General features: G+C 53.6%; 802 protein-coding genes, 20 tRNA genes, 3 rRNA genes, 2 other RNA genes, 8 pseudogenes and 2 riboswitches (1 of these 837 running past the window's edge). Of the genes and pseudogenes, 493 read left to right on the forward strand and 342 right to left on the reverse strand.

The genetic code is table 11. The features are described 5' to 3' along the window. Positions 1-51: 51 nt before the first annotated feature. Positions 52-948: a dienelactone hydrolase family protein gene (locus DHf2319_RS01895; RefSeq protein ID WP_243479120.1), complete on the forward strand. Its 897-nt coding sequence runs from the start codon at positions 52-54 to the stop codon at positions 946-948. 201 nt (positions 949-1149) lie between these two features. Beyond that, complete coding sequence (locus DHf2319_RS01900) at positions 1150-1926, forward strand: hypothetical protein (protein ID WP_243479121.1); 777 nt, start codon at positions 1150-1152, stop codon at positions 1924-1926. 85 nt (positions 1927-2011) lie between these two features. Here the strand turns inward: DHf2319_RS01900 and DHf2319_RS01905 are convergent, their stop codons facing one another. Genes DHf2319_RS01905 through DHf2319_RS01925 form a run of 5 tightly spaced genes read right to left on the reverse strand, consistent with a single transcriptional unit; the run spans position 2012 to position 7794 of the window. Beyond that, positions 2012-3499, reverse strand: coding sequence for a M81 family metallopeptidase (locus tag DHf2319_RS01905; RefSeq protein WP_243479122.1), 1488 nt, complete (start codon positions 3497-3499; stop codon positions 2012-2014). A gap of 10 nt (positions 3500-3509) precedes the next feature. Then, the gene (locus DHf2319_RS01910) at positions 3510-4961 is read right to left on the reverse strand and encodes an N-acyl-D-amino-acid deacylase family protein (protein WP_243479123.1); all 1452 of its coding nucleotides are present in this window, start codon (positions 4959-4961) and stop codon (positions 3510-3512) included. Between the two features lies 1 nt (position 4962). After that, complete coding sequence (locus tag DHf2319_RS01915; RefSeq protein WP_243479124.1) at positions 4963-5511, reverse strand: TRAP transporter small permease; 549 nt, start codon at positions 5509-5511, stop codon at positions 4963-4965. Beyond that, the gene (locus DHf2319_RS01920; protein ID WP_243479125.1) at positions 5511-6491 is read right to left on the reverse strand and encodes a TRAP transporter substrate-binding protein; all 981 of its coding nucleotides are present in this window, start codon (positions 6489-6491) and stop codon (positions 5511-5513) included. The genes DHf2319_RS01915 and DHf2319_RS01920 overlap by 1 nt, the downstream gene beginning before the upstream one ends. A 19-nt stretch (positions 6492-6510) precedes the next feature. Beyond that, positions 6511-7794: a TRAP transporter large permease gene (locus DHf2319_RS01925; RefSeq protein ID WP_243479126.1), complete on the reverse strand. Its 1284-nt coding sequence runs from the start codon at positions 7792-7794 to the stop codon at positions 6511-6513. 218 nt (positions 7795-8012) lie between these two features. Here DHf2319_RS01925 and DHf2319_RS01930 point away from each other — a divergent pair, with 218 nt between their 5' ends. Continuing rightward, positions 8013-8411: a VOC family protein gene (locus tag DHf2319_RS01930; protein WP_243479127.1), complete on the forward strand. Its 399-nt coding sequence runs from the start codon at positions 8013-8015 to the stop codon at positions 8409-8411. Positions 8412-8438: 27 nt separating this feature from the next. On the opposite strand, the gene DHf2319_RS01935 is transcribed toward DHf2319_RS01930, so the two are convergent. Further along, entirely contained in the window at positions 8439-8957 is a 519-nt protein-coding gene (locus DHf2319_RS01935; RefSeq protein WP_243479128.1) for a VOC family protein, read from the reverse strand. A 204-nt stretch (positions 8958-9161) separates the two neighbouring features. Between DHf2319_RS01935 and DHf2319_RS01940 the strand changes: the two genes are divergently transcribed. From DHf2319_RS01940 to DHf2319_RS01950, 3 genes are all read left to right on the forward strand, one after another. After that, complete coding sequence (locus DHf2319_RS01940) at positions 9162-9896, forward strand: SIMPL domain-containing protein (protein ID WP_243479129.1); 735 nt, start codon at positions 9162-9164, stop codon at positions 9894-9896. A 107-nt stretch (positions 9897-10003) separates the two neighbouring features. Continuing rightward, positions 10004-11266: an MFS transporter gene (locus DHf2319_RS01945; RefSeq protein ID WP_243479130.1), complete on the forward strand. Its 1263-nt coding sequence runs from the start codon at positions 10004-10006 to the stop codon at positions 11264-11266. A 58-nt stretch (positions 11267-11324) separates the two neighbouring features. After that, positions 11325-12032 (forward strand): DUF3313 domain-containing protein, encoded by a 708-nt coding sequence (locus tag DHf2319_RS01950; RefSeq protein WP_243479131.1) that lies wholly within the window; start codon positions 11325-11327, stop codon positions 12030-12032. 91 nt (positions 12033-12123) lie between these two features. Here DHf2319_RS01950 and DHf2319_RS01955 read toward each other — a convergent pair whose 3' ends face one another. The 3 genes from DHf2319_RS01955 to DHf2319_RS01965 all read right to left on the reverse strand — a co-directional run bounded on the left by DHf2319_RS01955 (position 12124) and on the right by DHf2319_RS01965 (position 14287). Further along, on the reverse strand, positions 12124-12888 hold the full coding sequence (locus DHf2319_RS01955) for a citryl-CoA lyase (RefSeq protein WP_243479132.1): 765 nt from the start codon (positions 12886-12888) through the stop codon (positions 12124-12126). 77 nt (positions 12889-12965) lie between these two features. Further along, positions 12966-13388: a DUF4864 domain-containing protein gene (locus DHf2319_RS01960; RefSeq protein WP_243479133.1), complete on the reverse strand. Its 423-nt coding sequence runs from the start codon at positions 13386-13388 to the stop codon at positions 12966-12968. A 113-nt stretch (positions 13389-13501) separates the two neighbouring features. Further along, positions 13502-14287, reverse strand: coding sequence for an enoyl-CoA hydratase/isomerase family protein (locus DHf2319_RS01965; protein WP_243479134.1), 786 nt, complete (start codon positions 14285-14287; stop codon positions 13502-13504). A gap of 96 nt (positions 14288-14383) precedes the next feature. On the opposite strand from DHf2319_RS01965, the gene DHf2319_RS01970 reads away from it, so the two are divergent. Beyond that, positions 14384-15235, forward strand: a complete 852-nt coding sequence (locus DHf2319_RS01970) for an ABC transporter ATP-binding protein (protein WP_243479135.1) — start codon at positions 14384-14386, stop codon at positions 15233-15235. On the opposite strand, the gene DHf2319_RS01975 is transcribed toward DHf2319_RS01970, so the two are convergent. Continuing rightward, on the reverse strand, positions 15156-16238 hold the full coding sequence (locus DHf2319_RS01975; RefSeq protein WP_243479136.1) for an ROK family protein: 1083 nt from the start codon (positions 16236-16238) through the stop codon (positions 15156-15158). The two genes, DHf2319_RS01970 and DHf2319_RS01975, sit on opposite strands and share 80 nt — an antisense overlap. Here DHf2319_RS01975 and DHf2319_RS01980 point away from each other — a divergent pair. Further along, entirely contained in the window at positions 16237-17376 is a 1140-nt protein-coding gene (locus tag DHf2319_RS01980) for a PQQ-dependent sugar dehydrogenase (protein WP_243479137.1), read from the forward strand. The genes DHf2319_RS01975 and DHf2319_RS01980 overlap by 2 nt on opposite strands. Before the next feature lie 34 nt (positions 17377-17410). Here DHf2319_RS01980 and pagP read toward each other — a convergent pair whose 3' ends face one another. From pagP to phnD, 5 genes are all read right to left on the reverse strand, one after another. Then, entirely contained in the window at positions 17411-17974 is a 564-nt protein-coding gene (gene pagP / locus DHf2319_RS01985; protein WP_243479138.1) for a lipid IV(A) palmitoyltransferase PagP, read from the reverse strand. Positions 17975-18116: 142 nt separating this feature from the next. Next, positions 18117-18926, reverse strand: a complete 810-nt coding sequence (phnE, locus tag DHf2319_RS01990) for a phosphonate ABC transporter, permease protein PhnE (protein ID WP_243479139.1) — start codon at positions 18924-18926, stop codon at positions 18117-18119. Continuing rightward, a complete protein-coding gene (gene phnE, locus DHf2319_RS01995; RefSeq protein ID WP_243479140.1) occupies positions 18919-19788 on the reverse strand; it encodes a phosphonate ABC transporter, permease protein PhnE in 870 nt (289 codons plus the stop codon). Before phnE (DHf2319_RS01995) ends, phnE (DHf2319_RS01990) begins: the two co-directional genes overlap by 8 nt. Continuing rightward, positions 19776-20546, reverse strand: coding sequence for a phosphonate ABC transporter ATP-binding protein (gene phnC / locus DHf2319_RS02000; RefSeq protein WP_243479141.1), 771 nt, complete (start codon positions 20544-20546; stop codon positions 19776-19778). The genes phnE (DHf2319_RS01995) and phnC overlap by 13 nt, the downstream gene beginning before the upstream one ends. Before the next feature lie 22 nt (positions 20547-20568). Beyond that, entirely contained in the window at positions 20569-21543 is a 975-nt protein-coding gene (phnD, locus tag DHf2319_RS02005) for a phosphate/phosphite/phosphonate ABC transporter substrate-binding protein (RefSeq protein WP_243479967.1), read from the reverse strand. A gap of 229 nt (positions 21544-21772) precedes the next feature. On the opposite strand from phnD, the gene DHf2319_RS02010 reads away from it, so the two are divergent. Beyond that, the gene (locus DHf2319_RS02010) at positions 21773-22219 is read left to right on the forward strand and encodes a (2Fe-2S)-binding protein (protein ID WP_243479142.1); all 447 of its coding nucleotides are present in this window, start codon (positions 21773-21775) and stop codon (positions 22217-22219) included. 13 nt (positions 22220-22232) lie between these two features. After that, positions 22233-24458: a xanthine dehydrogenase family protein molybdopterin-binding subunit gene (locus DHf2319_RS02015; protein WP_243479143.1), complete on the forward strand. Its 2226-nt coding sequence runs from the start codon at positions 22233-22235 to the stop codon at positions 24456-24458. 94 nt (positions 24459-24552) lie between these two features. Here DHf2319_RS02015 and DHf2319_RS02020 read toward each other — a convergent pair whose 3' ends face one another. Together DHf2319_RS02020 and DHf2319_RS02025 are read right to left on the reverse strand one after the other, a co-directional pair. Next, on the reverse strand, positions 24553-25119 hold the full coding sequence (locus tag DHf2319_RS02020; RefSeq protein WP_243479144.1) for a disulfide bond formation protein B: 567 nt from the start codon (positions 25117-25119) through the stop codon (positions 24553-24555). Between the two features lie 10 nt (positions 25120-25129). Further along, positions 25130-25288: a DUF5993 family protein gene (locus DHf2319_RS02025; RefSeq protein ID WP_243479145.1), complete on the reverse strand. Its 159-nt coding sequence runs from the start codon at positions 25286-25288 to the stop codon at positions 25130-25132. 287 nt (positions 25289-25575) lie between these two features. On the opposite strand from DHf2319_RS02025, the gene DHf2319_RS02030 reads away from it, so the two are divergent. The 3 genes from DHf2319_RS02030 to DHf2319_RS02040 all read left to right on the forward strand — a co-directional run bounded on the left by DHf2319_RS02030 (position 25576) and on the right by DHf2319_RS02040 (position 27740). After that, positions 25576-26946 (forward strand): acyclic terpene utilization AtuA family protein, encoded by a 1371-nt coding sequence (locus tag DHf2319_RS02030; RefSeq protein WP_243479146.1) that lies wholly within the window; start codon positions 25576-25578, stop codon positions 26944-26946. A 2-nt stretch (positions 26947-26948) separates the two neighbouring features. Beyond that, a complete protein-coding gene (locus DHf2319_RS02035) occupies positions 26949-27293 on the forward strand; it encodes an AtuA-related protein (RefSeq protein ID WP_243479968.1) in 345 nt (114 codons plus the stop codon). Between the two features lie 213 nt (positions 27294-27506). After that, positions 27507-27740: a putative hemolysin gene (locus DHf2319_RS02040; RefSeq protein ID WP_243479147.1), complete on the forward strand. Its 234-nt coding sequence runs from the start codon at positions 27507-27509 to the stop codon at positions 27738-27740. 15 nt (positions 27741-27755) lie between these two features. On the opposite strand, the gene DHf2319_RS02045 is transcribed toward DHf2319_RS02040, so the two are convergent. Together DHf2319_RS02045 and DHf2319_RS02050 are read right to left on the reverse strand one after the other, a co-directional pair. Then, positions 27756-28397 carry a trimeric intracellular cation channel family protein gene (locus DHf2319_RS02045; protein WP_243479148.1) on the reverse strand — a complete coding sequence of 214 codons (642 nt, stop codon included), beginning with the start codon at positions 28395-28397 and terminating at the stop codon, positions 27756-27758. Positions 28398-28524: 127 nt separating this feature from the next. Continuing rightward, complete coding sequence (locus tag DHf2319_RS02050) at positions 28525-29424, reverse strand: MurR/RpiR family transcriptional regulator (protein WP_243479149.1); 900 nt, start codon at positions 29422-29424, stop codon at positions 28525-28527. 179 nt (positions 29425-29603) lie between these two features. On the opposite strand from DHf2319_RS02050, the gene DHf2319_RS02055 reads away from it, so the two are divergent. The 7 genes from DHf2319_RS02055 to DHf2319_RS13140 all read left to right on the forward strand — a co-directional run bounded on the left by DHf2319_RS02055 (position 29604) and on the right by DHf2319_RS13140 (position 36621). Beyond that, entirely contained in the window at positions 29604-30137 is a 534-nt protein-coding gene (locus tag DHf2319_RS02055; RefSeq protein ID WP_243479150.1) for a TRAP transporter small permease, read from the forward strand. Continuing rightward, on the forward strand, positions 30134-31426 hold the full coding sequence (locus DHf2319_RS02060; protein WP_243479151.1) for a TRAP transporter large permease: 1293 nt from the start codon (positions 30134-30136) through the stop codon (positions 31424-31426). Before DHf2319_RS02055 ends, DHf2319_RS02060 begins: the two co-directional genes overlap by 4 nt. A gap of 72 nt (positions 31427-31498) precedes the next feature. Next, on the forward strand, positions 31499-32539 hold the full coding sequence (locus DHf2319_RS02065; protein WP_243479152.1) for a TRAP transporter substrate-binding protein: 1041 nt from the start codon (positions 31499-31501) through the stop codon (positions 32537-32539). 69 nt (positions 32540-32608) lie between these two features. Beyond that, the gene (locus DHf2319_RS02070; RefSeq protein ID WP_243479153.1) at positions 32609-33835 is read left to right on the forward strand and encodes a diaminopropionate ammonia-lyase; all 1227 of its coding nucleotides are present in this window, start codon (positions 32609-32611) and stop codon (positions 33833-33835) included. Further along, positions 33832-35109, forward strand: coding sequence for a Zn-dependent hydrolase (locus DHf2319_RS02075; protein WP_243479154.1), 1278 nt, complete (start codon positions 33832-33834; stop codon positions 35107-35109). Before DHf2319_RS02070 ends, DHf2319_RS02075 begins: the two co-directional genes overlap by 4 nt. Positions 35110-35112: 3 nt before the next feature. Next, positions 35113-36048 (forward strand): N-carbamoyl-D-amino-acid hydrolase, encoded by a 936-nt coding sequence (locus tag DHf2319_RS02080; protein ID WP_243479155.1) that lies wholly within the window; start codon positions 35113-35115, stop codon positions 36046-36048. Positions 36049-36333: 285 nt separating this feature from the next. Beyond that, positions 36334-36621 carry a HigA family addiction module antitoxin gene (locus DHf2319_RS13140; protein ID WP_369810208.1) on the forward strand — a complete coding sequence of 96 codons (288 nt, stop codon included), beginning with the start codon at positions 36334-36336 and terminating at the stop codon, positions 36619-36621. A 301-nt stretch (positions 36622-36922) separates the two neighbouring features. Here DHf2319_RS13140 and DHf2319_RS02090 read toward each other — a convergent pair whose 3' ends face one another. The 3 genes from DHf2319_RS02090 to DHf2319_RS02100 all read right to left on the reverse strand — a co-directional run bounded on the left by DHf2319_RS02090 (position 36923) and on the right by DHf2319_RS02100 (position 38860). Beyond that, positions 36923-37237: a CcdB family protein gene (locus tag DHf2319_RS02090; protein WP_243479156.1), complete on the reverse strand. Its 315-nt coding sequence runs from the start codon at positions 37235-37237 to the stop codon at positions 36923-36925. Positions 37238-37244: 7 nt separating this feature from the next. Continuing rightward, on the reverse strand, positions 37245-37514 hold the full coding sequence (locus DHf2319_RS02095) for a type II toxin-antitoxin system Phd/YefM family antitoxin (RefSeq protein WP_243479157.1): 270 nt from the start codon (positions 37512-37514) through the stop codon (positions 37245-37247). Positions 37515-37945: 431 nt separating this feature from the next. After that, a complete protein-coding gene (locus DHf2319_RS02100; RefSeq protein WP_243479158.1) occupies positions 37946-38860 on the reverse strand; it encodes an Abi family protein in 915 nt (304 codons plus the stop codon). Positions 38861-39106: 246 nt separating this feature from the next. Here DHf2319_RS02100 and DHf2319_RS02105 point away from each other — a divergent pair. The 6 genes and pseudogenes from DHf2319_RS02105 (at position 39107) to DHf2319_RS02130 (ending at position 43964) form a co-directional block, all read left to right on the forward strand. Next, positions 39107-39397 (forward strand): annotated as a pseudogene (locus tag DHf2319_RS02105) (addiction module antidote protein). A 381-nt stretch (positions 39398-39778) separates the two neighbouring features. Then, entirely contained in the window at positions 39779-40822 is a 1044-nt protein-coding gene (locus DHf2319_RS02110) for an IS481 family transposase (RefSeq protein ID WP_243479116.1), read from the forward strand. Between the two features lie 71 nt (positions 40823-40893). After that, positions 40894-41301: a DUF2946 domain-containing protein gene (locus tag DHf2319_RS02115; protein ID WP_243479159.1), complete on the forward strand. Its 408-nt coding sequence runs from the start codon at positions 40894-40896 to the stop codon at positions 41299-41301. Positions 41302-41390: 89 nt separating this feature from the next. After that, positions 41391-41888 carry a copper chaperone PCu(A)C gene (locus DHf2319_RS02120; RefSeq protein WP_243479160.1) on the forward strand — a complete coding sequence of 166 codons (498 nt, stop codon included), beginning with the start codon at positions 41391-41393 and terminating at the stop codon, positions 41886-41888. Positions 41889-41930: 42 nt separating this feature from the next. Continuing rightward, a complete protein-coding gene (locus DHf2319_RS02125) occupies positions 41931-42815 on the forward strand; it encodes an MbnP family copper-binding protein (RefSeq protein WP_243479161.1) in 885 nt (294 codons plus the stop codon). Further along, the gene (locus tag DHf2319_RS02130) at positions 42816-43964 is read left to right on the forward strand and encodes a methanobactin export MATE transporter MbnM (protein ID WP_243479162.1); all 1149 of its coding nucleotides are present in this window, start codon (positions 42816-42818) and stop codon (positions 43962-43964) included. A gap of 358 nt (positions 43965-44322) precedes the next feature. Here the strand turns inward: DHf2319_RS02130 and DHf2319_RS02135 are convergent, their stop codons facing one another. Together DHf2319_RS02135 and DHf2319_RS02140 are read right to left on the reverse strand one after the other, a co-directional pair. Then, the gene (locus DHf2319_RS02135) at positions 44323-45312 is read right to left on the reverse strand and encodes a virulence RhuM family protein/type II toxin-antitoxin system death-on-curing family toxin (protein WP_243479163.1); all 990 of its coding nucleotides are present in this window, start codon (positions 45310-45312) and stop codon (positions 44323-44325) included. 174 nt (positions 45313-45486) lie between these two features. Beyond that, positions 45487-45571 (reverse strand) — tRNA-Leu (locus tag DHf2319_RS02140). A 171-nt stretch (positions 45572-45742) separates the two neighbouring features. On the opposite strand from DHf2319_RS02140, the gene pcaD reads away from it, so the two are divergent. Both pcaD and htpG read left to right on the forward strand, forming a co-directional pair. Beyond that, positions 45743-46522, forward strand: coding sequence for a 3-oxoadipate enol-lactonase (pcaD, locus tag DHf2319_RS02145; RefSeq protein ID WP_243479164.1), 780 nt, complete (start codon positions 45743-45745; stop codon positions 46520-46522). Between the two features lie 160 nt (positions 46523-46682). Next, a complete protein-coding gene (gene htpG / locus DHf2319_RS02150) occupies positions 46683-48590 on the forward strand; it encodes a molecular chaperone HtpG (protein ID WP_243479165.1) in 1908 nt (635 codons plus the stop codon). Positions 48591-48613: 23 nt separating this feature from the next. Here htpG and ampD read toward each other — a convergent pair whose 3' ends face one another. From ampD to DHf2319_RS02165, 3 genes are read right to left on the reverse strand one after another with little or no spacing between them, the layout of a single operon-like run. Further along, a complete protein-coding gene (ampD, locus tag DHf2319_RS02155; protein ID WP_243479166.1) occupies positions 48614-49225 on the reverse strand; it encodes a 1,6-anhydro-N-acetylmuramyl-L-alanine amidase AmpD in 612 nt (203 codons plus the stop codon). 16 nt (positions 49226-49241) lie between these two features. Continuing rightward, positions 49242-49502, reverse strand: a complete 261-nt coding sequence (locus tag DHf2319_RS02160) for a PP0621 family protein (protein WP_243479167.1) — start codon at positions 49500-49502, stop codon at positions 49242-49244. A 2-nt stretch (positions 49503-49504) separates the two neighbouring features. Then, positions 49505-50359: a cytochrome C assembly family protein gene (locus DHf2319_RS02165; RefSeq protein WP_243479168.1), complete on the reverse strand. Its 855-nt coding sequence runs from the start codon at positions 50357-50359 to the stop codon at positions 49505-49507. Between the two features lie 26 nt (positions 50360-50385). Between DHf2319_RS02165 and ffh the strand changes: the two genes are divergently transcribed. Beyond that, positions 50386-51798: a signal recognition particle protein gene (gene ffh / locus DHf2319_RS02170; RefSeq protein WP_243479169.1), complete on the forward strand. Its 1413-nt coding sequence runs from the start codon at positions 50386-50388 to the stop codon at positions 51796-51798. Here the strand turns inward: ffh and trmB are convergent. Continuing rightward, positions 51795-52487 (reverse strand): tRNA (guanosine(46)-N7)-methyltransferase TrmB, encoded by a 693-nt coding sequence (gene trmB / locus DHf2319_RS02175; protein WP_243479170.1) that lies wholly within the window; start codon positions 52485-52487, stop codon positions 51795-51797. The two genes, ffh and trmB, sit on opposite strands and share 4 nt — an antisense overlap. Continuing rightward, positions 52487-52687 (reverse strand): sulfur carrier protein ThiS, encoded by a 201-nt coding sequence (gene thiS, locus DHf2319_RS02180; RefSeq protein ID WP_243479171.1) that lies wholly within the window; start codon positions 52685-52687, stop codon positions 52487-52489. The genes trmB and thiS overlap by 1 nt, the downstream gene beginning before the upstream one ends. A 65-nt stretch (positions 52688-52752) precedes the next feature. On the opposite strand from thiS, the gene DHf2319_RS02185 reads away from it, so the two are divergent. The 3 genes from DHf2319_RS02185 to DHf2319_RS02195 all read left to right on the forward strand — a co-directional run bounded on the left by DHf2319_RS02185 (position 52753) and on the right by DHf2319_RS02195 (position 54876). Beyond that, a tRNA-Gly gene (locus tag DHf2319_RS02185) sits at positions 52753-52826 on the forward strand. Between the two features lie 55 nt (positions 52827-52881). Continuing rightward, the gene (gene kch, locus DHf2319_RS02190; RefSeq protein WP_243479172.1) at positions 52882-54117 is read left to right on the forward strand and encodes a voltage-gated potassium channel protein; all 1236 of its coding nucleotides are present in this window, start codon (positions 52882-52884) and stop codon (positions 54115-54117) included. A gap of 12 nt (positions 54118-54129) precedes the next feature. After that, positions 54130-54876: a sulfurtransferase gene (locus tag DHf2319_RS02195; RefSeq protein ID WP_243479173.1), complete on the forward strand. Its 747-nt coding sequence runs from the start codon at positions 54130-54132 to the stop codon at positions 54874-54876. A 10-nt stretch (positions 54877-54886) separates the two neighbouring features. Here the strand turns inward: DHf2319_RS02195 and metG are convergent, their stop codons facing one another. Beyond that, a complete protein-coding gene (metG, locus tag DHf2319_RS02200) occupies positions 54887-56953 on the reverse strand; it encodes a methionine--tRNA ligase (protein WP_243479174.1) in 2067 nt (688 codons plus the stop codon). Between the two features lie 75 nt (positions 56954-57028). Continuing rightward, a complete protein-coding gene (locus DHf2319_RS02205; protein WP_243479175.1) occupies positions 57029-57304 on the reverse strand; it encodes a hypothetical protein in 276 nt (91 codons plus the stop codon). 69 nt (positions 57305-57373) lie between these two features. Here DHf2319_RS02205 and apbC point away from each other — a divergent pair, with 69 nt between their 5' ends. The 7 genes from apbC to gcvP all read left to right on the forward strand — a co-directional run bounded on the left by apbC (position 57374) and on the right by gcvP (position 67462). Continuing rightward, complete coding sequence (gene apbC, locus DHf2319_RS02210) at positions 57374-58462, forward strand: iron-sulfur cluster carrier protein ApbC (protein ID WP_243479176.1); 1089 nt, start codon at positions 57374-57376, stop codon at positions 58460-58462. Between the two features lie 68 nt (positions 58463-58530). Further along, positions 58531-59094 (forward strand): dCTP deaminase, encoded by a 564-nt coding sequence (gene dcd / locus DHf2319_RS02215; protein WP_243479177.1) that lies wholly within the window; start codon positions 58531-58533, stop codon positions 59092-59094. A gap of 45 nt (positions 59095-59139) precedes the next feature. Further along, complete coding sequence (locus DHf2319_RS02220; RefSeq protein WP_243479178.1) at positions 59140-61401, forward strand: arginine/lysine/ornithine decarboxylase; 2262 nt, start codon at positions 59140-59142, stop codon at positions 61399-61401. Between the two features lie 6 nt (positions 61402-61407). Then, complete coding sequence (locus DHf2319_RS02225; protein ID WP_369810209.1) at positions 61408-62604, forward strand: BaiN/RdsA family NAD(P)/FAD-dependent oxidoreductase; 1197 nt, start codon at positions 61408-61410, stop codon at positions 62602-62604. 193 nt (positions 62605-62797) lie between these two features. Continuing rightward, positions 62798-62887: riboswitch (glycine riboswitch) on the forward strand. Between the two features lie 13 nt (positions 62888-62900). Beyond that, positions 62901-63005: riboswitch (glycine riboswitch) on the forward strand. 64 nt (positions 63006-63069) lie between these two features. Further along, positions 63070-64167: a glycine cleavage system aminomethyltransferase GcvT gene (gene gcvT, locus DHf2319_RS02230; protein ID WP_243479179.1), complete on the forward strand. Its 1098-nt coding sequence runs from the start codon at positions 63070-63072 to the stop codon at positions 64165-64167. 34 nt (positions 64168-64201) lie between these two features. Beyond that, positions 64202-64582, forward strand: coding sequence for a glycine cleavage system protein GcvH (gene gcvH, locus DHf2319_RS02235; RefSeq protein ID WP_243479180.1), 381 nt, complete (start codon positions 64202-64204; stop codon positions 64580-64582). Positions 64583-64585: 3 nt separating this feature from the next. Further along, entirely contained in the window at positions 64586-67462 is a 2877-nt protein-coding gene (gene gcvP / locus DHf2319_RS02240) for an aminomethyl-transferring glycine dehydrogenase (RefSeq protein ID WP_243479181.1), read from the forward strand. On the opposite strand, the gene DHf2319_RS02245 is transcribed toward gcvP, so the two are convergent. Genes DHf2319_RS02245 through DHf2319_RS02255 form a run of 3 tightly spaced genes read right to left on the reverse strand, consistent with a single transcriptional unit; the run spans position 67463 to position 69188 of the window. After that, a complete protein-coding gene (locus tag DHf2319_RS02245; RefSeq protein ID WP_243479182.1) occupies positions 67463-67948 on the reverse strand; it encodes a dihydrofolate reductase in 486 nt (161 codons plus the stop codon). Further along, positions 67945-68739 (reverse strand): thymidylate synthase, encoded by a 795-nt coding sequence (locus DHf2319_RS02250; RefSeq protein WP_243479183.1) that lies wholly within the window; start codon positions 68737-68739, stop codon positions 67945-67947. The genes DHf2319_RS02245 and DHf2319_RS02250 overlap by 4 nt, the downstream gene beginning before the upstream one ends. After that, the gene (locus tag DHf2319_RS02255) at positions 68736-69188 is read right to left on the reverse strand and encodes an OsmC family protein (RefSeq protein ID WP_243479184.1); all 453 of its coding nucleotides are present in this window, start codon (positions 69186-69188) and stop codon (positions 68736-68738) included. The genes DHf2319_RS02250 and DHf2319_RS02255 overlap by 4 nt, the downstream gene beginning before the upstream one ends. Before the next feature lie 152 nt (positions 69189-69340). Between DHf2319_RS02255 and coq7 the strand changes: the two genes are divergently transcribed. Next, on the forward strand, positions 69341-70015 hold the full coding sequence (gene coq7 / locus DHf2319_RS02260; protein ID WP_369810233.1) for a 2-polyprenyl-3-methyl-6-methoxy-1,4-benzoquinone monooxygenase: 675 nt from the start codon (positions 69341-69343) through the stop codon (positions 70013-70015). Between the two features lie 368 nt (positions 70016-70383). On the opposite strand, the gene pgi is transcribed toward coq7, so the two are convergent. Both pgi and DHf2319_RS02270 read right to left on the reverse strand, forming a co-directional pair. Continuing rightward, on the reverse strand, positions 70384-71943 hold the full coding sequence (gene pgi, locus DHf2319_RS02265) for a glucose-6-phosphate isomerase (RefSeq protein WP_243479186.1): 1560 nt from the start codon (positions 71941-71943) through the stop codon (positions 70384-70386). A gap of 14 nt (positions 71944-71957) precedes the next feature. Then, on the reverse strand, positions 71958-73343 hold the full coding sequence (locus DHf2319_RS02270) for a phosphomannomutase/phosphoglucomutase (protein WP_243479187.1): 1386 nt from the start codon (positions 73341-73343) through the stop codon (positions 71958-71960). Between the two features lie 128 nt (positions 73344-73471). Between DHf2319_RS02270 and DHf2319_RS02275 the strand changes: the two genes are divergently transcribed. Further along, entirely contained in the window at positions 73472-74881 is a 1410-nt protein-coding gene (locus tag DHf2319_RS02275; RefSeq protein WP_243479188.1) for an FAD-binding oxidoreductase, read from the forward strand. Positions 74882-74891: 10 nt separating this feature from the next. Here the strand turns inward: DHf2319_RS02275 and mutM are convergent, their stop codons facing one another. Next, positions 74892-75737, reverse strand: a complete 846-nt coding sequence (gene mutM, locus DHf2319_RS02280) for a bifunctional DNA-formamidopyrimidine glycosylase/DNA-(apurinic or apyrimidinic site) lyase (protein ID WP_243479189.1) — start codon at positions 75735-75737, stop codon at positions 74892-74894. Between the two features lie 90 nt (positions 75738-75827). Between mutM and DHf2319_RS02285 the strand changes: the two genes are divergently transcribed. The 9 genes from DHf2319_RS02285 to ychF all read left to right on the forward strand — a co-directional run bounded on the left by DHf2319_RS02285 (position 75828) and on the right by ychF (position 83722). After that, positions 75828-77645: a tetratricopeptide repeat protein gene (locus DHf2319_RS02285; RefSeq protein ID WP_243479970.1), complete on the forward strand. Its 1818-nt coding sequence runs from the start codon at positions 75828-75830 to the stop codon at positions 77643-77645. Further along, the gene (locus tag DHf2319_RS02290; protein ID WP_243479190.1) at positions 77642-78211 is read left to right on the forward strand and encodes an outer membrane lipoprotein LolB; all 570 of its coding nucleotides are present in this window, start codon (positions 77642-77644) and stop codon (positions 78209-78211) included. Before DHf2319_RS02285 ends, DHf2319_RS02290 begins: the two co-directional genes overlap by 4 nt. Before the next feature lie 16 nt (positions 78212-78227). Continuing rightward, a complete protein-coding gene (ispE, locus tag DHf2319_RS02295) occupies positions 78228-79145 on the forward strand; it encodes a 4-(cytidine 5'-diphospho)-2-C-methyl-D-erythritol kinase (protein WP_243479191.1) in 918 nt (305 codons plus the stop codon). 1 nt (position 79146) lies between these two features. Continuing rightward, positions 79147-79223: transfer RNA gene (locus DHf2319_RS02300), tRNA-Gln, on the forward strand. Between the two features lie 76 nt (positions 79224-79299). Then, positions 79300-80250: a ribose-phosphate pyrophosphokinase gene (locus tag DHf2319_RS02305; protein WP_243479192.1), complete on the forward strand. Its 951-nt coding sequence runs from the start codon at positions 79300-79302 to the stop codon at positions 80248-80250. A gap of 129 nt (positions 80251-80379) precedes the next feature. Then, the gene (locus DHf2319_RS02310; RefSeq protein WP_243479193.1) at positions 80380-81000 is read left to right on the forward strand and encodes a 50S ribosomal protein L25/general stress protein Ctc; all 621 of its coding nucleotides are present in this window, start codon (positions 80380-80382) and stop codon (positions 80998-81000) included. A 182-nt stretch (positions 81001-81182) separates the two neighbouring features. Further along, a complete protein-coding gene (pth, locus tag DHf2319_RS02315) occupies positions 81183-81797 on the forward strand; it encodes an aminoacyl-tRNA hydrolase (RefSeq protein ID WP_243479194.1) in 615 nt (204 codons plus the stop codon). After that, entirely contained in the window at positions 81769-82560 is a 792-nt protein-coding gene (locus DHf2319_RS02320; RefSeq protein WP_243479195.1) for a CPBP family glutamic-type intramembrane protease, read from the forward strand. Before pth ends, DHf2319_RS02320 begins: the two co-directional genes overlap by 29 nt. A 70-nt stretch (positions 82561-82630) precedes the next feature. Continuing rightward, positions 82631-83722 (forward strand): redox-regulated ATPase YchF, encoded by a 1092-nt coding sequence (ychF, locus tag DHf2319_RS02325; protein WP_243479196.1) that lies wholly within the window; start codon positions 82631-82633, stop codon positions 83720-83722. A 6-nt stretch (positions 83723-83728) separates the two neighbouring features. Here ychF and DHf2319_RS02330 read toward each other — a convergent pair whose 3' ends face one another. After that, on the reverse strand, positions 83729-84781 hold the full coding sequence (locus tag DHf2319_RS02330; protein WP_243479197.1) for an AbrB family transcriptional regulator: 1053 nt from the start codon (positions 84779-84781) through the stop codon (positions 83729-83731). 220 nt (positions 84782-85001) lie between these two features. Continuing rightward, complete coding sequence (gene ribA, locus DHf2319_RS02335) at positions 85002-86150, reverse strand: GTP cyclohydrolase II (protein ID WP_243479198.1); 1149 nt, start codon at positions 86148-86150, stop codon at positions 85002-85004. A gap of 142 nt (positions 86151-86292) precedes the next feature. Here ribA and DHf2319_RS02340 point away from each other — a divergent pair, with 142 nt between their 5' ends. Next, complete coding sequence (locus DHf2319_RS02340; protein WP_243479199.1) at positions 86293-86982, forward strand: RibD family protein; 690 nt, start codon at positions 86293-86295, stop codon at positions 86980-86982. Here the strand turns inward: DHf2319_RS02340 and DHf2319_RS02345 are convergent. From DHf2319_RS02345 to DHf2319_RS02355, 3 genes are read right to left on the reverse strand one after another with little or no spacing between them, the layout of a single operon-like run. Further along, entirely contained in the window at positions 86979-88046 is a 1068-nt protein-coding gene (locus tag DHf2319_RS02345) for a glycosyltransferase family 4 protein (RefSeq protein ID WP_243479200.1), read from the reverse strand. The genes DHf2319_RS02340 and DHf2319_RS02345 overlap by 4 nt on opposite strands. Beyond that, entirely contained in the window at positions 88031-88441 is a 411-nt protein-coding gene (locus tag DHf2319_RS02350) for a 6-pyruvoyl trahydropterin synthase family protein (RefSeq protein WP_243479201.1), read from the reverse strand. The genes DHf2319_RS02345 and DHf2319_RS02350 overlap by 16 nt, the downstream gene beginning before the upstream one ends. Positions 88442-88450: 9 nt before the next feature. Continuing rightward, on the reverse strand, positions 88451-89443 hold the full coding sequence (locus DHf2319_RS02355) for a zinc-dependent alcohol dehydrogenase (RefSeq protein ID WP_243479202.1): 993 nt from the start codon (positions 89441-89443) through the stop codon (positions 88451-88453). Positions 89444-89632: 189 nt separating this feature from the next. Here DHf2319_RS02355 and mdoH point away from each other — a divergent pair, with 189 nt between their 5' ends. From mdoH to DHf2319_RS02380, 5 genes are read left to right on the forward strand one after another with little or no spacing between them, the layout of a single operon-like run. Then, complete coding sequence (gene mdoH, locus DHf2319_RS02360) at positions 89633-91396, forward strand: glucans biosynthesis glucosyltransferase MdoH (RefSeq protein ID WP_243479203.1); 1764 nt, start codon at positions 89633-89635, stop codon at positions 91394-91396. Between the two features lie 3 nt (positions 91397-91399). Beyond that, positions 91400-93178 (forward strand): glucan ABC transporter ATP-binding protein/ permease, encoded by a 1779-nt coding sequence (locus tag DHf2319_RS02365; RefSeq protein ID WP_243479204.1) that lies wholly within the window; start codon positions 91400-91402, stop codon positions 93176-93178. Continuing rightward, positions 93171-94019, forward strand: coding sequence for a class I SAM-dependent methyltransferase (locus tag DHf2319_RS02370; RefSeq protein ID WP_243479205.1), 849 nt, complete (start codon positions 93171-93173; stop codon positions 94017-94019). The genes DHf2319_RS02365 and DHf2319_RS02370 overlap by 8 nt, the downstream gene beginning before the upstream one ends. Before the next feature lie 18 nt (positions 94020-94037). Next, entirely contained in the window at positions 94038-95048 is a 1011-nt protein-coding gene (locus DHf2319_RS02375; RefSeq protein ID WP_243479206.1) for an AsmA family protein, read from the forward strand. Positions 95049-95093: 45 nt separating this feature from the next. After that, positions 95094-95477, forward strand: coding sequence for an MOSC N-terminal beta barrel domain-containing protein (locus tag DHf2319_RS02380; RefSeq protein WP_243479207.1), 384 nt, complete (start codon positions 95094-95096; stop codon positions 95475-95477). Between the two features lie 3 nt (positions 95478-95480). Here the strand turns inward: DHf2319_RS02380 and DHf2319_RS02385 are convergent, their stop codons facing one another. Genes DHf2319_RS02385 through rsmD form a run of 3 tightly spaced genes read right to left on the reverse strand, consistent with a single transcriptional unit; the run spans position 95481 to position 96838 of the window. Next, positions 95481-95744: a YfhL family 4Fe-4S dicluster ferredoxin gene (locus DHf2319_RS02385; protein ID WP_243479208.1), complete on the reverse strand. Its 264-nt coding sequence runs from the start codon at positions 95742-95744 to the stop codon at positions 95481-95483. Positions 95745-95762: 18 nt separating this feature from the next. Beyond that, entirely contained in the window at positions 95763-96281 is a 519-nt protein-coding gene (gene coaD / locus DHf2319_RS02390; RefSeq protein WP_243479209.1) for a pantetheine-phosphate adenylyltransferase, read from the reverse strand. Then, positions 96278-96838: a 16S rRNA (guanine(966)-N(2))-methyltransferase RsmD gene (rsmD, locus tag DHf2319_RS02395; RefSeq protein WP_243479210.1), complete on the reverse strand. Its 561-nt coding sequence runs from the start codon at positions 96836-96838 to the stop codon at positions 96278-96280. Before rsmD ends, coaD begins: the two co-directional genes overlap by 4 nt. A gap of 1 nt (position 96839) precedes the next feature. Here rsmD and ftsY point away from each other — a divergent pair, with 1 nt between their 5' ends. After that, positions 96840-97910, forward strand: a complete 1071-nt coding sequence (gene ftsY / locus DHf2319_RS02400; RefSeq protein WP_243479211.1) for a signal recognition particle-docking protein FtsY — start codon at positions 96840-96842, stop codon at positions 97908-97910. Here ftsY and DHf2319_RS02405 read toward each other — a convergent pair. Then, complete coding sequence (locus DHf2319_RS02405; RefSeq protein WP_243479212.1) at positions 97907-99472, reverse strand: CYTH and CHAD domain-containing protein; 1566 nt, start codon at positions 99470-99472, stop codon at positions 97907-97909. The two genes, ftsY and DHf2319_RS02405, sit on opposite strands and share 4 nt — an antisense overlap. A gap of 165 nt (positions 99473-99637) precedes the next feature. Between DHf2319_RS02405 and ribBA the strand changes: the two genes are divergently transcribed. The 6 genes from ribBA to DHf2319_RS02435 are packed head-to-tail and all read left to right on the forward strand — an operon-like array spanning position 99638 to position 103887. Beyond that, positions 99638-100834 (forward strand): bifunctional 3,4-dihydroxy-2-butanone-4-phosphate synthase/GTP cyclohydrolase II, encoded by a 1197-nt coding sequence (gene ribBA / locus DHf2319_RS02410; RefSeq protein WP_243479213.1) that lies wholly within the window; start codon positions 99638-99640, stop codon positions 100832-100834. Next, positions 100831-101325, forward strand: a complete 495-nt coding sequence (gene ribH / locus DHf2319_RS02415) for a 6,7-dimethyl-8-ribityllumazine synthase (RefSeq protein ID WP_243479214.1) — start codon at positions 100831-100833, stop codon at positions 101323-101325. Before ribBA ends, ribH begins: the two co-directional genes overlap by 4 nt. Before the next feature lie 11 nt (positions 101326-101336). After that, positions 101337-101831, forward strand: a complete 495-nt coding sequence (gene nusB, locus DHf2319_RS02420; RefSeq protein ID WP_243479215.1) for a transcription antitermination factor NusB — start codon at positions 101337-101339, stop codon at positions 101829-101831. An 11-nt stretch (positions 101832-101842) separates the two neighbouring features. After that, positions 101843-102829, forward strand: coding sequence for a thiamine-phosphate kinase (gene thiL / locus DHf2319_RS02425; RefSeq protein ID WP_243479216.1), 987 nt, complete (start codon positions 101843-101845; stop codon positions 102827-102829). Further along, positions 102826-103362: a phosphatidylglycerophosphatase A family protein gene (locus DHf2319_RS02430; protein WP_243479217.1), complete on the forward strand. Its 537-nt coding sequence runs from the start codon at positions 102826-102828 to the stop codon at positions 103360-103362. The genes thiL and DHf2319_RS02430 overlap by 4 nt, the downstream gene beginning before the upstream one ends. A gap of 9 nt (positions 103363-103371) precedes the next feature. Beyond that, positions 103372-103887, forward strand: a complete 516-nt coding sequence (locus DHf2319_RS02435; protein ID WP_243479218.1) for a CinA family protein — start codon at positions 103372-103374, stop codon at positions 103885-103887. A 3-nt stretch (positions 103888-103890) separates the two neighbouring features. On the opposite strand, the gene pyrF is transcribed toward DHf2319_RS02435, so the two are convergent. Together pyrF and DHf2319_RS02445 are read right to left on the reverse strand one after the other, a co-directional pair. After that, positions 103891-104712, reverse strand: a complete 822-nt coding sequence (pyrF, locus tag DHf2319_RS02440; protein WP_243479219.1) for an orotidine-5'-phosphate decarboxylase — start codon at positions 104710-104712, stop codon at positions 103891-103893. Then, positions 104709-105101 carry a diacylglycerol kinase gene (locus DHf2319_RS02445; RefSeq protein WP_243479220.1) on the reverse strand — a complete coding sequence of 131 codons (393 nt, stop codon included), beginning with the start codon at positions 105099-105101 and terminating at the stop codon, positions 104709-104711. The genes pyrF and DHf2319_RS02445 overlap by 4 nt, the downstream gene beginning before the upstream one ends. Before the next feature lie 148 nt (positions 105102-105249). Here DHf2319_RS02445 and DHf2319_RS02450 point away from each other — a divergent pair, with 148 nt between their 5' ends. The 5 genes from DHf2319_RS02450 to DHf2319_RS02470 all read left to right on the forward strand — a co-directional run bounded on the left by DHf2319_RS02450 (position 105250) and on the right by DHf2319_RS02470 (position 109632). After that, on the forward strand, positions 105250-105624 hold the full coding sequence (locus DHf2319_RS02450; RefSeq protein WP_243479221.1) for a tautomerase family protein: 375 nt from the start codon (positions 105250-105252) through the stop codon (positions 105622-105624). A 34-nt stretch (positions 105625-105658) separates the two neighbouring features. Further along, the gene (locus DHf2319_RS02455) at positions 105659-106456 is read left to right on the forward strand and encodes a crotonase/enoyl-CoA hydratase family protein (protein ID WP_243479222.1); all 798 of its coding nucleotides are present in this window, start codon (positions 105659-105661) and stop codon (positions 106454-106456) included. Between the two features lie 185 nt (positions 106457-106641). Next, complete coding sequence (locus DHf2319_RS02460) at positions 106642-106929, forward strand: co-chaperone GroES (RefSeq protein WP_243479223.1); 288 nt, start codon at positions 106642-106644, stop codon at positions 106927-106929. 28 nt (positions 106930-106957) lie between these two features. Then, positions 106958-108607, forward strand: coding sequence for a chaperonin GroEL (gene groL / locus DHf2319_RS02465; protein WP_243479224.1), 1650 nt, complete (start codon positions 106958-106960; stop codon positions 108605-108607). Positions 108608-108717: 110 nt separating this feature from the next. Next, on the forward strand, positions 108718-109632 hold the full coding sequence (locus DHf2319_RS02470) for an EamA family transporter (protein WP_243479225.1): 915 nt from the start codon (positions 108718-108720) through the stop codon (positions 109630-109632). Positions 109633-109638: 6 nt separating this feature from the next. Here the strand turns inward: DHf2319_RS02470 and ybgF are convergent, their stop codons facing one another. From ybgF to DHf2319_RS02510, 8 genes are read right to left on the reverse strand one after another with little or no spacing between them, the layout of a single operon-like run. Beyond that, positions 109639-110301, reverse strand: coding sequence for a tol-pal system protein YbgF (gene ybgF, locus DHf2319_RS02475; protein WP_243479226.1), 663 nt, complete (start codon positions 110299-110301; stop codon positions 109639-109641). 18 nt (positions 110302-110319) lie between these two features. Next, the gene (pal, locus tag DHf2319_RS02480) at positions 110320-110826 is read right to left on the reverse strand and encodes a peptidoglycan-associated lipoprotein Pal (RefSeq protein WP_243479227.1); all 507 of its coding nucleotides are present in this window, start codon (positions 110824-110826) and stop codon (positions 110320-110322) included. 45 nt (positions 110827-110871) lie between these two features. Beyond that, positions 110872-112167, reverse strand: coding sequence for a Tol-Pal system beta propeller repeat protein TolB (tolB, locus tag DHf2319_RS02485; RefSeq protein ID WP_243479228.1), 1296 nt, complete (start codon positions 112165-112167; stop codon positions 110872-110874). Positions 112168-112188: 21 nt separating this feature from the next. Continuing rightward, positions 112189-113376 (reverse strand): cell envelope integrity protein TolA, encoded by a 1188-nt coding sequence (tolA, locus tag DHf2319_RS02490; RefSeq protein ID WP_243479229.1) that lies wholly within the window; start codon positions 113374-113376, stop codon positions 112189-112191. Beyond that, the gene (locus DHf2319_RS02495; protein ID WP_243479230.1) at positions 113376-113843 is read right to left on the reverse strand and encodes an ExbD/TolR family protein; all 468 of its coding nucleotides are present in this window, start codon (positions 113841-113843) and stop codon (positions 113376-113378) included. Before DHf2319_RS02495 ends, tolA begins: the two co-directional genes overlap by 1 nt. Then, a complete protein-coding gene (gene tolQ, locus DHf2319_RS02500; RefSeq protein ID WP_243479231.1) occupies positions 113840-114511 on the reverse strand; it encodes a protein TolQ in 672 nt (223 codons plus the stop codon). The genes DHf2319_RS02495 and tolQ overlap by 4 nt, the downstream gene beginning before the upstream one ends. A gap of 3 nt (positions 114512-114514) precedes the next feature. Continuing rightward, positions 114515-114946, reverse strand: coding sequence for a tol-pal system-associated acyl-CoA thioesterase (gene ybgC, locus DHf2319_RS02505; protein WP_243479232.1), 432 nt, complete (start codon positions 114944-114946; stop codon positions 114515-114517). Positions 114947-114957: 11 nt separating this feature from the next. Further along, on the reverse strand, positions 114958-116697 hold the full coding sequence (locus DHf2319_RS02510; RefSeq protein ID WP_243479233.1) for a proline--tRNA ligase: 1740 nt from the start codon (positions 116695-116697) through the stop codon (positions 114958-114960). An 86-nt stretch (positions 116698-116783) separates the two neighbouring features. Between DHf2319_RS02510 and DHf2319_RS02515 the strand changes: the two genes are divergently transcribed. After that, positions 116784-117338 carry an RNA pyrophosphohydrolase gene (locus tag DHf2319_RS02515; protein WP_369810210.1) on the forward strand — a complete coding sequence of 185 codons (555 nt, stop codon included), beginning with the start codon at positions 116784-116786 and terminating at the stop codon, positions 117336-117338. Here the strand turns inward: DHf2319_RS02515 and DHf2319_RS02520 are convergent. Then, the gene (locus tag DHf2319_RS02520) at positions 117312-118220 is read right to left on the reverse strand and encodes an NAD(P)-dependent oxidoreductase (protein ID WP_243479234.1); all 909 of its coding nucleotides are present in this window, start codon (positions 118218-118220) and stop codon (positions 117312-117314) included. The two genes, DHf2319_RS02515 and DHf2319_RS02520, sit on opposite strands and share 27 nt — an antisense overlap. A 99-nt stretch (positions 118221-118319) precedes the next feature. On the opposite strand from DHf2319_RS02520, the gene DHf2319_RS02525 reads away from it, so the two are divergent. The 3 genes from DHf2319_RS02525 (at position 118320) to ssrS (ending at position 119227) form a co-directional block, all read left to right on the forward strand. Next, a complete protein-coding gene (locus DHf2319_RS02525) occupies positions 118320-118733 on the forward strand; it encodes a hypothetical protein (protein WP_243479235.1) in 414 nt (137 codons plus the stop codon). Next, complete coding sequence (locus DHf2319_RS02530) at positions 118733-119029, forward strand: cell division protein ZapA (protein WP_243479236.1); 297 nt, start codon at positions 118733-118735, stop codon at positions 119027-119029. The genes DHf2319_RS02525 and DHf2319_RS02530 overlap by 1 nt, the downstream gene beginning before the upstream one ends. A 13-nt stretch (positions 119030-119042) precedes the next feature. After that, positions 119043-119227, forward strand: a non-coding RNA gene (ssrS, locus tag DHf2319_RS02535) — 6S RNA. Here ssrS and lgt read toward each other — a convergent pair. Next, a complete protein-coding gene (gene lgt / locus DHf2319_RS02540; protein WP_243479237.1) occupies positions 119226-120035 on the reverse strand; it encodes a prolipoprotein diacylglyceryl transferase in 810 nt (269 codons plus the stop codon). The two genes, ssrS and lgt, sit on opposite strands and share 2 nt — an antisense overlap. Positions 120036-120119: 84 nt before the next feature. Between lgt and ilvD the strand changes: the two genes are divergently transcribed. From ilvD to DHf2319_RS02580, 8 genes are all read left to right on the forward strand, one after another. Beyond that, positions 120120-121805 (forward strand): dihydroxy-acid dehydratase, encoded by a 1686-nt coding sequence (gene ilvD / locus DHf2319_RS02545; protein ID WP_243479238.1) that lies wholly within the window; start codon positions 120120-120122, stop codon positions 121803-121805. Beyond that, positions 121789-122136: a c-type cytochrome gene (locus DHf2319_RS02550; RefSeq protein ID WP_243479239.1), complete on the forward strand. Its 348-nt coding sequence runs from the start codon at positions 121789-121791 to the stop codon at positions 122134-122136. The genes ilvD and DHf2319_RS02550 overlap by 17 nt, the downstream gene beginning before the upstream one ends. Positions 122137-122153: 17 nt before the next feature. Further along, a complete protein-coding gene (gene msrA, locus DHf2319_RS02555; protein WP_243479240.1) occupies positions 122154-122687 on the forward strand; it encodes a peptide-methionine (S)-S-oxide reductase MsrA in 534 nt (177 codons plus the stop codon). A 555-nt stretch (positions 122688-123242) separates the two neighbouring features. Next, positions 123243-124773: ribosomal RNA gene (locus DHf2319_RS02560) — 16S ribosomal RNA — on the forward strand. A gap of 93 nt (positions 124774-124866) precedes the next feature. Then, positions 124867-124943 (forward strand) — tRNA-Ile (locus tag DHf2319_RS02565). Positions 124944-125468: 525 nt separating this feature from the next. Then, positions 125469-128357, forward strand: a 23S ribosomal RNA gene (locus DHf2319_RS02570). Between the two features lie 168 nt (positions 128358-128525). Further along, positions 128526-128638 (forward strand): 5S ribosomal RNA (gene rrf, locus DHf2319_RS02575). Together the 16S, 23S and 5S rRNA genes with 1 tRNA gene alongside form the textbook arrangement of a ribosomal RNA operon. Positions 128639-128748: 110 nt before the next feature. Beyond that, a complete protein-coding gene (locus tag DHf2319_RS02580) occupies positions 128749-129096 on the forward strand; it encodes a DUF4870 family protein (RefSeq protein WP_243479241.1) in 348 nt (115 codons plus the stop codon). Between the two features lie 71 nt (positions 129097-129167). On the opposite strand, the gene DHf2319_RS02585 is transcribed toward DHf2319_RS02580, so the two are convergent. Continuing rightward, positions 129168-129440, reverse strand: a complete 273-nt coding sequence (locus tag DHf2319_RS02585) for an SWIB/MDM2 domain-containing protein (RefSeq protein ID WP_243479242.1) — start codon at positions 129438-129440, stop codon at positions 129168-129170. A 145-nt stretch (positions 129441-129585) separates the two neighbouring features. On the opposite strand from DHf2319_RS02585, the gene DHf2319_RS02590 reads away from it, so the two are divergent. Together DHf2319_RS02590 and pyrC are read left to right on the forward strand one after the other, a co-directional pair. After that, a complete protein-coding gene (locus tag DHf2319_RS02590; RefSeq protein ID WP_243479243.1) occupies positions 129586-130779 on the forward strand; it encodes a M20 aminoacylase family protein in 1194 nt (397 codons plus the stop codon). Positions 130780-130803: 24 nt separating this feature from the next. Next, a complete protein-coding gene (gene pyrC / locus DHf2319_RS02595; RefSeq protein WP_243479244.1) occupies positions 130804-131862 on the forward strand; it encodes a dihydroorotase in 1059 nt (352 codons plus the stop codon). Here the strand turns inward: pyrC and DHf2319_RS02600 are convergent. Then, positions 131847-133652, reverse strand: a complete 1806-nt coding sequence (locus DHf2319_RS02600; RefSeq protein ID WP_243479971.1) for an ATP-binding cassette domain-containing protein — start codon at positions 133650-133652, stop codon at positions 131847-131849. The genes pyrC and DHf2319_RS02600 overlap by 16 nt on opposite strands. A 55-nt stretch (positions 133653-133707) precedes the next feature. Here DHf2319_RS02600 and rnpB point away from each other — a divergent pair. From rnpB to lpxC, 16 genes are all read left to right on the forward strand, one after another. After that, positions 133708-134110, forward strand: an RNA gene (rnpB, locus tag DHf2319_RS02605) — RNase P RNA component class A. Between the two features lie 216 nt (positions 134111-134326). Continuing rightward, positions 134327-134755 carry a division/cell wall cluster transcriptional repressor MraZ gene (gene mraZ, locus DHf2319_RS02610; protein ID WP_243479245.1) on the forward strand — a complete coding sequence of 143 codons (429 nt, stop codon included), beginning with the start codon at positions 134327-134329 and terminating at the stop codon, positions 134753-134755. Positions 134756-134758: 3 nt separating this feature from the next. Then, positions 134759-135724, forward strand: a complete 966-nt coding sequence (gene rsmH, locus DHf2319_RS02615; RefSeq protein WP_243479246.1) for a 16S rRNA (cytosine(1402)-N(4))-methyltransferase RsmH — start codon at positions 134759-134761, stop codon at positions 135722-135724. Beyond that, a complete protein-coding gene (gene ftsL, locus DHf2319_RS02620; protein ID WP_243479247.1) occupies positions 135724-136014 on the forward strand; it encodes a cell division protein FtsL in 291 nt (96 codons plus the stop codon). Before rsmH ends, ftsL begins: the two co-directional genes overlap by 1 nt. Next, positions 136014-137756 (forward strand): peptidoglycan D,D-transpeptidase FtsI family protein, encoded by a 1743-nt coding sequence (locus tag DHf2319_RS02625; protein ID WP_243479248.1) that lies wholly within the window; start codon positions 136014-136016, stop codon positions 137754-137756. The genes ftsL and DHf2319_RS02625 overlap by 1 nt, the downstream gene beginning before the upstream one ends. Next, complete coding sequence (gene murF, locus DHf2319_RS02630) at positions 137753-140563, forward strand: bifunctional UDP-N-acetylmuramoyl-L-alanyl-D-glutamate--2,6-diaminopimelate ligase MurE/UDP-N-acetylmuramoyl-tripeptide--D-alanyl-D-alanine ligase MurF (RefSeq protein WP_243479249.1); 2811 nt, start codon at positions 137753-137755, stop codon at positions 140561-140563. Before DHf2319_RS02625 ends, murF begins: the two co-directional genes overlap by 4 nt. Then, entirely contained in the window at positions 140553-141725 is a 1173-nt protein-coding gene (mraY, locus tag DHf2319_RS02635; RefSeq protein WP_243479250.1) for a phospho-N-acetylmuramoyl-pentapeptide-transferase, read from the forward strand. The genes murF and mraY overlap by 11 nt, the downstream gene beginning before the upstream one ends. Next, the gene (gene murD, locus DHf2319_RS02640) at positions 141722-143251 is read left to right on the forward strand and encodes a UDP-N-acetylmuramoyl-L-alanine--D-glutamate ligase (RefSeq protein ID WP_243479251.1); all 1530 of its coding nucleotides are present in this window, start codon (positions 141722-141724) and stop codon (positions 143249-143251) included. Before mraY ends, murD begins: the two co-directional genes overlap by 4 nt. Further along, on the forward strand, positions 143248-144441 hold the full coding sequence (gene ftsW / locus DHf2319_RS02645; protein WP_243479252.1) for a putative lipid II flippase FtsW: 1194 nt from the start codon (positions 143248-143250) through the stop codon (positions 144439-144441). Before murD ends, ftsW begins: the two co-directional genes overlap by 4 nt. Then, positions 144438-145514 (forward strand): undecaprenyldiphospho-muramoylpentapeptide beta-N-acetylglucosaminyltransferase, encoded by a 1077-nt coding sequence (murG, locus tag DHf2319_RS02650; RefSeq protein ID WP_243479253.1) that lies wholly within the window; start codon positions 144438-144440, stop codon positions 145512-145514. Before ftsW ends, murG begins: the two co-directional genes overlap by 4 nt. Beyond that, positions 145511-146908, forward strand: a complete 1398-nt coding sequence (gene murC / locus DHf2319_RS02655; RefSeq protein ID WP_243479254.1) for a UDP-N-acetylmuramate--L-alanine ligase — start codon at positions 145511-145513, stop codon at positions 146906-146908. The genes murG and murC overlap by 4 nt, the downstream gene beginning before the upstream one ends. A gap of 5 nt (positions 146909-146913) precedes the next feature. Continuing rightward, positions 146914-147876: a D-alanine--D-alanine ligase gene (locus DHf2319_RS02660; RefSeq protein ID WP_305802186.1), complete on the forward strand. Its 963-nt coding sequence runs from the start codon at positions 146914-146916 to the stop codon at positions 147874-147876. Between the two features lie 3 nt (positions 147877-147879). After that, the gene (locus DHf2319_RS02665; protein WP_243479255.1) at positions 147880-148686 is read left to right on the forward strand and encodes a cell division protein FtsQ/DivIB; all 807 of its coding nucleotides are present in this window, start codon (positions 147880-147882) and stop codon (positions 148684-148686) included. 4 nt (positions 148687-148690) lie between these two features. Then, positions 148691-149917, forward strand: a complete 1227-nt coding sequence (gene ftsA / locus DHf2319_RS02670; RefSeq protein ID WP_243479256.1) for a cell division protein FtsA — start codon at positions 148691-148693, stop codon at positions 149915-149917. A 160-nt stretch (positions 149918-150077) separates the two neighbouring features. After that, on the forward strand, positions 150078-151244 hold the full coding sequence (gene ftsZ, locus DHf2319_RS02675) for a cell division protein FtsZ (protein ID WP_243479973.1): 1167 nt from the start codon (positions 150078-150080) through the stop codon (positions 151242-151244). A gap of 183 nt (positions 151245-151427) precedes the next feature. Next, complete coding sequence (gene lpxC / locus DHf2319_RS02680; RefSeq protein WP_243479257.1) at positions 151428-152351, forward strand: UDP-3-O-acyl-N-acetylglucosamine deacetylase; 924 nt, start codon at positions 151428-151430, stop codon at positions 152349-152351. 96 nt (positions 152352-152447) lie between these two features. On the opposite strand, the gene DHf2319_RS02685 is transcribed toward lpxC, so the two are convergent. Then, positions 152448-152918: a DciA family protein gene (locus tag DHf2319_RS02685; protein ID WP_243479258.1), complete on the reverse strand. Its 471-nt coding sequence runs from the start codon at positions 152916-152918 to the stop codon at positions 152448-152450. A 67-nt stretch (positions 152919-152985) separates the two neighbouring features. Here DHf2319_RS02685 and DHf2319_RS02690 point away from each other — a divergent pair, with 67 nt between their 5' ends. The 6 genes from DHf2319_RS02690 to DHf2319_RS02715 all read left to right on the forward strand — a co-directional run bounded on the left by DHf2319_RS02690 (position 152986) and on the right by DHf2319_RS02715 (position 161682). Then, positions 152986-153579, forward strand: a complete 594-nt coding sequence (locus DHf2319_RS02690) for a M23 family metallopeptidase (protein ID WP_243479259.1) — start codon at positions 152986-152988, stop codon at positions 153577-153579. Between the two features lie 68 nt (positions 153580-153647). Next, positions 153648-156413, forward strand: a complete 2766-nt coding sequence (secA, locus tag DHf2319_RS02695; RefSeq protein ID WP_243479260.1) for a preprotein translocase subunit SecA — start codon at positions 153648-153650, stop codon at positions 156411-156413. Positions 156414-156742: 329 nt separating this feature from the next. Continuing rightward, positions 156743-158632 (forward strand): ATP-dependent zinc metalloprotease FtsH, encoded by a 1890-nt coding sequence (gene ftsH / locus DHf2319_RS02700; protein WP_243479261.1) that lies wholly within the window; start codon positions 156743-156745, stop codon positions 158630-158632. A 12-nt stretch (positions 158633-158644) separates the two neighbouring features. Beyond that, positions 158645-159493, forward strand: a complete 849-nt coding sequence (gene folP, locus DHf2319_RS02705; RefSeq protein WP_243479262.1) for a dihydropteroate synthase — start codon at positions 158645-158647, stop codon at positions 159491-159493. Beyond that, positions 159490-160824 (forward strand): phosphoglucosamine mutase, encoded by a 1335-nt coding sequence (gene glmM / locus DHf2319_RS02710; RefSeq protein ID WP_243479263.1) that lies wholly within the window; start codon positions 159490-159492, stop codon positions 160822-160824. The genes folP and glmM overlap by 4 nt, the downstream gene beginning before the upstream one ends. A gap of 81 nt (positions 160825-160905) precedes the next feature. Further along, a complete protein-coding gene (locus DHf2319_RS02715) occupies positions 160906-161682 on the forward strand; it encodes a GNAT family N-acetyltransferase (protein ID WP_243479264.1) in 777 nt (258 codons plus the stop codon). A gap of 12 nt (positions 161683-161694) precedes the next feature. On the opposite strand, the gene ppx is transcribed toward DHf2319_RS02715, so the two are convergent. Next, positions 161695-163182: an exopolyphosphatase gene (gene ppx / locus DHf2319_RS02720; protein ID WP_243479265.1), complete on the reverse strand. Its 1488-nt coding sequence runs from the start codon at positions 163180-163182 to the stop codon at positions 161695-161697. A 136-nt stretch (positions 163183-163318) separates the two neighbouring features. Here ppx and ppk1 point away from each other — a divergent pair, with 136 nt between their 5' ends. Beyond that, positions 163319-165463, forward strand: coding sequence for a polyphosphate kinase 1 (gene ppk1, locus DHf2319_RS02725; protein WP_243479266.1), 2145 nt, complete (start codon positions 163319-163321; stop codon positions 165461-165463). A 30-nt stretch (positions 165464-165493) separates the two neighbouring features. Then, positions 165494-165570: transfer RNA gene (locus DHf2319_RS02730), tRNA-Pro, on the forward strand. A gap of 81 nt (positions 165571-165651) precedes the next feature. Here DHf2319_RS02730 and DHf2319_RS02735 read toward each other — a convergent pair. Next, complete coding sequence (locus DHf2319_RS02735; RefSeq protein WP_243479267.1) at positions 165652-166425, reverse strand: SDR family oxidoreductase; 774 nt, start codon at positions 166423-166425, stop codon at positions 165652-165654. A gap of 292 nt (positions 166426-166717) precedes the next feature. Here DHf2319_RS02735 and DHf2319_RS02740 point away from each other — a divergent pair, with 292 nt between their 5' ends. The 6 genes from DHf2319_RS02740 (at position 166718) to DHf2319_RS02765 (ending at position 174048) form a co-directional block, all read left to right on the forward strand. Then, positions 166718-167743: a CorA family divalent cation transporter gene (locus DHf2319_RS02740; protein ID WP_243479268.1), complete on the forward strand. Its 1026-nt coding sequence runs from the start codon at positions 166718-166720 to the stop codon at positions 167741-167743. Between the two features lie 328 nt (positions 167744-168071). After that, a complete protein-coding gene (locus DHf2319_RS02745; protein ID WP_243479269.1) occupies positions 168072-169100 on the forward strand; it encodes a substrate-binding domain-containing protein in 1029 nt (342 codons plus the stop codon). Positions 169101-169255: 155 nt separating this feature from the next. Then, positions 169256-170635, forward strand: a complete 1380-nt coding sequence (gene pstC, locus DHf2319_RS02750; RefSeq protein WP_243479270.1) for a phosphate ABC transporter permease subunit PstC — start codon at positions 169256-169258, stop codon at positions 170633-170635. Beyond that, entirely contained in the window at positions 170628-172004 is a 1377-nt protein-coding gene (pstA, locus tag DHf2319_RS02755; RefSeq protein ID WP_243479271.1) for a phosphate ABC transporter permease PstA, read from the forward strand. Before pstC ends, pstA begins: the two co-directional genes overlap by 8 nt. Positions 172005-172006: 2 nt before the next feature. After that, complete coding sequence (gene pstB / locus DHf2319_RS02760; RefSeq protein ID WP_243479272.1) at positions 172007-172825, forward strand: phosphate ABC transporter ATP-binding protein PstB; 819 nt, start codon at positions 172007-172009, stop codon at positions 172823-172825. Positions 172826-172983: 158 nt separating this feature from the next. Beyond that, on the forward strand, positions 172984-174048 hold the full coding sequence (locus DHf2319_RS02765) for a glycosyltransferase family 9 protein (protein ID WP_243479273.1): 1065 nt from the start codon (positions 172984-172986) through the stop codon (positions 174046-174048). A 22-nt stretch (positions 174049-174070) separates the two neighbouring features. Here DHf2319_RS02765 and DHf2319_RS02770 read toward each other — a convergent pair whose 3' ends face one another. After that, positions 174071-174835 (reverse strand): glycosyltransferase family 2 protein, encoded by a 765-nt coding sequence (locus DHf2319_RS02770; protein WP_243479274.1) that lies wholly within the window; start codon positions 174833-174835, stop codon positions 174071-174073. Positions 174836-174963: 128 nt separating this feature from the next. On the opposite strand from DHf2319_RS02770, the gene DHf2319_RS02775 reads away from it, so the two are divergent. Together DHf2319_RS02775 and arsJ are read left to right on the forward strand one after the other, a co-directional pair. Beyond that, positions 174964-176004: an ArsJ-associated glyceraldehyde-3-phosphate dehydrogenase gene (locus DHf2319_RS02775; protein ID WP_243479275.1), complete on the forward strand. Its 1041-nt coding sequence runs from the start codon at positions 174964-174966 to the stop codon at positions 176002-176004. Between the two features lie 3 nt (positions 176005-176007). Continuing rightward, positions 176008-177252: an organoarsenical effux MFS transporter ArsJ gene (gene arsJ, locus DHf2319_RS02780; RefSeq protein WP_243479276.1), complete on the forward strand. Its 1245-nt coding sequence runs from the start codon at positions 176008-176010 to the stop codon at positions 177250-177252. 16 nt (positions 177253-177268) lie between these two features. Here arsJ and DHf2319_RS02785 read toward each other — a convergent pair whose 3' ends face one another. Together DHf2319_RS02785 and uvrA are read right to left on the reverse strand one after the other, a co-directional pair. Continuing rightward, positions 177269-178447 (reverse strand): MFS transporter, encoded by a 1179-nt coding sequence (locus DHf2319_RS02785; RefSeq protein ID WP_243479277.1) that lies wholly within the window; start codon positions 178445-178447, stop codon positions 177269-177271. 12 nt (positions 178448-178459) lie between these two features. Further along, positions 178460-183976, reverse strand: coding sequence for an excinuclease ABC subunit UvrA (gene uvrA, locus DHf2319_RS02790; protein ID WP_243479278.1), 5517 nt, complete (start codon positions 183974-183976; stop codon positions 178460-178462). 68 nt (positions 183977-184044) lie between these two features. Here uvrA and DHf2319_RS13045 point away from each other — a divergent pair, with 68 nt between their 5' ends. The 6 genes from DHf2319_RS13045 to DHf2319_RS02815 all read left to right on the forward strand — a co-directional run bounded on the left by DHf2319_RS13045 (position 184045) and on the right by DHf2319_RS02815 (position 189949). Continuing rightward, complete coding sequence (locus DHf2319_RS13045) at positions 184045-184173, forward strand: hypothetical protein (RefSeq protein ID WP_256462167.1); 129 nt, start codon at positions 184045-184047, stop codon at positions 184171-184173. Between the two features lie 233 nt (positions 184174-184406). Then, a complete protein-coding gene (locus DHf2319_RS02795; protein ID WP_243479279.1) occupies positions 184407-185981 on the forward strand; it encodes an ABC transporter substrate-binding protein in 1575 nt (524 codons plus the stop codon). Between the two features lie 48 nt (positions 185982-186029). Further along, on the forward strand, positions 186030-187016 hold the full coding sequence (locus tag DHf2319_RS02800) for an ABC transporter permease (RefSeq protein ID WP_243479280.1): 987 nt from the start codon (positions 186030-186032) through the stop codon (positions 187014-187016). Next, complete coding sequence (locus DHf2319_RS02805; RefSeq protein WP_243479281.1) at positions 187016-187927, forward strand: ABC transporter permease; 912 nt, start codon at positions 187016-187018, stop codon at positions 187925-187927. Before DHf2319_RS02800 ends, DHf2319_RS02805 begins: the two co-directional genes overlap by 1 nt. A gap of 7 nt (positions 187928-187934) precedes the next feature. Then, positions 187935-188906 carry an ABC transporter ATP-binding protein gene (locus tag DHf2319_RS02810; protein ID WP_243479282.1) on the forward strand — a complete coding sequence of 324 codons (972 nt, stop codon included), beginning with the start codon at positions 187935-187937 and terminating at the stop codon, positions 188904-188906. After that, positions 188903-189949: an ABC transporter ATP-binding protein gene (locus tag DHf2319_RS02815; protein ID WP_243479283.1), complete on the forward strand. Its 1047-nt coding sequence runs from the start codon at positions 188903-188905 to the stop codon at positions 189947-189949. The genes DHf2319_RS02810 and DHf2319_RS02815 overlap by 4 nt, the downstream gene beginning before the upstream one ends. A 398-nt stretch (positions 189950-190347) precedes the next feature. Here DHf2319_RS02815 and DHf2319_RS02820 read toward each other — a convergent pair whose 3' ends face one another. Continuing rightward, complete coding sequence (locus DHf2319_RS02820; protein WP_243479284.1) at positions 190348-190860, reverse strand: hypothetical protein; 513 nt, start codon at positions 190858-190860, stop codon at positions 190348-190350. A gap of 50 nt (positions 190861-190910) precedes the next feature. Between DHf2319_RS02820 and DHf2319_RS02825 the strand changes: the two are divergent. The 3 genes and pseudogenes from DHf2319_RS02825 to mepK form a co-directional block, all read left to right on the forward strand. Continuing rightward, positions 190911-191147 (forward strand): annotated as a pseudogene (locus tag DHf2319_RS02825) (energy transducer TonB); the annotation flags it as partial. Positions 191148-191299: 152 nt separating this feature from the next. Continuing rightward, positions 191300-192820: a L,D-transpeptidase family protein gene (locus DHf2319_RS02830; protein ID WP_243479286.1), complete on the forward strand. Its 1521-nt coding sequence runs from the start codon at positions 191300-191302 to the stop codon at positions 192818-192820. Positions 192821-192863: 43 nt separating this feature from the next. Beyond that, complete coding sequence (gene mepK, locus DHf2319_RS02835) at positions 192864-193418, forward strand: peptidoglycan L,D-endopeptidase MepK (RefSeq protein ID WP_369810211.1); 555 nt, start codon at positions 192864-192866, stop codon at positions 193416-193418. A gap of 3 nt (positions 193419-193421) precedes the next feature. On the opposite strand, the gene DHf2319_RS02840 is transcribed toward mepK, so the two are convergent. After that, complete coding sequence (locus DHf2319_RS02840; protein WP_243479287.1) at positions 193422-194441, reverse strand: metal-dependent hydrolase; 1020 nt, start codon at positions 194439-194441, stop codon at positions 193422-193424. 64 nt (positions 194442-194505) lie between these two features. On the opposite strand from DHf2319_RS02840, the gene DHf2319_RS02845 reads away from it, so the two are divergent. Next, positions 194506-195147, forward strand: coding sequence for a phosphoribosyltransferase (locus DHf2319_RS02845; protein ID WP_243479288.1), 642 nt, complete (start codon positions 194506-194508; stop codon positions 195145-195147). A gap of 12 nt (positions 195148-195159) precedes the next feature. Here the strand turns inward: DHf2319_RS02845 and DHf2319_RS02850 are convergent, their stop codons facing one another. Beyond that, positions 195160-195921: a 3-oxoacyl-ACP reductase gene (locus DHf2319_RS02850; protein WP_243479289.1), complete on the reverse strand. Its 762-nt coding sequence runs from the start codon at positions 195919-195921 to the stop codon at positions 195160-195162. Between the two features lie 117 nt (positions 195922-196038). Here DHf2319_RS02850 and DHf2319_RS02855 point away from each other — a divergent pair, with 117 nt between their 5' ends. From DHf2319_RS02855 to DHf2319_RS02870, 4 genes are all read left to right on the forward strand, one after another. Next, entirely contained in the window at positions 196039-196509 is a 471-nt protein-coding gene (locus tag DHf2319_RS02855; RefSeq protein WP_243479290.1) for a CopD family protein, read from the forward strand. Between the two features lie 112 nt (positions 196510-196621). After that, entirely contained in the window at positions 196622-197470 is an 849-nt protein-coding gene (locus DHf2319_RS02860) for an ion transporter (protein WP_243479291.1), read from the forward strand. A 77-nt stretch (positions 197471-197547) separates the two neighbouring features. Then, complete coding sequence (locus DHf2319_RS02865) at positions 197548-198672, forward strand: mechanosensitive ion channel family protein (RefSeq protein WP_243479292.1); 1125 nt, start codon at positions 197548-197550, stop codon at positions 198670-198672. A gap of 84 nt (positions 198673-198756) precedes the next feature. Beyond that, positions 198757-199191 carry a baeRF12 domain-containing protein gene (locus tag DHf2319_RS02870; protein WP_243479293.1) on the forward strand — a complete coding sequence of 145 codons (435 nt, stop codon included), beginning with the start codon at positions 198757-198759 and terminating at the stop codon, positions 199189-199191. On the opposite strand, the gene DHf2319_RS02875 is transcribed toward DHf2319_RS02870, so the two are convergent. After that, entirely contained in the window at positions 199182-200759 is a 1578-nt protein-coding gene (locus DHf2319_RS02875) for a gamma-glutamyltransferase (protein ID WP_243479294.1), read from the reverse strand. The two genes, DHf2319_RS02870 and DHf2319_RS02875, sit on opposite strands and share 10 nt — an antisense overlap. 212 nt (positions 200760-200971) lie before the next feature. Between DHf2319_RS02875 and rssA the strand changes: the two genes are divergently transcribed. Continuing rightward, the gene (gene rssA, locus DHf2319_RS02880) at positions 200972-201919 is read left to right on the forward strand and encodes a patatin-like phospholipase RssA (protein WP_243479295.1); all 948 of its coding nucleotides are present in this window, start codon (positions 200972-200974) and stop codon (positions 201917-201919) included. A 39-nt stretch (positions 201920-201958) separates the two neighbouring features. Here the strand turns inward: rssA and DHf2319_RS02885 are convergent, their stop codons facing one another. The 5 genes from DHf2319_RS02885 to DHf2319_RS02905 all read right to left on the reverse strand — a co-directional run bounded on the left by DHf2319_RS02885 (position 201959) and on the right by DHf2319_RS02905 (position 207442). Continuing rightward, positions 201959-202810, reverse strand: coding sequence for an ABC transporter permease (locus tag DHf2319_RS02885; RefSeq protein WP_243479296.1), 852 nt, complete (start codon positions 202808-202810; stop codon positions 201959-201961). Positions 202811-202824: 14 nt separating this feature from the next. Next, a complete protein-coding gene (locus tag DHf2319_RS02890) occupies positions 202825-204066 on the reverse strand; it encodes an ABC transporter permease (protein ID WP_243479297.1) in 1242 nt (413 codons plus the stop codon). Between the two features lie 75 nt (positions 204067-204141). Continuing rightward, positions 204142-205200 carry an ABC transporter substrate-binding protein gene (locus tag DHf2319_RS02895; protein ID WP_243479298.1) on the reverse strand — a complete coding sequence of 353 codons (1059 nt, stop codon included), beginning with the start codon at positions 205198-205200 and terminating at the stop codon, positions 204142-204144. 77 nt (positions 205201-205277) lie between these two features. After that, a complete protein-coding gene (locus tag DHf2319_RS02900) occupies positions 205278-206381 on the reverse strand; it encodes an ABC transporter ATP-binding protein (RefSeq protein ID WP_243479299.1) in 1104 nt (367 codons plus the stop codon). Positions 206382-206518: 137 nt separating this feature from the next. After that, on the reverse strand, positions 206519-207442 hold the full coding sequence (locus tag DHf2319_RS02905; protein ID WP_243479300.1) for a LysR family transcriptional regulator: 924 nt from the start codon (positions 207440-207442) through the stop codon (positions 206519-206521). A gap of 92 nt (positions 207443-207534) precedes the next feature. Here DHf2319_RS02905 and ald point away from each other — a divergent pair, with 92 nt between their 5' ends. The 3 genes from ald (at position 207535) to DHf2319_RS02920 (ending at position 211561) form a co-directional block, all read left to right on the forward strand. After that, entirely contained in the window at positions 207535-208650 is a 1116-nt protein-coding gene (gene ald / locus DHf2319_RS02910; RefSeq protein ID WP_243479301.1) for an alanine dehydrogenase, read from the forward strand. A gap of 105 nt (positions 208651-208755) precedes the next feature. Further along, complete coding sequence (locus tag DHf2319_RS02915) at positions 208756-210258, forward strand: protein adenylyltransferase SelO (protein WP_243479302.1); 1503 nt, start codon at positions 208756-208758, stop codon at positions 210256-210258. A 94-nt stretch (positions 210259-210352) separates the two neighbouring features. After that, positions 210353-211561 (forward strand): acetate/propionate family kinase, encoded by a 1209-nt coding sequence (locus DHf2319_RS02920; protein ID WP_243479303.1) that lies wholly within the window; start codon positions 210353-210355, stop codon positions 211559-211561. A 20-nt stretch (positions 211562-211581) separates the two neighbouring features. Here DHf2319_RS02920 and nudC read toward each other — a convergent pair. From nudC to DHf2319_RS02945, 5 genes and pseudogenes are all read right to left on the reverse strand, one after another. After that, a pseudogene (gene nudC, locus DHf2319_RS02925) lies at positions 211582-212358 on the reverse strand (NAD(+) diphosphatase); the annotation flags it as partial. 42 nt (positions 212359-212400) lie between these two features. Continuing rightward, on the reverse strand, positions 212401-212739 hold the full coding sequence (locus DHf2319_RS02930) for a DMT family transporter (protein WP_243479305.1): 339 nt from the start codon (positions 212737-212739) through the stop codon (positions 212401-212403). 15 nt (positions 212740-212754) lie between these two features. Further along, positions 212755-213162 (reverse strand): hypothetical protein, encoded by a 408-nt coding sequence (locus DHf2319_RS02935; RefSeq protein WP_243479306.1) that lies wholly within the window; start codon positions 213160-213162, stop codon positions 212755-212757. A gap of 113 nt (positions 213163-213275) precedes the next feature. Beyond that, positions 213276-215090: a sodium:solute symporter family protein gene (locus DHf2319_RS02940; protein ID WP_243479307.1), complete on the reverse strand. Its 1815-nt coding sequence runs from the start codon at positions 215088-215090 to the stop codon at positions 213276-213278. An 11-nt stretch (positions 215091-215101) separates the two neighbouring features. Then, complete coding sequence (locus tag DHf2319_RS02945; RefSeq protein ID WP_243479308.1) at positions 215102-215362, reverse strand: DUF4212 domain-containing protein; 261 nt, start codon at positions 215360-215362, stop codon at positions 215102-215104. Between the two features lie 249 nt (positions 215363-215611). On the opposite strand from DHf2319_RS02945, the gene DHf2319_RS02950 reads away from it, so the two are divergent. The 6 genes from DHf2319_RS02950 to DHf2319_RS02975 all read left to right on the forward strand — a co-directional run bounded on the left by DHf2319_RS02950 (position 215612) and on the right by DHf2319_RS02975 (position 223214). Continuing rightward, positions 215612-217513 (forward strand): DUF294 nucleotidyltransferase-like domain-containing protein, encoded by a 1902-nt coding sequence (locus DHf2319_RS02950; protein ID WP_243479309.1) that lies wholly within the window; start codon positions 215612-215614, stop codon positions 217511-217513. Then, positions 217503-218174 (forward strand): 3'-5' exonuclease, encoded by a 672-nt coding sequence (locus tag DHf2319_RS02955; protein ID WP_243479310.1) that lies wholly within the window; start codon positions 217503-217505, stop codon positions 218172-218174. Before DHf2319_RS02950 ends, DHf2319_RS02955 begins: the two co-directional genes overlap by 11 nt. Before the next feature lie 108 nt (positions 218175-218282). Continuing rightward, positions 218283-219680, forward strand: a complete 1398-nt coding sequence (locus tag DHf2319_RS02960; RefSeq protein WP_243479311.1) for an MFS transporter — start codon at positions 218283-218285, stop codon at positions 219678-219680. Between the two features lie 58 nt (positions 219681-219738). Then, a complete protein-coding gene (locus tag DHf2319_RS02965; protein ID WP_243479312.1) occupies positions 219739-221076 on the forward strand; it encodes a hypothetical protein in 1338 nt (445 codons plus the stop codon). 78 nt (positions 221077-221154) lie between these two features. Further along, the gene (locus DHf2319_RS02970) at positions 221155-221853 is read left to right on the forward strand and encodes a response regulator (protein ID WP_243479313.1); all 699 of its coding nucleotides are present in this window, start codon (positions 221155-221157) and stop codon (positions 221851-221853) included. After that, on the forward strand, positions 221850-223214 hold the full coding sequence (locus DHf2319_RS02975; RefSeq protein WP_243479314.1) for an ATP-binding protein: 1365 nt from the start codon (positions 221850-221852) through the stop codon (positions 223212-223214). Before DHf2319_RS02970 ends, DHf2319_RS02975 begins: the two co-directional genes overlap by 4 nt. Before the next feature lie 69 nt (positions 223215-223283). Here DHf2319_RS02975 and DHf2319_RS02980 read toward each other — a convergent pair whose 3' ends face one another. Then, the gene (locus DHf2319_RS02980; RefSeq protein ID WP_243479315.1) at positions 223284-223793 is read right to left on the reverse strand and encodes a Spy/CpxP family protein refolding chaperone; all 510 of its coding nucleotides are present in this window, start codon (positions 223791-223793) and stop codon (positions 223284-223286) included. A gap of 165 nt (positions 223794-223958) precedes the next feature. Here DHf2319_RS02980 and DHf2319_RS02985 point away from each other — a divergent pair, with 165 nt between their 5' ends. After that, positions 223959-225041, forward strand: coding sequence for a calcium/sodium antiporter (locus tag DHf2319_RS02985; protein WP_243479316.1), 1083 nt, complete (start codon positions 223959-223961; stop codon positions 225039-225041). 11 nt (positions 225042-225052) lie between these two features. On the opposite strand, the gene DHf2319_RS02990 is transcribed toward DHf2319_RS02985, so the two are convergent. Genes DHf2319_RS02990 through DHf2319_RS03005 form a run of 4 tightly spaced genes read right to left on the reverse strand, consistent with a single transcriptional unit; the run spans position 225053 to position 228627 of the window. Next, entirely contained in the window at positions 225053-225646 is a 594-nt protein-coding gene (locus tag DHf2319_RS02990) for a thiamine pyrophosphate-dependent enzyme (protein ID WP_243479317.1), read from the reverse strand. A 5-nt stretch (positions 225647-225651) separates the two neighbouring features. Continuing rightward, positions 225652-226188 carry a thiamine pyrophosphate-binding protein gene (locus tag DHf2319_RS02995; protein ID WP_243479318.1) on the reverse strand — a complete coding sequence of 179 codons (537 nt, stop codon included), beginning with the start codon at positions 226186-226188 and terminating at the stop codon, positions 225652-225654. 34 nt (positions 226189-226222) lie between these two features. Further along, on the reverse strand, positions 226223-227527 hold the full coding sequence (locus DHf2319_RS03000) for an MFS transporter (protein WP_243479319.1): 1305 nt from the start codon (positions 227525-227527) through the stop codon (positions 226223-226225). Then, the gene (locus DHf2319_RS03005; RefSeq protein ID WP_243479320.1) at positions 227524-228627 is read right to left on the reverse strand and encodes a glycosyltransferase family 9 protein; all 1104 of its coding nucleotides are present in this window, start codon (positions 228625-228627) and stop codon (positions 227524-227526) included. Before DHf2319_RS03005 ends, DHf2319_RS03000 begins: the two co-directional genes overlap by 4 nt. Positions 228628-228695: 68 nt before the next feature. On the opposite strand from DHf2319_RS03005, the gene DHf2319_RS03010 reads away from it, so the two are divergent. Continuing rightward, positions 228696-229766, forward strand: a complete 1071-nt coding sequence (locus DHf2319_RS03010) for a tartrate dehydrogenase (RefSeq protein ID WP_243479321.1) — start codon at positions 228696-228698, stop codon at positions 229764-229766. On the opposite strand, the gene DHf2319_RS03015 is transcribed toward DHf2319_RS03010, so the two are convergent. From DHf2319_RS03015 to pqqA, 6 genes and pseudogenes are all read right to left on the reverse strand, one after another. Then, on the reverse strand, positions 229763-231046 hold the full coding sequence (locus tag DHf2319_RS03015) for an O-acetylhomoserine aminocarboxypropyltransferase/cysteine synthase family protein (protein WP_243479322.1): 1284 nt from the start codon (positions 231044-231046) through the stop codon (positions 229763-229765). The two genes, DHf2319_RS03010 and DHf2319_RS03015, sit on opposite strands and share 4 nt — an antisense overlap. A gap of 140 nt (positions 231047-231186) precedes the next feature. Continuing rightward, complete coding sequence (gene pqqE / locus DHf2319_RS03020) at positions 231187-232320, reverse strand: pyrroloquinoline quinone biosynthesis protein PqqE (protein WP_243479323.1); 1134 nt, start codon at positions 232318-232320, stop codon at positions 231187-231189. Then, positions 232304-232570, reverse strand: a pseudogene (gene pqqD / locus DHf2319_RS03025) (pyrroloquinoline quinone biosynthesis peptide chaperone PqqD). Before pqqD ends, pqqE begins: the two are co-directional and overlap by 17 nt. Beyond that, positions 232570-233316 (reverse strand): pyrroloquinoline-quinone synthase PqqC, encoded by a 747-nt coding sequence (gene pqqC / locus DHf2319_RS03030; protein ID WP_243479324.1) that lies wholly within the window; start codon positions 233314-233316, stop codon positions 232570-232572. The pseudogene pqqD and the gene pqqC overlap by 1 nt, the downstream one beginning before the upstream one ends. A 2-nt stretch (positions 233317-233318) precedes the next feature. Further along, positions 233319-234260 carry a pyrroloquinoline quinone biosynthesis protein PqqB gene (gene pqqB, locus DHf2319_RS03035; protein WP_243479325.1) on the reverse strand — a complete coding sequence of 314 codons (942 nt, stop codon included), beginning with the start codon at positions 234258-234260 and terminating at the stop codon, positions 233319-233321. A gap of 4 nt (positions 234261-234264) precedes the next feature. Continuing rightward, complete coding sequence (gene pqqA, locus DHf2319_RS13095; RefSeq protein WP_305802188.1) at positions 234265-234339, reverse strand: pyrroloquinoline quinone precursor peptide PqqA; 75 nt, start codon at positions 234337-234339, stop codon at positions 234265-234267. Between pqqA and DHf2319_RS13050 the strand changes: the two genes are divergently transcribed. Beyond that, positions 234308-234442 (forward strand): hypothetical protein, encoded by a 135-nt coding sequence (locus tag DHf2319_RS13050; RefSeq protein WP_256462182.1) that lies wholly within the window; start codon positions 234308-234310, stop codon positions 234440-234442. The two genes, pqqA and DHf2319_RS13050, sit on opposite strands and share 32 nt — an antisense overlap. A gap of 15 nt (positions 234443-234457) precedes the next feature. Here the strand turns inward: DHf2319_RS13050 and DHf2319_RS03045 are convergent, their stop codons facing one another. After that, the gene (locus tag DHf2319_RS03045) at positions 234458-235795 is read right to left on the reverse strand and encodes a ferredoxin reductase family protein (protein WP_243479326.1); all 1338 of its coding nucleotides are present in this window, start codon (positions 235793-235795) and stop codon (positions 234458-234460) included. A 35-nt stretch (positions 235796-235830) separates the two neighbouring features. Here DHf2319_RS03045 and DHf2319_RS03050 point away from each other — a divergent pair, with 35 nt between their 5' ends. Then, positions 235831-236643 (forward strand): glutathione S-transferase family protein, encoded by an 813-nt coding sequence (locus tag DHf2319_RS03050; RefSeq protein WP_243479327.1) that lies wholly within the window; start codon positions 235831-235833, stop codon positions 236641-236643. Between the two features lie 28 nt (positions 236644-236671). On the opposite strand, the gene DHf2319_RS03055 is transcribed toward DHf2319_RS03050, so the two are convergent. The 3 genes from DHf2319_RS03055 to DHf2319_RS03065 all read right to left on the reverse strand — a co-directional run bounded on the left by DHf2319_RS03055 (position 236672) and on the right by DHf2319_RS03065 (position 239720). Next, on the reverse strand, positions 236672-237730 hold the full coding sequence (locus DHf2319_RS03055) for a quaternary amine ABC transporter ATP-binding protein (protein ID WP_243479328.1): 1059 nt from the start codon (positions 237728-237730) through the stop codon (positions 236672-236674). Beyond that, positions 237730-238614: an ABC transporter permease gene (locus DHf2319_RS03060; protein ID WP_243479329.1), complete on the reverse strand. Its 885-nt coding sequence runs from the start codon at positions 238612-238614 to the stop codon at positions 237730-237732. The genes DHf2319_RS03055 and DHf2319_RS03060 overlap by 1 nt, the downstream gene beginning before the upstream one ends. Positions 238615-238709: 95 nt before the next feature. Beyond that, positions 238710-239720 carry a glycine betaine ABC transporter substrate-binding protein gene (locus DHf2319_RS03065; protein WP_243479330.1) on the reverse strand — a complete coding sequence of 337 codons (1011 nt, stop codon included), beginning with the start codon at positions 239718-239720 and terminating at the stop codon, positions 238710-238712. Between the two features lie 331 nt (positions 239721-240051). Between DHf2319_RS03065 and DHf2319_RS03070 the strand changes: the two genes are divergently transcribed. After that, positions 240052-240678: a glutathione S-transferase gene (locus DHf2319_RS03070; RefSeq protein WP_243479331.1), complete on the forward strand. Its 627-nt coding sequence runs from the start codon at positions 240052-240054 to the stop codon at positions 240676-240678. 62 nt (positions 240679-240740) lie between these two features. Continuing rightward, the gene (locus DHf2319_RS03075; RefSeq protein ID WP_243479332.1) at positions 240741-242168 is read left to right on the forward strand and encodes an MFS transporter; all 1428 of its coding nucleotides are present in this window, start codon (positions 240741-240743) and stop codon (positions 242166-242168) included. A gap of 9 nt (positions 242169-242177) precedes the next feature. On the opposite strand, the gene DHf2319_RS03080 is transcribed toward DHf2319_RS03075, so the two are convergent. The 15 genes from DHf2319_RS03080 to DHf2319_RS03150 form a co-directional block, all read right to left on the reverse strand. Then, positions 242178-243206, reverse strand: coding sequence for an XdhC family protein (locus DHf2319_RS03080; protein WP_243479333.1), 1029 nt, complete (start codon positions 243204-243206; stop codon positions 242178-242180). A 60-nt stretch (positions 243207-243266) separates the two neighbouring features. Continuing rightward, positions 243267-243893, reverse strand: coding sequence for an SRPBCC family protein (locus DHf2319_RS03085; protein WP_243479334.1), 627 nt, complete (start codon positions 243891-243893; stop codon positions 243267-243269). Between the two features lie 21 nt (positions 243894-243914). Next, positions 243915-245099 carry a vWA domain-containing protein gene (locus DHf2319_RS03090; protein ID WP_243479335.1) on the reverse strand — a complete coding sequence of 395 codons (1185 nt, stop codon included), beginning with the start codon at positions 245097-245099 and terminating at the stop codon, positions 243915-243917. A gap of 18 nt (positions 245100-245117) precedes the next feature. Further along, positions 245118-246017 (reverse strand): AAA family ATPase, encoded by a 900-nt coding sequence (locus DHf2319_RS03095; protein ID WP_243479336.1) that lies wholly within the window; start codon positions 246015-246017, stop codon positions 245118-245120. Further along, a complete protein-coding gene (locus DHf2319_RS03100; RefSeq protein ID WP_243479337.1) occupies positions 246018-246818 on the reverse strand; it encodes an FAD binding domain-containing protein in 801 nt (266 codons plus the stop codon). 13 nt (positions 246819-246831) lie between these two features. Then, complete coding sequence (locus DHf2319_RS03105; protein WP_243479338.1) at positions 246832-249213, reverse strand: xanthine dehydrogenase family protein molybdopterin-binding subunit; 2382 nt, start codon at positions 249211-249213, stop codon at positions 246832-246834. Positions 249214-249235: 22 nt separating this feature from the next. Then, on the reverse strand, positions 249236-249703 hold the full coding sequence (locus DHf2319_RS03110; protein WP_243479339.1) for a (2Fe-2S)-binding protein: 468 nt from the start codon (positions 249701-249703) through the stop codon (positions 249236-249238). A gap of 161 nt (positions 249704-249864) precedes the next feature. After that, a complete protein-coding gene (locus tag DHf2319_RS03115) occupies positions 249865-250857 on the reverse strand; it encodes an NADP-dependent oxidoreductase (RefSeq protein ID WP_243479340.1) in 993 nt (330 codons plus the stop codon). Positions 250858-250894: 37 nt separating this feature from the next. Beyond that, positions 250895-251791: a flotillin-like protein FloA gene (gene floA, locus DHf2319_RS03120; RefSeq protein WP_305802167.1), complete on the reverse strand. Its 897-nt coding sequence runs from the start codon at positions 251789-251791 to the stop codon at positions 250895-250897. A 20-nt stretch (positions 251792-251811) separates the two neighbouring features. Beyond that, positions 251812-252459: a hypothetical protein gene (locus tag DHf2319_RS03125; RefSeq protein ID WP_243479341.1), complete on the reverse strand. Its 648-nt coding sequence runs from the start codon at positions 252457-252459 to the stop codon at positions 251812-251814. Positions 252460-252464: 5 nt separating this feature from the next. Next, positions 252465-253448, reverse strand: a complete 984-nt coding sequence (gene floA / locus DHf2319_RS03130) for a flotillin-like protein FloA (protein WP_243479342.1) — start codon at positions 253446-253448, stop codon at positions 252465-252467. Between the two features lie 18 nt (positions 253449-253466). Continuing rightward, complete coding sequence (locus DHf2319_RS03135) at positions 253467-254846, reverse strand: NfeD family protein (RefSeq protein ID WP_243479343.1); 1380 nt, start codon at positions 254844-254846, stop codon at positions 253467-253469. Positions 254847-254860: 14 nt separating this feature from the next. After that, a complete protein-coding gene (locus DHf2319_RS03140) occupies positions 254861-256504 on the reverse strand; it encodes a tripartite tricarboxylate transporter permease (protein WP_243479344.1) in 1644 nt (547 codons plus the stop codon). A gap of 18 nt (positions 256505-256522) precedes the next feature. Further along, entirely contained in the window at positions 256523-256999 is a 477-nt protein-coding gene (locus DHf2319_RS03145; RefSeq protein ID WP_243479345.1) for a tripartite tricarboxylate transporter TctB family protein, read from the reverse strand. 183 nt (positions 257000-257182) lie between these two features. Continuing rightward, entirely contained in the window at positions 257183-258148 is a 966-nt protein-coding gene (locus tag DHf2319_RS03150) for a tripartite tricarboxylate transporter substrate binding protein (protein WP_243479346.1), read from the reverse strand. A 342-nt stretch (positions 258149-258490) separates the two neighbouring features. Here DHf2319_RS03150 and DHf2319_RS03155 point away from each other — a divergent pair, with 342 nt between their 5' ends. From DHf2319_RS03155 to DHf2319_RS03185, 7 genes are all read left to right on the forward strand, one after another. Further along, complete coding sequence (locus DHf2319_RS03155) at positions 258491-259324, forward strand: aspartate dehydrogenase (RefSeq protein WP_243479347.1); 834 nt, start codon at positions 258491-258493, stop codon at positions 259322-259324. A gap of 97 nt (positions 259325-259421) precedes the next feature. Beyond that, positions 259422-260591 (forward strand): acyl-CoA dehydrogenase family protein, encoded by a 1170-nt coding sequence (locus tag DHf2319_RS03160; protein WP_243479348.1) that lies wholly within the window; start codon positions 259422-259424, stop codon positions 260589-260591. Continuing rightward, complete coding sequence (locus DHf2319_RS03165) at positions 260588-261367, forward strand: SDR family oxidoreductase (protein ID WP_243479349.1); 780 nt, start codon at positions 260588-260590, stop codon at positions 261365-261367. The genes DHf2319_RS03160 and DHf2319_RS03165 overlap by 4 nt, the downstream gene beginning before the upstream one ends. Further along, positions 261364-262410 carry a phosphotransferase family protein gene (locus DHf2319_RS03170; protein WP_243479350.1) on the forward strand — a complete coding sequence of 349 codons (1047 nt, stop codon included), beginning with the start codon at positions 261364-261366 and terminating at the stop codon, positions 262408-262410. The genes DHf2319_RS03165 and DHf2319_RS03170 overlap by 4 nt, the downstream gene beginning before the upstream one ends. Before the next feature lie 3 nt (positions 262411-262413). Further along, positions 262414-264036 carry an acyl-CoA synthetase gene (locus DHf2319_RS03175; RefSeq protein ID WP_243479351.1) on the forward strand — a complete coding sequence of 541 codons (1623 nt, stop codon included), beginning with the start codon at positions 262414-262416 and terminating at the stop codon, positions 264034-264036. Positions 264037-264117: 81 nt separating this feature from the next. Further along, entirely contained in the window at positions 264118-265308 is a 1191-nt protein-coding gene (locus DHf2319_RS03180) for a pyridoxal-phosphate-dependent aminotransferase family protein (protein WP_243479352.1), read from the forward strand. A 98-nt stretch (positions 265309-265406) separates the two neighbouring features. After that, entirely contained in the window at positions 265407-266279 is an 873-nt protein-coding gene (locus DHf2319_RS03185; protein WP_243479353.1) for a ChaN family lipoprotein, read from the forward strand. A gap of 237 nt (positions 266280-266516) precedes the next feature. On the opposite strand, the gene DHf2319_RS03190 is transcribed toward DHf2319_RS03185, so the two are convergent. Next, positions 266517-267998: an amidase gene (locus DHf2319_RS03190; protein ID WP_243479354.1), complete on the reverse strand. Its 1482-nt coding sequence runs from the start codon at positions 267996-267998 to the stop codon at positions 266517-266519. Positions 267999-268137: 139 nt separating this feature from the next. Here DHf2319_RS03190 and DHf2319_RS03195 point away from each other — a divergent pair, with 139 nt between their 5' ends. Continuing rightward, the gene (locus DHf2319_RS03195; protein ID WP_243479355.1) at positions 268138-269727 is read left to right on the forward strand and encodes a SulP family inorganic anion transporter; all 1590 of its coding nucleotides are present in this window, start codon (positions 268138-268140) and stop codon (positions 269725-269727) included. 12 nt (positions 269728-269739) lie between these two features. Here DHf2319_RS03195 and DHf2319_RS03200 read toward each other — a convergent pair whose 3' ends face one another. The 5 genes from DHf2319_RS03200 to DHf2319_RS03220 are packed head-to-tail and all read right to left on the reverse strand — an operon-like array spanning position 269740 to position 275546. Beyond that, entirely contained in the window at positions 269740-271023 is a 1284-nt protein-coding gene (locus DHf2319_RS03200) for an amidohydrolase family protein (protein WP_243479356.1), read from the reverse strand. Positions 271024-271058: 35 nt separating this feature from the next. Then, complete coding sequence (locus DHf2319_RS03205) at positions 271059-271985, reverse strand: ABC transporter permease (RefSeq protein ID WP_243479976.1); 927 nt, start codon at positions 271983-271985, stop codon at positions 271059-271061. A 2-nt stretch (positions 271986-271987) separates the two neighbouring features. After that, positions 271988-273049 carry an ABC transporter permease gene (locus DHf2319_RS03210; RefSeq protein ID WP_243479357.1) on the reverse strand — a complete coding sequence of 354 codons (1062 nt, stop codon included), beginning with the start codon at positions 273047-273049 and terminating at the stop codon, positions 271988-271990. Continuing rightward, positions 273046-274539, reverse strand: coding sequence for an ABC transporter ATP-binding protein (locus DHf2319_RS03215; protein ID WP_243479358.1), 1494 nt, complete (start codon positions 274537-274539; stop codon positions 273046-273048). Before DHf2319_RS03215 ends, DHf2319_RS03210 begins: the two co-directional genes overlap by 4 nt. Continuing rightward, entirely contained in the window at positions 274539-275546 is a 1008-nt protein-coding gene (locus tag DHf2319_RS03220; protein WP_243479359.1) for a BMP family protein, read from the reverse strand. Before DHf2319_RS03220 ends, DHf2319_RS03215 begins: the two co-directional genes overlap by 1 nt. 283 nt (positions 275547-275829) lie before the next feature. Here DHf2319_RS03220 and DHf2319_RS03225 point away from each other — a divergent pair, with 283 nt between their 5' ends. Then, positions 275830-276132, forward strand: a complete 303-nt coding sequence (locus DHf2319_RS03225; protein ID WP_243479360.1) for a DUF167 domain-containing protein — start codon at positions 275830-275832, stop codon at positions 276130-276132. Here the strand turns inward: DHf2319_RS03225 and fabI are convergent. From fabI to gloB, 3 genes are read right to left on the reverse strand one after another with little or no spacing between them, the layout of a single operon-like run. Continuing rightward, a complete protein-coding gene (gene fabI / locus DHf2319_RS03230) occupies positions 276129-276911 on the reverse strand; it encodes an enoyl-ACP reductase FabI (RefSeq protein ID WP_243479361.1) in 783 nt (260 codons plus the stop codon). The two genes, DHf2319_RS03225 and fabI, sit on opposite strands and share 4 nt — an antisense overlap. Before the next feature lie 53 nt (positions 276912-276964). Beyond that, positions 276965-278257 carry a transglycosylase SLT domain-containing protein gene (locus DHf2319_RS03235; RefSeq protein WP_243479362.1) on the reverse strand — a complete coding sequence of 431 codons (1293 nt, stop codon included), beginning with the start codon at positions 278255-278257 and terminating at the stop codon, positions 276965-276967. A 4-nt stretch (positions 278258-278261) separates the two neighbouring features. After that, positions 278262-279068 (reverse strand): hydroxyacylglutathione hydrolase, encoded by an 807-nt coding sequence (gloB, locus tag DHf2319_RS03240; RefSeq protein WP_243479363.1) that lies wholly within the window; start codon positions 279066-279068, stop codon positions 278262-278264. 14 nt (positions 279069-279082) lie between these two features. Between gloB and DHf2319_RS03245 the strand changes: the two genes are divergently transcribed. The 11 genes from DHf2319_RS03245 to DHf2319_RS03295 all read left to right on the forward strand — a co-directional run bounded on the left by DHf2319_RS03245 (position 279083) and on the right by DHf2319_RS03295 (position 290483). Further along, the gene (locus DHf2319_RS03245; protein ID WP_243479364.1) at positions 279083-279856 is read left to right on the forward strand and encodes a class I SAM-dependent methyltransferase; all 774 of its coding nucleotides are present in this window, start codon (positions 279083-279085) and stop codon (positions 279854-279856) included. Further along, entirely contained in the window at positions 279856-280317 is a 462-nt protein-coding gene (gene rnhA, locus DHf2319_RS03250) for a ribonuclease HI (RefSeq protein ID WP_243479365.1), read from the forward strand. Before DHf2319_RS03245 ends, rnhA begins: the two co-directional genes overlap by 1 nt. An 83-nt stretch (positions 280318-280400) precedes the next feature. Continuing rightward, a complete protein-coding gene (locus DHf2319_RS03255) occupies positions 280401-281582 on the forward strand; it encodes an efflux RND transporter periplasmic adaptor subunit (RefSeq protein ID WP_243479366.1) in 1182 nt (393 codons plus the stop codon). Then, the gene (locus DHf2319_RS03260) at positions 281579-284710 is read left to right on the forward strand and encodes an efflux RND transporter permease subunit (protein WP_243479367.1); all 3132 of its coding nucleotides are present in this window, start codon (positions 281579-281581) and stop codon (positions 284708-284710) included. Before DHf2319_RS03255 ends, DHf2319_RS03260 begins: the two co-directional genes overlap by 4 nt. Further along, positions 284691-285392 (forward strand): DNA polymerase III subunit epsilon, encoded by a 702-nt coding sequence (gene dnaQ, locus DHf2319_RS03265; protein ID WP_243479368.1) that lies wholly within the window; start codon positions 284691-284693, stop codon positions 285390-285392. Before DHf2319_RS03260 ends, dnaQ begins: the two co-directional genes overlap by 20 nt. 129 nt (positions 285393-285521) lie before the next feature. Next, a tRNA-Val gene (locus DHf2319_RS03270) sits at positions 285522-285596 on the forward strand. A 44-nt stretch (positions 285597-285640) separates the two neighbouring features. Then, positions 285641-285889: a hypothetical protein gene (locus DHf2319_RS03275; RefSeq protein WP_243479369.1), complete on the forward strand. Its 249-nt coding sequence runs from the start codon at positions 285641-285643 to the stop codon at positions 285887-285889. Positions 285890-285894: 5 nt separating this feature from the next. After that, a complete protein-coding gene (locus DHf2319_RS03280) occupies positions 285895-286542 on the forward strand; it encodes a hypothetical protein (RefSeq protein WP_243479370.1) in 648 nt (215 codons plus the stop codon). A 348-nt stretch (positions 286543-286890) separates the two neighbouring features. Further along, positions 286891-287079, forward strand: coding sequence for a hypothetical protein (locus tag DHf2319_RS03285; protein ID WP_243479371.1), 189 nt, complete (start codon positions 286891-286893; stop codon positions 287077-287079). 214 nt (positions 287080-287293) lie between these two features. Further along, entirely contained in the window at positions 287294-287989 is a 696-nt protein-coding gene (locus DHf2319_RS03290; protein ID WP_243479372.1) for an ABC transporter ATP-binding protein, read from the forward strand. After that, positions 287973-290483 (forward strand): ABC transporter permease, encoded by a 2511-nt coding sequence (locus DHf2319_RS03295; protein WP_243479373.1) that lies wholly within the window; start codon positions 287973-287975, stop codon positions 290481-290483. The genes DHf2319_RS03290 and DHf2319_RS03295 overlap by 17 nt, the downstream gene beginning before the upstream one ends. A 2-nt stretch (positions 290484-290485) precedes the next feature. On the opposite strand, the gene DHf2319_RS03300 is transcribed toward DHf2319_RS03295, so the two are convergent. From DHf2319_RS03300 to DHf2319_RS03310, 3 genes are read right to left on the reverse strand one after another with little or no spacing between them, the layout of a single operon-like run. Continuing rightward, positions 290486-291097 (reverse strand): hypothetical protein, encoded by a 612-nt coding sequence (locus DHf2319_RS03300; protein WP_243479374.1) that lies wholly within the window; start codon positions 291095-291097, stop codon positions 290486-290488. 55 nt (positions 291098-291152) lie between these two features. Then, positions 291153-291923: a sulfite exporter TauE/SafE family protein gene (locus tag DHf2319_RS03305; protein ID WP_243479375.1), complete on the reverse strand. Its 771-nt coding sequence runs from the start codon at positions 291921-291923 to the stop codon at positions 291153-291155. Continuing rightward, the gene (locus tag DHf2319_RS03310) at positions 291920-292201 is read right to left on the reverse strand and encodes a cupin domain-containing protein (RefSeq protein WP_369810212.1); all 282 of its coding nucleotides are present in this window, start codon (positions 292199-292201) and stop codon (positions 291920-291922) included. The genes DHf2319_RS03305 and DHf2319_RS03310 overlap by 4 nt, the downstream gene beginning before the upstream one ends. Positions 292202-292373: 172 nt before the next feature. Here DHf2319_RS03310 and DHf2319_RS03315 point away from each other — a divergent pair, with 172 nt between their 5' ends. The 5 genes from DHf2319_RS03315 (at position 292374) to DHf2319_RS03335 (ending at position 295401) form a co-directional block, all read left to right on the forward strand. After that, on the forward strand, positions 292374-292808 hold the full coding sequence (locus DHf2319_RS03315; RefSeq protein ID WP_243479376.1) for a hypothetical protein: 435 nt from the start codon (positions 292374-292376) through the stop codon (positions 292806-292808). 72 nt (positions 292809-292880) lie between these two features. After that, positions 292881-293864 (forward strand): helix-turn-helix transcriptional regulator, encoded by a 984-nt coding sequence (locus DHf2319_RS03320; protein WP_243479377.1) that lies wholly within the window; start codon positions 292881-292883, stop codon positions 293862-293864. 331 nt (positions 293865-294195) lie between these two features. Further along, positions 294196-294663, forward strand: a complete 468-nt coding sequence (gene bfr, locus DHf2319_RS03325; protein ID WP_243479378.1) for a bacterioferritin — start codon at positions 294196-294198, stop codon at positions 294661-294663. A gap of 13 nt (positions 294664-294676) precedes the next feature. Further along, positions 294677-295156, forward strand: a complete 480-nt coding sequence (gene bfr / locus DHf2319_RS03330; RefSeq protein ID WP_243479379.1) for a bacterioferritin — start codon at positions 294677-294679, stop codon at positions 295154-295156. Between the two features lie 11 nt (positions 295157-295167). Further along, a complete protein-coding gene (locus DHf2319_RS03335; RefSeq protein WP_243479380.1) occupies positions 295168-295401 on the forward strand; it encodes a (2Fe-2S)-binding protein in 234 nt (77 codons plus the stop codon). Positions 295402-295431: 30 nt separating this feature from the next. On the opposite strand, the gene DHf2319_RS03340 is transcribed toward DHf2319_RS03335, so the two are convergent. Continuing rightward, positions 295432-295914: a rhodanese-like domain-containing protein gene (locus DHf2319_RS03340; RefSeq protein WP_243479381.1), complete on the reverse strand. Its 483-nt coding sequence runs from the start codon at positions 295912-295914 to the stop codon at positions 295432-295434. A gap of 391 nt (positions 295915-296305) precedes the next feature. On the opposite strand from DHf2319_RS03340, the gene DHf2319_RS03345 reads away from it, so the two are divergent. Continuing rightward, the gene (locus DHf2319_RS03345) at positions 296306-296953 is read left to right on the forward strand and encodes an outer membrane protein (RefSeq protein WP_243479382.1); all 648 of its coding nucleotides are present in this window, start codon (positions 296306-296308) and stop codon (positions 296951-296953) included. 49 nt (positions 296954-297002) lie between these two features. Continuing rightward, complete coding sequence (hutG, locus tag DHf2319_RS03350; protein WP_243479383.1) at positions 297003-297803, forward strand: N-formylglutamate deformylase; 801 nt, start codon at positions 297003-297005, stop codon at positions 297801-297803. Here hutG and DHf2319_RS03355 read toward each other — a convergent pair. The 4 genes from DHf2319_RS03355 to DHf2319_RS03370 all read right to left on the reverse strand — a co-directional run bounded on the left by DHf2319_RS03355 (position 297800) and on the right by DHf2319_RS03370 (position 302352). Beyond that, on the reverse strand, positions 297800-299074 hold the full coding sequence (locus tag DHf2319_RS03355; RefSeq protein WP_243479384.1) for an NAD(P)H-dependent flavin oxidoreductase: 1275 nt from the start codon (positions 299072-299074) through the stop codon (positions 297800-297802). The two genes, hutG and DHf2319_RS03355, sit on opposite strands and share 4 nt — an antisense overlap. 147 nt (positions 299075-299221) lie before the next feature. Further along, positions 299222-300511 carry an NnrS family protein gene (locus DHf2319_RS03360; protein WP_243479385.1) on the reverse strand — a complete coding sequence of 430 codons (1290 nt, stop codon included), beginning with the start codon at positions 300509-300511 and terminating at the stop codon, positions 299222-299224. A gap of 262 nt (positions 300512-300773) precedes the next feature. Next, the gene (locus DHf2319_RS03365; RefSeq protein ID WP_243479386.1) at positions 300774-301298 is read right to left on the reverse strand and encodes a PIN domain-containing protein; all 525 of its coding nucleotides are present in this window, start codon (positions 301296-301298) and stop codon (positions 300774-300776) included. Then, positions 301273-302352 (reverse strand): helix-turn-helix domain-containing protein, encoded by a 1080-nt coding sequence (locus DHf2319_RS03370; RefSeq protein ID WP_243479387.1) that lies wholly within the window; start codon positions 302350-302352, stop codon positions 301273-301275. Before DHf2319_RS03370 ends, DHf2319_RS03365 begins: the two co-directional genes overlap by 26 nt. A gap of 434 nt (positions 302353-302786) precedes the next feature. Between DHf2319_RS03370 and DHf2319_RS03375 the strand changes: the two genes are divergently transcribed. Further along, the gene (locus DHf2319_RS03375; RefSeq protein WP_243479388.1) at positions 302787-304646 is read left to right on the forward strand and encodes a type IV pili methyl-accepting chemotaxis transducer N-terminal domain-containing protein; all 1860 of its coding nucleotides are present in this window, start codon (positions 302787-302789) and stop codon (positions 304644-304646) included. Further along, complete coding sequence (locus tag DHf2319_RS03380; protein WP_243479389.1) at positions 304643-305389, forward strand: response regulator; 747 nt, start codon at positions 304643-304645, stop codon at positions 305387-305389. The genes DHf2319_RS03375 and DHf2319_RS03380 overlap by 4 nt, the downstream gene beginning before the upstream one ends. 103 nt (positions 305390-305492) lie before the next feature. On the opposite strand, the gene DHf2319_RS03385 is transcribed toward DHf2319_RS03380, so the two are convergent. From DHf2319_RS03385 to DHf2319_RS13145, 3 genes are all read right to left on the reverse strand, one after another. Then, positions 305493-305813 (reverse strand): HigA family addiction module antitoxin, encoded by a 321-nt coding sequence (locus tag DHf2319_RS03385; RefSeq protein WP_243479390.1) that lies wholly within the window; start codon positions 305811-305813, stop codon positions 305493-305495. A 7-nt stretch (positions 305814-305820) separates the two neighbouring features. Further along, entirely contained in the window at positions 305821-306099 is a 279-nt protein-coding gene (locus DHf2319_RS03390; protein ID WP_243479391.1) for a type II toxin-antitoxin system RelE/ParE family toxin, read from the reverse strand. Between the two features lie 112 nt (positions 306100-306211). Continuing rightward, positions 306212-306361 carry a hypothetical protein gene (locus DHf2319_RS13145; RefSeq protein ID WP_369810213.1) on the reverse strand — a complete coding sequence of 50 codons (150 nt, stop codon included), beginning with the start codon at positions 306359-306361 and terminating at the stop codon, positions 306212-306214. Between DHf2319_RS13145 and DHf2319_RS13150 the strand changes: the two are divergent. Beyond that, positions 306315-306419: pseudogene (locus tag DHf2319_RS13150) on the forward strand (reverse transcriptase domain-containing protein); the annotation flags it as partial. The gene DHf2319_RS13145 and the pseudogene DHf2319_RS13150 overlap by 47 nt on opposite strands. An 18-nt stretch (positions 306420-306437) precedes the next feature. Here DHf2319_RS13150 and DHf2319_RS03400 read toward each other — a convergent pair. Then, a complete protein-coding gene (locus DHf2319_RS03400; RefSeq protein ID WP_243479392.1) occupies positions 306438-307001 on the reverse strand; it encodes a hemerythrin domain-containing protein in 564 nt (187 codons plus the stop codon). Between the two features lie 293 nt (positions 307002-307294). Between DHf2319_RS03400 and DHf2319_RS03405 the strand changes: the two genes are divergently transcribed. From DHf2319_RS03405 to DHf2319_RS03500, 20 genes are all read left to right on the forward strand, one after another. Further along, on the forward strand, positions 307295-307765 hold the full coding sequence (locus DHf2319_RS03405) for a universal stress protein (protein ID WP_243479393.1): 471 nt from the start codon (positions 307295-307297) through the stop codon (positions 307763-307765). An 89-nt stretch (positions 307766-307854) separates the two neighbouring features. Then, complete coding sequence (locus DHf2319_RS03410; RefSeq protein WP_243479394.1) at positions 307855-309498, forward strand: MFS transporter; 1644 nt, start codon at positions 307855-307857, stop codon at positions 309496-309498. 224 nt (positions 309499-309722) lie between these two features. Continuing rightward, a complete protein-coding gene (locus DHf2319_RS03415; RefSeq protein WP_243479395.1) occupies positions 309723-311402 on the forward strand; it encodes an MFS transporter in 1680 nt (559 codons plus the stop codon). A gap of 62 nt (positions 311403-311464) precedes the next feature. Then, the gene (locus DHf2319_RS03420; protein ID WP_243479396.1) at positions 311465-315286 is read left to right on the forward strand and encodes a nitrate reductase subunit alpha; all 3822 of its coding nucleotides are present in this window, start codon (positions 311465-311467) and stop codon (positions 315284-315286) included. A gap of 31 nt (positions 315287-315317) precedes the next feature. Continuing rightward, positions 315318-316850 (forward strand): nitrate reductase subunit beta, encoded by a 1533-nt coding sequence (gene narH, locus DHf2319_RS03425; protein WP_243479397.1) that lies wholly within the window; start codon positions 315318-315320, stop codon positions 316848-316850. Between the two features lie 2 nt (positions 316851-316852). After that, positions 316853-317572, forward strand: coding sequence for a nitrate reductase molybdenum cofactor assembly chaperone (gene narJ / locus DHf2319_RS03430; protein ID WP_243479398.1), 720 nt, complete (start codon positions 316853-316855; stop codon positions 317570-317572). After that, a complete protein-coding gene (narI, locus tag DHf2319_RS03435; protein WP_243479399.1) occupies positions 317569-318297 on the forward strand; it encodes a respiratory nitrate reductase subunit gamma in 729 nt (242 codons plus the stop codon). The genes narJ and narI overlap by 4 nt, the downstream gene beginning before the upstream one ends. 10 nt (positions 318298-318307) lie before the next feature. Next, a complete protein-coding gene (locus tag DHf2319_RS03440) occupies positions 318308-319129 on the forward strand; it encodes a peptidylprolyl isomerase (RefSeq protein ID WP_243479400.1) in 822 nt (273 codons plus the stop codon). Between the two features lie 42 nt (positions 319130-319171). Beyond that, positions 319172-320185: a GTP 3',8-cyclase MoaA gene (moaA, locus tag DHf2319_RS03445; protein WP_243479401.1), complete on the forward strand. Its 1014-nt coding sequence runs from the start codon at positions 319172-319174 to the stop codon at positions 320183-320185. A 25-nt stretch (positions 320186-320210) separates the two neighbouring features. After that, a complete protein-coding gene (gene mobB, locus DHf2319_RS03450) occupies positions 320211-320774 on the forward strand; it encodes a molybdopterin-guanine dinucleotide biosynthesis protein B (RefSeq protein ID WP_243479402.1) in 564 nt (187 codons plus the stop codon). Continuing rightward, positions 320771-322048 (forward strand): molybdopterin molybdotransferase MoeA, encoded by a 1278-nt coding sequence (locus tag DHf2319_RS03455; protein ID WP_243479403.1) that lies wholly within the window; start codon positions 320771-320773, stop codon positions 322046-322048. The genes mobB and DHf2319_RS03455 overlap by 4 nt, the downstream gene beginning before the upstream one ends. Positions 322049-322080: 32 nt before the next feature. Beyond that, a complete protein-coding gene (locus DHf2319_RS03460) occupies positions 322081-322338 on the forward strand; it encodes a MoaD/ThiS family protein (protein ID WP_243479404.1) in 258 nt (85 codons plus the stop codon). 5 nt (positions 322339-322343) lie between these two features. Beyond that, positions 322344-322838, forward strand: a complete 495-nt coding sequence (locus tag DHf2319_RS03465) for a molybdenum cofactor biosynthesis protein MoaE (protein ID WP_243479405.1) — start codon at positions 322344-322346, stop codon at positions 322836-322838. A 4-nt stretch (positions 322839-322842) separates the two neighbouring features. Next, positions 322843-323433: a molybdenum cofactor guanylyltransferase MobA gene (gene mobA / locus DHf2319_RS03470; RefSeq protein WP_243479406.1), complete on the forward strand. Its 591-nt coding sequence runs from the start codon at positions 322843-322845 to the stop codon at positions 323431-323433. Further along, positions 323411-324112, forward strand: a complete 702-nt coding sequence (locus DHf2319_RS03475) for a Crp/Fnr family transcriptional regulator (RefSeq protein ID WP_243479407.1) — start codon at positions 323411-323413, stop codon at positions 324110-324112. The genes mobA and DHf2319_RS03475 overlap by 23 nt, the downstream gene beginning before the upstream one ends. Before the next feature lie 106 nt (positions 324113-324218). Continuing rightward, on the forward strand, positions 324219-324695 hold the full coding sequence (locus DHf2319_RS03480) for a hypothetical protein (protein WP_243479408.1): 477 nt from the start codon (positions 324219-324221) through the stop codon (positions 324693-324695). 172 nt (positions 324696-324867) lie between these two features. Then, positions 324868-328443, forward strand: a complete 3576-nt coding sequence (locus tag DHf2319_RS03485; RefSeq protein WP_243479409.1) for an indolepyruvate ferredoxin oxidoreductase family protein — start codon at positions 324868-324870, stop codon at positions 328441-328443. Between the two features lie 167 nt (positions 328444-328610). Next, on the forward strand, positions 328611-328901 hold the full coding sequence (locus tag DHf2319_RS03490; protein ID WP_243479410.1) for a type II toxin-antitoxin system Phd/YefM family antitoxin: 291 nt from the start codon (positions 328611-328613) through the stop codon (positions 328899-328901). A gap of 3 nt (positions 328902-328904) precedes the next feature. Then, positions 328905-329036: a PIN domain-containing protein gene (locus DHf2319_RS03495; RefSeq protein WP_243479411.1), complete on the forward strand. Its 132-nt coding sequence runs from the start codon at positions 328905-328907 to the stop codon at positions 329034-329036. A gap of 21 nt (positions 329037-329057) precedes the next feature. Then, positions 329058-329339 (forward strand): PIN domain-containing protein, encoded by a 282-nt coding sequence (locus tag DHf2319_RS03500; RefSeq protein ID WP_243479412.1) that lies wholly within the window; start codon positions 329058-329060, stop codon positions 329337-329339. Between the two features lie 335 nt (positions 329340-329674). Here DHf2319_RS03500 and DHf2319_RS03505 read toward each other — a convergent pair whose 3' ends face one another. From DHf2319_RS03505 to DHf2319_RS03535, 7 genes are all read right to left on the reverse strand, one after another. Beyond that, on the reverse strand, positions 329675-330349 hold the full coding sequence (locus tag DHf2319_RS03505) for a nitroreductase (protein WP_243479413.1): 675 nt from the start codon (positions 330347-330349) through the stop codon (positions 329675-329677). A gap of 211 nt (positions 330350-330560) precedes the next feature. Then, positions 330561-332723, reverse strand: coding sequence for a catalase/peroxidase HPI (gene katG / locus DHf2319_RS03510; protein ID WP_243479414.1), 2163 nt, complete (start codon positions 332721-332723; stop codon positions 330561-330563). Between the two features lie 167 nt (positions 332724-332890). Continuing rightward, a complete protein-coding gene (locus DHf2319_RS03515; RefSeq protein WP_243479415.1) occupies positions 332891-333481 on the reverse strand; it encodes a GNAT family N-acetyltransferase in 591 nt (196 codons plus the stop codon). Positions 333482-333676: 195 nt separating this feature from the next. Beyond that, a complete protein-coding gene (locus tag DHf2319_RS03520) occupies positions 333677-334930 on the reverse strand; it encodes a M20 family metallopeptidase (protein ID WP_243479416.1) in 1254 nt (417 codons plus the stop codon). A 41-nt stretch (positions 334931-334971) separates the two neighbouring features. Beyond that, a complete protein-coding gene (gene puuE, locus DHf2319_RS03525) occupies positions 334972-335934 on the reverse strand; it encodes an allantoinase PuuE (RefSeq protein ID WP_243479417.1) in 963 nt (320 codons plus the stop codon). Between the two features lie 27 nt (positions 335935-335961). Continuing rightward, positions 335962-336681, reverse strand: coding sequence for a GntR family transcriptional regulator (locus tag DHf2319_RS03530; protein WP_243479418.1), 720 nt, complete (start codon positions 336679-336681; stop codon positions 335962-335964). Positions 336682-336768: 87 nt separating this feature from the next. Then, positions 336769-337554, reverse strand: a complete 786-nt coding sequence (locus tag DHf2319_RS03535; protein WP_243479419.1) for a TOBE domain-containing protein — start codon at positions 337552-337554, stop codon at positions 336769-336771. A 140-nt stretch (positions 337555-337694) separates the two neighbouring features. Between DHf2319_RS03535 and modA the strand changes: the two genes are divergently transcribed. From modA to DHf2319_RS03560, 5 genes are all read left to right on the forward strand, one after another. Next, on the forward strand, positions 337695-338459 hold the full coding sequence (gene modA / locus DHf2319_RS03540) for a molybdate ABC transporter substrate-binding protein (RefSeq protein ID WP_243479420.1): 765 nt from the start codon (positions 337695-337697) through the stop codon (positions 338457-338459). A 20-nt stretch (positions 338460-338479) separates the two neighbouring features. After that, positions 338480-339202 carry a molybdate ABC transporter permease subunit gene (gene modB, locus DHf2319_RS03545; protein ID WP_369810214.1) on the forward strand — a complete coding sequence of 241 codons (723 nt, stop codon included), beginning with the start codon at positions 338480-338482 and terminating at the stop codon, positions 339200-339202. Continuing rightward, positions 339199-340311: a molybdenum ABC transporter ATP-binding protein gene (gene modC / locus DHf2319_RS03550; protein ID WP_243479421.1), complete on the forward strand. Its 1113-nt coding sequence runs from the start codon at positions 339199-339201 to the stop codon at positions 340309-340311. Before modB ends, modC begins: the two co-directional genes overlap by 4 nt. Positions 340312-340487: 176 nt before the next feature. After that, a complete protein-coding gene (locus tag DHf2319_RS03555; protein WP_243479422.1) occupies positions 340488-340919 on the forward strand; it encodes a DsrE family protein in 432 nt (143 codons plus the stop codon). Positions 340920-341241: 322 nt separating this feature from the next. After that, positions 341242-342540 (forward strand): MFS transporter, encoded by a 1299-nt coding sequence (locus tag DHf2319_RS03560; RefSeq protein WP_243479423.1) that lies wholly within the window; start codon positions 341242-341244, stop codon positions 342538-342540. Between the two features lie 62 nt (positions 342541-342602). Here DHf2319_RS03560 and DHf2319_RS03565 read toward each other — a convergent pair. After that, a tRNA-Ser gene (locus DHf2319_RS03565) sits at positions 342603-342693 on the reverse strand. A gap of 199 nt (positions 342694-342892) precedes the next feature. On the opposite strand from DHf2319_RS03565, the gene yaaA reads away from it, so the two are divergent. Together yaaA and DHf2319_RS13215 are read left to right on the forward strand one after the other, a co-directional pair. Then, positions 342893-343666 carry a peroxide stress protein YaaA gene (gene yaaA / locus DHf2319_RS03570; RefSeq protein WP_243479424.1) on the forward strand — a complete coding sequence of 258 codons (774 nt, stop codon included), beginning with the start codon at positions 342893-342895 and terminating at the stop codon, positions 343664-343666. Positions 343667-343682: 16 nt separating this feature from the next. Continuing rightward, positions 343683-345005, forward strand: a complete 1323-nt coding sequence (locus tag DHf2319_RS13215; protein ID WP_243479425.1) for a patatin-like phospholipase family protein — start codon at positions 343683-343685, stop codon at positions 345003-345005. 8 nt (positions 345006-345013) lie between these two features. On the opposite strand, the gene DHf2319_RS03580 is transcribed toward DHf2319_RS13215, so the two are convergent. Both DHf2319_RS03580 and DHf2319_RS03585 read right to left on the reverse strand, forming a co-directional pair. After that, positions 345014-345760 (reverse strand): acetoacetate decarboxylase, encoded by a 747-nt coding sequence (locus DHf2319_RS03580; protein WP_243479426.1) that lies wholly within the window; start codon positions 345758-345760, stop codon positions 345014-345016. 94 nt (positions 345761-345854) lie between these two features. Beyond that, the gene (locus tag DHf2319_RS03585; RefSeq protein WP_243479427.1) at positions 345855-348017 is read right to left on the reverse strand and encodes an FUSC family protein; all 2163 of its coding nucleotides are present in this window, start codon (positions 348015-348017) and stop codon (positions 345855-345857) included. Positions 348018-348430: 413 nt separating this feature from the next. On the opposite strand from DHf2319_RS03585, the gene DHf2319_RS03590 reads away from it, so the two are divergent. From DHf2319_RS03590 to pssA, 5 genes are all read left to right on the forward strand, one after another. After that, positions 348431-350149, forward strand: coding sequence for an acetolactate synthase 3 catalytic subunit (locus tag DHf2319_RS03590; protein ID WP_243479428.1), 1719 nt, complete (start codon positions 348431-348433; stop codon positions 350147-350149). Positions 350150-350158: 9 nt separating this feature from the next. Beyond that, positions 350159-350650 (forward strand): acetolactate synthase small subunit, encoded by a 492-nt coding sequence (ilvN, locus tag DHf2319_RS03595; protein WP_243479981.1) that lies wholly within the window; start codon positions 350159-350161, stop codon positions 350648-350650. A gap of 60 nt (positions 350651-350710) precedes the next feature. Next, positions 350711-351727 (forward strand): ketol-acid reductoisomerase, encoded by a 1017-nt coding sequence (gene ilvC / locus DHf2319_RS03600; protein ID WP_243479429.1) that lies wholly within the window; start codon positions 350711-350713, stop codon positions 351725-351727. Positions 351728-351834: 107 nt separating this feature from the next. Further along, on the forward strand, positions 351835-352500 hold the full coding sequence (locus DHf2319_RS03605) for a phosphatidylserine decarboxylase (RefSeq protein WP_243479430.1): 666 nt from the start codon (positions 351835-351837) through the stop codon (positions 352498-352500). 5 nt (positions 352501-352505) lie between these two features. After that, positions 352506-353291: a CDP-diacylglycerol--serine O-phosphatidyltransferase gene (gene pssA / locus DHf2319_RS03610; protein WP_243479431.1), complete on the forward strand. Its 786-nt coding sequence runs from the start codon at positions 352506-352508 to the stop codon at positions 353289-353291. Between the two features lie 16 nt (positions 353292-353307). Here the strand turns inward: pssA and DHf2319_RS03615 are convergent, their stop codons facing one another. Then, complete coding sequence (locus DHf2319_RS03615) at positions 353308-353808, reverse strand: hypothetical protein (RefSeq protein WP_243479432.1); 501 nt, start codon at positions 353806-353808, stop codon at positions 353308-353310. 1 nt (position 353809) lies between these two features. Further along, positions 353810-354316, reverse strand: coding sequence for a hypothetical protein (locus DHf2319_RS03620; RefSeq protein ID WP_243479433.1), 507 nt, complete (start codon positions 354314-354316; stop codon positions 353810-353812). A 186-nt stretch (positions 354317-354502) separates the two neighbouring features. Here DHf2319_RS03620 and rpsO point away from each other — a divergent pair, with 186 nt between their 5' ends. Together rpsO and pnp are read left to right on the forward strand one after the other, a co-directional pair. Further along, on the forward strand, positions 354503-354772 hold the full coding sequence (rpsO, locus tag DHf2319_RS03625; protein ID WP_243479434.1) for a 30S ribosomal protein S15: 270 nt from the start codon (positions 354503-354505) through the stop codon (positions 354770-354772). Positions 354773-354868: 96 nt separating this feature from the next. Next, complete coding sequence (gene pnp, locus DHf2319_RS03630) at positions 354869-357034, forward strand: polyribonucleotide nucleotidyltransferase (protein WP_243479435.1); 2166 nt, start codon at positions 354869-354871, stop codon at positions 357032-357034. A gap of 108 nt (positions 357035-357142) precedes the next feature. Here pnp and DHf2319_RS03635 read toward each other — a convergent pair whose 3' ends face one another. Beyond that, positions 357143-357685 carry a PIN domain-containing protein gene (locus tag DHf2319_RS03635; RefSeq protein WP_243479436.1) on the reverse strand — a complete coding sequence of 181 codons (543 nt, stop codon included), beginning with the start codon at positions 357683-357685 and terminating at the stop codon, positions 357143-357145. Positions 357686-357698: 13 nt separating this feature from the next. Beyond that, on the reverse strand, positions 357699-360293 hold the full coding sequence (gene mdeB / locus DHf2319_RS03640; RefSeq protein WP_243479437.1) for an alpha-ketoglutarate dehydrogenase: 2595 nt from the start codon (positions 360291-360293) through the stop codon (positions 357699-357701). 129 nt (positions 360294-360422) lie between these two features. On the opposite strand from mdeB, the gene DHf2319_RS03645 reads away from it, so the two are divergent. The 4 genes from DHf2319_RS03645 to DHf2319_RS03660 all read left to right on the forward strand — a co-directional run bounded on the left by DHf2319_RS03645 (position 360423) and on the right by DHf2319_RS03660 (position 364601). Further along, positions 360423-360908 (forward strand): Lrp/AsnC family transcriptional regulator, encoded by a 486-nt coding sequence (locus DHf2319_RS03645; RefSeq protein WP_243479438.1) that lies wholly within the window; start codon positions 360423-360425, stop codon positions 360906-360908. 145 nt (positions 360909-361053) lie between these two features. After that, complete coding sequence (locus DHf2319_RS03650) at positions 361054-361707, forward strand: peroxiredoxin (RefSeq protein ID WP_243479439.1); 654 nt, start codon at positions 361054-361056, stop codon at positions 361705-361707. A gap of 222 nt (positions 361708-361929) precedes the next feature. Continuing rightward, positions 361930-362946, forward strand: coding sequence for an ABC transporter ATP-binding protein (locus DHf2319_RS03655; RefSeq protein WP_243479440.1), 1017 nt, complete (start codon positions 361930-361932; stop codon positions 362944-362946). Beyond that, complete coding sequence (locus DHf2319_RS03660) at positions 362943-364601, forward strand: ABC transporter permease (protein WP_243479441.1); 1659 nt, start codon at positions 362943-362945, stop codon at positions 364599-364601. Before DHf2319_RS03655 ends, DHf2319_RS03660 begins: the two co-directional genes overlap by 4 nt. 93 nt (positions 364602-364694) lie before the next feature. Here DHf2319_RS03660 and DHf2319_RS03665 read toward each other — a convergent pair whose 3' ends face one another. From DHf2319_RS03665 to DHf2319_RS03680, 4 genes are all read right to left on the reverse strand, one after another. Beyond that, positions 364695-365714, reverse strand: a complete 1020-nt coding sequence (locus DHf2319_RS03665; RefSeq protein ID WP_369810235.1) for a Fe(3+) ABC transporter substrate-binding protein — start codon at positions 365712-365714, stop codon at positions 364695-364697. A gap of 514 nt (positions 365715-366228) precedes the next feature. Beyond that, positions 366229-367143: an Abi family protein gene (locus DHf2319_RS03670; protein ID WP_243479443.1), complete on the reverse strand. Its 915-nt coding sequence runs from the start codon at positions 367141-367143 to the stop codon at positions 366229-366231. Positions 367144-367820: 677 nt separating this feature from the next. Further along, positions 367821-368243, reverse strand: coding sequence for a hypothetical protein (locus DHf2319_RS03675; RefSeq protein ID WP_243479444.1), 423 nt, complete (start codon positions 368241-368243; stop codon positions 367821-367823). Beyond that, positions 368227-368841 carry a nucleotidyltransferase domain-containing protein gene (locus DHf2319_RS03680; RefSeq protein ID WP_243479445.1) on the reverse strand — a complete coding sequence of 205 codons (615 nt, stop codon included), beginning with the start codon at positions 368839-368841 and terminating at the stop codon, positions 368227-368229. The genes DHf2319_RS03675 and DHf2319_RS03680 overlap by 17 nt, the downstream gene beginning before the upstream one ends. A gap of 1361 nt (positions 368842-370202) precedes the next feature. Between DHf2319_RS03680 and DHf2319_RS03685 the strand changes: the two genes are divergently transcribed. The 3 genes from DHf2319_RS03685 (at position 370203) to DHf2319_RS03695 (ending at position 372498) form a co-directional block, all read left to right on the forward strand. Further along, positions 370203-371138: a BRO-N domain-containing protein gene (locus DHf2319_RS03685; RefSeq protein ID WP_243479446.1), complete on the forward strand. Its 936-nt coding sequence runs from the start codon at positions 370203-370205 to the stop codon at positions 371136-371138. Between the two features lie 360 nt (positions 371139-371498). After that, positions 371499-372095, forward strand: a complete 597-nt coding sequence (locus DHf2319_RS03690) for a nucleotidyltransferase domain-containing protein (protein ID WP_243479447.1) — start codon at positions 371499-371501, stop codon at positions 372093-372095. After that, positions 372067-372498 (forward strand): hypothetical protein, encoded by a 432-nt coding sequence (locus tag DHf2319_RS03695; RefSeq protein WP_243479448.1) that lies wholly within the window; start codon positions 372067-372069, stop codon positions 372496-372498. The genes DHf2319_RS03690 and DHf2319_RS03695 overlap by 29 nt, the downstream gene beginning before the upstream one ends. Before the next feature lie 124 nt (positions 372499-372622). Here the strand turns inward: DHf2319_RS03695 and DHf2319_RS03700 are convergent. Beyond that, a tRNA-Leu gene (locus DHf2319_RS03700) sits at positions 372623-372712 on the reverse strand. A gap of 131 nt (positions 372713-372843) precedes the next feature. Between DHf2319_RS03700 and hemN the strand changes: the two genes are divergently transcribed. Continuing rightward, positions 372844-374241 (forward strand): oxygen-independent coproporphyrinogen III oxidase, encoded by a 1398-nt coding sequence (gene hemN / locus DHf2319_RS03705; RefSeq protein ID WP_243479449.1) that lies wholly within the window; start codon positions 372844-372846, stop codon positions 374239-374241. 1 nt (position 374242) lies between these two features. Then, positions 374243-374914 (forward strand): Crp/Fnr family transcriptional regulator, encoded by a 672-nt coding sequence (locus tag DHf2319_RS03710; protein ID WP_243479450.1) that lies wholly within the window; start codon positions 374243-374245, stop codon positions 374912-374914. Between the two features lie 41 nt (positions 374915-374955). Here the strand turns inward: DHf2319_RS03710 and moaC are convergent, their stop codons facing one another. Genes moaC through moaA (DHf2319_RS03735) form a run of 5 tightly spaced genes read right to left on the reverse strand, consistent with a single transcriptional unit; the run spans position 374956 to position 378414 of the window. Continuing rightward, the gene (gene moaC / locus DHf2319_RS03715) at positions 374956-375432 is read right to left on the reverse strand and encodes a cyclic pyranopterin monophosphate synthase MoaC (RefSeq protein ID WP_243479451.1); all 477 of its coding nucleotides are present in this window, start codon (positions 375430-375432) and stop codon (positions 374956-374958) included. Continuing rightward, positions 375429-375914, reverse strand: coding sequence for a molybdopterin synthase catalytic subunit MoaE (gene moaE, locus DHf2319_RS03720; protein WP_243479452.1), 486 nt, complete (start codon positions 375912-375914; stop codon positions 375429-375431). The genes moaC and moaE overlap by 4 nt, the downstream gene beginning before the upstream one ends. A gap of 1 nt (position 375915) precedes the next feature. Continuing rightward, positions 375916-376170, reverse strand: coding sequence for a MoaD/ThiS family protein (locus tag DHf2319_RS03725; protein ID WP_243479453.1), 255 nt, complete (start codon positions 376168-376170; stop codon positions 375916-375918). Further along, on the reverse strand, positions 376167-377411 hold the full coding sequence (locus DHf2319_RS03730; RefSeq protein WP_243479454.1) for a molybdopterin molybdotransferase MoeA: 1245 nt from the start codon (positions 377409-377411) through the stop codon (positions 376167-376169). Before DHf2319_RS03730 ends, DHf2319_RS03725 begins: the two co-directional genes overlap by 4 nt. A 19-nt stretch (positions 377412-377430) precedes the next feature. Continuing rightward, positions 377431-378414, reverse strand: coding sequence for a GTP 3',8-cyclase MoaA (gene moaA, locus DHf2319_RS03735; protein WP_243479455.1), 984 nt, complete (start codon positions 378412-378414; stop codon positions 377431-377433). A 289-nt stretch (positions 378415-378703) separates the two neighbouring features. Between moaA (DHf2319_RS03735) and DHf2319_RS03740 the strand changes: the two genes are divergently transcribed. Then, positions 378704-379870 carry a mandelate racemase/muconate lactonizing enzyme family protein gene (locus DHf2319_RS03740; RefSeq protein ID WP_243479456.1) on the forward strand — a complete coding sequence of 389 codons (1167 nt, stop codon included), beginning with the start codon at positions 378704-378706 and terminating at the stop codon, positions 379868-379870. On the opposite strand, the gene DHf2319_RS03745 is transcribed toward DHf2319_RS03740, so the two are convergent. The 3 genes and pseudogenes from DHf2319_RS03745 to DHf2319_RS03755 form a co-directional block, all read right to left on the reverse strand. Continuing rightward, on the reverse strand, positions 379867-380340 hold the full coding sequence (locus DHf2319_RS03745) for a DUF4143 domain-containing protein (RefSeq protein ID WP_243479457.1): 474 nt from the start codon (positions 380338-380340) through the stop codon (positions 379867-379869). The genes DHf2319_RS03740 and DHf2319_RS03745 overlap by 4 nt on opposite strands. A 43-nt stretch (positions 380341-380383) precedes the next feature. Next, positions 380384-380713: pseudogene (locus DHf2319_RS03750) on the reverse strand (AAA family ATPase). Between the two features lie 188 nt (positions 380714-380901). Next, a tRNA-Ser gene (locus DHf2319_RS03755) sits at positions 380902-380991 on the reverse strand. 100 nt (positions 380992-381091) lie between these two features. On the opposite strand from DHf2319_RS03755, the gene DHf2319_RS03760 reads away from it, so the two are divergent. From DHf2319_RS03760 to DHf2319_RS03865, 22 genes are all read left to right on the forward strand, one after another. Continuing rightward, entirely contained in the window at positions 381092-382066 is a 975-nt protein-coding gene (locus DHf2319_RS03760) for an NAD(P)H-quinone oxidoreductase (protein ID WP_243479458.1), read from the forward strand. 132 nt (positions 382067-382198) lie between these two features. Continuing rightward, positions 382199-382969 carry a triose-phosphate isomerase gene (tpiA, locus tag DHf2319_RS03765; protein ID WP_243479459.1) on the forward strand — a complete coding sequence of 257 codons (771 nt, stop codon included), beginning with the start codon at positions 382199-382201 and terminating at the stop codon, positions 382967-382969. A 74-nt stretch (positions 382970-383043) separates the two neighbouring features. Further along, on the forward strand, positions 383044-383448 hold the full coding sequence (gene secG / locus DHf2319_RS03770) for a preprotein translocase subunit SecG (RefSeq protein ID WP_243479460.1): 405 nt from the start codon (positions 383044-383046) through the stop codon (positions 383446-383448). Positions 383449-383481: 33 nt separating this feature from the next. After that, a tRNA-Leu gene (locus DHf2319_RS03775) sits at positions 383482-383566 on the forward strand. A gap of 266 nt (positions 383567-383832) precedes the next feature. Continuing rightward, positions 383833-384825 (forward strand): type II asparaginase, encoded by a 993-nt coding sequence (locus tag DHf2319_RS03780; RefSeq protein WP_243479461.1) that lies wholly within the window; start codon positions 383833-383835, stop codon positions 384823-384825. A gap of 243 nt (positions 384826-385068) precedes the next feature. Further along, complete coding sequence (locus DHf2319_RS03785; RefSeq protein WP_243479462.1) at positions 385069-386202, forward strand: porin; 1134 nt, start codon at positions 385069-385071, stop codon at positions 386200-386202. A 208-nt stretch (positions 386203-386410) separates the two neighbouring features. Further along, positions 386411-387613, forward strand: coding sequence for a porin (locus tag DHf2319_RS03790; RefSeq protein ID WP_243479463.1), 1203 nt, complete (start codon positions 386411-386413; stop codon positions 387611-387613). Between the two features lie 48 nt (positions 387614-387661). Then, the gene (locus DHf2319_RS03795; protein WP_243479464.1) at positions 387662-388021 is read left to right on the forward strand and encodes an NADH-quinone oxidoreductase subunit A; all 360 of its coding nucleotides are present in this window, start codon (positions 387662-387664) and stop codon (positions 388019-388021) included. A gap of 58 nt (positions 388022-388079) precedes the next feature. Next, complete coding sequence (locus DHf2319_RS03800; protein ID WP_243479465.1) at positions 388080-388556, forward strand: NuoB/complex I 20 kDa subunit family protein; 477 nt, start codon at positions 388080-388082, stop codon at positions 388554-388556. A gap of 85 nt (positions 388557-388641) precedes the next feature. Next, the gene (locus DHf2319_RS03805; protein WP_243479466.1) at positions 388642-389262 is read left to right on the forward strand and encodes an NADH-quinone oxidoreductase subunit C; all 621 of its coding nucleotides are present in this window, start codon (positions 388642-388644) and stop codon (positions 389260-389262) included. Positions 389263-389264: 2 nt separating this feature from the next. After that, entirely contained in the window at positions 389265-390521 is a 1257-nt protein-coding gene (locus DHf2319_RS03810) for an NADH-quinone oxidoreductase subunit D (protein ID WP_243479467.1), read from the forward strand. A 42-nt stretch (positions 390522-390563) separates the two neighbouring features. Next, positions 390564-391055, forward strand: a complete 492-nt coding sequence (gene nuoE, locus DHf2319_RS03815; protein ID WP_243479468.1) for an NADH-quinone oxidoreductase subunit NuoE — start codon at positions 390564-390566, stop codon at positions 391053-391055. A gap of 77 nt (positions 391056-391132) precedes the next feature. Beyond that, positions 391133-392419 carry an NADH-quinone oxidoreductase subunit NuoF gene (gene nuoF, locus DHf2319_RS03820; protein WP_369810236.1) on the forward strand — a complete coding sequence of 429 codons (1287 nt, stop codon included), beginning with the start codon at positions 391133-391135 and terminating at the stop codon, positions 392417-392419. 12 nt (positions 392420-392431) lie between these two features. Beyond that, positions 392432-394762, forward strand: coding sequence for an NADH-quinone oxidoreductase subunit NuoG (nuoG, locus tag DHf2319_RS03825; protein ID WP_243479471.1), 2331 nt, complete (start codon positions 392432-392434; stop codon positions 394760-394762). After that, positions 394762-395835, forward strand: a complete 1074-nt coding sequence (gene nuoH, locus DHf2319_RS03830; RefSeq protein ID WP_243479472.1) for an NADH-quinone oxidoreductase subunit NuoH — start codon at positions 394762-394764, stop codon at positions 395833-395835. The genes nuoG and nuoH overlap by 1 nt, the downstream gene beginning before the upstream one ends. 28 nt (positions 395836-395863) lie before the next feature. Next, complete coding sequence (gene nuoI / locus DHf2319_RS03835) at positions 395864-396352, forward strand: NADH-quinone oxidoreductase subunit NuoI (protein ID WP_243479473.1); 489 nt, start codon at positions 395864-395866, stop codon at positions 396350-396352. A gap of 17 nt (positions 396353-396369) precedes the next feature. Continuing rightward, positions 396370-396990, forward strand: coding sequence for an NADH-quinone oxidoreductase subunit J (locus tag DHf2319_RS03840; RefSeq protein WP_243479475.1), 621 nt, complete (start codon positions 396370-396372; stop codon positions 396988-396990). Further along, positions 396990-397298 carry an NADH-quinone oxidoreductase subunit NuoK gene (gene nuoK, locus DHf2319_RS03845; protein WP_243479476.1) on the forward strand — a complete coding sequence of 103 codons (309 nt, stop codon included), beginning with the start codon at positions 396990-396992 and terminating at the stop codon, positions 397296-397298. Before DHf2319_RS03840 ends, nuoK begins: the two co-directional genes overlap by 1 nt. A 56-nt stretch (positions 397299-397354) precedes the next feature. Beyond that, positions 397355-399358, forward strand: a complete 2004-nt coding sequence (nuoL, locus tag DHf2319_RS03850; RefSeq protein ID WP_243479477.1) for an NADH-quinone oxidoreductase subunit L — start codon at positions 397355-397357, stop codon at positions 399356-399358. Beyond that, complete coding sequence (locus tag DHf2319_RS03855; RefSeq protein ID WP_243479478.1) at positions 399355-400854, forward strand: NADH-quinone oxidoreductase subunit M; 1500 nt, start codon at positions 399355-399357, stop codon at positions 400852-400854. The genes nuoL and DHf2319_RS03855 overlap by 4 nt, the downstream gene beginning before the upstream one ends. A gap of 6 nt (positions 400855-400860) precedes the next feature. Then, entirely contained in the window at positions 400861-402339 is a 1479-nt protein-coding gene (gene nuoN, locus DHf2319_RS03860; RefSeq protein WP_243479479.1) for an NADH-quinone oxidoreductase subunit NuoN, read from the forward strand. Positions 402340-402360: 21 nt separating this feature from the next. After that, on the forward strand, positions 402361-402666 hold the full coding sequence (locus DHf2319_RS03865) for a DUF2818 family protein (protein WP_243479480.1): 306 nt from the start codon (positions 402361-402363) through the stop codon (positions 402664-402666). Positions 402667-402694: 28 nt separating this feature from the next. Here the strand turns inward: DHf2319_RS03865 and serB are convergent, their stop codons facing one another. Both serB and mfd read right to left on the reverse strand, forming a co-directional pair. Continuing rightward, positions 402695-403555: a phosphoserine phosphatase SerB gene (gene serB, locus DHf2319_RS03870; RefSeq protein ID WP_243479481.1), complete on the reverse strand. Its 861-nt coding sequence runs from the start codon at positions 403553-403555 to the stop codon at positions 402695-402697. A gap of 15 nt (positions 403556-403570) precedes the next feature. Continuing rightward, positions 403571-407014 (reverse strand): transcription-repair coupling factor, encoded by a 3444-nt coding sequence (gene mfd / locus DHf2319_RS03875; protein ID WP_243479482.1) that lies wholly within the window; start codon positions 407012-407014, stop codon positions 403571-403573. 41 nt (positions 407015-407055) lie between these two features. On the opposite strand from mfd, the gene ispD reads away from it, so the two are divergent. After that, a complete protein-coding gene (ispD, locus tag DHf2319_RS03880) occupies positions 407056-407772 on the forward strand; it encodes a 2-C-methyl-D-erythritol 4-phosphate cytidylyltransferase (protein WP_243479484.1) in 717 nt (238 codons plus the stop codon). After that, positions 407769-408257, forward strand: a complete 489-nt coding sequence (gene ispF / locus DHf2319_RS03885; protein WP_243479486.1) for a 2-C-methyl-D-erythritol 2,4-cyclodiphosphate synthase — start codon at positions 407769-407771, stop codon at positions 408255-408257. Before ispD ends, ispF begins: the two co-directional genes overlap by 4 nt. A gap of 12 nt (positions 408258-408269) precedes the next feature. Here the strand turns inward: ispF and DHf2319_RS03890 are convergent, their stop codons facing one another. From DHf2319_RS03890 to DHf2319_RS03900, 3 genes are all read right to left on the reverse strand, one after another. After that, positions 408270-409670, reverse strand: coding sequence for an ATP-binding protein (locus DHf2319_RS03890; protein ID WP_243479488.1), 1401 nt, complete (start codon positions 409668-409670; stop codon positions 408270-408272). After that, positions 409642-410388 (reverse strand): osmolarity response regulator transcription factor OmpR, encoded by a 747-nt coding sequence (gene ompR, locus DHf2319_RS03895; protein WP_243479493.1) that lies wholly within the window; start codon positions 410386-410388, stop codon positions 409642-409644. The genes DHf2319_RS03890 and ompR overlap by 29 nt, the downstream gene beginning before the upstream one ends. A gap of 106 nt (positions 410389-410494) precedes the next feature. Further along, complete coding sequence (locus DHf2319_RS03900; RefSeq protein ID WP_243479494.1) at positions 410495-411127, reverse strand: NAD(P)H-hydrate epimerase; 633 nt, start codon at positions 411125-411127, stop codon at positions 410495-410497. Between the two features lie 119 nt (positions 411128-411246). Between DHf2319_RS03900 and ppc the strand changes: the two genes are divergently transcribed. The 7 genes from ppc (at position 411247) to DHf2319_RS03935 (ending at position 418927) form a co-directional block, all read left to right on the forward strand. Beyond that, the gene (gene ppc / locus DHf2319_RS03905) at positions 411247-414078 is read left to right on the forward strand and encodes a phosphoenolpyruvate carboxylase (protein ID WP_243479495.1); all 2832 of its coding nucleotides are present in this window, start codon (positions 411247-411249) and stop codon (positions 414076-414078) included. Between the two features lie 41 nt (positions 414079-414119). Then, positions 414120-414196: transfer RNA gene (locus tag DHf2319_RS03910), tRNA-Arg, on the forward strand. A gap of 191 nt (positions 414197-414387) precedes the next feature. After that, positions 414388-415479 (forward strand): ABC transporter permease, encoded by a 1092-nt coding sequence (locus DHf2319_RS03915; RefSeq protein WP_243479496.1) that lies wholly within the window; start codon positions 414388-414390, stop codon positions 415477-415479. A 4-nt stretch (positions 415480-415483) separates the two neighbouring features. Beyond that, entirely contained in the window at positions 415484-416413 is a 930-nt protein-coding gene (locus tag DHf2319_RS03920; RefSeq protein WP_243479498.1) for an ABC transporter permease, read from the forward strand. Continuing rightward, a complete protein-coding gene (locus DHf2319_RS03925; protein ID WP_243479499.1) occupies positions 416410-417498 on the forward strand; it encodes a BMP family ABC transporter substrate-binding protein in 1089 nt (362 codons plus the stop codon). Before DHf2319_RS03920 ends, DHf2319_RS03925 begins: the two co-directional genes overlap by 4 nt. Positions 417499-417720: 222 nt before the next feature. Continuing rightward, a complete protein-coding gene (locus DHf2319_RS03930; RefSeq protein ID WP_243479500.1) occupies positions 417721-418467 on the forward strand; it encodes an SDR family NAD(P)-dependent oxidoreductase in 747 nt (248 codons plus the stop codon). 88 nt (positions 418468-418555) lie between these two features. Then, positions 418556-418927, forward strand: a complete 372-nt coding sequence (locus DHf2319_RS03935; RefSeq protein WP_243479501.1) for a DUF805 domain-containing protein — start codon at positions 418556-418558, stop codon at positions 418925-418927. 168 nt (positions 418928-419095) lie between these two features. Here DHf2319_RS03935 and DHf2319_RS03940 read toward each other — a convergent pair whose 3' ends face one another. Beyond that, positions 419096-420058 carry an SLAC1 anion channel family protein gene (locus DHf2319_RS03940; protein ID WP_243479502.1) on the reverse strand — a complete coding sequence of 321 codons (963 nt, stop codon included), beginning with the start codon at positions 420056-420058 and terminating at the stop codon, positions 419096-419098. A gap of 26 nt (positions 420059-420084) precedes the next feature. After that, on the reverse strand, positions 420085-421281 hold the full coding sequence (locus tag DHf2319_RS03945) for a TsoY family (seleno)protein (RefSeq protein ID WP_243479504.1): 1197 nt from the start codon (positions 421279-421281) through the stop codon (positions 420085-420087). A gap of 212 nt (positions 421282-421493) precedes the next feature. Here DHf2319_RS03945 and DHf2319_RS03950 point away from each other — a divergent pair, with 212 nt between their 5' ends. Then, positions 421494-421967 carry a SixA phosphatase family protein gene (locus DHf2319_RS03950; protein ID WP_243479506.1) on the forward strand — a complete coding sequence of 158 codons (474 nt, stop codon included), beginning with the start codon at positions 421494-421496 and terminating at the stop codon, positions 421965-421967. 98 nt (positions 421968-422065) lie between these two features. Here DHf2319_RS03950 and DHf2319_RS03955 read toward each other — a convergent pair whose 3' ends face one another. From DHf2319_RS03955 to DHf2319_RS03975, 5 genes are all read right to left on the reverse strand, one after another. Further along, positions 422066-423088, reverse strand: a complete 1023-nt coding sequence (locus DHf2319_RS03955) for a cytochrome-c peroxidase (RefSeq protein ID WP_369810215.1) — start codon at positions 423086-423088, stop codon at positions 422066-422068. A 270-nt stretch (positions 423089-423358) separates the two neighbouring features. After that, on the reverse strand, positions 423359-423865 hold the full coding sequence (locus DHf2319_RS03960) for a copper chaperone PCu(A)C (RefSeq protein WP_243479507.1): 507 nt from the start codon (positions 423863-423865) through the stop codon (positions 423359-423361). A gap of 115 nt (positions 423866-423980) precedes the next feature. Further along, positions 423981-424385, reverse strand: a complete 405-nt coding sequence (locus tag DHf2319_RS03965) for a hypothetical protein (RefSeq protein WP_243479508.1) — start codon at positions 424383-424385, stop codon at positions 423981-423983. Positions 424386-424463: 78 nt separating this feature from the next. Next, the gene (locus DHf2319_RS03970; RefSeq protein ID WP_243479510.1) at positions 424464-425318 is read right to left on the reverse strand and encodes a pirin family protein; all 855 of its coding nucleotides are present in this window, start codon (positions 425316-425318) and stop codon (positions 424464-424466) included. A gap of 36 nt (positions 425319-425354) precedes the next feature. Next, positions 425355-425975 (reverse strand): FMN-dependent NADH-azoreductase, encoded by a 621-nt coding sequence (locus DHf2319_RS03975; protein WP_243479511.1) that lies wholly within the window; start codon positions 425973-425975, stop codon positions 425355-425357. A 116-nt stretch (positions 425976-426091) separates the two neighbouring features. Between DHf2319_RS03975 and DHf2319_RS03980 the strand changes: the two genes are divergently transcribed. After that, positions 426092-427006 (forward strand): LysR family transcriptional regulator, encoded by a 915-nt coding sequence (locus DHf2319_RS03980; protein WP_243479512.1) that lies wholly within the window; start codon positions 426092-426094, stop codon positions 427004-427006. Positions 427007-427043: 37 nt separating this feature from the next. Here DHf2319_RS03980 and DHf2319_RS03985 read toward each other — a convergent pair whose 3' ends face one another. Continuing rightward, positions 427044-427544, reverse strand: coding sequence for a flavodoxin family protein (locus tag DHf2319_RS03985; protein ID WP_256462170.1), 501 nt, complete (start codon positions 427542-427544; stop codon positions 427044-427046). 419 nt (positions 427545-427963) lie between these two features. Here DHf2319_RS03985 and DHf2319_RS03990 point away from each other — a divergent pair, with 419 nt between their 5' ends. The 3 genes from DHf2319_RS03990 (at position 427964) to DHf2319_RS04000 (ending at position 430270) form a co-directional block, all read left to right on the forward strand. Further along, positions 427964-428590: a TetR/AcrR family transcriptional regulator gene (locus DHf2319_RS03990; protein ID WP_243479513.1), complete on the forward strand. Its 627-nt coding sequence runs from the start codon at positions 427964-427966 to the stop codon at positions 428588-428590. 127 nt (positions 428591-428717) lie between these two features. Then, complete coding sequence (locus DHf2319_RS03995; RefSeq protein WP_243479514.1) at positions 428718-429281, forward strand: metal-independent carbonic anhydrase family protein; 564 nt, start codon at positions 428718-428720, stop codon at positions 429279-429281. Positions 429282-429523: 242 nt separating this feature from the next. Next, complete coding sequence (locus DHf2319_RS04000; RefSeq protein ID WP_369810216.1) at positions 429524-430270, forward strand: TorF family putative porin; 747 nt, start codon at positions 429524-429526, stop codon at positions 430268-430270. Positions 430271-430359: 89 nt separating this feature from the next. Here the strand turns inward: DHf2319_RS04000 and DHf2319_RS04005 are convergent, their stop codons facing one another. The 6 genes from DHf2319_RS04005 to DHf2319_RS04030 all read right to left on the reverse strand — a co-directional run bounded on the left by DHf2319_RS04005 (position 430360) and on the right by DHf2319_RS04030 (position 435653). Continuing rightward, positions 430360-430791, reverse strand: coding sequence for a DUF4395 family protein (locus DHf2319_RS04005; RefSeq protein WP_243479516.1), 432 nt, complete (start codon positions 430789-430791; stop codon positions 430360-430362). Positions 430792-430972: 181 nt separating this feature from the next. Further along, positions 430973-431902 carry an oxygenase MpaB family protein gene (locus DHf2319_RS04010; RefSeq protein ID WP_243479517.1) on the reverse strand — a complete coding sequence of 310 codons (930 nt, stop codon included), beginning with the start codon at positions 431900-431902 and terminating at the stop codon, positions 430973-430975. Then, complete coding sequence (locus tag DHf2319_RS04015; protein WP_243479518.1) at positions 431868-432617, reverse strand: SDR family oxidoreductase; 750 nt, start codon at positions 432615-432617, stop codon at positions 431868-431870. The genes DHf2319_RS04010 and DHf2319_RS04015 overlap by 35 nt, the downstream gene beginning before the upstream one ends. 40 nt (positions 432618-432657) lie before the next feature. Further along, the gene (locus DHf2319_RS04020) at positions 432658-433311 is read right to left on the reverse strand and encodes a DUF4286 family protein (protein ID WP_243479519.1); all 654 of its coding nucleotides are present in this window, start codon (positions 433309-433311) and stop codon (positions 432658-432660) included. A 60-nt stretch (positions 433312-433371) separates the two neighbouring features. Then, the gene (locus DHf2319_RS04025) at positions 433372-434733 is read right to left on the reverse strand and encodes an MmgE/PrpD family protein (protein WP_243479520.1); all 1362 of its coding nucleotides are present in this window, start codon (positions 434731-434733) and stop codon (positions 433372-433374) included. Then, a complete protein-coding gene (locus DHf2319_RS04030) occupies positions 434730-435653 on the reverse strand; it encodes a histone deacetylase family protein (protein WP_243479521.1) in 924 nt (307 codons plus the stop codon). The genes DHf2319_RS04025 and DHf2319_RS04030 overlap by 4 nt, the downstream gene beginning before the upstream one ends. A gap of 118 nt (positions 435654-435771) precedes the next feature. On the opposite strand from DHf2319_RS04030, the gene DHf2319_RS04035 reads away from it, so the two are divergent. Next, the gene (locus DHf2319_RS04035) at positions 435772-436686 is read left to right on the forward strand and encodes a DUF6268 family outer membrane beta-barrel protein (protein WP_243479522.1); all 915 of its coding nucleotides are present in this window, start codon (positions 435772-435774) and stop codon (positions 436684-436686) included. Here the strand turns inward: DHf2319_RS04035 and DHf2319_RS04040 are convergent. From DHf2319_RS04040 to DHf2319_RS04050, 3 genes are all read right to left on the reverse strand, one after another. Next, the gene (locus DHf2319_RS04040) at positions 436664-437332 is read right to left on the reverse strand and encodes a ceramidase (protein ID WP_243479523.1); all 669 of its coding nucleotides are present in this window, start codon (positions 437330-437332) and stop codon (positions 436664-436666) included. The two genes, DHf2319_RS04035 and DHf2319_RS04040, sit on opposite strands and share 23 nt — an antisense overlap. A gap of 235 nt (positions 437333-437567) precedes the next feature. Next, positions 437568-438023 carry a MaoC family dehydratase gene (locus tag DHf2319_RS04045; RefSeq protein WP_243479524.1) on the reverse strand — a complete coding sequence of 152 codons (456 nt, stop codon included), beginning with the start codon at positions 438021-438023 and terminating at the stop codon, positions 437568-437570. Between the two features lie 66 nt (positions 438024-438089). After that, positions 438090-438776 (reverse strand): GntR family transcriptional regulator, encoded by a 687-nt coding sequence (locus DHf2319_RS04050; RefSeq protein ID WP_243479526.1) that lies wholly within the window; start codon positions 438774-438776, stop codon positions 438090-438092. Between the two features lie 417 nt (positions 438777-439193). Here DHf2319_RS04050 and DHf2319_RS04055 point away from each other — a divergent pair, with 417 nt between their 5' ends. The 4 genes from DHf2319_RS04055 to DHf2319_RS04070 are packed head-to-tail and all read left to right on the forward strand — an operon-like array spanning position 439194 to position 443425. Then, positions 439194-440519 (forward strand): amidase, encoded by a 1326-nt coding sequence (locus tag DHf2319_RS04055; RefSeq protein WP_243479529.1) that lies wholly within the window; start codon positions 439194-439196, stop codon positions 440517-440519. Positions 440520-440524: 5 nt separating this feature from the next. Further along, a complete protein-coding gene (locus DHf2319_RS04060; protein WP_243479530.1) occupies positions 440525-441721 on the forward strand; it encodes a CaiB/BaiF CoA transferase family protein in 1197 nt (398 codons plus the stop codon). A 1-nt stretch (position 441722) separates the two neighbouring features. Beyond that, positions 441723-442502 (forward strand): enoyl-CoA hydratase, encoded by a 780-nt coding sequence (locus DHf2319_RS04065; protein WP_243479533.1) that lies wholly within the window; start codon positions 441723-441725, stop codon positions 442500-442502. Positions 442503-442552: 50 nt separating this feature from the next. Further along, the gene (locus DHf2319_RS04070; protein ID WP_243479534.1) at positions 442553-443425 is read left to right on the forward strand and encodes a polysaccharide deacetylase family protein; all 873 of its coding nucleotides are present in this window, start codon (positions 442553-442555) and stop codon (positions 443423-443425) included. Here DHf2319_RS04070 and DHf2319_RS04075 read toward each other — a convergent pair. After that, positions 443422-444663 (reverse strand): MFS transporter, encoded by a 1242-nt coding sequence (locus tag DHf2319_RS04075; RefSeq protein ID WP_243479535.1) that lies wholly within the window; start codon positions 444661-444663, stop codon positions 443422-443424. The two genes, DHf2319_RS04070 and DHf2319_RS04075, sit on opposite strands and share 4 nt — an antisense overlap. Next, positions 444660-445271, reverse strand: a complete 612-nt coding sequence (locus DHf2319_RS04080) for a glutathione S-transferase family protein (protein ID WP_243479536.1) — start codon at positions 445269-445271, stop codon at positions 444660-444662. Before DHf2319_RS04080 ends, DHf2319_RS04075 begins: the two co-directional genes overlap by 4 nt. An 85-nt stretch (positions 445272-445356) precedes the next feature. On the opposite strand from DHf2319_RS04080, the gene DHf2319_RS04085 reads away from it, so the two are divergent. Continuing rightward, complete coding sequence (locus tag DHf2319_RS04085; RefSeq protein ID WP_243479538.1) at positions 445357-446094, forward strand: formylglycine-generating enzyme family protein; 738 nt, start codon at positions 445357-445359, stop codon at positions 446092-446094. Here the strand turns inward: DHf2319_RS04085 and DHf2319_RS04090 are convergent. Further along, positions 446091-446849, reverse strand: coding sequence for a 4'-phosphopantetheinyl transferase family protein (locus tag DHf2319_RS04090; RefSeq protein WP_243479542.1), 759 nt, complete (start codon positions 446847-446849; stop codon positions 446091-446093). The two genes, DHf2319_RS04085 and DHf2319_RS04090, sit on opposite strands and share 4 nt — an antisense overlap. A gap of 82 nt (positions 446850-446931) precedes the next feature. Here DHf2319_RS04090 and DHf2319_RS04095 point away from each other — a divergent pair, with 82 nt between their 5' ends. From DHf2319_RS04095 to DHf2319_RS04115, 5 genes are all read left to right on the forward strand, one after another. Next, positions 446932-447276: a protein tyrosine phosphatase family protein gene (locus DHf2319_RS04095; RefSeq protein WP_243479548.1), complete on the forward strand. Its 345-nt coding sequence runs from the start codon at positions 446932-446934 to the stop codon at positions 447274-447276. Between the two features lie 173 nt (positions 447277-447449). Next, positions 447450-447908: a universal stress protein gene (locus tag DHf2319_RS04100; RefSeq protein WP_243479550.1), complete on the forward strand. Its 459-nt coding sequence runs from the start codon at positions 447450-447452 to the stop codon at positions 447906-447908. A gap of 208 nt (positions 447909-448116) precedes the next feature. Next, positions 448117-448620, forward strand: coding sequence for a peroxiredoxin (locus tag DHf2319_RS04105; protein WP_243479552.1), 504 nt, complete (start codon positions 448117-448119; stop codon positions 448618-448620). Between the two features lie 155 nt (positions 448621-448775). Further along, positions 448776-449933: an MFS transporter gene (locus DHf2319_RS04110; protein WP_243479553.1), complete on the forward strand. Its 1158-nt coding sequence runs from the start codon at positions 448776-448778 to the stop codon at positions 449931-449933. Then, entirely contained in the window at positions 449908-450249 is a 342-nt protein-coding gene (locus DHf2319_RS04115; RefSeq protein WP_243479557.1) for a DUF4870 family protein, read from the forward strand. Before DHf2319_RS04110 ends, DHf2319_RS04115 begins: the two co-directional genes overlap by 26 nt. On the opposite strand, the gene DHf2319_RS04120 is transcribed toward DHf2319_RS04115, so the two are convergent. The 16 genes from DHf2319_RS04120 to queA all read right to left on the reverse strand — a co-directional run bounded on the left by DHf2319_RS04120 (position 450241) and on the right by queA (position 465829). Continuing rightward, entirely contained in the window at positions 450241-452010 is a 1770-nt protein-coding gene (locus tag DHf2319_RS04120) for a TRAP transporter permease (RefSeq protein WP_243479558.1), read from the reverse strand. The two genes, DHf2319_RS04115 and DHf2319_RS04120, sit on opposite strands and share 9 nt — an antisense overlap. A gap of 37 nt (positions 452011-452047) precedes the next feature. Continuing rightward, a complete protein-coding gene (locus DHf2319_RS04125; RefSeq protein ID WP_243479560.1) occupies positions 452048-453010 on the reverse strand; it encodes a TAXI family TRAP transporter solute-binding subunit in 963 nt (320 codons plus the stop codon). A gap of 203 nt (positions 453011-453213) precedes the next feature. Then, positions 453214-453290, reverse strand: a tRNA-Asp gene (locus DHf2319_RS04130). Positions 453291-453312: 22 nt separating this feature from the next. Beyond that, positions 453313-453388: transfer RNA gene (locus DHf2319_RS04135), tRNA-Glu, on the reverse strand. A gap of 27 nt (positions 453389-453415) precedes the next feature. Further along, positions 453416-453491, reverse strand: a tRNA-Ala gene (locus DHf2319_RS04140). Between the two features lie 105 nt (positions 453492-453596). Continuing rightward, positions 453597-454778 carry a GNAT family N-acetyltransferase gene (locus DHf2319_RS04145; protein ID WP_243479561.1) on the reverse strand — a complete coding sequence of 394 codons (1182 nt, stop codon included), beginning with the start codon at positions 454776-454778 and terminating at the stop codon, positions 453597-453599. Between the two features lie 19 nt (positions 454779-454797). Further along, positions 454798-456402, reverse strand: coding sequence for an apolipoprotein N-acyltransferase (gene lnt / locus DHf2319_RS04150; protein WP_243479563.1), 1605 nt, complete (start codon positions 456400-456402; stop codon positions 454798-454800). A 4-nt stretch (positions 456403-456406) separates the two neighbouring features. Next, positions 456407-457291, reverse strand: coding sequence for a CorC family transporter (locus tag DHf2319_RS04155; protein WP_243479571.1), 885 nt, complete (start codon positions 457289-457291; stop codon positions 456407-456409). Positions 457292-457412: 121 nt separating this feature from the next. Beyond that, positions 457413-457898 (reverse strand): rRNA maturation RNase YbeY, encoded by a 486-nt coding sequence (gene ybeY, locus DHf2319_RS04160; protein WP_243479572.1) that lies wholly within the window; start codon positions 457896-457898, stop codon positions 457413-457415. Continuing rightward, positions 457870-458832 carry a PhoH family protein gene (locus DHf2319_RS04165; protein WP_243479573.1) on the reverse strand — a complete coding sequence of 321 codons (963 nt, stop codon included), beginning with the start codon at positions 458830-458832 and terminating at the stop codon, positions 457870-457872. The genes ybeY and DHf2319_RS04165 overlap by 29 nt, the downstream gene beginning before the upstream one ends. Next, entirely contained in the window at positions 458829-460184 is a 1356-nt protein-coding gene (gene miaB / locus DHf2319_RS04170; RefSeq protein WP_243479574.1) for a tRNA (N6-isopentenyl adenosine(37)-C2)-methylthiotransferase MiaB, read from the reverse strand. The genes DHf2319_RS04165 and miaB overlap by 4 nt, the downstream gene beginning before the upstream one ends. A 175-nt stretch (positions 460185-460359) precedes the next feature. Beyond that, a complete protein-coding gene (secF, locus tag DHf2319_RS04175; protein WP_243479575.1) occupies positions 460360-461307 on the reverse strand; it encodes a protein translocase subunit SecF in 948 nt (315 codons plus the stop codon). 4 nt (positions 461308-461311) lie between these two features. After that, positions 461312-463192 carry a protein translocase subunit SecD gene (secD, locus tag DHf2319_RS04180; protein WP_243479576.1) on the reverse strand — a complete coding sequence of 627 codons (1881 nt, stop codon included), beginning with the start codon at positions 463190-463192 and terminating at the stop codon, positions 461312-461314. A 76-nt stretch (positions 463193-463268) separates the two neighbouring features. Continuing rightward, entirely contained in the window at positions 463269-463610 is a 342-nt protein-coding gene (gene yajC, locus DHf2319_RS04185) for a preprotein translocase subunit YajC (RefSeq protein WP_243479577.1), read from the reverse strand. A gap of 37 nt (positions 463611-463647) precedes the next feature. Beyond that, positions 463648-464778, reverse strand: a complete 1131-nt coding sequence (gene tgt, locus DHf2319_RS04190) for a tRNA guanosine(34) transglycosylase Tgt (RefSeq protein ID WP_243479578.1) — start codon at positions 464776-464778, stop codon at positions 463648-463650. Beyond that, entirely contained in the window at positions 464768-465829 is a 1062-nt protein-coding gene (gene queA, locus DHf2319_RS04195) for a tRNA preQ1(34) S-adenosylmethionine ribosyltransferase-isomerase QueA (RefSeq protein WP_243479988.1), read from the reverse strand. Before queA ends, tgt begins: the two co-directional genes overlap by 11 nt. A 169-nt stretch (positions 465830-465998) precedes the next feature. On the opposite strand from queA, the gene dacB reads away from it, so the two are divergent. From dacB to DHf2319_RS04210, 3 genes are read left to right on the forward strand one after another with little or no spacing between them, the layout of a single operon-like run. After that, the gene (gene dacB / locus DHf2319_RS04200; protein WP_243479579.1) at positions 465999-467429 is read left to right on the forward strand and encodes a D-alanyl-D-alanine carboxypeptidase/D-alanyl-D-alanine endopeptidase; all 1431 of its coding nucleotides are present in this window, start codon (positions 465999-466001) and stop codon (positions 467427-467429) included. A gap of 54 nt (positions 467430-467483) precedes the next feature. Continuing rightward, on the forward strand, positions 467484-468125 hold the full coding sequence (gene upp, locus DHf2319_RS04205) for a uracil phosphoribosyltransferase (protein WP_243479580.1): 642 nt from the start codon (positions 467484-467486) through the stop codon (positions 468123-468125). A 29-nt stretch (positions 468126-468154) separates the two neighbouring features. Next, complete coding sequence (locus DHf2319_RS04210) at positions 468155-469114, forward strand: FecCD family ABC transporter permease (RefSeq protein ID WP_243479581.1); 960 nt, start codon at positions 468155-468157, stop codon at positions 469112-469114. Positions 469115-469122: 8 nt separating this feature from the next. On the opposite strand, the gene DHf2319_RS04215 is transcribed toward DHf2319_RS04210, so the two are convergent. After that, on the reverse strand, positions 469123-470667 hold the full coding sequence (locus DHf2319_RS04215; protein WP_243479582.1) for a UbiD family decarboxylase: 1545 nt from the start codon (positions 470665-470667) through the stop codon (positions 469123-469125). Between the two features lie 32 nt (positions 470668-470699). Here DHf2319_RS04215 and DHf2319_RS04220 point away from each other — a divergent pair, with 32 nt between their 5' ends. After that, positions 470700-471578: a lytic transglycosylase domain-containing protein gene (locus DHf2319_RS04220; RefSeq protein ID WP_243479583.1), complete on the forward strand. Its 879-nt coding sequence runs from the start codon at positions 470700-470702 to the stop codon at positions 471576-471578. A 21-nt stretch (positions 471579-471599) separates the two neighbouring features. Here DHf2319_RS04220 and DHf2319_RS04225 read toward each other — a convergent pair whose 3' ends face one another. Then, positions 471600-472763, reverse strand: coding sequence for a pyridoxal phosphate-dependent aminotransferase (locus tag DHf2319_RS04225; RefSeq protein WP_243479584.1), 1164 nt, complete (start codon positions 472761-472763; stop codon positions 471600-471602). Positions 472764-472798: 35 nt separating this feature from the next. Here DHf2319_RS04225 and DHf2319_RS04230 point away from each other — a divergent pair, with 35 nt between their 5' ends. From DHf2319_RS04230 to DHf2319_RS04240, 3 genes are all read left to right on the forward strand, one after another. After that, the gene (locus tag DHf2319_RS04230) at positions 472799-473680 is read left to right on the forward strand and encodes a hypothetical protein (RefSeq protein WP_243479585.1); all 882 of its coding nucleotides are present in this window, start codon (positions 472799-472801) and stop codon (positions 473678-473680) included. 38 nt (positions 473681-473718) lie between these two features. Beyond that, a complete protein-coding gene (locus DHf2319_RS04235; protein WP_243479586.1) occupies positions 473719-476016 on the forward strand; it encodes an NADP-dependent malic enzyme in 2298 nt (765 codons plus the stop codon). A 149-nt stretch (positions 476017-476165) separates the two neighbouring features. Beyond that, positions 476166-476621 (forward strand): barstar family protein, encoded by a 456-nt coding sequence (locus DHf2319_RS04240; RefSeq protein ID WP_243479587.1) that lies wholly within the window; start codon positions 476166-476168, stop codon positions 476619-476621. Positions 476622-476649: 28 nt separating this feature from the next. Here DHf2319_RS04240 and DHf2319_RS04245 read toward each other — a convergent pair whose 3' ends face one another. Continuing rightward, positions 476650-477387, reverse strand: a complete 738-nt coding sequence (locus DHf2319_RS04245; RefSeq protein ID WP_243479588.1) for a 16S rRNA (uracil(1498)-N(3))-methyltransferase — start codon at positions 477385-477387, stop codon at positions 476650-476652. Between the two features lie 141 nt (positions 477388-477528). Here DHf2319_RS04245 and tkt point away from each other — a divergent pair, with 141 nt between their 5' ends. The 3 genes from tkt to DHf2319_RS04260 are packed head-to-tail and all read left to right on the forward strand — an operon-like array spanning position 477529 to position 481794. Continuing rightward, entirely contained in the window at positions 477529-479574 is a 2046-nt protein-coding gene (tkt, locus tag DHf2319_RS04250) for a transketolase (protein ID WP_243479589.1), read from the forward strand. A 17-nt stretch (positions 479575-479591) separates the two neighbouring features. Then, positions 479592-480602, forward strand: a complete 1011-nt coding sequence (gene gap / locus DHf2319_RS04255; protein ID WP_243479590.1) for a type I glyceraldehyde-3-phosphate dehydrogenase — start codon at positions 479592-479594, stop codon at positions 480600-480602. Between the two features lie 4 nt (positions 480603-480606). Continuing rightward, positions 480607-481794: a phosphoglycerate kinase gene (locus DHf2319_RS04260; protein WP_243479591.1), complete on the forward strand. Its 1188-nt coding sequence runs from the start codon at positions 480607-480609 to the stop codon at positions 481792-481794. A gap of 44 nt (positions 481795-481838) precedes the next feature. Here DHf2319_RS04260 and DHf2319_RS04265 read toward each other — a convergent pair whose 3' ends face one another. Continuing rightward, positions 481839-482762 (reverse strand): phosphate acetyltransferase, encoded by a 924-nt coding sequence (locus DHf2319_RS04265; protein ID WP_243479989.1) that lies wholly within the window; start codon positions 482760-482762, stop codon positions 481839-481841. A gap of 32 nt (positions 482763-482794) precedes the next feature. Further along, on the reverse strand, positions 482795-485110 hold the full coding sequence (locus DHf2319_RS04270) for a DUF3141 domain-containing protein (protein WP_440137315.1): 2316 nt from the start codon (positions 485108-485110) through the stop codon (positions 482795-482797). Positions 485111-485331: 221 nt separating this feature from the next. Here DHf2319_RS04270 and mog point away from each other — a divergent pair, with 221 nt between their 5' ends. Further along, positions 485332-485958: a molybdopterin adenylyltransferase gene (mog, locus tag DHf2319_RS04275; RefSeq protein ID WP_243479593.1), complete on the forward strand. Its 627-nt coding sequence runs from the start codon at positions 485332-485334 to the stop codon at positions 485956-485958. On the opposite strand, the gene DHf2319_RS04280 is transcribed toward mog, so the two are convergent. Next, the gene (locus tag DHf2319_RS04280; RefSeq protein ID WP_243479594.1) at positions 485909-487066 is read right to left on the reverse strand and encodes a methyltransferase; all 1158 of its coding nucleotides are present in this window, start codon (positions 487064-487066) and stop codon (positions 485909-485911) included. The two genes, mog and DHf2319_RS04280, sit on opposite strands and share 50 nt — an antisense overlap. 123 nt (positions 487067-487189) lie before the next feature. On the opposite strand from DHf2319_RS04280, the gene fba reads away from it, so the two are divergent. The 5 genes from fba (at position 487190) to DHf2319_RS04305 (ending at position 491942) form a co-directional block, all read left to right on the forward strand. Next, positions 487190-488254: a class II fructose-bisphosphate aldolase gene (fba, locus tag DHf2319_RS04285; protein WP_243479595.1), complete on the forward strand. Its 1065-nt coding sequence runs from the start codon at positions 487190-487192 to the stop codon at positions 488252-488254. Positions 488255-488266: 12 nt separating this feature from the next. Beyond that, the gene (locus tag DHf2319_RS04290; RefSeq protein WP_243479993.1) at positions 488267-489148 is read left to right on the forward strand and encodes a phosphoribosylaminoimidazolesuccinocarboxamide synthase; all 882 of its coding nucleotides are present in this window, start codon (positions 488267-488269) and stop codon (positions 489146-489148) included. A gap of 75 nt (positions 489149-489223) precedes the next feature. Then, on the forward strand, positions 489224-489736 hold the full coding sequence (gene purE, locus DHf2319_RS04295) for a 5-(carboxyamino)imidazole ribonucleotide mutase (RefSeq protein WP_243479596.1): 513 nt from the start codon (positions 489224-489226) through the stop codon (positions 489734-489736). Next, positions 489733-490899 (forward strand): 5-(carboxyamino)imidazole ribonucleotide synthase, encoded by a 1167-nt coding sequence (locus DHf2319_RS04300; protein WP_243479597.1) that lies wholly within the window; start codon positions 489733-489735, stop codon positions 490897-490899. The genes purE and DHf2319_RS04300 overlap by 4 nt, the downstream gene beginning before the upstream one ends. Positions 490900-490901: 2 nt before the next feature. After that, positions 490902-491942, forward strand: a complete 1041-nt coding sequence (locus DHf2319_RS04305; RefSeq protein WP_256462168.1) for an L-threonylcarbamoyladenylate synthase — start codon at positions 490902-490904, stop codon at positions 491940-491942. A gap of 6 nt (positions 491943-491948) precedes the next feature. Here the strand turns inward: DHf2319_RS04305 and DHf2319_RS04310 are convergent, their stop codons facing one another. Beyond that, on the reverse strand, positions 491949-493139 hold the full coding sequence (locus DHf2319_RS04310; RefSeq protein ID WP_243479598.1) for an acyl-CoA dehydrogenase: 1191 nt from the start codon (positions 493137-493139) through the stop codon (positions 491949-491951). A 54-nt stretch (positions 493140-493193) separates the two neighbouring features. Continuing rightward, complete coding sequence (locus DHf2319_RS04315; protein ID WP_243479599.1) at positions 493194-494876, reverse strand: thiamine pyrophosphate-binding protein; 1683 nt, start codon at positions 494874-494876, stop codon at positions 493194-493196. Positions 494877-495003: 127 nt separating this feature from the next. Between DHf2319_RS04315 and DHf2319_RS04320 the strand changes: the two genes are divergently transcribed. After that, positions 495004-495915 (forward strand): LysR substrate-binding domain-containing protein, encoded by a 912-nt coding sequence (locus DHf2319_RS04320; protein ID WP_243479600.1) that lies wholly within the window; start codon positions 495004-495006, stop codon positions 495913-495915. 9 nt (positions 495916-495924) lie between these two features. On the opposite strand, the gene DHf2319_RS04325 is transcribed toward DHf2319_RS04320, so the two are convergent. The 7 genes from DHf2319_RS04325 to DHf2319_RS04355 form a co-directional block, all read right to left on the reverse strand. Then, positions 495925-497001 carry a helix-turn-helix domain-containing protein gene (locus DHf2319_RS04325; protein ID WP_243479601.1) on the reverse strand — a complete coding sequence of 359 codons (1077 nt, stop codon included), beginning with the start codon at positions 496999-497001 and terminating at the stop codon, positions 495925-495927. Between the two features lie 69 nt (positions 497002-497070). Further along, entirely contained in the window at positions 497071-497928 is an 858-nt protein-coding gene (gene purU, locus DHf2319_RS04330) for a formyltetrahydrofolate deformylase (protein ID WP_243479602.1), read from the reverse strand. Beyond that, complete coding sequence (locus tag DHf2319_RS04335; RefSeq protein ID WP_243479603.1) at positions 497909-499051, reverse strand: NAD(P)/FAD-dependent oxidoreductase; 1143 nt, start codon at positions 499049-499051, stop codon at positions 497909-497911. Before DHf2319_RS04335 ends, purU begins: the two co-directional genes overlap by 20 nt. Positions 499052-499054: 3 nt before the next feature. After that, complete coding sequence (locus DHf2319_RS04340) at positions 499055-499555, reverse strand: flavin reductase family protein (RefSeq protein WP_243479998.1); 501 nt, start codon at positions 499553-499555, stop codon at positions 499055-499057. Further along, the gene (gene pdxH, locus DHf2319_RS04345) at positions 499552-500184 is read right to left on the reverse strand and encodes a pyridoxamine 5'-phosphate oxidase (RefSeq protein WP_243479604.1); all 633 of its coding nucleotides are present in this window, start codon (positions 500182-500184) and stop codon (positions 499552-499554) included. The genes DHf2319_RS04340 and pdxH overlap by 4 nt, the downstream gene beginning before the upstream one ends. A 56-nt stretch (positions 500185-500240) precedes the next feature. Continuing rightward, the gene (locus DHf2319_RS04350; RefSeq protein ID WP_243480000.1) at positions 500241-500807 is read right to left on the reverse strand and encodes a gamma-glutamylcyclotransferase; all 567 of its coding nucleotides are present in this window, start codon (positions 500805-500807) and stop codon (positions 500241-500243) included. Between the two features lie 124 nt (positions 500808-500931). Further along, positions 500932-502041, reverse strand: a complete 1110-nt coding sequence (locus tag DHf2319_RS04355; protein WP_243479605.1) for an MFS transporter — start codon at positions 502039-502041, stop codon at positions 500932-500934. Positions 502042-502298: 257 nt separating this feature from the next. On the opposite strand from DHf2319_RS04355, the gene DHf2319_RS04360 reads away from it, so the two are divergent. The 4 genes from DHf2319_RS04360 (at position 502299) to DHf2319_RS04375 (ending at position 507368) form a co-directional block, all read left to right on the forward strand. After that, the gene (locus DHf2319_RS04360) at positions 502299-503111 is read left to right on the forward strand and encodes a tRNA threonylcarbamoyladenosine dehydratase (RefSeq protein ID WP_243479606.1); all 813 of its coding nucleotides are present in this window, start codon (positions 502299-502301) and stop codon (positions 503109-503111) included. Between the two features lie 121 nt (positions 503112-503232). Then, positions 503233-504864 (forward strand): ArnT family glycosyltransferase, encoded by a 1632-nt coding sequence (locus tag DHf2319_RS04365; RefSeq protein ID WP_243479607.1) that lies wholly within the window; start codon positions 503233-503235, stop codon positions 504862-504864. Beyond that, a complete protein-coding gene (gene araD, locus DHf2319_RS04370; protein WP_243479608.1) occupies positions 504845-506593 on the forward strand; it encodes an L-arabinonate dehydratase in 1749 nt (582 codons plus the stop codon). The genes DHf2319_RS04365 and araD overlap by 20 nt, the downstream gene beginning before the upstream one ends. Before the next feature lie 64 nt (positions 506594-506657). Continuing rightward, a complete protein-coding gene (locus DHf2319_RS04375; protein WP_243480001.1) occupies positions 506658-507368 on the forward strand; it encodes a ribonuclease activity regulator RraA in 711 nt (236 codons plus the stop codon). Positions 507369-507415: 47 nt separating this feature from the next. Here the strand turns inward: DHf2319_RS04375 and DHf2319_RS04380 are convergent. Then, positions 507416-507491 (reverse strand) — tRNA-His (locus tag DHf2319_RS04380). A 23-nt stretch (positions 507492-507514) separates the two neighbouring features. On the opposite strand from DHf2319_RS04380, the gene cls reads away from it, so the two are divergent. After that, positions 507515-508972, forward strand: coding sequence for a cardiolipin synthase (cls, locus tag DHf2319_RS04385; protein WP_243480002.1), 1458 nt, complete (start codon positions 507515-507517; stop codon positions 508970-508972). Positions 508973-508992: 20 nt separating this feature from the next. Here the strand turns inward: cls and DHf2319_RS04390 are convergent, their stop codons facing one another. From DHf2319_RS04390 to DHf2319_RS04400, 3 genes are all read right to left on the reverse strand, one after another. Continuing rightward, positions 508993-509748 carry an ABC transporter substrate-binding protein gene (locus tag DHf2319_RS04390; protein ID WP_243479609.1) on the reverse strand — a complete coding sequence of 252 codons (756 nt, stop codon included), beginning with the start codon at positions 509746-509748 and terminating at the stop codon, positions 508993-508995. 20 nt (positions 509749-509768) lie between these two features. Continuing rightward, positions 509769-510641 (reverse strand): EamA family transporter, encoded by an 873-nt coding sequence (locus DHf2319_RS04395; protein WP_243479610.1) that lies wholly within the window; start codon positions 510639-510641, stop codon positions 509769-509771. 10 nt (positions 510642-510651) lie between these two features. Further along, a tRNA-Arg gene (locus DHf2319_RS04400) sits at positions 510652-510728 on the reverse strand. Positions 510729-510810: 82 nt separating this feature from the next. Between DHf2319_RS04400 and DHf2319_RS04405 the strand changes: the two genes are divergently transcribed. From DHf2319_RS04405 to bamC, 4 genes are all read left to right on the forward strand, one after another. Continuing rightward, positions 510811-511434 carry an L-threonylcarbamoyladenylate synthase gene (locus DHf2319_RS04405; protein ID WP_243479611.1) on the forward strand — a complete coding sequence of 208 codons (624 nt, stop codon included), beginning with the start codon at positions 510811-510813 and terminating at the stop codon, positions 511432-511434. Positions 511435-511452: 18 nt separating this feature from the next. Then, positions 511453-512103 carry a site-2 protease family protein gene (locus tag DHf2319_RS13100; RefSeq protein WP_243480003.1) on the forward strand — a complete coding sequence of 217 codons (651 nt, stop codon included), beginning with the start codon at positions 511453-511455 and terminating at the stop codon, positions 512101-512103. Between the two features lie 112 nt (positions 512104-512215). Continuing rightward, entirely contained in the window at positions 512216-513124 is a 909-nt protein-coding gene (dapA, locus tag DHf2319_RS04415) for a 4-hydroxy-tetrahydrodipicolinate synthase (RefSeq protein ID WP_243479612.1), read from the forward strand. Positions 513125-513147: 23 nt separating this feature from the next. Beyond that, positions 513148-514278: an NlpB/DapX family lipoprotein gene (gene bamC / locus DHf2319_RS04420; protein ID WP_243479613.1), complete on the forward strand. Its 1131-nt coding sequence runs from the start codon at positions 513148-513150 to the stop codon at positions 514276-514278. A 153-nt stretch (positions 514279-514431) separates the two neighbouring features. Here the strand turns inward: bamC and DHf2319_RS04425 are convergent, their stop codons facing one another. The 10 genes from DHf2319_RS04425 to paaN all read right to left on the reverse strand — a co-directional run bounded on the left by DHf2319_RS04425 (position 514432) and on the right by paaN (position 523757). After that, the gene (locus tag DHf2319_RS04425; RefSeq protein ID WP_243479614.1) at positions 514432-515529 is read right to left on the reverse strand and encodes a 2Fe-2S iron-sulfur cluster-binding protein; all 1098 of its coding nucleotides are present in this window, start codon (positions 515527-515529) and stop codon (positions 514432-514434) included. A 17-nt stretch (positions 515530-515546) separates the two neighbouring features. Beyond that, on the reverse strand, positions 515547-516044 hold the full coding sequence (gene paaD / locus DHf2319_RS04430; RefSeq protein ID WP_243480004.1) for a 1,2-phenylacetyl-CoA epoxidase subunit PaaD: 498 nt from the start codon (positions 516042-516044) through the stop codon (positions 515547-515549). Positions 516045-516058: 14 nt separating this feature from the next. Further along, entirely contained in the window at positions 516059-516841 is a 783-nt protein-coding gene (gene paaC / locus DHf2319_RS04435) for a 1,2-phenylacetyl-CoA epoxidase subunit PaaC (RefSeq protein ID WP_243479615.1), read from the reverse strand. After that, positions 516841-517137, reverse strand: coding sequence for a 1,2-phenylacetyl-CoA epoxidase subunit PaaB (gene paaB, locus DHf2319_RS04440; protein WP_243479616.1), 297 nt, complete (start codon positions 517135-517137; stop codon positions 516841-516843). The genes paaC and paaB overlap by 1 nt, the downstream gene beginning before the upstream one ends. Next, positions 517134-518135 carry a 1,2-phenylacetyl-CoA epoxidase subunit PaaA gene (gene paaA / locus DHf2319_RS04445; protein WP_243479617.1) on the reverse strand — a complete coding sequence of 334 codons (1002 nt, stop codon included), beginning with the start codon at positions 518133-518135 and terminating at the stop codon, positions 517134-517136. The genes paaB and paaA overlap by 4 nt, the downstream gene beginning before the upstream one ends. Positions 518136-518211: 76 nt before the next feature. Beyond that, complete coding sequence (gene pcaF, locus DHf2319_RS04450; RefSeq protein ID WP_243479618.1) at positions 518212-519420, reverse strand: 3-oxoadipyl-CoA thiolase; 1209 nt, start codon at positions 519418-519420, stop codon at positions 518212-518214. 32 nt (positions 519421-519452) lie between these two features. After that, positions 519453-520775 (reverse strand): phenylacetate--CoA ligase PaaK, encoded by a 1323-nt coding sequence (gene paaK / locus DHf2319_RS04455; protein ID WP_243479619.1) that lies wholly within the window; start codon positions 520773-520775, stop codon positions 519453-519455. Between the two features lie 29 nt (positions 520776-520804). Further along, positions 520805-521284, reverse strand: a complete 480-nt coding sequence (gene paaI, locus DHf2319_RS04460; protein ID WP_243479620.1) for a hydroxyphenylacetyl-CoA thioesterase PaaI — start codon at positions 521282-521284, stop codon at positions 520805-520807. A 2-nt stretch (positions 521285-521286) separates the two neighbouring features. Then, positions 521287-522081, reverse strand: a complete 795-nt coding sequence (paaG, locus tag DHf2319_RS04465) for a 2-(1,2-epoxy-1,2-dihydrophenyl)acetyl-CoA isomerase PaaG (protein WP_243479621.1) — start codon at positions 522079-522081, stop codon at positions 521287-521289. 8 nt (positions 522082-522089) lie between these two features. Then, a complete protein-coding gene (paaN, locus tag DHf2319_RS04470) occupies positions 522090-523757 on the reverse strand; it encodes a phenylacetic acid degradation protein PaaN (RefSeq protein ID WP_243479622.1) in 1668 nt (555 codons plus the stop codon). Between the two features lie 424 nt (positions 523758-524181). On the opposite strand from paaN, the gene paaX reads away from it, so the two are divergent. Then, positions 524182-525138, forward strand: a complete 957-nt coding sequence (gene paaX, locus DHf2319_RS04475) for a phenylacetic acid degradation operon negative regulatory protein PaaX (protein ID WP_243479623.1) — start codon at positions 524182-524184, stop codon at positions 525136-525138. Positions 525139-525145: 7 nt separating this feature from the next. Here the strand turns inward: paaX and DHf2319_RS04480 are convergent, their stop codons facing one another. Next, a complete protein-coding gene (locus DHf2319_RS04480) occupies positions 525146-525766 on the reverse strand; it encodes a phenylacetic acid degradation protein PaaY (RefSeq protein ID WP_243479624.1) in 621 nt (206 codons plus the stop codon). Positions 525767-526069: 303 nt separating this feature from the next. Between DHf2319_RS04480 and DHf2319_RS04485 the strand changes: the two genes are divergently transcribed. The 5 genes from DHf2319_RS04485 to DHf2319_RS04505 all read left to right on the forward strand — a co-directional run bounded on the left by DHf2319_RS04485 (position 526070) and on the right by DHf2319_RS04505 (position 531588). Continuing rightward, complete coding sequence (locus DHf2319_RS04485) at positions 526070-527221, forward strand: ABC transporter substrate-binding protein (protein ID WP_243479625.1); 1152 nt, start codon at positions 526070-526072, stop codon at positions 527219-527221. 127 nt (positions 527222-527348) lie between these two features. Further along, positions 527349-528386 (forward strand): branched-chain amino acid ABC transporter permease, encoded by a 1038-nt coding sequence (locus tag DHf2319_RS04490; RefSeq protein WP_243479626.1) that lies wholly within the window; start codon positions 527349-527351, stop codon positions 528384-528386. Then, the gene (locus tag DHf2319_RS04495; protein WP_243479627.1) at positions 528383-530176 is read left to right on the forward strand and encodes a branched-chain amino acid ABC transporter ATP-binding protein/permease; all 1794 of its coding nucleotides are present in this window, start codon (positions 528383-528385) and stop codon (positions 530174-530176) included. The genes DHf2319_RS04490 and DHf2319_RS04495 overlap by 4 nt, the downstream gene beginning before the upstream one ends. Further along, positions 530176-530955, forward strand: coding sequence for an ABC transporter ATP-binding protein (locus DHf2319_RS04500; protein ID WP_243479628.1), 780 nt, complete (start codon positions 530176-530178; stop codon positions 530953-530955). The genes DHf2319_RS04495 and DHf2319_RS04500 overlap by 1 nt, the downstream gene beginning before the upstream one ends. 33 nt (positions 530956-530988) lie before the next feature. Then, positions 530989-531588, forward strand: coding sequence for a hemerythrin domain-containing protein (locus DHf2319_RS04505; protein ID WP_243479629.1), 600 nt, complete (start codon positions 530989-530991; stop codon positions 531586-531588). Between the two features lie 27 nt (positions 531589-531615). On the opposite strand, the gene DHf2319_RS04510 is transcribed toward DHf2319_RS04505, so the two are convergent. The 6 genes from DHf2319_RS04510 to DHf2319_RS04535 all read right to left on the reverse strand — a co-directional run bounded on the left by DHf2319_RS04510 (position 531616) and on the right by DHf2319_RS04535 (position 540901). Further along, positions 531616-532788, reverse strand: a complete 1173-nt coding sequence (locus DHf2319_RS04510) for a ribosomal protein uL16 3-hydroxylase (RefSeq protein ID WP_243479630.1) — start codon at positions 532786-532788, stop codon at positions 531616-531618. Next, a complete protein-coding gene (gene mutS, locus DHf2319_RS04515; protein ID WP_440137313.1) occupies positions 532785-535391 on the reverse strand; it encodes a DNA mismatch repair protein MutS in 2607 nt (868 codons plus the stop codon). Before mutS ends, DHf2319_RS04510 begins: the two co-directional genes overlap by 4 nt. A 37-nt stretch (positions 535392-535428) precedes the next feature. After that, entirely contained in the window at positions 535429-536358 is a 930-nt protein-coding gene (locus tag DHf2319_RS04520) for a GDP-L-fucose synthase family protein (RefSeq protein ID WP_243479631.1), read from the reverse strand. A gap of 68 nt (positions 536359-536426) precedes the next feature. Next, entirely contained in the window at positions 536427-537413 is a 987-nt protein-coding gene (locus tag DHf2319_RS04525; protein ID WP_243479632.1) for an NAD-dependent epimerase/dehydratase family protein, read from the reverse strand. Next, positions 537410-538747, reverse strand: coding sequence for a nucleotide sugar dehydrogenase (locus DHf2319_RS04530; RefSeq protein ID WP_243479633.1), 1338 nt, complete (start codon positions 538745-538747; stop codon positions 537410-537412). Before DHf2319_RS04530 ends, DHf2319_RS04525 begins: the two co-directional genes overlap by 4 nt. Before the next feature lie 57 nt (positions 538748-538804). Next, positions 538805-540901: an O-linked N-acetylglucosamine transferase, SPINDLY family protein gene (locus DHf2319_RS04535; RefSeq protein ID WP_243479634.1), complete on the reverse strand. Its 2097-nt coding sequence runs from the start codon at positions 540899-540901 to the stop codon at positions 538805-538807. 196 nt (positions 540902-541097) lie between these two features. On the opposite strand from DHf2319_RS04535, the gene DHf2319_RS04540 reads away from it, so the two are divergent. Further along, a complete protein-coding gene (locus DHf2319_RS04540) occupies positions 541098-541763 on the forward strand; it encodes a 3-oxoacid CoA-transferase subunit A (protein WP_243479635.1) in 666 nt (221 codons plus the stop codon). 9 nt (positions 541764-541772) lie between these two features. Continuing rightward, a complete protein-coding gene (locus tag DHf2319_RS04545; RefSeq protein WP_243479636.1) occupies positions 541773-542411 on the forward strand; it encodes a 3-oxoacid CoA-transferase subunit B in 639 nt (212 codons plus the stop codon). 34 nt (positions 542412-542445) lie between these two features. Here the strand turns inward: DHf2319_RS04545 and cysE are convergent, their stop codons facing one another. Beyond that, the gene (cysE, locus tag DHf2319_RS04550) at positions 542446-543366 is read right to left on the reverse strand and encodes a serine O-acetyltransferase (protein WP_243479637.1); all 921 of its coding nucleotides are present in this window, start codon (positions 543364-543366) and stop codon (positions 542446-542448) included. Between the two features lie 56 nt (positions 543367-543422). Beyond that, complete coding sequence (locus DHf2319_RS04555; protein ID WP_243479638.1) at positions 543423-544190, reverse strand: RNA methyltransferase; 768 nt, start codon at positions 544188-544190, stop codon at positions 543423-543425. A gap of 43 nt (positions 544191-544233) precedes the next feature. Here DHf2319_RS04555 and DHf2319_RS04560 point away from each other — a divergent pair, with 43 nt between their 5' ends. The 3 genes from DHf2319_RS04560 to DHf2319_RS04570 are packed head-to-tail and all read left to right on the forward strand — an operon-like array spanning position 544234 to position 547469. After that, complete coding sequence (locus tag DHf2319_RS04560) at positions 544234-545022, forward strand: inositol monophosphatase family protein (RefSeq protein ID WP_243479639.1); 789 nt, start codon at positions 544234-544236, stop codon at positions 545020-545022. Between the two features lie 54 nt (positions 545023-545076). Beyond that, on the forward strand, positions 545077-546657 hold the full coding sequence (locus DHf2319_RS04565) for a TerC family protein (RefSeq protein WP_243479640.1): 1581 nt from the start codon (positions 545077-545079) through the stop codon (positions 546655-546657). After that, positions 546654-547469, forward strand: a complete 816-nt coding sequence (locus DHf2319_RS04570; protein WP_243479641.1) for an undecaprenyl-diphosphate phosphatase — start codon at positions 546654-546656, stop codon at positions 547467-547469. Before DHf2319_RS04565 ends, DHf2319_RS04570 begins: the two co-directional genes overlap by 4 nt. Here DHf2319_RS04570 and DHf2319_RS04575 read toward each other — a convergent pair. From DHf2319_RS04575 to DHf2319_RS04585, 3 genes are all read right to left on the reverse strand, one after another. After that, on the reverse strand, positions 547459-548277 hold the full coding sequence (locus tag DHf2319_RS04575; protein WP_369810217.1) for a UDP-2,3-diacylglucosamine diphosphatase: 819 nt from the start codon (positions 548275-548277) through the stop codon (positions 547459-547461). The two genes, DHf2319_RS04570 and DHf2319_RS04575, sit on opposite strands and share 11 nt — an antisense overlap. Next, positions 548243-548752: a peptidylprolyl isomerase gene (locus DHf2319_RS04580; RefSeq protein ID WP_243479642.1), complete on the reverse strand. Its 510-nt coding sequence runs from the start codon at positions 548750-548752 to the stop codon at positions 548243-548245. Before DHf2319_RS04580 ends, DHf2319_RS04575 begins: the two co-directional genes overlap by 35 nt. Before the next feature lie 119 nt (positions 548753-548871). Next, positions 548872-549507 (reverse strand): tetratricopeptide repeat protein, encoded by a 636-nt coding sequence (locus DHf2319_RS04585; RefSeq protein ID WP_243479643.1) that lies wholly within the window; start codon positions 549505-549507, stop codon positions 548872-548874. A 169-nt stretch (positions 549508-549676) separates the two neighbouring features. On the opposite strand from DHf2319_RS04585, the gene cysS reads away from it, so the two are divergent. The 7 genes from cysS to DHf2319_RS04620 all read left to right on the forward strand — a co-directional run bounded on the left by cysS (position 549677) and on the right by DHf2319_RS04620 (position 555867). Continuing rightward, positions 549677-551179: a cysteine--tRNA ligase gene (gene cysS, locus DHf2319_RS04590; protein ID WP_243479644.1), complete on the forward strand. Its 1503-nt coding sequence runs from the start codon at positions 549677-549679 to the stop codon at positions 551177-551179. Positions 551180-551185: 6 nt separating this feature from the next. Next, a complete protein-coding gene (locus tag DHf2319_RS04595; protein WP_243479645.1) occupies positions 551186-551833 on the forward strand; it encodes a DNA-3-methyladenine glycosylase family protein in 648 nt (215 codons plus the stop codon). A gap of 66 nt (positions 551834-551899) precedes the next feature. Continuing rightward, a complete protein-coding gene (locus DHf2319_RS04600; protein ID WP_243479646.1) occupies positions 551900-552865 on the forward strand; it encodes an acetyl-CoA carboxylase carboxyltransferase subunit alpha in 966 nt (321 codons plus the stop codon). A 15-nt stretch (positions 552866-552880) separates the two neighbouring features. After that, positions 552881-553912 (forward strand): tRNA lysidine(34) synthetase TilS, encoded by a 1032-nt coding sequence (gene tilS / locus DHf2319_RS04605; RefSeq protein ID WP_243479647.1) that lies wholly within the window; start codon positions 552881-552883, stop codon positions 553910-553912. A 58-nt stretch (positions 553913-553970) separates the two neighbouring features. After that, a complete protein-coding gene (locus DHf2319_RS04610) occupies positions 553971-555227 on the forward strand; it encodes an aspartate kinase (RefSeq protein ID WP_243479648.1) in 1257 nt (418 codons plus the stop codon). 47 nt (positions 555228-555274) lie between these two features. Beyond that, a tRNA-Ser gene (locus DHf2319_RS04615) sits at positions 555275-555366 on the forward strand. Between the two features lie 144 nt (positions 555367-555510). After that, on the forward strand, positions 555511-555867 hold the full coding sequence (locus DHf2319_RS04620) for an HNH endonuclease (protein WP_243479649.1): 357 nt from the start codon (positions 555511-555513) through the stop codon (positions 555865-555867). A gap of 41 nt (positions 555868-555908) precedes the next feature. Here DHf2319_RS04620 and DHf2319_RS04625 read toward each other — a convergent pair whose 3' ends face one another. Next, on the reverse strand, positions 555909-556706 hold the full coding sequence (locus DHf2319_RS04625; RefSeq protein WP_243479650.1) for a cation efflux transmembrane domain-containing protein: 798 nt from the start codon (positions 556704-556706) through the stop codon (positions 555909-555911). Positions 556707-556757: 51 nt separating this feature from the next. Between DHf2319_RS04625 and DHf2319_RS04630 the strand changes: the two genes are divergently transcribed. The 3 genes from DHf2319_RS04630 to DHf2319_RS04640 are packed head-to-tail and all read left to right on the forward strand — an operon-like array spanning position 556758 to position 559876. Continuing rightward, positions 556758-557453, forward strand: a complete 696-nt coding sequence (locus DHf2319_RS04630) for a 3-oxoacid CoA-transferase subunit A (RefSeq protein ID WP_243479651.1) — start codon at positions 556758-556760, stop codon at positions 557451-557453. After that, entirely contained in the window at positions 557434-558099 is a 666-nt protein-coding gene (locus DHf2319_RS04635; RefSeq protein WP_305802168.1) for a 3-oxoacid CoA-transferase subunit B, read from the forward strand. Before DHf2319_RS04630 ends, DHf2319_RS04635 begins: the two co-directional genes overlap by 20 nt. A gap of 52 nt (positions 558100-558151) precedes the next feature. Beyond that, a complete protein-coding gene (locus DHf2319_RS04640) occupies positions 558152-559876 on the forward strand; it encodes an IlvD/Edd family dehydratase (RefSeq protein ID WP_243479653.1) in 1725 nt (574 codons plus the stop codon). An 11-nt stretch (positions 559877-559887) separates the two neighbouring features. Here the strand turns inward: DHf2319_RS04640 and DHf2319_RS04645 are convergent, their stop codons facing one another. Then, positions 559888-560730 (reverse strand): EamA family transporter, encoded by an 843-nt coding sequence (locus DHf2319_RS04645; protein WP_243479654.1) that lies wholly within the window; start codon positions 560728-560730, stop codon positions 559888-559890. A gap of 113 nt (positions 560731-560843) precedes the next feature. Here DHf2319_RS04645 and DHf2319_RS04650 point away from each other — a divergent pair, with 113 nt between their 5' ends. The 5 genes from DHf2319_RS04650 to DHf2319_RS04670 all read left to right on the forward strand — a co-directional run bounded on the left by DHf2319_RS04650 (position 560844) and on the right by DHf2319_RS04670 (position 563872). Continuing rightward, the gene (locus DHf2319_RS04650) at positions 560844-561374 is read left to right on the forward strand and encodes a methylated-DNA--[protein]-cysteine S-methyltransferase (RefSeq protein WP_243479655.1); all 531 of its coding nucleotides are present in this window, start codon (positions 560844-560846) and stop codon (positions 561372-561374) included. Positions 561375-561399: 25 nt separating this feature from the next. Next, on the forward strand, positions 561400-562113 hold the full coding sequence (mtgA, locus tag DHf2319_RS04655) for a monofunctional biosynthetic peptidoglycan transglycosylase (protein WP_243479656.1): 714 nt from the start codon (positions 561400-561402) through the stop codon (positions 562111-562113). A 146-nt stretch (positions 562114-562259) separates the two neighbouring features. Continuing rightward, entirely contained in the window at positions 562260-562421 is a 162-nt protein-coding gene (locus tag DHf2319_RS04660; RefSeq protein WP_243479657.1) for a hypothetical protein, read from the forward strand. Positions 562422-562594: 173 nt separating this feature from the next. After that, positions 562595-562975 (forward strand): 50S ribosomal protein L19, encoded by a 381-nt coding sequence (rplS, locus tag DHf2319_RS04665; RefSeq protein ID WP_243479658.1) that lies wholly within the window; start codon positions 562595-562597, stop codon positions 562973-562975. Positions 562976-563134: 159 nt separating this feature from the next. Beyond that, on the forward strand, positions 563135-563872 hold the full coding sequence (locus tag DHf2319_RS04670) for a CoA pyrophosphatase (protein WP_243479659.1): 738 nt from the start codon (positions 563135-563137) through the stop codon (positions 563870-563872). Here DHf2319_RS04670 and rsgA read toward each other — a convergent pair. Together rsgA and DHf2319_RS04680 are read right to left on the reverse strand one after the other, a co-directional pair. Next, complete coding sequence (gene rsgA / locus DHf2319_RS04675; protein WP_369810218.1) at positions 563830-564729, reverse strand: ribosome small subunit-dependent GTPase A; 900 nt, start codon at positions 564727-564729, stop codon at positions 563830-563832. The genes DHf2319_RS04670 and rsgA overlap by 43 nt on opposite strands. Continuing rightward, positions 564726-565979 carry a M48 family metallopeptidase gene (locus DHf2319_RS04680; protein ID WP_243479660.1) on the reverse strand — a complete coding sequence of 418 codons (1254 nt, stop codon included), beginning with the start codon at positions 565977-565979 and terminating at the stop codon, positions 564726-564728. The genes rsgA and DHf2319_RS04680 overlap by 4 nt, the downstream gene beginning before the upstream one ends. 164 nt (positions 565980-566143) lie before the next feature. Between DHf2319_RS04680 and orn the strand changes: the two genes are divergently transcribed. Continuing rightward, positions 566144-566680 (forward strand): oligoribonuclease, encoded by a 537-nt coding sequence (gene orn / locus DHf2319_RS04685; protein ID WP_243480008.1) that lies wholly within the window; start codon positions 566144-566146, stop codon positions 566678-566680. On the opposite strand, the gene DHf2319_RS04690 is transcribed toward orn, so the two are convergent. From DHf2319_RS04690 to DHf2319_RS04700, 3 genes are all read right to left on the reverse strand, one after another. Next, the gene (locus DHf2319_RS04690) at positions 566677-568092 is read right to left on the reverse strand and encodes an MATE family efflux transporter (RefSeq protein WP_243479661.1); all 1416 of its coding nucleotides are present in this window, start codon (positions 568090-568092) and stop codon (positions 566677-566679) included. The genes orn and DHf2319_RS04690 overlap by 4 nt on opposite strands. Next, positions 568089-569831: an ArnT family glycosyltransferase gene (locus tag DHf2319_RS04695; protein ID WP_243479662.1), complete on the reverse strand. Its 1743-nt coding sequence runs from the start codon at positions 569829-569831 to the stop codon at positions 568089-568091. Before DHf2319_RS04695 ends, DHf2319_RS04690 begins: the two co-directional genes overlap by 4 nt. A gap of 175 nt (positions 569832-570006) precedes the next feature. Next, positions 570007-570282: a type B 50S ribosomal protein L31 gene (locus DHf2319_RS04700; protein WP_243479663.1), complete on the reverse strand. Its 276-nt coding sequence runs from the start codon at positions 570280-570282 to the stop codon at positions 570007-570009. A 210-nt stretch (positions 570283-570492) separates the two neighbouring features. On the opposite strand from DHf2319_RS04700, the gene DHf2319_RS04705 reads away from it, so the two are divergent. The 11 genes from DHf2319_RS04705 to DHf2319_RS04755 are packed head-to-tail and all read left to right on the forward strand — an operon-like array spanning position 570493 to position 584987. Beyond that, positions 570493-571245, forward strand: coding sequence for a class I SAM-dependent methyltransferase (locus tag DHf2319_RS04705; protein ID WP_243479664.1), 753 nt, complete (start codon positions 570493-570495; stop codon positions 571243-571245). 58 nt (positions 571246-571303) lie between these two features. Further along, a complete protein-coding gene (locus tag DHf2319_RS04710) occupies positions 571304-572875 on the forward strand; it encodes a malonate--CoA ligase (RefSeq protein ID WP_369810219.1) in 1572 nt (523 codons plus the stop codon). A gap of 33 nt (positions 572876-572908) precedes the next feature. Then, on the forward strand, positions 572909-573505 hold the full coding sequence (locus DHf2319_RS04715; protein WP_243479665.1) for a DUF4136 domain-containing protein: 597 nt from the start codon (positions 572909-572911) through the stop codon (positions 573503-573505). Positions 573506-573526: 21 nt separating this feature from the next. Further along, complete coding sequence (locus tag DHf2319_RS04720; protein WP_243479666.1) at positions 573527-574669, forward strand: efflux RND transporter periplasmic adaptor subunit; 1143 nt, start codon at positions 573527-573529, stop codon at positions 574667-574669. A 31-nt stretch (positions 574670-574700) separates the two neighbouring features. Continuing rightward, positions 574701-577841, forward strand: a complete 3141-nt coding sequence (locus DHf2319_RS04725) for a multidrug efflux RND transporter permease subunit (protein ID WP_243479667.1) — start codon at positions 574701-574703, stop codon at positions 577839-577841. Beyond that, on the forward strand, positions 577838-579346 hold the full coding sequence (locus tag DHf2319_RS04730; RefSeq protein WP_243479668.1) for an efflux transporter outer membrane subunit: 1509 nt from the start codon (positions 577838-577840) through the stop codon (positions 579344-579346). The genes DHf2319_RS04725 and DHf2319_RS04730 overlap by 4 nt, the downstream gene beginning before the upstream one ends. Further along, positions 579343-580113 carry a pyridoxine 5'-phosphate synthase gene (gene pdxJ, locus DHf2319_RS04735; protein ID WP_243479669.1) on the forward strand — a complete coding sequence of 257 codons (771 nt, stop codon included), beginning with the start codon at positions 579343-579345 and terminating at the stop codon, positions 580111-580113. Before DHf2319_RS04730 ends, pdxJ begins: the two co-directional genes overlap by 4 nt. Further along, entirely contained in the window at positions 580110-581177 is a 1068-nt protein-coding gene (gene nagZ / locus DHf2319_RS04740) for a beta-N-acetylhexosaminidase (RefSeq protein WP_243479670.1), read from the forward strand. Before pdxJ ends, nagZ begins: the two co-directional genes overlap by 4 nt. Further along, positions 581158-583041: an excinuclease ABC subunit UvrC gene (gene uvrC / locus DHf2319_RS04745; protein ID WP_243479671.1), complete on the forward strand. Its 1884-nt coding sequence runs from the start codon at positions 581158-581160 to the stop codon at positions 583039-583041. The genes nagZ and uvrC overlap by 20 nt, the downstream gene beginning before the upstream one ends. 59 nt (positions 583042-583100) lie before the next feature. Further along, positions 583101-583670, forward strand: coding sequence for a CDP-diacylglycerol--glycerol-3-phosphate 3-phosphatidyltransferase (gene pgsA / locus DHf2319_RS04750; RefSeq protein WP_243479672.1), 570 nt, complete (start codon positions 583101-583103; stop codon positions 583668-583670). Between the two features lie 60 nt (positions 583671-583730). After that, positions 583731-584987 carry an MFS transporter gene (locus tag DHf2319_RS04755; RefSeq protein WP_243480010.1) on the forward strand — a complete coding sequence of 419 codons (1257 nt, stop codon included), beginning with the start codon at positions 583731-583733 and terminating at the stop codon, positions 584985-584987. On the opposite strand, the gene queF is transcribed toward DHf2319_RS04755, so the two are convergent. Then, positions 584959-585810 (reverse strand): NADPH-dependent 7-cyano-7-deazaguanine reductase QueF, encoded by an 852-nt coding sequence (gene queF / locus DHf2319_RS04760; RefSeq protein WP_243479673.1) that lies wholly within the window; start codon positions 585808-585810, stop codon positions 584959-584961. The genes DHf2319_RS04755 and queF overlap by 29 nt on opposite strands. Before the next feature lie 282 nt (positions 585811-586092). On the opposite strand from queF, the gene aceA reads away from it, so the two are divergent. The 12 genes from aceA (at position 586093) to DHf2319_RS04820 (ending at position 596440) form a co-directional block, all read left to right on the forward strand. Then, positions 586093-587400 carry an isocitrate lyase gene (aceA, locus tag DHf2319_RS04765; protein ID WP_243479674.1) on the forward strand — a complete coding sequence of 436 codons (1308 nt, stop codon included), beginning with the start codon at positions 586093-586095 and terminating at the stop codon, positions 587398-587400. Between the two features lie 142 nt (positions 587401-587542). Next, positions 587543-588505: a P-type ATPase actuator domain-containing protein gene (locus tag DHf2319_RS04770; RefSeq protein WP_243479675.1), complete on the forward strand. Its 963-nt coding sequence runs from the start codon at positions 587543-587545 to the stop codon at positions 588503-588505. Positions 588506-588515: 10 nt separating this feature from the next. Continuing rightward, entirely contained in the window at positions 588516-588665 is a 150-nt protein-coding gene (gene ccoS, locus DHf2319_RS04775) for a cbb3-type cytochrome oxidase assembly protein CcoS (RefSeq protein WP_243479676.1), read from the forward strand. Positions 588666-588778: 113 nt separating this feature from the next. Next, the gene (gene ccoN, locus DHf2319_RS04780) at positions 588779-590281 is read left to right on the forward strand and encodes a cytochrome-c oxidase, cbb3-type subunit I (protein ID WP_243480011.1); all 1503 of its coding nucleotides are present in this window, start codon (positions 588779-588781) and stop codon (positions 590279-590281) included. A 17-nt stretch (positions 590282-590298) separates the two neighbouring features. After that, positions 590299-590976, forward strand: coding sequence for a cytochrome-c oxidase, cbb3-type subunit II (gene ccoO / locus DHf2319_RS04785; protein WP_243479677.1), 678 nt, complete (start codon positions 590299-590301; stop codon positions 590974-590976). 1 nt (position 590977) lies between these two features. Then, positions 590978-591154: a cbb3-type cytochrome oxidase subunit 3 gene (locus DHf2319_RS04790; protein WP_243479678.1), complete on the forward strand. Its 177-nt coding sequence runs from the start codon at positions 590978-590980 to the stop codon at positions 591152-591154. 2 nt (positions 591155-591156) lie between these two features. Beyond that, a complete protein-coding gene (gene ccoP / locus DHf2319_RS04795) occupies positions 591157-592107 on the forward strand; it encodes a cytochrome-c oxidase, cbb3-type subunit III (protein WP_243479679.1) in 951 nt (316 codons plus the stop codon). A 46-nt stretch (positions 592108-592153) separates the two neighbouring features. Continuing rightward, positions 592154-593656, forward strand: a complete 1503-nt coding sequence (gene ccoG / locus DHf2319_RS04800) for a cytochrome c oxidase accessory protein CcoG (RefSeq protein ID WP_243479680.1) — start codon at positions 592154-592156, stop codon at positions 593654-593656. A 12-nt stretch (positions 593657-593668) separates the two neighbouring features. Then, positions 593669-593878: a hypothetical protein gene (locus tag DHf2319_RS04805; protein WP_243479681.1), complete on the forward strand. Its 210-nt coding sequence runs from the start codon at positions 593669-593671 to the stop codon at positions 593876-593878. A gap of 25 nt (positions 593879-593903) precedes the next feature. Beyond that, on the forward strand, positions 593904-594140 hold the full coding sequence (locus tag DHf2319_RS04810; RefSeq protein WP_243479682.1) for a hypothetical protein: 237 nt from the start codon (positions 593904-593906) through the stop codon (positions 594138-594140). 136 nt (positions 594141-594276) lie between these two features. After that, on the forward strand, positions 594277-595428 hold the full coding sequence (locus DHf2319_RS04815; protein WP_243479683.1) for an acyl-CoA dehydrogenase family protein: 1152 nt from the start codon (positions 594277-594279) through the stop codon (positions 595426-595428). Between the two features lie 4 nt (positions 595429-595432). Beyond that, positions 595433-596440, forward strand: coding sequence for an acyl-CoA dehydrogenase family protein (locus DHf2319_RS04820; RefSeq protein WP_243479684.1), 1008 nt, complete (start codon positions 595433-595435; stop codon positions 596438-596440). On the opposite strand, the gene fnr is transcribed toward DHf2319_RS04820, so the two are convergent. Beyond that, the gene (gene fnr, locus DHf2319_RS04825) at positions 596428-597159 is read right to left on the reverse strand and encodes a fumarate/nitrate reduction transcriptional regulator Fnr (protein ID WP_243479685.1); all 732 of its coding nucleotides are present in this window, start codon (positions 597157-597159) and stop codon (positions 596428-596430) included. The genes DHf2319_RS04820 and fnr overlap by 13 nt on opposite strands. 88 nt (positions 597160-597247) lie before the next feature. Continuing rightward, positions 597248-598150, reverse strand: coding sequence for a LysR family transcriptional regulator (locus DHf2319_RS04830; RefSeq protein ID WP_243479686.1), 903 nt, complete (start codon positions 598148-598150; stop codon positions 597248-597250). Positions 598151-598281: 131 nt separating this feature from the next. On the opposite strand from DHf2319_RS04830, the gene clpB reads away from it, so the two are divergent. Continuing rightward, a complete protein-coding gene (gene clpB, locus DHf2319_RS04835; protein WP_243479687.1) occupies positions 598282-600870 on the forward strand; it encodes an ATP-dependent chaperone ClpB in 2589 nt (862 codons plus the stop codon). Positions 600871-601081: 211 nt separating this feature from the next. Continuing rightward, positions 601082-602119: a glycosyltransferase family 2 protein gene (locus DHf2319_RS13165; RefSeq protein WP_369810220.1), complete on the forward strand. Its 1038-nt coding sequence runs from the start codon at positions 601082-601084 to the stop codon at positions 602117-602119. On the opposite strand, the pseudogene DHf2319_RS04845 reads toward DHf2319_RS13165, so the two are convergent. Next, positions 602081-602458: pseudogene (locus tag DHf2319_RS04845) on the reverse strand (GtrA family protein); the annotation flags it as partial. The gene DHf2319_RS13165 and the pseudogene DHf2319_RS04845 overlap by 39 nt on opposite strands. Here DHf2319_RS04845 and DHf2319_RS04850 point away from each other — a divergent pair. Continuing rightward, positions 602394-603266 (forward strand): ChbG/HpnK family deacetylase, encoded by an 873-nt coding sequence (locus DHf2319_RS04850; RefSeq protein ID WP_243479689.1) that lies wholly within the window; start codon positions 602394-602396, stop codon positions 603264-603266. The pseudogene DHf2319_RS04845 and the gene DHf2319_RS04850 sit on opposite strands and share 65 nt — an antisense overlap. Here DHf2319_RS04850 and DHf2319_RS04855 read toward each other — a convergent pair. Beyond that, positions 603242-603910 (reverse strand): epoxyqueuosine reductase QueH, encoded by a 669-nt coding sequence (locus DHf2319_RS04855; protein WP_243479690.1) that lies wholly within the window; start codon positions 603908-603910, stop codon positions 603242-603244. The genes DHf2319_RS04850 and DHf2319_RS04855 overlap by 25 nt on opposite strands. Positions 603911-604047: 137 nt before the next feature. Between DHf2319_RS04855 and DHf2319_RS04860 the strand changes: the two genes are divergently transcribed. After that, the gene (locus DHf2319_RS04860; protein WP_243479691.1) at positions 604048-605334 is read left to right on the forward strand and encodes an NAD(P)/FAD-dependent oxidoreductase; all 1287 of its coding nucleotides are present in this window, start codon (positions 604048-604050) and stop codon (positions 605332-605334) included. Between the two features lie 14 nt (positions 605335-605348). Then, positions 605349-605705 carry a hypothetical protein gene (locus tag DHf2319_RS04865; protein ID WP_243479692.1) on the forward strand — a complete coding sequence of 119 codons (357 nt, stop codon included), beginning with the start codon at positions 605349-605351 and terminating at the stop codon, positions 605703-605705. Here DHf2319_RS04865 and glnE read toward each other — a convergent pair. After that, a complete protein-coding gene (gene glnE / locus DHf2319_RS04870; RefSeq protein ID WP_243479693.1) occupies positions 605702-608530 on the reverse strand; it encodes a bifunctional [glutamate--ammonia ligase]-adenylyl-L-tyrosine phosphorylase/[glutamate--ammonia-ligase] adenylyltransferase in 2829 nt (942 codons plus the stop codon). The genes DHf2319_RS04865 and glnE overlap by 4 nt on opposite strands. A gap of 124 nt (positions 608531-608654) precedes the next feature. Between glnE and DHf2319_RS04875 the strand changes: the two genes are divergently transcribed. Next, positions 608655-612296 carry a YhdP family phospholipid transporter gene (locus DHf2319_RS04875; RefSeq protein ID WP_243479694.1) on the forward strand — a complete coding sequence of 1214 codons (3642 nt, stop codon included), beginning with the start codon at positions 608655-608657 and terminating at the stop codon, positions 612294-612296. 13 nt (positions 612297-612309) lie between these two features. Here DHf2319_RS04875 and rho read toward each other — a convergent pair whose 3' ends face one another. Beyond that, positions 612310-613566, reverse strand: a complete 1257-nt coding sequence (gene rho / locus DHf2319_RS04880) for a transcription termination factor Rho (protein ID WP_243479695.1) — start codon at positions 613564-613566, stop codon at positions 612310-612312. 93 nt (positions 613567-613659) lie between these two features. Then, on the reverse strand, positions 613660-613986 hold the full coding sequence (gene trxA / locus DHf2319_RS04885) for a thioredoxin TrxA (protein WP_243480012.1): 327 nt from the start codon (positions 613984-613986) through the stop codon (positions 613660-613662). 430 nt (positions 613987-614416) lie between these two features. On the opposite strand from trxA, the gene parE reads away from it, so the two are divergent. The 20 genes from parE (at position 614417) to DHf2319_RS04985 (ending at position 636523) form a co-directional block, all read left to right on the forward strand. Then, on the forward strand, positions 614417-616381 hold the full coding sequence (gene parE, locus DHf2319_RS04890) for a DNA topoisomerase IV subunit B (protein ID WP_243479696.1): 1965 nt from the start codon (positions 614417-614419) through the stop codon (positions 616379-616381). A gap of 64 nt (positions 616382-616445) precedes the next feature. Beyond that, the gene (parC, locus tag DHf2319_RS04895) at positions 616446-618755 is read left to right on the forward strand and encodes a DNA topoisomerase IV subunit A (RefSeq protein WP_243479697.1); all 2310 of its coding nucleotides are present in this window, start codon (positions 616446-616448) and stop codon (positions 618753-618755) included. A 54-nt stretch (positions 618756-618809) separates the two neighbouring features. After that, a complete protein-coding gene (locus DHf2319_RS04900) occupies positions 618810-619853 on the forward strand; it encodes a CDP-6-deoxy-delta-3,4-glucoseen reductase (protein WP_243479698.1) in 1044 nt (347 codons plus the stop codon). Positions 619854-619912: 59 nt separating this feature from the next. Then, positions 619913-621169 (forward strand): D-amino acid dehydrogenase, encoded by a 1257-nt coding sequence (locus tag DHf2319_RS04905; RefSeq protein WP_243479699.1) that lies wholly within the window; start codon positions 619913-619915, stop codon positions 621167-621169. A gap of 86 nt (positions 621170-621255) precedes the next feature. Then, complete coding sequence (locus tag DHf2319_RS04910) at positions 621256-622509, forward strand: extracellular solute-binding protein (RefSeq protein ID WP_369810237.1); 1254 nt, start codon at positions 621256-621258, stop codon at positions 622507-622509. Between the two features lie 148 nt (positions 622510-622657). After that, positions 622658-623392 (forward strand): TrbG/VirB9 family P-type conjugative transfer protein, encoded by a 735-nt coding sequence (locus tag DHf2319_RS04915; RefSeq protein ID WP_243479701.1) that lies wholly within the window; start codon positions 622658-622660, stop codon positions 623390-623392. After that, on the forward strand, positions 623389-624987 hold the full coding sequence (locus DHf2319_RS04920) for a hypothetical protein (RefSeq protein ID WP_243479702.1): 1599 nt from the start codon (positions 623389-623391) through the stop codon (positions 624985-624987). Before DHf2319_RS04915 ends, DHf2319_RS04920 begins: the two co-directional genes overlap by 4 nt. Then, positions 624980-626308, forward strand: a complete 1329-nt coding sequence (locus tag DHf2319_RS04925) for a hypothetical protein (protein WP_243479703.1) — start codon at positions 624980-624982, stop codon at positions 626306-626308. Before DHf2319_RS04920 ends, DHf2319_RS04925 begins: the two co-directional genes overlap by 8 nt. After that, the gene (locus DHf2319_RS04930; RefSeq protein WP_243479704.1) at positions 626295-626720 is read left to right on the forward strand and encodes a hypothetical protein; all 426 of its coding nucleotides are present in this window, start codon (positions 626295-626297) and stop codon (positions 626718-626720) included. The genes DHf2319_RS04925 and DHf2319_RS04930 overlap by 14 nt, the downstream gene beginning before the upstream one ends. Continuing rightward, complete coding sequence (locus DHf2319_RS04935; protein ID WP_243479705.1) at positions 626717-628438, forward strand: ATPase, T2SS/T4P/T4SS family; 1722 nt, start codon at positions 626717-626719, stop codon at positions 628436-628438. Before DHf2319_RS04930 ends, DHf2319_RS04935 begins: the two co-directional genes overlap by 4 nt. Next, the gene (locus DHf2319_RS04940; protein ID WP_243479706.1) at positions 628435-629580 is read left to right on the forward strand and encodes a type II secretion system F family protein; all 1146 of its coding nucleotides are present in this window, start codon (positions 628435-628437) and stop codon (positions 629578-629580) included. Before DHf2319_RS04935 ends, DHf2319_RS04940 begins: the two co-directional genes overlap by 4 nt. 75 nt (positions 629581-629655) lie before the next feature. Further along, entirely contained in the window at positions 629656-630333 is a 678-nt protein-coding gene (locus DHf2319_RS04945; protein ID WP_243479707.1) for a pilin, read from the forward strand. After that, positions 630330-631355 carry a shufflon system plasmid conjugative transfer pilus tip adhesin PilV gene (locus DHf2319_RS04950; RefSeq protein WP_243479708.1) on the forward strand — a complete coding sequence of 342 codons (1026 nt, stop codon included), beginning with the start codon at positions 630330-630332 and terminating at the stop codon, positions 631353-631355. Before DHf2319_RS04945 ends, DHf2319_RS04950 begins: the two co-directional genes overlap by 4 nt. Positions 631356-631388: 33 nt before the next feature. Continuing rightward, the gene (gene alaS, locus DHf2319_RS04955) at positions 631389-634010 is read left to right on the forward strand and encodes an alanine--tRNA ligase (RefSeq protein WP_243479709.1); all 2622 of its coding nucleotides are present in this window, start codon (positions 631389-631391) and stop codon (positions 634008-634010) included. Positions 634011-634018: 8 nt separating this feature from the next. Beyond that, the gene (locus DHf2319_RS04960) at positions 634019-634267 is read left to right on the forward strand and encodes a sulfurtransferase TusA family protein (protein WP_243479710.1); all 249 of its coding nucleotides are present in this window, start codon (positions 634019-634021) and stop codon (positions 634265-634267) included. 63 nt (positions 634268-634330) lie between these two features. Beyond that, positions 634331-634585: a 30S ribosomal protein S16 gene (rpsP, locus tag DHf2319_RS04965; protein ID WP_243479711.1), complete on the forward strand. Its 255-nt coding sequence runs from the start codon at positions 634331-634333 to the stop codon at positions 634583-634585. A gap of 135 nt (positions 634586-634720) precedes the next feature. Next, positions 634721-635323 (forward strand): ribosome maturation factor RimM, encoded by a 603-nt coding sequence (gene rimM, locus DHf2319_RS04970; RefSeq protein WP_243479712.1) that lies wholly within the window; start codon positions 634721-634723, stop codon positions 635321-635323. Positions 635324-635446: 123 nt separating this feature from the next. Then, entirely contained in the window at positions 635447-635770 is a 324-nt protein-coding gene (locus tag DHf2319_RS04975) for an ElaB/YgaM/YqjD family protein (protein WP_243479713.1), read from the forward strand. After that, positions 635770-636186 carry a phage holin family protein gene (locus DHf2319_RS04980; RefSeq protein WP_243479714.1) on the forward strand — a complete coding sequence of 139 codons (417 nt, stop codon included), beginning with the start codon at positions 635770-635772 and terminating at the stop codon, positions 636184-636186. The genes DHf2319_RS04975 and DHf2319_RS04980 overlap by 1 nt, the downstream gene beginning before the upstream one ends. Then, positions 636176-636523 carry a hypothetical protein gene (locus tag DHf2319_RS04985; RefSeq protein WP_243479715.1) on the forward strand — a complete coding sequence of 116 codons (348 nt, stop codon included), beginning with the start codon at positions 636176-636178 and terminating at the stop codon, positions 636521-636523. The genes DHf2319_RS04980 and DHf2319_RS04985 overlap by 11 nt, the downstream gene beginning before the upstream one ends. 9 nt (positions 636524-636532) lie before the next feature. Here the strand turns inward: DHf2319_RS04985 and DHf2319_RS04990 are convergent, their stop codons facing one another. Beyond that, positions 636533-637666, reverse strand: coding sequence for an FAD-dependent oxidoreductase (locus DHf2319_RS04990; RefSeq protein WP_243479716.1), 1134 nt, complete (start codon positions 637664-637666; stop codon positions 636533-636535). A 173-nt stretch (positions 637667-637839) separates the two neighbouring features. Between DHf2319_RS04990 and trmD the strand changes: the two genes are divergently transcribed. Then, entirely contained in the window at positions 637840-638589 is a 750-nt protein-coding gene (gene trmD, locus DHf2319_RS04995; RefSeq protein ID WP_243479717.1) for a tRNA (guanosine(37)-N1)-methyltransferase TrmD, read from the forward strand. Between the two features lie 25 nt (positions 638590-638614). On the opposite strand, the gene DHf2319_RS05000 is transcribed toward trmD, so the two are convergent. Beyond that, the gene (locus DHf2319_RS05000) at positions 638615-641491 is read right to left on the reverse strand and encodes a valine--tRNA ligase (protein ID WP_243479718.1); all 2877 of its coding nucleotides are present in this window, start codon (positions 641489-641491) and stop codon (positions 638615-638617) included. Between the two features lie 162 nt (positions 641492-641653). On the opposite strand from DHf2319_RS05000, the gene ndk reads away from it, so the two are divergent. The 21 genes from ndk (at position 641654) to DHf2319_RS05105 (ending at position 664330) form a co-directional block, all read left to right on the forward strand. Continuing rightward, complete coding sequence (gene ndk, locus DHf2319_RS05005; protein WP_243479719.1) at positions 641654-642079, forward strand: nucleoside-diphosphate kinase; 426 nt, start codon at positions 641654-641656, stop codon at positions 642077-642079. 77 nt (positions 642080-642156) lie between these two features. Next, entirely contained in the window at positions 642157-643329 is a 1173-nt protein-coding gene (rlmN, locus tag DHf2319_RS05010) for a dual-specificity RNA methyltransferase RlmN (RefSeq protein WP_243479720.1), read from the forward strand. Beyond that, positions 643326-643823, forward strand: a complete 498-nt coding sequence (locus tag DHf2319_RS05015; protein ID WP_243479721.1) for a helix-turn-helix domain-containing protein — start codon at positions 643326-643328, stop codon at positions 643821-643823. The genes rlmN and DHf2319_RS05015 overlap by 4 nt, the downstream gene beginning before the upstream one ends. Next, positions 643813-645117, forward strand: a complete 1305-nt coding sequence (gene ispG / locus DHf2319_RS05020; RefSeq protein ID WP_369810221.1) for a flavodoxin-dependent (E)-4-hydroxy-3-methylbut-2-enyl-diphosphate synthase — start codon at positions 643813-643815, stop codon at positions 645115-645117. The genes DHf2319_RS05015 and ispG overlap by 11 nt, the downstream gene beginning before the upstream one ends. 33 nt (positions 645118-645150) lie before the next feature. Continuing rightward, on the forward strand, positions 645151-646467 hold the full coding sequence (gene hisS, locus DHf2319_RS05025) for a histidine--tRNA ligase (RefSeq protein ID WP_243479722.1): 1317 nt from the start codon (positions 645151-645153) through the stop codon (positions 646465-646467). A gap of 4 nt (positions 646468-646471) precedes the next feature. Continuing rightward, the gene (locus tag DHf2319_RS05030) at positions 646472-647104 is read left to right on the forward strand and encodes a YfgM family protein (protein ID WP_243479723.1); all 633 of its coding nucleotides are present in this window, start codon (positions 646472-646474) and stop codon (positions 647102-647104) included. A 15-nt stretch (positions 647105-647119) separates the two neighbouring features. Then, positions 647120-648280: an outer membrane protein assembly factor BamB gene (bamB, locus tag DHf2319_RS05035; protein ID WP_369810222.1), complete on the forward strand. Its 1161-nt coding sequence runs from the start codon at positions 647120-647122 to the stop codon at positions 648278-648280. A 2-nt stretch (positions 648281-648282) separates the two neighbouring features. Then, entirely contained in the window at positions 648283-649650 is a 1368-nt protein-coding gene (gene der / locus DHf2319_RS05040) for a ribosome biogenesis GTPase Der (protein WP_243479724.1), read from the forward strand. Positions 649651-649656: 6 nt separating this feature from the next. Continuing rightward, the gene (hisC, locus tag DHf2319_RS05045; RefSeq protein ID WP_243479725.1) at positions 649657-650730 is read left to right on the forward strand and encodes a histidinol-phosphate transaminase; all 1074 of its coding nucleotides are present in this window, start codon (positions 649657-649659) and stop codon (positions 650728-650730) included. A gap of 130 nt (positions 650731-650860) precedes the next feature. Continuing rightward, entirely contained in the window at positions 650861-651097 is a 237-nt protein-coding gene (hfq, locus tag DHf2319_RS05050; protein ID WP_243479726.1) for an RNA chaperone Hfq, read from the forward strand. Between the two features lie 33 nt (positions 651098-651130). Next, positions 651131-652237 (forward strand): GTPase HflX, encoded by a 1107-nt coding sequence (gene hflX, locus DHf2319_RS05055; RefSeq protein ID WP_243479727.1) that lies wholly within the window; start codon positions 651131-651133, stop codon positions 652235-652237. Next, positions 652203-653552 carry an FtsH protease activity modulator HflK gene (gene hflK, locus DHf2319_RS05060; RefSeq protein WP_243479728.1) on the forward strand — a complete coding sequence of 450 codons (1350 nt, stop codon included), beginning with the start codon at positions 652203-652205 and terminating at the stop codon, positions 653550-653552. Before hflX ends, hflK begins: the two co-directional genes overlap by 35 nt. A gap of 10 nt (positions 653553-653562) precedes the next feature. Then, positions 653563-654438 (forward strand): protease modulator HflC, encoded by an 876-nt coding sequence (gene hflC / locus DHf2319_RS05065; RefSeq protein ID WP_243479729.1) that lies wholly within the window; start codon positions 653563-653565, stop codon positions 654436-654438. A 125-nt stretch (positions 654439-654563) separates the two neighbouring features. Further along, positions 654564-655772, forward strand: coding sequence for an ATP phosphoribosyltransferase regulatory subunit (locus DHf2319_RS05070; RefSeq protein ID WP_243479730.1), 1209 nt, complete (start codon positions 654564-654566; stop codon positions 655770-655772). Positions 655773-655781: 9 nt separating this feature from the next. After that, positions 655782-657077 (forward strand): adenylosuccinate synthase, encoded by a 1296-nt coding sequence (locus DHf2319_RS05075; protein ID WP_243479731.1) that lies wholly within the window; start codon positions 655782-655784, stop codon positions 657075-657077. A 63-nt stretch (positions 657078-657140) separates the two neighbouring features. Beyond that, complete coding sequence (locus tag DHf2319_RS05080) at positions 657141-657677, forward strand: phosphoribosyltransferase (protein ID WP_243479732.1); 537 nt, start codon at positions 657141-657143, stop codon at positions 657675-657677. Positions 657678-657785: 108 nt separating this feature from the next. Beyond that, the gene (rpsU, locus tag DHf2319_RS05085; RefSeq protein ID WP_243479733.1) at positions 657786-657998 is read left to right on the forward strand and encodes a 30S ribosomal protein S21; all 213 of its coding nucleotides are present in this window, start codon (positions 657786-657788) and stop codon (positions 657996-657998) included. Positions 657999-658034: 36 nt separating this feature from the next. Continuing rightward, positions 658035-659957, forward strand: coding sequence for a DNA primase (gene dnaG, locus DHf2319_RS05090; RefSeq protein WP_243479734.1), 1923 nt, complete (start codon positions 658035-658037; stop codon positions 659955-659957). Between the two features lie 687 nt (positions 659958-660644). After that, positions 660645-662984 carry an RNA polymerase sigma factor RpoD gene (gene rpoD / locus DHf2319_RS05095; protein WP_243480015.1) on the forward strand — a complete coding sequence of 780 codons (2340 nt, stop codon included), beginning with the start codon at positions 660645-660647 and terminating at the stop codon, positions 662982-662984. A 29-nt stretch (positions 662985-663013) separates the two neighbouring features. Further along, positions 663014-663742 carry an SIMPL domain-containing protein gene (locus DHf2319_RS05100; RefSeq protein WP_243479735.1) on the forward strand — a complete coding sequence of 243 codons (729 nt, stop codon included), beginning with the start codon at positions 663014-663016 and terminating at the stop codon, positions 663740-663742. Positions 663743-663769: 27 nt separating this feature from the next. Further along, positions 663770-664330 (forward strand): DUF2062 domain-containing protein, encoded by a 561-nt coding sequence (locus tag DHf2319_RS05105; RefSeq protein WP_243479736.1) that lies wholly within the window; start codon positions 663770-663772, stop codon positions 664328-664330. Between the two features lie 16 nt (positions 664331-664346). Here DHf2319_RS05105 and DHf2319_RS05110 read toward each other — a convergent pair whose 3' ends face one another. Beyond that, on the reverse strand, positions 664347-665327 hold the full coding sequence (locus DHf2319_RS05110; protein ID WP_243479737.1) for an NADPH:quinone reductase: 981 nt from the start codon (positions 665325-665327) through the stop codon (positions 664347-664349). 43 nt (positions 665328-665370) lie between these two features. Next, positions 665371-665955 (reverse strand): HdeD family acid-resistance protein, encoded by a 585-nt coding sequence (locus tag DHf2319_RS05115; protein ID WP_243479738.1) that lies wholly within the window; start codon positions 665953-665955, stop codon positions 665371-665373. Positions 665956-666125: 170 nt separating this feature from the next. Here DHf2319_RS05115 and DHf2319_RS05120 point away from each other — a divergent pair, with 170 nt between their 5' ends. From DHf2319_RS05120 to DHf2319_RS05135, 4 genes are all read left to right on the forward strand, one after another. Next, on the forward strand, positions 666126-667451 hold the full coding sequence (locus DHf2319_RS05120) for a DUF3422 family protein (protein WP_243479739.1): 1326 nt from the start codon (positions 666126-666128) through the stop codon (positions 667449-667451). Positions 667452-667603: 152 nt separating this feature from the next. Then, positions 667604-667682 (forward strand) — tRNA-Ile (locus DHf2319_RS05125). A 116-nt stretch (positions 667683-667798) separates the two neighbouring features. Further along, positions 667799-668182: a type II toxin-antitoxin system RelE/ParE family toxin gene (locus DHf2319_RS05130; protein WP_243479740.1), complete on the forward strand. Its 384-nt coding sequence runs from the start codon at positions 667799-667801 to the stop codon at positions 668180-668182. After that, entirely contained in the window at positions 668163-668519 is a 357-nt protein-coding gene (locus tag DHf2319_RS05135; RefSeq protein WP_243479741.1) for a helix-turn-helix domain-containing protein, read from the forward strand. Before DHf2319_RS05130 ends, DHf2319_RS05135 begins: the two co-directional genes overlap by 20 nt. A 441-nt stretch (positions 668520-668960) precedes the next feature. Here DHf2319_RS05135 and DHf2319_RS05140 read toward each other — a convergent pair whose 3' ends face one another. The 3 genes from DHf2319_RS05140 to mdlC all read right to left on the reverse strand — a co-directional run bounded on the left by DHf2319_RS05140 (position 668961) and on the right by mdlC (position 672425). Further along, positions 668961-669170, reverse strand: a complete 210-nt coding sequence (locus DHf2319_RS05140; RefSeq protein WP_440137314.1) for a type II toxin-antitoxin system RelE/ParE family toxin — start codon at positions 669168-669170, stop codon at positions 668961-668963. Beyond that, a complete protein-coding gene (locus tag DHf2319_RS05145) occupies positions 669151-670512 on the reverse strand; it encodes an ATP-binding protein (protein WP_243479742.1) in 1362 nt (453 codons plus the stop codon). The genes DHf2319_RS05140 and DHf2319_RS05145 overlap by 20 nt, the downstream gene beginning before the upstream one ends. 305 nt (positions 670513-670817) lie before the next feature. After that, on the reverse strand, positions 670818-672425 hold the full coding sequence (mdlC, locus tag DHf2319_RS05150; RefSeq protein ID WP_243479743.1) for a benzoylformate decarboxylase: 1608 nt from the start codon (positions 672423-672425) through the stop codon (positions 670818-670820). A 257-nt stretch (positions 672426-672682) separates the two neighbouring features. Between mdlC and DHf2319_RS05155 the strand changes: the two genes are divergently transcribed. From DHf2319_RS05155 to DHf2319_RS05165, 3 genes are all read left to right on the forward strand, one after another. Further along, entirely contained in the window at positions 672683-673039 is a 357-nt protein-coding gene (locus DHf2319_RS05155; RefSeq protein WP_243479744.1) for a helix-turn-helix domain-containing protein, read from the forward strand. Next, the gene (locus DHf2319_RS05160) at positions 673036-674259 is read left to right on the forward strand and encodes a type II toxin-antitoxin system HipA family toxin (RefSeq protein ID WP_243479745.1); all 1224 of its coding nucleotides are present in this window, start codon (positions 673036-673038) and stop codon (positions 674257-674259) included. Before DHf2319_RS05155 ends, DHf2319_RS05160 begins: the two co-directional genes overlap by 4 nt. A 61-nt stretch (positions 674260-674320) precedes the next feature. After that, positions 674321-675157, forward strand: a complete 837-nt coding sequence (locus DHf2319_RS05165; RefSeq protein WP_243479746.1) for a sulfite exporter TauE/SafE family protein — start codon at positions 674321-674323, stop codon at positions 675155-675157. A 35-nt stretch (positions 675158-675192) separates the two neighbouring features. Here the strand turns inward: DHf2319_RS05165 and DHf2319_RS05170 are convergent, their stop codons facing one another. The 5 genes from DHf2319_RS05170 to DHf2319_RS05190 form a co-directional block, all read right to left on the reverse strand. After that, the gene (locus DHf2319_RS05170) at positions 675193-676449 is read right to left on the reverse strand and encodes a threonine/serine exporter family protein (RefSeq protein ID WP_243479747.1); all 1257 of its coding nucleotides are present in this window, start codon (positions 676447-676449) and stop codon (positions 675193-675195) included. A gap of 17 nt (positions 676450-676466) precedes the next feature. Continuing rightward, a complete protein-coding gene (locus DHf2319_RS05175; RefSeq protein ID WP_243479748.1) occupies positions 676467-678095 on the reverse strand; it encodes an NAD-dependent malic enzyme in 1629 nt (542 codons plus the stop codon). A 107-nt stretch (positions 678096-678202) separates the two neighbouring features. Beyond that, positions 678203-679603, reverse strand: coding sequence for a class II fumarate hydratase (gene fumC / locus DHf2319_RS05180; protein WP_243479749.1), 1401 nt, complete (start codon positions 679601-679603; stop codon positions 678203-678205). A 36-nt stretch (positions 679604-679639) separates the two neighbouring features. Continuing rightward, the gene (locus tag DHf2319_RS05185) at positions 679640-680584 is read right to left on the reverse strand and encodes an AEC family transporter (RefSeq protein WP_243479750.1); all 945 of its coding nucleotides are present in this window, start codon (positions 680582-680584) and stop codon (positions 679640-679642) included. A gap of 106 nt (positions 680585-680690) precedes the next feature. After that, positions 680691-681929, reverse strand: a complete 1239-nt coding sequence (locus tag DHf2319_RS05190) for a porin (RefSeq protein ID WP_243479751.1) — start codon at positions 681927-681929, stop codon at positions 680691-680693. 324 nt (positions 681930-682253) lie between these two features. Here DHf2319_RS05190 and DHf2319_RS05195 point away from each other — a divergent pair, with 324 nt between their 5' ends. After that, the gene (locus tag DHf2319_RS05195) at positions 682254-683756 is read left to right on the forward strand and encodes a TAXI family TRAP transporter solute-binding subunit (RefSeq protein ID WP_243479752.1); all 1503 of its coding nucleotides are present in this window, start codon (positions 682254-682256) and stop codon (positions 683754-683756) included. Positions 683757-683763: 7 nt separating this feature from the next. On the opposite strand, the gene poxB is transcribed toward DHf2319_RS05195, so the two are convergent. Further along, on the reverse strand, positions 683764-685461 hold the full coding sequence (gene poxB / locus DHf2319_RS05200; protein ID WP_243480016.1) for a ubiquinone-dependent pyruvate dehydrogenase: 1698 nt from the start codon (positions 685459-685461) through the stop codon (positions 683764-683766). 121 nt (positions 685462-685582) lie between these two features. Between poxB and DHf2319_RS05205 the strand changes: the two genes are divergently transcribed. From DHf2319_RS05205 to DHf2319_RS05225, 5 genes are all read left to right on the forward strand, one after another. Beyond that, a complete protein-coding gene (locus tag DHf2319_RS05205) occupies positions 685583-686173 on the forward strand; it encodes a YqhG/Tai3 family protein (protein ID WP_243479753.1) in 591 nt (196 codons plus the stop codon). 259 nt (positions 686174-686432) lie between these two features. Then, positions 686433-688286, forward strand: coding sequence for an FAD-binding oxidoreductase (locus DHf2319_RS05210; RefSeq protein WP_243479754.1), 1854 nt, complete (start codon positions 686433-686435; stop codon positions 688284-688286). 90 nt (positions 688287-688376) lie between these two features. Next, positions 688377-689369 carry an acrylyl-CoA reductase (NADPH) gene (acuI, locus tag DHf2319_RS05215; protein ID WP_243479755.1) on the forward strand — a complete coding sequence of 331 codons (993 nt, stop codon included), beginning with the start codon at positions 688377-688379 and terminating at the stop codon, positions 689367-689369. Between the two features lie 10 nt (positions 689370-689379). After that, on the forward strand, positions 689380-690339 hold the full coding sequence (locus DHf2319_RS05220; protein ID WP_243479756.1) for a TonB-dependent receptor: 960 nt from the start codon (positions 689380-689382) through the stop codon (positions 690337-690339). Between the two features lie 302 nt (positions 690340-690641). Next, positions 690642-691721 (forward strand): carboxysome shell carbonic anhydrase, encoded by a 1080-nt coding sequence (locus DHf2319_RS05225; protein WP_243479757.1) that lies wholly within the window; start codon positions 690642-690644, stop codon positions 691719-691721. A gap of 235 nt (positions 691722-691956) precedes the next feature. Here the strand turns inward: DHf2319_RS05225 and DHf2319_RS05230 are convergent, their stop codons facing one another. Both DHf2319_RS05230 and DHf2319_RS05235 read right to left on the reverse strand, forming a co-directional pair. Beyond that, positions 691957-694353 carry an ATP-binding protein gene (locus tag DHf2319_RS05230; protein ID WP_243479758.1) on the reverse strand — a complete coding sequence of 799 codons (2397 nt, stop codon included), beginning with the start codon at positions 694351-694353 and terminating at the stop codon, positions 691957-691959. Positions 694354-694363: 10 nt separating this feature from the next. Next, on the reverse strand, positions 694364-695041 hold the full coding sequence (locus DHf2319_RS05235) for a response regulator (protein WP_243479759.1): 678 nt from the start codon (positions 695039-695041) through the stop codon (positions 694364-694366). A gap of 303 nt (positions 695042-695344) precedes the next feature. Between DHf2319_RS05235 and DHf2319_RS05240 the strand changes: the two genes are divergently transcribed. The 4 genes from DHf2319_RS05240 (at position 695345) to DHf2319_RS05270 (ending at position 747467) form a co-directional block, all read left to right on the forward strand. Continuing rightward, positions 695345-695839 (forward strand): hypothetical protein, encoded by a 495-nt coding sequence (locus tag DHf2319_RS05240; protein WP_243479760.1) that lies wholly within the window; start codon positions 695345-695347, stop codon positions 695837-695839. A 255-nt stretch (positions 695840-696094) separates the two neighbouring features. Beyond that, the gene (locus tag DHf2319_RS05260; RefSeq protein ID WP_305802170.1) at positions 696095-744985 is read left to right on the forward strand and encodes a YDG domain-containing protein; all 48891 of its coding nucleotides are present in this window, start codon (positions 696095-696097) and stop codon (positions 744983-744985) included. A 281-nt stretch (positions 744986-745266) separates the two neighbouring features. Further along, on the forward strand, positions 745267-745725 hold the full coding sequence (locus tag DHf2319_RS05265) for a hypothetical protein (protein ID WP_243479761.1): 459 nt from the start codon (positions 745267-745269) through the stop codon (positions 745723-745725). A gap of 17 nt (positions 745726-745742) precedes the next feature. Further along, on the forward strand, positions 745743-747467 hold the full coding sequence (locus DHf2319_RS05270; RefSeq protein ID WP_243479762.1) for a ShlB/FhaC/HecB family hemolysin secretion/activation protein: 1725 nt from the start codon (positions 745743-745745) through the stop codon (positions 747465-747467). A 45-nt stretch (positions 747468-747512) separates the two neighbouring features. On the opposite strand, the gene DHf2319_RS05275 is transcribed toward DHf2319_RS05270, so the two are convergent. The 3 genes from DHf2319_RS05275 to DHf2319_RS05285 all read right to left on the reverse strand — a co-directional run bounded on the left by DHf2319_RS05275 (position 747513) and on the right by DHf2319_RS05285 (position 752188). Further along, positions 747513-749921 carry a hybrid sensor histidine kinase/response regulator gene (locus tag DHf2319_RS05275; protein WP_243479763.1) on the reverse strand — a complete coding sequence of 803 codons (2409 nt, stop codon included), beginning with the start codon at positions 749919-749921 and terminating at the stop codon, positions 747513-747515. A gap of 212 nt (positions 749922-750133) precedes the next feature. Continuing rightward, complete coding sequence (locus DHf2319_RS05280; RefSeq protein WP_243479764.1) at positions 750134-750814, reverse strand: response regulator; 681 nt, start codon at positions 750812-750814, stop codon at positions 750134-750136. 262 nt (positions 750815-751076) lie between these two features. Beyond that, positions 751077-752188 (reverse strand): IS3 family transposase gene (locus tag DHf2319_RS05285; protein WP_369810223.1). Its coding sequence is split into 2 segments (ribosomal slippage): positions 751077-751939 and positions 751939-752188, totalling 1113 coding nucleotides; the frame shifts between segments, so codons are not numbered across the junction. A 154-nt stretch (positions 752189-752342) separates the two neighbouring features. On the opposite strand from DHf2319_RS05285, the gene DHf2319_RS05290 reads away from it, so the two are divergent. Then, a complete protein-coding gene (locus tag DHf2319_RS05290; protein ID WP_243479766.1) occupies positions 752343-752840 on the forward strand; it encodes a hypothetical protein in 498 nt (165 codons plus the stop codon). A 134-nt stretch (positions 752841-752974) separates the two neighbouring features. Here DHf2319_RS05290 and DHf2319_RS05295 read toward each other — a convergent pair whose 3' ends face one another. The 5 genes from DHf2319_RS05295 to DHf2319_RS05315 form a co-directional block, all read right to left on the reverse strand. Continuing rightward, positions 752975-753181 (reverse strand): hypothetical protein, encoded by a 207-nt coding sequence (locus DHf2319_RS05295; protein WP_243479767.1) that lies wholly within the window; start codon positions 753179-753181, stop codon positions 752975-752977. Then, on the reverse strand, positions 753178-754536 hold the full coding sequence (locus DHf2319_RS05300) for an amidase (RefSeq protein ID WP_243479768.1): 1359 nt from the start codon (positions 754534-754536) through the stop codon (positions 753178-753180). The genes DHf2319_RS05295 and DHf2319_RS05300 overlap by 4 nt, the downstream gene beginning before the upstream one ends. After that, positions 754537-755949 carry a TRAP transporter large permease gene (locus DHf2319_RS05305; RefSeq protein ID WP_243479769.1) on the reverse strand — a complete coding sequence of 471 codons (1413 nt, stop codon included), beginning with the start codon at positions 755947-755949 and terminating at the stop codon, positions 754537-754539. Then, positions 755946-756527 (reverse strand): TRAP transporter small permease subunit, encoded by a 582-nt coding sequence (locus DHf2319_RS05310; RefSeq protein ID WP_243479770.1) that lies wholly within the window; start codon positions 756525-756527, stop codon positions 755946-755948. The genes DHf2319_RS05305 and DHf2319_RS05310 overlap by 4 nt, the downstream gene beginning before the upstream one ends. Positions 756528-756634: 107 nt before the next feature. After that, positions 756635-757798 (reverse strand): TRAP transporter substrate-binding protein, encoded by a 1164-nt coding sequence (locus DHf2319_RS05315; protein ID WP_243479771.1) that lies wholly within the window; start codon positions 757796-757798, stop codon positions 756635-756637. Between the two features lie 284 nt (positions 757799-758082). Between DHf2319_RS05315 and DHf2319_RS05320 the strand changes: the two genes are divergently transcribed. Then, positions 758083-758628 (forward strand): NADPH-dependent FMN reductase, encoded by a 546-nt coding sequence (locus tag DHf2319_RS05320; RefSeq protein WP_243479772.1) that lies wholly within the window; start codon positions 758083-758085, stop codon positions 758626-758628. Between the two features lie 32 nt (positions 758629-758660). On the opposite strand, the gene DHf2319_RS05325 is transcribed toward DHf2319_RS05320, so the two are convergent. The 4 genes from DHf2319_RS05325 to DHf2319_RS05340 all read right to left on the reverse strand — a co-directional run bounded on the left by DHf2319_RS05325 (position 758661) and on the right by DHf2319_RS05340 (position 763117). Continuing rightward, complete coding sequence (locus DHf2319_RS05325) at positions 758661-759560, reverse strand: lysylphosphatidylglycerol synthase transmembrane domain-containing protein (RefSeq protein WP_243480018.1); 900 nt, start codon at positions 759558-759560, stop codon at positions 758661-758663. 5 nt (positions 759561-759565) lie between these two features. Continuing rightward, a complete protein-coding gene (locus DHf2319_RS05330; RefSeq protein ID WP_243479773.1) occupies positions 759566-761227 on the reverse strand; it encodes an LTA synthase family protein in 1662 nt (553 codons plus the stop codon). Next, positions 761224-761976: a CDP-alcohol phosphatidyltransferase family protein gene (locus DHf2319_RS05335; protein ID WP_243479774.1), complete on the reverse strand. Its 753-nt coding sequence runs from the start codon at positions 761974-761976 to the stop codon at positions 761224-761226. The genes DHf2319_RS05330 and DHf2319_RS05335 overlap by 4 nt, the downstream gene beginning before the upstream one ends. Positions 761977-762172: 196 nt before the next feature. After that, positions 762173-763117, reverse strand: coding sequence for a 1-phosphofructokinase family hexose kinase (locus DHf2319_RS05340; RefSeq protein WP_243479775.1), 945 nt, complete (start codon positions 763115-763117; stop codon positions 762173-762175). Between the two features lie 125 nt (positions 763118-763242). On the opposite strand from DHf2319_RS05340, the gene DHf2319_RS05345 reads away from it, so the two are divergent. Further along, positions 763243-764043: an IclR family transcriptional regulator gene (locus DHf2319_RS05345; protein ID WP_243479776.1), complete on the forward strand. Its 801-nt coding sequence runs from the start codon at positions 763243-763245 to the stop codon at positions 764041-764043. 4 nt (positions 764044-764047) lie between these two features. Here the strand turns inward: DHf2319_RS05345 and DHf2319_RS05350 are convergent, their stop codons facing one another. Beyond that, positions 764048-764584: a hypothetical protein gene (locus DHf2319_RS05350; protein WP_243479777.1), complete on the reverse strand. Its 537-nt coding sequence runs from the start codon at positions 764582-764584 to the stop codon at positions 764048-764050. A 116-nt stretch (positions 764585-764700) separates the two neighbouring features. Between DHf2319_RS05350 and ettA the strand changes: the two genes are divergently transcribed. From ettA to DHf2319_RS05370, 4 genes are all read left to right on the forward strand, one after another. After that, complete coding sequence (ettA, locus tag DHf2319_RS05355; RefSeq protein ID WP_243479778.1) at positions 764701-766374, forward strand: energy-dependent translational throttle protein EttA; 1674 nt, start codon at positions 764701-764703, stop codon at positions 766372-766374. 36 nt (positions 766375-766410) lie between these two features. After that, positions 766411-766962, forward strand: a complete 552-nt coding sequence (locus DHf2319_RS05360) for an isochorismatase family protein (protein ID WP_243479779.1) — start codon at positions 766411-766413, stop codon at positions 766960-766962. A gap of 376 nt (positions 766963-767338) precedes the next feature. Next, on the forward strand, positions 767339-767587 hold the full coding sequence (locus DHf2319_RS05365) for a type II toxin-antitoxin system ParD family antitoxin (protein WP_243479780.1): 249 nt from the start codon (positions 767339-767341) through the stop codon (positions 767585-767587). Between the two features lie 4 nt (positions 767588-767591). Continuing rightward, on the forward strand, positions 767592-767858 hold the full coding sequence (locus tag DHf2319_RS05370) for a type II toxin-antitoxin system RelE/ParE family toxin (RefSeq protein WP_243479781.1): 267 nt from the start codon (positions 767592-767594) through the stop codon (positions 767856-767858). A 117-nt stretch (positions 767859-767975) separates the two neighbouring features. Here DHf2319_RS05370 and minE read toward each other — a convergent pair whose 3' ends face one another. From minE to DHf2319_RS05390, 4 genes are all read right to left on the reverse strand, one after another. Further along, a complete protein-coding gene (gene minE, locus DHf2319_RS05375) occupies positions 767976-768236 on the reverse strand; it encodes a cell division topological specificity factor MinE (protein WP_243479782.1) in 261 nt (86 codons plus the stop codon). Continuing rightward, positions 768236-769051 carry a septum site-determining protein MinD gene (gene minD / locus DHf2319_RS05380; RefSeq protein ID WP_243479783.1) on the reverse strand — a complete coding sequence of 272 codons (816 nt, stop codon included), beginning with the start codon at positions 769049-769051 and terminating at the stop codon, positions 768236-768238. The genes minE and minD overlap by 1 nt, the downstream gene beginning before the upstream one ends. 115 nt (positions 769052-769166) lie before the next feature. After that, a complete protein-coding gene (minC, locus tag DHf2319_RS05385) occupies positions 769167-769958 on the reverse strand; it encodes a septum site-determining protein MinC (protein ID WP_243479784.1) in 792 nt (263 codons plus the stop codon). Between the two features lie 41 nt (positions 769959-769999). Next, a complete protein-coding gene (locus tag DHf2319_RS05390; RefSeq protein ID WP_243479785.1) occupies positions 770000-771784 on the reverse strand; it encodes a glutamine--tRNA ligase/YqeY domain fusion protein in 1785 nt (594 codons plus the stop codon). Between the two features lie 93 nt (positions 771785-771877). Here DHf2319_RS05390 and DHf2319_RS05395 point away from each other — a divergent pair, with 93 nt between their 5' ends. The 3 genes from DHf2319_RS05395 to recQ are packed head-to-tail and all read left to right on the forward strand — an operon-like array spanning position 771878 to position 775610. Then, the gene (locus tag DHf2319_RS05395; RefSeq protein ID WP_243479786.1) at positions 771878-772993 is read left to right on the forward strand and encodes a hypothetical protein; all 1116 of its coding nucleotides are present in this window, start codon (positions 771878-771880) and stop codon (positions 772991-772993) included. Further along, on the forward strand, positions 772990-774000 hold the full coding sequence (locus DHf2319_RS05400; RefSeq protein ID WP_243479787.1) for a cytochrome d ubiquinol oxidase subunit II: 1011 nt from the start codon (positions 772990-772992) through the stop codon (positions 773998-774000). The genes DHf2319_RS05395 and DHf2319_RS05400 overlap by 4 nt, the downstream gene beginning before the upstream one ends. Positions 774001-774002: 2 nt before the next feature. Continuing rightward, the gene (gene recQ, locus DHf2319_RS05405) at positions 774003-775610 is read left to right on the forward strand and encodes a DNA helicase RecQ (RefSeq protein WP_243479788.1); all 1608 of its coding nucleotides are present in this window, start codon (positions 774003-774005) and stop codon (positions 775608-775610) included. 44 nt (positions 775611-775654) lie between these two features. On the opposite strand, the gene DHf2319_RS05410 is transcribed toward recQ, so the two are convergent. The 4 genes from DHf2319_RS05410 to ruvB all read right to left on the reverse strand — a co-directional run bounded on the left by DHf2319_RS05410 (position 775655) and on the right by ruvB (position 778032). Continuing rightward, on the reverse strand, positions 775655-775951 hold the full coding sequence (locus DHf2319_RS05410) for a hypothetical protein (protein ID WP_243479789.1): 297 nt from the start codon (positions 775949-775951) through the stop codon (positions 775655-775657). Then, a complete protein-coding gene (locus DHf2319_RS13170; RefSeq protein WP_369810224.1) occupies positions 775941-776417 on the reverse strand; it encodes a type II toxin-antitoxin system HicB family antitoxin in 477 nt (158 codons plus the stop codon). The genes DHf2319_RS05410 and DHf2319_RS13170 overlap by 11 nt, the downstream gene beginning before the upstream one ends. Positions 776418-776424: 7 nt before the next feature. Beyond that, positions 776425-776679 (reverse strand): type II toxin-antitoxin system HicA family toxin, encoded by a 255-nt coding sequence (locus DHf2319_RS13175; RefSeq protein ID WP_369810225.1) that lies wholly within the window; start codon positions 776677-776679, stop codon positions 776425-776427. A 288-nt stretch (positions 776680-776967) separates the two neighbouring features. Beyond that, on the reverse strand, positions 776968-778032 hold the full coding sequence (ruvB, locus tag DHf2319_RS05415) for a Holliday junction branch migration DNA helicase RuvB (protein WP_243479790.1): 1065 nt from the start codon (positions 778030-778032) through the stop codon (positions 776968-776970). 79 nt (positions 778033-778111) lie between these two features. On the opposite strand from ruvB, the gene DHf2319_RS05420 reads away from it, so the two are divergent. From DHf2319_RS05420 to DHf2319_RS05430, 3 genes are all read left to right on the forward strand, one after another. Beyond that, positions 778112-779140: a threo-3-hydroxy-L-aspartate ammonia-lyase gene (locus tag DHf2319_RS05420; RefSeq protein ID WP_243479791.1), complete on the forward strand. Its 1029-nt coding sequence runs from the start codon at positions 778112-778114 to the stop codon at positions 779138-779140. Positions 779141-779155: 15 nt separating this feature from the next. Continuing rightward, positions 779156-780073, forward strand: coding sequence for a complex I NDUFA9 subunit family protein (locus DHf2319_RS05425; RefSeq protein ID WP_243479792.1), 918 nt, complete (start codon positions 779156-779158; stop codon positions 780071-780073). 69 nt (positions 780074-780142) lie between these two features. Next, entirely contained in the window at positions 780143-780673 is a 531-nt protein-coding gene (locus tag DHf2319_RS05430) for a carboxymuconolactone decarboxylase family protein (RefSeq protein WP_243479793.1), read from the forward strand. A gap of 13 nt (positions 780674-780686) precedes the next feature. Here DHf2319_RS05430 and ruvA read toward each other — a convergent pair whose 3' ends face one another. The 6 genes from ruvA to DHf2319_RS05460 all read right to left on the reverse strand — a co-directional run bounded on the left by ruvA (position 780687) and on the right by DHf2319_RS05460 (position 786102). Next, positions 780687-781256 carry a Holliday junction branch migration protein RuvA gene (ruvA, locus tag DHf2319_RS05435; RefSeq protein ID WP_243479794.1) on the reverse strand — a complete coding sequence of 190 codons (570 nt, stop codon included), beginning with the start codon at positions 781254-781256 and terminating at the stop codon, positions 780687-780689. A gap of 60 nt (positions 781257-781316) precedes the next feature. Then, positions 781317-781877, reverse strand: a complete 561-nt coding sequence (gene ruvC / locus DHf2319_RS05440; protein WP_243479795.1) for a crossover junction endodeoxyribonuclease RuvC — start codon at positions 781875-781877, stop codon at positions 781317-781319. Between the two features lie 26 nt (positions 781878-781903). Continuing rightward, the gene (gene purH / locus DHf2319_RS05445; RefSeq protein ID WP_243479796.1) at positions 781904-783496 is read right to left on the reverse strand and encodes a bifunctional phosphoribosylaminoimidazolecarboxamide formyltransferase/IMP cyclohydrolase; all 1593 of its coding nucleotides are present in this window, start codon (positions 783494-783496) and stop codon (positions 781904-781906) included. A 53-nt stretch (positions 783497-783549) separates the two neighbouring features. Then, a complete protein-coding gene (locus DHf2319_RS05450) occupies positions 783550-783789 on the reverse strand; it encodes a helix-turn-helix domain-containing protein (RefSeq protein WP_243479797.1) in 240 nt (79 codons plus the stop codon). A 12-nt stretch (positions 783790-783801) separates the two neighbouring features. Further along, entirely contained in the window at positions 783802-784809 is a 1008-nt protein-coding gene (dusB, locus tag DHf2319_RS05455; protein WP_243479798.1) for a tRNA dihydrouridine synthase DusB, read from the reverse strand. Positions 784810-784872: 63 nt separating this feature from the next. Continuing rightward, the gene (locus DHf2319_RS05460) at positions 784873-786102 is read right to left on the reverse strand and encodes an FAD-dependent monooxygenase (RefSeq protein WP_243479799.1); all 1230 of its coding nucleotides are present in this window, start codon (positions 786100-786102) and stop codon (positions 784873-784875) included. Positions 786103-786245: 143 nt separating this feature from the next. On the opposite strand from DHf2319_RS05460, the gene DHf2319_RS05465 reads away from it, so the two are divergent. Then, the gene (locus DHf2319_RS05465) at positions 786246-786770 is read left to right on the forward strand and encodes a TM2 domain-containing protein (protein ID WP_369810226.1); all 525 of its coding nucleotides are present in this window, start codon (positions 786246-786248) and stop codon (positions 786768-786770) included. Positions 786771-786888: 118 nt separating this feature from the next. Here the strand turns inward: DHf2319_RS05465 and DHf2319_RS05470 are convergent, their stop codons facing one another. After that, positions 786889-788253 (reverse strand): aminopeptidase P N-terminal domain-containing protein, encoded by a 1365-nt coding sequence (locus tag DHf2319_RS05470; RefSeq protein WP_243479800.1) that lies wholly within the window; start codon positions 788251-788253, stop codon positions 786889-786891. 91 nt (positions 788254-788344) lie between these two features. On the opposite strand from DHf2319_RS05470, the gene DHf2319_RS05475 reads away from it, so the two are divergent. Beyond that, entirely contained in the window at positions 788345-789199 is an 855-nt protein-coding gene (locus DHf2319_RS05475; RefSeq protein ID WP_243479801.1) for a cytochrome c oxidase assembly protein, read from the forward strand. A gap of 22 nt (positions 789200-789221) precedes the next feature. Here DHf2319_RS05475 and galU read toward each other — a convergent pair whose 3' ends face one another. Beyond that, on the reverse strand, positions 789222-790058 hold the full coding sequence (galU, locus tag DHf2319_RS05480; RefSeq protein WP_243479802.1) for a UTP--glucose-1-phosphate uridylyltransferase GalU: 837 nt from the start codon (positions 790056-790058) through the stop codon (positions 789222-789224). A gap of 46 nt (positions 790059-790104) precedes the next feature. Between galU and DHf2319_RS05485 the strand changes: the two genes are divergently transcribed. Then, on the forward strand, positions 790105-791610 hold the full coding sequence (locus DHf2319_RS05485; protein WP_440137316.1) for a M48 family metalloprotease: 1506 nt from the start codon (positions 790105-790107) through the stop codon (positions 791608-791610). Positions 791611-791649: 39 nt separating this feature from the next. Here DHf2319_RS05485 and DHf2319_RS05490 read toward each other — a convergent pair whose 3' ends face one another. Genes DHf2319_RS05490 through DHf2319_RS05500 form a run of 3 tightly spaced genes read right to left on the reverse strand, consistent with a single transcriptional unit; the run spans position 791650 to position 793353 of the window. Continuing rightward, positions 791650-792735, reverse strand: coding sequence for a YheT family hydrolase (locus DHf2319_RS05490; RefSeq protein WP_243479804.1), 1086 nt, complete (start codon positions 792733-792735; stop codon positions 791650-791652). A gap of 5 nt (positions 792736-792740) precedes the next feature. Continuing rightward, positions 792741-793163 (reverse strand): YybH family protein, encoded by a 423-nt coding sequence (locus tag DHf2319_RS05495; protein WP_243480020.1) that lies wholly within the window; start codon positions 793161-793163, stop codon positions 792741-792743. Between the two features lie 16 nt (positions 793164-793179). Further along, positions 793180-793353, reverse strand: a complete 174-nt coding sequence (locus tag DHf2319_RS05500) for a zinc-finger domain-containing protein (protein ID WP_369810238.1) — start codon at positions 793351-793353, stop codon at positions 793180-793182. 247 nt (positions 793354-793600) lie between these two features. On the opposite strand from DHf2319_RS05500, the gene DHf2319_RS05505 reads away from it, so the two are divergent. The 3 genes from DHf2319_RS05505 to DHf2319_RS05515 all read left to right on the forward strand — a co-directional run bounded on the left by DHf2319_RS05505 (position 793601) and on the right by DHf2319_RS05515 (position 796202). Then, the gene (locus DHf2319_RS05505; RefSeq protein ID WP_243480021.1) at positions 793601-794269 is read left to right on the forward strand and encodes an AzlC family ABC transporter permease; all 669 of its coding nucleotides are present in this window, start codon (positions 793601-793603) and stop codon (positions 794267-794269) included. A 21-nt stretch (positions 794270-794290) separates the two neighbouring features. Further along, on the forward strand, positions 794291-794641 hold the full coding sequence (locus tag DHf2319_RS05510; RefSeq protein ID WP_243479806.1) for an AzlD domain-containing protein: 351 nt from the start codon (positions 794291-794293) through the stop codon (positions 794639-794641). A gap of 79 nt (positions 794642-794720) precedes the next feature. Then, positions 794721-796202: a DEAD/DEAH box helicase gene (locus DHf2319_RS05515; RefSeq protein ID WP_243479807.1), complete on the forward strand. Its 1482-nt coding sequence runs from the start codon at positions 794721-794723 to the stop codon at positions 796200-796202. On the opposite strand, the gene DHf2319_RS05520 is transcribed toward DHf2319_RS05515, so the two are convergent. After that, positions 796199-796591 (reverse strand): thioredoxin family protein, encoded by a 393-nt coding sequence (locus DHf2319_RS05520; RefSeq protein ID WP_243479808.1) that lies wholly within the window; start codon positions 796589-796591, stop codon positions 796199-796201. The genes DHf2319_RS05515 and DHf2319_RS05520 overlap by 4 nt on opposite strands. 116 nt (positions 796592-796707) lie before the next feature. Between DHf2319_RS05520 and DHf2319_RS05525 the strand changes: the two genes are divergently transcribed. From DHf2319_RS05525 to phaP, 4 genes are all read left to right on the forward strand, one after another. Next, positions 796708-797505, forward strand: a complete 798-nt coding sequence (locus tag DHf2319_RS05525) for an EI24 domain-containing protein (RefSeq protein ID WP_243479809.1) — start codon at positions 796708-796710, stop codon at positions 797503-797505. 91 nt (positions 797506-797596) lie between these two features. Continuing rightward, entirely contained in the window at positions 797597-798433 is an 837-nt protein-coding gene (locus DHf2319_RS05530; RefSeq protein ID WP_243479810.1) for a competence/damage-inducible protein A, read from the forward strand. Between the two features lie 155 nt (positions 798434-798588). Next, positions 798589-799344, forward strand: coding sequence for an IclR family transcriptional regulator (locus tag DHf2319_RS05535; RefSeq protein WP_243480022.1), 756 nt, complete (start codon positions 798589-798591; stop codon positions 799342-799344). Positions 799345-799498: 154 nt separating this feature from the next. Further along, a complete protein-coding gene (gene phaP, locus DHf2319_RS05540; RefSeq protein ID WP_243479811.1) occupies positions 799499-800074 on the forward strand; it encodes a TIGR01841 family phasin in 576 nt (191 codons plus the stop codon). A 75-nt stretch (positions 800075-800149) separates the two neighbouring features. Here the strand turns inward: phaP and DHf2319_RS05545 are convergent, their stop codons facing one another. The 8 genes from DHf2319_RS05545 to DHf2319_RS05580 all read right to left on the reverse strand — a co-directional run bounded on the left by DHf2319_RS05545 (position 800150) and on the right by DHf2319_RS05580 (position 805662). Further along, positions 800150-801193, reverse strand: a complete 1044-nt coding sequence (locus tag DHf2319_RS05545; RefSeq protein ID WP_243479812.1) for a quinone-dependent dihydroorotate dehydrogenase — start codon at positions 801191-801193, stop codon at positions 800150-800152. Beyond that, positions 801194-801937 carry an arginyltransferase gene (locus DHf2319_RS05550; protein WP_243479813.1) on the reverse strand — a complete coding sequence of 248 codons (744 nt, stop codon included), beginning with the start codon at positions 801935-801937 and terminating at the stop codon, positions 801194-801196. It abuts the gene before it with no gap. Beyond that, a complete protein-coding gene (aat, locus tag DHf2319_RS05555) occupies positions 801934-802770 on the reverse strand; it encodes a leucyl/phenylalanyl-tRNA--protein transferase (RefSeq protein ID WP_243479814.1) in 837 nt (278 codons plus the stop codon). Before aat ends, DHf2319_RS05550 begins: the two co-directional genes overlap by 4 nt. A 13-nt stretch (positions 802771-802783) precedes the next feature. Then, the gene (locus tag DHf2319_RS05560) at positions 802784-803362 is read right to left on the reverse strand and encodes an NUDIX hydrolase (protein ID WP_243479815.1); all 579 of its coding nucleotides are present in this window, start codon (positions 803360-803362) and stop codon (positions 802784-802786) included. A gap of 39 nt (positions 803363-803401) precedes the next feature. Beyond that, positions 803402-804025: a DUF2946 family protein gene (locus tag DHf2319_RS05565; protein ID WP_243479816.1), complete on the reverse strand. Its 624-nt coding sequence runs from the start codon at positions 804023-804025 to the stop codon at positions 803402-803404. Beyond that, positions 804018-805343: an MFS transporter gene (locus tag DHf2319_RS05570; RefSeq protein ID WP_243479817.1), complete on the reverse strand. Its 1326-nt coding sequence runs from the start codon at positions 805341-805343 to the stop codon at positions 804018-804020. Before DHf2319_RS05570 ends, DHf2319_RS05565 begins: the two co-directional genes overlap by 8 nt. Positions 805344-805474: 131 nt before the next feature. Beyond that, positions 805475-805548 (reverse strand) — tRNA-Cys (locus DHf2319_RS05575). A 38-nt stretch (positions 805549-805586) separates the two neighbouring features. Further along, positions 805587-805662, reverse strand: a tRNA-Gly gene (locus DHf2319_RS05580). A 144-nt stretch (positions 805663-805806) separates the two neighbouring features. Between DHf2319_RS05580 and murB the strand changes: the two genes are divergently transcribed. Continuing rightward, the gene (gene murB / locus DHf2319_RS05585; protein ID WP_243479818.1) at positions 805807-806793 is read left to right on the forward strand and encodes a UDP-N-acetylmuramate dehydrogenase; all 987 of its coding nucleotides are present in this window, start codon (positions 805807-805809) and stop codon (positions 806791-806793) included. 7 nt (positions 806794-806800) lie between these two features. Here murB and dapB read toward each other — a convergent pair whose 3' ends face one another. Continuing rightward, complete coding sequence (gene dapB / locus DHf2319_RS05590) at positions 806801-807595, reverse strand: 4-hydroxy-tetrahydrodipicolinate reductase (RefSeq protein WP_243479819.1); 795 nt, start codon at positions 807593-807595, stop codon at positions 806801-806803. Positions 807596-807660: 65 nt separating this feature from the next. Next, positions 807661-808224 carry an outer membrane protein assembly factor BamE gene (locus tag DHf2319_RS05595; RefSeq protein ID WP_243479820.1) on the reverse strand — a complete coding sequence of 188 codons (564 nt, stop codon included), beginning with the start codon at positions 808222-808224 and terminating at the stop codon, positions 807661-807663. 86 nt (positions 808225-808310) lie between these two features. Between DHf2319_RS05595 and fur the strand changes: the two genes are divergently transcribed. Then, positions 808311-808742 carry a ferric iron uptake transcriptional regulator gene (fur, locus tag DHf2319_RS05600; protein WP_243480023.1) on the forward strand — a complete coding sequence of 144 codons (432 nt, stop codon included), beginning with the start codon at positions 808311-808313 and terminating at the stop codon, positions 808740-808742. A 14-nt stretch (positions 808743-808756) separates the two neighbouring features. Here fur and recN read toward each other — a convergent pair whose 3' ends face one another. Together recN and DHf2319_RS05610 are read right to left on the reverse strand one after the other, a co-directional pair. Next, entirely contained in the window at positions 808757-810415 is a 1659-nt protein-coding gene (gene recN / locus DHf2319_RS05605) for a DNA repair protein RecN (RefSeq protein ID WP_243479821.1), read from the reverse strand. A 4-nt stretch (positions 810416-810419) separates the two neighbouring features. Continuing rightward, a complete protein-coding gene (locus DHf2319_RS05610) occupies positions 810420-811319 on the reverse strand; it encodes an NAD kinase (protein WP_243479822.1) in 900 nt (299 codons plus the stop codon). A gap of 69 nt (positions 811320-811388) precedes the next feature. On the opposite strand from DHf2319_RS05610, the gene hrcA reads away from it, so the two are divergent. The 5 genes from hrcA (at position 811389) to dnaJ (ending at position 817648) form a co-directional block, all read left to right on the forward strand. Next, positions 811389-812420 carry a heat-inducible transcriptional repressor HrcA gene (gene hrcA, locus DHf2319_RS05615; RefSeq protein ID WP_243479823.1) on the forward strand — a complete coding sequence of 344 codons (1032 nt, stop codon included), beginning with the start codon at positions 811389-811391 and terminating at the stop codon, positions 812418-812420. Positions 812421-812481: 61 nt separating this feature from the next. Then, positions 812482-813564 carry a ferrochelatase gene (gene hemH, locus DHf2319_RS05620; protein WP_369810227.1) on the forward strand — a complete coding sequence of 361 codons (1083 nt, stop codon included), beginning with the start codon at positions 812482-812484 and terminating at the stop codon, positions 813562-813564. Between the two features lie 152 nt (positions 813565-813716). Then, positions 813717-814310 (forward strand): nucleotide exchange factor GrpE, encoded by a 594-nt coding sequence (gene grpE / locus DHf2319_RS05625; protein ID WP_243479824.1) that lies wholly within the window; start codon positions 813717-813719, stop codon positions 814308-814310. Positions 814311-814489: 179 nt separating this feature from the next. Next, a complete protein-coding gene (dnaK, locus tag DHf2319_RS05630) occupies positions 814490-816412 on the forward strand; it encodes a molecular chaperone DnaK (RefSeq protein WP_243479825.1) in 1923 nt (640 codons plus the stop codon). Between the two features lie 111 nt (positions 816413-816523). Beyond that, positions 816524-817648, forward strand: a complete 1125-nt coding sequence (gene dnaJ, locus DHf2319_RS05635; protein ID WP_243479826.1) for a molecular chaperone DnaJ — start codon at positions 816524-816526, stop codon at positions 817646-817648. 74 nt (positions 817649-817722) lie between these two features. Here the strand turns inward: dnaJ and DHf2319_RS05640 are convergent, their stop codons facing one another. The 6 genes from DHf2319_RS05640 to DHf2319_RS05665 form a co-directional block, all read right to left on the reverse strand. Continuing rightward, on the reverse strand, positions 817723-818418 hold the full coding sequence (locus DHf2319_RS05640; protein ID WP_243479827.1) for an outer membrane protein: 696 nt from the start codon (positions 818416-818418) through the stop codon (positions 817723-817725). 145 nt (positions 818419-818563) lie between these two features. Then, positions 818564-819790, reverse strand: coding sequence for a pyridoxal-phosphate-dependent aminotransferase family protein (locus tag DHf2319_RS05645; RefSeq protein WP_243479828.1), 1227 nt, complete (start codon positions 819788-819790; stop codon positions 818564-818566). Positions 819791-819963: 173 nt separating this feature from the next. Beyond that, positions 819964-822723, reverse strand: a complete 2760-nt coding sequence (locus DHf2319_RS05650) for a M16 family metallopeptidase (protein ID WP_243479829.1) — start codon at positions 822721-822723, stop codon at positions 819964-819966. 211 nt (positions 822724-822934) lie between these two features. After that, positions 822935-824104, reverse strand: a complete 1170-nt coding sequence (locus DHf2319_RS05655; RefSeq protein WP_243479830.1) for a vWA domain-containing protein — start codon at positions 824102-824104, stop codon at positions 822935-822937. Beyond that, positions 824094-824702, reverse strand: a complete 609-nt coding sequence (locus tag DHf2319_RS05660; protein WP_243479831.1) for a GNAT family N-acetyltransferase — start codon at positions 824700-824702, stop codon at positions 824094-824096. Before DHf2319_RS05660 ends, DHf2319_RS05655 begins: the two co-directional genes overlap by 11 nt. Next, positions 824699-825583, reverse strand: coding sequence for an AAA family ATPase (locus tag DHf2319_RS05665; protein WP_243479832.1), 885 nt, complete (start codon positions 825581-825583; stop codon positions 824699-824701). Before DHf2319_RS05665 ends, DHf2319_RS05660 begins: the two co-directional genes overlap by 4 nt. 200 nt (positions 825584-825783) lie before the next feature. Here DHf2319_RS05665 and DHf2319_RS05670 point away from each other — a divergent pair, with 200 nt between their 5' ends. Further along, positions 825784-826086: a c-type cytochrome gene (locus DHf2319_RS05670; protein ID WP_243480025.1), complete on the forward strand. Its 303-nt coding sequence runs from the start codon at positions 825784-825786 to the stop codon at positions 826084-826086. 18 nt (positions 826087-826104) lie between these two features. Next, entirely contained in the window at positions 826105-826497 is a 393-nt protein-coding gene (locus DHf2319_RS05675) for a c-type cytochrome (RefSeq protein ID WP_369810228.1), read from the forward strand. A 59-nt stretch (positions 826498-826556) separates the two neighbouring features. Here DHf2319_RS05675 and DHf2319_RS05680 read toward each other — a convergent pair whose 3' ends face one another. Continuing rightward, a complete protein-coding gene (locus tag DHf2319_RS05680) occupies positions 826557-826994 on the reverse strand; it encodes a DUF1841 family protein (RefSeq protein ID WP_243479833.1) in 438 nt (145 codons plus the stop codon). A gap of 68 nt (positions 826995-827062) precedes the next feature. On the opposite strand from DHf2319_RS05680, the gene icd reads away from it, so the two are divergent. From icd to DHf2319_RS05695, 3 genes are all read left to right on the forward strand, one after another. Next, the gene (gene icd, locus DHf2319_RS05685) at positions 827063-828319 is read left to right on the forward strand and encodes an NADP-dependent isocitrate dehydrogenase (RefSeq protein ID WP_243479834.1); all 1257 of its coding nucleotides are present in this window, start codon (positions 827063-827065) and stop codon (positions 828317-828319) included. A 256-nt stretch (positions 828320-828575) separates the two neighbouring features. Continuing rightward, positions 828576-828863 carry a DUF4212 domain-containing protein gene (locus DHf2319_RS05690; RefSeq protein ID WP_243479835.1) on the forward strand — a complete coding sequence of 96 codons (288 nt, stop codon included), beginning with the start codon at positions 828576-828578 and terminating at the stop codon, positions 828861-828863. Next, complete coding sequence (locus DHf2319_RS05695; protein ID WP_243479836.1) at positions 828856-830916, forward strand: sodium:solute symporter family protein; 2061 nt, start codon at positions 828856-828858, stop codon at positions 830914-830916. Before DHf2319_RS05690 ends, DHf2319_RS05695 begins: the two co-directional genes overlap by 8 nt. Here DHf2319_RS05695 and DHf2319_RS05700 read toward each other — a convergent pair. Together DHf2319_RS05700 and trxB are read right to left on the reverse strand one after the other, a co-directional pair. After that, a complete protein-coding gene (locus DHf2319_RS05700) occupies positions 830878-831468 on the reverse strand; it encodes a Smr/MutS family protein (protein ID WP_243479837.1) in 591 nt (196 codons plus the stop codon). The genes DHf2319_RS05695 and DHf2319_RS05700 overlap by 39 nt on opposite strands. Further along, positions 831455-832414 carry a thioredoxin-disulfide reductase gene (gene trxB, locus DHf2319_RS05705; RefSeq protein ID WP_243479838.1) on the reverse strand — a complete coding sequence of 320 codons (960 nt, stop codon included), beginning with the start codon at positions 832412-832414 and terminating at the stop codon, positions 831455-831457. The genes DHf2319_RS05700 and trxB overlap by 14 nt, the downstream gene beginning before the upstream one ends. A gap of 114 nt (positions 832415-832528) precedes the next feature. Here trxB and DHf2319_RS05710 point away from each other — a divergent pair, with 114 nt between their 5' ends. The 10 genes from DHf2319_RS05710 (at position 832529) to DHf2319_RS05755 (ending at position 844673) form a co-directional block, all read left to right on the forward strand. Then, positions 832529-834904, forward strand: a complete 2376-nt coding sequence (locus tag DHf2319_RS05710; protein WP_243479839.1) for a DNA translocase FtsK — start codon at positions 832529-832531, stop codon at positions 834902-834904. A gap of 4 nt (positions 834905-834908) precedes the next feature. Further along, entirely contained in the window at positions 834909-835553 is a 645-nt protein-coding gene (gene lolA / locus DHf2319_RS05715; RefSeq protein ID WP_243479840.1) for an outer membrane lipoprotein periplasmic chaperone LolA, read from the forward strand. A 5-nt stretch (positions 835554-835558) separates the two neighbouring features. Beyond that, the gene (locus DHf2319_RS05720; protein WP_243479841.1) at positions 835559-836875 is read left to right on the forward strand and encodes a replication-associated recombination protein A; all 1317 of its coding nucleotides are present in this window, start codon (positions 835559-835561) and stop codon (positions 836873-836875) included. Positions 836876-837024: 149 nt separating this feature from the next. Then, entirely contained in the window at positions 837025-838464 is a 1440-nt protein-coding gene (locus DHf2319_RS05725) for a cytochrome ubiquinol oxidase subunit I (RefSeq protein WP_243479842.1), read from the forward strand. Continuing rightward, a complete protein-coding gene (cydB, locus tag DHf2319_RS05730) occupies positions 838454-839461 on the forward strand; it encodes a cytochrome d ubiquinol oxidase subunit II (protein WP_243480027.1) in 1008 nt (335 codons plus the stop codon). Before DHf2319_RS05725 ends, cydB begins: the two co-directional genes overlap by 11 nt. Then, complete coding sequence (locus DHf2319_RS05735) at positions 839445-839594, forward strand: hypothetical protein (RefSeq protein WP_243479843.1); 150 nt, start codon at positions 839445-839447, stop codon at positions 839592-839594. Before cydB ends, DHf2319_RS05735 begins: the two co-directional genes overlap by 17 nt. 80 nt (positions 839595-839674) lie before the next feature. After that, entirely contained in the window at positions 839675-840988 is a 1314-nt protein-coding gene (gene serS / locus DHf2319_RS05740) for a serine--tRNA ligase (protein WP_243479844.1), read from the forward strand. An 81-nt stretch (positions 840989-841069) separates the two neighbouring features. Continuing rightward, positions 841070-842665 (forward strand): gamma-glutamyltransferase family protein, encoded by a 1596-nt coding sequence (locus tag DHf2319_RS05745; protein WP_243479845.1) that lies wholly within the window; start codon positions 841070-841072, stop codon positions 842663-842665. A 29-nt stretch (positions 842666-842694) separates the two neighbouring features. After that, entirely contained in the window at positions 842695-843906 is a 1212-nt protein-coding gene (locus DHf2319_RS05750; protein ID WP_243479846.1) for an amidase, read from the forward strand. Between the two features lie 68 nt (positions 843907-843974). Beyond that, positions 843975-844673: a fumarylacetoacetate hydrolase family protein gene (locus DHf2319_RS05755; protein WP_243479847.1), complete on the forward strand. Its 699-nt coding sequence runs from the start codon at positions 843975-843977 to the stop codon at positions 844671-844673. 98 nt (positions 844674-844771) lie between these two features. Here the strand turns inward: DHf2319_RS05755 and DHf2319_RS05760 are convergent, their stop codons facing one another. Then, positions 844772-845629, reverse strand: coding sequence for a fumarylacetoacetate hydrolase family protein (locus DHf2319_RS05760; protein ID WP_243479848.1), 858 nt, complete (start codon positions 845627-845629; stop codon positions 844772-844774). A 233-nt stretch (positions 845630-845862) separates the two neighbouring features. Between DHf2319_RS05760 and DHf2319_RS05765 the strand changes: the two genes are divergently transcribed. After that, the gene (locus tag DHf2319_RS05765; protein WP_243479849.1) at positions 845863-846849 is read left to right on the forward strand and encodes a hydroxymethylglutaryl-CoA lyase; all 987 of its coding nucleotides are present in this window, start codon (positions 845863-845865) and stop codon (positions 846847-846849) included. A 12-nt stretch (positions 846850-846861) separates the two neighbouring features. Here the strand turns inward: DHf2319_RS05765 and DHf2319_RS05770 are convergent, their stop codons facing one another. Then, positions 846862-847461, reverse strand: coding sequence for an LON peptidase substrate-binding domain-containing protein (locus tag DHf2319_RS05770; protein ID WP_243479850.1), 600 nt, complete (start codon positions 847459-847461; stop codon positions 846862-846864). A gap of 293 nt (positions 847462-847754) precedes the next feature. Here DHf2319_RS05770 and DHf2319_RS05775 point away from each other — a divergent pair, with 293 nt between their 5' ends. Next, on the forward strand, positions 847755-849002 hold the full coding sequence (locus tag DHf2319_RS05775) for an ATP-binding protein (RefSeq protein WP_243479851.1): 1248 nt from the start codon (positions 847755-847757) through the stop codon (positions 849000-849002). Positions 849003-849097: 95 nt separating this feature from the next. Here DHf2319_RS05775 and DHf2319_RS05780 read toward each other — a convergent pair whose 3' ends face one another. Together DHf2319_RS05780 and DHf2319_RS05785 are read right to left on the reverse strand one after the other, a co-directional pair. Further along, on the reverse strand, positions 849098-850021 hold the full coding sequence (locus tag DHf2319_RS05780) for a universal stress protein (RefSeq protein WP_243479852.1): 924 nt from the start codon (positions 850019-850021) through the stop codon (positions 849098-849100). 16 nt (positions 850022-850037) lie between these two features. Then, positions 850038-851519 carry a SulP family inorganic anion transporter gene (locus DHf2319_RS05785; protein WP_243479853.1) on the reverse strand — a complete coding sequence of 494 codons (1482 nt, stop codon included), beginning with the start codon at positions 851517-851519 and terminating at the stop codon, positions 850038-850040. 378 nt (positions 851520-851897) lie between these two features. Here DHf2319_RS05785 and DHf2319_RS05790 point away from each other — a divergent pair, with 378 nt between their 5' ends. Next, positions 851898-853523 carry a Na/Pi cotransporter family protein gene (locus tag DHf2319_RS05790; protein ID WP_243479854.1) on the forward strand — a complete coding sequence of 542 codons (1626 nt, stop codon included), beginning with the start codon at positions 851898-851900 and terminating at the stop codon, positions 853521-853523. 92 nt (positions 853524-853615) lie between these two features. Next, positions 853616-854710 (forward strand): YeeE/YedE family protein, encoded by a 1095-nt coding sequence (locus DHf2319_RS05795; RefSeq protein WP_243479855.1) that lies wholly within the window; start codon positions 853616-853618, stop codon positions 854708-854710. A 32-nt stretch (positions 854711-854742) separates the two neighbouring features. Here DHf2319_RS05795 and DHf2319_RS05800 read toward each other — a convergent pair whose 3' ends face one another. Both DHf2319_RS05800 and DHf2319_RS05805 read right to left on the reverse strand, forming a co-directional pair. Further along, complete coding sequence (locus DHf2319_RS05800) at positions 854743-856701, reverse strand: polysaccharide biosynthesis protein (RefSeq protein WP_243479856.1); 1959 nt, start codon at positions 856699-856701, stop codon at positions 854743-854745. Between the two features lie 111 nt (positions 856702-856812). After that, the gene (locus DHf2319_RS05805) at positions 856813-857382 is read right to left on the reverse strand and encodes a sugar transferase (protein WP_243479857.1); all 570 of its coding nucleotides are present in this window, start codon (positions 857380-857382) and stop codon (positions 856813-856815) included. Between the two features lie 326 nt (positions 857383-857708). Between DHf2319_RS05805 and DHf2319_RS05810 the strand changes: the two genes are divergently transcribed. Together DHf2319_RS05810 and DHf2319_RS05815 are read left to right on the forward strand one after the other, a co-directional pair. Continuing rightward, positions 857709-857915, forward strand: a complete 207-nt coding sequence (locus DHf2319_RS05810; RefSeq protein ID WP_243479858.1) for a cold-shock protein — start codon at positions 857709-857711, stop codon at positions 857913-857915. A gap of 116 nt (positions 857916-858031) precedes the next feature. Beyond that, positions 858032-858607 carry a nitroreductase family protein gene (locus DHf2319_RS05815; RefSeq protein WP_243479859.1) on the forward strand — a complete coding sequence of 192 codons (576 nt, stop codon included), beginning with the start codon at positions 858032-858034 and terminating at the stop codon, positions 858605-858607. A gap of 45 nt (positions 858608-858652) precedes the next feature. Here DHf2319_RS05815 and DHf2319_RS05820 read toward each other — a convergent pair whose 3' ends face one another. Continuing rightward, positions 858653-860983, reverse strand: a complete 2331-nt coding sequence (locus DHf2319_RS05820; protein WP_243479860.1) for a heavy metal translocating P-type ATPase — start codon at positions 860981-860983, stop codon at positions 858653-858655. 216 nt (positions 860984-861199) lie between these two features. On the opposite strand from DHf2319_RS05820, the gene DHf2319_RS05825 reads away from it, so the two are divergent. From DHf2319_RS05825 to DHf2319_RS05860, 8 genes are all read left to right on the forward strand, one after another. Then, complete coding sequence (locus tag DHf2319_RS05825; protein WP_243479861.1) at positions 861200-861412, forward strand: heavy-metal-associated domain-containing protein; 213 nt, start codon at positions 861200-861202, stop codon at positions 861410-861412. Continuing rightward, entirely contained in the window at positions 861409-862428 is a 1020-nt protein-coding gene (galE, locus tag DHf2319_RS05830; protein ID WP_243479862.1) for a UDP-glucose 4-epimerase GalE, read from the forward strand. Before DHf2319_RS05825 ends, galE begins: the two co-directional genes overlap by 4 nt. 169 nt (positions 862429-862597) lie before the next feature. Next, a complete protein-coding gene (locus tag DHf2319_RS05835) occupies positions 862598-862873 on the forward strand; it encodes a BrnT family toxin (protein WP_243479863.1) in 276 nt (91 codons plus the stop codon). An 11-nt stretch (positions 862874-862884) separates the two neighbouring features. Then, positions 862885-863094 (forward strand): BrnA antitoxin family protein, encoded by a 210-nt coding sequence (locus tag DHf2319_RS05840; protein ID WP_243479864.1) that lies wholly within the window; start codon positions 862885-862887, stop codon positions 863092-863094. Positions 863095-863235: 141 nt separating this feature from the next. Further along, entirely contained in the window at positions 863236-864642 is a 1407-nt protein-coding gene (locus tag DHf2319_RS05845) for a dihydrolipoyl dehydrogenase (protein ID WP_243479865.1), read from the forward strand. Positions 864643-864715: 73 nt separating this feature from the next. Continuing rightward, positions 864716-864928, forward strand: coding sequence for a hypothetical protein (locus DHf2319_RS05850; protein WP_243479866.1), 213 nt, complete (start codon positions 864716-864718; stop codon positions 864926-864928). A gap of 199 nt (positions 864929-865127) precedes the next feature. Beyond that, positions 865128-866378 (forward strand): AAA family ATPase, encoded by a 1251-nt coding sequence (locus DHf2319_RS05855; RefSeq protein ID WP_243479867.1) that lies wholly within the window; start codon positions 865128-865130, stop codon positions 866376-866378. Beyond that, positions 866378-867052 (forward strand): RloB family protein, encoded by a 675-nt coding sequence (locus DHf2319_RS05860; RefSeq protein WP_243479868.1) that lies wholly within the window; start codon positions 866378-866380, stop codon positions 867050-867052. The genes DHf2319_RS05855 and DHf2319_RS05860 overlap by 1 nt, the downstream gene beginning before the upstream one ends. 109 nt (positions 867053-867161) lie before the next feature. Here the strand turns inward: DHf2319_RS05860 and DHf2319_RS05865 are convergent, their stop codons facing one another. Both DHf2319_RS05865 and DHf2319_RS05870 read right to left on the reverse strand, forming a co-directional pair. Then, positions 867162-868205, reverse strand: coding sequence for an NADPH:quinone oxidoreductase family protein (locus DHf2319_RS05865; protein ID WP_243479869.1), 1044 nt, complete (start codon positions 868203-868205; stop codon positions 867162-867164). Next, on the reverse strand, positions 868202-869431 hold the full coding sequence (locus DHf2319_RS05870; protein ID WP_243479870.1) for a CaiB/BaiF CoA transferase family protein: 1230 nt from the start codon (positions 869429-869431) through the stop codon (positions 868202-868204). The genes DHf2319_RS05865 and DHf2319_RS05870 overlap by 4 nt, the downstream gene beginning before the upstream one ends. Positions 869432-869648: 217 nt before the next feature. Between DHf2319_RS05870 and DHf2319_RS05875 the strand changes: the two genes are divergently transcribed. The 4 genes from DHf2319_RS05875 (at position 869649) to darG (ending at position 875120) form a co-directional block, all read left to right on the forward strand. After that, complete coding sequence (locus DHf2319_RS05875; protein WP_243479871.1) at positions 869649-870617, forward strand: TAXI family TRAP transporter solute-binding subunit; 969 nt, start codon at positions 869649-869651, stop codon at positions 870615-870617. A gap of 107 nt (positions 870618-870724) precedes the next feature. Continuing rightward, the gene (locus DHf2319_RS05880; protein WP_243479872.1) at positions 870725-872707 is read left to right on the forward strand and encodes a TRAP transporter permease; all 1983 of its coding nucleotides are present in this window, start codon (positions 870725-870727) and stop codon (positions 872705-872707) included. 700 nt (positions 872708-873407) lie between these two features. Then, complete coding sequence (gene darT / locus DHf2319_RS05890) at positions 873408-874061, forward strand: type II toxin-antitoxin system toxin DNA ADP-ribosyl transferase DarT (protein ID WP_256462173.1); 654 nt, start codon at positions 873408-873410, stop codon at positions 874059-874061. Positions 874062-874076: 15 nt separating this feature from the next. Then, positions 874077-875120 carry a type II toxin-antitoxin system antitoxin DNA ADP-ribosyl glycohydrolase DarG gene (darG, locus tag DHf2319_RS05895; RefSeq protein WP_243479873.1) on the forward strand — a complete coding sequence of 348 codons (1044 nt, stop codon included), beginning with the start codon at positions 874077-874079 and terminating at the stop codon, positions 875118-875120. Between the two features lie 119 nt (positions 875121-875239). Here the strand turns inward: darG and DHf2319_RS05900 are convergent, their stop codons facing one another. Further along, on the reverse strand, positions 875240-875884 hold the full coding sequence (locus DHf2319_RS05900) for an SCO family protein (RefSeq protein ID WP_243479874.1): 645 nt from the start codon (positions 875882-875884) through the stop codon (positions 875240-875242). Between the two features lie 516 nt (positions 875885-876400). On the opposite strand from DHf2319_RS05900, the gene DHf2319_RS05905 reads away from it, so the two are divergent. Together DHf2319_RS05905 and DHf2319_RS05910 are read left to right on the forward strand one after the other, a co-directional pair. Beyond that, the gene (locus DHf2319_RS05905) at positions 876401-876733 is read left to right on the forward strand and encodes an antitoxin Xre/MbcA/ParS toxin-binding domain-containing protein (protein WP_243479875.1); all 333 of its coding nucleotides are present in this window, start codon (positions 876401-876403) and stop codon (positions 876731-876733) included. Further along, positions 876693-877421 carry an RES family NAD+ phosphorylase gene (locus DHf2319_RS05910; RefSeq protein ID WP_243479876.1) on the forward strand — a complete coding sequence of 243 codons (729 nt, stop codon included), beginning with the start codon at positions 876693-876695 and terminating at the stop codon, positions 877419-877421. The genes DHf2319_RS05905 and DHf2319_RS05910 overlap by 41 nt, the downstream gene beginning before the upstream one ends. Here the strand turns inward: DHf2319_RS05910 and DHf2319_RS05915 are convergent. From DHf2319_RS05915 to DHf2319_RS05930, 4 genes are all read right to left on the reverse strand, one after another. Next, complete coding sequence (locus tag DHf2319_RS05915) at positions 877418-877975, reverse strand: DUF2889 domain-containing protein (protein ID WP_243479877.1); 558 nt, start codon at positions 877973-877975, stop codon at positions 877418-877420. The two genes, DHf2319_RS05910 and DHf2319_RS05915, sit on opposite strands and share 4 nt — an antisense overlap. An 83-nt stretch (positions 877976-878058) precedes the next feature. After that, on the reverse strand, positions 878059-878922 hold the full coding sequence (gene folD, locus DHf2319_RS05920; protein ID WP_243480029.1) for a bifunctional methylenetetrahydrofolate dehydrogenase/methenyltetrahydrofolate cyclohydrolase FolD: 864 nt from the start codon (positions 878920-878922) through the stop codon (positions 878059-878061). Positions 878923-879062: 140 nt separating this feature from the next. After that, positions 879063-881189, reverse strand: a complete 2127-nt coding sequence (locus DHf2319_RS05925; RefSeq protein WP_243479878.1) for a M3 family metallopeptidase — start codon at positions 881187-881189, stop codon at positions 879063-879065. 197 nt (positions 881190-881386) lie between these two features. Beyond that, the gene (locus DHf2319_RS05930; protein ID WP_243479879.1) at positions 881387-882010 is read right to left on the reverse strand and encodes a DUF4214 domain-containing protein; all 624 of its coding nucleotides are present in this window, start codon (positions 882008-882010) and stop codon (positions 881387-881389) included. A gap of 278 nt (positions 882011-882288) precedes the next feature. Between DHf2319_RS05930 and DHf2319_RS05935 the strand changes: the two genes are divergently transcribed. The 9 genes from DHf2319_RS05935 to DHf2319_RS05995 all read left to right on the forward strand — a co-directional run bounded on the left by DHf2319_RS05935 (position 882289) and on the right by DHf2319_RS05995 (position 899542). Continuing rightward, positions 882289-886683: a beta strand repeat-containing protein gene (locus DHf2319_RS05935; protein ID WP_243479880.1), complete on the forward strand. Its 4395-nt coding sequence runs from the start codon at positions 882289-882291 to the stop codon at positions 886681-886683. Between the two features lie 798 nt (positions 886684-887481). Further along, positions 887482-888465, forward strand: a complete 984-nt coding sequence (locus DHf2319_RS05940; RefSeq protein ID WP_243479881.1) for a hypothetical protein — start codon at positions 887482-887484, stop codon at positions 888463-888465. A 3-nt stretch (positions 888466-888468) separates the two neighbouring features. Then, positions 888469-889566 carry a DUF4214 domain-containing protein gene (locus tag DHf2319_RS13105; RefSeq protein WP_305802175.1) on the forward strand — a complete coding sequence of 366 codons (1098 nt, stop codon included), beginning with the start codon at positions 888469-888471 and terminating at the stop codon, positions 889564-889566. A 576-nt stretch (positions 889567-890142) separates the two neighbouring features. Next, entirely contained in the window at positions 890143-891237 is a 1095-nt protein-coding gene (locus DHf2319_RS13110) for a DUF4214 domain-containing protein (RefSeq protein ID WP_305802176.1), read from the forward strand. A 211-nt stretch (positions 891238-891448) separates the two neighbouring features. Continuing rightward, on the forward strand, positions 891449-893992 hold the full coding sequence (locus DHf2319_RS05975) for a glycosyltransferase family 2 protein (protein WP_243479882.1): 2544 nt from the start codon (positions 891449-891451) through the stop codon (positions 893990-893992). Further along, positions 893992-896736 carry a glycosyltransferase family 2 protein gene (locus tag DHf2319_RS05980; protein WP_243479883.1) on the forward strand — a complete coding sequence of 915 codons (2745 nt, stop codon included), beginning with the start codon at positions 893992-893994 and terminating at the stop codon, positions 896734-896736. The genes DHf2319_RS05975 and DHf2319_RS05980 overlap by 1 nt, the downstream gene beginning before the upstream one ends. A gap of 75 nt (positions 896737-896811) precedes the next feature. Continuing rightward, a complete protein-coding gene (locus DHf2319_RS05985; RefSeq protein ID WP_243479884.1) occupies positions 896812-897411 on the forward strand; it encodes a class I SAM-dependent methyltransferase in 600 nt (199 codons plus the stop codon). A gap of 50 nt (positions 897412-897461) precedes the next feature. After that, positions 897462-898433 (forward strand): hypothetical protein, encoded by a 972-nt coding sequence (locus DHf2319_RS05990; RefSeq protein ID WP_243479885.1) that lies wholly within the window; start codon positions 897462-897464, stop codon positions 898431-898433. Between the two features lie 95 nt (positions 898434-898528). Then, positions 898529-899542: a class I SAM-dependent methyltransferase gene (locus tag DHf2319_RS05995; RefSeq protein WP_243479886.1), complete on the forward strand. Its 1014-nt coding sequence runs from the start codon at positions 898529-898531 to the stop codon at positions 899540-899542. Positions 899543-899596: 54 nt separating this feature from the next. On the opposite strand, the gene DHf2319_RS06000 is transcribed toward DHf2319_RS05995, so the two are convergent. Further along, positions 899597-900949 carry a glycosyltransferase gene (locus DHf2319_RS06000; RefSeq protein WP_243479887.1) on the reverse strand — a complete coding sequence of 451 codons (1353 nt, stop codon included), beginning with the start codon at positions 900947-900949 and terminating at the stop codon, positions 899597-899599. 208 nt (positions 900950-901157) lie between these two features. Here DHf2319_RS06000 and DHf2319_RS06005 point away from each other — a divergent pair, with 208 nt between their 5' ends. The 8 genes and pseudogenes from DHf2319_RS06005 (at position 901158) to istB (ending at position 913682) form a co-directional block, all read left to right on the forward strand. Next, the gene (locus DHf2319_RS06005; protein WP_243479888.1) at positions 901158-902291 is read left to right on the forward strand and encodes a hypothetical protein; all 1134 of its coding nucleotides are present in this window, start codon (positions 901158-901160) and stop codon (positions 902289-902291) included. 206 nt (positions 902292-902497) lie between these two features. Next, positions 902498-904381, forward strand: a complete 1884-nt coding sequence (locus tag DHf2319_RS06010) for a GAS domain-containing protein (protein WP_243479889.1) — start codon at positions 902498-902500, stop codon at positions 904379-904381. 304 nt (positions 904382-904685) lie between these two features. Then, positions 904686-905519 (forward strand): class I SAM-dependent methyltransferase, encoded by an 834-nt coding sequence (locus DHf2319_RS06015; RefSeq protein WP_243479890.1) that lies wholly within the window; start codon positions 904686-904688, stop codon positions 905517-905519. Between the two features lie 441 nt (positions 905520-905960). After that, a complete protein-coding gene (locus DHf2319_RS06020; protein WP_243479891.1) occupies positions 905961-908891 on the forward strand; it encodes a glycosyltransferase in 2931 nt (976 codons plus the stop codon). 609 nt (positions 908892-909500) lie between these two features. Further along, entirely contained in the window at positions 909501-910346 is an 846-nt protein-coding gene (locus DHf2319_RS06025; protein WP_243479892.1) for a class I SAM-dependent methyltransferase, read from the forward strand. A gap of 378 nt (positions 910347-910724) precedes the next feature. Next, on the forward strand, positions 910725-911507 hold the full coding sequence (locus tag DHf2319_RS06030; RefSeq protein ID WP_243479893.1) for a sulfotransferase family 2 domain-containing protein: 783 nt from the start codon (positions 910725-910727) through the stop codon (positions 911505-911507). 224 nt (positions 911508-911731) lie between these two features. Then, positions 911732-912918, forward strand: a pseudogene (gene istA / locus DHf2319_RS06035) (IS21 family transposase). Next, positions 912915-913682, forward strand: coding sequence for an IS21-like element helper ATPase IstB (istB, locus tag DHf2319_RS06040; RefSeq protein ID WP_243479894.1), 768 nt, complete (start codon positions 912915-912917; stop codon positions 913680-913682). Before istA ends, istB begins: the two are co-directional and overlap by 4 nt. 128 nt (positions 913683-913810) lie before the next feature. Here istB and cysN read toward each other — a convergent pair whose 3' ends face one another. Both cysN and cysD read right to left on the reverse strand, forming a co-directional pair. After that, on the reverse strand, positions 913811-915697 hold the full coding sequence (gene cysN, locus DHf2319_RS06045) for a sulfate adenylyltransferase subunit CysN (protein ID WP_243479895.1): 1887 nt from the start codon (positions 915695-915697) through the stop codon (positions 913811-913813). 56 nt (positions 915698-915753) lie between these two features. Beyond that, the gene (gene cysD / locus DHf2319_RS06050) at positions 915754-916650 is read right to left on the reverse strand and encodes a sulfate adenylyltransferase subunit CysD (protein ID WP_243480031.1); all 897 of its coding nucleotides are present in this window, start codon (positions 916648-916650) and stop codon (positions 915754-915756) included. 991 nt (positions 916651-917641) lie between these two features. Here cysD and DHf2319_RS06055 point away from each other — a divergent pair. Both DHf2319_RS06055 and DHf2319_RS06060 read left to right on the forward strand, forming a co-directional pair. Beyond that, positions 917642-918421 carry a sulfite exporter TauE/SafE family protein gene (locus DHf2319_RS06055; RefSeq protein ID WP_243479896.1) on the forward strand — a complete coding sequence of 260 codons (780 nt, stop codon included), beginning with the start codon at positions 917642-917644 and terminating at the stop codon, positions 918419-918421. A 344-nt stretch (positions 918422-918765) separates the two neighbouring features. Next, positions 918766-920016: a glycosyltransferase family 2 protein gene (locus DHf2319_RS06060; RefSeq protein ID WP_243479897.1), complete on the forward strand. Its 1251-nt coding sequence runs from the start codon at positions 918766-918768 to the stop codon at positions 920014-920016. 28 nt (positions 920017-920044) lie between these two features. Here DHf2319_RS06060 and DHf2319_RS06065 read toward each other — a convergent pair whose 3' ends face one another. Continuing rightward, positions 920045-920965: a site-specific integrase gene (locus DHf2319_RS06065; RefSeq protein WP_243479898.1), complete on the reverse strand. Its 921-nt coding sequence runs from the start codon at positions 920963-920965 to the stop codon at positions 920045-920047. Positions 920966-921274: 309 nt separating this feature from the next. Here DHf2319_RS06065 and DHf2319_RS06070 point away from each other — a divergent pair, with 309 nt between their 5' ends. The 3 genes in view from DHf2319_RS06070 to DHf2319_RS06080 are tightly spaced (at most 50 nt apart) and all read left to right on the forward strand, a layout consistent with a single transcriptional unit that may run on beyond the window. Further along, the gene (locus DHf2319_RS06070; protein ID WP_243479899.1) at positions 921275-921880 is read left to right on the forward strand and encodes a hypothetical protein; all 606 of its coding nucleotides are present in this window, start codon (positions 921275-921277) and stop codon (positions 921878-921880) included. Continuing rightward, positions 921870-922484, forward strand: coding sequence for a hypothetical protein (locus tag DHf2319_RS06075; protein ID WP_243479900.1), 615 nt, complete (start codon positions 921870-921872; stop codon positions 922482-922484). Before DHf2319_RS06070 ends, DHf2319_RS06075 begins: the two co-directional genes overlap by 11 nt. A gap of 50 nt (positions 922485-922534) precedes the next feature. Further along, positions 922535-922746: the 5' portion of a hypothetical protein gene (locus DHf2319_RS06080; RefSeq protein ID WP_243479901.1), read on the forward strand. 133 nt of this gene lie beyond the right edge of the window; 212 of the gene's 345 nt are visible here — the first part of the coding sequence; its start codon is at positions 922535-922537; its stop codon lies beyond the right edge, outside the window.

Consider the following 922746-nt stretch of genomic DNA (forward strand, 5'->3'; position numbering starts at 1 on the left):
AAGAACTAAGCTCGATACGGTTGTTTGGTGTAACGACCCCAAGGAATCGAAATGTCCAAAAACTATTTTGCGCTTTTACTAACAAGCTTGATGCTTTCTGGTTGCCTTGCCACATATGGCGGCAAAGATCCCGGATCGAAAGAAGGGCAACTGATCAGCTATCAGTATGAGTTTGATGGTGTGAAAGACCTAAAGACTGAAGCGGTTTTCAGAAAACCTGCGGCAGCGACCGCTACTAACAAGGTGCCAGCAGTCATTGTCCTGCACGATGGCGGTGGTTGGTCGACTGAGCGCACACGACAGTACGCTGACTTGTTTACATCGAATGGCTATGCCACTTTGGAGCCGAGACTGTATTTTGATGACAAGGCACCAAGAACTAATAAAAAAGATTTGGCAAGCTTGTATGCAGGGTTGAGTTACTTATCAAAGCAACCCGAAATTGACCGGAATCGTATCTATGCGATGGGAATGTCAGCAGGTGCGATGCTAGCGATGCTTGCTAAAACGCAAAGCGCGAATGAGTTGTTCAACCGATCAGATACCACCTTCAGAGCGATTGCATCTATGTACCCTGTTTGCTGGCTATTCACGGCAACAATAGAAGGGAATCCGCCTAAGGTTTTTTCGGATTTCACAGCGTCGGATATGAAAAACTGGCAGCCAATGCCTATTCGTTTGTTCATACCAGAGTTTGATGACTACGAAGATCGAGATGCAACTACTTGCGAAAACTTCATCACGAAAATTCCAAGCGAACAAGCCCGCTCGACCTTTTCCATCAAGCTCTACCCTGGTGCCACGCACGGCTGGGATCACGGAAGAACTTATTCGTTTAATACTTGGGCGGCTTGTAAAGGCAGGGGTTGTGTAAACACGAACCAATCAAATCCTGCAGTGACACAACAAGGCTATAAGGACGTACTGAGCTTCTTCGGGGAGCAATAGGTGACCCTACTCGCTTACGGTTTCAAGCTATTTGCTGCTCAGATCGTTCAAAACGGGTCGATATTGCCATTCACAACGAACGACAGTGTTCAGTGTGGGTAATGCGTAATTACAAAAAGTTCGGGTCAGTCCGTAAGCTTGCCACAACAGTAAACTGGTTAAAAACGTGGATTTCCATGACACGACCGACGGGGAAATCGGATGTCACAGTTCGCACGCTACATCGGAATCGACTACTCGGGCGCACAAACACCAACTCGTGGCTTGAAAGGTCTTCGAGTCTATGAGGCTGTCAGTGGCGGGGCCGCCTATGAGGTTCTGCCGCCACCAAGCCCTCGCAAGTATTGGACACGCGAGGGTATAGCCCTGTGGTTAGCTGAGCGGCTTTCAGATGACATTCCAACGATGGTTGGCATTGATCACGGTTTCTCCTTTCCCCTGCGCTACTTTGAGCAATACGGCTTGCCGTTGAAGTGGGATGCCTTTCTCGATGATTTTGTGGCTCATTGGCCGACACATCATCCCTATGTTTACGTGGATTTCGTGCGAGAAGGTGAAGTCGGTCAGGGGTCTCTACGTCAAGGGCAAACGCGCTGGCGCCGTGAGTGTGAGATCCGATGTCGGGCAAAGTCAGTGTTTCATTTCGATGTTCAAGGGTCCGTTGCGAAGTCCACCCACGCAGGTATTCCGTGGCTACATTATTTGCGTCGACGATTAGGTTCAGTCCATTTCTGGCCATTTGATGGCTGGGAAGTGCCAACGGGGCATTCAGTCATCCTGGAGGCTTACCCGGCCCTCTATAAACATGCTTATGTGCTTGAGGACTCCACACCGGACCAGCATGATGCCTTCGGTATTGCCAGCTGGTTACGCGATGCTGATGCTGATGGGCGGTTAAAGACGGCGCTGCAGCCAAAGTTGTCAGCGAGCTTGCTCAAGCAGGCAAAGGTTGAGGGCTGGATTTTAGGGGTTGAGTGAGTCAAGATTTGCTGCAACCCGCTTGACGCCAAACGACAGGGATAAGATTTGGTCAATACAACAAACTGTTGGTAAGTCTGATGAGTCAGACCTCACTGTGCGGGTAGACGTTGGCCGTATTCAGACGCGCATAGGGAATAGTCATCAGATCTGCTGGTCCGTAGTCAGGCGTATCGACGATGATAATGCGCGTAGCCACCTTCTCAAAAAACTGTCTGAAGTGCGTTTTTGAGCGCAGCACCACCATATCAAAGTCGTTGATGCTTAAACCAAATACTTTGTAGACGTCTTCATCAACCGTAAATGCATATTTACTGACGACGCTGACATATACGTGGCCAATTTGTACAAGCGCTGTCATGCCAAGGTCGACATGCTGGCCTTGCATCATTTGTCCAGAGACCTTGTAAGACTTTGGCCCACATTGAAGAACCGTTGCCCGGTGCGTGCGACGTGCGCCAGCGCGATCGGAACTCCAGCCGCCAAGTTCAATGTCGACTTCAGCCCCAACACCAGCCTCATTGGCGAGGTTTGCGGCTGCCGGATCAAGCAGGAATGGCACGTAGGCACTTGGCGCTTGATGATCAAGCAGCGCATTTAATACATAGCTCGAATCGTTAATCCGATCCGCATGTTCCAGCAGTACGACCGGATGGCCTGTTTTGGGTGAGATTTCAAGTGCTATCGGGATTGCCTCATCTACTTTGAGCACCGGTTCAGGGGCGTACAGTTCAGCGCGCTGCTTTTTGATCAGATCGCTGAAGGCTGAGGCTAGGCTTTGAGCATGTGCTTGTCCGTGCTCGGACACGACAATGACGCTAAAGCCTGTGTTGTGTGAATCCGCATAGGAGAAGCCAGCCATGATAGAGATATCGACTGTCGCGTCGAGTTCGACTTCTTTTGTTCTGGCGGCCTTGATGATGCTGGCAAGTGGCTCTAGTGCTGTGGCGCTAAAAATGCTTGGCACGATAAGCCCCGGTTTCTCGATGGCCATCCCGGGTCGTTGGCCAGTCTCCAGGATGCGCATCAGCCCTCGGGCTGCGCGCTCGCCCGTTTGTCCCATGTCAGTGTGAGGCGAGAGCCTGTAGGCATAAGCCGCGTCAAGTTGGGCAATCGACGCGTGGTCCAAGTTGCCGTGATAATCAAAGGCAACCACCACAGGCAGGTCAGTGCCTACTTGTTGGCGCAAGCGCTCGATAAAGTAACGTTCAACGTCCTCAAAGCCTTGTGCCCAGCAAGCACCATGTAAATGCAACAGAACGCCGTCTACTGTTTGCTTGGCAACCCCTAGTGATATTTCATCGGCAAATGCTTGGACAGCTTCATCGCTCGCCGGCCCAAGTGCACCAAGGAAAGAGTACACCAGAGGCACCATTTTTACTTCGCACTGCTCACAAACATGGATGAAACCGCCCATGACAGTGTTTGTGTCACGATAGGCTTGCAAGATGTCGTCACCGCGAGTGGTGCCAGTCTCAAAGTCCTCCAGAGTGCTGATTTGCGGCAAAAAACTAGCCGACTCCAGATGGAATCCGGCTAGCGCGATACGCCAGGGTTTGCGGTCAGATTTCATCTATGCAATGTCAGACCATCTTGGTGGGCACGGATCTATCCAAGTGCATGCCAGGCCGGGCACCCGTGGCTTTGTCACCATCCCAGACTAAACGTCCGTTGACAAAGACATGTTCGATACCCGCTGCTGCTTGAATCGGCTTTTGAAATGTGGCCCGCTCGGCAATCGTGTTTGGGTCAAAGACCACAATGTCAGCAAAGTTACCCACTGCCAAGCGACCCCGTTGACCAAGACCAAATCGGTCGGCTGGCATACTGGTCATGCGCTTGACGGCTTCTTCAAGCGAGAACAGTTTGACCTCTCGTGTGTAGTGCCCAAGCACCCGTGGAAAAGTACCCCACACCCGTGGATGTGGATGTGATCCTTTGTGTATGCCATCCGAGCAAATAATGGTGTGCTCAAACGACAGAATTCTCTGAACGTCTTTTTCATCCATGATGAAAAAAATTCCAGCTGCCGGGATCAAACGATCAACTGCTTCGTCCAGACTGACCCCCCATTCTTGCGCAATATCCGCGAGATCGCGCCCAGCCATTTCCGGATAGGGCACGGAATCGGACACGATCACTCGCGTAGCTTGCTTATGTCTGCCGGAGTTCAGCATCGTCGCGCTCGCAGTCCACGGTGTCGTGTCTAGTCCAACATCTTGCGTTTGCATGGCTTTTTCTATCATCGGCAGCGTCGTTGCCGACATGCCATGGTTGGCGAGTCCCGCGCATTTATGGTGCGAGACGTGTACGCCACAGCAAGCATCGCGTCCTACCCGAAAGGTTTCGTTTAAAGCATCAACCACGCGATCACCTTCATCACGCATGTGGGTTGCATATAGCTTTCCATGAGCTTGTGCAACTTCAGCCATGGCAGTTAATTCCGCTGTGGTAGATGCACGCGCAGGCGGATAAAACGGTCCGGTTGATAAGCCAATGCCGCCTTCTGACAGCGCTTGGTCTAGCGCTTGCCGCATTCGTTTCAGTTCGCTGGCATCGGCTGGCTTGTTCAAATCCGCTACTTCGTTAATACGAAGTGAACCATGTCCGATCAAGCAGGCCGCGTTGACCGCTGGCGGATCGGCTTGCAGAGCCGCTCTATATTGAGCGTACGATGAGAACCGCGGTCGTGTGTCATCGAGAATAAGGTCAAGCGGTGCCGGCAGAGGACCGGATTTGGTCAATGGTGCAATGGAGAACCCGCAATTGCCATTGATAACCGTGGTCACACCTTGGCTAGTCATGCAAGTCAGCAAAGGGTCGGTCAAGACGGCCTCATCGTGATGAACATGCGGATCGATGAAACCCGGTGCGATCACTTTGCCATGAGCCTCGATGACCTGACCTGACTGCCAATTCGTCAAATCGCCCATGGCAACGATCTGGTCATCAATCACTGCCACATCACCTGTGACGGCTGGGGTGCCATTGCCGTCGATTATTTGCCCGCCCCGAATGATTAGGTCAGCTTGCATCTCATGCCTCAATGTCGTGTGCTTCAGGCGCTGGTGGTTCGAACCACCGAGCTACCAGATGAATCAGAATAAAAATAATCATGATGGGCACAGCGATCGCCACCCAAAACGTCGTGATGTCTAGCGTCTCAGATGTGATTCGGCTATGCCGCAGTAAGAAACCTCGGTTCACATTCATGTTCGGGCCAAAGAAGGTGAACCATAGAATGGGAATCAGGTAGATCAAAACAGTCAATGACTGTATCAGTCCAGCCACGATGGCCAGCCAGGGGTTGCGGGGAACCGCAGAAAACAGTGCCGGATCAAACCGACGCTTGAATGACATCGTCGCGCCAATCAATCCGGCCCAGATCATGGCATAGCGAGCCAATTCCTCGGTCCATGGGGGTGGGCTCTGGAATACGTAGCGAGCAACCACCTGCAACATCACGGCAGCCACGAGCACCACAATCGCAACCCCAGCTGTCACATCAGCCACCCGATCGACAAACGCCGATAGGCGTTGTGCCATCCGACCGAGTGACTGAAGTATGACTGGCCGAGTGGTCATTACTGAACCTGCTTGATTGCATCCAGGTAAAGCTGAAGCTGCTCCGGTGTCATCGTCTGTGCCCAGACTTTTTTGCCGGCTTCGGCCATTCGGTTACGTTCGCCGGGCGCCAATTCGGTGATGGTGACACCAGCTTCTTGGTGTTTCTTTCGCACTTCGCCTTCCCAGTTTTTTACCCAGGCGCGGTTAGCGGCAATGCCTGCGGCTAAGGCTTTATCAATTTGCTGCTTTTGGGTGGCATCCAGGCCGCTATACCAATCCTCTGAAATCAACACAATCCGTGTTGAGGGAGAAATATTTGCCGGCGTAAAGTGCTTGAGAAATGCGGTGTGCCCCGTGCGGATTGCCGAGTTCGGGGGGTTTAGATAGCCATCGGCCACCCCGGTTTGAATGGCATTGGCAACTTCAGACCAGGCAATCACGGTGCCGGTTGCGCCGAGTGCTTCCGCAAAAGCCAACTGCTCTGCATTCAGTGCCCTGAAGCGCAAGCCTTGCAGATCTTCTATTTTGGCGACTGGTTTTTTGGTGTTGTGAATGCCGATTCCAACACCGATGTAGTTAAAGCCAGCAACACGAATACCATTATCAAGCAACGGCGCATTCATGCGTTCAAGCATATCGGTTTGAGCGATGACCTTGTCGAATTGATCGTTGCTTTCCCACAAAAATGGCAAGGCAACTCCCTTGACCACTGGGCTCATACCGTAGGTCGTGGGTACAGAAGCCAGATTGACTTCGAGTAACCCTTGTGCGACCTGGTCAAATCGCTCCTTTTCTTTGCCAAGCGTCTCTGATGGGAACACCTTGACCTCAAAGTCTGTTCCTTTCAGCGCATCAGCAAACCCTTGCGCAAACGCTGCTTCGGCATTTTTTGAAGGGTCATTGGCGCCATTCATGGCCACTTTGACTTCGGCAGCCAGTGCCATGCTACTTGCAGTGGTCATGGCTGCAATTAATGCGAGACGTTTCCAGGATTTCATGGGTTTTTCTCCTCTTCGGTTAGATAAGACCGAGAGCACGTGGCAAAGCCAACGAAATCTCGGGGAAATAGGTCAGCACCATCAGTAATCCTACTTCTGCAAAAAAGAATGGCAACGTTGCACGGATCAGTCGCCAATAGTCCATCTTGATGGTGGTGGCCAGAATAAGCAACACGCCACCGAGCGGGGGCGAGAGCAGGCCAGTGGTGATGTTGAAGCAGATCACGATGCCCAAATGAACCGGGTCAATCCCCATGGCCAAAGCGACGGGGACAAAGATCGGGGCAAACAGGGCGACTGCAGCCTTGACGTCCATCACCATCCCGGCCACCAAAAAGATCACATTCACCAGCATCAGGTACTCCAGAGGCCCTAGCCCCCAAGCACTGATGACGCCAGCGATCGCTTGTGGCCATTGTTCCAACGCAGCCAGGTAACTGAAGGTAGAGATGGCGCAAAGAATGATGAACAGCGCACCAAGCAAAATAGCCGTTCGGTTGATGCTTTGCATCAGGCCCTTGACGTCAAGCTCTCGTCTGGCAAAACCGATGATCATGGCGGCTACAACTGCCACAGCGGCAGCTTCGGCCGGTGTCATGAAACCAAAGAGTGTTCCACCCAAAATGATGAACGGAAGAGCCATGGCTGGTAAGGCACGCACGAATGATGGCATCAGCTTTGGCAGATCGCTGCCCTTACCGCCGGGATGATTGTCCCGGTATGCGTAGTACGTGTTCATGAGCATCAAGACCGCAGCCAACAAAAGACCGGGTAGAATCCCGGCCGCAAACAGCGCGGTCACTGATGTATCCATCAGTGCGCCATAGAAAATAAGAATCGATGATGGCGGGATGATAGGTCCGATGATTGACGATGCGCCGGTGATCGCCGCGGCATAGTCTAGGCTATATCCTCTGCGCCTCATCTCGGGCACTAGCGCATTACCTAGTGCTGCAGCATCAGAGACGGCTGAGCCAGACACACCCGCAAAAAATACCGACGTCATGATGTTGACGTGACCTAGGCCACCTTTGAGGCGGCCAAATATTGACATACAAAAATCAATCAGGGACGTGGCTAAGCCACCACGATTCATCAAGTCACCGGCCAAGATAAAAAGCGGCATGGCCAGAAAAGCGAAGTTGTCTAGCTGACTAAACAGCCGTTGCGGCAAAACCGCCATGAAGCCGGCTTTGTCAGCAAGTACAAAGGTGGAGATAGCTGCGGTCCCGATCACATAGGCGATCGCAGAACCGGCAAAAATACCGATTAGCACAACGCCTAAAACTAAAGGACCATACATAAGCGGGCAGCGTTTGTGGCAAGCAAAAGCGAGCTTACTTGCAAATAATTAGTACAGTTTTTTTGTAGCATGATCAACAACTACTGACGCTCAGTAATAACGATTGCTAGGGAAAGCCCTAGTGCCACGATGCTCTTCGTTTAGATTGAATGGGCGTTGTAAAAAATGACACTGCGACTAGCCGCTCACGCCTCGCTTGATTCTGGGAGACACCCCCCATGATTGATCATCTCGATCATCTTGTACTGACGACAGCCAACGAACAGGCATGTATTGATTTTTACACGCGCGTTCTTGGTATGCGGCTTGAGATATTTACTGGCGGCACACCGCCGGTCGAACGCAAAGCATTTGTGTTCGGCAATCAAAAAATCAATCTTCACATCGCTGGCAAAGAATTTGAGCCCAAAGCTCACCTTCCTACGCCAGGATCTGCGGACCTTTGTTTTATTGCTGATCGCCCGATTGCTCAAGTGATTGAGGCACTTAAAGCCAAGCACTGGACCATGATCGAAGGGCCGGTGATGCGTACGGGTGCCACGGGCCCCATCGAGTCTGTCTACGTACGTGATCCAGATAACAACCTGATTGAAATCAGTCAATACGTAGCGCGATAGCGTTGTCTGCCGCTAAAAGGTCTAGCCTCATTTGACTGATGCTTTATTCCATTGATCGAGGAGCTTTTTTGCGTCGGTGTTGTTGAGCTTTAAGTGCTCATCGTGTCCAGGCTTTTTAGCGCATAACTCAACGACATACCCATTGGGGTCGCGGAAATAAATTGAATCGATAAAGCCGTGATCCGATGGGCCACGCGTTTCGATTTGTTGCTCCTTGCCCTTTTGCAACATATGTTGCAGATGCGTCGGGTCAACTTCAAGGGCGATGTGCAAGTCAAAGTCATGCTGTGACTTGAATTCAAAAGGCTGGTCCGGCGCCTCAAAAAATGCCAGATGAGAGCCGTCTCCAAGTTGATAGAAAGTATGCAACACCTCGGTCTGACGACCGGTTTTGGTCTGGGTGATCTTCAGGGCGCCTGCCAAGGGCAACTCTAAAAAGTCTTCGTAAAAAGCCCTGGTATCTTCCGAGCTTTGGCAGCGATAGGCAGCATGATGCAACCGCTTGATCTGTGGTCTGGTGCTACGACTCTGAGCGTGGGTGTCCATGGTTTGGTCCTTGCGTTTGTCCCGGCTTGTGGCTTGGATCGAGGTCTATAGTGACATGTTGCGGCAAATCATACCGTGTGGTGGTCAAGACCCTGTCGCAGTCATTTGTTTGGGCTACAGAGACGAGTCCCTTAAGCAGGGCCGATTGCGCATATTTGCAGGTATGGCTACAGTGATCAACCGAGGGATTTTTTAGGGGCGAGTATGAACGCACGCACAGAGCTATATCGAAACAGGTTGCAGGCAGGGTTGTTGGCGCTGCTGACCGCCATCTGGTTCACCTCGGCACCTCACGCGCAAGCGTCGGATGATAACAAGGACGCGATGGCTACGATGGAGGTCTTAGCCAGTGCATCAGTCTTGCAAGATCAGGTACGGGTGGTGTTCAGTACGCAAGCATCAGCAAGTACGCCTGCTCAGGTTAATCGCAAATTATCAGAGAACTTGAGTCAGGCGCGCGAGGGTTTGACTCTGCCGCAGACAGTAGAACTCTCAAGCGGCGGTTTTAATGTTTATTTGGACTACGGCAAAGACAATAAACCGCGCGGCTGGACTGGACGCGCCAGTTTGGTCGTTCAGAGCAAGGAGCTCGAGTCAGTCTCGGCAGTGATAGAGCATTTGGGTAAATCTCTGGCGGTTTCATCAGTGCAATTTTCTTTGTCACGCGAGGCTCGTCGTGCGCAAGAACAGGCCTTGATGAAGGACTTGGCCAAGGAGCTGCGTGAGCGGGCGGCGCTCGCCACCGAGGCCTTCGGGTTTAAGGGATTCGAGATCGTGGCTCTGGATTTCACCGGCGGTGCTAACTTCAGTGCGCGACCGGCGATGCAGCGCATCGCAGCAGCTCCCATGCTAGGCGAAGCAGGCCCATCGCTCACGCTTGAGCCCTCGTTAACCACGGTAGAGATATCCGTCACCGGGCAAATTCGCTTGCGTCATTAGGCTTTGTTTGAGTCGGCATGTTGTCTGACGCAACGCCAAGCGCGGTTTGTTCCCCGACACTACGGACTTGGCGCTACATTACGGCAGCATACTTCTGTGACTAGTTCATGACTCAAGCCAAACCCCGCGCTCTGGCGCCGTTTTCGGTTCGCAGCTTTCGTTTCCAGTGGCCAGCGGATTTGGCCGCTTCGTGGGCATTTGAAATCGAAATGCTGATTCTGGGCTGGTACGTACTGGTCGAATCAGAATCAGTATTCCTGCTGGTTTTGTATGGTGCGCTTCAGTACATTGGCGCACTGGCCTCACCTTACGTGGGTGTGCTTGGCGACCGATTTGGCTACAAGTCACTGTTTGTGTCGATGCGGGTCATGTTTGTGCTGTTGTCAATCGTGTTGTTGGGATTGGCCATTGCCGATTTGCTCAATCCGGTGGTTGTGATTCTGTTATCGATTGTCTCTGGCATCTTAAAGCCCTCGGATGTCATGATCCGCTTTACATTGATTGCCCAGACGCTTGATCCCAAGCAGCTCGTGGGGGCACTTGGTATTTCCAGGCTCACGGTCGACTCTGCTCGCATGGCCGGCGCGATTGCGGGCGTTGGGATTTTTACCTTGTTCGGCATGGTTGGAACCTACATTCTGATTCTCACGATGTATGTCATTAGCCTGTCGCTTTCGTTTGGGGTGGCTGGTCGTGATGCTGCCTCGATTGCCGCGAAGGCCCCCACATCGGTCATGCAGGACTTAAAGCTCGGTATTCAATATGTCTGGCATAACCCGGCATTAAAAGGCTGCTTCATGCTGGCGTTCTGGGTCAATGTGTTTGCCTACCCGTTGGCACTAGGTCTATTGCCGTATGTCGTGAACAACGTGTTTGAGGCTAAGGAAACGCTGCTCGGCGTGCTCGGTGCGGCATATGCATTTGGGTCATTGCTCGGTTCCATTCTGATGAGCAGCAACCGCATCGCGATGGGGGCGGGCAGGCTGATGATTCTGGCAGGTATCGGCTGGTTTGCTGGTGGGGTTGTTTTTGCGGTGAACGATATGGTCATCATCGGTGTGGTGTTGTTGGTCGTGGTGGGGGCTATGCAAAGCCTGTGTGTCACGCCATTGGCCGCAGTCATGCTGCGTGCAACTGAACCTCAGTACCGAGGCCGTGTGATGGGTATGCGTATCTTGGCTATTTTGGGGCTGCCGCTGGGATTGATGCTATCAGGCCCCCTGATTGACTGGTTCGGTTTTGCCTGGACCTGGGGGCTCTACTCGGCAACCGGGGTTGCCTGTGCGGCATCGATGATCTGGGTTTGGCGCGATAGCCTTTGGCAAAAAACTTGTTTGGCCAATTCTCCATCACAAGCGCAGCCAAGGTAACATGATCAAAGTAGAGTCAACAGAAAGACTGTTGACTCAGCCATCCAAGGAGAGTTTTTTGAAAACCGTTGATTCCAGCAATATCCGGGCACGTACTAAAACGCTTGGGCTGATTGCTGCCATGTCGTTTTTGCTAGCAGGTTGTGTGACCACTCAAAAGAGTTTGAATCCACAGCTTGAGTCGGGCTACCTGCAGGGTTATGGTCGCTTGCAACCAGTTGCCAGTCCTGAAGAGGGTGTCGAAATCTATCGATATAAAAACCCCAAGATTGATGTCAGCAAATACGATGCGGTCATCATTGATCCGGTCGTGATTTATCAGACCGCCACCGCCGATGCGGCTGGCAATGGTCTGAGCGAAGAGACGCTTTATCGGGTGCGCCAGCAAATCACACAAAACATTCGCCAGGATGTGTCAAGGCGAACCAAGGTGGTTGAGCAGCCTGGTCCGGGTGTTGCTCACGTCAGTATTGCCATTACCGGTGCGCAGACACTTGGCGAGGGTTTCCGGCCAACGGACTTGATACCCGTGCGTGCTGTGTTGAATGTTGCCAGTAAAGCCACTGGCCTAGATGAAAAAAATGCCATGCTCGTTGTGGAAGCTAAAGTCAATGACAGTCAGTCAGGTGAGCTGATCGGTGAGGCACTTTATACCGTCTCGGGTGCATCATTCCGTCGTCAGGCTGGCTCTGTCGAAGCATTTGAGGAGCTAGCCGACAAGTGGGTGCAGACAGCCTTGCGAATGGCTGCTGGCCGACAACCCTAAACTCAGCACATTGCAATGCACCCCGATCTGGTGGTGGGATCGACGATAAGACATACCACCCAAATGGCCAATCGCCATTTGGGTGGTGTTTTTATTTAAGTGGTGTCTTCACGTATGGGATTTCATGATCGATCTTGTCCCAGATGAACCGGCCCGCCGGTGATTTTTGCTCTTCAGCAACGTGAGCCACCAGACCAGCTGCGCGCGAGATCACGGCAAAGCCGCGCATAAGCGTCGAAGGTATGCCAATTTCACCTAACAATGCTGCGGTTGCGCCAGTGGCGTTGATCGTAATGTGCTTGCCATAAATCTCGTCAATCGTTGCCGATAGAAGTCGCAACGCCTTGACATATGTGCCTGGCAGCTCTGGTTCGGCCTGCGCTAGCGCTAGCAGCTTGATGCTGCGCGGATCATCGGGCTTGTGCATGTGATGACCGAATCCGGGCAAATGGGATTTGTTGGCTTTGATCTCGAGCACGATTTCTCTGGCTTTAGCAGCTTGGTCTTGCGCCTCGATGATCTGCTCGAGCAATCTGGCATTGTTCTCCATGGTGCCCACAAACTGGCTTCCGACGGCCATCAAGCCTGCTGAGACGGCCCCCTGAAGGTTTTCTGGGGCGCTCATGTAGATCATGCGGGTGGCAATAGCGCTCGGTGTAAAGCCATGTTCCATGAGTGTGATGAGCACCGCATCGAGCATGCGCATGTCAACAGGTCGTGGCTCGCGACCCATGATCTGCATGAACATGACTTCCGTGAAACTGCGTTTACCGAGCAGATCGTCGACCAAATCCTGATCACGGTAATTCATACTGGTCGGTGTATGGGTGCACAGCTCAGTGACTGGTTTTTCCATCGGTTGTCTCCCAACAAGGTTTCGGCTGTTTGTGGGGAGTTGTATCACTCTGGCGCACCGTGCGGTGCGCCATCGATTCAGGTGTCAGATTTGGGTTGACGCACAATCTGCACGCCGCCGATGCGCCATGACTTGTCTACCGACACCATTTCGTAGACCAGGATATGCAGGGTTTTGTTGTAGTCCGTGATCATGACCGTTTGCAACGCATGATCACGATAATGCTCCACGCTGATGTATTGCACCGCAGAGGGACGCCATACCATCGGGTAGCGATGAATCACCGTAAAGGCGAACCGCTCTGGTGAACCGAAACGCTTTTGAATGCCAGGCGTGGCATATTCAAATGCTGTTTTGAAGTCATCGACCTTAAAGGCCTCGATCTGTTGCTCGATGACCTTTTCTATGTCGACGTTACGGGTTGACTGAGTCGGTTCGGCCTGCGCACTGCCAACCACAAAACTCATGCAGACAGAAACCAGCCAAGCTGCGATTCGCATGGTGATCCCCTGTGGTGTATCGGGATGTTATAGCTCCCTGAAAGCATGCACCCAATTACCACCACGTAGCCATCGGGGTTATCCCGTGCGCGCGCCACTTGCTAGCCGATGGCTTACTTGCCCTTAAATGCCGGTTTGCGTTTTTCCAGAAACGCCGTTCGTCCTTCTTGGAAGTCCTCGGTACCAAACATGAGTCCCTGAAGGTCTACCTCAAGCGCCAGCAAGGCATCTACGCTCATCGATCCTCTGGCAAGCGCTGCCTTGGTCAGCCCATGGGTCAAGGGGGCAAACTGAGCGATTTCCTGAGCCAGGGCGATGGCGGTTTGCAGGGCCTGACCGGGTTCACACAATTGTTCAACCAAGCCTTGCGCTTGTGCGCTGGTTGCATCGAGCGTGCGACCCGTGAGCATCATCATCTTGGCGCGTCCTAATCCCATGCGCGCCGGAATCGACCACAGACCACCGAGGTCAGGCAGTAGGCCGATTTTGTTAAAAGAACACGTGAACTTGGCTTCAGTCGATGCCACCACAATATCGCAGTCTGCTGCCACGCACATACCGGCGCCTGCCGCATGACCTTCAACGGCGGCGATGATAGGTTTTTCACTGTTCATGATCATGCGCACCATGTCGTGCGTCTTTTGCATGCGCGTGCGACCATTGATCGAGTTCACCCCGTCAAACCCGGTAATATCACCACCAGAAGAAAAATGACCGCCTTCGCCAGTCAGCACAATCACCCGACAGGCCTCATCGTTGAGGCACTCGCGCAGGGCATCGCCCAGTTTTTCTCGCAGGGGCATGGACAGCGCATTGCGCTTTTCTGGGTAGCTCAGTTTGAGAATCGTGACAGCGCCTTGCGTATCGACCAGGATGTTAGGGCCTGCAGCTGTGGTCATGAATATCCCCTGTGTTTTGTTGATTTGATGAGAGTTTTTTCTGATTTTAGAGGGCTGGCGCACCAGCGTGTACAAGTTCAAGACTAAACTGGGTTCATGACTTATCAGCTCGAACACGTCTATATCAGCCGGCAAGGGCAAGCTGTGCTGGAGGATATTTGCCTGACCCTGCCAAGCGGGCAACTGATTGGCGTGATCGGTCCGAATGGTGCCGGGAAATCTACCTTGCTAGCAGCGCTGGCCGGCGACTTGGAAATTGATCAAGGTCAATTAACCTTGAACGGTGAGTCCCTAGACACACTTGCGTTCGATCGATTGGCACGTCGGCGTGCCATCATGGCCCAACAAACGCCAGCAGTGTTTAACTTAACGGTTGGTCAGGTATTGGAGTTGGGCCTGCATGCGTTTTTACATTGGTCACGTCCGGACCGCACTGCATTGGTCGCCGAAGTAGCGCAATCCACCGAGATTGCACATTGGCTAGATGTTTCAATCACCATGTTGTCGATGGGACAACAGCAGCGGGTGCACTTTGCGCGCACACTCCTGCAGGCTATCGCCGCGCAAAAGGAGCACGGTAAAGTCTGGTTATTGCTGGATGAGCCCACCGCTAGCCAGGACCCCTGGCAGCAACAAATGATGATGGCTATCTGTCAGCGCTACGCGGCGCAGTTCTCAATCGGGGTGTTGTTGGTCATGCATGACCTCACGCTCGCTGCTCAATGGTGTGAGCAAATGATTGTCCTAAAAGATAAGCGTGTAGTAGCGCACGGCAAAACCAGTGATGTGTTGACTGTACCAGTGCTGAAACAGACATTCGGAGCTGCGCTAAATGTTCAGGTGGTATGGGAACCGTTGCCAGGGGTAATCATGTCTGGTCGTGTGGGTGATCAAGTGACTGACCAAGATAGGGACGCGTCAACCAGGCTGCCCCGCGCACGCCACTAGAGTCACCATGAGTTGCAACCGCCAATCTGGTTTGCACGTCACCGCCAAACACATGGCCGGACAATCTGGCTTGTACGCTGGCACACAACGATGGCAATTGACTTAGACCCCCGCCGAACACAATGATGTCAGGGTCAATGACGTTGATGACGGTCGCAAGCGACTGGCTTAACGCATCGAAATAGTGCTCTATCGCTACCCGAGCAGCCTCATCGCCAGATTGTGCTGTCTGCACAATGTCTTTGGCAGTTAGCGTCTCATCAGATGCCCGGTTCAGTTCTTTGTAGGTTAGGCTTAATCCCTGGCCACTCAAATACGTTTCTATGCAATCCTCTAGACCGCAGTAGCATTGTCTTCGGGATGTCATGGCGTTTTTTTGCTTGAACCACCGTGGCAGTGGATTGTGACCCCATTCACCGGTGATCCGGTTAGGCCCGTTCACCAATTGTTTGTTAACCACCAGGCCACCACCGACGCCAGTGCCCAGGATCACCCCAAATACAGTGTTAGCGCCACTTGCGGCGCCATCGGTTGCTTCTGACAACACCAGGCAATTGGCATCGTTTTCAACGATCACCGGAATCGCGAGCAGATTCTGCAGATCTGTAGCCAGCGGTTGGCCAATCAGGCAGGTGGTATTAGCGTTTTTCAGACGCCCATCTAACCCAAAAGGTGTTCCCGGCGCACCAACGCCCAAGGCTTGAGCAGTAACACCCAAGCTCGTCTCGGCTTGGCGAACCAGCGAGACGATCGCTTGAACGATAGCCTGATAGTGACTCGCAGGCGTGGGCACACGTTGTTTGAATTGAGTGCGCCCGACCCGATCAAGGACGATGAGTTCTGTCTTGGTGCCGCCGAGGTCAATGCCAAATTGGAATGGTTGCACGGTCAATCGTGGTGGTCTCGAGAACCCTGCTTTAGGGGCTTGCTTGACACTCGATTCTAGTGGCTTAAAGATGGAGCGCATAGACTGTCTGACAAATTGTTTCGCGGTTCGTGTCATGAACCGAACTTTCAAGGGGACATCCATGTTGTCACGCGCTCACCATTTTGCTGTTGCCGCTTTGACGAGCACCGTGCTGTCGTTTCCTGCCCTAGCTGTCCAAATTGAAGTGGTGGCCACCGGTCTGGCGCATCCCTGGGCAGTGGCATTTGTGGGTGAAGGCCAAATGCTCGTGACTGAACGAGCAGGGCGTTTACGCCTTGTCGATGCCAATGGCTCTATCAGTGGTCCTCTGACGGGCCTACCCGCGATCGCCGCCCAACGCCAAGGCGGGTTGCTAGATGTCGTGACCGATCGAGATTTTGCGCGCAACAGAACCATTTATTTCTGCTATAGCCGACCAGATCCAACCCAAGCGGGTTTTAACTCAACCGCGTTGGCCGCAGCGCGGTTGAGCGATGATGCCAAGGCGCTTGAGAATGTCCGCGATCTGTTTGTACAAAGTCCGTCCTACCGAGGTGGGTTTCATTTCGGGTGCAGGATTGTGCAAGGTCCTGATGGCAAGCTGTGGATGGGGCTCGGTGACCGCTATCAGCTGATGCAAGAGGCACAGAATACTGCCAATGAAATTGGCAAGGTCGTGCGTATCAACCAGGATGGATCTATCCCCGCAGACAATCCGTTTGCGGGTAAGTCAGGTGCATCTGCGGCAGTGTGGAGTTACGGTCATCGCAATATCCAGGGCGCAACGCTAGATAGTGAGGGCCGGCTGTGGATGACCGAACATGGACCTCAAGGCGGTGATGAGCTCAATTTAATTCAACCTGGCCTGAACTACGGCTGGCCAGTGATCACGTATGGCGAGAACTACGGCGGTGGGCAAATAGGTGATGGCATCACCGAGGCACCTGGCATGCAGCAACCCGCGGTGCACTGGACGCCATCGATCGCACCGTCGGGACTGGCGTTTGTTGATAGCGATCGTTATGGGCAAGCCTGGAAGGGCAACCTGATGCTGGGGTCACTGAAGTTTGGAAACCTCGTGCGGGTAGCGCTCGAGGGTGATCGCGTTGTAGACCAGGAGGTGCTATTGCCTGAGCTCAGACAACGCGTGCGCGATGTCCGCCTCGGGCCAGATGGTTTTCTCTATATCCTGACCGACAGCCCCAATGGTCAGCTGATACGGTTAAAACCTTAAAAGGTTGGATCTAACAACTATTTCAAGACAACAATCACTTGAAGGTCCACTTACCCCAGACAAACAGCACATTGCCATCATTGCGCGAAAAACCAGGAATATAGGCTGCTTGCAAGGCTAGTTGCTTGTATGTAATCGATGCCATTGGCAAAACCCCAGGAAATGGGATGTAGTTGTAGTAGTTGCTGCGAGACATTAAAAACCCGGTAACGCCCACCCCGGCTTTGAAATCATTGCCTAAATCCCAACTCGGCACCCAGGCATACCCTGCCATGAAAGAAGGCTTGCTGTGGGAGTCCAGAAAGGTCATGGCGTATAGGCTTTCCCAGTTGCCGCTGCTGTTGTATCGACCTTTACCCAGGCCGAGGCCGGCGGGATACTCGTTGAAATCGTCGATTTTGTCGGCGTCGTAGCCAAACCGCATGTGGTAGGACAAGAAGGGCACATAGAGCTCAGTGTCACCGGTCTCCCACGTGTCTTTGACATGGGTCCAGGCAGTATCGATCCAACCTGGCTCGCTTCCGGTGTTGGCGATTGCCTGAGCAGACGTGCACAGCAGGGGGGCCGCGATGAGCGAGGCAAGTAGACGTTTGTTCATGGGACTAACTCTTGTAGCCAGAATGGAACCAAATATTAGTGCGTATAGCGCAACTCAATGATAGCAAACGGGGTTTGCCCAGCCATTTGCAGGTCTGACAGCATGACTACAGCTTGGTTCCGCGCTTTTTGTGTGTGGGAAGCTAGAGGATGCGCTTGCGTACCTGCGTGATGACGATCTCAGCGAGAATAACCACGGCGAAGATGGCCACGAGAATGACAGCGACGCGTTCCCATTGAAAAAGATTCATGGCCGTGTCTAGCGTCATGCCGATGCCGCCCGCGCCGACGAGGCCCAAAACGGCTGATTCGCGCACATTGATATCCCAACGCAGCAATACGAGTGACCAAAACGCTGGTTTGATCTGTGGCCAGTAACCATAATTAAGTAGAGCACCTTTGGATGCGCCGCTTGCCTTGAGCGCTTCAATCGATCCCACGCTGGTTTCTTCGATGGCTTCACCGATTAGTTTGCCTACGAAACCAATCGAACGAAAAGCAATGGCGAGCGTGCCGGCCAGTGCGCCTGGCCCAAAAATCGCAATAAACAACAGTGCCCAGACCAGTGAGTTAACCGAACGGCTTGACACCAAAATCAGTCTGGCAATGAAATTCAAAAATCGGTTGGGCGTGTAGTTGTTTGCCGCCAACAAACCGACGGGAATGGCAAGGAAGACAGCGATGATCGTGCCGAGCGTGGCGATATGGATTGTCTCTATCAAGGCACTGTTGACGTCTTGCGGATAGTAGGCCCAGTCGATAGGCCACATACGATTGAACAGATCCACCATCTGCTCTGGGGCATCAGCAAGGAACTCGGGAATAATATTGACGTAACGAACCGACTGTACCACTGCTAACACCATGGCCAGATAGATCCCAAACCGCAAGAGTTTTTGGTCGAGGGTGTAGCGTTGCCAAGTGCGTGGCGGTTGTGTCACACCGTCAGTCATTGGATGCGCCTCCGGCTTTGAGTGGACGTTTTCTCCAGAGGTCTGCGGGTCGCAGGTTGTCCAGAAAGACCGAGCGTAAAAAGCCAGCGAGCACTTCGCCAATCATGATGACGGTAATGATGGTGATCAGAATAGCTGCCACGAAATCATAGTCAAAGCGCTGAAACGCCGAGAACAGCGTTCCGCCGATGCCACCGGCCCCAACGATGCCCACCATGGTGGAGTTACGCAAATTGGAGTCAAACTGATAGGTTGAAAACCCAACGAATCTGGCAAATACCTGAGGCAGCACAGAGAACGTAATGATATTGAAAAAAGAGGCGCCAGTCGCCCTGACTGCCTCGACTTGCTTGATCGAAATTTCCTCGACTGCCTCGGTAAACAGCTTGCCAATGAAACCAATCGAGGCCACAGTCAATGCCAGAATTCCCGCCAACGCACCAAATCCAACAGCTTTCACGAACAAGATGGCGACGATGACTGGATGCAAAGCGCGGCATAGCGCAACCAGGGAACGCGCTGGCCATGTCGCCCAGCTAGGCATGAGGTTGCGAGCACCCAGAAGTCCGATAGGAAGCGAAATCGCGATGCCCAGCACTGATGCCAGTACAGCGATCTGCAGGCTCTCAACCATGCCTTTAATCAAAATCGCGGAGCGGTCGAAGTTTGGTGGAAACATGCGCTGCAAAAAAGTTGCAGCATTGTCTAGTCCGCTAACAAATCGAGCATAGGTGAAGTCTAGTTGAGCGGCAGCGTAAATCACATAAATAAGGAGCGCCAGAAAGCCGAGCCTTACTTTCCAGGTCAATGAAAACGGCTTGTGTACTGATGATGGCAAAGTTTGGCTGCTCATACTAGCCATGACTCTCCACCATAGATGGACTTTAGATGTTGTTGGGTAAGTTCGTCGCCACTGCCATCAAACACAATATTGCCGCCGGACATGCCGACGATCCGGCGAGCAAACCGTTTGGCGAGCTCCACATCATGCATATTGATCACGACCGGTATGCTTTGTGCATTAGCCAATTCGGTCATCAGCTCCATGATTTCAACCGATGTTTTAGGGTCTAGAGACGAAGTTGGTTCATCAGCGAGCAGCAGCATGGGGTTCTGCATGAGCGCTCTGGCAATGCCCACACGCTGGCGCTGACCGCCGGACAAGGCGTCCGCCCTCTGGTTAGCCAGATGGCTGAGTCCGACCTTTTCTAGCAACTGATAGGCGCGCTCGATGTCGGTTGACTCAAACCATCTCAGCCATGCTTTCCACGCTGGGGTGTAGCCAAGGCGACCGGTCAGCAGGTTCTCCATGACGGTTAGCCGTTCGACCAAGTTGTATTCCTGGAACACCATGGCTACTTGGCGACGTGCGTGTCTTAGCGCACGACCTGAGACACGCGCCAAGTCTGTTGTCTTGGTGTCACTTTTTAATAGAATTCGGCCAGAACTAGGTTCGACTAGTCGATTGACGCATCTGAGCAAAGTGCTTTTACCGGTGCCGGAGGGGCCGATGATGGCTGTGACGCCTTCACCGGCAATCTCCAGATTGATGCCTTTTAGGACGGGTATGCCAGTTTGATAAGACTTGGTTAGCTCTTCAATGATTAGTTGCGCTGACATACTCATCCATCCTGCTTGTTTCTTATTGCTTTTTCTTGGCCTTGGCGGCTTCGGCATCGTAAGCTGAGCGGTTGAACTTTTTGCCGCCAGCTTCAGCGACGTCGCGCACCACTGCCCAGTCTTCCTTAAAGGTGATGGGATAGAAGCGATCTGCACCGTTAAAAGCTTGCTTCATATTGTCGGGGAAGCGGTATTCAAAGAAGCAGGCCAGCATCTTGTCGCGAAACTTGGGTTCGAGATCGTGAGCATAAGCAAACGATGAGGTCGGGAACTTCGGACTGGTGTAGATGATTTTGAAGTCATCCTTGTTGATTTGTCCACGGTCTGCCATGCGATAGAAAACGTCTGAGGCAACGGCGGCCGCATCATAGTCGCCGGAATTGACGCCCATCACAGATTGATCGTGTTTACCCGAGAACAAGATCTTGTAGTCTTGATCGGGCACCAGCCCCTCTCTGGGGAACAACGCCATGGGCGCCATGTGGCCAGAGTTCGATGAAGGCGAAGTATGTGCCACTTTCTGGCCTTTCAGATCAGTCAGCTTTTGATAGGGCTTGTCCTTTTTGGCAATCACGATCAGGTTGTAGCCCTGAAAGCCGTCTGCATATCCCTTAACGGCAAATGGAACGGCACCAGCAATATTGACGGCAAATGCAGTGGGCCCGGTAGAGAAGCCGCCAACATGGAGTCGTCCGGATCGCATGGCCTCGATCTCCGCGGCATTGCTTTGCACCTGATAGAACATGACCTTCTTGTTGGTGCACTCGGCTAGGTATTTGGTAAAGGGTGCAAACAGATCCTCGTAGACCGCGGGGTCTTCCACTGGGGTGTAAGTAAAGACAATCGTTGACGGATCTTTGAGCTTGGCTGGATCAGTAGGCGTGTCGGCGACCATGTCGCCGTTGGCGTCGCAATAAAGGTTGTCTAGATCCCCCCGGTTGGCGCAGTCGTTGGCCAAAGCTTGTGTAGTGGCGAGCCCGCCAGTGGTCAGTGCCACAGCGAAGGCGGCAACCCATGACTTCGTGTTCACAATATGTCTCCTTATCTAAGCAGGTTTTGTGTTTTGTTTTAGTTACGAGTCAATATTACACATTTATGACAGTTCATATGCAGGCACATTTATGTTGCGGTGCATCAGGCATTTGTCTGTTAGATGTTGTGTTTATTCTTAAAGACGCGTTTGAAATCGTCTATACCATCGGAACAAACCAGCGGGGAGAAACAGCATGAACCTGAAAATCAACGGTAAACAAGTTGAGCTAAGTGTTGAAGCGGATACACCGCTTCTATGGGCGCTACGCGAGGGGGCGAACATGGTTGGCACCAAATATGGCTGCGGAGTGGCGCAGTGCGGCGCATGCACGGTCTGGGTGGATGGCCAGGCGATTCGATCTTGTGTCACGCCGGTCTCAGCCGTGCAGGACAGGGAAATCACGACCATCGAAGCCATTGAAAACGATCCTGTGGGCCGCAAAGTGGTTGATGCCTGGGTGGCGCATCAGGTGCCGCAGTGTGGCTACTGTCAGTCAGGGCAAGTCATGGCAGCGACCGCTTTGCTAAAGCAAATCCCTAACCCAAGCGATGACCAGATTGAAGCGGCCATGATCAATCTGTGCCGTTGCGGCACCTACAACGCTGTGGCAGCTGCCGTGCGTGATGCAGCCAAGGCTTAAGGAGCAGGTGATCATGCAGATAAACCATTCAGATCCTCAATCAAAGGTTCAGAGCGCAACGATTTTTAAGTTGACTCGCCGCCAGTTTCTGGCCGGTTCTGCCGGCGCATTAGCCCTTGGCGCCAGTTTCCCGGCTTTAGCGCAGGCTGGCGCACAAGAGACGGTCAAGCCCGGCTCGCGCGTGCAGGCCTATTTGCTGATACGTCCGGACAACACCGTGTTTTTACAGAGTCCATTCGTTGAAGGCGGCCAGGGTGTCAACACTGCCATGGCGCAAATCATTGGCGAAGAACTTGATATGGCGCCAGCACAGTTCACGGTGCAGTGTGCGCCACCAGGGCCAGACTATTTGGTGGTTGGTGGCAGACGATTTACTGGTGGCAGTCGATCGGTTCGCTCGAGCTACGACGCCATGCGCCAGTTGGGTGCGAGCGCTCGAATGATGCTCATGCAGGCCGCTGCCAAGCAGTGGGGGGTTGCTGTTGACACCTTGACGACCGAACCGGGTGTGGTGGTGCATGTGGCAAGCAACCGCAAGCTAGCCTATGGAGAACTCGCACAAGCCGCCTTTGATCTGCCGTTGCCCACCGATGCACCACTGCGCAGCGAACAGTCGTTTCGCTGGATTGGTAAGCCGGTGCCAAGAATTGATGTGCGTGACAAGAGCACGGGTCGCGCCCAGTACACGATTGATCTGACAGTGCCCGACATGGTGCTGGCTGCGGTTCAACACGCACCGCGACTAGGGCTTGAGCCTGGAGATATCGCCAATGAGTCGCCAGTGCGCCAAATGCCAGGTGTCATCAGCATCAATCGGCTGCCTGGTGCGGTGGCGGTGGTGGCTGATCAGTGGTGGCGTGCAAACAAAGCAGCACAGGCTTTGCAAGTTACTTGGCAAACCCCGGCTGAACCGAAAGCACGCAGGATGCCGGCTGATTTCTCATCACAGGCGTTTGCTCGACAGTTACGTGATGCTGCCGGCCCTGGCATGGTGGCGCAATCCGTTGGTGATGTTGCCAAGGGCTTGCAGGCAGGTCGGGTGGTGGAGGCTATTTACGAGGCACCGTTCTTGGCCCACGGGCAGCTTGAACCGCCATCGAGTATCGCCCGGTTTAATGCCGATGGCACATTGGATGTGTGGGCACCGAACCAGATTCCGGATGGCTTTAGAAATATTGCAGCCAAGGCTGCAGGCCTACCCGCCGAGAAGGTCATGGTGCACTCGCCACCGCTTGGTGGTTTCTTTGGTCGGCAGTTTTTGTATGAGGCGGCATTGCCCTTGCCTCAGGCCGTCATCTTGGCCAAGGAACTCAAGCGCCCGGTTAAGGTTATCTGGAGTCGCGAACAGGAGTTTCTGCGCGACGCATTGCGTCCTTACTCGCTTGCGCGTTTCAAGGCGGCCATCGATGAGGCGGGCAAGGTGGTTGCCATGGATATCGAAGCCGTGGGTGAGGGTCCGATGGGTCGCGTGTTTGGTCGCAAGCCCGATGCGGCTGACCGTTCAGTGGTTGAGGGGCTTAACGATAGGCCGTACGCTATCCCGAATGTTCGGGTTTCGCATGTGCCCGTCGACATGCCGCCGGTCATTGGCTTCTGGCGAGCAGTGGGCCATTCCATGAATGAGTACTTCTATGAAACATTTCTGGATGAAGTGGCGCAGGCTGGTCAACAAGACCCGTATGCGTTACGTTTGGCGTTGCTGGCAGACAAGCCTCGCCACAAGCACCTGCTCACCGAGCTTGTGAATATGGCGGGCGGCTGGCAGCGTGGCCCGTTTGATGCGTCAGACGGTACGCGTCGTGCGCGAGGCCTTGCCATGGCGTCGGCCTTTGGCAGCGAGGTGGCTGCCATGGCAGAGGTGAGCATCGACCAGGGTGCGGTCGTTGTCCACGATGTCTGGGTGGCCATTGATCCTGGCAAGGTGGTCAACCCGGCGGTGATCAAGCAACAGGTGCAATCGGCTGTTGCACTTGGGTTGTCTGAGACCTTGGTTGAATCGTATGTCTATGAAAACGGCGAGCCCCAAGCGCTCAATTTTGATCGGTACGCGATTTTGCGGCCAAGCCAGATGCCTAATGTGCACGTACAGATTATCGAAAGTGGAGCTGAGATGGGTGGCATTGGCGAGCCAGGTTTGCCTGCTGTGCCGCCAGCGGTCGCCAATGCGGTTGCAACACTGACCGGTCAGCGGCCACGCAGCTTGCCGCTCTCGCAGTACAAGTTCGAGCCGCTGGCCTAGAGGTTTAAAGCCCTGCGGTCATGACCAGAGGGGCTCACCGCACGGTGAGCCCCTCTGGCTTGGAGATTTAAATTGGGCCGCAGATGCTTTGGCCTTATCTAAAGAAAATATATCCTTGAGGGTCGCCTGAGCACACCGCGAAACCACAAACCAGGATATTGGAAGCCAGGTTTGCGATACCGAGAATTAACAGCAGGCTACCAAGCAGGGAAGCCAGCCAGGTGGCACCGTGCAGTGACTGGCCACTCAAACGGTTACGGTCGACCACCAGCATGATGGCAGCAAAGATGATCGTGGCCATGAAAGCGATAAAGCCCCAGGTATACATGTGGTAGCCAAACACAGCGGATCCAAAGCCAGGATCGCCCGGGGTGATATGCAGCAGGATCTGCCGTAACGAGGCACCAGCGCCGACGATAGCCGAAAGGATGATCATGGCGTAGTGGATGGCTGAGGCGCCAAATCGCACGTTCAAGAAAAACCCAAACCCTACCAGCATGAGTCCAATGCGTTGCAGCATGCAAAGCGGGCAGGGGATCTCCCCCAAAATCAACTGGTAGTAAAAAGCAACCAGCAGGGAAACGCAGATCCCGGCTAACGCCAATGAGTTCAGAACGTGGGATGGATAGCCGCTAATGGTGACGTGTGAGGAATTTGCCATGGCTTGTGCCTCATAAGCTGATGTTTAGCGTGTCGTCCATGTGGTACGACATCGCCCCGAGCATCGCCAGAATGGCTAAACCCCAGGAAACGATAGCAATCGTGCGCGAGCCGCGCATTGCCATCCAGACTCCAAACACGGTAAACAGAATCGAAGGCATGATGATCATTACAGCTGTCTCCTTGGCCTTGTGTGCCTTGGTTCACGTAACATGCCTGAGTGTCACCCATGAGCATGACATGCGTCAATTTTTTGTAGCATGAATAAACGAGTCTTTAGTCAGTTGTTGGCTCAAAAGAACGAATGGATGGGTCTGATACGCCATGCAAAGCAATTGTCGCCAGACAAAAATCCGTTTCGTTTCGAATCACCCTACAGATTGCTGGCACATAGGCGCGCGCCGTGTCTACACTGACGCGGTTGCAATTAATCGTCACAGCAGGAGGTGACAGCCATATGAACAGGCCAGCGCGCAAAGAGGCTATTCGAATTGGGGCTGGTTCAGCCTGGTGGGGTGATCGGATAGAGCCTGCTGCACTGAACGCAGAAAAGGGTGACTTGGATTATTTGTGTTTCGAAACCATGGCTGAAGCGACGGTCTCGGCTGCGCAGGTCAGGGCGCGGCGTGATCCATTGTTTGCAGGCTATGACACCTATCTCGAGGATCGGATGCGCGCGGTGTTGCCACACTGTATTGCGCGAGGTACGCGCATTGTTTCCAATCAAGGATGGATCAATCCCGAGGGAGCAGCCAAGCGCACGGTAGAGTTGCTCGCAGAAATGGGCCACCATGGTGTGAAAGTGGCTGCGGTCACCGGAAGCTTAATCACTGAGCGCGTACTGGAACTCACTGACAACATACTAGAGAACGGGCTGCCCACCAGCTCGTTGGCCTCGAGCATGGTCTCAGCAGAAGTCTATATGGGCGCAGAGCCCATTGTTCAAGCCTTGCGCGAAGGAGCGCAAATCGTATTCACTGGTCGCGTGGCAGACCCGTCGATATTTGTGGCGCCGATGATGTATGAGTTTGGCTGGGATGCACTTGACCATGAAAAGGTGGGGGCGGGCAGTGCAATCGGGCATCTGCTTGAGTGTGGCGCGCAAGTCACGGGCGGGTACTTTGCCGACCCTGGGTTTAAAGACGTGCCCGAACCTTGGAATTTTGGATTTCCGATTGCTCAAGTGTCACCGGATGGAAGTGCGGTTCTGTCCAAGGTGGAGGGCACCGGCGGTGCGATTACCTTGCAAACCGTTAAGGAGCAGATGTTGTATGAGGTCCACGATCCAGCAAACTACATCACACCAGATGTGGTGGTGGACTTCACGCAGGCCAAGCTTGAGCAGATGGGTCAAGATCAGGTCAAAATCAGCGGGTTGACTGGCAAGCCACGCACCCCGACACTTAAAGTATCGATTGGCTGTGTCGAGGGATTTATTGGCGAAGACATGTTTTTTTATGCAGGTCCTGGCGCATTGCGGCGAGCCAAACTTGCAAAGCAAATTCTTCAGGAGCGTTTCAAGATTGTGAATTTGCAGGCCGAGGAGATACGGATTGATTTTTTGGGGGTCAATGCGATTCACGGCGAGGCTACACCGGAAGATGTTCCAGAGCCATATGAGTTGGCAGTCAGGGTGGCGGCCAGAACAGCCTCTCGGGCCGAGGCGTTAAAGGTCGGTCGTGAGGTCGATGGCATGGCGGTATCAGGTGTGTCGCATACCGGCAAGCGAGTACCACATCAAGATCGTGTGCGAGAAATCATCGGTGTATGGTCGTCGCTCGTGCCTCGCGAGCAAATCGAGCCTGCAATCATTTATCTGGAGAGTTGATGATGCCAGTTCAGTTGCAACACATCGCACATGCACGCTCAGGTGACAAGGGCAATACCGTGAATATTTCCGTGTTTGCGTACGAGCCTGAGTTTTACCAGTTGTTGAAAGAGCAGCTAACTGCGGAGCGGTTCAATGCACACTATCGCGGCGCCATCAAAGGTGACGTGCAGCGGTATGAAGTTGACAATATTCAAGCGCTGAATTTTGTAGCGCATGGTGCCTTGGGTGGTGGGGTGTCGCGCAGCCTTTCACTAGATAATTACGGCAAGGCACTATCAGCGGCTATTCTGGGTATTGAGATTGATGTGCCAGAGGAACTGTTGGGCAAGTTGCGGGGTTTTTGAGCTCAGTTGATTGGCCGCCCGAGCCAGGAGGCTAGACTCGGGGACAAGGACATCAACCGGTACACACCGTATCGGGAAGTCCGTCGAATCCTACTGGCACGTTCTCCGGCGCAATTGAGCGTCAAGAGGGTCGAGTTGGGTGCGCTTGCACGTCAACCGACTGCGGATAAATCCTACGCGCAGATATGCGCAACTTTTTAGGAACAGAAAAGTATGAACAAGTGTGGGGTTTTAGTGTTCGCCGCTCTGGCAACTGGTTGCACCGTGTCTGGGCCCGATCCGATCATGGGATTGCAGTTGCCTAACCCTGCGTCGGTGTATTGCATCGAGCGTGGTGGCTCGATTGATATTCAAGAAAGCCCAAAGGGTGACGTCACTACATGTGTGTTGTCCAATGGCACCCGAGTTGATGAATGGGAGTTTTACCGCCAGAACCACCCGCAGTGAACGGGCCGCTGAAAACTAGTCCATGTTGCCGCTGTAGATGAACTTGGGCATGCCCCACTTAAAGCGAATCGCTAAAAGCCGCAAGGTTAGCCCGATCGTCATGGCGATTGCCATGCCGAGGTCGTGGTTGATGTCAAAGGTTTCGCTGCCCACGTACAGCACGCCGGTGACAATGGATACTGTAGCGTAGAGCTCGGCGCGAAACAGCAGCGGGATGCTGTTGCACAACAAGTCCCGCAAGACGCCACCGACACATCCAGTGATCATGCCCGAGCCAATGACGATCAGAAATGGCAATTCCAATGCCAGGGCTATGTTGCAGCCGATCACCGTGAATACGACCAATCCAATGGCGTCAAGCAACAGGAATATGTTGCGGAGTTTGTGCATGTAACGGGCCACGGCAATCGTAAACAGCGCTGCGCCGCCCGTCAGCAGCAGGTAGTGGGGGTTCTGTACCCAAGTTAGCGGATAGTTACCCAACAAGACATCACGCATTGACCCACCGCCGAGGGCTGTGACGCAGCCCAGTAGCATCACACCGAGCCAATCCATTTGGCGTTGACCCGCAACGAGCGCTGCAGTCATGGCTTCGGCCACGATGGCGATCAGATAGAGGGTATGTAACAGTGTGGTGGTGTCGTAGGAGACGGTCATGGATAGGCTGGTGGCTAGGCTGCAATCAACGCAATAGGATCGCGTCAACTATAACTGCTTCAGAGCATCTCCCGGTAGGACGTCGCAAAGATTTTTAAGGAGCTAGGTGCTTTCTGGTATGCCAAGATTAAACAAGGTCTTGAAGTTCGACATGCAGTGTTTCAATGTCACGCAGTCGGGCACGCGAACCCTCTCCAAGAGTTGCGGCGACTTGGCCCAATAAAAAGTTAATGACACTCATGGGTGCGCTGTAACTATCGAAGAGTCCACGACTCTGACACTTGCAGACGATTACAAGGTCTGATGGTTCGGCTAAGGCTAGACCACTCGAATCGGTGATCAACAGTAAAGGGATTTTTCTTTGGCGAATTATCTGTAACGTTTTGGGTAACAATGCCACCCGTCGCCGAAATGCAACGACGACGGCCAAATCCGCCGTACTGAGCTCGCAAAGTTCTGCTGTCATCGAGTCGTTTGATGGAGTTGGTGTGGAGACCCCGCTTCGAAGCAGCCCGAGTTGCACTGCCATGTAATTCGCCAGAAAAGCGCTGTTGCGAAACCCAATGAGGGCTACGCGACTGGCTTGGGCAAGAAGATGGATGCTGTCGTTTAGTGCGACCTCAGTCTGGGCGTTCCAGGTCTGTTCAAGATTCGTCTGTTCTAGCCTAAATTGCTGCGCAAGTCTTCCTTTCAGTGATGTCTCGGTTGGTTCCAGCTCGTTTTCCAGATACAGAGGTGAGCCCCAGTCTTGAGCGGCTCGAGCTTGTTGCCTTGCAGCCGTGAATGAAACGTAACCGAGGCGCTGGATAAGCCGTGTCACGGCTGCCTTGGACGTCTCGGCTAAGTCGGCTATTTCACCGGCAGTGTGACTGACCAGCGTCCCGGGCGAGTTCAGCAAGAACTCAGCGATGCGTTGTTCGCTGCTTGGCAGTTGCGCCCAATGACTTTGAATTCGAGCCACTAGTGTGGGTGCAGTCTGTCGCGTCTTTTTTTGCGGGGGCTTGGTATCGGCCGGTGAGCGTGGCATGAATTTTGCGTCCGAGAGTCTATCGTCAATAGTGCGATACGAGATAAGCGTAAACCATAACTGAAAAATTAATTTCAAAACAGTAAATTGTTAAAACAAAATAATCAATTTGGTGCGTTCCATGCTGTCAGTTGGTGCATAGCGCCCCAAAACGAGCCGGACACAGATGGAGATCGGGAATGGCAGCTAGCCAGGACTTAGTTGGTATGTCGAGCACGTTGACCATACTCTCTCAGCGCTTAGGCACTTTGACGGACAAAGTTTGTGTCGGCCTGATGGCCTTATTAGTGGTCGATGTGTGGCTTGGCGTATTTGCCCGGTACATATGGCCTTTGCCGATTACGTTTATGGAAGAAGCCGCCCGCTACATCATGATATGGGTTGCGTTGTTAGCGGTGTCTAGTTGTATTGCGCGCCGCGAACATATCGGCATGCAAATGTTGTTTGTACTATTGCCCGCGCGAGTGCGCCGGTTGATGCTGCTGTTGCTTGACACCCTAGGAATTGTGTTTTTTTTGTTGTTGTTCTTCTACGGCATTGGCATGGTGGAGCGAGGCGGGCGCATGATGACCATGATTTATGGTCTTACTAAGCAACTGCCATTTGCCGCCGTACCCGTCTCAGCTGCGTTGGCTGCCATCCAGTTAACCCTGGTGGCATGGCGCGACCAGTTACGCCTATCCAATGACCGCGACTTGGTGGTGTGTCCATGATTGCCGTCGGACTGACCTTTTTATTTTTGCTGGTTGCAGGCATGCCGATTGGATACACGCTTGGCTTAGCTGGCATGGTCGGGATGTACACCATTGGCGGCGGCGGACGATATTTGGCGATGGCACCGGACCGTTTTTTTGCTGGGTTGGATCTATTCACCTTTTTGGCCATGCCATTTTTTATTTTGGCTGGTGAAATCATGAATCGCTCGGGAATCACTGACCGGCTGATTGGTTTGGCTGATGCGCTTGTTGGGTACTTACGCGGTGGCATGGCTCATTCGAACATGTTGGCTTCCGTGATGTTCGCGGGGTTGTCTGGTGCAGCAACGGCTGACGCAGCGGCATTTGGAAATACTTTGGTGCCAGCGATGGTTAAAAAAGGCTATACGCGCCCATTCGCTTGTGCTGTGACAGCGGCCGGTTCGATTATCGGCCCCACCATTCCACCCTCGAACTTGATGGTGATCTATGGCTCGCTTATGGGTGTATCTGTCGCTGGATTATTTGCTGCCGGGATCTTGCCAGGACTGCTGATTTGCCTGGTTTGCATGGCAGTGATTGCGGCCTTGGGAAGAAGACTGAGGTTGCCCAAGGGAACCGAGCGACCGAGCTTACGCATCATCTTGCGGGCATTCAAGGACAGCCTTGCCGCTTTGGTGATGCCAGTCATGATACTTGGAGCGATTTTGGGTGGTATCGCTACGCCGACCGAGGCTGCCTCGATCGCCGTCTTTTACGCGCTCATCATGGGGGTGTTCGTCTACCGGAAAGTCAGCATGCACGATCTGTATGAAATGCTGGTGCGAACTTCGCGTATCACGGGGATTATTTTTCTGATCATTGCTTCGGCGTCGATTGTCGGCTGGTGGATGACTTTTAACCAGATTCCTCAAGCTTTAGCGAAGGGATTCCTGGCGATTTCAGAGAATCCTGCCGTGGTGATTGCCTTGATTCTGGCGCTCTTGCTCTGCATCGGCATGTTCATGGACATCAATGCGTTGCTCATTATTTTGGCGCCCGTCTTGGCGCCCTTGACAGTGGCCATCGGGATGGATCCGATTCATGCTGGGGTAATGATTGTGTTGGCGCTGAATATATCGCTGATGACTCCGCCAGTAGGGGCGTGTTTGTTCGTGCTGGCATCAGTGACCGGCGAGAAAATTGAGCGCATCGCCAAATCACTTTGGCCATTTTTATTGGCGGAGGTTGCGGTGCTCTTTTTGGTGGCCTATTGGCCGGACCTGACGCTTGTCATACCAAGGTGGTTTGACTTGGCGGCTAAATAGTTCTGTCGTGCAGGCTGGTGGGTGGCTAAGGCCGGCCTGTTTTTTTAACCTGTTGTTCCCACAGGAGTAATCATGAAAATCTCATTCAAGAAACTGGCGTTGAGCGCGCTAACTGCAACGGCACTAATTGCATCGCCGGCTTTTGCTGACAAAGTCATTCGTCTTGCTCACTTGAACCCAGACAGCCCGTTTGATAGTCACTCGGGTGCAATGTCAGCGGTATTTAAAAGCCTTGTTGAAACCGGCACCAATGGCAGTGTCAAAGTCGAGGTATTCCCGAATGGCCAACTTGGCAAAGACGATGAAGTCATCCAGCAAGTACGCGATGGCTTGATTCAGTCTGCCATTTCATCAGCTGGTGGTATTGCATCTCACTATCCTCTGGTTGGTGTGTTTGATCTACCGTTTGCGTTTCCCAACATTGCGGTTGCCCAAGAAGTTATTAACCTCAACAGTCCATTCGGTCAGAAACTAGCCGCTGATATCCAGAAAAAAACCGGTCTGAAAGTTTTAGGGTTGCTTGATTCGGGTGGCTTTTTCGCAATCAGCAATTCGAAGCGCCCTATCAAGACGCTTGATGACATGAAAGGTCTGCGAATTCGTACCATGACATTGCCCACTCACGAAGCAACCATCGCTTCGCTCGGTGGCCAACCTACCCCATTGCCTTGGGCTGAGGTCTATACGGCTTTGCAAACTGGCGTGGCTGACGGACAAATGAACCCGATTCCAATCATCGCATTTGCCAAGTTCGATGAGGTGCAGAAGTACTTGTCAATTACCAACCACGTCATCACACCGTACATCTGGACTATGAACGAACAGTTCTACCAGAGTTTGACGCCAGCAGAGAAGGCAGTTGTAGATATGGCAGCTCAGGTGGCTGTGCAGTCAGGTGTTGGTATCTCACGCATTATCGAAGCATCAGCCCAAAAAGGTTTGCCAAAGCTCGGTGAGCGCATGGAAATTAATGCTATCCCGCCAGCGGAACTTAAAAAACTCGCTGCTGCGGCTCAACCGGCCGTTCGTCAAGTGATTGTTGAGAAATTTGGGCCCGAAGGCGTGGAAATGCTCGAGGCCATGACTGCAAATATTGAGCAGGCACAGAAGTAACTGTTTAAGTTGAATCGTAGATGCGATATGAAGCGAGCCGCTTTGCGGCTCGCTATAAAGGTTGGAGACATGAGAGAGATTATCAAGGGCGAAGGGGTGGCGGTTCTGTCAAACGCGATGGCAGTAGCGCCGGCTGATCGCTACGGAGAGGTTCGGTCATCAATTCTGAGTGTTTCAGGATTTGATGCCGCTCAAAAGGAAATTACGCAATGGCCAGGCTATTTACCTACGGCGTTGCACTGCCTATCTGGACTAGCTCAAACACTTGGTTTAGGCGAGCTTTATTACAAAGACGAAAGTACACGCTTTACGCTCAAGAGTTTCAAAGCACTTGGCGGTGCCTATGCTGTGTTTAGGTTAATCCAGCAAGCCATTGCCAAGGAGCATAACGGTCACATGCCGTCACCCGAGGAAGTGTTAAGCGGTAAGTACAAAGACATTGTGTCCAAACTGACCGTTACGTGTGCTACCGACGGCAATCATGGGCGGTCGGTGGCGTGGGGGGCCCAGACCTTTGGCTGTGGGTGTGTGATCTATGTTCACGCAATGGTTAGTCAAGGTCGTGCCGATGCAATTGCTGCATTTGGTGCGAAGGTCGAGCGGGTGGCAGGCAACTACGACGAGTCTGTGCGCCATGCGGCTGAGCAAGCAGAAAAACACGGCTGGACGGTCGTGTCAGACACGACCTATGAAGGCTATCGGGACATTCCGATCGACGTGATGCATGGCTACGGCGTGATGTCTCGCGAGATGATCGAGCAGCTTGATGATGTACCCCCAACGCATGTCATTGTTCAGGCCGGTGTGGGTGCATTTGCCGCATCCGTTTGTGCCGTGTTCTGGCAGCACTGGGGCGAGCAAAGACCACGCTTTGTCGTGGTCGAACCAGAAAACGCAGCTTGTTTATTCGAGAGTGCCAAGGCCGGTCACCCAGTGGCTGTCCATGGCGAGCTTGATACTGTCATGGCTGGGTTGGCTTGTGGTGAGGTTTCGCCTGTGGCTTGGGAAATCCTGGCAGGCGGGGCAAACGATTTTTGTATGTTGGCTGATCACTACGCACTAGAGGGAATGAAAGTTTTTGCTAACCCCGTGGGCAGTGATCCGGCCATCGTATCGGGGGAAACCGGCACGACCGGCTTGGGTCTTTTGATGGCTGCAAAACACTCTCCTGCAGTATGGCAAGCACTTAGATTTGGTCCTGACGCTCGGGTTTTGATATTAGGCAGCGAGGGCGATACCGATCCAGAGATTTATGCAAAGGTCGTAGGACGTAAAGCGTCAGAGGTGGTGACATGAGTGCAACCCTGCAGTCAGGTAGTGTGCCTCGAGATCTAGCCGCCATGCGTATTGATGGCGACCGTTTGCTGTCAAACTTGAAGGCCTTGGCTAAAGTCGGCGCACGTCCTGATGGCTCGTGTTGCCGCTTGGCGCTAACCGATGAAGACCGTGATGGCCGTGACTTGGTTGTGCAATGGATGAAGGATGCTGGTTTGTCCGTTTCAATTGATCCAATTGGCAACGTGTTCGGACGTCGAGCTGGCAAAAATTCGGCCTTAGCCCCGGTAATGACCGGATCACACACCGATACGGTTCGTACAGGAGGGGCCTATGATGGCAACCTAGGAGTTCTTGGTGGTTTGGAGGTGGTTGCTGCACTGAATCAGGCCAACGTGCAGACCGAACGTGACTTGGTGGTTGGAATTTTTACCAACGAAGAGGGCGCAAGGTTTGCACCAGACATGCTCGGCTCATTGGTGTACGCAGGTGGTTTGCCTTTGCAAGATGCATTGCAGACCAAATCAATTGATGGTGCGGTACTTGGCGATGAACTCAAGCGTATTGGCTATGCTGGCACAGATGCGCTTGGCCTATATCGCCCACATGCTTTTGTGGAACTGCACATAGAACAAGGTCCTGTTCTTGATATCGAAGGTACTGTAATCGGCGCCGTCCAAAATCTGCAGGGCATCTCGTGGCAAGAGGTGACCATCGTCGGTCAATCGAATCACGCTGGTACTACACCTATGCGTATGCGCCACGATGCGGGGTATGTAGCAGCTTCGATTGCAACGTTTGTACGGGAGCTAACCAAAAGCATGGGTGGCGACCAAGTAGGTACCGTCGGTAAGATCGATTTGACGCCTAACCTGATTAACGTCATCGCAGCTCGGGCCGTGGTGACCGTTGATTTGCGCAACACCGACGAGGATCTGTTGCAAGAGGCTGAGGCCCGCTTTGCTGAGTTCCTGAAAGGAATTTCCGCGAGTGAGGGTGTTGAAATCAGCACCCGTCGCTTGGCACGCTTTGAGCCGGTTTTATTTGACCAAGCGGTGGTTGAGATTATTGAGCAACAGGCGGAGCTGCTCGGTTTGTCATGTCGGCGCATGACTTCCGGCGCAGGTCACGACGCCCAAATGCTGGCGCGTATTTGCCCGTCAGCCATGATCTTTGTTCCTAGCATTGGCGGCATCAGTCACAATCCAGCAGAACATACCGAGCCCGCCGATCTGTTAGCTGGTTGCAATGTTTTGCTGCACACATTGATCCAACTATTGAATCAGGAAGATTGAAACATGTCTCGCATTGTTACAGTGGGTGCTGCACAGCTTGGCCCGATTGCCTTGAATGAACCTCGTAAAGACGTAGTTCAGCGCCTGATTGCATTGCTTGAGCAAGGCGCCGCTCACGGTTGTGATTTAGTGGTGTTTCCTGAGCTCGCGCTCACCACATTCTTTCCGCGCTGGTATTTTGAACAACAAGAGCAAGTCGATGCTTTTTTTGAGCGTTCAATGCCCGGTCCAGATACACAGGCTTTGTTTGATGCGGCCAGGCGGCTTAAGGTAGGTTTTTATCTCGGGTATGCTGAGCTTACTGAGGAAAAAGGTCGCACTCGCCGTTTCAACACATCGATTCTGGTTGACCAGAATGCTGAAATTGTGAGCAAGTACAGAAAAATACATTTGCCCGGCCACGCAGAGCATGAGCCGTGGAGACGATTCCAGCACCTAGAGAAGCGTTACTTTGAGACGGGCAATCTAGGATTCGGAGTATGTCGAGCGTTTGGCGGCATTGTCGGCATGGCGATTTGCAATGACCGCCGCTGGCCTGAGACTTATCGCGTGATGGGTCTGCAGGGTGTTGAGATGATCCTTATCGGCTATAACACGCCCGTGCATAATCCCCCGGCGCCAGAACATGATAATTTGTCGCACTTTCACAATGAGTTGGTCATGCAAGCCGGCGCCTATCAAAACGGAACGTGGGTGGTTGGCGTTGGCAAGGCAGGTCGCGAAGAAGGCGTGGATCAGATTGGCAATTCGATTATCGTTGCGCCCTCTGGCGAAATTGTTTCGGCTTGCAGCACGCTATCTGATGAGTTGTCGATCGCTCGTTGCGACCTAGACCTAACAGTCTCTTACAAGTCTTCGGTGTTTAATTTTTCGAAACATAGAGAGCCTCACGCATACGGCATGATTGTGGAACGTAAGGGGGCGATCATTTCGGTTTAGCAACGGCGCAAGGTTTTACCGTCTTCCCCGATTCAACAGGGGAGGATTACCGTGGCATGTCAGGATCAATGATCAGTGGCGCTTAACTTTTAAGTGGGGACCTACTGGTCCTTTTGATGTCCTGATTGAAGATTTACATTGAAACTTATTGCAGATAGCAGCCTTATGTTTAGAAATAGGATGCGACCCGTATACCCCGGCGAAGTTCTGCTGGAGGACTATATCAAGCCCATGGGTGTCAGTGTTTGCGCTTTGTCGATTGCTTTGCATGTTCCTTATTAGCGCTTGCGTGAAATTGTGGACGGCAAGCGAGGAGTTTCGGCAGATACAGCCCTCAGACTCGAGCGCTACTTCGGTAGCGACGCTCAAGGATGGCTTGCTCTGCAAGCGGCATATGACTTGCGAATTACAGAGAAACAAAATGCAAAAGTCATTGCCAGGCAAATCCCCCCCCTGGATCGCGGCACCTGCCTAAGTCGCTGGTCGTTAACATTGCCTGCTTCAGGGCTACGTGTGTGGCTCATTAGCGAAACTGCGTGCAGCGCTGGAATTGCGCCCGATATCCGGAAATGATTACGTCAACACGGTGGTGTTCAACGTTACGGCCGGCTTCCGCTTCACAGTTGCCCTCCTGCCAAACTATCTGGTTCCTTCTCTTTACCCGTGTTAGGGATAAAGTTTTGTTCGCCACACAAAATTTCACTTTGGTGTCAGCTTCGGCGCAACAGTTGCAATCGGGAAACGCTAGTCAGATTGGTCTGGTATGCACGTGTTTCAATGTTGGTTGCTATTGCGGGTAGCTACTTGTGCCGTTGGCGTCAAATCTTGGTGCGAATTAGAAGGACAAAGCTACGCGCGAATGTCAGTGTTTTCGTCAAATGCCAGATATGACAGTATCGATTGCTGACACCAACACGTCAGCCTGTGGCCCGAGATTAGCTAAAGGGCGTTTCAATGTTTTTGCCGGCAACGGCGCAGCGTAGTGGGCAAGCGCATGAAAGCGCTTTCCTTTTACTGTAACAACGGGGCACAAGGTGGTAGGTACTTTGATTTGCGAATCGTATACCGCAAGAGGAACGGCCATTCGTGTTGCGAGCGCATCGAGCAGATCACTTTGAATAACTACTACATAAGGAATGCCATCACTAGCACTTTTACTCGGATTGGTAAAAACGTCATACTGTGCCATCGATGATTTACCAAGGACGTAGGTCAGCACCCGGAATGCCGCTTAGTTCAAACTTATCGTTTTGCGCTGCAATCCAATCACTGAACTCGGTTTCGAATTGCCTTTTGCGAGCAGCGCGATTGGCCTTGTCGTTGCTGGCTTGTAGTGCTAGGTACTGCTCGGCTGACATGATGACGGTATCAAGCTGACCGGCCTTTTCTACAAAAACAGGCTCGCGCTTGGCGATTGCAGAAAGGCTGCCGAATCGGTTTTTTGCTTCAGTGGCTGAGACTCGCATAGGAAACCTCCTGTTTATCAATGGCTATTTTAGCCATTAACCCAAGAGATTGAGGAAATTCTGGAGTTGGAATTATGTTGTCTGGTAGAGCCAGTTATAAACCGTGGTACCCGGGGCCGGACACAACAGCCGCATGAATAAAGGCTTTGCGTTAATTTGGGGAAAAAACAATCTTCCCCACACAAAATTTCACTTCAGTGTCAGCAGGCCGCAATAGGGACAATCTGGAAAAGCAGGTCAGACTAGTCTACTTTTGTGATTTCTAACAACGGATCGATTTTGTTGCGAAGTTTCACTGTTGATTGCGCCACCACTCAGACTGATCTCAAAAGTTGGGACAACTACCACCAAGCCATGTCTGTCGTCTTGAGTTCAGATTCGCAAGTTCGCGTGATGACCAGTGCCATGCTTGTGCATCAGCCTATGTAGACCTAAACACCGTGTGCTGCTGGCTCCTGCCAAATTTGCAAGCTTTTCCAATTGGCGAGAAAGCCCATGGCTGTGACAGGAATCTCGTGCCTGTCAATCAGTTCCTTCAACCGAATCCGCCAATGATGATCTGGTGCGATTGAGTCCATACAATACAGCAGCAAGACGAGAGTGTTGTAGAGTTTGCGAGAGCCCGAATTAAATTGGTTAGATAAGCACTGCGGTTTGTTACGTGGCAATAAAGGAGTGATAGTGAACTCACGGTTCCACAGTCGGCTGTGATGCGCACAGGTGTTCCGTACCAGTGAAAGATGACGTAGCCATGACTCTATCACCTTCTCATCTAATCCGTAGGCATTTGCGATGGCACGTCTAGTAGGCATTGGTTTCAAGTTGTTGTACCAGCGCGAGAGCAGTCCCAACGACATGACCTCGCACACGGCCCATACAGGCGGCAAGGACTCCTGATAGGTATTTTTTAGATGCTTGATGAAGGTCTCGTCCGAGCGATGAACTTCGCTCCCTAGCTTATCAAGGTTCTGTTGCCATAGGTGATACTTGAAAGCTATCGATGCATTGAGGTGAGCATGCGTGCCGTGCCGATGTGCCATTTGATAGGCCCAGTGGCTGCGCACGGACACTTCAACTCGCTCAATGGCGTCAAGTACTAAAAGGCGTAGCTCACGGTCAAATACGTATAGGTTTAGAACCCATTCAAACCTCGTGTTAGGTTGGAAACGGTGCGTTTTGTGGTCAGCCTCGAAGGGAAGCCAGTAGGCGCTAAGTCGATAATAATTGAGGTGTTCAAGGTAAAACTCGGCCGTGCCGAAGTCGTCGAACACCATGCCGCGCTCACGAAGTAACTCCACTCGTTGTGCATGGGTGGTCGCAAGTTTACTGAATGGTGGTTTGGTCATTTGCGCGCTACGCTATTAGCTCTCTGTGAGCTCAATGCGCTAAAAAAAGTAACCCGCCGGTTTGAGGGTGCACTTTCGCGCATAGCCTTGGCGGGTTTTGTTAATCAAATTGTACCTGTTAAGTACGTATCTTGGTGGTCAGCACTGCTGTTTTTTGCAGTGAATAACCGAGTCTAGTTGGTCTAGTGGCTGCCGGGGTTTTTTTTAGGATGCACTGGCGCGTGGTTTGCCAAAAGGGAAATGATGATGATCACTAAAACCAAAACGTTCGATGTCGCAGAGTTTCTCGAAGATGAGGAGACTATTGCCGAGTATCTAAATATGGCACTCGAAGATCCGAATCTATAAATGCTTCTATTGGCTGTCAGAAATATTGCCCGCGCTCGCGGGATGACTCAACTGGCCCGAGATACCGGTCTTGGACGTGAAAGCCTCTACAAAGCGCTCAGTGAAGGCGCTAAGCCACGGTATGACACGATCTTAAAAGTTGTGCGAGCGCTTGGTGTCAAGCTACACGCCGAACCCGCGCATGTCTAAGTGATTAATAGGTTTAACGAATACCCTCGCCTCACAGTGGGCGGGGCATAAAAATCGTTATGAATCAATTGCTTGGGCGTGGCGCCCGGGGCCGGACACAAAAGCCGCATGACTAAAGGGTTCGCGTCAATTTGGGGAAACAACAATCTTCCCCATGCAAAATTTCACTTCGGTGTCAGCAGGGCGCAACAGGTGAAATCTGGAAAAGCTAGGCACGGCTGTGTTGTTGAAACACGACATATTCCGGCTCTGCCTGATAGAATTCAACTGAAGTAGTTTCGATTTGATCTGACAATTAGGCCTTGCCAAGAGGTGGGGTTACCCAGTTTGATAGAGGTGCGAACTTTTATCAACTAGCGCGAAGCGCAATGGAGTAACCCCATGAGTAGTGTTAACCAAAATGTCATCAAACACAAGGTCGGCCTGTTGAACTTGGCTGCCGAGCTTGGAAACGTATCTCGCGCCTGCAAGGTGATGGGCTTTTCCCGAGACACCTTCTACCGATACCAAGCAGCCGTTGCTGAAGGCGGTGTAGAAGCTTTGCTCGATGCCAACCGCAAGAAGCCAAACTTGCGAAATCGTATTGAGCAAAGCATTGAATCTGCCGTGGTGGCCTTTGCCCTGGAGCAGCCCGCCTTTGGCCAAGTCCGTGTCTCTAACGAGCTGCGTAAGCGAGGTGTCTTTGTTTCGCCATCTGGCGTGAGGTCGGTTTGGTTACGTCATGACCTCGAATCATTCAAGAAGCGCCTGATTTCGTTAGAGAAACATGTAGCAGCCACGGGCGAAGTCTTGACCGAAGCTCAGGTCGCAGCACTCGAGAAAAAGCAAGAAGACGACGTCGCCCACGGAGAGATTGAGACTGAGCACCCCGGTTACCTAGGCAGCCAAGATACGTTCTATGTGGGTACCATCAAGGGCGTGGGTCGTATCTACCAGCAGACCTTTGTCGATACCTACTCCAAGTGGGCGACTGCGAAGCTGTACTGCACCAAGACACCGATTACCGCTGCAGACCTATTGAACGACCGTGTGCTGCCGTTCTTTGCAGAACAGCAGATGGGTGTTCTGAGGATCCTGACAGACCGTGGGACAGAATTCTGCGGCAAGGCCGAAACTCATGATTACCAGCTGTACTTGGCGCTCAATGACATCGAGCACACCAAGACCAAGGTCATGCACCCTCAGACCAATGGCATCTGTGAACGGTTTCACAAGACGATTCTGCAGGAGTTTTATCAGGTCGCCTTCAGACGAAAAATCTATCGGTCCATCGAAGAGCTGCAGGCTGATCTGGACGAGTGGCTGCATTACTACAACCATGACCGAACTCATCAAGGCAAGATGTGCTGTGGTCGAACACCGATGGAAACATTAATTGCTGGCAAACCAGCGTGGGAGGATAAAATCAACCAACTGAATCACTGAACTTGATCTGACATACAGGCACCGCAAACTGGGGATCTGTCAGATCAAGTCGCGACTACTACAATTCAACGATGCTTGAAACGTTTCGCACACGTCTGTACAAGAAACTAACTGGATATCTTGCTTTGCTGGCAATGATGTTCGGTTTGATGTTACCTGGTATCAGCCAAGCGATCGTACCTGTTTTGCAACATGACTCTCTGCAGGTGGCGGTTTGCACGACGTCGGGCATCAAATACATCGCTCTCGATGTCACGGACACACCTGTTGCTGGCGAAGACAAACCAACGTCCCTCCAGGATCATCACTGTGATTACTGCGGTGTAACAGGTTTTTCATATCTGGCGCCGGACTTTCAAGGGTTTCGGCTACCGGGGCTGGGCAAACAAACGTTTGGCCAACCCATTTCGGGTACACATCCTCACCCCTCATTAGGTTGGCATCCTGCCAATCCCCGAGCTCCACCGCTGCATATCTGACCTTTTGTTTGTTTCGCACTCGTTCCACGCGGCCTTGCGGCTGGCCGTGGATGATTTGCGCTATCTATCTATGCTCAAAGGTGTTCCCTATGCATTTTGGACTCAGAAAGTATGCATTGCTGGCAAGTTTCGTCGTCTGGCTTATTTCAACGCCCACCACAACTTGGTCACACGGGACTAGCTACGGCAAGCTGACGCTCGACCATCCCTATGCCGTGCTCACTCAAGACCCTTTGGGTGCAAGCGTTTACTTTCGTGAGTTAGCCAATCGTGGTTCACAGACCTATCGGATCACAGGCGCTCAGAGCCATGTTGCTGGTCAAGTAACACTGCAAACCGAAACACATACGCCTGAACACGTCGCCCAATGGATAACCATCCAGACCATCACGATCGAACCCAAAACATCGAAACGGTTTCGTCACAACGATGACCAGGGCTATCGGATCTTGCTCACTGACTTGCAGCAATCGCTCAAGAATGGTGACACCTTCGATCTCACATTGAATTTTGACGATGGCGGACACCAAACCGTCAATGTGTGGGTGCAAGCGCCTCGATTAGGCAAAAAAACTCACAGTCACTGACCGGTTATGTACCGTCGTACAACTATTTCAAGGATATTCATCATGAAATCAATCAAAACCTTAAGCGCCACGGTATTGGCGTTAGCATTACTGGCCAGTCCAGCAATCTCCATGGCACACGGCGAGACTGAAATCCGCTTTGTCGGACAAGTCAACGGTCAACCATTTGAATGTGGGAAGTCCTACGCCGACGTTGGTACGTCCAAGTCGATGATCACGCCAAGCGACTTCCGCATGTTCATCAGCGATGTTCGTCTTATTGATGGCCAGGGCAATGCGATTCCGTTACAGTTAACGCAGGACAAGACATGGCAAATTGATAACGTCGCGCTCATCGACTTTGAGAATGGCACTAGTCATTGTCGAAATGGCACTGCCCCATTGAACCAGAGTGTTCGCGGCACGGTGCCGCACGGGGATTACAAAGGCATTGAATTCACGCTGGGGGTCCCTTTTGCGCTTAATCACGGCGATCCTACAATCGCCCCAGCTCCCTTGAGCAGCACGGCTATGTTCTGGAACTGGCAGGGCGGCTATAAGTTTCTCAAATTTGATATGGCAACTACCGGGCAATCAAAAACGACCTTGCCAGCCGATAAACAAGGTGGTGGTAATGCTTCCGGATTCTCCGTCCACCTAGGCAGTACCGTTTGCGCATCGGCGTCAAAAACCACACCACCCGGTAGCTGCAAGAATCCGAATCGAGTGACTGTGCGCTTTGATTCATTTGACCCCGCAAAGGATGTCGTGATTGCTGATATTGGCGCAGTACTTGCAAACGCGAATGTCGATGTCAATACGCCTAAAACTGCAGTTGGGTGCATGAGCTTCCCCAACGACCCCGACTGCCCGCCGATCATGAAAGCATTCGGTCTGCCCTATGATGGCCAGCCCGGTGGTGTTCAGCAGTTTTTCCGGAAACAATAAATGATGAACAGCACATGGCTAACTAAGGTAGTGGCCAACGTGCTGCTCGTTAGTGGCCTGGCTTTTAGCCAGGCCACTCTAGCGGGTGCAACGTTTGATTGGCAATTGCCGAACTGGGTGCCCGAGCCGGTCGTGCCTGCAGATAACCCAATGAGCGCTGAAAAAGTTGAATTGGGTCGTCATCTCTTCTACGACATCAGGTTGTCCAGCGATGGCTCCATGTCATGCGCGACATGCCATGTTCAAGCGCTCGGCTTCACAGATGGGCGAACCACGTCTCCGGGCGTTACCGGAGAACTGGCTACCAGAAATGCGATGGCGCTCGGGAATGTTGCCTACTTGCCTGTGTTGACTTGGATGAACCCGCAACTGACGTCCTTGGAGATACAGGCACTTATTCCGCTATTTGGCGAGCATCCGGTTGAGATGGGTATGGCCGGTCGTGAGAACGAATTATGGTCACGGTTGAAGTCCGATCAGACCTACGTAGGGCTTTTTACGGCGGCATTCCCCGAAGAGGCGACTCAGGGAGAAGAGCAGCTGTATTCGTTGTCGACTTTGACCAAAGCCATTGCGGCCTTTCAGAGGACACTGCTGTCGTTTAACAGTCCGTATGACCGCTACAAGTACGGCAACGACCCAACAGCAATCAGCGATTCAGCTAAACGCGGCGAGACATTGTTCTTCGGTCACAAGATGGAGTGCTATCACTGCCATGGGGGACTGAATTTTACCGATAGCGTGGTGCACAAACGTATGCCATTTCCTGAACTTGGTTTTCACAACACAGGACTGTATAACGAGAACGAACAGGGGGCCTACCCGTCAGAAAATCCCGGCATTGTTGAGTTCACCGGTGAGCCTCGCGATCAGGGGAAATTTAGGACCCCAAGTTTACGCAACGTGGCCGTTACAGGCCCCTATATGCATGATGGATCAGTAGACACGCTCGAAGATGTTATTCGATCGCATTACGCTGTTAAAGGCAGAGGGGCTACGACTCGTGGCAAACCCAACCCTTTGCGTAGTGAACTGATCATTGGTTTCACAATTGACGATGGTGAGCTGAATGATCTGATTGCTTTTCTTCAAGCCCTGACAGATGAGCAGTTTCTCACCGATGACCGCTTTTCCAATCCCTGGCCGTAATCTAGTTGCGGGATATTCAGCTTTTCGAGCCGCCGTATTTAAATTGGACGGGAAAAATCTTATGTGCTCAGATGGAGATTATCTGTCGGCGGTTCCTCGACTTTAACCGGGTGTAGTGGATACTCATCCCCCCTTAATGGGGTAGAGCCGGGTAGAGCCAGAAGTCATCAGCCGGTCAACCGCATGACATAAAATCGTTATAAATCAATAATTTATACGTGGTGCCCGGGGCCGGACACAAAAACCGCGTGAATAAAGGGTTTGCGTGAGTTTGGGGAAAAAACTTTCTTCCCCATGCAAAATTTCACTTCGGTGTCAGCAGGGCGCAACAGGGACAATCTGGCATTTCAGGTCGCATTCATCCGTTCTCGTTCAGCAGCACAAAATGCTGCACTAGCTTAACCATCAATTCCTTTTGATCGGGTTTGCTCTCTGCGACTAGAAGTGCTAATGCGACTAACGTATTGTCGTTGATCAGTTGATCCACCGGACGGGAAAGCAGGTGCTGATTCAGTCGCAGGTACCAGAGAAACAGGAACGATCCTGTTCGCTTATTACCATCAGCTAGTGGGTGATTCTTGATTACCAAGTACAGAAGGTGTGCAGCTCTGCTGGCTACATTGGGATAAAACAACTCATCGCCAAAGCCTTGCTCGATAGTGGCTATGCTAGAGGCTAGGCCGTTGCCGCGCAATTGACCGAACAGCTCTGTGGCTTCACCTTTTGCAATCAGTTCGGCTTTGAGTTGTGCGATGGCCACTAACACTTCGCTCAGGTTGAGTGAACGCATGCCCCATTGCGTGCCCGTTTGTCCGGTCAAGCTTTGTTCGTCATAACCTTGCAATAAGCTCCAGCTGCGGGCATAGTCGGCAATTACCCCAAGAACAGCCTCTCCCTCGGTGCTGACGAGTTGTTGGTTGGCTAAGGTCTGAGATAGCAAATCTAGAGCTTGTTTAAACTCGATTCCGCGCTCTTTCAATCGTCGCTGACTCAGCGAGTAGCCGTCTACAAGGTGCTGGCGCAGCACGTTCGTAGCCCACTGCCGAAAACGGGTTGCATCGGTTGAATTTACACGGTAACCAACGGAAATAATGGCATCCAGATTGTAGTGTTTCAGTTGTCGTTTGACTGAGCGAGCGCCTTCCTGCCGAACTACCGAGAAATCCTCGGTAGTTGCTATTTCTTCTAATTCGTCACTGGCATAAACATTTTTTAAGTGCAAGCTAATGTTGTCAGCCGTTGTGCCAAACAACTCTGCCATTTGCGTTTGCGTGAGCCAGACAGTCTCACCCTCAAGCCGTACCTGTACTGCCTGATCGCAAGATTCGAAGATAATGATGCTATTCATGAGGTTGGCTTAAGAAATTCGAGCAGTCGAGATCAACAAGTCTGTGAACCAGTCAGCGGGCGACGCTTCTTGGACAATTGTAGAAGTGTAATGGCTGCTCGTACCCCCATATTCGGGTAGAGCCAATGCTCATCCCCCTTAATAGGGTAGAGCCAATTAATGCCTTATAAACCGTGGTGCCCGGGGCCGGAATCGAACCGGCACGCCTTGCGGCGGGGGATTTTGAGTCCCCTGCGTCTACCAATTTCACCACCCGGGCACATTCGATGAGGCTCATCTCATGAAGTCCATGATTATACGTGTAATTTGAACGCAACGTATTGGACTGGTTTTTGATGGGTTCGGCATTGGTCGTTAGGTGTGTAAGATTTGTGGATGGTTTATTGCATCTCACCAAAACCAAGGGATAACGGACACAAGGGGAGCCGTCATGCCATTGCTAACTAAAGAAGGGCGACAGATTTATTGGCGCACCGACGGTGACCCTGGCAAGCCCAAGCTCATTTTGCTCAACTCGTTGGGCACAGAGCAAGGTCTTTGGGGTCCACTCATGCCCAGATTGCTTGAGTCATTTCATGTTTTGCGTATGGACAAGCGTGGTCACGGGGGCTCAACCAACCTCGCTGATAGCTGCACGATGGCAGACTTGGCTCGTGATGTGCTGTCAGTCATGGATGCAGCAGGTTGGCGGCGAGCCCACGTTTGTGGTGTATCCATCGGGGGGATGCAGGCGATGTGGCTTGGTATCCATGCACCCGATCGTGTCGATCGGCTAGTGCTGTCCAATACATCGGCAGCGATCCCTCGCGAAGTATTTGCGGCGCGTATCGAACAAGTACGGGCTGAGGGTCTTGCTGCCATGTCCGACACGATCTTGGGGCGATTTTTTACGGCATCCTTCATCGCGGAGGCTGGACCGGTCTTTCATAGTGCTCGGGAGAACTTGCTGCAGGTTGATCCGCGCGGATATATCGCCTGTTGCGCGGCGATTCGGGATATGCAACTGATGGATGGGCTGGCTGCCATCAAAGCGCCAAGTCTGGTGATTCTGGGTGAGCAAGATCAATCAACGCCGCCCGTTATGGGTGAGACGATCGCAGCCTCGATTCCTGGTGCTGAGGCTGTCCGGCTGCCCTATGCACACATCCCTCTTTCTGAAGTGCCTCAGGAGTATGCCCGGATCGTGACCGATTTTCTACTCAAAAACTGAGCGAACCTTCGTGCGTCCTCTTGAAATCGGGATGCCTGCCCCTACTTATCAGTCATCGTGACATGACGCGAGGGTCATGATTGACCTTATGGTCATCGTTGGGCTGCCTGCGCGTTAGTAAAACCAAAGATATTTCAAGAACATAGGAATAGGTGACACCATGACAGAGGCGACTGAGCCCCAAACTTCGGAAACCATGGGTTTTCAGGCGGAGGTTAAGCAACTTTTGCACCTGATGATCCATTCGCTCTACAGCAACAAAGAAATATTTTTGCGCGAACTGGTTTCGAATGCATCCGACGCTTGCGACAAGCTTCGTTTTGAGGCTTTGGATAAACCCGAGTTGTTTGAGTCTGATCCCAACCTGCGAGTACGGGTAGATTTTGCTAAAGAGGCCAAGACAATTACGGTATCTGATAACGGTATCGGCATGTCACGCGAAGATGCTGTTTCGAACTTGGGCACCATTGCCCGTTCAGGCACCCGAGAATTTTTCTCGCAACTGACCGGTGATAAGCAAAAAGATGCCCAGCTGATTGGTCAGTTTGGGGTTGGCTTCTACTCCTCTTTTATTGTGGCCGACAAAGTCACGGTGCGCAGTCGACGCGCTGGCTTGCCTAGTTCCGAGGCAATTGAGTGGGTCTCTGATGGTCAAGGGGAATTCTCGATCGCCAATATCGACAAAGCTGATCGTGGCACTGAAATCGTCTTGCACTTGCGCGCTGACGAAGAGGAGCTATTGAGCAACTGGAAGCTACGTGAAATCCTGCGTCGCTACTCTGACCACATCAGCTTGCCGGTTGAGATGCCCAAGGAAGAGTGGGATGAAGAAAAGTCCGAGATGAAGCGCACGGGTGACTGGGAGGCAGTTAACCAAGCGAGTGCTCTTTGGACTCGTAGCAAATCTGACATCACAGAAGAACAATACAAAGAGTTTTACAAACATGTCAGCCACGACTTTGAAGACCCGTTGGCCTGGACGCACAACCGCGTCGAAGGCCGCAGCGAATACACCCAACTGCTGTTTGTTCCCAAACGTGCGCCGTTTGATCTCTGGGATCGTGATGCCAAGCGTGGCGTCAAGCTCTATGTCAAGCGCGTATTCATCATGGATGATGCCGAGCAGTTGCTGCCGTCATACCTGCGGTTTGTGCGCGGTGTGATTGACTCGGCCGATTTGCCTTTGAACGTCTCGCGTGAAATCTTGCAAGAAAGCCGTGATGTACGCACGATTCGTGAAGGCTCAGCCAAGCGTATCCTAAGCTTGCTCGAAGACCTCGCCGAAAACCGTAAGGAAGACTACGCCACGTTCTGGGCAACCTTTGGTCAAGTGCTCAAGGAGGGCACGGGCGAAGACATGGCCAATCAGGAACGGATTGCCAAGCTGTTGCGCTTCGCATCAACACACAACGACAGCGATGTGCAAGATGTCTCACTCACAGACTACATTGGTCGGATGAAAGAGGGGCAAGACAAGATTTACTACGTCACTGCTGAGAGTTACAACGCTGCCAAGAGCAGCCCCCACCTTGAAATCTTCCGCAAAAAAGGCATTGAGGTTCTGCTGCTGTGGGATCGGGTTGATGAGTGGATGCTGTCACACTTACGCGAGTTTGACGGCAAGTCGCTGGCGTCAGTGGCCAAGGGTGGCCTTGATCTCGAGGCCTTGGCTGATGAAGAAGAAAAGAAGAAGCAGTCTGAAGTGGCAGACACCTTCAAGCCACTCGTTGAGCGTTTAACCAAGTCGCTAGACGATAAAGTCAAGGAAGTTCGGGTCACGCTTCGCTTGGTGGACTCGCCGGCATGCGTGGTGGTCGACGAAAACGAGATGAGCCCGCACTTGCAGCGTTTGTTGCAGTCGGCTGGTCAACAGGCACCAGTGGTCAAGCCCATTCTCGAGATCAACCCGGATCACTCGTTGATTAAGCGTATTGAACAGGCAACCGATGATCAATTTGATGATTGGGCATTCTTGCTGCTTGATCAAGCATTGCTTGCAGACGGCTCGCAACTGTCCGATCCTGTCGGGTTCGTCAAACGCATGAATGAGCTGCTGCTCAAAGGCTGATGTAACCCCAGTAATTCTGTTTCTTAAGTTGAGCTAGGTAGCTGGCATGCCTGCCAGCTACCTAGCTCGGCGTAGCGATCCCAATCAAACGCGCGTCCAGGATCGGTTTTACGGGCAGGGGCGATGTGGCAATGGCCTCTCACGGCAGTCAGTGGGTACTGTGTTTTTAAGATCACAGTCAACTTACCTAATTGCTCATACTGCGCATCGGTGTAGGGCAGGTCATCCGTGCCCTCGAGTTCAATGCCAATCGAGAAGTTGTTGCAGGCGCTACGCTGATTAAACATAGACACGCCAGCATGCCAGGCACGATCGTTGCAAGAAACAAATTGCGTGACCGTACCCTCTCGCTCTATTAAAAAGTGCGATGACACTTTTAATCCCCGGATTTGTTCAAACCAGGGATGCTCATCGAAATCCAACTCATTGACAAACAATCTAGCTGGGCAGTCGGTGCCAAACTCACCGGGTGGCAAGCTGATGTTGTGAATCACCAAGAGGCTGATATCGATGCCTTCTGGGCGCTCATCAAAGTTAGGTGATGGCCTGTGTTTGATGCCAGGCAATGTGAGCCACCCATTGTGTTGCAAGGGGGGATGTGACTGTGCATGCTCGCGCGTCGAGTGGCGTGCCATCGGTCAGCACCACTGGTCAGTGTCGTTGTTTGATACCAGCTTTCGCATGCTCTGTGCTACACCAAAAGTTGTCGTTTTGTTTGACCGCTTCGGATCTGGGCATGTAGACGCCACAGTGGGCACAACGCACCATCTCTTCAGCCTTGCCAAGCGATTCGGGTTTGGCTGGCTTAGGCTTGTCGGTTTGGGTGTGGCGCTTTGCGGCTTGATGAGCCAGTAGTCGGGTGATAAACAGCACTCCGATGATAACCACCGCCCAAAACAGAATCTTGCCCATTCTTATCCTCGATTCAAGAGCACTTCAATCACAAACCGGCTGCCGGTGTATGAAAGCAATACAAACACAAACCCAACCAGCGTGTAGCGCAAGGCAATTCGGCCACGCCATCCCCACAAGTGACGCCCGAGCAATAACATGCCAAAGGTTAGCCATGACAGGACGGTAAAAACAGTTTTATGGTCAAACGGCAGCCACTTGCTCGTGGTAGCCAGAGAGATGAGGCCGCCAGACACGATTGCCAGTGTCAGTGCACCGAACGCGATCCAAATGATCCGAAACAGCAATCGCTCTTGCGTCAGCAGCGGTGGTTGGGCATCGAGCACTCGGCCAATCGCACGTTTCAGAGCACTCGCGTCATCAACTACCCCTCTCGGATGGTGCAAATGATGGTCAAGTGCTGCCATCAAGATACTTTGCAAAGCGGCAATCGTGATCAGACCATATGCACCGAGCGCTAGTAAAAGATGTCCGCGTAGTGCAGTTTCAGCGGCACTGGTAATCAGGTGTGAACCAGGAAACAAAGCCGTCAGCAGGCAGGTCACGCCAGCCGCAGGCAGCAGCAAAAGCAGTAGACCGTCCATTTTGACAATCAGGCTTTCGAGCCAAAAGACAACCAAACCCAACCAAATAGCCACCGATAGCGCGAGAAGCCAGCTCAAATGCAAATTGCCGCCCGCTAAAACCAGCGCATCGAGGCCGACCGCTTGTGACACCAGAGCGACTAAAACCGCCCAGCGGGCAACTAGCTCTGGTTTCTCCATGGGCTTTCCGGCCTGCAACATGCCCCAAAGGACGGCTGACAAGCCTAAATAAATGATCGCGGCGATGGCGTGAAATACAATGCCTGTAGACATCCTCCTAGTTTAAGCGAAGACACCGAATGCTAGAGAATTTGAGCCAGCGCCTAGGGCGCGTCGTAAAAACCATTCGCGGCCAAGCCCGTTTGACCGAGGCCAACACGCAGGAAATGATGCGAGAGGTTCGCTTGGCATTGCTTGAGGCCGATGTTGCCTTGCCGGTGGTTAAGACATTCGTTGAGCAAGTCAAACAAAAGGCAATGGGCCAGGAAGTTGCTGCAAGCTTGAGTCCGGGACAGGCGCTCGTGGGCGTGGTCAATCGAGAGCTGACCGACCTGATGGGTGGTGATCTAGGTCCTGAGGCGGGTGAATTGTCTTTGGCGGTGCAGCCGCCCGCGGTCATTCTGATGGCCGGTCTGCAGGGTGCAGGTAAAACCACCACGACTGGCAAGCTAGCGCGCTGGTTGGCCCAAGGTAACCACGTTCAGCAAGGTCGTAAAAGTGGCAAGAAAAAGGTGGCCGTGGTCAGTACCGACGTCTATCGCCCCGCAGCCATTGAGCAGTTAAAGACGGTAGCCAAGCAAGCAGACGTTGATTGGATAGCGTCTGAGAGTAATCAAAAGCCTGCCGATATTGCCCGTGCTGCGTTAGAGCATGCCAAGCGTCAGCACATTGACGTGCTGATTGTTGACACGGCTGGTCGTCTCGGTATTGATGAGGTGATGATGCAGGAAATTCAGATGCTGCATCAGATACTCAATCCGGTCGAGACGTTGTTTGTGGTGGACGCCATGCAGGGGCAGGATGCAGTCAACACCGCCCGGGCGTTCGGCGAGGCATTGCCATTGACGGGTGTTGTGCTCACCAAGCTCGATGGTGATGCTCGCGGTGGTGCGGCTTTGTCAGTTCGGCAAGTCACCGGTAAGCCATTAAAGTTTGTTGGGGTGTCAGAAAAGCTTGACGGGCTCGAGCCGTTTTACCCTGATCGCATGGCGCAGCGCGTGCTCGGTATGGGCGATATTGTTTCGCTTGTTGAGCAAGCTCAGCAAAACATCGACATGGCGCAGGCTGAAAAACTCGCCTCGAAGATGAAGTCGGGTGATAAGTTTGACCTGAATGATTTCCGCGAGCAGATTGCCCAGGTCAAAAAAATGGGCGATATGGGTAGCCTCTTGGAAAAACTTCCAGGTGAGATGGCAGCCGCCGCCAGTCAGCTTCAAGGGGGGCAAGCTGAAAAGCAATTGCGTCGTACCGAAGGCATACTGAACTCGATGACCCCGCTTGAGCGAGCCAAGCCTGAGCTGCTGAAGGCCTCGCGCAAGCGTCGGATCGCGGCGGGTGCTGGCGTGCCGGTGCAAGAGGTCAATCGCTTGCTCAAGCAATTCGAGCAGATGCAGGACATGATGAAAAAAATGAAAAAAGGTGGCATGGCCAAAATGATGCGCGCCATGGGCGGCATGAAAAACCTTGGCCGTTTTGGTGGGTTCGGACGCTAGCGTTTTTTAAATATCAAATCCCACACGCCATGACCAAGCCTCAAACCACGGGCTTCAAATTTGGTGCGCGGGCGCCAGTCCGGGCGAGGGCAAAATCCTTCGCACGTATTGACGATTCCAGTGTTATTGGTCAAAACCTCCAGCATTTGCTCAGCGTAGTGTTCCCAATCGGTCGCGCAATGGATGTAGCCTCCCGGCCTGAGCCGGCTAGTCAGCAGTTCTACAAAAGGTGGCTGAATCAGGCGGCGCTTGTGATGGCGTTTTTTAGGCCAAGGGTCAGGGAAATAGATATGCACACCAGCCAATGATTCGATTGCAATCATGTCCCTAAGCACTTCAACGACATCATGCTGAATGATGCGAATATTGGTGAGCCCCATGCAGTCGATGCGGTTTAATAACGCACCGACTCCGGCATTAAATACTTCAACCCCCAGAAAATTATCCCCTTCTCGTGCTTGCGCGATTTGGGCGGTTGTCTCCCCCATACCGAAGCCGATCTCAAGGATGGTGGGAGCGTCGCTGCGGCCAAAGGCATTGTCATAGTCAAGGGGTTGTCGTTCATACGGAATAACCCATTTAGGCGCGAGAGTTTCGAGCGCCTGTCGCTGGCCTTGCGTGATGTGGCCACGGCGATGCACAAAGCTGCGGATATGCGGTTGGGATGTCTCTGTTTTGGTGGGTTGCATCAGCCACCTCCAACCGCAACCACGACCTCGATTCGGTCATCTTCGGAGAGCTTATGAGTCCCGTGCAGGCTTCTAGGAACGATATCGCCATTGATTTCGACAGCCACACGTTTGTCTGCGAGCTCAAGGGCATGCAGGAGATCTGCCACTTTGCTGCCGTCAGCCACCGTGGTGGGTTCGCCATTCAAAATTATGTTCATGTTGCTATTGTAGTCACTTGCCGAGTTTGAGCGCCCGCTATAATACGCGCAACTTCATTGGTCAGGCGGGTGTAGTTCAATGGTAGAACGGCGGCTTCCCAAGCCTCAAGCGTGGGTTCGATTCCCATCACCCGCTCCAACACTGACCCAGTCCATCCGAACGCTTGATTGGATGTCGTTACATCACTTTGAAAATGCCTGAAACCAATCACCAACCCATCGCCCAGATGGCGCATCATTTGAATCGACGCTTTATTGCGCTCGTGCCGATCTTGTTGGCAATCATGGTTGCTATCAGTGGCTTGACGATGATTTATCCCCTGGTGCATCGTGTCTGGTTAGGCGAGCATCTGAACTGGTTTGACCAGGCATCCTGGCGTGAAATCATCGACATGATTGGTTTGATCGAATTGCCCAGGGTGTTTGTGGGCATGTGCCTGCTCATGATGTCGATGGGGCTAGCCATGCGGGCCCGTCTGGCTTGGGCATTTAGTCTGGTAGTGTTTGTGCCCGCTTTGCTGGTAACGATCTACTCTGATTGGGGAATCACCAGTATCAAAATCGTATACGACCTTGTTGTCGTAGCGATGCTAATTTGGTACTGGTCAGTTTTTAACCGCAGCAGTCTGACGGCTGGAACCCTGTTTGCTGTTGCTAGCGTTATTTCATTGCTTTGGTACTCGATGCTTGGCTCCTTGTACCTGGGCGAGGAGTTTGCCCCCCCTATCAAGGACATGCCCAATGCGATGTACTTTTCCGTGGTGGCGATGTCGACTGTCGGGTTTGGCGATATTGTTCCGGTCACTCATCCGGCCAGATTGTTTGTGGTGTCAATTATCGTAATGGGCATCACTGTATTTGCAACCTCGCTAGGCGCCATTGTTGGTCCAATTGCTAGCGGGAAGTTGCGTCAGATGCTTCGGCACAAAGCGAGAAAATCGATGCGTAAAAATCATGTCATTCTGTGCGGCACGACGCCGCTTGCTATCAGCCTATTTCGCAGCCTCACCGAGCGTGGAGAGCTAGTCACAGTGGTGTTGCGTCCTGGAACGAAGCATGATTATCCTGATACGGCTGACATTGTTTTCGGGGATGCGTTTGGAGCTGAAACGCTAAAAGAAGCTGGCGTTGAAGAAGCTAGCCACGTGATGGCATTGCGCGCCGATGATCCTGATAATGCCTTTATTGTTCTGGCGGTTAAGTCGTTTCCGAACAGCAAAGCACGAACCATTGTGCTGGTGAACAATAGCGAAAATCTAGAGAAGATCCGCAGAGTCAATGCCGATGTCGTGTTTTCTCCAGAGCTCCTGAGTGCCGAGCTTCTCGCCAGAGCGATCTCGGGCGAGTCTATGGATAAAAGTTTGATCTCCGACCTGTTTTTTGCCAAGCCGATCGACGCTGACGGTACAGTTCAAACCCAAACCAATTAATCGCTTTCAGACATGTCTTTACTGGTTACCAATATCGCGGCTTATCACTTCACTGCCTTGACCGACTTACCGGTCTGGCGTGAGCGCATAATGAACCGTACCGCTGAGCTTGACTTGAAAGGCACAGTGCTTTTGGCGCACGAGGGTATCAATCTGTTTTTGGCAGGCCCCAAAGTTGCCATCGAGTCATTTCTTGACTGGCTGCGCTCGTGCGAGCCGTTTGCCGCAATCAAAGTCAAATACAGTGAATCAGAAGCGGTTCCATTCAAGCGTTTGAAAGTCAAGATTAAAAATGAAATTATTCGCATGAATCATCCGGCAATTCATCCAGCCGAAGGTCGTGCGCCGGCAGTTGATCCGGTTACAGCGCGACGCTGGATTGAAATGGGTCAAGATGATGAGGGCAGGCCGTTGGTGATGCTCGACACGCGTAATGACTTTGAGGTTCAAGCGGGTACTTTCAAAGGTGCGCTGAACTGGCACATCGAACGTTTCACTCAATTTCCTGAGGCGGTTCAAGAGCATATGGATGAGCTTGAGGGCAAGACCATCATCAGTTTTTGTACCGGCGGGATTCGTTGTGAGAAAGCGGCTATTTACATGCAAGAAGTGGGTATCAAAAATATCTACCAGCTAGACGGCGGTATCTTGCAATATTTTGAAGATACCGATGGTTACGGTTTTGAAGGCAGCTGCTTTGTGTTTGACGAGCGCGAAACGCTAGACACAAAACTCAACGAAAAACACTTGAACGAGTAGCTTGTGCAGCCTAGCGGATTTTCATGCCTGGTACCGAACCCTGTGAAGGCTCGATCACAAAAATACCCGGATTAGTATTTTCATCGGCATGACTAGCCGATAAAACCATTCCCTCTGAAACACCAAACTTCATTTTGCGTGGCGCTAGATTGGCGACGACTACCACAAGCTTGCCTGTGAGTTCTTCGGGTTTGTACGCTGATTTAATGCCTGAGAAAACTTGGCGTAACTTGCCTTCACCAACATCAAGCATCAGTTTTAATAGCTTATGTGACCCCTCGACTTCTTCGCACGAAACCACTTTTGCCACACGCAAATCTAGTTTGGCGAAGTCGTCGATCTTGATATCGGGGCCAATTTCTTCACCACCTGGCAAAATCTTGGGCTCCTCAATCTCAGGGAATAGATCGTCGAGCATTTCCGGCGTGACTCTTTGCATCAGGTGTTTGAAGGATCCAATACGCCTGGGCAAAACACTGGCATCGGCCCAAGTAAAGCTGCGATCCATCCCAAAGAGCTCGGTGGCAACGCGATGAGTGAGTGCCGGCAAAATCGGCGTCAAAAGCACAGATAGCGCTTTAAAGCCAGCCAGTGCAGTGGAGCAAATATCTTGTAACTCGTCTTTTTGGTCGTTAGACGCATCAGCCAAACCTTTGGCCAGTATCCAGGGTTGGGCTGCATCAAAGTTCTGATTAATCACATCAGCTTGCGCCATGATCTCCCGAATTGCCCGTGCGTATTCACGTTTTTGTAGGTATTCCTGGATTTCATCAGCAACTTCAGACCATTTGGTGGTCAGCACGTGTTCGTCACCTGTATAACGCAGCTCGCCATTGAAGTGACGCCCGATAAAACTTGCCGCGCGACTAGCGATGTTAACGTATTTGCCAATCAGATCGCTGTTGACTCGAGCAATAAAGTCTTCAGGGTTGAAGTCGATATCTTCGACTTTATTGTTGAGTTTGGCTGCAATGTAATAGCGCAGCCATTCGGCATCCATGCCGAGCTCGAGATAGCGCAGTGGCGAGATCCCAGTACCCCGACTCTTCGACATTTTTTCGCCGCTAACGGTGATAAAGCCATGCACATTAATTTGGTCTGGTGTCTTGCGCCCAGAAAATTTTAACGTCGCCGGCCAGAACAGCGTGTGGAAGTAGACGATGTCTTTACCAATGAAGTGCACTTGTTCGGTATCACCGTCCGGATCAACGATGGCGTTGTAATCAAGTCCTGCTTTTTTGCAATAAGCTTTCAATGACGCGAGGTAGCCTACAGGTGCGTCAAGCCAGACGTAGAAATATTTACCAGGTGCGTCTGGGATTTCGATACCGAAATAGGGCGCATCACGCGAGATATCCCAGTCACCAAGCTTGGCGCCGGTGTTCTCATCACCAAGCCACTCCCGCGTTTTTGCGAGGACTTCGCTTTGTAGATGGTTCACGCCATGCTTGTTTTGTCCAGTGGTCCAGGCTTTCAAGAATTCCACGCAGCGCGGATCGGATAGCTTAAAAAAGAAATGCTCAGATGACTTTAGAACTGGCTTTGCGCCGGTTATGGTGCTGTAGGGCTCAATCAGTTCCGTAGGCGCATACACCGCACTGCAAACCTCGCAGGCGTCGCCATACTGGTCCTTTGCATGGCATTTTGGACATTCACCCTTGATGTATCGATCTGGCAAGAACATGCCCTGAACGGGGTCATAGAACTGCTCGATGGTCTTGGTTTCGATCAGCCCAGCGTCGCGCAGTTTGCGATATATATCTTGGGATAATTCGGTGTTCTCTGTTGAATCCGTCGAATGCCAATGATCAAACTCGACGTGAAACCCTTTGAGATACGTCGGTCGTTCGGCGGCGTATCGACCCACCAGTTCGGTCGGCGTAATTCCCTCGGCTTGCGCTTTGAGCATGATAGGGGCACCGTGCGTGTCATCGGCGCACACAAAATGGACGGTATGACCCGCCATGCGCATCGTTCTCACCCAGATGTCTGCCTGGATGTACTCCATGATGTGGCCGATGTGGAACGACCCATTGGCATAAGGCAAGGCAGTGGTGACAAACAGAGTGCGCGACATGATGTATCCGTCTAGATGGCAGGTACTGGATTTTAACTGTGTCGCGGCAGTTCGCTAGCGACACCAAGACGGCGGTCAACGCACGTCGCGTGCCTCAACATCGGTCACGTTGTCGCGCGGGCGGGTTGGTTGACCAAAGCTCCCTTTCGCGAAGATGGGTTTGCGCCGTGCCTGACGGCTAGTCCAGTACTCTTGCACTGAGAACCGTTGTCCGCGCAATTTGGCGACTAAAAAGAGGATACCCACAGCAATCAGTGTGGAGAAAGTAAAAATCAAAGCCATGCCGAGTCCGATGAGCGCAACCACAGCGAAAGCGATAATACGAAGAATGCGAGTTATGAAATCCATCATGTAATTAGTATACGTTGTGTCCGTGCAAACGCACCAATTATTGTGACCTTAGAAACCCTTAAAAATTCCATGACAGTTACATCTAATGACATTCAGGCTCTTTTGGCCCGCACCATGGATCCCAACACCAACCGGGCGTATGGTGATCTAGTTCAGGATATCCGCGTCGAGTCGTCCGGCGAGGTCAGTCTTAAGTTTCGGCCTGGATATCCGGTGGGGCGAAGCCGCGAATCCCTGCTGCGACCTCTGACAGCAGCGCTAGAGGCCCTTGGGTTTGGCAAGGCGCACATTGAGGTTCAGCCCAAGATCGAAGCGCACGCCATTCGTGCCGGTGTAGAGCGGGTCAAGGGCATCAAAAACATCATCGCAGTGGCTTCTGGCAAGGGCGGGGTGGGTAAAAGCACCACAGCGGTCAACCTTGCGTTGGCGTTCGCCGATGAAGGGGCTACGGTGGGCGTGCTCGACGCGGATATCTACGGCCCGAGCGTCCCCCTATTGTTAGGCATTGACGGTCGGCCAGACAGCAAAGATAACAAAACCATGGAGCCCATGATTGGTCACGGGATCAAATGCAACTCGATCGGGTTTTTGGTGGATGCTGATACGCCGGCTATCTGGCGTGGCCCCATGGTGACGCAAGCGCTCGAACATTTGTTGCGCCAGACTAATTGGGGCGAGCTCGATTATTTGATCATCGACATGCCGCCGGGTACCGGCGATATTGCCTTGACCCTGGCTCAAAAAGTGCCTGTCAGTGGTGCGCTGATTGTCAGCACACCGCAAGATGTCGCGTTACTCGATGCCCGCAAGGGGGTGCGTATGTTTGAGAAAGTCACGGTGCCCGTGCTTGGGATTATCGAGAATATGTCTGTCCATGTGTGCTCTAACTGTGGCCACGTTGAGCATTTGTTCGGTGAGGGTGGTGCGCAGCGGATGGCCGATGAGTTCCAAGTGCCGTTTTTAGGCAAATTACCGCTGGCGCTTTCCATCCGAGAAAATGCGGATGCGGGCAACCCAACCGTGGTCGCAGCACCCGATAGTACCGAGGCTGGTCTATACCGTGAGATAGCGCAAAAATTGGTTGCAAGGCTCTCGGGTTTGCCCAAAGACATGGCCAGCAAGTTCCCCACAGTGGTGGTCGAGCAACGGCGTCACTGATTTGTTTCGGCAGGGCGCGCGATGCGGCGTTAAAATTCAAGGTTTTACGCTGTTGGGGAAGTTCTGCCATGAGCATCAAAAGCGACCTATGGATTCGGCGTGCAGCCGCCCAAGGCATGATCGAGCCGTTTGAGCCCGGTCAGGTACGAGAAAACGCCAACGGGCGAATTGTGAGCTATGGCACTAGCAGCTATGGCTATGATGTGCGCTGCGCCAACGAATTCAAGATCTTCACCAACATCAACTCGACCATTGTTGATCCCAAGGCGTTTGATGAGAAGTCATTTGTGGATTTTGTGGGTGATATCTGCATCATTCCCCCCAATTCGTTCGCATTAGCCCGCACCGTTGAGTATTTCCGTATTCCGCGAAGTGTGCTCACCGTGTGTCTTGGCAAAAGTACCTATGCCCGTTGCGGCATTATCGTCAATGTCACGCCACTTGAACCTGAATGGGAAGGGCATGTGACACTCGAGTTCTCAAACACCACACCGCTGCCCGCCAAAATTTATGCTGGCGAGGGTTGCGCGCAGATGCTGTTTTTTGAAAGCGACGAAATTTGCGAGACGTCATACAAGGACCGGGGTGGTAAGTATCAGGGCCAGCAGGGCGTTACTTTGCCACGTACTTAGTCATAAGACATTTTTGCGCAGTCAGGCAGTCAAGGGAGTTCCTCCATGAAGTTTCGTTTCCCGATTTACATTATTGATGAGGACTTCCGCTCGGAAAATGCCTCAGGCTTGGGTGTTCGCGCACTGGCTGCTGCAATCGAAGCAGAGGGCATGGAGGTTATCGGTGTCACAAGCTATGGTGACTTGAGTTCATTTGCTCAGCAGCAAAGTCGGGCGAGCGCTTTCATCCTGTCAATTGACGATGAAGAGTTCGATATTGATGTCGCAGTTGACCACTCGAGTGCCATTCAAAACTTACGCTCATTTATTGGTGAATTACGTTTCAGAAACGCTGACATCCCTATCTATCTGTATGGTGAGACGCGCACCTCTGAACACATCCCCAACGATATTTTGCGGGAACTGCACGGCTTTATTCACATGTTCGAAGACACACCAGAGTTCGTGGCGCGTCACATTATTCGCGAAGCGCGCAGCTACATTGACGGCCTTGCCCCGCCATTCTTTAGGGAATTGGTTAACTACGCTCAAGATGGTTCGTACTCATGGCATTGCCCTGGGCACTCCGGTGGTGTTGCGTTTTTAAAGAGCCCGGTAGGTCAGATGTTTCACCAGTTTTTTGGTGAGAACATGTTAAGAGCTGATGTCTGTAATGCCGTAGACGAGTTGGGGCAACTGCTTGATCACACGGGCCCTGTGGCAGAGTCCGAGTTAAACGCCGCCCGAATTTTTCATGCGGACCATTGTTTTTTTGTGACCAACGGCACCTCTACGTCCAACAAGGTTGTGTGGCATGCCAACGTTGCTGCTGACGACATTGTGGTGGTTGATCGCAACTGTCACAAGTCTATTCTGCATGCGATCACCATGACGGGTGCCATTCCGGTTTTTCTGAGGCCAACGCGCAATCATCTTGGAATTATCGGTCCGATTCCACTAAGCGAGTTCGAACCGGACAATATTCAGAAAAAAATTGACGCCAATCCGTTTGCAAGACGGGCGCGATCGAATCAGGCCCGGATTTTGACGCTGACTCAAAGTACCTACGATGGCGTGATTTACAACGTTGAAATGATCAAAGATAGGCTTGGCTCAACGATTGATACCTTGCACTTTGATGAAGCCTGGTTGCCGCATGCGCCTTTTCATGATTTCTATCGCGATATGCATGCGATCGGTGCGAACCGACCCCGCAGTGAGCGTGCGATGGTCTATGCCACACACTCGACACACAAATTATTGGCGGGCATTTCTCAGGCGTCCCAGATTGTGGTGCAAGAATCCCAAACCCGCCGGTTAGACCGCAACGTATTTAACGAAGCGTACTTGATGCACACGTCAACGTCACCCCAGTACGCCATCATTGCATCATGTGATGTGGCTGCAGCCATGATGGAACCGCCAGGCGGCACAGCCTTGGTTGAAGAAAGCATTCGCGAGGCGATGGATTTCCGGCGGGCGATGCGCAAAGTACAAGCTGAGTATGGCGACTCGGATTGGTGGTTCAGTGTGTGGGGTCCAGATGAGTTGCCGACTCAGGGCATTGGTGGGCAATCCGATTGGGTGCTTAAAGCCAATGATCATTGGCATGGTTTTGGTGATTTGGCTCAAGATTTCAATATGCTTGACCCCATTAAGGCCACGATTGTCACGCCTGGTCTGGATATGTCTGGCAGTTTTGGGGAGTCCGGTATTCCGGCAGCGTTGGTCTCCAAGTACCTGACCGAACACGGCGTTGTCGTGGAGAAAACCGGTCTGTACTCATTTTTTATCTTGTTTACGATCGGTATTACCAAAGGGCGCTGGAATACGTTGCTGACTGCCTTGCAGCAATTTAAAGACGACTATGACCGCAACCAGCCAATGTGGCGCATTCTGCCTGAGTTTTGTCGGGATCACCGCCGTTATGAGCGCATGGGTTTGCGCGATCTATGCCAGTTGATCCACGAAGCCTATCGTGAGTATGACGTTGCTCGTTTGACCACCGAGATGTATTTGTCAGACATGGTGCCGGAATTCAAACCATCAGATGCGTTTGCCTATATGGCGCATGGTGATGTCGAGCGTATCTCAATTGATGAGCTTGAAGGGCGTGCGACAGGTGTACTGCTAACACCCTATCCACCGGGTATCCCTTTGCTGATTCCTGGCGAGCGCTTTAACAAGACAATTGTTCAGTATCTGCAGTTTGCGCGAGATTTCAATAGCCGCTTCCCTGGGTTTGAGACTTATATTCATGGCCTGGCTGAAGAGGAGGACGCCAGCGGTAATAAGCGTCTATATGTGGACTGCATCAAGCAGAGCTAACAAGACGTGACCAAGGTTGATGTCATCGTCATCGGTGCCGGTGCGGCTGGCATGATGTGTGCAGCCACGGCTGGCCTAGCCGGGCGAGAGGTGATGTTGATCGACCATGCCAGCAAACTGGCTGAAAAAATCCGAATTTCTGGTGGCGGGCGTTGCAATTTCACCAACGTTAATGTCACCCCCGAGAATTTTATTTCGGCAAATCCCAAGTTCTGCCGCACTGTGCTGGCTGGCTACACGCCGCAGGACTTCATCAAGCTCGTCAATTCCCACGGCATTTCCTGGCATGAAAAGCACCGTGGTCAGTTGTTCTGCGACGACAGCAGTGAGCAAATCATTGCGATGCTCAAGCGCGAGTGTGACAGGGCGAATGTCAGGTGGCGAATGCCGTGCTCGGTGCAAAGCGTCAAGCAAACCGCCGATGGTTTTGAGCTCGACACATCCGTTGGTGTGCTGTGCTGTCGCGACTTGGTCATTGCCACCGGCGGTACAGCAGTGCCGCAGGTAGGGGCTACAGATTTCGCATTGAGAATAGCCCAGCAATTTGGCGTGGACGTGATCGATCCGAGGCCTGCCTTGGTACCTTTACAGTTTGACCCCAAAGTCTGGCAGCCGTTTGCAAACTTGGCGGGCGTGGCAATCGAGGCCGAGATTGCGGTGGCCAATGGTCGGCAGCGCTTTGTCGAAGATATGTTGTTTACCCATCGAGGCTTGTCTGGTCCCGGGATTTTGCAGATCTCTAGTTATTGGCGGGCTGGACAGTCTTTGGCTATTAACTTGTTGCCGATGCGGGGCTTGGCTGAGCAATTGATCGCGCTAAAGTCTGGCGCCAAACAACAGGCCGTTACGGTCATGGCTAAGTTTTGGCCTAAACGTCTGGCCGAGCAGTGGCTCGGCGAAGCGGGTCAGCGCAAGTTTGCCGAATGGTCGGACAAAGCAGTGAGGGCACTGATTGAGCAAATACAAAACTGGCAGGTCACGCCCTCTGGTTCTGCGGGGCTGCGCAAAGCCGAAGTCATGGCCGGTGGCATAGATACGGATGCGCTGGATCAGCGCACGTTAGGTGTGAAGGGTATACGCGGGCTGTATTTTTTGGGTGAAGCCGTGGATGTGACGGGCTGGCTTGGCGGTTACAACTTTCAGTGGGCGTGGGCAAGCGGGGTGGCTTGTGGACGCGCGCTATCAGCAAGGGCTCGAGGTTAGGTTGATGACTTTGTACATCGGTGGCTGTGTCGCTTTCAGACGACTGAACGCCTAGCCGTCAAAGCCAATAAATTCAGTGTGTTGAGGCAACAAGCTCAAGCGAGCTGTGAGCGTTAGCTTTTATTAACTGACTCATTAGTGTCTTTTTACTGTTTTAACGGGCGTTTTCCGGGTAACCTACGGCTGTCTGTGAATACCCTATGCAGGAGAGCGTGTCGTTCTGACACCGCCGAAGGCGCAATTCGCCCAGAATCGCTCAGGCACCACATACTGCACAGGGTTTCGTCTATGAGGCGGCACAGGACTCTGGAGAGACTTGCCGTTGTTTGATTGGCAAGCGCCGAAGGTGCAGCTGGTGAAGCCACCAGAAAACTCTCAGGCAAAAGGACAGAGGGGCGGATCGTAGGATGAAGTTGTCATTGATGTGACGAACCGTGATCCACGCCACCTGTCTGGAGAGTTTATATGTCTGCCTTGCAAAGAACACCCTTATATGATGCGCACGTAGCGGCCAACGCTCGCCTGGTGGATTTCGGTGGTTGGGAAATGCCCTTGCATTACGGCTCGCAGATCGAAGAACATCATGCCGTAAGACAAAACGTGGGTATGTTTGATGTTTCGCACATGCGCAGCGTCGACATATCAGGACCGCAATCTCGAGCCTTTTTGCGCTACCTTTTGGCCAATGACGTTAACAAGCTGAAGCAAACCGGCCGTGCACTCTACAGCTGCATGTTGAATCCGCAGGGCGGCATTATTGACGATCTGATCGCGTACCACTTTGCCGAGGAGCAGTGGCGATTGGTGGTGAACGCCGCCTGTGCACAGGCAGATATTGCCTGGATGAAGCGTGTGGCCAGTGCAAAGTCTTTTGAAGTGGTGATCGCTGAGCGTCCTGATTTGGCCATGCTGGCATTGCAAGGTCCACAGGCAATGAAGGTGCTCGGTGAGACGCGTGCGCCGTGGGCTGCCGCTGTGGCTGAGGTCAAACCCTTCACAGCGGTCACGTTCGGTGATGTCGTGGTGGCCCGCACGGGCTATACCGGTGAAGACGGTGTTGAAATCATGCTCCCGGCCGATCAGGTGGTTGACCTCTGGAATGATTTATTGGCTGCCGGTGTGGCCCCTTGCGGGTTGGGGGCGCGTGACACACTACGTCTGGAAGCTGGTATGAATCTGTACGGCCAGGATATGGATGCGTTGACCATACCCGCCCAAGCCGGCTTGAGCTGGACGGTCGCCTTGGCCGATGAGGCACGTGATTTCGTTGGGCGCGCTGCGATTACACAATTTCCAGCGTCAGGGCAAATGCTGGGACTGAAGCTTCAGGAAAAAGGTGTGATGCGTGCACATATGACTGTGCAAACAGCCTCAGGCGATGGCGAGATCACCAGCGGCACCATGTCCCCCACCCTCGGCATATCGATCGCCATGGCTCGGTTGCCCGATGGTGTCTTGGTCGGCGAGGATGTACACGTAAATATTCGAGGAAAGTCAGTTCCAGCTAAGGTTTGCCAGCTACCGTTTGTGCGTCACGGCAAAGCCGTGGAACCGAAGTCTTAACGTGTTTAATCAAGCAGTGTTTGCGGAGATTTGAATGAGCATTCCGAACGATCGTAAGTATGTGTCCTCGCATGAGTGGATTTTGCCTGAAGGTGACATGCTCTTAGTGGGTATCACCGATCCTGCCCAGGATCAGCTCGGAGATTTGGTGTTTGTGGGTGACGTGCGGGTGGGCGCCAAGCTAAAGGCTGGCGAGACTGCTGGTGTGGTGGAGTCGGTCAAGGCAGCATCCGATATCTACGCCCCAGTCGATGGCGAAGTGGTGGGATTTAACGATTCCCTGAATGATGCTCCCGAAAGCATCAATGGGGATCCTTATGGAACATGGATTTATAAATTTAAGCCTGCAAATATGGCTGACATCGACGGATTGCTCGATGCGGCCGCGTATCAGGCGGTAGTTGACGCGAGCTAAATCATGACAAGACCAACGACCGAGACGGCTGGCGCGTTTATTGCGCGCCATATTGGCCCTGGCCAGGCTGACCGCCAGCAGATGCTGGCTGCCATTGGTGTGGATAGCGTAGACACGCTGATGCAAACCGTGGTGCCGGGCAATATTCATCTGTCCGGTCTGTTGGACTTGCCATCGCCTAAAGACGAGCCAGAGGTTCTGGCTGAGCTTAAGAGCATCGCCAATCAAAACCGGGTGATGCGAAGCTACATTGGGCAAGGCTACTATGGCACGCACACGCCAAACGTGATCTTGCGCAATATCCTGGAAAATCCAGCTTGGTACACGGCTTATACGCCTTATCAACCAGAAATCTCGCAAGGTCGCCTTGAGGCGATTCTGAATTTCCAGACCATGGTGGCAGATCTGACGGGTTTAGATATTGCCAACGCGTCGTTACTTGATGAGGGCACGGCAGCTGCCGAAGCCATGACCCTGGCCTGGCGAGTGACGCGGCATAAGGATCGGCCGTTTTTTGTGTCAGCTAATTGCCATCCGCAAACAATCGAAGTGGTTAAAACTAGAGCCGAAGGCCTGGGAATTGAATTGGTCGTCGCCGATGAGGCGGCCGGTGTGCCGACTTGTTTCGGCGTGTTGTTGCAATACCCGCAAACGTTGGGTGACGTGGTCGATTACCGCGGCCTCGCGGAAAAAATTCATGCCGATGACGGGGTGGTGGCATGTGCGACCGACCTATTGGCCTTGACCTTGCTTGAGGCACCTGGCAACTTGGGTGCGGATATCGCCATTGGTTCGGCGCAGCGCTTTGGTGTACCCATGGGGTTTGGTGGGCCACACGCAGCGTTCATGAGTTGCAAGGATGCCTTTAAGCGGCACATGCCTGGTCGCCTGGTGGGTGTGTCCAAAGATGCGATGGGTAATCCAGCATTGAGGCTAGCTCTCCAAACTCGCGAGCAACACATCCGTCGAGAAAAAGCCACCTCCAATATATGCACAGCGCAAGTCCTGCTTGCCGTGATGGCCAGCATGTACGCCTTGTGGCATGGGCCAGCTGGTCTAAAAGCCATCGCCCGTCGGGTGCATCATCACACGGCAGCGGTGCGCACAGCACTGCAGGAGCTAGGGTTTAAGGTTGCCAATGAGGGTTACTTTGATACTTTGCTGGTCAAGACTGGTGAGAATACGGCTGCGATTCACGATGCAGCTGTGAAAGCCGGTATGAACTTGCGACATGTCAGTGACAGCGAGCTTGCGTTGTCAATTGACGAAACCGTTCGCGTTGAGGACGTTACTGCTTTGCTAGCAGTGTTTGCCCATGTCGTCGGTAAACAGGTAGAACTGAGTTGGCCGCAAGATAACGAATTGCCCGGTGTGGCTCAGACGGTGGCACGCCATTCAGAGATATTGACGCATGCTGTGTTCTCGAGCATTCAGTCTGAGACAGACATGTTGCGTTATTTGCGTCAACTAAGCGACAAGGATTTGGCGCTTGATCGCACCATGATTCCACTGGGCTCTTGCACCATGAAGCTAAACGCCACGGTCGAAATGATTCCGGTGACCTGGCCCGAATTCGCCAACATGCATCCCTTTGCGCCGAGCGATCAGACCCAAGGATACAAGACCCTGATTGATCGTTTGTCGGCCTACCTTTGTGAGATCACCGGGTACGACGCCGTTAGCCTGCAGCCTAATTCAGGTGCGCAAGGTGAGTATGCGGGTTTATTGGCCATTCGTGCCTATCATCGATCACGTGGTGATCTGCAGCGCAACATCTGCCTGATTCCTGAGTCAGCCCATGGCACCAATCCAGCGTCGGCCAATATGGTGGGTATGGATGTGGTGGTGGTACGTGCTGACTCGCTTGGCAACGTTGATGTTGAGCATCTTAAGGAATGTATTGCCCAAGCAGGCGATCGCTTGGCCGCTTTGATGGTGACCTATCCATCGACGCACGGCGTATTTGAAGAGGCGATCACAGAAATTTGCGATCTGGTGCATGCGGCTGGCGGCCAAGTCTATATGGACGGTGCAAACATGAATGCCATGGTGGGTGTTGCTCAGCCGGGCAAGTTTGGTTCCGATGTTTCACACCTGAACCTGCACAAGACTTTCTGTATTCCCCATGGTGGCGGTGGTCCCGGTGTCGGCCCTGTTGCATGCCGTGCCCATTTGGCACCGTACTTGCCTGGCGTGGTTCACACCAGTGGCCAACTCCCGGCAGACGCACCGGTAGGCCCTGTTAGTGCAGCACCGTTCGGATCGGCGAGCATCTTACCGATCTCTATGGCCTATATCTTGTTGATGGGTGCCCAAGGATTACGTGATGCCACCGAAGTAGCTATTCTGAATGCCAATTATGTGGCTACCCGACTAGCACCGCACTATCCCATCCTCTATACCGGTAAGGGCGGACGCGTAGCGCATGAGTGTATCCTCGATATGCGCCCAATCAAGGACAAGACGGGTATTTCAGCCGAGGACATTGCCAAGCGCTTGATGGACTATGGGTTCCATGCGCCGACCATGTCGTTTCCGGTGGCAGGCACTTTAATGGTTGAGCCTACAGAGTCGGAAGGTTTGGCAGAGCTTGACCGTTTTGTCGATGCCATGATTGCGATTCGTCAAGAGATTGAGCAGGTGGCCAATGGCGAGCGTGATGCTAATGACAATGTTTTGAAGAACGCGCCGCATACCGCACACATGCTAATGGCTCAAGAATGGCATCATGATTACAGTCGTCATGAAGCAGGCTTTCCGATGCCCGCGCAATTACAAAGCAAGTACTGGCCCCCGGTAGCGCGCGTTGATAACGCATGGGGTGATCGTAATCTTGTGTGTGCTTGCCCGCCGGTGAGTGACTACGCGCAAGCGACTTGATCAGGTGCGCCTGCGGTACTCGACAAAGTCATAGGCGAGGTGATTGTCTGCAGGTTGAGGCTGTCTTTCGGTCTCAACCCAGACGTTAGGGTCGAGGACCGGAAAAAAAGCATCGCCATCCACGTCGGTGTCAATCTCGGTAGCAATGACTTTATCGACTTTAGGTAATGCATCAGCGTAGAGTTGTGCCCCACCGATAACGCAAACTTCATCGACCTGGCCCGCTGCACCCAAGGCCTGCTCGAGCGAGTGAACTAATACGGCTCCAGTAAAGTCACCCTGGCCAGAGCGGCTGACCACAATATTGGTGCGGCCAGGCAGGGGGCGCCCGAGTGAAAGCCAGGTCTTTCTGCCCATGATGATGGGCTTTCCCATGGTTTGGCGCTTGAAGTGAGCAAGGTCACCCGGAAGTTTCCAGGGAAGTTGATTGTCCTTGCCAATCACTCGGTTACGGCTGTAGGCGACGATCAGTGAGACTGTGGTCATACCGCCACCGGTGCCTTGATGTGTGGATGAAACTGATAGTTCTCGATGACGAAATCTTCAAGCTCGTATTCAAAAATACTGGCAGGCTTTCTGGCGAGTTTCAAGGTCGGGTAGGGATAGGGGTCGCGTGCAAGTTGCTCTTGTACCTGATCGAAGTGGTTGTTGTAGAGATGGCAGTCACCTCCGGTCCAAACAAAATCTCCGACTTCAAGATTGGTCTGCTGCGCAATCATGTGAGTCAATAATGCATAGCTTGCGATGTTAAAGGGCACGCCCAGAAAGATATCTGCGCTACGTTGATAAAGCTGGCATGACAGTTTGCCCTGTGCTATATAAAACTGGAAAAACGCGTGACAAGGGGGCAAAGCCATGTCTGGAATCTGCCCCACATTCCAGGCAGACACTATTAGGCGGCGCGAATCGGGGTTGGATTTGATTTGATCAATGACCTGACTAATCTGGTCGATTTTGTGGCCATCGGGCGCAGGCCATGATCGCCATTGCACCCCATAGATTGGACCGAGATCGCCATCTTGGCGAGCCCATTCGTCCCAGATGGTGACATGACGATCCTGCAGCCATTTGACATTCGAATCGCCGCGTAAAAACCACAGTAGTTCTACAAAGATACTGCGGGTATGAAGCTTCTTGGTCGTGACTAAAGGAAACCCTTTGGACAGATCAAACCGCATCTGATAACCAAACAGTGACCTCGTGCCGGTACCGGTACGGTCAGATTTATCTACGCCGTTCTCATAAACATGGCGCATGAAGGTTTCATACTGGTTCATGCTTCATTTCCGCTTGTGTTGGCAGCATCGGGGTCGATGATCTGAACCGACCAAGTCATTTCCGCACTATTTGCCAGCATGGCCGAGGCCGAGCAGTATTTATCGTGCGAGAGCTTCACAGCCCTTTCAACGACTTGTTGACTCAGGTTTTTACCGGTCACGGTAAATGCAAAGTGAATTTTGGTAAAAACTTTGGGATCCGAGTCTGCGCGTTCTGCTGTTAAAGCGACCTCGCAGCCCGTCACGGCGTGGCGTCCCCGCTTCAGAATTAACACCACATCGTACGCTGTGCACCCTCCGGTACCAAGCAGCACCATCTCCATCGGGCGTGGTGCAAGGTTGTGGCCGCCACCATCGGGAGCACCGTCCATGGCAGCAATATGGCCTGTGCCAGTCTTGCCGATGAACAACATGCCGTCGGGACCGCCCCACTGAACTGTGCACTGCATGATTGAGCTACCTCAAGATGTGATGAATGCTACTAATGATAGCCTCTAAGGCACAGTCGATGCAGTGGCTAAAGCGTCGTCACAAATGCGACGTCGCTAAAATCAAACGAAATGCTGTGGGGTTTAACCAAACCACAAAAGAGGAAGCCCAGATAATGACCACATTAAAACACCGCGCTATGCGTCGCCGAGAAGGTCTGTTTGATCAATTGATCGGAGAAGCCTCAGTGGCGCTACAGGTTCTCTCCGGTGCGGCTGTGGCCTCTCGGCCTAATCCAGCGGGCAGAAGATTGCCCGAGGAGCCTGAGTCGCTAAATCAGGCCGAGCGGCGCCATGCAGCGGGTCTCATGCGTATCAACCACGTTGGCGAGATTTGTGCCCAAGCTCTCTACCGCGGTCAAGCATTGGCCGTCGAGCGCCAACAGACCAAAGAACTGCTGCGCGAGGCTGCCCGCGAGGAGGTGGATCATCTGGTGTGGTGCCAAGACAGGTTAAAGGAGTTAAATAGCCGGGTAAGTCTCTTGAACCCGATTTGGTATGCCGGCTCCTTTATGCTGGGTTTAGCCGCAAGTAGGGCGGGTGAGCGCTACAACCTAGGGTTTATGGCCGAGACAGAGCGGCAGGTGGAAGCCCACCTTGATGGTCATTTGAAGTCTTTGCCTGAGGGTGATGGGCGTTCGCGCAAGATCGTGACTCAAATGCGCGATGACGAGATCAAGCACCGTCGTACTGCGCAGAAACACGGGGGTGTGGAGCTACCGTTCCCTGTCCCGTCGGTTATGAAATTTATGTCTAAAGTTATGACTAAAAGTGTTTATTATGTTTAGTCAAACGAAATTAAATCTCAGTCACATTGGTCAATTGCGGCATAGCAAGAAGAAATTTCCCCTATTTTTCTAGGGCATTACAAAAATCTCTCTTGCATCGCACAAATTTTCTGCTATGATGGAGTCGTGTGTCGCTGAGCTAGTTCTATCAGTAGTTTCCCGAAGGCAAATTTTCGGGGAAACCCGTAAAAGCGGGAAGCGGTAGATCAAGTTGCGCAAGCCCGAAAGCGACTCGGCAAAGTTGTCTCCTCCACCCTCCTCCTTTGGTGGATTTGACCCGATATCGCAAGGTCTCGGGTCTTTTTTTGTCTGCTCGCGCCAGACTCTTGGTTTCCCTTAGCATCGGAACGGGTCCGACTTGTCTGGTCTCAATGGTTTTTGCTGGTTACGCGCATCAATGAGGCTAACCAATGGCGCGTGGATGCATCAAAATCTTTGGTTTGTTCAGGGTCGTTTTGCATGAGTTCCAGCGCTAGGCGCTTGCCAAACTCTACCCCCCACTGATCAAAGGGATTCAATCCCCAGAGTACGCCGGCCACAAACACTTTGTGCTCATACAGAGCTAGCAGTGCACCGAGTCGATGAGCATCTAGCTTTGGCAAAACGATTAACGTTGAGGGGCGCCCGCCCGGATGTAAGCAATGCTGAGCGAGCCACTGTGCATGCGACTCATCGTGCTTGTGCTTAAGCTCCTGAAACGATACCTCTACCGATTTGCCGCGCCATAATGCCGCGCGTTGCGCCAGACAGTTAGCCACGAGCTGCCGATGGTGGCTCAGCAAATGGTGCTCAGGCTCAATACAAAAGATGAAATCTACCGGCGCACCACGCTGACTCTGATGCAGCCACTGAAAAAAAGTGTGCTGACTATCTGTACCGGGCATGCCCCAAACGGCAGGGCTGACCGAGACATCAATGGGATTGCCTTGTTGATCAACGGCTTTACCCAACGACTCCATTTGAAGCTGCTGCAGCCATGGCACAAAATCGGTCAAGCGTGCGTCGTATGGGCAAATGACCTCCGATGAGAAGCCCAGTATGCTGGTGTTGGCTACCATATTCAAGGCAAGTTGCACCGGAGCGTTATGCGCGATGGCGGCAGTCTGGAAATGCGTATCCATGTCGCGCGCGCCTTGAAGTAGCTCTTCGAATGTCGTCCAACCCAGACCTAGTGCCACCGGTAGTCCGATCGTGGACCAAATGGAGTATCGACCGCCTACCCAGTCCCAGAATTCAAATATGCGTTCGGGTGCCACGCCAAATTCGATTGCAGCTGCCGGGTTTGCGGTGAGCGCCACAACTTGGTTCAAAGGGTGTTTGATTCCACCGTGCTCAAGCCACTTGATCGCCTCGCGAGCGTTGGTCATTGTTTCTGTGGTGGTAAAGGATTTGGAGGCGACGATGATCAGCGTATCTCGCGGATCGAGGCCGTCCAGCGCGGCGGTGATGGCATGAGCATCAATATTGGCTGCAAATCTCAAAGTGCGTCGGTTGCTGACTCCTTTGAGGCTGTGCCACACCATGCGTGGACCCCAGTCACTGCCGCCGATCCCAAGGTGAACAACGTTACTGTAGCGGTTGTATGTATTGGCATCATCAACAAAGCGCTTCATGCGCTCAAGTTGTGCGGTGATCAAGGATCTCACGCTCTCGGGGGCATGGCTGCTTCGTAGCGCAGTGTGCAGGGCCGGACGGTTTTCTGAGAGATTGGCAATCCCACCTTCAAACAGGGCATGCCTGGCTTGTTCAAAGCCCGCAACACTCAGGAGCTCGATGGCAGCGTCTCTTAGTGTTTGGCTGTCACGTTGGGCACTTAAGTCAACAGTCAGCTGCCCGGCTTCAATCAGGCGTAGTTGTTCTGGATCAGCGTGCGCTGCCTGCACCGCATCGGAAAACGCCTGCCAGGCTGGATTTGACTGCAAGGCCATGAAGAGTTTTCCAGTCAGAATGGCAGTCGCGCGTTGGGCGCCAAGGCCTGCAGTTGATCACGAAACTGACTTTTGATGCGATCGAGCGCAGTGGGTGTTTCCCCTTCAAACCGTAGAACGACTACCGGCGTGGTGTTTGACGGTCTTGCCAAACCAAAACCATCGGCAAAATCTACCCGGATGCCATCGATGGTCGAAACTGCCTCAGCACCACTGAATTTTGCGTTCAGTTTGAGTGCGTCGATGAGAGCAAAGGGCTCGCCTTCTTTCATTTCCAGTTTGAGTTCCGGGGTGCTAAATGCCGTTGGTAGCCCTTCGAGTACTGAAGAGGGATCAGCCTCGCGCGACAGTATTTCAAGTAGGCGCGCACCGGTGTACAGCCCATCATCGAATCCAAACCAGCGTTCTTTAAAAAATATATGGCCACTCATTTCGCCGGCCAAAGGCGCGCCAGTTTCAGCAAGCTTGGCTTTAACAAGGGAATGACCGGTACGGCACATCAGTGGTTCACCACCTGCTTGTTTAATAGCAAGCGGTAACTGCCGACTGCATTTGACGTCAAACAGAATTTGGCTGGCGGGCAGGCGGCTCAGAATGTCTCTGGCAAACAAAATCATTTGTCGATCTGGCCAAATGATTTCACCGCTACGGGTAACGACCCCGAGGCGGTCACCGTCACCGTCAAATGCCAAACCTAGCTCGCAGTCTTGTGCTTGCACGGCTTGAATCAGGTCTTGTAGGTTGTGTGGCTCAGCGGGATCAGGGTGGTGATTGGGAAATCTGGCGTCCACGTCGCAAAACAGTTCTTGCACTTCACATCCAAGTGCTCGATACAAGTCTGCAGCGATCACGCCAGCAACCCCATTGCCACAGTCAATGGCTATTTTCATGGGGCGAGCCAGCTTGATGTCGCTTGTGACACGGTCCAGATATACCGGTTTGATATCGATTGGCTCGGCCTGACCTGGTATTGAAGCGACCGCTTTGGGTCGGGCCATATCTTCGCGCAGGCTACTGATATCGTCGCCATAAAGTGTGCTGCCGGCGAGCATCATCTTAAAGCCGTTGTACTGTGGCGGGTTATGACTGCCTGTGATCGCTACTCCAGAGCCGGTGCCAAGATGGTGAGCCGCGAAGTAAACCAAGGGCGTAGGCACCATGCCAAGCTCTATCGTACCCACGCCGCCCTCACGAATACCCCTGCCAAGGGCCTCGGCAAGATCAGGGCTGCTAAAGCGGCCGTCATAGCCAATTACGATTTTGTTGACATTAGCTGACTTCGCGCGCGCCGCCAGGCTTCTGCCCAGTAGCAGTGCAAACGCCGGGTTGAGATCCGCAGGTACTTCACCGCGAATATCGTAGGCTTTAAATACGTGGTTGGGCAGGGCAGACGATGACATGGTCAATCCATGGGGCTAAGACATTTTGTGGCTATTATCGCAAATATCTAGGCACAGCTTGGTTACCGGCGCTAAAACAGCGTTAATCAGTATTAGCCACACAGAACGGATAGCTGCGGGGAAAAGTAATGTTGGAAGGATTATCGAATATCGTTGGACAAAGCAATGTGTTGACAGGTAGCGCGGCCCAACCGTATCTCGTCGATTGGCGCGGACGCTATCGCGGTAAGGCGCAAGCAGTGGTTCGCCCGGGTAACGTCGAAGAAGTTGCCGCTGTGGTCAGGTATTGCGTGCTCAATAACGTGCCGGTCGTGACCGTTGGTGGCAACACAGGCTTATGTGGTGGTGCGACGCCTGATGATTCAGGGCGGGCTGTGGTGTTGTCCACAGCGCGTCTGAATAAAATCCGTTCAATTGATACTGACAACGACACGATCACGGTTGAAGCTGGATGCATCTTGCAAAGCGTGCAAGATGCCGCACGTGAGGCTGGCCGTCTGTTCCCGCTCAGTCTGGCAGCCGAGGGCAGTTGCACCATTGGGGGCAACCTGGCCACCAACGCGGGGGGCACGCAGGTCTTGCGTTACGGCAATACCCGCGAGTTGACCCTCGGCTTGGAGGTAGTGACTGCTGAAGGGGAAATCTGGAATGGTTTGCGTGGTTTGCGCAAGGACAACACCGGTTATGACTTGCGTGACTTGTTTGTTGGAAGCGAGGGCACGCTGGGTATCATCACGGCAGCCACGCTCAAGCTTTATCCACTGCCCGTGGCTCAGCGAACCGCTATGTTGGCGTTTGCCAGTCTTGAAGACAGTGTGACGTTTTTGTCGCGAGCACGACAGGGATTCGGAGCAGCGTTAACCGGCTTTGAGGTCATGGCTGGTTCGGTGTTGCAAGCCGTAGTGCGGTTATTTACCGACCAGCGTATTCCGTTTGAAAACGAGTCGGCTAATTCGCCCTGGTTTGCCTTACTCGAGCTGTCTGACAGTGAAAGTGCCGAGCACGCACAGGCACGATTCGAACATGTATTGGGACAGGCGATCGAGGACGGCTTGTTACTTGACGCCGCGATCGCGCAATCCGTGGCCCAGAGCAAAGCGTTTTGGCATTTGCGTGAGAGTATCCCTCTGGCCGAGGCTGAGCTTGGCAAAAGTGTGAAGCATGATGTCTCGATCCCTATTTCACAGATTGCTGAATTTGTGGCTGTGACGAATAAGGCTTTGCAAGCCGAGTTTCCTGGTGTTCATAATGTTGTGTTTGGCCACCTCGGTGATGGCAATTTGCACTACAACGTCGCACCGGGTGCTGGACAGACTGAAGGTGAAATTTTGTCATTACAGTCACAGATCTATCAATTGGTGCACGATAGCGTGGCTTCGTTTAATGGTTCGATCAGCGCTGAACACGGCATTGGCCAGCTCAAGGTGAATGAGTTGCCGCGCTACAAGTCCGAACTTGAACTGAAACTGATGCGTCAGATCAAGCAGGCGCTAGATCCCAAGGGCCTGCTTAATCCAGGCAAGGTAGTCAACGTCTAAGCCCAGGATCTTAAGATCTTGGGCTGCGACGCTGGCAACGAGGACAAAAGTAGGTCGCCCGCTGTCCTTGCACGATCCGTTTGATTTTGCTGCCACAAACGCGGCAAGTCTGACCATCTCTTTCGTAAACAGATGCATGCAGTGTGAAATAGGCACCAGCCTCTCCAGAGGCATTGACATAATCGCGCAGGGTGCTGCCACCACTATTCAAAGCGTCGTTCAGTGTTTGCACAATCGCCGGTACCAGGCGGCTAGCCTGTTGACGTGTCAACCGGCCCGCAGGCAACTCTGGGTGTATTTTGGCTCTGAAGAGAGACTCCGATGCGTATATGTTGCCCACCCCCACAACGATACGACCCGCCAACAGTGTCTGTTTAATGCTTTGGGACTTGCCCTGAACGCCAGCCAGTAAATGTTCGACCGTGAATTGCTCGCTCAAAGGTTCAACCCCCAGGGTAACCAAGCGAGGATGCTCAAGTACCGGGCCGGCTGATTTCGGATGCCACAGCACTGAGCCGAAGCGTCTTGGGTCGTGATAACGCAGGCAACTGCCATTATCGAATTCCCATTGCAGATGGTCGTGCGTTTGCCAAAGACTGTTAGGAGCGCAGTTCCGAATTGAGCCTGACATCCCGAGGTGAACGATTGCCGTGCCTGCATTGTCAAACTCCATCAAAAGATACTTACCGCGACGCTGGCAAGCTGATAAGGTGCAGTTCAGGATGCAGTTTGGCAATGCTGTGTCGATTGGCCAGCGCAGACGGCGCTCGCGCACCGGCATGTCAAGTAGCCGAGCGCCCAGAGCGGTTTGTTCAATGCCACGTCGGGTTGTTTCAACTTCTGGTAGTTCTGGCATGGTCCGGTGCTAAGATGGTGCGTTACTAGAGCAGGTGGTTCGATTGTGCCATGGCTGCCGGTAGTTAGTAGGGGTATCAAGTTGAGCAAGGTGCTTCGGTTCAGACAGCTGGTTCTGGTAGTGTTAGCGTCACTATCGGGCACTGCTTGTGCTCAGGAATTGCCTAGGGTTGCTCAGTCTGAGGGCCATCCACCAATCCAGGCTGTGCCGCAGGGGCGGGTGACGTCGACGGCTGACCGAATCACCCTGAATGCAGGTGATTTGCCCCATGTGGCCTTGTCAGCCGATATTCTCTATAAATTCCTGGCTTCAGAAATCGCGGTGCAGCGTGGCGCGATCCTTCCTGCGGCCAACACCACGCTTGAACTGGCTCGTGAGACGGCAGACCCGCGTCTGGCAAAGCGAGCAGTCGAACTTTACGCTGCCATTGGCGATGTTCAGGGTGCTCTGCAAGCAGCTGAGGTCTGGGTCCTGAATGCGCCTGCCGATGAGAACGCCCAATCCACAAAGCTTGCCCTTAGCGCAGCCGCTGGTAAAACGGATGGTCTGGCCCAGGCGTTAGCGAGGCAGGTGCAGGCCTCAGCCGATAAAACTGAGGCCCTATCGCGTGTAATCAATGTGCTGCGGCGCATGCAAGATAGGCAGCGCGCATTAGAGCTACTTGAGGAAACGATTGATCTTGCCAAGGTCAAGGGCACGTTGGCGTCATACATGGCACTGGCTGACATGGCGCAATCGGCAGGAGATTACGAGCGAGCATTGGCTGAGGCACAAAAAGCGTTGCGGTTAAAGCCTGACTCGGAAGATGCCGCTATGCGGGTTCTGGACTATGGGATGCCTGTCGATGCGGTTGCCGTGATTGATCAGGCGCGCAAGTTTGCACGCGCTTATCCCAAGGCTCGGCAGCTGCGTCTCATGCTGGCTGGTCAGCTTGCCGAGACTGGTGATGTGCAAGGCGCACTCGATGAGCTTGAGTTGATGTCTGCTCAATACCCGGAAGATTTTGATTTGTTGTTCGTACGGGCGCAGTTGGCCTATCAGGACAATCGCTTGTCTGAATCACGCGCCTTGTTACTGCAGTATGTCGATGTGCAGGCGCAACGTCAGGATGCGATTGCATCAGGTGCCTCGGATGCTGCGGCGGCATTGGCCGATGCCTATCAATTATTGGCGCGTATCGCTCAGGATCAAAACGACCCTGACCAAGCCATCGCTTGGTTGGGTCGAATTGAGGAACCCTCGGCCCGATATTCGGCGAGATTGCGCCAGGCATCGATCCGGGCGCAGCAAGGGCGGGTTGATGAGGCGGTGGCCATGATCGATGCGGCCCATCCGATTGATCAGGATGAGCAATTGATCGGTGTATTGACCATGTCGCAGATTCTGCGCGATGCTCAGCGCATTGAGCAGGCGATAGAGCGCTTGCAGCAGGCAGATCAAGAGATTGTTGACTCGATTGAGATCAAATATGAGCTTGGCATGCTGCTTGAGCGCCAGAAACAATACAGTGCCATGGAAAGGTATCTGCGCCAGGTGATTGAGCTTGATCCGGGTTATGCGCATGCGTACAACGCACTCGGTTATTCCTTGGCCGATCGCAATGTACGTCTTGATGAGGCTTATGACCTCATCTACCGGGCGCACCAGATTTTGCCGGAAGATCCTTATATCTTGGATAGCATGGGCTGGATCAAGTTCAGGCAAGGTGATAACGCTCAAGCCGAGAAATACCTTCGGCAGGCATTTGAGGTAAAGCCTGAGGCTGAAATCGCAGCACATCTAGGCGAGGTGCTATGGGTAATGGGGAATCAGGCCAAGGCCAGGGAGATTTGGCGTGAAGGCATGGCACTGGACAGCAACAACCCCACTCTAAAACAGACGCTAGATCGCTTTGGGGTCAGTCAGTGAGCATCGCACGCGGTTTGCTTGTCATAACGTTGGCGCTTTCTGTTGCTAGCTGTGCCGCGCCTGTTTTAAAGCCTGAGCAAAGTTTGGTACTCAAAGAGCGAGAAGGCAAGTTTTCGGTTTTGACCGAGACGTCCAACGACGAGCGTGAATCAGTGCAGGGTAGTTTTGTGTGGCGTCGTCTGGTCTCGGGTTGGCAACTCGACTTAAAAAGCCCTCTGGGCGCAACCCTGGCGCGTCTAACCGTTGAGCCGACCGGCGCCATGCTTGAGCAACCCGATGCGCCCTTGCAACGGGCTGATTCTGGTGATGATCTGCTCGCCCGGGTACTTGGTGCCACCGTGCCGCTTGATGTCCTGCAGGACTGGGCTGATGGGCGCGTCATCGCGGATAACAAAGTGACTGACGTCGAGCGCGATCAGCTGGGTCGAATCGTTTCGTTTAGGCAGTCTGGTTGGCAGGTAGATTTTGATCAGTATGGTGATTCGGGTCCTGCGCGCGTGACGGCGCATGGCAAACAGCTCGGTCGCAGCGTAACGCTCAGGTTGGTCGCGCAGCAGCCGAGCTAGACGAGGTAACCCCTAGATGACGCTTTATGATCTGCCCGCGCCGGCCAAGCTGAATTTGTTTCTGCATGTTGTTGGTCGCCGTTCAGACGGATATCATCTGCTCGAATCAGTGTTTCGCCTCATTACTTTGGCTGACAGCATTTCGATTGATCTGAGGTCCGATGGTGAGCTATCCCTCGAAAGCAATCTCGGCATGCAAGTCAGACCTGAGGATGACTTGGTGGTCAAGGCGGCCCGGTTGCTACAACAGCGCACGGGTACCCCGCTGGGTGCGCATCTACACGTCACAAAACGCATTCCCGTTGGCGGTGGTTTAGGGGGCGGTTCAAGCGATGCGGCAACGGTTTTGATGGGTCTGAATCGCCTTTGGCGCACTGGGCTTACACGTAGTGAGCTCGCCAATCTTGGTCTGTCGCTCGGAGCCGATGTGCCTTTTTTCGTGTTTGGCCAAACGGCCTTTGTTCAAGGTGTCGGTGAAAAGCTCGAACCTGTGGCGGTCGCTGACGCCAGTTATTTGGTTTTTAAGCCAGCTGCCAGTGCGTCAACGCCCACTATTTTTAAGGCGGCTGATTTGACACGCAACACGGATCGGGTCAAAATAGCGGACTTTTCCGGAGCTGACAGATTCGTTGGTTCTACGAACGTAGAGTCTGGGTTTGGTCGAAATGACCTAGAGCCAGTCGTTAAGCGCTTGTTGCCAGTGGTGTCTGACGCGATGTCATGGGTGCGGGAACAAGGCTTCTCGGTTCGATTATCGGGTTCGGGTAGCTGTTTTTTCGCGGAACTTGATAGTCCAGCGGATGCACAATTGGCGCGAGCCGATTTGACAGCTAAAATGGAAAAGACTAGTGACGGTGTTGCTGCCGTCATTGAAGAGGTTTTTGCTTGTGATGGGTTGCCTTGGCACCCTCTCATGCATTGGCTAACAGATTAATTGGGGAGTAGCCAAGTTGGTTAAGGCACCGGATTTTGATTCCGGCATGCGAGGGTTCGAATCCTTCCTCCCCAGCCAACAACGAAGCTGTTGAACAAGCCACCGTCCAAGCGGCGCGGTTCAGCAGCTTTTTTATTCCAGCGATGCTTTCACCATGACCACTGAAAGTTTCATGATCTTCACAGGCACTGCCAACACACGCTTGGCGGTTGACGTGGTGAATCATTTGGATATGTCCCTCGGGAAAATGACCGTCGGCCGCTTCTCTGACGGTGAGGTAATGGTTGAGATCAACGAGAACGTTCGCGGTAAGGACGTTTTTGTGTTGCAACCGACTTGCGCACCCACCAACGACAACTTGATGGAAGTCATGGTGATGGTTGATGCCCTTAGGCGCGCCTCGGCTGGTCGGATCACCGCCGCTATCCCGTATTTCGGTTATGCCCGGCAGGATCGTCGCCCGCGCTCGGCTCGGGTAGCGATCTCCGCGAAAGTGGTCGCTAATATGCTGCAAGTGGTTGGCGTGGATCGTGTGTTGACCATGGACTTGCATGCTGACCAGATCCAAGGATTTTTTGATATTCCGGTTGACAACATCTACGCTGGTCCGATTTTGCTTGGCGATATTTGGCGGCGTAACTTGTCTGATCTGGTCGTGGTGTCGCCCGATATAGGCGGTGTGGTGAGGGCTCGTGCTCTGGCCAAACAACTAGAGGCAGACCTGGCCATCATTGACAAGCGTCGTCCACGTGCCAATGTGTCCGAGGTGATGAATATCATCGGTGATGTTGATGGACGTACCTGCGTGATCATGGATGACATGGTTGATACTGCAGGCACGCTTTGCAAGGCGGCGCAGGCTCTGAAGGAGCGTGGTGCCGGTGCCGTTTATGCATACTGTACACACGCTGTTCTATCGGGCGGTGCTGTTGAGCGTATCGCCGTCTCTGAGCTTGACGAGTTGGTAGTGACTGACTCGATCCCTTTGTCGGATGCGGCAATTGCCTGCGGAAAGATTCGTCAGCTCTCTTGCGCAGCTTTGCTTGGTGAGACGATTCTGAGAATTTCTCACGCGGAATCGGTTAGCTCGTTGTTTGTGGATTGATTTGAAGTGTCAGCATGTGAATGCTGATCAAGGAATCGGGTTGCTTGTTGGTCGCGACATGTAACCGGTGCCTGAGCCGATGGTCGGTTCAGGTTTGTTCAAGGCGCGAGCCTTATTTTGGAGTTAAAAATGGAATTTAATGCAACCTCACGCAGCGTTCAGGGATCGAGTGCGAGCCGCCGCCTGCGCCGTGCGGGTCGTGTGCCAGCCATCGTGTATGGCGGCCAGGAACCGCCGTTGAACATCGAAGTCGATCACAACGAGATCTATCACTCGTTGCGCAAGGAGCAGTTTCACGCCTCCGTGCTCGACATGAAACTTGACGGTAAAAAGCACTCGGTACTGCTACGTGCCGTACAGTGGCACCCCTACAAGCAACTTGTACTGCACATTGATTTCCAGCGCGTAGATGCCACCAAAGTTCTGCATACCAAAGTGCCGCTGCACTTCATCAACGCTGAGGTCTCGCCTGCTGTGAAACTCAGCTCAGCCATCATTTCCCACGTTATTACTGAGCTTGAGATTGAGTGCTTGCCGGCAAACCTTCCCCAGTTCATTGAGGTTGATTTGTCTGCGGTGGTTGCGGGGCAGTCAATCCATGTCAATGACATTAAGCTGCCAGTCGGTGTGAAGTATTTGCCGCATGGTGGTGAGGATAACCCCGTGGTGGCGTCAGCTACCGTACCTGCTGCCAAGCGCAGTGACGAGGCTGGTGAAGCAGAAGGTACAGAAGAGTCAGCGGAGAGTTAATCCAAAGCTTGGCTAGAGGAACCTACGGATGGTCCGGATAGTTCGGCAGAAGATGGTTTTTAGCCTCCGGAGCCCCGTCGATGTTAAAGTCGGCGGGGTTTTGTTTTCTAAGCGGGTGCAGAGACAGTCGTAGACGTTCTCTTGCCGTTACTTTGCGCTAGCCAACTTGCTATATACAACTTATGACTGCTGAACCGATTTCTCTGGTGGTTGGCTTGGGCAACCCCGGTAACCAGTACGACCGGACTCGGCACAACGCAGGGTTCTGGTTGGTCGATCGCTGGGCCGACAAACTAAATGCCAAGTTCGTAGCCGAAAAGTCTTTTTTTGGGGAAGTCGCCAAAGCTAGATGGCAGGGACGACAGATTGTTTTGCTAAAGCCCACGACATTTATGAACCGATCCGGTCAGTCTGTAGGCGCATTGGCTAGGTTTTATAAGATTCCACTGTCTTCAATTCTGGTGGCTCATGATGAACTTGATTTGCTGCCTGGTCAGGTGCGACTTAAGTCTGGTGGAGGACATGCCGGTCACAATGGTTTACGTGACATTCAGTCTGTGATGGGTGGGCCAGGCTTCTGGCGCCTGCGCATTGGGATTGGTCACCCGCGATCTTTGGGCTTGATGCAAGCAGTGGCTGATTTTGTGTTGCATCCGCCGTCTCTCGTTGATCAAGACGCCATTGATCGCGCGCTTGATCGATGCGATCAGGCCATGCCACTGCTGCTTGAATCAAACATGAGTCGCGCCATGGCGCAATTGCATCGTGATGATGAACCCCCCACCAAATCAGCCTGAGCCGAGTTACCCGCGTCGTATGACGTGGTTAGACGAATGGCATGACTTTTGGGCGTTCGTTCGGCGACCGAGACTGAGCCGCCGTTGCCGGCAAGTCACACCGAGAACTGCCTGGGTGTTGGACTGGATGCCTGGGATCAGTTTTTTACGGCTGTTAGGTTGGGCAGCGATTCTCTGGGGCATCAATATTTTTCTGTTTGGACCCATTGTCATTGGGATTTCCAAACAGGCTGGTGCTACCCATGCAGTGGACCCCGCCAATCTGCCATGGCTTTTGGCGTTGGTCTGGGCACCATTGGTCGAGGAGATGCTGTTCCGGTATGGACTCAGGCGCCCGGGGATTGCGTTGTGGCTAGTGCCCCTGATGGTGCTGGCTCTATGGCTAAAGCCAGGTGTTGGTCAGAGTCTGATATTTGCTTTGGTCATACTGGCGATTTATCGTGTCACCAGTGCCAACCCCATGCCTGGTGTGCGTGCCAGGCAGTGGTTGAGGCTCTATCGGCGTTGGTTTTGGTTGATATTTCATGTATCGGTACTAACGTTCGCCTCGCTGCACCTGTTTAACTTTACCTTCACATCCGCTCAGTGGTGGATGTTGCCCGCCTTGGTGCTACCCCAATGGTTTACGGGGTTGGTGCTCGGATGGATGCGAGTGATGCGAGGTATCGGTGCAGCAATTTTGTTGCACGCCCTGTTTAACTTTGGACCATTGATGGCAGCATGGCTGGCTATGCGCTGGTTGCAAAGCGCGGGTCTGGCCTAATTTCAATTGTGCAAGCAAGTTCGCCGGGGCGGTTACACTTGCATTTCGTTTGAATTGAACTGGAATTGTTATGGCATTGCAGTGCGGCATCGTCGGGTTACCCAATGTTGGTAAGTCAACCCTTTTTAATGCGCTAACCAAAGCGGGTATCGCAGCAGAAAACTATCCTTTCTGTACGATCGAGCCTAATGTTGGGGTGGTTGAAGTACCAGATCCCAGGCTGAATCAACTGGCGCAGATTGTTAAACCCGAGCGGATTTTGCCAGCCACAGTCGAGTTTGTGGATATTGCCGGATTGGTTGCAGGTGCGAGCCAGGGCGAGGGTTTGGGAAATCAGTTTTTGTCACACATTCGTGAAACAGACGCCATCATCAATGTCGTACGATGTTTTGAAGATGACAATGTCATTCATGTGGCAGGTCGCGTTGACCCCATTGCTGATATCGAAGTCATTGAAACCGAGCTTTGCCTTGCTGATATGCAAACGGCCGAGAAGGCTCTGCATCGCCATCAAAAAACTGCCCGCTCTGGTGATAAGGAAGCACAAAAGCTTGTCGCCATTCTTGAGCAGGTGATCGAACACTTAAACAAGACGCAACCGATCCGTACATTGCCGCTGTCGAAAGAAGACCGAGCTTTGATTGCACCGTTATGCTTTATTACCGCTAAGCCCGCGATGTACGTTGGCAACGTGAGCGATAACGGTTTCGAGAACAATCCGTTGCTACAAAAGCTTCAAGCCTATGCTCAGGAGCGGCAGGCGCCGGTGGTGGCCATCTGTGCTGCTATTGAGGCAGAGATTGCCGATTTGTCTGATGAAGATAAGATCGTGTTTCTAGCGGATATGGGTATGGAGGAGCCAGGGTTGAATCGGCTGATTCGTGCCGCATTCAAGTTGCTCGGCTTGCAGACTTATTTCACCGCGGGTGTCAAAGAGGTCCGGGCGTGGACGATCCCGATCGGTGCGACTGCACCTCAGGCAGCAGGCGTTATTCATACTGATTTCGAGCGTGGTTTCATTCGGGCGCAGACAATCGCTTTCGATGATTACATTGGTTGCGGTAGCGAACAAGCGGCCAAGGAGGCCGGCAAACTCAGGGCTGAGGGTAAAGAGTATGTGGTGCAGGATGGTGATGTCATGAACTTTTTATTTAACGTCTAAGTCCGATCAGGCTCTCAACCAACCCAAGCGCTTGCCTAGGGCAATCATTGAGGTCGCTCCTGCCACCATCACAATCAGGCGAACTGCGTGAAATGCAGTAACGGTAGGCGGGTCAAGCCCCAGGACTTTTGCGGTGATCGCCATCTCAGCGATACCGCCTGGGGTGGTGGCTATAAAGCTGCTACCCCAACTAAGCCCCGCCCCAAAATGTAATGCTGTGGCAATACCTAAACCGCCCACTGCATATATCAGTGTCATCAGCACAACCCCTATCACAATCCGCGGCGCTTCCCGGAAAAGTGTTGGAGAAAAGCGTTGCCCGAGATTCCAGCCTAATAGCACCTGGCCAGTGTTGATCACCCATGTGTTTGGGATGCCTTCTACAAACGTCGAGGCACAAACTCCCCCGACAAATAAAGAACCTAACACCCAAGGGTTTGGAATTCTTATTTGCCTTGCAAGTGGTGCGATGATGGCTGCCACGATAAATAAAGTCGCAATGATTAGAGGCTCTAGTGTGTTCGGTGTGGATGCAAAAATTTTGGTGTGGTTGCCTGAGCTAAATAGGTAAGAAGCTAGAAACGGAACGCTACCCACCACAAGCGAAACGCGCACTGTGTGAGCAATCGCCACGATGTCTGCACGCGCACCTGCCGTGGCAGCTTGGTTGGCCATGTCACTAGCGCCGCCAATGGCTGCCGAAAAGAAACTGGTCGCCGCATCAATCCCAACAAATCTTTGTAGGAAAACGGCACCACACAAGCTAAATAAGCTAGATAAGATCGCTGCAAAAAAAATCCACGGCAAGAGGGACACTGTTGTGTTTAGTACTTCGGCCGTGAAGTAAAGTCCAAGTGTTAGACCAATCGAGATTTGGCCAAACCGCAACCCAGGCGTTGGTAGTTTGGAGCAAGCGTTGCGCAGGCTGAGTATCGCCGACACAGCCAGGCTACCAAGCAAGTATGGCAGTGGTGTTCCCAACACTTCAAATAGCCAGCCGCCAAAGTAAACAACAGCGAACGTTCCCAGAACCGATACGAAACGGTGATGCGCAGGCAATTCCAATCCAAACCTCTAATAATGTGCGTGTCTGGCCTTTCAGAGCAATTGCCCGTCACGGCAGGGCTTTTAACTAGATCAGAATGATAGATTGAAAGACGACCCGCGAGAACAGGACTTTGGAATCGATTTAGACGACTCAATCATTTCGAGAGGAAATCGTAAGGGCATTATCAGGTGTAATTATCAGCGCTTCGATTACGAGCATGAAGTCTGATCTCTAGCCATGTTCCTTCAGGCTGCTTAGATCAAACAAGTGGCCGCCCCGTGTACCTTTGGTCATCAAATAACCCCGATTATGGCGGTTGGCCGGAAATACATGGGCGACCCGCTCGACCACATTTACGCCAAGGCGGCTCAGCGCGTTAACCTTTCTGGGGTTGTTGGTCAGTACACGAACCTGTCGGACATTCAGGTGCTTGAGCATTTGAACTGCAGGCATGTAGTCACGTTCGTCCTCTTCAAATCCCAAATCGAAGTTGGCATCAACCGTATCAAGTCCGGAATCCTGAAGTTGATAAGCGCGCAATTTATTGATTAATCCAATGCCGCGACCCTCTTGAGCCAAATAGAGCAAGATGCCACCTTCCGTAGCTGCCATCAGTGAAATCGCACCCCTGAGTTGACTGCCGCAATCGCATCGAAGCGACCCAAGCAAGTCTCCGGTGAAGCATTCCGAGTGCAAGCGAATCATGACTGGCTGATTCAGGTCTGGTTGGCCAACGATGATAGCCAAATGCTCAGTGCCGCCATCTTCTGGCCGGAAGGCAACGATTTCAACGTTCTCAGCATCTTCAAGTGGAACTCGAGCACGGCTAACGATGTGAAGCGTTTCGCGTTGCTCGGAAATGCCCGCACGAATGTCAGCCTCAGCGATACAGACGCTATCTTGCAACATGCGATCCTTGAGCGGAACGACAACGCAGGCTGGTAGTAATCCGGCATGCTTTAGCAATAAAACCGCAGCGCCATCGATGTGATCTCCGGTATCGATGTGCCAAGAATGGGCTTGCGAGTCCGTATCTGCATTTAGTGAGATTGTTGGATCCACAAGCTCTTGAACAGATTTTGTGGTTACGGGCTGCTTGGCTTTCAGTTGATAGACTGAATCTTGCGCATCGACCTCAAACCCTATGCGCACCGCGCGTTGGCCAGTTACCACAAGGTGCCAGTTGTTTGCGTCGTGTGCTTGCAGGTTCAGCAATAGTGGGTCGCTAACAGCTTCGGCTGCTATGACGGCGAAGTTGCCAGATGTGCTCTGAATGATGAGCGCATCTCCCCGTCGCAGCTCGTGCGCAGCACGATCGACTTTGGATAGGGCGCTAGTAACCCCAAATACGGGATCAAGATAGGCAACGGGTGAGTTCATTTGGCGGATACCGCAAAAACAGGTTAGACAGAAATTTACGGTTGCGGTGTAATGCAAGCACGAATTAGTAACAGTGTATCTGACCCGAAACATTCAGCGTAGTTCAAACTTAAACCTTTTGTGGCGTTGTGGTTTTGTTGCAATGAAAACTTCCCAAGCTAGAACCTGGAACTGCAGCCGGCTCAAACCCGGCGTTGATGGATTGACTGTGGTCGGCCAGTTGGGGCAGTCATTGGATGGACAGATAGCAACGGCCACAGGTCATTCGAAATATATCAACGGTGATGGCGGGTTGGCACACCTGCATGCGCTGCGTGCCTGGGCTCAAGTGGTGGTTATTGGCGTGGGGACGTTGGTTGCGGACAACCCGAGGCTGACAGTGCGCCTGCTCAATGGGCAAAGTCCCGACCGGGTAGTGATTGATCCATCCGGACGCGCACCGGCTGATGCCACCTGTCTATTGGATCAGTCAGTTCGGCGGGTGATATTGACTGCACCTGGTCACACCAGAACGGATTTACCAGCCGGTGTGCAACAAATCCATTTCGGGGGGTTAGAGTCCGGACAAAAGATTGACCCAGAGCAGCTTCGCCAGTGGTTCGCTAGCCAAGGTTGGCAGCGAGTGCTGATAGAGGGTGGTGCAGCGACCTTGGCTGTTTTTTTGAATAAAAGTTGCCTTGATTATCTACACTTGATCACCTCACCATTGATCCTTGGTCCTGGGGTTGCCGGCATCCGGACAATTGGTCTGTCCCAGCTATCCGAGGCTAAGCGCTTTAAGGCTCAAGCCTTTGATTTGGGTCATGACCTGCTAATGGAGTGTGCTTTTTAGTGATTGCCCAGCGCCTGGGCGAAACGCTTGCCTGATTCTTCCCACGTCGGTAATGTCATGGCGTGTTCGCAGGCAGCCATTTGCATCATTGCCCTGGTCTGGCGATCAGAAATCACTAGTTCCAGAGTCGTCTTGATGGCCTGGATGTCGTCTACGGGCACCACTTTTGCAGCGATGGTTGCCAACGTTTGTGCGCAGGCGCCACCATCAGTCCCGACGACGGGCAGTCCCCAAGCGAGTGCTTCGGTGTATGCCATGCCATAGCCTTCATAGCGTGACGTCAGCACGAATACATCTGCAGCCTGATACTGCTGGGCGAGTTGTTCTGTCGATAGTGCTCCGAGCAGCGTGACCCGATTTTGTAGAGAAAGCTGATTTATCAATTCTTTGATTTGATGGGTATGGTCTGGCGCACGGTGCTCATCGCCCACGATCGCAAGTTGCCAATTCAGATGTTGCAATTGCCCAAGTGCCTTAATCAAAACATCAAAACCCTTGCGCGGCACTATTGCGCCCACCGATAATAATTTGACGGGCAGCTCTGGATTTGCAGCTTCGACAGGCGCTCGAGCAGGTTGGTCGGGCCGATCAATGCCAGGCTCAACCACGGTGATTTTGGTGGGTACAACCTCATACCGCTCGACCAGTGTTTGCTTGGTCGTCTGGCTTGTGACAATCACACTTTGTGCGTGTGACAGCGCTTCGTGCTCGGCCCGCCTCAGTTCTTGAGCAGTTTGTTGGTCGATGCCAGACTCTAAAGCTAGAGGGTGGTGTACCAGAGCAACGAACGGTCGCTTATTTTTTATTAGTTCGGCGTATTGTCCCAGTGCACCAAGTGCCAGGCCGTCAATAACCAGCGTATGACTGCTATCTGTTCGGGCCAGAAGATCGGCAGTTTGCTGTTTGATGTTTGCATCAACCGCCGGAAACCTTGGGTCAAGGCTTAATGGCGTGACTTCCCAACCGAGCGTTTGCAGCTCGGCCAGGATACGCTTGTCGTATAGGTAACCCCCGGTGAGGGTGTTTAGGTCTCCCGGGAATGCTAACGTTAGTTGTCTGGCCACAGCTTGCTCTCGTACGATGCGCGAGCAACGTGCGATTCAGCAATTTCAATACGAATGGCATGTAACTGTTTGCCGTCGCGTCCAAGTTCGCCTGCGCGAGCGGCTTTGGCTAGTCCATCAAACAGATATTTGGTTAGGAACTCGGTAGTTGTGTTCTGGCCTTTGAACGCCGGCTCCTCATCAAGATTCTTGTAGTTGAGGGGGGCAAGCAGGCTTTTAAGCACTTCATGTGCGCGGCCAATGTCGATCACGATGGCGTTTTCATCGAGAGTTTCGGCATAGACGGCAGCATCAACGACGAAAGTTGCGCCATGTAATTTTTGTGCGGGGCCAAATACTTCGCCTTTAAATGAATGGGCGATCATGATGTGATCGCGGACTTCGACAGCGTACATAAAACCTCCTTAAGGGTAGGCAATCACTTGGCACAGGCGTGCTTGCCCTGGACCGAGAATATTAGGTATTTGTTGCGGCAGTTCGTGGAAATTGACGGCTGGCTCAAGCAATCTATCAAGGCGCGGGTCAGCCAATAAATTTAGTGCCGCCCGTAACCGACGGTTATAACTCCAGCGAGGTTGGTGAGTTTGCTCAATGTGTCCCACCTGGCAAGACTGCAGCCGTAATTGCTGGCTGTGGAATGTACCTCCCAATTCAATAGTCACGGTACGGTTGCCATACCAGCTCAGTTCGACGATACAGGCTTCATTGCCAGCAACCGAGAGTGCGTCTTGTAGCCCGGACTGATGACCACTTGCATGAAATACGACATCGCAGTTCTCAAGGTCAGTCGTATTGGCCGCATAGCGAATACCCAATTCCCGACAGATGATTTCCCGCTCCCTGACAGGATCCACCAGCGCGACCTCGGCTCCCGGCATTCGGCTACAAAGATAAGCCACTAACAGTCCCACCACACCGCCACCGATGATGGCGACTCTGTCCGCAGGCCCAGGCTTACCCGTCCAGACGGCGTTGAGCGCAGTTTCCATGTTCGCAGCCAGCACTGCCCGACTAGCCGGCACATTGGCTGGCACCTCTGCCAGCATCGCCACCGGTGCATCAAACACGGTCTGGTGCGGCCCGAGGCTAAACACGGTCTTTTGTAGCCAATCGCTAGGGCCGTCGGTCACCCGACCAACGTTGCAGTAACCGTAGGCAACCGGGAATGGGAGTTGTCCACCCATGAGCGGGGCTGCCATGCGATCGAACTCACTGTCTGGAACCTCACCGTTGTAAATCAACGATTCAGTACCTCGGCTCACCGCACTAAAAATAGTGTCAATTCGGCAATGGTCGGCTGCTAGTGTGCTTAAGTTCGCCGGCCTGATTTCGGCGACTTTGGGCGCCACGTACCAAAGTGCCAGCGCGCTGGCTGTTAGATCTGAGGGTGTAACCACAAAAATATTCCAGTCGGTAACGAGGAAATCTGCATCCTAACAAAGGCGGTTGCCCTATACTTTACAAAGCAACTGAATTGTAGGGCAGCCCCAGCGTTAACGGACTGGCGCTGTCGGGGTGCGGCAAACGCAAAGTTGTCGATCAGACCCCGTCTCATTTTTTCCGTGCTTTTTTCTGGAATAGCTCACATGACGCGACGCCGTGTCTTGTTTGTGTTGATGGTTGCGCTCTCGGTGATTGGGACAACCTGGTTAATGGCGCTTGCCCTTGCCAAAGGTGGATGGTCAATACTTGACACAGTCGCACTGGTTTCATTTGTGATCGTGATGCCGTGGCTGGCGGTCGGGTTTTGCAATGCCGTCATTGGATTCTTGCTCGATATTTTTGCGCGTGACCCGCTCAAAAGCACCAACCCAATGGCAGCGGGCATAGACCTTGATTCGCAGGTCAATGCCTCAACTGCCTTGTTGTTGTGCATACGAAACGAAATGCCCGCTCGTCTGGTTCGCAACCTGGAAGCCCTGGCGCGCGGTCTCATAGCGGGCAATGATGCCGGACAATTCCATGTTTACGTTCTGAGCGATACGACTGATCCTCAGATCGCTGAACAAGAGGTGGTGGCCTTTGAGCAACTGGCTCAAGACTGGCAGTCTCATCTGGCGTTGACGTATCGGCGCCGCACCGACAACCGAGGCTACAAGGCAGGCAACATCCAGGACTTTTGTGAGCGCTGGGGGGCTGACCACGAGTTTGCAGTGGTCCTGGATGCGGACAGCCTGATGAGTGCCCAAGCCGTTCGGCGTCTCGTTCTTATCATGCAGGCCAATCCGACACTAGGTATTTTGCAGGGACTGGTGGTGGGCCTGCCCGCGACTGGGGCATTCACCCGGTTGTTTCAGTTTGGCATGCGCCTTGGAATGCGTTCCTACACCTTGGGCAGCGCGTGGTGGCAGGGCGATTGCGGTCCCTACTGGGGTCATAACGCGGTGTTGCGGCTAGAACCATTTATCCGTGATTGCCAGCTACCGGTATTTGTTGATCGCCATGGAAAGCAGACTCACATTCTGAGTCATGACCAGGTCGAAGCGGTCTTGATGCGTCGGGCGGGGTATGAGGTGCGTGTTTACCCTTTTGAAGACGAGAGTTATGAGGAGAATCCTCCTAACTTGATCGATTTTGTAATCAGGGACTTACGTTGGTGTGCGGGCAACATGCAGTACTGGCGGCTGTTGTGTCTTCCAGGCTTAAAGCTCAGCAGTCGTGTGCAGCTAATCTTGGCCATGCTGATGTTTGTTGGGGCGCCAGCCTGGATCCTCTTACTCGGTTCCTTGGGATGGTCAGTGCATCAATCATCACTTAAGCAAGTTTTTGATGTTCCGCTAATCACAACGGTATTTACGGTCGTGGTCTTAATGACCATACTTCCGAAACTTGCGGCCGCTTTGGCGATTCTGTTGCGCACACGTGAGCGTCGCACATTCGGTGGTGGGTGGCGATTTGCTGCGGGCTTTGTGGTCGAGACGATATTCTCTGCCGCTATCACGCCCGTTTTGTGGGTTTCTCAAACGGTGTTGCTGGCAGGTTTGCCGTTTGGCAAGCGTATTAGTTGGGCACCGCAAAATCGCGATCAACATCAGATCAGTTGGCATAGTGCGATTCGGGTTTTCAGTTTGCACACGATGGTGGGGTTGGGGTTGGGTTGGCTTTGGATTGATTGGCATGTGCCCGCGACTTGGTGGATTGCCTATTTCGTGGCCGGTTTGTGGTTATGCATACCGCTGGCCGTCATCACATCGTGGCCGGCCACGGGGCACTTGTTAAGCCGATGGCACTTAGCGAGCGTGCCGCAAGAGTTTGTCAAAGATGGCTTTTTGAGTCATCTGAATGGCCAGCCGTTGCCAGTTAGCGACGCCACTTTAGGCTCGGTGACCTCACTTCAGAGTGGTCAGTAACTGATGGGCTTGCTGGCTTTGTACCGGCGTGTTTTCAAGTTGCTCGGCCATGATCGTGTAACAGCCTACTGGTTGATGTTGGCTAATGTCCTTCTAATCGGCGCGTTATTGGCTGAGCCCATTTTGTTTGGGCGTGTCATTGATGCCTTGACCCAATTAAGTGCAAACGACGGTGTCGCGTACAGCGACATGTGGCATGTCGTGAGTCCGCTGCTACTGACTTGGGTGTTGCTTGGCTTGTTTGCGATTGTCTGCTCGGCGCTGATTGCCTTATATGCTGACAGACTTGCACATCATCGGCGGCATGTGGTTTTACGTGATTATTTCGAGCATGTGTTGCAATTACCGGCGCACCATCGACACACCCAACACTCGGGCCGTCTCATGAAAATCATGCTGCAAGGCACCGACGCACTTTGGGCATTGTGGCTAGGTTTTTTCCGGGATTATTTTGCAGCTTTTGTGGCGGTGGTTGTGTTGATGCCTGTCGCATTCTATTTGAATCCAGCGATGGCGACTCTATTGTTACTGCTGTGCCTGATATTCGTTCTCTTAACTCGATTCATCTTGCGTAAAACCGACCAACTGCAGCAAGCTGTCGAGAGTCACTATTCGGACATGGCCGAGCATGTCTCAGATAGCTTGGGCAATGTCGCCCTGATTCAAAGCTTTGCCAGAGTGCGACATGAAGTTGACCGGCTCAAACACCTGAGCCATCAGGTGGTCGGTGCCCAGTTCCCGGCACTGTCGTGGTGGGCGTTGGTTAACGTCCTTACCCGTTCAGCAACGACACTGACGGTGCTGGCCATGCTGGTGCTTGGTTTATGGCTGTTTGGACAGCAGCGTATTTCGATTGGCGAGATTGTGACGTTTATTGGTTTCGCTGGCTTGATTATTGGACGACTAGAACAGTCGGTGAGTTTTGCGAATCGATTGTCGGTTGAAGCACCGAAGCTTCGAGAGTTTTTCGATGTGTTGCAAACGGCACCCCAGGTGACAGAAGCACATGACGCGATTGATCCAGGCAAGGTGCAAGGTGCGATTGAGTTTCGCCATGTTCGCTATGCCTATCCGCAAGCCGATGCATGCGCAGTTAGTGACTTTAACTTGAGCGTGAAAGCGGGCCAGACGGTTGCTCTTGTTGGGCCATCGGGTGCCGGTAAATCAACTGCCTTGGCGCTGTTATGTCGTTTGTTTGACCCGCAGGCAGGTGAAATCTTGATCGATGGTCACGAAATTCGACAGTGGCGGTTAGAGGCCCTGCGCCGCAATATTGGCGTGGTGTTTCAAGAGAACTTGCTCTTTAATCGAAGCGTTGCTGACAACTTGAGAATCGGTAATCCAGAGGCAACTGTCGATGAGCTGCGCCGGGCTGCCGCTGATGCATGTGCACTGGAGTTTATTGAAGCTTTACCGCAGCAGTTTGCCACGCCAGTGGGTGAGCGAGGCCGGTTTTTGTCTGGGGGGCAGCGTCAGCGCTTGGCGATTGCTCAGGTGTTGCTCAAGGATCCTGCTATCGTTGTGTTTGATGAGGCAACTAGCGCGCTTGATGCGCAAACTGAACGTTTGGTGCAACAAGCTATGCAACGGGTGCGTGAAGGTCGTACGACACTGATCATTGCGCACCGGCTATCGACCATTCGGCACGCAGATCAGATTGTTTATATGGCGGATGGGCGCATTTGTGAGATCGGCACGTTTGAGGAGCTAGTGGCTAGGCAAGGTCACTTTGCAGACATGGTGCGCACACAGTTTTCTGAAAAGGAGAGGCAGCTTGGGTGAGTTTTCTGCACAGTGGCTAGCCTTGAGAGAGCCCGTGGATCATGCCGCACGAAGCGCTCGAGTCAGGGATGTTTTATTGGCAGATCTGCGCAAGCGTCACGGGGAGCAATTATCAGGCTTAAGCATATTGGACCTTGGTTGTGGATCCGGTTCTAATCTGCGTGCGATCGCACCGCACTTGGGTGGGCAACAGCGCTGGTGTTTGGTTGATTATGACGATGCATTGCTAGATGCGGCGCGCCTGGCTTTAAAGGCTTGGGCTCATGTGGTTGTCTCGGAAACTACCGATTCCCTTCAGATTATGTATGGTGATCGTGATATTGAAATAACGTTTCGCAGCGCTGATTTATCGGGTGATCTTCAAACGGTACTTGCTTGGCCAGCCGATCTGGTCAGTGCCTCGGCTTTGTTCGATTTGGTGTCGCGTCAGTGGGTCGATAGGTTTTGTGACGCATTGCGTACACCACTGTACGCGGTATTAAGTTTTGATGGTCAGATGCAGTGGGAGCCTGAGCACCCATTTGACCAGACTGTCAGGCAGGCATTCTGTATGCACCAAGCGACCGATAAAGGGTTTGGGGCTGCGCTTGGCCCGAGTTCCGGCCGCTATCTGTGTGATGCTCTAAAGCAGCGCGCTTTTGAAGTGACCATCGATAAAAGTCCCTGGCAAATCGAAGACCTGCCCTCGGCGTTTCACGACATGTTGATCGACGGGATTGCGCATGCTGTCCTTGAAACTGGCAGTCTTGGGGAGGCTGACATGGATACATGGCTCGCCTACCATCGGCGGGCGAGTCTATGCCTCATCGGACACGATGACCTCTATGCTTCAGTACCTTGATTGCGGTACAGTTTTCGGATGTTTAAAACTCTCACGCGGCTAGCGTTCATCCTGATAGCCTCATTGTTGCTGTTGCTGGTGACCGGGCTATTGTTACTGCAAACGTCCGTGGCCAACGTCTTGGTAGAGAACCGTTTGCGTGCTTGGGTGCATCCGGCCCTGCAAGTCAATGGTGAAATTCAATTTGCCGTGCTACCAAGGTTCGGCATTGACCTGCGCGATGTGACAATTCCGAGTCAGACTGGCTCACATCCCGCCTTATCTATCGGGCAGTTACGGTTTGAAGTATCGATTGCTGCCTTATTTAAGCGCGAGCTCATATTGGAGAGTCTGTATGGTGATGGTCTGGAAGTCTTCAAGTCGGGCCAGTCGTGGGGATCGTTCGTTGATGATGTTTGGCTGGCGTCCGCGCTGAACAGAGATAACCTTTTACGTGACTGGGGGACTACCGACTCTAATGCAGCAAGTCGCTGGCGTTTACTGGTCAAGCAAGCGCTTTTTGAAAATATCGCGGCCTATGCAACAGATGCCCGGGAAAGGGACACCCCTTTGGGGACGCTGCGGCAGCTTGAACTAAAGGCCGATGTCCATTGGCCCCGGGTGGCGGGCACTCAGGCTAGTCTGGGCTTTAGGCAGCTGTTTGTTAATGACGTCGAAGCCTTTGGTCACACACCGGCGTTGCTTGAGCAGCTTGGCCTAGTGAGCCAAGGGGCATGGGATGTCATGTCCATGGATAGCAATTGGGAGTTTGCCCAAGCAAAAACTGATCGTAATCCTGATCAGGTACTGTTGTTGAGATCTTTGGCTGCTAACGGTGCATGGGGTGAGTTAACAGCAGCTTCTGGCTCGGTCAATCTCGGGACGGGTGAAATAGCGATCCCGATGCAAGTGCTATTGACCAATACACCGAAATTCAAAAGCCGTGCGCTGGAAATAACGGTACGTCAATCCCGGATGCAATTTCAGTTGACCGGTACGATCAGTGATCCAGGGGTGCAGTGGTTAACGCGTCCAGGTGCAAACCGTTAAACTTGGCAGTGGGTGTAACTTATCTGACAGATCAGTCACTAAAAAATGTCGTCTGAATATGAACTAATTGTGGGTTGTCCCAAAGTAGCCAATGAGGATGGGCGGCGCTTTGAACGTCGCTGGTTGTTGGTCGATGAGCAGTTTGCATGGGACCGTGGGCGCTATGCTGACAAACTATCTGGCGTGCAGATCAGCATTAGCTTTGGCAATATGGTGTTGCGTGCACCTGGTATGTTGCGTCTGGACCTACCGATGGACGTGATCGAAGATGATGACAGCGTATGGCGCGAGGCTCGTGTTGACGAACAAATGCTTAAAGTTGTCGATGAGGGTGATTTGGCTTCGGTATGGTTCAGCAATGTGGTTGGCTGCCCTTGCCGACTGGTAAAGGTTCATCCTGACGAACCAACACCCCAATTTCAAACCTGATTTTTACGCGGCAGTTGTTTTCTTGGCCGTTAGCGCTCGATATTTGGCCATCAAGGTCTCTTGGCCTTCTTTGAAGTCTGGATGCAACTCAATACATTCCACTGGACACACCACCTTGCATTGCGGCTCATCAAAATGACCCACACATTCGGTGCATGACATTGGATCAATCACATAAAAGTCTTCACCCATCGATATAGCATCGTTGGGGCATTCCGGCTCGCAGACGTCGCAATTGATACATTCTTCAGTGATGCGTAGTGCCATGATGATATTTTGGGAAGGTCAGACGGCAGTTTGTCCATGCGGCCAAGACTGCTCAAGCCGCTCTTTGGCTTTGGCTTGCAACCATCGCTCAACCGACGGAAACACGAATTTACTCACATCCCCACCCAGTAAAGCGATTTCCCGCACGATTGTGCCGGAAATGAATTGATACTGGTCCGACGGTGTCATGAACAGTGTCTCGACCTCAGGTAACAAGTGTCGGTTCATACCAGCCATCTGAAACTCGTATTCAAAGTCTGATACTGCGCGCAAACCCCGCACAATCACGCGTCCACCTTGCTCCCGGACAAAATCTTTCAGTAGTCCGGCAAAGCTTTCAACACGTACGTTGGGATAATGACCTAGTACTTCCTTGGCGATTTCCACTCGTTCCTGTACGGTGAAAAAGGGCTTTTTGGCGCGGCTGTGAGCAACGCCCACCACGACCTCATCAAATAGCCCTGCCGCGCGCCGCACGAGATCCTCATGGCCACGCGTTAAGGGGTCGAATGTTCCGGGGTAAATAGCGGTAATCATGGCATTTCGTCGCGCTGAAACAGTTGATAGTGTACGGCACCTGCACGTCCTTGACGCAGTGCAATATAACCTTCCGGCGGCGTTAGTGCTCGCTCTGTCTCAGCGTAGACCAGACCTTGCTTGCTTAGCAAGGGGTATATGTCGTTCAGCAGACCGGGAAACCAGCTTGCACCAAAAGGTGGATCGAGGCAGATGAGATCAAATCGCGTGTTTTCAAGTCGGGATAGGGTGTGTTTAGCGTCACCGGCATGGATCCTGACAGATTTGGCTGCAAGTTTGTCGCGTAATTTTCGTAGTGCTGCGACAGCGCTCGGGTCTGATTCAACCATCTGAACGTGCATCACGCCTCTGGATGCGGCCTCAAACCCGAGCGCACCACTGCCGGCGAACAGGTCAAGTACCTGCTTGTTGCCAAAGTCGCCCTGCCACAAGTGATTGAGCCAGTTAAAGAGGGTCTCGCGCACCCGGTCAGGTGTTGGTCTAAGCCCGGGCACATCCACGACAGAAATCGGTGTGCGTCGATACTGACCACCAACGATCCGAATATACTTTCCCATTATGTTCAGATTCTTCCGTAAAAAAGACCGCCCACAGTCATCTGATGCTCAGACAGAGTCAGTCAGTGACATTATCGTTGATTCGCCTAGTTTGCCTGCTATCGAGCCGCAACAGGCTCCCCCCGCACCCCAAGCGTTAGCACAGCCCGTGCCAGAGTCGGCCAGCCAATCATGGATGAGTCGTCTGCGCCAGGGGTTGGCCAGAACCAGTATCGGTGGGATTTTTACAGGCAGCAAAGTCGATGAAAGCCTGTATGACGAGCTAGAGTCCGCACTCATTATGAGTGATGCAGGGGTGCAGGCCAGCACGACCTTGATAGAGGCACTTAGACAAACGGTTCGTAAAGAGCGTCTTCAGAGTGCGCAAGAGGTGCGCGAGGCACTGACCGATGTGCTCACGGAGCATTTGCGTGCATTGGAAAAGCCGTTTGAAGTGGGTGCGATCAAGCCTTTGGTGGTCATGATTGCAGGTGTCAACGGTGCCGGTAAGACAACCTCGATTGGCAAACTTGCACACGCTTTGCAGGCAGGCGGTGCGCGGGTGTTGTTGGCAGCCGGGGATACGTTTAGGGCGGCCGCCCGAGAGCAATTGATAGAGTGGGGTAACCGCAACCATGTGGCCGTGATCGCGCAAGAGGGGGGCGACCCTGCTGCAGTGGCATTTGATGCGGTTACAGCCGGTCACGCTCGTCACATGGATGTGGTGATGGTGGATACTGCCGGTAGACTGCCAACACAGCTGCATTTAATGGAAGAGCTCAAGAAGATTCGAAGGGTGATTCACAAAGCTGATCAAACGGCTCCACACGAAGTACTGCTTGTGGTTGACGGCAACACTGGGCAAAACGCCTTGGCGCAGGTCAAGGCATTTGATACTGCGTTAAATCTGACCGGTCTGATTGTGACCAAGCTCGATGGCACCGCCAAAGGTGGTGTGCTGGCGGCGCTAGCCTCGGGTGCTCAAGGTTGTCGTCCGATTCCGGTCTACTGGATCGGTGTGGGCGAGCAACTCGAGGACCTGCAGCCATTTGTGGCCCGAGAGTTTGCTCAGGCCATGCTAGGCACTCACTAATCCCAAAAATGGTCCGCGCGCTTTAGGTTTTTGAATGCAAGTTCGGCCTGTTTGGTCAGAACGCTTAAGCGAGAGGCTATCCAGCCAACGGCAAACCATGCTGAGGGTTGATCTTCGCGGATGCCTTCGAATTTCTCGCGAGCAACGTAAAGATCATTCATCTCACCCAGAATGTCTTGAATGCGGCTTAGACGCTGGCGATAGTTTTTGAGTTTTTTGGCTGGCAGCAGTGACTCGGCAAATTGCAAACCGTACCTGAGACGCTTGGCAAGTTTTCTGAGGTCATGCTTTGATTCGATCGGCAAAGCGTCGAACCGCAGCCCATCGGCAAGTACCTTTTGATGCCATTTGAACAATTGTTTGCCCAGCGCATCTCGCACATGGGCAGGTTTGTGTTTACGTGGGTCGTGTGCAGGCGATGGCTGCAAGTCGGCCTGAAGCGGATGCGCGCCCACAGTCCAAGCCAGCAATTCAGCTAACCAGCGCTGAAATTCGGGCTTGGCGGTAATCGATGTTGACGCTTCTTCCTCTTGCCTGGCATTTAAATCAAGTGGAGGTTGGCCAGCAGCACTTAATTCCGGCATGACCGTTTCACGCAACACATCGTCGTCACGAGCTGTGCCGAGCGCTGAAAAATGTATTTTGAGTTCATCGCGCCATGGTTGAGGCGGCAAATCGGTTAGCTTTTGAAACAAAGACCACGCCGAGCGCAAGCGTCGGATACCGACGCGCAGTTGATGCGTGTGTTCGGGCGTGCTGGCCCGGTAAAAGCCCTCAGTGTCGATTTCAGCCAGCACGGCTGCATTACGCCCAATCTGATCCAGGCATTCAATGGTGACGGCTGCGAGCGCTTGAGCAGGCGTCATCTGATTGTTCAGTTTGATTGTCTGGATTGGACGTGGCGCCCAGTATGAAGCTACTACTTTAGCGCGAGCTGCGGTTGTGGCCGCATCGTCGATCTCGCCCAAGTTCGCCAGCCTGGACGCGAGTGCGGCCAAGGTGGTGCCGCGCTCGGCCTTACTGCGTAGGTCCAGTATGAGGTTGTAGGCGGTGAGCCATTTGAGACCCAACAGAAACATCGCGTGCGGGCGGCCAGACACAAGCTCAAACTCTACTTCAGATACAGGTAGTCTCAGTTCGCCAGCCTGGATGTGGCCTTGATCCAATGCAACTTCAACCACCCCGGCAGTCGTGCGGATTTTTCGGTAGAGTCGCTTGACATCGGTTTCATAGGCCACTGCAAGTTGCTTGCCGTGCTTGTCAATGATGCCAGCGGCTGGCGTGTTGGCATAAACCGACAAGTCCAGACTCGCGTTTGGGCGAGGGTGATTTAACTCGAGCTTCTCAAGGCGATGTGCACCGGGCATTTTGAGGGTCTGTACCCAGCGACGTCCCTCTAGTCTTAGGCGTAGAGCGACGCCCGATTTGGCCAGATTTGATGTCGGTGTATCGAAATACTGAGCCCGCAAACGCACGCTCGAGACGGTTCCGCGACGCATTGCTTTCTCAACGCCAGTGCGTGAGGAACGTGGGACATGGAGTTTAAGCTCTTGCTCGGACATTCGGACATACACTTACAAGGATAATGTGAAGAGTGTACTGACAATCGTCGCGCTAAATGATGACTAGTCATCTTTTGTTCACAATCGTGTGATCTACGATTTCCGGTGTGCCAGCGACCTATAATGGGGCACTGGTAATACCGAACCAAAGTTAAAAGGCTTTTTATGTCCCCCGCATTGCATTTGGCTAGCACTGGTCAAGAGCCGTTATCCGCAGCCATTTCACCCATTAGTGAAATCATCGACGATATCCGTGCCGGCAAAATGGTGGTTTTGGTCGATGAGGAAGACCGTGAAAACGAGGGTGACCTCGTCATGGCTGCTGAATTTGTGACCCCCGAGGCAATTAATTTTATGGTTACCCACGCGCGTGGCCTGGTTTGTCTGACGCTCACGGAAGATCGTTGCCGGCAGTTAAATCTGCCGCTGATGGCAGACAGCAATGGCGCAGCCTACGGCACGAATTTCACGGTCTCGATTGAGGCTGCTGAAGGCGTGCATACCGGTATTTCAGTGGCCGACCGAGCCCACACCATTCGGACAGCGGTTGCCAAAGATGCCAAGCCAGCCGACCTGGTGCAGCCTGGACACATCTTTCCCGTTCGTGCCGTGCCAGGCGGGGTGCTCGTGCGCGCCGGGCATACCGAGGCCGGTTGTGATCTGACTGCTCTGGCTGGGTTGACGCCAGCGGCAGTGATCTGCGAGATCTTAAAGCCCGACGGAACGATGGCTCGCCTGCCGGATTTGATCGACTATTGCAAGACCCATGGCCTGAAAATTGGCACGATTGCTGACCTGATTCAGTACCGTAGCGAGCATGAATCTGTGGTCGAACGAGTGGCGTGCAAGGATATCTCCACGCCGTGGGGGCCCTTTGCCATGACGGTGTATCGGGATACGGTTCAGGGGCGTGCCCACGTTGCCTTGTCCAAAGGCGATATCACGCCCGAGCGCGAGGTATTGGTGCGCGTTCATGAGCCGACCACAGTCATTGATTTACTGAATGCGCAGGGCTCAGGCCACTCTTGGGGGTTTGACGAAGCAATGCGGGCAATTGCTGCTGCATCCGATGCTGTGGTTGTTTTGCTGAACGTGGATGCCAGCACCGCGCACGTACTTGCTCAGGCACAGCAGCTCGGTCAGTCTGAAGATGCGACTGAAAGTAAGTCTCGGCCCAATCGCAGCATGGATTTGCGAACTTATGGCTTAGGCGCTCAAATCTTGCGCGACCTTGGCGTAGGGCAGATGCGCCTGCTTGCACGCCCTCGAAAGATGCCGAGCATGATGGCAGGTTTTGGATTAACCGTTACCGGTTACGATGAACAACCGATTGACAGAAAAACCTCACAGGAAACCAAATGAGCCCCTATACCATCTCCCCCGATCTGAATGGCGAAGGCTTGCACATTGGCATTGTTCGTGCCCGCTTTAATGAGGAAATTGGGTTGGCTGAGCTAGATGCTTGCTTGGGTGAGCTTGAGGCACTCGGGCTTGATGAACGTGACATCATGGTCGTTTCCGTACCCGGCGCTCTTGAGCTTGGTCTCACATTGGCACAGATGGCTCAAACGGGTGAATTCGATGCGCTGATTGCTTTAGGTGCAGTGATTCGAGGTGAAACTTATCACTTTGAGGTCGTTAGCAACGAGAGTGCTTCGGCCATGTCGCAGGTTGCTCTCGAATTGGGAATCCCCGTGATTAATGGTGTGCTGACTACTGAAGACGAGGCTCAAGCGCATGAGCGTGCCGCTGGCAAGGGGCGTGATTGTGCCCAGGCTGCGGTCGAGATGGCCAATTTGATGGTTGCACTCGAACCTGAGCAGTCCGACGAAGATGATGATGAGCAGGATTGATGAGCGAGACAATGACTCAACCGGCTAACGTCAAAAAATCCAACACGGGTACCAGCCCTCGCCGACGGGCTCGTGAGTTTGCCTTGCAAGCAATATACGCTTGGCTTTTGCAGTCCCAGACCGCTGATAACAAGCTAGCTGAAGTTGGTGCCATTGAGGCGCATCTTCGGGATGATGCCGAGTTTGCGAGCGCTGACCAGAAATGGTTCAACGTGCTGTGGCAAGGTGTGACTCGCGAGGCGGATGATTTGCGCGCCACATTCAAGCCGTTTGTCGATCGACCGCTTAATGAGTTATCTCCCGTGGAGCACGGGATTCTGCTTATCGGTACATTTGAGCTGACTCAGCAAATCGAAGTCCCTTATCGCGTGGCAATCAACGAGGCGGTTGAACTTGCCAAGTCATTTGGAGGCACAGATGGATTTAAATTCATCAATGGTGTGCTTGATAAAGTTGCTGCGCAGGCCCGAGGCCCGGAAGTTGCCCGCTCTGCACAACCGCGTTAACGGCTGCTCTCATGGCGCTAGGTGAGTTCTCGCTCATTGACCGCTACTTCAAAAGACTAGCCAGTCCTGCCAGCATGCCAGGTATGGTCGGGGTCGGTGATGATGCGGCCATACTGCCCATTAGCCCCGGTCACAAGCTCGTTGTCTGCAAAGATGTATTGGTAGAAGGGCGACATTTTTTTTCTGATGTGGCGCCAGACGCGCTCGGTCACAAATCGCTGGCAGTGAATCTATCGGATTTGGCGGCCATGGGTGCTAAGCCTATTGGTTGTTTGCTCGGGTTGGGTGTGCCCACTATCAATGAAACGTGGCTTGCGTCCTTTGCAGCCGGGCTAGGTGCCCTGGCTGATCGTTACCGGTGCCCATTGATTGGCGGTGACACGGTTGCAAGCGAACAGGGTATCTTCATCAGTGTTACTGCCCTGGGGACGCTGCACGAGAAGCAGCCCGGACTTTTACGTAGCGCAGCCGAGGTTGGGGATGACATATGGGTTAGCGGGCCGTTGGGTGTGCCAGACATTGCGTTACGGATTTTGTTGGGCACGCTAGCTGATCCGCAGAATCGCTTACCGGGACTGCGTGTGGGCTTAGAGCGTCCTGAGCCGCGAGTCGCGCTAGGTCAACAACTATTGGGGGTGGCAAATGCTGCCATCGATATTTCGGATGGGTTGACACAGGATCTCGGTCACGTGCTTCAAGCCAGTGGTGTTGGTGCGGTCATTGATCTCGAGCAACTGCCGGTTGACCAGCGGTTGGCTGTATTCGATCCAAGCGTTGTGCGCGATGCCGTGTTGTATGGTGGTGATGTGTATGAGCTGTGTTTTACCGTACCCGCTCAGTATCGCCCGAGAGTCATCGCTGTGGGGGAGTCCCTGGGGCTTGAGCTATTTCGTATCGGTAAGGTCCGGAGGCAGCCAGGGCTGTTTGCTCAAACCGATGGATCATTAACTGAGCTTAAACCGAAAGGTTTTGATCATTTTGCGCGGAGTGCTCGATGAGCGACCCGATCTCCGTGAGCCAGCGTCATCGAGTGGATTGGCCAAGTTTGAAATGGGTGTTCGCACGAGCCCATCGCGCATTAGCTTTCGGCTTTGGTAGCGGATTGATCAGACCTGGCTCAGGTACCTGGGGTAGCGTTCTTGGTTTGGGCCTGTGGTGGCCACTGAACAGTGTGCTGTCCGCTAGCGTGCTGGCCTTGTTTGTGTTGTTAGCTGCACTGGCTGGTATCTGGATTTGCCAGCGTACCGTTGATGAGCTTGGTGTACCTGATCATGTGGGCATTGTATGGGATGAGATTGTGGCAGTTTGGATTGTGCTTTGGGCGCTGCCACCAGTGCTGTGGATTGCGCTAGTAGGATTTGTGTTGTTTCGGGTATTTGACGTGGCAAAGCCTTGGCCCATTCGTACGCTTGACGCGAGTGTGGCCGGGGGTTTGGGTGTGATGCTCGATGATCTGGTAGCCGCTCTTTATGCAGTTGTACTCGGATGGGCCATTTGGTGGTTTTGGGGCTACTTTGGAGCTTTGGGTTAAGGAGGTGCCATGCAGGTCAATAATGAGGGAGAGCATCTCGCAGCAAAAGCGCTGGGCGACTACTTGATTCAGAACAACGGACGGGTGGTGACTGCAGAGTCTTGCACGGGTGGTTTGATTGGCGGTGCTTTGACGTCCGTGGCTGGCAGCAGTAAGTGGTTTGACCGCGGTTGGATCACCTACACCAATACGGCCAAGCATGAGCAGCTCGGCGTATCGAAAGAGACATTGAGGGAGTTTGGTGCCGTCAGTGAACCTGTGGCCAGGCAGATGGCGGTTGGCGCTCTTGCAATGGCATCTGAAGCGACTTTGGCTTTGTCTGTAACGGGCATCGCAGGCCCTGGCGGCGGTACGCCGGACAAGCCTGTCGGCTTAGTCTGGTTTGGGCTGGCGCGGCGCACCGAGGATGATGTGGTCGTCAGTTCAATCCATCAAGTATTTCCGGGCAATCGACAGGCAGTACGTGAGGCAACCGTCAATTTCGCGTTGATGCATGCGCTGCAGTGGATTGATCAACGGATCTAACTTTTATTTCGCGCGCGAGCTGTTGATGGCATCGCGAGTTTGGCGAGCAGCCTGCGCCGCTTTGTGTTGCCAGTCTTCATCGCGACTGGCGTATAAAATCGCCCTTGATGAATTAATCATCATGCCGGTGCCCATCGGGTTGCAGCCGGCATCGCAGGTGGCTTGAATGTCTCCGCCTTGAGCCCCGATTCCCGGCACAAGCAGCGGCATATCTGCACCCACGCAGGCTCGGACCTGCCTTAATTCGTCGGGAAATGTCGCTCCAACGACCAAGCCGCACTGACCGTTTTGATTCCATTGTGTGGCAACCAGTGTCGCGACATGCAAATAAAGCGCGCGACCATTAACTTGCAGTGCTTGTAGGTCTGAGCCACCCGGATTCGATGTGCGACATAAGACAATGACGCCTTTGTCCTTACGATCAAGATAGGGTTGTGCCGAGTCCATGCCCATGTAGGGATTGATGGTCACGGCATCGGCCTGGTACCTATCGAATGCCTCGCGTGCATAGTGTTCAGCCGTGCTACCAATATCACCGCGTTTGGCGTCAAGCATCAGTACAAGATTTGGGTATTCGGTGCGAATGTACTCGCAGGTTTGTTTCAGGATGTCTTCTGCTCCAAGCGATGCAAAATAGGCAACCTGAGGCTTGAAGCCGCACACATACGGAGCAGTTGCGTCTACGATTCCTTTGCAAAACTGCCAGAGGGCGTCATGGCTGCTGCGGATTGGGTGAGGCAGCTTGTCCATATCAGGGTCAAGGCCCACCATGAGTAGCGAATTCTGTGAATGCCAGGCTTGGTTCAGTTTTTGTGTAAATGTCATGAATGAACTATTCGAATAACAATCAGGCTTGCCCACACCAAAAATGCGGTGGTGAAGGCAACGAATACAGCCGCACTACCTAAGTCCTTGGCGCGACCGAGTAACGGATGTGATTCTAACGAAACTGCATCGGCTAGTGCCTCAATGGCTGAGTTTAGAAGTTCGACGATCAGCACCATCAGAACAACACCGATGAGCAAAATCACTTCGCCCGGATTGCGCCCGAGCCAGAACGCGCAGGGTGCGAGAACGACAGCAAGCACCAATTCCTGACGAAACGCTGCTTCGTAGCGCACCGCGGCTTTTAAACCTTTGTAGGAATAACCGATAGCAGCAGCGATTCGTGAGATACCGCCTTTGCTTTTGAAGGGAGATGGATGGTCAGACACGTTCTAGCCGTCGTGTGAAGTGAGGAAATTTGGTAGCCTCGTGAAGTTCCCACTTGGATAACTACCCGTTGTCGTGTTTTAACACTCTATTGTTTAAAGTGTGCAGCACACACGGTCTTAACCATTGCTAAAAGCGAGTGATATTGACATGCCCATTCTGACTATCAAAATCCCCTCGGGCCACAGCCAAGAACAGAAAGCCGCGCTGCTCAAGGGCTTGACCGATGCGGTGCTTAAAAGCCTTAATGCGCCTTTGCCTTCGATTCGTATCAGCATTGATGAGGTTCCTGCGCAGAACACGATGGTGGCTGGTGTGCTCGGCCAGCCCAATGCATTAGTGCATGCGGCACTGATTGCGGGGCGTACCGAGCAGCTCAAGGCCGCATTGATTGCTGAGATCGCGCAAGCGGTTGAGCGATCGATTGGATTGTCGGCTGAACATACGCGAGTATTGATTCAGGACTATCCAACCACCGACATGGGCGTGGCTGGAGGGATTTCGGCTAAAGCTGCAGGCCGTTGATCAATATCCATGCAGCGTTAACGAGAGGACAAATATGACTGAAGCTGTTTTGTTGGAAACCATCGATCCCCAGGGTGTGATGACACTGACCCTGAACCACGAGCCGACCCGCAACGCGCTGACCGGCACTGGCTTAACCGAGGCATTGTTAGATGCGTTTGCACGCATCGAACGTAATCGTGACATTAAGGTACTGATCCTGACTGCCAAAGGGAAAGTTTTTTCTTCAGGTGGCAAGATTGACGAGATGGCTCGCCAGATTCAACCCGAAGTCTCATCTGCGGCTTTGCGTCAAGAGTACCGGCACGGCATTCAACGTTTGCCGCTCGCGCTACATCATTTAGAGATCCCCACCATTGCTGCGGTTAACGGCATGGCCATTGGCGCTGGTTGTGACTTGGCGTGCATGTGTGACATCCGGATTGCATCGGAAAAAGCGTCTTTTGCAGAGAGTTTTGTGAAGGTAGGGATTATTCCGGGTGATGGTGGAGCCTGGTTCTTGCCAAGAATCATTGGCATGGCTCGCGCAGTGGAAATGTCCCTGACCGGTGAGTCTATCGATGCGCAAACGGCGCTTGATTGGGGTTTGGTATCGCGCGTGGTGCCCGATGAGCAGTTGTTACCCACTGCGACTGAACTCGCTCATAAGATGACCGGCAACTCCCCGGATATCATTCGTTTGACCAAACGTTTGCTCAGGGAAGGGCAACAGGCGTCACTGGCGAATCTGTTGGAGTTGTCCGCTGCTTATCAGGCCATCGCTCACAAGACCCCCGAGCATGCTGCGATTGTTCAAGACTTTATGGCCCGCAAAGCGCAAAAGAAAACATAAGCTAATTAAATCAATGTCTTATGATGCCCTTCACCTAAAAAGTGGAGGGTTTTTTTTCTTGGGGCTTGAAACTCAAAAATTCATCCTTATAATTAGCACTCGTCGAAGGTGAGTGCTAACAGATTGCTGTAGCGATAGCCTTCCAGTTACCAATCCTAAATCTAATTTTGTAACAGGAGTGTTTCATGGCCCTGCGTCCCCTGCACGATCGTGTGATCGTCAAACGCCTGGACAACGAGCGCAAGACAGCGTCAGGCATCGTAATTCCGGATAGCGCAGCAGAAAAGCCCGATCAGGGTGAAGTGCTTGCCGTTGGTCCTGGCAAAAAAGGCGATGATGGCAAGTCTCAGCCACTCGACGTCAAAGTCGGCGACAAAGTTCTGTTTGGCAAATATGCCGGTCAGAGCGTCAAAGTTGACGGTGAGGAAGTACTCGTCATCCGCGAAGACGAGATTCTCGCTGTCATCAGCTAACCCGAACTGAATTCAAGAGGTATATCTCATGGCTGCAAAGCAAGTTTATTTTGGTGATGACGCCCGCTCGAAGATCGTGCGCGGTGTCAACGTTCTGGCCAATGCTGTTAAGGCAACACTCGGCCCCAAGGGTCGTAATGTAGTGCTCGAGCGTTCATTTGGTGCGCCGACCGTCACTAAGGACGGTGTCTCGGTTGCCAAGGAGATCGAACTAAAAGACAAGTTCGAAAACATCGGCGCTCAGTTGGTCAAGGAAGTGGCCTCGAAAACTTCCGATTCGGCCGGTGATGGCACGACGACTGCTACCGTGCTAGCCCAAGCGATCGTGGTTGAAGGCTTGAAGTATGTCGCTGCCGGTATCAATCCAATGGACCTCAAGCGCGGCATCGACAAGGCGGTGGCAGCAGCTGTTGAAGAGCTGCGCAACCTCTCCAAGCCATGCACGACCAGCAAAGAAATTGCTCAAGTTGGGTCGATTTCAGCTAACAGTGACACCTCGATTGGCGAGATCATCGCCAACGCGATGGATAAGGTGGGCAAGGAAGGTGTGATTACCGTTGAAGACGGCAAGTCCCTCGAGAACGAGCTTGACGTGGTTGAAGGTATGCAGTTTGACCGTGGCTATCTGTCGCCTTACTTCATCAACAATCCCGAGAAGCAGGTTTCTGCGCTCGAGGATCCATACATCCTGATCTTTGACAAGAAGATCAGCAACATCCGCGATCTGTTGCCCGTACTTGAGCAGGTTGCCAAGTCGAGCCGTCCGCTGCTGATCATCGCAGAAGACGTTGAAGGCGAAGCGCTTGCTACGTTGGTGGTTAACAACATCCGCGGTATCCTGAAGACCACGGCTGTCAAAGCGCCTGGCTTCGGTGACCGTCGTAAAGCAATGCTCGAAGACATCGCCATTTTGACTGGTGGCACCGTGATCTCTGAAGAGACTGGTCTGTCGCTCGAGAAAGCCACGTTGGCTGAGCTCGGCCAAGCCAAGCGCATTGAAGTTGCGAAAGAGAACACCACCATCATTGATGGCGCAGGTGATCCCAAGTCAATCGAAGCACGTGTGAAGCAAATTCGCACTCAGATTGACGAAGCAACCTCTGATTACGACCGCGAGAAGCTGCAAGAGCGTGTTGCCAAGCTGGCTGGTGGTGTGGCTGTGATTCGTGTTGGTGCAGCGACCGAAGTCGAGATGAAAGAGAAGAAGGCTCGTGTTGAGGACGCGCTGCATGCTACGCGTGCTGCTGTTGAAGAAGGCATCGTGCCTGGTGGTGGTGTCGCTCTGTTGCGTGCCCGTGCCGCCGTTGAAAAAGTCAAAGGCTCTAACGCTGATCAGGAAGCCGGTGTTCGTTTGGTCCTGCGTGCAGTTGAAGAGCCGCTGCGCACAATCGTTGCCAACGCTGGCGACGAACCCAGTGTCGTGGTTAACCGAGTCGTTGATGGCAAAGGCAACTTTGGCTTTAACGCTGCTAGCGGCGAGTATGGTGATCTTGTTGAGCAAGGCGTGCTGGACCCAACCAAGGTGACTCGTACTGCGCTACAAAATGCTGCATCGGTTGCTAGCTTGTTGTTGACGACTGAAGTCGCAGTTTGCGAGGTCGCTGAAGATAAGCCTGCACCAGCCATGCCCGGTGGTGACATGGGTGGTATGGGCGGCATGGGTGGTATGGGCTTCTAAGTCCTTGTTGTCTCCCCTGTCTGAACCCCGGTGGCGAAACCCACTGGGGTTTTTTTTTACAATTTGCAAATCGGCGTCATGCCATCACAACAAAAATAGCAGGGGATAACATGCAAGCAGACTGGGTATGGCTCTGGGTGCCCGTGACAATTCTGGCGGCAGCTTTGCAAACGGGTCGCAATGCCATCCAGCGAGGTCTGACTGAGGAGCTCGGTACGATTGGCGCTACGCAGGTTCGCTTTGTGTTCGGCCTACCTTTTGCATGCCTATTCTTTGGTGTGGCATGGGTGTTTGGTGATATTGCTTGGCCAAGCCTCACTTGGTCGTTTCTGGCGTTTGTCTTGTTGGGGGCGATTGCGCAGATAGCAGCAACCGCGTTGATGCTGGCGGCAATGCAGATGCGCGACTTTGTCGTTGTGACGGTATGGACCAAGACCGAGCCAGTTCAAATCGCATTGTTTGGCCTCATCGTGCTTGGTGAGGTGTTGCGTTTGGACACCTTGTTGGCCATTTGTCTGGCAACGTTTGGGGTTGTCTGGATGGCTTGGCGACCACTGGGATCTGCTAATGGACAGACGGTATCAGCACGTCCCATCCTGCTTGGATTGGCTGCTGCAGCCGGGTTTGCCGTAGCGGCGGTTGGGTTCCGGGGCGCGATCTTGGCGCTGCCAGAAGGAAACTTCTTGGTGCGCGCATCATGGACGCTTGTTTGCGGTCTGATTATTCAGGCATCGATTTTGTTGGCATGGTTGATGTGGCGATCCCCTGAGGTTTGGCACAGATGTATCGGCGCTTGGAGAATATCGATCTGGGGTGGTTTTTTAGGTGCAGCGGCCTCACAGGCCTGGTTCATTGGTTTTGCTTTGACCACTGCAGCCAACGTTCGTACGCTGGCTTTGGTTGAGGTATTTTTTGCGCAGATCGTTTCACGCAAGCTGTTCCAAGGCCACACGACGACCCAGGAAAAAATCGGGATGATATTGATTGTCGCCGGTGTGGGTTGGTTGTTGTGGCTTCAGGCCTGAAGGCGCTTAGAGCAACTTTAAACGCTCTTGCGCCGATTGGGCTGCAGCCGTATTGGGATAGTTTTTGACTATTTTTTCCAGGGTGGCTTTCGCTGCGGTACGTTGATTAAGCTCGAACTCACTACCGGCAATGACAAGCAGTGCGTCCGGTGCTCGGGGGTGATCAGGAAATTTGCCAGCCATGGTGTTGAGCACCGAGATTGCACCCCGATAGTTTTTGTTGGCGTAGTTGGCACTACCCAAGTAGAACTGGGCAGTGGGTGCCAATACGCTTTCTGGATAAAGCGTCAGAAACGCCGATAACGACTCAGCCGAGCCCTTAAAGTCACCTTTGCGGTACAAATCCATTGCGCCATCGAAGGCAGCCTGCTCCTTGCTGTCTTTGGCCTGTTCTGGTTGTTCATTAGAGCCCGAGCCTAGAGCAGCGCGTGGCCCACCCATTTCTTCAATCTGGGCGCGCAATCGGGTCAGCTCTTGTTCGAGCATATCGATGCGGTTGGCGAGCTGTAAACTCGCACGTTGACTCGTTTCTGTCAACGTGCGTAGCTCTTGACGCAACTCTAGTATCGCTTGCCGAGCTTCACTGTCTGTAAATGCATGGCTGACAGGGGTAACTGCAGCCAAGCAAGACGTGACGGCAACAGCAAAAGAAATTCGAGTCAAATGCATCGTATATGCCTCTTTGGTTTATCGCAGGTAAACGATGTCTGCGCGTCGGTTCTCAGCGTAATCAGCTTCGGTGTCACCTAGTGCCTTGGGCTTTTCCTTACCAAAGCTGATGGTCTCAATCTGGGTCTCGCGTGCCCCGATCAGCGTCATCATGCTACTGACCGCTTGCGCACGCCGTTGTCCGAGTGCCAGGTTGTATTCAGCACCACCACGCGCATCCGTATTGCCTTCGATCAGTATTTTTTGTTGTGGATTGGCAGCCAAGTAGCGAGCATGGGTCTCAACCAATGGCCGGTATTGATCGCCTACGGAGTAGCTGTCAAATTCGAAATACACCGAACGATCGGTGGCCAGCACACTGCTTGGGTTAAATGGATCCATCACGCCCGCTGCAGATGCCCCGCCTGCGCCACCACTTCCACCGGCTGCGCCGGCTGCTGGATCATCTAGCGACACGGAACTACAAGCAGCCAAGGCTAGGGCAAGGCCGACAACTGAAAGTGACTTGGCAAGGCGCGATTTCATGAGCTTTTCCTTTTGGGAAGTGCGTTAAACAGTGTTGGTTAGTGCCTACTGCGATTGACCGTATGGCCCCCAGGTTGGTTCCCGGATCTCTCCGTTTAAAACGGATAGTGTCTGACGCATGCGACCATCACTTGAAACACCAGCCAACATGTTACGCCCTCCTTGCTTGGCTGCATATAGGACTTGTTTACCATTTGGTGCAAAACTAGGAGATTGATCGTCCGGTCCTTGCGTTAGCAACGTTTCGTTACCGGTGGCCAAGTCAATCAGTGCAATCCGGAACTGACCATCACGACGAGTGACCACTAGCAAACTTTGACCGTCTGGAGAGATGCGAGGGGTGATGTTGTAGTTGCCGTTAAATGTGATGCGTCGGGCTTCGCCACCGGTGACAGGAACCTGGTAAATCTGTGGGCTACCAGAGCGATCGCTGGTAAAGAAAATCGATTGACCATCCGGGCTGAACACGGGCTCGGTATCGATCAGCGGAGAGCGAGTTAGACGCCTCAAGTTTGAGCCATCCGCTGAATTGACCAGGTAGATTTGAGACAGCCCGTCACGTGTGAGCACCACAGCGAGGGTTTGTCCATCGGGTGACCAAGCAGGCGCAGAGTTATTGCCCTTGAAGTTGGCGACCGGTACGCGTTTGCTGGTGGCTAATTCATGGACATAGACAACTGGTTTACCTGATTCGAAACTCACATAAGCCAATTTACTGCCATCTGGAGACCAGGCGGGCGAGATAATCGGCTCACGAGAACGCAATGCAATTTGAGGGTTTTGTCCGTCGGCATCTGCAATCTGTAGTTCGTAGGTATTGCCCTGCTTTAATACGTAGGCGATACGAGTCGCGAACACGCCCCGAATCCCGGTGATTTTTTCGTAGATGCGATCGGCAATCTGGTGGGCAATACGCCGCAATTCACGGTCGCTGCCATCAAATGCCACGCCATCAAGCTGTTGTTGGTTGATGGTATCGGCGAGCCGATACTTGACCTCGTATTGGCCTTCAGCGGTTTTGGTGACTGTGCCATAGGCGACATAGTCAGCACCACGAGTTCGCCACTCTGCATAGGCAATGGGTGAATCGATGGTTAGCTGAGCGCCTGTGGTGTTAATCAGACGAAATTGGCCCGAGCGTGTCAGGTCAGCACGAATGACTTCTGCGATGAGTCGACCTGCTGGATCGCCACTGAAGTCGGCGATAGCAACCGGAAACTGTTGTGCACCTGTCCCAGAGATATCAACCCGCAACTGCGCCTGACTGTTGAAGGGCAAGAATGCCAGTGAAGCAAGTAACGCCAGGGCTGAAGCCAAGCGGTAGAAAACAGATCGTGACATGAAGGTGGCCTCCGGTCGGTTTTAGTCATACATACGATAGTTCACATCAATATATGACGGATAGCGGCCTGATGGCGGCTTTGGAAAAGGTGAGCATCGGCGAATGCCATTGTCAACAGCCCGGTCAAATGCCGTATTACCGGAGCTACGTCTCAAACTCGTCGACGACACAGTACCATCGGATTTTAACTGCACGCGGAACTGAGCTGTAGGGTTGACGTTGCCAGACTGAACCGGTGTGGGGAATGATACGTTTGGCTGTATGCAAGCGCGGATCTGCCCCGCATAACCAGCATCTGCACCGCCACCTTGTTGATTTCTGCTTGCCGTGCCACCCGCAATCCCTGTCGCACCCATGATGTCGTTGCGAAACGCGTCGCGTAGCGCTTTCTCGCGTGCTGCCGCTTCTGCTTTGGCTTTACGCTCTGCCTCAGCCTTACGAGCAGCTTCTTCTCGTGCTTTGCGCTCGGCCTCGGCTTTTCTGGCCGCCTCCTCTTTGGCTTTACGTTCTGCTTCGGCTCGTTTTTCTGCCTGCTCACGAGCTTGGCGCTCGGCCCGTTCTTTGGCGAGCCTTTCAGCCTCAAGTTTTGCTTGCTGCTCGCGCTCTTGAGCAGCACGTCGTTCAGCCGCTTCGCGTTCAAGGCGTTCCTGCTCAAGTTTGGCTTGACGCTCGGCTTGTTCCTTTGCCTTGCGTTCAGCCTCTTCTTTTGCGCGTTGTTCAGCGGCAAGCTTGGCCTGCCGCGCTTGTTCTTCACGTCGCTCGCGTTCAGTCTCCTCGCGCGCCAAGCGCTGCGCCTCCAGACGTGCCTGCTCGGCGCGTTCCCGTTCTTTGGCTTGCTCCAGCGCAATCTCAGCCTCACGAGCGGCAATGTCAGGCTCTGGTGGTGGTGGCGGTGGCTCAGGTTGCTGTTCAGGGGTAGGAGCCGGCTCAGGCGCCGGTTCGGGTTGTGGCTCGGGCGGTGGCTCCGGCCGTGGTTCGGGTTGTGGTTCAGGCTGAGGCTCGGGAGCCCGTGCAACCTCGGTGGTATTGCCTTCGGTCCACAGCTCGACCTGAAGCGGGCCTGGACTTTCAAGTTGCCATTTGAGACCTGCCAATAACAGCACCGCGATGGTCAAATGAACCGCAATAGACGAACCGACAGCTCGCCAGCCTCCTTGGCCGAGTGCTGCTTGCCAGATCGATTTTTTACTTCGACGCGGTGGGGGCATTAACTTCCAGTAGCAGGTGTCGTATCAACCGGTTTATCACCCTGTTGCTGATCCACCAATAACCCCAGCCGGTCTATGCCGTTAGACCGCAGTCTGTCCATTAATTCGACCACGGTTTCGTACGGCACTTTGCCATGGGCTGCGATTAGAACCGGTTGGTCCGGCTCTCTGATTTCAAGAATGGTTTGAGCAACAGCATCTCGCGGAACTGGCTGAAACTCTCCGCCAGGTTCACGCTTTCGCCATGATAACTCGCCATCCTGAGCAATTTGAATTTCCAGAGGCACTAAAGGGACACTTGAGGCGCGTCCAACTGAGGGCAATTCAATGACACCGGGCGTGATCATTGGTGCAGTCACCATGAAAATCACCAGCAAAACCAGCATCACGTCGATGTACGGCACAACGTTCATTTCGTTTTTGAGTCGATGCCCGCCTCGCGCGCGGGAGGATCGCAAGGCGCTCATGCGTTTGACTGTCTCTGCAGGATGTTAAGAAATTCATCGACGAAAGTCTCAAAATGAATCGCCAGACGATCAATGTCGTTGGTGTAGCGGTTGTACGCGACTACCGCCGGTATGGCAGCAAACAAGCCAATCGCCGTGGCGATCAACGCTTCTGCGATACCGGGCGCGACAGCAGCAAGGGTGGCTTGTTCAGCACCAGCCAACCCCAGAAACGAATGCATGATCCCCCAAACGGTACCAAGCAGACCGATATAAGGGCTAACGGATCCGGCCGAAGCAAGAAACCCCAGGTTGGTTTCCAGATCATCGATTTCACGTTGGAAGGCGGCACGCATAGCCCTACGCGCCCCATCTACTGCATTGGTGGTGCGGTGAGCTTTGATGAACTCGGTCATGCCCGCATCGAAGATTCGAGCCAACGCACCGTGCTCGCTGCGACGTTTAGTGACAGTCTGGTGTAGTGAAGCGAGATCGCCGCCCGACCAAAAATCATCTTCGAAGTTTTGGGTTTGGGCTTGAGCTCTTTTGAGGGCAGAGCGCTTGGAAAAAATAAATGTCCATGACACGACAGAGATCAAAACCAGCAAGAGCATGATGATCTGGACAGGCAGGGTTGCCTGCAGGATCAGGGTAGTGATCGACATGTCTATTGGGGTGCCTGGCTGCATACGTTATCTCTTGTCCAAGTTCAGGATTCTGTTTAGCAAGGTTTCAGGCAGTGCTGCCGGTTTGAGGCAACTCAGTCTGACACACCCTACGCGTATCTCACCGTGCGCAATAACATGGTTTGCAAGTACAACACGCTGAGCGAAGTTTAACGAAGCACGGCCAGCTTGTGTGACAGTTGTTTGCACGATGAGATGATCATCGAGCCTCGCCGGCGCGCAATATTTGATGTCAAGTCCAGCGACCACAAATCCAATATCGCTTTCTTGTGCCAGTTTTTGTTGTTCCACACCGAGCTCACGTAGCCACTCAGTACGTGCTCTTTCCATAAATTTCAAATAGTTAGCGTAGAACACCACTCCTCCGGCGTCGGTGTCTTCGTAATAGACGCGTACCGGCCAGTGGTGTGCTTGATCCCAAGCTATTGCAGCTTTCATGACAGGCATTATTATGTGACTCGACTACTCAGTTTGGCTGCTACTCTGGCCACCACATCCGGCAAATCCACGAGTTCAGCGTTGCTCTCGCGCCTTCCAAGCACCTCCACTTGTCCGTTGGCCAACCCACGATCGCCCACGGTGATTCGAATCGGAACGCCGATGAGCTCCCATTCGGCAAACATGACGCCAGGACGCAAATCACGATCGTCCAGGATTACGTCAACACCTTGAGATTTCAGTTCTTCGTATAGCTTCGTCGCTGTCTCACGAACCGCATCGCTTTTGCCCCAGCCTAAACCGCAAACGGCGACTTCGAACGGTGCGATCGCTCTGGGCCAGATGATGCCGCGCTCATCGTGGTTTTGTTCGATCGCTGCACCAACGATGCGAGTGACTCCGATGCCATAGCAACCCATTTCCATGAATGCGGGTTTGCCAGTCTCGTCGAGATAGGTAGCCTTGAGTGCTTCTGAGTATTTTGTGCCGAGGTAAAACACGTGGCCAACTTCGATACCTCGTTGGATATTCAATACGCCTTTGCCATCCGGGGTCGGGTCACCGGCAACCACGTTTCGGATATCGGCCACCAGCAAGGGCTCAGGCAGATCACGACCCCAGTTCACGCCTTGTAAGTGGTAAGGCGCTTCGTTGGCGCCACAGACGAAATCATTCATGTTTGCGACTGTCAAATCGGCAATGACCTTAACGCGATCATCTAGTCCGACTGGTCCAAGATATCCGGGTGGCGATCCAAAATGTTCTTTGATCTCATCCTCGGTTGCGAATCTGAACCCTTCCTCAAAGCCAGCTAACTTGCCAACCTTGATCTCGTTTAGATCATGGTCTCCACGCAGTAACAACAACCAGATTTGTGGGTCGCTGTCGGCCGGTTCGGTTGCCAACACGATTGATTTGACAGTGCGGCTCAGATCAATTGAAAGCAGGTTTTTGACCTCTTCACACGTCGCCGCACCCGGTGTGTGTACTTTGCACAGATCTTGGCCGGCTGCTGCTCGCTTCTCAATCAGACAGGGTGCGGCCGCTAGTTCAATATTGGCTGCATAGTCGGTGCGTGGATCGTAAACGATTAGATCCTCTCCGATGTCTGCAATGACCTGAAACTCGTGGCTTGAAGATCCCCCAATGGAGCCCGTATCTGCGGCCACAGCCCTGAAATTCAGTCCCAGGCGAGTAAAAATCTTGTGGTACGCATCAAACATTGCCTGATAGCTCTGCATGGCACCATCTACGTCTCGATCAAAAGAATATGCGTCTTTCATGGTGAACTCACGGCCACGCATGACGCCAAATCTTGGACGACGTTCGTCACGGAACTTTGTCTGAATATGATAGAAATTCACTGGCAGTTGACGCCAGCTTTTTATTTCGTTTCGCGCGATGTCAGTAATGACTTCTTCGGATGTTGGCTGCAGTATGAAGTCGCGCCCATGGCGATCTTTGATCCGTAAAAGTTCTGGCCCATATTTTTCCCAGCGCCCAGACTCCTGCCAGAGTTCAGCAGGTTGCACCACGGGCATCAGCAGTTCGAGTGCCCCAGCGGCGTTCATTTCCTCGCGGATGATGTTCTCGATCTTGCGTATGGTGCGCAGGCCAAGCGGCATGTAGTTGTAGATGCCACCAGCGAGTTTACGGATCATGCCAGCGCGGATCATGAGTTGATGACTGGCGATTTCCGCGTCGTTAGGTGCTTCTTTAATGGTGCTGATGTGAAAGGCAGAGGCTCGCATGGGGGGTATAGGGGTTATTTGGTAGGGTGAATCGGAAACACTTCGTATAATCTAAACCAATTGTATTGAATTCAACGGGTGCGGCGATGCTGGATAGGGAGGGTTACCGCCCCAATGTCGGCATTATCCTGGTCAACCAAAAAAACCAGGTGTTCTGGGGCAAGCGGGTTAGGGAACATGCATGGCAGTTTCCGCAGGGCGGAATAAAGCACGGTGAAAGCCCAGTGCAGGCTATGTTTCGTGAGTTGCATGAGGAGGTCGGGTTAAAGCCTGAGCACGTCCGTATTCTAGGGCGTACACGTGACTGGCTGCGATACGACGTGCCGGATCATTTCATTCGTCGTGAGTCTCGCGGACATTATCGTGGCCAAAAGCAGATATGGTTTCTGTTGCGCCTGGTCGGGCGAGATTGTGATGTCAGTTTGCGCGCCACGTCCCACCCCGAATTCGATGCTTGGCGCTGGTGTCACTACTGGGTGTCTCTTGATTCAGTGATCGAATTCAAGCGCGAGGTATACCAGCAGGCGCTGCACGAGTTATCACCCCTATTATTTCGCCCGCGTGGCAATCGCGTCCGTGGCAGGACGCGACGAGCCAGCGGTATTGATATTGAGTTAACGCAGTCTTTTGATCAGGCTTGAAGTATCCCAGCGGTTGCCGCCTAGCTTCTGCACGTCAGCGTAGAACTGATCAACTAATGCGGTCACGGGTACTCGTGCACCGTTGCGGCGGGCTTCATCCATCACCAGGCTGAGGTCTTTGCGCATCCAGTCAACTGCGAACCCGAAGTCAAATTTGTCATCCACCATGGTGGTGCCGCGATTGTCCATTTGCCAGCTCTGCGCGGCGCCCTTGTTAATGACGTCTAACACCAGCTTCATGTCCAGTCCCGCAGCTTGACCAAATGCGATCCCTTCAGATAATCCCTGCACCAAGCCAGCGATGCAGATCTGGTTAACCATCTTGGCGAGCTGGCCTGCACCCGTGTCGCCCACAAGTGTGACTGCCTTTGAATAGTGCATGGCCAGCGGCTTGATGTGATTGAAGGTATTGGTCTCACCCCCGCACATCACTGTCAGCGCGCCATTGACAGCCCCGGCCTGGCCGCCCGAGACGGGCGCGTCAATAAAGCCTAGCTGATGTTGTTTGGCGACCTCGGCCAGTTCACGTGCAACATTTGCCGATGCGGTCGTGTGATCGACAAATACGCTGCCGGCGCTCATCCCCGCGAAGGCGCCGTCATCACCAAGCACAACGCTTCTAAGGTCATCATCGTTGCCAACACAACAAAAAACAATGGCTGCGCCATTGGCAGCCTCGCGGGGTGTTGTCGCATATTTGCCACCAAATTCCGCCACCCAGGCTTTGGCTTTAGCTTCAGTGCGGTTGTACACAGTGACCTGATGACCTGCCTTGGCTAGATGTCCGGCCATGGGTAGTCCCATCACGCCAAGGCCAAGAAAGGCGATCTTTTGCGGGGCGAGCTGCTCGTACTCGCGTGCTTGAATGCTGGAAGTGCTCATGATGTCGTCCTCAAAAAATATGGTGGCTTGAATTAGGTCGTGGATCAAGTGTACAAAAACAAATCTCACGGGTATCCCAATTTGATTTACGATTGCGACATGCTTGAAGAACTTGACCTCCTTGCCAAACGAATCCAGAGACTCGTGTCTCGAGTGCAAACCTTGTCTGCTGAAGCGGACGATTTGCGCCGTCAGTTGCAATCTGTTTCGGCAGAGCGTGATGAGCTCACTCAGAAGTTACAAGTTGAGCAATCTCAGCAAGTCGAATTAAAGGAGTCGCTTGGTTCGGCTCAGACAGCGGTCCAACAGACCAAAGCCCAGGCTCAGCAAGAGCGCGCGGCATTGCAGGGAACACTCGACTTGTTTCGGCAGGAGAATGAGGCGATGCAATCCTCGTTAAAAACCCGTGAGCAAGAGGTTCATCGTTTGCGCGAAGTTACCCAACAGGCTCGTCAGCGCATAGATGGCGTGCTTGAAAAATTACCGGGTGCCTTGTCTCAGGAGGCCAGTTAATGGAAACGGTAAAAGCCAATATTCTTGGGCGAGACTACTCGCTGGCTTGTCCGCCTGAAGAGAAAGCCACACTCGAGGCTGCCGTGATGCACGTCGGCCAGCTCGCTGGCCGTATTCAAGGGTCAGGAAAAGTAAGCGGCAACGAGAAGATTGCCGTAATGGCTGCGATCCAAATCGCAGCCGAATTGCTTGTTGTCAAATCACCAGAAGGACCTCTCGGTAGTTTGTCTGTTGGTGATTTCAAGCGTAAGATTGAGGACATTAACGCAATGCTTGACACGGCCGATGCGCCGTAGCGTTGCTAACGGGTTGTCCCTGCGGTGTTCGTGACTTGACCATATAGTCTCTGAACCGATGCTTTTGGCATTTAGGTCGCTGGTTAGTCAGGTGGGAATGCACGTCTCTAGTCAGATGAGCTCGAAGCCCGTCACGAGGCGACCGACCTTGAACCTAGGGTTCGAGATGCCGGTCTGGACGGCATTCGCGGGGCTTTTATTTGTTGTTTGATTTGATGATTGCTGTCCTGTCGGCTTTGCTCGAAGACCAGTAAAGCCAAGCACCTGCCAGCACCATGGGTATACAAAGCCATTGGCCCATGCTCAGGTTTGCCCATAACAACCCTAAGAAAGCGTCTGGCTCACGACCAAATTCCGCCATAAAGCGTAAGACCCCATATCCCATTAGAAAGAGTGCACTGACTTGCCCGGTCATGCGGGGCTTGCTGGCAAACCACCACACAATCAAAAATAACAGCAGCCCTTCAAGTGCAAATTGGTAGAGTTGGGAGGGGTGGCGCGCTATGCCATCTTGCGCACCGGGAAACACCATTGCCCAAGGAAGGTCGGTGGGTCTGCCCCACAGCTCGCCATTAATGAAGTTGCCTAATCTGCCGGCTGCTAGCCCGAGTGGTACGAGCGGTGCAACCAAGTCACCGAGCTCTAAAAAACTGTATTGTTTGCGCTTGGCGAAAAGCCAAAGGCTGATCACAACACCCAGCAATCCGCCATGAAACGACATGCCACCTTGCCACAAAAACAAAATCTCCAGTGGATGTTGGAGATAGTAGCCAGGTTGGTAAAAAAGTGTGTAGCCCAGTCGCCCGCCAAGGATTGCACCTAACATGGCCAAAAATAGCATGTCCTCGAAATCGACTAGCGACACGCGCGTCAGTCCCTGCTTGACGCGCCATCGCCCTAGCAGCCATGCGCTGCTGAAGCCAACCAGGTACATCAGACCATACCAGTGCACGGCAAGCGGCCCGATTTCAAACGCGACGGGATCAATTTGGGGATAAGCCAGCATGAAATAGGTGTTTTGTGCAAAGATGTTTCATAATAACCGCTGAAATTTTCAGGTTCGTTTTAATTATTTGCCGGAAGCAGACACATGTCCAAATTTGAACGTTCAAGCCACATTACTGAAGGCGTAACACGCGCTCCCAATCGTTCCATGTATTACGGCATGGGATACAAAGAAAGCGATTTCGAAAATCCGATGATTGGCGTGGCGAATGGTCATTCCACGATTACGCCTTGCAATAGCGGCTTGCAGCCGCTTGCCGATGCGGCTGTTGATGCGGTTCGTGCTGCCAAGGGAAATCCGCAGGTGTTTGGTGTGCCAACCATCTCAGATGGGATGTCGATGGGCACAGAAGGCATGAAGTTCTCCCTGGCGTCGCGAGAAGTGATTGCTGATTGTGTCGAAACTGCGGTGCAGGGGCAGTGGATGGACGGGGTGGTTGTGATTGGCGGCTGTGACAAAAACATGCCGGGTGGCATGATCGGTATCGCTCGTTGCAATGTGCCTGCGATTTATGTGTATGGCGGCACCATCAAGCCAGGTCATTACAAGGGCAAGGACCTGAATATCGTATCGGTGTTCGAAGCGGTGGGCGAGTACACCATGAAGCGCATGAGTGCTGAGGATTTCAAGGCGATTGAGCAAAAAGCCATTCCTGGCTCGGGCTCATGTGGTGGTATGTACACCGCAAATACGATGAGCTCCTCATTTGAGGCAATGGGAATGAGTCTGCCCTATTCATCCACGGCAGCCAATGAAGATGATGAGGCAGTGGAAAATGCCAGAAAAGCGGCCACCGTTTTGGTGGAAGCGGTTCGTGCCAACCGTAAGCCGCGAGACATCATCACCAAGAAATCAATTGAGAACGCGGTATCGGTCATTATGGCGATTGGTGGTTCAACCAACGCTGTGCTGCATTACCTCGCCATTGCGCATGCGGCTGAAGTGCCATGGACGATTGATGACTTTGAGCGCATTCGCAAGAAGGTGCCGGTCATCTGCGACTTAAAGCCATCAGGCAAGTATCTGACTGTAGATTTGCATCGTGCGGGCGGCATTCCGCAGGTAATGAAGATTTTGCTTAACGCTGGGTTGCTCCACGGTGACTGTATGACCATTACTGGCCAGACGATTGCTGAAGTACTGAAGGATGTGCCAGATGCGCCACCTGCTGATCAAGATGTGATCCGTCCCATTGACAAAGCGCTGTACAACCATGGCCATTTGGCCATTTTGAAAGGTAACTTAGCCACAGAGGGCGCGGTTGCAAAAATTACGGGTCTGAAAAATCCCGTCATTACGGGTCCGGCTCGCGTGTTTGACTCTGAGGACTTGGCGATGGCTGCCATCATGGATCAAAAAATCAAGCCAGGCGATGTAGTGGTGATCCGTTATGAAGGTCCCAAAGGTGGTCCGGGTATGCGCGAGATGTTGGCGCCTACCTCAGCTTTGATCGGTCAGGGCCTCGGGGAGAGTGTTGGGCTTATCACTGATGGCCGGTTCTCTGGCGGCACTTGGGGGATGGTGGTCGGTCATGTCGCACCAGAGGCGTTTGTGGGCGGCACCATCGGTCTGATTCAGGAGGGTGACTCCATTACGATCGATGCGCATCAGTTATTGCTGCAATTGAACGTACCCGATGAAGAAATTGAGCGACGTCGCCAGAATTGGAAACAACCAGCACCTCGCTACACGCGTGGTGTGCTTGGCAAAATTGCGAAATTGGCTAGCAGTGCTAGTAAAGGCGCGGTGACTGATGCGTTTGAAGACTAATCTCTTATCGAGCCTGTTTGCTTTGATGCCGCTCACTGTTAGCGCTAGTGAGGCCTTGACGTTTGAGCAGGGTAACCAGTTGATGCGTGAAAAGATGTGTCTTGGTTGTCATCAGATTGATAAAAAACGGGTCGGGCCAGCCTTTGTCGATATCGCCAACCGCTACGGAGGTGACAGCGATGCGGCGATGCCGATGCTCTTGAACGTTATCAAGAATGGTGGTCGTGGCAAATGGGGTGCTGTGCCAATGCCGGCTCAGACCCAAGTGTCTGACGAACAAGCCCGCGACATGGTGTTGTTTATTTTGAGCTTGCAACAAAAGCCTCAATAGCATTTCGGGAGGTGTAGATGGCCATTGCAGTTTTTGGTGGCGGATGTTTTTGGTGCACGGAGGCGGTGTTTGCTGCGCTCGAAGGCGTGCAAGCGGTGGAGCCCGGTTATTGCGGCGGTCATGTTCAAAACCCGACATACGAACAGGTCTGTGAGAAGAACACCGGGCACATTGAGGTCATTCGTATCACTTATGATCCTGCGCTAATTAGCTATGAGTCTTTGCTAGAGGTCTTTTTTGCGACGCATGACCCGACAACGCCGGGGCGTCAGGGAAATGACGTGGGTCCGCAGTATCAGTCTGCGATTTTTTATCAGGACGCCTCGCAGCGCGAAGCTGCTAAAAAGATCATCGAGGCAATTGATGCTAGCGGTGAGTTTCGTGCGCCTGTTTGTACGGAATTGCTGCCTGAGGCGACATTTTGGGTTGCGGAGAGTTACCACCACGATTTTTTCCAGCGCAATCCCGGGCAGGGGTATTGCCAGTTCGTGATCGCACCTAAAGTGCAGAAGTTCAGATCGCAGTTCGCCGGTCGTCTCAAGCGTGGCTAAATAGTGACAAACGAGCTGTCACATGGATTCAGCAAAACTTTTTATGTACACCGTTTGACAGTCCAAAAAAACACGTGCATAATCTCGTTTCTCTGCTGAAACGTCGTTGCAAAAGCGACGTCAAAACAGAGAAACGCAGTCAGTAGCATGAGCAGGTTTCTTTGATCAGTTCGATCAAGATAATCCAAAATCACTACAGATTTGTTGCAGACCGACATTTATTAGACAGTCTGCAGCGGTTTGTTGATGATCGCTCTGGTAAGTGGCTGTTAGCGGTCCTACGACTGCATTTGCTCTTTAACAACGAAACAACCGATAAGTGTGGGCACTTGTTGTCTGTAGGCGTTGGGTGTTCTAGGTGGTGACTTGGTGTTGGGTTTACTTGACATGGGGTGGCTATCTGGAGGCGCGATGACCACAAGTAAATAGCAAGTGCTCACGAAGAAGAAGCAAGGTAAGGAAGTCTGCTGGAGAGATTTGGCAGATGACTTGTTTGTTTCTTTGAGTGAAGCGAGGTCTGTGCTGTGATAGGTGCAGGCCAACCAAACAGAGATTGAACTGAAGAGTTTGATCCTGGCTCAGATTGAACGCTAGCGGGATGCTTTACACATGCAAGTCGAACGGCAGCGCGGACTTCGGTCTGGCGGCGAGTGGCGAACGGGTGAGTAATGTATCGGAACGTGCCCAGTAGCGGGGGATAACTACTCGAAAGAGTAGCTAATACCGCATACGCCCTACGGGGGAAAGGGGGGGATCTTAGGACCTCTCACTATTGGAGCGGCCGATATCGGATTAGCTAGTTGGTGGGGTAAAGGCCTACCAAGGCTGCGATCCGTAGCTGGTTTGAGAGGACGACCAGCCACACTGGGACTGAGACACGGCCCAGACTCCTACGGGAGGCAGCAGTGGGGAATTTTGGACAATGGGGGCAACCCTGATCCAGCCATCCCGCGTGTGCGATGAAGGCCTTCGGGTTGTAAAGCACTTTTGGCAGGAAAGAAATCGCATGGGTTAATACCCTGTGTGGATGACGGTACCTGCAGAATAAGCACCGGCTAACTACGTGCCAGCAGCCGCGGTAATACGTAGGGTGCAAGCGTTAATCGGAATTACTGGGCGTAAAGCGTGCGCAGGCGGTTCGGAAAGAAAGATGTGAAATCCCAGGGCTTAACCTTGGAACTGCATTTTTAACTGTCGAGCTAGAGTGCGTCAGAGGGGGGTGGAATTCCGCGTGTAGCAGTGAAATGCGTAGAGATGCGGAGGAACACCGATGGCGAAGGCAGCCCCCTGGGATGACACTGACGCTCATGCACGAAAGCGTGGGGAGCAAACAGGATTAGATACCCTGGTAGTCCACGCCCTAAACGATGTCAACTAGCTGTTGGGGCCTTCGGGCCTTGGTAGCGCAGCTAACGCGTGAAGTTGACCGCCTGGGGAGTACGGTCGCAAGATTAAAACTCAAAGGAATTGACGGGGACCCGCACAAGCGGTGGATGATGTGGATTAATTCGATGCAACGCGAAAAACCTTACCTACCCTTGACATGTCTGGAATCCTGAAGAGATTTAGGAGTGCTCGCAAGAGAACCGGAACACAGGTGCTGCATGGCTGTCGTCAGCTCGTGTCGTGAGATGTTGGGTTAAGTCCCGCAACGAGCGCAACCCTTGTCATTAGTTGCTACGAAAGGGCACTCTAATGAGACTGCCGGTGACAAACCGGAGGAAGGTGGGGATGACGTCAAGTCCTCATGGCCCTTATGGGTAGGGCTTCACACGTCATACAATGGTCGGGACAGAGGGTTGCCAACCCGCGAGGGGGAGCTAATCCCACAAACCCGATCGTAGTCCGGATTGCAGTCTGCAACTCGACTGCATGAAGTCGGAATCGCTAGTAATCGCGGATCAGCATGTCGCGGTGAATACGTTCCCGGGTCTTGTACACACCGCCCGTCACACCATGGGAGTGGGTTTCACCAGAAGTAGTTAGCCTAACCGCAAGGGGGGCGATTACCACGGTGGGATTCATGACTGGGGTGAAGTCGTAACAAGGTAGCCGTATCGGAAGGTGCGGCTGGATCACCTCCTTTCAGAGTCTGCGCGATGCACACAGTGTCTTAGGTGGCAGGTGTCCACACTTATCGGTTGTTGGTTGGGATAGAGAGTTAAATGCTGGGTCGGTTGGGTCTGTAGCTCAGTCGGTTAGAGCACCGTCTTGATAAGGCGGGGGTCGTTGGTTCGAATCCAACCAGACCCACCATCTGCGGTTGCGACACACAGAGGGGATTAGCTCAGTGGGAGAGCACCTGCTTTGCAAGCAGGGGTCGTCGGTTCGATCCCGTCATCCTCCACCAAGTTTGTGTGTTGTGGGTTGGTGAAGCGGCGGATGCAGCAGTGAGGTTTGGGCAGTGGGCGGTGCAGTGTGCAGTGAACAGGGCAAGCGGGTCTTGTGTTGTTGACTGTGCATTGTGTGAGGGCGCTTGTATTGGCGGGCGCGCGGTGCGCGATGTATCAGTAGGGTAATAACTCTTTGTTCTTTAACAATTGGGAAGAAGCACAACGAGAAGTGTTTGTGTCAAAGGGTTTATCTGGCCTACAGGGGTTGGGTAAGCGAAGAGGCACGGATACGGGTTGTGATTGCATAGTAGTAATTTGTTCTTACTCAAGTCTTTGTGTGGAGACACGCAAAGAGCCTTGAAAGGAAGAACGGCACACAAACGCGAAAACTCAGCAAAGTAGTAAAAAAACTTATAAGTCTGTCAGGTGCGAGCCTGCAGGGTTATAGGATCAAGTGACTAAGTGCATGTGGTGGATGCCTTGGCGATCACAGGCGAAGAAGGACGTGGCAGCCTGCGAAAAGCTGCGGGGAGCTTGGCAAACGAGCTTTGATCCGCAGATATCCGAATGGGGAAACCCACTTACCGTGAGGTAGGTACCCTGGACTGAATCCATAGGTCCAGTGGGGCGAACCGGGTGAACTGAAACATCTAAGTAACCCGAGGAAAAGAAATCAACCGAGATTCCGAAAGTAGTGGCGAGCGAAATCGGAGCAGCCGGTGCGTTTTAGCCGTTGTGATAGTTGAACAGTCTGGAAAGTCTGGCCATAGCAGGTGATAGCCCTGTAGACGAAATCACGATGGTGGAACTAGGCGCACGACAAGTAGGGCGGGACACGTGAAATCCTGTCTGAAGATGGGGGGACCATCCTCCAAGGCTAAATACTCGTGATCGACCGATAGTGAACCAGTACCGCGAGGGAAAGGCGAAAAGAACCCCGGAAGGGGAGTGAAATAGATCCTGAAACCGCATGCATACAAACAGTAGGAGCCTCCTTGAGGGGTGACTGCGTACCTTTTGTATAATGGGTCAGCGACTTACATTCAGTGGCAAGCTTAACCGAATAGGGCAGGCGTAGCGAAAGCGAGTCCGAATAGGGCGATATAGTCGCTGGGTGTAGACCCGAAACCAGGTGATCTATCCATGGCCAGGTTGAAGGCACGGTAACACGTGCTGGAGGACCGAACCCACTAATGTTGAAAAATTAGGGGATGAGCTGTGGATAGGGGTGAAAGGCTAAACAAACCTGGAAATAGCTGGTTCTCTCCGAAAACTATTTAGGTAGTGCCTCACGTATTGCTGCCGGGGGTAGAGCACTGTTATGGCTAGGGGTCATGGCGACTTACCAAACCATGGCAAACTCCGAATACCGGCAAGTATTAGCGTGGGAGACAGAGCACCGGGTGCTAACGTCCGGACTCAAGAGGGAAACAACCCAGACCGCCAGCTAAGGTCCCCAACTATCGCTCAGTGGGAAACGAAGTGGGAAGGCATAGACAGTCAGGAGGTTGGCTTAGAAGCAGCCATCCTTTAAAGAAAGCGTAATAGCTCACTGATCGAGTCGTCCTGCGCGGAAGATGTAACGGGGCTTAAGCGATAGACCGAAGCTGCGGGTGTGTACGTTTGTACACGCGGTAGGAGAGCGTTCTGTAAGCCTGCGAAGGTGGCTTGTAAAGGCTGCTGGAGGTATCAGAAGTGCGAATGCTGACATGAGTAGCGATAAAGGGGGTGAAAAGCCCCCTCGCCGTAAGTCCAAGGTTTCCTGCGCAACGTTCATCGGCGCAGGGTGAGTCGGCCCCTAAGGCGAGGCAGAGATGCGTAGCTGATGGGAAGCTGGTTAATATTCCAGCACCGTCGTATGGTGCGATGGGGGGACGGATTGCTGAAGGTCATCAGGGTGTTGGAAGTCCCTGTTGCTGCACTATAGAAGGCGCTTAGGCAAATCCGGGCGCGTAATTCAAGGGTGTGGCTCGAGTGAACTTAGGTTCACGAAGTGATTGGAAGTGGTTCCAGGAAAAGCCTCTAAGCTTCAGCCATACGAGACCGTACCGCAAACCGACACAGGTGGACGGGATGAATATTCCAAGGCGCTTGAGAGAACTCAGGAGAAGGAACTCGGCAAATTGATACCGTAACTTCGGGAGAAGGTATGCCCTGGTAGTGTGAAGAGCCTGCGCTTGGAGCATGAAGGGGCCGCAGAGAATCGGTGGCTGCGACTGTTTATTAAAAACACAGCACTCTGCCAAGACGAAAGTCGACGTATAGGGTGTGACGCCTGCCCGGTGCCGGAAGGTTAAGTGATGGGGTGCAAGCTCTTGATCGAAGCCCCGGTAAACGGCGGCCGTAACTATAACGGTCCTAAGGTAGCGAAATTCCTTGTCGGGTAAGTTCCGACCTGCACGAATGGCGTAACGATGGCCACACTGTCTCCTCCTGAGACTCAGCGAAGTTGAAGTGTTTGTGATGATGCAATCTACCCGCGGCTAGACGGAAAGACCCCATGAACCTTTACTGCAGCTTTGCATTGGATTGTGAACCGGCTTGTGTAGGATAGGTGGGAGGCGCAGAAGCGTGGTCGCCAGACTGCGTGGAGCCAACCTTGAAATACCACCCTGGTTTGTTTGCGATTCTAACCTTGGCCCGTGATCCGGGTTGGGGACAGTGCATGGTGGGCAGTTTGACTGGGGCGGTCTCCTCCCAAAGTGTAACGGAGGAGTTCGAAGGTACGCTAGGTACGGTCGGAAATCGTGCTGATAGTGCAATGGCATAAGCGTGCTTGACTGTGAGACTGACAAGTCGAACAGGTGCGAAAGCAGGACATAGTGATCCGGTGGTTCTGAATGGAAGGGCCATCGCTCAACGGATAAAAGGTACTCTGGGGATAACAGGCTGATACCGCCCAAGAGTTCATATCGACGGCGGTGTTTGGCACCTCGATGTCGGCTCATCTCATCCTGGGGCTGTAGCCGGTCCCAAGGGTATGGCTGTTCGCCATTTAAAGAGGTACGTGAGCTGGGTTTAAAACGTCGTGAGACAGTTTGGTCCCTATCTGCCGTGGGCGTTGGATACTTGACGGAGCCTGCTCCTAGTACGAGAGGACCGGAGTGGACGTACCGGCCGGTGTATCGGTTGTCATGCCTATGGCATTGGCGAGTAGGTAAGTACGGAAGAGATAACCGCTGAAGGCATCTAAGCGGGAAACTCGTCTGAAGATTAGGTATCCCGGGGCCTAGAGCCCCTGAAGGGTCGTTCAAGACCAGGACGTTGATAGGTCGGGTGTGTAAGCGCAGTAATGCGTTGAGCTAACCGATACTAATTGCCCGTGCGGCTTGATCCTATAACTGTGCAGGTTATAGCGTGATAAGTGTGCCGCTCAGTAACGTAGTACATGCAACACCGTGCAGTAAAACGCACAACCCAAATCAATCCAGCAAACACACACACGCTGTGCTTCGACCCCAATTGGCATGCCTGCGCACAACGCAGGTGTGCAACCAAGCTTACGCTTGACGACCATAGCAAGGTGGTCCCACGCCTTCCCATCCCGAACAGGACCGTGAAACGCCTTTGCGCCGATGATAGTGGATGTACATCTGTGAAAGTAGGTCATCGTCAAGCTCCTTACCCTCAAACCCCCGCCCTCAAAGCGGGGGTTTGTCTTTGGCACCGACGGTTTGTATTGTTACACTCCTTTCAGACTTGACTAATGCTTCACGGGGTGATGCGACATGAGCGACCTACCGACTTCAGGCCCAAGCCTCAGAATGATTAGCATGATCGTATATGGGCTATTTGCGCTTGGATTCGTAACCTCGGGGCTGTTTACATTCGCAACGCTTGCGGCGGTCATCATCATGTATGTCAAACGTGCCGATGCTGCTGGAACGCTGTATGCCACCCATTTTGATTGGCTAATCAATACGTTTTTGTGGTCCTTGTTGTGGTTGGCACTGAGTTTTTTGACGATGTTTATCGGTATTGGCTGGTTAGGCCTGATTGCCACTGTGGTTTGGGTTCTGTACCGTTTAATCAAGGGGTTCTTGCTATTGCTAGATGGCAAGCCTATCGTAGTGTGAGCACCACTTGAGTTAAAAATAAAAAGCGCGCATTAGATGCGCGCTTTTTATTGGGTGCTGACTTGGATCGTCTAGGAAAGGTGACCGCTGACGATTTTGGTGAGTTCAAACATGGATACTTGATCTTTGCCGAACAACGGGCGCAGTTTGTCGTCTGCATTGATATTGCGCTTGTTCGCAGGATCCTGCAAATTGTGCTTTTTAATGTAATCCCAGATTTTTTTGGTGACTTCAGTGCGAGGTACAGCTTCTGAACCGATGACAGCTGCTAGCGTTGGGCTAGGGGTAAGCGGTTTCATGAAGGCGGCGTTGGGTTTACGTGCAGCTTTTTTGGCGGTGGCCATTCGGACTCTCCTTATTGCCAATATTAGTCGTTTTTAAAATCGATCGAGCTTGAGACTCAAGCTAGCCCCGAAACTCTGACACTGTAGCAAAGATGGCGCCCGAGTAAACTATAGCAATCCTCACGTTTACCCTAGGAACTGGGTTATGGAACTTCTCTCCCCTTGTGCGTTGATTGGTGGTTTTCATCAGGAATTAACTGACTTTCGGCGTGATTTGCATGCTCATCCGGAGCTCGGCTTTCAGGAAATGCGAACCAGTGGCCTCGTTGCAGGTATGCTCGAGGCGTTGGGGATGACGGTGCATCGCAACATCGGGAAGACAGGCGTTGTTGGCGTTTTGCATGGCAAACGCAGCGATTCTGGTCGGATGATTGGGTTGCGGGCCGACATGGATGCGCTATCCATGCAGGAAAGCAATGGTTTCGCTCACGCATCCACTAGGCCTGGTCTGATGCACGGATGTGGTCATGATGGGCATACCGCCATATTGATGGGAGCGGCTAAATATTTGGCACAAACACGGAATTTCGATGGTACTGCCGTGTTCATTTTTCAGCCAGCCGAAGAGGGTTTGGGCGGCGCCAAGGCAATGATCGAAGATGGTTTATTTGAGCGCTTCGATTGCGATGCTATTTACGCTTTACACAACTGGCCCGGTTTGCCGCCTGGCATGATCGGAATAAATCCCGGTCCCATGATGGCAGCAGCCGACCGCTTCGAAGTGGTGATTCAAGGTCGTGGTGGGCACGGTGCCCACCCGTATCAAACAATTGACCCTGTCCTGGTAGCTTCACATGTGATTACCGCTTTGCAAAGCGTTGTGTCTCGCAATGTCAGTGCATTGGATGCTGCCGTGGTAACGGTTGCGTCAGTCCAAGCGGGCGATCCACTGGCCATGAGCGTGATTCCGGATCAAGCCAAGCTCGTTGGCACGGTTAGAACGTTTCGCCATTCGATACAGTCGATGATTGAATCAAGAATGCGCACGCTTATCGAGCAAGTCGCCGCTGGCTTCGGAGCGAGTGCGACATTGCACTACCAAAAAATTTATCCGGCGACGATCAATACGCCTAAAGAGGCGATGTTTGTGGCTGACGTGGCAACTGAATTGTTCGGAGCAAAAAAAGTAGTGCGAGACTTGCAGCCGTCCATGGGAGCAGAGGACTTTTCTTTTATGCTCGAGCACAAGCCTGGGGCCTATTTTAGGCTCGGGCAAGGTGGGGCTGAGGGTGGCTGCTATTTGCACAACCCAAATTATGACTTTAACGATGCTGTGATTCCAGCTGGCGCGGGACTATTTGCTGCGCTTGTAGAAAAATCCATGCCTTTGAATCAATGAACCACTCCGCTCAGGAACCATGCAATGACGCAGACCTTAACAATTACGACGCCTGATGATTGGCATCTTCATTTGCGCGAAGGCGATGCTTTACGTGCCGTGGTCGCCGATTCGGCACGGCAGTTCAAGCGGGCCATTATCATGCCGAACTTAAGGCCACCGATCACTACGGTAGATCAGGCGTTGAGTTACCGAGCCCAGATCATGGCCGCATTGCACGAGCAGGGGTTGGACAGTCTCGGGTTTGATCCGCTCATGACACTTTATTTGACTGACAACACGCGCGTCGAAGATATTGAGGCGATCGCACAATCAGCCCATGTCTATGCTGTGAAGCTGTACCCAGCCGGGGCAACGACGAATTCGGATCAAGGAGTCACTGATCTGCTTGGTAGATGTACCAAGGTCCTTGAAACGATGCAGCGTTTATCTGTGCCGTTGTTAGTCCACGGCGAAGTGACCGATCCGACCATTGATGTGTTTGATCGAGAGGCCGTCTTTATCGAACGTGTCATGATTGGACTTCGCCGAGCCTATCCAGCCTTAAAAGTAGTGTTTGAGCACCTAACCACTAAAGATGGTGTCGATTACGTACGTGAGGCCGAGGGCCCGATTGGTGCGACCATTACGCCGCAACACCTGTTGTACAACCGCAATGCAATCTTTACCGGCGGGTTGCGCCCGCATTGGTACTGTTTGCCAGTACTCAAGCGCGAGACTCATCGACTCGCGCTGGTTCAAGCGGCTACCAGTGATAATCCCCGGTTTTTTTTGGGTACAGATAGTGCCCCCCACGCGCGTCATTTGAAAGAGCATGCCAGCGGCTGTGCAGGATGCTATTCGGCGTTACACGCCATGACACTCTATGCGACTGTATTTGATGCGGTCGGCCGACTTGATCGCCTTGAAGCATTTGCCAGCCACCGAGGCCCAGATTTTTATGGATTGCCGCGCAACACCACCAAAATTACGCTGGTCAAAGAGCCTTACCAGGTCCCTGAGCAGTTGCCGTTCGGTAAGGCATCATTAGTGCCACTGGCCAGTGGCGAGACATTCCCGTGGCGAGTTCAGGCTGGAGTTTGACGCGATTCCAGAACCTCCCAACGTTCATACAGCGCCAAGAGTTCAGCCTCTACCTTCGCTAAGTCGGCTTGTACTTTTGTAGCTTCATCGCCGCCGGCTTGGTATAGCTCTGGCGCACCAAGCGTCGCTGTTAAAGCCGCCTGCTGCTCTTCGAGCGTCTGGATGCGAGCCGGTAGTTCATCGAGTTCGCGCTGTTCCCAGGTGCTTAAGCGTACCCGTTTTGCGCTACCAGAAGGCTTTTGCGGGTGAGGGGTTTTAGGTGGTTTGGGTTTGGTTGACTCAACGGCTGGAGCAGGTCGCTGGGCCACCCAGTCATCAAAGCCACCCACATAGCAACCCCACTTGCCATGACCCTCATAAGCAATGGTCTGGGTCACCACGTTATCCAGGAATTGCCTGTCGTGGCTCACCAACAGTACCGTTCCTGAAAACTCTTGCAGTAATGCTTCGAGCAACTCGAGTGTTTCAATGTCTAGGTCGTTGGTTGGTTCGTCAAGCACAATTACATTGGCGGGTCGGGCAAACAGCCGGGCAAGCAGCAAGCGCGCTCGTTCACCACCGGAGAGGCTACTAACTGGCGATTGAGCGCGCGCTGGCTCGAATAGGAAATCACCCAAATAGCTCATCACGTGTTTGCGCTCCTGGCCAATTTCGACCCACTGGCTACCAGGATTGATGACGTCAAGTACGGCGGCTGTTTCATCAAGCTGATCTCGCATTTGGTCGAGATAGGCTACTTGGAGATTTGTGCCTAGCTTGACTTCACCACTTGAGGGCTTGAGCTCGCCGAGGATGACTTTTAAAAGTGTGGTTTTACCCGCACCATTGGGTCCGATCAAACCGATACGATCACCACGCAGGATCACAGTGGAGAAGTGATCAATGATGAGCTTGTTCTCGTAGGCTAAGCTGACATCGTGTAGCTCTGCCACGATTTTGCCGGATCGGTTGGTTTGGTCAACTTTGAGGTTGACTTTGCCCAGAGCGTCACGACGTTGCGCTCGCTCTCGACGCAATTGTTCCAAACGCCTCACCCGCCCCTCATTGCGTGTACGCCGCGCCTCAATCCCCTTGCGGATCCACACTTCTTCTTGCGCGAGCAGTTTGTCAAACCGCGCGTTTGCTAATTGTTGCGCATTGAGCCAAGCCTCTTTTTGTTGTTGCCATTTGACGAAGTTACCTGGAAAGCTTAAGAGCTTGCCGCGGTCGAGTTCGATAATTCGGGTGGCAATCTCATCGAGAAAGCGGCGATCGTGAGTGATGAACAGCACGCTACCGCGCCATTGTTTCAATTGCTGTTCGAGCCAGGAAATACCGTTGAGGTCGAGGTGGTTAGTAGGTTCATCCAGTAGAAGTAAATCGGGTTTACCCAGCATGGCAGCCGCTAATGCCACTCGTTTGGCCATGCCACCTGACAGTGTTGCAACAGATGCTTGTGGGTCCAGTTCGAGGCGGTCTGCCCACTGTCGAGCGGTTACCTCACGCTCCCATGATTCAGCGGTCGGTTGATGTTCCGGTGCGCTTAGGACCTCAAGGATGGTCGAACCCGCTAAAACCGGCTCTTGCTCGACGGTAGCCACTCTGATCCCGTCTACTCGAGTGATATTGCCGTCATCCGGCGCAAGTCTGCCATCGAGCAGTTTTAGTAACGAGGATTTGCCAGCGCCGTTGCGGCCGATCAAACCCACCCGTTCATTGGTATCAATGGTTAGATCAGCGCGATCGAGCAAAGCGTGGTGGCCAAATGCTAACTGAATTGCCTGCAAAGAGATTAGAGGTGCCGCCATAATATCTTTTTGTATAAAACTGCATTGTCGCAGGTTGCTTGTCCTACAATGTAACTGCGGGAGGGGCTGGGCAATCGCGGCGCCAAGGGTTGTAAAACCAGGCATCGAGGAAGGTCCGGACTCCACAGGGCAGGATAACGGCTAACGGCCGTCCGGTGCGCAAGTGCCGAGGACTAGGGCCACAGAGACGAGTCTGCTGTGAGGGTGGGTTAGGACTCACTCCGCCACGGTCACACCGTGGCGCATGATCGCTTTGGCGACCAACGCAGCAGGGTGAAACGCGGCAACCTCTATCCGGAGCAACACCAAATAGGCATGCGTGCGTCTTTGGACGTGAAGGGCGGCCCGCCCAAGCATGCGGGTAGGTGGCTAGAGTGCACCAGTAATGGTTCACCCAGAGGAATGATTGCCAGCCACTGTGAAGTGGCCTACAGAATCCGGCCTACAGGCTTCTCCCGTATTCATGTTGCCCAGATCGATGGCCTATCTTAAGGCTGCACTTTCATATAAAACCACAACATATTGATTTATCGGAAAATATTTTTCCGATCGCCCCCGGATTTGTGCGCTAAGTCATTGTCATCATTGAAAAAAATACGAAATTTCGTTTGACCAGTCATTTTTTTTGCCTTAGAGTGGTGAAAAGTGTCTTATTGTGTTTTTTTGTGGGGTAATTTGTGTTCCAAGGTAGCAGCGCTCTCACGCTTGATGCCAAGGGTCGGATCAATGTGCCGGCTCGGCATCGTGACGCGCTCAATGAGCAGGCATGTGGCCGTCTCACGATCACGCGCCACCCTGATGGCTGTCTGCTCGTATACCCCCGTCCCGAATGGGAAAAGAAGCGTGAGCAGATAGCCGCCTTCCCGATGCAGGCACGCGCTTTACAGCGCCTACTGTTGGGCAATGCGCAAGATGTTGATGTTGATAGCGCCGGTCGGGTGCTGATTGCGCCGGAGTTGCGCGCTGCTGCTGGATTAAAGCGCGACACCATGCTCTTGGGCATGGGCGGACATTTCGAGCTTTGGGATGCGCAGGCGCTTGCCGAGCGCGAAGCTGAGGACTTGTCAGGAGGGATACCCGAGGCGCTTGAGACTTTTTCTTTTTAATCCGTGACTGAGTTTAGCCATCGCACCGTGTTGCTTGAGGAAACGGTTCAAGCGCTGGTTCCTGATGAGCAGGTGCCTGCAGGCGGGATTTACGTGGATGGGACTTACGGGCGTGGCGGTCACTCAGATGCATTGCTCAAGCGGCTAGATGCTCAGGCACGGCTGCTGGTGATTGACAAGGATCCGCAGGCCATTGCTGTGGCGCAAGCCCGGGCTGCCAATGACCCGCGGATTGTTTGTATTCATGGCGGGTTTGGGGATATGCGAGCGCTGCTTGATGGTTATGGGGTGCAAGCAGTTAATGGCGTGATGATGGATTTAGGGGTGTCTTCACCTCAGCTTGATCAGGCCGAGCGTGGGTTTTCGTTTATGCGCGATGGCCCGCTCGACATGAGGATGGATACGTCGCAGGGTCAAACTGCGGCACAGTGGTTGGCAGTTGCCAGCTTGGATGAGGTTCGGGAGGTCATACGGGATTATGGCGAAGAACGGTTTGCTCTTCAGATTGCAAAAGCGATTGTTGCTCGCCGCGAGGTGCGGCCCATCGAGCGCACGCTCGACCTTGCCGATATCGTCGCAGCCGCAGTCCGGACCCGGGAAAAGGGCCAGCATCCGGCGACAAGGACATTTCAAGCTATACGGATTTACCTCAATCGGGAGCTCGAGGAACTCGATCGCGCCCTCGAGGCAGCTTTAGGACTGTTGGTGCAAGGGGGACGTTTGGCAGTGATTAGCTTTCACTCGCTTGAAGATCGTCGGGTTAAACAATTCATGCAGGCAGCTTCGCGCGTGCCCGCCGAGCTTGCGCGCTTGCCGTTGCGCGAGGATCAATTGCCCAAGCCTTTACTGTCGGGTGTCAAGCGTATACGTCCGAGTGCGACCGAAGTGGCAGGTAATCCGCGTGCGCGATCGGCGGTCTTGCGTGTGGCTGAACGAACAGGTGCGCCATTGACAAGAGGAGCAGACTAATGGGCCGAGCGGTCATCGTGATGGCTCTGTTATTGATGCTAGCGGCCTTGTCACTGGTGACCGCACGATATCAGTCGCGTCATTTGTTTATTCAGAATGAGCAATTGCTTGCGCAGGCAAGCGAATTGGACGTGACGTGGAGACATTTACAGCTTGAGAGAGCTGAGCTCTCCCGTAATGCCCGTGTCGACCGGATCGCACGCGAACAATTGCGCATGATTCCGATCAGCCCCAACCGCACACTTTATATCCGTGACGCAGCTCCATTACCTAGCGCAGGGGGTAACTGATGCGTCGCCTCTCTTTCTTTGATAATCCCATATCTCGCGTGACCTTCCCCATGTGGCGTGGCCGCCTGGTGTTAGTGGTGCTTGGATTGGCTTTTCTGGTGTTATTGGCACGAGCTGTTTATTTACAAGGAATCAATCGCGAGTTTTTGCAGGAACAGGGGGTCAAGCGATATGAGCGCACAGTGCCCTTGTCGGCTACGCGCGGCAAGATCATGGATCGTCAGGGCATGGTCTTGGCTGCTAGCGTGCCAGCGCGTGCTATTTGGGCCATTCCCGAGGACACCAGCAAAGCAACGCCTGAGCAAATTGAAGCACTGGCTAAACTGATTGAGATTCCGGTCGATCGCGTACGTAAACGTCTTGAGGATCACAGCCGAACCTTTGTCTATTTGCGTCGACAGTTACCGTTAGATACCGCAGAAAAAGTAGCTGACCTCGATATGCCGGGTGTGCATCAATTGCCCGAGACCTTGCGTTTCTATCCAGAAGGGGAGGTCACAGGTGCAGTGGTTGGATTTACCAATCTGGACGATCAGGGACAAGAGGGTATTGAGCTGACATACAACGAGCAGCTCTCTGGCAAGCCCGGTAGTCGGCGTGTAATCAAAGATCGGCTGGGCCGAGTCGTGGAAGATATTCGTGCGGTGAGTTTGCCGGTGGACGGTCAGGATATAGAATTGTCGATCGATACGCGGATTCAGTATCTTGTCTATCGCGCTTTGGTCGATAGCGTTACGCTCAATAAAGCCAAGAGCGCTTCGGCTGTGGTGGTCGACGTTAAAACCGGCGAGATTCTCGCTTTGGCAAACTACCCAACGTTTGATCCAAATGATCGCTCTACATTCAAAGGCTTTGCTTTACGAAACCGGGTTTTAACGGACACCTTCGAGCCAGGCTCGACGCTCAAACCGTTCACCATGGGTTTGGCACTCGATCTTGACCGTATCACGCTCGGTACGCAATTCAATACAGGTAACGGTCAAATTACGTTTCATGGCGAACGTATTACCGATGTCTCGCGGCAAAAAAGCCTTGATCCGATGGGCATCATGACAAAGTCCAGCAACATCGGCATGGCGTTGATATCAGAGCGACTTCAGAACAAGGAAATGTGGACCAAGTTCACTGAGCTTGGATTTGGGCAGCCACCAGATATAGGATTCCCCGGTGCAGCGGCTGGCCGTTTGAGGCCCTGGGAGCGGTGGCGACCCATCGAAAAAGCCACCATGGCTTATGGATACGGGCTGTCAACCTCGTTGTTGCAACTTGCCAGGGCTTACACCGCATTCGCTCGCAACGGAGATATGGTGAGCCTGACCTTGATCAAGCGCCGCGACAATCCGGCCACCGTACCGGTGTATCCCGAGGATATTGCACACGAAATCCGCAAGATGCTTGAGGCTTCCACGGGACCTGAAGGGGCCAAACTAGCGCAAGTCCAAGGCTATCGAGTAGCTGGCAAGAGCGGCACGGCGCGCAAGTGGGTTAATGGTGAATACAGCAAGAAGTACTACCGTAGCTCCTTCGTTGGGTTTGGACCAGTGTCTGATCCGCGCATTGTGGTTGCTTTGACCATTGATGAGCCAAGTGGTGAGCATTACTACGGCGGGAGGGTCGCTGCACCCGTGTTTGCCCAGATCATGGGACGTACGTTGCGCATGATGGGCGTCGAACCAGATGCGCCTATCGAGTCCGATGTGGTCGCTGTCACGACATCCGCTTCTGAGGAGGCGCAGCGATGAGTAACTCGAACATTGCGCTGGACCGACTTGTAGCGCAGATCAAGGCAGTTTCTCCCAAAGGCTCGCTATGCCTTGACTCGCGCCAAGTCACACCCGGTGATGTATTTGTTGCATGTCCAGGCCATGATGCCGATGGGCGCGATTATATGGGTGACGCTATTTCGCGGGGTGCGGTTGCCATTGTTCATGAAGCCGGGCTTACTAGTTTGCAACAGCAGGCACTTGGCTTGCTGCCGGCTTGGCCTGTCAAACAGTTGCGTAACGTGCTCGGTGAGCTCGCCAGTCTCTGGTGGGATGATCCGTCTGCGGCCCTGACGCTTATCGCGATTACAGGCACGAATGGCAAGACTACAACAACTCAGTGGCTAACAGCCGCCTTGAGGTCGGCAGACATTCGTTGTGGTGCCATTGGCACATTGGGTTTAGCGGGCATCGATGGGCAAGTGGGTAATGCATTGTTAACAACCCCCGATGTCTTGAGTTTGCATCGCTACCTTTCGCAATTACGCGCCGCGGGTGCGACTCATGTCGTCATGGAAGCATCCTCGATTGGACTAGAGCAGGGCAGGCTCGATGGTGTCAAGGTCGACGTCGCTGTCTTTACTAATTTGACACAAGATCATCTGGATTATCACGGTGATATGCAGGCATATGCTCGAGCAAAGGCATTGCTGTTTGCGCGCCCCGAATTAACGAACGCGGTGATCAATGTCGATGACCAGTATGCAGGTTCCATGCGTAAGGACTGTAAGGCCAAGGTGCTTACGTATGGATTGAAAAGTGCAGATGCAAACCTTAAAGTGGCCCAGCTCGAGCAACAAGCAGATGGGCAATTGTTCCAGCTTGTCACCGACGAGCAGATCGTCCAAGTCAAGACCCCGTTTTTTGGGGGGTACGCAATCTCTAACCTGCTAGCTGTCGCAGGTGTTTTAAAGGCCTTGGGTTGGCCGTTAGCAGAAATATGCAAGGCCTTGCAATCATTGCCGGCAGTCGATGGTCGTATGGAGCCGGTTAATCCAATTCACGATAATGCTGTCTTGCCGCGCGTGCTGGTGGACTATGCCCACACACCAGATGCCCTGGCCAATGTGTTGCAAGCGCTCGTGCCGCTCACCAGAGCCAGAGGGGGACGATTGTGGTGTGTCGTTGGTTGTGGTGGAGATCGGGATCCACACAAACGGCCTTTAATGGCGAAGGCTGCACAGACGTATGCCGATCAAGTGGTGTTTACGAGTGACAATCCCCGACACGAAGATCCCCGAGCGATTTTGCGGGATATGACAAAAGATCTCATCAACCTCGAAGGCATTGAGGTTGAGGCTGATCGCGCCCTCGCAATTCTGGATGCAATCTGGCGGGCTGATGCCGCTGATGTGGTTCTTATTGCTGGTAAAGGACATGAGCAGTATCAAGATATAAGTGGCAGTCAATACCCGTTTGACGATAGGCAGTGGGCGCGACTAGGGCTGCTACTGGCGCAAACACCCGTATCCGTTGAGACAGACTCTCGGCAATTAACCGCAGGCGCATTGTTTGTAGCACTTCGTGGTGCGAAGTTTGATGGCCATGATTATCTGGAGTCTGTTCGCACCGCAGGAGCCGTGGCTGCTATTGTGCAACAGCCAGATGAGACGATCGAGCTGCCGCAGATCGTGCTTGGCGACACCCTTGGGGCGTTGCAAACCATAGCGACTGCTTGGCGCCGTCGATTTGACTTGCCAGTGATTGGTGTGACCGGTAGCAATGGCAAAACTACCACCAAGGAGATGGTGGCATCCATTTGTCGTGCCTGGGTGGGCGATGCAAATGTCCTTTGCACAGCGGGCAATCTAAACAATGAAATTGGGGTGCCATTGACGATCATGAGGCTTCGCGAGCATCACCGCGTTGCTGTTATTGAGATGGGCATGAACCATCCCGGCGAAATCGAGTTGCTGGCAAGTGTGGCGCAGCCGACCGTGGCGTTGGTGCTAAATGCCCAACGTGAGCATCAAGAATTCATGCATTCAGTCCAAGCGGTTGCCAATGAGAATGGACAAGTTCTGCGTGCATTACCCGCTGCGGGGACTGCGGTCTACCCGGCCGGAGATGCCTTTAGTGAGTTGTGGGCAAACTTGGGTGGGCATGTGCAAACCCATCTAACGTTTGGGCAAGATATTCAAGCATCGTTGGTGATTCGGGATTGTCACCTCAATGCGCTTGGCAGCGAGTTCGTCCTGCAACACGGACAGCAAGTGGTCAACATTAAATTGCCAGTCGCTGGTTGGCACAACGTGTTCAATGCAGCCGCGGCAGCGGCTTGTGCTTTGGCAGCCGGTGCGCCGTTATCGACCGCCGCCGATGGTTTGTCTGGGTTTGCAGCCGTCAAGGGGCGATTGATGGCGCATCAGCTTGCGGATGGATCAACGCTAATAGACGACACCTATAACGCTAATCCAGACTCAGTGCGTGCTGCGATCGATGTGCTGACCACTTTGTCTGCTCCCCGTGCCTTGGTGCTCGGGGATATGGGTGAGGTCGGTGAGAACGGACCACAAATGCATGCAGAAGTTGGATGTTACGCAAAAGATAAAGCCATCGATTATTTATGGGCACTGGGACAGGCCACTCGGGACAGTGTCCAAGCGTTTGGGGCTGATGCCCATTGGTTCGAATCGCCAGAGGCTCTATGTGAGCATGCGATGTCAGTTAAACCGGCTAGCGTCTTAGTCAAAGGTTCAAGGTTTATGGCCATGGAACGGGTGGTCAATCAATTGTTGACGATGCAGTCGACCAAACAGGAACAAGGGGCTGGTCATGCTGGTTGAATTGTTCAGTTGGTTGGCAGTTAACTACGACCCAGGTTTCGGCGTATTTGAATACATCACAATGCGTGCTGTGATGGCATGTGCCACCGCACTCATCATTGGTTTAATCGCGGGTCCCTGGGTGATTCGCAAGCTCGCGCAACTGAAGATTGGACAGGCAGTTCGTCAATACGGTCCTCAAACTCACCTGACTAAAAGTGGTACACCCACCATGGGTGGGGTGCTCGTGCTGATTGGCATTGGTGTGAGCACACTGCTGTGGGCAGACTTGAGCAACCGATTTGTCTGGGTTGTTCTGATTGTCACGATAGGTTTCGGATGGATTGGCTGGATTGATGACTACCGCAAGGTCGTGCATCGTGACCCTGAGGGCATGCCTGCAAGACAGAAGTTTTTTTGGCAGGCAATCATCGGGTTGCTAGCTTCTATTTATCTGGCCTTTGCAATTTCAGCGCCGGCCAATGCCGAGCTTTGGCCTTTATTTAAACAATGGATTGGCAGCGGTATGACGATGCCTTTGCCCAATCGTGCCGATTTAATCGTCCCATTTTTTAAGTCTGTTAGCTATCCACTTGGTGTATTTGGCTTTGTGGCGCTGAGTTGGTTCGTCATTGTTGGGACAAGCAATGCCGTGAATCTGACTGACGGTTTGGACGGTTTGGCGATCATGCCAACGGTGATGGTTGGTGCCGCGCTCGGTGTATTTGCCTATGTCGTTGGCCGGGTCGACTACTCCAAATACCTGCTGTTTCCCTACATTCCAGGTGCTGGCGAATTAATGATTTTATGTGCAGCACTCGCTGGCGCCGGTTTGGCCTTTCTCTGGTTTAACGCCTATCCGGCACAGGTGTTTATGGGCGATGTTGGCGCACTTGCCCTAGGAGGCATGCTCGGGACGATCGCCATCGTTGTGCGTCAGGAGATTGTGCTTTTCATCATGGGTGGCGTATTCGTGGTGGAAACCTTGTCGGTGATGATTCAGGTGGCGTATTACAAGTACACCAAGCGTCGTTATGGAGAAGGCAGACGAATTCTGCTGATGGCACCGTTACATCACCACTTTGAAGTGGGTGGTTGGAAGGAAACGCAAGTTGTCGTGCGGTTTTGGATTATCAGCATGATGTTGGTTTTGGTTGGATTGGCTTCTTTGAAACTACGATGAACGAGACAGTATCCATCTCTTTGCCGGGCAGTCGTTACCTGGTTTTAGGCTTGGGCCTGACCGGGCAGGCGGTTTCGCGCTGGTTGGCAAGCCAAGGTTGCTCGCTTGTGCTGGTGGATACTCGCCCCAATCTCGATCTTGATGAGCTTAGGTCGCACCTAACGGACATGCCTACTGAGTGGCATCTGGGTGATGAGCTTAGCGATCAATGGCTGGCAGATATTGATGCGGTCGTGATTAGTCCCGGGTTATCGCCGCACCAGTCACCGATTCGCGAGTTTCTGCAAGCTGCTAAAGAGGCGGGTAAGCCAGTCATCGGTGATATCGAATTGTTTGCCCAAGCACTTGAGTCGTTAGCGCAATCCCATGATTATCATCCTGGGATTTTGGCGGTAACTGGAACTAACGGCAAAACCACTGTAACAGCGCTCGTGCGGCATATGCTTGAATCTTGCGGGCTAAGCGCTGTGGCTGCCGGCAACATTGCACCGCCGGTGCTGGATGCGCTTGGGCAGATGACACAGCAACCCGTTGAACAATGGCCACAAGCATGGGTGCTTGAACTGTCAAGTTTCCAGTTGCATTACACAAGCTCGCTGGCTCCCAAGGCAGCTGTTGTATTAAATCTCACACAAGATCATTTGGATTGGCATGAGTCGTTTGACGAGTACCGTGCTGATAAGGCGCGTATTTTTGCGAATGCCGAAATTTGCGTCGTCAACCGTGATGATCCGTTAGTGGTCAGTATGGTCGATTCACTGGACCGACTGGCAGTTCGCTCATTTGGTGCCGCAGCGCCAGTCTTGACGCACGATATCGGTGTGCAAAACAGCCATGATGTTCAATGGCTGGTGAGCGCTGAGCCGGAGGATTTTGAAGAGCATGCCAAGCCTGTCAAACGACGTAAGGGTGATCCTGAGCCAATACGCCAACCGGGCAGACTGGTTCGTCTGATGCCAGCTGATGCCTTGCCGATGGTGGGGACTCATAACCTTTTGAATGTGATGGCTGCGGCTTTGCTGTGCCGCGCAGTGGGCGGCAACTGGGCGCCGATCTTGAAAACGGCGAGCACTTATCGCGGTGAACCGCACCGCATGCAGTTTGTTCGCACTATTCGCGAGGTTGATTTTTATAACGATAGTAAAGGTACCAATGTCGGCGCAACAGTGGCAGCTGTCAAGGGCATGGACAAACCACTGGTACTAATCGCGGGAGGGCTCGCGAAGGGACAAGACTTTACGCCTTTGGCGCAGGTGCTGACTCATAAAGCACGCCATGTGGTGCTAATCGGTCAGGATGCTGCATTGATTGAGTCAGTGCTTGCAGGTACGGGCATGCCATGTCAAGTGGCCGCTGATATGAGCGCAGCAGTTCGTATGGCATTTGAGCTGGCCGCACCTGGATGTGCAGTCTTGCTGTCGCCTGCATGTGCGAGCTTTGACATGTTTAGCGGCTATGGGCAGAGGGGTCAGGTGTTCATGGATGAGGTGACTGAGCTTGCGCTCACACTTGGGGAGGTGGCATGAGCTTATTTGCCGAACTCACCCAGAGTGTCAATGCCATCCGACCGGGGCGAACGGCCATGAGAAATTATGATCTGCCCTTGTTCGTGGCGGCTGGCACTTTGCTCTGCTTGGGTCTGCTGATGGTGTATTCGGCCTCGATCGCTTTGGCCGATGGTCCATTGTTTAGTCAGATGAGTCGGTACTCGTTTGTGACCCGTCAGGCCGTATTCATGGTTATGGGGCTGACATTGGCGCTGTTGGTATGGCTTACACCTCTGTCAGTCGTGCAGCGATTGACCCTGCCCTTATTTGGCTTTACAGCATTTTTGCTGGTGCTGGTGTTTGTGCCAGGCATCGGCTATGAAGCCAATGGCGCTAACCGCTGGATAGATCTGGGCCCGGTAAATTTTCAGCCATCCGAGTTGATGAAAGTTGTCGCAGTGATATTTGCAGCTGATTATGTCGTACGCAAGCAGCAGCATATGGACAGCTTTGTGAATGGCTTTATGCCGATGGCCCTGGCGATGGCAGGTATCGGTATCTTGCTGCTGTTAGAGCCTGATCTTGGTGCGCTCATTGTGGTCATGGCAATTGCCATGGGCATATTGTTTTTGGGTGGTATTAATGCCAAGGTGTTCTCATGCTTGGTCGCGGTGCTGGTGTTTATTTTCTTTTTACTGATTTGGCTGTCTCCTTGGCGCCGGGCACGTCTGTTTGCTTACCTCGATCCCTGGAACCCTGAAAACGCATATGGGAGTGCCTATCAGTTGTCTCACTCACTAATCGCCATCGGTCGAGGTGAGTGGTTTGGCGTGGGGCTAGGTTCGAGCATCGAAAAACTGCACTACTTACCCGAAGCTCACACTGACTTTATCGTGTCGGTTATCGGCGAAGAGCTCGGGTTTATGGGCATTGCGTTGGTGATTGTTTTGTTTGCAGTTTTGGTGGCGAGGGCTTTTGAGATTGGTCGCTCTGCGATCGCTATGGAGCGGGTGTTCAGCGGCTTGGTGGCGCAAGGCGTTGGTATCTGGTTTGGTGTTCAGGCGTTTATCAACATTGGCGTATGTTTAGGCTTGTTGCCCACCAAGGGATTGACCCTGCCCTTAATTAGTTACGGCGGCTCGGGTATGGTCATGAATCTTGTGGCTTTAGCGCTAGTGGCCCGAGTCGATTACGAAAATCGTTTGCTAATGCGAGGGGGGCGAGCATGAGATCGTCTGCACTCGTATGGATCATGGCGGGGGGCACCGGCGGGCACATCATGCCTGGCTTGGCAGTGGCTCAGTGGCTGCGCGATCACGGTTGCGACATCAAGTGGATCGGTAATCCGGGCAAGATGGAAGGACGCTTGGTTCCACCTGCAGGGTACGAGATGATCCCGGTCACATTTGCCGGCGTGCGAGGCAAGGGCTTGTTGGCCAAATTGCGAGCCCCGTTCGGATTGTTAGCCTCCATGGCTAATCTGTGGCGTGCCATGTCAAAAGATAAGCCTGCTCTGGTGCTGGGCATGGGGGGTTATGTGGCCATGCCCGGCGGTCTGGTGGCTAGGTTACGCGGTGTACCCATTGTGTTACATGAACAAAATGCAATCGCAGGCAAGACCAATCTGTGGCTTGCTCGTATCGCTAAACTGAGACTCGAGGGGTTTCCAATGGCTTTGCCAGAGGGGCGATGGGTCGGTAATCCAGTACGCGGCTCGCTGGCCCAACTCCCCGATCCTGTGCAACGCTACAGCAACAGAACGGGTCCGATCAAAGTTTTGGTGGTGGGAGGCAGCTTAGGTGCGGCTGCTCTGAATGAAGCGATTCCATTGGCGATCTCGCGTATTGATCCTTCGAGTCGTCCTCAGATTACCCATCAATCGGGAGAGCAGCACCTAGAGGCTTTGCAACAAGCCTATCGAGATGTTGAGGTTGATGCGTCCTGCGTTGCCTTTATCGATGACATGGCTGGCGCGTTGGGAGAGGCTGATTTAGTCATTTGTCGTGCAGGTGCCATGACCGTTTCAGAGGTGGCAGCTGTGGGTGTTGCCGCATTGTTTGTGCCTTTCCCGTTTGCCGTGGATGACCATCAAACAGCCAATGCTGGTTACTTGGTGTCGCATGGTGCTGCGTACCTGCGTCAGCAGCGCGACCTGGCCGTTGAGTGGCTTGCCCGCTGGCTTGAGGCGCAAACCCGTGAAACTTTGCTAGCAGTGGCCGTCAAGGCGCGTCAGCAAGCCAAACCGGAGGCAACGGCAGCGATTGGAATGGCTTGCCTATCCCTCATGGAGGGCCGAGCATGAGACACCGCATCGAGCGAATTCACTTCGTCGGTATTGGCGGCTCGGGCATGAGCGGCATCGCAGAGGTTTTGTTGAACCTCGGATATCAAGTGTCCGGGTCGGATTTGTCTAGCTCGGCGGTTACCGATCGTCTGGTGGCCATGGGAGCACATATTGCCATTGGCCATGACGCAAAGCATGTTTCTGGCGTGGATGTTGTGGTGACATCTACCGCAGTTGCAGGTAACAATCCTGAGGTTCTCGCGGCTCGTCAGGCACGAATTCCAGTTGTCGCCAGAGCTGTGATGCTGGCTGAATTGATGCGATTAAAGCGCGGTATTGCCGTAGCGGGTACGCACGGCAAGACCACCACCACCAGTTTGGTTGCCAGTGTTCTGGCAGCGGGTGGTCTTGACCCAACGTTTGTCATTGGTGGTCGTCTGAACTCAGCCGGGGCGAATGCCGGTCTGGGTCAGGGCGAGTTTTTAGTGGCCGAGGCTGATGAGTCTGACGCTTCATTTTTGAATTTGCTACCCGTGATGGCTGTGGTCACAAATATTGATGCTGACCATATGGATACCTATGGGCATGACATCGCCAAACTCAAACAGGCCTTTATAGAGTTTGTTCAACGATTGCCGTTTTACGGCAGTGCCATCGTTTGTATTGATGACGTCAACGTAAGAGAGATTGTGCCTTTGATCTCAAGGCCAATCGTGACGTATGGACTAAGCGAAGAGGCGCAAATTCGTGCCAGCGATGTGACTGCCAGTGGCACGACCATGCACTTCACCGTTGACCGCAAACTTGCTGATAAGCCGCATCAGCGGCTTGATGTTAGATTGAATTTACCCGGGCTGCACAACGTACATAATGCATTAGCGGCAATCGCGGTAGCCACGGAACTTGGTGTGGAAGATGCTGCGATTGTTCAGGCTTTAGCCGATTTCAAAGGGGTGGGGCGGCGGTTCAATGTCACCGGACCGTTTGATGCTGACGATGGCGGTCAATTCACCGTGGTTGATGATTATGGTCATCATCCCGTTGAGATGGCAGCAACCATTGCTGCCGCCCGCGGTGCATGGCCGAATCATCGATTGGTGCTGGTGTTTCAGCCGCATCGGTACACCCGCACAAGGGATTGTTTCGAGGATTTTGTGCAAGTGTTAAGTACGGCTGATGCAATCTTGCTCACCGAAGTCTATGCAGCTGGTGAAGCTCCAATTGTGGCAGCCGATGGTCGCGCCTTGGCTCGCGCTGTCCGAGTAGCGGGAAAGGTTGAGCCGGTGTTTGTGCCCGATGTCTCTGAGTTGCCGGGGACGATTCGTTCGTTTGCTCGTGATGGCGATGTGTTTGTGGTGATGGGAGCAGGTTCAATTAGCAAGGTTGCCACAATGCTCGGGGAGGCAGTATGACAAAAATAAATATGACTCTGGGCAAGGTTGGCGTTCTTTACGGCGGCCGGTCAGCCGAGCGCGAGGTGTCGTTAATGTCGGGTCAGGCCGTTTATGAGGCGCTGATTTCAGAAGGTGTCAATGCGCATTTATTTGATACCGGCCAGCATGGGCTTGGGGAGTTGGCAGCGCAACAGTTTGATCGTGTGTTTGTCGCCTTGCATGGACGTTACGGAGAAGATGGAACGATTCAAGGTGCGCTCGAGTTACTCGGCATTCCTTATACCGGTAGTGGTCACTTGGCGTCGGCTGTGGCAATGGACAAGATCATGACCAAACGGTTATGGCAACAGGCCGGATTGCCAACACCAGACTATCGGGTTGTGTTCAATGAGCAGGATTTGCTCGACTTGCCACAGGCTTTGAGTTTGCCGCTGATTCTGAAGGCACCGAATGAAGGCTCTACGATCGGTTTATGCAAAGTCACCGCTAGCGATCAGTTGTCCGAAGCCTATCGTCAAGTCAGTCCCTACGATAGCGTCATCCTTGCGGAGAAATTCATCACTGGACGTGAGCTCACAGTCGCCGTGCTTGGCAAGGGTCTAGGTGCGGCTGCGCTGCCAATCATCGAAATCATCGCGCCTGGTGGCAGTTATGACTATCAGAGCAAATATTTCTCCGATGAGACGCAATACCTGTGTCCCGCCTCTCTGCCCAATGCGTTGTCTGACCAGATTAGTGAGATTGCAGTTCGTGCCTACCGCGTGCTTGGTTGCGAGGGCTGGGCGCGAGCCGATGTCATGCTGGATGCGGATATGAGGCCGTGGCTATTGGAAATGAATACGTCGCCTGGGATGACGGGCCATTCTTTGGTACCAATGGCAGCCAAGGCGGCAGGGATGAGTTTTGGGGAGTTATGCGTGAAGATTTTGTCGCAAGCGCGTTGCAAGGTGTTGCAACCGCATTTGGTCAGCCAAGCGCAGGAGTGATACGTGTGGAACGAAGCCCGTCTTATCAACGCCACCGCCAACCTCTTGATGGTTTTGGCGGTGCTCGCCTTATTGGCGGGGGCTTTGTTATGGGTGGTGCGGCTACCAGCGTTCGATATCAAGCGCATTGTTATCACCCCGACCTCGGAAGCAGGGTTTCAGTATGTGTCGCCAGATGTGGTGCGCAGTGCAATCGCAGGCCGTCTGACAGGCAATTTTTTCAGTATGGGGCTGCAGGAGGCGCGCGAGGCTTTCGAATCGGCGCCTTGGGTCAGACAAGTCAGTGTTCGCCGAGCTTGGCCCAACGAGTTGCAGGTCGAGATCGAGGAGCAGCAGCCGTTGGCTTACTGGAACGAAAATCAGATGATCAACACATGGGGCGAAGTCTTTACGGCCAATCGCGCGGTGCTAGACGAGAGCGTGCGGTTACCGCAGTTCTACGGTCCAGAGGGTTCCGAGTCGCTGATGGTTCAACGTTACGCGGAACTGGGCCAGTGGTTCGAACGGCTTGGTCTAGGTGTGGATCAGTTGATGCTGAACAATCGATATGCCCTACAGGCCCAACTATCCAATGGCGTAACGCTGCTTCTGGGTCGCGATCCTGGTGCGGAGACAGCCGATCCGCAAGCTGGTGTGCCGGGTGCGGTGTCGTTTGGCGAAAGAATCGAACGTTTTGTGCGCAACTGGCCTCAGGCAGTAGACCAGTTGCAAGGGAAGACCGTGGAGCGAGTGGATTTGCGGTATCCCAATGGCTTTGCAATTACGTTGGCGCAAGTGCCAACGCCCGTCAATTCAAACAAAAAACGGTAAAACCATGACTCGTGACATCAAAGACTTGATCGTCGCCCTAGATATCGGTACCACCAAAGTAGTGGCGGTGGTGGCTGAAGTGCTTCCCGAGGGCGGGTTTGAGGTGTTGGGCCTGGGCCAGCATGAATCCAAAGGCATGCGCAAAGGCGTGGTCGTCAATATCGAAAGCACTGTCAATTCAATACAGCGAGCTTTGGAAGAAGCCGAATTAATGGCCGACTGCAAAATTCGCGACGTATACACAGGCATTGCTGGAAACCATATCCGTAGTTTTAATTCCAGTGGCATGGTGGCTGTCAAAGACAAAGAAGTGACGGCGGCCGACGTGGCCAGAGTGGTTGAAACAGCCAAAGCGGTCAATATTCCGACCGATCAACAAGTCCTGCACGTACTTACTCAAGAGTTCATTGTTGATGGGCAGGAGGACATCCGTGAGCCGATCGGCATGAGCGCACTGCGACTTGAGGTCAAGGTTCACATTGTGACAGGGTCTGTTAGCGCGGCACAAAACATCGTGAAGTGTGTCCGTCGTTGCGGACTTGAAGTGCAAGATTTGATTTTGCAGCCGCTGGCATCGAGCCTGGCTTGTCTGACGCCAGACGAGCGTGAGCTGGGTGTCGTTCTGGTGGATATTGGCGGCGGCACGACTGACGTTGCTATCTACACCGGTGGCGCAATCCGTCACACAGCTGTTTTACCAATTGCTGGCGATCAGATCACCAATGATATAGCCGCCATGCTGCGTACACCCACACCCGACGCGGAAGATATCAAGCTGCGTTATGGCATTGCCAAACAAGTGTTGGCTAGTCCAGATGACATGGTCGAGGTGCCGGGCCTGGGTGATCGCGGTCCACGACTGGTCAATCGGCAAGCATTAGGCGCGGTCATTGAGCCACGCGTTGAAGAGTTGTTTGGTTTGGTCCAGCAAGTTGTTCGCGATTCCGGTTACGAGGATCTGTTGGCATCCGGGATCGTATTGACCGGTGGATCTGCTCTATTGCCCGGGATCGTCGAGCTTGCAGAAGACGTGTTTTTAAAGCCAGTGCGCGTTGCAGTGCCAGAGTATGACGGCGGATTGGCTGATGTGATGCGCAGCCCGCGGTTCAGCACGGTGATGGGTTTGTTGGGTGAGGCACGGTTGCAGCGATTACGTGGACGCAAAGTCGCACAACAAAATGGCAGCTTTAAGAGGGTATTGGCTCGCATGAAGGAATGGTTCATGCATTGAGCAGTGCAGTGGCAGCGCATAGCGTGCCGCGGTGGCGTGAAGATTGTGATCCGGGACGGGCTCAAGGGGAGTGCGGCCCAGATAACAAAAAGCACCAGGTAGCAGACGGTGCGTAGTACTTAGGGGACTTGCAGTTTTTATTTTTGACTTGAGGGAGTCGATCATGATGTTTGAAATGTTGGATAACGCGGAGAAGACCACTGTGATCAAGGTGGTTGGCGTGGGCGGCGCAGGCGGTAATGCGGTGGCCCATATGATTAAGTCAGGCGTCCAAGGGGTGGATTTCGTGTGCGCCAATACCGATGCCCAGGCGTTGGCGGCCACCAGTGCGCCAGTTCAGATTCGTCTTGGCCGAACCGGTTTGGGCGCAGGCGCAAAACCGGAACAAGGCCGTGCTGCTGCGGAAACCGCTCGTGAGGAAATCCGCTCGGCCTTAAATGGCGCCAATATGGTGTTCATTACGGCGGGCATGGGCGGTGGCACTGGCACAGGCGCGGCACCAATCGTTGCTGAAGTTGCCAAGGAGCTCGGTATTCTGACAGTGGGTGTAGTGACCAAGCCATTTATGTTTGAAGGCAATCGTCGCCAAAAGATGTCAGAGGACGGGATCGACGAGCTTGCAAAGCACGTGCATTCATTGATTGTCGTCCTAAACGAAAATCTCTACACCTTGATGGATGAGGATGCAACGCAGGAAGACTGCTTTAAGGCTGCTGATGATGTGCTGCACAATGCTTGCGCAGGTATCGCAGAGATCATCAATGTTGAAGGTAACGTCAACGTCGACTTTGAAGATGTCAAAACCATCATGGGTGAGCAGGGTAAGGCAATGATGGGTACAGCGGTTGCGAGTGGCGAAAATCGCGCTCTGGTTGCTGCACAGGAGGCGGTGGCATGCCCGCTGCTTGAAGGCGTTGACCTGCAAGGTGCGCGTGGTGTGCTGGTCAATATCACGGCAAGCCGCTCACTGAAGATGCGCGAGACCCGGGAAATCATGGACCATATCCGTGGATTTGCAGCCGAAGATGCAACGGTTATTTTTGGGACTGCCTACGACGAGAATATGGGCGACAAGTTGCGAGTGACCGTGGTGGCGACTGGTTTGGGCCGCGCTCGTCCGACTTTGGTGCATGATCGTGATGAGCAGCAAGCCCTGCGAACTGGGACCGATAATCATCTGGTTTCAGCCAATGGGCAAGAAAACCTGCAGGTGCCGTCTGTTTTGCGCAACCCGCGTTCACAAGCTTCGGCTCAGGTGCGCGCGCTTGAGACTGCTGGCATGGAGCATTACGACATACCGGCTTTCTTGCGTCGACAGGCAGACTAAGCGGTCACGGTCGAGCTCAAGTACTGATCGTATTTTCCCTCACGCCAGCGCATGTCTCATGCGCTGGCAGCTGTCCCGTCCTCGTCCCCTAACTGATCACTTTCGTACGGGCCTAGCTTCGATCGCACTTTGAGAAAGATCGCGTTACAATTCAGTCAAATTGCAAGTTTTCTAGGTATTTTTATGTTTTTGCAGCGCACCATCAAAAAACCGGTTCACACAACCGGTGTTGGTTTGCACTCGGGCAAGCGGGTTGAGCTGACTTTACGTCCGGCCTCGCCAGGTACGGGCATCGTGTTTCATCGCGTGGACTTAAATCCGGTGGTGGATCTGCCTGCGCAAGCTGATGGAGTACGAGACACCCGTATGGCGTCCGTGCTTCAGGTGGGCCAAGCGCGTGTCTCGACGGTTGAACACTTGATGTCAGCACTAGCTGGCATGGGAATTGACAACCTTCACGTCGATTTGTCTGCCGAAGAAGTGCCAATCATGGACGGCAGTTCGGCGACATTTGTCTACCTGTTGCGATCAGCTGGACTGCAAGAGCAAGCTGCACCTAAACAGTTTTTGCGCGTATTAAAGCCAATAGAAGTGCGTGAGGGCGAAGGCAAAGATGCCAAGTGGGCGCGGCTTGAGCCTCATGAAGGTTTTGCGTTGGCGTTTTCGATTGATTTCAAGCACCCGGCAATTGATTCAACTGCTGGATTCGCTGAGGTTGATTTTGCGAAACAGTCCTACGCCAAAGAAATTTCACGTGCTCGAACCTTCGGTTTTGTGAGCGAGGTTGAGGCATTGCGATCAATGGGATTGGCGCGTGGCGGTAGTTTAGAAAACGCCATTGTGGTTGATGAATATCGAGTGCTAAACCAGGAAGGGCTGCGGTATGACGATGAGTTCGTCAAGCACAAGATTCTAGATGCTATTGGTGATCTTTATTTAATTGGTAAACCGCTAATTGCGCGCTATGTTGCCAATAAATCTGGGCATGCGATAAACAACCAACTTGCCCGCAATCTGTTGGCCGACAGCAGTGCATGGGAACTAGTTTCATTTGAGTCAGAACAAGCTGTGCCTGCTGCATTTAAAAATGAGTGGCAACTAGCCTAAGGCGGCTTTTTATTAATCGACCCAGTATCGAACTTGTTGGGTCATCCCACCTGCTGCCCCACCCCAATCACAGCGAATAGCCGGTTTTGAAGCGATTCAAGACCGGTTGTTTTTTTGTGAGCCTGTCCGGTGATGCGATAACAAACGTTTGACTGCATCTGCTAAGGGGCCTTCCTGAAGCTGACTACTCAGAGCATCGAAATGGTTTAAGTCGGTTTCGTCCAAGGGCCGAGCCGCTTTGCGAGCCTGAGTCGCAGGTGGCGTATTTGGTCGGGTGGCGACCTTGATCTTAAGAATCTCGGCATTCCAGCCGGCCGCCTGAATGCTTTTGAGCAATGTAGGTTGTAATTGGCGCAATTTGGCTGCTAGAGCCGAGTGGTCGGCAATGAGCGTGAGCTCAGAGCCTTTGATCTGCGCTACAGCGAAGCCTTTGCGCATGGCTGCGGGTAACTCTTTACTAATCGCGTCCTGTAATGCTAGCAATCGCTGTGCGGTTACCAGGACAGTGCCCGTCTTTTGTCCTTGCTCGGCCCACTCCAATGCGTGACTAGCAACCGCTTTACCCATGCTCAACTCAAAGATTTCAATAGTCTGTTAGGGTAACGGACTTTCGCCAACTGAACAAACTTTGCAAATGTCTATAAGGACCGTCAACCTGATCGGGAAATTCAGGCGCCATTTTGTTTATGGCTTACTGTTTTGCTTGTCACTCGCATCTACGCCGGCAGGTACGTTGGCAGCCGTAGAAGAGCAGACAGTAACGCCATCACTCAAACGGATAGAAGAGCTATTTGGCGTAGCAGGTCTAACGGACACGAGAGTGGTGTGGCCAGTGGCTGGACCCTATCGAATCAGCTCTAGCTACGGTGTCCGACGCCATCCAATTAAGCGTAAGCCCGTATTCCACCATGGTCTAGACATTGCTGCTGTGTCTGGTACGCCGATTGTTGCCGTGGCAGTAGGACGGGTTGTATTCGCGGGATGGCGCTCCGGTTATGGTCGAGTCGTTGAAATTGAGCATGGGCGAGGATGGCTGTCACGCTATGCGCATGCCAAATCGTTAACAGTCAGGAAAGGGCAGCTCGTACTGGCTGGACAAATGATTGGCAGGGTTGGTCGGTCAGGCCATGCGACTGGTGCCCATTTGCATCTTGAGTTTGAGGCATCCGGCAAGCGGATTGACCCAATGGCCTTCTGGGCAGAGGTCAGTGTCAGTAGCTCACAGTAGCCCTGACGCCTGCGGTACACTTATCAGCTTATATGGCGGGACTCGTAAGCCGCTAGGATCTGTTGCGCATGTTATCTCTAATTAAGAAAGTCTTTGGTTCCCGAAACGACCGGCTGTTGAAGCAGCTAAACAAAGATGTCAAGCGCATCAATGCGCTCGAGCCCTCCATGCAGGCCTTGTCTGATCAGCAGCTTCAGGCGCTGTCGGCCAAACTCAAAGAACGGGTTCAAGGCGGTGAGGCGCTGAATGCGATTTTGCCGGAAGCGTTCGCACTTGTTCGTGAGTCGAGTCAGCGAGTGTTCGGGATGAGGCACTTTGATGTGCAATTGATCGGTGGCATGGTCTTGCACTCTGGAAAAATTGCCGAGATGCGCACCGGTGAAGGTAAAACGCTAATGGCAACATTACCGGTTTACCTGAACGCTTTGACTGGGCGCGGCGTTCATGTTGTGACCGTGAACGACTATCTGGCTAGGCGCGATGCTGAATGGATGGGACAGTTGTATAACTTCCTCGGTATGAGCGTAGGCGTCGTCGTGCCGCAACAAAGCAATGAAGAAAAGCGTGCTGCCTATCGGTCAGACATCACGTACGGCACCAATAATGAGTTCGGATTTGACTATCTAAGAGACAACATGGAGTATCGCGCTGAAGACCGTCGACAGCGTGGTCTCGTGTTTGCGATTGTGGATGAGGTCGATTCGATCTTGATTGATGAGGCCCGCACGCCTCTGATCATTTCTGGTCAAGCAGAAGACCACACTGCGCTCTATCAGGCGATGAACATGGTGCCGCCATTGCTGACCAGAATGCAGAGCGAGCCAAAGACAAATGAGCCCGACCCAGAAGGCGACTATTGGGTCGATGAGAAAAACCATCAAGTGTATCTGTCAGAGGCTGGGCACGAAAACTCAGAGAGAATTTTGACGGAAAAAGGCTTATTGCCAGAGGGCCAATCTCTTTATGATCCGCGCAACATCTCACTGATGCATCACTTGATGGCATCTTTGCGTGCCCATAGTCTGTTTCACCGAGACCAACACTACGTCGTTCAAGACGGTGAGGTGGTCATTGTTGACGAGTTTACCGGGCGCCTGATGGTGGGGCGTCGTTGGTCAGATGGATTGCATCAGGCAGTCGAGGCCAAAGAGAACTGCAAAATACAGTTTGAGAACCAGACCTTGGCATCGATTACCTTCCAAAACTATTTCCGCATGTATGAAAAGCTTGCGGGCATGACTGGTACAGCCGATACCGAGGCATATGAATTCCAGGAGATCTATGGGTTAGAGACGGTCATTGTGCCTACCAATAAGCCCATGATCCGCAAGGATACGCATGACCAGATTTACAAGACTGATCAAGAGAAATATAACGCCATCCTGAACGATATTCGTGATTGCCAATCGCGTGGCCAACCTGTTTTGGTAGGTACCACCAGTGTGGAGAACTCCGAATTACTGTCCAAAGCCCTAACGGCTGCGGGTCTGAAGCACGAAGTCCTCAACGCCAAGCAGCATGCGCGCGAGGCGGAGATCGTGGCGCAGGCAGGCAAGCCGGGCGCCATTACGATTGCCACCAACATGGCAGGCCGGGGCACCGACATTGTGCTCGGTGGGAATGTGCTGAAGCAGATTGAGCTGTTGCTATCCGACCAATCATTGGATGAAGCCACTCGTGAGACGAAAGCCCAGGAGTTGCGTGATGGCTGGCAAGCGTTGCACCAACAGGTTTTAGATGCAGGTGGCTTGCACATCATTGGAACAGAGCGGCACGAGTCACGCCGAATTGATAATCAGCTACGTGGTCGTGCAGGGCGCCAAGGCGATCCCGGGTCATCTCGCTTTTATCTATCACTAGACGATTCGCTGATGCGAATCTTTGCGGGTGATCGTGTCAGAGCCATCATGGATCGTCTGAAGTTGCCCGAAGGTGAGCCCATCGAGGCTGGCATGGTCAACCGATCGATCGAATCGGCGCAGCGCAAGGTGGAAAGCCGCAACTTTGATATCCGCAAGCAACTGCTCGAGTATGACGATGTCGCCAACGATCAGCGCCGTGTGCTCTATGGTCAGCGCAACGAGGTGCTCGACAGTACCAATGTGGGTGAGCAAGTCGAGAGCTTGCGCGATGGCGCTCTAACCGATGTGGTCCGTGAGTTTGTTCCCGAGGGCTCAGTCGAGGAGCAGTGGGACTTGGCTGCTCTGCAAAAAGTGCTGGAATCAGACTGGCAGCTCGATGTGCCGATTGTTCAAACGGTAGAGAATTCGAAAGAGTTTGGCGAAGAAGATATTGTTGAGATGGTCGTCAAAGCCGGTAAAGCGGCATACGACAACAAGATCGCTACTGTGGGTGAAGACACTTGGCGGCCGTTCGAACGTTCGGTCATGCTTCAAGTCATCGATAACCACTGGCGAGAGCATCTGGCATCGTTAGATCATCTGCGTCAGGGTATTCATTTGCGCGGTTATGCCCAGAAAAATCCCAAGCAAGAGTACAAGCGCGAAGCAATTGAACTGTTCTCAATGATGTTGCAGCGGGTGCGTGATGATGTTGTCAAGCTATTGTTGACCGTCAAGGTGCAAAGCCGTGAAGAGGTAGAAGCGGCTGAACGCGAGGCAGAAAAACAGCATGTGCAAAACGTCCAGTATCACCATGCCGATCAGGATGAGGCCTTGGCTGAGCCAGCCTCAGACAAACGTAGTTCCTCGGCACAGGCTGAGCACGCAGGTGGTGCAGCGATGCGCAATCCATATGCAAAGGTAGGACGAAATGAGCCATGTCCCTGTGGCAGTGGAAAGAAATTCAAGCACTGTCACGGTAAGCTAGGCTAAAACTACTAGTGTTTAGAAGATTCAACGTAATTAAACCCGTGGTCGCGGGTTTCTGATGGCAATTTGTGTCAGTGAGCCAAAAAGTCCAAGTGAAGCAGAAAAGTCTTAGACTATCGGCTTCATTGAAACTATTTTTTCTGACTATGGTCTAAACTCGTTAGACTAAGATTTCGTCAGAAGCCATTAATAACCCATAACCCGCTATGTCGGCGGGTCAAGTGTTGGGTAACTGCCATTGCAGTTAGAATGAGTTGGTAGATCCAAGATTTAGTGACAGGTGAGCAGTCTTGCCATGGGGTAAGGCGGGCATGCCAAGCAGGAGATAGGCCGTGAACAATTCGTTTTCCAAGATCGCCGTGTGGATGGTTATTGCACTGGTGTTATTTACCGTCTTCAGACAGTTTGACGGTCGTCCGGCTGCGCAGGAGTCTGTTAGCTACACCCAGTTCATGGATGATGCCCAGGCCGGCAAAATCCGTAAGGTTGATGTCCAGGGTGATGTCCTGCACGTGACACCAGATAACGGTCGTCCCTACACCATTACATCGCCTGGTGACCTCTGGATGGTCTCAGATCTCATGAAAGCGGGCGTTCAGGTTTCCGGCAAAGCCCGTGAAGAACCCTCTCTGCTGATGAGCATCTTTGTGTCATGGTTCCCCATGCTGCTTCTGATTGCAGTCTGGATATTTTTTATGCGCCAGATGCAGGGCGGTGGCAAGGGCGGTGCGTTCAGTTTCGGTAAGTCAAAAGCTCGCATGCTCGATGAGTCATCAAACAACATCACGTTTGCAGACGTGGCAGGATGTGATGAGGCCAAGGAAGATGTCCAGGAATTGGTGGATTTCCTCCGAGATCCGTCGAAATTCCAAAAGCTAGGAGGGCACATCCCTCGTGGTGTTCTGATGGTGGGTTCACCTGGTACTGGTAAGACCCTCTTGGCCAAGGCAATCGCTGGGGAGGCCAAAGTACCATTCTTCAGTATCTCTGGCTCAGATTTTGTTGAGATGTTCGTAGGTGTGGGTGCGGCTCGCGTGCGGGATATGTTTGAGAATGCCAAAAAGCATGCGCCTTGCATCATCTTTATCGACGAGATTGACGCTGTTGGTCGCCAGCGTGGCGCGGGTCTCGGTGGCGGTAACGACGAGCGTGAGCAGACTTTGAATCAGATGTTGGTTGAGATGGACGGCTTTGAGACCGGCCAAGGCGTTATTGTGATTGCGGCCACCAACCGCCCTGATGTGCTCGACCCGGCATTGTTGCGTCCAGGCCGATTTGATCGCCAGGTGGTCGTGCCATTGCCGGATATCCGCGGTCGCGAGCAGATCCTGCGTGTTCACATGCGCAAAGTGCCGATCGGTCAGAACGTCGATCCTATGGTCCTTGCACGTGGTACTCCCGGGTTTTCTGGTGCAGACCTTGCCAATCTGGTTAACGAAGCTGCTCTGTTTGCTGCACGCCGAAGCGGGCGCTTGGTCGATATGGCTGATTTTGAAAAAGCCAAAGACAAGATCATCATGGGTGCCGAGCGTCGTTCAATCGTGATGCCCGAGGAAGAGCGCCGTAATACGGCCTACCACGAGTCGGGGCATGCAGTGGTTGCGCGTATGCTCCCTAAAACCGATCCTGTGCATAAAGTGACCATCATCCCGCGAGGCCGGGCGCTAGGTGTGACGATGCAATTGCCTGAGGGTGATCGTTACAGCATGGACAAGGAGCGTTTGCTCTCCACTATCGCAGTGCTCTTTGGCGGGCGTATTGCTGAAGAGATTTTCATGAATCAGATGACCACGGGCGCTTCGAATGACTTCGAGCGCGCTACGGCGATTGCACGCGATATTGTGACGCGCTACGGGATGACGACTGAGCTTGGGCCGATGGTTTACGCCGAGAATGAGGGCGAAGTTTTCCTTGGTCGCAGCGTCACAAAAACCACCCATGTCTCTGAAGCAACCATGCAAAAGGTTGATTCAGAAATTCGCAAGATCATCGATGAGCAGTATCAGCGCGCTCGCCAGATTCTTGAGGATAACCGCGCCAAGGTGGAATCAATGGCCAAGGCTTTGCTCGAGTGGGAAACTATCGACTCTGATCAAATCAACGACATTATTGAGGGTCGTCCTCCACGTCCACCTAAGGTGCCCGATGCACCATTGGATTCGACTCCGCCGGCGGGTCCAGCAGCGGATGCGCGTGGTGGGAACCCTGCCGAGGCCGTCTAGTACAGGGTTTTTATGTCGACAATTTGGCAGTGTGGGCGCTTTGAGTTTGACCTCAAGCGCCCTGTTTTAATGGGAATCGTGAATGTCACTCCCGATTCGTTTTCTGACGGTGGTTTACATGCCTCGGCCGAGGCAGCCATCTCTCATGCGCGCAAGTTAATCGATGAGGGTGCGCAGATCCTCGATATAGGCGGGGAGTCCACTAGACCGGGTGCCGAACCAGTCCCTACAAAGCGTGAGCTCGAGCGGGTAATGCCGGTGCTCGAGTCCTTGCGTCACGCCGGGGTCGCTTTGTCAGTCGATACGTGCAAGCCCGAGGTGATGAAGACAGCACTCTCTGCGGGTGCGGACATCATTAACGATGTGACGGGTTTCCGTGATCAAGCTGCACGCGAGGTCATTTCAAAGCATCCGTCATGTGGTGTTTGCATTATGCATATGCAAGGTGAGCCGCGCACGATGCAAGTTTCCCCGCATTATGACGATGTGGTGCGAGAAGTTTCTGATCAGCTCATGCAGGTCGCTCGCGGCCTAGAAGCCCTTGGCATAGGCCGAGAGCGAATTGCGTTAGACCCGGGTTTTGGGTTTGGTAAAACGCAGACTCATAACTACACGCTGATGCGCCGCCTGAGTGAGTTGGTCGTGCTTGGCTATCCAGTTTTGATCGGGGTATCCCGAAAGTCCATGATTGGAGCTGTGACAGGTAGATCGATTGATCAGCGCCTGTCAGGCAGCGTGGCTGCAGCCTTGTTAGCTGTAAACTTTGGTGCTAGGGTCCTGCGGGTGCATGATGTGCAGGCCACAAGAGATGCGCTTGCTGTTTGGGAAGCAGTGACCTTCGGTTTACAGGAAACTCAATGAGTCGACGTTATTTCGGCACGGACGGTATACGCGGTGAGGTCGGGGGCGAAGTTATTAACCCCCAGTTTGCCCTAAAGCTTGGGTACGCGGCCGGACGCGTTTTGGCGCAGCACTCAGGCAGCAAATCCAGGCCCTCCGTCCTGATTGGAAAAGATACCCGTATTAGCGGGTACATGCTGGAGTCGGCCCTAGAGGCAGGGTTTGCTGCAGCCGGTGTTAATGTGCTCCTAGCCGGTCCCATTCCGACGCCCGCCGTGGCTTATTTGACCCGAACCTGGCGCCTGTCCGCAGGTATCGTCATCAGTGCATCGCATAATCCCTATCACGACAACGGTATCAAGTTTTTCTCGCCCCAGGGGATGAAGCTGCCGGATGCAGTCGAGCTTGAGATCGAAGCCGCTTTGCATGAGCCTATGGGTTGTGTGTCGTCTGATTGTTTAGGGCGTGCACGCCGCATCGACGATGCAGCCGGTCGCTACATAGAGTTTTGTAAGAGCACCTTCGCGTCTGACCTCGATTTATCAGACTTATCGCTAGTGGTCGATGCGGCCAATGGAGCTGCGTACCACATTGCACCGCACGTTTTTAGAGAGCTTGGGGCCAAGGTGCATGCCATCGGCGTTGAGCCTGACGGATTCAATATTAATGAAGGCGTAGGTGCCCTGCATCCGGATAATCTGGTTAAAGAGGTTCAAGCGCGTGGTGCAGACTTTGGGATCGCACTTGATGGCGATGCCGACCGGATTCAAATGGTTGATGCATCCGGGCGCCTTTATAACGGTGATGAGCTGCTTTACGCCGTGGTGCGCGAGCGAGCCATGCGTACACCAGTTGCTGGCGTAGTTGGCACGCTCATGAGCAACCTTGGCCTTGAACAGGCCTTTGGTGCATTAAAGATTCCGTTTGAGCGGGCTGCCGTGGGTGACCGCTATGTTCTTGAAAAGCTCAAAGATAACCAATGGCTCTTTGGCGGCGAGAGCTCTGGGCACTTGCTATGTCTAGATTGTCACACCACCGGTGATGGGATTGTTGCAGGACTGCAGGTGCTCGCAGCGCTTAAGCGTCAGCAAACTAGCTTGGCTCATTGGATTAGTGATCTGACTCTTTACCCTCAGGTGATGATTAATGTTCCCATTGAGCCGGGTACTGACTGGCAGTCGCATGAGCCATTGAAGCGTCGGACCCTGGAAGTCGAGAAGACGCTCGCTGGTAAGGGGCGTGTGCTAATCCGTGCATCTGGCACCGAACCTAAGTTAAGATTAATGGTCGAGGCGCCTGAAAGTGCTTTAGCCCATGAACTGGCGTTATCTCTGGCTGATAGCCTCGCTTAGCTGTCATAATACTGTCACGATTTGGTCAAACTGATGACATAACTGACAGTCACACTGTCGGCATTGTTAAGTGAGGGCCTTATGCTAGAACTTGTTCGTAGCCGTGCCAGTGTATTGTCTTTGCCCACCAATGAAGCCAATCAAGGCGAATTGGTGGTCGGGTTAGCTCAGTCAGACGAAGAGTTAGAAGCGATACAGCGTCTTCGTTTCAATGTTTTTTCTTCAGAGTACGAGGCTAAAGTTGCCGACGAAGGCAGCGCAATTGACCGCGATGCGTTCGATGTGTGGTGCGAGCATCTCATGGTCAAGGACCTAGGTACCGATCAGGTAGTGGGAACCTATCGGGTGCTCACGCCTCATCAGGCTAGGCGTGCGGGTGGATACTATTCCGAATCCGAATTCGATCTTGCTGGCCTGGGAGATATCAAGAAGTCTTTGGTTGAGTTTGGTCGGGCTTGTATCCATGCCGACTACCGCAACGGCTCGGTCTTGATGATGCTTTGGTCAGGATTGGCTGAAATCTTAAAGCAAGGCCGTTACGAGCATGTGTTCGGATGTGCAAGCGTGAGCTTGCGTGATGATGGTGTAACCGCGGCGACAGTTTGGCGCAGCGTTAAAGATTCCATCGGCCAGAATGAGGCTCCGGTGGTTTCACCTTTACACCGTTACCCGGTTGACCAACTCGATAGCCATTTGCCTGCGCAAGTGCCCGCTTTATTGCGTGGTTACTTGCGTTTGGGCGCGCAGGTCTGCGGTGAACCTGCTTGGGATCCCGATTTCAATACGGCAGATTTTCCGATGCTGCTATCGATTAGCAACATGGGCACTCGTTACCGTCGACACTTTGGGTTCGAGTAAGGCCAGATCGTTCTAGACGGTCACTACCTCAAACTGCATGCCAACTTTGCGCCACTCATCTTCTTCTGCGTGAAGTGAAAAATCTGTCAATGGGTGCTTGGCTAGCCAACTCCTGTTGACGGTTGTCACAATCGATTTCCCTTTGACGCTGACAGACAGCGCTAACGCCTCAACTTCCTCACGCCTGCGGCACAAAAGCGCCGCTAAGCGCAATGCCAGTACGGCCATCCATTGTTCTTGCGACTTGACCAAGGACTGAACTTTACCGAGTTTGCCGGTATGAGCTAGTACCAACATGGCAACTGCCGCCTGATCTGCCTTGGAAAATCCTGGCATGTCCGCGTTGTTCAGGATGTAGGCGCCGTGCTTATGATAGCCATTTGAGGAAATCGACATGCCAACCTCGTGCAGGTCAGCCGCCCAACTGAGTGCATGCCTCAGCTCATCGAACGGGTTCGCATTGGGAAACAGGCTGTCATAAAGGCGCTGAGCAGTTCGTCTGACGCGCGATGCCTGTCGTGAGTCGACGTGGTAGCGCTTCATAAATACTTTGACCGTTTCATCACGGCGGTCTTGGGCGTCACTGCGACCGGCCAAGTCAACCAATACGCCCAAGCGTAACGCACCGTCACCTGTGTGCATGACCTCGATGCCCATTTCATCGAAAAACGCACTCATGATGGCCAGCCCACCTAGCAATACATCAGCTCGCTCGAGTTTGATCCCTGGCAAGTCTTCAGGCACTACCCGACCCGTTTTGACGAGCTTCTGGCGCAGGCGTTGTAAACCCGATGCGGTAATTCCCTTCTTGGAAAAACCACCTTCGGTCAAGATGGCTTGCAGGGCCTTGGCAGTCCCAGACGATCCATAAGCCTCTTGCCAGCCCAGTTTTTTGTAGGGTTTGGTGATGACTTCGATCTCGCGTTGTGCCGACATCTCGGCCGTGCGCATCGTGTGCTCATCGACCACCCCGTCGGGAAAAAAACGCCGGGTGTAGCTGACACAGCCCATATAAAGCGATGACATTACCAGAGGCTCCTCACGCTTGCCGATGATGACTTCGGTGGAACCTCCACCGATGTCGATGACCAAGCGCTTGTTATCTGAGGCTGGAAGTGTGTGATTAACACCGGTATAGATTAGGCGTGCTTCTTCTCGGCCCGCGATCACTTCAATCGGGAATCCTAGCGCTGCTTCAGCGAGTGGCATGATCTCAGGGGTATTGCGCGCAACCCGAAAGGTGTTGGTGGCTACGGCTCGCACCCGGTCTGGATGGAAGCTTTCCAATCGCTCGCCAAAGCGTTTGAGGATCGCCAAGGCTTTATCAATGGCCTGTTCACTGAGAACCTTGTTCTCATCAAGGCCGGCTGCGAGCCTGACGGTTTCTTTCAGGCGGTCAATTTGGTAGATCTGGCGTACACCGTTCTCGTCGTGTACACGACCAATTGCAAGCCTGAAACTGTTGGAGCCAAGGTCGACCGCCGCCAGTAAATGTTCCATGCATTATCACCTAACGAACTCTTGGGCGATTATAGGGTCTGTATGTGACAATGCTTCACTAAGTAATGCAACAAAGCCCATCGGGCTTGTGTCATCATGTAACTATCTGAACAGTCACAATATTTCACTCATCAATATGGCTACTACCAACGTCCGTGCCACTCGAGCCAGTCAGAAGACCAATGCAACGCGCGCACGGCGCCTATCACCACAGCGGCTTGCAGAGCCCCGTTTTCTGAACCGGGAACTGTCGCTCTTGCAGTTCAATGAGCGGGTGCTTGCCATGGCACAAAACCCAACGACACCTCTACTGGAGCGTTTGCGTTATCTGTGTATCGTGGGTTCAAACCTTGATGAGTTTTTTGAAATTCGGGTCTCTAGTCTGAAGGAGCAACAACGTTTGCATCCGAGCATGCGTGGTCCGGACGGATTGACAGCATCAGACGCCTTGGCGTTGGTTGACAAAGCTGTGCATGCACTCGTGCAAAAGCTGTATGCCTTGCTTAACGATGAGGTGTTGCCCAGCCTGCGAGCGCAAGGTGTTTACCTGCATCACGCCTCCGAGTGGGATGACGCCCAGCGGGAGTGGGCCCATGATCTGTTCGTGCGTGACATGATGCCGCTTTTAACTCCGATTGCCTTGGATCCGGCCCATCCATTTCCACGCGTACTTAACAAGAGTCTGAACTTCATTGTGCCGCTATCGGGTGAAGATGCGTTTGGACGTAAGGCTCGTATTGCCGTGGTTCAGGCTCCCCGCGCTCTACCGCGTGTCGTGCGGATGCCACCGGCCATTGCAGGCTTACCGCACGGTTTTATTTTATTGACGTCATTAATTAGAGCCTTTGCGCCAGAGCTATTTCCTGGCATGGAGGCACATGGTGTGTTCCAGTGGCGTGTTACACGCAACAGTGATTTATTTGTAGACGAGGAAGAAGTCACCAATTTGCGACAGGCTTTGCAAGGTGAATTGTCGCAGCGTAATTTCGGTTCAGCCGTCAGATTGGAGATCGACCAGTTGACTCCGCCGCACATTGAGTCATTGCTGCAGACAGAGTTTGGTTTGCAAGCGGCTGATACCTATCGGGTCAATGGTCCAGCTAATGTGGCGCGGATGATGCAAATTTGTCAGGAAGTTGACCGACCAGATTTGTTATTCCCTGAGTTTCAGGGGCCTATACCCAAGGCGTTTGCAACCTTGCCCCACAAGTCTGGAGCGATATTTGAGTTGATTGCCGCTGGTGATCAGTTATTACACCACCCGTATCAATCATTTCAGCCGGTCATTGACTTTCTGACCACTGCAGCACTTGACCCTGATGTGGTGGCGATCAAGCAGACCATTTACCGTACGGGAGAGGATTCCAAACTCATGGAATTACTCATTTCCGCAGCTCGGGCAGGTAAAGAGGTCACTGTGGTCGTGGAGTTAATGGCGCGATTTGATGAGCAAACCAACATCAATTGGGCTGCCAGACTAGAAGAGGTTGGGGCACATGTGGTTTATGGCGTGGTGGGTCACAAGACGCATGCGAAGATGCTGCTTGTGCTTCGGCGTGAGCAAGGTCGGATTCGGCGCTATGGCCATCTGGGCACCGGTAATTATCATCCGCGTACGGCACGGCTATACACGGACTTTGGCTTGATGACCGCCAACCCGACACTTTGCGAGGATATGGACAAGGTGTTCGCCCAACTGACTGGTTTGGGTGCTCGACGTCAGTTAAAGCTCTTGCGGCAGTCCCCATTCACCTTGCATGAATCGATCATGAGCATGATCGAGGTTGAGACGGCGGCAGCCAGAGCTGGCAGAAAGGCCCGAATCATGGCCAAGATGAACTCGCTATTGGAGCCTAAGGTGATCGAGGCGCTTTATGAGGCCAGTCAGGCCGGCGTCAAAATCGACCTGGTTATCCGCGGTGTTTGCGCCTTACGCTCGGGCGTACCGGGGTTGTCGGAGAATATCCGCGTGCGATCGATCATTGGGCGGTTTCTGGAACATTCTCGGGTGTTTTACTTTTATGCAGGTGGTAAAGAAGAGGTTTATTTGTCGTCAGCTGACTGGATGGACCGTAACTTCTTCAGGCGCGTGGAGGTGGCGTTTCCGGTGCTAGATACCTCTTTGAAGCGACGTGTAATCAAGGAGTCTTTTACCTTGGCGTTCAAAGACAACACGCGAGCCTGGATTCAGCAGTCCGATGGCAAGTTTGTGCAAGTTATGTCCAAATCGACCCCGGTGAACATGCATGACGAGTTGATCAGCCTTCTGGGCTCCAAATAAGCCCGCTCAATCTGCTATAGTTCACCTCTTCGGGGCGTAGCGCAGCCTGGTAGCGCATCTGCTTTGGGAGCAGAGGGTCGCGAGTTCGAATCCCGCCGCCCCGACCATTCATACAAAAAACCGTCATTCAGTTATCTGGATGGCGGTTTTTTATAGGCCCAACGGCCAACGGTCTGAATTTCAGAGCCCTACGCCATGACATTAAAGCCAGCATCAACATAAATTGTCTGCCCAGTCATGCCGCTTGATTCAGAGGCGCATAAAAAAGCGGTTAAGTTAGCCACCTCATCGATGTTGACTAGTCGGCCTAATGGGCTGCGGTCTCGCGCCATCTTCATCAACTCATCAAAATGCGCTATTCCCGATGCTGCGCGAGTCAATATGGGTCCTGGGGATACGGCGTGTACGCGAATGTTTTGTGGGCCGAGTTCAGCTGCGATGTACCGCACAGTAGATTCGAGCGCTGACTTTACGGGGCCCATGATACCGTAGCTGGGTACAACTTCTGCTGAACCATGGTATGTCATGGTTAACATGCTGCCACCACCAGTCATGTGGGGTGCAGTTAACTTTGCGAGCTCAGCAAACGAGTGGCATGACAAGGCAATTGCCTCAGAAAACCCCTCACGCGAACTGTCGATGACACGGCCATGCAAGTCATCGATTGGTGCCCAGGCGATTGAGTGGATCACGAAATCAAGTTTGCTAAATCGTACGATTGCCCTATCAATGAATGTTTCGAGTTCCTGCCGGTTTCTGAGATCGCAGTTCTTAAGCTCGACGCCAAGTGGATCGGTCACGACTCGAGCATGGGGTGCGGCTTTGTCGTTTAAGCAGCTGACTAAAAGTTCCGCACCTAAATTGTGCAAACGCCTAACGATAGCGGCTGCAATGCTTTGATCATTGGCCAAGCCCAGTACGATTCCGGCTTTACCGCGTAGATCGCAAAAGGACGTATGCATATTGACTCCTAATTATCCAACAGTGTTAGTGTTGCAGCAGCTATTGTCCATTGTCTCTAGACAAAAGGCTATGTGTAGCTACACCTTATGCATCATTAACTCGCCTCGTGATACTGGTCGCACATCGGTCGTTTGTATGAGTTAGCGGATCCCGAAATGCTAGTTGCGTTATGTGGTTGCAAGAAGTTGACAGAATTGTGCAGTAATTCGTCATACATTTACGAGTAAAAATCGACCTCTTGATGTGTCTACAAGAGGTTGCAGTTCAATTAACGGAAGGAGCAATAACTTGATGGATAACATAGACGAGCTGATGGTAGCTAGCGAGCTTAAGGGGGACAGTGCCGGGTTAATTGCCGCTGTGAGCTATATCCAGGGTGAACCGCCCAAGACGCTACAGGTTGATGAGATAGGCGCCGCATTACTGAACCCCGCTGCACTGGTTTGGATAGGGCTACATCACCCTGAAGAGGAATTAATGACACAGGTTCTATCGCAGTTGGATGTGAGCCTAGACAGCCTTGGCAGTTTGCTTGGTGATCTATCAATGCCACGGCTCTCCGTACTTGAGCGTGAGATATTGATTGTGTTGCCCACCATCAGCTGGAAAGCTGGCCACAGTCGACCTCATTTTGGGCGGCTGGCGTGTCTGGTGGGTGAGCGGTTTTTGGTGACGGTCAGACGTGGGCCTTCATCACCCCATGTCGATTTACGCGAACGCCTGGAGCTGAACCGTGGCTTGCTGCACGCCGGGTGCGATCACGTCGCGGTCGAGATTGTTGATCATCTGATTGATCAATACGTTGAGTCGTTTCGTCGTTTTGAGTTGCAAGTGGATCGTACGGAGCGTGAATTGATGCGGGGCACTTTCGATCGAGCCTCGATACAGAGGCTCTACATCATGCGCAGGGATTTTCATCGGCTGCATGTTGCTATTGAGCCGATCGGTGAGGTTTGCGCCCGAGTCGCCAGACTTGAAGCTAAGCATGTGAGCGCATCGGCGAGGTTACGTTTTGATGGGCTTGCGGATCGGATTTCCCGGGTGGATGGGCTATTTGACTCGCTGGCAGAGGGTCTGAAGTTCGCGTTCGAGGCAGGCATGATGATTGAGCAGGCCCGCCAGACTGACACCACCCGCAAACTGGCCTCCTGGGCAGCGATTATCTCGATCCCAACGGCGATTGCTGGTCATTACGGCATGAACTTTCAGCACATTCCCGCTATAGGTTTTGAGTACGGGTATTACTTCGCTTTGGCACTGATGGGGGTTGCCTGTACGTCACTTTATGTGCTGTTCAAGCGGGCAAAGTGGCTTTGAGCCATTTCAGAGCTCACCCCAGAATGTCGGTTTTAACCTTTTGATTTGATTATTAATTTTTCTTAACTATGGGGCTGAGCTTAAGGGTTGTAGGCATTGAAGCAAGAATATCTTGGTGTCTGTAGATTGAGATAGAACAGAAGAAATATGAAAATTTGCGATTCGTAACATCACTGTCACATTAGGCCTTTAATGTTCAGGCTGTCCGTAAGACGACGCGGCACTTTGAGTGAAACGTTACTTGCCGCGAAAGTCGGGTAGACGTGCCTGAAACGAAGCCACAAGGCGATTTAGGCGAACTTAAATCTAGACAAATAAGGTGTTATTCATGAAACGTATTTCTCTGTCGGCCCTGATGGTTGCTGGTGCATCCATGGCGTTTAGCGCCGGTGTCATGGCGCGTGACACGATCCAGATCGCTGGTTCGTCAACTGTTTTGCCGTTTGCCTCGATCGTCGCTGAGGAATTCGGTCAGACCTTCTCTCAATTCAAGACCCCAGTGGTTGCCTCGGGTGGCTCATCGGGTGGTCTGCGCCAGTTTTGCCAGGGCGTTGGTGCCAACACCATCGACATCGCAAACTCATCGCGCCCAATTCGTGACTCCGAAGTTCAAGCTTGCGCCAAGAATGGCGTGACTGGCATCATCCCGGTGAAGATTGGTTTTGACGGCATCGTGTTCGCTAATCAGAGCAGCAGCGGCGTGTTTGCTTTGACGCCCCGCCATATCTTCCTGGCGCAGGCCAAGGAAGTTCCTCAGGGTGGCAAGATGGTTGCAAACCCCTACACCAATTGGAGTCAGATTGACCCCACGTTGCCAAATCAGGAAATTACTTTGGTGATTCCTGGCTCAAACCACGGCACCCGTGAAGTCTACGAAGAAAAAATGGTGATCCCTGGCTGCAACACGTTTGCGGAAGTCAAAGCCATGGACAAAAAAGCGGCACACAACTTCTGCGTGGCTATGCGTACCGACGGTCGCGTGATTGAAGTGGCTGGCGACTACACCGAGACGCTCGGTCGCCTCGATGCACAGAAAAACGCGCTCGGCGTATTTGGCCTTAGCTTCTATGAGCAAAACCGTGACCGTCTGCAAGTCGCTACCGTTAACGGTGTCCGTCCTAGTCTGAAGACTATCGAGACTGGTGAGTACCCAGTCTCACGTCCGTTGTTCTTCTATGTTAAAGATGCTCACGTGGGTGTGATTCCTGGCCTGCTCGAGTATGCCGAGTTCTTCGTGTCCGAGCCTGTCTCTGGCATGGGTAGTCCGCTTGAGCGTGCTGGCTTGATTCCGCTAAACGACGCGGAGCGTGCGCAAATCACTGCTGATATCAAGGCACGTAAAACAATCGGTAAGTAACCGAAATTGGGGCGGCCGTACTTCAGATGGATTGGGTTGGCCGCCCACTAATCTGACCGAAGGGTCAGATTTTTTGTCTCTGACAAGCGTCGTTTATATTCTGGCGTCGTTAGGCGATCTTGGTGCATTAGGTGTTTTTTTAAGACGAGCTCATCGTGAATGCTGTCATCATACCGGCAATACTTCTGATTCTGGCTGGCTTTGCTTATCAGATAGGCCTTAGAGCCAGCGTGAGAGCAGCCAGCGCTGCGCCAACGGTCTCTATGCATTCACGCCCGTCGTATCATGGCTGGTTAGCCGTTTTGCGGGCAGCAGTGCCCGCCGTCGTGGTTTACCTCATTTGGTATTTGTTCGGCGGTGGCATCGTGGATTCGATGGTATTGGCGCAAATCCCGGCGGCCAATTTGCCTGAATCTGTGTTGGCGCAAGACGCGCTGATGCAAAGAATTTTTAATCTGTCCACCGGGTTCGGCGTTGCTGGCGAGGCACAAGCTTGGGAGAGTTCGGCAGCTGCTCATATGGCGATGTTGTATGGATATGGCCGTACCATTACCTTCGCCCTAATGGCAACGGTTGCAGCACTTGGGCTATTTTTTAGCTGGCGCAAGACCACGCCTGCGACCCGTGCACGTAACAAAGTTGAAAAGTTCATCACCACTGCCATGCTGGCGTGCTCAGCAGTGGCGATTTTGACAACACTAGGCATTGTGTTGTCGATGCTCGGTGAGGCGATCAAGTTTTTTTCTTTCGTCAACCCGTTGGACTTTTTCTTTGGCACGACCTGGAATCCACGCTTTGTCACTGTCGGTACTGAGGGGCAGGCGGGATTTGGTATGGTGCCGCTCCTAGCTGGCACCATGATGATCGCGTTAATCGCGATGCTGGTTGCTACGCCTTTGGGATTGTTGACCGCCATCTTCACCTCTGAATACGCATCAGACCGAGTGCGGGCGATTGTCAAGCCTTTGGTTGAAGTGCTCGCTGGCATTCCAACGATTGTTTATGGCTTTTTTGCGTTGGTGACGGTTGGCCCGTTTTTGACTGACCTTGGGGCATTTTTTGGGTTAGACATTCGTGCCACCTCAGCTTTGACTGCAGGTTTGGTGATGGGGATCATGATCATTCCGTTTGTGTCGTCTTTGTCGGATGACATCATCACTCAGGTGCCACGCGCCATGCGGGATGGCTCGCTGGCTTTGGGGGGTACCAAATCAGAGACGATCATCAAAATCGTGGTCCCGGCGGCTTTGCCGGGGATTGTCGGTGCATTGTTGCTGGCGGTTAGCCGCGCTATCGGTGAGACCATGATTGTGGTGTTAGCCGCAGGTAATGCGCCGGTGCTGACTGCCAACCCGTTTGAAGCAGTCTCAACCGTGACCGTTTCGATTGTGAATCAGCTCACCGGTGACCAGGATTTCTCAAGTCCACAGTCGCTCGTTGCATTTGCCTTGGGCCTAACATTGTTTGCCATGACACTGGTGCTAAACGTGATCGCACTTGTCGTGGTTCGTCGCTATCGGGAACAGTATGAATAACGCCAGTACAGCGAAATCCGGTGTAGATGGATTTGCTTCAAACGAGGCAAGGACCCAGCACATTGCATCTACTCTAAAGCGCCGCCGTAACAAGGAATTCCGTTTCCGAATGATGGGGATCTTGGCGGTTTGCTTCTCGATCGGTTTGGTGGGTATTTTGTTTGGTACCATCTTGGCGAAGGGGATCCCATCGTTCTGGCAGGCAACCTTCGTGTTGGACGTTGAGTTCTCGCCAGAAATTGTCAAAATTGACCCTAAACCGGTGCAAGAGGCTGGCGAGAGCCCGGCCGAGTACGAGAAGCGCGTCAACGATTGGGCAAACCGGTTGAACTTCATTAACTTCAACCGTCTGTTACTCAATTCGGTTGCCAAGGTGTTGCCTGAGACCGAAGAGAACCGTCGTGCGGTATTAGAAATGTTCGCAAGTGCAACGCGTTTTGATCTGCGCAATCTGGTCATTGACGACCCGAGCATCGTCGGCAAAACAGTCAAGCTTGATCTGCTCGCTAGTGCCAACGTCGATGTATGGCTCAAGGGCAATATTGATCGTTCACTGCCTGATGCCCAGCAACAACTGAGTGCTGATGCTCGCAAGTGGTCGGATCAGTTGTATGAAATGGGTGTTATCCAGAATAAGTTCAGCACATCGTTGTTTGTGAATGCTGACTCACGTAGTTCGCCCGCGTCCGCTGGTCTGGCAGGCGCGTTTGTCGGGTCGCTCATGATGATGATCGTGGTGATTTTGCTGGCGGTGCCTATTGGCGTGGCAGCGGCGGTGTATCTCGAAGAGTTCGCCCCACAAAACAAGTTCACCGACTTTATTGAAGTCAACATCAATAACCTTGCGGCAGTTCCATCGATCGTGTTCGGCTTGCTCGGGGCATCGGTCTTCATCATCATGTTAAACCTGCCATTATCTGCACCAATTGTTGGTGGTTTGGTATTGACGTTGATGACGCTGCCGACCGTGATTATCGCGACGCGAGCGTCACTTAAAGCAATCCCGCCATCCATTCGTGAAGGGGCGTTGGCATTGGGCGCCTCTCGTGTTCAGGCGGTGACTGATCACGTGTTGCCACTGGCGCGGCCCGGGATTTTGACTGCGACCATCATTGGTGTGGCACAAGCCTTGGGCGAGACAGCACCATTGCTGCTGATTGGCATGTCAGCATTTGTGGCAAACATCCCATCCACACCGTTTGATCCCTCGACTGCGCTGCCAGTTCAGATTTATCTGTGGAATGGCAACGAGTTGCGCAACTTCTTTGAAGGCAGAACCTCTGCCGTGATTATTATTCTGTTGGCACTGATGCTGACATTGAACTCGCTAGCCATCTGGCTGCGCAAGAAATTTGAGATAAGGTGGTAGTCATGACGACCGAAGTAACTGCAAAACCAACCGCAGCGATCAAGGCCAAAGAGGTCGCCACGACACCTGTGAAGATCACGGCTGAAGATGTCAAAGTCTTCTATGGTGAGAAAGAGGCCTTACACGGCATAACCATGAATATCCACGAGCGTGAAATCGTGGCATTCATTGGTCCTTCTGGTTGCGGCAAGTCGACCTTTTTGCGTTGTATGAACCGCATGAACGATACCGTGCCGGGTGCCAAGGTGACGGGCAAGATTCATTTGGGCAAGACAGATATCTATGATCCAAGTATCGACGTGGTGCTTTTGCGCGCGCAAGTTGGCATGGTGTTTCAAAAGCCTAATCCGTTTCCCAAGTCCATCTACGAGAATATTGCGTACGGCCCCCGTCTACACGGCTTGGCTAAAAACAAGGCCGATCTTGATGTGATCGTCGAAAGCAGCTTGACTCGTGCTGGCCTTTGGAATGAGGTAAAAGATCGTCTCGATGCGCCAGGCACGGGCTTGTCTGGTGGTCAGCAGCAGCGCTTGTGCATTGCGCGCGCCATCGCAGTCAGTCCGGAAGTCATCCTGATGGATGAACCGTGCTCGGCACTTGACCCGATCTCAACGGCTCACGTTGAGAACCTGATGCTAGAACTCAAAGACAACTACACCATCGTCATCGTGACCCACAACATGCAGCAAGCTGCTCGTGTGGCCGATCGCACAGCGTTCTTCCACTTGGGTGACTTGGTGGAAATGAATGAGACATCACAGTTGTTCGTGAATCCCAAAGAAAAGCGCACAGAGGATTACGTGACCGGGCGTTTTGGTTAAAAGCAGCCCGATATATTCCCCTGCGGCATCAACCGCCCCTAATTACCTAGCCTCAGGCATCGACTCTCGCTGTTGGTTGTATGCTTGGGGCTGGTTTGTTTTTTAGCCAGATTGAATTCGCTTGTGCGAGCAAGTGAGTCGGTTTGGCCTGATGGTAGATGAAACGTATCCTCGTAATCCGTAACGATAAAATCGGCGACTTTATGCTGGCTTGGCCAGCGCTTGCGCTATTGAAAGGCGCTGGCTGCCATTTGACGGTTCTGGTGCCAGCGTACACCGCGCCCTTGGCCCGTCTATGCCCGTTTGTCGATGAGGTGATTTGTGACCCAGGAGAATCGGGCAGTCAAATTGAGCAGGCAGAACTGCTGCAAACCGTCGCTGATGGCAAGTTTGACGCAGCATTAACCTTATTCTCTACCTGGCGTGTTGGGGTGTTGCTGCGTAAAGCAGGAGTTTCTTTGCGTGTGGCGCCAGCCACCAAGTTCGCCCAGATTCTCTACAACCATCGCGTTACCCAGCGTCGATCGCGCTCGGAGAAACCCGAGTGGGAATACAACCTGGATTTAGCGGCTGCATTGCTCAAAGACTTGGGCTTGTCGGTCGGATCGGTTGCAGCGCCTTACCTTCAAATTGATACTGCCGAGGTGGTTGCCAGACGTCATGCCATGGCTGCGCGCCTGTCATTGCCAACGGATAAACGATGGTTGATGGTGCACGCCGGTTCGGGTGGATCAGCTAATAACTTGAGCATGCGTCAGTATGAAGAACTAGTTTGTGCGTTGGCCAAGCGACTGCCTAACTGGGTGTTTGTGTTGACTGCAGGCCCGGCCGAGCGTCTTGGTGTTGGTCATTTGATGGCGAATTTGATCAATCGGCAGGTGCCGGTTGCTATGGGAACTGGTGATGATCTGACGCAGTTTACTTACGATATAGCTGTCGCTGACGCCTTCATGGCGGGTAGTACAGGCCCATTGCATATTGCAGGCGCACTCGATGTGCCCACGGTCGGTTTCTATCCCTTGAGGCGGTCAGCAACTGCTTTGAGGTGGCAAACACTGAATTCTCCCAAACGGCGGCTTGCCATATCACCCACCGCGTCGATGCCAGATCCGGAAAGCTTCAAGGGGTTAGATGTTGATGCAGTCGCTGATCAAATTGCTGGTTGGCTTGAGGGTTCGGCCAGCGACATTGACTCTCATATCGATGAGCCAATCGGTATTTAGATCGATCGTGAAGTTTCTACCACTAAGGCTTGGGTTGTTGGCGCACCCAAAGATCGGCGTACTTGGCAAACGTAGAGTGAGCTGACAGCAGCGCTAATAGAAGACCTTGACGGCCATCGAGAAAGCCAGCCTTAAGCACGTACATACGCAAAAAGCACCCGACGCCGTGAATAACCCCTTGCAGTAGGCTGCCGCGTTTGCCACGTACCTCGCGTTGCTGCGCCCATAGGTCTGCGTACTGGGCTGATTTCACGAGGTAGTGCTGCAAATCTTTGTAGGTGTAGTGCAAAAGGTCACCCGTTAGTGGCTCGATATGAGTGCCAGGGTGTACTTCGAGCCTCTCGTGCACCTGAGCATCGGAGTATTGGGTGAGCTTGGTTGGGTGCAGGCGCAGTACCCTGTCAGGATACCAGCCGCTGTGGCGGATAAATCGCCCGAATGCCCAGGACAGTCGAGCAGTGCTGTAAATGGTGTTTGGATTATTTTGTGAGACAGCGGCTTTGATCGAGGTCTTCAGCTCTGGCGTGAGCCGCTCATCGGCATCGATCCAGAATATCCAATCTGAGCTTACGTGGGACTGGGCAAAGCGCCGCTGTAGTCCAAAGCCCTCCCAAGATGGTTTGGCAAACACTTTGGCGCCAAGCTCTCGGGCAATGTCAGCCGTGTTGTCGGTGCTGCCGCCATCGATCACGATGATTTCATTGGCCAGTCCTTCACACGACCGCAGGCAGGCAACGAGGTTGTCGGCCTCGTTTTTAACGATCATGGCAATGGCTAACGTGGGCATGTCTGCATTCTAGATGATCTATGACAGCCTGAGCCGCGCTGTGCCGTGGGCTTGTCATGAACCTGTCATCTTTATCGAGTTAAATTTCGATAATTATCAAAATAACCTCTCATCATCAGGACAGCATCGTGAAAGTAGGCATTAACGGCATGGGACGAATTGGACGATTGGCATTGCGCGCAGCCATGGGAGCAGCGCACCGGCCAGGCGACGATCCGTACCGAAACAATCGGTTGGAAGTGGTCCATGTCAATGAGATCAAGGGCAATGCCCAAGCCTTGGCACATCTGATGGAGTTTGACTCGGTGCAGGGGCGCTGGCGCGAGACAATCGGTGCTTCTGACAACACCATGCACATTGGTGCATGCGACATCACGGTATCCAATCATGCTGATCCCAAAGATATCGCTTGGGGTGACATGGGCGTGGAGCTTGTACTGGAGTGCACGGGCAAATTGTTGACCCCTGAGGTGTTACAGGGACACCTCGATCGGGGCGCCAAGCGTGTGGTGGTGGCGGCACCCGTGAAGGTCGGCAATGTGTTGAACATCGTGTTTGGTATCAACCATGACCGCTACGAGCCAGGCCGAGATCGGATTGTGACGGCTGCATCTTGCACCACGAACTGCCTGGCGCCTGTGGTCAAAGTCATCCATGACAATTTGGGTATCCGTCATGGCCAGATCACCACGATCCATGATCCCACCAACACCAATCTGGTGGTCGATGGGGTGCACAAAGACCTGCGCCGTGCCCGCAGTGCCATGCTAAGCCTCTCGCCCACGACCACCGGCAGTGCCACTGCCATTGCACTGATATACCCCGAGCTTGCCGGCAAGCTCAATGGCCATGCGGTTAGAGCCCCGGTTCTGAATGCCTCACTGACTGACGCGGTGTTCGAGCTGAACAAGCCAACGTCGGCCGAAGCGGTCAACGCATTGTTTCAAGAGGCGGCAAACGGATCTCTGGCCGGTATTCTCGGTTTTGAAGAGCGTCCTTTGGTGAGCGCTGATTATGCGCAGGACACCCGCAGCTCGATAGTCGATGGACTCTCGACCATGGTCACCGACGGAACGATGTTGAAAGTTTACGCATGGTATGACAACGAGATGGGTTATGCCTGCCGTATGGTTGATCTGGCTTGTTATATGCAATCGCAGGGTATGTAAGCCATGACGGTTTCTGCCGCACCCAATCCGGCCGCATCGGCTGCGCGCCAGTATGCATTGGTTACGTCCGCTTACTGGAGCTTTACGTTGACCGACGGCGCACTGCGCATGTTGGTGCTGCTGCATTTCTATCAGCTTGGCTATTCGCCGTTCACGCTCGCTTTTTTGTTCTTGTTATATGAGGCGGCAGGCATTCTGGCGAACTTGGTCGGTGGATGGCTTGCGACCCGGTTTGGTATTTCACGCATGCTGGTGGTTGGCCTTTGCACGCAGATTGCCGGATTTCTATTGCTCTCAGCGCTGTCGCCAAGCTGGTCCGCGACGCTCTCGGTGGTGTGGGTGGTGATTGCTCAAGGCGTGTGTGGGGTGGCCAAGGATCTGACCAAGACCGCCAGCAAATCCGCCATCAAAATCACCGCTAGCCAAGCCAGTGGCCAGTTATTCAAGTGGGTGGCGTGGTTTACCGGTAGCAAGAACGCGATGAAAGGTGTGGGCTTTTTTCTGGGTGGCGTGCTGCTGCAGTATCTGGGTTTCTCAGGTGCATTGTGGCTAATGGCTGGGTTGCTAGCCTGTGTGTTGGTCGGGGTGCTGACGTTGTTGCCACCCATGATGGGCAAGAGCAAAGCCTCGAAATCTGCTCGGGAATTGTTTGCTAAAAGTCGAGGTATTAACCTGCTGGCCTTGGCCCGGGTATTCCTCTTTGGCGCCAGAGATGTGTGGTTTGTGGTTGGCGTGCCGGTCTATCTTTATGCGGCTGGCTGGACCTTCAGCATGGTGGGCGGGTTTTTAGCAGCATGGACAATTGGCTATGGGTTTGTGCAAGCCATTGCTCCGCAGCTGGTTAGACGCAGTGATGATGGGCTAACCAACGAAGTGCCGGCAGCGCAACTTTGGTCGCTATTGCTGGCCCTAGTGCCTGCGGCCCTAGCCTGGTATGTCTGGCAAGACACTGCGCAGTCAGCCTGGGTGGTAGTCATCGGGTTAGGTGTATTCGGGTTTGCGTTTGCAGTGAACTCGTCGGTGCATTCTTATCTGATTCTGGCTTATGCGGGGTCAGAGAAAGCCGCTGAAGACGTGGGCTTTTACTATGCTGCCAACGCCTCAGGGCGCTTTATGGGCACTTTGCTGTCGGGTTTGTTGTATCAGTGGGGTGGATTGATGTTTTCTTTAACGGGATCAGCCATCATGCTCGCCATCTGCTGGCTAGTCACGCTAGCGCTACCCAAACACCTTGATCAACTGAATTGAGCTGGTAGCTCGGCTCCTAGCGTGTGCGCCAGGCGGCTGTCCAGAACCCTGCTGCGAGTAATAGGCTAGCCCCCACGATTGCCCACATAACTAGTCCATAAGACTGATTGACCGTCCACAGCCAAGCGGCTGCCAGTGGTGCAGCCGCCCGAGCGGCAGTTGCTGCAATCGTGATAATGCCATTTAAGGCTCCATATGCATGTGGGCTTAACATCTCCGGCACCACAAAACTTCTGACGATTGTAAAAATACCGTTGGCCATACCGTAGGCAGCAAAGACCACAGCAACCAACCAAAACCCGGGGTTGGCTTGGATGAGTAATGCAAATGCGACCGGAAACACCGCTACCATGACAGACCCGAGCCAACGTAAAGGTACGCCGGGCGCATAAATAGTCACGAGATAGCGACCTAAAACTTGCGCTGGTCCAATAATGGCAATGGCCAGAACCACATCGCGTTCACTTAAACCGTCTTCCTGAAGCAGAGGATACATATGAAAGGTGAATGCGGAGAACATCCCGGCGTAGATGGTTAGAGATCCTAATATCAGCCAGAACAAACTGCTACCTAAGTTCTCACGCACAATCTGGCGATCACGTGAGATGTCCGCAAGCTTTTGTTCGCCGGTATGCGCATGATCAAGATCGGTTTGTGGCCGAATCAACCAGAGATAAAGCAAACCGTAGATGAAATTGACAGCACCCAACCACAGCAGTGTGTTACGCCAATCGACCGCATTAATTAACAGCTCAGTGACGGGAATAAATACGGTACTCGCAAAACCACCCCAAAGTGTGATGTGGGTAATGCCAGCACGTGCATTACGCGCACCAACATGTCTGGCGAATACAGCAAATGCAGGTTCGTACAGAACGGCTGCCTGAATGGCACCGCTTAGAGCACAAATAAAGTAAAAAGCCAGCAAGCTGTCAGTGATGGACCACCAAGCCATGACAATCATCGCAGCAAATGATGCGCCCGCCATGATCCACTTGCCATGACCCCGGTCAATACCCACGCCGACCGGATAGCTCAATAGTGCGGTCATCGCTAGGCCAATCGTAGCTCCAGCATAAAGTTCCGATTTGCTCCAACCGAGCTCGGCTTCCATGCGCAACACAATTAACGGAAAGCTGTAATAGAGCGACCCCCAGGCGCAAATTTGTCCCAATCCGAGCAAGGGGGCGAGCATGATTGAACTCCGTTACCTTTGCAGTAAAGGTTTTAAGGCTACTGCTGTATGTGACTGCTTTAAGTGGTGCTTCAACAAGTCTTCCGGCGACCCTTGAGCGACTAACCGTCCGCCTTGAGATCCACCTTCCGGGCCTAGATCTACCACCCAATCAGCTTCTGCAATCACATCAAGATTATGCTCAATAACCACAACCGTATTGCCAGCATCGGTCAGGCGATGTAGAACGCTGATGAGCTTTTCCACATCTGCCATGGACAGGCCGACCGTTGGTTCATCTAGAACATAGAGGGTATGTGGTAAGCGTGAAGCACGTCCGGTTTTGATGATGCCTTCGGTGACTCTGGCCTTGGCCAGTTCAGTCACGAGCTTGATACGCTGCGCTTCACCGCCCGACAGCGTCGGTGACGGTTGTCCCAAGGTCAGGTAGCCAAGGCCGACGTCTTGCATCAGTTTTAGTGGATGGGCGACCTTAGGGTGTGCCGCAAAGAATTCAACAGCATCATCAACCTCCATGGCGAGCACTTCACCCACATGTTTACCACGCAGGCGGGCCGACAAGGTGTCAGCGTTAAAGCGATCGCCGTTGCAAGCATCACAAGGCACTTTGACATCAGGTAAAAAACTCATCTCCACTGTCCTCATGCCTTGGCCTTCACAGATCGGGCAGCGACCATCACCCGTATTGAATGAAAACCGATTGGTTTTCCAGCCGCGCATACGTGCTTCCTGTGTGTCAGCGAACTGCTTGCGGATATCGTCCCAAAAGCCGATGTAGGTGGCAGGGCACGAGCGTGGGGTTTTACCGATGGGCGTTTGGTCAACTTCTAGCACTCGGTCAACGGCCTGCCAGCCTTCAATACTCTCGCAGCCAAACCACTGGTCAGGTTGCCCTGAACTGACGGCTGCGGCCATGTTCTCTAGTAGAACTTCGCGAGCAAAGGTGGATTTGCCAGAACCAGACACCCCAGTCACCACCGTCAGGCGCCCGATTGGAATGTCGGCATCGACCAGTTTCAGATTGTGCAGTCGGGCTCCCCGAATTTTGAGACGATCGACTGATTTGTCCACGACACGGCGAGCTTGTATGGGATGTTTGAGTGGTTCTTTAAGATATTTGCCAGTTACCGATTCAGGATTTTCCATAATCGCTTGTAAGTTGCCGTGTCCAACGACCCGACCGCCTCTGACACCTGCACCTGGGCCGATATCAATGATGTGTTGGGCGCGACGTATCGTTTCATCGTCATGTTCGACTACCACCAATGTGTTGCCATTGCCTTCGAGTTTGGTCAGTGCGTTTAGCAAGATCTGGTTGTCACGTGGGTGTAAGCCTATGGTTGGCTCGTCGAGTACGTAACAGACACCTTGCAGATTGGATCCGAGCTGAGCGGCGAGTCGGATGCGCTGTGCTTCGCCACCCGAGAGAGTTGGGGCGGCACGATCAAGCGTCAAATAACTCAATCCCACTTCACGCAGAAAATCGAGCCGGGATCTGACCTCTTGCAAGATGTCGCGGGCAATCTCGGCTTCGCGGCCTTTGGTGACCAGGCCAGTAAAGAAGGTATGCGCTTCAGATATCGGTAAAGCTGCCAGTTCGGCGATCGAGCGGTCACGCCAGATCACGGCTCGCGCAATAGGGTTTAATCGCGTGCCGTGGCAACTCTCGCACGTGGGTGTCTCGCCTTCATACCAGGCGTTCCATGCCGTTTCCTCGCCGCTTTGCTCGGCATCAAAGCCTGCGAGCTTCAAGCCCGTGCCGTAGCAACTTGTGCACCAGCCATGCTTGGAGTTATATGAGAAGAGCCTTGGATCGGGTTCGGGGAAACTCATGCCGCAACCCGGACAAGCCCGCTTGGTCGAGAAGTGTTGCTGCGACAGTGGCGCATTTATGTCGTTCTTAATCGCATCAAGCGGCCAGATGACACTTAACGTGCCTTGGCCATGATGCAGAGCCGTTTCAATCGTCTCACGCAGCTGTGCTTCATTGGCTTTATCCACCACAAAATCAGCCACCGGCAGCTCGATGGTGTGTTCTTTGTAGCGATCAAGCCGTGGCCAATTGTTGGTGGGGATAAACTCGCCATCAACGCGCAGGTGGGTATAGCCTTTGCCGCTGGCCCACTTGGCCAGATCGGTGTAGTACCCCTTGCGGGCGCTGACGAGCGTTGACATGATGCCAATGTGTGTGTCGGCGTGATCTCTCACAATGCGAGCCGCAATCTGCTCGGCTGTTTGCGGCTCCACGCTTACACCACAGTCCGGACAGTGCTGAGTACCTAGCTTCATGTAGAGCAGGCGCAGGAAATGATGGATTTCTGTCATGGTAGCCACGGTTGACTTACGTCCGCCTCGGCTGGTGCGTTGTTCAATCGCCACCGTTGGCGCAATCCCGTAGATGGCATCAACATCGGGTTTGCCAGCAGGCTGAACGATCGCACGCGCATACGCATTGAGGGACTCTAGATATCTGCGTTGGCCTTCATTAAAGAGTATGTCAAACGCCAGCGTTGATTTACCCGAACCAGAGACACCAGTAATGACCGTGAACTTGCCGTGCGGGATTTGCACGGAAATGTTCTGCAGGTTGTGCTCGCGTGCATGCAGGATTTCAATCTGTTTGGCCAGGTGGACTGGTTCGCGCAGTACCTGTTGTAGTGGCCGCCCAATGTCAGTATCACCCGGTTCGCCAGACATTTGGCTTTCGTAGTCACGCAGGGCTTGGCCCGTATGCGACGATTCGACCGCCATGACTTGTATCGGCGTACCGGCTGCGACAATCTGCCCGCCGTCGGCGCCGGCCTCAGGGCCAAGGTCAATGACCCAGTCCGCTGCGCGAATCACATCGAGATTATGTTCGATGATTAATAGCGAGTGGCCAGCACCGAGCAGTTTGCGGAATGCACGCATCAGTCGGGCGACATCATCAAAGTGCAAGCCAGTGGTAGGTTCATCGAAAAGGAATAGGCTGCCTTTACGAGCGAGCTTGTTTGATGCACCAGTGCGCGCAGCCTCAGCCAGATGACCGGCGAGCTTGAGTCGTTGTGCCTCCCCGCCCGATAGTGTTGGCACAGGTTGTCCGAGTTTTACGTACTCCAACCCCACATCAGCAAGTGGTGCGAGGGCAATCTGCACATCACGTAGCCCTTGAAAAAAATCCAAGGCTTCGGATACGGTCATTTCTAGAACTTCATCAATCGAGGCCCGATTGCCCAGATGCTCGATTTGCACCTCGCGTATCTCGGGACGAAAACGCTTGCCGTCACAATCTGGGCAACGCAGGTAAACGTCGGAGAGAAATTGCATTTCCACGTGTTCAAACCCGGTGCCACCGCAAGTTGGGCAGCGGCCGTCACCGCTATTGAAACTAAAAGTACCCGCGGTGTAACTGCGTTCACGGGCTAGAGGGGCTTGTGCGAATAGTTTGCGAATAGCATCAAAGGCGCCGACATAGCTTGCCGGGTTCGAGCGTGCCGTCTTGCCGATGGGCGACTGATCAACCATCACCACCTCGGCCAACTGCTCGTGCCCGAGCAGATGTTTGTGCGCGCCGGGTGCCTCAGTAGGCTTACCCATGAGTTTGAGCAAAGCCGGGTAAAGCACGTTCTGTACGAGAGTGGATTTGCCTGAGCCAGAGACGCCAGTCAGACACACGAGACGTCCCAAAGGCAAAGATAAATCGATATTTTTCAAATTATTGGCCGTGACGCCTTCAAGCAAAAGTCTCGGTGTGTTGTTGGCTACCGGCATGGCGCGCGGAGCCTCAACGTGCTTGCTACCACTCATGTACTGGCCGGTTAGGGTATTGGCGCGTCGCAGTTGCTCAGGTGTACCATCAAACACAATTTGCCCACCACGCTCGCCCGGGCCTGGACCGATATCAATAATGCGGTCAGCGGCCACCATGACTTGGGGGTCATGTTCGACCACCACCAAGGTATTGCCAGCTGACCGCAGTCGATGCATGACTTCAACCACACGGTTCATGTCACGAGGATGTAAGCCGATGGATGGTTCATCGAGCACAAACAAGGTGTTGACCAATGAAGTGCCAAGCGCTGTGGTGAGGTTGATGCGTTGAACCTCACCGCCCGACAGTGTGCGGCTCTGACGGTCAAGTGTCAGATAACCCAGACCAACATCGCAAACGAATTTAAGGCGCGCGTTAAGCTCTTGCAACACCAATTCCATGGCGGTGTCCATCACCGCACTATCAAACTTCAGTGTCTTGAACCATGCCTGTAGATCACTGATAGGCATACACATGAGTTCGTGAATGTCGCGGCCGTCGACCTTCCACAGCAGTGCATCCGGTTTTAGACGGGTCCCGTGGCAGGCTGGACAGGTGGTGTAGCTGCGATATTTGGATAGCAACACACGCACGTGCATTTTGTAGGCCTTGGTTTCTAGCCACTCGAAGAATCGATGTACGCCATACCACTGGGTTTGCCAGGCGTTTCGTCCGCCCTTCCACAGCGGGTCACCATCAAGTACCCATTCCTGGTGTTCTGGTGGCAGATCGCGCCAGGCGGTGTTTAACGATACATTGGCACGTTTGGCAAACTTTTCTAGATCATCTTGGCATTCTTTAAAGCTCGGGGTTTGCCAGGGTTTGATCGCACCGTCGGCAAGCGTCTTGCTCTCATCGGGTATGACCAGACCCAAGTCAATGCCGATCACGCGGCCAAAGCCGCGGCAGGTTTCACATGCGCCAAGGGGTGAGTTAAATGAGAAGGTGCTCGGCAAGGCAGGTTGGTAAGACAGATCACAATCGGCGCAATGCAGCTTGTTGCTAAAACGCCAACGGGCAGTCTCAGTGCCGTCATCGGCCAAGGCGTGGATTGATACCAGGCCTTGACCCATGCGCAAAGCCTGATCAAGCGCTTCAGCCAGGCGTTCAGGTTCGACGCTTGACCAGCGAAACCTGTCCTGCACGACGTCGATCACTGACTGTTCTTTGGTGCTTGATGCCCTGGGCTCACCATGGATGCGGGTGTAGCCCTGGCCCTCCAGAAAATTGCTGACTTCGTCAGCGGTGAAGTTGGCTGGAATTTGTATTTCAAAGGTGATGACTAGTCGTGGGTCACTTAGGTCCTTGCAGCGTTCGTGTAAGGTACGGCTGATGGTCTGCGGGTTGTCGCGGTGCACGGGTTTGCCGCAGCCACGGCAATGTAATGTGGCTCCTCTGGCAAACAGTAGTTTGAGGTGATCATTCACCTCGGTCATGGTGCCCACCGTGCTGCGCGAGTTGCGAACCGGGTTGGTTTGGTCAATCGCAATGGCTGGCAAGATGCCTTCGATGCGATCGACCTGTGGCTTGTCCATTCGATCGAGGAATTGGCGCGCATACGGTGAGAATGTCTCGACGTAGCGGCGTTGACCCTCGGCATATAGCGTATCGAAGGCTAGCGAGCTCTTGCCCGAGCCTGAGACGCCAGTGATGACCGTTAATTCCCCAGTCTTGAAGCTCACGTCAAGGTTTTTAAGGTTGTTTTGTCGGGCCCCGAAAAGGTCGATGGAGGGTTTCATGGGAGTAACCAGTCGCAGAATTAGCCACAAATGGAGTACTATAGCGGTCTTCTGTAGGGAGAATTCTCATGTCTGAACGTAAACGTGTGCGCCGTAACACGCTTGAGCGCCGTTGCTTGGGCAAGGCTTTTAAGCGACTGTTTGTAAACGCCCCCAAGGGTGTGTTCAAAATGCTCGAAAAGGTAAAGCGCGTCTAAGTTGCGCCTGCTTTCCTGCTGCGATGCAACAAAAAAGCCGGTTTTGCCGGCTTTTTTGTTGCCCATGCAAGTGCGCGAGGGTGATGGGCTTGCTTGTGAGTCCAGAGTAAGGGTTTCATGCCATTGTGCAATTTGTCCTTTGGCTATAACGTCATCACGCTAAGTTTGTTTGACCGGTAAGTAAAAGAAGAACAAACTATTTACCTAACCATCACTGATGAGGGGCAAAAAACATGCGTCGTTCATTTTATGCGGCTGCGCTAGCAGCTTGCCTGGTTGTCGCACCGATGACTGGCATCACAAAAACATTCAAATGGTCAAGCCAGGGTGACATCCTAACCCTAGACCCTCACTCTCAGAACGAGGGGCTCAATATTGCGGCCAACCTATATGTCTATGAGCCGCTGGTTCGCTATGACGAGGATTTCAAGCTCGAGCCAGCGTTGGCTTTGTCATGGGAGCAGATTGATCCCACGACCATGCGGTTCAAGCTGCGCCCCGATGTCAAGTTTCATGATGGCACGCCGTTCACGGCCGAGGATGTGAAGTTCACCTTTGAGCGTGCGGCCGCACCTTCATCGAATTTCAAGTCTTATGTCAATGGTGTCAAAGAGGTCAAAGTCATTGATCCGCTGACCGTGGACGTCATCACCGATGGCCCGAACCCGGTGCTGCTTCGTCAATTGCCTGTACTTGGCATGATGAGCAAGGCCTGGTCCGAAAAGAACAACGTCACCGTCCCACAAAACTTTAAAGAAAACGAAGAAACCTTTGCCGCACGCAATACCAACGGTACAGGTCCTTACATGCTCAAGAGCCGTGAGGTCGACGTTAAAACCGTCTATGTCGAAAACCCGAACTGGTGGAATAAGGCTAATAAGAAAGGCAACGTCACCGAAATCATTTACACCCCGATCAAGCAAAATGCTACCCGAACAGCCGCTTTGCTGTCGGGAGAACTTGATTTTGTGTTGGACCCACCCGCGCAGGATTTGAACCGCCTGCGTCAAGAGGTCAAAGTGCTCGATGGTAACGAATACCGCACGATCTTCTTGGGTATGGACCAAGAGCGCCCCGAATTGCTCTACAGCGACGTTAAGGGCAAAAACCCGTTAAAAGACAAGCGTGTGCGTCAAGCGATGTACCAGGCGATCGATATCGACGCCATCAAGCGTGCTGTCATGCGGGGTCAGTCGATTCCGACTGGCGCCATGATCTCGCCCCAGGTTAACGGATACGCCGATTCAATTGCCCAGCGCTTGCCTTATGACCCAAACAAGAGCAAGGCCTTGTTGGCCGAGGCTGGTTACCCCAACGGCTTTGAAGTCACACTTGATTGCCCCAACAACCGTTACATCAATGATGAGGCAATCTGCCAGGCGATTGCCGCCATGTGGACCAAGGTTGGCATTAAAACCAAGCTGACCACCATGCCGCGTGCCAATTACTTCCCCAAGATTCAGAAGCGTGACACCAGTGTCTACATGCTGGGTTGGGGCGTGCCAACGTTTGATGCGCTCTACAGCTTGCAGGCTTTGGTTCGCTCCAAGGGTGAGGGCGCTGATGGGTCCTGGAACCATGGCGGCTATTCCAACCCCAAGGTAGATGAGTTAATTGATCAGATCAAGGTTGAAATCGATCAGGACAAGCGCACGGCGATGATTGAGGAGGCGTTGCGTTTGCATGCCGAGGACGTAGGCCATATTCCTTTGCATGACCAGATCATTCCTTGGGCCATGAAGAAAAACGTCAATGCACTGCACCGCGCCGACAACCGTCTGGTGGTCGAGTGGGTCGTGATTGATTGATATCTTGGTGAGTGACGTAGCCACTCTGGCTGCGTCACTCTGATCCCTATGCTTGCATTTATTGTTCGACGCCTGATACAGGCTGCCGGTGTCATGCTGGTGGTTGGCCTCATTGCCTTCTTGCTGTTCCAGTATGTCGGTGACCCCGTCTCCATCATGCTCGGTCAGGACATCACCGACGAGGACCGGATTCGCCTGACCAAGCAGTTGGGGCTGGATCAGCCAGCCATCGTTCAGTTCTATCACTTTCTGATCAATGCCGCGCAAGGCGACTTTGGTATATCGCTGCGCCAGAGTCAGAAAGTCTCAACCATGTTGCTAGAGCGCTTGCCAGCGACGCTCGAACTTTCATTTGCTGCGGCCGTGATTGCGCTGGTGGTGGGTGTGCCCTTGGGTGTTTACACAGCGCTCAATCGAAAGGGGTTCGGGGCTAATTTTGTGCTGGCGTTTTCGTTGGTGGGTGTGTCACTACCGACGTTTCTGATTGGTATTTTGTTGATTTTGGTGTTTTCTGTTCAGCTAGGGTGGCTACCGAGTTATGGCCGTGGAGAAGTTGTCCAGATTGGGTGGTGGTCAACCGGCTTATTGACGGCGAGCGGCTGGAAGCACCTGATTTTGCCGTCAATCACATTGTCGCTGTTTCAATTGACCTTGGTGCTTCGTCTGGTGCGCTCTGAAATGCTGGAGGTGTTGCGCACGGACTATATCAAGTTTGCCAGGGCACGAGGCCTGACGCAGCGTGCTATCCATTTTGGGCATGCGCTAAAGAATACGTTGGTTCCTGTGATTACCATCACGGGTTTGCAGCTCGGGGGCATCATTGCGTTTGCCATCGTGACGGAAACTGTGTTTCAGTGGCCTGGCATGGGCCTATTATTCATTCAAGCGGTGCAATTTGTTGATATTCCTGTGATGGCTGCTTACCTGTGTTTGATTGCTTTAATTTTTGTGGTGATTAATTTAATCGTTGATTTGTTGTACTTCGTGGTGGATCCTCGCCTGCGGGCTGGCATCGGCAAAGTTGGAGGCCATTGATGAATGCCTGGCAGCGATTCTGGGACGGTGATGTCGCGTGGTCGTGGCGCCATTCGCCGGTTGCGATTGTGTCAACGGTGGTGCTGCTGGTTTTGATGGTGGCCTCATTCGGTGCACCCTGGGTGGCACCGCACAATCCGTTTGATCTCGCCACCTTAAACCTGCTCGATGCGCTCAAGCCCCCCGCTTGGGAAAGCGGTGGCGATATGGTCCATGTTCTGGGCACGGACAGTCAGGGTCGGGACATGTTGTCAGCGATCATGTATGGCATGCAGGTGTCGCTGCTAATTGGCTTGGCGTCGGTTCTGCTGTCGGTATTTCTAGGCATTGTGCTCGGATTGCTCGCGGGTTATCTCGGTGGCCGAATCGACGCGTACATCATGCGCGTGGCTGATGTGCAGTTATCGTTTCCGGCGATTTTGATTGCTCTATTGATTGATGGCGTCGCTCGTGCTGTAGTGCCCAGAGAAATGCATGAAATCATCGCATTTCCTGTCCTGGTATTTGCCATTGCACTGGCTGGCTGGCCGCAGTATGCCCGAACGGTTCGTGGCTCGACCATGGTAGAAAAAAATCGGGAGTACGTTCAGGCCGCTCGCGTGATTGGTATTTCGTCACCAGTCATCATGTTTCGGCACGTACTTCCTAATGTGCTAGGTCCAGTCCTGGTTTTGGCGACTGTGCATTTGGCAACAGCCATCATTACGGAAGCGACCTTGTCATTTTTGGGGGTAGGCGTGCCGCCAACTTCCCCATCGCTGGGTACGTTGATTCGTATTGGTAATGATTTTTTATTCTCGGGTGAGTGGTGGATCACGATTTTCCCGGGCATTGCGCTGGTGTTGCTGGTGCTGGCGGTGAATTTATTAGGGGACTGGATGCGCGATGCCCTGAATCCCCGCTTGAATTGAGGGTGTGATGAGCCAGGTTCTACAGATCCGGCAGCTTAGTGTGGAGTTTCCCACCCGACGAGGTGTGCTTAAGGCGCTTGATGACGTCTCGTTCTCGATTGAGGCTGGTGAGGTCGTAGGTGTCGTGGGGGAGTCCGGTGCTGGCAAGTCATTGACTGGTGCTGCGATTATCGGTTTGCTTGAACCGCCGGGGCGTGTCTGTGGCGGAGAGATTTGGCTCGAGGGTCAGCGTATAGACCTACTGTCTGACGATGAGATGAGGAGAATTCGCGGCAGAAAAATCGGTGCTATTTTTCAGGATCCTCTGACTTCGCTGAATCCGCTTTATACGGTTGGTCAGCAACTGGTTGAGACGATTACGACGCATCTATCGTTAACAGCTAGTCAGGCGCGCACTCGAGCCATCGAGTTGCTGGAGGCCACCGGTATTCCTGCAGCCAAAGAGCGCATTGATCACTATCCGCATCAGTTCTCTGGTGGCATGCGTCAACGCGTGGTGATTGCGTTGGCTTTGGCAGCTGAGCCTAAATTGATCGTCGCTGACGAGCCAACCACAGCGCTCGATGTCTCCATTCAAGCGCAAATCATTGAGTTGTTAAAGCGACTATGCAAGGAGCAGGGTGCGGCGGTGATGTTAATTACCCACGATATGGGTGTGATTGCCGAAACCGCCAATCGAGTGGTCGTCATGTATGCGGGACGTGTGGTGGAAATAGGCTCGGTCCGGGATGTCATTCATGATCCTAGACACCCGTACACAGCTGGTCTGATGGGTTCAATTCCGTCGATTGCACACACTGCCGATAGGCTGGTTCAGATTGATGGCAGTATGCCCCGGTTAAATGCCATTCCGACTGGCTGTGCATTTCATCCCAGATGCGACAAAGTCATGGACGTTTGCAAACAAGAACGGCCCGACTTGATGGCAGCCGGCAGATCTCAGGCAGCGTGCTGGCTATGTAAGAAGGAGGTCGCATGAGTGATTCAGGACAAGCCAAACCTCTGATTGAAGTTCGTGACGCGGCGAGATGGTTTGATGTCTCAGCGCCATGGCTTGAGCGCGTGCTGGCGGGCAAGCCACGTTCCATGTTGCGAGCAGTCGATGGTGTTTCGTTCACAATTAATCGTGGTGAAACGCTGGCACTCGTCGGTGAGTCGGGGTGTGGCAAGTCGACCATGGCAAGGCTGCTCGTTGGTTTGTATCCCCTGACCAGAGGTGAGATTTTTATAGATGGCGAATCGATCACAGAGCTAAATGGCCCTAAAGGCCCTTCATTGCGACGTCGATTACAGATGATTTTTCAGGATCCTTATGCGAGTCTGAATCCACGCTGGCGCGTTGGCAGGATCATTGCTGAACCTTTGAAAGCTCACACTAAGATGAGCATTGCCGAACAGGAAGCCCGAGTTGATGAGTTGCTCAAACAAGTGGGCCTTGATCCGGCTGACAAGTCACGCTACCCACATCAGTTCTCGGGTGGACAGCGCCAGCGTATTTCAATTGCACGTGCTCTCGCGGTGCGACCGGAGTTCCTGGTTTGTGATGAACCCACTTCAGCGCTCGATGTATCGGTTCAGGCCCAGGTTCTGAACATCATGAAGGATTTGCAGCGCGATTTGGGGCTGACGTATCTATTCATTTCTCACAATTTGGCAGTCGTGCATCATGTGGCCGATCGGGTGGGTGTAATGTATCTCGGCCGTATTGTCGAAATCGCGGATCGTGAGGAATTATTTAACAATCCACGTCACCCCTATACGAAGATGTTGTTGTCGGCAATTCCAGACATTGAGGGCCAGGGCAAATCGCGAACGCCGGTGGCAGGTGAAGTACCAAACCCCTTAAATCCACCGTCCGGTTGTACTTTTCATCCGCGTTGCCCACACGCGCAACCTCTTTGTAAGCAGGCAGTTCCCGGTTTATTTCGCACAGACAAGAGCCAGGTGGCATGTCATGCTGTCGAGCAAGGCTGGGTCCTCGAGACAGATGCCTTGCCGCGATCGGGTCTGTTATCCCACTAGACTCGAATCTCTCCACACGATCATGTGAGATTGTTGTTGCGACCATCCTAGGTTTGCGCAAGCACCATACAATGCTTTAAAACTAAGTTATTTAGTGTGTGGCGATGGTCAGCAACGTTCGCCCATTTTTTGCTGTGTCAGTCGCAGCACTCACCGCGTCGTTTAGGGTGCGCGAGGGGGATTGGGGTTTTAACAAGTGGCTTGAATGGAACAACTGTCTGATTTGACGCCGCCTTATCGACAATACCGAGCTAAACCAAAGAAGGTTTGGCCCTTCGTGTTGGCGGCGTTACTTATCCACTTAGCCATCGTCTTTAGTATCGTGGGTGTGGAACTCCTGAAGTTGCGTTGGGAGACTGAGCAAACTACATTCGAGGTTGAGATTATTGCTTTTGCTCCTACCCAAGAAGAGCTAATCGATTCGGGGGTAGCTGACCGGGCACCCGGTGCAATCGAGACGTCACCGCCCCCCGAGCCTGAATCGCCGCCACCACCCGAACCTCCACCTCCACCACCCGAACCGGAACCACCACCCGAACCTCCACCTCCAACTCCACCACCCGAACCGGAACCAGCACCTGAGCCTGAGCCTGAGCCTGAGCCTGAGCCTGAGCCTGAGCCTGAGCCAGAGCCAGAGCCAGAGCCAGAGCCAGAGCCAGAGCCAGAGCCAGAGCCAGAGCCAGAGCCAGAGCCAGAGCCAGAGCCAGAGCCAGAGCCAGAGCCAGAGCCAGAGCCAGAGCCAGAGCCAGAGCCAGAGCCAGAGCCAGAGCCGGAGCCAAAGCCACCGGCGCCTCCTCCCGCCCAGCGGGCTTCACCCCCGGCTGCGCCCAAACCTGCGCCGCCACCGCGCCCTGCGCCCAGAACACAGGGTGCCGGAGGGACTTCTGCTGATAGCGTTGCGGCCAAGGCATCGAGTGCAGCAAGCTTTGATGCCGCCTATTTAAATAACCCGCCACCCCGGTATCCGATCACGGCGTTTCGTGAGAGGGCTGAAGGCACTGTGATTGTTAGAGCTGAGGTGTTACCGGATGGCACCAGTGGCAAAGTCGTACTTCAAAAAAGCAGCGGCTTTAAGTCACTCGATGATGCGGCAGTTGCCACTGTTAAAAAGTGGCGGTTTAAGCCTGCCACGGATAACGGTAAGCCGATTAGTCAATGGGTCAACATACCGATCAGTTTCAAATTGAACGCGCGTTAAATGGTTTGTTGTGACTGCTGCTTAGGCTGAATGCCCCAAATTGATTTGTGGCTCTCATGCCAGGTTGTGTATGGCTGTCCAAACAAGGTACTCTGTTTCTAGATGATGCCATGAGGACTGGTATGCGCAGACGGTTTATTTGTTGGTTTCTTATGTCGTGCAGTTTGTTCTGCGCTGGCCTTGTAAAGGTAGCAAGCGCTCAACAACCTGATTCAGCCTGGTTGTCAAACGGCATTCCGAATGCGGTTGCTGTAGAGGCGGTAGGGCTTTTGCAAACCTCGAATGAGGACGGACTTAAGCCTGAAAATTACCTTGCATCGAATTTGCAGGCGGAGTTGTTAGCCCTTAAAAGCGCTGGACAGCCCGATGCAATTGCAGAAACTGCATTTGAGCGTCGGCTAACGCTTGCCATGATTCGCTATCTGAATGACTTGGCGCTAGGTCGAGTCACGGCGCGAGAGGTTTATCACCAGTTTGATGGATCAGCTCCGAGGGTTTATGACGCACGACTCGAATTGCAAAGTGCATTGGACGCAGGCGATATCAGTTTGGCGGTTGAGCGTGCGCGACCAAAGTTCCCGCTCTATCCCGCATTGCAAGGCGCGTTGGCACAATATCAGGCACTTGCTGGGCATAGTGCTTGGCAAACCGACTTGCCTTTACCGGCTGGTCGCAAGCTTGAGGCAGGCCAGTCTTATCCAGCCTTGAGTGTGTTACGAGAACGCCTGGTTGCATTGGGTGACCTGCCGGTGTCAACCGCTTCAAGTACAGTTTACGATCCAGCATTGGTTGAGGGCGTTAAAGCGTTTCAGCGTCGACATGGTCTCACCGATGATGGTGTAGTTGGTCTTAAGACCCTGGCGGCCATCAATGTGACGCCGGCCGCGCGCGCCGAACAAATTGCGCTGTCCATGGAGCGTCTCAGATGGACGCCGCTGCATCAGGGAGATCGCTTAATTGCAGTTAATTTGCCGGGGTTTATGTTGTATGCCTATGAAATCAATGCTGACGGTGCGGTGCATGTCGACTTGGAAATGCGAGTCGTGGTGGGGAGTTCATTGAACCATCGAACGCCCGTGTTTGATGAGGATATGCTTTTTATTGAATTCAGTCCCTACTGGAACGTACCGCCATCGATAGCTCGTAGTGAGACGGTTCCGGCCTTGCGCAAGGATCCCGAGTACTTGAACAAGCAACAGATGGAGTTTGTTGATTCCGCAGGTCATGTATCTACAAGAGTCACCCCAGAAAAAATCCAGGCGGTGCTGAGCGGTCAACTTCGAATTCGTCAACGCCCAGGCCCTCATAACGCCCTGGGAGCGATTAAGTTTATTTTCCCGAACAATGACAACATATTCTTGCATCACACACCGTCAACCCACTTGTTTGACCGTGATCGAAGAGATCTTAGCCATGGGTGTATTCGGGTTGAGGAACCTGTTGAGCTAGCGAAGTTTGTGCTGGCCAATGAACCTGAGTGGACTGAAGAACGAATTCGGCAGGCCATGGATGCCGGGGTATCTAAAACCATTCGGCTATTGAATCCAATCCCAGTTCTGATTGGTTACAGCACGGTGTTGGCTAGAAATGGAACTGTCTTCTTTTATCCGGATTTATATGGCCACGATGCGGTTTTGCGCAAAGCACTCAGTCAGTACAAGGGTCTACAATAAGTGGATGTAACTTGTTAAGCAAGCGTGTGTTATGACAAACCGTATGAAAATACACCGCCGTAGTCTCTTGAGGTTTGGTGGTGCCGTGGTTGCTAGTGTAGTCAGTGCGCCAGCGCTGGCCAAGCTTGTCAATCCAATCGGCCGTATGGGCAAAGACATACACATGAGTCATTTGCATACTGCAGAGCACATTGACTTGGTGTTTGCGGTTCAGGACCAATATCTGAACCCAGCGCTTGATAAGCTGAACTATTTCTTGCGTGACCATTATTCAGGCGATGTTGGCATTATGGATCCTTTGCTGTACGACCTGATGTACCAAATTCGACGTGATCTCGGAGTTCGGAGGCCGTTTCAGGTGATCTCTGGCTACCGCAGCCCCGAAACGAATGAGCATCTGCGTACTAGCCGCGGTGGTGGCGTTGCCAAGCGTAGTCTGCATATGGATGGCAAGGCAATCGACGTGCGTTTGCCGGGTGTGCCGTTGAAAGAGTTGCGCGATGCGGCCATCGCCCAGAAAGTGGGAGGGGTTGGCTACTACCCCAAAGACGGGTTTGTCCACATCGATACAGGTAACGTACGTGCTTGGGGTAGTTAAATCCTAACTCTGCGGTGGTGGCTCAGTTGTTTGCCCGGTCAGTCGTTGCCAAAGCCAGGGTAGCCCCGTCTCAAGATTTGGGCGGTTACCTTGCTGAATCGACGGGCGTTCAAGATCGAGTGAGCCATTCTCATCAGGCTTGCCCATGTTGAAGTTAAAGAAATAAGCCGGTTCGAATCCCATGCGTAAGTCGGTGATGTAAACATCACCATCGAGTTCTCGCATCCGGAAAAATCCATGACTAAACGCCTGAATGCTGGCGATACCCGGATGATCGCTGTGTTTGGCAATCAGGGTCGCACCGCGGTCATGTTCAGTCCAGTAGACAACGGGTTCTTCATCGAGCAACGAATACCAGCCTTCGTAATAATGTGTCGGTGAAGTTGCAACTACTCGCCATAGAATCGAATTCAGAGGTGATGGGGTCACCAAAATATCCGACTCTGAAGAAACAGTGGTTGGTAGGCTTTGTCTTGCTACCGACTCGACATATTGTTGTGCACCTAGCCCCCATATCAAATAAATACTGCTAATTGTAAGTCCAATCGTGTTGAATCTAAAACGTTTCTCAGATTTAGACATTAAACAGGCGAATAGTCCAATCAATAAGGGCAGTGTGTAAAGTGGGTCGATGATAAAGATACTTCCGCGCCCGAATGGATAATCAGTGAATGGCTGCAGCAGCTGTGTGCCATATACCGTGAGATAGTCCACTGTGACATGGGTCATAAAAACCAGCCAAAATGCCAGTAGCCAGCGTTTGAAAAGATCTGGTCGTTTACCTAGCCAGGCTGCCAGCCCCGCAAAAACTGGGCTTGCGATTGTGAGGAATAGTAGCGCATGACTTTCGGCGCGGTGTCGCGTCATGTTGAGAATGGCATCACCGAAGTCCACCACGACGTCAAGGTCAGGGGTGGTGCCAGCAGCCGCACCCCAGAGTGCTGATTGCCACACGGGAACACGCTTGCCCATGACGGCGACACTCACAGCTGCGCCGAGCGTGATTTGGGTCACACTATCCATTGATGTTGTTTCTATGCAGGTAGATTGATATCGAAGAATAAGGTTAGACGATTGGGAGACTTAAATGTTCAAAGACCGCACAGAGGCTGCTGACGAGTTAGCCGGCAAGCTTACCGGATACAGACATGACCATCCTTTGGTGTTGGGTATTGCCAGAGGGGCGGTTCCGATGGCCGCCCGTATTGCGGACCATTTAAATGCTCAATGGGATGTGCTTTTGGCCAAAAAATTAAGTGCGCCAGGAAACCCGGAGTATGCAGTTGGTGCAGTAGACGAATCCGGTTGGATTTACCGGTCTGAGATGGCGGATCGGCTTGGGATTGATGATGCGTATCTCGAACAACAAAAAGAGCATCAGATGGCGGTCATGCGTAAGCGCCGGGCAGACTATGAAGCCATAGTCCCGCGTATCAATCCCCAAGGCCGTGTTGTGATAGTGGTCGATGATGGTCTAGCCACAGGAGCCACAATGATGGCTGCGATTCACGGCCTGAAGCAGCAAGGCGCACGCAAAGTGATTTGTGCAGTACCCATCGGATCAAAACAAAGTACTGCGGCCGCCCGGACTGTGGCAGACGCAGTTATTTGCTTGGATGAGCCTGAAGAGTTTTACGCCGTTAGCCAGGGTTATCGTGAGTTTGCGCAAGTCGAAGATGATGATGTTCTCGACTTGCTTAGGCAAAAAGCAAAACAAAATTACGCGTAGTTCGCTATCGTCTCAGTCTTTGACCAAGCCACCATCAACAATGAGGTTCTGACCCGTGATTGCACGGCTCCAGGGTGAAAGAAAAAACAACACCGCGTCGGCAAACTCCTCCGGCGTTGTGACGCTACGAAGTGGCGTTTGTTCAGCAATCAGATCGAAGACAAAATCGGGCGTGGAGGCGCTAGCATCAGTGGTGCGCAACAATCCGCCAGAAAGCATATTCACGGTGATGCCATCTGGCCCAAGCTCATGGGCTGCAGTACGAGTCAGTGATAGCAGTGCAGCTTTAGCGGCAGTGTAGTCATGATAGGGTACGACTGGGTTCTGGAAAAGGTTGGTGCCGACATTAACGATGCGACCGAATCTGAGCGCCCTCATGGCCGGTGCTGCAGTCTGGATGGTGTTAAGCGCGCCAGCGATTGAGCCCCTTAACTGTTGTTCAAAATCAGCCCAGGCAATTTGATCGAGTTTTTTACGGGCGTCGCCATTGAATTGAAATTCAACGAGTGCGTTGTTGACCACGGAGGTGATCGGTCCACCAAAATGCTGTTTGGCTCGCTCGAACATCAAACCGACCCCAGCCGGATCAGTGATATCTGCCTGTATCGCAACCACGGATTGACCAAGCTCAATAGCAAGTGCCTTGGCGGCCTCGCCGCTTTTGTAATAGTTAATGACTACCTTGGCGCCTTCACGGGCGAGTGCTCGACTGATGGATCGGCCAAGTCCACGGGCGCCACCGGTCACCAATACTGTTTGCTCACTCAGTTTCAATGTCTTCTCCAACATGGTTTCAAAGTCTGATTGCTTGTCAGGGCTTTGCTCAATTGTGACTAGATTATCGTACGATCGTGTTTCACTATAAAACGTCCCCCAACCCTGGAGAGACCCATGCTCTACGACATCCTTAAGACTGTTCACGTGCTATCCATCATTCTTTGGGTTGGTGGCATGATGTTTGCCCACTGGTTCTTGAGGCCGGCGGCTTTACAGCTAGATGCAGAGCCGCGTCTAAGGCTGATGCAAGATGCGCTTGGACGATTTTTTAAAGTCGTTTTAATTGCATCATTGCTGGTATTGATCACAGGCTATTGGATGATGGGCCGCATAGCTAAAGAAACGGTGCAAGCCGGTTTGTCCTTTCAAATGCCGATCAGCTGGTGGATTATGGCGGTCTTGGGGACATTAATGGTCGCTATTTTTATGCACATCCGCTTTGCACTGTTTAAGCGGCTACGCGATGCGGTGCAATTTGCGACTTGGGATAAGGCCGGTACTGCGCTTGGCTCGATTCGAACATGGGTATCTGTCAATCTTGGGTTGGGCATTCTGATTGTCGTGGTGACACTGTTGGGTCTCTGAGAGGGGCTTTGTTTGGGCCAGGTAGGGCAATTTCGCTCGACAATGGCTGCCAGAAGGTTCAAACTCGGTTAGATTAGCGGCGTTCGTTATTCGAAGATGCCGGAGCAATCCCATGTCCACGATATCCAAGATGTCAGCGCGTGAGCACGCCCTCAAGTTGGTAGAAGACTCGCGCTTTACCAACTTTATTCTGGGGGTCATTCTATTTAACGCCATTGTTCTGGGCATGCAGACAGCGACTGAAACGCTGGCAAGCTGGCAGCCAACGCTTTATGTACTGGATAAAGCTTGTCTCGCTATATTTGTCATAGAACTCTTGTTGCGTCTTTACGTCTGGCGTGGCCGTTTCTTTAAAGACCCTTGGAGCATTTTTGACCTGACGGTGGTTGCTATCGCACTCGTGCCAGCATCAGGTCCGCTGGCCGTGCTGCGTGCATTGAGGGTGCTTCGGGTTCTTCGAGTACTGACCATCGTGCCTTCCATGCGGCGTGTGGTGGCTGCATTGTTAGGCGCTTTGCCGGGCTTGGGTGCCATTGGCATGTTGTTGATGCTGATCTATTACGTTTTTGCAGTCATCGCGACAGACTTATTTGGTGACAAATTCCCCGACTGGTTCGGGTCGATCGGCTTGTCTTTCTACACCCTGTTTCAAGTCATGACGCTCGAGAGTTGGTCAATGGGTATTTCACGGCCGGTGATGCAAGAGTTCCCTTATGCGTGGTTGTTTTTTGTGCCGTTTATTTTGGTGGCGACATTCACGATTCTGAACTTGTTCATTGCCATTATTGTCAACGCCATGCAGACCTTTGCCGAGCAGGATCACGCAGCCGAACGTGAGGCACAGGCTCACGAGGCAGATCGTCGCGAGCAGCACTTGCAAGAGCAGTTAGCGTCAATTCACGAAGAGATACGGCAGTTGCGTCAGGCGCTCGCCAAACATGGCGATCAGCAGCAGGGGTGACAGCGATCACATTGCTTCGGTACACTGAAAGTGTTTTTAATGCTGTTTAGTGAGCTGGCTTTATGAATGATATATCCATGCAGTTTGCAGATTTCTGGCGCATTGTCATGGAGGTCTGGAACTCGGGCGTCTTGGGCTATTCGGTGGGTGATGCGATTGTTGCGCTCTTGATCGTATTGGCCTTTTATGTATTCAGGGGCGTGTTTCGGCGTGTGATCATTGGTGCGATTGAGCGTTGGACCAAGCGCACAAAAAACACGATCGATGATCAGATCAGTCATGCGATCGGTGGCCCCCTGCAACTGTTGTTCGTGGCTTTAGGTGTTTTCTTTGCATTTCAATACCTTGGGCTACGTGGCGAATTTGATGAGCTTGGTGACAACCTTGTACGCAGTCTTATCGCATTTGCCATCTTCTGGGCACTGTTTAATGCGATCGAACCGCTCAGCGTCTTGTTAAAACGACTAGAGACCATCATCACCCGTGAGATGGTGGCGTGGCTTATCACAGGGATCAAGTGGGGCGTCATCTTTCTAGGCGCTGCCACTATTTTGCAGATTTGGGGGATCCAGGTTGGTCCGATTCTGGCTGGCCTTGGTTTGTTTGGGGTGGCCGTTGCGCTCGGTGCTCAGGACCTGTTTCGTAATTTGATTGGCGGGCTGTGTATTCTGATTGAAAAGCGTTTCAAAAACGGCGACTGGATTTTAGTGGATGGGGTGGTCGAGGGCACAGTCGAGCACATTGGGTTTCGCTCCACCAAGGTCAGGCGGTTTGATCAGGCCCCCGTATACGTACCAAACCAGAAGTTATCCGATGCGGCTGTCACCAATTTCACGGCCATGACCTATCGGCGTATCTATTGGAAGATTGGCCTTGAGTATCGGGCAACGCTAGATCAGCTCAAGGTCATCCGAGATCAAATCGAAGAGTATCTGCGCACTGCGGGACCATTTGTGCAGCCGCCTTCGGCGTCAATGTTCGTCCGCTATGACGCTTTTAATGCTTCGTCGATTGATTTGATGCTCTACACCTTCACCAAAACTACGGTATGGGGTGAGTGGCTAGAGCATAAAGAAAATTTGGCATACCGCGTCAAGGAAATTGTCGAGGGAGCGGGTTGCTCATTTGCCTTTCCCAGCCAGTCGATTTATATCGAAAAACATCCTGAAGGTGCACCCGAGCCGTTTGTGCCACCCAACTGATGGTCTAGTTTCAACAGCGCTACCCTGAGCTAGGCTTGCAAGTTAAGTAAATAAGAACTGACTAGTCACTTCAAGGAGAGAGAAATGCGAATTGGATCGAGAACTCTGTTGCTTGTCGCCGATGGACAAAACGCGACCTTTTTTAGAAATACCGCCAAGGGTGAAACGATCTCACTTGAGCCGGTACATACCATGGGACTTTTTAACGAGGCTGACCGCGACATAAGCAATGATCGACCCGGTCATACCCAGGTTGGCATGACCGAGCGACGGACATCGTACGAACACCGTGACAAGCATGAAGACAACGAAACTGAGTTTTTGAAAGGTGTGGCTTCGATGTCTGAAACCCTGATGCCACATTACGATGAGCTGATTCTCGCGGCAGAGCCGCAGGCGCTAGGTGTGCTGAGGCAAGTTTTGCCAGATTCGTTGATGGCCAAAGTTAGCACGCAGATCGACAAGGACTACACCAAAACTGCAATGCCCGAGCTAGAGGCCTTGTTTCGTCAACTGTGATCCGCTGCGACGGCATCGCCCCAAGGCGAATAGATCTCCGTGCAGCCGGAGTTCATCGCGTGGTTGTGCATGACTCCGGCAGGGCAGGCATAGGCGTATGGATAGACATGACGTCTTGCACGGTTAGTGGGCATCACTGCCCTTAATTCATTAATTACCTCGTCGGGCAACGTGAGATCTGCCAGAATTTGTTTGCCGCCACTGATATCAATTCTCGGTTGGTGAAACGCTTCAGACAAGGTCATCCCGTGTCGCATCAAGAACAGCGACAATTGCATAACGGCACCTAGAATCTTGCGGCCTCCAGATGCACCTACGCCAAATTGTTTGCCATCGACTGTTGTGCCAATCACTGGGCTGTAGTTGGTCAAACATCGTTTACCAGGTGCCAGCGAGTTGGGTTTGCCTGGTTCAGGATCAAACCACATGATGCCGTTGTTCAATAACAGTCCGGTTGATGGCGATGTCACGCGAGACCCAAAAATTGACAACAAGGTTTGTGTGACAGAGCATATATTGCCCTCTCGATCAACCACACTGAAGTGCGTAGTGCAGCCCGGTGCATCGGCTGATTCGTGATCTCCCATGCTGGTAAGTCGCTCACTGAAGGACTGGGTTAGTGCATTGGCGATATTGACGTAAGTCGCAGCATCGGGACGGTTACCGTTAAAGACCTGATCTGACAGCAGTGACATGGCTCTAACCAGCGTGGGTCCGCCAGTCAAGGTAGGTGCTGCATACAGCGTGCCCCAGGGGTCAGACCAAAGAGTGGGTTCGACGATTTCAGCTTGATAGGACGCTAGGTCAGATTCACTCAGGCATCCCCCTTTTGCTTGAATATCCTTGGCTAGCTCACGGGCGATTCGTCCCTTGTAAAAAGCTTCGGGGCCATCATCACGCAAGATGGCGAGCGTATTCGCCAACACAGATTGGTCAAGTCGCCGCTGTTCCACGGCCGTCCAGCCACTGACAATCGGCCATTTCCCTTCATCTAGAAAATAGTGCGCGGTATCGGGATCATTCGCCAGTGATTTGGCGTTAGCGCCCGTCATCAAAGCGGAGTACCAGTCTGTGAGCATACCTTGTCGTGCCAGGTTGACCGCTGGTGTGACAAGGTCAGCCCAGTGCTTGGTGGCAAAGCTGGCATGTGCAAGCCCAAGTCCCGCAACAAGACCAGGCACCGCAACCGCAGTTGCACCCATCACATTACGGTCATCAACCACATGCTGCCAGGGAAATAGGTCGCTAGCGACTCCCTTGCCACTGAGCGGGTAGTCTGCAGGATTTAGGCTTTCGGGTGCGCGCATGCCGAAATTCACGACTTGGCAGCGCTGGGTTTTAGCATGCCAGACCATCATGCAGCCCCCCGCCGCTAATCCGCTCATCCAGGGCTCGAGCACACCGAGTGCCAGAGAAGTGGCAATGGCGGCATCTACCGCATTACCACCGTCTGCAAGGATGCTGGCACCTACGCGCGCAGCACCAATGTGTTGTGAGGCGACGACCCCATGCTCGGATTGCACGCCTGGTTTGGTCACGAGCTGGGTAGTGGAGAAATTGTCTTGCATGGTGCAGTAGATTATCTATTGGTTAATAGGTTTGCTTCATCTTAGAGCAAAGTGATGCTCTACGGCGATCGGTGTTTGACCCGCTCACAGAAGAGGGCGTCATGGCATGCAGTGTTAGGACCTTCTTGGGTAAACCGCCTCGCAAAATGGATGCGATACACTGGATTCATTAAATTGGTGCCAACTGATCGGGCTGCTCGAAGGTAAAACTCATGGGTGCGACTGCTAAACCAGTGCTTGCTTTGGCCCTAGGCGGTGGTGCCGCCCGGGGCTGGGCACACGTAGGGGTTATCAGGGCGCTCGAACAACGGGGTATCAAGCCCGATATTGTGTGCGGCACATCGATCGGTGCGTTGGTTGGTGCAGCTCACGCCAGTGGTGAGCTTGATCGGTTTGAGGCCTGGATAAAGCGCTTAACTGTCATGGACATTGTGACCTTCATGGATGTCAGTCTGAATGGCGGTTTGATCAAAGGCGAGAAGCTGATGGGATTTTTTGAAAAGACCTTTGTTGATCGACCAATAGAAAACCTACCTTTGCCGTTTGCCGCGGTTGCTTGCGATCTACATTCGGGTGCTGAAGTTTGGTTGCGTGATGGCTCCACGGCTGATGCTGTCAGGGCATCGCTCGCTTTGCCAGGATTGCTGACCCCTGTGCACTATCGTGGCAAAACACTGGTTGACGGTGGCTTGGTCAATCCGGTCCCGGTATCGCTTGCGCGCGCCATGGGAGCTGATGTGGTGATTGCAGTAGATTTAAATGCCGACCTGATTGGACGACATTTAAAAGACGAGGAACTTGAGCCGATTTCCGACGATGTCACACAACGTGCGGTCCCGCTTAAGGAGAATAGCGATCAGGGGAGTTGGATCAACCAACTACAGGACCAACTACACAGAAAATTGGCACTGAAGTGGCCATCCTGGAGCGACAAAGACAACCCGCCTGTACCATCGCTGTTTGATGTGGTCGCCTCTAGCATCAACATCATGCAGGTGCGTATTACACGCAGCCGAATGGCTGGAGAACCGCCAGATCTGGTGATAGCACCCAAGCTGGCAGATCTGGGGCTGATGGATTTCCATCGCGGCGAGGTCGCAATTGAGGAGGGTAGGCTAGCCGTTGAACGAGCAGTGGATCAGCTAGCTGAGTTGCTTTAAGCTACATCCGCGCACGCGATTGAATTGTCTGAGCCAAGCCTAAAACCGTTCACCACGAATGCGTTCATTGCGACGGCGTAAAAGTTCCAGCGTAATTAACAGAGCCACTGACAATAAAATCAGCAATGTCGCCACCGCCAAAATGGTGGGATTGATTTGCTCACGAAGACCTGAGAACATTTGTCGAGGAATGGTGCGTTGCTCTGGGCCGGCGAGAAACAGTACAACCACCACCTCATCAAACGAGGTGACGAATGCAAACAACCCACCAGAAATCACACCAGGGCGAATTAGCGGGACGGTGATATCCCAGAATGCTCTGGCAGGCGATGCCCCCATGCCGACGGCTGCGTTGTAGAGGGAGCGATCAAAGCCAGCCAGTGTGGCTGTGACCGTGATAATGACAAAGGGCACACCCAGCGCAGCGTGGGCGATGATGAGTCCCGTGTATGTGCCCACCAGATTAAATCGCGTGTAAAAAAAGAACATGCCGGCTGCAATGATGATGAGCGGCACAATCATGGGTGAAATCAACAAAGCTGTGATCAGGCGCTTAAAGGGCATGACTGGCGAGGCCAAACCAACCGCAGCAATGGTACCGAGAACGGTGGCAACGATGGCTGAGGCGATGCCAATGATGAAGCTATTCTGAATTGCCAGCGTCCATTTCAAATCGGTGAGTATTTCCGTATACCAACGAGTGGAATAGGCCGCAGGGTCAAGTGCTAGCATGCCCTCGGTGAAAGTAAAGTATGGCTCAGCATTGAAAGACAGTGGGATGATAATCAAAATCGGCAGCATCAGAAAAAGCAGAACAGCAAAAGCCGCCGTCTTTAAGCCGTAGTGCCCTAAGTAGTGCCAGAAGTTGAAGTATGCCGGTAGCTTTTGCATGAATCAGTAATCAGTTAGCCGAATGACAAATTCTTGGTCCCCACGAAACGATCATAGGTCCAATACAGCAACAAGATAACGGCCAGAAGAATTGAGCCTAAGGCGGCCGCTAATCCCCAGTTGTTTGATTGCTGCATGTGAAATGCGATCAGATTCGAAATCATTTGACCTTCGGTGCCACCGACCAAGGCTGGTGTGATGTAGTAGCCCACCGAAATAATGAACACTAACAGTGCCCCGGCCGATAGGCCAGGCAGGCTCATAGGAAGGTAGATTCTAAGAAAAGCTGGAATCGGCCGCGCACCCATCGATAGTGCAGCTCTAAAGTAGCTCGGATCAATGCCTCGCATGACGCTGTATAGCGGCAAGATCATGAAGGGCAACAGAATGTGAGTCATCGCGATGACAGTAGCAAACTCTGTGTAGAGCATTTCCATGGGTTCATTGATGATCCCAATGGCCATAAGAAATGAATTCACCACGCCGTTGGTTTGCAAAAGGGCAATCCATGAAGTGGTTCGTACCAGCAACGATGTCCAGAACGGTAGCAGTACAAACACAATCAAAAGGTTAGCCGTTTTGTCGGGCAACCCAGCAAGATAGTAGGACAGTGGGTAGCCAAGTGCGATGGTCAACAGCGTGATAAACAACGCAATGCGAAGAGTCTTGGTGTAGAGATCAACGTAGATTTTGGGGCCGTCTCTCGCTTCGATGGAGCCATCAACGGGGTTTTTTTGAAGATCAAGTGCAGTGAGGTACTGGTCCACACTGTATGGGTTGCCTGATTGCTGTATGGTCCGCCAAATTTCAACCTCGGTCCAGCGCTTGTTAGCTTTGAACAGCGCATCAGTACCTGAGCTGGCAAGTTCGGCATCATCGATACGGCGTAACTGTCTGGCGCTAGATTGAATCACGCTACTTGCGCCTGGCAGTGAGCGGTTGATTTCACCTGCGAGGCGACCAGACGTGCGGTCGTTGGCCAGACGCTTCAAGTCAAGTGCGAACTGGTTCATGACCTCGCGAGGTGGCATCTGTTGTCCATCCCAATCCGCCATTTTGTCAAGCGTATCGGGGATTAGGTCAGCAACGGTTGGCTCATGGATGCTGCGAAAGAGCATAGAGGCAATCGGTGCCACAAAAGCAAACAATAAAAACGCGAGCAGAGGTGCCACGAACAGAAACGCCACGAGTTTGCGACGCCGCAGTTCTGCGTATGCACTGGCTCGGTCCTGGCGTGATAGGGTCATCTCACTCATGTATGTCGGGCGGTAAAAAGTTTGCGGTGTTAGAGATCGGCCGGTGCCAGGCTAGCCAGCACCGGCCGGCTCACGTTACTTCAAGAGCCATTCGTTGAACTTCTCACCAAGTGATTCGCCATAGTCTGCCCAGAAAATGCCGTTGGCTTTTACGCCTTTTTCCATGTGCGAGGTAGGTAGGTCAGGGGTGACCGATGGATCAACATACGCTGCAGATGATTTGCGGGTTGGACCATAAGCCACATCAGCCATGCCCGACAAAGGCTTGGACTGGGTCGCAAACGCGATGAACTCTAAACCGAGCTGCTTCTTTTTCGATCCTTTGACGATTGACCAGACATCGAGGTCATACACGTGGCTATCCCAGACAATCGTGAACGGTTTTTTGTCTTCTTTGATGGCGCTAAAGATACGACCGTTGGCTGATTGAACCATCACGGCACCACCGTCGTTTAGAAGTTGCGGCGCTTGTGACCAGCTGTCAAACCAAACGATGTCTTTCTTGATGGTATCGAGCTTGGCAAAGGCGCGCTTTTGACCCTCTTCAGTGGCCAGTACCTCATAGACCTTGGCGGGAGGCACACCATCAGCAATCAGAGCCCATTCCATGTTGACCTGCGGGCGCTTGCGGAATGCACGCTTGCCTGGGAATTTTTGGGTGTTAAACAAGTCAGCGATGGTTTGGGGCTTGTTGGCACCCACGGTGTCGTTGTTGTAGGCATAAATAATGGTCCACACAATGACGCCGACACCGCATTCGTTGGCCAGTGCAGCCGGCACAAAGTCTTGCATTGCTGGTGTGCCATCATCGCCGGGCGGTAGTATGTTGCGTGGGATTTCCTCTAGCAGACCTTCAGAGCAGGCTCGCTCGAGATCGATCACCTCGATATCAACCACATCCCACTGAATATTGCCGGATTCGACTTGTGCTTTGAGTTCAGCAATCCCGCCGGAGTAATCTTCGAACAGGATCTGATTGCCAGTTTTTTGTACAAACGGCGCAATCATGTGTTTTTCTTGAGCGGCACCGTAGGCACCACCAAACGACACCACAGTCAGAGTCTCGGCTTGCGCCGGACCCATCAGGGCCAGGCTTAGCGCCGCACCCGTTAATACAGTAGACAGCTTTTTCATGAGTAGCCTCCAGTCAAAAATCGGGATCGATGAATACAGCTTGTCGTTGAGAATCCCGGGTTATTGTCATCCAGCGGTTAAGCTGGATACGCAAAACAGTCGCCTAATAACCAGACGATTTCGGCCTGATCGCCTTCATTAAAGGTCGGGGCAGCCGAGTCATTAAGTACTTTGACATTGATTTCACTGCCATCGGCCAGTTCGAAGTAGTAACGAATGAAGTCACCGACGTAGTGTCGAGTGACAAACTTGGCTTTCATATGATTGTCGTAGGCGTGGCTAGTCGGCAGAATAAAGAGTTTTTCTGGCCTAACAGAAAGCCTGGTTGCTTGCCCAGCTTGTATGCCGTCAGCAGCTTGCGCTTTGACTTGCTCGCCACTAGGCACTGTGACCATGGCGGTGATTCCTTCAAGTCTTTCTACCGTACCAGCGATAAAGTTGTTTTCACCGATAAAGTCAGCCACAAAGGCATTAGCCGGACGTTCGTAGAGTTCGGCGGGAGTGGCGCACTGTTGAACGACGCCAGCATTGAAAACAGCAATACGATCTGACATTGATAAGGCTTCGGTCTGGTCGTGCGTGACGTAAATGACCGTAAAGCCAATGGTTTCGTGTAGCCGCGTGATCTCATACTGCATCTGCTCGCGCAGCTTTTTGTCAAGTGCGCCTAGCGGTTCATCCATTAATACAAGCGACGGCTCAAATATCAAGGCGCGTGCCAAGGCCACCCGCTGGCGTTGACCACCAGATAATTGTCCAGGGTAACGGCCACCAAAGTCCTGCATTTCAATCAGTGCAAGATACTCTTTAACCCTGTCTTTAATCTCGGCTTTGCTTTTCTTACGAATTTGTAGTGGATAGGCCAGGTTCTCGGCAATGGTCATATGCGGGAACAAGGCATAACTCTGAAACACCATACCAATGTTGCGGTGGTAGGGTGCAGTGCGCGTGATCGAGACGCCATCAACAGAAATATCACCGCTTGTGACGCTTTCGAAGCCGGCAAGCATCATCAGCACGGTACTTTTACCAGACCCTGATGGGCCAAGTAGGGTGATGAATTCACCCTTGGCAACAGTCAAGCTGAAATCTTTGACAACCAGCGTTTTTTGGTCGTAGGTTTTTTTAACCTGGTTAAACACCAGGTAGTTGGCGGCAGGATCTTGTTCAACTGATTGCATTCAAAACGCCTAGATAATGACCTCAGACATGACGTGTCTGAAATATGAAACATATTGGGTTATACCGAAATTCGTCCTGTTTGAGTATCGGCAAGCAGGATTAAATTAATGTTTGTTAGGGATTGCACCTAGATGGCTCATTGATGCGCATCAATGAGGCAGTCAATGAACATTTTTGTGGCACGGCAGGGCGGTGGCGAGTGTCTGGTGATCGCAAAATACGTTGCTTGATAATTCAGGGTTTGGGGACTGATGGCAACGAGTTGACCCATGATTTCAAAGTAATGGGCATAGTGCGATGGTAAGAACCCGATGAATTTGCCCGACAAGATAAACGTTGCTACGCCTTCTTGGTCGTAGGCGTGAGCCGTTCGCGTGAGACCCGCTTTGTGTGTTGTTTGCAAATTGGGCGAGTGGTAAGCCAAACCGGCTAATGGATGCCCCGATACTTCATCCCATTCTAGAGATTGATGCGTGACTGCGCTTAGTGGATGATCGGTGCTGCAATACAGTTGCATGTCTTCCGTGAATAACGGTGTGTATTGAAGGCACTGAGAATCTCGATGCCCCGGAATAATGCCCAAGTCGTAGCTACCATCAATGACAGCGCGCTCGATTTCGTTGATGGGCCGCACATGCAGGCTTAGCGACACATCGGGGGCTGCGTGAACAAAGGTGCTAATCGCACGAGGGATTTTGGCGTTCGGATTACTCGTGGTTTTTTCAAAGACGGCTATCTTCAGTTCGCCACCAAGCCGGCCATGGATGTCGTCAATGCCAGTTCGAAACTGCTCGAGCGCTCCAAACAGTTTGCAGGCCTCTGCATAGACCTGTTTGCCTTCTGAAGTTAGAGCAAAGCCGGATCGTCCGCGTTGACACAGCACAAGGCCTAGTCGGGTTTCGAGGTCCTTGATATGCCGACTAATGGTTGACATACCAATGTTCAGTTCGAGTTCGGCGGCAGAGAATCCACCGCAGTTAACGACAGCTTGGTAGACCTGCAAAAGCCGAAAGTCGGTATCACTGAGTTGACCAAGCAACGCTTTTTTCTTAACTTTCATAAGTAGGCAAGCAAACTTTACAAAGCTGGCATGTTAATCCTGCAAAGCCAGTGGCAACATCTCGCAGCATTTGTTTCAAAAGGAGAATTGCAATGCGAATCGGTGTTCCCAAAGAGATCAAGAATCACGAGTATCGAGTGGGATTAACGCCTGCGAGCGTACGCGAGCTAACGCTCGCAGGCCACGAGGTGATGGTGCAAGCCGATGCCGGTGCAGCCATTGGCATGCTTGACCACGACTACGTATCGGCTGGTGCCAGCATCGCGCCAGATGCTGAAGCTGTATTTGAGTACGCCCAAATGATCATCAAGGTCAAGGAGCCGCAACTGCCTGAATGCGAGATGCTCAAACCTGGCCAGATCCTTTATACCTACCTGCATCTGGCCGCCGATGCTGCCCAGACCAAGGCATTGATGCAATCAGGTGCGATTTGCCTGGCCTATGAGACGATCACCGGACCTGGTGGGGGCTTGCCGTTATTGGCACCCATGAGTGAAATTGCCGGACGCATGTCGATTCAGGCTGCAGCCACCCATCTAGAAAAAGTCCGTGGTGGCAAGGGTGTGTTGTTGGGTGGTGTGCCAGGGGTGCCCGCGGGCCACGTGGTGATTCTCGGTGCTGGAGTAGTGGGCACGAATGCCTTGCAAATGGCAGTGGGCTTGCAGGCCCGCGTCACGGTTATCGACAAGAACCTAGAGCGTTTACGTTATCTCGATACGCTGTATGGCAACCGCATGACGACTTTGTACTCGACCACGCCTGCCATTGAGGATGCAGTCAAATCAGCTGATGTGGTCATTGGAGCAGTTTTACTGCCGGGTGCAGCAGCGCCCAAGCTAGTCACCCATGACATGGTTCGCCAGATGCAACCAGGCAGTGTCTTGGTGGATGTCGCCATTGACCAAGGGGGTTGCTTTGAGACCTCACACCCAACCACACATGCGGAGCCGACTTATGTGATTGACGAGGTGGTGCATTACTGCGTGGCCAACATGCCCGGGGCGGTCGCCAGGACGTCGACGCTGGCCTTGAACAACGCCACTTTGCCGCATGCCCTGGCGCTGGCCAACAAAGGCTGGCAGGCAGCCATGCAATGCGATGAGCATTTGCGTCGCGGGCTCAACGTTTGTCAAGGTAAGGTCACCTATCGGGCGGTAGCCGAGTCGTTAGGCTTGCCCTACACTGCGGCCGAATCGTTGCTCGGTTGATCGGTTGATCTGGCGCAGTGCCCTTGCGAGCGCCAAGGGCACTGGGATTAGGGCTGATTTTGCTTGTTAGCATAAGATATCAAAACTTTCGAGTATTCGAACCTCATGCCCCCCAAAAAATTCGGTTCCGTGGCCTTAACCGACCCCGTTGGTACTTTGGCCGGCCAATGGCGCTTTGATAATAGCTATCTGCAACTGCCAGATGTGTTCTACACCTGCCTGAATCCAGTGGCAGTTCGCGAGCCGAAGTTGGTTTTATTTAACCAATCATTGGCTGATGAGATTGGTCTTGGGTTCCTGGGTTCAGATGCTGCGGCTGTGGATTATTTCGCGGGCAATGTTGTGCCGCCCGGTGCGGTTGCATTTGCGCAAGCTTACGCAGGCCATCAGTTCGGTGGCTTTAACATGTTGGGCGATGGCCGTGCCGTTGTCCTTGGCGAGCAGATCACACCAGAAGGCAAACGTGTTGATATACAGTTAAAAGGGTCCGGACCCACACCGTATTCGCGTCGCGGTGATGGTAGGGCTGCGATGGCGCCGATGCTGCGGGAATATCTCATTAGCGAAGCGATGCATGCATTGGGGATTCCTACCACTCGCAGCTTGGCGGTGGTCTCTACCGGTGAGCCAGTGTTTCGGCAAACCACTCAACCCGGGGCAGTGTTGACAAGGGTGGCCGCGAGTCACTTACGTGTGGGTACCTTTCAATATGCAGCAGCCAAAGGTGATGTTGAGAATTTGCGGGCGCTTTTAATGTATGCGATCAGGCGTCATTACCCTGAGCTTGAAGGGGCTGACAATCCCGCTCTGGCTTTACTTCAAAGGGTGATTGATGTGCAAGCCACGCTGATCGTTAACTGGATGCGGGTTGGTTTTATTCATGGTGTCATGAACACTGACAACATGACGATTTCGGGTGAGACGATTGACTATGGTCCGTGTGCATTTATGAATCGGTACGATCGCGAAACAGTCTTTAGCTCTATTGACCATCAAGGACGCTATGCATTCGGTAACCAGCCCGGCATTGCGCAGTGGAATCTCCTGCGATTGGCCGAAGCGCTTTTACCGTTAATTGATGACAATGAAGATAGGGCAATTGAGACGGTTAAAGAGACGATTGGGCAATACGCTGAGCTCTATACCTCGCGCTTTGAGCAGATGATGTTAAATAAGCTTGGTATCGAACGCAAACTTGATGAAACTGACGAACAGTTGATCTCCGATCTACTTGATTGGATGACTGAGGCGCAAGTTGATTACACCAACACGTTTCGTGAGTTAGCCCAAGCCGAGCTCTTGTTAAGTCCAGTCTATTCGTCACCCAAGTTCAAAGACTGGCACGCGAAATGGAAAGCCCGTCTGGATCGGCAGGGTGAGTCACTATCGGCTGTGCGTGATCGAATGAATCGAACCAATCCGGCATACATCGCTCGCAATCATCTGGTTGAGCACGCACTGACACAAGCTGAGCGCGAGATGGATCTAGAGCCGTTTAATCAGTTGCTATCAGTTTTAAGTAATCCATACGAGCATCAGGATGGCAAAGCGTCATATATGGACCCGGGCGAGCACAACCCAGGATATATGACGTTTTGTGGGACGTAGTTTGACGGCCATGTTGCATCAAAGTGTTGTGTGGTCACGCAGTATTCATCAATGCAATGTACGATTCGACCATTGAACTGCTCAGGTGTGCGCCATGACAACCTCTTTACATAGTCAGCAGGGTTTGCTGACATTGAATGTTGGATCTTCGTCGATCAAGTTTGCATTGTTTACAGCTGACGACTTGAGTCTTTTGTTTAGCGGGCAGTTAACCGGCATCGGCAGTCATGCAAAGTTCGATGCGAAATCGCACGTCGATAACCAAAGCTATAGTCATGCGTGGTCTGCTGATGGTCTAGATAGTCATGTCCAGGCAATCGGTTGGCTGGTGCAATGGTTTGGTCAACAAATGGCTGGCGTGCAAGTGGTGGCGGTCGGGCATAGGGTGGTACATGGTGGTGTCTGGTTTGACAGTCCAGTGGTGGTAACGCCTGAGGTCATCGCAAAATTGCGCGAGCTCGAACCCCTGGCGCCTTTGCATCAGCCCCATAATCTCGCGGGCATTCAGGCTGCGCAGGCTGCATTCTCGGGGGCGGTACATGTGGCGTGCTTTGATACTGCGTTTCATTGCCATCAGCCATTTGTAAAAGACTGTTTTGCGTTGCCACGCAAGTATTACGAGCAGGGCGTCAGACGCTACGGGTTTCACGGTTTGTCATATGAGTATATTTCTCACCATTTAGAGACTGAGTTTCCGTTACAGGCCGTAGGACGGGTGGTGGTCGCACATCTGGGCAATGGCGCATCCATGTGCGCAATGCTCAATGGCCATTCGATTGCCTCCACCATGGGGTTCTCAGCGCTTGATGGCTTGCCCATGGGTACGCGCTGTGGCCAGCTTGACCCTGGCGTGTTGCTGTACTTCCTGCAACAGGGCATGACAGAGCGCGAAATGTCTGACTTACTCTACAAAGAGTCGGGCTTAAAAGGCATCTCTGGTATCTCGAACGACATGCGTGAGCTTGAGCAATCCGATGCGTTAGAAGCCAAGCAGGCAATTGATTACTTTGTTTATCGCATCAAGCGTGAGCTTGGCGCACTGACCGCGGCACTTGAGGGGTTAGATGCTGTGGTGTTTACCGGTGGTATCGGTGAGCATTCAGCCCATGTCAGAGCCTCAGTTCTGGACGGTATGGCGTGGCTTGGCGTTGAGCTTGACGAAGAGGCTAACAACCGCCATGACACCATTATTTCGACTCGCCGATCACGGGTGCTTTGTCTGCGCATCCCGACGGATGAGGAAATTATGATTGCTCAGCACACACAGCGGCTGATGGGCAAAAAGCTTAGTTCTCAAGGTTAATTGTTGGATTGAATTCTTGTCTACTGCATTTCAGCCAGTGCCCCTTCAATCAGACGCCTGGCAATTGATACGGGATCAGGTAGTCTTGGCAGGTCATCGATGTCAAACCAATTAGCGGCCTCAATCTCGTCAGGATCGGGCGTAATCTCGCCGCCAGCGTATTCTGCCGTAAACGCAATCATGAGTGAGTTCGGGAAAGGCCATGATTGACTACTGAAATATCGCAGGTGATCAATATCAATACCAACCTCTTCTTTCACTTCGCGCGCGGCGCATTGCTCAAGCGTTTCGCCAGCCTCGACAAATCCGGCCAGTGCACTGAATACGCCCGGTTTAAAGTGGGGGCTTCGCGCCAGTAAGAACTCACGTCCACGACGCACCAGCACCATAACAGCAGGCGAGATGCGCGGGTAAGCATTTAGTCCGCATCGATCACATTGCATGGCAAACTCTTCGGTATGCAGACGGGTCATGTGGCTACAGCGCCCGCAATACTGATGGTTTAACTGCCAATCAATCAATTGTGATGCACGCCCAGCCATGGCGAAAGCCTCAGGTCCGGCAACACCAAACACTTGGCGCAAGGGTACTAATTCAGCTGCAAATCCTTCGGGCGGCGACCGTGTATCAGTGGCGTAGCATGGCAATCCCTGCCAGTAACCGACCATAATCGGTTCACTGTGATCGCCATCAAGATAATCAGCGTGAGGCATGAAGTTTGGTCCCAACACATTGTTGGTATCTATCAGGATTTGCTGCTTATGCCGAATGATCCAGTATTCAGTGTGCTGCATGGCTTGGCTATGTTGTAGTTGTTGTTAGACGAGGATAGTCCAATCTTAATGCGTTGTCCCACTCGGTGAAAGATTCATAACGATCACGCCTGCAATGATCAGTCCGATGCCTATGAGCGCGTTGGCGGATAGGTGTTGCTTGAATACAAACCAGCCTACAAGAGTGACCAGGGTGATACCCAAGCCTGACCAAATGGCATAGATCACACCGACTGGTAGGCTGCGCATGGTCAATGCCAGCGCATAAAAAGAGATGCCGTAACCAATGACTACAACCACGCTAGGCCAGAGTCGGGTAAAGCCATCGCTGACTTTGAGTGAAGAGGTCGCAATGACCTCGGTGACGATGGCGATGCCTAGCAGAATCCAGGGGCTAGTTGGCATGTGTATTGTAGGCAATCAGGTTTTTTTGGTTTCGGTGGCTTGCGCGGCCTGCGCATCACGCTTGGACAATACTTTGGCCTGGCGGCTGATCAGGAAGTCGAAGATGATTTTCATCCAGAGGGTTGAACCGGCTACTGCAACCCAGTTTTGAAAATCGGGGTTGATAATGACAATCCCAAACGCAATCCACAGCACCACTGACAGGATGACTGACACCAGCACCAGACCAGCGATCAGGTTCACCGCGGCCGTAAAAGGCGCATAGCGTTTGGGGTTTGGCGGTGGTTCACCGCGGATTAGGGCAACTTCGCTGTAGTCTTTTTTGCGAATGATCCGGTAGGCGCGCCTTAACCATACAAAAGAGATCGGGAATAACGCGAGAAACAACATCCAGAAAATAACGGTGGCAATATCCGGCACCATATCAACTACTCCAATAAAAAAGCCCTGTGGACAGCTGTCTCAGGGCTTTGAATCTGCCCGGTTGGTCGCGTTGCCTGAGGGCGTTACGCGAACCAACCAGAACATCTTACTGCTTAGTGATAGTGGTCACCAGTCACAGCCGAAGAACCACGTGGGATACGTACAGATTCCACCATCTCCTGGATGTGTGCTGGCGGCTCTTTGGTCACCTTATCCACGGCAAAGGCAACGATGAAGTTGATCCCTGCACCGATTGCACCGAAGGCTTCAGGCGTGATGCCAAAGAAGCTGTTAGCGCCACCAATAAGGCCCAAGTACTCCGTGCCCTTGATGAAGAAGATGCCCTTGTGTGCAAACACGTAGAACAGTGTCACCACAAGACCAACCACCATACCGGCCATCGCGCCACTCTTGTTCATCTTTTTAGAAAAGATACCCATCATGATCGCCGGGAATAGCGTGGATGCGGCAATACCGAAGGCCAGTGCCACTGTACCCGCCGCAAAGCCTGGCGGATTCAAGCCTAGGTAGCCTGCCAGCACAATCGACAGAGCCATCGCGACTTTACCTACCATCAGTTCGCCTTTCTCACTGATATCGGGTTTAAAGACGTTTTTCACCAAGTCGTGTGAGACCGCAGATGAGATCGCCATCAGCAAGCCTGCCGCTGTTGACAATGCCGCTGCCAGACCGCCGGCTGCCACCAGCGCAATCACCCAGTTGGGCAACATCGCGATTTCGGGGTTGGCCATCACGATAATGTCGCGGTTAACCGTAAGTTCATTGCCTTTCCAGCCCGCTTCCTCAGCTTTCTTCATGAACTCTTGGTTAGATGACTTGTCGTTGTAGTACTGGATACGACCGTCACCGTTCTTGTCTTGCCACTTCAGAAGACCGGTCACTTCCCAGCGCTTCATCCAGTCCGGACGCTCTGCATGCAGAATCGCGCCATCAGGCTTGAAGATACCCTCTGGGTTTTCGATGATCGTCGGGTTCATGGTGGTGTGCAGGTTCAAGCGAGCCATGGCAGCCACAGCAGGAGCCGTGGTGTAGAGCAACGCGATGAAGACCAGTGCCCAGCCAGCTGACGAACGGGCATCGGCCACGCTTTTAACCGTGAAGAAGCGGATGATCACGTGGGGCAGACCAGCAGTACCGATCATGAGCGACAGGGTGTAGACAAACATGTTCAGTTTGCTGCCCGGCAGCTGTGTTGTGTACTCGTTAAAGCCCAGATCCTGGATCACCTCGTTCAAGGTCACCAAGAGTGACTTCTGGCTTGTCACATTGTCAGCACCCAAGCCCAACTGCGGCAGTGGATTGCCAGTCAATGCCAGCGAGATAAAGATTGCCGGGATGATGTAGGCAGTAATCAGCACCAGGTACTGTGCCACCTGGGTGTAGGTGATGCCCTTCATGCCACCGAACACGGCGTATGAGAACACAATGGCCATACCGATGTAGATACCGGTGTCATTTGACACACCAAGGAATCGCGAGAACGCCACGCCCACACCGGTCATCTGACCAATAATGTAGGTGATCGAAGCGACCAACAGACAGATCACAGCAATGGTCGAAGCGCCCTTGGAGTAGTAGCGATCGCCAATGAACTGCGGCACGGTGAACTTGCCGAACTTGCGCAGGTAAGGTGCCAGCAACAAGGCAAGCAACACATAGCCACCGGTCCAGCCCATGAGAAACAGGCTGCCGCCATATCCCATGTAAGCAATCAGGCCGGCCATGGAGATGAATGACGCCGCCGACATCCAGTCAGCTGCCGTCGCCATGCCGTTGACCACTGGGTTCACGCCGCTGCCCGCGACGTAGAACTCACTGGTGCTACCGGCACGCGCCCAGATGGCGATACCGATATACAGCGCAAAGGTCAAGCCGACGATAATGTAAATAGTGGTTTGAAGTTCCATGAGTGGCCCCTTTACTTTTCGTCAACGTCAAACTTACGATCGATCTCACCCATCTTCTTGCGGTAGTAGAAGATCAGTGCGATAAACACGTAAATGGAGCCTTGTTGGGCGAACCAGAAGCCAAGCGGGTAGCCGCCTAGCATCACGCTGTCTAGTGCCCCGGCAAAAATAATGCCGGCGCCGTACGAGACCAGAGCCCAGACGATCAGGATCTTGGTCAATAGCGACAGAGTCGCCCGCCAATAGGCATGGGAGTCATATTTCTCTGACATAACATCTCCTCACGGATTTAAATCAAAACCTGGAAAAGGTTTATTTTTTTGACCTACCGCAGTGAATTACAGCAGAAACGCGTAATAATCGTATTAGGGAAAATAACTAGTATTTTTTGCGTCGCAATATATCTGACAATCGGCTTACTTAATATCTGACGAGGGGCTTACGGAACTTGCGTGAATCTGACAGAAGTTCTCGTAAGCCCCTGTAAGAAATAGCGATTTTGGATGGCCTGGAGCGTAGACATGAACGAAGAATCCAATCATATCGAGATTAAATCTGAAAGCCTGATTTCAGGCTTGGCGGAGCAGTTAATGAAGGTCATGCCATTTTCTGAAATGGAATTGGCCGACATCAGTTATTTTATTGAAGCCTGTTCAGAGCAATATTACGCTCCCAAAGAACTTATTATTGGGCCGGATTTTGATGCACCGAAATTTTTATATCTGATCCGACAGGGGAGTGTGGTCGGCGAGCGGCTTGAAAACGGCGAGGAACATAGGTTTGAGCTTGAGGCAGGTGAGATGTTCTCGGTCGGCTCAGTGCTCACTGGGCGGCCAGTCAGCACCCACTATCGTGCACAGGGTGACTGCTTTATTTTATTGTTCCCAGTTTCAAAAATTCCTGAAATGGGTGTGCGTGCACCCGTTTTTATTGATTATTTAAAAAATCGTTTCAAGCTGGCTTTACAAAAATCACAAGAAACTTTAAGGCAACATTTTGCTGCAAAAGCTGCTGAAACCCAGTTGCAACAAAATACCCTTGGCGCGCTTTGTCGCCGCAAGCCTGTATCCGTAACGCCCGACACGCCTTTGCGACAAGCCCTTGAAAACATGGATGAAATGCGGGTTGGTTCGATTCTTGTCATTGACCCTTCCGGTCAATTGGCTGGTATCCTGACGCGCTACGATTTATTAAAAAGAGTGGTTTTATCGGAAATTGATTTAAATATTCCAATTTCCAATGTCATGACCAAAAACCTCAAAACGCTGCAGGCAGATGACACCGTTGAAGCCGCTGCCAATTTAATGATGCAAGAGTCAATCCGGCATGTGCCGGTGCTGCAGCATAATGAGGTGGTTGGGCTGATTTCCGAGCGTGACCTGTTTACCTTTCAGCGCTTCTCGGTAGGCAACATTGGCGCGGAGATCCGCGCCGCACATACCCTTGACGGGCTAGTGGTTGCTTCGGCGCACATTCGTCAATATGCCAGAAACCTTCTTAGCCAAGGGGTTACTGGTCATCGTTTGACAGGGCTGGTAAGTTATTTGAATGACGCCCTAACGGATCAGCTCATCAAAATAACTGCACCTAAATTTAATATTGACCTCAATCAAGTTTGCTGGCTTGCTTTGGGCTCGGAAGGCCGTGAAGAACAGACGATTGCGACTGACCAAGACAATGCCTTGATCGTTCCTGACGACACTTCTGATGCTGCGATGCAACAATATCTGGCCTTTGCGCGAGAGGTGAATGAAGGCCTGGACGCTTGTGGCTACCCGTTGTGTAAAGGCAACGTGATGGCCAGCAATCCAGATTATTGTCGGCGTCAGCGCGACTGGGTCAAGCGGTGTGCACAGTGGATTGACGCGGGCTCACCGCAGGACCTGCTCGACTCAAGCATCTTTTTTGATTTCCGGCCGATATCGGGCAATGCAACGTTGGCGCAGCCCATGCAGAAATATGTTGCTGACGCAGCAGAAAAAACCCCGCGCTTCATCGCATTGCTCGCCACCAATGCGATGAAGTGGAAAGTGCCATTGACCCTGTTCGGTGGCATCGACAGCGAGAAGATTGGCGGCAAGCCTGCGATCGACGTGAAACTGCATGGCACGGCTTTAATTACAGACTTTGCACGTATTTACGCATTGGCCAAAGGCATCACCGAGCGCAACACCAAAACCCGACTAGAAGCCGTAGCGGCAGCTTTGGGTTATGACGATGCACGTGCAGCTGACTGGGTTGCCACATTTGAGTTTCTGCAGACCTTGCGTCTGAAGGCGCAAATGGATGATGATGCCTTGGGTGGCAACCCCAATGCGGTCGCCATGTCTAGCTTGAGCAAAGTTGACAAGGTGATTTTGAAGGCTTCCTTTAACGTCATGCAAACCATGCAGCATCGTCTAAGGCTTGACTATGTTCGATAAATTATTTGGCCGCAGCCCAACACCCGAAACACAGCCCCATGCTGATGCCTACGAGCTTGTAGGCACTTGCCGCTGGGTGGTGGTTGATACCGAGACCACGGGTTTGAACATTCGCCACGACCGCATCATTTCCATTGCTGCGGTGGCGGTGCATCTGGAGCCAGACTTAAGCGATGGTCACATACCGCTGGCCGATACATTCGAAGCGGTGATACACCAAGCGCACCCCAAAGCAAAAAAAGACAATATCTTGATTCATCATATTGGTGTGGATGCGCAGGGCAAGGGCCATGCCGAGGCTGATGTGCTTGGCTGGTTTGTGAACTGGGTCGGTGATTCACCGATCTTCGCCTACCACGCGCCGTTTGACAAAGCCATGATTGCCAATGCCTTAAAGCACGTCGGCATGCCTGAGATGAGCAATCCCTGGGTGGATGTTCAACCGATTGCCAATTGGGTGACACGTCAGTCCCACGCACTTGGTCTGGACGAATGCGTTGAGCACTTTGGGCTTGAAAGCATCGCGCGCCATTCGGCTGCGTCGGACACGTTTGTGACTGCTGAGTTGTTGTTAAAGCTTTTGCGCCACACGCAATCGGTGGCAACAGACTTTAAGCAACTGCAGCAACTTGCCTCACAAAACGCCACCCGGATTGGTTAGCGCAGTACCAGAAGTTCTTGCCTAACAAAATGCTTTGACCTGAGACTGCCATCTATACTCAGTGTATGTCCTCGCTATCTGCCAGCTAGGTTTTGTGGGCTGCAACTTGTGAATCAGTCACCTCAACTAACCCCAGACGTATCTCGGCGCAAGCGCGACTTGTTTGTCGCGCTGTCCGGTGTAGCCCTGACCGTTGCGATCGCTGCATTTGATGCCACGATCATCAGCACGATCTTGCCGCGAGTGGCACAGTCGCTAGATGGCATGGCGCTATATGCCTGGGCTGGTACGGGCTATTTCCTTGCATGCTCGGTATCTATTCTGATTTTTGGGCGGCTCGGCGACCTGTATGGGCGCAAGACACTGATGTTGCTGTCCTTGGTGCTGGTCGCCTTGGGCTCAGCCTTGTCGGGTCTGTCTCAAACCATGGGCCAGTTAATCGCGTTTCGCGTACTGCAAGGAGTGGGTGGCGGCATGATGATCGCGACGGCATTTGCTGCGCCAGTTGACCTGTTCCCGGACCCCAAAGAGCGCGTGCGCTGGATGGTGATGTTGTCTGTGACGTTTGCAGTCTCCAGTGGTATTGGCCCTGTTTTGGGGGGCGCCATCACTCAGACGCTGGGTTGGCGGGCGGCTTTCTATGTCATTCCAGTAACGGCGGTAGCCGCACTTGTATTGGTGTGGCGGTACTTTCCTTTGCTGCGTCCAAGCTTGGGCAGTCCGATCAAGCTCGATTGGATTGGTTCATTCTTATTGCTCTGGTTGGTTGCTGCCCCTTTGGTGGGGCTGGAGTTTCTCACCATGGGTAACGACACTGTGCCTACTTGGGTGGCCTTGCTCACGATCGTCAGTGCCTTACCGATCGTTTGGGCCCTGATGCGGGTTGAGCGTCGGGTTTTGACGCCTATTTTTCCGTTGAGAGTGCTAGAGACCGCTCAGATGCGCTACCTGAACTTGGCGGCCTTGCTCTCAGGCGCTGTCATGTTCGTACTGATTTTTTACATACCGCTGCAACTGCAGGATGTGTTTGGCTTTAGCCCGACCTACACCGGCTTTGTGATTGTGCCTCTGGTTGCTGGTATTCCGATTGGCAGCATTATCAACGGGCGACTATTCCCGCGTGAGACCAACCCGCAGCGACTGATGGTGTTTGGCAGCGTGCTTCTGCTGATCGGATGTATAGGCTCTCTAACCTTTACAGCTGATAGCAGCCAGTCATACATGTTGATTGTTATGGGGTTTTGTGGGTTGGGGCTTGGGTTCCTGCTGCCAAACTACACGCTATTTAGTCAAATCATTGCCGAGCGTGAGGACGCAGGCGTGGCCACTGCGCTGGTTCAGACTACCAGAGCGCTAGGTAGTGCGATTGGCACTGCTCTGGTTGGCATGGTGATTGCCGAACTGTCGATTCAAAGTGGCTTGCGTATTGGATTGGTGGCTACGGTCATAGCCAGCGTTGCCATCGGATGGCTGGCTTCGCGCGTCAAAATGAATAATTACACTTAAAAGACGATCAGCAGGCGACGTACAATCGGCTCATGCCGTTAGATACTGCACCAAGCCTGTGAAGCCCCTCATTTCAGAGACCATCATTGATAGCAAGCTAGAGCGTTTGTTTTGGCTGGGTGTCGTGTTGGGTTTGGGTTTGTCCTTTTGGTATCAGGTCAATCAGATCGTCGATGGCGACCAGTTACAAATGATCCATCGAGGCTACCAGGCAGCCTACTCGGGGATCTGGCCATCAACTGGCAATGCTGCCAGCGTGGTGGGTGATGTACCAGGGTTTCTATCCACGGCTCTGGTGGCCGTTCCCTTAATGCTCTGGGACTCGCCTTACGCACCGATCATCTTATTGCTTGCCATGCGATTGGCCGGCTTTTTAATGATTGATGTAGTCATTCGTCAGGCCTTGCCAGACAATATGGTGCCGCGTTTGTTACTTGTGCTGTTGTTGTGGCTAAATCCATGGATTCAATACGACAGTCTGCTCTACAACCCGGCCTACTTGATTTTTTGCGCTGGCCTGCATCTGTATACGGCTTGGCGACTACGGGACAAACCGGATTTTTGGAGCACCTTTGGGCATGTGCTTTCGATTGGATTTGCCATGCAATTGCATTTTTCCTGGCCATTGCTGGTTTTTATTAGTCTGTATCTGTGGTGGCGGCAAATAGTTCGGGTTAACTGGTGGGCTGTATCAGCCGCGGTCTTGGTGGTGATTGCATCCTTGCTGCCTTACCTATCTGAACTATTGGCTAATCCGCATATCGCTCGCAACGAAGATCCGGATACGCATGAGCGCTACATTGGTTGGGGGGCGGTACATGTCTACCCAGTACTTAAGTCTCTGATCTATTGGTTGCGATATGGTGCCTGGGCGTTTCCGAGCAAACTGGTCAACGATGCAGGCTTTGACTGGCTTGCCGCTTGGGGCTGGCTTGAATACGGCTTGGTTTGGCTGTGGCGAATCGTGCAATACCTCTTGGCAGCGCTGACGATTGTGATGGCCTTGATTGCCAATATGGCTGCGTGGTTCGATATTCGACAACATTGGCGCAGGCGTGATGGCGCTGTGACAGATGCAGTCACCTGGTTGCTTCTGTATTCGTTCGGTGCTTTTTGGGCGATGTTAGTGAGTGCTGGTCTGGCACCAATCGTATTCAACTACTGGCACTTGATACTGATTTTTCCGGCTGCCATCATGCCTGTACTCATTTGGGTTTATTGGGCGTTTTTTAAAGGCAGTGCTGTTTCGCTTAAGCCGCTTTGGTGGGTTGCGGCATTTTTTGTGGTCACTAACTTGGTGGCTATTTCGGATAGCCGAAAGTTCTCTTGGCAAGCGAGCTATGCTGACCAGGTCAGGCAATATGTTGACAAAGAGATTGGTTCTGCTCGTCCATAATCAAGGCAATTGTTTCAACCGGTTTCAAATCCGTCTCAATTACTTGCCAAGTGTTGTGGTTGGTACGACACTTTCACCATGAACCCCGTAAAAAAACTGCTCGTCGTTGATGATGACCCAGAACTGCGCCAGTTGCTCTCAGGCTATTTGAACAAGCACGGGTTTGATACCTTGCTGGCTGCCGATGCCAATGACCTTGAGAGTTTGATTGCCCGGTTCACCCCCGATCTGGTGGTGCTTGATCGCATGATGCCAGGGCGAGATGGCATGGCAGCGTGCCGGGATTTGCGCGCCCAGGGCGAGGATGTGCCTGTCTTGTTGCTCACAGCCAAAGACGAACCTGTGGACCGTATTATGGGATTGGAATCCGGTGCCGATGATTATTTGGGCAAGCCTTTTGATCCGCGTGAGCTTTTAGCCAGAATTGAGGCAGTTCTTAGACGCAAGGCCGGCCCTTCGGCATTAAAGCCCAATTCACCCTATAGCTTCGGTCCGTTTAAGTTCGACCCGGTGACTCGCGAGCTTTCGCGCGGTGATGAAGTGATCCGCCTAACCGGCGGGGAGATCAATCTGCTCGAAGCGTTGATTAATCATGCAGGCAAGCCATTGTCGCGTGAGCGCTTATTGGCACTGGCTCGGGATGACGACAGTGGTGAGCGTAACGATCGCGCAATTGATATTGCTATCTTGCGCTTGCGGCGTGCGATTGAAGATGACCCCAAATCCCCACGCTGGATACAGACAGTCTGGGGCACGGGCTACCGGTTCTCGCCATGAGATGGCCTGGTTGGCGTCCACTGGCGTCGCTTCGTTCACGATTGGTGCTCTTGGTGTTAGCGACCTTGCTCGTCGCTCAAGCGTTAACGGTCTATGTCATGGTGACCTACCAGCGCGATGAGTTGCAGACAGCGACAGCCAATTTGTTGGTCACCAGCATCACGACATTAAAGTCTGCCATTTCCATGGTCAGGCCCGAGCGTCAGGCAATGTTTGTGCATCATACTTCGCAAGGGCAGTGGCGATTATTGGACGAGCCGCCACCGCGCGGTGCCCGATTTCAATCAGCAGATGGGCTTGAGGCCGGCGCTCAAAATGCGCAAGCCGTTCGGCGTAGCCTGAGGATGCTGTCGCGCGAAGTCAATCGAGCGCTTGGATCGACAGCGCGTGTGGCTGTCTCGGCAGGCGCCCAGCCATATCTGTACGTATCATTAGGTGAGAGACCTGGCCAAGCACCGTGGCTTCGCATCCCATTGGACCGAATTGACCCGCCCGTCAGGGTGCCGTTCTTGCTTTGGTGGCTGTTGGCGCTGTTTGTCTTGGCCATGATTGCCCTTTGGTTTTCTTGGCACATTACGCGCCCCATCACCCGACTGGCTAAGGCCACGGACATGCTGGCTAGTGGCCGGCCTGAGCCGGTCAAGCCGTCTGGCCCGACCGAGACCAGACGTTTGGGTGAACACTTCAATTCAATGCTAGAGGCGCTCGCGCAAACCCAGCAAACTCAACAGACACTGCTCGCGGGCTTGCCGCATGACTTAAAGGGGCCCATGGCCCGCATGGCCCTGCGCATTGAGATGACTGAAGATCAAGCGCTGAAAGCAGGCCTAAAGCGTGACTTGGCCGACATGCAGCACATGACTGAGCAATTCCTGGATTTCTTGCGGGGGCAGGACATCAGCCGTTTGAGGCTTGAGCAGCTAAGACTTGATCGCTGGTTGCAAGAGCAGGTTAACGAACGCCGTCAGTTAGGCCAAGACATTGCCTTGATTGGTCATTTACCGATTCTTGAAGTAAGTGCTGACCAAGCTGCCTTGCAGCGCTTGTTGAATAACCTGATTGACAACGCCTTAACCCACGGCAAGCCTCCCGTGGAAATTGCACTTGAGCAAATTGATCCCAAGTTCGCTTGCTTGACTGTCTCTGACCATGGCGCAGGGCTTGATCCGTCGCAGTATGAGCGAGCCTTCAAGCCCTTCGAGCGCATTGATGCAGCGAGGTCCAGAAGCGGCAATGTGGGCTTGGGTCTAAGCTTGGTCAAAGGCATTGCGATTGCCCACGGTGGCTCGGTTAGTTTGGCCGCGCACGCATCTGGTGGGTTGAGCGTGCAAGTCAAGCTACCGTTATCGGGTGGTAATTAGTCCGTTTAAAAAGAACAGAGGCCTCTTTCGAGGCCTGCTTGGGTTGGCTAGTCTTCGTTGGGTTGCGGATTAGCTTTGCTTGGACTTTTTGCTCTGGACTTTGGATTGCATGTAGTCCTGGACCACGGACTTTTGCTCATCTGAGAGCGTGTCCCAGAAACCAAGCCACTGCTGTTGAATGCTCTGACGCGCTTGCTGCATTTTTCCCATGCGTTCGTCTTGTTGCTTGAACATTTCACGTGGGTCAAATTTGCCTGACTCAGTGGCTGATTTGCGTTGCTCGCGAGCATCACGCATGGTCTCGCGCATGCTGTCGCGCATGGCCTTGCTTGCTGTTTGTGCATCAAAGAATGCGGCTTTTTGAGCGTCAGTCAGGTTCAGTTTCTCAATCACAGCACTTGGCAGTTGCATCATGCCACCACGCTGCTTTTGTCCATGTTCCATGCGTGCCGATTTGTCATTGCAGCTGCCTTTGCCCATTTTGTCGCCATGGCCACCGCCATAGGCCAATACAGCACCGGAAGCCAGCGCCATCGATAAGCCGGCGATCGCGGAACGAGCAAATTTACGGTTTGTCATGTCATTTCTCCTTGATCAGTTGACAATTGCATTGTCTGACCGAGACGGTTTCGAAGTTGTTTCGTTCTGAAAGTAGTTGTTTCAGATGGTTTCAGGTTATTGGATGTTTGATAAGGGGCTCAGGTTATATTTCCAGAAAATCAACGTGTTAAGGCGTAATTAATCGTGTTGTCAGCTATTTTCTTTTTTGTGGCGGGACTGGCTTTGTTAGTGGTGGGTGCCAATGCACTGGTCAGCGGCGCCAGCAAATTGGCTTTGTCGTTTGGCTTGTCACCGTTAGTGGTTGGACTGACCGTGGTTGCCTTTGGCACGAGTGCACCAGAAATGGCTGTGTCCACGGGTGCCGTACTTGCTGGTCAAGGGGATGTCGCTGTCGGTAACGTGATTGGCAGCAATATTTTCAATATCCTCGTGATTTTGGGTTTGAGCGCAGTGATTGTGCCGCTAGCGGTGCATGTTCAGGTCATCCGCCAGGAGATGCCGATCATGATCGGATCAGCCCTGCTGTTTATGGCGTTCAGTCTTGATGGGGTGATTACATTTCTTGAGGGAGCCATCATGCTTGCCCTGCTAGTGGCTTACACGGCGTTTCTGGTGATTCAGGCGCGCCGTGCCCCTGCGCAGGCAGCTGCCGACTACGAGGCTGAGCTGCCTGCGGGTCGGCCCCAGGGCTGGATGGGCAAATGGTATGTGCAAGTCTGGTTCGTGATCGCTGGCTTGATGATGCTGGTGCAGGGTGCAGAGTGGTTAGTGGAATCTGCTGTTACTTTTGCGCGCGCACTTGGCTTGAGCGAACTCATCATAGGTCTAACCATTGTGGCAGCTGGTACTTCCTTGCCTGAAGTCGCTGCTTCGTTGGCGGCGGCCTTTAAGGGCGAGCGCGACATGGCAGTTGGTAATGTGGTCGGCAGTTGCGTCTTTAACATCCTGGGCTGCGTTGGCCTCGGAGGTCTGGCAGCTGGCATTGACGGTTTGCCGGTGGCGACATCAGTTTTGAATTTTGATTTGTGGGTGATGTTGGCAGCGTTTATCGCTTGCTTGCCTGTATTTTTATCTGGCAGAGAAATCGCTCGCTGGGAGGGGGGTGTGTTCGTGGGTTACTACGTGGCGTATGTGGCCTATCTGATCTTAAGCGCACAGGAACACAGCGTGTTACCCGCTTATTCGTCGGTTATGTTGAGTTTTGTTCTGCCGATTACCATCATCACGCTGGTGGTGGTCAGTATTCGGCAGACAAAGACTCAATGATGAGACATTATTCAGATCGGGTCTAGACCAAGTACCGAGCGAAATCGATTCTTGATATGTACGCCATCACGAATCGGTAAAGCCTTGGGCACATCGTCTGCTCTCACCAGAACCTGAAACAAGCTAGTCTGTGTCGGCGCCTGAACGCAAGTGCTTATGTCTGTTAGTTTGCTTTGATCTGTGACCAGATGGCTGTTGGCGATTGAGCAGGCTTTAGCGACTGCAACCAAATCGGTACCCAGACTGGTGTGGCTGTGTTGCATCCCGGTCTCACCGAAATGTCCATTGTCCAGAATGACGAGCGTCAGATTCTTTGGTTGTTGGGCGCCGACGGTCGCTAAGGTCCCCAAGCCCATCAGCTGTTCACCGTCGCCAGTGAGCACCACAATTGACTTTGCTGGCTGCGCTAGCGCAAGCCCCAAACCAATGCCAGCTGCGCCGCCCATGGCACCCCACAAATAGAAGTTTTCGGGGCGGTCACCTGCAGCAAACAAGTCGTATGTTGATGAACCTAGCCCAGCAACAAATAGGGCATTTGGGCAGGCCTTGACGAGCGCAGCTACGAATTCACGGCGATTGATGGTTGGGTTAATAGAGTGACTCATAACGATTAATCCTTGGTCCATTTTTTACGGCCAATCAGGCGCTGTGAAATCAGGACAGCGACTTGCTCACCAGCCACGAAGGCTGAATCTAGGGCAGCGGAGACGACATCCTCGACCTCGGCGGGGTCGGTAACGCGCAGAACCCGAAATCCCATCATCTGCAAGCAGCCTTCGGTGGCCTTGCTCATTGGTGTTTGCCAGGGGTTAAATTCAGCGTATTCGCCGCGCATGGTGATGATCGTTAGAAACGGAATGCGACAGCTATTGAGCAAGGAGAACATATTGATGCAATTACCAACGCCACTGCTTTGCATCAGCAGAACGGACCGCTCACCACCAAGCCAGGCACCGGTGTTGATGGCTACGCCTTCTTCCTCGGTGGTCAGCACGACCGCTTTGATGTTTGGGTCAGCTTGCGCCTTTTGGATGACATGGGCGTGACCGGCATCGGGCACATAGGTAACTTGTTTGATGTCGCCAGCTTTCAGAACATTAAAGATATCTTCCTTCCAGCCAGCAATGCTAGTGTCAGATGCGCTCATTGATTAACTCTGTACTTGGTTAGCGATCCGTTGTTTATACCGGAGTCGCGGACCTTGATCCAGTTGTTTCATCCTTTGCTTCAGTAGCAGCACTCGTCGGTGGTTTGGCATTTGGCGGCAGCGGCCGCTTGGCCATCCAAAAAACAACCGCGCCGATCAGCGCAATACCAGACAAAATCGTAAAGCCAAGCTCATAGTCACCTGTGGCATCGCCCAAAATACCAGCCACCAACGGCCCAATGCTTTGCCCAAAAGCACTTACCATAGCCGAGACTCCCAAGATCATGCCGATGGCACGCCGCCCAAAATAGTCTGCGCGAATGGCCTGCATGAAGGGGCCTCTGAGTCCCCAGGCGAATCCATGCGCAATGGCGAAATACATGAGCTCGATCACGCCAGTGGCATAGGTCAATACGAATAGAGCGCTGGCGTGAAGCAACATGCAGGCTGCTGCTACCATGCGCTTCTCAAATTTGTCGCCAAGGTAACCGCCCATCAAGACACCAAAGACCTGAAACCCAGTCATGATCATGATGAAGACAGACGCTTGTGAAATCGAATATCCCAGCGATAGCCGCATATGGTTAATCGCATGAGTGTTGACTGTCATCACGACGATCAGTGCGATTGCATGTCCAGCAGCCAGCAACCAGAAAGCTTTGGTTTTCAAAGCCTGGCGAGCGGTGAAGTCAGGTTCTGGCGTAGCCGGTTTGTTGGCTGATTGTTGTTTGGATTCGGCTTTGCTGTCGATACCGTCGACGACCTCGCCAAAGTCTTCTGGTCGCCTGCGAAACATGCTGGCTAGCGGGTAACCGATCAATAAAGTAACAACGCCGCTGCCAAGAGCAGTTGCACGCCACCCAAATAATTCAATTGAACCGGCAATGATGGGCACAAATACGCCACCCATGGCAAATCCCAGTCCAACAATGGATAATGCGCGTGCACGTTTTTTTTCAAACCACTGGATGATGGCAACATTTAAGGGAAAGTAACCGGCCATGGATGCACCCACGGCAATAATGGCGATGTTGATGTAAAAGCCAAACAAGGTGTCGATTTGGCTCAAACCAATAAAACCCATCCCAAACATGATGACGCCAATCTTGATCACGCCCTTGGAGCCAAATCGATCCAGAAACCAGCCAAGTACAGGACCCAGTAGGGCTGCTTCCATGGATAACATGGCCGATCCGGCAGAAAGGGACGTTTTGCTCCAGCCCATTTCGGTGGTCAGTACCGCCACGTAAGCACCAAAAGCTTGATGCAGCATCATGGCTTGAATAATCTGCAAGCCGCAGGCTGCAAAAGCCATCTTCCAGCCGTAAAAAATCTTCATGGTGTGCGGTCAGACGTTGAACGGTTGATCATGATTGAGGCGAGAACCTCTTGAGCATTTAAGCTCTCTATGTTGGCAAGGTTGACACACTGCTTCCCAAGGCAGCCGTAATGCATTGGTGAGGTCGCTGTAAACAGGCCAATACAACGAGCACCCGCAGCATCTGCCAGGTGCAGTGGTCCAGTATCACCACAAATAAATAGATCACAGGCTGCTAGAAATGCGCCTAGGTGGCGAAAATTTGACGACTGCCAGGTCAATGTCCCGGTGATGAGCGGGGTAGTGACATCAGGACTGAGAATTTCGACCCATGTAATGGGTTCGTTGGCTGCGGCGTCAAACTTGCGTCGAATGGTGTGCCAGCCTTCGTCAGCAATGATCTTTTTGCCTCTGGCACCACGAAAGTAGGCAATGCACAAACCGGTTTGGTCACGGAGTTGTTTGACTTCACGTTCTGCTTGATGCTTCTCTTCCGGTGTCAAAGTCATTAAATGGTTGACGTTCACTGGGGCTGTTGACTCATTGAGCAAAGCCAGAGGGGTTAACGCTGCGTGTGGGCTTGCGTTTTCACCATGGACTGCGTGGGGATAGACTCTGAGCGTCCTGCTGTCAGCAAAAGTGACTTTGTTGCGCGCGTGGATCAGTGCGCCGATGATGATGTCCGTGGACGATGGGTGCGGCATGAGCAATAGGTCATACGGTTGTTTGCGACATCCCCGGAGTGTTTTAAAAAATTGCCACGCACTGGTGAATGCAAAGTGCGACACCCAGATTTTGTTTAATGACATTGCATCAAAGACTCTCGCTTGCGACGGTGCAATCACCATTAATTCAACTTTTGCTGTCGGATACGTTTGTTTAACGGCATTCAGAAATGGCAACAGGAAATACATGTTGCCAATGCGCTTATTGTTTCTTAGTACCAGTATGCGACGGATGTCTGAGGTATCCAGACGTTCATGTAACAAAAATTTATCTCGTCCAATCAAACCGTAGAGCCACGCGTTTACCCCTTCCGTATACCGACGGCGGAATTGATCAAAGCGGCGCAACAGATTTCTGAACATGGGTAGGAAGTGAGGGGCTGCAAATTGCAGCAAGTTGTAATCTTAGTACAGTGAATGCCGACTGCTATAGTGATTCGAATGAATTAATTGAGAGCTTTTGTATGACAAAAACCTATCGCATTGCCATGATTCCTGGTGATGGTATTGGCAAAGAGGTCATTCCTCAAGGACAGTGTGTTTTACAAGCGTTAGCTCAAAAAACGCGCAGAGCCCAATTCGAGTTTGAATCATTTGATTGGGGAGGTGACTACTACCGCAAACATGGTGTCATGATGCCTGACAGTGGAGTGCAAACCTTAAAGTCATTTGATGCGATTTTGTTTGGCTCGGCTGGCGATCCGGACATTCCCGATCACATTACGCTTTGGGGGTTGCGCTTAAAGATCTGCCAGGGTCTGGATCAGTATGCCAATGTCAGGCCTACCAGAATCCTGCGAGGCATTGATGCACCGCTTAAACGTTGTGGACCCGAGGATCTGGACTGGGTGATTGTGCGAGAGAACACGGAGGGTGAATACGCCGGAGTTGGTGGTCGTGTGCATCAAGGACATCCCATTGAGGTGGCCACGGATGTCAGTATGATGACACGCGCCGGTGTGACACGGATCTTGCGATATGCGTTCGAGTTGGCACGTTCGCGGCCGCGCAAACAATTAACCGTAGTGACTAAATCCAACGCCCAACGTCATGCCATGGTGATGTGGGATGAGATTGCCAATGAAGTGGCGAAAGACTTCCCGGATGTGACCTGGGACAAAGAGTTGGTAGATGCGGCTACTGCCCGGATGGTCAATAAGCCTAGATCAATCGACACCCTGGTTGCATCGAATTTACATGCGGATATTTTGAGTGATTTGGCAGCAGCCCTAGCAGGCAGCCTTGGTATCGCCCCGACAGGGAACCTCGACCCCGAACGACGATACCCATCCATGTTTGAGCCGATTCACGGTTCGGCATTTGACATCATGGGTAAAGGTTTGGCTAATCCGATTGGCACCTTTTGGTCAGCAGTCATGATGCTTGAGCATCTCGGTGAACAAGAAATGGCCGATCGACTGATGGCCGCGATTGAAGCAGTGACAGCCGATCGGTCTAATCACACCAGAGATCTTGGTGGAGCGGCCACCACCGAAGCGGTGACGGCCGCTGTACTCAGAGCCTTAGACGTCTAGACCTGATCGAGCGCTTGTGCCAGATCTGCTTTTAGATCATCTATGTGCTCAATGCCAATCGATAGACGTACCATACCTTCGGATACACCTGCCTTGGCGAGTTCCTCTGGATTGAGCTGGCGGTGCGTGGTCGAAGCCGGATGCGTGGCCAGGGATTTTGCATCGCCAATGTTGACCAGACGGGTAAAGAGCTTGAGCCCGTCCAGGAAACGAGCACCTGCTTCACGGGCTTTGCCATCGGTGGTTTTGAGGTCAAACGACAGAATGCCTGAAGCCTTGCCATTCATTTGGCGCTGAACAATGGCGTGGTCCGGGTGGTCAGGCAAGCCTGCGTACTGCACTGATGCGACCTTGGGATGATTTTTTAGGTACTGTGCAATTGCCATGGCATTCTCGCATGTACGGTCCATGCGCAGCGCCAAGGTTTCAATACCCTGAAGAATCAGAAATGAATTGAAAGGTGACAGTGCTGCGCCTGTGTTACGAAGCGGGACAACTCGAGCTCGACCAATAAAAGCGGCGGGGCCCAATGCTTCCGTGTAGACCACCCCGTGATAACTGACATCCGGTTCGTTTAAGCGCTTAAAGCGTTCTTTGTGCTCAGCCCAGGGAAACTTGCCACTATCGACGATGATCCCCGCGACCGTTGTGCCGTGACCGCCCATGTACTTAGTGAGCGAATGCACCACAATGTCAGCGCCATGTTCGATGGGGCGCAGAAGGTAGGGGCTTGGTACGGTGTTGTCCACAATCAGTGGTACGCCATGGTCGTGTGCGACTTTGGCCAATGCAGCGATGTCCGTGACATTACCAAGCGGGTTACCAATGGATTCGCAATAGATAGCTTTGGTCTTGGCATCAATATGTTTAGCAAAGCTTGCTGGGTCACGCGGATCGGCAAATCGGACCTCAATGCCTTGTTGCGGCATGGTGTGGGCAAACAGGTTGTAGGTGCCACCATATAGGGTGCTGGCTGACACGAAGTTGTCTCCCGCCTCAGCAATCGTTTGAATCGCATAACTGATTGCCGACATGCCTGATGACACTGCCAAGCCTGCGATGCCCCCTTCAAGAGCCGCCACGCGCTGCTCAAGCGCATCGTTGGTTGGGTTCATGATTCGGGTGTAAATGTTGCCCTGAACCTTCAGGTCAAACAGGTCAGCACCGTGCTGGGCACTATCAAATGCATAGGCTACGGTCTGATAGATTGGCACCGCAACTGCTTTGGTGGTGGGGTCTGGCGAATAACCGCCATGAACGGCAATGGTTTCGAGCTTCATCTGTCACCTCGTTGTTATGGACCTGGCTACTTTACCTAAATAACCAGGGTTTATGAAATAGCTTAAGAACATTAACTCATAAGCATGAGCGTTGAACAGCGATACATGCACCCATGCAGGGATATTGCTAGGTCCCAGATCTATTCGCGATCAGACAGTCCGGTGTTTTGCCGGAAAACCAGCGGCTGTTCGTTACTTGATGGGCATGGTCGGTTGATGAGATGGACAACACGCTCGTGATAAGGGCTTTTGCTGCATACTGGGTCGGCTTGGTTGGCTTGTCCCGTCAAAAGCCAGGCCTGACAGCGACACCCACCGAAGTCTTTGTGTCGTTCATCGCAACTGCGGCATGGCTCAGCCATCCAGGCTTCGCCCCGATAGGCATTGAAAGCTTGTGATTCGTACCAGATTTCATGAACACTGCTTGTTTGCACGTTGGGCAAATTTAATCCAGGCAATTCACGCGCGGCATGGCAGGGCATGGCCAGGCCATCGGGGGCGATCGCTAGAAACACGTTGCCCCAGCCATTCATACAAGCTTTGGGGCGGTCTTCAAAATAGTCTGGCACCACAAAAATAATCTGACAACGATCGCCGATCCGTTTGCGGTAGTCATTGACCACGGTTTCAGCATGCAAGAGCTGGTCTTTGCTTGGCATGAGAGCCAGGCGGTTTTTCCAGGCCCAGCCATAGTACTGTGTGTTGGCAAGCTCCAGATACTGTGCATCGAGATCAAGCGCCATTTCAATGATCTTGCCCACATGTGCAAGGTTGTGGCGATGCAAGACCACGTTCATCACCATAGGCCAGCCCTGGCTTTTAATCAATTTCGCCACGCGCTGCTTTAACTCAAACGTGCGGGTGTGACTCAAGAAATCGTTCAACTCAGCGGTCGAGTCTTGAAACGACAGTTGCACGTGATCCAAGCCTGCAGTTTTTAGGGCTTTGGCGCGCGACTCGATTAACCCAACGCCCGAGGTGATCAGGTTGGTATAGAAGCCAAGCTCGTGGGCATAGGCGACAAGCTCTTCGAGGTCATCGCGCTGCAACGGCTCTCCGCCAGAAAACCCAAGCTGAACGGCACCAAGCTCACGTGCCTGCGCCAACATATCTTTCCACGTTTGCGTGTCGAGTTCTGTTGTGATGGTATCGAGATTGACTGGGTTGGAACAGAACACACAATGCAGCGGGCAGCGATAGGTCAATTCGGCCAACACCCAAAAGGGTGGCTTGATGGCAGTTGCGTTTGAGGTGGTTTCAAATGAGCCAGCCACGACGTTTGGCCTCTTCAATCAGTTGCTGAACTTCAGGCTCGATGCCGCTGGTGTTAAACAAAGCTTCAAGTTCAGCCGTAATAGCCGCAACAGTCTTTGAACCATCACAGCGTTTGAGTATTTCAGCTGCTGATGGGTTTAGTTGCACCATGCCTTCGGGATAGAGCAACACCTAGCTGTCCTGGGCTTCTTCAAACTGCAGGCGCATGCCAGGTGCAATTCGGGGTAACCAGTCCTGATCAGTTGCCATTATCGATTCGCCTCGGCACAGGCCAATTCGATGGCGTCGAGCATGCACCATAGGATATCGAGTTTGAACTGCAAGATATCTAGCGCGCGTTGTTGTTGCTCGGCGGTTTTAAAGTAGTCAAGCGTGACGCGCAAGCCATGGTCGACATCGCGCGAGGCTAACGGTATCCGTGAACGGAAATAGGACAGTCCGGCCGGATCGATCCAGGGATAGTGCTCAGGCCAGCTCGCAAGCCGGTCCTTGTGAATTTGCGGTGCGAACATTTCTGTCAAAGACGAGCATACAGCTTCTTGCCATGGCACTTGACGGGCAAAGTTCACATAGGCATCACAGGCGAACTTCACACCGGGCACGACCAGTTCAAGACTGGTGAGTGTATCGCGCGACAGTCCAGCCGCTTCGCCTAAGCGAATCCACGACTCAATCCCACCCGCATCGTCACCTTCATAGTCACCATGGCCATCATGATCAAGTATCCGCAAAATCCATAATCGGCGCTCGGCACGATCAGGCATGTTCGCCATGACCGCGGCATCCTTGCGAGGAATGCATGCCTGGTAGTAGAACCGGTTGGCGATCCAAGTACGAACTTCAGCAGGCGCGCATTGCCCGGTATTCAGTCGGACATTGAAGGGGTGGTGGATGTGATATGACGTTCCTTTGGCCCGCAGCGCGGACTCAAACTCGGCGCGGCTTAATGCGGTGGTGATACGTTGGTGTTGCGATTGACCAGTATTTGTCGACATCTTTAAAACCAGATTTCCATACCATCGTATGCGACCTCGATACCGGCGTCTGTCAATATCTGACGCTCGGAGCTATCCTCGCACAGGATGGGGTTGCTGTTGTTGATGTGAATGAGAATCTTGCGGGTGGATGCCGGCAAGCTCGACAAAATCTCGATCATGCCCCCAGCACCCGATTGTGGAAGGTGGCCCATTTGTTGTGCCGTTTTTTTGCCCAGGCCCTGCGCGATCATCTCATCATCGGTCCAGAAGGTGCCGTCAACGAGCACGACGTCAGCGTTTTGCAAACATGCAAATACATCCTCATCCAGCTGGCCAAGGCCGGGCGCGTAAAAGAGTCGCTTGCCTGTGACCTCATTAATCAGTGTCACGCCTACGTTGTCACCCGGGCGGGGGTTATTGCGCCACGGTGAGTAGGGCGGCGGCTTGCTGTGAAGTGGTATCACTCGCGCATGTGCATCTGGCAGCCAGGACCATGTGATGGATTGATAGGCAAGTCCTGTCGCATCAGGTTCAATGAGATGTTGCTCTATGCCACAGTAGTGCGACAGCAATTTGGTTAGCGGCAAGCCGTCGCTTAGGTCTGCAAAGACCTCGGCTGTGGCATGCACCGGGAGGGCACTGGCGTTTTCTCGCAGCATCACCAGTCCGGTGACATGGTCGATTTGTGCGTCCATGAGCATGACGCCAGCAATGCCGGTGTCGCGCTTGCCGGTCTTAGGTTGTAACTGAGCACATCGCTGTAGTTGCGTCAGGATGTCTGGCGAGGCGTTCAACAAAAGCCACTGCAGTCCATCTCGTGACCAGGCAATCGACGATTGGGTACGGGGCTGGTAGCGAGCATCCCCTTGACGAACTGCCTGACAGTTTGTGCAGTTGCAGTTCCACTGTGGAAAGCCGCCACCGGCAGCAGACCCGACAACAAGTAGTCGTGTCTGCTGCATAGCATTAGCGATTGGCAATGTACATGGTGATTTCGAAACCGAAACGCATGTCAACGAACGAGGGAGTGGTCCAGGTCATGGTCAATTTCCAGGTTGGGTTGGTGCTCGATGGTGAGCTAGTTGATAAAGTACTGCAATATTGGCAAGATGCAAGCAAATTCCCGCCAGGTTTCCGGTTTTGATGCGGTGACGGCAGGCTATCGCATCTCGAAGAGTTCCTGGTGGAATTGTTTGCCAGCCAGGCCGTGATGTTTCAGATCTTCACGAACGGACGCTCCAAGCCCGGTTGGCCCACAGAACCAGACATGGCATTTTTGCCAGTGGGGGTTCTCCTGCCGAATGCGCGCTCCGGTCAGAGGCTTATGTTTGTCCGAGACAACGGTGGTGAATTGCACGCCCTTGGCTTGGCAAAGCGCGTTGATCTGATCAACCACTTCGGTGTGCTCATCGCGCACGCACAAGTAAAAATGAATCAAATTTGGCTGGCTGACCTCTGGCAAGGATTGCAGGCGTGCCAGAAATGGCGTCAGGCCCACGCCACCGGCAATCCAGATTTGGTCCGCATTCTGTGGCTCGAACTCAAAGCGACCGTAGGGTCCTTGCACGCCAACTACCTGCCCGAGGGTGAGATTTGTAGGGAGGGTCTTGGTGAAGTCGCCTAGGCGCTTGATGTGGAAACTGATGTCACGGCTCTCAGAATCCCAAGCTGATGAAATGCTGAACGGGTGGGCGCCTTCCTGATGGCTAAACATTAAAAACGCGAATTGGCCAGGCTCATGTCCTGGCCAGCTGGCATCGACTTTTGCATGAACTTCAATCATGTTGTCTTGAACATGTTCCTGCACTCGGGTTAGCGTTGCCTCATGCTGATGTCGATAGCCAGTCTTGCCGATCAATGAGACGATGGCACCAATGACGCCAGCTGCCAGCAGTGCTACCATGAGCCAGCCAATGGGGCTTTGCCAGCCAAGCTTGCTGAACAAAACCACGCTGTGAAATGCTAGCAACAGATAGATAATGGCCATCAGGCGGTGAGTCTTAAAAAACTGCCGGTAAGGCAGCTTGCGCCAAAGGGCAAAGAGGGCCAGCACGATGAGCGCATAGATGGTCCACTCACCCAAGTCTTTGGCAAAGCCACGGATTGCTGAAAACGGGTCTGCCCGATCAAAAAATCCCACCACACCCTCAGGCGTCTTGAAGGTGTCGGGTGGCACAAACCCGTGTTTGGCGAGCCACTTGGGTTCAAGCTTGACCAACCAATGGACCACGGCTGCGATCACAGCCGATATGCCTAGCCACTTGTGCAGCCGATAGTGTTTGTCGAGTCCGCCCAAGAGCGATTCGATTGATTGCAGCCGCATTGCCAGTATCATGCCAACAGACATCATCCCGATGGCAATAATGCCGCTGTAGTACAGCAGCGACTTGCGCAGTGCCCACGGCTCGAAGGTTAATTCAATCGGGGCAAGGCTTATCCAGTAGACGATAGACAGCAGTGAAAAGACAATCAGCCAAGCGATACGGATACGGTTCACGACATTCCTGCGTTATTTAAAAATTGAAAAGAACAATGACAAATCCTAACCCAGTTCTTAATCTACTTCTCTACCACGCTGCATCTTCCTACTATTCGATGATTGCGAGGTATGCGTTGACGCTGTCTGGCCAGCCATTTGAAAGCCACATGATGGACATTCATAAAAAGCGCGAGCAACTGCAGCCGTGGTATGCCGCCATCAATCCGGCGATGACAGTGCCCACACTTGTGCACGATGGCCAGGTACTCGGCAGCAGTGATCTGATCCTGCAGTACTTGGTCAACCGGTTTCCCGCAACATGGTTTGAAACAGATGCTAGCGAAGCTGGACGTACACACGTGCAGCAGTTAGTGGATTTGCATTATCAATTTGCAGTAGAGCGACTGACATTTAATGCAATCATGCAGAAACTGCCGCCAGTCAGAATCATGTTTCCCGTGCTGCTTCGCAAAGCCTGTCGTGAGCTAGAACAACAATTGAACCAAGCAAACCAGGATGCCGCAGTAGCAATCCAGCAAAAACTTGAGTTAAACCGGCAGCGGCTTGCCTACTTTGCTGAGCCATTGGCGGCACGTCAGGCCAAACAAATCGAGCTTGCCAAACAACTGATCAATACGTATCCAGACAGTCCACAGGGACCATGGCTGTTTGGCAAACTCCCAAGCCGTGCAGACGTGGTCTTGCTAGTGTTTTTAGCCAGACTCAATTCGGTGGGCCTGAATAACGAAAGCGTGGTGCCGCCGGAGCTCTCAGCTTGGTTCCAACAAAAAACCCAGACACAGGCATTTGTCGATGCTGATGTCTGGGTAAAGTTTCATCCTTGGCGATTACTGACGCATCGCTAGGAATTGATGGCACGTGGCTGCCCGATAGTTAAGCGATCTCTGGATCGGCCTCGATTTCCTCAGTCGTGGGCCGGCGCATGCCTCGAATCAGGTCCTCTACAGTCAAGTGTCCAACCTTGTTGCCTTTGCGATCGGTGATGATGAGTCTGTCACCCTCGGTTTCTGCAAATATCTGCAAGGCCTCTTCAATCGTGGTGCTGCCTTTGACAAGCGGCCCTTGATCGTCAGGCTCAAGCGGCTTCATGATGGCTCTGACCCGCAGTACTCGCGCCCGGTTGATGTCCTTCATGAAGTTGGCCACATAGCTGTCAGCTGGTTTCATCAGGATGTTTTGTGGGTCGTCATTCTGGACAATTTCACCGTCACGCAAAATCGCAATCGTGTCGCCGATCCGCAGTGCTTCATCTAGGTCGTGCGTGATGAAGACAATGGTTTTTTCCAGTTCGTTTTGCAGGTCGAGCAAAATATCCTGCATCTCGGTACGGATCAATGGGTCAAGCGCAGAAAACGCCTCGTCCATGAGCAGGATCTCGGCGTCAGTGGCTAGCGCCCGGGCCAAGCCCACGCGCTGTTGCATGCCGCCAGACAGCTGACCCGGGTAGTGGGTCTCAAACCCAGACAAACCCACCCGGTTGATCCAGCGCTCGGCCGTCTCCTTGATCTTGTTTTTGTCTGCGCCCTGGTTCTCTAGGCCATAGCCCACGTTCTCCATGATCGTGCGATGGGGAAACAGGGCAAACTTCTGGAACACCATGGAAATTTTATGGCGTCGCAGGTTTCGCAATGCCTCGGTGTCAAGTTGCAAGACGTCTTGGCCATCGACCAGGATTTGTCCTTCGGTTGGGTCAATCAGCCGGTTCAGGTGGCGAATCAGCGTGGACTTACCCGAACCGGACAAGCCCATGACCACCTGAATCCGATGACGCTCCATGTCAAGGTTGACGTTATTAAGCCCAATCACGTGACCGGTTTTTTCCAGCAGCTCATCTTTGCCCATGCCCTCATGAACGAGCTTCATCGCGCCCTTGGGGTTTTTGCCGAAAACCTTGTAAAGGTTCTTGATCGAAATGATGGTGTCAGCACTCATTAGCGTGTGCCCTCCCGATGTTTCTGCAGGCGCAAGCCAAAGCTTTGCGTGACTCGATCAAAAATAATCGCAAGCACCACCACCGCAATGCCGTTAAAGAGGCCCAAAGCGAAGTACTGGTTGGTCACCGCTTGCAGCACAGGTTGGCCCAAGCCGCGAACACCAATCATGGAGGCAATCACCACCATGGCCAAGGCCATCATGATGGTCTGGTTGATGCCAGCCATGATGTTAGGCAGTGCCAACGGCAGTTGTACGCGCATGAGCTTTTGAAAGCGGCTTGCACCAAACGCATCGGCTGCTTCAAGCGCCTCTTTGTCAACTAGGCGGATACCTAAGTTGGTTAATCGAATGACAGGCGGAATGGCATAAATCACCACGGCGATCAAACCTGGCACACGACCAATGCCCAAAAGCATCACCACGGGAATCAGGTAGACGAAACTTGGCATCGTCTGCATGACATCAAGCACAGGCAGGATCATTTTCTGGCCGCGGTTTGAGCGCGACATGAAGATCCCGATCGGAATGCCAATCACGATCGACAGTAGTGTGCACACCAGAATCATGGCCATGGTGCGCATGGTATTTTCCCACATGCCAAATAGGCCGATGAGTCCTAGCGCGATCACAATGCCAATGACTAGCTTCATGCTGCGCGAGGCCAAGTAACCCACGCCAGCGGTGGCAGCAATCACAAGCCACCAAGGTGACCCGAGCAACAGTTGCTCAAACCAGATCAGAAAATACAGCAGTGGCTCAAAAAATGCCTCGATGCTTGCGCCATAGGCACGCGAGAAAGACAGATAACCAGCATCGATCGTCTTTGACAGTGCTCGCAACGTCGCATCGGCTATTTGCGGAAATTCGTTAGACCAGATCATGTCTGCTCGCCTCGTTTATTTTGGGAATCTAGGGCGGCAGGTCCACCCTCTGGTGAGGGTGGACCCACTGGTGCTGCCAGTGGCAGCCAGCGGAATTACAGTGCTGCCTTGACTTTGGCAGCGACGTCAGCTGGGACCCACTTGGACCACGATGCTTCGTTGTTCTTTAAGAACCACTCGGCGGCGGCTTGGCCGTCAGCCTGTTCGGCTTCCATGTAGGTCAGCACTTTGCCGAAATCCTCTGGGGTCCAGATGCGGGCTTTGAGGTAAGCCATGGGACCTGGGTTGCTGTTGGCAAACTCGGTAGATGCAATCGTCTTGATCTCAGTGATTGCAAAGCCATTGGGCTTGGGGTCCGGGCAGTTGGCAACGCCAATGCACGACTCAAACTCAGCGGCGTTGTAGGGGGCGAGTTCCACACGAACCATGTCGAGTTCAGACAGCAAAGAAGTCGGTGCCCAGTAGTAGGCTAGCACGCCTTCACCGCGGTTATAGGCTTTCTTGATAGCACCAGCCAGTGCTGCGCCTGAACCTGGATCAACGAGGTTAAACCCTGCGCTTTCCATATCAAAGGCTTTGAAGAGGTTGTCCGTGATGATCTGGCAAGCCCAGCCAGCCGGGCATCCAACCACACGGCCTTTGCTCGGGTCTTCTGGATCTTTGAAGAGCTCGGGATGCTTTTTGACGCCCTCAATGGTGGCTAGCTCAGGAGTTTTCTCGAGCATGTAGCGTGGAATCCACCAGCCTTCACCTGCATTGGCAGCGGCGTCTTGCAACACATCACCGACAATGACCAAGCGATCCTCGCCAACAGCGCGGTCAATTTGCTCCTTGACCGTATTCATCCACATCTCAGGGGCAATGTCTGGCCGGCCTTTTTCTGTCATCGATGTCGCAGTGGGAACCGTGTCTCCCGGCACGGATTCGGCGTCACAGCCATAACCGTGCTTCAAAATAAATTCGTCAACACGGGCGGCAGCTTGTGCGCTGGCCCAGTTCATTTCGGCAATGGTAACGTTGCCACATTCAGCCTGTGCCACGCCAGTGCCGAGTGCACTAATCGCAATGGTCATCGCTGCAATGTAAGAGGGTTTTACAAATTTCATCTGTTCTTCTCCGTTGTTCAAACCAGAATGGCTTGTGGACACGATCAGGCCCAATGAACCTGAAAGGTGTTGCGCGCAATACCGCATTGCACAACTTGTCCGGTGATGCGCCACAAGTGACGCTGGTATGTCCCAAGTGGGACCACGGTTGCTCGAAGAGCATTTGACACCCCAACAATGTGGGGCATATTGACGCTTCAGTAACTGAAGCTAGATGTATCTGCGAACAGATACGGCACTTAAGCTGTTTACAACTTTTTTAGTCTAACCAACTTCATTATCATCTGACAAATTGACCCTATGACTTTTTGCATATTACGAAACGCACGTCATGCACAACGAGTTCGACTGGCCACTGCTATATTCATATCGGCGTTGTCCTTATGCCATGCGAGCCCGCATGGCGCTTAAGGTTGCGGGCATTCATTGCAAAATTATTGACATTCATTTGCGCGACAAGCCCGAGCACATGCTTAGGGTATCCCCTAAGGGCACAGTGCCTGTGCTTTGCCTAAGCACAGATGAGGTTATTGATGAAAGTCTAGACATCATGCACTGGGCTTTGCAACAGAATGATCCACAACGATGGTTCGATGGACTAAGCGATGAGCAGGCGCAGTATCTGTTGTCTCAGACCGATGGGCCGTTTAAACAAGCCCTTGATCAATACAAATACGCTTCACGCTTTCCCGAGAAAGATCCGGTGAGCGCACGAGAATCTGCCATGCAAGCATTGATTGATCCGCTGTCTGCTGTGCTGGCCCAACAACACTTTATCGGCGGCGAAAAGCCTGTGTTGCAGGATATAGCGATATTTCCATTTGTGCGTCAGTTTGCCGGTGTGGAGCCCGATTGGTTTAGCGCGCATTCACCCGAGGCAGTCAGAAACTGGTTAACCCACTGGGTTCAATCTGATCTGTTCACGGCTATCATGCAAAAGAATGTCACTCACATCTGACCATGACCTCATTAAAGATCAAGCTATGTCTAAACCAACGCATAGACACCTAGGATCAAAGCATGAACCAACCTAAAAACAATAAACGCATGTTGTTGGCCGGTGTGGCAGGTAACCTGCTTGAATGGTTCGATTTTGCGGTCTATGGATTTTTTGCGGTCACCATCGGCAAGATATTTTTCCCCGCGGAAGACCCCGTTGCTCAGGTCATTGCGGCCTTTGGTGTGTTTGCCGTGGGTTTCTTGATGCGGCCCATTGGCGGGATATTATTGGGACATATTGGTGACAAATATGGCCGCCACACGGCCATGTTGATTTCCGTTATCGCCATGGCCGTGCCAACGTTTCTGATCGGTCTTTTGCCGGGCTACGCCACATTGGGTCTGGCTGCTCCCATTCTGCTGCTGCTGTTGCGGATGATTCAAGGGCTGTCAGTCGGCGGGGAATTTACGACATCGATTGTCTATATGGTCGAGCGCGCCAATCCGAAGCATCATGGAACGGTTGGGGCGCTAGCTGCCATGGGGGCTGTTGGTGGCATGCTGCTTGGCTCTGGTTTTGGTGCAGTGTTGGCTGCCTCGTTGACTGAGGCGCAATTGACAGATTGGGGCTGGCGCGTGCCGTTTCTCGTGGGTCTCCTGTTAGGCTTAGCAGGCTTGTATCTGCGTCGTGAGCGCTCCACGCCCAGCTTCCCACATGAAGCCAGAAACCGTAGCCCACTGAAAGAGGCACTCAAGCATCATCGTGGGGTCATGGCTCGAGTCGCCGGTATAGCCATGATTAATGCCGTGGTGTTTTATCTTGCCTTTGTCTACTTGGTTAGCTGGCTTGAAACCGTGGATGGTATACCGGCTGAGACGGCTTTAGAAATCAACACGGTCAGCCTAATGGCATTGCTACCAGTCATGCTGTTTGGCGGTTGGCTATCGGACCGAGTCGGTGGCAAGCGCGTCATGGCCCTGGCTGCGGCGCTGCTAGCTTGCTTGGCGTGGCCGTTGCTGTGGTTGATGCATCACCACAGCCTGGCGATGGTGTACGTGGGCCAATTGGGGTTCTCGTTGTTCGCTGGTTTGTATCTGGGTGCTCAACCTGCGTTCATGGTAAAGGTAATTCCCCCGGCGGTTCGCTGCACGGGCACAGGCCTGGCCTACAACGTCACGCTAGGTGTGGCCGGTGGTTTGAGTCCCATGGTGGCCACGTGGCTGGTCAATCGCACGCATGATGACTTCAGTCCTGCTTACATGATTATCGTAGCGACAGTGCTTGCACTGATTGCCGTGTTATCAGTGCGCGAATCGAGCAACACGGGCCAACAGGATCACCTGCGACGGGCTCGGGAGTTGTTGCAAGCTGTAGACCGAGGCGGTACCCCCTCCAATGCGCGCATTATCAACGAGATTGCGCGCGAGTTTGGGCTTGAGGTCTCAAGCAAAGCACCTATGCAAGAGACGATCGAACGCATCCGACAGGCGGTTGAACGAGCATCTTGATGTCCTAAACTACGGGTTAGCCTTTTCTTGTGCCGATTTGGCGTGCGCTACATCCATGTCGCGCGGCAAAGGCACGCCGTTTTTAACGGCCAATACTTCAGCCATGACGCTCACAGAAATCTCGGCCGGCGTCTTGCTGCCAATATAGATGCCGATCGGACCGCGCAAACGAGCCAATGACTCTTCGGTCTGCCCAAAATGTTCAATCATGCGCTTGCGACGTGCAGCGTTGTTGCTGCGCGAACCAATGGCACCAACATAAAAGGCCTCTGTTTCAAGTGCTTCCAGAAGGGCGAGATCATCTAGCTTGGGGTCGTGCGTCAATGCCAGCACGCAGGTGCGGCGATCAGGTTTAAAGATCTTGACTGCATCGTCAGGCCACTCGCTCATGCGATTAACACCAGTCGTAGTCCAGCCTGATGCGTATTCTTCGCGCGGGTCACAGACGGTCACCGTAAAGCCGTTAAAAATTGCCATGGTGGCGATGTACTCACCGAGCTGTCCGGCACCGATCAGCAGCATCCGATATGACGGCCCAAACGTATTAACGAGCATTTCCTCATTGACGCGCAAACTATCGGCAGTCTCCGTGGGCTCCAGAGTCACAGCGCCAGTGCGCATGTCAGTAACGCGACGCACCAAGTCACCGCGTTCTAGCCGCTCGATCAGTTCAGTTAATAGTTGAGCATCAGGATTAAATTCGAGCAAGAGTTCAAGTGTGCCGCCACATGGCAGACCAAATCGATGCGCCTCATCGGCTGTAATGCCATAACGCATGCGTTTAGGCTTGCCTGCCATAGCCATGCCCGGTTTATCCTGACCTTCGGCCGGTTGGGTGAACTCGCGTATCAGATCGTCCTCAATACAACCACCGGATACTGAGCCTACCACTGCACCGGTTTCGCACATCGCCATGATCGAGCCAATTGGGCGAGGGGAGGAGCCCCAGGTGCGCATGACGGTAACCAGCACGGCACGCTGGTAGGCATCGCGCCATTCTTTCAGGCGCTTTAATACGATCAGGTCCTGGTTTTGCATGATGACTATTCGAGAGTTTGGGTTGGTGCTGGTGATGCTGACATACCGACTAAATGGTCTTTATGAGCCTGAGCTCATAACAGCGATAACCACGGCGACAGCGGCAGCCACTGCGATCCATAACCAGCGAGGTACCCCCGCATTGGAGCTTGCCGAAGCAGTGCCACTGGCGCCGGCGGTTGACGCTGTGGATTCACTAGCAGCTTCCTCATGGGTGGATGTTTCATCACTTGGACTGTGGCCTGTTTTTTCTGAAAGTGCTTTTTCAAAGCGCTTAAAGAAATCATCAGCCATAGACTTCGCGGCCCCATCGATCAAGCGCTGTCCTAGTTGTGCGAGCTTGCCACCAATTTGCGATTCAACGGTGTACTTGAGCTCAACACCTTGGTCGTTTTCTACAAGCTCGACGTGCGAAACGCCTTTACCATGGCCGGCCACACCGCCTTGCGCCTCGAACTTCAGCGTATAGGATTTAGGCGGTTGAATGTCCGATAGTTCGACTTTGCCAGTGAATTTGGCTGATACGGGTCCAATTTTGATGGCTGCTGCAGTGTGGTACACATTCTCGGATTCGAGTTCGAACTTTTGGCAACCCGGTACGCACTGCTTCAAAACCTCAGGATCATTCAGGGCTTCCCAAGCTTGTTGGGCGGTGGCCGAGAGTTGGCGGCTTCCTTGCATTTGCATTGTCTTCTCCGAGTCGAGTCTTTAACGTATCTGTTTCATAAGCTTGGCCAGTGCGATGGCCAGGGTGCTCAGGTGTTCGAGGTTGTGGATGGCAAGCATTTTGTTCACGTAGCGATCCAGCACTTGGGCGCCACCGGCCAATGGTTGATAGCCATCGTACCGCAACAAGGGATTCAGCCACACGGTTGCCCTCGCTTGACGGGTTAGCCAGTCAAGCTCGTACGCCAAGCTATCGTGATCCCCCGTGTCCAAGCCATCGGTGATGAGCAGCACCAAGGTGCGGTTGCCAACGATGTCATTGCGGTGATCTTCACGAATTTTCTTTAACGCAGCGCCTAGTTGTGTGCCCCCGCCAAAGTCGGCGATGGCATCATTTGCCATGGCCAGCATGACATCGGTATCGCGCTCGGCAAACGCCGGGTTCAGGTCGGTTAGCTGCGTGCCAAACGCATACACATGGCGCTGCTGGTGATAGAGCGCCTGATGCAAGAAAGCCAGCATGAGTCTGGCATAGCGCTCCATGGAACCTGAGACGTCCACGAGCACCAGCACTGGCAATGTGGCTTGACGTCGTTTGCTCATGGGCAAGGACAGGAAATCACCATCGTGTTTGGCAGCGGATTGCAGTAACCGACGCCAGTGCAGTTGATCGCCGTGGCTGCCAAACTGCCGACGCCGTGTGCCCACCGTGGGCAGGCGAAGCGGGATTTCACGCACCAGCCGTTCGATCAGCTTGAACTCGCTGGCACTGAGCTGGTTAAAGTCCGCGTGGCGCAGTCGCGCGCGATCGCTGGCACTCATGGCGGCATCGAGCTCGATCTTCTCTTCTTTGGGTGGGTTTGTTTGCTGCTGTGGCTTGGGCGGTGCTTGCAACGCTTCTTGTGCGCGGGCGCTGCGCGCAGGTGGATTGTTCTCAGCTTTCGCCTGTGGCAGCAATTGCGCCATTAGCTGTTTGGCGATTTCCGGATTACGGAAATAAGCTTCAAACAAATCAGCAAACACATGCTGGTCTTCTTGTCGGCTGACAAGCACGGCTCGCAGCGCCGCCTCGACGTCAGACTTCCGTCCCACATCGATCATGCCTAAAGCTTGCTGGGCGAGGCTGATGCGCGCAGTGTCAACTGGCAAGCCGGCTCTTCTGAGCATGCGGCCAAACCCGGTGAGATTATCGGCTAGCTTGCCAGCCCGCGCGTCGCCTAGAACCATGATGCCACCTTGAGATCCTTAGGACTCGGTGGCGAGCAGTTCTTGCAGCATGGGCTCGAGTGCGGCGACATCGTCACGCTGCTTAAAGAGCACGCCAGCGGTGTTTTCAACGACTTCGGGATCTAGTTGCAGGGTCTCAAGGGCTACCAGTGCTTTAGCCCATTCAACGCTCTCGGCAATGCCGGGTGCTCGACTGAAGGCGTCAGCAAAGGGCTTATCGCGCAGCCTCTGTACAAAGTCTGCTACCTGCTCGCTCAGCTTTTGACCGATGCCAGGTACTTGCTCGGCGATGATCGCGAGCTCTCGATCGCGATCAGGGTAATCAACCCAGTGGTATAGGCACCGTCGCTTGATAGCATCATTCAAGTCTCGCGTACGGTTGCTAGTCAGTATCGTCAGTGGTGGGGTTTGTGCCTTGATGGTGCCAAGCTCAGGGATGCTGACTTGATACTCGCCCAAGTACTCCAACAAAAACGCTTCAAACGGTTCGTCAGCCCGGTCGACTTCATCTATCAAGAGTACTGCGCCGGCACCTGGTGTTTGCAAGGCCTGTAGCAGGGGGCGCTTGATGAGGTAGTGCGCCTGATAAACCTCGCGCTCGATTTCTTCAGGCGTCCTAGTCTCTTGCGCAGCCTTTAAGTGAATCAGTTGAGCCGCGTAGTTCCATTCATAGAGCGCATCACGCTGCTCAAGACCGTCATAACACTGTAACCGTATCAGGTTGCGTCCAGTAATAGTAGCTAGCGCTTTGGCAAGTTCTGTTTTACCAACGCCGGGGTCACCCTCCAGTAGCAGCGGACGGCCTAGGCGTGTGGCCAGATGAACAGCGGTCACCAGCCTGCGGTCGGGAAAGTATCCGACCGACTGCAGGCTGTTAACCCAAGTATCAACGCTGTCAGGCTGGTGTTGCTCGCCCAATCAGCCCTCCTTGCCAAGCGCTTGGTTCACGGCGCGTTGAGTTTGGATCTTGATGAGATCAGCCCGATACTCGGGGCTTGCATGCAGGTCACCGCTCAGGTCCGAAGCATCAATAGACACGCCCTCGACAGCATCGGCTGAGAAGTTCGCGTTTAATGCGGCTTCCAGACCAGCGTGGCGGAATACGCCATTACCGGCACCTGTGATGGCGACTCGAACTCCTTGGGCAGTTTTAGCGACAAAGACACCAACCAAGGCATAGCGCGAGGCTGGTTGCTTGAACTTGGCGTAAGCCGCCATTTCTGGCACTGGAAAGCTGATCGCTGTAATCATCTCATCGGGCTCAAGCGCTGTGGCATACAGCCCCTGAAAGAAATCATCGGCAGCGATTTCGCGTTTGTTGGTCTTGACCGAAGCGCCTAAGCCAAGTACGGCACTCGGGTAGCAAGCCGAAGGGTCGTTGTTGGCAACAGAACCGCCAATTGTGCCCATGGCGCGAACTTGCTTGTCACCGATGCCGCCAGCCAGTTTGGCAAGTCCCGGGATCTTACTGTTGACCAGTGGGTCAGTGGCGACCGCTTGGTGGCGAGTCATGGCACCGATCACGATGGCACCCTTGTCCTCACAAATTCCGGCAAGCTGAGACAGACCACCTAAATCCACTAGCGTCTCAGGCTGCATCAGACGCTGTTTCATTGAAGCCAACATGGTCTGACCACCAGCAAGCAACTGTCCGCCAGCGCTAAGCATTTGGGCAGCTTGCTCCAAGGATTCTGCACGCTTGAATTCAAAGTTATACATGGTGTGCTCCTCCTTAAGCCTTGGCGTGTTGAATTGCTTGCCACACGCGGTGTGGTGTAGCGGGCATATCCAGATCTTTGACGCCTAAAGGTGCCAAGGCATCAAGAACAGCGTTGATCACTGCTGGTGGCGATCCGATGGCACCGGCTTCGCCACAGCCCTTGGTACCCAACGGATTGGTCGTGCAGGGGGTGCAAACGTGCCCAATCTTGAAGTCAGGTAAGTCATCTGCGCGTGGCATGGTGTAGTCCATGAACGAGCCAGTCAACAGCTGAGCTGTCTCACGGTCGTAAACACAGTTCTCCATCAGTGCCTGACCAATACCTTGTGCCAGGCCGCCATGTACCTGCCCTTCAACAATCATCGGGTTGATGATCGTACCGAAATCATCCATGGCCGTGAAGCGATCAACTCGGGTTTCGCCAGTCTTCGGATTGATTTCCACTTCGCAGATGTAGGTGCCTGCTGGGAAGGTAAAGTTGGTTGGGTCATAGAATGCGGTTTCGTTTAACCCCGGCTCAAGTGTCTCTAGCGGATAGTTGTGAGGAACGTAAGCGCTTAATGCGACTTGAGCAAATGGTACTTTCTTGTCGGTACCCTTGACCGTGAATTCGCCGTTAGCGAACTCGACATCGGTGTCACTGGCTTCCATCAGGTGAGCCGCAATCTTCTTGGCTTTCGCTTCAATTTTGTCGATCGCGCGCATGATGGCCGAGCCACCAACCGATATGGAACGTGACCCATAGGTGCCCATGCCAAACGGCACGCGGCCAGTGTCACCGTGAACGATATCAACGTTCTCAACCGGGATGCCCAGGCGAGCAGCAACCACTTGCGCAAACGTGGTCTCGTGGCCTTGTCCGTGACTGTGCGAGCCGGTAAAGACGGTCACGCTGCCGGTTGGATGCACCCTGACTTCGCCGCACTCAAACAAACCGGCACGAGCACCCAAGGCACCGGCGATGTTACTTGGCGCCAGACCGCAAGCTTCGATGTAGCTTGAGTAGCCAATGCCACGCAAGAGCCCCTTGGCTTCGCTTTCTTTACGGCGCGCATCAAAGCCAGCGACATCGGCCAACTCCATGGCTTTGTTCAGACATTGGTGAAAGTCGCCCGTGTCGTATTGCAGAGCCACAGGCGTTTGATAAGGGAATTCGCCAATGAAGTTGCGACGGCGGATTTCGTCCTGGCTTAAGCCAAGCTCCCAGCCAGCACGAGACACGATGCGCTCAAGCAGATACGTGGCTTCAGGACGGCCCGCACCCCGGTAGGCGTCAACCGGGGCAGTATTGGTGAACCAAGCGTCAACCTCTACATAAATCTGTGGCGTGGTGTACTGACCGGCCAACAAGGTAGCGTAGAGGATGGTGGGGATACAGGTCGAGAATGTCGATAGATAAGCGCCCATGTTGGCATCGGTGTGCACCCGGAAAGCCAGGAACTTGCCATCCTTGTCCATGGCCATCTCAGCATGGGTGACGTGATCACGGCCATGCGCGTCAGATAGAAATGCCTCGGTGCGATCTGCAGTCCATTTCACCGTTTTGTTTAACTTCTTGGCGGCCCATGTAACACAAACGTCTTCCGCATAAAGATAAATCTTTGAGCCGAAACCGCCGCCCACATCGGGTGCAACGACACGAACCTTGTGTTCAGGCAGGCCCATCACAAAGGCGGTCAGCAACAGGCGTTCAACGTGTGGGTTCTGATTGGCTACGTACAGTGTGTATTCGTCAGATGCGCGGTTGTAGCAGCCAATTGCTGCACGAGGCTCCATGGCGTTAGGCACCAAACGATTGTTGACCAGATCGATCTTGGTGATATGTGCTGCTTGTTCAAACGCTTTATCTACAGATTCTTTCTCACCGATTGCCCATTTGTAGCAATGATTATTGGGTGCTTCGTCGTGAATGGTTGGTGCACCATTCTTGCCTGCATCGCGGATATCAGCGATGGCAGGTAAGACCTCGTAATCCACATCGACCAACTCGGCAGCATTGCGAGCCTGTTCAAGTGTCTCAGCAATCACCATGGCCACGTGGTCACCCACGTAACGGGCTTTGCCCTGGCAAAGAATCGGATGGGGCGGCTCTTTCATCGGTTCGCCGTTGGTGCTGGTGATCAACCAACCGCAGGGCAACCCATTTACGTTATCTGCAGCCACATCCTGGCCATCGTACACAGCAACTACACCAGGGGCAGCAAGCGCCGCTCTCTTGTCAATTGACTTGATGATGGCGTGTGCATGCGGTGAGCGTACAAAGTACGCATGCACCATGTTATTGATTTGAATATCATCAGTGTACTGACCTGCGCCCGTCAGGAAACGCTCGTCTTCCTTGCGCAGCACTGCCTCGCCAATGTAGGGCAGGCTTGCGAAATCATTTGATCCCATGTCTGTTCTCCTTTTATTGGCCTCAGGCCTTCATTTGGGCAGCGCCCTGTTTCACGGCGCGAACAATATTCTGGTAGCCGGTGCAACGGCAAATATTGCCCTCTAGCAGCTCACGGATTTCATGTTCTGATGCGCCGGGATGTTTGGTACAGAGGTCGACCGCACTCATCACCATTCCGGTTGTGCAGAAGCCGCATTGCAGGCCATGACAGTCTTTAAACGCTTGCTGCATGGGATGCATCTGGCCATCGGCGGTACTTAAGCCCTCAATTGTGGTGACCGATTTGCCAGCCATTTGTGCAAGCAGAACGTTGCATGACTTAATGGCATCACCATCGACAATTACCGTACAGGCACCACATTGAGCGGTATCACATCCGACATGGGTGCCGGTCAGCCCCATGTGTTCTCGCAAGGCTTGCACCAACAATGTGTTTGGTTCAGCCTCGAGCGAGACTGTCTTTCCGTTGACCGTCAGTTCGGTTTTCATGATGAAGTCTCCTGATGAAACGCTTAAGTCGTTTTTAATTCGTTGAGTCCTTCATCCTAGAGGACATCATACGTTTCATCAATCATTCACCCACAAAATCTAGTCAGGGAAAATACTGATGCTGGCTTAAGGTTTGAGCAAACCTTAAGCCATAAATGATTTCAGTCAATTAACTTGACCAATTGCTTGCCAAAATTCTCACCTTTGAGCATACCTACAAATGCTGCGGGGGCGTTTTCTAGTCCGACAGTTACTGACTCCCGGAACTTGATTTCACCTGCAGCAACTCGTTGCCGTAATGCTTGTCTGATATCTGGCCATGTTTGCATATGGTCAGAAACGATAAATCCTTGCAGTTTGATGCGGTTAATCAGAATGGAACGCAGCGTGTGATGAGCATGGGGCGGCCGATTGAACTCAGAGACCATGCCACACAGCGCTATACGAGCAAACACATTCATGCGCGGTAACAGTGATTCAAATATGGCACCGCCAACGTTTTCAAACAAGCAGTCAATACCCTTGGGTAGTGCATCATCAAGCAATTGCTCAAACGCCGGGTCTTTGTGGTCTACGCAAGCATCAAACCCTAGCTCCTTGACCACGAAATCGCATTTCGCTGGCCCGCCAGCAATGCCCACTACGCGGCAACCAACGGACTTGGCTAACTGACCCACCACGGATCCCACAGCACCAGACGCTGCATCGACCACCACGGTCTCGCCTGCTTTGGGTTCGCAGATCGTCATCAGACCGGTCCATGCTGTGATGCCAGGCATGCCAATGACCCCAAGGTAAGCACTTGGCGGTACGTCATCACCTTCAATCTTCAGTGCCTGCTTGGCTGGCACAGCAGCAAACAGTTGCCAACCGGTGGCTGCTAGCACCATATCGCCGGGCTTGAAGCGGTCAGAGTGCGACTCGATGACTTCGCCAACGGTACCGCCGACCATTAACTGGCCGGGCTCAACCCCCTGCGCGTAGGATTTGGCCGCAGAGATGCGACTGCGCATGTAGGGATCAAGCGAAAGCCAGTGATTGCGCACCAGGATTTCTCCGTCCCCTGGGATCGGCATTGGGGTCTCGATCAACTTGAGGTGTTCGGGCGTGACCCACCCTTCAGGACGTTCAACCAGAATAATTTGTTGGTTCATCTCTAGTGCAAGCTACGTTTGTTGATATTGGATTTTGTTATGCTGGGGTGCCATAAATCCGACCGGCACGAAATGCATCAGCCATAGCGCGCGGCACTTCCGACTCGGCCTCAACGACCTTTGCGCGCATCTCTTGCTCGAGTGCCACGGCCATCGCCCGACGTTCTTCAGCTTTCGCCTGCGCAATCTGTTTGTCGGCGTTGGCTTGCTCGATCTGCAAGGCCGCGCCAATATTCTTACCAACATCAATGTCTGCAATATCGATTGAGAGAATTTCGTAGGCAGTACCGGAATCCAGCCCATTGGCCAGAATGCGTTTGGAAATACTGTCTGGCCGCTCAAGCACGTCTTTGTGGTTTGGCGCCGAACCAATGGCACTGACCATACCCTCGCCCACACGGGCAATGATCGTTTCCTCACCTGCACCACCAACCAGACGATCAAGGTTTGTTCGAACGGTTACCCGCGCCACACCGATTAACTGAATCCCATCTTGAGCAACCGCCGCATTACGCGGAGTTTGAATGACTTTAGGCAGTACAGACATTTGCACGGCATCGAGCACGTTGCGTCCGGCCAAGTCGATGGCGGCCGCTCGATTGAAGGTGAGTTCAATGTTGGCTTTGTCAGCCGAGATAATCGCATTAACCACATCCACTACGTTGCCACCAGCCAGAAAATGGCTTTCTAGTTCATCGAGCGGAATGCTCAAGCCCGCTTTCACCGCGCTGATGCGAGCCTTGATGATGCTGTGCGGTGGTACACGCCGCAATCGCATGGCAACCAGAGTCAACAGTCCAACATAAGCACCTGAAGCCCATGCCGTTATCCACAGGCGAAACGGTACGAAGTAGCCAATCACTGCAATGAGGATCAGCAGAATAATTACGAGACCAATAAAGCCTGTGCCGGCAATCATGTTCAGGGAGTCCATTTCTTTTCCTCAGAGGCTAGCTAGGATGGCCGCCCGGGGGCGACATCAGATTGTTCAATGGGGTCAAATTCGTATGGCTGCAAGGCGCGAGGCGCGCCGAGTACTGTCATGGCGATGATGGCTTGGCGGGCGCCGTCTCGGCTACGCAGACTTTTGGCCAGGGGATGGATTCCGGCCGTTTTGACAGTCGAACCACCAATTGTGTTGACTGACCGTTCGGTAGTGGATATTTTCGGTGTGACTGCTGCCACCGACCGATTGATTGGCTGCACTTCAGTAGTTTGTACCGGGTAAGGCTGATAGTCAGGTGAAACCCATGGCGGTGGCTGTGGCGCTTCGATGGGTTCCCGGTATGTTTGGGGCGTTGGCGCCTGGATCACCGACTCTGGTGATGGCATTGCGGGGGCTGGAATTGGTCTGCCAAACGGTCCAGCCAGCGAATCAGAACTGTCAGGTACAGAAGTGTTTTGCGCGTCATCTAACTCGGCTGGCGGCAGGGGCGGTAGGTTGCTGAGAGCTTTTTTGTCTTTTTCTAGCTTGAGTACAAGCATCCCGATTAGAGCTAGCACGAGTACTAGCCAGATCGGGAAACCAGCCAGAAAAGCAAAGCCTGCCATCATGAAAAACGGGATGGCACTTTGCGGTTGGCTTTTCTTTTTCTTGCTCATGACCGTTACACGCGAGGGATATTGCCCGCATTCGTGTCGCCTTCACCGGCGATGTTTTGCCGCATGTCGGTATCAGCCTGCAGGTTTTGCATACGGTAATAGTCCATGATCCCAAGTTGGCCACCGCGGAAGGCTTCTGCCATGGCTAACGGCACCTCCGCCTCTGCCTCAACCACCTTGGCACGCATTTCTTGCTCTTTGGCCACGGCCATGGCCCGTCTCTCCTCAGCCTTGGCTTGGGCGATTTGTTTGTCAGCGTTAGCTTGATCGATCTGCAGTTTTGCACCGATGTTTTCACCCACGTCAACGTCGGCGATATCGATTGAGAGGATCTCAAATGCGGTGCCGGCATCGAGGCCTTTTGCCAGAATGTGTTTCGAAATGTTGTCTGGATTTTCGAGTACGAGCTTATGGTTGTCAGCAGAACCAATGGTGCTAACCATTCCTTCGCCAACACGGGCGATGATGGTCTCCTCGCCTGCGCCTCCGACCAGCCGATCAATATTGGTGCGCACTGTCACCCGAGCCAGGCAAACCAATTGGATCCCGTCACGTGCAACAGCAATAATTCGTGGTGTCTCGATGACCTTGGGCAACACTGACATTTGCACGGCTTCCAGAACATCTCGGCCAGCCAGGTCAATTGCTGCAGCGCGCTTGAATGTCAGTGGAATGTTGGCTTTGTCGGCCGAGATCATGGCGTTGACCACCCGCACCACATCACCGCCCGCCAAAAAGTGCGCTTCTAGCTCGTCAATCGAGATGTCCAGACCAGCTTTGACGGCGCTAATTCTGGCTGTGATGATGGTGGCCGGTGGTACACGACGCAGACGCATGGCCACGAGTGTGAACAAACCCACGTAGGCGCCGGATGCCCACGCTGCAATCCAGAGTGGGATCGGCACAAGATACAGGATAATCGCGAGTCCAATGACGATTGGAATCAGGATTCCAAAAGCACCGAACAACCCAAAAATTGTCTCGATCATTACAGCTCCAAGCTTGGTTTATTGGGAATCGACCACGTGCCTAACTACAACACGGTTGCCATCAACATGATCAACCCTGATCGGTTGACCAGGCTCGATGAATTCTCCATCTGACACAACATCGACCCGTTTGCCTTCGATGTCGGCAATGCCTGCTGGCCTCAATGTTGACACGGCGACGCCGATTTTGCCCACCAAGGCGTGCTCAGCCAATGGCTCGGAAGTAAATCCGCTTTCGGCCGTCAGATCAGTGTGCAGCACAAGGTGTCGTCCAACACGGGTTTTAGGGAGGTAGCGCAGAATCACCAGGCTTGCAACGATGGCAACAATCAAAGAGATGCCGAGCCGGCTTGCGGCACCAATCAAAGCATCCATGGTCGCGCCTTCTCCTACCGTGCTTAACATCAAGCCACCCAAAAGGGCGAGAATTCCAAGCACTCCGGCAACTCCAAAGCCAGGTATGACAAAGGCTTCGATCAACAACAACACAATCCCCGCGGCTGCGAGCAAGAACTCTTCCCAGCCTGCCAGGTTGACGAGCCAATGACCCCATAGAAATAGACCCAGGCTAGACAGACCTAATGCACCCGGCACACCAAAACCAGGTGTACGTACTTCGACGATGATACCGATCATCGCGATGGAGACCAGCAAGGAGCTCACAACAGGGTTGGTTAAAAAGCGAACAAATTCCTCCGCCCAGTTGGTACCTGTCTCCCTGATCTCGGCTTCTTTAAGGCCTAGCTGATCCAGTGCAGAACGCAGGGTGCTGGCTTCGAAATCAGCGATGTTTAGTTTTAATGCTTCTTCAGTAGTGAGCGTTAGCAACTTACCTCGCGCGGTGACACCAGGAATCGAGACGTCAGGGTCTACCATCGCTTCGGCAACCAGCGTGTCGCGTCCACGGCTCTCGGCTGTAGCACTAAATTCTTTGCGCACGTATGAGATTGTTTTTTCTGACGTGGGTTTGGTCTCGGTCCCGGTGCTCTGGACGGGGGTAGCTGCACCAATCGTTCCCCCGGGAGCCATGACGATGGCGTTGGCCGCCAAACTAATAAGTGCTCCAGCAGAAATAGCACGGGTGTCCACGAAGGCAATCGATTGGATGGGACTCTTCAGAAGCGCATCACGAATCTGAACAGCAGCGTCTACACGCCCGCCGAAAGTATTGATCTGTAGCACGACTGCTGCAGCGTTGTTGTCTTGCGCTTGTTGCAGAACCCGCTCAATGAATGGCGCCAAGCCTAGGTCAATCGTACCTTCGACCTGCGCCACATAAACGACTGGGCGTTGGTTGGCAGACTGCGCGCCAACCCAACCGCCGATCACAAGTGTGATCAGCAGTAGAATTGACAACAGAGTTTTAGATGTACGGCTAGCCATGCACAGAGTGTACATGGCTAGACTCTCTGTCAAGCAGCTTCCCTGCGTTTTTTGAGGAATAGCAAGACAGATAACACGATCATGACTGATCCCAGCCCTGTCCTAAACCAGCCTTCCATTAATAGCAGTGGCAAGCCAGCGCACCCCATGAAGGCAACACCATAGTACCGAGCCCAGTTTTTACCGGACTTGACAGCGTTTTGATAGAGCGGGAAAAAAGCCGAGAACAGTGCCATGACTATGAAAAACAGCGCCCAAGGCCGGGTGAAGAAAAGTGAGTAGTCGTCGCTCGTAGATACTGCACGTGCAAAGTTCAACTCAGCCAATGGACCCAGCACAACCCCCAAGACCATGGGTGTTAGAGGGAAACCATTTTTCACCATCACAAAACCCAGAATACCAAACGCCAGTAAGGTCCAAATATCAAAGGTGGTGTTGTTCAAGGTGAATACACCGATAGCGCAATACAAAAGGATAACGACACCCAAGATGTAAAGCGGGATTCGGGTCACTAGAAGGAATCCGCGCAATGCGCCTGAGGTCAGCGCAAGCGTCATGAAGTTGGCCAGAAAGTAAGCGACCATAATCCCGTATGCCAGTATGGGTTGCGAGGTGATGAAGGTTGGGCTTGGTGCAATGTTGTGGATCGTGAGCGCACCAAGCATGACTGCAGTGACAGCGTCGCCTGGTATGCCCAAAGCCATCATCATGATAAGAGCACCGCCTGCAGTGGCATTGTTTGATGCTTCCGATGAAATCAAGCCTGGTGGGGTGCCGGTGCCAAAGGCCTCAGGTGTCTTAGAGGCTTTCTTGGTTTGGTCGTACGCGAGGATGTTTGAAATGGAGCTGCCTGCTGCTGGCAAAAGTCCGACGAATAATCCAATAAATGCTGAGCGGATCAGCGCGCCCCAGTGTTTGAATATCTCAATAATAGACTCACGGTGCTGCATACGCACTGCCGCTTGATGCCCAGCAATCATGGGTTTTTTGGCTGCCTCAGAGTCGCTCATGTCGGTTAGCAGCTGACTAAAGGCAAATAAACCGATGAGTACAGGCAAAAACGCGAAGCCAGCGCCTAAAGCATCAAAATCAAAGGTGAAACGCGCTGCCCCATTGACACGGTCCTCTCCGATGCTGGCGATTAAAAGTCCCACTACGCCCGCAATTAAGCCTTTGATCATTGCGCCTGAGGATAAGCTAGCTGCGATCGTGAGCGCAAACAAGACCAACATGAAGTAGTCCCATGGGCCGAATTCCAGACCGATGGCAGCCAACGTTGGTGCCAAAAATACCAGCACGACGGCCGAAATCAGACCACCAAAAAATGATGCCCATAAACCAATCCCCAGCGCCAAACCAGGGCGACCGTTACGCGACATGGGGAAGCCGTCAAACGTGGTCGCAATCGAAGAGGGCGTGCCAGGGACTCCAATCAGAATGGAGGCGAACATGCCGCCAGTCAGTCCGCCGACGTATACACCTAACATGGTTGACAAGCCCTCAATCGGGCTCATGCCAAACGTAAATGGCAGGGCCAGTACGACGGCCATGGTGATGGTGAAACCGGGAATGGATCCTGCAATCAAGCCAGCCAAAACACCGATGGCCATCAGCATCAGGTTGTTTAATGCGAATACTTCGCCGAATGCCAAAAACAGGTTATCGATGATCATAATTTGACTGCGCTCCGCTTAATAAAATAACTCGCCACCGGGCAAGATGACGCGTAGCGCGTAAGTGAATATTGACCACATGCCGCCAACAGCCAAGACGGCAATCAAGGCGTGCATAACAAGCCTGCGTGGCGTCGCGCCGCCAATCAGGGTTTGGGTGATGAACACAAACAATATGCCGGCAAGCAGCATTCCCAAATAGGGCAGGGCCAGCAGAAACACAAAGAACATCACGAAACAGATGATCGGATTGCGATAGGTTTTAAGCCAACCGCTTAGGCTAAATGGCTCGGTTTCGGGGCGGGGTTCAGATAGAGACTTGAATAGATAAATGACACTTAAAACCGTCAATAAAACAAGCACCACGCGCGGCCAGATCTCTGACCCAACCTGCGAGAAAGGTACTTCCCGTATATAAAAAGTCTGCCAGAAAAAAATGCCACAAAGCATTAGCAACAAAATGGCAATGATGGCGTCGCGGTTCAGTTTATTCATGTATGCCTGCCCGTACCGGGATTCACGCGCGAAAGTCGCGAGACCTCCTGATAGTTTATTGATTTACTTCTGGCAATATTTGTCGCCTAAAAAACGTCAGGCCCTTGGGGCGATCGCCTGTTGGGCCTGTTCTTACTTGAGCGTGCGCATCATACTTGAAGCGCACGCATCAGGTCGTCTCGATTATTTCTTGAACATACCGATTTTGATGGCCAGACGCTCATGCTCTGCGTACGATGTCCTCAGAAAATCCGCATAGCCTTTGCTGCCCTTGGACAGGACGACAGAGCCTTTCTCTTCGATTGATTTGACCAGCGCCGGGTCTTTGGACGCTGTCACGAACGCATTCTCCCAGAACTTGACGATGTCAGCCGGTGTGCCCTTGGGCAGTGCAACGCCGCGGGTCAAGCCGTAAAGCACGTTAACACCTTGCTCCTTGAGCGTTTGCACGATTGGAATGACGGGGTCACGTTCCTCAGTGGCAATACCTAGCGCCAACAATGAGCCTTCCTCGATGTACTGCTTGGCGCTTAAGACGTTGGTTTCGCCCATCATGAAGTTCCCGGCCAACAACGCCGTATTGCGCTCACGGGTGCCGTCGTAGGAGACGTAGCGGAATTTCACATCGGCTGCGTCTTCGATTAACAAAAAGATGAAGTGGCTCGTTGACCCAAGCGTCACACCAACTGTGACCGACTCAGGGTCCTTTTTGGACATGGCCAGCATTTCGCCCAGTGACTTAAACGGTGCCTTGGTTGACGCGCCCACAATGGAGGGAGTGAAACTGACTACGGCGACAGGCTCAAACTGGTCGTAAGTGAACTTGGCACGGCCCGTTAGAAAGCTGGTGATCACACTCTCATGCAGTGCGATGAGTGAGCAGCCATCAGGTTTGGAGTCTTTAACCTGTGTAGTGCCTTTAATGCCACCCTGGCCACCGACGTTCACGACTTGTAGCTGAGGTTTGAGTCCGGACTTATTGATGGTGTCGACATAAAGGCGAAACACGATGTCGGTGTCACCACCAGCTGGCCAGGGCACCACTAACTGTGCGGTTGAGCAATTCGGTGCCGCTGCATTGGCTGTTGTTGCCATTAGGCCAGCGCATGCTATGGATGCAGCTGCAGTCAGAAATTTGGCTTTCAACATAGGAACTCCTTTTTGTTTTGAGGTAACAGGTGAGATCAGTTGGGATTTGCCGTTTGACGTCATCAGCAAACGGTCCCGCGATCGACCCCGGTTTTACAAGCAAATACTATGCCCGCAACGGTCCTCTGAAAGTTCGTTAGAGAAAACCGTTTTGTTACACAGGGGATGATTGTCAACTTCTGGCGGGCAACGATCAAGGGCTGTCGGTGGGGGGAAACCCTTGGTCTTGGGATGTTTTAGCACCACGATGGGGCGCTACTCGTGTGGCTGGAGTTCCACTAGTTCAATGTGCGCCACTCACGTATGATCAAAACCTTTCTGGTGATCGAGAGCGTTTTCATCATGTCTACCACTCAAAATTCTTCGGCTCCAAAGACCCGTGTTGCAATCGCAGGTTTAGGCGCTATTGGGCAATCACTTGCGCAGTCCTTGGCCGCGGGGCGGGTACCTGGCGTGGAACTGGTCGCGGTGTCAGCAAAGAATCACGACAAAGCTGCAGCATTTGTGCAAACCCTGGTTCACCAAGTTCCAGTTCTGACGATTGATCAGCTTGAGCCAGTCGCGGATCTGGTGGTGGAGTGTGCTCCGGCGGCATTGTTATCAGATATTGTTACACCGTTCCTAAAGGCAGGTAAACAAGCTATTGTGCTCTCGGTTGGTGCGTTGCTATTTAACGAACACCTATCTAAAGTGGCTAGCGACCACGGTGGCACCATCATGGTGCCAACAGGCGCATTGATTGGTTTAGACGCTGTCATAGCTGCTGCAGAAGGCAAGATTCACGAAGTCAAGATGGTCACTCGCAAGCCGCCAGCCGGGCTTAAAGGTGCCCCCCATTTAGTGGAAAACAATATCAGTGTTGATGGTTTGACTGAGCCGCTCAAAGTGTTTGAGGGCAACGCCCGCGACGCAGCCAAGGGCTTTCCAGCGAACCTGAATGTGGTGGTAGCACTTGCACTGGCCGGTGTGGGGCCCGAGCACACCACCTTGGAAATCTGGGCCGACCCTACGGTGACGCGCAATACCCACACCATTAAAGTTGACTCAGACTCGGCGCGGTTCACCATGACCATCGAGAACATTCCGTCCGAGAACCCCAAGACTGGCCGGATCGTCGCGCAAAGCGTGGTGGCCATGTTACGCAAGATGCGAGCGGGTCTGCGTGTCGGAACCTGATAGCGCGCCACGTGGGCGTGCTCACAGCTAAAAGCAGTGAGCTGATTGTTCGCTGTTAAATTGTGTTTGAACAGCAGTCACAAACGGGGAAGTGGAAATGGACTTTGAGTTGACGTCCAGGCAACGCGATCTGCAGATGAAGACGCGAGAATTTATTGCCAACAAAATTATTCCGATGGAATCTGATGAGCGCCAAGGCGCACATGGTCCTGAAGAATCATTGCGTGCCGAGCTCGTGGATTTGGCTCGTCAAGCCGGCTTGTTGACACCGCATGCGTCGATCGACATGGGAGGCCTGGGTCTGAGTCATGTAGACAAGGCAATCGTGTTCGAAGAGGCTGGCTACTCGCGGCTCGGACCAACGGCCCTGAATATTCATGCGCCCGATGAAGGCAATATTCACCTCATGGAAGTAGTGGCCACGCGTGAACAAAAAGAAAGGTGGTTGCGCCCACAGGTTCAGGGACATATACGCTCATGTTTTGCGATGACCGAGCCGGATGGGGCTGGTGCTGACCCCTCGATGCTGGCGACCACTGCTGTGCGCGATGGCGATGACTACATTATCAACGGTAAAAAGTGGTTCATCACCGGTGCTCATGGTGCTTCGTATGTCATCATCATGGCCAAACTGGAAGACGGCTCGGCAACCATGTTTCTAAGCGACATGGATGTGCCTGGTATTGAGATTGTGCGCTTGATGGACGCCATGGATACATGTTTCACCGGAGGTCATGCCGTGATGCAGTTCAACAATCTGCGGGTGCCGGCAAGTCAAGTCTTAGGTGAGCTTGGTAAAGGATTCCGATACGCTCAGGTTCGATTGGCCCCCGCTCGTTTGACGCACTGCATGCGTTGGCTTGGCCAGGCCAGACGAGCTCATGACATCGCCACTCAGTACGCCCGCACTCGTGAAGCATTTGGCAAGCCTTTGGGCAAGCATGAAGGCGTTGGTTTCATGCTGGCAGATAACGACATGGATTTACATACGGCACGTATGCACATCTGGCATACCGCAGCTGTGCTCGATCGTGGTGAGACCGGTAACTTCGAGTCGAGTCGTGCGAAAGTGGTCTGCTCCGAAGCCCAGTGGCGCGTGGTAGACCGGTGCGTGCAGATTCTTGGTGGCCAAGGTGTGACCGGTGAGACTGAGTTGATGCGTATCTTCACGGATATGCGTTCGTTTCGCATTTATGACGGCCCCAGCGAAGTTCATCGCTGGAGCATGGCCAGAAAAATTCTTGATGGCAAGGCTCCGACACCATGACAGAAGGGATTGATTCAATTTTTCGGCTCGATGGCAAAGTGGCCCTAGTGACTGGGGCATCGAGCGGTTTGGGTTTGCACTTTGCCAAAGTACTGGCTCAGGCTGGGGCCCATGTGGTGGTAGCTGCCAGACGCAAGGAACGTTTGCAAGACCTTTGTGCCGAGATCGTGCGTGATGGGGGGCGAGCAAGCGCGGTAACGCTTGACGTCACTGACGTGGCCAGCGTTGCGGCTTGCTTTGATGCTAGCGAAAAAGCTGCAGGTGTGCCTGACATTGTTGTTAGTAACGCAGGCACCACGGTGACCAAGATGGCCGTAGATCAAACGCCAGAGGATTTTGATCAGGTCATGAATGCCAACTTGCGTGGTTGCTGGCTGGTAGACACGGAAGCGGCTCGTCGACTGATCGCTGCAAAAAAGTCCGGTAGCATCATCAATATTGCTTCTATCCTTGGAGCGCGGGTAGCGGCAGCCGTTGCGCCCTATGCGATCTCCAAGGCAGGCGTGATTCAAGCGACCAAAGCCATGGCGCTTGAATGGGCTCGATACGGCATTCGCGTTAATGCCCTGCTACCCGGTTACGTTCGCACGGAACTCAATAGCGAGTTTCTCGATAGCGACGTCGGGGACAAGTTGCGCATGCGTGTGCCTAGCCGGCGTTTTAATGAACTGGTTGATCTTGATGGCCCGTTATTGTTACTGGCCAGCGATGCTGGTCGGGCCATGAGCGGTTCAACGGTTGAAGTCGACAGTGGTCACTTGGTGAGCGGTCTATGAGCCAGCAAGTAGCGCTCGACGATGCAGCTTGGGCCAGACTAGGGAGCTACTTGTTTGAAGAGGGTGTCATACCAAGCCACGAGATCGTAGCGACGTTGCTGACCGGTGGGCAGTCAAACCCGACTTATCGTTTGGTCAGTGGCGACAAATCATTTGTTCTGCGTAAAAAACCGGCTGGGGACTTGCTGCCTTCGGCGCATGCCATCGACCGGGAATACGGCGTCATGAAGGCCTTGCAAACCACGCCTGTGCCCGTGCCTGAAATGCTGGTCTATTGTGAAGATGAGAGCCTGATAGGCACACCCTTTTACGTCATGCCATTTCTGCAGGGCAGAGTATTTTTTGATCAGACATTGCCTGGCATGACCCGCGACGAACGCGCGCAGGTCTACGCCAACATGAACCAGGCGATTGCTCAGTTGCATCGAATTGATCCGGAGGCAATTGGCCTAGGTGATTACGGCAAGGCAGGTAATTATTTTGGTAGGCAAATCAGGCGTTGGAGCCAGCAGTACCAAGAACACCACACTGATCGTATTGCGTCGCTTGAGCACCTCATCGAGTGGCTGCCCGATCGCATCCCGGCTGGCGACCTAACCACCATTGTTCACGGTGACTATCGTTTGGATAATGTGATGCTGCATGCCACAGAGCCAAAAGTGATTGCTGTGCTTGACTGGGAGCTCTCTACACTCGGCCATCCGCTGGCAGACTTCTCATACCACTGCATGAGCTGGCATATTCCGCCGTCGCTCTGGCGCGGCATTGGCGGCTTGGATCTTGCCGAGCTCGGCATCCCAAGTGAGCGTCAATACATTGAACAGTATGTGTCCGTGACAGGCTACAAAGGTGTGCAGGAACACTGGAATTTTTATCTTGCCTACAATTTTTTCCGGATTGCGGCGATACTCTACGGCATAGGAGAGCGTGCCAGGCAGGGCACGGCCACAGCCTCAGACGCCATGGAAATGGCCGCCAAGGCTGAGCCATTGGCCGATATTGGCTGGCATTACGCACAACAATATCAAGCTCAGAGAGGGTGACAAATGGGTGAGGGTCTTGCTCGCGATGCGGCCAATTTCGTGCCGTTATCGCCGTTGAACTTTTTGGTGCGTGCGGCCGCGGTTTATCCGCAGCGCACAGCGTTGATACATGGCGATCTTCGGCAAACGTGGGCGCAAACCTATGAGCGTTGCCGCCAGTTTGCCAGTGCGTTGACCAAACTCGGTATCAAACGCGGTGATGTGGTGGCGGTCATGGCACCGAACATTCCCGCACTGTATGAAGCGCATTTTGGGGTGCCGATGGCGGGCGCTACATTGCTGGCGTTAAACACCCGATTGGATGCTGACACCACCGCCTACATTCTTGATCACTCCGAAACCAAAGTGCTCTTGTGTGACCGTGAGTTCTCGGACTTGATGAGTGATGTGTTGCCCAAACTTGCCAACAAAATCATTGTGATTGACATTAATGATCCGGTCTATGCGGGAGCAGGCGATGCCCTTGGAGAGATCGATTACGAACAGTTGTTGGCCAGTGGCGATCCTGCATTTGAAATGCTGATGCCAGAAGATGAGTGGGACAACATCAGCCTTAACTACACATCAGGCACGACAGGCAGACCCAAGGGGGCGTTGTACTCGCATCGCGCCACTTACCTGAATGCCATGGGCAACATGGTGTCCGCTGGCATGCGTTTGCAGTCCACCTACCTGTGGACGTTGCCGATGTTTCACTGTAACGGCTGGTGCTTCCCGTGGACGCTGGCCATGATTGCAGGCACCAATGTGTGTCTGCGACGGGTAGAACCCAAGGCTATTTTTGCGGCCATCCAGGATCACCATGTCGAGTACTTCTGTGCTGCACCGGTGGTGTTGACCATGCTTGCGCACGCGCCCAAGGAGCATCGTTTCACGCCGGACTGGACCGTGCAGGTGATGACCGGTGGCGCGGCACCACCGGCAGCGTTGATTGCCGCCATGGCCGAGTTGAGTATTGAAGTAGCTCATCTCTACGGGTTGACGGAGACGCTTGGACCATCCGTCATTTGCGCTTGGCATGATGAGTGGAATGAGCTGAGCCTAGATGAGCAAGCCAAGCTCAAGAGCCGTATTGGCGTGCGTAAAAACACGATGGAAGATGCGATGGTCGTGGATTCTCACACCATGGCGCCCGTACCTTGGGATGGCAAGACCATTGGCGAATTGGTCATGCGCGGCAATACCGTGATGAAGGGGTATTTAAAGAACCCGGAGGCAACTGCGCAGGCGTTTCATGGTGGTTGGTTCCATAGCGGTGACTTGGTCGTGGTCCACCCCGACGGTTACTTCGAAGTGAAAGATCGACTGAAAGACATTGTGATTTCTGGTGGCGAGAACATTTCAACGGTGGAAGTTGAAGGCGTGCTATACCGTCATCCGGCGGTGCTTGAGGCGGCAGTCGTTGCTATGCCGCATGAAAAGTGGGGCGAGACGCCGTGTGCATTTGTCACGCTTAAAGATGGAGCGCAGGCAAGTTCTGATGACATCATTAAATTCTGCCGTGAGCACTTGGCAGGGTTTAAGGTGCCCCACAAAATTGTGTTCTCCACCCTACCTAAAACTTCGACGGGCAAGATCCAGAAGTTTGTGTTGCGAGAGCAGGCCAGGGAGTTGGGTGTTAATTAATTAGTGAGTGCGATCAACGCTCAATTTCTTTGAGAATTCCTCGATTAAGATATCTCGAACAAATTCTCTAGAACATCCACCATGCGCCAACCACCCTCCCATTACCCCGGCCTGCGGTTTCTGCATTCTCCGGGCCCTACTCACGTGCCCAAAGCCGTCATGGATGCGATGTCAGAGCAACCCATGGATATGGCCGATGAACGGCTTGATCCTTTGATCGCTGACTGCGAGAACGGGTTGCGTGCCATCATGAGGACCAATGAGGCCGAGGTCTTCATCTATTCGTCCAATGGCCATGGTGTGTGGGAAGCAGTGACCGTTAACCTGGCAGCTCCCGGACAAAAGGTGCTGGTCGCAAGCACTGGTCATTTCTCGGACTCTTGGGCACTCATGACCGAAGCCATGGGCGTAGAAGTTGTGCGCACACCGTACCGGGAAGGCTATCCCATTGATCCGGCCGACATTGAGCAGGCTCTGAAGGCTGATGCCAAGAATGAGATTGTTGCCGTCTACGTTGTACAGACTGATACAGCTTCGAGCATTACGAGCGATGTGCCTGCCATCCGTGCAGCAATGGATCGCGTTGATCACCCAGCGCTGTTGGTTGTTGATGTGGTCGCCTCGCTGGCTGCAGCGCCTTATGAGATGGACGCGTGGGGTGTGGATGTGACCCTCGGTGCAGCTCAGAAGGGTTTGATGTGCCCACCCGGCATGGCGTTTTGTGCGGCAAATGCACGGGCGATTGAAGTGGCTCAAGCCAATCCGGCGCATCGCTTCTACTGGGATTGGAAACGACGTCGAGGTGCGCCGTCCTACAAAAAATTCTGCGGCACACCACCTCAAAGCTTTTTGCAGGGCTTGAGAGTTGCGATCGATTTGTTGCACCGCGAAGGGCTAGACAATGTGATTACCCGTCACCGGCGGTTTGCCGAGGCGGTTCACGCAGCCGTTGAAATTTGGGCTCAAGGCGGCCAGATACGGTTTGTCTGCCAAGTCCCATCAGCTCGGTCGGTCTCAGTGACAACCATTGAAATCGATGGCGTTAATCCAGACACGATCCGCCAGGTGGCGCGCGAACAGTTCAACGTGTCGCTTGCTGGTGGCTTGGGCCCATTTTTTGGGCGGGCGTTTCGTATTGGCCATTTGGGCGATTTGAGCGCACCGATGGTGCTCGGCTGCCTAAGCGCAGTTGAAGGTACTTTACGCATGCTGAACGTGCCAATTGGTTCAGGTGCGATTGATGCGGCACTTGATTCGCTCAATGCGCAGTGACATCACGTGCTTGTCAGTCATTGCCAGCCCGGCTTTTTGAGTCTGCTACAGTGACAATCGAATTTGTTTGTATGAGACCGTTCGATGTGAGGTGTGCAATGGGACTTGTGAGCCAACTAGCCAAGACAGCCGAAGTTATTAAAAAATCGAGCTTCATGATGTTAGGGCTGGCCGCGGCAATGGCTCTTAGTGGTCTCGATGCCCATGCATCAAGTTCGACCAATGCTGCTGCCGCTGCTACCCAACCGATTTGGCTCATGGGCGAAGTGCATGACAATCCCGATGGTCATGGTTATCGCCTGCGCGACCTGCAGGCAGCCGTGACTGCAGATTGGCGGCCGGCTATTTTGATGGAGCAATTCAATGTTGATCGGCAAGCTGAGCTCACCCAAGCCTGGCAGACCTGTAAAGAAGCGCAATGCGTGATTGACGCTGCTGGCGGCAAAGGTTGGCAGTGGGATTTGTATAAACCCGTCATTCAATTGGCATTGGCCTATCGTTTGCCGCTCGTGGCGGCCAATGTCTCTCGCGAGCAGCTTGGGCAGGTGATGAAGCAAGGTTTTGGGGCGGTGTTTGATGAGGACACAGTCAAAGCTTATGGGCTAGACAAAGCGCTGCCACAAGAGTGGCTCGACGGGCAGCGAGTAGCCATTCGTGAAGGGCACTGCAACATGCTGCCCGAGGAAATGATTGACCCCATGGTCAATGCCCAGACGGCGCGCGATGTGATGTTCGCCAAGCTGATGGCTGAGTACGCACCCCAAGGTGTGGTTTTAATCGCTGGTAATGGCCATGTGCGCAAGGATCTTGGAGTCTATGCCTGGTTGCCACATGAATTGAAGAGTGAAGTGACTGTGTTTGGGTATGTGGAGCCTGATGGGGTCAGTGCCACTTGGTACGACCAGGTGCGTGTGGTTCCAGCGCACCCGCGCCCAGATCCTTGCGAAGCGTTTAAACGCAGTCGATCTTGAGACATTGGAGACTAGTTTGAGAGTTTGCAAATGGATTGGCGTGATGCTCTGCGCCTTGGCACTAGCGGGCTGTGGCAATAACCCCACAGCTGAGCGTACACCTGATGGCTTTGACCCACCCTATAACTATTACTAAATACGGGCACGGTTCGGTCCCAGCGCAGCCTTAAATAATAAGACCCATTGGCTAACCCGAGGTAGCCAATGGGTCTTATCCGAAAGCTCGCAAGACTTTGGTTAGAACACTGGCGGATGCGTCACGATCGATTTCAGATCTGCCGTATCCGCATGCAGTTTGCTGGTGTCTGGCTTGGGACGAGTCAGACTGGCCTCGCTTGCTAGTGCTGTTTCCATTGCGCTGCCAATGGCCAGCAAGCGCCCATCCTGGTAGAGCGGACCGATGACCTGAATGCCAAATGGCATGCCGGCTTCATCAAGGCCTGAGGGCAGTGATAGAGCGGGATGCGTACTCATGGTGACTACGTAGGTCAGGGAAAGCCATTCATAGTAATTACGCATTTTCTGGCCATCGACCGTGTCGGCATACAGCGTCGACCAGGGGAAGGGCGTGACCGGAGTGACCGGTGACAGAATGACGTCATACTGTTGCATGGCTGTGGCGAAAGCTTGCATGATGCGAGTCTGCTCCAAATGTGCCCACGCACGGTCGGCCAGTGTCATTTGCTGGGCAATTTCCATGTTGGCCCTAACGTTTGGACTTAGCGCGTCTGGATCGTTGGCGTATTGTTCACCCATTTGCGCGATAAACCCTTCAGCGCGCATCACATCAAACGCCCGATGAGGATCGCCCAAATCAAGCTTGATCGGTTCACACACCTTGACATGTTTGGCAATGGCTTTAACGCGGTTCTCAAACACTCGCCGGATCATGGGGTCAACCGCGCAGCAATCGAAGTCTGCGGTGTAGGCCACGCGCAATTGGCTTAAGTCGATGTTGGGCTGTGGCCATATGACCTTGGGGCTATTGGGGAATGCCAGCGGATCCATGGGTTCGTTGCCTAGGCAAGTGCTAAACATCAGCGCCATGTCTTCGATGTTGCGTGCCATGGGACCCACCACATTCAGTACTGACCAGCCTAGTTTGCGCCCGCTTTGGGAAATCATGCCAGGCGAAGGACGAATGCCAGCCACACCGCAATAGGCTGCCGGGATGCGCAGCGAGCCGCCAACGTCTGAGCCCGTGCAAAGCGGTAGCATATCGGTGGCTATGGCCGCGGCCGAACCGCCAGATGAACCACCGGCGTTAAGCTTGGTGTTAAACGGATTGCCAGTAGCGCCCCAGACAAAATTGCGGGTGTTGGCACCGGCACCCATGTCGGGGGTGTTGGTCTTGGCGGCGATAATGGCGCCTGCCGCCTTAAGACGGGTCACCAGCGAGTTGTCTTGAGTCGGCACATGGTCCCGAAACCCAGTGTTGCCAAATGTCGTGAGCAGTCCCGCGGTTTCAGTCAGGTCTTTGATGCCCACGGGCAGGCCGTGCAAGGGCCCGAGCTTGTCTCCATTCATCACCGACGCTTCGGCTGCCTTGGCTGCATCTCTGGCGCGATCAAAGTCGGTGGCACATAGTGCATTGATCCCCGGATTGACGGTTTGCATTTGACTGATGAAAGCATCAAGCACTTCGACTGGCGAGAGTGTCTTTTGTCCGATATGACGGCGTAGTTCGATCGCTGATAGTGCGATGATGTCTTTTGACATGGTTGTGTGCTCCTGCTGCGGCCTGCTCCCGCAATCACTTCGGATTTGAACTTCGGGTTTAAGCCATTGTTGTGGTTATGAATTAGTGACATCATTATGGCATTGAGCCGCTCTTCATAAAGGCGGCCTGGAGAAATTTGTGATCGCATTGCAGGAGGCTGCCCGCGCTGGGCTATTAAAACCCGCCCACTGGGCCAACAACATCATCGCGGGCCTAGTCGTTGGCGTGGTGGCGTTGCCTTTGTCCATGGCTTTTGCGATTGCCTCTGGTGCGCGACCCGAGCAAGGGATCTACACCGCTATTGTCGCGGGCGTCATGGTGAGCCTGTTTGGTGGTAGCCGACTGCAGATTGCGGGCCCCACTGGCGCGTTCATTGCGATTCTGGCCGGCATTACGGCTACATACGGCATCGATGGCTTGCAAGTGGCGACCTTGATGGCAGGCGTCTTGTTGTTGCTCATGGGCATCTTTCGCTTGGGTGGCATCGTGCAGTTCATCCCGGCACCGGTGATTATTGGATTCACCGCTGGGATTGGCGTGATCATTTTTACCGGGCAGTGGGCGGATTTTTTAGGGGTTGAGCGGCAGCTGTCTGGCCAGTTCCATCAAAAACTTTGGGCTGTCATTCAGAACGTGCCGAATTTGAGCTGGGCCACGTTAGCCATTGGCATCTTGAGCCTGGCGATTTTGCTGGTTAATCCAAAAATCAAGCGATTGCGCCGCATCCCTGGCCCCCTGATTGTCTTGGTGTTCGCTACCCTGACTCAAAGTGTGTTTCAGTTTCAGGGTGTGGCTACCATTGGCTCGGCGTTTGGTGGTATTCCCAGAGGACTGCCCGAGTTTCAGCTGCCGGACCTGTCGTTTGGCAAGATGCTGTTGCTCATTGGGCCAGCGATGACCATTGCGATGCTCGGGGCCATTGAGTCATTGCTCTCCGCTGTGGTGGCTGACCGCATGGCAGGCACACGCCACGGATCAAACCAGGAGCTGGTAGGCCAAGGCTTGGCCAACATCGTGGCGCCATTTTTTGGGGGGTTTGCAGCTACCGGTGCGATTGCACGCACCGCCACCAACATTCGCAATGGTGCTACCAGTCCATTGGCTGGTGTGGTCCATGCACTGACCTTGGTGGGTGTCCTATTGCTGTTGGCACCCCTGGCAGTCAACATTCCGCTGGCGAGCCTGTCTGCAATCCTTTTTGTGGTGGCCTGGAACATGAGCGAGCCCCACCGTGTCGTTGGCATGCTTAAGCGCGCACCAGCAGCTGACCGCGTGATTTTGCTGGTGACGTTTTTTCTGACGGTGTTTGCTGATCTGGTGGTGGCGGTTAACGTTGGCGTCGTACTGGCGGTCTTGCATTTTTTGCGCCGCATGACCCAGACCGTGAAAATCCAGCAGGTCGAAGACACCGCTGACCACCGCATCTCCAAAGCAGTGGGTCCCTTGTTTTTTGGGGCGGTGGGGCCAATCGAACTGGCCGCCCGGTCAGTGCCAGACTCAGTATCACGCTGGATTATTGATCTGAGTGAAACTCCTTTTATCGATGCCACTGCGATTCAGGCACTCGAAGACGCCATCGGCAATCTCAAAGCCCGCGGTGTAGCGGTAACCCTTGCAGGTGCAAACGCCTTGGTTTATCGCAAACTCTCGACCCATGGCACGTTATCGATGTTGGGTGAGGGCGGCTACGTATCTTCAGTCCAGTACGCGATCACGAAAGATGTGTGACGCCCGCCACCGTCAAAATGACTGCCAATTGATCGGTAGAGTGTTTTCCCCCCAGACTATTTTGGCAGTTCTTGGTGGCGTATTGGATATGACTTTGCCACGACGAATCACTGCTAGTCGAGTCGCGCGAAGCCTAATCGCCTCAACCGGATTGCTAGCTTGCAGCAAAACCAGATCAGCATGGCAACCGGGTGCCACGCCATAGTCTTCCAGATTCAGAATACGTGCAGCGTTAGTTGTCACGGCCTCAAAACATCGCCGCATGCCATCTTGGCTGGTCATTTGCGCGACGTGCAAGCCCATGTGGGCTACTTCCAACATATCGCCAGAGCCCAAGCCGTACCAGGGGTCCATGACGCAATCATGTCCGAACGCAACCGTAAGCCCTGCCTGCATAAGCTCCGGCACCCGGGTCATGCCACGGCGCTTGGGATAAGTGTCGTGGCGGCCTTGCAAGGTGATGTTGATCAGCGGGTTGGCGATGACGTGCAGATCGGCTTCGACCATCAGTGGTATGAGCTTACTGACATAGTAATTATCCATGCTGTGCATGGAGGTCAGATGCGATCCAGTAACACGGCCGGTCAGTCCAAGCCGCTGCGTTTCGAACGCCAAGCTTTCCACGTGGCGAGACATGGGATCATCACTTTCATCGCAATGCATATCGACCATGAGTCCGCGTTCGGCCGCAATCTCGCACAGGAGCTTTACGCTTTGTGCGCCTTCATGCATGGTACGTTCAAAGTGTGGAATGCCGCCCACGACATCAACGCCCATGTCAAGCGCACGTTTTAGATTATCTATTGCACCTCGACTGCGCAGTACGCCATCTTGCGGGAAGGCAACGAGTTGCAAGTCAAGGTAGGGTTTGACTGCTTCTTTAACTTGTAACAAGGCTTCGACAGCCAGTAAGCGCGGATCACTCACGTCAACGTGGCTGCGGATCGCAAGCAATCCATTAGCTACTGCCCATTGACAGTACTGGGTGGCAGACTTAACGATGGCGTCTTGTGTCAGTGTAGGTTTCAACTCACCCCAAAGTGCAATGCCTTCAAGTAGTGTGCCGCTTTCATTGACTCGAGGCTGACCATAGCGCAAAGCCGAATCAAGATGAAAATGCGCGTCTACAAACGCAGGGGTAAGCAACTGTCCCGCAGCATCGATTTCATCGTTGGCCGTGGCCTGCGTTAAAGCCGCATCGGGCTTGATCTCGACGATTCTACCGTTGGCAATTGCCACTGACATGTGTTGATGGCCATCGGGCAGGCTCGCATGGCGGATGATTAAGTCAAACATGGCTTATTGGTCTCAACGATTCGATTATTCCTATCTTAACGCTCACCTTTGCGATAGGGCTTCATCAGCGCTTGTGGATAGGATGCTTTTCTGGCGACGATGATGAGCGCCACAATCGACAAGACGTATGGCAGCATCAAGTAGAGCTGGTAGGGGATCACATCAGCCCCGGGCGTGGTCTGCAGCCGAATCTGCAGCGCATCAAAAAATGCAAATAAAAGTGCACCGATGAGCGCTTTGCCCGGCCGCCAGGAGGCGAACACCACGAGCGCGACACAGATCCAGCCACGGCCATTAATCATGTTAAAGAAAAACGCATTAAATGCAGCCAGTGTCAGAAACGCACCAGCAATACCCATCAAGGCGGAGCCTGCCATGATAGCCAGGGTTCTTGTAAGCGTCACTGATACACCTTGGCCTTCGGCCGCGTGTGGGTTCTCGCCGACCATGCGAATCGCCAGACCAAATGGCGTGCGATACAGCAGCCAGGCTAGCGCGGGCACTAGTAACAAAGCCAGCAGGGTCAGCGGCGTTTGTTGGCTCAGGATCGGAATGGCCAGCTCGGTCATTTCACTAAACGTTTGAACCGTTGGTGGTGTTGATACATCGGCAAACGTCATCCGGTAGCCGTAGTAGCTCAGTGCGGTCGCGAGCATGGTGATACCTATCCCGGAGACGTGCTGTGATAGCGCCATCACCACGGTCAAGAAGGCATGTAGTAAACCAAACAATGCACCCACGCCCGCTGCCACCAGCACACCGGTCCAAAGCGATGCCCCCATGTAGACTGCTAGCCAGCCCGTGAAAGCGCCAACGACCATAATGCCCTCGATACCCAGATTCAAGACACCGGCACGCTCACACAACAAAACGCCCAAGACGCCAAATAATAATGGTGTGGCTAGTCTTAACACAGCCACCCAAAAGCTGCTTTGTCCAACAATATCTATCAGCTCGGCCATCATCAACGCCACCTCAGACGATATTGTGTAAACGCACTGGCCATCAGCACTGCAATCAATGCCGTGGCCACCATCACATCTGATAGATAGGTAGGCACACCCACTGCACGGCTCATGCTGTCAGCGCCCACCAAGACGCCTGCTACCAGTATGCTGGCCGCCACGACACCGATCGGATTCAAGCCAGCCAGCATGGCAATCACAATACCGGCATAGCCATAGCCTGGTGACATATCTAGCGTGACGTAGCTTGTACGTCCGGCCACTTCAATAGCGCCGCCAAGGCCCGCGAGGGCGCCAGACAAGAGAGCTACCAACACCATGGTTTGAGTGGTTTTGACGCCGACAAACGAGGCTGCTCGGGCGTTTGCACCAGTAGCCCGGATATCAAACCCAAGCGTGGTGTATTTCATAATAAGCCAGACAGCCAACGCGCAAGCGACCGCATAAATCAAGCCCGTATGCAAACGGGTCTGAGCAATCAGTTTGCCAAGCTCCAGATCCCCGACCAACACCACACTTTGTGGCCAGCCCATCGACAGTGGGTCCTTCATTGGACCATCGAGCAGGGCGGATACACCCAAAAGCACGATGAAGTTCAACAACAGCGTAGTCACCACTTCATCGACACCGAGCCGAGTTTTTAAAAGTGCTGGTCCTAAAAGTACCAGTGCACCGGCTAGTGCTGCGGCCAGCAACATCAGTAGAAATAGCAACGCAGGCGCAATCTCAAATCCAGTGCCACCATGAAGGCCACCCACGGCGACTGCTGCAATGGCGCCGGCGTAGAGTTGTCCTTCGGCGCCAATGTTAAAGAGTCGTGCGCGAAATGCCACTGCAGCAGCCAGTCCTGTAAAGATCAACGGTACTGCTCGGGTCAGTGTTTCGGACCAGGCGAATACCGATCCAAATGCGCCTTTAAGTAGCAAGCTGTAGGTTTGTGCGATCGGAGCGCCCGCCCAGAGCACCAGTAAGGTGCTGACCACTAAAACCGCTAGCGCTGCACCGACCATTGCAGCGACCCACACAGCCCAGTTTGTTTGCGTTCGACGCTCAAGCCTCATGGATGCAGCTCCGCAATACCTGCCATCGCAAGACCAATCGATTCGCGGCTCCAGTCCGACGTCGGGCGCGCTTCGGTCAGCACGCCTGCGTGCATGACTGCAATACGATCGCCAAGGGTCATCACTTCATCGAGATCATCTGACACCAGCAAGACCGCTGCGCCAGCGTCGCGAGCGGCGATCAGCTGATCGTGAACAAACGCTACGGCGCCAATGTCCAAGCCCCAGGTTGGTTGTTGGGCAACGATCAAAGCGGGGCCAGTGGATTGTGTTTGTGCAGGGGCTTTTAACGCTCGGCCAAGGATTAACTTTTGCATATTGCCGCCTGACAAATTGCGAGCCGGTGTTTGCAGGCTGGCGCCACGCACATCAAATCCAGCAATGACATCTTGTGCGTAGGCATGGGCGGCGTCTTGTTTCACCCAGCCCATGCGACTAAAGGCGGTCGTCTTCAAACGTTCGGCAGCGATATTCTCCCAAACTGGCAGGTCACCGATCAGCCCGACAGACTGTCTATCCTCGGGAATGCGAGCAGCATGGGAAAATTGTTTGAACATCAGATCACAAAGTGCAGTCTGGCCGTTGCCTGATACACCAGCAATGGCCACAATTTCGCCCGGATACAGGGATAGGTTGACGTGATGAAGACGGTCATGGGACTCGGGGTGTTGATCGACAGCGGGGTCAAACCGGACTTCACACACCGGTGTTTCGCTTTGGCGTTTGCCCGGGCGACGAACTGGCGCGGCCAATTCATGGCCCACCATCCACTGGGCTAGTTGTCCCTGAGTCACGCCCTCGGTTGACTGGTTAGCCACCAGTTTGCCATGGCGTAGCACCGCGGCTCGGTCACAGATTCGTAAAACTTCACCGAGCTTGTGGCTAATAAAGATGATCGACAGTCCTTCGCGCACCCAGTGCTGAAGTGCCTCAAACAAGTGTTCGCTTTCCTGGGGTGTGAGCACCGAGGTCGGTTCGTCCAGAATCAGGATGCGTGCACCGCGATAGAGTGCCTTGATGATTTCTACTCTTTGGCGCTCACCGACCGTGAGCTCGCCAACCTTGCGTTCGGTGTCGATCGATAGTCCAAATCGTTCTGCTACAGCTCGTGCTTTGGTTCTGGCCGCTGAGCGTTGGCTGCTTAAGCGCCAAAGCGATTCGGTGCCCAGGACGATGTTGTCTAGCACCGTCAAATTGTCTGCCAGTGCAAAGTGCTGGTGCACCATGCCGATGCCAGCAGCCAAGGCTGCTGCTGGGTCTCCTGCCGCCAGCGGCTCGCCATGCACCTTGATTTGCCCGAGATCCGCGGTGTAATGCCCAAACAGAATCGACATCAGGGTCGATTTGCCGGCACCATTCTCGCCAAGCAGCCCAAGGATTTCTCCTTGGGCGAGCTCAAGCGAAATGTCGTCGTTGGCCGTCAGCGTACCGAACCGCTTGATGATGCCTTGCAGGCTTAGGACGACTGGTGTGTCAGCGCTTGCGCGCATTAACGCGCAGTGGGCTTGGGTTGATTGTCGTCGATCTCGACCACGAAGGTCTCAGCCAGGATGGCTTTCTCGCGGTCAGCCACTTTGGCTTTAAGCTCGGCAGGGATTTTGTTCTCAAAGGTGCCATAGGGCGCCATTTCCGAACCACCGTATTTCATCATCGAGAACTTGCCGTAGTCCTCAGCTTTAAACTGTCCGGACTTCACGGCCTTGAGCGCCTGATCAATGGTGGGTTCCATATTCCATAACGCTGATGCCACCACGGTCTCTGGATACTGATCCTGGGTGTTAATCACGTTACCAATGGCCAGAATGCCACGCTCCTTGGCGGCATCGCTGACCCCAAAGCGCTCGGCATAAAGGATATCAGCGCCACGATCGACCATGGCAAATGCAGCCTCTTTGGCCTTGGGTGGGTCAAACCAGCTGTTAATAAACGTCACCATGAACTCGACGTTGGGGTTCACTTCTTTGGCACCAGCCATGAATGCGTTCATGAGCCGATTGACCTCCGGAATCGGGAAACCGCCAACCAGGCCAATCTTGTTGGATTTGGTGAGCCCGCCGGCGATCATGCCAGTCATGTAGGCAGGCTCTTGGATGTAGTTGTCAAACACACTGAAGTTTGGTGCTTGTGGTTTGCCCGAAGAACCCATCAGGAAGGCAACGTTTGGAAAGTCTTTGGCGACTTTGCGAGCAGCGGCTTCCACCGCAAATGATTCACCAACAATCAACTGATTACCCTGCGTGGCGTACTCACGCATGACGCGCTCGTAGTCGGCGTTGGAGACGTTCTCACTGGCGACATAAACAATCTCGCCACGGGCCTCGGCAGCCTGTAACGCTTTGTGGATGCGGCTCACCCATTGCTGTTCGAACGGTACCGTGTAAATCGCCGCGACTTTGAGTTTGTCTTGCGCCAAGACGCTCGGACTGATACCAGACAGCACCAAAAGGCTTGCGCCTGCGGCGAGCGCCACGCGACGGCTACGAGAAAATAGGCTCATTGATTGACTCCGAATTCGAGGTTTAAATTTGCCAGGCAAAGATTCGCTAGGCATTCAATAAAATCAAAAGGCAACAACAAAAGTACCAAGCAAAGTACCAGGCAAAGTACCAAGCAAATTTTGTGCCACCAATATCACAACTAAGATGCAGTTACGGTTTCGTCATCTGAAATTTAACTCTTTTTTTGGCCTGCCGTGCAAGCGATCTCGAGCCGCGACTAAACCTGCGGTAAGCTGGTCCTAAATATATTTTCCATGCCGCATTTGTTCATCCAGGATCGCTATGCCTTGGCTCGACTCTCGTCACGATCATTGCATCTTGCGCCTGCGTATCCAACCAGGTGCCAAGCGCAGCTGCGTGTTGGGGGTCTTGAGTGATCAACTCAAAGTTGCCGTCCATGCCCCGCCAGTTGATGGCAAGGCCAATGAGGCGCTCTTGAAGTGGCTCGTGGACACGCTTGGGCTTAAACGCAATCAGATCGAGCTAGTCAGTGGCCAAACCAGCCGCGACAAACGGGTGCGACTAGAAAATATAAAGGCCACCCAGATTCGGGCGGCCTTGGGAATCGTAGATGGTACGGATTAGCCGTAAGCAGGCACTACAGTCGAGAAGCCCGAGTCGACGTGCAAGATCTCGCCAGTGATGCCGGCAGCCAGATCAGACATCAGGAACGCAGCAGCATTGCCAACGTTTTCAATGGTGACATTGCGTCGTAGTGGGGCGTTGTTTTCTACATAGCGCAGGATCCCACCGAAGTCTTTAATACCACTGGCCGCCAGTGTTTTGATAGGGCCAGCTGAAATGCCGTTGGCACGGATGCCGAGGGGACCGAGGTTGCTGGCCAGGTAACGCACGCTGGCCTCGAGAGATGCCTTAGCCAACCCCATGGTGTTGTAATGCGGCACGGCCCGCTCGGCGCCTAAATAGGTAAGCGTGAGCACTGAGCCTTCTCGGCCTTGCATCATGGGCAGTCCGGCTTTGACTAGCGCTGGGAAGCTGTAGGCTGAAATGTCGTGGGCAATCCGGAAAGCCTCGCGTGACAGGCCGTCTAAAAATTCTCCCGAGATTGCCTCGCGAGGCGCAAAACCAATCGAGTGCACGATGCTGTCCAAACCATCCCATTCTGTTTTTAAGTCAGCAAAGACCGCTTCGATTTGGGTGTCTTCGGCGACATCACACGGCAGAACGATTGAGCTACCGAATTCGTTGGCGTAACCGGTCACGCGATCCTTAAAGCGATCACCCACGTAGGTGAATGCCAGTTCAGCGCCTTGTTCATGACAGCACTTAGCAATGCCATACGCGATCGAGCGGTCAGAAATCACGCCTGTAATCAGGATTCGTTTGCCAGCTAAAAAGCCCATTGTCGTTCCTATGTCGTTCTAAGTTAATGGTATTGAATCAATACTGCACCGGCTTAGCCCGGCACTTTCAATCGTTGTCCGACTCGAAGTTTAGACCCTTTCAAGCCATTTAGCTCGCGCAACACGCTCACCCGGGTGCCATGTTTGCGTGCGATGCCCGATAGGGTGTCACCGCTTCTGACCCGGTAGGTCTTGGTAGATAAGCGTTTGGCGACTTCAGCTGTGGCGACGGTCACATTTGCCGTCGGTCCGGGGATGATGAGTATGGTGTCAGTAGACAGCGAGCGGGTGTTGCGGTTCAGGTCGTTTGCTCGCCTGAGTGACTCCACCGAAACGTTGAAAGTCTTAGCGATGTCCTGGATTTTTTCACCTTGTTTGGCAGGGTACTTTTTCCAGCTAGTCAGGTCGCCTTGGTAGGACGCAAGATTGGCCAGGTAAACGGGCAGTTTTTCTCGGGGAAGGATGATTTCCGGGTTCAAGTCAGCGATGATGACGCCTTGATTAAAGGCCGGATTAAGCGCGGCGAATTCGTCAATTGGCATTTCAGCGAGTTTGGCAGCCACTTCGAGATCGATGTCACGGTCTTTCTTGACGGTCACAAAGTAAGGTTCATTGTCGATGATTGGCAAAATCACGCCATAGCGCTCAGGGTCAGCGATGATGTTTTTGATGGCCTGAAGCTTGGGCACATAGTTGGCTGTTTCTTTGGGCATCTTCAGATGCCGGTAGTCCAGTGGCTTGCCGGCACGCTCGTTTTTGGCCAGCGCGCGGCGCACCGAGCCTTCGCCCCAGTTATAAGAGGCAAATGCCAGGTACCAGTCGCCTTGATATTCGTATAAATACTCGAGGTAGTCTAGGGCTGCGTTGGTCGACGCAATTGGGTCACGCCGTTGGTCACGCCACCAGGTTTGTTCAAGTTTGAATGCAGTGCCAGTGCTCGGAATGAACTGCCACAGGCCTGAGGCGCGCGCTCGTGAGTAGGCGTTTGGATCGTACGCGCTTTCGACAAAGGGTAAAAGAGCAAGCTCGGTCGGCAAGCCACGGCGGTTGATCTCATCAACGATGTAATACATGTATCGACCTGATCGGTCAGCCATGCGTTGCATGGCTTGGGGGTGCTTGGCGTAGTATTCGGTCCACTGCTCAGACAACTCGGTATTTAAGTTAGGAATTGCAAAACCACGGCGGATGCGCTCCCAGACATCAATTGGGGGACGTGTGAGATCGACAGTTCGGGTGGTGACTTCTGCGCCCGAGCCTTGCTCATGCAGATTGGCGCAGCCAGTGAGGGTCACCAGCACAAAAACAAAAAAACTACGCAGAAAACTTGAACGGATATCGGTCATCAGGCTATTTGAAATCGTTTTTCCAGGCGCGCAATGCGGCGAATACCTCGACGGGATGGGCGAGGGTTTTATTGGCCCACTGGTTTGCGGCTTGGGTGACAGAGGGCTGACGCGCCCGCATAAACGGGTTGCAGTTTTTCTCGATGGCGATCGAAGAAGGCACGGTCGGTTGATCCTGCGTGCGCATTTGCATGCACTTTGCTTCGAACTTCGCTAACTCAGAGTTGTCAGGCTCAACGGTACGAGCCCAGCGCAGGTTCGATAGCGTGTACTCATGCGCACAGTAGACTTTGGTGTTCTCCGGTAAAGCGGCAAATTTGTCCAGCGATTGCAGCATCTGTTCGGGGGTACCTTCAAATAGTCGACCACAGCCGCCTACAAACAATGTGTCTCCGCAAAACAGGACAGGCTCACCACCCACTTGACCAGTGTATGCAATATGGCCGGCTGTGTGGCCCGGTACATCGAGTACCTGAAGTGTGATCGTGGGCGCCCCGATGGTGACCATATCGCCTTCAGACAATGCCACGTCACAGGCGGGCAGGTTTTCCATGCCAGGACCGTAGACGGTTGCCTTGTGGTCTTGTAAAAGCTCAAGAACCCCGCCCACATGGTCATGGTGATGATGGGTCAGTAAAATAGCGGCAAGCGACAGGTTCTCGGACTCGAGGGCATCGAATACTGGCATGGCATCACCCGGATCAACGACCACTGCATGCTTGCCATCGTCGATCATCCAGATGTAATTATCCGAGAAGGCGCGAATCGGGCGGATGCGCAAATTCGAGACCTCAGTTAAAGTCGCAGTCATCTTTCGGGGTATCCATGTCGATTAATGCTCAAACGCCCATTGTAGAACTGCAACGCTGGTTTGACACTCCAGTGGGTCGCTATGTGCATCGCTGGGAGCAGCAGCGTATTGATGACTTGTTGGTCGATGTTTTTGGTTATCGCGCCGTGCAGTACGGGCTGGCCGACTTTAACTTTCTGGCTGCCAACCGAATGCCGTTTAAAGCCTACGCTGGCCCACGCAAGCTAAATGATGCTCAGCGATTAGGCTGGCAGGCTAGCCTGGTGTGTCGACCAGAGGAAATGCCGTTTGATACGGACAGCATTGACCTGTTGGTGCTGCCGCATACTCTAGAGACGGCAGGCGATCAGCACATGGTGCTGCGCGAAGCACATCGAGTGCTAGTGCCCGAAGGACGACTGGTGATTGCCGGTTTTAATCCCTGGAGTCTATGGGGTTTGAGAGCGAGGCTACCTTGGATTAGCCCCTGGTTTCCGGCTGGTGATGAGGGCGAACTCTCACCCAATCGGCTAAAGGATTGGCTCAAGCTTTTGTCCTTTGAAATCGATCGTGGGCATTTCGGCTGCTATGCGCCGCCTTGTCGCAGTCAGGAGTGGCTTGATCGGTTTGCGTTCATGGACCCGGCTGGCGACCGCTGGTGGCCGATATTTGGCGCGACCTATGTGGTCTCAGCGGTTAAGCGGGTTGCGGGCATGCGACTCATTACGCCGGTGTGGAAACGCAAGTCACAACGCCGCAGCGCGCGCGCGACCGCTGGTGTGGCCTCGCAGCGGCAAGGAATGCGCTGATGGAGCAAGACAAGCAGCCAGACGTGGAGATTTGGACCGATGGTGCGTGTAAAGGTAATCCCGGGGTGGGTGGCTGGGGCGTGTTGTTAAGGCGCAACCAACATGAAAAGACGTTATGCGGCGGCGAGGCTGATACCACCAACAACCGAATGGAACTGACTGCCGTGATTGAGGCGCTAAATGTGCTCAAGCGTCCCTGTCGTGTGATCTTGCATACGGATTCCCAGTATGTGCAAAAGGGTATTACCGAATGGTTGCCGAACTGGAAGGCGCGCGGCTGGCGCACGGCATCCAAACAACCCGTCAAAAACGCTGATTTATGGCAAAAACTTGATGAGGCGGCAGCGCGCCACCACATCGACTGGCGTTGGGTTCGGGGGCATGATGGCGACCCCGGCAATGAACGGGCTGACGAGCTGGCTAATAAAGGTGTTCAGACCGTCGTCAAATCAACCGTTTAATAGTCGCCCGGTGCTATAACTGACAATTACATATGGCCACTCGCTTCGGGCGGATGGCGTTTCTTGTTCCAAGAGCATCTGTGATGAACAAATCTTCGCGAATCGTGTTGTCCCTAGTGCTGTTAGGCATTGGTGTGGGCGTTGGTTGGTATGCGCCCCAATTTATGTCGGGCTCCACGACCTCGAGTGGCCAAGCGCCTGTTGCCGCCGGCAAGCCGGCTGGCGCTCCACCCGCTGGTGGGTCGGGCGGTGCACCGAGAGGCGTACCGGTAGAGTTAACCATTGTAGAGTCGGTTAGTTTCCCGAGAGGGTTGAGCGCGATTGGCAGCTTGAGATCGGACGAATCAACTGTCGTTAGTGCTGAGGTGGCTGGGCGTGTGGCTGAAATCAATTTCAAGGAAGGCCAGCCTGTCACCAAGGGTCAGGTGTTGATCAGGCTCGATGATGAGGTAGCTCAGGCCGAATTGGCCCAAGCTCAGGCTAATCTGGCATTGGCGCAATCTCGTTACGAGCGTTCGAATCGTTTGCAAACGGCAGGGTTCGTCAGTGCTGAAGCACGCGAGGACGCTCAGAACCAACTTAAGTTACAAGAGGCAGCCATCAAGCTTGCTCAAGCCAAACTCGACAAGATGACTATCGAAGCACCGTTTGACGGAGTCATCGGATTGCGTAGCGTATCGATCGGTGAATATGTCACCCCCGGTCAGGCAATCGCCCCACTAGAGGCAGTCGACACTTTGAAAGTAGATTTCCGTCTACCCGAGCGCTTCATTACCAACATCGCACTGGACCAGACGCTTGAGCTGCAGGTTGATGCCCGTCCGGGGCAATTGTTTACTGGCAAAGTCTATGCCATTAGTCCTCTGATCGAGCAGGGGGGGCGTTCAATTTTGGTGCGAGCCCGTGTAGACAATACCGATGGTTTACTCAGGCCTGGTATGTTCGCACGTGTTCAATTGATTACCGATGAGTCGATGGCCGTGGTGGTGCCTGAAGCCTCGCTCTCGGCGTCTGGTCAGACGCAATATGTCTACCGTGTCAGTGAGGGTCAGGCTGAGCGTGTGGCCATTCAGATTGGTGAGCGTCGCGCCGGTATGGTTGAAGTGTTGCAGGGGCTTGAGCCTGGCGATCAAGTGGTGGTTGCTGGTCTGCAGCGTATGCGCCCAGGTGCAGCGGTAAGCCCCCTGGGTGAACCCAAACCGGCATCAGAAGTCGCCAAACAAGCTAACCAAAGTGCGCAATCCTTGCGGGTGAATCCACAATGATCTTGTCAGATACCTGTATCAAGCGACCCGTTTTTGCGACGGTGCTATCGCTCGTGGTTGTGGCTATTGGCTTGATGTCCTACGAACGTCTTACGGTGCGTGAGTACCCAAATATTGACGAGCCGGTGGTTTCAGTCAGCACCACTTATCAGGGCGCTTCGCCGGAGGTGATTGAGTCCAGAGTGACCACGCCGCTTGAAGACCAGATCTCGGGCATTGAGGGTGTGCGCTTGATGACATCGACTAGCCGAGCCGAGCGCAGCAACATCAACGTGACGTTTGATTTGACACGTGATCCTGACGCGGCGGCTGCTGAAGTCCGCGACAAAGTATCCAGGGCTCGTCGCGCCTTGCCAGATGAAATTGATGAGCCGATTATCTCCAAGGTAGAGGCCGATTCGCGTCCGATCATGTACATCGCTGTCAAAGCTGGTGACATGTCACCGATGGCGGCAACTGACTACATTGATCGCTATGTCACATCTCGTCTGTCGGTATTGCCAGGCGCAGCCGAAGTACGTATGTATGGTGCCCGAGAGCCTTCGATGCGCATCAATGTCGATCGTGATCAGCTCGCAGCCTATAACCTGACCATTCAGGATGTTGAGAATGCGTTACGCACGCAGAACGTCAAGATTCCAGCCGGGCGTATTGAGTCCGATGCACGCGAGTTCTCGGTGGTGTCCTCGACGGATTTGAATACCGAAGAACAGTTTCGTGACATTGTGATTGCCAACGTGCAGGGTTATCCGGTGCGATTGCGTGAAGTCGCTGAGGTCAATATTCTTCCGCTGAGTGAAAGGCGCTCGGCGCGTTACAACGGTGTGGAGTCACTGAATATTGGTGTAGTCAAGCAAGCGACCGCCAATCCTCTGGAGCTATCGGCCGCGGTTCGTGAAGAAATCAAGCTCATCAATCAAACGCTGCCGGCTGGCATGGAGCTGATCCCATCCTATGACAGCTCGGTCTTTATTGAGAAATCGATTGAATCGGTGTTCAAGACCATCGCCGAAGCCGTGGTGCTCGTGATCTTGGTGATTTTCTTTTTCCTCAGAAGTGTCAGGGCAAGTCTGATTCCCATTGTGACCATTCCAGTCTCGCTGATCGGGGCGTTTGCGCTGATGTATTTGTTTGGATTCTCGATCAACACCTTGACCTTGTTGGCCATGGTGCTGGCCATTGGTTTGGTGGTCGACGATGCGATTGTGGTGCTTGAGAACGTCTATCGCTACATCGAGAAGGGCATGAGTCCGGTCCAGGCGGCCTTTAAAGGTACGCGCGAAATTGCGTTTCCAGTGATTGCCATGACACTGACGTTGGTCACGGTTTACGCACCGCTGGCGTTTTCGACGGGCAGGACGGGTCGCTTGTTCATTGAGTTCGCCCTGACCTTGGCGGGCGCGGTGCTGGTGTCCGGGTTTGTGGCACTAACCTTAACGCCCATGATGTGCTCGCGCATGCTCAAGCATGACAAAAACCATGGCAAGGTCTACAACCTGATTGAAGGTTGGTTAAATGGGATAACCAATGGTTATCGCCGCACCTTAACCATGGCGCTGAATAACCGTTTGCTGGTGTTGCTAATTGGACTGGCAGTGGCGAGCAGCAGCGTGTTTTTCTTCACCAACCTAAAAAGTGAGCTCGCACCGGTTGAAGATCGGGGTGTGATATTCGGGGTGCTCTCCGGACCTGAGGGTGCGACGCTTGGCTACACCATGCAAAGCGCATTGAAGGTCGAAGAAATCTATGCCAGCATTCCTGAGGCAGCAGCGCGCCAATTGATCGTCGGTTTCCCGACGGTGGCTGACGGGTTTGCGATCTTGCGGTTAAAGCCCTGGGATGAGCGTGAGCGTAAGCAACAAGACATTACCAAATCGCTGTTCCCACAGTTCTCGGCTTTGCCCGGTGTCAGAGCCTTTCCGACCAACGCGCCATCGTTTGGATTGAGAGCAAGTTCGCGGCCGATCGAGTTTGTGATCATGAGCCAGGCACCCTATGCCGAACTCTATGACATGGTAAACGGCTACATGGATGAGTTGCGTTCGTATCCCGGTATCGGGAATATGGACATGGATCTGCGTATGAACACGCCTGAGCTGCGAGTCGAGGTTGATCGCGACAAGCTAGCTGATCTGGGTATCGATGTTGCCGGCGTGGGGCGCACTCTTGAGACCATGTTGGGCGGCCGTCAGGTTACCCGCTTTGAGCAGGACGGTGAGCAGTATGAAGTGATCGTGCAAGTCAGCCCTGGCGAGCGTAATGAACCCACAGATATCTCTGGCATTTATGTGCGTGCCCGCGACGGCAGTATGGTGCAGTTGGCCAATGTGGCTAGTGTCCAGGAGACCGTGGCACCACAATCGTTGAACCACTTCAACCGTCTAAGGGCGGTCAAAGTCACAGGTAATGTGATGCCTGGCTACACCCTGGGCGAGGTGCTGGATCACATGTTCGAAGTTGCTGAGAAAACATTCCCTTCGACGGTACAGCTTGACTTGGATGGTCAATCGCGTGAGTACAAAGAATCATCGGCTGGCATTTATGCGGTGTTTGGCATGGCGCTGATCTTTATCTACCTGGTGCTCGCCGCACAGTTCGAAAGCTGGCGTAACCCGTTGATCATCATGCTGACAGTGCCGTTGGCGATGACAGGTGCGCTTGGAGCGCTTTACTTCACTGGTGGTACTTTATCGATTTACAGTCAGATTGGTCTGGTCACCCTCGTGGGCCTGATTACCAAACACGGGATCTTGATCGTTGAGTTCGCTACACAGTTACGTGAGCAGGGCAAGGAGATGATTGAGGCAGTATCTGAAGCCAGCGTCCTGCGCTTGCGACCTATTTTGATGACCACCGGTGCGATGGTTCTTGGTGCAGTGCCGTTGGCCATTGCGACTGGTGCCGGCGCCGAGTCTCGAGAGCAAATTGGTTGGGTGTTGGTCGGCGGCTTGATGCTTGGTACCTTGCTGACGCTGTATGTGGTGCCGGTTGCGTATACTTTGATTGCAACCAAAAAAGTTCGTGGTGTGATAGAAGAAGGCCAGTCTACTGCGCCAGCACAAACGGGCGGTGTCCATAAACCTTCAACTTCGGAGCAAAGCCAACAAGATGCGCTGGGTCATTCTTGATACGGAAACCACTGGTCTAGATCCGGAAGATGGACATCGCATCATTGAAATTGGTGCCGTCGAAGTCGTCAATCGCGCTATCACGGGACGGGACTTTCATACTTATTTGAATCCCGACCGTGACAGTGATCAGGGTGCTCTCGAAGTACATGGTTTGACGACCGATTTTCTGCAGGACAAGCCTCGCTTTAAGGATGTGGTCGGCGAGTTTCTTGAGTTCGTCAAAGAAGCTGAACTCATTATTCACAATGCGCCGTTCGATCTTAAGTTCCTGAATTCAGAGCTAAAGAAACTTGGGCACAATGAATTAACCTCATACTCCGGGCCAGTCACCGATTCGCTGGCGCATGCCAAGCTACTCTACCCGGGAAAGCGTAATTCACTCGATGCACTTTGTGAGCGCTACAGCATTAGCAACGCTCACCGTACCTTGCATGGTGCCTTACTCGATTCGCGGCTTTTGGCGGAAGTTTGGCTGGCAATGACCCGTGGCCAGGACAGTCTGGCCATTGAAGATGAAGTCCATCCCAGCAAAAACATTGCGCCAGAGAAACGCAAGTTCTTTGAACTCCCGTTAATCGAGGTCAGTCAGGCTGAGGATGAAGCGCATGAAGCGTACCTGCAGGTGCTCGATAAGGCCAGTGGTGATCAGACCTTATGGCGCAGTCTCAAGTCGCACTAAACCGATAAGTCGCACCAATTCGAGACGTTGACCCGCCCATCGATCTCGAGATGCGTAGCCACATCCCTGTGTATAATCCTGCTCTACGCGCCATCGGCGCGGTGCCTGGTGGTGAGATCAAACACATCAGGGCGGTTAGCTCAGTGGTAGAGCACTGCCTTCACACGGCAGGGGTCACAAGTTCGAACCTTGTACCGCCCACCAAATCATATTGTTCAGCGACAGATTGACACACAAGGATCTAGGCCGTGACTGAACCGAAGCGAGAGCTGTCAGAGGCAGAAATGCTTTACCTAGAGGCGATGATTCCTGAGTTGGCAGCAGCTGCGTTTAGATTGGCTGAGGCAGAGGCGCTAATGACAGCTGGCAAAGTGGTGAAGGCAGTCAACGGCAAGGTTATCGAGCTCTATGCTGACGGATCGACCCGCGTGCTCAAAGAAATCGAGCCACCGATGCCGGTTACACCGGGCACAAAACGGTATCGCAAGGCGTCTTAACCATAATGGCTATTCCCCGTTTGCGTATGTTTGCTGGACCGAATGGCTCTGGCAAGAGCACTCTCAAGGGACTGCTTTCAAGCGAATGGTATGGAACGTACGTTAATGCTGACGACATTGAGCGCACGATTAGGCTCGAAGGTGGCTTGCGTCTTTCGGATTTTAAGGTTGAAGTTACGCAACAGCAGCTTACGAGGTTTTTTCTGGAATCGAGTCTTCTTGGTGCGCATGGACTTGCCGAGGATGCGCGTGCAATCACTGTTGAAACTGGTTACCTATCGTTTGGTGATTTGCAGATAAATTCCTACTTCGCCTCGGTATTAGCCGATTTGATTCGACAGCAATTGATTAGTCAGGGCGAGTCATTGACTTTTGAAACAGTGATGTCTTCGCCGGATAAGGTGGATTCATTTGTAATGCGCAGCGTTTGGGCTACCGCACTTATCTGTACTATGTGGCAACTGAAGACCCCGCGATCAATATCGCTCGCGTCAAATATCGCGTGGGCAAAGGTGGGCACGATGTGCCAAGTGACAAGATTGTGTCACGATATGGGCGCTCTCTTGATCTTTTATATAGTGCTGTGGCTTGTGCGAATCGTTCCTTCATTTTTGACAACTCGGATGAGTCGGCCGTCTGGGTGGCTGAAGTGACTGATGGTATGGTCTTGGAGGCAAAAGCAGACTCCTTGCCCATGTGGTGTAAACATGCATTGTGGGATAAGTTTCCTGCGTAGTCGGCCTTTTAGTAATTGGCAGCGATCGTCGGTAGCTGTGCGTCATTACAATCAATGGCCTACATTTTTACCGTTCTGCGCCTAAAGCCCCGTTCTTCAGGCCTGGGAGGACGTCAAACTGCAGTGCGTTTGCATAAACTAAGTGAACGCTAGCCACCAAATCATCTGCGGTTGTGTGCAGGTAAGATTGCGGTCTTGCATCCTCAACAAATTCCTCATTGATAGAGACTCTTTTGGATTGTTTAATTTCAAAGTCCTGATTCAAATGCAATCGTTTTGCTTACGTTGTCTGGCGGTGACCGCTGCCGCACTTTTGATGGCTGGTTGCAGTACAGCCGTGGCGGTGGTAGATGCAGTGGGATCGGCTGTTGTCTATGCTGGTAAGACGGTTGTAAATACCGTGGATGCGATCACCCCTGACATCGTCAATGGTGATGACGATGATGATGACTGATCCCTGTTTGAGGCGAATTCTCCAGAAAAGCGATTCCGGTTAACTCGTGCGCCGGTGCGTCAGGCACTTTGCCCGCTCCAAGTAACCTTGTAATTTCTCAGCAATCTGCGACGCTCACCCGCGCATTGTGCTTAACTGCATTCGGCACATGCATCGATGGCGTAGCGAGTTTAGATTTAGGCCATTTTTGAATATTCAGTCGCGGATGTATTCCATGCAAAACCCACCTTTAATCGATGCCCGAGGCGTATGCCTTACCTACCAAATGGGCGAGAAGACGGTTGCTGTGTTGCGAGATGTGTCGCTGCAAGTGGAGCAGGGCAGTACGGTGGCCATTGCCGGCCCCTCAGGTTCCGGTAAAACGTCTTTGCTGTTGCTGCTATCAGGGCTAGAGCAATCCGAGGCAGGAGTCATCCTACTTAATGGCCTGAGTTTGACTGAGCTTGGTCGCAATCAGCTTGCCGATTTGCGCCGGGATCACATCGGTATCGTGTTTCAAAGTTTTCACCTGCTGCCAAGTCTAACTGCGCTCGACAACGTTGCCTTGCCGCTGCAAATGGCCGGTACGACTCAGGCGCGAGAAACAGCATTGGATATGCTGGCACGTGTGGGGCTAGCTGACCGTGCGCATCACCTTCCGAGTCAATTATCTGGCGGGGAGCAGCAGCGTGTGGCGATCGCGCGAGCACTGGTACATCGGCCGCAGCTACTGCTTGCGGATGAACCGACTGGCAACCTTGATGACCACACCGCACAGGCAGTGCGCGAGCTGTTGTTTCGGTTAAACCGTGAGCTTGGAACCACGCTGGTGTTGGTTACCCATGACATGGATTTCGCCAAGCAGTGTGATCGGGTGCTGCGCCTGCATGACGGTCAGCTACAGGAATATCAGCATGATATTTCTGCTTGACCTAGCTTGGCGGGATTTGAAATCCAGTGGTCGCAGCCTCTGGATATTTGTGGCGAGCTTGGTGCTTGGGGTATCGCTAGTGGCTGCTGGTGGAGGCCTGTATCAGCAAATCACTGATGCGTTACGCGCAGATGTGAAGCTGCTCTTCGGTGGTGATGTTGAGATCCAAGCCCAGCAGCCTTTACCAGATGACATTCTGAATTGGGTGCGAGCACGGGGCGACGTGTCGCAAGTGGTCGAATTACGAACCATGCTCATGACTGATCAGGGCCGTTCACAATTGGTTGAGCTCTTTAGTGTCGATGATGCTTATCCGCTTTACGGGAAACTCACGCTTGAGCCGATCGGCGAACCCCAAAATCTATTGGGTCTGGACGATGGTCAATGGGGTGTTGCCGTTGATGGCACATTGGCAAGACGCCTAGGACTTTCCGTCGGTGACAACGTGTCGGTTGGGGTGTTGAGCATGCAGGTGCGTGCCATCGTGGTGCGCCAGCCAGACAGAAGTCTGCGAGCCGACTGGGGTGCCGCGCCGGTGTTGATTACCGAGGATGCCTTAATGGCAACGGGCTTGATCCAGCCTTTTAGTCGGGTGGAGTATCTGTATCGGGTCAGGTTGCCTGGGGTTGATGCGGTAGCGTCTCAATTTCGGGATGAGCTAGTGCGCGCATTTCCCACCATGCAGGCTGAAGTGCGCAGTTTTGATGAACGCAGTGATCGCATGACTGAAATACTTGGTCAAATTGGATCGGGTCTACTGCTCGTTGGATTCTCTGCCTTGTTTATTGGTGGGTTAGGGGTATTCAATAGCATCAAAGCCCATCTCGATGGCAAGTTGGCGAGCTTGGCCACCTTACGTGCGCTTGGATTGCGAGACTGGCGGGTAGCCTGGTTCGTGCTGCTGCAGGTATTGATCCTGGCGGCACTGTCAAGCGCTTTGGGAGTAATCATTGGCGTGACGCTTGCCCTGTTTGGAGCTGCGGTCGTAGCTGACCAGCTACCAGTCAACGTTTTAATAGCTAGTCTTTGGCAGCCCGCTTTGGTTGCTTGGTTATTTGGGGTGCTTACTGCATTTACCTTTGCAATGCCGGCTGTGGGGCGGGCTTTGTCGGTGTCGCCCGCGGTGTTGTTTAGAGGCTTGCAAGGACAGGTGCTTCACGCGTCAGGGCGCGTGAAGCAACTAACGGCGTTGGTGGCGATTGTGACGGTTGGGCTATTGATGTTGACTTTGCCAGATGCCAGGTTCGGATTTGCATTCGTTGTAGCGGTTACGGTTTTATTGGTGATGCTCGGAGCAATTACTCTGATCATCCGAGCGCTGGCGACACGAATGCAGCGCTCAGTGTCCTTGCCCTTGTCGTTGCAAATGGCTTTGGCGAGTTTGCAACAGTCTCAATCACCCATGCGGGTGGCATTGGTGTCACTGGGTTCAGCGCTTACCCTGCTAGTAGCTTGCACGCTGGTGGTGATGACTCTTTTGCGCACTGTGAATGAAACGGTGCCTGATCAGGCGCCGGCGATGGTGTTTTATGACATTCAAACTGATCAGGTCGAACTGTTAAACCAAACGCTACAAGAAGCCTCTGGTCTGGCCCAGGTTCGAACTGCTCCGTTTGTGCTCGGACGCTTGGTCGGTGTTAACGGTTCTGCTTTGACTGAAAGTCAAGACATTGAGCGTCTACGGGAGTCGCGCGACGAACATAAACTTAGCGACAGTCGGGGTAATTTTGATGATGTGGTGGTCAAGCGTGGCGCCTGGTGGCCAGATGACTACAACGGCCCACCCATTGTGGCGATGGAGGATCGCGAGGCTGACCAATTGGGCTTGTCAGTTGGCGACAAACTCACCTTTGAAATCCTCGGACAGACATTTGATGCAGCGTTGGTGGCAATTTATACCCAACGCCGGGTGCAGGCCAGGCTTTGGCTTGAGGCGATATTTAGCGATGGTGCGCTAGACCCCTTTGTGACCCGTTATGTTGGGGCAGCCTGGTTACCTGCTGACCAGGCAGTGGCTATGCAAGACCGCCTAGCAACGGTGGCTCCTAATATTGCGACCGCTCGCACGGAGTTGATCTTGCGCGAGAGTCGTGTGTTGCTCGGCCGCGCCAGCATGGGCTTGGCAGTGATTGCCTTGGTTTGTTTGGCAGCAAGTCTTCTGGTGTTGGCCAGTGTGGTGGCAGCAAGCAGAACTCGCCAGATTTATGACGCCACTGTGATGCATGCGCTCGGTGCCAGACATGCGTTGCTGGTCAAAGTCTTGCTATGGGAGTACGCCCTGATCGCGTTGGTGACTACACTGGTAGCAGTCGGGTTCGGCAGTTTGCTAGCGACGCTATTGTTGCAGTGGCGCTTAGACTTGAGCGCATCTGGACTCTATTGGACAGGTGGCGTTACCGCAGTCGGTGTCAGCGTTGTGAGCCTTGGGTTTGGCGTGGTTTATCTCATGTCACAAATGCGGTTGCGCCCAGCCTTGTTGCTGCGCACTCAATAGTATTAATTGGTGCCTGCTGCATTCAGTATCGCTGCCTCAACCGACCCGGTTGACTGACAACGCGCCGCAAAATCGCTACCGGGCGCGTTTACCATTGCAAATCCTTTTGAGTTGAATCGATATTGCGACCCACCTACGATGGCACCTGTGGCTGGATTCGTTTGATAATTCACGGCGAGATCATAGTCAGTGTTTACAGAGACAGACGTCTGCGTGGAGGTTTTTGGGGAGAGTTTGACTTGAACGGTCACATTTAAATTCACCGGTGTTTGTGTCGTTAAGTAACTTAAAAACTCATTGTGGGTGTCATAACCACCACCTTGCGTTTGCAACATGCCGCAGGTGATTGAACTTGATGGGTCAAATGCGTCCACAAACAGGGTCATTTCTCCATTCGCTTTGTTTCGCCTTATGGTGCGGTATCGCCCCTGACTGTAGGCTGCTATGTTGTCCCAAGCCTGATTGAATGACACAGGTACGACGCGCTCGGTTGTCATCACGCTCATCGGTTGCCCAAGGATCGGGGTTGTCACCGGTTCTGGGGCGATGTAGCTAGTCGTGGTACACCCAGCTAGCAGCGCCAAACAGACGGGTAAGGACAGTAGCTTGTGCATGTTGATTTCCGCAAAAAGTCTTGTGATGTGACTATACGATGGAATTGGTGCTGCTTCAGGTATGCACAATCGCTAGATGAAAATAATTCAGTGTCATGTTGATCAACTCAAGAATAATGATGGTGACCAATAGCCTGAATGCCCAGATTTTGGCTAGGTGATGCATGGCAAGTTTGGCGCCAAGATAGGCCCCTACGATACTGCCCAAGCCCATGAGTAAACCAATGGTCCAGTCGATGTGACCATCCATGGCAAATAGCGCTACGGCCATGGCGGATGTCACTGCCAAAGCGAGGTTTTTATAAGCATTAGCTTGCACAAATGTCAGGCGCAAGCCCAGCACCAGCACTAAAAGTAGATAGGTCGCACCGTCAATGACAATGAATCCAAGCCAAATGCCTACAAACAAGAGCATGGCAAATTCTTGCCAGCGGTAACGGGGCACTTGATCAAGGTCTTGCATGATGGCTTTTTTAAGGCCGGCAAACAGCAGAATCAATGCAATCAACACGGCGATGGCAATGATGAGCTTTAACTGACCGGCTGCAATGTGAGAAGCGATGTAGGCACCTAGAAGCGTGCCTAGGCACGTGGGTATAAGCACCCGGATCGCTTTGTCGAGCTCAATCACACCCGCTCGGATAAAGGTGATGACGGCGATCAAGGCACCGAGTACGACGGGGATGCGATTAGTGGCATTGGCCGCCACGGGGCTTAAGCCCATGAACATAAGCATGGGTAGTGTCACGGCCGATCCGCTTGACGCTAACGTATTTAAAAATCCGCAGACGGCGCCAGCGAGCACGGCGATGACGAGTTCAGTCATGAGCGCGCGTCTTTTCTGGCCGAGAGGTACACGACGCCTTGTGGTCCGTAGCGTTCCCAGTGCGGTTGCTCAGGCGCCAGGTGAAATACATCACCAGGCTCAAATCGTTTGGCTTGACTGCCAAGCCCAATCTCAATGAATCCTTCCAGAATTAAAGCCTTGGCTTCGAAAGGATGGCTGTGCACGTCGATACTGCCGTTAGCCTCACGTTCAACCAACACGGGTTCGTTAAACCCTTCAGATGCAACCATCTTATGAAATGAATCGGCATTCATCATGGTTCTCCTTCGGTAGCATTTCAGATGCTAATCGGCAGACCTTCAACGTAAAGTGTAATGCGCAAATGTGACCCCATCGCTGTTTTTTGGCTGTCGCTAGCGCTAAGCCGGTATCTCACCTCCTGAGACACCAATTCAACCATGATGTGGTTTGCACTTCAGGAGAACTGCCATGTCCCATAAGACCACGCGTAAATTCGTGCTGTTTTCATCTTTTTCGCTCGCGATGGCGATAGTCGTATGCAATGCACCGATTCAGGCGCAGACGTTTGTTTTTAACAATGGTTCAAACACGACAATTTCTTCCCCTTCGGGTGTAACTACGATTAACCGCATCGGCAACGGTTACACCGTCATCAGCCCCAAGGGCGTCACCACAGTCAATCAGTTTGGCAACGGTAACTACAACATTGTGGGCCCCGACGGTGTGACGTCTGTTTTTTCAAATGGGTCTGGCAGCTACACCGTGATCGGTGATGCTCACGTCGTACCGATCGTGCCAAACGGTGCAGCGGCCGGCGGCGGGTTTACGGCCATCGATGGTCAAGGGTTCACGAGTGAGATTGTGCCCATGGGCGACGGCGGGCTGTTGCTGATTGGCGACTAATCCATTTCACTATATCCTAAGCACGTATTAGCCAAAGATATGCAATGCATTATTTGACGACAGGTAAGTCCGATGGATCGCACCGAGCGTTTCTATAAAATCCAGACCCTTTTGCGGCAACGGCGTTCAGTCACCATGCGGCAGCTATGCGAAGCGCTAGAAGTTTCTCGCGCAACCGTTTGCCGAGATCTTGACTATCTGAGGGATCGTCTAGGGGTTCCGGTTAATTGGGATAGTGCTAGTCGGTCCTATCGATTGGAGGGGTTTGAGGGTCAGGTTGATGGCCACGAACTGCCGGGCGTTTGGTTCAGTGAAAGGGAAATCCATGCGTTGTTAACCATCATCGAGCTGATGTCGCAACTTGAGCCAGAGGGATTGTTGTCGCCACGAATTGCGCCGTTTCGTGAGCGGTTAGAGCAACTTCTGGAGCAAGGTACAGGCAGTGCTGTAGAAGCCTTAAATCGTATTCGGATTATCCCGATGGGTCAAAGGCAGGTCTCAAGTGATCATTTCCAGTTAATTGCCCATGGGCTGCTCAAGCGACGCCGCTTGCACATTGCCTACTATGGCAGGCAGTCTGATGTAATTGTGTCCAGAGACATCTCACCACAGCGTTTGGTGTATTACCGTGATAACTGGTACCTCGATGCCTACTGTCACTTGCGCGAGGGTTTGCGCAGCTTTTCGATCGACGCTATTCGATTGGCAAACTTGCTTCAAGAACAATGTGTTGATTTGAATGAAGCTGAGGTCAGTAACTTCTTTGAAAGCAGCTACGGCATCTTCAATGGACCTAGCCGTCAGGTTGCTAGGCTGAAGTTCAGCCCGTTTCGTGCGCGTTGGGTGGCGCGAGAACGCTGGCATCCTGAGCAAGTTAGCACTGTGATGCCGGACGGAAGCTACGTCTTAGATGTGCCCTATGGTCAGGACTGGGAATTGATCCAGGATATTCTGAAGCAAGGTGCCGATGTGGAGGTGCTAGCACCGGACGGCCTGCGTGGCAAGGTGGCTGACGCCATCAGGTCGATGGCATCGCTGTATGACGGTGTTTCCTGACCCAAAGCATAAAACTGCGCACTATTTTGTTGAAATGCTTGCGATTTTCAGTAAACTTGAATATAAATAGGAATCGATATCAATTGCATTAAGGTGCGAGTATGGTTTTTGCTGCAATTCGAGCTGATAAAGACCTCAAGTCTGAGAAACATAATACCAACCTGCCAGTTTTACCCTTGAGCAGATCGGCTCTCGTGCTAGCCGCGGTGGGGGTGCTCCTCGTCATGGCTCTGGCGTTTACAGCATTTGTCACGGTGGCCGCCTGATCTGAACGCTGCAACAACCCACTAACGACCCCTCAACCCGCCCCGAAATATCCAAAGGACATTGAATGAAAGGCAACAGCAAGATCATCAAGACACTGAATGAACTGCTAGCTGGGGAGTTGACTGCAATCGACCAGTACCTGATTCATGGCGAGATGTACGCCGACATGGGCCTGACCAAACTGGCAGAAAAAACCCTGCATGAATCTGAGCATGAGAAAGAGCACGCACGTGCCATGATCCAGCGCATATTGTTTTTAGAGGGAAAGCCCGATTTGTCCAAGCGTGAGGATTTGAATATCGGTAAAGACGTGCCCGCGATGCTGAAGTCAGATTTGGATGTCGAGTATCGGGTTGCCAAGAATCTGAAAGCGGCGATCGCCGAATGCGAGAAGGCGGGAGATTTTGTGACGCGCGAGGCCTTGGTGACTCAGCTTGATGACACCGAAATGGATCACGCCTACTTCCTGGAAAAGCAACTTCGCCAGATTGAGCTCATGGGCCTGCAAAACTATCTCCAAAGCCAGCTGTGATTGGGTAGCCGAGATGAAAGCCGACCGCAAGATCATTACCGCACTGAACACTGTCTTAAAAAGCCAGTTGACCGGCATCAACCAGTACTTCCTGCACGCCCGCATGTTTGCCAACTGGGGATTTGAGGGTTTGAACAAGTCCCACTACAAGACCTCGATCAGGCTCATGAAGGAATCAGATAAGCTGATTGAGCGCATCCTGTTTCTTGAGGGGCTGCCGAATCTTCAGAGCCTAGGCAAGCTGCAGATTGGCGAGAATGTGCACGAAGCATTGAAGGGCGATCTGAATTATGAGCTTACTTCACAGCACAAAGCGATTGAAGCGGCAATACAGATCACGGGTGAATTGCAGTATTTTGCCAGTGAGCAAATGCTGCGTGATTTGATGCAGTCCTGTGAAGACAATATTGACCAACTTGAGACACGCTTGTCATTGATTGACACCATGGGGCTGGCAAACTACCTCCAGACCCAGATCGAGGGTGATGACTGAAAGGTAAGGCCATGTACGTATGCAACTGCGCCGGTATAACTGAACGCGACATTCATGATGCGGTGGATCGTGGTGCGAGGTCGGTCAAAGATCTGCGTCGCGAGTTGAACGTCGCCGCCGATTGCTGTCAGTGCGCTTGCGACGTCAAGCGTTGTCTGCGCGAGCGTAAAGCGCTGATTGAACAGGTTGATCTAAGCAACTTGAGTCACCTCGGCAAATTCAGCGACTTGGGCTTGCCCGCATAATGGCGGTTTAGCCATCATCTATTGGGTTGTTTATTCCTTGGGTGTTTGACCTGCCGCGCGGGCGTTGGCTTCAAACCCACCCTTGGCCTTCCACTCTTCGAAGCCGCCTTGCAAGATGCGTACATTCTCGTGGCCGGCAACGCGCAGCGCAAATCCTGCTTGGGCTGATAGACTGCCGGTATTGCAGTAGATCAGTACCATTTTGTCGGTGGGGATGTTGTCTCGTTCATTTAGGACTTGACGCCACTCGATGTTGACCGCACCGGGGATATGTTCCTTGGCAAATTGATTCGCATCGCGAGCATCGATCACCATGATGTTCTCATACTCCGCTTTTGGGATTTGCTCAGCAAAAATAACCCCACCACCATACTCAATGAAGTCCATGTAGCCAGCCATCTCATCAACGGCTGCCGGATTCTGGGCATAGGCCGTGAAACTTGCTGCAAACAACAGCGCAGTTGCCAGCGGGATGGTTCGAAAAGATTTACCCAAAGCTAGTTTGAACTGCATTATTCATGTCTCCGGTTCTTGAGGCTTTTTCTACGATTCAGTCCGATTGTAAAGCTTCGCCGAATTCAAGGACGCCAAGGTCGAGGCTGCTCATCGTCGATCACGGAGAGTCATTCTGTTTAGCTTGCCGCTTCGTCTAACCTTGCAATCAAATGGACAGTCATGCGCTAAAAAATTAAGTATTCTAGGCACTCCCTTCAAATTTGTTCAATTGAAGGCGGTCTTCATTTGGCAGGCAGTGGCAGCGAGTGACCTGAATCTAAGCCTTTGGAGTCAGGTGCAGCCGTGAAGCCGATGTAACAATTGACTATTTGTGGTGAAAGCAAAAGTTTCTGACGCCGACAGATACAATTTATTTATGATGTTTGCGCCTACCCGTTTAAAACCCACTATGTTGCTTCGTGCCCCGTTGTGCGGGCTAGCTTTGCTCGCAGGTAATGTGTTTGCGTCCGAGGCTGGGCTAGGCGCTTCTTCGGACAAGGGATTCACGGGTTTGTCCTTGTACACCGCAACTGGTTATCAGCACACCACTATTAAAGGCGAGAACTTGCGTGTGCAAGGCACCAACATAACCTTACCTTCTCGCACGGAGAAGACGAATGGTTCGTTCTGGCTAGTGGGACTTGATTACACCCATGTGTTTGCCAACCGAATGTCACTAGGCGCGCAGTTCGATTACTACCCAAAGAGTGGTCAATACGCGCTGTCCATTAGCCCGGGTTACCAGTTTAATGAGACGGTGTTGGGCTACTTACGTTTTGGATGGGCCAATGTGCCCACTACGGTTGAACAAGGCGTTGGACAGCCAAGCTATAAAACCTGGCTTAACGCCTACTTTGCGGGTATCGGTGCCAAAGTCAACATCACCCGTGGTTTGTTTGCTTATGCCGAGTTACGCTACTCTGAAGTTGACAGGCTTAACTTCACGAGCACGGCTGATGTCACGGTTGCGCCTGGTGTGGTGAGATCAGTGCCAATTGAGGGTTCGGCTGACACCAGTGCTATTAATGCTTTTATTGGTCTGGGCTACCGGTTTTAAAGTCTGCTCTCTGATGCCAACTATCTGCGGTCAACTCTAGGATATTGCGATGCCAGCGTCATATGTATTCAAACCGGGCAATGCGCCACTGATAATCTCTATTCCCCACATGGGTGTCGAAGTCCCGCCAGATCTCTTTGCCAAGATGACTCCGGTGGGTCGTCAATTAGCGGACACGGATTGGCACCTCGATATGTTGTATGACTTCGCAAATGGGATGGGTGCGAGTTTTCTGATGGCACGATACTCCCGTTTCGTGGTTGATCTGAATCGCCCACCGAACGACGAAACGCTCTATCCAGGTCAAACCAAGACCGGGCTATTCCCCCAACTAACGTTTCGCGGTGAGCCTATTTATCTCGACTCAACTGAACCGGATGAACATGAACGTAACGACCGGTTAGTCAGATATTGGCACCCTTACCATGACAAACTGGCTGATGAAATTAACCGGCTGAGATCTGAGCATGGGCAGGTTCTGGTGTGGGAGGCACATTCGATTGCCAGTGTGCTGCCACGTTTATTTGAGGGCAAACTGCCAGACCTGAACATAGGCACCCATGCTGGAAAGAGCGCCCATGCGACTGTGCTAGAAGCCATTGAAACAAGCTTGACATCATGTGACTACACATTTGCGCTTAACGGTCGCTTCAAGGGTGGCTATAACACCCGTTACTTTGGCGATCCTGAGAACGGGGTGCACACAGTCCAACTTGAAATGTGTCAGTCGACCTATATGAATGAAGACGCGCCATTTGACTACCGATCCGATCTAGCCGACCGAGTCAAACCAGTCGTTCAAGGCATGGTTCAGTCCGCGCTAGATGCAGTCCTTAAGCTTGTCCGTTAATTTGTCAAAGAGGTGACGGGTCTGACCCCACTTAAGAGCCAGGCCAATAGATCCTGCACTGGTCGGATCTCCGAGCCAAATGGCAATTTTCCCTTGCCCCGAAAGAACAGACCCCTCTGCACATCACCATCTAGGGCGTGGCCAAGTTGTTGGTCTATGCAGAACTGACCCATGTCTGATTTGCCATCACGCAAGCCGCAGTGAGCCAAGCAATCAAACGCCATATTGCAGCGTTCTTTAGCGTGAGCACGTTGTTTTAGGATGGGTTCAATACGGACATATTTTTCTAGCCACGGCGTTTTAACCGCGCGCGCGGGCAGCCCCGCGACGCTGATAAACTCAACAATGTCCTCTGGCTTGGCTCGAGCTAACACCTGCTTGAAATTGTCGTTGGCATCGCATTCTTGCGTGACTGCAAAGGCGGTGCCCAACTGCACGGCACTAGCCCCCAGTGACTGTAGGCGTTTGATGTCGGTGAGGCTGCTGATGCCACCGGCTGCAATCAACGGGATCTGACCTTCTATGCCTAGCTCGCGGAATGCTTCGACGATTTGTGGAATCGCGATGTCGAATTCAAATCGCTCGGAGTCCAGATCGCTGATCTTGGCAGCACCTAAGTGACCACCAGCCAAGCGGGGATGTTCGAGCACGATGGCACTCGGCAGACGGTTCTTCTTCATCCATTTCTTGATGACGAGTTGTACGCCGCGGGCATCTGACAGGATCGGAATCAGTGCGGCTTTGGGGAAGTCTTGCGCCAGATCGGGAAGGTCTAGCGGCAGACCAGCGCCCACCACCACCGCATCGGCGCCACTTTGCAGTGCCTGGGTGACATAGATGTCATAGGCGCTCAGTGCTTTCATCACGTTCACAGCAATTAAGCCATTGCCTTGCGAGATGGAACGGGCCTTTTTGATTTCCCGATCGAGTGCTACCAGATTAGCTTGGTCAATCAGTTCACGCGCATTGGACTCTTTTTCCAGATGACGGGTTTGCTCCCAGAGGTCAGCGTGCAATCGACGCAAATCAACGGAAGAGATGGTGCCCATGGCACCAAATCTGGCTGTGGTGCCAGCCAAGCGACTTGCCGAGACACCGACACCCATGCCGCCTTGTACGATGGGCAAGAGGGTTTTGTTGTTTAGGGTGAGCAGTTCTAAACCGCTACGTTGCGCGAGTGACTGCAGGCTATCGACGAGGTTGAAGTTGAGCTTCAGAAGATTGGTGAGATTTGTTGCGTGACCAGACAAGCTGGCAGAAATCGATGACATGGTGTGTACGCTACCTTGATTGCGATGAACTGATTAAACCCTTGTTTACGATGCTTGCGGGGGTTTGCGATTGAGGTATATCAAGTGTGCTTCAAACAAACTTTCAACAAACCTGAGCCTCATATCCAACATCGATTCACGCCTAGCCTATCCAGGCTGGTTGTCCCGTCTGGGCTTGCCATACCAGCTGAGCAATCGAATTCCCCAGACCATAAAGATTGCAGTCCAACCGATGCTTGCCGCAGACAATAGCCGTAACGACCAGATGCTCATGGTCATGTCGGCACTGATGCGCAAAACGACGATGGCTTGCAACAGTAAAAACAAAGTCCACATCAAGCCATCAGCCTTCAGGGCTCGTCCACTGTGGCCACATGACACTCTGGTGATCATGGCCATGGTGAGCGACCCGACAAACCCCATGGTGGTCGCATGCAAGGCGCCAAGTGACCAGTCGGGTGTGCCTGTGGTCCAGGACCAGAAGTGACCAACCGAAACCAGCAAGAAACTTAGCCCCAGCCAGACAAAGCCGATGTGCAGCATCACCAGCAAGCGGTTTGAGACTGCCTTGATCAAGCCCCAGATAATCGCTAGCCAAATCACGATCAGCCCACTGACCAACAACCAAAAGTTGACCGACACGTCCACGACGGCTGACTCGACGCCCCCGACTTGCATCCAGGTGGGGACCAAGTTTGCTGCCAAGGCAGTTACGAGCAGATATAGCACCCAGTGGGGGCGCCAGACTGTGACCATGGGCATGGCACTCGCGGTAAAGAAGGGGATCATGCGATGCGCAACAGACACAAACGTCACGGCAATAAACCCCCAAAACCCGGTTAGCAAAGCCGCTCTGGCCAGCCCATACTGATCGAGTGCGAATGCAACCATCAGCGCTGCCAGACTCACTGTCCCAACATGGCCTGCGGTCAACACCGCACGACCGTGGGTTTGATCCTTGGCGGTACTCTTGCGAACCAATCGACCAAAATCGCGGTAAGCCCAGGCAAGTCCGAACCACGCAATGGTGCCACCGGTGATCATGACACTCAGAGAAAACAAGCTGCCAGTGACCCACAGCAACCAACCAACCAATTGCAAGCCAACTGGCCAAACGATATCGTGCGCAGTTGGTTCTTTAACACCCAGCCAGCGGGGCCCGGCGGTGTTTAGAAACCCGATGAAGAACAGCGGCAGGAATCCAAACGTCATCATGGTGCCGTGTGCCAGCGTCGGTGATGCCGCCAGGGGCCAAGTAGCAATCCAACCCAGACGAGCTGCGAGGGTAATCGCCCACCAGATGCTAGTTGCCATCAACACCACCATGGCGGCGGCAAAGGCTAGTCGATGTGACGCGCGCAACAGATGAGACCAACGCCAGCGGTGGTCAGTTGTGACGCCATTTGTTGAGAGCGGCGTGGTGGGGATTGAACTCATGAACCTGAACCAGAGGGATAGACGCGTGAAGCAATAAAACCTGACTTTGCGCCAGATCAAAAGATTGCGGTATCCCTCGGTTGAGCACAGGCTAACCGCAAACGAACGATGCTGTTGTTATTCGGTATCGTTCTAAAGAACTATTGGGGTCACTCGCGCTAAAGGTTTGATGTGTAGTTTGAATTTTTTGGTGGCAGCCCCTGAGGCCGATGGGCTTGCAGCGCACACAGGATGCCTGTATTGCTCGAATCAATCGCTACTGTCACCGGCTATCGACATCGGGATCGACATGTCGATTGGCCTCTAGTGCCGTCAGCACTCCTTCGGCTTTTTCCCAAGGTAAGCGCCTACCTGTGGATCGCATTTTTTGCAAGGCTGCGCGCGCAACGGTGATGGTGATTCGTTTTTCCCGAACCATCTGCTCGATTAACCAAATAGTTCCCTTCACAACAACCTGTTCGGCCTCGCCGGCCTGGCGTAAAGCTGCGTCCCCTGTGAGCAGTGGGCACTGTTTGTTCTGGGCCAAGGCCAGCGCGAACAGGTCATTGCGGCTTGGCCTGCGGTAACGTTGGCTCAGCGCCTGAGCTTGACTCAGAGCCTGCGCAGACAGACTCATGATTTGAAGACCTACTTCTAAGAGGTGAGCATGCCTTTGTTGCAGTTCTTCCACATACAAAATGTCGGGAACTGCAAATTGGTAACCCAAACTGAACATTGGTACTACAAGATCACCTTCTTCTACGTCTATCAAAATATTGGCATCACTGATCAACAGCAGCAACTGCACACCCCACGTTCACCTGCATTTCCCGAACACTACGAAACTGAACGAGAGACATACCCATTAACTCGGCTGCTTTGGATTCACCGATGTACTGCTCGGCAAGCGCGTGAAATACCATTTGTTCAAAAACGTGTGCTTTCTCGCTCGGATAGTCGGCCCCAGGCTCTTTGATGTCCCAACCATTGGCACGAAACAATTTGACTTGCTCTTCCCGGTACGCCGGGGAGATGATGTCAAGCTCCAATGCCCGCCACAAAATGCTCATCATCGACAGACCAAACTCTTCTTTGAGTAGAGCCAGCTCTTTGACCTCTAGCGCATTTCGGTGTTCGCCCATTTCGCGCAGGAGCGAATCGCGCGGTAATAAAAATGAACCTGCGAAGCGATTGCAGGCTTTCTCTTCATCCAGTCCAGTCGCAAGCCGACCTTGAAGGATCAAATGGCCGAGTTCATGCGCCAATGTAAAACGCTGACGGTCACCCGGCCAGTTGCGGCTAACAACGGCAATTGGCATGCCGTTGACTTGAGCCGCGAGTCCATCGAATTTCTTGTCGGCATCGGTATCGATCATGAAAACACGGATGCCGTTGGTTTCCAAAACATCGATCAAATCCGCAATAGGATTCAAACCGAGTTGCCACGCCTGACGTACAGTGACCGCCACATCTTCGATCGAGTCGAGGTGTTTGATTTTCTGGGGCAGTCTATCGATGCCACCGAAAGCTTTGATGGGCGATTGGGGGAAGAGGTTTTCTAGTTCAAGTCGCCGCTCTATCTGATCAATCACCTCATGGGTAATCGCTTGCAATCGCTTCTTTGGCAGTGAGCTGTGCTTGCGATACTCGATGGCTTCTAGTGTCAGAAACTCAGGCCGAAAGAAATACTCGGCGCGAACCTTCAACGCCTGTGATAGGCGTATCAGGATACCGGACGAAGGCATGGCAATGCCGTCTTCGTACTTTTTGATGGCGGCATGTGAAACGCCCACCAAGGCACCCAAATCCCGTAGCGACAAGCCCGCGGACTTACGTGCCCGATGCAAACGAGTGCCAAACATGACGAGAGATCTCCTGGATGCAATTAGCTAGGATCGTGTGGATGAGACAGCTTGTTTTTGTGGCAGCTTTTTCATGCTTCGTATAGAGCAGCTTTTTTGATTTGTTTACAAAAATACTAATTTTTTATTTAATTGTAAACCAATTTTTCTCTGGCTTATCGTAGTTGTGAGGCTCATTTCAGCCATCGCAGTGATTAAGACCTTCTGCTGCTTTTCCATGCCTAACTGTAAGGATCGATCGGATTGAAGCGGCGTCACGTGCGCTCGATGATGCTTGTGACTTCTTAGATCCTCTCAAGACATGCCTTGCAGGGCAGCGATGCTGTTGTTATTCGGTATCGTTCTAAAGAACTATTGGTGTCATTTGTCCCGTAAAAACCTTGGGAGATCACGCCGTTGCTGTTTATGATGTAGGTCAATTGTTTGGTTACAGCATGCGTTGGCTTAATTCTCTTTCCGCTCGACTACTTGCGCTTGGCGCTGCTTTATTGCTGTTGGCCTTGATGTCCATCGGAGTGACCCTATGGATCACGCATCAACTAGACGGTGGTGCGGCGGCGGTCAACGAAGCAGGGCGTCTACGCATGCAGGCCTGGCGCTTGACGAGTTTGTGGCAAGCGCAAACACCGCCGGCTGAGATTGAGCGGCGTATCGAGCAGTTTGACCGCAGCATGACGTTGCTGCGAGATGGTGATCGTACCCGGCCACTGTTTGTGCCGTGGGATGAGGCGCTTCAGAAGCAGTTTGGCGAGTTGACCGTTGCCTGGCACGAGCTTGACCGGGTTTGGCGTGCTGACTCGCAAGCGAACTTGTCCGAGGTCACTGCGCTGGTTGAATCATTTGTAACCGAGATCGACGGCTTAGTCACCACCATTGAAACAAAGCTCGCGCACTACACGGCACTCTTAAACCTATTTCAATTTTTCATGATGGCGTTGGCCGTGGCCGCTGCCCTTATAACCATGTATGTTGGTTATCTGTTCGTGATTCAGCCTTTGCGCAGGCTCACGCTTGCAATGCAGCGGGTTGATGAGGGGGACTTCTCTGCTCGGGTAGATGTCGGTGGGCCGCGCGAATTTGAAGAGCTCGCCAACGGGTTTAATCACATGACTCAGACCTTGCAACAACTCTACGGTCATCTGGAGCGCAAGGTTCAAGACAAAACCCGTGACCTTGAGGGCAAGCAGGTTCGCCTGCAGGCGCTTTACGACATGGCCACTTTCTTGGTGGAACCAAATACCGTGGAAGAACTCGCGCGTGGTTTCGCACAAAAGGTTCGTCAATTAAGCGGGGCGGCAGCGGCTGCGGTGCGCTGGAGCGACGAAGCCAATGCGCGCTACATGATGCTGGCAAGCGACGCGTTGCCAGAGGAGTTGATCAATGAAGAGCGATGTCTGGAGCCCGGTGTCTGCGCCTGTGGCCAGCCCCAAGAAACTGCCCGCTCGCGTGTGATCCCTATCATTGCAGAGGATGACAGGCTTTTGGGCAATTGCGCCAAAGCTGGCTACAAGTCGCTTATTAGCGTGCCGATTCGTCTAAACCGGCAGGTGATGGGTGAGGTGGATTTGTTTTTCCATGAAGCGCCCGAATTCTCTGACGAAGACCAGGCTTTGTACGACGCTTTGGCAGGGCACTTGGCCAGTGCAGTCGAAAGCCTGCGCGCCAGTGCATTGCTCAGGGAAGCAGCAGTGAGCGAAGAGCGCGCGATGTTAGCGCGTGAGTTACACGACTCTATTGCGCAGTCACTTGCCTTCCTAAAGATTCAAGTCAGCCTGTTGCGTCAGGCCATGGGTAACTGTGAGTCAGCGCAGGTGATGCAGATCATTGAAGAAATCGACACCGGGGTCAAAGAAAGCACCAACGACGTGCGTGAGCTTCTGGTGCATTTCCGCACCCGCACCAACAGTGAAGATATCGAGCAGGCCGTAGAGATCACATTAAGCAAATTCGAGCACCAAAGTGGTATTCATACTCGACTAAATGTCACTGGCCATGGCGTGCCGCTGCATTCAGACACGCAACTGCAGCTTCTGCACGTAATTCAGGAAGCACTATCGAACGTGCGCAAGCACGCCAAAGCAACGGAGGTCACCGTTGACATCAAGAAAGGTACGCCCTGGCGATTTGCTGTGCGCGATAATGGGGTTGGCTTTACCCAACGCGAAGCCCAGAACACCGATACCCATGTGGGTCTGCAAATCATGCGTGAACGCGCTGAACGCATTGGCGCAAAAATCGATATTCAGTCTGAACCAAACGTGGGCAGTACGGTGCTAATAGAGCTTGAGCAATGAGAGACACGACCACCATGGATACAGAGATCGCTTATCCGATTCGCCTTTTGATTGTAGATGACCATGCCTTGTTTCGGCGTGGCCTGATCGCATTGCTGTCACAAGACCGACGGTTTTCTATTGTGGGTGAGGCCGAGAATGCCGAGGCTGCGCTTGACGCCGCAGACAAACTGCAGCCCGATGCCATCTTGTTGGATAACCATATGCCAGGGTTAACGGGCATTGCTGCCATTGGCAGCCTTAAAAAAATCGCACCCAAGTGCCAGGTGCTGATGTTAACTGTCAGTGAAAGTCCTGATGACCTAGCTGCGGCCATCAGGGCCGGTGCTGCAGGTTACTTGCTTAAGACCATTAACACCGAGGATTTGGCCGATTCGGTAGAAAAAATTGTTTCAGGCGACACCATCATCAGTCCCGAGATGATGACCAAGCTCGTGGGGCTGTTGCGCAATATGCCACAAGATGATGGGCTACAAGCACCAGCCCCCGACACAGTTCAACTGGCAACTGATGTGCAGCCTGCTGAAATGGTGGTTCAGGCTAACGACCCGATCCATGATTTGTCACCACGCGAAACCGAAATCCTGCGCTTGATCGCATGTGGCAATAGCAACAAGCACATCGCGCGCGAGCTCGATATTGCCGAGACCACGGTCAAGATTCACGTGCAGCATATTCTGCGTAAGCTCAACATCAGCAACCGCGTGCATGCGGCGGTCTATGCCACCACGCGAGGGCTATAGTTTTTAATTCGTTGGTCCCGGGCTATAGTCCCCGTGCAACCCACCCAAAATAAAACCCCAGTCAGCGAGAGTTGGCTGAAATTTTTTAGATTTCACCCCTTGATTAGGCCAACTGTAGACGCACTGCCTTTACGCCCGAGAGGGTTTTCGAGGATTTCGCGGCCTGCCTTGCTTGCCAGAGGTCGTAGGCTGTCTGTTGGTCTAGCCAGACTTCAGCGGCGCCACCGTTATCTCGACCAAGCCAGCGTTCTATACGCAAGGCCATCCCAGGGCTAATGGCTGCACGACCGTTCAGTACCTTGGACAAGGTAGTGCGGTCAACATCCAACTGGGTTGCGGCTTTACTCACCGTAAGTCCGAGGGCAGGAAGAATGTCATCCCGCAATGTTAGTCCGGGGTGAGGGGGGTTAAACATGGTATTCATCCGCATCTCAATGATAGTCCTGATAATCGACAAGCACGGCATCACCGTTATCAAATGTGAAGGTCAGACGCCAATTGCCATTGACACTGACCGACCAATGTCCAGCTAGCGAGCCTTTTAATAAATGCCAATCCCATCCTGGACGATTCATGTCTTCGGCTTTCCTGGCAGCATTTAGAGCAGATAATTGACGAGCTAGCCTGGGAGCATGCACTGCTTGTATACCTGCTTTAGATCCGGTTTTAAAGAACCGTTCGATGCCTTTGTGCTTGAAACTTTTAATCATGGCTAATTGTAGCCTGTAGCGCTACGCGCATCAAGTTTTGTTCTTTTTTGTTCTTTTTGTTTTTTGTCGTTTCGTGCAACATTTCTCGAGGTGAAACGGTGGTCAATTCGCCTCACTTTTGATCCTTAAAGGCTGGAATCATGGCGAATGGCGTAGCCATGGGCAGGTCGCAGGGAACGCCGTAAGGCGGGTAATGTGCAGCTGCGTATGAACAGCCCTGCGGTGTGCCACTGTCTGCGCTTCTGGCTAATGTGCTGTTCAATGAAGTGGATCAGGACCTACAAAATTATGGGCATCGATTCGCACGCTATGCCGATGATTGTTAATCCCGTTAGTCCTTAGCCCGATTGCCGGCGGGCCTTCATCTGCTGGCCAAGCGACTCAAGCGCGCTCGCCTCGAGCATGCGAGCAGCCAAAGGTAACAATTGCTCGTCCTCTAGAGCGGTGTGTGCTTCATAGGCTTTTGTAAAGCTCTCAATGAGCGGTCGCATTGCCGCCAAATCAGGCAACTGATGTGAACGCACCTTCAATAGATATGTCCTGACTGTTTGCCACGCAGTCCCCAAGCTGGCGTGTTCCTGTCGCAGGCGACTTATAAGGGCTTGAACGTCATTTTTTTCAGCGGCCCCTAGTGTGCTCGTTTGCAGCGCTTTCACTAGTCTGGGAAACAAATCCTCTTCCTCGTCAGCATGGTGGTGTACTGCCGCCTCATCAAAATATCGCATCACACGGTGTGCGGCAGCTGCCGCTTCATCATCGGCACCTTTGTCCTGCAAGTGCGGCATAAGCGCCTTAAGCGTGGCGCACTGCTTGCGCACACGCCCGTGGCAGGCAGACAACATACCCACCGGATCATCGGTGCTCGCAGTGATTGCGTCAAATCCCACAAATGAGGTGGCCATGTAGAAAGAGTCCTCGCCTGATGGCTGGTTTGTTTGGCGATAGTGCCATTGTGGCAATTGCGGCTAGCTGTGCCAATGATCCTTTGGAACTAGGTGAATCAGTAGGGTAGCCATTGGATCAGTCACCAGGTAGTAGTTCCATTTCCTGCACCACGTCGTGCCAAGGAAGGATGGGCAGGGTTAGCAAATACCCGCAAAGTTCATGTGTGAATTTTTGAGATGGATCCATGTCGGCTTTGCGGTGTTTGCTAGCCGACACAACCGCGCGCTGCGCAATCAATAAGAGGCACACCATGAACATCATGCTGGCGTATGACCACTCGCGAAACTCCCGTATCGCGCTAGAAGCGGTCAAGCAGCTCTTTGACCTGCAAAAGCCCGACATCACCCTGATCTCGGTCATTGAAGAGCCTGGCAGCGCCACGGGCGCAGCCGACGAGCTCTTCGAAGCCCAATTTGCCGAACAAAAAGCGGGCACCGAACAGGCCGCGGCTGAACTGACAGCAGCAGGCTTTGCCACCAAAGTGCTGTTTGCCGAAGGCGACGCGCGCAAGATGATTCTGCGGGCTACTGAAGAACGCAAGCCCGACATGCTGGTCATGGCACGTCATTCATTCAAGCCCGATGGCAACTTCATCACCCGCCGTATCGACGCATTGGTTGAAGAGTTTGATCACATGACATTTGGCTCAGTCAGTGCGTTCTTGGCGCGCCGGGTGATGTGTCCGTTGCTGATTGTTCCCACCCACGAGCGTCGCGAGTAGCCAGCAAGATCTTCGTTGGTGGATTAATCCGAAATCCGCTTGACCACATGATGGTTTGTTTTCATTTTTATCTTTAAGAGAGGCTCGCGATGCAAGTCAGTGATGTCTTCAAGTTTAAAAGCCCAGAAATCAAGGCTCTGCACCTGACCTGGATTGCTTTCTTTATCTGTTTTTACGTCTGGTTCAACATGGCGCCATTGGCGTCATCGATGCTTAAAAGTGCCGATTGGCTAACGCGCGACGATATTCGTCTGTTTGCGATTGCCAACGTGGCACTCACTATTCCGGCGCGCATTATCGTGGGCATGGCGTTAGACCGATTTGGCCCAAGGCGAGTGTTCTCTGTACTGATGGTGTTGATGGCGCTGCCCACGCTCGTGTTTGCGTTTGGCGACACGCGTGAACAGCTTTTTATATCTCGGCTGGTGTTGAGCTCAGTGGGTGCCAGCTTTGTGGTTGGTATCCACATGACTGCCTTGTGGTTTAAGCCCCGTGATATTGGGTTTGCTGAGGGCTTTTACGCAGGCTGGGGCAACTTTGGTTCGGCAGCTGCCGCGATGACCTTGCCGACGATTGCACTGACCATGTTTGGCGGTGACGATGGCTGGCGTTGGGCGATTGCTACTTCTGGCGTATTTATGGGTCTTTATGGCATTTTTTACTGGTTCGCCATTACCGATGGGCCAACCGCAGATACCCACAAGAAACCTCGCAAGGCTGCAGCACTTGAAGTGTCTTCTTATGGCGACTTGGTGCTGCTACTGCTCTTTACGATCCCGCTAGTTGGTATTCTTGGCATCTTGGTTTGGCGCGTACAAAACACCGGCTTTATTGACCCATTAACCGCCACCATTTGCTACTTCGCCATCGGGGTGGTCATCGTTTATCAACTGGTTCAGGCCCTGCGGGTAAACCTGCCGCTCCTAAAGAAAGGCGTGCCTAAGGATGATCGCTATCCCTTTAAGTCAGTGGCTGCCCTAAACACCACTTATTTCGCCAACTTCGGTGCTGAACTCGCGGTGGTCTCGATGCTGCCGATGTTCTTTGAAGAGACCTGGGGCCTATCGGCGGCTGCCGCTGGCCTGATTGCGGCGTCATTTGCAGTCGTAAACCTCTTTGCCCGCCCCATGGGTGGGTTGGTGTCTGATCGGTTTGGTAATCGTCGCTTTGTGATGCTGGCTTACATGTTGGGCATTGCGATTGGATTTGCGTTGATGGGGCTTTTAAACAGCAAGTGGCCGCTGGTCATCGCAGTCGTCATCACCGTGGCTTGTTCATTTTTTGTGCAGGGTGCCGAAGGGGCGACCTTTGGGATCATCCCGTCGATCAAGCGTCGCCTGACTGGCCAGATATCTGGCATGGCCGGTGCCTACGGCAATGTCGGTGCGGTGTTCTATCTATTTGTCTTCATGTACGTCACACCCTCGCAGTTCTTTTTCATTATCGCCGGTGGTGCGTTTATCAGCTGGCTGGTATGTGCGGCCTGGTTAAAGGAACCCGAAGGCGGGTTTGGTGACGAGTACGTGATTTCCTCGGTTGATAGAGCCATTGCTGCCGAAGCGAAAGTCAAGCGAGATCTGCAGGCTTCGGCGACCGAGTTGCTCGTGGGCAGTGAGCGGGTGGAAGTGGCCGAGCGTGGTCAGGCAGTCACGCTGACCGCGCGTTTTAAGTCAATCGAGGAATTGAAGCGAGCACTCGAACAGCTTGGCAGCAAAGGATTGAAGGCCGGCTAAGGGTTCGTTGACAGTCAGGATAGTTCTAAAGGGTAGTTCTTTGGGACTACCCCTATACAGACCGGGCTAGCTCGTTATTTGCGCTGAGCTAGTCACTCGAAGGATATGGCAATGCGTTGGTTTCATTCACAGTTACAGCTAAAGCAGTTACAGAAATTACGGCATGCATTCGATGCGTTTTGGCAAGCAGATTTCTGGCAGCAATTCGAACAGGAGCGTCTTTCATGAGCGGTAAAACAAAAACAACAGCAACAACGGCCGCAAGTGCTGCGGTGCCAAGCAAGGTCTATAGCCGAGCTGATATCGCTGATTGGCAGCCAGAGGATGCCGGCTTCTGGGCTTCGAAAGGCAAGTCGATCGCCGCGCGTAACCTTTGGATATCGATTCCCAACCTATTGGTTGCTTTTGCGGTGTGGCTCATGTGGGGCATGATCACGGTGCAGATGCTGAATCTGGGCTTCCCGTTTGAGCAGTCACAGCTGTTCACACTAACCGCCATTGCGGGTCTCATGGGTGCGACCTTTCGTATCCCGGCGTCGTTCTTCATCCGTTTGGCTGGCGGGCGCAACACGATTTTCTTTACCAGTGCGCTATTGATCATTCCGGCAGTTATTACCGGTATTGCGCTGCAAGACACGTCTACGCCATTGTGGGTGTTCCAGCTTTGTGCGTTCTTGTCTGGCATTGGCGGTGGCAATTTTGCGTGTTCGATGTCTAACATCAGCGGCTTTTATCCCAAAGCGCAGCAGGGCACGGCCTTGGGCCTAAACGCGGGCTTGGGCAATTTCGGGGTGACCACCATGCAGGTTTTGATCCCCTTGGTCATGACGGTGGCCTTGTTTGGTGCCTTGGGTGGTGATCCCATGACGCTTGCCAAGGACTCGGGCTGGATTTTGGGCAAGATTGCTGCAGGCACCGATACTTATATCCAGAACGCTGCCTTTATCTGGGCCGTTGCCTTGGCGGTGCTGGTGGTGTTTGCCTGGTTTGGCATGAATAACCTGTTGCCCTTGTCGCCAAACTACGGTGGCACGTTGGCTGCGTTTGCCAAGATCCTCTATCTCTGGCTCCTGACCTCGATTGTTGGCGTGATTGGTCTTTACCTTTACTTGCCAGCTCCGACCGGCTTGGGTGTGTTGAACATGTGGGTGGCGCTGCCGCTGATCATCGTGGCGACTTTGTTTTTGATGAAGTTGGCTGCCTTTGGTGAGATGAAGGGCAACATCAACAACCAGTTCAAGATCTTTAGCAACAAGCACACCTGGTCGATGACCGCACTCTACATCGTGACCTTTGGTTCCTTCATTGGTTTTTCGATGGCGTTGCCGCTGTCAATCACGGTGATCTTTGGTTTCCAGCATGTGGTCGATCCGGCCACGGGCCTGATGACTCATACCCTGAAGAATCCCAATGCGCCGTCGGCTTTGACCTATGCCTGGATAGGTCCTTTCGTGGGGGCGTTGATTCGCCCGGTCGGTGGCTGGATTTCTGACAAGATCGGCGGCTCGATCGTCACCCAGATCATCTCGGTGGTGATGGTGCTGGCGTCTGCTGCTGTGGGTTACGTCATGCTGCTTGCCTACCGGTCGGCAACACCGGAACAGTACTTCTTCATCTTTATGGTGCTGTTTGTGATCCTTTTTGCTGCCTCAGGCATTGGCAACGGGTCAACCTTTCGCACGATCAGCGTCATCTTCGATCGCCAGCAGGCAGGCCCCGTACTGGGTTGGACATCAGCCGCAGGTGCTTACGGTTCGTTCATTGCGCCAGTGGTCATTGGCCAGCAGATCAAGGCTGGCACCCCGGAAGTGGCGATGTATGGCTTTGCGATTTTCTATGCCGTGTGCCTGTTGATTAACTGGTGGTTCTATCTGCGCCGCGGCGCCGAGATCAAGAATCCATGATCACAAACGCACAACCACGAACCTTTTTCTACAAGAAACGTACTGACGTTTTGGAGTAAGACATGAGTCATTTGCTAGATCGCCTAACCTATTTCTCGTTGCCCAAGGAGTCTTTCTCTGACGGCCACGGCAAGGTCACCAACGAAGACCGCACCTGGGAAGACGCCTACCGCAACCGCTGGGCGCATGACAAGATTGTGCGCAGCACCCATGGCGTGAACTGCACGGGTTCATGCTCGTGGAAGATTTACGTCAAGGGTGGCGTGGTCACCTGGGAAACCCAGCAAACTGACTACCCGCGCACGCGCTGGGATATGCCCAACCACGAGCCACGGGGTTGCTCACGCGGTGCCTCTTACTCCTGGTATCTGTACAGTGCTAATCGCCTGAAGTACCCCATGGTGCGTGGGCGACTGCTCAAGCGCTGGCGCGCAGCCTTGAAAGTCGCCAAGTCGCCAGTCGATGCGTGGGCGCTGATCGTTGAAGACCCTGAGGCACGTCGTGACTACCAGCGGGTGCGTGGCATGGGTGGCTTTATGCGCAGCAGTTGGGATGAGGTCAATCAGTTGGTGGCCGCAGCCAACGTCTATACCATCAAGAAGTATGGCCCAGACCGTGTGATTGGCTTCTCGCCGATTCCCGCCATGTCGATGGTCAGCTACGCTGCCGGTAGCCGCTACCTGTCCTTGCTCGGTGGTGTTTGCATGAGCTTTTATGACTGGTACTGCGATCTGCCACCGGCAAGCCCACAGGTCTGGGGCGAACAAACCGACGTGCCAGAATCTGCTGACTGGTACAACAGCAACTACATCATCGCCTGGGGCTCAAACGTGCCTCAGACCAGGACGCCAGACGCGCACTTCTTTACCGAGGTTCGTTATAAGGGCACTAAAACCGTTGCGATCACGCCGGACTTCTCGGAGGTGGCCAAGCTCTCGGATATCTGGTTGCACCCCAAGCAGGGTACTGACGCGGCAGTCGCCATGGCCATGGGGCATGTCATCCTGCGCGAATTCTATTTCCCCAAAGACGGCAAGCCACGCAGTGCGTATTTTGATGACTACGCGCGTCGCTATACCGACCTGCCCATGCTCGTTAAGCTCAAGCAACAAACGCTGGCAGACGGCACCACGGTGTTAGCGCCCGATCGCTACCTGCGTGCGAGCGACTTCTCGGATCAGTTTGACCAGGACAACAACCCCGAGTGGAAGACCATGGCGTTTGACACCGATGGTGCTGCGGTTGTACCCAATGGTTCGATTGGCTTTCGTTGGGGGCAAGATGGTAGAAGCGATGCCGGCAAGTGGAATCTGGAAAGCAAGGAAGCCCGAGGCGATCGCGAGATCAGGCTCAAGCTCTCCTTGGCTGACGACGGTACTGAAGCCGCAAGCCAAACACATGAGATCGTCGAAGTGGGTTTGCCTTACTTCGGTGGCATTGATACCAACCCGCACTTCACCGCCAACCAAAGTTCGGGCGAAATCAATCGCGTTAAAGTGCCTGCTGCTAAAGTGCAGTTGGTCGATGGCGAGACGCTCGTGGCCTCGGTCTTTGACTTGCAAGCCGCGCAATACGGCATTGACCGTGGGTTTGGCAGTGGTGCCAAGAGTTACGACGATGAGGCACCCTACACGCCAGCCTGGCAAGAGAAGATCACCGGTGTGTCACGCCAGAGCATTGTGACCGTTGCACGCGAGTTTGCAGCCAACGCCGACAAAACCCAAGGCCGTTCGATGATCATCATCGGCGCGGGCATGAACCACTGGTACAACGCCGACATGAACTATCGTGGCGTCATCAACATGTTGATGATGTGCGGCTGTATCGGTAAAAGCGGCGGTGGCTGGTCGCACTACGTTGGCCAAGAGAAATTGCGCCCACAAACGGGCTGGACACCACTGGCGTTTGCCCTGGACTGGTTCCGTCCGCCGCGCCAGATGAACAGCACGAGTTTCTTCTATGCCCACACCGATCAGTGGCGCTATGAAAAGCTGGGCATGCAAGAGGTTCTCTCGCCCTTAGCCGATAAGAGCCAATTTACCGGCAGCACGATTGACTACAACGTTCGTGCCGAGCGCATGGGCTGGCTGCCAAGCGCACCGCAACTAAAGACCAACCCGATCGAGATTGTCAAGCAGGCCGAAGCCGCTGGCATGGATCCCAAGGAATTTGTGGTCCAGGGTTTGAAAGACGGCACGCTAGAGATGAGCTGCGAGGATCCTGATGCGCCAGAGAACTGGCCACGCAACCTCTTTGTGTGGCGCTCGAACCTGTTGGGTTCAAGCGGCAAGGGTCACGAGTACTTCTGCAAGCACTTGCTAGGCACCGAGAACGGCGTGCAAGGCAAGGACTTGGGTAAAGATGACGCCAAGCCTGAAGAAGTGAAGTGGCATGACAAAGCGCCTGAAGGCAAGCTTGATCTCTTGGTGACGCTTGATTTCCGGATGAGCACCACGTGTTTGTACTCAGACGTGGTGTTGCCCACGGCAAGCTGGTACGAGAAAAACGACCTGAATACCAGTGACATGCACCCGTTTATCCATCCGCTCTCAAGTGCGATTGATCCGGTGTGGCAGGCCCGCTCAGACTGGGAGATCTACAAAGGATTTGCCAAGGAACTGAGCAAAATGGCCGAAGGCCACTTGGGCAAAGCGCGTGAAGTGGTGCTCTCGCCGCTGATGCACGACACACCCGCCGAATTGGCGCAACCCTATGGCGTCAAAGAATGGAAAAAAGGCGAATGTGACCTGATCCCAGGCAAGACCGCGCCCCAGATCACGGTGATTGAGCGTGACTACACCAACCTCTACAAGCAGTTCACCGCACTGGGTCCCTTGATGAACAAAGTGGGCAACGGTGGCAAGGGCATTGCCTGGAAGACTGAAATGGAAGTCACGCAGTTGGGTCAGCTCAATGGCGTGACGCAAGAGCCTGGCTTAACCGAGGGCATGCCACGCATTGACACAGACATTGATGCTTGCGAGACCATTTTGCAACTAGCTCCTGAAACCAATGGTCATGTGGCGGTTAAGGCGTGGGAGGCTTTGAGCAAGCAAACCGGGCGTGATCATGTGCACTTGGCCTTATATCGCGAAGACGAGAAGATCCGTTTCCGTGACATTCAGGCCCAGCCGCGCAAGATTATTTCCTCGCCGACCTGGAGTGGCATTGAAAGCGAGACGGTGAGCTACAACGCAGGCTACACCAACGTGCATGAGCTGATTCCATGGCGCACCCTGACAGGGCGCCAGCAGTTCTACCAAGACCATCCCTGGATGATCGCGTTTGGCGAGGGGTTCACGAGCTATCGCCCACCGGTGGATATGAAAGCCACTGCGGGTATTCATGGCGTGAAATCCAACGGCAATCCAGAGATTTTGTTGAACTTCATCACGCCGCACCAGAAGTGGGGAATCCACTCCACTTACACCGACAACTTGATGATGTTGACGCTCAATCGCGGTGGTCCGGTGATTTGGCTAAGCGAAGACGATGCCAAGAAGGCCGGCGTTCAAGACAACGACTGGGTTGAGCTTTTCAACATCAACGGCGCGATTGCTGCACGTGCGGTGGTTAGCCAACGGGTGAACCCTGGCATGGTGCTCATGTATCACGCCCAAGAGAAGATCATCAACACCCCCGGCTCGGAAATCACGGGTGTTAGGGGCGGCATTCACAACTCGGTGACCCGGATTGTGATGAAGCCAACCCACATGATCGGCGGCTACGCCCAGTACAGCTACGGCTTTAACTACTACGGCACGATTGGCACCAACCGGGACGAGTTCGTGGTGGTTCGAAAGATGAACAAAGTCGATTGGCTGGATACGCCGCGCGATGATCATCTGGCCAAGGCCTACCAGGCTGCTGGCGAGAATCCTTGATAGCCATGACGAACGCATTAGGAGCAAAACAATGAAAGTACGCGCACAGATCGGCATGGTGTTGAATCTGGACAAATGCATCGGTTGTCACACTTGTTCAGTCACCTGCAAAAACGTCTGGACCAGTCGTCCGGGCGTGGAGTACGCATGGTTTAACAACGTAGAAACCAAGCCAGGCATTGGTTACCCCAAAGAGTGGGAGAATCAGGACAAGTGGAAAGGTGGTTGGGTTCGTAACGCCGACGGCTCGATTCACCCGAAGCAGGGCAAGAAGTGGCAGTTGCTCATGAAAATCTTCGCCAACCCGCACCTGCCGGAGATTGACGATTATTACGAGCCGTTTACCTTTGACTACGACCACCTGCAGACGGCTCCTGAACTCAAAGGCGCGCCGACTGCCAGACCGCGTTCGCTCATTACTGGCAAGCGCATGGAAAAGATTGAGTGGGGACCAAACTGGGAAGAGATTCTGGGTGGTGAGTTTGTCAAGCGCAGCAAAGATGCCAACTTCGATGGCTTTGAGCAGGCACAAAAAGCCATGGTCGGCCAGTTTGAAAACACCTTCATGATGTATTTGCCACGTCTGTGCGAGCACTGCTTGAACCCGGCTTGCGTGGCGTCATGTCCGTCGGGGTCGATCTACAAGCGCGAAGAAGACGGCATTGTGCTGATTGATCAGGACAAATGCCGCGGCTGGCGCATGTGTGTCAGTGGTTGCCCTTACAAAAAGATCTACTACAACTGGAAAAGCGGCAAAGCCGAGAAGTGCATCTTCTGCTATCCGCGTATCGAATCAGGTCAGCCCACCGTCTGCTCTGAGACCTGCGTGGGCCGCATCCGCTACCTCGGTGTGTTGCTTTATGATGCCGACCGCATCAGCGAGGCAGCGAGCGTGGCCGATGAGAAAGATCTCTACCAGGCGCAGCTTGAAGTGTTTCTCGACCCGAATGACCCAAAAGTTCGCGAACAAGCCTTGGCCGATGGTGTGCCGCTTGCCTGGCTAGATGCTGCTTGCAAGAGCCCGGTCTACAAGATGGCCATGCAATGGAAAGTGGCCCTGCCACTGCACCCTGAGTACCGCACCTTGCCCATGGTTTGGTACGTGCCGCCGCTTTCACCCATCACCTCGGCTGCCAATGCTGGTCATGTTCAAGCTGACGGCGAGATCCCGGATGTCAAGTCTTTGCGCATTCCGCTGAAATACCTGGCTAACCTTTTGACGGCAGGTGACACCGCGCCGGTGGCCCGCGCGTTGGAGAGAATGCTGGCCATGCGTTCGTATCAGCGCGCCAAGCATGTCGATGGCCAGATTAACCAGAAGGTGCTCTCGCAAGTGGGCATGAGCGCAGCTGAGGTCGAAGAGATGTATCGCTACATGGCGATTGCAAACTACGAAGACCGCTTTGTGATTCCGACCACCCACCGCGAATATGCTGAGAATGCATTTAACGTCAGAGGCGGTTGCGGCTTTAGTTTCGGCAATGGTTGCTCAGAAGGCGTCACTGAAACCAGCCTCTTCGGTAGCGAGAAAAAGCGCACCATCCCCATCAAGGCGGAGGTGTAGTCATGGCAAACACGACCACTCACAGTGACATGAAACTGACGCTACGGGCGATTGCCTATCTCTTGCGCTATCCAGACGCCGAGATGCGCTTGCACCTGCCTGAAGTGCGGGGTGTGCTTGATACGGAAGCGGCGCTTTCGTCTGCCCGTCAGTGCGCGATCGTGGCCTTGATTGAACGCTTGCTAAGCGCACCGGACATGACAGTCGAAGCCGAGTACATCGAGATGTTTGACCGCGGGCACCGTACCTCATTGCTCTTGTTTGAACATGTGCATGGCGACTCGCGTGACCGCGGCCCGGCCATGGTCGATCTCATTCAGACCTATGAGAAAGCGGGGCTGTACTTGCACCCTGAGCAAATGCCCGATGATTTGCCGGTGGTGCTTGAGTACGCCTCATCGCAGCCAGCAGATGAGGCCCGTGCGTTTCTGTCAGAGATTGCCCACATTGTGCGGGTGATCTATAGCGCGCTGGTTGACCGGGGCAGTGCTTATGCCTGCCTGGCCGCTGCGGTGTTGGAGCTGGCCGGTGAGAAAGTCGAGGTGGTTGCACTTGAGCAAGAACCTGAGCTTGATGAGCAATGGACCGAGCCTGAGGTGTTTGGCGGTTGCTCAAGTGCTGGGCAATCCAAGCCAGGCCAGGCACAACCCATCAAAATCATGTCGCACGTGACGAACGCGGCCTCAAAGTCACAGTCAACCCATCAAGGAGTACGGGCGTGAGCACTTTGCATAATTTTCTCTTCAATGTCTATCCCTATATCTGTCTGACGGTTTTTCTGATGGGTAGCCTGGCGCGATTTGACCGCGACCAGTACACCTGGAAGAGTGACTCTTCCCAGATGCTTCGCGCCAAGCAACTGCGCTGGGGTAGCAACCTGTTTCATGCGGGTATCTTGTTTCTGTTTTTTGGGCATGCGTTTGGACTATTGACACCGTCTTTCATTTACGAACCGTTCATTAGTCCGGCCAACAAGCAATTGGTAGCGGTCTACGCCGGTGGCGTGGCCGGGGTGATTTGTTTCATTGGCTTAACGATGTTGTTACATCGCCGAATTTTTGATCCGCGCATTCGATTAACGAGCCATCGCACGGATTTGTTTATTCTGATCATTCTGTGGGTGCAGTTGGTGTTGGGCTTGATCACGCTGCCCTATTCGTTAAGCCACTCGGACGGCACAGCGATGTTGCAGCTCTCGCACTGGGCGCAAAGCATTTTTATCTTCCAGCCCAATGCGGCTGAGATTGTGAATCTGGATTTCGCCTACAAGATTCATCTGGTGTTGGGCATGACAATCTTCTTGCTGTTTCCGTTCTCGCGTCTGGTTCACGTCTGGAGTGGTTTTGCGACCGTGGCCTACCTGTTTCGCTCACCGCAACTGGTACGCAGTCGTCGTCTGGGCGTGACGCCCTCGGTGTCAACCGATGCCAGTCGCAAGACGGCGTGAGGAGAGGAGCATGCAGACTACAGCAATGGATACGAGCATGACATCGGTTTGGCAAGAACCCGTGATTATTAACGGCATGTCCTTGCCGGCTGGCCCGGATTGTGAACCTGAGCAAATGCGTGAGCTCGCCTATGGTGAGTTATTGCGTCAGCAGGCCGTGCGCCTAGGCTTGTTGCCAGAGGTCTCGGGGGTTCATGCGTCACTGGCGCCCGAGCTCGATGAACAAGCGGTTGATGTGATCGACACGATGCTGGAGTCGGAAGTGCGCACGCCTGAGCCTTCAGACAAGGCGTGCCGTCGTTACTATGAAGCCAATCGGGCGCGTTATGTGGTGGATCAGTCGGTGCACCTGCGTCACATTCTGTTTGCAGTGACCCCGCGCGTGGATGTTACAGCCTTGGCCGGTCGCGCCGAAGAGGTGCTGTTGTCACTGACAACAGCTGAGAAATCCAGTGCGGACTTTTCAGAGGTTGCCAAGACGATGTCCAATTGTCCGAGCGGGCAAAAGGGTGGCGACTTGGGTTGGGTGACACCCAACGACTGTGTGCCTGAACTGGCACAATGGTTGTTCTACTCACCCGACGTACAAGTCGCGCCTGGCTTGCACCCGCGTTTAGTGCACACCCGGTTTGGCTTGCACATCGTTGAGATCCTTGAGCGCAAGCCCGGCAAGCAACTGTCGTTTGAAGAAGTGAGCTCTGCGGTCAAGCACCAGTTGCACCAGAAGTCGCGGGCCACGGCATTAAAGCAGTACATGATGTTGCTTGTCGGCCAAGCTGATGTGCAAGGCATTGAGCTCGAAGGCGCAGATACGCCGTTGGTGCAGGATTAAACAGGCAGTTAGTCAGCAGACGACCAATAACCTGAGGCAAACATGGATGGCATGGGCATTGTTGGTAGTAACAGCGCAGGATTGACCGATGGATTTGGTCGAGCCATTCGTTATTTGCGGGTGGGTGTGACTGATCGTTGTGACTTGCGTTGCACCTACTGCATGCCCAAAGGGTTCAAGGGATTTGAAGAGCCGGAGCACTGGTTGACCTTTGAAGAGATCGAGCGGGTGGTGGGGGCATTTGCCAAGCTCGGCGTATCAAGAGTGCGACTGACTGGTGGCGAGCCGTTGCTGCGGCGAAACATCGCTGACTTGGCCCAGAGGCTTGGAGCCCTGACAGGCATCGATGACCTGTCGATGACCACCAACGGCACGACGCTGGCCAAACACGCACAAGCTTTGCGCCATGCCGGTGTTCGGCGCTTAAACATCAGCTTGGATAGCCTGTCCAAGGCCTGCGTGACCGAGATTACAGGTCGTGAGGATGCGTTTGATCGGGTTATGCAGGGTTTGGAGGCAGCGCAAGCCGCTGGCTTTGCGCCGATCAAGATCAACATGGTGGTGATGTCCGGTGTGAACGATGCTGAAATCGCTGACATGGTCAAGTTCTGTTTGCAGCGCGGGTTTGTGCTGCGATTGATTGAAACCATGCCGGTGGGTGAGACAGCGCGGCAGATTGGCAGCATGCCCTTGACGCAGATTCTGGAAGACTTAAAGCAACGGTTTGTCCTGGTGCCCGAGATCATGCCCATGGGGGGCGGTCCGGCACGCTATTGGCGCCAAGCGCACGGCCATGGCCAGATCGGGGTGATCACCCCGATTAGCCAACACTTTTGTGAAACGTGTAACCGGGTGAGGCTAGATGTCAGTGGTACTTTGTATCTGTGCCTGGGTCAAGACGACACTCTGGAGTTGCGACCTTTGTTGCGCGCGGGCATTTCAGACACAGAACTGTCTGAAGTGATTAAAGATGCTGTGCTTAAAAAACCCTGGCGTCACGAGTTTAATGACAAGCCCGAGAAGATCGTGCGCTTTATGTCACAAACGGGTGGCTAGGGCGGAATGGAAAGTGACAACGAATATGACTGAAACAACATCACCAATCACAAAAGAGCAAGGCTTCAGCTCACGGGTGCTTGGTATTTCAGGGCGCTCGGGTTCAGGCAAGACCACGCTCATCGAAGCGATGCTGCCAGTGTTCGAACAAGCTGGCTGGTCAGTGAACATCGTCAAGCACAGTCATCATGATATCGAGCTCGATCCGCCAGGCAAAGACAGCGCGAGGTTTCGGGGCGCGGGAGCCCGTGAGGTCATCATCAGTTCACCGTATCGATTCAGCATTTCGCGTGAGTTGCGTGGTGCGCCTGAACCCAGTTTGGCTGAATTGATAGACCGTCTAAGTCCGGCCGATTTGACGATTGTCGAGGGCTATCACAGTGAGAATCTGCCTCGAATCGAGGTCTATCGTCCCTCGCGCGGGATTGAGCCGCAGTACCCAACTCTGCAGTCGATGATCGCTGTGGTGAGCGATGAGGTTGATGCGGCAGCTACATGCGGACTGCCGGTTTGGCCTTTAAATGACCCGGCGACTGTTGCACACCAGATTATGCAGTGGTTTCAGACGACCATCCAGGATCAAGCATGACAGGAGGTTTCATGGTGTCTAAATCTGACGCAAGCGAACCAATCCGGACCTCTGAAATTGGGTCTGGCTTGCTTGCGTTTGACGCTGCCCTGGCCAAGCTTTTGTCGCGGGCGCGACGGCCAGTCAAGGTCAGTCAAGTTCCATTGCTACAAGCGCAAGACCGAGTGCTAGCTGCACCCGTGATTTCGTCGATGAATGTGCCTGCATTCGATAACAGCGCCATGGATGGCTACGCCTTGAACGTGGCGGACTTTGCCAAACCACCCGAGTCGTTTGTGGTGATCCAACGTATCGCCGCCGGCCAATCGGGCCAGGCCATCGAGCCTGGCGAAGCAGCACGGATTTTTACCGGGGCACCGGTGCCAGACGGCACCAATGTGGTGGTGCCGCAAGAGCAGACACAAGTCCAAGGCAATCGCGTGCTTGTCAATGGTCAGCTCAGGGCTGGCCAACACATCCGTCGCGCTGGCGAAGATGTGGCAGCAGACGATGTGGTGCTGCATGCAGGCATTCGGCTTGAGCCGCAGCATCTGGCGCTTGCGGCTTCGGTTGGTGTGGCTCAAGTGCCGGTCTATGCGCGACTGCGAATCGGTGTTCTGTTTACGGGTGATGAATTGGTCGAGCCCGGTCAGGCACTCGGGGCTGGCAAGATATATAACAGCAATCGCTACGCTTTGCATTCGCTGCTCGCTAGGGTTGGCTGTGACGTGCTGGATTTTGGGGTGGTCACAGACAGTCTGATGGCAACCACCGAAGCCCTACACAAGTCAGCTCGTGCGTGTGATGTCATCATCACCTGTGGTGGTGTCTCGGTGGGTGAAGAGGATTGGGTCAAGCAAGCTGTCACGAACCTGGGGTCAATTGATGTGTGGCGTATCGCCATGAAACCTGGCAAGCCACTGGCGTTTGGTCGTATTGGCAATGCCGATTTTATTGGCTTGCCGGGCAACCCGGTCAGTGCCTTTGTGACGTTTCTGGTGGCTGTTATGCCCTTTTTACGACAGCGCATGGGGCTGGTAGCACGCATGCCCCGTTATCAGTTGGCTGTGGCCGGGTTTGACTGGGCAGGCGACGCCAAGCGGCGCGAGTTTCTGCGTGTGCGCCAGGAGCCAGGTGAGTCAGCTCAAGCCGTGCTCGCGCTTTGGCCTAACCAAGGCTCGGCTGTCGTTAGCGGTTTGGTCTGGGCTGATGGCTTGGTGGATTTAGAGCCTGGCACGCGTGTTAAAGCCGGTGATCTGGTGCGATATGTGTCGCTGTCAGACTTGATGCGTTAGCAGCGGCGCAACAAAAAAGGAACTTGGACAAGATGATGAAGCTACAAATGAGATATTTCGCGCAGCTGCGCGAGCAGCTTGAAGTTGATTCAGAAGCACTGATCATGGAGCAACCGATTGCTGTGACGGGTTTGATTGAGCAATTAAGAGAGCGTGGCGGCATTTGGGCCGAGGTGCTCGCGCCAGAAGAACGGATTTGTGTGGCGGTTAACCAGGAAATGGTGCCCATGACACATCAGTTGCGTGCTGATGCTGAGGTGGCCTTGTTTCGACCAGTCACGGGAGGGTAACTAACATGCGAGACATCGGTGAAGTCAAGTGTGATCGAGGTTTCATGAACTGCAGCATCAGCGTGCAGACTGAGGATTTCGATGTTGGCGCTGAGATCGATGCCTTGACCGCCGGTCGTGCCGACATAGGTGCGATGGTGAGTTTTGTAGGGTATGTCAGGGAGTTCAATCTGCAAGATGGGGTGACTGCGCTTGAGCTTGAGCATTACCCGGGGATGACTGAACGCAGTCTAGAGGCGATTGCAAGGCGTGCCATGATGCGCTGGCCACTGACCGGGGTGCGCATTATTCATCGCTACGGACGGCTACATCCGAGCGATCGGATTGTGACAGTGCTGACCGCTAGTGCTCATCGACAAGCGGCGTTCGAGGCCAATACATTCATCATGGATTACCTAAAAAGCGAAGCCCCGTTCTGGAAAAAAGAGCATCGCGGGCAGCAGGCAGCCTGGGTACAGGCGCGCAAGTCAGATCTTCAAGCCTTGGCGCGTTGGGCATAAATCGATGATGACGTCGCTGAATTACAGCGCATTGATCCTTGCCGGCGGCCAAGGCCAGCGCATGGGTGGTCAAGACAAGGGCTGGGTGCGCTGGCGGGGAACACCGCTCATCGAGCATGCGCTTGATCGCGTTCGGCAACAAACTGTAGCGCCTGCTGAAGTTTTAATAAGCGCCAATCGCAGCATCGATCAATATGCACTGACCGGCGCGCGCGTGGTTCGCGATGTCAGGCCCGGATTTGCAGGACCTTTGGCTGGGATAGAGGCAGGGCTGCTGAATGCCAAATATGAGTGGGTGCTGGTGACAACCTGCGATATGCCGCTTATCCCATTGAATTTATTGGAAAAATTATGGTCTGGTCTGGATGGGCGACAAATTGCAGTCGGTGCGGTGGATAAAAAATTAAGCCCATTAACCATACTTGTGTCACGGTTTTTGGTAAAGTCTGTTTCAGCCTACCTTGATTCGGGTCAAGCGGCAGTCAAGCCATGGCTTGGATCGATGGATATGGCAGTGGTTGAGTTCGAAGAGCCAGAGAGCTTTGTGAACATCAACACACTGAAGGAGACAAATGACAACTCGACAGAACAATAACCGGGCCGATGCGCTAGGACGTCTTCGACTCTTTAATGGGCTTAATGATTTGGCGACCCGTTTCTTGGGTAATGCCGCCCAGATGGCCAGCATTAAACGCCATGACTACTTGGTCAGACGTAACGGACCGGCGGACTGCTTTTTTGTGGTGGTTCAAGGTCGGGTGGAAGTCTCGTTGTCTGCTGACAGTGGGTTTCACAAGGTGGTGGAAATTGCAGGCCCCGGTGATCAGATTGGTGAGGCCATGATGTTTTGCGGGGGGAATCATTTGATTGATGCTCGTGCGATTACCTCGGTCACCTACGTCTGGATCAGCAAGGCCGATTGTTTGCAGGCCATCGCACTTGACCCTGCATTTGCAGTCAAGTTGCTAGAGGCGATGTCAGGTCGGTTTGTGACCTTGCTCGCTGACATCAAGGCGACAAACTGTTTGACTGCCCGTGAACGGATTTACCAGTTTTTGCTGGCTGAGCCCCGCGAGGGTAATTGGGTCAGGTTGTCGGTAACAAAAGGTACGATTGCGTCCATGCTTGGCATTGCCAAAGAGACACTATCGCGGGAACTGCAACGCCTGAGTGCAGATGGGTTAATTCGGGTAGAGGGATCTCGCATTGAACTTTTTGATCCGCCGGCAGCTGACCGGCCATGTCCTAATGTCAAGCGTGGCCTGGAAGTTTAAGGCTCTTGAGCGACCTTGACTTTTTTGTCGGGCAGGGCGTTTGCTGTTTGAGTGATGTTCAGGTTATGTTCGAGTTCTTACATCAATTACTCCAAGTGCCGGCATCATGAAACTCTCCCGACTACTGTTCAGACCAGCTTTGATGCTCATCATGCTTGGTGTTTTGGCGGGTTGTGCCTCGCCCGATCAGGGCTGGATGGGTTCACCTTTGAAAGACACCGCCTGGCAACTGGTCACCATCGAATCAAAAACCGGTGATGCCGGCCGTGAATATGTTGCCAATAAAGCCAACATCGTCATGAACTTAAAAGCCAGTGGTGATGCCGAATTTACGCTCGGTTGCGAGACAGGTGCTAGCAATTGGGAGGCTGGCTGGGAGCGCATAGATCTTAAGGGTGATATCCGGTTTGATGAGCTGCAAATCAATGCAACCCCTTCGCCTTGCGAGCCTAACTTGGTAGTTCAACGCTTTTTGCGCGACGTCGAATTTTTGGAAGGGTATGTGCTGATTCAGAACCACCTTTATTTGAATACGGCCGCGTATCAGTCAACATACGGTTGGCGCAAGATTCAAGCCCAGTAATTTTATGGTTGTTGCTGCCTAGAAGGTATGCGGCGCTGCAACATCATCGTTGTGTGCGGTGTGGTTGCTGCTTGTAAAAGCACGTGGCTTGACTGACCAAGTGACGTGGCTATTTAGGTCGCAGCTCGCCGCGGGATTACACTTCTGTCATGACTATTTACTTCTGAGCAGCATGAAATCTCCAGACCAAGCGGATGACTTTCAGGGTGTCACCCTGCAAGACAAATATGTTTTGCAAGAGGGGGTGGCATTTATGTCAGGTATGCAGGCTTTGGTACGCCTGCCTATCACTTTGCATGAGCGTGGCAAGCAAGCTGGATTAAAGCTTGGTGGCTACATCTCGGGTTATCGTGGCTCGCCTCTAGGCACATACGATATGGCTTTGGAGTCCGCGCGTGACGAACTGACCCCCAGAAACATCAAGTTTCAGCCTGGCGTGAACGAAGAGCTTGCCGCCACGGCTGTCTGGGGCTCGCAGCAAGTTCACCTCATGGGTCAAACCGAGTTTGATGGCGTATTCGGGCTATGGTACGGCAAGGCGCCGGGGGTGGATCGCACCATTGATGTATTCCGTCACGCCAATAACGCCGGTTCGAGCCCACATGGGGGCGTCGTAGCGATCGCAGGTGATGATCCCAATGCCGTCTCAAGCACTGTGACGGGCTGTTCTGATTACAACTTCGTGTCAGCTGGGATGCCATTGGTCTACCCTGCCAATGTGCAGGAGATGCTTGATTACGGCGTGATGGGTGTTGAGCTGTCACGCTACAGTGGTTGCTGGGTCGGTATGAAGGTGGTGACCGACATTGGTGAGAGCTCGGCAATTCTCGACGTTGATGTGAATCGGGTGAGGATTAACTGGCCCAAAGAGCTCACTGATGATGTCAACGTTCACATTCGCTGGCCAGATAATCGTGTTGAGCAAGAGCAAAGGCTGTACGAGACCAAGCATGCGCGTGTGAAGAGGTTTGCTGAATTCTCAGGTATCAATCAGATCAGCGGTGTGATGCAAGGGGCCAAGATTGGCATCGTGAGTGCTGGCAAGCCTTGGGGGGATTTGCAGCAAGCACTGCTTGACCTAGGGTTAGAGCAAGCGCAACTTCAAGACCATGGCGTTCGGCTTTTGAAGTTGGGGATGATTTATCCGCTCTCAGACGCCCAGATCCTTGAATTTGCCCGAGGTTTAGACACCGTTCTCATCGTTGAAGAAAAGCGCGGGTTCATTGAAGACCAGATCAAGTCGATCCTCTTTGCCCACGATGTGCGCTCAAAGGTGGTGGGCAAGCTCGATTTGTCAGGCGAGATCTTGGTGCCAAGCCATGGGGAGTCTAGCCCCGCGTTAGTGGCCGAAGTCATTGGTCGCGCGTTTCCAGACCTTGTGGCACACCCCAAGTCGCAAACTAGACTTGCGCTGATCGATGCCAAGCATGACGCTTTGGCCAAGCGCGGTAGCTTGGCTGCACGTACGCCGTATTTCTGTTCGGGTTGTCCACATAACAGTTCCACCAAGGTGCCTGAAGGCAGTCTGGCTCTAGGTGGTATTGGTTGTCATTGGTTGGCGCTCTTTATGGATCGCGACACCGAGACCTTCACGCAAATGGGCGGCGAAGGTGCGCCATGGTTAGGCGCCATGTCATTTAGCCAACGCGAGCATGTCTTTGCCAATCTCGGTGACGGCACTTACCACCACTCTGGTGTGTTAGCGATCAGGGCAGCGGTATATGGCAATGCCAATATCACCTACAAGATTCTGTATAACGATGCGGTTGCCATGACAGGCGGCCAGTTGATCTCTGAGACCTTTGCGCCACAACAGATTGCCGCCCAGGTGCTAGCCGAAGGCGTAAGAGAAGTGGTGGTGGTGACGGATCAGCCTGAAAAGTACAAACAAGTCTCCAGTGCCAACGGAGGTTTCCCGCCTGGCGTGACCATTCATCACCGCGACGAGTTGGAGTCAGTACAGCGACGGTTGCGAGACACGCCAGGCGTCACAGTATTGCTCTACGACCAAACCTGTGCAGCAGAAAAACGCCGACGCCGCAAGCGTGGCAAAATGGTTGATCCCGACGTGCGTGCCTTTATAAATGAACTGGTTTGCGAAGGCTGTGGAGATTGTTCGGACAAGTCAAACTGCATCTCAGTAGAACCGCTGGAAACCGTTTGGGGGCGCAAGCGCCAGATTAACCAGTCTGCCTGTAACAAGGATTTGCGTTGTGTCGATGGTTTCTGCCCCAGCTTTGTGACCGTCTCTGGCGCGCAACTGAAGAAACTTGGTGCTGACAAAGTGACCAAGGAACGACAAAAAATCTCTCTGCCCGACCCTGAGGTAACCGCATCGGACCGTGTACACGAAACCGTGATCACCGGCATCGGCGGTACGGGGGTGATTACGATCGGTGCCATTGTTGCCATGGCTGCCCGCCTTGAGGGTAAGCGGGCCACATGCCTTGACCAGACCGGTATTTCACAAAAGAATGGTGCGGTGCTCTCGCACGTGCGGATTGGTCCCGATGCCGACAGTTTGCATGCGCCAAGGGTGTCAACTGGCAACGCCGATCTGGTGCTTGGCTGTGACATGATGGTGGCTGCTAGCGTACCTGCGGTTTCGACCATGTCACCCGACAGAACTCGCGTCGTATTGAACACCCACTTGGCACCGCACGCGGATTTTGTCTTGAACCCGGTGACAGCCGATTTCGGGGAAGCGTCACTCAAAGCTGCAATCACAGAGGCGACTGGCGAAGATTCGGTATCGATGCTGCCCGCCACGCGCTTGGCCACTGCTGTGTTTGGCGATGCGATTGCTAGCAACATGATTGTGTTGGGCTATGCGCTGCAGAAGGGCTGGATTCCGGTATCGATTGCCGCGGTTAAACGTGCGATTGAATTAAACGGCGTGGCGATCAAAGCCAATCTCGCCGCCTTGGAATTGGGGCGTGAGGCAGCTGAGAATCTGGAGCAGGTGCTCAAGGACGTCATGCCTGCGCAGACGGTCAAGATTCTGTCGCGACCGAAAGAGTCGCTTTCTGCCATGATCGAGAGACACGTTGCAGAACTCACGGCCTACCAGAGCTTGTCATACGCCAAGATCTATCAAGATCTGGTCGCTAAAGTGCAAAAGGCTGAACAAGGCTTGGGGGCAAACTCAGAGCAGCTTGCCAAGACAGTCGCCGAGCAAGCTTATAGGCTCATGGCTTACAAGGATGAGTATGAGGTGGCCAGGCTGTACACCGACGGCCGCTTTGCAGACAAACTCAAATCTCAGTTTGAGGGTGATGCCAAGCTAACTTTTCACTTGGCGCCTCCGCTTCTGGCCAAACGTGATCCGGTCACCGGCCACCTGCAGAAGAAACCATACGGAGCCTGGATCTTCAGTGCCTTTACCCTGTTGTCCAAGTTCAAAGGCTTGCGCGGCTCGGCACTTGATCCGTTTGGCTACACCGCCGAGCGCAAGATGGAGCGTGCGCTAGCAAACACCTACCCCCAGATCATCAATGGCATGCTGGCCAATCTCACTGCGGACAATCTGCCGTGGGCGGTTGAAGTGGCTGGGGTGTTTGGCAAGCTGCGTGGCTTTGGCCATGTCAAAGAGCGTAACCTGGAAGTGGTGATCAATGACCTGCAAGGGTTAGCCAGGGGCACGGCAATTGAGGGCAGCGTTGAGCAATTGCTTCAGCAGTTAACGTGCCTATTGCCGCACTTGGCTCAAGCGAATGCTCAGGGTGGGTTACAGGGGCAGCAGGCGTGAGTGGAGCTCGTTCAGCAAGTTAACCCAAAAGGTTTTTGATCAGGTTTTTTATTTCGGTTTAGTTTAGTCCTCGCCATCCGCAATCATTTTGTGAACTAGCGGTAATTTTCTATTTTCTGATATGCCATTATTCAATCATATCGATCATCCTGATTAGGACAACCATCATGATCAACCAAACTAATGCGGTAACTTTCCGGCAAAATCTTGGGGAAATGCTTAATTTGGTGCAATACCGCCACGATAGCGTTGTAATTAATAAGGATGGTAAACCGGTTGCTGCATTGATCGACGCGCGTTTGTTTGACCGTATTCGACGTATGCAATCTCGTTTCGATGCTTTATGTCAGCGAATCGAGGCTGGTTACGCTGGTGTTGCTGAGGCTGATGCAATGGACGAGATTCAGGCAGCAGTGGACCAGGATCGTCTAGAGCAACGACAGCGACGAAATGGGTAGTGCATGTCGCAGACAATAAAAGTAATTCTAGATACAAATGTGCTGTTGTCTGGGATCGCCTTCCCGAGTGGTGTGCCTGGCAAGATCGTTGCTGCGTGGCGCAACGGTTCGATTGAAGTGTTTCTGTCGCAATAGATTCTCGAAGAGCTGCGGCGAGTGCTGCCACGATTGGACCATCGGCATGGCCTAACAGGTGATGAGATTGATGATCTCGTTGATTTGCTATCAATTCTGGCTGAAACGATACAACCTGATGATGCAAACGAGTTAGAGCGCAGGGATTTGAATGACATGCCCGTGCTCGGCACCTTGGTTGCTGGTGTGCGTGGCTATTCGGTCGATTACTTAATAACTGGAGATAAAGATTTGTTGGTTTTATCTAATCGATACCCGATCGTCTCTCCAGGCGAGTTTTGGGCTCAACACGGCGGTCTTTAATCGAATTTTTGTTCGGCAATTTAGAACGTTGCAACGTTACTGGTGACTTTGAGAAATCGTGATGACTCGTCTTGTTAGTGTTGGTCAGGCAAAACATCAGCGCAGAAATTAACTCCTCGCGGAAGGCTGTTTAGCTTGGTCTTGTCATTTGCATTTTTCGTCTGCCGCCGCACAAGTCCAGCAATCGCGTGATGTCTGTAGAAATGCGCCAGCAGTTTTTATTTTTGCGGGGGGTTAGTAACGAAGCCTCAATCAACACCGGCCACAACGCGTAAGCCGCCTTCACACAGTCCGAAAGGGCTTTGGCTGCTGGTCGCTCAGGAATGCCAAGCCCATCACTCATACCAGCGCACAAACTCATTAAGCTCCATCCTGGCAGTCTGATAGGCATTTAGAGGAGCCTCTAGGTCTGGGACACCGATAGACATACCCACCAGAAGTTTCTTGTTCGCGGGGATGCCAAGTGCGCTTCGTACAGCCTCGGGGTAATAAGCCAGTGATGCTTGCATACAAGTACCTAGACCGTAGGCTTGGGCAGCTAGAGAGATGGATTGCGTAAAGCCACCAATATCCATGGTTGACCAAGCGCCGCAGCCTTCGTCCATAAAAATAAACAACGCGTATGGCGCGTCGTAAAACTCAAAATTCTTAAGCCGCATTTCCTTGCGGCGCTCTTTGTCATCGCGGCCGATTCCCAGGTGCTCGAACCGTTTGATGTTGTGCGTTTTAGTACGTTGAGCAATCGCATCTGGCCAGGACTCAGGGTTAGGCAGATCGGGATTGGCCGGCGCATTGCTAGCGGCCAATTCATAGAGCGTTCGGCTCAGCGTTTCACGGGTCTTGCCGCTGACCACAGCGACCTCCCACGGTTGCGAATTGGTATAGGAGGGGCTGCGATTAGCAAGATTCAGTATTTCACGAATGACGCCAGGTTCGATCGCTTCGGGTTTAAAGCCGCGAATGCTACGCCTGTTCTGTAGTGCCTGAACGAGATCGATTGGTGTGCGCATGAATTTGTCTCCGTTGCTCTAGCCGTGATAGGGCAGATATACGCTGGGTTGAATAAATTTCGCTATTGGGGTGTATTTTGACGCAAAGAATCACCTTGATGTAGTCCGCACGTTTGATCGCCTTTGCAAATAAAAAACCCGACCGGCTTGTGGCGCGGTCGGGCTTAAGAGCGAGTGTCTAGCGGATCGCTAGACACTGAAGGCTTACAGCTTAGGCCTGCAGATCGTAGCGATCAGCATTCATGACCTTGGTCCAGGCAGCCACGAAGTCCTTAACGAACTTCTCTTTGTTGTCGTCCTGGGCGTAAAGCTCAGCATACGAACGCAGCACTGAGTTTGAACCAAACACCAGGTCCACACGGGTAGCCGTGAACTTGGTGTTGCCCGAAGCGCGGTCAACGATGTCGTAGCTGTTCTTGCCGGTGGGCTTCCAGCTGTAGGACATGTCGGTCAGGTTGACAAAGAAGTCGTTGGTCAAAGAGCCAACCTTGTCGGTGAACACACCGTGCTTGGAGCCGCCGTGATTGGCGCCCAGAACACGCATGCCACCGATCAGAACCGTCATTTCCTTGGCGGACAGACCCATGAGTTGTGCACGATCGAGCATCATCTCTTCGGGCTGAACCACGTAGTCAGCCTTCAACCAGTTACGGAAGGCATCATGCAAGGGCTCAAGCACTTCGAAGGACTCAACGTCGGTCATTTCCTGGGTGGCATCGCCACGACCTGGGTGGAACGGCACCTTCACGTTCACGCCAGCAGCCTTTGCAGCCTGCTCAACGCCAACATTACCAGCCAACACGATGACATCAGCTACGCTTGCACCCGTCTCAGCGGCAATGCCCTCAAGCACTTTCAAGACTTTAGCCAGACGCTCGGGCTCGTTGCCAACCCAGTCTTTTTGGGGTGCCAGACGGATGCGAGCACCGTTGGCGCCACCACGGAAGTCCGAACCACGGAAAGTACGTGCGCTATCCCAAGCGGTAGCAACCATTTCTTGGATCGACAGGCCGCTAGCAGCAATCTTTGCTTTCACAGCGTCGACGTCGTACTTGGTGTTACCAGCCGGAACCGGATCTTGCCAAATCAAGTCTTCTTTCGGTACTTCCGGTCCGATGTAGCGAGCCTTCGGGCCCATATCACGATGGGTCAGCTTGAACCAGGCGCGAGCAAACACTTCGTCGAAGTATGCAGGATCCTTGTAAAAGCGCTCCGAGATCTTGCGATACTCAGGATCCATCTTCATGGCCATGTCAGCATCGGTCATCATCGGCATGCACTTGATCGAGGGATCTTCGACGTCAGGTGGCATGTCTTGTTCTTTGATGTCTACGGGTTTCCACTGCCAGGCGCCAGCCGGGCTCTTGGTCAGTTCCCACTCGTGGTTCAAAAGCAATTCGAAGTAGCCGTTGTCCCACTTGGTTGGGTTTGTGGTCCATGCGCCTTCGATGCCGCTAGTCACCGCATCACGACCAACACCACGGGTCTTGTGGTTCATCCAGCCTAGGCCCTGCTCTTCGATCGGAGCGCCTTCTGGATCCGGACCCAAGTTGGCGGCATTGCCGTTGCCATGTGCCTTGCCGACGGTGTGGCCGCCAGCGGTCAGCGCAACGGTCTCCTCGTCGTTCATGGCCATGCGGGCAAAGGTCACGCGCACGTCGTGTGCTGTCTTTAGCGGATCGGGCTGGCCGTCAACACCTTCTGGGTTCACGTAAATCAGGCCCATCATCACAGCGGCCAGTGGGTTAGCTAGATCGCGCTCACCGGAGTAGCGGCTGCCTTCACCACCGGACTTCTGAAGCCACTCTTTTTCAGAGCCCCAGTAGATGTCCTTTTCGGGATGCCAAATATCTTCACGACCGAAAGAGAATCCGTAGGTCTTGAACCCCATGGATTCGTAGGCAACGTTACCGGCCAAGATAAAGAGATCAGCCCAGCTCAACTTGTTGCCATATTTTTTCTTGATCGGCCAAAGCAGGCGACGACCTTTATCGAGGTTGCCGTTGTCAGGCCAGGAGTTCAGGGGTGCAAAGCGCTGGGCGCCAGTGCCAGCACCACCACGACCGTCAGCGATACGGTAGGTACCGGCAGCGTGCCAAGCCAGGCGGATCATCAAGCCGCCGTAGTGACCCCAGTCAGCCGGCCACCAGGCTTGGCTGTCAGTCATGAGGGCTTCGAGGTCAGCTTTGAGCGCTTTAACATCGAGTTTCTTAACTTCTTCGCGATAGTTAAAGCCTTCGTCCATCGGGTTGGTTTTTGAGTCGTGCTGGTGCAGGATGTCCAAGTTCAACGACTTGGGCCACCATGCCATCACTGAGGAGCCATTCTCGGTGAGGGCGCCATGCATCACCGGACATTTAACGGTATCTAACATGTATCACTCCTTGGTTTTTTTGAATTGCGAGCCTTAGTCTAAACAAATTGAATCGGCGATTCTAATTGTTTGTGACTAAATGCCCGATAGCTGCCCTTCATGCAGAGGTCACCTTATTGACATCTGCCGAAAGACAAAAAACTTTCGTTTTGAATATCAGGGGGTTATCAGGCTTGCAAGCGAGATGCATTCACCATCGATGCTGGTGCGAGAGGTAAATTATTTATCCCCTGCGCTTTCTTAATAGACAACATCATGCGATGGATCCGCGAATCGTCGGGACTAGCGCGCAACACAAACCCCAAACCCTCGCAAAAGGATAGCATCGTTGTGTTGCTCGGCAAAACATCCCCGTAGATCAAGCCAAGGCCTCTGCGGCTAGCCTCGCCAACGAGTGTGTGCATGAGTTGTCGGCCAACTCCCTGATTTTGTAGGTGGTCGGCCACAACCAGGCTGAATTCCGCACAGTCCGCTGTGCCATCTTCACTTGCTTGAGGCAAAAGGCGCGCCATGCCAACAATGGCATAACGACCTGAGCCAGTAATTTGTGTCGCCACAAATTGAGCGCATCGCAGTGGATCGGGTTCGCATAATTCATGCCATTGATCTTCGGTCAACATGGGCATGCTCATGCGGCCAAAGCGGAAGTACAACGTTCCAGGCGAGAGTTCGCTTAGAAAGGATTTCAGGGTAGAGAGGTCAGCCGCTTGAATGGGCCGGATGTGGGTAGCGGTAGATGGCTTGGCAGAGGGACTCATGAGCGTCTCGAAATATTCGGATCAAGGGCTTTGCCTACTAGCGAGAGGTTAACGCAGCGGTCTTACGCAGCCTTTAAGCTAGATCAAACAATCACCCGCATCAGGGTAAACCCGAATAAAAATGACAGCGCACCTCGCAGCGACTGATGACTGATCAGTCGCTGCTATTCGTTTGTAAGGTCTTTTGCGCGTGGATTAAGCGACCAATAAGTCTGCAAGTGTGCGCGCAATCACTTTGGTAGCGCGCCGCAAGTCCTCAAGCACGAGGTGTTCGTCAGCGCGTTTGGCGTTACTTTCGCGCACCGTTCTCGGCCCGGCACCGTAAATCACACCGGGGATGCCACGCTCGACGTAGAGTCTCACGTCGGTGTAAAGCGGGGTGCCGATGGCTTTGATGGGTTCGCCGAGCACATCATGGGCATTACGTTGCAAAGCATCCACTAGCGGTTTGTTATTAGCCAGAGGCACCATTGCATTTGCTAACAAGAGCCGGCGCACATTAACTTTAAGGTTTTTGCCACCGCGGGCTGGTGCAAAGCTTTTAGCTGCTGCTTCGATGGTGTCACGGATGCTGGACTCCACTGAGGCAGAATCCTCCTCAGGAATCATGCGCCTGTCGAGCTTGAATATCACTTTTCCAGGCAAAACGTTGGTATTGGTGCCACCATTAATTTGGCCTACGTTCAAATAGGGGTGCGTAATGCCTTGGACATTGGAAGTTACTTTGAGATAGTCATTGTTCAGGGCGTAAAGCGCATTCAGGATATGGACTGCACCTTGCAGCGCGTCGGTGCCGGTATCAGGTATGGCAGCATGTGCCATTTCACCCTCAACAGTCACTTCGAATTGCAAGCAGCCGTTGTGTGCCGTAACTACTTCGTAACTAAACCCGGCAGCTATCATCATGTCCGGTTTGGTGAGTCCCTGGCGCAAAAGCCATCCCGGCCCCATTTCACCGCCAAACTCTTCGTCGTAGGTGAAGTGAAGTTCGACTTGGCCCTTCAGCGGTACCCCTGCAGCCTCTAGTGCACGGACCGCATATGTGAAAGTGGAGAAATCACTTTTGCTGACGGCTGTTGCGCGGCCATACATTTTGCCGTCAACAATTTGTGCACCATAAGGGTCATGGGTCCAGCCCTCGCCAGGAGGCACCACATCGCCATGGGCGTTAAGCGCAATGATGGGCCCCTCGCCATAGCGTCGGCGTACAATCAGGTTGGTAATGGACTGAAGGCCATAGGCTTTGACCTCATCGCTAGGCACCGGATGTTTTTCCGCATCAAGGCCCATAGAGGCCAGCAACTCTGCTGTGCGCTCGGCATGGGGCGCGTTATTGCCGGGAGGGGTATCAGTGGGCACTTGTACCAACGCCTGCAAGAACTTAACTTGCTCGTCAAAGTGCTCGTCGACCCAGGCATCTAGTCGTTGGTGTAGGCTGTCGGTGGACATCGTGGCTCCAATTATGTTGTTCTGTGTTGATAAGAGTGTGCCTAGTTCCAATTGAACGCGGTCTTGACGTCAAATGGATGGACTTTCTTCCAGTGGCGAGCAATGTCAATTCGCCGCGCTATCCAGACGCGATCGTGTTTCTCGATGTGATCCAAGAATCGCTGTAGAGCTTTGAATCGTCCTGGACGGCCAATCAAACGACAATGCAGACCAATGCTCATCATGCTCGGGTGTTCGGCACCTTGGGCATAGTGCACATCAAATGCATCACGCAGATATTCAAAAAACTCATCGCCGTGGCTAAAGCCCTGTGGCATGGAAAAGCGCATGTCGTTGCAGTCGAGCGTGTACGGTACTACCAGCTGCTCAGCGGTTGAACCATCCGATTTGGTGACATTGAACCAAAACGGTAAATCGTCGCCGTAGTAGTCACTGTCATATTCAAAGCCACCATAATCAGCTACCAATCGCCGAGTATTGGGGCTATCGCGGCCGGTGTACCAACCAAGCGCTCGTTGGCCGGTCAGGTTTTGGATAATCTCCATGCCGATACGCATGTGCTCACGTTCGGTGGCCTCGTCCACGTTTTGATAGTGAATCCAGCGCCAGCCGTGGCAGGCGATTTCGTGATTGGCTTCTGTAAAGGCCTGGGTAACTTCCGGATGCCGCTCAAGTGCCATGCTCACCCCAAAAACAGTGAGCGGCAGATTGCGCCTTTCAAATTCGCGCAGAATGCGCCATACCCCCACCCGGGAGCCGTATTCATAAATACTTTCCATCGACAGATGTCTGGCAGGGTACGCAGCAGGGTTAAACAGTTCCGATAGGAATTGCTCGCTGCCGGCATCACCGTGCAGGATGGCGTTTTCAGCACCCTCTTCATAATTCAATACAAACTGCACAGCCACGCGTGCATTATTTGGCCATTGCGCTTGGGGTGGATTGCGTCCGTAGCCGATCAGGTCTCTCGGGTAGTGAGTGGCTGACTGTTCTGAATTTGACATGGCAAGCTCCGGGAGAAAGTGGTGGGTTTAACGCCCAAAGTCTTCGAGTGAACAGGTCAGTGCAGTTTTAAGGTCAGGTGTCTGGGTTTCAAGCTGCAGATTGTGCTCGACGTGATGCAGGTGTTGTTTCATCAACTTGGTGGCCGCGCTCGTATCGCGCCGCTCAAGAGCTTGCACAAGCATTTCATGCTCGGCATGCGACTCTTCGGCGGATTGCGATGATTGGTACATCAGGGCAATTAAAGATGATCGCAGTAAGAGATCAGAAAGAATTTCGCGCAAAACTTGATTGCCCTGCATGTTGGCCAGAAGCACATGAAAATCACCGAGCAGGCTTGTTCTTTCAGCAATATTTTTACTGCGTAGCGCTTTTCGCTCAGACGCCAAATGGGACTTCAACTGCTTGATCTGGGCAGGTGTGATTTGTTTGCTTAAATCCCGCACGATCAAGGTTTCAAGCATGGTGCGAACTTCAAATACTTGCTGAGCTTCCTGGATTGTTGGCTCAGATACAAATGCCCCTCGGTCTGGTAGCAACGTTACCAGGTGATCTCGAGAGAGCTGGTTCAAAGCTTGGCGCACGAGCGTGCGGGAGACATCGAAGATTTCGCACAGTTTTGCTTCAGTCAGTTTTGTGCCTGGCATTAATCGACGTTCAGCGATCGCTTGAGTGACTGCTTGAACAATACGCCCTGTCGGCGATGTCGATGTGAGGTGAGTGCGCTTGGCACGGGTCGATTCGGGCATGAGGCTGAGCGTTGATTGTGGGAAAGAAATTGATTGGATTGTATACAATATATACCAACAATCCAAGTAGCTGATCGCGTCGGTGGGTTAGCCGGTCAAGCCAATGACAATAGCTGATTCCGCAATGGCTGCAGTCGCCACCTGTTTTAGCTTGAGCTGCGCGCCAGCACTGACAAATCCCGCGACTTGCAAGCCTTGGCCGATCGTCAAGGATACTTGGCCATCGCTTTTGACGCCCAGACGTTTGGTGACATGGCCTTTCAGTAAGTTGACCTCTCCCATGGCAACGATGGTTGGCGCAATGGTAACGGCAGTGGCTTTGCAAAGCGCAAGTACCGGCATCCCGACACTTAAGTTCAATAGTTCCAGACTTTCGCGTGTTATCCGGGCAGACAGACGCTGACCGTCTGTTAGTTCCAACCAGATGCGGGGAGCGCCGTGCGGCCTCTCGATCGCAGCAACGGTGCAGGGCAGTTGATTGCGCATGCTGGTCCTCAAGGCAAGACTGGCTATGTTGGAAATGGTGCCACTGGGTTCTGTCGTTTGACCTTGGATTTCAGCCAATGCGATGGCTCTTGCCTGGTGCAAGTGGTCTGCTGCTCTCAGTAATTGTTCACCGGCGGGTGTTAAGCGCGCGCCACCGCCGCCTGCCCCGCCAACTACTTTTTGAAGTAAAGGTGTTGCGGCCAGGTTGGTCAGTGTTTCGATTGCCTGCCAAGCGGCTTTGTAGCTTACGCCATTGGCTCGAGCCGCCTCTGAAATCGAACCCAGGCGACCGATTGCGCGCAGGACTTCTATGCGCTTATCGGTCGTGCCGCTAGAAAGTGCTTGCTCAAGTGCGATGGCAGTGACAGTGGTGTTTTTGTTGTTCACGGGGATGTGTTCGCAAGCGCAGTCGGTTGGTGTGGCTGTTGAGGTTGGCAAGGCTGCAAAAGATTTGATCAAACATCGCTATTCAAAAAAGTCATAGCGTGTTAGTATTCGATATTGATTTTTAGCATATCGAGAGCAGCATGTGGCGATCGTGCTCATTCAAACTTTCAGCCGGTTTTATTTGGATGGTGATGCCGTCGCTGGCATCAGCTGACCAGGTGTTGGTCGCAGTGGCGTCAAATTTCACGGCTCCCATGCAGATGATCGCTGCTGAATTTGAGCGAGATACGGGATACCAGGCCAAACTGTCATTTGGAGCTACCGGACAGTTCTATGCACAAATTAACAATGGTGCTCCATTCGAGGTGCTTTTGGCTGCTGACACCAAAACACCCGCCAAGCTCGAAGACGAGGGAAAGACGGTGTCGGGCACACGCTTTACATATGCGATTGGCAAGCTAGTGCTGTGGAGTCGAAATGCCAGCCTGGTTAGCGATGGTCCGCAAGTGCTGAGCACGGATCGTTTTGACAGGATCGCTATTGCCAACCCAAAGCTCGCACCCTATGGCTTGGCTGCAATTCAAACCATCGAACGTTTGGGTTTGATGCAGGTATTGAGACCAAAAATGGTTCAAGGCGCAAATATTGGCCAAGCCTTTCAATTTGTATCGTCGGGCAACGCACAGCTTGGGTTTGTAGCGCTATCTCAGGTGTTTACGCAAGGCAAGATCAAAGAGGGTTCGGGCTGGGTAGTGCCAAGCGATTATTACGCCCCAATCAAGCAAGATGCCGTGTTGTTAAAGGCAGGGCAACATAATGAAGCGGCTATTGCGCTCGTAAATTACTTGCAGACCAACAAAACAAAGCAACTGATTGAATCCTTTGGTTATCAGATTGCACCTTGAGGCAGCTGCTATGTGCCGGGATGACAGAACGAGCGGTGAACGGTTTAATAAAAATGGCTAGCCCAATTTCAACTGAAGCATGGCAGGCGATCGGACTGACGCTTGAATTAGCGACGGTGACCACGATTATTTTGCTGGTGCTTGCCACGCCTTTGGCCTGGTGGCTGTCGCAAACACAATCGCGCTGGCGGTCAACCATAGGAGCCTTGGTGACTTTGCCCTTAGTCTTGCCGCCGACCGTGCTCGGTTTTTACATCCTGGTGCTGCTTGGGCCACAAGGTTGGGTGGGGGCGTTGACCGAGTGGCTTGGCGTTGGCTTGCTGTCATTCACATTTACAGGCCTTGTGATCGGATCCGTGGTTTTCTCTTTGCCTTTTGCTGTTCAGCCGATTCAGCACGCATTTGAAGCCATTGGCAAGCGCCCACTTGAAGTGGCAGCCACGCTGCGCGCTCGTCCCATCGATGCATTTTTAACGGTGGCCTTGCCCCAAGCCAGACAAGGAATTCTCACCGCCGCTGTATTGACATTTGCACATACCGTGGGTGAATTTGGTGTGGTGCTCATGATTGGCGGCAACATACCGGGTCAAACGCAGGTGGTATCGACCCAAATATTTGGCTATGTTGAAGCAATGGAATACACGGCAGCTCATTGGCTGGCAGCGGGCATGGTGGTGTTCTCGTTTGCGGTGCTTTTGATATTGTCGCGCCTGAGGCAACGCGCTGATCGGGTTTTGCCATGATCGGGTTAGAGGACGCAAAAGGCTTTCAGATCAAGTTGATGCTTAACCGGGCAGACTTTGCACTGGCTGTTGATTTGCAATTGCCGACGCAAGGCGTGACGGTGTTATTCGGTCCATCTGGCTCTGGCAAAACCACTATTTTGCGGTGCGTGGCTGGATTGGAAAAAGCTGCAGGTCACATCGTGGTGGCCGGGCAGACTTGGCAGGATACTCGAACGCACATCCACCTGCCTACCTGGCAACGTGATTTGGGTTATGTGTTTCAGGAAGCCAGCCTGTTTGAGCATTTGAGCGTAGAAAAGAATCTGCAGTTTGGTGTTAAGAGAGTTCGCAAACCTGAAGCAGCCCGTGCGTTGGCGCAGGCAATTGAGTTATTGGGTATTGAACATTTGCTCAAGCGAAGCCCCGCTAGTCTATCCGGGGGCGAACGTCAGCGCGTGGCGATTGCCAGGGCGCTGGCGATGCAGCCAAAGCTTTTGTTGCTCGATGAGCCACTGGCGTCGTTGGATCAAGTTAGGCGCGAAGAGATTTTGCCTTGGCTCGAGAGATTGCATGCCGATTTAAAGATCCCGGTTCTGTATGTGACACACTCAATGCATGAACTCACGCGCCTGGCAGATCACGTGGTGTTGCTAAATCAGGGCTCAGTCAAGCTGCAAGGCCCCATCCAATCAGTCTTGGCTGATCCCACGTTTGCTGCTTTAGTCGGTGGAGAAGCGGGTGCTATCTTGCAAGGGCAGGTAGCAGCGCACGACGAGACCTATCATTTGACGCGAATTGATCTCGTGGCAAATGAGACAGCGGCAGGACAGCTTTGGATGCGGCAACAGCTATTGCCACTAAAAACGCGGGTGAGGGTACATGTTCATGCCAATGATGTCAGCTTGTCGTTACTGGAGCCCGTAGGCACGTCGATTCAGAATCGAATGAGAGGCGTAATTGAATCTATCACTCCGGACATGCACCCGGCCAATCGTATTGTGACGGTTAACTGTGATGGCCAGCTGGTACTGGCTCGGGTGACTGCGCGCGCGCTTGATGAGCTCGGCTTAGAAGCTGGCGCAGTTGTGTGGTGCCAGATTAAGTCGGTGGCCTTGGCGGGGCGCTAGCGCGATAGAAAGCGACCAACATGTTGCGCCAACGCAAACGTCCCTTTAATTGAAGGTCTGGGACTGATTTGGCTCAATGTTGATTGTGACAGGTGACTGTTACCTTGAACAGGTGGTTTGCTTTCTGGTGATTTTGGGTCACCGGGCAAACGTGCCTGATTTATAAGGAGCGTTAAATGAAGAAAGTCACGGGATTAAGTGCGAGTTTGATTGCTTGCTCATTGCTTGCGTTATCAGCGCAAGCTCAAACAGGCCCCAACATGTATTTCACAGTTAACTCATCAGATGTGATGGTCCAAGGTGCTGCTATGGTGTTGGCCACCCAAGCCATTGAGCAAAAAGCCAATGTGCGGGTACTCTTGTGTGGTGCAGCCGCTGATATGGCACTGCAAGGACATCAGATGCCCACATTGAAGCCTAAGAATGTGACGCCTCAGCAGATGTTGCAAGGCATCATCAAGGGCGGTGCCACCGTTGAAGTGTGTGCATTATTCTTGTCAAATAAAAGCTTAAAGCCTGATGCGTTAATTCCGGGTGTCACGCCTGGTAAGCCAGCCGATGTGGCGTCATATATGCTGAAGTCTGATGTGAAAATGCTGGCGTTCTAATTACGTCTTATCAATAGCATTTGAAGTGCGCGCCAAGCCCGTTGAAACCTTTGCGACGGGTTTGCTTGTTAGGCTGCGTATTGAGTGCTGGGTCCTGCTCGCACTGCATGGTCAATGGTAAATCGGCGTTGCTGTCGCGAGACGGTTTTCTCGAGCAACATCAATTTTGTTCGACAGAGTGAATTTCGGTCAAAATTGGCTTAACGTATCTAAAAATATTTGCGATTAATGCCAATCGGGTTGGTTCAAGTGTCTTAACGTTACTTGACGTTGCCTCATGAGGCCTAGTTGTTAGACCGAGACAAAAAAATTGAGCCAGTCCGTGAGCAATACTGTGAGCCACTACGCCACACCTGCTAGCCCTGATCTGATCGATTCGCGTTATGCCTTGCGACGTTTGTTGATCGCGCTGTTGGCCATGCTCATGGGCAGCAGCAGTATGTTTGTGGTGGCTGTTGTGTTGCCGTCGGTGCAGGCTGAATTTGGTGTGTCTCGTGCAGATGTGTCTTTGCCATACACCTTGCTCATGATTGGCTTTGGAGTAGGCGGCATCTATATGGGGAAGTTGGTTGACCGACTTGGGGTCACCGCAGCACTTTGGCTTGGATCAGTCGGTATTCTGATTGGGTTTGTTTGGGCGGGGCTCAGTACAAGTATCTACAGCTTTGCAATTGCCCATGGACTTTTTTTGGGTCTATTCGGCATCTCGGCAACATTCGCACCGCTGGTGGCTGACACGTCACTGTGGTGGAACAAACGTCGTGGTATCGCAGTTGCAGTTTGCGCCAGTGGTAACTATCTGGCTGGTGCGGTTTGGCCTGGGTTCGCTAATTGGGGAATTTCAGCTGCTGGCTGGCGTGAGACCTACATCGTGATGGGTATTGTCTGCAGCGCAAGTCTGGCTGTACTGGCTTTTTTTCTGAGACAGCGCCCGCCAGTCGCTGAGCAAGAGGCTTCAGGCAGTTCAAACACAGCGACCCTGAACCCACCGACACCATTTCCTCGGACCAGGCCATTCGGTCTGTCGACCAGACAGGCGCAGACTCTTTTGATCATTGCCGGTATTGCTTGCTGTGTGGCCATGTCCATGCCGCAGGTACATATCGTTGCCTACTGCGTTGATCTCGGTTACGGACCAGCGCGTGGCGCGGAGATGCTGGCGCTCATGCTTGGATTTGGTGTAGTTAGCCGGTTAGTGTCGGGCGTCATTTGTGACAAGATCGGCGGTGTGCGCACACTCATCCTGGGCTCGGCCTTGCAGGGGATTGCATTGCTACTGTTTTTGCCATTTGACGGTCTAGTATCGCTCTACATCATCTCAGCGATATTTGGTTTGTTCCAAGGTGGCATCGTCCCTTCCTACGCGATCATTGTGCGCGAACATTTCCCGATCGCCGAGACGGGCCGTCGCGTGGGGGCAGTGATAATGGCGACCATGTTAGGCATGGCGCTCGGTGGCTGGATGTCGGGCAAGATCTTTGATTTGACTGGTTCATACCAAGCGGCACTGTATAACGGCACGCTTTGGAATGCTCTGAACCTCGTGATCGCTGGCTGGTTGCTGTGGCGCTTGAAACGGCGGCCATCAACTGGATTGCCAGCTCATGTGGGTCCGGCTTGAGATCGGCTGCGAACTGGTTGCTACGCTAACATCTTGGCCAGAGCCGTGATCGGATGGTAGGCTGGCGGAGAGGGTGGGATTCGAACCCACGGTACGGTTTCACCGTACGCCTGATTTCGAGTCAGGTACATTCGACCACTCTGCCACCTCTCCGCTCGAGCCCGCTATCTTAGCAGACTCTGCATTGGTCCTGTGGGGGCCTGAACCTTGGGTGGGCTCGTCTTATTTGGTCTTGCTCGTTATTTGGTTGGCTGGCTGATTCTTTTTGCCCGTTTCGCATCACGGTTTGCTATGGTTACGGCTACGGTTGTTGAAACTGCGTAAATAACTACGAATACAGGAGTTGGTTGACATGCTGTTGCTGTTGTCTCCCGCTAAAAAACTGGACTACGATTCGCCGCTTGGCACTAGCCTGCATACGGAACCATTGTTCGTTAATGAGGCTAAAGGCCTGATCGACGTTCTGAAGAAGAAATCTGCCGCTGACGTGGCTAAATTGATGTCTTTAAGTAGTTCGCTAGCCGAGCTCAATACGCAGCGCTATGCTGAATGGACACCTAAGTTCAGTCAAAAAAATGCACGTCCTGCAGTACTGGCCTTCAACGGGGATGTTTATGAAGGGCTTGACGCGCCATCGCTGTCGGAGACTCAGCTGAAATGGGCGCAAGACCATGTGGCTATTCTCAGTGGCTTATATGGTGTTTTACGGCCCCTGGACCTGATGCAACCCTACCGGCTGGAAATGGGCACTAAGTTAGCCAACCCTGCTGGCAAGACGCTCTACGACTATTGGAAAGATACGATCGCACCCTATTTGAATGAACGCCTGGCCAAAGACAAAGAGCCCATCGTGGTGAACCTCGCCTCAGAGGAGTATTTCAAATCGGTGGATTTGAAAGCGCTGAATGCGCGTGTGATCCAGTGTGTGTTTCAGGATGAGAAGGCTGGCGCCTACAAGGTCATTAGCTTTTTTGCTAAGCGTGCCCGGGGTCTGATGGCACGTTATGTCATCGAGAATCGCATTAACACCCCTGACAAGCTGACTGATTTTAATCTGGAAGGCTATGAGTATGTCCCCGATGTCTCTACGAAAGACAAACTGGTATTTAGACGACCCGAGCAGTAACTAACTGGAGTTTTACATGGCATCACCTAAGCTAGATGTTTCGGCCTATCCTCGTGTGGCACTGGTCTTGCAAGGCGGTGGTGCCTTAGGTTCCTATCAGGCCGGGGTATATGAGGGACTGGCTCAGGCGGGTATCCACCCGAACTGGGTTGCGGGAATTTCAATTGGCGCCTTGAATTGCGCGATTATTGCGGGTAATCCTCCGGAAAAGCGCGTTCAGCGGTTGCATGAATTCTGGGAGACGATTTGTATGTCGCCCATCGTCACGCCATCGCTCATGTCGGGCCATAAAGACATGGTTACCCAGTACTTGTCTCCATGGGGTGACATGCTGGAGTCGATGGGGCACGCGATGTTCAGTTCCATGGCAGCCATGTCAGCTTTGGTCAACGGGCAGGATGGTTTCTTTAAGCCTAGGCCAATGGCTCCTGGCGGTGGTGCGCCCGACACCACCAGTTTTTATGACACCAGCCCGATGATTGCTACGCTCGAGAAGTATGCTGACTTTGATCGCATTAATAGTGGGGAAACCAGGGTCTCTTTGGGTGCGACCAATGTGGCCAGTGGCAACTTTGTGTATTTCGACTCCTCAGAGGTCAAGCTCACGCCGAAGCATTTCATCGCTTCAGGCTCATTGCCGCCGGGTTTTCCTGCGACCGAGATCGATGGCGAGTATTACTGGGATGGAGGTTGTGTCTCAAATACGCCGCTTGAGTATGTTCTTGGAGTGACACCGAGGCGTGACACGTTGGTGTTCCAAGTTGATCTCTGGAGCGCGGCTGGCCCGCTGCCAACAGACATTTTTCAGGTTAACGAGCGCCTGAAAGACATTCAGTATTCAAGTCGAACCCGAACAGTGACCAATGCCGTGCATCTGATGCAACGCATGCGCAAGGCCCTGCTTGACACCATCGACAGGGTGCCTGCCAGTGTTCGAGAGAAGGACCCATGGTTTGACCACATGGTGCAGCACATGATGGGGGCACGCTACAACGTGATTCACTTGATCTACCAAAACAAGCAAACTGAAGGCCATTACAAAGACTATCAGTTCAGTGCCGAGACCAAGAACATGCATTGGCAAACGGGCTTGCATGATATGGATGAAACGCTGCGATATCCGCAATGCCTTGAATTGCCCCGTGAAGGTGAAAACTTCGTCACGTTCGATGTACATACACGCAAACGCAGCTCTTCAGCCCAGTTCCGAGCCGAGAACGTGATCAAGTCCAAGACCAGCAAAAGTCCTGTTAAGAAAGCACCCGTAAAAAAAACGGTCGCCAAAAGAGCCGCAACCAAGAGAGCCGCCAAATCGGGTAGATCTGGCAGCGCGTCTTAGGAAATTGCTCAGGCTTTCAGATAGTCAAACGCTACTTCGCCCAAACCGAGTGTTAAGTCACATACCAAGTGTTTGGCACTGACAATCTCGAGTACGGGCAGGTCCGCTACGGGTGCCAGCGCATGTTGGAACAACTCCAGCCGAGCTGGGCCTGTCCAAGCCCCTTTGACGGTAACGTCTTGCAGGTGATAACGCACGAGCTCACAAATGCGTGGGGTGCCATCTACATGCGGGATTATTTTAAGCAGGTAGTTGGGTGTTTCTATCAGTTTCTTTTGTTCAGCGGCGCAATCGAGTTGCTCATATTTAAATCCCATCGTGCCCGTCGCCACACGGATTGGACCGTAGTCAAGTGTTCCAACCAGCGTGTCGGATGCGACCTCAAGCTTGGGGTTGGCGAGCTTTTTGGGAAATCCCCACAATTCACGTCCGCCAGCAATCGGCGACTCGTCATCGAGGTACATCATGTGGGTGTACCCACCTTTACGACCTTGTTCATCAACCACTGATATCACCTGACCAGACTCTGTGTAGTCGCCAAACCCGGAAGAGTCGGGCATGCGAATGAACTCGTAGCTGACAATTGGATCTTCTATTTTGAGAGGCTCGGGCACCATCTCGCGCAAGATCTTTTCATCCGTGCGGTAGGAAATGATGAAGAACTCACGATTCACAAAGTGATAAGGCCCCTTGGGGAATGACGGGCTAACAAAGGGCATGGAGTAGGCGTTGGCACGGATGTCAGCTATTTTCACAAGTGGCTCCTATGTGTGTGTCAAGAACAGCAGGTTTGTCAGGATAAGCGTGTTTGGGTGAAATTTTCAATCAATTTGTGCTGGCACGCTAAGGTCATTGAGGGCCTTGCCTATCTAGTTCCTTTAGCAGCACAGCCTCCCGCACGATGCTTTGGACGGCACGCTGCAACTGTTTCATTGAGAAGACCCAATCGGCACCCTTGGATGCACCAAGGCTAAGATTGACGTCTTGGCTGGCAAGCTCGAGGTCACGGTCATGCAAAGCTCGATCCATGTCTTGTAAAAAGTTGACAGCACTTGCAGGCAGTTCATCCAGAGCGGCTAGTTGCTCGATTGCTGCGGCAACTTCCGAGGCAAGTACATGGTTTTGAATCAAGAGGTTGTTGTACTCAGCGATATGTTGTTGGCGCGAAGGTGGTTCCCCCATCATGCGATAGAAGGCTTGCGCGAAATTGCTAAATGCCACCATCGTGTTGCGTCTTGCCAGTGGCCAGTCATTGGCTGATGCCGATTTGCTGTCTTGCCCACGCGGAGTCAGCTGCTGCAATCCAGTTTTAAGATATGTCTCATTGGCACGTATAGCTGCATCAGCAAGAGAAGGTAGCGAGCGCGCCTCCCACCATGGCAAAACGTAACTGAATGCGAGCGCAACCAAGGAACCTATCGTTGTATCAATTGCGCGTTCACCGACCAAACCGAATGTTTCCGGTAACAGAAAATGCAGCATGATCAATACCGTCACTGTATTGAAGACTGATGCCACCAAGTAATTCACCAAAATGAAACTGAAACCGGTGATGAGCGTGACCACCAAGGTGAGAAGCAGAATTTGTGTATCTGTCGTCAGGTAGAACAGCAAGAAGGCCAGGGCACAACCGATTAATGTACCGATCAGGCGGGCGGTGTTGCGCTCCCGGGTTAATGAAAATGCGGGCTTCATGATGATGATGATCGTCAGCACTATCCAGTAGCCATGTGGCCCTATTTCGGGGATTGCCAGACCGATTGCCAGTCCAACCGCTACAGCCATCGCCACTCGTAGAGAGAATCGAAATGGTGCAGAGTCAAGCCTTAGGTTGCTAGAAAACAGCTTAGGGCTAAATGACTGGCGTGACAGGAAGTCTGACAACGAGGTGTCAAGCTGGGCTGGATTCAGGGCATCGAGATCAGCCGGCATACTGGTTTGTGTAAGCATGCGCTCGACGCATCGATTGACGTTTCTCAAGCGACGAAGGATCTGAACGCATAGTGCATAGGTTTCTGGGTTCTGCGTGGCAAAGCCCTGCCGCTTCATGACCTCTATGTCGTATTCCAGCGCACGCAGCTCGGCTTTGACACTGTTTCGACGCAGTAGACTTTTTTCTCTGATCACAGCAGAAGCGATTCGTTCTAGCTCCAGCGATATTTTGAGTAACGCATCACGCATAAAAATCAAAGTGTCTGATCGACCCAGTGCGCGTTGCAACAGCATGTAGTCAGTGTGAGTGCCTACCAGCAGGTCAAGCATATTCACCATGTCGATGAATACGTTCCACACCATGCGACGTCGTGGTGAACTTTGAACAGCATCCTTGCTCATGCGCCTAAGAATCATGTCGCGGGCGGCTTGATGCTGGTCACTCATCGTGGCTTGGGTGGCGATGAGCTGGCGATAGCGCTCGTCGAGGTCCGCATCAGCGTCATACATTTCCGCCCGTGCTGCCACATAGTCTGCCGTGGCCATCAGCGCAACCGATAGGCTCTGCTCCTCTTCGCGCACTTGCAGTGGGCGGCTAGCCAAGATGCTGAACAAAATGTAAATGGCGGCGCCACTGAGCGTGACCAGAGCATGGTCGAGTACTTGGTCGGGTGTGAGGGCCGAATGCATGGTTACCACTGTCAACACGAGACAAGATAGGCCGATAATGGCGCCTCGCTTACCGTAGACGGCGAACATGGAAAAGAAAAACGTTTGCCCAACCACTGCTATTAGCAGCCACAATGGATGGTGCGATGTTATTCCGGTCAGGCTGACTGCGAGCGTTCCGAGTACGAGCCCACCGAACATTTCGCGCACCCTGAGGGTTAATGGTCCGGGCTGGTCAATCAGTGCCACGCAGGCTGCACCTAAGGCGGCTATTAATGCCTGACTGGCAGCGCCCGGCAGCAGCAGCCCAAGCGCGAATACCAGCAAAATGCCTGCGCCGCGCCGCACCCCACTGACGAAGTGGTGGCTGTAAACAAATCGTTGAATGCTCGATAAACGGGAATTAGACATTGGGCTGAAGATGCGCACAGCGGCCTGACGGGTCGGAGCATTTGTCAGCTCAATTTGCGCTGCAGTGCAGAAAACGTTACATTACTCGTCTTGCGTATTTCAGTCCACAGGCAAATACGCAGGGGTTGTATCGGACTTAAGTCATTAACTTTAGTCAGTTTCGGCCGTAAAACTTAGCTGCCGTCGCCGCCAAAAGCGGGCCGATGGCAGATCCGTTTCAATCCAGAACGTCTCGTGGTGAGGCGTGTGCAGCGCTAGTCGGTGAAGAGGTGCGAGGGTTGCGATGTGGTTGAGTGGACGGATTCTGTGAATCTGAAAGCGTCAATCATGTGGTGAATTCCCGTGCGTTTTCGGTCAGGCATTGGTCTGGCGAGTCGATGTGGCAAAGCCGGTTCTGAAAGGAATTTTTGATCATGGAAATCACAGGCGCCGACCTCGTCGTGCGCTGTCTGGCCGAAGAGGGCGTCGAGCACGTCTTCGGGTATCCTGGCGGCGCGGTCCTCTACATCTACGACGCAATCTACAAACAAGACAACTTCCAACACATTTTGGTCCGTCATGAGCAGGCAGCTGTGCATGCGGCCGATGCGTATGCGCGATCCTCTCAAAAAGTAGGCGTGGCGTTGGTTACGAGTGGCCCAGGTGTCACTAACGCGGTAACCGGAATCGCAACCGCCTATATGGATTCGATTCCGATGGTAATTATCAGTGGGCAGGTGCCGACTCATGCCATCGGTGAAGACGCATTTCAGGAATGTGACACCGTGGGCATTACACGTCCGTGTGTAAAGCACAATTTCCTGGTGCGAGATATTAAAGATTTGGCAGAAACCATGCGTCGGGCGTTTTACATCGCACGCACTGGCCGTCCGGGTCCGGTTTTGGTTGATATCCCCAAGGACATCACAGTCGCCAAGACCAAATACACCCCGCCGCAAGGCGAGGTGGTGATGCGTTCGTACGCGCCCGTGGTTAAAGGCCATCAGGGACAGATCAAAAAAGCCATCCAGATGCTGGTTCAGGCAGAGCGTCCGATGATCTACACCGGCGGTGGTGTGATTCTTGCCGATGCGTCTGACGAGCTGGTACGTCTGGTTCGGATGATTGGTGCACCTTGCACCAACACACTGATGGGCTTGGGCGCATTCCCAAGCACTGATCGGCAATTTGTCGGTATGCCCGGTATGCACGGCACCTATGAAGCCAACATGGCAATGCAGAACTGCGACGTACTCTTGGCCATCGGTGCTCGATTTGATGACCGCGTGATCGGCAACCCCAAGCATTTTGCGCAAAATCCGCGCAAGATTATTCACGTTGACATCGATCCATCATCCATCTCCAAGCGCGTGAAAGTCGATGTACCGATCGTGGGTAACGTCAAGGACGTTCTGAATGAGCTGATTGCCCAATATGAGGTAGCCGCCAAGGACAATACGGCCCAACAAAAATCGCTGGCAGCCTGGTGGGAACAAGTTGAAGCTTGGCGCGGCCGCAATTGCCTGAGCTATATGCCATCAGACGAGGTTATCAAGCCGCAGTCTGTCGTTCAAAAGCTCTGGGAAGTTACAAAGGGCGATGCTTTCATCACCTCCGATGTTGGTCAGCACCAAATGTGGGCTGCTCAGTATTACGGCTTTGACAAGCCGCGTCGTTGGATCAACTCTGGCGGGTTGGGGACCATGGGCGTGGGTTTGCCATATGCCATGGGTGTGCAAATGGCTAATCCAGAAGCCACCGTTGCGTGCATCACTGGCGAGGGCTCGATTCAGATGAATATTCAGGAGCTCTCGACTTGTAAACAGTACCACCTCACCCCAAAGATTATCTGCTTGAACAATCGTTATCTGGGCATGGTGCGTCAGTGGCAACAGATTGATTATGGCTCGCGCTATTCAGAGTCTTATATGGATGCATTGCCGGACTTCAAAGGCTTGGTAGAGGCGTATGGGCATGTTGCTATGCGCATTGAGAAGCCGTCTGATGTGGAAGGTGCACTGAAAGAGGCCTTCGCTCTGAAAGATCGTCTAGTGTTTATGGACTTCATCACGGATCAGTCCGAGAATGTCTGGCCAATGGTCAAGGCAGGAAAGGGGCTGACCGAGATGCTGTTGGGTTCAGAGGAGTTGTGATCCATGCACATGAAACATGTCATCTCCGTCCTTATGGAAAACGAACCCGGTGCCTTGTCCCGTGTCGTAGGTTTGTTCTCAGCGCGTGGCTATAACATTGAGACACTGTCTGTCGCACCAACCGAAGACGCAACGTTGTCCCGTTTGACGCTGACTACGGCTGGATCGGAGGCTGTGCTTGAGCAAATCACCAAGCACTTGAACCGTCTGATTGAAGTCGTCAAGGTGGTGGACTTGACTGATGGTCCGCACATTGAGCGTGAGCTCATGCTCATCAAGGTGCGAGCTGTTGGTAAAGAGCGCGAGGAAATCAAGCGCATGGCGGACATTTTTCGTGGTCATATTGTGGATGTCACGGACAAGTCTTACACGATTGAGCTCACGGGTGATCAACAGAAGTTACAGGCTTTTATTGATGCGCTCGATCGCACTTCGATTCTGGAAACGGTTCGCACGGGCGCTTGTGGTGTTGGCCGCGGCGAGCGGGTCTTAAGGGTCTGATAGAGCTCGGTTGTTAATTGATCAACAAGTATTACCAATAACAAAAGATTGGAGTTTCGAATGAAGGTTTATTACGACAAGGATTGCGACCTTTCCCTCATCAAGGGTCGCACTGTAGCCATCATTGGTTACGGTTCACAGGGGCATGCTCACGCACTGAACTTGCATGAGTCGGGCGTCAAGGTTGTGGTTGGCCTGCGCAAGGGTGGGGCTTCCTGGTCCAAGGCAGAAAATGCTGGTTTGAAAGTCGCGGAAGTTGCAGAGGCTGTGAAGGCTGCAGATCTTGTCATGATGCTCTTGCCGGATGAGAATATCGCTGCCGTCTACAACGAACACGTGCATGCCAACATGAAGTCAGGAGCCGCCTTGGCGTTTGCGCACGGATTTAATGTTCATTACGGTCAGGTTGTGCCGCGTGAAGATATCGACGTGGTGATGGTTGCCCCCAAGGCGCCTGGCCACACCGTTCGTAGCACATATACTCAGGGCGGCGGGGTACCATCGTTGGTGGCTGTGCATCAGGACAAATCTGGTGCGGCACGTGATGTTGCTTTGTCATACGCTTGCGCAATCGGCACGGGTCGTGCCGGCATTATCGAAACCAACTTCCGCGAAGAGACTGAGACGGATCTTTTTGGTGAGCAGGCTGTGTTGTGTGGTGGCGCAGTTGAGTTGATCAAAGCAGGTTTCGATACGCTGGTTGAAGCGGGCTACGCTCCGGAGATGGCTTACTTCGAGTGTCTGCATGAACTCAAGCTCATTGTTGACCTCATCTATGAGGGTGGTATTGCCAACATGAACTACTCGATTTCGAACAACGCTGAATACGGTGAGTACGTCACGGGTCCGCGTGTTGTGACCGAGCAGACCCGTGAAGCCATGCGTCAGGCACTTAAGGACATCCAGACCGGTGAGTATGCAAAGAGTTTCATACTTGAGAACCAGGCTGGCGCTCCAACCTTGACTGCCCGTCGTCGTATCAATGCCGAGTCTCAAATTGAGCAGGTCGGCGCTCAACTGCGTGCCATGATGCCTTGGATTGCTGCAAACAAACTGGTCGACAAGAGCAAGAATTAAGAGCTTATTTGGTCCGTCATACGCTTTATGGCGGGTCAAATATGTTCTGGCAGTACGTGCGCCCTTAGCCTTAAGGGCGCTTTTTTTGGGTTAACCTTACGCCCACGATGACTAAATTCTCTTATCCTCACCCGATTATCGCTCGAGAAGGCTGGCCGTTTCTGGCCATCTCAGTGGTGATCGCTGTGCTCATGACCATTTGGGCTGGCTGGTGGTCCTTACCGTTTTGGGTTGCGAGCTTGTTCGTGCTGCAGTTTTTTCGTGACCCAGCGCGCGAGGGGACCACAGCGGCGAACGCTATTTTGAGCCCTGCCGATGGTCGTATTGTCATGATTGGCGAAGTTGACGATCCCTATGGTGAGCGTCGCGCATTGAAGATCAGCGTTTTTATGAATGTCTTTAATGTGCACAGCAATCGTTCGCCAGTTGATGCGGTGGTGCAAAAGGTTGAGTACTTTCCGGGAAAGTTTTTCAATGCTGCGCTAGATAAGGCGTCCCTGGAGAACGAACGCAACGCCATGGTGCTTCAAACGCCGCAGGGCCATATGGTGACCGCTGTACAGGTGGCTGGTCTGGTTGCCAAGCGCATTCTCTGCTATGCCAAGGTGGGTCAGACATTGTCGCGTGGGCAGCGATACGGTTTTATCCGCTTTGGATCGCGCGTTGATGTCTACCTGCCAATAGGCTCGAGCCCCCGTGTAGCCATCGGCGACAAAGTCAGCGCCACCACCACGGTGTTGGCCGAGTTGCCGCCGGCCCAGATCGCTGATTAAAGCTCATGGGACAGCAACCGACTCAAGACCCAAAGTTTCCTAATGAGGCTGAACGGCGTCGGCGAGGCATTTATTTGCTACCCAATGCATTGACCACGGCTGCCCTGTTTTCGGGGTTTTATGCAGTTGTGCAGGCGATGAACAGCCAATTTGAATTAGCGGCGATTGCTATATTCATCGCTTTGGTGCTAGATGGGCTTGATGGTCGAGTGGCTCGCCTGACCAATACCCAGTCTGCGTTTGGTGAGCAATACGACTCACTATCGGACATGACATCATTTGGTGTTGCACCGGCTTTGGTGGCCTATGAGTTTGCGCTCAGTGGGCTTGGACGCTGGGGATGGTTAGCAGCCTTTGTCTATGTGGCGGGTGCCGCCCTGCGTCTTGCCCGCTTTAATACCAACATTGGTGTAGTTGATAAGCGTTTCTTTCAAGGGTTGCCAAGTCCAGCCGCAGCTGCTCTTGTGGCGGGTTTTGTATGGCTGGTACAGGATAACCGCCTAAATCTTGGTGATGCGTGGCTTGCCTGGACTATGTTTGGCATCACAATATATGCGGGTTGTTCGATGGTGAGTAACGCGCCTTTTTACAGCGGGAAGTCATTTGCACTGACGCGTAGCGTGCCATTTTGGGTCATCTTGTTGGTCGTACTCGTGTTCGTATTTGTATCTAGTGATCCACCGATCGTCTTGTTCGGCCTTTTTATACTTTATGGTTTGTCGGGTTGGGCAATTTGGGCTTGGCATGTGCGCAAAGCAAAATTATCCAAGTTCAAGTCATCAAGTCATTGATATCTTTCCGACTCGGCTAGAAAAACCAAATATCGCCATACATATACATGGGGTCTGGCCCAGGATAGTGATTGACGACTATCTGTGTTGCTGGATCAAAAAATACGTACATCATTGAGTACCAGACATCGTATTGACGATATCGATACGACCAGACGACTTTTCTGACACCGGGCAGACCAACTTCATCGACATCGGCTGGCGGGCCAAAGGCGCAGCGTACGCGCTCTGGCGTCCAAGTGCCTTGACTGAGTCTTTCAAACGATTTGTCTTTCAATACAGGTTGCATGGACTGCACAATCCCGTCTGTTGTGACGACTGCAGCCCATGCCTGTTCACCGAACGGTTGAGATGTCCAAATGGCTCGGTTTGAGCCATCTGCGAGGTCACAAAAGGTAGTGGGCTTGCCGAATTTGGCAGTGACATCCGCGTAAGGAGTACCCGGCGCTACTTCGGCAATGTTGGCACAACCAACCAGCGCGGACAAAGGCAATAGCAGAGCGACTAACCTGTGCATGCTATCTACCCAACAATAAAAGGTTGTACTCGGGGTCTGGACCGGTGGTGTAGCCAACCATTTGGTTAGTGCTGCGGTCGAATGTCACGAACAACATGTCATATTCCTCGCTCTGACCGTAGAAACGATACTCCCAAACCATATGATTCGGCCTGTCTGCGAAGGTGCGCACCATGGCTGGTTGACCAAATTGGCAGCGGATGGATTGAGTATTCCATTGACCCTGATTCAGGACATTGAATGACTCTTTGGTCAGCACCTGTGTCACAGAAATTGCGTTTTCGTTTTTATCGAATACAACTGCCCAGGCAAACTCTCCCGAGGGCTGTTGGGTCCATACGACGCGGTGTGTGCCGTTTGGCTCAGAGCAAGTCACGGAAGGTTTTCCGTAGAGTTTGAGCGCCTCGTTATATGGGGTGCCTGGCTTGAGGTCAGCCACTGAGGCGCAGCCAGCAAGCGTGAGTGCTGCGACTGCGGTTGAAATAGGAAGGTAAGGGATGCGGGGCATGGCTTGGTTCCAGTTTGGAGTGGATATTGGTCAAACGCAAAGTAAGCTATAATTTACGGGCTAAGCGGTTGTTTTACAAATTATTTTGCATTCTTTTGTAGATCATAGGTATTGCTTAGAAAAGTCTTTTAATTGTTAACTCACGCGTAGGCACCTCGGCTTACGCGCCTGTTCGAAGAGGAAGTTATGTCTGTAGCTGATATTAATAAAGCGGAAATCGTTTCCGAATTCCAGCGTGCCCAAGGTGATACCGGTTCCCCAGAGGTTCAGGTTGCTTTGCTGACAGCCCGTATCAACGAGCTGACCGGGCACTTCAAAACCCACATGAAAGACCATCACTCCCGCCGTGGACTGTTGCGCATGGTGAGTCGTCGTCGTAAGTTGCTCGACTACCTGAAGGGGCGTAACCCCGATGCCTATCGTGCTTTGATTGAAAAGCTCGGTCTGCGCAAGTGATTGTTATTCGTGGGATGAAATCCCAAGATTGACCGTGATCGTTGTGGCATTTCGCTGCAACGTTCACGGTTTTTCATTTGCAAGGAATGTATCGCAATGTTCAATAAAGTGACTCAAACTTTCCAGTACGGTCAACACACCGTGACGCTGGAGACTGGTGAAATCGCACGGCAGGCATCAGGTGCCGTGGTGGTGTCAATCGAAGATACCGTGGTGCTAGCCACTGTGGTTGGCAATAAAAATGCCAAGCCCGGTCAAGATTTTTTTCCACTGACCGTAGACTACGTTGAAAAAACCTACGCCGCCGGCAAGATCCCTGGCGGTTTTTTTAAGCGTGAAGGTCGTATGTCCGAGAAAGAGACGCTGACCTCGCGTCTCATTGACCGGCCGTTGCGACCGCTATTCCCCGAAGGTTTCTACAACGAAGTGCAGGTCATTATCCATGTGCTGTCGGTCAACCCCGAGATTGACCCTGACATTGCTGGCATGATCGGTGCATCTGCCGCTTTGGCCATTTCTGGTATTCCCTTTAACGGCCCCATAGGTGCTGCGCGTGTTGGTTACGTTGATGGCCAGTACCTGTTGAATCCAACTGCAACTCAATTAAAGGCCTCCAAGCTTGATTTGGTGGTGGCGGGTACCCAGTCTGCCGTATTGATGGTGGAATCGGAAGCCCAAGAGCTTCCTGAAGATGTCATGCTCGGCGCTGTTGTGTTCGGTCACGAGCAGATGCAGGCGGCGATCAACGCAATCAACGAGTTGGTTCGTCAAGGCGGTAAACCAGAGTGGGATTGGCAGCCAGCCGCGAAAGACGAGGCGCTGATCGGCGCCGTGACTGCGTTGGCCAAAGAGCCGCTAAGCGCTGCCTATCAGGTTCGTCAAAAGCAGCAACGTACTACTCAGGTTCGCGAAGTGTACGCTGATGTAAAAGCAAAGCTGGCCGAACAGGCGCAAGCCAGTGGTCAAGCTGAGCCAGATAGCGTTGCGGTCGAGAACATTTTGCACGACCTTGAGTCGTCGATCGTGCGTCAACAGATTTTGAACGGTGAGCCGCGAATCGATGGTCGCGACACCCGTACGGTGCGCCCTATCGAAATCCGTTTGGGTGTATTGCCGCGAGCCCACGGCAGCGCTTTGTTCACCCGCGGTGAGACACAGGCTCTCGTTGTTGCGACCTTGGGCACCAAGCAAGATGAGCAGGTCATTGATGCCATCACAGGCGAGTACCGCGATAGATTTCTGATGCACTACAACATGCCGCCATTTGCTACGGGTGAGGCTGGCAGGTTTGGTGCGCCCAAACGCCGTGAGATTGGTCACGGTCGTCTAGCCAAGCGCTCCCTTGTACCCTTGTTACCTGAGCATTCAGATTTCCAATACACCATCCGACTGGTCTCTGAAATCACCGAGTCCAACGGCTCCTCGTCCATGGCATCGGTCTGTGGTGGCGCCTTGGCGATGATGGATGCCGGTGTGCCGCTCAAGGCTCATGTGGCGGGTGTCGCGATGGGTCTGATCCTCGAGAATGACAAGTTCGCTGTATTGACAGATATTCTGGGTGATGAAGATCACCTTGGTGATATGGACTTTAAAGTTGCTGGTACCGAAGCGGGCATTACAGCTTTGCAAATGGACATCAAAATCCAAGGCATCACCAAAGAAATCATGCAAGTCGCTTTGGCGCAGGCCCAGGAAGGCCGCTTGCATATCCTGGGCAAGATGCGAGCTGCTATCGATGGGTCGCGCCAAGAGCTTTCGGCCTTTGCACCACGCATGCTCAGCATGAAGATCAATCCCGAGAAGATTCGTGATGTGATCGGCAAGGGCGGTGCTACGATTCGCGCGCTGACCGAAGAGACCGGATGTCAGATAGACATTTCCGAAGATGGCACCATTGTGATTTCGAGTGCTGATCTGGACAAAGCCAAGGAAGCTGAGCGTCGTATATCCGAGTTGACCGCTGATGTTGAAGTCGGTCAGGTCTACGAGGGTAGTGTGCTGCGTTTGCTTGATTTCGGTGCAATCGTTCAGGTCTTGCCAGGCCGTGATGGTTTGCTGCATATCTCCGAGATTGCTAACTACCGCATCGCTAATATCAATGACGTGTTGAAGGTCGGTGAGACATTGCGCGTGAAAGTTATCGAAGCCGATGACAAAGGGCGTTTGCGCTTGTCAGTCAAGGCTATTGGTGGCATTGAAGAGCAGCGTCCAGAGTTGGCTCAACCAAAGCCGGCTGAAACTCCAGCTGAACCGGAAGCTTGATCCGGATCGAGCTTATAAAAACAAACGCCCCTGTAAGGGGCGTTTGTTTTAGGAGGATTAAGTCTTAGGCTTGGGCTTACTGCACCCATCACCGACTCACGGTGTTATTCAATATCCCACTAGCTTGTTCAATCGAAACAGCCGTTCACGTCTCAAGAAATCACCGATTGGAGCGGGATGTCTGCGATTAGTGACAACTAAGTCGTTGATGACTTGAATCAGGCTCTCGGTCAGGATGTCAGGTTTGGCTTCCCACCATTTGCTAAGTAACCGGTCTGGTTCCCACAGGTCTAGCCCTAAGCGTCTCAATTCGCTGCGGCTAAAGTCCTTGATGTTGATGGTCACAATGCCAGTGGGCTTTGTTGGGTTTGCCTGTCTGGCAAGCCACGCTGCCTGAATCACGTGCCAGTCTTTGTCATCACTGTATTTCAAGACGGGCAAGTCCATGGGTATATCGGACCACCGAGATACGTTTGCCGCTGTGAACCGGGTTTGCATGTCGTGCCATTCGCGCGCAAGCAATTCGGGATCGATATCCCAGATTCTAGCGGCATTGCGCCGCCACTCATGGCCGATACGGTCGGACCAGATCGGTTCAAACATGCCCTGTTGGGCCAGTTCGAGCAGCCAGGGTCGTAAGACCCCGGACATTAGCACACAAGCATCAAGAACAAGATAGGGCGGCATTGACGATATGTTTGGCGTTTACCCCAAAGAACTCACGAAGCGCGGCCCGGGTGTCACTGCGGCCAAAGCCATCGGTGCCTAGCGTGACGTAAGTTCTATTGGCAGGCATGTGTTGACGAATCGACTCTGGCACTGCACGCACATAATCACTAGCGGCAATGACCGGGCCATCATTATCGCCTAACATCTGCGCGACCCAGCCAGTTTGATCTCGGCACAGCTCACTCCAACTTGTCACGCTGTGAACGTTGACCAGATAGCCTTGCATGGCTAGCTCATCAGCTGCCTTGATGGCCTCGGTCAGAATGGCGCCAGAGGCCATCAAGTTGATGACTTTGTGCTTTGTTGATTTGTCTGAGCCAATTTGCTTGAATCGATAGCCACCTTTGAGAATGCTTTGGCGTTTCGAAGTGTCGATGGTGGGTTGAGCGTAGTTCTCGTTCATGGTGGTGATGTAATAAAAGACATCACGTTGTTGTTGAATCATCTCGCACATGCCTTGATCAATGATAATGGCAAGCTCGCCTGCAAAGGCAGGATCATAGGCTTTGCAATTGGGAATCGTGGCAGCTATTAGATGACTGGTACCGTCTTGATGCTGTAGGCCTTCACCGCCGAGTGTGGTGCGTCCTGATGTGGCACCGATCAGGAATCCGCGAGGGTTTTGATCAGCGGCCGCCCAGATTTGGTCACCGACTCTTTGAAAGCCAAACATGGAGTAGTAGATGTAAAAGGGTAAGGTCGCCAGACCATGCACGCTGTAGCTCGTGGCTGCAGCTGTCCAGCTTGCGATAGCACCCGCTTCCGAAATACCTTCCTCCAGGATTTGACCTTCCTTGGCTTCGTGGTAACTCAGGATAGAGCCAATATCCTCTGGCAAATAGCGTTGTCCCACTGATGAGTAAATGCCGACTTGTTTAAACAAGTTGGCCATGCCAAATGTTCTGGCCTCATCAGCCACAATCGGTACAATTCTGGGGCCAAGTGATTTGTCTTTAAGCAGATTACCCAGCATGCGCACAAATGCCATGGTGGTGCTCATTTCCTTGTTGTCTGCGACTATCGCAAAGTTACCCCAGCCAGTCATGTCAGGCGCCGGCACCGGCTCACAAGTGGTGTCGCGCTTGGGTAGATAGCCGCCGAGTGCTGCTCGCTGTTTGTGCAGGTACTGCATCTCGGCGCTGTCCGATGCTGGCTTATAGAATGTCAACGATGCTGCATCTTCGTCTGATAGAGGCAGGTTGAAGTGGTTGCGAAACGCAATCAAGTCATCGCGTTCGAGTTTTTTCTGGCTATGGGTTGTCATCTTGCCTTGGCCGGCTGCACCCATGCCATAGCCTTTTTTGGTTTGGGCAAGAATGACAGTGGGTTGGCCCTCATAGGCGACAGCTGCGGCATAAGCAGCATAGATTTTGACGATGTCGTGGCCGCCGCGCTTAAGCCTGTCGATCTGCTCGTCAGTCATGCCTTGGGCAAGCTTGGCTAATTTTGGGTTCTGACCAAAGAAATGTTCACGGTTGTAGTGACCGTCTTTGGCGGCAAATGTTTGCATCTGACCGTCCACGGTGTTGGCAAAGGCTTCTATCAGAGCGCTTTCTGTGTCGCGTGCAAACAAGCCGTCCCAGTCGCTGCCCCAAACCAGCTTAATTACGTTCCATCCAGCACCCTTGAACAGACGCTCAAGCTCATCAATAATGCGGCCATTACCGCGCACGGGACCATCGAGGCGCTGCAAATTGCAGTTCACGACCCAGACCAGATTGTCCAAGCCTTCGCGGGCTGCGAGGGTCAAGGCACTCATGGACTCGGGCTCGTCCATTTCGCCATCCCCAAAGATTCCCCACACCTTTCGTCCTGAGCAATCGAGCAGACCACGATGGGACAGGTAACGCATAAAGCGCGCCTGGTAAATCGATGTGATCGGGCCAATGCCCATGGAGCCGGTTGGAAACTGCCAGAAGTCTGGCATGAGCATCGGGTGTGGATAGCTGCACAGGCCGCGCGCACCTTTCGCTGGTGCGGTGATCTCCTGTCTGAAGTGCATCAGATCTGCTTCTGACAAGCGACCTTCAAGAAACGCACGGGCGTAGACACCGGGGGCGCTGTGCGGCTGAAAAAACACTAAATCGCCACGATGCTGACCTCGGCCTAAACCCGCGCGCGCATGAAAGAAGTGGTTAAAGCCTGTTTCGAACAGGTCTGCGCCACTGGCGTAACTGGCAATGTGCCCCCCAAGTTCACCATAAGCCTGATTAGCTCGAACCACCATGGCTAACGCATTCCAGCGCATGATCGAGGCTAGCCGCTCTTCAATCGCCAGGTCACCGGGAAATGATGGTTGGTCATTGACATCGATGGTGTTGACATACGGGGTGCAAAGTGCGGGCTGCCAGTGAAGGCGTTTAGCCTGAGCTATTCGGGCCAGTTCTTGCAACAGAAACTTGGCCCTTTCTGGACCAGAGGTCGCAATTACCGCTTCAAATGCGTCTTTCCATTCAGCTGTTTCGGTTGGATCGATGTCAGCGCCACGCACAAACCACTCGGTCAATCGGGGATCAATTGGGGCATTCATCTCGATAATGGTTAGTTATTGCAGTAGAAACATTCTAGATAGTCTGATACCGAATTTGGTTCTTTTTCAAAGTGTTTTTCTGATAAATTAAAAATAAAATTCGTTAAATAATATTTTTTTACAAATAAAATGAAGATCGATGGCATCGACCTAAAAATTTTGCAACAGTTGCAAGAAGACGGCAGCCTGGCCAACGTCGAGTTGGCCAGGCGTGTGCACTTAAGTCCTTCATCCTGTTTAAATCGGGTCAGGGCACTTGAAGCCAGTGGCGTCATTAATCGTTACGTAGCCATTGCCAGCCCCACTGCGCTTGGTCTGGATCTAAACGTATTTATCAGCATCAGTCTTAAAACTCAAAGCAAAGAGGCCTTGGCGGAGTTTGAGCAGCGCATTAGTGAGCACGATGAGGTCATGGAGTGTTATCTCATGACCGGCGACAGTGATTACCTAATTCGGGTGGCCGTTTCCAATATTGCTGCGCTCGAGAAATTTATCCTTGAGCAATTAACGCCAATCCCTGGCATTGAAAAAATTCGTTCAGGTTTTGCGCTTAAACAGGTGCGTTATAAGACGGCACTTCCCCTGCCAGCTATAGCGAGCAAAGTTAGCCGATAGCCGTTGATCACATCCCAATCAATAGAAAAAATATATTATATTTATTTATAAAATAAATAGGTTCTATTGATCCAGGTTAACCCGGCACTCGCACGGCCAGTGCTAATCTGCATCGGTCTAGTTACAACATGTAGGAGTAGTTCAAATGTCTCTCAGAATTAATGATGTCGCCCCGGATTTCACGACCGATTCCACCGCCGGTCAGTTGAAGTTTCATGAGTGGGTTGGCGACAGCTACGCCATCTTGTTCTCGCACCCCAAAGATTTCACGCCGGTTTGCACTACCGAGTTTGGGGCAGTAGCCCAATTGGCCCCCGAGTTCGAAAAGCGCAACACCAAGGTCATGGGCGTGTCAGTTGACAGTGTTGAAGAGCACAAGAAGTGGATCAAGGATATTGAGGCTGTGGCCGGTGCGCCAGCTAACTTCCCGATCATTGATGACCGTGACCTGCAAGTCTCCAAGCTATATGACATGCTGCCAGCAGATGCTTATTTGCCTGACGGTCGCACGCCTGCAGACAGTGCGACGGTGCGCACGGTGTTTATCATTGGCCCGGACAAGAAAATCCGTTTGATGATGATCTACCCGATGTCGGTAGGTCGCAACTTTGCGGAAATCCTGCGTGCGCTTGATGCTGTGCAGGCGACCGATGGTGTGCCAATCGCCACGCCTGCCAACTGGCAGCCTGGTCAGGATGTGATCGTAGCCTTGAGTTTGACCGACGAGCAGGCCAAAGAGAAGTTTGGCGATATTGATGTCAAACTGCCTTACCTGCGCTATGCCAAAGCACCGAAGTAATGCGGTTGCTTACCAAATAAAAAACGGCCCTAGGGCCGTTTTTTTTATGCTCTAAACCTGCTGGTGCCCAATGATGGGTTAGATGGCTTAACCGACTTGCCAAGTAAGCCTTGGGGTTTTGCAAATAGCGAGTAAGATTGATTCGCATTGCACTAGAATACAGTTATTCATATTCATTCAACTCGCAAAACAACCCAGGAGCTTGCTGCTTTGTCCTTTCAAATGCGTTCGATTCGCCTGTCATTTGGTGACACTGCAGTCATTAACGACCTCGATCTAGACGCTGGACCTGGGGAGATCATTTGTTTGTTGGGTCCTTCGGGTTGCGGCAAGACGACAACGTTGCGGGTGTTGGCTGGTCTTGAGCGGCCGGACTCGGGTTCGGTCGAGATCGATGGGCAGGTCGTCTGCGACCAGACAGTGGAGGTAGCACCCGAGTCGCGGCACATCGGCTATTTGTTTCAGGACTATGCGTTGTTTCCGCATTTGACAGTCGCCCAGAACGTGGGCTTTGGCATTGAGGGGCAGGCTAATGCAGCCCATGAGGTTCGAGCCTTGCTTGATCGTGTGCAAATGGGTCGATTCGCGCAGGCGATGCCGCACACACTGTCTGGCGGTCAGCAGCAAAGGGTTGCCTTGGCTCGTGCGTTGGCCAGAAAGCCTAAATTGCTATTGCTTGATGAGCCGTTTTCGGGGCTTGATACGGCTTTGAAGATCCAGTTACGCGAGAGCACGCACTCGCTACTGAAGGAAATTGGCACCAGCGCAGTGATTGTGACTCATGACGCTGAAGAAGCCATGTTCATGGCTGACCGCATTGCGCTCATGCGCGACGGACGCATCGTGCAGTTGGGCACACCCGCTGAGCTCTACAACCAGCCGGTCGATGAGTTCACTGCGCGGTTCCTAGGCGAAGTGATTGAGTTGCCAGGCCAAAGCAACGGTACCTTGACTGCCACGGTGGCAGGTGATTTCTCCAGTAACAAACCGCAACCAACTGGCTCAGTGAGCGTGTTGGTCAGGCCCGAGGACCTAGAGCTGACATCTGAAGATGGCCCCTACGTCATCGGTCATCGCCATTTCATTGGCTCGCACACGCTCGTTGACTTATTGGGGCAAGACGCTAACCTGCCTGATATTCAGTTGTCGGTGCCAACCGCCCAAGCCAATCGTCTTCAATGGGGCCAGCGTGTGTGCCCGAAGTCACGCCGCCATCAGCCATTGCTCATCATCAAATGAAGCTGCGATACCGTCCTAGTGCGGCCGCCTGGCTCGCGATTTTGATTGGGCTGACGCTGTCGTTGCCATTGATCAGCATCGTATTGAGCGTGTTCCAACAAGGGCAGGGCAATTGGCCTCATCTTGTGGAAACGGTATTGCCGAGATATGTCGTCAACAGCCTTTATCTGACCGCTGCCGTTGGCTTAGGCGTTGGGCTAATTGGCGTCGGCTGCGCCTGGTTGGTGGTGATGTGTCAGTTTCCAGGTCGCCGGTTGTTTGAGTGGGCATTGATATTGCCGCTGGCGATGCCGGCCTACGTGGTGGCCTATGCCTACACGGATGTATTGCAAAGCTCGGGGCCGGTGCAAGTTTGGTGGCGAGAAATGACTGGCCTGCGGTTTGGTGAATATTGGTTTCCACAAATTAGATCGCTCGGTGGCGCCATCACCGTGTTTATTTTTGTGCTTTATCCCTACGTTTACCTGTTGGCCAGAACAGCCTTCCTAGAGCAGTCAGTTGCTACTCTAGAGGCTTCGCGCATGCTCGGCAAAACCCCTTTGGGCGCCTTTCAAAAAATTGCATTGCCATTGGCCCGTCCGGCCATTGTCGTGGGAGTTTCGCTAGCGTTGATGGAAACGCTGGCTGACTTTGGTACGGTGTTTCATTTTGGGGTACAGACTTTTACGACTGGCATCTATCGGACATGGGCGAGTCTGGGCGACAAAGTCGCGGCCGCCCAGCTCTCAAGTGCTTTGTTGGCATTTGTGGCCATCTTGTTGGTACTTGAGCGCAGCAGTCGAGCGCGCGCTAAATATTACGAGTCACGTATTCGCTTTACGAGCCCCAAATCCTTTGAGCTAAAGGGCGTGCGCGCCTTTGGTGCTTTTATGGCGTGTGCGATTCCATTGGCGGGGGGATTTGTATTGCCGGTGCTCATGCTGCTCTACATGCATGTGTCGGCAGGACACGATCTGACCAATCCACGTTACTTGTCCATGATCGCCAACAGCACCATCTTGGCTGGCGTTGCAGCGTTGGTGGCTGTGCTGGTTTCCTTGTTCTTGGCGTTTGTGGCTCGCATTGAGCGTTCGCCCGCCACCTTGGCCGTGAACAAAATCGCATCGATGGGCTATGCGATCCCCGGTACCATGATTGCCATCGGTATTTTGTATCCAGTGGCATTTGCTGACAATTTCCTTAATCAAATCAGTCATGGCTTGTTTGGCCAAAGCATTGGCCTGGTTCTGACGGGCAGTTTTGCGGCCCTGATTCTGGCGTACATGGTCAGGTTCATGGCGGTGTCGCTAAATACCGTTAGTGCAAGTCTGGGAAAAATTACCCCCAATATGGAGGCCGCTGCTCGAACCCTCGGTAAAGGCCGATTGGCAACAGTCAGACAGATTCATGCGCCGCTTATTTCAGGCGGCTTGTTGACCGCAGCATTGATTGTGTTTGTGGATGTGATGAAGGAATTGCCAGCTACTTTGATTTTGCGGCCGTTTAATTTCGACACACTAGCGATCCAAGCGTATAACCTAGCCAAGGACGAGCGTCTGACACAGGCGGCAACGCCATCGCTTGTGATTGTCGCAGTGGGGCTGTTGCCGCTCATGATACTGAGCCGCCAAATCATGCGCTCTCGACGAATCGTTAAGCCTGAGCGGCATTTGTAGTGCCAGGCTTGCAGGTATTGACTGTTGTAATAAAGGGCGCCATTGGCGCCCTTTATCTAGTTGTCTGCTCTCTCTGTTTATTTCATCGACTGATTACTTAAAGCCAACACGATCGTAGATTTGCTGGGCCTCACGCTGGTTCTCACCATAGACCGATAGGTTGACCTTGTCGACTTTGAACTCGCCAAGTTTTGAAACTGACTCGGATAATTCAACCCCTTGCACCACCGGGTACTCATCATTGCCAGCCGAGAAGTACTCCTGAGCTTGATTGCTAGCCAGGTACTCCAAAAACTTGATGGCGTTTTCTCGGTTGGGGGCAGTTGCCACCACGCCGGCACCAGAAATGTTGACGTGTGTACCGCGGTCAGCTTGATTGGGAAATACCCAACCAATGTTTTTAATATCCGCTTCGCTTAAGCCTTTGACGGCAGTGCGCAAGGCGCGGGCAAAGTAGTAGGTATTAGCAATGGCAATTGCACATTCGCCAGACACAATCGCGCGCAATTGGTCGGTGTCACCGCCCTGAGGATCACGGGCTCGGTTGTCCCAGACGCCCTGCGCCCACTTTTGTGCGCCTTCAGAACCGGCAGCGTCAATAATCGATGCGAGCAGCGATAGCGAGTAAATGTTGCCAGCTGAACGCATGCACACTAAGCCTTTGAGTTTGGGGTCGGCAAGTGACTCATAGGTCTGGATATCCTTGGGGTCAACTTTGGTTTTGTCGTAAAAAATCACCCGGCCTCGTTGAGAAAACCCATACCAGTGACCGTCGGGGTGGCGAAGGTGCTCTGGGATTCGCTCAATTAGAACTTCCGATTCAACGGGCTGAAATAAACCCGCTTGATCGGCTCGCCAGAGACGGCCTGCATCGACCGTTAACAAGATGTCGGCTGGGCTGTTGGCACCCTCGGCTTTGATGCGCTCGATCAGTTTGTCTGCGCCATCCTCGATGCGATTGATTTTGATGCCGGTCTGTTCTTCAAAGTTGGCATACAGACGCTCATCGGTGTCGTAGTGCCGTGAGGAGTAGAGGTTGAGTTCACCAGCGGCATAGGCTTGCGAGGTGCCGAGCACCGCAATGGCAGTGATGGTTTTGATGAAATGCTTGATGTTCATGTCGTTTGCTTCGTCCTTTACTGAGCTTGGTTGCACGGGGAAGTTACTTCCATAAACGAATATTGACAGATTAGAAGTAAAAATGCAAATGCGACCCATTCGCAATACGATTTTTAGCTAAGCGACCAGTCAGACAGTGGCCAGCGGCGGAGAATTAGCCTGTGGGTTGCATTGTCAAGGGCTTGAAAGCCTGGGTTTGGTACTTTCAGGCTCCCACGGCCATTGAGTGCGAGCTTGGGAAAAAATTTTTCCCCACGCAAAATTTCACCACGGTGTCAGCAGGGCGCAACAGGGGCAATCCAGAAAAGCAGGTCAAACTGGTCTTGTGTTTTGCTTTCTAACAACGGGTCCATTTTGTTGCGGAGTTTGTACCGTTGATTGCGCCACCACTCGGACTGATCTCAAAAGTTGGGACAACCACCACTAAGCCATGGCTGTCGTCTTTGAGTTCAGCTTAGCAAGTTCGCCTGATGACCAATGCCATGCTAGTTCATCAGCGTATGTTGACCTAAACACCGTGTGCTGCTGGCACCTGCCAAATGTGCAAGCTTTTCCAATTGGCGAGAAAGCCCATGGCTATGACAGAAATCTCGTGTCTGTCAATCAGTTCCTTCAACCGAGTCCGCCAATGGTGATCTGGTGCGATTGCGTCCATGCAATACAGCAGCAAGACGAGTGTGTTGTAGAGTTTGCGAGAGCCCGAATTAAATTGGCTAGATAAGCACTGCGGTTTGTTACGTGGCAATAAAGGAGTGATAGTGAACTCACGGTTCCACAGTCGGCTGTGATGCGCACAGGTGTTCCGTACTAGTGAAAGATGACGTAGCCATGACTCTAGCACCTGCTCATCTAATCCGTAGGCATTTGCGATGGCACGTCGAGTAGGCATTGGTTTCAAGTTGTTGTACCAGCGCGAGAGCAGTCCCAAGGACATGACCTCGCACACGGCCCATATGGGCGGCAAGGACTCCTGATAGGTATTTTTTAGATGCTTGATGAAGGTCTCGTCCGAGCGATTAACTTCGCTACCCAGCTTATCAAGGTTCTGTTGCCATAGGTGATACTTGAAAGCTATCGATGCATCGAGGTGAGCATGTGTGCCGTGCCGATGTGCAATTTGATAAGCCCAGTGGCTGCGCACGGACACTTCAACTCGCTCAATGGCGTCAAGTACTAAAAGGCGCAGCTCACGGTCAAATACGTATAGGTTTAAAACCCGTTCGAACCTCGTGTTAGGTTGGAAACGGTGCGTTTTGTGGTCAGCCTCGAAGGGAAGCCAGTAGGCGCTAAGTCGATAATAATTGAGGTGTTCAAGGTAAAACTCGGCCGTGCCGAAGTCGGCGAACACCATGCCGCGCTCACGAAGTAACTCCACTTGTTGTGCATGGGTGATCGCAGGTTTACTGAATGGTGGTTTGGTCATTTGCGCGCTACGCTACTAGCTCTCTGTGAACTCAATGCGCCAAAAAAGTAACCCGCCGGTTTGAGGGTGCACTTTCGCGCATAGCCTTGGCGGGTTTTGTTAGTCAAATTGTACCTGTTAAGTACGTATCTTGGTGGTCAACACTACTGTTTTTTGCAGTGAATAACCGACTCAAGTTGGTCTAGTGGCTGCCGGGGTGTTTTTTAGGACGCCTGGTCCCAAATGGCGCCGCCTTTCGCATGCTCGAGAATACGGCCGTTTCGTTTCGACTCGCTCACAATATGCACGAACCTGCACCCGAGTTTAGTCTGCGATTTCGGTGCGCTTGTCTACACGAACTGTAGAGCAGAGACGTAGCACTTACCTATCGGTGATTACTCCTTTTCTGCCACAAGATCGCAACACTGATGCTTATCGCCTCAAGGTTCCCAAAAACCGTGGTGCCCGGAACCGGATTCAAAAGCCGCATGAATAAAGGCTTTGCGCGAGTTTGGGGAAACTTTTTTGTTCCCCATGCAAAATTTCACTTCGGTGTCAGCAGGGCGCAACAGGGGAAATCGGGAAACGCAGGTCGAACTGGTCTTACGTGCCAATTTTCAGGAGTGTTTATTGGAGTCCGCTTCTTACACGCGGGGAGATCTGAACACCGCTCAGTCTCTGCGGTTATTTCGCGACGTTTATGGCAGAGGCGATAAAGCATCGACTCGTACAGCAACCGCCTGGCAGGCAACCAACAAATCAGTGACGATTCGCTCGTCGACGTTTAAATCACCTTCATACTCACCGAGGTTGCGGATATTGTGACACTTATCAAGTACGCGCCAGATGGCAGGGCCAAGATCAAGCGTGTGAGGTAACAGCTGAAAGACCACATATCGGTTGCTGGAGCGATAGCCATGCCAGCGCAGCGCAGCAAGGCAAAAGGCATGCGCAGCGTTGTAAGCCAGATCGAAGCGGCTCTCGATAGACAGCGATTCGTTGAGTGCATCACGTAGCCGTGCGTGTCCCGATCGGATTAAACCCTCAAACTCCTGCTGGTCAGGCGGCTCGGCCCGCAACGGCTTATTGGCGCCGGTTAGGTTCTCAAACGCTGAGGTCACACTCTTCTCCTAGAATCCAAATCTTGGGTTGATCCATGACACGAGTCAGGAATGACTCGTGCTTGGCTATCCTGCTGTGAAACTCGTCTCGCGACAAAATTGTGGGGTTTACGGGACGTCCGAGGGTGGCGCGAGCATCTTCCAAGGCAGTGAAGAGTGCGCCGTAACTGAGATCATCCGCGATCACCATCAGGTCAATATCGCTGTCAGCTGTATCGGTCTTCTTAGCGACTGAACCATATACAAAAGCCGCTGCAATCTCATTGGACATTGCTTGCAATGCCTGTCGCAGTGGGTCAGCTAAACCCACCGTTTTCTGAATAATGGCACGTAGTTCAGTGAAAATAGGCGAGTTCGCATTGGCTTGGTAGTGCTTTTGGTTTCCCACCTGCTTCATCGAGATGAGCCCGCTGCCGGTGAGCGTTGCAAGTTCGCGCTGCACCGCACCAGATCCGCTATTTGCGAGCTTGATTAATTCGCTAGCGTAAAAGCTACGGTCAGGCTGCCCATACAAAATCCCTAGCACGCGCTGTTTGGTGCCGGGAAAGAGAGCGTCGGACAGGCTCTGCGGGGTGGGAATAGCTAGTTTCGTACCCATATTGGGTTTTATTATACCCATATTGGGTTTATGACGATTGGGCGACAGGAAGCACTTGGTTTTGGGGCTGCTCATCACAATGGAGTGTTGAGCTGATGCTTATTCACCTTTTCCGTTAGGGTGACGGTCGCCCCTCTCGTTTATTGGCAGATGTAATGGCTGTGCAAGCTGGTCTTGAGCCTTTGGATTACAGCTATTGGGAGGCTAACAAACACAACTACATTAGCGCGATCCACCAGGGCATGGCAATGAACTATGAACCGATGAAAGAATGTGTGAGGTTGGCTCTGCGTCAGAGTTCGACGGCAACTACATAGCCAACTTGATGTTCACAAAACGACGCTTGGTAGGATCTTTTAATTTTTGCTCGAGCGCTTGAACGTTTTGTCCGGTTTCAACAGCGGTAGAGCTAGCAACGGCAAGCCGAACCGAGGCAAGGCTTGGCTTCTTATGAGTCGAGATCGACTTTTTTCCTGATTCCATAAGAAAGAGTGTACCGAATATTTTGGATCCGGCGGTAATCCTATATCGAATCACCAGTTGCATCGGCTTAGCTTTGAGCGGCTCGTCCAGACCCACTACACTAGAGGTTAACTAAAAATACCAATAAAATCAAATGGTTGTCAACCGTGGTGCCCGGAACCGGATTCAAAAGGCCCATGGATAAAGGCTTTGCGTCGATTTGGGGAAATTAAATCGTTCCCCACGCAAAATTTCACTTCGGTGTCAGCAGGGTGCAACAGGGACAATCTGGAAAAGCAGGTCAGACTGGTCTTGTATGCCCGGTTTTGACATGGTGTCGAATTTGCCGTCACATCAGGGTGTCTTGACGTGGCCGGCCACCGCGCAGTCGACGCATGGTCTTTCTGAGGTTGTTCGATAAACAGTGGTTTGGGCACCGACTCACATTCACTATTTAGTTATCTAGGGTATACCCTAGGTCGTGCAAATGGCGTCTTCACGCTTATCTAGCCAAGTTTTCTGAGATTGCTCGACTAAACTGCACGTCCAAAAGGAGCAATGGTTATCTGTTTCGACTGGCAGGGTCTAGCGCAGAGTTTGAGTCTGTTCACGATCGCTAAAGGCTGCAGTGAAAAGTCTTTATCACAGTGAATCAACAGTGGCATGAGTTAGAACGTTTATTAAGTGATTTACTCCAATTGGTCCTAAGGCACACGGCCTCACGTTGAGAGCGGTCGACGTGTGATTCAAGTGCAGACTTAGTCGCAGGTTCGGCGCCATCTGATGGGGCTTAAGCAAAACGGTTTTTTAAGGGCTGACAATGGAGCGGATTGGGTCTTGGTCGTGTCAGAACAGATGATCTCTGAGCTTTGCTATAGTCAAATTTAAGGACTCGGTGTATGAGCAAGAGGATAGATAAGGTCTCGCCTCGGATTGAAGACCGCATCGTCATTTTCCAAGAAAAGACGATCCGCCGTACCTGGCACAAGAACGAATGGTGGTTCTCGATTCAGGATGTGGTCACTGTGCTGACCAGTAGCACGAATCCTGCTGACTACATCAAGAAAATGCGCTTGCGTGACAAGCAGTTATCTCAAGGGTGGGGACAATTTGTCACCCCCCTTCGGTTAGAAACCGAGGGCGGTATTCAGCGCGCTAACTGCGCCAATACAGAGGGCATTTTCCGAATTATCCAGTCCATTCCCTCGCCTAAGGCTGAGCCTTTCAAGCTGTGGTTGGCTCAGGTCGGCTACGAGCGTGTTAAGGAAATTGAAGACCCGGAACTGGCCAGTGCTCGGGCGCGTGAGCTCTACGAATCCAAGGGCTATCCCAAGGACTGGATCGAGAAGCGCATGCGATCCATCGCTGTTCGAGGTGCACTCACTGACGAGTGGAGGGTGCGCGGCGTCGCCGAGGGGCGCGAATATTCCATCCTTACTGCTGAAATCGCCCGCGCAACATTCGGAGTTAACCCTAGCGAACACAAAAAGCTCAAGGGGTTAGAGCAGGCAAAGGCTGCCAACCTGCGTGACCATATGACCGACTTGGAATTGATCTTCACCATGCTCGGCGAGGCTAGCACCACCGAGATTGCTAAGCGCAAGGATGCTCAGGGTTTCCAAGAGAATCGTAGTGCGGCTCGAGAAGGCGGCACGGTGGCCGGAAATGCGCGTAAGGAACTTGAGAACAAGTCGGGCAGGCCAGTAGTCAGCTCTGAAAGTTACCTTGGTGAGTCTCAAGATGCTAGAACTGAGGCAGCAATCATGGTTTCTAAGACGAAAACGGCTGGAGTCCGTAAGCGCCAAAGCAACAAGAGTGGTTCCCGGAAGGGATGACTGATCTAGCCGTGGTGCCCGGAACCGGATTCAAAAGCCGCATGAATAAAGGTTTTGCGCGAGTTTGGGGAAATTTTTTTGTTCCCCACGCAAAATTTCGCTTCGGTGTCAGCAGGAGGCAACAGGGACAACCGGGAAAAGTAGGTCGGACTGGTCTCGTATGCCCATTTTTGACATGGTCTCGATTTTGGCGGCACATTGGCGCCATCAATTCTTGCAGTAGATAGTTGGCTCACTGTGGATGTCGTTAAGAACGCACCTAGCTATGACTTTGTAATCATGAGTTTTCAGGTTTTGGGGTAGACGATCGCCCAAACATATCTTGCTAATAATTAGTAGGATCGTGCTAATATTTGGCTTATGTCACTTAAAGACTCACTGTTTACTGACAGCCAAGCCAAAGTCTATGCGTGGATATTTGGCCAGCCTGATCGCAGCTACCATCTAAGCGAGTTGACTAGGCTAACAGGCCTTGCGAGCGCATCGCTACAGCGCGAAGTTAATCGGATGGCGCGAGCCGGGCTCGTGACATCTGAAATGGTCGGTAACCAGCGCCGTATTTCTGCAAACAGGCTAAGCCCGGTTTTCGAGGAGCTATATCAACTCACTCGCAAGTCAATGGGTGCAGAACCCTTGCTTCGTGAGGCACTGCGCCCGCTGTCTGACAAGATCTCTCTTGCCCTGATTTATGGCTCGGTCGCGAAAGGTAGCGATACGTCCGCAAGTGACATTGACCTTTTGATCGTCAGCGACACGGTTGGTCTCGGTGATATTCTCGAGCACTGTCACAATGCCGAGACTCAGCTTGGCCGAAAGGTCAACCCTAACTGTTACACCTTGGCGGAGTTCAATAATCGCCGTCAGGAATCGGACTCTTTTGTGGAGCGCGTGCTGACCCAACCCGTTATTGTTTTATTTGGAGAACTGCATGCCAATTACAGCACTCGCGAACCTTGAAAAAATTGGTCAGTTAAAGCCTGAAAAATCCAACAGCGCTGAGATCGAGCGAATGGTGAGCCTTGCACGCCAGCGACTGCAAGACGCCTCGCATCCAGACCTTTCAATGGAGGGGCGGTTTTCCAGCGTGTACAACGCGATTCGCTCAGCTGCGCTTGCAGCACTTCGTTGGCATGGTTACCGCAGCGAAAACCGCTATTTAGTGTTCCAGTCGCTCCAACACACACTGCAATGGCCATCCACAAAATGGCGGGTCATCGACCACGCACATCGCAAACGAAACCTCGCTGAATACGAGGGATTCCTAGAGATTGAGGAATCTTCCATCGTGGAGCTTCGAGAGCTTGCAGCATCACTAATTGAGGACGTGGCGCACCTGACTGGCAGGCCAACTTCCAACTAAAACCGGATCGTAGCCAAACCTTTACCCCATGTGGTTGAGGTTGGTCTTTGACTTCGGCTTTGTACCGATTTAAATCCAAATGCCTCTCAGGATTCGGCAAAAAATATATTGAAATCAACAACCGTGGTGCCCGGAACCGGAATCGAACCGGTACGACCGTTTTAGGGTCGGCAGATTTTAAGTCTGCTGTGTCTACCAATTTCACCACCCGGGCGCCGATCGTCATTCTACGCTATCTTGGAAGATGTGTTTTTTGGTGGCCGAACACCGTAAAACTTGTTCTGGATCAAATTTGAGGGGTCTAGCCCTCTAGGCGGTGATGGCTGCGCCCATTAACTTAGAGGCATGGAACTTGCACACTTAACCACTCTGGATTTTGATGCGGCAATGATCGCCCGCCACGACGGCAGCGGTCCACGTTACACGTCTTATCCAACCGCTGACCGCTTCCAATCGGGGTCAGTCAGCACCCATTACATCGAAGCCTTGCGCGAGCGGGATGCTGGACATGCCGATGCGCCGTTGTCGCTGTATGTCCATATCCCGTTTTGTGACACAGTTTGCTATTACTGTGCTTGCAACAAGATTGTCACAAAGCACAAGTTCAAAGCAGATCCGTATCTCGATGATCTTGAGAAAGAAATCGGGCTAATCCGCAAACTTTTTCACGAAGCGCCAGTCGTTAGCCAATTGCACTTTGGGGGCGGAACGCCGACGTTTCTGACCAATATGCAGATGGAGCGGCTGCTTAAGATGCTGCATGCCAACTTCAGGTTTGCTGATGATGCTGAGTGTTCGGTCGAAATTGATCCACGCAGGCTTGAGCCCGGCGTCTTAAAGCTCATGGCTGACTATGGCTTCAATCGTATGAGCCTAGGCGTTCAAGACGTTGATGAGGCTGTACAAAAGGCCATCAATCGGGTGCAGCCGGTAGCGGTCACAGGGCAGGTTCTAGATGAGGCGCGCTCGCTTGGCTACAAGTCGATCAACATGGACTTGATTTATGGCTTGCCCTTGCAGTCAGTCAACACCATGTACCGCACCCTAAAGACTGTGCTCGCCTGGCGTCCTGACCGGATTGCACTCTATAGCTACGCACATCTCCCAGACCGTTTTAAACCGCAACGTCGTATTGACAACGACGCCATCCCATCGCCACAAGAAAAACTCGCCATGCTAAAGCTGGCAGTCACCACGCTACTTGATGCTGGATATGTTTATATCGGTATGGATCACTTTGCCTTGCCGGATGACGAACTGGCTCAATCGATGGACGAAGGTACGCTGCAGCGTAATTTTCAAGGCTACTCAACCCGCGCTGACTGTGACCTCATTGCGCTAGGGGTGTCGGCCATTAGCCGAATCGGCCATGTATATGCTCAAAACGCCCGAACGCTTGAGGAGTACCACGAAATGCTCGAGCGCGAGGAATTGCCGCTGATCCGTGGCCTAGTCATGAATCGTGACGATGAAATCCGTCGAGACGCGATTCATTCTCTTTTATGTCAGTCTAAGTTGTCATTTACTGATATGGGTCAAACCTGGGGAATCGATGCACAGGAATACTTCGTAGAAGATCTTGATGCATTGAGAGGGCTGCAGTCTGATGGCTTAGTCGAGATTGATGATCAGCAGGTAACGATTACACCCAAGGGAAGGTTTTTGTCCAGAGTCGTTGCAATGCGTTTTGACAAATACCTGCGCATGGGGCAGCCCATGGCCCGATATTCGAAGGTGATTTGACATGAACATGCCCAAGGATGTGCAGCACAAACTGGCCACTCATCCTCTGTTTGATGGCATGGGTCGCAGCCAGCAGAACTGGCTTTTTACCGTTGGCGAGTCGATTTCGCTTGCCAAGCACGAGTACCTGTTTCGCCGTGGTGAGCAAAGTGGTCGGTTATATGTACTGCTGTCTGGGCACATCAAACTCTCAATTCCGGCCGAGCGCGGTCAGGAGAAAGTCCTGGAGTTCTTGTCACCAGGTGATGTGTTTGGAGAGTCGGCTCTGTTAACAAACCATTTGGCAATTACCGACGCTCAGGCACTCGGACCTTCGGAGCTGCTCGCATTTCAGGGCAAAGATGTGATGGTGGCTGTTACTCGAGTACCGTCATTTGCCCAGCAGATACTGACAAACTTAAGCCAGCGTGTTGAGACCCTGTTTCGTGACATGGAGTCAACCAGTCTGTTGTCAGCAGCTCAACGTGTAGCGGAATACCTGTTACGTCAGCCCAGGGTCGGCAATCAGGCAAAGCTGCCGTTTCACAAGCGCGCGATCGCTTCAAAGCTTGGGCTTCAACCTGAGACCTTCTCTAGGTCTTTGCAGCAATTGGCTGCAGATGGGTTAATTTCAGTGCGTGGCGCTCGAGTGGTCATCCACGATGCTGATAAGTTGCAGGCGATGCTGGTTTAAGAGCCTTGAGCAGGGTTGGGGTGCGAACCCCCAAACACCTTCTAGCGCTTCCAGTGACCAGATTTGCCACCGAGTTTTTCTTGTAGGGCGATAGGACCAATGACCATGCCGCGATCCACCGCCTTAAGCATGTCGTAGATCGTTAAAAGTGCAACTGAAACTGCCGTCAATGCTTCCATTTCCACACCAGTTTGACCTACCGTTTCAGCGGTCGCGGTGCAGTCAATGCGGCAATCTTTTTCATCGGTTTCGAATTCGATAGATACCTTGGTCAGACCGATGGGATGACAAAGCGGAATAAGATCACTGGTTTTTTTACTGGCCATGATGCCTGCGATTCGCGCAATACCAAGCACATCCCCCTTTTTGCTGGTGCCTTCGAGTACCTTTTGCATGGCAACAGGCCCCAAGGTGATCGAACCAGACACCACTGCCTGGCGTTTGGTGTTGGCTTTGTCGCCGACATCCACCATCTGAGCCTGGCCACTGCTGTCAAAATGTGTGAGTGCATTGCTCATGATTGCTTGCCTGACTGGTTTTGATCCCAGCGCGCGCGAGCCAGCTCATCGCTGTCACGACCTTTGATCCAGTGCTCGCCTTGCGGGGTCGTCTCTTTTTTCCAGAAGGTGGCGCGGGTTTTTAAGTGATCCATGATGAAAGCACAAGAATCCAGTGCGGCATGTCGGTGGGCACTGGCCGTTAATACCAGCACAATATTCTCGCCGGGCTTTAACGGACCAACTCGGTGAATGACGCGTGCACCCAGCAATGGCCAGCGTTGTCTGGCTTCATTTAAAACCTCAAGCATGACCTTCTCGGTCATGCCTGGGTAATGCTCAAGCTCAAGCGTCTTGATGTCTTGATCATCGTTGATTTCACGTACCCGACCCACAAATGAGGCGACTGCGCCGGCAGCACGGTCTCCGTCAAGAAAGGTGTAGTATTCCTCCCCGAAATCGAAGGCTTCGGTTTGGACTTTGGCTTGAAAAAGCGAGTCCATGTCAGCCTCCAGTCACTGGCCGAAAGAAGGCGACTTCTGCATTGTCCGGCAGGGCAGCGTGAAGAGTTGCCATGTCCTTATTGATAGCTACTCGCAAGGGATCTGATGCTTTGAAGGCAGTTTTCCAGGGCTCGCCGCGCGCAGCCAATTGCTCAATCAGATCGGACACCGACATTCCAGCGACAACCTCGACCGACTCGTAAGCGGTGCCCACTGTCTCACGTAATTCCCCAAAAAACAGCACCTGCACCTTCATTTGACCGGATCCAATATGTCTCTAAAAGACAGATAGGGTACCGCATCGCCACGCGCAATGGTTTGTCCCGCAGCAATGTCGACCAAACCGTCGGCCCAGGCCACGCTGCTCATGACGCCAGAGCCCTGGTTGGGCCAACGTTCTAAGCGTACACTGCCCTGCCCATCAGTCTTTTGCTTGACTCGAATAAATTCGCGCCTGCGATCAGCCTTGGGCCAGTCAAAGTCTGCGGTCAGCATTCTTGGAATCGGGGTTGCAATTGGCAGCCCCATGCGGACTTGCAAGAATGGCAAACCCATGAGTACGAATGTCACAAATGCACTAACAGGATTGCCCGGCAAACCGATGAAATCTGCATGATTAGCCTTGCCATAGGCCAGTGGCTTGCCGGGTTTCATGGCGATTTGCCAAAGGTCAATCCTGCCCATGCTGGCCACTGCTGCCCTGACGTGATCCTCTTCGCCGACCGAGACGCCGCCACAAGTGATAATGACATCTGCTTGCTGGCTGGCGTCGTGAAGTGCGGCACGAGTGTCTTCGGGGGTGTCGCGAACAATGCCGGGATCGAGCACATTGCAACCGATCTCGGTCAATAGGCTTTGCAACCAATAGCGATTGCTGTTGTAGATTTGCCCGGGACCAAGTGGATTGCCGGGCTCGACTAATTCGTCACCCGTGAGCAAGATAGCCACTGTCAGCGGTTTGTAGGTCGTGACATGGGTGACACCAACCGAGGCGGCAAGTGCCAGATCGGCGGGTTTGAGTTTTTTGCCAGGGGCAATGATCTCAGTGCCAACGCAGATGTCTTCACCCTGGGCACGTACGTGATCGCCTGCTTTGACGGCCTGGACAATGGTGATCTGATCGCCGTTGACTTCGACAACCTCTTGTGGAACCACGGCATAAGTCCCCGGTGGTACGGGCGCACCAGTAAAGATACGTGCTGCTTGGCCAGGCAAGAGTTGCGTACCCTGGCTGCCAGCCGCGATTCGTTGGGTAACGGTCAGGTTCAAAGACGACGCCGTGTGGTCAACCGGACAGATGGCGTAGCCATCCATGCTGCTGTTGGCAAATGCAGGTACGTCCATGGGTGAGGTGACACCCTTGGCGAGCACGCGACCATGTGCTTTAAGCAATGGTAGGTCTTCAGTGATGACAGGAGGGGCGGCAAAAGACAGCAACTGTTCTTTAGCTGCATCAAAATCCAGCATCGGTGGGCGTCTATTAGAAGGTTCGGACATACTAGACAACAGCGTAGGATTAGCCGCCAGTTTGCGACATGAAGCGCACGATTTTTTCAGGGGCTTCGCGGAAATGATGACGCTCTGGCTTTAGGTGAATGCCTCGCGCCAAGGCGTCACCGATGATGGCGTCATCGTTTGGGTTCTCACGCAAGAGATCGCGCATCTCAATTTTTTCTTCTTGACCTAGACATAGGTATATCGTCCCATCGACCGCGAGTCGGATGCGGTTACAGGTGGCACAGAAATGCTGGCTAATTGGCGTAATGGCGCCGACTTGGATTTTGCCATCAGGTGTTTGCCAGTAACGGGCGGGTCCGCCGCCGAGCTCTGCAATCAGTGGAATCAACCCGTGGTCCTGGCGCAGTTTCTCTAATATCGGCTGCAGTGATACCGTGCCGGCCTCAAGCGCCGTGTGCCCCATGGGCATGGTTTCAATCATGCGAAACATGAGCCCGCGATCGCGACAAAACCGGAACATGGCGTCGATTTCGTCTTCATTGACACCAGGCATCACGACCATGTTGATTTTGATGGGGGACAAACCCACCTCGAGTGCGCTGTCGATGCCAGCAATTACTTGGTCAAGAACGTCTCGACCACAGATTTTTTCTACTTTGTCGCGCTTCAGACTATCCAGACTGATATTGATTCGATCAAGCCCTGCGCCTTTCAAGTCCTTCGCAAGGCGGGTCAGCCGCGTCGCGTTGGTGGTTAGCGAGATATCTTGAACAGATGTTTCTTGCCGCAAGCTAGCCACGAGGTCAGGCAGGTTTCGACGCAACAACGGTTCACCGCCTGTCAACCTGATCCGGCGAGTGCCAGCTGCAGACATCACTTTGACCAAGCGCGTAATTTCAGGAAATGTCAGCCAGCTTGCTGGTTCGCGGTAGTCTTTAAATCCCACCGGCATGCAGTAGTTGCAACGCAGGTCACACCGATCAGTCACACTGATGCGCACGTATTCGATTTTGCGGCCATAGTTGTCAATCAGCGGTGTCACAGCTTGTCTTAGTCCCTTGCGAACACAAACGAGCCTATGCGATACAGGCTCGCTTTATGCTTAATTTTGCATCGTTATGTCAGTAACGATACTGTAAAAGCCTGAGCCGTGGGGAAAACGCCCAATCGAGGCAGGGAAATCCATGGGCGACAGTATCAATGTGGCCAGTTTGGCTCCTCAGCGTCGTTTGACGGTATTCTCTGACTTTTGTCTTCAATTACCGCGAAACGGCTTTGTCGCTCGCACAACGGCACAATGAAAAAACAATCTTAGAAATCAGAGGTCAGAAGTGAAAATCGTCGAGATCCGAGAAAAGACCGTACCCATCAGCTCCTCTATTCGCAACGCCTACATCGATTTCAGCAAAATGACGATTAGCCTAGTGGCAGTCATCACAGACGTGATCCGTGAAGGCAAGCCAGTAGTTGGCTACGGCTTTAACTCCAACGGCCGTTATGGTCAGGGCATGTTGATGCGCGAGCGTTTTATTCCCCGGATTATGGAGGCTGACCCCGAGAGTCTGGTTAATGAAAGTGGCAACAATCTGGATCCACATAAGATCTGGAATTGCATGTATACCAATGAAAAGCCGGGTGGCCATGGCGAGCGTTCGGTCGCCATCGGCACGATTGACATGGCGGTGTGGGATGCAGTGGCCAAGATTGAAGGCAAGCCATTGTTTCAGTTACTCGCAGACCGCTACGGTAACGGGGCCGTGAACCGCAAGGTGTTTGTCTATGCGGCAGGTGGCTACTACTACCCTGGGCAAGACCATGGAAAGTTAAAAGACGAGATGCGCAGTTACCTCGACCGTGGCTACACCGTCGTGAAAAAGAAAATCGGTGGTGCTTCACTCGATGAAGACTTGCGTCGCATTGACTCCATCCTGAGCATCCTTCAAGATGGACAAAAGCTTGCGGTTGATGCCAATGGTCGATTTGATCTAGACACTGCGATTGCATACGCCAAGGCCCTGTCTCAATATGACCTCTTTTGGTATGAGGAAGCTGGAGATCCACTGGATTTTGAGCTGCAGGCAACGCTGCGAAATTACTACGCCAACCCCATGGCCACGGGCGAGAACCTGTTTTCTATGCAAGATGCCAGAAATCTGATCCGCTACGGCGGCATGCGCCCAGACCGTGATTGGCTGCAATTTGATTGCGCATTAAGTTACGGTCTAGTGGAATATCTTAGAACGCTGGACATGCTCAAAGAGCATGGCTGGTCAGCCTCGCGCTGTATTCCGCATGGTGGCCACCAGATGTCATTAAATATCGCCGCGGGCTTGGGTCTCGGGGGCAACGAATCCTACCCTGACCTATTTCAACCTTATGGGGGGTTCCCAGACGGCGTCAAGGTGGAGAACGGTTACGTGACCATGCCAGATTTGCCAGGTATTGGGTTCGAAGGCAAGTCGGATCTGATTTGTCACATGCAGGAATTGTCGACTTAGCGCAGTTGCTCAGCTAGCCAGTGTGTGAAGCCGTGCCATGGCATTGCAATGTGTCCGCCGGGCAGGGGTTTTTGATCCTCCACTTGGCACACCAGTGTGCCATAGTCACCAGCGTCGTCACCGGCTAGCTCAAGAAATCGTGTCAGTGGACCAACATGACCACTGGTCGGGGTGCTGGTTAGTTTGATCTCCACGGGATGCAGTTTGCCTTTGATTCCAATGAGAAGATCGACTTCTAGCCCATCGTGCGAGCGCCAAAAGTAAAGATCTGGCTTTCGCCCCATGGCCAGGAACGCTTTAACAGCTTCGGTGATTATCCAGCCCTCCAAAAATGGTCCTCCCATGGGGCCAGCCAAGGCTGAATGGGCGTCGGGCTGGCGAGTGAGCATGCTGGCTAGACCCGAGTCATAGAAATAACATTTAGGGGTTTTAACGATTCGCTTGCCATAGTTGCGAAACCAAGGCGGCAAAAGATGAGCGATTTAGGACGTCTCTAAAACACCCATCCAAGATTTAACGGCCGGCAAGCGATTCGTTGACGTTTCCCATCAAACCGAACTGTTGTGAACCAGTGAGTAACCACTGTCCACAAAGACTTGGGTCACGATCGATACGGATTTTGATGTAGGCAAGCAGGTCAGGCGCGTACTGAATCTCGTCGAGAATCACAGGTTTGCCAGAAAACCGGTTCAAGAAACCTTCCGGGTCTGATGTGGCAAATTAGCGCTCTGTCGGATCATCGAAGGTCACGTAGGTGATTTCTTTGCCTGCTTCATGGCGCAGTAACGTTGTCTTGCCCGATTGACGCGGGCCCGTTAACAAAACGGCGGGAAAGCCAGCCATTGCTTACTGTAGTACCGGGGTGATTTGGCGACGGTTATACATCATGAAATCACAAAATCTGATTTTATAATTGTCAATGCATTGATTTTATTGTGTTTTTTTAGGATTTCGACGTAATCAAACGAGCCCTGAAGATTAAGTTGAGCTGAAACCGTTGGGTGGTGGGGATAAATTAGCGTGTCGTTCGATGGCGGAAGCGGTGAGATTCGAACTCACGAAGGGCGCAAACCCTTGCCGGTTTTCAAGACCGGTGCCTTCAACCACTCGGCCACGCTTCCTGACATGCATTTTTGGCGAGCGATCTTGGATCAAGATCGCCGAAGACGCATAATAAACCATTTCAGCACTTCGATTTTTGGAAACAGGGGGATAAACACGATGCGTGCTATTGAAATCAAGCAGCCAGGCGGACCAGAGCAGCTAGTGGTTAGCGAGCGCCCCATGCCAGAGCCCGCTAAAGGTGAGGTGCTGATCAAAGTAGCCGCTGCTGGCATCAACCGGCCAGATGTGTTTCAGCGCCAAGGCAACTATGCTCCTCCTCCTGGTGCTTCAGATATTCCAGGCCTCGAGGTAGCAGGTGAGATCGTATCGGGTGTTGTTGAAGGCTCACCTTTCAAGGTCGGTGATCAGGTTTGCGCCTTGGTTGCTGGTGGCGGTTATGCGGAATATTGCGTGGCGCCAGTTCAACAGTGTTTGCCAATCCCTAAAGGCCTGTCGCTAGTAGAGGCGGCCGGCCTACCTGAAACATATTTCACCGTCTGGAGTAACGTGTTTGATCGAGGTCGGCTAAGTGCTGGCGAGTCACTGCTTGTGCATGGAGGGGCTAGTGGCATTGGCACTACGGCCATCCAGTTGGCGACAGCTATGGGAAATGCAGTCTACGCGACAGTGGGTAGTGACGAGCGCGTTCAGGCAGTTCAAGCACTAGGGGCTAAGGGTATTAACTACAAGACCCAGGATTTTGTTGAGGAAATCAAAAAACTGACTGATAAGCGCGGTGTGGATGTGATACTGGACATGGTGGCAGGTGACTATATTGGCCGCGATATTCAGTGTTTGGCCGAAGACGGTCGGGTTGTCATTATCGCCACCCTCGGCGGAAAGGCTTCATCGTTCGATGCCAATGCATTGATGCGTAAGCGTCAGACCATCACGGGTTCTACGTTGCGCCCTCGCCCTGTCTCCTTCAAAGCGCAGATTGCGCAAAGTTTGCAAAAGCATGTTTGGCCTTTGCTTGAGTCTGGCAAGATTAAACCGATCATCTATAAAACACTGGATCTTTCCGAGGCTGCCAAAGGGCACGCCATGATGGAGGCAGGTGAACAGATCGGCAAGATCATCATGACGGTTTGATCAGAAGCCCGGCGGTCCAGATAGAGGTTACAATGTTGGGTTAACTAGATCGGAAGTTTGTTGCACGATGGTGCTGATTCGAAAACATCTAGTACAGATTAACCATCTCAGCCGATGCTGACCCCTTTTCTGATGACTGACGCCTCATACAAATCTGATCTGGTTACCCGAGCCAATAAACTGGTGATCGGTAATTGGAAGATGAACGGATCCATGGAGTCCAATCATGCCTTGTTAGACGGCGTTTTGGTTGGGCTTGAGCAAGCCGGGTGTAAAGCCGTGGTCGCGGTTTGCAGTCCTTTTCCTTATTTAGCGCAGGTGGCTGGGCTGCTAAAGGGCACGGCTGTTTCCTGGGGTGCGCAGGATGTTAGTGCTCATGGTCAGGGTGCATATACCGGCGAAGTATCGGCTGCCATGTTGTCGGAGTTCGGTTGTCGTTGGGCGATCGTGGGGCACTCAGAGCGTCGTGCGATGCACCAAGAGTCTGCTCAATTAGTAGCCGATAAGGCTGAGGCAGCTGCAACAGTGGGTTTAACACCGGTGTTTTGTGTGGGTGAGACTCTCGCCGAGCGCGAAGCTGATCGAGTTCAGTCCGTGATTGCTGCGCAGCTAGCACCTCTGTTTGCCAAAGGAGATGACTTGGTGGCTCGAACAGTGGTTGCGTACGAACCCGTATGGGCGATTGGCACTGGCAAAACAGCCAGCCCTGAGCAGGCACAGCAAGTGCATGGTTTCATCAGGGCCCAGCTGCCTGCCAGCGCTAAAAGTATTCCCTTGCTATACGGCGGCAGCGTTAAGCCAGACAACGCAGCTACGCTTTTTGCGATGGATGACATTGATGGCGGTCTGATTGGTGGGGCTGCTTTGGTAGCCAAGGATTTTGTGGCGATTGCCGCAGCGTAAGTTCAAGCACTGCTACTAGCGCTCGTTTATTTGGCCACTTATTAAATTTAGAAAGGTTTTGGAGTTAATCGGAAATGCCCATTGAGTTCACGATATTACTGGTGATTCAGATCATCGCTTCTTTCTCGATTATTGTTCTGGTCCTGCTCCAACAGGGCAAGGGTGCTGACATGGGCTCGGCCTTTGGTAGCGGATCGGCTGGAAGCCTATTTGGTGCGACGGGTGCGGCAAACTTCCTGTCGCGCATGACCAAATGGGCTGCTGTCGTTTTCTTTCTTGCGACTATCGGGTTGGCTTATATCGCGAACTCCGGTGGTCAAGAGCAAGACACTGGCATCATGGAGTCATTTCAGCCTAGTCAGTCAGTGCCTTCGTTGCCAGGTACGTCACCAACTAGCCCATCAGGCTCTGGTGCTGTTCCTAACGCTCCGGCCGTGCCTCAGTCGGGGGGCAGCACGGCACCGGCAACTAACAACTGAGCACTAATGCTAGAATCTCGTTCTTATAAATTTGCCGACGTGGTGGAATTGGTAGACACGCTATCTTGAGGGGGTAGTGGCGAAAGCTGTGCGAGTTCGAGTCTCGCCGTCGGCACCAAACATAGACAAACGATTTAATACAGCCCAGGGCAGTAAATACCGCTCTGTTATATAAAGACTAACCGCGTTTCAGAGCGATCTGGCGCGGTTTTTGTTTTAGTAGGTAATCGCTACGCGTTGCTTTGATACCACTTGGTGCTGCTTACACCTGCCAGTTGCTCGTGTACGCTTAACGCCTGTTTGAACACGGCGGCTTACCTATCCCAGTTGCGTTAGCCCAGAGACGATTGAGTCAAGATTACGGTTTTGTAAGGAGTGGAACCAGTGATAGATAACAAACCCCGCATCGCGATCGTGGCCACTGGCGGCACAATTGCATCAACCGCTGCCGATAAGACCCAGTTAGCCGACTACAAAGTGTCGGCGGGTGTGTCTGATCTTGTGGCGGCAGTTCCTGCACTGGAAAGCTTGGCGGATTTTGAGTTCGAGCAGATTTGTAATATCGAGAGTCACGGTATTGATGATGCCGTTCTTATGCGAATCGCGCAGGCTGTGCAGCGTTTCTGTGATCGCAGCGATATCGATGGAGTTGTTATCACGCACGGCACCGATACACTCGAAGAAACAGCCTTCTTCTTGCATCTAACCGTAGACACGACTAAACCTATCGTCTTGGTCGGTGCCATGCGCCCCGGCTCGGCAGTCAGCGCAGATGGGCCGCTGAACTTGTTTCATGCGGTCGCGGTGGCCGGCAATCCAACCTCGCATGGCCGTGGCGTGCTGGTTGTCATGAATGATCGCATCGCTTCGGCCCGCCATGTGACTAAAGGGCACGCGAATGGTGTTGATGCTTTTGTCCCGACGGAATTTGGCTATCTGGGCCTGGTCTTTGGTCGGTGGGTGCAGTACCACAGTCGAGTTGAATTGCCACATACAGCGAACAGTGATTTCAAGCGGGCATTTGAGCAAGGCAACTTACCCCCAGTGGATGTAATTTATGACCATCAGGGTGCAGACACGCATCATTACCGTGCATCGATCGGGTGCGCAAAAGGAATCGTACTCGCCGCCACGGGGCAGGGCAGCCTGTCACCGCAGGCGAAACAGGGGGCTGAAATGGCTAGAGATGCGGGCGTTGTTATCGTTCGCTCGACCCGGGTCTGGCAGGGCGTCGTTAGATCTTCAGAGAAAGATGACCGATTTGGTACGGTTGCGGGCTATACATTGAACCCGGCTAAAGCCAGAATTCTGTTGCGATTGGCACTGCGATCGACAGATGACCTGTCTCAAATTAGAGCCTGGTTCACCCGATATTGATGGTCAAGACTTGGTCAGGCATCGGCTGTGATCAATAAACAACGGACTGTTTCAAAAAAACAACAAATGTTGTGCCATTCCAACATAAATGGTGGAAATCTAGTCGGCGGCAACTGCTTTCATAGCCAGAAGGCAAGAAATTTGATGCAATAACACCAACTTCCCTTAGCGGAGTTAGGGGGGCGCAAACAACGAGGTTGTTGTGTGTCGCTCTTGTCACTCAAAATCATTGGAGATTCTTAAATGAAAAAGACTCTGCTCGCTGCCGCCCTGATCGCTGGCTATGCTGGCGCCGCTTCGGCACAGAACTCGGTCACCCTGTACGGTGTTGTTTCGGTCGGTTTGGAATACGAAAGCCTCAACGCACCTGACAACACGACGTTTAAAGACGGCAGCACCTCTGCCTCACGCTTTGGTATGGTTTCTGGTCAGCAAAACGGTTCACGCTGGGGCGTGAAAGGTGTTGAAGACCTGGGCAACGGTTTGAAAGCTAGCTTCGTGTACGAAAGCGGCGTGAACGTTACTAGCGGTGCTTCGACTGGTTTCACTCGTCAAGCTACGTTGGCTTTGAACAGTAACTCATGGGGTGGTCTGCAGTTGGGTCGCGCTGTGTCACCTGGTACGGTCGCATATTCCGGCATCGACCCCTTCGGTTCATCGTTCGGCTCCTCATCACAGACGAGCTCACAGGGCAACACCTTTATCCGCTACAGCAACATGCTGCAGTACTCAACCCCAACCATTTCGGGCTTCCGCGCTTTGGTCGGTTACTCGTTTGACGCTGGCCTGACCTCTAACTCAGCAGCTTCAGGTTTTAACACCAACAACAAGAACCGTGCTGCGTCGGCTGGTTTGCGTTATGCCAACGGTCCTATCGTGATCGCTGGTATTTTTGACTATGTGATGTCAAACAACCTGAACCCGACTGGTGCTCGCAACGATACCAACATCAAGTCATGGAACGTTGGTGGTACGTATGACTTCAAAGTGGTCAAGGTTCACGCTTCATATGGTCAGAACATCGACGGTATCTTGGGTTCGAACTCGATCGCTAACCTGACCAACACCGGTGGTGACACCAACCAGGCTAGCGGTGCAGTGTTCTCCAAAGGCGGCCGTACGCAGTCATGGATGGTCGGTTTGAGCGCTCCTGTTGGTGCAGCTGGCAAGGTGTTCGGTTCGGTTCAGCAGCGTATCGCTGGTGGCGATTTCGACACGGCTGCCACTGCTACCCAGACAACCGCTTCAATCGGTTACACCTACAACATGTCCAAGCGTACCAACCTCTACGCGTTCTACTCGTATGAGAACAACGTCGCTAACTTGAAAGGTGCAACTTCCAACACCATCGGTGCTGGTATCGTTCACCGCTTCTAATTGCCAGTCGGCTTAGCCGATTTGCTTTAGAAACAAAAAAGCTCCCTCGGGAGCTTTTTTGTTGCCTATTGCTTTTTGATACTTACCCGCGGCTGTTCGCCCAGTTTCGTCTCTAAACATCATGCGGTCAGATTTTTGGTCGCATTTGTGCCGCACGCTATTCGTTGTTAAGGTAGCAGTGTTTTGTTGAAGGAGTAATGGAGAGCCGGTGCGTAAAGTTGTTGGTTTGGTTGCAGGTTGTTTCGTTGCAGGTGCCGCGAGTGCTACTTCACCAGTAGTGCTTTACGGTGTGGTGGATACGGGGATAAGCTACGTGCATGTGTCTCGCGATGCCATCGACGGGCAAATTCCTGTGTCCGCTACGCAGCTTGGTATGGATTCCGGTGTGCAAAGCGGTTCGAGGTGGGGATTGAGGGGCACGGATGACTTGGGCCATGGCTGGACTGCCGCTTTCGTGCTGGAGGGTGGCCTAAATTCTGCAACAGGTCAGCCAGGTCAGGGGGGACGTGCTTTTGGCCGCCAGTCCATCCTAGGCCTGGTTCAGGAGGGTTTTGGGCAGGTTTATTTTGGGCGCCAGCCAACGATTTCCACCAATTATTTTGCTGCAATAGACCCTTTTGGTGAAAGTTTTGGTCAAGCGAACATTGGCGCGTCTTTTGGGTCCGTGAACACTGTTCGCTATGACAATCTGTTGCAGTACCAAACGCCTTCATGGGTCGGGTTGCAGGCTGGAATAGGTTACTCGTTCAATACAGGAACATCGGGTTTGTATCGTGAGGGTGCTGGTGCCGAGCTTGCCCCTAGGTCTGACTATTTCAGTACGAACAGCAATATGCGCGCGCTCACTGCTGCAGCGCGGTACGCGCGTGGCGCATTGAGCATCGTCGCTTCTTACGATCGTGCTTTCGCGGCTGGGTTAATTCCCGCGGGTAGTGATAAGGCAGCGGTTCACAATCCGAATGGTGTCACACCGACAGCCTGGATAGTGGGTGCAACCTATAGCCTTGGTGTTGTTGAGCTGGCGGCAGCATTTGGTCAGACTTTTGATGGCGCATTCAGTGGCAATGGACCAGGTAATGGTTGGAGTGGGTCTGGGTTGTCCACTGTTTCTGGGGGTGCCGGTGTGTTGTTTGACGAGGGGTTTGATAGTCAATCAGCCATGATCGGTTTTACTTTGCCGTTCGGTGGCTTGGGCAATGAACTCATGGTTTCTTGGCAAATGCAGCAGCCTAAAGGTCGTCTCGCAAGTGATTCCACGTTTGCTACACAGAGCATTATCGGAGCCGCTTACACGTATGGTTTGTCCAAGCACGTAAACCTTTATTTCTGGGCCTCATATGGTAATAACTTCCAGATGATTAGTAGCGCTAAAAGTAGCGTGATTGGAACGGGCCTACGCTACTTGTTCTAACGCACGATGCTACAATCTCGTGGTTTTTACTAATACCCGAGATTGCCGATGAACCTCGAACAGTATTTCCCCGTCCTGCTATTTATCATCGTCGGCACCCTGATTGGTTTTGCGCTGATCACGGCTGGTTCCCTGATTGGTCCGCGCAAGCCGGACGCAGAAAAACTCTCCCCCTACGAGTGCGGTTTTGAGGCTTTTGGTGACTCCCGCATGAAATTTGACGTTCGCTATTACTTGGTGGCGATTCTGTTCATCCTATTCGACCTGGAAATTGCATTTTTATTCCCATGGGCCATCGCTAATGGCACGGTGGGTATTGTGGGTTTCACGACCGCGATGGTTTTTCTTGTGATCCTGACGGTTGGCTTTTTATATGAATGGAAAAAGGGTGCGCTGGACTGGGAATAAGTTTGGCTAGTGGGTAGTGCCCCTTGGGATCTTTGATCCATAGACGATTGGTGAAACGATGGCGATTGATGGCATTCTGAAAGAAGGTTTTGTCACAACCAGCGCAGATAAGGTCATTAACTGGGCTAAGACTGGCTCGATGTGGCCAATGACATTTGGTCTGGCCTGCTGTGCGGTGGAGATGATGCACGCGGGTGCGTCACGTTATGACTTGGACCAGTTCGGTATTGTTTTTCGGCCGAGTCCTCGACAGTCTGATTTGATGATCGTAGCAGGTACGCTTTGCAACAAGATGGCGCCTGCTCTGCGCAAAGTCTATGACCAGATGCCCGAGCCGCGTTGGGTCATTTCGATGGGATCCTGCGCCAATGGCGGTGGCTACTACCACTACTCCTATTCTGTGGTGCGGGGCTGCGATCGTATCGTGCCAGTCGATGTTTACGTGCCCGGCTGTCCACCGACGGCAGAAGCCTTGCTTTATGGGTTACTGCAAATGCAAAACAAGATTCGCTTGACCAACACCATCGCGCGTTAGGTGTTGACATAAAGATTTGCTACAAGACGATGTGCTGACGCGGTATTGAATCGCGAATTGGAAATTTAACGAAGGCAACTTACAAATGTCCAGACTTTCCGACCTGCAACAGAACTTGCTTGACGTGCTTGGTCAAGACGCTGATGTGGTGATGGCGTATGACGAATTGACGTTGACGGTCCCTGCTGATCAGTGGGTTGGTATCGCACAGAGACTTCGCGACGAACCTAGCCTGAAATTCGAGTCCTGTATTGATCTTTGCGGCGTTGACTATCTAACCTACGGGCAAGGTAAAGAAGGTCAGCCTGAAGCTCCTGCCCCAGTGTTCCCGGCACGCTATGCGGTCGTTGCTCAGTTGATGTCAATCACCCATAACTGGCGTTTGCGTATTCGCACTTGGCCAAACGATAGTGAGTTTCCTGTGCTCAGTACTTTGGTCAATGTCTGGCCAGCTGCTAATTGGTATGAGCGCGAGGCGTTCGATTTGTTTGGGATCGTGTTTGAAGGTCATCCAGATTTGCGTCGAATCTTGACAGATTATGGCTTTATCGGACACCCATTTCGCAAAGACTTCCCAATCTATGGCAATGTTGAAATGCGTTACGACCCTGAGCAAGGTCGTGTGGTGTATCAGCCAGTCACGATTGAGCCGCGTGAGATCATTCCTCGGGTTATTCGTGAGGATGGATATGGAGTGGGGCGTTAATCATGGCTGAAATCAAGAACTACACCCTTAACTTTGGTCCTCAGCACCCGGCAGCACACGGCGTGTTGCGCCTGGTACTAGAGCTTGATGGCGAAGTGATTCAACGTGCCGATCCTCATATTGGTCTGTTACATCGTGCCACAGAAAAACTTGCTGAGCATCGGACCTTTATTCAGGCATTGCCCTACATGGATCGCCTCGATTACGTATCGATGATGTGTAACGAGCACGCCTACGTCATGGCTATTGAAAAGCTCATGGGCGTCACGCCACCGTTGCGCGCGCAATATATCCGTGTCATGTTTGACGAAATCACCCGCATCTTGAATCATTTGATGTCACTTGGTTCGCATGCTTTGGATGTGGGCGCGATGGCTGTATTTCTTTACGCATTTCGTGAGCGTGAAGACCTGATGGACTGCTATGAGGCAGTATCGGGTGCTCGTATGCATGCGGCTTACTACCGTCCGGGCGGTGTCTATCGGGATCTGCCTGACAGCATGCCGCAGTTTCAGGGGCCATCGAAGTTTCGCTCCGAGAAAGATATCAAGTTCATCAACGATGCTCGGTCGGGCTCATTGCTAGATTTCATAGAAGACTTTACGAATCGTTTCCCGGCTTGTGTAGATGAGTATGAAACGCTGTTGACGGATAACCGTATCTGGAAGCAGCGTCTGGTGGGTATCGGTGTGGTTGAACCCGAACGCGCCAAGGCGCTTGGGTTTACGGGGCCGATGTTGCGTGGCTCAGGTGTTGCCTGGGATTTGCGCAAGATGCAGCCCTACGAAGTCTACGACCGCATGGAGTTTGATATTCCGGTTGGTGTAAACGGTGATTCCTATGACCGGTATCTCGTGCGAGTTGCCGAGATGCGTGAGAGTAACCGCATCATCGCGCAGTGTGTGCAGTGGCTGCGTAACAACCCCGGTCCGGTGATGTTGGATAACCACAAGGTGACCCCCCCACATCGAACAGATATGAAAACCAACATGGAAGAGTTGATTCATCACTTTAAGCTCTTTACGGAAGGGTTCCATGTACCGGAGGGTGACGTATACAGTGCAGTAGAGCATCCTAAAGGCGAGTTTGGTATCTACTTGGTTTCTGACGGAGCCAACAAGCCGTACCGCTTGAAAATTCGTGCTCCCGGGTTTGCGCATTTGCAGTCTTTGGATGAAATGACGCGCGGCCACATGTTGGCCGATGCAGTCACCGTAATTGGTACGCAGGATATTGTGTTTGGCGAAATTGATCGTTGATCGGGTTGTGGTCAGATCAGCCGAAAATTGGATAGATTGAACATGTTGCTTTCAGAACAGGCGTACAAAAAGATCGATCGGGAGCTTCAGAAGTATCCGGAAGATCAAAAGCAGTCAGCCATTATGGCTGCCTTGGCCATTGCGCAAGAAGAAAAAGGTTGGGTCTCACCCGAGGTGATTGAAGACGTGGCCAACTATCTGGGCCAGCCCCCGATTCTGGTGCAAGAAAACGCCACCTTCTACAACATGTTTGATGTCAAGCCAGTTGGACGGTTCAAGATCACGGTCTGCACTAACTTGCCTTGTGCTTTGCGCGATGGTGAACACACCATGAGTTACATCAAACAAAAGCTTGGTATCGAGGTGGGTCAGACTACGGCAGATGGCCAGTTCACCCTGGTCGAGGGTGAGTGCATGGGTGCCTGTGGCGACTCGCCCGTGTTGTTGGTCAATAACCAGCACATGTGTGTGCGTATGGCGCCAGAAAAGATTGATGCAATGTTGGCTGAACTATCAGCGGTCAAGGAGGCATGAAGGTGAGTATCTCAGCAGTTCTCGAGAAGTATTCACAAGGGCTTGATCCTGCTCCACAAGGAGACTTGGCCAATTCGATGGCCTTGCATGGTCGACATATTTCGCCCCAGATCATGGCTGACCTCGATGGCCAGAACTGGCGCTTGGCTGATTACGTCAAGCGTGGTGGTTACGAAGCGCTCAAGAAAGTGCTCACCATGAAGCCTGAGGATGTGATTGCTGAGGTCAAGGCCTCTGGTTTACGTGGACGGGGTGGTGCGGGCTTTCCGACCGGTCTGAAGTGGAGTTTCATGCCACGCACGTTCCCCGGTCAAAAGTATCTCGTCTGTAACTCCGATGAGGGCGAACCTGGAACGTTCAAGGATCGCGATATCTTGCGTTTGAATCCGCATATCGTGATCGAAGGCATGGCCATCGCTGCGTACTCGATGGGTGTGTCGGTTGGATATAACTACATCCACGGTGAGATATTTGAGGTCTATTCGCGCTTTGAAGAGGCGCTCGAAGAGGCACGTGCGGCGGGCTTTCTCGGTGACAAAATCCTAGGCTCAGATTTCAGTTTCGATCTGCATGCGTTTCATGGCTATGGTGCCTACATTTGTGGCGAAGAGACCGCCTTGCTGGAGTCGCTCGAAGGCAAAAAAGGTCAACCTCGATTTAAACCACCGTTTCCAGCGAGCTTTGGGCTGTACGGTAAGCCCACGACGATCAACAACACGGAGACATTTGCCGCAGTGCCTTGGATTATCCGCAATAGTGGACAGGCTTATCTTGATGTCGGGATTCCAAACAATGGTGGCACGAAATTGTTTTCAGTCTCCGGTGATGTCGAGAAGCCTGGTAACTATGAAGTACCGCTTGGCACGCCATTTTCCAAATTGCTAGAGCTTTGTGGTGGCATGCGGGGTGGTCGCAAGTTGAAGGCCGTCATTCCTGGTGGTTCGAGTGCACCGGTGATTCCGGGTGACATCATGATGGACACCACCATGGATTACGACGCGATAGCCAAGGCGGGTTCCATGCTGGGATCCGGCGCAGTCATCGTGATGGACGAGACGCGTTGCATGGTGAAGTCTTTGCTTCGATTGTCTTATTTCTATTATGAAGAGAGTTGCGGTCAGTGTACGCCTTGTCGTGAGGGCACTGGTTGGCTCTATCGCATGGTTCATCGTATCGAGCACGGAAAGGGTCGCCCGGAAGATTTGGAGTTGCTCGATTCAGTGGCAGGCAACATCATGGGGCGCACTATTTGCGCGCTAGGCGATGCGGCTGCCATGCCCGTGCGCGGCTTTCTGAAGCATTACCGTGACGAATTTGCCTATCACATCGAAAACAAACGATGTGTGGTGGCTCCTTACCTTTGATTTGGATTGACCATGGTTGAATTAACCATTGATGGCAAGAATGTAGAAGTGCCCGAAGGCAGCATGGTGATGCATGCTGCCCACAAGTTGGGTATCTATGTACCGCATTTTTGTTATCACAAGAAACTCTCTATCGCTGCCAACTGCCGGATGTGCTTGGTTGAAGTAGAAAAAGCACCCAAAGCACTGCCAGCGTGTGCGACACCGGCCACCAACGGCATGATTGTGCATACCTGTTCTGAGAAGGCTATCGCAGCTCAGAAATCAGTGATGGAGTTTTTGCTGATCAATCACCCTCTTGATTGTCCGATCTGTGATCAGGGCGGTGAATGTCAGTTACAAGATTTAGCAGTTGGCTATGGTGGTTCTGCCTCGCGTTACGAAGAAGAGAAGCGCGTGGTATTTCACAAAGACTTGGGGCCGCTGGTTTCTGCCGAGGAAATGTCACGCTGCATTCACTGCACGCGCTGTGTGCGGTTTGGGCAGGAAATAGCTGGCGTCATGGAACTGGGTATGCTTAATCGTGGCGAGCACTCAGAGATCACGACATTTGTCGGTCGTTCGATCGAGTCTGAATTGTCAGGCAACATGATCGACATCTGTCCAGTTGGAGCGCTCACGTCCAAGCCCTTCCGGTACTCGGCCAGAACTTGGGAATTGGCTCGCCGTAAATCAGTATCCCCCCACGACAGTCTAGGCGCAAATCTCGTAGTACAGGTCAAGCGTGACGAGGTGATGCGCATAGTGCCGTTTGAAAACGAGAGCATCAACGAGTGCTGGATTAGCGATCGTGATCGCTTCGCATATGAGGGTCTGCGTGAGGACCGCCTCGAGTCGCCCATGATCAAGGGCGACGATGGCGTCTGGCGTGAAGCAAGCTGGGCGGATGCCCTGCAGGCTGTGGCTCAGGGCCTGTCAAACGTACGTGAAAGCATGGGTGCCTCACAGATAGGTTTCATCGGTTCGGAGCAGTGCACACTAGAAGAATTGTCGTTGTTGTCGCGCGTGGCGCACGGTGTTGGATCGCCGAACGTTGATGCCCGCGCCCGCTTGACTGATCCTAATTGGGATGCGGCGCTTGAAGGTGTTCCATCGCTTGGCATGCCGATTGCCGAATTAGGTGAACTAGATCGGGTGTTGGTGGTGGGCGCGTTTATGCGTGCCGACCATCCGCTGATGACACAACGCCTGCGTCAGGCTGCCAAGCGTGGCACGCAGGTCAGCAGCATTGACTTGGCTGCCGACGATCCGCTCTTGTCATTGCATGGGCGCATGACGGTGGCACCCGCTGCCATGAGTCAAGCACTGGCTGAGGTCGCTGTGGCCTTGGCAAATACAAAAGGCATCGAGGTGCCGGCAGCATTTGCTGGTGTGATTGCATCGGAACAGGCTAGCCGTATCGCTCAAAGTCTGGCCAGCGGGCAAAACGTCGCTGTGTTGATAGGCAATGCAGCTGCGCATGCGGCAAACGCTTCCCAGTTGGCTGCCAATGCACGATGGATAGCCGAGCAGTCCAATGGTAAGTTCGGTTTCTTGACTGCCGGTGCCAATACGGTTGGTGCTTATCTGGCCAACGCTGTACCGGCTCAGGGTGGCAAGATGGTTAACCAGATGCTTGAGCACCCATTGGCAGCTTACGTCGTGGTCAACCTTGAGCCCAAGTTCGATACAGCATTGGGTCAGGTGGCGGTTGATAACCTGCGCGCTTCGAAATTCGCGGTGGCGCTCACGCCTTACCAGTCGGCGGCTCAGGATTGGGCGCATGTCATGTTACCCATTGGTCCGTATACCGAAACTTCGGGTACGTTTGTCAATGCCGAAGGTACACCGCAGAGTTTCAAGGCGACGGTGCCGCCGCATGCCCAAAGTCGGCCAGGTTGGAAAGTGTTGCGGGTACTAGGCAATTTGTTGAAGTTGCCTGAGTTTGACGAAGAGTCCTCGGAAGCCGTGCGCGACGCTGTTCTGACCGGGGGCATCGCATCGAAACTCAGTAATCAAATCAAGACGCCCGTCGGCTTATCCAAAACCGCAAGCAACGATGGCTTGCAACGTATTGCCGACGTGGCCATCTACCGCTCGGACGCGATTGTGCGTCGCGCTCATGCCCTACAACAGACCAAGGCGTCAGAGCCACCTGTTGCGCGGGTGCATCCAGATACTTTGGCTTGCCTAGGCATTACTGATTGTGCTGATGTGAAGTTGCGTTCAACAACCGGTGAGTCGATGGTTGTGGTGCGTGCTGATGCATCTGTCGCAATGGACTGCGTGCGACTACCCGTCGGATTTGAGTCCTCGGCTGCGTTAGGTTCAGTCCAGTCGGCCTTGCAAGTGGAGCGTGCCTGATGGAATTGCTTAACGTAATCAATCAGTTTGGTACGGATTTAATCGGACCGACCCCATGGCTCGTGGTCTGGACTTTGGTCAAGATCATCGTGATTGCAGTGCCCGTTATTTTGTGTGTGGCATACCTTACCTACTGGGAACGCAAGATGATCGGTTTCATGCATGTGCGCATGGGCCCGAACCGGGTGGGCTTCAGGGGAGTTTTGCAGCCATTTGCTGATGTGTTAAAGCTTTTGACTAAAGAGGTCATCGTTCCGAGTCAGGCGAACAAGATCCTGTTTATCTTGGCGCCCGTGGTGGTGTTGATGCCGGCGTTAGCAGCTTGGGCAGTTGTGCCGTTTGGTCCCGAAGTGGTTTTAGCGGATGTCAACGCGGGTCTTCTGTACATCATGGCGATTACCTCGATTGGTGTTTACGGTGTGATCGTGGCTGGCTGGGCATCGAACTCCAAGTATGCTTTTCTAGCGGCGATGCGTGCATCAGCACAGATGATTTCATACGAGCTGGCAATCGGCTTTGTGTTGGTCACCGTCTTACTGGTGTCGGGTAGTTTGAACATGTCCGAGATCGTCAATGTACAAAACCGTGGGTATTTCGCTGACATGGGGCTCACTTTCCTTTCATGGAACTGGTTGCCGCTATTGCCCTTGTTCGTGATTTATGTGGTGTCGGCTGTGGCTGAGACCAACCGCCATCCGTTTGATGTGGTTGAAGGTGAGTCCGAGATTGTTGCAGGTCACATGGTTGAGTACTCGGGCATGGCCTTCGCGCTATTTTTCCTAGGCGAGTATGCCAACATGATATTGCTGTCATGCTTGGCAGCCATCATGTTCCTAGGTGGTTGGGCGCCACCGGTTGATATCGCCATCTTGCATTGGATCCCGGGTTGGTTGTGGTTAGGTATCAAGACATTCTGTGTCGTGTCGCTGTTCATCTGGTTCCGGGCATCGTTCCCACGGTACCGCTATGACCAGATCATGCGTCTTGGCTGGAAAATTTTTATTCCACTGACCGGTGTGTGGTTGGTGGTGGTGGCGATCTGGATGCAGACGCCTTTCAATATCTGGGACTGAGCGCGGACCAAAGGCAAAGAGGCAAGCAATGGAAGCGATCAAAGATTTTTTTGGGAGTTTGATGCTCTTGGAGTTGTTAAAGGGCATGAAACTGACTGGGAAGTATTTTTTTAAGCGCAAGATTACTTTGCGTTACCCCTATGAGAAAACGCCGATGTCACCGCGTTTCCGTGGGCTGCACGCATTGCGTCGTTACCCCAACGGGGAAGAGCGTTGCATCGCCTGTAAGTTATGTGAAGCAGTCTGCCCCGCACTTGCTATCACGATTGAGTCCGCTGTTCGTGAAGACGGCACGCGTCGGACCACACGCTACGACATCGATCTGACCAAATGCATTTTCTGCGGCTTCTGTGAGGAAAGCTGTCCGGTGGATTCGATTGTGGAAACACATATTCATGAGTATCACGGTGAGAAACGCGGCGATCTGTACTTCACCAAGGATATGTTGTTGGCCGTTGGTGATCGTTACGAGACCGAAATTGCTCACAACCGTGCAGTCGATGCACCTTATCGTTAATGGACTGACACCCCGACATGAATTTCACAACTGTCCTTTTTTATATTCTTGCTGCTGTGCTCGTCGTGGCAGCAATTCGTGTAGTCACGGCTAAAAGCCCGATCACCGCAGCCCTGTTTCTGATTCTCGCGTTTGCCAATGCTTCGATGATTTGGATGCTCCTGGGTGCTGAGTTCCTATCGTTGCTGTTGGTGCTGGTTTATGTCGGTGCTGTGATGGTGTTGTTCCTGTTCGTGGTCATGATGCTTGATATCAAGTCAGAAATCATGCGCGAGGGAATGCGTCGTTACTTACCCCTCGGGTTGATCATCGGTCTGATCATGGTTGTAGAGATGTCGTTCGTGTTGATGCAGTCGTGGGGCGACATTGGACCAGCTGCCCAGATGAGTGATGATTACAACAACACACGTACGCTTGGTGAATTGATGTACACCCAGTATGTTTATGCAGTGGAAATCGGTGCAGTGATTCTGCTAGTTGGCATGATTGCAGCGATTTCGTTGACGCTTCGCCGACGCAAGGACGTGCGCTACAACAATCCAGGTGCGGCTGTGAGGGTTAAAGCCAAGGACCGTGTACGCTTGGTCGACCTAAAGCCCCAGGCACCTGTTAACGCCAAATCGGAAGAGAAGTCCTAATGGAACTGACCCTAACTCATTTTTTAGTGCTAGGTGCCATTCTCTTTGCGATTGGTGTGTTCGGCATCTTTTTGAATCGACGCAATTTGATTGTGTTGTTGATGTCCATCGAATTGATGCTACTGGCTGTCAACATGAATTTTGTTGCGTTCTCTACCTGGATGGGTGACGCGGCGGGCCAGGTATTTGTATTTTTTATTTTGACGGTGGCTGCTGCGGAAGCCGCGATTGGCCTGGCGATTCTGGTGTTGCTATTCCGTAATGTCAGCAGTATCAACGTTGACGATCTTGACCGCCTGAAGGGCTAACCGAAAGAGCTATAGACCCGATTAAATAAAGCGAAAAGCTTCAAAAGAACTCACTTATGTCTAGCGTACCTTCTATTTACCTCATCATTGCCTTGGCACCACTACTCGGTGCCGTGCTGGCGGGTCTGTTCGGCACGGGCTTTCTGGGTCGCCCCGTCAGTCGCTTCATGGCGCATCGAATCACGATTACACTGGTAGCCCTGTCCGCTGTCTTGTCGGCATACGTTCTATACGATGTGGTGCAAGGCAACACCTTTGAGGGCACCTGGTACGTCTGGAGCATGATCGGTGATATCAAGCTAGAAATTGGCTTTTTGATCGATCCACTCTCGGCGCTCATGATGGTGGTGGTAACGTCTGTTTCTCTCATGGTGCACATCTACAGTATCGGTTACATGGCCGATGATGATGGCTACGAGCGCTTTTTTGCCTACATCTCGCTTTTCACGTTTTCGATGTTGATGTTGGTGATGGCCAACAACATGCTGCAGTTGTTCTTTGGCTGGGAAGCGGTTGGCTTGGTCTCATATCTCTTGATTGGTTTCTACTTCAAGCGCGAGACGGCTATCTTTGCCAACATGAAGGCCTTTTTGATTAACCGAGTCGGTGACTTTGGTTTCGTGCTCGGTATCGGTCTATTGTTCGCGTATGCGGGCACCTTGAACTACGGCGAAGTGTTTGCCAAGGCTGACGAGCTCTCAACGCTTACCTTGCCTGGCACCGATTGGATGCTACTGACAGTTGCATGTATCTGTCTGTTTATTGGTGCCATGGGTAAATCGGCTCAGGTGCCTTTGCATTCGTGGCTGCCCGATTCAATGGAAGGCCCCACACCGATTTCAGCATTGATTCACGCTGCCACCATGGTGACAGCCGGTATCTTTATGGTGTCGCGCTTCTCGCCGTTATTTGAATTCTCGGATGTCGCTTTGTCACTGATGATTGTTGTTGGCGGCATCGGTGCTTTGTTCCTGGGCATCCTGGGTGTCGTGCAAAACGACATCAAGCGCGTGATTGCTTACTCCACACTCTCGCAGCTTGGCTACATGACGGTGGCACTTGGCGCGTCAGCCTACTCTGTGGCTATCTTCCACATGATGACCCACGCCTTCTTCAAGTCGCTATTATTCTTGGCGGCAGGCTCGGTGATCATGGCTGTGCATCACAACCAGGATATTCGCTATATGGGTGGATTGCGCAAATATATGCCGATCACATACATCACGTTCCTGCTAGGTGGGTTATCACTCTCAGCCTTCCCGTTCTTCTCAGGCTTCTACTCCAAAGAACACATCATTGAGGCCGCTGCGGCAGCGGGCATTTGGGGCGCAAACTTTGCCTATATCTGCGTGTTGCTAGGCGCATTCGTGACCGCACTTTACACATTCCGGGTGTTCTTTGTGGTGTTCCACGGCGATGAGCGCTATGACCAAGCACCGCATGATGATGAGCATGGCCATGATGAACACGCCCACGACGGCAAGCCTCATGAAACCCCTTGGGTTGTGACCCTGCCTCTGAGTCTGTTGGCTATCCCCTCCGTGATTGCCGGGGCGATATTCGTCAATCCGTTGTTGTTTGGTGACTTCTTCACCTACCTGAACTCAGTTCAACATACTGGTCATGACGCGATGCGTGCTATCGCATCGACCTGGCACGGTTGGCTGGCCTATGGTCTGCACGCATTTGTCACACTGCCGTTCTATCTGGCATTGGCTGGTGGTTTGACTGCCTGGTATTGCTATGTGGTCAATCCAAAAGCGCCAGCTGCAATTGCCAAGTCACTCTCGTTTCTCAAGCCGGTGCTCGACAACAAGTTTTACTTCGACTGGTTTAACGAACAGGTTATTGCGCGTGCTTCACGGTGGTTCGGCAACATGCTTTGGACCAAAGCTGACGAGGGCTTGATTGACGGCGGCATGGTCAACGGTTCAGCCAAGGTGGTTGCTGCTTTTGCGGCGATCAGCCGCAGGCTGCAGTCTGGTTATATCTATCACTATGCATTTGTCATGATCATTGGTCTGATGGGTCTTATTACTTTTATTTTGGTAACTAAATGATGGCAGGCGAAATAGCTTCTTCCCCAATTCCGTGGCTGACGCTTGCGATCTTTGTTCCAATCGTTGCCGGACTTATTTTGTTGGCAGTTGGTCGCGATGATCGGCCTGAGTTCACCCGTTCGCTGGCGTTAGCAGGTGCATTGGCGGGCTTGTTGGTCACCATTCCGCTCTACACCGGATTTGATTCAACGACGGCGGCGATGCAGTTTGTGGAGAAGGTTGAGTGGATTCGCGCGTTTCCGGTCTACTATCACCTCGGTATTGACGGAATCTCCTTATGGTTTGTGATTCTGACGGCGTTTATCACGCTGATCGTCGTGATTGCAGGTTGGCAGGTGATTACCTACCGTATCGCTCAATACATGGCAGCATTCCTCATCATGTCAGGCCTGATGGTGGGCGTGTTTGCCGCACTCGATGGGTTGCTGTTCTACATCTTCTTCGAGGCAACGCTGATCCCGATGTACATCATCATCGGTGTTTGGGGCGGTCCAAACCGTGTCTATGCTGCGTTCAAGTTCTTCCTCTACACGCTGCTTGGCTCACTGCTGACGCTAGTTGCGTTTATTTATCTGTGGCAAGCTTCAGGCACCTTCAACATTCTGTACTGGCATCAGCTGCCATTAACGCACCAGGAGCAGGTGTTGATTTTCTTGGCACTGCTAGCCGCCTTCGCAGTGAAAGTGCCGATGTGGCCAGTTCATACTTGGTTGCCTGATGCTCACCCCGAGGCGCCAACCGGTGGCTCGGTGGTTCTGGCTGCCATCATGCTGAAATTGGGTGCTTACGGCTTCTTGAGATTCTCCTTGCCGATCGCGCCCGATGCGTCGCACAGCTTGTCCGGGCTCATGATTGCTTTGTCACTGATCGCCGTGATCTACATCGGTTTCGTGGCGATGGTGCAAAAGGATATGAAAAAACTTGTGGCGTATTCCTCGATTGCGCACATGGGTTTTGTCACGCTCGGGTTCTTTATCTTCAACATGGCCGGTATCGAGGGTGGCATTGTTCAGATGGTGTCACACGGCTTTGTGTCGGGTGCCATGTTCCTGTGTATTGGCGTTTTGTATGACCGTATGCACACTCACGAGATCAAAGACTTTGGGGGTGTGATTAATCGCATGCCGAAGTTTGTGACGTTTTTCGTATTGTTCTCGATGGCTAATGCCGGTTTGCCAGGTACGAGCGGCTTCATCGGCGAATTCATGGTGATCCTCGGTGCAGTTCAGTACGACTTTGTGATCGGCTTGTTGGCAGCCACCGCCTTGATTTTGGGTGCCGCCTACTCCCTGTGGATGGTTAAGCGAGTAGCGTTTGGCCCAGTCGCAAACGAAGAGGTGAACAAGTTGACCGATATCACGGGTCGTGAGTTTTTAATCCTGGGTGTGATGGCTGTGTTGGTGCTTTACATGGGCATTCACCCTAAACCATTTACTGATGTGATGCATGTCTCGGTTCAGGCCTTGCTTGATCACGTTGCTATTTCGAAACTCTAAGCCGCCATGATGGAATCTCAATTTAACTTCGTCCTTGTTCTGCCAGAGATCGTCTTGCTGGTGGCGGCCATGGCCATACTGTTAATCGATGCGTTTTCCAAGGATCCGCGTCGCACGCTTGCATACGCCTTGTCCAATGCAACACTTGTTCTCGTGTTTGCCGTGTCTGCTTGGCAGTGGATGAACGGTGTGGCTGGTACAGGCTTCTACAGTATGGTGGTGGTTGACAACCTCTCCCATTTCTTGAAGCTGGTGTCATATGTGGCGGTATTCGCGACCTTGGTATATGGTCGGGAGTATATCCAAACCCGTGATATGTTGCGCGGTGGCGAGTTTTACGTGCTGGTGCTACTTGCCCTGCTCGGTCAGATGGTGATGATCTCAGCTGGTAACCTGATGGCCATTTACCTGGGGTTGGAACTGATGTCGCTGGCTATGTATGCACTTGTGGCGTTACGACGCGACCATGAGCGCTCGACCGAAGCTGCTATGAAGTATTTTGTATTGGGCTCGCTCGCATCTGGTTTCCTGTTGTATGGCATGTCCATGGTTTATGGTGCAACCGGTTCGCTGGATCTGGCAGTCATCGGTACTCGTGTTGAGTCCGGTGGCATGGAAATGGCACTGGTATTTGGCCTGGTGTTTCTGGTCGCAGGCTTGGCCTTCAAGCTTGGTGCCGTGCCATTCCATATGTGGGTACCCGATGTCTATTCTGGTGCGCCAACCGCTGTCACTCTGGTGTTGGCGGCTGCGCCCAAGCTGGCTGCGTTTGCTATCACATTACGGCTATTGGTCTCTGGTCTCGGTGATCTAACGATCAATTGGCAACCCATGCTGATCATTCTGGCGGTGTTGTCTCTCGTGGTCGGTAATTTGACCGCGATCATGCAGTCGAACTTCAAGCGCATGTTGGCTTACTCAACGATTGCGCATATGGGTTTTGTTTTGCTTGGGCTTGCCTCTGGTTCTACTGAAGGGTCTGCTCAAGTTAATGCGAGTGCCTATGGTTCATCACTTTTTTACATGGTGACCTATGTCTTGACTACGCTCGGTAGCTTCGGCGTCATCATGTTGATGTCACGAGAAGGATTCGAGTGCGAAACCATAGAAGACTTAAAAGGGCTTAATCGGAAAAGTCCGCTCCTGGCAGGCGTATTGTTGGTAATCATGTTCTCGTTAGCGGGCATTCCGCCGCTAGTCGGGTTTTATGCCAAATTGATGGTGCTCCAAGCGGTTATTCAGTCTGGCCTGGTGTGGCTGGCGGTGGTGGCCGTCATTTTCTCCTTGATCGGAGCGTTCTACTATCTTCGGGTCGTCAAGGTGGTGTACTTCGATGAACCACCTCCCGAGCAGGCGGTGATTCATGGTGTTACGACCATCCCAGCATCGATGCTGACTGTCAATGTTGCCCTGATACTTTTCTTGGGTATTTTGCCGGGCGGCTTGATGGATATGTGTATCAACGCTATTCTGACATCGTTTTAAAGTCGTCTCAGAGGGTCGAGCGTGGTTAGTCAGAGCGTTGCTGTTTGGATTTTGATTGCATTGGCGGTGGCTGCCGCTAACCTGCCGTTTGTCTCGGAGCGTGTGTTGGCGCTCATGCCTATTAAAGCTTGGGTTAAAAAGCCGGCTTGGGCTTTGATTACCGAGTTGCTTGGCCTGTTTGTCGTGATCGGTCTGGTGGGCTACGCCTTCGAGACCGCGCTCGTTAATCCCTTCCCACGGGGCTGGGAGTTCTACGTCACTGCGCTTTGCATCTTCCTAGTGTTGGCCTTTCCCGGGTTTGTCTACCGCTATTTATTGAAGAAGTAAGTCCCGGTCGCGTTAACGAGACAGAAGTCTAGGGCTGTGCGAACCAGTTCAACACCGCATCAAGCGGGCTATGATTCAACGCAAATCGGGCTTGCGCCTGCACCACTGGCTTTGCCCGATACGCGACGGCATAGTGGGCGCTCGCCAACATCTTCAGATCATTGGCGCCATCGCCAATCGCAATGATTTGTTCGGGCTTTGCGCTTAGCTGTCTAGCCAGATCCGCTAACAGATCAGCCTTACCCTGTGCATCGATGATAGGGCCAGTCACTCGCCCAGTAAGCTTGCCTTGGCTATCCGTCTCAAGCACATTGGCGTGAGCTGCATCAAGATTTAGACGCTCTTTTAAGCGATTGGTGAAAAAGGTAAAGCCACCAGAGACCAGCATGGTTGTGATGCCAGCTTGTTGAGCCGTGCGGATCAGGTTTTCTGCACCAGGATTAAGCTCTAGGCGTTCTTCATAAACGCGTTCTAGCACGGATTGGTCAAGGCCCTCGAGGTAACCAACACGCAGACGCAGGCTGTCGGCAAACTCGGTGATTTCGCCACGCATGGATCGCTCAGTGATTGAGGCAACTTCGGCCTTTAAGCCTGCAAACGCTGCGATCTCGTCAATGCATTCAATGTTGATCAAGGTCGAGTCCATATCCATGACCAAAATCTTGCAGTCTGCCAGCTTTGCCTGCGCATCTACAAATGCGATGTCGGCTTTTTTCTCTGTCGCCCAACCGACTATCAGTTCCGATATGTCCTCACTTTGTGTGACGTCAAGTAGTCGTGCGGCTGACTTACTGAGCCACTGTACGCCGTTGGCCTCGACTAGCGCGGCCGCCTGATCAATCAAGGAAAGGTCTAGGGCAGGGGACTGAACGATCAGGTTGGTGGTCATGTTGAGTTTCCAGATTCAGTGCATTTGTTTGAGCAATGAGCGTACAGCATCTGTGCGTTGCTTGATATCGGTGGCTTTGATGTCGGCCCGTATTTTGTCGGGTCCAGAGAAACGAATGTTTTTCTGCTTCTGTACGAGGTCGATGAGTTTAAGTGGATCAACCGGGGTGTTGTCTTTGAATTGGATGAGTGTTTGAGTATCGCTTGCATCAATCTTTTGAATACCAAGCGTCATCGCATCAATACGCAATCGATGGGTAGAGATCAACGCTTGGGCAGCATCAGGTAATTTGCCAAATCGGTCGATCAGCTCTTCCTGAATTCGGATCAAGTCATCTATGTCGTTCGTGTTTGATAGCCGCTTATATATGCCCAAGCGCGCGTTGATATCGGGGCAGTAATCATCAGGCAAAAGTGCTGGCACGTGGAGGTTGACCTCACAACCTGGGCTAAACGGTGCGTCTAGGTCGGGTTCCTCCCCAGCTTTGAGTGCTCTGACAGCTTCTGACAGCATATCGTTGTACATCGAGAATCCGACTTCCTGAATGTTGCCAGATTGAGATTCTCCGAGTACTTCACCGGTTCCTCGGATCTCAAGATCATGCATCGCCAGAAAGAAGCCAGAGCCAAGTTCTTCCATTGCTTGAATCGCTTCGAGTCGTTTCTTGGCTTGTTTGGTCATGGCATCTTCGCCGGGAGTAAGCAAATACGAATATGCCTGGTGGTGCGAACGACCAACGCGGCCGCGCAACTGGTGCAGTTGGGCGAGCCCAAACTTATCAGCCCGGTGGATGATAATGGTGTTGGCCGTTGGCACATCAATGCCAGTTTCAATAATGGTTGTACACAGCAAAACGTTGTAACGTTGCTGGTAGAAGCCTTTCATCACTTGTTCGAGCTCACGCTCACCCATCTGGCCGTGAGCCACGGCGATACGGGCCTCGGGGACGAGCTCTAGCAACCGCTCTTTACGAGTTTCGATCGTCTGTACTTCATTGTGCAGGAAGTAGGCCTGGCCGCCACGCTTAAGCTCTCTTAGTAATGCTTCACGGATCGTGCTGTTGTCTTCGCGGCGTACGAAGGTTTTAATCGCCAGGCGTTTTTGTGGGGCGGTGGCAATCACCGAGAAGTCGCGAATACCCTCTAGCGACATACCGAGCGTTCGAGGGATTGGCGTGGCAGTTAGTGTCAACACATCGACTTCAGCACGCAGAGCTTTGAGTGCCTCTTTCTGACGCACGCCAAAGCGATGCTCTTCATCGATGATCACCAAGCCTAATTGCTTGAACTTCACATCCGTGGACAGCACTTTGTGGGTGCCGATCACAATGTCAACGCTACCGGTAGCGATACCTTCTATGGCTGTCTTGATTTCCTTGGGAGACCGAAATCTGGACATTTCAACGACTTTCACAGGCCAGTCAGCAAAGCGGTCGGTAAACGTCTGGGCATGCTGTTCCGCCAACAGGGTGGTTGGGCACAGCAAAGCGACCTGTTGCCCGTTGCTAACCGCCACAAAAGCCGCCCTTAATGCTACTTCTGTCTTTCCAAAGCCCACGTCACCGCATACCAGGCGATCCATGGGTTTCTCGCAGACCATGTCCGCTACCACAGCCTCGATGGCTGCCGCTTGGTCCACTGTCTCTTCAAAGCCAAACCCTTCAGCAAACAGTTCGTAGTCCCCCGGAGGCAATTTAAATGCGTGTCCCTGCCGGGCAGCGCGCTTGGCGTACAGGTCGAGCAGTTCGGCTGCAGTGTCACGTACTTGTCTGGCGGCTTTCTTGCGAGCCTTGTCCCACTGACCAGACCCCAATTGATGTAGTGGAGCAGTCTCAGGGTCAGCGCCGCTGTAGCGGGCGATGACATGCAATTGTGAGACAGGAACGTAAAGTTTGGTGGCGTTGGCGTACTCCAGGTGAAGAAACTCAGTTTGACCTTCACCCAAGTCCATGCTGATGAGCCCATGGTAGCGACCCACGCCGTGCTCCACGTGCACGACTGCATCTCCCTCCCGTAACTCTGCCAAGTCCCGGACCATGGCGTTGACGTCGCTCGCCCGTCCACGGTCGCGGTTGGCCCGTCGGGTTGAGCTGGCATGTCCGGGGTAAAGGTCGTTTTCTGTGAGGAGAATCAGTTGATCGGTGAGCGATACAAACCCACCGTCAAATGGGGCTACGAGTACACCGAACCGGGCATCGCCTTGCAGGAAGTCCTGTAACGACTCAAGTGGCGTGTCTGGACGAATATTGTGTTCAGCCAGCATTTCGACAATCGTCTCACGCCTGCCATGAGAGTCGGTGCACAGCGCAATGCGTTCATTGTCCGAGCTTGCCAGTACGGCGCGAAGCGACTGCAGTGGATCTTCAGCACGGCGGTTCACGGCTGCGTCTGGAGGCGGCAGGAACAGGGGGTTTACCGGGGACTCAACGAGGGCTAGACGGGCAAGTGGCTGTAATTGCTTAAACAGCATGTCGCTTTGCATGAAGAGATCTTCAGGCGCTAACACGGGTCGCTCGCGATCGCTCTTCAGAAACTGATAGCGTGATTGGGTGTCATCCCAGAAGCGGCGCATGGCATCTTCAAGGTCGCCATGTGTCACACACAGACAGTCCTGGGGCAGGTAGTCAAATAGTGTTGCTGTTTCATCAAAAAATAGTGGTAGGTAATACTCAACCCCCGCAAACGGGATGCCATTGCCAATGTCGCGGTAGGGCAGTGCGCGCGAAGGATCGCCTTCAAATACTTCACGGAACTTAGCCCGAAAATGGTTGCGCGCCGCCTCGTCCATGGGGAACTCGCGGCCAGGCAGCAATTGGATTTCCGGTACTGGATATAGACTGCGTTGTGTGTCGACATCAAAGGTCTTGATGGACTCAATTTCATCGTCAAACAAATCAATGCGATAGGGCAACACCGAGCCCATTGGAAACAGGTCAATTAATCCGCCGCGAATGCAGAATTCACCAGGCGCACTGACTTGGGTGACGTGGGTGTAGTTTGCGAGAACTAATTGGTCACGCAAGGCCGCTTCATTCAGTTTATCTTTTTGCTTAAAAGAAAACGTGTAGGCAGCTAAGAAGCTTGGCGGACAGACACGGTATTGGGCAGTGGTTACCGGTACCGTAAGCACATCGACCTCACCTTGCATCAGCGCATGCAGGGTGCGCAAGCGCTCAGATACCAGATCTTCGTGCGGTGAGAAGGCGTCATAGGGTAATGTTTCCCAGTCTGGCAACATACGTACTCGTAGGCTAGGCGCTATCTGTGAAATTTCGCTGGCCAATCGCTGAGCTTGTAGCGGCAAGGCGGTCAGTATCACGAGTGGCTTGCCGGCTTCTAATCCAAGACCAGCTAAGAGCCACGCATCGCCGGATCCGGGCGGGCACGGATACGCCACGCGTTGCCCGGGTTTGAGGCTCGCTAGCAGGGATTGGAGGTCAGGATTGGCTAGGGTGGTCATGCGATTTACCGCAGATTAAAGGGTGATTATAAAATCGCTGGATGAATGATGCTCGCACCCTCCCAATTCATGGCCTCGTCCCTGCCGGTGGCGTGGGCACTCGCGCCCAGACACCAGGGGTTCAAACGCCCAAACAGTATCGGTCCATTAAGGGTCAGACGATGCTGTCGTGGTCGGTGCGAGCGCTGTTAGCGGATCGGCGCGTGGCGAATGTGGTGGTAGGTGTTCAGCTAGAAGACTCATTGGCCAGGCAATGCTTGTCTGATCTGAGTGGTGTCAAGGTATTGCCCACCGGTGGCGCGAGTCGTGCATTGACAGTTTTACAGACGTTGGAGCACAGTGGGTTCGATGACAATGACTGGGTGTTGGTACATGATGCAGCACGTCCGGGTTTGCCACAAGATAATTTGTCCGCCTTGATCGATGCCTGCTTGAGAGAGCAGCGCGGTGGTTTATTGGCCATGCCAGCAGCCGATACCGTTAAGCTGGCGAATACCGGCCAGTCATCTGGCGGTATTGTCGAGGTAGGCAAGACGCTTGATCGTCAAACCATCTGGCTTGCCCAGACACCGCAGATGTTCAGGGCTGGTCAGCTGCGTGATGCGTTAAGCCGTGCACTTGCCGCCGATGTAGAAGTAACCGATGAGGCCAGTGCCATGGAGTGGGCAGGCTACAAACCGTTGCTAATTAATGGCTCGGCTCGCAATCTTAAGGTGACATTGCCAGAAGATTTTGAATGGATACGGGGGATGCTATGAGTCAAGTGCCGTTTCGGGTGGGGCAAGGATTTGATGTGCATGCATTGGAGCTTGGCGGGCCCTTGGTTCTTGGTGGTGTGACGATCGATCATACGCATCACCTGAAAGGCCATTCCGATGCCGATGCGTTGCTGCATGCCATTACCGATGCGATTTTAGGTGCAGCAGCCCTTGGTGACATCGGACGCCTATTCCCTGACAATGATCCAAAGTTTGCCGGTATCGACAGTCGAGTGCTGTTACGCGAGGCTTACGGCCGCGTTAAGGCAGCCGGCTGGCACGTGGTTAATGTCGATGCCACAGTTCATGCACAGGTACCTAAGATCGCCCCGCACGCGCCAGCCATGGTTACAAATATTGCCGCGGACTTGGACTTGAGCGCAGATGCTGTAAACATCAAAGGTAAAACCAACGAGGGCCTCGGTTTTTTAGGGCGTCGAGAGGGCATAGCTGTCACTGCTGTGGTACTGATTGAACGCAGCTAAGATTCGCTTTTGCTAGGTATTTCGTTTCGCGTTCGAAGCAAGCCCTCGGTGACCAGCCTTGCTATGCCGTGGTCGTTTTACGCGCGGTAAGTCCATACGTGCGATCAGGCCGCCTGCTTCACGAGGCAGCAGACGTAGCCGTCCGCCTGCTCGTGCGAGTAATCGTTCCACAATCGCTAGGCCTAAGCCAGAACCTGCACCCCCAGTTCGAGCCGCCTCTCCCCGAGAGAAGGGTCTGAGCAAGCGCTCGACATCCTCGCTAGCAATGCCAGGGCCCCGATCGCGCACATCGATGTAGAGCCTGTCGCCACGTGAATGCACCACCACGTCGATAGTCACTGTGCCGAGGGTCGATTTTCCGTATCGTCTGGCGTTTTCCACCAGGTTGGTGAGGCAACGACTGAAATCTTCCCGATCTATGACACAGTAGGCTGAGGTGCGGGCTCGGTATTGCAATATGTCCGAAGTATTCAGCAGCGTCGGTTGTGCCTGACGGATGACATCCTGAATCACGTCTAGCAGATTTACTGGCCTTTTAGGCAATTCACTTGGTGGTTTGGCGTATTGCAACAACTGACCGATTGTTTGATCAATCTGTGACAGGTCTTGATCGATGGCTTTTCTTTGTTCATCGGACATGGCGCTCATTTCTACTTCGAGTCGCATGCGCGCCAGTGGTGTGCGTAGGTCGTGTGAAATACCGGCCAACATCAGATTACGATCAGTCTCGGCTTGTCGCAATTCCGAGACCATTCGATTAAAGCTAGCATTTAAATCTCGGATTTCTTGCGGCCCCGTCTCTGGTAAAGGATCTGGCGTTTGACCTTGAGACATTTGTTGCGCGGCGCGCGAAAGTCTTGAAAGAGGGCTGTTTAAATAACCGACGGCGACTGCAGCGCCCACCATTGAGAGCAGGGCAGCAGCCGCGATCCAGCTAACCCATTCAGGAGCAGTGCTTAAACTGATGGGTTGCACTTGAATGCCGAGCCATTGTTGGTTTGACAGTTGTACCCACACTCGGCCATTGAATGGCTCGGTGGCTGTTAACTGAATGTCATTGCCTAGCTTGGTTTGTACTAGCGCAGTCACAGTGCGCCAGTCAGCGTCTTGCGGCAAGGCGACGAGTTTTTGGGCTTGTGATGGCGTTAAAAGCTCCAGATCTGTTTGAGTGTCGATCGTATGAAGCAGGGGTTGCTTCAGATCGGCAGGGACTGCTAAACGAGTTGCTTCGACCAGCTGCACCGCGCGTACGATTTGGTCCGCGATTTGTGCTGCTCGAGGTTCGCGTTCAAGTGTCCAGAACACATGAAGCCAAGCTGCCAGGCTCGCTAGCATGAGCAAAGCCAGCAATAAAAATGTGCGGGTAAATAACCCCAGCTTGAACTCAGTGTTGACCATCGGGGACAAATACATAGCCGACCCCCCACACCGTCTGAATGTAGATCGGCTTGGAAGGATTGGGCTCGATTAGTTTGCGCAGTCGCGAAATTTGGACATCCAGGCTACGGTCGAAGGCTTCGTATTCGCGGCCACGTGCGAGTTCCATTAAACGGTCCCGCGAAAGTGGCTCATTCGGATGTCGGGCAAAGACCTTGAGCATCGCAAACTCAGCGGTGGTAATGTCCATCTTTTTACCGTTGCAAGAGAGTGTACGGTTTGAGAGGCTTAGTTCATACGGCCCAAACATTAAAACCTCTGGCGCCCGGCTTGGTCCCGCTGGGTGTTCTTGTGTTTGGCTGCGACGCAGTACCGCGTTGATTCTTGAGAGCAATTCACGCGGGTTAAAGGGCTTGGCTACATAATCGTCAGCCCCGAGATCGAGCCCCATGATGCGACTGCTGTCTTCAACTTTTGCGGTGAGCAAAATAATGGGAATCTTGTCGCCGGCGCTGCGCAGTCGTCTGCAGATACTCATGCCGTCTTCACCCGGCATCATTACATCGAGTACGATGAGATCGACAGAGGTCTGGCGTTTGAGTTCAGTCATGGCTTTACCATCGGCCGCAACTGACACTCTGAAGCCTTGCTCGGTGAGATAGCGTTGCAAGAGGTCGCGCAACCGCTCATCGTCGTCAACCACCAAGATGTGTCGTATCGAGGATTTTGGTGTGGTGAGGTCGGATTGTGTCATGTCAAAGCGTTTTGTCTATGTGTTGAATCATCGAGCTGTTTAAATAGTGGATTAATCCGAACGATCAATGTCTCGATGCAGTGTAGCGCGAGGTACGCGCGCCCCGTCATTGCTTGACATCAAGGCCTAGATCTTCCACAAAGCGCTCACCAAAAAATTTTCGGCTGGTTTCCAAACCGCTTGCAAGACTGGGCGTAATAAATGACAGAGTCCAGGTGGCCTGAATCGGGCTGCCAAGAACTCTGCCGGTATCAGCCTCAATACCTGATGGGATATCTAGGGCGAGCACTGGTGAGTGCCAAGCGTTAATTGTTGCAATCACGTTTGTCCACGGCTTATCCAAGGCTCGAGACAGTCCAATGCCAAACAGTCCATCTATGACTGCCGCTGGCTGATCGGAGGGAAGGTGTGCAACCACTGTGCCACCGGTGACCAACCATTGCATGAGTGCTTGTTTGGCGTCTGAGGGTGCGTTTGGAGCAGCCTCTGGCATGACCACGGTGAGTGTGTGTCCAAGCCTTTGCAGTTCGGTGGCAGCGACCAAAGCATCGCCACCATTATTACCAGGACCTACTAGCACGACAATGTGGCTAGACGACTTGAGTCGGTCATGCAAAAACTTGGCGGCGCAGGTGCCGGCCCGCTGCATCAGTGGCAGGCCTTGTTCGAGCCCTTGCTGCTCGAGTATCCGAATCGTCGCAGTGGGCAAAGCAGTCACAAGGTTGGCAGACTTGATCATGGTGCAATTTGGTGCATGGCGATTGAGGTTTTGTCAGTTGTACGACAGCTTTTGTTTGTTGTCACGCATGGCACCTCTTAACCGATAGAATGATGTCTTAACTTAGTCAAGGTTTAGCTATGGCAACACAACGCATTCGGCCCGAAGAGCAGCCATTGGTTGATGATATTCGTTTGCTTGGCCGGCTTCTCGGTGAAGTGATTCGTGAACAGGAAGGCAAGAAAGCGTTTGATTTGATTGAACGCATTCGGCAATTGTCGGTGACCTTTCGGCGTCACGATGATGATGCTGCTGACAAGACGCTAAAGCGCACGCTGCGTCAGCTAACCGATGATCAGGCAGTCAGCGTAATTCGGGCTTTCACTTATTTCAGTCATTTAGCCAATTTGGCCGAGGATCGGCATTACGTTCGACGCAGACTATTTCATGAGCGTGCCGGTCATCGACAAAAAGGCAGTCTTGCGCTTGCATTCGAACGTTTGTCTGAAGCAGGCATCAAGCGGGGACAATTAGCCAAGATACTGGCGCGCAGCCATGTGTCACCAGTGTTGACCGCACACCCGACTGAGGTGCAACGCAAGAGTATTCTCGATGCCGAGCGCGCGATTGCCAAACTCCTGGAGGTGCGCGACCAAATCCGGGGGCGTGCAATTGACGTGCTGCAAAAGCAAGAACTTGAAGATAACGAACGACATATCAAGGCTCGAATTGTGCAATTGTGGCAAACCCGATTGTTGCGATTCACCAAGCTGACGGTCTCCGATGAAATTGAAAACTCTCTGAGCTATTACGAATCCACATTTCTTTCTGAAATACCGCGTCTTTACAAACAATTGGAGCGTCAATTGGGGTTGACTGACGTTCCTTCATTTTTGCGGATGGGACAGTGGATAGGGGGTGACCGGGATGGCAATCCCAATGTGAATGCAGACACCTTGCGTGAAGCCCTGCGTCGTCAATCGGAGGTGGCTGTGCGCCACCATCTGCGCGCGTTACATTACCTAGGTGCCGAGCTCTCGATGTCGGCTATGCTCGTGCCCGTGGGATCAGCCATGCAAGCATTGGCGGATCGATCGCCGGATCAGAACGTGCACCGTACCGATGAGCCCTATCGCCGCGCGTTGACGGGCATGTACGCCCGTCTGGCAGCCACGCTGACGGCTTTAACTGGGCAAGAGGCTGCCCGTCACGCCATCGCCCCGCAAAACCCCTATCTCAGTCCGAACGAATTATTGTCCGATCTGCGAGTCATTCGCGACTCGCTGATAGCCAACAATGGCGACGTCCTGGCAAAAGAACGTCTTGAGGATCTGATCCGGGCTGTTGATGTGTTTGGCTTTCATCTGGCGACGGTGGATCTGCGTCAAAGTTCAGATCAACATGAGTTGGTGGTTGCTGAGTTATTGCGTATTGCTGGCGTGTGTCCAGATTATCTAGCTCTTCAGGAGAGTGATCGCACTGATCTTCTGGTTCAAGTGTTATCGCAGTCCAGGCCGTTGCGAGTGCCGGGTGCGCGCTACAGTGAACTGGCAGACAAGGAGTTGGCGGTGTTTGAAGCTGCCAGAGAGGTTCGTATTCGGTTTGGTCAACAGGCTGTGCGTCAGTACATTATCAGCCATACCGAGACCGTGAGTGATTTGCTTGAAGTCTACCTGCTGCAAAAAGAAACCGGCTTGATGAATGGGCCGCTCGGGGGGTGTGCAAATGGTGATAGTTCTGCACCCACCCAGGCGGCGCTGATTGTGGTTCCCTTGTTTGAAACGATTGCTGACCTGCAGCGCGCCCCAGTCATCATGCGCGATTTTTTCGCACTTACGCATATGCTCGATCTCCTATGCGCCAGTGGTGGTGAACAGGAAATCATGTTGGGCTATTCCGACAGCAACAAGGACGGCGGGATATTTACGAGCACTTGGGAGTTGTATCGAGCTGAGCTCGCCTTGGTGGAAGTATTTGAGTCGCTGGGTAAAAAACAGAAACTTACGATGCGACTATTTCATGGTCGTGGTGGCACCGTGGGTCGCGGAGGCGGTCCAAGCTACGAGGCCATATTGGCCCAGCCGCCTGGAACCGTGGGTGGACAGATTCGCCTGACCGAGCAAGGAGAGGTCATCGGGTCAAAGTATGCCAACCCCGACATTGGTCGTCGCAATCTTGAGACATTGGTGGCTGCGACCCTTGAAGCAACGCTGCTGCAAACTCAGGATCAAACCCCTTCGGCTTATTTGGCTGCTGCGCAAAGGTTGTCAGACGATAGTTTCGCGGCATATCAGGCGCTCGTTTACGACACGCCTGAGTTTGCACCTTACTTTTTTGAGGCGACGCCGATTCGGGAAATTGCCCAGTTAAATATTGGCTCCAGGCCAGCAGCTCGGCCCAAACAGGGAGGTGGTGCGCCGAAGATCCAGGATTTGCGAGCGATTCCTTGGGGCTTTAGCTGGGGGCAATGTCGCTTGACCCTGCCAGGTTGGCTGGGGTTTGGTGCAGCGGTGGAGGCGTTTTTACGGGATCCGCCTCAAGCAATGAAGCAAAAGCAGGCTTTGGCGCTGCTACGGGAAATGTACGCGCAGTGGCCTTTCTTTAGGGCGATTTTGTCGAATATGGATATGGTCATCGCTAAAAGTGATCTGGCCATCGCAAGTCGCTATGCCAGCCTGGTATCAGATCGCAAGGTACGTCAAAAGGTGTTTGATGCGATCACCGCTCGCTGGCATAGCACCCGAGAGGCACTTGATCTCATCACGCAGCAAAAGTCTCGCTTGGCTAACAACCCTGCATTGGCCCGTTCGATTCGACATCGTTTCCCTTACATCGACCCATTGCATCACTTGCAGGTCGAGTTAATTCGCCGGTTTCGGGAAAAACCACTCGATCAGGCTAGTGAGCGGGGTAAGCGCGGGATTCATATTTCAATTAACGGGATTGCTGCGGGGTTGCGCAATACTGGCTAGGCGAATTAGCCGGCAGAAGGTGCTATAATTCGATTCCTTTAGCGCCCGTAGCTCAGTTGGATAGAGTACTTGGCTACGAACCAAGGGGTCGTGGGTTCGAATCCTGCCGGGCGCGCCAGTATGTCGGGGCCGATCGTTTGATCGGCCCTTTTCGTATGTGGCGTTGAGTCCTGCACTTATACAGTGCATCAACAGGCCGCTGTTTCTTGCTCGCACTTGTATTGGCGGTGCTAGCATACGGGGTTTTAAAACGGTGTTGCGCATCATGACAGCTAGTCATGCCAAACACTTACTGTCGCGGTGGTTCGGATGATCCGGCTCGAGCCACGCCCAGCGCCTAGTGCGACCATGCGGGTGGCCACTCCCGTGGTTGCTATCGTCCTGACGATTTTGACAGGTTTATTAATTTTTGCGCTCTTGGGTAAGGATCCTGTGCGCGGTTTCGCGGTGTTTTTTGTTAACCCGCTCAAAACCACCTATGGTATTTCAGAGTGGCTCTTAAAAGCCACGCCCTTGGCCTTATGTGCTGCGGGCTTGGCAGTTGGCTTTCGCGCTAGCGTTTGGAATATTGGTGCTGAAGGGCAGTTCATGCTCGGTGCTATCGGCGCCACACTGGTTGCGCTCTATGCGGGTTCAATGCCAGTTGTGACGCTGGTTTTGATGATCTTGGCTGGAATCGCGGCTGGGGCGCTATGGGCTGCCATTCCCGCTTTCCTCAGGACCCACTTTAACGCTAGCGAGATCTTGGTGTCGTTGATGCTGGTTTATGTGGCGGAGCTGCTGGTGTCTTGGTTGGTATTCGGCCCTTTGCGTGACCCGATGGGTTTTAATTTTCCGCAAACTGTCATGTTTGAGCCAGCCGCTTTGTTACCTATCCTCGTGCCAGGCACCCGCTTGAACCTCGTGCTTGGGTTCGTCGTATTGGTGCTGTTAGCCACCTATGTGCTGGTTTTTAAAACTCACCTCGGCTTTAAGATGCGGGTGGCTGGTGAGTCTCCAAACGCTGCGCGCTACGCTGGTATTTCTGCCAAGACCATGGTGTGGTTGGGTCTTTTAATTGGTGGTGCCTGTGCGGGTTTAGCGGGCATGGCTGAAGTGGCCGGTCCCATGGGTCAGCTGACTGACAAAGTCGGCAGTGGTTATGGCTTTGCCGCGATTATTGTGGCTTTTGTTGGTCGGTTGCACCCGTTGGGCATTGCCTTGGCATCATTGTTGATGGCATTGTTCTTCATTGGGGGTGAGCAGTCTCAACAATACTTGGGATTGCCTGGTTCAATTTCGATGGTGTTCCAGGGGTTACTGCTTTTTTATTTGCTGGCAACGGATGTGCTGATTGGGTACCGGCTTAGGCTTGGTCGAGATGCCCACGTGACCAACGCTGTTAAGGCAAAGGCGGGATAGGGCCATGGACTTGTTGACCTCTATCTTGTTTGCTACGGTGGTTGCCGGCACGCCCCTGTTGCTCGTCGCGCTAGGTGAACTCATCTGCGAGAAATCGGGGATGCTCAATCTTGGCGCCGAGGGCATGATGTCGATTGGTGCGGTCGCAGCATTTGTTGCTGCGTTTACCTTTGAGTCTACGTTGATGGGTGTGGCCAGTGGCTTGGTGGCTGGTGCGCTCCTGAGTCTGGTGTTTGCATTTATTACGGTGCACTTGATGGCCAATCAGGTGGCCACAGGGCTCGCAGTGGCTATATTTGGCGTAGGCTTAGCCGCATTTTTGGGTAAGCCTTTTGAGGCTAAAGTGTTGCCTTCGATCAAACCCACTGAAATCCCTTTCCTGTCCGATTTGCCGTTGGTTGGCCCGGTGTTATTTGGGCAGCAGTGGATTGTGTATGCGACCTGGGTGATATTTGCAGTCGTTGTTTGGTTTCTCGCAAAAACCCGTGGCGGTCTGGTACTGAAGGCGGTTGGTGAGTCGCCCGATGCAGCCAATGCCGTAGGCATTGATGTGGTCAAGGTTCGCTATTTGGCTATTTTGTTTGGAGGTGCCATGGCGGGCTTGGGTGGTGCGTTTTTATCTCTGTTCCATACACCGATGTGGGCTGAAGGCATGGTCGCTGGTAAAGGCTGGATTGCCCTGGCATTGGTGGTTTTTGCGACTTGGCTGCCCTGGAGAGTCCTATTGGGTGCCTACTTGTTCGGTGGCGTCATGATTTCCCAGTTGTTTGTGCAGTCTTCCCCCATCCCGGTCAAGATTCCTGCTCAATTTCTATCGGCACTGCCGTATATTGCAACTATCGTGGTGTTGGTCCTGATCTCTCGCAATGTCAAGATGATCAGGTTGAACTCTCCGGCTTCCCTTGGTAAACCCTTTCAAAAGGAACGCGCATGAAAAATCGTCGCATGTTGTTTCAGGCTGGTTTGGCTTCACTGGCGTTGACCGCTGCTGGCTATCTGTCGATAGCCCAGGCGCAAGATCCATTAAAAGTTGGTTTTGTCTATGTCAGTCCAATTGGTGATGCTGGCTGGACCTACCAACATGACCTTGGCCGTAAAGAGATGGAGCAGGCTCTCGGTGATAAGGTCACCACTTCATTTGTGGAAAGCGTCTCGGAAGGCGCTGATGCCGAACGTGTGATTCGCGAAATGGCGGCTAGTGGTCACGATCTGATTTTTGCGACGAGTTTTGGGTATATGAACTATGTCGATCGCGTGGCCAAGCAATTCCCCAACGTCAAGTTCATGCATGCCACGGGCTATAAGAGCGGCCCCAATTTCCACAACTACAACGCTCGTTTTTACGAGGGGCGTTACCTCACCGGTGTGGTTGCTGGCGAAATGACCAAGAGCGATGTATTGGGTTACATCGCGGCATTCCCGATTCCCGAAGTGCTTCAAGGCATTAACGCCTTCACCTTGGGGGCACAAAGCGTCAATCCTGATATAGAAGTGCGCGTCATCTGGGTCAACAGCTGGTATGACCCCGGTAAAGAACGTGAGGCTGCGTTGGCATTGATCGCCCAAGGTGCGGATGTCATCACCCATCACACTGATTCGACTGCCGCAGTGCAAGCTGCGCAAGAAAAAGGTGTGTACGCGGTTGGCTACCACTCGGACATGTCCAAGTATGGCAAAGATGCCCACCTGACTGCTGCTACCCATCACTGGGGTGACTATTACACGCTCGCAGCTCAGAAAGCCCTGAATGAAAACGGTATGGCTGAGTCAATTTGGGGCGGGATCAAGGACGGTTTCATTGACCTTGCTCCGATCAACCCGGTAGTGCCTCAGGCCACTCAAGACAAGGTTGCTCAGTTAAAGCAGCAGATTAAAGAAGGCAGCTTCCATCCATTCACTGGTCCGGTTGTTGCTCAAGACGGCAAGGAAGTCTTACCAGCTGGTCAGACCATGAGTGATCAGGCCTTGGGTCAAATGAACTATTACGTAAAGGGCGTAAGCTCGAAAATGCCGAATTAAGCTTGCGCACTTACAGCGCTCGTTAGCTGTTCGGATAAAACACAAAGCCCCGCCTAGGCGGGGCTTTGTGTTTCAAGCGCCACAATGATTGCAGATAACAGCCTGTCTATCTGGCCATGCTTGATCTGACGATGTGCTTGATCACAGTCTTGATTTCAATCAAGTAATGCGATGGCGCTTTGGTGGTACGGTTCAATCATTAGACTGTTAAGGGGATAAGTCATGTCGGCCATTAGTCTGTCAGATTCAGTCGTACTCATAACCGGAGGCGCTCGTGGCATCGGCGCGGCAACCGCAAAATGCTTGGTTAACTCAGGTGCCAAGGTTGTTATAGCCGATGTGCTTGACGATGAGGGTAAGGCACTGGCTGCCTCGCTTGGCGAGAAGTCAAGCTATTGTCATCTCGACGTCACACAAGTCTCCCAATGGCAGTCGGTAGTGGCACACTGCTTGGCCACGTTTGGAAAAATCAACGGGCTATTCAACAATGCTGGTATCGCTTCGTTTAACAGTATTGAGACCGAGACACCTGACGGGTTTGAGCGGGTGATGAGCATTAACCTTTTAGGCGTATTTCTCGGTATACAGGCTGTGATTGAGCCGATGAAGCAAACCGGTGGGGGCGTGATTATCAATATGTCTTCGACGGCCGGTTTGCAAGGCTATGCTGGCTTGTCAGCCTACGTGGCTAGTAAATGGGGTGTCAGGGGTTTGACCAAGGCAGTGGCACTTGACTTGGCGCCTTATGGTATTCGGGTGCTATCGATTCATCCTGGTCCAATACGCACACCAATGACTGCTCAAATGCCGGAAGCCGCCGTGGCAGCCCAACCGATTGCGCGATTCGGTGAGCCCGATGAGGTGGCTGCGATGGTCAAATTCATGATGGCCGAGGCTTCGTTTAGCACGGGTAGCGAATTTGTGGTTGATGGCGGTGCGGTGACAGGGCAGGTGTTGGCGCTGAAGTAATCATTTAAGTTGCGATTGCGACGAGGTTTGTATGTCATGGCGCTATCCGTTAGCATCGTAGTTCTTGCAATCGGATAGGAAAACTGTGATGTCATTTTTTGAGGCCATCGCGTCTTGTTTCGGTAAGTACTCGACATTTACAGGGCGCGCATCGCGAGCGGAGTATTGGTGGTTCGTCTTGTTCACGATGCTGGCATGGCTGATCATCAATGCATTGGTGTCATCTTTTGCGGGGCCAGAGGTTGGCATTCCGACGGCGTATGTGTTTTTGTTCTTGGTCTTGCTGCCAAATCTGGCTGTTGGCGCTAGACGCTTGCATGACATGAACGTCTCTGCTTGGTGGTTGCTGTTGCATCTAACCGGCGTTGGTTCAATTGCTCTGTATGTCTGGATGTTGTTTCCAGGCTCTAGCGGCACAAACCGGTTTGGTGAACCGGTACTTGACCCAGAAGACCTATAAACGGGTACTCAGCCATAGATTTTGCACATATCACCAGCAGTAGGGCTGGGTTCGTAGAACACAATCAGCAAAAGCAATAATAAGACGATTGCAACCAGCGCAGCGATACATTCCTTGCCGCAATTCAAGCCGTCCTTATTCTTTGTACCAGACGATGACATGCTTGATTCAATGGGCTGGTTCGGGCGCAAGTAGCTTTCCAGCGAACAAAGTGACGAGGGTTTTATAGGCGAGATATAGAACCACCACGGTCAGCAGTGCTAATAGAGCCCAGGCCAGTGCCATGTAACCGAAGAGATTGGTTAATTGCCCCATTTGAAAACTGGCTACTGTCATGGCGGCGATTGGGAAGGAGTATGCCCAACCAGAGATAAAGAACGGTAGTTTTAAAAACCTGACCGCATTAATGCCTAGCAGCATAGCGAGAAATAGCGCCGTGAAATAGAGGATGCGGGCAAAGGCATCAAGCGTCATGCCATTGAGACTTAGGTACGACACAAATCCTACTGCGGGTGGTGCAAGCAGAATAAACAGTGTCGGGCGCATGCGGTCAATTAGCGCATCATGAAAAATCAAACGATTCATGACCAAGGTAGTCAGTACGATCCAAAACACGACACCAATACTAAAGAAAAACCAACTGATTTCTGATTGCCCAAGTCGCATACCGGCAATCGGCACCAGGATGTTACCTACCACAGGGATAAACCAGGCTGGGTTCAAATGCCCAACTTGGTAGTGTGAGTGATGGATCCAGCTATTCATGGTGAGCAATGTCGCCACTAGCATGGCGCAAACACCCACCCACCAGATGGGGGCGGCGATTGCCGAGTTGATTCCTGACCACAGTGTTGATACCAAAATAAAGCCAATCGGGATAGCCGCGAAGAAATTCAATTTGACGGGGTGCCGTGCTTCTTCGCACACAGCAGACCAGTATTTCGAAGCTTTTACTCCGTACATCAGTAACAAAAATGCCAACAGCACCGTCGTGACGACTGCTGCAGCTAAGCCGATACTGTTGGCAAGAGGCCAGCCCATGCTGCCTGCTTTGAGCCAGCCTAGTGTCAGACCAGACATACCCATGACGCTGGCAAAAATGGCAATGGGCATGTGCGCAAGTTTATTCATGGCAAACTCTGTCGTGTGAATGGCTTTTAATGTGAGCTCGCCATTGGTTGATTGGTTGCAGGACGTTGACGTAATCTATGTTTGCCCGGCATGGCATTGATCAAGAGATAGGCAAACAGCGCCAGCGTAGCAGCTTGAATGACAGCTAAAACGCCGTAAGCGACTGTGGTAGCTGATTCTGGTAGCCATCCCAGCGGAACCAGACCGTTAGATATGAAAAACATGCCCAGTACAAACAATCCCACGCCCGGACAAATCAGAGAAAAACTTGCGCCTTGAGGTTGTTCGCTCACCAGCGTGCGCCATCCGCCGGTTTGCTTAAGTGTTGGCGTAGCGATAAAAAAAATGAGAATCTGCGCCAGAAACAATATGCCAAGAATGGCTGTGACTGTACTTTGACCGATCGTTACTTCAAAGTGATGCTTGCCGGCCATCATGACACGGTAAGCGGCAATACCAAGCACAGTCAGAATCGGCACACCCATGAGCAAAGAGCCGGTAGCTGTCGCTGCGATAGGGTGGGCTCTAAGGCTTGGCAGTCTATCGATCAACACTCGAATTGCTGCCCAGATGGTCATGGCCGCTCCCACCAATGACAGCACGATACCGGTGGTGTGTATCCAGGTTGTGTCACTCATGGCTGCTGATGTAGAGAATCCGACTGTAATCATGGCAAATGCGAAAGTAGCCAACAACTCGATAAGACCTTTGCTTTGATAGGACAATCGATTAGTTCGAAGCAGCACTTGCTGGGCACGCCAGCGCCTGAATGCCACGATAAACAAAACCAGGAACACCAGAAGTGCGAACGGAAAGAGCCACTCTTTGATATTCCACAGACCGGGAATAAATACAAGAGCGACCACAAACCCCGCATTGACAGACATGGCGAGAACTAAAGGAGCCACCATCTTGAAAATATGCGCCTCGCCGGCGAACATGATGGCGCCCGCCTGCTGGGGTTGTTGTTTACCTTGATGTAGCCACCAGATCAACAAGCCGTAGTGAGCAAAAGCCAAGATGGCAACCATTGTGATTGCCAGCGATATCCAGCCAGCATCAGTCGCTGATTTTGCAGCCTGCAGTGTTTCATAAGTGGGCACCGGCGAATTGGGGTGTGGCGTCAGGAACATCAGCCACACAAAGAAGCTGACTGACAAGCCACCAGCACCGAGACTCGCTAAGCCATGTAACGGTGAAAACTCTACTTTATTGTGTCTCATGCTCGTGCTCCTTCGAAGGAGGGGATACCTCATCATTTTATAAATTTACATATTGTTGGCTTTGACTTGAGTCAATCTAAAGCAAAAAGATATCTCTTCGGTCGAGTCGTTATTGTTTCGAACAGTCACATTCGTGTTATCTGAACCGAGTTACGATGACAAATTGATAAGCCCGTCTCACCTTGCTTCTAAACTTTTGTGCGTCGCTCTTCATGAAAACACTTCTGCTGGTTCGTCACGCTAAAACAGCACCTGCTGGTCCTGACCAGACGGATCACGCTCGTGCGCTTGAAGACAGCGGGGTGACTGATGCTGGCAAGCTTGCGCACTACCTTAGGAAAAAAGACCTGGTTCCTGAGCAAATGCTGGTGAGCTCCGCTAACCGCACCCAATCGACCGCCCAGATTCTATTGGCCGCGTTTGATGGTCAAGATATTGATGTGGTGGTGTCGGATGAGCTGTATCTGGCAGATGTCTCATTCCTGGAGCAAGTGGTCATCAATGCAAGTGATGAGATCAGCACATTGATGATCGTGGGGCATAACCCAGGTTTGTCTGAATTGGCGTATCAATACGATCAACACGTGCAAGGTTTGCATCCTGCGCAAATGTTGCGTGTCGAATTTGATGTCAAGCATTGGGCTAACGTCAAGCGCAAGCATGTCGTTAAAACCCGGCTGGTGTGAGCAATGTCAGGCCGATCTGATATCGAAGTCGATGCATAAATGAAAAGGCCGGCAACACGTTGCCGGCCTGGGGGAGACACCCCTACGACGTTACTGGATTAATCAGCAAACGGCGTGGGACGTGGGGTAGCGTCAGATGACGGTGGCAGGATTGGCACAATGATCCGTGGCTGCTCACCTGTCAACGTTTTCAAGAAAGCTACGATTGCAGCATTCTCGTCTGGCGTGAACTTCTTGCCTAACTGCAGACGACCCATGATGTCCACAGCTTCAACGAGGGTGTCAGCGCCGCCATCGTGGAAGTAGGGATAGGTCAGCTCAACGTTACGTAGCGTCGGCACTTTGAAGTTAAAGCGGTCAGCATCCTTGCCGGTGACAGCCGAACGACCTTCCGCTGCAGCTGTAGTGTGATAGGGCTCAACCAGACCCATCTTCTGGAAGGAGTTGCCACCGAGTGCAGCGCCGTTGTGGCAAGCCACACAACCACTGGTCTTAAACAAATCCCAACCGCGCAATTCGGTCGGCGTCAGGGCGTCATCATCACCGGCTAACCATTTGTCAAACTTCGAGTGTGGGGTAACTAGCGTTTCTTCGAACGCGGCAATCGCATCAGTCACCATGTCGATGTTGATCTTGTCAGTGCCAAAGGCCTTACGGAATTCAACCGTATAACCAGGAACTGATTGCAGCATCTCGACCGCGAGTTCGTGCGTGAAAGCCATCTCGCCAGGGTTGGCAATCGGGCCACCGGCTTGTTCTTTCAAATCAGCTGCGCGACCATCCCAGAATTGAGCCACATTCAAGCTCGAGTTCAGCACGGTGGGTGAGTTGATCGGACCCTCTTGCCACTTGTCACCGATCGACGTCTTCAGATTGTCGGAACCACCACGTGACAGGTTATGACAGGAGTTGCAAGAAATGAACCCAGACTTTGACAGGCGGGGATCAAAAAACAGCATGGCGCCTAATTTGACCAACTGCGGGTCAGAAACCTTTGCAGGCTGAATAGGCTGCACGGGCTCTTGGCGCACGGACACGATCTCGTCATAAGCCATCGACACACCAGAAACGGATACGGCTGCAGTTGTGAACAGGGCAGCGGAGAGAGTTTTAAATTTCATGACTAGCCTCACTTGATATACCGGTCTCGTTCCGGCAGTTCCAAGGTAACAAGATTGCTAATCGATAGGGATAAACCAGAGGGGGAATTTTTGATTTTGATCAAAGATTGAATTTATGGAGATTTTCTGCTTGATCTAGATCAGATGTTAACGACCGCTAGATATATCGAAACACCTGCAATTAGATTCAATCTACAAAAAACGACTCCGTTGGAGTCGTTTTTTGTATCGCTTTGTTGCCAGTTTGCAACGGCATTGCGTTCATCGGAGTTAGTTGCCTTTCATCATGCCATGACCACCATGACCATGGCCCTGCATACCACCACCGCCCATATACGTGGGTGCCTTGACAGTGAAAGTCACCTCTGCGGATCGGCCATCAGAAAAGTTGAGCTTGACCGGGATGGATTCACCTTCTTTAAAGGGTTGTGTTAACCCAATGAACATGACGTGATAGCCCCCGGGTTGTAGTGTCACGGAACCGTTGGCGGGCACTGGAATTTCTTGAACCTCACGCATTTTGGCGACACCGTCCTCACGCACAATCGTGTGTAGTTCAATACGGTCGGCCCGGTCACTGTTGGCCGACACCATGGCGGCAGGTTGGCCCGATTTGTTGTCGATGATGAGATAGCCAGCACCATTTTTCTGGCCAGGTACTGAACCGCGGATCCAGGGATCGGTAAAACTTAGATCAGTGATATTAGGTTGGGCGGTGGCGATGTTTGCCATCAAGCCCAGCGTCGTTGCGCAAATAAGGGTTGCGATGCGTTTCATGAGTCAGTTTCCTTCTGTCTGTGCGATAAATAATAGGCTTTGACAACGCGAGTGTCTGTCAAACGTCAAAGACGCTGACAAAGGCCGCTCGCGAACAACTGCATTTAGATGTCAATCACACAGAGGGCGGTGCGCGTGGCGCAGCGCTTGGATTCAGGATGACTGTTTTACCAAGCCGTTGGCTAGAGCTGCCTATTGGCTTGCCATTGACCACCAAGGGTTCTCGCAACAAGCTGTCTTGTACATTGAACCGAAGTTGTGGCGGTGATACTGTGCACAGCGTGCAGCTGCCGGAAGAAGAACTCTTGCCTGGTTGCGCGTCTTGTTTGATCCCTTCTGGGGTCCAAATGATGTACTCGATGCCAGTGCTGGTACATACCGGTATTCGAATCTCATCATTGCTTCGTTCGGCAGCAATGCCATACCCAAACCCGAGCGCAAATTGTCCGAGCAGCACGGACAACAACACCAGCCAATGAACGGCTTGTTTATTGAGCTTCGACCGAAGTATTAGAGACATCGTTCGATTGTAAGTGATATGTTGCTATCCAGACTAGATGCACCAAGCAGCGCTGATTCGGACCTTGACCTTGGGGTGCTAGAGTGACTGCACCACCGCTGCTTCGAATTGTCCAGCCCGATAGTCTTGCAAGGTTTGATGGATCTGCTCGGTTGTATTCATGACAAACGGACCGTATTGGGCAATCGGTTCGTTTAGTGGCTTGCCAGCAATTAACAAGAGTCTGGAGGGTTCGTTGGCAGTGACCTCGAGTGCCTCGCCGTCATCGGTCAGGATGCCCATCTGACGGTCAGCGACTGTGGTGCCAGCGATCTGTGCGTTGCCGCGATAGGTGTAAACAAAAGCATGGTGACCTTTTGGAATTGCCTGCGTGAAAGAGGTGTTGGCCGGCAAATGGAGATCCAGAAACAGGGGTTCGGTGTCGGGCCGTGTGACCGCACCCGGCATTCCGTGGCTATGGCCGGCGATCACGCGTACCAACACACCGTCGTCTGTGGTGAATTCCGGAATCGAGTCTGGTGAAATATCTCGATAGCTTGGCTTGATCATTTTGCGCTCGGCGGGCAGATTCAGCCATAACTGAAAGCCTTCCATCAGGCCTTCTTCCTGCTCCGGCAACTCTGAGTGGATTAATCCGCTGCCGGCTGTCATCCACTGCACGCCGCCTGGTCCAAGCAACCCTTCGTTACCAGCACTGTCGCGATGCCGCATGCGACCGGCAATCATGTACGTCACCGTCTCAAACCCGCGATGTGGATGATCTGGGAATCCGCCAATGTAGTCATCGGGGTTGTCGTTACGAAATGCATCAAGCATCAGAAACGGATCTAGCCTGCGTTGCAGATCTTGCGTCAGTACGCGGGTTAACTTAACGCCAGCACCGTCAGCCGTTTGCACACCTTGCACGAGTCGTTCAACTTTTCTGGGTTGCATGCGGTATCTCTCCTTGGTAGCTGTTGGCTTTCAGGTTCAGGCAGTCGCGGGTTGAGCGCTTGCAAATAAGGCTTCGATTTGTCTGTGCGCTTGGAGCATCGCTTTTTCTGCTATCTCAGTGCCCATGGCCAAACCCTCAGCATAAATCCACTCTACATCGGTCATGCCCAGAAACCCCAACATGGTTTTAAGGTAAGGCACTTGCGAATCATTCGGCGTGTCGCGATAGATGCCGCCGCGCGCTAGCGCCACGTAAACCTTCTTACCCTTAAGCAAACCTTCTGGGCCGTTTTCTGTGTAGCGAAATGTGACACCTGCTCGTGCAATGGCGTCAAACCAACTCTTTAGTTGTGCCGGAATGCCAAAGTTGTACATCGGCACGCCCATCACCAATACGTCAGCGGCTTGCACTTGGGCGATGACTGCATCATCGATCGCAACCCGGGCGCTTTGCTCGGCTGAACGTTCTGGTTCGGCAGTGAACAAAGCTTTCAGAGCGTGGCTATCGAGCGTTGGGTGCGGTTCGTGGCCAAGATCACGTACCTGTACGTGTGTAGCTGAGTTTGCAGCTTTTAGTTGTGCGACCACGGCGTTAGCAAGTTTTGTCGAGCTCGAGTCATCGCCGCGTGCGCTGGAATTGATCTGCAATATATTCATGATAGGTCCCGGTTGTTTTTGGTAATAGAAGCAGTTTATTATCCATTTTTATGCTTATAAACCATTAAAAATGGATAATATTGTTCTATAAATGAAACAATAAGCGTGTGTTTTCAATGATCTCTAACCCAACTCAACTCGCTGACGCCAACGATTTGATCTTATTTGCCGAGCTAGTCGAAGCCGGAGGGTTTACGGCACTCTCGAGGCAGATGGATTTGCCCAAATCCACCATTTCTCGTCGTATCGCCGCTTTAGAGACGCGACTCGGCCAGCGCTTGCTAACTCGTACAACCCGCCGACTGATAGTGACTGATTTTGGGGAACGCATGCTAGAGCATGCTCGCCGCTTGCAAGAAGAGTGGCAAGGTGCATTGGCATTGGCGCAACACGAGCAGGTCAAACCGCAAGGGCTGCTGCGCGTATCGTTGCCGCCAGACCTCGCACAGCTTGAGCTCGGTTCCATGCTTATCCAGTTCGCCGCGCGCTATCCGGACGTTCGGGTAGAGCTCGACCTGTCGGCTAGGCGCGTGGATCTTTTAGCGGAACGCTTTGACTTGGCTGTGCGTATTGCAGGGCAGTTACCCGATGACGCGACCTTGGTGGCGCGTAAGCTTTGCGATATGAGCGTGCATTTATACGCCAGCGCTGCTTATTTGCGTCAATTTGGATACCCTGAGCACCCCAGCGAGTTGTTGTCTCACACGTGTTTACGGTTAATCAGCAGCAGCGGTGAATCGGTTGCCTGGCGTCTACATGGCGAGCAGGGCAGTTGGGAGGGATTGCCAACAGGACCCATGTCCTCAAATTCGCCATCCTTGCAGCGGCAACTGGCGATCAACGGCATGGGTATTGTGGCCTTGGCCGATGTGCTAGTCACTCAGGAGGTTTCTCAGGGTCTTCTACAGCGAGTCTTGCCCGATTGGTCACTGCCTACCCTAGCAGTTTGGTGTGTCACACCAGGTAGACGGTTGCTACCGTCTAGAACCAGAGCCTTTATGGCGTTACTGCAATCGACGATGTCGGCTTAGCCAACATGAGTTGCCAAGTTCGGTAAAAACTCACTCTTTAAAACATCCCCATGCCAAGGCCAGCGCCCAACATGGCCCCTAGCTCTACGCAGGGGTCTAGTTCTGATTCGGTCAATTGTTTCGTGGCGAGGATACGCTCAGGTGTTTGAGCACGGACGTTGATGATAATAGGGGGCGCGACTGCCTTGAGTCGCCAGCCAGTCACGATCCGCTCGATTTGTTTGACGGCACCTTGCCCATCACTGCCCGCGCACACCATGACGGCATATGGTTTGCCTTGCAGCCTTTCAAGGCACGGGTAATAGGTTCTGTCAAAGCAGTCCTTCATCAACCCGCTCATACTACCGAGATATTCTGGCGTTGCAAAAACATAGCCATCTGCGCGCAGAATGTCATCGGTATCGGTTTGGCTAGCATGCTTGAGAACCACGCTAACACTTGGGTCAGCTCGGGCGCCCTGGGCACACGCCTGTGCCATTTGATGGGTGCCACCGGTCATAGAGTGGTAGATGATTAACAGCTCGGCTCGGGATGGCAGAGACACGTTCATTATGGGCCAGTGGGTTTTGAATATCGGTGTGGATAGCAGAAAATACCAACCAGTTTCTTATTTTACTTAAGCAAAACGAACTCATCATTTTGCGGTTATGGTGAGGCAAGGCTTCGCTTCGATGTCCAGCTCCCAGGTTCGTATAGACCCGTGCGGTGAGCTTTTATCAAAAGCGTAAATTTTTTGTCATGGATTCTGCCCAGCTAATGCTAAATTCATGCTTGAACGTAATAGACTCGCGTATCGATGTTTGAGAATAGTGCGTGATTTCTTGGTTTGGTATCGCCCAGAAAATCAGATGGGAGAAGGTCGTGGCAGCAAATCAATCAATGGCTGGCAACCGAGCGATGGTTGCTACCTTAATAGTCATTATTTTGTCAGTAGCATTTTTAGTCTGGTTAAATCACATGTCTACAACCACCACAATACCGCGAGGCCAGCTCAAAGGCGCGATCATTCAATACGCCATGGCCTATGTTGAAAAGAACGGTTACAAAGACTTAAACCTAGATACCGTCAGCCGTGACTTGAACGTAAGCCACGGGGCGCCGTATCGCCATTTCAAAACCAAAACCGATTTATTAGCCAGCCTTGCATACGACGGATTCAACGACTTGGCTGATACTCAGACTGAGTTCCTGTCTCGACATCCTGAAGGTTCTCGCGACCAGTTAATCGCATTAAGTGAGGCTTATGTCGACTTTTTGGTTCGACGGGAACGACTATACGATGTGATGTGGGATTTCACGTGGACCCCAGACATCAACCAGGAAACCGCAGCAGCTGGTCGCCGTACATTTTTGATACATATCGGTGCCATCAAGTCTTATATTGACACGCAGGGGCTAGATCCCGAATTGCAGGACGAGATGGCGATGAACGTATGGGCTTTTTTGCACGGCTTGGCGGTTCTGGCCCTGCATAAGGAAGCGATCGTCAAGCCAACGCCAGAGCGTTTGAATATGCTCGTTCGATCTGGAATGAACGCCATGCTCGATGGTTACGATCAACGTCGAAATAAAAATCTTCATTAGTGGATTTGCCCCCATTATTTGTCAGCCTTAGAGTTTCTTGTGGGTAATGTTCTCAAGTGACTGAAAGTTACGTTAATATCCGGATACTGTGACCTACAGTAACTTATAGAAATTCAAGGAGATTCTGATGCGAGCTATTTTCGTAGCGTTGGCCAGTACGGCTGCAATGGGCTTATCGACTGCCGGCATGGCCTCTGAGATGGCAACTGTGAATCGGGCAATCACCGAGCAAGAGGTCTTCAATGCTCAGCAGGCTTGGTGTAAAGCGCTCGTCGACATCAGTCATGTGAATGCCACACAAGGGCAAGCTGCCGCTAAGGCTCTGGCAACGCAGATTATTGATTCAGCCTACGGTTATCAGCTTGGCACGGTGTTATTTAAGCCGACGTTAACAGTTAATCCTCAAACATTTCGCACCAGTCGTCGCGGTGCCATAGCCTACTTTGTGGGTGGCGATAGCGCTTTTCCACAGGACAGTGGATTTGCACTGAAGGATTGGACCCAGTGCCGGACCGATACTGCCGGCATTTTGCTGCTTGGCAACAGTGCCACCTCGATGGGTAAGGTCATTCTGACCGATAAAAACGGTAATGTCGTCACCGTCGATAAGACGTGGGGATGGGTCAAAGACGACAATGGTCAGCTGCGCATTGTTCTGCACCACTCTTCGCTGGAACATGACGCCAATTAAATCAGTCGATTGCTAATCCCACAATTGCAGGGCCATGAACGGCCCTGCAATTTTTTGACGCGGCGCACAACTTTGGATCGTCCCGACCCAACTTAGGTGCAAAAACCGACCCTTGCTGGTGATAGGTCGGTTTTTTTCTTGGCTCCAAGCTGGCACGATTCCTGCTTTACCCTGTTTGCGGCTAGGTTTATTGGCCGACATGCTGATTACTCGATCGCATGTTGAACCTTTTGCAGGAATTCATGATGAATACCAAACGATTGCTCTCGTGTATCTTGGCGGCACCAGTGCTTGCCATTTCCGCTAATGCCAGCGCCGAGGGTACAGACCTCGGACACGGTTTTAACCTGTCTGGCAACATCACAGTGATTAACGATTATCGTTTCAGGGGTTACACCCAGACCAACTTCAAGCCGGCTGCCCAGGTTGGGATAGACCTAACCCATGAGTCGGGTTTCTATATCGGTAACTGGAACTCCAACGTGGGTTGGACCACCGGCACATCGCTTGAAATGGATTTCTATGGTGGTTGGAGTGGCGAGGTGCAGGGCATCGGTTTGGATGTGGGCGTTATTCAATATGCCTATCCGGGTGCAGACATGGAAGTCTCCCCCAACACATTTGAAATTTATGCTGGTGTAAGCAAGGGTCCATTTGGGTTGAAGGTCTACTACACGCCGACCAATTGGTTTGGTTACGCCGATTCGAAGAATGCTTGGTATTTTGATGGTTCAGCGGGATTCGACCTCGGTGACGGTTGGTCGATTGGCCTACACGCGGGCTATCAGGTACTACAGAATGTGACCAATGCAGACGGTAATAATGTCAGTGGATATTTTGATTACAAAGCCGGGATTTCCAAGGACATCAAAGGTTGGGTGTTTGACCTGAGCGTGGTTGGTGCATCGACTGACGATCTGTTTCTGAGCTCTCAGGGTCATCCGGCAGGCCGGGTTGGAGCTCTATTCTCGATTGCCAAGTCGTTCTGAGTCATCACCGTGCCAAGTGCAAAGCGCCTGCAACCTAAGAGGGTTGCAGGCTTGGGTATTGGCGCTTGGTGCGCGACCAAGCACACGTCTTAGCCTGTCATCTTGGGAGGAAACAGCTTGTACCAGAAGCCGTACACCCAGCATGCTGCGCAGAAAGAAAAGGCCCACTCAAGGGTTGAGAAGATCACCAGAGCGATGGTCGGCACCACCCAGAAACTGTTGCCCATGAAATACAACACGCTAGCGACGGTGGCCGCGATGAACAAGATCTTGTTGGCGAACATCTTGGCGCCAGCATTTTCTTTAGCACCAGCACGGTTTATGCTCTCAAGCAATTTGGCAAACCCTCGGTGCGAAGGACATTTGTAGTGCCCTAGAAAACCTCTGACCAAGCCCATGAGGGCGAGCACTGGAAGCAAATACGGGAATCCTAGCAGTGCAACACTGCAGACCATGAAAGTAACAAACGCCTCTAGGCGGATAACGTTGGCATTAACGGGCGGCACATCAAAACGTAGCATGGCGGGCTCTCCTTGGAAATTTTGCTGATGACAACATTATATATAAATATAAATTACATACAAGTAAATTGTTTGGGCGGTTTGTGTGTAAGCCCAGCCAATGGTCGAGGGTCGAGCTCTCTGGTACGCAGGTTCAATGAAGGGATACTGCAGAGAAATAATGACTGCTGCGCTTGTGGGTTCAGCCCCGCGGTTTGGCTAAACGTTGACGGGCATGAGCGCTAACCCCCTCGGTGGCCAAGGTCCATTCAATCGGGACACTGGCGATTGCCAGGGCGTGTTGGGTGATGTGTCGGCACCAGGCTGGTCGCTCTGCTTGGCCAAGATCAGCCAACACCCAGGCGGGCAATAGATCGAATGCGGCATCTACGATCAGCCGGACAAACGGTCGGTCTCTGCGCCGACAAGGAAAGTTTTTAATGAGCTCAACGACCTCGTGCACCCGGTCATCAACGCTCAATTCAGAGCGATAGGACAACAGCATCTGTTCTGCACTCGCGACACTTTGAGGCAAGTCGACTGCACCGAGTGCTTCACCAATACGTTGCATCTCTACAAAGTATTGATTTTGCATGAACAAGGGCAGCCGGGTGTCGCCATGGATGCAGTAGCTTTTCAGGAAACTAATCGTTTCGCCCAAATGTACCCAGCGCAGCAGGTGGGGATCACGTGCATCGTATGGTTTGCCGTCTGGCCTTAGGCCATTGACGCGCGCATGGATCTGATTGACTTGGTTGATCGCTGCTTGCGCCATCTCATGGCCACCGTAGGTGGTGGCGGCAATAAAGTAGGCAGTGCGTCCGAGACGGGCGCGTAAATTTACTCGGAAACTGGAATGGTCCCAAACACCAGCGAGTGCACCCGGATGCATTGATTGAATGAGCAAAGATGACAGTCCACCCACCAGCATGGACACCAGGTGAGCGTGCACTTTCCACGTAACGCTGGCTGGCCCAAACCAGCCAGGGTCACCTTCAGGCTGCAGGAAGGCAACCGGTGGGCCGGTCGTTGAGCCCGTCATTGCCCGGATCTGCTGGGCCAACGCTTGGCGCAGCCGGGTTTGTAGAGCGGTACGATTAGCGGCCGCCACCGACATCGAGCGTTGCGCCATGGACATAGGAGGCCTGATCGGAGGCTAGCCAAATCACCGCTTGTGCAATCTCCTCTGGCTGGCCTATCCGTTTCATCGGCACCAGTGTGCGAGCAAGTTCGGTGGCAACAGCGAGCCCACCGCGGCCATTCTGTATGTCGGTCGCAATCAAGCCCGGGCGAATAGCATTGACCCGAATGCCTAGCTCGCCAACCTCATTTGCAAGTGCCAAATTGAAGCCGTCAACGGCAGATTTGGAGGCAGAATAGGCATTGCCACCCGGCATGGAACAGAGTTTTGCAGCGGCAGAGGACATGTTGATAATGACCCCTCCGCGACCGCCATTGGCAGTAGACATTCGTTTGACGGCTTCACGGCTGCAGTAGTAGAGACTAAACACGTTAGCCTCAAACGTACGATGCACAGCCTGCGGATCTGCGTCCAGAATGCTGAATGTTTCGAGTATGCCCGCATTGTTAACCAAAACGTCCAGCGTGCCAAAGGTTGAATCAATCGCTTCGAACAATTCAACGACTTCATGATTGTTGGCCACATTGGCTTTGAAGGTTTTGGCAATACCGCCCACTGATTCGATACTTTGAACCACCGCTTTGGCAGCCGCGTCATTCGACACGTAATTCACGGCCACTTGATAGCCGTGTTCGGCAGCCAACAATGCGGTGGCTGCACCAATACCGCGGCTAGCGCCGGTAATCAGCATGGTTTTAGCGGCCATTGCTTCCTCTTTTCTGGTTGATGTTTGGTATCTGCAAATTCTAGAGCTCAGCTTTGGCCAAGTCCCACAGTAACTGGTAGCTGCCTGAGGAAATTAGCTCATATCCATCATCGGCAAAACGCTCGTGTGCAAATTGACGGCTGGCTGACACCGAGGTGCCTTCAATCAACACAAACCAATCGGCTGCACCGGGGTTTGGTTTGTCCGGTTCAGTCAGTGACTTGGACAATTCCGGATCGCTTTCAATAAGGTGGATCGAGATCATGCCGGGCAAGCTGCCCGGATCGAGTGTCGCAGCCAGGCTTTGGCGGACTTGTTCGGCCAGGTGAAGCTTCGGGCGAAGTCTCACGACGGTCATGGCTGCCCCGCGGCCTTGCCCACGTGACACGGTAATTCGTCCCACGACTCGGATCATGTCTTTAAAGCGAGCAATATTGGTTTTTGACCATTCGGTTTGATTGGCAAGTGCTTGTTGATAGGCTGCGCTACTCAAGTCTTCGAACCTGTTTGTGGTGTAAGTGGCAAAGTACTTGGGATTTGCGTCAATGGCTTGGTAGCGCCGCGCCTCGAGGAAGCCTTCAATCGATACGCGCTCTGCAATGTGCTCACGGTCATACCAAAGGTTGAACTCGTCCTCATGAGTCGGATTGATGTTCATGGATGTGATCAAAATGCCTTTGCCAGAGATAGGCATGGTGTGTGTTCTCCGTAAGTGGCTGGATTATCAATTTACTTTGATGGCTGACATTCGTACTTATTTAAAAAGGTCATGCACATCAGACACTTTGTCTAATGCAGTCAGGTTCGCGTACAACTCATGTAGATTTTTGTTACCTGTTCTTTGATGATCATCGATTAACCCGCAACATTGCATGAATTTCTCTTCACGCTGCTGTTGTGACAAAGGCCGTTTGGGGCTAGCCAACATGTTGTCAATCTTGGTTTGAAACACTTGTCCATTGCTGAGCACCACTTCGATGGTAACTGGGGTAAAGGCATTTGGATCAGGATTGTCATCAACCCGCATGGTGACTTTTTGTGCGAGTTCGAAAGTCTGTGGGTCGGCGAGTTCGTCATCAAAATAGTGTTTGGGCTCCAGATGTCCGTGCTGCATGATTTTTGCCAGTACATAGGGCATACAAAGCCGAGCATAGTTTGGGCTCGGATTAAGCAGCGGTGGGCGGTTAACCAACCGACTGATGAGCGAGGGGCCGGTTACAACGACCGACTTGATTGACTCGGTCGCAAGTTTGTGTTCTCGCAACATATTCAGTAGCCCCTCAACGCCTGCGTGAGTTGCTCGCCCGCTTGGATAGGGCTTATGGCTGAACTCATCAATGCGCCAAACCCTGCCAAGTTCATCAAGTAATGGCTCGAGGGTGAAGTCGCGTTCAAACATGGCTAGGTAGCCACACTCGCCACTGATCGGGTTATCAAGTGACTGAAGCTCGGTTTGGGCGAGTTCGCATGATTGCCATGCTGCTCTGGCATTGAAACTGACTTGCAAGGGCAGCACCGGTCGACCCTCCCGATGGCCTTGCATGGTGCCACTGGCTTGCGCCAGTTGAAACCCCCATGCAGCGATCACCTGATCAAGCGCCAGTCCTCTAAGCTTGGCCAGACCGGCGACTGCGCCAAAGCCGCCTGCGGTCGCCGGCCTAAAAAATTGCATCGCCTGGTTGGCCGCTAGTCCGAGTGTGCACGCCACATCGATGCCCACGACCACCGCGGTGATGAGTTCTTTGCCGCTGATACCCTCGCGGGATTGTGCTTGTGCAATGAGTACCGGCAATAGTGTCGCCATGGCATGGACAACGGCTCCCTCGTGCACACAGTCGTACTCCTGGCAATGCACATTAAATGCGTTTGCCATAATGGCATTCGGTGCCGACAGACCAAGGTTGGCTCCCCAAATCGCAACCGGCCCGCCGGGATCAATACTTTTCAGTGCTTCTAGTAGTTGTTGCGCCTGCGGCACAGCTGTGCCGGCGATGCCAACCGACAATGTGTCGGTGATGAAAGTCTTGGCGCAATTTATCGTATGTTCGGTCAAGTCCTCGTATCGAGTACTCACCACATGCTTGGCTAGACGCCATTCTGCTGAATGAGTGGTCAAGCGGAGGTCTCCATTTGTTTATGATTAATGGCTCGCCAGTGATCGAGCGCTCGTGAGATCGTTTGTACGTGTACTCGAACTGTATTGTTTATGTCGGTGCCATATCCTCCGGCCATCGTGACCGCGACACCTATGTTCAATGATTTGGCGAAGGCGAACACGCGGTCATCGCGCGCTTGCAACCCTGCAAAGGTGAGGTTTAATCGTCCGAGCCGATCGGCTTCATGCGGATCCGCGCCGGCGAGATAAATCAGTAATTCAGGTTTGAATCGGTCCGTCAGTTGATTGAGTGCAGCGTCAAGCGCCGTCAGATATTCATCGTCTGTGCAACCGTCCGGGAGTCCGACATCGAGATCGCTTGGCTCTTTACGAAACGGAAAATTTTTCTCGCCGTGTAGCGACAGCGTGAAGATGCTTGGGTCGCGCTTCAGAATGCTGGCAGTCCCATTGCCCTGGTGAACGTCAAGGTCTATGATCGCCACGCGCTTGATACCATGCGTTCGCTGCATTACGCGGGCAGCAACCGCTGCGTCGTTGAACACACAAAAACCGCTGCCTTTGTCACGGTAGGCGTGGTGAGTCCCGCCTGCCAGATTCACCGCAATGCCGCCTTCTAAGGCGGCGTTGGTTGCTGCGATGGTGGCGCCCACTGATCGGCGTGAGCGCTCGACCATGCCAGGGCTCCAGGGAAAGCCAATTTCACGTTGGGCTTGTGGGGCCAGCGTGCCAGTGATGACACGCTGCAAATAGACGGGATCATGTGCTAGCAGTAATTGGGTGTCAGTCGCTGCGGGCGCTTCAACCAAATTGAGGTCAGGCAGTTGCTCTACCTGCTCCCGTGTGAGCCGATATTTCGCCATGGGAAAGCGGTGACCCTCCGGCAGTGGTAACACAAAATGGTCGGTATAGAAGGCTTTCACGGTTGCACTCGCATAAAAACACTGGATAGCCAATTTGCACGGACGAGTTTTTGTTTGACTCGAGGTATTCTCGGGCTATGCTGAAAGTTACACCAGCGGCGCAATCAGGGGTAGTGCAATGAAACTTTCACGATTTCAGGCGATGACCGCTTTTTCCTTGGTTTTGGCGGGCGTCGGGCTGCCCGCAAGCGGTCAGCCCATGCAGACGGGTCAGACCATCACATCGTTTTCTTTGACGGGCTTTAATCAGTTCAAGACTGATATGAACGAAGGCGGCAGCTTCAACTGGTATGAGGCAAACGCCCGATTAGGGCTCAATCGCCAATTCACGCCTAACTGGGGAGTTGGCCTATTTGCCGAGTATGGCTATCAGCATTGGTCCTGGAGTGACCCAGTGGCTTTTGGGGGGGAATCGCCGTGGACGGGCATCAGTACGCCACAACTAGGATTCAGCGTTTCTTATTCGCCCACGGCAGCTTGGCGTTTCAGTATCAGCCCGTCAATTGAATGGGCTGCCGAAACTGGTGTCGGCACCGCCAATGCATCAACCTACGGTGCCGTATTTTTGGGTACGCACACCATTTCGCCGAACCTGACGCTAGGGTTGGGTGCGGGTGTATTTCGCCAGATCAATGAGAATCGGGTGTTTCCGTTTCTGGCGGTGAATTGGCGTATCAATGACCAATGGACCTTGAGTAATCCTCTACCGGCTGGCCCAGCCGGTGGTGCTGGCCTGGAATTGTCCTACAAGATCGATAATCAATGGACTGTTGGTGCCGGCGGTGCCTACCGCTCGTATCGGTTCAGGCTAAATGACAACGGTCCGTATGCAGGGGGCATCGGGCAAAACCGGGTCATACCCGTGTTCGCGCGCGTCAGCTATCAGCTCATGCCTGGTACGCGAATTGATCTGTATGGGGTTGCCAGCACGGGGGGGAATGTTCAGGCGCAATCAGCCGACGGCAGCCAAACCTGGAACTCGGACTACAAGACAGGCTTGGGATTGGGGCTTAATCTTTCGCATCGGTTCTAGACGCTGTGTCGCTTGCACCGAGCAGCAAGGCGCGGGCACTCGCATAAAGGACGGTGGCGTTTAACACGTGCCAAAGCCAATGCGTCCCGCCTATCTGCTCGCACAGTGGCAAGTCTAACTGTCGGGCAGTCATTGAAATCATAAACAGGCCAGCCGTAACCCACAACCAGATACATACTTTTCGGTGATTGGTCGCTGACAGGGTGGCAAGGCCGATGACGTAGAACCAAGCACCGAGGTAGCTGCCAGGTGGCAAATCTGGTAAGACCGATGTCAGAGCATGAGTAGCGATGCTTGCGGTGGCAATCAACAGAATTAAAGCTGTCACGCTTGAGGCTTTGACCATCAGTGTCGATCTGGTCACCCACTTAGGCCAAAGCCAGGCGTAGGTGACCAGATAAACGCCAATGAACAGGACGTCTAGAAACCCCGTCAAACGATTGGCAAATGTGTGAAACAAAAAACTGCCCGCGCCAATCAACACAATCAGCAATGCCAGTGTGCGCGCTGGTGGTTCTCTATGCGCCAAAACGAATAAGCCCGCGATCACAAACGCAAGATTAGTCCACGCGTTCACGGGTTCAGCCCAAAAGCTGGGGTCGGTGCGTTCACAGTAGATATCGGCAGGCTGGAACCAGTCAGTCATGTTTGTTCAGACGCGTTTTTCTGAAATCATAGGCTGTAACTTGGCTAGCGTGCACTGTTGCTGTCTGGGTGCTGGTCTGTGACTGCCGCGTCGCAAAGTGAAGGTTCGCGCCGAGCATGATCTGATGCTTGAGTGACAGTGTGCCCCGGATTTGACTGGACTCTGGAACAGAGTCTGTGTTGGTGTCACTGCCTCGCTATCTCAATGATTGCAGAGGCAGTGGCGAGTATGTAAGTCAGGCCGGGTAGTAAACCGAAATGGTCTCGGCAATGCATGCCGGTTTGGGCGCGTTTTCCAGTTCCACTGTGGCTTTGAATGTGCACTCAAGTCCGCCATCAGAACGCTCATTGATGTTGGCTAGCTCAAATTTGGCCCGGGTGCGGCTACCGCTTGGCACTGGGGTCAGAAACCTGACCTTGTTCATGCCATAGTTGACCGCCATGGCTACACCCGTCACATCGAAAGTTTGAAACCGCATCCCTGCCAACATAGACAAGGTCAGGTAGCCGTGCGCGATGGTTGAGCCGAACTTGGACTGTTTGGCGCGTTGCTCATCAACGTGTATCCACTGGAAGTCACCGGTGGCTTCGGCAAACTGGTTAATTCTGGCTTGTGAGATTTCCCACCAGTCACTAGTGCCGATCTCGCTGCCTACTAGCGACTGGAGTTCACTGAACTTTAGTTCGCGCATTTGCTGCTCCCATTGGTTGTGAAGGCTTTTGAGGCTTTTAGCACGTCAGCAGGGTGATGGTTGCGGTCATTTCGCAAGCAGGTCTTTTGGAATATTTAAGATGAAGTTTGTGAGTGCGGTCGTGTTGCTTGCCGGCAAAATGTGTCGGCGCATGGCCATGGCCGCACTCTCACCGTCGCGCGCAGTCAGAAACCCCAAAATTTCGCCATGTTGTTCATAGGAAGTTTGTGTTGCCCCAAGCGCACCAAATGCATGCCTGCGGTAGACACCCGTCCTGGCGCGAACCCGCATTACTTCCTGGCGTAAAAAAACATTACGAGAAGCGGTGTACAAAGCTTGGTGAAACTGCTGGTTGCCTGCTTGCCAACCATCCCAGTCTTCCTTGTCGGCAAACTTCTGGCTTTGCTTGTGTATCTGCTGCAATGCCTCGAGTTCTTTAGCCGACATGCGCTCGCAAGCCAGTTTGACCGCAATGGCCTCGATTTCGGCTAGCCATTCCCATAGGCTGAGCAGTTGAGCCAGATCCATTTTGGCTACGATGGCTCCTCCGCGAGGGAGGTTGCTTACCAAGCCTTGGGCTTTGAGTTGCAACAATGCCTCTCGTACGGGGGTTTTTGAAACATCGTAGCGTGATGCGATCTGGTTCTCGTCGATCGTATCGCCAGGGGTTAGCAAACCTTGACTGATCTGTTCGGCTAAGTCAGCGCGAATTCTGTCACTAATGTTTTTATGGGTTTTTGGTTGGGTAGCCACAGCACGCCTCTGTCAGAATCTCGGAGCTTGTTTGGCACAATATTTTTTACTGCTGGGATTATTTTACCTGTTGCTTAAAATTAATAAATGCACTAAAAATATATCTAGTTAACCAATAAAAATTTAGGTAAACCGATTGAGTGACGCAGATTGTGCATGCGCTCTTCTGCGTGGCGAGATAGACGTCGATCAATACTGGCGCGAATCGGGTGAGCAGCAGGTCAAGTCGGCGGGGGTCCTCTTGACGCAACATCAGCAGGAGCGGGCGCTGCGTAATTTGCATCGCTTAGTACTGAGCTTGCGCAGCTGTGGTATCGATCTCAAGTGTGCGGACGCTGAGGAGTCAAAGGCCGTAGACTGTGTCACTGATGCTGATGAGTTGCAATCCATTTTCAGTAACTATCTGGCCACGTACAGATGAGTGTGCAGCTTCCCAACACCATCCCGGCGTTCAAAGCCCACCTTGAGTCGGGCGCCTTGTCTGCGGGTGAAGCGGTTGAGTTGCAGGTGCGACGCTTTGCCGATCTCGATCAGCAAACGAGAGCGGTTGTTAGGGCACTTGCACCGCCGCCACATGCACCTGATCAATCCTTGCCGCTTGGGGGCGTGTGCCTTGCTCACAAGGACATTTTTAATCTCCCCGGACATCGTCCTGGGCTTGGACGTGACAGGGGCGCCGAGTCAGTTGGTATGGTCCAAGCGCCGTGCCTGTCGCTTCTCGAGCAAGCGGGTGCGATCAACCTTGGCACACTGGCTATGGCTGAGGATGCTTGCTCAGCCACGGGGCAGACGCAGAAATTGCCAACTCCTCTGAATCCACTTGGCGCCGATATGGCGGTCGGAGGTTCCTCAAGTGGCAGCGCAGTGGCAGTGGCCAGTGGTATGGTTTACGCGTCACTTGGGACCGATACGGCTGGTTCTGTGCGAATCCCGGCCATGACATGTGGGGTCATGGGTCTTAAAACCACGCATGAGCTCATTCCCAGAGACGGTATGAGCCCACTGTGCCCCTCTTTGGACTCAGTTGGGATTCTGGCGCGCAGCACAGCGGATCTGACAGCGGTCCTGCAAGTGATGGCACCAAATCTTGCGTGGGAGACTGCCGATATGGACAGTGAGATTCGCGTTGGTTTTTGGCTCGACGGTGCCGACCTAGACCAGGAGGTGCGTCAGGTGATTGCCCCGGTGATGCGTCGATATGGCCAGCAACATCTCGATCTCTCCGGTCATGAGCGTTGCCTCACCTCCTTGCAGGAGTTGGTCATGGCTTATGAGGTGGCTCAAACCCATGCTAGCAGAATCGCCCGTGGCTTGGCCTGCCCTCAAGTGCAAAGCCTCGGTGCCTATGGTTTGACCATCCCTGCTTCGTGGTGGCGGGCCGCCTTGCGCGAGCGACCTGATCGGCTCGCTCAGTTCGTTGATCACGCCTTCGCCAGTGCTGACGTCTTGTTGGCTCCTTTGCAAACCGGATTTTTGCCTACAACTCGTGAGGTTTATCTTGGCGATGATGCGTTCAAGAGCGCCAAGCTGTTAGGCTTGCATCGTTATTGTGGTTGGATCAACTATCTGGGGTTGCCGGCTTTGTCGATGCCAGTGGGTACTGGGGCGCACGGCATGCCAGTCAGCATACAGTTAGTAGGTAAACCGTTTAGTGAACCAAAGTTGCTTGCTCTGGGCAGGCAAATAGCGACAGACATTCATGGAGAGCATGGCATCTGGCCAGTGCTCAGATTAGAAGGATAACAAGCATGAGCAAAATTCAGGCATCTGAAGCACTAAAACCATTTCGAGTCTTGGATTTGTCGCGCGTGCGTGCTGGGCCTAATTGTGTGCGGATACTGACGGACTTTGGTGCCGACGTGATCCGTATCGAACCACCACCCGGGGTCGATCCAAACGAGGCCATGTTTGCTGCTAACCGTCATGGTGGGGATTTTCAGAATCTGAATCGCAACAAACGCTCTTTGACTTTGAACCTTAAGAAACCAGGTGCACTTGAAATTTTCATGAAGCTGGTTCAAACCGCTGACGTTGTGGTGGAGAACTGGCGACCTGATATCAAGAAAAAACTCGGGCTGGATTACGATGCCTTGGCTAAGGTGAACCCGCGCATCATCTTGGCGAGCATCTCTGGTTATGGTCAAACCGGTCCTTATGCCGGTCGACCTGGTTTTGACCAAATCATGCAGGGCATGGGCGGTTTGATGTCTGTGACAGGTTTCGCAGACTCGGGTCCGGTGCGTGCTGGTTTGGCCGTGGCTGACATGAGTGCTGGTTTGTATGCTGCGATTGGCATATTGCTTGCCTTAATCGAGCGTGAACAGTCTGGCAAGGGGCAGTGGGTGCACTCATCTTTGCTGCATTCCCAAATCGCGATGATGGACTTTCAGGGTGCCCGATATCTTAATGACGCGGATATTCCCGTTCGTGTCGGCAACGATCATCCCACCAGTAGCCCGATGGGGCTTTACACAGCCTCCGATGGTGTCTTTAACATCGGCGCGTCGGGCGAGGGCAACTGGGTAAGGCTATGTGAGCTTTTAAAGCGCCCCGAGTGGTTGCAAGATCCTGACTTTAAAACCGAGAAGCTCAGGGTGGTTAACCGATCAAAACTCACTGAGTTGTTGGAAGTCGAGTTTGCAAAAAATACCGTCCATTATTGGGTAACGGCACTAAATAATGCTGGTGTGCCGGCAGGGCCGGTTTACGACGTGCCACAGATGTTCGAGGATGAGCAGGTCAAGCATCTGGGTGTCGTGGCGTCTTTGCCTAACGTTTACGACAAGCAGATGCATTACATCACTCAGCCAGTCACGTTATCACGCACGCCACCGAAGGTGGTCGCACCGGCTCCCGATTGGGGTCAGCATACCGATGAGGTGTTAACTGAAATTGGTTACAGCGTTGAGCAAATCAAACGCTTTCATGATGATGGGGTCGTCTAGCATGGGTGAGGTCTGTACCGACATCGATGACAAGGGCATTGCCACGGTCACGTTCTCCAATATCGCGCGTATGAATGCCATGCAACTCGGTATGTGGCAGTCGTTGGCTCAGACAATGACAAGGCTGTCAGCGGATGAGTCTGTTCGAGTGGTCATTTTGCGTGGCGAAGGTGATGCTGCGTTCGTCTCTGGGGCGGATATCTCGGAGTTTGAATCGGTGCGCAGCACACCTGACGCCGTGACCTATTACGATGCGTGCGTCGAACAAGCGGAGGTAGCGATTGGCGCTTGTAGCAAGCCTGTGATTGCTGCTATTTCAGGCGTATGTTATGGCGGGGGTGTCGGAATCGCAGTCTCTTGTGATTTGCGTTATGCAAGCCTGGATTGTCGCTTTGCGGTGCCCGCTGGCAAACTTGGCCTTGGCTATCCGCTTGAAGATGTAACCCGCCTATACCGGATCCTGGGACGGGCTGGTGTCGCCGAGTTGCTGTTAACTGCCCGGGTATACCGCGGCGCCGAGGCGCGTGAAGTCGGCCTGGTGCATGCCTGTGTTGAGGACGTGTTTGCACATGCGCGGGCACAAGCCGAAGCGATTGCCGCACTCGCGCCCCTGACATTGACGTCCGTCAAGATGGCACTGCAAAATCTTGATCAGGTACCGCATGCCCCTGACATCGAGAGTGTGGCTGCTGCAGTTACCCGGTGTTTTGAAAGCGAGGACTATGTCGAGGGTCGACGGGCCTTCGCACAAAAACGCTCGCCTGTTTTCAGGGGCAAGTAGTTCCAGACAAATTAGGCCTATTTCTTTGCTGCAACTCAAGGATCTTCGAGATGAGTAACCCACGCGTTCCCTACCGATTTTCTGATGCGGGTCCCGCGCTTAAAGCCCATGTCAATGGTCCCATCTTGGTTCATCTGGTGGTGAACGTTGAGAATTGGAGTTTTGATGCGGCCATGCCGCGCACGATCATCACGCCGCCCCATGGCAAGGAGACCATTCCTGATGTGCCAAACTTCGCCTGGGTGGATTACGGTATGCGGGCAGGTTTGCCTCGCATGATTCAGGCGATTCGAGAGCGGGGTCTGCCGGCTTCGACCAGTATTAATGCCAGCGTGCTCGATGCCTATCCGGGAGCGGCTGAAGCGATGCTTCAGGCCGGTTGGGAGTTTATTGGGCATGGGCTACACCAGAAGTCGGTGCAACAAGCTGGTAATGAGGAGGATGTCGTTACCCAGGCTTTGGACAAACTGAGACGTTTCAGCGGCCAAGCGGTTGCCGGCTGGTTAAGTCCAGGTCTGCGCGAGACAGAGCGTAGTTTGGAGGTTTTCAAGTCGGCAGGTGTGCGTTACGTGTTTGACTGGTGCATGGACGATTTGCCGAACTGGATGCGTACCGATCAGGGTCCTATTCTGAGCATGCCATATAACCTGGAGCTTAACGACTCTGTGGTGTATGCCATTGAAAAGCATGCGACAGGACAGTTTCTGGAGCGCACACAGCGCACATTACGTTTGTTTGAGCGCGAAGCGCAGCAGCGTCCTCGAGTCCTCGCACTAGGCCTTCATCCTCACCTGATGGGTGTCCCACATCGCTTTGGTGAATTCGAAGAGATGCTTGACAGTCTATTGGCCAGTTCCATGACTGCATTTGTCAAGCCCGAGCAGATTGCTGATTGGTTTGAAGCGCAAGTCGCGCCGGCTTAGTTCGGTGTCACGGCACGTGCTTGGCGCCAAGGCCACTGGCCATGTGCAATCAGTAGGCTGCCGGCAATCATGACCAGAGCGGCGATCGTAATGGGTGTGTCATAACCGCCAGTGGTGTCGTGCAGAAAGCCAAATAGCGCTGGGCCGCACGCATTCATCAATTGCATAAAGGTGCCTGTGATCCCGAACACCTTGCCAAACGACGGTGCGCCGAACTCCCGTCGCACGATGAGCGCTGGCAAGGTCGTGATGTTGCCAACGTTCAAGCCAAACAATAAAACACCGATCACGAGCCAAGTGGCTGTGCTGGCGAAGGCGGCTACGAGTAAGCCAGCAGCTGCTAGCCACAAGACAACCGCGGCTGCTAGTCGAATGTTGACGCGGTCGGCAACGCGGGCGAGAACTACGCGGCCGATAAATGCCAGTGAACCAGATGCCAATATAGTCAGACCGGTTAGCGTAGGAGACAGCTCGGTCTGTAACAGCTTGACTTGCTGACTTAAAAAACCGAGCTGCACCATCAACGCCAGACCAAAGGTAATGATGGTCGAGCGAAGCGCAAAGGTTTTGAGTGCTTGTCCACGAGTCCATTCGCGTTCAATGACAGGCTCATCCCGAACTTCGGGTGCCAGGCCGTCAGGCCAAAGTCCCATGTCTTGAGGCCTTCGGCGCAATATAAAAATACTGATTGGCAAGATGGTTAGCACAGTGACTGTACCAATGATTGCCATGGCTGCTGTAAAGCCAAAGGTTTGAACTAAAAATAGTGTGATTGGCACGCCGAGCATGCCACCAAGGCTTGCGCCCAGAAGTGCGGTGGAAATAGCCTTGCCCTGAAACTTTTCAAACCAGGGGGCAATCGTGGCTGACACGGCGATGGTTGACAAGCACGACCAACCTAGCCCCATGGTGATGAAGGCAGCAACCATTTGCCACGGCTGACTGACTTGTCCAAGCGCAGCTATTCCGAGCGCCATGACGATAGCGCCAACACTCATGACTGCCTGTGGCCCATGGCGGCCAACCAAAGTGCCGACAAATCCTATGGACAGTGCGTTGACTAGAAATGCCATGCTAAGCGCCATTGATACGCTAGCAGTTGACCATCCATGGGTGTGGCTAAGCGCATCGATGTAGACGCTTGGGCCGTACAGTGCGAAGGCCCAGGCGACAAACGCCACCACTAGCGTGGCGCGTACCACGCGCCAGCCGTAAAACGTTTGCGTGGCGTTCGTCACACTTTAAATTGGCAGGCTTTAAAGGCGTCGGTTTGCTCGAACGCGCCTGCAAATTTGGCTAGTGCAGGATGACGTTCGGCGCTGCATGCTTCGGGTAGCATCGCGCTGATAAAGGAGTAGCCCACTGCTGCTGTGATGCTGGCAATGGTCGGGTTTTCTGCGCCTTCGAGCTTGTTGGCAGCCACCAGTGCCTCAATTTGGTCCACACCGGCTTGTGCTTGTGCCACGAGGGTGTCGAGAAATGGTTGATGAATCTTTTCCTTGGGGCGTTTGGTTTTTTCGTAGATTGCAGCAACCGACTTATCCAGGGCGCTTGTCATGATGCCGCACTGCTGTAACACTTGGCGCCTTGCGGGACCACTGGCTGGCAACAGGGTCTGGCTCGTCACGGTCTCGAGAATGCTGTCAAGGATAGCGCTGCTCTCGATAAGGATTTCACCATCATCAAGCACAAGTGCCGGTACCTTAAGCATCGGGTTAAAAGGTTTGACGGCATCGGCGTCTAATGCTGGCGACAAGGATCGGTGTTCGTAGGGAATGTGCAACCATTGCAAAGTAGCCGCAACACGGCGAACGAAAGGCGAAAGATAGCGACCAACCAGAATCATGATGTCTCCAGTGCTAGAGTTTTTTACAGAAATGCAGTATCACGCAAAGCACGCCTTGCGGCAATTTGTCTTTTAAGGATGTGACATGAAACAAGTGCAATTTCTAGCAAGTCTGCCGGTCAAGCTCGCTTTAAGTGTGATGACAGTGTCAGCGGCAATGCCCGCGGCAGCGCAAAGCGAACGCTTGCCGATCGGGCAGCCGGTGGCTTTTTGGATCGATAGCACCGAGGTAACTGTTGGCGACTTCGCCCGGTTCGCCCAACAAAATAATCTGCAAACTGCTGCCGAACGTGATGGCGGAGGCTACGAATATCGTTTTGGCTGGCAGCAGCGCGAGGGCTGGAATTTTCGGTCACCCTACGGCAAGCCGGCCAAGGATCAAGAACCCGCCGTACACGTGAGTTGGTTTGAAGCTGACCAGTACTGCAAATCCAATGGCGGGCGCCTGCCTACCCGGGATCAATGGGCACAGGCAGCCTATCAGGAAACCCGGGCTAATCCCCCCGAGCCGTTTGTCACGGCAAAGTCCTATGAATTCCCTACGGGGGAGTCCAGCAAGAATGCCAATACGGTTGGGGATGGCGACGGCTGGTCTGAGCACGCGCCAGTGGCCAGTTTTCCGCCGGGAGTGAACGGTCTTTATGATATGGGTGCCAATGTATGGGAGTGGCTAGCCGATGCGCGCGGTGATGACAGACTCACGGCCGGCGGCTCTTGGTGGTATGGGCCTTCGAAGATGACTGAACGCGCAATGCAGTACAAGCCAGGCAATTTTTATGCCGTGTATGTGGGATTTCGTTGCGTTTACGATCGCGCTAATTAGATCCAGTCGGAGTCCGTCCAGGGGCAGATGTCAATGCTCGGATCGGTAGTAGCCTGGGTCGAGACCGCCAGGCTTATCAGGTGTTCAGGTTCAATGCGCCAATGATGAAATCGCCATGGCAGGGTGGGCGTGAGCCTCGCGTCCCTGACCCGCAGTCGAATTCGTTCGGGCAATGTGGCACCGGGCGGGCTTAATTCAAATTCAAAGCCCGTCAGGCTATCGGCAATGCCCCACGCCTGAGCTTTCAAGAACGCTTCTTTTAGGGTCCAGTAAGTCAGAAACCGCTGTTGTCTCAGTTCTGGTGGTTGATAGTCTATGTCGCGTTGCTCGGCTTGGGTGAAATAACGCTTCGCAAGCCCAGCTTTTGTCGTTCTGTTTAACCATTCGGTATCGATTCCCATCGGTTCGGGGCCAATGGCCAAAACGGTCAGCCCCTGCGTGTGTGCGAGGTTAAAGTGCACGGCTTTTGCATTGAAAGGGTGGCTGAGCACTGGTTTTTGTCGGCCCGTAACTCCAAAGCAAATGTCCGACGGATTACAGCCAAGCACTTTGGATAGCAGTCTCCTGGTGAGCCCGTGGCTGACCAGAAAGGCATGCCGATGCTCGGGGTTAATCAAGCGCGCAAGCCTCGCAGTTTCGGCTTCATCTAGCCAACTCGTTATTTGCGTGATGAGGTCGGGGTTGCGCACGACGCCTGGGTTGAGATGGCGAACCAGAAAGGTTGAACCGTCAAATCGTTCTGAAATTGGTGACATAAGCCCAAAAATATCGGGAATTGCGTGACTGAAACGTGATGTATTAGTAATCTAAAGCATTCGTCATCATACGGAGTTTTTTATGTCGACCCCTATTCAGCGCCTGACCCCTGATTTTGCTGTTGCACCGCAACTAAGCCCTCAAGATATGGCGGCCGTTGCACAGGCGGGCTATAAGAGCGTGATTATCAATCGCCCTGACTATGAGGGCGGATCTGAGCAACCAACTTCTGAAGCGGTCAGTACGGCGGCGCGTGAGGCTGGCTTACGTGTAGCCTACCAGCCGGTGGTCAGTGGTGCCATCACGGCCGATGACGTTACCAAGTTCTCAGAATTACTACAGACGTTACCCACGCCAATACTGGCGTATTGTCGCTCTGGTGCCCGTTGCACCGTATTGTTCCAATCGGCGACGTCCAAAAGTTAAGCTGCATCTGTAATTTGCTGGGGCGAGCCGGGGCTGTAAGGTTGTCGGTGTTTGATTTATTGATAAGCATCAATTTTTAAACATGTGGTGGATACCATTTGCAGGGATTTGCGCTAGCATGAAAGAGTCAGATTGGCATTACCGACTCATACAAAAATCAAAGGGAGTTCAATATGTTTAAAAAAATCCTGATTCCGACCGATGGCTCGGCGCTTTCAGCCCAGGCTGCCAACGCTGGGGTGTCATTTGCCCGTTCAGTGGGTGCCGAGGTCGTTGCACTGTATGTCGGTCAGCCTTTTGCTGCCACGATTGGCTTTGATGGCATGGCGGCGGCTTACGCCATTACCGATGAAGATTATGAGAAGGCCTCTGCCGAGCAGGCTAAGAAATATTTGCAGGCAGTCGTTGATCGTGCTGAAACCGCGGGTGTGAAGGTTTCTTCCGAGTCAGTCACCAATTTCAACGTCGCTGACGGGATTGTTGACGCTGCCGGTAAACACGGTTGCGATCTTATTTTTATGGGTAGTCACGGGCGCAGCGGATTGTCACGGTTGCTGTTAGGCAGTGTGACAGCCAAGGTGTTGTCTTTGGCGCAGGTGGCCGTGTTGGTGTATCGTGTCAAAGAGGAATAAACACAAAAACCGCAAGTCTGCTTCAGGGTGCATCAGTTAGGCCCTCAAAAACGCTGCTTTGAGCAGCGTTTTTTACGCGATTTACCCAGGACGCCCCATTGTGAAGTCCCGGGGCTTGTTGGGGACAAGCTAGCCAAGGCCTCGTCTGCTGTCCTATGATGTGGCGTTTAAACAATCGCCGGCAACTGGCAAACTAGGAGAAAAAATAATGACAGTTAAAGTTGGAGATCATGTGCCAGAGGGTACGTTGACCGAGTTCATCGAGAATGAGACTGCGGGGTGTGCGCTCGGACCGAACGACTTCAAGGTATCCGAGCTGACCAAAGGCAAGAAAATCCTGATGTTTGCACTGCCAGGTGCTTACACGCCAACATGCTCGGCCAAGCATGTGCCAAGCTACCTCGAGAGTTATGACGCCATTAAGGCCAAAGGTGTAGACGAAATCTGGTGTGTGGCGGTTAATGATGCCTTCGTGATGGGTGCTTGGGGGCGTGAGCAGGGTGTGGCTGGAAAAATTCGCATGTTGGGTGATGGCGCGGCTGCCTGGACCAAGGCGATGGGTTTGGAGTTGGATTTGACGGCACGTAACATGGGCGTGCGCTCCCAACGTTATGCCGCGTTGATTGAAGACGGTGTCATCAAAGCACTTGAAATTGAAGCCCCTGGCGCATTCGAAGTCAGCTCTGCGCAGTCCATGTTGAAGCATCTCTAACGGACTCACACACCATACGTGGTGTATTGAAATGGCCGGCCTACGCTGGCCATTTTGTTGGTGCGTTCAAGCAACATTCGTGATCACGTTGCTAAATTGTCTTTGTCATTGAGCACAGGCTCAAGCTATTCTGTGGCTTGCAAACGCCTGCCGCTATGTTCACCACCCTCGCATCCTTTTCTTCTTTATTTCTATCCACATTCGTGATGTTGGTGGGTGTGGGGCTGTTTAACGTCTTCATGGGACTAAAGCTCTCTGAAGATGGGGTCAGTGCGATCTGGATCGGCGCGCTGATGTCAGCCTACTATCTCGGGCTTGTGATTGGTAGTCGGGTTGGTCATCGCATGATCGTGCGTGTTGGCCATGTGCGTGCATTTGCCGCAGCCGCCGCTACTTGCTCGGTCATGGTTCTGATTCAGACACTGGTCTCAGAAAAAGAGATCTGGGTGCTGTTTCGGGTGATTGCCGGGGCTGGCATGGCCGTGCAATTTATGGTGCTAGAGAGTTGGCTTAACGAGCAAATAGAAAACGAGCGTCGCGGTCAAATTTTTTCTGTTTATTTGGTCATGTCTGGCCTCGGTACGGCTATTGGTCAGATGGCTATCACCCTCTACCCATCACTGGATCTGCGCCCATTGATTCTGGTGGCGATTTGCCACGTCGTTGGCTTAATCCCGATTGTCTGGACGGTTCGTTTACACCCCGCGCCGCAGTTACCAGCACCGCTGGATTTTGGGTATTTTTTACGGGTTGCTCCGGCAGCGCTAGTAACTATGTTTGTAGCTGGCAACATCTCCTCCGCTTTTTATGCGCTGGCGCCTGTATACGTGATTGAAAAAAATTTCAGCACGCCTGAAGTCGCTGCATTCATGTCTGTCGCGGTTTTTGCGGGATTGATGGCGCAATGGCCTATGGGTTGGATGTCCGACCGCATTCCGCGTCAACGGTTAATTCTGTTTAATGGCGCAGTGTTGACGTTCGTCACTTTGCTGCTATGGGGATGGCTGCCGATTCCGTTCTGGTTGTTGATGATGATTTCAGCGGTCAGCGGGGTAATGCAGTTCACGCTTTACGCTTTGGCAGGCTCTTTTGCCAATGACTTGGTGACCGCGGACCGACGTGTCAGTCTGAGTGCGGTATTGCTGATGTCGTTTGGTATTGGAGCTTGTCTTGGGCCTTTGCTTGCAGGGGGGCTGATGAGGTTGGCGGGTGTCAACATGCTGTATGTGTTCTTTAGTGCATGTGCAGTGATCTTAATTTTGACCTCAATAACCAGAAGGAAACCCTATGTTAGACAGTCTGACAGCCCGTGAGAAAGTGCAAGCCATCTACATTGCCTATCTCGCGAGCTTGGTGGTAATGCCACTATCGATTGTGGGCGTGTTCTTTGCTTACAAGATTCGGCAGGAGCAACGCGGTAATTGGCTTGAAAGTCACTGCAATTGGCAGATCCAGACATTTTGGATTGGGTTGGTTGCGTTTTTGGTAGGCGGTCTGACGGCCATGTTGTTTGTTGGCTATTTGATTATGCTGGCAACGGGTTTGTGGTTTCTTTACCGAATCATCAAGGGCTGGCTCAAGCTCTCAGAAAACCAGACTGTTGAGCCCAAAGCATATGGTCTAGTCTAAAGGCCAAAAGAGTGTGATTGCGCCGGCCACAACCAGTATCAGTCGTTTACTCCAGTGTCCAGGTGCGATCACGCCGTAAGCCACCAGTGTGGTCGCGCTGCCAATTTTCAGCATCGCAATGATGGCAGCGATCGGACTAGCGCTTAATTCAATCAAACCAGGTGTTGAGATCATACCGAGCGGAATCAAGTACAGGCCCAACCCAAGTGCCATGGCTTTCATGGCGACTTTGAGCCAATTTTCCTCAACCATACCGGCAGCAATGAATACCGCTCCACACACTGGCGGGGTGATGGTTGACAGCAGCGCAAACCAAAATACAAAAAGATGAGTCTGTAAAAGACCCAGGCCAAGTTCGGTCAGTGCAGGTCCTGCCACTGATACGCAAATGACATAGGCTGCGGTGGTGGGTACTTCCATACCCAGCAAAAGGCACGTCAAAGCAGTCAACAAGATAGCCGGCCAAAGCAAGCCACCTGAACCAGACAGGATCACCGAGGTGATTTTCACACCGAGCCCAGTCATGCCCAGCACACCGATGATGATGGATGCACAAATAATGATAGACGCAATCATCGACACTTGTTGGCCCGAGGTCATGGCAGCGTGTCTTACTCGTAACAGCACCGCGCGGCCATCAAATCCGAACGTTTCGTCTGTTAACAGCAGAGCAGCCGCCAGTACGACTGCCATGCAAGCGGCGTATTGAGGGGTGAAGTCCAGGCCAAACATCCCATAGAGTAGGGCTGCAAACGGCACCGCAAAAAAGCCTGTTGTGATGATGACTAATCGCATGCCTGGCCGTTCAGAGGCGGGCACGCCCGGCAGGTTGTAGCGTCTGGCATAGGCATTAATGCCAACCCAGACCGCAACAAAGTAAAGAATGGCCGCCGGCAGTGCCGCGAGCATGATTTGGTCGTAAGGTACGCCGGTCAGCTCAACCATGACAAACGCACCAGCACCCATTAACGGCGGCATGATTTGCCCGCCTGAGGATGCGACTGCCTCGACTGCACCGGCCAGTGACCTTGGATAGCCAAGCTTGCGCATGGCAGGCAGGGTGATGGCGCCGGTCGATGCCACGTTAGCCGATGCTGATCCAGATATCGAGCCAAATAGGGCTGAGGACAACACCGATACTTTGGCGGCGCCACCAGTGAGCCTGCCAGCGACAGCAGCAGCGATGTTCATAAAGCCAGCGCCTGCTTGCCCAGCATTGAGCACCGCCCCAAAAATCACAAATATCGCCACAATCGTGACTGATACGCCTGTCAGGCTGCCCCAGATGCCACCTTCTGTAATGGTTAGCGTTCCAAGAAAGCTTGTTAAAGGCATACCGCCGTGACCGAACTCACCGGGTATATGGTTGCCAAACATGCCATACAAAAGCATCAAAACGGCAATGGCAGGTAGCGGCCACCCGACGGCTCTTCTAGCCATGTCGATAACGACCACCAATAAGCCGATTGCAAGCAGGGTTTGCCACGGCCCATCGATGCTGCCATATTGATCAGACAGTTCGCTGTGTCCGACTGCCACCCATGCGCAACCAACCATGCCGATGGTGCAAAGTAGCCAACTGAACAGATCGGGTGTTTGGCCGCCGGGACGCCACAAGAACAGCCACGGCAAGGCAAGCGCCATGTGAATAGGCCGGCTCACAAGGTTGGGAACCAGACCTGCAAAAATCAGCCAGAGATGAAAAGAGATAGTGACTATGCCCAATGCTGGCCATATGATGTCGCGCGGAGCAAAGGGCATAGTTGTTGCAAACAGAAATAAAAAACCAGGTTTTCTCTTAACGGTTAGCAGCCGTTAGCGGAAAGTTGTTTTCTTGGTAGTAACGCAATGCGCCAGGGTGAATCTTGCCTGGAATGTTGGCGAGCATGTCAGGTGTAACACCCTTCCACCAGGCTGCGGTGTCACCCATGCGGGCGCGTTCAGTCCAGAACGTTTTGGTGAGTTCATAAGCCACATCGTCGCTCATGTCAGTGGTGGTGTAGGCAATCACCGGCAAGGAGGTTGTGTTGATTGGGTTGTCCTGACCCTTGTAGGTGCCTGCAGGAATCGTGACTTTGGTGGCGCCGGTTTGCTCGATCTGGGCATCCGACATCGATAAAATCACAACCGGTGAGCTGGCAGCTGCTTCAATGACGTTTGGGGCAGGAAATGAGCTCGCTGTCACAAACGCGTCAATTTGCTTGTTTTTTAAGGCTGGCACAGCGTTGTTCAACTCAACGTTGGCCAGATTGACTTTGCCATCCAACCCAAAAAGCTTGAGGTACTTCTCACCTTCACGGGCCGAGAATGTGCCCTTACCAATCAATACGTTCTTGCCAGCCATGTCTGCAAAGCTATTGATATTGGCATCTTTGTGCGCGACAAAGTGCATGGTCAGCGATGGAATCGGGAATAGTGCCCGGATGTCTTTGTACTTGGGTGAGGGTTTTTTCTCAAAAGGCCCAGAGTCCTCCATGGCTCTTGTGACCAGCGAGGGCGGTGTGGTGAAGACGTAGTTGCCAGTGCGAGTCGCAGCTTCCATGACGTTTTGTACAGAGCCTTGGCTCTCTTCCACGGTCATGATGATCTGGCCGTTGGAGCCCTGTTTGATTGCCTGAGCAAGTTCGACGCCCATCTGGTAATAGGATGAGCCGACTTTTGCGGACTTATAGGTGATGCGGGTCTCGGCAAGCGCGGTGCCTGTCGTGCCCATGATCAGCGCGGCCAATAGACTAGGCGCTAGACGTTTGAAGGTGTGCATGCAAGGTCTCCAGTTAAAGATACTTGATATTAGAAATGTAACCGCCTGATTATAGGCATGTGGCAAGGGGTTTGGCGCGCTGCTGCGCCTTGGGAAAGAGGCCGAAACGGCAATTGCGGTGGATTGATATTTGTTCTGTGCGCTTGTTCTATAAGCACCATAAACAAAAAGCGCCTCACTGATCGTGTGGGCGCTTTTGAATTTGGCGGAGCGGACGGGACTCGAACCCGCGACCCCCGGCGTGACAGGCCGGTATTCTAACCAACTGAACTACCGCTCCGCAGCGGTACAACAAAAAACTTTGGCGTCCCCTAGGGGATTCGAACCCCTGTACCCACCGTGAAAGGGTGGTGTCCTAGGCCTCTAGACGAAGGGGACCCGGACTTGCTATCTGTTCGCTAAACCTGGTGGAGGTAAGCGGGATCGAACCGCTGACCTCTTGCATGCCATGCAAGCGCTCTCCCAGCTGAGCTATACCCCCAGATCCGGCGAAGAACGAAATTATGCACGAAACTTCGGCGATTGGCAAACGCAAAAGCCGAGCCCGAGCTTTTTGCCTGAGTTTATTGAACGCATTGACCTGTGCCTACTTCGAGTCGAGCGGGGCTTTAAAAGCAGACCCTAGTGATTCGTTGTAAGCAGCTAGCCCGCGTTTTTCCCGTTCCAGGTAGTTTTCAACCGCTTGGGCAAAGCCCTCGTGTGCCAGCCAGTGCGCGGACTGGGTTTGCACCGGCATAAACCCGCGCGCCATTTTGTGCTCACCTTGAGCACCTCCTTCGATGACATCGATACCGTTGGCGATGGCCCATTCAATTGGCGCGTAATACGCCACTTCAAAGTGTAGGCAGTCAATGGCCTGCAACCCGCCCCAGTAGCGCCCATAGAGTTTACGCGTCGTCTTTTGTGTCGCTGGATCAGTGATGTTGTCAAGCAATAGCAGCGAAGCGGCAACTGGCTCTTTCTCCCGATAAGCCAGGATAAGTAAACATGTCTTGGGGTCAACTAATTCAAAAAAATCCCTGGTGAGATAGGGTGGGTTGCCTCTTTGTGCGTAGGTGTTGGCATAGCAGCGGTAGAAGAAGTCCCAGTCGGCATCCGAGATCTCATGTCCGGTCTTCACTGCAGTGGTGACGCCGGCATCGCGCACCTTGCGTCGCTCGGCCCGGATTTTCTTGCGTTTAGGCTGGGTTAGGTGACTCAGGAACTCATCAAACGACTGCCAGCCTTGATTGTGCCAATGAAACTGGGTGTGATGCCTCGAAAGACAGCCCGCGGCAGCTAGTGATCTCTGATCAATGGCGTTTGTGTAAAGTACATGTAAAGATGACAGGTTAGTTGCCTTGGCCGCTTTGATCAAAGCCTGTGCGGCGAGTGCCTTGTGTTCTGACTCGCACAACAAGCGCGCTGAAGTCACTGGGGTAAATGGCACACCAGCGAGCCATTTGGGGTAATAACGCAGACCCGCGCGTTCATAGGCGTCTGCCCACGCCCAGTCAAATACAAATTCACCGTATGAATGTGCCTTGAGGTAGAGCGGCACGATCGCCAACACACTATTTGCATGTCCTTGCCCCACTTCATTCTCGACAATGAGATGCTGGGCTTGCCAGCCAGTGTCTGGACACACACTGGCTGATTGCTCGAATGCTGAGAGAAAACGGTGTGACGTCAGGATTGATCCGCCGGCTTGCGCGTTCAAGGCATCCCAGGCGTGAGCATCGATCTGGGTGATGTCGTCAAGCGAGCGAACCAACAAAGTTTCAGGCATGTGCAGTTTTGTTTGATGACTAGTCAGGTCTGGCGCTAGATCTACGCCTGCGGACCAACGCAACAACGAGTATGCCCCACGCCAGTACCCAAGCGGGATAGTTCCCCCAACGCGCGTATGGCGTCAGTCCTTCGTGGCCTTGCACCTGAACGTCAACATAGCCTGCAGCCATTGTCGGTAGTACGGCGATCGTACGGCCAGCCGGGTCAATGGCGCCCGTCATCCCCGTGTTGGTTGCTCTAAGCGTGGGTCGCCGTGTTTCCATGCTCCGAAACCTGGCCATTTGCCAGTGCTGCCTCAGAGCCGAGCTATCGCCGAACCAACCCAGATTGCTGAAGTTTGCAAGAATGGTTGCGCCTTGACGCACCGCAGGTAGTAGCTCTTGCCCAAAAATGTCCTCATAGCAGATGTTTGGCGCAATTCTCTGCGATCGTACGCTAAAGGGGGTTTGCTGTTCATTGCCAGCGGTGAAATCGCCAAGCGGAATGCGCATTAGATCGATAAACCAGCGAAACCCAGTGGGTACAAACTCGCCAAATGGCACAAGGTGTTGCTTGTCATAGCGCGCATCAGCCAAGCCCTGAGACAGGTTGGCGGGGGCTGAATTAGCGTCAATGGCAATCACACTGTTGGTGTAACGATCGGACTCTGGCCCGTACAACGGGGCACCCAGCATCAAGGTGCTGCCATTGCTATCTGCAATGGCTATCCAGTCTTGCCAATGCCGAGCTGGCACCTGGTGTGACAGCCTTGGAATCACGGTCTCAGGCAGCATGATCAACTCAGGTGCTGGCGTGTCTGCGGCGGGCGCGGATTGGTGTCTGGCGAGTTCTATATGATGTTGATGCGTTTGTTCAAATCGCATCGCATCAAACTTGACACCTTGATCAACATTTCCCTGAATCAGTCTGACGGTTAACGGTTCCCCCGTCGGTTTGGTAAAGCTTGTTTGCTGCAGGCTTGCTCCGATAAAGACTAGCAATATGGCAACGGCCAAGGCGATGCCTCGCTTAGGGGTAAATGAGCTGTCATTCTGTGTGGCCTCGGCCCTTAATGTGGCAGCCACAGCGCCAGCGATCCAGGCAATCACCCAGGTCGTGCCTGGCGCACCGACAATCACCGCCCAGCCAGCCAGCCAGCTATCGGTCTGGCCGTATGCTGTGGACAACCAAGGGAATCCTGTAAAAATGAAGCCTCGCAGCAGCTCAGCTGCTGTCCACGCGCTAGCCCAAACCGTGGCTAACCAGATCAAACTCGATGGTTTGGTTTGGTTGCTGTCTTTGAGTAACCAAGCGCAAACCCAGCCAGCAAATGCAGGGTAGAGGGCCAAATAGGCGCTAAACAACAGCAATGCTAACCAAGCCAACGGTAATGCCAGTTGGCCGTAGACGTGCATGCTGATGGTCAGCCAGTACAGACCCGTCAGAAATTGGACAGCGCCAAATATCATGCCCGTGATTGCAGCGCGCCGGGGCGGTTGGCTAAATGCCCAATGAGCCAGCACAGCGAGCATGACAATTTGAGTCCAAGCCAGTGACCACGCGGGTAAAGGGCCGGGCGCAAACGTCAGTGCATAGACGCCACCAAACAATGCAGGCCAGAACAGGTTGGTTCGTGCCTGCATGTGTTTAGGTTTGTTCTTGGCGCTTGGCCTTCAGATGAGGCAATCGTCTGGCACGTACCCAAAGGGCACGCCGAGAGTCGGCTCTGAGCACTTCGAATAGCAGATCTTCTAGCGCGTGTCGATCACCACGTCGCGGAATTCGGCCAAGCTCATGGGCAAGCCACCCCCCAATCGTGTCGTACTCACCCTCTGGAATTTCGCAGTCCAGCAGCTGGTTTACTTCAGCGAGCTCGGTGGTGGCAAGAATACGCCAGGTGTTGTGGCCATCCGGGAAAATGGTCTGCTCACTGTCGTCGTACTCATCCTCGATGGCACCAACGATTTGCTCAAGCACATCTTCTAGCGTTACTAGTCCAGTGATTCCACCATGCTCGTCGATGACAATCGCAATGTGGTTGCGATGGCTGCGAAACTCTTGAAGTAGAACATTGACTCGTTTGGTTTCTGGTATGAAAACAGCCGGTCGAATCAGGTCTCGCAAGGTCAATGCTGGGTTGAGCATATGCCGCAACAAGTCCTTGGTCATGAAGATACCGATCAGATTATCCGGCGTGTCCTCATAGACTGGAAAGCGCGAATGTGCCATCTCAACAATCTTGGGCAACAAACTCGGTAAGGGTTCGTTAACATCCAGTAGATCCATGCGTGCGCGCGGGACCATGATGTCAGCAGCTGTTTGATCAGATACAGCGAGTGCCCCCTTGAGCATGCCATAGGCATTGCTGTCTATCAGGTCGCGTTCTCTGGCTGCCTCAAGTACAGTGAAGATTCCCTCCCGGTCTTCGGGCTCTCCACGAACTAGAGAGAGAATTCGGTCAACAAGGGATTTTCTGGAAGATGACTTTTTGCCTGGTTCCTGACCAGGCTCGCTAGGGTAGGGTTCTGGCATTGCGGGTGCAATCAAGTTTCGACACCCCTAGGATAACCGAAAGTTTGTGACTGTCTAGTCAAGTCGGACCCCAATAAGCCGGACATTTTCTAGGGATTTCACGTAAATTGCCGTTCAGCAGTCAGGCCACGTAGGGGTTTGGAATGTGCAAGCCCGCGAGAATTTGGGTCTCCAACGCCTCCATTTCATGCGCTTCGCGCGCTTTGAGGTGGTTATATCCTAGCGCATGAAGCGTACCGTGGATGATGAGGTGTGCCGCGTGATGCAAGTATGGCTTGCCCTGTGCACGCGCCTCCTCTGTTAGGACCGGTTTACAAATCACAATGTCGCCCATGATGTGCCCTGTCTGAGCAAAGAACTCGTCGTATTGAAACGTCAACACGTTGGTCGCGTAATCTTTATTTCTATAGGCTAGGTTCAGTGACCTGCCCTCTGCTTTACCCACGAGTCGTACGGTCAGGCTGACCTGTTTGGCTCCCTTGTTGTCAGCGGCATTCAAGGCACGCTGGACCCAGCGCCGTATGCGCCAGCGAGGCAAGTTCTGATCATCAATGCCGTATTGAACAGATAGAGACAGGTCAGGAGTTCTGTGTAGCGTCTTTGTCATAGGCGTCCACAATTCGAGCCACAAGCGGGTGACGCACGACATCCCGGCTGGTGAAGGCAGTCATTGCAATTCCCTGCACATCGGCCAATACACGGGTAGCGTGCGCCAATCCACTGGTTTGTCCACGAGGCAGGTCGACCTGTGTGGGGTCTCCTGTAATCACCGCTTTACTGCCGAACCCGATGCGCGTTAAAAACATTTTCATCTGCTCCGGTGTCGTGTTCTGGGCCTCATCAAGAATCACAAATGCATTGTTCAGGGTGCGACCGCGCATGTAGGCCAAGGGTGCAATTTCGATGGTCTGTTTCTCGAACAAACGCTGCACTTTGTCAAATCCCATGAGGTCGTAAAGTGCGTCGTAGAGGGGTCTAAGATAAGGATCGACTTTTTGGGCGAGATCACCGGGCAAGAACCCGAGCCGCTCGCCAGCTTCAACTGCTGGGCGTGTCAGTATCAGTCGTTGTACGTTGTCGCGCTCAAGTCCATCGATAGCACAGGCCACCGCCAGCCAGGTTTTGCCGGTACCGGCAGGCCCGGTGCCAAACGTGATGTCATGCTTCAAAATATTGTTGATATAGTCAGCTTGGCGAGGTGTGCGAGGTTTTAAGTCGCTTCTCCTGGTGCGTAGCTGATAGTCAGCTGCGCTCTGACTGCTTGTCTTTTGTGTTTGCGCAATCGCGCGCGCCTCAACAATACCTAGTTGAACCTCATCGATAGACAGATCTCGTGATTGCGCTTGCGCATGAAATCTCGACAACAGAACGGCGGCTTGCTCGGCCTGTTCGCCACTGATCTCAAATTGATTGCCACGCCGCCCAATGGAGACACCGAGTGCCTGACTGATTTGACGCAGGTTCTCATCTAAGGGCCCGCATAGTCTGGCGAGTTGCTGATTGTCGCCTTCAAGCTCAAGGCGTCTGATATTTGCACTCATGCAGCTTGTGTCTCGCGCGTCACGACTTCACCACGCAAGCTGTTGGTGTAAGCCGTGTTGATCGTGACATCGATCATCTGGCCAATCAATCGGTCTGAGCCGGCAAAGTTAACGATGCGATTATTTTGCGTGCGACCCATGAGTTCGCCAGCATCACGACGCGAAGATCCTTCGACCAGGATCGTTTGTTTGGTACCGATCATGGCCTGGGCGATGGCGCTGGCCTGCGTGCCAATCAGAGCCTGAAGCCGCTGCAGTCGTTTTAACTTGACGTCAGCCGGTGTGTCATCGGTCAATTCAGCAGCTGGCGTACCAGGGCGAGCCGAGTAAATAAAAGAAAATGAAGTGTCAAACCCGATGTCTTCTATCAACTGCATGGTTTTATCAAAGTCAGCATCCGTCTCGCCGGGAAAGCCAACGATGAAGTCTGAGGACAACGTGATATCCGGGCGTGCTTCGCGCAACCGGCGAACAATTGACTTGAATTCCAGTGTGGTATAGCCGCGCTTCATGGCAGCAAGCACTCGATCGCTACCGGCTTGAACGGGCAGATGCAGAAATGAAACTAGTTTGGGTAGGCGTCGATAAGCATCGATCAGGCGACTGGTCATCTCTTTGGGGTGAGATGTTGTGTAACGAATCCGCTCGATACCCGGGATTTCGTGGACATACTCCAGCAAGGTCGCGAAATCTGCAATCGTTTGTCCGTCGCCCATTAAGCCACGATAAGCGTTGACGTTTTGTCCGAGCAGGGTAACTTCCTTAACCCCCTGATCAGCCAAATCGGCCACTTCAACGAGAACATCTTCAAACGGCCGTGAGATTTCCTCACCGCGCGTATAGGGCACCACACAGAAGCTGCAATATTTACTGCAACCTTCCATGATAGAGACAAAGGCCGTTGGCCCATCTTTGCGTGGCGGAGGTAATGCATCAAACTTCTCGATTTCCGGAAAGCTGATATCAACCTGGGGCTTGCCGAGCTGGCGGCGTTTTTCAATAAGTTCGGGCAATCGATGCAATGTCTGTGGCCCAAACACCACATCCACATAGGGGGCACGTTGCACGATGGCAGCGCCCTCTTGGCTAGCGACGCATCCGCCCACACCGATGATCAGTTTTGGGTTGGCCTCTTTGAGCTCTTTTACCCGACCTAAATCAGAGAAAACTTTGTGTTGTGCCTTGTCGCGGATCGAGCATGTATTAAAGAGAATGACATCGGCCTCTTCAGGATGGCTCGTCAGCTCGGCTGGCGAATCTTTCCCCAGGACATCAAACATCTTGTCAGAGTCATATTCGTTCATCTGGCAGCCAAAGGTGCGGATGAACACTTTCTTAGTGCTTTGTGTCATGTGTTATCGCCGTGACGGGTGTTGATCCCGGGGGCGCCTCTTGAGTTTAAGTAAACCGAAATGTTAATCGCAAAACGGCATTTGACCCAGTGCCAATGGGACTGGTCTGTATGAGTCGAACGTTGTTTAGATCGTTCGTAGATCGCACCCCGGGTGGGCAGTGCGTACACCCACCTTAGGGTTCCTCGGTGTATATCTCTTCGAGCTCGTTGGTTTTCTTGGGTGGCTTGACCAAGTCTTCACGCTTGACACCCAACCAAAGTGCAATTGAAGCTGCCACAAATATGGATGAATAGATGCCAAACCAGATACCAATCGTTAGCGCTAAAGAAAAATACTCGAGTGTCGGTCCGCCAAAGATATACATTGATAGAACCATGATCTGCGTAGATCCGTGGGTAATCACCGTGCGAGACATGGTTTGCGTGATGGCCCCGTCAATTACATCACGAACTTCCACGTTTCTCAGTTTGCGAAAGTTCTCCCGAATTCGATCCATGATCACGACAGACTCGTTCACGGAGTAGCCAAGCACGGCGAGTACACCGGCGAGCACTGACAGTGAGAACTCCCACTGGAAAAATGCAAAGAACCCCAAAATGATTACCACGTCATGCAGGTTCGCCACGACACCAGCTACGGCGAATTTCCACTCAAACCGGATAGCCAGATAGACCACAATGCCGATAATCACAAAGAGCAACGCTAGAAGACCGCTTTCAACCAGTTCCCGACCAATCTGGGGCCCGACATATTCGACTCGCTGCAAAACGATGTCGGGAGCATTGGCGGTCAGCGCGGCCATTACCGCCTGACTTTGGTCTGCCGAGGACTGCCCGTCGATGATCGGCAGGCGAATCAGCACATCTCGCGAGGTGCCAAAGTTTTGAACTTGAAAGTCGGTGTAGCCCAATGTGCTGAGTTCTTCGCGGACCTGAACCAAGGGCGCGGTATCAGGATAGGTCAATTCGATCACAGTGCCGCCGGTGAACTCAATCGACAAGTTAAATCCGCGGGTGGCGATGAACACAACGGCCAAAACGAAAAACGTGAGGCTGATCAGATTCAGCACCAACGAGTGGCGCATGAATGGGATGGTGCGAGAGATGCGAAAGAATTCCATGTTGTCAGCCCTTCGGTTTCCAGACTGTACCAATGGACAGCCCTTGCAGTTTCTTGCGACCGCCGTGGGTCAAATTCACCATGGCACGAACGCCCACCACAGCTGAGAACATCGAAGTCAGAATCCCTAAGCAATGCACGACCGCGAAACCACGCACGGGTCCGGTGCCAAATATGAGCAAAGCAATTCCGACAATCAATGTGGTCAGGTTCGAGTCCAGGATAGTTCCCCACGCCCGCTCAAAGCCAATTTGAATGGCAGATTGCGGGGGCTCACCACGCCTTAATTCTTCCCGAATACGTTCATTAATGAGCACGTTGGCATCGATGGCCATCCCGATTGTCAGGGCAATCGCTGCAATGCCTGGGAGCGTGAGCGTTGCCTGCAGCATCGACAACAGCGCTAGAAGCAGAAAAACGTTGAATGTTAGGCCAACCGCTGAAAACAAGCCGAATAAACGATAGTAAGCGATCATGAAGATCGCGACTGCGACGAAGCCCCACAGCGTGGCGTTAAATCCTTTGGCAATGTTCTCGGCACCAAGACTCGGACCAATGGTGCGCTCTTCGATGATGGTCATGGGGGCTGCCAGAGAGCCAGCCCGTAAGAGCAAAGCTATGTCAGCGGCATCTTCGGCACTCATGCTGCCGGAGATCTGCACTTGCCCACCCGGTATTTCACTTCGGATGACCGGCGCAGTCACGACCTGACCTTTGCCTTTTTCAAACAAGAGGATGGCCATACGCTTGCCAATGTTGTCGCGCGTGACATCCCGGAAAATTCTTGCACCCTTGCTGTCTAGTGTGAGATGCACTGCCGGTTGTTGGTTTTGGGAGTCACGTCCAGCCTGTGCATCTTGCAAGTTTTCGCCTGAGAGGATGACTTGGCGGCGCAACAGAATGGGTCGCCCATCGGTATCATCGTAGCGCTCAAGGCCGAACGGTACCGTACCGGCAGAAAGCGCCGACATGGCAGTCGGCGAGTCGTCCACCATACGGATTTCCAGCGTTGCAGTGCGCCCTAGAATTTCCTTGGCTTTCGCAACATCCTGAACGCCGGGCAGTTGGACCACGATTCGATCCGCGCCTTGCTGCTGAATGACGGGCTCGGCGACACCAAGCTCATTAATCCGGTTGTGCAAAGTGGTGATGTTCTGTTTGAGGGCAGTGTTTTGGACGGTGGCCACTGCGCCAACATTGAGTTGACCAGCCAGCAGTGGACGTCCACTGTTTGCGCCATCACTGACGCCCTGGTCAAACGCCATATCCGGGTAGCGGTTACTCAACAGTGCAAGTGCACGCGCGCGCGCCTCGTTGTCGGCAAATATGGTCACGACTGACAAATCGACGCGTTCTACTGCCGTACTCGGAATACGCGCCTCCCGCAGTGCGGCTCTGATTTCGGTAGCGAGCGAGTCATAGCGTGCGGTAAGGGCACCCCGCATATCGACTTGCAGCAAGAAATGCACTCCGCCTCTTAGATCGAGACCAAGATACATGGGATTTGCGCCGATTGCACTTAGCCAATCGGGTGAGGCTGGCAAAAGATTCAGTGCGACGGTATAGCTTGGATCAGCAGGATTTGGATTGAGGGATTTTTCGATGACGTCACGGGCTTTTAGCTGTGTGTCAGTGTCTGCAAACCTAACCCTGACTGTACCCACCGGACCATTACGCTCGAAACTTGAACCCGTTCCAGTGATATTGGCCTGAGCCAGAATATTCTCGACCCGTCCCTGCATGTCGGGTTCGATTTTGATGGTGGATTTGGCACTCGAGACCTGAACAGCCGGTGCTTCCCCATAGAAATTGGGCAGCGTGTAAAGAAACCCTACAACGAGGGCGACCAGCACGGTCAGGTATTTCCAAAGGGGGTAACGGTTCATGGACGACGGTCGCCAGCGTTAGCGTTTCAAAAAGCCAACCGCCGGCAGCTGCCGGCGGTTCAGTGCAATCGCAAATTTAGATCTGCTTCATCGTGCCTTTGGGCAGCACGGTCTGAACAGCGCTGCGCTGAATCAGAATCTCGACGGGCTTGTCAGCCAATTCCGACACTTCAACGCCAATGTAGCTGTCGGTGACCTTGGTGATTTTGCCGACCATGCCACCAGCCGTAATAACTTCGTCACCTTTAGCCAAGCCAGCTACCAGTGCCTTGTGTTCTTTTTGACGCTTCATTTGTGGGCGAATCATGAGAAACCACAGAATGACGAACATCAAGACAATAGGTAACAAACCCATTAGCGAACCAGCGTCACCACCAGCTTGAGCCAGAACCAGACCGGCTGTATCTTGCAAAGACATTAAAGCCTCCTTAGTAAAACCTTTTAAAAGTCGCCCGCTATTGTACCGAGTTGGACGATCGTTGCCTTAAAAACTCGGCCGCCCACGCATCAATCGTATGATTTTCAATAGCCTGACGCATCTCAGCCATGATCTTCAGATAGAAATGCAGGTTGTGCAAGGTATTAAGGCGAGCCCCAGTGATCTCGTTCAGGCGCTGTAAATGATGCAGATAAGCGCGCGAGAAATGTTGGCAGGTGTGACACTCGCAATCCTCATCGAGCGGTCGTTCGTCATCGCGGTATTTTGCGTTACGGATCTTAATGTCACCTTGCCGGGTAAAAAGCCAGCCATTGCGCGCGTTTCGGGTTGGCATCACGCAATCAAACATATCCACACCTGCCAGCACGCCAGCAACCAGATCTTCTGGCGTGCCAACACCCATCAGGTAACGCGGTGCGTGCTGGGGCAGTTTCGGCGCGGTGTGCTCAAGTACCCGCATCATCTCGTCTTTGGGTTCGCCCACGGACAGTCCACCAATCGCGTAACCGTGAAACCCGATGTCAACCAGCGTAGCCAGTGACTCCTCACGCAAATCTTCGAACATCCCACCTTGGACGATCCCAAACAAGGCGTTCGGGTTATCGAGTCGATCAAACTCAGCCTTTGACCGCTTGGCCCAGCGCGCTGAGAGATGCATGGATTGTGCCGCCTGAGCATGTGTGGCGATATTCTCGCCGATCTTGTAGGGCGTACATTCGTCGAACACCATCACGATGTCACTATTCAGGCTGCGCTGGATTTGCATGGAAATTTCGGGTGTTAGAAATAGCCTTGCGCCATCAACTGGCGAGGCGAATTTGACCCCTTCCTCGCTGATTTTGCGCATGCCTTGCAGGCTAAAGACTTGAAAGCCGCCGGAGTCAGTGAGAATGGGCTTGTCCCAGCCCATAAAACCGTGCAGGCCGCCATGCTTGTCAAGGATTTCGGTGCCGGGCCGCAGCCACAGGTGAAATGTATTGCCCAGGATAATCTGTGCGCCGATTTGTTCTAGTTCATGTGGCAACATCGCCTTGACGCTACCGTAGGTACCGACCGGCATGAATATTGGGGTATTGACCACCCCGTGATTCAGCGTCAGGCGGGCTCGTCGTGCACGACCATCTGTGGCTAGAAGCTCAAACTGCATTGGGTAATCCTTTGTCAAGGAACATGGCGTCCCCATAGCTAAAAAAGCGATAGCGTTGATCCACGGCATGCTCATAAGCCCGCTTCATGGTTTGCAAGCCAATAAACGCGGAGACCAGCATCAAAAGCGTGGATTGTGGCAAATGAAAGTTCGTGATCATGGCATCCACAATCTGCCATTGATAGCCAGGCTTGATAAATAGCTGCGTGTCGTCCTGGTGCGCACGCAGCTGTCCGCCGTTGGCCTTGCACGCTGACTCCAGTGCTCGAACACTGGTTGTCCCAACGGCAATGACTCTGCCTCCAGCTGTTTTGGCGGCTTCGATGGCTGAGACCGTTTGGGCGGGAATGGTGTACCACTCGCTATGCATCTGGTGAGTTGATAAATCGTTGTCACGAACGGGTTGAAACGTACCTGCGCCGACATGCAAAGTGACAAAGGCCTTGCCAATTCCACGCTTGCCAAGTTCGTCGAGCATCGCCTCATCAAAATGCAGCCCGGCAGTGGGGGCGGCGACAGCGCCAGGATGTCGGGCGTAAACGGTCTGGTAGCGTTGTTCGTCCTCTGGCTGGTCAGCGTGCTCAATGTAGGGCGGCAATGGAACATGACCATATTGATCAAGTGCGCCAAGCACCTCCTGATCAAACTCAAGTTCAAACAAATCATGGTGACGCCCCAATACACGCGCCTCCAAGTTGTCAGCCAGGGTCAGTTTGCTGCCAGTCTTGGGGGTTTTACTAGCGCGAACATGTGCCAGCACTCGGTGACTGTCCAGGATTCGCTCTACCAGCACTTCAACTTTGCCGCCCGTGTCCTTGGTGCCAAGCAGCCTCGCTTTGATCACCAGGGTGTCGTTAAACACCAGAATGTCATTTGGTTTGAGCAGATCCAACAATTGATTGAATTGACGATCATGCCATTGACCTGTCTCATCCACGTGCAGTAGTCGACTATCCGTTCGGCGTTCAGCCGGATGCTGTGCAATCAAATCGGTTGGCAAGTGATAGTCAAAGTCCTTGAGCGAGTACTCAATCTGGTTTTCGCTGGCCATGCCCGATGTTGAATTGTCGTGGTTACTCACCGTAGTTCCTGCCATAATGAAGCCGACTTGGTTTATTTGGGCAAGATTGTATCGGGCATGGTGTTTGGTTGCTTAAAACCCGTTCGATTCGCCATAAAGGACAGTAGTGGGCGCAATTTTTTACCGCATGGAGACCTAGATGTTGCACCGTAAGTTTGCCATGATGCTTGTTGCTTGGGCAGCAGCGCTGTTTGGTGGCGCGGCAGGGGCCGCTGATAAGCCAATGCCGCCCGAGGTCGCCAGAGCCTGGTCAGCAACGGGTTTGCCATCATCTGCTTTGTCGATGGTGATCGAAGAAGTGCAGGGTGATCGTCTGGCGGCGGTCAATGGCGCTGAATTTAAAAATCCGGCCTCAGTGATGAAGCTGGTGACCACCTGGGCTGCATTAAGTGAGCTTGGGCCCGACTATGTATGGCAAACCGCATTTTTAATCGATAACAATGCGACGGTTAGTGACGATGGGGTGCTCTCGGGCCCGGTCTACCTCCGGCCAACCGGCGACCCCGTCATTATGCTGGAAGACTTGTGGCGTTTGATGCGAGAGTTACGCTTGCGAGGCATTCGGCAAATCAACGACATTGTGGTGGATCGATCGCCGTTTGGTGAAGTGGCCATTGATCCTGCCGAGTTCGACGGCAAGGGCGATAGGCCGTATAACGCGAGTCCGGATGTTTTTATGGTGGGGTTCGGTGCGGTGCGGCTGGTTTTTACGCCAGACTTGCAGGCTAAACGCTGGCGAGCCTTTGTTGACCCACCCATTCCGGGTATCGAAATTGATAGTGACATCAAGTACCAAGATGGCAGCTGTCGTCGAGGCCCTCGGGTGAGTGTTCAAACCGTCAATGGGGCTGACGATGTCAGGTTTCGTGTCAGCGGTGAAGCCCATGGCGCTTGTGGTGAATTTGATTTCTATCGACTGGCATTCGATCAGCAGGCTTTTGCGGCGCGGACTCTCAAAACCATGTGGCGTGAGCTTGGCGGCACGATGACAGGCACGGTTAAAGACGGTTCGATTCCTGCCGATGCCGTGCCATTGGCCGCACATCAGTCCCCACCGTTGGCTGAGGTTATCCGTCTCGTTAACAAGCGTAGCAATAACGTCATGACACGCGTGTTGTTATTGACGCTCGGGGCGCAGGCTGGACAGCGGCCGGCAACCGTGGCGGGCAGTGCTGAGGTGGTCAAGCGAATATTGACGGCACAGGGCATCGAGCTTGGCCAAACGGTGATTGAGAACGGGTCTGGTTTGTCTCGCAATGCGCGGATCAGTGCCGACGTGATGGCCGATATGTTGCAGCATGCATGGCGATCGCCTGCCATGCCGGAGTATGTGTCCTCGATGGCAATTCTGGGGGTTGATGGAACGCTCAAGCGTCGCTTGCGCGGTGATGATGCCCGCGGCTATGCGAATATGAAAACCGGTGCGTTAAAAGATGCGAGAGCGATCGCGGGCTATGTGTTGTCCAAATCAGGCAAGCGCTATGTTTTTGTGAGCCTGGTTAACCATCCGCAGGCCTATAAGGCGCGAGATTTTGAGAATGCGGTCATGGCTTGGTTAAACGACCGTTGATGGCGAGCATGTTGTGCACATGATTGATGACTTTTACTGGCAGGAGAGCCTGGCGTGGCTTTGCATGAAATAAAACATCCTCTGGTTAGGCACAAGCTTGGCCTGATGCGTGGTGCTGCTTTGAGCACAAAAAGCTTTAGGGAACTGGCGCAGGAAATCGCCACACTTTTGATGTACGAGGCAAGCAAAGACTTTGTGCTTGAGCCGTATACAGAACGTGGCTGGGCTGGTGATGTCACGGTAGAGCGCGTGGCCGGTAAAAAAGTGACGGTCGTACCCATATTACGCGCTGGCATTGGTATGTTGGACGGTGTTTTGCAACTCATACCCGGTGCTCGGGTCAGCACAGTTGGTTTGGCTCGTAATGAAGATACCCTGCAGGCGCATACTTATTTTGAGCGTCTGGCGGGCGAGCTCGATCAGCGTATTGCCATCATTTTGGATCCGATGCTAGCGACTGGTGGCTCGATGGTGGCTGCCATTGATTTGCTAAAAAAGTCAGGTGCGCGTGATATTCGTGCGTTAGTGTTGGTTGCCGCGCCCGAGGGCATCAAGCGGGTCACTGACGCACACCCAGATGTTGAAATCTACACGGCGGCTGTTGATCGGGGGTTGAATGAGGACGGCTATATCATGCCAGGCCTTGGCGACGCAGGTGACAGGGTATTTGGCACCAAACAAAAGCATCATGACTAGCCAGAGCTAGGCGTCTTGAGGCACGGTCGGTGAAGTTCGTCTGGTTGCTCGTCGGGCTCCTATTGCTGGTTTTCGCTAGCCTGGCAACCGGGCCTGTGGCGGTTGCTTTACCCCAATGGCTCGCCTGGTTAACTGGGCACGCCGATGACCAAACGCGGCTCGTGCTCGGCGAGCTGAGACTGCCGCGCACCATCATGGCGGTGCTCACGGGTGCAACGCTCGCTGTGGGTGGTGCGGTCATGCAAAGCCTTTTTCGAAATCCATTGGCCGAGCCTGGCTTGGTCGGAGTATCCGCTGGCGCTGCTTTAGGCGCAGTCAGTGCCATGGTACTAGGTCTGACCAGCCTGCTTATCGTCGGCGTTGCTGGATTTATAGGTGCATTGCTGGCAACCGCGCTGGCCTGGCAGTTTGCCCGTGGCTGGCCAGGCTCAGCGGGTTTGTTATTGGCCGGTGTTGCGATTAACGCTTTGGTTTTTAGCCTCATCAGTTTGTTGATTGCGTTCGCTTCAGATGACCAAATCCGGTCGATGACCTTTTGGTCACTGGGCAGCCTGACCCGTGCGCCTTGGATAGTCGTCCTGGCGTTGACGGTTTGGGTGCCCATCGGCTTATGGTGGATATACCGTCGCTGGCCCTGCCTGAACGCGCTTCTGATTGGTGAGGCACAAGCTGCCCACGTGGGCGTAAATGTGTCGGCTTTGCGCGCGAGCATGATCGTGGCGATGGCTCTTCTGGTGGGTCCGTTGGTCGCCTTTACGGGTGCGATCAGTTTTGTAGGATTGCTCGTGCCGCAATTCGTGCGCCGGGTATTCGGTAGTGACCATCGGCAATTGCTGCCTTTGGTGGGCCTGGTTGGCGCAAGTGTGGTGTTGGCCGCAGACATTGTCTCGCGCTTGCTGGTTGCGCCGGCCGAGTTACCGATTGGCGTGGTGGTTAGTCTGGTCGGCGCACCAGCATTTTTGTGGCTGTTGCGCCGACCGCTTGCTTAGTCCCGACTCTAGAGTCCAAGCTTGTCCCAAAGCTGATCCACGCGCTGTTTGACGTGTTCATCCATCTGAATGGGACGCCCCCACTCCCGATCGGTCTCTCCAGCCCATTTGTTTGTTGCATCCATACCCATTTTGCCACCTAGGCCTGAGACGGGTGACGCAAAATCAAGGTAATCGATGGGAGTGTTCTCTACCAGTACTGAGTCGCGCACTGGATCCATACGTGTTGTCATGGCCCAGATCACTTCCTTCCAGTCGCGAATGTTGATGTCTTCATCCACAATCACCAAAAACTTTGTGTACATGAATTGGCGCAGTATGCTCCAGACGCCAAACATGACGCGTTTGGCGTGACCCGGGTACTGCTTGCGAATCGAGATGACCGCCAGTCGATAACTGCAACCCTCGGGGGGCAGATAAAAGTCTTTGATTTCGGTGAGTTGTCGCTGCAGCAAGGGCACGAACACTTCGTTGAGCGCCACACCAAGTACTGCCGGCTCATCGGGTGGTTTGCCTGTATAGGTCGTGTGGTAGATGGGATCGCGTCGCATGGTGATACGGTCGACGGTAAAGACCGGAAACCAATCCTGCTCGTTGTAATAGCCTGTGTGGTCACCATATGGACCTTCTAGTGCAAGCTCGTAGTCGCTTTTCGGCGGTGCAGGTGTATCCGCATCGAGTGTTGGGGTGATTGCTCTGGGGTCTGAGGTTGGCAATAAGTGACCCTCCAGCACGATTTCGGCCGTCGCCGGCACGGTCAAGTCGCTACCAATGGCTTTTGTAACTTCAGTGCGAGCACCGCGCAGCAGCCCGGCAAATTGATACTCGGACAAACTGTCGGGCACCGGTGTGACTGCACCGAGTGTCGTGGCAGGGTCGGCACCCAAGGCAACAGCGATCGGAAATGGTTTGCCAGGATGGGCAATCGCATGGTCCCTGAAGTCCAGTGCTCCGCCCCGGTGTGATAGCCAGCGCATAATGAGTTTGTTGCGGCCGATGACTTGTTGGCGGTAAATGCCAAGATTTTGTCGGCGAGCGTTGGGTCCGCGCGTGATGACCAGTCCCCACGTCAATAAGGGAGCGATATCACCAGGCCAGCAGGTCTGAATTGGTAATCTTGACAGATCGACGTCATTGCCCTCCCACACAGTTTCCTGGCAGGCCGCACCGCGAACATTCTTGGGGCTCATGTCCCACAGTGCAGATTTGAGCATGGCCACTTTGCTAAATGCGTCTCGCAATCCTTTAGGGGCTTCTGGTTCGCGCAAAGAGGCTAATAAATGTCCGATGTCTCTGAGTGAGGCGACATCGTCCGCACCCATGCCTAAAGCAACACGCTCCGGTGTACCAAAGAGGTTTGCCAATACCGGCATTTGGGCTTTTTTACCCTGGTGTATGGCATGTTCGAAGATCAGGGCCGGCCCAGCTTGGCGCAACACTCGATCCGAAATCTCGGTCATCTCCAAGCGAGTGTCGATCTCGGTGGTGATTCGTTTGAGCTTGTCAGAGCGCTCAAGCTGACTAAGAAAATCTCGCAAATCGCGGTATCGCATGACATGTCCCATTAAAACGTTAGAATTCGCTCATGACTGAGGCATTATCACCCAACAACCGCTCAAGGCTGTCTCGGGCTCAACATCAGTTGGCACTGACTGTGCGCACCGCGGGTGCCTATCTTGGCGTGGCTGCGTTTGTCGTGGTGTTTCTCGTATTGTCAGTGCCAGCGCTGCGCCAGCAAGTCACCCTATTGCATGAGGCAGTGCTAGTTGCTTTAGCGCCTGAGGGTACCCGACAAGCGATATCGAGCATGGGCTTTGTCAGCCCGCCCAACGTAGTAGCGCCACAGGTTTCTCCTGTGGATCTTGATTCGGTCCCCGTCCGGGTGCTTGAGCAGTTGCCTGAGACCAATGAGAAAACGCAAGAGCCTGAAATAGAGCGAACCGAGCGAGTCGGTCTGTTAGGCGACATTCCTTTAGAGCAAATTCAAGCCGCACGCGAATTATTCGGGGTATCCGAGGCCCAACTAAAAGCGCTCGAGCACTACATTGCCCGTAAGTACCGAGTGGCCAAGGCGGTCACTGATCGTATCGTTGAATCGGCATTCGTGGTGGGAGCCGAGCTCAATGTCAATCCGGTGTTGATTCTGGCGGTGATGTCAGTTGAGTCACGCTTTAACCCTTACGCTGAAAGTGGTGCAGGGGCTCAGGGACTCATGCAAGTCATGACGCGAGTGCATACCGACAAATTTGAAAAGTTTGGGGATGGTCCAGAAGATGCTTTTCATCCTGAGATCAATATTCGCGTTGGAGCCCAAATTCTGCATGACTGCATACGTCGTCGGGGATCGGTCACCAATGGCTTGAAATGCTACGTGGGAGCATCCGGACCGGATGATGGCGGATACGGCACTAAGGTCCTGTCGGAAATGCGTCGCATGGCCTTAGCCGCCAAAATCAAGGTGTGACCGGTGAATCCTCGGCCACTATTACGTGTTCAAGCAACGATCGATCCGCCCAACAGCATCCTCTAACCTGTCCAAGCCGATGGTGTACGCCAGTCGGACTTTAGACTTGGCGTGGGCCGGACCGAAGTCAATGCCGGGTACCAATGCGACACCTGCCTTCTCAAGCAGTACATCTACCAACTGATCACTGTCATTGCTAAAGCGACTGATATCGGCGTAAACATAAAAAGCGCCATCAGGTTTGGCCGGAATATCAAAGCCGATGGCTTCAAGTCCTTGCACCAGAAAGTCTCGTCGGGCACGAAACGCTTCACGGCGATGTTCGAGCAGCTCAATGGTGTTCGGTTCAAAGCATGCAAGTGCACCATGTTGCGCTAGGGTAGGCGGGCAAATCATCAAGCTTGAGGCGAGTTTTTCGATGGGAGCCACCAGTTCTGGTGGGACGATCATCCAGCCTAGTCGCCATCCTGTCATGTGAAAGTATTTTGAAAAACTGTTCAAGATAATGAGGTTGTCGTCAATTGCCAGTGCCGAACAGCGTTTGTCGCGATAGGATAGGCCAAGGTAGATTTCATCCATCATGACAAAGCCGTTGAGTTGGTTGACCGCGTTGATGATGCCGCGCAGCTCGTCGGGCTCAATTGAAGTGCCCGTTGGGTTGCCGGGTGAAGCGATCAGCACACCAGCCGTGCGCTCGGTCCAGTGCATGCGGATGTCTTGAGCCGTCAGCTGAAACTGACGCTCAGGCTCAGTGCGTATGAGCTTGGTTGTACCGCCAGCGGCCATGATGAAGTTACTGTTTGCCGGGTAACAAGGGTCAGGCATGAGTACTTCTTGTCCCGGGTTAATCAGGGCCAGGCTAGCCAGCAGCAAGGCGCCGCTTGCGCCGTTCGTGACAATCACGCGGTGTGGGTCGACGCGAGCGCCAAGTTGATCGGCGTAAAATTGTGCGATCGCCTCACGTAGTGGCATGATGCCTGCAGCGGGACCATACTTGCCCAAACCCTTGTCAGCCGCCAACTTCATTGCCTCTAGTACGGCAGGTGCTGCCGTAAAGTCTGGCTCACCGATGCCCAAGCTGATGATGTCTCGGCCGAGGGATTGAAGCGCCAGGGTTCGTTTGAAGATTTCCATGGCGTGAAAAGTTTGGGTGTGCTGCAAACGATGTGCTAATTGGGCTGTCATGAACATCTCTGGCAAATGAATGTAAGGAAATTGTAGTGGCTGATTCAGCGTCTCGTCGGTCTTTCCTGTTTGGGCGACAAGCCACAGCCCATGACGACTGGTCAAAATTTGTTGTCACGCTGCGTCGCGCCTGTCAGGGGTCAGTTCGGCTTTTGGCCGAGCGCGAAGCGCATTTGCTACCCGCTTCGCTTGATGACGTGATTCAGGCGAGGCAGTTGTGTCAGAGTTATCACGTTTTGATGGTTCTGCAAGGTATTGAACTACCAGCATGTGATCGTGGCAAATTCATCTTGTGGGTTGAGGCTGGCAGTGCCTGGGGATCATTAATCCCCCTGGGCGATAGTGGTTTGTGGCGGGTGGATGCGGGCTGCACCCTGGCCGTGATGCAGGCAGCAGGCTTAGTCCAAGCACCCGAGACGGGTGGTGTCGAGAATCTGGGGCTTTGGTTTGCTAGCGCCTATCGCCACCTTTCTTTATCGCGCAGTGGGCTAGATGGCCGCCTGGTCAGCATAGACTGGTTATTGCCAAATGGCACGATTGAGGTATTTGGCGCCTTTGGTGCCCAGGATGCCCAGCCGCTTGCGTCGTTAGCGGCTCAGAAATTGGTGCCTAAACTTTTCGAGTTATCTGGGGCGCCTGAAGTACGAGCCGGGATTGATCGACAGCTATGGCCATCGCGATTCCATCTTGATGCTTTGTTAGACGTCAATCAGGTGAATCTGGCGCATTTTTTTATTGGTCATGGTGGCGCTCTGGGCTGGCTCGTTGCTGCGACATTTAAAAAGACCGAGATTGCGCTAGATAGTCCGATTCAACACGGGATTGGCGAAGACGTGATGGCTGAGCTTGATGCGCAAACCAAAGATATTGTTGATCCGGACAAGGTGTTTGTGTCGCTATCAGATCAAAACAGATAGAATCGACTTTTGTTTTTCTCTGACGAACCAGGTCTTCCATGGACGAAAACTTCCGCAAATCCGCGCTGCTGTATCACGAGCAGGGCCGCCCCGGCAAAATTTCCATTGCACCGACCAAGACACTATCGAATCAACGTGATCTGGCGCTTGCGTATTCTCCCGGCGTGGCGGCCGCCTGCGAAGAAATTGTGACCGACCCGGTGAATGCTGTGCGCTATACAGCGCGTGGCAATCTCGTGGGTGTCATCACCAACGGTACCGCTGTGCTGGGTTTGGGCAATATCGGCGCGTTGGCATCCAAACCTGTCATGGAAGGCAAGGCTGTTTTGTTCAAAAAATTTGCCGGTATTGATGTGTTTGATATCGAAATTAATGAGCAAGACCCCCAGAAACTGGTAGAGATCATTGCCGGTCTTGAACCCACATTCGGTGGCATCAATCTGGAAGATATCAAGGCACCTGAGTGTTTCATGGTCGAACGCGAGTTGCGTAAACGCATGAATATCCCGGTGTTTCATGATGATCAGCATGGAACGGCAATCTGCGTGACGGCTGCGTTTATCAATGGTTTGAAGGTCGTTGATAAACAGATTGAAAAGGTCAAGGTGGTCGTGTCGGGTGCTGGTGCCGCTGCGCTGGCCTGTCTAGACCTTATGGTGGATATGGGGTTGCCACTTAAAAACATCTGGGTAACCGATATTGAGGGTGTGGTGTATGAGGGACGTCAGACGTTGATGGATCCCGATAAAGCCCGTTATGCCCAAAAGACTGATGCGCGCAAACTTGCAGACGTCATTGGTGATGCGGATGTATTTCTGGGGTTATCGGCTGGCGGCGTGCTTAAACCTGACATGGTTGCGCGGATGGCAGTACGCCCGTTGATACTCGCATTGGCCAATCCGAACCCTGAAATTTTGCCGGCTGATGCCCACGCAGTGCGTGATGATGTGGTGATGTCCACTGGGCGATCGGATTATCCCAACCAAGTCAATAATGTGTTGTGCTTTCCTTACATTTTTCGTGGCGCGCTTGATGTTGGTGCCACCACCATTACCCGGGGCATGGAAAAGGCAGCCGTCCACGCGATTGCCCGCTTGGCTCAAGAGGAGCAAAGTGAAGTGGTGCAGGCAGCTTACGGCACAGGCGATGTGTCGTTTGGACCTCAGTATTTCATTCCCAAGCCTTTCGACCCGCGGTTAATCACACGGATCGCCCCCGCTGTTGCTAAAGCAGCGATGGAGGAGGGCGTGGCACTGCGACCCATTCAGGATCTCGATAGTTATGTCGAGCAGCTTGAGCAGTTCGTCTACCAGTCTGGCGCTTTCATGAAGCCAGTGTTTTCCGCAGCCAAAGGATTTGTGAAAGCTGGCGGCAAGGCCAGGATAGTGTTCACCGAGGGCGAGGACGAGCGGGTGCTGCGTGCTGTTCAGGTGGTTGTCGATGAAAAGTTAGCCAAGCCGATCCTGGTTGGTCGCCCGACCGTATTGGCAGATCGAATCGAAAAGCATGGCCTGCGTATCAAGCTTGGAGAAGACGTTGAAGTGGTCAATCCTGATTGGGACGATCGCTTTCACCGATATTGGACGACCTACTGGGAACTGATGTGCCGTCGAGGCGTCACCAAGGAAATGGCGCGGGTGGAAATGCGTCGTCGCTTGACGCTGATTGGCGCGATGATGGTCCACCTCGGGGATGCCGATGGCATGATTTGCGGCACAGTTGGGGGCTTTTCGGATCACTTGCGCTATGTCGATCAAATGATCGGCCTTGCGCCCGGCGAGACGACGTATGGGGCAATGAATATATTGCTGTTGCCTAATCACACCTTGGCGGTGGTTGATACACACGTCAATGAGAACCCCACCGCTGAGCAGATAGCCGCTTTCACCATGGCGGCTGCCCGACAGATGCAACGGTTGAATTTAGTGCCTAAAGTGGCTCTATTATCGAGATCTAACTTTGGCTCGGGCTCAAGCGCATCGGGTGACAAAATGCGTGAAGCGCTATCGTTGATTCGAGAGCGTGCACCAGAGATTGAAGTCGACGGGGAAATGCATGGTGACTGCGCGCTCGATGAAACCTTGCGACTCAAAATCTTGCCGACCTCAACGCTGAAGGGGTCTGCGAATTTGGTGGTTTGCCCCAATGTCGATGCCGGTAACATTGCGTACAACCTACTTAAAACGGCGGCTGGTGGCAATGTCGCGGTCGGCCCATTCTTGCTCGGTGTTAACGCTCCGGTTCATATCTTGACGTCAAGTGCCACCGTGAGAAGAATCGTCAACATGACAGCGGTAACCGTGGTGCACGCTAACCATCACACCGGTAGGGATTAAGACTTGACAGTCTTTTTGTGGTTCGTGACCTGTTGCTTTTTTGCGTATCGCAATGGGTCACTCACAAAATGTCACAAAGAGTGATTGATTCCAGCCCGTTATGTGGATACGATTCGCGCATGTGACTCGGATTCATAAAGGTGCTGGCGATGAGTAAGCAGGCAGATCGGCAGTTACGAGATTTGTTAAAGAAAGGCGGCGAATTGAGCCATCAGCATGCGCAAGAGTTTGTTGCGATGGCGCAAACGGGGGAGTTGGTGTGGTGCGAGGCTGATTGCTCCAGAGCGCGTAACCGCTCAGCGCTGTTTCGGGCTGTCGTTAAGGCCGTGGATTATCCGCAGTTTTTTGGTGGCAGTTTTGAGGGCTTATACGACTGCTTGACTGACACCATTGAAGATCAAAAAGTCGGGATTGTTCTTGTGTTCAAGGATTTGCATTCAGCCGATCCCGATATTGAGCGCGATCTTGCTGAATTGCAACAGGTGCTCGGTGACGTTGTGGGCACCGCATCGGATAGCGGACGAGTTTTTATTTACTGCATTGAACACGGCGGTAAGCATCCAGACGATGTACCTGGCGTTGTTCATAACTGGAGTGAGGAATAGTCAGCGACCCGGTGGCCTGTCAGTCCCGCTAGCCTATCAGCCAACTAAGGCCTGCGACGGCAACCAGACCGGCTGTTTCTGTCCTCAAGACCCGCTGCCCGAGTGAGATAGGGTAGGCGCCGGCGTCTAGCCAGCGGCTTGCTTCGTGGTCTTCCCACCCACCCTCGGGCCCAACGATAATGCTCGCAGCCTTTGCTGATCTGATGGCCTCTAGCACTGAGGGCTCGTCAAGACGAAGCGTTTGTGAGTGCAGGTGACAAAGCAGCATGGGCCGATCGCTTACACTCGCAATCGCCTCATCGACGGCGCAAGGGGCATGAATTTGCATCAGACGGTTGCGGCCACACTGTTCGCTAGCAGCAACGACCTGCTTTTGCCACTGAGCCGTGCGCTTGGCGGCTCGATCGTGGCTTAATTTCACGGTGCTGCGATGCGCGGTCACCGGGATCAATGAGGTAACCCCAAGCTCAACGGCTTTCTCGATCACCCAGTCCATACGGTCCTGACTGGCAATGCCTTGGACCAGGGTCAGCCGATACGGCAATTCCCGATCGATTTTTGCGATGTCACTGACGACAGCAATGGCTTGTCCAGATTTTTCAAACTCCAGAAGGGCGGTGGCTTGTACGCCTGACCCATCAAAAAGCACGACTTCCTGACCAGCTTTCAGGCGGCGTACCCGAATGTGATGGTTGACTTGATCGGGTAACGCCACCTTGGTGTTGGCCAAAAGCGGTATTTCACAGAAAAATCTAGGCAGACTCATGGAATCAGATGTTACCCGAGCGCCGGCGCGCCACGGAATCAACAAGAGTCTCAGGTGCTAAAATCCGGGGTTTCCCTGATAGTCACGCTTAAACAATTCGTTTGCCTGGCGATCTTTACTTACCTGCACAGTCTGCCTGCCATGTCTGAATCTGCCGCTTCCCCCGCCCAAATGGCCAATGCCATCCGAGCCTTGTCCATGGACGCCGTCCAAAAAGCCAAGTCCGGTCACCCGGGGGCGCCGATGGGAATGGCTGAAATCGCCACCAGTCTGTTTACCCGACACCTTCGACATAACCCCGCTGATCCGGCATGGATGAATCGTGACCGCTTTGTGTTGTCCAACGGGCACGGCTCGATGCTGATATACAGCGTGTTGCATTTGTGTGGCTATGACTTGCCAATGAGCGAAATTGAGCAGTTTCGCCAACTGCACTCAAAAACGCCGGGGCACCCAGAGGTCGGCGTCACGCCTGGTGTAGAGACGACAACGGGACCGCTGGGTCAGGGGCTTTCCAATGCAGTGGGGATGGCACTGGCTGAGGCACTGCTGGCAGCGGAATTCAATCGGGGTGATCATCAAGTCATCAACCATCGCACTTATGCTTTTGTCGGTGACGGTTGCCTCATGGAAGGTATCTCGCACGAGGTTTGCTCGTTGGCCGGTACGTGGCGCTTGGGCAAGTTGATCGTTGTCTACGATGACAACGGTATTTCGATCGATGGCAAAGTCGAGAACTGGTTTACAGATGATACGGCTCGCCGATTTGAGGCTTATGGCTGGAACGTGGTGCGTGATGTCGATGGCCATGATCCAGAGGCGGTCGATGCGGCACTGACTCAGGCCGAGGCGCTCGGTGAGACGCAGCAACGACCGACACTGGTCATTTGCAAGACGGTGATTGGACAGGGTGCTCCGAATATGGCGGGCACTGACAAGGTCCATGGTGCCCCACTTGGGGATGCTGAAATTGCCGCCACACGTGGTGCTTTGGGTTGGACTCATCAACCATTTCAGCTGCCCGAAGAGGTTCGTGCCGCTTGGGATATGCGTCAGCGTGGCCAGACTTTACAACGTGAGTGGTCGGTGCGCTGGGAGGCCTACCAGAAGCAATTCCCGGCTGAAGCTAAAGAACTGTCACGCCGCATGGCTGGTGATCTACCTGCAGATTTTGAGGCAATTGTGCAGCAGCTGATGGCTAAAACCGATCAGGCAGCCCAAACGCTCGCGACTCGCAAGGCATCGCAACAAGCAATCGAAGCGCTGGTGCAGTCTTTGCCTGAAATGCTCGGTGGGTCTGCCGATTTAACGGGCTCGAACTTTACCGATTGGGCTGGTGCGGTGCCAGTGCGGGCAGGGGATGGTGGGATCAGTTTTGGGCGCCACATCAACTATGGGGTGCGAGAGTTTGGCATGGCTGCCATCATGAACGGGGTTGCTTTGCATGGTGGTTATTTGCCGTTTGGCGGCACGTTTTTGACGTTTTCTGACTACTCGCGCAATGCCATACGTATGGCTGCATTGATGAGGCAACGCGTGATACACGTATTCACGCATGACTCAATTGGTCTAGGCGAGGATGGCCCAACCCATCAATCAGTGGAGCATGCAGCTAGCCTGCGTCTGATTCCGAATTTATCGGTGTGGCGACCATGTGACACGGTCGAAACAGCGGCTGCGTGGGCAGCTGCTATTGGACGTCCGGCGAGCATTGGCATGTCAGTGCGAGAGGGAGGGCCAACGGCTCTGTTATTGTCGCGCCAGAACTTGCCATTTGTTCAGCGCGACCAGACAGTACTTTCGAACGTCAGTCGTGGTGGGTATGTCCTGTCTGATGCTGATCATCCCAAGGCAGTGATCATCGCAACGGGTTCTGAAGTTGAACTCGCGCTCAAAGCGCAAGCGACTCTGGCTAGTGAGGGTATCGCTGTCCGCGTGGTTTCCATGCCAAGCACGGACGTATTTGAGTTGCAGACAGCTGACTACCGAGCGTCCGTACTACCCAAGGGCATGCCACGCGTGGCGGTTGAAGCCGGTGTGCGGGATTTCTGGTTCAAGTATGTGGGTCTAGAAGGGGCAGTGGTTGGTATTGACCGATATGGAGAGTCAGCGCCAGCCGGTGATTTGTTCGAGTATTTTGGGCTAACGGCAGATGCGGTAGTGGCTGCCGTCAAACAGGTTTTGTAAACAAGGAGATTGGTGTCATGGCAATTCGTGTTGCAATCAACGGTTATGGTCGGATTGGCCGCAATATTCTGCGTGCCCACTACGAGGGTGGCAAAAAGCATGATATTGAGATCATGGCGATCAATGACCTCGGCGATCCTCAAACCAACGCGCATCTAACGCAGTACGACACGGCACATGGGAAATTCCCCGGCACGGTCGGCGTTGAAGGCGAACACATGATTGTCAACGGTGACAAGATTCGTGTACTGGCCAATCGCAATCCAGCCGAATTGCCATGGGGCGAGCTCGGTGTTGATGTGGTGCTTGAGTGCACGGGCTTTTTTACCAGCAAAGAAAAAGCATCAGCTCACCTAAAAGGCGGTGCCAAGAAAGTCATCATCTCGGCACCTGGCGGTAAGGATGTCGATGCAACGGTGGTGTTCGGTGTTAACCAAAACGTACTCAAGGCAGAGCACACCGTGATTTCCAATGCGTCATGCACAACCAACTGCCTGGCGCCTTTGGTCAAACCATTGAATGACAAACTCGGTGTTGAGACGGGTTTGATGACCACAGTGCACGCCTATACCAACGATCAAGTTCTGACAGATGTCTATCACGAAGACTTGCGTCGCGCACGCTCGGCCACGATGAGCATGATTCCCACCAAAACTGGTGCTGCTGCTGCTGTTGGTCTGGTTTTGCCGGAATTAAATGGCAAGCTTGACGGCTATGCGATCCGTGTGCCGACCATCAACGTGTCTATCGTTGATCTGTCGTTTATTGCCAAGCGTGAGACGACAGTGGAGGAGGTTAATTCAATCCTCAAAGCAGCCGCGGATGGTGAGTTAAAGGGTATCTTGGAATACAACACAGCGCCATTGGTGTCGATCGATTTCAATCACAATCCGGCGTCGAGCAACTTTGATGCAACCTTAACCAAAGTGTCTGGCAAGCTGGTGAAAGTTTCATCGTGGTATGACAACGAGTGGGGCTTTAGCAATCGTATGCTGGACACCACGGTTGCATTGATGAAAGCAAAGTAAATCAATGAAAGTCAAGACTCTAGCGCAACTCGCTGATTCGGGCGAGTTAAAAAACAAGCGGGTGTTTATTCGTGCTGACCTGAACGTACCGCTCGATGATCAGGGCAGGATTACGGAAGACACCCGTATTCGTGCGTCAGTGCCCGGCATCAAGCTCGCACTCGATGCAGGTGCGGCGGTGATGATCACCTCCCATCTTGGGCGTCCCACCGAGGGTGAGCTTAAGCCAGAAGATAGCTTGGCTCCAGTGGCCGTTCGCCTGCAGGAGTTGCTCGGTCAGCCAGTCAGGTTGCTCACTAACTGGCTTGACGGTGTTGACGTATCGGCAGGCGAAGTGGTCTTGCTAGAGAATTGCCGTTGTAACGTCGGCGAGAAAAAAGATAGTACCGAGCTGGCCCAGAAAATGGCCAAGCTCTGTGATGTGTATGTCAATGATGCCTTTGGCACTGCTCACAGGGCTGAAGCGACAACACATGCATTGGCACTGCAGGCGCCAGTGGCGTGCGCAGGCCCCTTGTTGGCGGCTGAACTAGAGGCGTTGGGTAAGGCGCTGCGCGAGCCAAAGCGCCCGATGGTCGCAATCGTCGGTGGTTCCAAGGTTTCCACCAAGCTGTCCATATTGCAAGCGTTGGCCCAGAAAGTCGACCAGTTGATTGTTGGTGGCGGTATTGCCAACACCTTCATGCTAGCCGCGGGGTTGTCGATTGGAAAGTCCTTGGCTGAAGCTGATCAGGTCGGCCAGGCTCGGTCGGTGATTGAAATGATGCAGGCAAGAGGGGCGGCCGTTCCGATCCCGGTTGATGTCGTGGTGGCTACAGCGTTTTCAGCGTCGGCACAGGCACAAGTCAAAGCAGCTGATGCTGTACAACCAGATGACCTGATCCTGGACATTGGACCAAAGACCACCGAGCAACTCGCTGAGATTTTGGCTAAGGCTGGCACCATCGTTTGGAATGGTCCTGTGGGGGTTTTTGAGTTTGATGCGTTTGCCAATGGCACCAAAGGCGTGGCTCGCGCGATTGCCGACTCCGATGGCTTTTCAATTGCGGGCGGTGGCGACACGCTGGCTGCCATTGCCAAGTTCGGTATCAGCAATCAGGTCGGCTACATTTCAACCGGCGGTGGAGCTTTTCTGGAGTTTTTGGAAGGTAAAACCCTGCCTGCTGTCGCTGCGCTAGAGCAACGGGCGTAATCGAGTAAACGAGTAAACGAGGCCCGTAACTTCCGGGTGCTCGTTTAAACCACGGCTGGCTTGGTTGTGCTTTGGTGGTGCGCATATAGCGCCGCCAATGCGCATGAAGCCAGTCGACTTTGTTTCGAATCGGCGCGACTTGTCAGGATAATCGGAACACGCGCCCCGAGCACTATACCGGCCGCGTGAGCACCAGAAAGAAACGACAGGTTCTTAGCGAGCATGTTGCCAGCCTCAAGGTCTGGCACCACCAGAATTTGAGCGTGACCTGCCACAGGCGATGTCAGCCCCTTGATCTGAGCAGCTTGGGGACTGACCGCGTTATCCATCGCTAGCGGTCCATCGAGAAGGCCGCCCGTGATTTGGCCGCGCTCAGCCATCTTGCACAATGCTGCAGCTTCAATTGTGCTTGGAATTTTCGGGTTGACTTGCTCGACGGCCGATAAAATCGCCACCCGCGGCTGACCAAGGCCAAGTGCTATGTGCAGATCAATGGCGTTTTGCACGATGTCTGCCTTGCAAAGCAGGTCCGGGGCGATGTTAATGGCTGCATCTGTGACAAATAATGGTTCTGCATAGGTGGGTACATCCATGACGAAGATGTGACTCAGTCGCCTCGCGGTGCGCAGCCCGGTGTCAGCCTTGACGACCTCATGCATTAATTCATCAGTGTGTAGACTGCCTTTCATGAGCAAAGTAGCTTTGCCTGCGCGCACTTGTGCTACCGCCTCGGCAGCAGAGGCATGGCTGTGAGGCGTGTCGATCAGCTGAAGTTTGCTGATGTCTAGACTGCATTGACTGGCCATTGACTTAATTTTGGCTTTGGGGCCAATAAGTATGGGTATCAATAAGCCAAGCTCAAAGGCTTCGACCGCAGCTGTCAGAGAAGTTTCATCGCAGGGGTGGGCCACCGCACACACTGCCGGCGCAATGCCAGCAGCCCGTTTAACGAGCGCATCAAACTTCACGGGCTCGTGATAATGCGGTTTACCTTCTAGGTTCACTTGTTGGCAACCTTCTTAACAGCGGTTTTACGAGCAGTGCTCTTTTTTACAGTTGCTGCTTTGGTGACAGCCTTGCGTGGCGTCGCGCGCTTGGCAGACGGCTTGCCAGAAGCGGTTACTGATAGCGCTTGCTGTTCGTCCCGTTTGAGGCTTGTGGTTTGCATCCCTTTGTTGTTGCCACGCGAACGGGTCTTGGCCTGTTTGGCCGCTTGGGTGTACAGCTGACAGACTTGTTCGAGCCGTTGCTTGCCGGCTTGATTCAGTGAGCCGCTGGCCAAAGCGACCTGGGTAACAAATTCGGCTGCTTTGTTGATTTCATCAGCGCTATGGTGACTAAGCAAAGTGGGAATCGAGTTGACTGAGCCTTCTGGGTCAACCACCATGACCATGGCTTGTTCGCGCACCATGCGTTTAAAGGCCGGTAGCGTCAGTGTGTGCTCCTGATGTGCGCGCAATTGGCGGATCAGGTTAAAGCTGCGCTCATCAATGCCACCTTGGGCTTGTGCAATGTATATCATCACCCGGATACTGGCTTCACGAATACCACCGCATTCCACGAGTTTGCGCAGTTCAGTCACGCGACGCTTAACAAAGGCCAGATGTTCAGGTGACACGCCCGGGTGTTCGCGAGGTGCGCCTTCCTTGGCACCAAGACCAGCAATGTCTTGTACCAGCGGCGCACCATAGACAGCCATGAACGTTTGTTCGATCAGATTATCGCGCCATTCACCGTAGAGTTCGAGGGCAGACTCAATGGATTTAGAGATCTGCTTCTCCATTTGCAGAAATGGATTGTCCTTGGCAGCTGGCTTTCGGTGGTTCTTAACCTGGACTGCCACTGGTGCGAGCGACGCAATCCAAGGGTTCTTATCGGAGATGGTCTCATAGGGCAAACGCAAGGGGTGCAGCTTTTGCAGTCGTTCACTGGTGCGCGGGGTCGCAATCGCTTTGATCCATGGTTGCATAAAGGATTTGTATAAACCGATATTGACCTGTGACAGGCGCGAGACCGTCGCAAACCTGCGGTCATCGTCTTCGCGATGTTGCACAATTTTTTCAACGTCAGCGAGGTGGCGGCGCTCGAACGTTAATACGTAGTCGCCGTAGGCCAGATCAGCGTTTGGTGTCTCGGGCGTTTTGTCATGAATGACAGCCTCGTAGATACCCGCTGGCAGCACGTCGATCATGTCAATGTTGCAGGTGAACTCACGATGCTCTTTTTTGGCGATGGCACCTGACACAAAAATGCCGAGGTGACCGATACTTTCGTGCACCGCATAGATGATGGTTTGACCGTGAGCCAGCACTTCTTTGTCTGTCTGATAAAGATCTGTGATCCAGCCAAGTGCCTGTGGGGGCGGCGTGATGTTGTCGCCTTTCGAACAGAACACGATGATGGGCGAGCGTATGTTGCGCAAGTCGATACGCAAACCGTCTTTAGTCACCATGCGGGCTGTCGACAGCTTATTACCGATAAATAGGTTGTCAACGATGTACTGGATTTCTTTGCCATTTAAGAAGACATGGCCACCCCACCAGCGCTCAAACCCAAGATACCGATTGGCCTCAGTGTCGACGTTGGAGTAAAGGTTGTATTGTTTGGACCAATAGGTGTTGGCTGGATTTAAGTTCTCGAAGTTTTGTACCAGGTTGGCGCCGTCGAACATGCCACCGCCTAAGTCACTGGCCATCATGGTCATCCAGGAGCCGCCAGCCAGGCCGCCGGTGTAACGCATGGGGTTCTTGCCGCGCCAGCCAGCCCAGTAAGACAGGGGGGCGCCAGCGATGATGATGGGGCCAAAGAGCTCTGGGCGTGTCGCGGCAGCCATCATGAGCTGCCAGCCAGCTTGGCAGTTGCCAATCACCACGGGCTTGCCTTCAGCCTCTGGATGTAACGAGATCACTTCTTCCAGAAACCGCGTCTCTGCCCAGACCACATCTTCAACGCCCTGGTCAGGTTCAGGTTTGGGGAGAAATCCGATGAAATAACAGGGATGGCCTGCCTCGATGGCGACACCGATCTCGCTTTCTGGCTTAAACCCGGCAATTCCCGGTCCATGGCCAGCACGCGGATCCACAACGACGAACGGTCGTTTGATCGGGTCAACAGGCATAGACTTTGGCGGCGCGATGCGTGTCAACACATAGTTGACTGGCCGCTCGAGTGTACGACCATCGAGCACGACCTCAGCTTTCATGCTCAACACATTGGGCGCTTGTTTGGACATGTGGCGTTGATACTGATTACCACGCTGTCGCATGACATCAGCAGTCAGCACGCCGCGTTGCCAGGCATCCACGGCGTATTCCATGGCTGCATCGACCACCGGCGGGAGCAGCGGGAAGGGGTGTTTATTCTCAGAAGATGTGTCGGCTTGGCTCACGGGCATTCAACCTTATAGGGGCGGTAGAAGGATTACAACCGATTTTATGTTGCATTGCAACAAAATCTCTCTTGATCAACCGATCTGTCGGAGTAAAGTAACAGCTTTCTCGTTCAATTGAGCTGGCACTCAGCCAGCCGGAGTGCCAAATGTCTGATCAAGCCCAAATCGTGAGCGCCAGCATCCTACGAGTCGGGTTAATTTCCGTCTCAGATCGTGCCAGTCAGGGGGTCTATGCCGATCAGGGTGTGCCATCGCTTAAAAACTGGCTATCCCAGGCTCTGGTCAGTCCATTTGAGGTGCACGAACGACTGATCGCCGATGAAAAAAACTTGATCACTGACACCATTATTGAGTTGGTGGATCAGGCCCGTTGTGATCTGGTGCTCACCACGGGGGGGACAGGGCCATCTCGACGCGATGTCACACCCGAGGCCACGCTGGCTGCTGCCACCCGAGAGATGCCAGGATTCGGCGAGCAAATGCGTCAGATCAGCCTTCAGTTTGTGCCAACGGCGATTTTGTCGCGACAAGTCGGTGCCTTGCGAGAAATTGATGGCCACGCAGCATTAATTATCAATCTGCCAGGTCAGCCACGTGCCATTGCCGAGACCCTTGAGGGGCTAAAGAAAGATGGGCTGGTAGTCGTTTCAGGTTTGTTTGCTGCGGTGCCCTACTGTATTGACCTGATTGGTGGGCCTTACATCGAGACTGATCCCGCCGTGGTTAAGGCGTTTCGCCCGAACAAGAAAGTCGCAGCTGCCAAAGAGACGTGATTTCAGCGCGGCGAAAGGGCATCAGTGGGTCGTTGGTGTCTGATAGTTTGCGATGCGATGCCTTGGTTTGCAGACGATGAACGGGGACGAGACCTGCGTTCTCGAACCAGCCCAGTAAGTCTTCCCGGCTTCTCAATTTCAAGTGCTCAGCAAGATCGGACAGGATTAGCCATGCCTGGCCATTGGGTTGCAGATGTGCACCCACCGCATTTAAAAAACCTTGAAGCATCCGATGCTGTGGGTCATAAATGGCGGCCTCCAATGGTCCACTGGCTGCACCCGGCAACCAAGGTGGGTTGCACACGATCAGGTCGAATTTCCCTTCGGGAATCAGGTCGCAGTCCAAGATAGTGATTTGTGTGTGCAGGTTTGCTCGATGCACATTGTCAGTTGCGCAAGCCAATGCAGCTGGATTGACATCGGTGGCAATGACCTGTTGAATCCCGCGCTTAGCCAATAGCATGGCCAATACGCCGGTGCCGGTGCCAACATCGACGGCTGTGTCACATGGGCTGGGTAGCTCGGCTTGCATGACCAAATCCAGATACTCATGCCGGGTGGGAGCAAATACACCCCAGCGAGGAAAAATGTTGTGTCCCAGAGCCGCAACGGGCAAACCTTGGCGATGCCATTCGAATGCACTCAGAACCCCGACTAGTTCGGACAACGGCACCACAAAATCCACCTCTTCTAGTCGTTCACCATAGGCCATGCGCAAAGCGTCATGAGCATCTGGTGCGCCAGCGAGGTGAATCGCATAGCCTGGCTTGATCTCAACGAGCAATAGCCCGGCTTGCCGAGCAGCTTGCGAGCGTTGCAGACGGATACGGTGAAACCGCTCTGGGAGATCCACGGGTTCAAACGAACGCGATTTATTGTTGATCAGCCGTTTGATTGCGCTCAACAGTTGTCTGGCTTGTTGATAGTCCCCTTGGCACAGCAGAGCCGTTGACTGGCCGAGTGCCCGACCGGCGCTCTTGGCCGAGACATTCGTGCCAATTGTCTCTATGTGTCGGGGTGGATTCCAGTGGTGGGCGCTTTGCCAATAGACGCTCGTGGTCGTGTCTGGCAGAGGTATCTCGATTTGCTGGGTCTGTGTTGGTTGCATTCAGTGGTCTATCGGCTTGGCACGCAGCGGTTGAGGGTAAAATGGTGAAGTTTCAGGAAATTTGCAGGTTGTGTTTCATCACAGTCCACCCCGGTTTTTTAATTTCATTGCAAGGACTTCATTATGGCTCTCGTCTCCATGCGCCAGCTGTTAGATCACGCTGCAGAAAACGGCTACGGCATCCCGGCATTTAACGTCAATAACCTCGAGCAAGTTCAGGCCATCATGGAGGCCGCTGAAGAAACCAATAGTCCCGTCATCATGCAGGCATCTGCAGGCGCACGCAAGTACGCAGGAGAGGGTTTCTTGAAGCATCTGATCCAAGCAGCCGTGGAGTCCTATCCCCACATACCAATCGTGATGCACCAGGATCATGGCCAGTCACCCAAGATTTGTCAGGGAGCGATCGATCTGGGTTTTTCTAGCGTCATGATGGATGGCTCGTTGATGGAAGACGGTAAAACCATCGCCGACTACGATTACAACGTCAAGGTTACCAGGCAGGTGGTTGATATTGCCCACAAGCTTGGTGTGACGGTTGAGGGGGAGTTGGGCTGCCTTGGTTCGTTAGAGACCATGAAAGGCGACAAAGAGGATGGTCATGGCGCCGAAGGCACCATGACCATGGATCAGTTGTTGACTGATCCCGAGCAGGCGGCCGATTTTGTTCGTCAGACCCAACTAGACGCCTTGGCTATTGCGATCGGTACCAGCCATGGTGCTTACAAGTTCACTCGCAAGCCAACGGGAGACATCCTTTCGATTGAGCGTATCAAGCAAATCAATGCGCGCTTGCCCAACACCCACTTGGTGATGCATGGCAGTTCGAGTGTGCCGCAAGAATTGCTCGCTGAAATCCGAGAGTTTGGCGGCGACATGAAAGAGACTTATGGCGTTCCTGTCGAAGAAATTCAGGAAGCCATCAAGTACGGTGTACGCAAGATCAACATCGATACCGATATCCGTCTTGCCATGACCGGTGCAATCCGTCGTTTCTTCGCCGAGAACCCCAGCAAGTTTGACCCGCGTGAGTATTTGAAGCCTGCCCGAGCAGCGGCCAAGGCCATCTGTGTGGCGCGCTATCAGCAATTTGGCACTGCTGGCAATGCCAGCAAGATCACAGCCCGTCCGTTGGTTGATATTGCAGCCGACTACGCCGCAGGCAAGCTTGCCCAAGTTGTGCAATAAGCTGGGGCTTGGATCACTGTGACTTTGCATCAATCCAGCATCACTTCCTTGCCGCTTATCGCCCGCGGCAAGGTGCGTGATATGTATGCCGTGGGCCATGACAAGTTGCTGATTGTGGCTTCAGACCGTATCTCGGCATTCGATGTCATTCTGGATGACCCAATTCCCGGTAAGGGCGAAGTTCTAACCAAATTGACGGAATTCTGGTTGGGTAAGCTTGGCCATATCATTCCCAATCATGCCACGGGTATCGACCCTGAGTCGGTGGTTCAAGCCGGTGAGCGTGATCAGGTTCGCGGCCGTTCCATGGTGGTCAAGCGTTTAAAGCCAATATTGGTTGAGGCAGTGGCCCGTGGCTATCTGATTGGTTCAGGTTGGAAGGATTATCAGACAACAGGATCGGTTTGTGGGGTTGTATTGCCCACGGGACTGCAACAGGCTGCTAAGCTGCCCGAAGCGATTTTTACGCCTGCTGCCAAAGCCGACGTGGGTGAGCATGATGAGAACGTCGACTTTGAGTACGTCGTTAATGCGATTGGTGATTCGCTGGCTCGTCAGATAAGGGAAACCACATTGCGGCTATACCAGGAAGCGGCCGAATATGCGGCAAGCCGAGGGATACTGATTGCTGACACCAAGTTTGAGTTTGGCTTGGATGAGGCGGGACAATTGCATCTAATGGATGAGGTCCTTACGCCCGACTCCTCCCGGTTTTGGCCGGCCGATGGTTGGCGTGAGGGTATCAGCCCGCCATCCTATGACAAGCAGTTTGTGCGGGATTGGCTTGAAACCCAGCCCTGGAACAAAACGTCGCCGGCACCACGCTTGCCCGCTGAAATTATCGAAGCCACTGCTGCCAAGTACCGTGAAGCGCTAGAGCGTCTAAGCGCCTAGCCACCTTCTTCTCTACACGACGGTCTTGCCCCAACGGGTAAAATGACCGTTTGAATGCTGTTCAGGTCACTACTTATGACAAGCAATCTGTCTGGCAACAATCATTCGCCCTTGGTGGGTGTCATCATGGGCTCCTCGAGCGACTGGGACGTCATGTCCGAAGCGGTCGCCATTCTTGAACATTTCGCAATCCCGCATGAAGCGCGCGTGGTGTCAGCACATCGGATGCCTTCTGATATGGCGCAATATGCCCAGACCGCCAACGATCGAGGTTTAAGAGCCATCATCGCCGGTGCAGGTGGTGCGGCTCATTTGCCGGGCATGGTGGCTGCATTCACACACATCCCTGTATTTGGTGTTCCAGTGCCCAGCAAACATTTGCAGGGCCAAGATTCGCTGTTATCGATCGTTCAAATGCCCAAAGGGGTGCCAGTCGCCACATTCGCGATCGGAACAGCCGGGGCTGCCAATGCTGCACTGCACGTGGTCGCAAATTTGGCAACCACCGACAAAGCGCTTGCAGAGAAGCTGATTCAGTACAGGACTGCGCAGACCGAGATGGCTCGCGCCATGAGGTTGGAAAAATGATTGTCAAACCAGGGCAGTGGTTGGGTGTCCTTGGAGCCGGTCAGCTAGGGCGGATGTTTTGTCAGGCCGCCCAGTCGATGGGTTATCGGGTGCTGGTGCTAGACCCTGATGAGGTATCACCAACGGCAGATTTGGCTGATGACCACATCATGGCTGCCTATGATGATGAGAAAGCCTTGGGTGAAATGGCCAAGCGCTGCCTGGCGGTCACTACCGAGTTTGAGAATGTGCCTGCACGCAGTCTGGAGTTGTTGTCTAGACGCACCCATGTCATGCCTGGCGCCAGGGCTGTGGGCCCGGCGCAAGATCGCTGTCTGGAAAAACGCTTTATCGAGTCGATGGGTGTGCCCGTGGCACCATTTGCCGAGATTCGCGAGCTATCAGACCTTGAGCACTTGCCAGAAGGACTTTTCCCAGGCATCTTGAAAGTGGCACAACTGGGCTATGACGGTAAAGGTCAATGGCGGGTTGCTAACCGGCAGGAGGTTTTGTCTGCGTTCGAGCAAGCCCAACGAGTGCCTTGCGTATTAGAGGCCAAGCTTGACCTGGCTTATGAACTGTCAGTAGTGCTTGCACGCGACACGCAAGGCAAACAGGTGGTTTATCCGGTTAGCCGCAATATTCATCACGATGGCATCCTCGCGGTCACCCATGTTGATGGTGTGTTGACCGATACCGCTAGAGCCGCGTGCCAGGCAGCCGGTCAGATTGCTGATGGACTGGGTTATCACGGTGTACTTTGTGTTGAGTTTTTTGTGTTGAAAGATGGCAGTCTGATTGCCAACGAAATGGCGCCAAGACCACACAACAGTGGTCACTACACGCAAAATGCTTGTGTTTCTAGCCAGTTTGAGCAGCAAGTCAGGGTCATGGCAGGTTTGCCCTTAGGCGACACCAGATTGCTCGCGCCTGCTGTGATGCTTAATCTGCTTGGTGATGTCTGGTTGCGTCACCAGAGCGATCAACCGCAAGAGCCGGATTGGGACGCGGTGCTATCCAAACCCGGTACATCCTTGCACCTCTACGGCAAGCGTTGCGCCCGTGCAGGCAGAAAAATGGGTCATATCAACATCACGGCGCCGACGTTTGAGCAAGCAGTCGGTGTGGCCAATGAGATTGTTGACCTATTGGATTTGCCTTGCAGGGCAGTCGTGCCTTCATAATCGTGCAAGCAACCGAGTCTCAAATCGAACAGGCAGCGCACGCCTTGATGCAAGGTGGTTTGGTTGCGTTTCCGACCGAGACGGTTTATGGACTTGGCGCTGATGCGGCTAGTCGCGCGGCTGTCGCCAAAATCTACGAGGCCAAAGGTAGACCGAGCAGTCACCCGGTTATTGTGCATATTGCTAAACCCGAGGACATGGCGGCATGGTGCCAAGACATCCCGGATCAGGTGTGGGCTCTGGCGCGAGCGTTCTGGCCAGGACCGTTGACTTTGATTCTAAAGCGCCATGTTGCAGTGGATGCGTCGGTCAGTGGCGGACAAGATACCATCGGCGTTCGCTGTCCTTCTCATCCTGTGGCGCAGGCATTGCTGATTAAGTTTGCTGAATTGAAAGCAGCCGCAGGGCAGCCACGAGCTGGCGTTGCGGCGCCATCGGCTAACCGGTTTGGACGAGTCTCCCCCACTCAGGCAGATCATGTTCGCACTGAGTTTGCATCAATGTGGCCTGATGGACTGCTGGTCTTGGATGGCGGTGACAGCGAGGTCGGGATTGAGTCAACGATTGTTGACTTATCTGGGGTTCAGAATGGCCTTTCGCCGGCGCTGCTGCGTCCCGGTGCGATTAGTTTAGAGGCGCTTCAATCTGTGCTTGGGTGTCCAGTGACAGGACACACTGCGCAGTCCCCCCGTGTGTCGGGCTCGTTAAAGGCACACTACGCGCCATTCACGCCTTTAATTCTATGTGTCGAACACAAGCTTGAGGATTGCGTGCGAGATTGGCTAGACACTCACGAAGGTAACGTGGCCGTGCTGTTGCGCTCAGACAGGCAGCTGCCTCTAGATCGTGTTCACCTGATTCGCATGCCCATGATGCCAGCAGCCTATGCCAGAGCACTTTACGCAACGCTTAGACGGGTGGATGAGTCAGGTGTGAGTGTGGTCATTGCCGAGCAAGTGCCCGATGAGCCTGACTGGATGGGGGTGAGGGATCGCATGAACCGGGCTGCTGCTGCCTTTGAGGGCAACAGCAGCCAGACCTAGGCGACTTTAGAAAAACGCCTGGATACCAGTTTGCGCACGACCTAGAATCAGGGCGTGGATATCATGGGTGCCCTCATAGGTGTTGACCACTTCGAGGTTAACCAGATGACGCGCTATACCGTACTCGTCAGAGATGCCGTTGCCACCCAACATGTCGCGAGCGGTACGAGCAACATCAAGTGCCTTGCCGCAGGAATTGCGTTTCATAATTGATGTGATTTCAACGGCAGCGGTCCCTTCGTCCTTCATGCGCCCCAACCGCAAGCAGCCTTGTAGGCCCAGTGTGATCTCGGTTTGCATGTCGGCGAGTTTCTTCTGGATCAACTGATTAGAGGCCAAGGGGCGACCAAACTGCTGTCGATCGAGTACGTACTGGCGGGCGGTGTGCCAACAAAACTCGGCAGCCCCGAGCGCACCCCAGGCAATGCCGTAACGAGCTGAATTCAAGCATGTAAAGGGACCTTTCAAGCCAGTGACGTTAGGCAGCATTTGCTCGTCACCGACCTCAACCCCATCCATCACGATTTCACCGGTCATCGAGGCGCGCAGCCCCACTTTGCCGTGAATCTCCGGGGCTGACAGGCCTTTCATGCCTTTTTCCAGAATAAAACCGCGGATACGCCCGTCGTGGTCACCACCCACGCACTTGGCCCAGATCACAAAGACATCAGCCACTGGTGAGTTGGTGATCCACATCTTGTTGCCGGTCAGCTTGTAGCCATCACTTGTTTTAACGGCTCGGGTTTCCATGCCTGCGGGATCAGAACCATGGTTGGGTTCAGTCAAGCCAAAGCAACCTATCCATTCGCCCGTTGCCAACTTGGGCAGGTACTTGCGCTTTTGCTCTTCGCTACCGAATTCGTTGATTGGCACCATGACCAGCGAGGACTGAACGCTCATCATTGAGCGGTAGCCTGAATCCACCCGTTCCACTTCACGCGCAATCAAGCCGTAGCAAACATAATTCAGGCCAGCGCCGCCATATTCAGTCGGAATCGTGGCGCCAAGCAGGCCAAGCTCACCCATTTCAGGAAAGATGGAGGTATCCATCTTTTCATGACGAAATGCCTCGAGTACGCGTGGCAAAAGTTTTTCCTGACAGTAAGCATAGGCGGCTTCGCGAACCATGCGCTCGTCTTCAGTAAGTTGGCCATCAAGCAATAAGGGGTCAGACCAATTAAAAGAGGCTGCGGACATTGTTTGTACTCCTGTGAAAGCGTTTTGTTTGGATTGAAAGTGTTCGTGCCCGGCTCAGTTGCTTTGCCCTGCCGCACGTAACTTGGCAATCGTGGTGGTGGGTGTGATTGCTTCGGGATCTGTGATCAGGTGCAAGATGGCCGGTTTGTTGCTTTTGACGGCACGCTCGAATGCTGCAGGGAAATCAGCGGTCCTTTCTACACGCTCGCCATAGCCACCGAAGGCCTGGGCATAGGCTGCGAAGTCCGGGTTTTGCAAGTGCGTAGCCGATACCCGACCCGGATAGTGCTTTTCCTGGTGCATACGAATCGTGCCGTACATGCCGTTATCGACAATCAGCACGATGATGGGCAGGTTGTACTGAACCGCAGTTGCAAATTCCTGCCCATGCATCATGAAGCAACCGTCACCAGCAAAGCACACGACCATTTTGTCAGGCTGGCCACGCTTGGCTCCAACCGCCGCGGGTAACCCATAGCCCATTGAGCCAGATGTGGGTGCCAGCTGGGTGCCGTATTGCTTAAATCGATGAAACCGATGTACCCACGTCGCGTAGTTGCCAGCACCGTTGGTGATGATGGCATCAGCTGGCAGCGTTGATTCCAGATGCGCCATCACACCGCTCATTTGCAACTCACCTGGAACCGTCACTTGCGAGGCATCGCTCCAGGCCAGATAGTTGTCGTGCAGCCGCTGCGTGTCGGATGCCCAAGGCGTTTGTGCGGGTGCCGGCAAACTGCTCAATTCGGCAGCGAATGCCGCCGGCGATGCATTAATTGCCAAAGTGGGCGCATACACACGTCCGAGTTCATTGCTATCTGGGTGGACATGAACCAGTGCCTGCTTAGGCACAGGAATATCGAGCAATGTATAGGATTGGCTGGGGATCTCTGACATGCGTGAGCCTACGAGCAGCAATAAATCAGCCTGTTGCAGCTTCTTCAGTAGTTCAGGATTGATACCCAGACCCACATCGCCGATGTAGCAAGGGTGCTCATGGTCAATGAGCATTTGGCGCCGAAACGACGCGGCCACCGGTAACTGGTAGCGTTGTGCGAAATCGGCAAACTGCTTGACGGCCTCAGGTGTCCAGCGCGCACCACCGAGCACGGCAACCGGTGATTTGGCCGCTGCAAGCCGTTCGGCAAGGTGGGCCATCTGGCCTGCGGCCGGCGCGCTTTCGATAGCCTGCACGTAAGGCGCATCCGTGACGGTGGCAGTCTGCACCAACATGTCTTCAGGCAAAGCGATGACGACAGGACCTGGTCGTCCCGAGACGGCCACATGAAATGCTCGCGAAAGCACCTCTGGAATGCGGGCGGGATCGTCAATTTCAGTGGCCCATTTTGCGGCCTGACCGAATACAGCGCGGTAATCCATCTCCTGGAAAGCCTCGCGCTCACGCATACCACGCTCGATTTGACCGACAAAGACGATCACAGGCGTCGAATCTTGCTTCGAAATGTGAATGCCAGCAAGGGCGTTAGAGGCTCCCGGACCTCGCGTGACCATACAAATACCCGGGCGCCCGGTTAGTTTGCCGTGGGCGTCAGCCATCATCGCCGCACCGCCTTCCTGACGACAAACGGTGACGTTGATGTTCACGTCCACTAGCGCATCGAGTACCGCCAAAAAGCTCTCACCGGGCACTGTAAACACATGCTCCACCCCTTGGGCGACGAGTTGATCGACGATGAGTTGCCCGCCAGTGCGAGCAAGTGGTTGATTGGCTGCCATAAATTTGTGTCCCGTCGTGTTTATGTTGGTTATTTGTTCACTAGAATATGTTCATATATTGCACATTGCAATTGATAAAATTGCACAATGTTGTGTTGTGATCGCAATTTCTAATGACGAGGTGCCCTTGAGAAAAGGAATCCCTAATTTAAGCGCGTTGCAGGCATTCGAGGCGACCGCGCGTCTGGGCAGCTTCACCCGGGCAGCTGATGAGCTTGCTCTGACGCACAGCGCGGTGCATCGTCAGGTAAGCGCTCTGGAGGCCCGGCTCGGTGTCGAATTATTTAGCCGGGTGCGGCGGCGCATCGTATTGACCGATGCAGGTGCTGAATACGCCGGACGAATACGTCAACATCTTGATCAAATTGAGAAAGATACCTTTAGTCTCATGAGTAGAGCGAGCCTGGGTCGCAGACTGCACATCGCGGTTTTGCCGACACTGGCAGCTAACTGGCTCATCCCGAGGCTGAAAGATTTTCAGCGGCATTATCCGGACATATCGGTCAGTTTGTCGCTCAGAACGCTGCCATTTCAGTTTGACGATGAGCCCTTTGATGCAGCGATCTATCACAGCCATGCGGCGTGGCCGGGCACGCAGGGCAGTTTGCTCTTTGCCGAGCGGGAGTTGGTCCCGATTTGTTCGCCACAGCTGTTGGCTAATTTGGGGTCAGCCCAGGACCTGACGCAGTTAACGCATCTTCATTTGAATTCAAGGCCAGACGCTTGGCGTCAATGGTATGAGCATGTCGCCGTCCCCTATCCGGCCGAGGCCGCAGGTGGTCCCAGATATGAGATGTTTGCGATGGTTTTATCGGCTGCCCAGGCGGGTTTAGGTGTGGGGCTTGTACCGCGATTTTTAGTGCAGCAGTTACTTGACCGCGGAGATCTGGTCATGCCAGTTAGCGAGCCACTGCCAGTGTCGCAGGGCTATTACTTCGGCTATCCAATGCGCAATGAGGTCACGGCAGCACTGCAGGCGTTTGAGCAATGGATCAATCAAGCTGCCCAAGCCAGCTTTGAGCGCGTGCGACCATCGTAAAGCTGGTGTCTAGCGAAGGTCTTGGGCTGAGAGACGTGCGACGTTGTTGCCGCCCCTTGTGAATGCATTCACCTCCAGGGGGTTGCCCGCGCGAGATGCACTGACGGCCTGTGCATTTCCAAAAGTCAGCAAGCTAATTTCGGCAATTGGTACGCTCAAAGTCTGCCCGGGCTTGTAGATAGCTTGCTCTACCCGACCATCCGTAAATCTGACCTCTACCCAACAGTCAGCATTGAATTGCGCCTCGATGACCTCGGGTGCCGGTGATGCGGCAGCTTGTGGTCTCGTCTCGGATTCAGTGGCCACTGCTACTGCAGGCTGCGGTTCAGATATCTGCGCGGATACTGGCTCAGGCACTTGTGCTGGCTCGGTTGCGGGTTCAGCGATGGGTCCTGTGGTTGCTTGTGCGACTGCTGCGACACCGGATTCCGGCTGGCTCGGGGTCACCACTGCTGTTGCTTCAGTGACGATTTGGACGTTTGCGGTCGGCGTCACAGATGTTTCGGCTATCGCTGGCGTTTGCTCGCGCTTGGGCAAAACCGGGTCGGCAGGCTCAACTGTGGGCGGCACCGCTGTTGCGGGTGTTTGAGCTTTGATCGTCGAGTCTGCAACGGTTTGCGCGACCGTATCTTTGCGGTTGCCAAGCCAACCCTCCTTGATCGCAAGCCAAGTGCCGGCGCCAATCAGTATCAGCAGCAGAGCCCCAAGCCATACACCAGCTTTGCTTGGTCTTGAAGCGCCAGGCAGGGCGTCAGCGCTTAGCGTTTGCGACTCCCGCTTGGCAAGTTTGGCAGCCGAGGGTGAGTTTTTGACGCGATTTAACGCGATCTGGCTGTCAGTGAGTCTGAGCTCGGTGACCGGTGGTTCTAGCTGGATGTTGAGGTGCCGAGCATACTTTTCAACCGCACGAATATAGTAGCCTGGGCCATGAAACGCTGATAGTGAACCGCTTTCAAGTCCCTGTAACTGTGCGCTAGATAGCATCAAAGCTTGTGCCAGGCCACTTCTCTCAAGGCCGGCGTCTATACGCGCTCGTTGTAATTGTTCAGCCCACTGTTCTAGCGGTAATTCATCAATGTCTTGCATGCTTGCGTATCGCCACGACCATTTATTTGCTAAGGATACGGGCAATAGGCATTTCTGGCTACTGGAGAACTACCTAAATACGACGGTACGGCTGCCATTGAGCAAGATGCGTTGCTCTATGTGAGCCTTGACTGCACGCGCCAGAACCAATGACTCGACGTCACTGCCCACACGCGTCAGATCCTGCACGCTCATGGCATGATCAACCCGCTCGATGTCTTGTTCGATGATGGGACCTTCGTCGAGATCAGGCGTGACGTAGTGCGCTGTGGCACCAATCAGTTTCACGCCCCGGGTATGGGCTTGGTAGTACGGTTTGGCACCTTTGAAGCTTGGCAGAAAGCTGTGGTGAATATTGATGGCGCGACCGGATAATGCCTGACACAGCTGCGGCGATAGGATTTGCATGTAGCGCGCCAGTATCACCAAATCGACGTTCAGGCTTTCGATCAGTTCGAGAATTGCCGACTCTTGTTGCGCTTTCGTGTCCGCAGTGACAGGCAGGTAATGAAAGGGCACGCCATGTGAGTTCACCAAGCCTTCGAAATCGCGGTGGTTGGAGACGACCGCGACGATCTCGGCGTTGAGTTGGCCACTGTGTACTCTGAACAGTAGGTCGTTCAGGCAATGTCCCTGCTTGCTCACCAAAATCATGAGTCTGGCCTTGCTCTGCGCGCCGTGAATTTGCCATGTCATGTCAAATGCGTCGGCAATCTCCGCCATGTCAGACTTAACCACATCAATGCTTGCATCGGTTAGCGTGAAGTGCACACGCAGAAAAAAGCGTCCTGTTTCCTCATCCCCAAACTGTTGGGCGTCAAGAATGTTGCCCTGATGATTAAGCAATAAGCCGCTGATGCGGTGGACGATGCCGATGCGATCCGGGCAAGAGAGGGTGAGGATATAGTCAGGTGAGGTGGGGCTCATGAGGCTTTTCTAAAGAATCAACAAGATGATGACGAACTTCCTGGGCGATGGCCATGGAGGCTGTCAAACCAGGTGATTCTATGCCAAACAGATTAACCAGGCCTTTCAGGCCGTGATCCCCCGGTCCAGAAATAACAAAGTCCGCTGCCGGCTCGGTTGGCGCCGAGATTTTTGGTCGGATGCCGGTGTAGCCCGGCTGCAGTGCGCCATCTCTAAGGTCTGGCCAGTAGCGTCTGACCGCGTCATAAAAGCCTTCACTGCGTGACATGTCCAAGTCGTAATTCTCTGTCTCAACCCACTCGGTGTCGGGCCCAAACTTGGCCTGTCCCCCCAAGTCCAGTGTCAAGTGAACACCAAGCCCCGCCTTTTGAGGGACCGGATAAATGAGATGATCGAAGGGTGCTTTACCCTGCAAATTAAAGTAACTGCCCTTGCATAAATAAGCAGTCGGCACCTTGTCTGGTTGCAAACCATCAATTCGTTTTGCCGTCGCCGGCGCCTGCAGACCAGCTGCATTGACCAGTATGTCACAGCTTAAAGTCATCGGGTCTTTGCCACCGAAAGAGACTTCGAAGCCGCCTTCAGGCAATACTTTGGCATGCTCAAATGGGCAATGAAACACGAATTGCGCCCCAGCGTTTTCTGCGTCTGCCTGATAAGCCAGCATGAGTCCGTGGCTGTCGATGATGCCGGTTGATGGCGAGAGCAGCGCTGCGGTGCAGGCAAGTGCAGGTTCAAGGGCGCGGGCTTGTTTGGCGTCAAGCCATTGAAGGTCTTTGACGCCATTGGCGTTTGCTTTTTGCAAGATCCCTTTTAGTGTGTCGTGCTCAGACTCGTCGGCCGCGACAATCAGTTTGCCTAGCTGTCGATGATTGACACCGCGCGCGCGGCAATAGTCATAAAGCATGTGCTTGCCCTGCACACACAGGCGAGCTTTAAGGCTGTTGGCTGGGTAGTAAATACCTGCGTGGATCACCTCGGAGTTTCGCGAGCTGGTGCCAGTGCCTATGGCCTCGGCTCGGTCAGTAACCAGTACCTCGAGGCCATGCATCGCAAGTTCGCGTGCTACCGCTAACCCAACAACGCCGGCCCCGATGACGATGCACTCAATGTCCTTGCTCATGGTTTAACCACCAGGCGTGAGATCGTAACCACCGCCATGGTAGATCAGCGGCGCGCGTGTTGAGTGCGCACAGGCTTCAACCTCTCCAATGAGCACAATGTGATCACCTTCCTCATAGAAGCGTCGGTTATAGCACTCGAACCAGGCCGCGCAATGCGCATCGAGTCGTGGTGCACCGTTGGGACAGTCGAGAAGTCTTTGACCAGAAAATCGTTCGGCTGGGGTGCCACTGGCAAATCGTTTGGCTAGCTCAAGTTGATCGTTGGCTAGTACTTGAATGACATAACGTTCACATTGCTCGAATACAGCCAACGAATGTGAGGAACGCTTCAGGCTCCAAACCACGAGTGGCGGATTCAAAGAAACCGAATTAAATGAACTGACGGTTAAGCCGACAGGCACGCCAGTTTGGTCGCGAGCAGTTACGATCGTGACTCCGGTTGGAAACCGGCCCAATGCCTGCTTAAATTCGCGATCGTTAAAGGAAGGGGCCCGAGCAATCATGGAGACAGACGCTCGATGATCCATTCGCCATCGGGGCTTTGTTGGTAGGCTAGCCGATCGTGCAAACGTGATGGCCTGCCTTGCCAAAACTCAAAATAGGTAGGTCGGACGCGATAGCCACCCCAGTGATCAGGCCTAGGTGGCGAATCACCATATTTTTGGGAGACTTCTTCGACTTTGGCTTTGAGCTGTTCAATGCTGACAGGTTGGCTTTGTGCCGATGCCCATGCGCCAATACGGGAGCCTAGCGGACGGCTTTGGTAGTATTCGTCAGACTCTTCGGGGCTGACTTTTTCTACAACGCCCTCGATGCGTACTTGTCTCTCAAGTGGCTGCCAAAAAAATAGCAAAGTGGCCCGTGGCTCGTCCGCAAGCTCGCAGCCCTTGCGTGATTGATAGTTGGTGTAGAACACAAAGCCGCGCGTGTCATAGCCCTTTAAAAGAACAATCCTGGCGGTTGGTTTGCCGGTTGAGTCCGCTGTGGCTAGAGTCATCGCGGTTGGCTCAGCAGCTGGCAAGGCAATAGCCTCATTCATCCATATCTCAAACTGATCGAATGGAGATGACTTGGCTTGCGATTCAAGTAATTCGCCTTTTTCGTAACTCTGTCTGATATCAGCAACTGACATGGTCTTGTGTCTTTGAGCAAGTAATAACGATACGAGTAGTGTACTGCCACATACATCTAGCGATAGTCAGTGGCCAACCGTTCTTGCAGCCTTATTGCCAAACGCGCGAGCTTTTTGTCCTCAATACCGGCGGCTGATAAAGCCTGATGGGTCTGTACCACGTAGTCTATACAGGGTCCATATGAACCACTGGCTCGGCAAACAATCTCTACCGTTTGGTGGTCTAGAAGCCCACGTACATACCCCGGGTTGCTGCGATCGATCACGAACGCCAACGCCTTAACCGGCCCACTATCGGTTTCGCAGCGCAGCCAACGTGGGTGATAAGCGCCAGTGGCCATTTCCCTGCGCCAGAGTGCTTCAAAGGTTGTAGGCACTGTGCTGGCCGGAATTCTGAAAGTCACACCACGACAGGAGCCACCACGATCGAGTCCGAACACCAGCCCTGGGGTTTGTGGCGTGCCCCGGTTCACACGTGACCAAAGGCATAGCGCGCGGTGATGACCTCGCAGTGTGCTCAAGCGTTGTTCCCGGAAATCGAACTCGGGGTTCCAGATTAACGAGCCGTAGGCGTAAATCCATAAATCGGTATCGCCTGACCACCCGGCAAGGGCCTGTCGCATCGACGCATGGCGCTGATCATCTGTCAGGAAGGTGGGCGCTTCAGAGGGGGCGGGCAGTTCGCTGGATTGGCTCGGTATGACGGTCATGGTCTTCGCTGCGATGTCGAGTCAGGGCCCTGAAGAATTACTTGTCACTGTCTTTGCCGCTGCGTCGCGTTAGCCAAGCGCCAGTCGCCAGAGCAACAGAGGTCAACCAAAATAACGGCATGATGCCCGAGATTGCGCCTAACGCGCCAAATGCCAGCGGCATTGATACCTGCGAGCCGTTAACCAAAGCCATACGCATGCCGAACACTTCGGCTCGGCGTCCCGCTGGTGCATGTTGCTGGAGCAGGCTCAAGATGCTCGGTTGCGTGCTGCCCAGCGACAAGCCCAGCATAAAAGACAACATCATCAGAACCCACGCCTGACTCATCCATGGATAAATCACAAAGTACACTGCTGCTGAAATCATCGCAAAATGAATCATTGCCCAAGGTTTTACCCATTTCTGAATAAAGGGTAAAAGTATGCGAATCACAAACGTCGCCGCTGAAAACACAGCCAGAATGAAACCGATGGTCGTGGCACTAAAGCCAAGTTGTACGCCATACAGGGGCACGACAAAGTAGTGGGTATCCCAGGCGCTAGCTAACAGCAGGTTTGATATCAGGGCGTAGCGCAAAGAGCGAATCTTCCATAGATCGCCCATGCCACTGGATTGCTCTTGCTTTAATTGGGGCTGATGGCTTTTTAACAATATCGGTCGTAAGCGGTTAACCGCAAAAAAAGCAGCTGCCGGACAAAGCATCAGCATGAAAAATGCCCAGTGATGCCCGATATAGTCAATCGACAAGCCTGCGATCAGTGGACCGCTAAACCCGGAGACCGCCATGGCCATGGCGAACCAGGAATAGTTTTTGAGTCGCACAACTGGATCGCTGTCTCCTAGCAGTCCTTGAACGGCGATTTGAAAGCCCATGTGACCAATGCCAATCGAGATGGCGGCAATCGCCAACGTGCTCCAGTGGGGCCAAACCCAAGGTACAAACGCACCGATCGTTGAAATAAGGGAGGCTAGCCACATGGCTCGAAAGCTGCCATGGGCGTCAATTTTTTTCCCCGCCGTGATGGCTAAAAACATGGGCAAGATCGCAAAGCAAGCAATCAGAATGCCCACGCCGACCTTGCTGATTCCAAGCTGCACTGCATTGAGCATGACCGATACGCGTCCACCTGTTAACGCGATATGCATGAGCATAATCAGCACGCACCATATGACTGCGTGTGGTAGGTGTTTGGGTAATTGCAGTGAGAAACGCAAGGTGACGCTGACCTGAGTGACTGATCTCCGAATGTCCGATTGTGCGCTCGAAAGCTATCTTTTGTCTAGAAATTCGCTGCAATTTCAGCGTACTAGCCTCTTCTCGTGTCAAAATCCCAACCACATCCGACATCCTGCGCCATCTGGGATGCCGACAGGTTCCTCGATATTTTTTATTCGATAATTCAATGACATCTTTTGTAGATAAAGCAACGGACTTGGTTGGTCCGGCTGATCTTGAGCGGCGCTTCGGTTCGGTTGACCGTGCATATGGGCATGTCGTCACGGATACCTTGAGGGATTGTCACGTCACGGTGGTCGGTTTGGGTGGGGTCGGCTCATGGGCAGCAGAGGCATTGGCCCGAAGTGGGGTGGGGCAACTGACCCTGATCGACCTCGATCACGTCGCGCAGTCCAATATCAATCGACAGGTACATGCTTTGGACACGACCCTTGGCCAAGCCAAGGTGTTAGCGATGAGTGAGCGCATTGGCTTGATCAACCCAGCCTGCGCTGTCAGTGCCGTGGAGGAATTCGTCGAGACGGATAATGCGGATGCGCTGTTGCCGCCCACTTCGGATGTGGTGCTCGACTGTACCGACCAACTGTCAGCAAAGGTGGCCATGGTGCTGTTGGCTAGACAAAGGCAACAGGCGCTGATTGTGTGTGGTGCGGCTGGCGGCAAGACTGACGCTTTGACACTTCGATATGGCGATTTGCGCGACAGTACTCACGATGCTTTGCTGGCACGTTTACGTTCGACCCTGCGAAAGCGCCATGGGTTCTCTGGTGCTCAGGCAAAACGGGTCATACGCATGGGTGTGAACGTGCTCTGGTTCGAGCAACCGGCGCACCGTCCGGTTTCCCTGCCTGCGTCTGCCGGTATTTCAATGCCCCTGGCATGCGCTGGTTATGGGTCACTGGTGACTGTTACAGCTGCCATGGGGCTCGCCGCTGCTGGCAAAGCATTGGATTTCTTAACCCAGAAAAAAGCGTCCTGATTCTTGGCCATGTCTGACCATATGTTTGAGTCTTTGATGCTGTCGGTATGATTGAAAGTATTTTTGTGTGAACTGATACCTGCCTAGCTGGGCAGTCGCTACGTCATAAGGAGTATGGGATTTGTCATCGACTGATTTAAATAACTCCAGATTTGCCGAATTGATGTCATGGCTGTGCCGGGGTTGGGCAGCGCTCATGCGACCAAGTGGTGCTATTTGGCTATTGATAGGCACCCTGGTTTGGCTCGGTATTTTTGGCTGGCCAAGGTCGTTGCATATTCCTGATGAGGGTCGCTACGTTGGTGTGGCCTGGGATATGGTTCGATTTGACAGCACCTGGACGCCACTTTTGAACGGCTTGCCATATTTTCACAAGCCGCCTTTGTTTTATTGGCTCAATGAGGCCGCGTTCTTGTTGTTTGGGGTACATGAGTGGTCGGCACGACTGCCTTCCATCCTGATCTCATGGTTAACAGTGGTTGCACTGTACTTGTTTGTACGCCGTCACCGTGGCGTTGAAGTGGCCACGGTCAGTGTGTTGGCGCTCATCACCATGCCCTACTACTACGGCGCCTCGCAGTATGCCAACCTCGATATGCTTGTCGCTGGCATGATTTCTTTGACGATATTGGCTGGTGCAGAGGCGGTGTCGCGGGCCGCTGCCGGCGAGCCTCGTGCGAGTTGGTTTGCGATTGCGGCAGGTTTTTTAGCGGCATTTGCTGTCTTGTCTAAAGGTTTGATCGGCGTAGTACTGCCAGGCGGCGTCCTGTTTTTCTGGATTCTGGCGACGCGGCGATGGGTTGGACTCAAAGTGCTGTTGGCGCCAGGCGTTTGGCTGGCGTTTTTGTCCATCATGGTGCCCTGGTTCGTGTTGATGGAAATCTACTACCCCGGCTTTTTGCACTACTTTTTTGTGTATCAGCACTTCGAACGTTATCTCAGTGACGGTTTTAACCAGCAGCAACCATTCTGGTTTTTCATACCCGTTGTATTTGGCATGAGTCTGCCATGGTCTATCTGGTTGTTTCGTTTTGGTTGGCAGCGCGGTGAAATCACGTTTGATCGAAGCTGGTTTTGGTTGATGGGTTTGTGGATTGTGGTGATCGTGGTGTTTTTTTCGATCCCGACATCCAAACTGATCGGCTACACAGTGCCAGTGCTGCCCGCATTGGCAGTGTTGATTGCTGAAGTGATTGTGGGTACGTGGAACGGGCTACGAGCAGAGCGGGATATTCGTTGGACGGTAATCACATTGATAGCAGCGGTAACAGCCTGCATGATTGCCTTGGTCGTATTCTTGTTTGCTAACGACCGAAGTTCCAAGCCATTCGTGCAACAGTTCCAGTCCGAGATGACGGTCGATGACCAGTTTGTGTTTCTGGATGTGTATCCGTTTGATATGCAGTTCTACACCAGGGATCCCAAGCCAGCCTGGGTGGTCTTTAACTGGCCGGCCTTACCTGCAGGCGACACATGGCGAAATGAATTGGCAGAGGCTGGTGAACATGTACCGGATAAAGCTAAAGAGGTTTTGATTACACCAGAGCAGTTATTGCCGCGGATATGCCAGAATCCGAATCGAACGTATTGGTTTGTGGCTTACCCAGAAGCCAAGGAGCCAGTGGCGTTTTTGGCGCATCTTGATCCAATTTTTGTCACCCGCTATCGAGTCGAGATGTGGAAACTGGTGCCTGATGCAACTTTCACGAGTAAGTGGTGTACCGGAGAACAACATGAGTCAACAAAACAATAGAACAAGGTCAGCACAGACCTTTCGCAGCGCCCGTTGGTTTGCACCCGACGATTTGAGATCATTCGGTCATCGGTCCCGAGCTATGCAAATGGGCTATTCGGCCGACGACTGGAAGGGCAAACCTGTCATTGGCATCATCAACACATGGTCTGACATCAATCCCTGTCATACGCACTTCAAACAGCGTGTGGACGATGTGAAACGTGGTGTTCTCCAAGCAGGCGGCTTTCCGATCGAATTGCCAGCCCTGTCGCTGGCTGAGCAGTTCGTCAAACCCACCACCATGCTCTACCGAAATATGTTGGCCATGGATGCTGAAGAGTTAATACGCTGTCATCCGGTAGATGGCGTGGTGCTCATGGGTGGTTGCGACAAGACGACACCTGGTTTATTGCTCGGGGCCACGAGTGCGGGTGTACCTGCGATCTACATCCCTGCCGGCCCGATGCTGCGTGGTAACTGGCACGGCAAAATACTTGGGTCTGGCTCAGATGCTTGGAAGTATTGGGATGATCGCCGCGCCGGACTGATTTCTGACAAAGATTGGACCGAAATCGAGGGGGGCATTGCGCGCAGTCACGGGACGTGCATGACCATGGGAACGGCATCGACCATGACTGCCATTGCCGAGACTTTGGGGATGACTCTGCCGGGCGCTTCTTCTATTCCAGCGCCGGACTCCAACCATGTACGCATGTCGGCTGAAAGCGGCCGGCGCATCGTTGAGATGGTTTGGGAAGATCTCGTGCCCAATAAAATTCAAACTCATCAAGCGTTTGAGAACGCGATCATGGTTGCCATGGCCATGGGTTGCTCGACCAACGCCATTATTCATTTGATCGCTCAGGCCAGGCGTGCCGGGTGCAATATTGGCCTAGACGACTTTGATCGGTACAGCCGAATTATTCCCGTCATTGCTAACGTCAGGCCAAGCGGTGATGAGTATCTGATGGAGGATTTTTATTACGCGGGCGGTCTGCCAGCCCTGATGTCACGTCTAAAGGATCATTTGCATCTGGATGCAATGACGGTGACTGGCAAAACTCTGGGCGAGAACATCGCTGATGCGCAGGTCTATAACGATGACGTGATTCGGCCGCTTGATAATCCGATCTACGCTGAAGGCGCACTTGCCGTGTTGCGGGGTAATCTGGCGCCCGATGGTTGTGTGATCAAGCCAAGCGCCTGTCCGGCTCACTTGCATCAGCACACGGGACCCGCCTTGGTATTTGATGATTATCCATCGATGAAAGCGGTGATCGATCGCGATGACCTCGAAGTCACGGCTGATCATGTGTTGGTGCTACGTAACGCGGGTCCGCAAGGAGGACCGGGTATGCCTGAGTGGGGCATGCTACCGATGCCTAAAAAGTTGCTCAAGCAAGGTGTACGTGACATGTTGCGTTTGTCAGATGCCCGCATGAGTGGCACTAGCTACGGTGCTTGTGTGTTGCACATCTCGCCTGAGTCCTATGTGGGAGGACCTTTGGCGCTGATTAAAACTGGTGACATGATCACGGTTGACGTGCCTAACCGAACTATCCGGGTTGAGATATCGGACCAGGAGATGCAAAAGCGCCGTGAAGCCTGGACGCCTCCCGAGCGAAGGTTTGAACGCGGCTACGGGTGGATGTTCTCACAGCACATTGAGCAGGCTAATGAGGGCTGTGATTTCGACTTTCTGAGAACCGAGTTCGGTAAGCCAGTGGGTGAGCCTGATATTTTTTAAATCCTGACCGTGTGCGACCGAATTGGCGACAGATCAATATGATTGGAGACTTCTCGTGAAAGAATTGAAAGCCGAAACCAGACAGCGCCTGATGCATGTCAGCACGGCAACACTAGCGACGTTGTTGTTTAAGCGGGGCTTGAAAAACCAGTTCATTCAAAACGTTTCACGACTATCGAAGGCTAATGAGAACATGGTGGGCCCGGCGTTTACTTTACGTTACATGCCCGCCCGTGAAGATCGAAATGGAATCGAAGTGTTTCAGAATCGGCAACATCCGCAACGCCAGGCCATCGAGCAATGCCCGGCGGGTGCTGTCATGGTGATCGACAGTCGTAAGGATGCTCGCGCTGCATCGGCTGGAGGTATCCTGGTTAGCCGGCTCAAGCAACGTGGCGTGGCTGGGGTTGTCACCGACGGCGGTTTTAGAGACTCAGCCGAAATTGCCGTGCTGGGAATCCCGGCTTATCACCAACGCCCATCGGCACCGACTAATTTGACCCTGCATGAGGCAATTGACATCAACGTCCCCATCGGCTGCGGTGATGCACCGGTTTTTCCGGGGGATGTCATCGTCGGTGACGCTGACGGCGTGATTGTGATCCCGGCCGAGATCGCCGATGAGCTCGCCGTGGCTGCTGCCGATATGACGGTGTTTGAAGACTTTGTGATGATATGCGTTAAACAGGGCAAATCCATTCTGGGTCTCTACCCGCCAACAGATTCGGAGACAGTGGCGCTGTTTGAAAGCTGGAAAAAAGAGAACGGGTTCTAATGGGACAAACTTGAAGACGAATAGATAGAGATCGGGGTCGGGGAAGCTGGGGTGGCTGACGGGACTCGAACCCGCGACAACCGGAATCACAATCCGGGACTCTACCAACTGAGCTACAGCCACCAAAGGACGTAGATATTAACATGATCGATGAGATCGGGCAGTTGCTGGAGCGCTATTGGCCACACATTGTTTTAGTGGTGTCCATCCTGGCCAGTTTGGCCACAGCCGTGCACGCTGCCATGACCAAGCAAGACGTGCGGGCGGCCATCGGTTGGGTTGCGGTGGTGATACTTTCGCCGCTGCTAGGCGCCACATTCTATTTGTTCGCCGGGATAAACCGGGTGCGGCGTGCACGCGTCACCCAGCAGCGGCGTTTGGCTCAGCCAGGGCGTGAGTCGATTGATCGTCTCGAAGTCAAACATCTTGGACAGGCGTTTGATGATCACATCAAGCCTTTGAAGCGTCTGGGCAATGAGGTCAATAAAAATGTGGTCCTGCGTGGCAACCAAATTGAGATGCTCGTAGGTGGTGATCAAACCTATCCGGCCATGTTGGAAGCCATCGCAACAGCTCGTACCTCGATTGCCTTGCAAAGCTACATATTCGATCACGACGGCATCGGGATTCGAATCGCGCAGGCGTTGATCGATGCCCAGCAGCGTGGTGTGAAGGTGCGGGTATTGATTGATTCAGTCGGTGCCAAATACTCGCGCCCACCGATTACGCGGATGCTTCAGGATGCTGGCATCGCGGTAGGCCGTTTTTTGCCTACAGCGATCGGTCTACGGCTGGTATACGCCAACATGCGCAGTCACCGGAAACTGTTGGTTGTGGATGGCGACTTGGCACTGACGGGCGGCATGAACATTCGCGAAGGATTCATGCGCGAGTTTGCTGGCGATGATGTGGCAGTCGACACTCATTTCAAAGTCAGCGGGCCGGTAGCGCGACATTTGATGGAGAGTTTTGCGCATGATTGGGAGTTCACCACCGGAGAGCGATTAGAGGGTGAGGCCTGGTTCGCGTCAATCCCAACGGAATCGGTGGTGCAAGGTGTCCCGATTCGGGTCGTGTTGTCCGGGCCAGACCGCGCCATCGGACGTAACCAATCGATGCTGCTCGGAGCACTTTCCGTGGCGCGTAATCATGTTCGCATCCAGTCGCCGTATTTCTTGCCAGAACCGGTGCTGATTGGCGCGTTGGTCACCGCCGCCCGGCGTGGTGTGCAGGTCGATATTGTGATTCCGGCCAATAACAATCTGAAGCTTGTCAGTGCTGCCATGGAAGCGCAACTTGACCTGTTGTTGCATGGCGGGGTTCACGTTTGGCGTGCCAATGGCGCGTTCGATCATTCCAAGTTAATGACTGTGGATGATCAATGGTGCTATGTCGGTTCCTCTAATGTTGACCCCCGAAGTCAGCGACTGAATTTCGAGCTTGACATAGAAGTGTTTGATCACGAGTTGGCGCGTGCGCTAGCTAAATCGATTGACAACAAAATCAATCACGCTAAACGAGCAACCTTGGCGGAATTGGCAAATCGACCGTTTTGGGTGAGGCTGCGAAATCGGTTTATCTGGCTGGCCTCACCTTTGTTGTAATCGAGGTTGTTATTTTGATGTCACAGATCCGCAATTAATGGATCCCTATGAGGATCTGCTGCGGGTGCCACACCAGCCCCCTTGATGCCATGACGCTCCAGAGCTGTTTGCACAAATCCCGATGATTTCATCTGTTCAACGAATTGCCGCAAAAAACTGGCGGCGGATTCGCCATATTGTTTTGGTACGCCCATGGCTTGCCGAATCACCATAAACCGGCCCGGCAAAAGCCGCAGCTCAGGTCTTGCGACAATATCTGATTCGAGTTGTTGCTTGACACCAGCGGCGACATCAGCGTTCGTTTCAAGAAACGTGCTGACCACCGTTTGCGAGGAACTCGCCCGCTCTATTTGGGCATGTTTTATGTTTCTGCTCAAAAAGAGGTCGTAGGCACTGCCTTTGCCGACGATGATTCTATGTTCGTCTCGATCGACCTCCTCGTTGGCTTGCAAGGGACTGTCTTGGCGCACGAGGTAAGCACCCTCAATCAACACATAGGGCGCACTAAAAGCAATTTGCTCGCCGCGTTTTGGGTCGATCGCAAAGAACCCAACATCAGCTTTGCCGCACTCGAGCGCTTGAACCGAGTCGGCTGCTGTTTGAAACACCACCAGTTCTGTGGGCACACCGAGTCGTGCGCCTAGTTCACGGCTAAGGTCGACAGAAACACCAGCAGCGCTGCCGCCGTCAGATCTGGCCAGAATGGGGTTGCCAGTGTTGATGCTTACGCGCAGGCTGCCGTGTGGCGCAAAGATTTTGGCTAGTGCATCGGACATTCTTACGGTCTCCATTTGGTTTAGCTGCGTTTGGCTTGTCGCATAGCCGTTGCCGTACAACCGGCGCTTGCCGCCATGATGCAGCCAATGGCCAGTATTTGTGCCAAGCTGAGTGTTTCACTCAGAATGATAGCGCCAGCAATCGCTCCAAACATCGGTTCAACACTCACCGTCACCCCAAAGGTTTTAGTGGGGAGGTAGCGCAGCGCATGCATCTCAAGCGTGTAGGGAATGGCTGAAGACAAAAGTCCAACGAATAGGCCGGTGGCCAGTAAGCTGGGATTTAAAAGCTCTGCGCCAGCTTGTGCTATGCCGAAAGGCAAGGCCATGGCCGCTGCTGCCGTCATGCCCAGACCCGTGACTTGTCCGGCGCGTAGATGGCTCGCGCGTCTGCCAAGTACGATGTAAGCGGCCCAGAAAGCACCGGCACCTAGAGCGAGCACCACACCGGTTGGATCTAACGGTTGGTCAGCACTCAATACGGGTGTTAGTAGCAAGAGACCGAGAACAGCGAGTGCCGCCCAGAGGAAGTCGACGGCACGCCGTGAGCTAAAGATCGCTAATGCCAGTGGTCCAGTGAACTCGATAGCGATTGCCACGCCAACGGGCAGGGTGTCCAGTGCAGCGTAAAACAGCAAATTCATCATGGCCAGCATGGCACCGTAGGGCAAGATCCGCTGCCAATCAGCTCTAGAGGTCACCCAGCGCCATGGGCGAAACCAAATCAGCAGGATCATGGCACCGGTTGTGATTCGATATGCCGCAGTTCCCAAAGGGCCAACCGAACTAAAAAGTGTTTTTGCCAGCGAGGCACCGAACCCGATCGACAACATGGCACCCATGACCGCGAGCACGGAAAATAGGATTTGTCGTTGGCTGGTGTTCTCGGGCATGCTGTTCTGATGGCGCCCCCGGCGTGACTCGAACACGCAACCACCCGCTTAGAAGGCGGGTGCTCTATCCAGTTGAGCTACGGGGACAAAGATTGAGCATTTTAACCACCGAATCAAAGCTCTGCTGTGTTAGGCTTGGACTCTGGTATTTATTCGGTGTTTGCTGAGCATGACAGAGTTTTTTGCAGTTCACCCTACTAACCCACAGCCCAGAGCGATGAGCCAGGCTGCAGCGTTGATCGCCGATGGTGGGGTGCTGGCTATTCCAACCGATTCTGGTTATGCCCTGGTGGCTCATCTCGATGACAAACAGGCCGCTGATGAGTTGAGGCGCTACCGCGGTCTGAATTCGCGGCATCATCTGACTTTATTGTGCCGTGATTTGTCAGAAATCGGTCAGTTTGCCAAAGTCGACAATCAGCAGTACAGGCTTTTAAAGCATGCGACGCCTGGGCCATGGACCTTTATTCTGGCCGCCTCCCGAGAGGTACCTAAACGAGTGTCGCATCCATCACGTAAAACAATTGGCATACGGGTACCCAATCATCCGGTCACGGGCGCCTTGCTCGAACTTGTGGGCGCACCGGTATTGGCCACGACCTTGATATTGCCCGGCCAGGATGCGCCGCTCGTGGATCCTGAGGATGTGCGTGAGGCTTTTGGCAAACAGCTTGCCGGCATCATTGACGCTGGCCGGTGTCCCTGGCAACCGACCACGATCGTGGATCTGTCTGGCAGCGCACCCGAAATATTGCGACTTGGCGCGGGCGACCCGGCCAGCATTGGATTATGAGGCAGTGAGATGTCCGGAATGGAAGACTTGATTCAAACGATTGTTTTATATGCCTTGCCAGTGATTTTTGCGATCACGTTACATGAGGCTGCCCACGGTTATGTGGCCCGTGTGTTCGGTGATCCTACTGCCACCCTCGCGGGCCGAGTGACCTTAAATCCGACCAAGCATATTGATCCGGTGGGCACCATTGCTGTGCCGTTGGGTATCTTGCTGATGTCAAAACTTTTTGGTGGACCGCCGCTGCTGTTTGGTTGGGCCAAGCCTGTGCCAGTTGACTTTGGTCGACTAAAGAACCCCAAGCGAGATATGCGTTGGGTTGCCTTGGCAGGGCCTGCAGCGAATTTGTTCATGGCTGTTTTATGGGCGATGTCTGTGCGCCTGCTGCTAGAGGCAGGCGCAGGCCGGGAAAGCTTCTGGTTCCAAATGGCAGTCATTGGAATCCAGATCAATCTGGTGTTGATGGCTTTAAACCTCTTGCCATTGTTACCACTCGATGGTGGCCGCATTTTGTTTAGCCTGCTACCCAATCAACTAGCCTGGCAGTACGGCAGGCTAGAGCCCTACGGCATGATGATTTTGATTGTGCTGTTGGTCACTGGCAGTCTGTGGATGTTTCTGGAGCCTTTTATGGCTTTGGGCCGCTGGATAGTGCAGTTATTTCTCTAGCAGGCAGGCAATGGTCAGTGCGCACGCCACGGCATGCTTCCGGTACACTATCAGGACTGAATCGACAGGGTGTCTCGCCTGTCAATAGCCTAACCGTTCCTTGGTATCGATCATGAATTCGTCGTCCTCTTCCGCTCAGAGTCCCCAGTTTCGGGGCAGCATGGTGGCACTTGTCACGCCCATGCACCCCGATGGCAGTCTCGATTTGGTGAGTTATCGAAATTTGATCGATTGGCATGTCACCGAGGGTACCGATGCGCTAGTCGTAGTTGGTACCTCGGGGGAATCCCCCACGGTGGACATGGATGAACACGCCGAATTGATCAAAGTAGCCGTCGAACACGCCGCGGGTCGAATTCCCGTGATTGCCGGCGTAGGTGCAAATTCCACGGCTGAGGCGATCCACCTGGCCGAGCATGCGAAGAAAGTCGGTGCCCATGCGGGTTTGTCGGTGGTGCCCTACTACAATAAACCCTCGCAGGAGGGAATGTATCGGCACTTCAAGGCGATCCAGGAAGCAGTTGACTTGCCAACGATTCTATACAACGTGCCTGGCCGTACCGTCGCAGATATGAGCCATGACACGGTATTGCGGCTTGCCCGAATCCCCGGGATTGTTGGCATCAAGGATGCCACTGGCGATATCGGCCGTGGCGGTCTTCTTATCCGTGATGTGCCTGAAGGTTTTCAGATATTTAGCGGTGATGACCCAACGGCGGCTGCATTAATCATGCTCGGGGGGCATGGCAATATTTCTGTAACTGCAAACGTTGCCCCCAAGGACATGCATGAGCTTTGCCTGGCAGCGGCCAATGGCGATGTCAAAACCGTCAGAAGGCTAAACGCAAAGCTTGCATTACTGAATAAGCTGTTGTTTGTTGAGGGCAATCCAGTTCCGGTTAAGTGGGCATTGGCCCAGATGGGTCGCATGCCAGGTGGCATCAGACTGCCGCTGTGTGAACTGGGTGCAGCCCATCATGAGCCCCTCAGGGCTGCTCTTGTAGAGGTAGGTTTATTGTGATGACCAGGCGGTTTGGACACAAAATGACCCCACTGGCCAAGCACTTGTTGATTGCTTTGGTTGCAATGGGCTTGTCTGCTTGCAGCACAGTGAGAGAGACCCTTAGCGGTGAAAACTCAATTGACTATAAATCTGCCCAGCGAGTCGATCCATTGAGCATACCGCCGGATCTGACGCAAGCTGCCGCTGACCCTCGTTATCGTGCGCCCGCAAGCGGCTCGACAACGCTTAGCCAGTTTCAGTCTATGAATCAGACTGCAGCAGCGACCACGCAGGGCGCATTGACTCAAGTCGCTGTGTTACCGAGCTACGCTGGCATCGAAGTCAAACGTGACGGTAACTTACGTTGGTTGGTTGTTGATCAATCACCGGAAGTGCTGTTCCCAAAAATTGAAGAGTTCTGGTACGAGAACGGATTTAACCTTGATGTCATCGATCCAAAAGCTGGGATCATGATTACTAACTGGGCCGAAAACCGCGCCAAGATCCCGGAAACTGGTTTACGCGAGCTTCTTGGTACTTTTCTTGAGACGATATGGGATAGTGGGGAGCGTGAAAAATTCCGTACGATTCTCGAACGCGTAGAAGGTGATCGCACCGAGATTTTTATCTCTCACGAGCAGATGGTTGAAGTGCTTTATGGCGTCGAGAAGTCTGATGTGCAGTGGGAGCGTGGCGAGGAAGATCCTGGCTTGAACGCTGCAATGCTCGCCCGCTTGATGGTTTATCTTGGTGAAGATGTCCAACAGGCTCGCGAGAAAATGGCGCAGGCTCAAGAGCAAGCCCTCAAGCCCGAGGTGCAAAACAATGTGGCAAGTAATGGGACGATCACGATCGATGAACCGTTCGAACAAGCTTGGCGTCGAGTTGGGCTTGCATTGGATTCAGGCAATTTTGCAGTCGATGATCGCAACCGTTCTACTGGCGACTTCTATGTACGCTACGTGGATACTGATACGGGACGCAAGATCGAGGAACCAGGTCTTTTTTCTCGTTTGTTTGGATCCAAGCCAGCACCTGTGGCCACCCAATACCGCCTGAACTTGAAAGCAGAGGGTGATCGCACAGTGGTTCGAGTCTTCGATGAGCAGGGTGTTGAGCAGACGAATGAGACGGCAAACCGTATTTTGACGGTGTTAGCCGAGCGTCTCTAGGATCTCACCCACATCACAAAGCGATTCAGGCTCGTGTTTGACTGAGCCAATCAAAACAAATGACCCAAACTGACTGGTTTGGGTCATTTGTTTTGTAGAGGTATCTTGACTGCCCTTTGGCGCAGGGCAAATAGGTTCGTTCAGACCTTCGGTCTACCGCTCGTCGAAACTGACCTTCAAGTGCTTACTGGTTGCTCGCGCCTGGCAGGTCAGTACAAAGCCCTGTTCGACCTCATCACCCTCTAGCGTGAAGTTCTTGTCCATGGTGGTGCTACCTTCGAGCACTTTTGCGCGGCAGGTGCAGCAGACGCCCGCCTTGCACGAGTAGGGAAGGTCTAGGCCTGCTTCAAGTGCTGCATCCAACACATGATCCTGATCCGAGAGGTGAATCTCGTGCTCCATGCCATCAAGAATCAGGGTCATGGTGATGTCCTTGGCAGCTTCGGCTTTTTCTGCAGCGGCGGTCTGTGCGCCCACCGGTTTGGCCCCCTCGGGTAGATTGACAGTAAAGCGTTCTGTCCGAATTCGGTCAGATGCTACGCCAGCTTCGGTCAGTGCGGTTTCAGTGGCTGTGATCATTTGGTCTGGACCGCAGATAAAGACTTCGTCCATACTGCCAACTGGCAGCAGGGCACTGATGATGTCTTTAACTTTTTGTCCGTCGATGCGTCCTTGTAGAAGATCAACTTCCTGAGCCTGACGTGACAGCACATGAATCATGGTCAAGCGATCACGAAAGCGGTCTTTCAAATCCTGAAGCGCTTCGTTAAACATCACACTGGACATACGACGGTTACCGTAGATCAGCGTGAACTTTGAGTCGGGCTGCTCTTCAAGGGTGCTAGCGGCAATGGAAAGAATTGGTGTGATGCCAGAACCGGCAGCGAAGCCAACGCGGTGAATGGCACGCTTCTTTTTAACCACAAATCGACCATCGGGTGGCATCACGGCAATACGGTCGCCGGGCTTGACTGATTGGGCTGCCCAGTTGGAGAACAAGCCACCTTCGACCGGGCGGATGCCGATTTCAAGCTCCCCGAAATTGCGCAAGCGACTGCGCGGGCTGCTAATTGAATAATTGCGTCGCACATCCTGGCCGTTGATTTGCGCGCGCAGCGTCAGGAATTGGCCAGGCTCAAAGTCAAATGACGATCTGGCGTCGTCTGGGATATCAAACGTGATGGCCACTGCGCCAGCGGCTTCTGGGTTGACACGTTTGACTGATAGTTCTTGGAAACGAGGGGCTGACATGGCTAGCTCTCCACCCTTTAATAGGGTTTGAAATAATCAAAAGGCTCGCGACAATCGAGGCACTTGTAGAGTGCTTTGCACGATGTCGAGCCGAATTGTGAAATCACAGTTGTATTATTTGAGCCGCATTGTGGGCAAGCTACTGACAACGCTGCAGGTTTGCGTGACAGGTGCACGATATGCTCAGACTGTGTTGTGGTGTGTGGCGGGGCAATGCCGTACGCGCGCAATTTCTCTTTTGCATGCTCACTTATCCAGTCCGTGGTCCAGGCAGGAGACAACTGAGTAATCACTTTGGCATGGATGCCTGCGGCTTGCAGCGCCGCATTGACATCGTCTTCGATTTGGCCCATGGCCGGACAACCGCTGTAGGTTGGGGTGATGACAACCTCAACACCGTCGGCATCCTCGCGAATCTCGCGCAAGACCCCCAGCTCACGCAACGTGATGACGGGGATCTCAGGGTCAGTCAGTGGTTCTAGCACTGCCCAGGCTTTATCGACGGTCTGGCTCATCATTGCCTCCACACTTACCAGGTGGCACCAGGATGAGCGCGCGCCAATCCTTGCATTTCACTTAGCAGGTAGCTCAAATGCTCGGAATGAATACCTTGCTTGCCTTGTGGCACGTAACCCTTGACTTCTGGACGTGACAAAGTCGCCTCAGTCAGTGTCTGGTCAATGATTTCTTGCCAGTCATGACGAAGCTCAGCGATATCGACTGCGGCACCGGAGGCAAGAGCTTCGGTCTCTAGCTCGCTTGGCACCCAGAACTCAGCGGTGTATGGAAACAGATAGTCCAGTGCTTTTTGAGCGCGATCGTGCGATTCATCCGTGCCATCCCCAAAGCGAACCACCCAGTCACCGGTGTGTTGTAGGTGATAGCGGCTCTCTTTAATCGATTTTTGGGCAATGGCGGCAAGCTCTTCATCTGGCGACTGTCCGAGCCGCTCCCAGACCAATACCATCAGTGCATGGTATAGGAAGTTACGAACGATGGTCGTGGCGTAGTCACGATCAGCAGCAGCGTAACCCACCAGTGGCCCAAAGTTCGGTAGCTCTAGCAGCGTGTAATTACGGAACTCGGAGTCTGCCCGGAAATAAGCCAAGGTGTCTTCGGTTGCGTTGCCGCCAATTCGATTGGCTGCCAGTTGATACAACAGGCGAGCCTGGCCAATCAGGTCTAAGCTGACGTTGGCCAATGCCAAGTCCTCTTCCAGAATTGGACCATGACCACACCATTCGGCATTGCGCTGGCCGAGTACCACGGCGTTATCGGCCAAATGCAAAAGATATTGAGTTGGTGCCTTCATTACATGTGCCCCACTTCATCCGGAATGTCATAAAAAGTCGGGTGCCGATAAATCTTGTCAGCTGCTGGATCGAACAGTTCACCCTTGTCGTCAGGGTTGCTAGCAGTGATTTGGACCGAGGGAACAACCCAGATGCTCACACCCTCCTGGCGGCGGGTGTAGACATCACGTGCCATGCGCAATGCTTGCTGAGCATCGGCTGCATGCAGGCTGCCACAATGTTTGTGTTCCAGTCCTTGCTTGCTACGAATAAATACTTCCCAAAGCGGCCAGTCTTTCAGTGCGGGGGTGTTCATGCTGCCTCCTTATGGGCACGTTGTGCTTGCTTGCGGGCGTAGGCCATGGCGGCATCACGTACCCATTGACCATCGTTGTGTGCCTTCACGCGTGTAGCCAGACGCTCTTTGTTGCACGGGCCGTTGCCTTCCACGGTGTTCCAGAACTCTTGCCAATCAATCTGACCGAAGTCGTAGTGCTGACGCTCTTCGTTCCACTTGAGCTCAGGATCGGGTAGGGTGACGCCAAGCACTTTGGCCTGCGGTACGGTGGCGTCGACAAACTTTTGGCGCAGGTCATCATTGCTGATGCGCTTAATACCCCATTGCATCGCTTGTGCCGAATGTGGGCTATCGGCATCTGGCGGGCCAAACATCGCCAGGCATTTCCACCACCAGCGATTAACCGCGTCTTGAACCATCTGCTTTTGTTCATCGGTGCCGCGCATCATCACCAGTAGCGCCTCGTAGCCCTGGCGTTGATGGAACGACTCCTCTTTACACACGCGGATCATCGCGCGTGAGTAGGGGCCATAGGAACAGCGGCAAAGCGGGATCTGGTTCATGATGGCAGCACCATCGACGAGCCAGCCAATCACGCCAACGTCGGCCCAGTTCAAGGTGGGGTAATTAAAGATGGAGCTGTATTTGGCCTTGCCGCTATGCAGTGCGTCAATCAGGTCGTCGCGACTTGCGCCCAGGGTCTCGGCTGCTGAATACAGATACAGGCCGTGACCACCTTCATCCTGGACCTTGGCAATCAGGATTGCTTTGCGCTTAAGGCTTGGTGCCCGTGAAATCCAATTGCCTTCAGGCAGCATGCCAACCACTTCGCTATGCGCGTGCTGGCTGATCTGGCGCACCAAGGTCTTGCGGTAGGCATCGGGCATCCAGTCTTGTGGTTCGATACGACCATCGGCTGCAATGCGTGACTGAAACTTTGCTTCTTCCGGGCTCAGGTTCACTGCAACGGCGGCAGCTTGGTTCTGGCCGGGGATGTCCATGGCTTGTGTGTACATATCATCCTCTCCTTGTTTGGCTGGCCCGGACGTGCTTCCCGATGGCCAGTGAGTGCTTATGCTCGGCTAATAATCCTTAAACTCGCTCAATGATCATGGCAATGCCTTGTCCAACGCCAATGCACATGGTGCATAAGGCAAATCGGCCATTGCGACGATGTAATTCGTACATGGCTGTGGTGACCAGTCGAGCGCCGCTCATGCCTAACGGGTGACCCATGGCAATCGCACCGCCATTCGGATTGACACGGGTCTCATCGTCGGCCAAGCCTAAGTCGCGTGTGACTGCAAGGGCTTGAGCTGCGAAGGCTTCGTTCAGCTCAATCACGTCCATCTGGTCAAGTGTCATGCCAGTCATGGCCAACAGCTTGCGAACCGCAGGTGCTGGTCCAAACCCCATGATACGTGGCTCTAGTCCTGCCGTGGCCATGGCAACCACGCGTGCGCGTGGCGTCAAGCCATACTGCTTGGCAGCCGTCTCTGAGGCAACCAACAAGGCACAGGCACCATCATTGACGCCAGAGGCATTGCCAGCTGTCACGCTTAAGTCCGGGCCATTGACACCCTTCAGTTTGGCTAATTCTTCGATGGTTGCGTTCGGCCTGGGATGTTCATCGGTATCAAAATTGATCGGGTCAGCTTTGCGATTTTTTTGCACCGACACGGGGATCAATTCATCGGCAAAGCGCCCGGCAGCGTGGGCTGCGGCCCAACGTTGCTGTGAGCGCAATGCAAACGCGTCCTGATCTTCACGGGCGATCTTGAATTGTTCAGCGACATTGTCAGCGGTTTGCGGCATGCTGTGGGTGTCGTAGAGTTTTTTCATGAGCGGATTGACGAAGCGCCAGCCGATCGTGGTGTCAAAGATCTGTGCTTGCCTGGAAAACGCGCTGTCAGCCTTGCCCATCACAAATGGGGCGCGCGACATGCTTTCAACGCCGCCCGCAATCATGAGCTCGCCTTCACCGCACTTGATGGCACGGGCTGCCATGCCGACAGCATCCATGCCTGAACCGCACAGGCGGTTAACGGTGGTGCCTGGCACGTCAACTGGCAGTTGCGCCAGCAACCCGCACATGCGTGCGACGTTTCGGTTGTCTTCACCGGCCTGATTGGCGCACCCATAAATGATGTCATCCACACGGGCCCAATCAACGCCGGTGTTTCTTTGCATCAGCGCGGCAATTGGCAGCGCGCCCAGGTCATCTGTACGTACTGATGACAGCGTACCGCCGTAGCGGCCGATGGGTGTACGCACTGCATCACAAATAAAGGCTTCTTTCATGTCGTTCTCTGTTCTCTTTAATTTGGCAATATTTAGTCTTGTTTAGGGCGTTCATCAATCACACGCTTGGCCTTGCCAGTCAAGGTGCGGGGAATTGACTCCACGCCGAGTACGCTAACCTTGGTGGTGATGCCGATATTGGTCTTGATGTGATGTTGCAACTCGCGCGCGATACCCGCGATTTCAGCGTCTGATGCGTTTGCGAGTTCTCGTTGAACTTCACAGCGCACCTCGACATTGTCCAGATGACCATCACGTGTCAGCACAATCTGATAATTGCCGCTTAATCGCTTGTCGCGCAGTACTTGTTCCTCAATTTGCGTCGGGAAGACGTTAACGCCGCGCACGATCAGCATGTCATCTGAACGCCCAGTCAATTTGCCGATGCGACGAAATGACCTTGCCGTGGGTGCCAACAGTTTGGTCAGGTCGCGGGTGCGGTACCGAATGACCGGAAACGCCTCTTTGGTCAGGGAGGTGAAGACAAGTTCGCCTTCCTGGCCGTCAGGCAGGACTTCCTCGGTAATGGGGTCGATGATCTCTGGATAGAAATGGTCTTCCCAAATGACTGGGCCATCTTTTGTTTCGATGCACTCACAGGCCACGCCTGGCCCCATCACTTCCGTGAGCCCATAGATGTCGATGGCATCGATGCCGAGCTTGCTTTCGATTTCCGCCCGCATGCCTTCGCCCCAAGGTTCAGCCCCAAAAATCCCGATCTTTAGCGAAATGTCCTCGGGCTTGACGTTCTGACGCTCGAACTCTTCGGCAATCACCAAGGAGTAGGAAGGCGTGACCATAATGGCCTGAGGCTTAAAGTCTTGGATCAATTGCACCTGACGCTCAGTCTGTCCGCCAGACATCGGCACGACAGTACAGCCTAAACGCTCAATGCCTGCATGGGCACCTAAACCACCGGTGAACATGCCATAGCCGTAGGCGTTGTGTACCATGTCGCCAGCACGCACACCGGATGCGCGCAACGAGCGCGCGATCAGGTCAGCCCAATTGTCCAAGTCATTGCGTGTGTAGCCAACTACCACTGATTTGCCGGTGGTGCCGCTTGAAGCGTGCAGGCGCAACACTTTGTCACGCGGTACAGCGAACAAGCCAAAGGGGTAGTGGTCACGAAGGTCCGTTTTGGTCATGAACGGAAACTTTGACAAGTCAGACAACGACTTCAAGTCATCGGGATGCACGCCCTTTTGTTGGCAACGCTCGCGATACGGTGCCACGTTGTTATAGGTATGGCGTACCGACCATTTCAGGCGCTCGAGTTGCAGCGCAGAAATCTCGTCGCGGCTGGCGGTTTCAATCGTCTCGAGCTCGCCGGGGCTGGGTTTTTTTACGGGCACTGTCTCCTCCACTCTGTGTGCGGTAGCGGTTATGTTGTTGATTGATTTGATTGCTGCAAGCCAGCGATCACTTCACCGGCGATTCGGTAGCTCTTGCCCCTAAACAGCGCGACTTGCCGCCCTTCGAGGGTTTGAACGGTGATGTCATAGACGCCTGTGCGGCCTGCTAAAGATCGTTCGATGGCCGTGGCACGCAAAGTTTCTCCTTTGCGAGCTGGCGCCAGGAAATCGATCGTGCAAGCAGAAGCAACCGTGGTCTGGTTGTAGGCATTGCATGCATAGGCGAATGCAGTGTCAGCCAAAGTAAAAATCATGCCGCCATGACAAATGTTGTGGCCGTTTAGCATCTCGTTACGCACATCCATCAAAAGCGATGCTTTGCCTGGTGCCACTGACTCAATGCGTATGCCGAGTGCCTGGGCAGCATGGTCACGAGACCACATCGCCTCGGCAACGGCTTCAGCGAGTGCTTGTGGGTTTTGAGATTGTTCGATTGTGTACTCAGCCATGTTCACTTTCCCTTAAAGACGGGCGCACGTTTTTCAATGAATGCGCGCACGCCTTCGGCATAGTCATATGACGCACCGAGCTCACTCATCCATTTACCCTCAAGCCCAAGTTGGCTTTGAAGTGTCTCGGTCATGCTCGCGCGCATGGCTTGACGCGTGCGTACCAGCGCTTTGGTGGGCATGGCGGCCAGTTCGGTTGCCAATCCGGTCACGCGGGCGTCAAATTCGTTGTCTTCGACTGCCTCCCAAATCAAGCCCCAGTCAGCTGCCTTGGCTGCTGGCAGTTTTTGGGCGAGCATGGCTGCACCCAGAGCGCGCGCCATACCGATTCTGTTCGGGTAGAACCACGTGCTGCCCGTGTCCGGGATGAGGCCAATCTTGCTAAATGCCAGCATAAAGGAGGCACTGGTCTTAGCGATGGTCATGTCACATGCCAATGCCAGACTCGCGCCTGCGCCGGCGGCGATGCCGTTAACCGCTGCAATGGTTGGCATCTTTAGTTCTTGCAGACGCATCACCAGCGGTTTGTAGTTTTTTTCTACGACAGAACCCAAATCAGCCATCTGCCCGGCTGCGTCTTTGAGTTCTGGGTCGGCAAGGTCTTGTCCGGCACAAAATCCACGCCCTGCGCCGGTGAGTACCAGCACACGGGCCTCGCCGCCAGATTGCAGGCCATCGAGCGCATCACGCAACTCCGCATGCATCTGTCCGGTAAAGCTGTTGAGCTTGTCTGGGCGATTGAGCGTGATTCGCGCAACCGAGTCCTTGATCTCAACAGTGATGGTTTGGTAACTCATCGTGGTCCTTAGATGTGATAGCGGCGCTGGATCACGCGGAAACGGTTGGCGACAAAGGCGGCATCGGTATAGGCGGCATTGGCTGCCGGATTGCCACCCGTGCCGTGGTAGTCAGAAAACCCGGCCGATTGATTCACCAGCACACTGCCGGTCAAATTAATCGATAGGGCAACTTTGCTGCGCCAAGTCGCTTCGGTCATGGATTGAATGACCGCATCGTTTGTAGAGTAGATGCCAACGGTCAGTGCACCGTGGGTGCTAACCACCCGCTCAGACAATGCAATGGCTGCTGCCGTGTCAGCGACTTTGACCACAAAGCTGATCGGGCCAAACCGTTCTTCCATGTAGGCGGCCTCATCTTGCGCATCGCAAGTCAACAGCACTGGCGCGCGCACCGTCGCGTTCGGGAAGTCTGGGTTGGCTAGTGCTTGCGACGGTTGGATGACTTTGCCAAGCGCGCCACTGTTGGCCAACTCAATTCGTGCTTCTGTGTCTTTTGACTGGATTGCGCCCAGCACCGCCAGCGCCACTTCAGGCTTGGCCAGCAAGCGCCCAATCGCCTTGCCCAGATCAGCGCATACTTCATCAAAAGATTTATGGCCTTCATCGGTCTGAATACCACCTGCAGGGACAAAGATCGCTTGCGTGGTTGTGCACATTTGACCGGAGTAGAGCGACAAGGTGAAAGCGATGTTGCCCAACATCGTTTTATACGAGTCGGTCGAGTCAATCACGATGTTATTCACGCCCGCGAGTTCGGCATATACATTGGCTTGCGGGCAGTGATCGTAGAGCCATTGCCCAAAACTGTTGCCACCGGTGAAGTCAACCGATTTGATGTCAGGGTGGGTGGCCAGTGTTTGTGTCACGCTGCGGTTCGGAGCCACGCATAACGACACGAGGTTTGGATCGATGCCGTATTCGCTAAGCACGGCTCGCACAGTGCGCACCGTGATGGCTGCCGGCAAAATCGCATTGCTGTGGGGCTTGACAATGACACCGTTGCCGGTAGCCAGTGCGGCAAATAGTCCAGGATAAGTGTTCCAGGTCGGGAAGGTGCCGCAACCAATGACAAGCCCCACACCACGCCCAACAATTTCAAAGTGCTTACGCATTTGGATCGGCGGGTTTTTGCCTTGCGGTTTTTCCCAGGAAGCCTCCGAAGGAATAAAGCTTTGCTCGCGCCATGCCCACGCCACAGAGTCCAAGCCTTTGTCCTGAGCGTGCGGGCCACCGGCTTGAAACGCCATCATCCAGCCCTGACCGGTGGTCATCATCACCGCATGTGCGATCTCAAAGCTTTGTTGGTTGATCCGGTGCAGGATCTCCAGGCAGACGCCTGTGCGTCCTTGCGCTCCAATGGCTTGCCATTGAACCATCGCTTGCTTGGACGCGGCAACCAGCGCATCAGGCTCACAGACCGGATATTCGATGTTTAAGTCAATGCCATAGGGGGAATTTTCGCCGCCATGCCAGCCTGTTTGTCCTGGCTGATCTAGCTCGAACTGTTTACCCAAGTGTGCCTCAAACGCTGCCTTGCCAGTCTCGGCGGCTTGCTCGCCGTAGTTTTTTGGGCTTGGTGTTTCCGGATAGGGCGTCCAATAGCCACGGTTTGCAATGGCAGATAGAGCCTGCTCAAGAGTCTGCTGATGCTTCACAAAAGCCGGGTGCGCCATTGAAACTGCTCCTTCGGGACATTGAATATTGGATTAGGATTGATTAAACGATACAAATCTATTTAATTTATGTCAATAGTTAGTATCTTATTTTTTGATATGCCAGACGCTCTCGCCGGTGTCGGTTTGCTGACTCCTTTTTACTAGTAGAAACCCTTATTTTTTGTGCCAGCAGATGTTTTTCTCCTAGGTAAAATCTAGATCAAGATAAGTTTTTGTCCTGTGAGATTGTTCAAAAAGATACATTAAATGTAATAAGTCTATTAAATTAAGTATCATAAATAGGTTGTGTAAAAAGATAAATTGTGTCTTTTGGTGACAAGCTTGAGCTGAGGTTGTGTCAAATTGCTGGGGATTTGTTGACCAAACCGATCAGGCAACACCTGTAGAATCCTGAGTTCAGTTAGTGTCCGAGGAATAAAGCATGGCCGTATCTGCCATCAGTCGCCGAATTGAGAGTTTTAGCCAACAAAGCAGGATCAAGGCCGGCTCCTTGATTACCTCTTTGCTTGGCGATGTGGTGGTACCACGCGGTGGACGGATTTGGTTGGGTAGTTTGATCGACTTGCTTGAGCCCATGGGTCTAAACGAGCGGTTGGTGCGCACTACAGTATTTCGTCTGGTTCGAGACGGCTGGCTCGAATCCAAGCCACTGGGCCGACGCACAGACTATCTGTTGTCTCCAACCGGTAGCAAGCGCATCGAGAAAGCAGCTAAAAGCATCTATGCTTCCAGCCATCCCAACTGGGATCGGCGCTGGCGGCTGATTATGGTCGTTGGTGACTTGTCGGCCAAGGATCGGGATCGCTTAAGGAAAGCGTTGATTTGGCAGGGTTTTGGCGTACTCGGTGGTAATTGCTTCGTGCATCCGAGTGCTGACCTGACGGTAGCATTTGACGGCTTGGTGCGCGATGGGCTCGGCGACCTACTGAAAAAGCTAAAGCCCTTGATGGCGGCTGGACCTGGTGCTTTGTCCTCTGCCGCAAGCGATGTTGACATGGTCAACGCGGCTTGGGATCTGGATCAACTTGCGCAAATGTATCGGGATTTCCTGTCGAGATACCAGCCGATTTTAAGTCAGTGCCAAACGGCTGGTGATACGGTTACGGCGCAGCAGGCATTTGTGGCCCGGGTGCTGCTGATTCATGACTATAGGCGACTGCTATTGCGTGACCCCATGCTGCCTGATGTCCTGCAGCCGATGAACTGGCCTGGCCAGCAGGCAAGGCTGCTGTGCGGTGAGCTCTATCGGCGCCTTTTGCCAGCGTCTGAGCAGTTCCTCGATCGGCACTACCAACTTGCCGATGGCAGCACGCCCGTATTTATTGATGTGTTGCAAGAGCGGTTTCGCGAAGCGGATCCCCTGCCACTGACGGGCTAGGCCAGCTTCAATTGTTCTGTTTGGCTTTGAGCGTCACCAAAGGTACTACACCAGGCATTTCAATACGCTTTCGATTCGGCTCAACGGTTTGTAGCGGTTTAACCGCCTGCATCGTTGACAGGCTTCGGCGCGTGAGCGCTTGGTATAAGGCAGTGCCCTCTGATTTCCAATCGATTTCCTGCTGCGAAAGTTCGCGAACGACTTTGGCAGGCACACCTGCGACCAGCATGCGATCAGCAATGACGGTGCCGGCTTTAACAAACGCCGAGGCCGCCACTATCGCCTCTTTGCCGATCACCACGTTGTCCATGACAACCGCATTCATCCCCACCATGGCGTTGTAGCCGACCCGACAGCCGTGCAGGACGGCGCCATGGCCAATGTGACCATTTTCTTCTACGACGGTTTCGCCATCCGGAAATCCGTGCATGACGCAGGTGTCTTGAACGTTGGCGCCGCGCATGAGTACCAAGCGACCAAAGTCGCCGCGCAGGCAGGCCGCGGGGCCGACATAACAATCAGGCCCGACAATGACGTCGCCGATGAGCACGGCGCTAGGGTGGACGTAGGCGCTAGGATCAACGACTGGGGTAATGCCGTCGATTGAATACACTTTTAATTCATTCATTTGTTACCTTTTGTATCTATTTTCTTATGTGGGTTTTGTCTCGTTTGTACTTCTGGAAAACCCTAATGTAAAGGGTTGGCTTCATAGAGGTGGGTGTAAGGCTTATCAAAAACGATACATAAAATTTTGTTGACCTTTTGATTTGTATCATATCTAATCAAGACGGACTGGTGCTGGGTGTCGGCTTTTTTTGTCATGGCAATGGCGAGCCTTGGAGCACTGCACCACCTCAAAAGTCGCACCAAGCGGTGCTCACGCGGGCGCCATCGAGATCAACTTTTGCACAAGACTGAAGGAGACACAATGAAATTCAAGCAATCAATCATGGCCGTTGCTGCCTTGTCGCTAGCGGCATCGGTCGCACACGCTGACATCAATGTTGGCGTGGTGGTCTCTGCCACTGGGCCTGCTGCCTCGCTTGGCATCCCCGAGAAGAACACCATTGAGCTTTTGCCCAAGACCATTGGTGGTGAAAAAGTCAACTACATCATTCTCGATGATGCATCGGACACCACCACGGCTGTGAAAAACGCACGCAAGTTGTTGACCGAAGATAAAGTGGATGTCATCGTCGGTTCCACCATCAGCCCGGCTTCATTGGCCATGATTGATGTGGTTGCTGAAGCACAGGCGCCCATGATCTCGATGGCTGCCTCTTCGCGTATCGTTGAGCCGGTTGATGAGAAGCGCCGCTGGGTATTTAAAACCCCGCAAAATGATCAGCAAATGGCATCAGCCATTGTCCAGCATATGGCTGCCAATAACGTTAAAAAAGTCTCCTACATTGGCTTTGCAAACGCTTATGGTGAGGGCTGGCTTGAACAGTTCAAGCGTCAAGCTGGCGCCAAGGGCATCGAAGTAGTGGCTACCGAGAGCTTTAATCCAACTGACACGTCAGTCACAGGCCAAGTGCTCAAGGCCATGGCTGCCAAGCCTGATGCCGTGTTTATCGCCGGGTCGGGTACACCGGCGGCCTTGCCACAGAAGACATTGCGCCAACGTGGCTACACCGGCCCGATTTATCAGACACACGGTGTTGCCAACAACGACTTCTTGCGCATTTGTGGCAAAGACTGTGAGGGTACGTTGCTACCAGTAGGTCCTGTCCAGATGGCCCGTAGTCTGCCCGACAGCCATCCGGTAAAGGCCAGCGCCATGGAGTATGTCCAAGCCTATGAGGCGGTACATGGTCCGGGTTCAGTCTCAAGTTTTGGTGGTTATGCTTGGGATGCCGGCGTGTTGCTGCAAGCAGCTATCCCCGAGGCCCTTAAAAAAGCCCAGCCTGGTACGCCCCAATTTCGCGCTGCATTGCGCGATGCTCTGGAGAATGTCAGAAATGCGGCTGGTGCCTCTGGCATCTACAACATGTCTGCCACGGATCATCTAGGCCTTGACGATCGCTCACGGGTGATGATCACGATCAAGGACGGTACCTGGACGCTGTTACCCCAGTAAATGTCGGTCGCAATTGGAGGCGGGATTTATTTGCCTCCAATTGCTTTAACCTCAAAAATCGACGGCTCAAAGCCGTCATCGGTTAGCGCCCTTTAGCGCGTTGATCCGGTCAAAGAGACCCACTCCCATGGATTTCGATATTGCATTGATACTGACCCAGGACGGGATCACCAATGGCGCCATTTATGCGTTGTTGGCGATGGCACTGGTGCTGGTGTTTGCTGTGACTCGGGTAGTTTTTATTCAACAGGGTGAGTTTGTTGCCTACGGCGCACTCACACTGGCCATGATTCAGGCAGGCAATGTGCCAGCAACCGTTTGGATGCTCGTGGTGATGGGTGTGGTTCTGACGGTTATTCGCACGGTGCAGGGCTTGCGCGATGGTCAGGTGTTGGCAGGTCTGTCGGCAGGACTCTGGAATGTAGCCTATCCGGTCGCGGTTGCGGTCTTGTTGCTGTTACTGCCCCTGGCTGAGTTACCGATCGTGGTGCAAGTGGTGTTGACATTGGCAGTGGTGGTCCCGATTGGATCGATGATGTATCAGCTGGCCTATCAGCCGATCGCATCGGCGCCGGTATTGATTTTGTTGATTGTCTCAGTGGCCGTGCATATTGCGATGGTCGGGCTTGGCTTGCTGTTCTTTGGGGCTGAGGGATTCCGTACCAAGCCATTTAGCGATGCTTTTTTTGAGATGGGCCCGGTGCTGGTCTCTGGTCAAACCATCTGGGTGATTCTGACTTCAATTGTGTTGATTGTCGCGCTCTACCAGTTCTTTGATCGCACCATTTACGGCAAGGCTTTAAGGGCCACTGCCATTAACCGGATTGGCGCACGCTTGATGGGCATCTCGCCCAACCTAGCTGGCAAATTGACCTTTCTGTTGGCGGCGTTCATCGGTGCTTTGTCCGGAATTTTGATTGCGCCCATTACCACGGTGTACTACGACACCGGCTTTTTGATTGCATTGAAAGGATTTGTGGCGGCCATTATTGGTGGCTTGGCCAGTTACCCCTTGGCTGCCATTGGCGCCATTGTGGTCGGTATTCTTGAAGCCTTCTCGTCGTTTTGGGCCAGTGCTTACAAAGAAGTCATTGTGTTTACGCTCATCATCCCAGTGTTGTTGTGGCGCTCCCTCAAATCCCATCATGTGGAGGAAGAGGAATGAGAGCCGATCGAGTTGTTTTGACGCTATTTGTAGTCTTGGCGCTAACCGCCCCTGGCTTGTTGTCTGACTACTACGTCTCCGTGCTCAATTACATCGGGCTGTACGCGATGGTCGCTTTAGGCTTGGTTTTGCTCACAGGGGTGGGCGGCTTGACAAGCTTTGGGCAGGCCGCATTCGTGGGGCTCGGTGCCTACACAACGGCTGTACTGACGACGGCGACCGATTTGCCGGCGTCAATTGCGTGGGCGGCTTCTTCGCCCTGGATCACACTGCTGTTGGCGCTCTTGCTCACAGCCGCTGTTGCCTACGTGTTGGGCGCCTTAACGCTTAAGTTATCTGGTCATTTTCTGCCGCTAGGCACCATTGCCTGGGGCATTAGCCTTTACTTTTTGTTTGGCAATCTGCCAGGTTTGGGCGGCCACACAGGCATCACTGGTGTGCCACCGGTTAGCCTGTTTGGCATGGACCTGAACTTGGGCCAGGAAATCTACTATTTGATTCTGGCATTTTTGTTAATTGGCATGTTGACCATTCACAACCTGCTTGACTCGCGTGAGGGCAGGGCGATCCGTGCACTTAAGGGCGGACGTGTGATGGCAGAAGCCATGGGTGTCAATACCAGTCGCTCACGCATGATCATCTTTGTGCTGGCGGCGTTACTGGCCTGTGCGTCGGGGTGGTTGTATGCCCACATGCAGCGGTTTATCAATCCGACACCCTTTGGCCTGCACATCGGCATTGAGTATCTATTCATGGCAGTTGTCGGTGGCGCTGGCTATGTCTGGGGCGCATTGCTCGGCGCAGCCATCATCACCATCGCCAAACAATGGTTGCAGGACTTGCTGCCGGCATTGCTAGGGGCAAGCGGCAACTTCGAGATGATCGTGTTTGGCTTGATCATGGTGTTGGTGCTACAGCGTGCGCCCGATGGACTTTGGCCTGTGATAAAGCGATTTGTACCGATTCGGGTGCCCAACAAAAAAATTAATGAACAAGCGCCCGATTTGCCGCGTCGAGCGATGCCCCAGCCTGGTGAAGTGATCTTGCAAGCCGTTGATGTCACTCGCAAGTTTGGTGGATTGGTGGCCAACAACAACATGTCGCTTGATGTGCGAGCTGGTGAGATCTTGGCGTTGATTGGGCCTAATGGCGCCGGCAAGAGCACGATGTTTAATCAGCTCTCAGGGGTCGATACCCCGACATCGGGTGATGTGTTCTTTCGAGGGCAATCAGTCGCTGGCAAAGAGTCACGCGAGATCGCTGGTCTGGGCATGAGCCGCACCTTTCAGCACGTGAAATTGCTCGCGAGCATGACCGTTCTGGAGAACGTGGCCATTGGGGCACATCTGCGTGGTGACAAAGGGGTGATCAGTGCAGCCTGGCGGCTAGACCGGGCGCAAGAAGCGAGTCTGTTGAAAGAGGCGGCGCGACAGATTGAGCGGGTTGGCTTGGGCGAGTTGATGTTTGAGCAAGCCGGCAACCTGGCACTTGGGCAGCAGCGCATCCTGGAGATTGCACGCGCCTTGTGTGCTGATCCTTGTTTGCTATTGCTTGACGAGCCCGCAGCAGGCTTGCGATTCAAAGAAAAACAAGCCCTCGGTGAACTCCTTCGTAAGTTGCGCAATGAGGGTATGGCCACCTTAATCGTAGAACACGACATGGATTTTGTGATGGGCCTTGCTGATCGTGTGGTGGTGATGGAGTTCGGTGAAAAAATCGCCGAGGGCTTGCCCGAGGAGGTACAACAAAACCCGGCCGTGCTTGAAGCCTATTTGGGAGGTGTGGAGTGATGCAGACTGAAAGCAATGTCTCAACCCCCGCCGGCACTGATGTCCTCACGGTTAAAGAGCTGTGTGTTTCTTACGGCAACGTGCAAGCGTTGACAGCAGCCAACCTCAGTGTTGGGCAAGGCCAGATTGTGACGGTGATTGGCCCTAACGGCGCCGGTAAAACCACCATGCTATCGGCAATCATGGGTTTGCTGAAGTCCACTGGCCAGATTGAATTTGCAGGGCAAGTCCAGGCATCACCCGAGGTAGAGCAATTGGTGGCCAAAGGTATGAATCTGGTGCCAGAGAAACGGGAACTGTTTGGCGAAATGTCGGTTCAGGACAACCTTGTGCTGGGGGCCTTTCAACGCTACCGCATGGGTAAACGTGATCATGGTCAGACGCTTGACGAGGTCTACAGCTTGTTTCCAAGGCTTAAGGAGCGTAGCGGGCAGATGGCGGGCACACTGTCTGGGGGGGAGCGCCAAATGTTGGCTGTTGGCCGTGCGCTGATGGCAAAGCCCAAACTGTTGATGCTGGATGAGCCGAGCCTAGGACTTGCACCGCTGATTGTGCGCGAGATATTTCGCATCATTGCTGAGTTGCGGCGTCGAGGCGTGTCAATTCTATTGGTGGAACAAAATGCCAGGGCTGCACTGCAAGTGGCTGACTATGCTTACGTTCTTGAGAATGGTCAGATTGCCATGCACGGGCCGGCTTATGAATTGGCGGACGATAAGCGAGTTATTGAGGCATATCTAGGATTTGGCGGCAAGCATCAGGATATGCTGTCAAAGTAGGGAGCTCAAAGTTAAGCAGACAAGGAAAGTGCCATGCAAGCCATGCGTATATTGTTAGATGAACATCAGTCATTGGCCGCTATCATCCATGCGATACGTCACATGATCCGCGAGATTAGTGCCGGTAAGTTAAAGCCCGATTTCAAGCTATTGCACGCCATGGTGCATTACCTCGATGCTTATCCCGAGAAGAAGCATCACCCCAAGGAAGACGAGTTTTTGTTTGCGCCGTTGCGCGCGCGAACTGACAAGGCTAGCGAGGTACTCGATCGTCTTGAAGCTGAACATGCGACCTCTGACGCCCGCATCGCTGCGCTTAGTGAGGCATTAAACACATATGAGGCGGATCCGGCGAATGGGTTTGTTGCTTTTAACGAGGCGTTTGAGAAATACGCTGAGTTCTACCGCGAACACATGATGCTTGAAGAAAGAGAAGTGTTGCCACTGATTCGCGAATGCTTTACCGATGAGGACTGGGCGTTTGCAAATGCCGGATTTGAGAAGTCTCAAGACCCGATGGGTGGCACTCGCCGGGGCTCCGGTGAAGAGGATTTTGGCAGGATTTTCTCCAAGCTGGTAGAAGCCGCGCCCGCTCCAATAGGCTTGGGGTTGGGGCCCTATAAGGACGATTGAGCGCTTGGGTGAGTATTAGAAAGGGCGCTAGCTTTTGAGATGAAGCCAGCCAGCATCAAGCCAGTCGAGTAAGCAATCGCGAGTGGCCATGGATAAGCCGCGCAGCGTTGCTTGAGTCAGATGCAGGTTACGGTGATTGGCCAGACGCTTTAAGATGGCGTTTGGTTTGATTGATGCGAGCTCACCGTTGATGAACAGCATCGTGTCCCGGTAAATCATTCGAGTTCGACGGTCAAGCACCAGATGGCCGTTCGATCGCAAGTCAGACACCTCGACACTTGGCTCAAACACAGCCAAAGGGTTGGGCTCTGTTAGCCAACATCCAAGAAACCGACAAGCTAGTGCATGATCAAACCGCAAGGATTTCACTGCATTGATGCTGGCGTTAATCATGGTGTCAGGGATCAGTGCTGGCTCCGTGACAGCAGCCTGTTCCGGATCACGCAGCCGTGCCGACAAATCCGGGCCTGCCAAGGGGGGGTCAGCCATCGGGCTGGTTGCGCCATGCTCGCGGGCAGCAATTTGCTCAGCCGCAGCCTCTAGCATGCCTTGCGCTAAAGTCGCCATATCAGGCGCTCGAAACCCGACCGAGAGCGTCATGCAGTCATTAGTCAGTGCAATGCCGTCATGGGCGGCATGAGGGGGGAGATAGAGCATATCACCCGGCTCGAGCACGGCATCCTCTTGTGGTGTGAAGTTTTTAAGGATCTTTAGTGGCAGCCCATCTATCAGAGTTAGATCTTTCTGCTGCCCAAATTTCCAATGTCGCTGACCTTGGGCTTGAATTAAAAACACGTCATAACTGTCGAAGTGTGGGCCTACGCCACCACCTTGGGTGGCGATGCTGGCCATCAAGTCATCAAGGCGAGCTGACGGCACAAAATTGAACTGGTGCAACAGTGCGCTAGCGCTGTCGCTATGAATGTCGAGGCTTTGAACTAAAAGTGTCCAGTTTGGTTCCTTTGCGCCCGGAAGACTGCCAAACGGACCATGCTCAAGTTGCCATTGTCCTTGCTCTTGCCAAATCAGACGTGACTGCACGTCATCGCGTTTGCTGAGCTTTTTCAGGTTGGCAGCGCTTACCGGCGGCTCAATACCAGGAAATGCTTGCTTGACCAGCAAAGGTCTCTTCTGCCAATGGTGGTGCATGAATTGCTCGGCTGTCAGTCCACCGAGCATGGCAAGGGGTTTATGGGTCATTGGTTCAGTTTTGATTTAAGGATATACAGCGCATCGAGTGCTTCGCGGGGCGTCAGTACATCAGGGTCCATCGCGGCCAGCTCATCGAGTATCTCTTGCGCCAGTGACGAAGTTTGTGTCTCAGCTGCCGTTTGATCAACGGCGCTAAATAATCCGAGTTGTGGTGATGGTGCGCCTAGCGTTTCAAGTTTTTGTAATTCTCGCGTCGCTTGGCGAATGACTGCAGCGGGTATACCGGCACGCTGAGCGACCTGGATGCCGTAACTGCGGCTTGCGGGCCCATCTCGCACCTCATGCAGGAACACGATGCCAGCTGGTGAGTCGGTTGCTGCCAAATGCACATTGGCTGAGCACGGATTATCAGCCGGTAGTCTGGTCATTTCAAAATAATGAGTGGCAAACAGTGTTAATGCACGATTGTGGCTCAGCAATCGATTGGCAATTGCCCAGGCTAGCGCCAGGCCATCATAGGTCGAGGTGCCCCGCCCAATCTCATCCATGATGACTAAACTCGAGGGTGTACTGGCTGACAGAATGGTCGCTGCTTCAGTCATTTCCATCATAAATGTCGAGCGTCCACCCGCTAGATCGTCGGCGGCACCGATGCGAGTAAAAATTCGGTCAATCGTACCGATCCGCGCGTGTTGAGCTGGAACATAACTGCCGGTACGGGCTAATAGGCAAATCAGCGCCACTTGGCGCATGTAGGTGGATTTGCCCCCCATATTGGGTCCTGTCACGATCAGCAGCGACCGTTGGGCGTGAAGGTGACAGCTGTTGGGCGTGAACCGCTCGATGGTGTTTTCTACGGTCGGGTGACGACCTTCCCGGATGTCAATGACAGGTTCATCAAGTAATTCGGGTGCGACCCATGCGTTAAGGCTTGCATGGTGCGCCAACGCAGCCAGCGCATCGATTTGTGCCAGCGCTGCAGCTGCAGCGCTTAGGGCACTGACAGCTGTGGCGAGCTGCTCGAGTAAGTCGTCAAATAACCATTTTTCGCGGGCAAGTGAGCGTTCCTGGGCTGACAGGATCTTGTCTTCCCATTCTTTGAGCTCTGGTGTAATGAAGCGTTCAGCATTTTTGAGGGTCTGACGCCGGCGATAGTCATCGGGTACTTTGTCGAGTTGAGCCTTGGTGACCTCGATAAAAAAACCATGAACGCGGTTGTATTCCACACGTAAATTCGCGATGCCGGTACGTGCACGCTCTCGTGTCTCGATATCAATCAGTACGTTGCCTTGATCGGTTGATAGTCTGCGCAACTCGTCAAGATCACTGTCGTAGCCAGCGGCAATCACACCACCCTCTCTGATTTGGACTGCAGGCTCTGGCGCAATGGCCCGCACTAAAATCTCAGTCGTCGCCGGGTCAACCCAAAGCGTCTGCTCAAGTTCGGTGAGGTGCGAGCTATTGACGCAGATACTGTTCAAACAGTCACGCAAGGCTGGCAGCGCTTGCAGCGCATCACGCAAACTCGCAAGTTCACGTGGCTTGACTGATCGTAGTGCCAAGCGGGTGGCAATACGCTCGAGGTCCGGCAGGGCGGCCAATTGATGGCGTAATGTGGCGAGCGCCCCTAACTGTTCGCTTGCGAGGAGTTCGCCGATCGCCTCTTGGCGTGCTTGTGCCGATGTATTGTCCCGTAACGGGTGATGCAACCAGCGCTTTAATAAACGGCTGCCCATGGGCGTGCCGCAGTGATCGAGCAGTGAGAATAGCGTCGGTGACGCTTGGCCATTGATGGTTTCACTGATCTCGAGATTGCGTCGTGTTGCCGGGTCCATCAGGACGAATTCGGTAGCACGCTCTGCGGTTAGCGTCTGGACATGTGGCAAGGACTGCGATTGAGTACGGATGGCGTAGCGCAGCAAAGCACCGGCTGCGCAGATCGCTGTATCGAGGTCAGCGATGTCAAATCCAGCGAGTGATGTCGTGTTGAAGTGATTAAGTAATTGCTGCTCGGCGTCCTTGCGCTCAAAGTGCCAGGTTGGCACGGAACTGATGCTGCAATGTCGTATCTCGGGAGCGCTTTGGTCTTGCGCAACGATGAGCTCGGCTGGCTCAATCCGGTCAAGTGTTGCTGTCACAAGATCACCTCGACACTCAGTGAGTCGAAACTCACCACTGGCCAGGTTAAGCCATGCAATGCCGGCCGTTCCGGTTGGCTTATTGGCACGTACTGGTTGCCAATAGGCAGCCAGACAACGGTCGGCTTTCGTTGGCAGCAGTGCGTCGTCAGTCAACGTGCCTGGGGTGATAATTCGCACGATTTGACGCTCTACCGGGCCTTTGCTGGTAGCAGGATCACCGATTTGTTCGCACACCGCAACTGACTCACCCATGGCAACGAGCTTGCCCAAATACTGATCTACTGCATGGACAGGGACACCGGCCATCGGGATGGGGGCACCGTTGGATGTGCCTCGCTTGGTCAGTGTCAAGTTGAGCAGTCGAGCGCCTTTCTCTGCATCGCCATAAAACAGCTCATAGAAGTCACCCATTCGATAAAACAGCAACATCTCGCCAGCCTGCTCTTTAAGCCGGAAGAACTGCTGCATCATCGGGGTGTGCTTTTGAGGGTTGCTGTCTTTGTCGCCCATTTTTACTTCAGTCGCGCAATTACTTTGTCAAACCGAATCAAGCGTGTGTGGTCAGCCACCAAGCATACATTTTTTGAATGCCTTGAGCGATGGATGTCTGTGCTTTCCAGCCCAGACGTTCAATGCGACTGTTATCCATTAGCTTTCTCGGAGCACCATCCGGGCGACTCGTATCGAATTTGATGTCACCTTGATAGCCAGTTACCTTTGCCATCAGGTGGGCGAGATCCCGCACAGAAATTTCCTCGGATGAGCCTACATTGATCATGGTATCAATGTCCTCGCGACCCATCAGAAAAACACAGGCAGCCGCTAGGTCATCGACATCAATGAGCTCTCGCATGGCAGCGCCGGTACCCCAGACCACCACCTCATTGATTCCGGCGAGTTTGGCTTCGTGAAACCGCCGCATCATGCCTGCGACAACGTGACCGTGGTCGGGGTGAAAGTTATCCCCAACACCATAGACATTGCTTGGCATGATGGTGATCGCATCAAAACCGTACTGAGCCCGATAGGCGTCGCACATCACCTTGCCGGCGATCTTGGCGGTGGCGTAGGGCAGGGTGGTCGGTTCAAGGGCACCAGTCATCAGGCTGGTCTCTTTGAGTGGTTGTTCGGCTATTTTTGGATACATGCAGCTTGAGCCAAGGAAAAGCAGGCGCACGGCGCCATGCCGGTAAGCTGCATCAATCACGTTGGTCTGAATCAGCAGGTTCTCTCGAATAAAGTCGGCGCCCTGGGTGCTGTTTGCCAAAATCCCACCCACCTTTGCAGCCGTCAGAAAAACATACTCGGGCTTGGTTTGTTCAAAGAACTTTTCTACAGCGCTCGCATCGTCTAAAGGGAGTTCGGCATGGGTTTTCATGATGAGGTTCTCGTAGCCTTGGGCTTTAAGGCTGCGAACAATGGCAGACCCGACCATGCCTCGGTGTCCAGCAACATAGATTCGGGCGTTTTTATTCATCCTTTATCTTCCTCGGGTTTCTAAAGATTCATTTTTGATCGGCTAGCGTTGTCCGGAGCGCGCAGACTTTACAGCAGCCCATCCATTGGCAAGCGATCCATGTTTTGCAGATACCATTGGACGGTCCGCTCCAGGCCAGTGCGCAGGTCAAATCGTGGCTCATATCCAAGTTGACGCATCTTGGAAATATCGGGGCAGCGACGCACCGTACCTCCTTCAGCGGCTTCGGATGTCTGTATCTGCAGCGCCAGTCCCATCGCAGCACCTACCTGATTTGCCAAGGTGTTGATGGCGACCTCTTCATCATTGCCGATGTGATAGATCTCGCGTGTCACGCCATGTTCGTACATCCGCAAAATCCCGGAAACGGCATCATCAACATAACAAAACGCGCGCGTTTCATGACCGCTTCCCTGTATTGGAAAGGGAACTGTTTGCTGGTTGTTGCTCGAGCTGCTAGCGGCGCGAATGATGAACTGTGGGATGACGTGCTTGGTGCCCATATCAGGGCCGTATACATTGTGGGGGCGAAACACCTGGACTTTGCGCCAATGATCCCTGGCGTAATTAAATGCAATCAGTTCAGAGATGATTTTTGAGCCACCATAGGAATAGCGCGGGTTCAGGCTGTTCGGTAGTGTCAGTGCAATGTTCTCGTCAGTGGGGACGAAGGCTGGCGTCTGATACACCTCGGCACTAGAGGCTAAGACCAAGTCAGGTACGTTGGCCTTGCGGCAGGCGTTGACAACTGCTAGCGCTCCACGGATTCCAACATCGAGCACGAGCTCAGGTTGGGTGTAAAAATTTTCTGTGCCATTAATGGCGGCCAGATGCATGACCACGTCGGCTCCAGACACAGCCTTTGTAACGGCATCTTCATCGCGGACATCGACATTGAAGATTTCAATGTCGTCTAGCACAGGTTGCAATCGGGTCTGATCGCCACGTGTCAGATTGTCGATGACTCTGACAGACCATCCCTTCCGAACGAGATGCTTGACCAGGTGCGCGCCGATAAAGCCACTGCCGCCAGTGACGACTGCCCGTGTCTTCATGACGTCCTCCGACTGACATTGCCGACAGCGAAGTAGTCCTTTATCCAGCCACCTGCGCTCAGGTCGCTAAAGTGGTTCCAATAGTCGTAGATGAAGCCCCCGGGCTGCATCATTGCCAGCAGTGTGGCTGGGGGGTGCTCGCCAAGCGCCGGATGGTTATTGGCGATGATGACAACGCTAGCCCCCCTAACGGCAGTTTGTAAGTCCTGGCAAGCGGTGATGCCGCAGACTTGCTGACTCAGCGTATCAGCATCGATGACTGGATCAAACGCATGAATATCCATACCAGGTTGTGCTTGTGCAAGCTCATCGAGGACTTTGATGGACATAGATCCCCTTAGGTCATCGGTGGCTGGCACACCTTTGAAGGCCATGCCCAGCAATGCAATCTTTGCGCCAGGTGCAATGGCTCGCGTGCGCATGAGCTTGGTAATAAAGGCGACTGTCTCTTGCGGTTGGCGCTCGTTGATGATTCTGCTGGCTTGGGTCATTTCTAGTGAAATGCCTCTGCTTTGGGCGCTATGCGCAAAAATATGAGGGTCTTTTTCCAGGCAGGGGCCACCCACCAGTCCAGGCAGGGGTACATTGGTGCGGTCGTAGCCCAGCTTGCCCGAGGCAATCACTTCGCTGGCATTGACATCAAAGGCTTCGCACAGTCTGGCGACTTCGTTGGCGAAAGCGAACTGAACATCACGATAGGTATTGTCAACAAGCTTGAGTATTTCGGCTGCTTCGAGGCTTGAGACCTGGACGATGGAGTTGGTCAATCGCCGAAACAATGCGCCAGCCTGGTCACGAACCGGTTGTGTGTCAGCGCCGATGATCTGCGGTAGCTTGCGCAGCTCAAGCAACGCTTTACCTTCAAGCGTGCGTTCAGGACACATGGCAATATGGAATGACTTGCCAGATGCCTGCAAAATCGGCATCACGACCCCGCGCGTTGTACCGATCTGTACGGTTGACCTGACAATGACCAAGGCGTTTTCTGGCATGGCGTTGGCTACTTCGTGGGTAGCGGCTTCAACCATGTCGAGCCTGGGCTTGCCATGGGAATTTAATGGCGTTCCCACGGTGATGATATACGTGCCACAAGGCTGGCTATTATCGACACTTGTACTGGCTCTGAGTGATCCAGATGCAATGGCTCTTTTCATGGCATCGGCCAGCCCGGGTTCAGTAAAGTGCGGTTGGGCTTTATTGGTCAACTCAACAATGTGAGGGCGTTTTTCAACGCCAATGACTTCAAACCCGGCCTCGGCCATGACTGTGGCTAAGGTCAAACCAACGTACCCCAACCCAATGACACAGACTCGATTTTCTTTTGTTTGGCTCATAAGGCAAGGTATCTTGGATGGATGATTATCGGGCTTGTGCTCAAGGGGCTTATCGGGTTAACGGGCAATGATGATGTGCTCAGGTGCCTGGCCTGTTTCATATCGTTCATACGCAATGCGCAGTCCTTTCTCAAGCCATGCTGCCAATTGCTTGGGCTTATACAGCGAACTTTCTGCTTTGCCCCGGTCAAGCTGTTCCCTGTAATGCGCCAGTTGCTCAGGATGTCGTCCGATCTCAATCGCTTTTGTCTCAAATTCCTGCAGGCTGTGCATGACCAAATCAGAAAGACCCAGTGTACTTAAGAGACTTTCAGATACGCGGGCAGCAAACGTTTGTCCGGAAAGCCCCAGCACTGGCAGTCCTGCCCAAAGGGCATCGTTGGCTGTGGTGTGGGCAGTATAAGGAAATGTGTCAAGAAAAAGGTCTGCAAGCCGATAGCGGGCCAGGTGCTCTGCTGTAGTCGGTGTGCGACCAGCAAAGATCAGGCGCGCAGGGTCAACGCCACAACGCTTGGCGTTTTTTTTCAAGTTCTCGATGACGATGGGGTCTGTTGATTGCAGCCAGAGTACGCTGCCATCAACTGCCTTGATGATGCGCATCCAGGTTTCAAATACTTTTGGCGAGATCTTGTATGGCTTGTTAAAGCTGCAGTACACAAAACCCTCGGCGGGCAACCCATGTTCAGAACGAATCAGTGGTGTTTGACTGATTTCACGTTTGTCATCATTGGGCTGATGACACTCAGGCATATAAATAATCTTTTCTTGATAAAAATCTTCGCTACCGGGTGGCATCAGGTAGTGATCGCCAACGATGTAATCGATAAAGTCTGCGCCCATGGTGCCGGCATAGCCGTAGTAGTTAACCTGAATTGGTGCGACTCTGGCTTTGAGAATCGAGGGTCTGCAACCTTCAGTAAACCCGGTGATGTCCATCAGGATGTCCAGGTCGTAAGAGCGCAATACTTCGACGGCCTGAACATCGGATTTTGCGCTCAGATCGATGAATTGATCGAAACCTTCTCGAATTCGAGTACCCAAGGGACCGTCGCCAGGCTTACTGATGGCAAATCCGAATAGATCAACTTGGTCACGTTGATGATTTTCTATGATGCCAACTGTCAGGTATGCAACAGGATGCTCTTTAAAATCGCTTGATAGATAGCCGATGCGCAATTTGGATCGCTTGCCAGGCTGACGCTTGGGTTGATAAGTCGGCACGTCCAGTGTGGGCACGTGACGTGCGACATACGCTTTGGCTAACCTCAGGCTTAGCGGCGCTTTGCCGCTGCCACTTAATAGCGCAAAGGGGGAGCAGGCAACGGCACCGGCATTGATTGCTCTCTCGATGTCACGCCATAGGTGGTCTAGCCCACTCCAATCGCAAATCATGGCTTTGGCTTGTACTAAATAGCCAGCCAACAAATCCATCTTGGGCGAGAGCTTGTAGGCAATTTGGTAGTGATGGGCCGCTTGGCTAAAGTCACCCTCTTGCTGCAACAAATGGCCCAGATTGATGTGTCCCACCACGTAGTTGGGCGCGATTTGGATAGCTGACTCAAATAATGCCCGGGCTTTGTCGCGCTCGCCCAAGGCTTGTAACGCAAGCGCCAGATTATTCATGGCGAAGCAATGATTCGGTTCGATCCCCAAACACTGCTCGAAATGGGAGATGGCTTCAGTTAAGTTACCTGCCTCCCGAAACGACAACCCCAGGTTGTTGTGTGCATCTGCCAGAAACGGGTCTATTGTGAGGGCTTGGTGATAATCCGCTTGAGCCTTGGCTTGCTCGCCTTGATGGCGATAAACGTTGCCGCGGTTTAACCAGGCTTGAGCGTAACCAGGGTCAAGGCCGGTGGCCTGGCTAAATGAAGTCAGTGCCAGATCCAGTCGTTCGCAAGCTACCCAGGCTAGACCGGCATTGTGGTGGATGACGCAATCGTTAGGTTCTAGGTCAATGGCTTTACTCAACAAGCGAGTCGCTTGCTCATGGTCGCCCCGTTGGTAGGCGACCAGTCCTGCCAAATGATAAGCATGCCCTGAGTCGGGTGCCTGGCGTATCACCTGCTTGATCAGTTTCTGTGCTTGATCAAGCTTACCTTTGGAGAGCAATGTTTCGGCTTGCTCGAGCGGGTTGGTTGTTAAAGGTGGCATGCGTTGATGCTTTGAAGGTCAATGTTGTAGCAGCCCGGAACCCTTGCAGGTTACTTAGGCACAGCAAATTTCTGAGTTTTTTGAGTATACGCCGGGCGGCGGTGGCAGATTCCCTCAAACTGGCAGCGATCTTTGCCGAGATGTCATTCTTGAGGGTAGACTTGTCCGGTCTATTAAACAGAGAGCTGGTTGGACAATGATCAACAAAATCGTGCAAACACTCGAACAAGCGGTTGCCGGAATCGAAGACGGCTCAACGGTGTTGGTCGGTGGTTTTGGGGGGGCGGGCCAGCCCATGGAACTGATCGACGCGCTCATTGCGCAAGGTGCCAAGGACTTGGTGATTGTGAACAACAACGCAGGAAATGCTGAAATCGGGTTGGCGGCGCTCATGAAAGCGGGTCGTGTCCGCAAAATCATCTGCTCTTTCCCGCGTCAGGCCGACTCCTACGTGTTTGACGAGCTATACCGCAGCGGCAAGATTGAGCTTGAGCTTGTGCCACAGGGCACGCTGGCTGAGCGTGTGCGAGCCGGTGGTGCCGGGATTGGTGGTTTCTATACTCGCACCGCCGTCGGAACCATGTTGGCTGAAGGTAAAGAAATTCGCACCATTGATGGCCAGGACTACTTGTTTGAAACGCCGATCAAGGCCGACGTTGCCTTCATCAAAGCCAAGTGCGGCGACCGCTGGGGCAATCTCACCTACAACAAAACAGCCCGCAATTTTGGTCCGGTGCATGCCACAGCTGCCCGTTTGACCGTTGCTCAGGTCGATGAGGTCGTTGATCTGGGTGAACTCGACCCGGAAGCTGTTGTGACACCCGGTATTTTTGTTCAGCGCGTGATCAAAGTTCAGTCGTAGGAGCGCAAGATGAAACGTTTATCCCGAGATGAAATCGCCCAGCGACTGGCCAGAGACATCCCCGAGGGTTCATATGTGAACCTCGGTATTGGTTTACCTACCAAGGTTGCCAATTATTTGCCTGATGACAAGGAAATCTTCCTGCACAGTGAAAACGGCGTGTTAGGTATGGGTCCGGCGCCAGTTGAAGGCCAAGAAGACTGGGATTTGATCAATGCAGGCAAGCAGCCTGTGACGCTTCTGAAGGGCGGTAGCTTTTTCCATCACGCTGATTCATTTGCCATGATGCGCGGTGGCCACCTCGATATTTGCGTGTTGGGCGCCTTTCAGGTGTCCCGCTTCGGCGACCTGGCCAATTGGCATACAGGTGAGCCCGATGCCATCCCCGCTGTTGGCGGAGCCATGGATCTGGCCGCTGGTGCGCGGTCGGTGTACGTAATGATGGAATTGCAAACGCGTGATGGTCAGTCCAAGCTTGTGGACAAGTGCACTTATCCGCTAACTGGGCTCAAGTGTGTTTCCCGGGTGTACACGGATTACGCCGTGTTTCAGATGAGTGGTGATGGGGTGGTACGCGTGGTTGACGACTGTGCTGGTGTCGGGCTAGATGAACTCAAGCGCATCACGGGCCTGGATTTGACGACATAGTTTGAGTGACCAATCCAGGCGATTGGACAGCAGGTTAATCGACAAGTTTGTTCAGTCGTTCGACATCAAGGTTGTCGTCTGCGCCATTGACTTTTTTACCCATTGATTCAATGGTTCTGCAAAGTTGCGCGATCCTGGCGTCTTGTTTGGCCGTGTGGTCAATCAGTTCGTGTAAAACCCTCACCAAAGGATCGGTGTCAGAGGCATTGACGGCGTAGGCATTGAATTCCTCATTTGAGCCAGCACCATCTTGGCTAGCGCTCGTCTGACGAATATGCTGTGCGGCCAGAATGTCTTGCAGCGGCTTGGTGTCGAGTTTGTCCTGATCGCAGGGGTCGCAGCCTTGCTCTGCAGTCGGACTTGTCGATGACATAGATGGCGCCATCTCTGAGGCCATCCCTGACGCCTGCCGGGCTTGTTCTGTCTGGGGCGAGTCATGCGCGGGCAGAATAATCCGGGCGGGGTTGCCCACGGCCGTGGCACCCGCGGGCACGGGTTTGACCACCACAGCATTGGAACCGATTCGGGCGGCCGCACCGACAGTAAAGCCTCCGAGCACCTGAGCGCCGGCTCCAACCACAACACCTTGTCCTAGCGTGGGGTGGCGTTTTTGACCTTTATAGAGTCGAGTGCCACCTAGCGTAACGCCCTGATAGATCGTGCAATCATCGCCTACTTCAGCCGTTTCACCAATCACCACACCATAGCCGTGATCGATAAATACGCGGTGCCCTATCTTGGCACCAGGGTGAATTTCAATGCCTGTCAGCAGTCGGCCAAGATGCGAGATGAAGCGACCAAGCCAGTGCCAGCCACGTGTCCAAAGCCGATGAGCCATACGATGCACCCAGATGGCATGTAACCCAGGGTAACAGGTGACGATTTCCAGGCGACTTTTGGCGGCTGGGTCACGTGCCAGTATGCAATCGATGTCTTCTTTGATTCGTTTATACATGCCCGCATCGTAACTGAAGGCGGTGCTGACCGGTGAACGAACCCATGTCGCGACCGCTACTTTTGCTGGGCGGCTTTAATCATCGCTGTGCATAGTCCCCGCAGCATGTCTACTTCATCCTGACTCAGACCGCTGCGTTGCAAGAGATGTTGCATTCTGGGTACAAGTTTTTTTGGATGCGCCGGGTCCAGAAATTTGACTGCAATTAAAGCCTCTTCCCAGTGGGCAAACAAGGCTTGAATTGATTCACCACTGGCCGCGGCTTTACCAGGATCTGGCTTAATGTCTGGCGTGCTTGGCAGCCGGTCAGCCGGATCGATCAGGGCGTAACGCATCTCCCAGGCCACTAGCTGCAGCGCCTGGGAAACGTTCAGTGAGCTGTAGGCCGGGTTGGCGGGAATGTGACAGACTCGTTGGCATAATGCCACCTGTTCATTGGTAAGCCCCGCCCGTTCGCATCCAAAGACCATAGCGACCCGGTGATTGGCCTGTTGTAGATGTTCACGAGCCATGGCGGCAGCCTCGCGAATATCGCATGCTGGCGGCCCAAGGTCGCGGGCCCGCGCTGTCAGCGCAAATGCCAAGGTGATCGGCGCTAGAGTCTGTCCGAGTTCGGGTGCGGTCTGGATTTTTTCCAACACGTCTGTCGCCCCGCTGGCCAAGGCGATCGCCTCAGGTGCTTGCGGCATGTCCGATGACTGCGGCGCGGCTAGCCAAAGGTCATCAAACCCCATATTCTTCACTGCGCGGGCAGCAGAACCGACATTTCCAGGGTGGCTGGGCTCGGTCAACACGAATCGAACCCGAGAGAACGCAGAAGTCATCTAAAATCCTAGGTTTAACGTCGAAATAAATAAAGTTGGTTACATGCATCCAATGCTCAATACCGCCGTCAAGGCGGCTCGCCGTGCCGGCAATATTATCAACCGTGCCAGTCTGGATGCGGAACGTTTGCAAATTACCCGCAAAGGTGCCAGGGATTTTGTGACCGAAGTCGATCATGCCTGTGAAGAGGCAATCATCGATATCTTGCATACGGCTTATCCGGACCACGCTTTCCTGGCTGAAGAGGCTGGTAAGGTGCATCACCCCGCCGATGGAAGCGAGCCGGAATATGAGTGGATCATCGACCCTCTCGATGGCACGACTAACTTTATCCATGGCATGCCCATCTACGCAGTTTCGATGGCACTGCGCCATCGGGGGCAGGTCATGCATGCGCTGGTCTACGATCCAAACCGCAACGAGTTGTTTACTGCAACCCGTGGTGGTGGTGCGTTTCTGAATGACCGCCGTATTCGCGTCTCGGGTCGGTTAAATCTTGCAGACTGCTTGCTGGGTGCACGTTGGCCGGGATCAGCCGGACCGGCACAGGAGCAGACGCCGCGCTTTAAAAAACTGACCAATGACAGTGCAGGCGTGCGTCGCACGGGGTCTTCAGTGCTTGATCTGGTTTATGTGGCCGCCGGTCGTCTGGATGGCTTTTGTGGCGTCGAGCTCAAACCGTGGGATTTGGCTGCTGCGGGATTGCTGGTGCTCGAAGCGGGTGGTTTGATAGCCGGCTTTGATGGCGAACAAACGTGGATGGAGTCGGGTAATGTAGTGGCTGCCACGCCCAAGGTGTTTACGCAAATTCTGCAACATGTACGCGGTTAACCGATGCGTGGTGTCGGCATTCATGCTTAATACTCGCTGTTTGGGGGACTATTGATGGAGTGGTTGCTTGACCCAACCATCTGGGTCGGCCTTCTCACTTTGGTTGTGCTCGAGATTGTTCTGGGGATAGACAACCTGATCTTTATCGCCATACTGGCCGACAAGCTGCCGCCCAAGGAGCGAGATCGTGCTCGTATTATCGGTTTGTCATTGGCGTTACTGATGCGCTTGGCATTGCTCTCCGGGATATCGTGGCTGTTTCAGCTCACCGCACCTTTGTTAACAGTAGGTGACATGACACTGTCTGGCAAAGATCTGATCTTGATCATTGGCGGATTTTTTCTACTGTTTAAGGGAACGCTCGAGTTACACGAGCGAATTGAGGGCAAGCGTGCCACCTTCAGCGGGGCGAAGGTTTATGCCAGTTTTGGGGTGGTGGTGACCCAGATTGTGGTGTTGGACGCCGTTTTCTCGTTGGATGCGGTGATCACCGCAGTTGGCATGGTGGAGCATCTTCCCGTCATGATGGCAGCAGTCATTATCGCCATGCTGGTCATGCTAGTGGCATCAAAGCCTTTGACAAAATTTGTTGGCGCACACCCTACAGTCGTGGTGCTGTGTTTGGGCTTTTTGCTCATGATCGGGTTTTCTTTGGTTGTCGAGGGCTTTGGGTTCTCAGTGCCCAAAGGTTATCTATACGCAGCGATTGGTTTTTCAATTCTGATCGAATTCTTCAATCAATTGGCGCGGCGTAATTTGTTGGCGCTTGATTCCACTAGGCCAATGCGTGAGCGTACCGCTGAAGCCGTGTTACGCATGCTCGGTAAAAAACTGCCTGATGAACCCACTGAGGAGATCGCAGAAAAAGACCGTCAAGATCAGCCAATCTCATTTGGGATTGAGGAGCGCAACATGGTCAGCGGTGTCCTGACGTTGGCAGACCGTTCGGTGCACTCGATCATGACGCCACGCACCGATGTGTCCTGGATTGACATTGACGACGACCCGGTGAAGATTCGAGAGCAGATTGAGCAAGCGCCACACAGCTTTTTTCCGGTCTGTCGGGGTACTTTTGACCAGATTATTGGTATCGGTCGGGCCAAGCGCATGATCGCCGATTTGCTGACACATGGCCGCATCCAAGAAAACCGTCTGCGTGAACCGCTGATTGTGCATGACACGATTAGTATCATTCGTTTGATTGATACGTTGAAGCACTCTAAAGGACAACTGGTCTTGGTGGCCGATGAGTTCGGTGCGATTGAGGGCCTGGTCACGCCGATTGATGTTTTCGAGGCTATTGCGGGTGAGTTTCCAGATGAGGACGAATCCCCTGATATCGTTGCAGATGGCGAGAACCGTTGGCGGGTAGATGGCGCAGCCGACTTGCACCTGTTGGAGCAGGTGCTCGATACCGACGGTTTGGTCAACGAAGATGAGGAGTACTCTACGCTGGCGGGTTACCTGTTAAACCATTTTGGGCGGCTGCCGAATGTTGGTGATCGTTGTGAGTTTGATGCCGCACATGCGGTGTTCTCCTTTGAGGTGGTCCGACTTGAGCGGCGACGCATCGCCATGGTTCATGTAGAAAAACACCCCAAAGCAGATGGTGAGTCAACAGGAGCGCAGGTTTGACTGAAAGCACACTGCACTTATTGAAGGCCATGTTGTTGGGTATTGTTGAAGGCACAACAGAGTTCTTACCCATCTCCAGTACTGGGCACTTGATTTTGGTGGGTGCCTGGATAGACTTTCAGTCCACCGAGAGCAAGGTTTTTGAGGTGGTGATTCAGCTAGGAGCGATCCTGGCAGTCGTCTGGATTTTTCGTCAACGAGTCTGGCAACTGCTCGCAGGCGCTGTCCAAAGGGACACGGTTGAGCTGGCACTGATGCGTAACATTGCAATCGCCTTTTTACCGGCTGCCGTGATTGGTGCAATTTTTATCTCATCAATCAAAGCCTTGTTCTTCCACCCCGGTGTGGTCGTCGTCACCCTGGTCATCGGCGGCATCATCATGTTGTGGGTTGAGCGACCCAATGCGCTTAAAAAAGCGCCAACTGCTTTGTCGCTTGAAACAATCTCATGGAAACAGGCTTTGGCTGTCGGCTGCGCCCAATGTTTAGCCATGATTCCGGGAACGTCACGCTCAGGCTCGACCATTATTGGCGGCATGATTGCCGGCATTGAGCGTAAAACGGCTACCGAGTTCTCGTTTTTTTTAGCGATGCCGACCATGTTTGCTGCGGCAATCTATGACTCGTATAGACATGCTGCTGAGTTATCGCAAGCTGACATCATGGCCATTGCCGTCGGGTTTGTGATGGCTTTTCTCAGTGCGTTGCTAGTGGTGCGAGGACTGTTGGCATTTCTGACCAAACACACCTACAGAGTATTTGGTTGGTATCGCATTGTGCTTGGTTTGGTGGTGGCCTATTTCATTTTTTAAAGGCTTTGCCATCAACACCCAGCAGTGTGATTCCATCATTACCAAGCACTAGCCAGCCACCGCGAATCGGCTCATCAGCGGCTAGGTGGTCAGCCTCCCAGTCCGGTAGCACCCAGCGGTCAATCGTATATCTGTCAGCAGTTTCTTCGTAATGGCCCGGTCTGTGAGTGTGGCCGTGGATCAAGTGATGTGTACCGGCTTGCACTAAAGCTGAGTGAATGCAGGTCAAATCAACATCGTGCCAGACAGTATTCGATCGCGTTTGCTTTTGCATGCTCTTTTGTCGGGCACGCAAGGCAATACCCAGGCGATTCTCAATCGATAGGCTTAGATAGAGTTTTTGTGTCCAAGGGTGGCGAACCAGTCTTCTGAAGCGTTGATAGGCACGATCTGCTATGCAAAACTCGTCACCGTGCGCCAGTAAAACCGTTTGATTTTTGACTTGCAGGATGCACTGCTGGTCTAGCAGGTGCGCACCGATGTGTTGAGCCAGTGATGACCCCATCAAAAAGTCGCGGTTGCCATGCCCAATGTAGAGCGGAACGCGTTTGGCAGTGGCTCTTAAGTGATTAAGGGTTCGTGCGAGCCACGGGGGCGGCTCGATGATCCAGTCATCTCCGATCCATACATCAAAAATATCACCCAGCAAAAATAAAGCGCCCGCATGGGCGCCGGCTTGGTCCAGAAAGCCAAAAAACAAATCGGCAGTTTTTGGGTTATCTGGACCCAGGTGTATATCCGAGGCCAGCCAAGCTGGCCCCTCGGTCACAAGCTTATTCAACGACAGTGGCTTTGTCGATGACGACATCTTCGGTGGGGACGTTCTGATGAAAACCTGCATTACCGGTTTTTACACCGCGGATTTTGTCGACCACGTTTTCACCTTCAACGACTTTGCCAAACACAGCGTAGCCCCAGCCCTGTGAGGTGGGTGCGGTGTGATTGAGAAAATCGTTGTTGGCAACGTTGATGAAGAATTGGGCGGTCGCCGAATGCGGGTCGTTGGTTCGTGCCATGGCAATGGTGTACTTGTCATTTTTCAGACCATTGTTGGCTTCGTTTTCGATGGGATCACGCGTGGGTTTTTGTTTCATCCCTGGCTCGAAACCGCCACCTTGAATCATGAAGCCATCAATGACCCGATGAAAAATTGTGTTGTCATAAAAGCCGTCACGGACATACGCAATAAAGTTTTCGGTGGATTTGGGAGCATTGGCAGCATCGAGTTCAATAACGATATCGCCGGCAGAGGTGGAGAGTTTGACGCGTGGGGATGTGCTCATGGAGGAGTTGTCCTGTTTGGTTTGTGGGGAAGATTGTGCCAAAACGTTATTAAACCCTAGCGCGAAAGCAGTCAGTACAAAAGACAACGCTAGGAGTCGGGCGAAATAGGGGAGTCGAATCATGGCTCATTGATCTCATTGATAAATTGGCGTAGAGCTTGCGCTTTGTTCCCGGCACTGCGGTCACCGAGTGAGGCAGCTTTCTCGTAGTCGCGCAATGCCAGCAGCAAATTCAGATCAGCAAGGTTGCTGATCGCAGCTGAGTAGCGAGGGTTGTTCATGATGGCAGTCTCGAGTGCCAGACGTGCCTGATCAAAGTCGTTGCGACTGACGTAAAGAATAGCCAGATTGTTCCAAGGCTCGGCAAGCTCGGGATATTTGACCGTCATCTCGCGGTACACGGCTTCAGCTTCGGCATTGCGACCAAGTTGTGCGAGCGCTCGAGCCTTCTGAAACATTAGTTGTACGTCTTTGCCCGGGCCACCGATTTTAGCGAGTTGAGCTTCGCGAGCGGTGATCGCTTTGAGCGCCGCTTCGGCTTGACGGCGATCGAGTTGCCGCTCAATGCCTTTATTGATTTCCTCGCCGGTCGGTGGGTCGTCGGTTTGCGCTGACGGTGTAAAAGCATCCAGCACGTTTGCCAGGCTATTCCAGCCACGGTCGGGTTGCGCTTGACCATTGCCCGATTGGGCGACACCGGTCGATGCAAGACCCAACATGAGGGTAGTGCACAGCAGCGTTTGGACAGCAAGCATGCCTTTAGGCTTTAGTTTTCGATTCAATTTCGATCGGTATCGCATTGGTATACTGAGAGGCTTCATTTTAGCCATGGTTTTTGCTAAACCCGGAATGTTGACCATTGCTGGCTGTCAAACTCGAGTCCCAAGGGTTTGGGTGGCTGGTTTTTAATCTCACACATCAGACATGCTGCAAATCTACGATTCTCTCTCGCGCTCCAAGCGACCTTTCAAGCCAGTGCGACAAGGTGAGGTCAGCATGTACGTTTGTGGCATGACTGTGTATGACTACTGCCATTTGGGGCATGCCCGGATGCTGGTCGGCTTTGACGTGATCGCTCGTTGGTTGCGTGCGTCAGGCTACAAATTAAATTATGTGCGCAACATCACTGATGTAGATGACAAGATTATCCGACGGGCGGTGGAGTCAAATCAAAAAATATCCGAGGTCACCCGCTTCTTTATTGATGCGATGCATGCAGACGAGCGCGCGTTGAATGTGTTGCCACCGGATCAGGAGCCGCGTGCCACGGCCTATGTGCCACACATGCTGGAAATTATTGCCGAGCTGCAAAAGAAAGGGTTGGCTTATCAAGCTAAAGATGGTGATGTCAATTTCGCCGTTAGACAGTTTCCAGGCTACGGCAAACTATCCGGTAAATCGCTCGATCAACTACGCGCCGGCGAGCGCGTGGCTGTATCTGACGCCAAGCGCGATCCGCTGGATTTTGTATTGTGGAAGGCAGCCAAGCCCGAGGAGCCGCAAGAGTCCAAGTGGGACTCAACGTATGGGGCCGGTCGCCCGGGATGGCACATTGAGTGCTCGGCCATGAGCCATGCGGTATTGGGATTGCCGCTTGATATTCATGGCGGAGGCCCTGACCTTAAGTTTCCTCATCATGAGAATGAAATCGCCCAATCTGAGGGGGCGTTTGGTCAAGCGCTGGCCAACACCTGGATGCATTGTGGTCCACTGATGGTCGATGCCGAGAAAATGTCAAAATCATTGGGCAATTTCCGCACCATCCGTCAGACGATCGATGGCGAGCCAGATAAGGGTCATGCTCAGTACAGCCCGAATGTCCGTGAAGCGGAAATGTTGCGGTTTTTTATCGTGCGCAACCACTATCGCAGTGCTCAGAATTACACCCCAGATAATTTGGCTGATGCGCAAGCGGCTCTTGATCGTCTGTACATGACGTTGCAAAGTATTCCTGCTGCACAAGTGACTGTCGACTGGCAGGCAGCTTGGACCCGTGATTTCAAAGCGGCCATGGATGATGACTTCAACACCGCGAGTGCGATCGCCGTGTTATTTGAGCTTTCAGGGCTAGCAAACCGTAGTCAGGACCCCCAGGTGAGTGGACAGTTGCTGGCCTTGGGTAAAGTGCTGGGGCTATTCACGGTTGAACCTACAGACTATTTCAAGCAACCGACACGCTACACGCATCGAGCGATCAAGGCGGTCGAGGCAGTCAAAGCAGTCAAGGCAACGCAATCACCGGCAGCAGCTGAGCTTGTTGCTGCCGAATTGTCCGATGAGGAAATTGAGACCAAGGTCCAGGCCCGAGTGAAAGCCAAGCAAAGCAAGGATTTCAAACTGGCCGACCAAATTCGCGAAGAACTTGCGGCAGCTGGTGTTTTGCTGGAAGACAAGCCTGGCGGTTTGACACAGTGGCGGCGTGGCTGATCAGTGATGCCTAGTCGCGTGCATCAGCCTAACGGTAAGCCTGACTATTGGGATCGGGCGGTTAGTGAATTAATGAAACGTGATCGCGTAATGCGTAAGCTCATTCCAAGTCATCCGGCTGTCTGGCTTGAGTCGCGCGGTAACCCGTTTGTCACGCTGGCACGTTCGATTGTGGGTCAGCAAATTTCTGTCAAGGCAGCCGAGTCGGTCTGGCAGCGCGTACTGCGCAATTGCGGTACACGCCTGACACCGGCTGCCGTCATGAGTGCGGGGCCAGAGGTGTTGCGTAACAGCGGTTTATCGGCTCGTAAAGTCGAGTACATCCTGGATCTGGCTGAGCACTTCAAGCGTCGCTTGGTACGCCCAGCCCGTTGGGCTGAGATGGATGATGAGGCGGTGATTGAGGAGTTGATTGATATCCGCGGGATTGGCCGCTGGACCGCCGAGATGTTTTTGATTTTTAACTTGCAGCGCCCTAATGTGTTGCCTTTGGACGACATTGGGTTGTTGCGCGCTATCTCGTTGCTTTATTACAGTGGCGAGCCAGTTTCACGTTTTGAGGCCAGAGAAGTGGCCCAGAGCTGGCACCCTTGGTGCACCGTCGCGACCTGGTATTTGTGGCGCAGCCTTGATCCGATTCCGGTGGAGTATTAATTCTGTGTGAACCAGTTAAACTGTCTGGTATAAATTTCGCGCCGATCATGGGAAAACAAAAGACCGATGCGCAACACATTTTTAGAATTTGAGCAGCCCCTGGCTGAACTAGAAAACAAAATCGAGCAACTGCGCTTCGTGCAGGCTGATTCGGCTGTTGATATTTCCGAGGAAATCACTCGGCTTCAGCAAAAAAGTCAGTCTCTGGCCAAAGACATCTACGGCAAGCTGACACCCTGGCAAACAGCGTTGGTTGCACGTCATCCGCAACGTCCCTACACGCTCGATTACGTGCGGGAAATATTCACTGACTTTCATGAGTTGCACGGTGACCGGCAGTACGCCGACGACCAGTCCATTGTGGGTGGTCTGGCGCGTTTTAATGGCTCGCCATGTATGGTCATCGGTCATCAAAAGGGGCGTGATACCAAGGAGCGTGCAGCCAGAAACTTTGGCATGCCAAGACCAGAGGGTTACCGCAAAGCATTGCGGCTGATGAAGCTCGCTGAAAAATTTCGCATGCCAGTATTCACTTTTGTTGATACGCCGGGTGCTTATCCGGGTATTGGGGCAGAAGAACGCGGTCAGTCAGAAGCGATCGGCAGAAACATATACGCCATGGCTGAGCTTAAGGTTCCCATCATCAGCACCATCATTGGTGAGGGTGGCTCCGGCGGGGCATTGGCCATCGCTGTGGCCAACACGGTCTTGATGCTGCAATATTCAACCTATTCAGTGATCTCTCCAGAGGGTTGCGCCTCAATCCTCTGGCGCAGTGCAGACAAAGCACCGGATGCGGCTGAGGCGCTTGCTATTACCGCTGACAGGCTCAAGACACTCGGGCTCATTGACCGGGTGGTCAATGAGCCCGTTGGTGGCGCCCACCGTGATCCGCGTGTCATGGCCCGGTTGTTGCGTCGAGCTTTGGCTGATGCGCTAAGACAGCTTGCTGGTATGACCTCGCAAGAGCTCGTTGAACATCGTTTGCAGCGGCTGCTTGCCTATGGTGCCTTCCAGGAAGCCAAGGGCTAAGTTCAGGCTCGCGCAATGTCAGATAGCCTGCTGCGTTTAGGCCTCGAGCAGGCGTTAGCACAGATTCCAAGAGAGTCCAACATTGCGGTGGCGTTAAGCGGTGGTCCTGATTCAAGTGCATTGGCAATACTTGCTGATGTTTGGGCGCGACAGCATCACAGAACGCTTCACTTATTTCATGTGCACCATGGCTTGCAGCAGCAAGCAGACCATTGGATTGACTCGGTCAAGCGCCTCGCTACTTTGCTGAATCGGGCGCTCGATATCAGGTATGTCACCGTTGATTTGGGCGCTGGTCATGGTGTGGAGGGCGCGGCCAGAAATGCGCGGTATGCCGCTATCAAGTCGATGGCTGCCGAGCATGATGTTCAGGCGGTTTTGTTGGCACACCACCAGCAAGACCAGGCCGAGACGGTGCTACTGCGACTTTTTAGGGGGGCGGGCGTCACTGGTCTGGCAGCCATGGCACGGGTACATCAAAGGGATGGTCTGTATTGGGTGCGTCCTTGGCTTGATGCTCCGCGCGCAGCTATTTTGGAAGTCTTGTCCCGTTTTAGTGATCAAACTGGTTGGCTACCCGTTCAGGACCCAAGTAATCTCGATGAACGCTTGGCAAGAGGCGCTTTGAGAAAGAGTGTTATTCCGGCCATCGAGCGTCATTGGCCAGCTTGGCGTCAGACCCTGGCTCGTCATGCTCAGCAGTCTGCCGAAGCTGACCGTTTACTGATGCGCTTTGGGCAGCAGTTATTGCTCCAAATCACGGTCCAGACCCAGGGAGCTCACCCAGTGTTGTCGCTAGCGCAGTGGCGTGAGCTTGAGCAGGATGAGCAGGTGCTGGTTATTCGGGTGTGGTTGCGTTTGGCGCAGGTCCAGATGCCCACAGAAAAGAGACTGGCCGAGCTAATCAAGCAGCTAAGGCAAGTGCACGCATTGGGCCATGATCGTGGGCTTAAATGGGAACAACGTGACTGTACGATCAGTTGCATTCGCGGACAGTTACATCTTGACGCTAAAATAGCTGGTTTTGAAGGCGATGATGCGGCCTAGGAATAGGTGCGCAGGCAGTGGTCAAGCTTTCCCAATCTAGCCAGACAACAAGGTCAATATGGCATTAATTGTTCATAAGTACGGTGGCACCTCGATGGGTAGCACCGAGAGAATTCGCAACGTCGCCAAGCGGGTGGCCAAATGGCACGCAGCTGGTCATCAGGTGGTTGTCGTTCCATCGGCCATGGCGGGCGAAACGAATCGATTGCTAGGGTTGGCGCGCGAGATTTCCGCGATGCCTGACGGTCGTGAGCTCGACATGATTGCAGCCACGGGTGAACAAGCCTCAAGTGGTTTGTTGGCATTGGCGTTGCAAGCCGAGGGAGTCAAGGCTCGTAGCTATGCTGGCTGGCAGGTTCCGATTCGCACTGATTCCGCCTTCACCAAGGCTCGTATTGCAGATATCGAGGATGCCCGCATTCGTAAGGATCTGGATGCTGGGCAGGTAGTGATCGTGACGGGCTTTCAGGGAGTGGATCCTGACGGCAACATCACCACGCTAGGGCGTGGTGGTTCCGACACATCGGCTGTTGCCGTGGCGGCAGCGCTCAAAGCCGATGAGTGTTTGATTTACACCGATGTTGATGGTGTCTACACCACCGACCCCCGGGTGGAGCCAAATGCAAGACGGCTGTCTGTCATTTCGTTTGAAGAGATGTTGGAGATGGCCTCGCTGGGTTCGAAGGTGCTTCAAATCCGGTCGGTTGAATTCGCGGGCAAATACCACGTGCCGTTGCGAGTCCTGTCGTCTTTGACATCGCCGGATATGCCGCTCGACGAGGAAATGCGTTCGGGCACACTGATTACTTTTGAGGAAGACGCGCAAATGGAAGCTGCAGTCGTTTCAGGTATCGCCTTTACCCGTGATGAAGCCAAGATCACCTTGCTTGGGGTGCCGGACAAGCCAGGTATTGCCTACTCAATTTTGGGGAAAGTGGCCGATGCCAACATAGATGTCGACATGATCGTGCAAAACCAATCGGTTGATGGCACAACTGACTTTTCGTTTACGGTCCACCGCAACGATTTCCAGAAAGTTGTCCAGTTGATTAATCAGGAAATTGTTCCAGCCGTGGGTGCCCGCGAGGTCGTGCCAGATGAGAATGTTGCCAAGGTATCGATTGTCGGTATTGGTATGCGTTCACACGCCGGTATTGCGAGCTTGATGTTCAAGACGCTGGCCGAAGAAAATATCAATATCCAAATGATCAGTACCAGCGAGATCAAGACCTCTGTGCTGATACAGGACAAATATATGGAGCTCGCTGTCAGGGCCTTGCATAAGGCGTTCGAGTTGGAAGCCAAACCAGCGTGATGCTTGCGTGATAGAATCTCGAGTTCTGGCAGGTTGTTGACTGTCCAGGAGGCGTGCCCGAGAGGCTGAAGGGGCTCCCCTGCTAAGGGAGTATGTGGCCAAAACTGCATCGTGGGTTCGAATCCCACCGCCTCCGCCAAAAGCCCTGATTTACCAGGGTTTTTTATATGGCTCTACCGGTTGGCGCGGCTCTACCGCTCGGCTCTGGCTCTACCCTATTATGGGTAAAGCATTCAACAGCGAGTGCGCTGATGGCCAAAGCTAACCATCGTGGTGAGACCCGATGCGAGGACGAATCAAACGCAAACAGGCATTGCTAGCCGGGACCCACCCAAAAGCGGCTCTTGAGGAGCAACTTATTTGTCCTTTGTGCGAACGTCTCATTCCTGCTGCGCAAGCCGATGCCCATCATCTGATTCCCAAATCACGCGGCGGTGTACAGACGGTGATCTTGCATCGTATCTGCCATCGTCAAGTGCATGCCCTGTTCACCGAAGCAGAGCTTGAACGTCACTATTCAACGCTCGATAGCCTGAGGGCGCATCCCGAACTTGCTCGATTCCTGCTATGGGTTAGAAGCAAACCCGACGACTTTTATGAGCGCACCCGAAAGAGCAAACGCTTAAGGGCATCTCGCTGATGCCTGGATCAAATCGGTCGCGTGAATTGGCGCTATCTTGCTCAGTGTGCGTGGGCTGGTCGTTCTTCTCGCAGCTCTTGTATTGCTTGGCGAACAATTTGAACCGCTGACCATAAAAATAATCCGGCCATGGCTGCCGCCACAATAAGGTCTGGCCAGGCGCTGGTGGTGAAGTACACCGCACCGGCAGCCAGCATAACGGCCACATTGCCGATGGCGTCGTTGCGGCTGCATAGCCATACCGATCGCACGTTGGCATCACCGTCGCGATATTTCATTAACAACAAAACGCTGATCAGATTGGCTGATAACGCCAAAAATCCAACGATGCCCATGACCGATGCCTTCGGAACCGATAAGACGAACACCTCATAGACTGTGGAGCCAAACACCCAGAAGCCCATGGCTGCCAGGCTGATGCCTTTGAGCAGTGCCGCATAGGCGCGAGTACTGATGCTTTTGCCGATCACCCAAAGGCTAATGCCGTAGGTCAGCGCGTCTCCTAAAAAATCCAGTGCGTCGGCCTTCAGCGCTTGAGAGCCCGCAAGGGCACCCGCAAGGATCTCCACCACGAACATGACCGCATTGATCGCAATGACAGCCAAAAGTGCTCGACGGTAGGCCGGCGAGGTACCATCAAACGGCGGGGGTTGGCAGGAGCAGCAGCCACTCATATTGAACAATGTCGGCAATCGCACATCACCGTATCGTATCGCTGTTCGATCGGTTTGTGTAGCGCTTGCTCGATTGAGTTCGAAATACTGCTTCAGGCAGTGCTGTTCACGATGCTTGCCGCGGCGTATATTTGGCGAAAAACTAACAGGGAGACAAGCGATCATGCCGTTAACTCTTGCGCGTTCGTTGATGAGTGTGCGAGGTGGGTGCCGACGATGATGAACAAAGTTGTGGACTCACTCGCTGCCGCGGTATCGGGTATTGAAGACGGTGCCACACTCTTATTGGGTGGGTTTGGCACATCGGGCACACCCATCGAATTAATGCAGGCATTGCTTGAAACGGATGTCAAAGACCTGACGGTGGTTAGCAACAGCGCGGGTGGCGGGCCAACGGGGTTAAGCCAGTTAATTGAGGCAGGCAAAGTACGTAAGCTCATTTGCTCGTTTGCCAGATCATTGAGCGCCAATTTGCCCACCGCCGCCGCATTTGAAAAGCGTTATCGAGCCGGGCAGATAGAACTCGAGATTGTGCCGCAAGGAACGCTGGCTGAGCGATTGCGTGCTGCTGGCGCTGGGATGGGTCCTTTTTTTACGCCAACAGCCTATGGGACCAAGTTAGCCCATGGTAAAGAGACACGCGTCATCAATGGTCGCGGTTATGTACTTGAAGAGCCCTTGCATGCTGATGTCGCGTTTGTGAAAGCCCATCTGGCAGACCCGATGGGTAATTTGACCTACCGTTACGCTGGCCGCAATTTCGCGCCGGTGATGTCCATGGCCGCCAAATTGACTGTGGCACAGGTCGATCAAGTGGTGAGGCTTGGAGAGATCGCACCTGAGTATGTCATGACACCAGGTATTTTTGTTCAACGAGTCATAGAGTGTGAACATGTCCCCGTTATCCCGTGATCAATTGGCGCAGGTACTCGCCGCTGATATTCCCTCTAACAGCTACGTTAATCTGGGCGTTGGCATGCCGACACTTGTGGCAAAGCACTTAAAGCCTGAACAGGGGGTGGTCCTTCATAGTGAAAACGGTATTTTGGGTATGACAGGCTTGCCTGCCGGACAAACACCCGACATCGATTTGGTCAATGCCAGCAGGGAAGCGGTCTCGCTTATGCCGGGGGCATCGATCTGCGATCATGTGGTGTCGTTTTCCATGATGCGTGGTGGCCACATCGATGTCACTATTCTCGGCGGGTTTCAGGTCTCGGTCGAAGGTGATCTGGCAAACTGGGATACAGGACAGGCTGATGCGATTCCGGCTGTCGGTGGTGCCATGGATCTGGTTGCCGGTGCCAAGCAAGTATTTGTCATGATGCAGCATGTTGATCGTGAGGGACGAGCGAAACTGGTTCGCCAGTGCACTTACCCACTGACTGGCCATGGCGTTGTCAATCGGGTTTACACAGATTTGGCAATCATGGATGTGATTAAAGGACAGCACCTTGTTGTGCGTGGCATGATCGAAGGCATGACGTTTGACGCCTTGCAGTCGGTAACGGAAGCGCCCTTGGTGCTTGCGGCCGATTGCTGCGTGATTCACCCTTGAGTTGCATCACTCATTTCAGCCATCATTGAGTAACAGACACTAGAGATCAGCAATGAGTCAGAACAATAGCGGCTTCAAGAAAGGGTTAACTAGCTACGGAGATGCTGGTTTTTCTTTGTTTCTCAGAAAGGCTTTCATTAAAGGGGCGGGTTATACCGACAGTGCGCTGGATCGCCCCATTGTCGGTATTACCAATACGGGTAGTGGCTACAACCCCTGTCATGGCAACATGCCCCAGCTGATCGAGGCTGTAAAGCGCGGCATTATGCTCGCTGGTGGCCTGCCAGTGGACTTCCCAACGATTTCGGTGCATGAGAGTTTTGCGTCACCCACCAGCATGTTCTTGCGCAACCTCATGTCCATGGATACCGAGGAGATGCTTAAAGCACAGCCGATGGATGCGGTGGTGCTGATTGGTGGTTGCGACAAGACCGTACCCGCCCAGTTAATGGGGGCGGCTTCAGCCGGATTGCCAGCGATACAGTTAATCACAGGCTCCATGCTCACAGGCAGTCATCGTGGCGAGCGCGTAGGTGCTTGCACCGATTGTCGACGCTATTGGGGCAAGTTCAGGGCGCAAGAAATTGATGAGACTGAAATTAGTGACGTGAACAATCAGCTGGTCCCAAGTGTAGGTACTTGTTCAGTCATGGGCACAGCCAGCACCATGGCATGTATCGCAGAGGCACTTGGCATGACGGTCCCCGGTTGTGCCTCGCCGCCAGCGGTGACAGCCGATCGAATCCGGGTGGCCGAAGAAACCGGTCGACAAGCCGTGGAATTAGCCCGCAAAGGACTGACGATAGACAAGATTTTGACGCCGCAGGCTTTTGAGAATGCGATGCGCGTGCTCTTGGCAATTGGCGGATCAACCAACGCGATCGTGCACTTGACCGCTATCGCCGGGCGCATGGGTTTGGAGATGGATTTGCAAGGACTAGATCGCATGGGGCGCGAGACGCCTGTGCTGCTCGACTTAAAGCCCTCTGGACAACACTATATGGAGGATTTCCATGCCGCAGGTGGCATGGCAACGCTGCTGCGAGCGCTAAAGCCGTTGCTCAATCTTGATGCCCTGACGGTCACGGGACGGACTCTGGGCGAGGAAATCGACCGGGCGGGCCCTGGATTCAAGCAAGACGTTGTGCGGTCAATTTCTGACCCGATCTATCCGCAAGGTGGCATTGCGGTGTTGTCGGGCAATCTGGCCCCCGGCGGCGCCATCCTCAAGCAGTCCGCAGCCGATGCACGCTTAATGGAGCACGAGGGCCGGGCAGTGGTGTTTGAGAACCTGGAAGATCTGGCGGCCCGTATCGACAGCGATAGTCTTGATGTCAATGCTGAAGATATTTTGGTTCTAAAAAATATCGGTCCGAAAGGAGCGCCTGGCATGCCTGAAGCGGGCTATATGCCAATTCCGAAGAAGCTAGCGCGCGCAGGCGTTAAGGATATGGTTCGTATTTCTGACGGACGTATGAGTGGCACAGCGTTTGGCACGATTGTTCTGCATGTCACGCCAGAGTCTGCTCTGGGCGGGCCTTTGGCTTATGTTCAAAACGGTGACCGGATTCGGTTAAGTTTGCAAAGGCGAGAGTTGTCATTGCTCATCTCTGGTGAGGAATTGGCTCGTCGAGCAAAGGCCTCGCCTGTAGAAGCGCCTACGGCTGAGCGTGGCTATCGGCGGTTGTTTTTAGAGCATGTCCTGCAGGCCGATGAGGGGGCAGATTTTGATTTTCTGCAGGCATCCAAGAAGGTGGGCAAGGTGCCACGCAACTAGGGCGTCTGCAGTCAAAGCCGTAAAGCGATGAGTCCCACCACAATCACGCAGGCGCCTGCCCATTGTCGTGGCGTCAGGCGTTCCTTTAACAACCAGACACCTAGCAGAGCGGCAAATAGCACCGATGTTTCGCGTGTGGCTGAAACCAGTGCCATGGGCGCCTCGGTCATCGCCCAAAGCACGATGGCGTAACCGACCGCCGATAGCACCCCGCCCATTGCTGTTGCAACAAACCTTTGCTGTATATAGCTCGCCAAAGGCCGACCGAGTCCGGCCAAGCTTAGGAGCGTTGTGAAGACGACGCTTTCCAGAATAAACAGCCAAGCGGTAAAGGATAAGGGGTTTTGTGAAAGGCGCGCGCCTTGTCCATCGACGATGGAGTAAGTGGCAATCGTCACGCTGCAGGCCACGGCCCAGCCGATCGCTGCACGCGCTCGTTGCAGCTTGGCTTTGAAAGCTATGGCCAGCACGCCTAAGCTGACCAGTAAAACCCCAACCCAACCGTTGGGACTGAGCGACTCACCGATAAACGCCCAGGTACCTAAGGACACCAGCACTGGCGCGCCACCGCGCATAATGGGGTAAACCACGCTAAGTGCCCCATGTGTGTAGGCCCGTGCCAGGGTGAAGTAATACACCACGTGAATGGCGATAGACAGAGCCAGTAGGGGCCAGCTTTCGGGGTGGGGTAGTGGCAGCCAAATAGCCACTGGCACTCCGATGACGCCTGTCCAGATCACTAACGCCGCGGTATGTAACAGCGGATTACTGCCACCTCGAACCCAGGCATTCCATGTCGCGTGCAAGGCAGCAGCACCAAGAACAGCAAGAAAAACTGGCAGTGGATAGTCCACGATCGTTTGGCTAGCAGATGTCTACTGTGATGGGTTGTTAGCGGTGGCTCGAGCAATGCACGTCAACCCAGCCGATGGTAGCATGCAGATATCTACAACTGACGGCTAGTACCATGTACTCCATCGTTGAATTCGCATCCCTAAAACATGCGCCTTACAAGCGTTTGACGATCGGGTTGGCCAAGACACCCGTTGGTCCGGCGGTCCTGGTGTGGGACGCATTGGGTATCCGCGAATTGAGTCTGGACAAGAGCCCGCAGGATGTTCTTCTGAGGTGGTCAGTCTTGGATCGCCAGATTGAGCGCGATGACGCCACCGCTGATCAGTGTGTCGCCAAGGTGTTTGAACAACGAGCTTTGGATTTGCCGCTCGTGTTTTGTGGCACAGATTTTCAGCGTAAAGTCTGGCAGCAACTCATGCAGATCAAGCGCGGGCAGACAACTTCCTATAGCGAGCTGGCCTCTAGACTCGGCAAGCCTTCTGCAGCCCGAGCAGTTGGTGGTGCTGTGGGTGCCAACCTGCTTGGATTTGTTGTGCCTTGTCACCGGGTGGTACGCCAAGATGGCCTCATTGGTGAGTTCCGCTGGGGTACAGAGGTCAAAGCAAGTCTGCTGGCTTGGGAGTCGCGCTTGGCTTATGGGTAAAGGGCAAGCTCGCAAGACATCTAGCGTGAAAGCCAAAAAATCGCCACGCGTTGTGGGCCGCTGGCTTTGGCGTCTATTCGTATGGTTCGTGCTCGCGGTACTGGCTTATCAGGCATATTTGTTTGGTAGCGTTGTTTGGTACCGGTGGTTTAATCCACAAGAGACTGCCTTCATGGCCGATGAGCAAGCCCGATTAAGCAAGCTTGAGCCGCCTAAATCGATCGAACACGTCTGGGTGCCGTTTAATCAGATCTCGCGCTATGCCAAGCGAGCCGTTATTGCCTCAGAAGACACTGGCTTCACAGAGCACAGTGGCATTGAGTGGGAAGCGATTGAGCAAGCAGCCCGAGCCAATTTTGCTTCAGGGCAAATCAGGCTTGGTGGCTCGACGATCACTATGCAGGTCGCTAAAAACCTGTTTCTCTCCTCGGATCGAAGCTACATCCGGAAAGCACAGGAAATCGTGATCGCTTTCATGATTGAAGTCGCGTGGGATAAGCAGCGGATTCTGGAGGTTTACCTGAACGTAGCAGAGTGGGGTGTTGGCGTATTTGGTATTGAAGCCGCAGCCAAACATTATTTCGGGGTGCCTGCTAGTCGGCTAAATCCGAGGCAGGCGGCTTGGCTGGCCGCTATTTTGCCGGCGCCAAAGCGCTACGATCGACAGCGTCAATCCGCCTGGGTTGAACGCAAGACTGGCATTATTTTGCGTCGTATGCCGCAGGTTCAAATCCCCTAAACGATGTGAATCGAAGTGACAGAAGTCGGTCGGTCGATGCGGGTTTTTGGGAATTTTGACTAAATCCTGTAACTGTTGTTGCATACAGTACTGTTTTGATATACAGTACTCTCATATTGTTAAAAACAACCTGTGAGAGCGACATCATGACAGCATTTACCCAGACCGGCACGATGATTAACCCGGAACTGTTAGGGTCTCGGACCAAGCCTAAGGCGGCAAGCCTGAAGGCAGACATTGCCTTGGTGGCCTTTTGGGCGGCGCTTGTCCCTGGTTTGATGTGGTTTGGAGCAATGGTGGGCTTCTGAACCTGCAGTCGGATTGCAACCAATTTGCGACCACTAAGCCAGCGGTAGGCTTAACTCGAAATTGGGCTATACTTTCAGGTTAACGTATCCTCTGCCCAGCAAGGACGATTCAAACGGGTTGATCGTTCTGTATAACTAACCAAGCTGCGAGCAAGATGCCGATGGAGCTAAGAATGAATTTGATTGCCCAAATCGAGCAAGAAGAAATTGCTCGCCTGACTGAAGGTAAAACCTTGCCGGAATTTGGTCCTGGCGACACCCTGGTCGTAAACGTGAACGTGGTTGAAGGCAACCGCAAGCGTGTTCAGGCCTACGAAGGTGTCGTGATTGCCAAGCGCAACCGCGGCTTGAACTCGGCTTTCACAGTCCGTAAAATCTCATCAGGCGAAGCAGTTGAGCGTACCTTCCAACTGTACTCCCCACAGATTGCATCTATCGAAGTCAAACGCCGTGGTGACGTGCGTCGTGCCAAGTTGTACTACTTGCGCAACCGCTCTGGTAAGTCGGCTCGCATCAAAGAAAAGCTGGTTCGCCGGTCTGCGACTGCTGCGTAAGTCGAGTCATCAGTCAGCACAATCAAGGCATGTTCAGCAAAACATCTTTTCATTCTCTGCTCTGCAGCCTGCCTTGTTTGTTAAAAAAAGCACCCTTGAGGTGCTTTTTTTCTGTTTCGGCTAACGCCTTCACTCATGACCGTCGGGCTCAAATCAACCATGTCTGACAAACCAACAACCAAACCGAACCGACAGCGGGCCCGACTTATTTTCAATCCCGAGTCGCAGCCTTGGTCGCCGCCAGTGGACCGATTTGGTACGGTGCCAGATGAGGCTTTGCATCCCGAGTTCATTCGGACGGTGCTTGGTCGTTCGATTAATGACAAACTCGATTTGCCTGACGAGTTCGCTTCTCGCTACCGCACCGTCAATTCTGAAGCGATTGAAGCGGCAGTACTCGTTCCGTTGGTCATGCGCGAGTCAGGCTTTACTGTACTGCTCACACAACGCACCGATCATCTGCATGATCATGCAGGTCAGGTGAGTTTTCCGGGTGGACGAGTAGAACATACTGATGAGAGCCCGGTCGCAACAGCTTTACGCGAAACGTATGAGGAAACTGGCTTGGCGCCCGATCATGTCGATGTGCTTGGCAGTTTGCCTCGCTACTACACTGGAACCGGATTTGCCATCACGCCTGTGACGGCCTTTGTCAGGCCGACTTTTACTCTGGCGCCAGATGAGTTTGAGGTGGCTGAAGTTTTTGAGGTGCCATTGCCTTTCTTGACCGATTCAAGCAACTATCGATTGCATCGCGCTCATCTGCCTGATGGTTCTGCGCGCGAGTACTACTCGATCCCTTTTGAGAAGTATTTTATTTGGGGTGCTACAGCCGCGATGCTACGCGGTCTGTATCAAGTTTTAGCCGAGGCTTTTTCCTCTAGCAAACGCTCATAAAGTGCGTGGCGCCTTGGGTCAATCTCACCACGTGCCAGAGCATCGAGCACTCCACAGTTTGGTTCGCGGCGATGGGTGCAGTTGTAAAAGCGGCAATGTTCCTTGTGCCTGGCAAATTCGGGAAACCCACGCTCAATATCTTCAAGTGAAAGGTGCGCAAGCCCAAATGCCTGTACGCCTGGGGAGTCAATCAAATCCCCTGATGACTCAGGCAGGTGATAAAGCTTGGTGGTCGTGGTGGTGTGTTTACCCGCGTCAAGCGCCACCGAGTGCTCTTGTGTATTGGCCTGAGCTGCCGGTATCAGGGCATTAAGCAAGGTGGACTTGCCCATGGCGCTTTGGCCAAGCAGTAGGGTGGTTTTATGCGTCAGCAAGGGGCGGATTTGTTGTTCAACGGTAGATGAATCCAGTGCCGATACCTCGAGGATGGTGACGCCTAAATCTTTGTATGGCTTTAATCGTTCACGCGCTTGATCGAGACCGTCGTGTATGTCGATTTTGTTGAGCACGATAACCGGCTCAACATCGGCAGCCCATGCGCCCGCCAGGGCTCTCCCAAGAAGGTCATCCGCGAAGGTGGGCTTGACTGCCACCACCAGTAGAACCTGATCGACGTTGGCTGCGAATTGTTTGGTGCGCCATTCATCGGATCGATAGAGCAAGTTACGCCGCGGTTCAATGGCGACCAGTTGCCCTTCCTGATCTCCTTGTAATTGAACGCTTACCCAATCGCCTACTGCAGCCTCGTTACGTCTGCCCTTGGGGAAACAATGTCGAATCTGACCAGACTCAAGTTCTACGTAGAAGTGGCTGCCATGGGCGCTGACCACACGACCGCGCACCGTCTGGCTCATCATGCGGCTGCTAGCGCCCGTATACGGATGGTGGCTGGAGGATGGCTATCATAGAAGGCCGAATGAACCGGATCGGGTGTGAGCGTAGCAGCATTGTCATTAAAGAGTTTTACCAACGCTGAAACCAATTCGCTCGATGGGCTCTGCGATGCAGCAAAGCGGTCAGCTTCGAATTCATCACGCCGAGATAACCAGCTCGTCACGGGTGTGAGCAAAAAGGTAAACACTGGCAACACTAGAAAAAACAGCAGCAGTGCCACACCATTATTATCGTTAGTCAAGGGCGTAACCCCCAGGCCAGCATAGAACCAGGGTTGTTGCGTTAGCCAACCAAGCAAGGCAAACATCAACAAAGAGGTCAACAGCGATACCACCAGCCGCTTGACGATGTGCTTGTGCTTGAAGTGACCAAGCTCATGTGCCAGTACTGCTTCAATCTCTGTTGGTGATAGTTTTGATAATAGGGTGTCAAAGAATACGATGCGGCGAGATTTGCCAAAGCCCGTGAAGTAAGCATTGCCGTGCGCGCTGCGTTTAGAGCCATCCATGACGAACAGACCCTGAATCGCAAAGTCACAACGCTTGGCTAAGGCATTGATGCGGTCTTTCAGTGATTCATCTTGTAGCGGCGTGAATTTGTTGAATAACGGCGCAATCCAGGTCGGAAAAATCAACATCACCATAAAGTTAAACGCCGCCCAGCTTGCCCATGCCCAAACCCACCAGTTCGTCCCGGCGCTTGTCATAAGCCACAAGATGAGGGTCAAGAGCGGCAGACCAAGCAAGCCACCAACCAGCAAGCCTTTGAGGGTGTCAGCAACAAATAGCTTGGGTGTCATGCGGTTAAAACCGAATTGCTGCTCGAGCTTGAATTGACGATAAAGAGAAAACGGCAGGTGAATGACACCAAGTAAAACAGATACACCTGCAATCAGGGCGACATCACGCCACAGGGTTGAGGTGAACCAACCATCAAAAGCCTGGTACAGCCAGCCAAGCACTCCGCCCATGGTCAAAACCAATAGCACAGCGACATCAAATACTGCTTCGGTGATTCGCAAACGAGTGCGCGCGGTTGTGTAGTCGGCGGCACGCTGGTGGCTGTGCAGACTGATTTTTTCTGCGAACTCGATCGGCACTTGGTCTCTGTGAGCCTGGACATGACGGATTTGCCGTTGCGCCAGCCAAATGCGCACAATCGCGTTGGTAGCCAGAAACAATAAAAACAGTGCTGTCAGTGTGCTTGCTTGCATATGCGACAATCAGGTGCAGTGGGTTGTTTGAAAGCTGTTTGCTTAACAACATTACGACAAGTTCATTGATTATAGGTTCTGCCATGCCGCAAAACGAAGCACAAACACACACCAGCCAAGGGGTTAATGCCGACCACGGCAAAGCAACAGCAGTGCGCAATGAAATGCGGCTTGTGTGGGTCGATATGGAGATGACCGGCCTTGACCCAGAGAAAGAGCGCATCATCGAGCTCGCCGCCGTGGTGACTGAGCCGGACTTGACGGTGGTGGCAGAGTCGCCTGTGTTTGTGGTGCATCAGCCAGACGAAATTCTGGCTGCGATGGACAAATGGAATCAGTCTACACACGGCAAATCGGGTTTGATCGACAAAGTTAAAGCCTCCAGCATGACTGAAGAGCAGGCCCAGGCTCAGATGATTGAATTCCTGTCCCAGCATGTGCCCCCAGGAAAATCACCGCTTTGTGGCAACTCAGTTAGCCAGGATCGCCGTTTTATGTACCGCTATATGCCAGCGCTTGAGCGGTTTTTTCATTATCGGACGATCGATGTCAGTACTTTGAAGGAACTTGCACGCCGCTGGCGCCCTGCATTGCTCAAAGGATTTGAGAAACGTAGCAAACATGAGGCCTTGGCCGATATTTACGAGTCGATTGACGAGTTGCGATACTACCGCGAGCACTTTATCCGTCTAGAGGGCTAAGCGTGTTTACCGGCCTGGCGGTGGTGATGCAGTTTCGAGATCACAATGCGCCGATACCAGCTATAGAGCAACAGGCCTGAAGTCAACAGGCCCAAACCAGCCATCATCCACATGGTTGCTGCCCCGGCAGGGGCATTGGGCATGATCCACTGGCGCAATGGTTCGAGCAGCCCACGTCCCGGACCAAACCCGAGATACCAACCGCCGACCAGACCGATGATGGTCAGAGTCACCGTTTGGATCATGAGAGGCACCATGGCAATTTTGTGGGCCCGCAAGAGATACACGTTGGCACAATGCATCGCGTCAATGATATGGAAAAAAGGCAAGATCACCAGCAGCGACAAAGCAATCGTGGTGACCGTGGGGTCGCTGGTGTATAGCGCCACGATTTGCTCGCGCGCAAAAAACAGTACGCAAGCCGTGATGACAGCGCCTGTGAACGTGACGGCTAATCCGGTCATGCCCGTACGGTGTGCAAGGACCTGATCACCCGCCCCAATTGCCTGCGCCGTCTGAGCTGCGGTTGCGATGCCAATGGCCAATGGCATCATGTAGCACAGTGCAGCAAGGTTAGAGGTGATTTGGTGGCTGCCCGTGACGGTCGTGCCCTCTTGAGCGATCAGCAACGCCATAAAGGTGAACGCACTGACTTCCACGACATACGAGGCGCCCATGGGAAGACCTAACCGCAGGATTTCTCCAATCGCTTTGAAGTCTGGCCTGCGCAAACGCAAATTGAATTGGTGATAAAACGGCTGTCGCCAAACCCACCAGAGGCTCACGCCAAGCGTTAACCAGTAGACGATCGATGATGCGATGCCGGCACCGGTCACGCCTAATGCAGGCATACCCAGATTCCCAAAAATCAGCACCCAGTTCAGGAAGATTTTGACGGCGACTGCGGCCAGGTTGATCACCATGATCATTTTGGGGCGTGAGACCGCTTGTGCCAGAGAGTAGACTGTGCGAAACAGCAGCGATGCCGGCAACCCGAAAGTTAATGCCAGCAAATAACTGCCAAGGCGCTCACGCACGGCGGGATCAACCGGACCAGACAGTGATAGCCAGATGTCAGGGAAGCTCATCAAAATGGCACCAAACACCGTCAGTATGATCGACACCCAGATGCCCTGACTCCAAGCATGCCCTATTTCATCGAAACGTTTGGCGCCATACGATTGCGCCTGGATGGGGATGAGGGCATGCATCACGCCCATGAGTCCGATAAAGACAGTGATAAAAATGGCCACACCCAGAGCGAGTGCCGCCAGATCCTGTGGGCTTGAATGCCCGGTCATGGCTGTATCGAGCACACCAAACGCAATGCTGGCCCATTGACTAACAAGCACTGGCCAGGACTGCCGCAAGATACCTCGCAGCGGGTGAGACGTGTCAGCCGAGGTGGTCATGGCTTGGCGTCAGGTGTCAATAACAATACGCGGTATCGATCGAATCGGTCAGCACCCCGAGAACCAGTCCATAGCACGCGTGCGTTGCGGTCAAATCCTGCCAGACCTTGCTGGAGTCGTTCGGCCGTGGTTTGCTGTATCAGAAGTGGGCAGCGCTCGTCACGCGAGATTTCAATGCCCTCAAAGACGTACAGCGATGCGCGTGGACCGACGGACAGGCCGCTTGACTGCGCGCAGAGAAACTGGCCGGCCTGTTGATTCGCCTGGTCAATTGTTTGACGTACCTCGGCAGCCATCGGTCGGTAGCTGCGCACGTAGTCCACCGTGGGCATCCATAAGAGCACCAACAAAATCCAGGTGCTGGTTAGCCCCATGGCACTCAGCAGCGCCCCACGCCAGGCGAATTTGGGGTGAAGCTTCAGGCGCCAGATTATCAGGCCAATCCAGGTGCCGGTGATAACCAGAGCCATGGCGAAAGCACCCCATGAAATGGTGCTGTCGTAGCCCACCGTCTGGCGAGCAATATTGGCCGCGAGTTTTTCTGGCCAGCCAGTCTGTTGCGTCGTCCAGCCCAGCCACACCACCGCGCCTGATACCGAGAACACCATGAGGGCAAACCAGTCCAGAGTGTTCACCACGGCACGACGCAAAGTCGGTACGGAGAATGCGGCCAACATCGCGCATGGCACAGTCAACGCCATGTAATCAAGTTCGCCCGGACTGGGCGTGAACATGATGTTTAGCAACTGCACCAGCGCAAATACCCCAGGTATCCAGACATGCGGCGCCAAGCCCTGTTTGCGCCAGTTCCACAGTGACAGAACAGCCAGAGGCCAGGTGGGCCACAGAAACCATGGCAGGTCGCGCCAGGCGTTTAAGTGCTTTTCCAGATAGCTGATCTGTAGTTCAGGCCTATTCCAGAACCACCACTCACTGGCCCAAATGGGATTGACTGCGTTAACAGCAGCCCACCAAATAAAAACCAGCAGTGGGGCAAGTGCCAACGCGATCCAGACTTGCAGTCGACGCGCGTGCAGAGGTGTTTTGGGGATCACGATAATGAGGCTGGCTACCCATAAGGGCAAACCAGCCATGGCGCCGGCTGTCAGAAAAGCACCTGTGATCGATAGCGCTAAGATGATCGTGCCTTGCCAGGGCTTGTCAAGCAGGCGAACCGCACCGAGGATGGCTAATGCCTGACAGGCCAACAGTGCCGGTGCTTCCGAGGTCTCGTGCGTGCGCAGCAATATACCCACAGTCGAGATGAGAAACAGTACGCTCATGTCGGCCAACAAGCGGCCATACTGAGTTACTTTGGGTTCACCACCAAAGGGTAGCGGTACCGGTTGTGGTTCTGGTCTGCGCCCAGCCAGATAGCTGGCATACCAAAGTGCAAACGCTGTCAGCAGCATCCAGGCAAGCGTGCTTAATCGCGCGGCAATGATGCTACTGGTCAATGGGCCCAGTAAATCAATTGAGAGACCGCCGATCCAGGTTGGTAGGGGGCTAGCTTGCGGCAGTGCGGATGATCCAATGTGCGGGAAAAGCCATGCCCAGCCACCCTGTGCGCTGGCAGTCAGCATCGTGGCCAGTCCCACCACATCATCGGTTTTCCAGGGGTCGCGGGCAAATAGACCGAGTAATGCGTACATCAACAAAAGCCCGATCAGAACAACGGCTGGCAGCCTTGTGGTCGCCAAAGCAGTCAGTCTCGCAGGGGTCGGTTGTTCCAGGGACACGGTCAGATTAATCTATCAAAGCGGCTCGAGAATTCAGGCTCAATACTAAAGCAAGTGGTTACAAGAAAGCCAACAGTTCATGGCGTTGTGCTTGGCTTGTCGGTTAAAACCATCAACCCCAAAAGAAACGGGCAGCGCTAGGCTGCCCGTGGCTTTCAAGCTCAGACTTGCACCATCAGCTGGCTTGGGTACCTGACTTGCGGGTACCGGCAGTGCGGGCAAAACGCTGGCGGAATTTCTCGACACGACCCGTTTCAACGATTCGGGTTTGTGCGCCTGTGTAGAAGGGGTGCGACTCGGATGTCACGTCGCACTTGAACAGCGGATAGGTAACACCGTCAATCTCGGTGGTTTCACGCGAATTCAAAGTCGAGCGAGTAATGAATGTGTTACCGGTTTGTTGGTCCAGAAACACGACTTCGCGGTATTCCGGGTGGATGCCTTCTTTCATGGTTTATTCCTTTCGAGCCAGCTCCCAAGCCAGCACCTTTGGCCGGACAGGATCAAGCTAGCCTGTATGTTGTAAGAATTGGCCAGCCTCGGTTCCAGAGATTTAGCCAAGCCCTCGATTGTATGCCGAATCTTAGTGACTGGCAAACGCTAAAATTGTGGTTTTGGGGTCTCAGTGGGTCCGTGACCGATCCGGGTGGGTGTAGAGCAGATGGGCAGTCAATCCAGCGAATTTGATGATAATCCGGTGGTCTCCGAGCAGCAAGGGGTCCGATATTTGCATTTCGATTCGCCCTGGATTCAGGGTGCCATGGATATCAAACACCCTGATCGATTGGTGCTTTCGTACACCGCACAGATGATGGGTTGGCTACTGTTTCTGCAGCCAGATGATGACCAACCCGTTGGTCAACTTGGCTTGGGTGCTGCATCGATTACCCGGTTTTGTTACAAGCATCTGCCCAATCCGTTGATGGTGGTTGAACGCAATCGATCAGTGATTCGCGTCTGCGAGCAGTATTTCCGCATGCCAAGGCATAATCGACTCACCGTTTTTGAGGGAGATGCGGGCAATTGGGTGGGCAATCCAGATAATTGGCAGACGTTGTCTGTTTTGATGGTTGATTTGTATGACACCGAGGCTCTTGGCCCGGTTTGTGATTCGCTTGAGTTCTATCGCGGGTGTTTTGACTGTCTGGTCGAGCCAGGGATTTTGAGTGTGAATCTTTTCGGCAAGCATGAGAGTTTCGATCACAACCTCGAGAACCTGCGCGCCGTGTTTGGCAATCGGCTGATAAGGTTGCCGCCTGTTGACGAGGGTAATCAGATTGTGTTGGCGTTCAAAGGCCCGGATCTGTCGGTGTCACGCTCAGATCTGATGCAGCGAGCCGATTTCCTCGAGCAAGCCTACGGACTACCCGCAAAACGCTGGGCGCGCTCCATCGGGGCTGTCCAAAGCCTATGATCGCTGGTGATGGACCGGTATTCAGACCACTACAAAATGCAAGGGGATGCAGGTGAGCGTGAGTAATCCAGAGGGAAGTAAGCCAGAGGTGAGTAATCTTTACACCGTTTTGAGTGACCGCTTTATGCAGGCGCCCGAGAAGGTTGCGCTGCAAACGCCCGAGGGCAGCTACACCTATGCCCAGGTGCATCACCGGGTGGGACAGATGGCCAATTGGCTTAAAAGCCTGGATCTGCCGGCTGGCAGTCGAGTGGCTGCACAGGTCGAAAAATCCCCTGAGGCGCTTTTTCTGTATCTGGCTGCGGTCAGGGCGGGCTATACCTACTTGCCGTTAAACACCGCTTATCGGCAAGGGGAAATTGAATATTTCCTTGGTAATGCCGAACCCGCAGTCGTAGTCTGTGATCCTGCTAACCTCTCGTGGGTGCAGGGCCTGGCCAATCAAACAGGGTGCAGTCATGTGGTCACACTCGATGCGCTTGGTCAAGGCGGTTTGACTCAGGTCGCACAGGGCTTTTCTGGGCAGTGTCATGACGCCGCGACAGCGGCCGATGATCTGGCTGCCATCCTCTACACGTCGGGCACAACCGGTCGCAGCAAGGGGGCGATGCTGACGCATCGTAATCTCATTTCGAACGCCCAAACTCTGCATCACTACTGGGGCTGGTCTTCAAACGATGTGTTGCTGCACATGTTGCCAATTTTCCATATTCACGGGTTATTTGTTGCATGCCATGGTGCTTTGCACGCCGGCGCCACCATGATTTGGCTACCCAAACTGGATGTGGATGCAGCGCTTCATTATTTGCCTGACAGCACCATCATGATGGGCGTGCCAACCTATTACGTTCGGCTCTTGAGTGATCCACGATTCGATCGACACGTCACACGCAACATGCGCTTGTTCGTCTCGGGCTCAGCCCCTCTGTTGCTTGAGACCTTCGAGAGCTTTGAAAAACAAATTGGGCAGCCGATTCTTGAGCGATATGGCATGAGCGAGACTGGCATGCTGACTTCAAATCCCTACAACGCTCAAGAAGGGGCGAGGATCGGTTCGACAGTCGGCAAGCCACTGCCCGGCGTCGAGGTTAGAGTGGTCGATGATGCAGGCAAGACTTGCCCTGTCAATGAAATAGGGCATGTGCAAGTCAGGGGTCCCAATGTCTTTGTGGGCTATTGGCAAATGCCAGAAAAAACCCGCGAGGAATTTACAGCCGATGGTTGGTTCAAGACCGGCGATATGGGTCGCTGGGGCGGGCAAACCCCGCAGGGTCAAGATATTCCGGCCGATTACCTGTCTATCGTGGGTCGCAGCAAAGACCTCATTATTTCCGGTGGCTACAACGTGTACCCCAAGGAGATTGAGTCAGTCATTGATGACATGCCCGGCGTACTGGAGTCGGCCGTCATTGGCGTGCCACACCCGGATTTTGGTGAGGCGGTGGTGGCGGTGGTGGTGCCGGCCAAGGGCGTTGTGCTCGATGTGACAGCGATGATTGCTGACCTGAAGGTCAAGCTTGCGAACTATAAGGTACCCAAGCATGTCTATTCGGTTGATGAGTTGCCGCGCAACACCATGGGTAAAGTACAGAAAAATGTGTTGCGCCAACAGTACGGCAAAGATGCGTGATACATTAGGGAAAATACTTAGGCTGGTGAAGCAATGAGATCATGGATACGCAGGTTGTGGGTTCTGCCTCTGGTGTTGCTGGTAGCGGCATGCGCATCGGGTCCACAGATCAATACTGACTACGACCAGAAGGCCGATTTCGCATCATTCCGCACGTTCGCTTTCATGGATCCGCTTGGTACGGATCGTGCTGGCTACACCACTTTGCTCACCGAGCGGCTCAAAACGCTCACGCGTCTTCAAATGGAGCAACGCGGCTACAGTTTCGATCCGCAATCGCCCGATCTGTTGATAAATTTTTTGGCACAGTCACGGCAACAAACCGAGTATGTGCCACCACCGCCCATGCCTTGGGGGCCAAATTATTATGGCTACCGGATGGGTTGGTATGACCCTTGGGTCGGGTACGGCTTTGGGCCGGACATTATTCAATACACCCAGGGCGTGTTGAGTATCGACTTGATTGATGCTCGCAAAAAACAGCTGGTTTGGGAGGGTGTGGCCACCTCGGTGATCGACAACCTCGAGCAGGCAACATCCGAGCAAGCGTTAGCACCTGTGGTGGCTGATATCTTTGCTCGATACCCGTTTCTAGCGGGATCAGGTGTTGTTAATAAAACACCTCAGTAAAAATTTCTATAGGGTATGTCAATGCGTTCGCTGAGCAAGCGGCGCTGGCTTTGGGCCAGCCTTTTTCTTTCAACTGCAGTGTTAGTGGGTTGTGGCGAGCAGCAAAGCACACAACAACGGCCCGCAACACTGGTCGATACCATCACGTTGACGCCTGCGACCGCAGTGATTCGCGCAGACCTGCCGGGCCGGGTTGACGCTGTCCGCCATGCCGAGGTCAGGGCTCGAGTCACGGGCATTGTGCAAGAGATCCTGTTTGAGCAGGGCAGTGAAGTGGTCCGAAACCAGTCCCTGTTCAAGATTGATCCTGCGCCTTATCAGGCAGCCTTTGATCAGGCCCGGGCGGATCTGCTGCGCGCACAGGCCGATGAGAAAGCTGCGATTGCGCTCTCCAAGCGATACGCTCCATTAGTCAAAATCAATGCGGTCAGCAGGCAAGAGTATGACGATGCCGTTGCTCGGGCCGATCAGGCTCGGGCTAACGTGCTCGCTGCACAAGCCGCGCTCGCTTCGGCAGAGATCAACCTGGCCTACACCCATGTGACCTCTCCGATTGACGGGCGCATCGGTGAGGCGCTGGTGACAGAAGGTGCACTGGTGGAAGCGACCACCGCCACTCAAATGGCGCTGGTGCAGCAGATGAGTCCGATCTACGTGGATGTTTATCAGTCAGTCACAGAGCTTTCGAAGTTGCGACGTGATTTCAAGGACGGCAAGCTCAAGCAGGTCAGCAATGAGGCGGCCGAGGTATCCGTCATCCTGCAAGACGGTTCAATCTACCCCGGCAAAGCCCGGCTACTGTTTACGGGCACAACAGTGAACGAGACCACAGGGCAGGTGGTGCTGCGAACTGAAGTTGACAATCAGGATGCCGCGCTATTGCCAGGCATGTATGTGAGAGTCAGAGTTGAACAAGCCGTTTCCGAGCAGGCATTGTTAGTGCCGCCCCAGGCGTTGCAGCGGGCTGCCAATGGTCTGACGAATGTGTATGTGGTGCGTGACGGGAAGGCGGTGTTGGCACCGGTAGAGGTGGGCAATGACTACGACAACCAGGTCATCATCACACAGGGGCTGAAGTCCGGTGATGAGGTCATTGTGGCGGGGTTTCAGAAGATACGCGAGGGTGCTGCCGTTCAAACCAGACCTTGGCAGCCAGACCGCTAAAGCCGTTTAAGCAGTTTCGATAGGCGATCACATGTCTCAGTTTTTTATTCATCGGCCGATTTTTGCGTGGGTGGTGGCTATCCTGATCACCGCAATCGGTTTGTTGTCGCTTCGAACCATGCCAGTGGCGCAGTACCCCGATGTGGCGCCACCGGCGATTCAGATTTCTGCCACTTACCCCGGGGCTTCGGCCGCGGAAGTGGCCGAGTCGGTGACCAGTATCATCGAGAATGAGCTCAATGGCGCAAAGGGTTTGATCTATTACGAGTCGGTCAGTGACTCCAATGGACAAGCGCAGATCACGGCAACGTTTGAGCCTGGTACCGATCCGGACCTTGCCCAGGTGGATGTGCAAAATCGTGTCTCCAACGTGGCTGCCCAATTACCTGACGCCGTGAATTTGCAGGGCTTGAAATTTGAGCAAACCAGCTCGGGTTTCTTGATGGTGGTGACCTTGTCTTCTGATGGCGATCTGGATGCCACTGCGTTAGCCGATTACATCAAGCGCAACGTACAAAACCCGATCTCGCGGGTGCCGGGCGTAGGCCGGTTCCAGCTGTTTGCTGCGCCGCGTGCTATGCGCATCTGGATCGACCCTGACAAACTGGTGGGGCTTGATCTAAGTGTACAGGAGGTCAATAACGCCATTCGCTCCCAGAATATTCTGATTCCTGCGGGTGTTCTGGGTGGACCGCCCAATCCAGAGAGTCAGCGGGTAGCCGCCAACATCACCAGTAATGGCCAGCTTACCGATGTGGCGGATTTTGAGAATGTGGTGATTCGCGCCAACACCGATGGATCGTCAGTGCGCCTGAAGGATGTGGCGCGAGTCGAAATCGGTGCCGACAACTATCAGTTTGGTGCCCGTCTGAATGCCAAGCCGACAGCGGCATTTGCGGTGGTGTTGGCACCGGGTGCCAATGCACTTGAAACAGCAGAGGGCGTTCAGGCCCGAATGCAGGAACTCGCGCAGTTCTTCCCGGGCGATATTTCTTATGCGATTCCATACAACACAGCGCCCTACGTTCAAGCATCGATCGAGCAGGTGGTTCACACACTGTTTGAGGCCATGGTGCTGGTGTTTATCGTGATGTTCGTTTTTTTGCAGAACGTACGCTACACAGTCATCCCGGCACTGGTGGTGCCGGTGGCCATGATGGGTGCCTTTGCAGTCATGAACACGTTTGGTTTTTCGGTCAATGTGCTGACCATGTTCGCGATGGTGTTAGCCATTGGCATTTTGGTCGATGATGCGATTGTGGTGGTTGAGAATGTCGAGCGCATCATGGCCGAAGAGGGGTTATCGCCACGCGAGGCGACCATCAAAGCCATGCCCCAGATCTCGGGCGCCATCGTGGGTATCACCGTGGTGTTGACGGTGGTATTCCTGCCCCTGGCATTTATGGCTGGATCGGTAGGCGTGATCTACCGTCAGTTTGCTGTGGCCATGTCGGTGTCAATTTTGTTCTCGGGTTTTCTGGCGCTGTCGTTTACGCCAGCGCTTTGTGCCACGATTTTGAAGCCCATTGGCAAAGGCCATCATGAAGAAAAGCGTGGATTTTTTGGCTGGTTTAACCGTAGTTTTCACAAGACCACGACCAACTATGAGGGCATGGTCAGCCACCTGATTCATCGACCCGGTCGTTATATGACGATCTTTGTGTTGCTTGTGGCACTGATGGGTTACTTGTATGTGCGCTTGCCAGGTGCATTTTTGCCTGAGGAGGATCAGGGCTACATCATTGTAAACATCGAGTTGCCCTCTGGGTCATCATCCACGCGCACCATGGAAGTGATCAACCAGGTTGAGAATTACTTTTTGAACGAGCCGACCACAGAGGATATTGTCGCGGTCCGTGGTTTTAGTTTTAATGGCAACGGCTTGAATGCAGCCTTGGCGTTCGTGCCACTTAAACCGTTTGATGAGCGGCAAGGACCAGGTGATTCAGCGATGGCGATTGCCGGCAAAGCCACTGGCATGCTGCTGGGATCCATACCCGATGCACTGGTATTTGCGGTGATTCCACCAGCGATCTCTTCGCTGGGCAATGCCAGCGGTTTTGATTTCCGCTTGCAGGATCGGTCGGGCGCAGGTTATCCGGCTTTGTTGCAAGCGGCTGGTCAGATGTTGGCTTTGGCAGCACAAAACCCGATCCTCTCTCAAGTGCGTATCTCTGGGTTGGGCCCGGGTGCCCAGCTGAGCATCTCGATTGACCGAGACAAGCTGGCTGCCATGGGAGTGAGCTTTCAGGAGGCAGCCGCCACCCTGGGTACAGCCATGGGTGGCCAGTATCTGGGCAAGTTTCCCAACACGGGTTGGATGCAAAATGTCTGGGTGCAGGCTGATCAGGCGTTCCGTGACAGCGTTGCTGACATCATGAATCTGAATGCGCGTAACGCGCGTGGCGAATTGGTGCCATTGGCCTCATTTATTGATGTGCAATGGGATCAAGGTCCTACCCAAGTCGTGCGCTACAACAGCTACGATTCGATTCGGATTTCTGGTAGCGCTGCGCCTGGTTATTCGTCTGGACAAGCCATGGACGCGATGCAAGGTCTGATGGCTGAGCTGCCCGAGGGCTATGGGTTTGAATGGACTGGTTTGTCTTATCAGGAAATTCAGGCTGGTGCACAGGCCCCGATTCTGATGGCCTTGGCCATCATCACGGTATTTCTGGTGTTGGCCGCACTATACGAAAGCTGGGCGATCCCGCTGTCGGTCATGCTCGTGGTGCCCTTGGGCATGCTGGGTGCGGTTGCATTGATTTCGGCACTTGGCATGAATAACGATGTGTACTTTCAAGTGGGGATGGTGACCGTGATTGGTCTTTCCGCTAAGAATGCCATTTTGATTGTCGAGTTCGCCAAAGATCTGCATGCGCAGGGCATGGGTCTGTACGAGGCGGCTGTCGAAGCTGCCCGACTGCGTTTTCGTCCCATTCTGATGACTTCCTTTGCCTTCATTCTTGGTGTTGTGCCATTGACGCTGGCATCAGGTGCGGGTGCAGCTAGTCAACAGGCCGTGGGCTTTGGTGTGCTTGGTGGCATGCTGGCGGCTACGCCATTTGCTGTCATTTTTGTGCCGATTTTCTTCGTCACGGTATTGAAATTCTTCAAGACCAAAGTCAGCCGCTTGCATGGCGCCTCCGGTAGCTCGGGGGGTAAGTCATGAAGCCTTTGGTACCAATCGTTTTAGTGTCCGCCATTGCAGTGGCTGGCTGTAATCTCGCGCCCAAGTATCAGCAGCCCGAGATGCCTGTGCCATCGAGCTTTCCTGAGCAACCGCAACTAAGTTTTGATGCGGCCACTGGCAGCGTGTCACGCCAGACCGTGGCACCAGAGGTGATTGCACCGGGCTCTGAAAGCGCTGCAGACATGCCATGGCAGACTTTTTTTCCTGATCAGACCTTGCAGTCACTCATATCGATTGCGCTTGCCAATAATCGTGATCTGCAAATTGCGGTGGCTCGAATGGATGAGGCGCAGGCGATTTGGGGGATACAGCGCGGGGAGATGTTTCCCACCCTGGGGGCTGGTTTCACAGGGGCCCGCCAGCGCAGTCCTGCCTTCGGTGTGGGTCCTAATGTCATCACCAGCCAGTACGCAGCCGGTGTGGCAGTCACGACATTTGAGCTCGATTTGTTCGGTCGTTTGCGTAATTTGTCGGAAGCTGCGTTCCAGCAGTATCTAGCCACGGCTGAGGGAGCCAGGGCAGTCCAGATCACTCTGGTTTCGGATACTGCTGTTCAATACTTTCGTTTGCGTCTGGCTCAGGCGCTCGTTGCTTTGACCCAACAGACACTTAAAGCGCGCCAGACCAGCTATCAGCTGGTCAAAGCCCGCTTCACCAATGGCGTGGCTTCTGAGATGGACACGGTACAAGCCAAAGTGCTGGTGGACGCAGCTGCCGCTGACCTTGCGCGTTACATCCGAGACGAACAAACCGCACGAAATGCCTTGAGCGTTTTGATTGGTAAGCCCGTCCCTGATATGGGTCCATCGCCTGTTGATTTCGATGATGCCGAGCTGCTAGCCAATATCCCGGCTGGCTTGCCTTCGGAGCTCTTGGTGCAACGCCCTGATATTCGTGCCGCAGAAAACCAGTTGCTGGCAGCCAATGCCAATATTGGTGCTGCACGCGCGGCATTCCTGCCTAACATCAGCTTGACGGGTAGTGTGGGTACTGCCAGCACACAGCTAGGTAACTTATTCAAGTCGGGTAGCGGTGCCTGGGCTTTCACGCCGTCGATCAGCGTGCCGATTTTTACCGGCGGCAGTCTACAGGCCAGTCTGGCACAGTCAGAGGCAGCCCAACGCGCTGCGATTGCCAGTTACGAGCGTCAAATTCAACAGGCATTCCGCGAGGTGGCTGATGCCTTGTCTGGGGAGGCGACCTTAAATGCACAGCTACAAGCCCGAGCAGCCGAGACGGCGGCAGCGCAGAAATTTCTCGATTTGAGCAATGCCCGTTTCTTTAATGGCATCAGCAGCTTTCTAGAGGTACAGGTCGCTGAAATCCAGCTCTTTAACGCGCGGGTTCAGCAGGTTTTAACGGGGTTTGAAACCGTATCGAACCGTATCAATCTATATAAGGCGTTAGGCGGTGGTTTTGAGGCTTCAGCCGTACAATCTAAAAACAGTCAACCATCAACTCTCATAGATACGAATCCATCATGATCGACTTAGGCGTCAACATTGATCACGTCGCCACCTTGCGCCAACAGCGCCACACCGCGTACCCGGATCCCATCCAGGCAGCATTGCTCGCCGAGCAGGCGGGTGCTGATTTGATCACCCTGCATTTACGTGAAGACCGACGGCATATTCAAGATGCGGATGTCTACGCCTTACGCCCACAATTGCTAACCCGCATGAATCTTGAATGTGCGGTTACTGGCGAAATGCTGGATATTGCCCTTGATGTTCAGCCGCATGACGTCTGTCTGGTGCCTGAGAAGCGCACTGAACTGACCACTGAAGGGGGCCTGGATGTGGTGGGTGGTTTTGACACCGTTGGTGGCGCAGTCGAAAAATTACACGCTGCTGGCATCCGTGTGTCACTATTCATTGATCCTGATGCTGCCCAAATAGAGGCGGCGCATCGTACCGGTGCTCGCATTATCGAGTTGCACACGGGTGCCTACGCTGAAGCTCAAAATCATGCGCAAGCACAGGCTGAGATTGAACGCCTAAAAACAGCGATCGCCCAGGCAGTTGGCTTGGGAATCAAGGTCAACGCCGGTCACGGGCTACATTACGGTAACGTAGCGCCTATTGCTGCCTTGCCTGGTATTGCCGAATTAAATATCGGTCATGCCATCGTGGCGCAGTCAATTTTTGATGGCTGGCAAACAGCCATTCGTAATATGAAAGCGGCCATGGTCCAGGCCAAGCTTGCTGGGTTGCGTGGAGAAATCGTCCCCTTGCCGGAATTTAGCCAATGAAACAGTTATCAAAAACCCATCAGAGTCGCCGTGGCCCCGTGATGATCGATATTGTTGGCCCACGCTTGAGCGACGAAGATCGCGAGCGCTTGTTGCATCCCCTGGTGGGCGGTGTGATTCTGTTTGCGCGCCACTTTGAAGACCGTGCGCAGTTGCGCAAGCTCACGCGTCAAATCCATAAATTAAAAACCCCCAAGTTGCTGATTGCCGTCGATCACGAGGGTGGGCGAGTGCAAAGATTTAGGGCAGATGGTTTTACCCATCTGCCAGCGATGGCCAAGCTTGGGCAGGTCTGGATGCAAGATCCGATGCGGGCGATGTCACTGGCGACTGCTTGTGGCCTGGTGATGGCCGCCGAGTTGCGTGCCTGTGGTGTGGACCTGAGCTTTGCGCCGGTACTTGATTTGGATTATGGCGTGAGCAAAGTGATTGGGGACCGTGCGTTTCATCGAGATCCCAGAGTGGTCGCGATGCTGGCGCGCGCCCTAGTGCAGGGCATGGCGATGGTTGGCATGGCTGCATGCGGTAAGCATTTCCCGGGGCATGGGGCGGTGACGGCTGACTCGCACCATGAAATCCCAGTTGACAATCGGACGCTGGCCCGTATTTTGAAGGACGATGCCGCACCTTATCTTTGGCTGAGCGATCTGGTAGTGCCTGCAGTCATGCCGGCTCACGTTATCTATCCCAAGGTCGATGACAAGCCTGCGGGATTCTCGCAGAAGTGGATACAGGAAATTTTGCGCGGGCAACTTCATTATGAGGGTGTGGTGTTTTCAGATGACCTGACCATGGAGGGTGCGACTGTGGCTGGCGACATCACCGCGAGAGCTAAGGCAGCATTGGGTGCAGGTTGTGACATGGTGTTGGTGTGTAACCGACCTGATCTGGTCGATGAGCTCCTGACACATTTCAGGCATGAGCTTAAGGGTAAGTCGGTTGAGCGGCTCTCAAGGCTCGTCCCTAAACTGAAGGCGCGCAAGTGGTCAGCATTGGCTCGCTGGCCGGCTTATCAGCACGCGCTGGCTCTGGTACAAAGCGTGGATGAGCAAACCAACGACTGATACAGATGTGTCTGGCGATGCCGATGCGCAAACGCCAGACACTGCCCAAGCCGACATTAAGGCGCTACTAGCAGGCTTGCCTCACCTGCCTGGGGTATATCGACATCTGGACGCCAGTGGCGAGGTGCTTTATGTTGGCAAAGCACGAGACCTTAAAAAGCGCGTCAGCTCCTATTTTCAAAAGACAGGCCACAGTCCACGCATTGCCCACATGGTGGCGCGCGTGGCCAATATTGAGGTGACGGTCACTCCATCTGAGGCTCAGGCGCTCCTCCTTGAAAACAATCTCATCAAGCAGCTCAAGCCTCGTTACAACATTCTGTTTCGAGACGACAAGTCCTACCCTTATCTAATGGTCTCAGACCATGCAGCTCCCAGGATTAACTATTACCGTGGTTCGACACAGAGGCCAGGACAGTTTTTTGGGCCATATCCCAATGCCTGGGCGGTACGTGAAACCATTCAGATCCTGCAAAAGGTGTTTCGCTTGCGCACATGCGAAGACACGGTCTACGCCAACCGTACCCGGCCATGTCTGCTGTATCAAATCAATCGTTGTTCGGGCCCATGCGTGGGACACATCAGCCTCCAGGACTATGAGCATGATGTCAAGCGTGCGACCCAGTTTTTAAAAGGTCAGACTCAAGTGGTGCTGCACGATATCGAAGAGCGTATGCTCGCAGCCTCTGAGGCACTGGAGTTTGAGCAGGCTGCTGCCTTGAGGGATCAGATGTCGGCCCTGTCTCGGGTTTTACAGCAGCAGACCATGGAGCATTCTGATGGTCAGGATACCGATGTGATTGCCATCGCCATGGCGGGTGGCAAAGCATGCGTCAATCTTGCCATGATTCGAAACGGCCGTCATCTGGGGGATCGTGCATTTTTCCCTGCTCATCTGAATGATGATGACGCCGGTGACATTCTGGAAGTCTTTATGGCGCAGCACTATGTTGAACATGCGCTACCCCCGGTTATTGTGGCGTCCACTGCACCAAAGGATGAATCAATCGTGGCACTGTTAAGTGCCGCATCTCACGGCAAGACCCGTCTGTTGACTCGCCCGCAGGGGGTTCGCCGCTCTTGGCTTGAACAAGCCAGCCATAACGCGCAGCTTGCTCTGGTTCGGGCATTGACCGAAGGCGGTGCGCGTCATGCCAGAACACTGTCTTTGGCCGAGACCTTGAGTCTTGAAACTGATCAACAGTCGCTTGAAGAGTTGCGCATTGAATGCTTTGATATCAGTCACACCGCAGGTGAGGCTACACAAGCGTCTTGCGTGGTGTTTCATCATCACGAGATGCAACCGTCACTTTATCGTCGCTACAACATCGAAGGCATCACCCCAGGTGACGATTACGCAGCGATGCGTCAGGTCCTCACACGTCGTTACGCCAAAGTGGCTGATGGGCAGATGAGTATGCCCAACCTGGTGTTGATTGACGGTGGCAAGGGTCAAGTCCAGGTGGCACGCCAAGTGTTTGAGGAATACGGCTTGGACTTGAGTGTCCTGATTGGTGTGGCAAAAGGAGAAAACCGCAAGACTGGTCTGGAGACGCTCGTGTTTGCTGACGGCAGACCACCATTGGTGCTCGGCGCAGCCTCGGCTGCACTGATGCTGATTGCCCAGATACGCGACGAGGCTCACCGGTTTGCGATTACAGGCATGCGCGCCAAACGTGCAAAGGCTCGCCAGGGATCAAGGCTACAGGATATTGAAGGCGTGGGGGCCAAACGTCGGCAGAAGCTTCTGAATCGTTTCGGTGGGCTGGCAGGCGTGGGTGCTGCGAGTGTGGAGCAACTGGCTTCGGTGGAGGGTATCTCGCTGGATTTAGCCAAACGCATTTATGCTGCCCTGCACGAGTGAGTTATTGGCTAAAACTTTCTGTAAGATAGTTACATTGGCCGCTGCAAAAGTGACACGATATGCCGTTTAATTTTCCGATTGCGCTGACTTGGTTACGCATCGCCATCATTCCGTTCTTCGTTGCGCTGTTTTATGTGCCGGATGCTATTTTGCCAATGGGCTTGCGCGATGCAGTCGCGGCCTGGCTATTCGTGGTTGCCGCACTGACAGACTGGCTTGACGGTTGGTTGGCTAGGCGTTGGAACCAAACCTCATCATTTGGTGCGTTTCTCGATCCGGTGGCTGACAAACTCATGGTGGCCGCAGCACTGCTGGTGTTGTTGCATCTGGACCGTGTGGGCAGCTTGGTGGCTTTGGTGATTATTGGCCGAGAGATTGCGATTTCAGCTTTGCGCGAGTGGATGGCACAGATTGGTGCGGGCGCTAGTGTTGCTGTGCATTGGCTGGGTAAGTTCAAAACGGCTGCGCAGATGATTGCCATCCCTTGTCTGTTACACCATCAGGATTGGTTGGATTTGCCCGTTGCGCTGATTGGACAGGTGCTGATCTGGGTGGCGGCGGCCTTGACGGTTTGGTCGATGTTTTACTACCTTAAGAAAGCCTGGCCTGAAATCCAGGCCCGCACATAAGCGAGCTCCACTCTTTTTTCAGGACAACACCTCGTGAGCCAGACTGCCACCTTGCCACCGATGCAAAGCTCGCCGGGGCCCTCGGCCCGAGACGACTGGAGAACCATTGGACTGGTTGGCTCGGCACATGCAGGTTCGCATTTCTTTCAACTAGTCATTCCGAGCCTGTTTGTGCCATTGGGTAATGCCTTTGGCTTGGATTTTGCCCAGCTTGGATTGTTAATGACCGTGTTTTTTGTAGTGTCTGGTTTGGGGCAGATCGCATCGGGCTTTATCGTTGATCGCATTGGCCCGCGCCCGGTGCTCTGGTTCGGTATGGCCACCTTTGTGGTGTCAGCGGTCTTGTTGGGCACCGCCGGTGGATATGGCACGCTGATGCTAGCCGCGATTGTGGGTGGTATTGGCAACTCGGTGTTTCACCCGGCCGACTTTTCTATTCTGAACCACAGGGTCACGCCCAATCGGCTCGGACATGCATTTAGCGCCCACAATCTGACCGGCACGCTGGGCTGGGCTTTGTCACCCCTATTTGTGGTCAGTGTGGCCGAGTGGCTCGGCTGGCGTGTGGCCGCCTTCGGCGTGGCAGCGCTGATGGCGATTATTTTGCTGGGACTGTTGTGGGGTAAAGATTCCCTGTTTGTGCAAGGTACGCGCGATGGGTCGGCGCAAGCAGCCGTGGCTGGCGATTCATCTGGGCCAGGCCTGGTAGCTGTCTTGTTGCAGCTCTTGGGTTCACCGGCACTGTGGGGTGCATTTCTATTTTTTGTATGTGCGACGGTCGCGTTTTCTGCGGTGCAGAACTACACCATTCCACTGATGGGTGAGATTTATGGCATGTCGGTGGTTGCCGCCGGTACGGTGCTATCAGGTTATATGGCGGGACAGATTTTAGGAATGCTAGCCGGGGGTTTCCTGGTAAATGCCACACTCAAAAGCGAATTGGTGGTGTTTGCTTCCTTGATTGCCGCGGCAGCGGTATTCGTGCTGTTGGCCTCTGGTTGGGTGCCGCTGGCGCTCGCTGCTCTCGCAATGGCACTGGCAGGCTTTTTCTCCGGACTGTCTGCGCCGTCTCGCGATATGCTGGTGCGCAAAGTGACCCCTAAAAAGTCGGTCGGATCCGTTTACGGTTTGGTCTACTCCGGACTTGATGTCGGCTCGGCGCTTGGCCCTATCATGTTTGGTCTGTTACTGGATGCTGGCGTGCGCAGCGGTCCCTGGTTAGGTGCAGCGGTCGCCTTTGTCGTCGCCGCGCTCTTGGCCAATCAGATTGGTCGCGCAGGTCGGGGACCTACTGTTGGGCGCTACGCAACAAATTAGGCTCAGCGGTGTCTGGTGTGGCGCGCCATGGGTTAATGTCCATGCCGCCTCTGCGGGTGTAGCGCGCGTAAATCGACAGGCTTTGCGGTTGACAATGGGTCATGATGTCACAAAACATTTGCTCAACGCATTGCTCATGAAATCCCTGATGTTGCCGAAACGACACGATATAGCGAAGTAGGGTGGCGTGATCGATCGCCCGGCCTCGATAGGTTATGTGCAGGCTACCCCAGTCAGGTTGACCGGTTACAGGGCAATTGGATTTCAACAAGCGAGAGAACACCGATTCAGAGATCAGCTTGTCTGACGCCAGTCTCAATAAATTGGGGTTGGGTTCATATTCGTTGATGCTGATATCTTGATCATCAAGACACTTGCTGTCTTGGCCAGGTTCTGAGACTGGCTCTTGGTTGAATCGATCTGGCGTGATGATCTGCGTCTTGACCTTGGCCCCAGCGGCAGCGTCAATGTCTGCCTCGATTCGTTCTTGCAGGCTGTGAATCGATGAGAACCGCTCGTTGTTCAAGCTATTCAGGTACAGCTTGAAAGATTTAGACTCAACAATGTTCGCACTCGTCGCAGGCACCCAGACCTTGAGTATGGCGGTGCAAGGCAGGCCATTGAGGTTTAGCCAGGAAAGTTCGTAGCCACGCCACAAGTCCCAGCCAATAAAAGGCAAGCTGTTTGCTGATAAGCCAATGGCATCCCGACCGAGTGAGCGTGCAATCGGATAAAGCAAAGACGGATCATAGTGGCTCGGATAGCGACTGTCCTTGCCTAGCGGGAGTGCTTGATCGTGGGTTGGGAGCTCGGGTGACTTCATGTCCCGCATTGTAGTGTGCGTCAATTTCATTTTGTGAAACTCGCGTTTCACAATACAAAATGAATTGATGCGCTGCGTCAATCGGTCATTTCACAAACCTAAAAATGATTTCTTATCATGAAATAAAAATTATAACCTATTGAATTTTATAGAAATAAAATATTGTCTTATATAAGACATAAGAGCTGTTTGCGTTGCACAAGACCGGTAGACTTATTCCCAAGCTTCACCGAATTCTTTTTTGTTTTTTTAATTCTTATTGAAACCTTCAGGAGATTGGAAATGAACACTCGTGAAACCGCCATCCGCGCTCTGCAGAAAGAATGGGCAGAAAACCCACGCTGGCAAGGCATCAAGCGCGACTATAGCGCTGAGGATGTTGTGCGCCTGCGTGGCTCGACGTTGGTTGAGCATACGCTGGCCCGGCAGGGTTCAGAAAAGCTTTGGAACCTGTTGAATACCGAGCCTTTCATCAATACGCTTGGTGCACTGACTGGTAACCAGGCTATGCAGCAGATCAAGGCTGGTTTGAAAGGCATTTATCTCTCTGGCTGGCAGGTAGCCGGCGATGCCAACCTGGCAGGCGAGATGTATCCTGACCAATCACTGTATCCCGCGAACTCGGTGCCCATGGTGGTTCGCCGTATCAACAATGCTTTGCAACGCTGTGATCAGATCCAGTGGATGGAAGGTAAGAATCCGGGCGATGATGGCTACATCGATTTCCTTGCACCGATTGTGGCAGATGCTGAAGCCGGGTTTGGTGGCGTTCTGAACGCTTTTGAGCTGATGAAGGCCATGATCGAAGCCGGTGCCAGTGGCGTTCACTTCGAAGACCAGTTAGCCTCAGTCAAGAAGTGTGGTCACATGGGTGGCAAGGTGCTGGTACCCACTCGCGAAGCGGTCAGCAAGCTAAGCGCCGCACGTTTGGCTGCCGACGTGATGGGTGTCCCCACTGTGTTGCTGGCGCGCACTGACGCTGACGCTGCAGATTTGGTGACCAGCGATATTGATGATAACGATCGTCCGTTCATGACGGGTGAGCGCACGGTTGAGGGTTTCTTCCGCACGCGCGCTGGCATTGATCAAGGCATTAGCCGTGGTCTGGCCTATGCACCGTATGCGGATCTTATCTGGTGCGAGACCGCCACGCCTAATCTTGAATACGCCCGCAAGTTCGCTGAGGCCATTCACCGCCAGTTCCCTGGCAAGCTGCTGGCTTACAACTGCTCGCCTTCATTTAACTGGAAGAAAAACCTCGATGACGCAACTATTTCGAAGTTCCAGCGTGAATTAGGTGCCATGGGTTACAAGTTCCAGTTCATCACGCTCGCGGGCTTCCACGCGCTGAACTACGGTATGTTTGATCTGGCCTATAAGTATGCACGTGAGAACATGTCGGCGTTTGTTGAGCTGCAACAGAAAGAATTTGCAGCGGCCGATCGTGGTTTCACCGCTGTGAAACATCAGCGTGAGGTCGGTACAGGCTACTTCGATGCGGTGACGCAAACCATTGAAGGTGGCCAAGCGTCCACCACAGCGTTGACCGGTTCAACCGAAGAAGCTCAGTTCGAAGAGGCGCACGCCTAAGTTGTTTGTTGCTAGTTAAGACGGTCGTTACACAGGACCCGTCAATCAATCGGCCACCACGTTTGGTGGCCGATTGCATTGGAACAGGCAAAGTTGATATAGATCAAGGCCAGGATTTTGTGGCCTGTTTAGTATTTCAGCTATGCCAAAGTCCATCTTCGCCTTGAATCGCCCATTGACCGTTGACGAAATGATGTCACGCAGGCGCACGCTCGTTCGCTTGGGGCTTGCATGGCTTGCCATGATGCAGGTCATGATGTTCGCATTGCCCGGTTACCTGCGACAGGAGACTTTCGGGCATGACAATCTGGATGTGCTGGATTGGGCCATTTTTTTAATGAACTGGGCTAGCCTGGCTCTGACGGTGCCAGTAATTCTTTACTCGGCTTGGCCCATCTGGAAGGGCGTTGCTCAAGCCTGGCGCGAGCGCCACATCACCATGGATGTGCCGGTGGCCGTGAGCATGATTGCTGCATTTGTACCTAGCGTGATTGCCACCTTGCTGGGTCAAGGTGAAGTTTATTTCGATTCAGTCACCATGTTTGTGGCGTTTTTATTAACCGCCCGATTCTTTGAGCTTCGGGCCAGACAATCCGTTGATAGTTCGCGCTATTCGGACAGGCTGCAACAACTACGCGGGCCTTTGTTGCAACACGCTGACAAGGTTGCCATGTGGTTTGTGGTGGTCCAATTGGCTATCGCGTTTGTCGTCGCATTGGTGTGGTGGGTCATTGATCCTGACTATGCCTTGCCGGTCATGGTTTCTTTGCTGGTGATGAGTTGTCCTTGCGCATTGTCAATGTCTGCGCCAGTGTCTTTGGCTGCCGCTAACGCCACGCTTGCCGCCTATCCTGATATGACCGAAGCGCAAACGAATCGCTTATTTGCCGGCGCACGACGGGTGACCCGTCAAAACCTTTATGGCTCGGTCATCTTTCACTTGGTGAGCACTCCTTTGGCTGCCTTGGGTTTTGTGACGCCGTGGCTGGCAGCTTTGGCGATGTTCGTGTCATCAATTGCAGTGACGATCAATGCATGGCGTCTGTATCGTGAGCCCGAGTCCAGTGGCTCAACGCCGGATTACACCCATCTGGCCCGAACCTGAAGATTGAATTTTGGAAGTCCTTTATTTCCTTTTGCCACTGTCGCTGCTTTTCATTGTGTTGATTGGCGCAGTGCTCTGGTGGGCGGTGTTCTCTGGTCAATATGACGATCCGGACGATGCCGGAAGATCTATTTTGCAAGACGATGACACACCAAAATAAAGCCGCTTGATCCAAATCAAAGCTGCATCGGCGATTGATCTGCATCATTACACATAAGAATTTCTATCACTAAAAATCCGAGGACTTAAACCATGGCTAGCGTACAAGGGACGATGGTAGGTTCGTTTGAGCCGACGACGACTTCCGGGTCGTCAACCAAGGCCACAACAGCCGAATCGTTTAATTACAAAGTAGTGCGGCAATTCGCGATCATGACAGTGGTCTGGGGCATTGTCGGCATGGCTGTTGGTATGTTGATCGCTGCGCAGATGATCTGGCCGGCACTGAATTTTGATACGCCCTGGCTGACATTCGGTCGCTTGCGGCCACTGCATACCAACGCGGTGATTTTTGCGTTTGGTGGCTGTGCTTTGTTTGCCGCATCCTATTATGTGGTGCAGCGTACCTCGCAGGTGCGTTTGTTCTCGGACAAGCTTGCAGCCTTCACGTTTTGGGGGTGGCAGTTGGTCATCGTGGGCGCAGCCATCACCTTGCCCATGGGATTTACCAGCAGCAAAGAGTACGCTGAACTTGAGTGGCCAATCGACATATTGATCACACTGATTTGGGTCGCGTACGCTATTGTCTTTTTTGGCACGATTATCAAGCGTCGTGTCAAACACATCTATGTGGCTAACTGGTTTTTTGGCGTTTACATCCTGACGATTGCACTGTTGCATATCGTTAACAACCTCGAGCTGCCAGTCAGCCTGCTGGGATGGAAGTCCTATTCAATCTATGCCGGCGTGCAAGATGCCATGACGCAGTGGTGGTACGGCCACAATGCAGTGGGTTTTTTCCTGACCACGAGCTTTTTGGGCATGATGTATTACTTCATCCCCAAGCAGGCTGAGCGGCCGATCTATTCCTATCGCCTGTCCATCGTTCACTTTTGGGCGTTGAACTTCACCTACATGTGGGCTGGTCCTCACCACCTGCTCTACACCTCCTTGCCGGACTGGACCCAAGCGCTGGGTATGGTTTTCTCCCTGATCCTCTTGGCACCGTCCTGGGGTGGCATGATTAACGGCATCATGACGTTGTCAGGCGCTTGGTACAAATTGCGTACTGATCCGATTTTGAAATTCCTGGTGGTGTCGCTCTCGTTCTACGGGATGTCGACATTCGAAGGCTCAATGATGTCAATCCGCACCGTCAACGCCTTGTCGCATTACACCGACTGGACGATTGGTCACGTGCACTCGGGTGCCTTGGGTTGGGTCGCCATGATCACGTTTGGCTCACTGTACTACCTGATTCCGCGCCTATGGGGCAAGGACCGTATGTGGAGCATGCGCTTGGTTGAAACTCACTTCTGGGTGGCAACGATCGGTGTGGTTCTATACATCGCAGCCATGTGGATTGCCGGTGTGATGCAGGGTCTCATGTGGAGAGCAACAGAACCGGATGGCACTTTGACATACAGCTTTGTAGAGTCGGTTAAGGCGACCTATCCGTTCTATGCGATTCGTCTGCTCGGTGGAACGTTGTACCTCTTCGGTATCTGCCTGATGGCCTACAACGTGTTCAGAACGGTGGTTGGCGCCAAAGCGGTTAACCCCTTGGTGCCCACAGAGACCCAGGATCCGATCCGTCCTGCCGCTAGTGCTGCTTGATATATAGGTATAGAGAAATGGCTAACGAAAAAAAACCTTTCTTCTCACACGAGACGCTGGAAAAGAATATCGGCTTGCTGATTATTGCCAGTATCGTGGTGGTGATGTTTGCGGGTCTGGTTCAGATTGTGCCGCTGTTTTTTCAGCACAGCACCACTGAACCGGCGCCTGGCGTCAAACCCTATCAACCGCTTGAGCTGATTGGGCGTGATCTCTACATCCGCGAAGGTTGTGTAGGTTGTCACTCACAACAGGTTCGTATGCTGCGCGCTGAAGTTCAGCGCTACGGTCCGTACTCGGTTGCGGGTGAGTCTGTCTTTGATCACCCATTCCTTTGGGGCTCAAAACGCACTGGGCCGGATCTGGCGCGTATCGGTGGACGTTATTCAGATGAGTGGCATCGGATCCACTTGCGTAACCCACGTGACGTCGTACCCGAGTCCAACATGCCCAATTATCCCTGGCTTGCCAAAAATACGGTTCAAGGCTTGAACGTTCAAGAGCGCATGGTGGCCCTGCGTAAGCTAGGCGTGCCGTATACCGATGAGCAGATTGAACAGGCTCCTGAAGCCTTGGTCGGCAAGACGGAGGAAGATGCTGTGGTCGCTTATCTCCAGAGCTTGGGTGTTGGTGTGCGCAACGCAGCAATGCAGCGTCAAGCCGCAATCGCTAACGACAAGAAGGCGGAGAACTGAAATGGGCGTACTCAATGCAGTAGGTACCGTTCTGGCCATGGTGGTGTTTTTTGGGATTGTTTGGTGGGCGTTTTCGCCAGGGCGCAAAAAGGCCAATGAAGAGGCAGCCAACTTGCCATTTGACTTACCCGATGAGGGCAAACCAAGTGAGCAAAGCAAAAATGGTGAGGTTAAATAGTCATGAGCGATTTCGATAGTGGATTCTGGAGTTGGTGGATCGCCGCCGTTACTGTGATTGGTATCGTTTGGTGTATCTGGTTACTCAATAGCCAAAAGAAGTACCTCAAAAACAGCAAGGAAGAAGAGGTCACGGATACGGGTCATGTTTGGGACGGCAATCTGCGTGAACTGAACAACCCGATTCCTCGCTGGTGGATTGTCATGTACTTGGGCTTTTGTGCCTTTGGTCTAGGCTATCTGGTCTTGTTCCCAGGGCTAGGGGGCTATCCAGGGGTTTTGAGTTACACCTCGGCAGACGAAGTGGAGCAGGCTCAGGCAAAACACTTGGCTTCAGTGCGTCCACTTTATGCCAAGTTCGATGAAATGACGATCCAGCAGATTGCCGCTAACCCTGAAGCGCAGCAAATCGGTCAGCGTCTTTTCTTGAACAACTGTGCGCAGTGTCACGGTTCAGATGCCAAGGGTAGCCCGAGCTTCCCAAACCTGGTCGAAGGCGACTCACAGTGGGGCAGGACACCTGAGGCAATTGAGCACACGATTGTCAATGGACGTCACGGCATCATGCCAGCTTTCACAGGTGTGATCGATGCGTCTGCTGCTGCTGATACGGCGCAGTATGTTCGTTCCCTGTCTGGTCTGGCACATAATCAGTTGGCAGCGATCAAGGGTCAGCGCACTTATATGGCTCAATGTGCGGCTTGCCACGGCGCTGAAGGCAAGGGCAACAAGATGTTGGGTGCTCCCAACCTGACAGACGGTGTCTGGCTTTATGGCAGCTCGGAGCAACGCATCGTCGAGGCCATTATGAAAGGTCGCAATAATCAGATGCCTCCTCAGGGCGGACATCTGACACCTGAGCAAGTGCGCATGTTGACCGCTTGGGTTTGGGGTTTGTCCAACAATCGTCCTGAGCAGGTTGCTTCAAATCAACAGGACGGACAGGCAAAGTAATTACGATACGTTGATCGTAAGCTTTGCCATATTGAGGTAGTTAGGCATGACCACTGAAAGTACCCCAGCACAGCATCTCCCGGAGACTGAAGAGCCGCCGCCATGGCGGCCCGCTGGGGCAAAGCGCAAGACCGCGTCTGATACGTTGGAAGAAACCTTAAAAGACGTACGCCGCAAAATCTATCCGCGCTCGGTGACAGGCTGGTTCGCCGGTTGGCGAGTGATGTTGGTGGTGCTGACGCAGTTGCTTTATTACGGTCTGCCTTGGCTGCAATGGAATGAACGTCAGGCGGTCTTGTTTGATCTGGGCGCTCGTAAGTTCTACATCTTCGGCATGGTGTTGTGGCCGCAGGATGTCATATACCTGACCTTGCTGCTGATCATTTCGGCACTCGCCTTGTTTCTGTTTACCGCGCTCGCAGGCCGTCTGTTCTGCGGGTACGCTTGCCCGCAAACGGTCTACACCGAAATCTTCATGTGGATTGAGCGCAAGGTCGAGGGCGATCGGGTTGCTCGTATTCGGCTCGATGAGTCACCCTTGTCGTTCAAGAAACTCCGTGTCAAGGGCACAAAACATCTGTTGTGGATAGCAGTCGCGTTTTGGACAGGATTTACGTTCATTGGTTATTTCGCCCCCATCCGTGAGCTTGGCGCGAACCTGTTGGCCTTTACGCTCGGTCCCTGGCAATGGTTCTGGTTGTTGTTTTACAGCTTTGCAACCTGGGGCAACGCGGGTTTCCTGCGTGAGCAAGTTTGCAAATATATGTGTCCCTACGCCAGATTTCAGAGCGTGATGGTGGACTCCGATACGTATGTCGTCACCTATGACTACAAGCGAGGTGAGCCCAGAGGGCCCCGCTCCAAGAAAACCGACTACAAGGCTGAAGGCTTGGGTGAGTGCGTTGATTGCAGTATCTGCGTTCAGGTCTGCCCCACCGGGATTGATATTCGGAAAGGCTTACAGTACATGTGTATCGGTTGCGGTGCCTGCGTGGATGCATGCAATCAGGTCATGGAAAAAGTGAACTATCCCAAGGGTTTGATTCGCTACACATCTGAGCGCGGCATTGAAGAGAATTTGAGCGACACTCAGGTCAGAAAACGTCTGTTGCGACCCCGTGTTCTGATTTACTCCACCCTGATGGTTATTATCATCGCAGTCTTTCTTGGGTCACTGGCTACTCGCGAGACCTTGCGCGTTGATATTATTCGCGACCGCGGTGCCTTGGGCCGCGAAGTGCCCGGTGGTCTTATTGAAAACGTCTACCGGTTACAAATCCTCAATGCATCAGAAGAGTCGCTAAGGCTATCCATCTCTGCTGAAGGTCTGCCCGGCCTGAACGTATTGTCCGGTGGTGGTGGCAAGCAGTCCGCTATTGATATTCGAGTTCCGGCTGCGGCCAATTTGTTATTGCCGGTCGTGGTGCAAGCACCCTATGATGCGGGCGAGACAGGTGCTCATCCTATTACGTTCGTGACCGAATCGAGGTCAGAAACTGGCCGACAAACAGAGGTGCGTGAAGCCTCGAGTTTTATTTTTCCACGCTAAAGGAGAACGTCCATGAAGCGAGAACAACCGACAAAACCCTGGTGGCGTGAACCGTGGCCATGGTTCTTGATGCTCGGGCCGTTTGTGGCCATGATTGCGTGTGCTGTCACGATTTCTCTGGCACTACAGCACTTCAAGGATCAACCGATTTACGATGGTGGTGTCAAGCGTGGCCTGGTAGTGGAAAAGTCTGCGAACGCACCGGTTAGTCAACAACCCTAAGGGAGGTTGCGCCATGTGCTCACGCATGATTCTCTGTGTTTTATGGCCATCATTTCTGATGGCAGGCCTCGGCAGTGCGATCGTCTTTGCCTTCATTGACCCGCTCGATGTTGCTATTTTTGGGTACATCCAGCTAGAGCGTGAATGGCTTTATGCCTTCGGATTCTTTCTGTTTTGGTTCATTGGAGCCGGCGCAAGCGCGTTGACTCAGGTCATTCGCCCGCAAAAGGGTGAAGAACCTGGAGCAGAGATTGGTTTCTAATTAGTCAGGGCCAGAGCACGAGTCCTGATGATTTGCGGGTGTTTTTAATACCCTGTTCGTCTTTTTAAAACACACACGCCTTGTATTTCTTGGTTCAATGCAACAGAACCAAGTGTCTTCTTGAGGCGTTGTTTGTATGCTTACTCCATTTGACTATGTGGCTGTTCCGTCAAGTCTTGACGGTTTCCGGCGGGAGGTCCGAACTTTTTTGGATCAAGAGTTAGCCGATCTGCCAGCGCACGTCAGGGCCAGATCTTGGATGGGCACCAGCATTGATTTCAGTCGCAAGCTAGCCAAGCGTGGTTGGCTTGGGTTGACCATTCCGACTAGTCACGGGGGCGCAGGCAAAGATTTTTTTGCGCGTTACGTGTTGTCCGAGGAACTGTTGGTATCTGGTGCACCCGTTGCCGCCCATTGGATCGCCGACCGCCAGAGTGGTCCGCTCATCATGCGGTATGGTACTGAACAACAGAAACAGTTTTATGTGCCCAAGATTTGTCAGGCAGAGGCTTTTTTCTGTATCGGCATGAGTGAGCCCAACAGTGGCTCTGATTTGGCCAGCATCCGAACACGGGCTGAGAGAAACGCTGATGGTTGGCTTTTGAATGGCAGCAAAATCTGGACCACCAACGCACATCATTGTCATTTCATGATCGCCTTGGTGCGTACCAGCGGTCAACCGGCTGACAAACACAACGGCCTGTCGCAACTGATTGTTGATTTGTCCAAGCCAGGTGTAACGATCCGCCCGATCACGGATATGGCTGGCGATGCCCATTTCAATGAAGTGTTTTTTGACAATGTGCAGCTCGATGCAGACGCGTTGATCGGCATGGAGGGGCAAGGTTGGGAGCAGTGCACCGCCGAGTTGGCGTTTGAGCGCAGCGGCCCGGAGCGTATCTACTCCAGCATGGTATTGCTCGATGCCTGGGCTCAGGAGTTGCGTAGCCAGGATTGCCAGGATGCAGATGCCCAGCGATTATTGGGCAGTTTGTTGGCTGAGCTGTGCGCTTTGCGTGGGATGTCGCTGTCGGTGACAGATCAATTGGTTCAGGGCTTTAGCCCAGCTGTGGAAGCATCTGTTGTTAAGGACTACGGCACGGATTTTGAGCAGCGTGTGATACGAGACATTGGCCAGTGGATTGGTGAGCATCCTGAGTTTGCGGTTTCGGGTGAATTGATGAAAGTCCTGGCTTATTTGGAGCAAATGGGTGTCACCTTTTCTTTGCGTGGCGGAACCCGTGAAATCTTGCGCGGCATTATTGCTCGTGGTCTGGCTTTGAGGTAACGAGATGCAGAATGAACTCTATGAATCGCTGGATAAATTGCTGGCTGCGCAGGACCTGCCCGCCAAGATAAGAGCAACTGGTCGAAGCGGTTGCGCTGCTGATCTCGTGGCACCGCTCGTTGAGTCTGGGTTCTTGGATGTGATGGTTTCTGAAGAGGCGGGTGGCGCCGGGCTAGGCTGGGCGCAAGCCTGGGAGGTCCTGTTTGCGGCGGGGCGTCACGGGCTGCCCGTGCCAATGGGTACGACGGTGTTTGCGCGAGCCTTGTTGGCAAACCTGGGTCAGACTTTGCCTGATGGTGCCATCACGGCCAGTGGGTTTGCACAGCTCAATGCCGATGGCGCGTTGGTCGCGCGTGATTTGCCATCCTCGAAACTTTCGACTTACGCCTTGCTGCAGCATCAGGATACGGTGTATTTGTTGCCGCTAAGTCAAGCGCAGATAACAGATGTCGGTGGACCTGGATGTTTTGATGGGCAGGCCACTTGGGCGCCAACGGTGGTGAATCAATCTGCGATCGGCACGGCGCCTCGGGCAATGGTGGCTCATGGTGTCGCACTGGCTTTGGCAGTGCAAATGGCTGGGGTTGCTGCCCGGGTGCTGGAGTTGACTCTGACTTACGCCAATGATCGAGTGCAGTTCGGTAAGCCGATCGGCAAGTTTCAGGCTCTGCAGCAACAAATCAGTGAAATGGCAGAGCTTGTTTACGGTGCCCGTATGGCTAGCCAGATTGGCTGTCAAACTGAACAATGGCAGCCTGAGTTTGAGGCGGCCCGGGTCGCTAAAACCCAGACTAGCGCGGTTGCACCTCGCATAGCAGCCATTGCACATGCAGTTCATGCGGCCATTGGTGTGACCTATGAATATGATTTGCAGCTCTACACACGGCGCCTTTACGAGTGGGCACGCCTAGGTGGAGGTGAGGGCTATTGGGCTCAACAAATTGGTCTGACAGCTTTGTCTGAACCCAATTTGCTCGACTTCGTCAGACAGCGGGTATTTCAGGAGGCTTGATGGCCGGCAAGCTCTTCAAGCGCTTCCATGTCCAATATCCGAATTTCACGTTGGCTGACAGAAATCAGGCCATCGCGCGCAAATCGTGAGAACAACCTGCTGACGGTCTCAAGTGTTAACCCGAGATAGTTGCCGATTTCCTCGCGGCTCATGCGCATGATGAAGTCTGTAGAGGAGTAGCCTAGCGCCGAGAGTCGCTGCGACAGGTTCACCAGGAATGCCGCTAGTCTGGCTTCTGAGCGCATGGATCCTAGCGCGAGCATGACCTGATAGGTGCGCGCAATTTCCTTGCTCATCACGCGCCTGACTTGTTGTTGTAGCGAGGGTACATATCGACTGATATCGTCGATGTCTTTCAAACGAACCACGCAAACTTCTGAGTCTTCCATGGCGACGGCATTGGTGCCGTGCTCGCCATCGAGCATGCCATCCAAGCCGATAATCTCGCCCGGCAGAAAAAATCCCGTGATTTGAACCTGACCAGTTGCTTCCTCAAGCTGGGATTTCACCGAGCCCAAGCGCAGGCCATACAAAGCATCGAGCTTTTCACCGCTGCGATACAAGATATCGCCTTTCTTGAGTTTGATTCGCTCTTTTACCAGTTGATCTAGTTGCTCAACCTCATGGTTCGGCATGCCAGCAGGCAGGCAAACGTTACCCATCATGCAAGTGGCACAGTGAACAGCATCGACAGCGACGGGAACGCGTTTTTGAGACATAGCTAGTTACCAAAAAATTTATATCCGTCAAGTTTGTACGAGTTTTGTACGAAACCCTTCTTTATCATCAGACATCCTAGAATTGATTTTAGTCAAAATAACCACTTTGTCCATAGTGGTACTTTAGCCACTCGACCAGCACTTTCACTCTGAGCGGGGTCAACCGACGCTGTGGCATTAGCGCAAATATCCCGTTAGGCGCGGCACGGTACTGATCCAGCACACTGATCAGTCTGCCGGTTGCAATATCGTGGCTAACTTCCCACAGTGAACGCCAGGCAAGCCCATGCCCATCCAAACACCATTGGTGTAGCACGCTGCCATCACTGCATGCCATTTGCCCTTCGATAGAGTGCCAAACTGCTTGGCCGTCGACTTGAAACAGCCACCCGCGCGTCTGGCCACTACGGGCCGACAGCGGCAGGCATTGATGAGCAGAGAGCTCTGCCGGGTGTTTGGGCACCCCATGTGTTTTTAGGTAGGCAGGCGAGGCGACGACAACGCGTTGGTTCTCGGCAAGTCGTATACCAATCAGGCTTGAGTCCGAGAGTTCGCCGATACGAATGGCGCAATCAAATCGATCATTGGCCAAGTCAACAAAGTCATCACTCAGGTCTAGTGATACTTCAAGTCCCGGATGCTGCTCGCATAACGCCGGCATGAGGGGTGCGACATGACGCCTGCCAAAGCCTGCTGGCGCAGTGATGCGTAAAAGGCCTACCGGTTTTGCGCTACCTTGACCGATGCGGGTTTCAGTTTCCTGCAATGACCTCAAAATTTCTTGTGCCTGGGCGAACAAGGCGTGTCCCTCGCTCGTTAGCGCAAGTTTGCGAGTGCTTCGTACAAACAGGCGCACGCCGAGTCTGGCCTCTAGCGCGTCCACCCGGCGGGCAATCAGGGCGGGCGTCACCCCTTCAGCGCGTGCAACCGCTGAAAAGCTGCCTAGCGTGGCTGAAGCAACAAAGGCTTCAAGCTGTGAGAATCGATCCATGTCCAGATCATAATTGACCAGGCGATAGGTTGTCGTTGCGAGTGGCTGCTATTGAAATAAGCGGTGATGTCCCCACATAGTAACCATTGAGAATAAGCGGGGTAGAACCCGGTCAGAGACGGAATTCAACGATGAGATTCGACAAATTAACCACAAAATTTCAGCAAGCACTGGCCGATGCGCAAAGTCTGGCTGCACGCAATGACAACCAGTTCATTGAGCCGGTGCACGTGCTCGCTGCCATGTTGGCTGATCCGGACAGTGGGGCAGGCAGCCTTTTGGCGCGCGCCGGTGTCGCTGTCAATCGCCTAGGTCCTGCGCTTGAAGCCGAAATCCGCGCCTTGCCTCAGGTCCAAGGCGGTGATGACAACGTCACGGTCAGCCGTGATCTTCAGGCGGTGCTCACGCGTACAGATAAAGAAGCTGGCAAGCGTGGCGATGCTTACATCCCGACAGAATTATTCCTCTTGGCGCTTGTGGACGACAAGGGCCCGGCTGGCCGCGTGCTGGCTAATGCGGGCTTACAGCGCAAGGCGCTCGAGGCCGCCATCGAGGCCGTACGCGGCGGCCACTCGGTCACGGACCAGGAAGGCGAGTCCAAGCGAGAGGCCTTAGCCAAGTACACCACAGACTTAACGGAGCGTGCGCGCGCTGGCAAGCTCGATCCGGTCATTGGTCGTGACGATGAAATTCGCCGTGCGATTCAGATTTTGCAGCGCCGCACCAAAAATAATCCCGTATTAATCGGTGAGCCTGGCGTAGGTAAAACCGCGATCGTGGAGGGGTTGGCGCAGCGTATCGTCAATGATGAGGTGCCCGAAACCTTGCGCGGCAAGAAGGTGCTATCGCTTGATCTGGCGAGCTTATTGGCAGGCGCGAAGTTTCGGGGTGAGTTTGAGGAACGATTAAAAGCAGTACTCAAAGAGCTGGCCCAGGACGATGGCAGCAACATTGTGTTTATCGATGAAATCCACACCATGGTCGGTGCCGGTAAAGCCGAGGGCGCGATGGACGCCGGCAATATGCTTAAGCCAGCCTTGGCGCGCGGCGAGTTGCATTGCATTGGCGCAACCACACTCGATGAGTATCGCAAGTACATCGAAAAGGATGCTGCGTTGGAGCGCCGTTTCCAGAAAGTACTGGTCGATGAGCCTGACGTGGAGTCCACGATCGCTATCTTGCGTGGTTTGCAGGAGAAATACGAAGTCCACCATGGGGTGGACATCACGGACCCGGCGATTGTGGCGGCTGCTGAGCTCTCGCATCGTTACATCACTGATCGGTTCTTGCCCGATAAGGCCATTGACTTGATCGATGAAGCAGCGTCACGTATTCGGATGGAAATCGATTCCAAGCCAGAAGTCATGGATCGGCTTGATCGTCGCATCATCCAGCTGAAGATCGAGCGCGAAGCCATCAAGAAAGAAACCGATGAGGCTTCCAAGCGTCGCCTGCAAATTCTTGAGCAAGAGCTTGAGAACTTGCAGCGTGAGTACAACGATTTTGAAGAGGTCTGGAAAGCAGAGAAAGCCGCTGTTCAAGGCACGCAAGCCATCAAGGAAGAGATTGAACGTGCTCGCGCCGAGATGGCCGAACTGCAACGCAAGGGTCAATTCGACAAGCTCGCGGAGTGGCAGTACAGCAAATTGCCGGAGCTTGAAGCACGCTTAAAGGCGGCCGAGGGGCAAGCTGAGACGGTAGAGGAAAAACCGAAGCTGTTGCGCACGCAAGTCGGTGCTGAAGAAATTGCCGAGGTAGTCTCGCGGGCGACCGGCATTCCTGTCTCCAAGATGATGCAAGGTGAGCGGGAGAAGCTCTTGCACATGGAAGACCATTTGCATCATCGGGTCGTGGGTCAGGACGAGGCAGTTAGCCTCGTGGCAGACGCTATTCGGCGCTCGCGGGCAGGATTGGCTGATCCATCCCGGCCTTACGGTTCGTTTTTGTTTCTCGGTCCCACTGGGGTCGGTAAAACTGAACTGACGCGTGCGTTGGCCGACTTCCTGTTTGATTCGGATGAGCACATGATCCGCATCGATATGAGTGAGTTTATGGAAAAGCACTCGGTTGCTCGCCTGATCGGTGCCCCGCCCGGCTACGTGGGCTATGAGGAAGGTGGTTATCTGACAGAGGCTGTGCGCCGTAAGCCCTACAGCGTGGTGTTGCTCGATGAGGTGGAAAAGGCTCACCCTGATGTATTCAATGTGCTGTTGCAGGTGCTCGATGATGGTCGGTTGACCGACGGTCAGGGTCGCACGGTTGACTTCCGGAACACGGTCATCGTGATGACTTCAAACCTCGGTTCGCAACACATCCAGGCCATGGCGGGCAAGGCATACGATGCGATTAAGGAGGTGGTCTGGGATGAGGTTAAAAATCATTTCAGGCCTGAGTTCCTGAACCGTATCGATGAGGTGGTGGTGTTTCATTCTCTGCAAAGCGACCATATTGAAAAAATCGCTGAGATTCAGATTGAGCGCCTGGCCAAGCGGCTCGAGGCGCAGGAGATGCAGCTCGAGGTCACCCCGGCAGCTTTGGCTGAACTGGCTCGCGCCGGATTTGATCCTGTGTTTGGGGCGCGACCACTGAAGCGTGCCATCCAGCAACAGCTTGAGAACCCGGTGGCCAAACTGATTCTGCAGGGCAAGTTTGGTCCCAAGGATGTGGTGCCGGTTGATTGGCGCGATGGTCACTTCGTGTTTGAGCGAACCCTGCAGTGATTCATGCCAGTAGACTGCGGATTGCGGTGTTGGGCAGTGTGGCGGATGGGCAGCAACTCATCCGCCATTTTTTTGCTTTTTTGCTTACCGTGAGTCTGAGCAGGTATGATGGACACGCTTTACACTCGATGCCCAATACGATGCTAAAACAGTAAGCCCTAACACCATGGTCGATACAACAACTAGCAGCAGCCCCGGTATTGAACGCAGCATGAGTGACTGTATGCTCTCGTGCGTGGTGCCCGCTTTCAATGAACATGACAACCTGGCGGTGTTGTTGCCTAAACTCAAAGTCGCCCTGCAAGGGTTGACCGACGCTTGGGAGGTTATCGTCGTTGACGATGGCAGCAGCGACAACACGTCTGATTTGATGGGCATGCTTTCACGTGAGCCAGGTATTCGGTATCTCCAACTCTCGCGCAATTTCGGTAAGGAAGCAGCGCTGACAGCTGGCATCGAAGCCGCTGAAGGGGACGCGGTGGTACTGATGGATGCTGATCTACAACATCCACCGGCACTGCTTAAACAAATGGTGCAGCGCTGGGAGACCGGCGTGGATATGATTTACGCTGTGCGCGAAAGTCGTGAGGACGAACGCTGGGGCAAACGGATTGGAACGAAACTGTTCTATTCCCTGCTGCGTAGCGAGTCTGGCGTGCAAGTGCCACCGCACGCAGGCGATTTCAGGTTGATGGACCGCGCTGTGGTGACCGCGCTCATGCAATTGCCAGAGCGGGATCGATTCATGAAAGGTCTTTACGCTTGGGTTGGGTTTCGCAGCGAAGCGATACCATTTATGCCTGAAAGCAGGCTCTCGGGTAAAAGCCACTTCAGTGCTTGGCGTCTTTGGCGACTTGCCATGGCAGGTTTGATGTCCTTCACCACCTGGCCATTACGCGCTGTGAGTGTGATGGGGTTCGTTGTCTCGATTTGTTCGTTTCTTTATGGCATATACATCGTGGGTGAGTTCATTCTGTACGACAACCCGGTTGATGGCTGGCCAACCATCGTGACGATTTTGTTGTTTTTCTCGGGGATTAATCTGCTCTCACTCGGTGTGGTCGGTGAATACATCGCCCGCGTTTTTAAAGAGGTCAAACACCGGCCGGTTTATCTGGTGCGCCAGTCAATGGGCGCGTCGGCCCGCACTGAACGCCCAGAAGCGGCTAAAGATAAACGTCAGCGCAGCCACGCCGACCAAAATGAGAGCGAGCAGGAACTCATACGGCAACAGAGTTTGTTTGAGTAGGAGTGCATAGGTTGCTTCGTTGATGGCAAAGCCGAATGCTGACAACAAAAAAAAGCGTCGGATGGCTTGAGTCACCCCGGTGCGTTGATGCCGAAACGTCAATTGATAGTGGCCAGTGAATGACACCCCAAACGCCACGAGCCAGCCAAAGAGATTGGCCACAAGCGGGGTAAGATAACCACCTGAAACTAACAGCACGACCACCACCCAATGCACCAGAGCGGCGGTGGCACCGACCACGACGAACCAGGCAAGTTGGTGAGAGAGTTTTTTCATGGGCAGTGATGCAATCAGTTCTGAGGCAGTTCGTTCAAGTGCAGACAGCAAGGTCATTGCCATCTGTGCGGATGATTATGGGGTTGATCTCCATGTCGATCGTGCCATTGTAGACCTCGCCAGGATCGGTCGGTTAACAGCCACGAGTGTGCTCGTGGATGCCCGGATCAGTGATCAATCGCGCGCGGCGCTCCAAGCGCTGGAAATTGACATCGGTTTGCATCTGAATTTCACAGAAGAGCTCGGTGATTTGTCGGCCGATACCGTGATGCCATTGGGCCAGTTGATTCTGCGTGCACAAACGCGTTGCTTGTCACGCCGCTGGGTGCGACAGAATATAGAGCGTCAATTGAACCGCTTCGAAGCCCTGCTTGGACGTACTCCCGACTATGTTGATGGTCATTTGCATGTGCATCAATTACCCATCATTGGCGATGAGTTGTTGGCTGCTTTGCGTGATCGCCAACTGCCAGCCGGTTTTTGGGTGCGCGATACGCGCGCCGGGGAATTGTCTGACTCGCCGTGGTCGGAGCGATTCAAGTCATGGGTGGTTGGCAATCTTGGCATGCATCGACTCACGCTAAACGCTGCTTCGCAAGGCATTCACACGAACCGGGGCTTTTTTGGGGTTTATGACTTCACCAAGTCACACCGCCCATTTATTGAAATGATGCGTGCTTGGCTAGCTCATGCGGTCCCGGGCGCGTTGATCATGACCCACCCATCCAAGCAAGCGTTGCCGGGCGATCCGATTGGACAAGCCCGTGTTGACGAATACCAGATCCTGGCGAGCGATGCCTTTGGCCATTTGTTGCAACAACAGGGTGTCAGGCTTGCGCGCAGTTCTCAGGCGCTGTCATCCTTGCCGTAGAATTTCACGCCGATCTTGATGCGTTCTCGACCCTGGGCGCGGCGATGGCGGTTGGTGTCGCGCAGCGAATAGACGCAACCGCAGTACTCTTGCTGATAGAACTCTTCGCGCTTGCTGATTTCAATCATGCGCTGCGAGCCGCCGTGCTTGCGCCAGTTGTAGGTCCAGTAGACCAGATCCTCGTAACGCGCGGCAGCGCGTTCGCCACAGCCGTTGATCTGATTCATGTCTTTCCAGCGTGATATGCCCAGTGAGCTCGTGATGGTGTCATAGCCATGCTCGTGGGCGTAAAGTGCTGTGCGTTCAAACCGCATGTCAAAGCATTTGGTGCAACGCTCCCCACGTTCGGGCTCGTTTTCCAGGCCCTTGATGCGCTCAAACCAGTTATCAACATCGTAGTCCGCGTCGATAAATCGGATGCCATGCCGCTCGGCAAACCGGATGTTTTCCTGCTTGCGGATTTCGTATTCCTTGACCGGATGGATATTGGGGTTGTAGAAAAAAATGTCGTAGTCAATGCCCGAGGCGAGCATGGCTTCCATCACCTCGCCAGAGCAGGGGGCGCAGCAAGAATGCAACAACACTTTGCGGCGGCCGTCAGGCAGTTGCAAGCTTGGGCGTAGAGGATCGGTCGGATCTGTCATGAGTTGATCCATCTCAATTAATCTAAGTCAAGTCCATATTTTAATGCCTCTAATGGATTGATCCAACGTCAGCCGATCAGTTTGGTGGGCACTGTGTTGATCGTCCGAGTGTTTCATATTTATTGGTGGAGGCAGTCATGGAGCGTCGAGCATTTTTAGCAGGAGCAGCCGCTTTGGCGGCAGCAGGTTGGGGACCACCCGTGGTGGCTAAATCAGACGCCAAAGCGCGAGTGGTGATTGCCGGTGCTGGCGCGGCCGGTCTGTCGATTGCGTCAAGAGTCGCGCGACAGATGCCCAACGCCACCATCACGATTTTCGATGCGCGTCGTGATCATTATTTTCAACCGGGCTGGACGCTGGTGGGCGCTGGTTGGTGGAAGCCCGGTCAGACAGTTGAGTCCACCAAACGCTACATTCCCTCAGGCGTGAAGTGGGTGGAGCAAAGCATCATCGAGTTCAATCCTGACGCCAATGAAGTCACCGACGCCAGCGGTCAAAAGCACGCCTATGACTGGCTGTTTGTGGCAACTGGCTTGTCGCTCGATTACGACCAGATTCAAGGCATGAGCCGGGATTTGATCGGCATTAAAGGCATTGCCAGCATTTATGCGGGGCCAGAAGCCGCTGCGGCCTCAGCCAAGGTAATCGATGAGTACATTCAGAAGGGTGGCGTGTCGCTGTTTGGACGACCAGCGACCGACATGAAATGTGCCGGTGCACCGCTTAAGATGACTTTCATCACCGAAGACAAAGCCACGCGGGCGGGTCGTCGCGCGGATTGCCAGATTCGCTATGCCGCGCACAATCAGGGTTTGTTTGCTGTCCCGGTGGTCGATGTGCGCGTCAAGGAAATGTTTGCAGAGCGCGGCATTGAGCCGCTCTATAGCCATGTGATCCACAGCCTGGATGCCGACGCCAAGAAAGCCACCTACCAGACGCCCAACGGCTTGGTGACGCTGGACTACGACATGATTCACGTGATTCCCCCGATGAGTGCGCCGCCTTCGGTTCGCAATAGCCCGCTGGCCTGGCAGACTGGGTCACAAGCACCCGGTGGTTGGGTTGAGGTTGACCAAACGACCTTGCGCAGCCCGCGTTATCCGAACGTATTTGCCGTGGGTGATGTTGCTGGCGTACCCAAGGGTAAAACCGCTGCCAGTGTGAAGTTCCAGGTCCCCGTGGCGGTAGACCACATGGTGGCAGCTGCCAACGGCATTGAGTCTCCCAAGCTTTACAACGGTTACACCTCTTGTCCGATGGTCACAGGACTCGGTAAAGCCATGCTGATCGAGTTTGACTATGAGAACAACCTCGTGCCCTCATTCCCGTTCATCGATCCGCTGAAGGAATTGTGGGTGTCTTGGTTTATTGAAGAAAAAGCGCTGCTTGGCACCTATAAGGCCATGTTGCGCGGCTACGCCTGATATGGGGATGCGTCATGGAAGAAATTAGTGTTGCGATGATTGTGGTTACCCTTTGGGAGACCTTTGGGTGGCTGTTTGTGGTCGGGGCTGTGCTTGCTGTGGTGATGTTGTTTCTGTTGTTCAAATCCTTTGTCAGACGCCGCGCAGGACATCAACCGTTTGCGAAGTTGTTCTGGCGCGGTGTGGTGGTCATGCTGATCGCAGCAGCCATCCTCACGCCGTTTGTGCCATTGTGGACACTGGCGCCGATTGGCGACCTACGCGGCCCCGTCGACTATGTGATCGCCTATGCCATGGCGCTTGCCCCGGCAGCTGTGATCGGTGTGCTTTGGGTGTATTTCAGTGCGCTGTCCACACCCAAAGCTTCCTAGGTTGCTGACCCCAACACCGCATCCCAGAGCCGTCTGACGGCGGTTTTGACGGTTTGCATCTCCGCCAAGGGCACTCGTGCCTTGTCGGCGCCCTGCAGTCGCAGGGCGTGTTGGCGTTTGCGCAGCACGCGGTAGGCATCGATGGCTCCCTGGGCAATCTCTTGACCGATTAGGCCGAGTCTGCCGGCAATCCCCAAAAGCGCGATATTGCCCAGGTTCGGTATTAATGCCGGGTGAGTCCGAGCATGGCAAAGCACCAGGTACTGTGTGACGAACTCCAGATCCACCATGCCGCCAGGATCATGTTTCAAGTCAAACAGTTCACTTTTGTTGGGATGACCATCGCTGATTTTTTGACGCATTTCACGCACATCATCAGCGAGCTTTTTAGGGTCGCGCGCCATGCAAAGCACTTCCTGGCGGATCGCCTCAAATGCCTGACCAACCGCAGCATCTCCCGCGGCAAACCGTGCCCGTGTAATGGCCTGGTGCTCCCAGGCCCAGGCATGCTCAGACTGATAGGTTCTGAAGGCTTCGATGGAGACGGTCAATAAGCCCGCGTCACCATCGGGACGCAGGCGTAAATCTACCTCATACAAACGGCCCGACGAAGTCATGGTAGAGAGCCAGGATGTCAAGCGCCTGGCCAATTTGGTGTAACGTTCCGCGGCCTCTGGATCTGGATCGTCAAACAGATAAACCAAGTCCAGGTCCGATGAGTAGCCCAATTCCTTGCCGCCTAACTTGCCGTAGGCGATGATCGCGAAACGAGGCGCCGGCGTGTCACCGGGCTCAGTACGCAGCACCAGGGGCCAGACGCGTTCGATGGTCTGGGCCAGCAGCAAATCAGCCAGCGCGGAGAGTTGGTCAGCGAGTGCCTCAACGGACAGCACGCCGGCCAAGTCCTGAGCCAGCAGCTGGAAACTTAACTGCCGCTGCAAGTCACGCATCAAATTCATTTGCTGTTCGACATCGGCTTGTCCATCAGCCAGCACAGATGCATCCATGTCGGCTTTTAAATTCACCTTGACCCGCTCGAAGTCGATCGGCTCCATCAACGTGCCCCAGTCAATCAGGCTATCGAGCACAACCGGGTTCTGAATCACGTACTGCGCCGCCCAGGGGCTGGCAGCCATGATGCGTGCCACCCGCGCCAGGGTCTCTGGGTATTCGATTAACAGTGCCAGGTAGGCGCTGCGTTGTGCGATCGTTTCAATCAAGTCCAGCAAGCGCACCATGGTAGTCGCTGGTGCCTCTGTGTTCAGTGCCGAGCGCATCAGTAGCGGCAGCAGATCGTCCACGCGTTGACGGCTCTGTGACGGCAATCCGCGGATACGATGGCTATCCAGGAAAGAGTCGATCCGCTGTTTCAGGGGGTTCGCATCATCGCCGAACAGTTCAAATAACTCGGGTACATCTTTGCCCGCACTGGCCAGTGCGGCTGTTTGAGCAGGATCGGCGCTTTGATCGTCCGATGTGGCCGTAGGGTGGGCCTGGTGGCTACCAGCCGCCACAGGCTCATCGCCTGATAGGCCTGCAATTCGAAACGCGTCACGAAACATGGCGGCCACCGCGGTCCGATGACCAGTCAGTGTGCCCTCAAAATCTGTCGGTATCATGCCAAGCGCGTTTGCCAGCGCGATCCTGAGTTCGGGGTCGCTGGGCAACAAATGGGTCTGGGCGTCTTCGCGATACTGCAGGGCATGCTCGACCCGTCGCAAGAATTCATAAGCTTGGCTCAGTTCCTTGGCGGTGGATTCAGGCAACAGCCCCGCGCGTGCCTGAGCCTGCAATGCTTGCAATAACGGCCGTTGTTGCAATGCCGGCATCTTACCGCCCCGAATGAGTTGGGTTAACTGCACCACGAACTCGATTTCCCGAATGCCACCATTGCCGAGTTTGATGTTGTGTTCGGTATCAATACCTTGGCGTGCTGAGGCACGACGTTGCCAGTCCTGGCGAATTCGTTCGCGTAAGTCCCGCAGGGCCGATAAAGCATCAAAATCAAAGTACTTGCGATAGACAAATGGCACACGCATGCTTTCGACATGTTGCTGCGCCATGCTCACATCGCTGTCGGCGAAATACTTCGCCGGCATCAGGCGACCCTTGAGCCAGGCGTAGCGTTCCCATTCCCGTCCCTGGGTAAATAAGTACTGCTCAAAGGCATCGAGGCTCCAGGCCAGTGGTCCTGAATCGCCGTCAGGGCGCAGACGCAAATCGGTACGAAATACATGACCGTTTTCATCTGGTTCCGAAATGATCGGCATCATGCGCCGGGTGACATTCCCAAAAAACTCGTGGTGGGAAATCGGTCGTGCCCCGGTGGTTTCTCCCTCTTCACTGTAGAGCATGATGAGGTCAATATCAGATGAGACATTGAGTTCACCGCCCCCGAGCTTGCCCATCCCGATAATGATCATTTCCATGGGCCGCCCGGTGCTGGCATCCACAGGGGCGCCGTGGCGCGAGACCATTTCCTGCATGACACTGCGATAGGCTTGTTCTACAGCGATGTCGGCTAATTCAGTCATGGCACCGGTCACCTCAGACAAGTTTGCCTGACCAGCCAGATCGCGCACCATCACCGAGAAAAACACTCGCTCGCGTAGCTTTCTGAGAACCCGTCGGCAGTCTGCGACTGAGAGCACAGCATCTTTTAAGGCGCAACCGGCGAGTTCCTCAAACCATGCGTGAATTTGCGCAGTTGAGACTTCAAGCTTGCAAGCTTGCGCGAGCCAGGCTTGTAAATCCGGGCTGGCCTGTAGGCGACGACGTAAAGCACCAGACCAGGCCGAGGCGGTTTGCAAAATATCTTCTCGCATAAGATTTTCTTGGTGTCCCGGTTCAATCATGAGGCAGACGAGCCGCTCATTGAAGACCTGCTATAAAACAAGGTTACTGTAACAGTTAGCTGTTAGATTCAACCCTTAAGTGGCGGGGATTCCTTTGGTTGTTGTCAAACTTTTTGTTCGATTTTTGTTGGTCGCTGCGATCGTGGCCTATTTTGTTGCCGCTGCTGGCCTACTGGCAACCCGATACTGGTTGTTGCCTCGTATTGATCAATGGCGCCCCCAGATCGAGCAGGCATTGAGCGAGGCGGTGGGTACCCCGGTGCGGTTTGACTCCATCACGGCGGACTGGCGCGGCCTTAACGCTAATCTGAAAATTACCAATCTGACCATTCTCGATGAGGGTGGTGTGGCTCAGTTGGCGGTGCCGACAACAGACGCCATCCTGTCCTGGCGTAGCCTGTTGACGTTTGAACCGGTGTTTCGTTATGTCGGGGTTGATGACGTGGTTTTGGTGGCTAGACGAACGCCTGAAGGCAGCACATATATTGCTGGATTCGGTATTGACTCGGATCATCAGTCTACGGTGAGCTTTTGGCAGTCTGAGACTGTGCGTTGGCTCCTAAAGCAGGGCCGATTAAATATCGAAGGATCGCGCTTGGTCTGGGTAGACCAACAGCGAAACGCGCCGCCTCTGGTTCTCGAAGATATCAGCGTTACGCTGGATAACGGTCTGCTGGGACACAAGCTCGCGTTAAAGCTAAGTTTGCCAAGCGAGTTGGGGGGCAGCCTGGATGTGGTGGCTGATGTTGACTCAATTCATGGGTCACTGTCACGCCTTTTGATGGATGAGCCAGATGGCTACATCTACGCCAGTCTGAGTGAGCTTTATCCACAGGCCTTACGCCCCTGGATTTATTTGCCCGAGCTCGAGGCGAGTATGGCAGCCAGACTTTGGTTGGATGTGCTTGATGGCAAATTTACCAACTTCACTGCCAGCCTGGCTGGTCGTGACACGACTTTCAAATCAGATCAGACGCAGCACGACCAGGTCAGACTAGGCCAGTTTCGCTGGCAGGCGAGCGGGCCACTGGCATTTTTGGCAGCTGATGTTCAGCTACCAGGTTTTATTGACACTCCCAAATCGCTTCAACGTCTGACCACCAGCCTCTCCCTGGAAAACGCCTGGTTTGATGCTCCAACATCTGGCATGCAGCCGTTGGTGGCTGATCAGTTAAGTGCGCAAGCCTCATTGAGTCGACCCGCGCCAGACGGATGGCGTGTGGATGTGCAAGACTTGGCTTTCGCCAATCCAGATGGTCTGATCACCGCGCGTGGCTCATGGGAGCTTGGCAGTCAAGGCAAGGGTGGTCGGCTCGATATCGAGGGCACTTTGGCGCGCTTTAAGCTGCCGAATCTGCATCACTACTTGCCAGACACCATTGGCCAAGAGGCTCACGAGTGGCTAGCCAATGCTTTTAAGGCTGGCACGGTGCCACAAGCGTCGTTTGCGATTGAAGGTTTGGTCGATGATTTCCCGTTTAGTGCCAGTCGAGGCCCCGGCACCTTCCGTATCGATGGCACCATTCAGGATTGGTCAGTGCAGTACGCCGAGCCCATCGAGGCAGATGGCTTGCCATGGCCGCCATTGACCGACATGAACGGGAAACTGAGCATGGTCAACGATCGTATCGCGGTAGACATTGCCACCGGAACCCTGAGCCTGCCCGAGAGTAAGCGCATCAATCTCAGTGCATTGTCTGCTGAAATCACTGACCTTGAAGGCGATGCGCAGTTGGTTGTCAAGGGACAAACCAACGCCGCGGCTAAGGACTATCTGGCGCTATTCAAAAGCACCGCGTTGCGAGATGTCGCGCCAGCGTTCGTGCGAGATTTCAAGGGGACGGGCAACTGGTCCATGCCGTTAACGCTGAGGGTGCCACTAAATGAAGTCGACAACACCACCTTCAGTGGCGAGCTCGCATTTAACGGTGGCACAGCGGCATACGCCAGCAGTCCGGAACTGGTTGATTTGGCCGGCGTTGCCCTGTTGTCCGAAACCGGGTTTGAGTCTCAGGGTCTATCAGCGACGTTGCTTGGAGGCAGGGTAGAGATTGCAGGTGGCATCAATGACAAGCTAGACACCATCAGTGGCAAGGGGGAGTTGGCCTGGGCTGACCTGGCTAAGTTGACCGGAAGTCAGATCGTTGCCGACTGGTTCAAGGGCAAGATGACCTACGACTTAAGTGCAACGGTCAAGGACGACCAGTTCGATTTGACGCTAGGCTCTGATTTGAGTGGTACACAAATCGTCCTGCCAGCTCCATTGGGTTTGTCGGCAGGTCAAACGGCTCAAACCCGGTTGCAATGGCGCGGGGATGTTTCAGGTGCATCGCCCGAGCAATGGAACCTATCTGTGGCAAACCGTCTAGCCATGGTGGGGACTTCAGTCTCTAGCAATCAGAGCGGAAACTCGCCGTTTTTCAGGAGTATCAATCTGGCCATTGGCACAGCCAAGCCTGAGGTCGGTAACGGCCTAACCGTGGCCGGGCAATTGGATGATATTAATTTGACGCAATGGCGTCCGGTGATTGATACCGTCACTAGTGAGCTGCAGAAACCTGAGAGTGATGGGCCGAGTTTGTTTCCCAATTTTGTATCGGCGCGCTTGCAAGCCAAGCAATTTGTGATGGACAGCAACCGTCTGGAGAACCTGACGGCTGATTTAAGTGTCGCCAATGGCCGCCAGTACACGGTCAAAGTCACCTCCTCGCAAACCAATGGTTCGGTCCAATGGGCGCTAGATCGCGGCAAGCTGCTAGATGGCTATCATGTTCGTCTTGACCGACTCGACATAGGCAACCATGACAGCGGTCAGCAAGCCAGCACCGCATCTAGGGGGCAAGAGGCATCGGCGCTGCCCAAGCCAGGGGCTTTGTCAAATCTGCCAGCGCTCGATATTGAAATTAAAGACCTGACCCTTTATGGTGCCCGCCTTGGTGAATTCAAGCTTGCTGGTCGCGACACGCCCAATCGGCAAGAGTGGCAAATCACCCGGCTAGAAATCATCAATCCACATGCCGAGCTCAACGCATCGGGAAGCTGTCGTTTCAATGCGAACCCAGGCACGCTGCTTGATGTGGAGCTAAACATTACCGACTTGGGTGAGTTGACCAAGTTTCTTGGCAAAGGTGAGCAAGTCCGCAGGGGCAGAGGCACATTAAAGGCCAACATCGAGTGGGCCGAGTTTCCCTGGCGGTTCGATTACGCCGGGTTGTCAGGCAAAGCCGATTTGAGTCTGGAAGAAGGCGTGTTTGACCATATCAATTCCAGTAGCGCCCGGGTGCTTGAGTTGCTTTCCATGCAGTCGCTTAATCGCATTCTCAATGCCAATATCAATCCGGATGAAACATTCCAGCAGGGTTTCCCTTGGAGCTCAATCAACGGCAATTTTGAAATCCGCAAAGGCGTGGTCGATACACAAAACCTGACGGTCAATAGCCCGGTAGCCACCATTACGCTGACGGGCAATTCAAGCCTTGTTAACGAGACCTGGGATCTGGGCGCCGTGGTTCGACCTAATCTGGATATGAGTGGCACGGCGCTTGCTACCGGGTTTTTAGTGAATCCGATTGTCGGTTTGAGTGCACTGGTTGGCCAGTACTTGCTGCGCAATCCGGTTGAAGCTGCCTTGTCGCAACGCTTCCACGTCGGTGGCACCTGGGAAGACCCGAAGATTACCCAGGGCAGCGCGGCCGGCACTCAGGCAGAACCGCGAACACCGGAGTTGCAGAACTAAGCCAACACCGGCTTTATTTTTTCATCATGTCGAAGAACTCATTGTTGTTCTTCGTTGAGCGCATCTTGTCGAGGATGAACTCCATGGCCTCGACATCATCCATGTCGTGAATGAACTTACGCAGCACCCAGATTTTGGGTAATAAATCGCCCTTGATGAGCAGTTCCTCGCGGCGAGTGCCTGACTTGTTCAGGTTAATCGCTGGATAAACCCGCTTTTCTGCCAGACGGCGTTCGAGGTGAACTTCGGAGTTGCCCGTGCCCTTGAATTCTTCGTAGATCACTTCGTCCATCCGGCTGCCGGTCTCAATCAACGCGGTGCCAATGATCGTCAAGGAACCACCTTCTTCCAAGTTTCGTGCCGCACCGAAGAAACGCTTTGGACGCTGCAGGGCGTTGGCATCCACACCGCCAGTCAACACCTTGCCCGAAGAGGGTACGACGGTGTTGTAAGCGCGCGCCAAGCGAGTAATGGAGTCGAGCAGGATCACCACATCTTTTTTGAGTTCGACTAGGCGCTTGGCTTTTTCAATGACCATTTCAGCCACTTGTACGTGGCGTGTCGCAGGCTCGTCAAAGGTTGATGCCACCACTTCGCCACGAACCGTGCGCTGCATTTCAGTCACTTCTTCGGGGCGCTCGTCAACGAGCATCACGATCATGACCGCCTCAGGATAGTTGGTCGTGATGGCGTGTGCGATGTGTTGCATCATGACCGTTTTGCCTGATTTTGGGCTAGCCACGATCAACCCACGCTGGCCTTTACCGATTGGTGCAAAGATGTCGAGAATCCGGCCGGTAAGGTTTTCTTCACTCTTGATATCGCGCTCTAGCTTTAACGGCTCATCCGGATGCAGCGGCGTCAAGTTCTCAAACATGATCCGATGCTTGATGGACTCAGGCGGCAGGCCATTGACCTTCTCGACCTTGACCAGGGCAAAGTAACGCTCACCGTCTTTCGGGGTGCGAACCTCGCCTTCGATCGAGTCACCCGTGTGCAGGTTAAATCGCCGAATCTGTGAGGGTGAGATGTAAATATCATCGGTGCTAGCGAGATAAGACGTCTCTGGCGAGCGCAGAAAGCCAAAGCCGTCTGGCAGCACTTCAAGCACACCGTCACCAAATATCTGCTCACCCTGTTTGGCGCGCCGCTTCATGATGGCAAACATGAGTTCCTGCTTGCGCAGGCGGCTGGCGTTTTCTATTTCGAGGCTTGCAGCCATTTCTAGCAGCTGCGAGACGTGCAGCGCCTTTAGTTCGTTCAGGTGCATGGAAGTGTGTCTATCGGATTGAAAGTGAAAGAAAAGGGGTGTTTTGAAACTCGGTGGCAGACCCAGGATTGGGTCTGCGCGGTGCAATAACGATTAAATTGACTGATTCAAGAACTCAGTAAGTTGACTCTTGGAGACAGCGCCGACTTTGGTCGCTTTGACTTCACCATTTTGAAACAGCATCAGGGTGGGAATCCCACGGATACCAAACTTGGCTGCAGTCTGCTGGTTCTCGTCGACATTTAGCTTTGCAATTGTGACTTTGTCCGCGAACTCGGCAGCGACTTCCTCAAGGATGGGGGCGATCATCTTGCAAGGACCGCACCAAGCTGCCCAGTAATCCACCAACACTGGCTTGTCCGATTGTAGAACGTCGGCCGCGAAGCTGTCATCGCTGACGTTTTTGATGTGTTCACTCATGGTTTTAATCTCAAATGAAATATTGGTCTTCAGGCTCAATCCACCTGGCAGCTCACCGATTAATGAGGCTATCGAGCCAACATTATGCGAGTAAACAATCACCAGCAGATTGTTATCCACCGTTAGCGTATCGCTTGGGTAACCCGCAGGTCAATGGCAATGCTGCCACCCCGGTAACGCTTACGAGTCTATCTTTAGCACGGTCGCCTGGAGATTCGAAGCTTGATTGCAATTTTGTTTGTTCCAGCGACCGGAACGTCCAACAATGCTTGCAAGAAACTCTTGCACTGAGCCGAGCATAACATTCTTTTTCGGCTACATGAAAACGATGGGGAAATTGAGTACGTTTTGAGCGATCTAGTGTTGCCCGCACGAAACAAACACTTTTTCCCTAAAATGCGGGTGCTTTTCCACAGATATTGGGGATAACTTGGCTTCAACTAGCTACGACGAATCATCGATTCGGGTTCTAAAAGGTCTTGAGCCTGTGCGCCAGCGCCCGGGCATGTATACGCGCACCGAGAACCCGCTACACATCATTCAGGAAGTGATAGACAACGCGGCTGACGAAGCGCTAGCGGGTCACTGCTCCATCATTGAGGTGACTTTGCACAACGATGGCAGCGTCACGGTGCAGGACGACGGACGCGGTATTCCGGTTGGTATGCACCCGCAGGAGAAGGCCCCTGTTGCCGAGCTCGTCTTTACCCGGCTACATGCCGGGGGCAAGTTCGACAAGCACGCTGCCGCCGGCGCCTACGCGTTTTCTGGGGGGTTGCATGGTGTGGGTGTGTCGGTCACCAATGCACTGGCCAAGCGGTTGGACCTGACGGTTTGGCGTGATGGCGCCGAGCATCAGATGACCTTTGAGCATGGCGCAGTCACCAAACCTCTGAAAGCGATCGGGGAAGTCCCCAAAAAACGCACGGGCACCCGGGTGACGGTCTGGCCTGACAGTAAATACTTTGATTCGGCCACCTTGCCAATCAATGAGTTGACCCATTTGTTGCGCAGCAAGGCAGTATTGCTCGCAGGCGTGACGGTCAAACTGACGATAGACAAAACAGCAGATACCCAAACCTGGCAGTACAAAGACGGCTTGCAGGGCTACCTTGCCGATGCGCTTGACGGTGTTGAGTTGCTCGTACCGTTGTTTGCCGGCGAACAATTTGCCCAAGAGGGCGATGAGATTTTTGCGACGGGCGAAGGTGCACAGTGGGTTGTGGCATGGGCTGAGGATGGCGCCATTGTTCGCGAGTCGTATGTGAACTTGATACCCACGCCGGCTGGCGGCACGCATGAGGCGGGTCTACGTGAAGGTTTGTTTGGGGCGGTCAAAGGATTTGCCGAATTGCACAGTCTGCTGCCCAAGGGCACCAAGCTTTTGCCTGAAGATGTGTTTTCCCGGGTCAGCTTTGTGTTGTCTGCCAAAGTACTTGATCCCCAGTTCCAGGGGCAAATCAAGGAGCGGCTCAACAGTCGTGACGCGGTTCGCTTGGTGGGTGGGTTTGTTAAAACAGCGCTCGAACTCTGGCTGAATTCGCACGTCGAATACGGTCGAAAGTTGGCCGAGCTTGCGATTCGTCAGGCTCAGGCGCGAACGCGTGCAGCGCAAAAAGTAGAAAAAAAGCGCAGCTCGGGTGTGGCTGTGCTGCCGGGCAAGTTGACCGATTGCGAATCGAGCGACGTCACTCGCACCGAGGTGTTTCTGGTTGAGGGCGACTCGGCGGGAGGCTCCGCCAAAATGGGACGAGACAAATCGTTCCAGGCCATCTTGCCGCTGCGTGGCAAGGTGCTAAACGCCTGGGAAGTCGACAAGGACCGGCTGTTTGCCAACAACGAGATTCACGACATTGCCGTGGCGATCGGGGTTGATCCGCACGGGCCCCATGACCAGGCCGACTTGTCACAGTTACGCTACGGCCGTATCTGCATTCTGTCTGATGCCGATGTCGATGGCTCGCACATACAGGTGTTGCTGTTGACGCTTTTTTTCAGGCACTTCCCCAAGCTCGTGGAGGCTGGGCACTTATATGTCGCCAGACCACCGCTCTTTAGAGTGGATGTACCAGCACAAGGCAAGCGTCCATTGCGCAAGTTTTATTGTCTGGATGAAGGCGAGTTAGAGGCCTTGTTAGACAAGTTGCGTAAAGAAGGGGTGCGCGAAGGTGTCTGGTCAATTGGGCGGTTCAAGGGGCTCGGTGAGATGAGTCCCGAACAGCTTTGGGAGACCACGCTTAACCCTGACACCAGGCGGCTTTTGAAAGTCCAGTACGGTGAGCTTGATCTTAGCCAGACCCGCGAGATGTTCAGCATGTTGATGGGCAAGGGCGAGTCGAGCCAGCGTCGCCAGTGGATTGAAGACAAGGGCAACCTCGCGCAGGTAGACATTTAAGCCGCAACAGCTCGCCACAAAATGGCAATTCGAAAAGGCAATATACAAAGGCAATACAAGATTTATGACTGATAGCCAACAAACAGATTTATTTGCCAACGATGAGGATGTGCTCACGCTTGGGCTGTACGCAGAGCAAGCCTATCTTGATTACGCGGTCTCTGTCGTTAAAGGGCGAGCGCTGCCAGACTTGGGTGATGGACAAAAACCTGTGCAGCGTCGCATCCTCTATGCCATGCAAGCCATGGGTCTGCAATCGGGTGCTCGTCCGGTTAAATCCGCGCGCGTCGTGGGTGATGTGCTGGGTAAGTTTCATCCGCACGGTGACCAGGCGGCTTATGACGCTCTGGTGAGAATGGCTCAGTCATTTACGTTGCGTTACCCACTTATCGACGGGCAAGGTAATTTTGGTTCGCGAGATGGCGATAATGCGGCTGCAATGCGCTACACCGAAGCGCGGCTGACCCCGATTTCCCGCATATTGCTCGACGAGCTTGATGAGGGCACAGTCGATTATGTGCCCAACTACGATGGCAGTCAGATGGAGCCAGCGCAGCTGCCAGCTCGTTTGCCAATGCTGCTGTTAAACGGTGCCTCGGGCATTGCGGTGGGTATGGCCACAGAAATGCCGCCCCACAACCTGAACGAGGTGGCGGCTGCCTGTGTGGCGCTGATCAATGACCCAAAGCTAGATGCCGCCGAGTTGCAGGCAATCTTGCCAGGACCAGATTTCCCTGGGGGCGGTCATATCATTACCGCCACCGAAGATATTGCTGCCATCTATGCCGGCGGTCGCGGATCGTTAAAGGTCAGGGCGCGCTGGCAGTTTGAAGAAATGGCGCGTGGGCAGTGGCAGTTGGTCGTGCATGAATTGCCACCGGGCACCTCCTGCCAGCGAGTGCTGGAAGAGATCGAAGACATCACCAACCCGAAGGTTAAAACCGGTAAAAAATCTTTAACCAGCGAACAACAGCAAGCCAAAGCGCAGATGCTTGGTTTGCTCGATGCTGTACGTGACGAGTCGGGCAAGGACGCGGCCGTGCGACTGGTGTTTGAACCTAAAACATCCAAAGTTGATCGCGATCTGTTTGTCACCACGTTGCTGGCGCAAACGAGTCTGGAGACCAACGCCTCAGTCAATTTGGTGTGTGTCGGCACGGACGGGCGACCAAAGCAAAAAGCATTGCGAGAGATGCTCATCGAGTGGATTGAGTTTCGTGCCGCCACTCTGTTGCGACGCAGCCAGCATCGCTTGGACAAGGTGCTCGATCGCATCCATGTGCTTGAGGGTCGCATGGTGGTCTACCTCAACGTCGATGAGGTGATACAGACGATTCGCGAGTCCGATGAGCCCAAGGCCGCATTGATGCAGCGCTTTAAGCTGACAGAACGGCAGGCCGAAGATATTCTCGAGATGCGTTTGCGTCAATTAGCAAGGCTCGAGGGCATCAAGATCGAACAGGAGCTCTCGGACAAGCGCGAAGAAGAGAAAAAGCTGCGGCATCTGATTGACAAACCCTCGGCGCTGCGTCGCTTGATGGTCAAGGAAATTGAGGCCGACGCCAAGCAATATGGCGATGCGCGTCGCACGCTGATTCAAGCGGCTGAGCGAGCGGTGCTTGAGGTCAAGGTGGCCGACGAGCCGGTGACTGTGATCGTGTCACAAAAGGGCTGGGTGAGGGCGCGTCAGGGTCATGGCCATGATGCCAGCCAATTCAGCTTCAAGGCGGGTGATGGTTATTACGGCAGTTATGAGTGTCGCAGCACCGATAATCTCTTTGTGCTTGGCTCCAATGGTCGGGTCTATTCAGTGCCGGTAGCTGGGTTGCCTTCAGCCCGTGGTGACGGCAGTCCGGTGACTGCCATGATTGATCTGGAGCCAGGTTCGCAGGTTGAGCATTTGATGGCTGCGGATGCGGATGCGCAGTGGTTATTCACCACGGCTGGCGGCTTGGGATTTAAAGCACCCGCCAAAGCCTTGGCCTCACGACAAAAGGCTGGTAAGCAATTTATTACCGTTGAGAGCGGCGACAAAGTGCTCAGACCTGTTCTGTTGTCCCCGGGTGATACTCATCTGGCCCTGCTGTCAGAGCGGCTCAAGCTGGCTGTGATCGATTTGGCTGAAGTCAAGCAACTCTCTGGCGGTGGCCGCGGCACGGTGCTGTTGGCGGTAGACACTCCCGATCGTCTTGCGCAGGTTGCCTCGCTCGGGGCTGATGGCTTGGCAATAACCGGAACCTTCCGTCACCAACTCCGCACGGATGTGCTGGCCGGTGATACGCTAGAGCCTTATCTGTCCAAGCGGGCTCGCAAAGGCAGGCTGCTTCAAACCAGACTGAAGAACCCGACGATTGGTCAAGCGCCAGGCTCTTGATGGATTTGTTGACTCACACCACCACTGCAACCAATAACCATTTGCTGATTCACTATGGCAACTTACACCATTACCGTTGAACCATCCCATCATCAGTTCACTGCCAGTGATGACCAGAATATTCTGGACGCTGCACTCGCGGCTGGCATTGTGTTGCCATACAGCTGTCGGGCAGGCGCATGCTCTAGCTGTAAAGGCAAAGTGCTGACCGGTAAGTTCGATGCAGGTTTAGCGCCAGCGCAGGTATTGCAGGCAGAAGAAATCGAGCAAGGCTATACCTTGTTGTGCCAAGCCCATGCCTTGTCGGACATGGTGATCGAGTCACGCGAGGTGCGATTGGCGACCGATATTCAGATTCGCAAATTGCCAGCGCGCGTGACGCGGATTCGCATGGCTGCGCCAGATGTAGCGATTCTGACCTTGCAACTACCCTCATCAGAAACTTTTCGGTTTTACGCTGGTCAATATGTCGAAGTTATTCTGAAGGACGGCAATCGCCGTAGCTACTCGATGGCCAACTCGCCCAATCAGGCTGCCGCACTTGAATTGCATGTGCGCCACATGCCCGGTGGTCTGTTTACTGACCATGTGTTTGGTGCTGGTGCCACGCAGATGAAAGAGCGCGAAATCATGCGCCTTGAAGGACCGTTTGGGTCATTTTTTCTGCGGGAAGACAGCAATAAACCCATTGTGTTTCTGGCCAGTGGCACAGGGTTTGCGCCGATCAAGGCAATCATTGAATACATGATTGAACAAGGAATTGATCGTCCTGCGGTGCTTTATTGGGGCGGTCGTAGACCACAAGATCTCTACATGGATGATTTGGCACGCAGCTGGGAGCAGCAGTTGCCACAGTTCAAATATATTCCGGTGGTCTCTGATGCTTTGCCCGAAGATGGCTGGGAAGGTCGCACAGGATTTGTACATAAGGCAGTGATCGCTGATTTGCCCGATCTGAGTGGCCATGAGGTCTATGCTTGTGGCGCACCGATCGTGGTTGAGTCGGCTCGGCGCGAGTTTGCGTCAGCGTGTGGCATGCCGGATGAAGCATTTTTTGCGGATGCCTTTACATCAGCGGCAGACAGCGCAAAATCTTGAGGCTACACTGCCACTACGATGATTCTGCAGTGAACTGTTGACTTCAATAGAGGTGGGGCATGAAGGTTGTTGTCCTTGGAAGTGGTGTGGTGGGCGCCTGCTCGGCCTGGTGGTTAAGGCAGCAAGGCCACGACGTGGTCGTGGTGGACCGTGAAGCTGGGCCAGCACAGGAAACGTCATTTGCCAATGGTGGCCAGATCTCGGTGTCTTATGCTGAGCCCTGGGCTAACCCGCAAGCGCCTTTGAAACTGCTCAAATGGATGGGCAAAGACGACGCTCCTTTGCTGTTTAGACCGCAGTTCGACTGGCGGCAGTGGGTGTGGGGCCTGGCTTTTTTGCGGGAATGCCTGCCATCGCGTTTGGCGCCCAATATTCGGGCCATGGTCAGGTTGGCGCAATACAGTCAGGAAACCCTGACCCAGATGCGTGAGGAGCTTGGACTCCAGTACCATCAGTTGCAACGTGGCATTTTGAATTTCTACCGCGACCAGGACGAGTTCGAAGGTTCACAAAAGGCGGCTGACGTCATGCGTGACTACGGCCTTGACCGAAAAATCGTCAGCGCCGATGAGGTCATTGCGATCGAACCCGCGCTGGCGCCACATCGTGCGAGTATCGTGGGCGGGGATTTCACCGAGACCGATGAGAGCGGTGACGTACATGCATTCACTGTTCAGGTCGCTGAACTTGCCAGCAAAGCTGGCGTCACGTTTGAGTTTTCTACCAGAATCACTCGAGTGATTTGTGAGCATGGCCGGGCGGCAGCAGTTGAAGTGATTCGCAGTGATGGCAGCTACGACCGCATTGATGGCGATGCATTTGTGGTGGCGCTCGGCAGCTTTACCCCACAGCTGATGCGGCCACTGGGCATACATTGTCTGATCTACCCGACCAAGGGTTACTCGGCCTCTTTTCCGATTATCAAGCCCGAGGCTGCTCCCGTGGTCAGTCTGACGGACAGCAAACACAAGGTGGTGTTCTCCCGTTTGGGTGATACCTTGCGCATGGCAGGTACTGCAGAGCTTTCGGGCTACTCGCGCACGCTCAATCCGGTGCGTTGTCAGGCGATGACTGATCTGGCGCGCGAGTTGTTCGATGGCGTGCTCGATTTTGACAATGTGAAGTACTGGTCTGGTTTGCGTCCATCGACCCCGTCAAACGTGCCCTTGATTGGTCGCACCCGGATTCCCAACCTTTATCTGAACACCGGACACGGCACGCTGGGCTGGACGATGGGCCCGGGTTCAGGCAAGGCCATCGCTGACATCATTAGCGGTCATACACCGCAGCCAGAGTTTCCATTCATGGGTATTTGAATTGTGTCGCTTCAGCCTGGCTTGCCAGGCATTTTTTTAAGGAACCGCTAGTGAAACCAATCGTTAGTCGCCTGGCCATTCTTGGCATGTCAACGTTACTGGCCACGCCAGCCTTTGCACAAAAGACGGAAATCGAAATTTGGCACACGCTCTCAGGCCCGAACCGATCCGAGTTTGAAAGCTTGATCAGTCGTTTTAACGGGTCACAATCGAATGTCGTGGTTGACCTGACCCATTACGACGATCAGGCTGAACTTGAAGAGGATGCCGCCCAAGCGATTGCCGGCAAGCGTGACAAACCAGATCTGGTGCAGTTGCGTGACAACCGATCACCCGAAGCAGTGGCACAGCATAAGGACATCTTGCCGCTGTACCAGTTGCTGGCCAAGTATCCGGTGCCAGATGCCTCTTGGTTCCTGGAAAAAACCACTGACTTTGTGCGCGACAGCAAAGGCCGGTTGTTGGCGTTTCCCTACATGGCTGAAGTCCCTGTGATGTTTTACAACATCGACCTGTATCGAGGCGCTGGTCTTGATGCCAATGCGCCGCCGCCCACATGGCCAGACTTCCAGGCGCATTTACTCAAGCTTCGCAATGACGGTGGCGTCTCGTGTCCTTATGTCACGAGCGATCAGGTCAAGGTGCACATCGAGAACCTCGCCCCCATCAATGACGAGTATTACCTCACGCCAGACAATGGGTTGAAGTCATCCAAGAACCTCGCGTTTAACTTCAACACTTTGTATATGCGACACCTATCGTTAATGGTCAGTTGGCGCAAGACAGATTTGCTCATGCAACACAGTGCGGCCGGTCAGGCCACCAGTGCGTTTACGCAAGGTCGTTGCGCTGTCTTGACAGCTGCCTCAGGTGCCTTGGGTGAGGTGCGTCAAAGCGGCGTTCGCTTCGGGGTTGCGCCGATTCCTTACTACGCACAAGAAACTAAAAAACCCGGTGCGCCGTTCATTGGCGGTAGTGCTTTATGGGCAGTCAAAGGCCATTCGGCTGAGCGACAAAAGGCCACCGCACAACTGTTGGCGTATCTGGCCACGCCTGTGGTAGCCGCGCAATGGCATCAGAGAACCGGTTACATGCCATTGACGGACGCAGCCTTCAGAGCTGCTGACGTGTCCTTCTACAACCGGATACCGGGTGCGCGCAAGGTCGTTGAGCAAATGACAAATGGCGACAGCAAAAAGTCTGCTGGATTTGACGTTCGCAATTACCCCAAGATTTTGGTGTTGCTCAATCAAGCCTTTGACCAGGCGTTGTCTGATCAGACGCCACCCATGAGCGCGCTGATGAACGCCAAGTCCGAGGCCGCCAAGCTTATGCGCTAAGCGTTTGTTCGCTGTCGGCATTGCAAACACGGCCAGCTTTTGCTGGCCGTGTTTTTACCGGGACTTTTTTGTCCTTGCGTAATCTACACAATTGTTTCCAGATCCTGATTAGCCCAAGATGCTCGCCTGATTCAAAAGGGAAGCATTCATGGGTATCTGTTGTAGATGGTCTTGCACCAGCTTGTGGCTAGGACTCGCCGCGGCACTGACGAGTTGTGCTGTGCATGACACCGATGTGCCGCAATTAAGTCGGTCAATGGCCCATCGACCCGCGCATGCGTTGGTTGGCGAACCGGATTTCAACTGGCACTTAAGCGGTGATCGTCGAGTGGCACCCCGACAGGTGTTCTCAGACCAAGGACGTATTTGGCTGCAATGGCATCCGCATCAGGCTGTGCCAACGGTTTTTGTTGATCAGTTTGGCAGTTGGCAGGTGGTCGATCAGCAGCCGTATGGTCAATATACGGTGGTCGACGGTCATTGGCAGCGACTCATGTTTCAGGGCGGACAGTTACAAGCCATGGCTGTTTACCGTCAAGCCGCAGCGCCTGAACCGGTTGTGCCTTGCGTGAACCTGTGCCCGAGCACCCCCGGGTTTGATGTTCGTCTATCTGATGTCAGTATCCGTCAGGCCCTGCGCCGCTGGTCGGAGCAAGCGAACTGGTTTTTTGATGATGCGCATTGGTCCTTGCCGGTTGACTTCCCCGTCACTGCACCGGCAACTTTCAGCGCCGACTTTGAGCTCGCTGTCCGTGGTTTGCTCGAATCCACGCGCGTCTCAGGCCAGGCGGTTAAGCCGTGCTTTTACGCCAATCACGTCTTGCGCGTGATCCCGGCAGCGCAGTCTTGCGATCCCATGGCTGACCAGGGAGATCGCCCATGAGCATCCAGCCAATAACCACGGTGGTGTTTGCCAGTATGTTGCTGGCGTCTTGTGCCATTGATGATTTAAGCCGTCAGTCACGTGACTATGTCCGTCACAATCGTGACACGCTCGAGCACACCGCACAGCGCTACGAACAGCAAGTCGTACAGTCCGCCCGGGTGGGCCGTGCGCAGACGCGTGTCAACAAGCCTTGGGTGTCTGGTAAACCGATACCGCTGGCACGTGAATTTGATTTGCCGCCAGCCTTGCGCACGGATGTCAAGGCCACGCTGATATTTGCCAATCAGCCCAAGTCCTTGACCCAGATTGCTAACCGTATCGCGCAGGCCACACAGATACCGGTTCGTATTAATCCCGATGCACTCTTGCCCATCGAACATTTCATGCCACGGTTAGCGGCTGTGACCGTTGGCGGTCATACGGCTGCGCAGATACATGCCACCATGCCGGTCGGCACACAGCCATTGCCCCATATTCTTGACCACATCGCTGCGAGTCACCAAGTCAGTTGGCAATACGATGGCAAGGCCATTGAGTTTTATCGGACTCGCACGCGAGTGTTTGATGTACGGGCTTTATCAGTGGATGCCAAGTCTGACATGCGGCTAGGCAAGTCCAGCAGTCAAAGCCACCAGGGTTTTGATAGTGCTGCGCATACCGAACTGATGTTGCCTAGTCAGGCGGTGGTTCAAGATATTGTGAAACAGCTCGAGCCGTTTCTGACTCGTGCAGCTGTGGTGGCGGCGCAACCGGGTAGTTTGAATTCGATTGTGATTACCGACACCCCCAAAGCGCTCGATGCGGTCGCGCAGTATCTCGAACGTTTAAATCGCCGCTTGAGCCGCCGGGTACGGCTGGTGTTTGAACAAATCACAGTCACCCGCGATCAAAGTCATGAGCAAGGCATTGACTGGCAGCTAGCGCTGGCATCCGAGCTTGGAGCAATCGACTTCTCTGGTGCTGCTGCTGGTGCGGCACCGACGCTAATGAAAGTGTCAGGCGCCAGCGGCGCAGCAGGTTTTAGCACCAGCCTGCTTTTAAAAGCCGTATCCCGGTATGCCGATGTGGTTCGGCACACCACCGTTCCAGTCATGACATTGAATCGCAGGCCAGTCACGCATGCGGTGCGTTCAACCTTCACCTATGTTGATCAGGTCAAGTCAGTCGCGACCAACTCATCGGACAAAAATGCCACTAGTGCATTGCCGGGCATAGCCGTTAGCCAAAAACGCGAGACAGTCGGGGCGTTTTTGACCTTGGTGCCGGATGTGCAGGACGACGGTCAGGTGCTTTTGTCGGTGTCATTTGATGACACGGTGGCCATGCCACTCAAAACCTTGACCTTTGGTGGCCAGCAAAATGCCGTCCAAATACAGCAGCTCGATTTGCGTGGTAACGGCACGGTGCAGCAAGTGGTGGTTTACCCAGGACGGCCAACCCTGATTGCCGGGTTTGAACAGCAGGCCAGCGAGGTAACTCAGACACGTCGCTCGCCCCATGCCCCCAAAGTCTTTGGTGGTGATGATGACGTCAGCCACCAGAACACCATGACTTTGATCTTTGTCACAGCACAGGTGCAAGACGGTGGTTGACCTGAAACACCATTCAGAGAGCCTGACACCTCAGTCACCAACGCGCAGCTGGCAGTGGCATGATGCCAAGGCCAATATTCACTGGGTGTTTGGTATGCGTTGGCTGCCCGCGCTGGGTCCTCAAGGACAAAAGGCGATGCAACGCAGCCTGCGTGAGCAGGGTTTCACGTGGGCCGTCAACCACGGCAAACAGGTGCGACTGTTGGGCCTGCACCCCGATGGCGCGATTGCGCCTGTCAACCCAAAAACCGCGAGTGCTGCCGCCGCGTTTGCCAGTGCCCACCCAAGCGGTGCGCATGCGCTGTGTTTGCAAATTCCGGGCATGGGTGTATGGCTTGTCGCGGCTTGTGACGGTTGCGTCCTGAGTGATACTGATCGCTGGTTTGATACGCTTGAACAAGCGCAAGGCTGCCTGCAGGGCTTGCGCGACAGGCATGAGCAAATTGTCTGTCAAACGATCCAATGGTCGCTTGACGAATCGGATGCGGCCAACGATCAGCCCGATTTTTTACAGGCGAGCCTGGCTAAACAATGCCGGTTTTGCAGGCTGCCATCTGTACAAACATCCTGGCCATGGCTCGCATTTGCCATCGTGGCAATTGCCGCGCTCGGTGCGACCGCCTATCTGTCTTGGCCCCGACAGCAGGCGGTACCGAGGTTTGTCGACAGCGCCTTGAACGCTGCGCCCCTAAGCCCATTGGTGCGCACGCATCGACCCGAAAGCCTTGTGGGCTTGTTCGAGAGCTGGCATCAGCTGCCTGTAGATCCCGCGGGGTGGTTGCTGCAATCGGTGGCTTGCCGGATTGATGAGCAACAGGCGTTTTGCAGGGCCGCTTACAAGCGTCATGTGCCAGGTGCTCACAATGAGGATCTGCAGCCGCATGCGCCGCCTGGCTGGGCATTTGAACCAGACTCATTGGATCGCGCCTATTTCAAGCGCACGATCGATATGCCGATGCAGTCATTGCAGCTACATCAGCAAGCAAGCACCACGTTTGGCCTGAGCCAGTTGCAGCGTTTAAGTGCTCGAGTGGCAGGGTTATCGATTGGCACATCAAGCAGGTTGCCGGCCGATACCTCGAGTCGGATGGTCGACCGTGGGCAGCGCCCGTTCGAAAGCGACGTACCGATGACCCAAACGCTGTTTGTGCGCAAGCTCACCTTGAGACTTGCCTTGCGTCAAACCGACCGACTGCAGGAACTGAATTTGCCCTTGCGATGGCGACAAGCCGATTTATCCATCGTACAGGGTGCGGAAATCGATCAATTACGTGGCTATTTGATGCTGAACTTACAAGGAGAATGGCTTGAAACACCGTAAATTTCTATCACTTGCTGGTGCACCGGGCATATGGGCGAGCGTGCTTGGCGTGTTTGCCCTGATGCCTTCGGCACAAGCCACTGAGTCGGTGGCACGAGTCACTACGCCGATGACGGTGCTTGCAATGATCAAAACAGAAAACGACGTGTTAGCCCAATGGCAGGCTGCGCGCAATAAAGTCGCTGCACGCAAACGCCCCAAGTCTACCTTGCTGTCAATCTATGGTGTATTGCCGCAGTTGCGCGCTACCGTGTTGATCGATGGACGCGAGGTGGTGTTCGAACAAGGTCGCAAACAGCCTTTGTTTCCGCAAACCAACGCATTACGGTTGCGGCTGATCAAGCCCCCTTGTGTGTCGTTTACACGTCGCGCCAGGCTAGAGACGGTTTGTCTGTCCAGAGTGGGATCGTGAAGCGTGCTCAAGGCACCGCTTCGGTGCTAATGCTCGGTGAGTCCCTGATGCATGAGGCCATCGGCGTGATGGGTGTAGACACCGCGCTGACAATTGACAACGTCGAGCCCTTGTTCGATCGGCTTCATGTGCCTGACCCGCAGTTGGCTAGCCAGATGTGTCCTGTGCGTCTTCCGGATGGCACGGCGCAAGTCTGGGTGCTACCCGAATACGCTCATCACGATCAGGCGCGAGCGTTGGTGTTGGCTTTGGCGCAACTGGGCATGTCGATTGCCAAGCCGTCACGGCAAATCGTGCCACCAGCCCGCCTTGGTGAGCTCAACCGGGGTTTGAGACATGGCAAGACGACTCAGGCGGTGCTACGTGTAGCGGCCAGCACACCCAAGCATGTGTTGGTGACGCTGCTCGATGACTTGATTACGTGGGCGCTCAAAGCCGATGCCAGTGACATTCATCTGACGGTGCGTCATGCGCAACCGTATGCTGATGTGGCATTCAGTATCAATGGCGGATGTTTCAGGCCTGCTCATTTCCGAATGCTTTCAACAGAAGTGGTGCTGGAGCTGTTGGCAGTTAGCTGGATGACAGTGCAAGGCGGCAACGGCGCTGTATTCGATGTCACGTGTGAGCAGCAAGGGCGATTCGAACGCACCATCGGTGGTGATGTTGTCGGGTTGCGGTGGGCGTCGCTAGTGATTCAAGGCGGCGTCAGTGTCTGCTGGCGTTTGTTGAATCGGGTGTGTTGGCAAGTTGCACCATCGCTTGATGAGCTGGGCTATGACCCGACACAATATGCCGCCATGCTGCGTGCCACGCACGGACATGGGGGGCTGGTGGTATTTGCTGGACTGGTTGGCTCAGGTAAATCGACATCTTTGGCTGCTTTGATGAAGTTGATCCCAACAACTCGCAAGATCATCACGCTAGAGGATCCTGTTGAATATGTCATCGACAATGCACTGCAGTGCCCTGTCGCAGGTTTCGATGCTCAGGCGGTCACCGGTCAGCTTGCCAGCAAACTGAAGACCATCAAGCGAAGCGCCGCGCATGATGTATTGATTGGTGAGTTACGCGACACGCTAGGCGGGCAGGCCGTGGTGGATTTGGTGCTGGCGGGCACCAATGTTTACACCACCGTGCACGCAAGTTCAGCCCTGCAAATTCTGACACGCTTGAGTTCAGACTTGATTGGGGTGCCAGAGAGCCTTCTGGTGATGCCAGGCTTTATCAAGCTGTTGGTTTATCAGGTCTTGCTCAAGCAACTTTGCACGGCGTGCTCGCAAAGCGCGAGTGACTGGCTGGCGTCTGCCGATGGCTTGCCAGACCAGCCGCAATCGTTGCTGTCAGACAAACTCGAGTGGCTTGAACGTTTGGCACAAGTCACCAACGGCAATTGGCAGGATTGGCGTTTCAGAAACCACGCGGGCTGCGCTGCCTGTCAGCGCCATGAGGACTCACACGGCACAGGCTATCGTGACCGCTTGCTAATTGCCGAGATGATCGAGCCGGCTGCATTGCCCGGGTTTTACCCAGCGCTAGCGGGCCGCTCGCTATGGCAGCAAGTGGCCAGTTGGCAGTTGGCTGCTGGCACGCAAGCCTCAGAGTTGACCGGTTACCTACCGGTAGTCAATGCAGCCCAGGTGCACCTCAACCAGGGGCTGATCGATCCGCTTGACTACGTATTGCGCTTTGCGCCAGTCCTCACGGAGTCCGTATGAGCATCGGTTTGGGCAGACAGATCTCTCATGACTCGCGCGCAAGTGCTCGATTGCCAATTGGCATCCGTTGGGCGGCGTGGCAATTTAAGCGCCAGCGAGCCGAGTATTACGCGTTTTTAGGAGAGTTTTTAGATAACCGGGCACTTGAGCAAACCTTGCTCTTGACCTTTGAGCAAGACAGCTGGCGTCATGGCAATCGGTCACCTCGGGGGCGTTTGGCCGGATGGTGGGCCACACGTTATGCCGCCAGTGGTGGTGACCTGGTGCAAACCTGGCGTGGCACGCTGCCTGCCAAAGATTTGCAGACTATCGCCTTGGCGCAAGAGGCCGGACAAATGGCCTTGGTGCAAACCTTAAAAAGCATGGCTAGCCAAATCAGACTCTGGAATGAATGTGTCGGCAGTTTTTGGCAGACCATCGCGGTCGGTTTGGTCGCTGCCATGGTGGCAGTGGCTTGTCTTTTTGTGATGCCGTTATGGACAGTGCCCAGGCTCATGGGCGCATTTGCCAATGTGCCTGCTGCCTACCATGGTGCGTCATTGACTGCGCTATTGGGATGGGTTGATTCGGTTGGGTCCTACTGGTGGGCTTGGCTATTTGCCTGCAGTTTGGCGATGATCCTGATGTGGTGGTCATTGGCCGGATTTAAAGGATCGTTTCGTAACGTGCTCGATCGGTTTGGCATCTGGCGCCTATACCGTGACTTGAATGCCATGCAGTTTTTGACGGGCTCAGCAACACTGCTGAACGCTTTGTCAGCAAGCGGCGTATCACTGCGAACCGTCCTCACCACCCAACAGTTGCATGCAAGTGCCTGGCTCAATCACCACTTGTCACGTATGGTGCGCGAGCTTGACGCCGGCGCTGATGTGCTGACAAGTCTGAACACGGGACTTCTGGCTGACGACATCTGGTGGCGATTTGTTGATGTGGTGCGGGTTCACGGACTGGCTCAAGGTTTGGGCACTGCATCAGGCGCGATCGGCGAGTTACTCAAAACACAAATGGCTAAACGCGCCATCGTGTTGCGTTGGGTTTTGTTGATCTCAGCGCTTGCGACTGTGATGATCGTTGGCTTCTGGCATTTGCGGGCCATTGAAGAGCTGCGGCAGGGTTTGACCTTGTTTTACAGCCTTTCATAAGTCCCTCGTCACGACCACTGGCGCACTCTAAGCACACAACTCACTCACTTAAACCCACTCTACAGGAAGCAATCGATGCACATGATATTGACTGGTTTGCGCAACACACAGACTGTTACGCCCCAAGCTGTGACGCACCTAACGGCGGCGCCTACAAACAAGACACGCCATCTACAACGCGGTTTCTCTCTGGTGGAGGTGTCCATCGTGACCGCGCTGATGGTGATCTTGGCAATTGTCGGAATTCCGGCGTTGCAAGACTATGTCATTGAGAACAAAGTGCCTAAAGTGGCTGCGGATCTGCAGCGTTTTGTGGCGCGCATGAAAGTCGCAGGTATCGGTGGCAGTGATGCACCCTTTGCCAACGTTGACAAGCGTGTACTGGTCAATGGCATGCGCGGCAGTTCAGCCGTCACCGTCCGGGGTGAGGGGTCGACTGCGGTGGTGGTGCACGGCCTCGGAGGGCAAGGTATATCGGGTAATGGTGAAATTCTCATGGGGCCTGCCGCTGTACCGGATCAGCCAGTCGGCTCAGCGTTTAGTCTGACGCTTGATCATGTCAATCATGCTGCCTGCCCCATGCTCGCCACCACCTTGCAGCGCATGGCCAGCCAAGTCTTGATTGACGGCAAGTCAGGGGAAGTGGTGGTGAAGAATGATTTTGCTACCCCCCCAATGGCTTATCAGCCCGTCCTGGCTGATGCACAGTGCCAGCGTGGTGACAGTAACCGTTTTGTGTTTGTGTTTCAGTGACAAGTCTGCTGCGCCCCAATGGCCATGGGCGGGTGAGCAGTTGGCCAAGAGCGCGCCAGACAGGACAGGCGCTGGTGGAATGGATGGTGGTGGCTGCATTGGCCATGTTAGTGGTGATCTGGGCCGCGGGTGAGTTTGCACAAAAAGCCGAACAAGCGGCAGCCGATGGCTACGGGCAGTGGTTGCAGGCGGTATCAACTGCCATCACCGAGGCAATCAAGCATGACGACGCGGCCTCACAACCTAGTGCGGGCATGTTTGGCCAATTGCCGCTTAACACGCTGGTACCGATCGAGCCTTGGTTGGCGCGTCTGAAACAAGACGGTTGGCTGGCCGCAGCACTGGCCTCTAGGCCATCGTTGCCATATGACATTCGGCTCGTGAGACTTGACTCTACCGGTGCCTGCGCCAGTGATGCATGTCCCTTGACGGTGTTGCTATTGGCCATGCCGCGCACTGAGCAAGCTGCGTTGCACCCGAGCGCGATCTTGGCTGCCCTTGCAGGCAAAGGGCTTGCTGTGACCGATCTGGCGCCAGATCGGCTACGGGGTGCGGCCTACGAGGTGTCTAATCCGATGCCTGGTGGTATGCCCTTGCCACTTGGCACGGTTGGCTTACTAGCCTGGCATCCCGATCGTGCGCCGGCTTATGTCAGGCTGCATGAAACACGCAGTGTGACCTTGGCCGGGGGCGTGCAGCTTGGACAGACGGCGCAGGCTGAAGGCGACTGCCAGCCCGAGGGATTGGTCATGGTCGATTCAGCAGGGGAATTGCTGATCTGTCAGTCCGGCCACTGGCAAAAAGTGGGACAGCCGCACGATCATGTGCGCCAATGTGGGGCACTGGCGCAGCAAGATCAGGTCTTATTGGACTTGCAGCGTCAGTCGCGCCTGTGGCCCCTCTTAGGTGGTGATTCAGGTTGTCGATGCCCGTCGGATTTTGCGGCGGTAAATTTGGGGCGCGAGTTTGAGCGGGTGGGGCCAGTGGTTTTGGTCGATGGTTATGCGTGCCTGCGCCTATAATCGCTTGATCAACTTTGGATTGGCGGTTTACGCATGAAAGTCTCTGAAATTCGCGAGAAGTTTCTCAAGTACTTTGAAAGCAAAGGGCACACGATTGTGCCCTCGTCTTCGTTGGTGCCAGGCAATGACCCGACGTTGCTGTTTACCAACTCCGGTATGGTGCAGTTCAAGGATGTTTTTACAGGGCAGGAGACGCGTAACTACACTCGCGCCACGACCTCTCAGCGCAGTGTGCGCGCTGGCGGTAAGCACAATGACCTCGAGAACGTGGGCTACACCGCAAGGCATCACACTTTTTTTGAGATGCTTGGCAACTTCAGCTTTGGCGACTATTTCAAGCGTGACGCGATCCACTATGCCTGGGAGCTTTTAACCACGGTCTACAAATTGCCAGTGGATCGACTCTGGGTGACGGTCTATCACGAGGATGATGAGGCCTACGACATCTGGGCCAAGGAAATTGGGGTGCCAACCGAGCGCATTATTCGCATCGGTGACAACAAGGGCGCTCGTTACGCCTCAGACAACTTCTGGCAAATGGCTGATACCGGTCCGTGCGGGCCTTGTTCAGAGATTTTCTACGACCATGGGCCTGAGGTTTGGGGTGGCCCGCCTGGATCGCCAGAAGAGGATGGTGATCGATACATCGAAATCTGGAATCTGGTGTTTATGCAGTTTGAGCGCGACAGCGATGGTGTGATGCACCCACTGCCCAAGCCTTGCGTGGACACCGGCATGGGGCTTGAGCGTATTGCCGCTGTCTTGCAACACGTGCACTCCAATTATGAGATTGATTTGTTTGAGTCCCTGATCAAAGCCGCGGCGCGTGAAACCGGTTGTTCAGACTTGACCAACAATTCGCTGAAGGTCATCGCAGACCATATTCGAGCCTGCGCGTTTCTGGTGGTCGATGGCGTGATTCCGAGCAATGAGGGTCGCGGCTATGTGTTGCGTCGAATCATTCGACGTGCGCTGCGTCATGGCTACAAACTCGGACAGTCCAAGCCATTCTTTCACCGCTTGGTCAATGACCTGGTGCAGCAGATGGGGGCGGCCTACCCGGAGCTTGCCAATAACGCGGACCGTGTGGGCAGGGTGCTGTTACAGGAAGAGGAGCGATTTGGTGAGACGCTCGAGAACGGCATGCGAATTCTGGATGAGGCGTTGGCAAATCTTAAGAGCGGTCAGACACTCGATGGCCAGACGCTCTTTATGCTGTACGACACCTACGGGTTCCCGGTCGATCTGACGGCAGACATTTGTCGTGAGAAGTCCATTGAGGTGGACATGGTTGGGTTCGATGAGGCCATGGGCAAGCAACGTGACCAGGCGCGCGCTGCCGGACGGTTCAAGTCAGTCGATGGTTTGCACTACGAGGGTGATCAAACCGTATTCCATGGCTATGATGCGCTTGCCTGGGAGGCCGCGGTGGTGGCCTTGTACGTGGATGGGACCCCGGTTGATGAAATCGCAGCTGGTCAATCGGCTGTGGTGGTGCTTGATGAAACGCCGTTTTATGCGGAATCAGGCGGGCAAGTGGGTGATGCCGGTGAGATCGTGACTGAGGCCGGTCAGTTCGTGGTGTCTGATACCCAAAAGATTCAGGCCGGCGTTTTTGGTCATCACGGTGAGTTGACCCGTGGCTCATTAAAAGTCGGTCAAAGTGTTAAAGCCAAAGTTGACACGCTACGCCGGGCTCGCACAGTCCGTAACCACTCGGCCACCCATCTCATGCATAAAGCCTTGCGCGAGGTATTAGGTGCTCACGTACAGCAGCGCGGTTCACTGGTGGATCCCGACAAAACCCGGTTTGACTTTGCGCATGATGCTCCGATGACAGCTGAGCAAATTGCTGAGGTTGAAGAAATCGTGAATCGTGAGATTCTCGCCAATGAGCCTACCGATGCTCGCATCATGGCGTTTGACGATGCGGTCAAGTCGGGCGCTGTGGCACTGTTTGGCGAGAAGTATGGTGACACGGTGCGTGTGCTAGATATCGGATCCTCGCGCGAATTGTGTGGCGGCACGCATGTGACGCGCACGGGCGATATTGGTTTGTTCAAGATTGTCTCGGAATCCGGTGTCGCCGCCGGTGTTCGTCGCGTTGAAGCCATCACCGGCGACAACGTGTTGCACTGGGCTCAGTCGCTAAATGCCACGGCCGCGCACATCGCCTCGATGGTCAAATCAACGGTGTCCGATGCCGCTAATCGGGTGGCACAACTGCAAGAACAGCTTAAATCGGCTGAACGAGAGCTGGCACAAACCAAGGCCAAGATGAGCGCCGGCGCCGGGGCCGCGTTAGCGGATCAGGCCCAAGTGGTTGCTGGCATCAGGGTATTGGCCCATGATGTGGTGGGTGCCGACCCTAAAGGCCTGCGCGCCATGGTGGATCAGTTAAAGGACAAGCTGCAGTCAGGCGTGGTGGTGTTGGCGACAGTGACCGATGACAAGGTTAGTTTGGTCGCTGGTGTGACCAAGGACCTGATGGATCGTGTCAAAGCAGGGGACTTGCTGGCACACGTGGCCACTCAGGTCGGCGGCAAGGGTGGCGGGCGACCGGACATGGCCATGGGTGGCGGTACCGAGCCTGCGAAGCTGGCAACGGCCTTGCAATCCGTGCCGGCATGGGTTCAAACCAAAATCCAGGGCTGAGGCGGCAGATGGCTGAGATCGATCTGGATCATCCGGCTGCGACGGTGGACGCCACCGGCCTTGAATGCCCGCTGCCTATACTCAAAGCAAAAAAGGCCTTGTCCACGCTTGAACCTGGGCAGATGCTAGAAGTTATTACGACCGATCGCAAGGCTAAACAGGATTTTGAGGCATTTTGTCGGCAGACCGGTAACCCGCTACTGGCGCACCGGGATGTTGGCGAGAAGGTGCACCACTACTTGCAACGACGCGCCTGAACCATGCTAGAATCTACGGCTTAGCCCAAATTTTGTTACCAATTTTTATAGAAGAGATTACCTATGGTGGTGATTCGTATGGCTCGCGGCGGCTCCAAGAAGCGCCCGTTTTATAGCCTAGTTGCAACTGATTCGCGTGATCGTCGTGACGGTCGTTTTATCGAGCGTGTTGGTTTTTATAACCCTGTTGCTGGCGATAGCGACGAGAAATTGCGTATCCAGATGGATCGCGTGACCTACTGGCAGGGTGTGGGTGCGCAGTTGTCACCCTCAGTGGCCCGCTTGGTCAAAGAGTACAGCAAGCAGGTTGCTGCTTAAGCTGTCTTAGACGTTGTTTCAGACGTGTTGGTTCGGTGTTGGTTCGGTGTTGGTGCATGACTGAATTAGTCGATGAGCTCAAACAAATTGACTAAAAAGCTTTCAACCCACCCCAGCATAAGCTCTGATTCCGAGATGCAAGCCACACCCTCAGACCTGGTTGAACTAGGTCGGGTGCTCGGAGCGCATGGCATCAAAGGCTGGATTAAGGTCCAGCCTTTTTCTTCTGATTCCGAAGCATTGGGTGCCGTTAAGCGCTGGTGGCTTCGTTTGCCTCAGTCCCCGCTTGCGGTACCCGATAGCACTGCATCACCAGCGGTTGCCGTTAATTTGGTTTGGGCCAAGCCTCACGGCGCTAATTGGATTGCTTGCGTGAGGGGTTTAAACGACCGAGATGAGGCGCAGGCACTCAAGGGCAATACCGTGATGGTTCCCCGAGGCGCTTTTCCCAAACTTGATGAGAACGAGTATTACTGGGTCGATCTGATCGGCTGCTCAGTGACCACCGACGCCGATGGTGAATCCGAGCATTTGGGCGTGGTTGAATCCGTCCAAGACAACCCGGCGCATCCAATTCTGGTGGTACGGCAACAGCATGTCATTAATGGTCAGTGCGTCGACCGTGTTGACGACAAAGACAAGGCGGTTTACTCACTCATTCCGTTTGTAGCAGCCCATGTGGGTGACATTGACACCGAGGCCCGCATAATAGAGACCCACTGGCCACGGGATTTTTAGCCTGTCTTGGCTAACTGGTTTATACAAAGTTGCGTCCACAGCACTGAACTTAGGGTTAGCTTGTCTTGTCATACTAAAAAGCGGTCTACTATCAAAGTGGACAGCGTAATCAAGGAGCTAAGCATGGCAACACGACGTAAAGTATCCGAAGCAGAGCACGAATCTCGTCTGGTAGATCCCATCAAGCACGCGCTTGATGAGGCCGAAGATCTTTTGCGGGAAGCGGCTAGCGCGAGCGGAGACAAAGCTGAAGAATTGCGCGAGCAAGCGCTTGAGACATTACGGCGCAGCCGCCTGGCTTTGCATGATGTACAGGACTCGTTGCTTGATCGCGGCCGACAAGCCGTGCGCGTCACCGATGACTATGTGCATGAGCGACCCTGGCAAGCCGCAACGATTGCCGGTGTGGCTGGCCTGTTGTTGGGCTTATTGATTGCGCGCCGCTAATGTCGATCCGTCACAGCGTTAAAGACCTGTCAGCAGACCTGGTACAAGCCATTGCCACGCGCGTGGAGTTATTTGGGTTGGAGTGGCAACAAGCCAGAGAGGATCTGCCCAGGCTCTTGGCGCTGTGGGTGGTGGGCTTACTTGCCTTGCTGTTCGCAGCAGCACTGTTCACGTTGTTGATCATTGTGTTGGCTTGGGATACGCCATATCGGGATTGGGTTGTGCTGACACTCTGCGTTTTATATGCAGTGGCCGGTGGCTTGCTTTTATGGCGAGTACGCGAGCGTATCCGCGCTGGCGGTCTGAATCCGTTTGCTGTCACGATCCAAGAGCTGCAGCGCGATATCAGCCTGTTAGCCCATCGAGAGCAGTCCGAGCAAACTGGCAGTCGTCGGGATGAGAATCATGACAGTTAAACGCAACGCGATGTTCGAGCGCGCCGTTCGAATTGAGATGCTGCGCGCACGCGCTGCTGTCGAGCGTGACACTATTGCGCGCCACACTGGCGACTTGGTCGATAGCCTCGATCCGCGGGTGGCGGTGGGACGCTTGTTGCCGGGCAATGCTCGCGATATGGTGTCGCGTGGCTTGCGGCTGGTCACTCGTTATCCTTACATCCTGACTACCGTCTTATCTAACCGTCGGTTTAAAGCCGTGCGCTGGATTTCCTTGGCAGCCGTGGCGGTTGGTGCCTGGGCCATGTTCTCTGGCAATGACAAGTCCGATGACAATCCTGATGATCAGTCTTTGTAAGGCCGGATCTTAAATCGGTTGCTCCAGACTTTTCAGGATGTCGGCAACGAATTTATCGACGGGATAATGCTTCATCAGCTCGTCACGCGCCCAGGCCAGTGGCGTGGAGGACACCAGCATCACTTTGGCTAGATTGCGACTCTCGGTTTGCGCGGCCTGCACTCGTTTGCGGTGACGCAGCTCGTACAGCCGCAAAGCCCGAGTAACCGTATTGGCTTCAACTCTCAGTAATTCGTCAGCTAGCACCGCTGCAGACTCCATCGCATTGGAAGCGCCAACCCCTGCGGTGGGTAAAAATGCCGTGGCTGCATCACCGAGTAACACGACACGGCCTTCGCTCCAGACGGCTGAGCGCACATCATCAAGTTTCCAGAAAAAGATTTCGTTGGTATCGTCCGGCAGGGCGTCAAATACACTCGGCAGTGCCGCCGCGATTGGTTTGAAATGATCGCGGATATCGGCGGCGCGATGTGTCTTGATATCCATCTGTCCAATCGGACCGCCTGCAAAGACGCACAACTGCTCTTTGCAAGGGTAGAGCCCTAAAAACCGGCCAGCGCCCCAATACTCGGTGACATCATCAACCGGTATGACGCCATTATCTGCCCACCAGATCCAGCCGCCCCAGCCAGTCTCATGTAATGGCACGTGGCCTGCAATCAGTTCGCGCGTTTTGGAGTGAATGCCATCGGCGCCGACCACCAGGTCGTAGTCCGATTGCCGGCCATCGGCAAATGTCACTGACACAGAGGCACTGGTCTGAGTCAAAGCGGTGATGCTGGTGTTCATCCTCAGGCGCGTGTCTGATAGTTTGCTGCGTAAAAGTTCGAGTAGGGATTTTCTGGACAAGGTGCCTGCATCGCCGTGAACTGAAATCTTGTCAGCCAGTCGGTAGGTGTTAATGGCATCACCTTTGCCATTACGAAGGTGATAAGTGCCCAGCGGATTGGCGATTTGACGAAATTGCTTGATGAGTCCCAGCCCAATCAGCACTCTCGAACCGAGCGGCCAAATCGACAGTGCATAACCTGATTTCGCGAAATCAGGGCTGCGTTCAATCAGGTCAACTTCATGGCCACGGCCTTCGAGCAAGGCTGCCAGCGTGGTGCCGCCAACGCCAGCGCCAATAATGAGGATCTTCATGCTGGGCTCCCAGAGGTTCAGTGAAATCAGCAGCCATCGTAGGGCGTGTCGCAGCTAGACAAGCATCACCAACCAGTTGATCGTTCGATACATGACTCCGCCCCACTTGGGTAAGTTAGCGGCACGAGCCGCCGGCGTCTACTAAAATTCTTCAAACTACCTGGTCAACTCCCATGCGTATCGACATCCTCACGCTGTTTCCTGAATACTTTGCACCCTTGTGCACCTCGGGCATCACCGGGCGAGCGCACGACCGTGGTTTGTGGCAATTAAAGACCTGGAATATGCGCGACTTCGTTCAAGATGTGCATCGAACGGTGGATGACCGTCCCTATGGTGGCGGGCCTGGCATGGTCATGCTCGCGCAACCGCTGGCCGATGCGCTGGTCGCAGCCCAATCTGATCGGGCCGCGGCTGCGCCAGTGATCCTGCTCGCGCCATCGGGCAAGCCATTTGACCAGGCTTGTGCGCAATCGCTGGCACAGTCACCTGGCGCCATCGTGATCTGTGGGCGCTACGAAGGGATTGATCAGCGCTTTATCGATCGACACGTCAACGACTGCTGGTCTATTGGCGACTTTGTGGTCTCGGGTGGTGAGCCGGCTTTGATGCCTATGCTTGACGCAGCGGTGCGTTTGCTGCCAGGCGCCATGCAGCACGATTCGCACGATCAGGATTCGTTTCAGGACAGTCTTTCTGGACTGCTCGACAGTCCGCATTACACCCGTCCTGAGATCTGGCAAGCGCAAGGCGTGCCTGAAGTGTTGACCTCCGGTCATCATGACCGCATTGCCCGTTGGCGGCGCGAGCAATCATTGGCACTGACCTTGGTCAAACGCCCGGATTTGATCGAGAAGGCTCGCGCAGCAGGTCGCCTGACGCCCAAAGACGAGGCATTTCTGGCAAGCCTGGCGCACTCATAAAGGGTGCGAGTGCGCCGCGCAACCGCTACTGTTCCAAACGTGACCGCTGTGCCTTGATCTTTTGTAGGGTGTCGCTGAAGTTGGCCACACGTTCTTTCTCTTGGGCAACTACTTGGGGCGGGGCCTTTTGTACGAAAGACTCATTGGACAGTTTGCCATTGGCTTTGCCAATCTCAGCCGTCAGACGAGCGATTTCCTTATCCAGACGGGCGATTTCAGCTTGCACATCGATCTCGACTTTGAGCATCAGGCGGCAGTCGCCCACCACCTGGATGGGTGCGCCACTGTCCTCAGGCAGGGTGTCGAGAACCTCCACGCTGGCTAGCTTTGCCAGAAAGGCGAGATAAGGCGCCTGTGACTTCAAACTATCTTGTGGGCCTTGGGCGATCAGCGGTACGCGTTCTGCCGGTGAAAGCTGCATTTCGCTGCGCAGGGTTCGAACCGCCTCAATACGGGCTTTCAAGCTGGCAAACTCCTCTTCGGCTTGCTGATCAAGTAGTTTGTCATCGGTCATCGGGAAGGGTTGAATGCTTACACTGGTGTCTGTTTGCTCATCGCGGGTACCCGCGACCAGTGACACTTTTTGCCAGAGCTCTTCTGTAATGAAGGGTGTGATCGGGTGCAGCAGTCGCAGCACCTCTTCAAGCACCTCGATCAGTGTTGCCTGGCAGGCGGCTTTGGTATTGGCATCGCCTGACTGAATCTGCACCTTGGCTAGCTCCAGGTACCAATCACAGTACTCATCCCACACAAAGTGGTAAAGCGCATTGGCGATGTTGTCAAAGCGGTAGTCCGAGAATCCTTTTTCCACCTCTTGTTTGACTGATTGCAGGCGGGTCAGAATCCAGCGCTCAGGCAGCCCGTCGCGTTTGGCCAGATGACCGGTTGGGATGTAATCTGCCGTATTCATCAACACAAAGCGTGCTGCATTCCACAGCTTGTTACAAAAGTTGCGGTAGCCTTCGCAGCGCTTTAAATCGAAGTTGATGTTGCGCCCAAGCGACGCGTAGGCCGCCATCGTAAAGCGCAAGGCATCGGTTCCGAATGCAGCAATGCCATCGGGATAATGTTTGCGGGTCGCTTTCTCAATGTTCTCGGCCTGTTTGGGGTTCATCAGCCCATAGGTGCGCTTGGCCACCAGCGTTGGCAGGTCAATCCCATCAATCAAATCAACCGGGTCGAGCGTATTGCCTTTGGATTTACTCATCTTCTGGCCTTCGGCATCACGAATCAGGCCATGTACATACACATGTCTGAATGGCACCTCACCAATCAAATGCGTGGTCATCATGACCATGCGAGCCACCCAGAAGAAAATAATGTCAAAGCCCGTGACCAGCACACTCGATGGCAGATACTTCTGTAGGTCTGGCGTCTTGTCGGGCCAGCCCATGGTGGTAAATGGCACCAGCGCAGAGGAGAACCACGTATCGAGCACATCGGGGTCACGCGCAAGCGTACCGCTGTAACCAGCCGCTTGAGCCTGAGCCTGGGCGTCAGCTTCGCTTCTGGCCACAAACACTTCACCGTTTTGACCATACCAGGCGGGGATTTGATGGCCCCACCACAGCTGGCGTGAAATGCACCAGTCCTGGATGTTCTCTAGCCACTGGTTGTACGTGGTGGTCCAGTTCGAGGGGTAGAACTGGATCTGACCGTCACGCACGACGTCTAGCGCCACCTCTGTGATTGATTTGCCCGGGTGCAGGGTTCCGGCTGGCGCAGGCTTGCTCATGGCCACAAACCACTGGTCAGTCAGCATAGGTTCCAACACCACACCAGTGCGATCACCGCGTGGCTGCATCATGGTGTGCTTTTCAACTTTGACCAGAAAGCCTTGCTGCTGAAGTTCTTTGACGACGGCTTCGCGCGCATCAAACCGATCCATGCCGCGAAACTGTACCGGGCCGTTGTCATTGACCTTGGCGTCTAGCGTGAAGATCACAATCAAGGGCAGGTTGTGCCGCATGGCACACGCGTAGTCGTTAAAGTCGTGAGCGCCGGTGATTTTGACGACGCCGGTACCGAACTTCATGTCCACAAAATCGTCTGCGATGATGGGAATCTGGCGGTCGCACAATGGCAGATCAACCATCTTGCCCACCAGGTGTTGATAGCGCGGGTCATCAGGATGGACACACAGCGCACCGTCAGCGAGCATGGTTTCTGGCCGGGTGGTGGCAATGGTCATGCCGCGCAGGGTTTTGCGCTCGCCGTCCTCTTCGATCGTTTGCGGGCCATCGACAAAGGGGTAACAGATATGCCAAAGTGAGCCCTCGGTTTCAACGGACTGCACTTCCAGATCCGAGACGGCCGTCAACAGTTTGGGATCCCAGTTCACCAGCCGTTTGCCGCGGTAAATCAAGCCCTGTTCGTACAGGCGCACAAAGGTCTCGATCACGCCTTTGGACATGCGATCATCCATCGTGAAGTACTCACGTGGCCAGTCGGCCGAGGCACCTAAACGCCTGACTTGACGCGTGATCGTTCCCCCGGACTCTTGTTTCCATTCCCAGACTTTTTGCGTGAATTTCTCGCGGCCGAGGTCATGTCGGCTGATGTTCTTGGCGTCCAGTTGGCGCTCGACCACGATCTGCGTGGCGATCCCGGCATGGTCAGTGCCTGGCACAAACACAGTGTCCTGGCCCCGCATGCGGTGGTAGCGAACCAGGCCATCCATGATGGTCTGGTTAAAGGCGTGCCCCATGTGTAAGGTGCCTGTGACGTTTGGCGGGGGGAACTGGATTACGTAGGGCGGCAGGTTTGGGTCAGCGCCAGCAACGTGCTGCCCGGCCTGGAAATAGCCTGAAGACTCCCATTTGGGATACCAGCGGCTTTCGATGTCGGCTGGCTCAAAACTCTTCGGTAGGCTGTCTGCTGCGTTGGTTGGTTTGCTAGTCATGGGTTGCATCAAGTCGATAGGGTGTCAGTTTGCCAAGCGTATCTGCAATACACGCCAAACCTGACATTTTAAGGGTATGCGCGTAACTGCGGCATGCTAGAATGTCAGGCTATCTCGAATTTCCCAAAGTCTTTGTTTTTATTGAGAATTACTGGAGCATTCATGTCTGTACAACGCACTTTGTCGATCATTAAGCCCGATGCCGTCGCCAAAAACGTCATTGGTCAAATTCTTGCCCGCTTTGAGCAAGCCGGCCTTAAAGTCATCGCTGCCCGCATGATGCAACTCTCGCGTGAAGACGCTGGCCGTTTTTATGCTGTGCACAAAGAACGTCCTTTCTTTAAGGACCTGGTTGATTTCATGGTGTCAGGGCCGGTCATGGTGCAGGTTCTCGAGGGCGAGAATGCCATCCAGAAAAATCGTGACCTGATGGGCGCGACCGATCCCAAGAAAGCTGACAAGGGCACGATCCGCGCAGACTTTGCCGAAAGCATTGATGCCAACGCAGTGCATGGATCTGACGCGCCCGAGACGGCCGCCACCGAGATTGCATTCTTTTTTCCGGAAATGAACATCCACAGTCGTTAATGACTTTGGAGGTAGACCGGTCAGATTGTCGATACGACAATCTGACCCAATCGAGCTTTTGAACCATACGCCCACACATGAACGCCGACGCACAGTCACCTACCAACCTGATCGGGATGGAACAGACTGCCCTAGTCGAGATGATCGGCTCTTGGGGTGATAAGCCGTTTCGAGCCAAGCAATTGATGCGTTGGATTCACCAGCGGGGTGAGTCTGATTTCAGCCACATGACCGATTTGGCGGGGGCTTTCAGGCAGCGGCTGGCCAGCCAGTGTTCAATCACCGCACCCGAGGTGCTCAAGCGCCACGTGTCCGCAGACCACACCCACAAGTGGCTGTTTGATGTTGGTAACGACAACGCCATCGAGACGGTCTTCATTCCCGAAGATGATCGCGGCACCCTCTGCATATCGAGCCAAGCCGGTTGCACCGTGGCATGTCCGTTTTGTTCGACCGGTCATCAAGGGTTCAGTCGTAACCTGTCAGTGGCTGAAATCATCGGTCAGTTATGGTGGGCGCGCCACGATTTGTTGGCAAGCGGTGCGGTGACCCGACTCGATGGCAATGAGCCGACCAATGATCGAATCATCAGCAACGTCGTATTCATGGGCATGGGCGAGCCTTTGCTTAACTATGACGCGGTACTCGGTGCGTTAAAGCTCATGCTCGATGATCACGCGTATGGTCTGTCACGTCGCCGTGTCACGGTATCAACCTCTGGCGTGGTGCCGATCATGGATCGCTTGGCCAATGACTGCCCGGTCGCCTTGGCGGTCTCGTTGCATGCACCCAATGACGCGCTTCGCGATCATTTGGTGCCGTTAAACAAGAAGTATCCGTTGCGTGAATTGCTCGCAGCGTGCGAGCGCTATTTGAAAGTCGCGCCGCGCGACTTCATCACCTTTGAGTACGTCATGTTGCAAGAGGTCAACGACAGCTTGCAACATGCCCGAGAGCTTGTGGACATTGCGGCTCAGGTGCCTTGCAAGATCAACCTCATTCCGTTTAACCCGTTTCCAGGTTCGGGTTTGCAGCGCTCGTCATCGAATCGCGTCCATGCGTTCGCGCGCGCGTTGCAGGAACAGGGTGTCGTCACCACCATTCGCAAGACCCGCGGTGATGATATTGATGCGGCCTGTGGGCAATTGGCCGGTGACATCAAGGACCGCACCAAGCTCACTGAACGCCGGGTGGCACAGGCAGCCGCGCATAAATTGAAAGACATTGCGGTCACGGAGGTCAGGTCATGAGTCTTGAAGACCCTAAGACTGTTCCGCTCAAATTTGAGTCACCGCCTGAGCCCTCCGAACCGGTCACAGCCATTGCAGCGCTACGCACCATACGGGTGGCGCGCGGTATGTCTTTAGACGATGTGTCTGCCCGGTTGAAGTTTCCCGCCCGTCTGATTGATGCGCTCGAGAACGAACGCTGGGACGCATTGCCCAAGGGGATTGCGTTAAAGACGCTGACTAAAAATTACACCCGTCTGCTCGGCGTGGATTTTGAGGCGCTCGAACCTGTTTTACGGCAGCACTTGTCAGCCACACAAAGTGGAATTGCCAACCACACCTCGACGCGCGCGATTGGCGAGTCGATGGAAGAAACCCGATCCTCGGGTTCAGCCGGTTGGGTTGTGCTAGTGGTCATGGTGATTGTCATCATCGTGACCGTGGCCATTTGGCAGGGCATGGTGCCTGATAGCCTGATGCCATCGTGGTTAAAGGGGCCATCCAATGTCGGCTAAGGCAACGGCCACGCAGGATGCGGGTGCACCGATGACCCAGTGCTTGCCAGCGGTCGGACCGGCTGCCAGACGCCCGACTCGGCAGGCCAAGGTCGTCTGGGGTGATACGGTTGTGCGCGTGGGTGGTGATGCGCCCGTGGTGGTGCAGTCAATGACCAACACCGACACGGCTGATGCGATTGCCACGGCGATCCAGGTCAAAGAGCTGGCGCTGGCAGGTTCAGAAATCGTTCGTATCACGGTGAACACGCCAGAGGCTGCCCAAGCCATTGTCGCGATTCGTGAACAACTCGATCGCATGGGCGTCTCGGTGCCACTTTGTGGTGATTTTCATTTCAATGGTCACAAGTTGTTGACCCAGTTTCCCGAGTGCGCGCAGGCATTGTCGAAGTACCGCATCAATCCGGGCAACATGGGCGGTGGCAAGCGTCGCGATGACAACTTTGCTCAAATGATCGAGGTGGCATGCCGACACAACAAGCCCGTGCGCATCGGTGTGAACTGGGGCAGTCTGGACCAAGAGTTGTTGGCTCGCATGATGGATGAGAACCAGCAGCGTGCGGTACCGCTCGATGCGCAAGCGGTGATGCGCGATGCTTTGGTGGTGTCCGCGATCAGCAACGCTGAACGAGCGCAGCAACTTGGTCTGCCAGGTGATGCGATTGTCTTGTCATGCAAAGTCAGTCATGTCCAGGATTTGATTGCGGTCTATCGCGATCTCTCGGCCCGGTGCGACTACCCCTTGCACCTCGGATTGACAGAAGCGGGCATGGGCACCAAAGGTGTGGTGGCCTCTACAGCTGCCTTGGCGGTGCTGTTGCAAGAGGGCATTGGCGACACCATTCGCATTTCCCTGACACCTGAGCCAGGCGGTGACCGTTGTCGTGAGGTCGTGGTGGCGCAAGAAATCTTGCAGACCATGGGTTTGCGTGCCTTTACACCCATGGTGATTGCCTGCCCGGGTTGTGGACGCACGACCAGCACCGTGTTCCAGGAGCTCGCTGACGACATTCAACGTTATTTGCGTGAACAGATGCCAGTGTGGCGCACCCAGTACCCGGGGGTTGAGTCCATGAACGTGGCCGTCATGGGCTGTGTGGTGAATGGGCCAGGTGAGAGCCGTCATGCCGATATCGGCATCAGTTTGCCCGGCACTGGCGAGGTACCGGCGGCACCCGTGTATGTGGATGGTGTTCGCACGGTCACGCTAAAAGGGGACCGAATCGCCGAGGAGTTTCAGGTGATCGTCCAAAACTATATTGAAAAACGCTATGGCCGCCAGTCAGGCCAATAAGCCTGTCACTGACACCGCTTAAGCAGATTAAAGATGACAACTGAATTTAAAAAAGTGGCTGCCATTCGTGGCATGAATGATGTTTTGCCGGATGCTTCCCATGCCTGGGAGGCCATTGAAGAGATCCTGCGCCAATGGCTTAAGCAGTATGGCTATCTGAACATGCGATCGCCCGTGCTCGAACACACGCGGCTCTTTACCCGCGGTATCGGTGAAGTCACCGATATCGTAGAAAAAGAGATGTATACCTTTGTGGATAGCTTGAATGGTGAGTCGTTAACCCTGCGTCCGGAGTTCACCGCAGGCTTGGTGCGCGCAACGATCGAGCACAACTTGTTGTATGACCGCCCGCGTCGCATCTACAGCATGGGGCCGGTGTTTCGTCATGAGCGTCCGCAACGTGGTCGCTACCGCCAGTTTCACCAGCTTGACGTGGAAGCTCTGGGGTTTGCCGGCCCGGATGTGGACGCCGAACTGATTCTGATGACCGCCCGTTTATGGGCACTGCTTGGCATTGACGGTATAGAGCTTGAGCTCAATTCTCTGGGTCAGTTGGCCGAGCGTCAGGCGCATCGTGAAGCATTGATCAAACATCTTGAAGCCCATCGTGACGTGCTCGATGAGGATGGTCAGCGACGTCTTTACACCAATCCTTTGCGGGTGCTGGACACCAAGAATCCGGCCATGCAGGAGATGGCCAATTCGGCGCCCAAATTATTTGATTTTCTGGGTGATGAATCCAGAGCACACTTTGATGGTGTTTGCCAGCGGCTTGACGATGCAGGTATCCGTTATCGCTTGAATCCGCGCATGGTACGCGGCCTCGATTATTACAATCTGACGGTGTTTGAGTGGGTCACAGACAAGCTCGGTGCGCAAGCGACGGTGTGCGGCGGCGGGCGCTATGATGACTTGATCGCATTGCTAGGTGGCAAACCTGCGCCCGCAGTCGGATTTGCCATCGGCATGGAGCGCTTGCTCGATCTGTGGAACCAGTGTCAGCCGGCGCAAGCACCATCGGAGTGCGAGGTCTATCTGATCCACCAGGGCGAGGCTGCGCAACGACAGGCGGCCAGACTGGCCGAAAAACTTCGTGATGCGGGCCTATCGGTCATTGTGCATGCCAGCGTGACTGGTTCAGCAAACTTTAAAGCCCAGTTCAAACGGGCGGATGCCAGTGGTGCACAGATTGCGGTTATCCTAGGCGAAGATGAGCTTGCCAGCGAGCAAGCATCGATTAAATGGTTGCGGGCTGAACCCAGTCAGGCTCAGCAACAGCGGGTGGCATTTGCCGAATTGGCGCAGTACCTGCAAGGACAACTCGACAAGGTTTCTGGCAAAAAGGTTTAAAGAGATGGCGTACGATTTAGAAGAACAGGAACAGTTAGCACAGCTAAAAGCGTGGTGGGACAAGTACGGCACCATTGCGCTGGGATTATTGTCCTTGGCGCTCGTGGTGGTGCTTGGCTGGCAGGGTTGGAACTGGTATGAGGGTAGCCAGGCACAACAGGCGCGTGGCTATTACGATGCACTTGAGCGCGCGGCGGCACAAGACAGCAGCGACAGCGTGCCGCGTATCGAGGCAGCCATGCAGGCGCTGCAGACGGATTTTGGTAAGACAGACTATGCGGCACGGGCTGCGTTGGTGGCTGCGCAGGCGCTCGCTAGCCGCAATGAACTTGCTGCTGCAACGCAACCGCTTAAATGGCTGGCCACGAGCAACCATGTTGCACTGGCGCCAGTGGCCAAACTTCGCTTGGCAGGTCTTTATCTCGATCAAGGCAACTACGATCAGGCGTTGGCTGAGCTGAACATGCCACCAGACTCATTCAAGGCGTTATACGCTGATCGTCGTGGCGACATTCTGGCTGCCCAAGGCAAGCGTCAAGAAGCCGTCGCAGCCTGGCAAGAGGCGATTGACTTGCTTGGGCCCACCGATGCGCTGACCAATGTTGTGCAACTAAAGATTGATACCATGGGCTCGTGATAGGAACAGGTTGATATGTTGCGAACACAGGATTTCAAACCAATGCCAGCTCGCTGGCTGATGTGGGTGGCGATTGCCACCAGTCTGGTGCTAGCCGGGTGTGCGAGTTCAGACACACGCAACGATCCTGCGCCATTGACCCAGTACACCCCCCAAGTCAGCCCGGCCATCGGTTGGCGTGCGCCAGTCGGTAGCGGCAGCTCGTATGGTTTTGCGCCAGCTATCGTCGGTAACGCTGTCTTTGCAGCCTCGCGCGATGGCAAAGTCGCGCGCATAGATGCGGCTCAAGGCACGACGGTCTGGAATAGCCAAGTGGCTAAAGAACTCTCGGCCGGTGTGGGCTCAGACGGGCAGACCGTCGCTGTTGTGACGCCAGCAGGCGAGGTAATTGCGCTAGACGCCAACGGTGAGGTGAAGTGGCGAGCCCGTGCGGCTAGCGAGGTCAGTGTGGTGCCTTGGGTAGGCGATGGCGTGGTGGTGGTGCGCTCGGGTGACTATCGGGTACAGGCCTTTAACGCAGCCAACGGTGAACGGATCTGGAGTGTCCAGCGACCTGGACCTGCGCTGGCGCTCAGAGCACCGGCCCGCATGAATCAGATACAAGGCTTGATACTGTCAGGCATGCCCGGTGGACGGTTACTCGCCATCGAGCCAGGCAGCGGTGCGGTGGTCTGGGAGGGTATTGTGGCCGTGCCGCGTGGCGCCAGTGATCTGGAGCGCGTCAATGACGTGGTCGGCATTCCGGTTGTCCGTGGCGACGTGTTTTGTGCGGCGGCTTATCAGGGACGTGTGATTTGCTTTAACGCCAAAGAGGGTGGGCGCACCGTGTGGGCCAATAATCTATCGAGTATTGTGGGCATGACCGCTGACAATGTGCGGGCCTATGTGCCGGATAACCGCGATCGAATGCACGCCTACGAGCTTGAGGATGGAGACGCCGTCTGGGTGCAGGACGCTTTGCGTAACCGTCGTGTGACCGAGCCGGGTGTTGTTGGCAGCTGGGTTTTAGTGGGTGACCTCGATGGCTATGTGCATGCCTTGTCTGCCCAGACCGGTGAGTTGGGCGGTCGCATCAGCGTTGGCGGGGGCGCTATCTTTGCACCCGTACAAACCATGACCGGCGGTGCCTTGGTGCAAGCCGGGGATAGCTCTGTTGTTTTAATTCAGTTGAACTAATTGTGGCCTTTAAACCTGTTGTCACCCTAGTCGGGCGTCCCAATGTGGGCAAATCGACCCTTTTTAACCGCCTGACCCGCTCGCGCGCGGCCTTGGTGGCTGACTTCGCCGGCTTGACGCGTGACCGGCATTACGGTGAGGGGCGCGTGGGAGACATCCCTTTTATTGTGGTGGACACCGGCGGCTTTGAACCAGTAGCCAAAACAGGTATCTTGCATCACATGGCGCGTCAGACCGAGCAAGCCATTGCCGAATCCGACGTGGTGATCTTTTTGGTTGATGCCAGAGCCGGCTTGAATGCGCATGACCAGGATATTGCCAGCTTGCTACGCAAGTCAGGGCAGAAGGTGCTGTTGTGCGTGAACAAAGCCGAAGGCATGAGCCACACCGCGGCAGTCGCTGAGTTTCACGAGCTCGGTCTTGGTGAGCCGCATGCAATCTCAGCCTCGCATGGCGACGGGGTGATGTCGCTAATCGAAGAGGCGTTATCCTCATTTGCGCCGCAAGGCTCTTCAGGCCAAGCGCTCGACGATCAAGACACACCCGAGCTCATTGACGGCGACAAGCATCGAATCAAGTTGGCCATTGTCGGGCGGCCTAACGTGGGCAAGTCCACGTTGATCAACACGCTAGTCGGTGAGAACCGGGTCATTGCGTTTGATCTGCCTGGCACCACCCGGGATGCGATTGAAGTCGAGTTTGAGCGTGATGGCCGTCAGTACACCTTGATTGATACAGCGGGCTTGCGTCGGCGTGGCAAAGTGTTCGAAGCGGTTGAAAAATTCTCGGTCATCAAGACCCTGCAGGCGATCGAAGCCTGTAATGTGGTGCTCTTGATGCTAGATGCCCAGCAAGAGATTTCTGATCAGGATGCTCACATCGCGGGCTTTGTGGTGGAGTCGGGCCGGGCATTGGTGGTGGCCATTAACAAATGGGACAACGCCGATAGCGAGCGACGCGAGCGCATCAAACGGGAGTTTGATCGCAAGCTCAAGTTTTTAAGTTTCGCCAAGGTGCATACGATCTCGGCCTTGCGCGGGCAAGGCGTTAATGTGGTCATGAAGTCGGTCGTGGCTGCCCATTCGGCTGCGTTTGCGAAACTCTCCACGCCCAAGCTGACCCGCGTATTGCAAGATGCGGTTATACAACAACCGCCTCCGCGCAAAGGGATATTTCGCCCCAAAATGCGCTATGCCCACCAGGGTGGCCAGAATCCGCCGCGCATCATCGTGCACGGCAATGCACTCGATGCGATTGCCAATCCGTACAGACGCTATCTTGAGTCCAAGTTCCGGGACGCGTTTGAGCTTGCAGGCACGCCATTGCGCATCGAATTCAAGTCTTCTCACAACCCTTACGTTGACGGCTAATTCACCATGAGCCAATTCTGGAGTCCTTCGGTTCGCAACCTAAGCCCCTATGTGCCAGGCGAGCAGCCGCAGATCGACAATCTCATCAAACTCAATACCAACGAACATCCGATGGGGCCCTCGCCCCGTGTGCTCGAGGCGATCAGGGCAGCCACCACGGATCGCTTGCGCCTGTACCCGGATCCCGAAGCAACCCAACTAAAAAATGCCATTGCCAAACGCTATGGTTTGACGCCAGAGCAGGTGTTCGTGGGCAACGGTTCGGATGATGTGTTGAATCTGGCATTTTTTACGTTCTTTCGGCAAGCGCGGCCATTGCTGTTGTCAGATCTGACCTATGGGTTCTATCCGGTCTATGCCGAATTGCATGGCATCCGTACTCACGTTGTACCGGTTGATGATGAGTTCCGGATTCAGCCCGACGATTACCTCGGGCAGGCTCACCCCAAAGCCGGGGGCATCATCATTGCCAATCCGAATGCTCCCACCGGGATCGCACTTGATCTAAGCGAAATAGAACGTATTGTGGCGGGCAATCCTGACGTGGTGGTGTTGGTCGATGAGGCGTATGTGGATTTCGGTGGGCAAAGCGCTGTGGCGCTACTGGATCGCTATCCCAATCTTTTGGTGTCACATACGTTGTCAAAGTCCAGATCACTGGCCGGCTTGCGCGTGGGCTATGCGCTGGGCTCAGCTGAGCTGATTCAGGGCCTGGAAATCGTAAAAAACAGTACCAATTCCTACCCACTCGATCAATTGGCGCAAGTGGGCGCGACTGCCGCCATAGAAGATGACGCCTATTTCGAGGCAGCCTGCCAAGCGGTGATTCAAACCCGTGAGTGGCTCACCGATCAATTGCAAGCTTTGGGCTTTGAAGTGTTGCCATCATCGGCTAATTTTGTGTTTGCACGCCACCCCGAGCATGATGGTGCAGCGTTGGCGGGCTGGTTGCGCGAACGCGCCATCTTGGTGCGACATTTCAAGCGTGACCGTATTGATCAGTTCCTGAGGATCACGGTGGGAACTTCAGCCCAATGTCAGAGTCTGATTAATGCATTGAAAGCTTGTGTTCGCCCCTAGGGCTTAACTGGCAAATCAGTTAAAAAGTCTGTAGAGTGTCGGCATTCGAATTTCAGTGTTTTGATTTGGCTGGTGGTAGTCCATTGATGGCCGCCCAACTAAGAACGATTACAAATTTTGGAGTTAATCAATGAGCAACAAGGGGCAGACCCTACAAGACCCGTTTCTGAACGTGTTGAGAAAGGAGCACATTCCGGTCTCGATCTATCTGGTCAATGGCATCAAGTTGCAAGGGCATGTTGAATCGTTTGATCAGTACGTGGTCTTGCTCAGAAACACGGTTACCCAGATGGTCTATAAGCACGCCATTTCTACCGTGGTGCCGGCAAAGCCCGTGTCCTTGCCAGCTGAGGGCAGCGCTGAGTAACTTTATCTGCTTGAACCTGCCCGGGCTCGCGCCATGAAGGCGATTGTGATCGGCGTTGATGCCGGCTCACCCGATTATGCGCTGAACCGGCAGGAATTTGATATGCTCGCCCGCGGTGCTGGTGCCCAGATCGTCGGTCAGATCACGGCCAAGCGTGATCGTCCTGATGCGGCTACCTACATCGGTTCGGGCAAGGTCGAAGAAGCCAGCGCATTGGTGGAGGCTTCGGACGCCGACGTTGTCTTGTTTGATCAGCCGCTCTCGCCAGCCCAGCAGCGTAATCTGGAGCGCAAGCTCAATCGACGCGTGGTTGATCGGGTAGCCTTGATTCTCGATATTTTTGCGTTACGCGCTAAGAGTCATGAGGGTAAGCTGCAGGTAGAACTGGCCCAGCTTCAACATCTGGCTACGCGCCTGACCCGTCTTTGGACCCACTTGGAGCGCCAGCGCGGCGGTATCGGAATGCGAGGCCCCGGTGAATCCCAGCTAGAGATGGATCGGCGCATGATTGGCGCTAAAGTCAGGGTGCTGCGCGAGCGGCTCGACAAGGTCCAGCGCCAGCGGGTCACGCAGCGTCGGGCGCGCGCACGCGGCGCGGCCATGTCGGTGTCTCTAGTGGGTTATACCAACGCTGGTAAATCGACCTTGTTTAATGCGCTAACCCGCGCTGATGCGTACGCTGCGGATCAGTTGTTTGCCACGCTAGACACCACGACCCGGCGCATCTGGATCGAAAATGCAGGCTCAATCACGCTGTCTGATACGGTCGGATTCATTCGCGACTTGCCTCACACGCTGATCGCGGCATTTCGGGCTACTTTGGAAGAAGCCATCCATGCCGATCTGTTGCTTCACGTGGTCGATGCCTCTAGCGAGCAACGCGATGACCAAATCCGACAAGTACAAGAGGTTTTAACGGAAATCGGCGCGAGTTCAATTCCCCAGATTCTGATCTACAACAAGATAGATAACCTTGAAATGCCTGCGAGAATTGAGCGTGATAGCCATGGTACCATTCACAAAGTTTTTATCAGTGCACAACGCCGCGAGGGCTTGAACTTAGTACGTCAAGCGATTGCCGAATTTGCCAATGGCGCAGGAACCGATGCGACGAATGACCAGACTCTTCAATTTAAATGACCCCGGTTGGGGCCGCGGCGACTCGGGTGACCAGAATCGTCAGGATCCCAAGCAGGAGCCACCCCGTCGACCCAATGGCCAGGACGGCCCGCCCGATCTCGACCAGGTATGGCGTGATTTCAATCGCAAGCTCGGTGGCTTGTTTGGCAAGCGCGGTGGACCGCGTCGCCCCTGGCCACCCCAGCCGCCGGAATCTGGCGGTCCCAATGGTCCATCCGGTCCGTCCGGGCCCACCCCGAAACAGACCCGGATTGGATTCGGAGTCATCGGTGCAGTGGTTGTGTTGTTGTGGCTTGGCAGTGGCTTTTTTATCGTTCAGGAAGGTCAGGTAGGTGTGATCACCCAGTTCGGTGCTTATAAGAGCACGGCTGCGCCTGGTTTCCAGTGGCGCATGCCATATCCGATCCAGCAGACCGAGATTGTGGATGTCTCGCAGCTGCGCACCTACGAGGTCGGCTTTAGAGGCAATGCGCGCAACAAAGTGCCGCCAGAGGCGCTGATGCTGACCTCTGACGAGAACATCGTGGATGTTCAGTTCGTGGTGCAGTACCGGGTACAGCCTGATGGTGCGCCCGATTACCTCTTTAAGACCCGCGACCCAGATGAGTCCGTGCACCAGGTGGCGCAAAGCTCGATGCGTGAAGTGGTTGGTCGCAGCCTCATGGACTTTGTGCTCTACGAGGGTCGTACCCAAGTGGCAGCCGAAGTGCAGCGCATCATGCAAGAAGTCCTTGATCGTTACCAGACCGGGATACTGGTCAGCGCCGTGGCGATCCAGAACGTGCAGCCGCCCGAGCAGGTTCAGGCAGCGTTTGACGATGCCGTCAAGGCCGGCCAGGACCGCGAGCGGCAGATCAACGAAGGTGAGGCCTATCGTAACCAGGTCGTGCCACTGGCTCGAGGCCAGGCATCCAGGATGCTTGAGCAGGCAGAAGGTTATCGCGCCAAGGTCATCGGTGATGCCCAAGGTAACACCTCTCGTTTCTTGAGCATCCTGACCCAATATCAGCGTGCCCCAGGCGTTCAGCGCGAGCGCATGTATCTAGAAACCATGCAGGACATGTTTGCCCGTTCAAGCAAAGTATTTATCGACACAGAGGCGAGCAACAGCATGTTGTATCTGCCGCTTGACAGGATCATGCAACAAACCGCGCGCGAGCCCTCGACTTTTATGGGAACCACTGGCGTGAACTCACCGGCTCCGACTGGAAGTTCACCGACCACGTCACCGACGTCGAGCAACACCAACCAACGTCCAACTCTACGCGAAACGTTCTCAAGTGCGTTGTCGCGAGACCGTGACGCATCGCGCTAGGGGGTAAATCATGAGTAACAAAGTGACCGCGCTACTCGTTGCCCTGGCTGTTGTGGTCGGGATTCTGTCAACGTCTGTGTTTATTGTGCGTGAGCGAGACTACGCGCTAGTCTTTGCACTCGGTGAGGTTCGTCGGGTGATCACCGAGCCGGGGTTGTACTTCAAACTGCCGCCGCCGTTTCAAAACATCGTGATGCTCGACAAACGTCTTTTGACGATTGAGAGCCAGGATGCCGAACGCATTCAGACATCAGAGAAGAAAAACCTGTTGATCGACTCGTTCGTGAAGTGGCGCATCACCGATCCGCGTTTGTACTACGTGACCTTTGCAGGCAATGAGCGCGCTGCTCAGTTGCGCTTGCAAGCGCAGATTCGTGATGCCTTGAACGCCTCGGTCAACATCCGCACGGTGCGTGATGTGGTGGCGCTTGAGCGCGATGTGATCATGGAAGAGGTGCGTGACAATGTGCGCAAGCGCGCAGCCCCGCTAGGAGTGGATATTGTTGACGTGCGTCTAAAGCGTATCGAGTTTGCGCCCGAGATTGCCGAGTCGGTGTACCGACGCATGGAGTCAGAGCGTTTACGAGTGGCCAACGAGTTGCGCTCTATCGGTGCGGCCGAAGGTGAGAAGATTCGTGCCGGTGCTGATCGTGAACGCGAGCAGATTCTGGCCGAAGCCTACGCGAAAGCCCAAGCAGTCATGGGTGAGGGCGATGCCAGTGCGGCAGCCTTATACGGTGACGCTTACGGCAAGGATGCTGATTTCTATAGCTTCTACAAGAGCCTAGAAGCCTACCGTGCGGCATTTGGTAAATCCAGTGATGTGCTCGTTGTGGATCCCACATCGGATTTCTTTAGGTTCATGAAGTCTCCGACCGGTAACTAATACGAGTGGACTTGCACGGTATAATGCCGTGCAAGCCTAGCGATAGGACAATAGAATCGTTAAATGGCGGCTTGTTGGGTTCGCGCCCCAGGCCGCTTTTCTTTTGGGTAAAACAGATAAACACCATGAACGGCAACTGGCTACTGCCTGACTACCTGGCTGATATTTTGCCGGCACAGGCACGACAGATTGAGGACTTGCGTCGCAAGTTGCTGGATTTGTTTCGTACCTTCGGGTTTGAGACGGTCTCGCCGCCCATGCTCGAATACATCGAGTCGCTTCTGACGGGCGCAGGCAAGGACTTGAGTCTTAAAACCTTCAAGCTGGTGGACCAACTATCGGGTCGCACCCTGGGCCTGCGCGCTGACATGACGCCGCAGATCACCCGCATCGATGCGCACCTCTTGAACCGACCGGGCGTGACCCGTCTTTGCTATTGCGGCCCCGTGTTGCATGCGCGACCTGCTGGTCTGGTCGCAAGCCGTGAGCAACTGCAAATTGGCGCTGAAGTCTATGGCCACGCAGGCATTGAAGCCGACCTTGAAATCATTCGGCTAGCCATTGAAAGTCTGAAGCTCGCTGGTGTCAGTAACGGCCAGCTGGTGCTTTGTCATGATGGTCTGGTGCAGGCCATCATTAACAGTGACCCGGCAGCCCAGGCTCGCGCCGATGAGATTGTGGCGCTGTTGCGCGACAAGGATCTGCCAGGCATCGCCAGCTTGCGTGATGATGGCATGGGTGGGCCAAGTGTTAGCGAGCCGGTCGTGGCCGCGCTGGAACTGTTGCCAAGACTGTATGGTGGCGCTGAGGTCTTGGAGCGCGCTGCCAGCCTATCGGTATTTAAGGGCGTGAGTGCAGCGCTGGAATCATTAAAGACGCTGGTTACCAAGCTCGCTGGCGAGAAAATCAGTCTGGATCTGGCCGATGTGGGTGCATACGGTTATCACTCCGGTGTGACGTTCTCGATTTATGCATCGGATTGGCATGATGCACTGGTGCGCGGTGGGCGTTACGACAACGTCGGTGCGGCGTTTGGTCGTGCGCGCGCTGCGACTGGCTTTAGTATGGATCTGATTCGACTGGCACGATCGTTCGGTCAGGCTGAGCCAGCGGCAGCCATTCTGGCGCCATCTAGCGGCGCTGACGACCAGGCGCTCACACAACTGGTAGCCCAGTTGCGTGCCGATGGAGAAATCGTGGTGCAGTTATTGCCCGGTGAGTCTGTGGCACACGACGAGTTTATTTTTGATCGGGAGCTGGCGCGTGATGGCCAGCAATGGGTGGTTCGGCCGGTTAACACAACGGCTAAACCCAACTCCAATTCCAATTCGTAAGTCAATATCATGAGCAAAAACGTTGTAGTGATTGGCACCCAGTGGGGTGATGAGGGCAAGGGCAAGATCGTCGATTGGCTCGCTGAGTCTGCCCAAGGCGTGGTGCGGTTTCAAGGTGGTCACAACGCTGGCCACACGCTTTGGATCAAAGGACAAAAGACGATTTTGCGGTTGATCCCCTCGGGCATTATGCATCCCAACACCATGTGCTACATCGGTAACGGTGTGGTGCTGTCCCCGCAAGCGCTATTGACTGAAATCGGTGAGCTTGAGCAAGCGGGTTTGAATGTGCGCGAACGGTTGCGTATCGCGCCAGCGTGCCCATTGATCCTGCCTTATCACATTGCTCTGGATCAGGCCCGTGAGGCCAAGCGCGGTGATGCCAAGATCGGCACCACCGGTCGTGGCATTGGCCCTGCCTATGAAGACAAGGTCGCGCGTCGGGCGTTACGAGTGCAGGACCTTTACGATCCGGCGGCGTTTCGAGCCAAGCTCGAAGAAGTGCTTGATTTGCATAACTTCACCTTGACTCAGTATCTTGGTGCACCCGCAGTATCAGTCGATGAGGTCTATGAGCAGGCCATGGGCTTTGCGCCAGCGCTTGAACCCATGGTGGCTGACGTCAGTCGGTTATTGAATCAGGCACAAAAAGATGGACAAAACCTGTTGTTCGAAGGTGCCCAAGGTGCATTGCTTGACATCGACCACGGCACATACCCGTTTGTGACCAGCAGCAATTGCCTCTCGGGCGCGGCAGCAACCGGTGCTGGCGTTGGACCGCAAAGTTTGCATCATGTCTTGGGTATCACCAAGGCCTACACCACGCGAGTGGGTTCTGGGCCGTTTCCGACCGAGCTAGAGGATGAAACGGGTGCGCATTTGGCTTCAGTGGGCAAAGAGTTTGGCTCGGTCACCGGCCGTGCCCGGCGTTGCGGTTGGTTTGATGGGGCGGCATTGAAGCGGTCGGTGCAAATCAATGGCATTTCCGGGTTGTGCATTACCAAGCTGGATGTGCTTGATGGTTTGCCCACCATACAGTTAGGGGTGGGTTATCGCATTAACGGCGAATTCACGGAGCTGCTGCCGTTTGGCGCAGCTGAAGTCGCGCGTGCTGAGCCTGTGTTTGAGGAGCTGCCCGGCTGGTCCGAATCTACCGTGGGCATTACCGAGTTTGATAAACTGCCAGCAAATGCTCGTCAATACTTGATGCGAATCTCCGAGGTCTGTGAAGTCCCGATTGACATGGTGTCTACTGGACCAGACCGCGAAGAAACCATTCTTTTACGTCATCCCTTCAAGTCTTGATCAGGCACTGGCGAAAATCATCGGTTAGAGTCATTGAACAAGCTTGCAAATTAAGACACACCCATGGCCAATCCACCCAATACCGCTCGCGATGTCTGGTACAGCTGGGACGAATACAACCGGTTGATCGAAGACTTGGCGGTCAAGATTCACGATTCGGGCTGGGTCTTTGACCAGATTATTTGTTTGGCGCGCGGCGGTATGCGGGTCGGTGATGTGCTCTCGCGCCTGAACCGCATCCCATTGGCAATCCTGTCAGCGAGCAGCTATCGAGAAAACGCCGGGCGTGAGCAGGGACAGCTCGATATCGCACCCTACATTTCAATGGCTTATGGATCGCCGTCGGGACGCGTGCTGTTGGTCGATGACATGGTCGACACCGGTCTGACATTTGGCAAGGTGCGCGGACATCTGCTGTCCTCATACCCAGCGATTAAAGAGTTACGTACGGCAGTGGTGTGGTGGAAGGCGCATTCGGTAGTCAGTCCGGACTATCACAGCGTGTATCTAGAGGATAATCCCTGGATTCACCAACCGTTTGAGGCATACGACACGCTCACGCTGGACGAGTTAAAGAAAACGCACCAAAATGGTGCTTAATATCAGTCCCAATTTGTCAGTGACTGCAGTTTGATTGCTGGCGTTTTTATGGTCCGCCTGTGCTATATTAACGGGCTTCGCGTAATCTCTTTGATACGAAATACACCTATGCCAATTGTTCGCCTGAAAGAAAATGAGCCGTTTGAAGTTGCGATGCGTCGCTTTAAGCGCACGATCGAAAAAACGGGTCTGTTGACCGAGTTGCGTGCTCGTGAGTTCTACGAAAAGCCAACCGCTGAGCGCAAGCGCAAGCATGCTGCTGCCATCAAGCGCCATTACAAGCGCATTCGTAGCCAGCAACTGCCGCCACGCCTCTATTAATCGCGGGCGCAAGCTGTCGCGTACCGCGCGCCTGCCTTGATCCCGGATTCCTTCATACAAGAGCTGCTCGCCCGCGTCGACGTTGTCGACGTGGTTGGCCGTTACGTGCAGCTTCGAAAGGGCGGTGCCAATTTGCTTGGCCTGTGCCCGTTCCATCAAGAAAAATCTCCATCGTTCACGGTCAGTCCGTCTAAGCAATTCTTCCATTGCTTCGGTTGCGGTGCCCACGGCAGTGCCATCGGGTTTCTGATGCAGCACAGTGGCGCAAGCTTCCAGGAGGCGGTACGAACCCTGGCCTCTACCGTCGGGATGCAGGTCCCGGAATCAAACACCAGTCCTGCCACCCGGGCTCGCGCGGCTCAACGACGTCAAGAGCAAAACGCCCATTCAGCAGTGCTGGATAAAGCACAGGACTTTTACAAGGCACAGTTAAAAGACCATCCCCCGGCAGTGCAATATCTGAAGTCCCGCGGTCTGACCGGCCAAATCGCCGCGCGATATGGCCTCGGTTGGGCGCCAGAGAGTCGCCAGGGATTAGCCACGGTATTTGGTCGCTACGAAGACCCGCTACTCGTTGAAGCCGGACTGGTAATCGAGTCAGACGATGGTCGCCGTTATGACCGGTTTCGTGGTCGGGTGATGTTCCCGATTCGCAACATGAAGGGTGAGTTGATTGGGTTTGGTGGCCGGATTATCGACAAGGGCGAACCCAAGTACCTGAATTCGCCAGAAACCCCGGTGTTTAGCAAAGGTCAGGAGCTCTATGGTGCTTGGGAAGGTCGACAAGCTATCCGGACTGAAGATCAGGTCATCGTGGTCGAAGGCTACATGGATGTGGTGGGCTTGGCACAGCTTGGCGTAGAAAACGCCGTGGCAACGCTGGGCACAGCGACCACGGCCGATCACTTGCGCAAGCTTATACGGCTGACCCATCGAATTGTGTTTAGTTTTGATGGGGACAGCGCCGGTCGCCGCGCCGCTTGGCGCGCACTGCAGACTGCGTTGCCCTTGTTACGTGATGACCTGTCGGTTCGGTTTTTGTTTTTGCCGGCAGGGCACGACCCTGACACCTACATTCGTGAGTTTGGGCAAGCCGCATTTAAGGCATGTATCAAAGATGCAGTGGCACTGTCATCGTTCTTGCTTGATGAGTTGTCAGAACGCCATCGACTAGACGAGCCCGAGGGGCGCTCAGCCTGTGTGCATGAGGCGGTACCGATCCTGGCACAGATTCCCGACGGCGCCTTAAAGCACCAGGTTCTGAACGAATTTGCGAGTCGTGTCAGGTTAACGCGGGAGGAATTAGACGGGTTGATGGCCTCGGACCTCAGGCTTGCTCAAAGACAGTCCAGCGCGGCCAGCGCGACACCGACGTGGTCAGCCGACCAGCCCACGGCGCGCTCGCTGCCCGCGTCCGAGCGCGCCAGCCCGCATCGCGGGCCAGACATCGAGTCGTCTGAGGCCAGAGCAGGGGAAGCGGCGGTGCCGCCGTGGGAGTTAAGATCGGCCTCCAGATCCGACAGGCGTCGGGCAGTGGCCCCGTTGGCCAAACGGTTGCTCTCGCTTTTATTGGCGCACCCGGAGCTGGCCGAACAACTCGGCGAGCAGCAGCTCGAAGTGTTAGAGGGCAATGACAATCTCATCCTGGTCAAAGAGTTTGTGCTGCTGGTGCAAGCCACTGGTGCACGTCATTTAGGGGCGTTACTTGAGGCGGCTGACCCTGACAGCGACCTGGCACAGGTACTGACTGGCTTGTCTGGCGAGCTCATGGCGCAGATGGATTTGCCGGCACCCGAGGCTGAATGGGAGGATGCGCTGGCGCGCATTGAGCTAGATAGCCTAAAGCGTGAGCAAGCCAGCCTCGTGACGCAAGGCCTGGGTGACCAGGCATCGATTGAGCGTTATCAGGAACTTGCCAAGCGAATACAGGGTCTAACGAGCGTGAGCAAAGGAAACTGATTCGGGAAACTAAGCGGGAAACCGCGGGTTACGGTGTGAAACGGCCTGAATTTATGCGAACTGACAGTTTCTTTACGTATAAACACTGAGTTACAGGTACAATTACAGGTTGCTTCACGCTTTCACAACAAACCACTTTGTCACCGACCGGCAAAATGCATCGGCATCGGAATACCGGCAAGGGGTGGATGGGCAAACAGCCTGTGAATCGTCTCAAGCAAGCATACTGGGCAATACCCGAAGTGTCGCGGTTACAGACGATCGCCTTGCGTTCATCGTCCGGCTAGCTGTCACTTCAAACCTGGGGTCAGGCTAATCCTGGTCCTGCGCCGCCGGCGGTATGGTGGCGAAATGATACGTATCACCTGAACCAACCACGGGACAATGATGACGACACGCCGCCAGACCAAAAAAACGACTGAGACCACAACCAAACACAAAACAGTGGCTGCCTCGGCTGCAAAGCCCAGCAAAACCACCGTCAAACCCGTTGCCAAGAAGGCAGCAGTTGTGAAGTCCAAGGCCGGTAAAACCGCGAGCACCAAAGCTGTGAAAGCACCAGCCAAAAAGGCGGTGTCCAAACCCAGCGCTAGTAAAACCACGACCAAACCCACTGCTAAAACCACCGCTAAAACGGCAACCAAGACAGTTGCGAACAAGCGGTCTGCATCACCCACGAAGGAAACCATGAAGTCGGTAGCAAAGGCGAAAGCCACAGAAACCAAAGCAGTCAGCAAAGCGGCCACCAAGGCTGTTGCCAAACCGGCGGCCAAAGCCACCAAAGCGGTTGCCAAGCCGGCAGCCAAGAAGGCAGTGGCCAAGCCCGTAGCCAAAGCTGCGGGCAAGCCAGTCACCAAAGCAGCCACCAAAGTCGCCACCAAGGCGGCTGCCACCAAAGCAGACAAATCAGCCAAAGCACAAAAAGACACTGCCGTTGCCCGCAAGGCTCGCGCCAAAGGCGCAGGCGCTGAGGACAGCAGCGATGATGATGACGAGGATGAGTTCGCACCACCCAAGGCCAAGAAAGGCAAGACGCCCACCGGTCGTCGTCCGGGTCGCCCATCCAAGAACGCCAATCAGGATGACGGTTTTGATGATGATGTGGACAGTGGCGAAGGCGAGGTGATCCCGGAGATCAAGCCAGTCAAGCGCGGCAAGCGTGGCAAGGGCGACGCCCGTGATCTGATCGCCAAAGGACCGATGACGCCAGAAGAGTATGAGGCTCGTCGTAACCGCCTAAAGCAATTGATCAAGCTTGGCAAAGACCGCGGCTACCTGACCTACGGTGAGATCAACGATCATCTGCCCGACGATCTGGTTGATGCCGAAGCCATTGACGGCATCATCAGCACGTTCAGTGACATGGGCATTGCGGTCTACGATCAGGCACCCGATGCCGAGACGCTGCTCATGAGCGAGAACGCGCCGGTTGCCGCCAGCGATGACGACGTTGAAGACGAGGCTGATGCAGCCTTGACCACGGTGGACTCAGATTTTGGGCGTACCACCGATCCAGTCCGTATGTACATGCGGGAGATGGGTACGGTTGAGTTGCTGACGCGCGAAGGCGAGATTGAGATCGCCAAGCGAATCGAAGAAGGCCTAAAGCACATGGTCATGGCGATTTCGGCTTGTCCGACCACCATCAACGAGATTCTCGCCCATGTGCAACGTGTCAAGGAAGGCGCTGCCCAGATTGAGGAGATCGTCGACGGTTTGGTGACGGACGATGGTGAAGAGTATGCAGGTGCCGGTGTGTCGGATGAAGCCGACGAGGACGGTCCGGCTGGTGGCATGAGCAGCAAGCAGCTCGAAGACTTGCGGGTTCAGTCCATGGCCAAGTTCGAGATCGTCGAGCGCGAGTTCGAGAAGATGCGCATGGCCTATCAGAAGGAAGGCTATAAATCTGCCGGCTACATGAAGGCACAAGATGCCATTCAGAACGAGATGATGGGTATTCGCTTTACCGCCAAGATGGTGGAGCGTTTGGCCGACACCCTGCGTGGTCAGGTCGAAGAGGTGCGCGAGCTAGAGCGTGCTGTGCTCTATACCTGCGTGGATCGGGCCGGCATGCCGCGTCAGCATTTCATCAAAATCTTCCCCGGCAATGAGACCAATTTGCAATGGGTCTTGCAGGAAGTGGCAGCAGGCCACCCTTACTCGGTCATTCTTGAGCGCCACGTGCCTGCGGTGCAGGAACTGCAACAAAAAATGATCGACCTGCAAAACCGTGTGGTTCTGCCGTTGAAGGATCTCAAAGAGGTCAACAAGCGCATGGCCACCGGCGAAGCGAAAGCCCGTAAAGCCAAGCGCGAGATGACCGAGGCGAACTTGCGTCTGGTGATCTCGATTGCCAAGAAATATACCAACCGCGGTTTGCAGTTTCTCGACTTGATCCAGGAAGGCAACATCGGCTTGATGAAGGCGGTGGACAAATTTGAATACCGCCGTGGCTACAAGTTCTCGACCTACGCGACCTGGTGGATCCGTCAGGCCATCACGCGTTCAATCGCTGACCAGGCCCGTACCATCCGCATCCCGGTTCACATGATTGAGACCATCAACAAGATGAACCGTATCAGCCGTCAGATCTTGCAGGAAACCGGTGCAGAGCCTGATCCAGCGACCTTGGCTGCCAAGATGGACATGCCAGAGGACAAGATCCGCAAGATTCTGAAGATCGCCAAAGAGCCGATTTCGATGGAAACCCCGATTGGTGATGATGATGACTCCCATTTGGGTGACTTCATCGAAGACATCAACAACTTGTTGCCAGCCGAAGCTGCTTTGCATGGTTCGATGCGCGATGTGGTCAAAGAGGTGCTCGATTCGCTCACGCCTCGCGAGGCCAAGGTGTTGCGTATGCGATTTGGGGTTGAGATGAGTTCGGACCAAACCCTGGAAGAGGTCGGCAAGCAGTTTGACGTCACGCGTGAGCGCATTCGTCAAATAGAAGCCAAGGCATTACGTAAACTGCGTCACCCGAGCCGCGCCGATAAACTGCGCAGCTTCCTGGAAAACCAGTAAGCTTAGGGTCTCGAGTTTCGGAGATGGCGATGTCCGCTTTCAGTCAAAAGATCCTGCCTGCTATCTTGATTGCCGCCGGCGTCGGCGTGGGCGGCTGGTTTGTGGGTCAGGGCCTTGAAGGGTTTCGCCAGGCTGAGCGCTTCATTACGATCAAGGGTCTGGCAGAGCAAGACGTCAAAAGCGATTTTGCGATCTGGACCCTGTCGTTTCGCCGTGCTGGTGGTGACTATCAAGCAGTTAGGTCTGAATTGACTGCAGATCGTGAAGCCGTGGCTGCGTTCTTGCGCGGGCAGGGCTTTAATGATCAGGAGATCGAGCTGCGCCCGCTTCGCATCACCGACTTGATGGCCAGGGAGTACGGTCAGCAGGACGTGGCGTTGCGCTACACCGGCGAAGGCTCGGTGTTAGTGCGCTCGGCACGTGTGGATTTGGTGGCTAGGGCGTCCAACGCCGTTGACCCTCTGATCACCCAAGGTGTGGCGCTGTCGCAAGATGGCCCAATGGGTGGGGCGCCACGCTACTTCCTGCGAGGCTTTAATGAGGTCAAGCCGCAGTTGCTCGAAGCAGCCGTGACCAATGCGCGTGAACAGGCAGAGCAGTTTGCCACCGATGCTGGCGCCACGCTAGGCGACTTGAGACGGGCCAACCAGGGCGCGATCCAGATTCTGGATGATGATGGCTCTGATGGCTATAGTTCGGGTTTGACCATCGGCAAGCGCCTGCGGGTGGTCAGCACGTTTGAATTTCTCTTGAAGTAAAGAGGCTAACAATGTCCGGGGGCTGCCATGGTTGCCAAGCGGGTTAAGAAGTATCTGCCAGCTTCGGACAAAGTCTCGCAACACAAAATGTTGCGCTGGCTAGGGCCCACGCTGACCAAGCCAAGTCTTTGGCAAATCAATCGCCGCAGCATCGCCTTGGGGCTTGCGATCGGTGTGTTTTGGGGGTTGCTGATTCCGCTGGCGCAAATACCCTTTGCGGCCCTTGCGGCGGTGCTCTTGCGGGCTAATCTTGCGATTGCGGTGACCAGCACACTGGTGACCAATCCATTTACGTTTGCGCCGGTGTACTTCCTGGCTTATCAGTTTGGTGACTGGTTGCTTGGGGATCAGGGCGCCGAAGTGACCGAAGCGATGCTGGCTGAGCAGATGAGCCAGATCAGCGTGACCAGCACAGGCTGGATTGACCGCATCGGTGATGTGGCCGCACCACTTTTTACCGGCTTGGCATTATTTGCCACGGTGGGCTCGCTGCTTTGTTATTTGCTGGTGAGTTTGCTTTGGCGCTTGGCTATTGTTTTACGCTACCGTAAACGCCAGCGCCGCTTTGCCAATTCGCTTGACGACTAGGTTGGTTGCGACCTGGTCAGACAAGGTCGATCACGACGTTGCCAACGGAGCTGCCTTGCTCAACCGCCTGATGTGCGGCAGCCACCTGCTCAAGCTTAAAGCGCTCACCAATCAAATGCTCAAGCGCGTTTTGTTGTAACAACAGGGTCAGGCCTTGAACTGCCTGCTGCCGTTGTGCATCGCTTAGGTCGTACACCAGAAACAGTTTGAGCGTGACCGAGTTATACAGCCAAGTTTTAAAGTCAAACGACACGCGTGTCATGTCGTTGGATCCGTAACAAACAATGGTGCCGTGGCGCTTTAGAGCACCACCCACCACAAACTGATCCACGCTCGAGAAGTCCATATCGATGATGACATCGACCCCACCGGCGCCAGCCAATTCAATCACGTTTTCGGTGCAGTGCTGTTCCTTATAGTTCACCGTGTGATCCGCACCAAGCCTTTTAGCCAGTTCGGATTTGGCGCTGCTGCCAACAGTGCCGATTACTCGGGCGCCTTTGCGCTTGGCCATTTGCACGCAGTAAGCACCCACGGCGTTAGCTGCTCCAATGATCAATACCGTTTTGCCGGACACGTCACCGGCGTGCTCAATCGCCTGCCAGGCAGTTAGCGCCGGGATTCCCAGGCAGGCCCCCGCTTCAAAACTCACATGGTCTGGTAAAGCCACCGCTTGCGCGGCAGGCAAGGCGATGAATTCGGCGCAGGTGCCCATGGCACGTTGCCATTGACCGTTCCAGATCCAGACACGCTGACCGATCCGAGTTTGATCAACACCAGCACCGACCGCTTCAACGACGCCCGCACCATCGCTGTGCGGGATGATGCGATCAAACGCCAGTGGTCGGCCTGCACGTGACTTCACATCCGAGGGGTTAACCCCAGACGTGTGTAGCCGCACCAGAACCTCGCCAGCGCCTGGCTGCGGCACAGCCCAGTCGCCAACTGTGAGAACCTCACTGGCTTTGCCGTTTTGGGAATACCAAGCTGCTTTCATCTTTGATCACCTCCTCGCTAAACGGCGGGGCTTGCCGTGATGGTCAAGGTTTCTGTGAGGCACGTTTAATCGCTAGCCCAATAAATACGAGTGCCCAGCCTTGCAGCAGCAATTCGATCGCCAACAAAAGCCCGGGCACCCACGTGCTGCCTTCTGGCCAGCTGTTCAGAATCATCACGCCCAGAATGATGGTTAGCACCCCGGAAAGCGCAGGCCACAGCATGTTGCCGCCCGAGCCGTTTTGAATGGCGGCAATAATGCGCAAGACCCCTGTCACCAGAAATAGTGCTGCCAGCCAGATGGTCAATCCCTCGAGTGCAGCCAACGGCGCCATCCAAACAAACACACCCAGCCCGATGTATAGCGCAGCAAATAGGGACTGAATCAGGAAGGTGCGCCAGCCTTTGGACTGAAACGCATGGATCGCCATGAATACGCCGCCCACAAATGCGACTGCACCAAGAATAGAAATCGAGGCATACGAGAACGCTGTTTCGGCAATCAGACCAATCATGCCGCAGACCACGAGCAGCACACCAATGGCGATGAGCTTGCCCGAGTGTTTGACGGCCTCCCCAAATATCTGCTTTTGTAGGGGAGTCAGTGGTGGGATGTTGTTGTCTTGCATGTTGTCCTCTGTATGGCCTAGATGAGCCGATGTAACCGTTTGTCAGCAACTAAACGACAGATCATACCAATGCGCTGCCAAACCACGCCAATCTTGCACCAATCTTGCAGTGATCAGTCGATTAAGCATGATCATTGTGCATTTGCACAAAATAGGGTTTACTTGCGGACATGTCGACTTCAGTTACCGCTTTGCCCATGGAGCATCCCGATCGTCATCGTCTGCATGATGAGATTCATGCGCGTCCGGTCGGTCAAGCGCCGCACCCCGTGGTGGTGTTCTGTTTGGCTGTTTTAAATGAGGGAGTGTCGCGTGACTCAGAGCTAGCCCACCTGGCCAAGCTCAATGCTCAGACTGATACGGCAGGAACCACCGGGAATTTTGCCAGGGTGCGATTGCCGGTTGGTGACATCAAGTGGGAGCGGCACACGGAATTCACCCGTTACACCATGGTTCTGCCCATCGCCCAAGAGGCAGTTAGCCAGCGCAGTGCAGTGATGTGGTTTGCCCAAGTGCGGGCGGCTCAGGAGCCTTATGCCAAGTGGTTCTCTGAAGCGCCCGGCCAGACGATCGCCGCCATTGAGGTCACGGTGCTTGAAAGCTTGGACGACGTGTTGGAGCAGGGCAATGAGGTTGGGCGAGCCTGGTTCGGTGAATCCACGCTCCTGATGTCAAGACTGGGCACGCAGGGGCATTCGTTAGTACTCACGGACTTTCGGGTGCAGAACGATGGGGTAGAGCGCATGTTGGTGCTGACTCCCTCCTATACATCGCCTGCCCGTATCGGCCGCACGGCCCATCGCTTGATCGAGATGGAGATCTATCGCCTGATGGCACTCAAAGGACTGCCAGTGGCCAAGTCCTTGGGGGCGCAATTGTCAGAGGCCGAGAATGCGCTGGCCACCATTGCGCGTGAAGTGGAAAGCACCACCAGCCAGGATCCGGAATTACTACATGATCTGGCCTCATTGGCGGCCACGATTGAGCGCGCCAACGCTGATCACAACTATCGGTTCTCGGCCACCGCCGCTTATCACGACATCGTGCTGCAGCGGATCAAGGAGCTGCGCGAGAGCCCTGTGCCAGGTATTCAAACGGTGGGTGAATTCATTGAGCGGCGTCTAGGTCCGGCCATGGCAACAGTGGCTGCCACGGCCAAGCGGCTGGACTCATTGTCTGAGCGGGTCAGTCGGGTCAGTGATTTACTGCGCACGCGCGTAAACATCATGACCGAACAACAAAACCAGCAGCTCCTGGAAAAGCTCACCCGTGGACAGGCGCTGCAACTCAAACTGCAGCAAACCGTTGAAGGCCTGTCGATAGCGGCGATCTCCTACTATGTCGTGAGCCTTATTTACTACCTTGCCAAAGCCGGTAAGACAGCCGGCTGGTTACCGTTCTCACCAGACGTGGTGGCAGGACTTTCGATTGCGCCCACCGTCTTGGTGGTCTGGCAGATCGTGCGTCGGATTCACCGAAAAATCTCCCACGACTGACAAAAGGCAGCGCGAGCCACAACTCTTGTTGTGTGCATTGGTAACGCAGAGTCGCGATCTTAGGGGTAGTGTTCTCAGCATGCGCAAAATCAGCCTAAATGGCTTTCTGAACACTGCGTTGAACTCGGTTAAACTACAGGTCCTCACAAAGTGGCCCTCTAGCTCATGCTTGGTTAGAGCAGCGGACTCATAATCCGTTGGTGCGGAGTTCGACTCTCCGGGGGGCCACCACTTTCAAAGGGTACAACCTTGAGACATGGCTCTACCTCGCCGTGGGATTCCATGCGTCAATGTATCAACTTAAGTATGTACTTGAATACATATGTTTTTAAGAGCATAATTTACAAATGAGCTGGACCGTAATTTTTCATGATGATTTCGATGATGAATTCAGCCAATTGGCAGAAGACTTACAGGATGAAGTGCTGGCGCACGCGAAGGTCCTAGCTCAGTTTGGACCGCACTTGGGTCGCCCGACGGTTGACACGCTCAAGGCGTCTCGTCACACGAATATGAAGGAGCTTCGGTTTGACTGGCAGGGTGGTGTTTGGCGTGTGGCTTTCGCGTTCGACCCTAATCGGCAAGCTATCCTTTTGGTGGGTGGCGACAAGGTTGGAGCGGATCAGCGGCGCTTTTACCGGCGTTTGATAGCGATCGCTGATGATCGATACGATGCGCACTTGCATGCGCTACAAGAGAAGGAGTCAAAGCATGGCAAGAAAACTCGATGATGTAATTGCGGCATTACCCCAAGAGCGGCGTCAACGCATTGAAGATCGCGCGCTTGAACTTGCAACGCTAAAGGATTTGCGTCAGGCGAGTCAGCAAACGCAGGCGCAGATGGCCGCTGCGTTGGGCGTGGGCCAGGACACGATCTCCAGGCTTGAAAAACGTAGCGACATGTTGTTGTCGACATTGCGCCACTACGTTGAGTGTATGGGTGGGCAGTTAAATCTAGTGGCCCAATTTCCCAATCGCCCCCCTGTGGTTATCGAGCATTTGGGTGTGCAGCCTGCGTCTCGACCAACCACTAGACAGTCGCGACGTCGCACCCGTGTAACTGCTTGAAGTCGCCAAGTCTGGTGCTTTCTGCAGCTTTTACAGCAGTTGTTTCACAATTGCGTACGGGGCTTGCTTACACACTTTGCGACACACCGTAGTTATTTGTTTGTAACTAGCTGAAAAATGAACGATTCTTTTGATTATCTTTTCTCATAATCCGTTGGTGCTCGGTTCGACTCCGAGGGGGTCCACCAAATACATCAATAAAATCAATAGTTTGCGTGATTTTATTAGTAGTCACCACAGCCAAAAACTGCTTGCACACCGCTTACACACTTTTTTGGGCGGAATTTTGCTTGCACACTAAGTTTATTTGATCTTTTGCAACACTGAAACTACAGTGCCAAGCGGTTTCAAAAACTCTTCCCGCAGCATTTATCGAGGTGGAATGGGATCAATTCGTTTCAATTTCGTCCCTTGCTCAAATGGTAGCCCACGATTTCAGCATCATAAGCACCGTCGGCAACCCACCGGAAACATAATCGCCGTTGATCGTTTGTTCGGATCGTTTATTCGGATGCTGTACTGACCTTTTCGGCTTCCTCGTAACGCTTCTAGCCGGTTGCCTGGTGGAATTCTCAAGTCGTCAATCTGTTCGGACTCCTCGAGTAGCTTAAGCTTTCTCAAGGCTTGCCGTTCAAATGAAGCCCATCCCAATAAGCTTGGGCAAAAACGCCACGTCGTAAAGTGGCAGATGTAGCGACGTGGTTGCAGTCGGATTCGTAGGAAGGGACTGGCTGAGTGCGGCCCGTGTTTCGTTAGCCAAAGCTGATAGCTTGACTGTCTTTGTCGGTTGGTAGCGTTCGATGTATGAGGCCAGAGATTTAGCTCGCCTGCGTGCGCCGCTTTTGACTTCGACCGGCACAATATGGCCCAGATTGTCAGTCAAGAGAAATTCGATCTCTGCGTTTGATGCTGTCCAAGCGTAAGTGGGCTCAACACCCAGTACGGCTAGTTCTTGCTGTACAAAGTTTTCTGCGATGAATCCTTTGTACTCGTAGGCTTGTTGTTTGATTTGCTGGTACGTGGTACCCAACATGTGATTGAGTAATCCCACGTCAAACAAAAATAGTTTGACTCGCGATGGCTTACGGTAGGCCACTAGTGGTAGCCGGGGTTGGCCTTCGATCGGATAGTTCAGCAGCACCAAACGACAATGGTGTAGCCAGTTGATGGCACTTTCAAAGTCAGCATAACGAGTTTTGGGGGGGTGTACATCTTTAAAGCGAAACCGCTTAACCGAATCATCAACGACTGATGAGATTTGGGCGGGTATTTGTTTAAACACAGCATCAATCAGTTGCGCGTTTGTGCGTCCGGCGTATTTGCCGAAGTCTTTTTGATAGCCGGCAATCAAGTCAGCGTGAATGCGGCTGACGGCTTGGATGCGCTCGAGAACTTTTAACTCATCGGTACCGAACCAAGCATTGACAGCTGCAGGCATACCGCCGGTGAAGTAATAGTCAACTAGCTGCTGCATCAGAAGGTCATGTGCCACCTTTGACCTGTTCTGTGCCTCAAAGGCATCAACCAACATGGTCTGTCCGCTTGCGATTAAAAACTCGTGAAACGACAGCGGCCGTAGATTGTGTTGCTCGACTTTGCCAACAGGAAACGAGTTCAGCAGACCGATGTTTGAGCCACTGGCCACCACGAACGCCTCGGGCATTTGCTCGGCAAAATACTTCAATGATGTCACTGCCCGAGGACACTCGCCAATCTCGTCAAGAATGAGCAAGTCAGTCTTTGGATCAAAGGACTGACCGCTTAAAAGCTGTAGGTTGGCTAGCACCTTGGTCGGTGTCAGCGCACCTTCGAAGGCACTAGCAAACTCTGGTCGTTCAAGAAAATCGATGTGTAAGAAACGAGCGAATTGCTTGGCAAAGAGCGTCGTTAGCAAGTAGGTCTTGCCGGTCTGACGAGCACCGTCGATTAGCAAAGGTAGTCTCTGCGCTTTGGCCCTCCAAGCTTTCAGTTCTTCTGTTAGGTGTCTGCGCATGAGGTATTTCGCTGATTTAATTCCTGACTATAGCGTAATTTTACAGTTTTACCATTGTATAAAAAGCATTTATACACACTTTTAACAATCAAAAAATGTTTATATTTCACACTTTATGAATTTTAATAGTGTCAAGCAACTGAATGATTCTTCAAATATTGTTCGCCTGTTAGTCATTCCGGTTTAGTCACTCGCAAAGAGTCCAACTTACGCGACATGCGGCCTCTGCTCGAGACGAAAGGTAACTTACGGGTACTACTCTCGGGTGATTACAAGTCAGCAATCACCCGAGATCTCCATATCGATCAACCTAACAATGACCCAAGGGCTTTGGTGATTCTCACCACAATCACCGATGTCGTGTCTTTGGTGGCGAGCGCATGCTGATAGTGCTTGGCCAAGTCTTGCAGGTTGTCCACCAGAACACTGTGGGCCCCATAGCCTTTGGACAGGGAAACGATATCGAGTCCCGGTAGATCAAGGCCTGGTACGTTGGGCGTTTCTTCCAGCTCGGCGAACTGTTTCAAAATGCCGTATTCCTCGTTCTGAAACACCACATAGATCAAATGGGTCTTTTGTTGGACCGCTGAGTAAACACCCTGAATCGAGTATTGAAACGAGCCGTCTCCCATCAGGCAAATCACAGGTCGATTGCGTCCGGATTGTTTCTCGCCAAGCGCTAAACCGACTGCAGCTGGCAAGTTCCAGCCCAAGCCACCCGAGGCGAAGGTGTAGAAGGTATCAGGTTTGTCTATCCGGAAGACATCCTGCATCAGCGGCACGATAGAGGGGCATTCTTCAACGAGCACCATCTCGACAGGCGAGTGCTGCTTGAGCACCTCGAGCACCGCATGGGGCAACAATGGTTTGGCGTTGGCATCAGCCGGTTTGGGGGCGGCACGAAGAGGCACTCCTGCAGATTTGCGTTGTTTTAGTTGCGGCAGCAACATCTGCAAGAACAACTTCGAGTCACCCACGATGTTGTGACCGACAGCTGCTTTGGCAGCCATGCCAGGGTCGTCAGTCACATGCAGCACCCGAGCACCGGCTGGCAGGTAGTCACCCGCGACATAGGGGTAGTACCGAAACACGGGTGCACCCACGACCAGAATCAAATCATGTCCAGCCAGTTTTTGCGACAGCGGGCCGATCGCCGCCGGTAGCGCCCCTTGATAGAGGCGATGCGTTTCAGGAAACGCCGTTCGCTCACAAAACGGTGGCATCCACACCGGTGCGTCCAGTCTTTGTGCAAGCTCAACACCTTCGTCCCAGGCTTGGCTGCGAGCGATATCAGCACCAAGAATCAATGCTGGGTTTTTGCTGTCATTTAACGCTTGTGCGAACTCTGCTACCCAAGCAGGATCGGGTGCAACTCGGGAACTGACCTGACGGTAAACATCGATATCCAAGGCTGGCTGATCCCAGTCATCAAGCGGCAACGACAAAAATACAGGCCCAGCCGGCTGTTGAATGGCGGTGGCATAAGCCCGCATGAAGGCGCCCGGAATGTCTTGCGCTCGGGCAGGCTCATAGCTCCACTTCACCCAGGGCTTGGGCATGGTGGTGGCTTCGATGTTGGTGAGTAATGGCTCAATCAAAAGCATCTCACGAGTTTGCTGGCCGGCCGTGATGATGAGCGGCGTCTTGTTCTGAAAGGCGGTGAGCAGTGTGCCCATCGCATTGCCAAGCCCAGCACCGGTATGCAAGTTCACGATCACGGGTTTGCGTGTGCTTTGGGCGATGCCATCGGCAATGGCCACGGCACTCGCTTCTTGCAATGCCAGGATGTAGTCAAAATCTTTCGGAAAGTCCTTCAGGAAGGTCTCTTCGGTAGAGCCTGGATTGCCAACGATCGTGGTGAGGTTAAGTCGACGCAGCAGGTCGAAGGTGGCCTGTTTGACGGTTTTGGACATGCATCACTCCCTGGATATGCGATGTTGATACGTCGTTGTTTTATGTGAGTTGAAATATCGCCACGTGACAGTACACGGTTTTATGCAAATCCGGTAAAAAAATCAGTAACAGGTATCTTCGCCGGTATCCGGTCGCCTGCAGCCGGGCTTTGGCCGGATGAACTGTAAACACTCCAAGGATTATCCGATATGTTTAATCGCTTAGAATACATTTTAATGTCTTTTATTGGTAAAATACGAATTTAAAAGATATAAAAATGACGTTTAAACTTGCAATTGCCTCAGAGGTTCAACACACGCTTGGCCAACGCCTGCGGTTGCACAGGCTTGCCCAATCGCTGTCACAGGCTGAGCTAGCTGGCATGGCTGGGCTGTCCACTGGCGCGATACGCAAGCTAGAGCGAGACGGGCAGACTTCGCTTGAGACCTTGATCCGTGTGGCACAGACACTGGGACTTGTGCAGGAGTTTGATGCGCTGTTCGAGTATCGCCACACATCGATCGCGCAAATGGAGCGCGCTGAGCAGGCAAAACAACGGCAGCGTGCTCCACGCAGATCAGGCGCGAGCCGACATAGAACACACTTTAATCGTGACAGCGGTGGCGAGCCATGAAGCGCCTCGATGTCTACTACGCCGGTTGGTCTGAAGACTGGTTGCTCGGTTCGCTTGCCGACGATGGCTCAGCGCTACTGTTTGAATACTCCAGACAAGCACTTGAGCGTGGCCTTGAGTTGTCACCCTTGATGTTAAAGCTTGCGCCCAAGACCTATGATCGATTCCCACCCCATTTTTATCGTTTGCCCGGATTAGTGGCAGACAGCCTGCCTGACGGATGGGGCTTATTGTTGATGGACCGATTATTTCGTCAGCAGGGCATTCGACATCCGGGGCCATTGGATCGACTGGCTTTCATTGGTGATCGTGCCATGGGCGCGCTTCGGTTTGTGCCAGCTCATCAGGATGGTGACGTGGCATTCGATTGGAATCTCTCAACGCTAGCTGAAAAAACAACCCAGTTTTTGCATGACGATGCGAACACTGCTTTGCGTGAGCTCGCTGGCATTGGTGGCTCACCGCAGGGTGCACGCCCTAAAGCTTTGGTTCATTATCACCCTGATCATGGTGACATCACTACCTGCGCGCAGGGTTTGGGAGAACCTTGGCTAGTGAAATTTCCTGCTCAAGCTGAGCACAAGGAAGTCTGTGCGCTTGAGCAACTCTACGCCGAGCTTGCGCGCGATTGTTCGATCGATATGCCGCCAAGTCGATGGTTTGATATTGACGCCAACATGGCGGCATTCGGCGTGGCAAGATTTGATCGGTTCGATGGCCAGCGAGTGCCCTATCACAGCTTGGCTGGGTTGTTGCAAATAGACTTTCGGGTGCCTGGTGCGGTGGATTACACCGGGTTTTTGCGGGCGACCCGATTTTTAACTCGCGACGAATCTCAAGTGCAGAAAGCATTTGAACGGGCGGTATTTAATGTGGTGTTTCATAATCGCGATGACCACCCCAAAAACTTTGCCTGGTGTTTGGGCCAAGATGATCGTTGGCGCTTGGCCCCGGCGTTTGACTTAACCTTCAGTGATGGTCCCATGGGTCAGCACCACATGGATATCTGTGGTCAAGCAACCGACATTGGGCGTGAGCACCTGATGCAACTCGCCAAAGAGTCAGCAGTGCCTGAATCGGTGGCGGGCCAAACGATCGATTTCATGCTTGAGCAAGCGGCAGGCTTTAAAAAGCGTACCCGTGAGTTTCCAATACGCAAGGTCACTGTCGATCAAGTGACCGAAGTGGTTAAGGCTTGTGCCCAACGGTTAAAAGCATGAGCACCGAGTTCATGTTCAGGTGAGGCTATACTTCGCTGGACATTTTTCTAGGCCTTGATGGATGGACCTTCACATTTGGCTTGACGCATTTCGCTTGCAACCGGACCCGGTGTTGTGTACCGCACTGGCCATCGTGGCTGCATTCCTGATGGGCTTTGCCAGAAGCGGCATTGGTGCGGGCGGCTTTGTGGTGTCACCGCTCATGGTGCTTGCACTTGGCTCGCAGGTGGGCATCGCGGTTGTGGCCGCCTTGATGCTGCCGGCAGCCTTGACGTCTTATCAACAGCACAAACATGACGCCAAGCCCGAGTTGCTGCGTCCTTTGGTGCCGGCTGCATTTCTGGGTACCGTGCTCGGGGGAATCATCTTGTGGTTGCTCGTGTCTGATGGCGAGATGAGGGTGATCGAACGCAGGCTTGAGTTGACGGTGGCGGCCATGTCTTTGGTTTATGTGGTGCTTGTTAGCCTGCGTGACCGGGTGGCCAAACTGTTTAGCAACCTCGGCACACCCACACCCCAAAGCCTGTTTGTGATGGGCACGGGACTAGGCATCAGTCAGACCATCGCGAATTCAGGCTCACCGCTGATGACGGTTTACTTTCTGTGCTATCGCATCGGCAAAGAGCAGTTTGTGGGTGCCCAGGCTACGTTTCTGGTGATCCAGAACACCATCAAGATCCTGCCACTGATTTTTCTGGGGATACTGCACTTGGGTAACGCCACGGCTGCGCTGTTGTTGATGCCGTTAACCTTCATTGGCAGTTGGCTAGGACAACGTTTCTATAAACGTGCTTCAGAGAAAACGTTTTTTGGGCTCTATGTGGCGCTCTTGGTCGTTGGCTTTATTGCCAGTGCACTCCTGATCATTGGCCGAGCCCAAGTGTTCGGACTGACTTGAGTCATAACAAACGCTTGAGCGAGCCAGACCCAACGTCAGCGGTTCTTGTACACAACGCCTTCAATCAGCATCTTCGGCACAATCAAGCCAAACGTCATGGCCATCACGATCATGAACGCACCGGTGCCATTGGTGACTGTATCTAGCAACATGGTAAGCGTCGCTTGGCTACCCGCGTCATAGATGTCGACCAAGCCGGCGGCAAACTTGAACACAAAAATCCCTGGCATCATCGAGACCACCGAGGCAAACGCCAAAGCCGCAAACGGCAGCTTCAATTTGCGGGCGAGTATGGTCATAACGCAACCCGAGATGAGGCAGGCAACCAGGGTGGCGCTCACCACACCGCCGCCGGATTCAAGCACCAGCCACCGGCTGCCGTGGCAAGCCATGCCGACGATGACGGGCGCAGCCAATAATCCCCACGGCAATGAGAAAAACGCACCAAATGCCGCCACCGCAACACCGGCGCAGACGATATCGATCCATAGCGGTGTGTGCACCGCCGACGCGGCAGACGACAGCGTGCCATGCGTGCCGGCAAGCCCGATTAACAAACCTGCACAAATGGCCAGCAAGATGAGCGCGCAGTAGGCGAACCGGGAAACACCCAGGCCCAATCGCCCTCGTACCAGGTCAAGCGATGCATTCAGGATATGGGCACCAGGCACCAGGATCATGCACGGTGCAATCACCACAAACTGAACTCTGGGGTCATCAAATAGCCCTTGGGCGATGCCTCCACAAACACCGGCGATCAAAGCAGCCACAAAAGGTTGCACCAGCAGGTTGTCACTGTAGTGGGCAAGTAATCGTCTGACCGCGGCGCCTAGCATTGCCGTCACAAAAATCAAGGCCAACACCAGGCTGTCAGCTACCCCGAATATGAGACCGAGCGCAGAGGCCCCCAGCCCCGCCATCACAACGAACCTGATGTTGGTGCTAGGCGGATACTGTTCGATTTCGGTTAACTGTCGATCTAGCGCCTCGAGATCTGCGCCTGTTAAGCGTTCTTTATCTGCGCAGGCTAGATCAATCACATGATTGGTTTGTGCGACCTTGTGCATGTCTACGCCAGCCGGGCGCACAGACAAGATCGCGGTGTCCCAATTTTGTGAGTCCTTTTGTCGCCAACGACAGAACACACCGTCCCATTGCGGCACAATCTGCCATTCGATCCCCCCGGCTCGGGCGAGCCGGGTGGTGTCTTCAATTAACCGTTGGGTAGTCTGGCCATTGGCGTGCAGCAGGATCACTGCACGCTTTAGGCAATCAACGAGGTCGCTGGCCATAAACCCCAACACCCAATTTATGCTGGATCGTAAACAGGGCGGTAGGCGGTCTTGCGAATATGCGCCTCGATATCCTTGGGACGCTTGACCCGCGCCAGATTGTTGTCAAAGATGTACTCAGCAATCTTGGCCGCGGTGTGCAACGAGGCATCCAGGATTTGTGACTGCGGCGGGTAGATCAAACCCGTGTCCAACTCTGCCTGGGTCACTTGCTCAGCCACGGCCTTGGCGGCCACGATGAACATCTCTTCAGTGACTCGCTTGGATTGAGTGGCCAGCACTGCCATGCCCATGGCCGGGAAAATGTAGACGTTGTTGCCTTGGCCGGGGATGTAGGTTTTGTTTTTGTAGGTGACCGGGTCAAACGGGCTGCCGCTGGCAAATATGGCCTTGCCGTCAGACCATTTGTAGGCCTCTTCAGCCGTGCACTCCGAGCGTGAAGTCGGGTTCGAATAGGGGAAGATGATGGGGCGCTCATTGACTTCAGACATGGCTTCGATCACCTGCTGGTTAAAGAGCTTGGGGACCGTGCTCACCCCGATAATCCCGGTGGGCTTCAGATCCTTGATGACATCCACAAACGAGTTACTCGCCGCATGCTTGTGCGCAAATGGCTTTTGGAAGTCAGCGAGGTCTTTGCGCGATGACTGCACCAGGCCGTTGATATCAAACAACCAGTTGCGCGCACGCGCCTCATCGATACTCAAACCTTCCATGGCCATGGCTTGGCTAATCAGTTCGGCAATACCCGTGGCGGCAGACCCGGCACCCATGAACAGGAATTTATGCTCGGTCAGTTTCTTGCCAGTCACTCGCACGCCACCCAGAATACCGGCCAAGGCCACACCTGCCGTGCCCTGGATGTCGTCGTTGTAGGTGCAAACTTTGTCTTTGTACTTTTGCAGGATGCCCACCGCATTGAAGTTGGCGAAGTCCTCCCACTGAATGCAGCACTTGGGGTAGAGTGCCTGCACCGCATCAACAAATTCGGCAATAAACGCGTCATAGTCCTTGCCGCGCACACGCTGCTGACGCAAACCCAGATACAACGGGTCATCAAGCAGTTCCTGGTTATTGGTGCCCACGTCCAGCGTAATGGGTAAGGTGAGCTCCGGTGGCACGCCGGCAACCGCGGTGTAGAGCGCGAGCTTGCCAATGGGAATGCCCATGCCGCCTACGCCCAAGTCGCCCAAGCCCAGAATACGCTCACCATCGGTCACCACAATAAAGCGCACATCCTTCTGTGGCCAGTTTTTGAGCAACTCCTTGACCCGACCTTTGGCGGTGATGGGCAGATACACGCCGTGTGAGGAACGGAAGATGTGGTCAAACTTCTGGCAGGCTTCACCAACCGTTGGGGTGTAGACCAGTGGCATAAAGCGCGCCGGGTCGCCCATGAGCACAGCATAAAAGAGTGTCTGATTCCGGCTCTGCAAGTCCATCAAAAAAAGGTAGCGTTGCAAATCGTTATCGAGCATATCGAGTTGGGTGTGTACCCGTGCGATTTGTAACTCAAGGCTATCAACACCGATTGGTAACAAGCCTTCTAGGCCCAGGGTCTTGCGTTGTTGGGCGGTAAAGGCTGAGCCGCGGTTCATGCTCGGGTCGTGCAAGGCGGCATAGCCTTTGGCAGTGGTCTTAGCCATCAGAGTGCTCCATTGAATCAGTTGTTAATCTCAGTTGTTCATCTATTGGGTACTGAAATATACCCACTTTATTGAGCTAGCCTGCCGTCATGCGGCAGGCTAGCTATTTATTTCGCGACATAGGGGTGAACCATTTTGGCGGGATCGACCACGCGATTGAACTCCTCTTCTGAGACGAATCCAAGCTTTAATGCCGCATCTTTAAGCGTCAGATCATTGTCCATGGCGTAGTGGGCGATCTTGGACGCCTTGTCGTAACCAATCACGGGTGCCAAGGCAGTCACTAGCATCAGTGAACGCTCGACATATTCGGCGATTTTTTTCTCATTGGGCTGCGTGCCTTCGACCAGGAACTTGCGGAAGTTGGTGCAGCCATCGGTCATCAAGGTGATGGAGTGGGTGATGTTCTGGATGATGAGCGGCTTATAGACGTTCATCTCGAGATAACCGCTAGCACCCCCAAACCCGACCGCGACATCGTTGGCCATGACTTGAACAGCCAGCATGGTGAGCGCTTCAGCCTGCGTGGGGTTAACTTTGCCGGGCATGATCGAGGAGCCAGGTTCGTTCTCAGGGATATGCAGTTCAGCAAAGCCCGCACGCGGGCCGCAGGACATCAGGCGAATGTCGTTGCCAATCTTGTAGAGCGAGACGGCAAGCGTGCGAAATGCGCCAGACAAGTGAACCAGCGCATCGTGCGCACCTTGGACGGTGAACTTGTTTGGCGCGGTCACAAACGGCAGGCCAGTCAGCTTGGCAATCTCTTTGGCCGCATCTTCGGCAAACCCGGGCGCGGCATTAATGCCCGTGCCTACCGCCGTGCCGCCCAAGGCCAAGTGGTAGACACCTTTCAAGGCATCGTTAATGCGCTCCAGATCATCATCAAGCATACCGACATAACCCGACCATTCCTGACCCAGGGTCAGGGGGGTGGCGTCTTGCATGTGGGTGCGCCCGATTTTGACGATATCTTTCCACGATTCGGCTTTGGCGTTCATCGCATCGCGCAGTGATTTAACCGCAGGCAGCAGCCGTGATGTCGTATTGACAGCTGCTGCAATATACATGGCCGACGGGAACGAGTCGTTTGATGATTGCGACATGTTGACGTGGTCGTTGGGGTGAACCGGCGTTTTGCTTCCCAGTTCCGTGCCGGCCAACTGGCAGCACCGGTTGGAGACCACCTCATTGACGTTCATGTTGAACTGCGTGCCACTGCCGGTCATCCAGACGTGTAACGGGAACATGTCGTGATGTTGGCCAGCGAGGATTTCATCGCAGGTTTTGACGATCAGGTCATGTTGTTGGTCAGGCAAACGGCCACTGGCGTGGTTCACATTGGCAGCCGCTTTTTTTAGCGTGGCATATGAGGTGATCATCTCGCGTGGGATCAGATCTTTGCCGATGCTGAAGTGCTCAAGCGAGCGCTGCGTTTGTGCGCCCCAGAGTTTGTCGGCTGGCACTTCGACGATGCCGAGGCTGTCGGATTCTTTGCGAACGTCAGTCATGATGGGTTCCTTTGAAAAAAACGCGGTGAATCATGGTTAGAACAGTTTTTCAGCGATAAAAATCCACATCGCCATCGTAAAAATCGCCACCACATTGCTGGCGAGAATTTGTCCGGGGATCTTGTCAGTAGCAATCGCGAACTGCGAGCTCAACATCGCACCCATGGTGGCCGCCGGACAGGCCACGATGATGATGGCGCCTTTGGCCAGCAACGGATCAAGCTTGAACGCCAAGGCAAGCACCAACACCAGGGCAGGCATCAAGAAGTTCTTCACGATGACCACCGTCACTACCTGCAAGTCAATGCGTGGCGTCAGAAATGACAGCAAGATTCCGAGCGTAAATAATGCCAAGCCGCCTGACACATTGCCCAGCAGTTTCAGTGAATCCGTGGCCAGAGCCGGCAACTTAAAGCCCAGCAAAGCAAGAATCAGCCCCAGGATGGGCGCCCATACCACCGGTTGCTTGATAGTGTTGAGCAAAATGCTGCCAAGGCCTGGTGTGGCCGCCGCACCAGATGCTGTCCCTTTTTCTTTGTTCAACATCGCCATGATGATCGGAATCACAATGATGCTGGTGATAATGTTACCCACGATGATGGGCAGCATCCCTTGCTGGCCAACTACCGTTAACACCACCGGCAAACCAAAATACGCCATGTCGGGAAACCCGCTGTTACTGCCAAATAGAGCTGCTTCGCCGGGTGGTTTTTTCCAGACGAACAGCCCTAGAAACAGCGCCACAAAAAATGGCAAGGTAATGCCAATCAGCAGTGTCAGTACATAAGGAATGTTTTCAAATTGGCTCGGGCTAAAACCAAAGATCGATACAAAGAGGGCGCAGGGCAGGGCGAAGTTCACCACCGCCGTCGATAAGCTCTTGGCGCCATCGCTACCGATGAGCTTGGTCTTGCCGGCCAGAAAGCCAAGCAGCACCACAAACGCCACCGGGGCGAGTGCCGTCAAAATCAGGTTAATCATAAAAATTCCCCTTGGTTGTGATTATGGTTATCCAGCAAGAGAACACACTGCAAAAGAACAAGCTACAAAAGAAATACCGACTTGATGCGCACCATCCGTTTAGGCCTTAAAAGAAATGCCGCACACCAGTACCCACCACCGAGCTCCTCGCGGTACTGAATGTTTGGTAATTGTTCCCATAAGAGCCCCAGACATAGACGTCGGTGCGTTTGGAGAGGTTATAGACATAGCCGGCGCTGAAGATATTCTGCGTCGCAAGTTCAGTATTGGCTTTTAGTGCCCCGGTTGGTTGCAGCATCTGCCACGACAGCAGCACTCGGCCTTGTGGGCCGACCGGAATCGTGGCGCCTAGCGCGTATTGCGAGGATTTCGCGCCTTGTGCAAACAGCACGTTCGAGCCTTCACTAAAGGTCGTCAATGGCGTGGAGTAACCGCCTGCGCCTGCTCCTTGCCCAAAAAATGCACCATCAAATGTTTGCCCGATCACAGCCGATACTTTGACAACCTTAAAGTCGTAGCTCGCCGCCGCGAGCCACGCCTTGGGTGTGGCCTGGTTTGTATTGGCCACCGTTTGGCCAGTGCCCGTGGCAAACTGGCTAGCACCATAGACCGCGTCATAGGTTGCCAACAAAGCCAGACCGCCGCGGCTGTATCGCAGTGCTGCCGTGAGCATCCGCATATTGGCGCTCGTCCCAAAAAACTGGGTGCCTGGTTGCAGGGTGTTTGATGGCCCGTTGGCATAAATGGCACTAAAGCCCGTGTTAAACGAATAACCGACACTGGCTTGCCAGCCATACATATTGCCGCTTTGATACAAGAGCAGATTGTTGGGTCGCACACCATTGGCTGACCCAAACGAGGCCCCCCAGCCTGCCTGGCTGCCAGAAATAGAGAAGGGATCAAAGGGCACTAAATAGCTGTAGGCCAGGTTGGCTGCACGACCAAACTGCACAGAGCCCCATCGGTTATTGGCAATCGCCAGGGTCGATTGACGTCCAAACCCAAGTCCACCCTGTCCCAGGCTGCCGTTTTGTGCGTTCACACCCTCTTCGAGCACGAACTGGACCGACCATTGGTCTGACAGCGGCTCGCTACCTTTGATTCCCCAGCGCGAGCCACTTAACACCCCTGATGTCATGCCGGCTTGCGATCCACTGATCGCGGGCCCCCAGCTGCCGGCATCACGAGAGACATGGTTGTAGTAAAGACTCAAGTCAATAATGCCGTACATCGTCAGGTTGGAGGCAGCCATCGAGACCGACGTCGCTAGCGTTGCCGCCAGCCCAAGCGTGGCTACCAGTATGCAGTGAGGCACTACAAACTTTATGTATTTCGTTGTGTTCATGAGCAGTGCATGGCAAGGTTTGACGTGGTTGGTCATCAAACCGGCAGCCTGTTGTGCGTTAAAAAAAACGAAGGTCAACAGAGCCGCTGTGCTCGGGATAAGCAAAACGACGATCGCATTATCACCACAATTTGTGACATTTGTCGACGTAATAATGTGTAAGGAAACCAAGACAAGCCAGTCATTCACTAAGTCAGCCATAGCCAGGGGATCTGAGCTCTGTAAGCCAGAGACGGATTTGTCGTATAAACGAGCTTCAGAGCCTCAGAACTACAGAGCAAAGCGCTCGCCACACCCTACGATACTTAATCAAGCCAATACGCCATGTCACCGCCCCGTAAACGTCTGGTTTCAGACAATTTCAAAGACCATATCCTGGGGTTTTTTCAGGATATACAGTGGTCAATTCTGGCTTGGTATCGCTACGTCAAGGAAACCTGGCCGATTTTTGTGACGCTGTTAAGCATCACAGCGGTTGCCATCTATTTTGCTGAACCACCACCGCCATCGAAGGTCACCTTCGCTGCCGGCGTGCCGGGCGGTTCATACGAAGATATCGCTAAACGCTACAAAGACTTTTTCAAACGGTACGACATCGAACTCGAGGTCTTGCCCTCTACCGGCCCGCTGGCCAATTTACAGCGTATGGTAGACCACACGGCTAGCCCGCGCATCGATGTGGCGCTGACGCAATCCGGCTTGGCCAGTGACGTGGCAGGCGTTGACCAGCTCGCTTACCTCGGCAGCATCGACTACGAGCCCATTTTCTTTCTGATGCGCAAGGACCGACTGCCACAGACGCGTGACGATTTCATCGACGGCTTGTCTGACAAGCGTCTGGGTATTGGTGAGCCAGGCACGGGTACCAAGGTCCAGTTTGAGCGCTTGCTGGCGCTCAATGACCTCACCTTTAAGGTTTCGAACTTTGTGGTGCAGTCCGATCAGCAATCGGTTGCAGACGTGCTGTCGGGCGAGCTCGATGGCGTGGTGCTCGTCGATGGCATCCAAAGCAAAAATATGCAAGCGCTGTTGAATTCGCCAGAGGTGGTGCTCTTAAGCCCATCACGCGTGCAGGCCTATCACCGCTTGTTACCCTACCTCGATGTGCTGACTATCCCGGAGGGCTCCATCAACCTGGTGGACAATGTGCCAGCCAAGGACATGAAGATCCTGAGCACGACCACCGCACTGGTCGTACAAAAAGATTTGCACCCCGCGATTCAGTTCCTGCTGATCAAGGCTGCGGTTGAAATCAGTGGGACAGCGTCGTTTTTTGCCAGACAGGACACATTTCCCAAGTTCAATGAGTCAGTGATTGTCCGCAGTCCCGTGGCGCAAGAGTATTTCCTGAAAGGATCACCGTACCTTGATCGTCATTTGCCGTTTTGGTTGGCAGAGTTGCTTGACCGGTTTGCCTACGTCTTGATGCCGTTCCTGGCATTCGCCTATCCCATCTTGCTGTCCTTGCCTGGTTACCGGCACAAGCGCCTGACACGACGAATCTGGAACAGTTACGGCAAGTTAAAGGAATTAGAGCTTGAACTGTCGGATGATTTTGATCCGTTAAAAGCCGAGCAGTATCTCGAGCGGCTTGACCAGATCGAGTCTGACGCCATGCGCGTCAAAATCTATGGCAGCCAGGGGGCAGACTACTTCAAGCACCGTCAGCACATTCATTTTGTGAGGGCGGTGCTGTATGAACACCTGCAAAAAGAGGGCGTTGTCTCAGGGACTGAGGCAGCGCCGTCTAAACCCATGGGTCATGAGGCTGGGGTCAATCCGAACCTGCGCAGTGATACCCGCACTGAAACCCGCAACCAGGGCTAACACCCGGTTAAAGCCGCAGGTTCTGCCTGGCCAGATCGATCACTTCTTTGGCACGGCCATCAAGCACTGCCTTCATCAAGAACAAGCCAAAGTGACTGGCTTGCTCCACCGTGGTGGTCGGTGGCATGGCCAATTCCTGGCGTGCGCTCACTACATCGAGTAGGGCAGGACCGGGGTGTGCGAGAACCTCCTGCACGGCTGCTTCGAGTTGGCTCGGATCTTCAACGCGTACCCCATGAATGCCGATGGCACGGGCCATCCCCGCAAAATCCGGGTTTTGCAGATCCACGCCAACATCCACAAAGCCGTTGGCCTTCATCTCCATCTCGACAAACCCAAGCGTCCCGTTATTCAACACCACAATCTTCACCGGCAGGTTGAGCTGTTTCAGGCTCAAGACATCACCCATCATCATGGCAAAGCCGCCATCACCCGACATGGAGATGACTTGGCGGCCTGGGTGGCTGGCTTGTGCACCGATAGCCTGAAGCATGGCGTTGGCCATCGAGCCATGATTAAACGAGCCAATCAGGCGGCGCTTGCCGTTGAGTTTCAGGTAGCGTGCAGCCCACACTGTCTGTGTGCCCACATCACAAGTGAACACCGCATCCTCGGATGCATGTTCGCTCAGCAGGCGGGCGACCGCCTGCGGGTGAATGTTCTTGTCACCGGGCTTGATCACCGCGAGTTGGTCCAAGTCATGACGGGCTTTTTTGTAATGATCCCGGGCAGCGTTCAAGAAGCTGTCATCGTTCTTTTGCGTGAGGTGGGGCAATAAAGCCGTCAGTGTGGTCTTCACGTCACCTAGTACGCCTAGATCGAGGCGGCGGCGGTTACCCAAGCTTTCAGCGCGACAGTCGATCTGCGCGACCTTGGCATGTTCCGGGTAAAACTGACGATACGGAAAATCAGTGCCCACTAAAAGCAAGGTGTCACAGTTGTGCATCGCGTGATACCCAGAAGAAAACCCGATCAATCCGGTCATGCCCACATCAAACGGGTTGTCGTACTCGACAAACTCTTTGCCACGCAGTGAATGCACGATGGGGGCCTGCAGTTTGCCGGCGAGTTCAATCAGCTCGGCATGGGCACCGGCACTGCCGGCACCACACATCATGGTCACCCGCGAAGACTGGTTCAGTAAATTTGCCAGTGCCGTGACATCGTCCGCGTTAGGTGCCAACATCGGTGGTCTTGGTTGGGTCCAGGTGGGGGCGGCAATATCAGTTTGGGCCAGTGCCACATCGCCTGGAATCACGACCACTGCTACCCCACGTTGGGCCACAGCCGTGCGAATCGCGCGCTCCAGCACGCGCGGCAACAGCGCCGGGTTGGAGACGAGCTCCACATAGTGACTGCACTCCTGAAACAGAATCTCCGGGTGTGTCGCCTGGAAGTACCCACTGCCGATCTCGCTACTCGGGATATGGGCAGCAATCGCCACCACGGGCACTCGGCTGCGGTGACAGTCAAACAGCCCGTTAATCAGGTGCAAGTTACCTGGCCCACAACTGCCGGCACACACCGCAATCTCACCAGTCAAGTGCGCCTCGGCACCGGCGGCAAACGCCGCAGCCTCCTCATGACGCATGTGCACCCACTGCATATCGGGACGCGAGCGCAAAGCATCGGTAAATCCGTTCAAAGAGTCCCCGACCACGCCATAAATACGTTTGACACCGGCTTGGCCAAGGGTATCGACCATCAGTTTGGCAACGCTGTGTGACACGAGAATCTCCTATGGATTGGTGAACGGTGTCGAGAATAGCGTAAGTCGGTCATACTAGGTGGAAATATTTTTAACTCACCCAAGCAGGAGCGCAGCCATGACTATCACGGGACGACAGCTGCTCGCGTCTGCCAGCATCATTCTGATAGCGCTCACAACGCTTGGGCTAGCAGGGTGTGCGCCGCTGGCGCCAGGCAATGCTGCGCCATCAACTGAGCAAAGCCAACAACAGTCGGCGGTCAAAGGATTTTTTGAGCAGGTGCTAAACGCAAATGTGTACGGCTTGCCCACTGACACAGCACTCGAGCAGTTCAAGCCATGGATCTCGCCCGCCCTTTTCCAGCGCTTTGAACAAGCGCAGGTACAGCAGACCTTGGACTTGGCCCGTCATCAGGGGACAGAACCGCCAATGCTACAAGGCTCACCATTCGTGTCGCTGTTTGAGGGAGCCACTGGCGTGGTGGCGGTCACACCGGCCCAAGCGCCAGACACCTGGGCGGTTTCGCTGGTGTATCGGGCAAACGCTGGCCAGTCCACGACAACTGTCCAATGGACTGACACGGTGGCGCTCACCCAACAAGACGGGCGTTGGGTGGTTAATGACGTGATATTCGGAGGTCAATGGGATTTTGCCAAGCGCGGACGTTTGAGCGAGCTGCTCGACTCGGTCAGGGCGGCGGGCTCTTGATGGGGTCTGGAACTTGGGTCTGGGGCTTGGGTGGACATGTCACTCGATGTGTCGTACAGTTACACCCATCTATGTGACTTTAAGTAACTAATAGATCAAGTAGTCAAGTAAAGTAGTCCGGTAAAACGCATTAAGCCAACCGGATGGAGTCTGCGACCAAGCAGCGCCATGAGCGCATTCCAAACAATCATCAGATTCAACACACGCAACACCATCAAAATTACCAACACCGCCAACATCACCAACAGGGAGATATGCCATGCCGCAGGACAAACTAGATACCAGCAAACGCCAATTGTTACTCGGTAGTGCGGGTCTAGGGGCGGCAGCGCTGTCGGGTGCACTGGCACCGAATGCCAGTGCGACCGCTGCAACTTACCAGCAGGGCAATCAGGCCATCGTGGCACGCCGAGTACGTCCGGGTGAACCAGGCTGGCCTAGCGAGGCGCAATGGCAGGCGCTTGGTGAGTCGATGCAGGGCAAGGTGTTTAAGGTTGCAGATCCATTTGCCGGTTGCGAGCAAAGTGCACAAGCCTGCAACGACATCCTGAAGCAGTTTGAGAATCCGTTTTTTATCCAGGATACGCCCGGTGCCACCCAGAGCAGTGGCTGGGTAGATGCCTGGACCAGCAAGGTCAGTCAGTATGCGGCTGAGGTGCAAAATGCCGAAGACGTGTCTAAGGCGGTCAAGTTTGCCAAGCAACATAATTTGCGGCTCGTCGTCAAAGGCGGGGCGCACAGTTATTTGGGTCAGTCCAACGCGGCGGATTCTTTTTTGATATGGACCAAGCGACTTGACAAGATCGAGATGCACGACAAATTCGTGCCGCAAGGCAGTCAGGGCGTCAAGCCGTTTGAGGCGGTCTCGGTGGCTGGTGGCGCCATCTGGGTTGATGTCTACGACAAAGTGGTGGTCAAAGGTCGACGTTACGTGCAAGGCGGGGGCTGCACCTCGGTGGGAGTGGGTGGCCATTTGCAAACCGGTGGGTTTGGCAGTTTCTCCAAGCGGTTTGGCATGAGTGCTGGCGGCATTGTCGAAGTCGAGATGGTGTTGGCAGACGGCAGCATTGTGGTGGCCAACGAGCATCAGAATCAGGATTTGTTCTGGGCATCGCGTGGCGCGGGTGCCGCATTTGGCATCATCACCCGAGCGACATTGAAACTGCATCCCTTGCCTGAGACATTCGGTTTTGCGGGTCTGCGCGTTAAAGCCAAATCCGATGGCGCCTACACCGCGTTGGTGGAACACTTTTTGCGGTTCTATCGTGATGCGCTCATGAACCCCCATTGGGGCGAGCACGTCGGATTTAATGGCGAGAATGTGCTTGAAATCGCCATGTCGATCCAGGGCTTGTCCGAGGCTGAGGCTGCCAAAGTATGGCAACCGTTTATTGATTGGGTGAGCGCCAGACCGACCGAATTTGAGATCGCCTCGCCGCTGCGCCTGGTGGTGATACCCGCGTACCACTGGTGGGACTATGAGTACCGCAAGAAACACCTGCCAAAGTCCATCATTGAAGACACCCGCCCCAACGGCAAAGCCGGTGCGTTCTGGTGGTCTGGCAGCGCACGCGAAGTCAGTATCTATATCGCGGGTTACGAATCAGGTTGGTTGCACGAGCGTTTATTGCAAGAGGAACGCCTGTCAGCGCTGGCCATGACCCTGGTAGCCGCCTCGCGCGTGCGCGGATTTGAAATCCACTTCAACAAAGGATTGGCAGGCTCACCGCCAGAGGTGGCCCGCCAGGGTCAGCAAATCCCGATGAACCCGGTGGTGGAGCACGCCTTTGGTCTGGTCATCATTGCCGGTGGCGAACTCAATGTGCATGAAGGCCTGCGCGGTCATGAACCGAACAAGGCTGCTGCGCGCACCGAAAGTGCCCGCATCACCGAGGCCATGAACATCATTCGTGCCATTGCCCCGGATGCCGGTGGTTACTGTTCGGAGATGAGCTATTTCTCGCCCAATTGGCAGACTGATGCCTGGGGTCAGGCCAACTACGCCCGACTCCTCAAGCTCAAGCATCAGTACGACCCGGACGGGCTGTTCATGGCGCATCACTACGTGGGCAGTGAAGACTGGAGCCATGACGGCTTTGTCAAGCGCGGCTAAGACCTACTAACTCAGGCTCCCCATGCTACTGAACTTCAGTTAGCATGAAGCATCGGTATGGTTTGAGCAATGAAGGGAATGGGAGAGCGCATGTTTAAAGCCATTGTGATCAACAAAGACGAGGCTAGCGGCAAAGGCTATCGGGCCGAATTGACCGAGCTCGATGACGCGCAGTTGCCAGAAGGCGATGTCACCGTTTCGGTGCATTACTCGGGCTTGAACTACAAAGATGGCTTGGCCATCACCGGCAAAGGGCCGGTGGTGCGCAGGTTTCCCATGGTGCCCGGTATTGATATCGTGGGCAAAGTTCAACAAACCGACCACCCGAACTATCAGGTGGGTGACTCAGTCATTCTCAATGGCTGGGGGGTGGGCGAGACCCATTGGGGAGGGCTCGCGCAAGTGGCCAGACTCAAGGGTGACTGGCTCATTCCATTGCCCAAGGGCATGGCTGCACGCGATGCCGCAGCCATCGGCACGGCTGGCTACACCGCCATGCTGTGCGTCATGGCCCTACAAAAGCACGGCGTCAAACCCGCGGACGGTGAAATCGTGGTGACCGGTGCCGCCGGGGGCGTGGGCAGTGTGGCGGTGGCCTTGCTGGCAAAGCTCGGTTACGAGGTGGTGGCTGTCACCGGGCGTGCTACGGAAGCTGACTACCTGAAGTCACTCGGTGCCACGGCCATCATGGATCGCAAAGAACTATCCGAGCCGGGTAAGCCATTGGCTAAAGAGCGCTGGGCAGGTGCAGTCGATGTCGTGGGTAGCCACACTTTGGCCAACATCTGTGCATCAACTCGCTACCGAGGCGTGGTCACTGCTTGTGGGCTAGCTGGCGGCATGGACCTGCCCGCCACGGTGGCGCCGTTTATTCTGCGCGGGGTGACATTAATGGGCATCGACAGCGTGATGTGCCCACGACAAGAACGATTAACCGCATGGCAAAGACTCGCCTCAGAGCTCGAGCTGTCAAAGTTGCACGCCATGGTCGAAGAGATCAGTCTGGGGCAGGCCATTGACATGGCGGGCAAGCTGTTGCAAGGCCAGGTCCGCGGCCGAGTGGTGGTGGATGTCAATCGCTAGATCAGTAGTCATGAACTTTGCTAATTCTGGAGATATGTTTGTGCGTAGTCTGGCAAAGTCAATGATGGCGATTGTTGTGTTCAGCGGTACAGTCAGTCCAAGTGCGCTGGCCTCGGAGTACGGTGCCTATTTGTATGGCCAAGCTCAAAGTCAAGGAGCGGGCACACCAAACCAGTTGTCAGTCGGCGGTTTTGTGTCGCTTCATCAGGGTGAGCGTTCGCTATCGTTTGTGGATGTACAGCTTGGCCTAGAACTTTCAGATATTTCTGGTTATAGCAGCATCATCAACACGGATGTTGCTGGTGGTACGCTTGCCACCAGCACACGGTTAGGACATCGATGGCTCAGCGAATCGGGTCTTTGGATGTTCGGTATTTACACAGGCTATGACACGCGTGCTGTGAAATCTGGTGGTTCTGACCAGCCCGGCGTGAACGTCCTGGATCCTCGTACCGTGCACTTTGAGCAGATCGCACTGGGGTTTGAGGCAGCGCATCAACAATTGCGCATCAATGGCTATGCATTGCTGCCCATTGGGGACAAAGAGCAGGCCCTGAATGAGTACTACAACGCGGGTGCTTTAAACACTTATGGCCTAGACTTCGGCTGGTCGGTGACTTCAAAGTGGCGGACAACCTTAGGCGCCTACTATCAAGAGAATCATCTTGAGGCCGTTAATGGCTGGGGACTCTTCGTGGGAGCGCAGTATGCACTGACCGAGGCATTGTCATTTGGTGCCAGTTACAGCAATGACCGTGCTTTTAATGGGCGTCTGATGGCTCAGTTGACCTACCGGTTTGGTGCAAACAGTTCAAGTGCCAGGACGGGTGCTTTTGATCTGACCAAACCCGTTCAAAACCGAAACATCAGGGTGCATGACAACGATATCTGCGAGCGTTCTGATCCGCATGAGCAGCGATACAGAGCCAAACGAGATAGCTGTTCGTATTCAAACGTATCGGCCTGGTAGGTCGCTAGGTCGCTAGGTGGCTTTTTGCAAACTAACGACCTTGATTCCAGTTTGTTTGTAGATGCGTAATACGGTAGCACCCCGCAAAAATACCGAGCAACATTGGAAATAGCTATAGGGCGGGGTCGATATTGGTCACGCATTTCGATCTCGCCTGGTGATTTGAGTGGTTGCGGCCTGCTGTTAATCGATCGCTTCACCGCTAAATCGGTTCAGCTGTGTGTGGTTTTTTAGTTAGTGCAACGAGCTTGCGGGCGTTTCTCCTATTGCAACACCTGGCAAATAGGCATATGTTGTGGGACATGCCCAACACCCATGAACTCCCGATTGCCAAGCGTATTGACTGGTTGCTCGATCTGGCGCGCCGTCATGGCGATGCTTATCGCAGTCCAGAGGCGACGCTGGCGCGCAAGCGGTACTTAAGCCGCCACACCACGGCCATGGTGGCGCTTAAGTGCATGGATGGCCGCATCAACATCCCGGTGGCCACCCAGACACCAACCGGCATCGTGATGCCGTTTCGCAACCTCGGTGGCATGTTCAACCTGGGCTGGCCTCACTTGGGCGAGGTGTTGCAGCACCACGTCATGTCCATGATCGGGCAGGGCAGGCGGGTGGTGTTGCTGATCACCTACCACTACTCCAAAGGTGAGCCCAAGCGTGGATGTGCAGGGTTCGGTTACAACAAGCAAGCAAGCCTGGATCACACCTGGGAAATTCGCGAGCAGGTATCGCACATCTTCGGTCAATCGCATGAGTCGGTGTATCCACTGGTGTGTGGCTTTGAAACCGATGAAGATGCGATCACATTGCACTCAACCCCTAATGGCCCGACGCTGAACTTAGCTGATTGTGTGGGACTGACCGAGGATGAAGTCGCGGCCCAACTGTCAACTTTATTGCCTGATATGACCAGCGTGATGCGTGAGGACTTATTACCGTTGCTCATGGGCAATATTGAGCACCTGGCCAAGGTGCGTGAACAAAACGCCCGTCATGAACGACTGCTAGACATCGAGCATCGTGAATGGATGATTTGTCTGGGGCGTGGCTTTGATTGGCTGCACACACCAAACCTGGCCTTGATCATCGGACCCTATAGCCCAAACCTCGCACACCCGATACGCACCGCGGCTGACATCATTGCCGGCAACATGCGGGCCGGGCGCATTCCCGATGATGGATTCCTGTTGTTGGCCTCTGTGCCGTTTGATGCCATTGGGGTTGATCGGGCGCGCGCCGAATTAAAGGCCACCTTCCTGGCCAACTTTGCGGCACAGGTGATCACAGAACACTTGCCTGATCTGGCTAAAACCATGCATGCCCGCACGGCGGTGCTTGACTGGCACTCGCGTCGTCTGGAATTGCTGGGTAAGCACTGATCGTCCGGTCAATCCAATCTAATCCTCTGTTGAATCGACGGGGCTAGCGCTAGGCCTTAATCTGCAACTGTGGGTTTGTCAGGGTCGCCACATAAAAAACAACCTGTCAGGTGGCAAGTTCATCGGTGCGCCATGGCCTGCCACCTTATTTCACCGCGCGGCAAATGCCAAGCGTGAAGGTGGGTTAGCCAGGGTCGCCACATAAAAAACAACCTGGCACCAATTCTTTGGCAGGTTATTGTCCCAGATGACCCTTCAGTGACTGAATCACGTCAGCGAGTAACTTGCCCATGGCCGCAAGCTTGGCCGGGCTGTGTTGGGCATCGGTGTGTAACGAATGTTCAACCGCCGCGGCGGCCTGAGCCAATTCCAGCGCGCCGATTTGGCTAGCCGCGCCGCGTAGCGCGTGCGCTAAGCGCCCAGCCTCTTGAATGCTAGCGGCATCAATGCCTTGGTCGAGCACGGCGCCAATGCGGTCGTCTAGCCCTTCAAACTCCTCGACAAACACCCGGCACAAGCGATCAAACAGACGCCGGTTACCATCCATGGTGCGGTTCACATGCTCCCGGTCAACGCCGGCCAAGGCCGGCATGGGGTTCTCACCATCTTCTGTTATCGGAACCGGGTAATGCACCCGGCCAACTGCCACCAGAATCTGCTCAACCATCTGCTGGAAATCCACCGGTTTGGCCACGACATCGGCCATGCCCGCCTGGCGAGCACGGGCTTGTTGCTCGGCCAGCAACCCGGCGGTCATGGCCAGCACCGGCAAATGATTAAACTCGCGCATGGCACGAATATGACGCATGGCAGTGAGCCCATCCATGACCGGCATCTGCACATCCATCATGACGCAGTCAAATTGTTTGCCACGGTCTTTGTGACGGCGTAAGACCTCAAGGGCTTGTCTGCCATCGCTAGCTAGCTCGACCTGAGCTTGTTCACGCTCCAGGACTTCACAGATCAGGTCACGGATCGAGTCACTGTCATCCACCACCAGGATGTTCAGCCCCGCTAGCCTGGGGCCACGTTTGCGGGGCCCGAGGTGCTCGGTTTGATTTGGATCCAGTAACCAACTGGGCTTGGCATGTTGATCGATCGCCAATGACAACTCAAACCAGAATTGACTGCCTTTGCCAGGTTCACTGATGACACCGATGCGGCCACCCATGAGCTCAACCAACTGCTTGCTAATGGACAGGCCCAGACCCGTGCCGCCGTGGCGGCGTGAGACGCCGGTGTCGGCTTGCACGAACGGCGTGAAGAGTTTTTGTAGTAGGTCTGAGTCTATGCCTGGTCCCGTATCAGTGACTGAGGCACGCAGCTTCAGGAAAGTATCTGTTTGCTCGGCAATATCGAGCGTCACGGTGATGTTGCCGTGCTCGGTGAATTTAATGGCGTTACCCACCAGATTGGTTAGCACTTGCTCGATGCGGCGTTTGTCACCGATGACCGCGGGCGCTTTGTCCAGTGGTTGTTGTACCGACAGTTTGACGCCGGGTTTGGTGATGGCGGTTTTAAAGGTCTGCAGGTGGTCAACGAGTTCGTCTAGTGCAAACGGCAGCTCTTCGGTGATCAGCTGACCTGCCTCAATCTTGGACATGTCCAGGATGTCGTTGATGATGCCCAAGAGCAACTTGCCTGATGTTTGTATTTGGGTGACTTTGTCATGCTGTGACGGTTGCAAGTTGTCATCGGCCAACAGATCAGCCAAGCCCAGAATCGCGGTCAAGGGGGTTCTGATTTCATGGCTCATCTGCGTCAAGAAATCAGTTTTTAATCGTTCGAGCTCTTCGGCGCGCGCTTTGGCGCGCGCCAAGGCCTGTTCGGCTAATTTGCGTTCAGTGATGTCCGCAAGCACGCCCTCCCACACGGTCGAACCATCCGGTAGTGCGCGCGGCTTGGACTCGGCCGTGATCCAGCGGGTCTTGCCATTGACCACCAGGCGGGTTTCACCATAGAACGGCTCTTTGTTGGCAAACGCGCGGGCATTTAATTCCAGCCAGCGGTCATAGTCCTCGGGGTGCACGCAGGCAAAGCCTTTTAAGGGGTCGGCATAGGCTTCTTCCCGATTTAGGCCGCACAGCTCCAGAAACCGGGTGCTCATGAACCGAAACTGCGCCAGACCGCCATCGGCTGGTTGCACCATGGTGTAGGTACCGACGGGCAAATTCTCGGTGAGCTCGTAGGCAGTGCGCTCTAGCTTGTAGCGCACGCTTTTAAGCTCGGCCTCGGTTTGACGCTGCGCGCTGATGTCTACAAATGTGACGATCACCAAGTTGCCGATGGCGCGTGCGCCAACAAGCACCGTTAACACCTCGCCTGATTGCGTGGTGATCTCCGCTTCGCGGTTAGCCACCATGCCGTGGGTTTTTAGGGCTTCATCAACCTCTTTGTCCCAGTCGTCATAGAGCTGAAACCGATAGGCCTCATCGGGGTAGGCCAGTTGCGCCCAGATTTCAACCGTGGGAATGTCGGCTGCCGTGTAACCAAACAGTCTGGTGAACAGATCGTTAACCAGCAATATCGGTTGGGGGCGCTGTCTTGCCTCATAGACACTAGCGGCGACTGGCAGACCCGTCACCACCTGCGCCAATGTTTCCTCGAGGTTGCGCCGGTGGTGCTCTGTCATCGCTGTCCTGTTAGATAATGCCGTGTTCCTTGGCCTTGGATAAGGCCCGCAGACTGGATTTAACGCCAAGTTTACGGTAAAGGTTGCGCGTATGGGTCTGAACCGTGGTGAGCGATATTTGCATCGATTCCGCGGCCTCCTGATACGACTTGCCCAAGGCAAACTCACGCAGCAGGTCCAGTTCACGGGCGGTCAGGCGCTTGATGGGTGCATTGGGGTTGTCGCGCGCCGATTCGCGTCCGGCCAAACGCAGGAAATACCCGGCCAGCTTGGCACTAATCGGGTTGATGCCATTGAGCATCTGTTCAATGGCCTTGGTGATCGAGAGCATGGTGTCGCCCTTGACCACATAGCCAATGGCACCGGCTCTGACGGCCTCAATCACGCGGCGCTCATCGGTGGCCACCGACACCACCATGATGGGTGTGCGTGGCGATACCTTCACCAATTCGCGAATGATTGTCAAACCATCGCCGTCAGGCAAGCCCAGATCAATGATGGCAATTTGGTACTTAGGGCCATTTACTTCAATACATTGCATGGCCTCGTGCATGGTGCGGCAAAGATCAATCTTGCTGCCAGACACGGCTTGCGTCATGCCCTCTCTGATCACCTCTTGAAAAAATCGGTCGTCCTCGACCACTAATGCGACGAAGTTTGAAGAGGAACTGCTAGCCATGCTACTCATGAATATTGCCCAAAAGTTTTATTTTCTAGTTACATCAAACATTAAAGACAATCCTAAGGGTTTGTATATCACATGATCATGTGTGATCCACATTAAATATGGGATTTTCTCGGCAGAACTTCGTAGTCACAATTTCAGTCGTACCTAAACAAATTGAGCGCTCGCGTCCAAATGTAGTTGTTCAAACAAGCTTGCGCTCTTGCGGCGAGGCATGTTGGCACCTGCAAAAAACACATTAACCAAGATGTGTGGTTAATGCCAGCGGTTTGTAGAGATTTGTTGTTTAACGATTGAGGTTAATGAATGACTACTGCTGTCCAATCCGCAAAACCAGACACCAAGAAAGCGGTGGCTGCGCCATCCAGTAATCCAGATCCAGATACGTCAGCGAATGTTTCCAACAATTCCGAAGTAAATCAAACGGCTTCTGCTGAAAACGCGAACAAGAGCACTGACTTAACTGGGCGTGCAGTGTTTGCTGTGGAGACAACTGCTGCAGGTGTGGTGGTACGCACGGCATTTTTGACTGAGGACAACCGCCTGCTCAATATGCCCGCGGTATTTCCCGACATGCTTTACGCCCTGAACGTGGTGGACGATTTACGCCAGCAGGTGATTCAGCACTTTTCTCAGGCGGCGCAAGTGGGTGCGCAGGTGATTGCCAATCAGTTGCGCGAGCAGCAACAGCAAACCCAGGTGCAGGCCCCAGCACAAACCGAAGCAAATACCCGAATCGAACCAAACACCGATGACAGAGTCGGTCAGGAGAAGGCGCTAGAGGCACAAGGTAGATCTTAAGTATGTCGGTATAGCAAAAGCAATACAGCAAGCAACACCGCTCACTACCCCCACAAGGGATGGTGGGCTCAAGTAGCAAACGGTCTGGCAAGCAAAGATCTGTAACAGAGGACGTGCAGTAGTGAACATAGTGGTAACAGGCACCACGCATTGCACTCAAAAGTGCAACTGTCCGCCGCAGCGACTGGCAGCTAGTCAGGCGTTGTGGCTGTTTGCGTTCGTGCCTAACCGACTAACCGGGGAGGGCCCGGTGAGATGAACCACGTCTACCGCGTTATCTTTAACCGGGTCTTGGGTGTTTGGCAGGCGGTGACCGAACTTGCCAAAAGCCAAGGCAAGATCGGCGGCAGCGTGCGCCGCCATGCCAGAAAGCTGGCAGCACTGACCGCTTTGGCGACAGGTTCAGGTGCGATGGCGCAACCCGCGCCCACTCAATTGCCCCAAGGCGGGCAAGTGCAGGCCGGTCGCATCACGATCCAGCAGTCTGGCGCACAGATGCAGATCAACCAAGCCAGTCAAAAGGGCATCATTAACTGGCAGCAGTTCAATGTGGGTAAAGATGCCAGTGTGCGCTTTAACCAGCCCAATGCAGATGCGGCGACCTTAAACCGAGTTAATTCAGTCACTGCCTCACAGATCCATGGCCAGATCAGTGCCGTGGGTAAAGTATTCTTGCTCAACAGCAGCGGCGTGGTGTTTGGTCCCACTGCCCGGGTTGAAGTCGGCAGCCTGGTTGCCGGCGCCATGAAAATCACCGACCGTGACTTCCTGGACGGCAACTACAAATTCACCGACGGCAAGGGCATTGTCACCAACCAGGGTGAGTTGACCGCCGAAGAAGGCGGACTGATTGCGCTCTTGGCCCCACAAGTCATTAACGAAGGCATTATCCGCGCCAAGAAAGGCACGATTGTGCTGGCAGCCGGTGAAGCGATTACGCTGACCAATGAGGCCAGTGGCATCACCGTCGTCGTCGAGAAAGGCACCCTAGACGCGCTGGTAAAAAATAAACACCTCGTCTCAGCCTCCGATGGCCGGGTGTTCATGAGCGCACAGGCAGCCCACAGTCTGGCCCGTGCCGTGGTGTCTAACACGGGTACTGTAGAAGCCCGTCGGGCAGTCAAAGGCAAAGGCGGTGTGATTCGTCTAGAAGGCAACACGGTTGAAGTCGCCGGCACCCTCGATGCTTCAAGCGCAACAGGCAAGGGTGGCCAGATCAAGGTCTTGGGTGACAACATCCAGATCAAGGGCAAGGCAAACGTTGCCAAGAAAGCTAACCAAAACAACACCACAAGCACCAACACCACCACACCAAAAACAACCACCAATACCTCAGACCAAACCATCATCACCGCAAGCGGTGCCACGGGTGGCGGTGAAATCCTGATCGGTGGTAACTACCTGGGCAAAGGCCCAGAGCGTAACGCCAAGACAGTCCGTATCGACAAAAACACCCTGATTTCTGCTGACGCCACCGAAAACGGTGACGGTGGCCGCATCATCGTCTGGTCAGACGAATCCACCCGCTTTGAAGGCAGGATCACCGCCCGCGGTGGTGAGGAAGGTGGCGATGGCGGCTTTGTCGAGACGAGTTCGAAGAAACAACTGATTGTGACCGGTACGGTCAGCACCGCTGCACCCAAGGGCAAGGCCGGTCAATGGCTCTTAGACCCTGAGGATGTGGAGATCGGGTCTGAGGAAACTAGCTTAGAAGAAACATCAGAAGACACATCTAGCGAGAGCAGTGCAGAGAGCACCGAGGAAACCTCCTCGGGAGAGACTGTAGCAAAAGAGAGCAATTCGGAAGAAACTGCGGCTGAAGAAAGCAGTTCAGAAGAAACCGCGGCTGAAGAAACCACAGCAGAAGCAAGTGAATCCGGTCAAGCCAGCGACACTGGCGAAGATGATGAGGAAGATGGCGAGCAAGCAAGTGCTTCCTCAACTGAGACTGCAGCAGAGTCAGCGACTGAAACAGAGACTGAAGCCGCGACTGATTCAGCGACTGAACAAGAGACTCAAGTAGAGGCGCTTGACGCAAGTGCTGCAACAGATTCGGCCACGGATGCTAGCGCTGAGGACAGCACGGACACCAGCACTGATAGCAACACCGACGACGGCAAATCCTTCATCAGCGCGGACTCGGTACAACAGGCTTTAGACGAAGGCACCGATGTGACTGTGCTCTCGACCGGTGAGGTTACGGGTGAAGAGTCGGTGCAGCAGTCAGAGGGTACAGACAGCACAAACTCAACCCAAGGCACCCTGACGGTGATTGCCAATGCCACGGATACCGAAGCGGCATTGCAAGATAGTCAAACCAGCGCAGAGCCATTGACAACCGATGTCACGCCTAGCACTGAGTCAGTACTTGAAACCCCATCTTCCAACCTGACACTGGCCACCGGTGACGGTGAGGACTACACCCTGTACTTGGATGGCGAGGATCTGTTCCTGAGCCAAATCCAGAATGATCTGGCAGGCCGGGATGTGGTGATTGAGGCTTGCTCAGTCAGTTGCTCGGTAGACAAGGTTGGCAACATCTACATTGACATGCTCTCTGGCATCCAGAGTCTACAGGTTAGAGCGCCTTCGAGTGTGACGCTAAACGGCTCTATTCAAGTCAGTGGTAGTCTATCGCTGTCTTCCAGTCTCATTCTGGGTAGCCAGAACATCTCGATTGCGGCTGGCTCGCTAGATCTTGCTGCTCCCATCATCGTGGCCGATGCGGTCAAGGCCGCTGGTGGTGCGCAGCTATCGATCGCTGCTTCAGATCCCGGTGCCTCGATCCGGGTGGGTGCTGAGGTGCCTGCGCCAATCAATACAACACCGGTCAATACAGTACTCACCACTCCCGAACCAACGGCAACGGTCACAGCAGAACCGGTGAGTAGTCCGGTGACCGCCGATCCGGTGGTGACATCACCGACATCAACAACACAGACGACAACAGATATCGCTGCGGTTGAATCAACCGCATCAGATGCAACGAACACTTCAATAACTACTGCAACAACGACTACTGCAACCACTGCAGCTAACGCCACTGCTACAGCACCGACCTCCACCGAACCTCCACGCGAACTGGTGATCGGTGGCAAGACACTGGAATACATTAGCAGTGCTGATCTGGCGGGTTTAACGATTGGTGGGGTGTCCCAAGCCGGTAACATCACGGTAGAAAGCAGTGTCAGTTCTAAAGGGTCACTGACGATTCAGACTCAGGGTCAAGTTGAGGTTAAGGCCACCGCTGCCGTCGTGGCGGCATCCGCCGTCACGCTCCAAGGTCACGATGTAACAGTGGCGGGTGAGGTCAGTGCCACAGGTAGTCAAGCGAGTACGCCATCTCAAGTCCAGCCCCAAGTGCAGATCTCTGCTCAAGAGACAGTGACGATCACCGAGACGGCAACAATTCAGACAGATGCTTCAAACACCGCTGGCCCAAATACCTCAGGTCGTATCCGTATTACGGGCAAAGACATCAACACCCAGGGCACGATCAGCACTGCAGGTCAGGTTGCCGGTGAGGTTAATCTCAGTGCATTGAACACCGTCGCCATTGATGGGGCAATCTCGGTTGATAGCACCCAGAGTCAGGGTGGACGAATCACCGTTGAAGCCCAGACGATTAATGTTCAGGGCAATGCCAAACTGACTGCCACGGGTAAGGCCGGTGGTGGTGACATTCTGGTTGGTGGTGACTGGCAGGGCAAAGGAGCACTGCGTCAGGCTGAACAGGTCAGGGTCGATGCAGGGTCACTGATCAACACGTCTGCCAGCACCCAGGGTGATGGTGGCAAGATCGTGGTCTGGAGTGATATCCAGAACAGCAACAGCAAAACCATTGCCCAAGGCACGCTCATCTCTGAAGGCGGCCAACAAGGTGGCGATGGCGGCAAGATCGAAACCTCGGGTTATGACCTGAAAGTCGATGGCATCACGATCAGCACGAAGGCCAATGAGGCTGCGGGGGGTAAGACTGGGGAATGGTTGCTGGATCCGAGTAATATCACGATTACCAGCAGTGGCGATACAGTCTCGGGTGACTATACGGCCACGGCTGACAGTGCGATTGTGGATGTGGCAACGCTAGTCAACGCGCTCAATACCACTCATGTCACGGTTTTTACGGGCACGACTGGAACACAAGACGGCAACATCACGGTTGATGCGGCGATCTCATCAGGCTCAATTTACGACCTCGAGCTAAAAGCCGCCAACGATATCATCATCAATCAAAACATCACACGGTCAAGTACCGGTGGCTTGATCCTCAGAGCAGGTTCGGGCTCGGTGTCAGGCACGGGTGACTTGATTCTGGGCGGAGGCACGACCTTATCACTGGCGCATGGCACGACGCTGGCCAACGATATTCAACTGACGACGGGTGGGGCGACGATTGCGTTTGCTGACCTGGAGGTTGAGTACCTGATTGTTGGTGGCGGGGGAGGTGGTGGTGGTGCTGTCCTCTATTCGGCAGGTGGTGGTGGTGGTGGCGAGTTGATCGAGAGATCGCAAACACTGGCTGGTAATTCCTATACGGTCACTGTCGGTGCTGGCGGGGCTGGTTCTACAACTGCAGGCACCGCTGGCGGCATCGGTGGCACCAGCATGTTTGATGGAGAAACTGCCCGTGGCGGTGGTGGTGGTGGCTCAGGCAGTGGGGGCCATAACAACGGCTTTGCCAATCCGACCGGCGCAAGCCAAGGCGCATACACAGGTGGTGGTGGCGGCGGCACTGATAACAGCAAAAGTACCTTGGGCGCTGCTGGTGTGGATAATCTAAAGGGCGGTTGGGGTGTTTTCGACAACGCCGATAGTGATAAGCAGGGCGGCGGCGGCGGTGCTGGTGCCGGTGGTCCCGGAGGAAATGCCAACGGTACCAACAAGACTGCGGGGAGCGGTGGAGCTGGCATTCAATCGAACATCACCGGTGTAGCGATCGGTTACGCCGGTGGTGGTGGCGGCGGTAAGAGGAGCGGAACCGCTGGAACCGCCACTGCGGGCGGTGGCGCTGGAGGCCTCGCAGCTGCCGGTTCCGACGGGACGCCCAACACCGGTGGTGGTGGTGGGGGTGCGGGTGGAAGCGCGAGCGGTGGCGATGGCGGCTCCGGTATCGTCGTTGTTCGTTATGTGTCATCAACAGTACTTGCTTCCGGCGGAAGTGTGACCTCGTTTGATGGTAATGGCACGATCGGTGAAAGCGGTGTTAAGTATCAGGTCCACAGCTTCACCACCGTTGGCAGCTCGACTTTTGAGATTGACAAATTCCAGGGAACGATCACTGGCAGCATCAGTGGCTCTGACGCTTTAACGCTCGACGCCTCAAAAGGCACGATCACGCTATCTGGCACCAGTGCCAATACGGGTACGACTACGATTGCGGGCGGCACGGTTAAAGTCACTAGTGCGGCCGGTTTGGGTAATGGTTCTGCCGTTACGTTGACCAATACAGCCAACACAAAACTCGAACTGGTCAATACGAGCTTAACGCCGGTCGATGACCCGCTGGTCGTCACCATCGGCACGATCGCAGGCGGTGGCACGTTGGGAGGTGACATTGTTTTAGGTGCCAACACCACACTCAGTATGGGTGGCGCTTCCAATCCCTTCAGAGGCGTGATTTCCGGCGATGGCGCGCTAGAAAAGACCGGCAACAACACCTTAACCCTTGCCGGCACGAATACTTTCACCGGCGGCACGACAGTTACTGCGGGTACCGTAGCGCTCTACAACAGTAAGGCTTTAGGCACTGGCACGATCTCCATGGTTGATGGCACGGCAATGAAGCTAAGCCATGGCCTGAACATTGCCAACGACTTTGATCTGACGGGCACTGTCAACTTTTCTTTTGCGCAGAATCTGCTGATTGACTACCTCATCGTTGGTGGTGGCGCGGGTGGTGGCGGCAATAACGGCAGTGGTGGCGATGGCGGCAAGGTGTTTGAGGGCTTTGCTTTTGTTGACGGCAGCCCAAAAACAGTTGCCGCGGGCACTGCGAGTCCGGGTGCTATAGCAGCTGGTACGGCTTCTGCTGCTGGGGAGTCGAAGTTCTTGGGTTTTGAAACTGGTAAAGCTGACGGCGGTGTTGTCTCTGGTGGCCAAGGCGGTGATGGCGCGGGCGGCCCTGCAAGTGGAACGAGTGGTGGCATTGGTTACTTGAGTTCTATCACAGGTACTGCCAAGTACTACGGACGCGGTGGTGATAGCGGTACCGGACGAGCTGGTGCCGATGGATTCGGTGAGGGTGGTGCTGGCGGTGGCAGCAACGCCGCTGGCGCTGATGGCGGAACCGGCGTCGTGATTGTTCGCTATCTCGGCGAAAAAACTGCTAGCGGCGGCAAGACGTCTAGGGTCGTCATCGATGACGACGTATACACCGTCCATACTTTTCAAGAAGAGAATGGTCAAAATTACTTTACCTTTGACGTTCAAGACGACTTCGCTGCCCGCCTGTCTGGCAATATCTCCGGCTCGGGTAAAGCCTCGATTGATGCGGATCTCGGGGAAATTACCCTATCAGGGGCAACGAGCAATTACTCGGGTGGTACCGACCTCACCAAAGGCACGCTGGTTCTTCTCTCAAACAGTGCGCTAGGTGATGATACGGCCGCGAACAGCCGTCTACAGATGGACAACAACACAAAGCTTTTGTTGGGCCATAACGTCTCGATTGCCAACGACATTACCCTAGCAGGTGCGGCCACAATCGGCTTGGCACCGCTGAAGGTTGAATACCTGCTGGTTGGCGGTGGCGGTGCAGGTGGAACGAGCCAGGCTTATAGCCCAGCTGGTGGTGGCGGTGCTGGTGAGTTCCTGTTGGGGTCTGGCCGGTTTGAAGAGGGCAGCTACACCGTAACGGTCGGTGTTGGCGGTGATGCGAGCGGTAACAAAAACGGTGGCAACTCTTCTGTAGACAATATCCTTGTCGCGCGCGGTGGCGGCGGTGGTGGTAATGGCGGTGGTTTTGGTGGCGCAGATGGTGGCAGCGGCGGTGGGTCAGGTCGTGGCGGAGGAGATGGCGGCGCGTCTACAACCAGCCTTGGCCAGGGTAATGCCGGTGGTGGATCGACTGGCACATGGCCAACTGGTGCCGGTGCAGGCGGTGGTGGTGGTGCTGGCCAGGCTGGTGCCACAGTAACTTCGACTACGGGTGGCAAGGGCGGCGATGGTCTCTCATCCGATATTACCGGTACTTCAATTACATACGCCGGTGGCGGTGGTGGCGGTGGTCGAGGCTCGAATACGGATATTGGGCTTGGCGGCACGGGCGGTGGCGGTGATGGTGTTAATGAGGATGGCTCCAACATTGCCAACGCCCACGGCGCGGCGAATACCGGTGGTGGTGGCGGTGGCCGTAGCAGCACGAATACGGGTGGCAGGCGCGGTGGCGACGGCGGCTCGGGCATCGTGGTGCTGCGCTACGAAGGTGCCGATGAAGTTGCTACCGGTGGTACGGTTACTGAGATTACACAAGGTGGTGTCACCTATCAGGTGCACAAGTTCACGAGCGGCACCTCTACCTTTGCGTTTGACATGGCTGCAACCCTCTCGGGTGACATCAGCCATTCCGGCACCGCGCAAAACCTCACGCTTGATTCCGACCTGGGCACACTCACCCTTTCTGGTCAAAACACCTACGCCGGTGCCACCAGTATCACCGGCGGCACTGTTGAAGTAACGGGCACCTTGGGCCACGCCACCGATGCCACCGTCAGCGACCCCGCTATCGGTAGTTATTCAGCTGAAATCAGCAACGCCGGCAAGCTGATCATGAACACCGCTGGCCACGTGACCTTGGGTGGCGTGATCAGTGGTGCTGGCACCTTTGAACAAAAAGGTGCGGGTAAAACGATTTTTACCGCGAACAACACGTATACAGGTACGACCACCATCAGTGGCGGCACCCTTCAAATCGGTGACAGCACCACAGCAGGCGCAATCGCATCATCGAGCCTAGTCAACAATGCCGCGTTGGTGTTTAAGCGTTCAAATGAATTGACGGTTAGTTCAGCCATCAGTGGTTCAGGTACGGTTGAGCAAGCCGGCAGTGACAAGCTGATATTCACCGCAAACAACACCTACGGTGGTACCACCACTATTTCTGATGGTGACTTGCAAGTTGGCAATAACGGCAGCGCTGGCAGTCTTGGTGCGGGCAATATCAGTATCGCTAGTGGCTCACGGCTCATCGTTAACCGCACGAGTGACTATGACATCAGTGCCATCATCTCGGGCGATGGCTCGGTGCAAAAACTCAGTTCAGGTGCGCTGACGCTGCGCGGTGACAACACCTACACCGGCGGCACAGATCTGGATGCGGGCGACATCCTGGTTCGTCACAGCGATGGACTTGGTACCGGGCAGTTGACCATGGCAGGCAGCACCCAACTGCTGTTAGGTGATGCGGTCACGATTGGCAACGCCATCGATCTCGAAGGTGCAGCTACCATTGGTTTTGCTCCGCATGAGCTCACCGTGGAATACCTGATCGTTGGTGGCGGTGGTGGCGGTGGCGGCATTATCGCCGGCGGTGGTGGTGCCGGCGGTCTTTTAAACAGCACAACCTTACTGTCAGGTACTGTGACCGTGACCGTTGGTGATGGTGGCCTTGGTGGTGTCGGCTGGAACTTTAATCCCCAGTATGGTGTTTCTGGACAGAACTCAAGCCTCGGTAGCATCACTGCGTTTGGTGGTGGCGGTGGTGGCGGACACATCAACGCCCAGAGACCGAGTGGTGAAAACGGCGGCTCAGGTGGTGGCGGTGCCGGTCAGACGAACACGATCGGTCGCGAGGGTGCAGGCACGACAGGTCAAGGCAATGACGGTAGCGGCGGCAACACCAATTACGGCGGCGGTGGTGGCGGTGCTGGTGGCGCGGCGATTACCATCGCACATCCTTACGCTGGTAAGGGGGGTGTCGGTCTCTATATTGATTGGGCGCACGAAGCTGGCTACGGCGAGGCCGGTTACTTCGCTGGAGGCGGTGGTGGTGGTGTGCGTAGCGGATCTGGCCGAGTCAGAGGCGTAGGTGGCAATGGCGGTGGTGGCGACGGTACCTCAAACACCTCAAAAGCGCAGGATGGCCAAGCTAACACCGGTGGCGGAGGTGGCGGTGCCGGCTACAGCGGTGAATCCAGTGCGCGCCTAGGCGGCAAAGGCGGCTCAGGCATTGTGCTGATCAAATACGCCGGTTCGCAGTTTGCGGTCGGCGGCACAGTCAACTCGATTGATTTTGATAGCGACAGCGACGGCGCCACTGAGTCCTATACCGTGCATGCCTTTACATCGGTAGGCTCGGCGAATTTCCGGGTTGATGAGTCGCGGATGACTGGGGCGATCACAGGCAACATTACAGGGTCTGGCGCACTCACCAAGTCCGGCGCCGGTGAATTAACACTGTCGGGCAATAACGCGTACACCGGCAACACCACCATCAGCGCCGGTGCCGTGAAGGTCACCAGCGCAAGCGGTCTTGGAAACAACTCGGCAGTCACTATTAATAACACCGCCGGTGCACTGCTTCGCACACACAATGCTGATGGCGATCCCACGAATAATCCACTGATCGTCGCAATCGGCTCATTAGCCGGTGGTGGCACCACGGGTGGCAATGTCTCTTTGGGTGCCAACACGACTTTGCGAACGGGTGCAACTGATGCCAGTACAACATTCGCAGGACAGATTTCCGGGGCGGGTAACCTAGATAAGGTCGGCAACGGCACGCTAACGCTCACGGGTTCAAATCCCTATGCCGGCGCCACAACCATCAGTGGTGGCGAACTGCAAATTGGCAACGCTAGTACCAGCGGCACGGTTGGCTTGGGCACAGTAGATATTGGCAACGGGGCAACGCTTCGAATCAATCGATCCAACAGCTTAACCATCACGTCGAACATCACGGGCCAAGGCAAGCTGATTAAAGAAGGCAGCGATCTGCTGAATCTCACCGGTAGCAATAATTTCAGTGGTGGCGCTGAGATCAACGACGGAACGCTCGCACTTTCTACTGCCTCAGCAGCCGGGTTTACCGGTGGATTGACGATGGGGATTGATCCCTACTCTTCGACTGCGATCGTACTCGGCCCGAGTGTCACTTTGAACAATGACGTAACACTGAATGGCAACGTTAGCGTCATTTTGGGGTTGCCGATTGAATACCTGATTGTCGGTGGTGGCGGCGGTGGTGGTGGCCGCGACATCGGCGGCGGTGGCGGTGGTGGCGAAGTACAGACTGGCACCCTTATTTTGGCGGGTACCTCTGCCAATGTCACGGTAGGTGCAGGCGGCAATGGCGGAACGGATGCCACGAATAATCGTTATGGCCTTAAAGGTGGCAGTTCCTCGTTTTGGACGTTGACGTCAGAGGGCGGTGGCGGGGGATTTGGATGGGATAGCTCGGCTCAATCTGCAGAGGCAGTTGGCGGCGATGCTGGCGATGGCGGTGCCTCTCGCGATGGTGGTGATGGTGCTGGCGGTTTGGGGCAAGGTCCCAATGACGCAAACCCGGCTGATGGTGGTGCAGGTGTTTACATTGCCTGGGCCGACGACCTGAGTTACGGGGAGAATGGTTATTTTGGTGGTGGCGGTGGCGGTGCAAGTCACCGCTCGACAGCGCCACTATTTTTAGGAACTGGCGGTATTGGTGGCGGTGGCAATGCACAGCTAAACAGTGGCCAAGCGGGTGCCAATAATACCGGCGGTGGCGGTGGTGCAAGCCGAACACTTGGTGGCGCTGGCGGTAAGGGTGGCTCGGGCATTGTGCTGGTGCGTTATGCAAGTGCGACTGATCTGGCCAATGGCGGCACGGAATCCGGCGCAAATGGCTATCGTGTCCACGCATTCACCTCGGTCGGCAATACGACCTTTAGCCTTAACTCTGGACCGATAGACGCTTCGATCACCGGCAAGATCACCGGTGGCGGCTCACTCATTGCCGATGCATCAGCCGGTAAGCTCACACTGGCGGGTGCCAATGACTATTCGGGCACCACAGATATACTTGGCGGCCAAGTCGAGCTCACCGGTACGCTTGGGCATACAACGGATGAGGCTGCCCCTAACCCAGCAGTCGGCTCTTATTCTGGTGCCATTACCAATGCGGGTGAGCTCATCATTAATACCTCCGCAACTCAAACATTGGACGGTGTTATCGGCGGCACTGGTACCCTCGTTCAGGCCGGCACAGGTACCACCATCCTCACACAGGACAACACCTACGATGGCACCACCACGATTGCCGGTGGTGTGTTGCAACTTGGCACGGGTGCCGGTGGCAGCAGTGCGGGCATGATCGGCGATGGCGATTTACTCTTTGCGCCTGCCGAAGGCGCATCGCCAGCGCCAACACCTACGTTGCGTATCAATCGCAGTAATGACTTGAGTTTTGCACAGGACATTTCTGGTCGCGGCCATCTTGAACTTGACGGTTCTGGCACGATTACGTTGACCGGCCGCAATACCTACACGGGCGATACTTCGGTTGATGATGGTCATCTGGTCATCGCCAGCACCAGTCTCTTGGGCGGTTCAACCGGTGGCAATTACAAGGGCGCGATCACCATTGCCTCAGGTTCGAGTTTGACCAACGAATCTAGCTCGACACAGCAGTGGACCGGCAATATTTCATCTTCCGGCACCTTCACCCATGACGGCACAGGGATTTTGGCGCTATATGGCACCAACACCTTTGCCGCCAACATTGCCGTTAATGCGGGCACGCTCGGGGCATTTAGCAACGCTGCGTTTGGCGGTGTGCAGGTTGATGTGACTGACGCAGGGTTGCTGCTTGGCGCTGGTGTCACGCTTGCCAACAACATTACCTTGGCAGGGGCTTCCACTATTCAAACCGGCCGTATCGTCGAATACCTCATCGTCGGTGGCGGGGGCGGTGGTGGTGCCTGGGTTGGTGGCGGCGGTGGCGCGGGTGGCGTGTTGACTGGTGCGACACTGGTCGATGGCGTGAATTCGATATTTGTTGCAGGTGGTGGCACGGGTGCCTATAACCCGGGCAATACCAGTGCGTTGACCCGAGCGACCAATGGCGGCAGTTCCAGCGCATTTGGCCTGACTGCCTTGGGTGGTGGCCATGGTGGCTCCTGGTCCGGTCAGATCGCATCAGCCGGCGCCAGTGGTGGTGGCAGTGGTAATGCCAGTGCTCCTGGTGCAGGCACGGCGGGTCAAGGTTTTGCGGGGGGTGCTGGTCGTGGCAATTCGACCAATGGTTACCCCACCGGTGGCGGTGGTGGTGCGGGCGGTGCAGGTGAGGATTGGAGTGCTACCAAGTCTGGTGATGGTGGGATCGGTGTGTATGTTGATTGGGCCGATGCCGCTGGCTTGGGTGATGCTGGTTACTTTGGTGGCGGCGGCGGTGGGGGTGTGCACGGGTATGGATCGGGTGCTAACGCGGCTGCCGGCCAAGGTGGGCTGGGCGGCGGCGGCGATGGGCGTGTGGCTACAACAACGCGCGCTTTCAATGGCGCGGCCAATACCGGTGGCGGTGGTGGCGGCGGTGGCAATGCTGGTGGGTCGGTGTCTGCAGGCGGTTTTGGGGGATCTGGCATTGTTGCGATTCGCTACCTAAGCGACTCAGTTGCAGCGGATGGAGGCACCGTTGATGACTCTGGCACCGGTGTAAACGATGGCTATGTCATTCACAAGTTCACGACTGTCGGTGAAGCCACCCTCGCCATGACCGCAAGTTCGGCCACGATCACCGGCAACATCTCGCTTGATCCATCTGCTGCTGCGACATTTAAAACCTCCGGTGAACTCACCATCAGTGGTGCGATCACGGGTAACAGCACTACGAGCCTGAAAATACAGGCCAACACCGCCTCGCGCCACACCAACAGCCTGACTACCACTGCGACGACCATTGCAGAAGGCAGCACCGTTGCCGAAACCCTGGCGCGTATCGATGGCGCGGTGATGCAGGGTGGGTGGATCACGAACTCAATAGAAAACTACGCCGACACTTCAGTCGTTCGTCGAGATCTAGCATCAGACGGCAATTCCGCTACGGTGCAGATCCAAGTACGTGATGGCAGTAACACCAAGGCGGCCGTTGTTGAGCTCACACAAAGTGGTGATGATGTTCAGGCGCGCATTATTCGTGCTGCTTATCAAAGCGGCGAGAACCGTGGAGACGACTTTACAGTCGCATTCACCAGTGCGTCGATCGCAAATACCGGTGGTGCCAACGGCTACGGTGTAGCCGAGTTGTCGTTCTCGGGTGCGGTGACGTTGTCGGGTGCTAATAGTGGTTTTGATGGGGCGGTGACGGTTGACCGTGGTCTGCTGGTGACAAACAACACCTCGGCGCTGACAGCTAATAATGCCGTGACCGTGCATCACGATGCCGGCTTGTCCGTGCAACAAAATCTCACCATCGGATCCCTGGCCAGTACCTCGAGTGTTGGCATGGGTGGGCATGCATTATTGGCGGACGGTACGACGCTTACGGTTGACAACGCAGCGAACACAACCTTTAGTGGCACGATGTTTGGCGCGGGCGGCTTAGAGAAAGTTGGCGGTGGAGAGCTCAAGCTAACCGGCGTGAACAGTTTCACCGGTGGCACGGTGGTTGACGCGGGAACGCTCGAGCTAGTCGATTCATCAGGCAATGATTCCGGTAAGGGCGTGTTGCGTGGTGTGTTGACGGTCAACTCCAGCGGCAAGGTTGAGCTTTCTGGCGTCAATGCCGCGTTTGGCTGGAATACAGCCGGTGACCAGCGCGTGACGACCTTGAACATCAACGGTGGTCTGGTCGAGGCGTTGAATAATCAGCACGTCTGGCGCATGACAGGCGGAGTGAATTTTGATGGGGGCGGTGAGTTACGGGTAAATGGTGGTGTTTCATCTGACACCACCGCCAACTGGATCGAGTGGGGCGGCAGCACCATCAATGTCACCAATTCAACTGCTGAGAACCAAGCCAAGATCACCGGCCGCATTCGCCTGCGTCCTGATGGCGCAGGCGCTAGCAACCCGTCCCTGACCATTAACGTGGCGGACGACGCGAGCATCAACAGTGAGCTTTTGATCAGCGCGGCGATTACGGAATCGTCGGGTGCCACTGTGACCAAGACGGGGGCGGGTACCGTCTCCATGACCGGCTACAACACTTACACGGGTACGACCACAGTCTCTGTTGGTGAAATCCGCCTGACCAATTGGAATGATTCGGATCGCTACAGCATCGCCTCGGGTGCGGTGCTCAATTACGACCTCGCTTCTGAAGTCAATCTTCCAACCACTCGCTATGATGGCGCGGGCACTCTGCGCAAAACGGGTACAGAGCGCTTGCTATGGAGCCGAAGCGCCGGCACCTTTGCCATGGATTCCGGTGGCCTGATTGATATCCGGCAAGGTTCATTCTTTACGGGTGGGTTTTCTAACGAAAACTGGAACGACAACCTCGCGGATATGAACATCGAGGCTGGCGCGACGTTCAAGAACACAAACACGCCAGTTCGTATTGATGCGTTGACCGGTGCTGGCAGATTTGAGAGTGGCTACGGCAGCGATCGGGATGATGTTTTCATTGGAGTCGATGGTGGCAGTGGCGACTTCAGCGGCACGTTGGCAGACACCGGTGACGTTGGCGGCTTGCTCACCATCATCAAGATCGGTGCCGGCACGCAGACGTTCTCCGGCACATCAACTTATGCGGGTGACTTATTTGTGCGTGCCGGTACGGTCAAAGTCGCCGATGGTGGATCGTTATCTGGCATGCGGCGCATCGACATCGCGGGCCGCGCAACTTCAGGCGACAGCGTTTCCAAGCTGATTGTCGAGGGCAGTGTCACTTCCGGCAATGGCGGTGATTTTGGGGTGGGCTCTGGCGTGGCGGGCCGCGGCGAGGTGATCGTCGGTAATACCGATGGTAATGCACTGCTCTCCATTGGCAATGGCCAGGGTGCAGTGTATGTGGGCGGTGAGTTTAGCAACAATAGCGATGCCGAGCGTGGCTACGGCATTTTGACGATCGACGGCGGCAAGGTCACCGTCGGTGCCGGCGGCAGCTTAAGCGGCAATTATGACAACAGCCGAATTTGGTTTAACCCTTGGGGATCGCACGCTTCGAGTTCCTCTGAAATCAATATCAATACAGGCGGCACGCTAGAGACGGCCCGAGAGATTTGGTCCGGCAACGCCACTCGTGAGTCGATCCTGACGCTAAACGGGGGTGTGCTCAAAGCCACCTCTAATGAGCTTATTTTGGTGCGCGATGGCCGAAACGTGACGGTCAGCCTTGGAACTAATGGCGGTTCGGTCGACACCAACGGTAATCGGGCGTACATCAAAGAAGACGTGCAAGGCACTGGCAACTTCACCAAGCTCGGCAGCGGCCGCCTCGATCTTCAGGCCCACAACACTTTCACCGGCACGATCACGGTTAATGCAGGCCATCTGGCCATCTCGGGCAATGCATCGCTTGACAGCACTTCAACTGTGTCAGGCTACGACTACGATAAAAATATCACCATCAATGGCAGCTCAATATTTGAGATTGATAGCTCAGCGAACCAAACCTTAAGCGGTGTCATCAGCGGCACGGGTGAGCTGCGTAAGTGGAATAGTGGCACCTTGACGCTCACCAACGCTGGCAACAGTTACAGCGGCAGAACATTCTTGGGTTCAGGTGTGCTGAGCGTGTCAGATTTGGATGATGGTGGACAGACCAGTCACATTGGTGCCTCTGCCAACACCCCAGGCAATCTTGAATTGCGTGGCGGCACCTTCCGCTACACAGGCGGCTCTGTCACCACAAATCGGTCGATTTTGCTGGTCAATAGCGGTGGTGCCATTATCGATGTCACGCAGTCGGGCGCAGTGCTGACATTTGGTGGCACGATGGGCGCTGCTGATAGTTCCTCGATGGTGAGCTCATCGTTTGCCAAGGCCGGTGATGGTTCGCTTCAGATCGTAGGCAATGCCCGTTACAGCGGCAACACCACAGTCAATGCAGGCCGCTTGATCTTCCAGGGCACACTGACTGGCGGCAATACGAACCATTCTTATGGCTCATTGATCACGGTTGGCACCGGGACAGGCATTGTCTTTAGTCCTGGGGCGGCTGTCACTCAGGTGGTAACCGGTGAAATCACGGGCGGTGGCGCAGTCTTTAAGACCGATGCTGGCACGCTTGAGCTCACCCAACAAAACACCTACACCGGTGGCACCACAGTGGGTGGGCTGGATAACCTGGGTACCACTTCTGGCACGAAGATTACCGGTGGCACGCTGTACTTGAACGGGGGCACGCCGAGCGCATCCGGCATTGGCACCATTCGTGGCACGCTGACGGTGAACGCGGAGGGTGATTTACCCACAACGGACGCAGCCTATGTCCGCACCACAGTGCAGCTGGGCACCACCTATAACGCCATCCTCGGCTGGCGCACCGGCCAAAACGTCACTGAGCTGAACATCAAAAATGGCGCATTGGTCGAGAAGCTTGTTCCTGTTAGTGGCACGAGCAACGAACACCTCTGGAACATGTCCGGCGGCGTGAATTTTGATGGGGGCGGTGAGTTAAGGATTAACGGTGGTGTGTCATCGGCCACTACAGGTAATTGGTGGGAATGGGGTGGCACGAGTGTGACCGTCACCAACCCCACCGCGCAAGCGGAGATCAGCGGGCGCATTCGCCTGCGGGTGGACAACACGCAGCCAAGTTTTAACATTCCTGCGAAAGCTGATGGCGCTGGATACTCGGGCGGTGAATTGCTGATTAGCGCTGCACTCACGGAAAGCTCTGGTGGCGGCGCGGTCACCAAAAGCGGCACAGGAACACTTGAGCTCTCGGGCTTCAATCGCTACACCGGCAACACGACTGTGAGTGCTGGCACTTTGCTGATTTCAGGCGGCGGTTCTCTGTCTGCGTCAGATGGCGGTAACTATGGTGGCAATATCGTCATTAACGGCACGCTGACCAATGCCACCACGGCAGCACAGCAATGGAATGGAGTCATTACCGGTTCGGGCACGTTGAATCAGCAAGGCAACAAGCTGACCCTGACCGGCAATAGTTCCTTTACCGGCACCACCAATATCGCCGATGACAAGACCCTGCAAATCGGTGTGAGGACCAATACGGGTGTACTGGGCACTGGCACCATCAACGTGGGTGACGGTTCTGAACTTATCTTTGATCGTACGGGTGACTCAACGGTTGCCAACACAATTGTTAGCGCCGGCACGAATGACGCCAGCACAGTAATCGTCCGAAGCTCAGGCGCCTCGGGGCAGGGCAGTTTTAACTTCACCGCATCCAATGCGGACCTTGCCGGTGACATCATTGTTGACAAAGCCCGGCTTTTAGCCACCGGTGGTCTGGGCACAGCCGACATTGATGTATTGGACCAAAGTCAGCTGATGGTTTCGATCGGCTCGAACACTTTAACGAACGATATTTCGATTATTGGTGACGGCTGGCTTGAGGGTGCAGGACGTTTAGGTGCCATTCGACTGTCGAGCGGTACCTTGTCTGGTGCCATCACATTGACGGGTGACGCCCGGATTACGAATTTCGGATCGGGCGATCGCGGCACCATCACCGGCATCATTAGTGAAACAGGTGGCAGTTGGAATCTGGAAAAAACCGGGGCCGGTACGCTGCGCCTGACCAACAAGAATACCTTTACGGGTGATTTCCTGATCGAGAACGGTATTGTTGAGTTGGCCAGTGCCGATGGTCCTGCGATTATCGGTGATGTGGTGCTCGGTACCGGCAGCAGCACCGAGCCCTATCTGCGCATGTATGAAGATAACCAGTTTGGCGCAGGCGTTGAACTGACATTTGGTAACACGGCTGGCAATTGGGGTCGGTTTGAGCTGCGCGGTACCAACCAGACACTGGCTGGACTGAACGGTGGCAGCACCAGCACGCAGGCAGGCGCTGTGATCCAAAGCCGCAGCTGGAGCAGTGCCGATGCTGATCACGCCACCGATGGCACGTTGACCTTAAACGGCAGCGGCAGCTATGAATACAACGGTTATCTGCGCGACACACAGAATGGTGGCACCAAGAAACTCAATATCGTCATGACCGGCACCGGCAGCCAGACACTGGCGGGCACTCAGCTCACCTACACCGGTACCACCACGGTTGAGAACGGCACGCTGGTCATGGCAGGCAGGCGTGCCAATGTTACAGGGGCTGACTACACCATTAACAATGGTGGCACCTTGTCCTTCACCATCGGCGATATGTGGGGCAACCACGGCGTAGTCGTCAACCCGGTGGTCAACATCAATGCGGGCGGCACATTGACCACCAACACGTTTAGCAGATTGGGTACGCTAAACATGGATGGCGGCACGCTGACCTCAACGGCAGGTGGCTGGCAAGGTTTTGCGTGGGGATTGGCGGGTAATGTCACGGTAACCGATGATGCCACCATGTCAGGCACGGGCACGATTGCGCTAGGCATGGCGCAAGCAAGCGGCACGCAGTTCAATATCGCCGACACCAAGACACTGACGATCTCAGCAAACCTGGTCAATAGCGCTGGCGTTGGCACCTCGGCCCGCCAAGCCAGTTATCTCACCAAGATAGGTGACGGTGTATTGGTCTTGTCCGGCAATAATGACTACAGCGGCACGACCACCATTAATGCCGGTGAGATTGAAGCTGGCTCGACGAATGCATTAAGCAGCAACTCGGCCTTTGTGTTGGCTGATACGGCCGGCGTGTTGTTAAACCTGAACGACTTCAGTAATACCATTGCTTCGTTAGCAGGCGGCGGTGGCACGGGCGGCAATGTGTCGCTAGGTGAAGGCACGCTGACCACTGGCGGCAACAACTCCAACACCACCTTTGCCGGGGTGATTAGCGGATCGACCACAGGCTCGCTCGGCGGCTTGACCAAGGTTGGTTCGGGTTCGATGGCGCTGACGGGTGCCAACACGTATGAGGGCATCACGCGCATTGCGGGTGGCTTTATCGACGCGGCGACATTGGCAGATGGCGAGACCGCTAGCAGCATTGGTGCCGCCACTGCTGATGTGGCCAACATCGTGCTCGATGGCGGTACGCTCAGATACAACGGCGGCACGGTCTCAATTGATCGTGGCTTTACCATTGCCGCCAACAGTTGGGGCCGCATTGCGGTTGACCAAAGCAGCAGTGTTGTGCTCACCATGTCGGGCGGCACGGCAGCCACCAATGGCCGCTTCGAGAAGGGCAATGTCGGCAAGCTGATCCTCTCAGGTAACAGCCTGTACACCGGTAATACGTCAGTGCTCGGGGGCGTGCTCGAGTTCCAGGGTGGCTTGGGTACTGCCAACAGCCCGTTTAGTTACAGCGGCGACATTCTAAACAACACCACGCTGATCTTTAACTACGATCATCAGCAAACCATTGCGGGCGTGATTTCAGGCACCGGTGACATTGAGCAGGCTGGCAGCGGCACGCTGATCCTCTCGGCACGCAACACCTTCCGTGGTGATACCGCGGTGAGCGACGGTGTGTTGAAGGTTGCACCGACTGGACGTCTGTATACCGGCTACACCAGCGCAGCGACGTTGACGATCAATGGCGGCGGCAAGCTGCAGGTCAACACCTGGCGTTGGGGCCAGGACGGCGGCATTGGTGAGCTCGCCCACGAGTCAGCACGCACGCAAGTTGATAATGGCATCATCGAATACATCGGCAATGCGATTGAGCTTAACAATGGACACGGCTTTACCATCGGTGCCGGTGGTGCGACGCTGCTGAACAACACCAACTACGAGTGGAATGCCGGCAGTGGTACCAGTATTGCTAACAGCAGCACACTGACATTTGATGGCAGTGGATCAGGCACGATTCGCCTCAATGCCCCAGTGACTGGCACGGGCAATGTGGTCAAGAACGGGTCGGTTCGTACCGTGATTGTGGCCAACAACACCTACACCGGTACCACTACGATTAATGCGGGCAAACTGCAGGTTGGTGATGGCGGTTATATTGGTAGCCTGAGTAACGCTACCACCGTCACTATTAATGCCGGCGGTACCCTCGAGTACCACCGCGGCGATCGCCAGAATGTGGAAGGCCAGATATTTGTCGGCCACAACATCACCGGTGACGGTACGCTGCGATTCAAGAGCAACAACAGCACGGTCAATGGTGCCGGTGACTATCGCTACACCGGCACTAATACGCTTTCTTCGGCTGGCACCTACGAGATCGACAACGCCCGTCTAGTCGTCTTTAATCAAACCAACCTGGGTTCAAGTGGCACGACCGTCAAAATCAAAGACGGTGGTCAGCTCTACTTGGGTTCTGGCGGCACGTTCTCAAGCCCCCTAGAAATTGAAGGCATGGGCTGGAAGCAGCCTGATGGCACGCAGTGGGGCGCGTTGTTTGGTTTCAGCTACACCGGTTCGAACGGCACTGGTGCTGGCGGTGGTGCGATCACGTACAGCGGTGACATCGATCTGACCGGTGATACACGCATGAGCGTGTTGAACTTTGGGGATATGGCGATCACCGGCACTATCAGTTCTTCCGGTGGTGACTACGGCATTGAGTTGACCGGCAACAAGACCTTAAGGCTGAGCGGTTCGAACAGCTACACCGGCGCCACGCGCTTGGTCAGCGGTGTGCTTGAAGCCAATACGATTGCTAACGGTGGCACGAACAGCAGTATTGGGGCTTCGACCAGTGATGCCAGCAACCTTTTGTTTGCCGGTGGCACGCTGCGCTATGTTGGCGCGGCTAATGCCGACACCAATCGCAGTGCCGTTTTGGAAAACAACATCACCGCCACGATTGATGTGGCCGATGCGGATGCGACACTCACCTTTGGTGGCGCGCTCACCGCAAGTGGTGCTAACCCCAGCACGGCTCGCTTCACCAAAAACGGCGCAGGCAGCTTGGTGCTGCAGGGTGACAACCGCTACAGTGGCGCGACCACCGTTTCAGGTGGTGTGCTCGAGATCAGTGCTGCTGGCACCATGACGAGCGGCAACACCGCCAATACCTACACCAACACCATCAGCATTGGCAATGGCGCAACGTTCAAGTTTGCCAACAACGATGGCGATAGCCAGTCATTGACGGGCGTGATCAATGGTGCCGGTAACTTAGTGAAGGCGGACAACAGTGAGCTTACGCTTGATGCCAACAACACCTACACCGGTGGCACCACGGTTGATGGCGGCACCTTGTGGCTGGCTCGTGGCGGCAGCGTAGGCACGATCCGGGGTGTGCTGACGGTCAATGCTGGCGGGACGGTCGACTATGCCGCTGACCATACGTTTGGCTGGGCGGCCGGGCAATCGATTCATACGCTCAACATCGTCGGTGGCACGGTTGGTGGTGCTGCACATGCCCAGCATTTCTATGGCGGCGGCACGTTTAACCTGAACATGACCGGCGGCGAACTGATCGTCGGCAGAGCGGCTACGTTTGGGTCGAACCCGGCTGGCAGGTTTAATGTGACATCGAATACGGTGGCCGATGGCACTCCCATTGCCGAGATTTCAGCTGTCGGTGGTGGCACACTCACGCTTGATCAGACCACGACGTTCCATACTGTGGGTGACCTTGAGATCAGTGCCGTCATCGATCGTCGTGGCACCAATGCACCGACTCTGATCAAGACCGGTGGTGCTGAACTGATTCTAAGTGGCGCTAACACTTATCCGGGTGCCACGGAAGTGCGTGTTGGCACGCTGCGCATCGCCCCAACCGGCAGCTTGGCCGACCCAGGCAGCAGCCGTTATGGCGGCACGATTCGCATTGATAATGGCGCGTCGCTCATTAGCGACAGCAACACCGACCAGATTTGGGCTGGCGCCATTAGCGGCAGCGGCGCGCTGACGCAAACGGGCACCGGTCGCTTGACGCTACAGGCCAACAGCACCTTCTCGGGCAACACCGTCATTGAAGATGGTAGCGTGATGCGCATCGGCAATAACGGCAGCACAGGCTTTATTGCCGGTAATGTACAGATTGATGACGGCGGCAAACTGCAATACAAGCTAAGCCCGGCTAATAACAACACCGGCCACACGCTGTCTGGCGCTGGCACGTTGGAGTTGCTAGGTAACACAGCGGTGCAAACCAGTTCCTACACGTTTAACAAAGCGAGCTTGAACTTCACCGGTGACGTCATCGTGGACACGGATGCACGACTGAATCTCATGCACGCTGATGGCATGGGGCGTAACACGCCGCAAGCAGCTGCTGGCGTCATTAAGGTCAAAGACGGCGGCTCGTTGTTGGTCAATGTGGCCAGTGGCACGACCGTGACCAATAATATTGAGATTGAAGGCCTGGGCTGGAAAGAAAACGTCGGCCAGCTTGGTGCGCTGCGGTTGGTCAGAGGTGAATTCTCGGGCAACGTTTTGTTGACCGGTGATGCCCGCATCGGTGCCTGGAAAGGCCAGGAAGGCACGATTAGTGGCGTCATCAGCGATGATGGCAAGGGCTACGGCATCGAGAAGTGGGGCAATGGTCGTTTGTACCTGACCGGTGCAAGCACCTACTCGGGTGATACGTTCGTGCACGGTGGTCAGTTGCAGCTCGCCAACCCCAACGGCCCGGCGCTTTACACCGACGCTAGCAACAACGACCCCGACAACCTCGGTCGTATGGCAAGCCCCGGCAAGATCATCATCAGCCACGTCGAACGCGCCAAATGGGATTACCCGGATGTGGCGGCCAACCTTGAGTTTGGTGAGGATCATCAGCTAGGACCGAAGGTTGATATCGTGTTTGACGGTGTCGCGGGCTACTCCTACATGTCGCTGTTTGACACTGAGCAGGAGGTCGGCAACCTTCAGGCGATCGGCAATGACCCGGGTCTGATGGTGCTGCAGAACTACGAGGATTCTGGTTTGCAGGATCCCAATATTGGAACGGGCTACGCCGGTGCCGGCACAGGTGGCCATCTCATCTTTAACCAGTCAAAAGACTTAGAGTTCTCTGGTGTGCTGCGTAACTCATGGAGCAGTAGCAGGAACACCGGTGATCCGCTTAAGCTCACCAAAAAGGGCCAAGGCACGCTCATTATCGAGAGAGGCACCCAGAACACCGGTGGCATCGATGTGCTTGAAGGTAAGTTGCAGATCGGCAAGGGCGGCTATGTCGGCTCATTACTGAATAACAACCCGGTTTATGTGGCCGCCGGGGCCACGCTGGAATACTTCCGTGGCGATCGGCAAAGCGTTGAGGGCGTCATCCGGATTGGGCACAACATCAGTGGCGAGGGATCACTGGTGTTCCGTAGCAACAACTGGAACTCCGCTGGCGTGGGTGTCAAAGGTGCGGGTGATTACCGTTACACCGGCACCAACACGATGAGTGCCGATGCCAACTTCGTGATTGATAATGCACGTCTGGTGGTCTTTAGCCAAGCCGATCTAGGTGTCAACAAGCCCACCGTCAAAGTCATTAACGATGGCCAGCTGTATCTAGGCAGCGGTGGCACTTACGAGAGCCCGCTGGAAATCGAGGGCACGGGCTGGTCGCAGCCAGGCGGCGAGCGCTGGGGTGCCTTGTTTGCCTTCACCTACACCGGCTCTAACGGCGCTGGCGCCGGTGGTGGCGCAGCAACCTATGCAGGCAAGATCACCCTGACCGACAATGCCCGTATCAGCGTGCTGAATCACGGCAACCTGACCATTTCAAGTGAAATCACCTCGGGCACTAATGCCTACGGTATTGAGGTGACCGGCAACAGAACATTGACCCTAACCGGTGCCAACACGTATCTGGGTAACACGCAGGTGTCTGAAGCCAACTTGATGCTGAATCGCACTGGTGGGCCATCGATCTACACCGATACGGCAGCTTATAACGCATTGGATGCTGCTGATCGCGGCCGAGTGATCATCGGCAACACAGATGGCAGCATTCAGGTTCGCAATGCACGCCTACGGTTTGGTGATGACAACCAGTTCGGGGTGCTTGCCGATGTTGAGTTCACCAACAGTGGCAATGGGTGGTCGTATCTTGAGACCTACGGCACTGAGCAGACTATTGGCAATATTCTGGCAGGTACCCGCCCAGAGCGCGGTGTGATTCAGGTCTGGCAAGATGGCAGCACAGCCACCGCTACTCAAGGTACCCTGATCGTCACTCAAACGGTGGATCAAACCTTTGCCGGTTATGTGCGTAACGTCTCAAGCGGCAATGCCGTGTTGAATTTCACCAAGGCAGGGGCGGCAGAGCTCAATCTTTCCGGTCCGAACCAGTTCTACACCGGTACCACGACCATTAACGATGGCACCTTGACCCTCTCCAACCTGAACCGCTCGGGCCGCTTTGATATCAACAAGCCGGGCGTGCTGAATTTCCACGTTGCCTCGGGCTCGCGCGACATGGTGGTCAACACCTCGTTTAACGGCGATGGCATTTGGCGCAAGAGTGGTAATGGCCTATTGGTCTGGGGGCCACGCGCAGCAGACTTTAATCTGGCTGCCGGTTCCTGGATTGATATTCAGGGTGGTACGTTTGTGGCTGGCTCATACGGCAACGAGAACTGGGATGACAACCGCTCAAGCCTGAATATCGCCGCTGGCGCGACCTTCCGTAGTGTGGAAGCTGAAGTCCGTGTTGATGCGCTCACCGGTGCCGGTACTTGGGCCGGTGGCTGGCGCGGCTTGAATTTCCGTAGCACGCCAGTGATTGGCGTGGCCGATGGCGCAGCCACCACGGATGCTAGTGGCCAGGCGATCAGTGAGTATGTATTCTCCGGTTCGATTGTGGACTACAACCCGGGTGCTGGTGACCGGGTGCGTAACCTGATCAAGGTCGGCACGGGCACGCAGATCTTTACCGGCAACAATACCTACAGCGGTACCACTCAGGTTCAGGGCGGCGTGCTGCAGATTGGCGATGGTGGTACCACTGGCAATCTGCCAGGCGGCAACATCATCATCACCAACGGTTCGCTTGTGATGAATCGCAGCGACGATGTGGTCATGAATCAGCGCGTCTTTAGTAGCGGCGCAGTCGACCCCTACACGCTGGCACCGATTCCCAACACCCTGAATCTGACTGGCAGCCTGGTGCAGCGCGGCACCGGCACCACGACATTCACCAACAATGACAATGTGTTTTCGGTGCAGACCAACGTAGAAAACGGTACGTTGATCTTCACTTCTGACAGCATGGCCACCCGCGGCATTGATGTGGCCGCTGGTGCCACCATGATTTTGGGCCCGAATCTCGAATGGATTGATAGCCGTATTACCTACACCGGCGGTGGAACGCTGATTCGCCGCGGCACGAACAACACCAGCATCGATCGACACCTGGTCGGTGGCAACGGTGGCGTGATCAACATGGATGCGGGTGCACGTATTGTGGTGGAGAGCGGTACGCTGCGCCTGACCAACAGTGCCAAGACTGACTGGACGAATAACCTGGCATCGCTGACGGTGAATGCGGGCGCCACGCTGGATCTATATGACAGTGGCATCGCGGTAGATGCGGCCTATAGCTTCACTGACACCAACGTCTACGTTGACGCCCTTGATGGCGGTGGCCTGATCACCCGTACGGCCACGGCCAACAACCAGAATCCGAACACGGGCGCGCTGGTGATGGGGGTAAACAACACCAACGGCACGTTCACCGGGCTTATTACCAGCATTCGCGGAACCACCAACCTAGAAAAAACCGGCACAGGTACCCAGACGGTTGCGGGTTCCGGTATCAGCATTGGCACGGGCACCGTGTTGGTGGATAACGGTACGCTACAAATCGGCGATGGCACTGCCAACACCACACTCAATAGTGGCACAGTCACCAACAATGCACAGTTGGTGATTAATCGCTCAGCAAACGCAGCTGAGTGGCTCCCAGGCATCGCAACCATTCAGAGCCAGGCGTTTGATGGCACGGGTGATATGACCATTGTTCAGTCCGGTGGTATCCGGTTTATGAATTCAGTGGCACAAGACCAAATCATCATTCAGGACACGGGTGAGGGCAGAACCATTGAGTTTGGCAGTGAAACCATGATTGCCACGGGGCTCACGGTCAATGCTGGTTCGGCTGCCTATAACGTCGATCTGAACGGTTTCCATTCCCGCATTGGCGGCCAGACGGTCTTTAACAACCGTGGCCGGGTACAGATCGGTGACAATGCCGGTGACCGCATCTCGTTTGTCGGTGGCGTACTGGCCAATGCTGCACCGACAAGCCTGAGAATCGCAGGCTTGATCGCCGCTGAAGGCGCAAGCGTGATTGACTTGAGTGCGGCCAAGGCTGAAGTGATTGGTACAGCGACAGTGGGTGGCCGCTATTTCACCAACGCCGATCCCCAGAACCCTGTGTTTACCGATGCCGCCACCGGCGACATTACCTTGGCGGATATTGAACTGGCTGACGGTGTAACGCTTACGCTTGGCACCAACATTGCTGTCATTGGTTCCGCAAAAATTGACGTCGGTGCCATTAGCGGCACCGCTGGTGGCGCAGCCTCAGACTTGAGTTTCCGCACAACCGGTGCGGTGACCGTGGCCGGTGATGTGGGCACTGACATCGGCAACATCCTGGTGGCTCGTTCAGGCGGCATTGATTTCCAGGGCAAGCTAGGCGGTGCTAGCTTGACGATTCAAGGTACGACCGATGCAGCGCTGGTTCGTGTGGCCGATGACCTCGAGATCGCAGGCAATGTCTCTGCGTCCGGTGCTGCAGCGGCTGGCACGTTGGCGTACAACATCGAGCTGCGTGGTGCTTCCAACACCGTTGGTGGCGTGACCACGCTGGCCAACACCGGCACGCTGTTGATGGGTCTGGATGCCAACGCGCAGTTTGCGTTTGAAGGTGGAGTGACCGCCACAGGCGCATCCAGCAAGACATTGGCTGGTTCGTTTACAGCCGGCGCGCAGGCAGGCGACACTGGTGTGATCAATTTCGGTGGTGCAGGTGCGATTGACTTTGCCGCCACAAGCACAATCGGTGGTGTATCGACAGGTGCTATTACGCTGGCCAATGCCACACTAGCCGATGATGCCACGTTGACAATTGGCACCGGGGTGGCGGCTAATCTGACCACCGGTTCGATTGCAGGCACGGCCGGCGCTGGCAAGAGCCGGGTGGTGATTGACACCACGGGCACGACGGCAATCGGTGGTGCTGTCGGAACTGACTTGGCGTCACTGACCATTCAGAGTGCCGGTGACATGACATTTGCCGCCGATGTGGGCGCGAGCAGCGATCGCATTGATGCGATTTATCTGAAGGCCGCAGGCGGTGCGATTGAGTTTGCTGACAACGTTTACGCCACCAAGATGGCCAACAGCGGCGGTTTTGATGTGAGCTTCTTTGGTGATGTCACGGATGTCACTGACACCATGACGTTTACCACGTCGGGCACGGTCAACCTCGGTGACGGTGCGGGTGATGTGCTGAATTTCCGTGGTGGTCTAACCCATATCGCAGGCGACACGACGCTATTTGGTGAATTGAACACCTTTAACAATCCGCTCTACACCAGTGGCTTGGGCGTCTTGGGGAACTCGAGTATCAAGCCAGGTTCGGCCATGACAGCCGTGGTCACCTTGGGCGCAGTGGTGCTAGCCGACGGCACGCAACTGAGCATTGGCAGTGGCAGCAGTGGTGCAGTGACACTAACCAGTGTGTCTGGAACCGCTGGCCGTTCGGGTTCGAACCTGACGCTTGACACCACCGGTGCGATCAATGTGACTGGCAATGTGGGTACCGATCTCGGCACAGTGCGGCTGGTGAACACCGGCAACGCGACATTTGGTGGCTCGGTTGATGCCACCAACCTGGTGGTTGAGTCTGTTGAGACTGGCAGCACGCTCACGTTCACGGGTAACACCAACATCAGCACCGACTTCTCGCTAGCAGCAGCTGCTTACGATTTGCGCATGACCGGTGGTGTGAACACCCTGGGCAACGTGCCGCTAGTGTTGGGTAACACGGGTCTGGTTGAACTTGGCAATCAGAACACGGACGTGTTTGCCACGGGTGGCCTGGCAGTGACAGCAGCATCAGGCATTGAGTTAGCCGGCACGTTCAATGTCGGTGGTGCGCTAACGCTTGGTGACAGCGACACGGCAGTGACACTGAAGGGCAACACGGTGTTGAACACCGCGCAAGCCAACGGTGCGATTGTGTTGGGCAACGTGGTGGAGCCCGATACGGCAGGCACGCACTCCTTGCGTCTGCGCTCAGGTGCGGCCAATATCACCTTGGACGGCTCGATTGGTGCGACACGCCACTTGGCTGAACTCGTCGTTGAGAACACCTCGGGTACGACCACTATTAAGGGTGACTTGACGGCAAGTGACCTGATTTCGCTTGGCAGCGAAACCACCTTGGTCGGTGACCGGGTGCTGACCGCGGACGAGATTGATTTTGTGCAGGGACTGACCGCGGACGTAGCAGGTCAATCATTGACGCTCACCGCGTTTACAGATGACTTGGATATCCTAATCGGTGGCAACGCGAACACCGATGCCAATACCTTGGATCTAACGTTTGGTGATTTGTCCCGCCTGGGTACGTCGTTCGCGTCAGTTGTGATTGGCAACGCAACTCCGGATGCGGATGTGCGTGGTGATGTCACGGTGGCGGCTGGTCAAGCTTCCACCTTGACGCTCTACAGCCCGTTGACGGTCTATGGTGATGCGCTGACGTTTGATAGCGGCACGCTGGCCACGGACACCAACAAAGCCCTGACATTTGATGCGCTTGGTGTGGTCAGTGCCACTGCAGGCACAGATGCCGCTGTGGCAGCCGGCGGCGATTTGACGATCAATTATCGTGCACTCACGACCGCTGGTCACCTGACATTCGATCGCGCCATGCAGGGCGTGAATGTGAACTTGCTGCAGCAAGGCGGCGGTGATTTCGTCTTAACGGAAAAAGTCGCTGGCACGGCAAGCTTGAGCGCCACGGACCTGGCGAACCTGCAAGCCACCAACACACTGACGATTGGTGGCAGTGGCAGCTACCCGGCAAGCAGCAGTGCTAGCCCCGTGATGACCTTAAGTGGCAGCGTCGATGGCGCACCGATCACGGCGACCGAAGTCGCTAGCAACCTGGTGCTGGACTTCAATCGCATTGAACTGAGCAACGATCTGACGCTGGCTGTTGGCAAGGCATTGACTCTGCGCAGCGCTGCGGGTGTGACGCAAGCTGCTCAAACGACGCTGGACGTTGATGGCTTGTTATTAAGCGGCCAAGGCGATGTGACGCTTGATGTTGGCAATGTCATTGCGACATTGGCATCAAACGCCTCCGGCAATATCAGCATGGGAGTGACTGACGCTGATATGACCATTGGCAGCGTAGCGGGCCAGGTAGGTGTGACCAATGCAGCCAGTCTGTCAGTCACCGGTGCGCGCTCGATCACGGTGGCTCAGGCGATTAGCGCAGCAGGCAATATCACGCTGGCTGCCGGCGTCGACACCAACGAGGCCAACGGCTTTGTGGTAGCTGGGGCAAGTGCGGACAGTATTGTGATCGGTGCTGACGCAACAGTGGTCTCATCGGCTGGCAATGTCATCCTTGATGCTGGCATGACCGGCAACTTCATCAACAACCGTGGTGCAGATGCGGTGGCCGCTGGTGGTGCCTGGCAGGTCTGGTCGGCTGGCTGGGAGCAAGTGCAAGGCACATCGAACCAGATCAACTACAGCCAGTTTGGCTCAAGCGACAACGCCAATGACATTCTGGCTAGCGGCAATGGCGCGGAGTGGGATACGACTTGGACCACGGGCACCTATTCCGGGGTGACTGCCACAGGTAACCGTTACGTCTTTGCCAGCGAGCCTGCGATTCTAGGCACAACCGTGCTGACGGTCTACACCGGTAGTGCCACCAAGGAATATGGCCAGACGGTTGATGCCAATACGCTTGGAGGCGCGCTCTATACCCGCTTGGGTGGCAGTTTGTCCAATGTCGCATTGCTCGACCGTGCCGGGGTGGGCACGGTTGATCTCAAGGGCGTGGCGTTTAGTACTGAGACCCCGAACACTACGTCGGTTACCCTTGATGATGCGTTTGTTACCAAACAAACCACATCGCTTGGCGCACAGGCCTTGACCAATGCCGGCAGTTATTCGGTGGACTTTGATGCTACTGAGGGTGTGGGTAGCATCAATCTTAAGATTGTCAACGGCCAAGTGTTGATTGACGGTGGTGCCAACGATGGCGCAGCCTATACGTATACGGTCGGCACCACGGGTTACACCTTCGCCGTTCAAAACACCGGAAAAATAACAGTCACACCCAAAGTGATTGATGCCGTGGCAACCACCACGAGCCGCCAGTACGACGGTACGGTGGCACTGACACCGGATCTCGCGGTCACGACCGGTGTCAATGATGCAAATGGTAATGCGCAAGAACTGAACCTGATCTTTGCAAACGCCGCCTTTGACAACAAGAATGCCGGCAGCCGTAACTACACGGTGTCTGGCATTAGCCTGACCGATGGTTCAAACGCGCTAGCGGCCAACTACGTGTTGCGCAGCACCAGCATCTCTGGCGTGGGTACCATCGACAAGCGTGTGATTGATGCCACGGTTACCGGCACCAAGGTCTATGACGGCACGACGGCCTTGGCTAACCCGACGACCACGGTCACCAACGTGGTGGGCAGTGAGCGGGTCGGTGTGAACCTGACCGCCACCTTTGCCAGCGAGAATGTGGCTTATGACACCAACAATGCCATTACGAGTCAGGCGCTGACGATCAGCAACGATGTATTGACCGGTGCGGATGCGTATAACTACACGGTCACAGGTGCGAACTACACCGCAAGTGGCACGATCACGCCCAAGAATGTGACACTGTCGCCCACGGCAACCGCCACCAAGGTCTACGATGGCACCAACAGTCTGGCAAGCAATCAGATCAATTACACACTTGATGGTGTGGTGACTCGTTTGAACACGCGCGACGCAGTCAGCGTAACGTCCAATGACCTGACCGCCACAGTTGCCAACGTGAATGCTGGTATCACCACGTTTGTGGGGGCAGGTACATTCATACTTGACGGTGCTGACAAGGGCAACTATCAGTTAACGGCGGGTTCTGTGGTCAGTGGCAGTGCCACGGTTGAGCAGCGTGAGCTCGCCATGACCATGGCCGCCACCAAAGTCTATGACGCGACCACCGCTGCCGCGTCTGCGCAATTCACGCTAACGAACCTGGTTGGCACGGATGATGTCAGCGTGACGCTGTCGGGTTCGGTGGCCAATGCGTTTGACAACAAGGACGTGGGATCGGGTAAGACGCTGACCATTAGCGATACCAGCGTGCTCTCGATTGTGGGTGCTGCCGGCAGTAATTACAAACTCGCATCGAGCTACAGCCACGCTGGCGGTGAAATCACCAAAGCCGATCTGGTTGTCAGTGGCTTGTCGGCCGTTGATCGGGTGTATGACGCCACACAAGTCGTCGGCATCAGCGGCTCAGCTCAGTACACCGCACTTGGCAGTGACTCGGTGACGCTGACTGGCACCGCAACTGGTTTGATGGCCGACAAACACGCTGGTATCGGTAAGGCTGTTAATGTCAGTGGCCTAAGCCTTGTTGCCGGCGGCGACAACGACAACTACAACCTGGTGTTACCCACCGATCTGACCGTGGATATCAGTCGTGCAACGCTGGCTGTCACGGGCGTGCAGATCGCAGACAAGGATTACGACACCACCACCGCCGCCACGATCACACAGGGTGGTGTGATTGCCCCGATCCAGGTGAATAATGTGGCTGATGACGTCACCCTTGGTGGTACGGCGGTGGCGACGTTTGATGATGCCAATGTCGCGCGTGACGGCAGTAATGCGGTGACGACCCAGTCGGTCACAGTCGCGGGCTACACCATTAGTGGCAGCGATGCACGGAACTACACGCTTGCGCAACCGCAGGGAGTAACCGCCACAATCAATCCGGCTGAATTGACCGTCGGCGGTATCAAGGCGCTGAGTCGCTCGTACGATGGCACATCGGTTGCAGAGATTGTGAACGCAGGTTTTGCGGAGGGTGATGCGCCTGTTGCGCTGGCCGGTACGTTAAGTGGCATCTTGGGTGGTGATGTGGTCACCCTTGATGGCAGTGCGGTCACGGGCAGCTTTGCTGACAAGAATGTTGGCAACAACAAGACAGTCACGGTGGCGGGCTTTACCTTGGGTGGTGCGCAAGCGGGTAACTACACCGTGGTCCAACCGACACTGACGGCAGACATCACCAAGGCTATGCTCGCAATCGGTGGGCTAAGCGCTGAGAGCAAAGTCTATGACGGCACGGTAAATGCAACACTGGCAGGCACCGGCGCTGCCTCGTTTGTGATTGAAGCCACCAATGAGGTCGTCCGTGGTCTGGTGATTGACAGCTACCTGGCCGAGTTTGACGATCGCCATGTTGATGCCGGCAAGACCGTGACCTTGCGCAGCCTCACGCTGGGTGGTACTAATGCCAGCAACTATGGTGTGCTGTTGACCGAGGTTAATGGCTCATTTGATCCCAATGACCCGAATTCGGCTGAACGCCTGCCAATCACCTGGGCAGCTGACATCACGCCTGCAGCCCTGACCATCACATCGACCGATGTACAGAAGGTCTATGACGGTACGAACGCCGCACCGGGTGCGACAGCAACCATTGCCATCACGGGTGACCCAACGACACAGACGCAGCTCTTTGGCGGCGATACCTTGGATGCGAGCGTATTCACCTTCAGTTTCGCTGACGTGAACGTCAGCCGAGATGGCACTGGGTTGGTGCTAAGTGACAAGGTCGTTGAGGTTGGTTTAGTGACTGCCAATAGCATTGCCGTGAACGACGGCAACGATGGCAATAACTATATCGTTTCCTTCCAAGACAACACCACGAGCCGCATTGATCCGGTGGATGTCAAAGTCAATGGTATTTCGGGTGTGAATCGGGCTTATGACGGCACCAAACAAGTGGCATTGTCCAACAGTGGCGTGACCATCGATGGCGTGTTGGCCGGTGATGCCAATGATGTCGGTGTGACGTTTGCAGCAGGCTCTTATGGTTTGATGACCGATAAGCATGCGGCTAATGGCAAGGCAATCGTCAGCTTAAGTGGTGTGTTGCTGGATGGCGCCAAGGCCGTGAACTACACCATCGTCGAGGCCACTGGGGCGACGGTTGATATTTCCAAAGCAAACCTCACTTTGCAGTTGACGGGTGCTGCTGGCTCGGTCAGTAAGGTCTACGACACCACGACCCTGGTCAGCCAGGATGATGGTGCAGTAGTTACAGGTGTTTCACTGACTGCAGTCAATAACACGCAATTGTTCGATACCGATGCTGTGGCCGGGTTCGGGCTTGAGTTTGACACCGCCACGGTCAGTCGTGCTGCAGACAACTCGGTGCTGTCGAATAAGCCGGTCAACCTCCTGGCAGCCACCTTGGTTGATGGTGCTGGTGACAGCGTCAATGAAAACTACACCATTACGCTGCAAGGCGCCAACATCGGCAAGATCACACCGTACGAACTGACTATTCAGGGCTTGGGTGCTGCTGACCGCGAGTATGACCGCACCAGCGTAGCCACGCTGACCGGCACGGCGGTGATTAACCCCTTGTTTACTGATGATGTGCAGCTGACTGGTGCGAGCACAGCAACTGCGACGTTCGTGGATTCACTTAACAATCCCGATGCCAACGTGGCGCGTAATCCGGCGACGCAGGCGGTGATTGCCAAGGATGTGGTGGTCAATGGGTTTGGTATCACCGGCGCTGCCGCTGGTAACTACAGCATTTCACAACCCACCGGCATTACGGCTCGCATCCTGCCAGTGGAAGTCACGGTCACGGGCACACAGATTACCTCAAAGGTCTATGACACGACCACGGCTGCCTCGGTTAGCAACTTTGGTTCGGTACAAGGCATTGAATACGCCACCGGGCAGTTCGAGACGCTTGAGCTCGACACTGCCAACGTTCAGGCGATATTTGCAGATCGCAATGTGGGTAGCCAAAAGGACGTGGCCGTCACGGGCTATGAGCTACTGAATGGCTCAACCGGCACCACGGGTCTGGCCTCAAACTACACCCTGGTTGATCCGAGTGGTGTGAAGGGCGAAATCACCGCCAAGACCATCGTTATTAAAACCACCAATCCAGACAACACGGTTGTCAATGGTCTGGTCGCCGAAAATAAAGTCTATGACGGCACCACGATCGCAAGCATCGCCTCCGGTGCATTCCTAGATGGCGCGTTCCTGACCGATGACGTTTCGCTTGATCTGAATACAGTGGCTGCACAGTTTGCAGACAAGAACGTCGCGAACAATATCGCAGTCTCAGTCAGTGGCGTTGAACTCTCTGGTACTGACAAGGGTAACTACAACCTGACTGCGCCGTCGGTTAGCGGTGCTGACATTACACCTGCATCGATCCGGATTGTGGGCTTGTCGGTAGCTGACAAGATTTATGACGGCACAACGACTGCTGACATCAGTGGCACGGCGCAAATATTCGCGATCGGTAATGACGTGGTGACGCTAAATGGCTACACACCAGGCACCACCACTGGTACGTTTGATAATGCTGATGCAGGAACGGGCAAGTCTGTCAGTATTGCCGGGCTTTCGCTTGGCGGTGCGCAAGCCGCCAACTACACGCTGACCGGCAGTCTTTTGGGTAATATCACGCCACGTCAGTTGACGGTTACGAATTTGACTGGCGATCATCGTGTTTACGATGGTACGGTTAACGCGACCCTGTCGGGAACGCCGATCTTGGGTGCGGGTGCCAACGGTGGCGTGGTCGGCAGTGATGACGTGTCGATCGGTGGAACCGCCACTGGCGTATTTGCCGACAAGAATGTCGGTCAAAACAAGTTGATCACCATCACTGGCCTGACACTGGCCGGTACTAAAGCCAGCAACTACACCTTGTTGCTGCCCTCGAACATCACCGCCGAGATCACGCAGAAGACCCTGACCGTATCTGGTATCACGGCACAGAATAAGGTCTACGATGGCACCAACGTGGCAAGCGTGGTGGTAGCAGATATCGTCTACAGTGGCCTGGTCGCCGGCGATGAAATTACCGTGAACTCAACTGGCGTGTTCGCTGACAGTGCCTTAAACGCCAATGATGGTCGCAAAGTCGGCACCGGCAAAACGGTGACGCTAACCAATACCTACGGTGGCGCGGATTTTGCGAATTACAGCATTAGTGACCAGACTAGCGCGACCGCTAACATCACCAAGCGTGATTTGATCGTGAGCGGCATCACCGCGGCAGACAAGGTCTATGATCGTAATGCGACTGCAACTATTTCAGTGGCCAACGCGACGCTCGCAGGCCTTGTTTCTGGCGATGACGTGACCATCATCTCTGCCACTGGCGCATTCCGCAAAGAAGATAACTCGGCTGATGACTACAACGCAGGCATTAATAAGCTCGTGGTCTTGACTGGCTCAGCCGATGGTAACGACCTTGGCAACTACAACGTCATCCATCAGGCCACCACGCGTGCGACGATTACGCCCAAGGCCATCACCATCAGTGGCATTACCGCTGCTGATCGTGGCTATGATGGCACGGTCAATGCCACGGTGAGTGTTTCTAACGCCACGTTAACGGGCCTGATCTCTGGCGATACTGTCACTGTCACGGCCACTGGTCAGTTTGCTGACAAGAACGTCGCGCGTGACATGTCAGGTGCCGTGATTGCCAAGACGGTGACGCTCACGGAAACATTCGGTGGCTCGAGTATTGGCAACTACTCGATTACAGCCCAGGGCACGGCACAAGCCACGATCAATCCCAAGGCACTGAACATATCAAGTGCTGGTCTCATCACGGCTGTCGATAAGGTCTACGATGGTTCTACTGCCGCGACGCTGGATCTCAGTGGTCTGACCCCAACAGCGCTTGGTAACAATGGTTTGATCGCAGGCGATGAGGTGGTGATTGCAGCGACCGGTACGTTCGCAGATGAGAATGTCGCTTGGGTAAGCAATATCATCGGTGGTACGGTTGACACCAAGACGGTGAACATCGCGTATTCTGCGCTCAGTGGTGCCGATGCCGGCAACTACAGCTTCACGGGGCAGTCAACCGCGACCAATGCCAAGATTACGGCAAAGGCGATGACGGTTTCTGGTTTGACGGCTGCAGACAAAGTTTACGACCGTACGGCCACGGCAACAATTGACACAAGTAATGCTGTCTTTAATGGCTTGGTGGTTGGTGACGCCGTACAAATCGGATCGGCAAGTGGCGTGTTCCGCAACGCCAGTAATAATGCTGATGACTTTAATGTTGGTACAGCCAAACGGGTCAACATCACAACGAGCTACACCGGTGGCGATGTCGGTAACTACACCATCACGGATCAGTTGACCACGACTGCTTCGATTACGCCTAAAGCAATCACCATTGCTGGAATCACGGTGAGCGATCGTGCTTACGATGGTACGACCAATGCAACCGTCAGTCTGGCTGCGCTTGATTCCGATGCTGAATGGATTGGCATCGGCATGATCACGGGTGACAATCTCACTATCAGTGCCACCGGTCAGTTTGCCGATAAGAATGTGGCCTATAACGGCCAGACTGTCACTAGTAAAACAGTCACACTGACTGAGACCTTTGGTGGAACGAGTATTGGCAACTATACGATCACAGGTCAAGGCACTGCGACGGCAACAATTACCCAGAAGGCAGTCACCGTCAGCGGCATCACCGCCAACGATAAGGTCTACGACGGTACGGATGTGGCGACTGTGGTGGTGTCTGGCGCATCAATTTCAGGCCTGATTGCCGGTGACAATGTGGTGTTGAGCGCCACGGGTGTGTTTGACAATGAAAACGCTGGCAACGGCAAAATCGTCACCCTTACCAGCACCTATACTGGCACCGATGTTGGCAACTACAGCATCACCGACCAAGCAAGCACCACAGCAACAATTAATAAACGTGTGCTCGATTTGTCGAACCGCACGGACGTGACAGCTGCAGACAAAGTCTATGACGGGAACACCTCGGCCACCGTTGATGTGACTGGTATCACCACGGCTGTGCTTCAGAGTGTCGGTCTGGTAGGTAATGATGATCTGGGGACAATTTCTGCGACGGGTACCTTTGCTAACGCAGATGTTGCCTATGGCGGCGATGATGTGGTGGCGCAGACGGTCTCGCTGTCCTATAGCGCACTCGCAGGTGCTGACGCAGGCAACTATGATGTGCAATGGCAAACAACCACGTCTACGACGATAACGCCTAAGGCGATCACGGTGAGCGGTATTACGGTACAAGGCCGCGACTATGACGGCACTACCTCGGTCGATAGCAACTTGATTAATACATCAGGTATCGATTGGTCAGCGATCGGTGTTGTATCGGGCGACACGGTTAGCATTAGCACGGTTAGTGCTGCCTTTACAGACAAAAATGCAGCTGTTGGCAAGACGGTTAATTTGACGCAGACATTTGGCGGCGATGCGGGCAACTATTCGATTACACAGCAGGCCGATACCACGGCAACGATCTCGCCTTTAGCAGCCACCATTAGCGGTATAGCAGCCATCGATCGTGAATACGACGGCACCAACGCTGCGCAGATCGATGTTTCGAGCGTCGCGATATCCAACCTGGTGGCCGGTGACGATATCAAGGTCAGTGCCACGGGTGTATTCAGCGATGCCGATGTCGCTCGCGATCCAAGTGTCAGCACCACGATTGTCGACAAAACCGTCACATTGACTGAGACAGTGACAGGTAATGATGTGGGCAACTACAGCTTTACGTATCAGGCAACCGCACAAGCCAAAATAACACCCAAGCAGGTAACGGTTTCTTCGGTCACCATCGACGATAAATCCTACGACGCCGACACTGGTGGCACGCTGGGTGGGCACACCTTGTCGGGGCTGATTGGCTCCGAGGACTTGGACTTGACTGGCACTGCCACGTTTGATGACAAGAACGTCGGTTCGCGCATTGGGGTGTCAGTCTCGAGCCTGGAGTTGGCAAATGGGACCGCTGGTAGCGCCTCGAACTATGAGCTCATGACCACGAGTTTTAAGACGGTTGGCAATATCACGCCTCGAGAGCTGACCATTGCCGCACCAACTGCAGCCGGACCGTATACCTATACCGGTAAGACTTCGATTGACGTGACTGCTGGCGCGATTACCGGCTTGCAAGGTGGCGAGCAGCTCACAGTTAGCGCTACCGGCTTATTGCCATCAGCTAATGTAAGTACGGATGTTGATGGGGTGGTGGTGACGTACACCTTGGTGGACGACACGGGTGCGACTGCCTCGTCTGGTGGCCTGGCTAGCAACTATGTGATCGCGACCGCCTCGCAAGGGCAGGTGCTTGATGATGTGGAAATCGGTGAGGCAGCGCTGACAATAACAGTCAACGACACTGTTAAGCTCGCGGGTGAGGCCGATCCGATCTTTACTTATACGTTTAGCGGGTTCGTGAACGGTGAGACGAGTTCGGTATTGAGCGGTTTGACGGCTACAAAAGCCTCTACTGGCGTGACCAATGGCAACGCGACTGACTTTGTCGTTGAGATCGATTCAGGCGTAAGCGCGTCGAACTACTCCATTAGTCGCGTGGATGGGACGCTCAAAGAGTATGGCCATGGCATATTGATCGTTGATATTGCTGATGTTACTGAAGAATATGGAACAGCGCCTGTATTGACCGTGGCAGGTGCCAGATATTCAACGTCGGCAAGCGGTATTGTTACGCTCAATGCCACCGAGGCGAGTGATGTTTGGACCATTGGCGATGGCACCACCAACTACCTTGATTTCGCACTTGAAATCGAGAGCTCGCAACTGAGCTCAGCTGGTCAAGTTCGGGCAGGTAACTACTTGGTCGATGCGCAGGCGAACACGATCAATGAACTAACCGGTTACACGTCTCTCTTCACCTCCGGCACGACGTTCTTCCGCAAAGGTGCGTTGACTGTTACCCCTAAGACCATCACTGCAACTGTGACTAGCGGCAACACCAAGACCTATGACGGCACCACTGCGATGTCGAATCTGGTTTTTGGCGCAACTGGTCTGGTGACCGGGAGTAACAATGTTACTGATAGTGTGACAGTTACTGGCGTTGGTCAGTACAACAGCAAAAACGCCACCGCGTCCGGTGCTGCCCAATACTCAGTCAACAACATGGTGATCAGTGGTACGGACGCTGCGAACTACCAGCTTGCCACTGACAGTGCAGCCTTTAGCGATGGCACGATTAATAAGCGTGCAGTAACGATTGCTGGCATCACGGCCGCTGACAAGGTGTACGACGGCAGCACGACTGCAGCCGTTAACCTCAACAACATCACGTTCACCCTTGACGGCAGTAGCCCGGCAGTAGCAGGATTGATTCAAGGTGATGTCGTGACCGTCACTGCCGAGGGTAACTTTGCCAGTGCGAATGTGGCGCGTGATGCAAGCAATAACAATGCTGTTACTTCGCAAACTGTCAATCTCTCGAGCTATAGCTACGGTGGTGCAGACGCAGGCAATTACGATTTCACAGCTCAGGCGACCACCACAGCCACGATCACACCTAAGACGATTACCGTGTCTGGCTTGGCGGCCTCAGACAAGACCTATGACGGCAACGCCGATGCCACCATTGTGACCACTGGCGCAACGTTTAACGGCCTGGTGGCAGGTGAGTCGTTCACCGTTTCAGCCAACGGCAAATTCCGCAACACCTTGAATACTGTTGATGACAAGAACGCCGGGTTTGGCAAGATTGTCGCGATCACAAGCAGTACTTACACAGCCGGTGCCAATACGTCGCTTGGCAACTACACCATCGTTGATCAGGCCACGACCCAAGCCAACATTAACCCCAAAGCCTTGACGATTAGCGGCATTACAGCCAGTGATAAGACATACGATGGCACGCGCGTAGCAACGGTTGATGTTTCAAACGCTACATTGACTGGGTTGGTTCAGAATGATCAGGTGATTGTTAGTGCGACTGGCCTATTTGGCAGCCGTCACGTCTCACGCAACAGTGGTGGAACTGTTATCGACCAGACGGTGACTCTGATAGAGGTCTTTACCGGGGCGGATGTTCGTAACTACAGCATCGTCGCTCAGGGCACAGATCAAGCCAAGATCAATGCACGCGATCTCGACTTCTCGTCAGGCAGTCTTGTGACCGCAGCCGACAAGGTCTACGATGGATTGACAACGGCTGCGCTTGATCTCAGCGGGCTAACCAGTTCCGCATTGATCACGGCAGGGCTGATCGCAGGCGATGATGTGATCGTCACTGCCACGGGTGCGTTTACTGACCAGGACGTGGCACGCAATCCCAGTGACAGCACCCAGATTGTTGATAAGACAGTCAATATTACGTACGGTAATCTCGGGGGCGATGAGGCCGGCAACTACAACCTGGTTGGCCAAGCGACAACCTCAGCTGCGATCACCCCCAAAGCCATCACCATCGCGGGCATTACGTCAGCCGATCGCAATTACGATCAAACAACGTCAGCCACGGTCAGCACGTCGATGTTTACCGATGCTCACTGGGAATCCTTGGGCATGGTTAGTGGTGACACGTTGAGTATCACCGCCTCAGGTACGTTTGGTAACAAGCATGTCGCGCGTGATGCACAAGGCAATGTGATTGCCAAGACGGTCACCTTGACGGAAACATTGGGAGGAGCTGATGTCGGTAACTACACGATTACCAAGCAGGGCACCACCACCGCCACGATTAGGCCGATTGCGCTGAATATCTCGAATGCAAACCTGATTTCCGCCACTCAAAAAACCTACGATGGCACCACATCGGCCACATTAAACCTGTCACTGGTGACTGATGCAGCACTTGAGTCGGCTGGCATGATCGCGGACGACGATGTCCAGATTAACGCCACCGGTGCCTTTGCCGACAAGAATGTTGGTACTAGCAAGACCGTGACTATTAGCTACGCCGCCTTGGGTGGTGCTGATGCAGGCAACTACACCTTCACCGGTCAAGCCACGACCTCGGCCAACATCACCGCCAAGACGCTGGATTTGTCGGGTAGCTCAGTGATTACCGCCGCTGACAAGGTTTATGACGGTACAGCGACGGCAACGCTTGATTTCAGTGGCTTGACCGATGCCGTGCTGATCGCAGCTGGCATGGTGGCAGGTGACGATCTCAACATCGCCGGTTCAGGTGCGTTCCGAAACGCAGCCAATGATGCCGACGATGCCAATGTTGCTTGGGATAATGGGTCGCCGGACGCTAAGACTGTCGCCATCACCTACCAGACACTGGCTGGCGTGGATGCCGGCAACTACAGCTTCACGGGTCAGGCAACCACGACTGCGAAGATCACACCCAAGACGGTCACCGTCTCGGGCTTGACTGCTGGCAATAAGACCTATAACCGGGATGCTACCGCTACTATTGATGGCTCAAACGCCGTCTTTGTGGGTGTTGTGTCTGGCGAATCAATCACGGTTGGTTCGGCGACTGGTGTTTTCCGCAACGCCATGAACACAGCCGATGACTTTAATGCAGGTAACAACAAACTCGTAAAGATCACTAGCACGACCTATACGGCAGGTTCGGGTACTTCGCTTGATAACTACACCATTGTTGACCAAGCCACTACCAACGCCAATATCACGCCCAAAGCCATCACGATTACTGGCATTTCAGCGGCCAATCGTGATTACGATGGCACCACCAATGCGACGGTTTCGACCGCCAGTATCGATTGGACTGCAATCGGTGTACAGACGGGTGACACGATTTCAGTGACTGCTACCGGTAGCTTCGCAGACAAGAATGTTGCCTTTGATAACGGTAATGTGACATCCAAGACAGTAACGCTAACGGAGACTTATAGCGGTGCGGCACTGCGCAACTACACCATCACCAAGCAAGGCACTGCTAGCGCGACCATTAGCCCGAAATCGCTAACGGTCTCCGGTATTACGGCCTTGGACAAGGTCTATGACGGCAATAAGGTCGCCACCCTGAACACCAATAACGTGGTGTTGACTGGATTGGTGTTTGGTGATCAGGTCAATGTCGCAGCGACGGGTGAATTCGCAGGCAAAGATGTGGTGGTGAGCGTTGGTGGGGTTGTTCAGAGCCAGATCGTCAACTTGTCCAGTTTCGCTTACACCGGCGCTGATGCAGGCAACTATGCCTTCACCGATCAGGCAACCACCACCGCTAAAATTACCCCGCGCGCCTTGACGCTAGGCACCATCATGGTCGACAGTCGTGAGTACAACGGCAGTCGAACAGCCACGATTGATAGCGTTGAATATGCCGGGTTGGTTGGGCCTGAAGAGTTAGGCTTTAGTGCCACTGCGGTGTTTGCGGACAAGAATGTTGGCAACAACAAGTTGGTGTCTATCACGGGGCTTGGGCTGGCAAATGGGACTGGCACTAACGGTGGCCTGGCCGTCAACTACAGCTTGGCGCAGACGAGCGCAACTTCTACTGCATCGATTACGCCCAAGGGCTTGACCATCAGTGGCATCACGGCAGTAAACAAAGACTACGATGGCACGGCCGCAGCGACCCTTGGGATGTCCGGATTGACGCTTGACGGATTGGTCACCGGTGACACCGTGACGGTATCAGCTACCGGTGAGTTCACCGATCATCGCGTGGCGCGCACCGGTGATCCGGCCACGGGTACTGTTACCAGCAAGACGGTTAACCTTGTGGAGACATTTGGGGGTGCTGACGCACGTAACTACAGCATTACGGCGCAAGGCACGACCACCGCAACGATCAATCCAGTGGCTCTGACGATTTCAGGGTTGGAAGCGCAAGACAAGGTCTATGACGGTACCAAGGACGCAGTCATCGATGTGTCAAACGCAACATTTGCTGACTTGATTGGCACGGATGTGGTGACGGTAGCGGCCACCGGTGAGTTTGACTTTGCGGCGGTGCAATTCAGTAACAATCAGGTCACCTCACAAAACGTCACCATCAATGGCGTGGCCAGTGGCGCAGACCTTGGTAACTACACCGTTTCAATCCAAAGCACGGATACCGCAACGATTAATCGTCGGGCGCTGACCGTATCTGGCCTGACCGCTGTCACCAAGGTCTATAACCGCGATGCCTCAGCCACGATTTCTCAAGACAATCTATTGCTCAATGGTCTGGTTGATGGCGATGATGTGGTGGTGAACCCGACTGGTACGTTCCGAAATGCCACCAATACAGGTAACGACTGGAATGTCGGCAACAATAAGCTGGTAACCATTAGCAGCAGCTACACTGGCAATCATTACCTGAACTATCTGATCACCGACCAGGCGTTCACCACCGGTTCGATCACGCCAGCTTCGTTAACCATCAGCGGTATTACTGTTGCTGATAAAACCTATGACGGCAATATCGCAGCCACGGTTGATGCCAGCAATGCGACACTGACAGGTCTGATCTCAGGTGATGATGTACAGGTTTCTGCCAATGGTTTCTTTGCTGACAAGAACGTCAATTGGGATGTGGTCAATCAGACAGCGCTCACGAAGACGGTCAACCTGGCTGAGACCTACAGCGGGGCCGATCGGCGCAACTATGTAATCACGGCACAAGGTTCAGCGCAAGCCAAGATCCTGCAAAAGGCGCTGACCATTGGTGGCACGACGGTTGCTGACAAGGTCTACGACCAGACCGATTCAGCCACAGTCACAGCCGGTGCACTGTCGGGCATGATCGGGACTGAGCTAATAGGCGTGAGCGCAACAGGCACGTTTGCAGATTGGAATGTGTCGCGCGATGGATCTGGTAATGTTCTGGCACAGGACGTGAGCGTGACCTACACCCTGGTCAATGGCGGCAATGGACCAACGAGCGGCCTTGCAACCAATTACAGCCTGGCAGCGCAGACACTGACAAACGCCGCCACGATCACGCCCAAGGCACTGACCATCAGTGGTATTACCGCTAGCGACAAGGAATACGATGGTAACGACATTGCCACGGTCAATGTCAGCGGGGTAACTAATGCCGTGTTGATTGCGGGTGGACTGATTAGTGGCGATCAGGTCACTGTTGCTGCCACCGGCCTGTTTGATGACGAGAACGTGGCCCGTGCGGCAGCCGATCCCAGCAGTGCGCCTATTGCCAAGACAGTGAATCTGACCGAGACGTTTGGCGGCAACCAGTTGCATAACTACACCGTCACGGCACAAGGCACGACGACTGCAAAGATCACGCCCAAGAATCTGATGATTTCCAATTTGGTTGTGGCAGACCGCCAGTACGATGCCACGACCAATGCTCTGGTTGATGTCAGTGGAGCCAACCGGGCAGGCCTGGTGACGGGTGATCAAGTTATCATCACTGCTGCGGGCCAGTTTGAAGATGCCAATGTACGACGCGATGGTAATGGTAATTTGGCTGCACAAACCGTCACTATTGCCAGCAGTTACAGTGGCGCTGACTGGTTGAACTACACGATCACGGATCAGACTGGGTCCACCGCAACAATTGAGCCACGGGTTCTGACGATCTCGACGGCAAACCCAACGCTAGTTGCTGATAAGGAATATGATCAGTCAGATGCCGCTAGCATCACCGTGGCATCAGTGGCACCTGAAGTCCTGTTTGACAACTTGGTGGGTACCCAAACGGTGGAATTGGCCGGTGCTGTGGGTACGTTTGCCGATGCCAATGTGTCTCGGGCGGATCCCAATAATCCCCTGAGTGTGGCAATCAACAAAAATGTGACGGTGGTCTACAGTATCTCCGATGGATTCTTCGGAGGATTTGCAAGTAACTACACCGTGGCTGATGACATCATCCAGGCAAAGATCACGCCTAGGGCACTGACGATCAGTGGTATCACGTCTGACGATCGGGATTATGACCAAACTGTCACTGCTGTCATCAATACCAGTCAATTGACACGTACGGGGCTGCTTGATGGCGATGATGTCTCTGTCACTGTGACGGGTGCGTTTGCAGACAAGAATGTCTTACGCGATGTGGATGGCAATGCGATTGCCAAAGCAGTCGCGCTGACCGAAACCTTCGGTGGTAGTGATCGTGTCAATTACGACATCACCGCGCAAGGTACCACGACAGCAGCGATTAATCCGATAGCACTTCAGATCAGTGGTATTACCGCTGCTGATCGGGTTTACGATGCAACCGATCTTGCAACGCTTGATTTGACGGTGGCTAATTCAGCACAGACTTTGCAAACGGGTGGTCTGATTGCGGGTGATACGGTACAGGTCAGTGCAATCGGTACATTTGTAGACAAGAACGTGGCACGTGATCCGAATACAGGCGCTGTTTTACAAAAGGTTGTCAACTTGTCAGAATCAATCAATGGAATTGATTCAGTCAATTACGACTTGGTCTCGCAAGGTACGGCCACCGCAACAATTACACCGGCAGAACTGACGGCTTCGGCAACCAGGCAGTATGACGGCACGGCTGTGATCGATGGGCAGATCATGACTATTACAGGTTTGAACGGGGCTGAGCAGTTCACAGCAAGCGGTCAACTTAATTTGACGAGTAAGCATATCACTTCGGGGCCTGTAAACCCTGGCGATGTGTCTGGATTGACTTTGACCGGTGTGAATGGTGCGCTTGTTAGCAACTATCAGCCTTTATCTGAAGCCAGAACGACTGTGACGGTGACACCGTATGTTGTTCAGATCAACGCGCCGAGTGTCAGTAAAACCTATGATGCCAGCGTTCTCTACAAGCTCACCCAACAGGATCTTGATGCACTGACTAATCAGCTAGTGGGTTCAGATTTTGTGCTCGATGCCGAGATGAGTTTTGATAATGCGAACGTCAGCCGTGATGTTAATGGCATTGAGCGCAACGATCGAGTGGTGAGGCTGGATTCGATCGTGATCCAGGACGGTAACAACGGCAATAACTATAGCTTCACCTTGGCAGGTAACAACACCAGTGAAATTCTGGGGGCGAGCCTGACAGTGACCCCGGTCAACGATGCCAAGCTGCTCGGACAGGCTGATGACACCGACTACCGCGGTTTGATTTATAGCGGCTTTGTCGCAGGTGAAGATGAAACGGTGTTTGGCGGCACCTTGCCAACAATCGCGCGAGAAGCCGGCGAGACAGTGGGTTCATACGCACTGACAGCATCCGGTGGTAGTGCCAACAACTACAACATCACCTACGAGGCGGGTGCATACAACATTCTTGCCGCTGATAGCTTCCTGGTTAGGGTCGATGCCAATAGCCAACCGACCGTATATGGCAGCCAGGCCAGTTTTGCGGGGACGTTGACCGTCCAGTATATGGAGCCAGTGCCAGCGCCGACGCAGCCCAACCAAGCGATGTCGCCTCCTGCGATCCGCACTTACACTGCTTACTTTGACAACGCTAGCCAGCAGTATCTGATTGATACCGACAATGATGGCGTTGGTGACAATAAGGCAAGTTTCTCCCTTGATGTGCTCAATGGCATCAACAGTACCGCCGGAAAACTGCGCGTTGGTGGCTATAACCTCAAGGCGACCGAACAATTGATCGATGAATTTGCGGATTCAAAATTTGTTCTGGTGGGGTCCTTGACCGTTGCGCCGAAGACCATCAACCCGACCGATCTGGGTGTGTCTGGGGTTACAAAGGATTATGACGGCAACAATCGCATCAGAGATGTTGAATTAGATCTCGCCACTGTTCCGAATCCAGTGGTCTTTGCTGATGACGAGGTCGTGGCAATCGGTTCTGGCCGTTTCTCTGATCGCCACGTCGGGTCCGAGCTGATTACGCTTGATATCGTTCTCGATGGCGCGGACGCATCCAATTACATGTTGAGCACTAGCAGCCTTGCCACAACTGGCCAAATCGACCAGTTGCCTGAAGTGCAGTGGGTGGGTGCAGATTTTGGGTATTGGGCTGATCCATCGAACTGGCTTGGCGGAGCTATCCCCGATCGTAAGGATACGACCGCGGCTGACAACGTCGCTAAGGTCATCATCGGCGAGGATGTTCACGTCATCTATGACATTGATCCTGCCGTGGGTCTGGTGGGCAGCGAAATCGTCAATGACGGGTTACTGGAGATTCGGGCAGGGACCAATCTTGCCATGGCCAACATCGTCTCTGGCACGGGTGATCTCGCTGTTCACAGCACTGGCGCTGTCACGATCAGTGGTGACAATTCGTTTGCTGGCTATGTCGATATTGGCAGCACCGAAGTGACTGTCACGCACAACAGCGCCTTGGGAACGGCGCCCAACATCATTTCCAGCAACGGCAGCCTCGATTTGACTGGGCTCACACTCACTGAGCTATCGGTTGAGGGTCCGATTACGATTGCGTCCGCTGTGAACACCATCAATGACCAAACTTACAAGGGTGCTTTGACCTTTACACAGTCAGGTACGCCTACCGTCGGATCTAATAGCCCGGTTGCTAACTTCTCCTCATCGGCGGGCAATATCGCGTTTGTTGATACCGTGAGTGCCGGGACAAACTCAAAGGGTCACCAGACATCTCTGGTGGTGGATGCCGCCGGTTGGGTATTGATTAACGGGCAGATCGGGCAGGACTTGAAGGGGCTTGATTATGACGATGAATATCTGATCAATAATCTTCCGCCGCAAGACGTGAGTCCCTATGCACTTGAGATCACGGCGGATACCATCAAGCTGTTTGCTGATGTCACTACGTTTGAATCGCAGCTCTACACCGGCAAGATTCTAGTGGGTAACAATTCTCACGACGAGCTGTCACCCATACATGGTGATCCCGATTCTTACCTCTTTAACGGCTATACCCGTTTGTTAGTGTCAGTTGACCCGTCCATCACGTTGAATGGACCGATCGATGATGTGGACGAATATGGCGAGATCCATTCGCTTGACCTGCGGGCGATCAGCTTGATCGCGCCCGGCCAAAACAATTACGTGGAACCAGAGATTTCTATCAATGGCGATATCGGCAGTACGTCGCCCTTGCTCGGTCTTACGATAGCAACCGGCACACAGGACTTTTCTAGTGAGGCCGAGGTAACCGACATTGCCACGCAAGAGCTGACCCGACGTGATCCAGATTACAAGGGTGTGATCAATCTAAATGGCAGTGTTGAGGTTTTCAAGGGTCCAACCTTTATTGCTGGTGATCTGCGTACCCCGGGCACACCGAATATTGTCTGGTATGACGGCACACCAGAGTTCCTGTTACGCCTGCCACCGCTCGATCAAAACGGCAATCCGCCTGCACCGAATCTGGATATACCTCAAATCCCACCGGGAGTTGTTTTACAGCCAGGCCCGGATGCTGGTTTACCGGACTTCGTGGCTGAGGTCGATGTCACTCGTGTGCCTGCCCGGGATCCCCGTCCTGGCTCGCAGAGTAACAACAACCCCCAGCTTCCAAACAACGGTGGTGGCAACGGTGGTGGTGGCGGCGGCGGCGGCGGTGGTGGTGTGCCAGGTGGCGTCGTGAACCCACCGGGCGGTGGCGGTGTACCAGGTGGTGTCGTGAACCCACCGGGCGGTGGGGGAGTTCCAGGCGCCGAGGTTAACCCGCCAAATGGAGGCGGTACAACTTCGGTTGATTCAGGCACCGCGCAAAATCCGGTCACAGGTGATTTGTCAGCAGCCATCAACGCTGTGTTGAACGATCCGGCTCAAAGTGCGGTTGTTAATGCGAGCAATAGTGCCTCACGCGTCGTCCCGGCGGGTGCTATGGACAATGCCGTGTCGGTCAGGGTCAGCGCTGGACAGATGTCTTTTGGTGATGTGACGCAAATGGTAACTGCACGCGCTGAAAAGCTGGTTAGTGTTACGGCCGAAGTTAGTGTGGGTACGTTAACTGCCGGTACAGATAACCAACAAAGCATGGCTGCGAGCACGGCTCTGAGCAATGCATCACAGACAACGTCTGGATTCGTGGCGGTTAAGTCTGTGACGCCAGTAACTGTGGCCGTTGGTCAGTCATTCCGTATTACCTTGCCGCCAGATACTTTCACGCATAGTAACGTCGGTGAGGTGTTCAGTTTGTCAGCCAGCACGGTTCAAGGTGGTGCATTACCCTCCTGGTTGAACTTTAATCCTGACACAGGTGTCTTTGCTGGCGTGGCACCGCAGGGTGTGACCTCTATTCGAGTTCGAGTAACAGCTACCGATAGTCAACAAAACCAGGCGTCGACTGATCTGGAGTTGCGTTTTGAGGACGGCGAGCTCGTCAGCCAGGCGCAGCAAGGTAGTGATTAACCCCCGTTTTTACTAAAAAGCGCGGTGTTAGTCGATGTTGTAAAACTCAAACTTGATCCGAACCACTGCCAGTTACCAGACCGAAAAATAGTCATCACATCTCATCATTTCATGGGATGTTACCCACTGGTTCGGCACGTCACAATACTAGGCTAAAGTTATAGTGCTAGTCACACGTTCGACAAACGCTCTACAGACGTTAGTTGCAGGCTAGTCAGTTGCTGACCGCTTTGCAGTGGCAGAGCTGTTTTTCTGATGAAATAAGATGACAAAGGTGAATCATGGCTACCAACAAACCCGCTAGTACTGGCACAGATGACAAAACGGGCACCCCAGCTCAGGTTGAAACTAAAACCGACAACACCCCTGAGGTAGCTGGTGCCAGTGCTGCAGCTGCCGTACCCGCACCCGAAGGTCAGCAACAAACCATGAACCTGACAGGTCGTGCCGTCTTCGCGGTCGAGACCACAGCGGCAGGCGTGGTGGTGCGCACCGCGTTTCTGACCGAAGACAACCGCTTGATGGACATGCCGGCTATCTTCCCGGACATGGTCTACGCGATGAATGTAATTGATGACTTGCGTCGCCAAGTCATGCAGCATTTCTCGCAGGCCGCCCAGGTCGGTGCCCAGGTGATTGCCAACCAGGCACGCAGTCAGCAGCAACAGCAGCAGCAGCAACAACAGCAGCAGGCAGGTGCACAGGGCGCAGACGAGAACACCACAACGATCAAAGGCTAGGGTTCAGTTTAGTGGCGATGGTGAACAAACGTTTAAGAGGGCGTTGTGCCCTAAGTCTCGTGCTCACGGGCGTACTTACCGGACTATCCATGCCAGCAGTGGCGCAGCGTGCGCCCGACGCTGGTTCGATCATGCGTGAGACCGAGCAGTTACGTCCACCCCAAGAGCCACGTTTGTCACCACGCACGATTGCCCCAGCACCGGTCAAGCCAGATCCTGATGCGGTTCAGTTTGTGATCAAAGCGTTTCGCTTGACTGGCGTTACGCTCGTTCCGATTGCCGAGTTACAGGCTTTGCTTAAGCCCTGGCTTAATCGTGAAATCACCTTCGAAGACCTCGACCGTGCGTTAGCCGCCATCGCCAACTTTTATCAGGAACGTGGCTGGTTTGTGCGACCACAGTTGCCAGCGCAAGACATCGTCGATGGCGTGGTAACCATTAACGTGATTGAGGCCAAGCTCGGTCGGGTAGAGCCGCAAATCACAGACGACATGCCGTTGTCGGCCAAGCGTGTTGAACGGTTTCTGACTGCGCGTCAGAAACCGGGCGAGCCGTTAAACATGGACGAGCTATCGCACGCCTTGACGGTATTGAATGAACAGCCCGGCGTGTCCGCTCAAGTGGCGCTTGCACCGAGTGGCGAGGCCGGTGCCTCAGATGTGATTGTCGAGACGATGCGCTTGCCATCGGTTAATGGCACCTTGCAAGTTGATAACTGGGGCGCAAAATCCACCGGTTACTGGCGTGGTACCGGCAACGTGAACTGGAACAATCCGTTTGGTTACGGTGACCAGTTTCAGGCCAACGTCATGGCCAGCGAAGGCACACTCTATGGACGCCTGGGTTACAACATGCCGATTGGTTACGATGGCTGGCGTCTTGGCGTGTCATATTCTGCGCTGGCCTACAAGCTACTTGGCGAGTTTGCGACCCTAAACAACAAAGGTAATGCCCAGACCTTGTTGGCAAACCTGAGTTATCCACTGATCCGACAACCTTCGGCCAATGCCACCGTCACCTTGACGGGTTCGGATTCTAGCTACGAGAACAAGTACAGCCTGGAAAGTGACGAGATCTCGATCCGCAAGCGTGTCTCGACCGTATCGCTCGGGGTCACTGGCGATCGGGTCGATGATATCTGGGGCGGTGGCTTTAATGTGGGAGGCTTGACGGTCACAGGGGGCTACACCAATTTGTCTGGCACCCGAGCTAATCAGATTGCTGACCGTATTGGCGCCAATAGTCAGGGTACTTTTTATACACTCGCCGGTAATGGCGGTCGCTTGCAACGACTGACAGACAACACCAGTTTGTGGTTCTCGATGTCTGGCCAGATGGCCTCACAAAACCTCGACTCCTCACAAAAGTTCAGTCTCGGTGGTCCGCAAGGTGTGCGTGCCTACCCAGTCTATGAAGCCACGGGTGATCAAGGCTGGCTCGGCACTGTCGAGGCACGCTATAACGTCACACCTGAAGCCCAGGCCAGTCTCTTTTACGACATGGGCTGGATTCAGCAATTCAAAAGCACTAGTCACCTTACGGAACTGCTCGGTCCCAACACCTATTACCTGAAAGGGTGGGGTGCGGCGATTTCTTATAACTACCAGAACTGGATCTCCGCCAAGTTCACCGTGGCCAGCAGAATTGGTGGCAACCCCGGCGCAAACCCCATCACCGGAGCCGATGGCGACGGGACTAACGACACGGTACGCTACTGGTTTAACTTGGTGGTTTACATGTAACGTCGCCACGTGAGCCTAGGGCAAATTGTGGCGTGCTATGGCGAGTTATGTTGAATTGTAAAGTTTAAGCGCCTTGATCAGGTCGACTAGCAGTCTGGCTAGCACGTTGAGTTTTTGCGGGCTGTTGTGTCTGTCGGATTGTAGGGAGACTTCGAGGGCAGCTGCCGCATCACTGACTTCAAATGCACCGAGTTGCTTGGCCGAGCCTTTCAAGCTGTGCGCCAAGCGTTTGGCCATGGCGATGCTCTCGGGGTGTTGCGGTGAGGTCAGCAGATGCGACAGTTGGTCGTGAAATCCTTCAAACTCCTCTACGAACACACGGGCCAGCAGGTCAAACATCTCCAGGCTGCCATCCATGGTGAGGTTGGCATGGTGGCGATTAATGCCAGCGATGGCAGGTATTGGGTTGTTGTCGCTCACAGCACTGGCATCTGATGGCCCGGTGTTACCGATGGCCTTCATGATTTGTTCGACCATGCGGGCAGGCTGCACCGGTTTGGCAATCACATCGGCCATGCCCGCCTGACGTGCGCGGGCTTGTTGTTCAGCCAACAGGCCAGCGGTCATGGCCAGAATCGGCAGGTGATCCAGGGCAGGTATTTGCCGAATGCGTTGGGTGGCAGTCAAGCCATCCATGACCGGCATCTGCACATCCATGAGCACACAGTCAAACGCCTGGCCTCGCACGTGCAGCACTTCAAGCGCAAGCTCCCCGTTTTCTGCGAGTTCGACCTCCGCACCTTCACGCTGCAAGAACGCGCGCATGAGCCCTCGGATCGACAGGCTGTCGTCGACCACCAGCACTTTTAGGCCAGCCAGCGGTTTGCTGGCTGTGGGTTGCGCTGACGCACTTGCCTGGTGTGCATCGGCGATCTGGGCGCGAGCTCTGGCAGGCTTGGTGGCATCTGCTACCGCCAGCGGCAACTCGACCCAGAAGGTGCTGCCTTGGCCAAGTGTGCTTTGCACACCGATTTGCCCACCCATGAGCTCCACCAGCTCTTTGCTAATCGATAAGCCTAAGCCCGTGCCACCGTACTGTCTGGCAATGCCGGTGTCGCCTTGCATGAAGGGGGTAAAGAGCTCAGGCAGTTGTTCATCAGGGATGCCCTTGCCGGTGTCGGTCACCGAGATCAGTAGCCGCACGGTATCAGGGGTGCGTTCGGTCAACTCAAACGATACGAGAATTGACCCAGCCTCGGTGAACTTCATGGCATTGCCCGCGAGGTTGCCGATCACTTGTTCAATGCGGCGTTGGTCGCCGATCAGGGTCGGCAGATCGGTTGGGGCGTGCTTGACAGTCAGGCTAAGGCGGCGCCCACCGACGGAGGCCTCAAAGGCCTGCACGTGCTTGATGAGATCACTGACCTGAAACGGCAGTTCATCGGTGATGAGTTGGCCGGCCTCGATCTTGGATAGATCAAGGATGTCGTTCACAATGCCGAGCAGCAAGTTGCCGGCTCCTCGGATCTGTTCGATGGTCATTGTCTGACTGGCGCGGTCGCGGTCATCCGAGAGCAGATCGGTCAAGCCCAGGATCATGGTCAGTGGCGTGCGGATCTCGTGGCTCATGCGCATCAGGAAGTCACTCTTGATGCGTTCAAGCTCCTCAGCCCTGGCCTTGGCTTGTGCAAGTGACTCCTCGGCAAGCTTGCGATCGGTGATGTCGATCAAGACACCTTCCCAAACGGTCGAGCCATCTTCTAATTCACGAGGTGCTGATTCAGCCGCAATCCAGCGCGTTACTCCTTTGTTGAGGATTTTTGCCTCCCCAAAAAACGGCGCTTTGTTCTCAAATGCTTGCTTGTTTAGCTCTAGCCATCGGTCGTAGTCATCAGGATGAATGCAGGTGAATGCGCGCAGTGGGTCGCTTTCCAATTCCTCACGGGTCAGGCCAGTGAGCTGAACGAAACGAGGGCTCATGAACCTGAACTTGCCAAGCCCTCCCTCAGGTGGTTGCACCATGGTGTAGGTGCCGACAGGCAAATTCTCGGTCAACTCAAATGCAGTGCGCTCGAGCAATTGCCGAACGTCACGTAATTCGGCCTCTGCTCGTGCTTGCTGGCTGATATCGATAAAGGCCACCACAACGGAGGTCCCAACGAATGAACCATTCAGTAGTGTTCGTACTTTTGAGCCATCACGCGCACGGATCTCGACTTCACGAATCGGAACTGTGCCTTGAGTCTTAAAGGCAATTTCTGCATCCCGATTCCAGCTGCCCATGACTTCGTGTCGATAGGCCTCGTCCGGATAAGCAAGCTCAGCCCAGCGATCGATGTCTGCGATTTCTTCCAGTGAATAACCGAATACGCGTTTGAACGCTTTGTTAATGAACGCCACGCGCATGGGAGTCTCTGCCACTTCAGCAAACGAGATCGGGAAAGGCAGGTTATCCATGACGATCAGCAATTCAGGCGTCATGACTTTGGAGAGGCTAAGGTCTGATAGGCTCATACTTTTTTCTCGCCAACCGCATCTAGGTTTCTCACACTAGTTGCGCAGGGGTTAATTGCCAGAGCTTTTTTATGAATTGATACGTCATCGTCAGCAATAATTCGGCCATATTGAATACCCGACTGGTGGTCGATCCTACAGTGCGCACTGCAATCGCCAACCCCTACCACCAACCGCAACACCAGCCTGGTCTGGTAGTCGGGGACCCCGCGTCAGATGAGTCCATGTTCCTTGGCCACCGACAGGGCCCTAAGGCCTGAGCGCACGCCTAGTTTGCGATATAGGTTGGTGGTGTGAGTACGTACGGTGGTAATTGAGATGTTCATCGATTCAGCCGCCTCACGATAACTTTTGCCGGCGGCGAATTCCCGCAAAAGATGCAACTCACGCGGCGTTAGTCTTTCAATGGGATTTTCGCCGCTGCCAAGGCTTTCGCGTCCGGCTAGCTTCAGAAAATAGCCTGCCAGTGATGGGCTAATCGGGTGCAGGCCACTGATCAACTGCTCTAGTGCTTTGGTGATCGATAGTGAGACGTCACCTTTGACGACATAACCAGTAGCACCCGCACGTACGGCCTCAAGCACGCGACGCTCGTTGTTCGCTACGGTCAGTACCATGATGGGAGTGTCTGGATGGTGTTTGACAAGATAGCGAATGATATCGACGCCGTCACCGTCGGGTAACTCGAGATCAACAATTGCCATTTGGTAGGGTGACGCTCCCGCCGGCATGCTCTGCATAGCCAGAAACGTGCTTGGAAATACGGCAACATGGCATCGAGGTAACACCATGGACAGACCTTTTTTAATGGCCTGCTGAAAAAAGCGATCATCTTCAACAACCAGAACATTGCATGCTGTGTTCGAACTGCTTGTTGCGCTTAAAGGACTCATGGTGTTTCGATTTTTTAAGTGAATGCGGAATTACACCTCAATTCCACTCACAAAAGAATACTACTTCCATAGTAGATCTATGACTTTCATTCGATGTTTTTGGTAACTGGGGCCGGATACGACTTGACTCCCTGCATTGTGTGTAAGTGATACACGATACTAGCTTTCCATGTTGCATTTTAGATACAAAGATTGTTCCAATTTCCATGATGTAGCCAAGTCGAGTCGGCATGTTGACCTGTCTGGTTTTATCGAGCCAATTTCATGTAGAAACTCTGGCCCCAGTTGTTGACTTGTTTATCCATCCTGACACGAACTCCAGTGGCGTTTGATATGCCAAACTGGAATGTGGTCTAACTGCATTGTAGTGTTTACGCCATGTCTCGATGATGACCTTTGCATGAGCCCTGCTGTAGAACCAATTCATCGCTAGGCACTCATCACGGAACTTCCCATTAAAGCTCTCGTTGGTTCCGTTTTGCCAAGGCTTGCCTGGCTCAATCAGAAGATTACGCAGCCCTTTGTCTGCAGCCCACTCTAGTAGCGCCACACTGACAAACTCCGAGCCATGATCGCTTCTGAGCATCAGTGGGCAGCCTCGCTCTTCGATTAACTGTTCCAGAACCTGAATGAGTCGCTTGCTACGAATAGAGCCCGCCACATCAATATGCAAACTCTCCTTGGTGAACTCATCAATCATGGTCAAACACTTTAACTTCTCGCCGTTGGCACACCCATCAAAGACAAAGTCGTACGCCCAGACCTGATTCGGTGCAGTTGCCACAAAGGGTTGGCGATGCAGACTCCGATAACGCTTCTTTGGTCGCTTGGCGGGCACTTGCAGACCAGCCATAGCCCAAATCCTGGCGGCCTTATCTCGTCCAAGGGCGATGCCATCGCGTTGCAAAAAGATTCGCACTCTGCGTGCGCCATACCGAGGGTACAACGCAGAGTAGTCTCGCATAGCTCGAATCACTGGCGCATCTTTGATGGGCATCTTGCACTGGTATACCAAACCCGACCTAGCCACTCTAAGTAGCGTGCAAGCACGTCTTTGCGTCACCCCCCGACTGATCGCATATCGGGCTTGCTCCAGACGTGCCTGCACGCTCACCATTTTTTTGTTGCGATCTCCTTCATGACTTCGATCTCAAGATCTCGCTCAGCCAGTATCTTCTTTAACCGATTGTTCTCTTGCTCGAGCTGCTTGAGCCGCTTCACATCATCCGTACCCATGTCACCGAACTTCTTGCGCCACGCATAAATTGAGGGTTCACTCACGCCATGACGTTTCGCTACCTCTGATACAGGCACTCGATCCGCCTCTTGCAAAATCCGAACAATCTGTTCGTCTGTAAACCTTTTACGCTTCATCACTGCTCCTCAGGTTTGAGGAGCCATTATCTCTAAATCACCTTGGCTCGAAAATCCCAGGACAGGTCACAGGAAGGTGGATGCTAGTTTTTGCTGCTCTAATCAGTTACCGTTATATTTCTTAGGTTGCTGCTGAACTCATAAGGAAATAGTCATGCCGGTCAGTAAAACTTCGACAACCCAACGTAAATCGAGTGGGTCTGGTGCTGTATCAAAAACCGCTAACAAGACGGCTAGCAAAGTGACGGGTAGAACGGTGAATAAAACGACGAGTAAAACGCCGGTCAAAACCTCACCCGCAAAACCCGCTCCCGTGAAGACTGTCACCAAGGCGGCGAGCAAAGCAGCCACCAAAGCCCCCACCAAAAAAGCCGCTGCGCAAAAGCCAGCTGCTACTTCAAACTCGGACAAAGTCACCTTGCGCGGGCGTTCGGTTTTTCTGGTACAGACCACCTCAGCCGGTGTGACCGTGCGCACAGCCTGGTTATCTGAAGACAAAACATTGCGTGACATGGTTGCAGTGTTTCCTGATGTCAATTATGCCGTCACACTCATCGATGATCTCAAGCGAGAGGTGTTAAAGCACTTCTCTCAGGCAGCTCAAGTTGGCGCCCGGGCGATCGCTAGTCAACGCGCCACCAAAGCTAAATAAACCCGCTGACGAAATCCCTGGGGCAGCAATAAAAAACCGGCCAGTGTTGAGCATTGGCCGGTTTGGTATATGGATTAGAAACTAGATACCTACCTGATCAAGGTATCGATTGACTCGATAAGTTGGCCTACGTGCTAGGTGCTTTCCTCTTCGTAAGACGCATGTTGCTTTTGCAGGTTGGGTTTTTCTTTGGTCGAAAGCTTGAAGTCATAGACCACTAACAAAACACCAAACACCAGCAAAATAATCAATGGAATCTCTTTGAGCTTCCAGATGTAGGGCAACAGAAACAGCACCAATAGCGCAGTTGCAATGATCGCAGTCGATTTGTAGTTCATCATGACTCTCCAGTGATGGCGTCAAAGTTGTTGATGAGCCAGTTGGCAGTGCGTAACAGGCGAGCGTCATCATGGCGCGCACCTACGAGTTGAATGCCAATTGGTAACCCCGCCTCTGATTGAAGCAGGGGCAGGGTGATGGCTGGCATGCCGGTGTATGACCAAAGCGCGTTCATGACGGAGTCACCAGTGCTGTCTAACCCTTTTGGGGCCGGTCCAAGTGAGGCTGGCGTGATGATGGCATCAAACCGCTCAAAGAACTCATCAAATCCAGCCGTGACTGGCTCAATCGCTCGCTTGGCCTTGAGGTAGTCAAACGCATTGACCTGCCTGCCTCGTTCAACGATGGATTTTGTACGCTCGTCTACCTGCTCGCCTGAATGACGCATGTGCTCGTCCATGGCCACGGCAAACTCGGCATCCATGAGTATCTTCAGGTTGTCTATACCCGTATTGGCCACAGTCGGCAGTTCAATGGTGGGGGTTTCTTCACCCATGGCCTCAGCCAGGGCGTCAAATGCCTCGCGTGCCTCTGGATCCATTTGTTCCCATTGCGGGGTCTTTACAAACACAAACTTTGGTTTGAATGGTGGCTCAGACAGGGCGGTGTCCACCAAGACCCGCGGCAATACGCCTTTCGTGGTTGCATCGTCGTCGTCAGCCGCAATTAATGTCTGCGCTACGAGTGCCACGTCTTCAATGTTTCGGCCAAACACCCCAACCTGATCAATGGTGTCGCAAAGGGGTTGTAGGCCACTGCGCGAGATCAGCCCACGCGTGGGCTTAAAGCCAATCACCCCACAAAACGACGCTGGCCGGATGACTGATCCTGCCGTCTGTGTCCCGATGGCTACAGGCACCATGCCAGCGGCGACTGCCGCAGCACTGCCGGACGAGGAGCCACCTGGCGTGTGCTCTAAGTTGTGCGGATTGCGTGTCTGCGCTGGCTGCCCAAGACAAAAGGCAGGCATTGCCGTTTTCCCAAAAATAATCGCGCCCTGGTTGCGCAGCAGCTTGGCCACTTTGGCATCCCAGCGCGGCTGTCTGCCTGCCAACGAGGCCGAGCCAAACTCGGTGGGCATGTCAAAGGTGTCAATGGCATCTTTAAGCGCAATCGGCACACCTGCGAGCTTGCCCAAATCACCACCGATTGCCCGGCCACGGTCCAGGATCTGAGCCTGCACCATCACCGCTTCGCGGTTTAAATAGGCAAAGGCGTGCAGCTTTTCTTCAAGCGGCTCGGCATAATCCAGGAACGCCTGAGCGAGTTCTTCAGCCGTGTGCTGGCCACTTGCCACCATCTCGCGGATGGCAACAGCGGTCAGCTCGTGGATGGCAACAGTATCTTTACTCATCATCTAGTTGGTCTGCATGAAAAACGATGGGTCGATCACACCTTCTGGCAACGGACCGTCATCAGCCTTGATGGGCTGGTTATAGAGCAGGTCAGGCAGGTACGACACGATCTGTGGATAGACATACACCAACACCAGCGTCATGAGCACCATGCCAAGAAATGGGAAGCAGCCCTTAAAAATATCCCATAGCTCAACACCTGGCGGGGCAACGCCCTTGAGGTAGTATGCCGACATCGCCATGGGTGGTGTCAGAAACGAAGTCTGCAGGTTGATCGCAATCAGCAATCCAAATAGCAAGGGATCAACATCAAAAACGGCGAGCATGGGCAGGAAGATCGGCACAAAGATGATGATGATCTCACTCCATTCGAGCGGCCAGCCCAAAATGAAGATGATGATCTGCGCCATGATCAAAAACTCGACTGTCGACAAATTCAACGACAACACGAAGTGTTCAATCACGCCCTCGCCGCCGAGGTAGGAGAACACCGATGAGAAAGTCCACGAACCCACAAACAGCCAACAAACCATGGCGGATGTCTTGGCGGTGAGGTAAACCGATTCGCGCAGGCGGTCCCAGGTGAAGGCACCGTAGGCAACCGACAGCACCACGCCACCCAATGCGCCCATGGCCGCGGCTTCGCTAGGGGTCGCCAGACCGAACAAGATCGAGCCCAGCACAGCAACGATTAGAAACGCCAGCGGAAAAAACGCCGTCAGCAGCAGTTTGAACCCTTGCCAGAACGTGACATGATCGGAGTCGGTGCGCTTGGGGGCGAGGCTTGGGTTAACGATCACCCGCGCAACGATATAGATGAGGTAAAGACCTGCCAATAAAAAGCCAGGCAAAAGCGCCGCGGCATAGAGCTTGACCACAGAAACACCGGCTGTCGCCGCATAGACGATCAGCATGATGGACGGTGGAATCAAAATGCCTAGCGTGCCGCCAGCGGCGATGATGCCGCTTGAGAGCTTTTTGTCGTAGCCAGCCTTGAGCATCGAAGGCAATGCCAACAGCCCCATCAGGGTCACCACGGCGCCCACGATCCCTGTGGCAGTGGCAAACAGCGCGCAAGTCACCAATGCGGCTACGCCCATGGAACCCGGGATCTTGCGCATGGCAATCTGCAGGCTTTCAAAGAGTTTTTCCAGGATGTTGGATCGTTCGATGATGTAGCCCATAAACAAAAACAGCGGGATCGAGATCAACACATCGTTGCTCATCACGCTGTACGTGTTTTGCACCATCAGAAAGAAGATGTTGTTATCCCAAAAGTGCAGAGCAGGGTTGTAGTAGGCGTAAAACCCGAAACCCACGCCCATGGCCATCAAGGTAAAGGCAATCGGAAAGCCTAAAAAAATAAAACAGATAAAAAGCCCCAGCATCAGGAGCGCGACGGCTGGATCACTCATTTGTTCGCTCCTTGTTCGGTGCTGTGGGTTTCAAGCAGAACCTCTTCGAGTTCTTTGACATCATCATCGCGTGTGGGCCACTCGCCTGTCTTGATGCACAGCACGCAGCGGCACATCTCGGCTGTGCCGGCAAGCAACATGCTCACACCCGACACAAAAATCACAATCTTCAGTGGCCACACGGGTACCCCCGCCGGACTGTTGACACTCACTTCTAAAATCGTGGTTGACTGCAACGCATAGAAAAACCCGGTGAGCACCAGTGCCAGGATGCCAGGCATAAAAAACACGAAATACAACACCAGTTCGACCTTCGCTTGGGTGCGAGGTTGCCATTTGCGGTAGAGGAAGTCACCACGCACATGGGCGCTTTTAGACAGGGTATAGGCACCAGCCATCATGAATAAGGTGCCATAGAAGATGTAGCTCATGTCATAAGCCCAGGATGTAGGGCTATTGAGCACATAGCGCATGAACACCTCGTAACTGGTGCCTAGCGTCAACATCACAATGCACCAGCCAAACGCATGGCCTAGCGCTTTAGACAGGCTGTCTACCCATCGGATGTACCCGATCATTTTCCATCTCCGCAATTAAAAAAAACCGCCGACTAAGCAGCGGTCTTTTACCAGCTAAGGGCTGGCCGGGCGTACGTATCAACCCGGCCAAATGCCGCATCTTACCCTTAGAACGGCAGCTTGGTCTTAAAGACGTGCTCGTAAGCTGCCTTGTAGTTGGCGTCGGCCAAGAAGCCGTAGTAGGCCACACGACGTGCCCAAGCCATTTGCGAATCAACCACTTTCTTAAAGAAGGGGTCTTCGGCTGCCAACTGAGCTGTGAGCTTGTCCCATGCGTTCATCTGGGCATCAAACACCGCCTGCGGGGTCTTGACCACGCGAACTTTGTGCTCAACGATCAGCTTTTGCAGGTCACGTGAGTAGTTGTCCTGGGCTGTCCAGGCGTTCGATGACGAGGCCGCCTCAGCTGCATACTTCAGGATGGCCTGCAGATCTGCTGGCAGTGAGTTGAACTTGGTTTTGTTAAACGTGATCTCGAAGAATTCCTGCGCTTGGTGGAACGAACCCATCGAGTAGTACTTGGCCACGTCCTGAGCACCGAAACGGCTGTCAGACGTTGGGTTGTTAAATTCAAACGCATCGATCACGCCACGCTCCATGGCAGGCATGATTTCACCGCCTGGCAGCTGGGTCACGCTCATGCCCAACTCTTGCATCAGGTCAGAGGCCAGGCCCACGGTACGGTACTTGTAGCCCTTGAGCTCTTCGGCGTTACGTGGCGGCGTATCCTTGAACCAGCCCAGTGGCTGAGGCGGCATCGGGAATGCAAAGAAGGTCGTCACATTCAGCTTCAGGTTCTTGAGCAACTCGTCGTAGAGGGCCATGCCGCCGCCACGATAGATCCAGCCCAAGAGCTGTTCTGAGTTTGCGCCTGTGATGGGGCCTGAGCCAAACAGGGAAGCGACCTTTGACTTACCGTACCAGTACGCAGACACCTGGTGACCCGCATCGAGCACACCGTTGGAGACAGCATCCATCATTTCGAAGGTCTTCACCACTGAACCTGAGTTCAAGTAATCAATGCGCAGACGGCCGCCTGACATTTCATTCACGCGGTCTACATATTCCTTGGCCATCTCGTTAAAGATGTCGGTAGCACCCCAGCCACCTTGCATTTTGAGGACGATGGGCGATTGCGCCACAGAAATCATTGGGAAGCCAGCTAGCGGGGCTGCTGCAGCAACCGTACCTGCCTTCTTAAAAAACTTGCGTCGTGAGCTGACAGTCTCGTCTTGCTTGGCGACTGCGGTTTGCTGTTTGAGCTTGGCCATAAATGTCTCCATCCTTGGTGTTGAACTAACAATACAAAATCAAAAAACTAAAACTTACATGGATATAACAACAGCGTAATGATCGACCGATCTAGATAGGGGAGCAATAGGGGTTTTCGAGTAAGGAAACCTTGCCAATTTCCCTATGGAATCAGGGGTTAAGGCTTAAATTTGACCCAAGTCATTCATTCTCTGCTTTTTAAGGTTTGTTGCATCGCAACCCGAACTTGATGTCAGTCAATTCCAGGTGCTTGTGGTGTTTGATGTTTCACGCGAGGTATTGCATGTCAGAGCTTCATTTGCTAGGAATCGGTGGCAGCCTCAGACGGGCCTCTGCTAACCGTGGATTGTTGCGCGCTGCACAAGCGGTCTTGCCCGCTGGCGTGACAATGGATATTGCCGAACTGGGCGATGTGCCTTTCTACAGCAGTGACATTGGTCAAAAGCCCGAGTCAGTCAAGCGTCTCTTGGCGCAAATCGAGAGCGCACAAGGGTTGGTCTTGGCTTGCCCGGAGTACAACTACTCGATCGCACCGGCATTAAAGAATGCACTCGATTGGGCTTCGCGTGAGCCAGACAACCATCTGTTGTCTGGCAAGACGGTGGCGATCGTCGGCGCCGGTGGCGGCATGGGAACCTCGCGCGCTCAATACCATCTGCGCCAGGTGTGCGTGTATCTGAATCTGTATGTGCTCAATAAGCCAGAAGTCTTTGTCAATGCGTTCACAGGCAATTTTGATGAGCACGGCGATGTGTTAAGCGATACGGTGCGTGAACAGCTCGCTGCCCAAATGCAGGCGTTGGTGCAGTTGACTAAAAAACTGCTTTAGTGGGCTATCTAGTGAGCTATCCGGTGGACTACTCAGTGGGGTTGCGGTGAAAGTTTGGGTCTAACCCACAGCAGGCCGGGCAGCACCGAGATCGTGGCTACAAGACCATAAGCGATGCTCGCCGCCACAGCCGCATCGCTGGCCACGCCTGCCAGTGGCCAAATCAGCGCAGCGCCCGCCTCGCGCACGCCCCAGCCAGCCACGGATACTGGCAGCGCCATCACCAGCAGTGTGGCTGGCAGCACCAACAAGGCCATGTTGCCCGATAGTTCAACCCCCACTGCTTGGGCACAGGCGTAAAACGACATGAGGCTTGCCACCAGAATAAACACCGTCCAGCCTAACTGTGGCGCACGTGCCTCTTTGGCGAACCAGGCTTGGTGTATCCAGCTTGTCAGGCGTGTCAACCACGCAGGACCAGGCAGACGCCTGCCTAAGAAAACGATGAAGGCGCTCATCACTGCGACGCCAAGCCACCACATCGTGTGTGACGCAACCGTGGCACGCAGTTGCCAGGCCAGCGCCAAGACGAGCGTCACGATCATTGCCAGCTGACCAGCAAGGCGTTCGAGTATGACTGCTGCCGCAGAGGCCGCCAAGCCGGCTGCCTGCCGGTGATGCCAGGCTCGCCCGGCATCACCGAGTACGCCACCTGGCAAGGTAAAGTTGCACAACATTGATACGTAGTACTGACCGATGGCGATCGACTTGGCCATCGGTACACCAAGCTGCTTGCAGGTCAATTGCCAACGTAGCGCTGATGCAATGGTCTGTAGGGTCAAGAAAAGCCATGCGGTGACAAGCCATCCGATGTGTGCGCTCTGAAGTCTTCGCCAAGCTTGCTCGCCATCAAACCACCGCCACACCAGCCACAACAGAATCGCTGATGCCAGCAGATAGGTGAGTGCCCGCAGGCTTTGAGCAACTCGCATACGAGTCACGGATTGCCCACACTGAAAGCCTCTACAAAGCGGGTACGAAACTCATCCATGCGCCAAGCCGGTAGATTGACTGCCGGAATCAGCCCTGCGGTGAGGTCCCAGGTGTCGATCTCGGAGAGCAATTCCGGTGGGCCAATCACATGCATGGCGACATCCTGACCATCGACGCCAGAGATAAAGCGTGCCGGCTCATGATCGCCGAGCACGATGATGAGCTGTCGCCTCTGCAGGTTGTTCTGTGTGTGATGGGCGATGTAGTCAAACACGGTTTGCAAGCTGTAGTCCACTGCAAGCTTGAACTGTTCACGCACACGATCGGTGTCAGACCAGATCGTTTGCGGCGAATCACCGGCTTGTCCCATGGTGTTAAAGACACTGCCGTCACCTAACGCATCCCATGGCAGCAGTTTGGGTATGGGGGTAAATGGTGCATGGCTTGAACTCAGTGCCACTTGCACGAATAAGTTCGGCTTGGGGTTGGTTTGACGGTTGCGTTCGAGCCGATCCAACGCAGCCAAGGCGAACTGATCGGGCATCGTCACCCAGTTAAACGGCAGTCCCCCATAGCCCAAGGCATCGCTTGGGTAGATGGCATCAAACCCGAAGTAATCACCTTCTGGCCAAGCTAGGCGAATCGCAGGCATGATCGCCACAGTCCTAAAGCCTGCGGCTTTGGCATCATCAAACAAGGTGCTGCGGCCACTTTTAATCAGTGCCCGGTAACGCCCCTGGTCACTGACCCACAAGCCACTGGCCATTGTGCTGTGGGTCAACCAGCTTTGGCCACCCACCATGGGGGCTGTCAGCCAGCCTGAGCGCATCGCCAGCCCTTGGGCACTGAGTTGTTGTTGAGCTTGCTGCAGGGTAGTGGTGTGGGTGGCGGCATACATTGGGTTATCAAAACTTGATCGACCGTAGCTCTCAACGTAGATAAGAACCACGTCGTAGCCTTTAAGCTTTTGTAGTAGCCCGGTGTCATGCAAAGGGGTTGCACCATCGGCTAGGTTCTCGAACTCGCGAAGGCTGCGCAGAGTGGCCACTGGCTCGTGCACATAGCGCCAGGCCACGCGCATGGTCGAGGTATCACCCGGCGGTGGGTTAGCGAATTGCCAATGGCCGGCAACATGACCCGCATGTGCACCCGCCATCGTGGTTGATATCAGCAACCCCGCCACAGAGAGTTTGGCTAGCCGAGGGCTGGGTTGAAGCTTGAGCCACAGGCCGGTGGCTAGCCACAATACCCAGGCCAGTAAGCCGATGGCGATCAGCGTGCCCAGCAGCGTGACAAGTGCTAAGCCATAGCCGATCGACTCGGCCAGCGTGTGCCATCCTGCGATGACCAAGTTCCAGTCGATCACCAGATTAAACGGTCGGTTAAACGCCAGGTAAGTGGCAAAGTCAGCCAGCTTGAACACCGTGACGAGTATGAGTGCGATCACCAAGCCCAGATGTGTCAATTTTCCAAGTGCGCTAGTGGCTGGCAGCAACAACAAGCCCAGCAAAATTACCGGCAACTCCAGTGGCGCCATCCAGATTGTCAGCAATTCAGGTGCAATCGGGTGATTGGGCACAATCAACAACAGGTATAACAGCGCAGCGCCTGTGATGAGCCCAACGGTTTGATTGCTGCTTTTTAGTTGGGAGCCAGTGTTGGTCATTGACGCAATAACCACAGCGTGTCACGTCCAAATGACCAGGTCAGTAGTGCCATTGTGATGGCCGCAAGCCCCACCGCGACCTCGGGTGTGGTCACGGGTGCCAACATGATGGCCAGCGCTGCCACTTGAATAACGCAGATCACCTTGCGCGCAAATGATTCGGGCAGATCACCGGCGAGCTTGCGCCACTGCCAGCCAGCCAGAATAAAGATGGGTCGAAACAGGCCCAGCAGTACCACCCATGCACCCACTTTCCCGGTTTGCCAGACCAAGAGAGCCAACACAAGCGCAAGCAAGGAATCGACCTCCATGTCAAACCTCGCCCCAAAACTTGAACTGTTGCCGTAGCGCCGAGCAAGCCATCCGTCTACGCCATCTAGCGCCAACAGGAGCAAGCCGGCGATCGAGGCACCCCAGGCCAGCGTACCTTGCCAGGCATCGGGGCTCGCAAACCACAACCCCGCCAGCCAGCAAACTGCGGCTGCGCGTAACAACGTCACGGTATTGCACCAGCCAAAGTGACGATGCGGGTAATGTCGTCCTAGAAATACCAGCAGCAAAACGCCCATGGCCAACAACAGCGAAAGTGCAAGCAGCGCGCCAGCATGCTGCCAGGTGTCAATCGCTTGGGGTAAGGCAGCAAGGCTCGCCCCGACGATGGCGGCCCACAACAACAGCGCTTCGAGCGCTGCCGGATGGTGCAGTCCGAGTTGGCGATAGCGGTTCAGGTAGAGCTTGAGTGTTGACATGATGTCTTGTCCCTCTCTGATGGCGCAATGAACCTGTGGTGTTGAGTCACCGTGGCGCCAGGTGCCCTAAGAATAGTGTCAGTATAGAGGGACTTTGACAGGCAGATGAATAGTCACTAACAACTGTGTGCCTATCTATTTGGATAAGATTTTTTCTGGGTGATGACGAGACTTGCGTTTGCGTCTCGCAGCTTAGTCAGCACGGCAGTATCACCACGTCCTGACTGGCTTTCAAGATCGCATGGCTATCAAATCGCAGTTCGCCCTGGGTCTGCAGTGCCGCTGTCGCTGCGGCGGTGCCGATTTGGGCCGCCCGTATCCAGTCCGGGTTTTGTGTCAAGGACCAGACGAATCCCCCCACAAAGCTGTCTCCCGCACCCACGGTACTGGTGACTTTTACTGGCAGTGGCTCGATTCGCCAAGCGTCTTGGGCGGTGACGAGCAACGCGCCTCGTGCACCCAAAGTCAATGCGATGACTTGCGCCTGAACCTGAGCAATCAACGCTTGGCATACCGATACACCGTCTAGCGGGTCGGAGAATGTTTGATCCGTCAAAGCACAGAATTCTTCTTGACTGGGTTTAATCATGAACACGCCCGCGCCAAGCGCATGTTTTAGAGGTGCGCCACTGGTGTCAACCACGACCCGAAGTTCGGGGGCGATGCGGCGGGCGGCGCCAATAATGCTGGCGTAAAAGTCATCTGGCACACCCGGGGGCAGGCTGCCTGAAAGCACCAGGTAATCAGAGGGCAAGTGCTCACAGATCGCCGCGATGCACGCATCTTGTTCGGCGGGCGACAGACTTGGCCCGGGCAACACGAATCGATACTCATGACCCGTCTCGGACTCGTAGACGGTAAAGCATTGCCGGTTTTGTTGTTCAATGGCGGCTGTCACGCAGTCAAGACCGCTGGCAGCGAGTCGTGCGAGGATGTCTTGGCCACGACTGCCGCCAACCGGCAGCATGGCCTGACAGCTGCCGCCTAGAGAATGAATCACATGCGCAACGTTAATGCCACCACCGCCGACTTGTTCAAGCTCGGGCGTGCAACGCAGCTTGGCATGGTCGATGAGTCTGGCCACCGAGGTACTCACATCAAGCGTTGGGTTCAGCGTCACAGTCAGGACATTGGCAGGCATAGGCAAGAGATTTTATTGACTTGGAAGATAGTGAAATGAATTCAAAATGAATTCGGGTTTTTGTGGCTTTGGCTTGCTTGATCATAGCGGTTAGTCGCCACCTTTCAAACTAAGTTGGCTCTATCATGACGCTTTTGTCGGTGGGGGCAGTAGTGACGTTTGCGCCAAGTCAGGCTTCAGACAATCGGTCGCTTGCGCGTGGTTTGGAGATCTTGCGGGCTTTCAAGCCTGGCCTTAGCGCTTTAACCAACAGCGAGATTGCCGAGCGCACCGGACTGCCTCGCTCAACGGTGAGTCGGTTAACCGGCACCCTGGTTCGTGCGGGATTTTTGTTGCATGATGCAAAGCTGGGCGGCTATCGGTTAAGCGCGACCGTGGTGGGCATGTCGCACGTGATGCTCAGTGGCTCGCTGATACTGAAAGAGGCATTGCCGCTGATGCAGACAGTGGGTCGACAGATGCGAGTCAATGTGGGGCTGGCGGTGGCCGATCATGACGATATGATTTATCTTGAGAATCTGCCCTTTGGCCCCAAGGCGAGTTTGCGTAAAGTGGTGGTCGGTCAGCGGGTTCCGGTGGCGCTCACCGCGCTTGGGCGGGCGTATCTCAGTACGCTGGATCAAAAAACACTGTCACATACGTTGGCCATACTGAAGCGGCGCCATCGGCGCGATTGGGACAAACTCTATCTGCAAATCATCTCTGATATGCAAACTACCCAAGAACAAGGCTATTGTGCGGTGGCTTGGCAGCCTGGCGTGGTGTCGATCGCCGCGCCACTTGAAATCGTCAACGAACCGGTGCACTTGCTCAATATGAGTCTATATACCGACGACAGTCTTACCCGCGTGGCGCAGGTGCTCTCGCCCGCGCTTGTGCGTTTGCGAGATGCGATCTTGCTGAGGCTGGCCAAACTTGCTGTTTGAGGACTTAGTGCTTGGTGGCGTTCAGAGGATCTAAATCATCGAGGCCGTCAATGCCGTCTAGTTTTGTAGAGGTATTTGCATCATGCCCCACGCCCTCAAAGTTCGGGTTGCTTGCATCATCATCGATGTCCTCTGGCAGTTCTGGCTCCTCGAGCGCAAAAGGCAATAACATGGCCAGTTCCGGGGCGACATCAAATACCTCGCCCTCGGGGTCAAGTCGCACAAACCGCTCGTCGTGGTCAGGGGTGATTTCAATGGCCCAGAGAAAGGCGCAGTCGTAAGCGACTTTGTCTGCCTCAAGACCACCGCGCTGACCGAGCACCTGTGTGCCAGGTCCGCCCATTTGCACACGCACGATGTCCTCGCCGACGTCTTCGTCCTGATCCAGTGCTCTGGCAAAGATGACCCACTGCGCGCCCTCTGTCTCACCGACCTCAGCCAGAATGGCTGTGCCCATGTAGGCCGTTAGCGCATCGGCAGTCTTGCCCAGCATGGCAAGCTCGGGATCGGTGAACGCAAGTTCGGGTTTTGCAGTGGTCATGATGAGCAGGCTGTCTTCAGACGGTTTTAAGTTGTGATTACTGTGGCAATCCACACGGTGGTTATGGATTGCACCTACAATGTTGTATTACTTACATTGCAACACACTTATCACTCATGGCTCAATACGTTTTTACGATGAACCGGGTAGGCAAGATCGTGCCACCCAAGAAGCAAATCCTGCGTGACATCTCTTTGTCTTTTTTTCCTGGCGCCAAAATAGGCGTGCTCGGACTAAATGGTGCCGGTAAATCGACCTTGCTCAAGATCATGGCCGGCATCGACAAGGAGATCGAAGGCGAGGCGACTCCCATGCCTGGTCTGGATATTGGGTACTTGCCTCAAGAGCCGCAACTAAACCCCGATCACAGCGTGCGTGAATCGGTTGAAGAAGGCTTGGGGGCGGTAACTGCCGCGCGCAAGCGGCTAGACGAGGTCTATGCAGCGTATGCTGAGCCCGATGCAGATTTTGATGCGTTGGCAGCTGAGCAGGCCGAGCTTGAAGCCGTCATTGCCGCTGCAGCGTCGTCTGGTTCAGACGACATCGAGGCTCAGATGGAAATCGCGGCTGATGCGTTACGCTTGCCCCCCTGGGACGCCAAGATCGGCAATCTCTCCGGTGGTGAGAAACGGCGTGTGGCCTTGTGCCGTTTGCTGTTGGCAAAGCCCGATATGCTGCTGCTCGATGAGCCCACCAACCACCTTGATGCTGAAAGTGTTGATTGGCTTGAGCAATTCCTGCAGAAGTTTCCAGGCACGGTGGTCGCTGTGACTCACGACCGCTACTTTCTGGACAATGCAGCACAGTGGATTCTGGAATTGGATCGCGGCCACGGCATTCCCTGGAAAGGCAACTACAGTTCCTGGCTCGAACAAAAGGAAGATCGCTTAAAGCAGGAAGAAGCCACTGAATCAGCACGACAAAAGACCATCCGCAAGGAACTGGAGTGGGTGCGCCAGAATCCCAAAGGTCGTCAGGCCAAGGCCAAGGCGCGTATGTCACGCTTTGAAGAACTCTCCTCGCACGAATATCAAAAGCGCAACGAAACTTCAGAAATCTTCATCCCTGTAGCGGAGCGTTTGGGCAACGAAGTGGTGGAGTTCAAAAACGTCTCCAAGGCGTTTGGTGATCGTCTTTTGATTGACAACTTGAGCTTCAAAGTGCCCGCTGGCGCGATCGTGGGCATTATTGGTCCTAACGGCGCGGGTAAGTCGACGCTATTTCGCATGATCTCTGGTCAAGAGCAGCCCGATAACGGGGAAGTGGTCATTGGTCAGACCGTCAAGCTCGCGTTTGTTGATCAGTCACGCGATGCTTTGCCCAATGGCAAATCTGTGTTTGAAGCGATCTCAGATGGCGCAGACCTTTTGACGGTGGGCCGCTTTGAGATGCCTGCCCGTGCCTACCTGGGTCGCTTTAACTTCAAGGGCACGGACCAAAGCAAGCAAGTTGGCCAGTTGTCTGGTGGTGAACGTGGCCGCCTGCATTTGGCCAAGACGCTTCTGGAAGGCGGCAACCTCTTGATGCTTGACGAACCGTCAAACGACCTGGATGTTGAAACCTTGCGTGCATTGGAAGACGCATTGCTTGAGTTTGCCGGTAGTGTGATGGTCATTAGCCACGACCGCTGGTTCCTCGATCGCATTGCGACTCATATTCTGGCGTTTGAAGGCGACTCGCAAGTCGTGTTCTTTGATGGCAACTACCAGGAATACGAAGCTGACAAGAAGCGCCGCTTGGGTGAAGCGGGTGCCGCGCCCAAGCGCATTCGCTACAAGGCCTTGAAGTAGGGAACCGGCAAAAGCAAATAAGCAAAGGAGACCGTCATGATCCGACGCCTGTCAGCAGCACACTCGGTTTTACTGATCGTTGACATGCAGGCCTCGTTGATGCCGGTCATTGACCAGGGCGATCTTCGTATTGCGGCGGCTAAACGTCTGGCCGATGCGGCCAAGCTGCTAAACATCCCGGTGCTGGCCACTGAACACCTGGCCGACAAGCTCGGCCACACCGTCGAGCCCTTGCTAAGCGACCTTCAAGCCGTTTGCAACAAGACTCACTTTGACGGCACGAAAGAAGATCATTTTGAAGCGTTCATGCCGCCCGGCCGATCACAAGTCGTGGTATGCGGTGCTGAAGCGCATGTGTGTGTGATGCAAACCGCGCTTGGGGTGTTGCAAAGCGGGCGAGAGGTCTGGATGGCCTCTGATGCCTGCGGCTCACGTCACGATGAGGATCGTGTGCTTGGGCTGGGTCGACTGGCCAATGCTGGTGCTGAATTGGTGTCATCCGAGATGGTGATGTTCGAGTGGCTGGTGCACGCTGATCACCCGAAGTTTCGGGACGTGTTGGCGGTGATCAAATCCAAGGATGGGTGAGTTTGTAGCCTGGGTGTCAAGATTCCTGCTTGGGTTTGAGTGGTCTGGTACGGTTCGTTCGTGGATCACGCATACAAAACGTGTAGTGAGGTTAATCGGTAGACAAGGGGTGGTGTGTGCGCGACCGCGAGAAACATCCGTAGTCAATAAAAAAGCCCCTTTTTTGGGTTTTTTACAGGCTCAGATCGAGTCATTCAACTTGCTGTGTTTCGATCTTGATCTCAAGTGCCCCGAGTGAGTTCTAGTGCTCAGAATCGACCCAAACACGGTCGAAATTCCATCCCGCGGATGCCAAAAAATATCAGACTTTGACATATATGGATACAATGAGGTGGTAACAATGCATATTTCAAGTGTTAGGAGTCTCCCGGTGGGCATGAACATAAACCTTACTCCGTACCTCGAACGCATGGTTCGACAGAAAGTTGAGTCGGGCCTTTATACGTCGGCTAGCGAAGTACTGCGTGAAGCTCTTCGGCTTATGGAGCAGCAGGACAATTTGCAAGCGGCAAAACTCCAACAACTACGGCAAGATATTCAAGCTGGCATTGCTAGCGGCACCTCCACGGCTTGGGATTCTGAACAGATTAAGCGTAACGCGCGCGCCGCACGCCAAGGTAAGTGATACGGTGGCTCGAGTTGTATATAGGCCACTTGCTGGCGTAGACGTGACGGACATATGGAATTTCATCGCAGAGCAGAGCATTGCGCAGGCAGATGCCTGGATTGACCATTTGGAAGACAGATTGCAATTATTGGCCACGCAACCCTTAATGGGGCGCGCTCGCGAGGATTTGTATGAAAACTTGCGTAGCTATCCCTTTGGCCGGTACGTCATCTTTTACGTCCCGTTAAATGATGGCGTAGACGTAGTCCGAGTGATTCATTCAGCATGAGATATCGGACCAATGTTTGGTCTTGAGTAGCGGCGATGCTCAGGATTTGATTGCGATAACTTCGTGAGCACCAGTTAAAAAGCCCCTTGCGGGGCTTTTTAACTGGCTCAGATCGAATCACTGATCCTGCTGTATCTCGATTTTCACCTCGAGCACCTCAAGTGAATCCTGCCGTTCGAGATTGACCTTAATGTCGTTGGGATCGACCTTCACGTATTTGGATATCACCGCCACGAGTTCTTGCTGCAGCTGAGGCAGATAGTCGGGCGTGGCTTCGCTGCCGCCTGTGCGTTCGTGCGCCAGAATGATTTGCAGGCGTTCCTTGGCTACCGAGGCCGAGGTTTTTTTCTGGCCTAGAAGGAAAGACAAAAACGACATCACTTGCCTCCTAGCAGACGCTTGAACAACCCTGGCTTGTTGTATTCCACGAAGCGCAGCGGTTTTTCTTGACCGAGATAGCGATCCACGACGTCAGAGTAGGCTTCAGCCACATCGGAGCCTTTCAGGTGAATCGCGGGCAAGCCTTGGTTCGATGCCTGCAATACAGACTCGGATTCAGGAATCACGCCAATCAGTTTGATCCGTAAGATGTCTTCGATGTCTTTCAAAGACAACATTTCGCCTTCCTCGACACGCTTGGGGTTGTACCGTGTGAGCAGCAAGAACTCTTGCACAGGCTCTAAACCCTCAACTGCGCGCTTGGACTTGGAGGCAAGAATGCCAAGAATACGATCCGAATCGCGCACTGACGAGACTTCGGGGTTGGTGACCACGATCGCATCGTCAGCGAAGTAGGCTGCTAAGAGCGCGCCGGTTTCAATGCCCGCGGGCGAGTCGCAGACAATGTAGTCAAACCCCATGCCTTTTAAGTCATTGATAACTTTTTCCACACCTTCTTGCGACAGTGCGTCTTTGTCACGTGTCTGCGAAGCTGGCAAGATAAAGAGATTCTCGAGGTTCTTGTCTTTGATCAGCGCCTGATTCAAAGTGGCTTCACCTTGAATGACGTTCACAAAATCGTATACCACACGGCGCTCGCAGCCCATGATGAGGTCAAGGTTACGCAAGCCGACATCAAAGTCAATCACAGCTGTTTTAAAGCCGCGCATGGCCAGGCCTGAAGAGAAACTGGCGCTGGTGGTGGTCTTGCCTACGCCACCTTTACCTGAAGTCACCACTACGATTCGAGTCATCGCGAGCACACCCTTACGTGTCAAATTAAAAAATAATTACATCAAACATTCATTCGTCGTTAACAGCAACGTTTCGGTTAGTTGCTATTGACATTGACCTCTATTATGGCTGAATTCAGTCACCTAAGGGTTCAAGGCGCAAAGCCTGGTCCTTTAAAAACACCATGGCTGGTTTCTTGCCCAGTATTGAGGGCAGGGCTGAGTCAATCACGCGGTAAACGCCAGCCACGGCCACCAGCTCGGCATCCAGACTGGTCGTAAAAATCCTTGCCTGCGAATCTCCACGTGCACCCGCCATGGCTTTGCCGCGCAGCGGACCGTAGACGTGAATGTTGCCATCAGCAATCACTTCAGCACCTTGGCTGACTACCCCCATGACCACCAGGTCCGCATCGCGTGCGTATACGCGTTGCCCCGAGCGCAATGGGCCTTCGATCACCATCGTGGGTGAGCCAGCCGGTGCCGGCGGGGCAGCAACAGGGGCGGCGTCTTTCGCAGGCTCTGCGGCTGCCGTGTTGGCCTTGGGCACGGGTGTGGGTTTTTCTACGGGCTCGGCCACTTCGACTGCGGCCTGCGGGGCACTGACCGTCTTCTGAGTGGCATTTGAGAGTTCCACATTGGCTAGGCCGTGTTCCAGTGCGCTTTGCGCCACATCACCGGCTGCCACGATACCAATGACGGGCAATCCGTGGTTTGAAAACGCTTCCAATAGATCGTCCCAGTTTGGTGACGTTTGCAGGCTGCTGGCATCAATGACCACTGATTCCCCGGCAAAAAAGCTACCAGCATCCGCCATGCGCTGATTCAGTGACTCAATAATGGTCTCGGTGTGATCACTGTGCAGCACGGCTCTTAGGGCGTAGAGCGTGGCACTTTTAAATTCCAGGGCGGCAGTATTGGTGTTCATCGGTTACTTGACTGTATCTGTTCAGAGGAGTGTGTTGTGATTCAGGTTTTGTTGGCTTGTGCAGCCCAGGTGTCTTTCAGGGTAGTCACGCGGTTAATCACCGGTAACCCGTTTTCACTGGCTTTGGCGTCTGGGGCGAAGTAACCGAGCCGTTCAAACTGCCAGACGGCCGTGTTCAAGTCAATCCCAGGCTCGAGCCAGCCATTGACCGTTTTAACCGAATCTGGATTTAAGTGATCCAGAAAATCACCGTCGCCGGCATCCGGATAGGCTTCAGTAAAGAGTCGGTCATAAAGTCGGATTTGAGCGGCAATCGCGTGCGTGGCACTAACCCAGGTCACCGTGCCTTTGACTTTGACGGCATCAGCCCCGGGCGTGCCACTGCGGGTGTCGGGCAGATACTCGGCATGTACTTCAGTGACACGGCCATGCTCGTCTTTGATGCACCCCGTACACGTCACCACGAAGGCGTACTTCAGCCGCACTTGGTTGCCCGGGTACAGGCGGAAGTATTTCTTGGCCGGTTCTTCCATGAAATCTTCGCGTTCGATCCACAGTTCACGCGTGAAGGCAAACTCTCGCTGGCCCAATTCGGGCAGGTGAGGGTGGCGCGGGGCCTGGCACATCACGACTTGGTCTGCTGGCAGGTTTGTGATGACGAGCTTGACCGGGTCCAGAATCGCAACTGCCCGGGGGGCGACCGGATCCTGATCGTCTCTGAAGGCTTGTTCCAGCACGCTGTAGTCGATGCGCGAGTTAGCCTTTGATACGCCCGTTCTCTCACAAAACAACTTAATCGACGATGGGGTATAGCCGCGACGGCGCAAGCCCGCGATGGTCGGCATGCGTGGATCATCCCACCCTTGGACATGTCCCTCTTGCACGAGTTGCAAGAGCTTGCGTTTACTGGTCACCACATAACTCATGTTCAGCCGGGCGAACTCATACTGGTGTGGCAGCGGGCGCTTGAGCAGCCCTAAATCAGCCAGGGTGTTTAAGGTCCAGTCATAGAATGGGCGCTGATCCTCGAATTCGAGCGTGCAGATGCTGTGGGTGATGCCTTCCAAGGCGTCTTCAACCGGGTGCGCCCAGCTGTACATGGGGTAAATGCACCAGGCATCACCCGTGCGGTGATGATGGGCGTGGCGGATGCGGTAAATCACGGGGTCGCGCAGGTTGATGTTGGGCGAAGCCATGTCGATGCGCGCGCGCAGCGCCATCGCGCCATCTGGGTGCTGGCCAGCACGCATTTCAGCAAATCGCTGCAGCGACGCTTGGGCCGGTCGATCACGCCACGGGCTGTTGGTGCCAGGCGAGGTCAATGTGCCGCGATTGGTGCGCATCTGGTCTGCGCTTTGCTCATCCACGTAGGCCAGATTGGCATTGATGAGCGCACAGGCGAATTGGTACATCACCTCGAAGTAGTCGCTGGCAAAGTAGAGGTGGGATTGATCCCCCGGTTGGTCGCTGTGTTGCCAGTCATAACCCAGCCACTTGACCGCATCCATGATGGCTTCTACGTAGGCCTGTTCCTCTTTCTCAGGGTTGGTGTCATCAAAGCGCAAATGGCAAATCCCGCCGTAATGGGCTGCCATGCCAAAGTTCACCCAGATGCTTTTGGCGTGCCCGATGTGTAGAAACCCATTGGGCTCAGGCGGAAACCGTGTGCGTATGCGAGCCGAATCGATCGGTGCTTTGTCGAGCTCTCGTGCGGTGGCGGGCGGCGCTGCCCAGCGCTTGTCGCCAAACCGGTCGGCTTTCAAGTCTGCATCAATGATTTGCCGTAAAAAGTTCGACGTACTGGCTTCGTGGTGTTGGTCTGTCATCGGGCGGTGTAACTGGGATTAATAGCCTGCTGCTATGTATGCTTTAGGGTGGTTTAAACCAAAGTCACATTTTGCCACGTCCGGTCTACACTTATGGGCGATATGCAAGAAATCCAACTTCTTCTGGTGCAGACTCAGACCGTGGCCGCACAACTGGCATTTCAGATGTGTGCCTCGTTCGGACTTGCCTTGGCATGGCTGGTGGTGGCCTTGGGTCTGGTCAGGCACTCGGCCGCGCCCGCATGGCGCGGGTTGTTTGCCCTGATTGCGCGCCTGGGCGTAGCGCTCGGGTTGTTGTGGCTGGTGGTGCTGTCGATTGCCTGGCCACCGTTACTGGAACGTACAGGTAATGTGCTGGGACCGATGGTGGCGGGTCTGGCGGCCATCAGCATCTTGACTGAAGTCTTGGCTGCGCGACTTGCACGCAGTACCCACCCTCGCTTTAAGGCGGTCGCCCATGGACTAACCGCCCTGGGCATGAGCCTGGCGTTGGGATTGGCGCTTTTGCTTCAGGCTTGGCTGCTTGATCCAACAGGGGTGGCGCTGGTGGATGGGCGTTATCAGATCATTGAATGGTCTCAGATGTTTGACAGTCGCTGGTTCATGCAGGGGTTGTTGGCGGCGGTGTTTGGGGCGGTGTTGTTACTGGCGGCCTGGTTGCAAGCACCTGGTGCGCGTGAGCGCCTGACTGTGCTGGCTCTGCCAGACGATTGGCAGCGGGCGCTGTCTGCGCTTGGTATTGCCGCGCTGCTTGGCTTAATGTGGCTTGTGAGCCGCTCGGTGGGTGCCGAGTTAAATCCAGTCACCCAGACGACCCAGACGCTCTATGAGGCATTGCTGAGCGGGTCGGGTCATTGGCCCTTGCGTCTGTTGTTTGTGCTGTGGGCCTTGACGCTGGCGGGCCTGGTGAGCAGGCTGGCGGCAAGCACTCGCACCAGTGTCGCCGCAGCGCGTCTGTTGAAACTCTCGTTGTTTGCGGCACCGCTTATGTGGCTACTCGTTTATTGGCAGCTGTTTGGCAAGGCCAATCTGTCTCAATTAGCTGGATTGCCGGTCAAGGACCTGGTATCCATGCAGCCGCTTGTGGCTTTAGGGTTTGGTCTGGTGTTGGTGGTGATGGTGTTGGGCGCGGCGGTTTGGCTGCTGTGGCGGTACATCAATCGCCTTGATGAACTGGCGCGAGCCAACACAGCGATGGAGGCAACATGATTGACTCTTTGTCCGCTTCCATGGGTCTGGCTGCCACTGACCCGGTGTTCTGGATGCCGTTGGCCTTGATGTTGTTGGTCACGGTGCTGCTACTGGGGTTGCTGCTGCTTGATGGTATTGCGCTAGGTACTGGATTGCTGTTGCCTTGGGTCAGCGCTGAGCGGCGTGCCTTGTTGCTTGATTTGATTGCTCCCTGGCAGGCGGCTAACGAGCGCTGGTTGCCGATCATGTTAGGCGTGTCAATCGCAGGGTTCCCTATTGCCTGGTCGGTGATGATTGAAGGCTTGTACGTGCCATTTTTGATGCTGGTTTGCGGTGCGCTGTTGCGCAGCATTGCCATGCGACTTGCACGACACGTCTGGTTATATGGCCTGGGCAGTTTGCTTGGCGCTTTGGGGTTTGGCTTGGTGCTGGCAGCTTACGTCACAGGCCAACGGTTTCATTGGTCATTTGTGGCGTTTGATTTGGTGGTGAGCTTGGCGATGGTGGCCGCGTTTGCGCTCTTGGCTGCAAGTTGGCTCGTGATCAAACTTCAGGGTGAGTTAGCTAACCGGTTGGCCAAGCTCGCGGCCGCCGCTGCGCGCTGGACTGCTGCCGGCATGGTGGCCCTGTCGTTCATGTTGGCACTAGCCAATCCAGCTATTTTCTATAAATGGACCCATGGCAATAATCTGGAGATGGCTGGCGTTTGGTGGCTGGTCATGTTGGTGGCGTTTGTGTGGCTGGATCGTTTGTTGCGTAGCTGGGAGCACCACCATGCGCAATCCCTGCGCGTGCCCGTGTTTCTAAGCTGGTTGTTGCTGGCCCTGATGTTTGCGGGTGTGGTCTACAGTATTTTTCCGTTTCTGGTGCTCGATGAATTAACACTTTGGGATGCGGCTGCACCGGTAGCACCGTTGTCGCTGGTGGCCTTGGCTGCTGGTGTTATCGCCGTGGTGGGTTTGGCCGCACAGGTTTGGGACTATCGTCGTTTATTGGCTGTGGAATCCGGAACACAGAGACAGTGAACATGACCCAGACTGTCGATGGCGGTTTAATGGTGTCTAGCGCTCGCAGCGCCCCTGAAAAGGTACTTGGGCGTGTGTTTGGCCATCAGGCATTTCGCATGCAGCAAGCTCAAGTGATCGAGCACGTCATGGCCGGTGGCGATGCGCTGGTGTTAATGCCCACCGGTGGTGGCAAATCGCTTTGCTACCAAGTACCAGCGCTGCTGTTGGATGGCACCGCTGTGGTCGTTTCTCCTTTGATTGCCTTGATGCATGATCAAGTCCAAGCCTTGCGCGCACGTGGCGTGCGCGCGGCAAGCTTGAATTCGACCTTGACTCACGAGCAAAGCAAAGGGGTAGAGCAGTCTTTGTCTGCTGGCGAGTTGGATCTCTTGTACGTAGCGCCAGAAAGACTGGTGAGGCCACGATTGATGCAATTACTAAAAAACATCAAGGTCAGTCTCCTTGCGATTGATGAGGCACATTGTGTATCGCAATGGGGGCATGATTTCCGGCCAGAGTACCTGGCGCTTGAATCTCTGGCGGATCATTGGCCTGGCGTGCCTAGACTGGCGTTAACAGCCACGGCGACGCCGGCCACACGCAAAGATATTCTCGATCGATTGCGTCTGCCGCACGCGACCATCTTTGCCAGTGGCTTTGACAGGCCGAACATTTTTTATGAGGTTGTTGACAAGGCCGATGTGCGCGCGCAACTGCTTGCGTTCATCAACACACGTTATCGAGGGCGATCTGGCATTGTATATACCGCCTCGCGCGCGCGCGCCCAGGCACTTGCTTCATGGCTTAATCGCCATGGCATTAATGCTTTGCCATATCACGCTGGGCTTGACCGCGAGCAACGGACCAGGCATCAGGCCAGATTTGTCAGCGAGCCCGATTTGGTGATGGTAGCGACGATTGCGTTTGGCATGGGCATCGACAAGCCTGATGTGCGATTTGTCGCGCATGTGGATATGCCCAGATCGCTTGAGCATTACTACCAGGAAACTGGCCGGGTAGGACGCGATGGCCAGCCTGCGACCGCATGGATGGCTTACGGTCTGTCTGATGTGGCGCAACGCTACACCTTGGCCCGCGAGACCGAAGCAAGTGCCAGCCAGGCGCAACGTGTGATGGCCTCGTTTGATCAGATGCTGCAGTTTGCTGAGTCATTGACATGTCGTCGGGTGCAGTTGCTTGCGCACTTTGGGCAAGATAGCCATGCGTGCGGGCATTGTGACAACTGCCAAATGCTGCAAAGGGATCAACCACTCTGGGATGCAACCGAAGCAGCCCAGATGGTCTTGTCCACGGTCTATCGGCTCTGGCGTGAGCGCGGCCAGCGCTATGGCTCAGGCCACCTGATTGATATCGTGCGAGGCAAACGCACGACCAGAGTGGTTGCGCAAGGGCATGACTCGCTGTCTGTGTTCGGTGTAGGTGCGCAGTGGTCAGTGCTGACCTGGCGCAATGTGGTCAGAAGGTTGATGGCTGAGCAGATGCTCGTGACCGATGATGAGGGTTACGGCACGTTGGCGATGACACCTGCGAGCGTGCCAGTGTTTAAGGGTGAGCGCAGGCTTTGGATGCGGCGGGACTCGATAAGTCAAATGGATCGACCCGATTGAGCCTAGCTTGGCAAACCAATGCAGCGCTTGGCGGTGCTGAAACTTCATTTTTTAAGTTTTTTAACTGACACGTTTTTTTTTGTGCTTGGATTAACCTTGGACGCGTCCACTGCACAAGGGCCCGGATCGGTCACTCGTTTGATACCGATCTTGGCGAAAGTCACTGCTGCACCAGGTAACGGGGTTGTGCCTGGGCCGTCAAAGCTTCCAACTGCCATGTTAAGTTCGAAGTAAATTTCAAAAAAACCATCGTGATAATCATGATGTTTTATCAAGATTTTCGTGATCTCATCTAGGCTGTGAGCTGATTTTTGATTTACTGCTTCGTTCTCAATGGACATGATTTTCCTCCGTGCTGTTATTGGAAAGAGTTGTCCAGTGCAGTCTTTGTCCAGACCCTGAAGTAGCCGTTGTTGATTTCAGCGAAACGAACCTAAGTATTAGCTGCAGGGCGGTTCGGCTTTGATGGTCCTCATTGGCATCAAGGAAAGATCTCAGTGCTTCCACCACAATCGCATTTAATGATTTGCCGGTTTTTAAGGCCATTAGAGCGGCTCGACGGTGATCATTAGGAGGGACACGGACATTGAATTGACCCGACATTGACCTGTCTGGCGTCTTGCCTATTTCCTTACATGTTTCAAGGTAGTCGTCGACCGCGTTCTCGAACTCATACCTTAGTTTCGCCGGGTCTTTGGATTGGTAGGTAACAAGGTCGTCGATAAATAGAAGCTTTCCTACGCAGACTCCGGTATCTAGATCTATTTCTGCGCTACCAATGTAGCTTTTGTAGTGGAGTGTTTTCATGTTCGTTTTAGATGATTTGACTGTCCCGAAGCATTTGCACGATATTTTCAAGCATCCATTTTGCGACTATGGGTTGAGGATGTGGTTCATGGCAAATAATGGTTTTTGCTGTTTGGCGGTGGATGAACTTGCGTCTCGATCCTTTACCCGAGCGAAGCTCGAATCCTAAGTAGTCCAAAAGAGCCACCAGATCACTCCATCGGACATCTGACGGTGTTGGTGTTCGCTGTATTTTTTGTAGCGTCTTTTGGTACTTTGACATCGTAAAGCAACAAGTCCATTAATTGTAACTATTTTTAGTTACTTTATGAAATGAGAGCGAAGGAATTGTCCAAATCAGGATATTTCGATTCCGCGCTAGACCCGTAAAAACGGGCCCAAACAGCTATTCGCAGTCATTAGGTTGACAATATTATAATGATTGTCAAAAAACTAATCGTTTCGTTGGGGTGACTCACTGAATGTTGCAGGCACGCAAGCAGGGGACTAACCGCCGGTATATTTTTTTCGTGTAACCGGCGCGATCCTTAGCGAATGAATCCGTTAAGGCTTAAAACAACTCGCCACTGGCCGCACCGCTCTTGGGTGGCGTGAGCCCCAGATGGCGCCAGGTTGTTTGCGTGGCCACCCGCCCACGCGGGGTACGCTGTAGAAATCCGTTTTGAATGAGATAGGGCTCAATCACATCCTCGATGGTGTCGCGCTCTTCACCGATGGCTGCTGCCAGGCTTTCGACGCCGACCGGGCCACCATCGAATTTGTGTACGATGGCTTCGAGCAGTTTACGGTCCATCAGGTCTAGTCCGGATGGGTCGACTTCAAGCATGCCCAATGCTTGGGCGGCGATGTCTTGGCTGATGATGCCATTGCCCTTGACTTGGGCAAAGTCGCGAACTCGTCGTAACAATCGGTTGGCGATTCGAGGGGTACCACGTGATCGACGAGCGATTTCTGCGGCGCCATCAGGCTCGATCTCGGCTTGCAGCAGCTTGGCATTGCGGGTGACGATACGGGCGAGTTCGTCGTGGCTGTAGAAATCAAGTCGTGAGACGATGCCAAACCGATCGCGCAAGGGATTGGTGAGCATGCCGGCGCGGGTGGTTGCACCCACCAGCGTGAAAGGTTGCAAGTCAAGCTTGACGCTTCGGGCGGCTGGCCCCTCGCCAATCAGAATATCGATCTGGAAATCTTCAAGCGCCGGGTAGAGAATTTCTTCGACCACAGGCGAGAGTCGGTGGATTTCGTCGATAAATAGAACGTCGTTTTTTTCCAGGTTCGTCAATAAGGCGGCAAGGTCGCCAGCACGCTCAAGCACGGGCCCGGAGGTTTGGCGCAGGTTCACCCCCATCTCGTAGGCCACGATGTGAGCCAGCGTGGTTTTGCCGAGCCCCGGGGGGCCAAACAGCAAAACGTGATCGAGCGCTTCACTGCGCCCGCGCGCGGCTTGAATAAAAATCTGCAGCTGATCACGCACAGTTTGCTGACCCACGTAGTCCTCGAGCGCTTTCGGTCGCAAAGCGCGCTCAACTGACTCCTCGTTGGGCGTTTGGCTAGTGGCGTCCACCAGCCGGGTAGCGGGGCCTGCCCCGGTAAATTGATCAGACTGAATGGCCATGGAATTGTTTGGAGAAGATGCTTGCAACAATCGTACACTATCGGGAGGTTGCTTCGAGGATTTAAGGACACAGATCGCCATGCCTAGTTCCCCACCAAACATTGAACAGTCTTCATTACCCAACTACGCGGGTGTTGAACGTGCATCCCGTACTTTGGCGGGTGTGGCGCATCGCACGCCCGTGCTTAATAGCAATTCCCTGAATCAGGCGCTCGGCGCCGAGGTCTTTTTTAAGTGTGAACCAATGCAGCGCACTGGCGCATTCAAGTTCAGGGGGGCGTTTAATGCCTTGTCTAACCTGACATCTGACGAACGCGCCGCTGGAGTAGTGGCCTACTCGTCGGGTAATCATGCGCAGGCCATCGCAGCGTCCGGCCAGATTCTGGGGGTCAGCACTACCATAGTGATGCCGCATGATGCACCGACTGCTAAGCGGGCAGCCACCGAGGGTTATGGTGCCAAGATTGTGGCCTACGACCGATATACAGAAAACCGCGACGAGATCGCCGCCGATTTGGCCAAACGTCATGGTTACACGGTGATCCCACCGTTTAATCATCCTGATGTCATCTGCGGCCAGGGCACCGCGGGCAAGGAGCTGTTTGAAGACGTGGGACAGCTCGATGCGCTACTCGTATGCTTAGGCGGTGGTGGTTTGCTGTCCGGATGTGCTTTAGCAGCTTCGGTGCTAAGTCCCAATTGCAAAGTCTATGGGGTCGAGCCTGAGGCAGGCGACGATGTGCGCCAGTCGTTGCAGGCGGGCAAGATCGTGTCGATTCCGACCCCCAAGTCGATTGCTGACGGCGCGGTCACCTCAGCGCCTGGTGAGATGACGTTTGCGTTGATGCGGCAGTACGTGACCGATATTCTGACCGTGTCCGATGCGCAGCTAGTACTTGCCATGCGCTGGTTTGCGCAGCGGTTAAAGTTAGTGGTGGAACCGACGGGATGCCTGGCAGCCGCGGCCGTACTGCAGCGTGTCTTGCCCATCGAACCCGGTATGCGAATTGGCGTGATTGTCAGCGGTGGTAATGTAGATCTGGCAAGCTATGGGGCATTTCTGTCAGATCCCAAATGGGACACTGGCCCGTGGATCGCGAGCAAATAACAAGGAGAAGTGGTCATGCGTATTTTGGTGATTGGTGGCACCGGTTTTATCGGGCAACATGTGGTAGCCAAACTAGCCGCACGTGGTGACAAGGTGTTCGTGCCCACCAGACGGTTGCGCCATGCCCGTGACTTGATGGTCCATCCGACTGTCACCATCATGCCGGGCGACGTCCACGACGAGTCCGTACTTAATTCGCTGGTTCAAGGCATGGATGCGGTCATCAATCTGGTGGGTGTGTTGCACAGTCCGTCAGGACAGCCCTACGGTCCAGCCTTTGATGCGGCACACGTGAAGCTGCCAGCGGCGATTGCGCGCGCGTGTGCAACTCACGGGGTGAAGCGGCTTGTGCATGTCAGTGCGCTTGGGGCGAGTGCCAATGGCTCGAGCCAGTACTCAAGGTCAAAGGCGGCCGGTGAGGCGGCGATTGCCGAGGTGGCTGCACAAACACCTGAACTGTGCACGACGATTTTTAGACCTTCGGTGGTGTTTGGTCCAGGGGATAAGTTCATGAACATGTTTGCCGGTCTGGCAAAATGGTTTTTCGTGTTGCCCTTGGCGGGCAGTAAAGCCCGTCTGCAGCCGGTTTATGTTGAAGATGTGGCTCAAGCGATCGTGAATTGCCTCGATCAAAAGGGTACTTGCGGCCAGACATACGACCTCGCCGGCCCCGAGGTCTATACCCTTGGGGAACTAGTGGCGCTGGCAGCCAAGTACAGCGGCCATCCGCGACCAGTGGTTGATTTACCCATGGGCATTGGGCGCATGCAGGCCTGGTTCTTCGAGTGTCTGCCAGGTGAGCCCTTGATGTCACGCGACAATCTCGATTCATTGCAAACTGACAACGTCAGTGATCACCCCATGGATCCGATTCTGGGTGTAGTAGCCACGCCCCTCGAGGCGGTGGCACCGAGATACCTCAAGTCCTACTGATTGCTTGAGCAGGCCGGATGTCAAACGGTTTGCTGAAAGTGGTTTTTAAATGTTTTTGTTGGAGATTTCATGGCACGCATTCCGTACGCCGATCTGACCCGAGAAGAAGTTCAGCCCCTGGTGCAAAAAATAAAGGCTGAGCGTGGTGAAGTTCTACACCTATATCGCATGCTGATGCACAGCGTGCCGGTGGCCACTGGCTGGCTAGGCTATCTGACGGCGATTCGCCAGCAGTGCAAGCTGTCAGCAGCCTTGCGTGAACTGGTGATTATGCGCGTAGCGCATATCAACGGTGCGCCCTATGAAGCCGATCAGCATAGGCCCTTCGCCCTGAAAGCCGGCGTGACCGAAGCTCAGCTCAATGCCTTGGCTAATTGGCGTGCCGACGAGAGCGTGTTTGACCAGACTCAACGTGATGTGTTGGCGTATACCGATGCCATGACCACCCATGTGCATGTGCCTGATGAGGTCGCGACTGCCGTACGCCAGCACTTTGACCATGAGCAATTGGTCGAGTTAACTGCCACGATTGCAGCCTACAACATGGTCTCACGATTTCTGGAGGCGATGCAGATCCACTCGGATGACCGACCCGATTGAACTAGCCGACTGATTAGCGTGCGAGTGCTTTGAGGGCTAGGCGTATGCCTTCGGACACCTCTACGCCGGCTGGCAGCGTTTTAATCGCTGCCAGCGACTCCTTGTCTGAGTAGCCGAGTGCGGTCAAGGCCTGCAGGATGTCAGTCTCATGCGAGGTGCCCACTGCGGTGGCAATGTTGTCGGCACCGAGCTTGCCTTTGAGTTCGAGTAGCAGTCGTTCAGCTGTTTTTTTGCCGATACCAGGTACTTTGGTCAAACGTCCGGTTTCTTGCAAGGTAACGGCTTGCGCAAGCTCTGCCACTGACAGTCCGGAGAGCACCGCGAGCGCGGTTCTGGCGCCAATGCCGGTGACTTTAATGAGTTCTCTAAAAGTCTGGCGCTCTTGCTGTGTCGCAAAGCCAAACAGAATGTGGGCGTCTTCACGCACCACGAGATGGGTCAATAGCGTGACCTTGGCACCAACCTCGGGCAGATCGTAGAGCGTGGTCATCGAGACCTCAATGTCATAGCCCACGCCGTTGACATCAAGGCCAATTCGCGGAGGGGCTTTTTCAAACAAGGTGCCAGTTAATCTTCCGATCATGCCAGGTCTCGAATAGGTTTGCTATCTGTGCGGGTATTCTGTGTGGTCACAGATGACATATTAAAGCCCACGCCGGAATCTGCCACCTTTGACACTTGAGCGCGATGATCGGGCGGCCACTGTCCGCCAGCCTTGACCGGTTAGCGCTTGCCCCAGTGGGGCAGTATGGGCATGACAAATGGCGCATGCCAAGGCGTCAGCCGGATCAGGCGCGGGCACCCCCTCGAGGCTTAGCAACTGTTGCACCATCATCTGCACTTGTTCCTTGGCAGCTTTGCCATGGCCCACTACCGATTTTTTGACTTGCAAGGCTGTGTATTCATGCACGGTCAGTCCACTGTCGGCCAGGGCACACATCGCCGCACCTCGAGCTTGGCCCAGCAGGAGGGTAGACTGCGGATTGGTATTGACGAACACAATCTCCAGCGCCGCCACATCAGGTTGTGTTTGTCGGACAACTTCACGCAAATTGTCAAGAATGACTTTCAGGCGTTCAGGCAAGGAGACATCGCTTGGTACGATGATGGTGCCGCTTGCGACATATGTCAGGCGACTGCCATGGCTATCAATGACACCGAAGCCTGTGCGTCTTAATCCAGGGTCTACTCCAAGTATGCGCATGATTGGTCAGTGCTTGAGCGCCAGACTTAATGACGGAAATGACGCATGCCAGTCAACACCATCACTACGTCGCGCTCATCAGCCGCGGCAATCACCTCAGCATCACGCATGCTGCCTCCGGGTTGGATCACGCAGGTGGCTCCCGCATCGACCACCACATCGAGCCCGTCACGGAACGGGAAGAACGCGTCTGAAGCCACGGCGCTGCCGCGAAGATCAAGCCCGGCGTTCTCTGCCTTGATCGAGGCGATACGGGCCGAATCTACCCGACTCATCTGACCTGCACCGACGCCAAGTGTCATGCCGTTGCCGGTGAATACGATGGCGTTGGACTTGACGAATTTCGCCACGCGCCATGCAAACAGCAAGTCCTGCATTTGCTCAGCCGTGGGTTGGCGCTTGCTGACCACTCGTAACTCGTCTTCGTTGAGCAATTGCCAGTCAGGCGTTTGGATCAACCAGCCGCCACCGACACGTTTGACATCAATGTCGTTATGCGCGGGGCCCATGGGAATTTCAAGTACACGCACGTTTTTCTTGTGTTGCAAGACCGCAAGCGCAGCCCCATCAAAACCGGGTGCAATCAGCACTTCGAGAAACTGGCTGGATACGGCTTCGGCGGTCGCCGCATCGATGGGGCGGTTAAACGCGATGATGCCGCCAAATGCCGAGGTCGGGTCAGTGCGGAATGCTTTTTCATAGGCGCGGTAGGTGTCTTCGCCGATAGCTACACCGCAAGGATTGGCGTGCTTGACAATCACACACGCTGGTTTGTCAAAGCTTCTGACACAATCCCATGCCGCATCGGCATCAGCAATGTTGTTGTAGGACAGCTCTTTGCCCTGTAGCTGTTTGTAGTGACCCAAGAGTCCGGTAGGCACACTTGGGTCGCGGTAAAAGGCAGCAATCTGTTGTGGGTTTTCGCCGTAACGCAAAATCTGTTCGCGTTTGAGTTGCAAGGTCAGCGTGCGTGGCCAGGTCTCGCGTTCAGGTGTTTGTTGCAGCGCAGGTTCGGCATCTGCCAAGCTTGTCAGGTAAGCCGCAATCGCGCCGTCATAGGCGCTGGTATGCGCGTAAACCTTGGCAGCAAGCTCTAGGCGTAAGGCGAAACTGGTCTGGTTCTTGTGCTCATCCATGTCTGATAGCACTCGCGAGTAGTCGGTCGGGTCTATCACGACCGTGACACCACCGGCGCGATTGCCATGGTTTTTAGCGGCAGCTCTGAGCATTGCTGGTCCACCAATATCGATGTTCTCTACTGCATCGTCAAACGAGCAATCCGCCTTGGCGACCGTTTCGCGAAACGGATAAAGATTCACCACCAGCAGGTCGATGCGATCAATCCCATGCTTTTTCAGTGTCTGCATGTGCTCTTCGGTGTCACGCCGAGCAAGTAGGCCGCCGTGAATCTTGGGATGCAGGGTCTTGACACGACCGTCCAGAATCTCCGGCGAGCCCGTGTGTTTGGCCACCTCGGTGACCGGCAAGCCGGCATCGGCTAGTAATTTGGCTGTGCCACCCGTGGATAACAGGCGCACGCCACGCTGATGCAGCGATTGTGCAAATGGCACGACGCCGGACTTGTCAGAAACGGAAATCAAAGCGGTTTGGATTTTCATGATGAGGCAAGAGAAAGATCAGAAAGAAGCGAGTGGCCATGGGCCCAGATGATTTAAATCAGTTGATGCAGTTGCAGTTTTTTGCGTAAGGTATTGCGCGTGATTCCCAGCATATCAGCAGCTTTGGACTGGTTGCCGCCAGCATGATCCATGGCGGTCTCCAGTAGCGGCTTTTCAACGCAACGCATCACCATGTCCCACATGTTGGTGGGTTCAATTTGACCCAGGTCTTCAAGGTAGAGCGCCAGGTTTAGCCGCACGGATTCATCTAGTGGAGTGACATTTTTTTTCATGGATATCTCTTGTTAGGCGGCAAGCCGACTGCCAGCGTGATCCCGATCCAGTGCTTCATCAAACCAACGTTGAACCTCCCGCGCTTGCTCAGCCGTGTCATCGATGACATTGATGCGAGCGGTAAGCGTATCGCCATGCGGGATATTCTGCAGGTACCAGCCAATGTGCTTGCGTGCAGTACGAACGCCAGTGTACTCGCCATAGAACTGGTAGTGGTCTTGCAGATGATGTAACAAAAGGTCACGAATTTCAGATAGTGTTGGTGGTGGGTGCGTTTGCCCGGTGCGCAGATAGTGGTCTACTTCTCTGAATATCCAGGGTCTACCCATCGCAGCGCGTCCGATCATGACAGCATCTGCGCCGGTGTGATCTAGCACCATGCGTGCTTTCTCGGGGCTGTCAATGTCGCCATTGGCAATCACGGGCATGCAGGTTTCGGCCTTAACGGCTGCGATGGTGTCGTATTCAGCCTCACCTTCATAGCGGTCAGCGCGTGTACGTCCGTGCAGCGTCAAGGCGGCAATGCCCAGCGACTCAGCCAGTTTGGCGATGCGTAAAGCGTTGCGATTGTGACGATCCCAGCCAGTGCGCGTCTTCAGCGTGACAGGCACATTGTGTGGGCTACAGGCTTTAACCACAGACTCCAGAATCCGGGCCACGAGATCTTCATGCTGTAACAGGGCTGAGCCTGCTGCCACCTTACAAACTTTTTTAGCAGGGCAGCCCATGTTGATGTCAATGATGCGTGCGCCTTTGCCGATGTTGTAGACCGCGGCCTGAGCCATCGTGTCCGGGTCAGCGCCGGCGATTTGTACCGTGATGGGGTCGATTTCTCCGGTGTGATCCAGGCGCCGGGAGGTCTTGACGCTGTCCCATAATGCCGGGTTGCTGGCAGCCATCTCGGACACAGCGTGCCCGGCTCCCAAGCGCTTGCAAAGTTGACGAAACGGCCGGTCAGTCACCCCTGCCATGGGGGCGACAAACACTTGATTGGGGAAGGTCCATTGGCCGATTTGCATGGCCTCATTGTATCGGAGCGGGAGGGTGATTCTGTGACAGGCACCAACCGAGACCTGTGTGTGTCACTGCCGCAATCCCTGCATCAAATGCCTGGCTAACGGCGCACGCAATGGTTCTATCGCATCGAGTGCCCAAAGGCTGAGGCCGGCTGCGTGTTCAAAGGGTGCCCAACCTGTGGTGAATGCCTTGGACATCAGTTCAGTGAGTTTGACCGTACCGGTGCGGTCACGGGCTCGCAGGTTCTGATAGATATCCAAGGTTCGGGCGGGGTTTCGGTGCGGGTAAGCGATCCAGTCGCGCAGGCAATGCGATAACGTGGCGACATCACGAATGCCCAGGTTCAAGCCTTGACCTGCGACAGGGTGTAGTGTTTGGGCGGCATTGCCGATGTTGACGATCCGACCATTGACAGGGTTGGGATCCAGGCTTTGATAAAGTGGGTAGGCTTTGAGCTTGTCCTTCACCATAAAGCGACCCAAGCGGTCACCAAATGTCTGGTTCATGGCGATTTCCAGTTCGCGCAGCTCCATGGCCTCGATCGCTCGCCCGCGCTCAGGCTCGCAACACCAGACAATCGACTGTGAGCCATCTCCATCAGGGTGCGGCAGTACCGCAAATGGCCCGCTCCGGGTGAATCGCTCATAGGCCCACCCCGGTTTGGGTTGAGTGACCCATGCTTGCCCTAATAGGGCGACCTGACGGTATTGATCGGGTGCACCACCGTGGTTCATGCCATCGGCACGCACGGCCAGGGCGACACTGACATGGCCTTTGTCGGTACGAATGCTGACCGCATCGCCCGTTTGCATCACACTGGATGCCTTGCCCTGAATGACGGTCACCCCAATCGCTTGGGCTGCCTGCAAAAGCTTTGTGTGCAGGCTGCTGTAGCGCACGACATAGCCAAGCGCTGGCACGTTAAATTCCTCTCGGGTGATGAGCGTGCGACCTAGCCGTCCACGCTGTGAGACATGAATGGTCTGGATCGCAGTGGCGTCATGCGGCCAGACATCCAAGTCGTCAAACAGAACCCGGGTGCCTTCGTTTAGTGCGATCACCCGGTTGTCTTCGTGTGCGGCTATGTTCCAGCGTGTCACGGTCTCGGATTGAAACAGCACGATTCGAGCTGGGTCAGGCGCCAAGCGAGCGAGCAGCAATGCCAATGCACTGCCGGTGGGTCCACCACCAACGATACCCAAATCAAACTCGATCGCGGGCGGGGCAGCCACCTTTGGTGATGTCATGGCGTTGTCAGAAATTTTTGAGGGATGCACGGATTGCAGTTTGCTCATGACTTGAGTTTAGCCAAAATTGCGGTTTGCCCCTTAAAAAGGCAGATTCGGCAAAGCGCAAGAAATAAAACCTGTAAGACAATAAAACCTGTCAGTCCGTACAAACTTCGCCAGATCCACAGACTGCGTATAGAATTTCGTCCATGCAAAACACAACATCAAATACAAATCCGACTTCAAGCTCAGCGACTGAACCAAGCGCATCAACAACTGATCAGGGTTCCCGGGTGTCGTTGACCAAGCCTGCGGTCAGACCAGTGCGCAGCAAGGTTATGGCTGGATTGCTGTCGTTTTACGGTGGCTGGTTTGGTGCGCACTGGTTCTATTTGGGACGTCGATATCCATGGGTGTTGGGGGTGCTTGCAGCCGTATTGTTGTTTCTGGCTAGCCGTGCCGAGATCTGGTGGGACACGCCCGCGATGTTCCTGTTGTTCATTCCGGCCATTGCCGGTTTTATTGAGGCGATTGTGCTGTGTCTGACCAGCGACGCCAAGTTCGATGCACGGTATAACCCGGGTTTTGTGCGTGACAAGCCCACCGGATGGGGGCCGGTTCTGGTGGCAAGTTTCGGATTGTTAATCGGTACGGTGCTGACCATGTTTGCCATCGCGCATGTGGTGCTGCATATTTGGAGCAGGCTCGGTTGGCTTGATGGCTTGAATTTCTGAGTTCAACGCTGGCAAACAAACCCGCCGCCGGCAGCTTTATGCTGCGACGGTTGATTGCTTTCAATATGAGATTTGCGGATTAGACCACCCGAAAGGGTATAGATTAGTCCAAGGCTTTTCAGCGACCTGACTGCACCAGTGCCTCAATCTCTTTGCGCGCTACCGGCACCCCGCGCGTAATAAGCGCGCAGCCCGTCTCAGTCACCACCGCATCGTCTTCAATGCGAATGCCGATATTCCAAAATCTCTCGGGTGCACCGGAACCAGGCGTGATGTAAAGCCCGGGCTCAATGGTCAATACCATGCCCGGCTCAAGTGCGCGCCAGTCGGGCTCATCGGTGTCAACCTCCGTCAAGCGATAAGGGCCCGCATCATGGACATCCAAACCTAGCCAGTGGCCTGTGCGGTGCATGTAGTAGGGCCGATAAAGGCTTTGCTCAATAGCAGCGTCCAGACTGCTTTGAATGATGCCCTCATCAATCAAGCCTTGAGTCAGCACCTTGACAGCCGCATCGTGCCCGGCGTTAAACGACAGACCTGGCGCGGTGTGGGCAGTGGCCGCGTCTTGGGCTGCCAGCACAATGTCGTAGAGTGCCGCTTGTTCAGGCGTAAAACGCCCGCTGGCCGGAAAGGTTCGGGTGATGTCAGAGGCATAGCCATTGAGTTCACAGCCGGCGTCAATCAGCACCAAATCATGTTCACCAATTCGGCTGGCACCAGCGGCATGGTGAAGCGTGCAGGCATTGACACCAGTGGCCACAATGGTTTCGTAGGCTGCTGCTTGCGCGCCTTCCCGCAAAAAAACGGCCATCAGCTCGGCCTCAAGCGCCCGTTCGGTCAGACCTGGCTTGGCAGCGCGCATCGCCGCACAGTGACCGATGGCTGCGATGCGCGCGGATTCGCGCATGACCGCAAGCTCATGCGCGTCTTTGACAAGCCGGTGGTGGCTGATGGTGGGGGTTAGGTCGATCCAGTGAGTGGGTACTTTTTTAATGCCGCGCGACTTCTGACGGGCGGTATTCACCCAGCGCTGCATTTGGCTGACCAGATCGGGCATGCTGCTGCGATGTAACGGTGCGAACAGCCGGCTGTGACCGCAAAGCTTCTCGCTCATCCAGCCATCGAGCTCATCAACTGAGGCTGCCCCCTCAAAACCGAATGCCTCTTTGGCAGCATCAGGCCCCCAGCGTTTGCCGTCCCAGGTTTCTGATTCCGGGTTCTTGGGTTGGCACAGCAGCCACGACTCGGTGGATTGGCCTTTGGGCGCGAGAATGATCAGCCAGGCATCGGGTTCAGTAAAGCCAGTGAGGTAGTAAAACTGGCTGTCAAAGCGAAATGGGTAACTCGCGTCGGCATTGCGCATACGCGCGCAACCTGTTGGGATCAAGGCAATGCCGCCGCCCTCGGTGCGCATCCAGGTAGCGATACGCTCGCGTCGGGTTTGATAAACCGAGATGTCGTGCAATGGACCTACCAGTGACATGGTGCTGACTTTTTAGAGAGAAATTAAGGGAATTCGAGACTGTCTATCCCGTCATACTACAATTTGTGCAACTGAATTGGAATCATGCACCATGGATTGGTTAGGTTGGCTTGTGCCCTGGGAGTTTTCTCCGGCGTTGTTGATCGCGTTTGCGCTCGGCATTACTTTGTTCGTGCGAGGCCAACGCGTGCACAAAGTCAGCACCTCACGCAAAGTGTTGTTCTGGAGCGGGGTGGTGTTGATTTATCTATCGATGCATACCCTGCTGGACTACTACGCCGAGCGTATGTTCTTCATGCATCGCATCCAGCATCTGGTGCTGCATCATCTGGGGCCGCTGGTGTTAATGGCTGCGTATCCGGGCTCGGTGATGCGCGCTGGTATGCCGCTTGCCTGGCGCAGCCGACTAAGAAGGTTTAACCAGACGCTGACGGGTCGCGCCATCATTGCGATCATGACCAACCCGATATTTGTGCCAGCGTTGTTCGTGTTTCTGGTGATCGTTTGGTTAATCCCGTCTGTGCAGTTTTACTCCATGCTCGATTGGCGGCTTTATCGCATCATGAACTGGTCGGTGGTGATCAGTGGATTTATGTACTGGAACCTTATTTTGGATCGCCGGCCTGCACCACCGGCAGCCATGACGCCTGGTGGGCGGGTGATCTCCCCGATTGTGACGATGGCACCGCAAATGGTGGCTGGCGCCATCATCGCGTTTACCGAGCGTGATCTTTATCCGCTGTTTGATTTGTGTGGTCGGGCCATCGCGATGTCTGCCATCACGGATCAGGCTATTGGTGGTTTGACCATGTGGATTCCGGCTGCCATGACCGAAGTGGCAGGGCTATTGATTGCACTACGCAACGTCATGCGGCTATCGAGTAAGGGGCGATGGGGCAAGGGTCCGCCGCCGGCTAAACGGACACCGACACCGGCGACGGGGTAGGACTGTAGTTGACGGTCAAGTGCTATGGCTCTAGGCCGTGATACTTCTTGCCATAAGCCACTGTGGCGGCAAACATGCCTGCTTTGCTGCCGCAGTCGTAACGTGTTCCCTCGTAGCGGTGCGCAAAGACTGGCTTTTCTGTCATCAGCGAGGCGATACCGTCGGTTAATTGGATTTCGCCGCCTGAGCCCGCCTGCGTTCGACGCAGATGGTTAAAGATGGCGGCATCGAGCACATAGCGACCCACCACGGCAAGGGTTGAAGGAGCGGCATCGGGGGCGGGTTTTTCCACGATGGCATTAACTCGTTCGGTGCGTGAATTGACTTTGTTGCTGGAAACGATGCCGTATTTATCAGTGTCCTCGCGCGCCACTTCTTGCACGCCCAGAATGCTGCCTTGGTGCGTGAGTGCTGCATCAATTAGCTGTGACAAGACTGGCTTGTCAGCATCGATCAAGTCATCAGCAAGCAGCACAGCAAATGGTTCGTCACCCACGACCGGGGCCGCGGTAAGCACCGCATGACCGAGCCCGAGCGGGGCGGTTTGGCGGATGTAAATGCAACTGACATGATCCGGCAGGATGTTTTTAACCGCGGCGAGCATCGCTTGCTTGTCCTTTCGGGCCAGTTCCATCTCAAGTTCAGGCGCCGAATCGAAATGATCTTCGATGGCTCGTTTGCTGCGCCCCGTCACAAATATCAGCTCTGTTACACCTGCTGCGACCGCTTCCTCAACTGCGTATTGAATCAGTGGTTTGTCAACCACCGGCAGCATCTCCTTGGGCATGGCTTTGGTGGCTGGCAGAAATCGGGTGCCGAGACCAGCGACAGGAAAAACGGCTTTTCTGATGGGGCGCATAAATGTTTCCGGAACTAACTCGAATGGCAGCTATCATACCGAAATGATGTTACGTATGCGTTTGTCCGTAAAGCAAAAGATTGCCGCCGTCGTACTGGCGGTGTCGGCGCCTGCCTTGGTGACAGCGCCGGCGTTGGCACAGCCCATGGGCTTGCCCAATATTGGCGCGGCTAGCGGTTCAGATCTGTCGCCGGCGCTCGAGCGCGCCTTGGGCGATCTCATCATCGCAAGCGGCAGGCGAGATCCCACCTACGTGCATGATGCTGAGATCAATCAGTACCTCAATGATATGGCCAAACGCCTGTCGCGTTACGCAGTCAGTCATGCGGTACACGTTGATGTGTTCGGCGTGCTTGATCCGCGCTTTAACGCCTTCGCGTTACCCGGAGGCTATATCGGTATTAATACTGGTCTGATTGTGCAAGCTGATTCCGAGTCGGAAGTGGCAGGCGTGATGGCACACGAAATCGCACACGTCACCCAGCGCCACATTGCGCGCGGGTTGACCCAGCAAAAGCAAAGCGAGATGATCGCGCTGGCCTCCGTGGCGGCAGCATTGTTGGCCGCCTTGGCGGGTGGTGTGAATGTGGCCTCGGGTATTGCCGCGTTTGGGCAGGCCGCTGCCATTGACCAGCAGCTAGGGTACTCACGTGATGCAGAACGTGAGGCTGATCGGGTGGGGTTTCATATGCTTAGCAAAGCCGGCTACGATCCGAACGGATTGCAGGAGATGTTTGCCAAGCTCATGAACAGCGCACAGTTCAATATGGCTGGTTCAGGTGGCAATGCTTATTTCAGCACCCATCCACTGAGTATTGAGCGCATGACCGACATGCAAAACCGTACCCAGTTGTTGGACAACAACCGGTTTCCTAGCTCTGATGCCTTCTGGTATGTACGTGCCCGTGCTCTGGTGTTGCAAACCGTCGAGCGTCATGATGTCACGCGCATCATCGATAAGCTGCAAGACGAGGGCAGGCGTCTGAAAGGGGCGCAACGTTCAGCCGCTTGGCTAGCCTTGTCTGAGTTGGCCTCCCAGCGCCGGCAATACGTTGATGCCAAGCGGTTTTTGGACTATGCGCGCCAAGGCGTGAAAGACTCGCCCTACATTGAACGCCAGGCAGCTGCCCTGGCGCTGGCCCAGGATAACGCAGCCAGTGCTTTGTCGATTGCTCGCTCGGCGCTCACGCGTTGGCCAAATCACCGTGCGTTAGCGGAAATCCAGGCGCGTGCCCTGCAAAAACTTGGGCGTCATGCTGAAGCGGCCAAGTTTCTGGAGCAACAAATCAAGAAGTGGCCCTCCGAGTCGCCGGTGCTTTATCAATTGCTAGCCGTCAACCTAGCGGACTCAAAGCAGCCAGCGCAGGCTCGTCGAGCCATGGCTGACTACTATGTGTTGACCGGTGCTTTACCCTCGGCCATGGCGCAATTGCAGCAGGCACGTGAGATGACTCAGGATTTCCATGAACAGTCACGAATCGACGCACAGATTCGAAGTCTTCAGGCGCGTATGGCGCAGGAAAAGTCAGTACTGGAAAAATTCAGTAGTTAGGTCTGAGTTCGCCTGATTAGCATCTGCTGATATCAGAGCTTATTGCCGCACATTAAAAAATTTGGCCAAGCGTGCTGGCAGCCAGTTCAGGTTGCCGGGAAATCTGCCCGTGACAAATCCCATATGGCCACCCTCGGCTGGTTGATGCAGGGTGACATGAGCACTCGCCTCTGACGGGCCGGGTAGCGACGGTTCGGGAATGAAGGGGTCGTTGCGTGGATTAATAATTAGCGTGGGCACTTCGATGTAGGGCAGCCACGGTTTGCTTGAGGCCTTTTGCCAATAGTCCAGCGCATTGGCAAAACCATGCATGGGTGCCGTGTAGGCATCATCAAAATCTTTCAGCGTTCTGGCGCGCGAAATACGAGTCACGTCAATGGCACCCGGAAACCGTGAGGCTTTTTCCATGATTTTTGGTTTCATGCTGCGCAAGAAATGCCGGGTGTAGACTTGTCGGCAGACCCAGTCTTCACTGAGCCGGTTGCCGGCTGCGAACAGATCCATCGGGGCGCAGATGCTGACAGCGGTTTCGATTGGTGCGGTCTGCCCGGCGCGCTCACCCAGATATTTAAGTAGCGCATTGCCGCCTAGTGAGACACCAGCTACATGCCATTGAGCCATTGGTGCACGCTCGATCACGGCATTCAGAATGAAATCGACCTCATCGATGTCCCCCGAGAAGTAAGAGCGTGCCAGAAGGTTCGGTGTACCCGAGCAGCCACGGAAATGAGCCAGCACCACCAGCCAGCCGCGGGCCCGGAAATACTGCAGGATGGACTGAACGTAGCGACTGTTGCTGTCGCCTTCCAAGCCATGCAATAGCACCAATGCGGGTGCATCTTGATGGTGGTCAATCAAGTCTCTGTCACTGGCCTCAATCCAGCGGGTGGCTGCACTTTTCTTGGGTAGACCATCACGATTTACCTTGCGATCTTTGGGGTGTAGCACCAGGCCAGGTGCGCTCCAGTCAAAGTCCAGAAAGTCGCCATCGGCCGATCTGACACGTTCACGCACGAACCGTAATCGATTGGCAGGCGCTACCAACGCACCATACAAGGTTTGCAGGTGGCCGCCCGGTAGCCAGGCAGGTGCGGGACAAGGTGATGTGTCGATCTGTGCAGTCATCTAGATCAGTGCAACGTACCTGGCGCATCGTGCAGGTCAAATGCGCCTGCACGCTCGGGGGCGGCGCTTGCGTGATGCATCACCATCCGCCAACCCGAGGGCCCTTTGTGAAACACGTTGGTGGCATAGCAGTACGCATATTCGGTGCCATTTGGCCCCATGGCGCGGATTTGCTCGATCACCGAATGGGTAGCGCCAACCATGTTGGAAAGTTCAACCACCTTCGATGTTTCGATATGTAATCCGCCATGTTTGAGAATGGACTCCCAGGATTCCCTGACAGCCAAATGACCGATCAGGCGCAAGCCACCAGGATGTACGCAGACGATTTCTTCATCGCCAGCCCACACTTGCATCAGACCCTCGATGTCGCCGCGTGCCAGTGCGCGATAAAAGGCTTGTTCCGCTTCGGTGGCAGAGGCAAACATCATTGAGGTGACGTTCTTAATGACCGTGGCCAGCCAGTACGGTGCCCGGGGCCAGTTTGTAATTCGTGCCGCAGTATGGGCACTTGACCTCCCCGGTTTTAGTCACGTCCAAAAATACGCGCGGGTGCATGCTCCACACCGGGGCCTTGTCGCCAGGGCAATGCAGGGGTAAATCTTCAGCAGTCACCATGACAGTCTGGGCGGTCAGGTCAGCGCTGGCAGTTGAAACAGGTTCGGACATCGCGAGATCTCTCGGGAATTGGACTCAATGTGATTGTACCAAGCCGGGCATTACAATGATGTGGATTGTTTATCCAACCTGTGAAGTCCTTTGGGTGACTTTTTGAGCTGGAATGTTTGCGCTGGAATGGTTCTTTGTGTCTTCTGAAACAAATCTATCGATAAAAGCCGAGTGTCAAGCCGCGCGGCGAGAGGCGCTGATTGCGGTACGCCCGGCACTGATCGCTACCTTCACCTGGGGCTTGGTGACTGGCGTGGCCATGGTGAAGTCGGGCTTGACCGAAAGCGCTGCTGTCTGGATGACCTTGTTCGTATACGCGGGCTCGGCGCAACTGACCTCGCTTCCTTTGATCGCCTCTGGTGCGCCGCTGTGGTTGATATTTGCGGCGGGTTTAATTGTGAATCTGCGGTTTTTGATTTTCAGTGCAGCCTTGCAGCCTTACTTTCAGTCCTTGCCTTGGTACAAACGGCTGACCTATGGCTACTTCACGACTGATATGTCATTTGTGTTGTTCATGCCGCGCTTTGGAGATGCTGATATCAAGGGGACTGCCGCGCAGCGCTCATTTTTTCTGGCGACCATTGTGCCGGGCTGGTTCACCTGGCAGACATCGTCTTTGCTGGGAATCGCCCTGGGGTCTCTGGTGCCCACAGCGTGGTCGCTGGATTACGCAGCCGTGCTGGCTTTGATGGCTATCACGATTCCGTTGGCCAACAGTCGCCCCATGCTGGTGTCGATGCTGGCTGCGGGGGTCACTGCCTGGATATCGCAGGGTTTGCCGTTGCGATTGGGGCTTTTGGCGGCTGTGGTCGTGGGTATTGTGTCAGGCATTTGGGCCGAGACGGCCTTAAAGAAAAAGCGCTAGGCTGGCAAGGAATAAACAAACATGGAACAAGCGCTTGCAGATCATTGGTATCTCTACGGTGCGATCGGTTTATTGACAATTTGTACGTTGCTGACACGGGCGAGCTACCATCTGTTTGGTCATCGGGTGCCTCTTAGCGAAGGGGTACGCCGTGCTTTGCGTTATGCGCCCGCAGCGGCCTTGACGGCGATTATCGTGCCGATTCTTTTGCCGTGGTCAGCGCCAGACAGCATGGCAACCGTTATTGATCAACGGCTATTCGCAGCCTTGGTTGCTATCTGGTTGTTCCAAAAAACCCGTAATGTGTTGGTCATGATTGTTGGCGGCATGGTGGCTTTTTGGCTATTGCGGGCATTGATCGGTTGGTGGTGATCACACCACATTATCGTTAATTTCTAATGGTTTTCCCGATAGTTGCAGTACACTGAGCTTTCAGTTAGATCGGAACCTTATGACAGATAGCGATATACCCCAGGCAGTTGATGCCGCAGTTGCGGCACCTGCTGTACAGTCCCCTTCGCCAAGCTTTGATGAGATTGGCTTACACAGCCTGATTCTTCAGGCGGTTAAACAAACCGGCTACACGGTGCCCACGCCGATCCAGGCGCAAGCGCTGCCCGAGGTGATGGCGGGTCGAGATGTGATGGGCGCTGCCCAAACTGGCACCGGAAAGACCGCGGCGTTCACTTTGCCGATTTTGCACCGATTGATGCCATTGGCCAATGCCAGTGCATCGCCAGCTCGTCATCCAGTCAGAGCCCTAATCCTGACCCCCACTCGAGAACTCGCTGATCAGGTGTTTGAGAGTGTTAAGCGCTACAGTCTCTACACCCCTTTACGCAGTGCGGTGGTATTTGGTGGTGTGGACATTGGCCCGCAAAAGGATGCGTTGCGCCAGGGCTGTGAGGTCTTGATTGCCACGCCGGGCCGTTTGTTGGATCACCTTTCACAAAACACCGTGAACTTGTCGCAGGTCGGTATTTTGGTACTCGATGAGGCTGATCGCATGCTGGACATGGGATTTTTGCCTGACTTAGACCGAATTATTCGTGCCTTACCTGCGCAGCGTCAGACTCTACTGTTTTCAGCGACGTTTAGCGCCGAGATCAGAAAGCTCGCACGCACCTATCAAAAGACCCCGGTTGAATTGGAAGTTGCCAAACGCAACGCCACGGCCGACACGGTCACGCAAATTGCCTATCCGGTGGCTGAAGAAGACAAGCGCGCAGCCGTGGTGCATCTGGTGAAGTCCAAAGGTTTGAATCAAGTGATTGTGTTTTCCAACACCAAAATCGGCACATCCCGGCTGGCGAGACAACTAGAGCGTGACGGTGTAAAGGCTGAGTCGATACACGGTGACAAATCACAAGCTGATCGCATGAAGGCATTGGATGCGTTTAAAGCCGGTGAGTTGGAGGTGCTGGTGGCGACCGACGTGGCTGCCCGTGGACTCGACGTGGCCGGTGTGCCGTGCGTCATTAACTATGACCTGCCGTATAGCGCTGAAGACTACGTGCATCGGATCGGGCGCACGGGTCGTGCGGGTGCCTCGGGTGATGCGATTTCACTTTACACCCCAGCGCAGGAAAAGCTCCTGATCGAAGTAGAAAAGCTGATCAAGCGTCCGATTGAGCGCGGGCAGTTGATGGTGCCTAAGCGTGATCTGGATTCTTCTCGCGGATCAAGCGCTAGATCCTTACCAGCCCATGATCGCGGCCGTGGTCGTGGTAAGGCGTATGTCGAGCCGCCAAAGCCTGTGATCGATGAATTTTTTCTAAAGCCCTACGAACCCTCGGCAAGTGCTCCGTCTAAACCAGCCGCTGTCAAACCCACCGCACCGAATCGCAAGGCAGGGCTTGGCGTGTTGCTCGGGGCCGCGCCCAAGCCGGTTGATAAAGACACGGCGAATTCAGGCGAGCCTGTCGGTAACTAGGTCTTGGCAAGCATGGCACGCACATCCGGCAGGCCAGTCGATTGTGCCGCTGCGGCTGGATCATTGGCCAAGGTCTGAATCAAACGCTCAAGCTGCTGTATGTGTGGCAGCATCGTCCCAAAAAACAGCACCTTGCCGGCGCGCTCAATCATGAGCGTTGGGAAGTTCTCTATGTCCTCATCACCCAGCAATTCGGGGTGATCTTCAATGTCAATCCACACAAAGGCATGTGCCGGGTGCTGCGCCGCCAGGGTTTCGAAGCGGTCACGGTACAACGTGCAAGTGTCGCACCATGCCGCGCAATAACAGACCACTAGCAACTGGACTGGTTCATTCAGGCGTGCTTTAACCTGATCTGTGTTGGGTAGGGTGACGGTCGCTTTCGGCATGATGGTCGATGGAATATGAGCCAATGGCTCGGATATGAATTCTATCGGTCTATGATAGCGAGGTTTAACATCGACTTGTATATGGTAATGGTCTGATAGACCTTAAGCGTTAGCGTATGAAACAACTGCGACCTCACCAAACTCAGGCCTCAGCCCGTGGCATGCTCGGGCGCGACGTCAGTCAGGCGTTCTGGCGGGCTGTGAGATCACAAATGCACCCGCGCATGATTTTTGCGTTGTTCATGCCCTTTATTGTGATCATGCTCCTGACCATTCTGTTGTTGTGGCTAGGATGGACGCCGCTGACCGAATGGTTAAATGCTGAGCTCACGGAGTCGGCGGTGCCAGGCATGGTGGACCCGGTAATTGGTAGCACGGCATTTTTAGCGCTCAAAGCCTGGCTGATTCCGATTGCCGCGGTGTTTATTTTGCTGCCCCTGGCCGGCATAGGCGGCTTGGCCGTGGCTGCGGTCTGGATTATGCCGCTGGTGCTGGCGCACGTGGGCAAGCGCGACTACCCGGATGTGCAGGCACGTGGCAAGCACGCCACGGTGATCAGTGTCTGGAATGCCATTTGGGTGTCCCTGTTGTTTGTGCTTGGTTGGGTCATTACCTTGCCGTTGTGGTTGATTCCACCATTGGGTCTGGTGCTCTCGCTGTTTTGGTGGACGTTTGCATTTAATCGCATGATGCGCGTGGATGCGGTCGTTGACTACGCCGATCCGGATGAACGGCAGTTGTTGTGGCGTGAGCGCAGTTCGGGATACTGGGTGCTGGGGTTTGTGTGTGCTTTGTTAAATCTGATTCCACCCGCCTGGGTGTTTTTGCCGGTGTTTTCCGGGTTGGTGTATGCGCACTTTAGTTTTGAGGCCTTGCGCCAATTGCGGCGCCATCCAACGGTTCAGGTGACATGATCTGCGGTAGTTCGCGTCACCATTGACTTGGTGATCACGGTGTTGCAACAACCTGGTGTCTTATTTTTGTTTTTGATTGGATTAATTGAGCATGACTGATGCAGATAAAGCCACACCTCGTTTTGGGCTGGTGGTAGTGGGCGACGAAATCTTGTCGGGGCGGCGCCAGGATAAACATTTTCCGAAAGTCATCGAGTTACTTGCAGCCCGTGGCTTGCAATTGTCGTGGATGCGTGTGGTGCCCGATGATCGCGAGATCTTGACCAATGCGCTGGCGCAAACTTTTGCCAGCGGTGACGAGGTACTGTGCTGCGGTGGCATCGGTGCCACACCGGATGACCATACGCGTCAGGCAGCCGCGGCGGCCTTGGGCCTGCCGTTAGCCTTGCATCCCGAGGCCGAGCGCGAGATCACACTGCGGTGTGCGGAGATGGCGGCCAAAGGGCAGGGCACAGCCGATATGTCGGTGCCAGAGAATCAGCAACGCTTGCAGATGGGGGTCTACCCAGTGGGTGCCGACATCGTGCCGAACCCCTTTAATCGAATCCCGGGTTTTTACATTCGTCGGCATACCTTTGTGCCAGGATTTCCGGTGATGGCGTGGCCGATGCTTGAGCAAACGCTAGACACCCGATACGCCGACTTTCATCATCCGGTGCTGCACGATGAGATGTCATTTGTGTCTTACGGTGTGCCCGAAGCTCGAATTACACCGGCCTTGGTGGCAGTGCAGGAGCGTTGGCCGGGTGTGCGGGCCTTTAGCCTGCCATCGGTCGGCGAAGATGGACAATCGCCGCATATCGAGTTGGGTGTGAAGGGCCCGACTGAGGATTTGCCAGTCGCCCTGGCGTTCTTGCGTGAGCAGGCTAAGGGGCTTGGCGCCAAGCTCGAGGCACCTGTCTCACGCAACGGTGGTCGCATTGAATAGTTGCATTGCGAAGCGAAATTTCATAATATGGCATTAAGTTTGTTGCAGTGCCGCAATTTTGTGGTGCTCTCGAGTAGATAAGAGATGCCCAAATGCCCAGAATCAACGATCCATCCGCTGAGCGCACAGCCAGAGATAATCAAGACGCCGGCAGCATGACCATACAGGTCATCGAGCGTGCTACCCGCTTGCTCGATGCCTTGGCCAGTGAGCGTGAGCCCGTCTCCTTAAAAGCTTTGGCGGCCACGACCGGTCTGCATCCTTCAACGGCGCATCGGATCCTGAATGATCTGGTGATTGCTCGCTATGTCGATCGTGTTGATAACGGCGTCTATCAATTAGGCATGCGGTTGCTCGAGCTTGGGTCATTGGTGCGTGGGCGCTTAAATGTGCGTGAAGCGGCGTTGGATGCCATGCAGGCTTTGCATAAACTCACCGGCCAGACTGTCAACCTCTCGATTCAGCAAGGCGATGAGATTGTGTATGTCGATCGCGCCTGGAGTGAGCGTTCGGGCATGCAGGTGGTTCGTGCGATTGGCGGGCGGGCACCTTTGCATTTGACATCGACCGGTAAGCTGTTTCTGTCAGTGGCCGATCCGAGGCAAGTTAGAGCTTATGTCACACGAACGGGCTTGGCTGGCACCACCCGCAATAGCATCACCAACTTTGATGCGCTGGATCGCGAATTGGCCTTGGTGCGTCGTTTGGGTTATGCCCGCGACAACGAAGAGCTCGAGATGGGAGTGCGATGTATCGCCGCCGGGATTCGCGACGACACCGGCCGTTTGGTGGCGGGGTTGTCGATTTCGGCGCCGGCCGAACGGCTGCAAGACGGCTGGGTGCAGCAGTTAGTTGAGACGGCGCGTACGATTTCTGGTGCGTTGGGTTACGAGCCCGGCAGAAGTAGCTAGGTCGGCATAGGGTCTTGCAGGAGAGGGTCTCCTGATAATTTGTTGCTTTTGTGCGACGCACAAAAAAATTCACAAAAACTATTGACACCCTATATTTGACGGGTTAAATTTCAATTGTGCAGCGCAACAAATACCCCCCTGATAGGAGATTGAAATGAACACGATGCCTAAAGAAATGATGGAAACCCAAAAAGCCGCTCTGGACGCCATGATGGCTGTTCAAGGCAGCATGTTCAACGGCTTTGAGAAGCTTGTTGACCTGAACCTGAAAGTCATGAAAGCTACCATGGACGAAGTGTCACAAAAGACGCACGAAGCCATGGGCGTAAAAGATGCCCAGGAAGTTGTCGCCATGAGCTCCTCGCTCGTTCAGCCCACCGCTGAGAAAGCTGCTGCCTACGGCAAGCATGTTTATGACATCGTTGCTGGCGTTCAGGCTGACTTGGCCAAGTTGACCGAAGGCAAGATGGCTGAGAGCCAGAAGCAGTTGGCTGAGCTTGTCGAGCAGTTTTCTCGTAACGCTCCTTCGGGCGCCGAAGGTACCGTTGCCATGCTCAAGTCATCGTTGGCTCAGGCTAACGCTGCCTACGAAAGCATGACCAAGGCTGCCAAGCAAGCTGCTGAAGCTGCTGAGAAGAACCTGCAGGCCGCTAGCGCCCAGGCTTTCAAAGCTGCAACCGAGGCTGCTAACACGGCAACCAAGGCTGCTGGCCGTCGCCGCGCTGCCTAATCGGCACTGTTGCTGACGTGGCTAGTTCGCTAGCCACAATAAAAACGCCACCCAATCTAGGTGGCGTTTTTGTTGTCAGCCATTGGCAATCGCTTTGACGCATTCGGCAATCAAAGCAGGTCCGCGATAGATTAGGCCGGTGTAAATCTGCACTGCATTGGCACCGGCATCGATTTTTTCCTGAGCCTCTTTGCCCGACACAATGCCGCCCACGCCAATGATGGGATAGGACGGCCCAAGCCTTTGCCTGAGTTGCGCAATGACCTTAAGCGAGAGCTCGTGCACTGGCGCACCTGAGAGGCCACCGACCTCTTGTGCGTGCGGCAAGCCTTGAACCTTGTCGCGTGAGATGGTGGTGTTAGTGGCAATAACCCCATCCATTTGATGGCGAGTCAGTGCCTCGGTGATAGTTGCAATTTGTTCTGAGTCAACGTCGGGGGCTATTTTTAGAACGATGGGTACGTGCTTTGTATGTTGCTGCGCCAGCTCCTTGCGCTTGTGCGCAATCGCACCAAGCAGTTGGTCCAATGCATCAGCAGATTGCAGGTCACGCAAATTTTTGGTGTTTGGTGATGAGATGTTGACTGTGACGTAGTCGGCATGTGGGTAGACACCCTCCAAGCCAGTCAGATAGTCCTGGGCGGCTTGTTCAATCGGTGTGTCCGCGTTTTTACCGATGTTTAGACCCAGAATGCCACCGTTTTGTCGGTACTGGCTGCGTTTGACGTTCTGAATGAAGACATCAAGACCCTGGTTGTTAAAACCCATGCGGTTAATGAGTGCTTGTGCTTGCGGTATGCGAAACATTCTTGGCTTGGGGTTGCCCGGCTGGGCTCTTGGCGTAACCGTGCCTACCTCGATAAAGCCAAATCCCAGGTTACCCAATGCATCGATGTGCGCACCATCTTTATCCAGGCCAGCGGCCAACCCCACAGGGTTCTTAAGTGTCAGCCCCATCAAGCGCGTTGGTGCGCTTGGCAGGTCATGGGCCAGGCCTCGAGTGAGTTTGCAGTCATACGCCGATTGCAGAGCCCGCATGGTTGCTTCATGGGCTGCCTCCGGCTCCATCGCAAACAGAAATTTTTTAGCTAACCCGTAGGTTTGAAACAGGGTGTTCATTTAAGGATTTGATTCGAGTTCGTCAGTCAGTGGTCGCCAGCGCCCATCGATCAAACATTGTGCTGGCTTGAAGTTGGACTTATAGCGCATCTTGGGGCTTTGCTTGATCCAGTAGCCCAGATATAGCCATGGCAGGCCCATTTGACGACATTGCAGAATTTGCCACAGGATCCCGTAAGTGCCAAGACTGCCAGTGGCCGCAGGATCATAGAACGTATAAACCGATGAGAGGCCTTCGTTCAGGATGTCGATGATAGAAACCATGTAGAGCGAGCCATGCTCGTCACGAAACTCAACCAGACGAGAATTCACCCGGCTAGCCAGCAGAAACTGGCTATATTGCGCGCGACTATCTTCGTCCATCCCGCCACCGGGATGGCGCGCGGTTTGGTAGCGGCTGTACAAGTCAAAGTGTTCTTCTGACCAGCCCAGCGCGATTGTGTGTGCGCGTAAGTGTTGGTGGGCTTTGTAGGCTCGCTTCTGGCTGCGGTTGGGCACAAAGGCCTGGCAATCGACTCGCACAGGAATGCACGCTTTGCATTGATCGCAGTGGGGGCGATAGGTAAATAGCCCACTGCGTCGAAATCCCTGTTCAACCAGACCTGAATAGTTCTCCGCATGAATCAGATGGCCAGGCGCTGCTACCTGTGAGCGCGCCTGCTCAGTGGGCAGGTAGCTACAGCGGTAGCTCGCGGTGGCATAAAACTGGATCGCCGCAAAGGGAAGTTCTTGAATCTGACTCATGGTGATTCATCGTAACTGAAGAACGACAAATCAGTGAGATTGAGCACAACGCCAGAGGGTAAATCTTGGTGGCATTGGCCGATGCTGTCAATCCAGCCAGCCGGCCAGACGAATCCGGGTTCATCGACTGCTTGACGGATATGGCTTAAAAATTCGGCGCGATCAATCGAGCGTGCCCCAAGCGAGGCCAGGTGATCCGTCTGCATCTGGCAGTCGATCATTGTCACGCCGCGATGCTCCAGAAAACGCACCAGATGCACCAGTGCTATCTTCGATGCGTTTGAAGTCCTGGTAAACATGGACTCCCCAAAAAACATGCGCCCCAGACAGACGCCATAAAGACCGCCCGCTAACTGCCCGTTGACCCAGGTTTCTATACTGTGTACATCACCGGCTTGGTGCCACTGCCAATAGGCGGACTTCATGTCGGGGGTAATCCAGGTCGAACTATCGGGTTGCCCATCCAGTTGGGCTCCAATCGGATGACCACGGGTCGCACAGCCATGGATCACGGCCGCAAATGCCAGGTCCGTGGTAACGATCACATCAAACTGCCCGTTGTTTTGAAGGTGTTCGATTTGTCTGAGTTTTTTGCCTAGAGACTTGCTGATGTGAAGCTCATCAGTCATCAATACCATGCGCGGGTCGGGACTCCACCACAGTACGGGATCGCCTTCGCTAAACCACGGAAATATCCCTTTGCGATAGGCTTCGGTTAAGCGGGCGATGCCCAAATCCATACCCGCCGCAACCAGTCCTGGAGGGTTTGATCGCGCCATCTCGGCTGGCGGTAATGGTGTGTCCGGGTGCACCCAGGTCAGTGCGCTAGCCATGTGTTGCTTTACTTCAGTATGACGGTGGCAGACTGTAATAACGGGTTTCAAATTGGCCGCGCGCCAGATCACTGATGTAGTGCTTCAGTGTGGTGGAAACTGATCGAAACGACAGATTCTCCCACGGGATTTCATCCAATGCAAAGTAGCGCGCGTCCAGGCTCTCTGGTCCTGGATTGACTTGCCCGTCTCGCGCATGCGCCAGAAAGTAAACGTGGATCTGGTCAACGGTAGAGACGTCAATCACAGTATAGAGAGTGCCAAGCTCGACCTCAACCCCGGCTTCTTCCCGGGTTTCTCTCATGGCACCCTGGCCAGTGGTCTCTGACAGTTCCATAAAGCCAGCAGGCAGTGTCCACGTGTTGGCACGTGGCTCGATGGCACGCAAGCACAGCAGCACCTTGTTATCCCAAACGGGCAGGGTACCGACCACAACACGTGGGTTTTGATAGTGAATCGCGCCGCACTGCTCGCACAAATCACGCGTGCGGTTGTCGCCCGGCGGCACGCGCCGCGTGATTTTGGTGCCGCATTGGCTGCAGTAATTGCTAAGCCTCGGTGCGGGAAAGAAAAATTCTGCGGGTTTATCCATCGGCCTAGTTTAATCGGTCTTGGAGCAATCAGCTGATCTTCATGGTGCGCTGCTCAATGATGTGGCAGCAGTTGGGTTGCGCACAAATCCAAGCTGTACATCTGAGGAAAACTGAGCCTGTATGCGATTAACAGAAACGCCATCAGCAAGTGCTCGCCAGATGTTGGCAGACAAAGTGGTCTGAACGCCCTGGCTTTGCGCCCACCATTGTTCCAGAGGTTGTCCGTCAACGGTATTGAGGCTCTGGATAAATCTTGGCAGGTCGCGATCGATGAGCATTCCCGCTCCATGTTCGGTGCTCAGGTACAGATTGCCGCTGTCATCGAGCTCTAGTTGTGTGACTGTCTGAATCGCCAGTCCTGTGTGGGTACTGAGCTCGCCCTGACTATCATCGGCGAATACGATCCAGGGGGCGGCATCAAGGCGCACATAGACACGCTGTGGCCCGTTCTGAAAAAACCACCGTCCTAGCTCGTCATGGTCATAGTTGCGATTGATAAACCCCAGAATCTGCGGATTGCTAATGGACTCACCCATGCCACCTTCGACTGCTTTGCCATCTGGATGCAGGCGCCATTGACCTCGCGCCGTCAGCGATAGCCAGCCAAAGACTGCTGGCACATTTGGCCAGCGTTTGATGGCATTAATGACCGAATCATCCATGGTCTGTATCAACAGAAATTGGTTTGTCGCGAGATAGAAACCACCACAGGCTGATCACCTGAAAAATAAGCAGCACCGCAAACGCGAGCCAAAGCGCGCGCGCCGGGTCGCTGCCCATCAAAGCAAACAGATCGGCCAATAAGCCCACCCCCCACTGCACCGCAAATGCCCCTGCGAACATCACAAGATTAAAGGTGGTCAATACGCGCCCGGCAATCGCTTTGGGGAACATGAGCGCTGTTTGAGTCTGAATCAAAATTACAGCCGGTATGCCAGGCGCCATGACTAGCCAGGCCCACCATGCTGTTGGGCTCTGCCAGATCAGAATCAGCAGCATGCAGCCAACGAACCAACAAAACCCGATCGTGGTTTGCCTAGCCAACGTGATGCCACGGGCTTCAAGTTTGGGACTCACGACGCTCATGGTCAGATAGGCAACGAGCAAGGCCGCATTGAAATACAGCAGTGCCTTGCCGGTTGCGTTAAGGGATAAGCCCAGCACATTGGTCATCCAGGGACCCACCCACAGCGACTGTAGGGCTACAAAGCCACCAGAAAAAAATATGGTGGTGGGAATGATGCGCACCATAATCGGGTGTCTGAGCAACTGCATCAGCGTCATGGGTAGGGCTGTCGCCGCCTTGGCTGGATGGCTCTGAAGTTTCTGGCCATGTGCGGTGGCAGCCAGATCATGGTCCGGAACAAATAAAAAAATCGCCAAAGCAGAGAACGCCAATAGGCCTGCCGTGATTAAAAAGATGTCCCGCCAACCGAGCCACTCGGCCAGTATCAAGGCCGGTTGAGTTGCCGCCAGCGCGCCTGAGGTACCGGCAATTAACATCCACATGGCAAGCTGGGCTTGCTTTTGTGGGGCGAACACCCGGCGATAGTAGGAATAGGGTGCCATCAAGCAAGCGGCTACGCCCAAACCTACCAGGATACGGCCTGCTGACAAACCAACTAGCGTGTCACTTAATGCCATCACCACGGAGCCTAGTGCTGCCGTGCCCAACAACATGGATTCGGTGCGGCGTGAGCCAAAGCGGTCGAGCCAGGTGCCTAGGTACCATTGCACAGATGCAAAGGAAAGAAAGTACGCCGACGATAGCCAACCTAGCGCGCCTGGGCCAAGGTTAAGATCGGCTTCAAGCAGTGGTGCAATCGTTGCATTGACCGAACGCAGGGCGTAAGACAAAAAGTAGCCGAGCGCGAAACTCAGAAAGATTTTGAGCGTAATGGTATGAACCTGCGCCACGGACGCGTTGGTCTGTCCGGCAGCTGCTTGGTTCACTGAGCTTTCAGGGCGGTCGGTTGTCATGCGCGCACCTTAGCAAACAAGACAACCGCTGTGAGGGCGCGAGGGGGAGGTTGTGAGGAGGTGGGCGTGAGGAAGGTTGTTATGGGAAGCTATGGGCAGCAATGTACTCATCACGCTTTTACACCTCACAGTGGAGGCGCAAGCCGGAATCGAACCGACGTACACGGATTTGCAGTCCGCTGCATAACCACTCTGCCATTGCGCCGCAAACTAGAAGGGGAAGCGTTTGCTTCCCCTAAAATTTGGAGCGGGAAACGAGTCTCGAACTCGCGACCTCAACCTTGGCAAGGTTGCGCTCTACCAACTGAGCTATTCCCGCAAGAGTTTTCGTCAAAGCACTTTTATCTCGTATTCAGCTCGGTAAATCGACTGAAAAATCAGATCAAGTACTATGCGAAGACCAGAATATTAGCACAAAAATGAAACCTTAATGTCAAGCGATGCAAACCCAATAACAAGCCCAATGACGGTCCCCAACACCATGGCATTGCCATGCGTGGCAAAGCAGGCAATCGTTTATGAGGATGCCAGTCAACTTGATAGCCTGCAGGCTTTGTTTGATCAATGTGGGTCGCTATCCATACTCGGAGGCGCGAGCAATGTGATCTTGCCAGCCACGTTAGACAGGCCGGTGGTGTTAATGCGCAGTCGGGGCATTGAGCAAGTGGGCGCGACTGATGCGCACTGGTTGATTGATGTGGCTGCCGGGGAGAACTGGCATGAGTGGGTCAAGACCTCGTTGAGTAAAGACTGGCCTGGGCTGGAGAACCTCGCGATGATACCGGGCACCGTGGGTGCGGCTCCCATACAAAACATTGGTGCCTATGGTGTCGAGCTAGCGCACAGAGTCCAAGGCGTTCAAGTGTGGGATTTTGAAGGCAGGTGTCGGCGCTGGCTTTCAGTCGAGCAGTGTCAATTCGGCTATCGCGACAGTGTTTTTAAGACAGATGCGGGCAAGCATTGGATGGTTCTGACGGTGCGCTTTGCGTTGCCCAAGATCTGGCAGCCGGTGCTTGATTACCCAGACCTGTGGGAATTGACGCAGCGCGAGTTGGGTACTGTTAGTGCGCAAGAAGTCTTTGATCGGGTGGTTGCGGTGCGCCAGGCCAAATTGCCCGATCCAGCCGTCAAACCGAATGTCGGAAGTTTCTTCAAAAACCCAGTCATTAGCCAAGCGCAAGCAAAAGCCCTTGTCCAGCGTTATCCGACCCTGGTGAGCTATCCGCAGCCTAACGCCAGCGTCAAGCTCGCTGCCGGATGGTTGATTGATCAATGTGGTTTCAAAGGCAAACGTGTGGGGCCCATGGCGGTGCATGATCGCCAGGCACTTGTGCTGGTTAACGAGGGTGGTGCAACGGCTGATGATGTTATGCAGCTTGCCAGTGAGGTCAAGGCCGCTGTCATGCAAAAGTTCGGAGTGGCGCTTGAGATGGAGCCCTCACTTTGGTGAGCCGACGTCAATCGAGACCGAGCACAGCCTGCATGTCGAATAGCCCTTGGTCTTTGCCGCCTAAGAAGCGCGCAGCGCGCATACTGCCCTCGGCGTAGGTGGCGCGACTGCTTGAGCGATGGGTGATTTCAATGCGCTCGCCCGTGCCACAAAAAAATGCAGTGTGGTCGCCAACAATGTCGCCACCGCGAACCACAGAAAACCCGATTTTGCCGTCCTCTCGAGCGCCCGTGTGTCCGTGACGCGCCCAAGTGGCGATGTCATCAAGTGACTCACCCCAGGCTTGTGCGATGACCTCGCCCATCTTTAATGCTGTGCCTGAAGGGGCATCGACTTTGTGCCGATGATGAGCCTCAAAGATTTCGACGTCATAGCCACTGTTCAGAATCTTGGCCGCCACCTCGAGCAGTTTCAGCGTGGCGTTGACCCCCACGCTCATGTTGGGTGCAAACACGATCCCGATTCGCTGGGCTGCCCGCTCAATGGCGGCTTTGCCATCTGCGTCAAATCCGGTGGTGCCGATGACTAGCTTGGTGTTGTGCGCAACGCAAGCCTCGATGTGTTTGAGCGTGCCCTCCGGGCGGGTGAAGTCGATCAGGCAATCGGCTTGGGAGAGTGAAGCCAGGTCGCTTGTGATGGTCACGCCGGTGTTGATGCCGAGCGCCGCACCGGCGTCTTGTCCGAGTGCCTGGCTACTCTCATGGTCAAGCGCGACGGCAAGCGTCATGTCCGGCTGCTTGAGCAAGGTTTCAATTAACATGCGCCCCATTTTTCCGCTGGCGCCGGCAATCGCAAGTTTCATTGGCTTGATCTGTTTCTGTCGTTTGTCTGTCAGGTTTTTGGGTATTGGTTGTATGAGCAAGCGGATTACATCAATTCCTGTGGCACCGCATCGGGTTCATCAGGCAATGCGCCTGGGTCGGTCGACGGCGGGGCATCCGTGATAGTCGAGAAGTCGATGCCAGGCTCAGATTCAATCTGGCCCGTGGCAGCTTGCACTCGCTCACGTTCGAGCGTGAACTCGGCTTGCTCGTCTTTCTCGCGTTCGACGGTTTCTTTGGCGATCTGGAACGGCTGTACCTCCGGTTGCTCGTCACCTTGCCAGCTTACAAGCAATCCGTTACGGAAAAACACGGCAAAGTTACGTTCTTCCACCAGGCCATTTGGTGCCCGGTAAAAATAGGGGTAGTCCCAACGATCCGCATGCAAAACACTGGTCAGCGTAGGCGAACCTAAAGCAAAGCGCACTTGCTCTCGGGTCATGCCCTCGGTCAGTAACCCTACTTGGTCTGTGGTTATCCAGTTTCCCTGCTGAACGCCAACCCGGTATGGAAAGCCCCATTGGTTTGAGCTGCAGCCAGACACCAGCACAGTGACCGCTAACACGGTGGCTCCCAGAGTCGCCCGATAACTTAAACGGGATACGCGCACATCAAACCTCTTTGCTAGTTTTTGCACTAAACCGCTATCATAGGGCAAAGGTCGATTGACCGCATTGAATTGGAGCGCTCGTGGAAATAGAAACCGACCAACACGACCTGAAGTCTGCCGGCTTGAAGGCAACCTTCCCGCGTCTGAAGATACTGGACATCTTTAGGCGCTCCTCAGTCAGGCATTTAAGTGCTGAGGACGTGTATCGCTTTTTGTTGGAAGAGAAAGTCGAGATTGGCCTAGCGACTGTTTATCGCGTACTGACCCAGTTCGAGCAGGCCGGCATCCTGATGCGCAGCCAATTTGACGGTGGCAAAGCGATTTTTGAGCTTAATGATGGCGAGCATCATGACCACCTCGTTTGCACCTATTGTGGCAAGGTCGAGGAGTTTTGGGATGAGGAAATCGAGAGTCGCCAGCACAAGGTTGCTGAAAACCACGGCTTTAAACTAGAAACCCACGCTATGGTGCTCTACGGCATGTGCCATGATTGTCAAAAGGATCAGGGTAAATCCTAGCGTTGCCGTTAAGACTAGGCGCGGGTGCTCGCCAAGAGCTCTTTGGCATGTGAGCGCGTGGTGTCGGTGATATCTACGCCACCCAACAACTCGGCAATGGCCTCGATACGACCTGAGTCATCGAGCAAATCGATTGAAGAGGTCACACCGTCTGCTTTGGTCTTTAGTTTGGCAACTCTGAAATGATGCTGTGCGCAGGCCGCTACTTGGGGTAAGTGGGTGACGCACAAGACTTGATGATTGGCGCCTAGTTGGTTCAGCAAGCGGCCCACCATCTCTGCAACCGCCCCTGAGACTCCGCTGTCGACCTCATCAAACACCAGTGTCGGGATATGCGTGGCCTGACTGGCTACAACGGATAACGCCAGCGAGATGCGTGAGAGCTCGCCGCCGGAGGCAACCTTGCTCAATGAGGACGGTGCCACCCCCTCATGTCCAGAAACCAGAAATGTCACGCGGTCCGAACCATGGGCACTTGGCGTTGAGGGTTCGATTTCAATCACGAATCGCCCGCCCGGCATACCGAGCGATTGCATTTTTTGGGTGACGGTTTTTGCGAGTGTCTTGGCACCTTTGATTCGCGCCTGGTGCAGCACTTGGGCGTGCGTCTCGTATTGGGCCTGCGCAGCCGAGGCTTGCGCCTGAAGGGCAGCAAGATCTTGATCGGCTGTCATGGAGTGCAGCTTTGCTTTGATCTGATCAAAGGTTTCAGGTAACTGCTCGGGTTCGCAGCGGTATTTGCGTGCGGCACTGAATAATGCCTGCATGCGTTGGTCCAGCTCGGCCAAACGCTGTGGGTCGAGCTCCAGATCGTCAACGTAGTGATTTAGATCCGACCGCGCCTGAGATAGCGCGATGTCAGCTGACTCCAGTGACTGCAAAATATCAGTAAGCCGAGCGTCGTGACGGGCGGCATGCCTGATCTGGTCGATTGCTCGCGCCAGGGTGCGCTGCGCCCCGGCCTCATCATCATCGATCGCAGCCAAAGCCGTGGCACTGGCATCGATGAGTGCCTGTCCATTTGAGAGTCGCGCATGCTCCTCACTGACTTGTTGCCACTCACCCGCTTTGGGCGCTAGTTGCTCAAGCTCTTTCACCTGCCAACTCAGCACTTCGAGTTGTTCGGCTATTTTCGCGGCGCCTTGGGTGGCTTGTTCGAGTTTTTGGCGGATCGTTTGCCAAGCGTTCCATTGGTTACGAATGGCTGCCCGCTGATCGGATAACTGCAGGTGTTCATCCAACAGGTCTCGTTGTGCTTCGGCGCGCATCAGGCTCTGGTGAGCATGTTGGCCATGAATATCAACAACCTGTTCACCGATTTCTCGCAATTGCGTCACAGTCACCGGCGCGCCATTGATGTATGCGCGACTTTTGCCGTGCTGATCAATGACCCGCCGCAAAATCAATTCATCATCGTTTTGATCGAGGTCATTGGCTTTGAGCCATTGCATCACCGTGGCAGTGGGCTCGATGATGGCGTGGATGTCCGCACGTTCAGCGCCTGGACGCACCACATCACTTGTTGCCCGCGCGCCGAGTACTAACGACAGGGCATCGATCAGAATTGATTTGCCGGCGCCAGTCTCACCGGTCAGCACATGAAATCCACGTTCGAGTCGCAAGCAAGCTGTCTTGACGATCACGAAGTCGCGAACGCTTAACTCACGCAGCATGTGGCTACTCCGCGTTGTGGCCAGTGGCAGGCAAGCGATTCCAATCGAGCTTCTTGCGTAATGTGGAAAAGAAGCTGTAGCCGCTTGGATGAATGAAACGAATGGTCTTGGGTGCCCGTCTAACAATGATCTGATCGCCGGGCTGCACATTTGACCAAGTCTGCATGTCAAAGTGAACGCTCACGCCGTGTTCGGCGCGCCCGGTACCGATGACCGTCAGACTCAGCGTGCCATTGTCAGGTAACACGATAGGGCGGTTTGACAGCGTTTGTGGCGAGATGGGCACGATGACCATGGCTTGCATACCCGGGTACAGGATCGGCCCAGAGGCTGACAGTGCGTAGGCGGTTGATCCCGTGGGTGTGGCGATAATCAAGCCGTCAGCCCGCAAGGTGTACATGTAGGTGCCATCGATATCGATGCGAAGCTCAATCATGCTGCCGCGCCCGGCTCGATTAACCACGACGTCATTTAACGCGGTATCACTGTAGAGCGATACGCCATCGCGGATCACTTCGCCCGCCAGCAGCAGGCGCTCCTCGGTGTCGAATCTGCCCTGCAGCAGGTCGGCCAGTGCCGCATGAGCATCTTGCAAAGCGATATCGGTGATAAAGCCGAGTCGACCATGGTTGATGCCCGCCAGCGGTACTGCCCAGGGGGCAAGGTGGCGAGCCGCACCAAGCATGGTTCCGTCGCCACCCACCACGATGGCCAGATCAGCCGTTTGTCCAATCTCATCGTAGCTTGCAACTGGCAGATCAGTTAACCCGGAGTTCCGGGCGGTTTCCGATTCGACCAGAACGCGCCGCCCGGCGGCTTGCAGGAGGCTCGCAAGCGATCGCAGGTGATCCGCTAATTGCGAGTCCTGGTAGCGACCGATGAGCGCGATAGTGGCAAAATGCATGCAAGCGACGACTTGTGAGTTAATCTTCCGATTGATTATAGGTTTGAATGAGCTTTAATCGAGTGCAACATGGATGATCGTGCCCAGTCTCTGCTAAAGGCGTTGATCGAGCGGTATATCGCCGACGGTCAGCCCGTGGGGTCGCGCACCTTGTCAAAGATCTTTGACTTGTCCCCCGCGACCATTCGAAATGTCATGGCCGACCTTGAAGATGCCGGTCTGATTCATAGTCCCCACACATCGGCTGGCCGCGTACCCACGCCTAAAGGATATCGGCTATTCGTGGACAGTATTCTGGCGACCCAGCCGTTTGAGCTGTTGCCAGCCGAGCAGATCAAGAGCTTATTGCCCACCGCTGACCCGAACCGGGCAGTGACCGCAGCGGCTTCTTTGTTGTCAAATATGACGCAGTTCGCTGGCGTGGTGCTCACGCCCAAGCGCAGTCAGGTATTTGAGCATGTGGAATTCATCAAACTGTCGGATAACCGGGTTCTGCTCATCATCGTCACCCCGGACGGGGATGTGCAAAACCGGATTTTGTTTATGCCACGCGAGTACACCGGTTCGGAACTCACCGAAGCCGGCAACTTCTTTAACCAGCACTTTGCCGGTAAGCCATTCTCTGAGGTGCGCCAAGCCCTGGCGCGCGAGCTCGAAAGTCTGCGCGAGGATATGTCGCGCCTGATGCAGGCAGCCGTGGACGCCGGTGCGCAGCCGTCTGATGAGTCAGACAGCGTGGTTATCTCCGGTGAAACCCGCCTGCTTGACATCACCGAGTTGGCCTCCGATATGCAGCGACTGCGTCGCACGTTCGCACTGTTCGAGAAAAAAACCGACCTTTTACAGCTGCTAGATGCCTCTAGCCGGGCTCAGGGCGTACAAATCTACATCGGTGGCGACTCGTCGTTAGTACCCATGGAGGATTTGTCTGTGGTCACAGCGCCGTATGGTGTTAATGGCAAGGTAGTTGGTACGCTTGGTGTGATTGGACCAACGCGCATGGCTTATGAAAGGGTTATTCCGATTGTCGACATTACATCTAGGTTATTGTCCAATGCCTTAAGTCACGTTGGTACCCCCACCGGTGGCGAACGACAGTAGTCAAGCGTATTGAGTCATCGATCAGCAAGAAAATGTGAATTCATGGGATTGAGAGGTTATTTTGTCTGCACCCGAAGCACCTGAACCACGTGGGCGTTATTGGCCCGAACCTGCACCAACTCGTTTGAAAGTCTGGCCAGCTCCTTTCAAGGTTGGCAAGGTGGGTGTGCTATTGGTTAATTTGGGCACGCCCGATGAACCCACTGCACCGGCCATTCGTCGTTATTTGCGCGAGTTTTTGTCTGACCCGCGGGTCATCGAGATCCCCAAGTTTGTCTGGTGGCCTATTTTGAATGGTCCGATCCTGCTGGCCCGGCCTAAAAAGCTTGTACACCGGTATGAGGGCATTTGGATGGAGGGTGGCTCGCCATTGCTGGTCTACACCGAGCGCCAAGCTGCTGGCGTGCGCGCGCGTTTGAAAGCTCGTGGTCTAGAGGTTGAAGTCGCCGTGGGCATGCGCTACGGGAAGCCAAGTATTCGTCATGCGATGATGCAATTGCACAACGCAGGCTGTGAGTACATCCTGACTTTGCCGCTTTACCCGCAGTACTCGTCGAGCACCACGGCCACTGTCATTGACGAAGTGACACGCGTGGCTTCGCATCTGCGTGACCAGCCTGCGATGCGCTTTGTTAAACGCTTTCATGTCGACCCGCTATACATCAATCCCTTGGCTGACAAGATTGGTGCGCACTGGGCTGAGCATGGCAAGCCACAAAAGCTGGTGATGAGTTTCCATGGCTTGCCCCAGCGTTGCACCAAACTGGGGGATCCATACTGTCGCGACAGTTACGAGACTGCAGCCGCTTTGGCGGCCAAGCTCGGTTTGGCTGATGATGAATACCTTGTTACGTTCCAGAGTCGATTCGGACCGGCTGCTTGGCTGCAGCCCTACACCGAGCCCACCCTGGAAAACCTTGCCAAGTCGGGGGTCACACGCATAGATGTGGTTTGCCCAGGTTTTGTGGCGGACTGTCTGGAGACATTGGAAGAAATCAGTATCGAGGTTCGAGAGACCTTCATGAATGCCGGTGGCGAACGCTTTAATTACATCGAATGTTTAAACGATGATGCGCCTTGGCTTGATGCGCTGACCGACATGGTCCAACGGGAGCTCTCCGGGTGGCCAATCAGGCCGGATTGACGCTCAGAATAAGATTTGCTTACCAGACAAGCAGCCCACTCTAGATCGCACGGCTTGGCTGGCTCGGTTTTCTATCCTGCGTTCACTTGAATTTCTACCAGGCACCCCCATATGCTCTTGCATCGGCTTAAAAACATGTTGGAGCATAATCAATGACCGAAAAGACGGACGCTGAACGCCCTGAAGAGCAAACACCACAGCAGGTAAACCAAGACAGTGCTCAAGCGCAGGGGCAGGCCCAGGATCAGACCCCTGAGCAAGAACAAACCTCGGGCGAGCCAGCTGATCCAGTACAGGCACTGCAAGCTGCGCTAGCTGACGCTGAGGCGCGTGTTCAGGAGCACTATGACAATTTGCTTAGAGCGCAGGCTGAAATGGAGAATGTGCGCCGTAGAGCTCAGGAAGAGGTGGTCAAGGCGCGCAAGTTTGGCATTGAATCCTTCGCAGAAGGTCTGGTGCCAGTTAAAGATAGTTTAGAAGCTGCGTTAGCCCAGGCTGGTCAAAGTGCCGATGACATGAGAGCCGGCATTGAAACGACGTTAAAGCAGCTTGCGTCTGCGTTTGAACGCAATCATTTGAAAGAAATTGCGCCCGCTGCCGGTGACAAATTTGACCCTCACCACCATCAAGCTATCGCGACCGTGCCTGCCGAGCAGGACGCCAACACGGTGGTCGCCGTTCTACAGAAAGGCTATCTGATTGCTGATCGGGTTTTGCGACCGGCACTGGTGACGGTGGCTAGCTAATTGACTGGTCTTTTTATAAGACTATTTAATTCAAAGGGTTACGTGATTTTTTCAATGTTGTGCGAAGCTCTTGAAACTGAGCAGGACAGCCCCATATTCAATACATCTGAATTGCAACTGAATTTAAGGTCTGTTGGGCAAACCGCCAAGCGGACGTTACAAACAAAAAGGTAAAGATCATGAGCAAAATTATCGGGATTGACCTTGGCACGACCAACAGCTGTGTTGCTGTGGTTGAGGGTGGCAAGGCCAAAATTATTGAGAACGCAGAGGGTACTCGCACCACGCCCTCGATCGTGGCCTACATGGAAGATGGCGAGACCTTGGTCGGTGCGCCAGCCAAGCGTCAGGCAGTTACCAACCCCACCAACACGCTTTACGCTGTCAAGCGTCTGATTGGTCGCAAGTTTTCTGAGGACGCTGTCAAGAAAGATGTTGACCTGATGCCATACAAGATCGTGGCCGCTGACAATGGCGATGCCTGGGTTGAGGCTCAAGGCAAACCGTTGGCGCCTGCCCAGGTATCGGCAGATATTCTTCGCAAGATGAAAAAAACCGCCGAAGACTATCTTGGCGAACCCGTGACCGAAGCTGTCATTACGGTTCCGGCTTACTTTAACGATAGTCAGCGTCAGGCTACCAAAGACGCAGGTCGCATCGCCGGGCTCGATGTCAAGCGCATCATTAACGAACCAACGGCAGCCGCCTTGGCTTTCGGTATGGACAAGTCAGATCGTGGCGATCGCAAGATTGCAGTGTATGACTTGGGTGGTGGCACATTTGATATTTCGATTATTGAGATCGCAGATGTTGACGGTGAGAAACAGTTCGAGGTGCTCTCCACTAATGGTGACACCTTCTTGGGTGGTGAGGATTTTGACCAGCGCATCATCGATTACGTGATTGCCGAGTTCAAAAAAGAGCAGGGTGTTGACCTGTCCAAGGATGTGCTGGCTTTGCAGCGCTTAAAAGAAGCTGCCGAGAAAGCCAAGATTGAATTGTCTTCCAGTCAGCAGACCGAGTTGAATTTGCCATACATCACGGCTGATGCTTCTGGTCCCAAGCATTTGAACCTGAAGATTACGCGTGCCAAGCTCGAGTCGCTTGTGGAGGATCTTATTGAGCGCACCATTGAGCCTTGCCGCACCGCGATCAAGGACGCTGGCGTTAAAGTCGGTGACATTGACGACGTGATCCTGGTGGGTGGTATGACCCGTATGCCCAAGGTGCAGGAAAAGGTCAAAGAGTTCTTCGGTCGTGATCCACGTAAGGACGTCAACCCTGACGAGGCAGTGGCAGCCGGTGCTGCGATCCAGGGCTCGGTGTTGTCGGGTGATCGCAAAGACGTGTTGTTGTTGGACGTCACGCCGTTGTCGCTTGGCATTGAAACGCTTGGTGGTGTCATGACCAAGATGATCGCCAAGAACACGACGATACCGACACGATTCTCGCAGACCTTCTCCACAGCTGACGACAATCAGCCTGCGGTCACGATCAAGGTGTTCCAGGGCGAGCGTGAAATCGCATCGGGCAACAAGATGCTGGGCGAGTTCAATCTTGAGGGTATTCCGCCGGCTCCACGTGGAGTGCCGCAGATTGAAGTGACGTTTGACATCGATGCCAACGGTATCGTTCACGTCTCGGCCAAAGACAAAGGCACTGGCAAGGAAAACAAGATCACGATCAAGGCAAATTCCGGCCTGACCGAGCAGGAGATCGAGCGCATGGTCAAGGATGCTGAAGCAAACGCGGCTGAAGATCATCGTTTGGCAGAACTTGCTCAAACTCGGAATGCAGCGGATGCATTGGTACACGCCACCCGTAAGTCATTGGCTGAGCACGGGGACAAGATTGAGGCGAGCGAGAGAGAAGCTATCGAAACGGCAGCCACTGAGCTTGAAGAGGCTTTGAAAAAGGACGCCGATAAGGCTGAACTTGACAGCAAGGTTGAAGCGCTGTCGAAGGCTTCGCAAAAGCTTGGTGAGAAAATGTACGCCGATATGCAGGCTCAGGCGGCGGCCGGACAAGGGCAAGATGCCGGAGCCAAGCCAGCCGATGAAGATGTGGTCGATGCCGACTTTAAAGAAGTCAAGCGTGACTGATCGGTGAATAGGCATTACCTTAGGTATAAACTCTTAGGCCTTTGGCTTAGCGCCCGACAGCTCGAAACTGGGTTGTCGGGCGCGGTCACGAATAACCCTTGAATCACAACCATGGCAAAAAAAGATTTTTACGAAGTGCTCGGCGTGGCTAAAAACGCCTCGGATGACGAGATCAAGAAAGCCTATCGCAAGCTCGCGATGAAATGGCACCCTGACCGTAACCCCGACAGCAAAGAAGCCGAGGACAAGTTCAAAGCAGCCAAAGAGGCATATGAGGTTCTGTCCGACCCGGAAAAGCGCGCAGCCTACGATCGTTTCGGTCATGCGGGTGTAGACCCTAACGCCGCAGGCATGGGTGGCGGCGCTGGTGGGCCAGGGTTCGCGGATGCCTTTGGTGACATTTTTGGGGAAATCTTCGGTGGTGCACGTCGTGGTGGTGGCGGTCCCCAGGTTTATCGAGGTGCAGATCTCAAATACGCCATGGACGTCACGCTAGAGCAAGCTGCTCATGGGTTTGAGACCGAGATTCGTGTGCCTAGCTGGGAGACTTGTGAAATCTGCCATGGCTCAGGCGCAAAACCTGGCACGTCTCCCTCAACGTGCCGCACGTGCGGTGGCGCAGGCGCGGTTCGGATGCAACAGGGTTTCTTTAGTGTGCAGCAAACCTGCCCGACCTGTCATGGCACAGGACAGGAGATCACAGATCCTTGCAAGGCCTGCGACGGTGTGGGTCGTGTCCGTAAAAACAAGACGCTACAGGTAAAGATTCCTGCAGGTATTGATGACGGTATGCGAATCCGCTCGGCAGGCAACGGTGAGCCTGGCGTTAATGGCGGCCCCCCCGGTGATCTGTTTGTCGAGATCCATATCAAGCCACACAAGATTTTTCAGCGTGATGGGGACGACTTGCATTGCGAGTTGACTATTCCATTCACCACCGCTGCCTTAGGTGGCGACATTCAGGTGCCGACGTTAAGTGGCAAGGCCGAGATCACCATTCCTGATGGCACTCAGTCGGGTAAGACCTTCCGTTTGCGTGGTAAAGGTATCAAGGGTGTGCGTGCCGGTTATCCGGGTGATTTGTACTGCCATGTGCAGGTCGAGACACCGGTGAAGTTAACAGATGAACAAAAGGATCTGTTGCGTCAATTTGAAAAGTCGTTAGGCGAGGGTGGCCATCGTCACACGCCGCACAGCAAGTCCTGGACTGATCGGGTTAAAGATTTTTTCTCATGATTGCGACTGTAATCTCAGCGCAGACCATCCACCAAGAAGCAAATGGTCTGCGCCGTTGATTCATTAGTCACCGATTAGAACTTGTAACCCACACCGACCAGGATATTGTAGGATGTCAGCCCGTTTGTTCCTGAAGATGTGAGCGTGCGGCCTTGTGCGACTGTGTTGGTTGCGCTTTCGGTTTGGTTGCCATAGTTGAAGTAGTTGCCTTCAATAAACCCGTACCATCCGCCTTGGAATATATGCTTGTATCCTAAGCCTAGCGAGTACCCTTTGAAGTTGTAGGTCAGAGAGTTGTAGTTGGTGACTTTGGCTCCGGTATAACCGATTTTGGCGTAGGCCAAGCCATCCGTGCCCACGGCGACCGCCGGAGATAAAAAGATGTTGTACGAATCTTTTTTCTGGTACTTGTAGTCGTTGGTGACGTTGTTTTGACCGGGCAATGCACGTGCTGTCGTGACGTACATGTCGCCGCTTGAACCAGCAAATGGTGAATATTCAACACCCAGACCCAGTAAAAAACGATCGTTGATACTTTGATACCAGCCAATCGAAATGGTGCCCGTGGCATTGCTCGTACTGTTTGACGTGGTGGAGACAGGGATTGACACGTTGTTTACGCTCAAGGTGCTGCTGTCGTGGGTGGGTGATACAGATTCATAGCCAATACCAATTTGGCCAAATGCACCTTGAAATTTTGATGGTTGGGCTGCAACGGAGCTAGCAGCCGCGAGGCCGGCAAACAATACACAGTGTCTCAGAGTTAGCATTAGATTTCCTTTGTGGCGGTTGGTTTTGCCCTTGGTACGGCCGGACAGTCCTTGACTTATAAAGGTATGGTCAACTAAATGCTTGCAATTGCTTGCAGCTGCGGATTAAAAAAGCCAGCAGATTAACGATGCGAATCGTTGTCTATCAGGATTTGGCTAAGTAATCGATCGCGGCTTGTACGCCGCCCCGTTGATGGGGGACGCCTGCAGCGGCCAACCCCATTTCCACACCACCTAAGGTGCCGATCAGCATCAGGTCATTGAAGTGCCCAAGGTGGCCGATTCTGAATACCCAGCCTTGGAGTTTGTTTAGTCCGGTGCCCAGGGACATGTTGTAGCGCCCTAGAACGAGTTTTCTGAAAGCATCGGCATCGTAGTAGGTGCCATCTGCTCGTTTGGGCATGACCACGGCCGTTAACACCGGGCTGTACTGGTCAGGGTTGGTGCACAGTATCTCGAGTCCCCAAGCCTGCACGGCAAGCCTGGTGGCCTGGGCGTGACGTTGATGACGTTCAAATACGTTATGCAGCCCCTCCTCATGCAGCATATCAAGCGCTTCGGCCAAACCGTAAAGTAGGTTGGTGGCTGGCGTGGTCGGCCAATACCCATTGCGATTGGCCGCAATTATCTCGTCCCAGCGCCAGTAAGCGTTTGGTAGCTTGGCGTGTTTGCTGGCTTCAATGGCCTTGTCGCTGATGGCGTTAAATCCGAGACCTGGCGGCAACATCAGGCCCTTTTGTGAGCCGGCGATGGTGACATCAACCCCCCACTGATCATGTGCGTAAGCAATGCTGCCAATGCCGGAGATGGTGTCCACCATGAGCAGTGCCGGGTGTTTGGCTGCATCCATGGCAGCTCTGACACTGGCAATGTCAGAGGTCACGCCAGTCGATGTCTCGTTATGCACAACGCACACTGCCTTGATCTCGCGTTCCGGATCTGCGGCCAGTCTAGCGTGGATGTCCGCAGGATTCACGCCCGTGCGCCAGTCCCCCGATATGAACTCAGGCTGCAGCTGGAGCTTTTGTGCGAGATTTTTCCACTGAGTAGCGAACTGTCCCGTCTCGACCATGAGCACTCTGTCGCCAGGCGACAAGGTGTTGACCATGGCTGCTTCCCAAGCGCCCGTGCCTGAGCCAGGATAAATGATCACCGGGTTGGTGGTGCCAAATACGGGCTTGATGGCCTGCAGTATGCGTAGTCCCAGATTTGCAAACTCTGGCCCTCGATGGTCAATGGTTGGGAAGTCGATGGCCCGCAGTACCCGATCTGGCGTGTTGCTTGGGCCTGGGATTTGCAGGAAGTGCCGACCCTGGCCAGTTCGGTTCAACAGGGTACTGGCGTGAATGGGGCTGTTATCGCTTTTTGTCATGGTGAAGTCTCAAAAGGTTTCTATTGTTATACCGCTGTTCTGATCCTGATTGCGACTGTTATATATGAGCCAATGCGCCTTGATGCTCAACAAGAAAAGGTAAAAAAAGGGCTCAAGCCGATTGGCTTGAGCCTGCGGGGCGATGATTACTTAATCAAGGAAGCGGGCTGAGCTTATTGGCCTGGTTTGGGTTGCTGGTCAAAGTCGCCTGCTAACGCTTGAACCAGTGCATCGGGTTTCAAATACTTGCGCAGTGCTGCGTTGACTGTTGCTGCATCAAGTGCCCGGAGTTTTTCATCGAACTGCGCCGACCACGCAAAGGTACGATTCTCATCCAGATAATTGATCCAGCTTCGGGCCAGGATGCTGTCTTGCGCCCGGTTCAGTTCGCGCAGATTGATAAGCGACTGTACGCCCTCATTGACTTCGGCGTCCGTAAATCCTTCGGTTAACGCCCGGGTCAGCTCTTCGTTCAGCGCTGCTTCAAATCGATCCCAACTCTGAGGTGCGAAGATGCCGGAGAAAGTCCAGTCTGCACTCGGCTCAAACGAAGACACAGACAACATGCTTCTGACGTCGTAAGACAGTCCATCCGTTTCCCGAATGCGCATCCACAGACGCGAGTTTGACGATGCACCAAGCAGATAGTTACCCATCACTAGTGCCGCATAGTCCGGATCAGTGTCCTGCAAAGGCATGGATAGTCTGGCCAAATAGACTGCGTTGGCTTTGTCTGGTGTATCAATGCGCATCATGGTGGGCTTGACATCAACGTAAGGGTAGGGGATGCGCTCAAACGTTGGTGCCCGACGCCAATCTTTCAGTGATGTCGTAACGGTTTGGATGACGGCATCAGGGTCGAATGCGCCAACCACCGCCACCGTGATGTTGCCCCCGCCATAGAAGGTGTTATGAAAGGCTACCAAGTCACTGCGCCTAATGGCCTCGAACTCGGCAATCGCTTCTTCGAAGGTGGGTACGTAGCGCACATCATCTTTTGGCCACGGGCTTTCGTAGCGAGCCAAGGCTCGCGAGGCCAATGCACCGGGTTCAGCCATCGAGGCTTTGATGCTGGTGATGGTCTGAGTGATGTATTCGTTTAACTCTTTTTCCGGGAAGTTGGCGTGCTTGATGATGTGCAAAGCCAGGTCGATCACAGCCGGCAGGTTGGCGCCGGTGGTTGAGATGTTGACAGACACGTCTGTGTCATTGCCACCGATACTCAGTTCGGCATTGAGTTCCTGAAGACGATCGCGAATTTGCTGGCGCGTCATGGCTTCGGTGCCATAGTCCAGCATACCGGCAGTCACACTCGATACCGTTGCCTTGCCTTTCAAGGTTAGAAGGTCACCGAAACGCAACAGAATGTTGGCCTGTACGCGTTGGCCACGAGTTGGCTTGTTAAGCAGCGCCATCTTGACGGGCCCACTCGGTAAATTCAGCAAACGGCGATCAGTCAGTTTGTCGATATTGGCAGGGGTGGCATCGAAGGCGTCAACGAGCTCAGCCTGAATGTCACCGACGTAACCCTCTAACAAGGGCTCGATGTCAAACCGATCCTTAACGGGTGCACGAACCGGACTGTCGGTCGGGATGTAGAGCCCCTCGGTGCGGTTGGCCGCCACGAAGTATTGATCAACCACGCGTTGCACGTCTTCGAGCTTGACTTCTCTGATGCGATCACGGTTCTTGAACATCAAGCGCCAGTCGCCCTGCGAAATGGGCTCCGAGATGGCCACCCCCACTCGCTGAACATTGCTGTAGAGCTCATCCCAGCTGTTCATCCATTGACTGCGGGCACGGTTGAGCTCTTCTTCAGTGAAGGGGACTGTTTGCAACGTTTCAAGCGTGCTGGTCATGGTCGACAACGCCTTCTCGGGATCCATCCCTGGCTTTAACTGGGCACCGAACATAACCGTACCTGGGCCATACATGTCACGAGCAAACCCAAACACATCGCTGGCAAGTTCGGTCGGTACCAGTGCCTTGTACAGTCGACCAGAAGGGGTATCGCTCACCATCATGGTGGCTAGTTCAAGTGCCGGGTAATCTGGATGACCGGCTGACGGGATGCGATAGACGGCGGCCGCTAAGGGCGTACCGCCAGCGCGGCGCAAGGTGATACGACGCTCACCGTCTTGAACCGGTTCGACGGTGTATTCGCGCGGCAGTACACGACTAGGCTTGGGAATGGGCCCAAACGCGCCTGCGACGGTATCGATGACTTGTTGCTCATCAAATTTGCCGGCTACCATCAAAACAGCATTATCGGGTTGGTAGTACAGGCGATAAAAGTCTCTAAGTTGGTCAATATCAACCCCTTCGACGTCAGAGCGTGCACCAATAACGCTCTTGCCATAGTTATGCCATTCGAAGGCTGTGGCGTGGGTTTTTTGGTAGAGCATGCGGAAGGGGCTGTTCTCGCCGCGCTCCATCTCGTTTCTGACCACGGTCATTTCAGAATCGAGATCTTCACGGGCGATAATGGAGTTGATCATCGCGTCAGCCTGCCAACGAATGTACCAGTCGAGCGTCTCTGGGTTGGCAGCGAAGGTCGCGAAGTAGTTGGTCCGATCCTCTGAGGTGGTGCCGTTGGCTCTGAGTCCACGTTTGGAGAACTCGGCTAAGGCATTGCGAGTAGTCGGTGTGCCCTTGAAAATCATGTGCTCGAGCAGGTGAGCCATACCGGTTTGACCGTAATTCTCGTGTCGGGAGCCAACCAGATAGGTCATGTTGACTGTCACCGAAGGCTTGGCATTGTCTGGCGCCAGCAAAAACCGGAAACCATTGCTTTGAAGGCGGTATTCCGAAATCCCTTCGACTTCTGTGACTTTTTCTACACCGGCTGGCAAGGTCAATGCCTGGGCAGGCAGGAACAGAACCGTCAGAGTCAGGGTCACGACCCAGTTAGAAATCGTTTTCAAGCGTGTCATATGCAACCTAGTTTTGTTCAGGGCAAAAAGGGGTTTCTGGTTTGTTGGATAGCGATGCGCCTAGAAGGTTCCAAATCTGCACAATCTGTTGTTAGCCACAATCGTGCAGCAGAACCTGGTTGGGCCTACTGTTTGTGAGATTATGAACCGCAACCATAGCCGTGCCCTTAACTTGGCGCAATCGGTGTTTGCGCGCGGTGATACCGGACGGTTACTTTGAAAGCAGTCGCATGGCTTGCTCCAAGCCGGCGACCGTGACCGGAAACATGCGCTCTTGCAAGATATTGCGAATGATCGCTATTGACTGACGGTATGGCCATGAGGCTTGGGGTTCGGGGTTGAGCCAGACGGCCTTGGGCCAAGTGCTCACCATGCGCTGCAGCCATTGAGCCCCGGGCTCTTTGTTGTAGTGCTCGACCGAGCCACCAGGTTGCAGGATTTCGTAGGGGCTCATGGACGCATCGCCCACGAAGATTAGCCGCCAGTCGGCATTGAATTTTCTCAGAATGTCCCAAGTATCAAACCGTTCCATTTGGCGTCGTCGATTCGATTGCCACAGGTGCTCGTAGGGACAATTATGGAAGTAGTACACCTCGAGGTTTCTGAATTCGCTGCGCGCAGCAGAAAACAACTCCTCGACGCGCCCAATGTGGTCATCCATGCTGCCACCGACATCAAGCAGCATCAGCACTTTGACGCTGTTGTGACGCTCGGGGATCAGCTTTAAATCCAGATGTCCGGCATTTCTGGCGGTGCTGCGTATCGTGTCGGGCAGGTCAAGTTCAAGGTCTGCACCCTCGCGCGCGAAACGACGCAGGCGGCGAAGTGCTACCTTAAAGTTTCGGATGCCGAGTTCAATTTGGTCGTCGTAGTCACGGAACTGACGCTCGTCCCAGACCTTGACGGCAGTGCGGTTGCCCGCCGATTTGCCACCGACCCGGATTCCTTCGGGGTGGTAGCCCCCGTTGCCAAACGGCGAGGTACCGCCCGTGCCAATCCAGCGGTTGCCACCAGCGTGCCGCTCTTGCTGCTCGTTGAGTCGTTCCTGGAACATGTCCATGAGTTTGTCCCAGCCGTGCTTTTCAAGTTCAGCTTTTTGCTCAGGCGTCAGGCGCCGCTCAAACTCCTTGACCAGCCAATCCAGCGGAATCTCTTTGCTTGGCAGCTTGGCTTGCAGGCTTCGATAGTAGGTACCGAAAGCACGATCGAACCGGTCAAACAGCGACTCATCCTTAATCAGGGTGGTTCTGGCGAGGTAGTAAAAATCCTCCAGGCTTGGTGCCATTAGCGGATTACTCAGCGCATCGAGCAGTGTCAGATATTCCTTGACACTGACTTTGAGCTCGTGCGAGCGCAGGTGATAGAAGAAGTCAACCAGCATGGCGATTTAGGAGGTCAGTAAGGTGAGCTTTGATTTCAGGCCACTCGCCAGCGGTAACGCTATACATGACCGTGTCGCGCACGGTGCCGTCGCGTCTGAGCGCATGGCCGCGGATTACGCCATCGCGCTTGGCGCCCAAGCGCTCGATGGCACGTTGCGAAGCCCAGTTGAAATTGTCAGTGCGCCAGCCTACGGTATTGGCGCCTAGTGCTTCGAAAGCGTGGCTCATGAGCATGAGCTTGCAGGTGGTGTTCAAACCAGTGCGCTGATAGCGCTTGGCATACCACGTGTAACCAATCTCCAGCCTGCCCACATCAGCAATGATGTCGTGATAGCGTGTGCTGCCCACGATCTGGTCAGTGCTCAGGTCACGCACAGCAAAAGGGAGCATATGGCCAGCTGCTAGCCCGTTCAGTGCCGTGCGGATGTAGCCTGTTGCAGCGCCCGGCTCAGGAACCGATGTCACACGCAAGCGCCACAGCTCACCGTCGGCGGCTGCCAATTCGAGCGCAGCTGCATGCTCGAGCGTGAGTGGTTCGAGCCGAACCATGCCGTGCTCCAGGGTGCAGGGTGAGGGGGCTCGGGTAAAAGACGTCATGGTTGTCTGCGAGTGGTGCTGCGTGTGACCGCCGCCAGACGTTCGAGCAGTTGCACGTCTTGCTCGTTTTTAAGCAAGGCACCCGCCAGAATTGGCACGGAAGTTGCGTTGTGAGCATCGATTTGGTCGGCACTGATGTCTTCGGAGATCAACAGGCGCAACCAATCGAGAAACTCGGAGGTGGAGGGCTTTTTCTTAAGGCCTGGTGCATCGCGTAGCGCAAAAAAAGCATCGAGCGCAGCACGCAAGACATCGGCGTGCAGATTTGGATAGTGAACCGCAACGATGGATTTCAAGGTGTCGCGATCTGGAAACCTGATGTAGTGAAAAAAGCAGCGACGCAAGAACGCATCGGGCAAGTCTTTCTCATTATTTGATGTGATGATTACCAATGGTCGGTGCTTGGCCTTGATCGTCTCGTGCGTCTCGTAGACGTGAAACTCCATCTGGTCAAGCTCGCGCAACAGATCGTTGGGGAACTCGATATCTGCTTTGTCGATTTCGTCAATCAAGAGCACCGTGGGTTCATCCGACACAAATGACTGCCACAGCACCCCTTTGACGATGTAGTTGGCAATGTCTTTGACTTTTTCGTCACCAAGTTGCGAATCACGCAGCCGCGAGACAGCATCGTATTCGTATAAACCCTGATGTGCTTTGGTGGTGGACTTGATGTGCCACTGCAACAATGGGCGCCCTAGTGCTGCAGCCACTTCTTCGGCGAGCATGGTCTTGCCGGTGCCCGGCTCTCCCTTGATCAGCAAAGGCCGTTGTAGGGTCAGTGCGGCGTTGACGGCGAGTTTTAGGTCATCAGTAGCAACGTATCGGTCGGTGCCTTCAAAACGTGATGGCTCTTGGCTGGTGCTCGTTACAGAAGTCATTGGGGGCTTTCCTACAACAAAAGTGGTTGTTCTGCCTATATCTGGATCAACAATTATCGTACAATCCGGTAACTTTTCTGGGTCGAAAGCTTTGCGCTTTCGAATCACATCGTTTCACAAAACTAAAGAGTGCACGCATGAATCTGTCACTTCAAGTTGTATCCCGAGTTTTTCGCCGCTCAGTTGTCGGCGCCGCCTGTATGGTTGCGCTGGGTGCGTCGGGCGTTGCCCTGGCAGCTGAGCCCGTCAAGGGCGACATCGAGGCCGGTCGCCAGAAAATCTCCATGTGTATCGGTTGCCATGGCATCCCTGGATACAAGGCTAGTTTCCCCGAGGTCTACGCTGTACCCATGATCGCCGGTCAACAGGAACAGTACATCATTGTGGCACTTCGTGCGTACGCCAACGGCGAGCGCAGTCATCCGACCATGAATGCGATTTCGGCTAGCCTTTCCGAGCAGGACATGGCTGATCTGGCGGCTTACTACGCCAACTTGAAATAAGACCGGACAGGAACAGGAATGGATATGAAACTCGATATGAAACTGGACAAGAAAGCCATCGCCACAAGTGCACTCGCTTTGGCCGGTAGCCTGTTCGCAGTAGGTGCGCAGGCTGCCAATTTGCAAGAAGGGCAGGCGGTGTGGGAGCGTCTGAACTGTGCATCCTGTCATGGTGCCGATGCGGTCAAAGGTGTTGATCCGAGCTATCCAACCCTAGCTGGCCAGCATGCAGACTATCTTGAGCATGCATTGACTGCCTATCAGCGCGGTGCGCGGGGTCTACCGGCCTCGGCCAACGTGCGCAACAACGCCATCATGGCGGCGTTCGCCACTCAGTTGTCCAAGCAAGACATCCAAAACGTCTCGGCCTGGCTGGCCTCCTTGCCATCACCCCTGTCGGTGAAAAAATAGGTTTTTAAAGCAGTCCCTCTGATATTTGATGGTGCTGTACTGGACGCCGGCCCAAGTTCTCACTTGCGGCCGGTTTTTGTTGCGCGGCGCTCGATCAAGTCAATGTAGGTCTCGTTATTCAATGGCTGACCCAGCCTTTGAGCCTCCCAGATCACTTGCCCTAGGCACTCCATGATTTCGTGCACGGCGTCATGCTCACCGAGTCTGGCGGCGAGCTTGGCGTGAGCGGCTCGGATACCCGGTGGCTGATCGATGGATATCTGCTCGGCGATCGCCAAGTGCATGGATAGATGCAGAAACGGGTTAGTGCGGCCTTGTTCGACTGAGTAATCTTTTTCCAGTGCCTCGGGATCCTGCAGCTCGTCGACATATTCCGGGTGCCGCTCAATCAGGTCAGCGGCCATGGTCTCAAGTGGTGTGAGCACACCATTGCCCTGGCGCTTTTGCCAGGCTTGAATCAAAAAAGTGCGTACCTCATCTCGACTGGGGTTAAACATTGGTGTTTCCTGGGTCGGTATGCGAGTTAAACTAGGGGTTTCTCTAACCCCGATTTTGCGGAGTGTTCATGTCATACCAGCATATCAAAGTGCCTAGCGCCGGCCAAAAAATTACAGTTAATGCGGATTTTTCACTGAATGTTCCTGATGAGCCGATTATCCCCTACATTGAGGGTGATGGCACGGGCATGGACATCACGCCAGTGATGCTTAAGGTTGTCGATGCAGCCGTTGCCAAGGCGTACGGTGGCAAGCGCAAAATCCACTGGATGGAAGTATATGCGGGTGAAAAATCAACCCAGGTTTACGGCCCGGATGTCTGGTTGCCTGATGAGACGCTTGACGCAGTTCGAGACTATGTGGTGTCGATCAAAGGTCCTTTGACCACACCAGTTGGCGGTGGCATTCGTTCGTTGAACGTGGCGCTGCGCCAACAGCTTGACCTCTATGTTTGTTTGCGTCCGGTTCGCTATTTCAAGGGTGTGCCTTCGCCTTTGCGCGAGCCAGAAAAGACCAACATGGTGATCTTTCGCGAGAACTCGGAAGACATCTACGCCGGTATCGAGTTTGCAGCTGAATCCGAGCAGGCCAAGGCGTTGATCGACTTTCTGCAATCCAAGCTCGGTGTCAATAAAATCCGTTTCCCCAACACCTCAGGTATCGGTGTCAAGCCCGTGTCCCGTGAGGGGACCGAGCGACTGGTGCGCAAGGCCATGCAGTACGCCATTGACAATGATCGCAGCTCTGTGACGCTGGTTCACAAGGGCAATATCATGAAGTTCACTGAGGGCGGTTTCCGTGACTGGGGTTACGAGCTGGCCCAAAAAGAGTTTGGCGCCGAGTTGATCGATGGCGGCCCATGGTGCAAATTCAAGAACCCCAAAACGGGGCGTGAAATCATCGTCAAGGACAGCATTGCTGATGCATTTTTACAGCAGATCCTGTTGCGTCCAGCCGAATACGATGTGATTGCCACCTTGAACCTGAACGGTGACTATGTGTCAGACGCACTAGCTGCCCAGGTCGGTGGGATTGGTATTGCCCCAGGTGCAAACCTGTCAGATTCGGTCGCCATGTTTGAAGCCACCCACGGCACGGCGCCCAAGTATGCCGGCAAAGACTATGTGAATCCCGGTTCGGAAATCCTGTCTGCAGAGATGATGTTGCGTCACATGGGTTGGGTTGAGGCCGCTGACCTCATCATCAGCAGTATGGAGAAATCGATCCTGTCCAAGAAAGTGACCTATGACTTTGCTCGCTTGCTCGAGGGTGCGACGCAAGTCTCATGTTCCGGCTTTGGGCAAGTCATGATCGACAATATGTAGCTGGAAATAGAGTCAGGTGCGCTAACTTAGGGCATTCCCCGATGTGCACCGCTTAGTGTTAGTGCAAAATTGTAACTATGCAGGTGGGGAGACAATTCCTGCAAGGTGGGACTGGCAGCACTGGTTCGTAAATCCGACAGCACTAACCAAAAAAACCAGAAACGCATCACGGCCGGCACAATGTGTCGGCCGTTTTGTTAAGTGATTCAGCAATCAGTCAGGCCGCAAAAGTCCTGTTTAGTGGTGAGGAATCCGCATGGCAGACCGGTTCATGCAAGAGGGCAAGTCGAGCTACTGGCGGTTTTGTCGGTGGCTGGTGCTCATTTGTCTGATGGCTTGGCTGGTGGCAACGCTGGTCCCACTGGCGTTGGCACAGCTTGGCATTACCGGTTCGGTATTGGGTTGGCCCTTTGTGTTTGCCTTGGCCGCTTTTGTGGTCCCGTTGGTTTACCTGATCATCATCGGGGTATTCAGTCTGGTCATGGACCGTGCCGAGCGCGATAAGCAGGCCGAATATGTCTCAGAGAGGACAACCGATGAGTGAAGGCGCGCCACTAACGGGCCGGGCATGGCAAATCACCTTGGGCAAACGCTACGCTTACTATGCGCTCGGTTTCTGTTTACTGATCGGCGCGTTGGCGGCACTCGAGGTGTTTGGCATTGCCCGTGAGTGGATTGGCTACATTTTTCTGTTCTCAACAGTGGTGATGTACGCAGCCATCGGGATTTTTTGTCGGACATCGGATCCCGTGGAGTATTACGTTGCGGGCAGGCGCGTGCCCGCAGTCTTTAACGGCATGGCCACTGCAGCTGACTGGATGTCGGTCGCGTCATTTCTTGGCGTGGCCGGCACGCTCTATCTGATTGGGTTTAACGGGCTGGCTTTCATCCTCGGTTGGACCGGCGGCTACGTCTTGCTGGTGCTGCTGATTGCGCCTTACTTGCGTCGTTTCGGCTGTTACACCATTCCCGATTTCTTGGGGGCACGGTTTGGAGGACACACCACCCGATTGGTAGCCGTGGTTTGCACCCTGGCGTGTTCGTTTAGTTATCTTGTGGCCCAGATCTACGGCGTCGGTCTGATCACCACACGGTTGACGGGGCTGTCGTTTGAACTTGGCGTCTTTATTGCCTTGGGCAGCATGCTGGTCTGCTCGTTTTTAGGGGGAATGCGGGCAGTCACTTGGACGCAGGTTGGGCAATACATCATTTTGGTGATTGCCTATTTGCTACCCGTTATCTGGTTGTCGATGAATCAGACCGACCGAATACTGCCGCAGTTAGGCGCCGGTCAGGTGCTCGCCCAGGTCGCTGAGCGTGAGAAACAAATCGAGCAAGATCCTGCCGAGGCCCAACTACGTCAATACTGGCAATCGCAAAGCGATTTAAAGCAAATCCATATCGATGCTTTGCCACTGTCCTGGCAAACAGAAAAAGACGCTTTGCGCACCAAGCTGTTGCGTGCGCGCGAGTCAGACGCCTCCATGCTGGAGGTCCGACAGCTTGAACGTGAACTGGCCAAGTATCCGGAATCAGAGCAAGCAGCGCGCGAGCGTTGGGCGGCTGAACGTGATGAGTATCGAGCCCGGGCACAGGCGCCGGAGCCTTTTTTGTCGCCCTTTAACGGTTCGCAGGGTGCCTCTTGGTCGGATGCACAGAATAACTTTCTGGCGCTGCTTGTCTGTCTGATGCTCGGCACTGCGGGCTTGCCACATATCCTGATGCGCTCACTGACGACACCGTCGGTGAGTGCGGCCCGACGCTCGGTGTTCTGGTCATTATTTTTCATTCTCGCGCTGTACTTGATGGCGCCAGCCCTGGCCGTACTCGTTAAAAATGAAATCTATCAGCAAGTGGTGGGTATGTCATTTGCTGAATTGCCTGAATGGATCAGCGTCTGGTCGGCGCTTGATCGATCCTTGGTGGATCTAAGAGACATCAATGGCGATGGCATTGTGCAATTGGCGGAGCTTCATCTGGCATCCGACATGGTGGTGCTCGCGGGCCCGGAAATAGGAGGGCTGCCATACGTGATGTCAGGTTTGATTGCTGCCGGTGCCATGGCCGCGGCACTGTCAACAGCCGATGGCCTGTTATTGACCTTGTCAAATGCCCTGTCTCATGACATGAGCTTTCGGGTGATGTCACCCGACATGAAAAGTCATCGGCAAGTCATCATGTCCAAGGTGTATTTGCTATTCGTCGCTTTTGCGGCCGCCTGGGTCGCTACCCGGACCCCGGGTGACATTATCTTCATGGTGACTGCTGCATTCTCCTTTGCGGCTGCGTCTTTTTTTCCGGCGCTGGTGTTGGGCATTTTTTGGTGGCGCACCACCAGTTTAGGCGCCTCATGGGGCATGTTGACAGGTTTGTTGGTCACAGGCTATTACATGGCATCGACCCAGCCTTGGCTTCGTGAGTTGGTGTTTGGTGTTTCTCGGGCAGAGCCCATCGAGCTTTGGTGGGGTATACAACCAAGTGCTGCGGGTGTGTTTGGAGCACCGGCCGCGTTGCTGGTCATGGTGTTGGTGTCGTTGATTACGCCTAAGCCTGGCGAACTAGCGAAAGCTTTCGTGGCGCGCATGCGAAGACCGTAGTAGCGCAAGCACCGCACCTTTGCCACCATCGGCAGGTGGGGGCGTCACAAAACCTAAAACCTCAGGCATCTGAGTAAGCCAATGGCGCGCAAGATAGCGCAACACCGATGTGCCACCCTCAGAGCCATAGCCTTGACCATGCACGATACGCACGCGGGTAATGCCCCGACCTGCAGCGGTCTGCACAAAATGATGCATCGCCACGCGCGCTTGGTCGCGCGAGAGCCCATGCAAATCAAGTGATTCCCGAATCTTGCTGGCCTCACGTCGAAGACGCCGCAGCGCTTCGCCAGAGACGCCCGAGACTCTGAATGTTTCCGGTGCTTCTTCAAGCGAGTATGGGTCACCATCCGAGAGCTTGGCGTTTGTCGAGGATCCGGTGGTGGCGCGCAGACGGCGCGCGAGCACTTGTTGCGATACGCGGGTAGTTGAGCTTGCAGGTTGATGGGTCACTCGCGTGTGACCCTTCAGAGGTATGACTTGGCGGTAGGCTTGCGCCAGTAGTTTGGCCTGCGCTTCAGACAGCGCTGCTGGCTTGTCAGGCCGACTCATTTTCCAGCCAGCGTTGAGCGTCAAGTGCTGCCATGCAGCCTGTGCCAGCACTGGTAATGGCCTGGCGGTAGACATGGTCTTGTACGTCACCTGCCGCAAAGACGCCTGGTACTGATGTCATGGTTGCCAGGCCCTTTAAGCCGCTGCGAGTAACGATATAGCCGTTTTCCATTTCGATTTGGCCTTCGAAGATACCGGTGTTGGGACTATGGCCAATCGCAATGAATACGCCCGTCACTGCGACATCGATCGGCGCTTGTCCGTTGGTGCTACGCAAGCGCACACCCGTGACGCCAGTGTCATCGCCCAGGACCTCATCAAGCTCACGATAAAGCGCCAATTTAACGTTGCCGTTTTGTGCCTTGTCCATGAGCTTGTCGATCATGATGGGCTCAGCTCGGAATTTGTCGCGACGGTGTACAACCGTGACGGTTTTGCAGATATTTGAGAGATATAACGCTTCTTCAACCGCGGTGTTACCGCCACCGACAACCACCACGTCCTGGTCGCGGTAGAAAAAACCATCACAGGTGGCACAGCCAGATACACCGCGCCCCATGAAAGCTTCTTCTGATGGCAAGCCAAGATACTTGGCAGAAGCGCCAGTGGCCAGAATCAAGGCGTCGCAAGTGTAGGTCTTACCGCCATCGCCGAATAACGTGAAGGGGCGCTTTGACAAGTCGACCTTTTCTATCTGATCAAAAATCAGTTCGGTGTTAAAACGCTCGGCATGTGCCTGAAACCGTTGCATGAGATCAGGGCCTTGAACGCCTTGTGCATCAGCTGGCCAGTTATCCACCTCGGTGGTGGTCATCAATTGCCCGCCTTGCGCCATGCCGGTGATCAGCACAGGATTCAGATTGGCGCGCGCAGCGTAAACGGCTGCTGTGTACCCGGCAGGTCCGGAACCGAGAATGAGGACTTTGGCGTGTTTGATGTCAGACATGATATTCCTGCGTGTAAAAGTAACTATTGAAATAGTATAGCGGTGATTGTAAACAATTACATTTATTATATATTAATAAAATGATAACTATTAGGCGAAGATATAATGGCGCTCATGTCTAAAGTCACCGCCGCATCGGCGCGAGCAGGGCGCTCGGCCCGAAGTTCGCGCAACGTCCGCAATGGACCTTCACCTTTGCAACTGCGTGTGCTCTCGTTTCTACGGGAAGCTCGCTGGGTGCTGTTCGCTCTGCTGGCTGCATGGCTGGCGCTGGTTTTAGCGACCTGGAGCCCGGCCGATCCCGGTTGGTCGCACTCGGCAACCCAGTCGGTGTTGGTTAACCGTGGCGGCATTTTGGGCGCTTACACTGCTGACATCCTCTACTACTTGCTGGGCTTTTCTGCCTGGTGGCTAGTGGTGTTGCTTTTGCACCGGGTCTACGCCGGTTACCGGCGTTTGGTGCATCACTTTCGTGACGAAGGCGATCAAGCACTGGATCGTGTGCGCTGGGAGCAGGGTGTTGGATTTGTTTTGGTGCTCGCAGGATCGGTAGGGCTGGAGTCCTTGCGCTTGGCTTCACTGGGCGTTGACCTGCCAAGCAAGACTGCCACGATCAGTGGCGCTGGCGGTGTGATCGGTTATGCCTGGTCGTCGCTATTGAACATGTTGGTGGGATTCACCGGTAGCACGTTGATACTGATCGCCATGCTGGTGATCGGCTCGAGCCTGTTTTTTGGGTTTTCCTGGATGATGGTGTGTGAACGGCTAGGTACTTGGCTAGAGCGCGGTGTGATGGGGATCTATTACGCCTATCAGGCTCGTCAGGATCGACGCTTGGGCGAGGCGGCTTTGGCGCAGCGCCATGAGGATGTTGAAAAACGCCATGATCAAATCACGCATGAACAACCGGTTCGCATCGAACCCGCTGTGGCGAGCGTGCCAAAATCTGAGCGGGTCCAAAAAGAAAGGCAGCAGTCGTTGTTTCAGGAGGCGGCTGCTGGCGATTTGCCTGAAGTCAGTTTGCTGGATGCGCCACCAGAGATGGTCGAGACCGTATCGCCTGAGACCATTGAATTCACTTCGCGGCTGATCGAGAAAAAACTCTCCGACTTCGGTGTTCAGGTGACGGTGGTGGCCGCGCAAGCTGGGCCGGTGATCACCCGATATGAGATTGAGCCTGCCACGGGTGTCAAAGGCAGTCAGATTGTTAACCTCGCTAAAGACCTTGCACGCGCGCTGAGCTTGGTCAGTATTCGGGTGGTGGAGACGATCCCTGGCAAGAACCTGATGGGCCTAGAGCTGCCCAACCCCAAGCGGCAAATGGTCAAACTCTCGGAGATTCTTGGCTCCCAAACCTATCACGCCAGTGCATCACTTTTAACCATGGCCCTTGGCAAAGATATCGCCGGTAATCCGGTGGTGGCTGATCTGGCCAAAATGCCTCACTTACTCGTGGCTGGTACCACGGGCTCTGGTAAGTCGGTTGGCATTAACGCCATGATTTTGTCACTGCTTTATAAAGCCGATGCCAGCCACACGCGGTTGATTCTGATTGATCCGAAGATGCTTGAGATGAGTGTCTACGAGGGCATCCCGCATCTGCTGGCACCGGTGGTGACCGACATGCGTCAGGCTGCCAACGCGCTGAATTGGTGTGTCGCTGAAATGGAAAAGCGCTACAAGCTCATGAGCAAAATGGGTGTGCGCAATCTCAGTGGCTTTAATACCAAAATCCGTGATGCAAAAAAGCGCGATGAGGTGATACCCAACCCGTTTTCATTAACGCCCGAGGCGCCAGAGCCATTGTCCGAGCTACCTACCATTGTGGTGGTGATCGATGAGCTTGCCGACCTGATGATGGTGGTTGGTAAAAAGATTGAAGAATTAATCGCTCGTCTCGCGCAAAAAGCCAGGGCGGCCGGCATCCATCTGGTGCTGGCCACGCAGCGTCCGAGCGTGGATGTCATCACTGGACTGATCAAGGCCAATATCCCAACTAGAATCGCTTTTCAGGTGTCTTCCAAAGTCGATTCACGTACTATTCTGGACCAGATGGGTGCTGAGACCCTTCTGGGTCAGGGTGACATGCTCTACATGCCGCCGGGTACCGGTCTGCCAGTTCGTGTGCACGGGGCTTTTGTGTCAGACGACGAAGTGCATCGGGTGGTCGAGTCCCTCAAGGCACAAGGCGAGCCCAACTATATTGAAGGTCTGCTAGAGGGGGGTGTGGCTGGCGAGACCGGTGACGGTGTTGGTAGCGTCACGGGCTTTACGGATGCTGAGGCAGACCCGTTATATGACCAGGCCGTCGCGATTGTTTTAAAGAACAAGCGCGCTTCTATTTCACTGGTGCAGCGTCATTTGCGTATCGGCTATAACCGTGCAGCGCGATTGCTTGAGCAAATGGAGCAGGCTGGCGTGGTGTCGAGCATGCAGTCCAACGGCAATCGTGAGATTCTTGCCCCTGCGGGCCCTTCCGATGAAGATTAAGTGCATGACAGGTGCCAACGCCTCGGTTCGTCGACGCTTGCTGGTTGGCCTTGGCGTGTTGGCCTTGTCAGGGGGGGCGGCTTGGGCGGCACCCGCGATTGAACAGTTCGAACAGTTCGTACAGACAGTACCAGCTGCGCGCGGCACGTTCGAGCAATTCACCGTCGGCCCCGATGGGCGCACGAGTCGCGCACAAACCGGTGTCTTTGCATTCGATCGGCCCGGCAAGTTTCGTTGGGATATCCAGACACCCCAACCACAGTTAGTGGCCAGTGACGGACGCACGCTGTACCAGCATGACCCTGATTTGCAACAGTTGACCGTGCGCGCACTTGATCAATCGATTGGGAGTTCGCCGGCTGCAATCTTGTTTGGACAGGGCAAATTGCAAGATGCTTTTGAAGTGTCTGAGTTGCCAGATGACGATGGCATGATGTGGTTACGTGCCGTACCCAAACGGCCAGACGCCGGTTTGACACAACTCGACATTGGCATGCGCGAAGGTCGGCCAGCTCGACTGCTATTAGTTGACGGCTTCGGGCAGACCACGCGGATCGAGCTTTTAACGCTGCGTGCGCAATCGGAGTTCGGTGCCAATGAGTTCGTCATTGACCCGCCACCGGACACCGATGTTATCCGGTTGCAATAACCATCATGGCGGACCTGTTTAGCCGCGAACCCAAAGCGCCACTGGCCGAGCAGATGCGTCCGCGCACGCTAGATGATGTGGTGGGTCAACAGCATCTGATCGGCCCGGGCAAGCCATTGCGCATAGCATTTGAGGCCGGCGAGCCCCACTCCATGATTCTCTGGGGGCCACCTGGCGTTGGTAAAACCACCTTGGCCCGCTTGATGGCGGATTTATTTGATTGCGCCTTTATTGCGATATCGGCGGTGTTTGCAGGTGTGAAGGACATCCGGGCTGCGATGGACCAGGCTCAACAAACACTGGATACCACCGGTCGACAAACGCTTTTGTTTGTGGACGAGATTCATCGCTTTAACAAGTCGCAGCAAGATGCACTATTGCCATTCGTTGAGTCAGGTCTGGTCGTCTTCGTTGGCGCCACCACAGAAAACCCTGGGTTTGAGGTTAACCGGGCATTGTTGTCGCGCGCACAAGTACATGTGCTTAAAGCCATCGAGGATGATGATCTCAGGCTGCTGGCTCGCAGAGCACTGGCGCGCGAACAAGTCCCGATCGAGCTTGATGCAGGGGCATTGAACTGGCTGGTCACACAGTCCGATGGAGATGCCAGGCGATTGCTGAACCAGCTCGAAATCGTCCTGCAGTCGTTTGATACGGGTGTTGTTGATGAGCATCAGCTTGCCAGTGTGCTGAGTCAGTCAGGACGTGCATTCGATAAAGGTGGGGACAACTTTTACGATCAGATATCAGCCTTGCACAAATCGGTCCGTGGGTCTGACCCCGATGCTGCATTGTATTGGCTCGCACGCATGCTTGATGGCGGCGCTGATGCTCGTTATCTGGCCAGACGCATTATTCGCATGGCCTGGGAGGATATTGGGTTGGCAGACCCACGAGCGATTCAGATCGCCCACGATGCAGCTGATGCGTTTGATCGGCTTGGATCGCCAGAGGGTGAACTGGCGCTGGGTCAGGCGGTGATTTATCTGTCTGTGGCGGCTAAGAGCAACGCGGGCTATAAGGCTTACAACCAGGCCAGAGCATTTGTCGCGCAGGACCGCTCTCGCGAGGTACCCAATCACCTGCGCAATGCCCCGACCAAACTAGCCAAGGACTTGGGGCATTCCCAAGGCTATCGCTATGCCCACGATGAGCCCGATGGGTTTGCCGCTGGTCAACGCTATTTGCCCGATGATATGCCTGCACCTGACTGGTATCAGCCCGTTAATCGGGGGCTAGAGATCAATATTTCACAAAAACTTAGGCAATTGCGCGAGCTTGATGAGCAGGCAAGAATGCGTGACTCGGACGCAGAGGGTTAGTTCGGCGGGTAAGTTGGGCGTTGCTGAGCCTATGAGATGGGTTTTTTTGTAACTAAGTGTTAGGTTTGTTACATCTGTCGTGGTTTAATCGGCAGAAATCACGCTAAACCGCGGCGCATGACCTGCCGCCCTGATAGACGGAAACCCACATGGAATGGTTTGATGCCCTGAACTTGTCTAGGTTGCAGTTCGCGTTTACGGTCGCGCTGCACATCATTTTCCCGGCGTTTACGATCGGATTGGCCAGTTACCTCTTCGTGCTAAATGGTTTGCATCATTTCACGCGCAAGACGGTTTACCTCGATCTCTTTAACTACTGGAAGAAGATTTTTGCCCTCTCGTTCGGCATGGGTGTGGTGTCCGGCCTAGTCATGACCTATCAGTTCGGTACCAACTGGAGTGTGTTTGCCGATAAGGTTGGTCCGATTCTGGGTCCGATCATGGGCTATGAGGTACTCACGGCGTTTTTCCTGGAAGCCGGTTTCCTAGGGGTGATGCTGTTTGGCCGGCAGAAAGTTGGCGAGCGCCTGCATTTGTTTGCCACGGGCATGGTGGCGTTTGGCACTTTTGCCTCGGCATTCTGGATTCTTTCCATCAATAGCTGGATGCAAACACCAGACGGCTTTGCAATCAATGAGGCTGGGCAGTTCATCCCGGTCGATTGGATGAAAGTCATCTTCAACCCCTCATTCCCCCACCGGTTTGCTCACATGGTGCTGGCGGCCTACTTGACCACAGCATTTGTCGTCGGTGGCGTCGGTGCCTACCATCTGCTTAAGCTGCGCGCCGGCAAGGCTGATGGCTCCATGAGTGTGGAGGCGGTCAAGAAGATGTTCTCGATGGCGATGTGGATGGCGGCCATCGTGACCCCTATCCAGATCTTCGCCGGTGACTCTCAGGGCCTAAATACCTTGCAGCACCAGCCCATGAAAATAGCGGTCATTGAAGGTCACTTCGAATCAGAAAAGCCGGCTGGCCTGGTGCTATTTGGCATTCCCAATGAAGAAGAAGCCAAAATGGAGTACAAGGTCGAGATTCCGCTGTTGGGCAGTATTATTTTGCGGCACAGTCTGACCGGTGGTTTGCAGGGGCTTGATGCGTTTCCCAGAGCTGACTGGCCACCGATGGCACCGCCTTTCTATGCTTTCAGGGTCATGGTGGGGATCGGGTTCCTGATGCTCGCCGTTGGACTCTGGAGTTTGTATTTGCGCCGCAAGGGCAAGCTTTATGACACGCCACTGATGTTAAAGGCTGCGCTTTTGATGTCACCGGCAGGATTTGTGGCAGTGATTGCCGGCTGGATTGTGACCGAGGTCGGGCGCCAGCCATATACCGTCTATGGATTGCTGCGCACCGAAGACTCGCTCTCACCAATCACCACATCCATGGTAGCCACCAGCCTGGTGGCCTTTGTGGTGGTCTATTTCACGCTGTTTACGGCCGGCTTGGTCTACATCCTGAGGCAGATGCGACAGCCGCCGGTGGCGTCCGAACCCACCATGGACGTCAAACTGCCCACTCGTGCGGCTGGCTTTGTGCCGCCGTCTCTGGCCCGTAAACCCCAAGCCGCAAGGAGCAATCATGATTGACTTTCCATTGATTTGGGCAGGGCTGATTGCATTTGCTCTTCTGGCTTACGTGGTGCTAGACGGGTTTGACCTGGGTGTGGGGATTCTATTTCCGTTTGTTAAAGGGCAGGACAACCGTGATCAGATGATGAATTCGGTGGCGCCGGTCTGGGATGGCAATGAGACCTGGCTGGTGTTGGCTGGCGGAGGTTTGTTTGCTGTGTTTCCGCTGGCGTATTCAATCATCATGCCCGCACTCTACATCCCCATCTTTTTGATGCTGTTGGCACTTGTGTTTCGTGGCGTCGCCTTTGAGTTCAGGTTCAAAGTGCGTGGCAAGTCCAACTTCTGGGATCTGGCATTTGCCGGCGGCTCAACCGTGGCGGCCTTTGCACAAGGCATGGTGCTTGGTGGCATCGTGGAAGGGATCGCGGTGCAAGGTCGTTCGTATGCTGGTGGTGCGTGGGATTGGTTCTCACCGTTTGCGGTGTTAACTGGCTTGGCATTGGTGGTAGGTTATGCGCTGTTGGGTGCAACTTGGTTAATTCTTAAAACCGAGGGTGAGGTCCAGCAGCATGCCAAACGGTATGCGCCACGCTTGTTAATTCTCGTGTTAGCTGCCATGGTGGTATTAAGTGTCTGGACAGCGACCCTGCATGAGTACTACTTGCAACGCTGGCTGGTGTGGCCTGACCGTTTGTACACCCTGATTGTGCCGGTGTTGGTGTTGGCGTGTGCTTTTGCGGTATTTGATGGGCTAAAGCGTAACCGTCCGGGCAAGCCCTATCTGGCAGCAGTGGGGCTGTTTGTGGTGTCCTACATCGGCCTTGCCATGAGTCTGTTTCCTTACCTCGTGCCGCCGTCGGTGACGCTTTGGGAGGCGGCCGCACCCGACAAGTCTTTGCAGTTCTTGTTGGTGGGTAGTGTGGTGCTGATCCCAACGATTCTGGCTTATACCGCCTATTCGTATTGGGTCTTTAGGGGCAAGGTTGGCGACAGCCATGGATACCATGGATGATGGCCATCGCGGTGGCGAGGCGCCAAGGCCAGCATGGCAGCGTGTTGGCTGGTTCGTTTTGTTGTGGGCAGCCGGTGCTGGTCTGTTGTGGCTGATCAGCCTCGTGATTCGTTGGGCGGTGGTGCCAGATTGATCGGTGCGCAGCGCCAATGAGTTGTCGTGGCTGGCAAGGCTACAATGCAACTTTGATGACTATCTGCCTTCGTAGCGACCATGCTTGATCCTGTTTTGCTGAGAAAAAACCTTGACCTTGTTGTCGAGCGATTAGCCACACGTGGCGTGACATTTGATGTGGCGTCCTTTAATGAGCTCGAATCGCAACGCAAGGCGATTCAAACCGAGACTGAAACGCTGCAAGCCCAGCGCAACACCCTGGCCAAGCAAATCGGTGCCTTGAAATCCAAAGGCGAGGATGCTTCTGAGGTCATGGCGCAGTCTCAGACAATCCCCGGCAAGCTCAAGGCACTCGAAGAGTCGTTGTATCAAATCCAGGCGCAATTAAATGCGCTGCTGTTGGCAACACCGAATTTGCCACATGAGTCGGTGCCGCTGGGCAAAGACAGTGATGACAACGTCGAGCTGCGGCGCTGGGTGCCAACGCCCGATGCGCAAGGCAATCCTGCGTCACTGGGTTTTGAAGCAAAAGACCATGTCGATATCGGCGAGCCACTGGGCCTGGATTTTGAAGTGGGTGCCAAGCTGTCTGGTGCAAGGTTCAGTTTCATGCGTGGCCAGATGGCGCGTTTGCACCGTGCGCTGGCGCAATTCATGTTGGATTTGCAGACTGGACAGCATGGTTATACCGAGTGCTATACCCCCTACATCGTGAATGCGTCCACGCTCGTGGGTACAGGTCAGTTGCCAAAGTTTCGCGAGGACATGTTCTGGGTGACGCGTGGTGGTGAGGTAGATGAGGGTGCTCAAGAGCAGTTCTTGATTTCTACTTCCGAGATTACGTTAACGAGCATGGTGCGTGACTCGATCGTGGCGCAAGCAGAGCTTCCGATCAAGCTAACGGCGCACACACCCTGCTTCCGTTCTGAAGCAGGCAGTGGCGGACGAGATGTTCGTGGATTGATTCGCCAGCATCAATTCGACAAAGTTGAAATGGTGCAGATTGTTCATCCCGAGCAGTCTTATGAAGCGCTCGATGAAATGGTCGGCCACGCCGAAGCCGTCTTGCAAGCACTTGGACTGCCATACCGCGTGATGCAGTTGTGCACGGGCGACATGGGATTTGGCGCCACCAAGACCTACGATCTCGAAGTCTGGATTCCTGCACAAAACACTTGGCGTGAAATCTCATCGGTCTCGAATTGCGAGGCGTTTCAAGCCAGACGTATGCAGGCGCGTTTCCGGCCAGCCTCTGGTAAGCCGGAGTACGTCCACACGTTAAATGGATCAGGTCTGGCGGTGGGCAGAGCCCTGGTGGCGGTGCTTGAGAATTACCAGCAGGCAGACGGATCAGTGCTTGTGCCCGAGGTTTTGCGGCCATATATGGGTGGCGCCGATCGATTGGTGCCTTAGGCTTTTGCCGGCAGCGTAGCCAAAACCTCGCCCTTGACCTATCCTTGCGTCTTTATGCATAAAACCACGGGATAGTTGTTTATGGACCTCGCCTCATTTGACTCCATTCACCGCAAGCCGGTGATGGCTCGCAATTTAATTGCCACCTCTCAGCCCCTGGCCTCCCAGGCTGGTGCAGCTGCGTTCGCGCGCGGTGGTAATGCCATCGATGCAGTCTTGGCCGCAGCGATCACGTTGACCGTGGTTGAACCCGTCATGAACGGGATTGGTGGTGATGCGTTTGCCATTTTGTGGGATGGCAAACAGTTGCACGGCATGAATGGTTGTGGTCGTGCGCCAGCGGGTTGGACACCCGAGCGTTTCAAGAGCTTGAAGGCTATGCCCAAGCAAGGCTGGGAGACGGTCACTGTGCCTGGCCAAGTGGCAGCGTGGGCGGACTTGTCAGAGCGATTTGGTGCGTTACCGTTTGAAGATCTGTTTGTCGATGCGATTCGCCATGCGATGGACGGATTCCCGGTCTCGCCCGTGATTGCCAAGCAATGGCATCAGGCCACCATTGATTTGGGCCACGAGCCAGGGTTCGCCGCATTCATGCCGCAGGGGCGGGCACCTAAAGCGGGTGAGATTTGGCGTTTTGCGGATCAGGCCGTGACGCTGCGTGAGATCGCCCGCACGCGAGGCCGTTCCTTTTATGAAGGTCGGCTGGCCCAACAGATAACGGCTTTCGCGAAAGAATGTGGTGCATCTTTGACGCTGGATGACTTGGCTGGACAACAAACGCAATGGGTGCAGCCGATCGGCCAAACCTATCATGATGTGACCGTCCACGAAATCCCGCCCAATGGTCAGGGCATCGCCGCTTTGATTGCGCTTGGCATTTTGAAGCACCTGCCCTATGAGCAGACCAAGCCTGGATCGGCTGAACGGGCACACCTTGAAATCGAGGTCATGCGTCTGGCGTTTGCAGACCTGTATGCTCATGTTGGGGATCCTGATCACATGCGCATGAGTTCAGAGGATCTACTCAATGATGCATATTTGAAGCAGCGTGCCAGTCTTGTCGACCCGAACAAAGCAGGGCAGTATCCTTCTGGCCAGCCTGGCTCTGGTGGCACGGTCTATTTGTGTGCAGCAGACGCACAAGGCCGGATGATTTCTTATATTCAATCCAACTTCAAGGGGTTTGGTTCCGGCGTGGTTGTACCAGGGACCGGTATTTCGCTACACAACCGGGGCATGGCGTTTAGCCTTGAGCCAGGTCACCCGAATCAGGTCGCTCCCGGCAAACGACCGCTGCACTCTATCATTCCAGCCTTTATGACCCGTGATGGCAAGCCTTTAATGGCATTTGGGGTGATGGGTGGCAACATGCAGGCCCAAGGACACTTGCAGGTGACTTTGCGGTGTGCCGTTGAAGGATTGAATCCGCAGGCGGCGTCAGATGCGCCTCGTTGGCGTATTAATGATGTTGGTGAGCTGATCATGGAGGCCGAATGGCCAGCGTCAGTCATCGAGCAGCTCAAAACCATGGGCCATAACCCCAAAGTGCAACCTAATAACAGCATCGATTTCGGGAGTGCCCAATTGATTGCGCAGTTGCCTTCACATGCTGGCGAGACCGTGGCTTACGTGGGTGGTTCAGATACGCGACGCGACGGTCAAGTCATTGGTTATTGAAAACCAAAGGCATCAGGAGCTCAGCGGCAATGATTTCTTCAACACGCGCCTTCGACATTGATGATACAGCGAAGGCTTGGGTTAGCCATGGCAAGTTTGTCATCGATGGTGCTTCCCATGGACCGTTAAGTGGTCTGACGTTTGCTGTCAAAGACATCTATGACGTTGCGGGTTGGCCGACCGGGTTTGGTAACCCTGTCTGGTTACAGACCCATGCGCCAGCCACGCTCACAAGCCCGATGGTGCAGTCACTGCTTGATGCAGGTGCAACACTCAAAGGCAAAGTGATTACCGATGAGCTGACCTACAGTTTAAATGGTGACAACATTCATGACGGTACGCCGCTCAATGCCAATGCGCCAGACTGTGTGCCCGGCGGTTCTTCAAGCGGTTCTGCAGCGGCAGTCGCTGCAGGGTTGGTTGATTTTGCCTTGGGTAGTGACACGGGTGGCTCTACCCGGGTGCCAGCGAGCTATTGCGGTATCTGGGGCTTGCGTTCCACCCACGGGTGCTTGCCAACGGTTGGGGTTTTGCCCTTGCAACCATCGTTTGATACCTTGACTTGGCTTGCGCAAGATATTGATGTGTTTGAGAAAGTCGGTGAGGTGTTGTTGCCGGCTACGCAGCATCCGTTGAAGAAGGTTTTGCATTGGCAAGATTTATGGGACATGGCTGAGGCTGAACTGAAGCCTGGTTTGGCGCAGGTGCAAAGCGTCTTGTCTGCGCTTTTAGGCGTGCAACCCGAGTCCCAGGATCTATTGCCAGTCGGGCAGACTTTAGAAGATTGGCGCCGTGCTTATCATGTGGCAAGTGCCAGAGAATCGTGGATGGTTCACGGTGCCTGGATTGATCAATATAAGCCTGCAATGGGGCAGGCAATTGCGGATCGATTCAAATTTGCATCGACTGTGACCGAGGCGGTTGCCAAAAATGCCTGGGCCGACATTGAGATGGTCAAGCAACGCGTGCAACAGTTGGTGGCTGAGCACGGGGTGGTGGTGTTGCCTTCGTCGGCCAGTACCGCGCCTAGGCTCGATGCTGCTCTTGCATCGGTCGATGACGTGCGCATGCGTACCATGCGCATCACTTGCGTGGCTGGACTTTCAGGCTTGCCGCAGATCAGCATTCCGATGCGCACTGCAAGTGGTAAACCATACGGCGTCTCTTTGCTTGGTCCCAAGGGCAGTGATCTGGCGCTACTTCGTTTGGCGGGCGCTGTATATGGTGGGCTCGCTCGGTAGTTTGTTTTAAAACCACTTAGCTCATGCTGTCCGCTAGAATCATTTGTTAATTTTTTAAGGACTGATCAATGTCAGATTACGTATTTGCCCCGCCTGCTGTGGTTTCGATTCCTGTGATTGGTAGCAGTCAGCAGTTTCCTGTGCGCCGGGTGTTTTGTGTGGGACGCAACTATGCCGAACATGCCAAGGAAATGGGTTTTACCGGTCGTGAGGATCCTTTCTTTTTCTGTAAGCCCGCTGATGCGCTGGTGATTGTGCCTGATGGCACCACTGGCAAGATTCACTATCCGTCCAAGACCGCGAATCTGCATTATGAGATGGAGTTGGTCGTGGCTTTGGGTAGTGGCGGCAAAGACATTCCGGTTGATCGTGCGGCATCCTGCATCTTTGGGTATGCACTTGGCCTGGATATGACACGCCGTGACCTGCAAGGTGAAGCCAAAAAGCAGGGGCGACCCTGGGAAGTTGGCAAAGCATTTGATGAGAGTGGTCCGATTGGTCCTATCCATCCCGTCACAAAAACGGGCATTCTGAATGCTGGTCAGATCTCTCTGGAAGTTAATGGCGCGGTCAAACAAAACAGTGATCTGGACCAACTCATCTGGAACATCCCGGAAAGCATCTCTTACCTTTCAGGACTGTTTGAATTAAGAGCAGGGGACTTGATTTTTACCGGAACGCCAGAAGGCGTGGGTGCTGTAGTTGCCGGAGACAAAATGGTTGGCCGATTTGCAGGGCTTGGTCAATTGAATGTTGAGGTGGTTTGAGTTCGAGCTTGAGCTCGACTGCTCGGCACGTCACTCAGGGTGTAAGGCATGGGCGGTGTCAGAGCCACCGCCCATGCTACGTGTAGTCGAGTACAGCGTTACTTCTGTTTCTTGTACGCCACCACTTGCTGGCGCTGTTGACCCAAGCCTTCGATCCCTAAGGTCATGACATCGCCAGCTTTCAGGAATACGGGTTTGGGTTTGACGCCCATGCCCACACCCGGTGGCGTGCCCGTGGTGATAATGTCGCCGGGCATCAAGGTCATGAACTGGCTGGCGTAGCTGATGATCGTCGCCACATCAAAAATCATGGTTTTAGTGTTGCCATCTTGGTAGCGCTTACCGTTCAGATCAAACCACATATCGAGTCGCTGTGGATTCTTGATCTCATCAGCAGTGACCAGCCAAGGGCCTACCGGGCCAAACGTATCACAGCCTTTGCCTTTATCCCATGTGCCGCCACGCTCCAGCTGATACTCACGCTCAGAGATATCGTTGACCACGCAGTAGCCGGCCACATGTTTGAGCGCATCTTTTTTGCTGACGTATTGGCACTTGCTGCCAATGACCACGCCCAACTCCACTTCCCAGTCAGATTTCACTGACCCCTTGGGCAGCATGACTTGATCATTGGGGCCACTCAAGCTCGAAGTTGACTTCAGAAACATGATCGGCTCTTTGGGGATCGGCATACCCGCTTCTTTGGCGTGGTCCGAGTAGTTCAGCCCGATCCCTAAAAATTTACCCACACCTGTTAGCGGCACGCCCATGCGTGGGCGACCTTTGACCAGGGGTAGCGACTCGGGTTTGATTTTGGCGATCTTGGCCAAGCCCGCGGGCGATAGTTCAGCCGGACCGATATCCTTGATTTTCTTGGAAAGGTCACGCAGCTTGCCATCGGCATCAATCAAACCAGGCTTTTCTTTGCCAGGGGCGCCATATCGAACGAGTTTCACGAGATCTCCTTACGTTTGAATAAAAACTTGCTGACTCAAAAGTCACAGCCGACAGTCTTGTCTGTGGCTGCTCATGAGTTAAGGATGATGTTACAGCGCGCACTCACTCTGAAGTGATGCTCAAACGTCGTTCGGGTGCTTGCCAAAGCGGCATTCATGCTGCAGTGCGGAACAACTTATTCGGGAAAACCCCTAAAATAGAACATTAAGTATTTTTATTCGGAGATGCTTGCATGGCCAAACCTCGCATATACATGCACGATGTATCACCGCGTGACGGGTTTCAAAACGAGGCAGTATTCATTGAAACTGCGGACAAAATTGCGTTCATCAATCAATTGAGTCAGTGTGGTTTCGCCAAGATCGAAGCGACATCATTCACCTCGCCCAAAGCTATTCCAGCGCTGCGGGATGCCGAAGTCGTCATGCATGAGATCGAGCGTGTCGCCGGCGTTGAATATACGGTGCTGATTCCCAACGTCAGGGGTGCTGAGCGTGCGCTCGCCTGTGGCATTGATGAAGCGAATCTGGTGATGTCGGTCAGTGAAACCCACAACCGTGCCAACCTTCGCATGACGCGCGAGCAGTCCATGGCGCAACTCGGTCAAATCATCGAAGTGTTGCAGCAGCAAACACTTGCCAAGCCGGTGGCTGTCAATGTGTCACTATCGACCACGTTCGGTTGTCCGATGGAGGGTGATATCGCTGAGGCTGAGGTTTTAAAGCTGATTGACAACTTTGCACGCCAAGGTGTCAGACGTATTACCCTGTGTGACACCACCGGCATGGCATTTCCGTCTCAGGTGCGTCGCTTGTGTCGCAAGGCCAAAGCCAACTATCCAGAAGTGACATTCACATTGCACTTTCACAACACACGAGGCTTGGCTCAATCCAATGTGCTGGCCGCCATTGATGCTGGCATTGATCGGTTTGACGCAGCCCTTGGCGGTATCGGTGGTTGTCCGTATGCCCCTGGCGCTAGCGGCAACGCTTGCACCGAGGAAGTGGTTCACATGCTCGAGCTTGAAGGTTTTGATACTGGCATTGACCTGCAAAAACTCTTGCAGGTGGGTGCCGTTTTACCGAGCCTTGTTCAACACGACGTGCCAAGCCAGATTTTGAAGGCGGGTCATCGATTGACCACCCATCCGGCTCCCGCTTACGTGCAGGAGACCGGTCAACCTAAACCTAAAGACGCAGCGGTTGGGGTAATCGCCTAGGCGGATACCAACTCAACTCAGCAGCAACTTGACCTTGGTTAGTCTGGCCAGCGGATCCTCTTCAGACAGCAGGTCAACTTTGATCACGGTGTCGATGTTCAGCAGTGTGGCCCATTGGTTGGCAACCCAGCCGCACTCATCGAGTCGATAGGGGCGAGTCAGTGGTAGCTGCTTTTCCAAGCCTTGCTTCTGGGCGTCAGCGATCAGTGCCCCGAGTTTGTCTGCCAGTGGCTGCAAATCTGGCGGGATATCGACCGCCATGTCTTCGTCGAGCAAGCTGACGCGGCCATGCCAAAGTCCGTAGGCGCCGCGTTCACTAGCCTCGATATGGAACCGCTTGCCGCCGGTGGTGTCGATCATCAGAAGTCCGGGCTGAACCTCAATCAGATCGGTCAGGTGCGCCAGACACCCGATCGAGTAAGTGGACTCATCAACACCCGGTCTTTGCACTTCTCCGCCTGCGCGCAGGGCCACCACACCAAAAGGCTCACTGTCCTTTTGACATTGCTTGATCATGTGCAAGTAACGTACCTCGAAGATACGCAATGGCATCCTGCTGTCGGGAAACAGCGGTGAGGACAAGGGGAACAGTGGAATATTGACAGTCGGCAATCAAGAGCTCCGTGAACCAGGTGAAGTATGAGGGTTTGAGTGGTGACAGTCAAAGTATCACAGTGGCTATGGTTCTCTGCTGGCAGGGGTCATGATCAAGGTCGAGGGCTCGCCACGATTTCTCGGGCGACCGGGTATGTTTTGGGTGAGGACTTGGCGAATGATTCGATAATGATTCAAAAGAATCCATAATAAATACTTATATTTTCCATAATTCTTGATAAAATTTTCCATAATTTTTGGGCTTGATAGATAAACTGCCCTAAAAAAACGCATAACAGTCAGGAGAACCCGTGTTTACACGCGCGATCACACCTCGTATTGAAGCGGCGCTTTCCGATACGCCAGTTGTCCTATTGCTCGGTCCAAGGCAGGCCGGTAAAACGACGCTCGTGCGGCAACTCGCTAGAGCAGACATGCAGTACATCACACTGGATGATGAGACCACGCGACTGTCCGTTCAGGACGATCCTGTTGGCCTAATACGCAGTCTTGATCGAGCCGTAATCGACGAAGTGCAGCGGGTGCCTGAGCTTGTACTCGCGATAAAAAAGGCGGTCGATGAGGATCGACGACCTGGAAGGTTCTTGTTGACTGGCTCTGCCAATTTGATGACATTGCCGACCGTTGCAGATTCATTAGCCGGAAGAATGGAAACCCAGCAGTTGTTGCCATTGTCTCAGGCTGAAATCCGTCAGCATGGAGATCAACTGCCGTTTGATAATTGGGTGCAATCGGCATTCAGTGGCAAGGTGTTGGAATCGACGGACCTTGTGCTTGGGCAGCAGCTAGCAGACCTGGTGATTAAAGGCGGTTATCCAGAGGCCTTGACACGTGGTAACGATGATCGTCGTGCTCAGTGGGCGCGCGCGTATATTGACTCTATCTTGGTTCGTGATGTTGCCGATCTTGCGCAGGTCGATAAGCTAGACAAAATGCCCAGGCTGTTCGAGGCATTGGCACATACGGCCGGTCAGATGACCAATTATGCAAAGCTTGGTGGTCAAGTTGGTTTGGACACTAAAACAGCGAATCGCTATGTCGGCATTTTTGAGCAGCTGTATTTGATTAGCCGCGTGCCCGTATGGGCCGTTAATCGGTTAAACCGGGTAGTGAAGACTCCAAAGCTACAGTTCATTGATTCTGGGCTTCTAGCAGCAATCTCAGAGTTTGGGCATGAGGAGCTTGCCCGAGACAAAACACGGTTTGGTGCTTTGCTAGAGACCTTTGTTTACTCTGAGCTACTAAAACACGTCAATAGCTCTTCACGACGGTATCGGCTTTTTTACTACCGCGATGTGACGGGCACTGAAGTGGACATTGTTATAGAGAACGCGGCTGCAGAGGTTATAGGCATTGAGGTTAAAGCCTCTGCAACTGTGCGGCGCAAGGACTTAGATGGGTTACGCAAGTTTGCGGCCATTGCTGGTGATCGCTTTAAGCTAGGCGTTTTGCTCTATGACGGTGATCAAACCTTGCCATTTGGTGATGGCATTTGGGCCGCACCCATTTCAACGCTGTGGGGTCGCGGTTCGTCTTGACTGACGTAGGACGTTAAAAAATGCCAGTTTTGCCCTGTTTTCCAGGAATGATCGCATTAGGTCTCTGAGCCCCTTTGTCGACCACTGGCGCCCGTTTACCTTAACAACAAGGTCGGCACCTGTGCGGCTTTGAGTAAATCGGTCGTGTGACTGCCCATAAATAATGATCGCCAGGGTGAGTGGGTATAAGCACCCATGACCAAGAGATCAATGCCCAGCGTGTGCACGCTCTGGGCAATCAGGGTCTGAAGATCACCGATGAGTAAATGTGTATCGACAGCAAGGCCTGCTTCATTCAGTTTGCGCTTGGCCTGCTCAAGCTGTTTGGATGCATCTCTGGACGCTTTGTCTTTGACCGTCACGATAGAGCACCGGATACCTCGAAAGGCCGCGCTTGTAGCCACCATCTCCAAGCCCTTGCGGCTAGCACTCCCACCGTCATAGGCAATCATCAGGTGTGAGACGGGCTTGAATTCATCGGTCACGGTCAGGATCGGGCACTTCATGGAGCGAACGACGCTCTCCAGGTTGCGACCGAGGTCTTGGTCGGCCGTGGGCGTTTTTGATGCTTCACCACGTCTACCCATGACCACCAAGGTGGTTTGGTTCTGACGCTCTAGCAAACTGTCAACCAGTGACCCGTGGCGCTGCCGTATGTCGATATGTAAAGGGGTTGGCAAAAGGTTTAATCCTTGAGCACGTTGCTTCAGCTCGTTTAAAAAGACGCGTCCTGTTTCGCGGGCTTGTCGGCTGCGCTGCTCGTCTTCGTCAACGATTTTCTTTAAAAGGTTATCCTGCTCGTTAAAGCCAATAGCACCGCTGTGGTCCTGGTCAGGACCAAGCTCAGGATGTCGATCGATGGCGTGCAACAACTCCAGTCCGGTATTCAAACGACCAGCGGCCCAGGCCGCGTAGTCCGTTACCGGTCTTGCGTAAGGAGATCGGTCAACGCAAGCCAGGACGATCGGTTTGATCGATGGGTGAGTAGTGGCGGTGGTCGGTGTGGTTTCAGTGTTCATTGTGTTCTCTGATCTGTCAGTGCGATGCGAATTTGTCTAGGCCGTCAGGCTTGTCATGCACTGCAAAGCGGTCCACTAGGGTGGCACTGGCCTGGTTCAACCCAATCACATTGGTTTCAGTGCCTTCGCGGCGGAACTTAAGAATCACCTTGTCCAAGGCGCTGACTGCCGTGATGTCCCAAAAGTGGGCGCGGCTCACATCAATGGTGACACGTTCGATGACTTCCCGAAAATCAAAGGCATTGATGAATTGTTCAGCCGACGCAAAAAACACTTGGCCTGTGACTACGTAGGTTCTTTCTCGACCTTCATCCTGTGTCAGTGAGCGAATGGCCAGTATCCGAGCTACTTTGGCCGCGAAGAAGAAACCCGAGGCCAATACGCCGACCAGCACACCTTTAGCCAGATCGTGGGTGAGCACGGTGACCAAGACGGTAGCCAGCATCACGATGCTTGAGCTCTTGGGGTGTTCACGAAGCTTGATGATGGATTGCCAGTCAAATGTGCCGATCGACACCATGATCATCACAGCCACCAGGGCGGCCATCGGTATCTGGGCGACCCAGTCACCGAGAAACACGATCAGGATCAATAGAGCAATGCCTGCCGTTAGCGTCGATAGCCTGCCTCGGCCACCAGATTTGACGTTGATGACTGATTGGCCAATCATGGCGCAACCTGCCATGCCACCGATAAAGCCCGTGGCGATGTTGGCAACGCCCTGACCGACACACTCGCGATTCTTGTTGCTTTTAGTGTCGGTGAGTTCGTCCACAATCGTGGCTGTCAATAATGATTCAAGTAAACCCACGACCATCATGGTCAGCGAGTAGGGCAAGATGATCTGTAGGGTTTGAAGGTCTAGCGGTATGTCAGGAATCAGAAACACCGGCAGGCTATCGGGTAACTCACCCATGTCGCCAACCGTGCGAACATCCAGGTCCAGTGCGATGGCGACGATGGTGAGCACCACGATCGTGACCAGCGGTGAGGGCACAGCCCGCGTGACATACGGCAGTAGATAAATGATCGCCAAGCCTGCTGCTGTCATCACGTAGACCACCCATGAGACGTTAATAAGTTCTGGTAGCTGCGCCATAAAAATCAGGATCGCCAATGCATTTACAAACCCTGTAATCACTGATTTGGACACAAACCGCATCAGGTTGCCTAAGCGGATCCAGCCAGCGATGATTTGCAATACACCCGTTAAAACGGTGGCTGCCAATAGGTATTGCAGGCCATGTTCTTTGACCAGTGTGACCATGAGCAGCGCCATCGCGGCTGTCGCTGCTGAGATCATGCCCGGGCGACCACCTGCAAAGGCAATCACGGTAGCGATACAGAATGATGCGTATAGCCCTACTTTGGGGTCCACGCCCGCGATGATCGAGAAGGCGATCGCTTCAGGAATCAGCGCCAAGGCGACCACCAGGCCCGCGAGCAGGTCATTGCGTACGTTGGAGAACCATTGTTGCTTCAGTGAATTCATGGACATAAAGGTGTGTCAGAGTTAATGGCTGCCATCGAAGACCTCACCATCGACATCATGATTCCTGGCAACCAGCAGCAGGAATAAGTCGTTGATGCTTTGTCTTTGGCCTTGGGCAGAACAGGGTTTGGAGGTGGTCTTAAAACAGCCAATCGCAAAACCGCACCAGGTGGTGTGCCGGCTAATGGTTAGTTGTGGGCAAGGCGTGGCCTAGGTGTGGGAAATAATGGCTTACACGGGTATGATGAAACGTCATGAATCTGTCATCTTGATTTGGATGGCAGCAATTAAAAACTTGACTCATTCGGACCAATCTGAATTGAGGCTCGATCCAGTTGCCCTAAGAGCTATCTCTCTAAATAGTTACTACGCCGGACATTGTAAATGACACTGCAGTGGACATCGCTGTTTGGAGGCTTAGGCCTGTTTCTGCTTGGCATGCATATGCTATCGGATGGCTTGCGGTTGGCAGCGGGTTCCGCCCTTGAGCAGGTGTTAGCAAGGGCGACAGATACGCGTGGCCGTGCGTTGACCTCAGGTGCTGTGACCACAGCCTTGGTGCAGTCTTCGAGTGCAGTCACAGTTGCCACGATCGGGTTTGTCAATGCCAGTTTGCTGTCACTGGCTGGTGCAATGTGGGTGCTGTTTGGTGCCAACCTCGGAACCACTGCGACAGGCTGGATTGTGGCTTTGGCGGGTGTCAAGCTCGATATTGCGGCAACGGCATTACCGCTGATTGCGATAGGCGCGTTACTTAAGCTTGGCGGGCAACACAAGGTGTCTGCCTGGGGAGGCACGGTGGCCGGGTTTGGCCTGCTTTTTTATGGCATCACGGTGATGCAGGATGGCTTCACGGGCTTGTCTACCCAGTTTCAAGTGCCAAGCGGCACAGGCGTGGGTGCCATGGCCTTGCAGTTGCTGGTGGGTCTGTTGATGACTGTGGTGATGCAGTCATCAAGCGCTTCAATTGCAATAGCGCTGACTGCTGCGCAAGGTGGGATGATCGACATTACCGGTGCAGCCGCTGTGGTCATCGGTGCCAATGTGGGCACCACGGTCACGGCAGTGCTGGCGAGCTTGGGAGCGACCTCTAATGCCAAACGGGTGGCTAGTGCCCATGTCATATTCAACGTGATCACAGCCTCGGTGGCATTTGTGTTGTTGCCGTGGCTCTCTCCGGTGCTTGTGTCAGTTCGGGACTGGATTAGTGATACTGACTCAACGGCCTTGACCTTGGCTTTTTTTAACACCTTGGTCAAAGCAACTGGCATCGTATTGATGTGGCCGATCGCTGATCGCCTGGCGCGGTTTCTCAAAGGGCGGTTTGGCATGGCCGACCAAGACCCGGCTACACCTGTGTTTCTGGATCAGACCACCTTGCCCGTGCCCGGTCTAGCTGCACGTGCATTGGCCAGTGAGTTGGAAAGAATGTTGATCATGGCCAGAGACTATCTGCTGATGAGTGCTCAAAAACCCGACAAACAGGCTCAGCAACAGATGCTCAATGATTTGCGGCATTTGCTCAAAGCCAGTGAAACGTTTGTTGATCACATGAGCCGTCAGGCCATGGATGCCCAAACTGGCGAGAAGCTTGCCGAGCTTTTACGGGTGCGACGCTACCTGGAAAACGTGACAGATCATGTCGCTGAAGTGTTTACATTGCCACAGGATTTGTTTGAGCGACCTTATAGCGCAGTGTCGGATGCTGCCTACATACAAACTTTTGAGCATTTGCTCGAAACGGTCGTAGCAGCAAAGACGCCAGTGATGTCCAAGACGCAAGCGCTCGAACTCGAGCAACCCCCACTCGAACAGGGCGTGCTGTCCGACGCATTTGAGGCGCAGTATCAGGACTTGAAATTAGGCGTGCTGCATGCCGGGGCGAACGGGCAGTGGCCGTTAGAGGCGATGGAGCAGGCCTTGCAGCGCATTAGCGCGCAGCGCCGGGCACTGCAGCAGTTACTGAAAGCCCAACGCTGGCTTGCGCGCGCTCAAATCAGTGATTCTTGATTCTCATCAATTCCAGTATTCATAAACTGTTCTAGCATGGCATGAATAAAGGTAGATACGTGTAAACGCACGAACCATGACAAAGGCTAGCCATGCTCGAATCCCTGATTGAAACCTACGGCGAAAGCGCTGTTTTAGCCACGGGTGGCGCCATCGTTGGCATTTTGTTTGGATTTTTTGCGCAACGATCGAGATTCTGTCTGCGAGCCGCTGTGATTGATTTCTGGCACATGCGGTTTGGTGAGAAGCTGTCGATTTGGCTCTTGACCTTTTCTTCGGCGGTGATTGCCGTGCAAATCATGGTGTTGATGGGTTTGCTCGATACCAACAATGCGCGCCAGATTTCAGCTACCGGCAGTTTGTCAGGAGCCTTGCTGGGAGGCCTATTGTTTGGCGTGGGCATGATTTTGACGCGCGGGTGTGCAAGTCGTCTGCTGGTGCTGTCAGCCAATGGTAATTTGAGGGCGCTTTTAGCGGGTTTGATATTTGCGGTGACGGCACAAGCCTCATTGGGCGGTGTGTTGTCACCCCTGCGCGAGGAGATGGCCTCTTGGTGGACAATCGATGGTGGTGTGTCACGCGATATTCTGGCTAGCTTAGAACTCAATCACGTGGCTGGGCTGGTGTTTGGTCTGATCTGGGCCATGGCGGCGCTTTATTTTGTGCGTCTAAATCAAAACATCTCCAAGTGGATCTGGATTGCCAGTATCGGCACCGGGCTGATGGTGGCAGCGGCTTGGGGCTTCACACAGATTGTGCTGAACCATTCATTTGAGGCGATCCAGATTCAGGGCATGACCTTCAGTGGTCCATCGGCCGAATGGCTGATGCGAGTGGTCGATACCCCGACTGCAGAGTTTGGGTTTGATGCCGGGATGCTGCCTGGGGTGTTTTTGGGTTCCTTGATTGGTGCCTGGGTTGGTAAGGATCTTAAGCTTGAGGGATTCAAGGACGGCTACAGCATGCGACGCTACATCGCGGGCGCCGTCTTGATGGGATTCGGATCAATGCTGGCCGGCGGCTGTGCGGTCGGTGCTGGTATCACCGGTGGTGCGATATTTGCTGTCACCGCCTGGGTGACGTTGGTGGGCATGTGGTTAGGTGCCGGTGTCACAGATTGGCTGGTTGATGGTAGGCCCGAGCAAATGGTGCCTGGGCAACCGATGGCAGCGCCGGTGGTGCCGTAGGGCTTTGACGTCTCCAGATGTTTGATAAATCGCTAAATTTTCTGGCCTCGACCTTTGCTCGGCTCATAGCCTGAGACTAATTGCCGCAGCAGCATGCCTATGGACCCGTGGTCATCGTGTCGGATTAATTCGGCTAGCGTTTCCAATCGGGTCGTCAGTTCGGGCCAGCTTAGATACTCTTCGTTAGCACGCATGATGCGTGGATGGCTGGTTGCCTGGGGATTGTTGCCGATGAGGAGTTCCTCATATAGTTTTTCACCGGGGCGCAGCCCAGTGATTTCGATGGCAATGTCGCCATCCGGGTGGCTAGGGGTTTTGAGGGTCAAGCCCGAGAGCTCAATCATGCGTTTGGCCAGATCCATGATCTTGACCGATTCACCCATCTCCAGCACATATACATCGCCGCCTTTGGCCATGGCACCGGCCTGGATCACCAGTTGCGCTGCTTCAGGGATGGTCATGAAATAGCGGGTGACTTCAGCGTCAGTGACGGTCACAGGACCGCCATCACGAATTTGCTGACGAAACTTCGGCACGACCGAACCTGAGGACCCGAGCACATTGCCAAACCGTACCATGGAGAATCGGGTCGTTTTGCTGTCTGAAGCGGATTCTGCTGCCATGGCTTGCAGCACCATCTCAGCGAGCCGTTTGCTCGCACCCATCACGTTGGTAGGGCGCACAGCTTTGTCGGTGCTGATCAGCACAAAATCGCTCACGCCAGCGTCTAGCGCGGCTTTGGCCGTCACCAAGGTGCCAAATACATTGTTCTTAATGCCTTGCGTCGGGTTGGCTTCTACCAAGGGCACGTGCTTATAGGCGGCTGCGTGGTACACCGTATCGGGCCTCAATTCATGCATGATGTCGGTCATCTGCTGCTCGTCTTGTACCGAACCGAGTAGAGCGACAAGTTCAGCTGACTGCTTGTTGCTATCCGAGGCAAGGTTACGTACGCGTCGGTCTAGTTCGGCGTGAATTTGATAAAGCGCGAATTCACTTTGCTCAAGTAGCACCAGTTTCTTGGGGCTGATGTCCACGATTTGGCGACATAGTTCGCTTCCGATTGAGCCACCAGCGCCAGTCACCAGCACTACTTTGTCCTGGATGTTTTTTGAGAGTAGGGCGTGGTCTGGTGGCACAGGATCACGGCCCAGAAGGTCCTCAATTTCCAGCTCACGCAAGTCCGAGACAGTCACCTTGCCCTGGGCTAAATCAGTCACGCTTGGTAGTGTGCGCACGGCGACTTTAGCTGCCTTTAACATCGCAAGAATCTCATTGCGCCGGTGCCGGTTAATCGATGGCAAGGCTAATAAGATCGTCGTTACGCCGTTGTCACTGACGATGCTTTGCAGGTCTGTCGGGTCATAAATTTTGAGGTTGTGTAGCATCTGCCGATGCAGTCGTTTGTCGTCATCCAAGAATCCGACGACCCGCATCTCTTGGCTGCCCGCCATGGCCACTGCCAACTGCCGGCCGGCTACCCCGGCACCATAGATGAGTGCTTTGGGTAGGGATGCCCGCTTCAGGATTCGGTGATAAGCACCACCAAGCCAATAATGCGCGATGGCTCTGCTTGCACCAACACCGACCAACAGTAGTAGTGGCTGAATGATGCCCACGCTACGCGGGATGCCTGGCAACCCAATCACCGTGATGATGGTGGCGTATATTGCCCCATACAGAGCAAACGCACGGGCTACCATGCCGATGGCGACCAGATTGGCATGTCGAAAGATCACACGATAAAAGCCGTGCGTCACAAATAAAGGAATCGCAATGGCCACCGAGATAGCGGATGCCCAGTCGCCATGCCAGTAAGGGTCGTTATACAAACGAATCCATTCGTCTAGCCGCAGGTAAAAAGCCAGCCACACGCAAACCACGCAGAGCAAGGTATCAAGCAGCAAAACAATGGCTCGCTTGACTGGCCGCGGCAAATCGAGCAGGGGGTCAGTCAGGTCTAGGCGAATCGTGCGTTTGTCGGCACTCATGCGTGACATTGGTGATCAGATGGACGATGGACGCAGTTTAGCCTTTGCCTGACGCCGATAGCGAAGATCATATGGGTTGCCGATATTTTTTGTGGGCGGCCTGAGCCGATCTCAGTGTGCCACGCCATCTGAACGAATCACGCGCAAAAAAGTAAGCCAAATGATCTTGATGTCAAACGATAGGGATTGGCGTTGTAAATATTCGTAATCGAATTGAACCTTCACCGGGATGGGCAGGTCGTCTCGGCCATTGACCTGAGCCCAGCCGGTTAACCCCGGGGTTAAAGCATCAATGCCGGCGCTGGTTCTTGCGGCGATCAAATCATCCTGATTAAATAGCGCAGGCCTTGGTCCCACGATGCTCATGTCGCCTTTGATGATGCTCCAAAGTTGCGGCAACTCATCAAGGCTCGTGCGGCGAAGTATGGAGCCGATCGGGGTGAGATAGGCATCGGGATCGGACAACAAGTGCGTGGCAACAACCGGCGTATCGGTGCGCATGCTCCTGAACTTGGGCATGTCAAACAACCGGTTGCCTCGCCCGACACGCTGACTCCAGTACAGGACGGGTCCCGTTGAGGTCAGCTTGACAGCGATGGCGACCGCCAGAATTGGTACTGCCAGTAACACGGCCGCTACCAGGCCAACTGTCAAATCAAAGAATCTTTTGTGCCACGGCATGCGATAAGTGTCTGTGCATTGGAGAGACTCGATTTTAATGATCTACCCCATGGTTTTGGGGCGAGAGAGGCTCTGCAGAGCCATTGCAGGCATAAAATTTTGCCTAATCGTTGGTTTTGCGCGGTTTTTGCGGCATTTTGTTCACCCGATGCCCGATTGTCATGATTAATTGCTTGACTTGTGGTTAAACCGCGCTACACTAGATTTGCAAGATTTTCAAGCGACGCGGTTGCAGTTTTAACTGTCGCCCATGGCGTTTCCAGTGGTACTCAGTCTCTTCCTTGATCGTCTGGCATTTTTTATCTTTATTTCAAGGAAGTACTATCATGGCAACTGGTGTCGTTAAGTGGTTTAACTCAGAGAAAGGCTACGGCTTTATCATGCCCGATGGTGGTGGCAAAGATTTGTTCGCCCACTACTCGGAAATCCGTTCTGAGGGCTACAAGACCCTGCAAGAGAACCAAAAAGTGTCGTTTGAGATTGGCCAGGGTGCCAAGGGCCCAAGCGCCACCAACATTCAGCCCATCGAATAAATCGACTGGTTGATTTAAAAGCCCACGCTGCAGGCGACTGCATCGTGGGTTTTTTAATGGGCTAGAAGTAGTATTGGCTTCTGGCTTGGTGTTTGCATTTAGCTGTAGGTAACCGCATGTCCAACTCCACTTTAGATCGTTTGTTATCACGTCGTTCGGTCAAGCTTGTCGGTGCGCCAGGTCCAACTGAGGCTGACATCGAGTCTGCGTTAGCCTGTGTGGTCAGAGCCCCGGACCACGCCAAACTGCGTCTGTGGCGGTTTGTACTGATTCGACAGCCAGATATTGTGGCGGTTGGAGAGAAAGCGATTTCCATCATGGCGGCAGCCGGTAAGCCCATGACACCAGAAAAACAGGCCTCCACCCGGGCCTGGTTGGCGGACTTGCCTCTCTTGATCGGCTTGGCCTACCAAATCCACCACGACCACCCCAAAGTCCCGGAAATCGAGCAGACGCTTGCCATGGGCGCTGGCGTGATGAATTTCCAGAACGCGATGCATGCCATGGGGTTTGCCACCTACTGGAGTACGGGGCTCGCGACCTTTACCGAGGACATGCCAGAGTATCTGGGGTTCGATACCCTGGAGCAACAGTTTGTCGGCTTCTTGGCAGTAGGCACCCCCAAGAACGCCGTGGTTCCAGCTGAGCGTCCCGATCCCTGGTCTATCGCACGACGTTGGCAGGCTGATTAAGGCTTGTCGCCGTCGGTTGGCGATGGTTGTGATGATTTTTAGTGGTTAATGCTTAACCGCTTGAATAAATCTAAGTCTGAGCGCGTTGCTCACCACAAACAGACTGGAAAATGCCATCGCACCGGCTGCAAGCATTGGTGAGAGCAACATGCCGTTGACCGGATACAGCACGCCAGCGGCAACAGGCACGAGCGCTACGTTATAGGCGAATGCCCAGAACAGGTTTTGGTGAATGTTTCTGAGGGTGGCGCGTGACAGGTCGATGGCAGTCACCACTTTGTTTAACTCACCAGACATCAATACAACTGACGCTGACTCAATCGCCACATCGGTGCCTGTGCCGATGGCGATACCCACATCGGCCGTGGCCAGCGCTGGGGCATCGTTAATGCCATCACCCACAAAGGTCACGACAGGTTTGCCGGCTTTATTGGGGTCGCTGATTTTGGTCTGCAAGGACTGGATCACAGTGGCTTTGTCCTCGGGGCGCACGTTCGCTTGCACTGAATCGATGCCTAGCTGCTTGGCCACGGCTTGGGCAGTCAATGCATGGTCACCGGTGATCATCACGCATTGGATGCCTCGGGCATGCAGTTCTTCGATGGTCTGTTTGGCCTCTGGTTTGATGGGATCTGAGACGGCCATGATGGCCACAATCGTCTGATTGATGGCAACGTGAATGGGTGTTTGGCCCATTTGAGCCCAGGCATTGACGGTTTGTTCTAACGGCGCTGGATTCATACCAAGTTCGCGCATAAGCGCAGCCGAGCCCACAGCAACCGCTAGCGTTTGACCATCAACGCAAACGCTTGCTTTGACACCGAAACCCTTGATCGCTTCGAACCCTTGCACGCTGGTTACCGTGTGCTCGATGGTTTGCTTGCTTGCGTTTGGCGGTTGCGGCGCATCAGCCGCATCCACGATGGCGCGCGCAATCGGGTGTTCGGATTGGTGCTGGATTGCGGCCACGATCTGCAGTATCTGATTGCTCGTCCACTCGTGTTCCCCGGTGATCTGCAGGTTAGTTAGGCTCGGGTGACCTTGGGTTAGCGTGCCGGTTTTGTCGAAAGCTACGATGCAGGTTGATTTGAGCTGTTGCAAGGCATCGCCCTGGCGAAACAACACACCAAGCTGGGCGGCACGTCCTGTGCCGACCATGATGGAGGTGGGTGTGGCTAATCCCATGGCGCACGGGCAGGCGATGATCAGCACCGCCACGGCTGCCACGAGCGAAGCGCTGATGTCAGTGGTCAGTGCATACCAAGTTATGAAGGTGAGCACTGCAATTGCCATGATCACTGGCACGAAGATAGCGGTTACTTTATCGACAGTGGCCTGAATCGGCAGCTTGGCATTCTGAGCTGACTGCACCATGCGGATGATGCGGGCAAGAACCGTGTCTGAGCCGGTGTGGGTCGCCCTCAGCGTAAAACCGATGGTGGTGTTGATGGTGCCGCCTGCCACGTCATCGCCTGGGGCGAGTTCTGCTGGCACCGGTTCACCCGTGATCATGGATTGATCAATAAAGGGATGTCCTTGGAGAATTTGACCGTCGACGGGAATTTTTTCTCCCGGACGCACCCGCAATATATCGCCGGGTTTCACCGATTCAATCGCGACATCTGTCTCCAGACCGGTGGCTTGGTCCAGGAGCCGGGCCTGTTTGGGTTGCAAGCCAATCAAGTGCTCGATAGCGGCACCGGTTTTACCGCGGGCGCGCGCCTCAAATAGTCGGCCTAACAAGATCAGGGTCACAATCACGGCCGCTGCCTCAAAGTAGACGTGTCGCGCCGACTCAGGGATGAGTGTTGGCAAGAACACGACCACCATTGAATACAGCCAGGCACTGCCAGCGCCCACTGCCACCAGAGAATTCATTTCCGGTTGGCCCCGTGACAAGGCTCGTAGACCATGCGTAAAGAAATGGCGGCCTGGCCAGATCAGAACTAGCGTGGTGAGCAGCGCCTGTATCAAGTGTTGGGTGCTCAGACTGATGACACCCATGAGCCAATGGTGAAACGCGGGCACCATATGTCCGCCCATCTCCATCACAAACACGGGTAGGGTCAGGAGGGCAGCAATCCAGAATTCGTGTTTTAGCGTTTGGATTTCTTGCGCGGATTTCTCTTGTAGCGAGTGGGGTGCGGCATCAGGTTCTTGTATTTGCCCGACAAATCCGGCTTTGTCGATGGCAGCTAGCAACTTGTCTTTGAGTTCTGCATTCAGTGCTGTGTCATCGATATCAAGCGCTGCCTGTCTGGCGGCGAGGTTGACGCTCGCGTCATTGACCCCGGGGATTTTCTTTAAAACAGTTTCTACCCGGCGCACACACGCGGCGCAGGTCATGCCGTCGATAGAGAGATCTACTTTGCTCATGCTGGCATTGTAGGCCACTTAAGAAAAACCATAAGGGTTATCCCTCGCATGAGATCATTCGCGATGTATCACCCGAGCCAAGTCGTGACTGCAACCTCACCAGCCTTTCATGCCAAAGCCCTGTGCGGCTCGATGGTGAGATTGATTAAAGATGTTTTAAGATCGGTTGCGCGCTATGCTTTGATCTAGGCTTAACCGCATTTCGAGGGGAACATTATGAAGCTGCACGTGCCTGATATGACCTGCAACCACTGTGTGTCTAGCATTACCAAGGCGATCAAAGAACTCTCGTCTGATGCTCACGTGGTGGCTGATCTACATGACCATATCGTTGAAGTCGCTGACATGATTGAAGTGATGCCAGACAAAGTGATTGCTGCGTTAGACGAGATTGGGTTTGAAGCCACGCTGATTGAGGCTGAAGCTTGAAATCGGTTTTGGTGACTGGTGGGGCAGGCTACATCGGGTCGCACACCACAGTGCAGTTGTTGCAAGCAGGTTTTGAGGTGGTGGTGCTTGATAACCTATCGAACAGCCACCACAAAAGCCTTGAGCGCGTGCGCGAGATCACGGGCCGTGACTTGAGTTTTGTGCAAGCCGATGTGCGTGACCGCAGCGCTTTAAGAGACGTATTTACCAAGCACCCGATTTCAGCCGTGATTCATTTGGCGGCACTCAAAGCAGTAGGTGAGTCCCAAACCCAACCCTTGCGATACTACGACAACAACGTCAGTGGCAGTCTGTGCCTGTTTGAGGAAATGCAGCGTGCAGGTATCTACTCACTGGTGATCTCGTCATCGGCGACTGTGTATGGCGAGCAGGGTACGGGGCAATACGATGAGCGAGCCACCTTGGCACCTACGAGTGTGTACGGACGCACCAAGCGGATGGTTGAAGACGTGTTGCGTGATATTTGCGCGACTGACTCGAATTGGCGTGTGGCGCTATTGCGTTACTTCAATCCGGTCGGTGCGCATCCGTCGGGGTTGATTGGTGAAGACCCGAACGGCACGCCGAACAATTTGATGCCATTCATAGCTCAAGTGGCAGTTGGCAAGCGCGCCAAGCTCTCAGTGTTTGGTAATGATTATCCAACGCCAGATGGAACTGGATTGCGTGACTACATTCACATCCAAGACCTCGCCGCAGGTCATCTGGCAGCGCTCGATGCGCTTGCCCAAAGCGATCTCTCGATGCCACTGACTGTGAACCTCGGCACGGGCCAGCCGTACAGCGTCTTGCAGGTGGTTCAGGCATTTGCCACCGCTTGCGGCAAGCCTGTACCTTATGAAATCGTCGATCGCCGCCCCGGCGATGTGGCCGTGTGCTATGCCGATCCAGCACTTGCACACAAACTACTGGGTTGGCAAGCCAAGCACGGCCTTGATGCGATGTGTGCGGATACTTGGCGCTGGCAGCAAATGAACCCGGATGGGTATCGTTAGTCAGCCTGGTGGTCTTGTATCAAACGTGCTTCTTGATCTCTTTGATCACGCGCGCTAACTCTCGTTATTTGCCATCACCCGTTAGGGTATTTTTGCCCAGATCGGCCACCCCGTCCAAAAGAAAGCGTCAGAATGCTGGCTTGATTTTTTGTAATGACGATGTAAATACATGTCTATCATGTTTGAGTGGGATCCAGACAAAGCCAAATCCAACTTGACTGAACATCAAGTCACATTCGAAGAAGCGACATCGGTCTTTGCCGATGATTTTGCCAAACTGATGCCTGACCCGGATCATTCATCGCAGGAGCGCCGGTTTCTGGTGCTGGGTATCAGTCATTTGTATCGTTTACTGATGGTGTCTCATTGCGAACGTAGACATGGCAATGTGATCAGGAGCATTTTGCCCGCAAAGTTACTCGAAGTGAGGCTCGTAACTATCTAGGGTGATTTTCGATGCGTAAACAATATGATTTCTCCAAGGCCGGACCTAATCTGTATGCTAGGCGACTTAAAAAAACGGTCACTATCCGAATTGATGATTCGTCCCTGGATTACTTCAAACGCATGGCTGAAGAATCCGGCATTCCTTATCAAACCTTGATCAACATGTATCTGCGCGATTGCGCCGCAACTGGTCGTAAGCTCAATATCGATTGGAATTAATCAATCGTTCAGACACATGGCTTCATATGGTGGTTTATGCTCCATGGCAGTAGGGTCAGGTTTGATCTGAGTTCATGATCCATTGAGGTTGGCTGCGTTACAGTAGTTGCTGATGTGTCAAAGCAAACAACTGGAACCGCCATGAAATCAATCGATGTAGACGTTGCCATCATCGGCGCGGGCACTGCTGGCCTGTCCGCCTATAAAGCGGCGATCAAATCGGGCAATACCCAATCTGTCATCATGATCGAAGGTGGGCCGTATGGCACCACTTGTGCGCGGGTAGGGTGTATGCCCTCAAAGCTCTTGATTGCTGCAGCTGAAGCCGCTCACAGTGCACAACACATGGATCCATTTGGTGTGCATGTAGACGGTGTAGTTCGAGTCGACGGTAAAGAGGTCATGGATCGGGTCAAGCGTGAGCGTGACCGCTTTGTAGGGTTTGTGCTTGAGGGTGTGGAGAATATTCCGGCTGAACACAAGTTGCGTGGTTTTGCTAGGTTTGTTGCTCCAGGCGTGCTCGAAGTCGACGATCACACCAGGGTTCATGCCAAGACGGTGGTAATCGCCACGGGCTCTAGCCCTAGTGTGCCGCCACCTTTTAAAGAGCTTGGTGACCGTCTGGTGGTTAATGACGATGTGTTTGCCTGGAATGATTTGCCAAAGCGGGTGGTGGTATTCGGACCTGGGGTGATTGGCCTGGAACTCGGCCAGGCCTTGGCAAGACTAGGTGTCACTGTTCGGGTGTTTGGCATGAGCGGCTCGCTAGCCGGTATCTCGGATCTTAAAGTGCGCCAGGCTGCTAAAAAAATATTCCAGGATGAGTTCTATCTAGATCCCGATGCTCGGGTGCTTGAAACCAAACGGGTCGGTGACGAGGTTGAGGTCAGATATATCAAACTAGATAACAGCGAATGTATTGAGAGATTTGACTATGTTTTGGTGGCAACGGGCCGCCGTCCGAACGTCGCTAGCCTTGATTTGGCGAGCGCCAATATCGAAGTCAATCCTCAGGGAGTTCCGGCTTTTAATCGGCAGACACTGCAAGTGGGCGCTCTGCCCGTGTTTATCGCAGGTGATGTTAATAATGATGTGCCGCTCTTGCATGAGGCGGCAGACGAAGGTCATATTGCTGGCCTGAATGCAGCCAATTATCCGGATGTCAAACCAGGTAAACGCACCATTGGTCTGGGGGTTGTGTTTACCGACCCGCAAATCGCGATGGTGGGTTTGGGTCCTGACAAGCTAGAAAAAGGCAAATTTGTCACTGGTGAGCTAGATTTCAGTGGCCAAGGGCGTTCGCGCGTCATGCTTAAAAACAAGGGCCTGATGCACATCTATGCTGACATCCAAACCCGTCGTTTTGTTGGTGCCCAGATGGTAGGGCCTGTGGCAGAACATTTGGCACATTTGTTGGCGTGGTCTGGCGAGCAGGGTATGACGATTGACCAGATGCTCACCATGCCGTTCTACCACCCGGTAATTGAAGAGGGCTTGCGCACGGCTTTGAGGGATGCGGCGGCCAAGCTTGATGCGGCCAGGCGCTAGGCTAAAGTGCAGACGCGAGTTCATTCAAACCTATGCCATACTTTGCGGCCTTTTGCGCCTAACGAAGCCATCGATGAGTGAGTCCGGACCTAACAACGCAAACAACGACCAGCACAACAACCTCGATACCAAGCTCATGCCACGCGCAGACTGGGATCGGCTATTCGCGCTTTCGGCTCAAGAGGGCGATAGATCGCCTGATCGCCAAGTCGAGCTAGCCCAAGAACAGCAGTGGGAGAGTTTGGTCAATGAGTTTGACCGCGATGAGTGGATCTGGGGAAGCTGAGATCATCGCCTAAGTAAAGACAGGCAAACTTGTAGACGTAGTCAGTACTGTGATTTGTACTAATGAAGCGTCAGCAGCCCCGTTGAAATCTAGTTTATTTTTGTACAAATAGTATAATAAATTAATTAATTGCAGTTTGTATGCAAATATAATTTTTATTTATACAAAAATGGGTCGCATGATGCTTGTTGAGTTTAGGGTGGAGAACTTTCGTTCCCTGCGCCAAGAGCAGGTGCTCAGCCTTGTCGCCTCCAAGGACAAGACGCTGCAAGACACGCATACGGTGAGCACAGGCCTTAAGGCCGCACCAAGGCTGCTGCACAGCGCCGTCATTTACGGCTCCAATGCCAGCGGCAAGTCTAATTTGATCAAGGCGATGCAGTACATGCGGGGGGTGGTCGCGGAGTCGGCGACTGTGATTCAGCCTGGACAGGCATTTGCCGTACAGCCATTTCGACTTGATGATCAATCGGCTAGAGAACCGACAGCATTTGAAGTGACATGCATCATCGACGGTGTTCGGTATCAGTACGGGTTTTCAATGACAACCGAGCGTATCGTCAGCGAGCATTTGTTGGTCTACAAGGCCTTTAAGCCCCAGCGTTGGTTCGAGCGTCATTACGATGAACAGGCGGGCAAGGATGTATATGAATTTGGTTCTGGCTTGAAGGGACCAAAGAATCTATGGGAAGGGGCGACGCGTCCGAATGCCTTGTTTCTGTCGATGGCAGTCCAGCTCAACAGCGATGCGCTTCGTCCGTTATTCGATTGGTTCGTCAATGGCCTGGTGATTTTTAATGAGCAGGCGCAGCTGAACCCACAGGTCTCCATCCAGATGCTAAAGCAAGCGGAAGGTCGTCGGCAGATCTGTGACTTCTTGTCAGCCGCTGATATGAGCATTTCAGACATTGAGGTGGTTACGCGCAAGGTTCCTGGACAGGCGGTGCATTTTGATCTGGCATCCGGAAAGACGGAATTGCGCAATGAGGAAGTAGAAGAGCATCAGCTGCGATTTTCACACGTGACAGAACAGGGTCAAGCGGTCTTTGATCTGATGGATGAGTCCAACGGTACAAGAAACTTGCTGTTTCTCGCTGGTCCAGTGCTCGACATCCTGGGCAAGGGACTGACGCTAATAATTGACGAGTTGGATACCAGCCTGCATACCTTGCTTGTGCGAGAACTCGTGCGGCTATTTCACCGTCCAGAAGTCAACACCGGCGGTGCGCAACTAATTTTTACTACCCATGACACCTCGCTTTTGGATGCCCCGGATCTGTTTAGACGTGACCAGATCTGGTTCGTGGAGAAAGATCTTGATCAGGCCTCGAAACTCGTGAGTTTGTCGGAATTCAGTCCGCGCAAGAACGAGGCCCTGGAACGGGGCTATTTAATTGGGCGGTACGGTGGAATTCCGCTGCTCGACCACACATTGGGATTGCATGACTGATGGCGCGTGACAATTCTCCACGAGAACGCCAACGTCAGCAGCTCGAGCGCAAGTTAGCGCGGCGTGCCAGCTATGACCGTATCTTGATCGTTTCGGAAGGTGCCAAGACCGAGCCTAACTATTTCTGCGAGATCCGCAAGGCCTGCAGACTGCACACGACCAATGTCGAAGTTTGGCCCAGCGAACTCGGCACTGCCCCCATCCAGGTGGTGCACTATGCCAAGGAACTCTTTGAATTCGGCGACAAACACAAGAAGATCCAGCCGCGCGCATTCGAGCAGGTGTACGCTGTTTTTGACCGTGATAATCACGTCAGCTACTACGATGCTTTAACCGTGGCCGAGTCACTGGACGGTAAGCTCAAAAATGACAACAAAGCGCTTATCCGTTTTCAGGCGATTGCATCAGTACCTAGCTTCGAGCTTTGGCTCCTACTTCACTACGAGGACATTCAAGCCCCAATCCATCGAGATGAGGTAATGCGTCGCCTCAAAACCCACATCCCCGGTTACGAGAAGGGGGCAGCGGGACTCTTCGGTATTACACGTAACCGGTTGTCTGTGGCTACGCAACGCGCCGAGTCATTGGCGCAAAAGTACACGGCACGGTCAGAGCCCGAGCCTTTCACCACAATTGTCAAATTAGTGGCACTGCTGACACGGCTCAGAGTTTGAGATGGCGATAGAGATTCTGCTGGCCTCGCTCAGCCTGTTTCCATATTTCAGTCTGGCAATTATTTTGAGTACGTCTTGAGTAAGTGAGGTTTGACCTTGAGTTTCTCGATCACTGACTGGTGTCAAGCGCAACACGTCCAATGGCATCGCGGCTCTTGATGATTTGCATGGCTTGCACAAATTCGCCAAGTGGTAGTGTCTTGTAGATGCTTGGTTGGATATCTCCGCTTTGCCACCATGCCATTAACTGTTCAATAGCCGCTCGGACTTTATCGCCGTAGACCAGGCGCTCGTCAACCTTGCCCCAGCCAACATATTGTCCCCAGTTAAATCCCATCACGCTGATGTTTTTTAAGAGCAGAATGTTGGTGGGTATTTGAGGAATCGTGCCGCTTGCATAGCCAATGGTGAGCAACCTGCCATCGTCGGCTAACAATCGCAATGCTTGATCTGTCGTATCGCCACCGATCGGATCAAACACGACATCTACACCATGATCCGAAGTCAAAGCGTTGACTGCTTCACGCAGATTAGAGGATTTGGCGTCTATGACTTGCTCAAAGCCACGTTCGTGCATGGCATGGGCTTTCGATTCACCGTTTACCACGGCAATCACTTTGGCGCCCACGGCTCGAGCAATCTCGGCAGCGGCTAGCCCAACGCCGCCAGCAGCACCAAATATGAGTGCAGTTTGCCCGGCCTGTAATCTGGCACGCCATATCAGGGCACCATAAGAAGTGCCGTAGGAGATGGGTAATGTAATGGCGGGTGCTAGAGGTAGTTCTGGTGCAAGTGGGAATACACCAACAGAATCAACCACTGCCTCTTCGGCGTAGCCACCCCAATCAAGCACGGCGCAAACCCGATCGCCGACTTGCAGATGACCGACTTCTGCCCCGACTTCGATGACGGTGCCAGCTGCTTCAGTGCCTGGTGTGAACGGCAGCGGTGGTTTGCGCTGATACAGGCCAGCAACCACCAGCGAATGCGCAAAACTCACACCAGCATAGGCGACGGCGATACGGACTTGGGTTGGCGCCAAAGGCTGCCGCGGTAAGGTTTGAAGCTGCAGATCCTCAAAGCTGCCATATTGAGAGCAGACAACCGCACGATAGTTGCCAAGGCTGGCCCTGGATTCAGTTGAGTTAGTCATTTAGCGGGCTCCGACGTCACGCTAGACATGAGAACGACTTTGGAGTCAATCAAGATCTCGATCTCCGTTTCTGTTAGGCCCAATGCCAATAGCACCTCTTTTGAGTGTTGGCCAAGGGTAGGTGAGGGCTCAGGAGCGGCAGTCAGGCCAGGATGTCTGGGCATCGGTACGGTACCGAGTCCAGGCTGCTCAACATCCACAAAAATCCCCATGCTCTTGACCTGTGGGTCTTCACGAAACGCAGCGTAGTCGTTCACCGTTGCGCACAGCACGCCTAGCGGCTCAAGCGTGTCCAACCATTGTTTGGCAGTTTTTTGGCTGAGAATATCTGCTACAGCAGCATTGAGCCGATCGGCATTAGCCAGTCGTGCTTGGCTGGTACCAAAGTCGGGATTCTCTAACCAGTCAGTTCGCTGGAGTCCCTGACAGAGCGCTTCGAAATTGCGTTGCGTGAGCGACGTCACCCTGAGGAAGCCATCGAGGGTTTTAAATACGCCTGATGGCACTGGGGGCTGGCCTGCTGGCAGGCTGCTACGCAACACCGACTCGAGTCCGGGCACGATTTGTAAGGCTGCTGCGGCTTCAAGCAACGATATCTTTAAGTGACGGCCCTTGCCTGAGCGTTCCCGCTCGAGCAATGCGGCACTGACCAGTTGCGAGGCGTATAGCGCGGTAACCATGTCAATCAGATACATGGGCACGAGCCGCGGTATACCGTCATTGGTCGCATTCAAGTGCATCATGCCCGACATTGCTTGTAATACGGTGTCACTGCCGGGCCGCTTAGCACCCGGACCGTGCTCGCCAAACCCAGAGACAGACAATATGATCTGATCCGGTCGCGCTTTTTGCAACACGGCCGCATCCAAGCCAACGCGGGCTGCCACGCCAGGCCTAAAGCTTTCGATCACAATATCAGCCTGTTTGGCCAGACGCGTCATCAGCGCGACCCCGCTAGGATTGCTAGCATCGATGCACACGGCGAGCTTGCCACCGTTAGCACTGGTGCTTAACGCGCTCATGCCTTGGGTACTCGCGCCAACTGCACGACCCCAATCGCCAGCGGGCGGCTCGACCTTGTAAACCGTGGCGCCTTGTTGGCTAAGAATCGTGCCGCAATAGGGGCCAGCAATGCCTTGACTGACATCGAGTACGGTTAGCCCCGCAAATGGCGAAAGTGGCTGACAGGAGGTTGTCGATGCTTCATCAAAAGCGACGTCAGCCAATGGATTTTTGTTGCTCCCTGAACCGCCCAACACTGTCTCCCAAGTTGAAAAAATTTTTTAGTTTTTGTTCTAGAAAATTGAAAATATTGAGATTTTTATCCATCTGGCTGTCTCATGTGATACCGTAAATCTCAAAAAAACGGTACACCCATAGCCGCAGTAAAAGCAAGAGGATTCCTCAGAGTCCCATCACTTTTATTCATCAGGAGACAAATATATGAAATTCAAATCGTATGCCCGTATAGCAATTGGGTTGTTCTCGGCTGCCTCGGTGAGCGTAGCTGTTGCACAAGGCACAATGTCACTGGCAACCAATCCACAGGGTTCGGCCTATTACGCTGTTGGCTCAGCGATCTCGTCGCTGGTGACGCAAAAAGATGCAGCACGGCTGCTGGTGCAACCCACTTCTGGCTCATCGGAAAACGTGGTGCTGTTAAATAACGGCGATGTGGAGTTCGCCATCCTGAATACCGTCGAGCTGGCTTGGGCAAAGTCAGGTGACGTCATCTTCAATGGTCGCAAACACGATGATTTGCGCTTGGTAAGCGCGATGTTCCAGTTTCCAATCGGCATTGCCGTGCCGGCCGATAGTGACATCAAAACCCTGGCAGACCTGAAAGGTAAACGCATGCCAAGTGGGTACGCCTCTCACCTGACGATACGCTACATACAGGATGCAATTTTGAATACGGCTGGCCTGACTTCAGCTGATGTGCAAGGCCTTCCGGTAGCCAATTATGTTCAGGGTATGGAAATGCTCGGGCAAGGGCGGGTTGATGCCGCCGTGGTGGGACCCACCAGTGGTAAGGCACGGGAAATTAATAGCCAGCTGGAACGCCAGGGCGGCATACGTTTTATTCCCATTCCGAATACACCGGAAGCATTGAAACAAATGCAAGATGTATTCCCTGGGGCGCAGCATCGACAGCTTTCGAAGGGCTCAAAGTTGCCTGGTGTCGATGAGGATGTGAATGTGATGTCATGGAGCGGTTTCCTGGCGACCAACGCAGGCGTCTCTGATGATGTTGTGTATGCGGTCACAAAGACTATTGCAGAGAACACAGGGGAGTTGGCGCAGGCAACCCCAACACTCAGAAACCTGACACCAGACAACATGCTTGAGCGGCACCCCGTGGACTACCACCCGGGTGCTGAGCGTTACTATCGCGAGGCTGGCAAGTGGTAGGTGGCTCTGTTGATGAGTTATTGAGCTAAGCACATTGACCACCGGGACCAACAGTCCAGGTGGTCAAGTGAATTGTATTTGTGTAGTAACGGCAATGCAGGACTAGGATGAGTGATGGTTATCCAGGTCAAGGCAATTTGACCAATCAAGTGGGCCAACCTAAAAAAGCGTGGCTCGAGATCACGATCGCGTTGCTGGCAGCCACTATTGTGCTGGTTTCCCTGACATGGGCACTGCAGTTGCCCAGCAGGTTATTCAATGCTGCTCTTCACGGTCCTCAGTTTATATCGATTGTTCTGGCAGCCGCGCTTGCCATTGTCTATCTAACTCACCCAGCAGTGACTAAAAGTGCAATTGACTCCACCGAGTCTCCAAATGCAATTCCATTTAAGCCCGGTTTATTCGGTATTAGTCTGGCAGGGTTCTCTGTTGGTTTGTTTGGCTACGTGGCTGTTCAGTATGAGCAACTACTGTTTGATATACCCTACCGAACGCCAGAGCTACTGTTTATCTCCGGGTCGGCCATTGTGTTGCTGCTAGAGGCGTTACGCCGTTCGGCGGGTATGCCCTTGTTCCTGATTGTGCTGGGCTTCATTATTTATGCCGCGTTTGGGCATCTATTGGGCGGTGCCTTGAGTACGCGTGAAATTCCAATAGAGCGGTTGGTGATATACCTTGCCATGGATTTGAGTGCTTTATTTGGCAGTCCGGTTCAGATAGGTATGGCAGTCGTGGTGCTCTACATTTTGCTGGGGCAAACATTGCTCAAAGCTGGGGGTGGTACGTTTTTCACCGACGTAGCCATGGCTACCGTTGGTAACAGGCCTGGGGGACCTGCCAAAGCCGCAATTGTGGGGTCGGCTCTGTTTGGTTCGATTTCCGGTAGTGCTGTTTCCAATGTCACTTCAACAGGCATCATTACCATTCCGCTCATGCAGCGGGCTGGTTACAGCCGCTTGAGGGCTGGCGCGATTGAGGCGGTTGCGTCAACCGGCGGGCAACTCACACCGCCTATTATGGGGGCGGCTGCATTTTTGATGGCAGAGTTCTTATCAGTACCCTACTCAGCAGTCGTGGTGGCAGCTGTATTTCCAGCATTGTTGTATTACCTGGCGATGTTTATCTACGCGCATTTGCTGGCCGGGCGTGATTCAATCGTCCAGGTGGAGATCTCCAGTAAAAGTGTCAATGAGATCATCAGACGTGGCTGGCACTTTATTGTGCCTTTCGTAGTTTTATTCGTTGCACTTTTTTATTTCCGCGAGAGTGCCTCAGTAGCAGCCCTGTGGGCGACAGCCTCTTTGATCATCGTGGGTATGTTGCGCTCATACGATGGTGCTCGCCTGTCGGTGACGGCAGTTTGGTCAGGCATCGTGGATACCGGCAAAACCGTTGTCACGTTGTTCATGATTCTGGCGGCGGCTGGATTTTTAATTGGTGCACTCAATATTTCAGGGCTTGGGTTTGCCTTGACCTTGGCCCTGCTCGGCATTGCCATGGACAATGTCTTCATTCTTCTGGCGGTTTCAGCGGTTGTCTGCATAGTGCTCGGCATGGGTATGCCAACCACGGGTGTGTATTTATTGCTCGCCACTTTGATCGCGCCAGCCCTGGTGCAAGCCGGTATTGAGCCATTTGCTGCTCACATGTTCGTACTTTATTTCGGTTTGATGTCTATGATCACGCCACCGGTGGCCATTGCGGCGTTCGCTGCGAGCAGTATCAGTGGTGCACCACCCATGCGAACTGGTATTGAAGCCATGAAAATCGGCTGGGTAGCTTATGTCATTCCATTTATGTTTGTGTTCTCGCCGACGCTGTTGATGATTGGTCAGCCACTGTCTATCTTCTTGGATGTCATGACAGCGATTGCTGGGGTCTTTCTGATCTCGGTGGGCGGTGTTGGGTGGTTCCGGCAGCCTGTTGGCGCCCTTGGTCGGATTTTTTTGATGGTTGCGGGTGTTTTGACAATCGTGCCAGACAGTGCCTTGGGCGTGCCGCATGTTTTTGATCTGGCCGGTGCCGTGCTCGGTGCAGGCGTCATCATCCGATTGATTGCCATGGCAGGCAGGCAGCCGAACACTGGATGAGAGTTCGCATGAACCAACCTGTGAATTCCATGGCTATTCGAATAACTGTCTGATATCTTCGCGTTAACTGGGGTCCTCAGTAAAAGCCGCTGTGCCTTCCGAGTCTGAAGCGAGCAACGGATTTGGCCTTCGTTGTCAAATATGTACACCCTCTGGCTGTGGGTGACGTTATAGATATCTGGATTGTCGCGATGAGGGTCGACACTGACAAACACAATGAGCACATCTTTAGCTGCATCACCGGGCTTGGCCATGATTTCGCTCAACTGTGCCATGTTGGTGGGGCAGATGTCAGGGTAGCTCGATAGTGGTTGATACGCTGACAGAACACTTGGCCCACTTGTTGGCTTTGTCTGGCGAGCAGAGCGTGACAATTGATCAGACGCTCATCATGTTGTCGTTCCACCAACCGGTGACTGACGAAGGCTTGCGCACTGCTTTAACGAACACCGCAGCAAAGCTTGTTCAAGCAAATTAAGTCTTAACTAATGTCATTCAAGATAGTAATACTGTATATAAATACAGTAAAATATACCCTAATTAATTCACTGTGCCATGCCAGCGCTTGGTTCGTACTGTTGACAGCACCGAAGGGAACTGTCTTCTTACGTTAATCCTCAGTGTGTCTCGACTCGTAAGAGTCGAGCTGAAGCAATGTGTGATTGGCTCACGAGAACCAAGGGTTGACGTTAAGTTGTTAGTGCCTCATGCGCCAAAAATTTTCCATATCGTCCATGTGGATCGGCTTGCTTCGATTGTGTCGGATGGATATTTGTGGTGCGATGCAAGGATGACTAAGCGCAATGGCATGGGAACGGTGATTGGCATGCCCACAATCAAGCGCAGGAGATTGACTGAGTTGACGCTCCGAAGTCATCCAGGTTTGCGCGTGGGACAATGTGTACCGTTTTATTTTTGTGCCAAGTCCGTGATGCTTTATCTTCTGCATCGAGCCAACCAGCCCAATTTGATTTATCGTGGTGGACAGGAGCCAATCTTGCATCTCCAAGCAGATTTAGAATTGGCAGTGAAGTGGGCTGATTCTAATAAAAAGCGTTGGGCCTTTACGCTGAGCAATGCCGGAGCTGCATATTTCGAGGACCGAGCGCATCTAAGTGCCTTGAGTGAGCTGGATTGGAAGTCGATCGCTACAAATTTTTGGGGTGGCCCGCGCGTGGATAGATCTGTTAAGGAGCGTAAACAGGCCGAGTTTTTGGTAGAGGAGTGCTTTCCGTGGGCTCTTGTGCAACGAATTGTCGTGCAAAATCGTCGCACGTATGGATTGGTGGTATCTGTTTTAGATCGTACTGCCCACAGGCCAAAAGTGGACATTAAGCCTGATTGGTACTACTAGGTAGCTCCTGGGGGGATGGCTTTGATCACGTACAAAACCGGCGACATTCTTCGTGAGCGATCACAGGCGCTCGTCAACACCGTTAACTGTGTTGGCGTCATGGGGCGAGGTGTCGCCCTGCAATTCAAAAAGGCGTTCCCAGATAATTTCAAAGCGTATGCGCAAGCGTGCAGGCTTGGTAAGGTCGTTGCGGGCGAGATGTTTGTTTATGAGACAAATTTGCCCATGAATCCTCGCTTCATCATTAACTTTCCAACCAAACGACACTGGCGCGACAAAAGTCGGATCGAGGATATTGAATCTGGCCTGCGCGCCTTGGTATCTGATTTGCGCCGGTTCAACATTGAGTCAGTTGCCATACCTGCTTTGGGCTGTGGACTAGGTGGGCTTGATTGGGATCGGGTTAGCCAGCTCATAGAGACTATTTTTTCTGAATTGCCAGATGTTCAAGTGACTGTGTTTGAGCCTCAGGGTGCGCCAGCTGCCAGGGCGGTGACGCCAGTGACATCGGCATGTCACATGACCACGGGCCGAGCTGCCTTGGTCGCGCTGATGAGCCGATATCTTCAAGGCCTCATGGATCCAGCAGTGAGTTTGTTGGAAATCCACAAATTATTGTATTTCCTGCAACTCGCGGGTGAACCATTAAGGCTAAGGTACAAGCAAGGTTTCTACGGCCCCTATGCAGAAAACCTGCGACATGTTCTGCATGCGATCGAAGGACAGCTGCTGGTGGGTTATGCAGACGGTGGCGATGCCCCAGACAAAGAATTAGAGCTGTTGCCCGGTGCTTTAGAAATGGCTATTCGTTTTCTGGAGGGTTATCCGGAAACGAGCGCAAGGGTGGATCGAGTGTCATGGCTCGTTGAGGGCTTTGAGTCATCATTTGGACTTGAATTGTTGTCGACAGTCCACTGGGTGCAGACGCAGTCGCAAGTAAGTTCCATGAGCGAGTTGATAAGGCTCACCTATGAATGGGGTGAGCGCAAGAGGCAATTCACGCCGAGGCAAATCGAACTGGCCAACACCGTCTTGTCACAAAAAGGTTGGCTCAATTGATATCAGTTCTGCAAGGGGGTGATCCATATCGCTTGCACTGTTGAGTCTTCATGCTGACTCTTTAAGCAACTAGCCGGTTGGAACAGTGTATCAACCAACTCCACAAGTGCGACGAACGCCTAACTCGTCATCCGAATCAGTTTTCTGAGGTCTTCGGTAAAAGCCGCTGTATCTTCCGAGTCTGAGGCGAGCAAACGGATTTGCCCTTCGTTGTCAAAAATGTACACCCCCTGGCTGTGGGTGACGTTATAGACATCCGGATTGTCGCCAGGCTTGGGCGCTTCAATTTGATAGGCGATACGGTATTTGCGCGCTAAACGCCGAATGGTTCGTTCATCGCCAGTTAGCCCAATGGCGTTGGGGTTAAACGCATCGACATAGGCCTGCAAAACATCCGGTGTGTCGCGGTGGGGGTCAACACTGACAAACACAATGCGCACATCCTTAGCCTCATCACCGAGATTGGTCATGATTTCGCTTAACTGTGCCATGGTGGTGGGGCAGATGTCAGGGCAGCTTGCATATCCGAAGAACATGAGCACGGTTTTGCCCTCAAGGTCTTTCTCGGTCATGGTCTTACCGCCGGCAGCCTGGAGTTCGAACTCCAGATCAGGCAAGTGGCCACTGACTTCGTAGAGGTGCCAATCAGGGGAGCGTTCTGAGCAACCCGCCAAGAGAGCCACCAGGCCAAGAATCGCGATGGCCAGCAGGCGCTTCAAGAGATGGTTTAGGCCGTGTGTGTTTGTGTTGGCGTACGCTGTCATGATTCTGTGTGAAGCAATATATGCACTAGATTGGAATGTTAGCAGTCGCGCAAGTTCCCTTGCCTTGATTCAAGTCAGTTTGTGGGGTTGGTGGTTGCTTGTTGGGCTTAACCTAACCATGCCTTCGCTTCTTTGATTCAGACTCTCTGCGCTTGGCGTGAGCTCTGGCTATCACGCGTCTGCCCCAAGCGTCTGGCCAGCGGGCTTAGTCATCAGGCTCGACATGGGTGTGCGTTTGGCTTCGGATATGCGCCACCAGGCTTTGAGTCAGCGCACGGTATTTCATGCGCAACGGATCTGGTGCGCTGACCGACTACGGTTGACAACCTCCTCGTCGTTTAGGACGGGGAGGCAGTCAACTTCAATGCGCTTGATGTGCAGCGTTTCGAATTTGCTAATTTCTATAAAAATAAATATGTATAATTTATTCTATAGAAATAAACATGGGTCTTGCCATGATTTCATCAAAACAATACTGTGTGCAAAAAAAAACACTCGGTCGCAGATCCCGCCACGGTGTTGACAAAGGCGGTTGTGCGGGCAGCCGATCGGCTTGATGTGACGCGTCGCCAACTGGCTTGCCTACTAGGTCTTAGCCAGCCCACCATTTCTCGGCTATACAAGGGTGAGTATTTGCTCGATCAACGCCGCAAAGAATGGGAGCTTGCCCTGTTATTCATCAGGGTCTTTAGATCGCTCGATGCCATCGTCGGTCAAGAACAGACCGCCCGCCAATGGTTACAGAGTCCCAACGCGGCCTTCAACAGCAGGCCGATTGATTTAATTGTTACAGCAGAAGGATTGGTCAATGTCGCTCATTACTTGGACGCCAACCGCAGTATCGTCTGAAGCTTTCGATTGGCGTGGCCAAGTCTGGCGCATGGTGGAGTCGCAATACATTGCGGCAACCATGAAGCTCGTGGATACTCTGGAAGAGCAGGATTTGCTAGAAACGCTGGTTGAAACCAGCAAACCGGGTTTGCCCGACGACACGCAGCAGCTTGATTATTTATTGGCAACGCCGTTTAGGTATTACCCCAATCGTGGTGGCTCACGATTCAGAGCGGCCTCTGACCCGGGTGTTTTTTACGGTGCCCAGACAATCAGAACGGCCGGAGCCGAACTAGGCTATTGGCGATGGCGGTTCTTGCGCGATGCCACGGATCTTGACCGTCTTGACCCTGTTGCCCATACAGCATTTGCGGCAGAGGTGAATACCACGGTGGTTGACCTTCAAAAGGCACCGCTTGCGGATGACGCGCGATACTGGCAGCACCCGACCGACTACAACGCGACACAACAGTTTGCCAGGACTGTCAGGCAGGCTGGTGTCGGTGGTATCTTGTATCGATCCGTGAGCGGTCCTCAGCCATCTTGGTGCTTAGCGCTGCTAACGCCAGCTGGTTTTGCTAAACGCAAGCCCAATGCACAGCGGCAAACTTGGTATCTATCCGTCTCTCACACGGAAGTGACGCTAAGGCATGACAGCGGCGCGCATGCCTCCATGCGATTTGCTGTTGATGATTGGTGTGCTTAGCTACCTGCTTTGGGTTTGTAGAGATCTGGCCAAAGCCTGGCAATCACCTCCCGGTGCTCAGCATAGGCGTAGCAACTGTTGACCTTGCCCACCCGCATGTGCTCGTTTTCTGGGCGGTCTACGGCTTGCATGCGTTTGGGCGCCATGCCCTGAAATGCGGTCGTGGCCATGGGGCCTAGTAGCTCCATCAGGTGCGTGCATGAAGCACTGCCACCGAGCAGGTCTTTAATTTTTTTAGTCCAGCCCGGACCAATTTGTAGCCCAATCACACCGGATAGCGTGTTCTGTGCCTCTAGGCAAACGCCAAACGGCGTAGCTTTCATCTGCGCCTTGATGTCTTTGACCACCAGATACTCGTCAATCACCAGCGTCATGATCATGTGGTGAATCGGTGTGCCCGGTGCCAGCGCTTGATCGCGTAATTGCAGTCTGAATTCATGCGACTTGGTGTCCATCATCTCGGCCACCACTTCATACAAACCGTCAGAGCGACTGTAAAAACGCAGATCAAGCTTGCGATGGTGTAACTCTTCTCGGGTGATGGTGTCTGTCATACATTTGCTGCCTAAGTTTTTTAATTGTTACTTGCTATTGCTTGCTAGTTACTTGCTAGCGACTTTCCCTGCCTAAGACTGAGTCAGTGATGTGCCTTGGCACTGCCCAGACAGTTCGCCAATAGCATGGCGATGGTCATCGGGCCCACGCCGCCAGGCACCGGTGTGATGGCGCTGGCCACAGTGTTGGCGGATTCAAAGTCGACGTCACCACATAAGCTGCCGTCATCCAGACGATTGATGCCCACATCAATCACCACGGCGCCGGGCTTGATCATGTCGCCGGTGATCATTTTGGGGCGGCCGGTGGCAACCACCAGCACGTCAGCGTGTTTAGTATGAAATGCCAAGTCACGTGTTTTGGAGTTGCAAATCGTGACTGTGGCGCCAGCGGCTTGCAAGAGCAGCGTCATGGGTTTGCCCACGATGTTGCTCGCTCCCACCACACAGGCCGTGGCGCCACGCAATTGCACCTGTTCGTCTTCGAGCATTTTCATGACACCAAACGGTGTGCAGGGAATAAAACGCGGCTTGCCAATCGCCAAAAGACCCACATTAGCAGGATGAAACCCGTCAACATCTTTGGCCGGATCAATCGCTTCGATGACCTTCTGCGGATCGATATGCTTGGGCAGTGGCAACTGCACCAGAATCCCGTGCACGTTAGGGTCTGCGTTCAGTTCGGCAATCTGGGCCAAGAGCGCTGCTTCAGACAGATCCGCACCGAATGTGTGATGAAACGACTCGATACCGACATCTTTACAGGCCTTGATCTTGTTGCGCACATACACGGCCGATGCCGGGTCTGCACCCACCAGAATCACGGCTAGGCCAGGGCGAGGCTTGCCTTGCTCAACCCAGTCTTGAATCTTTTGTTGTAGCTTGCCACGCAGGCGCGCTGCTAGCGCTTTTCCATCGATCAGGCGGGCGGGGTTTGGTGCAGTCATGGTCATGTGGGCGTCAGATCTTTGATCAACAAGGCCGGGAGTCAAATATCCCGCGGTGTCACAGTTTGGTGACAATTCAAACCCTCATTCTATAAAAACCTGAGCTTGCCTGCTTTGGCATTCACGTAGTCAAACTTCGCCTAGGCTGTCGCAGGCTCCTGGTCTGATGTGATCATTCCCGAGTGACGCAGCAGCGCATCGATTTGCGGATCACGGCCGCGGAAGGCCTTGAACGACTCAGTCGCTGGTCGCATGCCACCCACAGACAGGATCTCGCGCTTGAACAACTCGCCTGTGGTGGGGTCCAGCGTGCTTTGCGCCTCTTCGAATGCTGCGAATGCATCTGCCGAGAGCACTTCCGCCCATTTATAGCTGTAATAGCCAGCGCCATAACCACCGGCAAATAAGTGGGTAAAGGCGTGTGGGAACCGATGCCAGGTGGGTGGTTTGATGACGGCCACTTCATTGCGCACGGCATCCAGTGTTTGCATCACTTCGCCAATGCCCATGCCATCCGGTTGGTGATGTAACAGCATGTCAAACAGCGCAAACTCAATCTGGCGCACCGTCTGCATGCCGCTTTGGAAGTTCTTGGCGGCTTTCATTTTATTGAACAGCGATTCGGGTAGCGGCTGCCCAGTATCGACGTGAGCTGTGAGCGACTTCAGGACGTCATACTCCCAGCAGAAATTCTCCATGAACTGCGATGGCAGTTCAATCGCATCCCACTCCACCGCGGCAAATGCACTAGCGCCCGGTTCATCGACTTCTGACAGCAGGGCATGCAAGGCGTGACCCGATTCATGAAACAGGGTGATGACGTCATCATGTGTCAGTAAAGCTGGTTTGCCACCTTGACCCTTGGCGAAGTTGCAGGTTAAGTACACCACGGGCGTAGCCAATGCCTGCAAACTGCGGCGACGGTTACGTTCACTGCCAACCCAGGCGCCGCCTTGCTTGCCGGTGCGGGCATAAAGATCAATCACTAAATGACCAATCAGCTCACCGGCGGCATTTTCTACGCGGGCGGCGCGTACATCTGCGTGCCAAGCTGGCATCGGTTCATCAATGAGCTTAACTGAAAAGAGCTTGCTCACGAGCTCAAACAGCCCGGACACCACCTTGGGTTCGGTGAAGTACTGCTTGACCTCTTCTTCGGAGTAGTCGTACTTGGCTTGACGCAATTTCTCGGAGGCAAAGGCGACATCCCAGGGTTCCATCGGATCCAAGCCCAGCTCGGTTTTAGCGAAGGCTTTCAGTTCATCGAGGTCACGGTGTGCGTAAGGCAATGCCCGGGCGGCGAGCTCGCGCAGAAACTGCAGCACTTGCTCTGGGGTGTCTGCCATACGGGTCTCAAGCTGCAACGCGGCAAAGTTGTGAAACCCTAGTAATTTTGCGCTTTCAGCTCGTAAGGCAAGCGACTCCTCGATCAGTGCCGAGTTGTCGTATTGCGGATCACCCTCATCAGAGGCGAGCGTGGCGTAGGCTTTATAGAGGGTATGTCGTAGTTGACGATTGGTGGCGTATTGCATCACTGGCAAATAGCTGGGCATCTTTAACGTCAGCTTGAATTTGTCGCCAGATGAGGTATCGATGGCCTCATCGTCCATCGCTGCCTGCTTGAACGCAGCTACCACGTCGGCAGGCACGCCATCGAGTTCCGTGATGCTGTCCAGTACCAGTGTCCAGGCGTCGTTGGCATCCAGTACGTTCTCAGAGAACTTCTGCGAGACTTCTGACTGTCGTTCGGAAACCTCAGCGAATCGGGTTTTTAAGTCACCCTCAAGTTCCACACCGCTTAACCGGAAATCACGCAGCGCAAGTTCAATCACCCGGCGACGCACAGCAGGCCATTGTCCAAACTCGGGACTGTCAGCCAAGCGCTTGTATTGCTTAAACAGTCCTTCGTGTAAGCCCACCCAGGTTGCGAATTCACTGACCGGCCCTAGCATCTGGTTATAAGCTTCACGCAAAGCAGGCGTGTTGACGACTGACTTCAAATGCCCCACCACTGACCAAGCTCGCCACAGTGGTTCGGTGGCGTCATCCAGTGGCGTCACGATCGCTTCCCAGGTCGCCGGTAATGACGGATCCGCGGCCGCATCGATGGCCCCACGGGCCTGAGCGAGCAGCGCTTCGATGGCCGGCACGATGTGCTCGGGCTTGACAGCGGCGTAGTCAACGAGCTGGTGAACGCAGCCAAGCAGTGGATTGGATGAAAGCGAATGGGTTTGGGCAGCAGAAATGGTTTGGGCAGCAGAAGTCATGGTGTGTCACATCGATGGCGTGGTGGGCATTGGCCCCCCACGCGAAACAATGAATGATGAAATTAACAATGTGACAGATTGTATCGACTGCCAGGCCACTCGGTAACGATATCAGTCACCAGATATGGTCTTTAAGTTTGATGTTGCCAGGCAGTTTTGCTGCTTAGTTTTGCTGCTTCATTGCCAGCTTCGCCTTTTCACATGAAAAAATTCCACAGGGCTGGCTCCATGAAGCTGCGGCTGGCCTGGAAGGTTGGGAGCATCATGGTTGCGGCCACATTGTCGGCAGAGTTGCCAGAAGACAATTCATTGGCCCAGTAATCAAGGCCCGCTTGATCGGCATCACGTTCCAGGATCTCCTCGTACAGGATTTCCACTTGTTCAGTGGTTTCAAGGGCGTCGAAGTCTTTCCCGGTGATGCGGGTGTATTCATCCGAATTGAGCATTGACACGGCGATCGCGCCCATACTCACACCGTTTTTGGCTTGGGTAGCCCAATATTGAAACCCGTCGAGATCAGCCTGGCGATTAAAGAGCTTGTCATACAGGGCCGCAATCTGCCCGTAGGCACTGTCGTAGTTGACCGAATGGGCTCGGTCGACAAACAGCAAGCTTTCGACGTTGACCCAAATATCCGGGTCGCTCAGGTCGCCGAGCGGCAACACAATCACTTTGGCGTGATCCTGGGTGATCAGGTAATCAGCTGAGTTGCCGTTGTAACTGACGATGTCGTTACCAAGGCCTGCGCTGTAGGGCCGGTCGCTGCCCAGGCTCGCGGGCACCATGTCATCAAGTGTCGTGGTCAATACGTCCGTTGTCATGTCAAAAATCCTCTTACAAGTGGTTCAAAGGGTCATCGTCAAAGCTGCGAGCAAGAACTGTAGGTAAATTCATGTGGTTAGTGAGTCACAGTTACTAAATAAAGTTTACCTAAAAATGTGCGGTTTTGGCTAGCCACTTTTTGCAAGCATTTGTCAGCATCTGGTGGGGTGAGGACTGATAATCAACCGGCTGATCAGTTGTTGTTTGTCATCAGTTGCGGTTTTATCGATTTTTTCTCATCACTAACGTTGTCACCAACACCATCGGGAGTAGGGTCATGGCCAATTTCGTTGTCACCAATTTGAACGATTCGGGTGCCGGCTCATTGCGAGCTGCTATCGAAGCGGCTAACAACAGCACGGACGCAAGCAATTCGATTAGTTTCTCGGTGGCAGGCACGATCCGCTTGGCTAGTGCCTTACCCGTGATCAGTTCCACCGTGTCGATTGACGCCACGAGCGCTCCGGGCTATCTCGCGGCCCAATCGCCAGTGGTGACGTTAGACTTCAACGACTTTGCGGGGCTGGTGTTTACGGTGGCCGCACAAGGGTCAAGCTTGTTTGGCCTGGCACTTGGCAATGCGAGTGACGCAGGCATCACCTTGGCTGGCAGTGGCATCACGCTGGATAAAAACTACATTGGTTTGGCAGCCCATGGGGCGCTCTTGGGTAACGGTGGTGACGGTATCTTGATCGGTGCCACGGCATCGGGCAATTTCATTGGCTTGAATGAATCCCAGGTGCAAGGGGTGGTGGGCAACGTGATTGCCAATAATGGTGGCAATGGCATCACGATTTCAGGTGGCTCGGGTCATACACTCGTGGCAAATCGGATCGGCACCGATCCGGACGGCAACACGGACATGGGTAACGCAGGCCACGGCATTTGGCTAACTGGCGCAACAACGGGCAACACCATTGGCGGCACTGTCTACGTGGATGCCGCTACCGGGGCAGTGAACAACCCCACAGGTACCAAAGGCACTGTGCCACCGGTGTTCGTGATTCCGCCGTTGGGCAACCAGATCTCAGCCAACGGCGGGCATGGGGTGTTGATTGATGCCCGATCAGAGAACAACGTTCTGAACGGTAACTTTGTCGGTACCACCGCCAACGGCAATGCTGATCTGGGCAACAGCGGCAATGGTGTGCTCATTTTGAATGCGAACAACAACGCTCTGATCGGTTGCACCTTTGTCGATGAGCCGTTTGTTTACTACAACGTGCTTAGTGGCAACGGTGGCCATGGGTTGCAGATCACTGATTCAGACAACACCATTGTGCAAGCCAACTTCTTTGGCGTGGGGGCGAACAACGCCACCTTAGTCGGCAATGACGGTAACGGCATACTGGTCAATGGTGACTCAAGCGGTACCACGGTCGGTGGCGTGATTCCCTTAGGCAACGTCTCGGGTGGCAATTTGCTTAACGGTATCTACGTCACCGACACGGCTAGCAACTTTATCTCGTTCAATACCTTCGGTGGCTTGTTTGCATTTCAGGGCGCTGCGCCCAACGGTGAGAACGGCATCAAAATAGATTCCTCGGGGCTAGGCAATGAGTTGCGCACCAACGTGCTCTCGGGCAACTTGGGCAATGGCATTGAAATCAGTGGTCACGCTAACGGCGTGTTAATCGATCCCAATATCGTTGGCTTAAACACCGTGGGTAATGGGTTGCTGCCAAATGGCGGGCATGGTCTGCTTATTGGTGGTCACGCTCACAACATCACCGTAGGCGGTGACTTCCAATCGGTGATTCCACAGAACACTTTCTCGGGCAATACGGGTTATGGCATTGCGATTGTGGATTTTGCGCATGACGTGCATGTGCTCAATTCTGCCATTGGTTTGGGTGCTACGCTTACCACCACGTTTGGTAACCAGGCCGGTGGCATCTTGTTGGCCAGTCTGGGCACGGGCAACGTGGTGGGTGGCGTCACCGTCGATCCAAACAATCCGCAAGCGAACCTGATCTCGGGCAACGATGGGTATGGCGTGACATTGGCCTACGGCGTGCAAGGCCAATCGGTCATTGGCAATGAGTTTGGCGTGGATCGGTTTGGCTTGCCAGTTCTACCCAACGCCAGTGGTGCCATCGCCATGAACAACAACATGGCGGTTGTGGTTGATCGCAACAGCGGCCAAGACAGTGAGTTCATCGACTACGGCTTGCAGCCGCAAGCGGTGTACTCGCAGATTGAGGCGCTTTACGTGGGGTATTTCGGGCGTGCTGGTGACACCAGTGGGCTTGACTACTGGGCCACCGAGGCTGTCACGCAATTGCTGCAAAACGGCTCACTGGATACGGTCATGACACAAATGGGTGAGAGTTTTGCGCAGTCGGCCGAGAACGCACCATATTCCGCGTTAGTCGGTGTGCCGCTTGATCGCAACAACGCGACTCAAGTCGAGTTAGTCACTGACTTTATCAACCAGACCTATCAGTATCTCTTTAGCCGGGTGGCTGACACGGCAGGGTTCGACTACTGGTATGGCGAACTCTTTGCAGGACGCTTGGCCATCTCTGATCTGGTCTATGAAATGGCGCAAAGCGCCCAACAGACCGATCAGGTGGTGTTAAACAACAAACTGACTGCTGCCCTCTATCTGGATCAGATGGCCCAAGCCGCAGGCGTTGACACCTTATCAGAAAACCAGCTGCAAACGGCCGTCAGGCCTGTGACGTCCGACACCACGCTACTGATATCCAAGCTGGTCACAGACGCAGTGACGGGTCAATCGGGCAACGCCACCATGAACACCAGCTTGTTTGGTGATGCGTCATTTGTCACGGGTGTGCGCGCTGACCACGGCGGCAACGTGATTTTGACGGGCAATCAAGTCATCGGCGGCGTCACCAGTGCCATGCTGTACAAAGGCCCGATGCTAGACAGCACCTTGGGCACGGTGTATCAGTTAACCCCTGAGTTTGCTGGCCAGACGGTCACGGGCGCGACGTTTTATGGCCCGAACACCAGCGTGTTTGACAGCGGCATTGGGTTAGGACAAGTGCGTGCGGTGGGCAGTTACGTTGATGGCGACAGTGCCGAGGTACGTAATCGCGGCATGGTCTATGAGGGTCCGGTCAATGGTGAAGGCGGGCGTTGGCTGCAGGTTGACGTGCCTTCAGAACTCGTGGGTGGCAAGCAGGTCTGGAACACCATCTTGCACAGCACCATGGGTGATATCGCGGTCGGTAACTACGACATCTATGGCGAACCAGGCTCGGGCAATGGCTTTATCTACAACCTGCGCACTGGCCAATACACGATCTTTGATGAGCCATTCGGTGGCACTGATCAGTTCAGCACCGTCTACGGTATCTGGCAAGATGAGCAGGGTGGCTCGCAATACACCATCGTCGGTGGTTCCAAGCACGGCATTGGCGTGAATGAAGCCTATGTCGCACGCTACGATTCTGTGACTGACACCATCAGTGACATCCGCTATTACAGCTACGAGGGCAGGCCAGAGGCCATCACGCACTTCGAGGGCATCACCGCGGTGCCCGGTGGTTATCACCTGATTGCCACCACCGACAAGGGGGCAGCATTTGCCAGCATCACCACCAACGCCGACGGTTCGTTTAGCGAGGCGCAATGGACGCTGAACAACATGCTTGGTGCCGACACCACCACCGGCAATTCGATTTTCCAGAACGTGGTGATGGGCATCTACATGCAAGATGGTTCGAACAACGTGAAGTCGTACGCTGGCACCGTGGACCAAACCATGGTGTCTGCCGACGGTGGTCTCATTATGGCAAATGGTGCGCCGAACCTGACCTATGGTCTGACCGTGGTTGATAGCGTGGGATCGATTGTGGTCGGTTCAGCGACAGCGGGCAACGTGCTCGGCGGGTCAATCGGCAACGACACCTTCCTGGGAACTCAGGTGGCTAACCGTTCGGATACGTTCTACACCGGCGGCGGCGCTGATGTGATCTTCATGGCCGACGGGCGTACCGCTGGCAGTGTGATTGGCCTGTACGCCAGCAACATGAGTTCAGACCTGATTGCGCCGACACCTGGCGACAGTGTCCGGGCGCTGGCCGGCAGCGTCGTTAATGCGCGCGACGTGCCGCAATTGGGCTGGTGGGGTCAAGGCAGTGGCAAGCTTGGTGGCCCGGTATCAGATGCCAGCACCAATGCAGGCGAGGGCACGGGGGTGAGCTCAGGCATGACGCGCGTGTTTAACTTTGAGAGTGGCGTTAATGCAGGCAGTGAGCTTGACCGTCTCGATTTCTCGCTCACGGCCTACAGTGGACTGCTGCGTGACGTATCACCGGAGAGCGGCCCAGCACTCGGTGCGGCGATCTTTAGCAACACGCTTGAACTGGGTGACACCGTCACCGTGTCAGAGGCCAATGTGCTGGTGTTCTCCAGCGCGGTGACGTTTGCCAATGCAGCAGATTTAGCCGAAGCCTTGGCAGATCCACTGACCGATATCAGCTTTGGGGCATTGCAGACCCACGACAACAACCACTATCTGGTGGCCTATCAGGACAACGCGGGCAACACCCGCATTGCTGACCTGAATATCCAGAGCGTGACGGACTTCCGTTCTACCGAGCTTATTGACGGTATGACGCTATCGGTCTCGGATGTGGTCCAACTCGTGGGTGTGGGCATCAACGACTTACTCAACGGCAACATCAACTTCGTCGCCTGACCAACGGTCAAAGCCTTATCTGCCAAGTGAACGCAACAGGGGCCGGCGCTACGAACGCCGGCCCCTGTTGCCTTTGCGTACCGGCCAATCTCATATGAACGGGCGGGTAAAAGTCAGGTAACAGTTCAAGAGCAACCAATGAAAGATCAGCCCAAGAGAAAACCAACCAACGATATCAGGGTTAACCCTTATATCGTTGGTTGGTTTGTGTTGTTTATCTTGGTTGCTAGATTCGTAGATGTGACTAAACCTAATTTACATCACATGTTATAAATGCAATTAGTTACTGATTTGGGATCGATTTGGGATTTAAAGATGATTGATTCCCATCCATCAGTAGTGCAATATACAGAATTGCCCCTAGGGTGAATAAGGTTTTAAGGTGCTACAGTCAAGGTGCTGTATCTGAAGTGCTGTAGTTCCTTTGATGTGCTTGCTGTGACGGCTAGTGCGGTGCCTGTTTGACCTAGGAATGCAGGTGGCAGGCGAGTTGTCCGATGGATACTGGCCTGCGGTAGCCTGCCTGTCGCTTACTCACACAAATTGTGTAGCACTGGTGAACTAAGTTACGAGTGGTAGCCCAAAAGTTGCAGTACCTGCACACCAAGGTTTTAATAATGAGATGGGTGGCAGCGAAATAGCGACACCGAAACAGGCTGAAGCTAAAGAAGGGTATTTTTTATGCCCCCGGATAGACGATCAATTGATCGTGACCAAGATGGTCTGAATATTTGGGGTGATCCGTTGGCAAGACTGGGAAGTTCAGGCCAGAGAAGTTGGTTTCTAAGTTGAGAGAATATGGACAGTAGTCAACCTGCTATCGAAGTTTCTTCAAAAATTGCCTATTTGCAGCCGGGCATGTACATCATCCGATTAGCCTCCGAGGCGCCAGGTAACGTCATCACTTTGAATCCAACCCCGGTTGGTCGAGGCACGGTGGACTTTTTCCCGGGTGACGGGGTGGTGCGCAATACGTTGGCTAAAGTTGGTGACTGTGTCATCGTTCGGGTCAAGGCTGCCGTGGGTAGCCTGTTGTTGACCGAGTTTCACAAGGCTGGCCAACAGCAGCAGATGAAACTGAAAATTGACCGGGTGGCCACGGAAGGGTTTGAAGCAGGGGGTGGTGCCCAAACCGCTTTCCCGAGCACGGTGCGTGGTGCGGCCGGGCGGGATACTGGCACGGCAGCGGCACCGACTGCTGCACCCACTGCGGCCCCCGCTGCAGCGACTGAATTACCGGTGCGCCAGTTAGGGCACATCGAAGGCGTGGGTGACACCATCGTAGAAAACGACTGGTTAGGCGACCCTGATGGCGATGCGCGTATCGAGGGGTTTGCTGTGAATGTCAAAGGCCTACCCGCTGGGGTGAGCTTGAACTACGGCGCTTTAATCGAAGGCACACGGCGTTACGCCGCTGCCGTGGCGGGTCAGTTTGTGGGCACCCGCCAGAAAGCCAAATCATTGCTTGGGGTCGTGTTTGATTTGACCGGCCCAGGCGCAGAGCAGTTTCAACTATCAGGTGAGGTGGTGTTCGCGGGCGAACCCCCGTTGGCCATTGAGCCTGGTGTTCAATTGTCTGGACCTTCGGGGACGGAACATCTTGTGGCCTTGCAGTTGTCGATAACCCCCCTTGCTACTCGGTCTACCGCCGCCTCCGCATGGGATGACCCTGCAGTCACTCGTATCGTTCGCCAGTCTCCCACGGTTGCTCACAAGGCGCCCGTGAAGCCAGCTGCTGCCAAGAAGGCGGCGGCCAAGAAGGTCTCTACACGAAGGAAGTAAGAAATGAGCTTGAACTATAACGAGCCAGATACCTCGGCTGCGGTATCGGAAAATCTGGCAGCCAACCCTTCGATCACACCGACAGTGTTGACTTCGATCAGCGGCGTGTTGGACCTGTCTAATCCTGAGACCACTGTTGTCGTCGGTAGCTGGACCGGTACGGGTGCAGTCACGCAACCGACCGGCTCAGAGACTCAGATGGTGGTGGTCGATATCGATTCACCCGCTGGCACTGATGTTGATCTGGTCATTCCCCCAGAGAACCTGGCTTCAACCAGCGTCTGGGTGTTTGATACGGATGCCAACATTAACGTGACCTTTAACACCACCGAGCGCGTCATTGTGATGGGCAACGGTGACGACGAGGTAACGGTGCTCGGTGATCGCGATACCACCATCGATGGCTCAGCGGGCAATGACACGCTGATCTTAAGTGGCGGTGATGATTCGATCATCGGTGGCACGGGCAACGACTCCATTACGGCGGGTGCTGGCGCTGACACGATTGTGTCAGGCGTGGGCATTGACACCGTGGATGCGGGTCTGGGATTTGACGTCATGCAGCTAGAAGGTGACATCAATGACTGGTCTGTGGCGGTTGAAGGTGATGTGGTGACCCTAACGGGTGCGCCAGGTAGTGGCAATGGTGTTGAAATGACGAATGTCAATTTCATCAGCTTTGGCACCAGCATCGTGGACAACGGTGATCAGTTCAGCATCGTGGTAACCGATGATGCACGTAATAAAGACGACGCGATGCGTCTATACCAGACAGCACTTGATCGCTCTGCCGATCAGGGTGGTGCGCAGTACTGGTTAGACACCATCGATGCTGGCTTGAACACGTACTTTGATACTGCAACGTACTTCCTGCAGTCTTCAGAGTTCCAGTCCAAGTACGGCACGTTGGACAATGAAGAGTTCGTTAACCAGATGTATCAGAACGCCTTTAACCGCAATGCGGAACAAGAGGGTCTGGACTACTGGTTGGGCGTGCTCAATGATGGCGCACAACGTGCCGAAGTCGTGGCTTACATTGCTGGTTCTACGGAAGCAGCAAACACGATCGGCAACGTGGTCGTTGTCACCGACATCGTCTAACGCAGGTGTAGTTTCCCGATCGGTACGCGCAAGCACACCGATCGGGGTTTGGTAGGTGATCATAGGCGCAACTCGCTTCACCCAATTATCTAAGTTTTCACTAGTTTCTGCGGTCAACGGCAGAGCGCGCATGGGTAGCAGCCGCCGTCAAGATAAACGTCAATCACCGAACATCTAGTTACCACGCTTTGCCAGCTCAGCTTTACTTTGCCTGGGTAGTCGGGTTTTCCTGATGATTGGCACCCTTTTCACACAACCGATAGTCGATACAATTCGCTACCGTCACTGCTTCGTAGTAGACCCTTCAACTGGGTCAAACAAAGAGAGTGAGTAGTGGTAACTGACACGGTGGTGTTCACGGTAAAACCTCCGCTGGCTATCGAGTCGGTGTTTGATTGTTGGGTCTTCGGGGATGAAAGATTTTGTAACCTTGCGGTTGCTGATAATCATCATTGCTACTCGGTTTTCCGCCGCCTTCGCATGTATTGATTTAGCTGTCACTAGAATGGTTCGAAATCTCCCACAGTCGCAAAACAAAGCGCTGGGCAAGAAGATCCTTACACGAGGAAGTAAATAATGAGTTTGAACTATAACGAGCCAGATAGTGGTGCTCAGGTCAGTGAAGCACTTGAAGCTAACGAGTCGATCTCCCAGCCGATGTTCAACGCTTTCGGTACGGTTTTGGGTCTTAATAGTCCGTTGAGCTTGATTAATGTGGCAAGTTGGTTGGGGCCGGCCGCTGTGCCGCAATACCCAGGTCCTCCTGGCTTGGTGGTTGTCACCCCAGAGGGTGATCCCTTCGCTCCCCTCAATTTCGGATTCATTCCGCCAGAACTGTTGGGGGCGAATGGGTGGGTCTTTAATTGGGACGGGGATATCAGTGCCGTCTTTAACACCACCGAGCGCGTTATCCAGATGGGTAACGGTAACGATGACATCACGGTCAACGGTGATCGCAACACCACCATTGATGGCTCAGCGGGCAATGACACGCTGACGCTCTCAGGCGGTGATGACTCGATCATTGGCGGCACGGGCAACGACTCCATTACGGCGGGTGCTGGCGCTGACACGATTGTGTCGGGCGTGGGCATTGACACCGTGGATGCGGGTCTGGGATTTGACGTCATGCAGTTAGAAGGTGACATCAATGACTGGTCTGTAGCGGTTGAAGGTGACGTGGTGACCCTAACGGGTGCGCCGGGTAGTGGCAATGGTGTTGAAATGACGAATGTCAATTTCATCAGCTTTGGCACCAGCATCGTGGACAACGGTGATCAGTTCAGCATCGTGGTAACCGATGATGCCCGCAATAAAGACGACGCGATGCGTCTATACCAGACAGCCCTGGATCGCTCTGCCGATCAGGGTGGTGCGCAGTACTGGTTAGACACCATCGATGCTGGCTTGAACACGTACTTTGATACTGCGACGTACTTCCTGCAGTCTTCAGAGTTCCAGTCCAAGTACGGCACGTTGGACAATGAAGAGTTCGTTAACCAGATGTATCAGAACGCCTTTAACCGCAATGCGGAACAAGAGGGTCTGGACTACTGGTTGGGCGTGCTTAATGATGGCGCACAACGTGCTGAAGTCGTGGCTTACATTGCTGGTTCTACGGAAGCAGCAAACACGATCGGCAACGTGGTCGTTGTCACCGACATCGTCTAATGCAGGTGTAGTTTCCCGATCGGTACGCGCAAGCGCACCGATCGGGGTTTGGTAGTGCAACGCGGTTCACCCACAAAACGCAGTCACAGCAAATAAACGCTGATGTTAAAGAACTGCTTTTTTTAGGTGGTCTGTGGTCATAGATTGGGCTCACATTCTTTCCCTTCCTCTCCCTTCCTCTCCTTTCCTTCCCCATTCTCAGACAGCAGTGTTGACAACCGCTACCCGGCAGCTTGAAGCAAGCACAGATGCGCTTCTGGCAAATGCATTGCAATCGCTCGATACCGACCCTGTCGGGGCGCGTTTGCGCTTGGCTGCCGCTATCAATCGTGGGGTGGATAAATCCGTCATGACGGCCTTGCTCGCGAAATCAGTGGCAACCGATGATGCAGTCGCCGCCTTGGGCCTACTGAAATCAGCGGTTGATCACGATCCGCAGAGCTTGGCGCTATGGAGTCAATACTGGCAGGTGCTGGCCGCAGCCACAGAGGCTGGCCACAGATTGTGTGAACAAGAAGATTGGCGGGCCGCATTAGAGCAGCGGCTGCGCTGGTTAAATCAGGGTGCGGAGTTGCGTGCCATCTTGAAGTTTCTCGATACGATCGATGCACAAGCAACCGCGTCAAACCTAACGCCACGTTGTCTTGGCTACTGCCGCTGGGATGCCAAGCGTGAGGTCATCGAAGGTTGGGCGCTAGATCGATGGGCTATGCAAGATCCGTGCTCGCTCGTCATTGAACAAACCAACCCCACCGACCCTCAAAACAAACGCCAGGGTCAATTATTGGCAGACAGCCCCGTGGATTGGTTGGCTAAAGCAGGCATCAGCTCGGTGGGTGGGTTTGTGATTAAAGTCCCATCCCAAGATCCATGGTCGATTCGGGCGTTGTCTTTGCGGTTTGCGCACGGACAGGAACTGGCCGGTAGTCCGTTGGCATGCTCTGCTGCGATTGATGTTAAGACTGCAGAGCAAGGCCCAGTACAAAGTCCAGTGCAAAGCGCAACACAAAGCACAAATCACCGTTCAATGGTCGATGTGCTTGTGCCTGTTTTTGAAGGTCGTGAGCATGTGCTGGCCTGTCTTGAGAGCCTCATCAAAGCCCGTCAGCAGCAAACCACGCCCCATGAGATCGTGGTGCTCGATGACGCAAGCCAAGATCCGTTGCTGCGAGATGCGCTGCAGGACCTGGCGCAAAAGAACGAGATTGTTCTGGTCACGCGAGCCGCCAATCTCGGGTTTATTCGTAACATCAACCGTGGCATGGCACTGCACCCAGAGCGCGATGTGGTGTGGCTCAATGCCGATACCCGTGTCACAGGTAACTGGTTAGACCGCTTGAAGTCAGCCGCTTACGCCGGTGACAACACCGCGTCCGCCACACCTTGGTCAAACGATGGCGAGTTCATGACGCTGGCAGGCAAGGGCAACCCCGAGCCCATGCCAAGCCTAGAGGCTCAACAACAGATTGATGCGGTCATTAGCGAACTCAATCTGTCGCCAGAGGAACTGGTGGCCGGTTGCGGGTTTTGTTTTTACGTTAAACGCAAGGCCATCAACGAAGTCGGCTATCTGGATGAGACTGATCTCATCGATGGCTATGGTGAGGAGACCGATTGGTGCCTGCGTGCCCGCCAGCTTGGCTGGCGCCACGTGGCCGCCACCAACCTGTTTGTCGGTCACGCGGGCGGCCAATCGTTTGGCGCGCGCAAACGGGCGCTTGCAGCGCACAACAATGCGGTGATCCGTCAACGCTATCCATTGGCCGAGCGATTGCATGACGACCATCTAAAGCAAGACCCACTAAAGTCCGTCCGAGAGACAATTGCCCGAGCACGCTTGCAACAGTGGCACCCGTCTGGAAACATGACCGTCGTGATTAAACGCCAAGTGTCGGTTGGGCCAAATAAAAAACCGAAGACAGAGCTGAACACAAATCTTACGACAGAACGGAAGACACCGCTATCCTTCCCAGCATCCGACCGGGCTGAGTCTTTAGATCACGATATCGAACTCACGTGGCAGATCACGGGCACTGACACTGCAGTGACGCTCACATTCAACCGTATGCAGCCATCGCTGCAACTGAACTATCGTTTACCGCAACAGGCAGATCAGCTCGCGAAAGACATGGACGAGGTGAGGGCGGTGACGGGCGATACCCGGCACATGCCCAGCGCACTCGTCAAAGTGTTCGCCAAAGTGTTGGGCAAAGTGTTGGGCAAAGTGTTAAGTGATAGGCTAGATGCCAGACGGTCGTCGGAGCTGACCGAGCTGACCGACCCCACTTCAAACAACATTGAAGCCCGTCTAGCGAACAAGTCATTGCCAACAGGGGATGGCTTGGCACTGATTGTGGATGATTTACAGGATCCCGAGGTGGTCGATACGTGGCTAAAAATCATCCGTACGGCTGGCCTGAGTGAGGGCATCCAGTTCATCACCACTCAAAACACCCCCGGTGCGCAACTGTTAAGACGCACGGCTCGGGTGGCACCGGTGTATTGCCCAGAGGGCTTAAGTTGGACGCAATGGCTTGGGTTATTAGGCGTTAATTGCGCGGTAATGCTTGCGCCAGAAACTGCTTTCATCCAACAGATTGAGACAGAACTGAATGTTGATCTGCCGGTGGTCGATGGACATGTTTTTATTCAAGCTCGGTCTACCGAGAAAGCGGTGTTAACGCGCAAACAGGTGCGTGGCGTTAGGGGCCAACGCCAACGCCAAGCCATTGACCGTGATTTGGTGACTGCCTGATGGCTCAAGTTCTCACCAAAGCGAAGCCAGCACAGAAAGTGAACGTGCAAAGTGCTGAGCCCGGTGTCAAACCCGCTGTCAAACTCTCTACTGCCACTGACGTGCTGCCACTCGAGATAAAACCCCCTCGCAAGGCGAAGTCCACCACCAAACCTTCCGCCGCATCAAAAAATTCCTCACAGCGAACGAACAGCAAGCAAGCGGCCGGGGTTACTAAAGGGCAGGGACAATCGTCGGGTAGTTCAGTTTTGAACAAGGCTACTACCAAAGCCACTGCCAAAGCTATTCCAGTAGCGACATTGTCAGCGGGCACAGACGCCTCATCTCGTTCTTCTGCCATGCTCGGTTCGATCACAGGGCTCTATGGCGATGTGCTGCAGGGGTGGGCGATGGACGCCGACAGTCCAGATGCGATGTTGGCCGTTGAGATTTATTACGACGATGTTTTTGGGCATTTGGTGAGAGCCGATGAGTATTTGAGTGGTTTGCAAGACACAGGCGAAGCAATACCTGACGGTGCACAGTGGCATGGGTTTGTAGCGCAGTTAGATAAGCAGTGGCTATCGGGTGCCAGCAAAATCACCGCACGTGTGGCCAATCAGGGGCCATGGTTAGCAGGTACGGTGTTTTTGGGGCAGGGACAAAATGCGCAGGTTGCCGATCAGCAAGCCAATCGTGTGTTCCACGGTGGTGGCTTAAAGCTAGTGGGCTGGGCCTGGGCGGGCGCACAGAGCAAAGCGATAAGACAGGTATCAGTGTTTGAATCGATTAACGGTGAGTTGCGCGAGATTCTTACGGTTCCCGCGAACCGCTCGTTGTCAGAGTTGTCTCGCAAACCGCACCAAGGTCACGGCTTTGTCATTAACTTACCGTCATCATTGGCCGACGGTAAACGTCACCAACTTGAACTGATCACTGACAAGGGCGAGCCGGTCAACGGTTCACCCATTGAGCTTTGCCTGACATCCAACACACTGTCTGGCCTAGTCAAGGATGCTTGGGCGTCAGGTCATGGTCTGGATGCCATCTTGCCGATCCTCACAAGCTATGAACGTCAATACCCAGTGAGCTTTGGGTTTGATCATTACGCAGCCTGGTGCGACCTGTACCAAATAGCGCCACCCCAAGGTGAGACAGCCTTGCGCTGTGCGGTGGTGGTGATCACCCCTGAAACCGACGCCGCTGACGCACACGCTGATCAGTCCGTTCAAAGCGTCTTCGGCCAGCGATTGCCAGAAAACCAGGTCGAGTGTTTTAAAGCGTCTGCGCAAGCCATTATCAAAGGATTAGCGGCCGCTGCTGACATGGCTGATGTGGTGGTGCCGCTTTGGGCAGGCGACAAGCTCCTGCCCCATGCGCTAGATGTCATGGCAGCACAGCTGGAGACTTACCGAGCACTGCACACAGAACAACCGGGGCAAACGGAACAAATACCCAAGCCATCGCTTTGGGGTTATGTCGATGATGACGTCATGGCCATTGACGCAAGTCACCGAACTGACCCTTGGCTAAAGCCCGATTGGGATGAAACCCTCTTCTATAGTCTTGACTACGTATCGCGCGGCGTATTTCTCTCGTCTGATTTAGTCAAGACTGTGCTGACTGACTACGGTCAGACGCTCGAGGTGCTAATCACACTACAAGACCCAGCCTCTGCCTGGCATGCCTTCATGGCCTGTGTGGTGGCACACACGACTGCCATGAAACAGTCTCCTATCCACGTACGGCAAGTCCTGTATCAAGGTCACGAAAGACACCCGTCTGACTCATCGCGTCTAGCCGCCATGTCCTGGCTGGCAAACCATCAGATGCCAGGTGCCCAAGTCGGGATGGAAGATTCAGTCACCCGAGTGGTTTGGCCAATGCCAGATCCAGCCCCCTTGGTTAGCGTGATTGTGCCCACCCGCAACAGCGTTGAGCTGTTGCGCGTTGTCATCGACGGCCTCATCACTAAAACCCAGTACCCAGAACTTGAAGTGCTCGTGGTCAACAACGACTCCGATTGTGCCGAAACACTCGCCTATCTGAACGAACTGGAACAATCAGGCATCACGGTGTTGTCATACCCCAAGCCATTCAATTACTCGGCGATCAACAACATGGCAGCTGAAGCCGCCACAGGCGAGTTGTTGCTGTTTCTAAACAATGACGTTGAAATCGTCGATCCGCGTTGGCTGACAGAAATGGTGGTGCAGTTTGGCCGAGACAATGTCGGGGTAGTGGGCAAGAAATTACTGTGGCCTAATGGCCTGGTGCAGCACGGCGGTGTCGTGGTCGGTGTCAATGGCTTGGCTGCGCATGCCTTTAATGACTGCTGGCAAAACGATCCCGGCTACATGGGTCTAAACCGGGTAGATCGCGAGCAATCGGCGGTCACTGGCGCCTGCCTCATGATCCGACGCGAAGACTTCCTGGAAGCAGGCGGCTTGGATGAAACCAACCTGCCTGTGGCATTTAACGATGTCGATTTGTGTTTGCGCATCAGAGAGTCAGGAAAGCGCGTGGTGCTCACCACGCGCTTTCCTCTGATCCACCATGAATCGGCCACCCGTGGCAAGGAAGACACCCCGCAAAAGCAGGCCAGAGCCCGGCGCGAGCGACAGTACTTCATGCGGCGCTGGATGACCACACAAACCGCCTTTACTGATCCGTACTATCACCCCGGCTTAAATCAGGATTTTCTGGTGGGTCCTTACGGCGGGCTTGGACGGGTTCATGACAAGCACTCAGTCAGTGCCGAATAACGCCAATCAAAAAAGCAAACACAGATCAACACCGCCCAACACCGCCCAACACCGCCACAGCAGCCCAACACATCCATGGATTTATCCACCCAAGCGTTACAGAGTTTTGTGCCATGCCTGAATCAAGCCGGGCCCAAGGTGCTGGTTCACGTTGGGGCTGGCAGCCCCAATGGCCGACCTTTGCCTGAATGCTTCCAAGACGACGAGTGGGCAGAAGTGCGAGTGGATATCAACCCGGCTGCTAGGCCAAACATTGTGGCTAGCGTGACAGACATGGCAGGTGTGCCAACCGCAGGGGCCGATGCCGTGTTTTCTTCTCACACCCACGAGCATCTAGATGACCATGAAGCCGAACAGGGCTTTGAAGAGGTTTTCAGGGTGCTAAAGCCTGGCGGGTTTCTGTTGATTAACGTGCCCGATCTCGCCCAAATTGCAGAGCTCATTCTCCAAGGTCAGGCTGACGAAGTGCTCTATGACTCCAAAGCAGGGCCCATCCGGCCAATAGACATGCTGTTTGGGCATCAGGCCTCTTTAAAGTCAGGCAATGGTTACATGGCTCACCGCACTGGATTCACGGCGCAACGACTGCAGCGGTTTTGTTTTAAGGTGGGATTTAACGATGTCAGAGTCAGAGCGGGCGGGAACTGGGACCTTTGGGGCGTAGCGGTTAAGTAATCGGCAACTAGGCCTGCAATGAAGCAATGAACTTCCAAAGCACAAACACAGTGACAACAAACACCGCCGCCGGATGGAAGTACCCGGGTCAATACGACTACCGTAGCATTGACAAGCTGATCGAGCAAAGCAGTGCCAATCACCACTGTTGGCAAATCGATGACTACGTCGATATTCATGGCAATCGCAGGGCTAGCCTGCGATTCGATGTGATCTCAGCCGATGGTGCGCTCGGGTTTGGGTTTACCAACAATGGCAGCTTGTCAGCATGGCCCTATTGGTTGTCCCAACCGCCCGGCACTGACCAACAGTTAAGGTTGGTGCCACCGAAGGCCAAAGAACACCTCGATGCCTTCATGCTCGGTTTGCAATCCTTATCGACATCTGACTGGCGGATGCTTAAAACCCTGTGTGATCTGATGATCTCGCAGTACGCAGTTCTCATGATGGTCGATAGACAGTGGGTCAGTTGGTTCAAAGGGTTGCAACAGTTGGCCAAGCTGCTGGCTGCTGTTCCGACCACGCTTAGATTTGATCGTGTTGATGTTACCCGCGTGGTGCAGCAAGAGGGTTACGCCCATCTGGGACTGTCTTTAAGCAACGTGATGACTGGGCGGGGCACATTTGAGGGCTGGGAGTTTCACCTGGCTACCGTTCAAGCCAACGGTGTGTTCGATGCGAATCCACGACTTGAATTTGGCCGTGGTCGCGGTGAAACGGTGTTTGAGCGTTGGTTTGTGGAGTCTAGCAACGCCTTTGGTGACAAACTAGAAGTTCGATTTGCTAAACAGGACCAATTGGTGGACTTGCCCCTGGTGATGGTGAGACTAACCGATGCAGATCGGCAGGTCATTGCCCAACTGGTTGAACAACTGCCGCTAATTGTTTCCAGAGCATCGACACAATCAGCGCCAGCCTTGGTGACAAAGCTTGGTCAAGAAGGACTTAAGTTATTTGGTCCATTTAGTCAGGTCGCTCAGACCATGCGCTCAATTTGGCGCCTGCAGGTCGGGGCAGCTTAGGGATGCTAAGTCTGATAGAGGGTTCTCAAAGTAATCTGGGACAATCCATTGGGTATAGGATTGGCTTGGGTTATGGCTTGCCGTATGATGCCCGCATGAGTGATTCTGACCACCCGATCTCGGCAGACCCGATTGCGCCCAAGGACTTGATAGACCGGCACACGATTGCCGAGCACGTCGAGTTTGCTGATGCATACTTCGAAGGACGCGGTGGTCACAACTACCTCTATCAAAAGCCTTTCTATCACCCCAGGGATTGCGCGCCTGCAGTCACCAATCTGGGTCAGTTGTTAGCCGGATTGCGATTAGATACTGGTATGCATGTACTGGATTTTGCGGCAGGTTCTTGCTGGCTCTCACGTATCCTGATTCAACTTGGCTGCCAGGTCACGAGTTGTGACGCCTCAGTCAAAGCGCTCGATATTGGTCGTGAATTGTTTAAGCGTTATCCGCCGGTGATGCCAGAGCCGGTTGAACCGGCTAAGTCGATTGAGCCAGCCTATTTGGCGTTTGATGGAAATCGCTTAAACCTAGCCGACGCCAGTGTGGACCGGATTGTGGTGAACGATGCGTTTCATCACATTCCGAATGTGGCTACCGTGCTGACCGAATTTTTTAGGGTGTTAAAGCCTGGTGGCATTGTTGGCATGTCTGAGCCCGGCCGTCATCACTCGCAGTCACCAGAGTCGCAGTACGAGATGCGCACCTTTAACGTGATCGAGAATGATTTTGTGCTTGAAGATATTTGGCGTGATGCACAAGCAGCCGGCTTTGCCCACATTGAGATCTGTCCGGTGTTGCGTCACCCCATGATGGATCTGGCGCAATATCAGGCTTGCATACAGGGTGATGTTCCACAGCAAGTCAGTCGGGCTTTGGTTCAAGACACTATTAACCATTCGATTTTCTTTTTACATAAAACCAAACCCACTGAGTCCGATCGTTACAGTGCTGTCCCATCTGTGCAAGCTCGTGAAGAGTTTGATGAGGCGTTTTATCTCAAAGCCTATCCTGATGTCGCTAAGGCTGTCGAGGAGGGGAGTTTTGTTGATGCATGGCAGCACTTTGAGCGCCACGGCAGAGCTGAAGGCAGACGTGGGCGGGGTTGAGACAGTGCTGATGACAGATCACGAGCACTGTTCAAAACACCAACATTTAACCCGTTAAGAGAAGAGCTCCGGGTTTTCTGATTTGATTTGTTGTAACCGCTTCTTGTATGTTTGCCCGACCACGTTGGCATCAAACGCCGACCAAGACTGCATCTGTCTAGGTGCGCCAGATTGAACAAACTCAAGCATCAGCCTAGCCGCATGATTAACGTCAGGATCGGCCCAAACCTGTCCTTGTGCGTAGGGGTATTGATCGGATTTGACCGGAATCAACTGGTAGTCAACCAGATCAGCGCCGGGAGCCTCACAGAAATCAACATTGCCCGAGTACCCCGTGGCAATGACATGCAGTCCCAGTTTTAATGCTTCAGCGATGCCACGACCAAATCCCTCAGCACGATGCAATGACACAAAGCAGTCACAGGCTTGGTACAAGGCGAGCAAGTCTGGTTTCGATAGCGTGCCCTCGATGATATGGATACGACTGTCTTGAGTAGCCAAGCGCTTGAGTTGTTGCCAGGCTGGGTTCGGTTTGGAGGGGGCATGTGCCTTGATCACCAAACCGACGTCGTCACTGTTGAAAACATCAACCGGAAAAGCCTGCATGAATGCCGCAACGCAAGCCTGCGGGTTTTTTCGGTACATGGAAGAATTGAAATCAAACGAAAAACAAAACAGCGTTGCCTGATCGGGCAAGCCAAAGTGTGCGCGAGCATGGCTTCGGGTTTTAAACCAAGTGATGTCTGGGATCTCGACAGCCATGGGCATACGAAAGAGCGGCTTTGGGCAAATGTCAGCCAGCGCGCTATAGGTGTGCCAGGTCGAGACCCAGACCTCATCGACCAAGTCAAACGACAGCTCCCAGTCACGCGGCCAGCCAGCGAGCTCCCAGGGCCAGTAGCCAATGTTGTAGCGGCCGCCATATCGACCTTTACCTTGCGTCAAAAAATGGCGACCATTCTCTTGGGCCGTCATACAAAAGATATTGACCGCATAAGGACTGTCATCAGACACAAACTGAGCCATGCTGTGATCGTTTTGAGGGATGTCGTCACCAGGCTTAAAGTTCAGGAGTGTGAAAGGAACCTTGGCAGCCATCAGCGCACGACCCGCCATGCGAACGTCTTCACCAATGCCCAGCTCACCGAAGGCGTAACCAACGAGGTTCACGCCAAACGGGTGGGGAGGTTGAGCCCAATGATTATCAGCGAGCCAGTCAGTGTGGTCGCGCACACCCTCGAGCTCAAGCAGCACCGGATACTCGTGCACGCCATGATTGACCAGCCACTGAAAAAACTCAGCGCGTTTGTGCGCCAAATGAAAACCCAAAGCACGCAAATCCTCGCGCATGGACAGAATCAGTGACAGGATTTTGGTTGGTATGTATTCCGGACGTATGGCAGTCATAACTGACTCGGCGTTTATGCAGTAACCCGCACAGTGTATACGTGCTGCCATAGCGATTGTGAACTCATCAGCGGTGACGCAACCCAAGCTGTAATCAATCGTATGACAGACAGCCAAAAAGCCACGCGACCAAACAACTGGTCGAGCCAGCAAGACAACATCAAAGTCGACATGTATTGACGACGTGAATTTTTTAGTAGGATCAATTATGCCCACCTCCTCAAAACAGGCCAGAGCCGCCAAATCATCGGCAGCCTTGAGCGCCAAACCGTCCTTGTTTCAGTTGCCACCTGGCTTGTATACAGTGCGGTTGATGCCGTCTGCCAGCGGTCAACACATCAACCCCTTGGCCTTATCAACTGCCCCGGGCACCAAAGCCAAGGTTGATTTCCTGGCTGCGGCTGGCGTAGAAGACAACACCTTTACGCAACTCGATGACTGCATCGTGGTTCGGGTGATGGACGACGTCGCTACCCTCATGGCAACGGAATTCCACCAAGGAACACCCTTGTCACCGCGCTTGGCCATTGAGCGCATCGACATCTCCCAGAGCGCGAGGGCAGCACAACTGCAAGCAAGCATGCAACCTGCAGCAGCACCCAGTGCGGCTCAGGCCACTTCAAAGCAACCTGCAGCACGGACTCATCCAGTGCCATCGCTAGAGATCGACCTGCTCGGCCACATTGAAGGCAAGGGCGACGTGGTCGTACAAAACGCCTGGCTTGGCGACCCACGAACGGATGCTCGGTTGGAAGGTTTTGCCATGAGAGCCAAAGGCTTGCCGCCAGGCATCAAACTGGTATACGGCTGCAAGTTCATGTCACCAAAGCTTAAGTCCCAGGTGACCAATGAGAACAAATTTGTCGGTACCCGCAGAAAGGCCCAGGCCATCCAGTCAGTGGTGTTGGGTTTGCAAGGCGAGGGTGCAGACCAATTCGTCGTCACAGGTCAATTGGTCTTCAGTGGCCAGCATGTGTGCCAGATCACACCCGCTACTCAGTTGCGCGGTCCCACGGGCAAAGAGCACCTGGTGGCGATTCATCTACAAATCACGCCCCGCGCGGCAATGACACAGCAGACTCGCGCATCTACACCAGCGCCAGTTACTCAAGCAAGCGAACAAGTTGCTTACCTCGCCGAAGACCTTGATATTGAGAGTGATCCCGAAGTCAGCGTGCCGCAGAGGATTGAACGCCGGGCTCATGGCCACAAGCAGCAGCACCATCATCAACACCAGCACCAGCACCAACACCGCAGCGCCCCTGCATCGCAGGCAAGTACCGCGGATGACGACGATGATGACTGGAGTGATGACGATATCGCAGAAATCTTCGGGCGGTAGTTCAACAGCACCAACGCCACTGTGGATTGGTGAACTTGAGAGTTCAGCAACTAAAAGCGGTTCGATCCAGATGGGAACCAGTGAAGCAACTACAGAGCAGCAACAAACAAAGATGAAAAACAGAAGTCACAGAAAACCAAAAACATGACCCATTGCATAAAAGCAGTGCATGCAACAAGAACATTGAATCGTGAAATCGAGTTGAGATGATGAATTTATATGTAGTGTCTACAGATCAACACCTAGGCGAGCAGGTAGCTGATGCCCTGCGCGACGCGGGTGCAGATGACGTTGTGGTGCTCGGACATTCTGAAGAAGCTCGTGCAGGTGTCAATCGGGGTAGTGCAGGGCACGGGCGAGTGGCTGGTGTGCGACGCTCCTCCAGCGCAAAGAAGAACGACCGCTATATCTTCATTGTTCAGTCCCCCCAAGAAAAGCTCCTAGAAGCTTTGCCCGGCGAGACATCTGATCAGGCGTTTGCTCAGGACCTAACCGCCTGGTTCGATGAGCAGGCTGAGCTGCTATCTGATTATGAGGCACAGCGTGGTCAGGCGATTCTTGTGACACAGACACAGGTCAAGCTTGGCTTTGACGACGTCTTGCACAGAATCAATCAGACATGGCGCGCCCGTCTCTCAGGGGGCACGGCAGGAATATCACAATCTGCAGAAGCAGGCGATGACAAGCCGCTAGTAGGTTATCTAGCGCAAGGGTTGATTCAGCACACACCCAAGCTCAAGCAATTAACCGCCCGTATTGAGCGTCTGGCAGGAAACACGCTCGCAGGGGTGTCTGTGGTTGATGCCATGCAGGCGTATCGACAAAAAAATCAACAGCAGGTTCTTAAAACTGAGCTTGAGTCACTGCAACAGCGCAATTACGACCTAGAGGCTCAGCTCAAAGATGCCACTGAAGAAGGGGAGTTAATTCTCTTACAGCTGCATCAGGTGCAAGAAGAGCTCGAGAACTATTTCCTCAAATACAAGGATGCCGAGAATCGTCACGAAACGCTAGCATATCGCTGGCGTCAGATGCTGGCGCTACACCCGGACTACGTGGTCTATGAGTCGGTGAGTGTGGAAGTTTTAGATGACACGGATGAGCAGGACGAACTGAACGAACCGAACGAGCCCCAAATCCTGCAGTGGTACTTTAAGGGTCTGGAGAGCGCGGGCGTGTCGCGCCAGCAACTGGCGTTTCAAACCTTTATTGAAGCCGGGATGCTCGGGGTTCGGTTTAATAAAACAGCGAGCTTAACGGCAGGCGATACAAACGCCTCAGAGTCTTTTAATACGCAATCGCTGACAGATGACGAGGTGTCAGTTCCAACGGGTCTGACCCACTGGCCGGACGTGGCCGAAGAACTTGATCAAATCGACTGTATCCCGGCCGGACGAGGCGAGATCAAGGTCTTAAGAGCAACTGTCCTGAGGGACCTCTCTGCGTCGGATTGGGCCTTGCTCAAGCTCATTCCCAAACTCGTGACCCAGGCTTTGGAAGAAAGACCACGCGAGGGCGTGGATGCAGAAGCGATAGTCGCAGCGGCCAAACGCCTGGCAGAGGCACTCGACCGACTGCCGCAGGCGCTGCGACACGATGGCGTGCGACTAAAGAATCACCAAACCAACCCAGACTACGAGCACCTGTGGCTGGTGTTTGAGAACTTGACGGATGGCGTCAGCACCTGGCCCGCCTTTGAGTTGCGGCTTGGTGCATCCAATGTCATCTCTAACAACACCGCCAAGTCAGGTACAAAGACAAACGCAAAGAGTGATGCAACCGCCAACTTTACCCAGCACCCGAAGGTCGAGATCCCCTTGATCGATGGTCAGACCAAGCCCTTTGAAGGGTGGTTTGAAGAATCTGTCGATGATTTCGGGGCGAAGTGGGAGCTGCGCTTTGATTTGAAGAAGCAGATATTTGATGCCGGCGTCTGGAATGAGCTCGCACCAGCGGAGCAGGTTTTGGTGAAGGGGCTGGTGGGGCAATTAAGCCACGGCTTGCTTAAAACCGTGGAGTCTGATTTAAAGCGCGGCAATATCGGGCAGTGGGAGCGGGTGTTTGGGCAGTGCGTGGCGATGTTGGGGTAGGGCAGGTGGGACTGAAGGGTGGTTTGAACTACAGGGTTGGTTAAAACCGAAGGGTAGATAGAACCGATTATCGGGCTAAGGCTGGCCTAAATCTACACTTTAGCTTGGTTATTGTTACGGTACGTGCACGGCTTATAGCTTCCTGACTGTAAGTTTGAAACTATGAATGGCTGGCAAAGTGAGAAGCACTACAAATACTTCCCCATTTAAGCAACCTGTTACGGCAGACGTGGAAGAAGCTCACTTTTTATTCTTTTAACAAATCGGTAATATCCGACTGACACTCAACCGATAAGCGTTTGTGATGAAATTTAATACTCCTGTGACAGATAAATTACTTAGTCAATTAAAGATTTTAGACTTTCGAAATAGGCCATCTGGTCAGTTGGTCAAAGAATGGGCAAGTGCCAATCCAATCGAATTTGAACGTAGAACAAAAATCACAACAAAGGTGCCTCCAGATAACATACACCGAATGCAGCGGGCAGACCCACTTTGGGTGGGCGATTTTTACTCTGCAAATTTAGTAATAGACTGTCTAACAGTGAGTAAAATTGATCTCCAATCTGAAACGTTGCTGGATATTGGCTGTTCAAGTGGTTCTCTATTAAGAGTTCTTAGAACTTACGATGATTCGCATCTTTTCGGATGCGACGTTATTAAATCTGCAATTGATTGGGCTGAAGCAAATATTCCAAATGTAACTTTTAATCTAAGTTCAACATCTCCTCCTCTTCCATATCCAGATCACTTTTTTTCTGGGGTTACTGCAATCTCAATCTGGAGTCATCATTCACCCAGCGTTGCTACAGATTGGTTTATTGAAGTAAATAGGATTTTGCGCCCCAAAGGATGGTTTCTGTTCACATTTTGCGGGAATAGTCATTGTGATTGGCTTGAGAAAAATAAAAGACGCAAATTAGAGGTGATAAATAGAATTCGCACAACGTTATGTAAAGAAGGGTGGTGGTTTCTGCCTATAAATTACGCTGCAGAAGACTCAAATACAACTGACAATTGGGGGCATACAGTTTATGCTGATGGGGCTATAGAGGTTATGTTGGAGAAGGCGAATTTTAAAATTCTAAAATTATTTAGAGCAAGGAACCAAGGCAATCAAGATGTCGTTGTTTGTTAGAAAATCTGAGTTTCAAATTCCTCATTTATAGGAAAATGCGTGGCACCATAGGCTTACTGGATTAGTGAATAAGTTAAAAATCGGGATTTCCAGTCCTGTTATGAGATAAAAATAAGGAAGTCGAAGTTTACGAATGGCTAGGTTTTGGCGATTATTGTTGAAAGTGATATCTGTCTACCAAATGAATTAAATCGACTCCCCCTGTCAGGAGGAGACGCCATATTGTTGAGTCAAGCAACAGAGTGCCAAGATGGGGTTAATGAAAACTCATCTGTTATCTCAAAAGGTAAGTTCCATGACAAACCTAACAGACGGTATCGATTTGGCGAAAAATATATTTACGGTTCACTACGTTGGCACAAGGTCAGGTCAAGACAAACAGGCAGGCACTCTTACACGTTCTTCATAATTTCAATAAAAATTTCACAGCACATTTAAAAAATGAATAGTAAAAATATAGAAAATAAAAATGGAATTAACGTTAAAAAGATATACAAATCGTTCCAACATTCGATAAACAGCAATGATCTCAAAGAGGCAGCGGGTTATGGGAGGTTGATACTTGAATCTGATTATCCCAATAGTTTGAAGAGATATGTAGAGCAGAAGCTGAAACAAACGCCGCAGTTAGCGTTCCTTGAAAAAGAAAGTGATATCACTCGCCGTTTTATAAGAGAAGTTTCATCAAAATCAACCGGTGACTTATCGGATTACTGGCTTCCGTGGCGAATTCTCGGTGATTATTGGGGAATAGAGCCAACGAAAAAAAATAAAGGAATTATTCTAAAAAAATATGAATCCTACTTAAGAGAGGGCTTCAATTATATTGACATTCTTCCATTAAAAAAAGAAATAACCAGAAAATTTATTAGGCCGTATTTCGACGGGTCACATTATTGTTGTGTCCATGAGGACATCGGTGCAGGAAAAACCGATCCGTTTTTGCATTATATAAATTTCGGATTGAATGAGCCAAATAGAGAACCGAATTCATTGTTTAAGAATGATATATTTTGGAGCATATATCCTTGGACCAAGATTCCAGGTCTCAATCCACTTTACTTGTTCACTAGATGGCCAGAGCAATTTCCCATTATGATGGATGTGATTTCTGCGAATTACAGTATAAATCTAACCTTAGGTTGTGAAAATAAGTTAAAAAGAAAAGCAAAATATGATGATGTACCAGCTTCAAAAAAATATGTACCGAATAACAATGATAGATTACTATGCCTAATAAGAGAGTACTCGGCAAGAAGCTGTCGAAAACAAACTAATGTTGGCAAACCAGTCATACACTTTGTTGTGCCTGATTTTACAAAAGGTGGTGGTGGGCACATGACAATTTTTCGATTGATTAAGCATTTAGAAAAATATGATTTTTCATGTGTTATTTGGATAAAAGATTTTGATCCTAGCAGACATCCTCTAGGACCAAAGAATAGCATTTCATCAAACTACCAAGTACTTAATTCCTGTGTGCGACCTTTAGATGGGCATTATGCGTTCGCTTTTGGTGACGCAGTAGTTGCGACAAGCTGGGATACAGTTGATTTTGTCGCGCTGCACAATGGATTTCATGAAAAATTCTATCTAGTACAAGATTTTGAGCCCTACTTTTATCCAAAAGGAGCAAACTCGTTAAAGGCTGAATTTACATATAAAAAATCTTTAAAAACAATATGTGCGGGTAGCTGGCTAGATAATCTTATGAGAACTAAGTACGGCCGAACTTCAGTTTGCTTCCCGTTGTCGTATGATCCGGAATACTATTTTCCATGCCATACTGTTGCTGAGCAAGCTGATCATAACGAAAACAATACAGAAGAGTCTATATCTTCCCACTCGAAGATATTTCGAATTGCGGTTTATGCAAGAGCTAGAACTGATCGCCGAGCTGTTGCACTTGCAATGGAAGGACTGAGCTTGCTGAAATCAGATGACTATCAAATATGTCTCGAACTATTTGGGGATATTGAAGGAAGCGTCTCAGTTCCGACGAGCATCGTAGCATTTGATAACGGGATTTTAAGCTCGAAAGAGCTCGGGGAACTCTACAGGTCTTGCGACCTTGGAGTAACCTTCTCAACAACAAACTACGCGTTAGTGCCGCAAGAAATGATGGCGTGCAAGCTACCCGTTGTGGAAATAGATAGCGAAAGCACAAGGGCAATTTATCCACCTGAAGTGGTTAGTTTTGTGGCGCCTGATCCAATTGAAATTGCAAAAGAAATTCAAAAGCTTCTCTCAGATCCTAAAAAAAGAAGCATACAAGCGACTAATGCGTACAGGTGGGTTTCGGCGACTAATTGGGACAAGTCTTTTGAAATAGTGCGCAATTTCATTTCTGAGGAACTAGGAAAGAGTGCAAATCAGAAAAATTTTAAAACAACTACAACAGAATTCTACTTGAATCAGTCCTATAGGATTATTAGTCGGCAGCGCAATGCTTGTCCTGCTGTGACTGTTGTTATACCCACACTTAATGGCGGGAAATTATTGCAATTAGTTGTATCAAAGGTACTGTCACAAAACATAATGGGTCCATTAGAGTTAATAATAATCGACAGTGGATCATCCGATGGGTCAATTCAGTGGTGCCAAGAGCATTTCGATTTTACGCTCGTTTCAATACGAAAAGACGATTTTCAACATGGTCGCACAAGAAACCTAGGGGTGGCGCTCGCGAAATCAGAGTATGTAGCCTTCTTAACACAGGATGCATTACCCGTGAGCCCCGATTGGCTTAAATACTTAGTTGCGCCCTTTGAGAGAAATAAAAATATTGCCGGGTGTTTTGGGCGACATGAGGCGTATCCTGAGCATTCAGCTCATTTAAAACGTTCCCTTAATTTACACTTCGACAAGTTAAAATCTAATTCTAATGTAAAAATCGCGGGCATCGAAAAATATTTTTATTCATGTGATATAAGCATCAGGCAGGCAATGCATTTTTTTTCAGATAACAATTCTGCTTTGCGAAAATCAATTTGGGAAAAAATTCCGTATCCAGACGTGCAGTTTGGTGAAGATCAGTTTTGGGCTGATGAGATCTTAATTCAGGGTTTTGAAAAGGTCTATGTAGATAGAGCACTAGTTTTCCACAGCCACGATTTTGACGAGGTGGGAGAATACGAAAGAGCCAAGACGGAATCTTTCTATTTCTTTAAATACTTTGGGTATCGGTTAGATCTTGATAGACCATCTATTGAATGTTCGATTCAGTCAAGAGTCATTGAAGAGCTAGCAAAATCCGACGAGCCAGCGAATTTAGTAGACGAAAGAAAAGTTTTGAAATTATTCAGAGCTACACTAGAAGGCCACAGTGCTGGTGTGCGTATGTTTAAGGAGCTTTCAGGGTGGGGGCATTGAGAGGTTGCCTACTTTAATTCGCTTATTGAGCTCAGATTTCATTCACCTGTTATTTATAGTAGTATAGAAAATGTGAATATTAAAAAATAGTTATCAGTAACTGGATTTTTGCGGGTATCCTTGGCTTAACAAACAATATTTTGTAATTTGATGGTATCGTTCCAATTGTCAGCAAATTCATTCCTTTTTATACTTGTTAATGTGTCAGTGCAAATCTACTAGTTTCTTGATGAGCACAGCTAAAACAAACTACTGCTGGTTTGTTTGATTTATGCTGCTACAGTCTAGTGACATAGGCCAAAAAGTGTAGCGTGCAGGTAACTTGGTATGCGTTTTTAAAAATTCACCTTTAAACTAATTTGTCAGTGCTGAATAACCCTGTTTACAAATTAGATTTGCAGCGGCTGCTGGCAAGTTGATTTTAAGCTTGCTATGAGATGCTGCTAAATTTGGCTAAACAGAAGCGCTAGCCTTCTCAGCTGCCGGTGTGACCAGCACCAAAGAGTACCGCATGCGATAACTTACGTTGGGAGTTGAAAATTGTCACTTTTGATTTCATCTAAGCCTAATTACGATCTAAGGAGAAAAAACCATTTTTTTCGAATGATTATGGCCTTGCCTGGGTGTCAGTCAACATACTTGCTCAAAGCAAAGAAGTATCGACTGAATGTTAGGTTCAAATTTTCTAGAGAGTGTCTCATCGGTAAAGTTTTAGAGATTGGTCCAGGAGTAGTTCCGCTTGAAAATAAGGGTGATACCGTAGATTTTTTAGATTACGCATCAGCCGAAGTGATAGCGTCCCACTTCAATGTCAATGCCGACAAGGTGAGAGTTGACTTGGTGGGTTCGATGGATAATATTCCTGCTGAAGACGATAAATACGATAGTGTCGGTGCGTCTCACGTCTTAGAGCATCTGGAAGATCCCATTCAGGGACTTCTCGAATGTCTGCGTGTTACAAAGGTTGGTGGAAACTTGTTTCTGGTCGTTCCGAACTGTCTGACGTCAGAATTTGATTACAATCGACAATTGTTCTCTGTAAGGCATTTTATTGATGAACATCGAGATCCTGAGTTGTTGCGAATAAATAAAATAAAGCATGTGCATGAGTTTGTCGACAAGACACAAATTCCAAGTAGTGTATCTAGGTCGAAGCATCTGGCACGCGTTGCTGAATTTATTAACAGCGACCGAAGGATTCATTTTCATGCTTATGGGCCAAGGCTATTAATAAATATTTTAAATTACTCAGCAAAATCGGCAAGAAAGGGGGTTTCAATTGTTGACTCATATTATTTCCCAATGGCTAATGAGATGATACTTAGCTGCAAAATAACGTCTAAACACGATTATATCAGCGAAGATTATTTATTGGATCCTCAAAGAGTTCGAAATTCTATTTTATGTCTTGAGCATTTCATTAAAGAGAGTGAAGGGTCTTTTGCAATGCCTTGACCTGCTCTATCTTTCTTTAGTCTTCTTCTAATGCAATCAATTGCATTAGACCAATAAATTTTCTTTCAGAGTGTTTTGAAGATTTCATGGTAGCTTCTTAAAAATCCAATTGGACCGCGCTGAATAATACTGTAATTCTATCATTCATGCGATTTTCGGGTGATTTATGTTGTCAATATTTGCAAGATTTAGAGTTAATGGAGCTAGTTTTTTGCATATATTAGCGGGATTTTAATTGGGTCCAAAGCAGCCGGTAGCGAAGTCGTACAAATTGTTTCGATAATCCTTATTAGAGGCGTAAGCTTACGGTTGTACTTCACACTTGAAACTGCCCCTTACTAGAATTCACTATTATATTGCTAATGAGAGATGGCGCACATGAAAGAAATAAATAAATCTAGTTGTATACATCCGAGACTTATTTTTCCTGCATCGGATTTCGGTCTGCTTAATCGTTGCTTGCTTTACTATCCCTCATTAAATATTCTTTTTACTTATATACCAAAAAATGCCTGTTCTACATTGAAATATTCTCTTGGGGTTGCTTCGAAAGAAATTTCACGTGAACAAAATCCCCACATGACTGAGCATAAGTTTAGGTATGCTGATAAAAGAGCTTTATACCCATCAAATTCGAGGCCAATAATATGCTTTAGAAATCCATTCGAAAGATTAGTATCAGCTTTTTTGGATAAGTTTGCTCGATCTGTTCCAGAGGCTGAGGCATCATTAGTTCTTGATAAAATTCGAAAGATAAAAAATATCGGCGATAATCGATCAATCAGCTTTATTGACTTTGTTAGATTTTTAAAAGATCAGCCGTCTCGGCAGCTTGATCTTCACTGGAGGCCTCAGGTTGACTTTATTTTCTTTGAAAGTTACTATGAAGTATTTTTGGTGGATACACTGACAGATCAGTGGAATCTTCATTTTCCTGATATCCCACTTCTTGATTTCATTCCTCATAGCACTTCGAAGCGTTATGATTGCAATGAAGTTAGTTATGACATTCCAGCTGACGAGCTTTTTAAAAACTATAACTCGTTAGGTTTCCCTGCAAACTCTAGTTTCTTGAATGACGAGATTGTTGATATTATTCAATTTAGATATTTTGATGATATCCAAATTTATAATGGGCAGAGTGGAAAGAAGGTTTTTTAGTTGCTCCAGGTTTATTCCTAAGGTAATTCTCCCCTTTGTGCTTGGCGCGGCAAGTAGAGCTATAGAGCCATGGCCGTAAGCTTAGCGGGAACGTGGCCACTTATTTTGTAAGTTTATGTCACTGCCTGAATTATTGTCCGTAAATTAGCAGAATATTTTGTCCCCTCATTGTCGCAGCCGGGTACCGTATTTGGCTCTCTTACCTTCCAAATACGAGGTCCCCGATGCTGCGACGAGGAGACTTTCTCATGATACAGAATCGAATCAACGAAGGCGCGTATGTCAAAGACATTGCCGCCGAACTTAAGGTCAGCCCCAAGACGGTTAGCCGAGCGCTTAAGCGAGGCAGCGCGCCGACGGGCAAGCCTGGCCGACCGATGCGCAGCAAGCTCGACCCGTTTAAGCCGAGAATTGATGAATTGCTGGCGCGCAACGCGTCTGGAATGCCCAGGTGATCCTGCGTGAGCTGCAGGCGGTTGGCTTCAAGGGTAGTTACACCATCGTCAGGGACTATATCCATCCCAAGCGCGTCTTGCGTCCAAGCAAGGCAACGGTACGGTTTGAGACTTACCCGGGTCGCCAACTGCAAAGTGATTGGGGCGAACTCATGACCGTGATTGGCGGCGTCCGTACCAAAGCGTACTTCTGCGTCAATGAACTGACACACAGCCGTCGGTTTCATGTCTGGGCAGCCACTAGCTTGGATGCCAACCACACCTACGAGGCGATCATCCGAGCCTTTGAGCACTTTGACGGCGTGCCCATGGAGGTGTTGGTTGACAACCAGAAGGCTGCCGTTATCAGTCACGGCAAAGATGGCAACATCCGGTTTAACCAACGCTTTATCGATATGGGTGAGCATTACGGATTCACGCCAAAGGCGTGTAAGCCAGCCAGGCCCCAGACCAAGGGGAAGGTCGAGCGCATGGTGCGGTACGTGAAGGAGAACTTCTTTGTCCGCTACCAGGCCTTCGACAGCTTTGATGATCTGAACCAGCACCTTCATGTTTGGCTCAGTACCGAGGTAGATTCGCGGGTGCACGGCACGACAGGACAGGTGGTCTGCGATGCATTCCGTACGGAGCAAGCCTTCCTGCACCCGCTTCGCCAACCTCGGTTTGATACGGCCTATATCGAACCGCGCCGTGTGAGCTCGGACGCCTATATCGACGTTAGGGGCAATCGCTACTCGGTTCCGGCTCACCTCGTGGGGCAAACTGTGCGTGTCTACATCGGGCTCGAGGGCGATTTGCGCGTCGCTGATAGCTATGACCAATGGGTTGCTTATCATCGGCTTCGTCCCAAAGTGGCAGGTTGGGCTACTGACAGTAGTCATCACAAACCGCTTTGGGAGAAAGTGGTCGGCAAGGTTCAACGCCGTGATCTGTCGGTCTACGAGGAGGTGCTGTGATGGAGCTGATTGCACTTCTGGATAAATTGCGCCTGAATACCTTGGCTGAGCGGTTAGAGACGGTTTGCGAGACGGCAGCCAAACGGGAGCTGAACTATAAAGAGTTCTTGACCGAAGCCTTGAACGTTGAGTTGGGTGACCGACAACAGAAAGGGATCGAACAGCGGACAACACTGGCTCGGCTTCCCTATATCAAGACCATTGAACAGTTCGACTTCTCATTCCAGCCTTCAATCGACAAGAAGGTCATCAGGGAGCTTGCTGGCCTAGGGTTTGTAGAACGATCAGAGAACGTGATCCTGCTCGGGCCGCCAGGTGTGGGCAAGACCCACCTGAGCATCGCCTTGGCAGTCAAAGCCATCACAGCCGGTCACAGAGTGCTCTTCATGACACTGGATCAAATGCTCACTAAGCTCAAACGGGCCAGAGAGGAGAACAAGCTCGAGAAGGTGCTCACCACACTGGTTCAGCCCAAAGTCCTGGTTCTGGATGAGATTGGCTACATGCCCATGGGGCGCGAAGATGCCAGTCTCTTCTTCAGAGTGATCACAAGGCGGTACGAGAAGGCATCCACCATCTTGACGTCCAACAAGAGCTTTGTGGACTGGGGTGAGGTGTTTGGCGACCCGGTACTGGCCACCGCCATTCTGGATCGACTGTTGCATCACGCCACAACGCTAAACATCAAAGGCGAAAGTTACCGACTGAGGGAGAAGCGCCGAGCAGGCCTGCTCGGCGCTTCTCCCTCTCCAAAACCAGAGTAAAACTTAACTGAGGAGGAGATGCTGGCTGAACTCACTACTGAATCCCGCTAAACCGAAGACTATTTCCCGTTAACTGTGGGACAAAATATTCCGTCAAAAAGCGGACAAAGTTAGTTGCTGTTGACAGTTTAAGGTTGGACATGAGCGATTGCAGCTAATTTGGTGACTGTTTCAGCTAGGCTCATTGATGGGGCTGCTACAAACTCAGCCTGCTCTGGTGGCTCGTAAGTGCCTGAGATCCCTGTCATATTTGGAATTTTCCCTGCTCTAGCTTTTTTGTAGAGTCCCTTAGGGTCTCTCAATTCACAAACCTCAATCGGTGTGTTTACATAGACCTCTACGAACGCATCCTTTCCAATTAGGTCTCGTGCCATCTCCCGCTCTTGCCTGAATGGCGAAATAAATGCAACCATGACCACCAAACCAGCATCTAGCATCAGTCGTGCAACTTCAGCGATGCGGCGAATGTTTTCTACCCGGTCGGCCTCAGAAAATCCCAAGTCCTTGTTTAGACCCTGCCGGATATTGTCACCATCCAAAACATAGGTTCGCATGCCTCTACGGTGCAACTCCTTCTCTAACGCGTTGGCAATAGTGGACTTCCCCGATCCCGATAGTCCGGTAAACCAAAACACCTTAGCTGGGTGACCGTTTAGTCGCTCACGATCTTCGCGGGTGATGCTCAGCGCTTGTTTGTGGACGTTCTGTGACCTTCTGAGACTGTGACGAATCATCCCAGCACCGATGGTGGCATTCGTAAACCGATCAACTAGAATAAAGCTACCCAGCTGCGGGTTCTTAGCGTAAGTGTCGCAGGCAATCGGTTTAGACGTCGAGATATTACAAACCGCAATGTCGTTGAGCCTAAGTTGCGCAGAAGCCTCCTTTGCGAATGTGCTTACGTTGATTCTGTGCTTGATGTGAGAAACCGAACTTGGCATCCACTGGGTGGCCAGTTTTAAGTCATATGTCCGGCCGGGCAAGCCGGCTTGATCGTAAAGCCACACAATTGTGGCCTCGAACTGATCTGTCATTTCCAACGGCCGTTGGGACAGGGTGAGAACATCTCCACGCGAGACATCAATCTCGCGGTCTAACGTCAACGTGACCGCCTGGTCGGCTGATGCATCTTCGCGATTCCCATCCATTGTCACAATTTCTGAGACAGTTGCGATCTGACCAGAGGCCGTCACCCGCACCTCGTCCCCCACACGCACACTACCGCTTGCAACGGTCCCGGCAAACCCCCGAAAGCTTGAGTTTGGTCGATTCACCCACTGTACTGGAAACACAAAGTCTTCTGACACCTGACGTTGGATCTCAACTGTATCTAGGTAGCCAACCAAAGTCGGCCCCTGATACCAATTCGTGTTTTTTGAGCGAGAAGTGATGTTGTCACCCTTTAAGGCGCTCAAGGGAATCGCTACCACTGACTCAAATCTTAGGTCTCGGACAAAACCCTCAAATTCCGACTCAATGGTGCGATAAACGGATTCATCGTAGCCAACAAGGTCCATCTTGTTGATCGCCAAGACCACATGGCGAATTCCAACAAGTGATGTCAGAAAGGCGTGCCGCCGAGTTTGCGTCAAAATTCCGTTTCTGGCATCCACCAAAAGAATTGCAAGATCGGCGGTGGATGCACCTGTCACCATGTTTCGGGTGTATTGCTCGTGACCTGGCGTGTCAGCAACGATGAACTTTCTGGCTGATGAAGAGAAGAACCGGTACGCCACATCAATCGTGATTCCCTGTTCCCGCTCAGCGGCAAGCCCATCCACCAAAAGGGCGAAATCGATTTCTTCGCCTTGCGTGCCGAACTTTTTTGAGTCAGTCTGTAGAGCTGCCACCTGGTCATCGAATAGTTGCTGAGCCTCCCACAAGAGCCGGCCGATGAGGGTACTTTTTCCATCATCGACGCTGCCACAGGTGATAAATCGCAGCAAATCCTGTCCTTGTTGTTGCTGGAGAAACTCTTCAATGGTGGCAGACTGAACAATTTTTCGATTACTCATCTTGTTAGACTGAGAGTCGGTCACTGTTTGTTTTGTGGGTTGTTTAGTGCGCGGCATCAGAAGTGACCCTCCTGTTTCTTCTTTTCAAAGCCATGGGGTGAGTCATGGTCTACCACACGGCCCTGACGCTCCGACCGCTTGGCATTGAGCACTTCAAGAATGACCTCTGGCAAGGTGTCTGCTGTTGATTCAATCGCGCCGGTCAGTGGGTAGCAGCCGAGGCTTCGGAACCGAACCATCTTCTCTTGAATTTCCTCGCCAGGCAGAAGCCTGAAGCGATCATCATCAATCATCAAAATGATGCCGTTGCGTACAACCACAGGACGCTTCTTGGCGAAGTAAAGTGGGACAACAGCGATGTTTTGCAGGTAGATGTACTGCCAGATATCGAGCTCAGTCCAGTTTGACAAAGGAAACACACGGATGCTCTCGCCCTTGTTTTTTCTGGTGTTGTAGAGATTCCAAAGTTCTGGACGCTGCTGCTTGGGATCCCACCGATGGGTTGCGCTGCGGAAAGAAAAAACCCGCTCCTTGGCTCTTGACTTTTCTTCATCGCGGCGAGCGCCGCCAAACATGACGTCAAATTTGTATTTGTCCAGCGCCTGCTTCAGACCGTCAACTTTGGTAATGTCAACAAATAGGCTCGATCCATGATCAAAAGGGTTAATCTCCTTGGCGATCGCTTCCGGATTGGTATAGACGAGCAGTTCCATGCCGCTGATCTGCGCGATCTTGTCGCGAAACAGGTACATTTCGCGAAACTTCCAGCGTGTGTCAACATGCAACATAGGGAAAGGCGGTGAGGCCGGATAGAAAGCTTTTCTGGTCAGATGCATCATGACGGCACTGTCCTTGCCAATTGAATGCATCAAAACAGGGTTTTCTGCCTCCGCCACAGCCTCGCGAATGATGTAAGTGCTCTCGGCTTCCAAGCGTTTGAGATGGGGCGTCAGCTCACCTATTGGCTTGGTGTCCAGGTCGATTGACAAGCGGGGCGCATAGACCGACTCAGCGAACTCAATTTCGGCTGGCAGCGGTGTACCTAGTAGCCACGGCACTAGATCTCCGCTAGCCAGTAACAGCAGCGATTTGCCGACAAACGCGGCAATTTCTTTTAGACCTTCAATTACCTTCGCCTGGTTCACATCGCCATGGATGGGAAGCCAGTAGCGTGCCCCGCGGGGATCGTTGACGTGAAGCACGGTCAGATGAGGAAATTGCTGTGGTCGATGAAGTTGCCCGAAGACTACCAAGTTGCGCTTGGCTCGAGCACGCTCGATCACCCAATCCACAAGCAAGCGGTTTGCTGTTTGACCGAATTCGTCAGTCACGGAATCAGCCACCAACTCCTGAGGCCACAGGCCTAACTCGTGCAGATGCCGCTCAGTTGTGCGTTTTGAGTCGCAAACGCCGAGGCTGCGCAGATGCTCAAAAGCTATCTCAGTGCTCCATACCGCGGGCTTGTCAAGACCATAAATTTCGACGTTAGGCTGCTCGGTGTTCATGTAATCTCTTTAACTTGTGTGTCGCAATATGCATTTGCAGTTGTTTTTTAAATCATAATGTGAGTAAATACCAATTTTATTTCAAAATTAGTCTTTGTAAAACAAATTGCGTCAATTGTGAGGGTCAATCAAATCGCAAGCAAATTCGCGGCTTGAAGATTGCATGCGGTGATAACCAGCTCCAAAAGCTGGTAAGCCCCGATATGGGAAAGGCGCCCACTAGTTAAAGTTAGCTTATGACCAGACTTTTCCCTCGTGCCGAAAAGTGGATAAGTGACAGACTTTATTTGCCCGCCTCGCAGGAACTCGTGGGCCAGTCCGGCTACGCCGCGCTAGGAACGACGCGAAAGGTCTTGAAGCTACGGCTGAACACCGCAAAAGTCACTGCAATTGTGTACTGCCCGACTCGATTGATGGAAATGCACTTGCGGGCGGGCTCGTGATAGACCTACCTTACGTCGTTGCCGGCGCCATCACCGGCTTTATTGTTGGAGTGACCGGGGTTGGGGCTGGGGCTCTAATGACGCCGCTACTGCTGATTTTTTTTGGTGTGTCACCTACGACTGCCGTAGCGACTGATCTTTGGTTTGCAGCGATTACGAAACTAGTTGGAGCACGCATTCATCAGAAGGGGGGCCAAGTCGATTGGCAAATCGTTAAACGACTGTGGGCTGGGAGTCTACCCATTGCAGCTTTGGTCGTGTTGGTCGTCGCATTGGGTGACCCAATAGCAAAGGTGCAATGGCTCACCACAGCAATTGGGCTGGTGATTATCATCACCGCGCTAGGTTTGTTGGTCGCACCGGCTGTACTTGCTCGCGCCAAAAGCAATCGCCTCTCAGCACCGTCGAAGTTCAAAGCTGCCCAGCCAATGTTGACCGTGATTGCAGGGGCGGTTCTGGGGCTTTGTGTTGCATTAACCTCTGTCGGTGCGGGCGCGTTGGGTTCGGTTATGCTGCTGTACCTATATCCACTTCGGATGACACCGCATAAGTTGGTTGCCACCGACCTAGTTCACGCAATCCCGTTGGCTGTGGTCGCCGGCACTGGCTACTTGATCGCAGGGCTTGTGGATTGGATCATGCTGATGAACCTTTTGATGGGTTCAGTGCCTGCGATTGTGCTCGGTAGCCTTTGGGCACAAAAACTATCTGGCAGATGGATACAGATTGCGTTGGCGGTGGTGTTGTTCGCGGCGGGTGTAAAAACCTTGAGCTAATGAACTGACTGCCTGAGAATAGACCCATACCTCATCAACAGAACGTCGAGGCTGCGGAAAAATGTGGACGCGAGACTGTGCAAAGATTTTCGAGAAATTGCCTTACCGTCTCGGGTGCCTGCGGGAAGATGGAGGTTAGTCTTATGCATCAACGTTGGAGCTTGCTGACTGGCAAAAAAATCTCAAAGATGAGTGACCTGGTTCTTGAAAGCTTCTGTAATCTGCCGACGCCAGCAAAAGCGCGGGGAAACCAAGCCAAAAGGAATGACTAGTTGAGATCTGTTCGTTCTTCGGGTCCATTGGTAGCGCGTCGAGCGAGGGAAAGCTTTTCAGGCAATCTGTTCGTGAGCTTTGTCATACCGCTCTACAACCATTTGGCAGAGAGTAAGAAGATGCTGTCCTCGCTGCAGGCATCACTGCCCGACAGCTTGAGCTATGAAATCATTCTGGCTGATGATGCCTCAACGGATGGAACCGGGGCCTGGCTCGATTCGCTCAATGATCCCAGGGTCAAAGTTCTTAAGCACGAGACAAATCTTGGTTTTGCGGCAAACAACAACGCAGCGGTTCGACTAGCCGACGGTGCAGTGCTGGGGCTTTTGAATAGCGACCTCATATTTTCAGGCGGGTGGTTTGAACAGATGCTCGCGGTCCTCGAATCAGCCTCACTGAATAGTGGTCTAGTCGGTAATGTTCAGCGCAGGGTATCGGACGGTAGCATTGATCATGTCGGCGTGACAATATCTCCTGAGGCTCAGTTTAGTCACTCACACGAAATTCCTGATTTGCATACCCATCATCGCAAGGTTGTGGGAGTCACCGGTGCCTGCGTGCTCACTCGCAAGGCAGATTTTGAAGCTGTCGGTGGATTTGACGAAACATTTTTGAATGGCGCAGAGGATATCGACCTTTGCTACAAGCTACGCGCCATGGGCAAGTCTATCAATGTTGCTACACAAAGCGTCGTGCAGCATCACGTAAGCCTGTCCAGAAAACGTAATACCGATCAAGACATCAGAAACAGTCGGCATCTGTTTTCTAAATGGGGCAAGGAGATTAGGCGAGATCTGGCTGATGTTTGGCGGCGCCTGCTCGCCGAGAACGCCCGAGGATACCGAAAGTACATCGCTGGTGATTTTTCCAGTGAGTTATTGGAATCCCCCAATCTCTTGGCCAACCTGATTGCAAAAATGATGATCGATCGTGAGCAAGCTGAATGGGCAAGGCGCCTGCAAGACTCGTCTGATGCATCTCCCCAACCCGTCGCGGTGACTTGGCGTGGTTTGTCGTATGACACCAATCTGAAGCAGTACGTTTTGGAAGGGGAAGCCGAATTTTTTGTTCGGGTTGATTACGCGAGCAACTTTTATATCTGTGGTGCTGCCGTAGACGTTACGGCACCTAACGCGCAAATTGAGATTACCGTCAACGGCATGCAGGTCTTGACCGTTACGTTTGATCGGCTCAAGGAGGTCAACGCAGGGATCGTAGGCCCACTTATGTTGCCAAGCATTCAAAACGTCTTCCGTGTGCGAACAACAAAGCCCTTGATCCTCACGCACATCGTCATCAGCGACCAAAGAGTGGATCTGTAGTTTTCTGCGCCCTGTGTTGGATTGTCTACTACGCGCCAGTTGCCATCGAAAAAACCGGCACTCTTACCCGCTCAACATACCGCATGACCGTATCCGTCTTCGCCCAACCGCCCTTGACCATGATTTGCGGCAGACTCGCACCTTGAACCAGCATGTCTTGCGCTGAGCCAACCCGCATCGAATGACCGCTGATGCCAGCCACGACGTCTTCGTTCAGTTTTGCTTTTCGACCGATGGACTTCAGGATACGCCCAACTTGCCCATCACCCAGACCCTCCGTGATCTCGCCAGATGGAAGTACGGCGCGAAACAGAAAGCCAGCATCAAGGCGAGCGCTGTCCAACCAGTCTTTGACCGCATAAGAGGCCCCAATACCCAAGTGAATCCACTGTCCGCTGCCAAGTTGATCGGTCTTTGACTTTCTGAGCAGAATGGATACGCATCCTTCTGAGCCCCATGCGATATCTTCGATACGCAGTGAAACAATTTCCGATCGACGTCGCATCGAGTCGTAAGCAAAAAGTAGCAAAGCCCGGTTACGTTTGCCTCGAATATCATTGGCACAGGCAGCGAGTAGTTTTTCCAAGACGGGGCGTGTGATCGGGTATGCCTGATCAAATCGGCGGCCCAAGGCTCGGTGAATTTTCCGCAGAGCGAGCTTGACCTCAGAATGCTTGGTCGGATCCGGCAAATTCGATAGTCGGTGAACCGCACTGATTGAAGAGTTCTTGCGGCGGATGGTGGAGGTTTTGATGCCCAGCTTGCTGGTGGTCATCAGAAATTCTGCAATTAGCTCAGGCTGCGCCGGTAACGCACAGGCACCGACTGTATCGCAGTAGTTGATGAACTCCTCCATGTCCTTCCTGTAGGCACGGATAGTATTCGGAGCATAAGCGTCCTCAATGTGCTCGATGAGCACCCTAAGTTTTTCAAAAGAGGTATCATTCATACGTCTACAAACCCATAAAACGATACTATATAGCTAACTATATAGCTTTTTAGATTTGATTACAAGTGAACAAATAAAAGCGGCTCGTGCGATTGTCAGAATGACAGTGGCAGAGTTGGCCTCGGCCTCTGGAGTTGGAATCGCAACCATAAAGCGGCTAGAGGCCGTGAGCGGCCTACCGCCGGTTCAAGCCCGCACGCTATCAGCAATTAAGACTGCTCTTGAAGCAATGGGTGTCGAATTCATTGGTACTCCCGATGATAGACCAGGTGTGCGACTAACCAACACCAAATCCTGAGGACGATCGCAATGGGCAAAAAATCAACGACACACTCGACAGACGATTTGCCACTTTCCATCATCAGCAAACTATCCGGCGGCCACATTCCATTGCTGCCAGGCGAGTCTGCCGATGAATACCGTGATGGACTGCAAGCCACCATTACCGAGCTCGAAGCCAAAACACCGATGCAGATCTACCTGGCCGAGAAGATCTTTGATTGCATGTGGTGGATACGGCGTCTTGAGGCGCAAAAGGTTGAAATCATTTTCACGGCTGCCTGCGACTGGTTGAAGCTGAAAGTAAACAATCCGCCTAAGCCAACCCTGCTCGGTAGTTCGAACAACATCTGGAATGAACCTCTACTGATTGCTTCTGCCAAGGCAGTAGGACATAGTGTGCAAAGTCTGATGGCTGAGGCAACCAAGTGGCAAGTCGCGGCATTAGGTAACCTAGACGCCCGCATCGCCGACCGATTAAAAGCCATGCAGGGATTTCAAGCGTCGTATGAAGCGTTAGTCAAGCGCAAACTCGTCATTGAACGCCTGCGCCTACAAAACGAGAACTTGAGTCGCAACGTTCACGCCATCGAGATGCAACCCGTGTCCAATGACAGAGAAACCGATGACGAGTGATCGCAGGCAGGCCGCCAATCGGCTCAACGCCCAGCGATCCACCGGCCCTAAATCTGCCGCTGGCAAACGGGCGGCGGCATTAAACGCCATTCGTCACGGCCTGACGGCTCGAACGATATTAGACGTACCGGATCCAGCGCTCGATCAAATTCACTCAGTCATCCTGCCAGAAATTAAGGACCCAGAAATCGCTCGATCCATCGCCCAGAAGATCCTTAACTACGAGCGCAACGAAGCCTATCAACGACAAATCGCTGAAGCCGAGAAGGCAGGGCAGAACGGTTTTGTGGATCAGATGGCGATTAAAAAGAATATTGACGAAGGCAATGCCCAAGCGTTCATCATGGCAGGCCAGGTGCTAAGAAAGTTGGAGCAACCGCGGCTCAGTAAAACAGAGAAGGCCGAGAACAAGTTGCAGCTTCAGAGCCTGCGATTCCTGGCAAAGGTTTCTGCCCAGAAGGCGGATCAAATGGTACGCGACGGCAAGCAGAAAGAAACCCAGATGCGTCGCCACTACAAGCGCGCAAGCAACCAGCTCATCAAAGCAGTCAAGGCTGCCAGTTTGTTTTCTGGAAAGCCGCCTGATACTGCGCGTGACTATTAATTCGCTTGATATAAAATTTCGTTTTTGGCAAGAGTCGTCAGGAATACATCATGGCAAAAATTGACGGTGAATGGGTGTGTTTGGAATGCGGCTACAAGTCCCCGGCGATACGCAATGGGATATGCCCAAACTGTGTACAGATAAAAAAACAACTTGATCTTCAAAAAGATCTGCTTGAAGCGACGCGTCGCAGCGAAAAAGCACAGCTTGAGGCGGCCAGAAAGACACGAGCCCCGTCAACCTCCGTTTCAGCTGAAGAGGT

Origin of the sequence: Orrella daihaiensis (genome assembly GCF_022811525.1) — a bacterium.
GTDB lineage: Bacteria > Pseudomonadota > Gammaproteobacteria > Burkholderiales > Burkholderiaceae_B > Algicoccus > Algicoccus daihaiensis.

Excerpts from the sequence above, each read along its gene's own strand:
- DHf2319_RS03970 (WP_243479510.1), bottom strand. The coding sequence starts at position 425,318 with ATGCAACCCAGAAAAGTTGAACGACTCGTGCAAGGTGTGCAAACGGCT.
- hflK (WP_243479728.1), top strand. The coding sequence starts at position 652,203 with ATGCGACGAATGACCAGACTCTTCAATTTAAATGACCCCGGTTGGGGC.
- DHf2319_RS05230 (WP_243479758.1), bottom strand. The coding sequence starts at position 694,353 with ATGACAGAGCACCACCGGCGCAACCTCGAGGAAACATTGGCGCAGGTG.
- DHf2319_RS04120 (WP_243479558.1), bottom strand. The coding sequence starts at position 452,010 with ATGCCCTTTGCTCCGCGCGACATCATATGGCCAGCATTGGGCATAGTC.
- pth (WP_243479194.1), top strand. The coding sequence starts at position 81,183 with ATGACTGCTGAACCGATTTCTCTGGTGGTTGGCTTGGGCAACCCCGGT.
- DHf2319_RS05545 (WP_243479812.1), bottom strand. The coding sequence starts at position 801,193 with ATGAACACCCTGTTTCAAACCTACGGGTTAGCTAAAAAATTTCTGTTT.
- DHf2319_RS04015 (WP_243479518.1), bottom strand. The coding sequence starts at position 432,617 with ATGGCCGCTAAAACCATGCTGATTACCGGCGCTAGCCGCGGTATTGGT.
- DHf2319_RS04700 (WP_243479663.1), bottom strand. The coding sequence starts at position 570,282 with ATGAAAGAAGGCATCCACCCGGAATACCGCGAAGTCGTGTTTCTGGAC.
- gap (WP_243479590.1), top strand. The coding sequence starts at position 479,592 with ATGGCAATTCGTGTTGCAATCAACGGTTATGGTCGGATTGGCCGCAAT.
- DHf2319_RS03975 (WP_243479511.1), bottom strand. The coding sequence starts at position 425,975 with ATGAATATATTGCAGATCAATTCCAGCGCACGCGGCGATGACTCGAGC.
- DHf2319_RS05735 (WP_243479843.1), top strand. The coding sequence starts at position 839,445 with ATGGATACCATGGATGATGGCCATCGCGGTGGCGAGGCGCCAAGGCCA.
- DHf2319_RS05915 (WP_243479877.1), bottom strand. The coding sequence starts at position 877,975 with ATGACAGACACCATCACCCGAGAAGAGTTACACCATCGCAAGCTTGAT.
- DHf2319_RS05365 (WP_243479780.1), top strand. The coding sequence starts at position 767,339 with ATGAACATAAACCTTACTCCGTACCTCGAACGCATGGTTCGACAGAAA.
- DHf2319_RS04610 (WP_243479648.1), top strand. The coding sequence starts at position 553,971 with ATGGCATTAATTGTTCATAAGTACGGTGGCACCTCGATGGGTAGCACC.
- DHf2319_RS05195 (WP_243479752.1), top strand. The coding sequence starts at position 682,254 with ATGTCACCGCCCCGTAAACGTCTGGTTTCAGACAATTTCAAAGACCAT.
- pgsA (WP_243479672.1), top strand. The coding sequence starts at position 583,101 with ATGCCGTTTAATTTTCCGATTGCGCTGACTTGGTTACGCATCGCCATC.
- nuoF (WP_369810236.1), top strand. The coding sequence starts at position 391,133 with ATGGCCTTGCATGGTCGACATATTTCGCCCCAGATCATGGCTGACCTC.
- DHf2319_RS05985 (WP_243479884.1), top strand. The coding sequence starts at position 896,812 with ATGGATTTATCCACCCAAGCGTTACAGAGTTTTGTGCCATGCCTGAAT.
- DHf2319_RS03170 (WP_243479350.1), top strand. The coding sequence starts at position 261,364 with ATGAGCCAGCAAGTAGCGCTCGACGATGCAGCTTGGGCCAGACTAGGG.
- DHf2319_RS03320 (WP_243479377.1), top strand. The coding sequence starts at position 292,881 with ATGGATCGCACCGAGCGTTTCTATAAAATCCAGACCCTTTTGCGGCAA.
- DHf2319_RS03390 (WP_243479391.1), bottom strand. The coding sequence starts at position 306,099 with ATGATTAAAAGTTTCAAGCACAAAGGCATCGAACGGTTCTTTAAAACC.
- DHf2319_RS05325 (WP_243480018.1), bottom strand. The coding sequence starts at position 759,560 with ATGCGAGTTGCTCAAAGCCTGCGGGCACTCACCTATCTGCTGGCATCA.
- DHf2319_RS04510 (WP_243479630.1), bottom strand. The coding sequence starts at position 532,788 with ATGACCCATAAACCCCTTGCCATGCTCGGTGGACTGACAGCCGAGCAA.
- DHf2319_RS01945 (WP_243479130.1), top strand. The coding sequence starts at position 10,004 with ATGACTCAAGCCAAACCCCGCGCTCTGGCGCCGTTTTCGGTTCGCAGC.
- DHf2319_RS03125 (WP_243479341.1), bottom strand. The coding sequence starts at position 252,459 with ATGAGCAAGAAAAAGAAAAGCCAACCGCAAAGTGCCATCCCGTTTTTC.
- ispG (WP_369810221.1), top strand. The coding sequence starts at position 643,813 with ATGTCGGCTAAGGCAACGGCCACGCAGGATGCGGGTGCACCGATGACC.
- DHf2319_RS05675 (WP_369810228.1), top strand. The coding sequence starts at position 826,105 with ATGGATATGAAACTCGATATGAAACTGGACAAGAAAGCCATCGCCACA.
- DHf2319_RS02385 (WP_243479208.1), bottom strand. The coding sequence starts at position 95,744 with ATGGCACTACGCATCACTGAAGAATGTATCAATTGCGACGTCTGCGAG.
- DHf2319_RS02520 (WP_243479234.1), bottom strand. The coding sequence starts at position 118,220 with ATGAGCACTTCCAGCATTCAAGCACGCGAGTACGAGCAGCTCGCCCCG.
- DHf2319_RS04580 (WP_243479642.1), bottom strand. The coding sequence starts at position 548,752 with ATGAGCACATCCCCACGCGTCAAACTCTCCACCTCTGCCGGCGATATC.
- DHf2319_RS05205 (WP_243479753.1), top strand. The coding sequence starts at position 685,583 with ATGACTATCACGGGACGACAGCTGCTCGCGTCTGCCAGCATCATTCTG.
- uvrC (WP_243479671.1), top strand. The coding sequence starts at position 581,158 with ATGAGCAAACCAACGACTGATACAGATGTGTCTGGCGATGCCGATGCG.
- DHf2319_RS01915 (WP_243479124.1), bottom strand. The coding sequence starts at position 5,511 with ATGACCACTCGGCCAGTCATACTTCAGTCACTCGGTCGGATGGCACAA.
- DHf2319_RS02450 (WP_243479221.1), top strand. The coding sequence starts at position 105,250 with ATGCCCATTCTGACTATCAAAATCCCCTCGGGCCACAGCCAAGAACAG.
- DHf2319_RS03590 (WP_243479428.1), top strand. The coding sequence starts at position 348,431 with ATGGAAATCACAGGCGCCGACCTCGTCGTGCGCTGTCTGGCCGAAGAG.
- DHf2319_RS03945 (WP_243479504.1), bottom strand. The coding sequence starts at position 421,281 with ATGAGACACAATAAAGTAGAGTTTTCACCGTTACATGGCTTAGCGAGT.
- DHf2319_RS02800 (WP_243479280.1), top strand. The coding sequence starts at position 186,030 with ATGCTTGCATTTATTGTTCGACGCCTGATACAGGCTGCCGGTGTCATG.
- ychF (WP_243479196.1), top strand. The coding sequence starts at position 82,631 with ATGGCATTGCAGTGCGGCATCGTCGGGTTACCCAATGTTGGTAAGTCA.
- DHf2319_RS03965 (WP_243479508.1), bottom strand. The coding sequence starts at position 424,385 with ATGTCTCTAATACTTCGGTCGAAGCTCAATAAACAAGCCGTTCATTGG.
- DHf2319_RS05430 (WP_243479793.1), top strand. The coding sequence starts at position 780,143 with ATGGCACGCATTCCGTACGCCGATCTGACCCGAGAAGAAGTTCAGCCC.
- hfq (WP_243479726.1), top strand. The coding sequence starts at position 650,861 with ATGAGCAACAAGGGGCAGACCCTACAAGACCCGTTTCTGAACGTGTTG.
- DHf2319_RS03090 (WP_243479335.1), bottom strand. The coding sequence starts at position 245,099 with ATGGTTCTAGGCGACGCGCGGGCTGGCAAGCTAGCCGATAATCTCACC.
- purE (WP_243479596.1), top strand. The coding sequence starts at position 489,224 with ATGACAAGCAATCTGTCTGGCAACAATCATTCGCCCTTGGTGGGTGTC.
- pssA (WP_243479431.1), top strand. The coding sequence starts at position 352,506 with ATGGGACAGCAACCGACTCAAGACCCAAAGTTTCCTAATGAGGCTGAA.
- DHf2319_RS04790 (WP_243479678.1), top strand. The coding sequence starts at position 590,978 with ATGGGCGTACTCAATGCAGTAGGTACCGTTCTGGCCATGGTGGTGTTT.
- pagP (WP_243479138.1), bottom strand. The coding sequence starts at position 17,974 with ATGAACAAACGTCTACTTGCCTCGCTCATCGCGGCCCCCCTGCTGTGC.
- DHf2319_RS04945 (WP_243479707.1), top strand. The coding sequence starts at position 629,656 with ATGCACATGATATTGACTGGTTTGCGCAACACACAGACTGTTACGCCC.
- DHf2319_RS01925 (WP_243479126.1), bottom strand. The coding sequence starts at position 7,794 with ATGTATGGTCCTTTAGTTTTAGGCGTTGTGCTAATCGGTATTTTTGCC.
- dnaJ (WP_243479826.1), top strand. The coding sequence starts at position 816,524 with ATGGCAAAAAAAGATTTTTACGAAGTGCTCGGCGTGGCTAAAAACGCC.
- DHf2319_RS05170 (WP_243479747.1), bottom strand. The coding sequence starts at position 676,449 with ATGGCCAGCGACCTCGTTGATTGCCTAAAGCGTGCAGTGATCCTGCTG.
- DHf2319_RS05820 (WP_243479860.1), bottom strand. The coding sequence starts at position 860,983 with ATGAGCAAAGTAGATCTCTCTATCGACGGCATGACCTGCGCCGCGTGT.
- DHf2319_RS05175 (WP_243479748.1), bottom strand. The coding sequence starts at position 678,095 with ATGGCTAAGACCACTGCCAAAGGCTATGCCGCCTTGCACGACCCGAGC.
- DHf2319_RS03605 (WP_243479430.1), top strand. The coding sequence starts at position 351,835 with ATGACTAAATTCTCTTATCCTCACCCGATTATCGCTCGAGAAGGCTGG.
- ftsA (WP_243479256.1), top strand. The coding sequence starts at position 148,691 with ATGACTCGTGACATCAAAGACTTGATCGTCGCCCTAGATATCGGTACC.
- DHf2319_RS05805 (WP_243479857.1), bottom strand. The coding sequence starts at position 857,382 with ATGCCGTGGCACAAAAGATTCTTTGATTTGACAGTTGGCCTGGTAGCG.
- DHf2319_RS04115 (WP_243479557.1), top strand. The coding sequence starts at position 449,908 with ATGTTAGACAGTCTGACAGCCCGTGAGAAAGTGCAAGCCATCTACATT.
- DHf2319_RS05465 (WP_369810226.1), top strand. The coding sequence starts at position 786,246 with ATGCAAAACACAACATCAAATACAAATCCGACTTCAAGCTCAGCGACT.
- mraY (WP_243479250.1), top strand. The coding sequence starts at position 140,553 with ATGCTGGTTGAATTGTTCAGTTGGTTGGCAGTTAACTACGACCCAGGT.
- DHf2319_RS02785 (WP_243479277.1), bottom strand. The coding sequence starts at position 178,447 with ATGCTCGCCCCCTTGCTCGGATTGGGACAAATTTGCGCCTGGGGGTCG.
- DHf2319_RS02525 (WP_243479235.1), top strand. The coding sequence starts at position 118,320 with ATGCTTGAAGAACTTGACCTCCTTGCCAAACGAATCCAGAGACTCGTG.
- ettA (WP_243479778.1), top strand. The coding sequence starts at position 764,701 with ATGGCTCAATACGTTTTTACGATGAACCGGGTAGGCAAGATCGTGCCA.
- DHf2319_RS03085 (WP_243479334.1), bottom strand. The coding sequence starts at position 243,893 with ATGCAAATGCAAGGAAGCCGCCAACTCTCGGCCACCGCCCAACAAGCT.
- DHf2319_RS02745 (WP_243479269.1), top strand. The coding sequence starts at position 168,072 with ATGAAACGTATTTCTCTGTCGGCCCTGATGGTTGCTGGTGCATCCATG.
- DHf2319_RS13110 (WP_305802176.1), top strand. The coding sequence starts at position 890,143 with ATGAGTTTGAACTATAACGAGCCAGATAGTGGTGCTCAGGTCAGTGAA.
- DHf2319_RS03370 (WP_243479387.1), bottom strand. The coding sequence starts at position 302,352 with ATGTTTGGCACTCGTTTGCATCGGGCACGTAAGTCCGCGGGCTTGTCG.
- DHf2319_RS02060 (WP_243479151.1), top strand. The coding sequence starts at position 30,134 with ATGATTGCCGTCGGACTGACCTTTTTATTTTTGCTGGTTGCAGGCATG.
- pdxH (WP_243479604.1), bottom strand. The coding sequence starts at position 500,184 with ATGTCAGTTGCTGATATCAGACAGAGTTACGAAAAAGGCGAATTACTT.
- DHf2319_RS05485 (WP_440137316.1), top strand. The coding sequence starts at position 790,105 with ATGTTACGTATGCGTTTGTCCGTAAAGCAAAAGATTGCCGCCGTCGTA.
- DHf2319_RS03375 (WP_243479388.1), top strand. The coding sequence starts at position 302,787 with ATGCGTTGGCTTAATTCTCTTTCCGCTCGACTACTTGCGCTTGGCGCT.
- ffh (WP_243479169.1), top strand. The coding sequence starts at position 50,386 with ATGCTAGAGAATTTGAGCCAGCGCCTAGGGCGCGTCGTAAAAACCATT.
- DHf2319_RS04340 (WP_243479998.1), bottom strand. The coding sequence starts at position 499,555 with ATGATTGCTCGGGCCCCTTCCTTTAACGATCGCGAATTTAAGCAGGCA.
- DHf2319_RS04915 (WP_243479701.1), top strand. The coding sequence starts at position 622,658 with ATGGGTATCTGTTGTAGATGGTCTTGCACCAGCTTGTGGCTAGGACTC.
- paaI (WP_243479620.1), bottom strand. The coding sequence starts at position 521,284 with ATGGCTGAGTACACAATCGAACAATCTCAAAACCCACAAGCACTCGCT.
- DHf2319_RS02460 (WP_243479223.1), top strand. The coding sequence starts at position 106,642 with ATGGCCCTGCGTCCCCTGCACGATCGTGTGATCGTCAAACGCCTGGAC.
- dapB (WP_243479819.1), bottom strand. The coding sequence starts at position 807,595 with ATGAAACTTGCGATTGCCGGCGCCAGCGGAAAAATGGGGCGCATGTTA.
- DHf2319_RS05660 (WP_243479831.1), bottom strand. The coding sequence starts at position 824,702 with ATGACGTCTTTTACCCGAGCCCCCTCACCCTGCACCCTGGAGCACGGC.
- DHf2319_RS05670 (WP_243480025.1), top strand. The coding sequence starts at position 825,784 with ATGGTTGCGCTGGGTGCGTCGGGCGTTGCCCTGGCAGCTGAGCCCGTC.
- DHf2319_RS05030 (WP_243479723.1), top strand. The coding sequence starts at position 646,472 with ATGGCGTACGATTTAGAAGAACAGGAACAGTTAGCACAGCTAAAAGCG.
- DHf2319_RS02510 (WP_243479233.1), bottom strand. The coding sequence starts at position 116,697 with ATGCGAGCCTCTGCCTTTCACATCAGCACCATTAAAGAAGCACCTAAC.
- DHf2319_RS04155 (WP_243479571.1), bottom strand. The coding sequence starts at position 457,291 with ATGCCAGAACCCTACCCTAGCGAGCCTGGTCAGGAACCAGGCAAAAAG.
- DHf2319_RS04300 (WP_243479597.1), top strand. The coding sequence starts at position 489,733 with ATGATTGTCAAACCAGGGCAGTGGTTGGGTGTCCTTGGAGCCGGTCAG.
- pstB (WP_243479272.1), top strand. The coding sequence starts at position 172,007 with ATGACGACCGAAGTAACTGCAAAACCAACCGCAGCGATCAAGGCCAAA.
- DHf2319_RS04480 (WP_243479624.1), bottom strand. The coding sequence starts at position 525,766 with ATGAATGAATTAAAAGTGTATTCAATCGACGGCATTACCCCAGTCGTT.
- DHf2319_RS04000 (WP_369810216.1), top strand. The coding sequence starts at position 429,524 with ATGATGAATACCAAACGATTGCTCTCGTGTATCTTGGCGGCACCAGTG.
- DHf2319_RS02810 (WP_243479282.1), top strand. The coding sequence starts at position 187,935 with ATGAGCCAGGTTCTACAGATCCGGCAGCTTAGTGTGGAGTTTCCCACC.
- nuoG (WP_243479471.1), top strand. The coding sequence starts at position 392,432 with ATGGTTGAATTAACCATTGATGGCAAGAATGTAGAAGTGCCCGAAGGC.
- DHf2319_RS13165 (WP_369810220.1), top strand. The coding sequence starts at position 601,082 with ATGAGTGACTGTATGCTCTCGTGCGTGGTGCCCGCTTTCAATGAACAT.
- DHf2319_RS02690 (WP_243479259.1), top strand. The coding sequence starts at position 152,986 with ATGTCTATAAGGACCGTCAACCTGATCGGGAAATTCAGGCGCCATTTT.
- DHf2319_RS04125 (WP_243479560.1), bottom strand. The coding sequence starts at position 453,010 with ATGCACACCTTCAAACGTCTAGCGCCTAGTCTATTGGCCGCGCTGATC.
- rlmN (WP_243479720.1), top strand. The coding sequence starts at position 642,157 with ATGAACGCCGACGCACAGTCACCTACCAACCTGATCGGGATGGAACAG.
- DHf2319_RS04810 (WP_243479682.1), top strand. The coding sequence starts at position 593,904 with ATGATTCTCTGTGTTTTATGGCCATCATTTCTGATGGCAGGCCTCGGC.
- DHf2319_RS04235 (WP_243479586.1), top strand. The coding sequence starts at position 473,719 with ATGGACGAAAACTTCCGCAAATCCGCGCTGCTGTATCACGAGCAGGGC.
- DHf2319_RS05160 (WP_243479745.1), top strand. The coding sequence starts at position 673,036 with ATGAAGCGCCTCGATGTCTACTACGCCGGTTGGTCTGAAGACTGGTTG.
- DHf2319_RS05075 (WP_243479731.1), top strand. The coding sequence starts at position 655,782 with ATGAGCAAAAACGTTGTAGTGATTGGCACCCAGTGGGGTGATGAGGGC.
- DHf2319_RS04980 (WP_243479714.1), top strand. The coding sequence starts at position 635,770 with ATGTCGATCCGTCACAGCGTTAAAGACCTGTCAGCAGACCTGGTACAA.
- DHf2319_RS02715 (WP_243479264.1), top strand. The coding sequence starts at position 160,906 with ATGCTAGAACTTGTTCGTAGCCGTGCCAGTGTATTGTCTTTGCCCACC.
- DHf2319_RS03010 (WP_243479321.1), top strand. The coding sequence starts at position 228,696 with ATGACAAAAACCTATCGCATTGCCATGATTCCTGGTGATGGTATTGGC.
- DHf2319_RS05610 (WP_243479822.1), bottom strand. The coding sequence starts at position 811,319 with ATGCATTTTGCCACTATCGCGCTCATCGGTCGCTACCAGGACTCGCAA.
- DHf2319_RS04020 (WP_243479519.1), bottom strand. The coding sequence starts at position 433,311 with ATGCCTATCTCTGGCAAAGGCATTTTGATCACATCCATGAACATCAAT.
- cysE (WP_243479637.1), bottom strand. The coding sequence starts at position 543,366 with ATGTATAAACGAATCAAAGAAGACATCGATTGCATACTGGCACGTGAC.
- DHf2319_RS02310 (WP_243479193.1), top strand. The coding sequence starts at position 80,380 with ATGGAATTTAATGCAACCTCACGCAGCGTTCAGGGATCGAGTGCGAGC.
- DHf2319_RS01955 (WP_243479132.1), bottom strand. The coding sequence starts at position 12,888 with ATGGAAAAACCAGTCACTGAGCTGTGCACCCATACACCGACCAGTATG.
- bfr (WP_243479378.1), top strand. The coding sequence starts at position 294,196 with ATGAAAGGCAACAGCAAGATCATCAAGACACTGAATGAACTGCTAGCT.
- DHf2319_RS02915 (WP_243479302.1), top strand. The coding sequence starts at position 208,756 with ATGCCCCCCAAAAAATTCGGTTCCGTGGCCTTAACCGACCCCGTTGGT.
- DHf2319_RS04335 (WP_243479603.1), bottom strand. The coding sequence starts at position 499,051 with ATGAGCAAGGACATTGAGTGCATCGTCATCGGGGCCGGCGTTGTTGGG.
- DHf2319_RS05210 (WP_243479754.1), top strand. The coding sequence starts at position 686,433 with ATGCCGCAGGACAAACTAGATACCAGCAAACGCCAATTGTTACTCGGT.
- DHf2319_RS05810 (WP_243479858.1), top strand. The coding sequence starts at position 857,709 with ATGGCAACTGGTGTCGTTAAGTGGTTTAACTCAGAGAAAGGCTACGGC.
- DHf2319_RS03660 (WP_243479441.1), top strand. The coding sequence starts at position 362,943 with ATGAAGCTGCGATACCGTCCTAGTGCGGCCGCCTGGCTCGCGATTTTG.
- DHf2319_RS02090 (WP_243479156.1), bottom strand. The coding sequence starts at position 37,237 with ATGGCACAGTATGACGTTTTTACCAATCCGAGTAAAAGTGCTAGTGAT.
- DHf2319_RS03335 (WP_243479380.1), top strand. The coding sequence starts at position 295,168 with ATGTACGTATGCAACTGCGCCGGTATAACTGAACGCGACATTCATGAT.
- DHf2319_RS05310 (WP_243479770.1), bottom strand. The coding sequence starts at position 756,527 with ATGATCGGGTACATCCGATGGGTAGACAGCCTGTCTAAAGCGCTAGGC.
- DHf2319_RS02530 (WP_243479236.1), top strand. The coding sequence starts at position 118,733 with ATGGAAACGGTAAAAGCCAATATTCTTGGGCGAGACTACTCGCTGGCT.
- DHf2319_RS03260 (WP_243479367.1), top strand. The coding sequence starts at position 281,579 with ATGATCTTGTCAGATACCTGTATCAAGCGACCCGTTTTTGCGACGGTG.
- DHf2319_RS04530 (WP_243479633.1), bottom strand. The coding sequence starts at position 538,747 with ATGAGCCAAACAAAAGAAAATCGAGTCTGTGTCATTGGGTTGGGGTAC.
- DHf2319_RS04010 (WP_243479517.1), bottom strand. The coding sequence starts at position 431,902 with ATGGCGCAACGCTCGATGTCGGTGGCGGCCGCTAATCGTACCGCTCTA.
- DHf2319_RS04600 (WP_243479646.1), top strand. The coding sequence starts at position 551,900 with ATGCGCAACACATTTTTAGAATTTGAGCAGCCCCTGGCTGAACTAGAA.
- glmM (WP_243479263.1), top strand. The coding sequence starts at position 159,490 with ATGAGTCGACGTTATTTCGGCACGGACGGTATACGCGGTGAGGTCGGG.
- DHf2319_RS03155 (WP_243479347.1), top strand. The coding sequence starts at position 258,491 with ATGTCTACCACTCAAAATTCTTCGGCTCCAAAGACCCGTGTTGCAATC.
- DHf2319_RS03655 (WP_243479440.1), top strand. The coding sequence starts at position 361,930 with ATGCGTTCGATTCGCCTGTCATTTGGTGACACTGCAGTCATTAACGAC.
- DHf2319_RS05320 (WP_243479772.1), top strand. The coding sequence starts at position 758,083 with ATGTCAGAGCTTCATTTGCTAGGAATCGGTGGCAGCCTCAGACGGGCC.
- DHf2319_RS04110 (WP_243479553.1), top strand. The coding sequence starts at position 448,776 with ATGTTCACCACCCTCGCATCCTTTTCTTCTTTATTTCTATCCACATTC.
- DHf2319_RS03360 (WP_243479385.1), bottom strand. The coding sequence starts at position 300,511 with ATGAGTTCAATCCCCACCACGCCGCTCTCAACAAATGGCGTCACAACT.
- DHf2319_RS05645 (WP_243479828.1), bottom strand. The coding sequence starts at position 819,790 with ATGACAAAAAGCGATAACAGCCCCATTCACGCCAGTACCCTGTTGAAC.
- DHf2319_RS03695 (WP_243479448.1), top strand. The coding sequence starts at position 372,067 with ATGCCAATTACAGCACTCGCGAACCTTGAAAAAATTGGTCAGTTAAAG.
- DHf2319_RS02935 (WP_243479306.1), bottom strand. The coding sequence starts at position 213,162 with ATGGTGCCGGATATTGCCACCGTTATTTTCTGGATGTTGTTTCTCGCG.
- DHf2319_RS03215 (WP_243479358.1), bottom strand. The coding sequence starts at position 274,539 with ATGCGCGCAAGCGCTGACACACCAGTCGTCCTAAGCCTGCAAGGCATC.
- DHf2319_RS03840 (WP_243479475.1), top strand. The coding sequence starts at position 396,370 with ATGAATTTCACAACTGTCCTTTTTTATATTCTTGCTGCTGTGCTCGTC.
- DHf2319_RS02950 (WP_243479309.1), top strand. The coding sequence starts at position 215,612 with ATGAACGAAGAATCCAATCATATCGAGATTAAATCTGAAAGCCTGATT.
- DHf2319_RS13100 (WP_243480003.1), top strand. The coding sequence starts at position 511,453 with ATGGAAGACTTGATTCAAACGATTGTTTTATATGCCTTGCCAGTGATT.
- DHf2319_RS03670 (WP_243479443.1), bottom strand. The coding sequence starts at position 367,143 with ATGACCAAACCACCATTCAGTAAACCTGCGATCACCCATGCACAACAA.
- DHf2319_RS03060 (WP_243479329.1), bottom strand. The coding sequence starts at position 238,614 with ATGATCTGGTCTAACGAATTTCCGCAAATAGCCGATGCGACGTTGCGA.
- DHf2319_RS02010 (WP_243479142.1), top strand. The coding sequence starts at position 21,773 with ATGAACCTGAAAATCAACGGTAAACAAGTTGAGCTAAGTGTTGAAGCG.
- DHf2319_RS04540 (WP_243479635.1), top strand. The coding sequence starts at position 541,098 with ATGATCAACAAAATCGTGCAAACACTCGAACAAGCGGTTGCCGGAATC.
- DHf2319_RS05240 (WP_243479760.1), top strand. The coding sequence starts at position 695,345 with ATGACTACTGCTGTCCAATCCGCAAAACCAGACACCAAGAAAGCGGTG.
- DHf2319_RS02740 (WP_243479268.1), top strand. The coding sequence starts at position 166,718 with ATGGATAACATAGACGAGCTGATGGTAGCTAGCGAGCTTAAGGGGGAC.
- gcvT (WP_243479179.1), top strand. The coding sequence starts at position 63,070 with ATGTCTGCCTTGCAAAGAACACCCTTATATGATGCGCACGTAGCGGCC.
- trmB (WP_243479170.1), bottom strand. The coding sequence starts at position 52,487 with ATGCAACCCACCAAAACAGAGACATCCCAACCGCATATCCGCAGCTTT.
- DHf2319_RS02250 (WP_243479183.1), bottom strand. The coding sequence starts at position 68,739 with ATGAACCAGTATGAAACCTTCATGCGCCATGTTTATGAGAACGGCGTA.
- hemN (WP_243479449.1), top strand. The coding sequence starts at position 372,844 with ATGGAACTTGCACACTTAACCACTCTGGATTTTGATGCGGCAATGATC.
- rnhA (WP_243479365.1), top strand. The coding sequence starts at position 279,856 with ATGGAGCAAGACAAGCAGCCAGACGTGGAGATTTGGACCGATGGTGCG.
- lpxC (WP_243479257.1), top strand. The coding sequence starts at position 151,428 with ATGTTTTTGCAGCGCACCATCAAAAAACCGGTTCACACAACCGGTGTT.
- ndk (WP_243479719.1), top strand. The coding sequence starts at position 641,654 with ATGTCTGTACAACGCACTTTGTCGATCATTAAGCCCGATGCCGTCGCC.
- ccoO (WP_243479677.1), top strand. The coding sequence starts at position 590,299 with ATGGCTAACGAAAAAAAACCTTTCTTCTCACACGAGACGCTGGAAAAG.
- DHf2319_RS03420 (WP_243479396.1), top strand. The coding sequence starts at position 311,465 with ATGAGTCATTTGCTAGATCGCCTAACCTATTTCTCGTTGCCCAAGGAG.
- DHf2319_RS02855 (WP_243479290.1), top strand. The coding sequence starts at position 196,039 with ATGCTCTACGACATCCTTAAGACTGTTCACGTGCTATCCATCATTCTT.
- mobA (WP_243479406.1), top strand. The coding sequence starts at position 322,843 with ATGATGACGTCGCTGAATTACAGCGCATTGATCCTTGCCGGCGGCCAA.
- DHf2319_RS02970 (WP_243479313.1), top strand. The coding sequence starts at position 221,155 with ATGAACCCCGTAAAAAAACTGCTCGTCGTTGATGATGACCCAGAACTG.
- secA (WP_243479260.1), top strand. The coding sequence starts at position 153,648 with ATGTTATCTCTAATTAAGAAAGTCTTTGGTTCCCGAAACGACCGGCTG.
- mutS (WP_440137313.1), bottom strand. The coding sequence starts at position 535,391 with ATGGGCGACAAAGACAGCAACCCTCAAAAGCACACCCCGATGATGCAG.
- DHf2319_RS05395 (WP_243479786.1), top strand. The coding sequence starts at position 771,878 with ATGGGCGATATGCAAGAAATCCAACTTCTTCTGGTGCAGACTCAGACC.
- DHf2319_RS03190 (WP_243479354.1), bottom strand. The coding sequence starts at position 267,998 with ATGTCAAAAGACATCATCGCACTATCAGCGATCGAACTACGCCGTCAT.
- DHf2319_RS05360 (WP_243479779.1), top strand. The coding sequence starts at position 766,411 with ATGATCCGACGCCTGTCAGCAGCACACTCGGTTTTACTGATCGTTGAC.
- DHf2319_RS04975 (WP_243479713.1), top strand. The coding sequence starts at position 635,447 with ATGGCAACACGACGTAAAGTATCCGAAGCAGAGCACGAATCTCGTCTG.
- DHf2319_RS03645 (WP_243479438.1), top strand. The coding sequence starts at position 360,423 with ATGAAGATCGATGGCATCGACCTAAAAATTTTGCAACAGTTGCAAGAA.
- mdeB (WP_243479437.1), bottom strand. The coding sequence starts at position 360,293 with ATGAATGCCCCAATTGATCCCCGATTGACCGAGTGGTTTGTGCGTGGC.
- rpoD (WP_243480015.1), top strand. The coding sequence starts at position 660,645 with ATGAAGTCGGTAGCAAAGGCGAAAGCCACAGAAACCAAAGCAGTCAGC.
- queF (WP_243479673.1), bottom strand. The coding sequence starts at position 585,810 with ATGAAGTCACCCGAGCTCCCAACCCACGATCAAGCACTCCCGCTAGGC.
- DHf2319_RS03305 (WP_243479375.1), bottom strand. The coding sequence starts at position 291,923 with ATGACTGAACTCGTCATCGCCGTGCTCGCTGGCGCCGTCTGCGGATTT.
- DHf2319_RS04830 (WP_243479686.1), bottom strand. The coding sequence starts at position 598,150 with ATGGATCGATTCTCACAGCTTGAAGCCTTTGTTGCTTCAGCCACGCTA.
- DHf2319_RS05900 (WP_243479874.1), bottom strand. The coding sequence starts at position 875,884 with ATGACAGCGTACGCCAACACAAACACACACGGCCTAAACCATCTCTTG.
- bfr (WP_243479379.1), top strand. The coding sequence starts at position 294,677 with ATGAAAGCCGACCGCAAGATCATTACCGCACTGAACACTGTCTTAAAA.
- DHf2319_RS06010 (WP_243479889.1), top strand. The coding sequence starts at position 902,498 with ATGATGAATTTATATGTAGTGTCTACAGATCAACACCTAGGCGAGCAG.
- DHf2319_RS04325 (WP_243479601.1), bottom strand. The coding sequence starts at position 497,001 with ATGCAAGACATTGATGAATTACCGCTAGAACAGTGGGCTGAACAATTA.
- DHf2319_RS03355 (WP_243479384.1), bottom strand. The coding sequence starts at position 299,074 with ATGTCATCGATTTCTGCCAGCTTGTCTGGTCACGCAACAAATCTCACC.
- dnaQ (WP_243479368.1), top strand. The coding sequence starts at position 284,691 with ATGCGCTGGGTCATTCTTGATACGGAAACCACTGGTCTAGATCCGGAA.
- DHf2319_RS05135 (WP_243479741.1), top strand. The coding sequence starts at position 668,163 with ATGGCAAGAAAACTCGATGATGTAATTGCGGCATTACCCCAAGAGCGG.
- paaD (WP_243480004.1), bottom strand. The coding sequence starts at position 516,044 with ATGAGCCAGACCGTCGATAAAGCCTGGGCAGTGCTAGAACCACTGACT.
- tolA (WP_243479229.1), bottom strand. The coding sequence starts at position 113,376 with ATGCCCCCACCGCGTCGAAGTAAAAAATCGATCTGGCAAGCAGCACTC.
- DHf2319_RS04705 (WP_243479664.1), top strand. The coding sequence starts at position 570,493 with ATGGGCAGTCAATCCAGCGAATTTGATGATAATCCGGTGGTCTCCGAG.
- DHf2319_RS03405 (WP_243479393.1), top strand. The coding sequence starts at position 307,295 with ATGAACATCATGCTGGCGTATGACCACTCGCGAAACTCCCGTATCGCG.
- DHf2319_RS05940 (WP_243479881.1), top strand. The coding sequence starts at position 887,482 with ATGGACAGTAGTCAACCTGCTATCGAAGTTTCTTCAAAAATTGCCTAT.
- DHf2319_RS02470 (WP_243479225.1), top strand. The coding sequence starts at position 108,718 with ATGCAAGCAGACTGGGTATGGCTCTGGGTGCCCGTGACAATTCTGGCG.
- pyrC (WP_243479244.1), top strand. The coding sequence starts at position 130,804 with ATGACGCAGACCTTAACAATTACGACGCCTGATGATTGGCATCTTCAT.
- DHf2319_RS05260 (WP_305802170.1), top strand. The coding sequence starts at position 696,095 with ATGAACCACGTCTACCGCGTTATCTTTAACCGGGTCTTGGGTGTTTGG.
- DHf2319_RS03105 (WP_243479338.1), bottom strand. The coding sequence starts at position 249,213 with ATGGGATCAAATGATTTCGCAAGCCTGCCCTACATTGGCGAGGCAGTG.
- DHf2319_RS02245 (WP_243479182.1), bottom strand. The coding sequence starts at position 67,948 with ATGACCACAGTCTCACTGATCGTCGCCTACAGCCGTAACCGAGTGATT.
- DHf2319_RS03075 (WP_243479332.1), top strand. The coding sequence starts at position 240,741 with ATGAACCAACCTAAAAACAATAAACGCATGTTGTTGGCCGGTGTGGCA.
- DHf2319_RS04505 (WP_243479629.1), top strand. The coding sequence starts at position 530,989 with ATGCAAGCCATGCGTATATTGTTAGATGAACATCAGTCATTGGCCGCT.
- DHf2319_RS05690 (WP_243479835.1), top strand. The coding sequence starts at position 828,576 with ATGGCAGACCGGTTCATGCAAGAGGGCAAGTCGAGCTACTGGCGGTTT.
- DHf2319_RS03140 (WP_243479344.1), bottom strand. The coding sequence starts at position 256,504 with ATGATCATCGATAACCTGTTTTTGGCATTCGGCGAAGTATTCGCATTA.
- ftsY (WP_243479211.1), top strand. The coding sequence starts at position 96,840 with ATGTTCAGATTCTTCCGTAAAAAAGACCGCCCACAGTCATCTGATGCT.
- paaX (WP_243479623.1), top strand. The coding sequence starts at position 524,182 with ATGGCCGTATCTGCCATCAGTCGCCGAATTGAGAGTTTTAGCCAACAA.
- DHf2319_RS02955 (WP_243479310.1), top strand. The coding sequence starts at position 217,503 with ATGTTCGATAAATTATTTGGCCGCAGCCCAACACCCGAAACACAGCCC.
- DHf2319_RS05980 (WP_243479883.1), top strand. The coding sequence starts at position 893,992 with ATGGCTCAAGTTCTCACCAAAGCGAAGCCAGCACAGAAAGTGAACGTG.
- mdlC (WP_243479743.1), bottom strand. The coding sequence starts at position 672,425 with ATGTCCAAAACCGTCAAACAGGCCACCTTCGACCTGCTGCGTCGACTT.
- ppc (WP_243479495.1), top strand. The coding sequence starts at position 411,247 with ATGGCAACACAACGCATTCGGCCCGAAGAGCAGCCATTGGTTGATGAT.
- DHf2319_RS04525 (WP_243479632.1), bottom strand. The coding sequence starts at position 537,413 with ATGAAGACACGGGCAGTCGTCACTGGCGGCAGTGGCTTTATCGGCGCG.
- DHf2319_RS03615 (WP_243479432.1), bottom strand. The coding sequence starts at position 353,808 with ATGCACAGGTTAGTCGCTCTGCTATTGCCTTTGTCCGCGCTGGTTGGT.
- DHf2319_RS03175 (WP_243479351.1), top strand. The coding sequence starts at position 262,414 with ATGGGTGAGGGTCTTGCTCGCGATGCGGCCAATTTCGTGCCGTTATCG.
- DHf2319_RS02050 (WP_243479149.1), bottom strand. The coding sequence starts at position 29,424 with ATGCCACGCTCACCGGCCGATACCAAGCCCCCGCAAAAAAAGACGCGA.
- DHf2319_RS05425 (WP_243479792.1), top strand. The coding sequence starts at position 779,156 with ATGCGTATTTTGGTGATTGGTGGCACCGGTTTTATCGGGCAACATGTG.
- DHf2319_RS05410 (WP_243479789.1), bottom strand. The coding sequence starts at position 775,951 with ATGTCCATTGAGAACGAAGCAGTAAATCAAAAATCAGCTCACAGCCTA.
- DHf2319_RS02625 (WP_243479248.1), top strand. The coding sequence starts at position 136,014 with ATGCGTCGCCTCTCTTTCTTTGATAATCCCATATCTCGCGTGACCTTC.
- DHf2319_RS02845 (WP_243479288.1), top strand. The coding sequence starts at position 194,506 with ATGTTCAAAGACCGCACAGAGGCTGCTGACGAGTTAGCCGGCAAGCTT.
- DHf2319_RS04850 (WP_243479689.1), top strand. The coding sequence starts at position 602,394 with ATGGGCAGTGATGCAATCAGTTCTGAGGCAGTTCGTTCAAGTGCAGAC.
- ampD (WP_243479166.1), bottom strand. The coding sequence starts at position 49,225 with ATGGCACGCCACTCGACGCGCGAGCATGCACAGTCACATCCCCCCTTG.
- DHf2319_RS03440 (WP_243479400.1), top strand. The coding sequence starts at position 318,308 with ATGCAGACTACAGCAATGGATACGAGCATGACATCGGTTTGGCAAGAA.
- paaB (WP_243479616.1), bottom strand. The coding sequence starts at position 517,137 with ATGAACACCCCCGCACTGAAAGACTGGCCGCTTTGGGAAGTATTTATT.
- ilvD (WP_243479238.1), top strand. The coding sequence starts at position 120,120 with ATGTCCAAATTTGAACGTTCAAGCCACATTACTGAAGGCGTAACACGC.
- DHf2319_RS02840 (WP_243479287.1), bottom strand. The coding sequence starts at position 194,441 with ATGGATAGTGTGACCCAAATCACGCTCGGCGCAGCTGTGAGTGTCGCC.
- ccoP (WP_243479679.1), top strand. The coding sequence starts at position 591,157 with ATGAGCGATTTCGATAGTGGATTCTGGAGTTGGTGGATCGCCGCCGTT.
- hisC (WP_243479725.1), top strand. The coding sequence starts at position 649,657 with ATGAGCCAATTCTGGAGTCCTTCGGTTCGCAACCTAAGCCCCTATGTG.
- DHf2319_RS06030 (WP_243479893.1), top strand. The coding sequence starts at position 910,725 with ATGAAAGAAATAAATAAATCTAGTTGTATACATCCGAGACTTATTTTT.
- modB (WP_369810214.1), top strand. The coding sequence starts at position 338,480 with ATGACAGAACGAGCGGTGAACGGTTTAATAAAAATGGCTAGCCCAATT.
- DHf2319_RS05350 (WP_243479777.1), bottom strand. The coding sequence starts at position 764,584 with ATGACCACTGCAAAACCCGAACTTGCGTTCACCGATCCCGAGCTTGCC.
- DHf2319_RS05880 (WP_243479872.1), top strand. The coding sequence starts at position 870,725 with ATGAGTGATGGTTATCCAGGTCAAGGCAATTTGACCAATCAAGTGGGC.
- gcvP (WP_243479181.1), top strand. The coding sequence starts at position 64,586 with ATGACAAGACCAACGACCGAGACGGCTGGCGCGTTTATTGCGCGCCAT.
- nuoH (WP_243479472.1), top strand. The coding sequence starts at position 394,762 with ATGGAATTGCTTAACGTAATCAATCAGTTTGGTACGGATTTAATCGGA.
- rsgA (WP_369810218.1), bottom strand. The coding sequence starts at position 564,729 with ATGATGAGCCAGACGGTGCGCGGTCGTGTGGTCAGCGCCCATGGCAGC.
- DHf2319_RS05845 (WP_243479865.1), top strand. The coding sequence starts at position 863,236 with ATGAAATCAATCGATGTAGACGTTGCCATCATCGGCGCGGGCACTGCT.
- DHf2319_RS03730 (WP_243479454.1), bottom strand. The coding sequence starts at position 377,411 with ATGTCCGAACCTTCTAATAGACGCCCACCGATGCTGGATTTTGATGCA.
- DHf2319_RS02430 (WP_243479217.1), top strand. The coding sequence starts at position 102,826 with ATGAGCGACCCGATCTCCGTGAGCCAGCGTCATCGAGTGGATTGGCCA.
- DHf2319_RS03300 (WP_243479374.1), bottom strand. The coding sequence starts at position 291,097 with ATGCACAAGCTACTGTCCTTACCCGTCTGTTTGGCGCTGCTAGCTGGG.
- moaE (WP_243479452.1), bottom strand. The coding sequence starts at position 375,914 with ATGGACTCGCTTTTTCAAGCCAAAGTCCAAACCGAAGCCTTCGATTTC.
- DHf2319_RS05850 (WP_243479866.1), top strand. The coding sequence starts at position 864,716 with ATGAGTGAGTCCGGACCTAACAACGCAAACAACGACCAGCACAACAAC.
- DHf2319_RS01980 (WP_243479137.1), top strand. The coding sequence starts at position 16,237 with ATGAACCGAACTTTCAAGGGGACATCCATGTTGTCACGCGCTCACCAT.
- alaS (WP_243479709.1), top strand. The coding sequence starts at position 631,389 with ATGAAAGTCTCTGAAATTCGCGAGAAGTTTCTCAAGTACTTTGAAAGC.
- DHf2319_RS05565 (WP_243479816.1), bottom strand. The coding sequence starts at position 804,025 with ATGGATGATTCGGTCATTAATGCCATCAAACGCTGGCCAAATGTGCCA.
- DHf2319_RS04260 (WP_243479591.1), top strand. The coding sequence starts at position 480,607 with ATGAAAGTCAAGACTCTAGCGCAACTCGCTGATTCGGGCGAGTTAAAA.
- tgt (WP_243479578.1), bottom strand. The coding sequence starts at position 464,778 with ATGCAGTTTGAGCTTCTAGCCACAGATGGTCGTGCACGACGAGCCCGC.
- DHf2319_RS05290 (WP_243479766.1), top strand. The coding sequence starts at position 752,343 with ATGCCGGTCAGTAAAACTTCGACAACCCAACGTAAATCGAGTGGGTCT.
- DHf2319_RS05330 (WP_243479773.1), bottom strand. The coding sequence starts at position 761,227 with ATGACCAACACTGGCTCCCAACTAAAAAGCAGCAATCAAACCGTTGGG.
- DHf2319_RS02815 (WP_243479283.1), top strand. The coding sequence starts at position 188,903 with ATGAGTGATTCAGGACAAGCCAAACCTCTGATTGAAGTTCGTGACGCG.
- msrA (WP_243479240.1), top strand. The coding sequence starts at position 122,154 with ATGGCCATTGCAGTTTTTGGTGGCGGATGTTTTTGGTGCACGGAGGCG.
- DHf2319_RS02990 (WP_243479317.1), bottom strand. The coding sequence starts at position 225,646 with ATGAGTCACTCTATTAACCCAACCATCAATCGCCGTGAATTCGTAGCT.
- DHf2319_RS05145 (WP_243479742.1), bottom strand. The coding sequence starts at position 670,512 with ATGCGCAGACACCTAACAGAAGAACTGAAAGCTTGGAGGGCCAAAGCG.
- DHf2319_RS02275 (WP_243479188.1), top strand. The coding sequence starts at position 73,472 with ATGTTGGAAGGATTATCGAATATCGTTGGACAAAGCAATGTGTTGACA.
- pdxJ (WP_243479669.1), top strand. The coding sequence starts at position 579,343 with ATGATCGACTTAGGCGTCAACATTGATCACGTCGCCACCTTGCGCCAA.
- DHf2319_RS02940 (WP_243479307.1), bottom strand. The coding sequence starts at position 215,090 with ATGGAACTTCAAACCACTATTTACATTATCGTCGGCTTGACCTTTGCG.
- DHf2319_RS03800 (WP_243479465.1), top strand. The coding sequence starts at position 388,080 with ATGGCGATTGATGGCATTCTGAAAGAAGGTTTTGTCACAACCAGCGCA.
- DHf2319_RS05780 (WP_243479852.1), bottom strand. The coding sequence starts at position 850,021 with ATGAACACTGAAACCACACCGACCACCGCCACTACTCACCCATCGATC.
- bamC (WP_243479613.1), top strand. The coding sequence starts at position 513,148 with ATGACCCCACTGGCCAAGCACTTGTTGATTGCTTTGGTTGCAATGGGC.
- DHf2319_RS05550 (WP_243479813.1), bottom strand. The coding sequence starts at position 801,937 with ATGAGTCAGATTCAAGAACTTCCCTTTGCGGCGATCCAGTTTTATGCC.
- DHf2319_RS05650 (WP_243479829.1), bottom strand. The coding sequence starts at position 822,723 with ATGACACGCTTGAAAACGATTTCTAACTGGGTCGTGACCCTGACTCTG.
- modC (WP_243479421.1), top strand. The coding sequence starts at position 339,199 with ATGATCGGGTTAGAGGACGCAAAAGGCTTTCAGATCAAGTTGATGCTT.
- DHf2319_RS04865 (WP_243479692.1), top strand. The coding sequence starts at position 605,349 with ATGGAAGAAATTAGTGTTGCGATGATTGTGGTTACCCTTTGGGAGACC.
- DHf2319_RS03210 (WP_243479357.1), bottom strand. The coding sequence starts at position 273,049 with ATGAGGCTTGAGCGTCGAACGCAAACAAACTGGGCTGTGTGGGTCGCT.
- dnaK (WP_243479825.1), top strand. The coding sequence starts at position 814,490 with ATGAGCAAAATTATCGGGATTGACCTTGGCACGACCAACAGCTGTGTT.
- DHf2319_RS02320 (WP_243479195.1), top strand. The coding sequence starts at position 81,769 with ATGATGAACCCCCCACCAAATCAGCCTGAGCCGAGTTACCCGCGTCGT.
- DHf2319_RS04215 (WP_243479582.1), bottom strand. The coding sequence starts at position 470,667 with ATGCGATACCGCGATTTGCGAGATTTTCTTAGTCAGCTTGAGCGCTCT.
- DHf2319_RS04985 (WP_243479715.1), top strand. The coding sequence starts at position 636,176 with ATGACAGTTAAACGCAACGCGATGTTCGAGCGCGCCGTTCGAATTGAG.
- DHf2319_RS06005 (WP_243479888.1), top strand. The coding sequence starts at position 901,158 with ATGCCCACCTCCTCAAAACAGGCCAGAGCCGCCAAATCATCGGCAGCC.
- rpsU (WP_243479733.1), top strand. The coding sequence starts at position 657,786 with ATGCCAATTGTTCGCCTGAAAGAAAATGAGCCGTTTGAAGTTGCGATG.
- DHf2319_RS06020 (WP_243479891.1), top strand. The coding sequence starts at position 905,961 with ATGAATAGTAAAAATATAGAAAATAAAAATGGAATTAACGTTAAAAAG.
- DHf2319_RS04690 (WP_243479661.1), bottom strand. The coding sequence starts at position 568,092 with ATGACCACCTCGGCTGACACGTCTCACCCGCTGCGAGGTATCTTGCGG.
- ribBA (WP_243479213.1), top strand. The coding sequence starts at position 99,638 with ATGTCCCCCGCATTGCATTTGGCTAGCACTGGTCAAGAGCCGTTATCC.
- nuoL (WP_243479477.1), top strand. The coding sequence starts at position 397,355 with ATGTCTAGCGTACCTTCTATTTACCTCATCATTGCCTTGGCACCACTA.
- DHf2319_RS01895 (WP_243479120.1), top strand. The coding sequence starts at position 52 with ATGTCCAAAAACTATTTTGCGCTTTTACTAACAAGCTTGATGCTTTCT.
- DHf2319_RS04715 (WP_243479665.1), top strand. The coding sequence starts at position 572,909 with ATGAGATCATGGATACGCAGGTTGTGGGTTCTGCCTCTGGTGTTGCTG.
- katG (WP_243479414.1), bottom strand. The coding sequence starts at position 332,723 with ATGTTAGATACCGTTAAATGTCCGGTGATGCATGGCGCCCTCACCGAG.
- htpG (WP_243479165.1), top strand. The coding sequence starts at position 46,683 with ATGACAGAGGCGACTGAGCCCCAAACTTCGGAAACCATGGGTTTTCAG.
- rssA (WP_243479295.1), top strand. The coding sequence starts at position 200,972 with ATGGGTGCGACTGCTAAACCAGTGCTTGCTTTGGCCCTAGGCGGTGGT.
- DHf2319_RS02590 (WP_243479243.1), top strand. The coding sequence starts at position 129,586 with ATGGAACTTCTCTCCCCTTGTGCGTTGATTGGTGGTTTTCATCAGGAA.
- DHf2319_RS03995 (WP_243479514.1), top strand. The coding sequence starts at position 428,718 with ATGCGAGCTATTTTCGTAGCGTTGGCCAGTACGGCTGCAATGGGCTTA.
- tolB (WP_243479228.1), bottom strand. The coding sequence starts at position 112,167 with ATGTCACGATCTGTTTTCTACCGCTTGGCTTCAGCCCTGGCGTTACTT.
- secD (WP_243479576.1), bottom strand. The coding sequence starts at position 463,192 with ATGAACCGTTACCCCCTTTGGAAATACCTGACCGTGCTGGTCGCCCTC.
- narH (WP_243479397.1), top strand. The coding sequence starts at position 315,318 with ATGAAAGTACGCGCACAGATCGGCATGGTGTTGAATCTGGACAAATGC.
- DHf2319_RS02995 (WP_243479318.1), bottom strand. The coding sequence starts at position 226,188 with ATGAGCGCATCTGACACTAGCATTGCTGGCTGGAAGGAAGATATCTTT.
- DHf2319_RS04355 (WP_243479605.1), bottom strand. The coding sequence starts at position 502,041 with ATGCATATCGCGTTAACAGGTGGACGCGTATCGGTCATGCTCAATGCA.
- DHf2319_RS02945 (WP_243479308.1), bottom strand. The coding sequence starts at position 215,362 with ATGTCAGAGAAATATGACTCCCATGCCTATTGGCGGGCGACTCTGTCG.
- DHf2319_RS04310 (WP_243479598.1), bottom strand. The coding sequence starts at position 493,139 with ATGTCCGCAGCCTCTTTTAATTGGTCTGACCCCTTATTGCTTGATGGC.
- trmD (WP_243479717.1), top strand. The coding sequence starts at position 637,840 with ATGCGTATCGACATCCTCACGCTGTTTCCTGAATACTTTGCACCCTTG.
- DHf2319_RS05220 (WP_243479756.1), top strand. The coding sequence starts at position 689,380 with ATGAACTTTGCTAATTCTGGAGATATGTTTGTGCGTAGTCTGGCAAAG.
- pnp (WP_243479435.1), top strand. The coding sequence starts at position 354,869 with ATGTTCAATAAAGTGACTCAAACTTTCCAGTACGGTCAACACACCGTG.
- DHf2319_RS04520 (WP_243479631.1), bottom strand. The coding sequence starts at position 536,358 with ATGAATAAAAACGCCCGAATCTATGTTGCTGGACACCGAGGCATGGTC.
- cysS (WP_243479644.1), top strand. The coding sequence starts at position 549,677 with ATGCTGCAAATCTACGATTCTCTCTCGCGCTCCAAGCGACCTTTCAAG.
- DHf2319_RS04100 (WP_243479550.1), top strand. The coding sequence starts at position 447,450 with ATGTTTAAAAAAATCCTGATTCCGACCGATGGCTCGGCGCTTTCAGCC.
- DHf2319_RS05995 (WP_243479886.1), top strand. The coding sequence starts at position 898,529 with ATGAGTGATTCTGACCACCCGATCTCGGCAGACCCGATTGCGCCCAAG.
- paaC (WP_243479615.1), bottom strand. The coding sequence starts at position 516,841 with ATGAAGGCACCAACTCAATATCTTTTGCATTTGGCCGATAACGCCGTG.
- DHf2319_RS05725 (WP_243479842.1), top strand. The coding sequence starts at position 837,025 with ATGGAATGGTTTGATGCCCTGAACTTGTCTAGGTTGCAGTTCGCGTTT.
- serS (WP_243479844.1), top strand. The coding sequence starts at position 839,675 with ATGCTTGATCCTGTTTTGCTGAGAAAAAACCTTGACCTTGTTGTCGAG.
- DHf2319_RS03485 (WP_243479409.1), top strand. The coding sequence starts at position 324,868 with ATGAAATCTCCAGACCAAGCGGATGACTTTCAGGGTGTCACCCTGCAA.
- DHf2319_RS03015 (WP_243479322.1), bottom strand. The coding sequence starts at position 231,046 with ATGAAGCTCGAAACCATTGCCGTTCATGGCGGTTATTCGCCAGACCCC.
- DHf2319_RS03050 (WP_243479327.1), top strand. The coding sequence starts at position 235,831 with ATGACAAATCCTAACCCAGTTCTTAATCTACTTCTCTACCACGCTGCA.
- DHf2319_RS01975 (WP_243479136.1), bottom strand. The coding sequence starts at position 16,238 with ATGACACGAACCGCGAAACAATTTGTCAGACAGTCTATGCGCTCCATC.
- ald (WP_243479301.1), top strand. The coding sequence starts at position 207,535 with ATGCGAATCGGTGTTCCCAAAGAGATCAAGAATCACGAGTATCGAGTG.
- trxA (WP_243480012.1), bottom strand. The coding sequence starts at position 613,986 with ATGAGTGAACACATCAAAAACGTCAGCGATGACAGCTTCGCGGCCGAC.
- DHf2319_RS05115 (WP_243479738.1), bottom strand. The coding sequence starts at position 665,955 with ATGCAAGACAACAACATCCCACCACTGACTCCCCTACAAAAGCAGATA.
- DHf2319_RS03385 (WP_243479390.1), bottom strand. The coding sequence starts at position 305,813 with ATGAATACCATGTTTAACCCCCCTCACCCCGGACTAACATTGCGGGAT.
- dcd (WP_243479177.1), top strand. The coding sequence starts at position 58,531 with ATGAGCATCAAAAGCGACCTATGGATTCGGCGTGCAGCCGCCCAAGGC.
- DHf2319_RS03925 (WP_243479499.1), top strand. The coding sequence starts at position 416,410 with ATGAAAAATCGTCGCATGTTGTTTCAGGCTGGTTTGGCTTCACTGGCG.
- DHf2319_RS02975 (WP_243479314.1), top strand. The coding sequence starts at position 221,850 with ATGAGATGGCCTGGTTGGCGTCCACTGGCGTCGCTTCGTTCACGATTG.
- DHf2319_RS04920 (WP_243479702.1), top strand. The coding sequence starts at position 623,389 with ATGAGCATCCAGCCAATAACCACGGTGGTGTTTGCCAGTATGTTGCTG.
- DHf2319_RS05450 (WP_243479797.1), bottom strand. The coding sequence starts at position 783,789 with ATGAAAAAAAATGTCACTCCACTAGATGAATCCGTGCGGCTAAACCTG.
- DHf2319_RS04670 (WP_243479659.1), top strand. The coding sequence starts at position 563,135 with ATGTCTGACAAACCAACAACCAAACCGAACCGACAGCGGGCCCGACTT.
- DHf2319_RS04220 (WP_243479583.1), top strand. The coding sequence starts at position 470,700 with ATGACTGAGGCATTATCACCCAACAACCGCTCAAGGCTGTCTCGGGCT.
- DHf2319_RS02075 (WP_243479154.1), top strand. The coding sequence starts at position 33,832 with ATGAGTGCAACCCTGCAGTCAGGTAGTGTGCCTCGAGATCTAGCCGCC.
- pyrF (WP_243479219.1), bottom strand. The coding sequence starts at position 104,712 with ATGACATTTACACAAAAACTGAACCAAGCCTGGCATTCACAGAATTCG.
- mog (WP_243479593.1), top strand. The coding sequence starts at position 485,332 with ATGTCTGATCAAGCCCAAATCGTGAGCGCCAGCATCCTACGAGTCGGG.
- paaG (WP_243479621.1), bottom strand. The coding sequence starts at position 522,081 with ATGAGTTACCAAACCATCACTGTTGAGATCAAGGACTCGGTTGCGCGA.
- DHf2319_RS05420 (WP_243479791.1), top strand. The coding sequence starts at position 778,112 with ATGCCTAGTTCCCCACCAAACATTGAACAGTCTTCATTACCCAACTAC.
- DHf2319_RS03530 (WP_243479418.1), bottom strand. The coding sequence starts at position 336,681 with ATGCCCGAATCGACCCGTGCCAAGCGCACTCACCTCACATCGACATCG.
- DHf2319_RS03340 (WP_243479381.1), bottom strand. The coding sequence starts at position 295,914 with ATGCAGTTCAAACTAGCTTTGGGTAAATCTTTTCGAACCATCCCGCTG.
- DHf2319_RS02165 (WP_243479168.1), bottom strand. The coding sequence starts at position 50,359 with ATGTCTACAGGCATTGTATTTCACGCCATCGCCGCGATCATTTATTTA.
- DHf2319_RS02550 (WP_243479239.1), top strand. The coding sequence starts at position 121,789 with ATGCGTTTGAAGACTAATCTCTTATCGAGCCTGTTTGCTTTGATGCCG.
- DHf2319_RS02870 (WP_243479293.1), top strand. The coding sequence starts at position 198,757 with ATGCGAATTGGATCGAGAACTCTGTTGCTTGTCGCCGATGGACAAAAC.
- fba (WP_243479595.1), top strand. The coding sequence starts at position 487,190 with ATGGCTCTCGTCTCCATGCGCCAGCTGTTAGATCACGCTGCAGAAAAC.
- DHf2319_RS02195 (WP_243479173.1), top strand. The coding sequence starts at position 54,130 with ATGTCTTTACTGGTTACCAATATCGCGGCTTATCACTTCACTGCCTTG.
- ppx (WP_243479265.1), bottom strand. The coding sequence starts at position 163,182 with ATGGAACATTTACTGGCGGCGGTCGACCTTGGCTCCAACAGTTTCAGG.
- moaA (WP_243479401.1), top strand. The coding sequence starts at position 319,172 with ATGGATGGCATGGGCATTGTTGGTAGTAACAGCGCAGGATTGACCGAT.
- DHf2319_RS04360 (WP_243479606.1), top strand. The coding sequence starts at position 502,299 with ATGACATCTTTTGTAGATAAAGCAACGGACTTGGTTGGTCCGGCTGAT.
- DHf2319_RS02035 (WP_243479968.1), top strand. The coding sequence starts at position 26,949 with ATGCCAGTTCAGTTGCAACACATCGCACATGCACGCTCAGGTGACAAG.
- galU (WP_243479802.1), bottom strand. The coding sequence starts at position 790,058 with ATGCGCCCCATCAGAAAAGCCGTTTTTCCTGTCGCTGGTCTCGGCACC.
- DHf2319_RS03295 (WP_243479373.1), top strand. The coding sequence starts at position 287,973 with ATGATATTTCTGCTTGACCTAGCTTGGCGGGATTTGAAATCCAGTGGT.
- DHf2319_RS03785 (WP_243479462.1), top strand. The coding sequence starts at position 385,069 with ATGAAAAAGACTCTGCTCGCTGCCGCCCTGATCGCTGGCTATGCTGGC.
- DHf2319_RS05530 (WP_243479810.1), top strand. The coding sequence starts at position 797,597 with ATGACTGATGCAGATAAAGCCACACCTCGTTTTGGGCTGGTGGTAGTG.
- ispD (WP_243479484.1), top strand. The coding sequence starts at position 407,056 with ATGAATGATGCTCGCACCCTCCCAATTCATGGCCTCGTCCCTGCCGGT.
- DHf2319_RS02795 (WP_243479279.1), top strand. The coding sequence starts at position 184,407 with ATGCGTCGTTCATTTTATGCGGCTGCGCTAGCAGCTTGCCTGGTTGTC.
- DHf2319_RS03495 (WP_243479411.1), top strand. The coding sequence starts at position 328,905 with ATGTCGCAGACAATAAAAGTAATTCTAGATACAAATGTGCTGTTGTCT.
- DHf2319_RS03520 (WP_243479416.1), bottom strand. The coding sequence starts at position 334,930 with ATGTCCACCGACAGCCTACACCAACGACTAGATGCCTGGGTCGACGAG.
- minC (WP_243479784.1), bottom strand. The coding sequence starts at position 769,958 with ATGAACACCAATACTGCCGCCCTGGAATTTAAAAGTGCCACGCTCTAC.
- DHf2319_RS05925 (WP_243479878.1), bottom strand. The coding sequence starts at position 881,189 with ATGACTTCTGCTGCCCAAACCATTTCTGCTGCCCAAACCCATTCGCTT.
- DHf2319_RS02220 (WP_243479178.1), top strand. The coding sequence starts at position 59,140 with ATGAAGTTTCGTTTCCCGATTTACATTATTGATGAGGACTTCCGCTCG.
- araD (WP_243479608.1), top strand. The coding sequence starts at position 504,845 with ATGAGTCAACAAAACAATAGAACAAGGTCAGCACAGACCTTTCGCAGC.
- DHf2319_RS02130 (WP_243479162.1), top strand. The coding sequence starts at position 42,816 with ATGATGAACAGCACATGGCTAACTAAGGTAGTGGCCAACGTGCTGCTC.
- minD (WP_243479783.1), bottom strand. The coding sequence starts at position 769,051 with ATGACTCGAATCGTAGTGGTGACTTCAGGTAAAGGTGGCGTAGGCAAG.
- DHf2319_RS02045 (WP_243479148.1), bottom strand. The coding sequence starts at position 28,397 with ATGACCGTCTCCTACGACACCACCACACTGTTACATACCCTCTATCTG.
- DHf2319_RS05500 (WP_369810238.1), bottom strand. The coding sequence starts at position 793,353 with ATGGTGACTGCTGAAGATTTACCCCTGCATTGCCCTGGCGACAAGGCC.
- DHf2319_RS05235 (WP_243479759.1), bottom strand. The coding sequence starts at position 695,041 with ATGAGTAGCATGGCTAGCAGTTCCTCTTCAAACTTCGTCGCATTAGTG.
- acuI (WP_243479755.1), top strand. The coding sequence starts at position 688,377 with ATGTTTAAAGCCATTGTGATCAACAAAGACGAGGCTAGCGGCAAAGGC.
- DHf2319_RS05695 (WP_243479836.1), top strand. The coding sequence starts at position 828,856 with ATGAGTGAAGGCGCGCCACTAACGGGCCGGGCATGGCAAATCACCTTG.
- DHf2319_RS02380 (WP_243479207.1), top strand. The coding sequence starts at position 95,094 with ATGTCGTCTGAATATGAACTAATTGTGGGTTGTCCCAAAGTAGCCAAT.
- DHf2319_RS03915 (WP_243479496.1), top strand. The coding sequence starts at position 414,388 with ATGATCCGGCTCGAGCCACGCCCAGCGCCTAGTGCGACCATGCGGGTG.
- DHf2319_RS03185 (WP_243479353.1), top strand. The coding sequence starts at position 265,407 with ATGGGACTTGTGAGCCAACTAGCCAAGACAGCCGAAGTTATTAAAAAA.
- thiL (WP_243479216.1), top strand. The coding sequence starts at position 101,843 with ATGGCGCTAGGTGAGTTCTCGCTCATTGACCGCTACTTCAAAAGACTA.
- phnE (WP_243479140.1), bottom strand. The coding sequence starts at position 19,788 with ATGGCTAGTATGAGCAGCCAAACTTTGCCATCATCAGTACACAAGCCG.
- DHf2319_RS04720 (WP_243479666.1), top strand. The coding sequence starts at position 573,527 with ATGCGTTCGCTGAGCAAGCGGCGCTGGCTTTGGGCCAGCCTTTTTCTT.
- DHf2319_RS03475 (WP_243479407.1), top strand. The coding sequence starts at position 323,411 with ATGACAACTCGACAGAACAATAACCGGGCCGATGCGCTAGGACGTCTT.
- DHf2319_RS05515 (WP_243479807.1), top strand. The coding sequence starts at position 794,721 with ATGACAGATAGCGATATACCCCAGGCAGTTGATGCCGCAGTTGCGGCA.
- DHf2319_RS03200 (WP_243479356.1), bottom strand. The coding sequence starts at position 271,023 with ATGTTTGACTTAATCATCCGCCATGCGAGCCTGCCCGATGGCCATCAA.
- DHf2319_RS03920 (WP_243479498.1), top strand. The coding sequence starts at position 415,484 with ATGGACTTGTTGACCTCTATCTTGTTTGCTACGGTGGTTGCCGGCACG.
- pstA (WP_243479271.1), top strand. The coding sequence starts at position 170,628 with ATGAATAACGCCAGTACAGCGAAATCCGGTGTAGATGGATTTGCTTCA.
- DHf2319_RS04620 (WP_243479649.1), top strand. The coding sequence starts at position 555,511 with ATGCGAGGACGAATCAAACGCAAACAGGCATTGCTAGCCGGGACCCAC.
- nagZ (WP_243479670.1), top strand. The coding sequence starts at position 580,110 with ATGAAACAGTTATCAAAAACCCATCAGAGTCGCCGTGGCCCCGTGATG.
- DHf2319_RS05560 (WP_243479815.1), bottom strand. The coding sequence starts at position 803,362 with ATGGATAAACCCGCAGAATTTTTCTTTCCCGCACCGAGGCTTAGCAAT.
- DHf2319_RS05345 (WP_243479776.1), top strand. The coding sequence starts at position 763,243 with ATGACGCTTTTGTCGGTGGGGGCAGTAGTGACGTTTGCGCCAAGTCAG.
- folD (WP_243480029.1), bottom strand. The coding sequence starts at position 878,922 with ATGACTGCACCAAACCCCGCCCGCCTGATCGATGGAAAAGCGCTAGCA.
- DHf2319_RS13045 (WP_256462167.1), top strand. The coding sequence starts at position 184,045 with ATGTCTGAACGTAAACGTGTGCGCCGTAACACGCTTGAGCGCCGTTGC.
- DHf2319_RS05665 (WP_243479832.1), bottom strand. The coding sequence starts at position 825,583 with ATGACTTCTGTAACGAGCACCAGCCAAGAGCCATCACGTTTTGAAGGC.
- DHf2319_RS04225 (WP_243479584.1), bottom strand. The coding sequence starts at position 472,763 with ATGACAGCCCAATTAGCACATCGTTTGCAGCACACCCAAACTTTTCAC.
- DHf2319_RS05765 (WP_243479849.1), top strand. The coding sequence starts at position 845,863 with ATGGCCAAACCTCGCATATACATGCACGATGTATCACCGCGTGACGGG.
- DHf2319_RS05270 (WP_243479762.1), top strand. The coding sequence starts at position 745,743 with ATGGTGAACAAACGTTTAAGAGGGCGTTGTGCCCTAAGTCTCGTGCTC.
- DHf2319_RS04045 (WP_243479524.1), bottom strand. The coding sequence starts at position 438,023 with ATGCGCGAACTAAAGTTCAGTGAACTCCAGTCGCTAGTAGGCAGCGAG.
- DHf2319_RS02255 (WP_243479184.1), bottom strand. The coding sequence starts at position 69,188 with ATGCAGTGCACAGTTCAGTGGGGCGGTCCCGACGGCATGTTGTTCATC.
- DHf2319_RS03225 (WP_243479360.1), top strand. The coding sequence starts at position 275,830 with ATGCCTTGGCTCGACTCTCGTCACGATCATTGCATCTTGCGCCTGCGT.
- hflC (WP_243479729.1), top strand. The coding sequence starts at position 653,563 with ATGAGTAACAAAGTGACCGCGCTACTCGTTGCCCTGGCTGTTGTGGTC.
- DHf2319_RS05295 (WP_243479767.1), bottom strand. The coding sequence starts at position 753,181 with ATGATGAACTACAAATCGACTGCGATCATTGCAACTGCGCTATTGGTG.
- DHf2319_RS04560 (WP_243479639.1), top strand. The coding sequence starts at position 544,234 with ATGCATCCAATGCTCAATACCGCCGTCAAGGCGGCTCGCCGTGCCGGC.
- DHf2319_RS01900 (WP_243479121.1), top strand. The coding sequence starts at position 1,150 with ATGTCACAGTTCGCACGCTACATCGGAATCGACTACTCGGGCGCACAA.
- DHf2319_RS03080 (WP_243479333.1), bottom strand. The coding sequence starts at position 243,206 with ATGCAAAACCAGGACCTGATCGTATTAAAGCGCCTGAAAGAATGGCGC.
- pqqC (WP_243479324.1), bottom strand. The coding sequence starts at position 233,316 with ATGTCGACAAATACTGGTCAATCGCAACACCAACGTATCACCACCGCA.
- rho (WP_243479695.1), bottom strand. The coding sequence starts at position 613,566 with ATGCACCTGAACGAACTAAAGGCGCTGCACGTCTCGCAGCTGCTAGAA.
- DHf2319_RS03280 (WP_243479370.1), top strand. The coding sequence starts at position 285,895 with ATGGCTATTCCCCGTTTGCGTATGTTTGCTGGACCGAATGGCTCTGGC.
- nuoK (WP_243479476.1), top strand. The coding sequence starts at position 396,990 with ATGGAACTGACCCTAACTCATTTTTTAGTGCTAGGTGCCATTCTCTTT.
- DHf2319_RS02895 (WP_243479298.1), bottom strand. The coding sequence starts at position 205,200 with ATGAAAAAGCTGTCTACTGTATTAACGGGTGCGGCGCTAAGCCTGGCC.
- aat (WP_243479814.1), bottom strand. The coding sequence starts at position 802,770 with ATGGCTAGCGCACTGACCTGGGTGCACCCGGACACACCATTACCGCCA.
- DHf2319_RS02030 (WP_243479146.1), top strand. The coding sequence starts at position 25,576 with ATGAACAGGCCAGCGCGCAAAGAGGCTATTCGAATTGGGGCTGGTTCA.
- ribA (WP_243479198.1), bottom strand. The coding sequence starts at position 86,150 with ATGAACTCACCCGTTGCCTATCTTGATCCCGTATTTGGGGTTACTAGC.
- DHf2319_RS04070 (WP_243479534.1), top strand. The coding sequence starts at position 442,553 with ATGAGTAACCCACGCGTTCCCTACCGATTTTCTGATGCGGGTCCCGCG.
- DHf2319_RS02065 (WP_243479152.1), top strand. The coding sequence starts at position 31,499 with ATGAAAATCTCATTCAAGAAACTGGCGTTGAGCGCGCTAACTGCAACG.
- DHf2319_RS05315 (WP_243479771.1), bottom strand. The coding sequence starts at position 757,798 with ATGGCCAAGCTCAAACAGCAAACCGCAGTCGCCAAGCAAGACGAGACT.
- DHf2319_RS04395 (WP_243479610.1), bottom strand. The coding sequence starts at position 510,641 with ATGCCCGAGAACACCAGCCAACGACAAATCCTATTTTCCGTGCTCGCG.
- ybeY (WP_243479572.1), bottom strand. The coding sequence starts at position 457,898 with ATGACAAAGACGCTACACAGAACTCCTGACCTGTCTCTATCTGTTCAA.
- ruvA (WP_243479794.1), bottom strand. The coding sequence starts at position 781,256 with ATGATCGGAAGATTAACTGGCACCTTGTTTGAAAAAGCCCCTCCGCGA.
- parC (WP_243479697.1), top strand. The coding sequence starts at position 616,446 with ATGACTGATAGCCAACAAACAGATTTATTTGCCAACGATGAGGATGTG.
- lgt (WP_243479237.1), bottom strand. The coding sequence starts at position 120,035 with ATGCTGGCTTATCCCCAAATTGATCCCGTCGCGTTTGAAATCGGGCCG.
- DHf2319_RS04635 (WP_305802168.1), top strand. The coding sequence starts at position 557,434 with ATGTCCCCGTTATCCCGTGATCAATTGGCGCAGGTACTCGCCGCTGAT.
- DHf2319_RS02125 (WP_243479161.1), top strand. The coding sequence starts at position 41,931 with ATGAAATCAATCAAAACCTTAAGCGCCACGGTATTGGCGTTAGCATTA.
- pgi (WP_243479186.1), bottom strand. The coding sequence starts at position 71,943 with ATGGCCTTGCAGTCAAATCCAGCCTGGCAGGCGTTTTCCGATGCGGTG.
- DHf2319_RS02495 (WP_243479230.1), bottom strand. The coding sequence starts at position 113,843 with ATGAGCGCCTTGCGATCCTCCCGCGCGCGAGGCGGGCATCGACTCAAA.
- DHf2319_RS05305 (WP_243479769.1), bottom strand. The coding sequence starts at position 755,949 with ATGAGTGATCCAGCCGTCGCGCTCCTGATGCTGGGGCTTTTTATCTGT.
- DHf2319_RS04485 (WP_243479625.1), top strand. The coding sequence starts at position 526,070 with ATGAAATTCAAGCAATCAATCATGGCCGTTGCTGCCTTGTCGCTAGCG.
- DHf2319_RS03055 (WP_243479328.1), bottom strand. The coding sequence starts at position 237,730 with ATGAGTGCTGACACCATCATTTCGATCAAGAACCTTTACAAGGTTTTC.
- DHf2319_RS04625 (WP_243479650.1), bottom strand. The coding sequence starts at position 556,706 with ATGATCGCTTGTCTCCCTGTTAGTTTTTCGCCAAATATACGCCGCGGC.
- DHf2319_RS04085 (WP_243479538.1), top strand. The coding sequence starts at position 445,357 with ATGAAACAAGTGCAATTTCTAGCAAGTCTGCCGGTCAAGCTCGCTTTA.
- DHf2319_RS04860 (WP_243479691.1), top strand. The coding sequence starts at position 604,048 with ATGGAGCGTCGAGCATTTTTAGCAGGAGCAGCCGCTTTGGCGGCAGCA.
- DHf2319_RS03930 (WP_243479500.1), top strand. The coding sequence starts at position 417,721 with ATGTCGGCCATTAGTCTGTCAGATTCAGTCGTACTCATAACCGGAGGC.
- DHf2319_RS05155 (WP_243479744.1), top strand. The coding sequence starts at position 672,683 with ATGACGTTTAAACTTGCAATTGCCTCAGAGGTTCAACACACGCTTGGC.
- pal (WP_243479227.1), bottom strand. The coding sequence starts at position 110,826 with ATGAAATCGCGCCTTGCCAAGTCACTTTCAGTTGTCGGCCTTGCCCTA.
- DHf2319_RS04940 (WP_243479706.1), top strand. The coding sequence starts at position 628,435 with ATGAGCATCGGTTTGGGCAGACAGATCTCTCATGACTCGCGCGCAAGT.
- puuE (WP_243479417.1), bottom strand. The coding sequence starts at position 335,934 with ATGTCAAATTCAGAACAGTCAGCCACTCACTACCCGAGAGACCTGATC.
- DHf2319_RS05815 (WP_243479859.1), top strand. The coding sequence starts at position 858,032 with ATGTCCAACTCCACTTTAGATCGTTTGTTATCACGTCGTTCGGTCAAG.
- apbC (WP_243479176.1), top strand. The coding sequence starts at position 57,374 with ATGACAGTTACATCTAATGACATTCAGGCTCTTTTGGCCCGCACCATG.
- DHf2319_RS05930 (WP_243479879.1), bottom strand. The coding sequence starts at position 882,010 with ATGACAACGGACGTATTGACCACGACACTTGATGACATGGTGCCCGCG.
- DHf2319_RS02830 (WP_243479286.1), top strand. The coding sequence starts at position 191,300 with ATGTCGTGCAGTTTGTTCTGCGCTGGCCTTGTAAAGGTAGCAAGCGCT.
- rsmD (WP_243479210.1), bottom strand. The coding sequence starts at position 96,838 with ATGGGAAAGTATATTCGGATCGTTGGTGGTCAGTATCGACGCACACCG.
- lolA (WP_243479840.1), top strand. The coding sequence starts at position 834,909 with ATGACAGGTGCCAACGCCTCGGTTCGTCGACGCTTGCTGGTTGGCCTT.
- DHf2319_RS05840 (WP_243479864.1), top strand. The coding sequence starts at position 862,885 with ATGCGTAAACAATATGATTTCTCCAAGGCCGGACCTAATCTGTATGCT.
- rplS (WP_243479658.1), top strand. The coding sequence starts at position 562,595 with ATGAATTTGATTGCCCAAATCGAGCAAGAAGAAATTGCTCGCCTGACT.
- fabI (WP_243479361.1), bottom strand. The coding sequence starts at position 276,911 with ATGGGCTTTTTAGCTGGCAAACGAATCCTGATTACAGGCGTGATTTCT.
- DHf2319_RS03635 (WP_243479436.1), bottom strand. The coding sequence starts at position 357,685 with ATGTCCGGGGTCTTACGACCCTGGCTGCTCGAACTGGCCCAACAGGGC.
- DHf2319_RS04060 (WP_243479530.1), top strand. The coding sequence starts at position 440,525 with ATGAGCAAAATTCAGGCATCTGAAGCACTAAAACCATTTCGAGTCTTG.
- DHf2319_RS03315 (WP_243479376.1), top strand. The coding sequence starts at position 292,374 with ATGTCCCATAAGACCACGCGTAAATTCGTGCTGTTTTCATCTTTTTCG.
- DHf2319_RS03065 (WP_243479330.1), bottom strand. The coding sequence starts at position 239,720 with ATGAAATTTGTAAAACCCTCTTACATTGCAGCGATGACCATTGCGATT.
- DHf2319_RS03100 (WP_243479337.1), bottom strand. The coding sequence starts at position 246,818 with ATGTATAACTTTGAATTCAAGCGTGCAGAATCCTTGGAGCAAGCTGCC.
- DHf2319_RS03900 (WP_243479494.1), bottom strand. The coding sequence starts at position 411,127 with ATGATCAAGTCTGCCAACCTTGTGACTGCTTTGCCCACTGCGACGATT.
- DHf2319_RS05165 (WP_243479746.1), top strand. The coding sequence starts at position 674,321 with ATGGACCTTCACATTTGGCTTGACGCATTTCGCTTGCAACCGGACCCG.
- dusB (WP_243479798.1), bottom strand. The coding sequence starts at position 784,809 with ATGCAAATCGGCCAATGGACCTTCCCCAATCAAGTGTTTGTCGCCCCC.
- DHf2319_RS04005 (WP_243479516.1), bottom strand. The coding sequence starts at position 430,791 with ATGCTACGTTTTGATGTGCCGCCCGTTAATGCCAACGTTATCCGCCTA.
- DHf2319_RS05535 (WP_243480022.1), top strand. The coding sequence starts at position 798,589 with ATGACCATACAGGTCATCGAGCGTGCTACCCGCTTGCTCGATGCCTTG.
- DHf2319_RS04630 (WP_243479651.1), top strand. The coding sequence starts at position 556,758 with ATGATGAACAAAGTTGTGGACTCACTCGCTGCCGCGGTATCGGGTATT.
- DHf2319_RS02115 (WP_243479159.1), top strand. The coding sequence starts at position 40,894 with ATGCTTGAAACGTTTCGCACACGTCTGTACAAGAAACTAACTGGATAT.
- DHf2319_RS02160 (WP_243479167.1), bottom strand. The coding sequence starts at position 49,502 with ATGGGCAAGATTCTGTTTTGGGCGGTGGTTATCATCGGAGTGCTGTTT.
- ftsW (WP_243479252.1), top strand. The coding sequence starts at position 143,248 with ATGAGCTTATTTGCCGAACTCACCCAGAGTGTCAATGCCATCCGACCG.
- DHf2319_RS01965 (WP_243479134.1), bottom strand. The coding sequence starts at position 14,287 with ATGACCACAGCTGCAGGCCCTAACATCCTGGTCGATACGCAAGGCGCT.
- DHf2319_RS06000 (WP_243479887.1), bottom strand. The coding sequence starts at position 900,949 with ATGACTGCCATACGTCCGGAATACATACCAACCAAAATCCTGTCACTG.
- DHf2319_RS02365 (WP_243479204.1), top strand. The coding sequence starts at position 91,400 with ATGGGCTTGCTGGCTTTGTACCGGCGTGTTTTCAAGTTGCTCGGCCAT.
- DHf2319_RS05100 (WP_243479735.1), top strand. The coding sequence starts at position 663,014 with ATGTCCGCTTTCAGTCAAAAGATCCTGCCTGCTATCTTGATTGCCGCC.
- rpsO (WP_243479434.1), top strand. The coding sequence starts at position 354,503 with ATGTCTGTAGCTGATATTAATAAAGCGGAAATCGTTTCCGAATTCCAG.
- poxB (WP_243480016.1), bottom strand. The coding sequence starts at position 685,461 with ATGGTCGATACCCTTGGCCAAGCCGGTGTCAAACGTATTTATGGCGTG.
- paaA (WP_243479617.1), bottom strand. The coding sequence starts at position 518,135 with ATGTACACACAAGCCATGGACATCCCCGGCCAGAACCAAGCTGCCGCC.
- DHf2319_RS05490 (WP_243479804.1), bottom strand. The coding sequence starts at position 792,735 with ATGACTGCACAGATCGACACATCACCTTGTCCCGCACCTGCCTGGCTA.
- DHf2319_RS02135 (WP_243479163.1), bottom strand. The coding sequence starts at position 45,312 with ATGAATAGCATCATTATCTTCGAATCTTGCGATCAGGCAGTACAGGTA.
- DHf2319_RS04730 (WP_243479668.1), top strand. The coding sequence starts at position 577,838 with ATGAAGCCTTTGGTACCAATCGTTTTAGTGTCCGCCATTGCAGTGGCT.
- icd (WP_243479834.1), top strand. The coding sequence starts at position 827,063 with ATGTCATACCAGCATATCAAAGTGCCTAGCGCCGGCCAAAAAATTACA.
- DHf2319_RS04990 (WP_243479716.1), bottom strand. The coding sequence starts at position 637,666 with ATGAAGATCCTCATTATTGGCGCTGGCGTTGGCGGCACCACGCTGGCA.
- DHf2319_RS06070 (WP_243479899.1), top strand. The coding sequence starts at position 921,275 with ATGGGCAAAAAATCAACGACACACTCGACAGACGATTTGCCACTTTCC.
- DHf2319_RS05520 (WP_243479808.1), bottom strand. The coding sequence starts at position 796,591 with ATGCCGAAAGCGACCGTCACCCTACCCAACACAGATCAGGTTAAAGCA.
- DHf2319_RS05700 (WP_243479837.1), bottom strand. The coding sequence starts at position 831,468 with ATGAGTCGGCCTGACAAGCCAGCAGCGCTGTCTGAAGCGCAGGCCAAA.
- pcaD (WP_243479164.1), top strand. The coding sequence starts at position 45,743 with ATGCCATTGCTAACTAAAGAAGGGCGACAGATTTATTGGCGCACCGAC.
- DHf2319_RS06025 (WP_243479892.1), top strand. The coding sequence starts at position 909,501 with ATGGCCTTGCCTGGGTGTCAGTCAACATACTTGCTCAAAGCAAAGAAG.
- DHf2319_RS05070 (WP_243479730.1), top strand. The coding sequence starts at position 654,564 with ATGAACGGCAACTGGCTACTGCCTGACTACCTGGCTGATATTTTGCCG.
- glnE (WP_243479693.1), bottom strand. The coding sequence starts at position 608,530 with ATGCGAGAAGATATTTTGCAAACCGCCTCGGCCTGGTCTGGTGCTTTA.
- DHf2319_RS03145 (WP_243479345.1), bottom strand. The coding sequence starts at position 256,999 with ATGAATAAACTGAACCGCGACGCCATCATTGCCATTTTGTTGCTAATG.
- DHf2319_RS04080 (WP_243479536.1), bottom strand. The coding sequence starts at position 445,271 with ATGATTCTGGTTGGTCGCTATCTTTCGCCTTTCGTTCGCCGTGTTGCG.
- DHf2319_RS04490 (WP_243479626.1), top strand. The coding sequence starts at position 527,349 with ATGGATTTCGATATTGCATTGATACTGACCCAGGACGGGATCACCAAT.
- DHf2319_RS05000 (WP_243479718.1), bottom strand. The coding sequence starts at position 641,491 with ATGACTAGCAAACCAACCAACGCAGCAGACAGCCTACCGAAGAGTTTT.
- DHf2319_RS01940 (WP_243479129.1), top strand. The coding sequence starts at position 9,162 with ATGAACGCACGCACAGAGCTATATCGAAACAGGTTGCAGGCAGGGTTG.
- floA (WP_305802167.1), bottom strand. The coding sequence starts at position 251,791 with ATGGACTCCCTGAACATGATTGCCGGCACAGGCTTTATTGGTCTCGTA.
- DHf2319_RS03310 (WP_369810212.1), bottom strand. The coding sequence starts at position 292,201 with ATGATGAATGCCGATTCATTTCATAAGATGGTTGCATCTGAAGGGTTT.
- hflX (WP_243479727.1), top strand. The coding sequence starts at position 651,131 with ATGAAGGCGATTGTGATCGGCGTTGATGCCGGCTCACCCGATTATGCG.
- DHf2319_RS03070 (WP_243479331.1), top strand. The coding sequence starts at position 240,052 with ATGCACAACGAGTTCGACTGGCCACTGCTATATTCATATCGGCGTTGT.
- DHf2319_RS03890 (WP_243479488.1), bottom strand. The coding sequence starts at position 409,670 with ATGTATTTGTCCCCGATGGTCAACACTGAGTTCAAGCTGGGGTTATTT.
- DHf2319_RS03725 (WP_243479453.1), bottom strand. The coding sequence starts at position 376,170 with ATGAAGGTGCAGGTGCTGTTTTTTGGGGAATTACGTGAGACAGTGGGC.
- DHf2319_RS03110 (WP_243479339.1), bottom strand. The coding sequence starts at position 249,703 with ATGAAAACCGAACTGACGGTCAACGGAAAGACAGTCTCGCTCGAGGCT.
- DHf2319_RS02020 (WP_243479144.1), bottom strand. The coding sequence starts at position 25,119 with ATGGCAAATTCCTCACACGTCACCATTAGCGGCTATCCATCCCACGTT.
- DHf2319_RS03710 (WP_243479450.1), top strand. The coding sequence starts at position 374,243 with ATGAACATGCCCAAGGATGTGCAGCACAAACTGGCCACTCATCCTCTG.
- DHf2319_RS02120 (WP_243479160.1), top strand. The coding sequence starts at position 41,391 with ATGCATTTTGGACTCAGAAAGTATGCATTGCTGGCAAGTTTCGTCGTC.
- DHf2319_RS02585 (WP_243479242.1), bottom strand. The coding sequence starts at position 129,440 with ATGGCCACCGCCAAAAAAGCTGCACGTAAACCCAACGCCGCCTTCATG.
- DHf2319_RS04725 (WP_243479667.1), top strand. The coding sequence starts at position 574,701 with ATGTCTCAGTTTTTTATTCATCGGCCGATTTTTGCGTGGGTGGTGGCT.
- uvrA (WP_243479278.1), bottom strand. The coding sequence starts at position 183,976 with ATGAAACCCTCCATCGACCTTTTCGGGGCCCGACAAAACAACCTTAAA.
- purU (WP_243479602.1), bottom strand. The coding sequence starts at position 497,928 with ATGAGCCCCACCTCACCTGACTATATCCTCACCCTCTCTTGCCCGGAT.
- hrcA (WP_243479823.1), top strand. The coding sequence starts at position 811,389 with ATGGATGATCGTGCCCAGTCTCTGCTAAAGGCGTTGATCGAGCGGTAT.
- DHf2319_RS02515 (WP_369810210.1), top strand. The coding sequence starts at position 116,784 with ATGCTGGATAGGGAGGGTTACCGCCCCAATGTCGGCATTATCCTGGTC.
- DHf2319_RS03955 (WP_369810215.1), bottom strand. The coding sequence starts at position 423,088 with ATGAAATTTAAAACTCTCTCCGCTGCCCTGTTCACAACTGCAGCCGTA.
- DHf2319_RS04065 (WP_243479533.1), top strand. The coding sequence starts at position 441,723 with ATGGGTGAGGTCTGTACCGACATCGATGACAAGGGCATTGCCACGGTC.
- narJ (WP_243479398.1), top strand. The coding sequence starts at position 316,853 with ATGGCAAACACGACCACTCACAGTGACATGAAACTGACGCTACGGGCG.
- DHf2319_RS03245 (WP_243479364.1), top strand. The coding sequence starts at position 279,083 with ATGTCGATTAATGCTCAAACGCCCATTGTAGAACTGCAACGCTGGTTT.
- DHf2319_RS05710 (WP_243479839.1), top strand. The coding sequence starts at position 832,529 with ATGTCTAAAGTCACCGCCGCATCGGCGCGAGCAGGGCGCTCGGCCCGA.
- DHf2319_RS05790 (WP_243479854.1), top strand. The coding sequence starts at position 851,898 with ATGACACTGCAGTGGACATCGCTGTTTGGAGGCTTAGGCCTGTTTCTG.
- ilvN (WP_243479981.1), top strand. The coding sequence starts at position 350,159 with ATGAAACATGTCATCTCCGTCCTTATGGAAAACGAACCCGGTGCCTTG.
- purH (WP_243479796.1), bottom strand. The coding sequence starts at position 783,496 with ATGAAAATCCAAACCGCTTTGATTTCCGTTTCTGACAAGTCCGGCGTC.
- DHf2319_RS05300 (WP_243479768.1), bottom strand. The coding sequence starts at position 754,536 with ATGATGAGTAAAGATACTGTTGCCATCCACGAGCTGACCGCTGTTGCC.
- ccoN (WP_243480011.1), top strand. The coding sequence starts at position 588,779 with ATGGTAGGTTCGTTTGAGCCGACGACGACTTCCGGGTCGTCAACCAAG.
- DHf2319_RS05640 (WP_243479827.1), bottom strand. The coding sequence starts at position 818,418 with ATGCTAACTCTGAGACACTGTGTATTGTTTGCCGGCCTCGCGGCTGCT.
- DHf2319_RS01970 (WP_243479135.1), top strand. The coding sequence starts at position 14,384 with ATGACTTATCAGCTCGAACACGTCTATATCAGCCGGCAAGGGCAAGCT.
- DHf2319_RS04910 (WP_369810237.1), top strand. The coding sequence starts at position 621,256 with ATGTCAACGTTACTGGCCACGCCAGCCTTTGCACAAAAGACGGAAATC.
- DHf2319_RS05185 (WP_243479750.1), bottom strand. The coding sequence starts at position 680,584 with ATGATTAACCTGATTTTGACGGCACTCGCCCCGGTGGCGTTTGTGGTG.
- DHf2319_RS02350 (WP_243479201.1), bottom strand. The coding sequence starts at position 88,441 with ATGTACGCTGTCGAAGTCCGCGATCACATCATGATCGCCCATTCATTT.
- DHf2319_RS03680 (WP_243479445.1), bottom strand. The coding sequence starts at position 368,841 with ATGGGTACGAAACTAGCTATTCCCACCCCGCAGAGCCTGTCCGACGCT.
- DHf2319_RS04545 (WP_243479636.1), top strand. The coding sequence starts at position 541,773 with ATGAAACGTTTATCCCGAGATGAAATCGCCCAGCGACTGGCCAGAGAC.
- DHf2319_RS05460 (WP_243479799.1), bottom strand. The coding sequence starts at position 786,102 with ATGAGCAAACTGCAATCCGTGCATCCCTCAAAAATTTCTGACAACGCC.
- DHf2319_RS05835 (WP_243479863.1), top strand. The coding sequence starts at position 862,598 with ATGTCTATCATGTTTGAGTGGGATCCAGACAAAGCCAAATCCAACTTG.
- rpsP (WP_243479711.1), top strand. The coding sequence starts at position 634,331 with ATGGTGGTGATTCGTATGGCTCGCGGCGGCTCCAAGAAGCGCCCGTTT.
- DHf2319_RS03960 (WP_243479507.1), bottom strand. The coding sequence starts at position 423,865 with ATGAAACGCATCGCAACCCTTATTTGCGCAACGACGCTGGGCTTGATG.
- nuoI (WP_243479473.1), top strand. The coding sequence starts at position 395,864 with ATGGAAGCGATCAAAGATTTTTTTGGGAGTTTGATGCTCTTGGAGTTG.
- DHf2319_RS03855 (WP_243479478.1), top strand. The coding sequence starts at position 399,355 with ATGATGGCAGGCGAAATAGCTTCTTCCCCAATTCCGTGGCTGACGCTT.
- DHf2319_RS02095 (WP_243479157.1), bottom strand. The coding sequence starts at position 37,514 with ATGCGAGTCTCAGCCACTGAAGCAAAAAACCGATTCGGCAGCCTTTCT.
- clpB (WP_243479687.1), top strand. The coding sequence starts at position 598,282 with ATGAGATTCGACAAATTAACCACAAAATTTCAGCAAGCACTGGCCGAT.
- metG (WP_243479174.1), bottom strand. The coding sequence starts at position 56,953 with ATGTCGCGCACTCTGTTTGTCACCACTGCCTTGCCTTATGCCAATGGG.
- DHf2319_RS05105 (WP_243479736.1), top strand. The coding sequence starts at position 663,770 with ATGGTTGCCAAGCGGGTTAAGAAGTATCTGCCAGCTTCGGACAAAGTC.
- murD (WP_243479251.1), top strand. The coding sequence starts at position 141,722 with ATGAACGAGACAGTATCCATCTCTTTGCCGGGCAGTCGTTACCTGGTT.
- murB (WP_243479818.1), top strand. The coding sequence starts at position 805,807 with ATGACGGTCCCCAACACCATGGCATTGCCATGCGTGGCAAAGCAGGCA.
- DHf2319_RS02070 (WP_243479153.1), top strand. The coding sequence starts at position 32,609 with ATGAGAGAGATTATCAAGGGCGAAGGGGTGGCGGTTCTGTCAAACGCG.
- ompR (WP_243479493.1), bottom strand. The coding sequence starts at position 410,388 with ATGACACAATCCGACCTCACCACACCAAAATCCTCGATACGACACATC.
- DHf2319_RS03415 (WP_243479395.1), top strand. The coding sequence starts at position 309,723 with ATGAGCGGTAAAACAAAAACAACAGCAACAACGGCCGCAAGTGCTGCG.
- DHf2319_RS04240 (WP_243479587.1), top strand. The coding sequence starts at position 476,166 with ATGAGTAAGCAGGCAGATCGGCAGTTACGAGATTTGTTAAAGAAAGGC.
- DHf2319_RS05275 (WP_243479763.1), bottom strand. The coding sequence starts at position 749,921 with ATGAGCCTATCAGACCTTAGCCTCTCCAAAGTCATGACGCCTGAATTG.
- DHf2319_RS04055 (WP_243479529.1), top strand. The coding sequence starts at position 439,194 with ATGAGTGTGCAGCTTCCCAACACCATCCCGGCGTTCAAAGCCCACCTT.
- DHf2319_RS04040 (WP_243479523.1), bottom strand. The coding sequence starts at position 437,332 with ATGACTGACTGGTTCCAGCCTGCCGATATCTACTGTGAACGCACCGAC.
- rimM (WP_243479712.1), top strand. The coding sequence starts at position 634,721 with ATGCAAGCCACACCCTCAGACCTGGTTGAACTAGGTCGGGTGCTCGGA.
- DHf2319_RS02375 (WP_243479206.1), top strand. The coding sequence starts at position 94,038 with ATGTTTAAAACTCTCACGCGGCTAGCGTTCATCCTGATAGCCTCATTG.
- DHf2319_RS03150 (WP_243479346.1), bottom strand. The coding sequence starts at position 258,148 with ATGTTGAAAGCCAAATTTCTGACTGCAGCTGCATCCATAGCATGCGCT.
- mutM (WP_243479189.1), bottom strand. The coding sequence starts at position 75,737 with ATGCCAGAACTACCAGAAGTTGAAACAACCCGACGTGGCATTGAACAA.
- DHf2319_RS05800 (WP_243479856.1), bottom strand. The coding sequence starts at position 856,701 with ATGAGTGCCGACAAACGCACGATTCGCCTAGACCTGACTGACCCCCTG.
- DHf2319_RS04090 (WP_243479542.1), bottom strand. The coding sequence starts at position 446,849 with ATGTCACCAATTTCAGAACGATTTGACGGTTCAACCTTTCTGGTTCGC.
- DHf2319_RS02025 (WP_243479145.1), bottom strand. The coding sequence starts at position 25,288 with ATGATCATCATGCCTTCGATTCTGTTTACCGTGTTTGGAGTCTGGATG.
- DHf2319_RS04805 (WP_243479681.1), top strand. The coding sequence starts at position 593,669 with ATGAAGCGAGAACAACCGACAAAACCCTGGTGGCGTGAACCGTGGCCA.
- DHf2319_RS02905 (WP_243479300.1), bottom strand. The coding sequence starts at position 207,442 with ATGAAAGTTAAGAAAAAAGCGTTGCTTGGTCAACTCAGTGATACCGAC.
- DHf2319_RS02820 (WP_243479284.1), bottom strand. The coding sequence starts at position 190,860 with ATGCCTTGGCCGCAACGCTATCAGCAGAAGTCCCTCCGGCACCCTGTG.
- DHf2319_RS05795 (WP_243479855.1), top strand. The coding sequence starts at position 853,616 with ATGCTCGAATCCCTGATTGAAACCTACGGCGAAAGCGCTGTTTTAGCC.
- DHf2319_RS03180 (WP_243479352.1), top strand. The coding sequence starts at position 264,118 with ATGCGCCAACCACCCTCCCATTACCCCGGCCTGCGGTTTCTGCATTCT.
- DHf2319_RS03285 (WP_243479371.1), top strand. The coding sequence starts at position 286,891 with ATGCAATCGTTTTGCTTACGTTGTCTGGCGGTGACCGCTGCCGCACTT.
- DHf2319_RS03465 (WP_243479405.1), top strand. The coding sequence starts at position 322,344 with ATGCGAGACATCGGTGAAGTCAAGTGTGATCGAGGTTTCATGAACTGC.
- gcvH (WP_243479180.1), top strand. The coding sequence starts at position 64,202 with ATGAGCATTCCGAACGATCGTAAGTATGTGTCCTCGCATGAGTGGATT.
- DHf2319_RS01905 (WP_243479122.1), bottom strand. The coding sequence starts at position 3,499 with ATGAAATCTGACCGCAAACCCTGGCGTATCGCGCTAGCCGGATTCCAT.
- secF (WP_243479575.1), bottom strand. The coding sequence starts at position 461,307 with ATGGAATTCTTTCGCATCTCTCGCACCATCCCATTCATGCGCCACTCG.
- DHf2319_RS05120 (WP_243479739.1), top strand. The coding sequence starts at position 666,126 with ATGTCGACTTCAGTTACCGCTTTGCCCATGGAGCATCCCGATCGTCAT.
- DHf2319_RS04650 (WP_243479655.1), top strand. The coding sequence starts at position 560,844 with ATGTACTCCATCGTTGAATTCGCATCCCTAAAACATGCGCCTTACAAG.
- DHf2319_RS03205 (WP_243479976.1), bottom strand. The coding sequence starts at position 271,985 with ATGGCCGAGCTGATAGATATTGTTGGACAAAGCAGCTTTTGGGTGGCT.
- DHf2319_RS04105 (WP_243479552.1), top strand. The coding sequence starts at position 448,117 with ATGACAGTTAAAGTTGGAGATCATGTGCCAGAGGGTACGTTGACCGAG.
- mdoH (WP_243479203.1), top strand. The coding sequence starts at position 89,633 with ATGACGCGACGCCGTGTCTTGTTTGTGTTGATGGTTGCGCTCTCGGTG.
- DHf2319_RS04565 (WP_243479640.1), top strand. The coding sequence starts at position 545,077 with ATGGAGTGGTTGCTTGACCCAACCATCTGGGTCGGCCTTCTCACTTTG.
- DHf2319_RS05015 (WP_243479721.1), top strand. The coding sequence starts at position 643,326 with ATGAGTCTTGAAGACCCTAAGACTGTTCCGCTCAAATTTGAGTCACCG.
- ruvB (WP_243479790.1), bottom strand. The coding sequence starts at position 778,032 with ATGGCCATTCAGTCTGATCAATTTACCGGGGCAGGCCCCGCTACCCGG.
- DHf2319_RS02270 (WP_243479187.1), bottom strand. The coding sequence starts at position 73,343 with ATGTCATCGTCTGCCCTGCCCAACCACGTATTTAAAGCCTACGATATT.
- DHf2319_RS04855 (WP_243479690.1), bottom strand. The coding sequence starts at position 603,910 with ATGACAGATCCGACCGATCCTCTACGCCCAAGCTTGCAACTGCCTGAC.
- DHf2319_RS02980 (WP_243479315.1), bottom strand. The coding sequence starts at position 223,793 with ATGACAAACCGTAAATTTGCTCGTTCCGCGATCGCCGGCTTATCGATG.
- DHf2319_RS04755 (WP_243480010.1), top strand. The coding sequence starts at position 583,731 with ATGCAAAGCTCGCCGGGGCCCTCGGCCCGAGACGACTGGAGAACCATT.
- DHf2319_RS02685 (WP_243479258.1), bottom strand. The coding sequence starts at position 152,918 with ATGGGTAAAGCGGTTGCTAGTCACGCATTGGAGTGGGCCGAGCAAGGA.
- DHf2319_RS02455 (WP_243479222.1), top strand. The coding sequence starts at position 105,659 with ATGACTGAAGCTGTTTTGTTGGAAACCATCGATCCCCAGGGTGTGATG.
- DHf2319_RS01920 (WP_243479125.1), bottom strand. The coding sequence starts at position 6,491 with ATGAAATCCTGGAAACGTCTCGCATTAATTGCAGCCATGACCACTGCA.
- DHf2319_RS04575 (WP_369810217.1), bottom strand. The coding sequence starts at position 548,277 with ATGTCGTCATCGACAAAGCCACTGTCGTTGAATAAGCTTGTGACCGAG.
- DHf2319_RS03410 (WP_243479394.1), top strand. The coding sequence starts at position 307,855 with ATGCAAGTCAGTGATGTCTTCAAGTTTAAAAGCCCAGAAATCAAGGCT.
- yajC (WP_243479577.1), bottom strand. The coding sequence starts at position 463,610 with ATGTCTTTGCAAGATACAGCCGGTCTGGTTCTGGCTCAAGCTGGTGGT.
- DHf2319_RS04245 (WP_243479588.1), bottom strand. The coding sequence starts at position 477,387 with ATGAGTCTGCCTAGATTTTTCTGTGAAATACCGCTTTTGGCCAACACC.
- DHf2319_RS05875 (WP_243479871.1), top strand. The coding sequence starts at position 869,649 with ATGAAATTCAAATCGTATGCCCGTATAGCAATTGGGTTGTTCTCGGCT.
- DHf2319_RS01910 (WP_243479123.1), bottom strand. The coding sequence starts at position 4,961 with ATGCAAGCTGACCTAATCATTCGGGGCGGGCAAATAATCGACGGCAAT.
- DHf2319_RS02900 (WP_243479299.1), bottom strand. The coding sequence starts at position 206,381 with ATGCAATCAGTTGAACAAGATCCTGCCGCCAACTACCTGGTGTTTAAC.
- DHf2319_RS03220 (WP_243479359.1), bottom strand. The coding sequence starts at position 275,546 with ATGAGCCTATTTTCTCGTAGCCGTCGCGTGGCGCTCGCCGCAGGCGCA.
- grpE (WP_243479824.1), top strand. The coding sequence starts at position 813,717 with ATGACCGAAAAGACGGACGCTGAACGCCCTGAAGAGCAAACACCACAG.
- DHf2319_RS04770 (WP_243479675.1), top strand. The coding sequence starts at position 587,543 with ATGCCAAAGTCCATCTTCGCCTTGAATCGCCCATTGACCGTTGACGAA.
- serB (WP_243479481.1), bottom strand. The coding sequence starts at position 403,555 with ATGACCACCAACCTGATCGTTCAGTCCCCTGCCCTAGACCTTTCCTTG.
- DHf2319_RS04960 (WP_243479710.1), top strand. The coding sequence starts at position 634,019 with ATGGCTGAGATCGATCTGGATCATCCGGCTGCGACGGTGGACGCCACC.
- DHf2319_RS05080 (WP_243479732.1), top strand. The coding sequence starts at position 657,141 with ATGGCCAATCCACCCAATACCGCTCGCGATGTCTGGTACAGCTGGGAC.
- DHf2319_RS03990 (WP_243479513.1), top strand. The coding sequence starts at position 427,964 with ATGTCTACAACCACCACAATACCGCGAGGCCAGCTCAAAGGCGCGATC.
- DHf2319_RS04640 (WP_243479653.1), top strand. The coding sequence starts at position 558,152 with ATGAGTCAGAACAATAGCGGCTTCAAGAAAGGGTTAACTAGCTACGGA.
- DHf2319_RS01935 (WP_243479128.1), bottom strand. The coding sequence starts at position 8,957 with ATGGACACCCACGCTCAGAGTCGTAGCACCAGACCACAGATCAAGCGG.
- DHf2319_RS13170 (WP_369810224.1), bottom strand. The coding sequence starts at position 776,417 with ATGAAAACACTCCACTACAAAAGCTACATTGGTAGCGCAGAAATAGAT.
- darG (WP_243479873.1), top strand. The coding sequence starts at position 874,077 with ATGGCTTTGATCACGTACAAAACCGGCGACATTCTTCGTGAGCGATCA.
- DHf2319_RS03290 (WP_243479372.1), top strand. The coding sequence starts at position 287,294 with ATGCAAAACCCACCTTTAATCGATGCCCGAGGCGTATGCCTTACCTAC.
- dapA (WP_243479612.1), top strand. The coding sequence starts at position 512,216 with ATGAATTCGTCGTCCTCTTCCGCTCAGAGTCCCCAGTTTCGGGGCAGC.
- DHf2319_RS04350 (WP_243480000.1), bottom strand. The coding sequence starts at position 500,807 with ATGCGACAGGCCCTTGCCGGGTGGTCAGGCGATACCGATTTATGGATT.
- DHf2319_RS03135 (WP_243479343.1), bottom strand. The coding sequence starts at position 254,846 with ATGTACACTCTGTGCATGGCTAGCCGTACATCTAAAACTCTGTTGTCA.
- DHf2319_RS05865 (WP_243479869.1), bottom strand. The coding sequence starts at position 868,205 with ATGACTAACTCAACTGAATCCAGGGCCAGCCTTGGCAACTATCGTGCG.
- groL (WP_243479224.1), top strand. The coding sequence starts at position 106,958 with ATGGCTGCAAAGCAAGTTTATTTTGGTGATGACGCCCGCTCGAAGATC.
- DHf2319_RS05935 (WP_243479880.1), top strand. The coding sequence starts at position 882,289 with ATGGCCAATTTCGTTGTCACCAATTTGAACGATTCGGGTGCCGGCTCA.
- DHf2319_RS05720 (WP_243479841.1), top strand. The coding sequence starts at position 835,559 with ATGGCGGACCTGTTTAGCCGCGAACCCAAAGCGCCACTGGCCGAGCAG.
- DHf2319_RS03455 (WP_243479403.1), top strand. The coding sequence starts at position 320,771 with ATGACAGGAGGTTTCATGGTGTCTAAATCTGACGCAAGCGAACCAATC.
- DHf2319_RS05510 (WP_243479806.1), top strand. The coding sequence starts at position 794,291 with ATGGAACAAGCGCTTGCAGATCATTGGTATCTCTACGGTGCGATCGGT.
- trxB (WP_243479838.1), bottom strand. The coding sequence starts at position 832,414 with ATGTCTGACATCAAACACGCCAAAGTCCTCATTCTCGGTTCCGGACCT.
- DHf2319_RS05570 (WP_243479817.1), bottom strand. The coding sequence starts at position 805,343 with ATGACAACCGACCGCCCTGAAAGCTCAGTGAACCAAGCAGCTGCCGGA.
- DHf2319_RS02435 (WP_243479218.1), top strand. The coding sequence starts at position 103,372 with ATGCAGGTCAATAATGAGGGAGAGCATCTCGCAGCAAAAGCGCTGGGC.
- kch (WP_243479172.1), top strand. The coding sequence starts at position 52,882 with ATGCCTGAAACCAATCACCAACCCATCGCCCAGATGGCGCATCATTTG.
- DHf2319_RS04390 (WP_243479609.1), bottom strand. The coding sequence starts at position 509,748 with ATGTCCGATGCACTAGCCAAAATCTTTGCGCCACACGGCAGCCTGCGC.
- moaC (WP_243479451.1), bottom strand. The coding sequence starts at position 375,432 with ATGAGCAATGCACTCACACATTTTGACAGCAGTGGCCAGGCTCAGATG.
- queA (WP_243479988.1), bottom strand. The coding sequence starts at position 465,829 with ATGGCCAGCGAAAACCAGATTGAGTACTCGCTCAAGGACTTTGACTAT.
- murF (WP_243479249.1), top strand. The coding sequence starts at position 137,753 with ATGAGTAACTCGAACATTGCGCTGGACCGACTTGTAGCGCAGATCAAG.
- DHf2319_RS03400 (WP_243479392.1), bottom strand. The coding sequence starts at position 307,001 with ATGGCCACCTCATTTGTGGGATTTGACGCAATCACTGCGAGCACCGAT.
- DHf2319_RS03690 (WP_243479447.1), top strand. The coding sequence starts at position 371,499 with ATGTCACTTAAAGACTCACTGTTTACTGACAGCCAAGCCAAAGTCTAT.
- thiS (WP_243479171.1), bottom strand. The coding sequence starts at position 52,687 with ATGAACATAATTTTGAATGGCGAACCCACCACGGTGGCTGACGGCAGC.
- DHf2319_RS04900 (WP_243479698.1), top strand. The coding sequence starts at position 618,810 with ATGGCAACTTACACCATTACCGTTGAACCATCCCATCATCAGTTCACT.
- DHf2319_RS02890 (WP_243479297.1), bottom strand. The coding sequence starts at position 204,066 with ATGAGTGAGATGACCCTATCACGCCAGGACCGAGCCAGTGCATACGCA.
- DHf2319_RS03490 (WP_243479410.1), top strand. The coding sequence starts at position 328,611 with ATGATCAACCAAACTAATGCGGTAACTTTCCGGCAAAATCTTGGGGAA.
- pqqB (WP_243479325.1), bottom strand. The coding sequence starts at position 234,260 with ATGCAGCAGACACGACTACTTGTTGTCGGGTCTGCTGCCGGTGGCGGC.
- DHf2319_RS02205 (WP_243479175.1), bottom strand. The coding sequence starts at position 57,304 with ATGATGGATTTCATAACTCGCATTCTTCGTATTATCGCTTTCGCTGTG.
- DHf2319_RS06065 (WP_243479898.1), bottom strand. The coding sequence starts at position 920,965 with ATGAATGATACCTCTTTTGAAAAACTTAGGGTGCTCATCGAGCACATT.
- DHf2319_RS04495 (WP_243479627.1), top strand. The coding sequence starts at position 528,383 with ATGAGAGCCGATCGAGTTGTTTTGACGCTATTTGTAGTCTTGGCGCTA.
- DHf2319_RS02100 (WP_243479158.1), bottom strand. The coding sequence starts at position 38,860 with ATGACCAAACCACCATTCAGTAAACTTGCGACCACCCATGCACAACGA.
- DHf2319_RS04035 (WP_243479522.1), top strand. The coding sequence starts at position 435,772 with ATGAAACTTTCACGATTTCAGGCGATGACCGCTTTTTCCTTGGTTTTG.
- DHf2319_RS04425 (WP_243479614.1), bottom strand. The coding sequence starts at position 515,529 with ATGTCAGCCCCTCGTTTCCAAGAACTATCAGTCAAACGTGTCAACCCA.
- DHf2319_RS05745 (WP_243479845.1), top strand. The coding sequence starts at position 841,070 with ATGGACCTCGCCTCATTTGACTCCATTCACCGCAAGCCGGTGATGGCT.
- fumC (WP_243479749.1), bottom strand. The coding sequence starts at position 679,603 with ATGACTGACGTTCGCAAAGAATCCGACAGCCTCGGCATCGTCGAAGTG.
- lnt (WP_243479563.1), bottom strand. The coding sequence starts at position 456,402 with ATGCAGGCACGAACCAACCTGTTCTGGCCTGCATTGTTTGGTGGCGTC.
- DHf2319_RS02340 (WP_243479199.1), top strand. The coding sequence starts at position 86,293 with ATGAAAACTTCCCAAGCTAGAACCTGGAACTGCAGCCGGCTCAAACCC.
- phnC (WP_243479141.1), bottom strand. The coding sequence starts at position 20,546 with ATGTCAGCGCAACTAATCATTGAAGAGCTAACCAAGTCTTATCAAACT.
- DHf2319_RS04595 (WP_243479645.1), top strand. The coding sequence starts at position 551,186 with ATGCCTAGTCGCGTGCATCAGCCTAACGGTAAGCCTGACTATTGGGAT.
- DHf2319_RS03515 (WP_243479415.1), bottom strand. The coding sequence starts at position 333,481 with ATGAGTCCCTCTGCCAAGCCATCTACCGCTACCCACATCCGGCCCATT.
- ybgC (WP_243479232.1), bottom strand. The coding sequence starts at position 114,946 with ATGAAAGCTGCAATAGCTTGGGATCAAGCACACCACTGGCCGGTACGC.
- DHf2319_RS05860 (WP_243479868.1), top strand. The coding sequence starts at position 866,378 with ATGGCGCGTGACAATTCTCCACGAGAACGCCAACGTCAGCAGCTCGAG.
- secG (WP_243479460.1), top strand. The coding sequence starts at position 383,044 with ATGCCCATTGAGTTCACGATATTACTGGTGATTCAGATCATCGCTTCT.
- DHf2319_RS05655 (WP_243479830.1), bottom strand. The coding sequence starts at position 824,104 with ATGCTGGTTGACTTCTTCTATCACCTGCGCTCGCACGAGCTCAAAGTC.
- DHf2319_RS04145 (WP_243479561.1), bottom strand. The coding sequence starts at position 454,778 with ATGCCTGAAACTTTGTTGGTTCGCTCGCTTGACGACATCACCCAGATC.
- DHf2319_RS02920 (WP_243479303.1), top strand. The coding sequence starts at position 210,353 with ATGACAACCTCTTTACATAGTCAGCAGGGTTTGCTGACATTGAATGTT.
- DHf2319_RS04660 (WP_243479657.1), top strand. The coding sequence starts at position 562,260 with ATGACAGCATTTACCCAGACCGGCACGATGATTAACCCGGAACTGTTA.
- phaP (WP_243479811.1), top strand. The coding sequence starts at position 799,499 with ATGAACACGATGCCTAAAGAAATGATGGAAACCCAAAAAGCCGCTCTG.
- gloB (WP_243479363.1), bottom strand. The coding sequence starts at position 279,068 with ATGACTGCGACTTTAACTGAGGTCTCGAATTTGCGCATCCGCCCGATT.
- DHf2319_RS03685 (WP_243479446.1), top strand. The coding sequence starts at position 370,203 with ATGAGCAAGAGGATAGATAAGGTCTCGCCTCGGATTGAAGACCGCATC.
- tilS (WP_243479647.1), top strand. The coding sequence starts at position 552,881 with ATGTCAGATAGCCTGCTGCGTTTAGGCCTCGAGCAGGCGTTAGCACAG.
- DHf2319_RS05910 (WP_243479876.1), top strand. The coding sequence starts at position 876,693 with ATGTCGCTCATTACTTGGACGCCAACCGCAGTATCGTCTGAAGCTTTC.
- DHf2319_RS03165 (WP_243479349.1), top strand. The coding sequence starts at position 260,588 with ATGACAGAAGGGATTGATTCAATTTTTCGGCTCGATGGCAAAGTGGCC.
- DHf2319_RS03795 (WP_243479464.1), top strand. The coding sequence starts at position 387,662 with ATGAACCTCGAACAGTATTTCCCCGTCCTGCTATTTATCATCGTCGGC.
- DHf2319_RS05130 (WP_243479740.1), top strand. The coding sequence starts at position 667,799 with ATGAGCTGGACCGTAATTTTTCATGATGATTTCGATGATGAATTCAGC.
- DHf2319_RS13105 (WP_305802175.1), top strand. The coding sequence starts at position 888,469 with ATGAGCTTGAACTATAACGAGCCAGATACCTCGGCTGCGGTATCGGAA.
- ppk1 (WP_243479266.1), top strand. The coding sequence starts at position 163,319 with ATGGCTACTACCAACGTCCGTGCCACTCGAGCCAGTCAGAAGACCAAT.
- DHf2319_RS01960 (WP_243479133.1), bottom strand. The coding sequence starts at position 13,388 with ATGCGAATCGCAGCTTGGCTGGTTTCTGTCTGCATGAGTTTTGTGGTT.
- nusB (WP_243479215.1), top strand. The coding sequence starts at position 101,337 with ATGACTCAACCGGCTAACGTCAAAAAATCCAACACGGGTACCAGCCCT.
- DHf2319_RS03460 (WP_243479404.1), top strand. The coding sequence starts at position 322,081 with ATGATGAAGCTACAAATGAGATATTTCGCGCAGCTGCGCGAGCAGCTT.
- DHf2319_RS05225 (WP_243479757.1), top strand. The coding sequence starts at position 690,642 with ATGCCCAACACCCATGAACTCCCGATTGCCAAGCGTATTGACTGGTTG.
- DHf2319_RS03650 (WP_243479439.1), top strand. The coding sequence starts at position 361,054 with ATGTCTCTCAGAATTAATGATGTCGCCCCGGATTTCACGACCGATTCC.
- ispF (WP_243479486.1), top strand. The coding sequence starts at position 407,769 with ATGAGTCAAGTGCCGTTTCGGGTGGGGCAAGGATTTGATGTGCATGCA.
- minE (WP_243479782.1), bottom strand. The coding sequence starts at position 768,236 with ATGTCGTTTTTGTCTTTCCTTCTAGGCCAGAAAAAAACCTCGGCCTCG.
- DHf2319_RS04555 (WP_243479638.1), bottom strand. The coding sequence starts at position 544,190 with ATGACTTCTGCGTTCTCTCGGGTTCGATTCGTGTTGACCGAGCCCAGC.
- miaB (WP_243479574.1), bottom strand. The coding sequence starts at position 460,184 with ATGACACAAAGCACTAAGAAAGTGTTCATCCGCACCTTTGGCTGCCAG.
- ybgF (WP_243479226.1), bottom strand. The coding sequence starts at position 110,301 with ATGCATTTGACTCGAATTTCTTTTGCTGTTGCCGTCACGTCTTGCTTG.
- DHf2319_RS02875 (WP_243479294.1), bottom strand. The coding sequence starts at position 200,759 with ATGCAAGACAATTTCTCCACTACCCAGCTCGTGACCAAACCAGGCGTG.
- DHf2319_RS05335 (WP_243479774.1), bottom strand. The coding sequence starts at position 761,976 with ATGTCAACACTCAAGCTCTACCTGAACCGCTATCGCCAACTCGGACTG.
- DHf2319_RS05265 (WP_243479761.1), top strand. The coding sequence starts at position 745,267 with ATGGCTACCAACAAACCCGCTAGTACTGGCACAGATGACAAAACGGGC.
- DHf2319_RS04680 (WP_243479660.1), bottom strand. The coding sequence starts at position 565,979 with ATGCAAGCAAGCACACTGACAGCACTGTTTTTATTGTTTCTGGCTACC.
- DHf2319_RS02405 (WP_243479212.1), bottom strand. The coding sequence starts at position 99,472 with ATGTCCGAGCAAGAGCTTAAACTCCATGTCCCACGTTCCTCACGCACT.
- DHf2319_RS02110 (WP_243479116.1), top strand. The coding sequence starts at position 39,779 with ATGAGTAGTGTTAACCAAAATGTCATCAAACACAAGGTCGGCCTGTTG.
- hisS (WP_243479722.1), top strand. The coding sequence starts at position 645,151 with ATGACAACTGAATTTAAAAAAGTGGCTGCCATTCGTGGCATGAATGAT.
- mfd (WP_243479482.1), bottom strand. The coding sequence starts at position 407,014 with ATGACCACCCTAGCCAATCCTGACCTCCAATCCCTGCTAGCGAGCCTC.
- DHf2319_RS05110 (WP_243479737.1), bottom strand. The coding sequence starts at position 665,327 with ATGAAAGCAGCTTGGTATTCCCAAAACGGCAAAGCCAGTGAGGTTCTC.
- DHf2319_RS05785 (WP_243479853.1), bottom strand. The coding sequence starts at position 851,519 with ATGTCCATGAATTCACTGAAGCAACAATGGTTCTCCAACGTACGCAAT.
- DHf2319_RS03160 (WP_243479348.1), top strand. The coding sequence starts at position 259,422 with ATGGACTTTGAGTTGACGTCCAGGCAACGCGATCTGCAGATGAAGACG.
- DHf2319_RS02860 (WP_243479291.1), top strand. The coding sequence starts at position 196,622 with ATGTCCACGATATCCAAGATGTCAGCGCGTGAGCACGCCCTCAAGTTG.
- DHf2319_RS02055 (WP_243479150.1), top strand. The coding sequence starts at position 29,604 with ATGGCAGCTAGCCAGGACTTAGTTGGTATGTCGAGCACGTTGACCATA.
- yaaA (WP_243479424.1), top strand. The coding sequence starts at position 342,893 with ATGCTGTTGCTGTTGTCTCCCGCTAAAAAACTGGACTACGATTCGCCG.
- fnr (WP_243479685.1), bottom strand. The coding sequence starts at position 597,159 with ATGTCTCAAAAACGCGTTCCCGTCGCTGTCGATGCTGTTCACTGTGCC.
- DHf2319_RS13050 (WP_256462182.1), top strand. The coding sequence starts at position 234,308 with ATGTCAACGAACGAGGGAGTGGTCCAGGTCATGGTCAATTTCCAGGTT.
- mobB (WP_243479402.1), top strand. The coding sequence starts at position 320,211 with ATGACTGAAACAACATCACCAATCACAAAAGAGCAAGGCTTCAGCTCA.
- nuoN (WP_243479479.1), top strand. The coding sequence starts at position 400,861 with ATGATGGAATCTCAATTTAACTTCGTCCTTGTTCTGCCAGAGATCGTC.
- DHf2319_RS03980 (WP_243479512.1), top strand. The coding sequence starts at position 426,092 with ATGATCTCTAACCCAACTCAACTCGCTGACGCCAACGATTTGATCTTA.
- DHf2319_RS02770 (WP_243479274.1), bottom strand. The coding sequence starts at position 174,835 with ATGCCCACGTTAGCCATTGCCATGATCGTTAAAAACGAGGCCGACAAC.
- DHf2319_RS04270 (WP_440137315.1), bottom strand. The coding sequence starts at position 485,110 with ATGGAATACGCCGTGGATGCCTGGCAACGCGGCGTGCTGACTGCTGAT.
- arsJ (WP_243479276.1), top strand. The coding sequence starts at position 176,008 with ATGACGGTTTCTGCCGCACCCAATCCGGCCGCATCGGCTGCGCGCCAG.
- coaD (WP_243479209.1), bottom strand. The coding sequence starts at position 96,281 with ATGATTACCGCTATTTACCCCGGAACATTCGACCCCTTAACGCGTGGC.
- murC (WP_243479254.1), top strand. The coding sequence starts at position 145,511 with ATGAGACACCGCATCGAGCGAATTCACTTCGTCGGTATTGGCGGCTCG.
- ispE (WP_243479191.1), top strand. The coding sequence starts at position 78,228 with ATGACGCTTTATGATCTGCCCGCGCCGGCCAAGCTGAATTTGTTTCTG.
- modA (WP_243479420.1), top strand. The coding sequence starts at position 337,695 with ATGTGGCGATCGTGCTCATTCAAACTTTCAGCCGGTTTTATTTGGATG.
- mepK (WP_369810211.1), top strand. The coding sequence starts at position 192,864 with ATGAAAATACACCGCCGTAGTCTCTTGAGGTTTGGTGGTGCCGTGGTT.
- DHf2319_RS03810 (WP_243479467.1), top strand. The coding sequence starts at position 389,265 with ATGGCTGAAATCAAGAACTACACCCTTAACTTTGGTCCTCAGCACCCG.
- DHf2319_RS02805 (WP_243479281.1), top strand. The coding sequence starts at position 187,016 with ATGAATGCCTGGCAGCGATTCTGGGACGGTGATGTCGCGTGGTCGTGG.
- ribH (WP_243479214.1), top strand. The coding sequence starts at position 100,831 with ATGAGCCCCTATACCATCTCCCCCGATCTGAATGGCGAAGGCTTGCAC.
- DHf2319_RS06075 (WP_243479900.1), top strand. The coding sequence starts at position 921,870 with ATGACGAGTGATCGCAGGCAGGCCGCCAATCGGCTCAACGCCCAGCGA.
- orn (WP_243480008.1), top strand. The coding sequence starts at position 566,144 with ATGCGGCTTGTGTGGGTCGATATGGAGATGACCGGCCTTGACCCAGAG.
- tpiA (WP_243479459.1), top strand. The coding sequence starts at position 382,199 with ATGACTGACGCCTCATACAAATCTGATCTGGTTACCCGAGCCAATAAA.
- DHf2319_RS05755 (WP_243479847.1), top strand. The coding sequence starts at position 843,975 with ATGTCAGATTACGTATTTGCCCCGCCTGCTGTGGTTTCGATTCCTGTG.
- tolQ (WP_243479231.1), bottom strand. The coding sequence starts at position 114,511 with ATGCAGCCAGGCACCCCAATAGACATGTCGATCACTACCCTGATCCTG.
- DHf2319_RS02015 (WP_243479143.1), top strand. The coding sequence starts at position 22,233 with ATGCAGATAAACCATTCAGATCCTCAATCAAAGGTTCAGAGCGCAACG.
- floA (WP_243479342.1), bottom strand. The coding sequence starts at position 253,448 with ATGATCGAGACAATTTTTGGGTTGTTCGGTGCTTTTGGAATCCTGATT.
- DHf2319_RS03950 (WP_243479506.1), top strand. The coding sequence starts at position 421,494 with ATGAAAACACTTCTGCTGGTTCGTCACGCTAAAACAGCACCTGCTGGT.
- bamB (WP_369810222.1), top strand. The coding sequence starts at position 647,120 with ATGTTGCGAACACAGGATTTCAAACCAATGCCAGCTCGCTGGCTGATG.
- DHf2319_RS03935 (WP_243479501.1), top strand. The coding sequence starts at position 418,556 with ATGTCATTTTTTGAGGCCATCGCGTCTTGTTTCGGTAAGTACTCGACA.
- DHf2319_RS05750 (WP_243479846.1), top strand. The coding sequence starts at position 842,695 with ATGATTTCTTCAACACGCGCCTTCGACATTGATGATACAGCGAAGGCT.
- DHf2319_RS03620 (WP_243479433.1), bottom strand. The coding sequence starts at position 354,316 with ATGCCCCGCATCCCTTACCTTCCTATTTCAACCGCAGTCGCAGCACTC.
- DHf2319_RS03585 (WP_243479427.1), bottom strand. The coding sequence starts at position 348,017 with ATGTCTAATTCCCGTTTATCGAGCATTCAACGATTTGTTTACAGCCAC.
- folP (WP_243479262.1), top strand. The coding sequence starts at position 158,645 with ATGTCGACAATTTGGCAGTGTGGGCGCTTTGAGTTTGACCTCAAGCGC.
- DHf2319_RS03760 (WP_243479458.1), top strand. The coding sequence starts at position 381,092 with ATGCGTGCTATTGAAATCAAGCAGCCAGGCGGACCAGAGCAGCTAGTG.
- aceA (WP_243479674.1), top strand. The coding sequence starts at position 586,093 with ATGAACACTCGTGAAACCGCCATCCGCGCTCTGCAGAAAGAATGGGCA.
- DHf2319_RS13175 (WP_369810225.1), bottom strand. The coding sequence starts at position 776,679 with ATGTCAAAGTACCAAAAGACGCTACAAAAAATACAGCGAACACCAACA.
- DHf2319_RS05825 (WP_243479861.1), top strand. The coding sequence starts at position 861,200 with ATGAAGCTGCACGTGCCTGATATGACCTGCAACCACTGTGTGTCTAGC.
- DHf2319_RS04815 (WP_243479683.1), top strand. The coding sequence starts at position 594,277 with ATGCTTACTCCATTTGACTATGTGGCTGTTCCGTCAAGTCTTGACGGT.
- DHf2319_RS05190 (WP_243479751.1), bottom strand. The coding sequence starts at position 681,929 with ATGAACACAACGAAATACATAAAGTTTGTAGTGCCTCACTGCATACTG.
- DHf2319_RS04095 (WP_243479548.1), top strand. The coding sequence starts at position 446,932 with ATGTCGACCCCTATTCAGCGCCTGACCCCTGATTTTGCTGTTGCACCG.
- ftsL (WP_243479247.1), top strand. The coding sequence starts at position 135,724 with ATGGGCCGAGCGGTCATCGTGATGGCTCTGTTATTGATGCTAGCGGCC.
- DHf2319_RS02580 (WP_243479241.1), top strand. The coding sequence starts at position 128,749 with ATGAGCGACCTACCGACTTCAGGCCCAAGCCTCAGAATGATTAGCATG.
- murG (WP_243479253.1), top strand. The coding sequence starts at position 144,438 with ATGAGATCGTCTGCACTCGTATGGATCATGGCGGGGGGCACCGGCGGG.
- DHf2319_RS04585 (WP_243479643.1), bottom strand. The coding sequence starts at position 549,507 with ATGCTTGCTGTCCAAACGCTGCTGTGCACTACCCTCATGTTGGGTCTT.
- dacB (WP_243479579.1), top strand. The coding sequence starts at position 465,999 with ATGTTGCACCGTAAGTTTGCCATGATGCTTGTTGCTTGGGCAGCAGCG.
- DHf2319_RS02735 (WP_243479267.1), bottom strand. The coding sequence starts at position 166,425 with ATGCATACGTCCTTTTGCGATCTACGCGGTAAAGCCGGAATCGTACTG.
- DHf2319_RS02885 (WP_243479296.1), bottom strand. The coding sequence starts at position 202,810 with ATGCAAAAGCTACCGGCATACTTCAACTTCTGGCACTACTTAGGGCAC.
- pcaF (WP_243479618.1), bottom strand. The coding sequence starts at position 519,420 with ATGAAAGAAGCCTTTATTTGTGATGCAGTGCGTACACCCATCGGCCGC.
- DHf2319_RS05280 (WP_243479764.1), bottom strand. The coding sequence starts at position 750,814 with ATGAGTCCTTTAAGCGCAACAAGCAGTTCGAACACAGCATGCAATGTT.
- DHf2319_RS04905 (WP_243479699.1), top strand. The coding sequence starts at position 619,913 with ATGAAGGTTGTTGTCCTTGGAAGTGGTGTGGTGGGCGCCTGCTCGGCC.
- nuoE (WP_243479468.1), top strand. The coding sequence starts at position 390,564 with ATGTTGCTTTCAGAACAGGCGTACAAAAAGATCGATCGGGAGCTTCAG.
- DHf2319_RS02040 (WP_243479147.1), top strand. The coding sequence starts at position 27,507 with ATGAACAAGTGTGGGGTTTTAGTGTTCGCCGCTCTGGCAACTGGTTGC.
- DHf2319_RS05400 (WP_243479787.1), top strand. The coding sequence starts at position 772,990 with ATGATTGACTCTTTGTCCGCTTCCATGGGTCTGGCTGCCACTGACCCG.
- paaN (WP_243479622.1), bottom strand. The coding sequence starts at position 523,757 with ATGGCGCACCCGGCTTTTGTGAAGCATCAGCAGACTCTTGAGCAGGCT.
- DHf2319_RS05525 (WP_243479809.1), top strand. The coding sequence starts at position 796,708 with ATGAAACAACTGCGACCTCACCAAACTCAGGCCTCAGCCCGTGGCATG.
- DHf2319_RS03000 (WP_243479319.1), bottom strand. The coding sequence starts at position 227,527 with ATGAAGATTTTTTACGGCTGGAAGATGGCTTTTGCAGCCTGCGGCTTG.
- DHf2319_RS05495 (WP_243480020.1), bottom strand. The coding sequence starts at position 793,163 with ATGTTTGCCTCTGCCACCGAAGCGGAACAAGCCTTTTATCGCGCACTG.
- DHf2319_RS04405 (WP_243479611.1), top strand. The coding sequence starts at position 510,811 with ATGACAGAGTTTTTTGCAGTTCACCCTACTAACCCACAGCCCAGAGCG.
- DHf2319_RS05470 (WP_243479800.1), bottom strand. The coding sequence starts at position 788,253 with ATGTCACTGGTAGGTCCATTGCACGACATCTCGGTTTATCAAACCCGA.
- DHf2319_RS02765 (WP_243479273.1), top strand. The coding sequence starts at position 172,984 with ATGAAACGTATCCTCGTAATCCGTAACGATAAAATCGGCGACTTTATG.
- DHf2319_RS03255 (WP_243479366.1), top strand. The coding sequence starts at position 280,401 with ATGAACAAATCTTCGCGAATCGTGTTGTCCCTAGTGCTGTTAGGCATT.
- DHf2319_RS03380 (WP_243479389.1), top strand. The coding sequence starts at position 304,643 with ATGAGAGACACGACCACCATGGATACAGAGATCGCTTATCCGATTCGC.
- hutG (WP_243479383.1), top strand. The coding sequence starts at position 297,003 with ATGCCAGCGTCATATGTATTCAAACCGGGCAATGCGCCACTGATAATC.
- DHf2319_RS06015 (WP_243479890.1), top strand. The coding sequence starts at position 904,686 with ATGAAATTTAATACTCCTGTGACAGATAAATTACTTAGTCAATTAAAG.
- DHf2319_RS02930 (WP_243479305.1), bottom strand. The coding sequence starts at position 212,739 with ATGCCAACTAGCCCCTGGATTCTGCTAGGCATCGCCATCGTCACCGAG.
- DHf2319_RS03555 (WP_243479422.1), top strand. The coding sequence starts at position 340,488 with ATGAAGAAAGTCACGGGATTAAGTGCGAGTTTGATTGCTTGCTCATTG.
- DHf2319_RS02080 (WP_243479155.1), top strand. The coding sequence starts at position 35,113 with ATGTCTCGCATTGTTACAGTGGGTGCTGCACAGCTTGGCCCGATTGCC.
- DHf2319_RS03235 (WP_243479362.1), bottom strand. The coding sequence starts at position 278,257 with ATGACCGATATCCGTTCAAGTTTTCTGCGTAGTTTTTTTGTTTTTGTG.
- DHf2319_RS04500 (WP_243479628.1), top strand. The coding sequence starts at position 530,176 with ATGCAGACTGAAAGCAATGTCTCAACCCCCGCCGGCACTGATGTCCTC.
- DHf2319_RS04165 (WP_243479573.1), bottom strand. The coding sequence starts at position 458,832 with ATGAGTGCAAATATCAGACGCCTTGAGCTTGAAGGCGACAATCAGCAA.
- DHf2319_RS13215 (WP_243479425.1), top strand. The coding sequence starts at position 343,683 with ATGGCATCACCTAAGCTAGATGTTTCGGCCTATCCTCGTGTGGCACTG.
- recQ (WP_243479788.1), top strand. The coding sequence starts at position 774,003 with ATGACCCAGACTGTCGATGGCGGTTTAATGGTGTCTAGCGCTCGCAGC.
- cysN (WP_243479895.1), bottom strand. The coding sequence starts at position 915,697 with ATGAGTAATCGAAAAATTGTTCAGTCTGCCACCATTGAAGAGTTTCTC.
- DHf2319_RS03345 (WP_243479382.1), top strand. The coding sequence starts at position 296,306 with ATGTTGCTTCGTGCCCCGTTGTGCGGGCTAGCTTTGCTCGCAGGTAAT.
- DHf2319_RS05680 (WP_243479833.1), bottom strand. The coding sequence starts at position 826,994 with ATGTTTAACCCCAGTCGAGATGAGGTACGCACTTTTTTGATTCAAGCC.
- DHf2319_RS05390 (WP_243479785.1), bottom strand. The coding sequence starts at position 771,784 with ATGACAGACCAACACCACGAAGCCAGTACGTCGAACTTTTTACGGCAA.
- DHf2319_RS03505 (WP_243479413.1), bottom strand. The coding sequence starts at position 330,349 with ATGCGCACACCAATCGATCTCGTTCAGGCACTACAGAACAGGCGTAGC.
- DHf2319_RS03940 (WP_243479502.1), bottom strand. The coding sequence starts at position 420,058 with ATGAATAAACTTGCGCACATGCCCATTGCCATTTTTGCCAGCGTCATG.
- DHf2319_RS04280 (WP_243479594.1), bottom strand. The coding sequence starts at position 487,066 with ATGCAACCAACACAGACCCAGCAAATCGAGATACCTCTGCCAGACACG.
- tkt (WP_243479589.1), top strand. The coding sequence starts at position 477,529 with ATGTCTGAATCTGCCGCTTCCCCCGCCCAAATGGCCAATGCCATCCGA.
- DHf2319_RS05475 (WP_243479801.1), top strand. The coding sequence starts at position 788,345 with ATGGATTGGTTAGGTTGGCTTGTGCCCTGGGAGTTTTCTCCGGCGTTG.
- DHf2319_RS04315 (WP_243479599.1), bottom strand. The coding sequence starts at position 494,876 with ATGGCAGCCAATCAACCACTTGCTCGCACTGGCGGGCAACTCATCGTC.
- DHf2319_RS04535 (WP_243479634.1), bottom strand. The coding sequence starts at position 540,901 with ATGCCACCTTTAACAACCAACCCGCTCGAGCAAGCCGAAACATTGCTC.
- ruvC (WP_243479795.1), bottom strand. The coding sequence starts at position 781,877 with ATGCGCATACTTGGAGTAGACCCTGGATTAAGACGCACAGGCTTCGGT.
- recN (WP_243479821.1), bottom strand. The coding sequence starts at position 810,415 with ATGCTGCGTGAGTTAAGCGTTCGCGACTTCGTGATCGTCAAGACAGCT.
- DHf2319_RS03805 (WP_243479466.1), top strand. The coding sequence starts at position 388,642 with ATGTCCAGACTTTCCGACCTGCAACAGAACTTGCTTGACGTGCTTGGT.
- ilvC (WP_243479429.1), top strand. The coding sequence starts at position 350,711 with ATGAAGGTTTATTACGACAAGGATTGCGACCTTTCCCTCATCAAGGGT.
- DHf2319_RS05340 (WP_243479775.1), bottom strand. The coding sequence starts at position 763,117 with ATGCCTGCCAATGTCCTGACTGTGACGCTGAACCCAACGCTTGATGTG.
- DHf2319_RS03480 (WP_243479408.1), top strand. The coding sequence starts at position 324,219 with ATGAAACTCTCCCGACTACTGTTCAGACCAGCTTTGATGCTCATCATG.
- ccoG (WP_243479680.1), top strand. The coding sequence starts at position 592,154 with ATGACCACTGAAAGTACCCCAGCACAGCATCTCCCGGAGACTGAAGAG.
- phnE (WP_243479139.1), bottom strand. The coding sequence starts at position 18,926 with ATGACTGACGGTGTGACACAACCGCCACGCACTTGGCAACGCTACACC.
- DHf2319_RS01930 (WP_243479127.1), top strand. The coding sequence starts at position 8,013 with ATGATTGATCATCTCGATCATCTTGTACTGACGACAGCCAACGAACAG.
- DHf2319_RS02305 (WP_243479192.1), top strand. The coding sequence starts at position 79,300 with ATGACCACTGAAAGTTTCATGATCTTCACAGGCACTGCCAACACACGC.
- DHf2319_RS04820 (WP_243479684.1), top strand. The coding sequence starts at position 595,433 with ATGCAGAATGAACTCTATGAATCGCTGGATAAATTGCTGGCTGCGCAG.
- DHf2319_RS03115 (WP_243479340.1), bottom strand. The coding sequence starts at position 250,857 with ATGAACCAACAAATTATTCTGGTTGAACGTCCTGAAGGGTGGGTCACG.
- DHf2319_RS02865 (WP_243479292.1), top strand. The coding sequence starts at position 197,548 with ATGCAGTTTGCAGATTTCTGGCGCATTGTCATGGAGGTCTGGAACTCG.